At 66.9% G+C, this 922746-nt stretch carries 768 protein-coding genes, 48 pseudogenes and 1 riboswitch (2 of these 817 running past the window's edge); of the genes and pseudogenes, 383 read left to right on the top strand and 433 right to left on the bottom strand.

Features of this window, described 5'->3' with window-relative positions; translation table 11 throughout:
* The 3 genes from ACLIVD_RS21120 to ACLIVD_RS21110 all read right to left on the bottom strand — a co-directional run.
* Positions 1-562, bottom strand: partial view of a quinone oxidoreductase family protein gene (locus tag ACLIVD_RS21120; RefSeq protein ID WP_491930592.1) — the 5' portion only. 443 nt of this gene lie to the left of the window's left edge; 562 of the gene's 1005 nt are visible here — the first part of the coding sequence; it begins with the start codon at positions 560-562; its stop codon lies off the left edge, out of view.
* 84 nt (positions 563-646) lie between these two features.
* Positions 647-1669 carry a zinc-dependent alcohol dehydrogenase family protein gene (locus ACLIVD_RS21115; RefSeq protein ID WP_005242199.1) on the bottom strand — a complete coding sequence of 341 codons (1023 nt, stop codon included), beginning with the start codon at positions 1667-1669 and terminating at the stop codon, positions 647-649.
* Between the two features lie 5 nt (positions 1670-1674).
* Entirely contained in the window at positions 1675-2013 is a 339-nt protein-coding gene (locus ACLIVD_RS21110) for a carboxymuconolactone decarboxylase family protein (protein WP_061697793.1), read from the bottom strand.
* Between the two features lie 351 nt (positions 2014-2364).
* On the opposite strand from ACLIVD_RS21110, the gene ACLIVD_RS21105 reads away from it, so the two are divergent.
* The 6 genes and pseudogenes from ACLIVD_RS21105 to ACLIVD_RS21080 form a co-directional block, all read left to right on the top strand.
* Positions 2365-3273 carry a helix-turn-helix transcriptional regulator gene (locus ACLIVD_RS21105; RefSeq protein ID WP_491930591.1) on the top strand — a complete coding sequence of 303 codons (909 nt, stop codon included), beginning with the start codon at positions 2365-2367 and terminating at the stop codon, positions 3271-3273.
* Positions 3274-3328: 55 nt separating this feature from the next.
* Positions 3329-3526, top strand: a complete 198-nt coding sequence (locus ACLIVD_RS21100; RefSeq protein WP_283351992.1) for a cupin domain-containing protein — start codon at positions 3329-3331, stop codon at positions 3524-3526.
* A 2-nt stretch (positions 3527-3528) separates the two neighbouring features.
* Complete coding sequence (locus ACLIVD_RS21095) at positions 3529-4515, top strand: aldo/keto reductase (protein ID WP_491930590.1); 987 nt, start codon at positions 3529-3531, stop codon at positions 4513-4515.
* A 207-nt stretch (positions 4516-4722) separates the two neighbouring features.
* Positions 4723-5612 (top strand): annotated as a pseudogene (locus ACLIVD_RS21090) (aldo/keto reductase).
* A gap of 149 nt (positions 5613-5761) precedes the next feature.
* Positions 5762-5995, top strand: a pseudogene (locus tag ACLIVD_RS21085) (aldo/keto reductase); the annotation flags it as partial.
* 205 nt (positions 5996-6200) lie between these two features.
* Positions 6201-6817: pseudogene (locus ACLIVD_RS21080) on the top strand (helix-turn-helix transcriptional regulator); the annotation flags it as partial.
* A gap of 59 nt (positions 6818-6876) precedes the next feature.
* Here the strand turns inward: ACLIVD_RS21080 and ACLIVD_RS21075 are convergent.
* Together ACLIVD_RS21075 and ACLIVD_RS21070 are read right to left on the bottom strand one after the other, a co-directional pair.
* On the bottom strand, positions 6877-7083 hold the full coding sequence (locus ACLIVD_RS21075; RefSeq protein WP_477955432.1) for a hypothetical protein: 207 nt from the start codon (positions 7081-7083) through the stop codon (positions 6877-6879).
* The gene (locus ACLIVD_RS21070) at positions 7080-7334 is read right to left on the bottom strand and encodes a hypothetical protein (RefSeq protein WP_242322953.1); all 255 of its coding nucleotides are present in this window, start codon (positions 7332-7334) and stop codon (positions 7080-7082) included. Before ACLIVD_RS21070 ends, ACLIVD_RS21075 begins: the two co-directional genes overlap by 4 nt.
* A gap of 308 nt (positions 7335-7642) precedes the next feature.
* Here ACLIVD_RS21070 and ACLIVD_RS21065 point away from each other — a divergent pair, with 308 nt between their 5' ends.
* Both ACLIVD_RS21065 and ACLIVD_RS21060 read left to right on the top strand, forming a co-directional pair.
* On the top strand, positions 7643-7831 hold the full coding sequence (locus ACLIVD_RS21065; protein ID WP_009473096.1) for a ChaB family protein: 189 nt from the start codon (positions 7643-7645) through the stop codon (positions 7829-7831).
* Positions 7832-7996: 165 nt separating this feature from the next.
* Positions 7997-8425 (top strand): nitroreductase family deazaflavin-dependent oxidoreductase, encoded by a 429-nt coding sequence (locus ACLIVD_RS21060; protein WP_280780293.1) that lies wholly within the window; start codon positions 7997-7999, stop codon positions 8423-8425.
* A gap of 37 nt (positions 8426-8462) precedes the next feature.
* Here ACLIVD_RS21060 and ACLIVD_RS21055 read toward each other — a convergent pair whose 3' ends face one another.
* The 5 genes and pseudogenes from ACLIVD_RS21055 to ACLIVD_RS21035 form a co-directional block, all read right to left on the bottom strand.
* Positions 8463-9245, bottom strand: coding sequence for a TetR/AcrR family transcriptional regulator (locus ACLIVD_RS21055; protein WP_283351995.1), 783 nt, complete (start codon positions 9243-9245; stop codon positions 8463-8465).
* Between the two features lie 38 nt (positions 9246-9283).
* Complete coding sequence (locus ACLIVD_RS21050) at positions 9284-10867, bottom strand: FAD-dependent monooxygenase (protein ID WP_491930588.1); 1584 nt, start codon at positions 10865-10867, stop codon at positions 9284-9286.
* 164 nt (positions 10868-11031) lie between these two features.
* Positions 11032-12729, bottom strand: a complete 1698-nt coding sequence (locus ACLIVD_RS21045; RefSeq protein ID WP_280780296.1) for a (2,3-dihydroxybenzoyl)adenylate synthase — start codon at positions 12727-12729, stop codon at positions 11032-11034.
* Positions 12730-12772: 43 nt separating this feature from the next.
* Positions 12773-15096, bottom strand: a pseudogene (locus ACLIVD_RS21040) (hydantoinase B/oxoprolinase family protein).
* 11 nt (positions 15097-15107) lie between these two features.
* The gene (locus tag ACLIVD_RS21035; RefSeq protein WP_283335388.1) at positions 15108-17210 is read right to left on the bottom strand and encodes a hydantoinase/oxoprolinase family protein; all 2103 of its coding nucleotides are present in this window, start codon (positions 17208-17210) and stop codon (positions 15108-15110) included.
* A 256-nt stretch (positions 17211-17466) separates the two neighbouring features.
* Between ACLIVD_RS21035 and ACLIVD_RS21030 the strand changes: the two genes are divergently transcribed.
* From ACLIVD_RS21030 to ACLIVD_RS21005, 6 genes are all read left to right on the top strand, one after another.
* Positions 17467-18225 carry a maleate cis-trans isomerase family protein gene (locus ACLIVD_RS21030; RefSeq protein WP_283335425.1) on the top strand — a complete coding sequence of 253 codons (759 nt, stop codon included), beginning with the start codon at positions 17467-17469 and terminating at the stop codon, positions 18223-18225.
* Positions 18226-18248: 23 nt separating this feature from the next.
* Positions 18249-18893, top strand: a complete 645-nt coding sequence (locus tag ACLIVD_RS21025; RefSeq protein ID WP_105420145.1) for a VOC family protein — start codon at positions 18249-18251, stop codon at positions 18891-18893.
* Positions 18890-19135: a hypothetical protein gene (locus ACLIVD_RS21020; RefSeq protein WP_283335389.1), complete on the top strand. Its 246-nt coding sequence runs from the start codon at positions 18890-18892 to the stop codon at positions 19133-19135. The genes ACLIVD_RS21025 and ACLIVD_RS21020 overlap by 4 nt, the downstream gene beginning before the upstream one ends.
* Entirely contained in the window at positions 19132-20367 is a 1236-nt protein-coding gene (locus tag ACLIVD_RS21015) for an alpha/beta hydrolase (protein WP_283335390.1), read from the top strand. Before ACLIVD_RS21020 ends, ACLIVD_RS21015 begins: the two co-directional genes overlap by 4 nt.
* A gap of 281 nt (positions 20368-20648) precedes the next feature.
* Positions 20649-21287, top strand: a complete 639-nt coding sequence (locus tag ACLIVD_RS21010; RefSeq protein ID WP_491932908.1) for an MFS transporter — start codon at positions 20649-20651, stop codon at positions 21285-21287.
* A gap of 142 nt (positions 21288-21429) precedes the next feature.
* Positions 21430-23184: an MOSC domain-containing protein gene (locus tag ACLIVD_RS21005; RefSeq protein WP_491930587.1), complete on the top strand. Its 1755-nt coding sequence runs from the start codon at positions 21430-21432 to the stop codon at positions 23182-23184.
* Between the two features lie 16 nt (positions 23185-23200).
* Here ACLIVD_RS21005 and ACLIVD_RS21000 read toward each other — a convergent pair whose 3' ends face one another.
* Complete coding sequence (locus ACLIVD_RS21000; protein WP_280780306.1) at positions 23201-23572, bottom strand: OsmC family protein; 372 nt, start codon at positions 23570-23572, stop codon at positions 23201-23203.
* A gap of 630 nt (positions 23573-24202) precedes the next feature.
* On the opposite strand from ACLIVD_RS21000, the gene ACLIVD_RS20995 reads away from it, so the two are divergent.
* The 3 genes from ACLIVD_RS20995 (at position 24203) to ACLIVD_RS20985 (ending at position 26897) form a co-directional block, all read left to right on the top strand.
* Positions 24203-25396, top strand: a complete 1194-nt coding sequence (locus ACLIVD_RS20995; RefSeq protein ID WP_491930585.1) for an NAD(P)-dependent malic enzyme — start codon at positions 24203-24205, stop codon at positions 25394-25396.
* Between the two features lie 179 nt (positions 25397-25575).
* On the top strand, positions 25576-26517 hold the full coding sequence (locus ACLIVD_RS20990) for an NAD(P)H-binding protein (RefSeq protein ID WP_317568792.1): 942 nt from the start codon (positions 25576-25578) through the stop codon (positions 26515-26517).
* Between the two features lie 83 nt (positions 26518-26600).
* Complete coding sequence (locus ACLIVD_RS20985) at positions 26601-26897, top strand: antibiotic biosynthesis monooxygenase family protein (RefSeq protein WP_280784349.1); 297 nt, start codon at positions 26601-26603, stop codon at positions 26895-26897.
* A gap of 373 nt (positions 26898-27270) precedes the next feature.
* Here ACLIVD_RS20985 and ACLIVD_RS20980 read toward each other — a convergent pair whose 3' ends face one another.
* The 13 genes from ACLIVD_RS20980 to ACLIVD_RS20920 form a co-directional block, all read right to left on the bottom strand.
* Complete coding sequence (locus ACLIVD_RS20980) at positions 27271-27516, bottom strand: hypothetical protein (protein WP_280784348.1); 246 nt, start codon at positions 27514-27516, stop codon at positions 27271-27273.
* 160 nt (positions 27517-27676) lie between these two features.
* Entirely contained in the window at positions 27677-29425 is a 1749-nt protein-coding gene (locus ACLIVD_RS20975; protein ID WP_491930584.1) for a sigma-54-dependent Fis family transcriptional regulator, read from the bottom strand.
* Positions 29426-29527: 102 nt separating this feature from the next.
* On the bottom strand, positions 29528-29848 hold the full coding sequence (locus tag ACLIVD_RS20970; RefSeq protein WP_491930582.1) for a hypothetical protein: 321 nt from the start codon (positions 29846-29848) through the stop codon (positions 29528-29530).
* Entirely contained in the window at positions 29845-31215 is a 1371-nt protein-coding gene (locus ACLIVD_RS20965) for an FAD-binding oxidoreductase (protein WP_280784346.1), read from the bottom strand. The genes ACLIVD_RS20970 and ACLIVD_RS20965 overlap by 4 nt, the downstream gene beginning before the upstream one ends.
* A gap of 50 nt (positions 31216-31265) precedes the next feature.
* The gene (locus ACLIVD_RS20960) at positions 31266-31592 is read right to left on the bottom strand and encodes a putative quinol monooxygenase (RefSeq protein WP_005571675.1); all 327 of its coding nucleotides are present in this window, start codon (positions 31590-31592) and stop codon (positions 31266-31268) included.
* Between the two features lie 98 nt (positions 31593-31690).
* Positions 31691-33340, bottom strand: a complete 1650-nt coding sequence (gene groL, locus ACLIVD_RS20955; protein ID WP_418338713.1) for a chaperonin GroEL — start codon at positions 33338-33340, stop codon at positions 31691-31693.
* Between the two features lie 41 nt (positions 33341-33381).
* Positions 33382-34407, bottom strand: a complete 1026-nt coding sequence (locus ACLIVD_RS20950; RefSeq protein ID WP_280784343.1) for an NAD(P)-dependent alcohol dehydrogenase — start codon at positions 34405-34407, stop codon at positions 33382-33384.
* Positions 34404-35147, bottom strand: a complete 744-nt coding sequence (locus tag ACLIVD_RS20945; RefSeq protein WP_491930581.1) for an iron-sulfur cluster assembly protein — start codon at positions 35145-35147, stop codon at positions 34404-34406. The genes ACLIVD_RS20950 and ACLIVD_RS20945 overlap by 4 nt, the downstream gene beginning before the upstream one ends.
* Positions 35144-36190, bottom strand: a complete 1047-nt coding sequence (locus tag ACLIVD_RS20940) for an amidohydrolase family protein (protein ID WP_280784341.1) — start codon at positions 36188-36190, stop codon at positions 35144-35146. The genes ACLIVD_RS20945 and ACLIVD_RS20940 overlap by 4 nt, the downstream gene beginning before the upstream one ends.
* Positions 36191-36269: 79 nt before the next feature.
* Positions 36270-36611, bottom strand: coding sequence for a propane 2-monooxygenase effector subunit MimD (gene mimD / locus ACLIVD_RS20935; RefSeq protein WP_009472934.1), 342 nt, complete (start codon positions 36609-36611; stop codon positions 36270-36272).
* Positions 36608-37714 (bottom strand): aromatic/alkene monooxygenase hydroxylase subunit beta, encoded by a 1107-nt coding sequence (locus ACLIVD_RS20930; RefSeq protein ID WP_491930580.1) that lies wholly within the window; start codon positions 37712-37714, stop codon positions 36608-36610. Before ACLIVD_RS20930 ends, mimD begins: the two co-directional genes overlap by 4 nt.
* Before the next feature lie 51 nt (positions 37715-37765).
* On the bottom strand, positions 37766-38809 hold the full coding sequence (locus ACLIVD_RS20925; protein WP_009472932.1) for a 2Fe-2S iron-sulfur cluster-binding protein: 1044 nt from the start codon (positions 38807-38809) through the stop codon (positions 37766-37768).
* An 84-nt stretch (positions 38810-38893) separates the two neighbouring features.
* Complete coding sequence (locus tag ACLIVD_RS20920) at positions 38894-40528, bottom strand: ferritin family protein (RefSeq protein ID WP_009472931.1); 1635 nt, start codon at positions 40526-40528, stop codon at positions 38894-38896.
* A 350-nt stretch (positions 40529-40878) separates the two neighbouring features.
* On the opposite strand from ACLIVD_RS20920, the gene ACLIVD_RS20915 reads away from it, so the two are divergent.
* Together ACLIVD_RS20915 and ACLIVD_RS20910 are read left to right on the top strand one after the other, a co-directional pair.
* On the top strand, positions 40879-42534 hold the full coding sequence (locus ACLIVD_RS20915) for a sigma-54-dependent Fis family transcriptional regulator (RefSeq protein WP_491930579.1): 1656 nt from the start codon (positions 40879-40881) through the stop codon (positions 42532-42534).
* Between the two features lie 113 nt (positions 42535-42647).
* Entirely contained in the window at positions 42648-44105 is a 1458-nt protein-coding gene (locus tag ACLIVD_RS20910; RefSeq protein WP_283352015.1) for a catalase, read from the top strand.
* An 89-nt stretch (positions 44106-44194) separates the two neighbouring features.
* Here the strand turns inward: ACLIVD_RS20910 and ACLIVD_RS20905 are convergent, their stop codons facing one another.
* The 3 genes from ACLIVD_RS20905 to ACLIVD_RS20895 form a co-directional block, all read right to left on the bottom strand.
* The gene (locus tag ACLIVD_RS20905; RefSeq protein ID WP_491930578.1) at positions 44195-45355 is read right to left on the bottom strand and encodes a hypothetical protein; all 1161 of its coding nucleotides are present in this window, start codon (positions 45353-45355) and stop codon (positions 44195-44197) included.
* Positions 45355-46305 carry a metal-dependent hydrolase gene (locus ACLIVD_RS20900; RefSeq protein WP_491930577.1) on the bottom strand — a complete coding sequence of 317 codons (951 nt, stop codon included), beginning with the start codon at positions 46303-46305 and terminating at the stop codon, positions 45355-45357. Before ACLIVD_RS20900 ends, ACLIVD_RS20905 begins: the two co-directional genes overlap by 1 nt.
* Positions 46306-46663: 358 nt before the next feature.
* Complete coding sequence (locus ACLIVD_RS20895; RefSeq protein ID WP_283335415.1) at positions 46664-47209, bottom strand: SDR family NAD(P)-dependent oxidoreductase; 546 nt, start codon at positions 47207-47209, stop codon at positions 46664-46666.
* Between the two features lie 365 nt (positions 47210-47574).
* On the opposite strand from ACLIVD_RS20895, the gene ACLIVD_RS20890 reads away from it, so the two are divergent.
* The gene (locus tag ACLIVD_RS20890; RefSeq protein WP_009472923.1) at positions 47575-48180 is read left to right on the top strand and encodes a TetR/AcrR family transcriptional regulator; all 606 of its coding nucleotides are present in this window, start codon (positions 47575-47577) and stop codon (positions 48178-48180) included.
* An 86-nt stretch (positions 48181-48266) separates the two neighbouring features.
* Here the strand turns inward: ACLIVD_RS20890 and ACLIVD_RS20885 are convergent, their stop codons facing one another.
* Together ACLIVD_RS20885 and ACLIVD_RS20880 are read right to left on the bottom strand one after the other, a co-directional pair.
* Positions 48267-48644, bottom strand: coding sequence for an ANTAR domain-containing protein (locus tag ACLIVD_RS20885; RefSeq protein ID WP_009472922.1), 378 nt, complete (start codon positions 48642-48644; stop codon positions 48267-48269).
* Positions 48645-48713: 69 nt separating this feature from the next.
* Positions 48714-49724 (bottom strand): NAD(P)-dependent alcohol dehydrogenase, encoded by a 1011-nt coding sequence (locus ACLIVD_RS20880; RefSeq protein ID WP_491930576.1) that lies wholly within the window; start codon positions 49722-49724, stop codon positions 48714-48716.
* A gap of 252 nt (positions 49725-49976) precedes the next feature.
* On the opposite strand from ACLIVD_RS20880, the gene ACLIVD_RS20875 reads away from it, so the two are divergent.
* On the top strand, positions 49977-57104 hold the full coding sequence (locus ACLIVD_RS20875) for an amino acid adenylation domain-containing protein (protein WP_491930575.1): 7128 nt from the start codon (positions 49977-49979) through the stop codon (positions 57102-57104).
* 4 nt (positions 57105-57108) lie between these two features.
* Here the strand turns inward: ACLIVD_RS20875 and ACLIVD_RS20870 are convergent, their stop codons facing one another.
* From ACLIVD_RS20870 to ACLIVD_RS20860, 3 genes are read right to left on the bottom strand one after another with little or no spacing between them, the layout of a single operon-like run.
* Positions 57109-58350, bottom strand: a complete 1242-nt coding sequence (locus ACLIVD_RS20870; RefSeq protein WP_491930574.1) for an amidohydrolase — start codon at positions 58348-58350, stop codon at positions 57109-57111.
* A gap of 35 nt (positions 58351-58385) precedes the next feature.
* Positions 58386-59822, bottom strand: a complete 1437-nt coding sequence (locus ACLIVD_RS20865) for an amidohydrolase (protein ID WP_491930573.1) — start codon at positions 59820-59822, stop codon at positions 58386-58388.
* Between the two features lie 35 nt (positions 59823-59857).
* Complete coding sequence (locus ACLIVD_RS20860; protein WP_491930572.1) at positions 59858-61321, bottom strand: MFS transporter; 1464 nt, start codon at positions 61319-61321, stop codon at positions 59858-59860.
* Between the two features lie 102 nt (positions 61322-61423).
* On the opposite strand from ACLIVD_RS20860, the gene ACLIVD_RS20855 reads away from it, so the two are divergent.
* Positions 61424-62437: an Lrp/AsnC family transcriptional regulator gene (locus ACLIVD_RS20855; RefSeq protein WP_491930571.1), complete on the top strand. Its 1014-nt coding sequence runs from the start codon at positions 61424-61426 to the stop codon at positions 62435-62437.
* A gap of 202 nt (positions 62438-62639) precedes the next feature.
* Here ACLIVD_RS20855 and ACLIVD_RS20850 read toward each other — a convergent pair whose 3' ends face one another.
* Positions 62640-63242: a TetR/AcrR family transcriptional regulator gene (locus tag ACLIVD_RS20850; protein WP_011593694.1), complete on the bottom strand. Its 603-nt coding sequence runs from the start codon at positions 63240-63242 to the stop codon at positions 62640-62642.
* A gap of 71 nt (positions 63243-63313) precedes the next feature.
* Between ACLIVD_RS20850 and ACLIVD_RS20845 the strand changes: the two genes are divergently transcribed.
* The 10 genes from ACLIVD_RS20845 to ACLIVD_RS20800 all read left to right on the top strand — a co-directional run bounded on the left by ACLIVD_RS20845 (position 63314) and on the right by ACLIVD_RS20800 (position 78680).
* Positions 63314-64495 (top strand): aromatic ring-hydroxylating oxygenase subunit alpha, encoded by a 1182-nt coding sequence (locus ACLIVD_RS20845; protein WP_491930570.1) that lies wholly within the window; start codon positions 63314-63316, stop codon positions 64493-64495.
* Entirely contained in the window at positions 64492-65253 is a 762-nt protein-coding gene (locus tag ACLIVD_RS20840; protein WP_105413771.1) for an enoyl-CoA hydratase/isomerase family protein, read from the top strand. The genes ACLIVD_RS20845 and ACLIVD_RS20840 overlap by 4 nt, the downstream gene beginning before the upstream one ends.
* Positions 65254-65289: 36 nt before the next feature.
* Positions 65290-65967, top strand: a complete 678-nt coding sequence (locus ACLIVD_RS20835) for a PaaI family thioesterase (protein WP_283352062.1) — start codon at positions 65290-65292, stop codon at positions 65965-65967.
* A complete protein-coding gene (locus ACLIVD_RS20830) occupies positions 65964-67214 on the top strand; it encodes a CaiB/BaiF CoA transferase family protein (protein ID WP_283352063.1) in 1251 nt (416 codons plus the stop codon). Before ACLIVD_RS20835 ends, ACLIVD_RS20830 begins: the two co-directional genes overlap by 4 nt.
* A 193-nt stretch (positions 67215-67407) precedes the next feature.
* A complete protein-coding gene (locus ACLIVD_RS20825) occupies positions 67408-68949 on the top strand; it encodes a class I adenylate-forming enzyme family protein (RefSeq protein WP_283352064.1) in 1542 nt (513 codons plus the stop codon).
* Between the two features lie 88 nt (positions 68950-69037).
* Positions 69038-70444, top strand: a complete 1407-nt coding sequence (locus ACLIVD_RS20820; protein WP_283352065.1) for an MFS transporter — start codon at positions 69038-69040, stop codon at positions 70442-70444.
* 4 nt (positions 70445-70448) lie between these two features.
* Positions 70449-72581, top strand: a complete 2133-nt coding sequence (locus tag ACLIVD_RS20815) for a molybdopterin-containing oxidoreductase family protein (protein WP_491930569.1) — start codon at positions 70449-70451, stop codon at positions 72579-72581.
* The gene (locus ACLIVD_RS20810) at positions 72578-74815 is read left to right on the top strand and encodes a molybdopterin-dependent oxidoreductase (RefSeq protein ID WP_491930568.1); all 2238 of its coding nucleotides are present in this window, start codon (positions 72578-72580) and stop codon (positions 74813-74815) included. Before ACLIVD_RS20815 ends, ACLIVD_RS20810 begins: the two co-directional genes overlap by 4 nt.
* Positions 74815-76443, top strand: a complete 1629-nt coding sequence (locus ACLIVD_RS20805) for an FAD-dependent oxidoreductase (protein ID WP_491930567.1) — start codon at positions 74815-74817, stop codon at positions 76441-76443. The genes ACLIVD_RS20810 and ACLIVD_RS20805 overlap by 1 nt, the downstream gene beginning before the upstream one ends.
* The gene (locus ACLIVD_RS20800) at positions 76440-78680 is read left to right on the top strand and encodes a molybdopterin-containing oxidoreductase family protein (protein ID WP_491930566.1); all 2241 of its coding nucleotides are present in this window, start codon (positions 76440-76442) and stop codon (positions 78678-78680) included. The genes ACLIVD_RS20805 and ACLIVD_RS20800 overlap by 4 nt, the downstream gene beginning before the upstream one ends.
* Before the next feature lie 5 nt (positions 78681-78685).
* On the opposite strand, the gene ACLIVD_RS20795 is transcribed toward ACLIVD_RS20800, so the two are convergent.
* The 3 genes and pseudogenes from ACLIVD_RS20795 to ACLIVD_RS20785 all read right to left on the bottom strand — a co-directional run bounded on the left by ACLIVD_RS20795 (position 78686) and on the right by ACLIVD_RS20785 (position 81737).
* Complete coding sequence (locus ACLIVD_RS20795; RefSeq protein ID WP_477956021.1) at positions 78686-79156, bottom strand: esterase/lipase family protein; 471 nt, start codon at positions 79154-79156, stop codon at positions 78686-78688.
* A 206-nt stretch (positions 79157-79362) separates the two neighbouring features.
* Positions 79363-80514 carry an acyl-CoA dehydrogenase family protein gene (locus ACLIVD_RS20790; protein WP_283352071.1) on the bottom strand — a complete coding sequence of 384 codons (1152 nt, stop codon included), beginning with the start codon at positions 80512-80514 and terminating at the stop codon, positions 79363-79365.
* Between the two features lie 54 nt (positions 80515-80568).
* A pseudogene (locus ACLIVD_RS20785) lies at positions 80569-81737 on the bottom strand (aromatic ring-hydroxylating oxygenase subunit alpha).
* Positions 81738-82074: 337 nt separating this feature from the next.
* On the opposite strand from ACLIVD_RS20785, the gene ACLIVD_RS20780 reads away from it, so the two are divergent.
* From ACLIVD_RS20780 to ACLIVD_RS20765, 4 genes are all read left to right on the top strand, one after another.
* A complete protein-coding gene (locus ACLIVD_RS20780; RefSeq protein WP_491930565.1) occupies positions 82075-83310 on the top strand; it encodes a 3-hydroxyacyl-CoA dehydrogenase family protein in 1236 nt (411 codons plus the stop codon).
* Complete coding sequence (locus ACLIVD_RS20775) at positions 83307-84926, top strand: FAD-dependent oxidoreductase (protein WP_491930564.1); 1620 nt, start codon at positions 83307-83309, stop codon at positions 84924-84926. The genes ACLIVD_RS20780 and ACLIVD_RS20775 overlap by 4 nt, the downstream gene beginning before the upstream one ends.
* Before the next feature lie 143 nt (positions 84927-85069).
* On the top strand, positions 85070-86593 hold the full coding sequence (locus ACLIVD_RS20770) for a class I adenylate-forming enzyme family protein (RefSeq protein WP_491930563.1): 1524 nt from the start codon (positions 85070-85072) through the stop codon (positions 86591-86593).
* A gap of 7 nt (positions 86594-86600) precedes the next feature.
* The gene (locus tag ACLIVD_RS20765; RefSeq protein ID WP_491930562.1) at positions 86601-87341 is read left to right on the top strand and encodes an SDR family oxidoreductase; all 741 of its coding nucleotides are present in this window, start codon (positions 86601-86603) and stop codon (positions 87339-87341) included.
* A gap of 138 nt (positions 87342-87479) precedes the next feature.
* On the opposite strand, the gene ACLIVD_RS20760 is transcribed toward ACLIVD_RS20765, so the two are convergent.
* Positions 87480-88841, bottom strand: coding sequence for an MFS transporter (locus ACLIVD_RS20760; protein WP_283352077.1), 1362 nt, complete (start codon positions 88839-88841; stop codon positions 87480-87482).
* A gap of 87 nt (positions 88842-88928) precedes the next feature.
* Positions 88929-89756 (bottom strand): SDR family oxidoreductase, encoded by an 828-nt coding sequence (locus ACLIVD_RS20755; protein ID WP_491930561.1) that lies wholly within the window; start codon positions 89754-89756, stop codon positions 88929-88931.
* Positions 89757-89856: 100 nt separating this feature from the next.
* On the opposite strand from ACLIVD_RS20755, the gene ACLIVD_RS20750 reads away from it, so the two are divergent.
* The 8 genes from ACLIVD_RS20750 (at position 89857) to ACLIVD_RS20715 (ending at position 99257) form a co-directional block, all read left to right on the top strand.
* On the top strand, positions 89857-90672 hold the full coding sequence (locus ACLIVD_RS20750; protein WP_491930560.1) for an enoyl-CoA hydratase/isomerase family protein: 816 nt from the start codon (positions 89857-89859) through the stop codon (positions 90670-90672).
* A 49-nt stretch (positions 90673-90721) separates the two neighbouring features.
* A complete protein-coding gene (locus ACLIVD_RS20745) occupies positions 90722-91759 on the top strand; it encodes an LLM class F420-dependent oxidoreductase (RefSeq protein WP_491930559.1) in 1038 nt (345 codons plus the stop codon).
* A complete protein-coding gene (locus ACLIVD_RS20740) occupies positions 91756-93255 on the top strand; it encodes an acetyl-CoA acetyltransferase (RefSeq protein WP_491930558.1) in 1500 nt (499 codons plus the stop codon). Before ACLIVD_RS20745 ends, ACLIVD_RS20740 begins: the two co-directional genes overlap by 4 nt.
* 85 nt (positions 93256-93340) lie before the next feature.
* Positions 93341-93658 carry a hypothetical protein gene (locus ACLIVD_RS20735; protein ID WP_491930557.1) on the top strand — a complete coding sequence of 106 codons (318 nt, stop codon included), beginning with the start codon at positions 93341-93343 and terminating at the stop codon, positions 93656-93658.
* A complete protein-coding gene (locus ACLIVD_RS20730) occupies positions 93655-94107 on the top strand; it encodes a Zn-ribbon domain-containing OB-fold protein (protein ID WP_491930556.1) in 453 nt (150 codons plus the stop codon). The genes ACLIVD_RS20735 and ACLIVD_RS20730 overlap by 4 nt, the downstream gene beginning before the upstream one ends.
* A complete protein-coding gene (locus tag ACLIVD_RS20725) occupies positions 94104-95297 on the top strand; it encodes a thiolase C-terminal domain-containing protein (RefSeq protein WP_491930555.1) in 1194 nt (397 codons plus the stop codon). Before ACLIVD_RS20730 ends, ACLIVD_RS20725 begins: the two co-directional genes overlap by 4 nt.
* A 23-nt stretch (positions 95298-95320) precedes the next feature.
* Positions 95321-96793, top strand: coding sequence for an aldehyde dehydrogenase (locus tag ACLIVD_RS20720; protein WP_491930554.1), 1473 nt, complete (start codon positions 95321-95323; stop codon positions 96791-96793).
* A 34-nt stretch (positions 96794-96827) separates the two neighbouring features.
* Positions 96828-99257, top strand: coding sequence for a CaiB/BaiF CoA transferase family protein (locus ACLIVD_RS20715; RefSeq protein WP_491930553.1), 2430 nt, complete (start codon positions 96828-96830; stop codon positions 99255-99257).
* 79 nt (positions 99258-99336) lie between these two features.
* On the opposite strand, the gene ACLIVD_RS20710 is transcribed toward ACLIVD_RS20715, so the two are convergent.
* Positions 99337-100575, bottom strand: a complete 1239-nt coding sequence (locus tag ACLIVD_RS20710; RefSeq protein WP_491930552.1) for a cytochrome P450 — start codon at positions 100573-100575, stop codon at positions 99337-99339.
* A gap of 410 nt (positions 100576-100985) precedes the next feature.
* On the opposite strand from ACLIVD_RS20710, the gene ACLIVD_RS20705 reads away from it, so the two are divergent.
* Positions 100986-102332: an MFS transporter gene (locus ACLIVD_RS20705; RefSeq protein ID WP_491930551.1), complete on the top strand. Its 1347-nt coding sequence runs from the start codon at positions 100986-100988 to the stop codon at positions 102330-102332.
* A 72-nt stretch (positions 102333-102404) separates the two neighbouring features.
* Here the strand turns inward: ACLIVD_RS20705 and ACLIVD_RS20700 are convergent, their stop codons facing one another.
* Positions 102405-102695 carry a hypothetical protein gene (locus tag ACLIVD_RS20700; protein ID WP_491930550.1) on the bottom strand — a complete coding sequence of 97 codons (291 nt, stop codon included), beginning with the start codon at positions 102693-102695 and terminating at the stop codon, positions 102405-102407.
* On the opposite strand from ACLIVD_RS20700, the gene ACLIVD_RS20695 reads away from it, so the two are divergent.
* From ACLIVD_RS20695 to ACLIVD_RS20615, 17 genes are all read left to right on the top strand, one after another.
* A complete protein-coding gene (locus ACLIVD_RS20695; RefSeq protein ID WP_491930549.1) occupies positions 102679-102900 on the top strand; it encodes a cupin domain-containing protein in 222 nt (73 codons plus the stop codon). The two genes, ACLIVD_RS20700 and ACLIVD_RS20695, sit on opposite strands and share 17 nt — an antisense overlap.
* A gap of 1 nt (position 102901) precedes the next feature.
* Complete coding sequence (locus ACLIVD_RS20690) at positions 102902-104125, top strand: LLM class flavin-dependent oxidoreductase (RefSeq protein WP_491930548.1); 1224 nt, start codon at positions 102902-102904, stop codon at positions 104123-104125.
* A 49-nt stretch (positions 104126-104174) separates the two neighbouring features.
* A complete protein-coding gene (locus tag ACLIVD_RS20685; RefSeq protein ID WP_491930547.1) occupies positions 104175-104996 on the top strand; it encodes a mycofactocin-coupled SDR family oxidoreductase in 822 nt (273 codons plus the stop codon).
* 74 nt (positions 104997-105070) lie between these two features.
* Positions 105071-105553, top strand: coding sequence for a Zn-ribbon domain-containing OB-fold protein (locus ACLIVD_RS20680; RefSeq protein WP_317569699.1), 483 nt, complete (start codon positions 105071-105073; stop codon positions 105551-105553).
* Positions 105550-106725: a thiolase C-terminal domain-containing protein gene (locus tag ACLIVD_RS20675; protein WP_283352093.1), complete on the top strand. Its 1176-nt coding sequence runs from the start codon at positions 105550-105552 to the stop codon at positions 106723-106725. Before ACLIVD_RS20680 ends, ACLIVD_RS20675 begins: the two co-directional genes overlap by 4 nt.
* A gap of 18 nt (positions 106726-106743) precedes the next feature.
* A complete protein-coding gene (locus ACLIVD_RS20670; protein ID WP_283352094.1) occupies positions 106744-107238 on the top strand; it encodes a lipocalin-like domain-containing protein in 495 nt (164 codons plus the stop codon).
* Between the two features lie 17 nt (positions 107239-107255).
* Positions 107256-107744 carry a hypothetical protein gene (locus tag ACLIVD_RS20665; RefSeq protein ID WP_283352095.1) on the top strand — a complete coding sequence of 163 codons (489 nt, stop codon included), beginning with the start codon at positions 107256-107258 and terminating at the stop codon, positions 107742-107744.
* A gap of 35 nt (positions 107745-107779) precedes the next feature.
* On the top strand, positions 107780-108094 hold the full coding sequence (locus tag ACLIVD_RS20660; protein WP_317569704.1) for a hypothetical protein: 315 nt from the start codon (positions 107780-107782) through the stop codon (positions 108092-108094).
* A gap of 11 nt (positions 108095-108105) precedes the next feature.
* The gene (locus ACLIVD_RS20655) at positions 108106-108642 is read left to right on the top strand and encodes a flavin reductase family protein (RefSeq protein ID WP_491930546.1); all 537 of its coding nucleotides are present in this window, start codon (positions 108106-108108) and stop codon (positions 108640-108642) included.
* A complete protein-coding gene (locus ACLIVD_RS20650) occupies positions 108642-109304 on the top strand; it encodes a TetR/AcrR family transcriptional regulator (RefSeq protein WP_317569706.1) in 663 nt (220 codons plus the stop codon). Before ACLIVD_RS20655 ends, ACLIVD_RS20650 begins: the two co-directional genes overlap by 1 nt.
* 91 nt (positions 109305-109395) lie before the next feature.
* Positions 109396-110811 carry an aldehyde dehydrogenase family protein gene (locus ACLIVD_RS20645; protein WP_283352180.1) on the top strand — a complete coding sequence of 472 codons (1416 nt, stop codon included), beginning with the start codon at positions 109396-109398 and terminating at the stop codon, positions 110809-110811.
* Between the two features lie 45 nt (positions 110812-110856).
* Entirely contained in the window at positions 110857-112047 is a 1191-nt protein-coding gene (locus ACLIVD_RS20640; RefSeq protein WP_283352098.1) for an aromatic ring-hydroxylating oxygenase subunit alpha, read from the top strand.
* 87 nt (positions 112048-112134) lie between these two features.
* Complete coding sequence (locus tag ACLIVD_RS20635; protein ID WP_283352099.1) at positions 112135-113484, top strand: MFS transporter; 1350 nt, start codon at positions 112135-112137, stop codon at positions 113482-113484.
* A 169-nt stretch (positions 113485-113653) separates the two neighbouring features.
* A complete protein-coding gene (locus tag ACLIVD_RS20630) occupies positions 113654-113806 on the top strand; it encodes a DUF1059 domain-containing protein (protein ID WP_374433466.1) in 153 nt (50 codons plus the stop codon).
* 105 nt (positions 113807-113911) lie between these two features.
* Positions 113912-114793, top strand: coding sequence for an SDR family NAD(P)-dependent oxidoreductase (locus ACLIVD_RS20625; protein ID WP_283352100.1), 882 nt, complete (start codon positions 113912-113914; stop codon positions 114791-114793).
* A 5-nt stretch (positions 114794-114798) separates the two neighbouring features.
* Complete coding sequence (locus tag ACLIVD_RS20620; RefSeq protein WP_283352101.1) at positions 114799-115026, top strand: ferredoxin; 228 nt, start codon at positions 114799-114801, stop codon at positions 115024-115026.
* Between the two features lie 175 nt (positions 115027-115201).
* Entirely contained in the window at positions 115202-116401 is a 1200-nt protein-coding gene (locus tag ACLIVD_RS20615) for a cytochrome P450 (protein ID WP_283352182.1), read from the top strand.
* A gap of 96 nt (positions 116402-116497) precedes the next feature.
* On the opposite strand, the gene ACLIVD_RS20610 is transcribed toward ACLIVD_RS20615, so the two are convergent.
* Positions 116498-117667: an aromatic ring-hydroxylating oxygenase subunit alpha gene (locus ACLIVD_RS20610; RefSeq protein WP_491930544.1), complete on the bottom strand. Its 1170-nt coding sequence runs from the start codon at positions 117665-117667 to the stop codon at positions 116498-116500.
* A gap of 170 nt (positions 117668-117837) precedes the next feature.
* Between ACLIVD_RS20610 and ACLIVD_RS20605 the strand changes: the two genes are divergently transcribed.
* The 3 genes from ACLIVD_RS20605 (at position 117838) to ACLIVD_RS20595 (ending at position 121347) form a co-directional block, all read left to right on the top strand.
* Positions 117838-118824 carry a GNAT family N-acetyltransferase gene (locus ACLIVD_RS20605; protein ID WP_491930543.1) on the top strand — a complete coding sequence of 329 codons (987 nt, stop codon included), beginning with the start codon at positions 117838-117840 and terminating at the stop codon, positions 118822-118824.
* A gap of 179 nt (positions 118825-119003) precedes the next feature.
* A complete protein-coding gene (locus ACLIVD_RS20600; protein WP_491930542.1) occupies positions 119004-119828 on the top strand; it encodes a mycofactocin-coupled SDR family oxidoreductase in 825 nt (274 codons plus the stop codon).
* Between the two features lie 19 nt (positions 119829-119847).
* Positions 119848-121347, top strand: a complete 1500-nt coding sequence (locus ACLIVD_RS20595; RefSeq protein ID WP_317569711.1) for an aldehyde dehydrogenase — start codon at positions 119848-119850, stop codon at positions 121345-121347.
* Positions 121348-121432: 85 nt separating this feature from the next.
* On the opposite strand, the gene ACLIVD_RS20590 is transcribed toward ACLIVD_RS20595, so the two are convergent.
* The 3 genes from ACLIVD_RS20590 to ACLIVD_RS20580 all read right to left on the bottom strand — a co-directional run bounded on the left by ACLIVD_RS20590 (position 121433) and on the right by ACLIVD_RS20580 (position 123872).
* Entirely contained in the window at positions 121433-122104 is a 672-nt protein-coding gene (locus ACLIVD_RS20590) for a TetR family transcriptional regulator (protein WP_317569712.1), read from the bottom strand.
* Positions 122105-122189: 85 nt separating this feature from the next.
* The gene (locus tag ACLIVD_RS20585; RefSeq protein ID WP_317569713.1) at positions 122190-123053 is read right to left on the bottom strand and encodes an alpha/beta fold hydrolase; all 864 of its coding nucleotides are present in this window, start codon (positions 123051-123053) and stop codon (positions 122190-122192) included.
* Positions 123054-123080: 27 nt separating this feature from the next.
* The gene (locus ACLIVD_RS20580; protein ID WP_317569714.1) at positions 123081-123872 is read right to left on the bottom strand and encodes an SDR family NAD(P)-dependent oxidoreductase; all 792 of its coding nucleotides are present in this window, start codon (positions 123870-123872) and stop codon (positions 123081-123083) included.
* A gap of 107 nt (positions 123873-123979) precedes the next feature.
* On the opposite strand from ACLIVD_RS20580, the gene ACLIVD_RS20575 reads away from it, so the two are divergent.
* The 8 genes from ACLIVD_RS20575 to ACLIVD_RS20540 all read left to right on the top strand — a co-directional run bounded on the left by ACLIVD_RS20575 (position 123980) and on the right by ACLIVD_RS20540 (position 131692).
* The gene (locus tag ACLIVD_RS20575) at positions 123980-124942 is read left to right on the top strand and encodes a PDR/VanB family oxidoreductase (RefSeq protein ID WP_491930541.1); all 963 of its coding nucleotides are present in this window, start codon (positions 123980-123982) and stop codon (positions 124940-124942) included.
* A gap of 24 nt (positions 124943-124966) precedes the next feature.
* Entirely contained in the window at positions 124967-126400 is a 1434-nt protein-coding gene (locus ACLIVD_RS20570; protein WP_491930540.1) for an MFS transporter, read from the top strand.
* Positions 126401-126592: 192 nt separating this feature from the next.
* Positions 126593-128110, top strand: coding sequence for a class I adenylate-forming enzyme family protein (locus tag ACLIVD_RS20565; RefSeq protein ID WP_491930539.1), 1518 nt, complete (start codon positions 126593-126595; stop codon positions 128108-128110).
* Between the two features lie 35 nt (positions 128111-128145).
* The gene (locus ACLIVD_RS20560; RefSeq protein WP_317569719.1) at positions 128146-128988 is read left to right on the top strand and encodes an enoyl-CoA hydratase-related protein; all 843 of its coding nucleotides are present in this window, start codon (positions 128146-128148) and stop codon (positions 128986-128988) included.
* 481 nt (positions 128989-129469) lie between these two features.
* Complete coding sequence (locus ACLIVD_RS20555) at positions 129470-130369, top strand: alpha/beta fold hydrolase (RefSeq protein WP_317569721.1); 900 nt, start codon at positions 129470-129472, stop codon at positions 130367-130369.
* A gap of 239 nt (positions 130370-130608) precedes the next feature.
* The gene (locus ACLIVD_RS20550) at positions 130609-130767 is read left to right on the top strand and encodes a hypothetical protein (protein WP_283352113.1); all 159 of its coding nucleotides are present in this window, start codon (positions 130609-130611) and stop codon (positions 130765-130767) included.
* 93 nt (positions 130768-130860) lie between these two features.
* The gene (locus tag ACLIVD_RS20545) at positions 130861-131379 is read left to right on the top strand and encodes a hypothetical protein (protein WP_283352114.1); all 519 of its coding nucleotides are present in this window, start codon (positions 130861-130863) and stop codon (positions 131377-131379) included.
* A 64-nt stretch (positions 131380-131443) separates the two neighbouring features.
* Entirely contained in the window at positions 131444-131692 is a 249-nt protein-coding gene (locus ACLIVD_RS20540; RefSeq protein ID WP_491930538.1) for an NIPSNAP family protein, read from the top strand.
* 21 nt (positions 131693-131713) lie between these two features.
* Here ACLIVD_RS20540 and zigA read toward each other — a convergent pair whose 3' ends face one another.
* The 6 genes from zigA to ACLIVD_RS20510 form a co-directional block, all read right to left on the bottom strand.
* Complete coding sequence (gene zigA / locus ACLIVD_RS20535) at positions 131714-132940, bottom strand: zinc metallochaperone GTPase ZigA (RefSeq protein ID WP_491930537.1); 1227 nt, start codon at positions 132938-132940, stop codon at positions 131714-131716.
* A 97-nt stretch (positions 132941-133037) separates the two neighbouring features.
* Positions 133038-133676, bottom strand: a complete 639-nt coding sequence (gene nthB / locus ACLIVD_RS20530; protein ID WP_491930536.1) for a nitrile hydratase subunit beta — start codon at positions 133674-133676, stop codon at positions 133038-133040.
* A 26-nt stretch (positions 133677-133702) separates the two neighbouring features.
* Complete coding sequence (nthA, locus tag ACLIVD_RS20525; protein WP_317569723.1) at positions 133703-134326, bottom strand: nitrile hydratase subunit alpha; 624 nt, start codon at positions 134324-134326, stop codon at positions 133703-133705.
* A gap of 71 nt (positions 134327-134397) precedes the next feature.
* A complete protein-coding gene (locus tag ACLIVD_RS20520; RefSeq protein WP_491930535.1) occupies positions 134398-135957 on the bottom strand; it encodes an amidase in 1560 nt (519 codons plus the stop codon).
* A complete protein-coding gene (gene oxdA, locus ACLIVD_RS20515; protein WP_491930534.1) occupies positions 135957-137030 on the bottom strand; it encodes an aliphatic aldoxime dehydratase in 1074 nt (357 codons plus the stop codon). The genes ACLIVD_RS20520 and oxdA overlap by 1 nt, the downstream gene beginning before the upstream one ends.
* 146 nt (positions 137031-137176) lie before the next feature.
* Positions 137177-137386 carry a hypothetical protein gene (locus ACLIVD_RS20510; RefSeq protein WP_491930533.1) on the bottom strand — a complete coding sequence of 70 codons (210 nt, stop codon included), beginning with the start codon at positions 137384-137386 and terminating at the stop codon, positions 137177-137179.
* A gap of 380 nt (positions 137387-137766) precedes the next feature.
* Between ACLIVD_RS20510 and ACLIVD_RS20505 the strand changes: the two genes are divergently transcribed.
* Complete coding sequence (locus ACLIVD_RS20505) at positions 137767-138813, top strand: helix-turn-helix domain-containing protein (RefSeq protein ID WP_348539673.1); 1047 nt, start codon at positions 137767-137769, stop codon at positions 138811-138813.
* 94 nt (positions 138814-138907) lie between these two features.
* Here the strand turns inward: ACLIVD_RS20505 and ACLIVD_RS20500 are convergent.
* Positions 138908-139384 (bottom strand): annotated as a pseudogene (locus ACLIVD_RS20500) (citrate/2-methylcitrate synthase); the annotation flags it as partial.
* A gap of 10 nt (positions 139385-139394) precedes the next feature.
* Here ACLIVD_RS20500 and ACLIVD_RS20495 point away from each other — a divergent pair.
* Positions 139395-139709 (top strand): annotated as a pseudogene (locus tag ACLIVD_RS20495) (class I adenylate-forming enzyme family protein); the annotation flags it as partial.
* Positions 139710-139851: 142 nt separating this feature from the next.
* Here ACLIVD_RS20495 and ACLIVD_RS20490 read toward each other — a convergent pair.
* From ACLIVD_RS20490 to ACLIVD_RS20480, 3 genes are all read right to left on the bottom strand, one after another.
* Positions 139852-140439 carry a TIGR03086 family metal-binding protein gene (locus ACLIVD_RS20490; RefSeq protein WP_283333964.1) on the bottom strand — a complete coding sequence of 196 codons (588 nt, stop codon included), beginning with the start codon at positions 140437-140439 and terminating at the stop codon, positions 139852-139854.
* 140 nt (positions 140440-140579) lie between these two features.
* Positions 140580-140990, bottom strand: a complete 411-nt coding sequence (locus tag ACLIVD_RS20485; protein WP_280784312.1) for a VOC family protein — start codon at positions 140988-140990, stop codon at positions 140580-140582.
* Positions 140991-141077: 87 nt separating this feature from the next.
* The gene (locus ACLIVD_RS20480; RefSeq protein ID WP_283333967.1) at positions 141078-141347 is read right to left on the bottom strand and encodes a DUF7218 family protein; all 270 of its coding nucleotides are present in this window, start codon (positions 141345-141347) and stop codon (positions 141078-141080) included.
* Positions 141348-141527: 180 nt separating this feature from the next.
* Here ACLIVD_RS20480 and ACLIVD_RS20475 point away from each other — a divergent pair, with 180 nt between their 5' ends.
* Entirely contained in the window at positions 141528-142040 is a 513-nt protein-coding gene (locus ACLIVD_RS20475) for a DUF421 domain-containing protein (protein ID WP_283333969.1), read from the top strand.
* A gap of 52 nt (positions 142041-142092) precedes the next feature.
* Here ACLIVD_RS20475 and ACLIVD_RS20470 read toward each other — a convergent pair whose 3' ends face one another.
* Together ACLIVD_RS20470 and pruA are read right to left on the bottom strand one after the other, a co-directional pair.
* A complete protein-coding gene (locus ACLIVD_RS20470) occupies positions 142093-143058 on the bottom strand; it encodes a proline dehydrogenase family protein (RefSeq protein WP_491930532.1) in 966 nt (321 codons plus the stop codon).
* Positions 143058-144713, bottom strand: coding sequence for an L-glutamate gamma-semialdehyde dehydrogenase (pruA, locus tag ACLIVD_RS20465; protein ID WP_317569734.1), 1656 nt, complete (start codon positions 144711-144713; stop codon positions 143058-143060). The genes ACLIVD_RS20470 and pruA overlap by 1 nt, the downstream gene beginning before the upstream one ends.
* Positions 144714-144869: 156 nt before the next feature.
* Between pruA and ACLIVD_RS20460 the strand changes: the two genes are divergently transcribed.
* On the top strand, positions 144870-146585 hold the full coding sequence (locus tag ACLIVD_RS20460; protein ID WP_491930531.1) for a PucR family transcriptional regulator: 1716 nt from the start codon (positions 144870-144872) through the stop codon (positions 146583-146585).
* Between the two features lie 8 nt (positions 146586-146593).
* Here the strand turns inward: ACLIVD_RS20460 and ACLIVD_RS20455 are convergent, their stop codons facing one another.
* Complete coding sequence (locus ACLIVD_RS20455) at positions 146594-147322, bottom strand: GntR family transcriptional regulator (protein WP_283333976.1); 729 nt, start codon at positions 147320-147322, stop codon at positions 146594-146596.
* Positions 147323-147373: 51 nt separating this feature from the next.
* Here ACLIVD_RS20455 and ACLIVD_RS20450 point away from each other — a divergent pair, with 51 nt between their 5' ends.
* A complete protein-coding gene (locus ACLIVD_RS20450) occupies positions 147374-150223 on the top strand; it encodes an FAD-binding and (Fe-S)-binding domain-containing protein (RefSeq protein ID WP_283333978.1) in 2850 nt (949 codons plus the stop codon).
* 75 nt (positions 150224-150298) lie between these two features.
* Here ACLIVD_RS20450 and ACLIVD_RS20445 read toward each other — a convergent pair whose 3' ends face one another.
* Positions 150299-151723: an amino acid permease gene (locus tag ACLIVD_RS20445; RefSeq protein WP_283333980.1), complete on the bottom strand. Its 1425-nt coding sequence runs from the start codon at positions 151721-151723 to the stop codon at positions 150299-150301.
* Positions 151724-152019: 296 nt separating this feature from the next.
* Here ACLIVD_RS20445 and ACLIVD_RS20440 point away from each other — a divergent pair, with 296 nt between their 5' ends.
* Positions 152020-153150 (top strand): PucR family transcriptional regulator, encoded by a 1131-nt coding sequence (locus ACLIVD_RS20440; RefSeq protein WP_280784303.1) that lies wholly within the window; start codon positions 152020-152022, stop codon positions 153148-153150.
* A gap of 21 nt (positions 153151-153171) precedes the next feature.
* On the opposite strand, the gene ACLIVD_RS20435 is transcribed toward ACLIVD_RS20440, so the two are convergent.
* The gene (locus ACLIVD_RS20435; RefSeq protein WP_280784302.1) at positions 153172-154101 is read right to left on the bottom strand and encodes a LysR family transcriptional regulator; all 930 of its coding nucleotides are present in this window, start codon (positions 154099-154101) and stop codon (positions 153172-153174) included.
* Between the two features lie 170 nt (positions 154102-154271).
* Here ACLIVD_RS20435 and hglS point away from each other — a divergent pair, with 170 nt between their 5' ends.
* The 6 genes from hglS (at position 154272) to uvrA (ending at position 164737) form a co-directional block, all read left to right on the top strand.
* Positions 154272-155720 carry a 2-oxoadipate dioxygenase/decarboxylase gene (hglS, locus tag ACLIVD_RS20430; RefSeq protein ID WP_317569737.1) on the top strand — a complete coding sequence of 483 codons (1449 nt, stop codon included), beginning with the start codon at positions 154272-154274 and terminating at the stop codon, positions 155718-155720.
* Complete coding sequence (gene amaB, locus ACLIVD_RS20425) at positions 155721-157277, top strand: L-piperidine-6-carboxylate dehydrogenase (protein ID WP_491930530.1); 1557 nt, start codon at positions 155721-155723, stop codon at positions 157275-157277.
* 35 nt (positions 157278-157312) lie between these two features.
* Entirely contained in the window at positions 157313-158461 is a 1149-nt protein-coding gene (locus tag ACLIVD_RS20420; protein WP_016881098.1) for a Glu/Leu/Phe/Val family dehydrogenase, read from the top strand.
* Between the two features lie 158 nt (positions 158462-158619).
* On the top strand, positions 158620-159786 hold the full coding sequence (locus ACLIVD_RS20415) for an NAD(P)/FAD-dependent oxidoreductase (protein ID WP_491930529.1): 1167 nt from the start codon (positions 158620-158622) through the stop codon (positions 159784-159786).
* 103 nt (positions 159787-159889) lie between these two features.
* Positions 159890-162070, top strand: coding sequence for a thiamine pyrophosphate-dependent enzyme (locus ACLIVD_RS20410; protein WP_491932907.1), 2181 nt, complete (start codon positions 159890-159892; stop codon positions 162068-162070).
* A 129-nt stretch (positions 162071-162199) separates the two neighbouring features.
* Complete coding sequence (gene uvrA, locus ACLIVD_RS20405; protein ID WP_491930528.1) at positions 162200-164737, top strand: excinuclease ABC subunit UvrA; 2538 nt, start codon at positions 162200-162202, stop codon at positions 164735-164737.
* Between the two features lie 21 nt (positions 164738-164758).
* Here the strand turns inward: uvrA and ACLIVD_RS20400 are convergent, their stop codons facing one another.
* A complete protein-coding gene (locus ACLIVD_RS20400) occupies positions 164759-165217 on the bottom strand; it encodes a hypothetical protein (RefSeq protein ID WP_280784296.1) in 459 nt (152 codons plus the stop codon).
* 79 nt (positions 165218-165296) lie between these two features.
* Here ACLIVD_RS20400 and ACLIVD_RS20395 point away from each other — a divergent pair, with 79 nt between their 5' ends.
* From ACLIVD_RS20395 to ACLIVD_RS20380, 4 genes and pseudogenes are all read left to right on the top strand, one after another.
* Positions 165297-165419: a hypothetical protein gene (locus ACLIVD_RS20395; protein WP_280784295.1), complete on the top strand. Its 123-nt coding sequence runs from the start codon at positions 165297-165299 to the stop codon at positions 165417-165419.
* Positions 165395-165640: pseudogene (locus ACLIVD_RS20390) on the top strand (class I SAM-dependent methyltransferase); the annotation flags it as partial. The gene ACLIVD_RS20395 and the pseudogene ACLIVD_RS20390, both read left to right, overlap by 25 nt.
* Positions 165641-165969: 329 nt before the next feature.
* Positions 165970-166296 carry an ANTAR domain-containing protein gene (locus tag ACLIVD_RS20385; protein WP_005253133.1) on the top strand — a complete coding sequence of 109 codons (327 nt, stop codon included), beginning with the start codon at positions 165970-165972 and terminating at the stop codon, positions 166294-166296.
* Positions 166296-166460 carry a hypothetical protein gene (locus tag ACLIVD_RS20380; protein WP_167344056.1) on the top strand — a complete coding sequence of 55 codons (165 nt, stop codon included), beginning with the start codon at positions 166296-166298 and terminating at the stop codon, positions 166458-166460. The genes ACLIVD_RS20385 and ACLIVD_RS20380 overlap by 1 nt, the downstream gene beginning before the upstream one ends.
* Before the next feature lie 75 nt (positions 166461-166535).
* Here ACLIVD_RS20380 and ACLIVD_RS20375 read toward each other — a convergent pair whose 3' ends face one another.
* Entirely contained in the window at positions 166536-168218 is a 1683-nt protein-coding gene (locus ACLIVD_RS20375; RefSeq protein WP_491930527.1) for a nitrite/sulfite reductase, read from the bottom strand.
* A 106-nt stretch (positions 168219-168324) separates the two neighbouring features.
* On the opposite strand from ACLIVD_RS20375, the gene ACLIVD_RS20370 reads away from it, so the two are divergent.
* From ACLIVD_RS20370 to ACLIVD_RS20355, 4 genes are all read left to right on the top strand, one after another.
* Positions 168325-169152 (top strand): sulfurtransferase, encoded by an 828-nt coding sequence (locus ACLIVD_RS20370; RefSeq protein ID WP_280784293.1) that lies wholly within the window; start codon positions 168325-168327, stop codon positions 169150-169152.
* Positions 169153-169160: 8 nt separating this feature from the next.
* Positions 169161-169853: a hydrogen peroxide-dependent heme synthase gene (gene hemQ / locus ACLIVD_RS20365; protein WP_411194609.1), complete on the top strand. Its 693-nt coding sequence runs from the start codon at positions 169161-169163 to the stop codon at positions 169851-169853.
* A 73-nt stretch (positions 169854-169926) separates the two neighbouring features.
* The gene (locus ACLIVD_RS20360) at positions 169927-170403 is read left to right on the top strand and encodes a MarR family winged helix-turn-helix transcriptional regulator (protein ID WP_009472891.1); all 477 of its coding nucleotides are present in this window, start codon (positions 169927-169929) and stop codon (positions 170401-170403) included.
* A 50-nt stretch (positions 170404-170453) separates the two neighbouring features.
* The gene (locus ACLIVD_RS20355) at positions 170454-170885 is read left to right on the top strand and encodes a DUF5313 family protein (RefSeq protein ID WP_280784292.1); all 432 of its coding nucleotides are present in this window, start codon (positions 170454-170456) and stop codon (positions 170883-170885) included.
* Positions 170886-170915: 30 nt separating this feature from the next.
* Here ACLIVD_RS20355 and ACLIVD_RS20350 read toward each other — a convergent pair whose 3' ends face one another.
* Together ACLIVD_RS20350 and ACLIVD_RS20345 are read right to left on the bottom strand one after the other, a co-directional pair.
* Entirely contained in the window at positions 170916-171929 is a 1014-nt protein-coding gene (locus tag ACLIVD_RS20350) for an alcohol dehydrogenase catalytic domain-containing protein (protein ID WP_283334001.1), read from the bottom strand.
* A 143-nt stretch (positions 171930-172072) separates the two neighbouring features.
* The gene (locus ACLIVD_RS20345; RefSeq protein ID WP_283352138.1) at positions 172073-173359 is read right to left on the bottom strand and encodes an MFS transporter; all 1287 of its coding nucleotides are present in this window, start codon (positions 173357-173359) and stop codon (positions 172073-172075) included.
* A 104-nt stretch (positions 173360-173463) separates the two neighbouring features.
* Between ACLIVD_RS20345 and ACLIVD_RS20340 the strand changes: the two genes are divergently transcribed.
* Positions 173464-173847, top strand: a complete 384-nt coding sequence (locus ACLIVD_RS20340; RefSeq protein WP_283334005.1) for an ArsR/SmtB family transcription factor — start codon at positions 173464-173466, stop codon at positions 173845-173847.
* A gap of 1 nt (position 173848) precedes the next feature.
* Here the strand turns inward: ACLIVD_RS20340 and ACLIVD_RS20335 are convergent, their stop codons facing one another.
* Positions 173849-174877: a 3-isopropylmalate dehydrogenase gene (locus tag ACLIVD_RS20335; RefSeq protein WP_491932906.1), complete on the bottom strand. Its 1029-nt coding sequence runs from the start codon at positions 174875-174877 to the stop codon at positions 173849-173851.
* A gap of 416 nt (positions 174878-175293) precedes the next feature.
* On the opposite strand from ACLIVD_RS20335, the gene ACLIVD_RS20330 reads away from it, so the two are divergent.
* From ACLIVD_RS20330 to ACLIVD_RS20310, 5 genes are all read left to right on the top strand, one after another.
* Entirely contained in the window at positions 175294-175701 is a 408-nt protein-coding gene (locus tag ACLIVD_RS20330; RefSeq protein ID WP_280784288.1) for a hypothetical protein, read from the top strand.
* Positions 175698-176582, top strand: coding sequence for an alpha/beta fold hydrolase (locus ACLIVD_RS20325; RefSeq protein WP_283352139.1), 885 nt, complete (start codon positions 175698-175700; stop codon positions 176580-176582). Before ACLIVD_RS20330 ends, ACLIVD_RS20325 begins: the two co-directional genes overlap by 4 nt.
* Positions 176583-176774: 192 nt before the next feature.
* Positions 176775-177224: a PaaI family thioesterase gene (locus ACLIVD_RS20320; protein WP_317569744.1), complete on the top strand. Its 450-nt coding sequence runs from the start codon at positions 176775-176777 to the stop codon at positions 177222-177224.
* Positions 177225-177332: 108 nt separating this feature from the next.
* Positions 177333-178070, top strand: a complete 738-nt coding sequence (locus ACLIVD_RS20315; protein WP_005253146.1) for an IclR family transcriptional regulator — start codon at positions 177333-177335, stop codon at positions 178068-178070.
* 269 nt (positions 178071-178339) lie between these two features.
* The gene (locus ACLIVD_RS20310) at positions 178340-178702 is read left to right on the top strand and encodes a hypothetical protein (RefSeq protein ID WP_283352141.1); all 363 of its coding nucleotides are present in this window, start codon (positions 178340-178342) and stop codon (positions 178700-178702) included.
* Here the strand turns inward: ACLIVD_RS20310 and ACLIVD_RS20305 are convergent.
* From ACLIVD_RS20305 to ACLIVD_RS20295, 3 genes and pseudogenes are all read right to left on the bottom strand, one after another.
* A complete protein-coding gene (locus tag ACLIVD_RS20305) occupies positions 178610-179599 on the bottom strand; it encodes an LLM class F420-dependent oxidoreductase (protein ID WP_283352142.1) in 990 nt (329 codons plus the stop codon). The genes ACLIVD_RS20310 and ACLIVD_RS20305 overlap by 93 nt on opposite strands.
* A 387-nt stretch (positions 179600-179986) precedes the next feature.
* A complete protein-coding gene (locus ACLIVD_RS20300; RefSeq protein WP_491930526.1) occupies positions 179987-181363 on the bottom strand; it encodes a class-II fumarase/aspartase family protein in 1377 nt (458 codons plus the stop codon).
* Between the two features lie 264 nt (positions 181364-181627).
* Positions 181628-182022: pseudogene (locus ACLIVD_RS20295) on the bottom strand (DDE-type integrase/transposase/recombinase); the annotation flags it as partial.
* Positions 182023-182067: 45 nt separating this feature from the next.
* On the opposite strand from ACLIVD_RS20295, the gene ACLIVD_RS20290 reads away from it, so the two are divergent.
* From ACLIVD_RS20290 to ACLIVD_RS20275, 4 genes and pseudogenes are all read left to right on the top strand, one after another.
* A complete protein-coding gene (locus tag ACLIVD_RS20290) occupies positions 182068-182397 on the top strand; it encodes a carboxymuconolactone decarboxylase family protein (RefSeq protein WP_283352144.1) in 330 nt (109 codons plus the stop codon).
* Positions 182398-182468: 71 nt separating this feature from the next.
* On the top strand, positions 182469-183260 hold the full coding sequence (locus ACLIVD_RS20285) for an enoyl-CoA hydratase (protein WP_317569746.1): 792 nt from the start codon (positions 182469-182471) through the stop codon (positions 183258-183260).
* Positions 183261-183574: 314 nt separating this feature from the next.
* Entirely contained in the window at positions 183575-183838 is a 264-nt protein-coding gene (locus tag ACLIVD_RS20280) for a hypothetical protein (protein WP_317569747.1), read from the top strand.
* A 49-nt stretch (positions 183839-183887) separates the two neighbouring features.
* Positions 183888-184001: pseudogene (locus tag ACLIVD_RS20275) on the top strand (IS5/IS1182 family transposase); the annotation flags it as partial.
* A 529-nt stretch (positions 184002-184530) separates the two neighbouring features.
* Here ACLIVD_RS20275 and ACLIVD_RS20270 read toward each other — a convergent pair.
* From ACLIVD_RS20270 to ACLIVD_RS20250, 5 genes are all read right to left on the bottom strand, one after another.
* Positions 184531-185967 carry an aldehyde dehydrogenase family protein gene (locus ACLIVD_RS20270; RefSeq protein ID WP_491930525.1) on the bottom strand — a complete coding sequence of 479 codons (1437 nt, stop codon included), beginning with the start codon at positions 185965-185967 and terminating at the stop codon, positions 184531-184533.
* A gap of 277 nt (positions 185968-186244) precedes the next feature.
* On the bottom strand, positions 186245-186775 hold the full coding sequence (locus ACLIVD_RS20265; RefSeq protein ID WP_283334012.1) for a MaoC family dehydratase: 531 nt from the start codon (positions 186773-186775) through the stop codon (positions 186245-186247).
* A gap of 3 nt (positions 186776-186778) precedes the next feature.
* Positions 186779-187756, bottom strand: a complete 978-nt coding sequence (locus ACLIVD_RS20260; RefSeq protein ID WP_491930524.1) for an HpcH/HpaI aldolase/citrate lyase family protein — start codon at positions 187754-187756, stop codon at positions 186779-186781.
* 7 nt (positions 187757-187763) lie between these two features.
* Positions 187764-188975, bottom strand: coding sequence for a CaiB/BaiF CoA transferase family protein (locus ACLIVD_RS20255; RefSeq protein WP_491930523.1), 1212 nt, complete (start codon positions 188973-188975; stop codon positions 187764-187766).
* A complete protein-coding gene (locus ACLIVD_RS20250) occupies positions 188972-190162 on the bottom strand; it encodes an acyl-CoA dehydrogenase family protein (RefSeq protein WP_065491288.1) in 1191 nt (396 codons plus the stop codon). The genes ACLIVD_RS20255 and ACLIVD_RS20250 overlap by 4 nt, the downstream gene beginning before the upstream one ends.
* A 370-nt stretch (positions 190163-190532) precedes the next feature.
* Between ACLIVD_RS20250 and ACLIVD_RS20245 the strand changes: the two genes are divergently transcribed.
* Positions 190533-191273 (top strand): GntR family transcriptional regulator, encoded by a 741-nt coding sequence (locus ACLIVD_RS20245; protein WP_491930522.1) that lies wholly within the window; start codon positions 190533-190535, stop codon positions 191271-191273.
* A gap of 71 nt (positions 191274-191344) precedes the next feature.
* On the opposite strand, the gene ACLIVD_RS20240 is transcribed toward ACLIVD_RS20245, so the two are convergent.
* Positions 191345-192652, bottom strand: a complete 1308-nt coding sequence (locus ACLIVD_RS20240; protein ID WP_491930521.1) for an MFS transporter — start codon at positions 192650-192652, stop codon at positions 191345-191347.
* Positions 192653-193108: 456 nt separating this feature from the next.
* Between ACLIVD_RS20240 and ACLIVD_RS20235 the strand changes: the two genes are divergently transcribed.
* Entirely contained in the window at positions 193109-194332 is a 1224-nt protein-coding gene (locus ACLIVD_RS20235; protein ID WP_491930520.1) for an MmgE/PrpD family protein, read from the top strand.
* A 16-nt stretch (positions 194333-194348) separates the two neighbouring features.
* Here ACLIVD_RS20235 and ACLIVD_RS20230 read toward each other — a convergent pair whose 3' ends face one another.
* From ACLIVD_RS20230 to tnpA, 3 genes and pseudogenes are all read right to left on the bottom strand, one after another.
* Positions 194349-194987: an HD domain-containing protein gene (locus ACLIVD_RS20230; protein ID WP_280784278.1), complete on the bottom strand. Its 639-nt coding sequence runs from the start codon at positions 194985-194987 to the stop codon at positions 194349-194351.
* A gap of 133 nt (positions 194988-195120) precedes the next feature.
* A pseudogene (locus tag ACLIVD_RS20225) lies at positions 195121-195871 on the bottom strand (GlxA family transcriptional regulator); the annotation flags it as partial.
* Between the two features lie 41 nt (positions 195872-195912).
* Positions 195913-196359 carry an IS200/IS605 family transposase gene (gene tnpA / locus ACLIVD_RS20220; protein WP_164062524.1) on the bottom strand — a complete coding sequence of 149 codons (447 nt, stop codon included), beginning with the start codon at positions 196357-196359 and terminating at the stop codon, positions 195913-195915.
* 22 nt (positions 196360-196381) lie between these two features.
* On the opposite strand from tnpA, the gene ACLIVD_RS20215 reads away from it, so the two are divergent.
* The gene (locus ACLIVD_RS20215) at positions 196382-197530 is read left to right on the top strand and encodes an RNA-guided endonuclease InsQ/TnpB family protein (protein WP_491932905.1); all 1149 of its coding nucleotides are present in this window, start codon (positions 196382-196384) and stop codon (positions 197528-197530) included.
* 92 nt (positions 197531-197622) lie between these two features.
* Here the strand turns inward: ACLIVD_RS20215 and ACLIVD_RS20210 are convergent.
* From ACLIVD_RS20210 to ACLIVD_RS20175, 8 genes and pseudogenes are all read right to left on the bottom strand, one after another.
* Positions 197623-197829, bottom strand: a pseudogene (locus ACLIVD_RS20210) (AraC family transcriptional regulator); the annotation flags it as partial.
* Positions 197830-197965: 136 nt separating this feature from the next.
* On the bottom strand, positions 197966-198466 hold the full coding sequence (locus tag ACLIVD_RS20205) for a helicase associated domain-containing protein (protein WP_283352185.1): 501 nt from the start codon (positions 198464-198466) through the stop codon (positions 197966-197968).
* 151 nt (positions 198467-198617) lie between these two features.
* Positions 198618-199277 (bottom strand): AMIN-like domain-containing (lipo)protein, encoded by a 660-nt coding sequence (locus ACLIVD_RS20200; protein WP_491932904.1) that lies wholly within the window; start codon positions 199275-199277, stop codon positions 198618-198620.
* A gap of 241 nt (positions 199278-199518) precedes the next feature.
* The gene (locus ACLIVD_RS20195; protein ID WP_491932976.1) at positions 199519-200019 is read right to left on the bottom strand and encodes a VOC family protein; all 501 of its coding nucleotides are present in this window, start codon (positions 200017-200019) and stop codon (positions 199519-199521) included.
* 20 nt (positions 200020-200039) lie between these two features.
* Positions 200040-200090, bottom strand: a pseudogene (locus tag ACLIVD_RS20190) (hypothetical protein); the annotation flags it as partial.
* Between the two features lie 135 nt (positions 200091-200225).
* Positions 200226-200984, bottom strand: a complete 759-nt coding sequence (locus ACLIVD_RS20185) for an SDR family oxidoreductase (RefSeq protein WP_491930519.1) — start codon at positions 200982-200984, stop codon at positions 200226-200228.
* A 234-nt stretch (positions 200985-201218) separates the two neighbouring features.
* Positions 201219-201872 (bottom strand): DUF305 domain-containing protein, encoded by a 654-nt coding sequence (locus ACLIVD_RS20180; protein ID WP_491930518.1) that lies wholly within the window; start codon positions 201870-201872, stop codon positions 201219-201221.
* Positions 201862-203436: an LVIVD repeat-containing protein gene (locus ACLIVD_RS20175; RefSeq protein WP_491930517.1), complete on the bottom strand. Its 1575-nt coding sequence runs from the start codon at positions 203434-203436 to the stop codon at positions 201862-201864. The genes ACLIVD_RS20180 and ACLIVD_RS20175 overlap by 11 nt, the downstream gene beginning before the upstream one ends.
* A gap of 155 nt (positions 203437-203591) precedes the next feature.
* On the opposite strand from ACLIVD_RS20175, the gene ACLIVD_RS20170 reads away from it, so the two are divergent.
* A complete protein-coding gene (locus ACLIVD_RS20170; protein ID WP_283334040.1) occupies positions 203592-204506 on the top strand; it encodes an exodeoxyribonuclease III in 915 nt (304 codons plus the stop codon).
* Between the two features lie 39 nt (positions 204507-204545).
* Here ACLIVD_RS20170 and ACLIVD_RS20165 read toward each other — a convergent pair whose 3' ends face one another.
* Together ACLIVD_RS20165 and ACLIVD_RS20160 are read right to left on the bottom strand one after the other, a co-directional pair.
* Entirely contained in the window at positions 204546-204863 is a 318-nt protein-coding gene (locus ACLIVD_RS20165; protein ID WP_105413872.1) for a hypothetical protein, read from the bottom strand.
* Between the two features lie 66 nt (positions 204864-204929).
* Positions 204930-205844 (bottom strand): hypothetical protein, encoded by a 915-nt coding sequence (locus ACLIVD_RS20160; protein ID WP_491930516.1) that lies wholly within the window; start codon positions 205842-205844, stop codon positions 204930-204932.
* 244 nt (positions 205845-206088) lie between these two features.
* Between ACLIVD_RS20160 and ACLIVD_RS20155 the strand changes: the two genes are divergently transcribed.
* From ACLIVD_RS20155 to ACLIVD_RS20145, 3 genes are all read left to right on the top strand, one after another.
* A complete protein-coding gene (locus tag ACLIVD_RS20155) occupies positions 206089-207279 on the top strand; it encodes a hypothetical protein (protein WP_317569760.1) in 1191 nt (396 codons plus the stop codon).
* Between the two features lie 81 nt (positions 207280-207360).
* The gene (locus ACLIVD_RS20150) at positions 207361-208638 is read left to right on the top strand and encodes a sensor histidine kinase (RefSeq protein WP_418341695.1); all 1278 of its coding nucleotides are present in this window, start codon (positions 207361-207363) and stop codon (positions 208636-208638) included.
* Positions 208639-208821: 183 nt separating this feature from the next.
* Positions 208822-209055 carry a hypothetical protein gene (locus ACLIVD_RS20145; RefSeq protein ID WP_317569762.1) on the top strand — a complete coding sequence of 78 codons (234 nt, stop codon included), beginning with the start codon at positions 208822-208824 and terminating at the stop codon, positions 209053-209055.
* A 362-nt stretch (positions 209056-209417) separates the two neighbouring features.
* On the opposite strand, the gene ACLIVD_RS20140 is transcribed toward ACLIVD_RS20145, so the two are convergent.
* Both ACLIVD_RS20140 and ACLIVD_RS20135 read right to left on the bottom strand, forming a co-directional pair.
* Entirely contained in the window at positions 209418-209678 is a 261-nt protein-coding gene (locus ACLIVD_RS20140; protein WP_283352160.1) for a hypothetical protein, read from the bottom strand.
* 131 nt (positions 209679-209809) lie between these two features.
* Positions 209810-210145 (bottom strand): hypothetical protein, encoded by a 336-nt coding sequence (locus tag ACLIVD_RS20135; RefSeq protein ID WP_283352161.1) that lies wholly within the window; start codon positions 210143-210145, stop codon positions 209810-209812.
* Positions 210146-210542: 397 nt separating this feature from the next.
* Here ACLIVD_RS20135 and ACLIVD_RS20130 point away from each other — a divergent pair, with 397 nt between their 5' ends.
* The 3 genes from ACLIVD_RS20130 to ACLIVD_RS20120 all read left to right on the top strand — a co-directional run bounded on the left by ACLIVD_RS20130 (position 210543) and on the right by ACLIVD_RS20120 (position 212784).
* Positions 210543-211301, top strand: a complete 759-nt coding sequence (locus ACLIVD_RS20130) for a hypothetical protein (protein ID WP_283334052.1) — start codon at positions 210543-210545, stop codon at positions 211299-211301.
* On the top strand, positions 211270-212223 hold the full coding sequence (locus ACLIVD_RS20125) for an IS30 family transposase (RefSeq protein ID WP_283334223.1): 954 nt from the start codon (positions 211270-211272) through the stop codon (positions 212221-212223). The genes ACLIVD_RS20130 and ACLIVD_RS20125 overlap by 32 nt, the downstream gene beginning before the upstream one ends.
* 273 nt (positions 212224-212496) lie before the next feature.
* Entirely contained in the window at positions 212497-212784 is a 288-nt protein-coding gene (locus ACLIVD_RS20120; protein WP_283334053.1) for a hypothetical protein, read from the top strand.
* Positions 212785-214662: 1878 nt separating this feature from the next.
* Here the strand turns inward: ACLIVD_RS20120 and ACLIVD_RS20115 are convergent.
* The 3 genes and pseudogenes from ACLIVD_RS20115 to ACLIVD_RS20105 all read right to left on the bottom strand — a co-directional run.
* Positions 214663-216063 (bottom strand): MFS transporter, encoded by a 1401-nt coding sequence (locus tag ACLIVD_RS20115; RefSeq protein WP_491930515.1) that lies wholly within the window; start codon positions 216061-216063, stop codon positions 214663-214665.
* A gap of 287 nt (positions 216064-216350) precedes the next feature.
* Positions 216351-216572 carry a hypothetical protein gene (locus ACLIVD_RS20110; RefSeq protein WP_491930514.1) on the bottom strand — a complete coding sequence of 74 codons (222 nt, stop codon included), beginning with the start codon at positions 216570-216572 and terminating at the stop codon, positions 216351-216353.
* A gap of 238 nt (positions 216573-216810) precedes the next feature.
* Positions 216811-217118 (bottom strand): annotated as a pseudogene (locus ACLIVD_RS20105) (IS1380 family transposase); the annotation flags it as partial.
* A 7-nt stretch (positions 217119-217125) separates the two neighbouring features.
* On the opposite strand from ACLIVD_RS20105, the pseudogene ACLIVD_RS20100 reads away from it, so the two are divergent.
* Positions 217126-218024, top strand: a pseudogene (locus tag ACLIVD_RS20100) (helix-turn-helix transcriptional regulator); the annotation flags it as partial.
* Positions 218025-218259: 235 nt separating this feature from the next.
* On the opposite strand, the gene ACLIVD_RS20095 reads toward ACLIVD_RS20100, so the two are convergent.
* The gene (locus ACLIVD_RS20095; RefSeq protein WP_283334059.1) at positions 218260-218766 is read right to left on the bottom strand and encodes a hypothetical protein; all 507 of its coding nucleotides are present in this window, start codon (positions 218764-218766) and stop codon (positions 218260-218262) included.
* Between the two features lie 41 nt (positions 218767-218807).
* On the opposite strand from ACLIVD_RS20095, the gene ACLIVD_RS20090 reads away from it, so the two are divergent.
* Together ACLIVD_RS20090 and ACLIVD_RS20085 are read left to right on the top strand one after the other, a co-directional pair.
* Positions 218808-219983, top strand: coding sequence for a DUF4238 domain-containing protein (locus ACLIVD_RS20090; RefSeq protein WP_283353233.1), 1176 nt, complete (start codon positions 218808-218810; stop codon positions 219981-219983).
* 279 nt (positions 219984-220262) lie between these two features.
* Complete coding sequence (locus ACLIVD_RS20085; RefSeq protein ID WP_283334062.1) at positions 220263-221015, top strand: hypothetical protein; 753 nt, start codon at positions 220263-220265, stop codon at positions 221013-221015.
* Between the two features lie 1188 nt (positions 221016-222203).
* Here the strand turns inward: ACLIVD_RS20085 and ACLIVD_RS20080 are convergent.
* Both ACLIVD_RS20080 and ACLIVD_RS20075 read right to left on the bottom strand, forming a co-directional pair.
* Positions 222204-222815: an IclR family transcriptional regulator domain-containing protein gene (locus tag ACLIVD_RS20080; RefSeq protein WP_491932903.1), complete on the bottom strand. Its 612-nt coding sequence runs from the start codon at positions 222813-222815 to the stop codon at positions 222204-222206.
* A gap of 336 nt (positions 222816-223151) precedes the next feature.
* Positions 223152-224462: a serine hydrolase domain-containing protein gene (locus ACLIVD_RS20075; protein ID WP_491930513.1), complete on the bottom strand. Its 1311-nt coding sequence runs from the start codon at positions 224460-224462 to the stop codon at positions 223152-223154.
* 166 nt (positions 224463-224628) lie between these two features.
* On the opposite strand from ACLIVD_RS20075, the gene ACLIVD_RS20070 reads away from it, so the two are divergent.
* A complete protein-coding gene (locus tag ACLIVD_RS20070) occupies positions 224629-225231 on the top strand; it encodes a TetR/AcrR family transcriptional regulator (protein WP_054248762.1) in 603 nt (200 codons plus the stop codon).
* Between the two features lie 136 nt (positions 225232-225367).
* Here the strand turns inward: ACLIVD_RS20070 and ACLIVD_RS20065 are convergent, their stop codons facing one another.
* Together ACLIVD_RS20065 and ACLIVD_RS20060 are read right to left on the bottom strand one after the other, a co-directional pair.
* Positions 225368-226354, bottom strand: a complete 987-nt coding sequence (locus ACLIVD_RS20065; RefSeq protein WP_283353230.1) for an NAD(P)H-dependent flavin oxidoreductase — start codon at positions 226352-226354, stop codon at positions 225368-225370.
* A gap of 40 nt (positions 226355-226394) precedes the next feature.
* Positions 226395-228017: an AMP-binding protein gene (locus ACLIVD_RS20060; protein WP_491930512.1), complete on the bottom strand. Its 1623-nt coding sequence runs from the start codon at positions 228015-228017 to the stop codon at positions 226395-226397.
* 289 nt (positions 228018-228306) lie between these two features.
* On the opposite strand from ACLIVD_RS20060, the gene ACLIVD_RS20055 reads away from it, so the two are divergent.
* Positions 228307-228858 carry an ATP-binding cassette domain-containing protein gene (locus ACLIVD_RS20055; protein WP_349307510.1) on the top strand — a complete coding sequence of 184 codons (552 nt, stop codon included), beginning with the start codon at positions 228307-228309 and terminating at the stop codon, positions 228856-228858.
* A 901-nt stretch (positions 228859-229759) separates the two neighbouring features.
* Here the strand turns inward: ACLIVD_RS20055 and ACLIVD_RS20050 are convergent.
* The 14 genes and pseudogenes from ACLIVD_RS20050 to ACLIVD_RS19985 form a co-directional block, all read right to left on the bottom strand.
* Positions 229760-230133 (bottom strand): annotated as a pseudogene (locus ACLIVD_RS20050) (IS6 family transposase); the annotation flags it as partial.
* A gap of 144 nt (positions 230134-230277) precedes the next feature.
* Positions 230278-230421, bottom strand: coding sequence for a hypothetical protein (locus ACLIVD_RS20045; RefSeq protein ID WP_283353227.1), 144 nt, complete (start codon positions 230419-230421; stop codon positions 230278-230280).
* A 306-nt stretch (positions 230422-230727) separates the two neighbouring features.
* The gene (locus tag ACLIVD_RS20040) at positions 230728-232035 is read right to left on the bottom strand and encodes a lipase family protein (RefSeq protein WP_491930511.1); all 1308 of its coding nucleotides are present in this window, start codon (positions 232033-232035) and stop codon (positions 230728-230730) included.
* A 255-nt stretch (positions 232036-232290) separates the two neighbouring features.
* Positions 232291-232722 (bottom strand): ester cyclase, encoded by a 432-nt coding sequence (locus ACLIVD_RS20035; protein WP_491930510.1) that lies wholly within the window; start codon positions 232720-232722, stop codon positions 232291-232293.
* 212 nt (positions 232723-232934) lie between these two features.
* Positions 232935-234038 (bottom strand): NAD(P)-dependent alcohol dehydrogenase, encoded by a 1104-nt coding sequence (locus ACLIVD_RS20030; protein WP_491930509.1) that lies wholly within the window; start codon positions 234036-234038, stop codon positions 232935-232937.
* Positions 234035-235561, bottom strand: a complete 1527-nt coding sequence (locus tag ACLIVD_RS20025; protein WP_283353223.1) for an aldehyde dehydrogenase family protein — start codon at positions 235559-235561, stop codon at positions 234035-234037. Before ACLIVD_RS20025 ends, ACLIVD_RS20030 begins: the two co-directional genes overlap by 4 nt.
* Positions 235562-235589: 28 nt before the next feature.
* A complete protein-coding gene (locus ACLIVD_RS20020) occupies positions 235590-235994 on the bottom strand; it encodes an SCP2 sterol-binding domain-containing protein (protein WP_141476709.1) in 405 nt (134 codons plus the stop codon).
* A 49-nt stretch (positions 235995-236043) separates the two neighbouring features.
* Positions 236044-237597 (bottom strand): long-chain-fatty-acid--CoA ligase, encoded by a 1554-nt coding sequence (locus ACLIVD_RS20015; protein WP_283353222.1) that lies wholly within the window; start codon positions 237595-237597, stop codon positions 236044-236046.
* A 506-nt stretch (positions 237598-238103) separates the two neighbouring features.
* The gene (locus ACLIVD_RS20010; protein WP_005262669.1) at positions 238104-238805 is read right to left on the bottom strand and encodes a TetR/AcrR family transcriptional regulator; all 702 of its coding nucleotides are present in this window, start codon (positions 238803-238805) and stop codon (positions 238104-238106) included.
* Between the two features lie 94 nt (positions 238806-238899).
* Positions 238900-239283: a Zn-ribbon domain-containing OB-fold protein gene (locus ACLIVD_RS20005; RefSeq protein WP_269592827.1), complete on the bottom strand. Its 384-nt coding sequence runs from the start codon at positions 239281-239283 to the stop codon at positions 238900-238902.
* Between the two features lie 25 nt (positions 239284-239308).
* Positions 239309-240472, bottom strand: a complete 1164-nt coding sequence (locus ACLIVD_RS20000) for a thiolase family protein (RefSeq protein WP_491930508.1) — start codon at positions 240470-240472, stop codon at positions 239309-239311.
* A 38-nt stretch (positions 240473-240510) separates the two neighbouring features.
* Positions 240511-241743, bottom strand: coding sequence for an NAD(P)/FAD-dependent oxidoreductase (locus ACLIVD_RS19995; protein WP_283353221.1), 1233 nt, complete (start codon positions 241741-241743; stop codon positions 240511-240513).
* A 4-nt stretch (positions 241744-241747) separates the two neighbouring features.
* Positions 241748-241942: a ferredoxin gene (locus ACLIVD_RS19990; RefSeq protein WP_491930507.1), complete on the bottom strand. Its 195-nt coding sequence runs from the start codon at positions 241940-241942 to the stop codon at positions 241748-241750.
* Entirely contained in the window at positions 241939-243171 is a 1233-nt protein-coding gene (locus ACLIVD_RS19985) for a cytochrome P450 (protein ID WP_283353219.1), read from the bottom strand. The genes ACLIVD_RS19990 and ACLIVD_RS19985 overlap by 4 nt, the downstream gene beginning before the upstream one ends.
* 180 nt (positions 243172-243351) lie before the next feature.
* On the opposite strand from ACLIVD_RS19985, the gene ACLIVD_RS19980 reads away from it, so the two are divergent.
* From ACLIVD_RS19980 to ACLIVD_RS19960, 5 genes are all read left to right on the top strand, one after another.
* Positions 243352-245007: a fatty acid--CoA ligase gene (locus ACLIVD_RS19980; protein ID WP_491930506.1), complete on the top strand. Its 1656-nt coding sequence runs from the start codon at positions 243352-243354 to the stop codon at positions 245005-245007.
* 71 nt (positions 245008-245078) lie between these two features.
* Positions 245079-246107, top strand: a complete 1029-nt coding sequence (locus ACLIVD_RS19975) for an LLM class F420-dependent oxidoreductase (RefSeq protein WP_164065596.1) — start codon at positions 245079-245081, stop codon at positions 246105-246107.
* Between the two features lie 333 nt (positions 246108-246440).
* Positions 246441-247538, top strand: a complete 1098-nt coding sequence (locus ACLIVD_RS19970; protein ID WP_491930505.1) for an NAD(P)-dependent alcohol dehydrogenase — start codon at positions 246441-246443, stop codon at positions 247536-247538.
* 30 nt (positions 247539-247568) lie between these two features.
* The gene (locus ACLIVD_RS19965; RefSeq protein ID WP_491930504.1) at positions 247569-249011 is read left to right on the top strand and encodes an aldehyde dehydrogenase; all 1443 of its coding nucleotides are present in this window, start codon (positions 247569-247571) and stop codon (positions 249009-249011) included.
* A 143-nt stretch (positions 249012-249154) separates the two neighbouring features.
* The gene (locus ACLIVD_RS19960; protein WP_283334098.1) at positions 249155-250036 is read left to right on the top strand and encodes a helix-turn-helix domain-containing protein; all 882 of its coding nucleotides are present in this window, start codon (positions 249155-249157) and stop codon (positions 250034-250036) included.
* A 696-nt stretch (positions 250037-250732) separates the two neighbouring features.
* On the opposite strand, the gene ACLIVD_RS19955 is transcribed toward ACLIVD_RS19960, so the two are convergent.
* The 7 genes from ACLIVD_RS19955 to ACLIVD_RS19925 all read right to left on the bottom strand — a co-directional run bounded on the left by ACLIVD_RS19955 (position 250733) and on the right by ACLIVD_RS19925 (position 257629).
* Positions 250733-251536 carry an alpha/beta hydrolase gene (locus tag ACLIVD_RS19955; protein WP_283334100.1) on the bottom strand — a complete coding sequence of 268 codons (804 nt, stop codon included), beginning with the start codon at positions 251534-251536 and terminating at the stop codon, positions 250733-250735.
* Between the two features lie 480 nt (positions 251537-252016).
* Positions 252017-252727 (bottom strand): flavin reductase family protein, encoded by a 711-nt coding sequence (locus ACLIVD_RS19950; protein WP_164066070.1) that lies wholly within the window; start codon positions 252725-252727, stop codon positions 252017-252019.
* A 71-nt stretch (positions 252728-252798) separates the two neighbouring features.
* On the bottom strand, positions 252799-253641 hold the full coding sequence (locus ACLIVD_RS19945; protein ID WP_280784191.1) for an MBL fold metallo-hydrolase: 843 nt from the start codon (positions 253639-253641) through the stop codon (positions 252799-252801).
* A 12-nt stretch (positions 253642-253653) separates the two neighbouring features.
* Positions 253654-254442 (bottom strand): enoyl-CoA hydratase/isomerase family protein, encoded by a 789-nt coding sequence (locus ACLIVD_RS19940; RefSeq protein WP_491930503.1) that lies wholly within the window; start codon positions 254440-254442, stop codon positions 253654-253656.
* Positions 254443-254480: 38 nt separating this feature from the next.
* On the bottom strand, positions 254481-255140 hold the full coding sequence (locus ACLIVD_RS19935; protein ID WP_283334107.1) for a CoA transferase subunit B: 660 nt from the start codon (positions 255138-255140) through the stop codon (positions 254481-254483).
* A complete protein-coding gene (locus ACLIVD_RS19930; protein ID WP_491930502.1) occupies positions 255137-255919 on the bottom strand; it encodes a CoA transferase subunit A in 783 nt (260 codons plus the stop codon). The genes ACLIVD_RS19935 and ACLIVD_RS19930 overlap by 4 nt, the downstream gene beginning before the upstream one ends.
* A gap of 6 nt (positions 255920-255925) precedes the next feature.
* The gene (locus ACLIVD_RS19925; protein WP_283353217.1) at positions 255926-257629 is read right to left on the bottom strand and encodes a CocE/NonD family hydrolase; all 1704 of its coding nucleotides are present in this window, start codon (positions 257627-257629) and stop codon (positions 255926-255928) included.
* 296 nt (positions 257630-257925) lie between these two features.
* On the opposite strand from ACLIVD_RS19925, the gene ACLIVD_RS19920 reads away from it, so the two are divergent.
* On the top strand, positions 257926-258534 hold the full coding sequence (locus ACLIVD_RS19920; RefSeq protein WP_280784196.1) for a CGNR zinc finger domain-containing protein: 609 nt from the start codon (positions 257926-257928) through the stop codon (positions 258532-258534).
* 33 nt (positions 258535-258567) lie between these two features.
* On the opposite strand, the gene ACLIVD_RS19915 is transcribed toward ACLIVD_RS19920, so the two are convergent.
* A complete protein-coding gene (locus ACLIVD_RS19915; RefSeq protein ID WP_283334114.1) occupies positions 258568-259767 on the bottom strand; it encodes an alpha/beta fold hydrolase in 1200 nt (399 codons plus the stop codon).
* A 275-nt stretch (positions 259768-260042) separates the two neighbouring features.
* On the opposite strand from ACLIVD_RS19915, the gene ACLIVD_RS19910 reads away from it, so the two are divergent.
* Positions 260043-260909: an MBL fold metallo-hydrolase gene (locus tag ACLIVD_RS19910; protein ID WP_283353215.1), complete on the top strand. Its 867-nt coding sequence runs from the start codon at positions 260043-260045 to the stop codon at positions 260907-260909.
* Positions 260910-260917: 8 nt separating this feature from the next.
* Here the strand turns inward: ACLIVD_RS19910 and ACLIVD_RS19905 are convergent.
* Positions 260918-261358 (bottom strand): annotated as a pseudogene (locus ACLIVD_RS19905) (CoA-transferase); the annotation flags it as partial.
* A gap of 132 nt (positions 261359-261490) precedes the next feature.
* Between ACLIVD_RS19905 and ACLIVD_RS19900 the strand changes: the two are divergent.
* The gene (locus tag ACLIVD_RS19900) at positions 261491-261718 is read left to right on the top strand and encodes a hypothetical protein (RefSeq protein ID WP_280784199.1); all 228 of its coding nucleotides are present in this window, start codon (positions 261491-261493) and stop codon (positions 261716-261718) included.
* 1719 nt (positions 261719-263437) lie between these two features.
* Positions 263438-263671, top strand: a complete 234-nt coding sequence (locus ACLIVD_RS19895) for an IclR family transcriptional regulator domain-containing protein (protein ID WP_283334119.1) — start codon at positions 263438-263440, stop codon at positions 263669-263671.
* Positions 263672-264089: 418 nt separating this feature from the next.
* Here ACLIVD_RS19895 and ACLIVD_RS19890 read toward each other — a convergent pair whose 3' ends face one another.
* From ACLIVD_RS19890 to ACLIVD_RS19880, 3 genes are all read right to left on the bottom strand, one after another.
* Positions 264090-264545, bottom strand: coding sequence for a hypothetical protein (locus ACLIVD_RS19890; RefSeq protein WP_283334121.1), 456 nt, complete (start codon positions 264543-264545; stop codon positions 264090-264092).
* 171 nt (positions 264546-264716) lie between these two features.
* Positions 264717-265040, bottom strand: coding sequence for a Cif family virulence factor (locus tag ACLIVD_RS19885; RefSeq protein ID WP_283334123.1), 324 nt, complete (start codon positions 265038-265040; stop codon positions 264717-264719).
* 28 nt (positions 265041-265068) lie between these two features.
* On the bottom strand, positions 265069-265818 hold the full coding sequence (locus ACLIVD_RS19880) for an SDR family oxidoreductase (RefSeq protein WP_491930501.1): 750 nt from the start codon (positions 265816-265818) through the stop codon (positions 265069-265071).
* Positions 265819-265948: 130 nt separating this feature from the next.
* Between ACLIVD_RS19880 and ACLIVD_RS19875 the strand changes: the two are divergent.
* The 4 genes and pseudogenes from ACLIVD_RS19875 to ACLIVD_RS19860 all read left to right on the top strand — a co-directional run bounded on the left by ACLIVD_RS19875 (position 265949) and on the right by ACLIVD_RS19860 (position 269238).
* A pseudogene (locus tag ACLIVD_RS19875) lies at positions 265949-266907 on the top strand (LysR family transcriptional regulator).
* Between the two features lie 240 nt (positions 266908-267147).
* Positions 267148-267696 carry an HAD family hydrolase gene (locus ACLIVD_RS19870; RefSeq protein WP_491930500.1) on the top strand — a complete coding sequence of 183 codons (549 nt, stop codon included), beginning with the start codon at positions 267148-267150 and terminating at the stop codon, positions 267694-267696.
* A 300-nt stretch (positions 267697-267996) separates the two neighbouring features.
* Positions 267997-268593 carry a hypothetical protein gene (locus ACLIVD_RS19865; protein ID WP_283334129.1) on the top strand — a complete coding sequence of 199 codons (597 nt, stop codon included), beginning with the start codon at positions 267997-267999 and terminating at the stop codon, positions 268591-268593.
* 6 nt (positions 268594-268599) lie between these two features.
* The gene (locus ACLIVD_RS19860; RefSeq protein WP_491930499.1) at positions 268600-269238 is read left to right on the top strand and encodes an RES family NAD+ phosphorylase; all 639 of its coding nucleotides are present in this window, start codon (positions 268600-268602) and stop codon (positions 269236-269238) included.
* Between the two features lie 166 nt (positions 269239-269404).
* On the opposite strand, the gene ACLIVD_RS19855 is transcribed toward ACLIVD_RS19860, so the two are convergent.
* Both ACLIVD_RS19855 and ACLIVD_RS19850 read right to left on the bottom strand, forming a co-directional pair.
* Positions 269405-270430, bottom strand: a complete 1026-nt coding sequence (locus ACLIVD_RS19855) for an isocitrate/isopropylmalate dehydrogenase family protein (RefSeq protein ID WP_283334133.1) — start codon at positions 270428-270430, stop codon at positions 269405-269407.
* Entirely contained in the window at positions 270427-273624 is a 3198-nt protein-coding gene (locus tag ACLIVD_RS19850; protein WP_491930498.1) for an NAD-glutamate dehydrogenase domain-containing protein, read from the bottom strand. The genes ACLIVD_RS19855 and ACLIVD_RS19850 overlap by 4 nt, the downstream gene beginning before the upstream one ends.
* A 166-nt stretch (positions 273625-273790) precedes the next feature.
* Between ACLIVD_RS19850 and gabT the strand changes: the two genes are divergently transcribed.
* The 5 genes from gabT to ACLIVD_RS19825 are packed head-to-tail and all read left to right on the top strand — an operon-like array spanning position 273791 to position 279818.
* Complete coding sequence (gene gabT, locus ACLIVD_RS19845) at positions 273791-275149, top strand: 4-aminobutyrate--2-oxoglutarate transaminase (protein ID WP_280784202.1); 1359 nt, start codon at positions 273791-273793, stop codon at positions 275147-275149.
* A 31-nt stretch (positions 275150-275180) separates the two neighbouring features.
* On the top strand, positions 275181-276374 hold the full coding sequence (locus ACLIVD_RS19840) for an acyl-CoA dehydrogenase family protein (protein WP_283353211.1): 1194 nt from the start codon (positions 275181-275183) through the stop codon (positions 276372-276374).
* Between the two features lie 50 nt (positions 276375-276424).
* On the top strand, positions 276425-277891 hold the full coding sequence (locus ACLIVD_RS19835; protein ID WP_491930497.1) for an aldehyde dehydrogenase family protein: 1467 nt from the start codon (positions 276425-276427) through the stop codon (positions 277889-277891).
* Positions 277888-279012, top strand: a complete 1125-nt coding sequence (locus tag ACLIVD_RS19830) for a CaiB/BaiF CoA transferase family protein (RefSeq protein ID WP_283353209.1) — start codon at positions 277888-277890, stop codon at positions 279010-279012. The genes ACLIVD_RS19835 and ACLIVD_RS19830 overlap by 4 nt, the downstream gene beginning before the upstream one ends.
* A complete protein-coding gene (locus ACLIVD_RS19825) occupies positions 279009-279818 on the top strand; it encodes a gamma-glutamyl-gamma-aminobutyrate hydrolase family protein (RefSeq protein WP_491930496.1) in 810 nt (269 codons plus the stop codon). The genes ACLIVD_RS19830 and ACLIVD_RS19825 overlap by 4 nt, the downstream gene beginning before the upstream one ends.
* Before the next feature lie 201 nt (positions 279819-280019).
* Here ACLIVD_RS19825 and ACLIVD_RS19820 read toward each other — a convergent pair whose 3' ends face one another.
* Positions 280020-280760, bottom strand: coding sequence for a cache domain-containing protein (locus ACLIVD_RS19820; protein WP_491930495.1), 741 nt, complete (start codon positions 280758-280760; stop codon positions 280020-280022).
* Complete coding sequence (locus ACLIVD_RS19815) at positions 280757-281422, bottom strand: FadR/GntR family transcriptional regulator (protein ID WP_283353206.1); 666 nt, start codon at positions 281420-281422, stop codon at positions 280757-280759. The genes ACLIVD_RS19820 and ACLIVD_RS19815 overlap by 4 nt, the downstream gene beginning before the upstream one ends.
* 251 nt (positions 281423-281673) lie before the next feature.
* Between ACLIVD_RS19815 and ACLIVD_RS19810 the strand changes: the two genes are divergently transcribed.
* The 9 genes from ACLIVD_RS19810 to ACLIVD_RS19770 all read left to right on the top strand — a co-directional run bounded on the left by ACLIVD_RS19810 (position 281674) and on the right by ACLIVD_RS19770 (position 290720).
* Positions 281674-283224, top strand: coding sequence for an APC family permease (locus tag ACLIVD_RS19810; protein ID WP_283353205.1), 1551 nt, complete (start codon positions 281674-281676; stop codon positions 283222-283224).
* Positions 283214-284413, top strand: coding sequence for a cytochrome P450 (locus ACLIVD_RS19805; protein ID WP_283353204.1), 1200 nt, complete (start codon positions 283214-283216; stop codon positions 284411-284413). Before ACLIVD_RS19810 ends, ACLIVD_RS19805 begins: the two co-directional genes overlap by 11 nt.
* A 44-nt stretch (positions 284414-284457) precedes the next feature.
* Positions 284458-284649: a ferredoxin gene (locus tag ACLIVD_RS19800; protein WP_164060960.1), complete on the top strand. Its 192-nt coding sequence runs from the start codon at positions 284458-284460 to the stop codon at positions 284647-284649.
* 4 nt (positions 284650-284653) lie between these two features.
* Positions 284654-285922, top strand: a complete 1269-nt coding sequence (locus ACLIVD_RS19795; RefSeq protein WP_491930494.1) for an NAD(P)/FAD-dependent oxidoreductase — start codon at positions 284654-284656, stop codon at positions 285920-285922.
* Positions 285923-285957: 35 nt separating this feature from the next.
* Positions 285958-287325: a glutamine synthetase family protein gene (locus ACLIVD_RS19790; protein WP_491930493.1), complete on the top strand. Its 1368-nt coding sequence runs from the start codon at positions 285958-285960 to the stop codon at positions 287323-287325.
* Positions 287322-288029, top strand: a complete 708-nt coding sequence (locus ACLIVD_RS19785) for an ABC transporter substrate-binding protein (protein WP_491930492.1) — start codon at positions 287322-287324, stop codon at positions 288027-288029. The genes ACLIVD_RS19790 and ACLIVD_RS19785 overlap by 4 nt, the downstream gene beginning before the upstream one ends.
* Complete coding sequence (locus ACLIVD_RS19780; RefSeq protein WP_491930491.1) at positions 288022-288780, top strand: gamma-glutamyl-gamma-aminobutyrate hydrolase family protein; 759 nt, start codon at positions 288022-288024, stop codon at positions 288778-288780. The genes ACLIVD_RS19785 and ACLIVD_RS19780 overlap by 8 nt, the downstream gene beginning before the upstream one ends.
* Before the next feature lie 2 nt (positions 288781-288782).
* Positions 288783-290288: an aldehyde dehydrogenase gene (locus ACLIVD_RS19775; protein ID WP_491930490.1), complete on the top strand. Its 1506-nt coding sequence runs from the start codon at positions 288783-288785 to the stop codon at positions 290286-290288.
* Between the two features lie 222 nt (positions 290289-290510).
* Positions 290511-290720: a winged helix-turn-helix domain-containing protein gene (locus ACLIVD_RS19770; protein WP_491930489.1), complete on the top strand. Its 210-nt coding sequence runs from the start codon at positions 290511-290513 to the stop codon at positions 290718-290720.
* Positions 290721-290737: 17 nt separating this feature from the next.
* On the opposite strand, the gene ACLIVD_RS19765 is transcribed toward ACLIVD_RS19770, so the two are convergent.
* Positions 290738-292300, bottom strand: a complete 1563-nt coding sequence (locus ACLIVD_RS19765) for a PucR family transcriptional regulator (protein WP_280784217.1) — start codon at positions 292298-292300, stop codon at positions 290738-290740.
* Between the two features lie 360 nt (positions 292301-292660).
* Between ACLIVD_RS19765 and ACLIVD_RS19760 the strand changes: the two are divergent.
* Positions 292661-293813, top strand: a pseudogene (locus ACLIVD_RS19760) (acetyl-CoA C-acyltransferase).
* A 485-nt stretch (positions 293814-294298) separates the two neighbouring features.
* Here the strand turns inward: ACLIVD_RS19760 and ACLIVD_RS19755 are convergent.
* From ACLIVD_RS19755 to ACLIVD_RS19740, 4 genes and pseudogenes are all read right to left on the bottom strand, one after another.
* Complete coding sequence (locus tag ACLIVD_RS19755; protein ID WP_491932902.1) at positions 294299-294811, bottom strand: aldehyde dehydrogenase family protein; 513 nt, start codon at positions 294809-294811, stop codon at positions 294299-294301.
* Positions 294807-295482: pseudogene (locus tag ACLIVD_RS19750) on the bottom strand (aldehyde dehydrogenase family protein); the annotation flags it as partial. The pseudogene ACLIVD_RS19750 and the gene ACLIVD_RS19755, both read right to left, overlap by 5 nt.
* Positions 295483-295971: 489 nt before the next feature.
* Entirely contained in the window at positions 295972-297360 is a 1389-nt protein-coding gene (locus ACLIVD_RS19745; protein ID WP_491930487.1) for an amidohydrolase family protein, read from the bottom strand.
* A gap of 379 nt (positions 297361-297739) precedes the next feature.
* On the bottom strand, positions 297740-298861 hold the full coding sequence (locus ACLIVD_RS19740) for an NAD(P)H-dependent amine dehydrogenase family protein (RefSeq protein WP_491930486.1): 1122 nt from the start codon (positions 298859-298861) through the stop codon (positions 297740-297742).
* A gap of 600 nt (positions 298862-299461) precedes the next feature.
* Here ACLIVD_RS19740 and ACLIVD_RS19735 point away from each other — a divergent pair.
* Both ACLIVD_RS19735 and ACLIVD_RS19730 read left to right on the top strand, forming a co-directional pair.
* Positions 299462-300048: pseudogene (locus tag ACLIVD_RS19735) on the top strand (transposase family protein); the annotation flags it as partial.
* Positions 300049-300290: 242 nt separating this feature from the next.
* Positions 300291-300779 (top strand): annotated as a pseudogene (locus ACLIVD_RS19730) (protein kinase domain-containing protein); the annotation flags it as partial.
* 19 nt (positions 300780-300798) lie between these two features.
* Here ACLIVD_RS19730 and ACLIVD_RS19725 read toward each other — a convergent pair.
* Entirely contained in the window at positions 300799-301140 is a 342-nt protein-coding gene (locus ACLIVD_RS19725; RefSeq protein ID WP_491930485.1) for a hypothetical protein, read from the bottom strand.
* 169 nt (positions 301141-301309) lie between these two features.
* Between ACLIVD_RS19725 and ACLIVD_RS19720 the strand changes: the two genes are divergently transcribed.
* Together ACLIVD_RS19720 and ACLIVD_RS19715 are read left to right on the top strand one after the other, a co-directional pair.
* Positions 301310-301399, top strand: coding sequence for a hypothetical protein (locus tag ACLIVD_RS19720; RefSeq protein ID WP_349307418.1), 90 nt, complete (start codon positions 301310-301312; stop codon positions 301397-301399).
* Positions 301399-301632 (top strand): hypothetical protein, encoded by a 234-nt coding sequence (locus ACLIVD_RS19715; protein WP_283334156.1) that lies wholly within the window; start codon positions 301399-301401, stop codon positions 301630-301632. Before ACLIVD_RS19720 ends, ACLIVD_RS19715 begins: the two co-directional genes overlap by 1 nt.
* A 1015-nt stretch (positions 301633-302647) precedes the next feature.
* On the opposite strand, the gene ACLIVD_RS19710 is transcribed toward ACLIVD_RS19715, so the two are convergent.
* Positions 302648-303046 carry a WhiB family transcriptional regulator gene (locus ACLIVD_RS19710; protein ID WP_491930484.1) on the bottom strand — a complete coding sequence of 133 codons (399 nt, stop codon included), beginning with the start codon at positions 303044-303046 and terminating at the stop codon, positions 302648-302650.
* A 639-nt stretch (positions 303047-303685) separates the two neighbouring features.
* On the opposite strand from ACLIVD_RS19710, the gene ACLIVD_RS19705 reads away from it, so the two are divergent.
* Both ACLIVD_RS19705 and ACLIVD_RS19700 read left to right on the top strand, forming a co-directional pair.
* Positions 303686-303979, top strand: coding sequence for a HigA family addiction module antitoxin (locus tag ACLIVD_RS19705; RefSeq protein ID WP_491930483.1), 294 nt, complete (start codon positions 303686-303688; stop codon positions 303977-303979).
* Between the two features lie 251 nt (positions 303980-304230).
* Positions 304231-304650 (top strand): annotated as a pseudogene (locus tag ACLIVD_RS19700) (recombinase family protein); the annotation flags it as partial.
* 64 nt (positions 304651-304714) lie between these two features.
* Here ACLIVD_RS19700 and ACLIVD_RS19695 read toward each other — a convergent pair.
* Positions 304715-305623, bottom strand: coding sequence for a hypothetical protein (locus tag ACLIVD_RS19695; RefSeq protein WP_491930482.1), 909 nt, complete (start codon positions 305621-305623; stop codon positions 304715-304717).
* A gap of 496 nt (positions 305624-306119) precedes the next feature.
* Between ACLIVD_RS19695 and ACLIVD_RS19690 the strand changes: the two genes are divergently transcribed.
* Positions 306120-307094, top strand: a complete 975-nt coding sequence (locus ACLIVD_RS19690; RefSeq protein WP_283334165.1) for an SDR family oxidoreductase — start codon at positions 306120-306122, stop codon at positions 307092-307094.
* A 130-nt stretch (positions 307095-307224) separates the two neighbouring features.
* Here ACLIVD_RS19690 and ACLIVD_RS19685 read toward each other — a convergent pair whose 3' ends face one another.
* Complete coding sequence (locus tag ACLIVD_RS19685; RefSeq protein ID WP_491930481.1) at positions 307225-308529, bottom strand: PucR family transcriptional regulator; 1305 nt, start codon at positions 308527-308529, stop codon at positions 307225-307227.
* Between the two features lie 116 nt (positions 308530-308645).
* On the opposite strand from ACLIVD_RS19685, the gene ACLIVD_RS19680 reads away from it, so the two are divergent.
* The 9 genes and pseudogenes from ACLIVD_RS19680 to ACLIVD_RS19640 all read left to right on the top strand — a co-directional run bounded on the left by ACLIVD_RS19680 (position 308646) and on the right by ACLIVD_RS19640 (position 320467).
* Entirely contained in the window at positions 308646-310274 is a 1629-nt protein-coding gene (locus tag ACLIVD_RS19680) for a long-chain fatty acid--CoA ligase (RefSeq protein WP_491930480.1), read from the top strand.
* A 50-nt stretch (positions 310275-310324) separates the two neighbouring features.
* Positions 310325-310924 carry a hypothetical protein gene (locus ACLIVD_RS19675; protein ID WP_283334170.1) on the top strand — a complete coding sequence of 200 codons (600 nt, stop codon included), beginning with the start codon at positions 310325-310327 and terminating at the stop codon, positions 310922-310924.
* 172 nt (positions 310925-311096) lie between these two features.
* A pseudogene (locus ACLIVD_RS19670) lies at positions 311097-312792 on the top strand (PHA/PHB synthase family protein).
* A 20-nt stretch (positions 312793-312812) separates the two neighbouring features.
* Positions 312813-313265 carry a MaoC family dehydratase gene (locus ACLIVD_RS19665; protein WP_491930479.1) on the top strand — a complete coding sequence of 151 codons (453 nt, stop codon included), beginning with the start codon at positions 312813-312815 and terminating at the stop codon, positions 313263-313265.
* Complete coding sequence (locus ACLIVD_RS19660; protein ID WP_491930478.1) at positions 313262-314077, top strand: alpha/beta fold hydrolase; 816 nt, start codon at positions 313262-313264, stop codon at positions 314075-314077. Before ACLIVD_RS19665 ends, ACLIVD_RS19660 begins: the two co-directional genes overlap by 4 nt.
* A gap of 409 nt (positions 314078-314486) precedes the next feature.
* Positions 314487-315278 carry a diguanylate cyclase domain-containing protein gene (locus ACLIVD_RS19655; RefSeq protein WP_491930477.1) on the top strand — a complete coding sequence of 264 codons (792 nt, stop codon included), beginning with the start codon at positions 314487-314489 and terminating at the stop codon, positions 315276-315278.
* 410 nt (positions 315279-315688) lie between these two features.
* Positions 315689-318727, top strand: coding sequence for a Kelch repeat-containing protein (locus ACLIVD_RS19650; RefSeq protein WP_491930476.1), 3039 nt, complete (start codon positions 315689-315691; stop codon positions 318725-318727).
* Positions 318728-318875: 148 nt separating this feature from the next.
* Complete coding sequence (locus ACLIVD_RS19645) at positions 318876-319268, top strand: hypothetical protein (protein WP_491932901.1); 393 nt, start codon at positions 318876-318878, stop codon at positions 319266-319268.
* Positions 319269-319354: 86 nt separating this feature from the next.
* Positions 319355-320467 (top strand): CapA family protein, encoded by a 1113-nt coding sequence (locus ACLIVD_RS19640; protein WP_491930475.1) that lies wholly within the window; start codon positions 319355-319357, stop codon positions 320465-320467.
* Positions 320468-320533: 66 nt separating this feature from the next.
* On the opposite strand, the gene ACLIVD_RS19635 is transcribed toward ACLIVD_RS19640, so the two are convergent.
* Complete coding sequence (locus ACLIVD_RS19635) at positions 320534-320722, bottom strand: hypothetical protein (protein ID WP_009472838.1); 189 nt, start codon at positions 320720-320722, stop codon at positions 320534-320536.
* 166 nt (positions 320723-320888) lie between these two features.
* On the opposite strand from ACLIVD_RS19635, the gene ACLIVD_RS19630 reads away from it, so the two are divergent.
* Entirely contained in the window at positions 320889-322133 is a 1245-nt protein-coding gene (locus ACLIVD_RS19630; RefSeq protein WP_491930474.1) for a serine/threonine-protein kinase, read from the top strand.
* A 4-nt stretch (positions 322134-322137) separates the two neighbouring features.
* On the opposite strand, the gene ACLIVD_RS19625 is transcribed toward ACLIVD_RS19630, so the two are convergent.
* The gene (locus tag ACLIVD_RS19625) at positions 322138-323022 is read right to left on the bottom strand and encodes a poly-gamma-glutamate hydrolase family protein (protein WP_348539671.1); all 885 of its coding nucleotides are present in this window, start codon (positions 323020-323022) and stop codon (positions 322138-322140) included.
* 166 nt (positions 323023-323188) lie between these two features.
* Between ACLIVD_RS19625 and ACLIVD_RS19620 the strand changes: the two genes are divergently transcribed.
* Positions 323189-323554, top strand: coding sequence for a DsrE family protein (locus tag ACLIVD_RS19620; protein ID WP_011593566.1), 366 nt, complete (start codon positions 323189-323191; stop codon positions 323552-323554).
* A 92-nt stretch (positions 323555-323646) separates the two neighbouring features.
* Positions 323647-324621 carry a nucleoside hydrolase gene (locus ACLIVD_RS19615; protein WP_491930473.1) on the top strand — a complete coding sequence of 325 codons (975 nt, stop codon included), beginning with the start codon at positions 323647-323649 and terminating at the stop codon, positions 324619-324621.
* A gap of 273 nt (positions 324622-324894) precedes the next feature.
* Here ACLIVD_RS19615 and ACLIVD_RS19610 read toward each other — a convergent pair whose 3' ends face one another.
* Both ACLIVD_RS19610 and ACLIVD_RS19605 read right to left on the bottom strand, forming a co-directional pair.
* A complete protein-coding gene (locus tag ACLIVD_RS19610) occupies positions 324895-325608 on the bottom strand; it encodes a thioredoxin-like domain-containing protein (RefSeq protein WP_491930471.1) in 714 nt (237 codons plus the stop codon).
* A gap of 103 nt (positions 325609-325711) precedes the next feature.
* Entirely contained in the window at positions 325712-325882 is a 171-nt protein-coding gene (locus tag ACLIVD_RS19605) for an FCD domain-containing protein (protein WP_491930470.1), read from the bottom strand.
* A 169-nt stretch (positions 325883-326051) separates the two neighbouring features.
* On the opposite strand from ACLIVD_RS19605, the gene ACLIVD_RS19600 reads away from it, so the two are divergent.
* Positions 326052-326189 (top strand): hypothetical protein, encoded by a 138-nt coding sequence (locus ACLIVD_RS19600; protein ID WP_491930469.1) that lies wholly within the window; start codon positions 326052-326054, stop codon positions 326187-326189.
* 38 nt (positions 326190-326227) lie between these two features.
* Here ACLIVD_RS19600 and ACLIVD_RS19595 read toward each other — a convergent pair whose 3' ends face one another.
* The 4 genes from ACLIVD_RS19595 to ACLIVD_RS19580 all read right to left on the bottom strand — a co-directional run bounded on the left by ACLIVD_RS19595 (position 326228) and on the right by ACLIVD_RS19580 (position 327962).
* A complete protein-coding gene (locus ACLIVD_RS19595) occupies positions 326228-326464 on the bottom strand; it encodes a hypothetical protein (protein WP_491930468.1) in 237 nt (78 codons plus the stop codon).
* Between the two features lie 20 nt (positions 326465-326484).
* Positions 326485-326679, bottom strand: coding sequence for a hypothetical protein (locus ACLIVD_RS19590; protein WP_105413888.1), 195 nt, complete (start codon positions 326677-326679; stop codon positions 326485-326487).
* 92 nt (positions 326680-326771) lie between these two features.
* Positions 326772-327098 carry a hypothetical protein gene (locus ACLIVD_RS19585; protein ID WP_280784239.1) on the bottom strand — a complete coding sequence of 109 codons (327 nt, stop codon included), beginning with the start codon at positions 327096-327098 and terminating at the stop codon, positions 326772-326774.
* A 381-nt stretch (positions 327099-327479) separates the two neighbouring features.
* Positions 327480-327962 carry a DUF1707 SHOCT-like domain-containing protein gene (locus ACLIVD_RS19580; protein WP_317571835.1) on the bottom strand — a complete coding sequence of 161 codons (483 nt, stop codon included), beginning with the start codon at positions 327960-327962 and terminating at the stop codon, positions 327480-327482.
* A gap of 105 nt (positions 327963-328067) precedes the next feature.
* On the opposite strand from ACLIVD_RS19580, the gene ACLIVD_RS19575 reads away from it, so the two are divergent.
* Positions 328068-328595 carry a PadR family transcriptional regulator gene (locus tag ACLIVD_RS19575; protein WP_491930467.1) on the top strand — a complete coding sequence of 176 codons (528 nt, stop codon included), beginning with the start codon at positions 328068-328070 and terminating at the stop codon, positions 328593-328595.
* Positions 328596-328631: 36 nt separating this feature from the next.
* Here the strand turns inward: ACLIVD_RS19575 and ACLIVD_RS19570 are convergent, their stop codons facing one another.
* The 3 genes and pseudogenes from ACLIVD_RS19570 to ACLIVD_RS19560 form a co-directional block, all read right to left on the bottom strand.
* A complete protein-coding gene (locus ACLIVD_RS19570; protein WP_491930466.1) occupies positions 328632-329162 on the bottom strand; it encodes a hypothetical protein in 531 nt (176 codons plus the stop codon).
* A 79-nt stretch (positions 329163-329241) separates the two neighbouring features.
* Positions 329242-329967, bottom strand: a pseudogene (locus ACLIVD_RS19565) (calcium:cation antiporter); the annotation flags it as partial.
* A 2-nt stretch (positions 329968-329969) separates the two neighbouring features.
* A complete protein-coding gene (locus ACLIVD_RS19560) occupies positions 329970-330659 on the bottom strand; it encodes a TetR/AcrR family transcriptional regulator (RefSeq protein ID WP_491930465.1) in 690 nt (229 codons plus the stop codon).
* Between the two features lie 215 nt (positions 330660-330874).
* Between ACLIVD_RS19560 and ACLIVD_RS19555 the strand changes: the two genes are divergently transcribed.
* Complete coding sequence (locus ACLIVD_RS19555; protein WP_491930464.1) at positions 330875-331135, top strand: putative antibiotic biosynthesis monooxygenase; 261 nt, start codon at positions 330875-330877, stop codon at positions 331133-331135.
* A 226-nt stretch (positions 331136-331361) separates the two neighbouring features.
* Here the strand turns inward: ACLIVD_RS19555 and ACLIVD_RS19550 are convergent, their stop codons facing one another.
* Positions 331362-332747: a DUF2252 domain-containing protein gene (locus ACLIVD_RS19550; RefSeq protein ID WP_491930463.1), complete on the bottom strand. Its 1386-nt coding sequence runs from the start codon at positions 332745-332747 to the stop codon at positions 331362-331364.
* A gap of 188 nt (positions 332748-332935) precedes the next feature.
* On the opposite strand from ACLIVD_RS19550, the gene ACLIVD_RS19545 reads away from it, so the two are divergent.
* Genes ACLIVD_RS19545 through upp form a run of 3 tightly spaced genes read left to right on the top strand, consistent with a single transcriptional unit; the run spans position 332936 to position 336118 of the window.
* Positions 332936-334207 carry a GTP cyclohydrolase II gene (locus ACLIVD_RS19545; RefSeq protein WP_283353176.1) on the top strand — a complete coding sequence of 424 codons (1272 nt, stop codon included), beginning with the start codon at positions 332936-332938 and terminating at the stop codon, positions 334205-334207.
* The gene (locus tag ACLIVD_RS19540) at positions 334204-335469 is read left to right on the top strand and encodes a URC4/urg3 family protein (protein WP_491930462.1); all 1266 of its coding nucleotides are present in this window, start codon (positions 334204-334206) and stop codon (positions 335467-335469) included. The genes ACLIVD_RS19545 and ACLIVD_RS19540 overlap by 4 nt, the downstream gene beginning before the upstream one ends.
* A 19-nt stretch (positions 335470-335488) precedes the next feature.
* The gene (gene upp / locus ACLIVD_RS19535; RefSeq protein ID WP_491930461.1) at positions 335489-336118 is read left to right on the top strand and encodes a uracil phosphoribosyltransferase; all 630 of its coding nucleotides are present in this window, start codon (positions 335489-335491) and stop codon (positions 336116-336118) included.
* A gap of 12 nt (positions 336119-336130) precedes the next feature.
* Here the strand turns inward: upp and ACLIVD_RS19530 are convergent, their stop codons facing one another.
* From ACLIVD_RS19530 to ACLIVD_RS19510, 5 genes are all read right to left on the bottom strand, one after another.
* On the bottom strand, positions 336131-336472 hold the full coding sequence (locus ACLIVD_RS19530) for an HNH endonuclease (protein ID WP_280784274.1): 342 nt from the start codon (positions 336470-336472) through the stop codon (positions 336131-336133).
* 80 nt (positions 336473-336552) lie between these two features.
* Positions 336553-337899: an FAD-binding oxidoreductase gene (locus ACLIVD_RS19525; protein ID WP_491930460.1), complete on the bottom strand. Its 1347-nt coding sequence runs from the start codon at positions 337897-337899 to the stop codon at positions 336553-336555.
* Between the two features lie 7 nt (positions 337900-337906).
* Positions 337907-339376, bottom strand: coding sequence for an APC family permease (locus tag ACLIVD_RS19520; protein ID WP_491930459.1), 1470 nt, complete (start codon positions 339374-339376; stop codon positions 337907-337909).
* Positions 339377-339647: 271 nt separating this feature from the next.
* Complete coding sequence (locus ACLIVD_RS19515) at positions 339648-340070, bottom strand: hypothetical protein (protein WP_105413897.1); 423 nt, start codon at positions 340068-340070, stop codon at positions 339648-339650.
* Between the two features lie 188 nt (positions 340071-340258).
* The gene (locus ACLIVD_RS19510) at positions 340259-340741 is read right to left on the bottom strand and encodes a DUF1931 family protein (protein WP_283353172.1); all 483 of its coding nucleotides are present in this window, start codon (positions 340739-340741) and stop codon (positions 340259-340261) included.
* Between the two features lie 200 nt (positions 340742-340941).
* Here ACLIVD_RS19510 and ACLIVD_RS19505 point away from each other — a divergent pair, with 200 nt between their 5' ends.
* The 3 genes from ACLIVD_RS19505 (at position 340942) to ACLIVD_RS19495 (ending at position 346789) form a co-directional block, all read left to right on the top strand.
* Positions 340942-342471, top strand: a complete 1530-nt coding sequence (locus ACLIVD_RS19505; RefSeq protein WP_317571827.1) for a hypothetical protein — start codon at positions 340942-340944, stop codon at positions 342469-342471.
* Positions 342472-342681: 210 nt separating this feature from the next.
* A complete protein-coding gene (locus ACLIVD_RS19500; RefSeq protein WP_491930458.1) occupies positions 342682-343914 on the top strand; it encodes a hypothetical protein in 1233 nt (410 codons plus the stop codon).
* 19 nt (positions 343915-343933) lie between these two features.
* Positions 343934-346789 carry an FtsW/RodA/SpoVE family cell cycle protein gene (locus tag ACLIVD_RS19495; protein ID WP_491930457.1) on the top strand — a complete coding sequence of 952 codons (2856 nt, stop codon included), beginning with the start codon at positions 343934-343936 and terminating at the stop codon, positions 346787-346789.
* On the opposite strand, the gene ACLIVD_RS19490 is transcribed toward ACLIVD_RS19495, so the two are convergent.
* The 4 genes from ACLIVD_RS19490 to ACLIVD_RS19475 form a co-directional block, all read right to left on the bottom strand.
* Positions 346790-347779 (bottom strand): rod shape-determining protein, encoded by a 990-nt coding sequence (locus tag ACLIVD_RS19490; protein WP_491930456.1) that lies wholly within the window; start codon positions 347777-347779, stop codon positions 346790-346792.
* A gap of 99 nt (positions 347780-347878) precedes the next feature.
* On the bottom strand, positions 347879-348592 hold the full coding sequence (locus ACLIVD_RS19485; RefSeq protein WP_491930455.1) for a YwaF family protein: 714 nt from the start codon (positions 348590-348592) through the stop codon (positions 347879-347881).
* A 23-nt stretch (positions 348593-348615) separates the two neighbouring features.
* Entirely contained in the window at positions 348616-349962 is a 1347-nt protein-coding gene (locus tag ACLIVD_RS19480; RefSeq protein WP_283334213.1) for a permease prefix domain 1-containing protein, read from the bottom strand.
* Positions 349962-350324, bottom strand: a complete 363-nt coding sequence (locus ACLIVD_RS19475) for a PadR family transcriptional regulator (RefSeq protein ID WP_105413904.1) — start codon at positions 350322-350324, stop codon at positions 349962-349964. Before ACLIVD_RS19475 ends, ACLIVD_RS19480 begins: the two co-directional genes overlap by 1 nt.
* Before the next feature lie 130 nt (positions 350325-350454).
* Between ACLIVD_RS19475 and ACLIVD_RS19470 the strand changes: the two genes are divergently transcribed.
* On the top strand, positions 350455-351198 hold the full coding sequence (locus tag ACLIVD_RS19470; protein WP_491930454.1) for a Clp protease N-terminal domain-containing protein: 744 nt from the start codon (positions 350455-350457) through the stop codon (positions 351196-351198).
* Between the two features lie 31 nt (positions 351199-351229).
* Here the strand turns inward: ACLIVD_RS19470 and ACLIVD_RS19465 are convergent, their stop codons facing one another.
* From ACLIVD_RS19465 to ACLIVD_RS19445, 5 genes and pseudogenes are all read right to left on the bottom strand, one after another.
* The gene (locus tag ACLIVD_RS19465) at positions 351230-352126 is read right to left on the bottom strand and encodes an SDR family oxidoreductase (protein WP_280784264.1); all 897 of its coding nucleotides are present in this window, start codon (positions 352124-352126) and stop codon (positions 351230-351232) included.
* Between the two features lie 144 nt (positions 352127-352270).
* Positions 352271-352429 (bottom strand): annotated as a pseudogene (locus ACLIVD_RS19460) (helix-turn-helix transcriptional regulator); the annotation flags it as partial.
* Positions 352430-352459: 30 nt separating this feature from the next.
* Positions 352460-353170 (bottom strand): hypothetical protein, encoded by a 711-nt coding sequence (locus tag ACLIVD_RS19455; protein WP_491930453.1) that lies wholly within the window; start codon positions 353168-353170, stop codon positions 352460-352462.
* Positions 353171-353485: 315 nt separating this feature from the next.
* Positions 353486-354475, bottom strand: coding sequence for an ATP-dependent DNA ligase (locus tag ACLIVD_RS19450; protein ID WP_491930452.1), 990 nt, complete (start codon positions 354473-354475; stop codon positions 353486-353488).
* 167 nt (positions 354476-354642) lie between these two features.
* Positions 354643-354996: a hypothetical protein gene (locus ACLIVD_RS19445; RefSeq protein ID WP_280784267.1), complete on the bottom strand. Its 354-nt coding sequence runs from the start codon at positions 354994-354996 to the stop codon at positions 354643-354645.
* Between the two features lie 423 nt (positions 354997-355419).
* Here ACLIVD_RS19445 and ACLIVD_RS19440 point away from each other — a divergent pair, with 423 nt between their 5' ends.
* From ACLIVD_RS19440 to ACLIVD_RS19430, 3 genes are all read left to right on the top strand, one after another.
* On the top strand, positions 355420-356130 hold the full coding sequence (locus ACLIVD_RS19440) for a thioesterase II family protein (protein ID WP_280784268.1): 711 nt from the start codon (positions 355420-355422) through the stop codon (positions 356128-356130).
* Positions 356127-356957 carry an SDR family oxidoreductase gene (locus ACLIVD_RS19435; RefSeq protein WP_283334217.1) on the top strand — a complete coding sequence of 277 codons (831 nt, stop codon included), beginning with the start codon at positions 356127-356129 and terminating at the stop codon, positions 356955-356957. The genes ACLIVD_RS19440 and ACLIVD_RS19435 overlap by 4 nt, the downstream gene beginning before the upstream one ends.
* Positions 356958-357051: 94 nt before the next feature.
* Positions 357052-359859 (top strand): non-ribosomal peptide synthetase, encoded by a 2808-nt coding sequence (locus ACLIVD_RS19430; protein WP_491930451.1) that lies wholly within the window; start codon positions 357052-357054, stop codon positions 359857-359859.
* On the opposite strand, the gene ACLIVD_RS19425 is transcribed toward ACLIVD_RS19430, so the two are convergent.
* A complete protein-coding gene (locus ACLIVD_RS19425; RefSeq protein ID WP_491930450.1) occupies positions 359835-386510 on the bottom strand; it encodes a non-ribosomal peptide synthase/polyketide synthase in 26676 nt (8891 codons plus the stop codon). The genes ACLIVD_RS19430 and ACLIVD_RS19425 overlap by 25 nt on opposite strands.
* A gap of 359 nt (positions 386511-386869) precedes the next feature.
* On the opposite strand from ACLIVD_RS19425, the gene ACLIVD_RS19420 reads away from it, so the two are divergent.
* The 3 genes and pseudogenes from ACLIVD_RS19420 to ACLIVD_RS19410 all read left to right on the top strand — a co-directional run bounded on the left by ACLIVD_RS19420 (position 386870) and on the right by ACLIVD_RS19410 (position 388636).
* Positions 386870-387094 carry an RGCVC family protein gene (locus ACLIVD_RS19420; RefSeq protein WP_283332538.1) on the top strand — a complete coding sequence of 75 codons (225 nt, stop codon included), beginning with the start codon at positions 386870-386872 and terminating at the stop codon, positions 387092-387094.
* A 101-nt stretch (positions 387095-387195) separates the two neighbouring features.
* Positions 387196-387959 (top strand): annotated as a pseudogene (locus tag ACLIVD_RS19415) (haloacid dehalogenase type II).
* 272 nt (positions 387960-388231) lie between these two features.
* Positions 388232-388636, top strand: coding sequence for a hypothetical protein (locus ACLIVD_RS19410; RefSeq protein ID WP_280784502.1), 405 nt, complete (start codon positions 388232-388234; stop codon positions 388634-388636).
* 57 nt (positions 388637-388693) lie between these two features.
* Here ACLIVD_RS19410 and ACLIVD_RS19405 read toward each other — a convergent pair.
* A pseudogene (locus ACLIVD_RS19405) lies at positions 388694-389684 on the bottom strand (glutamate ABC transporter substrate-binding protein).
* A complete protein-coding gene (locus ACLIVD_RS19400; protein ID WP_491930449.1) occupies positions 389684-391048 on the bottom strand; it encodes a GlnX family signal transduction membrane protein in 1365 nt (454 codons plus the stop codon). The pseudogene ACLIVD_RS19405 and the gene ACLIVD_RS19400 overlap by 1 nt, the downstream one beginning before the upstream one ends.
* Positions 391049-391198: 150 nt before the next feature.
* Between ACLIVD_RS19400 and ACLIVD_RS19395 the strand changes: the two genes are divergently transcribed.
* Together ACLIVD_RS19395 and ACLIVD_RS19390 are read left to right on the top strand one after the other, a co-directional pair.
* Positions 391199-391687, top strand: coding sequence for a substrate-binding domain-containing protein (locus tag ACLIVD_RS19395; protein ID WP_491930448.1), 489 nt, complete (start codon positions 391199-391201; stop codon positions 391685-391687).
* Between the two features lie 11 nt (positions 391688-391698).
* Positions 391699-392289, top strand: coding sequence for a substrate-binding domain-containing protein (locus ACLIVD_RS19390; RefSeq protein ID WP_491930447.1), 591 nt, complete (start codon positions 391699-391701; stop codon positions 392287-392289).
* A 14-nt stretch (positions 392290-392303) separates the two neighbouring features.
* On the opposite strand, the gene ACLIVD_RS19385 is transcribed toward ACLIVD_RS19390, so the two are convergent.
* Positions 392304-392726 (bottom strand): nuclear transport factor 2 family protein, encoded by a 423-nt coding sequence (locus ACLIVD_RS19385; RefSeq protein ID WP_491930446.1) that lies wholly within the window; start codon positions 392724-392726, stop codon positions 392304-392306.
* 162 nt (positions 392727-392888) lie between these two features.
* Between ACLIVD_RS19385 and ACLIVD_RS19380 the strand changes: the two genes are divergently transcribed.
* Positions 392889-393518 carry a class I SAM-dependent methyltransferase gene (locus ACLIVD_RS19380; protein ID WP_283352757.1) on the top strand — a complete coding sequence of 210 codons (630 nt, stop codon included), beginning with the start codon at positions 392889-392891 and terminating at the stop codon, positions 393516-393518.
* Here the strand turns inward: ACLIVD_RS19380 and ACLIVD_RS19375 are convergent.
* The gene (locus ACLIVD_RS19375; RefSeq protein WP_491930445.1) at positions 393469-394239 is read right to left on the bottom strand and encodes a MerR family transcriptional regulator; all 771 of its coding nucleotides are present in this window, start codon (positions 394237-394239) and stop codon (positions 393469-393471) included. The genes ACLIVD_RS19380 and ACLIVD_RS19375 overlap by 50 nt on opposite strands.
* A 62-nt stretch (positions 394240-394301) precedes the next feature.
* Here ACLIVD_RS19375 and ACLIVD_RS19370 point away from each other — a divergent pair, with 62 nt between their 5' ends.
* On the top strand, positions 394302-394778 hold the full coding sequence (locus ACLIVD_RS19370) for a DUF6194 family protein (RefSeq protein WP_283352759.1): 477 nt from the start codon (positions 394302-394304) through the stop codon (positions 394776-394778).
* Positions 394779-394839: 61 nt separating this feature from the next.
* Here ACLIVD_RS19370 and ACLIVD_RS19365 read toward each other — a convergent pair whose 3' ends face one another.
* Complete coding sequence (locus tag ACLIVD_RS19365) at positions 394840-395181, bottom strand: hypothetical protein (RefSeq protein ID WP_317571205.1); 342 nt, start codon at positions 395179-395181, stop codon at positions 394840-394842.
* A 234-nt stretch (positions 395182-395415) separates the two neighbouring features.
* On the opposite strand from ACLIVD_RS19365, the gene ACLIVD_RS19360 reads away from it, so the two are divergent.
* On the top strand, positions 395416-396057 hold the full coding sequence (locus ACLIVD_RS19360; protein WP_477954236.1) for an alpha/beta fold hydrolase: 642 nt from the start codon (positions 395416-395418) through the stop codon (positions 396055-396057).
* A gap of 56 nt (positions 396058-396113) precedes the next feature.
* On the opposite strand, the gene ACLIVD_RS19355 is transcribed toward ACLIVD_RS19360, so the two are convergent.
* Complete coding sequence (locus ACLIVD_RS19355) at positions 396114-397148, bottom strand: Gfo/Idh/MocA family oxidoreductase (protein WP_491930444.1); 1035 nt, start codon at positions 397146-397148, stop codon at positions 396114-396116.
* Positions 397149-397283: 135 nt separating this feature from the next.
* On the opposite strand from ACLIVD_RS19355, the gene ACLIVD_RS19350 reads away from it, so the two are divergent.
* The 4 genes from ACLIVD_RS19350 to ACLIVD_RS19335 all read left to right on the top strand — a co-directional run bounded on the left by ACLIVD_RS19350 (position 397284) and on the right by ACLIVD_RS19335 (position 400155).
* Positions 397284-397967, top strand: a complete 684-nt coding sequence (locus tag ACLIVD_RS19350) for a class I SAM-dependent methyltransferase (protein ID WP_477956922.1) — start codon at positions 397284-397286, stop codon at positions 397965-397967.
* Between the two features lie 96 nt (positions 397968-398063).
* Positions 398064-398807: an SDR family NAD(P)-dependent oxidoreductase gene (locus ACLIVD_RS19345; protein WP_491930443.1), complete on the top strand. Its 744-nt coding sequence runs from the start codon at positions 398064-398066 to the stop codon at positions 398805-398807.
* Positions 398804-399862, top strand: coding sequence for an S-adenosylmethionine:tRNA ribosyltransferase-isomerase (locus ACLIVD_RS19340; protein WP_280784489.1), 1059 nt, complete (start codon positions 398804-398806; stop codon positions 399860-399862). The genes ACLIVD_RS19345 and ACLIVD_RS19340 overlap by 4 nt, the downstream gene beginning before the upstream one ends.
* 98 nt (positions 399863-399960) lie before the next feature.
* On the top strand, positions 399961-400155 hold the full coding sequence (locus tag ACLIVD_RS19335; protein ID WP_280784488.1) for a CsbD family protein: 195 nt from the start codon (positions 399961-399963) through the stop codon (positions 400153-400155).
* Positions 400156-400176: 21 nt separating this feature from the next.
* On the opposite strand, the gene ACLIVD_RS19330 is transcribed toward ACLIVD_RS19335, so the two are convergent.
* From ACLIVD_RS19330 to ACLIVD_RS19280, 11 genes are all read right to left on the bottom strand, one after another.
* Entirely contained in the window at positions 400177-400509 is a 333-nt protein-coding gene (locus ACLIVD_RS19330; RefSeq protein ID WP_280784487.1) for a gas vesicle protein K, read from the bottom strand.
* Positions 400502-400711, bottom strand: coding sequence for a gas vesicle protein (locus ACLIVD_RS19325; protein ID WP_283332522.1), 210 nt, complete (start codon positions 400709-400711; stop codon positions 400502-400504). The genes ACLIVD_RS19330 and ACLIVD_RS19325 overlap by 8 nt, the downstream gene beginning before the upstream one ends.
* Before the next feature lie 4 nt (positions 400712-400715).
* Complete coding sequence (locus ACLIVD_RS19320; protein ID WP_477956470.1) at positions 400716-401495, bottom strand: GvpL/GvpF family gas vesicle protein; 780 nt, start codon at positions 401493-401495, stop codon at positions 400716-400718.
* Positions 401482-401889 carry a gas vesicle protein gene (locus ACLIVD_RS19315; protein WP_283332520.1) on the bottom strand — a complete coding sequence of 136 codons (408 nt, stop codon included), beginning with the start codon at positions 401887-401889 and terminating at the stop codon, positions 401482-401484. The genes ACLIVD_RS19320 and ACLIVD_RS19315 overlap by 14 nt, the downstream gene beginning before the upstream one ends.
* The gene (locus tag ACLIVD_RS19310; RefSeq protein WP_280784484.1) at positions 401886-402176 is read right to left on the bottom strand and encodes a gas vesicle protein GvpO; all 291 of its coding nucleotides are present in this window, start codon (positions 402174-402176) and stop codon (positions 401886-401888) included. The genes ACLIVD_RS19315 and ACLIVD_RS19310 overlap by 4 nt, the downstream gene beginning before the upstream one ends.
* Before the next feature lie 6 nt (positions 402177-402182).
* The gene (locus tag ACLIVD_RS19305; protein ID WP_280784483.1) at positions 402183-402434 is read right to left on the bottom strand and encodes a gas vesicle protein GvpG; all 252 of its coding nucleotides are present in this window, start codon (positions 402432-402434) and stop codon (positions 402183-402185) included.
* Positions 402435-402437: 3 nt separating this feature from the next.
* On the bottom strand, positions 402438-403226 hold the full coding sequence (locus tag ACLIVD_RS19300; protein ID WP_280784482.1) for a GvpL/GvpF family gas vesicle protein: 789 nt from the start codon (positions 403224-403226) through the stop codon (positions 402438-402440).
* On the bottom strand, positions 403226-403639 hold the full coding sequence (gene gvpJ / locus ACLIVD_RS19295; protein ID WP_005246459.1) for a gas vesicle protein GvpJ: 414 nt from the start codon (positions 403637-403639) through the stop codon (positions 403226-403228). Before gvpJ ends, ACLIVD_RS19300 begins: the two co-directional genes overlap by 1 nt.
* Positions 403636-404832, bottom strand: a complete 1197-nt coding sequence (locus ACLIVD_RS19290; RefSeq protein ID WP_491930442.1) for an SRPBCC family protein — start codon at positions 404830-404832, stop codon at positions 403636-403638. Before ACLIVD_RS19290 ends, gvpJ begins: the two co-directional genes overlap by 4 nt.
* 5 nt (positions 404833-404837) lie before the next feature.
* On the bottom strand, positions 404838-405554 hold the full coding sequence (locus tag ACLIVD_RS19285; RefSeq protein WP_317571213.1) for a hypothetical protein: 717 nt from the start codon (positions 405552-405554) through the stop codon (positions 404838-404840).
* Between the two features lie 280 nt (positions 405555-405834).
* Positions 405835-406164: a hypothetical protein gene (locus tag ACLIVD_RS19280; protein WP_280784479.1), complete on the bottom strand. Its 330-nt coding sequence runs from the start codon at positions 406162-406164 to the stop codon at positions 405835-405837.
* A 1002-nt stretch (positions 406165-407166) separates the two neighbouring features.
* Here ACLIVD_RS19280 and ACLIVD_RS19275 point away from each other — a divergent pair.
* From ACLIVD_RS19275 to ACLIVD_RS19265, 3 genes and pseudogenes are all read left to right on the top strand, one after another.
* Positions 407167-408355 (top strand): annotated as a pseudogene (locus ACLIVD_RS19275) (serine hydrolase domain-containing protein).
* A 116-nt stretch (positions 408356-408471) separates the two neighbouring features.
* Positions 408472-409518, top strand: coding sequence for a sigma-70 family RNA polymerase sigma factor (locus ACLIVD_RS19270; RefSeq protein WP_349307402.1), 1047 nt, complete (start codon positions 408472-408474; stop codon positions 409516-409518).
* Positions 409519-409673: 155 nt separating this feature from the next.
* Positions 409674-410060: a hypothetical protein gene (locus ACLIVD_RS19265; RefSeq protein WP_105421643.1), complete on the top strand. Its 387-nt coding sequence runs from the start codon at positions 409674-409676 to the stop codon at positions 410058-410060.
* An 11-nt stretch (positions 410061-410071) separates the two neighbouring features.
* Here ACLIVD_RS19265 and ACLIVD_RS19260 read toward each other — a convergent pair whose 3' ends face one another.
* A complete protein-coding gene (locus tag ACLIVD_RS19260; protein WP_477955394.1) occupies positions 410072-410998 on the bottom strand; it encodes an LLM class F420-dependent oxidoreductase in 927 nt (308 codons plus the stop codon).
* Between the two features lie 177 nt (positions 410999-411175).
* Here ACLIVD_RS19260 and ACLIVD_RS19255 point away from each other — a divergent pair, with 177 nt between their 5' ends.
* On the top strand, positions 411176-411676 hold the full coding sequence (locus ACLIVD_RS19255; RefSeq protein WP_283332514.1) for a DoxX family protein: 501 nt from the start codon (positions 411176-411178) through the stop codon (positions 411674-411676).
* A gap of 347 nt (positions 411677-412023) precedes the next feature.
* Here the strand turns inward: ACLIVD_RS19255 and ACLIVD_RS19250 are convergent, their stop codons facing one another.
* From ACLIVD_RS19250 to ACLIVD_RS19240, 3 genes are all read right to left on the bottom strand, one after another.
* A complete protein-coding gene (locus tag ACLIVD_RS19250) occupies positions 412024-412341 on the bottom strand; it encodes a chorismate mutase (protein ID WP_009472741.1) in 318 nt (105 codons plus the stop codon).
* A 116-nt stretch (positions 412342-412457) separates the two neighbouring features.
* A complete protein-coding gene (locus ACLIVD_RS19245) occupies positions 412458-413861 on the bottom strand; it encodes a phenylacetate--CoA ligase family protein (protein ID WP_491932900.1) in 1404 nt (467 codons plus the stop codon).
* A gap of 979 nt (positions 413862-414840) precedes the next feature.
* Positions 414841-416445: an AMP-binding protein gene (locus ACLIVD_RS19240; protein ID WP_477955389.1), complete on the bottom strand. Its 1605-nt coding sequence runs from the start codon at positions 416443-416445 to the stop codon at positions 414841-414843.
* A 192-nt stretch (positions 416446-416637) separates the two neighbouring features.
* Between ACLIVD_RS19240 and ACLIVD_RS19235 the strand changes: the two are divergent.
* From ACLIVD_RS19235 to ACLIVD_RS19220, 4 genes and pseudogenes are all read left to right on the top strand, one after another.
* Positions 416638-416760 (top strand): annotated as a pseudogene (locus ACLIVD_RS19235) (LuxR C-terminal-related transcriptional regulator); the annotation flags it as partial.
* 483 nt (positions 416761-417243) lie between these two features.
* Positions 417244-417921, top strand: coding sequence for a transglycosylase family protein (locus ACLIVD_RS19230; RefSeq protein ID WP_491930441.1), 678 nt, complete (start codon positions 417244-417246; stop codon positions 417919-417921).
* A gap of 67 nt (positions 417922-417988) precedes the next feature.
* Complete coding sequence (locus ACLIVD_RS19225; protein ID WP_280784471.1) at positions 417989-418276, top strand: hypothetical protein; 288 nt, start codon at positions 417989-417991, stop codon at positions 418274-418276.
* A gap of 130 nt (positions 418277-418406) precedes the next feature.
* Complete coding sequence (locus ACLIVD_RS19220; protein WP_491930440.1) at positions 418407-419243, top strand: HpcH/HpaI aldolase/citrate lyase family protein; 837 nt, start codon at positions 418407-418409, stop codon at positions 419241-419243.
* On the opposite strand, the gene ACLIVD_RS19215 is transcribed toward ACLIVD_RS19220, so the two are convergent.
* The gene (locus tag ACLIVD_RS19215) at positions 419222-420649 is read right to left on the bottom strand and encodes an MFS transporter (protein ID WP_491930439.1); all 1428 of its coding nucleotides are present in this window, start codon (positions 420647-420649) and stop codon (positions 419222-419224) included. The genes ACLIVD_RS19220 and ACLIVD_RS19215 overlap by 22 nt on opposite strands.
* A 50-nt stretch (positions 420650-420699) precedes the next feature.
* On the opposite strand from ACLIVD_RS19215, the gene soxR reads away from it, so the two are divergent.
* A complete protein-coding gene (gene soxR, locus ACLIVD_RS19210; RefSeq protein ID WP_280784468.1) occupies positions 420700-421140 on the top strand; it encodes a redox-sensitive transcriptional activator SoxR in 441 nt (146 codons plus the stop codon).
* A 171-nt stretch (positions 421141-421311) separates the two neighbouring features.
* The gene (locus tag ACLIVD_RS19205; protein ID WP_105421629.1) at positions 421312-421614 is read left to right on the top strand and encodes a hypothetical protein; all 303 of its coding nucleotides are present in this window, start codon (positions 421312-421314) and stop codon (positions 421612-421614) included.
* Between the two features lie 53 nt (positions 421615-421667).
* Here ACLIVD_RS19205 and ACLIVD_RS19200 read toward each other — a convergent pair whose 3' ends face one another.
* The 4 genes and pseudogenes from ACLIVD_RS19200 to ACLIVD_RS19185 form a co-directional block, all read right to left on the bottom strand.
* Positions 421668-421862, bottom strand: a complete 195-nt coding sequence (locus tag ACLIVD_RS19200; protein WP_005246414.1) for a hypothetical protein — start codon at positions 421860-421862, stop codon at positions 421668-421670.
* Positions 421863-421930: 68 nt separating this feature from the next.
* Positions 421931-422392, bottom strand: a complete 462-nt coding sequence (locus tag ACLIVD_RS19195; RefSeq protein WP_491932899.1) for an RrF2 family transcriptional regulator — start codon at positions 422390-422392, stop codon at positions 421931-421933.
* Between the two features lie 59 nt (positions 422393-422451).
* Complete coding sequence (locus ACLIVD_RS19190) at positions 422452-423201, bottom strand: SDR family oxidoreductase (RefSeq protein ID WP_491930438.1); 750 nt, start codon at positions 423199-423201, stop codon at positions 422452-422454.
* A gap of 148 nt (positions 423202-423349) precedes the next feature.
* A pseudogene (locus ACLIVD_RS19185) lies at positions 423350-423520 on the bottom strand (hydroxyquinol 1,2-dioxygenase); the annotation flags it as partial.
* Here ACLIVD_RS19185 and ACLIVD_RS19180 point away from each other — a divergent pair.
* Positions 423446-423874: an ester cyclase gene (locus ACLIVD_RS19180; protein WP_491930437.1), complete on the top strand. Its 429-nt coding sequence runs from the start codon at positions 423446-423448 to the stop codon at positions 423872-423874. The pseudogene ACLIVD_RS19185 and the gene ACLIVD_RS19180 sit on opposite strands and share 75 nt — an antisense overlap.
* Positions 423875-423889: 15 nt before the next feature.
* Here the strand turns inward: ACLIVD_RS19180 and ACLIVD_RS19175 are convergent, their stop codons facing one another.
* The gene (locus ACLIVD_RS19175) at positions 423890-424012 is read right to left on the bottom strand and encodes a hypothetical protein (protein WP_274542882.1); all 123 of its coding nucleotides are present in this window, start codon (positions 424010-424012) and stop codon (positions 423890-423892) included.
* Positions 424013-424231: 219 nt separating this feature from the next.
* Between ACLIVD_RS19175 and ACLIVD_RS19170 the strand changes: the two genes are divergently transcribed.
* On the top strand, positions 424232-424552 hold the full coding sequence (locus tag ACLIVD_RS19170; RefSeq protein ID WP_283332503.1) for a serine recombinase: 321 nt from the start codon (positions 424232-424234) through the stop codon (positions 424550-424552).
* Positions 424553-424652: 100 nt separating this feature from the next.
* On the opposite strand, the gene ACLIVD_RS19165 is transcribed toward ACLIVD_RS19170, so the two are convergent.
* The 3 genes from ACLIVD_RS19165 to bla all read right to left on the bottom strand — a co-directional run bounded on the left by ACLIVD_RS19165 (position 424653) and on the right by bla (position 428175).
* Positions 424653-426473: a zinc ribbon domain-containing protein gene (locus ACLIVD_RS19165; RefSeq protein WP_283332502.1), complete on the bottom strand. Its 1821-nt coding sequence runs from the start codon at positions 426471-426473 to the stop codon at positions 424653-424655.
* A gap of 172 nt (positions 426474-426645) precedes the next feature.
* Positions 426646-427065, bottom strand: a complete 420-nt coding sequence (locus ACLIVD_RS19160) for a recombinase family protein (protein WP_491930436.1) — start codon at positions 427063-427065, stop codon at positions 426646-426648.
* A gap of 156 nt (positions 427066-427221) precedes the next feature.
* Positions 427222-428175, bottom strand: a complete 954-nt coding sequence (bla, locus tag ACLIVD_RS19155) for a class A beta-lactamase (protein WP_283332499.1) — start codon at positions 428173-428175, stop codon at positions 427222-427224.
* Positions 428176-428322: 147 nt separating this feature from the next.
* Between bla and ACLIVD_RS19150 the strand changes: the two genes are divergently transcribed.
* Both ACLIVD_RS19150 and ACLIVD_RS19145 read left to right on the top strand, forming a co-directional pair.
* Complete coding sequence (locus ACLIVD_RS19150) at positions 428323-429216, top strand: LysR family transcriptional regulator (protein WP_283332498.1); 894 nt, start codon at positions 428323-428325, stop codon at positions 429214-429216.
* Positions 429213-430121 (top strand): serine hydrolase, encoded by a 909-nt coding sequence (locus ACLIVD_RS19145; protein WP_283332497.1) that lies wholly within the window; start codon positions 429213-429215, stop codon positions 430119-430121. Before ACLIVD_RS19150 ends, ACLIVD_RS19145 begins: the two co-directional genes overlap by 4 nt.
* Positions 430122-430126: 5 nt before the next feature.
* On the opposite strand, the gene ACLIVD_RS19140 is transcribed toward ACLIVD_RS19145, so the two are convergent.
* The 3 genes from ACLIVD_RS19140 to cobG are packed head-to-tail and all read right to left on the bottom strand — an operon-like array spanning position 430127 to position 433410.
* Complete coding sequence (locus ACLIVD_RS19140) at positions 430127-431629, bottom strand: precorrin-2 C(20)-methyltransferase (RefSeq protein WP_491930435.1); 1503 nt, start codon at positions 431627-431629, stop codon at positions 430127-430129.
* Positions 431626-432252 carry a precorrin-8X methylmutase gene (locus tag ACLIVD_RS19135; protein WP_283332495.1) on the bottom strand — a complete coding sequence of 209 codons (627 nt, stop codon included), beginning with the start codon at positions 432250-432252 and terminating at the stop codon, positions 431626-431628. Before ACLIVD_RS19135 ends, ACLIVD_RS19140 begins: the two co-directional genes overlap by 4 nt.
* A gap of 24 nt (positions 432253-432276) precedes the next feature.
* Positions 432277-433410 carry a precorrin-3B synthase gene (cobG, locus tag ACLIVD_RS19130; RefSeq protein ID WP_283332494.1) on the bottom strand — a complete coding sequence of 378 codons (1134 nt, stop codon included), beginning with the start codon at positions 433408-433410 and terminating at the stop codon, positions 432277-432279.
* Positions 433411-433416: 6 nt separating this feature from the next.
* A riboswitch (cobalamin riboswitch) is annotated at positions 433417-433559 on the top strand.
* A 56-nt stretch (positions 433560-433615) separates the two neighbouring features.
* On the opposite strand from cobG, the gene cobN reads away from it, so the two are divergent.
* The 3 genes from cobN to ACLIVD_RS19115 all read left to right on the top strand — a co-directional run bounded on the left by cobN (position 433616) and on the right by ACLIVD_RS19115 (position 438436).
* A complete protein-coding gene (gene cobN, locus ACLIVD_RS19125; RefSeq protein WP_283352778.1) occupies positions 433616-437218 on the top strand; it encodes a cobaltochelatase subunit CobN in 3603 nt (1200 codons plus the stop codon).
* Positions 437219-437250: 32 nt separating this feature from the next.
* Entirely contained in the window at positions 437251-437646 is a 396-nt protein-coding gene (locus ACLIVD_RS19120; protein WP_283332492.1) for a PPOX class F420-dependent oxidoreductase, read from the top strand.
* A gap of 136 nt (positions 437647-437782) precedes the next feature.
* Positions 437783-438436 (top strand): dihydrofolate reductase family protein, encoded by a 654-nt coding sequence (locus ACLIVD_RS19115; RefSeq protein WP_283332491.1) that lies wholly within the window; start codon positions 437783-437785, stop codon positions 438434-438436.
* A gap of 57 nt (positions 438437-438493) precedes the next feature.
* On the opposite strand, the gene ACLIVD_RS19110 is transcribed toward ACLIVD_RS19115, so the two are convergent.
* Positions 438494-439078, bottom strand: a complete 585-nt coding sequence (locus ACLIVD_RS19110; RefSeq protein ID WP_283352780.1) for a TetR/AcrR family transcriptional regulator — start codon at positions 439076-439078, stop codon at positions 438494-438496.
* A gap of 79 nt (positions 439079-439157) precedes the next feature.
* Between ACLIVD_RS19110 and ACLIVD_RS19105 the strand changes: the two genes are divergently transcribed.
* On the top strand, positions 439158-440342 hold the full coding sequence (locus tag ACLIVD_RS19105; RefSeq protein WP_491930434.1) for a DUF418 domain-containing protein: 1185 nt from the start codon (positions 439158-439160) through the stop codon (positions 440340-440342).
* On the opposite strand, the gene ACLIVD_RS19100 is transcribed toward ACLIVD_RS19105, so the two are convergent.
* From ACLIVD_RS19100 to ACLIVD_RS19080, 5 genes are all read right to left on the bottom strand, one after another.
* Positions 440311-440658, bottom strand: a complete 348-nt coding sequence (locus ACLIVD_RS19100) for an ANTAR domain-containing protein (protein ID WP_280784451.1) — start codon at positions 440656-440658, stop codon at positions 440311-440313. The two genes, ACLIVD_RS19105 and ACLIVD_RS19100, sit on opposite strands and share 32 nt — an antisense overlap.
* Complete coding sequence (locus tag ACLIVD_RS19095) at positions 440655-440861, bottom strand: hypothetical protein (protein WP_280784450.1); 207 nt, start codon at positions 440859-440861, stop codon at positions 440655-440657. Before ACLIVD_RS19095 ends, ACLIVD_RS19100 begins: the two co-directional genes overlap by 4 nt.
* A gap of 218 nt (positions 440862-441079) precedes the next feature.
* Positions 441080-442441: a metallopeptidase TldD-related protein gene (locus ACLIVD_RS19090; RefSeq protein WP_491930433.1), complete on the bottom strand. Its 1362-nt coding sequence runs from the start codon at positions 442439-442441 to the stop codon at positions 441080-441082.
* Positions 442438-443958 carry a TldD/PmbA family protein gene (locus ACLIVD_RS19085; RefSeq protein ID WP_283352782.1) on the bottom strand — a complete coding sequence of 507 codons (1521 nt, stop codon included), beginning with the start codon at positions 443956-443958 and terminating at the stop codon, positions 442438-442440. The genes ACLIVD_RS19090 and ACLIVD_RS19085 overlap by 4 nt, the downstream gene beginning before the upstream one ends.
* A gap of 22 nt (positions 443959-443980) precedes the next feature.
* Positions 443981-444748 (bottom strand): TSUP family transporter, encoded by a 768-nt coding sequence (locus ACLIVD_RS19080; protein WP_011593477.1) that lies wholly within the window; start codon positions 444746-444748, stop codon positions 443981-443983.
* Between the two features lie 46 nt (positions 444749-444794).
* Here ACLIVD_RS19080 and ACLIVD_RS19075 point away from each other — a divergent pair, with 46 nt between their 5' ends.
* Positions 444795-445958 carry a sensor histidine kinase gene (locus ACLIVD_RS19075; RefSeq protein WP_491930432.1) on the top strand — a complete coding sequence of 388 codons (1164 nt, stop codon included), beginning with the start codon at positions 444795-444797 and terminating at the stop codon, positions 445956-445958.
* 10 nt (positions 445959-445968) lie between these two features.
* Here the strand turns inward: ACLIVD_RS19075 and ACLIVD_RS19070 are convergent, their stop codons facing one another.
* The 3 genes from ACLIVD_RS19070 to ACLIVD_RS19060 all read right to left on the bottom strand — a co-directional run bounded on the left by ACLIVD_RS19070 (position 445969) and on the right by ACLIVD_RS19060 (position 449736).
* Positions 445969-446373 carry an Rv0313 family protein gene (locus ACLIVD_RS19070; protein WP_005246369.1) on the bottom strand — a complete coding sequence of 135 codons (405 nt, stop codon included), beginning with the start codon at positions 446371-446373 and terminating at the stop codon, positions 445969-445971.
* Positions 446374-446490: 117 nt separating this feature from the next.
* A complete protein-coding gene (locus ACLIVD_RS19065; RefSeq protein ID WP_280784446.1) occupies positions 446491-448146 on the bottom strand; it encodes an amidohydrolase in 1656 nt (551 codons plus the stop codon).
* Positions 448147-448206: 60 nt separating this feature from the next.
* Positions 448207-449736 (bottom strand): APC family permease, encoded by a 1530-nt coding sequence (locus ACLIVD_RS19060; RefSeq protein ID WP_491930430.1) that lies wholly within the window; start codon positions 449734-449736, stop codon positions 448207-448209.
* A gap of 169 nt (positions 449737-449905) precedes the next feature.
* On the opposite strand from ACLIVD_RS19060, the gene ACLIVD_RS19055 reads away from it, so the two are divergent.
* Genes ACLIVD_RS19055 through ACLIVD_RS19045 form a run of 3 tightly spaced genes read left to right on the top strand, consistent with a single transcriptional unit; the run spans position 449906 to position 452082 of the window.
* Positions 449906-450634, top strand: a complete 729-nt coding sequence (locus ACLIVD_RS19055) for a TetR/AcrR family transcriptional regulator (protein WP_283332487.1) — start codon at positions 449906-449908, stop codon at positions 450632-450634.
* Positions 450635-450674: 40 nt separating this feature from the next.
* Positions 450675-451436 (top strand): FAD-binding protein, encoded by a 762-nt coding sequence (locus ACLIVD_RS19050; RefSeq protein ID WP_491930429.1) that lies wholly within the window; start codon positions 450675-450677, stop codon positions 451434-451436.
* The gene (locus ACLIVD_RS19045; protein WP_491932898.1) at positions 451354-452082 is read left to right on the top strand and encodes a hypothetical protein; all 729 of its coding nucleotides are present in this window, start codon (positions 451354-451356) and stop codon (positions 452080-452082) included. The genes ACLIVD_RS19050 and ACLIVD_RS19045 overlap by 83 nt, the downstream gene beginning before the upstream one ends.
* On the opposite strand, the gene ACLIVD_RS19040 is transcribed toward ACLIVD_RS19045, so the two are convergent.
* The 4 genes from ACLIVD_RS19040 to ACLIVD_RS19025 all read right to left on the bottom strand — a co-directional run bounded on the left by ACLIVD_RS19040 (position 452054) and on the right by ACLIVD_RS19025 (position 455353).
* On the bottom strand, positions 452054-453613 hold the full coding sequence (locus ACLIVD_RS19040; RefSeq protein ID WP_491930428.1) for a glycosyltransferase family protein: 1560 nt from the start codon (positions 453611-453613) through the stop codon (positions 452054-452056). The genes ACLIVD_RS19045 and ACLIVD_RS19040 overlap by 29 nt on opposite strands.
* 236 nt (positions 453614-453849) lie before the next feature.
* Positions 453850-454506, bottom strand: coding sequence for a PAS and ANTAR domain-containing protein (locus tag ACLIVD_RS19035; protein ID WP_283332484.1), 657 nt, complete (start codon positions 454504-454506; stop codon positions 453850-453852).
* 122 nt (positions 454507-454628) lie between these two features.
* Positions 454629-454913, bottom strand: a complete 285-nt coding sequence (locus ACLIVD_RS19030) for a YciI family protein (protein WP_105417547.1) — start codon at positions 454911-454913, stop codon at positions 454629-454631.
* 11 nt (positions 454914-454924) lie between these two features.
* The gene (locus ACLIVD_RS19025; protein ID WP_009472696.1) at positions 454925-455353 is read right to left on the bottom strand and encodes a CBS domain-containing protein; all 429 of its coding nucleotides are present in this window, start codon (positions 455351-455353) and stop codon (positions 454925-454927) included.
* Between the two features lie 165 nt (positions 455354-455518).
* Between ACLIVD_RS19025 and ACLIVD_RS19020 the strand changes: the two genes are divergently transcribed.
* The gene (locus ACLIVD_RS19020; RefSeq protein ID WP_005260679.1) at positions 455519-456178 is read left to right on the top strand and encodes a response regulator; all 660 of its coding nucleotides are present in this window, start codon (positions 455519-455521) and stop codon (positions 456176-456178) included.
* Positions 456179-456205: 27 nt separating this feature from the next.
* On the opposite strand, the gene ACLIVD_RS19015 is transcribed toward ACLIVD_RS19020, so the two are convergent.
* A complete protein-coding gene (locus ACLIVD_RS19015) occupies positions 456206-456823 on the bottom strand; it encodes a hypothetical protein (protein ID WP_280784440.1) in 618 nt (205 codons plus the stop codon).
* 202 nt (positions 456824-457025) lie between these two features.
* Between ACLIVD_RS19015 and ACLIVD_RS19010 the strand changes: the two genes are divergently transcribed.
* The 5 genes from ACLIVD_RS19010 (at position 457026) to ACLIVD_RS18990 (ending at position 491363) form a co-directional block, all read left to right on the top strand.
* Complete coding sequence (locus tag ACLIVD_RS19010; protein ID WP_283332483.1) at positions 457026-457532, top strand: FxsA family protein; 507 nt, start codon at positions 457026-457028, stop codon at positions 457530-457532.
* Positions 457533-457544: 12 nt separating this feature from the next.
* The gene (locus ACLIVD_RS19005) at positions 457545-459149 is read left to right on the top strand and encodes an amidohydrolase (protein ID WP_491930427.1); all 1605 of its coding nucleotides are present in this window, start codon (positions 457545-457547) and stop codon (positions 459147-459149) included.
* The gene (gene lnt, locus ACLIVD_RS19000; RefSeq protein WP_491930426.1) at positions 459139-460842 is read left to right on the top strand and encodes an apolipoprotein N-acyltransferase; all 1704 of its coding nucleotides are present in this window, start codon (positions 459139-459141) and stop codon (positions 460840-460842) included. The genes ACLIVD_RS19005 and lnt overlap by 11 nt, the downstream gene beginning before the upstream one ends.
* Complete coding sequence (locus tag ACLIVD_RS18995) at positions 460769-461551, top strand: polyprenol monophosphomannose synthase (RefSeq protein ID WP_491930425.1); 783 nt, start codon at positions 460769-460771, stop codon at positions 461549-461551. The genes lnt and ACLIVD_RS18995 overlap by 74 nt, the downstream gene beginning before the upstream one ends.
* A 271-nt stretch (positions 461552-461822) precedes the next feature.
* Complete coding sequence (locus ACLIVD_RS18990; protein WP_491930424.1) at positions 461823-491363, top strand: non-ribosomal peptide synthase/polyketide synthase; 29541 nt, start codon at positions 461823-461825, stop codon at positions 491361-491363.
* A 530-nt stretch (positions 491364-491893) separates the two neighbouring features.
* On the opposite strand, the gene ACLIVD_RS18985 is transcribed toward ACLIVD_RS18990, so the two are convergent.
* Positions 491894-492232 carry an RNA polymerase-binding protein RbpA gene (locus ACLIVD_RS18985; protein WP_005255751.1) on the bottom strand — a complete coding sequence of 113 codons (339 nt, stop codon included), beginning with the start codon at positions 492230-492232 and terminating at the stop codon, positions 491894-491896.
* A gap of 172 nt (positions 492233-492404) precedes the next feature.
* Between ACLIVD_RS18985 and ACLIVD_RS18980 the strand changes: the two genes are divergently transcribed.
* From ACLIVD_RS18980 to ACLIVD_RS18950, 7 genes are all read left to right on the top strand, one after another.
* Positions 492405-492737 (top strand): hypothetical protein, encoded by a 333-nt coding sequence (locus ACLIVD_RS18980; RefSeq protein WP_005246337.1) that lies wholly within the window; start codon positions 492405-492407, stop codon positions 492735-492737.
* Positions 492738-492952: 215 nt separating this feature from the next.
* Positions 492953-519739, top strand: a complete 26787-nt coding sequence (locus tag ACLIVD_RS18975) for a non-ribosomal peptide synthase/polyketide synthase (RefSeq protein WP_491930423.1) — start codon at positions 492953-492955, stop codon at positions 519737-519739.
* A 115-nt stretch (positions 519740-519854) separates the two neighbouring features.
* Complete coding sequence (locus tag ACLIVD_RS18970; RefSeq protein WP_280783141.1) at positions 519855-521075, top strand: lipase family protein; 1221 nt, start codon at positions 519855-519857, stop codon at positions 521073-521075.
* A gap of 118 nt (positions 521076-521193) precedes the next feature.
* A complete protein-coding gene (locus ACLIVD_RS18965; protein ID WP_283352792.1) occupies positions 521194-521880 on the top strand; it encodes an SDR family NAD(P)-dependent oxidoreductase in 687 nt (228 codons plus the stop codon).
* 60 nt (positions 521881-521940) lie between these two features.
* Positions 521941-524298, top strand: coding sequence for an ATP-binding protein (locus ACLIVD_RS18960; RefSeq protein WP_283332476.1), 2358 nt, complete (start codon positions 521941-521943; stop codon positions 524296-524298).
* Positions 524299-524573: 275 nt separating this feature from the next.
* Positions 524574-524963 carry a Zn-ribbon domain-containing OB-fold protein gene (locus ACLIVD_RS18955; protein WP_105417507.1) on the top strand — a complete coding sequence of 130 codons (390 nt, stop codon included), beginning with the start codon at positions 524574-524576 and terminating at the stop codon, positions 524961-524963.
* A 5-nt stretch (positions 524964-524968) separates the two neighbouring features.
* Positions 524969-525289 (top strand): hypothetical protein, encoded by a 321-nt coding sequence (locus tag ACLIVD_RS18950; RefSeq protein WP_105417505.1) that lies wholly within the window; start codon positions 524969-524971, stop codon positions 525287-525289.
* A 10-nt stretch (positions 525290-525299) separates the two neighbouring features.
* Here ACLIVD_RS18950 and ACLIVD_RS18945 read toward each other — a convergent pair whose 3' ends face one another.
* The 3 genes from ACLIVD_RS18945 to ACLIVD_RS18935 are packed head-to-tail and all read right to left on the bottom strand — an operon-like array spanning position 525300 to position 528909.
* Complete coding sequence (locus ACLIVD_RS18945) at positions 525300-527396, bottom strand: xanthine dehydrogenase family protein molybdopterin-binding subunit (protein ID WP_283352794.1); 2097 nt, start codon at positions 527394-527396, stop codon at positions 525300-525302.
* The gene (locus tag ACLIVD_RS18940; RefSeq protein WP_283352795.1) at positions 527393-528385 is read right to left on the bottom strand and encodes an FAD binding domain-containing protein; all 993 of its coding nucleotides are present in this window, start codon (positions 528383-528385) and stop codon (positions 527393-527395) included. Before ACLIVD_RS18940 ends, ACLIVD_RS18945 begins: the two co-directional genes overlap by 4 nt.
* Positions 528382-528909 (bottom strand): 2Fe-2S iron-sulfur cluster-binding protein, encoded by a 528-nt coding sequence (locus tag ACLIVD_RS18935; RefSeq protein ID WP_283332473.1) that lies wholly within the window; start codon positions 528907-528909, stop codon positions 528382-528384. Before ACLIVD_RS18935 ends, ACLIVD_RS18940 begins: the two co-directional genes overlap by 4 nt.
* A gap of 76 nt (positions 528910-528985) precedes the next feature.
* On the opposite strand from ACLIVD_RS18935, the gene ACLIVD_RS18930 reads away from it, so the two are divergent.
* Genes ACLIVD_RS18930 through ACLIVD_RS18910 form a run of 5 tightly spaced genes read left to right on the top strand, consistent with a single transcriptional unit; the run spans position 528986 to position 532974 of the window.
* The gene (locus tag ACLIVD_RS18930) at positions 528986-529903 is read left to right on the top strand and encodes an amidohydrolase family protein (RefSeq protein WP_025432596.1); all 918 of its coding nucleotides are present in this window, start codon (positions 528986-528988) and stop codon (positions 529901-529903) included.
* A gap of 56 nt (positions 529904-529959) precedes the next feature.
* Positions 529960-530625, top strand: coding sequence for a glycosyltransferase family 2 protein (locus tag ACLIVD_RS18925; protein ID WP_283352796.1), 666 nt, complete (start codon positions 529960-529962; stop codon positions 530623-530625).
* The gene (locus ACLIVD_RS18920; protein WP_491930422.1) at positions 530622-531587 is read left to right on the top strand and encodes an acyl-CoA dehydrogenase family protein; all 966 of its coding nucleotides are present in this window, start codon (positions 530622-530624) and stop codon (positions 531585-531587) included. Before ACLIVD_RS18925 ends, ACLIVD_RS18920 begins: the two co-directional genes overlap by 4 nt.
* Before the next feature lie 2 nt (positions 531588-531589).
* The gene (locus tag ACLIVD_RS18915) at positions 531590-532363 is read left to right on the top strand and encodes a PIG-L deacetylase family protein (RefSeq protein ID WP_283332470.1); all 774 of its coding nucleotides are present in this window, start codon (positions 531590-531592) and stop codon (positions 532361-532363) included.
* Positions 532348-532974: a class I SAM-dependent DNA methyltransferase gene (locus ACLIVD_RS18910; protein WP_280783152.1), complete on the top strand. Its 627-nt coding sequence runs from the start codon at positions 532348-532350 to the stop codon at positions 532972-532974. The genes ACLIVD_RS18915 and ACLIVD_RS18910 overlap by 16 nt, the downstream gene beginning before the upstream one ends.
* Before the next feature lie 13 nt (positions 532975-532987).
* Here ACLIVD_RS18910 and phoU read toward each other — a convergent pair whose 3' ends face one another.
* Together phoU and ACLIVD_RS18900 are read right to left on the bottom strand one after the other, a co-directional pair.
* On the bottom strand, positions 532988-533635 hold the full coding sequence (gene phoU / locus ACLIVD_RS18905; RefSeq protein ID WP_105417489.1) for a phosphate signaling complex protein PhoU: 648 nt from the start codon (positions 533633-533635) through the stop codon (positions 532988-532990).
* Between the two features lie 39 nt (positions 533636-533674).
* Positions 533675-533944 carry a DUF4235 domain-containing protein gene (locus tag ACLIVD_RS18900; protein WP_280783154.1) on the bottom strand — a complete coding sequence of 90 codons (270 nt, stop codon included), beginning with the start codon at positions 533942-533944 and terminating at the stop codon, positions 533675-533677.
* 132 nt (positions 533945-534076) lie between these two features.
* Here ACLIVD_RS18900 and ACLIVD_RS18895 point away from each other — a divergent pair, with 132 nt between their 5' ends.
* Complete coding sequence (locus ACLIVD_RS18895) at positions 534077-535399, top strand: NAD(P)/FAD-dependent oxidoreductase (protein WP_491930421.1); 1323 nt, start codon at positions 534077-534079, stop codon at positions 535397-535399.
* Positions 535400-535437: 38 nt separating this feature from the next.
* Complete coding sequence (locus ACLIVD_RS18890; protein ID WP_280783156.1) at positions 535438-535665, top strand: hypothetical protein; 228 nt, start codon at positions 535438-535440, stop codon at positions 535663-535665.
* Here ACLIVD_RS18890 and ACLIVD_RS18885 read toward each other — a convergent pair.
* On the bottom strand, positions 535662-536351 hold the full coding sequence (locus ACLIVD_RS18885; protein ID WP_491930420.1) for an HAD family hydrolase: 690 nt from the start codon (positions 536349-536351) through the stop codon (positions 535662-535664). The genes ACLIVD_RS18890 and ACLIVD_RS18885 overlap by 4 nt on opposite strands.
* 78 nt (positions 536352-536429) lie before the next feature.
* Between ACLIVD_RS18885 and ACLIVD_RS18880 the strand changes: the two genes are divergently transcribed.
* Together ACLIVD_RS18880 and ACLIVD_RS18875 are read left to right on the top strand one after the other, a co-directional pair.
* A complete protein-coding gene (locus ACLIVD_RS18880; RefSeq protein WP_317567508.1) occupies positions 536430-536873 on the top strand; it encodes an SRPBCC family protein in 444 nt (147 codons plus the stop codon).
* Between the two features lie 4 nt (positions 536874-536877).
* Positions 536878-538500: a phytoene desaturase family protein gene (locus ACLIVD_RS18875; protein ID WP_491930419.1), complete on the top strand. Its 1623-nt coding sequence runs from the start codon at positions 536878-536880 to the stop codon at positions 538498-538500.
* 12 nt (positions 538501-538512) lie between these two features.
* On the opposite strand, the gene ACLIVD_RS18870 is transcribed toward ACLIVD_RS18875, so the two are convergent.
* On the bottom strand, positions 538513-538923 hold the full coding sequence (locus ACLIVD_RS18870) for an NYN domain-containing protein (RefSeq protein ID WP_283332464.1): 411 nt from the start codon (positions 538921-538923) through the stop codon (positions 538513-538515).
* Positions 538924-539008: 85 nt separating this feature from the next.
* On the opposite strand from ACLIVD_RS18870, the gene ACLIVD_RS18865 reads away from it, so the two are divergent.
* On the top strand, positions 539009-539992 hold the full coding sequence (locus ACLIVD_RS18865) for a magnesium transporter CorA family protein (protein WP_491930418.1): 984 nt from the start codon (positions 539009-539011) through the stop codon (positions 539990-539992).
* A 602-nt stretch (positions 539993-540594) separates the two neighbouring features.
* Here ACLIVD_RS18865 and ACLIVD_RS18860 read toward each other — a convergent pair.
* Together ACLIVD_RS18860 and ACLIVD_RS18855 are read right to left on the bottom strand one after the other, a co-directional pair.
* Positions 540595-541740 (bottom strand): RNA polymerase sigma factor, encoded by a 1146-nt coding sequence (locus ACLIVD_RS18860; RefSeq protein WP_283332462.1) that lies wholly within the window; start codon positions 541738-541740, stop codon positions 540595-540597.
* A 6-nt stretch (positions 541741-541746) separates the two neighbouring features.
* The gene (locus ACLIVD_RS18855; protein ID WP_283332552.1) at positions 541747-542154 is read right to left on the bottom strand and encodes a YciI family protein; all 408 of its coding nucleotides are present in this window, start codon (positions 542152-542154) and stop codon (positions 541747-541749) included.
* A 269-nt stretch (positions 542155-542423) separates the two neighbouring features.
* Here ACLIVD_RS18855 and ACLIVD_RS18850 point away from each other — a divergent pair, with 269 nt between their 5' ends.
* Both ACLIVD_RS18850 and ACLIVD_RS18845 read left to right on the top strand, forming a co-directional pair.
* Positions 542424-542648, top strand: coding sequence for a hypothetical protein (locus ACLIVD_RS18850; protein ID WP_283332461.1), 225 nt, complete (start codon positions 542424-542426; stop codon positions 542646-542648).
* Positions 542649-542721: 73 nt separating this feature from the next.
* Positions 542722-542871: a hypothetical protein gene (locus ACLIVD_RS18845; protein ID WP_283332460.1), complete on the top strand. Its 150-nt coding sequence runs from the start codon at positions 542722-542724 to the stop codon at positions 542869-542871.
* 12 nt (positions 542872-542883) lie between these two features.
* Here ACLIVD_RS18845 and ACLIVD_RS18840 read toward each other — a convergent pair whose 3' ends face one another.
* The 3 genes from ACLIVD_RS18840 to ACLIVD_RS18830 form a co-directional block, all read right to left on the bottom strand.
* Positions 542884-543564 (bottom strand): HhH-GDP family DNA glycosylase, encoded by a 681-nt coding sequence (locus tag ACLIVD_RS18840; RefSeq protein ID WP_283332459.1) that lies wholly within the window; start codon positions 543562-543564, stop codon positions 542884-542886.
* 11 nt (positions 543565-543575) lie between these two features.
* Positions 543576-544025 (bottom strand): STAS domain-containing protein, encoded by a 450-nt coding sequence (locus ACLIVD_RS18835; protein ID WP_283352800.1) that lies wholly within the window; start codon positions 544023-544025, stop codon positions 543576-543578.
* A 224-nt stretch (positions 544026-544249) separates the two neighbouring features.
* Complete coding sequence (locus tag ACLIVD_RS18830) at positions 544250-544975, bottom strand: GAF and ANTAR domain-containing protein (protein WP_280783168.1); 726 nt, start codon at positions 544973-544975, stop codon at positions 544250-544252.
* A gap of 208 nt (positions 544976-545183) precedes the next feature.
* Here ACLIVD_RS18830 and ACLIVD_RS18825 point away from each other — a divergent pair, with 208 nt between their 5' ends.
* Both ACLIVD_RS18825 and ACLIVD_RS18820 read left to right on the top strand, forming a co-directional pair.
* Positions 545184-546497 carry an HNH endonuclease gene (locus ACLIVD_RS18825; RefSeq protein ID WP_491930416.1) on the top strand — a complete coding sequence of 438 codons (1314 nt, stop codon included), beginning with the start codon at positions 545184-545186 and terminating at the stop codon, positions 546495-546497.
* A 114-nt stretch (positions 546498-546611) separates the two neighbouring features.
* A complete protein-coding gene (locus ACLIVD_RS18820) occupies positions 546612-548348 on the top strand; it encodes a cutinase family protein (protein WP_491930415.1) in 1737 nt (578 codons plus the stop codon).
* 7 nt (positions 548349-548355) lie between these two features.
* On the opposite strand, the gene ACLIVD_RS18815 is transcribed toward ACLIVD_RS18820, so the two are convergent.
* The 9 genes from ACLIVD_RS18815 to ACLIVD_RS18775 all read right to left on the bottom strand — a co-directional run bounded on the left by ACLIVD_RS18815 (position 548356) and on the right by ACLIVD_RS18775 (position 551887).
* A complete protein-coding gene (locus tag ACLIVD_RS18815) occupies positions 548356-548802 on the bottom strand; it encodes a mycothiol transferase (protein WP_283352803.1) in 447 nt (148 codons plus the stop codon).
* On the bottom strand, positions 548799-549122 hold the full coding sequence (locus ACLIVD_RS18810) for a DUF2207 domain-containing protein (protein ID WP_280783171.1): 324 nt from the start codon (positions 549120-549122) through the stop codon (positions 548799-548801). The genes ACLIVD_RS18815 and ACLIVD_RS18810 overlap by 4 nt, the downstream gene beginning before the upstream one ends.
* Positions 549123-549160: 38 nt before the next feature.
* A complete protein-coding gene (locus tag ACLIVD_RS18805; RefSeq protein WP_280783172.1) occupies positions 549161-549310 on the bottom strand; it encodes a hypothetical protein in 150 nt (49 codons plus the stop codon).
* Between the two features lie 14 nt (positions 549311-549324).
* The gene (locus tag ACLIVD_RS18800) at positions 549325-549561 is read right to left on the bottom strand and encodes a DUF3618 domain-containing protein (protein ID WP_283352804.1); all 237 of its coding nucleotides are present in this window, start codon (positions 549559-549561) and stop codon (positions 549325-549327) included.
* The gene (locus ACLIVD_RS18795; protein WP_283352805.1) at positions 549558-550001 is read right to left on the bottom strand and encodes a phage holin family protein; all 444 of its coding nucleotides are present in this window, start codon (positions 549999-550001) and stop codon (positions 549558-549560) included. Before ACLIVD_RS18795 ends, ACLIVD_RS18800 begins: the two co-directional genes overlap by 4 nt.
* A gap of 76 nt (positions 550002-550077) precedes the next feature.
* Positions 550078-550578 carry a DUF6328 family protein gene (locus ACLIVD_RS18790; protein ID WP_283332452.1) on the bottom strand — a complete coding sequence of 167 codons (501 nt, stop codon included), beginning with the start codon at positions 550576-550578 and terminating at the stop codon, positions 550078-550080.
* A gap of 112 nt (positions 550579-550690) precedes the next feature.
* The gene (locus ACLIVD_RS18785) at positions 550691-550969 is read right to left on the bottom strand and encodes a GlsB/YeaQ/YmgE family stress response membrane protein (protein WP_280783176.1); all 279 of its coding nucleotides are present in this window, start codon (positions 550967-550969) and stop codon (positions 550691-550693) included.
* 100 nt (positions 550970-551069) lie between these two features.
* Complete coding sequence (mbp1, locus tag ACLIVD_RS18780) at positions 551070-551306, bottom strand: microaggregate-binding protein 1 (RefSeq protein ID WP_005570747.1); 237 nt, start codon at positions 551304-551306, stop codon at positions 551070-551072.
* Positions 551307-551347: 41 nt separating this feature from the next.
* On the bottom strand, positions 551348-551887 hold the full coding sequence (locus ACLIVD_RS18775; protein ID WP_491930414.1) for a Dps family protein: 540 nt from the start codon (positions 551885-551887) through the stop codon (positions 551348-551350).
* A 479-nt stretch (positions 551888-552366) separates the two neighbouring features.
* Here ACLIVD_RS18775 and ACLIVD_RS18770 point away from each other — a divergent pair, with 479 nt between their 5' ends.
* The 3 genes from ACLIVD_RS18770 to ACLIVD_RS18760 all read left to right on the top strand — a co-directional run bounded on the left by ACLIVD_RS18770 (position 552367) and on the right by ACLIVD_RS18760 (position 553988).
* Positions 552367-552612, top strand: a complete 246-nt coding sequence (locus ACLIVD_RS18770; protein ID WP_009472643.1) for a cold-shock protein — start codon at positions 552367-552369, stop codon at positions 552610-552612.
* Between the two features lie 147 nt (positions 552613-552759).
* Positions 552760-553191: an ATP-binding protein gene (locus tag ACLIVD_RS18765; RefSeq protein ID WP_164061353.1), complete on the top strand. Its 432-nt coding sequence runs from the start codon at positions 552760-552762 to the stop codon at positions 553189-553191.
* Positions 553191-553988, top strand: a complete 798-nt coding sequence (locus ACLIVD_RS18760) for a SigB/SigF/SigG family RNA polymerase sigma factor (protein ID WP_283332451.1) — start codon at positions 553191-553193, stop codon at positions 553986-553988. The genes ACLIVD_RS18765 and ACLIVD_RS18760 overlap by 1 nt, the downstream gene beginning before the upstream one ends.
* 10 nt (positions 553989-553998) lie before the next feature.
* On the opposite strand, the gene ACLIVD_RS18755 is transcribed toward ACLIVD_RS18760, so the two are convergent.
* A complete protein-coding gene (locus ACLIVD_RS18755) occupies positions 553999-554241 on the bottom strand; it encodes a hypothetical protein (protein ID WP_411194542.1) in 243 nt (80 codons plus the stop codon).
* Positions 554242-554397: 156 nt separating this feature from the next.
* Between ACLIVD_RS18755 and ACLIVD_RS18750 the strand changes: the two genes are divergently transcribed.
* Positions 554398-554772 (top strand): hypothetical protein, encoded by a 375-nt coding sequence (locus ACLIVD_RS18750; protein ID WP_491930413.1) that lies wholly within the window; start codon positions 554398-554400, stop codon positions 554770-554772.
* A gap of 85 nt (positions 554773-554857) precedes the next feature.
* The gene (locus tag ACLIVD_RS18745) at positions 554858-555631 is read left to right on the top strand and encodes a GAF and ANTAR domain-containing protein (RefSeq protein ID WP_280783178.1); all 774 of its coding nucleotides are present in this window, start codon (positions 554858-554860) and stop codon (positions 555629-555631) included.
* A 19-nt stretch (positions 555632-555650) separates the two neighbouring features.
* Here ACLIVD_RS18745 and ACLIVD_RS18740 read toward each other — a convergent pair whose 3' ends face one another.
* The 3 genes from ACLIVD_RS18740 to ACLIVD_RS18730 all read right to left on the bottom strand — a co-directional run bounded on the left by ACLIVD_RS18740 (position 555651) and on the right by ACLIVD_RS18730 (position 558127).
* Positions 555651-557090, bottom strand: coding sequence for an alpha,alpha-trehalose-phosphate synthase (UDP-forming) (locus ACLIVD_RS18740; protein WP_317567263.1), 1440 nt, complete (start codon positions 557088-557090; stop codon positions 555651-555653).
* Positions 557087-557542: an STAS domain-containing protein gene (locus ACLIVD_RS18735; RefSeq protein WP_317567264.1), complete on the bottom strand. Its 456-nt coding sequence runs from the start codon at positions 557540-557542 to the stop codon at positions 557087-557089. The genes ACLIVD_RS18740 and ACLIVD_RS18735 overlap by 4 nt, the downstream gene beginning before the upstream one ends.
* Positions 557543-557911: 369 nt before the next feature.
* Entirely contained in the window at positions 557912-558127 is a 216-nt protein-coding gene (locus ACLIVD_RS18730) for a CDGSH iron-sulfur domain-containing protein (protein WP_105417444.1), read from the bottom strand.
* Positions 558128-558151: 24 nt separating this feature from the next.
* Here ACLIVD_RS18730 and ACLIVD_RS18725 point away from each other — a divergent pair, with 24 nt between their 5' ends.
* On the top strand, positions 558152-559198 hold the full coding sequence (locus tag ACLIVD_RS18725; protein ID WP_491932897.1) for an iron-containing redox enzyme family protein: 1047 nt from the start codon (positions 558152-558154) through the stop codon (positions 559196-559198).
* 4 nt (positions 559199-559202) lie between these two features.
* On the opposite strand, the gene ACLIVD_RS18720 is transcribed toward ACLIVD_RS18725, so the two are convergent.
* From ACLIVD_RS18720 to ACLIVD_RS18710, 3 genes are all read right to left on the bottom strand, one after another.
* On the bottom strand, positions 559203-560588 hold the full coding sequence (locus ACLIVD_RS18720; protein WP_280783182.1) for a WS/DGAT/MGAT family O-acyltransferase: 1386 nt from the start codon (positions 560586-560588) through the stop codon (positions 559203-559205).
* Between the two features lie 119 nt (positions 560589-560707).
* Entirely contained in the window at positions 560708-561874 is a 1167-nt protein-coding gene (locus tag ACLIVD_RS18715) for an AI-2E family transporter (RefSeq protein WP_491930412.1), read from the bottom strand.
* The gene (locus tag ACLIVD_RS18710; RefSeq protein WP_283332446.1) at positions 561871-562317 is read right to left on the bottom strand and encodes a DUF6292 family protein; all 447 of its coding nucleotides are present in this window, start codon (positions 562315-562317) and stop codon (positions 561871-561873) included. Before ACLIVD_RS18710 ends, ACLIVD_RS18715 begins: the two co-directional genes overlap by 4 nt.
* A gap of 121 nt (positions 562318-562438) precedes the next feature.
* Between ACLIVD_RS18710 and ACLIVD_RS18705 the strand changes: the two genes are divergently transcribed.
* Together ACLIVD_RS18705 and ACLIVD_RS18700 are read left to right on the top strand one after the other, a co-directional pair.
* Positions 562439-563149 carry an enoyl-CoA hydratase/isomerase family protein gene (locus ACLIVD_RS18705; RefSeq protein ID WP_491930411.1) on the top strand — a complete coding sequence of 237 codons (711 nt, stop codon included), beginning with the start codon at positions 562439-562441 and terminating at the stop codon, positions 563147-563149.
* Between the two features lie 107 nt (positions 563150-563256).
* The gene (locus ACLIVD_RS18700; protein WP_280783186.1) at positions 563257-563682 is read left to right on the top strand and encodes a cupredoxin domain-containing protein; all 426 of its coding nucleotides are present in this window, start codon (positions 563257-563259) and stop codon (positions 563680-563682) included.
* Between the two features lie 5 nt (positions 563683-563687).
* On the opposite strand, the gene ACLIVD_RS18695 is transcribed toward ACLIVD_RS18700, so the two are convergent.
* From ACLIVD_RS18695 to ACLIVD_RS18685, 3 genes are read right to left on the bottom strand one after another with little or no spacing between them, the layout of a single operon-like run.
* Positions 563688-564140, bottom strand: coding sequence for a nitroreductase/quinone reductase family protein (locus ACLIVD_RS18695; protein WP_283352813.1), 453 nt, complete (start codon positions 564138-564140; stop codon positions 563688-563690).
* An 8-nt stretch (positions 564141-564148) separates the two neighbouring features.
* The gene (locus ACLIVD_RS18690) at positions 564149-565051 is read right to left on the bottom strand and encodes a DUF8686 domain-containing protein (protein ID WP_491930410.1); all 903 of its coding nucleotides are present in this window, start codon (positions 565049-565051) and stop codon (positions 564149-564151) included.
* Between the two features lie 13 nt (positions 565052-565064).
* Positions 565065-566225 carry a zinc-binding dehydrogenase gene (locus tag ACLIVD_RS18685; protein WP_491930409.1) on the bottom strand — a complete coding sequence of 387 codons (1161 nt, stop codon included), beginning with the start codon at positions 566223-566225 and terminating at the stop codon, positions 565065-565067.
* A gap of 123 nt (positions 566226-566348) precedes the next feature.
* On the opposite strand from ACLIVD_RS18685, the gene ACLIVD_RS18680 reads away from it, so the two are divergent.
* Positions 566349-566885 carry a carboxymuconolactone decarboxylase family protein gene (locus ACLIVD_RS18680; RefSeq protein ID WP_491930408.1) on the top strand — a complete coding sequence of 179 codons (537 nt, stop codon included), beginning with the start codon at positions 566349-566351 and terminating at the stop codon, positions 566883-566885.
* A gap of 41 nt (positions 566886-566926) precedes the next feature.
* On the opposite strand, the gene ACLIVD_RS18675 is transcribed toward ACLIVD_RS18680, so the two are convergent.
* A complete protein-coding gene (locus tag ACLIVD_RS18675) occupies positions 566927-567352 on the bottom strand; it encodes a hypothetical protein (protein ID WP_418341822.1) in 426 nt (141 codons plus the stop codon).
* A gap of 257 nt (positions 567353-567609) precedes the next feature.
* On the opposite strand from ACLIVD_RS18675, the gene ACLIVD_RS18670 reads away from it, so the two are divergent.
* Complete coding sequence (locus ACLIVD_RS18670) at positions 567610-568287, top strand: response regulator transcription factor (RefSeq protein WP_491930407.1); 678 nt, start codon at positions 567610-567612, stop codon at positions 568285-568287.
* Here the strand turns inward: ACLIVD_RS18670 and ACLIVD_RS18665 are convergent.
* The 3 genes from ACLIVD_RS18665 to ACLIVD_RS18655 all read right to left on the bottom strand — a co-directional run bounded on the left by ACLIVD_RS18665 (position 568260) and on the right by ACLIVD_RS18655 (position 575720).
* Positions 568260-569663, bottom strand: coding sequence for a sensor histidine kinase (locus ACLIVD_RS18665; RefSeq protein ID WP_491932896.1), 1404 nt, complete (start codon positions 569661-569663; stop codon positions 568260-568262). The two genes, ACLIVD_RS18670 and ACLIVD_RS18665, sit on opposite strands and share 28 nt — an antisense overlap.
* 14 nt (positions 569664-569677) lie before the next feature.
* Entirely contained in the window at positions 569678-574099 is a 4422-nt protein-coding gene (locus ACLIVD_RS18660; RefSeq protein WP_491930406.1) for an amino acid adenylation domain-containing protein, read from the bottom strand.
* Between the two features lie 139 nt (positions 574100-574238).
* Positions 574239-575720, bottom strand: coding sequence for an MFS transporter (locus ACLIVD_RS18655; protein ID WP_283332438.1), 1482 nt, complete (start codon positions 575718-575720; stop codon positions 574239-574241).
* A 249-nt stretch (positions 575721-575969) separates the two neighbouring features.
* Between ACLIVD_RS18655 and ACLIVD_RS18650 the strand changes: the two genes are divergently transcribed.
* A complete protein-coding gene (locus ACLIVD_RS18650; protein ID WP_280783194.1) occupies positions 575970-576677 on the top strand; it encodes a hypothetical protein in 708 nt (235 codons plus the stop codon).
* Here the strand turns inward: ACLIVD_RS18650 and ACLIVD_RS18645 are convergent.
* On the bottom strand, positions 576637-577485 hold the full coding sequence (locus ACLIVD_RS18645; RefSeq protein WP_105417417.1) for an alpha/beta fold hydrolase: 849 nt from the start codon (positions 577483-577485) through the stop codon (positions 576637-576639). The genes ACLIVD_RS18650 and ACLIVD_RS18645 overlap by 41 nt on opposite strands.
* A 157-nt stretch (positions 577486-577642) precedes the next feature.
* On the opposite strand from ACLIVD_RS18645, the gene ACLIVD_RS18640 reads away from it, so the two are divergent.
* On the top strand, positions 577643-578389 hold the full coding sequence (locus tag ACLIVD_RS18640; protein ID WP_491930405.1) for a response regulator transcription factor: 747 nt from the start codon (positions 577643-577645) through the stop codon (positions 578387-578389).
* Here the strand turns inward: ACLIVD_RS18640 and ACLIVD_RS18635 are convergent.
* Positions 578365-579330: an alpha/beta fold hydrolase gene (locus tag ACLIVD_RS18635; RefSeq protein ID WP_491930404.1), complete on the bottom strand. Its 966-nt coding sequence runs from the start codon at positions 579328-579330 to the stop codon at positions 578365-578367. The two genes, ACLIVD_RS18640 and ACLIVD_RS18635, sit on opposite strands and share 25 nt — an antisense overlap.
* Before the next feature lie 52 nt (positions 579331-579382).
* On the opposite strand from ACLIVD_RS18635, the gene ACLIVD_RS18630 reads away from it, so the two are divergent.
* Positions 579383-579922: a TetR/AcrR family transcriptional regulator gene (locus ACLIVD_RS18630; RefSeq protein WP_283332435.1), complete on the top strand. Its 540-nt coding sequence runs from the start codon at positions 579383-579385 to the stop codon at positions 579920-579922.
* A 39-nt stretch (positions 579923-579961) separates the two neighbouring features.
* Here the strand turns inward: ACLIVD_RS18630 and ACLIVD_RS18625 are convergent.
* Positions 579962-580683, bottom strand: a pseudogene (locus tag ACLIVD_RS18625) (efflux permease Rv1217c-related protein).
* Between the two features lie 706 nt (positions 580684-581389).
* Positions 581390-582163 (bottom strand): annotated as a pseudogene (locus tag ACLIVD_RS18620) (ABC transporter ATP-binding protein); the annotation flags it as partial.
* Between the two features lie 187 nt (positions 582164-582350).
* Here ACLIVD_RS18620 and ACLIVD_RS18615 point away from each other — a divergent pair.
* The 3 genes from ACLIVD_RS18615 to ACLIVD_RS18605 all read left to right on the top strand — a co-directional run bounded on the left by ACLIVD_RS18615 (position 582351) and on the right by ACLIVD_RS18605 (position 584685).
* Positions 582351-583829, top strand: coding sequence for a DUF4389 domain-containing protein (locus ACLIVD_RS18615; protein WP_491930403.1), 1479 nt, complete (start codon positions 582351-582353; stop codon positions 583827-583829).
* Entirely contained in the window at positions 583826-584368 is a 543-nt protein-coding gene (locus ACLIVD_RS18610) for a flavodoxin domain-containing protein (protein WP_283352821.1), read from the top strand. The genes ACLIVD_RS18615 and ACLIVD_RS18610 overlap by 4 nt, the downstream gene beginning before the upstream one ends.
* Before the next feature lie 74 nt (positions 584369-584442).
* Positions 584443-584685 (top strand): PLDc N-terminal domain-containing protein, encoded by a 243-nt coding sequence (locus tag ACLIVD_RS18605; RefSeq protein WP_317567274.1) that lies wholly within the window; start codon positions 584443-584445, stop codon positions 584683-584685.
* 15 nt (positions 584686-584700) lie between these two features.
* Here ACLIVD_RS18605 and ACLIVD_RS18600 read toward each other — a convergent pair whose 3' ends face one another.
* The 3 genes from ACLIVD_RS18600 to ACLIVD_RS18590 all read right to left on the bottom strand — a co-directional run bounded on the left by ACLIVD_RS18600 (position 584701) and on the right by ACLIVD_RS18590 (position 586905).
* The gene (locus ACLIVD_RS18600; protein ID WP_477955477.1) at positions 584701-585708 is read right to left on the bottom strand and encodes a potassium channel family protein; all 1008 of its coding nucleotides are present in this window, start codon (positions 585706-585708) and stop codon (positions 584701-584703) included.
* A gap of 44 nt (positions 585709-585752) precedes the next feature.
* Positions 585753-586541 (bottom strand): universal stress protein, encoded by a 789-nt coding sequence (locus ACLIVD_RS18595; RefSeq protein ID WP_477955470.1) that lies wholly within the window; start codon positions 586539-586541, stop codon positions 585753-585755.
* 106 nt (positions 586542-586647) lie between these two features.
* Positions 586648-586905 carry a hypothetical protein gene (locus tag ACLIVD_RS18590; RefSeq protein ID WP_317567277.1) on the bottom strand — a complete coding sequence of 86 codons (258 nt, stop codon included), beginning with the start codon at positions 586903-586905 and terminating at the stop codon, positions 586648-586650.
* Positions 586906-587072: 167 nt separating this feature from the next.
* On the opposite strand from ACLIVD_RS18590, the gene ACLIVD_RS18585 reads away from it, so the two are divergent.
* The 4 genes and pseudogenes from ACLIVD_RS18585 to ACLIVD_RS18570 all read left to right on the top strand — a co-directional run.
* The gene (locus ACLIVD_RS18585; RefSeq protein ID WP_283354815.1) at positions 587073-588176 is read left to right on the top strand and encodes a 3-oxoacyl-ACP synthase III family protein; all 1104 of its coding nucleotides are present in this window, start codon (positions 587073-587075) and stop codon (positions 588174-588176) included.
* A complete protein-coding gene (locus ACLIVD_RS18580) occupies positions 588160-589035 on the top strand; it encodes a 3-oxoacyl-ACP synthase III family protein (RefSeq protein WP_283354816.1) in 876 nt (291 codons plus the stop codon). The genes ACLIVD_RS18585 and ACLIVD_RS18580 overlap by 17 nt, the downstream gene beginning before the upstream one ends.
* A 103-nt stretch (positions 589036-589138) precedes the next feature.
* Positions 589139-589366 (top strand): annotated as a pseudogene (locus ACLIVD_RS18575) (putative PEP-binding protein); the annotation flags it as partial.
* Between the two features lie 250 nt (positions 589367-589616).
* A pseudogene (locus tag ACLIVD_RS18570) lies at positions 589617-589796 on the top strand (PfkB family carbohydrate kinase); the annotation flags it as partial.
* 257 nt (positions 589797-590053) lie between these two features.
* On the opposite strand, the gene ACLIVD_RS18565 reads toward ACLIVD_RS18570, so the two are convergent.
* The 5 genes from ACLIVD_RS18565 to ACLIVD_RS18545 all read right to left on the bottom strand — a co-directional run bounded on the left by ACLIVD_RS18565 (position 590054) and on the right by ACLIVD_RS18545 (position 594712).
* Positions 590054-590629, bottom strand: coding sequence for a GNAT family N-acetyltransferase (locus ACLIVD_RS18565; RefSeq protein WP_283332427.1), 576 nt, complete (start codon positions 590627-590629; stop codon positions 590054-590056).
* Between the two features lie 71 nt (positions 590630-590700).
* Positions 590701-591582: a universal stress protein gene (locus ACLIVD_RS18560; RefSeq protein ID WP_283332426.1), complete on the bottom strand. Its 882-nt coding sequence runs from the start codon at positions 591580-591582 to the stop codon at positions 590701-590703.
* Between the two features lie 122 nt (positions 591583-591704).
* A complete protein-coding gene (locus ACLIVD_RS18555; RefSeq protein ID WP_491930402.1) occupies positions 591705-593435 on the bottom strand; it encodes a GAF domain-containing sensor histidine kinase in 1731 nt (576 codons plus the stop codon).
* 60 nt (positions 593436-593495) lie between these two features.
* On the bottom strand, positions 593496-594143 hold the full coding sequence (locus tag ACLIVD_RS18550) for a response regulator transcription factor (RefSeq protein ID WP_477956886.1): 648 nt from the start codon (positions 594141-594143) through the stop codon (positions 593496-593498).
* Positions 594144-594241: 98 nt separating this feature from the next.
* A complete protein-coding gene (locus ACLIVD_RS18545) occupies positions 594242-594712 on the bottom strand; it encodes a hypothetical protein (protein WP_491930401.1) in 471 nt (156 codons plus the stop codon).
* A 142-nt stretch (positions 594713-594854) separates the two neighbouring features.
* Between ACLIVD_RS18545 and ACLIVD_RS18540 the strand changes: the two are divergent.
* A pseudogene (locus ACLIVD_RS18540) lies at positions 594855-595225 on the top strand (hypothetical protein).
* 38 nt (positions 595226-595263) lie between these two features.
* On the opposite strand, the pseudogene otsB reads toward ACLIVD_RS18540, so the two are convergent.
* From otsB to ACLIVD_RS18525, 3 genes and pseudogenes are all read right to left on the bottom strand, one after another.
* Positions 595264-598970, bottom strand: a pseudogene (gene otsB / locus ACLIVD_RS18535) (trehalose-phosphatase).
* A gap of 90 nt (positions 598971-599060) precedes the next feature.
* A complete protein-coding gene (locus tag ACLIVD_RS18530; RefSeq protein ID WP_280783212.1) occupies positions 599061-599594 on the bottom strand; it encodes a flavodoxin family protein in 534 nt (177 codons plus the stop codon).
* Positions 599595-599966: 372 nt separating this feature from the next.
* Positions 599967-600596 (bottom strand): annotated as a pseudogene (locus tag ACLIVD_RS18525) (serine hydrolase domain-containing protein); the annotation flags it as partial.
* Positions 600597-600770: 174 nt separating this feature from the next.
* Here ACLIVD_RS18525 and ACLIVD_RS18520 point away from each other — a divergent pair.
* The 7 genes and pseudogenes from ACLIVD_RS18520 to ACLIVD_RS18490 all read left to right on the top strand — a co-directional run bounded on the left by ACLIVD_RS18520 (position 600771) and on the right by ACLIVD_RS18490 (position 606353).
* A complete protein-coding gene (locus ACLIVD_RS18520; RefSeq protein WP_164063258.1) occupies positions 600771-601025 on the top strand; it encodes an SHOCT domain-containing protein in 255 nt (84 codons plus the stop codon).
* A 202-nt stretch (positions 601026-601227) separates the two neighbouring features.
* Positions 601228-602649, top strand: a complete 1422-nt coding sequence (locus tag ACLIVD_RS18515; RefSeq protein WP_283332422.1) for a wax ester/triacylglycerol synthase domain-containing protein — start codon at positions 601228-601230, stop codon at positions 602647-602649.
* Between the two features lie 121 nt (positions 602650-602770).
* Positions 602771-602941: pseudogene (locus tag ACLIVD_RS18510) on the top strand (dsRBD fold-containing protein); the annotation flags it as partial.
* A 33-nt stretch (positions 602942-602974) separates the two neighbouring features.
* Positions 602975-604124, top strand: a pseudogene (locus ACLIVD_RS18505) (4Fe-4S dicluster domain-containing protein).
* Positions 604125-604332: 208 nt separating this feature from the next.
* Positions 604333-604614 (top strand): annotated as a pseudogene (locus tag ACLIVD_RS18500) (NADH-quinone oxidoreductase subunit B family protein); the annotation flags it as partial.
* Positions 604598-605889: pseudogene (locus tag ACLIVD_RS18495) on the top strand (Ni/Fe hydrogenase subunit alpha). The pseudogenes ACLIVD_RS18500 and ACLIVD_RS18495, both read left to right, overlap by 17 nt.
* Positions 605886-606353 carry a hydrogenase maturation protease gene (locus ACLIVD_RS18490; RefSeq protein ID WP_491930400.1) on the top strand — a complete coding sequence of 156 codons (468 nt, stop codon included), beginning with the start codon at positions 605886-605888 and terminating at the stop codon, positions 606351-606353. Before ACLIVD_RS18495 ends, ACLIVD_RS18490 begins: the two are co-directional and overlap by 4 nt.
* A 25-nt stretch (positions 606354-606378) precedes the next feature.
* Here ACLIVD_RS18490 and ACLIVD_RS18485 read toward each other — a convergent pair whose 3' ends face one another.
* Entirely contained in the window at positions 606379-607368 is a 990-nt protein-coding gene (locus tag ACLIVD_RS18485) for an Acg family FMN-binding oxidoreductase (RefSeq protein WP_491930399.1), read from the bottom strand.
* A gap of 156 nt (positions 607369-607524) precedes the next feature.
* Between ACLIVD_RS18485 and ACLIVD_RS18480 the strand changes: the two are divergent.
* The 7 genes and pseudogenes from ACLIVD_RS18480 to ACLIVD_RS18450 all read left to right on the top strand — a co-directional run.
* A pseudogene (locus ACLIVD_RS18480) lies at positions 607525-607968 on the top strand (universal stress protein); the annotation flags it as partial.
* Positions 607969-607978: 10 nt separating this feature from the next.
* Positions 607979-608419, top strand: coding sequence for a universal stress protein (locus ACLIVD_RS18475; protein WP_418341810.1), 441 nt, complete (start codon positions 607979-607981; stop codon positions 608417-608419).
* A gap of 104 nt (positions 608420-608523) precedes the next feature.
* Positions 608524-609540, top strand: coding sequence for an Acg family FMN-binding oxidoreductase (locus tag ACLIVD_RS18470; RefSeq protein ID WP_491930398.1), 1017 nt, complete (start codon positions 608524-608526; stop codon positions 609538-609540).
* 66 nt (positions 609541-609606) lie between these two features.
* Positions 609607-609831: pseudogene (locus ACLIVD_RS18465) on the top strand (universal stress protein); the annotation flags it as partial.
* Positions 609832-609896: 65 nt separating this feature from the next.
* Entirely contained in the window at positions 609897-610496 is a 600-nt protein-coding gene (locus tag ACLIVD_RS18460) for an Rv1733c family protein (RefSeq protein ID WP_491930397.1), read from the top strand.
* A gap of 61 nt (positions 610497-610557) precedes the next feature.
* On the top strand, positions 610558-611985 hold the full coding sequence (locus tag ACLIVD_RS18455) for a wax ester/triacylglycerol synthase family O-acyltransferase (RefSeq protein ID WP_491930396.1): 1428 nt from the start codon (positions 610558-610560) through the stop codon (positions 611983-611985).
* Complete coding sequence (locus ACLIVD_RS18450; RefSeq protein WP_491930395.1) at positions 611982-613292, top strand: wax ester/triacylglycerol synthase domain-containing protein; 1311 nt, start codon at positions 611982-611984, stop codon at positions 613290-613292. The genes ACLIVD_RS18455 and ACLIVD_RS18450 overlap by 4 nt, the downstream gene beginning before the upstream one ends.
* A gap of 253 nt (positions 613293-613545) precedes the next feature.
* On the opposite strand, the gene ACLIVD_RS18445 is transcribed toward ACLIVD_RS18450, so the two are convergent.
* The 7 genes from ACLIVD_RS18445 to ACLIVD_RS18415 all read right to left on the bottom strand — a co-directional run bounded on the left by ACLIVD_RS18445 (position 613546) and on the right by ACLIVD_RS18415 (position 622680).
* Positions 613546-613773 (bottom strand): hypothetical protein, encoded by a 228-nt coding sequence (locus tag ACLIVD_RS18445; protein WP_283332414.1) that lies wholly within the window; start codon positions 613771-613773, stop codon positions 613546-613548.
* Between the two features lie 232 nt (positions 613774-614005).
* On the bottom strand, positions 614006-614623 hold the full coding sequence (locus ACLIVD_RS18440) for a recombinase family protein (protein ID WP_283332413.1): 618 nt from the start codon (positions 614621-614623) through the stop codon (positions 614006-614008).
* 159 nt (positions 614624-614782) lie between these two features.
* Positions 614783-617101: an ATP-binding protein gene (locus tag ACLIVD_RS18435; RefSeq protein WP_491930394.1), complete on the bottom strand. Its 2319-nt coding sequence runs from the start codon at positions 617099-617101 to the stop codon at positions 614783-614785.
* 762 nt (positions 617102-617863) lie between these two features.
* Positions 617864-619513, bottom strand: a complete 1650-nt coding sequence (locus tag ACLIVD_RS18430) for a glycoside hydrolase family 13 protein (protein WP_283332410.1) — start codon at positions 619511-619513, stop codon at positions 617864-617866.
* Between the two features lie 46 nt (positions 619514-619559).
* The gene (locus ACLIVD_RS18425; protein WP_491930393.1) at positions 619560-620384 is read right to left on the bottom strand and encodes a carbohydrate ABC transporter permease; all 825 of its coding nucleotides are present in this window, start codon (positions 620382-620384) and stop codon (positions 619560-619562) included.
* A 2-nt stretch (positions 620385-620386) separates the two neighbouring features.
* Positions 620387-621334 (bottom strand): carbohydrate ABC transporter permease, encoded by a 948-nt coding sequence (locus tag ACLIVD_RS18420; RefSeq protein WP_283332408.1) that lies wholly within the window; start codon positions 621332-621334, stop codon positions 620387-620389.
* On the bottom strand, positions 621331-622680 hold the full coding sequence (locus ACLIVD_RS18415; protein WP_491930392.1) for an ABC transporter substrate-binding protein: 1350 nt from the start codon (positions 622678-622680) through the stop codon (positions 621331-621333). Before ACLIVD_RS18415 ends, ACLIVD_RS18420 begins: the two co-directional genes overlap by 4 nt.
* A 101-nt stretch (positions 622681-622781) precedes the next feature.
* Here ACLIVD_RS18415 and ACLIVD_RS18410 point away from each other — a divergent pair, with 101 nt between their 5' ends.
* From ACLIVD_RS18410 to nrdH, 5 genes are all read left to right on the top strand, one after another.
* Entirely contained in the window at positions 622782-623906 is a 1125-nt protein-coding gene (locus tag ACLIVD_RS18410) for a LacI family DNA-binding transcriptional regulator (protein ID WP_491930391.1), read from the top strand.
* Entirely contained in the window at positions 623906-624829 is a 924-nt protein-coding gene (locus ACLIVD_RS18405; RefSeq protein ID WP_491930390.1) for a glycoside hydrolase family 68 protein, read from the top strand. Before ACLIVD_RS18410 ends, ACLIVD_RS18405 begins: the two co-directional genes overlap by 1 nt.
* Positions 624830-624922: 93 nt before the next feature.
* On the top strand, positions 624923-625999 hold the full coding sequence (locus ACLIVD_RS18400; protein WP_283332404.1) for an ABC transporter ATP-binding protein: 1077 nt from the start codon (positions 624923-624925) through the stop codon (positions 625997-625999).
* 200 nt (positions 626000-626199) lie between these two features.
* Entirely contained in the window at positions 626200-627090 is an 891-nt protein-coding gene (locus ACLIVD_RS18395) for a PfkB family carbohydrate kinase (RefSeq protein ID WP_283332403.1), read from the top strand.
* Between the two features lie 1223 nt (positions 627091-628313).
* A complete protein-coding gene (gene nrdH / locus ACLIVD_RS18390; RefSeq protein WP_491930389.1) occupies positions 628314-628541 on the top strand; it encodes a glutaredoxin-like protein NrdH in 228 nt (75 codons plus the stop codon).
* A gap of 51 nt (positions 628542-628592) precedes the next feature.
* On the opposite strand, the gene ACLIVD_RS18385 is transcribed toward nrdH, so the two are convergent.
* A complete protein-coding gene (locus ACLIVD_RS18385) occupies positions 628593-629138 on the bottom strand; it encodes an Lrp/AsnC family transcriptional regulator (RefSeq protein ID WP_491930388.1) in 546 nt (181 codons plus the stop codon).
* Between the two features lie 156 nt (positions 629139-629294).
* Between ACLIVD_RS18385 and ACLIVD_RS18380 the strand changes: the two genes are divergently transcribed.
* From ACLIVD_RS18380 to ACLIVD_RS18350, 7 genes are all read left to right on the top strand, one after another.
* Complete coding sequence (locus ACLIVD_RS18380; protein WP_491932835.1) at positions 629295-630686, top strand: NAD(P)/FAD-dependent oxidoreductase; 1392 nt, start codon at positions 629295-629297, stop codon at positions 630684-630686.
* A 112-nt stretch (positions 630687-630798) separates the two neighbouring features.
* Positions 630799-631476, top strand: coding sequence for a hypothetical protein (locus ACLIVD_RS18375; RefSeq protein ID WP_491932834.1), 678 nt, complete (start codon positions 630799-630801; stop codon positions 631474-631476).
* Positions 631477-631612: 136 nt separating this feature from the next.
* Positions 631613-632476 (top strand): metal ABC transporter substrate-binding protein, encoded by an 864-nt coding sequence (locus tag ACLIVD_RS18370; protein WP_491932895.1) that lies wholly within the window; start codon positions 631613-631615, stop codon positions 632474-632476.
* On the top strand, positions 632473-633210 hold the full coding sequence (locus ACLIVD_RS18365; RefSeq protein WP_283353627.1) for a metal ABC transporter ATP-binding protein: 738 nt from the start codon (positions 632473-632475) through the stop codon (positions 633208-633210). The genes ACLIVD_RS18370 and ACLIVD_RS18365 overlap by 4 nt, the downstream gene beginning before the upstream one ends.
* 6 nt (positions 633211-633216) lie before the next feature.
* Complete coding sequence (locus tag ACLIVD_RS18360) at positions 633217-634143, top strand: metal ABC transporter permease (RefSeq protein WP_283353628.1); 927 nt, start codon at positions 633217-633219, stop codon at positions 634141-634143.
* An 85-nt stretch (positions 634144-634228) separates the two neighbouring features.
* Positions 634229-635428 (top strand): Fic family protein, encoded by a 1200-nt coding sequence (locus tag ACLIVD_RS18355; RefSeq protein WP_283353629.1) that lies wholly within the window; start codon positions 634229-634231, stop codon positions 635426-635428.
* Between the two features lie 141 nt (positions 635429-635569).
* Positions 635570-636046 (top strand): hypothetical protein, encoded by a 477-nt coding sequence (locus ACLIVD_RS18350; RefSeq protein ID WP_491932833.1) that lies wholly within the window; start codon positions 635570-635572, stop codon positions 636044-636046.
* A 13-nt stretch (positions 636047-636059) separates the two neighbouring features.
* Here the strand turns inward: ACLIVD_RS18350 and ACLIVD_RS18345 are convergent, their stop codons facing one another.
* The 3 genes from ACLIVD_RS18345 to ACLIVD_RS18335 all read right to left on the bottom strand — a co-directional run bounded on the left by ACLIVD_RS18345 (position 636060) and on the right by ACLIVD_RS18335 (position 638306).
* On the bottom strand, positions 636060-637271 hold the full coding sequence (locus ACLIVD_RS18345) for an RNA polymerase sigma factor (RefSeq protein ID WP_283353665.1): 1212 nt from the start codon (positions 637269-637271) through the stop codon (positions 636060-636062).
* Between the two features lies 1 nt (position 637272).
* Positions 637273-637632 (bottom strand): YciI family protein, encoded by a 360-nt coding sequence (locus ACLIVD_RS18340; protein ID WP_009480529.1) that lies wholly within the window; start codon positions 637630-637632, stop codon positions 637273-637275.
* Positions 637633-637751: 119 nt separating this feature from the next.
* Positions 637752-638306 carry a helix-turn-helix domain-containing protein gene (locus ACLIVD_RS18335; RefSeq protein WP_043793370.1) on the bottom strand — a complete coding sequence of 185 codons (555 nt, stop codon included), beginning with the start codon at positions 638304-638306 and terminating at the stop codon, positions 637752-637754.
* Positions 638307-638392: 86 nt separating this feature from the next.
* Between ACLIVD_RS18335 and ACLIVD_RS18330 the strand changes: the two genes are divergently transcribed.
* The 6 genes from ACLIVD_RS18330 (at position 638393) to ACLIVD_RS18305 (ending at position 642851) form a co-directional block, all read left to right on the top strand.
* Positions 638393-639067 carry an AzlC family ABC transporter permease gene (locus ACLIVD_RS18330; RefSeq protein WP_491932831.1) on the top strand — a complete coding sequence of 225 codons (675 nt, stop codon included), beginning with the start codon at positions 638393-638395 and terminating at the stop codon, positions 639065-639067.
* Positions 639064-639387, top strand: a complete 324-nt coding sequence (locus ACLIVD_RS18325) for an AzlD domain-containing protein (RefSeq protein WP_317567293.1) — start codon at positions 639064-639066, stop codon at positions 639385-639387. Before ACLIVD_RS18330 ends, ACLIVD_RS18325 begins: the two co-directional genes overlap by 4 nt.
* Before the next feature lie 17 nt (positions 639388-639404).
* Positions 639405-640229, top strand: coding sequence for an MBL fold metallo-hydrolase (locus ACLIVD_RS18320; protein WP_283332392.1), 825 nt, complete (start codon positions 639405-639407; stop codon positions 640227-640229).
* A gap of 60 nt (positions 640230-640289) precedes the next feature.
* Complete coding sequence (locus ACLIVD_RS18315) at positions 640290-641090, top strand: helix-turn-helix domain-containing protein (RefSeq protein ID WP_283353634.1); 801 nt, start codon at positions 640290-640292, stop codon at positions 641088-641090.
* 13 nt (positions 641091-641103) lie between these two features.
* Positions 641104-641277 carry an adenylate cyclase gene (locus tag ACLIVD_RS18310; RefSeq protein WP_105418619.1) on the top strand — a complete coding sequence of 58 codons (174 nt, stop codon included), beginning with the start codon at positions 641104-641106 and terminating at the stop codon, positions 641275-641277.
* A gap of 182 nt (positions 641278-641459) precedes the next feature.
* The gene (locus ACLIVD_RS18305; protein WP_491932829.1) at positions 641460-642851 is read left to right on the top strand and encodes an NAD(P)/FAD-dependent oxidoreductase; all 1392 of its coding nucleotides are present in this window, start codon (positions 641460-641462) and stop codon (positions 642849-642851) included.
* 82 nt (positions 642852-642933) lie between these two features.
* On the opposite strand, the gene ACLIVD_RS18300 is transcribed toward ACLIVD_RS18305, so the two are convergent.
* Positions 642934-643395, bottom strand: coding sequence for a PaaI family thioesterase (locus ACLIVD_RS18300; protein ID WP_005255099.1), 462 nt, complete (start codon positions 643393-643395; stop codon positions 642934-642936).
* Between the two features lie 250 nt (positions 643396-643645).
* Complete coding sequence (locus ACLIVD_RS18295) at positions 643646-644425, bottom strand: hypothetical protein (RefSeq protein ID WP_283332388.1); 780 nt, start codon at positions 644423-644425, stop codon at positions 643646-643648.
* A gap of 178 nt (positions 644426-644603) precedes the next feature.
* Here ACLIVD_RS18295 and ACLIVD_RS18290 point away from each other — a divergent pair, with 178 nt between their 5' ends.
* The 3 genes from ACLIVD_RS18290 to ACLIVD_RS18280 are packed head-to-tail and all read left to right on the top strand — an operon-like array spanning position 644604 to position 648006.
* The gene (locus tag ACLIVD_RS18290) at positions 644604-646073 is read left to right on the top strand and encodes a FecCD family ABC transporter permease (protein ID WP_491932828.1); all 1470 of its coding nucleotides are present in this window, start codon (positions 644604-644606) and stop codon (positions 646071-646073) included.
* On the top strand, positions 646070-647176 hold the full coding sequence (locus ACLIVD_RS18285) for a FecCD family ABC transporter permease (RefSeq protein ID WP_283332386.1): 1107 nt from the start codon (positions 646070-646072) through the stop codon (positions 647174-647176). The genes ACLIVD_RS18290 and ACLIVD_RS18285 overlap by 4 nt, the downstream gene beginning before the upstream one ends.
* Positions 647173-648006, top strand: a complete 834-nt coding sequence (locus ACLIVD_RS18280; protein ID WP_280784521.1) for an ABC transporter ATP-binding protein — start codon at positions 647173-647175, stop codon at positions 648004-648006. Before ACLIVD_RS18285 ends, ACLIVD_RS18280 begins: the two co-directional genes overlap by 4 nt.
* 6 nt (positions 648007-648012) lie before the next feature.
* Here ACLIVD_RS18280 and ACLIVD_RS18275 read toward each other — a convergent pair whose 3' ends face one another.
* A complete protein-coding gene (locus tag ACLIVD_RS18275; protein ID WP_283353637.1) occupies positions 648013-650601 on the bottom strand; it encodes a phosphatidylglycerol lysyltransferase domain-containing protein in 2589 nt (862 codons plus the stop codon).
* 175 nt (positions 650602-650776) lie between these two features.
* Here ACLIVD_RS18275 and ACLIVD_RS18270 point away from each other — a divergent pair, with 175 nt between their 5' ends.
* From ACLIVD_RS18270 to ACLIVD_RS18220, 11 genes are all read left to right on the top strand, one after another.
* Positions 650777-651190: a BlaI/MecI/CopY family transcriptional regulator gene (locus tag ACLIVD_RS18270; RefSeq protein WP_005246077.1), complete on the top strand. Its 414-nt coding sequence runs from the start codon at positions 650777-650779 to the stop codon at positions 651188-651190.
* Positions 651191-651216: 26 nt separating this feature from the next.
* Entirely contained in the window at positions 651217-652170 is a 954-nt protein-coding gene (locus ACLIVD_RS18265; protein WP_073366721.1) for a M56 family metallopeptidase, read from the top strand.
* 225 nt (positions 652171-652395) lie between these two features.
* A complete protein-coding gene (locus ACLIVD_RS18260) occupies positions 652396-654225 on the top strand; it encodes a DEAD/DEAH box helicase (protein WP_283353639.1) in 1830 nt (609 codons plus the stop codon).
* A gap of 152 nt (positions 654226-654377) precedes the next feature.
* Positions 654378-655829 (top strand): NADP-dependent phosphogluconate dehydrogenase, encoded by a 1452-nt coding sequence (gene gnd / locus ACLIVD_RS18255; protein WP_283332383.1) that lies wholly within the window; start codon positions 654378-654380, stop codon positions 655827-655829.
* A 98-nt stretch (positions 655830-655927) separates the two neighbouring features.
* Positions 655928-657325, top strand: coding sequence for a DEAD/DEAH box helicase (locus ACLIVD_RS18250; protein ID WP_491932827.1), 1398 nt, complete (start codon positions 655928-655930; stop codon positions 657323-657325).
* Between the two features lie 5 nt (positions 657326-657330).
* Positions 657331-658209, top strand: a complete 879-nt coding sequence (locus tag ACLIVD_RS18245; RefSeq protein WP_283332382.1) for a DMT family transporter — start codon at positions 657331-657333, stop codon at positions 658207-658209.
* A 3-nt stretch (positions 658210-658212) separates the two neighbouring features.
* Entirely contained in the window at positions 658213-659649 is a 1437-nt protein-coding gene (locus tag ACLIVD_RS18240) for a GuaB1 family IMP dehydrogenase-related protein (protein ID WP_009480507.1), read from the top strand.
* Positions 659650-659955: 306 nt separating this feature from the next.
* Complete coding sequence (locus ACLIVD_RS18235) at positions 659956-661326, top strand: hemolysin family protein (protein WP_005566225.1); 1371 nt, start codon at positions 659956-659958, stop codon at positions 661324-661326.
* Positions 661319-662407, top strand: a complete 1089-nt coding sequence (locus tag ACLIVD_RS18230) for a hemolysin family protein (RefSeq protein ID WP_283353641.1) — start codon at positions 661319-661321, stop codon at positions 662405-662407. The genes ACLIVD_RS18235 and ACLIVD_RS18230 overlap by 8 nt, the downstream gene beginning before the upstream one ends.
* 4 nt (positions 662408-662411) lie before the next feature.
* Positions 662412-663272: a 3-methyladenine DNA glycosylase gene (locus ACLIVD_RS18225; RefSeq protein ID WP_283353642.1), complete on the top strand. Its 861-nt coding sequence runs from the start codon at positions 662412-662414 to the stop codon at positions 663270-663272.
* A gap of 100 nt (positions 663273-663372) precedes the next feature.
* Positions 663373-664683, top strand: a complete 1311-nt coding sequence (locus tag ACLIVD_RS18220) for a CoA transferase (protein WP_283353643.1) — start codon at positions 663373-663375, stop codon at positions 664681-664683.
* On the opposite strand, the gene ACLIVD_RS18215 is transcribed toward ACLIVD_RS18220, so the two are convergent.
* The gene (locus tag ACLIVD_RS18215; protein ID WP_283353644.1) at positions 664667-665296 is read right to left on the bottom strand and encodes a maleylpyruvate isomerase family mycothiol-dependent enzyme; all 630 of its coding nucleotides are present in this window, start codon (positions 665294-665296) and stop codon (positions 664667-664669) included. The genes ACLIVD_RS18220 and ACLIVD_RS18215 overlap by 17 nt on opposite strands.
* A gap of 90 nt (positions 665297-665386) precedes the next feature.
* Here ACLIVD_RS18215 and ACLIVD_RS18210 point away from each other — a divergent pair, with 90 nt between their 5' ends.
* Both ACLIVD_RS18210 and ACLIVD_RS18205 read left to right on the top strand, forming a co-directional pair.
* On the top strand, positions 665387-665854 hold the full coding sequence (locus ACLIVD_RS18210; RefSeq protein WP_283353645.1) for an OsmC family protein: 468 nt from the start codon (positions 665387-665389) through the stop codon (positions 665852-665854).
* A complete protein-coding gene (locus ACLIVD_RS18205) occupies positions 665851-666888 on the top strand; it encodes a nucleoside hydrolase (RefSeq protein WP_283353646.1) in 1038 nt (345 codons plus the stop codon). Before ACLIVD_RS18210 ends, ACLIVD_RS18205 begins: the two co-directional genes overlap by 4 nt.
* Here the strand turns inward: ACLIVD_RS18205 and meaB are convergent.
* From meaB to mutA, 3 genes are read right to left on the bottom strand one after another with little or no spacing between them, the layout of a single operon-like run.
* A complete protein-coding gene (meaB, locus tag ACLIVD_RS18200) occupies positions 666877-667881 on the bottom strand; it encodes a methylmalonyl Co-A mutase-associated GTPase MeaB (protein WP_280784534.1) in 1005 nt (334 codons plus the stop codon). The genes ACLIVD_RS18205 and meaB overlap by 12 nt on opposite strands.
* Position 667882: 1 nt before the next feature.
* Entirely contained in the window at positions 667883-670174 is a 2292-nt protein-coding gene (gene scpA / locus ACLIVD_RS18195) for a methylmalonyl-CoA mutase (RefSeq protein WP_105418581.1), read from the bottom strand.
* Positions 670171-672087, bottom strand: coding sequence for a methylmalonyl-CoA mutase small subunit (gene mutA / locus ACLIVD_RS18190; protein WP_317567303.1), 1917 nt, complete (start codon positions 672085-672087; stop codon positions 670171-670173). Before mutA ends, scpA begins: the two co-directional genes overlap by 4 nt.
* A 117-nt stretch (positions 672088-672204) precedes the next feature.
* On the opposite strand from mutA, the gene ACLIVD_RS18185 reads away from it, so the two are divergent.
* The 8 genes from ACLIVD_RS18185 (at position 672205) to ACLIVD_RS18150 (ending at position 682185) form a co-directional block, all read left to right on the top strand.
* Positions 672205-673026, top strand: a complete 822-nt coding sequence (locus tag ACLIVD_RS18185; protein ID WP_283353648.1) for a PaaI family thioesterase — start codon at positions 672205-672207, stop codon at positions 673024-673026.
* 50 nt (positions 673027-673076) lie between these two features.
* Positions 673077-673787: a TVP38/TMEM64 family protein gene (locus ACLIVD_RS18180; RefSeq protein ID WP_491932826.1), complete on the top strand. Its 711-nt coding sequence runs from the start codon at positions 673077-673079 to the stop codon at positions 673785-673787.
* 59 nt (positions 673788-673846) lie between these two features.
* Complete coding sequence (locus ACLIVD_RS18175; protein WP_009480494.1) at positions 673847-674428, top strand: hypothetical protein; 582 nt, start codon at positions 673847-673849, stop codon at positions 674426-674428.
* Positions 674425-674952: a hypothetical protein gene (locus tag ACLIVD_RS18170; RefSeq protein WP_280784540.1), complete on the top strand. Its 528-nt coding sequence runs from the start codon at positions 674425-674427 to the stop codon at positions 674950-674952. Before ACLIVD_RS18175 ends, ACLIVD_RS18170 begins: the two co-directional genes overlap by 4 nt.
* A gap of 132 nt (positions 674953-675084) precedes the next feature.
* Positions 675085-676836 (top strand): fatty acyl-AMP ligase, encoded by a 1752-nt coding sequence (locus tag ACLIVD_RS18165; protein WP_283353650.1) that lies wholly within the window; start codon positions 675085-675087, stop codon positions 676834-676836.
* Between the two features lie 30 nt (positions 676837-676866).
* Entirely contained in the window at positions 676867-677154 is a 288-nt protein-coding gene (locus tag ACLIVD_RS18160) for an acyl carrier protein (RefSeq protein ID WP_283353651.1), read from the top strand.
* Positions 677151-681455: a type I polyketide synthase gene (locus ACLIVD_RS18155; protein WP_491932825.1), complete on the top strand. Its 4305-nt coding sequence runs from the start codon at positions 677151-677153 to the stop codon at positions 681453-681455. The genes ACLIVD_RS18160 and ACLIVD_RS18155 overlap by 4 nt, the downstream gene beginning before the upstream one ends.
* A gap of 4 nt (positions 681456-681459) precedes the next feature.
* The gene (locus ACLIVD_RS18150; RefSeq protein ID WP_491932824.1) at positions 681460-682185 is read left to right on the top strand and encodes a thioesterase II family protein; all 726 of its coding nucleotides are present in this window, start codon (positions 681460-681462) and stop codon (positions 682183-682185) included.
* Here ACLIVD_RS18150 and ACLIVD_RS18145 read toward each other — a convergent pair.
* From ACLIVD_RS18145 to ACLIVD_RS18135, 3 genes are read right to left on the bottom strand one after another with little or no spacing between them, the layout of a single operon-like run.
* A complete protein-coding gene (locus ACLIVD_RS18145; protein ID WP_280784545.1) occupies positions 682166-683368 on the bottom strand; it encodes an SPFH domain-containing protein in 1203 nt (400 codons plus the stop codon). The two genes, ACLIVD_RS18150 and ACLIVD_RS18145, sit on opposite strands and share 20 nt — an antisense overlap.
* Complete coding sequence (locus tag ACLIVD_RS18140; protein WP_005241863.1) at positions 683369-683800, bottom strand: NfeD family protein; 432 nt, start codon at positions 683798-683800, stop codon at positions 683369-683371.
* A gap of 8 nt (positions 683801-683808) precedes the next feature.
* Positions 683809-684648 carry a DUF3097 domain-containing protein gene (locus ACLIVD_RS18135; protein ID WP_280784547.1) on the bottom strand — a complete coding sequence of 280 codons (840 nt, stop codon included), beginning with the start codon at positions 684646-684648 and terminating at the stop codon, positions 683809-683811.
* A gap of 67 nt (positions 684649-684715) precedes the next feature.
* On the opposite strand from ACLIVD_RS18135, the gene ACLIVD_RS18130 reads away from it, so the two are divergent.
* Entirely contained in the window at positions 684716-685525 is an 810-nt protein-coding gene (locus tag ACLIVD_RS18130; RefSeq protein WP_280784548.1) for an Rv1486c family protein, read from the top strand.
* Here ACLIVD_RS18130 and ACLIVD_RS18125 read toward each other — a convergent pair.
* The 8 genes from ACLIVD_RS18125 to ACLIVD_RS18090 all read right to left on the bottom strand — a co-directional run bounded on the left by ACLIVD_RS18125 (position 685491) and on the right by ACLIVD_RS18090 (position 694115).
* Positions 685491-686600, bottom strand: coding sequence for a ferrochelatase (locus tag ACLIVD_RS18125; protein WP_283353666.1), 1110 nt, complete (start codon positions 686598-686600; stop codon positions 685491-685493). The genes ACLIVD_RS18130 and ACLIVD_RS18125 overlap by 35 nt on opposite strands.
* A 41-nt stretch (positions 686601-686641) precedes the next feature.
* Positions 686642-687439 carry an NADH-dependent enoyl-ACP reductase InhA gene (inhA, locus tag ACLIVD_RS18120; protein WP_005241845.1) on the bottom strand — a complete coding sequence of 266 codons (798 nt, stop codon included), beginning with the start codon at positions 687437-687439 and terminating at the stop codon, positions 686642-686644.
* A 48-nt stretch (positions 687440-687487) separates the two neighbouring features.
* Positions 687488-688237, bottom strand: coding sequence for a 3-oxoacyl-ACP reductase FabG1 (gene fabG1 / locus ACLIVD_RS18115; protein ID WP_005241843.1), 750 nt, complete (start codon positions 688235-688237; stop codon positions 687488-687490).
* 63 nt (positions 688238-688300) lie between these two features.
* Positions 688301-689281, bottom strand: coding sequence for a VWA domain-containing protein (locus ACLIVD_RS18110; protein ID WP_009480477.1), 981 nt, complete (start codon positions 689279-689281; stop codon positions 688301-688303).
* A complete protein-coding gene (locus ACLIVD_RS18105; RefSeq protein WP_280784550.1) occupies positions 689278-690252 on the bottom strand; it encodes a DUF58 domain-containing protein in 975 nt (324 codons plus the stop codon). Before ACLIVD_RS18105 ends, ACLIVD_RS18110 begins: the two co-directional genes overlap by 4 nt.
* Positions 690249-691424: an AAA family ATPase gene (locus ACLIVD_RS18100; RefSeq protein WP_280784554.1), complete on the bottom strand. Its 1176-nt coding sequence runs from the start codon at positions 691422-691424 to the stop codon at positions 690249-690251. Before ACLIVD_RS18100 ends, ACLIVD_RS18105 begins: the two co-directional genes overlap by 4 nt.
* A 204-nt stretch (positions 691425-691628) precedes the next feature.
* The gene (locus ACLIVD_RS18095; protein WP_491932823.1) at positions 691629-693128 is read right to left on the bottom strand and encodes an NlpC/P60 family protein; all 1500 of its coding nucleotides are present in this window, start codon (positions 693126-693128) and stop codon (positions 691629-691631) included.
* A gap of 381 nt (positions 693129-693509) precedes the next feature.
* Positions 693510-694115 carry an Rv1476 family membrane protein gene (locus ACLIVD_RS18090; RefSeq protein ID WP_491932822.1) on the bottom strand — a complete coding sequence of 202 codons (606 nt, stop codon included), beginning with the start codon at positions 694113-694115 and terminating at the stop codon, positions 693510-693512.
* Positions 694116-694420: 305 nt separating this feature from the next.
* Here ACLIVD_RS18090 and acnA point away from each other — a divergent pair, with 305 nt between their 5' ends.
* Together acnA and ACLIVD_RS18080 are read left to right on the top strand one after the other, a co-directional pair.
* The gene (gene acnA, locus ACLIVD_RS18085; RefSeq protein ID WP_491932821.1) at positions 694421-697225 is read left to right on the top strand and encodes an aconitate hydratase AcnA; all 2805 of its coding nucleotides are present in this window, start codon (positions 694421-694423) and stop codon (positions 697223-697225) included.
* Between the two features lie 203 nt (positions 697226-697428).
* A complete protein-coding gene (locus tag ACLIVD_RS18080) occupies positions 697429-697995 on the top strand; it encodes a TetR/AcrR family transcriptional regulator (protein WP_009480470.1) in 567 nt (188 codons plus the stop codon).
* A gap of 25 nt (positions 697996-698020) precedes the next feature.
* Here ACLIVD_RS18080 and ACLIVD_RS18075 read toward each other — a convergent pair whose 3' ends face one another.
* Positions 698021-698236, bottom strand: a complete 216-nt coding sequence (locus ACLIVD_RS18075; RefSeq protein WP_005255033.1) for a helix-turn-helix domain-containing protein — start codon at positions 698234-698236, stop codon at positions 698021-698023.
* Positions 698237-698309: 73 nt separating this feature from the next.
* Positions 698310-699941 (bottom strand): ABC-F family ATP-binding cassette domain-containing protein, encoded by a 1632-nt coding sequence (locus ACLIVD_RS18070; protein ID WP_072942064.1) that lies wholly within the window; start codon positions 699939-699941, stop codon positions 698310-698312.
* Between the two features lie 651 nt (positions 699942-700592).
* Here ACLIVD_RS18070 and ACLIVD_RS18065 point away from each other — a divergent pair.
* Positions 700593-701741 (top strand): lycopene cyclase family protein, encoded by a 1149-nt coding sequence (locus ACLIVD_RS18065; protein WP_491932820.1) that lies wholly within the window; start codon positions 700593-700595, stop codon positions 701739-701741.
* 40 nt (positions 701742-701781) lie between these two features.
* Positions 701782-702669 (top strand): non-homologous end joining protein Ku, encoded by an 888-nt coding sequence (ku, locus tag ACLIVD_RS18060; protein ID WP_443706314.1) that lies wholly within the window; start codon positions 701782-701784, stop codon positions 702667-702669.
* A gap of 66 nt (positions 702670-702735) precedes the next feature.
* Here ku and ACLIVD_RS18055 read toward each other — a convergent pair whose 3' ends face one another.
* The 7 genes from ACLIVD_RS18055 to ACLIVD_RS18025 all read right to left on the bottom strand — a co-directional run bounded on the left by ACLIVD_RS18055 (position 702736) and on the right by ACLIVD_RS18025 (position 709319).
* A complete protein-coding gene (locus ACLIVD_RS18055) occupies positions 702736-703155 on the bottom strand; it encodes a metal-sulfur cluster assembly factor (protein ID WP_283332363.1) in 420 nt (139 codons plus the stop codon).
* Positions 703152-703667 (bottom strand): Fe-S cluster assembly sulfur transfer protein SufU, encoded by a 516-nt coding sequence (gene sufU / locus ACLIVD_RS18050; RefSeq protein ID WP_283332362.1) that lies wholly within the window; start codon positions 703665-703667, stop codon positions 703152-703154. Before sufU ends, ACLIVD_RS18055 begins: the two co-directional genes overlap by 4 nt.
* The gene (locus tag ACLIVD_RS18045) at positions 703664-704923 is read right to left on the bottom strand and encodes a cysteine desulfurase (protein ID WP_491932819.1); all 1260 of its coding nucleotides are present in this window, start codon (positions 704921-704923) and stop codon (positions 703664-703666) included. Before ACLIVD_RS18045 ends, sufU begins: the two co-directional genes overlap by 4 nt.
* Before the next feature lie 6 nt (positions 704924-704929).
* Positions 704930-705739 carry a Fe-S cluster assembly ATPase SufC gene (gene sufC, locus ACLIVD_RS18040; protein ID WP_280782150.1) on the bottom strand — a complete coding sequence of 270 codons (810 nt, stop codon included), beginning with the start codon at positions 705737-705739 and terminating at the stop codon, positions 704930-704932.
* A 45-nt stretch (positions 705740-705784) separates the two neighbouring features.
* Positions 705785-707014: a Fe-S cluster assembly protein SufD gene (sufD, locus tag ACLIVD_RS18035; RefSeq protein ID WP_280782151.1), complete on the bottom strand. Its 1230-nt coding sequence runs from the start codon at positions 707012-707014 to the stop codon at positions 705785-705787.
* A complete protein-coding gene (gene sufB / locus ACLIVD_RS18030) occupies positions 707014-708474 on the bottom strand; it encodes a Fe-S cluster assembly protein SufB (RefSeq protein ID WP_009480461.1) in 1461 nt (486 codons plus the stop codon). The genes sufD and sufB overlap by 1 nt, the downstream gene beginning before the upstream one ends.
* Positions 708475-708569: 95 nt before the next feature.
* The gene (locus ACLIVD_RS18025) at positions 708570-709319 is read right to left on the bottom strand and encodes a helix-turn-helix transcriptional regulator (protein WP_280782152.1); all 750 of its coding nucleotides are present in this window, start codon (positions 709317-709319) and stop codon (positions 708570-708572) included.
* A 132-nt stretch (positions 709320-709451) separates the two neighbouring features.
* Between ACLIVD_RS18025 and mptB the strand changes: the two genes are divergently transcribed.
* From mptB to ACLIVD_RS18000, 5 genes are all read left to right on the top strand, one after another.
* Positions 709452-711236: a polyprenol phosphomannose-dependent alpha 1,6 mannosyltransferase MptB gene (mptB, locus tag ACLIVD_RS18020; protein ID WP_411194543.1), complete on the top strand. Its 1785-nt coding sequence runs from the start codon at positions 709452-709454 to the stop codon at positions 711234-711236.
* A gap of 6 nt (positions 711237-711242) precedes the next feature.
* Positions 711243-712187: an ABC transporter ATP-binding protein gene (locus ACLIVD_RS18015; protein ID WP_037203409.1), complete on the top strand. Its 945-nt coding sequence runs from the start codon at positions 711243-711245 to the stop codon at positions 712185-712187.
* Positions 712184-712984, top strand: a complete 801-nt coding sequence (locus ACLIVD_RS18010) for an ABC transporter permease (RefSeq protein WP_105418530.1) — start codon at positions 712184-712186, stop codon at positions 712982-712984. Before ACLIVD_RS18015 ends, ACLIVD_RS18010 begins: the two co-directional genes overlap by 4 nt.
* On the top strand, positions 712981-714426 hold the full coding sequence (locus ACLIVD_RS18005; RefSeq protein WP_491932818.1) for a hypothetical protein: 1446 nt from the start codon (positions 712981-712983) through the stop codon (positions 714424-714426). The genes ACLIVD_RS18010 and ACLIVD_RS18005 overlap by 4 nt, the downstream gene beginning before the upstream one ends.
* A gap of 69 nt (positions 714427-714495) precedes the next feature.
* Positions 714496-715458 (top strand): COX15/CtaA family protein, encoded by a 963-nt coding sequence (locus tag ACLIVD_RS18000; protein ID WP_491932817.1) that lies wholly within the window; start codon positions 714496-714498, stop codon positions 715456-715458.
* Here ACLIVD_RS18000 and ACLIVD_RS17995 read toward each other — a convergent pair.
* Positions 715455-715820 carry a hypothetical protein gene (locus tag ACLIVD_RS17995; protein WP_005565772.1) on the bottom strand — a complete coding sequence of 122 codons (366 nt, stop codon included), beginning with the start codon at positions 715818-715820 and terminating at the stop codon, positions 715455-715457. The two genes, ACLIVD_RS18000 and ACLIVD_RS17995, sit on opposite strands and share 4 nt — an antisense overlap.
* Positions 715821-715900: 80 nt before the next feature.
* Between ACLIVD_RS17995 and ACLIVD_RS17990 the strand changes: the two genes are divergently transcribed.
* Entirely contained in the window at positions 715901-716866 is a 966-nt protein-coding gene (locus tag ACLIVD_RS17990) for a quinone oxidoreductase family protein (protein ID WP_283332357.1), read from the top strand.
* A 59-nt stretch (positions 716867-716925) separates the two neighbouring features.
* Here the strand turns inward: ACLIVD_RS17990 and ACLIVD_RS17985 are convergent, their stop codons facing one another.
* Positions 716926-717909 carry a heme o synthase gene (locus tag ACLIVD_RS17985; RefSeq protein ID WP_280782156.1) on the bottom strand — a complete coding sequence of 328 codons (984 nt, stop codon included), beginning with the start codon at positions 717907-717909 and terminating at the stop codon, positions 716926-716928.
* A gap of 216 nt (positions 717910-718125) precedes the next feature.
* On the opposite strand from ACLIVD_RS17985, the gene tkt reads away from it, so the two are divergent.
* From tkt to pgl, 5 genes are read left to right on the top strand one after another with little or no spacing between them, the layout of a single operon-like run.
* Positions 718126-720234 (top strand): transketolase, encoded by a 2109-nt coding sequence (gene tkt, locus ACLIVD_RS17980; RefSeq protein ID WP_491932816.1) that lies wholly within the window; start codon positions 718126-718128, stop codon positions 720232-720234.
* 6 nt (positions 720235-720240) lie between these two features.
* Positions 720241-721365, top strand: coding sequence for a transaldolase (gene tal, locus ACLIVD_RS17975; RefSeq protein WP_283332355.1), 1125 nt, complete (start codon positions 720241-720243; stop codon positions 721363-721365).
* 3 nt (positions 721366-721368) lie between these two features.
* Positions 721369-722913, top strand: coding sequence for a glucose-6-phosphate dehydrogenase (gene zwf / locus ACLIVD_RS17970; protein WP_054248525.1), 1545 nt, complete (start codon positions 721369-721371; stop codon positions 722911-722913).
* Entirely contained in the window at positions 722914-723825 is a 912-nt protein-coding gene (gene opcA / locus ACLIVD_RS17965) for a glucose-6-phosphate dehydrogenase assembly protein OpcA (RefSeq protein ID WP_009480448.1), read from the top strand.
* On the top strand, positions 723818-724561 hold the full coding sequence (pgl, locus tag ACLIVD_RS17960; RefSeq protein WP_005564790.1) for a 6-phosphogluconolactonase: 744 nt from the start codon (positions 723818-723820) through the stop codon (positions 724559-724561). The genes opcA and pgl overlap by 8 nt, the downstream gene beginning before the upstream one ends.
* 321 nt (positions 724562-724882) lie before the next feature.
* On the opposite strand, the gene ppc is transcribed toward pgl, so the two are convergent.
* From ppc to rpe, 15 genes are all read right to left on the bottom strand, one after another.
* Positions 724883-727639, bottom strand: a complete 2757-nt coding sequence (gene ppc / locus ACLIVD_RS17955; protein WP_477956333.1) for a phosphoenolpyruvate carboxylase — start codon at positions 727637-727639, stop codon at positions 724883-724885.
* Between the two features lie 46 nt (positions 727640-727685).
* Complete coding sequence (gene secG / locus ACLIVD_RS17950; RefSeq protein ID WP_005241788.1) at positions 727686-727919, bottom strand: preprotein translocase subunit SecG; 234 nt, start codon at positions 727917-727919, stop codon at positions 727686-727688.
* A gap of 125 nt (positions 727920-728044) precedes the next feature.
* Entirely contained in the window at positions 728045-728830 is a 786-nt protein-coding gene (tpiA, locus tag ACLIVD_RS17945) for a triose-phosphate isomerase (protein WP_172650665.1), read from the bottom strand.
* A gap of 3 nt (positions 728831-728833) precedes the next feature.
* Positions 728834-730045 (bottom strand): phosphoglycerate kinase, encoded by a 1212-nt coding sequence (locus ACLIVD_RS17940; RefSeq protein WP_280782161.1) that lies wholly within the window; start codon positions 730043-730045, stop codon positions 728834-728836.
* Positions 730046-730062: 17 nt separating this feature from the next.
* The gene (gap, locus tag ACLIVD_RS17935; RefSeq protein WP_005241784.1) at positions 730063-731082 is read right to left on the bottom strand and encodes a type I glyceraldehyde-3-phosphate dehydrogenase; all 1020 of its coding nucleotides are present in this window, start codon (positions 731080-731082) and stop codon (positions 730063-730065) included.
* 262 nt (positions 731083-731344) lie between these two features.
* On the bottom strand, positions 731345-732328 hold the full coding sequence (gene whiA / locus ACLIVD_RS17930) for a DNA-binding protein WhiA (protein ID WP_005262275.1): 984 nt from the start codon (positions 732326-732328) through the stop codon (positions 731345-731347).
* The gene (locus ACLIVD_RS17925) at positions 732319-733344 is read right to left on the bottom strand and encodes a gluconeogenesis factor YvcK family protein (RefSeq protein WP_283332353.1); all 1026 of its coding nucleotides are present in this window, start codon (positions 733342-733344) and stop codon (positions 732319-732321) included. Before ACLIVD_RS17925 ends, whiA begins: the two co-directional genes overlap by 10 nt.
* Positions 733341-734207, bottom strand: coding sequence for an RNase adapter RapZ (rapZ, locus tag ACLIVD_RS17920; protein WP_050787545.1), 867 nt, complete (start codon positions 734205-734207; stop codon positions 733341-733343). The genes ACLIVD_RS17925 and rapZ overlap by 4 nt, the downstream gene beginning before the upstream one ends.
* Positions 734208-734251: 44 nt before the next feature.
* Positions 734252-736435: an excinuclease ABC subunit UvrC gene (gene uvrC, locus ACLIVD_RS17915; protein WP_491932814.1), complete on the bottom strand. Its 2184-nt coding sequence runs from the start codon at positions 736433-736435 to the stop codon at positions 734252-734254.
* 68 nt (positions 736436-736503) lie between these two features.
* A complete protein-coding gene (locus tag ACLIVD_RS17910; RefSeq protein WP_283332351.1) occupies positions 736504-736956 on the bottom strand; it encodes a PH domain-containing protein in 453 nt (150 codons plus the stop codon).
* 13 nt (positions 736957-736969) lie between these two features.
* Positions 736970-737461 carry a 6,7-dimethyl-8-ribityllumazine synthase gene (gene ribH / locus ACLIVD_RS17905; protein WP_005241766.1) on the bottom strand — a complete coding sequence of 164 codons (492 nt, stop codon included), beginning with the start codon at positions 737459-737461 and terminating at the stop codon, positions 736970-736972.
* Positions 737458-738711 carry a bifunctional 3,4-dihydroxy-2-butanone-4-phosphate synthase/GTP cyclohydrolase II gene (locus ACLIVD_RS17900; protein WP_009480441.1) on the bottom strand — a complete coding sequence of 418 codons (1254 nt, stop codon included), beginning with the start codon at positions 738709-738711 and terminating at the stop codon, positions 737458-737460. The genes ribH and ACLIVD_RS17900 overlap by 4 nt, the downstream gene beginning before the upstream one ends.
* A gap of 80 nt (positions 738712-738791) precedes the next feature.
* Positions 738792-739400, bottom strand: a complete 609-nt coding sequence (locus ACLIVD_RS17895) for a riboflavin synthase (RefSeq protein ID WP_105418502.1) — start codon at positions 739398-739400, stop codon at positions 738792-738794.
* Positions 739401-739411: 11 nt separating this feature from the next.
* Entirely contained in the window at positions 739412-740464 is a 1053-nt protein-coding gene (gene ribD / locus ACLIVD_RS17890; RefSeq protein ID WP_283332544.1) for a bifunctional diaminohydroxyphosphoribosylaminopyrimidine deaminase/5-amino-6-(5-phosphoribosylamino)uracil reductase RibD, read from the bottom strand.
* A gap of 29 nt (positions 740465-740493) precedes the next feature.
* Positions 740494-741177 (bottom strand): ribulose-phosphate 3-epimerase, encoded by a 684-nt coding sequence (rpe, locus tag ACLIVD_RS17885; RefSeq protein ID WP_005241758.1) that lies wholly within the window; start codon positions 741175-741177, stop codon positions 740494-740496.
* Positions 741178-741235: 58 nt separating this feature from the next.
* Between rpe and ACLIVD_RS17880 the strand changes: the two genes are divergently transcribed.
* Positions 741236-741574 (top strand): MmcQ/YjbR family DNA-binding protein, encoded by a 339-nt coding sequence (locus ACLIVD_RS17880; RefSeq protein WP_120659108.1) that lies wholly within the window; start codon positions 741236-741238, stop codon positions 741572-741574.
* A 61-nt stretch (positions 741575-741635) separates the two neighbouring features.
* On the opposite strand, the gene ACLIVD_RS17875 is transcribed toward ACLIVD_RS17880, so the two are convergent.
* The 3 genes from ACLIVD_RS17875 to fmt all read right to left on the bottom strand — a co-directional run bounded on the left by ACLIVD_RS17875 (position 741636) and on the right by fmt (position 744970).
* The gene (locus ACLIVD_RS17875) at positions 741636-742493 is read right to left on the bottom strand and encodes a mycofactocin-coupled SDR family oxidoreductase (RefSeq protein WP_016880326.1); all 858 of its coding nucleotides are present in this window, start codon (positions 742491-742493) and stop codon (positions 741636-741638) included.
* A gap of 129 nt (positions 742494-742622) precedes the next feature.
* The gene (locus tag ACLIVD_RS17870; RefSeq protein ID WP_011598870.1) at positions 742623-744050 is read right to left on the bottom strand and encodes an RsmB/NOP family class I SAM-dependent RNA methyltransferase; all 1428 of its coding nucleotides are present in this window, start codon (positions 744048-744050) and stop codon (positions 742623-742625) included.
* On the bottom strand, positions 744047-744970 hold the full coding sequence (gene fmt, locus ACLIVD_RS17865) for a methionyl-tRNA formyltransferase (protein ID WP_280782165.1): 924 nt from the start codon (positions 744968-744970) through the stop codon (positions 744047-744049). The genes ACLIVD_RS17870 and fmt overlap by 4 nt, the downstream gene beginning before the upstream one ends.
* Before the next feature lie 31 nt (positions 744971-745001).
* Here fmt and ACLIVD_RS17860 point away from each other — a divergent pair, with 31 nt between their 5' ends.
* Positions 745002-745241, top strand: coding sequence for a hypothetical protein (locus ACLIVD_RS17860; RefSeq protein ID WP_375154205.1), 240 nt, complete (start codon positions 745002-745004; stop codon positions 745239-745241).
* Positions 745242-745302: 61 nt separating this feature from the next.
* On the opposite strand, the gene ACLIVD_RS17855 is transcribed toward ACLIVD_RS17860, so the two are convergent.
* The 19 genes from ACLIVD_RS17855 to ACLIVD_RS17765 form a co-directional block, all read right to left on the bottom strand.
* On the bottom strand, positions 745303-746280 hold the full coding sequence (locus tag ACLIVD_RS17855) for an esterase/lipase family protein (protein ID WP_491932813.1): 978 nt from the start codon (positions 746278-746280) through the stop codon (positions 745303-745305).
* A gap of 98 nt (positions 746281-746378) precedes the next feature.
* The gene (locus ACLIVD_RS17850; RefSeq protein WP_105421831.1) at positions 746379-747035 is read right to left on the bottom strand and encodes a PadR family transcriptional regulator; all 657 of its coding nucleotides are present in this window, start codon (positions 747033-747035) and stop codon (positions 746379-746381) included.
* 139 nt (positions 747036-747174) lie between these two features.
* Positions 747175-748602 (bottom strand): rifampin monooxygenase, encoded by a 1428-nt coding sequence (gene rox / locus ACLIVD_RS17845; RefSeq protein WP_491932812.1) that lies wholly within the window; start codon positions 748600-748602, stop codon positions 747175-747177.
* Positions 748603-748774: 172 nt separating this feature from the next.
* Complete coding sequence (locus ACLIVD_RS17840) at positions 748775-750793, bottom strand: primosomal protein N' (protein WP_120659111.1); 2019 nt, start codon at positions 750791-750793, stop codon at positions 748775-748777.
* A 46-nt stretch (positions 750794-750839) separates the two neighbouring features.
* Positions 750840-752054, bottom strand: a complete 1215-nt coding sequence (gene metK, locus ACLIVD_RS17835; protein WP_120659112.1) for a methionine adenosyltransferase — start codon at positions 752052-752054, stop codon at positions 750840-750842.
* A 132-nt stretch (positions 752055-752186) separates the two neighbouring features.
* Positions 752187-753491 carry a bifunctional phosphopantothenoylcysteine decarboxylase/phosphopantothenate--cysteine ligase CoaBC gene (coaBC, locus tag ACLIVD_RS17830; protein WP_120659113.1) on the bottom strand — a complete coding sequence of 435 codons (1305 nt, stop codon included), beginning with the start codon at positions 753489-753491 and terminating at the stop codon, positions 752187-752189.
* Between the two features lie 14 nt (positions 753492-753505).
* Entirely contained in the window at positions 753506-753811 is a 306-nt protein-coding gene (gene rpoZ, locus ACLIVD_RS17825; RefSeq protein WP_005241734.1) for a DNA-directed RNA polymerase subunit omega, read from the bottom strand.
* 41 nt (positions 753812-753852) lie between these two features.
* A complete protein-coding gene (gmk, locus tag ACLIVD_RS17820; RefSeq protein ID WP_011598864.1) occupies positions 753853-754476 on the bottom strand; it encodes a guanylate kinase in 624 nt (207 codons plus the stop codon).
* An 8-nt stretch (positions 754477-754484) separates the two neighbouring features.
* A complete protein-coding gene (mihF, locus tag ACLIVD_RS17815) occupies positions 754485-754805 on the bottom strand; it encodes an integration host factor, actinobacterial type (RefSeq protein WP_005262298.1) in 321 nt (106 codons plus the stop codon).
* A gap of 126 nt (positions 754806-754931) precedes the next feature.
* Positions 754932-755771: an orotidine-5'-phosphate decarboxylase gene (gene pyrF / locus ACLIVD_RS17810; RefSeq protein WP_183102180.1), complete on the bottom strand. Its 840-nt coding sequence runs from the start codon at positions 755769-755771 to the stop codon at positions 754932-754934.
* Positions 755768-759136: a carbamoyl-phosphate synthase large subunit gene (carB, locus tag ACLIVD_RS17805; protein WP_283332343.1), complete on the bottom strand. Its 3369-nt coding sequence runs from the start codon at positions 759134-759136 to the stop codon at positions 755768-755770. The genes pyrF and carB overlap by 4 nt, the downstream gene beginning before the upstream one ends.
* The gene (carA, locus tag ACLIVD_RS17800; RefSeq protein ID WP_491932809.1) at positions 759136-760296 is read right to left on the bottom strand and encodes a glutamine-hydrolyzing carbamoyl-phosphate synthase small subunit; all 1161 of its coding nucleotides are present in this window, start codon (positions 760294-760296) and stop codon (positions 759136-759138) included. The genes carB and carA overlap by 1 nt, the downstream gene beginning before the upstream one ends.
* Entirely contained in the window at positions 760293-760859 is a 567-nt protein-coding gene (locus ACLIVD_RS17795; protein WP_120659116.1) for a PH-like domain-containing protein, read from the bottom strand. Before ACLIVD_RS17795 ends, carA begins: the two co-directional genes overlap by 4 nt.
* Positions 760856-762199 carry a dihydroorotase gene (locus ACLIVD_RS17790; RefSeq protein ID WP_491932808.1) on the bottom strand — a complete coding sequence of 448 codons (1344 nt, stop codon included), beginning with the start codon at positions 762197-762199 and terminating at the stop codon, positions 760856-760858. The genes ACLIVD_RS17795 and ACLIVD_RS17790 overlap by 4 nt, the downstream gene beginning before the upstream one ends.
* Before the next feature lie 11 nt (positions 762200-762210).
* Positions 762211-763155, bottom strand: a complete 945-nt coding sequence (locus ACLIVD_RS17785; RefSeq protein WP_280782175.1) for an aspartate carbamoyltransferase catalytic subunit — start codon at positions 763153-763155, stop codon at positions 762211-762213.
* Positions 763156-763785 carry a bifunctional pyr operon transcriptional regulator/uracil phosphoribosyltransferase PyrR gene (gene pyrR / locus ACLIVD_RS17780; protein WP_025432521.1) on the bottom strand — a complete coding sequence of 210 codons (630 nt, stop codon included), beginning with the start codon at positions 763783-763785 and terminating at the stop codon, positions 763156-763158.
* 140 nt (positions 763786-763925) lie between these two features.
* Positions 763926-764435 (bottom strand): transcription antitermination factor NusB, encoded by a 510-nt coding sequence (nusB, locus tag ACLIVD_RS17775; RefSeq protein ID WP_009480418.1) that lies wholly within the window; start codon positions 764433-764435, stop codon positions 763926-763928.
* Positions 764436-764999, bottom strand: coding sequence for an elongation factor P (efp, locus tag ACLIVD_RS17770; RefSeq protein ID WP_105421857.1), 564 nt, complete (start codon positions 764997-764999; stop codon positions 764436-764438).
* A gap of 34 nt (positions 765000-765033) precedes the next feature.
* The gene (locus ACLIVD_RS17765) at positions 765034-766137 is read right to left on the bottom strand and encodes an aminopeptidase P family protein (RefSeq protein WP_009480416.1); all 1104 of its coding nucleotides are present in this window, start codon (positions 766135-766137) and stop codon (positions 765034-765036) included.
* Between the two features lie 135 nt (positions 766138-766272).
* Here ACLIVD_RS17765 and ACLIVD_RS17760 point away from each other — a divergent pair, with 135 nt between their 5' ends.
* The gene (locus ACLIVD_RS17760) at positions 766273-767019 is read left to right on the top strand and encodes a B-4DMT family transporter (protein WP_283332340.1); all 747 of its coding nucleotides are present in this window, start codon (positions 766273-766275) and stop codon (positions 767017-767019) included.
* An 86-nt stretch (positions 767020-767105) separates the two neighbouring features.
* Here ACLIVD_RS17760 and aroB read toward each other — a convergent pair whose 3' ends face one another.
* The 14 genes from aroB to aspS form a co-directional block, all read right to left on the bottom strand.
* A complete protein-coding gene (gene aroB / locus ACLIVD_RS17755) occupies positions 767106-768218 on the bottom strand; it encodes a 3-dehydroquinate synthase (RefSeq protein ID WP_005262316.1) in 1113 nt (370 codons plus the stop codon).
* A 94-nt stretch (positions 768219-768312) separates the two neighbouring features.
* A complete protein-coding gene (locus ACLIVD_RS17750; protein WP_491932807.1) occupies positions 768313-768819 on the bottom strand; it encodes a shikimate kinase in 507 nt (168 codons plus the stop codon).
* 38 nt (positions 768820-768857) lie between these two features.
* Positions 768858-770045 carry a chorismate synthase gene (gene aroC, locus ACLIVD_RS17745; RefSeq protein ID WP_009480413.1) on the bottom strand — a complete coding sequence of 396 codons (1188 nt, stop codon included), beginning with the start codon at positions 770043-770045 and terminating at the stop codon, positions 768858-768860.
* 75 nt (positions 770046-770120) lie between these two features.
* Entirely contained in the window at positions 770121-770780 is a 660-nt protein-coding gene (locus ACLIVD_RS17740) for a prepilin peptidase (RefSeq protein ID WP_491932806.1), read from the bottom strand.
* A 34-nt stretch (positions 770781-770814) separates the two neighbouring features.
* Positions 770815-771642, bottom strand: a complete 828-nt coding sequence (locus ACLIVD_RS17735; protein WP_280782181.1) for a shikimate dehydrogenase — start codon at positions 771640-771642, stop codon at positions 770815-770817.
* Complete coding sequence (locus tag ACLIVD_RS17730) at positions 771632-773341, bottom strand: endolytic transglycosylase MltG (protein WP_491932805.1); 1710 nt, start codon at positions 773339-773341, stop codon at positions 771632-771634. Before ACLIVD_RS17730 ends, ACLIVD_RS17735 begins: the two co-directional genes overlap by 11 nt.
* Entirely contained in the window at positions 773338-773874 is a 537-nt protein-coding gene (gene ruvX / locus ACLIVD_RS17725) for a Holliday junction resolvase RuvX (protein WP_105421869.1), read from the bottom strand. Before ruvX ends, ACLIVD_RS17730 begins: the two co-directional genes overlap by 4 nt.
* Before the next feature lie 2 nt (positions 773875-773876).
* Entirely contained in the window at positions 773877-776549 is a 2673-nt protein-coding gene (alaS, locus tag ACLIVD_RS17720; protein WP_317567319.1) for an alanine--tRNA ligase, read from the bottom strand.
* An 88-nt stretch (positions 776550-776637) separates the two neighbouring features.
* Entirely contained in the window at positions 776638-778074 is a 1437-nt protein-coding gene (locus ACLIVD_RS17715) for a replication-associated recombination protein A (protein WP_016880315.1), read from the bottom strand.
* A 54-nt stretch (positions 778075-778128) separates the two neighbouring features.
* Positions 778129-779304, bottom strand: coding sequence for a phosphotransferase family protein (locus tag ACLIVD_RS17710; protein WP_009480406.1), 1176 nt, complete (start codon positions 779302-779304; stop codon positions 778129-778131).
* Positions 779305-779369: 65 nt separating this feature from the next.
* Entirely contained in the window at positions 779370-780320 is a 951-nt protein-coding gene (locus ACLIVD_RS17705) for a transglutaminase family protein (protein WP_491932804.1), read from the bottom strand.
* The gene (locus tag ACLIVD_RS17700; protein ID WP_491932803.1) at positions 780317-782896 is read right to left on the bottom strand and encodes a circularly permuted type 2 ATP-grasp protein; all 2580 of its coding nucleotides are present in this window, start codon (positions 782894-782896) and stop codon (positions 780317-780319) included. Before ACLIVD_RS17700 ends, ACLIVD_RS17705 begins: the two co-directional genes overlap by 4 nt.
* Complete coding sequence (locus ACLIVD_RS17695) at positions 782896-783867, bottom strand: DUF389 domain-containing protein (protein WP_491932802.1); 972 nt, start codon at positions 783865-783867, stop codon at positions 782896-782898. The genes ACLIVD_RS17700 and ACLIVD_RS17695 overlap by 1 nt, the downstream gene beginning before the upstream one ends.
* A 70-nt stretch (positions 783868-783937) precedes the next feature.
* Complete coding sequence (gene aspS / locus ACLIVD_RS17690; protein ID WP_491932801.1) at positions 783938-785746, bottom strand: aspartate--tRNA ligase; 1809 nt, start codon at positions 785744-785746, stop codon at positions 783938-783940.
* Positions 785747-785889: 143 nt separating this feature from the next.
* Between aspS and ypfJ the strand changes: the two genes are divergently transcribed.
* The 3 genes from ypfJ to ACLIVD_RS17675 all read left to right on the top strand — a co-directional run bounded on the left by ypfJ (position 785890) and on the right by ACLIVD_RS17675 (position 788227).
* Positions 785890-786816, top strand: coding sequence for a KPN_02809 family neutral zinc metallopeptidase (gene ypfJ, locus ACLIVD_RS17685; RefSeq protein WP_283332332.1), 927 nt, complete (start codon positions 785890-785892; stop codon positions 786814-786816).
* A 65-nt stretch (positions 786817-786881) separates the two neighbouring features.
* A complete protein-coding gene (locus ACLIVD_RS17680) occupies positions 786882-787508 on the top strand; it encodes an ArsR/SmtB family transcription factor (protein WP_491932800.1) in 627 nt (208 codons plus the stop codon).
* Positions 787509-787510: 2 nt separating this feature from the next.
* Positions 787511-788227, top strand: coding sequence for an SRPBCC family protein (locus tag ACLIVD_RS17675; protein WP_317567322.1), 717 nt, complete (start codon positions 787511-787513; stop codon positions 788225-788227).
* 17 nt (positions 788228-788244) lie between these two features.
* On the opposite strand, the gene ACLIVD_RS17670 is transcribed toward ACLIVD_RS17675, so the two are convergent.
* Positions 788245-788700 (bottom strand): hypothetical protein, encoded by a 456-nt coding sequence (locus tag ACLIVD_RS17670; RefSeq protein ID WP_283332329.1) that lies wholly within the window; start codon positions 788698-788700, stop codon positions 788245-788247.
* Positions 788701-788830: 130 nt separating this feature from the next.
* Between ACLIVD_RS17670 and ACLIVD_RS17665 the strand changes: the two genes are divergently transcribed.
* Complete coding sequence (locus tag ACLIVD_RS17665; protein WP_280782191.1) at positions 788831-789253, top strand: PPOX class F420-dependent oxidoreductase; 423 nt, start codon at positions 788831-788833, stop codon at positions 789251-789253.
* Here ACLIVD_RS17665 and ACLIVD_RS17660 read toward each other — a convergent pair.
* A complete protein-coding gene (locus ACLIVD_RS17660) occupies positions 789240-790292 on the bottom strand; it encodes an Rv2578c family radical SAM protein (protein WP_280782192.1) in 1053 nt (350 codons plus the stop codon). The two genes, ACLIVD_RS17665 and ACLIVD_RS17660, sit on opposite strands and share 14 nt — an antisense overlap.
* 117 nt (positions 790293-790409) lie before the next feature.
* Here ACLIVD_RS17660 and ACLIVD_RS17655 point away from each other — a divergent pair, with 117 nt between their 5' ends.
* Positions 790410-790799 (top strand): RidA family protein, encoded by a 390-nt coding sequence (locus ACLIVD_RS17655; protein ID WP_411194544.1) that lies wholly within the window; start codon positions 790410-790412, stop codon positions 790797-790799.
* A 478-nt stretch (positions 790800-791277) separates the two neighbouring features.
* Here ACLIVD_RS17655 and ACLIVD_RS17650 read toward each other — a convergent pair whose 3' ends face one another.
* From ACLIVD_RS17650 to ACLIVD_RS17595, 12 genes are all read right to left on the bottom strand, one after another.
* Complete coding sequence (locus ACLIVD_RS17650) at positions 791278-791538, bottom strand: hypothetical protein (RefSeq protein WP_491932798.1); 261 nt, start codon at positions 791536-791538, stop codon at positions 791278-791280.
* Between the two features lie 178 nt (positions 791539-791716).
* Positions 791717-792886, bottom strand: coding sequence for an acyl-CoA dehydrogenase family protein (locus tag ACLIVD_RS17645; protein WP_491932797.1), 1170 nt, complete (start codon positions 792884-792886; stop codon positions 791717-791719).
* 49 nt (positions 792887-792935) lie between these two features.
* On the bottom strand, positions 792936-794777 hold the full coding sequence (gene fadD11, locus ACLIVD_RS17640) for a fatty acid--CoA ligase FadD11 (RefSeq protein WP_491932796.1): 1842 nt from the start codon (positions 794775-794777) through the stop codon (positions 792936-792938).
* Complete coding sequence (locus ACLIVD_RS17635) at positions 794774-795745, bottom strand: SDR family oxidoreductase (protein WP_491932795.1); 972 nt, start codon at positions 795743-795745, stop codon at positions 794774-794776. The genes fadD11 and ACLIVD_RS17635 overlap by 4 nt, the downstream gene beginning before the upstream one ends.
* Positions 795745-797229 carry an aldehyde dehydrogenase family protein gene (locus ACLIVD_RS17630; protein ID WP_491932794.1) on the bottom strand — a complete coding sequence of 495 codons (1485 nt, stop codon included), beginning with the start codon at positions 797227-797229 and terminating at the stop codon, positions 795745-795747. Before ACLIVD_RS17630 ends, ACLIVD_RS17635 begins: the two co-directional genes overlap by 1 nt.
* The gene (locus tag ACLIVD_RS17625) at positions 797226-797753 is read right to left on the bottom strand and encodes an SRPBCC family protein (RefSeq protein ID WP_491932793.1); all 528 of its coding nucleotides are present in this window, start codon (positions 797751-797753) and stop codon (positions 797226-797228) included. Before ACLIVD_RS17625 ends, ACLIVD_RS17630 begins: the two co-directional genes overlap by 4 nt.
* On the bottom strand, positions 797750-798853 hold the full coding sequence (locus tag ACLIVD_RS17620) for a PDR/VanB family oxidoreductase (RefSeq protein ID WP_491932792.1): 1104 nt from the start codon (positions 798851-798853) through the stop codon (positions 797750-797752). Before ACLIVD_RS17620 ends, ACLIVD_RS17625 begins: the two co-directional genes overlap by 4 nt.
* On the bottom strand, positions 798850-799782 hold the full coding sequence (locus tag ACLIVD_RS17615) for a metal-dependent hydrolase (protein ID WP_491932791.1): 933 nt from the start codon (positions 799780-799782) through the stop codon (positions 798850-798852). Before ACLIVD_RS17615 ends, ACLIVD_RS17620 begins: the two co-directional genes overlap by 4 nt.
* A complete protein-coding gene (locus ACLIVD_RS17610) occupies positions 799779-801323 on the bottom strand; it encodes a flavin-containing monooxygenase (protein ID WP_317567516.1) in 1545 nt (514 codons plus the stop codon). Before ACLIVD_RS17610 ends, ACLIVD_RS17615 begins: the two co-directional genes overlap by 4 nt.
* Positions 801324-801419: 96 nt before the next feature.
* Positions 801420-801788, bottom strand: a complete 369-nt coding sequence (locus ACLIVD_RS17605; RefSeq protein WP_491932790.1) for a hypothetical protein — start codon at positions 801786-801788, stop codon at positions 801420-801422.
* A gap of 31 nt (positions 801789-801819) precedes the next feature.
* Entirely contained in the window at positions 801820-802257 is a 438-nt protein-coding gene (locus tag ACLIVD_RS17600) for a carboxymuconolactone decarboxylase family protein (RefSeq protein ID WP_491932788.1), read from the bottom strand.
* A gap of 55 nt (positions 802258-802312) precedes the next feature.
* The gene (locus tag ACLIVD_RS17595) at positions 802313-802951 is read right to left on the bottom strand and encodes an HD domain-containing protein (protein WP_491932787.1); all 639 of its coding nucleotides are present in this window, start codon (positions 802949-802951) and stop codon (positions 802313-802315) included.
* 125 nt (positions 802952-803076) lie between these two features.
* On the opposite strand from ACLIVD_RS17595, the gene ACLIVD_RS17590 reads away from it, so the two are divergent.
* Together ACLIVD_RS17590 and ACLIVD_RS17585 are read left to right on the top strand one after the other, a co-directional pair.
* Positions 803077-804063: a GlxA family transcriptional regulator gene (locus ACLIVD_RS17590; RefSeq protein ID WP_491932786.1), complete on the top strand. Its 987-nt coding sequence runs from the start codon at positions 803077-803079 to the stop codon at positions 804061-804063.
* Between the two features lie 123 nt (positions 804064-804186).
* Complete coding sequence (locus ACLIVD_RS17585; protein WP_283332315.1) at positions 804187-804684, top strand: SRPBCC family protein; 498 nt, start codon at positions 804187-804189, stop codon at positions 804682-804684.
* 2 nt (positions 804685-804686) lie between these two features.
* Here the strand turns inward: ACLIVD_RS17585 and ACLIVD_RS17580 are convergent, their stop codons facing one another.
* Both ACLIVD_RS17580 and ACLIVD_RS17575 read right to left on the bottom strand, forming a co-directional pair.
* Complete coding sequence (locus tag ACLIVD_RS17580; protein WP_283332314.1) at positions 804687-805604, bottom strand: alpha/beta hydrolase; 918 nt, start codon at positions 805602-805604, stop codon at positions 804687-804689.
* Between the two features lie 94 nt (positions 805605-805698).
* Entirely contained in the window at positions 805699-807021 is a 1323-nt protein-coding gene (locus ACLIVD_RS17575; protein ID WP_283332313.1) for an SAM-dependent methyltransferase, read from the bottom strand.
* Between the two features lie 245 nt (positions 807022-807266).
* On the opposite strand from ACLIVD_RS17575, the gene ACLIVD_RS17570 reads away from it, so the two are divergent.
* The 3 genes from ACLIVD_RS17570 (at position 807267) to ACLIVD_RS17560 (ending at position 811186) form a co-directional block, all read left to right on the top strand.
* The gene (locus tag ACLIVD_RS17570; protein ID WP_283332312.1) at positions 807267-807527 is read left to right on the top strand and encodes an acyl-CoA-binding protein; all 261 of its coding nucleotides are present in this window, start codon (positions 807267-807269) and stop codon (positions 807525-807527) included.
* Between the two features lie 80 nt (positions 807528-807607).
* On the top strand, positions 807608-808834 hold the full coding sequence (locus ACLIVD_RS17565) for an NAD(P)/FAD-dependent oxidoreductase (RefSeq protein ID WP_283332311.1): 1227 nt from the start codon (positions 807608-807610) through the stop codon (positions 808832-808834).
* A 951-nt stretch (positions 808835-809785) separates the two neighbouring features.
* Entirely contained in the window at positions 809786-811186 is a 1401-nt protein-coding gene (locus ACLIVD_RS17560; RefSeq protein WP_491932785.1) for a DEAD/DEAH box helicase, read from the top strand.
* 717 nt (positions 811187-811903) lie between these two features.
* Here the strand turns inward: ACLIVD_RS17560 and ACLIVD_RS17555 are convergent.
* From ACLIVD_RS17555 to ACLIVD_RS17535, 5 genes are all read right to left on the bottom strand, one after another.
* Complete coding sequence (locus ACLIVD_RS17555; RefSeq protein ID WP_283331605.1) at positions 811904-813397, bottom strand: MDR family MFS transporter; 1494 nt, start codon at positions 813395-813397, stop codon at positions 811904-811906.
* 510 nt (positions 813398-813907) lie between these two features.
* The gene (locus ACLIVD_RS17550) at positions 813908-814168 is read right to left on the bottom strand and encodes a hypothetical protein (RefSeq protein WP_283331606.1); all 261 of its coding nucleotides are present in this window, start codon (positions 814166-814168) and stop codon (positions 813908-813910) included.
* 793 nt (positions 814169-814961) lie between these two features.
* Entirely contained in the window at positions 814962-816620 is a 1659-nt protein-coding gene (locus ACLIVD_RS17545; protein WP_491932784.1) for a transposase, read from the bottom strand.
* Positions 816621-816643: 23 nt separating this feature from the next.
* Positions 816644-817573, bottom strand: a complete 930-nt coding sequence (locus ACLIVD_RS17540) for a hypothetical protein (protein ID WP_491932783.1) — start codon at positions 817571-817573, stop codon at positions 816644-816646.
* Complete coding sequence (locus ACLIVD_RS17535) at positions 817573-818517, bottom strand: hypothetical protein (protein WP_491932782.1); 945 nt, start codon at positions 818515-818517, stop codon at positions 817573-817575. Before ACLIVD_RS17535 ends, ACLIVD_RS17540 begins: the two co-directional genes overlap by 1 nt.
* Positions 818518-818910: 393 nt before the next feature.
* Between ACLIVD_RS17535 and ACLIVD_RS17530 the strand changes: the two genes are divergently transcribed.
* A complete protein-coding gene (locus ACLIVD_RS17530) occupies positions 818911-819279 on the top strand; it encodes a hypothetical protein (protein WP_491932781.1) in 369 nt (122 codons plus the stop codon).
* Positions 819280-819812: 533 nt separating this feature from the next.
* On the opposite strand, the gene ACLIVD_RS17525 is transcribed toward ACLIVD_RS17530, so the two are convergent.
* From ACLIVD_RS17525 to ACLIVD_RS17470, 12 genes and pseudogenes are all read right to left on the bottom strand, one after another.
* Positions 819813-823061 carry a protein kinase domain-containing protein gene (locus ACLIVD_RS17525; protein ID WP_491932780.1) on the bottom strand — a complete coding sequence of 1083 codons (3249 nt, stop codon included), beginning with the start codon at positions 823059-823061 and terminating at the stop codon, positions 819813-819815.
* A gap of 425 nt (positions 823062-823486) precedes the next feature.
* Complete coding sequence (locus ACLIVD_RS17520; RefSeq protein WP_491932894.1) at positions 823487-825079, bottom strand: AMP-binding protein; 1593 nt, start codon at positions 825077-825079, stop codon at positions 823487-823489.
* 63 nt (positions 825080-825142) lie between these two features.
* Positions 825143-825296, bottom strand: a pseudogene (locus ACLIVD_RS17515) (nitronate monooxygenase); the annotation flags it as partial.
* Between the two features lie 64 nt (positions 825297-825360).
* Positions 825361-826746, bottom strand: a complete 1386-nt coding sequence (locus ACLIVD_RS17510; RefSeq protein WP_283331613.1) for a flavin monoamine oxidase family protein — start codon at positions 826744-826746, stop codon at positions 825361-825363.
* A gap of 43 nt (positions 826747-826789) precedes the next feature.
* Positions 826790-827485 carry a hypothetical protein gene (locus tag ACLIVD_RS17505; RefSeq protein WP_005570176.1) on the bottom strand — a complete coding sequence of 232 codons (696 nt, stop codon included), beginning with the start codon at positions 827483-827485 and terminating at the stop codon, positions 826790-826792.
* 33 nt (positions 827486-827518) lie between these two features.
* On the bottom strand, positions 827519-828817 hold the full coding sequence (locus ACLIVD_RS17500) for an NAD(P)/FAD-dependent oxidoreductase (RefSeq protein WP_005570175.1): 1299 nt from the start codon (positions 828815-828817) through the stop codon (positions 827519-827521).
* 2 nt (positions 828818-828819) lie between these two features.
* The gene (locus ACLIVD_RS17495) at positions 828820-829197 is read right to left on the bottom strand and encodes a hotdog fold domain-containing protein (protein WP_005246555.1); all 378 of its coding nucleotides are present in this window, start codon (positions 829195-829197) and stop codon (positions 828820-828822) included.
* Positions 829194-830858 (bottom strand): flavin-containing monooxygenase, encoded by a 1665-nt coding sequence (locus tag ACLIVD_RS17490; protein WP_491932779.1) that lies wholly within the window; start codon positions 830856-830858, stop codon positions 829194-829196. Before ACLIVD_RS17490 ends, ACLIVD_RS17495 begins: the two co-directional genes overlap by 4 nt.
* Before the next feature lie 111 nt (positions 830859-830969).
* Positions 830970-832427, bottom strand: coding sequence for an aldehyde dehydrogenase family protein (locus ACLIVD_RS17485; protein WP_491932778.1), 1458 nt, complete (start codon positions 832425-832427; stop codon positions 830970-830972).
* A gap of 44 nt (positions 832428-832471) precedes the next feature.
* Positions 832472-833566 (bottom strand): Zn-dependent alcohol dehydrogenase, encoded by a 1095-nt coding sequence (locus tag ACLIVD_RS17480; protein ID WP_491932777.1) that lies wholly within the window; start codon positions 833564-833566, stop codon positions 832472-832474.
* Positions 833567-833580: 14 nt separating this feature from the next.
* The gene (locus ACLIVD_RS17475) at positions 833581-834360 is read right to left on the bottom strand and encodes an enoyl-CoA hydratase/isomerase family protein (protein WP_283331616.1); all 780 of its coding nucleotides are present in this window, start codon (positions 834358-834360) and stop codon (positions 833581-833583) included.
* Positions 834361-834370: 10 nt separating this feature from the next.
* Positions 834371-835993 carry a class I adenylate-forming enzyme family protein gene (locus tag ACLIVD_RS17470; RefSeq protein ID WP_491932776.1) on the bottom strand — a complete coding sequence of 541 codons (1623 nt, stop codon included), beginning with the start codon at positions 835991-835993 and terminating at the stop codon, positions 834371-834373.
* Positions 835994-836291: 298 nt separating this feature from the next.
* Here ACLIVD_RS17470 and ACLIVD_RS17465 point away from each other — a divergent pair, with 298 nt between their 5' ends.
* Positions 836292-836960 carry a TetR/AcrR family transcriptional regulator gene (locus ACLIVD_RS17465; protein WP_491932775.1) on the top strand — a complete coding sequence of 223 codons (669 nt, stop codon included), beginning with the start codon at positions 836292-836294 and terminating at the stop codon, positions 836958-836960.
* Between the two features lie 75 nt (positions 836961-837035).
* On the opposite strand, the gene ACLIVD_RS17460 is transcribed toward ACLIVD_RS17465, so the two are convergent.
* Positions 837036-838505 (bottom strand): MFS transporter, encoded by a 1470-nt coding sequence (locus tag ACLIVD_RS17460; protein WP_283331619.1) that lies wholly within the window; start codon positions 838503-838505, stop codon positions 837036-837038.
* Positions 838506-838846: 341 nt separating this feature from the next.
* On the opposite strand from ACLIVD_RS17460, the gene ACLIVD_RS17455 reads away from it, so the two are divergent.
* Entirely contained in the window at positions 838847-839536 is a 690-nt protein-coding gene (locus ACLIVD_RS17455; RefSeq protein ID WP_491932774.1) for a TetR/AcrR family transcriptional regulator, read from the top strand.
* A 68-nt stretch (positions 839537-839604) separates the two neighbouring features.
* Here the strand turns inward: ACLIVD_RS17455 and ACLIVD_RS17450 are convergent, their stop codons facing one another.
* Genes ACLIVD_RS17450 through ACLIVD_RS17440 form a run of 3 tightly spaced genes read right to left on the bottom strand, consistent with a single transcriptional unit; the run spans position 839605 to position 842394 of the window.
* Positions 839605-840378, bottom strand: coding sequence for a gamma-glutamyl-gamma-aminobutyrate hydrolase family protein (locus tag ACLIVD_RS17450; RefSeq protein WP_005570164.1), 774 nt, complete (start codon positions 840376-840378; stop codon positions 839605-839607).
* Positions 840375-841730, bottom strand: coding sequence for a glutamine synthetase family protein (locus ACLIVD_RS17445; protein ID WP_491932773.1), 1356 nt, complete (start codon positions 841728-841730; stop codon positions 840375-840377). Before ACLIVD_RS17445 ends, ACLIVD_RS17450 begins: the two co-directional genes overlap by 4 nt.
* Positions 841723-842394 (bottom strand): hypothetical protein, encoded by a 672-nt coding sequence (locus ACLIVD_RS17440; RefSeq protein ID WP_005570162.1) that lies wholly within the window; start codon positions 842392-842394, stop codon positions 841723-841725. Before ACLIVD_RS17440 ends, ACLIVD_RS17445 begins: the two co-directional genes overlap by 8 nt.
* A 154-nt stretch (positions 842395-842548) precedes the next feature.
* Here ACLIVD_RS17440 and ACLIVD_RS17435 point away from each other — a divergent pair, with 154 nt between their 5' ends.
* Positions 842549-843517: an alpha/beta hydrolase gene (locus tag ACLIVD_RS17435; RefSeq protein ID WP_283331623.1), complete on the top strand. Its 969-nt coding sequence runs from the start codon at positions 842549-842551 to the stop codon at positions 843515-843517.
* 183 nt (positions 843518-843700) lie between these two features.
* Here ACLIVD_RS17435 and ACLIVD_RS17430 read toward each other — a convergent pair whose 3' ends face one another.
* From ACLIVD_RS17430 to ACLIVD_RS17410, 5 genes are all read right to left on the bottom strand, one after another.
* Complete coding sequence (locus tag ACLIVD_RS17430; RefSeq protein ID WP_095869550.1) at positions 843701-845029, bottom strand: NAD(P)/FAD-dependent oxidoreductase; 1329 nt, start codon at positions 845027-845029, stop codon at positions 843701-843703.
* A gap of 371 nt (positions 845030-845400) precedes the next feature.
* Complete coding sequence (locus ACLIVD_RS17425; protein ID WP_317567831.1) at positions 845401-846384, bottom strand: hypothetical protein; 984 nt, start codon at positions 846382-846384, stop codon at positions 845401-845403.
* 9 nt (positions 846385-846393) lie between these two features.
* Positions 846394-846795, bottom strand: a complete 402-nt coding sequence (locus tag ACLIVD_RS17420; protein ID WP_005570157.1) for a RidA family protein — start codon at positions 846793-846795, stop codon at positions 846394-846396.
* 28 nt (positions 846796-846823) lie between these two features.
* Entirely contained in the window at positions 846824-847360 is a 537-nt protein-coding gene (locus ACLIVD_RS17415; RefSeq protein WP_491932771.1) for a phytanoyl-CoA dioxygenase family protein, read from the bottom strand.
* 925 nt (positions 847361-848285) lie between these two features.
* A complete protein-coding gene (locus ACLIVD_RS17410; RefSeq protein WP_206016764.1) occupies positions 848286-848711 on the bottom strand; it encodes an acyl-CoA thioesterase in 426 nt (141 codons plus the stop codon).
* Between the two features lie 259 nt (positions 848712-848970).
* Here ACLIVD_RS17410 and ACLIVD_RS17405 point away from each other — a divergent pair, with 259 nt between their 5' ends.
* Both ACLIVD_RS17405 and ACLIVD_RS17400 read left to right on the top strand, forming a co-directional pair.
* Complete coding sequence (locus tag ACLIVD_RS17405) at positions 848971-850389, top strand: MFS transporter (protein WP_317567829.1); 1419 nt, start codon at positions 848971-848973, stop codon at positions 850387-850389.
* A gap of 147 nt (positions 850390-850536) precedes the next feature.
* Positions 850537-851181 carry a TetR/AcrR family transcriptional regulator gene (locus tag ACLIVD_RS17400; protein WP_095869555.1) on the top strand — a complete coding sequence of 215 codons (645 nt, stop codon included), beginning with the start codon at positions 850537-850539 and terminating at the stop codon, positions 851179-851181.
* 726 nt (positions 851182-851907) lie between these two features.
* On the opposite strand, the gene ACLIVD_RS17395 is transcribed toward ACLIVD_RS17400, so the two are convergent.
* Positions 851908-852060, bottom strand: a complete 153-nt coding sequence (locus ACLIVD_RS17395) for a hypothetical protein (protein ID WP_005570150.1) — start codon at positions 852058-852060, stop codon at positions 851908-851910.
* A gap of 252 nt (positions 852061-852312) precedes the next feature.
* On the opposite strand from ACLIVD_RS17395, the gene ACLIVD_RS17390 reads away from it, so the two are divergent.
* On the top strand, positions 852313-852957 hold the full coding sequence (locus ACLIVD_RS17390) for a PAS and ANTAR domain-containing protein (protein ID WP_317567828.1): 645 nt from the start codon (positions 852313-852315) through the stop codon (positions 852955-852957).
* Between the two features lie 71 nt (positions 852958-853028).
* Here ACLIVD_RS17390 and ACLIVD_RS17385 read toward each other — a convergent pair whose 3' ends face one another.
* The 6 genes from ACLIVD_RS17385 to ACLIVD_RS17360 form a co-directional block, all read right to left on the bottom strand.
* On the bottom strand, positions 853029-853283 hold the full coding sequence (locus tag ACLIVD_RS17385) for a hypothetical protein (RefSeq protein ID WP_283331630.1): 255 nt from the start codon (positions 853281-853283) through the stop codon (positions 853029-853031).
* A gap of 732 nt (positions 853284-854015) precedes the next feature.
* On the bottom strand, positions 854016-854141 hold the full coding sequence (locus ACLIVD_RS17380) for a hypothetical protein (RefSeq protein ID WP_283331631.1): 126 nt from the start codon (positions 854139-854141) through the stop codon (positions 854016-854018).
* A gap of 737 nt (positions 854142-854878) precedes the next feature.
* A complete protein-coding gene (locus ACLIVD_RS17375; protein ID WP_283353467.1) occupies positions 854879-855256 on the bottom strand; it encodes a serine recombinase in 378 nt (125 codons plus the stop codon).
* Between the two features lie 2769 nt (positions 855257-858025).
* Positions 858026-859396: an MFS transporter gene (locus ACLIVD_RS17370; RefSeq protein ID WP_491932769.1), complete on the bottom strand. Its 1371-nt coding sequence runs from the start codon at positions 859394-859396 to the stop codon at positions 858026-858028.
* Between the two features lie 482 nt (positions 859397-859878).
* Positions 859879-860580, bottom strand: a complete 702-nt coding sequence (locus tag ACLIVD_RS17365) for a DUF998 domain-containing protein (RefSeq protein WP_491932767.1) — start codon at positions 860578-860580, stop codon at positions 859879-859881.
* Positions 860581-861772: 1192 nt separating this feature from the next.
* A complete protein-coding gene (locus ACLIVD_RS17360) occupies positions 861773-862504 on the bottom strand; it encodes a TetR/AcrR family transcriptional regulator (protein ID WP_283331960.1) in 732 nt (243 codons plus the stop codon).
* 197 nt (positions 862505-862701) lie between these two features.
* On the opposite strand from ACLIVD_RS17360, the pseudogene ACLIVD_RS17355 reads away from it, so the two are divergent.
* From ACLIVD_RS17355 to ACLIVD_RS17340, 4 genes and pseudogenes are all read left to right on the top strand, one after another.
* A pseudogene (locus tag ACLIVD_RS17355) lies at positions 862702-863940 on the top strand (fatty acid desaturase family protein).
* On the top strand, positions 863933-864154 hold the full coding sequence (locus ACLIVD_RS17350) for a DUF1206 domain-containing protein (RefSeq protein ID WP_283353470.1): 222 nt from the start codon (positions 863933-863935) through the stop codon (positions 864152-864154). The pseudogene ACLIVD_RS17355 and the gene ACLIVD_RS17350 overlap by 8 nt, the downstream one beginning before the upstream one ends.
* A gap of 61 nt (positions 864155-864215) precedes the next feature.
* Positions 864216-864290, top strand: a pseudogene (locus tag ACLIVD_RS17345) (hypothetical protein); the annotation flags it as partial.
* 570 nt (positions 864291-864860) lie between these two features.
* Positions 864861-865322, top strand: coding sequence for a WhiB family transcriptional regulator (locus ACLIVD_RS17340; protein ID WP_283331637.1), 462 nt, complete (start codon positions 864861-864863; stop codon positions 865320-865322).
* A gap of 274 nt (positions 865323-865596) precedes the next feature.
* Here ACLIVD_RS17340 and ACLIVD_RS17335 read toward each other — a convergent pair whose 3' ends face one another.
* From ACLIVD_RS17335 to ACLIVD_RS17320, 4 genes are all read right to left on the bottom strand, one after another.
* Positions 865597-865851: a hypothetical protein gene (locus tag ACLIVD_RS17335; protein WP_283331638.1), complete on the bottom strand. Its 255-nt coding sequence runs from the start codon at positions 865849-865851 to the stop codon at positions 865597-865599.
* Positions 865852-866860: 1009 nt separating this feature from the next.
* A complete protein-coding gene (locus ACLIVD_RS17330; RefSeq protein WP_283331639.1) occupies positions 866861-867241 on the bottom strand; it encodes a hypothetical protein in 381 nt (126 codons plus the stop codon).
* 664 nt (positions 867242-867905) lie between these two features.
* Positions 867906-868496 (bottom strand): nitroreductase family deazaflavin-dependent oxidoreductase, encoded by a 591-nt coding sequence (locus ACLIVD_RS17325; RefSeq protein WP_283331640.1) that lies wholly within the window; start codon positions 868494-868496, stop codon positions 867906-867908.
* Between the two features lie 241 nt (positions 868497-868737).
* Positions 868738-868950 (bottom strand): hypothetical protein, encoded by a 213-nt coding sequence (locus tag ACLIVD_RS17320; protein ID WP_280782263.1) that lies wholly within the window; start codon positions 868948-868950, stop codon positions 868738-868740.
* A gap of 142 nt (positions 868951-869092) precedes the next feature.
* On the opposite strand from ACLIVD_RS17320, the gene ACLIVD_RS17315 reads away from it, so the two are divergent.
* The 3 genes from ACLIVD_RS17315 to ACLIVD_RS17305 all read left to right on the top strand — a co-directional run bounded on the left by ACLIVD_RS17315 (position 869093) and on the right by ACLIVD_RS17305 (position 871903).
* Positions 869093-869416: a hypothetical protein gene (locus tag ACLIVD_RS17315; RefSeq protein WP_280782264.1), complete on the top strand. Its 324-nt coding sequence runs from the start codon at positions 869093-869095 to the stop codon at positions 869414-869416.
* Between the two features lie 346 nt (positions 869417-869762).
* Entirely contained in the window at positions 869763-871136 is a 1374-nt protein-coding gene (locus tag ACLIVD_RS17310) for a wax ester/triacylglycerol synthase family O-acyltransferase (RefSeq protein ID WP_283331641.1), read from the top strand.
* Positions 871137-871273: 137 nt separating this feature from the next.
* The gene (locus tag ACLIVD_RS17305; RefSeq protein ID WP_280782266.1) at positions 871274-871903 is read left to right on the top strand and encodes an antibiotic biosynthesis monooxygenase; all 630 of its coding nucleotides are present in this window, start codon (positions 871274-871276) and stop codon (positions 871901-871903) included.
* Between the two features lie 455 nt (positions 871904-872358).
* Here ACLIVD_RS17305 and ACLIVD_RS17300 read toward each other — a convergent pair whose 3' ends face one another.
* Positions 872359-873573 carry an Lsr2 family DNA-binding protein gene (locus ACLIVD_RS17300; protein ID WP_491932766.1) on the bottom strand — a complete coding sequence of 405 codons (1215 nt, stop codon included), beginning with the start codon at positions 873571-873573 and terminating at the stop codon, positions 872359-872361.
* A gap of 1025 nt (positions 873574-874598) precedes the next feature.
* On the opposite strand from ACLIVD_RS17300, the gene ACLIVD_RS17295 reads away from it, so the two are divergent.
* Both ACLIVD_RS17295 and ACLIVD_RS17290 read left to right on the top strand, forming a co-directional pair.
* Positions 874599-875144: a dihydrofolate reductase family protein gene (locus tag ACLIVD_RS17295; protein WP_280782268.1), complete on the top strand. Its 546-nt coding sequence runs from the start codon at positions 874599-874601 to the stop codon at positions 875142-875144.
* Positions 875145-875414: 270 nt separating this feature from the next.
* Positions 875415-875633: a nuclear transport factor 2 family protein gene (locus ACLIVD_RS17290; protein ID WP_491932765.1), complete on the top strand. Its 219-nt coding sequence runs from the start codon at positions 875415-875417 to the stop codon at positions 875631-875633.
* Positions 875634-875660: 27 nt separating this feature from the next.
* Here ACLIVD_RS17290 and ACLIVD_RS17285 read toward each other — a convergent pair.
* Positions 875661-875958: pseudogene (locus ACLIVD_RS17285) on the bottom strand (superoxide dismutase family protein); the annotation flags it as partial.
* Between the two features lie 1123 nt (positions 875959-877081).
* Here ACLIVD_RS17285 and ACLIVD_RS17280 point away from each other — a divergent pair.
* Both ACLIVD_RS17280 and ACLIVD_RS17275 read left to right on the top strand, forming a co-directional pair.
* Positions 877082-877210 carry a hypothetical protein gene (locus ACLIVD_RS17280; RefSeq protein WP_491932764.1) on the top strand — a complete coding sequence of 43 codons (129 nt, stop codon included), beginning with the start codon at positions 877082-877084 and terminating at the stop codon, positions 877208-877210.
* 13 nt (positions 877211-877223) lie between these two features.
* Positions 877224-878660: an amino acid permease gene (locus tag ACLIVD_RS17275; protein WP_491932763.1), complete on the top strand. Its 1437-nt coding sequence runs from the start codon at positions 877224-877226 to the stop codon at positions 878658-878660.
* 67 nt (positions 878661-878727) lie between these two features.
* Here ACLIVD_RS17275 and ACLIVD_RS17270 read toward each other — a convergent pair whose 3' ends face one another.
* Complete coding sequence (locus tag ACLIVD_RS17270) at positions 878728-880200, bottom strand: PucR family transcriptional regulator (protein ID WP_491932762.1); 1473 nt, start codon at positions 880198-880200, stop codon at positions 878728-878730.
* 131 nt (positions 880201-880331) lie between these two features.
* Here ACLIVD_RS17270 and ACLIVD_RS17265 point away from each other — a divergent pair, with 131 nt between their 5' ends.
* From ACLIVD_RS17265 to ACLIVD_RS17245, 5 genes are all read left to right on the top strand, one after another.
* Positions 880332-881741 (top strand): NAD(P)/FAD-dependent oxidoreductase, encoded by a 1410-nt coding sequence (locus ACLIVD_RS17265; RefSeq protein ID WP_491932761.1) that lies wholly within the window; start codon positions 880332-880334, stop codon positions 881739-881741.
* A 33-nt stretch (positions 881742-881774) separates the two neighbouring features.
* Positions 881775-882122 (top strand): cupin domain-containing protein, encoded by a 348-nt coding sequence (locus ACLIVD_RS17260; protein ID WP_317567378.1) that lies wholly within the window; start codon positions 881775-881777, stop codon positions 882120-882122.
* Positions 882123-882186: 64 nt separating this feature from the next.
* Positions 882187-883698, top strand: a complete 1512-nt coding sequence (locus ACLIVD_RS17255; protein ID WP_491932760.1) for a CoA-acylating methylmalonate-semialdehyde dehydrogenase — start codon at positions 882187-882189, stop codon at positions 883696-883698.
* Between the two features lie 126 nt (positions 883699-883824).
* The gene (locus tag ACLIVD_RS17250; RefSeq protein ID WP_280782274.1) at positions 883825-884217 is read left to right on the top strand and encodes a tautomerase family protein; all 393 of its coding nucleotides are present in this window, start codon (positions 883825-883827) and stop codon (positions 884215-884217) included.
* A 54-nt stretch (positions 884218-884271) separates the two neighbouring features.
* Entirely contained in the window at positions 884272-884511 is a 240-nt protein-coding gene (locus ACLIVD_RS17245; RefSeq protein ID WP_283353481.1) for a DUF3263 domain-containing protein, read from the top strand.
* Positions 884512-884867: 356 nt separating this feature from the next.
* Here the strand turns inward: ACLIVD_RS17245 and ACLIVD_RS17240 are convergent, their stop codons facing one another.
* The 4 genes from ACLIVD_RS17240 to ACLIVD_RS17225 form a co-directional block, all read right to left on the bottom strand.
* The gene (locus ACLIVD_RS17240; protein ID WP_491932758.1) at positions 884868-886133 is read right to left on the bottom strand and encodes an MDR family MFS transporter; all 1266 of its coding nucleotides are present in this window, start codon (positions 886131-886133) and stop codon (positions 884868-884870) included.
* A 41-nt stretch (positions 886134-886174) separates the two neighbouring features.
* The gene (locus ACLIVD_RS17235) at positions 886175-886960 is read right to left on the bottom strand and encodes an ABC transporter ATP-binding protein (RefSeq protein ID WP_317567381.1); all 786 of its coding nucleotides are present in this window, start codon (positions 886958-886960) and stop codon (positions 886175-886177) included.
* A complete protein-coding gene (locus tag ACLIVD_RS17230) occupies positions 886957-887946 on the bottom strand; it encodes a FecCD family ABC transporter permease (protein ID WP_348539643.1) in 990 nt (329 codons plus the stop codon). Before ACLIVD_RS17230 ends, ACLIVD_RS17235 begins: the two co-directional genes overlap by 4 nt.
* A 77-nt stretch (positions 887947-888023) precedes the next feature.
* Positions 888024-889082: an ABC transporter substrate-binding protein gene (locus tag ACLIVD_RS17225; protein WP_491932757.1), complete on the bottom strand. Its 1059-nt coding sequence runs from the start codon at positions 889080-889082 to the stop codon at positions 888024-888026.
* Between the two features lie 553 nt (positions 889083-889635).
* Between ACLIVD_RS17225 and ACLIVD_RS17220 the strand changes: the two genes are divergently transcribed.
* Positions 889636-890589, top strand: a complete 954-nt coding sequence (locus ACLIVD_RS17220) for a DUF808 domain-containing protein (RefSeq protein ID WP_491932756.1) — start codon at positions 889636-889638, stop codon at positions 890587-890589.
* Positions 890590-890975: 386 nt separating this feature from the next.
* On the opposite strand, the gene ACLIVD_RS17215 is transcribed toward ACLIVD_RS17220, so the two are convergent.
* The 6 genes from ACLIVD_RS17215 to ACLIVD_RS17190 all read right to left on the bottom strand — a co-directional run bounded on the left by ACLIVD_RS17215 (position 890976) and on the right by ACLIVD_RS17190 (position 896794).
* Positions 890976-891737, bottom strand: a complete 762-nt coding sequence (locus tag ACLIVD_RS17215; protein ID WP_283353486.1) for an SDR family NAD(P)-dependent oxidoreductase — start codon at positions 891735-891737, stop codon at positions 890976-890978.
* Positions 891738-891802: 65 nt separating this feature from the next.
* Positions 891803-892657, bottom strand: coding sequence for a sugar phosphate isomerase/epimerase family protein (locus ACLIVD_RS17210; RefSeq protein ID WP_491932755.1), 855 nt, complete (start codon positions 892655-892657; stop codon positions 891803-891805).
* Between the two features lie 50 nt (positions 892658-892707).
* Positions 892708-893964: an MFS transporter gene (locus tag ACLIVD_RS17205; RefSeq protein WP_491932754.1), complete on the bottom strand. Its 1257-nt coding sequence runs from the start codon at positions 893962-893964 to the stop codon at positions 892708-892710.
* 534 nt (positions 893965-894498) lie between these two features.
* On the bottom strand, positions 894499-894930 hold the full coding sequence (locus ACLIVD_RS17200) for a nuclear transport factor 2 family protein (protein ID WP_491932753.1): 432 nt from the start codon (positions 894928-894930) through the stop codon (positions 894499-894501).
* 50 nt (positions 894931-894980) lie between these two features.
* The gene (locus ACLIVD_RS17195; RefSeq protein WP_283331683.1) at positions 894981-895901 is read right to left on the bottom strand and encodes a VOC family protein; all 921 of its coding nucleotides are present in this window, start codon (positions 895899-895901) and stop codon (positions 894981-894983) included.
* Positions 895902-895903: 2 nt separating this feature from the next.
* Positions 895904-896794, bottom strand: coding sequence for a fumarylacetoacetate hydrolase family protein (locus ACLIVD_RS17190; protein WP_491932752.1), 891 nt, complete (start codon positions 896792-896794; stop codon positions 895904-895906).
* Between the two features lie 174 nt (positions 896795-896968).
* Here ACLIVD_RS17190 and ACLIVD_RS17185 point away from each other — a divergent pair, with 174 nt between their 5' ends.
* The 3 genes from ACLIVD_RS17185 (at position 896969) to ACLIVD_RS17175 (ending at position 900200) form a co-directional block, all read left to right on the top strand.
* Positions 896969-897646 carry a GntR family transcriptional regulator gene (locus ACLIVD_RS17185; protein WP_283331687.1) on the top strand — a complete coding sequence of 226 codons (678 nt, stop codon included), beginning with the start codon at positions 896969-896971 and terminating at the stop codon, positions 897644-897646.
* Between the two features lie 408 nt (positions 897647-898054).
* The gene (hisD, locus tag ACLIVD_RS17180) at positions 898055-899356 is read left to right on the top strand and encodes a histidinol dehydrogenase (RefSeq protein ID WP_491932893.1); all 1302 of its coding nucleotides are present in this window, start codon (positions 898055-898057) and stop codon (positions 899354-899356) included.
* A 94-nt stretch (positions 899357-899450) separates the two neighbouring features.
* Entirely contained in the window at positions 899451-900200 is a 750-nt protein-coding gene (locus ACLIVD_RS17175) for an SDR family NAD(P)-dependent oxidoreductase (protein WP_491932751.1), read from the top strand.
* 140 nt (positions 900201-900340) lie between these two features.
* Here the strand turns inward: ACLIVD_RS17175 and ACLIVD_RS17170 are convergent, their stop codons facing one another.
* Positions 900341-901354: a LacI family DNA-binding transcriptional regulator gene (locus ACLIVD_RS17170; RefSeq protein ID WP_283331692.1), complete on the bottom strand. Its 1014-nt coding sequence runs from the start codon at positions 901352-901354 to the stop codon at positions 900341-900343.
* 381 nt (positions 901355-901735) lie between these two features.
* Between ACLIVD_RS17170 and ACLIVD_RS17165 the strand changes: the two genes are divergently transcribed.
* Both ACLIVD_RS17165 and ACLIVD_RS17160 read left to right on the top strand, forming a co-directional pair.
* Positions 901736-902221 (top strand): DUF3263 domain-containing protein, encoded by a 486-nt coding sequence (locus tag ACLIVD_RS17165; RefSeq protein ID WP_491932750.1) that lies wholly within the window; start codon positions 901736-901738, stop codon positions 902219-902221.
* Between the two features lie 365 nt (positions 902222-902586).
* Positions 902587-902682, top strand: a complete 96-nt coding sequence (locus tag ACLIVD_RS17160) for a hypothetical protein (protein ID WP_283331962.1) — start codon at positions 902587-902589, stop codon at positions 902680-902682.
* A gap of 278 nt (positions 902683-902960) precedes the next feature.
* Here the strand turns inward: ACLIVD_RS17160 and ACLIVD_RS17155 are convergent, their stop codons facing one another.
* From ACLIVD_RS17155 to ACLIVD_RS17145, 3 genes are all read right to left on the bottom strand, one after another.
* Positions 902961-903416, bottom strand: a complete 456-nt coding sequence (locus ACLIVD_RS17155) for a DUF8820 family protein (RefSeq protein WP_283331696.1) — start codon at positions 903414-903416, stop codon at positions 902961-902963.
* Positions 903417-903458: 42 nt separating this feature from the next.
* Entirely contained in the window at positions 903459-904691 is a 1233-nt protein-coding gene (locus tag ACLIVD_RS17150; RefSeq protein ID WP_317567388.1) for a DUF6745 domain-containing protein, read from the bottom strand.
* Between the two features lie 187 nt (positions 904692-904878).
* A complete protein-coding gene (locus ACLIVD_RS17145; protein WP_491932749.1) occupies positions 904879-905313 on the bottom strand; it encodes a hypothetical protein in 435 nt (144 codons plus the stop codon).
* A 780-nt stretch (positions 905314-906093) separates the two neighbouring features.
* Here ACLIVD_RS17145 and ACLIVD_RS17140 point away from each other — a divergent pair.
* Both ACLIVD_RS17140 and ACLIVD_RS17135 read left to right on the top strand, forming a co-directional pair.
* Complete coding sequence (locus ACLIVD_RS17140; RefSeq protein WP_491932748.1) at positions 906094-906300, top strand: zinc-ribbon domain-containing protein; 207 nt, start codon at positions 906094-906096, stop codon at positions 906298-906300.
* 91 nt (positions 906301-906391) lie between these two features.
* The gene (locus tag ACLIVD_RS17135; protein ID WP_283331704.1) at positions 906392-906697 is read left to right on the top strand and encodes a hypothetical protein; all 306 of its coding nucleotides are present in this window, start codon (positions 906392-906394) and stop codon (positions 906695-906697) included.
* Positions 906698-906930: 233 nt separating this feature from the next.
* Here ACLIVD_RS17135 and ACLIVD_RS17130 read toward each other — a convergent pair whose 3' ends face one another.
* Entirely contained in the window at positions 906931-907617 is a 687-nt protein-coding gene (locus ACLIVD_RS17130) for an ABC transporter substrate-binding protein (RefSeq protein ID WP_411194552.1), read from the bottom strand.
* Here ACLIVD_RS17130 and ACLIVD_RS17125 point away from each other — a divergent pair.
* Positions 907570-907854, top strand: coding sequence for a hypothetical protein (locus ACLIVD_RS17125; RefSeq protein ID WP_283331707.1), 285 nt, complete (start codon positions 907570-907572; stop codon positions 907852-907854). The two genes, ACLIVD_RS17130 and ACLIVD_RS17125, sit on opposite strands and share 48 nt — an antisense overlap.
* 87 nt (positions 907855-907941) lie before the next feature.
* Here the strand turns inward: ACLIVD_RS17125 and ACLIVD_RS17120 are convergent, their stop codons facing one another.
* The 8 genes from ACLIVD_RS17120 to ACLIVD_RS17085 form a co-directional block, all read right to left on the bottom strand.
* Complete coding sequence (locus ACLIVD_RS17120; protein ID WP_317567390.1) at positions 907942-908253, bottom strand: hypothetical protein; 312 nt, start codon at positions 908251-908253, stop codon at positions 907942-907944.
* Between the two features lie 158 nt (positions 908254-908411).
* Positions 908412-909893, bottom strand: coding sequence for a sensor histidine kinase (locus ACLIVD_RS17115; protein WP_491932747.1), 1482 nt, complete (start codon positions 909891-909893; stop codon positions 908412-908414).
* 338 nt (positions 909894-910231) lie between these two features.
* On the bottom strand, positions 910232-911488 hold the full coding sequence (thrS, locus tag ACLIVD_RS17110) for a threonine--tRNA ligase (RefSeq protein WP_491932746.1): 1257 nt from the start codon (positions 911486-911488) through the stop codon (positions 910232-910234).
* A gap of 689 nt (positions 911489-912177) precedes the next feature.
* A complete protein-coding gene (locus tag ACLIVD_RS17105; protein WP_317567393.1) occupies positions 912178-912567 on the bottom strand; it encodes a VOC family protein in 390 nt (129 codons plus the stop codon).
* 117 nt (positions 912568-912684) lie between these two features.
* Entirely contained in the window at positions 912685-913854 is a 1170-nt protein-coding gene (locus tag ACLIVD_RS17100) for a DnaJ C-terminal domain-containing protein (RefSeq protein ID WP_491932745.1), read from the bottom strand.
* Positions 913855-913937: 83 nt separating this feature from the next.
* Entirely contained in the window at positions 913938-914609 is a 672-nt protein-coding gene (gene grpE / locus ACLIVD_RS17095; RefSeq protein ID WP_283331715.1) for a nucleotide exchange factor GrpE, read from the bottom strand.
* Positions 914606-916453, bottom strand: a complete 1848-nt coding sequence (gene dnaK, locus ACLIVD_RS17090; RefSeq protein WP_491932744.1) for a molecular chaperone DnaK — start codon at positions 916451-916453, stop codon at positions 914606-914608. Before dnaK ends, grpE begins: the two co-directional genes overlap by 4 nt.
* A 485-nt stretch (positions 916454-916938) precedes the next feature.
* Positions 916939-917268, bottom strand: coding sequence for a VOC family protein (locus ACLIVD_RS17085; RefSeq protein WP_280782289.1), 330 nt, complete (start codon positions 917266-917268; stop codon positions 916939-916941).
* 297 nt (positions 917269-917565) lie between these two features.
* On the opposite strand from ACLIVD_RS17085, the gene ACLIVD_RS17080 reads away from it, so the two are divergent.
* From ACLIVD_RS17080 to ACLIVD_RS17065, 4 genes are all read left to right on the top strand, one after another.
* Positions 917566-917856 (top strand): hypothetical protein, encoded by a 291-nt coding sequence (locus tag ACLIVD_RS17080; protein WP_491932892.1) that lies wholly within the window; start codon positions 917566-917568, stop codon positions 917854-917856.
* 164 nt (positions 917857-918020) lie between these two features.
* Positions 918021-920084, top strand: coding sequence for a transglycosylase domain-containing protein (locus ACLIVD_RS17075; RefSeq protein WP_280782291.1), 2064 nt, complete (start codon positions 918021-918023; stop codon positions 920082-920084).
* Between the two features lie 258 nt (positions 920085-920342).
* A complete protein-coding gene (locus tag ACLIVD_RS17070; RefSeq protein WP_283354620.1) occupies positions 920343-920537 on the top strand; it encodes a hypothetical protein in 195 nt (64 codons plus the stop codon).
* Positions 920538-920744: 207 nt separating this feature from the next.
* Entirely contained in the window at positions 920745-920912 is a 168-nt protein-coding gene (locus tag ACLIVD_RS17065; RefSeq protein WP_198602278.1) for a hypothetical protein, read from the top strand.
* A gap of 230 nt (positions 920913-921142) precedes the next feature.
* Here ACLIVD_RS17065 and ACLIVD_RS17060 read toward each other — a convergent pair whose 3' ends face one another.
* The gene (locus tag ACLIVD_RS17060) at positions 921143-921490 is read right to left on the bottom strand and encodes a hypothetical protein (RefSeq protein ID WP_283331721.1); all 348 of its coding nucleotides are present in this window, start codon (positions 921488-921490) and stop codon (positions 921143-921145) included.
* A 344-nt stretch (positions 921491-921834) separates the two neighbouring features.
* Here ACLIVD_RS17060 and ACLIVD_RS17055 point away from each other — a divergent pair, with 344 nt between their 5' ends.
* Together ACLIVD_RS17055 and ACLIVD_RS17050 are read left to right on the top strand one after the other, a co-directional pair.
* A complete protein-coding gene (locus ACLIVD_RS17055; RefSeq protein ID WP_283331722.1) occupies positions 921835-922038 on the top strand; it encodes a hypothetical protein in 204 nt (67 codons plus the stop codon).
* Positions 922039-922105: 67 nt separating this feature from the next.
* Positions 922106-922372 carry a hypothetical protein gene (locus ACLIVD_RS17050; RefSeq protein WP_283331724.1) on the top strand — a complete coding sequence of 89 codons (267 nt, stop codon included), beginning with the start codon at positions 922106-922108 and terminating at the stop codon, positions 922370-922372.
* 281 nt (positions 922373-922653) lie between these two features.
* On the opposite strand, the gene ACLIVD_RS17045 is transcribed toward ACLIVD_RS17050, so the two are convergent.
* Positions 922654-922746: the 3' portion of an FUSC family protein gene (locus tag ACLIVD_RS17045; RefSeq protein ID WP_283331725.1), read on the bottom strand. 1974 nt of this gene lie beyond the right edge of the window; 93 of the gene's 2067 nt are visible here — the last part of the coding sequence; its start codon lies off the right edge, out of view; the stop codon is at positions 922654-922656.

Raw genomic sequence — 922746 nt, 5'->3', positions numbered from 1 at the left:
CCAGGTCGTCGTCCCCAGAGCCTGCGATGGTGATGACCCGGAGGCCTGCGTGGTGGGCGAGCTGGGCGAGGTATCCGCCGACCGAGCCGGCCGCGCCGGTGACCAGTAGCGTCGCCCCTGTAGGAAGGTGGAGGGCCTCGAGCGCGTTGAGCGCAGTCATCGAGTTGTTGATGAAGCTCGCCGCCTCCGGTGCGGACGCCCCCTCTGGGATGCGGGTGACCGACGCGGCGGGCAGGACGACGTAGTCGCTGTAACCGCCGTGTGCGCCGAGATTGTTCACGAATCCGACGACCTTCTGCCCGGCCTCGACCGCCAGAGCCGGGTCGATGTCGTCGCCGACCTCGTCGACGACGCCGGCGACCTCCATGCCTGGCACGAACGGCGGGTGCAGCCCAGCATTCATCTCGGCCAACAGTCCGGTGCGGAGCATCGTGTCGACCGGCGCGACAGCGGCGGCGTGGACCTGGACGCGCACCTGCCCGGGGCCGGGATGCGGGTCCGGGAGATCGACCGGATGGAGGACGTCGGGTCCGCCGTAGGTCTCGAGTGCGATGGCTTTCATTGTGATTCGCTTTCGTTCGAGCAGAGAGCGTCGCTTCCCGCCCGTGCCGAGGACGGGAAGCGACAATTCGGCCGTGGAAGAGACTCAGGGTTGGAGGAGGACCTTGATGGCGCGGCGCTCGTCCATGGCCTTGTACCCTTCGGCGACCTCGCTCAGCGGGAGGGTGAGATCGAAGACCTTGCCCGGGTCGATCTCGCGTCGCCAGATCCGGTCGATCAGGTCTGGCAGGAACCGGCGCACGGGGGCGGGACCGCCGTGCAGGTGGATCTCGGCGTAGAACAGTTCTTCGCCGGGCAGGTTCACGCCGTGTGAGACGCCGACGAAACCGAGATGCCCACCGGGACGGGTCGACCGGATGGCCTGCATCATCGCTTCCTGTGTCCCGACCGCTTCGATCACGGAGTGTGCGCCGAGTCCGCCGGTGAGTGCCTTGATTTTCGCGACACCGTCGTCGCCGCGTTCGGTGACGATGTCGGTGGCTCCGAACTCCAGGGCCAGCCGTTGGCGGGGCTCGTGGCGGGACATGGCGATGATCCGGTCGGCGCCGAGTTGCTTGGCGGCGAGAACGGCGAGCAAGCCCACCGCGCCGTCACCGACAACAGCCACAGTCTTACCGGGGCCGGCCTCGGCGGCGACGGCGCCGTACCAGCCGGTGCCGAGCACGTCGGAGGCGGCCAGCAACGACGGGACCAGGTCCGGATCGGGGATGCCGGGGGTGGCGACGAGGGTTCCGTCGGCGAGGGGGACCCGCAGCAGGTGTGCCTGCGCACCACCGGCGCCGGCGAACTCGACGTGCTCGCAGCGGGATTGGTAACCGGCCTGACAGATCTCGCAGGTGTTGTCGGAGGCGAAGAACGATCCGACGACGAAGTCACCGACCTTGACGTTGTTGACGTCGTTGCCGATCTGTTCGACGACGCCGACGTATTCGTGGCCCATCGGGGTGGGTTGGTCGACGGGGTTGATGCCGCGGTAGTCCCACAGGTCCGACCCGCACACGCAGGATGCGGCCAGGCGGATGATCGCGTCGGTCGGGGCGAGGATCTGCGGGTCCTCGCGCTGTTCATAGCGGACGTCGCCGGGGGCGTGGATGACGGCTCCGTACATGCGGTTCAGTTCTCCTCGGTGGTGAAGGCGTTCTTGGCGACGGTCATCGCGGACATGGCCTTGGGCCAGCCGGTGTAGAACGCAAGGTGGGTGATGGTCTCGATGAGTTCCTGTTCGGTCACGCCGTTGTCGCGGGCGAACGGGAGGTGGAAGTTCAGCTGGTCGATGTTGCCCATCGCGAGCAGGGCCGACACGGTGGCCAGGCTGCGGTCGCGCTTGGACAGATCGGGCCGTTCCCACACCTCGTCGAACAGGATCTTGTCGGTGTAGTGGACGAGTCCGGGGGCGAAGTCACCGAACGCGTTCTGTCCACCGGTCCAGCCAGTACCTGTGTTCTCAGCCATGCTTGTTTCCTCTCGTCCGGCATCTGGGGATGCCTCGTCGGTTGTTCAGTTCGTTTCCTGCTGCGACTCCTCGCATGCACCGCCTTCGAATTCATGCCGTTGTGCTGCGTCGCGATCGGTGAGCAATGCACCGAGGCCGCGCTCGGCGGGGACGCGACAGACGCCATCGACCACAAAAGATGCTCCACGCCATGAAAGGTCGGGCGAAGTGTTCTTTCGGTGCCATCGTCACCGTCGCGGAATCTCGGCAAGTTCTATGACACCTTCAGAACGGGCCCGGAGGGAGTCTCTGATGAGGGGTGTACCAGCAGGGCATCCCCTGCGTGGCTGCATCGGCATAACGTTTGGGGCGTGGACAACAGGAGTGAAGCACGAGAGTTCCTCATGTCCCGGCGCGCGAACCTCACCCCCGAGCAGGCAGGTCTGACCGTCTCCGGGCAGCGGCGTGTGGCGGGACTGAGACGCAGTGAAGTCGCGATGCTCGCCGATGTGAGCATCGAGTACTACGCCAAGATCGAGCGCGGGAACCTTGCCGGGGTCTCCGATGCCGTCCTCGAAGCGGTCGCGCGAGCGCTGCAACTGGACGACGCCGAACGTGAGCACCTCTTCGACTTGGCCCGCGTCGCGGGCGGCGCCGCCCAACCTGTGCGCAGGCGCAATCCGAAAAGGTGGGTAGCCCGGGAGAGCCTCACGCGGGCACTGGATGTGATCACTCACGGGCCCGCGTTCGTACGCAATGGCCGAATGGACATCCTTGCCACCAACGCGCTGGGTCGCGCGTTCTACGATCGCGTCTTCGACGGGCCGGGGCAGGGCAATCTCGCGCGGTTCTGCTTCCTCGACGAGCGCGCCAAGGAGTTCTACCCCGACTGGGAAGCCGCCTCCGACATCACCGTGTCGATCCTACGAACCGAGGCTGGCCGCGACCCCCGCGACAAGCAACTGCACGATCTCATCGGGGAGCTCTCCACACGCAGTGACGCGTTCCGCACCCGGTGGGGAGCACACAACGTACGCCGCCACGGCTCGGGGACCAAAAACTTCCAACATCACGTTGTCGGCGAGTTGACCTTGTCCTACGAGGGCATGGAGCTGACCGCCGAACCCGGACTCTCGTTCCTCATCTACACCGCCGAGCCCGGTTCAGCGAGCCAGGAACGGCTCAGTCTCCTGGCGAGCTGGGCCGCCACCGCACATCATCACGAAGACACCGACCTGCAGAAGACTCAGGCCGCTGCGCCGAAAGAGACGAATCTATGAAACAGCTTTCCCAGAACCCGACAGGTAAGAACCCTCCGGGCAGTTCACTGGCGACATGTGGGTCGACCCGATCGCTGCCCCGCAGGAGCCGGGCCGGCGGATGGTCGTCGCCTGTGTCTGGTTCGCGCCCAGTGCCCGCACCGCCTGGCACTCCCACGAGAACGGCGACGACCCGGCCACGACGACGACCTGGCTCGAACACGTTGCCGACACCGACTACACCCGCGCACACAACATGACAGTGGAGGTCTGACCATGCACACCAGAACCCTCGGCCAAGGCCTCGAAGTCTCCGCGATCGGACTCGGCGCGATGGGCATGTCCCAGAGCTACGGACCCAACCCCGGCAACCGGGACGACATGATCGCTGTCCTGCGCTCCGCGGTCGAGCACGGCGTCACGTTCTTCGACACCGCGGAGGTATACGGACCGTACGTCAACGAGGAGCTCGTCGGCGAAGCCCTCGAACCCATCCGCGACCAGGTCGTGATCGCCACCAAGTTCGGCTGGGACATCCAGAACAATCAAAGCGTGGGCCTGAACAGCAGGCCCGAGCAGATCCGCCGCGTCGCCGATGAATCCCTCACCCGATTGCGCACCGATGCGATCGACCTGTTCTACCAGCACCGCGTCGATCCGGACGTGCCGATCGAGGATGTCGCCGGCACCGTGGGCGAACTGATCGCCGAGGGCAAGGTGCGCCACTTCGGCCTCTCCGAGGCCTCCGCCGCCACCATCCGCCGCGCACATGCCGTCCAGCCCGTCACCGCACTCCAGAGCGAATACTCGCTGTGGACACGCGACCCGGAGGCCGAGGTGCTCCGGACCCTGGCGGAGCTGGGCATCGGCTTTGTTCCGTTCAGCCCGCTCGGCAAGGGATTCCTCACCGGCACGGTCGACACCCGCACGACCTTCGCCGAGGGGGACGTGCGCGCGAGCATTCCGCGTTTCAGTGAAAAGAACCGGGCAGCGAATCAGGCTCTCGTCGATCACGTCGCACAGCTTGCAACGGCAAAGGACGCCACCGCGGGCCAGATCGCTCTGGCCTGGCTCCTGGCGCAGCAGCCCTGGATCGTGCCGATTCCCGGAACGCGCCGGACCACGCGCATCCAGGAGAACGCGGGCGCCACCGGAGTACCGCTGTCGGCCGACGAAATCGCCGATCTCGACACCCTCGCCCGCCGGGTCGGCGTGCACGGCGACCGATACAACGAGTTTCACCTCGGCCTCGTCGGCCGCTGACCCAGGCATCCCGATCGCCTGACTATCCGAGGATGCCGATCTGCGTCCCCGACCTATCTGCAGTCACGTGGCGGTGACAGCCACCGCGAAGGAGCAACCGACATGGAGTATGGACCACTGGGATCGACCGGATTAACGATCAGCCGGATCGTGCTCGGCTGCATGAGCTACGGCGATCCCACGATTCCGGGCGGACAGCCATGATCGTTGAACGAGGACGCCGCCGAACCGCTCCTGCGGCAGGCGCTGGATTTTGGGGATCACGTTCTGGGACCCGCGAACGTTTACGGGCATGGCACCTCGGAGGAGATCGTCGGGCGCGCAATGCGGAAGCTCGCCTCGCGGGAGCAGATCGTGCTTGCCTCGAAGCTGTTCTTCCCGATGCATGACGGCCCCGGCGGGCGAGGACTGTCCCGCAAGGCCATCATGGAGCAGATCGACGGAACCCTCACCCGCCTCGGCACCGATTACGTCGACCTGTGCCAGCTCCACCGGTTCGACCCCGACGCTCCGGTCGAGGAGAGGCCCTGCACGACGTCGTCAGAGCCGGGAATGCCCGCTACCTCGGCGCGTCCTCGATGTGGGCGCGGCAGTTCTCCAAGATGCAGTACACCGCCCGCCTGCACGGCTGGACCGAGTTCGTGTCCATGCAGAACCAGTACAGCCTGCTCCAGCGGGAGGAGGAGCGTGAGATGTTCGGGCTGCTTGCCGATCAGGGCGTCGGATCGATCCCGTGGAGCCCGCTGGCCAAAGGCCGGCTGACCCGCCCGTTCGGGCAGGCGGGCACGACCCGATCCGCAGACGATGCCGCCGCCGAGCGCTTCTTCGCCGGTCACGGCGACCGCGACAAGCCCATCATCGACGCCGTCGAGAAGGTCGCCCACGAACGGGGCGTGCCCATGGCCCAAGTCGCCCTCGCCTGGGTCATGCGCAACCCGCAGGTGGCCGCGCCAATCGTGGGCGCGACCAAGCCACATCACCACGTCGACGCAGCCGCAGCGGTAGACCTGACCTTGACCGACGACGAGATCGAGCAGCTCGAAGCCGGCTACACACCGAGGCAGCCCACCGGCTACGCGACCCCGTCCGGCGGATAACCATCCCGGGCCGGCCGGGGCGCGGACCATACCGCTCCATCCGGTCCGTTGCACCGAACCAACCCGCACAGAGAGGAGAACACCAACTCAGGTGATACGCGCATCTGGGCCGCTCCGGCCTGCTCGTCAGCCGCACCGGCTTGGGCACCATGAACTTCGGCGACGCCACCGACAAGCCGGCCAGCTTCGAGATCATGGCCACCGCGATCGACAACGACATCAACTTCCTCGACTCGGCCGACGTCTGCGGTGGCCCCCGGTACCCGGACACGGAGAAGGGGTGCGGCACCTCTGAGGAGATCATCGGCGAATGGCTGGCCAAGAGCGGCCGCCGTGACGAGATCGTCCTGGCCACGAAGGTGTATCAGCCGATGGGGCTCGGACCGAACGACCGGCGCCTGTCCGCATATCACATCAAGCGGGCGTGCGAGGCCGCTGCCGACCGACAACATCGACCGGGCCAACCCCGTTCGAGGAGACCTGGCAGGCCATGGAGCAACTGGTCCAGGAGGGCAAGATCACGTATGTCAGCTCCAGCAACTACGCCGGCTGGGGCATCGCCACCACGCAGCTCACCGGCGAGTCCCGGCACTTCCTCGGTTGCAGGGCGAATTGCGGCCACTGTTGCGGCATCGGGAGGTCGAAGTCGACTATGTCGACCCGCCGGCCGTCCGCTTCCTGGTGAGGTGGCGCATGCGGCACGCGCGACGGTCCGCGCCATCGTGCTGGCATTCGGCGCACAACCGGTGCTGCCCCGGCTACGGATCGCGTGGGACTGCGACGGTGACAACGTCCTGATCGAGGTCCGCGACCAGGGGCTCGGCGCCATCGACCGCAACGCGCTGACTCGGCAACTGTCCGGACGCCTGCACACGTTGCGCGGCCGGATCGACATCTAATCCATCGCCGGGTGGGGGAGTCGCGTGACGCTGACCATCCCGTTGGATCCGCGCGCCGCCCGCCCCGACGAGCACCTGCTGTCCACCCTGAACCCCCGCGAGCTCGAAGTCCTCGCGCACCTCGCGGTCGGCAAACGCAATCGCGCCATCGCCGAGGAACTCGGGATCAGCCAGAGCACGATCAAGTTTCACGTCGCGAGCGTGCTCAAGAAACTCGAGGGCGCCAACCGTGGAGAGGCCGGAGCAATCGGAATACGAGCCGGTATTGCATCCGGCAAAGCGCATTCCTCGCCCGGCACCGGCTAGAGAGCCGAACCTCGATCCCGGTAGGGGCTTCTGCCACGGACCGGGCCGGCGGACGGTTGTCACATGCTGTCGAAGATGTGTTGTTCGGGAACTCCTGCGTTCTGCGCTGCGGTGACGGCGTCGAGGAGGTCGTCGGTGAGCTGTTCGAAGGTGGCCGATCGGACCCGTTCGGGCGGTCGGTCGCTCGGGTGGGTGGTCAGGAAGCTGTGCAGCATGACGCAGGTGTCGCGTACGTGCTCGAGAGCCCGGCGTTGGTCGTCGTTCATCGACGGTCCGGCGGCCGGCCGGCGTTCGGCGTCTGGGTTTCGTGCGGCGCCCTGGACGGGCAGGCATGGTCGACCGCCCTCAGCAGATCGTGCGTGAGTCGTTTGTAGGTGGTGAGCCAACGGTGGTCGACGGGTTCGTCGCGCAGATACGCCGTCAGGACGGCGGTGTTCTCGCCGGTATCCAACCATCGGCGTAGGTCGGTGGTGCGATCCTGGACGTGCTGTAACAATGTGTGTGGCGAAACAGGCATCGAGTCTCCTCTGGTGCGGACTTCCCTTCGGCGAGAATGAAATTGGCGTCGCTGTGTGTTTTCCGAGGTCATTGTTACCCATACCGGTGATCGGTGCCAGGTGTTTCCCCGGTCTACACCGTTGGCAGGCCACCGTGGAGACCCGCTTCGATGCCTGTGATTCTCGGTGCCGGGTGCGCTGCGCAGACCCTGCCTGCGGGCGCCCCGCGGCCGACATCGGAAAACCGGGTCAACCCGGTTCCGCCGCGGTGGTCCCGGGCGGACAATCGAGGGGTACGTCACGGCCACGACCGAGAAGGAGTGGAGCGGTGAACCGAACCGAGCTCCCACAGACACTGCGGCGATCGTCGAAGGAGGTACAGGCGGCCTTCGCGGCTGCCCACGAGATGGCCGTCCGGCGGTACGGCGAGGGCGAGGAGGCCCAACGAGCGGCGTACGGGGAGCTCAAACAGAGTTACGAGCTCGCAACCGACCACTGGGTGCCCAAACAGGACTGATTTTCCACAAGGGCCTGATGGCGACGACGCCTGCATGTGCGTGGCGTCGGATTGGCGGTGCCGGAATGGTCGCCATCGCGGTCAGCGGAAAGAGTGCGACACGAGACGACGTCATTCGACCGGAAATGCCCCCCGTTCCGGTGCCGGCCTAGGACAATTCCCAGGATGAGCACCCCCGACGACTGGAACGCGAATATCATTGCCGAATTCCGGGCAAACCAGGGCCGAGTGGGTGGCCCGTTCGAGGGCGCCCCGGTGGTGCTGGTTCACCACCGGGGCCGAAAGACTGGGCGCGATCGGGTGAGCCCGATGATGTATCTACCCGATGAGCAAGGTCCGGACACGATTTACGTTTTCGCTTCCAAGGCCGGTGCCCCGACCAATCCCGACTGGTACTACAACCTCGTCAGTGCAGGGGAGGCAGAGGTCGAACGCGGCACCGAGCAGTACCCGGTGACTGTCGTCGAGGTGACCGGTGACGAACGGGATCGGATCTACACCGAGCAGGCGCGCCGGTATCCCGGCTTTGCCGAATATGCGGAGAAGACGGCGGGCATCCGGACGATCCCCGTGCTGGCGCTGCGACGCGCGTGACCTCCGTCAGGACCGGGGCCGTTGCCGTCGAGCGCGGTCAGTCGGGGCGTGGTTCGTCGAGCAGCCGTTCGAGGTAGTTCAGGTCCTGGCGAATCATCGCGATCGCTCGCGCGGGACCTTCCGGGCTCGCCGACTGCGGGTCCTGGTGGACCAACGAGCGTACCGCCATGTCCGCGAGTTGAGTGGCGATGACTCGGTCGTCGTCTGCGTTTCCCGGCTGATGCCACCAGGCGATCCAGTTCAGCATGCCGATGACGGCCAGAGCTGCGGTTCGCGGGTCGACCGGTCGCATCTCACCGGTGCGGATACCGTCTTCGACGACGTGGATGAATTCCTTGAGCACGTGTCGACGGCTCTGCTCGTAGTTGCGTGAGATGTCTTCGGGTAATTCGGCTTCCGAACGGATGATCAACCGGAATCGATCCGGAGCCTGCGCCTGATGCAGTGCGATGGCGGTGGCCATCTCGCGGAGCTTTTCTGTCGGACCCAGATCGGTGCGCTCGTTGATGGTGTGTAGCAGCGCGGCCGGTGTCTCGGTGCTCTCGCTGACCAGGCGGGAGAGGAGCTCGTCCTTGTTGGCCACGTAGTGATAGAGGGCCGGCCGTGTCAGGCCGGTTGCGTCGGCGATGTCCTGCAGCGTGGTGCTCGCGAATCCTCGTTCGGCAAACAGTCGAGTGGCTTGCTCGATGATCTGCTTTTCCACCAGCTCACGGCGAGGGTTGCTGCGGATGCCCGCGGTTTCGGTCGCAGCCTGATCGGTGGAACGGGATTTGCCCCGGCCTCGGGGTCGGCGCTCGTTCGGGGCCTCCTCGCTTGTCATGTCCGAAGGATAACGGGCGCCGGTCGCTGGTCGGGTACTCATGTCGAGACCCGCAACCCGGAAAGCGCCGGATCAGCGTCCGACGTCGCGGGATCACTGAAGAACGCGAGGTGCATCCGTACGCTGGCCAAACCTGCTGCGACATCTGCGCGGCAGGAACCGGGGGCCTCGACGACGACGAGTGCGTCTGTGCGGTGACCGAGGCGTTCGGCGAAGTCGAGCCTGCCGAGCAGCGATGAGCGGGTGGTTGGGCCGGTGAGCCAGAGAGTTCGCGCGGTTGGTGCGGTCTCGATGAGTGCGGTGGCCTCCGGACCCCAGGCGGACTCGAAGTCGATATCGAGCACTGTGGTGGTGGCGGCGTCGCGCAGGTCCGCCGGTGCGATCCGGTGCTCGAATCGGCGGTCGCCGTGGGCGAGTGGTTGCCCGATCGTCCAGTCCGTGATGTCGGTGTCGGGGATCGCGTCGGGAGGCACGTCCGCGTAGTTCGCCAGGCCCTTCCGCACGAGCGTGGGGGCGGTGTCGTGGAATCGGCTGAGACTGACCTTTCCGGCGCGGGTCATGTAGGCGATCAGCAGCTGTTCGACGGGTAGGTTCATCCGCTGCGGGAAGGACTCCCACCAGAGTTCGCTGCGGTGCGCGATGTGCTGGAGGTATTCGACGGCGGGGCGGCGGGTTCGTTCGTAGTGCGCGAGCGCGTCCTCGATGTTCGGGGAGGCGGTGAGTGCCTGGTCGAGGGCGATGGCGTCCTCCATGGCCAGCTTGGTGCCCGAGCCGATGGAGTAGTGCGCGGTGTGGGCCGCGTCGCCGAGGAGTACGACGTTGCCGCTGTGCCAATGCCCACACGAGACGGTCCGGAAGCGCATCCAGCGGGTGCGGTTACCGATCAGCCGGTGGTGCTGCAGAGTGTCGGCGAACGCTGCCTGCAGGTAGTGCAGTGAGGTTTCGTCACTGTCGAGTGGTGCTGTCTGCTCGGTGGATACGTCGAATCCTGCTCGCCGCCAAGTGTCCTCGTCGGTTTCGATGAGGAAGGTGCTGCGATCCGGCGCGTAGGGGTAGGCGTGCGCGACGAACGTGCCGTGCTCGGTGGTGACCGGTGTGAATATGGCGCTCGGGAGAGCGAAATCGGTTCCGCACCAGAGGTACAGCCCGGTGCCGGTGTCGATGTGTGGATCGAAGCGGTCTGCGAGCTCTGTGCGCGTTCCGCTGTTGATGCCGTCGGCCGCGATGATCAGGTCCGCGTCGAGGTCGCCGATGTCCCGGCGTTCGCCGAAGTGCAGGCGGACACCGGCCTGTCGGGCTTGCTGTTGCAGCACTTCGAGCAGGGAGGTACGCGCGATCGCGAGGAGGTCGCCGCTCTGCAGCCGGGCGATGTGCTCGCCGACCTGCATCGACATGTCGTGCGGGTGTGCAGCGGCAACGATGGCCTCCAGCGATGCCGAATCGGCCTCGCGAAGATTGCGCTGTGTGCGGGAGGCGAGGCCGACGCCGAATCCGAATGTCTTGTCCGGGGCGCTCTGTTCGTACACGGTCACCTCGGCGTCCGGATGGCTGAGCTTGAGCAGTCTTGCGGCATAGAGACCGCCGGGTCCACCTCCGAGAACTGCGACTCGCGCGAGATTCATGGCAAAACTCCAGTCTATGTGACGTTTAAGTCAAGTATTCGACGTTTATGTCGAACAGTCAATGTGACGTGTGCGGTCGATGTCATCTGGAAGGTGGTCGTCTTCGGGGGAATGTCCGTGTGGACATGCCCCGAAGGTGTTGATCCAGAACGGAACACGTGGTTCTAGACGACCGCGCCGCGTGCATCGGCTTCGGCGAGCACTTTCGCGGCTATCTCGGCACGCAGCCGCTTCTTGTCGATCTTGTTCACATTGGTGTGCGGCAAGGATGTCACCCATTCGAGCCGTTCGGGCCACTTGAACTTGGCGACGCCGAGCCGGGCCAGATGCTCTTGAACGGCCTTCATCGACAACGGCTCTTCGTCGGTGGCCACCAGATATGCGCAGGTTTTCTCCCCGAGTCGGGGATCGGGCATGGCGACTACCGCCGCATTGGCGACGCGAGGATGCTCGAGCAGCAGTAATTCGAGTTCCTCCGCGTTGATCTTCTCCCCGCCCCTGTTGATGAGGTCCTTGATTCGGCCCTCGATCGACAGGTACCGCTCGCCGTCGATGACGGTGATCGCGGCGAGGTCACCGGTGCGGTAGAAGCCGTCGGAGGTGAAGGCATCCCGGTTGTGCTCCGGGGCATCGAAGTAGCCGGGGATCGTGTATGGGCCGCGGCAGCACAGTTCTCCGACGCCGCCGTCGGGGAGATCTATCTCGGTACCCGGCTCGAGGATACGAATTTCGTCGTCGGACGCGATCGGGGTTCCCACGGTCGTCAGGCGAGCGTGGGTGGGGGAGTCGATCGGGGTCACCGTCAGCAGCCCTTCGGACATGCCGAACAGCTGGCCGGCCCAATGCCCCGCACCGTCGTCGACTCGTTCGAACAGTTCGGGTGGAACCTTGGCACCCGACAGTACGACCCGTCCGAGAGACGCGCGGGCCTTGTCGAAGTCCGGGGTCAGAACTGCCTGGTAGTGGCCGTGCCCGATGAGGACTTCGGTCGCCTCCGACCGTGCCATCAACTCGAACGCCGCGGGAGCGTCAGCGGTGGCCAGTACCAGGCAGGCGCCGACGGAGTGCGCCGCGTGCAGCCCACACGAGATTCCGGCGTTGTGAATGATCGGTATCAGGTGTGCCACGCGACTGTGTTCGTCCCAGCCGAGTCGTTGTGCGTAGAGCAGGGCGTTGTTCCAGTATTCGGCATGGATGCGCGGAATCACCTTGGGCACACCGGTGGTACCGCCGGACAGCTGGAACGCGACGACGTCGAGTGGGTCGATCTGCGCTTCTATCTGTTCGACCACGGCACGGGCTGCGGCGGGATCGGTCTCGCGACCGATGTCTTCCAGTCGGGTCACGCCTGGCTGATCGTTGCCCGCCTCGTCGCCGACGCTGATGATGTGCCGGATACTGGGATGCCCGGCGGCGTGTTCGCGTGCGAACTCGACGAGATCGAATCCCGCGGTGCGGGCCTCGACGATATGCCCCACGGCGCCGACCTTGCGGCTGACGTGCCCGATCTCGTGCATGCGGTGCGCGGCCAAAGTCGCGACGGGAACCAGGCCGGCCTTGAGGCAGCCGTACCAGGCAAGGACGGTCTCCAGGCGATTGGTCAGCTGGAAGATGACCGGATCGAGTCGGTCGAGCCCGAGCCGGATCAGTCCGGCCGCGATCTGGTCGGTCCGACGGTCCAGTTCGGCGAAGCTCATCGAACCCTCCGCACTGATCACCGCCGTTCGATCCGGGAACCGGGTGGCGATCCGGTGCAGTCGCCGCCCGGTGGGATCGGCGCTCCACATCCCGCTTTCGCGGTAGTGCCCGGCCCGGTCGGCGGGGAACGTGACGAGGCGTCCGCCCCAATCCGAGAAGGTCACCGCAGTCCTCCTGCATCCAGTGTCATCACGGGGTTCGCCGACATTATCGCTCCGCTACCGCGGGGAGGAGGCGGGCGATGTCCAGGGCGTGATCGGGGTGATCGGCGGGGACGATGCCGGAGTAGACAGCGGTCCAGCAACCGGGGCAGCACAGCTGCCGGAAGACGACGGGGGCGTCGACGTACTCGCGCGGATCGGAGGTCACCTGTGGTCCGGCGGTCGAGGAGGGACCTTCGAACCGGGCGAGGTCCAGCGCAGCATTGGTCTTGTCGTCTCCGAGGAGGCGTCCGCACTGGGCGCAGGCGATCGCGCGGGTGTCCCCGATCGTGACCTCCGCCAGGTTGTCGTCGAGTCTGCGAGCCCCGGCCAGATCGAGCACGGGGGCATCGGACCGAGTAGTCCCGGAGCGGTCTCGACGCTCCGTGCGCATCTCGTCCCGCCGATCCGAGGTCCGGATCTCATCGGCATCTCCGCCGGAGAGGATGACTCCATAGACGGTTTCGGCACCGTTTTCGGTGACCTTGCCTTCACGGAAGTCGGCTGCCACGGCGGCCGGGTCGCGCAGCAACGGATCACCGTAGCCGCCGCCGCCCTGCCAGTGCATGTACAGCACCTCACCGGGTGCCACGTAGCTCTCGGCGTAGCAGGCTCCGAGTTCGCGGCCGCCGCCGAGATCGTCCAGGGCGTCGGGGATGCGGCCGGCCGCGAACTGTTCGACGATGTCGGTGCCGCGGGCGAGGACCTCCACGCCGGTATTGCCGGGGTATCCGCCTGCGAGACCGTTGTTCTGGGCGACGGCCTTGCCCGCCGACGCCAGTACCAGGCCCATCGGCAGGCTGGTGCCGTAGGGGGTGATGGCGATGGAGGCACTGACACCACCGCGCTGGCGTCCGGGTCCGCCGGAGTCGGGTTCCTCGCGGCGCCACAGGGTGAGCAGCGGGTAGAGGAATTCGGTCATTTCGGTGTCCGGGATGCGGCCCATCGGGATGCAGAAGAGGCCACCGGTGTCCATGCCGTCGGCGGTGGGGCGGGCCCCGTAGCCGCCGGCCATCGGCTCCATCATGATGTTGAGGAACGGCACCGACTGTTCGGGGCGTTCGTCGAGACCGGCGATCACGGCGGTGTCCCAGGTGCCGCAGCACGCGGCCTGCACGCTCGTGCCGAGATCGACCGACCGGTCGAGCATCTGCGACAGGCATTCGGCGATCAGGGTGCCGGTGAGCCACGCGGGTCCGATCGGTCCGCGGCTGACCGCGGCGGGGAAGGTGGCGTTGTTGATCGTGCCCTCTTCGGAGACCAGGTCGAAGCAGCGCATCAGTCCGCCCGCGGACCAGGGATGTCCCCGGCGAGGATCGGAAGCAGGGCGAGCATGACTCCGCCGCGCATGCCCGCGTAAGTGCAGTTGATGACGCCGGTCTGCGGGTCGGTGCCGGTGAAGTCGAAGGTGAGGTGGTCGGCGGTCTTGGTCATGGCCACGGTGATCTTGTGGATCCCGCGGTCGCCGGTGTGTGACTGATCCTGATAGCCGGTGGCCTTCCAGGTTCCGTCGGGCAGCGAGGTGAGCTTGCCGCGCAGACGTCCCTCGGCGTCGGCCATCATCCGCTTCATCACGGCCTTGACGGTGTCGGCGCCATACTGCTCGATCACCGCGAGCAGTCGGTTGCGCCCCACGGTGTTGGCGCCGATCTTCGCGCGGAGATCGAGTCCGACGAGCATGGGCACCCGCGAGCGCCGCACCCAGGCGTCGGAGACGTCGCGTTGCAATTCGTAGTCGCGGACCACCTTGATCGGGGGTGTCGGCAGCGACTCGGAGAACACGTCCTGGGCAGAGGGGTCGAACGAGCCGAGCCCGGACCCGCCGAGATCGGGTTCGTGGCAGATGGCGCTGGTCCAGGCGAAGAGCTTGCCCTCGTGGAAGATTGGTTGATAGACGATCACATCGCTCTGGTGCAGTCCGCCGCCGACCCACGGATCGTTGCACAGGAACATGTCGCCCTCGGTGATGCCCGGGTTGGTCGCGCGGTGCTGGAGGGTCCAGTAGATGGCGAGGTCGACCGCCCCGACGAGCATGGTGTTGTACAGGCCTACCTGCACTTCCTGCCCGATTTCGTCGCTGATCGCGAAGTCGAAGTCGTTGGCGTCGGTGACGATGGGGGAGCCGGACATGCGTTTGAGTGCTTCGCCCATTTCGTCGGTGACCGACCACAGCCGGTGCCGGATGACCTCGTAGGTCAGTGGGTCGAGGTTGTCGATGTGCTCCTGGCTGACGGTGTGGACTGCCAGCGTCGGGGGCAGCGATCGCGCCAGTGCGTCGGGGTCGATCGGTCGGCTCGAGAAGATTTCGGAGCCGGGGATTTGCATGGTCATCTTCGGTGCTCCTACTGGGCGGCGATGGTGAGGTTGCCGAGGCGGTCGACGGTGCCGGTGGTGTCGTGGGGAACGACGACGGTGGTCGTGGGGACTTCGATGATGGCCGGCCCGTGCAGGACGTGTCCGGCGAGCAGCTTGCTGTAGTCGTAGACGTCGGTGTCGACGTACCCGATCCGGCCGTCCAGGCACACTTTTCGGGTTCCGATGTGTGCTGGTGTGGGATCGGCGGAGTCCGCGGACTTGACCTCCGGCAGGGTAGGGGAGAACGGCAGGAGGCCGGTGGCCCGGACACGGTAGGTGATGGCCTGGATTCCGGCCTCACGGAAACCGCTGTCTTTTCCGTACAGTTCGGCGTACCGCTGCTCGAAGAGGTCCGACGCGGCGTGGATACCGGCGGCGTCGAGGCTACCGGCAGGTACCGCTGTCGCTACCTCCGCAAGTTGCATGGTGTAGCGCATGTCGATTTCGCGTTCGATCTCCACCCCGGTGAATGTCAACCCCTGCCGGTTGAGTTGCTCGAGGACCTGGGACTCGAGTTGGGCGAAGTTGCGCTCGGCACGGGCAGGATCGAGCGGCATGGCGGCAGGGTCGGACAGTTCGGCGGCGAGGACGATGTTGGACGAGGCCAATCCGTAGGCGGAGAACGCCGAGGCCACCTGGCCGAGTGGGACGATGACTTCCCTGACACCGACCTCGCGGGCGTAGGCGGCGCAGTGGGCTGGGCCGGCACCGCCGAAGGCGTAGAGCACGAAGTCGCGGGGGTCGTGTCCCGCCTCGACCACCGTCTTACGCAGCAGGTCACCGGTCTGGGCGTTCTGTACGGCGTAGATGGCCGCGGCCGCGTCTTCGATCGACAGCCCGAGGGGTTCGGCGATCTTGGTGCGGATTGCTTCCCGCGCGAGGTCCTTGTCCAGCGGTTTACGGCCGCCGAGGAGCCCGTGTTCGGGCAGGATCCCGAGAACCAGGTTCGCGTCGGCGTTGGTCGGTTCGATGCCGCCCTGGCCGTAGCAGGCCGGGCCGGGGACGGCCTGGGCGCTGTGTGGGCCGATCTGGAGATTGCCGCCGGGGTCGACCCAGGCGATGGCGCCGCCGCCGGAACCGATGGCGTGTACCTCGAGGGTGGGAACGTTGATCGGGTGGTGGTTGATGATCGTGCTCGACGCCCGGACCGGCTCGCCGTCGACGACGAGGCCGACGAGGAAGGTGGTCCCGCCCACATCGGTGGCGATGATGTTGCGGTGGCCGAGTTGTTTGCCGAGGGACACCGCACCGACCACGCCACCGGTCAGCACCGAGCCGACGGTGCTGATCGCGTTCTTCGGTGCCTCGGCGGCTGCGACGGCGCCGCCGTTGCTCTGCATCACCAGCAGGGGTCCGGCGAGTTTGCGTTCCCGCAGCTCGGACTCCAGTGAACCGAGGTAGTCACGTAGCCCCGGTCCGATCTGGGTGCTCATGATGGTCGTCGCGTTGCGGGCGAATTCGCGGATGCGTGGGCTCACCTCACTCGACAGGGACACGAACACCGTCGGGTCGATCTCGTGGACGAGTTCGCGGATGCGCTGCTCGTGCGTCGGGTTGCGGAACGACCACAGCAGGGAGACCGCGATCGCGGTGATGCCGTCGGCGAGAAGCGTGCGGATGGATCGACGGGCGGATTCTTCGTCGAGTGCGACGACGACGTTGCCGTCGCGGTCGAGTCGTTCGGTGACTTCCAGGGCATGCTTCTTCGGTATCAGGCCATGAGACTTGCTCTGCCCCATGACATTTTGCAACTGCTCCGGTGAGCCGCCCAGGTATCGGCCCTCGACGTTCATGATGTAGATGGAGTCGCGATGGCCTTTGGTGGTGAGGAAGCCGACCGGGGGCACGTTGCCCATGACGAGCGCGTTGAGTGACGACGTGGTGCCGTGTGCGATGTGGTGGGTGTTTGCCAGCATTTCCTCGATCGGACAGCCCAATTGCCCGGCGAGTACCTCGAGGACGTCGATCACGCCGCGGGAGTAGTCCGGCGGTGTCGAGGGGGCCTTCGCGGCGAGAACAGTGCCTGCATCGTCGTCCAATACCGCGTCGGTGAACGTGCCACCGACGTCCACTCCGATCACATATGCCATTGCAGCTGCGCTCCTTCGTGCTGGGGGAAATTCAGGGGGCGGTGTGAGGTCATCCTCGAACACTCCTTACGTCTGTGTCGAGTATTCGACGTGAATGATGACATGTCAAGAGGCAACTGTGAGTGCCGTCACGGAGGTGGGGGAAGTTGCGGCGAACCCACGCTTCGGACGCTCGGGGGTTGACGAATCATCATTAGCGTCGAATACTCGTCATGGGCGTAAATCTATGTCCGACTCCCACCAGAAGGGCCACAACATGGGCATTCATCGCATCGGACTCGTCGTACCGAGTTCGAATGTGACCGTCGAGACGGAAATGCCGGCACTGCTCAACCGGCATGCGGACGCGCGGTTCTCGTTTCACTCGAGCCGGACGCGGATGCAGTCCGTGTCCCCGGAACAGCTACGGGCGATGAACGCCCAACGCGAGCGATGCATCCTCGAACTCGGTGATGCCGGGGTCGACGCCATTCTCTACGCGTGCCTGGTCGCGCTGATGTCGGTGGGACCCGGAGAGCATCAGCGGGTGGAGGGGCTGATTGCCGAGCAACTGGCCACCGGCGGTTCGGAAACGGCGATCCGCTCGAGCGCAGGCGCACTCGTCGAAGCACTCCACGCCATCCACGCCGAACGGATCGTCCTGGTCACCCCCTACATGCGTCCCCTCGCCGAGCAGGTCGTCGCGTACATCGAGGCCGAAGGAATTCGGGTATCGGACTGGCGAGCACTCGAGGTCGCCGACAACGCGGAGGTCGGCTGTATCCCCGGCGACCGGGTCATGGACGCTGCCCGATCGCTCGACCGCGCCGGAGCCGACGCGCTGGTGATCTCCGCGTGCGTGCAGATGCCCTCACTCGACCTCGTCCAAGCGGCCGAAGACGAGTTCGGGCTGCCCGTCCTCTCGGCGGCCACCGCCGGTGTCTACAGCCTGCTGCGGGCCCTCGATCTTCCGGTCGACATCCCCGGAGCCGGTGGTCTCCTGCGTGCCGACGCTCAGGCCGCCGCCCTTCAGTAGACCCGAATCCATTGGAGTTCACCATGTCCGAACTGCAACACACGGTCAAAGGCGTCGACCACGTCGCCTACCCGACATTCGACCCCGCCGCGACCGTCACGTTCTACCGCGACGTTCTCGGGTTCCCAGTCGTGCACTCGATCTGCGCGGCCGGCTGGGGCCCGGAGAAACATCCCGACTTCATCCATTTCTTCTTCGATATCGGCAACGACGACCGATTGGCATTCTTCTACTACTTCGGCCTCGAACCGTTCGACGGCGGCCCGCAGGGCGACTCGTACTCCCGATTCGCCGAGGACGTACCCATCTTCTTCATCCGCTCCCGCCACCTGGCAATCCACGTGGATAGCGAAGACGACCTGATGGAATACCGGCGGCGCTTGGACCACAGCTCGTGGCCGGTGGAGATGCAGATCCAGCACGAGACGATCGAGTCGATCTACACCCACGACCCCAACGGCTACATGATCGAAATAACAAGGGCGCTACGCCCGGTCACCCCGCAGGAAGACCTCGACGCCAATCTCACCATCGACGCCCTCGTCGACGTCGTGACCGGACCGGACCCTAGCATGGCCGCGCTGCTCACCCGCAAAGCCGAACTGATCACCGAACGGGCAGCGGCCTGGCAACAGGAGCAGGAATCGAAGGAGATGGCGACCCGATGACTACCCTGTTCATCCTCGACGTCCCGGAGAACACGGCTGTCGCCGAGGTGGCCGGTCGCAACCCGGCGGTCACCGTCGACCACGTCGGGCCCTACTTCCGAATCGTCTCCGACTCGGCCATCGTCATCGACCGCCGCGCCACCGGCTGCCGCCACGCCGTCTGGTACAGCAGCGTCGCCGGACTGGCGGGGTCCCGAATCACGCAGTGGGACAAGGACGTCATGAGGGTTGAGCCGCAATGAGCGAGAGCACCCAACGGCTCGGCGCCGGACGGTACATCGACGCCGCCCAGGCCCCTGACACCGCCGTCACGTCGGTGCACGAACTTGCCACCGCCGACGGAGCGAAGGTCTCCGGTGTCCTACGGGTGGTGCCCGGCGCGCACACCGTCGTCGCGCTGATGCACCCGCGCCAGGATCTGACTCACCACGTGCTCGTGCCCGAACTGCTCGCCCGCGGGTTCGCGGTATGGACGCAGGGCACCCGATCGGTCAACAACGACATCGCTCTAGTGCACGAGCAAGCCTTGCTCGATGCCGCGGCCGGGCAAGTGTTTCTGCGGGAGAGGGGTTTCGACCACGTCGTCACCCTCGGTCATTCCGGCGGCGGAACCCTCTTTGCGTTCTATCACCAGCAAGCCGGTTTGCCGCCGGGGGAGCGGTTGACCCATACTCCCGCGGGCAGACCCATCGACCTGGCTGGGGCCGAGATGCCCCGGCCCGATGCGGCGATATTCATGGCACCGCACCCCGGTCAGGGTGCGCTCCTGCTGCGGCTGATCGACCCGTCGGTCGTCGACGAATCCGACCCTCTTTCGACAGATCCGGACCTGAACCCGTTCGATCCTGCGAATGGATTCGCCGAACCGCCCCACAGTTCTTCCTACTCACCGGAATTCATCACACGCTACCGCCAAGCGCAGCGCGACCGCATCGCCCGCCTCGACACCGTCGCCCGGCAACGCGTCGACGAAGCCGCCGACGCGCGCCGCCGGTACAAGAGCACGTCGGATCCGGGAGATCGTCGCGCCGCCCTCGCGCCCCGCGTCCTCACCGTCTACCGCACCGACGCCGACCTGCGATTCGTCGATCTATCGCTGAACCCGAACGAACGCCCTTACGGGTCGCTGTTCGGCCGGCGACCCGACCTGACCAACTACGGACTCGTCGGCTTCGGTCGCTTTTCCACGCCGGACGCCTGGTTGTCGACCTGGTCCGGGCTCAGCAGCAACGCCGACTTCCTGCGCTGCGCCCCCACGGTGACCGCACCGACACTGTTCGTCGAACTCACCGGAGACCAGGCCTGCTTCCCCGACGACGCCAAGACGGTGTGCGATGCACTCGGGTCGACGGACAAAACCCACGTCCGCGTCGCCGGCACCCACTTCGGCGGACCCATCCACGACGGCGCTCCCACCGGTGCCAGCCTCGCCGCCGCCGACATCGGCGCGTGGCTGGCAACCAGATTCCCGTAGACAGCCACCACATCCCTCTGCCGGACCTCACGCCGCAGTGACCTCACATGTTCCGGAGGTCACCGCGGTCGTTGGTCTGGACTACCTTCCGAGCGGAGAATCCGATGCGTGCCCGTATTCCACCCGCAGCCCCCGTCGTCGGGCTCTGCCTGATGGCCCTGGTCCTCGAGGGCTATGACCTCCTGATGTACGGAACAGTGGTTCCGTCACTGCTCACATACACCCCGTGGGACCTCGACGCCACCGACGTCGGGATGCTGGGCTCGCTGACCGGCATCGGCATGCTCGTCGGCGCCCTCCTCGCCGCGGCAGTTGCCGACCGGTGGGGACGACGCCGCACTCTCCTCGCCGCGGCAGTTGCCGACCGGTGGGGACGACGCCGCACTCTCCTCGCCGCCGTCGTCATGTTCTCCACAGCCATGGGTGCGTGCGCGATCGCCCCCACCCCCGAGGTGTTCGGGGCGGGACGCTTCGCCGTCGGACTCGGCGCCGGTGTCCTCATGCCCACAGCCGCCGCCACACTGATCGAATTCGCCGAACCCCGTGCCCGGGCCCGTTCCGTGGCCATGGGGTTCGTCGGCACCTGCATCGGCGGCATACTCGCCGGAGTCGGCACGACCGGCACCCAGATCCTTCTCAATATGTTCATCGGCAGTCACTACCCCGCGTCGAGTCGTGCCACAGGACTGGGTATGGCCTTGGGTGTGGGCCGGATCGGGGCGATCGTCGGCCCCACCTACGGTGGCGTCCTCGTCGCGATCGAGACCGGAACCAACTGGCAACTGGCGGCTTTCGCCGCACCGGCCGTCGTCGGTGCCATCCTGACCGTGCTCGTTCCGCAGCGCACACCGATCCACCGATTCGCTCAGACCCGACGTCCTTCCGCGGCCGCGGATATCGATCGGAAAGCTGTTTCATGACCATCGGGCCAGGAGTGGCGCAGATCACAGTCGGATATAGGATGTTCTGCGACATGACGAAGCTGCTCATCGCGATGGCTAGGGCGTGAACGATGGGCACCTCCGGCAACCTGTTCCGCGCGAAACAGTAAGGGGTCGCACAATGGCACGCCTGCGGTCACTCAACGTCGGTATGCCGAAAGGCGTTCCCTGGCAAGGACGGACCGTCCACACGGGCATCTTCAAGTACCCCGTCGACGGTCCACGCATGGTCCGCACGCTCGACGTCGACGGCGACGGTCAAGGCGACCTCGACGGTCACGGCGGAGAAATTCGTGCCGTGCTCGTCTATCAATGTCAGTCCTACGACTTCTGGCGGCGTCAACTCGGTCGCGACGATCTCGAATACGGCCAGTTCGGTGAGAACTTCACCGTCGACGGCCTACCCGACGACGAGGTGCACATCGGTGACCGCTATCGCATCGGTGACGCCGAGTTCGAGGTCACTCAGCCACGCGTCACTTGTTATCGGGTCGGAATGCGCCTGGGTGAGCCCGAGATGCCTGCGCTGCTGGTTGCCCACCACCGGCCCGGGTTCTACTTCCGGGTCATCACCGAAGGTCACGTGCAGGCCGGCGACGAGATCATCCGCACCCGGATCGGTCGACACCGCATGAGCGTCGCCGCGATCGACGCACTGCTCTACCTACCCGACCGGGACGTCGGCCAGCTCCGGACCGCAGTGGACATCCCCGCGCTCAGCCCCGGCTGGCAGCGATCGTTTCGCGACCTGCTCGACGCCGCAGAGCACCCGAAGCGCGCCGGCGAGCCGCCCGCCGGCGCCCAACCGGAAGGCTGGGCCGGCTTCCGACCGCTGCGGGTGTCGCGGATCGTTCCCGAAAGCACAACTGTGGCGTCGATCCACCTGGCGCCACACGACGACACCCCGCTGACCCGGCCGAAACCCGGCCAGCACCTCACCCTCCGCGTCGCCGGCGCCGCCGACCCACCGCCGGTGCGCAACTATTCGCTGTCCGCCGCCCCGTCGGACATCGAGTACCGCATCAGCGTCAAACGCGAGACCCACGGCCTCGTCAGCACCTATCTCCACACGCAGTTACGCGTCGGCGACACCGTCGACGTCGCCTCTCCGCGTGGCGATTTCGTCCTTCCCGAAGACCGCGACGACGCCACGCCCGTGCTCCTGCTCTCGGCCGGCGTCGGGGTGACACCCGTTCTGGCGATGCTGCATGCACTCGCCGCAGCCCACAGCAAGCGCGACATCTGGTGGCTGCACACCGCCCATTCAGCCGCCGAACAGGCATTCGCGGCCGAAGCGCACCGATTGCTGACCAGCGTCGACCGCGGTCACGAACACGTCTACTACACCGCCCAGAGTCCGACGGCGAACCTTGATCCACCGGCCGCCGCCGGCCGCATCAACCGCGAAGCCTTGGCCGCCCTGGGGCTGCCCGCCAACGTGACCACCTACCTGTGCGGTCCCACCGCATTCATGGCCGCGATGCGCGAGGCGCTCATGCACCTCGGTGTGGAGCCCGACCGCATCCACACCGAACTGTTCGGCGCACTCTCGGCCATCAACCCTGGACTCACCGACGTCACCCACACCCCGCCACACCTGCCACTGGGACCCGTCGGCACCGGGCCGCGCATCACGTTCACCCGCAGCGGACTCACCGTGCCATGGAGCGGCGAGTACAGCACCGTCCTCGATTTCGCCGAAGCCTGCGACGTTCCGACCCGCTGGTCGTGTCGCACCGGCGTGTGCCACACCTGCCAGACCCCGATCCTCTCCGGGACCGTTCGATACCGACCGGACCCCCTGGAGCCCCCGATGCCAGGCACCACTCTCTTGTGCTGCTCGCAACCCGAATCCGACCTCGTTCTCGATCTCTGACAAGCCGCGGTTCGGGCTACTCGTCCGCAGTCGTCAACGCGCGGATGGACACCGCTTCCGTGGATACGGATGCGGCATCGATCAGAGCTTGCCCAGGTCGACGACTCGCAAGGTGGGGAAGTGCTGCACGCAAGCGCACGGCGTGTTCGGCGTTCGCGACGTGCCAGTCCAGGCGAATCGCGTCGATGACGGCGCCGTCATCGGTTCCCATCACGCGGTCGACGTTCAAGCCGGCTGACACTGTGAGCGTGGCAGACTCGGCTATCGCGACCTCGCCGAGCAGCCGAAGCACCACCAGCGAGGCAGCGGCAAGACCGGCGAGCATGTGCTCGACAGGGTTTGCACCGGCATCGTGCCCGCCGTATCGCGCGGCTTCGTCGATGGTCAACTCGTGCCTGCGCGCGGCGACCGTCGTGCCATGGCTCCCGGGCAGCGCGTGTACGACCAGGTGTTCACGTCGCATCCGCACCAGCGGCGTGGACGTCGCGTGGAGCGGGACCGTACTGGGGGGACAGGTAATCCGCCAACAAGCGCTGCGCATCTGTCCGGCTGCTGTCGTGCAGCAGCGACGCCACCGCATCGAGTGCCACGGGATCTCGGCTCCTGACCTTCGCGATTGCCGCTGTCTGTGCGGCGACGACCTTTCGTACCGACGGGTGGTCGACGCTGGTTCTCGCCACGTCGACGGCGACGCCCGCAGTGGGGAATTTCAGGGCGACGCCGAAGAACAACGAGTCGGTGAGCCCGAGTCGTGACAGTGCGCTGGGGACGAACAGCGGGTGGAGGGTGTGGACCAGCGCAACTTTCCATCGGCGTTGCCCCCGAAGGGCTTCGACAGCGAACCACCGAGCCCCGCAGACAGCGCTGCCTCGGGATGGTCCGAGTCACCCCCCGACACGCCGCCGACCCCGGCGACGCCCTGATCGAGAGATGACCCACGCGCAATGAGCGCCGAATCAATGATCAATTCCGACGACACGCTCCCGCGGATCGTCGATAGCCAAGGAATGAGTAGACAATGACCATTGTGTCCGAACCCACCGCACCGCAGAAGGTCGAGCTGACCGACGAGGAGATCTTCGCCGGCCACATCGGGGGGAAGCTCTCGGTTGAGACCACGACCGCCCTCGATACGCAGCGCGCCCTGTCCATCGCCTACACGCCCGGCGTCGCGCAGGTCTCCCGCGCCATCGCCGCCGACGAAACCCTCGCCGACCGGTACACCTGGACCAGCCGCCTGGTGGTCGTCGTCTCCGACGGCTCCGCGGTACTCGGTCTCGGGGACATCGGCCCGCGGGCCTCGCTTCCCGTGATGGAGGGCAAGTCCGCCCTGTTCAAGAACTTCGCGGGCCTGAACTCGATCCCGCTGGTCCTCGACACCAAGGACCCCGACGAGATCGTCGAAACCCTGATCCGGCTGCGCCCGAGCTTCGGGGTGGTCAACTTGGAGGACATCTCCGCGCCGCGCTGCTTCGAGATCGAACAGCGCGTCATCGAGGCCCTGGACTGCCCGGTCATGCACGACGACCAGCACGGCACCGCCATCGTCGTCCTGGCCGCCCTCAAGGGTGTGGTCAAGGTCCAGGACCGCGACATCCACCAGTTGCGGGTGGTCATCTCCGGTGCCGGCGCCGCCGGTGTGGCCTGCGCGAACATCCTGCTCGCCGCCGGGATCGCCGATGTGACGGTCCTCGATTCGAAGGGCATCGTCTCCGCCGACCGGCAGGATCTGAACGAGGTCAAGGTGGATCTGGCCGCACGCACCAACCCGGCCGGCCGCCGCGGCGGCACCGCCGAAGCCCTCGACGGGGCGGATGTGTTCCTCGGGGTGTCCGCGGGCACGGTGCCGGAGGAGCTGATCGCCACCATGGCGAAGGGTTCCATCGTGTTCGCGTTGTCGAACCCGGACCCGGAGATCCACCCGGACATCGCCCGCAAGCATGCGGCGATCGTGGCCACCGGGCGCAGTGACTTCCCGAACCAGATCAACAATGTGCTGGCCTTTCCCGGGGTGTTCCGGGGTGCGCTCGATGCCGGTGCCCGCCGGATCACCGAAGGTATGAAGCTCGCCGCCGCCGAGGCAATCCTCTCGGTCGTCGGTGCCGAGCTGGCTGTAGACAAGATCGTTCCCAGCCCGCTCGATCCTCGCGTCGCCCCCGCTGTCGCGGAGGCAGTCGCCGCCGCTGCTCGCGCAGAAGGCGTCACCGACTAGCGAGAATCCGTGCGTGGTTGACGAGTCTCTGCACTCGTCAACCACGCACGGGCGGCGGCCCTCCTGTCGTAACGTCGCAGTAGAGCGTAAAACCAGGAGGTCCACGATGGCTCCAGCGCGCATTCCAGTGTCAGGGCAGTCGCGGCGGCTGCACGCGACGCGAACAGCGAGATTCGGTCATGAGTGACCGGGCGCCGTTCCTGGTGACCGGTGTGGGCGGTGGTTACAGCAGTATCAGCCGGATGGTCGCCGAGTTGCTGCTCCGCAGGGGCGAGCCCGTGCGGGCGATGGTTCATCGCGATGACGGCCGCGCCGACGCACTACGGGAGCTGGGAGCAGACATCGTCGTCGGCGATCTGACCCGCCCCGGCGACGTCGATGCGGCGCTGACGGGCGTGACCCGGATGTTCTTCAACATGAGCGTCTCCGCGGACTATCTGGAAGCCGCCGCTGTTGTGTGCGCGATCGCCGACGAGCGGGGCGATCTCGAGGTGTTGGTGAACATGTCGCAGATGACGGTGTCGCAGATGACGTCGACCAGCACCGACGAGTCCCGGCACCAACGGCTGCACTGGCTCGCCGAGCGCATCATGAACTGGTCCGGTCTGCCCGTCGTCCACGTCAGACCCACGGTCTTCCTGGACAATCCGCTGTTCACCGTCGTGGCGAGCCGTTCCGTCGCCGAACGCGGCGTCTTGGCCTTGCCGTTCGGTACCGGCAGGACCTCGCCCGTCGCCGCCACCGACGTCGCCCGCGTCGTCGCCGCCATACTTCAGGATCCAGCAGGACGTATCGGGCAGGTCTTCGAGCTGACCGGCCCCGCCGTCCTGGACATCGACGGCCTCGCCGATCAGTACACCCGAGGCTTGGGACAATCGGTAGCGGGATCCGATTTGCCCCACAACGACTTCGTGGAGTTGTTGAGCGCCGTTCCCGGCATCTCGTCGCACACCGTGCAACACCTCCTCACCGTTGCCACACTGCACCGCGACGATCGTTACAACCGGCTGACCACCGACGTCGAGGACGTGACCGGGCAGCCCGCGCAGTCGGTCGAGCATTACATCGCCGCACACCGCGAGCTGTTCTCGAGCCCGCCGCCGCCGGGTAGTGAGGGCTGAGCATCGCCCCTACTTGCGCCACCCGTTCGAGCGGCGATCACGTGGCTCGCACCCACGACCTTGCGACGTCGCATACTGTGCCGATGATCCTGGAACACGCACTGCTGTCCGTGGCGCCCGAAAGGGTCGAGGAATTCGAATCGGCGTTCGCGCAGGCCGAGTCGATCATCTCGTCGATGCCCGGATTCCTGCGGCTGCGATTGTCACGCGGCCTCGAGCGGCCGAATGTCTATCTCCTGCTGGTCGAGTGGGAAGAACTCGAAGACCACACCGAAGGCTTTCGGCAATCGAGCCGGTACCAGCAGTGGAAGGACCTGCTGCACCACTTCTACGATCCCTTCCCGCTCGTGGAGCACTACGCGCCTGTCCGCGAAGTGTGATTCGACGCCTCGCCGAGGCTGGCGCAACACGCGGACACCAGTCTGGTGGTGGCGGGGCTTCCGCCGTCACCGCAGGACGGGCACACCATCGTGACGGTCCGCGCGATTTCGTCGACGGTGACGGTGAGCGGCACGGCGCACTGGCGGCACCACCGGTGTCGTGTGACGGCGTTGACGTGTGTCGGCGACGCGACGCATTGGTGAATCCACCGTCGGTGCAGCGGGCACGTCGTCCGATCATCGGGGGACAAGGTTCGCGCATCCTCGGCGGCGTCTTCCCTGGCCAGTTGATCACGGAGCATGGTCGCGCAGGACCTTCTCACCCCAGACGAGCGGTGGCGGGCCGGTGCGGGACGGATCGCGTAGGAAGTAGTCATGGGGTCACCTCGACGAGATCGAACTGGGAGTGCAATTGCGCCCAGGTGGCCCGGCGACGGCCGTCGTGGGTGCGGTAACCGCTGCCCGGCTCCGGAACCCAGGTCCGCATCAGATCGTCACGAACCGCGGGACGGTCGGTGGGTTCGCACGTGTGCGCCAGCGCGGCGACCAACCACACCCGGGAGGTGGGGCTGCCGGCGGATACCGAGTGGGTATCCGCGCCGAGCGGGTTCGTAATCATGGGCCGTCCTCACGTCGGTCCCGATCGCGTTCCTGCACTCGAAAGAGGCTGGCCCTCAACGAGTTGCTGATCCGCGTGGGATTCTCTGTCTGACCTCATGATCCGCCGGCTAGGGTGTGATGCGTGTCTCATTTCCTGACACCAAGTGGTGCGGGCGACGTCAGATGTCGATGCCGAATTCCTTGATCTTGCGGTAGATGGTGGCCCGTGAGATGCCGAGAGCTGTTGCGGCGGCCTTCTTGTTGCCGTGGTTCTCCTCGAGGCTGCGCACGATGGCGTCGCGTTCGAGGGCTTCGATCTGTGTGAGTGTGTGTCGGCTCAGGGCTCGGCACATCGGGGGTAGCTGCTCGACCTCGACGACACCGGAGCGCTGACGCTGGACCACGTCGTGCAGAACCTGCCGGAGCTCGGTGACGTTGCCGGGCCAGCTGTACTTGCAGAGTTGGCGCATCGCCGCAGGCGAGAGAGACAAGTCCGCGCCGCGCCCGAGCTGTCGCAGCAAATGTGGTACCAAGCTGTGAAGATCGTCGATGCGATGACGCAGCGCGGGCATGGTGACGGTATGGCTGAAGTGGGGAAGGATCAGCGTGTCGAGGTCGGTGTTGTGATCGGTTCCGTCGATGGTCGCGCCGATCCATCCGGCGTGTTCGCGTCCTTGAACGAGGTCGGCGACAGTTCGCAGCTGCGACTCGCCGAGGAGGTCGATGTCGCGCAGGATGACGCTGAATCGATCTTGTCCGAGTTCCTGTTCGAGTGCCGGCAGGCCGGCGCTGTCGCCCGCGAGTTCGGCCACCGTGAAGATCCGTGTGCGGATGGGAATGTGTTCGATGGCAACAGCTTTGAGAGCCGATGCGCGGCCGCTTCCGGCTTCGCCGGAGACGGTGACCCACTGGTGTTCGCGCGCGCAGCGAGCGATCTGCTGGCAACTGCGGCGCCAGGACGCGCTGGTGCCGGTGATTCCGGGCAAGACGCGGATGCTCTCCAGAGCAGGGGATCCCGATGTGGGGATCTCCAGCAGATGTACGTAGAACAAGGCCATCTGCCGTCGGGCCCCCAGCCCGAAGTCCTCGACCGAGGACAGCCGGGCCGTCTGGCCGCTGGGCAGGGCGACGATGTGTCGTTGGGTGGCCGGAGCGCCGCTCAGGTCCACGGCGTGTTCGAGCAACGCACCCTGATCCTGGGCATCCAGTGCCACGCGTAGTTTTCGGTTGACGAGAACGACGTCGTCGCCGAGCGCCAACACCCCCGTTTGGGGTGACCGTCGACAGACCTTCAGATAGGCGTTGAGTAACGCGGTCTGGTCCGCACTGGCCTGTGCCAGGAGTCGCCCTTCGATCTGAGCCGTGGCGGATTTGGCGAGGGTGGCCAACAGCGGGCCACCGTCCTCTACCCAGCCGGTGAGATCGAGCGCGCCGACGAGGGCGCCGGACATCGGATGGGTGATCGGGACACCGGCGCACGCCAGTTGCCCGAGGCAGTCGGCGTAGTGCTCGGCGCCCGTCACCAGGGTGGGCTGACGGGTTTCGAGAGTGGTGCCGATGCCGTTGGTGCCGGCGAATTCTTCCGAGTAGCTGTAACCGGGTATCAGTTGGACGTCGTCGAGTGTGCGATTGAGTCGTCGGCTGGCGGTGATCCTGGTCAAGATCACTCCGTCAGCCGAGGTCAGGATGACGCTCACCGGTTCGTCGACCAGTCCGTCCGCGAGTTGCCTCAGGACGGGTTCGGCTGCCGCGACGAGAGGGCAGTCCAGATTCGGCTCTCGTACGAACGGGAGGTCGAGTTGGTCGGGGCGCACCTTGAGCGACTTCGATCGCTGCCACGAGTACGAGATCGGCTGGCGAACGGAGCTGTCGAGGCCGTCGTCGGCGAGGAACAGCTCTCGCGCCTTCTGTAGATCCTTGCTGGTCATGCTGTATTTACGCCCCGATTCTCCACCTCTCACGTAGTTGAGGGTACGTCGTCTCGATGTGAGACGGGTCTCAATATGAGACGGGGTGGCGGAGAGCCGGGATCAGGTCGGGGACGGCCGCACCGTCGGCCGGGATGCACTGTCATCGACGTGGCCGTTCGACGCAGAGGAAGGGGGATGAGCGGTTCGCTGTAGCCGCTCGGCGCACACGGCGAGAAGACGGTGCCGGAGGGTGTCGTCGAGGGGCGGGAAACGGCGTCCGGCCAGGACCTTCAGGCGCTCGAAGTACTGCGCCTCGGTCCACCCGAACGTGACGAAGATGTGTTCGGCGCTGCCGCCGCCGAACACTGCCCACCGGTTGCCGAACTCCAGGACGAGGTCGTCGTCCCGCTTCGATCGGACGTGTGGTTTCGTGGGTGTCAAATCGCACGTCCCGGATTGAGAATTCCGGTGGGGTCGAACGCTGCCTTGACTTCCGCCATCAGGGACCTCTCCACCGACCCGATCATGGGTTCGAGGTAGCGGCGTTTGAGGTCGCCGACGCCGTGCTCGCCCGTGATGGATCCGCCCAGCGCCAAGCATCGCGCCACCATCTCGTCGAAGGCCTGGTGGGCCCGTTCGGTGGCGTCCGGATCTGCGGCGTCGAACACGATCGTGGGGTGGAGGTTGCCGTCGGCGGCGTGCCCGAAGGTGCCGATGAGGAGGCGGTAGTGGTCGGCGATGCGGGTAATGGCGTCGAGCATGTGCGGTAGCCGGGGCACCGGCACGGCCAGGTCGTCGAGCAGAGTGCTGCCGCGGCGCTCGAGGGCGGTCAGCGCCACACTGCGGGCCTGCATGAGGGCGTCACCTTCGGCGGGGTCGGTGCTCATGTAGAGCTCGGTGGCCGCGGCGGCACGGCACGCGTCCGCGCTGCGCTGCGCTTCCGCCGGGGCTGCGTCGCCGTCGCACTGGATCAGCAGCAGCGCGCCGGCCGTCTGGTCGAGACCCATGCGGGTCATGTCGTTGACGGCCGAGATGGTGGTGCGGTCCATGAGTTCCACCAGGCTCGGGTCGGCCACCGCCTGAATCGCCATCACCGCGTCGACCGCCTGGACGGGCTCGGCGAAGGCGGCGACGACGGTGGCCGTGCGTGCCGGTGGTCGACGCAGCCGCATGGTCGCCTCGACGATGACGGCCAGGGTGCCCTCGGACCCGACCAGCAGTTGGGTCAGGTTCAATCCGGCGACATTCTTGCGGGTGGCGGCGCCGGTGTGGATGATCCGGCCGTCGGCGAGCACCGCCTTGATCCGGGCGACGTGGTCGCCGGTGACCCCGTATTTCGCGCAGCATGCTCCGCCGGCATTGGTCGCGAGGTTTCCCCCGATCGTGGAGACGGCGCGACTGCCGGGGTCTGGGACGTACCAGAGTCCGCGCTCCGCGGCCGCGGCAGCGAGGTCACCGTTGATCACTCCCGGCTCGACCGTGACGGTGCGGGACTGTTCGTCGATGGTGAGGATGCGGTCGAGTTTCTCGGTGCTGAGCACGATGCAGCCGTCGATCGCGTTGGCCCCGCCGGCGAGTCCGGTGCCCGCCCCTCTCGTGACGACCGGAATGCCGTACCGGTGGGCGGTTTTCAGGGTTGTCACGACGTGGTCGGTGGTCCGGGCGCGGACCACCGCGATCGGATGCCCAGAGGGGGAGAGCATCGACTGGTCGCGGGTGTAGGCGATCATGGTGTCGCTGTCGGTCACCACGGCATCGCCCAGTGCCGCGAGCAGACCCGCGACGGGACCGGTCGTCACCACGGTCATGCTTGTCCTTCCACAGTGTTGTATTCCGTCAGGTTGTGCGCCGCACCTGGTTACCGGTTGATCTCCAGTTCGCCCATGCGGGACCAGTCGGTGCCGGGTAGGTCGGTGTGGAGGATGCGCGGTGTCTCGCTCAGCGCCGGGCGCATCGCGTCCAATCCCTTCCGGAAGTGGTCGGCAGCGACATGGTCGGACCCGGCCTGCCCGTCCCGGAACGCCTCGATCAGCACGAACTCGGCGGGATCGTCTGCGCTGCGATGCCATTCGAACCAGAGATTGCCCGGCTCGGATCGGGTCGCGTCGGTGAACTCCTTGGTGACGAGCAACCAGTCGTTCCGGTACTTGTCGAGGACCTTGAACTTCACCACGATGAAAATCACGATGACTCACTTTCTTTCGGACGAATTCCTCACCGCCGGAACGGGGGAGTGGGTCACCCCCTCGCAGGACCGTCGAGGCGGTGACCCACTGGATTGCTCTAGTAGATGTTCGACGGGCGGACCATGCCTTCGGCGAGATCGCCGAAACCGGGCGCCATGATGGCACCGGGATTGCCCAGCACCTCTTCCACGACAGCGGTCTCCGTGGTGATCAGAAGTGCCGCGATCGAGGCCGCGCTCTCGAGTGCGGCGCGGGTGACCTTGAACGGATCGATCACCCCGTCGTCGAACATGTCCCCGTATTCACCGGTGAGCGCGTTGAACCCGTGCCCGAGCGGTAAACCGGCGACCACCTCGACGACCTCGTCGCCGTCGAACCCGGCGTTGATCGCGATCCAGCGCAGCGGTTCGGCGAGAGCGCGGCGCACGACGTCACACCCGATGGCCTCGTCGCCGGTCAGGTCGAGATCGGCCAACGCCCGATGCGACTGCGCCAGCGCGGTACCACCACCGGAGACGATCCCCGCCTCCACCGCGGCGCGAGTGGCGGCCAGGGCGTCCTCGACGCGCAACATCCGCTCCTTGAGCTCGACGCTGGTCGCGCCGCCGACGCGGATGACGGCCACCCGACCGGTGAGCCGGGCGATGCGCAGTTCGAGGCTCTCCTGGTCCGCCTCGATCTTGGCGCGCTCGTGCTGGGATTCGAGCTGGGCGATGCGGGCGTCGAGCAGGCGCTGGTCCCCGTGCCCGCCGACGATCGTGGTCTCGTTCTCGGTCACGGTGATGCGATCACACGAACCGAGATGCTCGACACTGATTTCGGACAGTTCGATGCCGGTGTCCTTGGCGATCACGTGCCCACCCAGCGCCACCGCGAGGTCTTCGAGCTCGGCGACCCGTCGGTGCCCGAAACCGGGGGCCCGGACGACCACCGACTGCATCGTCTTGTGCATGTTGCCGCCGACGAGAAGTTGCAGGGCCGGCCCGTCGACCTCCTCGGCCAGCACCACCAGGGGCCGGTCGGCGCGCTTGGCCACCTCGATGCTCGGCATGATGTCTTGAACCTGGGTGATCTTCTTGTTGGTCAGCAGGATCAGCGGATTGGTATGCACCGCTTCCATCCGCTCCGGGTCGGTGACCATGTAGCCGGAGATGTAGCCGTGATCGAACTCGATGCCGTCGACGATGTCGACCGACAGCCCGAGGGTGTCGCTCTCCTCGGTGGTGACGACCCCGGACTTGCCGACGTAGTCGACGGCCGTCGAGATGGCGTGCCCGATCACCTCGTCGTCGCTGGCGGCGAGGGTCGCGATCCGGTGCAGATCGCTTTGCCCCCCGATCTGGGATGCCTGTTCGTGCAGGGAGTCGACGACCACGGACACGGCCCGTTCGATGCCGCGGCGCACCCGCATGGGGTTGGCGCCGGCCTCGACGGACCGCAGCCCCTCGCGGACCATCGCCTGGGCGAGCACGGTTGCCGTGGTGGTGCCGTCGCCGACCACACCATTGGTTTTCATCGCCACTTCCTTGACCAGCTGGGCACCCATGTTGGCGAAGGGTTCGCGGAGCTGGATCTCGCGGGCGATGGTCACGCCGTCGTTGGTGATCGTCGGTGGTCCGGTGAGCTTTTCGAGCACCGCGTTGCGCCCCTTGGGGCCGAGGGTCACCTTGACCGCGTCGGCGAGGGCGTTGACGCCGTGCTCGAGCCGCGCCCGGGCGTCCGTGTTGTACCGCAGCTCTTTTGCCATGGCTGATGTCCTTTCGTGCTTCGAGCGGAGGATGCGACGTGCTACGGGACGAGAATCGCGCGGCCGCGCACCCGGCCGGCATCGAGATCGTCGAGTGCTTGCTGGAAGTCCTCGAGCCGGTACCGGGTGGTGTGCAGGGTGACCTTGCCCTGGGCGGCAAGGGTCATGAGCTCCTGGAGGTCGTTGTAGGAGCCGACGAGATTTCCGATGAAGTTGATCTCGGTGGAGATCACATCGATCGTCGGGACGTCGATGTTCTCGCCGTACCCGACGACGTAGTAGTTCCCGGCGCGGCGCAGCATCGCGATCCCTTCTGCGGTCGCGCCACCCTCGCCGACGAAGTCGACGACGGCTTCGGCGCCGTGACCGCCGGTCAGGTCGAGCACCTGCTGGATGTGGGTGCCGTCGGCGACGATGCCGTGGTCGGCGCCGATCTTCACGGCGAGTTCGACGGCCGCGGGGTTGCGGTCGAGCACGACCACGGTGACGCCGGAGATCGCCTTCAGGACCTGGATGCCGATGTGACCGAGTCCGCCGGCTCCGATCACGACGCACACGTCTCCGGGCCGAGTGGTCTTCGCGGCCTTGGCAACGGCGTGGTACGCCGTCAGGCCCGCGTCGGCGAGGGCGGCGACGTCGGCCGGTTCGAGCGAGTCGTCGATCCGGACCACACTGCGGGCGGTGGTGCGCAGATATTCGGCGTACCCGCCGTTGACGTCGATGCCGGGGAACGTGCTGTTCTGGCAGTGGACGTCGTCTCCGAATCGGCACGCCCGGCACAGTCCGCACGTGATGAGCGGGTGCAGAATCACCTTGTCGCCGACCGCGACATTGGTGACGGCGTCGCCCACGGCGTGGACCCAGCCGGCGTTCTCGTGGCCGATCGTGTACGGCAGCGCGACACCGGACTTCGCCTCCCACTGCCCTTCGAGGATGTGCAGATCGGTGCGGCACACACCCGCGCCGCCGATGCGCACGATGACATCGAGCGGGCCGTCGATCGTGGGTTCGGGAATGTCGGTGAGCTGCAGTTTGGTGTGGTATCCCACCACTTGCACGGCCTTCATCGCGGGCTCCTGGTTCTGAGATTGGTGATTCGCGTTGTGGCGCCGACGGATTCGCTGTCGGCGTAACGGGTAGCGAGCAGGCCGCGGCAGAAATGCGCGTTGCCTTCCATCGAAATGCGCACCGACTTGGCGAAGCGCAGCCGCATCGGCACCGATTCCGAGGCGATGCGCTTGCCGTCGTCGTCGACGAACACCCGGCTGGCCGGGCAGATGCTCAACCCGATGCCGATCCTGCGACGCAGCAGCGCGGCCTTGGCCTTCCCGGTAGCGAGGTCGCTGAGGGTGAGCCGGTAGATCTCGTTCACACCCACATCGGTGGTCTTCAGGTGCGCCTCGACACACCGCTCCATCGCCGCGGCGTGCGCCTTGGACCGGAACGTTCGGCGCAACTCGTGCAGACTCTCCTCCGCCTCGGAGCCGAACGTCCCGACGTATCCGGCGTCCGCCGCGAGACCGGCGTTGATCTTGTCGCTGTCGTGATGGTCGTCGAGCAGCACCCGCACCTCGCCGATGTCCTCGACCAGACGCAGGGCGTCGAGGGCGTCGGAGGCCATGAGGTAGGCGAAGTTCGGCGAGCAGAACGCGGTGGGCAGCCGCAGGTGCACGGTGACCCCGTCGTCATCGAGTGTGACCGACCGGACGAAGCCGAGATCGGTGATCGGCTCGTCCAGTTCCGGGTCGGTGACCGTCGACAGGGCCATCAGGACGTCCTGCTCGGTGCAGACGACGGCGGCGGTCATGACGACACGGTTTCCCGCGCCCCGGCAGCGACCTCCACACCTTCCTGCCCGGCCGGCTCGGCCAGTCGCAGGTTCGCGGGAACGTCGATGTCGTACAGCGCTGCCGCGTTGAGGCCGAGGATCTTCTGCTTCTGCTCGACGGTGATCGGGGCGTACTCGCCCTGCATGTCCTCGGGGATCTGGAAGTCGACGAACTTCTCGATCAGCCACTTCGGGGTCCACAGCGCATAGTCGCTGCCGAACAGGATTTTGTCCTCGCCGATCCAGTAGAGCAACTCGCCGATGATCTGGGCGAAGTAGCGGGGCCGGGTGTGGATGAACGGAAGGGCAACCGCCAGGCCGCCGTACACGTTCGACTCCTGGGTGGCGATCCAGCAGAAGTCCTCGAGGCGCGGCAGGCCCACGTGCTCGACGACGAACCGCAGGTCCAGGTAGTCGGTAGCGACCTTGTCGATGTCGGAGACGTCGAAGGCGTCGCGGTCGAGGGGACGGATCGTCGGGCCCTTGTGGACGTGAATGTTCCTGATCCCCAGCTCGATGCACTCTTCGAGGTAGCGCCGCGACCAGGGGTCGTCGAGTTTGTAGCCGCGGGAATCGCCGTGCCATTCGGCGGTGTAGAGCTTGACGCCCTGCAGGTTCATCCGGTCGGCGTCCTTGCGGAGTTGTTCGAGCCCGGCCTCCTCGTGACGGGGATCGTAGGCGTGGTTGTAGGTCAGTTTGCCGGGGTGCTTGGCGACCAGGGCGAGTGCTTCGTCGGTTCGCCCGAATCCGTTGTGGTAGAAGTCGCTGAGTAAGGTGGCCTGGAAGATCGCGTGGTCGACGTATCCCTCCACGAAGATGTCACGCTCGAAGCGTTCGCTGCCGTAGTACGTGTAGGTGTCGTAGTCCCACACGACCTCTTCGGGGCTGAGGTTCTTGTGATAGTCGTAGAAGCAGTCGATGAACTGCTTGCCGTGCACGTTCTTCTGGTTCGACTCGCGGGCGTCCCAGACGTGGACGTGGCCGTCCACGATGAAATATTTCTGACCGTCCTTCTGATACATCGGGTCCTCGCTTGGTCCTGGTTTTCGGGTGGGCTGGGGGTGTCCGGGGCCACCCTGTGTGGCCCCGGACAGCTGCGATCTACTGCGCTGTGAGGTCGAATCCGATGTACTCGGCGGCGTCCTCGGGGCTGGCGAACAGCAGGGTCTTCTCGTCGAGGTGGACCATGCGCCCGTAGTGGGTGGAGCTGATCTCCTCGAAGATGGAGCCGTCGAATTCCTGGCCGAGGGCGTCGGTGAGTTCCTCATAGTCGAAGTCGAGCAGCTTCTGGCCGTCGACGCGGATCATCGACGGGTACTCGGTCAGCTCGACACCGTCCTTGGCGCCCATCACTTCCGCGACGACACGGCCGATGGGGGTGTTCATCAAGGTCACGCCACACATGTTGGAGAACTCGGTGGACGATCCGAATTGCATGCTCACTTGTCCAACTCCTTGGGGATGTCGAGCCCGAGGTCCTCGAGCAGGGAACGGAACTTGTCGGTGGCGGCGTCGAAACTGGTGGCGAAGGTGATCGCCTTGTCGGCCGGCTGTGACCAGATCGGCTGCAGTGCCCGGGCGGCGTCGAGGCACCGTGGCACCCAGATCGAGAGCCAGGTGCCGAACAGCTCCTTGTTCGTCTCCCCGTGCTCGGGGTCTCGGGTGAGCAACCGGAACAGGTTGCGGGTGTAGGCGAGGTCGCGGTCGTAGTCGTGTTCGCCGGTGCCGACGATGGTGGGGGTGATGTAGTCACCGTTACCGGCGGCGATCTGCATGACCAATTCGCTGCGGAACAGAACGCCGACCAGCTGCTCGAAGACGATGTTCGAGGCGAACAGCAGCTCACACCAGTCCGGAACCGCGGTGAGCCGCTCGACGACCTCGCGGGTGGGCTGCCACTCGGGTGCGGACTGCCAGACCTCCTTGTGGGCGAGACCGTCGAAGTCCTCGGTGGCCTCGGACAGGTCGAGATTGAACAGGGCCAAGTCCTGGGCGAAGCGCATCTTGTGGGCGGCGTTCACCGCGACGGCGGTGTTGATCATGTTCGTCGGGCAGGACCGCTGGATCGAGGTGAACACGTGCAGCGCCAACCCGTTCTCGGCGTGCATCCAGGCCCCCAGGTTGCGGGAGATGAACGTCAGCCACGGGGTGTTCCAGGCGTCGTAAACTCGGGCACGCTTGGCGTTGGACAGGCACAACTCGACCTGATGGACCACCTTGGAGTTGTTGCGGAAGATGGTCTGGTCCCACTCCTCGTTCGGGTCGAGGAAGGCGTGCCAATTCGACGACTTCGCGGCCGTCCACTCCTGTGGGTAACCGCCGGGTCCGTCACCGAAGCCGTAGATCCAGCCCTGCGAGAGGTGACGGTCGGGGTCGGGCTGCACGTCGACGGTCACGTCCTCGTACATCGTCGACCGCTTCTTGGCCGGTGTGTAGTAGCTGAACGAGCGGCTGCGGGAGCTGGGGAACTCCAGCGCACCGGCTTCGGAGTCGGTGAACTCGATCTTCGGAAAGCTGCGTTGCTTGGACTCGGAGGTTGCGGTCATCTCGTTTCTCAGTTCTGTCGGTGAAGCAGGAAGGTGGTTTCCGAGGGACGTCTACTCGAAGGCGGGGCTGGTGAACTTGTCGTAGAAGATCTGGTCGTGCGGGGTGCCCTTCGCCTCGAGCAGTTCCAGGGCGGCGTCGACCATCGGCGGCGGCCCGCACAGGTACACCTCGGCCCGCCCGAGCTCGGGTTCGCTGCAGCTGACGACGTCGGTGACATTGCCGTCCTCGACGGTGATCGCACCCACCGGCGGTGGGTCCATCGATTCGGACAGGCAGGCCACGAAACTGAAATCCTTCAGTCCCTGTCCGAGTTCGAGGATCTCGTCGAGGTAGAACAGGTCCTGCGGGGTGCGGGCACCGTAGTAGAAGTGCACCTGCCGGGTGTTGCCCGTCTCGCTCATGTGCCGCAGCAACGACAGCAGCGGAGCCATCCCCGCGCCGCCGCCGATGAAGACCATTGGCAGAACGTGGCCTTCCTTGATGGTGAACGACCCGTACGGACCGGTCAGGGCGATCTCGTCACCTACCGATATCCCGTCCTCGAGCAGGCCGGCGAACTTGCCGCCGGGGTACTTCTTGATGAGGAATTCGACGTGCCCCGGCGTCGATTGGGTTGTCGCCATGGAGAAGGACCGATGCTCGTCGGTTCCCGGGATGTGCAGGTCGGAGTATTGACCAGGTTTGAATTCGTACCCAGCGGGTTCGACGGGCGCCAGTCGCAGCGACACGATGTCCTTGGTCATCGACTCGATCCCGGTCACCTGGGTGCGCACATCTTGGATGGGGACACCGCCCAGAAGTTCGTCCTCGTCGAAATTGAGCAGTTCGATCGTGCAGTCGCTGTATGCGGTTGAGCGGCACAGCAGCACGTGCCCCTCGTCGACCTCGGCGTCGTTGCACGCAAATGTCGAGTAGTTCTCCATCTGGATGTCGCCGTCGAGGACAAAGGATTTGCAGGCCGAGCAGCGTCCCTCACGGCAGCCGTGCATCAGGTGGATGCCTTGTCGGAATGCGGCATCGAGGATGTACTCGTCTTCGCCGACTTCCATCTCGATGTCGACGGGCTCGAAGTTGATTACGTGCTTGTCGGCCACGGGGGTTCTCCTGGGCTCGTGAAGTGAATGGTGAAGCGGTGGGTGGCGCCGGAGTGGCCGCGGCGCCACCCACCGGGCCTTGAATCAGGCCGGAACTGTGCCGCCGGCGCGGTACGCGGCGATGTGCGCGTTGCGTTCGGCTTCGGACATCTGGTTCAGCAGCACGTTCGGACTCTGGAAGGTGTTGCCTCGTACGTCGTCCAGAGTCCACATCTTCTTCGGGTCGTCCAGATGGAGGTGCGGCTGACCGATGAGGGTCTTACCGTCGTCGCGCACGTAACCGAGGTCCTGCACGATGTCAGCGAGATCCTTGCCGTGATGGAGGGTCTCCCACTCCCGGAATCCGGTGAGACGCCCCATGTTCGGGGTATCCCGGCCCTCGTACTCGCTGCGGAACGCGACCGCGTCGGTCCAGTAGCAAGTCTCCGAGCAGTAGGTCCGCCACTGGTCGTCGACCTTCTCCACGACCATGTCCTCGCGGATCAGGGCCGGCACCATGCAGGTCCAGCACCGGTGCGGGTACTGGTACCCGACCTCCTCGAACGCGATCGGCTTGTTACGGCCGGGGTAGGCGAGGCGGTTGTACTCCTCCCACCACTTGCCGTACTTCGAGTACCAGCCGGGGTACTTGTGCTCGAACCATTCGAAGTCCTTGTCGGTCATCGTGTCGATCCGCCAGTAGTTCACCGGCCAGCCGGTGGCGAAGAACCGGGCCACCTCGTGGACGTAGCCCTTCTCGGTGATCCGTTTCCACGACTCCTCGACCAGGTCGTGCGGGATCGTCAGGCCGTACTTCTCGAGCGGGATGAGGTAGCTGCGGTAGTAGTCGTCGTAGATCCACCGCCGCCACATCTCGGCGTAACTTTCGCGGTCCTTGCGGCGGTCCTTCGTGCCGTACTCAATGAAGGTGCCGATCGCGGCGTCGACGACACAGTGGTTGTTCCACCATGCGTACCGCAGATCCCGTTCGAGCAGCGGCCGGTTGCGCTCGTCGGCGAGCGCCATCAGCAGGATCGAATAGCCGTTGGAGATGTGCCGGGACTCGTCGGATTGCACCGAGTGGAACACCGTCGGCAGCAGGTAGTCACCGTTGGCGGCGGCCTCGTCGGGCATCGCGACGAACAGGGTGTTGGTGAACGCGGTCTCGGCGACCACGGTCAGGTAGATGTTCGCGGCAGTGATTGCGTCACCGGTGATGAACCCTTCGCCGAACTGCCGGCCGATGGTGCCCGCGTAGTTGTTCGAGAACGCCTTCTCGGTGATGTCGAACCCGGCGGGATCGATGTAGTTGTTCATGTACAGCTTCTTGAGGTTCATCTGGATCGTCGAGTGACGAACCTCGTCGATCATCTGCACCGCCAGCCCGTTGTGGATTTCCGGGTTGGGGACGGCGTCGATGGCCATCGGCATCGCTCGGGCGGCCGAGATCTCCGGGAACGGAATGATCGACAGGAACAGCTTCTGCCACTCGAGCCACCGCTGCTGCACCTGCCGGAACATGTTGCCGCGGATGGCACCGTCCATGGCGCCGTACACGCGGTTGTCCTTCTCTTCCTCCATCGGGAAGTAGGACCGCATGATCTGCTTGAGAGGATCCTTCTTCGGAGCCTTCTCGAAGGTGTAGTCGGTGCCGAACCGGGTGGCCGGGGTTGCGAATGTCGGATCCCATGACAGTTCGGTGATCTTCGCGTGGGCCTTTGTCAGGCTTTGCCTACTCAATGTGCGCCTCCTGGATCGTGAGCCGGCCGGGTGCCGGCTGTGGGGGGGACGTTGTGGAAATTGATTGAACCCCGTGACCCATCTCTCATCCGTCTCAGTGTGAGACGCAGGTCACCTTCGGGTGGGTGGTGGCTGCCTACACTTGCCCCGCGCCGCGGCAGACCATGCAGCCCTCGATCAGTCGACCCAGGAGACCCGAGCGAGTGACCCCACAGCCCACCAGCACGTCACACCACCGCACGACGCCGAAGTCGAACTCGGACTCGGACTCGGACTCGGACTCCGAGGGGGCTCCGGCCTCGAGTTCGCCTGCGGGATCGGACTACCTTCGTCTGAGTAATTGGCTCCGGGTGTCCTGGTCGCGATCTCGGCAGGCGTTGGGCGACGACGACCGGCCCGCCGCCGCGTACGTCGAGCGCGCGGCCGCCGATACGGTGCTCGAGCGCGCCGCCCGATCCGTGCTGCCCGACTTGACCACCGCCATCGAAAACGAGCCGGTATCACTGATTCTCACCGATGCGAACGGCATCGTCCTCTCCCGCACCGGTGGCGACAGCGCCTTGTTCACCGCACTCGACCGAGTCGACCTCGCCCCGGGCTTTCGCTACGCGGAGACCCAGGTCGGCACCAATGGAATCGGTACCGCGCTCGAGGTCGGCCGACCTCTCCTCGTGGACGGAGACCAGCACTTCAGTGGTCCGCTGCGGTCCTTCTCCTGCGCGGGAGCGCCGGTGACGCACCCCATGACCGGAGCGATTCTCGGTGTCGTGGACCTGACCACCGCCGCGCAGAATTCCAACACCCTGCTGCTGTCCTTCGCCACACTTGCCGCAGCCCGCCTTCGCGAGCGCATGCTCGACGACGCAACCGAACTGGACCGGGCGATCTTCAGTGCGTACCGGTCCGCATGCCGGCGCTCCAGCCGACCCGTCGTCGCTGTCGGTGACGAGGTCGTGATGATGAACTCGCTGACCCGGCAACAATTCGACTCACCAGACCAGATGGCGATCCTCGAACGCACCCGAGACATCGGCGGCGAAACGGCACCGGTCACGATCCTCACCGACCTGCCCAGCGGAACGGTCGCACGCCTGAGTTACGAGCCGGCATTCACCGGTAGCCGGCTGGCCGGAGGTGTTGTTCGGATCACGAAACAGGTTGCTTCGCAGCGTCTTTCCACTCCGAAGGTGAATGTTCCCACCCCGCCCGCGATCGCCGGTGCCAGCCCGCTCTGGCGGCACACGGTCCAGGCGGTCGTCGACGCCTGCCGACGACAGGACTGGCTCGTCCTCGACGGAGAACCCGGCGTCGGCAAGACCGCCCTGATCCGAGCGGCGCACCAACTCGTACCGGACCGCGGACTCGCCGTACTCGACGCCACCGCACTCGGCGACGATCTCCTCACCGAGGCCTCCGACGAACTCGACAGCGGATCCGACCTGGCAATACTGCACGCACACGCCCTGAACGACGCTCACCTCGCCGCGCTCGCGGACCTACTGCAGGGCCCCGAGGCGCAGGAGCCACCTCGCAGACCGTGGGTGGTGCTCACCCGGTATCCCCAGGACTCGACCGACACCACTCCACTGCTGCGCATGTTCCCCAAGTCGGTCACGGTGCCACCCCTACGGCACCACCTGGACGACATTCCGGATCTTGTGCGCAGCCTCCTCGACACCCTGGGGGCCACCGGCCTCACCCTGGCTCCAGCCGCCTCGAATCAGCTCGCGCGTCTGGCGTGGCGCGGAAACGTCACCCAGCTGAAGAAGGTTCTCGAGGACACTTGCCGGCGGCAACGGGCCGGTGTCGTCGAAATCGACACCCTGCCTCCCGCATGCCGTTCCACCACACGCCGAACGTTGACCAGGATGCAGGCGCTCGAGAGGGACGCGATCGTGGACGCGCTCGCGCTTCATGCCGGCGACAAGACGGCCGCCGCCACCGCCATCGGCATGTCCCGAGCGACGATCTACCGCAAGATTCGCGAATTCGGCATCGTGCTCTGACCGACCGTACCGCGGGAATGTCAGATTGAGACATCGCTGCGCTCTCCCTCGAGGGATGCTCTCGCCGAACCACATTCACCCGCCCAGACTCGGGTGTCAGACAGGAGAAATCGATGACCAACCCGAACGGACTCACCACAGTCGCCGGTGCGCCGGTACCCGACAACCAGAACAGCCTCACCGCCGGCGCACGCGGTCCGATGCTCCTGCAAGACGTCTGGCTTCTCGAGAAACTCGCGCACTTCGACCGCGAAGTCATCCCCGAACGCCGCATGCACGCCAAAGGTTCGGCCGCGTTCGGCACCTTCCGCGTCACCCACGACATCACCGCACACACCAACGCCGCCGTATTCTCGGAGATCGGCAAGCAGACCGAGGTATTCCTGCGTTTCTCCACGGTCGCCGGCGAGCGCGGCGCCGCCGACGCCGAACGCGACATCCGCGGATTCGCCGTCCGCTTCTACACCGAGCAAGGCAACTGGGATGTCGTCGGCAACAACACCCCCGTCTTCTTCTTCCGCGACCCCCTCAAGTTCCCCGACCTCAACCACGCGGTCAAGCGCGATCCGAAGACGAACCTGCGCTCGGCGGAGAACAACTGGGACTTCTGGACCAATCTCCCGGAGGCGCTGCACCAGATCACCATCGTGATGTCCGACCGCGGCATCCCCGACGGCTACCGGCACATGCACGGTTTCGGGTCACACACCTTCTCGTTCGTCAACGACGCCGGGGAACGCTCCTGGGTGAAGTTCCACTTCCGCACTCAGCAGGGCATCAAGAACCTCACCGACGAAGAGGCTGCCGTCGTCGTCGCCGGCGATCGCGAGTCGGCGCAGCGCGATCTCTTCAATGCAATCGAGGAGGGCAATTACCCGAAGTGGACCCTTTTCGTGCAGATCATGCCGGAAGCCGACGCCCAGACCTACCGCTATCATCCCTTCGACCTCACCAAGGTGTGGTCCAAGAAGGACTATCCGCTCATCGAGGTCGGGGAACTCGAACTCGACCGCAACCCGGAGAATTACCACGCCGACGTCGAGCAGGCGGCCTTCTCCCCGGCGAACATCGTCCCCGGCATCGGGTTCTCACCGGACCGCATGCTGCAAGGCCGGCTGTTCTCCTACGGCGACGCCGCCCGCTACCGGCTCGGCGTCAACCACCACCAGATCCCGGTCAACAGTCCCAGAGGGGCAACCCACGTCAATTCGTTCCACCGTGACGGCGTCATGCGGGTCGACGGCAACCAGGGCAGCGTCCCGAGCATCGAACCCAACTCACACGGCCGCTTCGCCGACCAGCGGAGCTACGCCGAACCGCCACTCGAAGTCGGCGTGGTCGCCGACCGGTTCGACTACCGAGCAGACGACGACAACTACTTCGAACAGCCCGGCAACCTCTTCCGCAGCATGACTGCCGAACAGCAGACGGTGCTGTTCGAGAACACCGCCCGTGCCATCACCGGAGCGTCGGCTGCCGTCATCGAGCGCCACATCGCCAACTGCACCCAAGCAGACCCCGCCTACGGCGAAGGCGTGCGAAAGGCCTGTGAAGCGCTCGGCGCCTTGTAGTTCGCGCATCCCAGCCCGTGATCTGCGCGCATCGCCGCGGATCACGGGCTGGGGTCGCACCGGCCAAGCAGTCGCTCCCGTCGTCGCGCCTATCGGACCGCGTTCGGCACCGCACCCTCACCGGAGACCGGGCCGCGTCCGTCAGCGGCCCCCCGCGGCACCGTGAAGGTGGCGGCGACGCACAGAATCGCAATCGCGAAGCAGGCGATGGTGTACCAGAGATTTCCGATGGGATCGCCGTTGCTCGTGACGCCGTCGACGGCGCCGAAGTAGCTGGGCAACGCGGTCACCCACAGAATGCCCATCACACCGAGGTACACCACACTGTAGACACGGACGAAATCGTTCGAGTAGGCGGGAACGTCCGACGTCCCCCGTCGAAGCCGTGACCACTGCCGGACCAGGATCGGAATCGCGACGAGCACGATGACGATCAGTTCGGCCGCGTAGAGAATTCCCCGGACCGTGGTGCTCTCCATTCCGAGGACCGTCGCCGGGATCGGGAGGATGAACGTGCCCGCCGACGCCAGGAGACCGATCACGATCGTGCGCCACACCAGTTCGAGTCCGGTGAAGTCCCGGCCCCGGTCGGCGTAGCGGCCCACGAAGAACTGAACGCACAGGGCCAGCGACATGGGCCACAGGGCCGCGAACACCACCACGCTCGGCAGTGGGACCGAGTCGAACATGGGCTGGTTGACCGGGTTGGTGGTCGACCATTCCCACCACCTCAGCTGCGGTCCGAGCTGGTCGAAGATCTCGTAGAACGCGTGGTGCACGAAGCCCACACAGACCGCGCCGACGAGTACCCCGTACTTCCGGAAGACGCCGAGCATCCGGACGAGCTCGAAGGCAAGCGTGGCCATCAGCGGATAAATCGCGATGATGTACAGCGGTAGCCGGCCCCACAGGAAGTCCACGGTGAACACGTTGTGCGCGAACATCGTGTCCACGTGCTCTTCGATCCCGAAGGCCGCCGGAAAGTACAGCGGTGGCTCGATGACGAACAGGTACGCCGTGGCGCCGAACCAGAGCACCAGGTTGGTCGGATCGCCGTTGCGGCGCCAGCGCAGGATCGCGAATACGAGCGCGAGCACCGACCCGACCACGATGGTGAGCTCGAGAACCGGCAGGGTCCAGTTCTCCAGCGCCGACGGGCTACGGACCTCGACGAGTCCGCCGGCCTCGGCGCACGAGAAGCCGAGCGCTGCCGAGAGTTGGTCGAAGGTGGGTGAGCAGAGGTCGGCCATCAGTTGACCACCGCCGGGACGGGATCGGTCCGGCGTTCGCGTGAGTCCGTGGTGTACCACCGGGTGCAGTCGTAGCCTGCGTCGTATCGGGCGAACCACTCGTCGGCGAGCGCGGGCAGCTTTTCGTGGGTGGGGTCGTGTTTCGGCATCTGACTACGGACGATGCCGGCCAGTGCGGTGAGCTGTTCACCGCGCGGGAGGTCGTCGAACGCACGCGGCATGACGCCTTTGCTCAGGTAGGGCGCGAACGACGTGAGCAGTTTCTGCTTCGTGCGGTGCGTGGCGAACATCGACATCGAATCGACCTTCCGCTCCCTGATCGGCACGTGCTGATTGAAGCCGGCGCAGGCGATCCGCATCACCTTCATCACATGTGCGAAGATCGACGGCGCCATCCGCATCCGGTACAGCTCTTCCCCGACAAGGGAATTGAAGATGATCATCGCGGAACTCCGGTGTTCGACCTCTTCGACGAAATGCCAGATGAACAGGGACGCGACGCGGTCGTCTCCCGGTCGGAAGAGGGTCGCGTCGTTGTCGAGCATCAGTTTGAACACCGGCGTGAAGGTTGCCTCCAGATCCGCGGTGTAGGCGAGTCGGTAGTTCAGGGTCGTCGCCTCGGTGAGGAGGTCGTACTCGCCGATCACGGCGTCCAGGGTGTTCTGGAGCCCCGGGTATCGCTTGATCAGGGCTTTGACGTGCTGGCGATGCGCGGTCGAGTGGTGACCCTCCTGACGCATGAACGCCATGGCCTCTTCTGCGACCTCGGGGTCGGTCATCCGTGGTTTTGCCTGCATGATCGCCTTGACGATCATCTTCTCGAAGCCGACGGCCAGGAACGAGATCGCATTCGACATGTTCGACCAGGCCGGGTTGTCGGGGTTCCAGAGGAACGGGACGTCCTGTTCGTCAAACGCGAAATCCATCTTTCTGGGGTGCAGGTCGGTCATGTGGGATACCTCGTCTCGTGCGACATGAGTGGGCTGCAGCCTCTGGGCAGGTAGAGACCCGAGCGTTTAATAACATACACACATCGATGGGTATGTATGATTAAGTTTCCCAAGCAACGGGTTACCGATCTGAACAATTCGGTTTTGCGCATGCCAACGAGCCTCGGTCGCGGCTCCATCAACGATGGGGTGCCGGTCACCGATCGCGATGCGGTCCCGCGCCTGTTCCGGAGACCTAGCGCTGTCGTTACTCACGGTTCGGTTGCCACCGAACCCGGAAGGAGGAGGGCGTTCGTCCCGCCTCCAGGCCCGGGTCAGTCGACGACAGCGCCCCCGGTGAGGTTGATCTCGGCCGCGGTCATCGTCGTGGTCCAGTCGGACGCGGCGAAGACGGCCGCGTTCGCTGTCGGCACAGTCCGGCGAGTGCGGCCCACGCGACGTGGGAGCCACCGAGGTTCGGGATAGCCTCCCGTCCGCCGGCCATGACGAGGATGACGCCGGTGCCGCGTCCCACCATGTGGCGTGCAGCGGCCGTGGCCACGGTGAAGCTCGTCGTGACCGCCTTGGCGACTGGCTGCATGACGTCGCCGACCCGCATGTCGACGAGCGGCGTGCCTTGGATGTCGTCGTTGAAGGTGGCGTTGAAGCAGACGTCGATGCCGCCGCTCTGGTCCGCCACCGCCGCGGCATGCCATTCAACCGCGTCCCGGTCCACCGCATCGAGAACCGCGACGTGCGCAATCCCGCCCTCGTCCCTGATGCGGTGGGCGACATCCTCGAGCGTGGCGCGCGTGCGTCCGGTGAGGTGCACCTCTGCGCCTTCCCGCGCGTACGCCCGCGCGACCGCGGAGCCGATGGCGCCACTGCCTCCGTGGACGATCGTGGTGCGGTTCTGCAGCAGCATCACTCATCCGCCTTCCGTCTCTCGCGTACCAGGGTAGGACCGCGAGAGGAAGGCCCGCGCGAGTTTCCGGACTTCATCGGCACGAGCTCGAGTGGCGTCGAGCTGCAGCTCGGGCGTCGCGCTCGGGTCCCGGACCATCAGCGACAACCGCGGGCCCGTAGTCCACGCCGGTGGAAGCGGTGGTGGTCCGGCTCAACATCGCGCACCCGGAATTCGGCGAATCCCTGGAGAGCGTCCGCGAAACAGGGCTACGGGGTGGAGGGCCAAGCGTTCGCGGTAACCTCTGAGTCCGGTGGGGCGGTGCGCCGACAGCCCTTGCATGCCGTTCGGGCCCAACGGCGCGTTGTGAGAGGTAGGGAAAGACAGTGGCTGGCAGGCGTGGGTGGGGTGGTAGTCCGCCTGGAAGTGACGAGGAAGCGTCCCGGCGAATCGTCACCGCCGCAGTCGAACTCATCAGTCGGAAAGATACGGCGATCAGCATCGCCGACGTTGCGGAATCCCTCGGCGTCATCCGTCAGACGGTGTACCGATACTTTCCCAGCACCGACGCCCTCCTACGAGCCGCAGCCATCGCCGCCGTCGCCGGATTCCTCGACCGCCTCACAGAACACCTCGTGGGCATCGAAGACCCCGCTGAAGCTGTGGTCGAGGCCGTGATCTACACACTCAACGAAGCGCCCCGCATTCCGCAGCTCGGCATCATGCTGTCCGGTTCTCATTCCCACACCGAGGGGATCACGTCCGACGAGGCCCTCACCTTCGGAATGACGATGATCAGACGCTTCGACGTCGACTGGGAGCGGCACGGCTACGACGAGCCCGCCCTGCGTGAGCTCGTCGAATATCAGCTGCGGACGATGCAGTCGTTCTTCATCTCGCCCGGAAACCCGCCGCGGAGCCAGGACGAACTGCGTGCGTACCTGCGACGGTGGGTGGGGTCAACGGTCGCCGTCCCGCGCAATCCAGCCTAGAGACCGGGCGGCGATCTGCCGCAGGAGTATGGGTACGCAGCCGCTGCGACGACCCCGGCGCGCCGACAGCCGACGGACCGCGCAGGTCACGGGCGTATCTGCGTAGCGAGGTGGGGATGGTTTCGCCCGTGCAGGCTGGCCATGCGCTGCGACGGCCGGTGGGGCCCCGAAGGAGGCTGTCCGCGGAGTCCTTCCCACTCGGGGAACGTGCCCGGACGGCGACTGGTGAGGTGCCGGGTGTTGCTGGTGAGGTCGATCAGGCACCGGGCGGCACCCTGCACGGAGAGGTGGTGCCGTCGTGCCACGTCGAGCAGTTCGTCGAACGCCTGCGCATCGCTGTAGCCCCGGCTGGTGATCAGCACCGCCTTCGCGGTGGTCAACAGTTCACGGTCGGAGGGCCCGCGGCGCCGGTCCAGGAAGCTTCGGGTGGGTCGCACGGGGTTCGGGTTCTCGGATTTCAACATCTGGCACCGTCCTTTTGTGTACGAGATTCCCCCAGGTCGCGATCTCGTAAACGCGCGTACCCGAGTGGGTCATGTGGGCATGCGGGTGGTTGGAACCCGATCCCCGGGGCGGCCCGTCTGCGCCACGGTGATGACGACGTTGCCACTCTTGTGTCCGGTATCGACATACCGATGCGCCTCGACGATGCGTTCCAGGGGATAGCTGCGGTCGATGACGATCCGCAGTTTGCCCGCTTCGATGAGCTGCTTGATGTACGCCAATGCGTCGTTCTTGCGGACGGACATACCGGTGACGACTTTCCTTCCGCCTCGGATCGAGGTCCAGAGTTGCAGCAGGTTGTTGTTCAGCCCGGATGTGGGAACGTAGCACCCGTGCTCGGTGAGCGAGCCCTTGCACCGAGCGAACGAATTCCTGCCGACGGCGTCGAAGACGACGTCGTATTCCTCGGCGTTGTCGGTGAAATCCTCTGTGGTGTAATCGATGACCTTGTCGGCGCCCAGGGACTTCACCAACTCCGTGTTGTGCGGACCGCACACTCCGGTGACCTCCGCGCCGAACGACTTGGCGAGTTGCACTGCGTAGGTGCCGACGCTGCCGGAGGCGCCGTTGACGAGAACCTTCTGTCCGGTTCGCACCTTAGCCTTGTCCCGAAGGAAGAACAGCGCGGTGGTGGCACCGTCGACGGCGGCGGCGGCCTCTTCGTAGGTCTTGTCGACCGGCTTGAGTGCGAGCGAGGCGGTTTCCGGCAGGCACTTGTACTCGGCGTAGGCGCCGATGTCGAAACCGGTGAACCCGAATACCTGATCGCCCGGCTGGAACCGGTACACGTCCTTGCCGACGGCCTCGATCTCTCCGGCAAGCTCGAGGCCCAGGGTCCGCAGGTTCCTTCGTGGCCTTCGCAGCCCGAGGATCAACCGGCCCCAGAGCGGCTCGCCGCGGCGCATCTTGCATTCGGCTGTTGTCACCGTTGTCGCGTGGACTTTCACCAGGACTTCGCCGTCCTTGGGTGTCGGCTTCGGAACCTGCGCGAGTTCGAGTACTTCGGGTCCGCCGAACCGAGTGTGGATGATCGCCTTCATCGCGGACCTCCTCGGCGGCGCTCCAGGTCATCGCGCCTCGAACACGCTCACGGCCAAGCATAGTTCTCCGGCATCCTCGTCGTGGGGTTGTGCCGACGGTGCAGGGTGCCCACACCACACACCTAGGGTGTGTTTTCGCGCAAGGCGATCCGCGGGACCGTAGTGGCGTCGGTATATCCGGCTGCCCCTGCCCACAAGGACCGAGCGTCCCGCCGTCGATCCAGCGGCGCAAGCACCCCGGTTGGTGATTTGATGGAACACGCTGCGCGAGCGAACTACCGAGAGCATCGATCCGATCCGTTCCCGCTGTCCGCGGCGCAGCACGGGCTGTGGTTTGCGCAGCAACTCGCCCCGGACGTCCCGATCTGCATCGCGCAGTACGTCGACATCCACGGGCAGCTGGACGTCGATCTGTTCCGTGAGGTAGCGCTCGTTGCCGGCCACGAATACGAGTCGGTGTTCCTGCGCCTGGTCGACGTCGATGGTGAGCCGCATCAGGTGGTCGATCCGCCTGCCGACGCGGCCATGGGAATCGTCGACTTCCGCAGTGCATCCGACCCGATGGCCGCCGCGGAGGCGTGGATGCAGGAGAACTACACGGCACGAGTCGATTTCGAGCACGACTATCTGTGCGAATCGTCACTGTTGCGGGTCGGTGACGAGCGGCACCTGTGGTACAGCAGGATCCACCACGTCGCCCTCGACGGATACGCGGCGATGACGATGGTCAACCGTGTCGCCGCCCTGTACACCGCGGCGGTCCACGGTCTCGAGCTCGAACCGAACCGTGCAGCCGACCTGCACACCCTGCACCGCCTCGAAGGCGACTACCGGGCGTCCCACCGGTTCTCGTCCGACCGTGACTACTGGGCCGAACGTCTCCACACACGCACGAACGGCGCCTCCCTGACCGACATCGAGGCTCCACCCGCCGCCCACAGCCTGACCGTGCGCGCGGCGCTGTCGACCGATACCGTCGCACGGCTCGAGGACACCGACGGCCGGCCGGGCGCGACGGCAGCAGCCGCGTTGATCGCCGCCTTCGCCTGCTACCTCTCGCGGCGGACGGGACGGCAGGACGTGCTCGTGGACATTCCGCTGTCCGCGCGCACCACCGCTGTACTGCGCCGTTCCGGCGGCATGCTCGCCAACGTTGCGCCATTGCGGGTGCAGGTCCGATCCGACGACACCGTCGGCGACCTCGTGACCCGGGTCCAGCACGAACTGATGGGGGCAATGCGGCACCAGCGCGGCAACGTCGAGGACATTCTGCGTGACCTGGGTGTGTCCGCCGAGGCCCGCAGGATCTCGGGACCGATGATCAACGTGATGCTCTTCGATCAGGATCTCACCTTCGGGTCGCTGACCGGTGACTTCCGGATCCTCACCACCGGTCCTGTCCCAGACCTGTCCGTGAACGTGTACCGGAGTGGCACGCCGACGTCGACGATCGTCGAGTTCGAGGCCAACCCGTACCGCTACCGCGACGACGACCTGCGGTCGCATCACGCCGGCGTCGTCGAACTGATCGACGAACTGCTCGCCGCCGACCCCGGCACACCGCTCGCCGTGATCGGTGTGGCGGAGTTGGAGTGCTTGACTCCGGTGGTGGGTGGGGTGTCGGTGTCGGAGGTGTCGTTGCCGGAGTTGTTGGCGGCGTCGGTGGTTGCGGATCCGGGTGCGGTGGCGGTGGTGTGTGGGGATCGTCGGTTGACGTATCGGGAGTTGGATGAGGCGTCGAATCGGTTGGCGCGGGTGTTGTTGGGGGCGGGGGTGGGTGCGGAGTCGGTGGTGGCTGTGGCGGTGGCGCGGTCGGTCGAGTCGGTGTTGTCGGTGTGGGCGGTGGCGAAGACGGGGGCGGCGTTTTTGCCGGTGGATCCGCAGTATCCGGTGGGGCGTGTGGAGCACATGCTGACGGATTCGGGTGTGGTGGTGGGGGTGACGGTCTCGGAGGTGCGGGATCGGTTGCCGGGTTCGGTGCGGTGGGTGGTGCTCGATGATGTGGCGGTTGTGTCGCGGTTGTCGTCGGTGTCGGCGGGGGTGGTGACGGATGTGGATCGGGGTGCGCGGGTGCGGGTGGGGCAGGCGGCGTATGTGATTTATACGTCGGGGTCGACGGGTGTGCCGAAGGGGGTGGTGGTGACGCATCGGGGGTTGGCGAATGTGGTGGCTGCGCAGCGTTCGGGTTTCGGGGTGTGTGCGGGTGCTCGGGTGTTGCATTGTGCGTCACCGAGTTTCGATGCGTCGGTGTTCGAGTTGGTGTGGGCGTTGGGGTTGGGTGCGCGGTTGGTGGTGGTTCCGCCGACGGTTTACGGTGGGGAGGAGTTGGCGCGGATTCTGGTGGGGGAGTTGGTGACGCATGCGGTGTTGACGCCGACGGCGTTGTCGTCGGTTGATCCGGTGGGGTTGGGGGCGTTGGGTGCGCTGGTGGTGGCGGGTGAGGCGTGCCCGCCGGAGTTGGTTGCGCGGTGGGCTGCGGGCCGGCGGATGTTCAATGCGTATGGGCCGACGGAGGCGACGATCATGTCGAATGTCAGTGGTGGGTTGGTGGTGGGGGAGTCGGTGACGGTGGGTGGTCCGGTTCGTGGGTTCGGTGAGTTGGTGTTGGATGGGCGGTTGCGGCCGGTGCCGTTCGGGGCGGCGGGGGAGTTGTATTTGTCGGGTCCGGCGCTGGCGCGGGGGTATCGGAATCGGTCGGGGTTGACGGCGGGGCGGTTCGTTGCGGATCCGTTCGGTGGGCCGGGGGATCGGATGTATCGGACGGGGGATGTGGTGCGGTGGCGGCGTTCGGAGGGTGGGCCGGTGCTCGAGTATGTGGGTCGCTCGGATTTTCAGGTGAAGATTCGTGGTTTCCGGATCGAACTCGGCGAAATCGACGCCGCGCTGACACGGCATCCCTACGTCGGATTCGCCGTGACACTCGGTCGCACCGCCCCGTCCGGGGACACCGTCCTGGTGTCGTACGTCCTGCCGTCCGGTGACGACGAACCCGACGTCGCCGAACTGACCGACCATGTGCGCTGCTTCGTGCCCGCCCACATGGTGCCCGCGACCATCGTCATCCTCGACGAGCTGCCCCTCACCCCGGTGGGCAAGCTGGACCGGCAAGCATTGCCGGCCCCGGATTTCGCGATCGTCCGCACCGTGTTCCGCGCGTCGACCAGTACGGCCGAGCACACCGTGGCAGACGTCTTCGCCGAGGTGCTCGGACTCGACCGGGCCGGGCTCGACGACAACTTCTTCGACCTGGGCGGAAACTCGCTGAGCGCGACCCGCGCCGTCGCCCGCATCAACTCCGCGCTGGGCGTCGCCTTGGGGGTCCGGGAGCTGTTCGAGGCGCCGACGGTGGCGGAACTCGCCGCCCGTGCCGCTACCGCGGATCGCAGCACTGCGGCGCGTCCCGCCCTCACGGCGGCCCCGCGCCCGGACCGGGTGCCGCTGTCCCTCGCGCAGCAGCGGATGTGGATCGTCAACCAGGTCGACACGGCCTCGCCCGCCTACAACGTTCCGATCGCGCTGCGCCTGACCGGCGAACTCGACATCGAAGCTCTGCGCGCCGCGTTCGGCGACGTCGTCGAACGACACGAGCCGCTCCGCACCGTCTACCCCGGCTCTGCAGACGGCCCGCATCAGGTGGTGCTGCCCGCGGACCGGGTGACCCTCGACCTCACCCCGGTCACCGTGTCCGACGAGGCGGCGCTGCGCAGTGAGCTGGTGCCCCTCGCGTCGGCCGAATTCAACGTGAGCCGCGACGTCCCGATGCGCATCGCGGTGCTGCGGATCGGTCCGGACGAACACGTGGTGGCTCTCGTGTTGCACCATATCGCGGCGGACGGATCGTCGATGGCGCCGCTCGCTCGCGACGTGATGGTTGCGTACACCGCGCGTACACACGGACGTCCCCCCGGGTGGGCGCCGATGCCGGTGCAGTACGCGGACTTCGCGCTGTGGCAACGCCGCACCCTGGGCAGCGACACCGACCCGGACTCGCTGATTTCGGCGCAGCTGGACTACTGGCGCCGGACCCTCGACGGGATGCCCGAGCTGCTCGAGCTGCCGACCGACCGGCGGCGCCCGCTGCAGCGGTCCGCACACGGCGCCACCGTGCCGTTCGCGATCGGTGCGGACCTCCACAAGAAGCTGTCCGACCTCGCCCGGGACCACGATTCGACGCTGTTCATGGTCGCGCACGCCGCACTCGCCGTCCTGCTCGGCCGGCTGAGCGGCGAGACGGACCTCGCGGTGGGAACGCCCGTCGCCGGTCGCGGCGACGCGGCACTGGACGAGATGGTCGGCATGTTCGTCAACACCGTGGTGCTGCGGACCCGGGTCGCGCCCGAGAGCTCCTTCACCGACCTGGTGGCGCACGTCCGCGAGACCGACCTCGGGGCATTCGGGCACGCGGAGGTGCCGTTCGACCGGGTGGTGCAGGCGGTCGACCCGGTCCGTTCGACCGCGCACACCCCGCTGTTCCAGGTGCTGCTCGAGTTCCAGAACACCGAGAAGAGCCGCCTCGAACTGCCCGGGCTCATCGTCGAGGTCGTCGACGCCGGTGTCGAGGTCGCCAAATGCGATCTGTGCCTGACCCTGAGTGAGAACGTCGACGAAACCGGCGAACCTGCCGGAATGTCCGCCGCATTCGGTTTCGCCACCGACATCCTGGACGTGAGCACCGTGCGCGGGTTCGCGGACCAGTTCGTCCGCATCCTCGACGCGCTCACGGCGTCGCCCGACCGTCCGATCGGCGACATCGCCGTGATCGGCGCTGCGGAGTTGGAGTGCTTGACTCCGGTGGTGGGTGGGGTGTCGGTGTCGGAGGTGTCGTTGCCGGAGTTGTTGGCGGCGTCGGTGGTTGCGGATCCGGGTGCGGTGGCGGTGGTGTGTGGGGATCGTCGGTTGACGTATCGGGAGTTGGATGAGGCGTCGAATCGGTTGGCGCGGGTGTTGTTGGGGGCGGGGGTGGGTGCGGAGTCGGTGGTGGCTGTGGCGGTGGCGCGGTCGGTCGAGTCGGTGTTGTCGGTGTGGGCGGTGGCGAAGACGGGGGCGGCGTTTTTGCCGGTGGATCCGCAGTATCCGGTGGGGCGTGTGGAGCACATGCTGACGGATTCGGGTGTGGTGGTGGGGGTGACGGTCTCGGAGGTGCGGGATCGGTTGCCGGGTTCGGTGCGGTGGGTGGTGCTCGATGATGTGGCGGTTGTGTCGCGGTTGTCGTCGGTGTCGGCGGGGGTGGTGACGGATGTGGATCGGGGTGCGCGGGTGCGGGTGGGGCAGGCGGCGTATGTGATTTATACGTCGGGGTCGACGGGTGTGCCGAAGGGGGTGGTGGTGACGCATCGGGGGTTGGCGAATGTGGTGGCTGCGCAGCGTTCGGGTTTCGGGGTGTGTGCGGGTGCTCGGGTGTTGCATTGTGCGTCACCGAGTTTCGATGCGTCGGTGTTCGAGTTGGTGTGGGCGTTGGGGTTGGGTGCGCGGTTGGTGGTGGTTCCGCCGACGGTTTACGGTGGGGAGGAGTTGGCGCGGATTCTGGTGGGGGAGTTGGTGACGCATGCGGTGTTGACGCCGACGGCGTTGTCGTCGGTTGATCCGGTGGGGTTGGGGGCGTTGGGTGCGCTGGTGGTGGCGGGTGAGGCGTGCCCGCCGGAGTTGGTTGCGCGGTGGGCTGCGGGCCGGCGGATGTTCAATGCGTATGGGCCGACGGAGGCGACGATCATGTCGAATGTCAGTGGTGGGTTGGTGGTGGGGGAGTCGGTGACGGTGGGTGGTCCGGTTCGTGGGTTCGGTGAGTTGGTGTTGGATGGGCGGTTGCGGCCGGTGCCGTTCGGGGCGGCGGGGGAGTTGTATTTGTCGGGTCCGGCGCTGGCGCGGGAGTATCGGAATCGGTCGGGGTTGACGGCGGGGCGGTTCGTTGCGGATCCGTTCGGTGGGCCGGGGGATCGGATGTATCGGACGGGGGATGTGGTGCGGTGGCGGCGTTCGGAGGGTGGGCCGGTGCTCGAGTATGTGGGTCGCTCGGATTTTCAGGTGAAGATTCGTGGTTTCCGGATCGAACTCGGCGAAATCGAATCGGCCCTCCTCGGATACCCCGGTATCGATCGCGCCGTCGTGAACACCAGCGGCGACCGGTTGGCCGGCTACGTGGTCCCCGCTGCGGGTTCGCTGCTGGACACGTCCGCGGTCCTGGCGCACGCCCGTGCGCGGTTGGCCCCGCACATGGTCCCCGCGACCGTGACGGTCCTCGACGCCGTGCCGGTCACCGCGAACGGGAAACTCGACCGCGCCGCCCTGCCGGAGCCGGACTTCACCGCGGCGCGCGCCGCGTACCGGGCACCGCGCAACGCGACCGAGGAGGTGGTGGCCGCCGCGTTCGCCGAGGGGCTCGGGCTGGACCGGGCCGGGCTCGACGACAACTACTTCACCCTCGGCGGTACGTCGCTCACCGCGACGAGCGTGATCGCCCGGATTGCCGAATCGTCTCCGCGCGCCGTGCCGGTGCAGTGGATCTTCACCCATCCGACGCCGGAAGCCCTGGCGCACATGATCGCCACGGCGCCGGAGGACTCCCGGGCGGAGGATGCCGCCGACCCGTCGCTCGACGTGCTGCTGCCGCTGCGAACCACCGGAACCGGCAACCCGGTGTTCTGCATCCATCCCGCGATCGGGTTGGCCTGGTGCTTCACCGGGCTGGTGCAGCACCTCGGTGACCGCCCGGTGTACGGGCTGCAATCCCCTGCGCTGACCGACCCCGACCTGCAGGTCGACTCCTTGGAGGATCTCGCCGCCCGATACGTCCAGCGGATCCGCTCGGTGCAGCCGCACGGCCCGTATCACCTGGTCGGCTACTCGGTCGGTGGTCAGATCGCCCATGAGATGGCGGTGCAGCTCACGGAGGGCGGCGACGAGGTGGCCACCCTCGCGATGCTCGACACACACCTGACAGGAGGATACGGTCTCACAACGGAAAAGCCCACCGTGGCTGCACTTCTGGCGGAGTTCGGCGCGGTGGTCCCGGGTGACGCGGATGCGGCGGCGACCACGGATCGCGCGGTGGAGGTGCTGCGCCGCACCGGCGGACTGTTCGCAGCCGTGACCGCGGACGACCTCGACGCCGTCCACCGGGTATTCACCCAGACGGTCGCCCTCGCCCTCGCGCACCGCCCGTCGACACCGATCGACCTCGATCTGCTGTTCTTCGGTGCGGCGGACTCTGTGGATGCCCCCACCGGCGTCTCCGCGTGGAGGCCCCACATCGGCGGCGAGATTATCGAACACGCCGTTCCCGTATCGCACCAGCAGATGACGAGTCCGGAAGCGCTCGCCGGCATCGGCCCCGTCCTCGCACAGTGCGTGATGATCGCCGAGCGCCGGCTCGCCTTGTCCTAGGCGATCACGCCCAGGAGGCGCGCCGGGTGAACCCCTCCGGCCGTTCCGCCTGCAGACGCAGCAACGCCCCGCGGACCTTGGTGTCCAGTGCGATGTCGAGGACCGTCCACGCCAGCGCTGTCGCACCGTCGAGGATCGCGGCATCGGCGGCGGGACTGGCTGCGGCGTCGGCGAAGTCGGCGTTGTGCGGGATCGCGGTGCTGCCGAGCACCGCGATCGCGGGATGGATGGACGGCACGACCTGCGACACGTTGCCCATGTCGCTGGAGCCTCCGCCGAGTGAGGCGGACGTGAGTTCGCGACCGGTGGCCTGCAGGTTCTCGTCCCAGATCGCCGCGAGCACCGGGTTCTGGACCATCGGCGCGTAGGGCGGCTCCGTGGCCGCGTACGTCCACTCGCATCCGGTGGCGAGTGCGCCCGCTTCGAAGCAGGCGAGCACACGCTCTTTCACCTCGCGCCACTCACCGATCTCCGGTGCCCGCACCTCGACCTGCACCACCGTCCTGGCCGGAATGATGTTGGTGACGTCTCCTCCGTGCGATACGAACGCGTTGACGCGTGTCTTCGCCCGGAACTGCTGGCGGACCAGCCCGATGGCGTTCAGGGCGATCGTCGCCGCGGCACCGGCATTGATCCCGTGCTCGGGTGCGCCGGCGGCATGTGCGGCGCGGCCAGTGAACGTTACCTCGAATCGATCGACCGCCTGCATCCACAGCGAGGAGCAGGGCATGTCCGTCCCCGATGCACCGTGAACCATCAGCGACAGCGCCGCGTCCTCCCACGCACCGGCTTCGAGCATCGGGATCTTGCCGCCGCCGTGCTCCTCGGCGGGTGTGCCCAGCAGTTTGATCCGGAGACCGGCGTCGTCGGCGACCGCCGCGAGCGCGAGGGCCGCACCCACTCCGGCGGCCGCGATCATGTTGTGGCCGCAGGCGTGCCCGACTTCGGGCAGTGCGTCGTATTCGGCGCAGATCGCGACGGTGAGGTCGCCGGTCCCGTAGACCGCTTCGACGGCCGTGTCGAGCCCGTAGACGCCGACGGTGGTGTCGAAGCCCGCTTTCCGGAGTGCGTCCCCGACGAGGCCGGCGGCGCGGTGCTCCTCGAACGCGATCTCGGGGGTGTCGTGAATGCGGTGGCTGAGTTCGAGCAGCTCCTTCTCGCGATTCCGGACTACCTGCGCCGCAACATCCTTCAATGCTGCTGTGCGCGGCTCGGTGGTGTCGCCGACGGGGGTGGCGAGCGTCATGTGGGTGGTCCTTCCTGGTGGTTGCGAATGGGTGGTCAGACGGCGACGGCGGCGCCGCGCAGGGGCGGGGCGATGACCCCGTCGGGAAGCGGGGAGTCGTAGGGGGTCTCGGAGGTGCGGGAGGTGAACTCCTTGCGCGCCGAGGCCAGCAGTTCGGCTTCCGTCAGCAGGTCCGCCGCGGTCGCGGCCATGATCTTGGCGGCGTGGATCATCCCCTTGTGTGCGGCGGGAAGCTTGCCCTGGGCGACCATCTGCCACGAGTGGGCGGCAGTGCCGACGGCGACGCACGCCGTGGCGCACTGTACGAGGGGTGTCACCCGGCTGACGTCACCGAGGTCGCTGGACCCGGTCAGCGTCGGACGTGGCGTCCGCGCGTCGAACGTGATGATGTCGGTGTGCAGAGCGCTTCCGTCGCCCTCGAACTCACCGCCGAGGGTGCTCGCCGTGCGTCCCGATGTAGTCTCGGTGATGAACGCCGATGCGGACTCGAGGTCGCCGGCGTCGAAGGGAACCGGTCCGAGCTCGCGGAGCCGATCCTGCATCGAATCCTCGAGGACGACATTCGGCAGGATGTCCGAGCATCCGCCGTCGATCTCGATCTCGACCGTGGTCTCGGTCATCAGCGCGGCGCCCTCGGCGATCTTCGTCACACGGGCGAACAGCTCGCGCATGCCGGCCACATCCGGCGACCGCACAAGGTAGTACGCCTCGGCGCTCGCCTGGACCACGTTGGGTGAGCGACCACCGGTGTCCAGGATCGCGTAATGGATCCGGCAGTCCGAGGGCATGTGCTCACGCAGGAAGTTCGTGCCGACGTTCATCAGCTCGAGCGCGTCGAGAGCGCTGCGGCCGCGCTCGGGGGACACGCCTGCGTGGGAGGCGATGCCGGTGAAGCGGACGTAGGCCTGGATGTAGGCGAGTGTGCGGATTCGTTGCACGGTGGTGGTGTCGCCGGGGTGCCACGACACGGCGGCGTCGACGTCGGCGAACGCACCCTCCTTCACCATGAACGTCTTTCCGGCGGCGGCCTCTTCGGCGGGGCATCCGTAGTAGCGGACGGTTCCCGGGAGGCCGTTCGCGTCGAGGTAGCGCTTGACGGCGGTCGCGGCCAGGAGCGAACCACCACCGAGAAGGTGATGTCCGCAGCCCTGCCCGTTGCCGGTTTCGTTGCCGGGCTCCGGTTCCGGCACGGCACTTCCCGACTTCTGACTGAGCCCGGCGAGGGCGTCGTATTCGCCGACGATCGCGATCACCGGCGTACCACTTCCGGCTTCGGCGCTGAACGCGGTCGGGATACCGGCCACCGCCCGGCTGACGGTGAATCCCTCGGCCTCCGCGACGGCGATCTGCGCATCGACGGAAGCGTGTTCTTCCCATCGCAATTCGGGGTTGTTCCAGATGGCGTCGCTCAATGCGGTGTACTGCGGGCCGAGTTCGTCGATGGTGCCGAGGAGGTATGGATCGACAGACACTTCGATATCCTTTCGTTCGGTGTTCAGGAGAGATGTCAGGCGTGCACTTGCTCGTCGTCGGCAAGTGGGGCTGTGTCGTTCTCGGTGACGTCCGCCGGCGAGCGGAGTTTCAGTGCCAGGACAGCGGTGAGGGCGCACAGTGCCGCACACACTGCCCACACCACGTGATAGGCGCCCACCGAGGGGATCTGCTTGGCACCGGCGGTGAGTGCCGGGGTGATCATCGATGACATCACGAGGGCGAACACGGCCCCGGCTACGGCTCCCGCCGCGGTGCGGGATGTGTTGTAGAGGCCGGACGCGATGCCGACCGAATCCGGTGGGGCCTGCTGCACGATGACGGTGGGCAGCACCCCGACCACGACGCCGCCGCCCATTCCCGCGACGACGAGCCACAGAGTGAACAGGGTGACGTTCCCCGGGACGACGATCATCAGGATGTAGGAGGCCGCCGCGAGGACCGCACCCAGTGCGAGCGATCCGGGCACGGTGGCGGAGCGGGCGAGCCGGTCGCTCGTGGCCGCACCGACGAACATCGCGAGAGCGAACAGCGCCAGGATCAGGCCGGTCATCGACGCGGTGACGCCGAGCCCGTAACCGTTGGTCTCCGGCGTGGCGCGGAGGAAGAGGGCGCTGGGGGTCTGGACACCGAACAGTTGGGCGCCGAACAGCATTGCCATCAACATGGGCACCCGCATGCCTCGTCCGACCACGTCGAGGTCCACGAGCGGATGCCGGACCTGTCGTTCCACGAACACCCACACGACGAGAACCGCAGCCCCGACCCCGATGGCCGCCCACGTCAGGGTGCTCGTCCAGCCCCAGGTGTTGGCGTTGGAGACACCACCGAGCACCCCGAGCAGACCGACCGTCAGCAGGACCGCGCCGGTCCAGTCGACGGTGCCCGACTTGCGCACCGTCGTCTCCGGGACGAGGAAGTAGACCACCGCAAGGCAGATCGTCATGAGGATGGCGGGCACGAGCAACACAACACTCACGTCGCCGATCACCGAGTCGAGCAGGAAACCCGAGAGCAGGCCGCCGACGGCGGCACCCAGTGTCAGCGACCCCACCAGTCTGCCGATGCTCCGGCCCGCCGTGGCCGGGTTGCGGTCCCGCACGATCGCGAACTCGAGTGGCAGGAACGCCGCGAGCGGTGCCTGCAACGCCCGGCCGACGAGCAGCAGTTCGAACGACGGCGCGAACGCGACGAGGAACGAACCGAGCGCGACGGACGCGGTCGCGACGACGAGAAGCCGTTTGTGCCCGAAGAGGTCACCGAGTTTGGCGATCAGTGGGACGCAGGCGGCCGTCCCCAGCAGATACATTGCGCTCACCCAGTTCAAGGCGGCGGACGACGCGTCGAAACGTTCGCCGATGGCGGGCAGCAGCGGGGAGAACCACCCCTGCAGCAGGCCGCTGGCGAACTCCATGACCACAAGGAATCCGACCGCTGCCGTGGCAGCGTCGCTTCCCTGGAGGTGGCGCGAAGAACTCATGTGGACTCCAAGAGGATCAGCGGAAAGTGACTGGTGGAAGAGTGACCCGACGTGAATTCCGTCGTGTAAATTTGCAGCTTTCTCGGCACAAAAGGACCAATCATGCAGGATTACGAGCCAGATGATGTCGACTTCGGTCTCATACATGCATTGCAGATCGAGCCGCGGGCATCTTGGAAGGTGCTCGCGCCGATCCTGGCCGTTGACCCCGTGACGTTGTCGCGGCGGTATCAGCGGCTGCGCGACACCGGTCTGATCTGGGTCACCGGCTACGATGCCGGGACGCCGGGTCGTGGTGCTCTGGTTGAAATCGAATGCGCACCAGGACAGTCCGCCGCAACGGCAGAGGCCATGTCGGAAGATCCGGTGGTCGCCGGTATCGACTTCACGGCGGGCGGCCGCGACCTCCTACTCACGCTGATGGCGCAGGATTCGGCGGAGACGTCGCAGTTCCTGCTTCATCGGCTCGGGGAGTATCCGGAGATCCGGCGAGCCCGGACCCACCTCATCACCGAGGTGCTCTTCGAAGCCGGGAACTGGCGGCTGCGCACGCTGTCCGCGGCACAGGCCGCCCGGGTCCCCGGCCCCCGGCCGCCGCGCCCCCGCGCCGCACGGACCGTCTCACCCGACCTGAAACGCGTGATCCATCACGAACTGGGCATCGACGGCCGCGCGGCCACCACGGCGATCGCCGAACGCGCCGGCGTCAGCAATCAGCGCATCACCGACGCGATCGCGACGATGCGGCGAGACGGATCGCTCCTGCTGCGCACCGACATCGCCCGGACCTACTCCGAGTGGCCGATCTACGCCTGGTACTTCATGCAGGTTCCCGCGCCGCTGATCGAACGGCTGAGGACGTCGCTGGGCCGGATCGAGGAGGTGCGGTTGGCGGTACTCGTGGCCAGCGAATACAACCTGATCATGGCCGTCTGGTTGCGCACCCTGAACGACGTCCACCGGTTCGAACTGCTCCTCGAGAAGATCTTGCCTGGATCGCGGGTGGCGGACCGGTCGGTGGTCATTCAGATCGGGAAACACCTGGGACACATCCTGGACGAACAGGGGCGGGCCACAGGACCAGTAGTCCCTGTGACGCCACCGGGTAGGGCTTGAACACCCCGCTCTCTAGTGCCAACCCGTGGCCGGGCCGGCACCAGAGCGCGTTGTCTCAGTGCGAGGCTTGACGCTGATGCTTGCACCGCGGCTGGACAATTCAGATCCGAGCGATCCCTCGCACCGCCAGATGATGAGGCAGTTCGTCCTGCCTGCCTTCCTGCCGTAGTTCCAGCCGCCGTTCGCGGCGTCCCTCGCGGTCTCAGTTGCCGGCGGGCAGCAGGGAAGGGACGAGGAAGGCGCGTAGCTTCTCGCGGAAGCGTTCCAATGAGCCGGTGCCGCCGTTGAGTTGGCTGATGCACATGATCTCGAGTTCGGAGATCCACTCGCAGAGCAGTGCCAGATCGACGTCGGCGCGGATGTCGCCGGCCTCCTGGGCGTCGCGCAGAATCGGCTCCCAGAGTTCGCTCGTGAGTTCGACGGCCTTGCCCGACGTGGTCAGCAGCGAGTTCGCCAGTGTCATCTCCGACGGCGAAACGAGCAGGTGAACCATGGGGTCCCGGAGACCGCTCTCGACGTTGTTGCAGATGCCCTCGACGAGGCGCTCCTCGATGGTGGGCCACTTCGCGATGAAGGCCCGGGCCGGCTTCATGTTCTTGCGCGCGCGCCGCGCGACGGACTCGATGATCAGACTCTCGCGGTCCGAGAAGTATCTGTAGACGGTCGCGCGGGACATATCCGCTGCGCGAGCGACGTCTTCCATGGTCGTCTTCGTGATTCCGAAGCGTTCGAAACACGTCTCCGCTGCGGTGAGGATCGTCGAGCGGACGTCGGTCGCGGGGTCGTTTCCAGTCCTTGCAGCCACCAGTAGACAGTACCGTCATCAATTTGGGTGAGACGCTAGACAAGCAATGTCTCATGTGCCACTCTCGGTGTATGGAGCGCGAAGACAAGATCACCCTCACCGAGCGACTGATCGCACATGTCGACAACAACAGCACCGACTACGCGGATGACCTGCTTCGAGTGCCGTTCTCGGCGTTCAACGACCCCGAACTCGCCGAACGCGAACGTAAGGTGGTCCGGCGACTGCCGCACATCGTCGCGCACGTCGACGAGCTGAAGAAGGCCGGCGACTTCGTCACGACCGAGCTGATCGGCACACCGCTGCTGGTGGTGCGGCAGACGGACGGCAGCGTCAAGGCCTTCTCCAACGTCTGCAGGCACCGGGGTGCAAAGGTGGAGTTCGAGGAATCGGGTTGCAAGCGCATCTTCAGCTGCCCGTATCACAACTGGGCGTACGGCCGCGGCGGCGATCTGCGGGGGATGCCGCACTCGGAAGGCTTCGACGGCATGGACCGCGCGCAGTACGGGCTCGTGGAATTTCCCTGCGAGGTACGGCACGGCCTGGTCTGGGTGGTTCCGACGGTCGGGGCCGATCTCGACATCGCCGCGATCCTCGGCGCCAAGCACGACGCGGAGGTGACGGCGACCGGTATGGCCGAGTCGTTCCAGGTGCGCAAGGAGACCTGGAAACTCGACATGAACTGGAAGATCGCCGTCGACGGCGTGCAGGACTCGTACCACCTGTGCCAGTTGCACACCAAGACAGTGTGCAACTACCTGGAGGGGAACATCACGGCATACGACCTGGTGGACCGCTCATGGCGAATCGTCGTCGCGCGCAAGTCGATCACCGAGGTTCGCGGCGCCGATCCCGACTCGTTCGACGTCCGCAACTACTCCCTCGCGAACTACACGATCTATCCGGGCACCATGCTCGTGACGGAGCCCAATCACTTCGAGATCTGGACGATCGTTCCCGACACCGAAGATCCCAACGTGTCGTACTGCACCATCCGTCTGCTCTCCCCAAAGGAGCCGGAGACCCCGCGCGAGAAGCGGATTCTCGACAAGAACTGGGAACTCCTCATGGAGACCCTGCACGCCGAGGACTGGTTCGTCACGAAGACGATCACCGCCAACGCGGCGCACGGGCAGGTCGACGAGCTGATCTACGGACGGAACGAACTCCCCGGTCAGGTCTTCCACAAGATGATCACCCGGGATGCCGAGGAGGTCGCGCGTGAGGAGGCCGCGGTCGGCGGTGCGAAGTGACGTCGGACGACCTGCGTCGATCGTCCCCGGCTCCCGGGGTGTTGCAACTCGACCTAGCTCGCCCCGACGTGCACAACGCGATCTCGCTCGGTTTGCAACGTGAGCTCGACGCCGCGCTCACAGAGGCGGCACACGACCCGGACGTTCGGGTGGTGGTACTGGCGGGGGAGGGCGCAGCGGCGTTCTCCGCCGGATACGACCTGAAGGAACTCCGCGCGATGACCCCGGACGCCGGAGTCCTGAGCATGCTCGAACGAGAAGAGCTGCTGTGGCGGTACTTCACGTTCCCCAAACCGACGGTCGCCGCAGTCCACGGGATGGCCTACGGCGCGGGAACCCTGCTCGCGGTGTGTTCGGACCTGCGGGTGGGCGGCCCCGGCACCCGCATCACCGTCACCGCGGCGAAGTACGGCGGAGCCAACCTGACCTGGGTCCTCGACCAGCTGATCGGCGCCGGGCCGACCCGCGATCTACTGCTGACCTCACGAGCAGTGTCCGGCGAGGAGGCCTTCCGGATGGGGCTCGTCTCCCGGTACGCGGCTGACGGCGACGTTCTCGGTGCCGCACTCGAGGCGGCCGAACAGATCGCGGCTCAGCCTCCCGAGTCGATGCGCGAGATCAAAGCGCTGCTGCTCGACGGGCCGGGGCAGGGTCTGCGGAGCCGATACGACCGGGAAAACGTCGTGTCGCGCACGACCCTTCGACCCCGCCCGGTCGAGGAGATGTTCCGCTCGTACTTCGGAAGCCGCGCAGAGTGATTCGCAGTTCTTCCCGCCAGCGAAAGTGAGATCCGGATGGACGCCACCACTGTCTCGACTACCGACGACATCTGGAGTCCCAGCTGGGACGACCCGTTCGAACCGACTACCGACCGTGACGACGAGTTCGCGGAACTGACCGACGCCCTGCGCGCGGTGCAGGAGGCCGTCACCCGCAGCCGGCCCACCCCGGACGCGGCGGGCCGGACAGCGCGAACGCTCCGTGACCTCGCGGCCCGACTGGCAGCGTTCGAGGTCGGCGAGGACGAGCAGATCTCCGGGCGCCGCTGGGACCTTGCGGGGCGCGGGCAGACCCTCACACCGGCTCTCCATCTCGACGAGGTGACCGACAACCGGGCGCGCGGGCGCGTTCTCGTCGGCAGATTCCATTCCGGCCGATACGCGATGAACGGTGGCGTGACACCGCTGATCTTCGACGAGATCCTCGCGCGTCTCGCCAACAGCTGCGGCAGACCGTGGGCCCGCACGGCGTACCTGCACGTCAACTATCGGGCGCCCGCGCCACTCGACGTCGAATTGCGGGTGGAGGCGGAGTTCGCCGGCCAGGACGGCCGCAAGCGGTTCATGCGCGGTGCCATGCATCACGGAGACGTCCTCGTGGCCGATGTCGAGGGACTCTGGATCGAACTGAAACCCGAACAAACACAGAATGTCTCGCTGGCCGTGGGTCGGGGAGCGGAGGAGAATTCATGAGTGGGTACTCGCTGTTGGACGGCGTGCGGGTCCTCGAGGTCGCCCAGTTGGCCCCGGCGTCGCTGGGTGGGCACCTCGCGGACCTCGGTGCCGAGGTGATCAAGGTGGAGTCGGGGCCGCTCGGCGACCCGGTCCGCGTCGGTGGCAGCCGGGCGATCGGCGAACCTGACGGACCGGCGTTCATGCACCTGCGATGGAATCGCGGCAAGAAGTCCGTCGCGCTCGACCTGCGCAGCCCCGAAGGCAAGCAGGCCTTCCTCGACCTCGCCCGCTCGTGTGACGCCGTCGTCGAAGGTATGCGCGGCGGCTATCTGGACTGGCTCGGAGTCGGCTACGAGCAACTGCGCCAGGTGAATCCGAAGATCGTGCTGTGCACGGTGTCGGGTATGGGCACCGACGGCCCGTACCGGGCTCTGGGTACCGGCGGTCCGGTGTTCGACGCCTACGCCGGGCTGCGCGAGGTGAACACTCCCGCAAAGCCGCCGGCCGAGGGCATGGCCGGTTCCACCACGCCGCCGATCGCGATGTACGCCCTCGGCGCGTACGGGGCGATGGGGCTGCTCGCCGCACTGCACAAGGCCGGAGCCACCGGTGTCGGCTGCCACGTCGAGGTGTCGGGCATCGACGTCGCCGCCGCGTGGATGCCCGACCTGGTGGATGCGGAGCTGAACAGGGACCGCTCGATGCCGCGTCCGTCCTGGCTGCCGGACGGCCGGCTGCCCGACTGGCCGCGACTCGAGGCCTACCGCACCAGTGACGGTGAGGCGATCCTGTTCGGGTCGCACGTGGAGAAGTTCTGGCACAACTTCCTGGTCGCAATTGGGCGTCAGGACCTGATCGGCGTCGACCTCACCAGCACCGACGCGGGCGCCGCCGCCCGTGCGGACCTCGTGTGGCGTGCGCTGACGGAGATCTTCGCGCAGCGCACCCGCGCCGAGTGGGTGCAGCTGTTCCTCGAACACGGCATCGCGGGAGGTCCGGTCAACAGCGTGGCCGATATGCTCGCGGACCCGCATTTCCAGGCGCGGGAGAACACCTACCGGGTCGACTACCCGGGGGTCGGTGAACTCGAATTCGTGGTCAGCCCGGTGCGGGTCGCCGGGGAGAAGTTCGCGCCCGCGCTGCCACCGGTTGTCGGTGCCGACACCGCGGAGGTGCTGCGGTCGGTGGCCGGGTACGAGGATGCGCGGATCACCGCGGCGATCGACCCGAGAACGCCCCGACACGAGGCGCCACCCGCTGGCTGACCGGGCGTATCCCACAGGAGAACGACACCCACACGAAATATATTGTGTGGGTGTCGTTCTCGTGTGATGGTCCGGTTCTGAGGGGTGCCCGAAATTTCCGGATCGAGCATTGCGCCATTCGCCTATAACTGTTAGGTTTGCCGCACATGAAGTGAGGGTGGTCACACCCGGCTGACGAGCACGAGGAGCACAGATGAATCTCGCGGACCTGACCCGGTTCTGGGGTAAGACGCGTTCGCAGCAGCAGGCGATCGTGTTCGGGGACACATCGCAGACCTGGGCCGAGGTCGACGCGATCACCGACGCACTCGCCCGCGGGCTCGCGGCCCGCGGCGTCCTCAAGGGCGACCGGGTTGCCGTGATGATGCTCAATCGCCCCGAACTCGCGCACGTCATCCTGGCGACCCTCAAGCTCGGCGCGATCAGCGTCCCGCTCAACTTCCGGCTCACCGCCAAAGAGCTGGCACCGATGGTTGTCGACTCCGCGCCGCGCGTGGTGATCGTCGAAGACGGCTTCGCGCCGCTGCTCGAGGTCGCCACCGAACAGGCGGAGTTCGAGACCTACGCGATCGGGGGCAGTGCCTATCCGCCGTACGAGCGGCTGATCGACCCCGGAACCGCGCCCGTCGTCGCCATCGCCGCCGACGACCCCGGCTTCATCTGCTACACCTCGGGTACCACCGGCGTGCAGAAGGGCGCGCTGATCACCCACCGCAACGCGATGACTCCCGGCATCTCGCAGTCGATCACCTTCGGCTTCTCGCAGCAGGACCGGGTGTTGTGCTCAGCTCCGCTGGTGTACACCGGCTCGGTCCTGTCGATCTTCATGCAGCTCGTCGTCGTGCCCGGCGCGACGATGGTGCTGTTGCGCGAGTACGACCCGGAGATCGCCCTCGACACGTTCGAGCGCGAGCAGATCACGGCAACCACGACCGTCCCGGTGATCTGGGAACGGATGACGATGCTGCCCGACTTCGGCACCCGCAAACTCGCGAAGTTCACCTTCGCCGGCACGGGTGGCGCGCCGGTCAGCCTGGACTTGCTCGACTTCTACCGTTCACACGGCATCCCGCTCACCCAGTGCTACGGCCTGACCGAGGCGTCGGGCATGGTCTCGACCCTCGCCTACGAGGACGCCGTGTCGCGGCCCGGCTTTGCCGGGCTGCCGCTGGTCGGCACCCACATCCGGATCGGTGAACCGGGAGTCGACACCCCGGCCGGTGAGGTCGGCGAGATCCTGGTCCGGGGCGAGCACGTGCTGCGGGAGTACTGGAACAAGCCCGAGGCCACCGCGGCGACCGTCGGCGACGGGTGGCTGCGCACCGGCGACCTCGGCATGCAGGACGACGGCGGATTTCTCAAGATCGTCGATCGCAGCAAGGACATGCTGATCTCCGGCGGCCTCAACGTCTACCCCGCCGAGATCGAGAAGGCGCTGCACGGCATCGACGGGCTGGTCGATCTCGCCGTCATCGGCGTCAAGGACGACCGGTGGGGCGAGGTGCCGATGGTGGTGTTCCACAGCGAGCGTCCCGCCGCCGACATCGTCGCCGACATCGCCGAGGTCGCCGGCGAGAACCTGGCGAAGTTCAAGCGCCCCCAGCACGCCGTCGCCCTCGGCGAGCCGCTGCCGCGCACGTTCTCCGGTAAGCTCGCCAAACCGTCTCTGCGTCAACGTTTCCCCGAGGTTCCTGCCGACGCACTCGCGGTCGACGGCACCGTCACACCGGTCTGAAGCATGTCTTCGAGGCACGCCTTCGGCTTGCCCATCCAGCTCGAGGCTTCATCCCCCGCGGTTCCCCCACCCGAGAGGAATACACGTCGTGGCCCCCACTCGTGAAGTCGACATCTCCCAACTCATCGACACCGCACCGGTGTCGGCCCTCCAGAAGCGTGCCATCGCACTGTGCCTGGCGCTCGCGATCCTCGACGGCATGGACGCCCAGCTGATCGGATTCGCGATTCCCGCGTTGTCCGAGGACTGGGGCCTGTCCAAGGCCTCGTTCGGACTGCTGCTGGCGCTCAGCAGCGGCGCGATGGTCGTGGGCAGCCTGCTGTTCGGTCCGATCGCCGACCGGTGGGGCCGGCGCCGGGTGATCCTGCTGTGCACCGTGTTGTTCTCGGTATTCACGCTCGCGTCTGCCTTCGCGCCGTCGGTGGGTGTGCTGATCGTGCTGCGCATCCTCGCCGGCATCGGGCTCGGTGGCGTCACCCCGAACCTGATCGCACTGACCAGCGAGTACAGTCCCGCGCGCAGCCGCTCCACCATGGTCACCATCGTCGTTGCCGGCATGTCCCTCGGGGGATTCCTCGGCGGACTCGCTGCCGCTCAACTGATTCCGGCGTACGGGTGGCAGTCGATCTTCGTGGCCGGCGGCGTTCTCCCACTGTTCGTGGCGGCGCTGGCGTGGGCCGGGCTGCCGGAGTCGGGCAAGTTCCTCGCGGCCCGCGGTGATCACGTCGGCGCCGCGAAGATCCTCTCGGCGATCGCCCCGCAGGCCGGCATCAACGGTGCGGTGACGTTCACCGTGGACGCCGTGGTGGCCAACCGGTCGCCGATTCGGGAACTCTTCGCCGGTGGCCGGGCACTGGACACGATCCTGCTGTGGGTGGTGTTCGTCATCAACTTCCTCGTGATCTACTTCCTGTTCGGGTGGATGCCGTCGCTGTTCAGCCAGGCCGGGCAGAGCGCGTCCAATGCGATCCTCGCCGCGGCGCTGTTCAACCTCGGCGGTATGGCGGGCGCGCTGTCCATCGGGTGGATCACCGACCGGGTCGGCACCGCATGGGCGCGGTCCCGGGGCTCGGACGCCGCCTACGCGGTGGTGATGGCCGGATACACGCTCGGGGCACTGTTCATCGGCGCCGTCGCGATGTTCTTGGCGAACTCCACCCTGCTGCTCATCACGATCTGCATCGTCGGATTCGGGATGTCGGGAAGTTCGGCCGGCATCATCGCGATCGCCGCCTCGATCTACCCGGTTGCGGCACGCTCGACCGGGATCGGCTGGGCCATGGGGGTCGGGCGGATCGGATCCATCGCCGGGCCGACCCTCGGTGCCGCCCTGATTGCGGCCGGAATGGACGCCCGCACCATCTTCCTGCTCATGATCGTGCCCACCGCCGTCGCCGTCCTCACCCTCGGCGGGTTGTTCGTCCGAGAACGTCTGCGCGGACGCACCGGGGCGGGGGTCGCGGAACCGGCGGCCGCACCGGCCGAGGCGCACTGAACCGATGCCACCCGTCACGTCCCGGCGTACCTCGTTCTGCAGGCTGTGTGCCTCCTCGTGCGGAGTCCTGCTCGACGTCGAGGACGGGCGGATCACACGGGTCCTCGGAGACGCACAGCACCCGATCTCCGGTGGTTACACCTGCCCCAAGGGACGCCGCGGCGGCGATCTGGCCCACGGCCCGGACCGGCTGACCACCTCGATGCGCCGCACCGGCACCGGCACGCACGAGCCGGTGCCGGTGGCGCGGGCGACCGCCGACATCGCGGACCGGTTGCGCACCATCGTGGACCGCCACGGACCGGATGCGGTCGCACTGTTCATGGGAACGCAGCAGAACTTCGCCGCACTCACCCCGCCGATGGCCCGGGCCTGGTTCCGGGGGACCGGCTCACACAAGCTGTTCTCCACGATGACCATCGACCAATCCGCGAAATGGGTTGTCGCCGAACGGATGGGAACATATCTGGGCGGCAGGCAGCGGTTCGAGGACGCCGATGTGTGGTTGCTGGCCGGTACCAACCCGGTCGTGTCCGCCAACGGCGGCGACGGGGACGGCGCGGTGGTGCAGAACCCGTCCGTCACCCTGCGGGCCGCCCGGGAACGGGGACTGCGGCTGATCGTCGTCGACCCACGACACACCGAAACCGCGGCCTTGGCCGACGTGCACCTGGCGCCCCGGCCGGGAACGGACGCCGTCCTGTTCGCCGGCCTCCTCCACGTCGTCCTGACCGAACAGCTCCACGACACCGACTTCTGTCGCCGGTACACCGCCGATCTCCCGGGACTCGTCGACGCCGTAGCCGACGTGACTCCCACGGTCGTACACCGGATCTGCGGCGTCCCCGCCGACCGGGTCCGTGCCGCGGCCCAGGTATTCGCGGGCGGGAGCCGGGGGATGGCAACGAGCGGCACCGGGCTGTGCATGGGCCCGCATTCCAACCTCGCGGAGCACCTCGTCGCCGCTCTGAACGTGGTGTGCGGCCGGTACCTGCGCGAGGGGGAGCGGGCCGACGACCGCGCCGTCCTGACCCGGCACGCGCCCGCCCGCGCGGAGGTCGCCCCGCCCGCCCGGGCCTACGAGCACGGTTTCCGCAGCCGCATCGGTGGAGTGCGGGCGATGCGCGGTGAGCTGCCGTCCGGCATCCTCACCGACGAAATCCTCGAACCCGGCCCCGACCGGGTGCGGGCGCTGATCGTATCCGGCGGCAACCCGGCCGCGGCTCTCCCCGACCGAGCGAAAGCATTGCGCGCATTGCGATCGTTGGACCTGCTCGTGTGCATAGACCCGCGCATGTCGGACACCGCACGGCTCGCGCACTACGTTATCGCGCCGACCACGATGTACGAACGCGCCGATCACACCGCGATCATGGAACCGTTCTTCCCCCGCCCCTTCGCGCAGTTCACCCCCGCTGTCCTGCCGGCGCCGCCTGGCGTCGTCGACGACTGGCGGTTCTTCCTCGACCTTGCCGCCGCCTCCGGGCAGCCGGTCAAGTTCGCCGGCCGCATACTCGATCCCGACGCGCCGCCGACGTCCGAGCAGATGCTGGCGATGATGGCCGAACGGGGACGCGTCCCGTTCGCCGACGTGGTCACCGCCCCGCACGGACACCTCGCCGGGGCAAGTGGTGCAGTGGTGGGTCCGGCGACGGAGGACGGTGCCGGGCACCGCCTGATGTTGTTGCCCGCGGACGTGCGCGCAGAACTCGTCGCGGCGCTGACCGACCGAGTTGTCACAGAACAGTTTCCGCTACTCCTCACGGTCCGCCGGATACGCGAGGCCGTGAACTCCACCGGCACCCGCGTTCCGGGGCTCGTTCCGGGCGGCACCAACCCGGCAAGCCTGCACCCGGACGACCTGACCGCACTCGGGATCACAGACGGACAGGTAGTGACCGTGCGCTCGGCGGCAGGACGCCTGCGCGCGACCGCGCGGGCGGACCGCACCCTCGCCCGCGGCACCGTGTCGATGACGCACTGTTTCGGCAGCGTCGACCCGCGGGACGACGCCGGGGTGAACGTGAACGCGCTGACCGGAACCGGTGCCGGAGTGCAGGCGATCAACGCGATGCCGACCATGACCGCCGTGCCCGTCGCGGTCGGGGCGGTCGCACCCGAGGAGGAACTCTCATGACCATCGCCGAACCGAAAGCCGGACATCGCATCTGCCCACTGTGCGAGTCGACCTGCGGGCTACTCGTCGAGCTCGACCGGCGCACCATCGTGCGGGTCGCACCGAACCCCGACGACGTGCTGAGCGGCGGGCACAGCTGCGCGAAAGGCCTCGGCCTCGGCCGCATCGAGAACGACCCCGACCGGATCCGGACACCGCTCCTGCGCACCGCGGGCGGCGGATTCCGCGAGGCCACCTGGGACGAAGCGTTCGGCGAGATCGAGCGGCGACTGCCGGAGTTCGTCACCGGCGATCCGGGCAGCTGCGCGATCTACCACGGCAATCCGGCTGCCCACCACCTGGATTCGACGTTCTACCTCGGTGAGTTGATCGGCGCCGTCGGCACCCGGAACATCTACTCGCCGGCGAGCGTCGACACCTGGCCGAAGAACCTCGCGCACATGCTGCTGTACGGCACCGGGCTGGGGATGAGTCTGCCCGACCTCGACCGCACCGACTACCTGCTGATCCTCGGCTCGAATCCGATGGTGTCCAACGGCAGTACCGTCACCGCACCGGGAATCCACCACCGGCTGCAGGCGCTGCGCGAGCGGGGCGGCACCCTCGTCGTGGTGGACCCGGTACGCACCCGCACCGCCGAGGTCGCGGATCTGCACGTGCCGATCCGCCCCGGCACCGACGCCTTGTTTTTGCTCGGCGTGCTGTCCGTGATCGCGTCCGAGGGACTGTCCAGACCCGGGCGGGTGCCGGACGTGGTGGACGGCCTCGGCGCCGCCCTCGCGATGGCGGCGGAATTCGAGCCCGACGCCGTTGCCGCGGCGTGCGGGATCGACGCCGACGTGATCCGCTCAGTGGCTCGTGGGTTCGCGGGAGCAGCTGTGGCGGTGGCGCATTCGCGGATCGGTACCTGCATGCAGGAGTTCGGCACTCTCGCGAACTGGCTCGTCGAGGTGCTCACGATCGTCACCGGCAACCTGGACCGGCCCGGAGGGGCGATGTTCGCATTGCCGCCCGCGGGCGGGCAGAACACCTGGCCGGTGACCAGGACGCCGAAGTTGATGTTCGACCGGTGGCGGTCCCGGGTACGCGGCCTGCCGGAGGCGATGGGGGAGCTGCCCGCGGTATGTTTCGCCGAGGAGATCCTCACGCCCGGGCCGGGCCGCACCCGGGCGCTGATCACCCTCGCCGGGAACCCCGCCCGGTCCCTGCCCAACAGCGGCGCGATCGAGGACGCGCTCGGTGTGCTCGAGTTCATGGTGTCGGTGGACTGCTATCTCAACGAGACCACCCGCCATGCCGACGTGATTCTGCCCCCGCCCCCGGTAACAACCCGAGGCCACCACGACGTCACGCTCGCGCACTTCCAGATTCGGAACGTCGCCCGCTACACCCCACCCTTGCTGGACCTCGCCGACGGCGAGATGGCGGAGTGGCAAATCCTGCTGCGGCTGGCCGCGATCGCGAAGGGAACGCCGGACCGTCCGGTCGGCGAGATCGACGACGAGGTGGCCGCCGTCGCGGCCCGGCGCGCCGCGAACCTCGTCGGCTGCGAAACGGGACGGGTGATGGACGCCGTGGCCAGCCGCCGCGGCCCGCAGCGACTGCTGGACCTGCGTCTGCGCAGCGGACCCTACGGTGACCGGTTCGGGCTCGACCCGGACGGGTTGACTCTCGCACTGCTGGAGGACAACCCGGACGGCATCGACTACGGGCCGCTGGCGCCGCGTGTCCCGGAGGTGCTGCGCACACCGGATGGGCGGATCGACCTGATGCCGGACATGGTCGTCTCCGATCTGCCGCGGCTGCGAGCGAGCGTCACGAGGGCAGCACCGGATCTGCTGCTGATCAACCGGCGTCAGCGTCGCGGCATGAATTCGTGGCTGCACAACGCGCTGCCGCAGACGGACGGCGGCCAGTGTGCGCTGCTGATCAGCCCACCCGACGCGGCCGAGCAGGGTCTGGTGAACGGCGACCGGGTCGCGGTCACGTCCAAGGTCACCACCGTGACGGCCGAACTGCGGATCGACGACACGCTGCGCCCCGGTGTGGTGAGCATGCCGCACGGGTGGGGCCACGACGGGCCGGGCCTGCGGACCTCCCGGTCGGCCTCGGTCCCCGGCAGCAACTACAACGCCCTGGTGGACGACACCACCGACCTCGAGGCGCTCACGGCGTCCCCGATCTTCAACGGCGTCCCGGTCACGGTGACGCGCACGAGCGAGGAGCATCCCTGATGGCGTACGTGGTCACCCAGAACTGCTGTAACGACGCGACCTGTGTCGCGGTCTGCCCGGTCGACTGCATCCACCCGACCCCCGCGGAGCGGGAGTACCAGCGCACCGAGATGCTGTACATCGACCCGGGCGCCTGCATCGACTGCGGCGCCTGCTCCGACGTGTGCCCCGTGGATGCGATCGTCCCCGGCGACGCACCCGCCCCCGACATCGACCGGTACCGGGACATCAATGCCGAGTACTTCCAGCGCAATCCACGCAGCATTGCGCCAGGCGCGCACGTGCAGCCGCTTCCGCTCGCCCTCGCGACCGCCGGCGTCGCCGACCCCCCGGCGATGCGAGTGGCGATCGTCGGATCCGGACCGTCCGCGTTCTACGCCGCCGAGGAGCTGCTGGCCCGACGCGACATCGCCGCCGAGGTCACCATGTTCGAACGGCTGCCCGTGGCCGGCGGACTCGTGCGGTTCGGCGTCGCGCCCGACCACTGGCACACGAAGACGGTCGACCGGGTGTTCGGCCGCACCGCGCGTCGTGACGGCTTCACGTTCCATCTCGGCGTCGAGGTCGGGAAGGATGTGACGATCGACGAGGTGCTGGCCCACCACCACGCGGTGATCCACGCGTCCGGCGCAGCGGGTGACCGGCGCCTCGGCATTCCCGGCGAGGACCTGCCGGGCAGCTACGCCGCCAGGGAGTTCGTCGCCTGGTACAACGGTCACCCCGATCACGCCGATCGCGTCTTCGACCTCACCGCGTCCCGCGCCGTCGTGGTCGGCAACGGGAACGTCGCGCTCGACGTCGCCCGTATCCTCGTCTCCGACGTGGAGACCCTGCGCCGCACCGATATCGCCGATCACGCCCTGACCGCACTGTCCGACAGCCGGATCGAGGAGGTGGTGGTGCTCGGCCGACGGGGACCCGAGCACGCGGCCTGCACCACCCCGGAACTGCTCGCGCTCGGCTCGCTGCCCGGGATCGAAGTCCTCGTCGACGGCCCGGTTCCGACAGGTCCGGACGCGCCGACCAAGCTGCGGATCCTGGCCGACTACTCCCGGCGGGAGCCGACACCGGGGAACAAGCGCATCGTGCTGCGCTTCGGCACCACTCCGCAGGAGGTGGTAGGGGACGGGCGTACCGCCGCCCTGATCGTGACCGGCACCGACGCAGGCACCGAGGACCGGATCGAGTGTGGTCTGGTACTGCGGGCGGTCGGGTACCGCGGACTGCCGATCGCCGGCCTCCCGTTCGACGAGGCCGCCGGAACCGTCGCGAATGTGTCGGGCCGCGTCACCCTGCCCGACACGGGGCAGGCCGTGGCCGGCCACTACGTGGCTGGCTGGATCAAGCGCGGCGCGACCGGGGTGATCGGCACCAATCGCTACTGCGCGGCGGAGACCGTCGAGGCCCTCCTCGCCGATCACCGTGCCGGACTGCTCCCCGCCCCGACCGGGACCTCCGCAGACCTGGCGGCGCTGGTGCGCGAACGCCGACCCGACGCGCTCGGCGGTGCGGACTGGCGCGCGATCGACCGCTTCGAGCGCGAGCGCGGCCGCGAGGCAGGCAGGCCCCGCATCAAGATCGTCGACGCCGGGCAGGCGGCTGTCGTCGCGGGAGTGGCAGTCCGATGACCCCGAAGGACACGACCCAGGTGCACACGTTCTGCCGCATCTGCGAACCGGGATGCGGCCTGCTCGCCGACGTCCGGGACGGCGAGGTGGTCCGGTTGCAGCCGGACCGGGATCATCCCGTGCACCAAGGGTTCTCCTGCCACAAGGGCGTGCACTACCTGCAGGTCCACTCCGATCCGGACCGGCTCGACCGGCCGCTGAAGAGGACCAATCCGCGGAGCGAAGAACGCGGCGACTTCGAACCCGTCGACTGGGATGTCGCGGCGCGCGAGATCGCCGGCAGGTGCCAGGAAATACGGAAGAAGTACGGCCGCAGCGCCCTCGCCGTCTATCAGGGCAACCCGTCGGCGTTCAACGGAGCCTATTACGCGAACGCCGCCACGCTCGCCCGCGGCTTCGACACCCGGATGCGCTTTAGTGCGGGAACGCAGGACACATCGGCCAAATATGCGGCGAGTGAGGCGATCTACGGCGCGTCGATGGCGCATCCGATTCCCGACCTGCTGCACACGGACTACTTCCTGTGCCTCGGCAGCAACCCGCAGGTCTCGCACATGACGCTGATCCACATCTCGGATCCGATGGCCAAGATCCGCGCTGTGAACAAGCGCGGCGGAACCGTGCTGTTCGTCAATCCGCGCCGCATCGAGTCGTCGTCACCGGAGACCGGTGAGGTGCTGCTGATCAAGCCGGATACCGACTTCTACTTCCTCGCCGGAGTTCTGCACGAGATCGTGTTCCGGATCGGGTACGACCGGGACGTCGTGGAACGTCACGCGCGACGCGTCGACGAACTGCTCGACTTCGTCCGGCAGTATCCCGTCGACCGGATCGCCGCGGTCACCGGTATCGACGCCGACACGATCCGGCAGGTCGCCACCGACTTCTGCGCGGCGCCGAGCGCGAGCATCTACATGGCGACCGGCGTGAACCAGGGCCGGCAGGGCACCCTGGCCTATTGGATGCTCACCATGGTGAGCCTGTTCTCCGGCAACCTCGGTAGACGCGGCGGCAATATCTACTCCCGCGGTGTCGCCGATGTCGTGCAGGGCTCGAAGCGCAAGCGGGAGGACCCCTTTTACGACGGTCCCTTCGGTGAGATGCGCACCGTCAGCGGGGACCTCCCCGCCGCGCTCCTCCCGGAGTTCATCGAGAACCCCGACGACCCGATCCGCGCACTGATCGTGGTGTCGGGCAACCCGCTGCTGTCGGTCGGCGGGGACGGCCGCCTGCGCCGTGCGTTCGAGCAGTTGGACCTGATCGTGACCGTCGATCTGTATCGCACGGTCACCGGCGAGATGGCGGACTATGTACTGCCCGCGACGGACTGGCTGGAACGGGAGGACATCAACTTCCTCAACACGATGGGCGTCGCGATGGAGCCCTATGTGCAGTACACGCCCGCCGTCGTGCCGGCGAAGGGGGAGCGCCGCGACGACTGGTGGATTCTGTCCCGCATCCAACAAGAGATGGGCGTCCCGACCCTGCTGGACGACCCGGACCCGAATCCGTTCGCCGCGGTCGACGCGATGATGCGGGACTCGGGTCTGAGTATCGACCTTCTCGCGACGATGCCCTGCCAGACCGCGGTGCTGCCGGAGGCCGATCCCGCGCACGTGTTCAGCATCGCGGTCCAGCACGACGACGGACTGATCGACTGCTGCCCCGCACTGTTTCAGCGCTCGTACGACACCGCCGAACGAATTCTCGAGGAGCTGGCCGCGGAACCCGCCGACCAACTCAAGCTGATCACCCGGCGCACCCACTACATGGTCAACAGCTGGCTGCACAACCTTCCGGTGTTCAAACAGGTTGTCCATCAGAGCAATCCGTTGTGGATGAACCCGGACGACGCGCGGTGCCGGGGCCTCGTAGAGGGCGACGACGTCACTGTGCGCAACCGTCACGGCGAAATCGAGGCGGTTCTGGTCTGCGACGACACCCTCCGGCCGGGTGTCGTGGCGATGACGCACGGCTGGGGGCAGGGCACGGCCCGAGGGCTGGACGTGGCGAGGCGCAACCCGGGTGTGAACGTCAACCGGCTCGCGCCCACCGGCACGGACGGTTACGACCCCCTCAGCAACCAGTCACAGCTCACCGGCATCAACGTCGAGGTGATCCGGGCCATGGGATCCCCTCGGGGAAGAATTGACGTTCAGGGCAGTGGCGCAACGCATGACAGCTGGGCGCGACGGCCGCCGCCGGCTCCAGGAGATTCCGGACGATACGCAGAGTGATGTCGTCATAGACCATGGTCCCGTGATTGGTCAGGTTCTCGGCGCAGGAATCTTGGACCACGACGTGGGAGACGTTCGGTCCGGGTGGTAGCTGAGACTCGCTCAGTTGCACGACAAGATCGGACCGGGAAGTGACAGTGGCGTATTCGACTTCCGGCCGGGTCATTCCGTCGACGCCGGTTTCTAAGACAAACGCCGAACCTGCGGTGCCGCCGTCGACCGCGGGAATCGCGCGTCCGACGAGATCTTTGGCCTGGGGGTGTCAGGCGAGGAGATTGCACGAGCCTGCCCTGCGAATGCCCGACGATGTCGATCCTGTCCGCGCCGGTGGCGGCGAGAACTTCCTCGACGTAGTTACCGAACTGTTGCGCGGACACGCGCATGTCCCCGGTCTGATTGAACGGTCCGGTGTTTGGTTCACCGTAGTTCAGGCCGAAGATGCAATAGCCGTCCGCTTTCAGCTGTGGTGAGTACATCGCCCAGTTGGCGTACAGCCAGGAGACTGCACACTGCCACCCCGCGCGCGACTACACCCATCTCGTCCCACTCCTCTTCCGCGACTGCGGGCAATCGGCTACTTATCTAAGGAGTCTAGGTTCTCGACGGGCGACAAGGGCGAGAGCGGCGAAACGGGTGCGGCCGAGAATCGTCAGCCGCACCCGTTTCGCCTGCCCGGATTCGATCAGGCCTTCATCAGATCGCGATGGATGATTTCCTTCATGATCTCGTTGGTACCGCCGTAGATCCGTTGGATTCGAGCGTCGATGTACGCCTTCGCGACGGGGTACTCCATCATGTAGCCGTAGCCGCCGTGGAATTGGACGCCGGCATCGATCACCCGGCCTTGCAGTTCGGTAGCCCAGAGCTTGGCCTTCGCGGCGTCGACGGCGGTGAGGGTGCCGGCGTTGTGTTCACGCACGCACCGATCGACGTACGCACGCGACACCTCGACGGCCGTCTGAAGTTCGGCGAGTGAGAAGCCCATGCCCTGGAAATCGCCGATACGCTTGCCGAAGGCGGTGCGTTCCTTGACGTAGTCGAGCGTCCAGCCGAGAACTGCCTCGGCCGAGACCTGTGCGGCGATGCCGATGCCGAGTCGTTCGAGGGGAAGACTCTGCATCAGATACGCGAAGCCGGAGCCCACCTCACCGAGCAGATTCTCCTTCGGGATACGTACGTCCTCGAAGAACAACTCGGCCGTGTCCTGCGCGTGCAGACCGAGCTTGTCCAGTTTGCGGCCTCGGCTGAATCCCGGCGTTCCGTCCTCGACGACGAAGAGGCTGAAGCCGCGGGAGCCGGCAGAGGGATCTGTCTTCGCGAATACGATCACAATGTCGGCGAGGATGCCGCTGGTGATGAAGGTTTTGGACCCGTTGATCACCCAGGTGTCGCCGTCGGCGACGGCAGTGGTCTGGATGGCACGCAGGTCGCTGCCCGCGGCAGGCTCACTCATGGCGATCGCACCGATGGTTTCACCGGTGACGAATCCCGGCAACCACCGTCGGCGCTGGTCTTCGTCGGCGTGACGGAGAAGGTAGTTGAGGACGATGTCGTCGTTCGTGGAGAACCCGGACTGCAGAGCCGATGCGCCGACTCGGGCGATTTCCTGCTGGATCACGAACCGGAAGCGGTAGTCGAGTTCACCGGGCCCGCCGTACGCCTCGGGGACGGGTAGTCCGAGCAGGCCCTGGCGGCCCGCCGCCAGCCAGGTCTCACGATCGATCAGGCGATCCGCATCCCATTTCTCGAGTTGGGGAACCACGTGCTTGTCGATGAATCCACGGACGGATTCGCGGAACAACTCGTGGTCCCGGTCGAAGAGATCGCTCTGCATGTTTTTCCTCCTGATGCGGGACGCCCGTCAGGCGACCTGCACATCGTGTGTTTGTCAGTTCGTTGCCAGCAGTTTCTGGGTCTCACGCCGGAACACCTGGTTGGCAACCTCGTTCTGGCCCAGCACCATCCGTCCGGCGTTCGCGCTCGTCATACCGTGCTGGGAGTCCCGCAGGAGTGGGAAGTCCTCGGCATGAAGAACTGCGAGCAGAATCTCCCAGTTCTTGTTCCACAGGCGAGTCCACTTCTCCTCGGTCATCTCGGTGTCCGCCACTGGTGGCACGATCAGACGCATCTCCATGCGGCAGCGCTGCGGATCGGTGGGGTGGGGCCGGAAGGTGAGGAGCTGGAAGTGATCCGGCTGCCGCAGCAGGGTGCTGTTGGGAAGCAGGAAGTGGGTTTCCGTGATGTCCTTGGCCAGGCTTCGGTCGCCGGGGTCTTCCTCGATCCACCGATCGATCGACTTACGCGGGGCGATGAAGCGGCAGTGCCTGCCGAAGTCCTCGAACGCCATCACGTTGGTGTGGATGTGCTTGGCGGCAGTGTTGGGTGGGCGTACTGGATGTGGTACCCGTCGAGAAAGGCGTCCTGCATGATCTTCCAGTTGACCGGCTCGTCGAATCCCTCGGACTGGACGGCGATCTTGGAATCGAGGTCGTACCCGGACAGAATTGCATCCATCTCTTTCCCGAGCCAGCCGGCCACGTCGATCTCGGCGTTCGCCTCGTCGACGACCCAGATGAAACCGTGGCGCTCCTCGGTCGGCAGTTCGACGAGGCCCATGCTCGTGGTGTCGGTTTCCCCGAAGGTGTTGTCACGGGTGATCGTCCGCAGGGTGCCGTCCGTGTCGTACGACCACCGGTGGTACGGGCAGGAGAACAGGCGGCAGCGGCCCTTCTCCTCCTTCTCGAGGAGGGCGCCCCGATGCCGGCACAGGTTGACGAATGTCTTGACGCCACCGTCGCGCTGGCGGACGACAATGATGTTGTTCCGCGGCATCTGCAGGGTGAAGAAGTCGCCGGAGCGGGGGATCTCGGAACCATGCGCGACGATCGAGGGAACCCGTCCGAAGATGAGGTCACGCTCTCGCTTGGCTATGGCCGGATCGGTGAATTCCTCCGGCTGAAACCAGGTGATGTGGTCGAACTCGTCCGTCGTGTCGTTGCGCAGGTGATCCAGGGCCCGGCGAATGCGTTGCTCGCGGGGTGCTCCGACCTCGGTCATTGCATCTCCTCCAGTCTCGTGGACGCGCCCGGCTACCGTGTGGTCACCGGCTTGCGAACGTGTGTGCTGCGGATCAACGCCTCTAAATCTAACTGACGTAGTTTTACCTGTAAACCCCGGCGCCGAGGTTGCGGCAGGAATCGGGTCTTGCGCCGAGAATCTACTGGGATTAGATTATTCCCCACTGCGGTCGATGTGATCCGATTCACTCGGCGACGTGATGCCGGCGACGTGATGCCGGCGACGATCGGGCTGCCGGTTGCTATCGAACGGGAGGTACCTGCCGATGCACGCTGACACGTCGGTCAGGACCGTACGAGCACGGATCGGGCCTGCGGTGTCGAGTGAGAGGTCCGAGAGCCTGGCGGGCACCACGATCGGCGTCGTCGGCGCCGGGATGATGGGCGCGGCCATCGCCTACACCTGCGCGCGGGCCGGAGCCGACGTCGTGCTGTGGGCGCGAACTCTTGAGAATGCGCGCCGAGGCAAGTCGTACGCCGACCGGCGGGAAGCTCATGCGCGAAATGCGGGGACCTCGAACAGACGGATGTCGCAGGCCTTGCTCGGGCGCATCACGCCCACCGAGTGCGTCACGGATCTGTGGGCGTCCGCGCTGGTGATCGAGGCGGTCGCAGAGAACGTCGCCGTCAAACAACAGGTGCTGCAGATGGTCGAGGCAGTCACCGAGGCTCCTACGGTGCTTGCGTCGACGACGTCGACCCTGCCGATCGCCATTCTCTCCTCGAAGCTACAACGCCCGCAGTGCTTCCTCGGGATGCACTTCTTCTCGCCCGCCGACCGGATGTCGTTGGTGGAGACGATCGTCGGATCGGGTACATCACAGGCCACCGTCGCGGCGTCACTGGCGTTCGCGCGGATGCTCGGGAAGGTACCGATCGTGGTGGGTGATAGTCGGGGGTTCTTCACCAGCCGTGTGATGGAGCGCTATCTCGACGAGGCATTGGTCGCGGTCGGGGAGGGAATCGATCCGGGCCTTGTCGAGCGCGCAGCGACCGCCGCCGGATATCCGGTGCCGCCGCTCCACTTGCTCGACGAGATCACGTTGACGCTCAACCGCGCGGTGCAGTGCGAGAACCGTCTAGCTGTCGAGGCGGACGGCGGGAGGTGGCGGGGGAGCGAAGCAGACAGCGTCCGCGACCGGATGATCGACGAATGCGGTCGCGGGGGCAGGTCGGACGGTCAGGGTTTCTACGAGTACGACTCGGATGGCAAGCGCTTGGGATTGTGGCCCGCTCTTCGTGAGGTGTTCGGGCCTGCACGGGATATTCCACTGAGCGATATGCGCGACCGGTTGTTGTTCGTCGAGGTTTTCGAGGCGCTGCGCTGTCTCGGCGAAGGTGTCGTGGGATCCGAGTCCGACGCCGACACGGGATCTGTTCTCGGCATCGGGTTCCCCGCGCACACGGGTGGGGTTCTGTCGTTCCGGCGTTCCTATCCGGGTGGCGAGGACGGGTTCACCGCTCGTGCCCGCGAGCTTGCAGGCCGTTACGGCGACCGCTTCCTCCCACCGGAGCAAAGTTCGGAACCATACGATCAACCGGAGTGCCCATGACCTACGTAGTTACCCAAGCCTGCTGCAACGACGCGACGTGTGTCGCGGTGTGTCCGGTGAACTGCATTCACCCGACTCCCGACGAAGCGCAGTACCAGCGCACCGAGATGCTCTACATCGATCCGGCCGCCTGCATCGACTGCGGGGCCTGCGCCGACGTGTGTCCGGTCGACGCGATCGTTCCTGACAGCGACCTCACCCCGGAAGCCGAGATCTACAAGGATCTCAATGCCGCGTACTTCCTGGGCAACCCGACCGTGTCCGGCTCGCGCGAAGTGCCGGCCGAACCTGTCGTCACGGCGCCCCGGCCCGGTCCGCTGAAGGTGGCGATTGTCGGGTCCGGTCCCTCCGCCTTCTATGCGGCCGAAGAGTTGCTGACTCGGCGCGACGTCGACGTCGACGTCTCCATGTTCGAGCGGCTCCCGGTGGGCGGTGGGCTCGTCCGGTTCGGGGTGGCTCCGGATCACCAGACCACGAAGGCCGTCGAGCGGGTCTTCTCCCGCACTGCCGGCCGCAACGGTTTCCGTGCCTTCCTCGGCGTGGAGATCGGTCGGGATATCAGTGTCGACGAGCTGCTCGATCATCACCACGCGGTGATCTACGCGAGCGGTGCGTCCGACGATCGCAAGCTCGGCATCCCGGGCGAAGATCTGCCGGGGAGTTTTGCTGCACGCGAATTCGTCGCCTGGTACAACGGACATCCGGACTCCGCGGGTCGCACCTTCGATCTGTCGGGGCGACGTGTCGTGGTGATCGGAAACGGCAATGTGGCGTTGGACGTGGCACGGATACTGGCGTGCGATCCCGACCGGCTCGTCCCAGGTGATATCGCCGAACATGCCCTGGATGCACTTCGGCGCAGCACTATCGAAGAAGTCGTGGTCCTCGGACGCCGAGGGCCGGAGCATGCAGCGTTCACCACACCCGAGCTGATAGCGCTGGGAGCGTTGCAGGAGGTCGAGGTGAGCATTCACGGCGGATACGACGCTTCCGACGATGCCCCGTTCAAGTTGCGGACGCTGGCCGACTACGCACGCCGCTCTCCTCGACCGGGTCGGCGGAAGATCACTCTGAGGTTCCACGGGACGCCCGTCGAGATCCTCGGTGACAGTCACGTCGAAGGTCTACGGATCGCGTCCACCCGGATGGACGGAGGCGAAGAGGATCTCGAGGCCTCGTTCGTACTGCGTTCGGTCGGCTACCGCGGTGCTCCCGTGCCGGGGTTGCCGTTCGACTCGAAACGCGGCACGGTCCCCAACGTTGCAGGCCGCGTGTTCGATCCGGTGGACGAGCGTCCGGTGCCGGGGGTGTATGTCGCCGGGTGGATCAAGCGGGGGCCGACCGGGGTGATCGGTACCAATCGATACTGCGCCGCCGAGACCGTCGACGCGCTCGTAGCCGACCATCAACGTGCGCTTCTTCCGAAACCGAGCCGACCAGGTGACGAGTTGGCGGAGGTCGTGCACTCGCGGTGTCCGGAGTCGTTCGGTTTCGACGGCTGGAAGCGGATCGACCGGTACGAACGTGTCGAAGGGCGACGCCGGGGCCGAGCGCGGCAGAAGCTGGTGGAGGTTGGTGCGATGCTCGCGGTCGCCCGTGGGGCAGAGACCGGCTAGTACTTGCCACAGTAAACAACGACCTTTAGATTTAACACGCGGATGTGACGTACGGCTCTCTCCGGGAGGCCGAAGACGCAGCACGGTCCGCCGTGCTCGCCGCCGAGCACCCCCGCGATCGACGACAACTCTTGGAGGCTTACATGAGCGGCACTGTGGTAGACGCTTTGACCTACTGGTCCCGGTCGAAGCCGGATCTGACCGCGATCGACTTCGACGGCGACGCCGTCACGTACGCAGAGCTGGCCGCATGGGCCGACGGCGTCGCCCACGATCTCGCATCGCGCGGTGTCCTCCCCGGTGATCGGGTGAGCTTCCTCGGTGCCAATAGCCTCGAGTGGGCCGTGGCCTCACTCGGTGCCATGAAGGTCGGCGCCATCGCGGTCGGTTTCAACCAGCGCATGCTCGCCGGCGAGCTCACCACCCTCGTCGAAGACTGTGAACCCACCGTCGTCTACTGCGAGGAGGCGCTGCGACCGCGCCTCGAAGAAGTGCAGCAGACACGCAACACCTTCTCGATCGCAGTGTTCGAGAAGGATGTGCGTCCGCTGCGCGGCAGCGATCATGCGAAATACCGGACCCCCGTCGTCGATCTCGACACTCCCACCGCCATCGTGTTCACCAGCGGCACCACCGGCAAGCCGAAGGGCGTGATCTTCACCCACGCCACCGTCGCCGGCGAAATGCACGAGTGGCACTTGATGGAACCGATTCAGCCGAACAACCTGCGCCCTGTGCTCGTGCTGCCCCTGTTCACCGCTGCCGGCATCATCTGGGGTATCTCGCGCGTCGTCCTTCACGGCGGAACCCTGTTCCTGCAGCCGGGATTCGACCCGGCGAAGGCGCTGCGCATCCTGGCCGAGGACAAGGCCAACACCCTGACGGGGCCGCCAATCCTCTTCGAGCAAATCGCGAAAGCGCCCGGGTTCACCGACGCGGATCTGAGCCACATGGTCACCGCACACGTCGGTGGCGCACGCGTACCCGTCGACCTGCTGCACAAATGGCAAGCCCAGGGTGTGTCACTGCGACAGATCTACGGTCAGACCGAGATCGGCGGATCTGCGACCGCGATGCCGCGCGAAGAGGCAGCCGAGCATCCCGACAAGTGCGGGTGGGGTGGCATCTTCACCAAGATTCGCGTTGTCGATGCCGAGGGAAATGACCTTCCCCCCAACGAAACCGGGCAGATTCTGTTGCGTGGCCCGGGCATGATGCCGGGATACTGGCGCAACGAGGACGCGACCCGGTCGGCTCTGATCGATGGCTGGCTCCAGACCGGTGACCTCGGCAAGCTCGACGAGAACGGCTACCTCACGTTCGTCGATCGCCTCAAGGACATGATCATCTCCGGTGGCCTGAACATTTCACCCGCCGAGATCGAAGCCGTCATCAATCAGATCCCCGGGGTCGAGGAGGTCGCGGTGATCAGCGTTCCCGACGCCAAATTCGGGGAGACCCCGGCCGCTCTGGTCCGAACCACCACCGAGATGAAGGAATCCGAAGTGGTCGGATTCTGCAACGAGCGGCTCGCCGACTACAAGGTGCCCCGGTACATCGTCTTCATGGACGAACCCCTGCCCCGGATGCCCAGCGGGAAGATCGCCAAGCGCCAGCTGCGCGACGCCTTCGCGGATGTGCCCGACAACTACGACAAGGTTCGGTGATCGAGCCGTGGACTCACCCAAGGTCGCTCTGGTCACCGGTGGTGGCCGCGGAATCGGCGCGGCCATCGCGAGCCGACTTGCCGCCGAGGGATTCGCTGTTGCGGTGAATTACTCGCGGAGTGCGCGCGATGCCGAGGAAGTGGTTGCAAAGATAGCCGCGGACGGTGGACGTGCTGTGGCGATCCGAGCCGACATTTCACAGGCCGCCGAGGCTGAGCGGCTCATCGCCGACACCACCGTCCAATTGGGCGCCCCCACCGTGGTGGTCAACAACGCGGGCATGAACAAGGCTGGTGCGGCCCGGAAGCAGAGCCCGGAAGATTTCGACGAAGTGATCGCAGTCAACCTCAATGGTGCGTTCTACTGCACCCACTTCGCGCTACCCGCGATGTACGAAGCCGGTTGGGGCCGAGTCATCTTCGTCAACAGCCCGTCTGGCGGACGGCGTCCGTCCCCAGGAATGAGCGCCTACTCCGCGGCCAAGGCCGGGCTCGTGGGAATGGCCAAGTCGATGGCGCTCGAGGTTGCCCGCCGTGGGGTCACGGTCAACTGTGTGATGCCGGGCTTCGTCGCTACCGACATCGTGGCTTCGGGGGGCGAGGCGGGGGTCGAAGCCCTGACCAAGCACTGGCCCTCCATTCCGCCCGAATCGATCGCCTCCACCATCTCGTTCCTGGCGAGCGACAACGCCGCCGACGTCTCCGGTGAGGAGATCGGTGTGTGGCGAGGTGGCCCCGTCGGGGTGTGACCGTCGAATACAGCTGAGACCGCCCACCGGCAGAGCCAGTCCGGTGGGCGGTTTCTTGCTGTCTGGCCATTTCCTCCCGGAATGCGAAACGGGCTCCGATCCGGTGGATCGGAGCCCGTGCCGCGAGCGGTGCTGTCGCTAGGCAGTGACCGGCGTTCTGTCGTCGTCCCGCTTCACCGCGGACGACGAGCGGGAACGGGACAGGACGGTTGCCCCGAATCCGAGCAGGGAAACCACACAGATCAGGAGGCTGAGCCATACCGTGGTGTCGTCGAATGCCAAGGCTACCGCGATGACCGGAACGAACGCCGCGCCGAGAGCGTTGCCGGCCTCACGGCCGAGACCGAGGCCACTGTAGGCGTGCTGCGTGTGGAACAGCTCGATGACGTAGGCGCCCATCGGACCGAAAATGGCGGCGACCCCGATGCCGTTACCTGCCGCCATGACCACCCAATACAGCAGCGGGGGTGTTCCGACCCCCGACAACAGCGAGATGCCGACCCAGGCGAACACGGCGCTGTACAGGAATCCGAACATGATCACCGGTGCTCGGCCGACCCGGTCCGACAGGGAACCGAACATCGGAATCAGAATGGCATTCGCGAGCTGCGCGGCGATCAGGCCGACGAGCACTTCGGTTCCGCCGAAACCCAGCTGATTCTTGCCGAAGGTGCCCATAAACACGATGTAGAAGTAGCCGATGCCGGTCTGACCGATGGTCATCACGAGCACGGTCAGAAGTGCGCGCGGCTGCTGGCGGATCACATCGAAGAGCGGACTTTTCGAGACCGTGTTGCTCTCCTCGATCGCCCGGAACGCGGGAGTTTCGGGCAGGCTACGGCGCAACCACAGGCCGTAGGCGAGGATGACGGCGCTGCACAGGAATGGAATACGCCAGCCCCAGGCGAGGAAACTTTCCTGGGACATCAGGGATGAGACCGTCAGCAGAGACAGCGTGCCGAGCACGCCGCCGAGCGCCGCCCCCATGCCGGGCAAGGATCCCATCAATCCCTTCTTCTTCGCGGGTGAGAACTCGACGGCGACCAGAGCTGCGCCGCCGTACTCACCGCTGGCGCCGATGCCCTGCAGGATTCTGAGGAACACCAGTAGAGCCGGTGCGAGCCAGCCGATCTGGGCGTAACTCGGCAGCAGGCCGACGAGCAGCGTAGCGACACCCATCAGGACGAGGGTGAAGACGAGTATTCGTTTTCGGCCGATGCGGTCGCCGAGGCTGCCGAGGATCACCCCGCCCACCGGACGGACCAAGAATCCGACCGCGAATGTACCGACCGCCTGCAGCGTCCCCAATAGGGGGCTCGAGCCGGTGAAGAACACGGAGGCGAAGACCACCGACGCGGCCGAGGCGTAGAGGCTGAAGTCGTAATATTCGAGCAGCGTGCCGACGAAGGCGGCGCGGCTTGCGCGTCGCGAGTCCGCGCGGGAGGGTCCGGAGTCTGCATCCACGGAGATTTCCGCAGCTGTGGTCGTACGTTCGGTCATGCGAAACCTCGCGTTTGTGAGTGCTGGGCGAAAAGCCCGAATCATGGAGTGACGCAGACCACATTAAACTATTGACTTTAGAATTGTCTATCGCAGCGTGGACGCAGCCTTCGCCTCGTCCCGGTAGTTGGACGGCCACTTCTTGCCCAGTGTCAACCCTCCGTCGACCCCGAGGGACTGTCCGGTGACGAACGTGGAGTCGTCGGAGGCGAGGTAGGCGGCGGCGTGCGCGAGGTCTTCCGGCTCACCGGCGCGGGGAATGGGCTGGAAGTTCGTCAGGCTGCGCCGCACGGAATCGACGCTGCGATCGAGTGCGTCGTCCTCGAGGCCGGCGCCGTGGCCGACGATGCGGGTGGCGACACCTCCGGGGATCAGTGCGTTGACCCGGATCCGGTATTCGGCAAGCTCCACCGCGGCGGTCCGGGTCAGTTGCAGCACTGCGGCTTTCGCGGCGCTATACGGGTGTGGTCCGAATCCGGTGCGCACGCCTGCCACGCTCGACACATTGACGATGCTGCCCGACCCCTGATTGCGCATCACTCGCGCGGCATGCTTGGTCCCGAGAAACGCACTGCGAGCGAGCATCGCGAACCCGTCCTCCCACTCGTCGAGCGATGTGTCCTCGAGGAAGGTCCACGCGCCCACCCGGCCGGCGTTGTTGACCATGCAGTCGAGCCGGCCGAACCGATCGACGGCCACTGCGACCGCGGCCTCGATGTCGGCCTCGGTGCGTACATCGGTGTGCAGGTAGGCGCCACGGTCGCCGAGACCGGCGGCGACGGCCTGGCCCCGCGGGTCGTCGATGTCGGCCACGACGACGCGGGCTCCGCGTTCGGCGAACGCGCGGGCGGTGGCTGCGCCGATTCCGCTCGCGGCTCCTGTCACCACGGCGACCTTGCCGTCGAGGTTCGTCATCGTGGACTCCTTCGGTTGTGTTCCGGGCTCGGTTCCTTGAGCTTTTAATCTAAAACCATTAGTCTGCGTCTGTCGAGTACCTCGTCCCTGGGAGAGCACTATGTCCGACGCGAAACTGATCTTGACCGAGCGGCCGCGGCCGGGCATTCTGCTGATCCGGCTCAATCGCCCGGACGAACTGAATGCCATGAACGTCGACCTCATCGAGGAGTTGCACGAGGTTCTCGCCGAGGTGCGCGATGATTCGCTCACCCGCGCGATCGTGCTCACCGGTGAAGGTCGTGCCTTCTGTGCAGGTCTCGATCTTCGCGGATACGGCACACCGCCGGGCGCAACCGAGGGTGAGGGCCGGGCCCAACTCGGACTGCGGGTGCAGAAGCACATCGCCGGCCTCGTCGATGCATTCCGCAGCACCCGCGCGCCGATCATCGCGGCCGTCAACGGCGCGGCAGCCGGCGGCGGCATGTCGCTGGCCCTCATGGCGGACATTCGCATCATGTCCGAGACGGCGGTACTGCACGCCGCGTTCATCCGCCGCGGCCTCTCGAACTGCGACATCGGAATGAGCTGGCTCCTGCCCCGCATGATCGGCTTCTCCCGGGCGGCGCAGATCATGCTCACGGGCCGGTCCATCGACGCCGCGGAGGCCGAACGCATCGGTCTCGCCTCGTCCGTCGAACCCGCCGACAAGGTGCTCGAGGTGGCACTGGAGACCGCCGAGGCCATCGCGCAGAACAGTCCGTTCGGGGTGTGGATGACCAAGGAAGTCATGTGGTCGAACCTGGAGGTTCCCAGCATGCGCGCCGCAATCGACCTCGAAAACCGCACCCAGATCCTCAGCTCGCTGACGCGCGATCACAGGGAGGCCGTCGTCTCGTTCCTCGAAAAGCGCCCGCCCGAGTTCCAGAACCACTGACCACAATCCGACCGATTCGACGGCACACAGGGAAGCAGTGAGTAAAAGTATGAGAGTGGGAATCGCCGCAGGGTATTGGGGATCGGGCCCGCCCCGCAATGTCGAACGGATGCTCGCCGAGGCCGAAGTCCTCGGCGTCGACAGCTTCTGGACCGCCGAGACGTACGGCTCCGACGCACTGACACCGCTCGCGTGGTGGGGAGCGCAGACCTCGACGATCAAGCTCGGTACTTCGGTGTGCCAGATGTCGGCGCGCACCCCGACGGCGCTGGCGATGGCCGCGCTGACCCTCGATCATCTCAGCGGTGGTCGCGTGATCATCGGCATCGGTGCGTCCGGACCGCAGGTCGTCGAGGGCTGGTACGGGCAGCCCTACCCGCGGCCCCTCGAACGCACCCGCGAGTACATCGAGATCATGCGGCAGGTGTGGGCGCGCGAGAAGCCGGTGACCTACTCCGGGCGGCATTACCAGCTGCCTGTCCAGGGCGGTTCCGGCTTGGGTAAGCCACTGAAGTCGATCGTCCATCCCCTGCGGGAAGATATCCCTGTCTATATGGGCGCCGAGGGCCCGAAGAACGTGGCGTTGGCCGCCGAAATCGCTGATGGCTGGACGCCGCTGTGGTTCTCGCCCAAGAGCGACGAGTTCTACCGCACGGCACTGGCCGAAGGCTTCGCACGGGACGGAGCACGCCGCACCGCCGAGGACTTCGAGATCGCGAACGTGTGCTGGCTCGTCGAGAACGACGACGTGGAAAAGGCCGCCTCCCGGCTCAAGCCGACGGTCGCGTTGTACGCCGGCGGTATGGGCGCCAAGGTCGCCAATTTCCACAACGACGTGTTTGCGCGCATGGGTTGGGGCGACGTCTGCGCCGAAATCCAGGAGCTGTACCTGAGCGGGCGGCCCGACCTTGCGGCCCAGGCCGTCCCCACTGCGATGGTCGAGGATGTCGCGCTGATCGGTCCCGCGGACAAGATCATCGAAGAGATCGAAACCAAGTGGAAGAACACGTGTCTGACCACACTCATTCTCGGTGGGTGGCCCAAGCCGGAGAACCGTGAGCGCATCCTCGCGGCGGTGCAGTCGTGACCCTGCAGTCGAGAACGACCCTGGACCCGAGAACCCCGGTCCTGGTCGGTACCGGCCAGACCAGCGAACGCCAGGGCGGCGTGGAGCCCGTCGATCTTATGGTGCGCGCCGCGCGGACAGCCGCTACCGACGCGGGATCGACGCGCCTGCTCGAACTTGTCGACTCGGTCCGGGTGGTCGGGCTGCTGTCCTGGCGTTACCCGGATCCGGGCGCGCTCGTGGGTGCGCGGATCGGCGCGACCGTGCGACACACCGGTTACTCCGGTAACGGCGGAAGCGCGCCGCAGGTGCTCGTCAACGGGGCTGCCGAGGACATCGCTGCCGGGCGATCCGATGTCGTGCTCATCGGCGGCGCCGAATCGTGGCGGACCCGCACCAAGTTGCGAGCACAGAAGCTGCGCCCCGACTGGACGGTGCAGGACGAGTCGGTACCCGCCGCTGACATCCTGGTCACGGACGTGCCGATGGCCGCAGAGAGTGAACGCCGCATCGGTCTGGATCGGCCCTCGTATGTCTATCCGCTGTTCGAACAGGCGCTGCGGGTATCGGCGGGACGTTCACTCGAGGAGCATCGGGAGGTCGTCGGCGGGTTGTGGTCGCGGTTCAGCAAGATCGCGGCGACGAATCCGAACGCGTGGGTGCAGCGCGAATACACCGCTGCGGAGATCTCGACGCCGTCGCCCGACAACCGGATGATCTCCACGCCCTATACCAAGCTGCTCAATTCGAACAACATGGTCGATCAGAGCGCGGTGCTGCTGATGTGCTCGGTCGAGACCGCGACACGACTTGGTATCCCGCAGGAAAATTGGGTGTTTCCGCAGTCCGGCACCGAGTCGCACGATACGTACGCGATCGCCGAACGTGAGGCGCTCGACGGCTCCCCGGCAATACGCATCGCCGGGGCGCGGGCCCTCGACCTCGCCGGTATCGGACTGGACGAGGTTGCGTACGTCGACGTGTACTCGTGCTTCCCCTCGGCGGTGCAGGTCGCGGCGAAGGAGTTGGGGCTCGCGCTCGATGATCCCGGCCGGCCTCTGACGGTGACCGGTGGCCTGACGTTCGGCGGTGGGCCGTGGAACAACTATGTCAGCCACTCGATTGCGACGGTGGCGACGCGGTTGCGCGAATCTCCGGGATCGTACGGTTTGGTGACCGCCAACAGTGGTTACCTCACCAAGCACGCCATGGGCGTGTACCGGACCGAACCTCCCGTCGGCGGGTTCAAGCGTCTGGACGTGCAGGCCGAGGTCGATGCGCAGCGCACGACGAGAGCGCTGGTGTCCTACGCGGGCAGGGCGTCGGCGGAATCGTGGACTGTGGTGTACGGCCGCGACGGCTTCCCGGAGCGCGGTTTCCTCGCGGCCGGCACCGCGACGGGGGAGCGGACCCTTGCGGTCACCACGGACGCCGAGGATCTCGTCACCCTCACCGAGGTCGATATTGCCGGTCAGCACGTTTCGATCTCCGAAGAGGGGCACTTCCGCTTCGCGTGATCTTGACGCTCTTTTACCTAATGCCATAAGGTTAATGCACTGACGGACACGGCATGCTCGTGTCACGAAATCGAGGAGTTTCCAGATGTCTGTCGAAGACTTTCGCGCACTGTACGAACAGCATGTCGGCCACGTTGTGGCCGGAAACATGAAGGCCGCTTTCGCCGACATGGTGCGAGAGAACATTCCGCAGGTCTTCGACGGAGTCGACACCCCGCGGGAGGCCGCGCAAGGCTTCGAGATCAAGGATGTGCGCGCCGAGGGCGACCGAATGGTCGGCGAAACCGTCTATCACATGGGTGACCGGTCGATCGGGCTGCGCTCGATCTGGGAACGGCACGACGGACGCTGGCTCGCCGCGGCGCTCGAGAACTTCCCTACCGGCTCGGAGGCACACGCATGACCGCAACAGAGCCCGTCGCGGAACCGTGGGGCCCCACACCCGACGGACTCGATCGACCGTACTGGGACGGCCTGCGCGTCGATGAGCTGCGCCTTCAGCGCTGCAACGAATGCAGCACCTGGATCTGGGGTCCGCAGGCCATCTGTGGTCACTGCCACAGCTTCGACCTCGGATGGGAAACCGTCGAACCGTCCGGCACCGTCTACAGCTGGAACCGCAGCTGGTACTCCTACATGGACGAATACGCCGACCGGCTGCCGTACGTGACGGTGCTGGTGGAACTGCCACACGCCGACGGTCGGCGGGTGCTGGGCATACTCGCCGACGACATCGAAACGAACCCCGAGATCGGCGACCGGGTCGTCGGAGTCTTCGAACACTCCGAGGGTGCCCCCTGGCCGTTGCTGCGCTGGCGTCGCGCCGCGACCGCAGAAGGAGAAAAAGGATGAGCGCCAACATCATGCGCGGCGCGGCGGCAGTCGTCGGCGTCGCCGAACAGCACTACAAGCGCGGTGAAGCCCCGCACAGCGAGAAGCGCATGACCCTCGAGGTCATCCTCCAAGCGTGCGCCGACGCGGGTATCAGCCCCCGCGAGATCGACGGCTTCGTCTCCTACGCGGGAGGCGCCAACGACGGTGCCATCATCGGCGGCGCATTGTTGATCGACGAACTCCGTTGGTCGAACATGATGTGGGGCGGGGGCGGCGGCAGCGTCGCAGCTGCCATCACGAATGCGGCCACTGCGATCGCCACCGGCCAGGCAGACTGTGTCGTGGTGTATCGCGCGATGTCGCAGGCGGATACGGGCCGGCTCGGATACGCGAAGTACCACTACGGCAGTCACTTTCTCGCCCACGGCATCGGCTCGCCCGCACAGATTTGCGCGATGCGCACCCAACGGATGCTCGAGCACGGCGGAGTGCCGCGCACGGCCATGCGTTCTCTCGTCCTCGCGTCGTATCAGCACGCGCAGAACAACCCCACCGCGCAGGGCTACGGACGGCCCCTCGACGAGGAGGCCTACGAAAACTCACGGTTGATCGCCGAGCCCTTCCACCTGTTCGACTGCTCCCGGGAAAGCGATGGCGCGGTCGCGCTGGTGCTCGTCTCGGCCGAGCGAGCCAGAACCCTGCGACCGGACCCGGCGTATCTCCTCGCGGGCGCGCAAGGTGCACCGGGCGGATACTCGGAACTGATCGACAACGACCTCGGCGAGCAGTACATGAGCGCGGGATTCGGCACGGCCAACAACGGCAAGCCCGGTGTCGCCGAAAGGCTCTGGTCCGCAGCCGGTCTCGGGCCGGACGACGTGGACGTGGTCCAGGTGTACGAAAACTTCAGTGGCCCCGCCGTGGCGGCGCTGATCGATCACGGTCTGTGCCCGCCGGGCGAGGCTGCCGGCACATTCATGACCGTCGAGAACCTCACTGCGCCGAACGGCAAGCTGCCCGTCAACACCAGCGGTGGCAACCTCGCCGATTCGTTCATCAACGGCCTGAATCTGGCGGTCGAGGCGGTCAGGCAGATTCGCGGCACCTCGACCAACCCGGTGGACGGCGCGAAGACGTCGCTGTTCATCGGCGGCCCGATGGCACCGCTGGTGAGTTCGGTGCTGTTCGGCCACGAAGAGACCCTGTGACCGCCCTTTCCGAAAGGCATGACATGAACGACCGTGACACGACACGCGGTGACAACGCCACGGACAGGAACGAGCTGTTCATCGGTGGCCGATGGGTGGCACCGAAGTCCGGAGGCACCATCGATGTCATCGAGGCAGCCACCGAGAAGGTACTGGGCACCTCCGCGATGGCGTCCGAAGCCGACATCGATGCGGCCGTCGCGGCCGCGCGCACCGCACTGAGCGGTCAGTGGAGTGCGCTGACCAACGTCGAGCGGGCCGATCTGCTCGACAAGTTCGCTGCCGCCCTCAAGTCACGTGGTCGGGATACGTCCCGGCTGGTGAGCCGGGAGAACGGTATGCCGATCGCTCTTTCGGGCAGTGTCAACGGCTTCGGCCCCGCAGCCATGATTGCGTACTACGCAGCTCTGATTCGCGATGCGGCCAACGAGGATGTGCGGCCGAGCGCCTTCGGTGGCCGCACCGTCGTGCGCCGCGAGCCGGTAGGTGTGGTCGCGGCCATCACGCCGTGGAACTACCCGCAACCGCTTGCGGCGATGAAACTCGCTCCTGCGCTGGCGGCGGGGTGCACGGTGGTGCTCAAGCCCGCCCCCGAGACGGCGCTCGACGCGTTCGTGTTCGCCGAGGCCGCGGTCGAAGCCGGTCTCCCCGACGGCGTGGTCAACGTTGTGCCGGCCGGCCGGGACGCCGGCGCCTATCTGGTTTCCCATCCGGGAGTCGACAAGGTGGCGTTCACCGGATCCACCGCGGCCGGTCGCGCCATCGGTGAAGTGTGTGGCCGGTTGTTGCGTCCGGTCACTCTCGAGCTCGGCGGCAAGTCCGCGGCGATCGTCACCGAGCGCGCCGATCTCGACGTGTTCGTTGAGAATCTGCTCGAAGTGTCGCTGGTGAACAATGGTCAGACCTGCCACGCGAGCACCCGGATCCTCGCCGCTAGCTCCCGATATGACGAGGTCGTCGACACCGTCACCGAGACCGTGCGGGCACTGACGGTCGGCGATCCGCTCGACAAGGCCACCGAGATCGGTCCGCTCGTCTCGGCCGCGCAGCGTGACCGCGTCCTCGGCTACATCGAGGCCGGGCGTGCCGCCGGCTATCGCATCACCACCGGCGGAGGCACGCCCGCCGCGCAGCCGCAGGGGTGGTTCGTCGAGCCGACCGTGTTTGCCGGCGTCGACAATTCCGCGCGCATCGCGCAGGAAGAGATCTTCGGCCCGGTGCTGACCATCACCGGGTACGACGGTGAAGACGAGGCCATTGCCATCGCCAACGACTCCGAATACGGCCTCGGTGGCACCGTCTGGACCGCAGACGAGCAGCACGGTTTCGATCTGGCGGCTCGAATCCACAGCGGCACGGTGGGAGTGAACTACTACGCCCTCGACCTCGACGCGCCGTTCGGTGGCGTCAAGTCGTCCGGGCTGGGCCGCGAGCTCGGCCCAGAGGGTCTGGCACCGTACTTCACCTCGAAGTCGGTGTACTTCGGAACTCGTTGACCATATTCCGCGACGAGCAACCACTTTGGAGCACATGATGGCACTACCTCTGCAGGGTGTCCGGATATTGGAGCTGACGGACGGATTCGGGGACACGGCGGGGCGGTTTCTCGCCGACCTCGGCGCCGAGGTCGTCCGCGTCGAACTTCCGGGAGGATCGGCCTCGCGCACGGCCCAGCCGATACGGGACGGTGTGAGCATCCCGTTCGCGCTGCGCAACGCCAACAAGCGCGGCATCGTGCTCGACCTCGACGCGGACGACGACCGGGAACGGCTGCGCTTGCTGGCCCAGCGCTCGGACATTCTCCTGGAGTCGTTCCCGCCGGGCTTTCTGGCCACCCGTGGGGTGGGCGCTGCAGACCTGTGCCGCGTCCATCCCGCGCTCGTGGCCGTGTCGATCACCGGTTTCGGTCAGAACGGTCCGTATCGCGACTGGGCGGCGGCCGAGCAGGTCCTCTATGCACTGAGCGGTGTGCTCTCGCGCTCCGGTGAGCCGGGGGAGGCCCCGCTGCTGCCGCCGAACGGGCTGATCGACGAATCGGTGGGTGTGCATACGGCGTGGTCCGCATTGCTCGCCTATTACGACCGGTTGCATACCGGCCACGGGCAGCTCGTCGACATCTCCGCGTTCGAGGTCATCGTGCACGGTTTCGATCCCGGTTTCGGTGTGCAGGGCTCCGCCGCCGCGGGTCGATCCGAGGACTTCCCCCGGGGCCGGCCTGATGCGGCCAACTTTTACCCGGTGTATCGGTGCGGCGACGGGCAGGTGCGCATCTGCCTGCTCGCGAAGCGTCAGTGGCAAGCGATGTACGAATGGTTGGGTCGGCCGGAGGAATTCGCGGATCCCAAGTACGACACCATTCCCGCCCGATTCGCCGCATCCGAGCGGCTCAATCCGCTTATCGAGCAGCTGTTCAGCACGTACACCCGCGACGACCTCGTCGCGGAAGGTGCGGCGCGCGGAATTCCGATCGGTGGCCTCAACACCGTGGCCGAGGTATTGACCACCGAGCACTTCGATGCGTCCGGTACGTTCGTCGACGCCGAAATCGCTCCCGGTCTCAGTGCTCGGGTCCCGTCCGGCTACGCGAAGATCAACGGCGAACGCGCCGGCTTGCGCTCCCGTGCACCGCAGCTCGGGGAGCACAACGATCAGGTTCTCCGCTCGGCCGGGGCCGACACCCGCGATCCGATTTCCGCACCGCAGCGCGAGCCGGGTGCACGACCGTTCGAGGGGCTTCGGGTCCTCGATATGGGTGTCGTGGTGTTCGGCGCGGAGCTCGGGCGCCAGTTCGCGGACAACGGTGCCGACGTCATCAAGATCGAGAACTCTCAGTTCCCCGACGGGCTACGCCAATCCAAGCGCGGCGCTGCGCTCGCGGCATCCGTCGCCTGGGGTCACCGCAATCGCCGCAGCCTCGGAATCAACCTCCGCAGTCCCGAAGGTATCCGCATCTTCAAGCTTTTGGTTGAGGAAGCGGACATCGTGCTCGCCAATTTCAAGCCCGGCACCCTTGCTTCGATGGGTCTGTCGTATAACGAGCTTGCCGCGATCAATCCGCGCATCATCGTGTCGGAGAGCAGCGCCTTCGGCAGTGTCGGCCCGTGGAACAAGCGACTGGGCTACGGGCCGTTGGTTCGGGCAGCCTGCGGCGTCTCGGCGCTCTGGCGATACTCCGATGCTTCCGCTGGACTGTGTGACGGCTCGACCGTCTACCCCGACCACATCGCCGGACAGGTCACCGCCACCACTATTCTCGCCACGTTGATCCACCGGCTGCAGTCTGGACGCGGTGCCGCCATCGAAGTCGCTCAAGCCGACACCGCGATCGTCCAGCTCGGCAACCAGCTCGTCGCCGAACACCTCGCGCCGGGCTCGATCAGCGCACCGGGCAGTTCCGATCCGTACTCGGCGCCCTCCGGGGTGTACCCGTGTGCGGGTGACGACGAGTGGTGTGTCGTCACCGTCCGCGACGACGCCGACTGGGTCGCGCTGTGCGGGGTTCTCCGACGCCCCGACCTCGTCGACGACCCGCGTTTCGCCACCGACGAGCTCAGAATTGCGCACCGGGCCGAGGCCGACGAGGTGCTGGCACAGTGGCTGCTGCTGCACACGCCGACCGAAGCGACGGACACGTTGCAGGCCGCCGGGATACCGACCGGCGCGATGATCCGGCTCCCGGACCTGTTGACCAATCCGCACCTGACCGCGCGGGGTGCTTACATCGAGCTCGAACACGAGCTGCTTCCAGCGCCGCTTCCGACGGCGAAGCAGGTGGCGCACTTCGGGGCGTTGCCGGACTGGCCGCTGCAACAGGCACCGCTGGCAGGTGCGCAGACCCGGGAGATCTGCGAGGAAGTGCTCGGTCTGAGCACAGTCGAGATCGACACGCTCGTGCACGACGGTGTGCTGCAACCGCCTGCGGACGATCCAGCGCTGTCACCGGTCTCCTCCACGGTGTGACACAGCAGAGAAGGTCCCCGGATTTCTCCGGGGACCTTCTACTGTTCGGACTGCGTTCCCACTTCCGGGTCGCGGGAAATCAGTGCGTCGACGGCGTGAACGTGATCGGTAGCTTCTCGCATCCGCGGACCTGGGACGAATGGAACACCGCGGGGTTGTCCGGAACCAGCGCGTAGTCGGGAATTCTCCTGTGGATCTCCTCCATCGCGAGTCGCAGCTCGAGCCGCGCGAGATGGGAGCCGAGGCAGCGGTGCGGGCCGGCGCCGAACCCGATGTGCCGGTTGGGATGCCGTTCGATCTGTAGCCCCTCAGGGCTGTCGAACTCGTCGTCGTCGCGGTTGGCCGACGTCATGACGACCAACAGTTGATCGCCGGCCTTGATGGAGACACCACCGATCTCGGCATCCCGGGTCGCGCGACGACCGCTGCTCGTGGCGGTCTCGATCCGCAGGATCTCCTCCACTGCCGACGGAATCAGCGTCGGGTCGTCGATGATCGCCTCCCGCTGCTCGGGATTGTGCGACAGGTGAATCAGCCCCCAAGCGAGAGCACCTTGGACGGTATGCAGTCCCGCGACGAGCAGCAGGAAGAACATCCGGCTCAGCTCCTCGTCGGTGAGTGGCCGAGGTGTTCCGTCGACGTCGAGCGGGGTGTTGATGATGTGCGCGGTAAGGCTCTCGGAACTGCCTTCACCGGACCGAACTCGCGCGACGACCTTCCCGAAGTACTCGTAAATCTCTCCGGCCGCCTTCGCGCGCGCCTCGGCCGATTCCGCCTCGCTCGCCCCGGGGATGCCCTGAAGGGTGATGTCGGTCCACTCGGTGAATTGTGGTGCGTCGCTCAGCGGCCATCCCATGAGCGCAAGGAAAATCCGAGTCGGCAGCTCGTGTGCGAACTCCGAGATGAACTCGCATTCGCCCTTGTCGGCGAATTGGTCGATCAACTCGGTGATGATTCTCCGGATCTCGGGCTCGAGCGCCTTCATCTGCTTGGGACTGAACAGCGGTTGCAACGCCTGCCGGTAGTAGCTGTGTTCGGGCGGATCGAGTTCGAGCGGAAGGAACTTGCCCTGCGCGGCATTGAGCAGATTGTTCGGAAAGCTCGAGAACGTCTCCGGATCCTGGAGTACCTGAAGCGCTTCTTTGTACCGCGTAACCACCCAATGCCCCCCGTGATGCGGGGAGTAGAGGACCGGCCCTTGCTTGCGCAGCGCGGCGACGCGCTCCTGGAACACGTCTGCGGGCACGGCCAGGGACGGATCGTACACATCGAAGTCAGTGACCAGATGTTCCGGAATATCGAGCTGTGTCGTGGTCATCGGGATCCTTCGCGTAGGGGAGCGGCCCGAAAAGCGCCCCGCGGATGGCCATTGGCCCGGAAAGGCCGGGACGAGTGCTGTCGCCGCGGGGTGAGGGCTGGGGTGAGTAGGCGATCGCCTTGCGATGAAGGTAGATCAGCGATTACCTGCGGTCAACCGCGCAGTTCCTGAAAAACCATATTTCGCAAGTCCGGAGAAGTGCACGGTCCTTGACGGGTTAACCGATAGCATTTAGATTAGGTCGCATGTGATCCGCAGCACTGCGGTACATGAGGGAGTCGTGTATCGCGGCTCGGTGTCCATCGGCCCCCGATCATGTCTTGATCAGCCGAAAAGCATTGTGGGAAAACCTGTCATGTCGAAGATCTGGAACGGGTCGATCGACCCCATCTCACAGAAGGATCACTGAATTGACTTCATCTGTCAGGATCACGGAGGTCATCGACCGTGCTCCCGTGTCGCGATTCCAGTGGCGGGTGATCGCCATCTGCTTGGCACTGGCATTCGCTGATGGTTTCAATGTGCTGTCGATCGGCTATGCCATTCCGAGCCTTGCGAATTCATACGGTGTGCCGCCGGCCGATTTCTCGATTGTGGTGATGGCTGCCCTGGTCGGTGAAATTCTCTCGAACTTTCTGATCGCTCCACTGGCGGATCGATACGGGCGTAAGCGAATCATGGGCCTCGGAATCCTCGTCTTCGGCCTCGCCGCCCTTCCCTCGTTCTTCGCTACATCGGTCCTGGCGCTCGCAGTGTGCCGTTTCGTTGCAGGGCTCGGGATCGGTGCAGCCGTGCCGAACGGGTTAGCGTTGGGTAACGAATACTCGCCGTCCCGATTGAAGGCGACCACCGTCACCGTGTTGAGTTCCGGCACCGCGGTCGGCGGGCTCGTCGTCGGATTGATCGCTTCACGGGTGGTGCCTATGCACGGCGGGGAGGCGCTCCTCCTGGTCGCGGGAATCGTTCCTCTCACCATTCTTGTCGGCACGTGGCGTTGGCTGCCCGAGTCCGTCGAGTTCCTGGCCAAGGCGGGCCGCACCACGAAGGTTGCGAGCATTCTGGACAAGATCGACACCCGCACGCCGCACAGTGCCGACACCGAGTATCTCCTGCCCCCTCAGCCGGTCGGCGCGCGTGTTGCCGCGCTCTTCGTGAGGGGCAGGGCGACCCTCACCGTCCTCATCTGGTCGATGATGTTCTTTGCGCTCTTCGGTAGCTATTTCGTCCTCAGCTGGCTGGCCACGATTCTCACCGACAACGGGGTGCAGGATAGTGCTGCACTACTCGCGACATCGTTGGCGACCCTGGGCGGCATCGTCGGCGCACTGGTGTTGGGCGTTGCCATGGACCGAACCCGGATCGGTGTCGCCGCTGCAGTTCTCGGTCCCCTCGCCACCATAGCGTCGGTGTCGCTGCTGGCATGGATCTCGACGGGCGGTGGGTCGGTCGACCGTCGCTGTGGGCGCCCTGTGCTTCACCCTCGGCTTCGGCGCGATCGGGCTGGCGGCGGCTCTGACGTCGGTCGCAGCGCAGGCATATCCCACAGCGGTACGTGCGACGGGGATCGGCTGGGCCTTCGGGGTCAGCCGGATGGGCGGCCTGTTCGCGCCGGCGCTGGGTGGGGCTTTGCTCGCCACGAGTATGGCGAGCTCGACAGTTCTCCTGTTGTCTGCGATCCCAGCGGCCATTGCAGGGGTGCTGGTGGTGTGCTTCGCGGTCACTCTGCGTCGCAGGAAGGGATCGGGGGGACCGGTTGATGTCGAATCCTCCTCCGCGAGCGTCCTGGTATCGGGCTGACTGCAACGAAGGGCCTGTCCGGGCTTGTCGAATCAACCGAAAGGCAATACATGAGCTTTCGCCGCGTTATCGCTGCAGAACAGAACGGTACAGCCGTGCTGGTCGCCGACGAGACGATCGAGAGAATCGACGCTGCAGGCCTCGACCCGATCTGGCGTTCCGACGCCATTCCAGAGGTACCCAACGCGGGCCACGTGCCCGAAACGGCCGGATTTCCCGATCCCGGTGGCGTCTGGGTGATCGGCTGGGTGCTCGAGCCCGGACGGATCGGCGACAGTGACAACGGAATCGTCGAGATGGACGACGATGCGCCCGGATTCCACCGCACGGATTCCGTGGACGTGCACGTGCTTCTCGAGGGGCTCGCTCGTCCTCGAACTCGACAGCGGAGCGGAAATCGAATTGAACGCCGGCGACACGGTGGTCGTCAACGGCAACAAGCATCGGTGGCACAACCGTGGAGACGAGACGGCACGTGCCATCGTCACCATCTGCGGCGCCGCACGCAACGACCGACAGGAGATCTGAAATGGAACCGGAAGCTGGGAATAACGGGTCAGCCGTGAATAATGCGCCGGCCTCGAGGAAGGCACCCCTGCGGTGTGGAGTGTTCCTTCCGCCGTACCACAACCCTCGGCGTAACCCCACGATGGCGATCGAACAGGACCTCCGCCATGTCGAGGACCTCGATCGGCTCGGATTCCATCAGGTGTGGTTCGGGGAGCATCACAGTGGTGGGTACGAGGTCGGGCCCTCGCCCGAGTTGATGATCGCGGCAGCCGCGCAGCGTACGTCGCGTATCGAGCTGTGCAGTGGCGTCATATCGCTTCCTTACCACCATCCCTTGATGGTGGCCGATCGCATCACCTTTCTGGATCACATGACCCGTGGGCGCATACGCATCGGGGTCGGGCCGGGTGCGCTCGTGGCCGATTCGCAGATGATGGGCATGGACTACAACCTGTTGCGGCCGCGGATGGAAGAATCCCTCGACGCCATCCTGGAATTGCTCAATACGCCGGGGCCTGTCGACCGGACGACGGAATGGTTTTCTCTCGAGGACGCGCGGGTTCAACTCGGCCCCTACTCGTACTCGGGGGTGCCGATTACTGTGGCGGACGCGATGTCGCCGTCGGGCCCGAAGCTGGCCGGCAAGTACGGGCTCGGTCTGCTATCCATTGGTGGAACGAGCGCCAAGTCGGTCGAGTTGCTCGCCCAGACCTGGGATATCACCACCCACGAGGCGAATGTGTACGGGCAGAGCGTCGATCGGAACGATTGGGCGATCGTCGGCAACATCCATATCGCCGACACCTTCGAGCAGGCCGTCGAAGACACCCGGTACGGGCTGCGCGACTTCATGGACTACCGCCACGTCGTCACCCCGATGAAAATGATCGAACCGGGTGAAGAAGTCGCGCACGAGGAACTGGTCCGGCGTGTCAACGAGTCCGGATACGGCTGCATCGGCGATGCGAACGACGCCATCGACTACATCCAGAAGATCATCGACCGCACTGGTGGATTCGGCACCTTCCTCGCGACAGCACACGACTGGGCAGACATCGAGGCAACCTCGCGCATGTACCGGATCCTCATGCGCGACGTCATGCCCCGATTCACGGGCACCTGCGAACCGCTGCTGAATTCCTACCACTGGACACAGGCGCGCAAGGAAGGCTTCAGCGAGCGCTTCGCGACCGGCATCAGCCAGGCGACGCAGCACTACGAACGCGCGAAGAGCGCAGGGTAGTACGTTCGGCAATTCCTATATCACTACCCACTTCACATCAGGAGAATCGATGACCTCTCTCTACGGACTCGGCGGAAAAGTTGCAGTCATCACCGGCGGCGCACGAGGACAGGGCCGCTCGCATGCGCTCACTCTTGCCGCTGCTGGGGCCAAGATCGTGGTCTGCGACATCGCGGCGCCGATCGACGAGGTGCAGTATGCACTCGCGACACGGGATGATCTCGAGGAGACGATCCAGCTCGTCAAGGAAGCCGGTGGCGAGATTGCCGGCATGCAGGCGGATGTCCGGAGCAGTGCAGACATGAGGGCTGTCGCGGATCTGGCCGTCTCTCAGTTCGGACGTATCGACATCCTGCTGGCGAACGCCGGCATCCACGATCACGCCGAGTCGACGATCGAGATCGCAGACGACGCGTGGCAGACGATGCTCGACGTCAACCTCACCGGCGCGTGGAAGGCCTGCAAGGCTGTCGTCCCCGTGATGATCGAGGGTGGCCACGGCGGATCGATCGTGATCACCTCGTCGGTCGACGGGCTGGGTGCTTCCCCGTCGTGGGGGCACTACGGCGCCGCGAAGCATGGCCTGCAGGGGCTGAAGGACACCCTCGCATTCGAGCTCGCCGACCACAACATCCGTGTCAACACGGTGAACCCGACGGGGGTCAATTCGCCTATGGCGGCAGGCCTGTCGAAGGTACTGCCGCACGTGGTGCGGAAGTGGAAGCATAACGACCGCACGAATCTGCTGGACGTGATGATGCTCGAACCACAGGACATCTCCAACGCCGTGTTGTGGCTCGTTTCCGACGCCGCGAAGTACGTGACCGGGATCGACCTGCCGATCGATGCGGGCTACCTGACCAAACACTGATGGTCGGGTTCCCCATGACGCCCACCTGCAGCAGAAGGAAGCGATATGCCAGTTCACGAGAGTGGAGCGATCCGATGACACCGGGTGCCGGTACAGCCCGCGAGTTTCCGGCAACGGCTCTGGCCGGTCCGTACGCAGACGGCCTCGACCTGCCCTACTGGGAGGGTCTGCGGGCGGGTGAGCTGAGGCTGCAAAGGTGCGGCGAGTGTGACCTGTGGATCTGGGGACCGCGGTGGATGTGTGGACGGTGTCAGACGTTCGACCCGAAATGGACTGCGGTGGAGCCGGTCGGACGAATCTTCTCGTGGTCGCGGACGTGGCACCCCTTCATCCCGGAGCTGGCAGGCGAGTTGCCGTTCGTCACGGTTCTCGTCGAACTACCGCATGCCGGGGGACGACGAGTGCTCGGTCTGCTCGCCGAGAATGGCGATGGTGACGTTGCCATCGGTGATGCGGTTGCGGGGATCATCCAGCAGCCCGCCGATGCACCCTGGCCGGTGCTTCGCTGGCGCCTGGCGAGCAGTACCACGGAGACGGAACGGGGAACCGAGCGATGACCGATACCTTTCTCCGTGGTGCCGCAGCCGTCGTGGGTGCCAGTGAATTCCATTACAAGCGAGGCGAATCGCCCGCCAGCGAACTCCGGATGACTTTGCGAGCCATCGTCGAGGCTGCTGCTGACGCCGGTGTGTCACCACGCGAGATCGACGGTTTCGTCTCGTACGGGGGCGGCGACAACGACGGGACGGTCGTGGGTGCGTCGCTCATGTCACCCCGGATCCGATGGTCCACCATGATCTGGGGTGGTGGCGGAGGTGGTGCTGCCGCGGCGATTACCAACGCGGCAGTCGCCATCGCTGCAGGGCAAGCGCGGTGCGTGGTTGTGTATCGTGCCATGGCACAAAAGGATTCCGGCCGACTCGGATACGCCAAGCATCACTTCGACGGCCATATGCTCCCGCACGGGGTCGGATCGCCGGCGCAAGCCTGCGCGCTGCGCACCCGACGGATGCTCGAACACGACGGTGTTCCGGAATCTGCGATGAAATCCCTGGTTCTCGCGGACTACTTCCACGCGCAGCGCAATCCGCACGCCGCGGCATTCGGCCGACCGCTCGACGAAGCCGACTACGCAGCATCGCGGATGATCGTCGAGCCCTACCGGCTGTACGACTGCTCACGGGAGAACGACGGAGCTGTGGCGCTCATTCTGGTCGCCGCCGGCCGCGCCGAGAAACTCTCTTCCAGTCCGGCTTACGTGCTCGCGGGCAGTCAGGGCGCGGTCGGCGGATACGCTGTCGACAGCGAGAACGATCTCGACTACACCTCGGCCGGATTCTCCGGAGCCGCCGGAGTTGCCGAAACCTTGTGGGCGGATGCCGACCTCGGTCCCGACCAGGTCGACGTCGTCCAGGTATACGAGAACTTCAGCGGCTCGGGTGTGGCTGCACTGATCGATCACGGTCTGTGCCCGCGCGGTGCCGATGCCGGCAAGGTCATGACCCTCGAGAATCTGACCGCCCCGCACGGGCTGCTCCCGGTGAATACCAGTGGTGGAAACCTCGCGGATTCGTTCGTCAACGGTATGGGTCTGGCAGTCGAGGCCGTGCGCCAGGTGCGTGGAACCTCCACCAACCAGGTTCCCGATGCGCAGGTCTCGCTCTTCATCGGCGGGCCCATGGCCGCATTGTCGAGCTCGGTCCTTCTCTGCACGCGCGACGTGCTGTGAGCTGAAAGGAAGCATGACATGAGCACCCACACAGACACCGACACCGAAGGCGTCTCGATCGCCGAACGAATCGTCGGGGCTTGGGAACTGGTCGAGTACTCGACGACCTCCGACAGCGGAAAAGTCGACTACCCACTCGGTCCCGAGGCCCGCGGATTGATCATCTACTCGGCGGACGGGTTCATGTCGGCACAAATCATGCGCCCCGGCCGAGCCCCGTACCGCTCGCGCAACGTCCACAGTGGCGAGAACAGCGAACGAAGCGAGGCTGCCGGGGGATACCTTGCGTATTCGGGCCCCTACCACGTCGACGAAGACCGCTCCGCCGTATGGCACGAGATGGCGGTATCGCTGTACCCGAACTGGCTCGGTGAGAACCAGAAGCGGCATGTGCGCTTCGACGGCGACCGCATGACCCTGTCCTCGGATCCACTGGTGTTCCGCACCACCACCCTGTCACCGGCACTGGTGTGGCGACGAACCGCACCCCGTGCGGGACGGACCACGTCGTGAACGGGGCTCAGCTCACCGTGGCCGTGGACCTGTCGACGCCGGACGCGCCGGTCGACAGCACCATCGTGGTGCGGAGCCTGGATGACCCCCACACAGTGCGAATTACAGCCCCGAACCTTCGAGAGGCGCAGAAGAAGCGCGCATACATTCGGGCCGCGGGCGACACATCCGGTGGCCGGGTCGACGTACTGCTCGACGTCGTCGTCCATATCGCGCCGGACGCTCGCACCGCGCGCTCCGAAGCCGGCACAGGACAGAGGCGCCCGTCGGAAACTGGCATGACGGACGGCGACACCGTCGTCTACGTCGGAACGCCGAGCGGCCTGGCAAGTCTGATCCTCGACATCCGCGCAGCCGACATTGCCGACGGCGTCACTGTCGTTCCTGCTGTCACGGAGGGGAACGTCAGGGATGCATGTGTGCAATTACTGCTGGATGAAGTGCTGCCCATCCTCGAAGCCCGCCGACCGGTCCAGGAATCGGCGGTGCGACAAGATGTCCACTAGTTCCCACCACACCACCACGAACGGGGGAGAAACCCATGCGAATCGTGGTTGACGAGATTTTCGGTAAGTCACAGTTCCGGCTCGAAGACGCCGACGAGTTCGGCTCCCTCCACATCGAGCCGGCCGACCCGAAGTGCAGAATCTGGGCAGACCGACTCTCGGCCCTCGGCCGACCATCCGGCGCACAGCAGGTCTTCGTCAAACCAGACACGATCCGCGCCCTTGCGGGTGAGCAGGCATTGGACCCGTCGTGGTCGACACGATTCGAAGCAATGATCGAGTTCGCGGATTGTCGCGGATGGCTCAGTCCTGCAGGCGAGATCAGAGTGCACATCGCACTGAGAGTATGAGAGGACCACACGTGTCGACACGATCGGACAACAGCACACAATCGGCTGTGAACACGCGGGCGCTTCGCGACGTTCTGGGACATTTCTGTTCCGGCGTGACGGTGGTGACGGCGATGGTGGGCGACGAACCGGCCGGGTTCACCTGTCAGTCGTTTTCGGCATTGTCGCTGGATCCGCCCCAGGTCTTGCTGTGCCCGAGCCGGCGTTCGACGAGTTGGCCGGCGATCCGTACCGTCGGGACCTTCTGTATCAACGTTCTCTCCTCGGGTCAACGCGATCTCAGCGACCGTTTCGCGAAATCGGGTGGACCCAAATTCGCCGGAGTGCAGTGGCGCCCGGCCGAGCGCGGCGCGCCGATTCTCGAGGGGGTGGCAACCTGGTTCGAGGTGGCGCTCGCTGCGGAGCACGACGGTGGAGATCACCTCATCGCCGTTGCCGGCATGCTCGATTTCGGGTCCGATCCGGTGACGGAGCCGCTGGTTTTCCATCGGAGCCGATACGGCGGGGTTGTGGAGCTGAGTCTCGGATCGATCGAAAGTGGGAGTTGATGGGGAGACCGGCAAAGCCTCTGATCAGCCGGAGTGCGACCATCGCGGCAAGCATCGAGATCATCGACACCGAAGGCATGGATGCGTTCAGTCTGCCGCGCGTGGCCAAACAGCTGAACGTACGGACCTCCTCGCTGTACCACCATTTCGCTGATCGTCGTGAGCTCATGACCGAGGTGGCGAAGGAGCTGATGACCGGGGCGACAGTGCCCGAGCATTCATCGGGCACGGACTGGGTGGAGTGGTTCGTCGAACTCAGCCTCAATTACCGCGACGCGATCCTGCGTCATCCCAATGCCGCTCTCGTGTTGGTGCAGTTCCTTCCTCGGGATGTCCTGACCCGAACGTATGAACGGTGTGCGCGCATCCTCGAGGACGGGGGCGTCCCGGCGCGACTCCACGTGGTGATACTGGACGGTCTGGAGAAGCTTGCTCTCGCAACCACTCTGAGCGATATCATGCGCGATCCGGTCGGTAGCACAGAGGTCTTCCCGAAGGTCGATGAGCGTAGACACCCGACCCTCGCCCGCGCGCTGGAGGCCAACCAGTGGTCGTCGCGTGAACTTTTCGTGGTCACGATCCGCGGATTCCTTGCCGGGGTGATGGGTCTAGCCGCGACGCCGGTAAGTGACGAAAGCCTGCGTGAACTGCTCGAATCATGAACGTGGACTAGCTGCGTCTCAATTCCCCTCGGTGTTCGAGGGATTCGATGCACCGGTAACTACCTCAACTCGACTAACGGAGAGAATTATCGTGAGTTTGGAACTATATGTGGATGGCAAGTGGACTGCCTCCACAAGCACGGAGCAAATCGACGTCGTCAACCCGACCACCGAAGAGCGCATCGGGAGCGTCCCCGCCGGAGCTGCCGAGGACGTCGATATGGCGGTCGCTGCCGCACGACGGGCCTTGGGCCAGTGGTCTCAGACCGCCCCGCACACGCGGGCCGAGTTCGTGTCGCGTCTGGCTGACGAACTGGAGCGGCGACAGGACGACATCACCGACATCGTCGTCGCCGAGGTCGGCACGCCACGCAGGGTCGCTCGGTGGGCCCAGGTCGGACTGGGCATCGTCGATCTGCGGGAGGCAGTGACCGCGGCGAAGGACTTCCCGTGGGAAGAACCGCTCCGCAACTCCCTTATCGTGCGTGAGCCGGTCGGCGTGATCGGATGTATCACGCCCTGGAACTACCCGCTGCACCAGATCACCGCCAAGATCGGCGCCGCGCTCGTGGCCGGGTGCACGGTGGTCGTCAAGGCCAGCGAGGTTGCTCCGTTCACCGCCCACGCTCTGGCAGAGGCGGTCGAAGCGGTCGGGATCCCGGCCGGAGTTTTCAATATGGTGCACGGGTACGGTCCGATTGTGGGTGAGGCCATCGCCGTTCACCCGGATATCGACATGGTCAGCTTCACCGGATCGAACTCGGTCGGTAAGCGGGTGCTGGAACTGGCCGCCGGGACCGTGAAGCGGGTCTCGGTCGAGCTGGGCGGCAAGAGCGCCGCGGTGCTGCTCGACGACCTCGATGTCGAGGAGTTCGCGAAGGCCGTGCCGCACACCGTGCGTGCCTGCTACATGAACGGCGGGCAGTCCTGCAACGCGCAGACTCGCATGCTCGTACCGCGCTCGCGCCTGTCCGAGGCAGAGAAGCTCGCCGCCAAAGCGGTGGCGGCATATGCCCCGGGCGATCCCACGAGCGGCGACACGAAGCTTGGACCCATGGTGACCGCAGCTCAGCGCGAGCGGGTGCTCGGCTACATTCGTGCCGGCGTCAAGGAGGGCGCGAAGCTCGTCGCCGGCTCGGTCGACGCACCTGCCCGTACCGGATTCTTCGTCCAACCCACAGTGTTTTCCGAGGTAGACCCGGACAGCACGATCGCCCAGGAGGAAATCTTCGGTCCGGTGCTGTCGATCATCGCGTACGACACGACCGAGCACGCGATCGACATCGCGAACGGAACGATTTTCGGTATTGCCGGCGCCGTGTGGTCCGCCGACCCCGAGCGCGCGAAGTCGGTGGCGCGCAGACTGCGTGCAACGCAGATCGAGGTCAACGGTGGAAAGTTCAATGGGGCTGCACCGTTCGGCGGATTCAAGCAGTCCGGTCACGGGCGTGAGGGCGGGGCGTTCGGCCTGGAGGAGTTTGTCGAAATCAAGAGTCTGCAGCTTTAACGACGTTCTTGTGGGCCCGCAGCGGTCCCCGAAGGAGTGAGCACGATGGTCTACACCGATCTGCCGTACGACGAGGCGACGAAAGCGGGCTTTGCCCGGGCGATGTTCGATCACCTCGACAACGGCACCACCGATATGGCACCGGAAATCCTCGAGGTCGATCCGCGCGTATACACCGATCCGGAGCTGGCGGCGCGGGAGCGCAGAGAACTGTTCGGGTACGTGCCGATCATCGCGGCACACAGTACCGAACTGCCCGGAAACAACGACTTTGCGACTGTCCAGCTGCCGAACAACGAAGTTGTTCTCGTTCGGCAGGCGGACGGGAGGGTGCGTGGCTTCGTGAACACCTGCCGGCATCGAGGAGCGCAGCTCGTTCCCGAGGAGAAGGGTTCGAAGCGCATCTTTTCGTGCCGCTACCACGGGTGGGCGTATGGCAGCGATGGCAGGCTGCGGTCGATCGCGGACGAGCCGACTTTCGGGACGGTCGATCGTAGTTGCATGAGTTTGCTGGAGGTTCCGGTCGAGGAACGGCACGGTTTCGTCTGGGTCATCGACTCCGCCGCGGGTGATCGCAAGATCGACATCGCGGAGTGGCTCGGCCGCGAGTTCGACGAGTCCCTCGCCGCCATGGACATGGACAAGTACCACTGCCATATCGCCCAGAACTTCGATGTGGACATCAACTGGAAGGTGTTGATGGACGCCTTCCTCGATGGCTACCACATCACCTCGACACACGCCGGAACCGTTGCCCCGTACTTCTACAACAACGCGCAGGCGTGGGAGCCGATGGGCAGGCACGGACGAATGGTCACCGCTCGCAAGAGCATCGACTCGGTGCGCGATGTGGCACCCGAGGATGCCCCCATCGATCGGCATATCACCGTGGCGCACTTTCTGATGCCCAATATGTCGGTGCTCCGTCAACCGGATCATCTGGAGGTGCTCAACTTCGTCCCCGCCCCGGGCACAGCCGTCGGGACTCGGATGCAGATGCGTTTGCTCACTCGGGAGCCGGTGGTAACGGACGAGCAGAAGGCGCGGTGGGACAAGAACTGGAAAATTCTCATGGCCGTGCTACGCGACGAGGACCTCGTGGTCAACGAGGGCGTACAGAAGTCCGTCGCGAATACAGATGTCGGACCCCTCTATTTCGGACGCAACGAGATTGCCAATCAGCACTTCCACCAATGGATGGGGCGCGCGTTCGCAGATCCGCGCAGGTGGGGCTGAGCTCCATCGCACCCATGGTGTGAACACGCGCCATCCGTGCAGTCACAAATACCGAACCCCGATACAACGACCCGAAGGAACCCCAACATGTCGCAGATTTCTGTCCCGGGGAAGGAAAGAGCCGTCTCGGGTGCCCGATCCGTGGTCCTCACCTGCTTGGCCATCACGATCCTCGACGGTGTCGACCTCATCATGTTCGGCGCGGTCCTGCCGACGTTGCTCGAACTGGAACAGTGGGGGATCACCACTGCATCGGCGGGGTTGATCGGCAGCCTGTCCCTGTTCGGAATGATGGCCGGAGCAATGCTTGCCGGCTACATCACAGATCGCATCGGGCGACGACCCGTGGTACTTGCATGCATCGTCAGCTTCAGCGTGTTCACCGGGTTGTGCGCCATTGCGCCGAACCTGGAAATGTTCGGCCTGTTCAGGCTGCTGGCAGGGCTCGGCTTCGGCGGAGCACTCCCCACCTTGATCGCGCTCACCCAGGAATACGTCAAGGTCGACCGGCGACAGTTCTACAACGGTGTGATCCAGACCGGCTTTCCCATCGGCGGGTGCGTCGTCGCGATTGCCGCCATTTTCATGATCCCTGCGTTCGGCTGGAAATCGATGTTCGCAGTGGGCGGCCTTCTGGGTGTCGTGTTGTTTGTCATCGCGTACCGAAACCTGCCCGAATCGATTGCCTTCCTCGCAAGCAAGGGTCGGCACGACGAGGCCCGGGAACTGGCACAGCACTATTCCATCGATGCCGGCGCCGAATCCGGTATGGCACTGGATAAGTCGACGAGTGGGAGTACCGGCTCGTCGTCGGGACTGAGGCTCCTGTTCGCCCCCGGCTACAGGATTGCGACGGTCATGTTCCCGCTCATCACCTTCTTCGGTCTTCTCGTCTCGTACGGCATGAACACCTGGATTCCTCAGATGCTGAGGTCCTCCGGCTATGATCTCGGGTCTGCATTGACATTCCTGCTCGCCTTCAACATCGGCAGCGGATTCGGCATGGTGGTCATCACCGGTCTTGCGGATCGGCTGGGATCACGTCCCGTCATTTCCGTGAGCTTCGTCTTCGGGGCGCTCGCAGTGTCCGCCCTGACTCTGCAGCCGGCACAGGCGCTCGTGTTCGGACTGGTTCTCCTGATCGGCTTCTGTGCCTCGTCGACGACGGGCGTCTACGGATTCGTCGGAGTCTTCTACCCGGCGGCCGCGCGTGGCACGGCACTCGGGCTGGCAGTGGGTCTCGGCCGGCTCGGCGGTGTCTGCGGTCCCGTACTCACCGGAATGATCATGAGCTCTGCACTCGGAGCCGACTGGGCCTTCTACGCCTTTGCGTTCGCCGGAGTGGCTGCCGCAGTGCTGGTGTCGTTGGTTCCGCGGAAGAACAAGACCGTGTCCGAGACTGACGTGTCTGTAGAGAAGGCCGCGGAGCCTGCCTGATCACCATGTGTCCGATGCGATCGAGCCGACGCGGGGGTTGAAAAACCTATGTGCATTAGTTAATGTGATGTGACGTCGACCACGTTCGTCGACGCGCTACCGAACTTCCCGTTCGCCGACGTGCGGAACGTATCGCGACCGCGCGGGAAGCGCAGAAAGGCTGACCGGCATGAGAATGAAGACAAGGCTGAGCTGTCCGTGTGGCGCCGCGATCACCGGCAGTGACGAAGACGACCTGGTCGTGAAAACCCAGGAGCATTTGAGCGAGTCGCATCCGGGCATGGAGTACTCGCGCGACGAGATTCTGTTCATCGCGTATTAGCACCGCTGTACGTGCGACACAGAGCTGTTCGGTGCCACCTCTGTCATCCCGCTGTCCTATGACAGCTTCCATTCATCCGACACATTCCCGAACACAGGAGACTTCATGAAACTCGAAGGTAAGGTCGCGCTCATCACCGGTGCCGGTTCCGGGCTGGGACGCGAGGCATCGCAGTTGTTCGCCGCGGAGGGCGCGAAGGTCGCCGTGGTCGATATCGATCCGGAGCGCGCCAAGGGCACGGTCGAGCTGGTCGAAAAGCAGGGTGGTTCGGCGATCGCGGTCACCGCGGATGTGCGAGTCGAGCAGCAGGTGATCGAGGCCGTGGCGGCCACCATGGCCGCGTTCGGCAAGCTCGACATTGCATGGGCCAATGCAGGCGTCATCTCGCGTGGTGGTGTGCCGTCCGTCGCCGGTGGCGAGCAGGTCGAGTTCCAGGATCTGACGGACGCGGATTGGCAGGACGTCATCGGGGTCAACCTCTCTGGCGTGTTCTACACCGCGAAGGCTGCAGTGCCGGCGCTGCGGGCCAACGGTGGTGGTGTCATCCTTGCGACGTCGTCGGCGGCGTCGTTCGCGGCGTATCACAGCATCGCGGCGTACTCTGCGACGAAAGCCGGTGTGAACGGTATGGTTCGGGCCCTGAGTCTGGATCTCGGCAAGTATGGAATCCGCGTCAATGCGATCGCCCCAACACACGGAATGTCGCCGAACTTTCTCGCCCCTGCGGGTACGCCGGTCGTCGGTCAGTCCTATGAGGAAGTGGCGGGTCCGTGGGAGCCGAGCGTGTCGCCGATTCCGCTCAAGCTCAATCGTCCGCCGTCACTGAAGGACAATGCTCGGGCAGCGCTGTTCCTGGTCTCGGATGAGTCCGCATACATCTCGGGTGTCACGCTGCCGACGACCGATGGCGGCACGTTGTCTCGTGTGGCCATGATGTTCCCAGAAGACGGGAACAACCCTCCGCCGATGGTCACCGGCGAAGAGTAACGATCATGACTGCCCACGACACGAGAACGGAATACGGTACGCGCCGCCTGGTCGTGGATCGGTCGGTGTGCGCGGGACACGGCCTGTGTTACAGCCGATCCCCCGAGGTCGTCGACTGTGACGATTCCGGGTATCCGGTGATCCTTCAGGACGCACTCGCGCTCGACGAGCACATCGCGGCGGCCGAGGAGGCCGTCGCGGTGTGCCCGGAACGAGCGTTGACTCTCGGATAATCCTGTCGGAACGCATCTGCTACCAAGGCTGACGGCATGACCGACAGATCCTCGATATCTTCCGTGCCATCCGAACGGCGCGTCGATAGCTCACGAACAACGTGGACGCTCGACGCGCCGAGCGGCTTTCGAAGGGTGTTCTGCCTTGACAATTCACGACATCGCAACGGATCTGATGGTCGATTTCGACGTCTACGACCCGGCTCTTGCCGCGCCGGTCGACGTCTTCCAGGCGAAGGCCGCCGAACTCCGCGCCCGCGGTCCGATCCTCTATTCGCCGCACTACGGTGGGCACTGGATTGTCACGCGTTACGACGACATCTTCCGCATTCTGCGTGATGCCGAGACTTTCTCCAGCTATCCGAACAATCTTGTCGACGCCGGCCAGGGCAAGTTCATTCCCGTCGAGATCGATCCGCCTGAGCACACGCAGTACCGGCAGGCACTCCAGCCCTTGTTCGGTCCGGCGCGGATGAAGGAGCTCGAGCCGAAGATCCGCGAGATCATCAACGAACTGATCGACGGCTTCGCGTGCTCGGGCCGATGTGAATTCGTCGCCGAGTTCGCGCACGCGCTGCCGACCCGTGTCTTCCTCACCTTGATGGGCTGGCCACTCGACGACGCCGAACGCTTCACTGAATGGACGGACATTGCGCTCCAGGGAATTCCGGGCGCCGACGAGGAGGGGTCCGCTCGCGCTCGGGCGGAGGCGGCTACGAACGTGTTCGAGTATTTCGGTGCGTTCGTGGATAGGGTGCGTTCGGGTCAGGAAGATGGCGACAGCGTCACCGCGCAGATCATCAACACACCGATCCGGATGGATGGAGTCGAGCGGTACCTGACGGACGAGGAACTGCGTCGCATGTTCTTCCTGCTACTCATCGCGGGACTGCACACCGTGCAGGGTTCACTCGGCTGGGCCATGGTCCATCTGGCGAACAATCCGGCGCAACGCAACGCCCTGATCGAGGACACGAGTCTGGTGCCGGATGCAGTGGAAGAGATCCTTCGTATCGAGGCCGCGGTCAGCATGGGTCGTCGGGCTACGCGCGATGTCGAGATCGCCGGTGTGAAGGTCGAGGCCGGTGACCAGCTGCTGTTACTGCTCTGTTCGGCGAACCGCGACAATACCGAGTTCGACGATCCGGATGCTTTCGTGATCGACCGAGGTTCGAACAGGCACCTGTCGTTCGGAGCGGGCCCACATCGGTGCCTGGGGTCGCACTTGGCGCGACTCGAACTGACACTGGCGATGGAGGAGATTCACCGCAGGCTCCCCGATTATGCGTTGGTCGAGAGTGATCCACCGTTGATGCACGGCACGTCGGTGCGTGGCTGTGTGCGTCTGCCGCTCACGTTCACTTCGGAACTCTGAGTTGAGATGAGGAAGGGGACCCGATCGTGATCGGGTCCCCTTCGTGATGTGAGCGGAAACCGGTGTCCGTAGTTCCGCGAGTGTGAAGCCCAGGTATCAGCTCTCGTTGACGAGTTCCTGAATTGCGCGGCGGAAGACCTGGTTGGCGACTTCGTTGCGACCGAGGAGCATGTTGCCGGCGCTGGCGCTGTCCATGGCAACCTGTGAATCTCGCAAGATCGGGAAGTCCTCGTTGTGGAGCACGGCTACCAGGATCTCGACGTTCTTGTCCCAGATCCGGTTCCAGCGTTCCTCCGTCAAGCCGCTCTCTTCGAGCGTGGGCGCGACCAGACGAATCTCCATGTGGCAGCGCTGTGGATCACTGCGGTGAGGGCGGAAGGTGAGCAGCTGGAAATGGTCCGGTTGTTTGAGCAACGTACTGTTGGGCCCCACCAGGTGGCTTTCCGTGATGTGCTCGGCGAGACTGCGATCGCCGGGGTCCTCCTCGATCCATCGGTCGATGGTCTTGCGGAGATTGAGGAACCGGCAGTGGTTTCCGAAGTCCTCGAAGGCCATGACATTGGTGTGGATGTGCTTCGCGGCGGTGTTGGGGTGCGCGTACTGGATATGGTACCCGTCGAGGAACGCGTCCTGCATCAACTTCCAGTTGATCGGCTCGTCGAAGCGTTGAACCCGAGTGGTCACCATCTTGTCCATGCCGTAGGACCCCATGATCGAGTCCATCTCGGGCCCGAGCCAGTCGGCGACATCGATGGTTGCGTCGGCGTCGTCGACCACCCAGACGAACCCGTGCCGCTCTTCGGTGGGTAGTTGGACGAGGTTGCGTTCGGAGCGGTCGGCATCACCGAACGTGTTGTCGCGGGTGATGGTGCGCAGGCTGCCGTCGGTATCGTAGGACCAGCGGTGGTACGGGCAGGAGAACAGGCGGCAGCGACCCTTCTCTTCCTTCTCGACCATGGCCCCGCGATGACGGCACTGGTTCACGAGGGTTTTGACGCTGCCATCGCGCTGGCGGACGATGATGACGTTGTTTCGCGGCAACTGCAGGGTGACGAAATCTCCTGCGCGAGGGATCTCGGAGCCGTGGATGATGATCGACGGAACTCGGCCGAATACACGCTCTCGTTCGATCTTGGCGATGTCCGGATCTGTGAACTCGACGGGTTCGAACCACGTGACGTGCTCGAACTCGTCGGTGGTGTCGTTGCGCAGATGGTCGAGCGCGCGACGGATGCGTTCCTCGCGTGGGATTCCGACCTCTGTCATGGCTGCCCTCCAGGCTGTGGTGCGATGGCGAATCGATGACCCTAAATCTAACTTATGTAGATTTAGCTGTAAACCCCGGGTTGCGTTCTCGGGTAGTTTTCGACCATTGCGATCCTATACCGATTGGCATTAGATTTATGGGAACGAACCGGCAGATGAGGAGCGAACGAATGATCTCGTATCAGTGGTGTTCGGAACTGGATTCCGGCGATCGGGACGAGGTACTGGCACTTGTCGCGGCGGCCGCCGAATACGACGACGAGGCGGGCTTCTCCTCGATCAATCCCGGTGATGTGACCTCGGCGAGCCGTAACGGTGTGCGGGTCTACCACCTTCCGATCGCAGCGCGCGGAGATCTGAGTGCTCGCGACGATGCTCCACTCGTGGTGGTGGCGTACCTGCATCTACAGGTCGACGACGGGGGGCTGGGTACCGCGCAGTTCGTGGTTCACCCCGACTATCGGTCGCGAGGTATCGCAACGATGCTCGTCGAGGAGATCGGTCTGGACACGACCGTGGACGGTGGCTGGGAAGGCACTGGCGCTGCGGCCCTGCGCTGCTGGGCGTACGGCACTCACCCCGCGTCCGAGCGTCTCACGCGCCGGTTCGGCGTCGCGCCGGTGAGCAGGTTGTGGACGCTGTTCCGTCACTTGTCTGGGCCGTTCGCGAGCCCGCTCGACGACGTCTCGGTTCCCGAGGGCATCACACTCGCCGAAGCGCGCCCACTCGAAGATTCGATGGCGTCGAAGTCGATCGAGGAAGTGCTGGATGCGGCCGCGCTGGTGCCGGCGCAGCGGGAACGCCTCGCCGACGAGATTCGTCTCGGGGCCGGCACCGTAGTCGTCGCAACAGGTTCTTCGGGAGCATCTCTCGGATTCGTCTGGTTCGACTCGGCGCTGTCCACGCACCTCGAACTCGACGCCGCGTCGGTCCGGGCGCTGGTGCTCACCGAGGCCGCGAGGCGGGAAGGCTTGGGCACCACGCTGCTCGTGGTGGCGCTCGGGGCGCTGCGTGACGCGGGAGCGCAGATCGCCCTCATTCGTATCGACCCGGACGATGCAGGCGCGGTGCGTATGTGCCGGCTGCTGTCGTTCGAGCAGGAGGAAGAGCACTCGTGCTACCAGGTCGGGGAGTGGGCCGAAGTACCCAGCTTTTGAATGGTTGCCGGTGATACGAAAAAACGATGTTTGTTCGGTGTTGACCTAAAGGTTGTAGGCAACTACGGTCTGTGTTGTGGCTCACAGTTGGTGTGCCGATTTCGATTCGATCATTCGATCATCCCGCACGTTGCCTCTGTGCACCACTAGGCGGAACCTACACTTGGAGAGGACTATCCATGGGACGGCTCGATGGCAAGGTCGCATTCATCACCGGCGCGGCGCGCGGTCAGGGCAGGTCGCATGCCGTCCGGCTCGCGGAGGAAGGTGCGTCCATCATCGCGATGGACATCTGCGACCAGATTCCGACCGTGTTCTACCCGATGCCGACCTCCGACGATCTCGCGGAAACCGAACGCCTGGTCAAGGAGGCCGGAGGCGCCATCGTTGCGTTGGTTGGCGACGTCCGCAACCTCGAAGACATTCAAGCTGCGTACGACGCGGGTATCGCACAGTTCGGCAAGGTGGACATCGTACTGCCGAACGCCGGCATCATGCCCGTCATCGGACCGGGCGAGCAGCGGCAGGCCTGGCACGACGCGATCGACACCATGCTCACCGGTGTGTGGCACGTGCTCGACGTGACCGTGCCGAATCTCGTCGAACGGGGTGAGGGTGGCTCGATCATTATCACCAGCTCGGCCGCCGGCCTGACGAGCATCGGTCTCAACACCTTGCCTGGCCAAGCCGGGTACAGCGCGGCCAAGCACGGTGTCGTCGGCCTCATGCGGCTGTATGCGAAACAACTCGCGCCCCACAGCATCCGGGTCAACACCGTGCATCCGACAGGCGTGAACACTCCGATGGTCGCGAACGCCGAGTACGGCGAGTTCGTCAACGCCCACCCAGAGGTCGCCGCCGACGAGTCGTACAAGAACCCGATGCCCGTCGAGCTGATCGAGGCAGTCGACATCAGCAACGCGATCGTGTACCTCGCTTCCGACGAGGCCCGCTACGTCACCGGAGTCACATTCCCCGTCGATGCCGGCTACAACATCCGTTGAAAGTGAAGGAGCTTCACTGATGACCACCACCGAAACCGCAACCGGTACGACGACCCCGTCGATCGCCGATCGCGAACAAATCTTCATCGGCGGCCGTTGGGTCGACTCGACCGGTGACGAATGGGTCGATGTCGTCGACTCGTTCACCGAAGAGAAGATCGCACGCGTCCGCACCGCCACCGTCGAAGACGTCACCAAGGCGGTTGCCGCTGCGCGTGAGTCGTTCGACACGGGTGAATGGGCGTCGCGCACCATAGCCGAGCGCGCCGACGTTCTCGATGCCATCGCGGACCGTCTCGAGCAGCGCGTGGACGAACTGACGCCGATCGGCGTCATCGAGGTCGGTGTGCCGGTCAGCGTCAGCCGCCCGACCCAGCAGATGACCGGCGGCCTGTTCCGGGCTGTTGCCGCGGTAGCGCGCGAGTTCGAGGTCAGCGAAGAGCGATCCCGGGCCGACGGCGGCATCTCACGCATCGTCAAGGAACCGACGGGTGTGGTCGCCGCGATCATCCCCTGGAACGGGCCGATCGGCACGATCGCGTTCAAGCTCGCGCCGGCGCTCGCCGCGGGTTGCTCGGTCGTTCTCAAGACCGCACCCGAGGCGCCGATCTCGCCGTCGGCTTTTGCGGACATCATTGCCGAGCTGGTCGCGGAAGGTCGCATTCCCCAGGGTGTAGTGAGTGTGCTGTGTGCCGACCGCGAGGTGTCGGAGTCCCTCGTGACCAACCCGGACGTCGACCACGTCACGTTCACCGGCAGCACCGCCGCAGGCCGGCGCATCATGTCCCTGGCAGGCGAGCGCATCGCACGCGTGTCGCTCGAACTCGGTGGCAAGTCCGCAGCGATCATCCTCGACGACGCAGATATCAATCACGTGCTGCAGACCCTGCCCATGGGTGGCTGCATGCAGTCGGGTCAAGCCTGCATCGCGCTGACCCGCGTGCTCGTCTCGCGCAAACGTCACGACGAGGTGGTCGAGGCACTGAAGGCCGCGTTCGGATCTCTGCCGATGGGCGACCCGTGGGAGCCGACCAACTTCCTCGGCCCGCTCGCCTCCAAGCGTCAGCAGGACCGCGTGCTCGGCTACATCGACATCGCGAAGGAAGACGGCGCGAAGGTTGTGCTCGGTGGTGGCCGCCCCGAAGGCCTCGATACGGGCTTCTTCGTCGCAGCCACCCTGATCGACGACGTGCAGCCGGATTCACGGATCGCGCAGGAAGAGGTCTTCGGGCCGGTCATCTCGGTGATCACCTACGAGGACGAGGAAGACGCAATCGCGATCGCCAACAACTCGGTGTACGGCCTGTCGGGCGCCGTCTATACCGAGGATCTCGACCATGGTTTCGAGGTCGCGCGGCGCATCCGTACCGGCACCATCAGCGTCAACACCGCGACGATGGACTTCACCCTGCCATTCGGTGGTTACAAGCAGTCGGGCGTCGGACGGGAGGGCGGCATCGAAGGTCTCGAAGAGTTCTTCGAGACCAAGACCGTCCACCTGCCTGCTCCTTCCCAGTAGGTCTGCAGAACGCGGTGCCCCACGGATTCGATCCGTGGGGCACCGGTGCGTCGTGGGCGGTTCGCGCGGGGAACGGCGGACTCGCTCAGTTGGCCGAAACCCTGGTGTTGTCGGAGGGCGCGGCTTCCGTGATCGCGATACTTTCGTGGCGCACCACGCCGTGAAGGAAACTGCGAATCATTTCCTCGAACAACTGCCGGGAAGTCATCTCGTTTGCGGCGAGAGCCTTGGACAGCAGGGGCTGCGACTCCGGGTCGACGTTCGGGAAGATCGTGGACTTGGTGCTCGGCTTGCGCATCGCCTCGGTGAGCACCGCGCCGAGCGTCAGGCGCTCCATACCGTCGAGAATCTGGACGTGCAGGTGCGCGGGCACTCCGGACTCCTCGAGAAACCGGGCGGTGTCCTCGTAGGTGCCGATCAGCAGGTCACGGGGCAGATATTGCAGCAGGATCGGCGCGGCGTTGCGGTGTTTGAGGATCGACCGGCGAAGGTTCATGCTCAGCGTCACGAAGAATTCGGGCCAGTCCGGGCCGGGCTTGCGTCGCGGTAGGTTTCCGGCGCCGGCGATCTGTCGAGCGACCGCTTCGAGAATCTCCGATTTGTCGGAGAAATGATGGTAGAGCGAGGGTGCACGCACTCCGATGTGTTTAGCCAGGCGTGGCAGGCTGAACGCATCGAGTCCCTCGGAGTCGATGATCTCGATGGACGCTGCCACGGCGGCTGCGCGACTGATCAGAGGTTTCGACGGTCGGGCCATATCTCGCTTTCGGTTCGAGCAGTACGCCGGGCCTGGTCGGCACGGCAGATGGTCAGAATGGTATATGTTTCCGTCGGTAAGGTGGTCATACGGTGAGAACCGCCTCGTCGAGGAACTCCACCAAGCCTCGACTCAAGACGTCGTTGTCGTCGCCGCCCACCATGTGCCCCGCGCCGCCCACATCGATATAGCGCGACCCCGGAATCAGCTCCAGGAGTTCGCGCGCTCCTTCCGGACTGACCACATCGGACTGTGCGCCACGGATGAGTAACGTCGGGACTCTGATCGCCCGCGCCGCGGCGCGGGCACGAATTTCGCGCGCGGCCGTCGCGTCCGCCGAATTCGTCCTATCCGACAGCATTCGCGGATCCCAATGCCAGTACCAACGACCGTCGTGCTCACGCAGGTTCTTGCGCAAACCCTCCACCCGCGGCGCGCGACTCCGGTGCGGGTTGTATTCGATCACTGCTCCGAGCGCGTCCTCGAGGCTGTCGAAGCCGGACAAACCGGCTTGCATGAATTCGGTGATCTTGGCGAGTCCCTCCGGTTCGGCCTTCGGGGTGATGTCCACCAGGACCAGCGCCCGGGCAATACCTGGTTCGTCGCCTGATGCGACAAGTGAGGCCATGCCGCCCATGGACGCTCCGACGAGCACCGGGGGTTCACCGAGGTCGGCGACGACTGCGCGAATGTCGCGGGCGTGCGCGTCGGGGCTGTAGTCGCCGTCGGTCGACCACTGGCTGTCGCCGTGGCCGCGTGCGTCGATGCAATACGCGCGCCAACTCTGCTGGGCCAGCCGTATTCCGGTGCGCTGCCACGAGTGCCTGGTTTGGCCGCCGCCGTGGAGCAGCAGGACCGTGCCTTTCGGTTCCCGCCGGGGTTCCCACAGGTCGGCAACCAGTGAAACGCCGTCGCCGCGGAGGGTGGTCACCTTGGTGGAGTACGTCATGGTTGCATGGTCCTTCCTCGTCGGGAATCAGTGTCCGGAAGTGCCGCCGTCGACGGCGAGCGTCGAGCCGGTGATGTAGCCGGAGGCGCGACTGGCGAGGAACACCACAGCTCCGTCGATCTCGCGCTGTGTAGCGGTGCGGCCGAGAGAACTGCCGCGCAGGAACTCGTCGAGCGTATCCGACGACATCTCGGAGATCAGGTCGGTCTCCACAAATCCTGGCGCGATCGCATTGACGCGGATGCCCTTTCGCTTAGACCACTGATGCGACAGGTCGCGGGTCAGGCCGATCATGCCCGCTTTACTGGCAGCGTATGCAGCTTGGGGAAGTGCCGATTTGATGAGGCCGAGCATGCTCGCGACATTGACGATGGTCGAGCCCGGGCCCATCACGCGTCCACACGCTTGCGCTGCCCAATAGCTGCCCATGAGGTTCACGTCGAGGACTGCGCGGAAGTCTTCGGGGCGCTCGCGCGTCGCCGGCGCGGAGCTGGTCACTCCGGCGTTGTTGATCAGGATGTCGAGGCGGCCGAACTCGGCGACAGCGGCCTGGGCGAGCGCATCACACTGCTCGGGCACAGTGACGTCGGTAGGTGCGACCAGGCAGCGGCGACCGGTGGCCTCTACTGTCACCGCGACGGCTTCGAGGTTTTCGCGCCGGCGTGCGGCGATCACCACGTCGGCACCTGCCTCGGCGAGCGCGCGGGCGAATCCGGCGCCCAGGCCGCTGCCGGCGCCGGTCACGACAGCGACGGATCCGTCGAGTCTGAACAGGTCGAGGACCGTGTCACTCTGGTCCGGCGATGAGTGTGGGGTCATGGCGATCTCCTGTGCGCGTCGTGGATATCGGTGGCCAGGCTTGCGTCCCGTAAACCTAACTGCTTAAGATTATAGGGCACGTGAAGTCTATGGGAACGAGAGTGCCGATGACCGGAAGCGCCAACACCGAACAACGCAAAATGCGAGTGATCGGCAAAGACGTGCTTGCTCACGGTGTCATGGCAGTTCGACTCGCGGATCCCGATGGCGGCGCTGTCCCATCATGGGAGCCCGGAGCGCATATCGACGTGATCATCGACAGGTCAACGGTGCGGCAATACTCCCTGTGTGGCGACGCATCCGACACCACCTCCTTGGCGATCGCGGTGCTCCGCGAAGAGGACGGCCGCGGTGGATCGCGCTGGGTGCACGACTCGCTGCAAGTCGGAGACCTGGTCGCGATCGCAGGCCCGCGCAACAATTTCACCCTCGAGCCCGCGCAGTCCTACCTTTTCGTTGCGGGCGGTATCGGCATTACGCCCCTGTTGCCGATGCTCCGTTCGGCCGAAGCTGCCGGCGCCGACTGGCGCCTGCTGTACGGCGGCCGAACACGCACCAGCATGGCTTTTGCCGACGAGCTGGTAGCTCGGTACCCCGGCCGAATCGAGCTGCGACCCCAGGACGAATACGGGATCCTCGACCTTCCTGCTGCCCTCGACGCCGTCCCCGACGGCACCGCGGTGTACTGCTGCGGACCGGAGCCGCTCCTGCGGGCGATCGAAAACGAATGCCTCGCGCATCCGAACGTGAGACTGTACGTCGAGCGGTTCGCTGCCAAGGAGCGGCCGGCCGATGCGGTCGACGGATCGTTCGCGGTCGAACTCCGGCGCGCGGGCAGGACCATCACCGTCGATGCGAAGGAAAGCGTGCTCGACGCCGTACTCCGGTCCGGTGTCGACGCCCCCTTCTCGTGCCGTGAGGGTACGTGCGGGACGTGCGAAACCCGAGTCCTGGAGGGCGTTCCCGAGCATCGGGACTCAATCCTCAACGAAGACGAACCGTCCGAGAACGACTGCATGATGATCTGTGTATCGCGAAGCTGCACAGCAAAACTCGTGCTCGATCTCTGACCGGAATCGCAACGAGGAGATGCCGTGACCCAGGCACCCGATAGGGCCCACCTCGCCGCCCCCGAGTCGGCATGTAGATCGGCGCTGCTGGTCCCGGCGCTCTGCTTCATCGTGATGATCACGTCGATGATGCAGACCGCCGTCGTACCGCTCCTGCCGGCAATCGCGGTGCAGCTCGACGTGGGCACGGATGCTGTCGGTTGGACAGTGACAGCGAATCTCCTTGCAGCCGCAGTGTGTACACCACTGTTGGGTCACCTCGCCGATCGACATGGTCCACGGAGGGTGATGCTCGCCGTGCTGGGCGCGGTACTGATCGGCTCGGTGCTGTGTGTCGCGTGGAACGGGTTGCCGTCACTCATCGCCGGTCGAGTTCTGCAGGGAGTGTCGTACGCGTTGTTCCCCGTCGGTGTGGCGGTAGTGCGAGGCGCACTGGGGGCGCACCGTGTTCCGATGGCGCTCGGCGTCATGTCTGGGGCATTGAGTGTCGGCGGCGGTGTGGGAATGATCGCGGCCGGACTCCTGTACACCGAAGGGGCCGACTATCGACGCGTCTTCTGGATGCTGTTGGTACTCACAGTGTTAGCAATGGTCGTCGGGTGGCGCGTTATTCCGCATACCCCGGGGTCGGGACCGCGCGACGGGTTCGACTTCTGGGGTATGGTCGGGCTCGCGTTCGGCCTGCCGGGGCTGCTGTTGGCGTTGGCGCAAGGTGGGACGTGGGGATGGCTGTCGCTGCGGACACTCGGTTGCGCTGTCACCGGTGCGCTGGTGCTTGCCGCCTGGCACCGGCACGAACGGAGGACCACTGCACCGCTAATTGCTCCGGCGCTTCTGACGGCGCGGTTGGTGGCTCCGGCACATGTCGCGGCTTTCCTGGTGGGTGTCGCGATGTTCGTGCAGTTCCTGGCCGTCGCGACGTTCGTGCAGATCTCCCGAGAAGAAGCGGGATACGGCTTCGATGCGTCGGTACTCGAGACCAGTCTGGTGTACCTGCTGCCCGGACAGCTTGCCGGTATGGCTGCGGCGGCCGTCAGTGGACTCGTAGTCCGACGGTTCCCCGCCCACAAGGTGCTGACCGCAGCATGCGCCGTCGGTGTGTGCGGATTCGTGATGCTGATACTTGCTCATGACTACACGTGGCAGGTGATTACGGCGGTTGCGGTGATCAATGTCTTCGTCATAGTCGCCTACGGTGCGTTGCCGTCGATGCTCATCGGCAGCAGTCCTCCGGGAAGCACAGGGGCGGTGAACGGCATCAACGCGATCGCCCGGACATTCGGAAGTTCACTGGCCAGTGCCTTGGTTGCGGTGTTGCTCGCGACCATCACGATCCCGGGCACCTCGACGCCCACAGAACAGGCGTACATCGTGGTGTTCGCAGTCGGGGGAGCGGCCGCGTTCGCGGCGGGGCTCGTTGCTGTCACAGCGCGCCGTTTTGCAAAATGCAAGACTTGATTGACGTCTCAAATTGGACCATATAGCGTGGGTCGCACGGCGTACGAGCCAGGCTTCCCTGGTCCGATCCGCGCTGAAAACATCTGTCGGTAAATGCGATTCGGCCCGCGCTCTGTGTCATGCACCCCACATGCCCGGTAGAACCCGGTAGAACGACATCGCACATGCGCGACTCACGAAAGGTAAGGACGAATGGCTGCCACCGTCGGTTCGGCATTGCATTGGTGGGCGAAGACCAAGGGAGAGCAGGACGCGCTCATCGTGGCGGGTGAAACCCTCACATACCGCGAACTCCAGGACTGGTCCAGTCGTATCGCCCGGAAAATCGTGGACCTCGAAATCCAACCGGGTCAACGAGTCGGCGTGCTAGGCCCGAATTCGCTGACGTGGCCGGTGATCGCACTGGGCGTCCTCAAGGCCGGCGGTGTACTGATCCCGCTCAACCCACGGTTCAAGCCGGCGGAGCTCCGCAAGGTTGTCGACGACGCCGGTGCCGTCCTGGTCGTCATGCCGAACGAGTTCGCACAGACGGTCGACGCGGCGCGTGAATTGGGTCCCACCTTCGACACGCTCTCGTTCGACGAGCTCGCGCCGCTACGCGCGGGAGGACAGGACGACTTCCGCATCGATCTCGAACCCGACGAACCGACCGCCCTCCTCTTCACGAGTGGCTCCACCGGGATGTCCAAGGGTGTGATTTGCACGAACCGGACGCTGCTCAATATCGCCTTCGAGGCGTCACTCACCGAGGAAGGCTTCCGGCCCGGGTCCACATCACTGCTGGTGTTGCCATTGGTATTCACCCCCGGCCTGGTATGGGGGCTGGTCATGACAACGGTGCTCGGCGGAAAGCTGATCATCGAGAAGGAGCTCGATCCGGGCCGCGCGGCCAAACTTCTCGGTGAACACGATGTCCAGGCCATCTTCGGTGTGCCGTTGATCTTCGAGGCGATCTCGCGTTCACCCGAGTTCGCGGACGCCGACCCGTCGTCGCTGCGCACCGCGATCGTCGGCGGCGCCGCGGTCGCTCCGGCACTGTTGCAGCGCTGGGCGGACAAGGGCGTCGCACTGCGACAGATCTATGGCATGACCGAGGCCGGCGGTGTCGCCACCGCCACCCTCGTCGCCGAAGCCTTCGACCACCCCGACACGTGTGGATCCGGCTCGATCTTCACCGAAGTGAAGGTGGTGCGTCCAGACGGTACCGATGCCGCTCCCGGTGAAGAGGGCGAAATCCTCCTGCGCGGTCCGGGCGTCACCCCCGGGTACTGGAACGACGCCGAGTCGACCGCGGCCGCCTTGCAGAACAACTGGCTGCACAGCGGCGACCTCGGCACCCTCGACGACGAAGGACGCGTCAAGTTTGTCGACCGGCTCAAAGACCTCATCATCACCGGCGGAATCAATATCTCGCCGGTCGAGATCGAGCGGGTCATCTCGGAGATTCCCGGTGTCGAGGAAGTCGCTGTCATCGCAGCCGCTGACGAGCGCTTCGGCGAAACCCCGGCGGCGATCGTCACGGTGAAGGATGGCGTCGATGCAGCGGCAATCATCGAACACTGCGACCGGCTCGTGGCCGACTACAAGGTTCCGCGCTACGTGGTGATCCGGGACGAGCCGCTGCCGCGGCTGCCCAGTGGCAAGCTCTCGAAGACGGCGATCCGGGCCGAATACCGGGACGTGGCAGAACGATTCGACAAGGTCCGCTGAGCCGAAACCGGCGGGGAACTCAGGAAGGAGTCATCGTGCCGGAGACCGGTACCGACGATGCAGTAATACTCGAGCGGCACGGGGAGATCGCGGTTGTGCGATTGAACCGTCCCAATCAGCTCAATGCGTTCACCGACGCGATGTGCTATCGGCTCATCGAAATCTTCGACGAGACTGACGCAGACGACGAGGTCCGTGCGGTGGTCATCACCGGAACGGGACGGGCCTTCTGTGCGGGAGCCGATCTCGCAGCCGGCGGCGACACCTTCGTGCTGGATGACGACCCGGAGACCGGAGGCGCACCGGCCGACACGGGCGGGCAGGTCTCGCTGAGAATCTACCGTTCCCTCAAGCCGGTAATCGCCGCGATCAACGGACCGGCCGCGGGTGTCGGCGTCACCATGACCCTGCCGGCCGACATTCGCATCGCGTCGGAAATCGCGAAGTTCGGGTTCGTGTTCACGCGTCGCGGACTGGTCCCCGAGGCCTGCTCAACCTGGTTCCTTCCGCGGGCCGTCGGTATCTCGACGGCCGTCGAGTGGACAGTGGGCGGCAAGATGGTCTCGGCAGTCGAAGCGCTCGAACGAGGACTCGTCCGTGAACTCGTACCCGCCGATCAAGTGCTCGAGCGGGCACTCGACATTGCGCGGGAACTCGTCTCCGGCACCTCACCGGTGTCGGCAGCTCTGACCCGACAGCTGATGTGGCGGATGCTTGGTGCGTCCGACCCTGAGGTAGCACATCGGGCCGAGTCGATCGGCATCTACGTCCGCGGCACCGCGGACGACGTGCGTGAAGGTGTCGACGCATTTCTCGAGAAGCGCGAGCCGAAGTTCCCGAACCGGGTTACGGATGGATTGCCAAACCTGTTCGAGTAGTGCATCGGTAATCATCAGCCCTCCGGGATTCGACACTGTCCCTCGGCGTATCGCACGATCCGTTCAGTGATCTCGTCGGGCTGCCGGCGAAGACCATGCCCCCGTGTGGTGGCGGCTCCACAGGCGCAGCCGCCGCCACCGGATGGGTGGGGGCACCGGTGCCACTTCGTTCCGACGCATGGTCACCTCCACACGATCGTCTGTGTACAGAATCGAAAAGTGGGGACGTCCCCTCTGCCTCATCGGGACATCACGGCAGGAGGGTGAATTCGCGGTGAGCACCGCATCGGGGAGCGCGAGATTGATCTGGCGAGTCGACCCATCGACCGGGGTCGGCCAAACTCAGAGACACCGACGCAGTCGGCTGAACCAGGTTCAACCTGTCTTGATACAACATGCAACGAGTGCGCGGTGAATCATGTTCGCCCCGTAGTGCAACATGATAAGGAATGCTCAGCTCGACAATGTTGGTGAGGAACCCATGGATCCCGTAGTCACACAGTCCGAACTCCGCGGTGCCGGTGTCACGCTCGCTGCCGACCGGTGGGATCCGCCGTCCCAGGAGGCAGGCGGATCGGGTGTCGACAGGAAAGGCATGGTGCTGTTGCTGCACGGCGGCGGGCAGACGCGGCATTCCTGGCGAAACACCGGCCGCAGCCTCGCGGCGGACGGCTGGTCCGCCATCGCCGTGGACGCACGCGGGCATGGGGACAGTCAGAGGGCGCCGGACGGGGACTACGGCATCGATGCACTGGTTGCCGACCTGACGTCGGTCGTTTCGGAGTTGGGTGAGAAGCCGGTACTCGTCGGTGCCTCGATGGGCGGGATGACGTCGCTGATCGGGCAGGGGGAGAACCCGGATCTCGCTCGCGGTCTGGTCTTGGTCGATATCGCACCGAAGGTCGAGACCAGCGGCACCGCGGAGATCATGGCGTTCATGCGCAGTGGCCTCGAGGGTTTTGCGAGCCTCGACGAGGCTGCGGCGGCGATCGCGGCGTATACCCCGAACCGGGTGCGTAAGCCCAACCCGGACGGGTTGCGTAAGAACCTGCGTCTGCGTGATGGCCGCTGGTTCTGGCATTGGGATCCGGCGTTCCTGCGCCAGGGCGACGAACCGACTCGTCAGGCGGATTCGATCGTGCGCTACGAACGCGCACGGAAGGCCGCGGCCGCGGTCACGGTTCCCACGATGCTGGTGCGTGGCAAGGAGTCGAAAGTGGTCAGCGAGGAAGGCGCCAAGGAGCTGCTCGAGCTGATTCCGTCCGCGAAGCTGATCGACGTGACCGGGGCCGGGCATATGGTCGCCGGCGACGACAACGATGTCTTCAGTGGCGGATTGACGGGATTTCTCGACGAAGACGTTATCGCAGCGCGTTACTGATGCGGTTGAGGCTCGGTTGCAGCGGCGACCGGATTCGGCGCCGAAACCGGTCGCCGTCCGACCGATCCGTCCGTAGGCGATCAGATTGGGTCGTGATCGTCAATGCTGCACTGTCGGAACAGTTTTCGAATCCGACGAGCGACGCGATCGCCGCCGCTCAGGGTGCGAGGGGCGTGGGCGGCTGAACTGCAACCCAGGGCTTCCCGCACGGTCTCGGCGGCGCCGACGACGTCATTGCGATGCCGCTGCAGTGCTCCACCCAATGGGACGGTCTCGGGCACATCTTCGACCACGGCCGAGCCTGGAACGGGCGCCGGGCAGGGCAGGTCGTCACCTCGCAGGGCGATCAGGTCACCGGCGCCGTCGGCGCCCCGGTCAACCCGATTGCGATCAAGTGAGCACGACCATGCAACAGGGCAGGTTGGCCGGGAAGGTCGCGGTGCTCACCGGCACCGCCTGCGCAAGGCCGGGAGGCGGCGTTGCGTTTCGTCATGGCCCACGAAGTCGACCTCGTGTTCCTCCCGATCAAACATGCCTGGAAGTACCTGGCGCAGTCGGCGAATGCGTCTGTGATCCTGGTCGGATCCACGGCCGGGGTGACCGGTTCGGTCACCAACACCCGGCTCGCGCACACCGCCTCCAAGGGTGCGGTGGTCGCGATGACGAAACAGCTCGCGGCGGAGGGCTGCCCCGGCAGCGGCGAAGCACTGCGCCTGCAGGGACTCACAGCGCATATCGCCACCGAGGAATGGGCCGCCGCTTGTGTGGACTATCTCGAGACGATCGACACCCTCGATGCCGACCGAATCGGTCTCGTCGGCTGGTCTCTCGGCGGCTACTACGCACCGCGGGCGGCCGCGTTCGCGAAGGCGTGGGGTGCCAACCACGACTGGGGCAAGGTACAGCGTCGTCGCGTCGACCGTGAGGGCGAACACCCGGTGCCGCACTACTGGGAACATGTGATGTGGGTATGGGGCCATGACGACCTGGCCACCGTCGCCGGTAGCTGAGACACAATCTGGTCGGGGGCCATTTGGGTTGACGGCCTAATGGCCCGCCGTGAAAGGACGCAGCATGTTCGAACTGAAGACCTACACCCTGCGCACCGCCGAAACACTCGACCAGTACGCGAACGTTCACTGGCCCCGGCATATCAGCAGCCTCGGCAAGCATGGGATCACCACCCATGGAATCTGGACAGAACACAGCGACGATTCGCACCGGCTGATCGCGCTCGTCTCCTACCGGCCCGACGCCGACATCGAGCAGGTCACCCGCGACTTCATTACCAGTCCTATGGGGATTCGCGAGGTGGTTGCGTAGGAACTCGAGGTGGTGTCGGGGTCAGGCGGTGTGTGTTTGGGCAACGGTGCTGATGACCTGGTCGGTATGGCCGTCGCCGAGTGGGTCGGGCCAAGTTGTCCAGGTGTCGGGGCCGAGTTCGATCTCGGCGGTGGTCAGCAGACACGCGTCGAGTTGGTGGCGCAGTGCGGCGGGGTCGATTCCCTGGCCGATGAAGACCAGCTCTTGCCGGCAGTCACCAACTGGTTCTTCCCACTTGTCGAGAATCCCCGCACGGCGGTAGTCGTCCTCCGGCCAGTAGGATTCGGGCAGGAACTTCCACCAGCGTCCGACGTAGCCGTGTCGGATCAGGTGGCCGGCCTGGGAGATGCTGCCGATCTCGGTGAATCGGCTTGCGTTCCAGTAATAGCCTTTGGCGCGGAGGAGACGACCGTTGGTCCATTCGCTGGTGAGGAACTGGTGCAGCCGCCCGGGGTGGAAGGGGGCGCGTTCACGGTAGACGACGGAACTGATTCCGTATTCCTCCGTCTCGGGGGTGTGTTCGCCCTGTAATTCTTGGAGCCAGCCGGGTGCCTGGGCGGCCATCTCCAAGGAGAACAGCCCGGTGTCCAAGATGGTGTCGAGGGGGATTTGGCCGTGGGACATCGACTGTATGCGCGCAGTGGGGTTGAGTGAGCGCAGGACTGCGGTCAGTTCGGTCAGATGCTCCGACGTGACGAGGTCGGCTTTGCTGACCAAAATGACATCCGCGAACTCGATCTGATCGACCAGCAGGTCGGAGATGTCGCGTTCGTCGTCGGGTGCGTCGGTCTGGACGCGGCCGCCGGTCTGGTAGTCGTGAAGGAAGCTGTGGGCGTCGACGACGGTCACCATGGTGTCCAGGCGGGCGATATCTGCCAGAGCGTGTCCGTCGGTGTCGATGAAGGTGAACGTCTCGGCGACCGGTAGCGGCTCGGAGATGCCGGACGATTCGATCAGGAGGTAGTCGAATCGTCCATCGGCGGCCAGCGCACTGATTTCCGCGAGAAGGTCCTCGCGCAGGGTGCAGCAGATGCAGCCGTTGGTCATCTCGACGAGCTTCTCTTGTGAACGGCTCAGTGAGATCTCCCGTTCGACTTCGGCGCTGTCGATGTTGATCTCGCTCATGTCGTTGACGATGACGGCGACCCGCCGTCCCTCCCGGTTTCGCAGGACCTGGTTGAGGAGGGTGGTTTTACCTGCACCCAGAAATCCTGACAGCACGGTCACAGGAAGTCGTGTGTCGGCCATTGTTCGGAGTCCTTCCGACGGTCGGGGAGATCGGCTATGGAGGGCGTGGGCGGGAACGCGAACCCGCCCACGCCGTTGGTGACAGTGCGGCAGCGGGTCAGGCTGCCGGTTCGAGGTACCCCTCGAACAGGTCGACTACGACGCTGCCGGCGTCGGTGTCGTCTCCGAACAGGTCCTCGGCCGCGAACGTGACGTGGTAGGTCGGTTCCTCCCCGGCGTCAGCGCGGCCGTGGCCGATGGCGTCGGGGAACGGCCATTTCTCGCCGGTGCGGTGGGTGACGGTCCCGACCCTGCCGCGGCAGTAGGCGGGCATCCGGATATGACCGGGAACGTACTCGTCGCGGACCCGGACACGCTGCCCGACCTCGAAGGTGGTGGTGTCGGCGCGGGCAGGACGTCCCTCCGACTCGGCGGGCCGGGACAGGGGGAACGGGCCCCCGGCGAGGACTTCGAGCTCGTCGGGGGTGAGGATTCCCTTCTCGACCATGAGGGTGGCAACGCCGATGACGTACCTCTCGTAATAGGGCGTCATCATGTAGTGGCGCGGTTCCATCCGTTCGACGACGTGGCGGACCTCGTCGACACTGAATGCCCCCAGATCCGCCGCTCCGAGGAAGAGCAGGCTGTAGGGCAGGTGTTCCCACTCGGCGTGGAAGGTGGGGCCGATGTCGGCGTCGACGGTGTGGGGCACCTTGCCGAATCCTTGAACACCGGCGAGATCGTGTACTCCATCCATGGGTCTATCTCCTTCGGTTCGGTGGTTCAGTTGGCCGGGACGTGCGGGACAGCGACCCCGATGAGGCAGTCCTTGGTCACGATCTGTTGCAGTTGCTCTCGGCTCCAGCCTTCGGTGCCGGCCGGCCGCTGGGGGAGCACGATGTAGCGGGTCTCGGCTGTGGTGTCGTACACGCGGATCTCGACATTCTCCGGGATGTCGGTGCCCATCTCCGACAGCACTTTTCGAGGTTCACGGACGACGCGGGCGCGGTACTCGAAGCTCTTGTACCAGGTCGGCGGCAGCCCGAGGATGGGCCACGCGGTGCACGAGCACAGGGAGCATACGATGACGTTCTTGAGGGTGGGGGTGTCTTCGAGCGCCACGATGTATTCGCCCTGCGGTCCCAGATAGCCGTACTGGTCCACGGCCGCGGTGCCGTCGGTGAGGAGCAGGTCGCGGAATTCCGGGTCGGTCCAGGCTCGCGCAACGAGTTCGGCGCCGCGTTTCGGGCTGAAGTCCTCCTCGAAGGTCTTCTTCCACCCTTCGGTGTAACCCTCCGGGACGAGACCCTTTCCGTCGAGCGCACGGAACAGGGCCCACGCGCGATCCGACGCCGGCGCTTGAGCTGGTGCCGCGTTGTCTGGTGTGTGTTCGATCGTTGCCGACATTGTTTCCACTTTCTGTAGGGGCTGATACTTGTGAAGTGGTGGTGTGAGTGGGCGGGTAGACGCGCCTTGTCTCAGGCGAGACTCAGACGTGCAGCGGTAGCCGGTTGGCCGGTCGCCGTGGGGAAGGCGCCGCGGATCTGTTCGAATGCGTGGCCGGCGCGTAAGACCGTGGCGTCGTCGAATCGTTTCCCGATGATCATCATTCCGACGGGAAGGCCGTTCACCAGACCTGCCGGCACTGACAGGGCGGGGTGGCCGGTGACATCGAATGGGGCGGTGTTCGCGATCATTCCGAGGGCTTTGGTGACGTAGGTGACCCGGTCGACATCCTGCGCCGGTAGTTCGGAGGCGACGTAGGGCAGGGTCGGCATGACCAGGACGTCGTAGGTTTCCAGCGCCGCATCGTAGGCGGCGCGAGCGCGCGGTACCAGGTTGCGGGCCTTGCCGTAGCTCGATCCGCCCAACGCGGTGACACCGTGATGGCCGCACAAGGCGACGAGTTTGACGGTTTCGGACAGGGCATCAGCGTGCTGGATGCGGTGCTGCGCAAAGTACGCCATCAGTTCGGGATCGTAGAGGCCGTCTGCGTTGAGGCCGTAGCCGTTGCCGTCGAGCATCTGATAGGCGCCGCCGTCGGTGGCGATCACGTTCCACACGTGGAACGCGTGCAGATGCCACGGAACGCTCACCTCGTCGACCACGCCACCAGCCTCGGTGAAGCGGTGTGCAGCCGCACGGACCGCATCATCGACCTCCGGCTGTGAGATCGCGTGCCCGAATCCCTGGCTCACGACGCCGACCCGCAGGCCGTCGATCCCGGAGTTGAGGGTCGACAAGTAATCATCCACCACGAGGTTGTCCGGCTGGCGGGGATCGTGGCCGTCACGGCCGGCGATCACCGACAGAAGCAGGGCCGCGTCTTCGACCGTTCGGGTGATGGGCCCGAGATGATCGATCGTGCGCTCGATGGGGAAGGCACCGGTGTACGGGACCAGCCCGAACGTGGGCTTGTGACCGACTACGCCACAGAATGCGGCCGGAATGCGGATCGACCCACCCTGGTCGCCGCCGATCGCGAGATCGACATCGCCGGCCGCGACGAGGGCGGCGCTGCCACCGGAGGATCCACCGGCCTCGCGGTCACGGTCCCACGGGTTGCGCACCGGACCGGTGGCCGGGGTGAAGCTCGAACCGGAAAAGCACAGATCCTCACACACCGCCTTGCCCGCCACCGTGGCGCCGGCATCGAGCAGTCGGGTGACCACGGTTGCATCACGGGTGGGAACGAACCCCTCCAACGATCGCGATCCGTTCATCATGGGCACGCCGGCCACGGTCACGTTGTCCTTGATCGCCACCCGCCGGCCGGTCAGCGGCCCACCCGCCGCGGTCGAGATGCTCGTGGTTACATACCATGCGCCCAAGGGATTGTCGCTCGCATCAGGTGTCGCATGATCGCGGGAGGGTGCCGAGAAACTCTCGTCCGCATACAGGTCGTCGACTACGTCGTACGAACCGAGCGCGCCATCGACCAAGCCTGCGAACTCCAGCCGAGTCGCAGCATCAAAATGTAGGCCGTAATGATCTGCGGCAGAACCGATTGCGTCGTCGTTCGGTCGGATGACTGTCATCAGGTGGCGCTCCTCACGTGCTTGACCGGTTGGGCGTCGCGCATCATGCCGGTCTGGGGGTGGCAGTTGATGTACTCGTACAGCTGGTTGCACGCGTCGAACACCGAGACCTCGTGATAGAGCCGAAGTTTTGACAGGCCGGCGGCGACGCGGAAGAAGGTGGTGAAGATTCGCAGATGGGTCGGATGGGATTCTGCCCAGCGCTCGAGTTTGTCGAGCGAACCCCAATGGCCGATGTTGTAGCTCAGATCGAGATAGTTCCCTTCCAGATCGATGTTGCGCACGAACCTGTTGCTGTAGCAGCCCACCGACTCGCCGTTGTCGCGAAGGAAATCCATGCCCTGCTGCAAGGTCGGGAGAATTTCCTCGAGATACAGGGCGCGCTCTTCGGATTCGGCATCCTTCCAATCCTGGCCGGACCGAATCAGCGCGATATTGTCGTGGCCCTGTACCACCACACGGCCACCCGCTGCAGGATCGCCGCTGATCACCCGCAGATCGCCCGAGGGCTGCATCCAGTCATTCTGGGAGATCGGGAAACGTTCGCGCATCGAACCCCAGTACCCGTGTTCGTTGATCTCGCCGCTGATCCCGTCCATGACAGCGCCGATACCGGGGAGGTGGTCCTGAAAGGCGTAGAGCGTTTCGAATTGCTCGGCCCGCGGGGCAACGATCTCGCGGAAGTAGCCAAGTCCCTCGGACAGTCGTTCATTCGATGCCCACCAGTCGGCCGCGGCTGAGCCTTGTATCCAACGAGTTTGGGCAGCAACGTCTTTCCAGTATCCGACGACAATCAGATTCTCGTAGCCCTGATTGTCCGCATGATGGGTCAGGTCGTGGTGCAACGGGCCGTCGTCGAGATCGAAGCCGGCAACGATGTCGCGCATGGCCGCAAGCGCGGCTGGGCGTTGCTCGTCGCCGCGGAACTGCACGCCGAGATACGCCATGACCACCTGCTGCAGGCGCTCGTCAGCGCGTCCCACCCACATCGGGAAAGGGGGTTGGTAGTCGTCGGGCACACGCCGAGTCAAGCTCCGCGGACATGTGAGATGGTCGCCGATTGCAGATTCCATGAAGACTCCTCATTCATGAGTTGGGGCTTGCCGAGAACGTTCGGCAACTCGGTTGGTGGTCGAAACTACCGCGCTGTCCCGGTGTGGATTTGACTGCGAGCGACAGGTAGTTCGACGATCAGTGACACTCGGCGCCGATCCTGTGGTCACTGCCGGAGAGCTGTGGCGCCGAAGTCGTCGGCGTACACGCTGTCGTCGTGTGCACCCGCCAAGTGTGCGTGCAGCGCCACTGACCGTCGATGGGCTCGTGTCGTCGCGATTCTGTTGACACCCTCCCTCAGGTCGGCCGGCCAACGGTAGGGGCGGATCAGCGTTCGGAGAAGTGCCATGACAGCGTCGAGCAGCAGGAGTGGCATGCTATCTCGCTCCGCGAGGAGCGATTACTCCGTGGGGGTCCACAGCGTGACGAACGGCGATGACTTCCATAGTTTGTCCTTCTGTCGACATCGACGATCCGCTAGCGGCCGGGACGAGGAATCGTCAATCGGTCCAGGATGTCCTGTGAGCCATCCGGGTCTTTCCGGCGTACTCGAACGGTAGGGGCTTCCGGGGCGTGATGTTTGACGCTCAGCGACCACCCCCTTTGCACTCCGCGACATCGTCATCGCGGGGAGGAACCACTGGCGCCGGAATTCGCAGGGTTCGAGTGTTTCTTCCGCGTAAATAGGCGAGCGCGCGTTGACATGCGGTTTCCCCGCTCATAGCGTTGGGTTCACGCGAGGAGAGGAAGCTGTTCATGACGTCGTTGCCACCGCCTGATGGCGACCTCGTGCATGGGGACTGCTCGGATTGCCGGCCCGCGAACACACCAGTGCTGCAACCGTCACTGTCGCGCGCCGGGTCGACACCTCATCAGCGTCGCGAGGTGGTTCGGACCACCACGCTCGGCACCTGGATCGACACGATCCGCGACACCTTCGTTGCGCTGGATATCGATCCCGCCGAGCCCACGCACTTCACCGGCGCGGTCCATACCCGGCATTTCGCGCACCTGATGGCTGCCGACGTCACCGCGACATCGCAATCCTTCCGCCGAACGGCGAGGCTTGCCAACCGCCACCCACTCGATTTGATGCAGATCGGCATGGTTGTCGCGGGTGAGGGCCAGCTCATCCAGGACGGACGTACCTGCATTCTCGGCCCGGGTGATTTCGCCCTCTACGAGACCTCGCGACCCTTTACCTGGAACCTGCATCCGGACTGGCACCTGCGAGTGTTCACCTGGCCGCGCGCCTCGGTGTCGCTCACCGAGAGCCAGTCACAGCAGTTGACAGCGCGGACCGTCAGCTCCACTTCCCCTGTGGGACAGTTACTGTCACCAATGTTGTCCAGGCTCCTCGTCGCCGACGGGGAGGTCTCCTCCGGAGGCGCGATCGGGCTCGCCGGCGGTTTGGCCGACCTGGCCATCACCGCGGCGCAGGAGGAATGTCAGCCCGACGATCCAGATGCCGCCATGCGGGAGTTGCACGCGAACATGGTGCAGTACATCGGACAGCACCTCGACGACCCGGACCTGTCCCCGTCCGGGATCGCTCAGGCTTTCTTCGTCTCCACCAGAACCGTCCACAGGGTGTTCGCTCGCTTCGACGCAACCGCTGCTGCCACGATTCGCGAACACCGACTCGAGGCCTGCCGCCAAGCGATGGTGGCCCCACGCAACATCCCCCGATCCCTGACCGACATCGCGGCCCAGTTCGGGTTCATCGATCTGTCCGTATTCAGCAGAGCATTCACGGCGACCTACGGCATCAGTCCGAGCCGCTACCGCGAACAGCACCGATGATCGAGGCCCGAGGGCCCATCCGCCGCCAGTAGGCGCCCGCCCGCGGACGGCGTCTTGCGCGGCCCTGCGTCGCGTTTCTCGGCGGTGTCGATCTCTACGTCGAGGCGATCTGGTCCCAGCCGCCGACGGATTCGGGGGTGCGGGGTGCGGGTCCGGTGTAGATGGCGCCGGGGCGGACGAGCTTGCCGAGGCATTTCTGCTCGAGGATGTGGGCGCACCAGCCGGCGGTGCGGCCGCAGGTGAACATCGCGGGCATCATGTGCGCGGGGACCTCGGCGAAGTCGAGGATGACCGCGGCCCAGAATTCGACGTTGGTTTCGATGGCCCGGTCGGGGCGGCGTTCGCGCAGTTCGGCGAGGGCGGCCTGTTCGAGGGCGGCGGCGGCCTCGTAGCGGGGGGCGTTCAGGGGTTGGGCGGTGGCGCGGAGCACCCGGGCGCGGGGGTCTTCGGCGCGGTAGACGCGGTGCCCGAAGCCCAATAGCTTTTCCTTGCGGTCGAGGATGCCCTTGGCCAGGGCGCGGGCGTCGCCGGACTTCTCGGTGTCCTCGATCATCGGCAGGACGCGGGCGGGGCCGGGGTAGACCCTCGCGATAATGGACGAGTCCGGCGCCGTGCTTCCCCCGGGAGAGGTCGGCGAGGTCGTCGTTCGCGGCGCCAACGTGATGCACGGCTATCTGGGGCGTCCGGAGGAGACAGACCGGACCATCGTCGACGGCTGGCTCCACACGGGCGACGTCAGCCGACTCGACGAGGACGGGTACCTCACCCTCGTCGACCGCATCAAGGACATGATCATCCGCGGCGGCGAGAACATCTACCCCAAGGAGATCGAGAACGCACTCGCCACCCACGACGGAGTCCTCGAAGCGGCCGTCGTCGGAGCGCCCCACGAGTTGAAATAGCCGATGTCGGAATCTGTTTCGTTCCCCTTCGATTTGCCGTGTGATCCGTGACATTATTCGCGGGGAGGGTGGTCCGAAATATTCCGCCGGGCTCGAGTTCGCCTCGAGCTTTGTCCGCGGCGGACAGTGCGGACGGCTACGTGGCGGCGGGAACCCACTGTGGATCGCGGCCGGTGAGGCCGAGCAGTTGCTCGAGCAGTGGCGCGGAGTCAGGAACGGTCACCGGTCGCCCGAACAGTCCGGGCGTGCCGTGCGGGTTCTGGTCGGCCGATGACTTCGCGAACTCGTATGCGGCGCTGAGTAGTTCCGGTGCGCTGTGGAAGTTCTGATCGGTGGCGACGGCGAGGTCCCAACCGTGCACGACGATCTCGTCCACCGCGACCGCGCCCGCGACGTCGGCCGGTAGGTCGAGTCCACCTGCCTGGGTCATCCCGTGCCACGCCGCCTCCTCGCGCCAGGCGCCGGCGAGCGCGGCCAGACGCTGCGGGATCCGGGTGCGCCAGTCGGTGCCGAGGCGAGCGGCGTCGGCGGAGGGTGGTTGGCTTCCCCCGGCGGGCGGTGCCTTCGTCGCGGCGGCGGTGAACGCAAGCGACAGCCCGTCGATGTGGTCGAGGAGGTCACCGACGGTGAGCTCCGGGCACGGTGTCGGTGCTGTGAGTTGATCGTCGCGCACGGACTCGACGAGAGAGGCCATTACGTCGGTGGCGGGTTCGAGATCGAACATTCTCAGCACTCCTCGCGTCGGTCACTGTGCGGATCGGTGGTGGTTCCACGGTACGACGTGGTGCATCGATCGAGGTCGAAATCCAGGTCATCGGCCATGATGGGATCGAGCGAGCTCCCGGTGTCTGTCGCCAGGGCGTCCTACCGGGGTTTGGCTATCAGCACTTCCCCTTCGAGTCCGTCGGGGTCGCGGAAGAAGATGCTCTGGACGGCGCCGAAGTCGTTGACGGCTCCGTCGCTGGCCGCCTCATCGATCAGACGTTGCCGAATCGTGGCGAATGCTTCGTGTGAGGCGGCCTGCAGGCCGACATGATCGATGCGTCCCCGTCCCCACATGGGTGTTTGGCGCTCAGGTTCGGTGTTGCCTTCGATCACGAAGATGTTCAGTTCGGTGTGCGGGCCGATGCGGATGACGGTCATCGTTTCTCTGCCGTCGTCGCCGTGGGTGCGTGTGGGTCCGACGTCGGCGTCGAACACATCGGCGTAGAACCGGCCCAAGCGGGCGGCGTCCTTCGAGATCCAGGCGATGTGGTTGATACCGTCGAGCAGCACGCTGTTCTCCTGACGTTCGGGTTGCAACGGCTCGTGAGGCCTCGATCCTGCAGGATCGAAAGGCCTCACACATGGGCAGCCGCCCGGCTAATGAGTGCGAAGCTCGTCGATGAGCTCCTTCTTGTTCAGTTTCGAATAGCCCTGCAAACCCAGCTCTTTGGCACGTTTCTGGAGCTCGTCGACCGTCCAGTCCTCGTATGACTGCGACTTCCCGCCCGACTTTCCGACGTTCTCGCGCCCACGACTGGCCGCGGCATTGGAGATTCGTGCGGCCTTCTCCTTGGAATCGCCCTTCTCGCGGAGTTCCTCGTACATTTCCTGGTCTTTGAGTTGGGGTTGTGAATCCTTGCGTGCCATCTCGTGTTCCTCCCATCCGAAACATCGACGCTGCTGCATCTTCCGCCTACCCGTGCCACAAGCGAATCAAACAACACCTCGTGTGCAGTGCAGTCGCGCGCAGTTAATTTCGACTTGTTCGAGACCCTGGGATGAACACCCGAGCCGTCCGCAGAGACCAGCGACGCTTCGCGGACCTACATGACGATCGATCCACCGCCCGGAGACACACTCACCCTGGGCTTCGACGCCTACATTCAGCCTTCGAGTCAGCTCGGCCACTCGGGATCGGTCTCGGTGTCCTGGTGCCCTGATGGAGATCGTGATCCGTGCGGCGGTCCTGTCGTCATGGGCGACCTCGTTCAGCAGGGCGTGACGCAACAGGACTACTCCGTGACGTCCGCAGTCCTCGCGGTCGGAGTGTTCGCCCTGCTCACACTGGCCCTGGCATGGGCCAATGCGCGATTCCCCCGCGTGCGTGGGGTCACGCACGGTGTTCCCGTCATCATCGTTCGTGACGGGATACCCGACCTGCAGCGGCTACGCACCGAGCGAATGTCGCTGGACGACCTGATGGCGGATGCCCGGCATAAGGGCATCCGCCGGTTCGACGAAATCGAGCTTGCCGTGCTCGAGACCAACGGCCGCGTTTCGTTCTTCACCCGGGCGGGTGGCGCGGGCGAAGGTGCGCCGGAGCAACCGGTTATCGCGTGAGATGCGGTCGGAGTCGCTCCGGCCTGGCGTACCGCGACGGCGTCCCGAGCCCTTACTTCGTCGAGGTCAGTGACCTGAGAAAGAAGGCCAGGTTGGCGGGGCGTTCGGCGAGACGGCGCATGAAGTAGCCGTACCACTGCTCGCCGTAGGGCAGATAGACCCGCACGTGTTGCTGCTGCTCGACCAGACGCAACTGCTCGGTGTCCCGGATGCCGTGGAGCATCTGGACCTCGAACTCGTCGGTGGTGCGACCCGTGGCCTTCGCCTGCGCCAGTGCGGCCTCGACCATGGCCGGATCGTGGGAGGCGACCATCGGGTAGCCCTCACCGTTCATCAGGACCCGCAGACACTGCAGGTAAGCCTCGTCGACCGCGGGCTTACCTTGGTAGGCAACAGATGCGGGTTCCTTGTACGCGCCCTTGCACAACCGGATCCGCGATCCGGGCCCGGAGAGGTCCCGGCAATCCGCTTCGGTGCGCTTCAGGTAGGCCTGCAGCACGGTGCCGAGAGTGGGAAAGTCCTCGCGGAGCTCTCCCACGATCGACAGGGTCGAGTCGGTGGTGGTGTGGTCCTCGGCGTCGACCGTGACCCAGACGCCGGCTTCCTCGGCCGCGGTACAGATCATGTGGGCGTTCTCGAGTGCCACGTTGTGACCGTCCCGGGGAAGGCACTGTCCGAGCGCGGACAGCTTCAGGGAGACCTCGATGCTGCGCGGCCGACCGCCGGAGTCAGTGGCCGGGGCACGGTGCGCCAGCGACGACAACAGCGTCAGGTAATGCGACACGGTGCCGGAGGCCTGCCCGAGATCGGTGGTGTCCTCGCCGAGGTAGTCGATGCTGACGTAGCGGCCGGAGCCGAGGACATCGGTGGTCGCGGCCACCGCCTGATCCTCGGTCTCGCCGGCGACGAACCGGTCGACGAGGCCCTTGGTCACCGGAATGCGACTGACCGTGCGTTCCATCCGCGGCGAGCGGGCTGCGGCGAGCAGGGCGGGCCGGAGCAGATCGGCGGCCGCCATCAGATGTCCTCGGTGGAGTCGGCGCCCTGGTGGGGGTAGTGGTGGTCGGTGGCCGGGACGAACGTTTCCTTGATGGTGCGGGCGGAGGCCCAGCGCAGGAGGTTCTGCGGGGAGCCGGCCTTGTCGTTGGTGCCCGACGCCCGGGCGCCTCCGAAGGGCTGTTGTCCGACGACGGCGCCGGTGGGCTTGTCGTTGATGTAGAAGTTGCCGGCGGCGAATCGTAAGTCGTCGGTGGCCTTGGCGATCGCGGTGCGGTCGTCGGCGATGATCGAGCCGGTCAGCGCGTAGGCGGACCCCTTGTCGACCAGGTCGAGGATGTTCTCGAACGATCCGGCGGCGGAGTCGTCGTAGACGTGGACGGACAGGATCGGTCCGAAGTACTCGGTGCGGAAGGCCTCGTCGGTGGGGTCGTCACCGAGCAGGACGGTGGGGTCGACGAAGTAGCCGATGCTGTCGTCGACGTGGCCGCCGGCGGCGATGGTCAGGCTGGGGGTGGCCTTGGCGCGGGCGATGGCGTCGGCGTTGCGGTCGAAGGCTCGCTGGTCGATGACGGCGCCACCAAAGTTCGAGAAGTCGGTGACATCCCCGTATTTCAGGGTCGACGCCTTCTCGATGAAGTCGTTGCCCATCTTCGCCCACACCGACTTCGGGACGAACGCGCGGGAGGCCGCGGAGCATTTCTGTCCCTGGTAGTCGAACGCGCCGCGCAGCAGGGCGGTGGTGAGGGTGTCGGGGTTGGCGGAGCTGTGGGCGAGGACGAAGTCCTTGCCGCCGGTTTCGCCGACCAGGCGTGGGTAGCTGTTGTAGTTCGAGATGTTGTCGCCGACCTGGCGCCACAGGTGCTGGAAGGTGGCGGTGGACCCGGTGAAGTGGATCCCGGCCAGGCGGGGGTCGGCGAGAACGATGTCGGAGACCTCGGCGCCGGGGCCGTTGACGAGGTTGATCACCCCGGGCGGCAGACCGGCGGCCTCGAGCAGTTTCATCGTCCAGTACGCGGCCACGGCCTGGGTCTGCGAGGGCTTCCACACCACGGTGTTGCCCATCAGGGCGGGTGCGGTGGGCAGGTTGCCGGCGATGGCGGTGAAGTTGAACGGGGTGATGGCGTAGACGAAGCCCTCGAGGGAGCGGTATTCGAGCTTGTTCCACACGCCGGGGGAGGAGATCGGCTGGTCGGCGAGGATCTGCCGGGCGAACTGGACGTTGAAGCGCCAGAAGTCGATCAGTTCGCACGGGGTGTCGATCTCGGCCTGGTACGCGGTCTTGGACTGGCCGAGCATGGTTGCGGCGGCGAGGGTTTCACGCCACGGTCCGGACAGCAGGTCGGCCGCACGGAGGAACACTGCGGCGCGGTCCTCGAAGGACAGTGCCCGCCAGGCCGGGGCAGCGGCGGTCGCGGCTGCAACGGCGTCCTGGATGTCCTGGGCGCCGGCATTGGTGAAGGTGCCCAGGACCGCGGCATGCCGGTGCGGCTGGACGACGTCGATCGCGGGGCCGTTGCCGCGCCGGTGCGCACCGCCGATGACGTTGTGGATCTCGGTGGGGTTGGACCCCAGCTCGGCCAGTTTCGCCTGCAGTCGGGCACGCTCGGGGCTACCCGGGGCGAAGGAGCCCACCGGCTCGTTGATCGGCTGGGGCGTGGTGGTGACGGCGTCCATGGAACCTCCTACGGGGGTGTGGCGGCGAAGGAACCGCCGCTCGAACTAGGTGTAGTCAACACCAGAACAGAGCCGAGATATTGAGCCAACAGGACAAGAAATGCTGATGAAGGTTGTACTGTTGGCTAAACCTGTTCTCACCCTCCGAGCGGAGCGATGTCGGTGCCTTCCGGAAATCGAAGTCCTGCCACGGCAGCCGCGGCGCCCGATCCTTCTGCCGAAACCATCACGCTGCGTGAGCTTCTCCGTGCTCTCGACACCGCGGTCGTCGAGCTGATCGACGCTCCCGCGGGTGACGACGTCGCCGTTGCATCGGTGGCGCTCGTCGACAGCTCCGATCTGACGGTCGAAACCGAATCGCAATCTCCGATGCAGGACTTGTATCTCCATGTGGGGGTTGCGGACGCCGACGCCGTGCGCTGGTTCGACGACGTCTCCGGGCGGGCGCGACGGCACCGGCCGCATGCGGTGATGTCGAAGACGGCGCACGAATCGAGCGCAGTGCAGGCGGCGGCGCACCGTGCCGGCGTCGCCCTCGTGGCGGTGCACCCGAAGGCGCGATGGGATCACGTGTTGCCGCTGGTCCAGCGCATGCTCGACCGGTCTCGCCGCGGGCGTGGCACACCTGCGGACCCGGATCTGCTCGCCACGGACACTGACCTGTTCGGCCTCGCGCAGATCGTCGCCCAGAACGCCGGGGGGATGGTCTCGATCGAGGACGCCCAGTCGAAGGTGCTCGCATACTCTGCCTCCGACGAAGCGGCGGACGAACTGCGCGCCTTGTCGATCCTCGGCCGTGAGGGCCCACGCGATTACCTGCGGACACTGCAGAAGTGGGGAGTGTTCGACCGGCTCCGGGAAAGCGACGAGGTCATCGACGTGCCCGCGCACGAAGAACTCGCCACCAAGCGGCGCCTGGTGGTCAGCATCCGCCAGTCCACCGAGGACGCACCGCGGCTTCTCGGTTCGATCTGGGTGCAACAGGGCGACGCACCGTTCAATCCGGATGCGGTGGACGTGTTGCGCGGCGCTTCGGCGATCGCAGCCCGGATCATCTCCCGAAGTCTCAACGCCCCCTCCACCGAGGGGTTGCTGGTCCAACGGTTGTTCGGTGCGCGTGGTGGGGGCGTCGATGTTCCCTCCGTGGCCAGCGCCCTGAACTTGCCGATGAGCGGCGCGGCCGCTGTCGTGGGCTTCGCGCCGACCGGATCGGAGAGCTCGACGGCCACCGGCGAGTTCGCCGGAATGGGCAGCATGCTCCGCCTGCACGCGAGCTCGTTCAGCCGCCATTCGGTCGCCACCGTGATCGGTGATCGCGCCTACGTGCTCCTTCCTCGCTACAAGTCCGCTGCGGGGGTCACCGCGTGGACGCGGCAGCTCGTCGACCAGTTCGAGGCCAAGCGGTCGATCGTGCTGCGGGCCGCGATCGCCGTTCCGGTTCCCGACCTCGCGCAGGTGGCCGCGGCGCGGGTCGAGGTCGACCGGGTTCTCGACGGCACTGCCGCCACGTTCCCGGAGGGACGGGTGACCACGCTCGCCGAATCCCGCACCGCGGTGCTGCTCGGGGAGATCCTCGACCTCGTCGGCGAGCACCCGGAACTGCACGATCCGCGCGTCGATGCGCTGTACGAGTACGACCGCAAGCATGGTTCCAACCTGTGCGAGAGCGCCGAGACCTACCTCGCCGAGCACGGGGACGTTCGTAATGCCGCCGCCGCACTGAGCGTGCATCCCAACACGCTGCGGTACCGGATCCGCCGAGTGGAAGAGATCATCGGGATCGGTCTGCAGGACGCCGCCGACCGGCTGCTGTTCGAACTGCAACTTGCCGTGCACCGGCGCGCGACACCGGAGAAGCCGCCGCAGGGTTGACGCGTTGGTCAGGAGATGACGGCAGACCAGATCTCGTCGACGGAGAGGCCGGAGTCGTCGCTGAGAACAGCTTGGGCGACAAGGAGTTTCCCGGTGTTGACCAGATGAACGCGCATGGCGGCTTCCGCTCCGTCGGGGTCCCCGGCGATGATGGCATCGATGATGGGCGCATGCTCGTCGTCGATGTCGGTGAGTGTTCTGGTCTTGTCGGCGGTATTGGCCCCGAGCAGCCGGGTGGTCTCGCGAAGGGTCTTGACGATCGCGCGGGCTCGGGCGTTGTCGGCGGCGTCGAGAATCAGGTCGTGAAGCCCGAGATCATGATGGGCGAACTCGTGTTCGTCGCCGCCGGCGGCGGCGTCCTGCATCAGGCGTCGTTGCCGCTGCAGTGCATCCGAGAGCATGGGGTCGGCCGCGGCTGCGGCCTTGCGGACCGCGGGTAGTTCGAGGGCCAACCGGACTGCGAAGATCTCCGCGATCTCCTTCGGCTGGGGGAGGAGAATGCGGAAGCCCTGGCGTGCTTCGAACTTGATGACTCCCACTTCCTCCAGGCGCAGTAAAGCGTCCCGCACCGGGGTTCGGGAGATGCCCAGACCCTCGGCGAGTTGGTAGACCGAGTACTTCACTCCCGGTTTCATGCGGCCGTCGTCGATGGCCGCCCGCACCGCCGCGATCGCCTGCTCCATCCGTCGTCCCGCGAACGGGGTGAGCGGTTCGAGTTCGAGCGCTTCGTCTGCCACCCGATCACTGTAACAACACGGGGCTGTTCGTAGCATGCTAGAGGTTGTAGCATGCTACGAATGATCTCCGCTGAATCACTGGCCGCTGAGCTGCGCAGTTCGGGAGTGAGCGACGTTCTCTCCGACGGCACCACCCGCGCTGCCTATTCGTCCGATGCGTCCCTGTACCGGGTGCGACCGCTGGTCGTCGCGCGGCCGCGCCATGCCGACGAGGTCGCTGCCGCCCTCGCGGTGTGCCGCCGAGAGGGCGTGCCGCTGACCTCTCGCGGTGGCGGCACCTCCGTTGCAGGTAACGCTGTCGGGACCGGACTGATTCTCGACTTCAGCCGGCACATGAACCGGGTGCTGTCGATCGACAGGGACGCACAGACCGCCACCGTCGAGCCGGGCACGATTCAGACGGTGCTGCAGCAGGCCGTCGCACCGCAGGGCCTACGATTCGGGCCCGACCCATCGACGTTCACTCGATGCACCATCGGCGGCATGATCGGAAACAATGCCTGCGGTTCGCGCACGCTCGGATACGGCCGGACCTCGGACAACGTGAAGGGCTTGCACGTTCTGACCGGGACCGGGGAGTCGTTGCAACTGGGTTCGGCCGGTGAGGTGACGGCCTCCCCGGCGCTGAGTGCACTACAGCAGGTCACCCGCGCCGGTTTGGCGACCATCCGCACCGAGCTCGGGCAATTCGGCCGTCAGGTGTCCGGATACGCCCTGGAACACCTGTTGCCGGAAAATCGGTTCGACGTGACCCGCATGCTGGTCGGCACGGAGGGCACCCTCGCGGTGGCAACCCGCGCGACGGTCCGCTTGGTGTCCGAGCCCGCCCACCGCGTCCTGGTCGTGCTGGGGTACGCCGACATCGCGTCGGCGGGTGACGCGACCCCGCTGGTGCTGAAGTTCGATCCGACCGCCTGCGAGGGTATCGATTCCCGGATCGTCGACGTGGTGCGCGAGCGCCGCGGTCCGGATGCGGTTCCGCCGTTGCCTGCGGGGGCGGCCTGGTTGTTCGTCGAGGTCGTCGGCGACGACCTCGACGAGACGATCGCCAGGGCCCAGCAGGTCGGACGGGACTGCGGAGCCGTGGACAGCCTCGTCGTCACCGACGAGGGCCGCACGGCCCAGCTGTGGCGGATTCGCGCCGATGGCGCCGGACTCGCCGGCCGCAGTCCTGCCGGCCTTCCCGCACACGCAGGATGGGAGGACGCGGCCGTGCCACCGGCCATGCTGGGCAACTATCTACGCGACTTCGACGCCCTGATGGACGAATTCGACGTTACCGGCCTGCCGTACGGGCACTTCGGTGACGGATGCATGCACGTGCGCATCGATTGGCCGCTCGACAAGCCCGGCGGGGACCGCATCTTCCGGGACTTCCTGGTCGCGGCGAGCACACTCGTCGCCGGCTACGGCGGATCCCTGTCCGGTGAGCACGGGGACGGCCGCGCCCGCAGCGAACTATTGCCGCTGATGTACTCACCCGACGCGATGAAACTCTTTGCTGCCGTCAAGCACGTCTTCGACCCGGACAACATCCTCAATCCCGGAGTCGTGGTCGACCCCCGCCCGGTCGACGCGGACCTGCGCATTCCCGCAGCCCCACTCCTGCGCCGCAACCTGGCCCTGGCCTATCACCACGACGACGGAGATTTCACCCAGGCGGTGCACCGCTGCACCGGCGTCGGAAAATGCCGGGCCGACAACACCGCCACCGGGGGAGTGATGTGCCCGTCGTATCAGGCGACCCGGGAGGAGAAGGACTCCACCCGCGGCCGCGCGCGCGTGTTGCAGGAGATGATCAACGGCACCGACATCGACGGTGGCTGGCGATCGCCCGAGGTTCACGACGCCCTCGACCTGTGTCTGTCCTGTAAGGGGTGCTCCTCTGACTGCCCGACCGGTGTCGACATGGCCGCGTTCAAATCCGAAGTGCTGCACCAGAGCTACAAGGGTCGCATCCGCCCCGCCTCGCACTACTCGCTGGGATGGCTTCCGCGTTGGGCGAAGATCGCCAGCCACGCGCCCGGTCTGGTCAACGCCACGATGCGCGTTCCCGGCATCGGACCGCTGGCGTTGTCGTCGGCCGGAGTGGACAAGCGCCGCACCATTCCACCGTTCGCGAAGCAGACGTTCCGGTCCTGGTTCAAGGCCACCGAAAACGACCGTGCCACGACCGGTGACCCGGTGCTGCTGTTCGTGGACTCGTTCACCAACTACTTCACCCCCGAGGTCGGGCACGCCACGGTGCAGGTGCTCGAAGCCGCCGGCTACCGGCCGCAATTGACCGACAAGCAGCAGTGCTGCGGACTCACCTGGATCTCCACCGGGCAGCTCACCGCGGCGAAGAAGATCCTCGGCCGCACCGTGGACGCACTGTCCGGTAGCGCCGCGGCCGGAATTCCGATCGTCGGAATGGAGCCGTCCTGCACGGGTGTGCTGCGCTCGGACGCCGCGGAACTGCTCGGTAGGTCGGCGGCCGAACCGGTCGCCGACGCAACCCGTACCCTCGCGGAACTGTTGACGGACCGCGGGTGGGAACCGCCGTCTCTCGAAGGCAAGTCCGTTGTCGCGCAGCCGCACTGCCACCATCATTCGGTGATGGGGTGGAGTCCGGACGCGCAGCTTCTCGAGAAGGCCGGTGCACAGGTTCAGCGGCTGGGCGGATGCTGCGGGTTGGCCGGCAACTTCGGGGTGGAGAAGGGGCATTACGAGGTGTCGGTGGCGGTCGCCGAGCAGCAACTCCTACCCGCCGTGGCCGGGGCGGACGCGGACACCACGATCCTGGCTGACGGCTACTCCTGCCGGACGCAGTTGGCGGATCTGACCGATCGTCGCGGTGACCACTTGGCGCAATTGCTCGCCGCGCAGCTCGACGCCGGTGCTGCGCGCCGACGGGACTGACCCTCGGGGGTGCACACACAAGGGTGGCGGCGGGTGAGACCGTGTATCTGGTCTCACCCGCCGCCACCCGGGGTGTTACTTCGAGGCGGGCCTGGTGACCGGCCCGGGAGCGGGAGCGGAAATGTTGTTCGCGAGCGGGCTCTGCGGGTTGATGCGCCGGCGAAGCCGGTAGGCGATCAACGTCGCGATGAGGGCTCCGACGCTCAGGGAGATCTGCGAGCGGGACGATTCGACGTAGAACATCGACACCAGCACGGCGAGGATGCCGCCGGCAGCGAGGATCGACAGGTAGGGGAACAGCCACATCTTCAGGCGGAGTTGGGCGACCTCTTCTCGGGTCATCAGGCCACGCAGTTTGATCTGCGACATCGCGATCATGAGGTAGACCATCAGGATGGTGGCGCCGGAGGCGTTGAGGAGGAAGGCGAAGACGGTGTCGGGGGAGAGGTAGTCGAGGCCGATGCAGGCGAAGCCGACGAGGGTTGCAAGGAGCAGCGAGTTGCGGGGGACGCCGTGCTTGTCCAGCTTTGCGATGCTCTGTGGCGCATCGCCTTTGTGCGCGAGGGTGAAGAGCATCCGCGAGGAGGTGTAGAGGCCGGAGTTCAGGCAGGAGAGTACGGCGACGAGCACCACAGCGTTCATGATGTCAGGTCCGCCGGGGATGCCCATGTGGGTGAGGGCGTCGACGAACGGCGACTGGCCGACCTTGACGTCGGTCCAGGGCACGATGATGGCGAGCAGCAGCACGGAGCCGATGTAGAAGAACCCGATGCGGGCGATCACGGAATTGGTGGCCTTGGCGACGGCCTTCTCCGGTTCGGCGGATTCGGCGGCGGCGATGGTGGCGATTTCGGGGCCGACCATGGAGAAGACGGCGACGACGACGCCCGAGAGGATGACGGTCCAGCCGTTGGGGGTGAAGCCGCCGTGATCGGTGAGGTTGGAGAAATCGGCGGAATGGCTGGGCCACAGCCCGAAGACGTAGGCGGCACCGAGGGCGAGGAACAGCAGGATCGCGGCGACCTTGATGCCTGCGAACCAGTATTCGAACTCGCCGAAGTTGCGGACCGAGCGGAGGTTCGTGGCGACCATGGCCAACAGCAGGACGACCGCCATCACCCAGGAGGGCAGGTCGATCCAGCGTTGCAGCAGTTTGCCGCCGATGACGGCTTCGGCGCCGACCGCGACGACCCAGAAGAACCAGTACAGCCAGCCGGTGGTGAAGCCGGCCCACCCCCCGAAGGCCTTGCGGGCATAGCCGGCGAACGATCCGGTCGACGGGTTGGTGGTGGCCATTTCGCCGAGCATGCGCATCACGAGGACGATGACGACACCGGTGATGGCGTAGGACACGAATGCTGCGGGGCCGGAGGTGTGCAGCAGGGCGCTCGAACCTACGAAGAGCCCGGCGCCGATGACACCTCCGATCGCGATCATGGTGAGGTGTCGTTGTTTCAGAGACTTCTGCAACGTCTCGGGCGGTTGTTCGAGAGTGGACATCAAACGCTCCAAAGGTCGAGTCGGACACGAGATCGAAAGCGCGAGCTGTGCCCCTGTGGTCGCAGGCGTGATCGGACGCCGCGATACCGTGACGGGTCGGGGACGGAAATGCCGTCCTGGGCCCGGCGAGATGGCGAACTTCCGTTCGTGTGTGATCAACCTAACGGCCCACCACGTAGCATGCTAGGGACATGTGCCAGAACTTTCCGCCCCGTCAGTCAGACACATGTATGGCCGACTCCGAATGATCGCCATAGTTATCGCTCACGAAATACGCTGTTCACGGAGATGGTGAAGTGAATCTCGATGAAGTGGTCACCGAGGTGGCCGAACGTCTGTCGGCATCAGTCGTCCTGGTCGACCGGGCCTTTTCGCTGATCGCTTACAGCACCCAGTTGCCTGGCGTCGACAAAGATCGGGTGCAGTCGATCCTTACCCGCAGTTGCCCGCCGGAGGCGCGCGCGTGGTACGAAAGCTTCGGGATTGCCGATACCACGCGCCCGGTGATCACGCCGGAGAATCCGGATATCGAAGCGTCGTCGCGGATCTGTCTTCCGGCTCGCTACGCAGGCGCGGCATACGGATATCTGTTCGTCCTGGCGGATGAGAACAGCGCCGTGTCCGACGGCGATCTCACCGCCGCAATGTCCCTGGCCGGCCAGGCAGGCGCGCAACTCGCACACACCGCCCGGGGTCGTGACGATATGGCGGTCGCCGTCGCAGACCTCCTCGAAGGCGACCGAAAGGCGTTCGCCCGTGCGATTACTCGCATCGAAGACTCGGGGCTCTTCCCGGACGGCGGCGCGTTGACCGTGCTGGCCGTCGACGGTCTCCTGCCCGCCCCTGGCGCACGCGCTCTGCTGGCACCGATCGGATCGTTGACCGCGGTGATGATCCCTGCCGGCGACGGCGCCGTCGACCCCGTTCGGTCCGTTGCCGAAAGCGGTGCGGGTGCCGGAGCTCTGGTCGGGGTGGGGGGTTCGTACCAGGGGTTGCGGTCTGCCCGCCGAAGCTGGCAGCAAGCCAAACTCGGTGTCCGGGTCGCCCGGCACGACGAATCGATGGGACCGATCGCGTACTGGGAAGAACTCGGCATCTACCGGCTGTCCTCGTGCGGGCCCACCAGCGTCGTCGCCGATGCAGTCCTCACCCCGTCCGTCCGGGCCCTGCTCGACCACCGCAACGTCGACCTGCTCGTCACCGCACAGACTTACCTGGACCAGGCCGGTGACACCGGCGCAACGGCCGGTGTCCTCGGCATTCACCGTCAGACGCTGTACTACCGCCTCGCGAAGATCGAGGAAATCACCGGCCTCGATCTCTCGGTGGGTGCGCAGCGCCTCGAGTTGCATGTCGGCCTCACCCTCGGGCGCTTCATCTTCGAGCACCTCGGAACCGAAGAGGGTCGCAACGGCGAGCAGACCTGACCGCTGCGTCCGATCGGGCGATCAGATCTTCTCGGCAGCCGTCGACGCCGGGTCGACCGCGGCGCGAACGATGTCGGTGATGGCCCGCACCGTAGGCCTGGTCTCCGAGCCGGCGAGGCGTATGAGGACGATTCGCCGACCGATCTCCTGCTCGAGGTCGACGCGGATGATCGGCACCGAACTGTTGAGCCTGATCATCATGTCGGTGACCGGCGCTGCCCCCAGCCCCTTTCCGGCCAGCGCCAGAGACACCGCGGTATCGACGATTTCGTGCCGCACGATCGGCTCGAAACCCTCCTGACGGCAGGCGATGCGGACAGCGCGACCGAACTGGGTCTCCGCGGGAGGCAGAATCCAGTTCCACTCCGCGGCCTCGCGCAGATCGATGGTCCCCTCGGTGCGGATGCCGTAGGCGCCGGAGGAGACGGCGAGCCCGAATCGCTCGCTGCGCAGGGTGATCATCTCGATATCCGGTGTGCGGGGCATCGGTGAATTGGGGTAGTCCAGCCCGAATGCGACGTCGACCTGACCGCGTTGGACGGCGGTGGCGGCGTCGTCGACGTCGAGTTCGCGGCTGCTCAGGGCGAGATGCGGGTACTTGCGCTGCGCTGCGGCCACCACCGGTGGCAACAACGCTGCAGCGGTACTACCGAAGGTGCCGAGAAGAAGAGGCGCAGCGACGTCGTCGTGCACCGCGCGCAGCGCGTCGAGGGCCCTCTGTTCCGCGCTCAAGATTTTCACCGCATGCTCGGCCAGAACGGTGCCGGAATCGGTGAGCACGACATTGCGACCCACCTTGGTGACGAGCCGGGAGCCGACGGCTTTCTCCAAGGCTGCGATCTGCTGCGATACTGCGCCCGCGGTGTACCCGAGTTCCTCGGCGACCGCGACCATCGTTCCACGCCGGGCCAGCTCTCGGAGTGCGACGAGGTGCGCCAAGCTCATATTCATATAGAGATTCTAAACGGTAGTGGCTAGCTTTCTTCGCTGGTGCTATTCATTTCCGCGGACCACGATGAACGTGCGGAACGAGACGTCGGACACGTCGGAGCTCTTCTGAGCCGGCCGGCGACCACGATCTCGATCTCACCCGATCCTCATCGACCCTGGAGTTGCACGCCATGCCGATCACCCAGCAGTGGGAACTGCGCGCCGAGTTCGCTCGCCGTCTCTCGCACATGTACGGGAAGGAAGTTCCCGCATACACCACGTTGCTCGAGGTATCGCAGGCCGTCAACGACACCGTGCTGTCGAATCTCGGTGCGAGCGCAGAACGTCTGGGTTCCATTGCCCGGGTCACCGCCGAACGTCACGGAGCCATCCGAGTGGGCACCCCGCAGGAGATGGCCCAGGTCGCCCGCGTGTTCGCGGCCATGGGCATGTACCCGGTCGGGTTCTACGACCTGCGCGAGGCCGCTGCCAGTTCCGTCCCGGTCGTCTCGACGGCTTTCCGTCCGACGGACCCGGACGAACTGGCGCGCAACCCCTTCCGGGTGTTCACCTCCATGCTGGTGCCCTCGGATCGCCGCTTCTTCAGCGCCGATCTGCAGCAACGCCTGGAAAGTTTCCTCGCCAAGCGCAAGCTGTTCACCACCGAACTGCTGGTCCTCGCCGACCGGGCGACCGAGTACCGGGGGCTGAATTCCGGTGACGCGGAGATGTTCCTGACGTTGGCCACAGCGGCATTCAAGCTGTCCACCGAGGCCGTCGACCGCGCCTGGTACCGCGAACTCGAGGAGGTCTCCTCGGTGGCCGCCGATATCGGTGGCGTCACCAGCACACACATCAACCACCTGACCCCTCGCGTGCTCGACATCGACGATCTCTACGCCCGCATGGAGCGTCGCCGGATCGACATGATCGACACGATCCAGGGTCCGCCGCGGTGGGCCGGTCCGGATCTGCTGCTGCGGCAGACCTCGTTCCGGGCTCTCGCCGAACCGCGGGTGTTCCGAGAGGCCGACGGCGCCGTCGAGAAGGGTTCACTGCGAGTGCGTTTCGGTGAGGTCGAGGCCCGCGGTATCGCAGCCACGGTCCGCGGCCGCGAGGTCTACGATCGGTTGACCGTCGAGATCGAGCAGGCGGTCAGGGAGGCGGCCGCGACCGCGCCGGTGTCGGCCGAGGTACGCAACGAGATCGCTGCGGAGCTGTGGAACCAGCAGGTGCCCGCCACCGAACAGGGGCTCGCGCTCCACGATCTGGCGTACTTCACCTACCGGGTCGACACCGACAAGCAACGCAACGGCACGATGCCCGGACGATCGCTACAGGATCTGATCGATCAGGGCTGGGTCCGCCCGGAGCCGATCGTCTACGAGGACTTCCTGCCGAAATCCGCGGCCGGGATCTTCCAGTCCAACCTGACCTCGGACGGACACAAGGACACCACACAGTCGACGACCGATATCGACGCCGCCTGGATGGAAGGAGTTCTGGGCCGCACACTGCACAACCCGTACACGCTCTACGACGGGATCCGCCGCGCTTCCCTCGATCACGTTGCCACCCAATTGGGAATCCGCGGACCCATCGAAGAACCGGCACCCATCGCTACCCAAGGAGTCAAGTAAATGAGCACCGCTGTCGCCGAGACCATCGCCCTTCCCACCACCGACGAACTGCGCACGCTCGCACGCACCAGCCTGCAGCGATGTGGGGTCGACCCGGCCGTACTCGATACCGCAGGGATCGAGAACACCATCACCACCCGCTCCCCCGTCACGGGGGAGAGCCTCTTCGACTATCCCGCCGCAGACGCCACCGACGTCGAGGCCGCGATCGATGCCGCCCACGAGGCCTTCCTGCAGTGGCGCACCGTTCCCGGCCCGGTCCGCGGATTCCTGATCAAACGCCTCGGCGAACTGCTCACCGAGCACAAGGAAGACGTCGCCAACCTGATCAGCATCGAGGTCGGCAAGATCCGCTCGGAGGCCCTCGGCGAGGTCCAGGAAATGATCGACATCTGCGACTTCGCGGTCGGTCTGTCCCGGCAGCTCGACGGCCGCACCATGCCCTCGGAGCGTCCCGGACACCGACTGATGGAGACCTGGCACCCGCTCGGTGTCGTCGGTGTCGTCTCGGCGTTCAACTTCCCCGCCGCGGTGTGGTCCTGGAACCTGGCTCTTGCCATCGTCTGCGGTGACTCGGTGATCTGGAAGCCCGCGCAGCTGACCACCCTCACCGCCGCCGCCTGCTCGGCGCTGTTCGACCGTGCCGCAAAAGAATCCGGCGCCCCGGCCAACCTGAATGTTCTCGTCTCGGCGAGTGCCGCCGACACCCAGGCCCTGATCGACAGCCCGAAGGTGCCGTTGATCAGCGCGACCGGTTCCGAGCGGATGGGCGAGCAGATCGCTCCCCGCGTCGCCGCCCGGTTCGGCCGCGCCATCCTCGAGCTCGGCGGAAACAATGCTGCAATCGTCACCCCGTCGGCGGACCTCGACATCGCCACCCGCGGAATCGTCTTCGCCGCAGCCGGCACCGCCGGCCAGCGCTGCACCTCGATGCGCCGCATCATCGTCCACCAGGACATCGCCGACGAGCTGATCGACCGGATCTCCCAGGTCTACGGCCGCCTCCCGATTGGCGACCCGTTCGCCGACGGCACCCTCGTGGGCCCGCTGATCGACGGCAAGTCCCACGCCAACATGACCGCAGCCCTCGACAAGGCTGTCGCGCAGGGCGGCGAGATCCTCGTCGGCGGCAAGCGCCGCCCGAGCAGCGAAAGCTCGTACTACGTCGAGCCGGCGATCGTGCGGATGCCGGCCCAGAGCGAGATCGTCAAGGACGAAACCTTCGCCCCGATCCTCTACGTGCTGACCTACGACACGTTCGAGGAAGCGATCGCCCTGCACAACGACGTCCCGCAGGGTCTGTCGTCGTCGATCTTCACCACCGACCAGCGTGAGGCGGAGCGGTTCATCGCCGCCGACGGTTCGGACTGCGGCATCGTCAACGTCAACATCGGCACGTCCGGCGCCGAGATCGGCGGCGCGTTCGGCGGCGAGAAGACCACCGGCGGCGGCCGCGAATCCGGCTCGGACGCCTGGCGCGCCTACATGCGCCGCGCGACCAACACCATCAACTACTCCCGCGAGCTGCCCCTGGCTCAGGGCGTCAACTTCGGCTGACATCCCCCTATCGAATCGCACGAGGAGCAACGACGATGTTCGAATTGATCGACGAATGGGGTCCGGAGAAGGTCGTGTGTGTCTCCGATGCACGCACCGGCATGCGCGGCGTTCTCGTCATCGACAACACCGCCCGCGGAATGGGCAAGGGCGGCACCCGCATGTCCACCACGGTCAGTGTCGGCGAGGTCGCCAGGCTGGCCCGCAACATGACCTGGAAGTGGGCGGGGGTCGACCTGTTCTACGGCGGGGCCAAGGCCGGCATCTGGGCCGACCCGACTGCCTCCTCCAAGGAGGCGGTCCTGCGTGCCTTCGTCCGGGCACTCCGCAACGAGGTCCCCGAGGAGTACGTCTTCGGGCTCGACGTGGGATTGACCGAGAAGGACGCCGCGATCATGCTCGACGAGGTCGGCGGACGCGGCGGCGCGGTGGGCACCCCCCACGCGCTCGGCGGGCTCCCGTACGACCAGCTCGGGGTCACCGGCCACGGTGTCGCGGAGTCGGCCGACGCCGCCGCGCAGGCCCTCGGCCTGTCCACCGGTTCGCTGAGCGTGTCCATCCAGGGCTTCGGAGCGGTCGGAGCCGCGAGCGCGAAGCGCCTCGCGGAACTCGGGGCCACCATCGTCGCTGTGTCCACCTCGCAGGGCGGCATCCACAACCCGGACGGGCTCGACGTCGCCACCTTGCTCGATCTGCGCGATCAGTACGGTGACGGACTCGTCGACCAGTACTCCGACGCCAAACCTCTCGCTGCCGGGGAAGAACTCTCGGTGACCGCGGACATCCTGATCCCGGCGGCGTTGCAGGACGTCATCGACGCCGATCTCGCCCGCACGTTGCCGGCCAAGATCGTCGTCGAAGGCGCAAACCTGCCGAGCAGCCCCGAAGCACAGTCGGTGCTGTTCGACCGCGGCGTGACCGTGGTTCCGGATTTCATCGCCAACGCCGGCGGTGTGGTCGCCGCAGCCGTGGCGATGGATGCCCGCTACTCCGGAATCCGCCCCGAACCGGCAGCCGTGTTCGACAACATCTCGAACAAGCTGCGCGCCAGCACCATCGACACCCTCGATGCGTCGAAGGCTCAGGGTCGAACCACCCACGAGGTGGCCCGCACCACCGCCCAGGAGCGCGTGCGCGAAGCCATGGTGCTCCGCGGGCGTTCCCCGCAGAACGCCGCGTTCTAAAAGGTTCGGAACCCCCCACGCGCAACTGTGTGACCCCACTCCGGTCAGCGGGCGCGCGCCATTCCTCCAGGCAAAGTCATCGACCCGGTCGTTCGTCAGGTGTCCCGGAAACCGGTCGGGCATCACATCACTACTCTCGAAGGAAAGAAGAGGACGACATGAGCAAGGAACTTCCCGAACAGGCATCCGTCGTCGTGATCGGCGGCGGCGTCATCGGCGCCAGCATTGCGTTCCACCTCGCCGAATCCGGGGTCTCCGATGTCGTCCTCCTGGAAAAGGACGAGTTGGCCTGCGGCTCGACCTGCAAGGCCGCCGGCGGTGTTCGCGCCTCCTTCAGCAACGAGGCCAACATCGCGATCGGTTTGCGCGGACTCGACGTGTATTCGCGGTTCGCGCAGGAGTACCACCAGGAGATCGACTTCAGCCGCGACGGCTACCTCTACCTCCTCTCGGACCAGACGAACGTCGACATCTTCACCGAGAGCGTCGCGCTGCAGAACCGCCACGGCGTTCCGAGCCGCATGGTCACCCCCGAAGAAGCACAGAAGATTTCGCCGCTCATCAGCACAGACGGACTCCTCGCCGCCTCCTGGTCGCCCCAGGACGGCAAGGCCACGCCCGAATCGGTCGTGATGGGATACGCCGCCGCTGCCCGTCGACACGGCGCCCGCGTCGTCCGCCACTGCGCGGTCACCGACATCGAGAGCACCGGCGGCACCATTACCGCAGTCGTGACCGAACACGGACGCATCAAGACCGACACCGTGGTCTGCGCCGCCGGAGCCTGGTCGGCCGGCGTCGGCAACATGCTCGGGGTGAACATCCCCGTCGTTCCCGTCCGCCGACAGATCGCCTTCACCGAGCCGCTGTCCGAGTTGCCCGAATCCTCGCCGTCGCTGACCATCGACTTCCCGTCGAACTTCTACTTCCACCCGGAAGGCAAAGGCCTGCTTCTAGGCTGGTCCGACCCGAACGAGCGCGAGGGATTCAACCTCAAGTTCGAACTCGAGGACTGGCTGATGGGACTGGGCGCCATCGCCGAGACCCGGGTGCCGGCCGTACTGGACTACGGCATCAGCACCGGTTGGGCCGGCCTCTACGAGGTCACCCCCGACCGCAACCAGATCATCGACCGCTCCACCGAGGTCGAGGGCCTGCTCATCGCCACCGGATACTCCGGCCACGGCTTCCTGATGGGCCCGGCGACCGGCGAGATCGTGCGCGACCTCTACCACGGCAAAGAGCCCGGATACGACATCAGCTCGTTCGCCCTGGACCGTTTCGCGCAGGCCGGTATCGGCGCAGGCGAAACAAACATCGTCTGACCCCACCCGTTGCACCGCCCAGCAGAAGACGATCACCTGCCCCTCAGGAGCCGGATTCATGGCCGAACAGATCGATGATCACTTCACCACCACCGTCGCCGCGATGGCCGATACGACACGTCCGGGAGCGAGCGATCACGACCGGCCCGTCGAGACAGCGTCGAGCCTGTCCGTGCAGCAAACCCTGGACCTGTTCGATTCTCAATTAGGCAGTCGGCACCTGGATCTGGTTGCCCGACGGCTTCGCGCGAAGGGCAAGGGCTTCTACACGATCGGCTCGTCCGGGCACGAAGGCAACGCGGTCGTCGCGGGAGCCCTCCGGCCGACCGATCCGGCACTGCTGCACTACCGTTCCGGTGGTTTCTTCCTCGAACGCGCCCGGCAGGTCCGGGGCAGCGACCCCCTGCGCGATGTGCTCCTCGGTGTCGTCGCCGCCACCGAGGAACCGATGTCCGGCGGTCGGCACAAGGTGTTCGGCCGCCACGACCTCAATATCATTCCCCAGACCTCGACGATCGCCTCTCACCTGCCCCGGGCGGTCGGCGTCGCCTTCTCCATCGTCCGCGCCGCCAAACTGAACGTGCTCTCCGCGTGGCCCGAGGACGCGGTCGCGGTCTGCAGTTTCGGCGACGCCTCGGCGAATCACTCGACCGCGGTCGGCGCGATCAACACCGCCATCCACTCGGCCTTCCAGGGCCTTCCGCTTCCGCTGTTGGTCGTCTGCGAAGACAACGGCATCGGCATCAGCACCAAGACGCCGAAGGGGTGGATCGCCGCGAACTTCGGCAACCGTGAAGGTCTCGAGTACTTCACGGTCGACGGATCCGACCTCCCGATGGCCTACGCCACCGCGAAGCATGCCGCCGACTGGGTTCGCAGGCACCGCAAGCCGGCGTTCCTGCACCTGCGCACCGTCCGGTTGATGGGTCACGCCGGCTCCGACTTCGAAGCCGCCTATCGCACCACCAGCGAGATCACCGCCGACTTCGACCGGGATCCGGTGCTGTGCACGGCGAAACTCCTCATCGAGCGCGGACACCTGAGCCCCACCGACATCCTCGACCGCTACGAGAACAAGCGCGCCGAAGTCGACGCGCTCGCACAGGAAGTCGGCGAGCTGCCGCAACTCGACAGTCCCGCCGCAGTGATGCGGCCACTGACCGAGGGCCTCGACGAGGCGATCGACGCCGAACCGCGACGGACCTACCCGGCCCGCCGAGCCCAGATCGTCGGATCCCCGCTTCCCGAGGAGGAAGGTCCGCTCACCGTCGCTCTCGCGATCCACCGTGCCCTGCTCGATGTGCTCATCGAGTATCCCGAGGCGCTGGTGTTCGGTGAGGACGTCGCCCGCAAGGGCGGGGTGTACGGGGTGACCCGGGGTCTGATGAAGAAGGCGGGGTCGGCGCGGGTGTTCGACACGCTCCTCGACGAGCAGGCGATCCTGGGTCTCGCGCTGGGCGCGGGGGTGTCCGGACTACTGCCGTTCCCGGAGATCCAGTACCTGGCGTATCTGCACAATGCGGCCGATCAGATCCGGGGGGAGGGTGCGACGTTGCAGTTCTTCTCCGACCGTCAGTACCGCAATCCGATGGTGGTGCGGGTCGCGGGCTACGGGTATCAGAAGGGGTTCGGTGGGCATTTCCACAACGACAACGCCGTCGCCGCGCTACGCGACATCCCCGGCATCGTCGTGGCGTCGCCGGCGCGCCCCGACGACGCCGCGGCCATGATGCACACGTGCGCGGCGGCCGCGCGGACCGCGGGGGCGCTGTGTGTGTATCTGGAACCCATTGCGCTGTATCACACCCGGGATCTGTACGAGGACGGTGACGAGCAGTGGCTGGCACCGTATCCGGATCCGGCAAAGCGGACCGAGAACCATGTGCCGATCGGCTCCGCCCGCACGTACGGTGACGGCACCGACCTGACGATCGTCACGTTCGGCAACGGGGTCCGTATGAGTCTGCGGGTCGCGCGCCGTCTCGAACGGGCGAACATCGCCGCGCGTGTGGTGGACATGCGGTGGCTCGCACCGCTGCCCGTCCACGACATTCTCCGGGAGGCGAACGCCACCGGACGGGTGCTCGTCGTCGACGAAACCCGATCCTCCGGGGGTGTCGCGGAGGGCGTCGTCACCGCCCTGATCGACGAAGGTTTCACCGGCCGTCTCGCGCGGGTAGCCAGTGAGGACAGTTTCATCCCGCTCGGCGACGCCGCCCTCGAGGTCCTGCTCTCCGAAGACACCATCGAGGCCGCGGCGATCAAGTTGGTACAGGTGAGCTGATGGCATTGGTCGGGCCGGAATACTGGGGCGGACTCTCCCCGAAAGAGCGTCGCCAGTACACATGGTTCCACCCCTCGAGTAAGACTGGGACGTAACCTGTCCGAGCACGAACCGACACCTGGAGCAGTTGTGCCCACCTTCGATCCCGGACCGCACGCTGAACCGTTACGTGCCCAGGAATTCAACGGAATCGCAGTGTTCGACGCCAGCGAACACAACCTCGCCCACGTCGATGTGTTCATTCCCCGGGACTGCATCGTCGCGTTCACCGGGGTCTCGGGATCGGGGAAGTCGTCGTTGGCCTTCGGCACCGTTTACGCTGAAGCACAACGGCGGTTCCTCGAGTCCGTCACCCCGTACGCACGCCGGCTGATGGATCAGATCGGAGCGCCCAGGGTTGGGGACATCACCGGGCTTCCACCGGCGGTCGCCTTGCAGCAGGCCCGCGGTCACACCTCCGCCCGATCGTCGGTCGGCACCCTCACCCACATCTCGAACGTGCTGCGGATGCTGTTCTCCCGAGTCGGCACCTACCCGCCGGACGCCCCCGTTCTCGACTCGAACGCGTTCTCGCCCAACACACCCGAAGGCGGATGCCCAGCCTGCCACGGCCTCGGCCGTACCCACGACGTCGATATCGATGCCCTGGTGCCGGACCCGAGCCGAAGTATCCGCGGCGGTGCCGTCGCCGCCTGGCCCGGCGCCTGGCTGGGCAAGAACTACCGCGACATCCTCGACACACTCGGTATCGACGTCGACCGCCCCTGGTCCGAGCTTCCGGAAGACGAGCGCGAGTGGATCCTCACCACCGAGGAACAACCCACGGTCACGGTGTCACCCGTGCGCGACCCGGGCAAGATGGTGCGCGACTACCAGGGGACGTTCTCGAGCGCCCGCACCTACGTTCTTCACACCTTCGCGACGACGAAGAGCGCAACCCAGCGGGCGAAGGTCGCCCGATATCTGGTGTCCCGGCCCTGCAGTGCGTGTAACGGCAAACGGCTGCGCCCCGAGGCGCTGGCCGTACGGTTTGCCGGCCTCGACATCGCCGACGCCACGGAACTGTCACTGGCCGATCTGGCCTCGGTCCTCGACGCCGTCGTCGCATCCCGCGGTTCCGACGCAAGCGACGCAACCGAACGCGCGTCCGCGGCGCTGGTAGACAACCTTCGCGGACGCCTCGCGGGTCTGATCGAACTCGGGCTGGGCTACCTGAGCCTTGCCCGCTCGACCACCACGCTCTCGCCGGGAGAACTTCAGCGCCTGCGGCTGGCCACCCAGCTGCAATCGGGCCTGTTCGGAGTGCTGTACGTCCTCGACGAACCGTCCGCAGGCCTGCATCCCGCCGACACCGAGGCGCTGGTCACCGCCGTGCGCCGGCTACGAGCGGCAGGTAACTCCGTCTTCGTCATCGAACACAACCTCGACGTCGTCCGCGCGGCGGATTGGATCGTCGACGTCGGTCCCGGAGCCGGGGAGCACGGCGGGCGGGTGCTGTACAGCGGCAAGGTGGACGGTCTCGCTCACGTTCCCGAATCCATAACTCGCCGATACCTTTTCGGAACACCTGAGAGTTACCCCGAGCCCGGTCTGCCGAGCAGGTGGATCGAACTCGCCGGCATCACGATGCACAACCTGCGGGATCTGACGGTGCGAATCCCGCTCGGGGTGCTCACCGCGGTCACAGGCGTGTCCGGATCGGGCAAATCCACACTCGTGAGCCGGGTTCTCACCGACGTCGTCGCCCAACACCTAGGCGTCGACAGCGAACCCGTCACCGACACCGGGGGAGACGACGCAGACGACTCCACAGTCGTACTGGCCGAAGAGCGTGAGAACGACACCGAGCCGACGATCGTGGCCGCCCACGGGCTGGGACACATCAACCGGCTGGTGCGTGTGGACCAGACCCCCATCGGGCGGACTCCACGTTCAAATCTTGCCACCTACACCGGACTCTTCGATGTGATCCGGAAACTCTTCGCCGCACACCCCGTTGCCCGTGAACGCGGATACAGCCCGGGCCGATTCTCATTCAATGTCAGTGGCGGCCGTTGCGAGGAATGCGAGGGCGCCGGTTCGATCACCATCGGCATGCTGTTTCTACCCGAGGCCTCCGCGCCGTGCCCGGCGTGCGCGGGCGCACGGTACAACGCGGAGACCCTCGAGGTCCTCGTCGACGGCCGGACGATCGCCGACGTTCTCGCGATGACGGTCGACGACGCGCGCGCGTTCCTGAGTCACGTTCCGGCAGCAGCGAAAAGCCTTGACATGCTGGTCGAAGTCGGTCTCGGATACCTGCGACTCGGCCAATCGGCCACCACCCTGTCCGGTGGGGAGGCGCAACGGGTCAAGCTCGCCAGCGAACTGCAACGCATCCGATCCGGGCACACGCTCTACGTACTGGACGAACCGACCACCGGATTGCACCCCGCCGACGTCGACCGCCTCATGACGGTGTTGCGACGTCTCGTCGCGGCGGGAAACACCGTCGTACTCGTCGAACACGACATGCCGGTCATTGCCTCGGCGGACTGGATGATCGACCTCGGGCCCGGCGGCGGAGACAACGGCGGCCGGATCATCGCCTCGGGGCCACCGATGGTCGTTGCCGAGACGGCCGACTCCGCCACCGCCGCCTACCTCTCCCGGCACCTCGCCGTGTGACGTTGCGTGTGCGGTACCGGTTCAGTGCGCGTGAATTCCGTAGACGGTGACGACGAAGCTGTGGCCCTTGGCGGTGCAGGTGACGTCGCCCATGAACCCTGCGAGACAGGTGGTTCCCCCGTGGGTGATCGTCTTCTGATACATGCTCTGGCTGGTGGCGACCTCGGAGATGTCGGGGTTGCCGCCGGGCAGGGTGAACGGGGTGCCGGGAGGGTAAGTGGGGTGCGCCGGAAGCCAGGGAAGGTCGATGACGACGTGCTGGACGGGTCCCAGCCACGGCAGTCCGAACTCGCCGAGGATCGGGAAGTCCATCGGCAATGGTTGCGGCAGATCGCATCCCACCGTGTCGTCGGGTGCGATCGAGCAGTTGAAGTTCCCCACCCGGAAGTAGACGGGGGTGGGGGAGTCCGCCTCCGCGGGTGTGGCGAACGCGAGGAACGCGGCTGCTGTGGCCGTGAACAGGCCGATGGCTCGCGTCACTGAAGGTTTCATACGAGGTATATAGGCTGGGAGCGGCGGGCGTTAGCTGGGTGTGGCATCGGACGGCGAAGAACTGACCGTGAGCACTGCCGTGCGAGTTGCCCTGTGGCGGGCGATGCACGTACAGGTCGACGCTGCACCGCACGTTCTCGTCGACGAGAACGGCCAACCGGCCGCGAAGCCTGGAAGCGGAACCGGCTGATCGAGCTGGGCTTCGGTGTTCCCGACTGGCTGCGGCTGGTGCCAGTGGACTTCGAGGCGAGCGAGTCCTGGTCGGAGCAGCTGGTTGCGGCGGGCTTCGATTCTCGCCTGCCTGCGGTCGTCGTCTCCACCGGCGTGACGATGTACCTCACGAAAGACGCCACCGCGGCCACCCTGCGCCAGCTCGCCGGTCTCGCTGCGGGCTCGACGCTGGCGATGGACGTTCCTTCTATCGACCGAACTTCTCGACGACGCCGATCGCTCCGGGCGTCCGAGAGCGGTGCACGAGCGGCCGGAACACCGTTCATCAGTTTCTACACCCCGCCGGAAATGCTGACCCTGGCCCGCCAGGCAGACTTCGGTGGCCACTACCTGAGCGCTGTGTCATGTGGCGGCACAGCTGGACATTTGTCTAGATGACAGGCGCGGCGCCGTCGGCTAGAACTGGTGAGGCATCGACAGTGACGTGACTCACATTTTGCGTCCGGACGGGATCGTCGGCACACCGGCGGGTCGGCAGCCGATGCACGAGAGCGAAGGAGCATCGCGGAATGATCGAGGACAGCACCGAACTACTGACTCCGACTCCCGGCCCGACACGCCTGATCCCTCGTAGGCGTCCCGACGGACGTGAACTGCTCGGCACGGCGAAGGGAATCCTGATCGCCGGTCGCGGCTGCAGTGACGCCCAGGCGTTCGACGAACTCCTCGACGTTGCCCGGCGTCATCATCTGACCGTCCTCGGCGCTGCCCGGAGCCTGGTCGACCTCGCTGCCGGCCCCTCGCCCCGACGGCGCTCGCCCGAAGCCGCCCGATTCGAAGAGTGGGAGCAGCTGGTCAATCAGCTTCCGCCCCGCCGACACGCACAGGCGAGCTGATGCGACAGGAGTCGAGCCACCCGCGTGAAAGTACAGGGCCGCTCCCGGCCGACGCGATCGTGTGGCCGGAACCGAGCCCGCTCGATTCGTGGTGGAAGCACGTGGTCAACGACCATGCGGCCGCAGTTCCCGAGCGCGAGCCCGTCACCGACGCCGGCAAGTAGCAGACCACGACAGGCGGGTTCTCCAGGAAGTCTCGCTTCAGCCTCGACTGCGCGGTGCCCGGCAGTGCGAGCCGATCATGCGAGATCGGCTTCGGTGGCGCGTTGGACCCAGGTCGCGAACTTCTCGGAGCCTTCGCGGCCGGCCACGTACCGGCGGACGATCCGCTCGACGTAGTCGGGCACCTCGGTGGCGGGGAGCTTGTGGCCGCGCAATTTGCGCCCGAAGCTCGTGTCCAGCCCGAGGCTGCCGCCGAGATGGACCTGGAAGCCCTCGACCTGGTTGGAATCGGCATCGGTCACGATCATGCCCTTGAGGCCGATGTCGGCGACCTGAATGCGGGCGCACGAGTTGGGGCACCCATTGAGGTGAACTGTGATCGGGTGCTCGAGCTGATCCTGGACGTCGGCAAGTCGCTTCTCGACGTCTGTGATGAGTGCGGCGGCTCGCGCCTTGGTCTCGACGATCCCGAACTTGCAGAATTCGATGCCGGTGCAGGCCATGGTGCTCCGTCGCCAGGGCGACGGACGAGCGGGGAAACCCAGTTTTTCGAGATCGGCTTGGAGGGAGTCGATACTGTCGTCCTCGACGTCGAGGATCACCAGTTTCTGCATCGGGGTGATGCGTACTCGTCGGGATCCGGATGCTTCCGCTGCTCGTGCCAAGTCGGTCAGCACGGTGCCGCCGACCCTGCCGACGACGGGTGCGATCCCGAGGGCGTTGAGCCCGTTCTTCTGGCGCTGGATGCCGACGTGATCGCGTGGTTCGTCGAGCGGTTCGGGTGCTGGTCCATCGAGCATCGCGCGTCCGAGGTATTCCGTTTCGAGCACGTCGCGGAACTTTTCGACACCCCAGTCCGAGACGAGGAACTTCAGGCGTGCCTTCGCCCGCAGTCGCCGATACCCGTAGTCGCGGAAGAGGGAGACGATTCCGATCCACACGTCGGGCACGTCTTCCAGTGGTACCCACGCTCCGAGGCGCTCGCCGATCCGCGGATTCGTCGACAGGCCGCCGCCGACCCAGACATCGAGTCCCGGGCCATGGTCCGGGTGGTCGACACCGATGAACGCCACATCGTTGATCTCGTGGACCACGTCTTGGAGACCGGAGATGGCGGTTTTGAATTTGCGCGGCAGGTTGGAGTAGTCGGGGTTTGCGATCAATCGGCGGGTGATCTCGTGCAGAGCGGGTGTGGCGTCGAGAACCTCGTCGACGGCGATGCCGGCCATCGGTGAGCCGAGGACCACGCGCGGGGTGTCGCCTGCGGATTCGGCGGTCGTGAGGCCTACCCCCTCGAGCCTCCGCCAGATTTCGGGTAGGTCCTCGACCCTGATCCAGTGCAGCTGAATGTTCTGGCGGTCGGTGAGATCCGCGGTGTCGCGGGCGAACAGTTGGGAGACTTCACCGACGACGCGCAGCTGTTCGGTGGTCAGTGCCCCTCCGTCGATGCGGATGCGCAGCATGAAGTGCTCGTCCTCGAGCTCTTCCGGCGGCAACGTGGCGGTTCGGCCGCCCTCGATGCCGGGTGCGCGCTGGGTGTAGAGCCCCCACCAGCGGAAGCGGCTTCGCCGATCGGTCGGGTCGATGCCGGCGACACCGGTACGGCAGTACACCTCCTCGATTCTCTTGCGCACGTTGAGGCCGTCGTCATCCTGTTTGACCTGCTCGTTCACGTTGAGTGGCTCACGGTCTCCCGGAGCCCATTGCCCCTCCGTGCGCGGGGCCTTTGCCTGCGCAGGGCGGGTCTTCGGTGTTGTCATCGGTGCTCCTGTCGAAACTGCGTGCGCAAAACTGTAGCGTAGACGAATAGATCGTGCATTAATTATATGTGCACACCCCGGTTGCCGACGAAGTGAAGGATGAACCATGAGTAGAAGCAATTTTCTGGTCGACGCCGAATGGGTCGCCGAACACGGACGCGACCCCGACGTCGTCCTCGTCGAGGTGGACGAGGACACCACGCAGTACGAGACGAACCACATCGACGGTGCCGTCCGCATCGACTGGAAGCGCGATCTTCAAGATCCGGTGCGCCGCGACGTCATCGACCGGCGATCGTTCGAGAAACTCCTGTCCGAGCGAGGAATCGCCAACGGCGACACGGTGATCCTGTACGGCGGGAACAACAACTGGTTCGCCGCCTACGCGTACTGGTACTTCAAGCTCTATGGCCACCGCGACGTCCGGCTGCTCGACGGCGGACGCAAGAAGTGGGAGCTCGACGGCCGGCCCTTGTCGAGCGAGACGGTCACCCGGCCGGCCACCGACTACGTGGCGTCCGAGCCCGTGTCGGGAATCCGCGCGCACCGCGACGAGGTGATCGAGCAGATCGGGAGAAAGAACATTGTCGACGTCCGGTCTCCCGACGAATTCTCCGGGAGGATCCTCGCCCCGGCGCACTTCCCGCAGGAACAACCCCAGGTTCCGGGGCACGTCCCGACTGCTGTCAACGTGCCGTGGTCCAAGGCTGCCGCTGACGACGGCACCTTCCTCGGTGAGGACGCGCTCCGCGCCCTGTACGGCGACGCCGGCCTCGACGAGACGAAGGACATCATCGTCTATTGCCGGATCGGCGAAAGATCGGCGCACAGTTGGTTCGTTCTCCACGAATTGCTCGGCTACCCCGACGTCCGGAACTACGACGGCTCCTGGGTGGAGTACGGCTCGTTGGTCGGCGTCCCGGTCGAGAGGTAGCCCGCGCCTTGACCAGGTCTCGCTTCACCGAACTCAATCAGCGCGTGCGGTTCATGATGTTCACCGTGTTCCAGGTGGTCCCCGGCGCGCTGCCGGATGTCCGCGACGAGGTCGTGGACGATGCGCGCACATACCTCGAGCGAGTCGCCGAGTCCGGTGTCGCAATCCGCGGAATGTACGACGTCGCAGGACTACGTGGAGACGCCGACTTCATGATGTGGACGCATGCCGACACCGTCGAGGAATTGCAGGCCGCCTACTCCGGTTTCCGGCGCTGCAGACTCGGTCGAGCGTGCACGACGGTGTGGAGTGCGGTCGCGCTCCACCGGCCGGCCGAATTCAACCGCAGCCACATCGCGGCATATGTGGCCGACGAGAAGCCGGGACAGTTCGTGTGCGTGTACCCGTTCAACCGATCGCTCGAGTGGTATCTGCTGCCGGACGCCGAACGGCGACGGCAGCTCGCCGAACACGGCCGAGCGGCTCGCGCCTACCCGGACGTGCGGGCCAACACCGTGAGTTCCTTCGGGTTGAGCGACTACGAGTGGATCCTCGCCTTCGAGGCTCCGGACCCGAGCCGGATAGTTGACATGATGCGAGACCTTCGCGCTACTGACGCGCGCAGGCACGTTCGGCTGGAGACGCCGTTCTTCTCCGGCCCGCGAACCGGCCTCGATGCCCTCGTTGCGCGATTCCCGTGACGATCGCCGGCAACCTCCAGAATGATTCGTGCAATATTAGTTATTGCACGAATCATTCTGGTAGCCTAGTGGCATGACCGCAGACATCCAGCAGGGGAAGGCCGGCGACGATCTACTCGCTCTCGACCGGCAGGTGTGTTTCGCGCTCGCGATCGCGAACCGGGCGGTACTCGCCGTCTACCGCCCCTTGCTCGAACCGATGGGGCTGACGCATCCGCAGTACCTGGTCATGCTCGCCCTCTGGGGAAAGGCCCCGATGGCGGTCAAGGAGATCGGGACCGCACTGCAACTCGATTCACCCACCCTCTCGCCGCTCCTCAAGCGTCTCGAAGCGTCCGGACTGATCACGCGCACCCGCAGCCGGGCCGACGAGAGGCAACTGGATGTCGAACTGACCGAAGCCGGTGCTGCGCTACGTGCGGAGGCCGAGAAAATTCCGCCCGCCGTTATCGAAAAGCTCGGTGTCAGCCTGGCCGAACTCGAAGAACTTCACGACGTTCTCACCCGCGTCAATCAGGCTGCGCTCAGAGCGGGCGCGCTCGATCACTGAGGACAATCATGTCGAATTCGACTTCAGCACAACATGAACAGGTAATTGTCATGTCCCGAAACACGCAACGAACCCGGCCCGGCCCCCTACAGTGGCTGGGCTACGCGGTAGGCCGTAAACTACCCGACTCCATGCAGGACTGGGTCCGCAACGACCTGGTCGGTGACTGGGCGGTTCCCCGGCACCTCGTTCGCAGCATGGTCCCGTTCGTTCCGGTCTTCGCCGCGTTCTTCCTGTTCCCGGGGCCGCTCGGACTGCGAGCCTCCATGGTCTTGCTCGGAGTGCTGCTCGCCGTGTTCTATGCGGTGTCGTACATGGCACAGAACCGATCTCGACGCCTGGAGAGGCACGGACTGCCGCCCGACCTGGAGAACCCGAGGAAGGCGTCCCGTCACGACGCCGAAAAGGCCGCGTACGAGAAGCTCCACGGACCTCCCGGCACCTGGGGCATCGAACGGCGCAGCGGCAACGAACTCCGCTGAAGACAGTCGATCAACCGTTGCCGAGAACGGTCACATCGTGAGGACCATCCGATAGCGTGCGCGTCCTTCCTCCATCGCGGCGTAGGCCTCCGCCGCTTGGGCCAGGGGCCGTTCCTCGATTCGGGCGCGCACGCCTGACAGGACCGCGAAGTGCATCGTCTCTTCGACGTCGCGGGCGGTGCCGGACGGGTGGCCGGTGACATCGACGCCGGGAGTGATCAGCTGTAGGGGGCTGATCGGCAGTGGGTCGGGCGTGACACCGACGACCGTGAGTTCACCGAACGGAAGCAGCCCACCGACCACATCACCCATCGCTTTCGAATTCGCCGCGGTCCCCAGAACCACGGATACGCCACCGAGAGCCTGCAACGCTTCGCTGACGTCACCGGCGGTGGAATCGATGTAGTGGTGGGCGCCGAGCTGGCGGGCGTCGTCGCCTTTGTCTGCGCCGCGGGCGATGGCGACCGTCTCGAAACCCATCGCCCGGGCGAACTGCACACCGAGGTGGCCGAGTCCGCCGATGCCGAGGATGGCGACGCGGTCGCCCGGGACGGCCCTGGTTTTGCGCAGCGCGTCGTACGTGGTGACTCCGGCGCAACTCATGGGTGCTGCTTCGGCGAAGGACAATTCGTTCGGAATCCGGGCCAGTGCGTTTGCTGGAACGGTCACCGACTCGGCGTATCCGCCAGGGTACTGCCAGCTCGGCACCTGCAACTTCTCGCAATGAATGAAGGAGCCCTGACGACAGGGGATGCACCGGTTGCAGTGCCCACCGAACCAACCCACAGCGACGCGGTCGCCGACGGTGTAGTGGTCGACGCCGTCGCCGAGTTCGGCGATGGTTCCGGCAATCTCGTGTCCAGGTGTCAGGGGCCAAGACATGTCCGGGAACGCGCCGTTGACGAAGGCGTGGTCGGTGCCGCACACTCCGCACGCCGACACCGCGATGCGTACGTGGTCGCGCGGGGGCGACCCTGTTTCGACGTCGACGAGTGTCAGCGGTTCGCCGGGGGCCTGGACGTGAACTGCCTGATGGGTGGGCATCTGTATTCTCCCTGTCTGTCGTCCTGGGCGATCGAGAACCAAGTTTCAGTGAAGCCCCTCGGCGGAGCTCCTGACAAGGGTTGACGGGGTCCAACCCATCGACGTGGAGACAAATGGTGCCCGGCGACACGACCCTCCGTGTGTCATGGCCGCGCCGCTTCCAGCAGTGCTTCCTCGGCGGTGGCATCCGTCTCCCCGCGGATCACGTGCTCGTCCGGGGCGCCGGGGCTCAGGTGTTCGGCTGTGCTGATTCGCACGGTGATCAGGGCTGCGAGGGAGAATGCCATGACGGCTGCCGCGAACGTGATGATGGCTGCGCTGAAGGGGAGGAATTGGATCAGGTAGCCCGTTCCCACGGGTAGTAGAGCCGCAGGAATGTAGCCGGCAATGTTCAAGGTCGCGTTTGCTTCGGCGCGATGGTTCGAGGCGATGCGGGTGCCGATCAGCGTCAATGCCGCAAGCTGGCCGAGGCCCTGTGCGGCGCCGGCAAGAAGTGCCGCGATGACGAACAACGCCGGTGTAGGGGAGATGGTGACGCTCGCTGTCAGCGTCGCCATCGAGACGAACGCGGCAGCGGAACTCAGGGCGAGATGGGTTCTGGTACGGAGATGTGTCAGGGCGAACTGAATTCCGGTTGCTACCAGAAACATGCCGCATGCCGCCGCGCCCGCGAGTAGCGGGCTGGGGGCGTCGATGCCGGTGACAAGGACTGTCGGCCCGAGGGAGAGGAAGAACGAGGTCGAGGTGATGCCCGGAGCGAATGCTGCTGCTCCCCAAGCGAGTTCACGGCGATTCGGGCGAGGAACGGAAGGCCATGACCAGAGAGGTCCGACAGGACCGTCCTCTGCGAATTCGCGGTGGAGTGGCAACCGTATCGCGACGACCAGCGTCAGCGTCGTTATCGCGAGCACGATTCCGAATATCCAGGACTGTGGTGTGTCGATGAGCTGGGAGAGCGCCCCGGACAGGAGGGGGCCGAGTCCGGCACCGAATACCATTGCAGCGGAGGCGATCATAGATCCGGTCCGGCGCCGGTGATCGGGGGCGAGATCGATCGTCGCCGACATGCCCGCGGTGACGGCCGCGCCGACCGCGGCGCCGGCCAGCACCCTGGCCGCCAGCAACCACAGTACGTCCGTGGCCGACAGGAAGAGCCCCGCCGCGGTGACCGCGGCGATCAGGCCTGGGACGAGCACGATCTTCCGCCCGTATCGATCGGCGAGTTTCCCGGCGACGAGCAGGGTCCCGATCAGCCCGACCATGTACGCCCCGAACACGATCGTCAAGGTTCCGGAACTGAATCCCCATTCCGCTTGCCAGCGCGTGTACAGCGGTGTGGGTGCGTTGGACAGCACGAATACGGCTGTCACCGTGCTTGCGGCGGCCAGGGACCACCTCAGTTCCTTCGGGCCGGCCGAACTCTTTGCCATCGCTGTCTCCTCTTCCGCACCCGGTTCGATACCGGTCGTACTAGTACGAGAAATGTCGTACAGAGATGGTACGACAAAATTCGTACTAGCGCTATGCTGGATCTATGACCGACCTTGCGCAGACCTATCGCACGAGCGACAGCGAAGAGCCTTCTCTGCCGACGCCGCTACCCGAACCGGCGGCATCGGAGATCCGTCTGGAGCGGGTCATGGGCGTCCTCGCCGACCCGCTGAGACTCACGATCGTCAATCGGCTGTTGACCAGCTCCGAGGAATACGACCACACGTGCGGATGGTTCGGATTCGACCGGCCGAAGTCGAGCCTCACCCACCACTTCAAAGCGCTCAGGGAGGCAGGTGTCATCCGACAGCGGCAGCACGGGCTCGAGCGACGAAGCCGAGTCCGCATCGAAGACCTCGATGAGCGTTTTCCCGGCCTCGTGGAACTCATTGCGGACTGGCAGCCGGCCGATGGCGAAGCAGTGTGAGTCATTCGGAGCGCACTCGGCTCCTGATCTGCTCACCGATTTCCTCGGTGGAGCAGGATTCCTGTCCGCGGGATGCGACGTGGTCCTGAACTGCCTGGTCGATGGCGTTCGCTTCACGTGACAGCCCGAGGTGATGCTGATGCAACATCAACGCGACCGAGAGGATCGCGGCTGTGGGATCGGCGACTCCTCGACCTGCGATATCCGGGGCGCTCCCGTGTACCGGTTCGAACATGCCGGGGTTCCTCCGTGAGCCGTCGATGTTTGCGCTTGCCGCCAGCCCGACACCCCCGCCCAGTGCGGACGTGAGATCGGTGATGAGGTCGCCGAAGAGGTTGTCGGTGGCGATGACGTCGAATCGGGCAGGGTTAGTGACGAGATGCAGCATGGCCGCATCGACGAGCATGTGATCGACCTCGACGTCCGGATACAGCGCTGCCAGGTCGTCGGCAGCGCGGGTCCACAAGGAGCCTGCGAAGGCGAGAACGTTCGGTTTGTGCACGATCGTCAACCTCTGCCGCCTGACCGTGGCGCGCTCGAACGCCTCCCGGAGAAGTCGATCGACGCCGAAGCGTGTGTTGACACTGACTTCCGTAGCGACTTCATGGGGCGTTCCGACGCGGAGTGCGCCCCCGTTGCCGGTGTACGGGCCTTCGGTTCCCTCCCGGACTACCAACAGGTCGACATTCACATCTCCGGCAAGCACTCGAGGCGCGCCGGGCATCGTCTTCGTCGGGCGTAGGTTGATGTGATGATCTAGCGCGAAGCGCATTTCGAGAAGGATGCCACGTTCCAGTGTGCCGGCGGCGACGGTGGGGTCGCCGATCGCACCGAGCAGGATCGCATCGTGATGCCGGATCTCGTCGAGTGTTTCCGGGGCGAGCAGGCGACCTGTTGCCCGGTAGTTTCGGGCGCCCAGGTCGAAGTAGCTGGTGTCGATGGTGGGGGCAACCTCGTGCAAGGTCCTGACCGCCTGGGCGATGACTTCGGGCCCGATTCCGTCCCCGGGAATGACTGCAATTTTCATCAGATCTCCGAACTGTGAACGTGGGACTGGGTCCGCGCGTGACGAGTCGCCCAGCCCGAGTGCAGGGGTGCATCGGGCGGAAGGGGCGTCGGTCCACAGAAGCTATCGCGCTCAGCCAAATGCTGGAATAGCGGTGCCACATAGTGAGATTCACGTCAACCGACGAAGCCTGTGGAGCATGCGCGTCTCCGAGCGATGCAGTTCGGCGCTGGGCGGGGTGTGTCGGGCTCGGACATCGGAGGTCCACGTCAGCGTATTGACAAATTGTGAGCCAGTACACATACTCGAAAGTGACACGGCGTACCGCTGAACGGCACAGTCCTGCTAGGGGGCGGCCCGCGGTTGTCATGTCTCGCGAACCCCACGCCGCCCGCGTGTGATCGCAGGTCGAATAGCGACTTACTGGAAAGGGAAAGGCCATGCCATTTGTGGACACGGAGAGGTTCACAGAGGCGCTCAACTTGGATCCCGAATTCAAGATTGCGGCGCGCTTCTGGAACGCCATCGTCCGGTTGGAGATCGGCGATGAAACCTACGTGCTGGTGATTCGTGACGGTCGACTCGACTCCATGGCACCGCCCGAGGGCAACAACCTCATGACGGTTGCGCGGAACTACGACATCGAGATCTCGGCGTCGATCGAGGAATGGAGCAAGTTCTTCCAGCGGGTGCCTCGCCCGTTCTATCAGGACCTCTTCTCGGCGGTCACCCGGCACAACTTCCGCTATGGGGGAGACATGAAGATGTTCTTCGCCTACTACGCCGCGCTCCGGCGACTGTTCGATTTCATGCGTTCGTACACCAACGTTGCCGAGGAGGCGAAATGACCACGACGAAGTTCGACAAGGCGGTCGGGCGGTACGTCCATCTCACGATCGACGACGTCGAGTACCGGGTCTACTACGAGGAGAGCGGGTCCGGGATCCCGCTGCTTCTCCAGCACACCGCCGGCTGTGACGGCCGCCAGTATCGTCATCTCCTCGAGGACGAGGAGATCACCTCGCACTTCCGTGTGATCACGTGGGATCTGCCGTATCACGGGCGGTCGCTTCCACCGCTCTCGGTGCGATGGTGGGAGCAGGAGTACAACCTGACCCAGGACTTCTTCATGAAGTTCGTCGTTGCCCTGGCCGAGGCCCTCGGCTGCGAGGACGCGGTGTACATGGGTAGTTCGATGGGCGGCAACCTCGCCCCCGATCTGGCCCTGCACTACCCCGGCGTGTTCCGTGCCGTGATCGCGCTCGAGGCGGCGCTGCATTCGCCCGGCTTCTACCTCGACTACTGGTTCCACCCCGAGATCAGCAACGACTCCAAGCCGGCGGCGATGTACGCGCTCACCTCGCCGACGGCGCCCGAGGTCGGCCGCAGGGAAACGACCTGGGTCTACAGCCAGGGGTCCCCGCCGGTCTTCAAGGGTGATCTCCACTACTACAGCGTCGAGCACGATCTTCGGGAAACGGCACAGAACATCGATACGTCGAAGACCGCCGTGTACATCCTCAACGGCGAATACGACTTCGCGACGGGACCGGAGGAGGCCGAGGAACTCGGCGCGCGGATCGAGGGTGCGAAGGTCGTTCCGATGGCGGGACTCGGACACTTCCCGATGAGCGAGGACGCAGCCCAGTTCTTCCGGTGCATCAAGCCGGTGCTGTGGGAAATCCGTGACTCGGCCGTGCCGTCGAAGGTGCTCTCGGCTACCCAGTGACCCACTGACCGGTTGCGCGGCCGGCAGTGCTCGTGGTGGTCACGAGGCACGAGGCCGGCGCAACCTCGCGGGCCGCCGACGAGCGAGTCTCCAACCTCGCCGTCGGCGGCTCCGCGCCACCCATCATGTCGCGACCCGACTCGATGGGTACGAAAGATCGAAGCCAGGATGGAAGTAGAAGTTGAGGTGGGCGTGAGCGAAGTCGAATGGGACGAGGTGCACGACGGTGGGTTCATCGGGCTGATCGGTCCACTGCTGCTGCGGCGTCGCGGAGAAGGCGGTGCACGGGAATACGGACTGCGGTGTGAGCCCAAACATCGAAATCTTCGGGGAGTCGTGCAAGGGGGCCTGATCATGGCCTTCGCCGACCGAGCTCTCGGTTCGACCGCCCTGGCGGAAACCGGCACGCAGAACATGGCGACCGTGCAGCTGAATGTCAGTTTCCTCGGTATCGTCCGGGTCGGTGACCTCTTGACGAGCTCACCCCGTATCGTGCGGCGCACGGCATCGATCGTCTTCGCGGACTCCGACCTGCGGGTGAACGACTCGGTGGTGGCAACGGCGACGGGCGTCTTCAAGATCCTCGCGGACAGTTCGACGCCTGTCGGCGTCGGCGCGGCCGCCGAGAGTCGCCTTCGGTGAGTCCGTAGCGGATATCAAGACTGGACATTTCGAGATACTGTGCCGATAATCGGCACAGTACGAAATGTTGCACCGCGCGGAGCGGCGGTCGAGGGAGAGGAACAGTAGGTGCAGGGCATCGAACGAGGTTTGCGCGTACTCGAAGCTGTGGCGGAGAGCCAGCCGGTCGGAGTAGGCGAACTGTCACGCACCCTTCAGTTGCCGAAATCGACCGTGCAGCGGACTCTTCAGGCACTCGCATCCGCCGGCTGGATCCGCAGCGATGAGAGCGAGTACACGCGATGGAAGCTCACGTCACGGGCACTCGCCGTGGGCCGGCGCGGCTGGGACAAGGGAGACTTGCGAACGGTCGCGCTCGAACCGATGCGTGAGCTGCGGGATCTGACGAACGAGACCATCACACTCCAGGTCCGTGACGGTGCGGAACGGGTGGTTCAGATCGAACGCATGGATTCCCATCAGGCGGTTCGCACCTTCATCAAGGTCGGCAGCACATGGCAGCTACCTCACACGTCGGGGGGAATGGCGATCATGGCGCGCCTGCCGGACGACGAGGTCGACAGAATTCTTTCCAATCCCATCCAGCAACTCACTCCGCAGACCGACACCGATCCCGAATCGATCCGGAAGAAGATCGAGGAGATTCGCCGCGTCGGGTATGCGGTGAACGTCAATCAGAACCGGATGGGAGTATGTGCCGTCGGGGCAGCTGTGCTGGGGGAGGGGGGATGCCCGGTAGGTGGCATCGGTATCTCGATGCCGGAGACCCGTTTCGACGAGCATCGTGTGCCCTGGTGGGGAAAGCAGGTCTCCGACACTGCAGCGAACGTGAGTTCACTGCTCTGATCCGTCGAGCACTCTGTCACCGGATTCCACAGCTTGCTTGCGTTTGTGGCTCTGCACGGCGACCACAACGACTGACTGATGCCCGGTCGCCGATCGAGCCAGCCGCGAAAGCTACCCGTCGAAGCCGGTCGGTAGTGAAATCGGAGCGGGGGTTCGTCGTCCCCAGGACGTCTTCCGGATCGGACAGCTGCATCGTTACTACACTCGGTGGAAGCGACGCCTGGGCACGGGGCGCGGGGGCGCGGTGACAATCGATAAGGAACAGTCCCGTGGCTGCAACAAGCACGCGCCTTGTCGTCTGTCCCGGCGCGATCGCCGGATTCTCCGCTCTCGCCCTGATCGCGAACCCGGCAATCGGTTCGGCCACTGTTACGTGCTCGTCGACGGTGACCAACAGCGCAACCACCATCAGGGTTGCGCTCCATGATATCGCGGTCACCGAGGCGCTCAATCACGGTGAGGCGCAGACCTTCCCCTTCGATGCGCCGGTGTACGACAAGACCACCTCGATCGACGAGATCGAGTACGCCGATATCTCCCTATCGTGGGTCCGAAGAACCCGATATCTTATCGGCTACCGTATGTTTCAGCGTTTTGTTGACACGGTGGAAGATCTCGAGTGCCGTGTCTAGCATTCTTCTGCTATCGGTGAACCAAGGATCTTGAAGGTTCAGATCGATGATCAGCTCGTCGACGCCCACTTCCGACGCGGCGACGACGTCCTCGCCAATCTGGTCGATCGTGCCGACGAAAGGTGTGCGTTCAGCCCCCGCAAGCTCGGAGGTGAGAGTTATATTTGCACAGACGATGTGCTCGAGGTGCTCGGCGGAGCGACCTAGTTCGACGGCTCGCTCGCGGATCTTGTTCCAGGTGGATTCGATCTCCTGGAATCCTTTTGAGCCGAAGGGAATGGACAGCCATCCATCGGCTCGAGAAGCGATTCGTTCGATGGTCCGGGGGTTACCTCCGCCGCCGATGAGAACAGGCACTCGTGACGCCGGCTTCGGGCCGACGATAGCGTTGTTGACGATCGTGCGTCGTCCTTGGTAGCTCACTGGATCCGGTCCCCATGCTGCCGCGAGGACGTCGAGCGTCTCGTCGAGGTAGCGTCCTCGAAGATTAGGATCCGCTCCTGCGGCGCGCATTTCGTCTTTCGACCATCCGGCGCCGAAGCCCGCGACGAATCGGCCTTCACTGATCTGATCGATTGTTGCTATTGTTTTCGCCAGTTGGAAAGGAATATGTTGCGCGGCGATGAGCACGCTCGTCCCAAGACGCACGTGACTGGTTACCATCGCGGCAGCGGCAAGTACGCTGAGTGGATCTGCGGTTTGCCGATAATAGGATGGCCAATCGCCGCCGGGCGGATCAGAGTATGGATAGGGTTCCTCGGGCGTTAGTGGATAGAGGCTTCGCTCATAGACCCAGAGGCTGTCAAATCCGTTATTTTCCGCAGTCTGAGCCACCTCGGTGACGTCTAGACGAAGGTTCACCTTGTCGCGTTGTGGTATCCGAAGTCCAAGTTTCAATTCTTGTTCCTTACGATTCGTCAGCCCAGCGCTTGCGTTCGGCCTTGTTTCGACGGCATCTTGTGTGGTGTGCGCGACAAGGTAGTCACGACCGCCGGTGGGTTCTCTGCGCTCGTGCCCGCGTGAACCGAATAGGGCACGAGTGTGCGTTCGAAATCAACTTCTCTGGAACGCCGTACAAGTTGAGTGGATCGTTCCCGTCGCTGGCCTTGCTCGCCGTACGATTGAACAGGTGTCGGATCCGTACGGTGATCGTTTCTCGGGCGTAGCGTTTCAGTGTTTCGAACTCCTCAACCTCCCCTCCACCTGCTGCCTGTCAGGGCACGCTTCGCCAGAACTTGATGTTGTCGCAGGCGGCAGAGCTGAGCCAACGAACTAGATGCCGGGCTATGGGCTGATCGAGGGTCGGTCCTCCGCATCAGCGGTGAGCGCGCGACTGATGCGGTCTGCCACCTCGGGCGCGAAACCTAGGTATTGTGTTGGATCAAGAGCTTTCATTATCCGATCTTGCGACAGGTGGGAGGCTACTCGTTCATCCGCCGTCGCAACCTCGGAGAAGTTCAGGTTTCGAACGTCGGCGGATCGAGTCAACTCAACGAGAAGGTGATGGGCATGATCACGTCCAATGGATGAGTCAAGAATCATCATCAGAGATTCGGCGTTGACCTGGCCCCCGGTGATTCCGACATTTCTTCGCATACGCTCGACATTTACTTGCAAACCTTCCAGCAGATGGTTCAGATCGGCTGCCATCGCGCCAGATCCAACCATCAACTCAGGGACAGTCAGCCACTCGACAGCCCATGCCCCCATGTCGCGTTCGTGCTGGTGAGCGCCATTTCGGAGTAGCCCAGCGGATAGGCTTTGCGCAATTCGTGCTTTGGCTACGATGCCTTCGGAAAGGTGCGGATTTCGCTTTTGCGGCATCGTCGATGATCCGATGTGACCAGGCTGGAGAGGCTCGACCAGTTCCCCAAATTCTGTGGATTGCAGGCGAATCACCTCTGCCGCGATCCTCTCGGATACACCAGCGAGGAGGGCCATCAAGGAACCTAGCTCGGCTATGCGGTCTCGAGTCGCGTGCCAGGGCGCCACCGGTTCCGTAAGGCCGAGCCGCGATGCCACACCCGCTTTTACTTCGAAGGCACGGTCACCGTACCCTGCCATGCTTCCGGCGGCACCGAAGATCTGAACTGTGAGAATTCGATCGCGCGATTCTGCTATGCGTGTTTGTAACCGCTGCAGCTCATCTACCCAGGTAGCGGCCTTCAGACCGAATGAGATCGGAACGGCGTGTTGTCCATGCGTTCGACCAACTTGAGTAGTGTTGCGATGCTTCAGAGCGAGCGACGCGGCTGCCTTCGTGGCTGCAGCTACATCGCGCTCAATACCCTGCAGTGATTGACGCAGTTGAAGGGCTTGACCGGAATCCATAATGTCTTGAGAAGTCGCACCATAGTGCACGAACTGTCCAAACTCTGTGCCAACCAACTTCTCCAGCGCATTAACCATCGGAACGATTGGATGCTGTGTTGCGCTGACGTGTTGGCGCAGCTTATCGATATCGAAAAGATCGCTCTGGCAGTGCGCTGAAATACGCTGCGCAGCTTCGGCCGGGATGATTCCGAGTTCAGCCTGAGTTTGTGCTAGAGCGCGCTCTACATCCAGCCACCCCTGCAGTCGTTGCGGTCCGTCGAAGATCGCACGTTGTTCGGCGTTGCCGAAAAAGTCACGTAGCAGGTCATCGTCAAGTCCCACGCCCATGGTTCCGCCTTCTTTGTCGGTTTGTGCGCAGGCGATCCGCGCCGCAGCTCAGTTTGTTGGCATGCCGTTCCGCTAGGCGGCACGCCGCGTGTTGATAGTCCAACACCGAGTCTGCGTTGTCAATTCCCGTTTTCAGTAAGTCGGAGATAGCGTCGCTGGTCGGGCCATGATGGCCGATCTGATGTTGTCCACGGTTGACCATTCTGGCTGCTGCTCCCACGGTGCCCCAGGTCTATGCCGAGCATTGAACCAGCGAACTCACTCGGCCGTCTCCCGCTCCGTCTCGGCCCGTCCGGTCCATACCCATTCCCAGCGGAGGGGCTCGGTCGTGTAGAGCCCTATGGCCGATTCCATAATGGCACTATCGAGGGTGTCGGCGACGCCGCTGATCGAGCCCGTGATCCCGGATTCGGCCAACGCCTCGGTGAGCGCGAGCGACGTGTACTGACTGCCCGTGTCCGCGTGATGCGCCAAACCTGTTAAAGTGAAACGGAAATCAGTCCTCCGTCGCGTGAACAGCGCTTGTTCGAGGACGCCGCTGAGCAACGGCGTGGCCTCATAGTCATCACCCGCCAACCTAGAATTCGGCGGGAGAAGACATCGACGCAGAACGCGGAATAGGCGAAGCCGGCCATCGACACGTAGGTGTCGTTGGCGACCGTTGTCTCGAAACGCTATTCGAGCCATTATCCGAAGGAAACTTGATGACTGTGATGACGCACAACCATCGCACGGCGCCGCTCGGTGACCGAGCCAGCTCGATGGGTCAGGCGCTGGCCGCCTTCAACGCCTCGGTCTTCACCGGACCCGGTGAGATCCCCCGAAAGTACCGAGAACTCATGGCCGTGGCGGTTGCACTGACCACGCAGTGCGAAGGATGCATCAAGGTGCACACCAATGATGCCGTCGCCTGCGGTGCAAGCGATGAAGAGTTGGCGGAGGTGACCTATATCGCTGCCAGCCTCAGAGCCGGAGGTGCTGTCGTGTACGGCCTCAAGTCCCTCGCGTCCGCCGAGCGTATCCGCAACAGCTAACTACCCCTAGGCCGAGTGCCATCAGCGCCCAGCGGCTGCATCGTCCTGCTGCTGGTTTAGAAAGGGAGACGATGACCGACTCGAGAATTGGCTCGGCGTCAATCGGCATCAGCGCCGACGGGCCCATTGGGTGGATCACTCTGATGGATCCTGATCGACGTAATCCACTGTCGGTGAACATGATGCGAGGGATTCGGGACGCTCTCGGCGCGTTGGGAGGCGATAGCTCGATCCGAGTGATCGTGCTCCAGGCGAGTGGGGCGGCATTTTCTGCCGGCCACGACCTCAATGAACTCGTTGGGTGCTCTCTCGATGACGGACGCGCGGTCTTCGCTGCTTGCATCGAGATGATGCAGGCGATACATCGTGTTCCTCTACCGGTCATCGCCTCGGTGCAGGGTGTGGCACTCGCCGCGGGTTGTCAACTCGTCGCTGCCTGTGACCTGGCGGTGGCCTCGTCTACGGCTCGATTCGGCACTCCGGGGGTGAAGATCGGCTTGTTCTGCTCGACACCGATGGTCGCCCTTTCCCGTGCGATCGGCAGAAAGCGGGTCCTACGGATGCTCCTCACCGGTGAGATGATCGATGCGGTCACGGCGGAGACCTGGGGGCTGATCAACCTTGTCGCCGAACCCCAAACCCTGACCGAGGTAACGCGATCGTTGGCGGAAACGGTTGCGGGGGCGAGCGCACTGACCCTGGCTACCGGGAAAGAAGCCTTCTACCGGCAAATCGAATTGTCCGAGGACGAAGCGTACCGACAGATGCAAGAGACGATGGCAGTGAATGCCACCACTTACGACGCGCAGGAGGGGATTGCCGCCTTTCTCGCCAAACGTCCCCCTGTCTGGCAACACCGCTGACTGCCCCGTCTCGGCACGACCCTTCACCAGCCGGGCGAAGTGTGGTTCGCCTGCGGGTAGGTTCGTCATTCGGAAGATGCTGGCATCCGTCCGTCCGATTTGGTGGCGACAAGCGGGCGGCAATACGGAGTGGATCGAGTGGGCAACCCAGGACAACACCCGGTCCTGCCATACCTGCGGAAATCACGGTCGGCTCGCGGGGTGTGCCCTACGATTCCGGACGGGACGGCCGTGGCGAGGTTCCCGAGTGCGCTCCTATTGCGCACAGCGCCGACGACCCGGCGACCGACTTGCTGCAGCGGTGAGGATTCTTCATGATTCGTGATGCGGTCGACATGATCGGGGATCGTTTCGGCGTCACCCGGTTTACGATCGACAACCACTCAACGAGTTGTCCGACAAGTCGCCGAGCTGACAGCCAGCTCCACGGCAGTTGGTTACTGTTTCGACCTCGTGAGAATGTCCTCATTGGTGGCGATGTTCAGCCGAACATGCCCGGCGCCGATGATTTCGAAGGCTTGGCCGGCGGAGAGGGTGTGCGGCCCTGTCCAAGAGTATGTCTCGTCTGGATGAAGTGACTTGTGATGCATGATGTGACGCGTGGTGGATGAGCTGTCACTGCGGTTAATGTCGGATGCGGTGTGGGAGATTGCCGAACCGTCGATTCCCGGTTCGTCGCACTGCCGCAGGGGAGGTGGCAACGCACCGGTCGACGATCGGGCGGTGTTCACTGCGATCGTGACGTAGTCACCGGGCTTCGAGGTAAGTCAGTCGTGATCGGGAGGATGGACAGGGCTACGGGTTCCCAGGTCGCGGTCCGTTGCTTCTACGAGCCAGCGGATCGCTACTACCTTTGGGAAATGCCTTCCACAATGCTCTAGCGATGGAGAACGCCCCCCGTGCGGGCGAGGTCGAGCGCCTGTCGCCCGAATAGGGCAGCGAATGCACGGTTTTCGACCTATTCCACGACTATCGTGTGCGAGTAGGACATCACGACGTCCTCGGGCTGGGCCCGATATTGCCTTGGATCCTGAGCGGTTCAGTAAGGTGTCGCAGATCGAAAGACCCCAGAATGCCGACCGGCTCTCCTCGAACCCAGAGTTCGAAGCGATGCCGATCGGCATTGTGGACGACTCGGGCCTCCTCGGGTTTGGTGCATTGCGCACTCCCGTCGACGCCCCAGCTACTGCACCGCTTATGGGCGCTGCGATCTATCCCGTTGATTGTCTCGTCGGCGTACGTAGTCATCGAGAGACGTGATCTGCGGACCTCATAGCCGTGCGGTAATCGTCTTGAGCTGGCAGTAGTGCTTGAGCGCCTCGAAGCCCTTCTCCCGGCCGAAACCGCTCAACTTGTAGCCACCGAACGGTGTTTCGACACCACCGGCGAAATACTGGTTGATGAAGACCTGCCCCGCCTCGATGGCGCCGGCCACGCGATGAGCCCGGCCGTGGTCTCGGGTCCAGACCCCCGCGACGAGTCCGTAGTCGCTGTCGTTGGCGATCTCGACCGCCTCCTCATCGGAATCGAATCGGAGCACCGTCAGCACCGGGCCGAAGATCTCCTCGCGCGCCACGCGCATCGTGTTGTCGACGTCGACGAAGATGGTCGGCTCGATGAAGAACCCGCGGCCCAGCCGCCCTGTGTCGGCGACGTGTCCACCGGTCGCGACACGTGCGCCCTCGCTGGGGCCGAGTTCGAGATACGAGCGGACCTTGTCGAACTGCCCTCGCGTGGCAAGGGATCCGATGTCCGGGTCCTCGATGCCCGGCGCGATGACCGTGGTCTTCGCGTGCTGGACGAGGCGATCGACCAACTCGTCGTGCACCGAAGAATGCACCAGCAACCGGCTGCCGGCAGAACATACCTGCCCCGCCTTGGTGGTGAACGCGGTCCAGGCGCCTGCCGCGGCCGCGTCGAGATCGGCGTCGTCGAAGACGATGTTGGGGGACTTGCCGCCCAACTCGAGAGTCAGCGGAATCAGTCGCTGGGCGGCTGCCCGCATGATCGCCCGGCCGGTCTCCACCGAGCCGGTGAAGACGATCTTGCGGACCTTGTCGTGGCCGGTCAGCGCAGCTCCTGCATCAGCACCGAATCCGGGGACGACGTTGAGAACCCCTGCGGGCAGTCCCGCTTCGACGGCGAGACGGCTCATCTCCAGTGCCGACAGGGGTGTGTCCTCGGCGGGTTTGAGGACCACCACGTTGCCCATCGCCAATGCGGGTGCGATGGCCCGCGCGGCCTGGTTGATCGGCGCATTCCAGGGTGTGACGACACCGATGACGCCGAACGGTTCGTTGCGGGTGTACGAGAGGTAGTCGGGTCCCAGCGGAATCGTCTCGCCGTGTACCTTGTCTGCCGCCCCGCCGTAGTACTCGAAGTATCGTGCGGCAGTCTCGATGTCCACGTTCGACTGCGACAACGTCTGACCGGTATCGAGTGTTTCGATTCGGGCCAGTTCGTTTGCGTGTTCACGCAGTGTGCGGGCGACCTCGAGGAGAATGCGACCGCGAGTGGCGGCCGGGGTGTCACGCCACGAGCGGAAGGCGCTCTGCGCTACGGCAACTGCTGCCTCGATATCCTCCGCTCCGCCGAGCGCGACTTCGGCGATGACGTCGCCTGTGGCGGGATCACGAGTGGAAAAGTACTGCCCACTCTTACTGCGCTCGTCATGTCCGCCGACGAACGTTTCGTAACGCTCTCGCATTGTGCTTCCTATTCCGAGTGGTGCACCCGGGTGACCGGCCGCACCGAGTTTGTGCCGATATATGGCACAGTGTTTCTGTTGATAGCTTGGTTCGTTCCCGCGATCTCTGTCAAGGGCCGGGTGTCCTCCCACCATCGGGGGAACACCCGGCCTGGATCGAAGATCGGAGGGACGAAATCCTCGATCCGCGGATCACGCAGCCGACCCGCAGATCCCATCCGGCTTCGGTGAACGGCTGTGGGTGTTGCAGACGGGAACGCTCCCCAACCGGAGTCGACTATGCGTGCGGCAACGGTCGAGCGGGTTGTTCGCCGCCGCGCGCGTCGCCGTAGCTTCGCTTGGGTACGAGAACTTTGCGTCGGAAGATGCAGACGATCTGCCCGTCCTGCTTGTAGCCGCGGGTTTCGACGTACACGACGCCTCGGTCGTCCTTGGACTTCGAGGGCGTGACTTCCAGGACCTCGGTTTCGCCATAGATCGTGTCACCGTGGAACGTCGGCTTGACGTGCCGCAACGATTCGATTTCGAGGTTGGCGATCGCCTTGCCGGACACATCCTGTACGGACATACCGAGCAGAAGCGAGTAGACGTAGTTGCCCACGACCACGTTGCGCCCGAATTCTGTAGTCGCCTCCGCGAAGTGAGAGTTGATGTGCAACGGGTGGTGGTTCATCGTCAGCAGGCAGAACAGGTGATCGTCGTATTCGGTGACGGTCTTGCCTGGCCAATGCCTGTAGATTGCTCCGACTTCGAAATCCTCGAAGTACCGACCGAACTGCATGTTCTGCACTTTCTCCGTGGTCGTCACTGTTCACACACCGCTCTCTACGGTCTCGGTCTCCGGCTTCCACACATCGAGTCGTTCCATGCCGGCCGCGCGGCCCTGGCCGGCGATGACCAACGCCATCTTGCGGGACGCCTCGTCGATCATTTCGTCGCCGAGCATCACAGCGCCCTTGCGGCCGCCCTGGTCGGAGGTGAACCACTCGTACGCGGCGAGAATGTTTTCGGCGTGGTCGTAGTCGGCCTGGGCGGGACTGAAGGTGTCGTTGGCGGCGTCGATCTGGGCCGGATGCAGCACCCATTTCCCGTCGTAGCCGAGTGCAGCGGCCTGTCCGGCAACCCGGCGGAAGCCGTCGACGTTTCGGACCTGAACATAGGGTCCGTCGATCGCTTGCAGCCCGTTGGCTCGGGCGGCCATCAGGATTCGCATCAGCGGATAGTGGAATGCGTCGCCGACCCCATAGCCCGGTGGCTGCTCACCGATCACGAGCGACTTCATGTTGATGCTCGCCATGAAGTCGCCGGGGCCGAAGATGATCGTTTCGATGCGCGGCGACGCGGCTGCGATCTCGTCGACGGTTATCAATCCGGCGGCGTCCTCGATCTGCGCCTCGATTCCGATTCGGCCTACCTCGAAACCCATGGTCTTCTCGATCTGGGTCAGAGTGAAGTCGAGCCAGGCGATCTGGGCAGCCGACTGCACCTTCGGAAGCATGATGCAGTCGAGATTCTGACCGGCACCTTCGACGACCTCGACCACGTCACGATAGGTCCAGTGGGTCGTGAGGTCGTTGACCCGCACCACGCGAATCTTCGACCCCCACCCGCCTTCGTTGAGTGCCGAGACGATGGTCTTGCGCGCACCAGGTTTCGCGAGTGGAGCACACGCGTCCTCGAGGTCCAGGAAGACCTGGTCGGAATCGAGACCCTTCGCCTTCTCGATCATCTTCGGGTTCGAACCGGGAACCGCGAGGCAGGAACGCCGCGGTCGTTGTGTTCTGGACATGATCTCCCTATCTTGTTTCTTCGAGCTGAAAGGCAGCTGTGGTGTTGTCGAACTGGGCCAGCACTTCATCGGTATGCTCACCGAGTAGCGGTGCTCGCCGGACATGGGTCGGGGGCGCATCCGCGAACTTGATCGGAGAGTTGGCGATCGTCAGCGGGTGGGACACGCCGGGATGATCGACCTCGACCAACATGTTGCGGGCACGCACGTGGGGATCCGCATAGATGTCCTCGACGGTATTGACCGGTGCCACCGGGACCTTGCCGCCGAGTGTTTCCACGATCTGGTCCTTGGTCCGGGTGGTTGTCCACGCGGTCACCGCAGACATGGTGAAGTCACGATTGGCCAGTCGGCTGACGTTGTCCCTTGTGCGTTCGTCCGTAGCCAACTCGGGGCGGCCGATTGCCGCGCAGAGTTGCTGCCAATGTTTGTTGCCCGGCGCGGCGATACTGACCCACCCGTCTGCCGCGGGCACGACATCGAAGGGACAGAGCAGGGGATGGCTGTTTCCCTGCCGGGTCGGTACTTCGCCGGTGTAGGAGTGCTGGTAGACGGCGCGTTCGCACATCGCCAGCATGGCGTCGTACATCGACACGTCGACGAAGCCGCCGACTCCGTCGCGGCGAGCACGGTGCACGGCCGACAGCAGGCCGATCACCGCGAAGAGCGCAGGCACGGTGTCACCGAGACCGGGACCGGTCTTGATCGGGGGGCGGTCGGGCTCGCCGGTGATTTCCATCAAGCCGCTGACGGCCTGGACGGTGATGTCGTACGCCGGCCAGTCCCGCATCGGGCTGCTGCCGGTGCGTTCGTCACCGAATCCGCGGATCGCCGCATATACCAGGTGGGGATTCTTCTCCTGGAGTCGCTCGTAGGACAGCCCCAGCCGGTCCATGACCCCGTGGCGGAAGTTCTCCACGACGACATCGGCGTGCGCGACCAGGTCGAGCAGCGAGGCGCGCCCCTCCTCGGTGGTGAGGTCGAGAACGACACTGCGCTTGTTGCGATTGACGCTCTGGAAATACCCACCGTATGCGCGTAGTTCGTCATCCGGTGCGAACGGTCCCTGCTCTCGGATGAAGTCACCATGAGGGGGTTCGACCTTGATCACGTCGGCGCCCAGATCTCCGAGGACCATGGTGGCGAAGGGACCCGCGAGCATGGTCGTCAGGTCGATCACCACGACATCGTTCAGTGGCCCGGCGGCCGGCGATCTCATCGTGTCTGCCTTCCGAGGATCGAATCCGAGATGATCTTCAGCTGGATTTCCGACGTGCCCTCGAAGATTTTGGTGAGCTTGGCATCCCGCCAGTACCGTTCGACGGCGAAATCGGTGGTGTATCCGGCACCGCCGTGAATCTGCAGGGCCTCACTGGTTACTCGTTCGGCCATCTCGGTGGCGAGGTACTTGACCATCGATGCTTCCACGGTATTGCGCCGGCCGGCGTCGACTTCGGTGCACACCCGGTACATCAGCGATCGGGCCGCCTCCACCTCGGTGGCCATGTGCGCGATCTTGAATCGGATCGCCTGGTTCTCGCCGATCGATCGGCCGAACTGGACGCGTTGCCGCGCATAGGCAACGGAGTCCTCGAGCGCTCCGCGTGCCACGCCGATGGCGCGGGCGGCGGTATGAATCCGGGCGGTCTCGAGATCGCCCATTGCGACCTTGAAGCCCTCGCCTTCGGGGCCGACCATGGAGTCACCAGCGGCGTAGGCGTTGTCGAAGGACAGCTCCCACGTCTTCCATCCGTGATATCCGATCTTGCGTACGGGCGTGCCCGTCACTCCCGGGGGAAGCTCACCCCGAGGCTTCGGCATGATGAAACAGCTGATACCGCGCGATCGGTGGTCGCGGTCAATGGGTGACGTACGGGCGAATACCTGAAGATAGTCGGCTCCGTCGGCGAACGTGCACCACATCTTCTGGCCGCTGATCCGCCACCCGTCCGCTTCTCTGCGGGCCCGAGTCGACAGCGCTGCCACATCGGATCCTGCATCGGGCTCGGACAAGGCAAAGGCACTGAGGAAATCGCCCGTAGCCATCCGCGGCAGGTACTCGCGGCGCTGTTCCTCGGTGAAACCAGCGGTGAATTGTTGTCCGCGAGCGATCAGGCTCGACACGCTCATCCACGCGCGGGCAAGTTCCTCGACGATCAGGGCGTATTCGAAGACCCCGAGGCCCAGCCCGCCGTATTCCTCGGGAATCAGAACACCGAAAAATCCTAGCTCGGCCATCTTCTGGCGCAGTTCCATCGGAATCTCGCCCTTGACCGGATCGAGTTCGTTCGCCACGGGCAGTACTTCCTTGGCGGCGAACTCTCGCGCCATCGCCTGGATCGCGAGGCGCTCGTCGGTGAGATACCCGGCTCCTGACGAACCGACGTCGTCAACTACAGCAGTCATGAGACTTCAACCCTTCATCCGTGCCTATATGCGGCACAGTGTTCCGATATGAATCAGAATGCCCCACCGGAGCCGTATTGGTCAACCCTCCCTCTGACGAGTGGTGGAAACAACGTTGTCTATGCAGGTCAAAGGCGCATTACAACCGACGTCGTGTCCGGTCCTCGTTCTCCGATGTCGGCCAGGACTCGCGCCGTGGGCAGGGTTGCCGGGTGCGTAGAGACGGGAAGTGGTGTGCCGTTATCTGGAATAGCGTGCCGATATCGACTACCATGGTTCGCGTCCGATCCAGATGGGTCGGCCTGCGAAGACAGCACCACGCGGCGATGGTTGATGCCGAAGGGCGACAGGAACGGATCGGTGTGGGCTCATGGGTGTCCGTGGCAACGAACAAGCGCCGGCGCATCGGCGGTTGTCCCAGGCGCTGCGCGAGCAAATCGCCGCAGGCCACTTCCACGGTGGTCGCCAGCTTCCCACGGAACTCGAACTTGCCGAACAGTATGGATTGAGTCGGCAGACGGTGCGGCGAGCATTCTACGATCTCGTGGCGGATGGCCTGGTCTATCGCGTTCCGGGGAGGGGCACGTTCGTCTCCGAACTGGGGAGTAGGCGTCTCCGGCGGCTCGGAGCGATAGAAGAACTGACCAATCTCCCCGCTGGTACCACCACGGAAATTGTCGCGCCTCTGCGACGTAGGGCCGATATCGAAGCCGCAAGCCGTTTACGCCTCGACAATGACTTCGTCTCCACGATCGCGTATGTACGCCGGTACGCGGGGATCGTGTTCGCGATGACGACCGTCCATCTGCCGGATCTGCACGCGCAGCATCTGTGTGGAGGCGCGGGGACGGAGCCGGGCGCGATCGGAGCACACACGATCATCGGTCTTCTGGAACCTCACCTGGCGTCTCCCGTTGTCGAACTCGTGCAGTCGATCACCGTGGCGCCGGCGTCCGAGGAGACCGCCCATCACCTCGACTGCCCCGCCGGACATCCGCTGTTGCGCGCCGATCGTGTGTATCTCGATTCGGACAGTCGGGCAGTCGAGTTGGCGGTCAGCTACTACCTACCCGAGCACTACACCTACCGAAACACCATTGGCAGAAGTTGACGGGTCCTTCTCGGGCCGCCAGAGGCAGCCCGAGAAGGAGCGAATCCCGCGAACAGGGGGAGAAATGTCGATCAGGAATCTTCGCCCGAAATGTCGCTGTGGAACGTTTCCGGCACCGCTATGGCCCCCACGAGCGTGATAATCGCGGTGGCCACGATGTACCACGGAAAATACTGGGAGTAACCGGCATTGGCCAGGCTAGTGGCAACAAGCGGGACCGTTCCGCCGAAGATTGCCACCGAGAGCGAGTAGGGAAAACCTAGGCCGCTCACTCGTACGTGCGGTGGGAAGTTTTCGACCATCACAGCTGACGTGATCGATGTGCAGAGGCTCAACAACAGTAGCCCGATGAGCTGAATGCATATCAGAACCGAAAAGTTCGAACTTGTTATCGAGAGCAGGAAAGGCGTCACGATGACGGTGCCGACGCCGAATGCGTACATGCACGGCTTACGTCCATATCTGTCGGAGATCAGCCCGGCCACCGGCTGTGCGAGTGTGTAGAGGATCAGCGTGATGATGCCGACCGTCATTGCGGTGGTGGCAGAGGCGCCGTTCTGGATCTGGAAGTACGTAGTCAGGTACGTCGCCCAAAAGTATTGTCCAACGCCCATTCCGGTGGCGATCGCAAACACGATCAGGGACTGCCTGGGGTAACGCTGCAGAGCATTGAGCGGGTTGCGGCTGACCGGTGCCGCGCCGCCCTCGTCGGAGACGGTAGTCCCGAGGGTTTCCTGCGTCCCGCGGCGAATGTACCAGGCCACGATCGCGGCCAGGGCGCCGACAGCGAAGGGGATTCGCCAACCGTAGTCCCGCATCGCATCTTCACCGATGAGTGCGACGAACACGGTGATGAAGGCGAGACATGTCAACTTCCCTATGCCCGACGCGACGAACATGAAGCTCGAGTAGAAACCACGTCGGCCGGCGGGTGCGGATTCGACGATGAAGGCACCAGCCGTCGTGTATTCCCCTCCAGCGGACAATCCCTGCAGGATGCGGGCAACGGTGAGGATTATGGGCGCGGCGACACCGATCTGGCTGTACGTGGGGCAGACGGCGACAAGCAGGCTGCCGCCTGCCATGAGGCTGATGGTGAGGCTCAAGGCTCGCCGCCTGCCGTACCGATCTGCGAATAGTCCGATGAAGAGTCCCGCCAGCGGACGTGCGAGGAACCCGACGGCAAAGACGCCGAATGCGCTCAGGAGCGGCACCAGCCCCGAGGATTCCGAAGAGGGGAAGAAGGACGATGCGAAGTAGACCGCGAGGTACGAGTACGCGAGGAAATCGAAGAACTCGACCGAGTGTCCGATGGTGCCGGCGATCAGCTGTCGTCTCGGATTCAAGACAGCCGTTTGATCGGATGTTTCTATCTTCATTGAGAATTGTCTTTCTGTGAAGGCGTTGCTCGTAATTCTGGAAGGCACTCGGCTGCCTGTGGCTCGATGAGGTTCCATTCGTGAGAGAGTTTTGGGGGACTGACCACCCCGGACCCGTGACTTCGAATATCGCACGGGAAATCTGCAATCGGTGCGAGCCCGTCACAGGGGCGTCGATAGTGACGCCGACATCGATCGTGCTGCATAGCGGCACAGTGTGTCGGAAAGTGAGTATCGTGCCTCGGATCACAGTCTGTCAAGGATGCCTCATCGGGTTCGCCCACCAGTCAAGCGTTGTGCGCTGCCGGGCAGGCAGGTCGGCGGAGTAGTGAACGTGCAGGCGGCATCACGGAGAGCATGGGATGCATCTTGGATGCTGTGCCGACTAGCGGTATGGTGTGCCATAGATTGTTCAACTGGGCGCAATGGGCGCACCGGTGGGGGAAGGAGTGGGCTATGACGATTGCGCCGCACGAATCAACCGATGCCATCGCGCACGATCTCGCAGTGTGGGCCGCAGGTATCGAGCCAGGGGCCGCGGATCTCGATCTCGCTCGACGTGCTCTGGTCGACACCGTTGCAGTGACCCTTGCCGCACTGGATGATCCGGCAGCTGCGTGGACGGATGGGCTGCCGGCTGCGCTTCGCTGGGCAGCGGTCGGGCACGTGCTCGATTTCGACGATTTGCACATACCCTCCACCACCCACGTCAGTGTGGTGTGCGTTCCCGCCACGTTGGCGGTGGGCGGCGGTGGGCGGGAGTACCTGGCGGCGGCGGGTGTGATGGCACGTCTGGGTACCGCGCTCGGTTGGAACCACTACACACAGGGGTGGCACACCACCGCGACAGTCGGTGCCATCTCGGCTGCTGTCGCTGCGGGGCTGTCGCTCGGGCTCGATTCTGACGGTATCGCCACTGCGATGGCACACGCCGTTCCCGCCGCAGGTGGCGTCCGCCAGGCCTTCGGCACCGCAGGCAAGTCGATTCAGGTCGGATTCGCCGCCCAGGCTGGTGTGCGTGCGGCCGGACTCGCCGCTGCCGGCGCGACTGCCGACCCTCGTGCTGTCAGTGAATGGTTCCGGCTCGTCGGCGGGCGGATGTCCCCGCAAGTCGAAGGTCCCATCATTCCGGATGGTCTCGGGCTGAAGCTTCACCCGTGTTGCTACGCGCTCCAGCGACCAATCGCGGCGGTTCGGTCGCTCGGTTCGTTATCGATCGGCGACATCGCCCGCATACGGGTGCACACTCCGCGCAGCGCGGTTTTGCCGTTGATACACAACTTTCCGAGTTCGGGTCTGGAAGGTAAGTTCTCGCTGAACTACGGCATCGCGGCAGCCCTGCTGGACGGGTTCCCCGATATCGAGAGCTTCACCGACGCTGCTGTGCAGCGGCCGGAAGTGCGGAGCATTCTCGACCGCGTCAGTCTGGTCGCCGAGCCTGTGGGCGAGGGGGTGCTCGATGGAGACTGCACGGTAGTCGTCGAACTCCGCGACGGATCACTACTCGAGGCCGGGGTCGACCTGCCTGTGGGGCACCCGCGCCGGCCTGCATCCGTCGCAGACTTCGAAGCCAAAGTTCGAGGGTGTGTCGGTGACGAACGGGCGGCCGAGATTATGAATTTGGACTGGGTTTCGGCAGCGGCATTGCTGCAACGTCATCTGCCGGGCGGTGTCAACTGAAGAACCGGCACGGACATCATTCCGACCAAGCGGAGTTCAGGATCACATCGACGAAGTCACCCCGGACGAATCCGGGAACGAAGTGTGCCAGCACATCGGCCTTCACGTTGCCGAACGTAGTATCCGGGCGGTCTTCGAGTCCATCCGTGAAGGCAGCGAGGATCTCGTTCTTGAAGTCCGGCCGCGGGTGGGAGGCAACGACGGCGGCGCGTTCCTCGTCGGTGATCGCGTCGTATCCGATACCGAGTACGTCGAGTTCGACGCCGCGGGTAAGCAGCGCGATCTCCGGTGCCATATGCAGTGGAATCTCGGGGGTGGTGTGGAGTGCGATGCTCGTCCACACCGTGTCTGCCTCGTCTTCGCCGATTCCGTGGGAGCGGAGGAAATTGCGGGCCTCGTCGGCGGCGTCGATCTCGAATCGCTGATCCGCGCGTCGGTATTTCGTCGTGAGTCCGAGGTCGTGGAACATGGCCCCGACGTACAACAGTTCGGCATCGAACGCGAGTTTCTGGTGTCGGGCTCGGAGTGAGCCGAACAGGAACACGCGCCGGGAGTGGTGGTAGATCAACGGGTTCGCGGCCTCCCGCACCAATTCCGTGGCTTCGGTGACCAGGACGTTGTCGGGAATGTCGATGCCTGCGACGGTGTCGGTCATGCGTTTCTCGCTTCCGGAGGCTCTGGTCCGCGGGTCGCGGCTGATCTACTTCACAGTGACATTGTCAACCGCGGCGGAAACCGCCATTCCGGCCCACTTCCGCACAGATCGGGACATGTCCGGTCGGCTGCTCTCAGCGATGGGTGGAGTGGAATCGCTGCCGATACGCCCGCGGCGACACCCCGAGATGCTGGATGAAACTGCGCCGCAAGCTCTCCGGGCTGCCGAATCCGCTGTGCTGCGCCGCGGAAGTCACGGTGTGTCCTGCATCGAGCATGGCTTTGGCGGTGTCGAATCGGATCAGCTCAACGTACTTGGCCGGGGTGGTCCCCAGCTCGTCCTGGAACAGCCTGGTCAGATGCCGGGGACTGACGTAGGCGCGCGCGGCGAGCCGGGTGATGGAGTGGTCACCGGTGGGGCCGCGGCTACGGCATCGACCACCTCGCGGAGCTGTCCGGTGCGTGGCCGCGGCCCGCGCAGGCTGGGGGAGAACTGGGACTGACCGCCCGGTCGCTGCAGGAACACCACGAGTGACTGGGCGACCGCTCGTGCCAGTTCGGTGCCGTGATCGCGTTCGACGAAAGCCAGGGCCAAGTCGATCCCGGCAGTGACACCTGCCGAGGAGAAGATGGTGCCGTCCTCGACGAAAATTGCGTCGGGTTCCACGGTGATCCGGGGTATCCGCGCGCGAGGGTATCGGTGTGCTGCCAGTGGGTGGTCGCGCGCCGACCGTCGAGGAGCCCGGCCGCCGCCAGGATGAACGCACCAGTGCAGATCGAGGCCATCCGGTCGGCGTTGCCGGCCAGCGTGGTGGCCGCACCGGCGAGTTCCGGGCTCACCGGCGTCGACGGAAAAATGTCGCCACCCATCACCAGCGCGGTTGACCGCGGAGCGTAGCGCGCAAGCCCGGTCCTTCAGGGCCGGGTTAGCGCATCGACTTCGGCCTACCGGGAGCGCGGGGCGGTTGCCGCTGCTGCTCGATGTACTGCCGGATGATCGAGATAGGTGCCCCGCCACACGATGCGGCGAAGTAGCTCGGGGACCAGAGGTGTCCGTTCATCGAGTGTCGGTTCACCCATCCGCGGTACTGGTCGCGCAGGCGGCGTGCGGAGACGCCTTTGAGGCTGTTCACCAGCTTCGAGATTTGGATGGTCGGAGGGTATTCGATCAGCAGGTGCACGTGGTCGCCCTCCCCGTTGAACTCGACCAGCCGAGAACCGTAGTCGTCGCACACGCTGCGCATCACCTGTTCGCAGGTGGTCAGCAGCTCGTCGGTGAGGACTCCGCGCCGATACTTGGTAACAAAGACCAAGTGGACGTGCAGGGCGGAAACAACGGAGCGGCCACGTCTGTATTCAGGTTCAGAAACCATAGACCAATGTTATTCTTTGGGTGTGCAGTTGCGATACCAGTACCGCGTCCGTCCGACGCCCGGTCAGCAGGACATGCTGGCCCGCTCGTTCGGGTGCGCGCGGGTGGTGTTCAACGACTGCCTGCGCATCCACCAGGACGCGTATGCGTCCGGGGTGAGACTGTCGGATACCGCCGTGCAGAAGCAGGCAGTCACCGCAGCGAAGAAGACTCCGGAGCGGGCCTGGTTGGACGAGGTCGCATCGGTGGTGCTGGTGCAGGCGTGTCAGGACGCGCGGCGGGCGTACCGAAACTGGTTCGACTCGCTCTCCGGGAAACGGAAGGGCCGCAAGGTCGGCGCGCCACGGTTCCGGTCCCGCCGGGACAATCGGCAGGCGATCCGGCTGACCCGCAACGGGTTCTCGATTCGCCCGAACGGGAAGCTGTACGTGGCGAAGGTCGGCGAGTTGGAGGTCGCCTGGTCCCGCGATCTGCCCTCGGAACCGTCCTCGGTGACGATCATCAAGGATGCAGCGGGCCGGTACTTCGCGTCGTTCGTGGTCGAGACCACCGACGAACCTCTGCCGCCGGTCGATGCGGAGGTCGGTATCGACCTCGGGTTGGCAACGTTCGCGGTCCTGTCGAACGGCAAGACGATCAGCTCGCCGAAGTTCCTGCACCGTGCAGAACGCAAGCTCGGCAAGGCGCAGCGACTTCTGTCGCGCAAGGAGAAAGGCAGCAACAACCGGGTCAAGGCACGTATTCGCGTCGCGAAGGCCCACGCCAGAGTGTCCGACGCTCGCAAGGACTGGGCGCACAAGCACTCCACGGCGATCATCCGCGAGAACCAAGCGGTGTTCGTCGAGGATCTGTGCGTCCGGGGGCTGGCGCGGACACGGTTGGCGAAATCGGTCCACGACGCCGGGTGGGGAATGTTCACCCGCATGGTGGAGGAGAAAGCCGCCCGCTACGGGCGCACCTTCGTCAAGGTGGACCGGTTCTATCCGTCGTCGCAGATCTGCTCCCAATGCGGGGTCCTCGATGGCCCGAAACCGCTCTCGATCCGGGAGTGGGCATGCAAGGCGTGCGGCGCCGTTCACGACCGCGACGTCAACGCCGCGAAGAACATCCACGCCGCAGGACGTGCGGAGTGGCTAAACGCCTGCGGAGGGGCCGTCAGCCTTCCCTCCTAGAGGGAAGCGAGCCCCAATGAAACAGGAACCCACCCAAGCGGCGCGCAGCGCCGCAGAAGGAATCCCGGTCGTTCACAGCCGGGAGGACGTCAAAGACGATCTGTGTCCGCGGCGTCGACATCGACGGAAATTTGCATCCCGGTGGACGCGGTCACGTCGACCGCCCCGACCGAGCACAGCACCAACTCGTACGTGGCGCCGAGTCGATTGGCCTCCGTGAAGACCTCGGATGGACCGGCGACGTCGAGCATCTTCACGCCGTCGAACACGAGCACACCGACACGGTGGGGCACATCCATGAGCTCATCTTCCTCGCATCATGTTCTCAATGGACCGCCGGCGCGGACCCGCCACCGACACGTGGGGGCTATCAGTGTTACCGGTGATACTCGAACATCTGTACAGCAACACAATTCGGCCTGCGAGCTGTATGCCTTACCTCACCTGTCCGACAAGGTGTGCTGATGTTCGGGGGCCTCGTGGTCGTGGACCGGGGGAGACCCCGAGGACGGAGAGTGTGCGACGCTCCTTGTCCGGCAAGGCGTCGGCCCTCCACTTCTTCACCGCCCGGTAGAGCCACTGGCCCACCTGTTCACCGTCTGCGGTGACATAGTTCGCGGGAACAAGTGCGTTACCGTGCTCTTCGCGGTAGGCGGCGATGGCGGTGAGCATCCGTCGTCGCTTGGCGTCGGTACGTGACACTGCCGGGAGTGGGACGTCGTCATCGCTCCACAGAAATCCGATTTCGTCGAGTTGCTCGATGCGCTGGGGCGGCAGTGTGCCGAGCATGCGGGCAATCCGCTGGCGGTCCTGCCAACGTCCCAGTCGGAAGCCGCATTCGGTGACGTAATCGGCCGGGACCGGAGTTCGGGGGTGCTGGTGCTGAAAGGCGCGGTAGAGCTGCAGTGCCGAGGTTGCGGGCCTGTTATCTCGCATCGAGATCGCATCCTTGTGAAAGCCGTCGAGCATTATCCGGATAGTCATCACTTCAAGTATGTCAACGAGTTTGACGATCTGTTACGAAAGTCGGCTCGTGTCGCCCCGGGAATGCAATCTCTGCCGGGGCAACGAGTGCCCGAATGTGGCGCTAGTCGTGGATGTCGACGGCGATTCTCGTCGGTTCTGTGAAAGTCGTGACCTGGAACTGCGGGTAGTCGGTACGGAGGCCGACGAACGACTGGGTGCCTCTCTCGTAGTTCGGTGTGAGGTGTACCTCGACCACGCTGTACGCCGCGGGGTCCGACAACGGGTTCGGTCCGTTATACGCGGCGATCCCACTCTCGGCCGAGGAGTCCGTGTCGAAGAAGTAGATCTGCAGGATCGATCGACCGTTGAGTCGTGTCGCGGTCTCTTGACCGCGTTGCGTTGCCTCGGCGACGTATTCGGCGCGCCAGCCAGGCGCGTATGTGCCGCCGAAGTCGTAGACGATGCGATCGAATCCGTCGTGCCGCTCGATGTGCATGCCGCTGGCCGTAACTCCGGGGAGGGGTGGAATCACCAGCGCTGTGGGCGGTAATAGTGGGATGTCGGTTGTCCTCGGGCCCGGTGTTGTCGGTGTGGGAGCGTCGGGGATACCGGGCCGCGCGTTCGGGTCCGTCGGTGGGGGAGGATCAGGTCGTTGGGGCGGGGCGCCGCCGCCCGCCTGTGCGTCGGGGACCCTGCTCCACGGGATCGTTGTTCCTTCGACGGATCCCGTGTGCTCGGTGGTCGACTGGCAGCCCGCTGCCAGGGCGATGCATGCCATCATTGCCACGAATGGGATCCGCGTGCGCGTTTCGCCCCTCATGGTCTGGGTATCGCCTGGCGCGGACGAGATGTGACTCGGGCGAAGCTACGAGCAAGTAGCTGGTTCGTGACGCACGCGGAAGCGGAATCCAATCCGCTCCGGCCGCCGCGCCGCAGACGAGATCCTCGCCGAACCCGTCCTGCTCCGAGATGGCCCTGCCTTACGCGGGACACAGTGCCGATGGCCGTGGCCTCACAACTCCTCAGGTGGGCAGCTCCGCCCCGGACTGTTCGGCGGCCATGTACTCGGCGTACCAGTCGGGCCAGTTCGGGTCTTCTTCGCCGGTGCGCTCTTCGTGCCCGCCGTGGGCGGCCGCCGCGCGCCGGAGCGCCGTCGCGAGGTCGCGTGCAGAGCCGAACGAGGTGCCGGCGGTGTCGATGCGCCCAGGAAGCCTGGTCGTGACCTCTTGCAGCACCCAGGCATTGCCGTCGGGGTCGCTGACCGACGCCAGCGAGAAGTAGCTGCGACGGTCCGGGTCCAGCCCGTCGCCCGGGCCGTCCGTGCCGAGGTGGAACAGGGTCACCTCGATGCCGGCGGCGACCAGCTGGTCACGGGCAGCCTCGATGTCGGAGACGATGAGGTATCCCTTGGCGGAACCGGGTGCGGCTGTTGTGAGGTCGGCGCCGAAGTGGATCGAGGCGGCGGCGCCGGGCGGGGTGAACTGGACGACGCCGGAACCCGCGGTGTGACGTCTTGTCTCCAACCGAGCCTGGTGTAGAACTCGGTGGCCCGGTCGACATCCGTGACGGGAATGACGACGACCTCCAGCTTCATGTCGACCGACGCGACCTGCGTGTTGGTCGAATCGTTGGTCTGAACTTCGTTTGTGCTCACGGGTTGCCTCTCTGGTTCTCGGGAATTGATCGGGAGTGGCGTCCCTCCAGCCACCCACGTTTCGTCGTGTGGTCATCAGAAAACGAACTGCTGCCCACCGTCGATGTCGTATGTCGCGCCGGTGAGCGCGGTGTTGCTCATGATGTGGACGGCCAGTGCGGCGACGTCGGCGGGTCCGACGACCCGGCCGATCGGAAGCGTTGTCCGCAATTCCTTCCGGCGCTCGTCCAGTCGATCTCCGAGCAGCGATGCCGACAACGGGGTGTCGACGAAGCCGGCGGCGATGAGGTTGACGCGAACCGGCGCGAGCTCGAGCGCGAGGGCCGCCGTGAACGGGGGCAGTGCCGCGGTGGCGGCGGAGGCGATCCCCAGTCCGTGACCGATGCGCCGGCCGCCGGTTCCGCCCATCAGTAGCAGCGTGCCCCCGGGCCTCATCTTGCTCGCCGCGTTGCGCGCGACCTCGAGCCCCAGCACCACGTGACCGCTGAGTTGTTCGCGCACCTCATCGGAGTCCATCTCGAGCAGGGGTGCGTAGCGCGGGCCCCCGGCCGTGACCAACACATGGTCGATCGGGGTCGGCAGGGCGTGGAAGAACCTCGCCAAGGCGGCCGTGTCGTTGGCGTCGAAGCCTGCGGTGCGCTGCGTGCCGACATCTGTCGCTGCTTGCAAGAGCCGGTCAGGATTGCGGCCAGTGAGGATGACCTCGGCGCCCTCGGCCCGGGCGCGGCGAGCTGTCTCGAGGCCGATGCCTGCGCTGCCGCCGAGCACGACGACGGTTTGTCCGGCCAGTTCCGGTTCGCGCTGAATGGAGACTGGTGTGGGTTCGGTGGTCATGGTTTCTCCGATCGGTAGCGTCGGCTGCCGATGGCCGGGAAGCTTGCGAACACGCTTCCTCCTCGGACCTGCCGCAGCCGTCGGCAGGACCGATCGCGGCCCCGGAGGACGCCGTCGCGATATTCAGTCGCCGATCGGCCCCGCCCACGGAAATGCTTCTACAGTCGTCGCGGCCGGGCAAGGGCGGACGCACAGTGGGCTTCCGGGTGTGCAGCGGTGGCGAGCCTCAACGCCTCAAGGGTGGGCGAGCGGTGTCGCGTCGCGGGTATCGAGTATGGCTGTCATCACTGCGATTTCATTGGTCTGGTCACGGATCATCCCGCGTGCGATGCGGCGGATCGGTTCGGATGCAACCGCGTGGGTGGCTGCCTCGGCCATGTCGACGCCCCCTTGGTGGTGCCGAATCATGAGCTGCAGAAACAGTGTCTCGGCATCTGCTCCGCGCAGGCCGGCGAGCCGGATGATCTCGCTGGTACTCGCTGCTCCCGGCATGGGCGCGCCGCCCTGGTCACCCATGGCGTGATCAGATCCGTGCATCCACTGCATCGGATGCGGGGTGGTGAACGGTTCGTCGAAGAGGTTGAGCCAACCGCGCATCGTCGCGATCTCGGAGGTCTGTGCGACGACAATCTGATCGGCGATGACCCGGATCTGAGGATCGACGTCCCGCGATAGCGTCTGGGCGATCAGCACGGCCTGCTCGTGGTGCACCGACATGTCCTGTGCGAAACCGATGTCCGCTGATGACAATTGGACCCCGTCGGGGTTCGTGTCGCGTTCCGATTGCAACCACATTCCGGCGGCGATCCCGGCGGCGCCGAGCAGGATGGCGCTCAGCAATAGGACGAGGGGACCGCTGAACGACGAAGGCGTGGTGTCACTGCCCATAAGTCGACGCCTGATTCGCCGGTGGTTGATAAACGGTGTCGTCGAGCTGCAACGCCATGAAACCGTTGTCGCTGCACGAGGTCCAGATCTGGTTGCCGTGGAACTCCGGAGGCGAGAAGCACCAGTCCGCGGACAGGTCGCCGAACGCCACCATTCCGGCGCGCGGACCGAATGCGACCCGCGGATCCGTCTTGCCCTCGAAGACGGCGCGGGCGAGCGGAACGAAATTGAAGAGTGAGACACCGATCAGCGAGGACAGTGCGTGCGGTGAGTTGGTGAGCTGAACGTTCTTACCGGTCTGTGCCGGCGGGTTGTAGTAGGCGATCTCGCTGATGCGGCTCAGATCGCGAATATCGAACACGCGGATCCCGGACGATTCCCAGGAGCACGCGAGCGCGGTCGGGTCGGCTGGGCGGTCGACCACGCAGTAGTGCGGATCGTAGGAGAACACCGAGCCGCCTTGCGACGACCGAAGGTTCGCGGCGGTATTGGCCGGAAGCTGGATCTCGAGCTTGATCTTCTGCACGATCTCGGCGTGCGCCGGGTCGGCGACATCGAAGACCTTGATTCCGCCGCCGCCGGTTTCGTCGACGGTGAAGATGTAGGGCTTGTCCCCATATGTGACCGGGATGCTGTGCTGATTGAAGAAGCCGTCGGTCCACAGATAGGTGGCGATCTGCGGGACGGTGGGATATGGGTCGCCGCGTTGCACCGCGCTGATGTCGAGGACGGTGATCCCACCGAGATTCGACAGGTACATCCGGTTCCCGTCCGGGGTGATGCCGAATCCGTGCCCGCCGAGTCCGTGCAATCCCTGCCAGATGATCCGCGGCTCGGCCGGGTTTCTGATGTCGATGGCGGTGAGGAATCCCGGTGCGGGCCCGGACACCCAGTAGGTGTTGCCATCCGGGGAGAAGCCGCCTTCGTGGGAGATGAACGGCAGCGGCGTCGTGACGTCGGTACCGGCACCCCGGTTGAGCAACCGGGGGTGGGTGCAGTCGGAAATGTCGTAGACGGAGAAGTAGCCGGTGCCGGCAGCGATCGGCACTGCTGTGGCCGCGAGCAACTTGCGTGCCTTGTTGACCTTCAGACTTTCCCAGGTTCCGCCCAACATCGCCGGTTCGTTCAGGGTCGTGGATAACACCGGCTGTGCAGGGTTCGACACGTCGAGCACCTGTACGCCCGGCGTTGTGGGGTTGAGCAGGTTCCCGGGGAAGAACGTGCTGGTGTAGGAGCAGTGGTCGTAGGTCACCGACAGCAGGCCACCACCGCGATCCTGCAAGCCTCCGACCAGCGACATGTTGCATCGATAACCCTGGGTGCTGCGGCCGTTGTTCCGGTCCTCGGCCGGAACGTCGCCCTGCATACCCGTTTCCGGCAGCGAACCGGGACCGCAATTCGCCCGCGGAACGGCCGTCGAACCGACATCGTCGAAGAAGAACGTGTCGGCTGACGCGATGGCAGGCATCGGGCTTGTCGCGACCCCGAGGACGGCCGAGACGGCCAGTGCCGCGGTAGCCACACCTCGCCGGGCACTTCCTGGCCGCTTCCGCGCGATCCGCATCGAGATCTCCCCTGCAGTGTGGTCTCAATCACGGGAACGCTAGCAACCCGTACTCGAGTTCACATACAAATTGGCCAACTTCGCAGAACTGGCCGACGGCGAGTGAAAGGTATGGCGAGATTCGATGCGTCGGTCGGATCCCTACACTGTCACTCGTGCGAATCGCGACCTTCAACGTCAACGGGATCCGCGCGGCGCAGCGGCGCGGATTCGAGGACTGGCTGGGCGACCGCGGCCCCGATGTGGTCGCGCTTCAGGAGGTGCGCGCTCGTGCCGAGGCCATCCCGCCGGGGGTGTTCGGCGACTACCACCTCACGTACGACGAGGGCGACGTCGCGGGCCGCAACGGTGTCGCGGTTCTGACCCGGCGTGCGCCCATCGCAGTTCGGACGTGGAGTGGTACAGCGCTGATGCGCGCACCGGGTGAAATGCACACCGACAGCGTCGAACTGGATCCGGAGCCGTTGGCTCGGGGTCTGGCAGAGTTCGCGAAGCAGGGCCGGTACGTCGAGGTCGACCTGGCCGATGCGCCGATCACCGTGGCATCGATGTACCTGCCGAAGGGCGGTCTTCCGGCCCACCTCCAGAAGCCCGGACGCATGCGGGAGGCGCCCGACGGCGGAGCACGCTACGACCGCAAGATGCGTTTCCTCTCCGCGTTCGCGCGACAGCTGACCCGCTCGCGGCGCACGGCACGCGCACGGGGCAGGGAGCTTCTGCTGATGGGTGACCTCAACATTGCGCACACCCGTTCCGACGTACGGAACTGGCGGCGCAGCAATCAGGCCGAGGGGTTTCTGCCGGAGGAGCGCGAGTGGTTCGACTCGATCCTGTCGCCGCGCACCCTCGTCGATGTCGTCCGGCGACAGCATCCAGGCGTCGACGGTCCGTACTCGTGGTGGTCGTGGCTGGGGCAGTCGTTCGTGAACGACATCGGCTGGCGCATCGACTACCACCTCGCGACGCCGGACCTGGCTCGAGCGGCGGTCACGGCCGGCACCGACCGGGATCCGGCGGCCGACCGCCGGATGAGCGATCACGCTCCGGTCGTCGTGGATTACGACTTCTGAGCGGTCCGGGCTCCCCGCGCGGCGAGGACAACCGGAGACTCAGGTGGTCAGTTTCATGGACAGGAAGGCCAAGGTCGCCCCGAACTCTCGGATCTCGCTGGGCTGGTCCGGCTGACATGCCCATTCGATCAGGTCTCGATCGGCCACCAGGTCGGCGGCGCGACGGCGGGACTCGTCGGGGTCGGGCGGTGTTGCCCGGAGCGCATCACCCAACCGGCTCAGGGGTTCGACGAGAGGGATGAGCTCGGAGGGAGGGCGGTTCTCAGGCGTGAAGACCCGCTGAGCGCTCTTGATCACCGTCATCGCCGCGAGCCACGAACCTTCCCAGGTACCTGCCTGGTCATTCGGTGGGTGCATAGCGTCAGCGTAGACATCGTGCGTCGAGTCTCGCGGCGACTGACCTGAAATCGTGGATTGATCGATCTACGGCTGTGCGACCACGGTGTTCCCGTTGTCGTCGGAGCAGTTGATCGTGTAACCGGTCTCCGCGGATTCCGGGTCTCCCGAGAGGCGGCATTCCCACCCGTCGAAGCTGTACACCGGTTCGCTCTTGTCAGGTGCCGCGAAGTACTTCGTCAGCATCGTGTGCGCCTCGTCGCAGCGGAGTGTGCCCTTCACGATGACCACCGTCGCAGGTTTTCCCGTCTCCGGATAGACAACGGGGCCACACTGATTCGATCCGCGGGCCTGCTGGGGGAGCGGGGCCGGGGTGGGCGCGATCTGCGGTGGGCTCGCGCTGGGGAGGCTCACGGGTAATGGGGTGAACTCGAACGTGTAGCCGCTGGTGGAGATGGTGAATCCCTTGTCCGTCGCATCGTCCCTGCAGGAGACGCCGGAGAACTGCACATTGCAACTGAATCCGTCGATCGCCAGCGTGGTGTCATAGGGAAGGACGTTGGCGTTGCCGGGAAAGACAGCCTGGTTCCAGTTCTGGAAGCTCGGCTCCTTCCCCGCCTCGACCGCGATGAGGTTCGCTTCCGCGGGCGGGCCGCCGTCCGGCGAGGCGATCTGTGGAGTCCCGGGCACACCCAATGGCCCCGCGGTGGGATGAGAGGCGCATCCGGCCAGATTCTTCGTGGGAATGATCGCGCACAGCCATTTCCCTGACGGTGTGACGAAGCCGTAGGAATCGGCTTCCGGGTCGCTGGAGGCGTACTCCTTCGCATCGACACCGTTGACCGGTGCCTCCGTTGGCGGTGCCTCGCTGGAGGCACTCGGTGCGGCCGATTCGGTGCCCTCGGTCGACGATGCGTCCTGGGTGCAGGCCGCGAGAAACAAGGACGAGACACCGGCGATCGATGCCAGCGCCACCGCGGGCCGAAGTCGAATCCTGGTCATGCACCACACCCCTTTCTCCTCAGTCTGCCGGATCGATCGGATGAGATGTTCCCACGAATACCGGTGTGCCGCGTGGCATCGATCGATCTGCGTCGAACACTGCAGGCGACAACGAACCCGAGGTGTCGAGAAGGTCCACCCAGGTGTCGCATCACCCCACCCTGTGGTGATGGTGCCGAATCCGGATCCCCGCGAGGATCGATCCCGTGTTCCTCGAACTGTCCGGACTCGCGGGCGGCACCCGGTGAGTCTTCGCGCGCAGAGCGCGACCGCCCTGGTGACCGCCGCACTGGCTGTCGCGGTGGTCGCATCCGTCGACTGGCAGTTGTGCCGGGGCGTGTTCAGTCCGACGGAATTGGCGTTGTTCGTGATGGTCGGAGTGGTGTTCGTGGCGGCCGGCCTGGTCGCCAAGTGCCACCGACCGCAGGACAACTTGGGGTGGCTGCTGGTTGCCGCCGGGCTGCTGTGGCTGGTGAAGGGCTTTCGGCTGTCGACGGTCCCGGTGCTGTTCACGGCGGGCGCGGCGCTGACCGACATGTACATTCCGGTACTGATCCAACTCGTGTTCAGTTTTCCCTGGGGCCGATTGCGTCACCGGTGGGAGCGATGGTTCGTCGGCGGAAGTTATGCGTACTACGCGGTCGCCGTCGTGTCCGAGCTTGCGTTCCTCGACACCCACCGCATCAGCCCGGCCCATCCGCCGTCGTTGAATCTGCTCTTGGTGAGTGACGACCCGAGGGTCTTCGCGGCGCTGCAAGTGATGTTCGGCGTGGTGGGGATCGCCCTCGGTGTGGTCCTGATCGGCGTGGTGATCGCCCGATGGAGGTCGGGTTCACCGGCCTATCGGGCCGCCGTGGCGCCGCTGTGGATCGCCGCTCTGCTCGGGACCGCCGCAACCGCCTGGACACCGCTGGTCTCCGTGTGGGTGCACAGCCCGCAGCATGCGTGGACGCTGCTTCTGCGATATCCGTCGACTGCGCTCATTCCGCTTGCGGTGCTGGTCGGGATGTGGCGCTACCGAGTCGCCCGAGCCGCGGTGCGCAACCTGATGATCGAGATCGGTACCGCCCCACGCGGTGACGGCGTCATCGACGCGCTGCGGGCGGCATTGCGCGACCCGGATCTGGCGTTGTGGTCGTTCTCCCGCGCCCGCGACGGGTATGTGGACGCGCAGGGACGTCCCCAGGTTCTGCCACCGAGGAATGATCCCCGTGAGGCCACTGCCCTCATCCGCGACGGCGTCCTGGTGGGGGCGTTGGTGTACGACCGGGCGGTCGCCGACCAGCCGAGGCTTCTGGCGGCTGTGCGGGCCGCGACCACCCTGGCGCTGGACAATCAGCGACTGCACGGCGAACTCGAGGCGCAGATGGCGGAGGTCCGCAGGGCCCGTGAGCAGACCGCCAAGTACCAGGGGTCACCCACTCGCCGGTGCTAGAATCTTGGGCATTGTCGCAGGTCCAGCAGTTGATGTCCTCGCATCTTCCTGTCGGAGTCCCCCGGCCGAGGAGGCCGTCCCATGGCTGAGTCATCGGTACTACCCGCGGATCTCGGCGGCAGCCCAGATCTCGAACGCATCATCCTCGAGCACGCCTATCGCGGCGCGTATCTCCAGCTCGCACTTCGTGGTGTTCTGGTGCTCTTCATCGCGTTGACGCTGGCGTTCGTCCCGCCCATGAACGACGCGGGCGTGTGTGTCGCGGTCCTGGTTTGCTACGCACTCTGGTCCGGCGGCCTCGCGCTGTGGACTCGTCGAGGAGGTCCGGGGCCGGTGAATGCGATGTGGCTCGCCCTGTTCGTCGACCTCGCGGTCCTCGGTTGCCTCACCCTGTTGACTGGTATTGCGGCACAACAGAGTTGGACCGCAGACATCCTGAGCAACGGTTTGTTCGTGATCCCGCTACTGGCCTCCACGCAGCTCCGCCCGGGGGTCTGTGCGTCCGTGGTCGTGCCGACGGTCTTGGTATTCCTGGCCGCGAGCTGGGCGACGATGGCGTCGAATGAAGAGCCCTGGTCCTCCATCCTGCTCAGCACGATGGCCCTCGCCGTCCTCGGTGCGGGCGCCGTCATGCTCAGCAGAATTCAACGGTCCAGGGTGCTGACGATCGGTCACCTGGTGCGCGACCGCACCGCTCTGCTCGCGGAGTTGATGGGTCTCGAACAACGCGAACGACGTGCGTTGTCCGAGCAACTCCACGACGGGGCGCTCCAATTCGTCCTGGCCGCGAAGATGGACCTCGACGACCTCACCGGCAGTGCCGACCCGCAGGCGGTCGCACGCATCACCCACGCACTCACCGAATCCGCAACCTTGCTCAGGGCGACCGTCTCTGAGCTGCACCCCACTGTGCTCGATCGTGTCGGTCTCGCTCGCGCCCTCGGCGATCTCACCCGCTCGGCCCAGGCGCGTGGCGGTTTCGAGGTTCAGCTCCTGACCTCGGAATGGGTCGACGACCTTCGCACGTCCGCTGATGATGTGCTGTTCAGCGCGGCACGCGAATTGCTCAGCAACGTGGTCAAACACGCGCAAGCCAGCAATGTCCGGGTCGAGCTGGCGCGGTGGGGTGAGCATGCCGTCCTCGATGTCACCGACGACGGGCGCGGCATCTCCCGAGAGGCGATCGACCGCAGCCTCAGCAGAGGCCACATCGGATTGACATCGCACGAACTCCGTGTCGTCGCGGCGGGAGGCAGCTTCTCAGTCCACCCCGGGCCTCGATCCGGGACGGTTGCGCACATCGAAATGCCGTTCGAGATCGTGACAGCACCCGATTCCCTCACGACGTCGGCGCACTAGCAGTTCGCGGGTCGCTGAGCTGCCGAGGTTCGGGCTACTCGACGCCGAGCTTGACTTCACCGTGGCCAGCACACTGGCGAGGGTGACTTCGGTGTTTTCTTTTCCGTCGGAGCAGGGCTGCGAGGGCGGCGTTGGCGGCGATGCGGTGCAGCCAGGTGTTGAAGTGGGACTCGCCAGGCCGGAGTGCTGCCAGGCACCCTCGAACTGAGCGATCGGCACCTCCGGCTGGTTACCGGTCGGGCTTCCCGTGTCGGACGAGATGACCACCCCGCGGGCATCGTCGATGCCGGCGACCACCAGGAAGTGGTCCGGCTGATCGTCCTCGACGCTCTCGGCCCCGGGGGCCAGATCTCCCCGGCGTCAACCATCGCGATCACGCCGTACCCGTCCTCCGGGGCAGCAGCAGGTTCGGGGTAGGGGACCAGCTCCGGTTCGGGCTCCGCCGGCGGCAGGTCCGACAAGTCCGGTTCCGGCGGGGGCGAGTGGCAGATCCGGGGCGGGTGCCGTTGGAGTAGGCGCGATGTCTTCCGACGGGAGGCTGGGGGCGTCGATGGTCTCGTCCTCGGGGAACACCGGGGAGGGTTCGTCGACGAATCCCGGGTCCAGTACGGGTTCGTTCAGTTCGGGGCCTGGGCCCCAGGGGACGCGTTGTGGTCCTCGAGGTCGGAAATGGTGTCGTCCATCGAATCGATCTCGCTGTGAGTCCAAGCAGAAGCAGCAGTGACCGCTGCCGCACGCCCGAAGTCTTTCGGTGCGTACGGCAGCGGGAAGTGGATAGGTCAGAAGAGGTCGTCGCCGGGGAGCGGTTCAGCGGGGCCGTCGAAGGTGCCGTCATACTCGGCGACGAGGCCCTGCGAACCGGTGGTGACCTCGTCGAGGATTCCGTCGTTGGTGGTGTCCTCCATCTTCAGGTCGAAGATCCCGTCACTGTCGGTGTCGACGAGCACGGTGTTGGGGACGTCATCGCCGTCGCTGTCGAGAATGAGGGTGTCGAACTGTCCGACGCCGGTGCTGTCGACGAGCGTGGTGTCGAGGTGCACGTCACCGTTGGTGTCGCGGTAGTACTCACGGACGACGCCGTCGGCGATTGCATCGGCCTGGACAACGTTGCCCTGCGCGTCGAGGATACCCTTGGCGTCGACGTGCCGTCGTCGTCGAGATCGGTTGCGGCTCAGACCGTTCCGTCGGCCTGGGGATGAATGGCGGACACGTAGGTGCCGTTGCTGTCGGTGTCGAGGTGCTCGATCTGGTTGACGCCGTCGGTGGTCGTGTGGACGGTGTCGACGTTGCCGTCGCCGTTGAGGTCGCGGGGGGAGCGGTACGACTCACCGCTCGCGCCGGGGACATTTTCGGGTGCCGGGGCCGACTCGGTTCGAGGGTGGGCTCCGGTGCGAGTTCTGGCTCCGGCGCGACGGCGGAGGTGAAGGGACGCGTCCTCCGGGGACCCGGTCAGATTTGCGGTCGGTGCGGTCGGCGCGGCGGTGTCATTGCTGGAGGGGTTCGTCATCTTCTCGTCCTTGTCGGTCCGGTAAGCAGGGAACCGATCTCCCTGCCTATGTAAGTGAGATGCCGACGATGACGGAAAAGTTCCCGTGAGTTCCCAACTATTTTCCCGACCGCGTGATTACCGGGCTGACCTGAGCATTTCGAGACTGAGGGCGCTCAGAAGCGGCCCTCTGGGTGCATGCAGTCGCGATGCTTTCGCTAGCGTGGGCCCTCTGCCCCGTTTGCCGCCCCCAGGGTTCTATCGCTCATTGCAACACCTTCGACGAGGTGGTTTTGGAATGGCGAAGAATGCGGATTCTGCTGCTCAGGCTCGATTTCTGGGGTTGGTTCGCGACGGACGAGGTCTCAAATACTCCGCCCGGACCGCCGGAGTCCATCTCGACGCCGGTTATCAGTGGTTGCGCGCGGAGTTCTTCCTTCTCCGTGAAGGAGGTCTCGACTGCGAGCAGGCCCGAGGCACCTTGGGGGGTGTGACCTCGAAGGTTGCGGTGTGGGAGGCGTCATTCATCTCGGGTAACTACAACCGGCACCACTTGCGGGTCGAGCCAAGCCGAGAGAAGGCTTTCTGGTCTGCGTTTGCGGTGCGCCGGACGGTGCGGCAGTCGGCCGTGATCGCTGGCGTGTGGAGCTCGACAGCGTATCGGTGGATCGAACAGCGGTATTACCAGCTCCGCGCGGACGGTGTGAGTGAAACCCAGTCTCGGCGCCGGCTGCGGCTGAGCAAGACCAGGGCAGGGGCGTGGGAGTCCCGGCGTGCGCTGAGGATCAGGAAGGCCGAACGCGGCCGGGATGAGTCGATCCAGGTGGCGGTGCGTGAGTGCGCTGCGCGTATCGCCGCAGAGCTGGCGCCGAAGGTAGCGCAGGAAGCGTCGAAACTGTCGCGGACTGCGGTCCGCGGCACGCGGTATTGGGAATTGATCGCCCGAGGGGAAACGAACATCGCAGCCAGCACACTCGTCGGTGTGACTCGCCAAACCGGGATCAATATTCAACGAAGGGCGCGACAGCGCAAGAATCTGACCGGCGCAGACGTGCCGTCGGAGCGGTACTTGTCTTTGGTGGAACGGTTGCAGATCGCCGACCTGGACCATCTGAAACTGTCGATCCGCGCCATCGCCCAGGGAGATCGACCGGGCGCCGTCGACGGTCAAACGTGAACTCGACCGTCACCGTGATAGCCAGGGCCGCTACCTACCCCAAGTCGCCGATGAGACGGCACGTCGCAACCGCAGCCGGTCACGCGAACACAAGCTGCTCGCCAACGACGTGTTGCGCAGTGTCGTACAACGCAAGCTCGATCGGTTCTGGTCGCCGGAGGAGATCAGCGGCTGGCTGAAGCTGAAGTATCCCGAGGACAGCTCGATGTGGTTGTGCATGGAGACGATGTACCGGGCGTTGCTGGTGGCGGGAGGGAAGAGGCTGGACAAAAAGTACGCCGCCAAACTGCGCAGTGGTCGGAGCGTGCGTAAACCTCGATGGTTGGGGTCGGCGAGATCACTCGGTGCCGTGCGGAACATGACGATGATCGGCGACCGCCCGGAGGAGGTCGACGCAAAGGTCGAGGTGGGTCATTGGGAAGGGGACCTCATCCTGGGGTTGCGCTGTCGATCGGCGATGATGACCCTGCGGGAACGGACGACGCAATACGGAATCATCGTCAATCTCCCCGCCGATCACACCGCGGAATCGGTGAAAAATGCTGTCATCAAAGCATTTTCTGGCCTGCCGAAACGAATGCGCAGAACGTTGACGTGGGATCAGGGAACGGAGATGTGTTTGCACCGAGAGATCTCCGCGGCCCTCGATCTGAAGATCTACTTCGCCGAACGTTCCAGTCCGTCGCAGCGGGGTGCAAACGAGAATTTCAACGGGCTCACTCGACAGTATTTCCCGAAGGGCACCGACTTGTCGGTGCACAGTCACGCCCATGTGCGGTCGGTAACGCGTCAGCTCAACACTCGCCCACGGAAGAACCTGGAGTACGCAACTCCCGCCACGGTGTTCAATGCCGAGCGACGGGCCACTGCTCACCGGCGCCGCACTGCGCTGGAACTCGCGATGCCGACTGCGGTAACGTAACCCGTGAGCTGGGAAGACCCAGATTTCAATAGGCCTGTGTTGCAACGACAGTGAGAATCCGCCGCCCCGTTTCGGAATTCTTCACCGGACCACCTCTACGGGACTTCGCAGGTCAGCGAGTTCCAGTCATGGGACGACAATCGGAACGTGCCGGTGAGGGTTCCGCTTCCGGTGAGGTGGACGGGATCGGCCACCGAGACGGACGGTCACGGCGCAGTGCCAGGTCTACTTGGCCATGCCGGCAGTAGTGTCGATTGGACGAGGAGGTCTCTGATGCGAAAGACAGTGCTCTTTGCAGTTTTCGTGACTGCGGTGGTGTCGGTAGCAAGTGTGTTCGCCGCCGCCGTCGGACCCGGCCATGGCGATGGACCCGATCCCGAAAATGAGGTTGTCGACTCTCAGGAACCGGTCATCGGTGAAGGACGGCCCGCGACCACCGAAGATTTCTGGCGGGATGCGACGGAGGGCCAAGATCTGAGTCGACCACCGGCGGTCGCGCCGGGTGGTTCCGCCATTACGAACGCTACTGCTCACGGAACATTTACTCAGGATGACGAGTAATCCCTTTGTAGAAGCACGACCAGGGGACGAGTTCGCCATTCGGTCAACGATCGTCATTCGGCTCCGATGGGCGTCCGCTGACAGCGAGCGCTGCGACACTGTGGCCATGACGTCTGATCTTGCGGTCAATCTCCTGGACACGTTGACCGGCCGCATGTTGATCGATTGGTGGGGAGAGTGGCGCGCACTGCACCCAGAGTTCTCCTCCGCTGGGCAGTACGCCGACTCGATCGACGCCGAGGACTACTCGGGCCGCGTGGCGATGGTCCTTCACATGTATCTGTACGGCGGCGACTTCAAGGACGTCATCGACCTCGACACCACCGACCCCGACATCGTGGAGATGAGCGAGGCCGTCGCGGCCGCACTGTGCTCACCCAGCCGCGAAATTCTGCTCTCCCCACAAAGTCATCACGGCAACCTCACCGAGTTCCGCACACTAAGCGTCGCTAACCGCCACCGACCCAGCGCTTTACCGTACGGCGCCTTGTGGACGGCGACGAAGTTTTGCTTGCGGAAACGATGCCTGGCTGCTCCATGGCGAACACGACGCAGAGCGCAGTCCCCTGCGCTACGACGTTCATTTCGACCCCGCGAATGCGCGGATCGCGCGAGTCGATTCAGCTCTCGCCTGGGAGGCGCTGCTGAAGGCGCGTCCCCGCGAGCACGGCGGGACCGTGTTTCCCGATTGGCCGTCGATCGCCCAGCAGTGGGACGCGGTCCACGTATCGCTCAGTGGACTGCTCTGAGCCGCTGATATCGCAGGTTCCCTACGCCGGAGGTGACACCACCGGATACACACACTGCCACTCCGGCCCGTACATCGGTGTCGCCGAGTGGGCTGTTCCGAGCACCGCCTGGCTTCGTCCCTCAACCCACATGAGGGTCGAGCCCACTCCTCCCGCTGCTGGAACGTAAGGGTTCGCCAACCGGACGACGATCCGCTTGCGGGATCGCGCCTCAGTGTCAGCAACCCGGGTTCGGTAAACATGCCCGGTCAGCAACCCGGGTTCGGTAAACATGCCCGCTCGAGGTTCGGCTTTCGGTCGGCGATGTGTGTCGGCCCACACCCCTGAACACTGACCCCATTAATCCGTCATCCCTGGATGGAGTTACGAATCTGCTCCAGGTCGCCTTGCGTAATGGGCGTCGCGGTCATAAGGCGCCATTGCCAGTGGTCGTCTGACCACTCGACGCTGTGGCGGTACCGGCTGGCTACCGCAGGAGCGATCAGGGTGGGCTGAGCTTGCCGGGGCCACCGAGCCAGCGTCGGGTGACCTTCGACGGTGAGTGAGGCGACGACTTCACCGGTGTGTGAATCACCGACAACGGGTTGGACGTCGACCCCCGTGGGCCACTACCTGGGTGCGATCTCCTGTGCCAGAAGATGCACTTTTCGGAGGTGATCAGGGTGCCGGTGTCGTTCGTTCTCAGACTGTGGAGCGATCTCACCGTCCCAGTCGAACGTGGTGTCCGGCAAGTGCTCATAGTGCCCGGCGGCGCGCCGGGCGCCGCCGGGCAGGGAGCCGGAGTCCTGCTGTCTTTATCCACTCGTGTTGCCGCTCGGGCAGTGCAATTGTCAGCGCTCCGCATCGCCCCCTGTCAACGGACACGAGAAAGTCCGGGATCCCGGGTGGCGACGTGTTTCGATTGCCAACCGCGTCGCGCTCTTTCAGCTCCTCTGGATATTTCGCCAACTCTCATGAATCTCATGGCTGTGTCAGATCCGGGGCGCAACATCGCCCCGATCCAGTGACGTTGCGCTGGGCGCAGGTTCGGGCATGCTCATCTGCTGCATCCCGCGCACGATCTGAACCGGATGACCCGCACCCAACGATATCGACCTGAAACCTTCCGTCCGACTTGCTCGCCCGAGACTCACCGGATCTGGTGTGCCCGATGCTCATCATTTTCGTCAGCGCCCTGCTCAGAGCCGAGGCGGTCAGCGTGTGCGGTGCCGACTACAGCATCGAGCTCCACGGCATTTTTCCCGGCCGTCTCCGTCATCAAGAGCGTGACCAGCAGCGAGATGACAGCGGCACCGATCACGTAGTAGGCCGGCATAAGTATCACCCCGGTCGCGTCAGTCAGATAGGTCAGGATCAGGGGGGAGAGCCCTCCGAAGACGCAGACGGGCAGTTGGTACCCGATGCCAAGGCTGGCCGCACGGACGTTCGCCGGGAACCGTTCCGTCACTGCGGCAGTGAACGGCCCCACATAGCCCGCATACAGGGTCCCAAGTATCAGGTACGCGAACAGGATCGCGACGAAGCTGCGATTCTGCAACAACAGGAAGGCCGGATAGATACCGATTATGTGCCCGACTGCCGCACCAGCGAGTACTGGCTTCCGGCCGACGCGATCGGAAAGCGCCCCGAACACCGGCGCTAGGACGAAGAAGGTCAACATGCCTGCGATGCCGGCTGGCAACGACCGTGACAGCGGAACATCCAGGAAGGTCTTCAAGTAGGTGGTGACGTAGGTAAAGCTGACGTAGAGCGAGACCGTGAGGAGAAGGACCATGCCGGCGATTGTGAGAATGGCGCGCCAGTGCAGGCGGACGGCCTCCACCAATGGCAGCTTCGGAATTGTTCCGGCCTTTTTCGCAGCTTCAAAAGCCGGAGTGTCGTCCAGCCTCAGCCGGAGGTACAGGCCGACCAGGCCGAGCGGGAGAGCGAGCAGGAAAGGCAACCGCCATGCCCAGGACTCGAGCGCGTCCTGTGACACCACCGCGCTGAGGACCAAGGCGGTCAGCGCGCCCAAGGTCAAGCCGATGCCGGTACTGCCGTGCAACCACGACGTGAAGAAGCCACGGCGGCCGGGCGGCGCATGCTCTGCGACGAAGCTTGCGGAACCGCCATATTCACCACCTGCGGATAGACCTTGCAGCGAACGACACACGATCAGCAAGATCGGGGCGACAAGTCCACCCTGGTTATAGGTCGGCAGCAGACCCATCGCCGTCGTGGCGCCAGCCATCAATAGAATGACGGCCAACAATGTATTTCTGCGGCCGATCCTATCCCCGAGGTGCCCGAAGAGCAGGCCGCCGAGGGGGCGCACAAAATATGCCACGCCGAACACGCCCAATGTTGCGAGGAGCGAGTTCAGCTCGTTGTCCGATGGGAAGAAGACCTGGGCCAGAACGGGCGCTAACAGCGCATATACGGCAAAGTCGTAATACTCGACCACATGGCCGAGCACCGCAGCAAGAGTTGCTCTGATCGGGGTCGGTGCCGTGCGGAGTTCACCGGTCGTGGATGGTCGGGACCGTGTCATAGTGCTTCCTTATCTGCGAAATTGCACCTGTGCAGTTGACCGCGGTGCCTGCGGTCAGCACCGTGTAGCCAATTCCGGATTGCTCTTGTGCTCTAGTTCAGAGGTACTACGACGACCTCCGAGCGGGGAACGAGGGCAGTCGCAGCAACTGCAGATCTCAGGTTGGGTTGGTACATCGCTACCTTTCTGTGGCTTAACGAGGCGCTGGCAGAAATGTCTAATAGTTACATCCTTTGTCGATGTATCCACTGACTGTTATATGTAAGACTTAAGTGAGGGTGATCACATCAGACGAACACTTGCCTGTCAAGGCTCCACACGAAGCAATCGAATCGACCGGTGCGATCCGGTCTGCAGCGAACATCGCGCGCACCGCCACCCCACATCGCCGCACTGCGCAGCAAGATCGCCCTGCTCCGCGAAGAAATCGTCGAGCCGGCCACCCCGGTGCCGCTAGGGAACGCCTCGGTCAACGAGCCGCCCACCTGAACAAACTCGTCGAGCAGCATCAGCAGACCCGCATCACGAACCGCGAGGAGACGGACATTGACCGATGACGACGACCGGCGTGCCATCACCGCGGCCATGCAACGACTGTTCGGAGGAACACCGCTGCGCTCGTCGGACAAGCTCGACATCGTCAGCCTCGCACAAGAAGCCGGGGCGAAACGAAACAACCTGACCCACAAGCACACCGACCTCAAAGATCTCTTCTACGCGCAGCGACGAACCCGAGACGGCGTCCCCGACAGCTCGTTTGACGGTTTTCGTCAGTCGCAGAGTGACCGACACGTCGGCGCCGGAGCGGATCGCGGCGCCGATGATGGGGTGCCCGTAGAACGCCGAAGCGCCACGGACCAGGGCTTTCGGCCCCGATCGCGGTGTGGTGCCCGCGACCGATTCGGCGGAGGCTGCGCGGAGGCGGTCGACGGCGGCCAGGGCGTCGGCGATCATCCGTGCGCCCCTCGTGGCGATCCGCACACACCGCGCCGCAGTCGTTGTCCGACGATCACCGGTGCTGAGGCGTCGGTGGTGCTCGTGGCGATTAGTGCGTTTCAGCCCTCCATCCAGCACCAGGTGGCACAGGCCAGCCCCGACTATCTCGCCGAGTCACGAGCCGCGTCCACTGAACGCGCCCGCACCATCGCCGAACTGACGGAGGTGCACGAGGCAACGCTGTCGTCGATCCTCGGAACCCTCCGCTCGAACGACCTCGACGATCGTCGGTCGCGCATCACCGCGAGCGAGACCGCATCGGCCGCACTGATCGCCCTGCGATCGGCGGGTGCCGCCGACCGCGCCCACTCCGAGGAGGCGGTCACCACCGCATTCGCACGCTTGCAGGGCGAACTCGGCCCCTGCTACGTCACCGCGACGTCGACGTCGACGTCGACGTCGACTACGTCGACCCACCCGCCGACGGCCGTCCGCTCCCTGGTGAGGTGGCGCACGCGGCGCGGGCGATGGTCCGCGCCATCGTGCTGGCCTTCACCGCCCAACCGGTGCTGACCCGAATGCGGATCGCGTGGGACTGCGACGGCGACAACGTCCTCATCGAGGTGCGCGACCAGGGGCCCGGTGAGATCGACCGAACAGCCCTCACACGCCAGCTGGCTGGCCGGCTGCACACCCTTCGTGGCCGGATCGACATCGAATCCATCGCCGGATGGGGAAGCCGGGTCACCCTGACCATCCCCCTGGATCCACCGGCCGTCCGACCGGACGAGCACCTGCTGTCCACCCTGAACCCCCGCGAACTCGAAGTCCTCGCCCACCTGGCAATGGGAAAACGCAACCGCGCCATCGCCGAGGAACTCGGAATCAGCCAGAGCACCATCAAATTCCACGTCGCGAGCGTGCTCAAGAAACTCGACGTCGCCAACCGGGGCGAAGCCAGCGCGATCGGGATCCGGGCGGGGATTGTCTCCGGCGAGGCACAACCAGCGCTCGGCCGAAGCTAGAGACCACAAACCATCTAGGCGGCGTACGCCCAGGTCAACCGTGCTGCGGTTGCGTCGACGCAACATTGACCGACATAATGTGAGTGCCCGAGGCAGTAGCCGAGGGAAGTGGTTCGTGTAGGAGGTCTCCGGGGCGTAAGTACCCCTGTAGGCAGCCCCACCAAGCGGTTTCCAGCCTTGCGCGCCCACCTCACACGAGGGGCCTCTCCGATCCGGAGGGGCCTTCTTCGTCTCTTCAGAGCCTCACCACGGTGACGCGGTGCGCGATCTTCGCTCGCATGCTGCCACTTCGCCCCCAGGCCCACGCATGCACGTCGGGGATCCACAGCAGCGGGTTGGTGGGCCGGTCGTGGGTGTACACGAACGGGGGATTGCCACCGAGTTCGTCGCGGATGATGCGGTTGTCTTCGCGGTCCTGATCGCAGGACTCGATGACCACGTTGGTCACCGACATTTGTGCCAGGTCGCGGACGGCAGCGGCCAGGGTGACGTCGCGGGCCTGCCGCTCATTCACCTTCTTCGAGGTCATCAGGTAGATCCGGCTGGTCGCTTCGAGCCGGGCCACTTCGGAGACGATCTTCGGGGCCAGTTTCTTTCCGACACCGGTCATGTGGATCCGCGAATGCCCGGGCGGCCGGAGCGCGTTCATCTGCTTGCGGATGCTCGTGAGGTCGCCGGGGGCGACGGTCACGGCGCACAGGGTGTACTCGCCCCGTTTGGATTCGTCGATGAACGCATGCACGCGAAGCAGTCTCTCACCCGCTGTCGACAACCTTCGCAGGCTTGTCGGCCTCGAGCCCCGGCCAGCCTTCCGGCGTATGCGGCGAAGGAAGAATGGAATTGTCAGAATACCCGCATAGGCTCGGCCGCATGTACCCCGGGTTGATGGACGCCATCATGACCATGCGTTTCGAGCACGAATGGCTGTCCGACGAGTTCGTGGCCGAATCGAAGCGTCAGGCCGAAAACGAGACGGCGAAAAAACACCACTACGTACCGCAGATGTACTTGCGCCGATGGGCCGTCAACAAGTTGGTACAACCCGTCCAGGTCGACACCGGCGACGTGCATCCTCCCCAGCCACCGAAAGATGTGGCACACGAGAAGAACTTCTACAGCCTCCCGGCAACCGACAGCACCATGGACACCCCGCTCAAGTGGATCGAGAAGCATCTGTCCCGCATTGAGGACACCTGCGCGCACCGGCTGGATTCGCTTGAGAAGTGGGGCGCTGGAGTGGTTTCGGACGATGCCCTGAAGAAGGACCTCGCCGTATTCCTCGGCATGCAGATCACGCGGACGGTCAGTAACCGTGAGCGCACCCTGGTCCTCGTCAACGGCCCGGATGCGGCCAAGCGGGAGTTCCTGAAGCAATCAGGTCTCGGCCCGGAAGCGATCGAGGAATCGATGTCCAAGCGGCAGGACGACCCGAAGCACGAGGCCCTCGACCTGATGATCAAGGACGTCCAGAACGTCACGGCGCTCGGACTTCATCTCCGAGAATGGGCCGTGTACCGCACGGACGCGCCTCTCGTCACTTGCGATGACCCGGTCATTTTCCTCGCGGGGCCTCCGAATACCAGGGACCGCGCGGGTGTGGCTGGGAACAGTGCGGTCGCCCTCTACCCGCTGAATCCATATCAGGTGTTGGTGATGTTGAAGCCCGGACTGCACCATCGTGGCCCGTACCGGCTCGACCACACCGAAACGGACAGCATCAATACCGAGGTCGTCGCAGCCGCCACCAAGACGACGTTCGAGCGGCCCGGAGACGAGATCGCGGTCAAGATCGAGGTTCCCCCATGGCCCGAGCGGCAGGAACTCGATGACGAGACAGTCGCACGCCTCAGTCCGCAATCAGCCTTGAAAGAACTCCTTACCGATGCGGCTCCTCGTACGCGGTGGGTCGACCTGCACACGGCACCGCCTTGGCCCGTGCCGCGATGGTACGGAAACTAGGATGGCCGAAGTCACTGAGGTCGAGGTCTCCGGTCTTCCGAGTCCTGACCGATGTGGGTCGAACTGGGCCAGTAGGTTTCGGTAGTCTGAGTTGCGTTCGGTCGAGAGGCCGGCAACACGCGTGGGAGCGAGTTACTGGTTTGGTCACCGGAATGCTTCTCTCTCGGTAGACCCGACTTGCAGGTTGGGTCCGAGCGTGGCAGGCCGTCAATTGGGACACTAATGCCTGCCACGCTTCGTCATATCTGGGGTGTGTTCGACGCAGCGGGAGGAGATCTGGTGGCGTACAACGTGAGCCCGGACGCGCCTCCGACCCGCCTGGACCCGGAGGCCGGCACCAGCACCACGCCCGCATCGAAGCCCGCCGGCCATCGTTCCGCCGACACCTACAAAGACCGCGCACAGGAGCGTGACTCGGCGCGGGAGCTCGACCGGATGGTCGAGGACGCCGAATTCACCCGTGCTCGGAAGGACCTGGAGCGGGCCTTCCCGCGAGCGGCCGTGCCCGAGGTCTCCGAACGTAAACGCCGCGAGCTGCCGATCCCGGATTCGATTCGCCAGCCTCCGAGTTCACGTCAGCGCAAGGTGCGCTCGGTGAACAAGCTCAAGGCGCAGTCGCGGTTGCCGGCCGTCGGTTACACCGCGGTGAAGACCCTGATCGATGACCCGGACCGGTGGAACACGGTCGGCGAGGCGTTGTCGAATGCACGCGGTGACGCGCAGCAGCTGGAGGAGAAGATGCGGTCCCAGGTCCAGCGTGTGGACCGGGCGATTCAGACCGCGGAACGGTTCAACGACCGAGGCCACATCCTCTACTGCACGGTCACCCTCCCGCACACGGTGCCGCAGGAAGCGGTCAACCTGCCCTCGACCCTGCAGCCGGGGCGGTCGGTAACGCGTGAGCTCAACACTCGCCCACGGAAGAACCTGGAGTACGCAACTCCCGCCACGGTGTTCAATGCCGAGCGACGGGCCACTGCTCACCGGCGCCGTACTGCGCTGGAACTCGCGATGCCGACTGCGGTAACGTAACCCGTGAGCTGGGAAGACCCAGATTTCAATAGGCCTGTGTTGCAACGACAGTGAGAATCCGCTGCACCCAACCGGCGATCTTCACCGGACGGGTCAAACGGCGATCCGCCAGCTCAGACCGATGCCGGTGAACACCCCTTTCCAGAACGCGCCGGTGAGGGTTCGGCCTAAGGGAAGACAGCTCGCCAGCCTATTCTGCTCTCAAGCTCAATGTTTCGAGTCGCCGATCGGAGAGAACGGCGTCGACTATCGCCCCGTCGTTCGTCGCAAGCAGGGTGCTGTCCGAGTCGATTCCGGTCGCGACGCACCATGTCGGTCTTCTGGCCACCAGAAGTTGGGGCATAGGTACGGATTGGGGAAGTCAGGGAGGTCGTGATCCGCTCGCGCGGTGCGATAGGTGAAGTCGGGTCCTTTCTCGTTCGCGGCACGCTTCCACTCGACGCTGACTTCGGCGATTCCTTCCCAGATCAGTCCAAACTGAGCGGCGTCCGCGAGTAGTTCTTCGAGTGGTCGGAGGACCTCGTGCGGAGGGCCGCCCAGGCTCGGATACCGGTCGTAGACATTGTCGAACACATTGGCAGGCTGGTCGCCGACGAGCTGGTCGAATCTGGACGTGGGTGTGAGCACGGTGCCGTAGAAGGTCGCCACGTCATGCCATCGAACTAGGTTCTGTCCGTAGTGAGCGGGATGCAGTATTCGAACAGTAGTATCGAATACGGACGACATCCATGCGTGTCCCTCCTGGTCATAGACGTGGGGATACGCGAAAGGAGCGAGCCACTGAGCTGGCTCGGTGGATGAATACTCGGACCATGCGATCAGTCTCTCCGTGCTCATCGTGACGCGATCGTCGGACACTCCATTGTGTGCTCGTGACGCCCGGAAGTTGGCGGATCGGATCTTGCGCCGTCCGTGCGATGGGTTCCACCATGTGACGATCGTTAACCGGTCAGCGATCCCGCTCCGGCACGAGGGTTGCAGGCGGCCGTACATGCGCTCGGCGGCGATCTCGTCCCGCTGGTGGTTTGGCAAACGGTAGCCAACCCCCGCCCCGTCGGGTGTAGCCGACAAGTGCCGACCGGGCCGGCGAAGTCGACACCTTTGTTCAGGGCCGTGTGGTTACTGGTCACGAAAGCAGTAGCGACAGGTGAGCTGCTTGGTTTCGCAGTGCGTCGATGTGGTGAAACATCAGGTGGAAATGGTTGATGTGTCCGGATATAACCAGGCCGGCGACGAGGGTGCCGGCAGCGGATCGGATTGGCACTGAGACGAGGCAGAGTCATTGCGCAGTTCGCCGACCTGAGTGGCATAGCCCTTATCGCGGACGAGGTCGAGGTGCCTGCGGAGTTCGCTGCGCACGTGGACGGTCCGGACCGTGAGCGGTTGGGGGCCTCCGCGCTGGAAGGTCGAGTCGAGCCTGTCCTTCTCGGCAAGGATCAGCTTGCCGACGGCGCTGGCGTGGAGGTGCTGGTTGAGGTAGTTCTCGTCGGACCGGCACGGGTACTCCGGATCCGGGGCGATCAGGCGTACCACTGTGTCGGTGTACGAGTAGAGGCGGACACCGAAGCGGATCTCGTTACGTAGCTCGGTGAGGAGATCGCGGGCGGCTGTGCACACCGTTGGTCTGATGGCGGTGTTGGCTAGCGCGGCGACCTTGTGGCCCAGTGCGAAGCAGCCTGGACGATCGGGCCGACGAAGGACGAATCCGTCGTCGACCAGAAGCGTCAGCACCCTGTATACGGTCGCGGGAGGTATGGCCAGTGTGTCTGTGATGTCTCTGGCTGTTACTCCTTCGCCCACGCGAGCCACTTCCGCGAGGATTCTTAACGCGTTCTGGATCGCCCGTGGTTGACGTCCCGAGATAGCAGGGGCGGAGGCCGCAGTCTGAGCATTCACGCTTCATCCAGATACGAGTTGTTGCTGTGACATTCTGCGCCGCAGCGGTTGTGGGCCCGGCCCCGTGGTTTGTCGACTGATTGGCGTCGACGTCGGGCCGGGGTCGGGCAGGCAACGCGTTGAGGCCATTGTCGGTTGTTTCCCTCGCCGTTCACCGCAACAACGCTGGCCTCGCGGCGAGGGACGGTTGCCATGACCTCCTCAGTCGCCGGATCGACGACGTCAAAGCGGGCCTGATCGTCAGTCCCGTAGGCGACTTGTGATGGATTGGAGGAAGGCGACTGTCTCACTCTCGCGATTGGTGGATTCGCTGTCGGTAGTTCCGTAGGCACGGTTGGCGGACAACTTGACGATGACGGCATTCGTCGACGGGTCGACATACACGAACTGGTTGTACACGCCGATGGCGCTGAACTCGCCACGGTTGCCGGCGGGAATCCACCACTGGTAGCCGTAGCCGAGGTCAAATCGGTGGGTCCCGACGATCGGCTGTCCGGGCTGCAGATGCGTGCCGCTCAGGACCACGGAATTGCGTACCCACTCCTCCGGGACAATCTGCTTGCCATGCCACGTGCCGCCGTTGCGGTACAGCTCGCCGAGCTTTGCGAAGTCCCGGGCAGTCATGTTCAGGCCCGCGAAAGCGACCTCCATGCCGGCCGAGTCGACCAACCAGTGCCCAGGTGAGGTCATGCCGAGCGGTTCGTACAGCTTTGCCTGCATGTAATCGGTGATCGAGCGGTTCGTCGCCCGCACCAGCAAGGAACCCAGTACCTGAGTGTCGCCGGAGTTGTAGCGGCAGATCGTGCCTGGCTCGTTCTCGCGGACGACGCCGGCGACGAACTCGTCGAGGGTGCCTATGCCGCCCATGGCAGCGTTGAGGCGAAACACATCCGACTCAGGGTCGTGGTAATCCTCGTTCCAACGCGCACCGGACGACATCTGTAGGACCGCTTTGATCGGGACGCCGTCGTACGCAGAGCCCGGGTCAACGGGTACGTAGGCGCTGATGGGGTCGTCGATGTTCTTGATGTGGCCCTCGGCGACGGCAATACCGACCAGTGTCGAGATGAAACTCTTCGCGACTGACATGGAGATCCACGGAACATCAGGTCCACCGGTGAGTGCGTAGCGCTCGTGACGGACGACTCCCTCGACAAGTACCAGCAGCGCCGCAGTGTCGGTCTCGACGAAAAAGTCCTCGAACGACTTAGACATGCCCCCGAACTCGTACGTTTCCGGCAGTGCAATCGTGTCACCGGCCGGCCATTCGTACGGTGTCGACGATGGTGTCAATTCGCTCGCGGGGAGGACACTCGCCAGCCGACAGAAGTTGTCGTGCTGGGGTGCCCCGGTGAACAAACCCAGCCCAGCGAGCTTGGCGATTAGTTGGTCGGTCATGGTCGTCCTTAGGTAGGGGTTGCCGGGACGGCAGGGGGCCGCTTGCCCGGATCTGTTCCCGCGGAAGCGGGACCACACAGTCGGCACCGTTGGCGGAAAGTAGTCCCATATAGGCGGTTCGGGGTGGGTGCTGGCACCGTCGAGAGCAGCCACCTGTCATGGGAGCGCAGATGCCGGGCGCCGCGGAGGTGTTTCCGGCCGAACGGGGCGTCGGGCAAATTCGTTCATCTGCTGTACACTGAAATCTAGCAGTACCAAGTGGTTAGCACAACCATTTGGTACCCATAATTTGATTCTCCGGTGAGGTTAGGATTCGGTGATGAACGCAGAGCGTGTGGACGGTCGTACCCTTCGCTACCAGCACCGACGCCCGGAGTTGCTGGCGGCGGCAACGGAGTACGTTCTCGATCACGGCTTCGGGGATGTGTCCTTGCGTCCGATCGCGCATGCGCTCGGTGTGACGCACGCGACTTTGCTGCGGCACTTCTCGTCGAAGGATGAGTTGCTGCTGCAGGTGCTGGAGAAGATTCATGCCGATTTCCAGGAACGACTGAGAACCGATGCCGAACTGCGCGCCGCGGATTCGACAGCGGCTTTCGTTCGCATCGTGTGGCGCCGGTTGTGCGAGCCGCGCGAGCAACGCCAGTTCGTATTGCTGTTCGAGCTTGTCGGGCGCACAGCGCGGGACCCCGACCGTGGGGGGCGGCTCGTGCAGTCGATCATCAACGACTGGCTCCTGCCCGTCGAAGAGCGGTTGGGACAAGAAGGGTGGCCGCCCGACGAAGCCTCGACAATGTCGACGCTCGTCTTGGCGCAAGTGCGTGGTCTGCAGCTGGATCTCATCATGACCAGGGACCGCGACCGGGTCGATCGGGCCTTCGAATCTACTGTCGATCTGGTGGCCCGTCCAAGAGTCCGGTGACCGACACGCACGTCGTTTCCCCTGTTTCGGCAAAGGGTAACGACCTGCGCCGTATCGGTTCGGTCTCCGATTCCGATGGGCGAGATCGACTCTGGCCCGGCATGGCCGAGCTGGAGTCGATCTCGACTGGAGGACCCTAGGCCTGCTGTAGTAGTTGATCTTTCGCGGCCGCGTACTCGCGGGTGAGGCGTTCGACGATCTCCGCGGCCGGGACGACGGCGTCGACGGCGCCGATGCCCTGTCCGGCGCCCCAGATGTCGCGCCAGGGCTTGGCTTCCGTCTTCGCGGCGGTGTCCGCGTCCTCGCCGACACCGAAGTTCATGGCGGACGGGTCCGACACGGCGAGGTTGTTCGGGTCGAGTCCGGCGGCCTCGATGCTGCCGCGCAGGTAGTTGCCGTGCACCCCGGTGAACAGGTTGGAGTAGACGATGTCGGATGCGGTGGAGTCGACGATCATCTGCTTGTAGCCCTGGTCTGCGTTGGCCTCTTCGGTGGCGATGAACGCGGAGCCGACGTAGGCGAGGTCGGCGCCGGCGGCCTGCGCGGCGAGGACCGAGCGGCCGTGGGCGATGGAGCCCGACAGCAGGACCGGCCCGTCGAACCATTCGCGGATCTCCTGGATCAACGCGAACGGCGACAGGGTGCCCGCATGTCCGCCGGCGCCGGCCGCGACGGCGATGAGGCCGTCGGCGCCCTTCTCCACGGCCTTCTTCGCGAACTTGTTGTTGATGACGTCGTGGAGGACGATGCCGCCGTAGCTGTGGATGGCGTCGTTGACGTCGGCGCGGGCGCCGAGGGACGTGATGACGATCGGGACCTCGAACTCGACGATGGTCGCGAGGTCCTCGTCGAGGCGGTCGTTGCTCTTGTGGACGATCAGGTTGACCGCGTACGGCGCGGACGGTGTCTCCGGGTTGTTGGCGTCGTGTTTGGCAAGGGCTTCGGTGATGCGGGTGAGCCATTCACGCAGGACGGGCTGCGGGCGGGCGTTCAGCGAGGGGAACGATCCGACGATGCCCGACGTCGACTGGGCGATCACCAGGTCGGGACCCGAGACGATGAACATCGGCGAGGCGACGACGGGCAGGCGAAGCCGGTCTTGCAGGATGAGGGGCAGGCTCATGGGTACTCCTTGTCGGGAAGTCAGTTCGGGAAAGTGATTGTCACCGCACGGAAAGGGATTGTCCCGGCACAAGTGAGCCGGCTTCCGAAGCCCGGAGGTCTTTGCGAAGAATCTTGCCCGCCGCGGACTTGGGCACGATGTCGATGAACTGCACCTTGCGGACCTTCTTGTGTGGGGACACCCGCTCGGCGACGAACGCGATGACTGCGGCCTCGTCCAGTTCGGCGCCCTGCTGCTTGACGACGAACGCCTTCGGCACCTCTTCACCCCCGCCGTTCGACACTCCGATGACGGCGGCGTCGGAGATCTGCGGGTGGGTGAGCAGCAGCGCCTCGAGTTCGGCGGGTGGCACCTGATAACCCTTGTACTTGATCAGTTCCTTCATTCGGTCCACGATCGTCACCACGCCCTCCGAATCGACGGTCGCGATGTCGCCGGTGTGTAGGTAGCCGTCCGCATCGAGGGTCTCGGCGGTTGCTTCGTCGTTGCCGAGATATCCGGCCATGACGTTCGGGCCCTTGCACCACAGCTCACCAGGCTTCGACACCCCCTCGGCCGGATACGCGATCTCCTCGCCGGTGGCCGGATCGATCAGCTTGCATTCCATGTTGGGAATGGTCAACCCGACTGAGCTGCGGGGGATGTCGTCTCTGTCGAGAGGAATGAGGTGGCTAGCAGGACTCATTTCGCTCATTCCGAATCCCTGCAGGACCTTGCATCCCAGCCGCTTCTCGATCACTCGAGCCAGGTTGTCGTCGAGTGGGGCTGCGCCCGACAGCATCACTCGGACGCTCGATAGATCGTAGTCGTCGACGATGGGGTTCTTGGCCATGGCCACCGCGACGGGCGGCGCGATGTAGATGTAGCTGCATTCTTCTTCCGAAACGGTACGGAGGAACTCGACCAGATCGAATTTAGGCATCGTGACGAGCGTGGCTCGCTGATGCAGTGTTGCGTTCAGCACCCCGGTCAATCCGTAGATGTGGAAGAACGGAAGGACGGCCAGGACACGTTCCTGCGGAGTGATTCCGAGCCATGGCTGAACTTGGCAGAGGTTGGCGACCAGGTTGCGGTGGGTGAGCCGGACGCCCTTCGGACGGCCCGTGGTCCCGGACGAGTATGGCAGCACTGCGAGATGTGTTGCCGGGTCGAAATCGACCTTGGGTGCCGGAATCTGTTGTGCCAGCATTTGTTGTAGTGACGGGTGTTCGTCGCCTGTTCCATCGAGAACCAGGACTCGGTGTGCGCCGATTCCGGCAGCGCGAGCCGCGGACCACGCCTGAGGAAGGAGCGCCGACGTGGTGAAGAGGAACGACGCCGAGGAGTCGGTCAGCTGTTTGGTGATGTCCTCTGCGGTGTACAGCGCATTGATGGGGGTCGCAGTCCCTCCTGCGCGCAGGATGCCGTGAAACGCGACCGCGAACTCCGGTGAGTTCGGGGCGTGCAGCCCGACCACATCGCCGACAGTCAGGCCTTGGGCGGTGAGTGCGCCGGCTACCGCATCGATGCGTGCCACCAGGTCGCGATACTCGACGGTTGTACCTGAGCTCCGGTCGCGGAACGCGGTCCGTTGCAATTCTTCGTCGGACAAGGTGCCGAAAAGAAGGTCGTACAGACTCGATTCGGGGATGACGACGTCAGGGTGTGGGCTGGTGAAACTCACGGATGTACCTTCCATTTCGGCGAGGTGAGGGACGGTTGTGATCAGGCGACCAAAGTGGACGCCGAAAGCGGTCGACGCCGTGCCGGGTGCCGCGGTCCGGTCCCCCTGCAATTTGCCGAGGGCAGTGACCGCCGAGGGGAAGACGGTTGCCTTGATCGTCCCCAGGGTGTCGGAATCCTTCCCCAACAGAGGGTGGCAACCTCGAGCGCGGTATCGAAGAGAGGACACCGTCGGCCGGGGCGGTGCGGTCGACCAAACCGTGCGCCCGAGCCTCGGTGCCGTCGTAGCGATGTGCGCTATCCGTGCACGTGGGGGCCGGGCGGGTCGATCGGTCCTTATAGCCGCGTCCGCCAGGCCGGGTGTGCCGACATTCGAATATCCGGTAATGCCACATCGCGACTACCTCGATCCTGAGAGGCGCCGTCATCGGGACGGCGCGAACACCGAATCTAGCAGTACCAAACGGTTAGGTAAACCAGTCGGTACTACTAAATTCCGGGGCACAGTCCCGAGCGGTAGTACAAGGCTGCCGGCGGCCGAGGCCGACGGCCTGAATTCGCAGATCGGGGAGAACAGGATTTGGCTGTCCGGCGGCGAACGGCAACGGCCCGCGATCGCCCGCTCCCTGCTCACTCAGCCACCGGTGCTGCTGCTCGATGAGCCCGACCTCGAGCGCCGGTTCGAGGTGACTGTCACCCGTGGCCCCGCCGCCGTCGAAGTCACGGACAGTCGAGTTGGTGGAGTTGGTCGCACATCGCGCTCCCTGCGTGCGGGTGTGACGCGTGCGATGAGGACGCGGAGGACGTCTTGCGGGAGTTGGTTGAGTACTCCGAGGCTCTGACTGCCCGGCAGCTGTGAAAACGGATCACCGGCAGGTTCTCACGATCCTCGAGCACTCCTGGGCCGGCAAAGGCTGGTTCGCAGCGGCAAGACGAGACCACCTGTCCGCGGCACGGGCCGCCGAGCTGCGTGCCGAACCAGTGCAGTCGCCGGCAAATGGGCACTGGTGAAACCCGGTCCCTCCGATGCCAAGCACGCCGTGGCGGTTCCCGATCGGCTTACGGGATAGCGACCGGGCTGAGGATTCCGACAAGTTCGTGAGAATTGCGCACTCACACGATGCTGAGAACCTGCAGGTCGGATGCGCAGAGGGCTGACGCCGAGGAGTGGATCCTGCAATAGGTTCCACGGTTCCGTGTCGGTAGGAGGCCCTAACAAGACACGTTTCCGCTGCCCAGGCGCCGAGGAATCCGACGAAACTTCCGGCAAAAGGCTGGAAAGCCCAGGTCGCCGAGATCAACGACTGACAACGGACGTTGGAACCTACACCGTCGTTGTTGTAGGTTCCAACTGCCTTGCTGTTGATGGGGTTCGCCGGGGCGTTCCGGCGCAGCGACCTCGTCGGCCTCACCTGTGGCGACGTCACCCTGCACATGTTGGACGGAGTCCATGTGCGGCTGCGGTGGTCGAGGACCGACCAGGAAGGACTTAGTGTGGTACGGGCGTTGCCGTGCACCACCAACCATGTCAGTTGCCAACCGTGTGCCTATGTTCGGTGGGCGCAGGTCGTCGCCACATTCGACGTGGCCGGCCGGCCCGGGGTGATTCGGTTGCGGCGTATCGCGCCGGCATTCGAGACCCACGTTGTGCCGGGGTGCCCTACCGCGGATGCGGGCACGCATGCCGTTGTTGCGGTCGATCCCCAAAACGGCAACCTGTCCGACACCGCGCTGTCGGGGGCAGCGGAGCAGCTTACGGAAGAACTGCTTGGCAGCCTTGGCGTTTCGACGCGACTGGACGAGGATGTCGAGCACCACACCGTCCTGGTCGACCGCACGCCACAAGTACATCCGCTCGCCGTTGATCGGGATGAACACTTCATCGAGGTGCCACTTGTCGACAGGCGGGCCTGCGGCGGCGCAGCTGGTTGGCATAGGACTGGCCGAACTTCGCGCACCACTGCCGGATCGTCTCGTGCGAGACCGCGACGCCGCGTTCGAACATCAGTTCCTGCACGTCACGCAGGCTCAACGCGAAGCGGTGATACAGCCACACGGCGTGGCTGATGATTCTTCGGGTAGCGGAAGCCCTTGTACGACGAATCTGCGCTGGTCACGGTCGCCCATCCTCCCAGCGGTCACCCGCACAGCCAAGTTGACGATGCGCGCCGGGGTATGTGAGCGGGTGCGAACGTACAACGGCGCACCCGCTCACACCGACACCATTGCGGCCGGCACCGAGTGTTCCTCGAACACCCTGCTCAGGTTTGGTCGATTTTCGAGAACTGCTGTTCGATATCCCCGAGCTGGTCAGTCACCTCGTCGAGCAGGGTCTTGAGCAGTTTGCCGAAGGTGGCGGATCCGGTCGTCTTCAGCTCGGTGGCAACATCTTTGACGGCCTCCATGTGGAGCGGTTCGGGAAGAAATGCTCTGATGGCAGCGTCGATGCCGGTGCCGAGTGGTTTGTCTCGAAGAACCTTCTGCGTGATCGGAAGGTCCTCGCCGATCGTGTCACGCGCCTCTGGCCACTGACCTCACCGCAGCCGAGGACACGGCCCGCGCCGCGGTCGAACGTGGCCGCCAGCTCGAAGTGTCCTCAACGCATGTCGATCGTCTGGCCCCCGCCCACACCGCCGTCGCGGCGAGCACCGCGTCACCCGCGACCACCGGCCCTACGGGACCGCGGCTTCGGTTGCCGATCGGCCAGGGTGTCAATGGTTGAACCGGTCGATGAGCCATTGCACAGCGGTCGGGTTGTCGAGGAGAAGCCCGGCCGCATGCCCCGCGGCCCCGAGTTGCGGTAGCAGTGGGGGCGTGTCGAGGTGTGCGACGGTCACGTCGGCGCCGGCACCACGCCAGGCGTTCTCCAAGGCGTAGGTGTCCGCGGCGGGGGTGACGTCGTCGTTGACGTTCTGAGCGAGGAGAACGGGATCAGCGGGGGCTAGTTTGCCCAGGTTGAAGCTGTCGAGAACAGCCCGGATCGCGGAATTGGCTTGCAGTTCGTCGGTGATGGGTCGGCCACTGACCGTCAACGAGCTGGTGGGCTGATAGGCATGGAGCAGGGCGTTCACGTCGCATTCGGTTGCGGTGCGGTGCAGGAAGTCGATCCCGTCGGAGTTGAGCATCGTGGTGACCGCATCCGTGAATTCCGGGTGGCTGGCCAGCAGGCCGTTGAGGAAGAACCCGATCGCGTCGCTGAGCGCTTTGCCGTCGAGGTTCGACAGGGTAGAGGCGACGTTCGCCGGCGGTGCGCCGACAACGGTGCCCGCGAGGTTGAGATCCGGAGCGTAGGTGCGGGCGAGTTGGGCGGCGCCACCGGCCGCCGAGCCGCCTTGTGAGTATCCCCAAATTCCTACCGGCGCATGCGGTGTCGCCGCACCGAAGCGAATGGCGGCGCGTGTTGCGTCGAGCACGGCGTGCGCTTCGGGTACCGGTTGCAGGTAAGTGTGTGCGCCCGGGGTGCCCAGCCCCTCATAGTCGGTGACTACGACCGTGATGCCGCGTGCCAGCAGCGACACGACGTCGAGAATGTATAGGTTGGGCATCGGGGTTCCGGCACCATCGATGGTGATGCCGTCGGCGATCAGTTTCGAGGGGGCGCAATTGTCGCCGGCGCCGATGGTGCCGAAGGTATAGCTGACGAGGGGGCGTGGCCCGGACCCCGACCACGTCGCGGTCGGCTCCAAAATGGTACCGGTGACGGCGACCGGCGCGCCGACGGTGTCGGAGGAGAGATACATGATTCGGGTGGCGGACGCGGCCGGTACCAGGGCCGCCAATGGCGAACCACCCAGCGGGCGGAAGGGTTCGCTGCGGATCAGATCCCCGCTGTTACCGGCGGGCAGCGGATTCGGCGGAAGGTAGAAATCTGCCGCGGTTGCGGTTACCGGTTCCGCCACCACTTGTCCAGCCGACCCGAACATGGCCACCGCAGCGAGCGTGACTGCCGCGGCGGTCACGGCGCGGAAACGACGACGATTCATCCGAACTCTCCTAGGGATATTAGTGATGTGGATCATGACTCTGGCAATCCTCGCTGTAGCACCACCACCTCCCGAACGGGGATTGCGCGGATGAACATCTGCTGAGCAAGCGATGGCGCCGCGGCTCCAGGTATGCCGCGATGAGGTCAGCATTTTCCGGTAGCTTTCGGGGATGAGATGGCAACGGATGCTGAGCATTCCGCGGCGTTCCCACCTGCAGCGCAGGAACAATCGGCGGAGCTGTTTGGTGTCGATCCGGGGATTTCCCCGATGTGATTCCTGGCCAGAGGTTCAATCCAGTGCAGACAGTTGGGTGAGGAAGTCGTGGTGGTCGTAGTGGACGGTGTAGTTCTTCACCCGACCTTCGGCGAGTGTCCAGAATTCTCCCAGGGTGATGTCGAGGGATCGCCCCGTCGGTGGGATGCTCGAGCCGTCCGGCAGCGGGAGGTCTTCCGTGTGCGTCCCGGTCACGCGCAATTCGAAGGCGATCTCGTCGCCATCGACCACAACGCGGCGTGGATGATGGCGGAGGTCGGGAAACGTCGCGAAGAACCCCGCCATCCACAGGCACACATAGGGGGCACCGACCTGAGTGAATCCAGGAGCGACAATCTCGCACTCGGGATCAAGCATCGATTCGACCCGGTCGAAATCGTGCGCATCGACGTAGGCAAAGAAATTCTCTATGAAATCAGAAGTGACAGCAGGGGTGTCGATAGACATCGAGTCAGATCCTTCATGATTGAACACGGTGATGTGTTAATGGATGGGGTTTGTGTACCAATGGTTGGGGCGTGGTCCTGAGCCCGGAAAGGCACTGCGCCGGTCGGTGCGAGGTGGCGTGGGCGGTCCCGTTGCGGACCGCCCACGCGGCGTCACAGACAGGAGGGACACTCTCGCCACGATGATCGAACGTGTTTCCCGGTATCCAGTGTTCAGTCGAACACGATCACCGGTTTGATGACGGAACCCGCGGCGGCTGCCGCGATGGCCTCGTTGATTTCCGGCAGTGTGTAGGTCTCGATCAGTTTGTCGAAGGGGAACTGTCCGTTTTTCCACAGATCGACCAACTGGGGGATGAACTGGTGGGGGTCGACGTCGCCTTCGATGACCCCGGTGAGTGTGCGACCGAGTAGTAGGTGGCCTTGGTCGATCACGATGTCGTTTTCGAGGCCTTGTAGTCCGAGGGTGGCGCAGATGCCTGGGGAGCGCAGCACTGCCAGCGCCTGTTGCACGACGGACTCGAGCCCTACGGCGTCGACGCTGAAATCGACACCGTTGGCGCTGATGTCGGTGACGGCCCACGCGATGTCGTCGATCGCATTGGGGTCGAGGGTGTGGGTGGCGCCGAGTTCGGTGGCCAGGTTCAGACGTTCCGGATTCGGATCGATTGCGATGATCGGTGTGCAGCCGAGCGCTTTGGCCGCCATGAGAGCGCTGAGCCCGACCGCTCCTAGACCGAACACGGCAATGCTCTGCCCGGGTTTTGCCCGTAGGACACTCATTACGGTGCCGGCCCCGGTTTGCAGGCTGCAGCCGAGGGGCCCCAGCAGGTGTAGGGGCAAGGATTCGTCGACCTTGACGGCGTTGCGTACGCTCGCGACGGCGTGGGTTCCGAATGAGGATTGGCCGAACCAGTTGCCGTGGACCGGTTCGCCGTCCCGGCTCATGGTGGTCGAGCCGTCCAGGCGTGTGCCGAAGTAGTTCAGCGCCGCGAACAGCTCGCAGTAGGCCGGCCGACCCGAGGTGCATTGAGTGCACGTTCGGCAGGAGTCGAAGCTGACCACGACGTGGTCACCGGGTACGAGGGTCGTCACCTCGGCCCCGACCTCTTCGACGATCCCGGATGCTTCGTGGCCGACCACCGCCGGCAAGGGCAGGGGAACACCGCCACGCAGAGCGGTGAGGTCCGTGTGGCAGATCCCGACGCCGGCGACGCGGATCCGGATCTCGTCCTCGGCGAGCGGACCGACCTGCACATCGACAACCGTGAGCTTCTCGTCCGGCGCCTCGAACAGCGCGACACGTGCGTGGGTCATCGGTCCACCGCCGACTGGGCCGCGGGCAGGACGAGGTCGTACACCTTGCGATCGAGGGAGCGTGAGAGGTCGACGTGGACGAACTTCTCCTCGGTGTACTCGTCGAGCGCGTGGGGTCCGAGTTCGCGGCCGTTCCCGCTCTGCTTGTAACCGCCGAAGGGGTAGAGAGCGTTGACCATGTGCCAGTCGTTGATCCAGACGGTGCCCGACTCGATTCGCGCCGCGACGTCGAGTGCAGCCTCGAGGTCTTCGCTCCACACCCCGGCCGACAATCCGTACTCGGAGTCGTTGGCGATCGCGACGGCGTCGTCGACGGTGCGGTACTTCAGAACCGACAGGACGGGACCGAAGATCTCCTCACGGGCGATGCGCATGTCGGGCGTGACATCGGTGAAGATCGTCGGGCGCACCCAGTTCCCCTGCTCGAACTGCGCTCCGGTGGGCGGTTCACCGCCGAACGCGAGGGTTGCGCCCTCCTTCTGGCCGATTTCGATGTAGTCCAGAATCCGGGCATGTTGCTCCGCGGAGATGACCGGGCCGATGTCGGTGTCGAACTCAGACGGGTCGCCGACCTTGATGGTCGCCGCCCGCTGAACCAGGCGGTCGACGAATTCGTCGTGCAGGCTCTCGGGCAGCAGCAACCGGGTTCCCGACTCGCACGCCTGACCGGCGTAGAGGAAGCAGGCGAAGAGTGCCCCGTCGACCGCGGAGGCGATGTCGGCGTCGGCGAGCACGATGTTCGGTCCCTTGCCGCCGAGCTCGAGGGTGACCTTCTTGATGTTCTCCGCGGCGAGCTTGCTGATCTCCCGGCCGACCGCCGTCGACCCGGTGAAGGCGATCTTGCGTACGTCCGGGTGGGCGGCGAGACGGGCTCCGACTTCTTCACCGGCACCGGTGACGATGTTGAGGACACCTTTCGGCAGCCCGGCTCGTTCTGCGGACTTGGCCAGTTCGAGCAGGGTGAGGGGCGTCTTTTCGTCGGGCTTGAGCACGATGGTGTTGCCGGCCGCCAGGGCGGGACCGAGTTTCCACACAGCAAGCAGCAGCGGGAAGTTCCACGGCACGATGCCGCCGACCACACCGATCGGTTCCCGGCGCACGATCCCGGATGCCAGTGTGGGGTAGGACAATTGCGGACCGGATCGTTCGAATTCGTAGGTGCGGGCCAGGTCGGCGAAGTACTGCAGGTGCGAGATCGAATACCCGACGTGGAAGGCCATTGCCTGGCGGATGGTGACGCCGTTCTCCTTGACGTGCAGAGCGACCAGTTCGTCCATGCGCTCGGACAGGTCGGCGACCATCGCCGACAGGATGTCGGCGCGTTCGTCCGGCGTCTTCGAGCGCCACTCGCCCCGGGCGTGGGCGGCTTGGGCTGCGGCGACCGCCTGGTCGAGGTTCTCGACGGAGCCGCGGGCGGCGGTGGCGACCAGTTCGCCGTTCGCGGGGTCGATGATGTCGAACGTGCGGTCGGTATCGACCCAATGACCGTCGATGAACTGGGTGTAGTGCGGTGTGGCTGTCATGCGATGTCCTTGCTCGGGTGCCGGGGGATCAGCTGTGCTGGGCGTCTTTCTCGGCGACCAGGTTCTTGTAGATCGGGAACAGCGGCTTGGAGATCGGAATCAGCTTGAGGATCTTCGACACCGGGCCCTTGGCCTTGACCTGGCCCTTGGCCAACCCCACCGCCACGTTGTACTCACCGCGCCAGAACTTGTTGCCGTTGTCGGCGGACATCGCCAACCGGACGTCCGGGATGAGGTCGTTTTCGCCTTCGATCACCTCGATGCCTTCTGGCTTCAGTGCGACGGTGATCGACGAATCGGGGTTGGTGTAGTCGAGTCGGAGGATGATGTCGGCTTCCTTGAGCGCCGGGCCGGCGGTCGGTTCGTCGTTGGCTGCGCGGAAGACTCCACCCAGGTAGCGGTAGACCTCGGCGGCGTCGGTGAAGTAGCTCATGGTGGTGTCCCTTTCGGATGGGTAGTGGTGTGTGCTGACCGGATTGGAGTCAGACCGATCGGCTGCGGCCCGCCCAATGGGGTGCGCGTAGATCGCGTTTGAGGATCTTTCCTGTCGCGTTGCGCGGCAGGCTCGGAACGATGTCGATGGTGCGGGGCCGCTTGTACCCGGCCAGATGAGCGGCACAGAAGTCGAGCAGTTTGTCTTCGTCGATGTCGGTGCCGCTGTCCGCGACCACGACCGCGCGGACCGCTTCGCCCCATTTGTCGTCGGGGACGCCGATGACGGCGACTTCCGCGACGCCGGGGAACTCACTGACCACGCGCTCCACCTCGGCGGGATAGATGTTCTCGCCGCCGGAGATGATGACGTCCTTGACGCGGTCTTCGACGTAGTAGAACCCATCGGGGTCCCGTCGGCCGGCGTCGCCGGTCTTGAACCACTCACCATCGAAACTGGCGGCGGTGTCCGACTCGCGCTGCCAGTATCCCGTCATCACCTGCGGTCCGCGGATCTGGAATTCGCCGACCTCACCGACGGGCACTTCGTCCCCGAAGGCCGGATCCACCACCCGGACCTCGACACCCTCGATCGGTTGGCCTGCTGCGCGGAGGCGTTCGGGCCGGGCGGAATCGCGGTGGTGCTGCGGCCCGAGTACACAGAACACTCCGGACGCCTCGGTCATGCCGTAGACCTGGTAGAAGTCGACGTCGAAGGTGCTCATCGCCTCTCGGAGCAGGGCTTCGGGCATGGGTGATCCGCCGTATCCGAGGCAGCGCAGCGACCGGAAGTCCAGTGCGGACACACCCGGAACCTGCAGGAAGAACCGGATGACAGCGGGGACGAAGAACGCATGGGTGACCGACTGGCGGATGATCTGATCCAGAACCATCGCGGGAACGACCTCACGCACGAGGACCGTCTCCGCGCCCTGCGACATCGCGGCCAGCGCCCAACTGGTGCCGCCCACATGAAACAGCGGCATGGCCACCATGTTCACGCTGTCCCGGGCGAAGCCGAAGGCAGCGCTGGCCGCAATGCTGTGCGCGCCCACGGAACGGTGCGTCAGCATGGCCCCTTTCGGGTGCCCGGTGGTGCCGGAGGTGTAGAGCTGCAGGAAGCAATCCTCCGGATGGGTTGGATGAGCAGTCTCGCGCGGCGGGGCCTTGCCGAGCCATGCCTCGTACTCGTCCGCCTCACCACCGAGCACGATGATGGTGCGCACGTGGTCGAGGTTCGGCTTGATCGTGTCGATGACATCGACGAATTCGGCGCCGAGGATCAGCAGTTCGGCACGGCTGTCGTTGATGACGTAGGCCAATTCGGACGGTGCGAGGCGGTAGTTCAGTACCGCGTTCACCGTTCCGGCCACGGCGCACGCCAGCGTGGTCTCGAGGCTGGCGGGGTGATTCTTGTCCAGGAACGCGACCCGGTCACCGGGCGCCAGCCCGAGTGCGGACTGTGCTGCGGCGTTACGCCGCACCCGGTCCGACAACTGTTGCCACGTCCACGACTCTTCCTCGAATCGCAGCGCGACTCGGGTGGGATCCTGCGATACCCAGTATGTGATCGGGTCGAAGACATGGTGGATGGGTGAAGCCATCAGGCACCTCTCGAGGGGGATTGTTCAGTCCATTTCGCCCGGCTCAACTAGTGACCGTACGCACGGTCAGTAAAGCAGAATCGTGACGTGCAGCACAAGGGGTCACCGAAGAATTTGGCCGGAAGAACCGAATATGGAGAGCTCTCGCCTCCGGGGCTATCCAGTCGGGGCGCTGTGCCGAGTGCCCAGTGGGGACACTTATCGGAAGGAATGTGATTTCTGTTCGTAAATCCTTGCCACGCAAAGAGGTCCGGATCGTATGCGCGTTGATCCCAGGGTCGGTGCGCATGCATATGCGCGGCCGCCTGACTACTCATGGCCCTGGTATTCAGCGACCCGACCCGGTGCAGGAGTTCCGCGTGGCGGGAGAGAGTCTCGACACGGATGGGCCCAGCACCGAGTGGTGACCGATGCCCCTTTTCCCCGCTAGGTGCCGCTGAACTGGCGGGCGTGGTCCACCGTCGTCGTGGCGCGAGCGTTGGTCTCGCCGCGACGCGGTGTAGTGGTCAGGATGCAGGGAGCCCGCTGCCGGATTCGGCGGACGCTTCGAGCAGGCACTGCCGCGCAGTCTGGGCGGCCAGGCCCTTCGGATCCGCCAACGCCGGAAGCGCTGCGCGACGGACCAGGAGGCTGCCCAGCACGAGATCGACCAGTGCTGCCCCGACCTCTTCGGCGGATTCGTCACCGCTCGGGTCGAACCAGGTGTAGGCCCATTGCGCGGATCCGAACATCAGCAGTGACTGAATCCGCAGATCCGTTTTTCGAAGCCGTCCCGCGGCGATTCCGGCTTCGATCACGTCACGCACCAACTGGATGTATTCGGCGCGTAGTTCGAGTCCCTCGGTGTCGATATCGAGCGCTGCCAGGCGCATGACCTCGCGCTGGAACGCGATCGTGGCGTCGCGGTCGTGCTCTTGGTAGAGGATGAACGCGAACAGCAGTCCCGCGAGTTGCTGCTCGGGATGATCGAGTTTGCCGATCAGTAGCTTCGCTTCGGTGAGGCGGCGGCGCATGTAGGACGTGTGCAGGGCGGCGAGCAGGCGATCCTTGGTGCCGTAATGATGGACGATCGTGCCCTTGGAGATCGACAACTCGTTGGCAATGTCGCTCAGGTTCGTCCCGTCGTAGCCGAACTGCGCGACGTTGTGCGTGAAGACCTCGAGGATCTCGTTGGCTTTTCCGGCCAGCCGGGTACCGGCCTTTGCCATCGCGCTACCTCCACCTCGTTCACGGTCCTGATTGTGCAGTCAGTCTAAGCGCTGTGTGATCAGTCGTGGATTCGGCGCACCGTCGATGTGATGGTCAGGTGGCGAGAACGAACATGGGAATCGCTTCACCGTCGACAAATTCGGTGATGCGCAACCGCACCGGTGTGCATACCGGGACGTCGGACGCGGTGGCGACGTCGAGGATGCGGCTGGCAAGCCACGGTCCTTCTCGGAGCTCGACCAGCGCAAGGACGGTGGGCTCGGGCGCACTCGCGTGGTCGACGACTGCGGACACCACCACCCCGTCACCAGTGGAGCCGACCCACGTGAGCTCGTCGCTGTGGCATGAGCTGCAGCTGAGGGTGTCGGGCCGGCCGATATGCCCACAACGGGTGCATGACCGCAAGATCAACCTGCCCTCCCGGAGGGCATCGAAGTACGGTGCCGAGGTCTCGTCCCGGACGGCGGAAAATTTCATCGTGTTCCTTCTCCGTTGCTGGTGTTCACGCCGAGTTGGTGGCGAGAACCAGGGTGCCGTGGTGGTCGAGAATGCCGCCGTTGCCGCTGACGATGGCGGTGGCGTGCTCACGGATCTGCCGTCGGCCGCCTTCTCCTCGCAGTTGCGTGAGGGCTTCTATCAACGGGGTCATGCCCCACAGATAGAAAGAGGACAGTTGCCCGCCGCCCGTGTTGGTGGGCAGGGTGCCGCCGGGGGCGAGTGCCCCGCTGGCGGCTAGTTCCCCGGCTTCGCCCTTACCGCAGAATCCGTAGTCCTCGAGCGTCACCAGGAGGGTGTAGGTGTAGCAATCGTAGATTTCCCGCAGGTCAATGTCGTCGACGGTCATTCCGGCCATCCTCAACGCCGCCGGCCCGGATATGGCGGCGCCGGTCACGAGGCCGAAATCGCTGTCACGTTCGAGGACGTATCCCGGGTGGGCTTGGCCCCACCCGGGGACGTACACCGGGGTATTCGGTAGATCCCGGGCTCGCTCCGGGGTGGTCACCACGACTGCGGCACCACCGTTGGAGACGAGGCAGCAGTCGAGCAGATGTAGCGGTTCGACCACCCATCGCGACTGGTGGTACTCGTCCAGGGTCAACGGTGACCGCATCTGGGCCACCGGATTGTCGAGTGCCCACGCCCGCTGAGACACCGCCACGGCGCCGAGGTGGGAGGAGGTGAGCCCGTAGTGGTCCATGTAGCGGCGAGCGGCCAGTGCGTAGCGGTGATTGACGCTGGTGAACCCGGCTGCGGTCTCCGCGCTGCGGAACCCCGTCGCCGTCAGGGAGCTTGCCCGGTACGCGTGCGCTCCGCCGGTGTTCTGCTTCTTGGGGTCGTCGGCGAACACACACACCACCGTCTCGGCTTCGCCGGACAGCACCGCCTTCGAGGCCTGGGCGATCATGATGGCGGCCGAGGCGCCGAAAGCATTGATCTCGCTCAATAGTCGCAAGTTCTCGAGCCCCAGAGTGCGGGCGAGGGTCAAATTCAGATCGGTGCCCGCGCGGGCGTTGACCAGCAGTCCGTCGACGTCGCCGAGGGACAGTCCGGCGTCGGCGACAGCCAACCGGACCGCCTCCGCGGCGAAACCACGCGCGGTCTTCCCGAACACCTTGCCCACTTCGGTGAGGCCGTATCCGACGATGGTGGCGTTGCGCTCTGGCATCGACCCTCTTTTCTGCAGTGTGTCCGGGTGCCCTTGTGTCAGCGGCCCGCGTCGAGCGCCGCGTCCTTGTGCTGGCGAGTGCGCGCGTAGTCGAGCGCTTGCTCCCAGCTCGCACTCTTGGCGATCAGGGCACGATATTTCATGATGTGGGTCTGGTGGTCGAGGGCCAGCGCGCCCACGACCCGGTCGCCGCGCCGGTAGAGCGCCACGAACTGGCCGTCGTCGAGATGTCCGGTAACAACGCGTATTTCGTCGGCCTCGGGCACTCCCACGAACTGAATTCGGGTGTCGTACCAGTCGGACCAAAAATACGGCACGGTGCTGTACGGCTTCGCGGCTCGTGGGTCGAGTGCGTTGCGGACGGCGAGGGCTCCCTGCTCGGCGGCACTGGTCCAGTGCTCGAGCCGCATGGATGCCTCGAAGAGCGGATTGTGCCAGCGGGCGACGTCGCCGGCGGCGTAGACCCCCGGCAGCGAGGTCGCCATGGTTTCGTCGCAGACGACACCGCGGTCGAGAGTGATACCCGAGGTCTCGAGCCACTCGGTGGCGGGGTCCGCACCGACGCCGACCACGACCAGATCTGCCTCGAGAGTTGATCCATCCGACAATTGCACCGCCTCGACATGTCCGTTGCCGAGCACCTTCTCGACCCCGACGCCGCAGCGCAGATCCGTTCCGTTGCGCCGGTGAAGGTCCGCGCACGCACGGCCCATGTCCGTACCGATCGCGCGCACCAGGGGAACCGGCAGCGACTCCACCACGGTGACATCCAGGCCTCGTTTTCGTGCCCCCGAGGCAACCTCGGAGCCGATGAATCCGGCACCGACGACCACTGTGCGAGCCCGGTTGTCGAGGGCGGCGCGGACGGTGACCGCGTCGTCGAGTGTGCGTAGCGTGACGACGCCGGCCATCGCGGCCGTGCCCGGCAGCATCCGCGCCGACGATCCGGTCGCGATGACGGCGATGTCGTAGGGCAGTGAGCCGTGCGAGGTGTGAATCACTTTCTCGCTCGGGTCGAGCCGGGTGGCGACGGTGCCGAGACGCAGGTCGATTCCCGCGTCGTCGAGGGCGCTGCGGGCACGGAAGGTGGTGTCCGGAGGGGTTGGTCCAGGGTCGAGGTACGCCTTCGACAACGGGGGGCGGTCGTAGGGCAGGTGTTCCTCGGCGCCGACGAGGGTCACCGATCCGGTGAATCCCGCCTTGCGGGCTGCCTCGGCGGCACGCAGACCCGCCAACGACGCCCCGACCACCACGAGATTCTGCTCGGGCATGGTCTCAGTCCTCGACAAGGGCGAGTGCCTCGGTCGGGCACCCTTCGATGGCGGCACGGACATCATCGATGTCGCGGTCATCGGTGTGCTCGCGCAGCACCAGCAATTGGCCGGGATCGTCGATTTCGAAGTAGTCCGGGGCGAGGGATTCGCAGATTCCGAGGCCGGTGCACTTGGTGCGGTCGACGCAAAGCTTCATGACGTGGCCTTTCCGAGGTGAACGGGAAGCTTCTTGATCCCATTGATGAAGTTCGACCGGAAACGGTCCGGCGGCCCGGTGACCTGCCAGTGCGGGAACCGCGCGAACAGAGTTTCGAGCAGCACCTTCGCCTCGAGGCGCGCGAGGCTGTTACCCAGGCAGAAATGGGTGCCGGCGCCGAAGGCAAGGTGATTGGCAGCGCCGCGGTCGATGCGGAACGTGTCCGGGTCGTCGAATTGTGCTTCGTCCCGGTTGGCCGAGACGTAGAACATGACCACCTTCTGTCCCTCGTGCAGCTGTTTGCCGCCGAGTTCGGTCTCCCGGGTCACCGTGCGCCGGAATTGCATGACGGGGGAGTGGAACCGCAGCACTTCTTCGATGGCCTTCGGCAGCAACGCCGGGTCGGTGGCCAGCTTGCTGCGCTCGTCCGGGTGCTCACTCAGCGTGAGGACAAAACCGGTCAGCAGGTTGCGCGTCGTTTCGTTTCCAGCGATGACCAGCAATTGGAAGAAGCGGTTGAGCTCTTCGGTCGACAGGCGGGCACCATCGACTTCGGCATTGACGATCAGTGACCACACATCGGAGCCGGGTTCGGCGCGCTTGGCCTTGGTGTGTGCGTTGGAATACTTGAACATTTCGATGAACGCAGAGAGGAAAGCCTCGCGCCCTCCATAGGAGGGGTCGTCGAGCCCGACCATCCGATTGGTCCAGTCGTAAAGCAGGTGCCGATCTTCCGACGGCACACCGAGGACGTCGGCGAGGACCCGCAGCGGCATCTCCGCCGAGACATGCTCGACGAGGTCGATCTCACCGTCGTCGGGCAACGCATCAACGATGGCGCGGGCGTGATCAGCGATGCTGTCGAGCATCCCGCGCACCATCTTCGGAGTGAACACCTTGCTGACGATCGACCGCATCTGCGAGTGGTCCGGGGGATCGAGGTTGAGCATCATCTGCTGCAGGGCCGCAAGATCCTGGGGCCGCTGATCACGCAGGAACGACGCGCCCTTGTGCGAGGAGAAGATGTCCGGATTCTTCGAGACCGTCATCACGTCGTCGTAGCGGGTGACTGCCCAGAAACCGGGGCCGCCGGCGAAACCCTCACCGGCAGGCTCCTCGATCCACGCCACCGGCTCGTGGCGACGGAGGTCGGCGAAGACCTCATGGGGAACTCCGTGAATGTACGCGTCGGGACTTCCGAGATCGGTGTGCAGGGCCGATAACGTCATGGCGTTTCCTTCGGGGCAGGGAGGAAGGGATGGACGAGCAGGAATCAGTACTTGACTGACCGTACGTACGGTCTATGGTAGGGAGTAGCTGTCCGTGGGTCAAGACCGGCTCGGTTCCGCAGTTCGGCCGACGGCGCAGCGGAACGACACTGATTCCCTCACCGCCAGGACGGACCTGCCATGCACAGCACCATGCAAGATGTCGACCTTCTCGTGTCGGATTTGTTCCTGCACGGGCTTCGCACGCATCCGGAGAGTTCGGTTCTGCACTATCAGGGCGGCGAGGTGCTGCGTCTGTCTTTTCGCGAATTCGGTTCCAAGGTAACTTCTCTCGCGGCAGGTCTGCGCCGCCTCGGCGTGTCCGGGGACGATGTGGTTGCTACGTTGTGCTGGAACAGCCCGGCGCATCTGGCTGCCTATTTCGCGGTTCCGGGAATGGGGGCGGTGTTGCACACACTGAATCTGCGACTGCACGATGATCAGATCGTCTTCATCGCCAATCACGCGGCGGACAAGGTGATCCTCGTCGATGCCGATCTGGTACCCCAGTTGCAGCGGATCATCGACCGCCTCCCCACCGTGGAGCACGTGATCATCGCGGGCGAGGCGGACCTGACCGTTCCCGCCGGTGTGCAACTGCACTGCCTCGACGACGTGCTGGATACCGAGACCGACTTCCGGTGGCCGCGCCTGCCTGAACGCAGCGCCGCCGCGCTCTGCTACACCACCGGCACCACCGGCGACCCGAAAGGCGTTGCCTACAGCCACCGGTCGATTTACCTACACAGCCTGCAGATCTCCACCGGCAGCGCCTTCGGATTCTCCGACGCCGACCGGGTCCTGCCGATCGTGCCGATGTTCCACGCCAACGCCTGGGGCTGGCCGCACGCCGCCTGGACAAGCGGGGCCGACATCATCCTCAACGACCGGTACCTCCAGATCAACCACCTGGCCCGCATCATCACCGACCTCGCGCCCACGGCTGCCGCGGCCGTGCCGACACTGTGGACCGGCCTCGACGAATACGCCCGCACGAACGCAGCCGACCTCACCAGCCTGCGGCTCGCCGTGTCCGGTGGCTCACCTCTCTCGGCCGCACTGGTACGGAGCATGGCGACCCACCACGGCGTCGCGTTGACGCAAGGGTGGGGCATGACCGAGACCAGCCCACTGCTCACCTTCTCCCGCCCACCCCGCAACACACCCGACACCGACCTCGCACAGTGGGCGAGCCTGACGGGGCGCATCGTCCCCGGAGTGCAGGCACGCATCGTCAGCGAAACGGGCGACGAGTTGCCATGGGACGGCCGGTCCGTCGGCGAAGTCCAGTTGCGCGGCGCGACGATCGCGGGCACCTATTTTCGCGCCGCAGCACCGGACAAGTTCGACGACGGCTGGTTGCGCACCGGCGACCTCGGGGTCTTGCACGATGGTGGGTGGATCCAGCTCAAGGACCGACTCAAGGACGGCATCAAGAGCGGCGGAGAATGGATCTCCACGGTCGAACTCGAAGATGCCCTGCTCGAGCACGACGCCATCATCGAGGTTGCTGTGATCGGCGTACCTGACCCGAAATGGGAGGAACGCCCCTTCGTCTGTGTCACCCTGGCCCCCGGCGCGACCGCCACCGCACCCGAACTTCTCGCCTTCCTCGACGGCAAGGTCGCACGCTGGTGGCTCCCCGAACGGTGGGCCTTCGTCGACGCCCTCCCCAAGACCAGCGTCGGCAAGCTCGACAAGAAGGACCTGCGCCGCCGCTACGACGCCGACGAGCTGGCGGTCAACGACCTCCGGACCACCCGGACGGGTGACAGCGTGCTTCCCCCGTCTCGGTAGACGCGACGACCGGATTCACATACCTCGACAACGAACCACACCCATGACGACGAAGTAAGGACAAGCAAACGATGAAATTGGGATTTCACCTGGGCTATTGGTCTACCGCGCCCTCAGACGACGAACGAGCGGCATTCTCCCTTGCGGAGAGTCTCGGCTACGACTCGGTCTGGACTGCCGAGACCTACGGATCCGACTGCTTAACCCCCTTGGCGTGGTACGGCGCCTCAACCAGTACCGTGAAGTTGGGCACCAACATCCTGCAAATGTCGGCGCGGACCCCAGCGGCGACCGCCATGGCGGCGATGACACTGGACCACCTGTCTCGAGGCCGCTTCATCCTGGGTCTGGGCGTCTCGGGGCCACAGGTCGTCGAGGGATGGTACGGGCAGCCGTATCCTCGACCACTCGCTCGCACAAGAGAATACGTCGAACTCGTCCGTAAGTTCGTGCGACGAGACGAACCCGTGAGTCACGATGGTTTGTTCTACCAACTCCCGCTGCAAGGTGGCTCCGGCCTTGGAAAGCCACTTCGGTCCATGATCCACCCCATTCGTCCCGAGATCCCGATCTATCTCGGGGCCGAGGGGCCCAAGAACATCGCACTCGCCGCCGAGATCGCCGATGGGTGGCTGCCGATCTTCTACTCGCCCCGAATGGACGACTTCTATCGAGCAGCGCTCGAGGAAGGATTCTCGAAACCCGGGGCCCGCCGATCTCTGAACGATTTCGACATTGCCGCGACGGTCCCCATCGTCATCGACGACGACATCGAGAAGGCAGCCGACGTTGTCCGGCCCAACATCGCTCTCTATGTCGGTGGAATGGGTGCCAAGGAAGCCAACTTTCACAATCAAGTGTTTGTGCGCATGGGTTACGAAGCGGAATGCGCGCACATTCAGCGTCTTTACCTGGAGGGGCGCAAATCTGAAGCAATAGCATCGGTGCCCCTGGCCATGGTCGAGGATGTCGCCCTTGTCGGATCACGAGACAAGATCAAAGAAGACCTCGTTCGATGGGAGAAGACGGCGGTCAAAACGCTGCTGCTTCAAGGCCTCGGTTACTCCTCGATCGAGGCGGTTGCAGAACTACTCGCGTAATGAGACGTGCAGCACGCGATGGAGCAGGGTAGCGCCCCGGTGGTCGAAAAGTGATGACCACATGTCCGACGAACTCCGAATCATAGTGTTGCTCAACTGCTTTACGTGACGGCCGCAGTGGGTGTCGTGACGACGATGGGGGATGGGCTCGCGCCGAGATCTCCTGGGCGTCCCTCATCGCGAATTCGTTGAGGAGGTGCTCGACGCGTCCTCGTAGTTCCGCACGATATCGAAACGCATGGACCTGGTCTAGCGAGCTCGCCAATTGCTATTGACCGTACAGGCGGTCAGCTGTACGTTCTGGTTACCGCACCGAACAGAGGGAGCTTTCCGATGCGCATCGAAGCCGCAGTGCTGCGCCACCACGACGCACCGTTCGAGATCGAGACGGTGGAGTTGGCCGACCCGACCGGTGGCCAACTACGGGTTCGCATCACCGGTGTCGGGTTCTGTCACACCGACGTTCTACCCAGGGACCCGTCGTTCCTGGCTCAGCCGCCGATCGTGGTCGGCCACGAGGGGGCCGGAGTCGTCGAGGAAGTCGGCGCTGGTGTCACCGGCATCGAGGTCGGCGATCATGTTCTGTTGTCTTTCGATTCCTGTGGGCTGTGCGAGAACTGTGTGGATGGGCACCCGGCGTATTGCTTCGCGTTCTTCGCGCGCAATCTGTCAGGCCGTGGCCCCGATGGCCCCGGCCCTCTCACCGACCTGAGCGGCAACGCCATTGCGTCACGGTGGTTCGGTCAGTCCTCCCTGGCCACCCACGCGGTCGTCAGTGCTCGGAACGTCGTAGTTGTCGACAAGGATCTGCCCCTGCACCTGATGGGGCCGCTCGGCTGCGGGATCCAGACCGGCGCCGGGTCCGCGCTGATCGCCCTGAAAGTCGGTACGGGGCACACGTTCGCCGTCTTCGGGGCCGGAGCGGTGGGTCTGTCCGCAGTCATGGCCGCCCGGGTCGCCGGCGCCTCCCGGATCGTCGCGGTCGACCTGCACACGAACCGACTCGACCTCGCCCTCGAACTCGGCGCGACGGACGTGATCGAGGGGGAAACGGACGACGTGGCCCGCCAGATCCGGAAGTTGACCGGTGGCGGCGTGCACGCCGCCCTCGACACCACCGGGGCCCCGCAGGTCATCGCGTCGGCGATCGACAGTCTCCGGCCCACCGGAACCGTCGGTCTCGTCGGCGCCGCAACCCGCGAACTGGTCCTCGCCCCGGCCGCGCTGGCAGCCGGGAAGAACATCATGGGAATCCTCGAAGGCGACGCCGTCCCGCAGCTGCTGCTGCCCCGCCTGATCGAACTCTGGCGCCAGGACCGGTTCCCGTTCGACCGGCTGATCCGCACCTACCCGTTCTCCGAGATCACCGCCGCCGAGGCGGACGCCGCCAGCGGCGCGACCATCAAACCGGTCCTCCTCCCGCATCCCTGACCGCGCACCACGACGACCGAGGTACCCCACATGAAGTACACCCGCTCGCAGCTGTTCATCGACGGCCGATGGCACACGCCGTCCACCTCCGACCGCATCACGGTCATCTCGCCGACGACCGAGGAACCCGTCGGGTCGGCGCCGGACAGTACCCCCACGGACGTCGACGCCGCGGTCCACGCAGCCCGCCGCGCCGTGCGTGCACCCCAGTGGTCCGCGCTGGATCCGGCCGAACGTGCCGACGTCCTAAGGCGATTTGCCGATGCGCTCGACCGCCGGGGGAAGGACACAGCCGCCATCGTGACCGACGAGAACGGCATGCCGGCAGCGATAGCTCTGGCGGCGGAGGGTAGCGGCCCGGCAGCAACGCTCCGGTACTATGCCGATCTCACCGAGAAGACACCCGTCGAGACCCCGCGGATCGCCGCAAACGGTAGGTCCACCACGATCGTGCGTCGCGAGCCGATCGGCGTTGTTGCCGCGATCATTCCGTGGAACTTCCCCCAGTCGCTGACCATGTTCAAGCTTGCCCCGGCACTCGCTTCCGGATGCACCGTGGTCCTCAAACCCGCACCCGAAACCGTGCTCGACGCCTTCCAACTCGCCGACGCGGCCGAAGAAGCCGGGCTGCCCGGCGGTGTGCTGAACATCGTGACCGGCGGCCGAGAGATCGGTGCCTACCTGGTTAGCCACCCCGAAGTGAACAAAGTCGCTTTCACCGGGTCGACCGCCGCGGGCAGGGTGATCGGCGGGACCTGCGGTCGACTGCTGCGACCGGTGACCCTGGAACTGGGAGGCAAGAGCGCCGCCATCATCCTCGACGACGCGGACCTGGTGAGTGTCGCCAGGGGACTGTCGTGGGCGAGCCTGCTCAACAACGGCCAGACCTGCCATCTGTCCTCTCGAATCCTCGCCCCCCGATCCCGTTACCGCGAAACAGTCGACGCGGTCGCACACCTCGCGTCGGAGCTCGTGGTCGGGGATCCATCCGACCCCGCCACCCGGGTGGGACCCTTGGTGTCCGAGCGCCAACGGCGCAGCGTCGAGGCCTACATCGACACGGGTAAACGAGAAGGAGCCACCGTCGCCGCCGGAGGCGGCCGGCCGAAACACCTCGACCGGGGATGGTTCGTCGAACCGACCGTGTTCGCCGACCTCGACAACTCGGCAACCGTCGCGCGGGAAGAGATTTTCGGACCGGTCCTGACCGTCCTGCCCTATGACGACCTCGACGACGCCGTCGCAATCGCCAACGACTCCGAGTATGGGCTGGGCGGAACGGTCTGGACCTCCGACCCCGACAAAGGCCTCGACCTGGCCCGTCGGATCGAGACCGGCAGCGTGGGTGTGAACTTCTTCGATCTCGACATCGGCGCCCCGTTCGGCGGAGTCAAAGCCAGTGGGCTCGGCCGTGAACTCGGACCGGAAGGTTTGGACGCCTACGTCTCGCCGAAATCGATCTACACCCGCTGAACAGCACACCGGGTGCAGCGCATCAATTGCACTGTTCCGCAGTACGCGCTGCACCTGCAGCCCGTCCTTACAGGTTGAATGATGATGGACGACTAGGCTTCTCGTGTCACGTATCACGGGGCGCACGCCAGGAGGAGGTAGAGGTGGCAGTGTCAGACGCAGAAGGTTCAGCGCGGTTGCTCCGACCGCGCGATGACGATGCCCTTCGCGCCGAGCTACGCGTCATCGCAGCGGGCTTCGCGACACCCCCGGTGGTATTCGGCGGCCCCGTCTCCGCGGGAACCCTGAAGATCTCCGAGACACTCGGCACCAGAACTGTCGGGCTGCGCGGCCTGCTGATTTCACCGATGTTGGGACTTGGCGGGCGCGCGATCACCTTGCTTCGGCCCCAGTGGGTCGAGGACTACGCGACGGCACAGACCATTACCCACGACTACGACCGACCCGTCATCAACGAAGGACTGCGATCCATCATCGCGGTACCGGTGGTTGTCGGCGGCGCAGCGCGCGCCATCATGTACGCCGCACTTCGTCAGGCCACCCCGAGCGGGGGTCGAATTCTCGACATACTGACCCGAGCCGGTGACCGACTCGCCACCGAAATCAAAATTCGAGACGAAGTCGACCGACGGGTCGAGTTGATCGACACACTTGTCGATGGTGGGCAGGCACCCACAGCAACGGCGCTGACCGAAGGTATCCGCGAGATCCACTCCGACCTGCGGGCACTGATGCGCACCGCCCCGGACTCAGCACTCGCGACAACTCTGCACGGTCTCGCAGACAAACTCGCCGTTCTATCCCGTGGCGGCGACCTTCCCGCCACCGATATCACATTGTCCGGTCGTGAGGTCGACGTCCTCACCTATGTTGCTCTCGGCTGTACCAATGCCGCAGCCGCGCAACGACTGTCGATCAAACCCGAGACAGTGAAGCACTATCTGCGTGAAGCGATGGGCAAGCTGGATGCCCGCTCCCGGGTCGAGGCGGTGTCTCGCGCCCGCCGACTCGGGCTCCTTCCGTAACCCCCGCGCGGCGCAGCTCCCGAAACCCATCCGCGGGTAATCACACTCTCGCCGCCTATTCTTTCGATCAACGTGACAGTGCCCCACTAGTGCGAAACGGTTGAGCGTCATCTCTTCTGGGATGCGTCCCCTGAGGCGATTTGGGTGCGTGATGTGAAGTCGAGTTGGTGAGGATGCGTTCGACGCGGCCGTCGATGGTGCGTGGAGACAGCACCACGGATTCGACAATGGCACGGTTGCTCGATCCTTCTGCCACTAGGTTCGCGATCTCATTTTCTCGCTTCGTACAGGAGTGATCTTGCGGGTGCGCTGGGGCTTTTCGGACCGACCTTCCCCGCCGAGTGCTAGTGCGACGGCCGCATCGAGTGTCATCGTTGCGTTCCGCCGGGCTACGGCCGCGACTTCCTTTTCTCCGAGGGCCTCTGCCGCGGTCTGCGCTGAGTAGATCGAATCCTCCTGAAGGTGCGGGCCGAACGCCTCGACGCCGGTCCCCAGCCACGCCCAGACTGCGGCCGCGGCACTCGAGAGGGCGGGGCGGTATGAAAATCCGCCGCCGAGGTGGCGATCCAGGACAGTAGTTCGATCGTCAGCGCGGTGCAGATGCTGTCCTTGAAATCTCCTCCGGGCCGGAGCGCCTGCAGAGCGGCGTGTTTCGCCGCTGCTGGTTCACCGGTGCCAGTGACGCAGACCTCTTATCTAAGTAGGGGCCACTGCCTGCGAGTGCAGCCATTGATCGACGACGTCCCACGCTGTCTGCCAGCCGGCGTCGAGCATCATGTCGTGGCCGATCCCTTCCAGCTCGCGGATGGTGGCACCGTACCGGCGGGCGGTCGCCCGCGTGGCGCGGATCGGGACGACACGGTCATCGGTGGTCGCAACCGACAGCACCGGGATGGACGGCGACGGCAGCGGCGCCGGGGTGCGTGCCAGGAGCTGGTACTGCACCAGCGCCGATTCCGGGGTCATCCGCACCATTGCTGCTGCTGCTGACGCCGCGTCCAGTCCGGTGAAGAGCATGTCGGGGCCCAGATGGAGGGGAAGGCCTGCGACGAGGCGCAGTCCCTGGATCGGATCGTGTCGTACCACGGATATGGCCGTTCCAATGGCGGGGTGGGCTGAGATGCTCGCGAGCAGGACCGCGGCCGCGGGCTTGATCACGGGCAGGGCGTGCTGGACGATGAGACCGCCGAGCGAATGTCCGATGAGGACGCCCTTCCCGTCCGCGATCGACGTCGCGGCGCGGACCGTGTCAGCGACATAATCGCGCAGCCGCGCCCCGGCGACGCTGCCTTCGCTACCACCGTGGCCTCGGAAGGAGAGCGCGTAGGCCTGGTGACCGGCGGCGGCTGCTGCTTCCAGCCAGTTGTGCCAGCACCATGCGCCGTGTCCGAGGCCATGCACGAAGAGCAGCGGTGAACGGTCGGCGACACCGGTCGCGGGGGCGTGCACGATTTCGAGCGCGGGTTCCATGCCGGTCGCGGGAAGCATCATCGTCTTCATGGGCTGGTCTCTATTCGATCCGGCACTGCGGTGGTGTGTCACACCGCGGGCGTGTGGGAGGCCGGGCGGGACGTGCGTCGGCCTCGATGTTGTCTGGCTCAGCCGCCGTCGAGTGCGGTCCGGGTGAGCGGGGAGCCGAACTGGCTGAGCTCAGTGTCCGGACATGCCACCGTGCACGGAGCGTGGTGCCGGTGCTGTAGGAGGAGGAGGCGGGGCTGGCAAGGAACACCACGGCGGCGTCGAGTTCATGTTGCATGCGCGAGGCGTCCCGATGGGCTGTGCCGGCTGATGAACGGCAGCAGTACTTTTCGCGGCGTGCTGCAGCTGCGCTCGTACGGCCTCCGAGTTCGCTACACCGCGGTGCTCGTCCTCGACGGCGAGCACTATGGCGCGGATGAATTCTGCGGTCCGGTTGGCGAGTTGAGCCGCGACCGGATCGGGGCTGAGTTCAATGGGCATTGGTTTCTTCCGTTGTGCGGGTCAGTCTCGAATGGAACCCGACGCGGACCACGAGCTGGTGTCGATCGGCGAGAAGTCGGTGTCCTTGTCATCGAGTCGCCTCATGCGCGCTTCTCGGCGGGCTTCAAGGATGTGGTCCTCGAGTGGCGTAGTGAACACGTTCTCGACCAGGGTGTACTCCGCCGCCAACCGTCCGACGGGGTTGAGGGCCGCCGTATCGATGCGCCCGCGGTCGAGGTACAGATCGTCACGGATGTGGAATCGTTCGACGACACCGAAGACGATGTGATCGTCGAGGTCGCCGATGGGAATGATCCGTTCGAGGGTGCACTCGAAGGAGATCGGGGCGCCCGCGACCCGGGGAGGCTTCACCAGTTGGGATGGCGCCTTCTCCAGTCCGACCGCGTCGAATTCATCTACGTTGCTGGGGAATTCCGCCGCGGTGCGATGCATCTGGTGTGCATGCGGCAAGGACACCAGGTTCGTGCAGAACTCGCCGGTGTCGCGAATGTTCACGAAGGTGTCCTTGAGATGGCCATCGGAGCGGGCCTGCATGGACAGCGATACCATCGGTGGCTTGCGGCCGACGGCGGTGAAGAACGAGATGGGTGCCAGATTCGCGACGCCATCGGTGGAAACCGTGCTCACCCAGCCGATCGCGCGGGGCAGGATGCTGCCGATCAAGAGCTTGTAGGCGGCTGTGGGGTCCAAAGTGGACCCGTCGATGATCATCAATAATTCCTATCGTCGGATTCGCTGTACCTAGGGCTGTGACCTGTCCAGGGGTCCGGGCATTTCCCGGCTCACCCTTTTGCTGAGCGTGCCGATCCCCACGCGGCTCCGGGGTTCACCCGGTCCGGATACTTCTCGAGCAAGAGTTGGTAGAGCTCCGGCGTGGTCGAGGCGATTGCGGCCAGTTCCTCGAAATCCCGGATGTATCGTTTCGTCTGCTCGATGATCTCCGGGCCGTCGCCGCGAGCGGGATTCTTGTGGCCGGCCACGACGGAGACGGGTTCCAAGGCGGCTAGGGCGTCCAGCGCGGCAATCCACGCTTTTCGCCCTTCGGCCGGCGACTCGGCGAGGTAGAGATGCACGTCGTTGTATGCGGCGTCGCCGGCCACCACCAATCCGATCGACGGCACGTACAACGCGGTCGTGTCGTCGGTGTCGGTGTGGCCGAGTTCGATGATTTGGATCTCCTCGCCCTCGAGCTCGAAGGTGGTCCCGGCTACGGGCTCGGGCAAGACGAATCGATCCGGGATCTGCCCCGGGAACCGGGACCTCCAGAACGACTCGACGAACTCCGGCGCGCACTGTTGCCGAGCGTGCGCCACGACGGCGGGGGTGGCGATCGCGCGAGCTCGGGGGAAGCGCTCGAGGAGGGTGGACAGTCCGAACCAGTGGTCACCGTGGCCGTGGGTGACGTAGATCGTCGTGAGGTTCTTGCCGCTGGCCGCCACCCAGTCCGCCAGGTGGCGTGCCTGCTCGACGGTCATCAAGGGGTCGACGAGAACGGCGTCGGATTCGCCGCTGATGAGTGTCGAGGTGATCGGTGACCACCACCGGCGGTCGAGGCCGGGGGGAAGATCGGGGATCGCGGTCGGGATGGACGGGGCGACGTGGACGTCGTAGGACAGTGTCGGCATGGTGGAGTCCTCTCAGCGGCCCTGGAACGGCATCGCGGGGCGTGGCGCGCCGGATCGCAACGCGTTGATCGCGGCGGGAATCGCCACGCGGGTGTCGTCGGTTCGGAACAGGGGCAGTGCGATGTCGAACATGGTTTCGTCGGCCGCTGCGACGCCGCCGATCGCCCAGGTGCGCAGCAGCGCCTTGTGCGCCGCGTGTGCCTTCGTCGGTCCCTGCGCGAGCTTGCGTGCGAAAGATGTTGCGGCGTGGTCGAGTTCGTCGTCCGGCACGATTTTGTTGACCACCCCGAAGCGCTCCATCTCCGCGGCCGGAACCTGTTCAGAGGTCATCGCCCACTCGATGGCACGGGATCGCCCTGCGCGCTCCGCGACCCGGTAGACGCCGCCCAGTAGGGTGACGATGGCGATGGATTGTTCCGAATGGCCGAACCGGGCACTCTCGCCCGCGAAGATGACGTCGCTGCGGAGGGCCAACTCGAAGCCGCCGCCGAAGCACAGGCCCTGTACCGCGGTCACGGTCGGCACCGGCAATCGCTCGAACTGGTTGAACGTCCACATGAAGGTCTCGAACCGGGTGCGCATTTCGCGCTCTGTCCACTCGGGCCACGGCTCGATGTCACCTCCGTAGCTGAAGTCGGGACCGTTCGCTCGGAGTAGGACTGCACGGGCGTCGCTGATTTCGATCGTGTGCAGCGCCTGCCGCATTTCGTCGATCATCTCGACACCGATGCGGTTCTGGGATGGGTTGTGCAGGCACATGATCGCGAGGTCGCCGTCGATCGTGCAGCTGAGGTGGGCCACTTCTGTATCCCTTTCTCGAGGGGTGGATGGTGGTTCGGTCACCACTGTCGGTCACCGGCAAGGTCTGTCGCGATGGCGAGAGGTGGCTCGGTCGCGGCGCGGACGTCATCGGCTGTCACCCCGGGGGCCAGTTCGACCAGGCGCAGGCCCTCTTCTTCGACGTCGATCACGGCGAGATCGGTGATGATCCGGTGCACGACGCGGCGACCGGTCAGGGGGAGCGTGCAGCGCCGAACGATCTTGCGTGAGCCATCCTTGGCGACGTGATCCATCAGCACGATGACCTGCCGCGCGCCATGCACCAGATCCATGGCCCCGCCCATTCCCTCGACCATCTTCCCGGGAACGATCCAGTTGGCGAGGTCACCCGACTCGGAGACCTGCATGCCGCCGAGGATGGCGGCGTCGATCTTCCCGCTGCGGATCATCCCGAAGCTCGTGGCGGAATCGCAGAAGGAGGCGCCAGGTCGCAGGGTGACGGTCTCCTTACTGGCATTGACCAAGTCGGGGTCAGCCTCCCCAGGCTCGGGGTAGTCACCGGTGCCGAGTACTCCGTTTTCCGATTGGAGTGCCACCTCGATATCCGCCGGGATATGCGCGGGAACACGGGCCGGTGCCCCGATGCCCAGATTGACGTAGTCGCCGTCCGAGAGTTCCCGTGCTGCCCGGGCCGCCATCTGATCTCGCGTCCAGCTCATTCGGGGGCCTTCCGTGTGACAAGTTTCTCGATGCGCTTGTCCGCTGCTTCCTCGGCGGACAAAGGCACGACGCGCTGGACGAAGGCGCCGGGCAGATGGACGTCGTCCGGGTCGATTTCGCCCGGCTCGCACAATTGCTCCACTTCGGCGATCGTGACCTGGCCCGCCATGGCGCACAGCGGGTTGAAGTTGCGGGCCGATGCCCGAAAGACCAGATTGCCGTGCCGATCTCCGCGCCAGGCGCGGACGAGCCCGAAGTCGCTGCGTATGCCGGTTTCGAGGACGAATTCGCCCTCGAAACCGTGCTCATCCGAGCCGAAATTCCTCGTTTCCTTGGCGGGGGAGGCAATCGCTACGCCGCCCGCCGAGTCATATCGCCACGCGAGCCCACCCTCGGCGACCGAGGTGCCGACACCGGTTCGGGTGTAGAACGCGGCGATGCCGGAACCCCCGGCACGCAACCGCTCGGCGAGAGTGCCCTGCGGCGTCAGCTCGACTTCGAGCTCGCCGGCGAGGTACTGGCGCGCGAACTCCTTGTTCTCCCCGACGTAGGACGAGGTCATCCGGCGGATGCGGTGTTCGCGCAGGAGAAGGCCGAGACCCCAGTCGTCCACGCCGCAGTTGTTGGAGACCACCTCGAGGTCGGTCACCCCTCGCCGCAACAGCGCCGCGATCAACACGCTCGGAATGCCGCACAGTCCGAAGCTGCCTACCGCGAGGGACGCTCCATCGCCGACATCGCGAACGGCCTCCTCGGCCGATTCGACAACTTTGTCCACAGCAGTTCAATCTTTCTTGTTTGGGCGGGGCACGACGGGAAGCACGATTCGGGAGGGGTGCCGGCTGTCGTGCAGGACGGTTTGCTCGGCGATGCGCAAGGTGGTGTCGGTGCCGATCGGGGCGCCGGTACCGGCATTGCGGTCCCACCGGGGGAAGTCGCTGGAGGTGATGTGGAGCCGGATGCGATGGCCGGCATGGAATACGTGGCTGATGTTCCAGAGCTGGATCGTGAACTCGTAGGGTGTGCCGGGCTCCAATGGCGTTGGATTGATGAAGGATTCGCGGAATTGGCCGCGCGCGATGCCTTCGGCGAGATTCTGGGCATAGCCGTCGGGACGGACATCGGAGAGCACCGCGACGAAGTCTGCGTCCTGGGCGGTCGTCATCGCGTGCAGGCAGACGGTGATGGGACCCGTGATTTCGAGCTCCTCGGTCAGTTCCGCTCCGGTGTAGACCAGCACGTCGGCGCGGGACTGGTTCTTCCGCTGGTCGGCCACTCCGCCACCGACGAACCGGCCGCCCGCCGTCGGAACGGGGTCGTCTGGGTCGTACCGGTAGCGATCCGCGGGCTCGTCCGCGGGTAGGTCGGTGGACACGATCCCATCGCCGTTCAGCGTGTTCGCCGAGCCGTCGCTGTGGAGGTAGTACGGCGTGTACGCGGTGCGCGCGAGCGGCCACTCCTGTTCGTCGCGCCATCGGTTCTCGCCCATGACGAAGATCCGGACGGGCGGGCTCGGCAGTTCGGTGGTGTCGTCCTTGAGGTAGCGGTCGAACCAACGGCGCTCGATGTCGACGAGGGAGATGGCGGCTTCGGGCCCGAAGTCGATGTCACCGGTGCCCCCGGAGGTCGGCTGGTTGAACGGCAGCTGGTGCGCCCACGGGCCCATGATCAGTGCATGACCGTTCCGCGCGTCCAGCGCGGACTCACGTAGGCCGGTGAAGAATTTCGGCGTGTCCCGGTTGGCGATGTCGTACCAGGAACCGACGTGCAGCATCGGCACGTCGATGTTGAACAACTGCCGGCTGAGGTCCGTCGCCCACCAGTACGGGCCGTCGGCCGGGTGCGCGAGGATATCGTTCAGGAACGGCGCACCCCGGCCGAGGCGGTCCGCCCAATCGCTCAGCGGCAGGTGTCGCAGCGTGTCCTCGGTCAGCGCGGAGAACCGCACTGCCGGATCGACCTTCAGCTTCGTCAGCTCGTCGATCGCCTCGTCGTCACCCCCAGCGGCGAGCACGGCCTCCGCCATGTTCACGAAATAGCTGAGCATCCAGCCGAGTTCGAGCGCGCCGCCGTTGTACCAGTAGTTCTCGAACGCGAGTTGATACGCCGAGACCGGGATGCAGGTCCGTAGGTGTGGTGGTCGCTGGGTAGCCGCGAGGTATTGGCTGATCGCGCCGTAGGACTGGCCGAAGGTCCCGGCAGCCCCCGTCGTACCGGGCAGGGCTGCGGCCCATTCGATCGTGTCGTAGCCGTCCTGTGCCTCGTAGATGAACGGGTACCAGGCACCTTCGGAGGCGAAGCGCCCACGGGTGTCCTGGACAACCACCACATAACCGTGTGATGCGAAGTAGTGGGCCTCGCTGAAGTCTGCGGCGAGGTCGTTCACGCGTTTCCCGTAGGGCGTGCGGCGCACCAGCACTGGATATCGGCCCGGCTTCTCGGGACGGTACACGTCGGCCCGAAGCACGACTCCGTCCCTGGTGGTCATCGCCAGGTCGTCCTCGCGTTCGACCCCGAACGGGCCTCGCTGTTGTTCCAATGAGGAGCCGTACACCACGATGTACCGTCCAATCGTTCGGTTGACCTCCGCCGCGGCATCAACGCTCGCGGAGGGGGCTGTGACATAAGCATCAGGAAGATGCACCTGACACCCATGACATAACCATAATCCGTACACCCTTGTCTAGTAGGTGGGCATCGATTCGTTTCCGGGTATCCGTAGACAGAACCGTAGTGACAACGGTTACAGCGAAGGAGGGCGTGAATCCGGGTAGGGTAGCGACTATGACATGGCCAGCAACAGAGCGTTACGAGCTGATGGGCGCTCCCGGCGGTCTCGGTTTCGTCCAAGACCTGCTCAACACGAGGCCGATCGGCCGCCCACGGCAGGCCGACCTGCTGGGTGATCTCGACAGCGCTCAGAGGTGGCTGGACGCAGCCCTGGAGTCATGGTCCGCGATGAACGACGCCGCGCAAGATCGGATCGTCATCCGGGAACGCGATCTCGAACCCCTGCGTGACCTGCGAGCCGACCTTCATGCCCTCCTCGCCACGCGCGCCGATCCGAGCCTCGCCGCGGCGCGGATGCACTCGGCCACGATGGGCGCCCGGGTGGATCCGGACGGCACGGTGAAATTGGAGCCGCGTGCAGAAGGGTGGCGGCGGGTTGCCGCGATCGTCCTGATCGAGGCGTTCGTTGCCCAGCAACAGGACATCTGGCGCAGGTTCAAAATCTGCCGCAACGAGCGGTGCGGTGGGGCGTTCTACGACCGTTCGCGCAACACCAGTGCCGTGTGGCATGACGCGCGCTTGTGCGGCAACGCGGTCAATTTGCGTGCCTCCCGCGCGCGCAGGCGCAAGCCCGAGTCGGTGCCGGCGCGCGGCGAGGACTGAACCGAGCTCGTCGCGCGCCGGTGGTAGAGCCGGTCAGTCGCCGTGGAAGTAGCTCGAATCGACCGTGCCGTCGAGTCGCTGACGTAGCTCACCGGAGAACTTCTGCAGGGCGCCGAGCGGCCGATGGTGAATCGCCGCGCGCGCGATCTTGCCGTCCTCGTTCTTGCTCAGAACCGTGATTCCGAACAGCTTCAGCCCGCCGAACGCAGTCGCTTCCCATTCGAGGTAGGTGCGCGAGCCGTGGCTGGCTTCGTGGGTGAACGTCAATGACTCGTAGATCCCGCTGGCTGTTGCCAGAATGACCTTCACCAGGTCGCGGCCCTCCGCCGGCCGTTGCAATGCGCTAGCCTCGAGCACGACGTCTTCGGTGAACTTCTCGGCGAAGCTGGACTCGGTCTTGTCCGCGAAGGCTTGCGTCCATCCCTGCTCCCGGGCTTCGGCCAGGAACTCGGCGGCGGTTCGTTCGAGGAATTCACTGGTCTGAGCGGCGACCGCGGAGGCTTGTTCCATGTGCGGCCAGTGCCCGGCGCCCTCGACCACGGCCGTGGTGGCCTGCGGCAACCGCGACGTCACGCCCGCCGATACGACGTCGGCGGTGACGAACGGGTCCGCGGCACCCGTCAGAACGAGCCCCGCGCCCGCGTAGCGAGACGGGCTGACACCGTCCGGGTGCCCACCGTTCCAGCAATCTGCCAACGCCGCAACGACATCGGGCCGTAGTTGCGCGCCGGCGGTGACAATCCGTTCGAGTTCCGGGCCAGGCATCCCGGCGGAGAGCTGCTTGCGCAAGGCGCATTGCCCCTCCTTGTCCCCGCCGAGCCCGCGGAACGACTCGATGGCCTCGGCGGGCATGCCGACTCCCGCCAGCGGCACCGGAGCCAGCAGGAGGAGACCCATGGCGCGGTTCGGGCGGGCGGCGGCGACCAGCTCTGCGATGGCCGATCCCATGCTGTGCCCGATCATGACGAAGGGCTTGCCGATGTGGTCCACGACCGCTCCGACGTCGGCCGCGAAGTGGTCGTAGTCGAACGGCCCCTCGGCATCGGCCCGTGCGCCGCTGCCGGCGAGATCGATTTGGACGAACTCGAATTGCGGTGCGTCCAGTTGCGAGACGACGTTATCCCAGACGTGCCGGTCGTCGAGGAAGCCGTGGACGAAGACCGCCATGAACTGACCGTCACCGCGCCTGGTAACCGCAGTGTCGATGACTTGCACAACCGCCGCGTCGGCCATGAAAACTCCCTATGGATATGTCTTGATGCGGCGGGTGGGACCGTTTCCGAGCACACGCCATCGTGCATCTGGATCGATTGACAACATAACCGTAATAGGTTTGGCTATGTACCACAAGGGGTGCTGGCCGTGCCGCTCCCTGCCGAGGAGACGGTGAAGGCGCCGATCAAGCAACATATATGTAAGATTAATGCATATGTCGATGCGAAGTGGCGAGTCGAGCTCGCGTACCTCATGACAGTCAAACAGACCGCCGTCCGAAGAGGAGAACAACGATGAGCCACCAGCCGCCCAGCGATGCCGAGGGCCTGAACTACGCCGTCCTCGTCAACCGCCGCCCCTCCCTGACTCGTGACCTCCCATACGGGCCGGCCGACCTCCAGTGGGTGACGAACACGTCAACCCTCGTCTATGGGCCCCGCGACGCGATCTTGATCGACACCTTCACGACGGCGGCGCAGAACGAGGAACTGGTCGAGTGGGTCGCCTCCTTCGATCGCAATCTGACTCAGATCTATTCCACCCACGGACATGGGGACCACTTCTTCGGCATCGGACAACTGCTCAACCGGTTCGAGGGCGCCACTGCCGTCGCAACCGCCGGCACCGTCGCACAAGCCGAGAAGCATGCCTCGCCTGAGATGGTGGACGCGTTCTGGAACAGGCTGTTCCCCGGTGAGATCCCGTCACCACTGCACGTGCCCGACGTCATCGAGTCGGCGGCGCTGGAGCTCGACGGTCATGAGCTCCAGATCCTCCCAACGGGCTTCACGGACACCGAGGGCACGACGGTCGTGTGGGTGCCTGACCTGAGCTTGATCGTCGGCGGCGACGTCGTCTACAACCACACGCATCCCTACCTCGCCGAGACCACTCCGCAATCGCGGGACAACTGGCGATCCGCCCTCGAGCGACTGTCACAGCTCGATGCCCGAGTTGCGGTGGCAGGACATAAGCACAGCGACTATCCCGACGACCCGTCTGACATTGTCGAGACGTTGTCCTACCTTGAAGACTTCGACGCGCTGCGCGAGGCGACGACAACTCCCGAGGAGCTCTACGCCGCGCTCCTCGACAAGCACCCGAACCGCGCCAATCCCGGATCCGCCTGGGCCGCAGCGAAGGCGGCTCACTGCGCTTGATGCCGGAGTCATGCCTGCACCAGGTCTGGCTCCGTCTTCGCCCGCACCTCGTCGGAAGGACGCCGGGTGCGAGATCGACCAGCGTGAGGTCCGTCGCAGTGATGTCGATGACGGCGAGGTTCGTGATGATCCGCTCGACCACCCGCCGGCCGGTTAGCGGCAAAGAGCACTCGTTGACGATCTTCAACGCCCCGTCCTTCGCGACGTGCTCCATGAGCACGATGACGCGCTTGGCCCCGTGGACAAGGTCCATGGCACCACCCATTCCCTTGACCATCTTGCCGGGGATCATTCAGTTGGCGATGTCCCCGACCAGGGACACCTGCATCGCGCCAAGGATGGCAGCGTCGATCTTGCCGCCGCGGAACCATCCCGAAGGATGTGGCGGAGTCGAAGAAGGACGCACCACGACGCACGGTCACGGATAGGGTCCGACGCCCAGGATCCACCCGACGGAGTGCCCACCTCGATCCGGTGGCCGTCGCCGGCGATGCCGCCGCCACCGGGTATCCGAGTTCGCGACAGACGTGGGCCCGGGCCCGTTGTGCGGCGACCGGTGCACAGCACCGCCAGGGGCGGTGGTGATCGCGGACACGACCGAGTTGAGCCGGATGGTGGCCTTCGCATTGCGGTGGTGCGCCCACGGCGGCGGCCCGGCCGAGGCCATCAGGGCCGATTTCGGGATGGACACCGCGGCGTTCTTCCGGACACCGGGTACCTCCGACGTTGCTGCGCCGGCACCGCTGCGGCCGGTGCTGATCGAGCGGGTGACCACGGTCGCTCGTCGACGGCTCTGGCTGGGCACCTGATCACCCAACAGCTGCAAGGTGGTTCATGTTGGTGGCCAATCGAGTTCAGTACGATGGGCATGTACGCCTTGCGGAATCCTCACCTGCGATGAGGGGTACCGACGCGCCGCGCCGGTAGTAGGTGTGGTTGAGGTTGTTGCCCCGCCCGTGGCCCCCTACGACTTTGTGGTGAGACCAAAGCCGGAGGACTGACGGAAGATCTCCGGCGTGCAGGATTCGAAGACTCGGTGTTCACCTCCTTTGTCCATGCGGCCGGGAATTTCCGAGACCGGTCACCCTCGTGCACGGTGAGATGAATATGCAGACACGGGACTCTCGGATTTCCGATGTTGGCAAAACTTGTGTAGACATGAGACCCACATTCTCGAACCACGCTTCGCGCAAGGCTATTCCGTGTTCGACCGGCCCGATTTCGGGGAGGTAATGTCGACTCGACTGCGCGGTCGCCCGCCGACCGAGCACCTCCGTAGACCGAGCCTCACCTCACGGCCGAGGATGGCGGTCGGGGCAGGGGGACCTGGCCGGTGATCGTGCTGATCAGGGCGGTGGCCCGGCTGCCCCCAGGTGAGCCGGGCCACCGCGGCCTGATAACTCGGTCCGATGCCACCGTCGAAGGCGGCGCTCAGCCACTACCTCGAACGCGACGGGTGAATCGATTCCTACAAACCCATCAGAATCCACGCCTTTCCTGGTGTTGAATCCACGGGATCGTCGATCCTTGCGTGCGATGCCTATCGCGCTCGGGGACGAGGAGCGTTTCGCGAAAGCGAATTTCTCGCACTATGAAATTGCCAACCGCCCATGATGTTGCTGGGCAATCGATTTAGGAAATGGGGGTGACGTCAAAGTCGGCGCATGTGCTTCTCGTGTGTATTTGCGTGATCCACGACGTGAGAGGGTCGGGGTCGCGCGCGGCCGAGGTCGGGGTGGGCGAGCACTCGACCTCGGTCCGCTCGCGGCGGGGCGCCCCGCCGGCCGAAGGGGTTCGGCGGCCGGAGCGGGGCTGGCTGCCCGGTCCGTCTTCGCGGCGCGGGCAGCGTGTTCACTGGGTACCCACAGACAACTGCGTTACGTGGGTATTCCGAGGGCTGGCAGACCCCGCGGTCATTCGGTGCGGTCCTGTCTGATCGTGACGCATGACGAAACGAACTGCTCGCCGACTATGACGGCGAGTTCGCCTGCGCGAAGCCCTCCCGGAACTCGAGGGCTTCGCGCAGATTGAGCGTCGCCGACGCGGGGTAGTCGGCGGGAACGAAGGCACTTCGCTGCGGCCGTCCGGGGACGACGCCGCCGCGGCTAGGAGGAGTCGGAGGACGAGACCGCCGAGGACGAGGACGAACCCGAGCCGGAGGACGAGGACGAACCCGAGTGCGGGTGAGATCGGGAGTCACCTCGTGGAACGTCACGGTGTCGCGCTCGGCGCAGTTCCTCGGACATTCGTGCGCGGCGGCGCTGGCGGCGGTAGGCGCTCAGCTGGTCGGTGATGGAATCTGCGGACATAGACGTGTGGTTTCGGGTGGGTGTGCTGCGTTCGGGATTTTCCGAACGGCTGTTCAATTCCGGTTGTTTGGACATTATCGTTTCTTTTATCCTCACAGGACGGGCTGCTTCGTGATGATGATCGTGAGGCGCAGATTTGAGCTGAGCGTCCTAGTCGATCGTCTGCCAACGCTTGTTTCCGGCGGTGTGTCGCATTGGGGTTGTCGGCAGCGAGAATTGATGCTCGCTCTGCTTAATCGGGGATTGCTGGCCCTGAACGTCCCCGATACCGAACCGGGGGTCCGCGCGGTCGGGATCGCCCTCCACAACGAGCGGGGCGAGGCGGTCGGGGCGCTCTCGATCGCGGCACCGGTCACCCGGATGCCCGGCTCCGCGGTCGAAAGTCTGGGAGCGGACTTGATCGCCACCGCCCGGCGCGCAGCGCCCGACCTTGCCGGCTACCGGGAACGCTAGGCTCGGGCGGCGCACCCCGGTTTGATGCGATGTGCACCGGGCAGTGAGAACCAGAACAGTGCGCCACAGTTCTCACGGCACGGTGGGTACCGACGCGACGATCCGCCCCGTTCCCACCGTGCCTACCGTCGTCGCGATAGCTTCCGCGTCGCCACCGAGTCCGGGTGACCGACATGCGTGGGGCCGCGGCACCCGCACTCGCATGGCATGGGCGCCACCCCGACATGCTGATCAGATGTTCGAGCGATCCGGGATAGGACCTCGACATCGCTAATTCACCCCGCCGGTTCCGCGTCAGTCCGTGAGCCGACGACGACGACTGTCGCGCCGGATCGAACACCGACAGCGTCGTCGATGACGCGCAACCACGCAGTGGTCACCCGCCGGGATCTCGTCGACGAATCGACCGGTGCGCCCATCACAACACCGTGGCCCCCACGTCGATCAGGTGCTCGAACCACCACTCATGAGGATCTCCGCACCGATGAGTAAGAAGACCGTTCTCCGGCAAAGAATCCCGCCACCTCAGCGCCGTCGCAAGCCTGCCCATCGGTACGGTGTCGAGCAGACGCTTCTGGTAGGAATCGTCGTCAGCGCTGTCGGCGAGGACTACCGCGCCAACGATCGGTCCAGGGACCGGGGAATCGACGGTGACCTTACGATGGCCGATCTCCTGGGCGAGTACCCGAACGAGGTACTTCGTGCGGACTTGCCGGTCCCCCTCCAGCCCCGGCCCGGGCCGGGGCTGGAGGCCGCACTCGACGAGGGTATCGAGGATCCGCTCCCATCGGATTTGCGGCAGCCTGCCGCACAAAGTAGGGCTCTCTTGGAGAGCCTCAGCGAAGAGGGAGTCGATCTCCTGCGCGACGGACACTGCGGCTCGAACCCGTCGCTCGAGCCGCCGTGCCGACGCCACCTGCGGCGGCGGTGTCTCTGGAGTAATTGACGACAACGTTCCCGCCGTGGGGCGCGAAGCGAAGCACAATGGCCCGTCCTACTCTTGTGGGCGCCAACTCGCTGCCTACCTTCTGTTCGGCGCACCCGCTCATTCCCGGATCGTCATCCGCTGAATCTTGTTTCCACTGAGGAGGAACGAGAATGTGCTGGGCCCGTTGAATCCGTTGCCACCGACCTGCGCCACGACAATGGCTCCGGTCGGTGTGTTCTGAACCGACGTAACCTCGAGTGTGACCTGCTTGCCGAGGTATTCGTTGTCGCTCCAGTGCCGTATTTCTGGACGCCCGAGGAAGGTGCGTCCCCAGTCGTCGACTACTCCGTCGCTGGTGAACGTGTCCAGGAATGTCTCCAGGTCAGGGGAATTGGTGGCAGCGATCAGTTGCGCGACCGGTTCTGGGACTGTGTCGGTCATCGTGTTCTCCGATGTTCGATCGGTCGGGTCAACGAGTGGTGTAACCGCCGTTGGCGAAGATGGTCTGGCCGGTGATCCACCAACCGTCCCCGGCAAGGAAGGACACGATCGGCGCGATGTCTTCGATCTTGGTGAGCTGGTTCTTCATGGCCTGCGACTTGTGGAACGCCACCCGCTCGTCGGTTTCCTGCCCATAAAAGAACGGCGTGTCCATCGGCCCGGGAGCGATGTTGTTCACCGAAATGCCCCGCGGTGCAAGTTCCTTCGCCGCCGCACGGGCGAAGTGCTCGACCGGGCTCTTGCCACCGGCGTAGGTGGAGTAGCCGTCGGTGAACGCAGCCAACAGCGACGTGACGATGGAGATGAGCTTGCCGTCGTCGTTGAGTCGCTTGCCCGCTTCCTTGATGAAGAAATACGCAGCCTTAGAATTGATGTCGAACATCGAGTCGTACTCGTCTTCGGAGGTCTCGATGATCGGCTTCCGCAAGACCTTGCCCACCGTATTGACGGCGATGTCAACACCGCCGAACGCATCGATCGCGGTGTCGAACAGGCGCTCGATGTTCTGCGGCTTCGTCAGATCGCCCTGGAACTTCACCGCCTTGACACCGGCGGCCTCCACCGCTGCCACCGTCTTGTCGGCATCCGACTCGGTGCCGTCGCTGTTGTAATGGACGGCGATGTTCACCTGTTCGGCGAGCGTGGTGCTGATCAGTCCGCCGAGATTCTTCGCGCCGGCGGCGACGACTGCAGACTTGCCCTGTAGCGATACGGTCATTGGTTGCTCCCTGAGTTTGGGGAATTGCTCTGTGCGCATTCGACGCTAGACCCGCCTTCTACAATTGGAAAACGCACATTGGTGGTGAATCTACAAGCGAACGTTGTACATGGAGGTGATGGCGATGGCGATGGCGAAGTCGGAACCGGGTGGGGCATCGTCCGCGAGCGAACAGAGCGTGTCACCCCTCGACCTGCGGCGGCTGACACAGTTCATGGCGGTGGCCGAGCATCAGAACCTCACCCAAGCAGCGGCGCAGATGTTCTTGACCCAGCAAGCTCTCAGCAGCGCCATGCGCCAACTCGAACGAGATCTGGGAGTCGTGCTCTTCGACCGGCGTGGTCGCCATCTGGCGTTGGCCCCGGCCGGGAAGGCACTGAAGGACGGCGCCGGTCCCCTTCTCGCCGCAGCCCGGGCGTTGACTGCCGAAACACGTCGCGTCGCCGCGGGCGCGGCGGAGGAATTCGTAGTCGCGCATACCCCGGCGGTCACGTCCGAGGAGGTCTTCACCCTCGTCGGACCCGTGCGTGCGGCCCTGCCGCAGATGTCGATTACCGCCCGGCAGATGTATCCCGATGCCCTGCATCAAGCATTGATCGACGGAACAATCGATGTGGGACTTCGCCGCGGGGCCACCACCCCGGACGATCTGGCGGCGGCCACGATTTCCTACGATCCGTTACGGATCGCGGTTCGAACCGGCCATCCGCTCGCTGAACGCGTCCAGATCGACCTCGGCGACATCGCCGACCAAACGCTCGTGGTGTGGGCGCCCCCAGGAGTCTCGTTCTACACGGACTTTCTCGTGTCCGCTTGCCGCCGAGCAGGTTTCGAACCCACCCTGGCCGTCAACAAGACACAGGGGACACCCCCGGTGACCGCGGTGGTCGATAACGACTACGTCGCCTTCGTTACCGCCCCCCGGGGAACTGCGCTGGCGGGACAAGTGCAGGTGCTCGACCTCAAGGACCCCCGCTGGTACCGGTACAGGCTCTTTGGCTGCCCCACACCATTTCTGCGCCTCGCACCGTCATGCTCAGCGGGACAAGTGGAAACACCCCACCCGCGGTATCGGGGGCAGATCCCTAGCGGGGTCTGCACGCCTACCGCTGCGTCGAACTGGACGATATGTCGATTCAGGAGTTCGCCCGCCTGTAGCGCGCGGAAGGGCAGTTGTTGTGTTTTCTACGGCTCTCTGGTGAGCACGGTGCGGTGACGTCCCAGTGAGTGTCAGGGTGGGCGTGGCTCCGGCATGTCTGCCGACCCGGTGGCTTGGGTCGGGGAGGTGAGCGGTACCGAGCGCGTGGTGATTTCGACGTCGATGGTGGTTTGGCGGACCTGTCGGCATTCGCTCACCACTTGACCGTCGGTGACTCGGGTGGGAACCGCCGGCAGGCGTGGCAGCGATTCTTCGAGCATCTCGGGCAGGTGGCGGTCATCGAGCCGGGACGGGATGTGGTTGAGGCGGTGGCCGGTCTGGGGTTCGTTGTGGTGTATTTGGCGACCCGGCCGGTCTCGTGCGCGGGGCAGAGCCGGTTGGGGCTGGGGGAGAACGAGTTTCCGCCGGGGCGGGCGTTGCTGTGCCGTGCTCATGGCGATCATCGTGCGGCTGCCGAGGACAAGGCCGGGCATTGTCGGGCGGTCGGGCGGTGGTTGTCGGCGCTCGTCGACGACGAATCCGGGACATTGCAGGGTCTGCGGTCCGGCGGGGTGCGGGCGCACCTGTTCGACGAGATGTCCGGTCTCCGGGTGCGGGAGCTGCGAGCCATACTGACCGCGGAAACAGGCGCCACGCTGACCGATCGTGGGGTGCGCCGGCCACGGGGCCACGGTCGCCGTGGTGCGCCGCATTGCGGACGGGGCGTGGTGGCAGACTGAGGTGGTCCCAGCCGCAGGCAATTTCCTACAATTCTGCCGCTCCTGACATCCGCCGCGTAGCGCATCTCCCGCCGGACTCACTCGGCCTGTGGGTAATCGTCGAGGCCCAGTGCGTGCTGGTGCAACAGTCGGAGAGTGCGACGACATCTGGCGGCACCGCGCCATAGGGCGCTCGTTCCCCGTCGGCCGACAGGCCGTCGAAGAATGAGCGAGAGGCACCCGTGTCGAGTCGTTCCACACCCCTCTACCCTGACACGTATGGTACGCGGTACACTATCGGCACAAGCGGAGGTGATGGACATGCTCGTCGACCGAGATCGGGCACGCGACTCGATCCATGCCCTGTCGGACCCGGACCTCGTCGAGCTGCTGGTCGAGGAGTTCTCCCGCCGACCGGCCCTGCGTCCCGTCCGTGACGACGTGACGGCGCTGCTGTCGATGAGCCCCGCGCTGGCACGTCAACAGGAGCGTGCGGTCGCCAACCCGGCCGCCGCGGCGGTGGCCCGCACGCGGATCGTCGCGTCCGTGCTGAACTCGATCGTCGACCAGCACGAGATGCTCGACTCCACCGCCGTCAGCCGTGTCCTGGGGAGGGCGGCTACCAGCCGCAACACCGCCAGCCGGCTGTCGACGGCCGGCACGGTGATCGCACTGCCGGTATCGGGGCACAAGCTCTACCCCGCCTTCCAGTTCGACGCCGACCGCCGGCAGGTCCGCCCGATCGTCGCCGAGATCAACCGGGCCCTCGGCGCGAAGGACGACCCGTGGGGTGTGGCGTCCTGGTGGCTCAGCCCGACCGACTTCGCCGACGACCCACGATCCCCGGCGGCCCTGGCCGTCGACGGTGGGCACGAGCAGGATCTGCGGGACATGGCCGACGACCTGACGCAGGACTGAACCCGCGTGACCTACCCGGATCCACCCACACCGTTGCCCGCTGCCCTGATCACCACGATCCCCGCCGATACCTCGCTGTGGCGCATTCACAGCGCCACCCGCGGCGCCGCGGAGTTGAACCCCACCGCCCGGCCCCGCGTCAGGGTTGGGGGCCGGTTCGACAGTCTCGACGGCTCCTACGGATACCTGTACCTCGGTGACAGTCCGGCCGCGGCGGTCGCCGAGACGCTCTGCCGCAACCTTCCTGTCGACCAGTCCCCGCGGCTGATCCCGCGGGCGAATATCGCCGGCCGGGTCCTGAGTGAAGTGCGGACCACCCGCACGGTAAAGGTCGTGGATCTGACCGGGACCGGGGCGTCCCGGATCAACGCCGGCGCCTGGTTGTCCAAGTGCGACCCCTCCGGGTATCTGCACACCCGCCGATGGGTCGCCGCGATCCTCGCCGCGAACCCCGATGTCGATGGCGTGCAATACCGGCCGCGGCACGACGAGAACACTCTCGCCTGGATGCTGGCCGATGACCCGGCCGCGCACGCTCACCCCGCCGTCACCGCCGTCGGAGGCGTGATCGCGCTCGACTCCGCCGACGGGCACTACCTGTTGGGTGCGATCCTCACCCCGCACAACGCGGCGCTCGGACCCTGAGCCAGCCGCGTTAGCCGCGGCGGGCGCATGTCCTCGGGGTGCTGTTCGGCGGGCGTGCTGCGAGTCTGAGCGCAAGGGTTTCGGTTCGTCGCCGTCGCGGACTCACTTCTGCTGGTTTGCAGTGTCATTCACGTAGAGGACACCGGTCGGCTCGGGAGAATCGACCCTACGACGCCGTGCGGTTCACGGTGACACGATGTTTGCCGGGTGATGCAGCATCCTCGATCGTCGACGCAATCTCGGCGCAGACGGAACGGTCATGCTTGATGCTCAGCCAGCGCAGCAGCATCATTGAGGAGAGGATCGTCGCGATCGGGTTCGCAATACCGAGCCCGGCGGTATCGGGTGCGGCGCCATGCGCGGCTTGGGCCATGGCCCGCGTTTCCGAGGAGTTCAGTGAGGGAGCGATCCCGATCGAGCCGGCCAGTTCCCCGGTCAGGTCGGACAGGAGGTCGCCAAACATGTTCTCGGCAACGATCACATCGAAACTGTCTCCGCGCCGGACGAGGTGGGCGGCGAGCGCGTCGATGTGCTGATGGTCGACGGAAACCTCGGGGTACTGTTCTGCGACCTCGAGGCAGACGTCGCGGAACAGTCCCGTGGTCATGGTCAGCACGTTGGCCTTGTGCGCGATCGTCACCGAACGCCGGCGGCTGCGGGCGATGCGGAACGCCTCGTGGGCGATCCGCTCGCACGCACGGCGAGTGACGACACCGACCGCCATCGCGACATCTGGGGTGGGCATGAACTCACCGGACCCGACGTGCATGTTCCGGTCGGCGTAAAGACCCTCGGTGTTCTCGCGCACCACGACCAGGTCCATCGTCGGTGACACCGCGGTGGTTCCGGTCAGGGCCCGAGCCGGGCGGATGTTGGCGAACATGTCGAACCGTTTGCGGATGGTGCCACCGGGGGTGAGCTGGCTGCGCCACGGCTGCGGGTAGGAGGCGCTGTCGTGTGGACCGAGGATCCATGCATCGAGGTCGTCGAGGGCGGCCAGTGTCGTCGGGGGTATCGGTTCCCCATATGTGGCGATGGCCTCGTGGCCGATCGGCAACCGCTGCCAGGTAATCGCCACCTCGGGGTGCACCGCCACCGCCGCATCGATGACGCTCGCAGCCGCGGGCACGACCTCGGGCCCGATCCCATCGCCGAGCAGAACACCGATGCTCAGCAAAACGGGCTCGCTCATGCAGCGGTGTCCTCGGCCCCGCCGACACCGGTGCTCCGGACCAGCAGCTTCAGCTCGGCGCTGGCGGTGCAGGCGCGGGAGACGTCCACCACGCCGTCGCGTCGGAGTTCGGCGGTCATTCGGGAGAAGCGGCTGATGGCGTCGGCCGCCCGGGCCTGCCACACGCGGATCTGGTCCTCGCCGCCCGTGTCGAGGTCGAGGATTGCCCCGACCAGCTCGTGGTGCCGCTCGGCCAGGTCGTCGCGCACGGTGGCGGCGGCCATCGCATCCCACCAGTTTGTGGTGACGTGATCGTCGAGCCGGCCGGTCAACCAGGTCAGTCCGAGTTCGGAATCCGACCGGGTGTGAATGGCCGCAGCCGTCTCGACGGGGCAGCCGCGATGCTGGGCAGTCTCGATCAGGTCGAAGACCTCGCCGAGGAACCGCAGCCGCTCGGTGGTCTCGGCGATCGTGGTCGGGCGGGGACGACTGGCTAACAACTCGCGAACGCTGGGACGGTACCGGGCGATCTCCGACTCGACATCCAACGGTGCGGGCCGGCGGCGCAGAATCCACGAGGCGGTGTGCTCGATGAAGTGCTGCAGGGTGTGCAGAAGATTCCAACGCTCGACGGCGGTGACGTCGGTGCGCTGTTCGGCATCCGTCCAGAGCTCGTCGACGTCGAACACGGCCCGGACCACAGCGTAGGCCCGTGCGACGGCCGGGGTTTTGACGCCCAGGCGTTCGTCGAGCTGGTAGATCAGGCCGGGGCCGACGTGGTTGATCAGGTCGTCGGCAATCTTCGTCGCCACGATCTCCCGGGCCAACCGATGGTCACGGATTTCCTGGGAGAGCTGCTCCCGGATCTGGGGTGGGAAATACGCCGACAAGGCGGATGCGAAGACCGGTTCGTCGGGAACCGAGGAATTGAGCAGGTCCTGTTGCACGACGTTCTTCGACTGGGCGAGCAGGACCGCGATCTCGGGGCGGGTGAGCCCGAGCCCGGCCTGCGTCCGCGATACCAACTCTTTCTTCGTCGGTAGTACCTCGGTGGCACGGTTGATGCCGTTGTTGTGTTCGAGATTGTCGATGAGCCGCTCGTGACGGTTCAACAGTTGCGGTGCCTGCGAGGCGGCGAGACTGATGGCCAACGTCTGGCTTTCGCTGTTGCAGAGCACCGCATCGGCGACATCCGGGCGGGAGGCGGACAGGAGGGCGTTGCGTTCGGAGTGCTTGATTCGCCCGCTGTGTACGGCGACATCGAGTGCGATCTTGAGGTTGACCTCGAGGTCTGAAGTGGCGACACCGGCAGCGTTATCGATGAAGTCGGCATTGATGCGGCCGCCTCCGAGCGCGTACTCGATGCGTGCCCGCTGGGTGAGACCGAGGTTGCCGCCCTCCCCGATTACCGAGGCGTGCAGCTGCGCGGCATCCACTCGCACCGAGTCGTTGACCGGATCGGCGGCGTCGGAGTGGGTTTCGGTGGACCCTTTGACGTATGTGCCGATTCCGCCGTTCCACAACAGGTCGACACGGACGGTCAGGATTGCCTTGATCAGGTCGTTCGGTGAGATCATATTCTGCTGCACACCGAGTAATTCCTGGGCTTGGGGCGAGAGCGAGATCCGTTTGGCGGTGCGCGGCCAGATGCCGGCGCCGGGAGACAGGGCGCCGCGGTCGTAGTGATCCCACGTGGTTCCGGGGAGGGCGAACAGGCGTTGGCGCTCGGCGAACGAGCGTGCCGGATCCGGGTCAGGGTCGATGAAAATGTGCCGATGGTCGAACGCGGCGACCAGCTTGAGAGAGCCCGACAACAACATCCCGTTGCCGAACACATCACCGGACATGTCGCCGATCCCGACGACAGAGATGGGATCGGCGTCCACATCCACGCCGATATCGTCGAAGTGCCGGCGCACCGAGACCCAGGCTCCGCGCGCGGTGATGCCCATCGCCTTGTGGTCGTACCCACTCGAGCCGCCGGAGGCGAACGCGTCACCGAGCCAGTACCCGGCGTCGAGGGCAATGTTGTTGGCTAGGTCCGAAAACGACGCGGTTCCCTTATCGGCGGCCACCACGAGGTAGGTGTCGGGGCCGTCGTAGGTGACAGTGCGCTGCGGTGCGACGGTGCGACCATCGACGATGTTGTCGGTGACATCCAACAGGCCGCGGATGAACGTCGTATACGCCTCTGCGGGGCTGATATCCGGGTTCTTGCGAACGAAGGCACCCTTGGCCCCGACCGGGACGATCGGGGAGTTCTTCACCGTCTGGGTCTTCATCAATCCCAGCACTTCGGTGCGGTAGTCCTCGGGGCGGTCGGAGAACCGCAGCCCACCGCGCGCGACGGCCCCGCTGCGCAGATGGATGCCCTCGACATCGTTGGCGTAGACGTAGATCTCCCGGTAGGGAACGACCGGTCCGGTCAGCGCGAGTTTGCTCGAGTCCAGCTTGAACGAGGAGTACGGCTTCGGGGTGCCGGCACCGTCGAGTTGGTACCAGTTGGTGCGCAGGCATGCGGTGACAAACGACTCCAGCGACCGCATGATCCGGTCTTCGTCCAAGGTCGTTGCCGCATCGAGGTGTTCGTGCACGCCGGCAGCGGCATCGGCGATCACCGCATCCCGGTCGTCCAGCTCGGGATCGAACCGTGCCCCGAAGTAGCGCACGAGGGACTCGGCGAACTCGGTGTGCCGCAGCAGGGTGTCGGTGACATAGTGCTCGGACAACCCCAGTCCGGCCTGGCGGACGAACCGGCTGGCCGCGCGGACGAGCACGATGTCGCGCCAGGACAACCCGGCCGTGAGGATCAGCTTCGCGTAGTCGTCGATCTCGAACCCGTGCAGCGCATGCGCTTCGAATGCCTCCGACACCAGGCTCAGTGACCGGCTCTGCCACACCTGCGGCGCCCGAAAAGTGAACTTGTGCAACGCCGCACTGCCGGACAGATCCGCAAGAAGCGGCAATGTCTCCCGGTCGGCGACACGGAGCCCGAAGTGCTCGAACATCGTGGCGACGTCGGCCAGCAGCGGCGTCGTCCCGGGCCAGAGGATCACCGCTTCGACGGTGCCATCGCGAGCGAGGTCGCACAGGAAGACCATTCGCGGTGTGTCGGAGCGGTCGCTGCTGGTGAGCAACAGCCGTCCGATCGCTTCGTTGACGTCCACAGCCAGTGGTGAGGTCAGTTGATCTGCCGTTGAGGCGCCATTGCCCATTGCAGCTTCCTTCCAACTCGGTCGATGCTGCAAGTGTGCGGCGAGCGGCGCCAAAACCGAGTTAGCCCACTGGGACAATCGCTCGCTCCGATTTGTACAACTCGGCCATGTTCGTCGGTGTGGTGTCGCTCATACAGTCCTCGGTAACCCGACTGAAGGACACGACATGACTGCTGTGCACACACCCGTCGGCGGACCGCAGCTCGAGCAGGTACGCCGCATCGTCACCGAGGTACCCGGACCCCGCTCCGAGGAACTCGCTGCCCGCCGATCCGCCGCCCTTCCGGCGGGGTTGACCAGCGGCGCGGGCATCTACACCGAGGCCGCCGGCGGGGGAGTGCTCGTCGACGTCGACGGCAACTCGTTCATCGACTTCGGCAGCGGTATCGCCGTGACCACCGTCGGCAACGCCGCCCCGCGGGTGGTCGAGCGGGCTTCCCGGCAGCTGGCGAAGTACACGCACACCTGTTTCCTCGCCATCCCGTACGAGCCGTACATCGCGGTGGCCGAGGCGCTCAACCGGCTCACCCCCGGTGATCACGAGAAGCGCACCGCGTTGTTCAACACCGGCAGCGAGGCGGTGGAGAACGCCGTCAAGTACGCGCGGGCGGCCACCGGCCGGCCCGCGGTGGTCACCTTCGATCACGCGTTCCACGGCCGCACCCTGATGACGATGACGATGACGGCGAAGAACCAGCCGTACAAGAGCACCTTCGGCCCGTTCGCGCCCGAGGTGTACCGCGCACCGATGGCCTACCCGTACCGGTGGCCGAGCGGCGCCGAGAACGCGGCCGACGAGGCGTTCACCCAGTTCGAGATGCTCGTCGATTCGCAGATCGGCGCCGACGCGGTGGCCTGCGTCGTGGTCGAACCGATCCAGGGCGAGGGCGGATTCATCGTCCCCGCCGAGGGCTTCCTGCGGCGGATCGCGGACTTCTGCCGGGACCGCGGGATCCTGTTCGTCGCGGACGAGGTGCAGGCCGGCATCGCCCGCACCGGTACCTGGTTCGCCTCCGAGCACGAGGGCGTCGTGCCCGACCTGGTCGTGACCGCGAAGGGCCTGGCCGGCGGGATGCCGCTCGCCGCGGTCACCGGTCGCGCCGACATCATGGACACCGCGCACGCCGGCGGGATCGGCGGCACCTACAGCGGCAACCCCGCCGCCTGCGAAGCCGCGCTCGGCGTCTTCGAGACCATCGAGGAAGACCACCTGCTCGAGCGGGCGCAGACCATCGGCGACCTCATGTTCCGCGAACTGCGCGACATCGCCGCCACCACCGACATCATCGGAGACATCCGCGGCCGCGGCGCCATGGTGGCGATCGAGCTCGTCCAGCCCGGCACCAAGACCCCCAACCGTGAGGCCGTCGCCGCGATCAACCGGTACTGCCTCGCCCACGGCCTGCTCACCCTGACCGCGGGCACCTTCGGCAACGTCCTGCGCTTCCTTCCCCCGCTGTCGATCTCGGACGAACTCCTCCTCGAAGGCTTCTCGGTTCTCCGCGACGCGTTCGCCGCTTTGTAGTACCCCGCACCCGAAGAAGGAACACCATCCCATGACCACCTTGACCGCGCCCCGGAAGACCGGCCCGCTGCGCCCCCTCGAGCTGTTCGGCACCGACCACCTCCTCGACAAGGACGAACGCGACATCGCCGCCACAGTGCGCAAGTTCGTCGACACCCGTCTGAAGCCGAATGTCGAAGACTGGTTCGAATCCGCCACGCTTCCGAAGGAACTGGCCAAGGAGTTCGGGCAGCTCGGTGTGCTGGGTATGCACCTGGACGGATACGGCTGCGCCGGAACCAATGCCGTCAGCTACGGCCTCGCCTGCCTCGAGCTCGAAGCCGGGGACAGCGGCTTCCGCAGCTTCGTCTCGGTACAGGGCTCGCTATCGATGTTCTCGATCTACCGCTACGGCTCGGAAGAGCAGAAGCAGGAGTGGCTGCCGCGACTGGCCGCCGGCGAGGCGATCGGCTGCTTCGGTCTGACCGAGCCCGACTTCGGCTCCAACCCCGCCGGCATGCGCACCCGGGCCCGCCGCGACGGCAGCGACTGGGTGCTCAACGGCACCAAGATGTGGATCACCAACGGCGGCCTCGCGGACGTCGCCACGATCTGGGCGCAGACCGATGAGGGTGTCCGCGGATTCCTGGTGCCGACCGACACGAAGGGATTCACCGCCAACAATATCCACAAGAAGCTGTCGCTGCGCGCCTCGGTGACCTCCGAACTCGTGCTCGACAACGTGCGGCTCCCCGAGTCCGCACAGCTGCCCGAGGCCCGCGGCCTGAGCGCACCGCTGTCGTGCCTGAACGAGGCCCGCTTCGGCATCGTGTTCGGGGCCCTCGGTGCGGCTCGGGACAGCCTCGAAGCCGCGATCGACTACGCCGGCTCCCGCGAGGTGTTCGACAAGCCGCTCTCGAGCTTCCAGCTCACCCAGGAGAAGTTCGCCAACATGACCCTCGAGCTCGGTAAGGGCCTGCTGCTGGCACTGCACCTGGGCCGGATGAAGGACAACGGCGGAGTACTGCCGGAGCAGATCAGCCTCGGCAAGCTCAACAACGTCCGCGAGTCCATCGCCATCGCCCGCGAGTGCCGCACGGTGCTCGGCGGCAGCGGCATCACCCTCGAATACCCGCCGCTGCGGCACGCCAACAACCTCGAGTCTGTCCTTACCTACGAGGGCACCAGCGAGATGCACATGCTCTCGATCGGCAAGGCCCTCACCGGGCAAGCAGCCTTCCGCTGACCGGCCCGCCCACTCTCGCAAAACAATCCCGCACCAGAGGTGAAATCGACATGACCACACCCGCGCAACTGCGCCATCTCGTCGACGGACAATGGCTCGACGGCGCCGGCGACACCATCGCCAGCACCAGTCCGGCCGAGCCGAACGTCGTCGTCGCCCAGGGTCGACTGGCCGAGACAGCTGAGCTCGACGGCGCCGTCGCGGCAGCCCAACGGGTCAAGCGAGAGTGGGCGCGCACCCCCGCGCACGAGCGGGGCGCGATCCTCGTGCGTGCCGCGGCCATCGTGGAGAGCGCCGCCCCGGACTGGGGCACCGAACTCGCCCGCGAAGAAGGCAAAACCAAGCCCGAAGGCATCGGCGAGGTACTGCGCGCGGCCCAGATCCTGCGCTACTACGGCAACGACGCCGACCGCGACGCAGGCGAGGTCTTCTCCTCGCCGCGACGCGGTGAACGCATCCTGGTCACCCGCAAACCCATCGGCGTCGTCGGTGTGATCACCCCCTTCAACTTCCCGATCGCCATCCCGACCTGGAAGATCGCCCCGGCCCTGACCTACGGCAACACCGTGGTCTGGAAACCGGCCAGCACCGTGCCGCTCCTGGCGATGCGCCTGGCCCAAGCCCTCACCGACGCGGGCCTGCCCGACGGTGTGCTGAACCTGGTGATCGGCAACGGCGCTGTCGGAAACGGCATCGTCGAACACCCCGGCATCGACGCGATCACCTTCACCGGCTCCACCGGGGTCGGCCGCAAGATCGCCGCCGCCGCCGCCGCCCGCGGGGCCCCGGTGCAGGCGGAGATGGGCGGCAAGAACGCCGCCGTCGTCCTCGGCGACGCCGATCTCGAACTGGCCGCCGAACAGGTGATGTTCGGGGCCTTCCGCTCGACCGGACAGAAATGCACCGCCACCTCCCGGCTGATCGTCACCGACGACATCGCCGAGGACTTCCTCGCCGAACTCGGCAAACGCGCCGACGCGATGAACGTCGGCAACCCCGTTCAGGACGGCACCGAGATGGGACCGGTGGTGAACGCCGCCGCCCGCACCTCGATCCAAGCGGGCATCGATCGCGCCTTCGAACAGGGCGCGCGGCGCATCGCCGGCGGCCACGCATACGCCGAGGGCACCTTGGCAACAGGGTTTTTCGTTCCCCCGACCATCCTCGAGCTGCCTTCGCAGTCGCCCGACGTCTGGCGGGAGGAACTGTTCGGCCCCGTACTGGCGGTCCGGCGAGTACGCACCGTCGACGAGGCCTTCGCCCTGGCGAACGACAGCGAATTCGGTCTCTCCGCCGCCATCTTCACCCAGGACCTCACCCGCACACTGGACGCCATCGACGACATCGATGTCGGCATCTTGCACATCAACTCCGAATCCGCCGGCGCCGACCCCCACGTCCCGTTCGGCGGGGCGAAGAAGAGCGGATACGGTCCGAAGGAACAGGGCCGCTCGGCCCGGGAATTCTTCACCCACACCACCACGGTGTACCTGCGCGGCGGGCAGGCCCGGATATGAGCCCCGGCGCACTCGACGGCATCGTCGTCGCCGACTTCAGCCGGGTCCTCGCCGGCCCCTACGCCACGATGCTCCTCGGCGACCTCGGCGCCGAGATCATCAAGATCGAACGCCCGGGCACCGGCGACGACACCCGCGCGTGGGGCCCGCCCTTCGACCACGAAGGCAACGCCACCTACTTCAACTCGGTCAACCGCAACAAGACCTCGGTGGTGCTGGACCTGGGCAACGATGACGACCGCGCCCGCGCCCGCGATCTGGTCCGCCGCGCCGATGTCGTGGTCGAAAACTTCCGGGCCGGGACCATGGAGCGGCTCGGCCTCGGCTATGACGACCTGCGAGAGGTCAAGCCGGACCTGATCTATTGCTCGATCACCGGGTTCGGCAATCAGGGCGGCGCCGCGCTGTCCGGCTACGACCTGCTCGTCCAGGCGGTCGGCGGCCTGATGAGCATGACCGGCCCCGAACCGGGCGCCCCGACCAAGGTCGGTGTCGCTCTGGTCGACGTGCTCACCGGGCTGCATGCCTCAACCGGCATTCTCGCTGCCCTGCATCACCGCACCGCGACCGGTGAAGGCCAGCGCGTCGACACCAACCTGCTCTCAGTACTGCTGTCGTCGCTGGTCAACCAGGCGTCCGGCTACCTCGGTGCCGACAAGATCCCCACGATTCTGGGCAATCGGCATCCCAGCATCGCCCCGTACGAGGTCTTCCCGACCGCCGACCGCCCGATCGCGCTCGCCGTCGGCAACGACAAACAATTCACCCAGCTCTGCGCCGCCCTCGGTGTCCCGGAACTGGCGACCGACGAGAGATTCGAGACCAACACCGCACGGGTGGCCCACCGAGCGCAACTGTTCGACGTCGTCAGCGCCCGCTTCGCGGCCCATGGCGCCGACCATTGGTTCCACACCCTGAGCGCCCGGGGAGTGCCCGCCGGGCCGATCAACGACATCGCCGAAGCATTCGACTTCGCCAAGCACCTCGGCCTCGACACCGTCGTCGACGTCCCCGGCAGCAGCACCCCCCAGGTTGCCAACCCGATCTCCCTGTCCCGCACACCGGTGCAATACCGCAGTGCGCCACCACGTCTCGGAAGCGGTCAGGAGATTCGCGCATGAACATCGATCCGGTCACGCTCACCGATGTGCTCCCCGACGGGGCCCAGCAGGGGATGGGCCCACTGATCACCGTTGTGGTGCCTCTGAACTTTCCCGGCCTGACGACCGAGACCCGCGACCTGATCGTGCGTTTCACCAGCTCTGCGCTGACCACGCTGGTGGAGCTGGGAGCTCGGGTCACCGTCATCGACATCTCCCGCGACGCACCCTTCTCCATCGACGAGGAGACCGACGGGGTGATGCTGCTCGGTGGGGGAGATGTCGATCCCACCCTCTACGGGCACACCGAGTACGTCGGCAACCTCTACGGCGTCGACCGCGGAACCGATGAACGCACCCTCTCTGCGATCGACCTCGGGTTCAAGCTCGAGGCACCGATGCTCGGCATCTGCCGCGGCTCCCAGATGATCAACCTCGCCTGCGGTGGAACACTGATCCCGGATCTGGGGGAGGACAATCCGCACCGGGGCGGGGACGGGGAGCCGATGTTCCTCGACGACACGGTGATCGTCGCCGAAGGCTCTCGGCTCGAACAGATCCTGTCCCGATCCCAGGTGATCGTCCGCAACGGACACCACCAAGCGGTCGGCGAGGTCGGGGAGGGACTGCGAGTGACCGCCCGGGGCCTCGACGGTGTCGTCGAGGCAGTCGAACACGAGAGCAAATGGATCGTGGGTGTGCAATGGCACCCCGAGGACACCGACGGATCGGCCGAGGACCGCACAGCCCTGTTCCGCGCATTCGTCCAGCGTTCAACGGCGCACGCTGAGACCCAAAGGCGAAACCGAGCCGGTTCCGCGGTGTAAGGAACTCCAGCACAACTGGATCCCTGGTTGAGGCCGGGCGACGCTCGATCAGCGCGCCCGGCCTCACGTCGTCTACACCCGGTCCGAATACGCGGGCCAATGGTGTCGCCACCATGATCCGACAGGCAGGGTCACGGCGATATCGAAGTATCCGCTCGACGCGTCCTGTGTCCGTGGCGAGCCGACCACCACGTGTCGGGTCTAGTCCGCCGTGTGGAGCGGTACCAGCGACCAAGGAGTGGCCCGCACCGGCACCGCTTCGCCGGAACGGGCCACGGACGCGACCTTCGAACCGGTGATGTATTCCGGATCGTTGCCGACGATGACCCGGCCGTCAGCATTGACCAGGACCAGGCCGGATCCCGCGAGGCGAAGCTGCGGCCACAACCTCGATTCGATACTCGACACGGGGACATCGGCGCCGGCAATACCGAGGAAGGTCCCGTCGGCGAGCCGGATGGGCACGGCGAAGGTGCACACGTACAGGTCGACGCCGGTGTAGTCGAGATACGGTCCGTAGACCCATTTCTCGTTCCGATCGCGGGGAATAGTGAACCATTCCATGTCGGAGTAGTCGTAGTAGTACTCACTGCGCGGATTGAGGTCGAGAACGAGCCGCTGTGAAACGGGGCGGTCGCCCCCGTCTGCGCGCCACCATTCGAGGTAGTGCTGTCGATCGGCGAGGCTGCCGTCGGCCATGACCACTCCCGCGCCGTTGAACAGCGGGCCCCGGGCGTCGAGTTCGCCGACCACGGCGCTCTTGAGTGACTCGAGATCCGACGACCGCGGTGACGTTCCGTCGGCCTGCAACCTGGTCCACAGCTCGATCAACGCGTCGCCGATCGAGACGAGCGAACCGTAGATCAGCTCGACGAGGTCCGTCGTCGCTTCCCCGACCGAGTCGACCGCCGCCGGCAGCCGAGAGTCATCGACAGGACTCATTCGTTCCTCAGCTCCATACGTAATTTGATCAGCCGGCGAATATGGGCAGCGCTGTGTGATTCTGCCAGTTCCCGTGCCAGATCCGGATTCTCGACTTCGATCGCATCCACCAGAGCGTGGTGGGTGTTGGCTTCCGCGGCCGGATCGACCGCTACCTGCGGAAGCCAGATCATTGCCGACAACTCAGCTTGCAATCCGACCTCGGTTCGGGTCAACCGCGAGGACTGCGAGCTCACGGCGACCTCGATGTGGAAGCGGCTGTCGGCGCGTCGGCACTCGAAGGGGTCTGCCGTCTCCCGCATCCTGGTCACCAGCGCCCGCAACCGGGTCACATCGGCGGTCAGGCTGCGGCGGGCCGCCAGGGCGGCGGCTGCGCCGGAGACCGCGAAGTGTTCGTCGCCGATGTCTCGCAGTTCTTCCACGCTCAGCTGCTGCAGCCTGGTCAGCGAGTTGCTCTGGACTACGTCGGCCGATGCCTTGACGAAACTGCCACCGCCGCGCCCACGCTTGGTGTACACGAGCCCCTCGTTGCGGAGCACCGCCAGCGCCTCACGCAGGGTCACCGTGGACACCCCGAGCTGACCGGCGAGGTCCAATTCGGGGGGCAACTGCTCACCGTCGACCATCACACCGAGCCCGATAGCTGCGGAAATGCGCTGCACAACGGCATCCGTGCGAGGGCCACCGCCGTCGAGTGGGGCAAGAACAGCACCGAGGGCAGTCAAGCCTCCAAGCTGGTCGATCGCCACCGCTTACCCCCTGAGGTCGTAGAGCTAAACACGATCGTAACCCTGACGCCTTGAACTATGAACTATCACTCTATATTTTTAAGGGGTGGATGTGACCGGCCCCACAAAACCGGACATTCAACCCTCACGGCCCGCGGTACCCCCCGACCGAAAGAACGAGTCCCGTGTCCCAGAAACTTCCCCAGCGTCCTGACGACGCTATTTCCGACGACGACGCCCAACTCGCCGCCCTCGGCTTCGAGTCCGAGTTCAAACGAGACATGAGCCTGTGGGCCAACTTCTCCCTCGGCTTCACCTATCTGTCCCCGGTCGTCGGCATCTACACCGTCTTCGCGATCGCGCTGGTCGCTGCCGGACCGCCGATGATCTGGAGCCTGCTGATCGCCGGTGTCGGCCAGTTCCTGGTGGCCCTGGTCTTCAGCGAGGTCGTCGCACAGTTCCCCGTCGCCGGCGGTGTGTACCCCTGGGCCCGCCGTTTGTGGGGCCGGAAGTGGGCATGGATGACCGGCTGGGTGTACCTATTCGCCCTGCTCGCCACGATCGCCGGCGTCGCCTACGGTGCAGGTCCGTTCGTCGCCACCGTGGTCGGGTTCACCCCCTCGGTGACCACCACCATCGTCTGCGCCCTCGCGGTGCTGATCCTTGCCACGGTCATCAACTTCGGTGGCACCAAGATCCTGGGTTACGCCGCGATCTTCGGCTTTGCCGCCGAACTGGTGGGCGCCCTCATCGTCGGCATCTGGCTGCTGGTCGCCGAACGCCACCACGGCCTGGGAGTTCTCTTCGACAGCTTCGGGGCGCAAGGCTCACACAGCTTCCTGTACGCGTTCCTCGCCGCCAGCCTGATCGGCGTCTTCCAGTACTACGGTTTCGAGGCCTGCGGCGACGTCGCCGAGGAAGTCAAGAATCCTGGCATTCAGATCCCGAAGTCCATGCGCCGCACCATCTACATCGGTGGCGCCGCGGCAACCTTCGTGTGCCTGAGCCTGATCCTGTCCGTGGTCGACTTCGGCGCCGTCATCAGCGGCGACGACCCGGATCCGGTCGCGACCATCCTCAGCGACGCGTTCGGACCGATCGGCTCGAAGATCGTCGTCGTCGTCGTGCTGATCTCGTTCGTCTCCTGCGCACTGAGCCTGCAGGCGGCGGCAAGCCGGTTGATCTACTCCTACGCCCGCGACGGAATGATCGTCGGCAGCCGGCTCTGGTCGAAGTTCGACCACCACCGCGCCGTCCCGCCCTACGCGCTGCTGTTCGCCGCCGTCGTCCCCGGCATCTTGATCGTCGGGTCGGCAGTGTCCACCGACGCCCTGACCAAGCTGATCAGCTTCGGCGCCATCGGCATCTACATCGCCTTCCAAATGGTGGTCTTCGCCGCACTGCGGGCCCGCATCAAGGGCTGGATCCCGAACGGGAAATACCAGCTCGGCAAGTGGGCCATGCCGGTCAACATCGGCGCCCTCGTCTACGGCGTCGCCGCCATCATCAACATCAGCTGGCCGCGCACTCCCGACGCCGCCTGGTACGACAACTACATCGTCGCCCTGTTGTGTGCCGCGGTCATCGGATCCGGCCTGCTCTACATGGTCCTCGCCCGTTCCCACAACAACGGAACCGCGCCCTTCGGCGACGCGATCCGCAAGCGCCCCAGTCCCACTCACGCGACTTCTCCCGAACCGCAGCCCGAACCCGCAGGAGCCACCGATGTCCACTGATCAACTGACCGACGCGCCGTTTCTGAACCTGGCCGACCCCACCTTCTCGGTGCAGTCCGATGCCGTCCGTCAGGCGCGCGAGGCCAGCTGGTTCGCCCACACCAGCTACGGACTCGCCGTCCTGCGGTACGACGAGGTCAGCAAGCTGATGAAGGACCGGCGCCTGCGGCAGGGAAGCTGGGCGTGGCCGGCGCACAACGGAGTCAACGAAGGCCCGTTCGCGCACTGGTGGTCGAGTGCCCTGCTCAACCTCGAAGGCGACGACCACCATCGCCTGCGTCGGCTGATGAACCCCGCCTTCTCCCCGAAACTCATCGGCGGCCTGGTTCCTAGGTTCCAGGCGCTTGCGAACGAGCTGATCGACGGATTCCACGAGCGCGGCCGCTGCGACTTCGCCTCCGAGTTCGCCGAGCCCTACGCGGCCCGCGTCATCGCGATCATGCTCGGTATCCCCGAGGGTGAATGGAAGAAGATCGCCGCCTGGTCCAACGACATCGGGCTGGCCCTGGGCGTCACACTCAAGCAGGACCTCGCCAAGGTCGAGGCCGCACTCGAAGGGCTCTACGAGTACGCCGACGAACTGATCGCCGACCGGCGCAAGAACCCGGGCGACGACTTCGTCAGCCGACTCGTCCTCGCCGAACGCGACGGTGAACACCTCAGCCACGACGAGCTGCGCGTGTCGCTGGTCCTGCTGATCTTCGGCGGGATGGACACCACCCGCAACCAGCTGGGCTTGGCGTTGCAGACGTTCATGAAGTACCCGGACCAGTGGAAGCTGCTCGCCGAACGCCCCGAACTCGGCAAGGCGGCGGTGGAAGAGGTCATGCGCGTCAACCCGACCGTCACCTGGGTGACCCGTGAGGCGCTCGAAGACTTCGAGTACCAGGGCCTCGAGATCAAGGCCGGCACCACCATCCACCTGCTGTCCGAATCCGCCGGTACCGACCCGCGAGTGATCGAGGGCGAGCCCTTCGACCTGACCGCGGAGCGGGTGCCGCACTTCGGTTTCGGTGGCGGCGCGCATCACTGCCTCGGCCACTTCGTCGCCCGCTCCGACATGAGCGAGGCACTGCCCCTGCTGGCCCAGCGGCTGAAGAACCCGACCATCGACGGTATCGCCACCTGGCTGCCGCTCAGCGGCAACACCGGCCCGATCTTCCTGCCGATCGCGTTCGAGCGCGGTTGACACGCACCACCATCACTTCGTTTTCGGTAAGAGAGGTAAAAGAAATGGACGTTCGCGTCGACTACGGAATGTGCCAGGACCACGGGCAGTGCGCCATCGCCGCGCCCAAGGTCTTCCAGATGGATGACGACGGGAAGCTTGTGTACGACAAGCACCCCGACGACTCCCAGCGCGACGAGGTGGAAGAGGCCGCCGACGTCTGCCCCGTGCAAGCGATCTTCCTCGACGAGAGCTGAACCGATGCCTTCGCACGTTGTCATCGTCGGTGGATCGATGGGCGGTCTCCGCGCAGCCGAACAGCTGATCGCGAACAAGTTCGACGGAATCGTCACCATCGTCGGCGACGAAAAGCACATGCCGTACAACCGCCCGCCCCTGTCGAAGGACGTGCTCGCCGCCGAACGAGACGAACAGAACTCCACCCTCGACCACTGGCATTCCTCGGTTGCCTTCCGACAGCGCAAGAGCATCGCCGACGTTCGCTGGCGACTCGGATCCCCCGCCGTCTCCAGCGACCTGACGGCCAAGACCGTCACCCTCGCCGACGGTGAGGTACTGCACTACGACGGATTGGTCGTCGCCACGGGCCTGCGCCCCCGGCGTCTGGACCTGCCCGGCCCACAGTCTGGGCGACACGTCATCCGCACCCTCGACGACGCCATCGGACTGCGCGCCGAGCTGCAACCGGGAACCCGGGTGATCGTCGTCGGCGGCGGATTCATCGGCTGCGAGACCGCAGCAACCGCCCGCAAGCTCGGGTGCGAGGTGCACATCGTCGAGCCGATGGCCGTCCCGATGATCCGCCCCCTCGGGGAGGAGTTCGGCAACGCACTGCGACGAGTCCACGAAGCCTCCGGCGTGCACGTTCACACCGGGGTATCCGTCGAAGCAGTGGAGGCCGGCGCCGATGACGCCAGCCGCCTGTCCGCGGTGATTCTGACCGACGGCACCCGGCTCGGCGCCGACGTGCTGATCGAATCGGTCGGCTCGCACCCGAACGTCGAATGGCTCGACGGCAACGGTCTCGACCTCGGCAACGGTGTCATGTGCGACAACCACATGCGCGTCGAATCCCGCCCCGACGTCGTCGCCGTCGGCGACATCGCCCGGTTCCCCGACCCCGCCACCGGGAACATCCCGCGGCGTATCGAACACTGGTGCATCCCCACCGACACCGCCAAACGCGCCGCCGCCACGCTCATCGCACATCTGAGCGATGAGCCGGGCCCGGACGTCCCCTTCTCCCCGCTGCCTTCGTTCTGGAGCGACCAGTTCGGGCTCCGGCTGCAGGGCTACGGCTCACCCGGCGACGCCGACCACATCTCGGTGCTCGAGGGGGACCTGGCGGCGCCGGTCGATCAGGATCCGTCCGCCCTGGACGGCACTGTGGTCGGCTACTACCAGGGCAGCCGGCTGGTCGGCGTGGTCATGCTCTCGCCCTCGCCGGTCACCGCCCGCAAGTACCGCGAGGCCGTCGAAACCTCCCGCGCCGCCGTCCTCACAGCTTGACCCCGCGACCAACCCACACCACAAGGAGACATCCGATGACGTCATTGGATCAGCACCGAGAACTCAATTCGTCGGATGCCCGCATCGCAGACATCGAAAAGCAGATGACCTCTGCCGGTGTCGAATACATCTACTACCAGGTCGTGACCCTCACCGGCCGCACCGTCGCCAAGGTGGTCCCCGCCCGGCACCTGCACCGCAACCTGGTCAAGGGCGTGCAGTTCCACCGCACCGCCATGGTCGACCTGCACACCGACCGCACCGGACAGCTGCTCGGTGGCGGTGTCGACGCGGCCGAGTTCACGGCGATCCCAGATCTGGACACTTTCGCGGTACTGCCCTGGGACACCACCGTCGCCCGGTTCTTCTGCACCACCTACGAACCCGACCACATCCCCGAGGTCGGTGGCGACTACCTCGCCACCGACACCCGCAGCACCCTCATCCGGGCACACAACCAGTTCATCGCCGACACCGGTCTGGTCCTCAAGAGCGGCTGCGAACCGGAAATGACCTGGCTCGGGGAAAGTGTCGAGGTCAAGGTCCGCCCGGGCGGCAGCGCCGCCTACCAGACCGCGAACCTCGAACTGATGCGCCCGATCTACCAGAGCATCATGACCTACGCCCACGCCCTCGGGTTCGACATGATCGAGGGAGACTACGAAGATCCCGGGCAGCTCGAGCTGAACTGGCAATTCGACCGGTGCACCGACACCGCCGATCGCCTGATCACCTACCGGCAGATCTGCCACCAGGTGGCCAAAGAACACGGGGTGATCGCCAGCTTCATGCCCAAGCCCGCGACCGGCTCCATGGGCAACGGCTGCCACCACAACGTCAGCCTGTGGAACGGCGACGAGAACGTCCTCGAAGAGCCGGGTCGCCGCGAACTGCACCTGAGCAAGATCGGCCAGCACGCCCTCGGAGGCATGCTCGCCCACGCCTCCGGATCGATCGCGATCATGGCCTCGACGGTCAACTCCTACAAGCGATTCTGGGACGGCGGACAATTCGCCCCGACCGCCGTGAACTGGGGCATGGACAACAAGACCTGCACCGTCCGACTCTCCGCCGTCGGCCGGCTCGAGTACAAGATCCCCGACGCCAGCGTCAATCCCTACCTCTCCCACACCGTGCTGCTCGCCGCCATCAAGGACGGCATCGACAACGCCACTGACCCGGGCGACCCCCAGGTCGGTAGCAGCTACGGCGACAACACCTACGAAACGTTGCCACTCACCCTCGGAGACGCGGTGAAGGCCTTCAACGACAACGACGTCATCCGAGGCAGCCTCGCCCCCGAACTGGCCGACCAGTACTCGGCCGTGAAATTCGACGAATGGGCCCGCGCCTGCGGCGCCGTGACCGACTTCGACCGCGACATGTACCTGGAGTTCCTGTGACCAACGAACTGAGACTGATCTGCGTCGACCTGCCCGCACCCCCGCTGTTCGACAAGGCGGCCTCCGACGGCACCCGCACCGGTTACGAACCCTCAGCCGCCGAACTGGTCGCCGGCGTGCTCGGTAAGACGGTGCGCTGGGTCGTCACCTCCTGGAGCGACATGGTTCCCGCCCTGCAGGAAGGCCGGGGCGACGGCATCTGGTGCGGCCAGGGCATCACCGCCAGTCGGGCGGAGTTGGTCGACTTCACCCGCCCCTACGCCATCTTTGACGAATCGGTACTCGTTCTCGCGGACAGCGGCATCGGCTCCGAACGCGACCTGGCCGGAAAGCGAGTCGGGGCGATCGCGGGCAGCACGAACCTCGCCCTCGCCGAAACCTTCCCCGACGTCACCACCGTGCCCTTCGACGGCGCCACCGACGATGTGCTCGGGGACATGGTCCAGGCCCTGCGCAACGGCGAGGTCGACGCCGTCGTCGACGACGATGTCGCCCTCGTACCGCTCGGGGAGCAGGCCGATCTGTCGGTCGCGTTTACCGTCGCCACCCGCAATCGGTGGGGTGTCTCGGTCGCCAAGGGCAACGACGCGCTCCGGACCGACCTCGACGCCGCCCTGAACAAGGTCATCGCCGACGGCTCGCTCGCGGCGCAGTGGGCACGGTGGATGCCCACGCTGCCCTTCCCGCTCACCGCCGATGAGTGAGACCAACGGCCACGCCCGGCCGCTGATCGCCGTCCCTGGCATTCGCTCCGCCTCCATTGCCGGTCTGCGACGCTCCGGAACCGTGGCCGCCGACAAGATCCTCGAAGCCATCTTCCGCGCCGGGGGAGAACCCGTCATCGTGCCTCCCGGCCCAGGCGATATCGCCCACCGGCTGACGGCCTTCGACGGCATCGTTCTGCCCGGCGGCGCCGACCTCGACCCTGCCACCTACGGCGCCGAACGTGACCCCCGCACGGAGGCATCGGATCCGGTGCAGGACGAATTCGATCTGACCACGGCGCGGGCAGTGATCGAGCTTGAACTGCCCTTCCTCGCGATCTGCCGCGGCATGCAAGTGGTCAACGTGGCGCTCGGCGGCACCCTGGTCCAGCACCTACCCGACAGCCACATCTGGCATCGCGAATGCATGCACCAGGTCTGGATGGAATCGGGCTCGGCGGTCGCACAAGCGATGGGCGGGAACGTCGTCGAGGTCTCTTCCTATCACCACCAGGCTGTCGACAGGCTCGGAGCCGGGCTGCAGGTCGTGGGACGCGCCGAGGACGGCTGCATCGAGGTACTCGAGCACGAAAGTGCCCCGATGCTCGGCGTGCAGTGGCACCCCGAAGACAACGCCGACACCGCACCACACCAGCAAGCACTGTTCGACGCCACGGTCGAGCGCGCGCGACTCGCCCAGGCACGACGCGACGAACTCGGCCACGCCCTCGTCCGAACGAAGGAGAACTGACCATGACCGCCACCGTGCCCACCGAGGTGGACCGCCTGCTCGAGACGGCCCGGAGCCTGACTCTGCGAACCGATGCCTTCATCGACGGCACATTCGTGCCCGCCCTCGCCGGCAGACGCTTCGACTGCATCTCACCCCGCGACGGCCGGGTCCTGACCACCATCGCCGAAGGCGACCGCGAGGACATCGACCGTGCCGTCCGGTCCGCGCGTCGCGCCTTCGAAGACGGCCGCTGGGCCAAGCAACATCCCCGCGACCGCCGCCGAGTGCTGCAGGCCCTCGCGCGGCTGATCGAGCAGCACGCCGACGAACTCGCCCTGCTCGAGTCGCTGGACATGGGCAAGCCGGTCGCCGACGCCCGCGCCGTCGACATCCGGGTCACGGTGCAGTGCTTCGACTTCTACGCCGAAGCGATCGACAAGCGTTACGACGAGGTCGCCCCGACCGACAGCACCACCTTCGCGACCATCACCCGCGAGCCCTACGGTGTGGTCGCCGCGATCGTGCCGTGGAACTTCCCGCTCATGCTCGCGGCCTGGAAACTCGCCCCCGCCCTCGCGGTCGGCAACAGCGTTGTCCTCAAACCGGCCGAAGCGTCGTCGCTGACCGCGATCAGGCTCGCCGAGCTCGCCGCCGAGGCCGGCCTGCCCGACGGCATCCTCAACGTAGTCCCCGGTTTCGGTGCCACCGCCGGGGCCGCGCTCGGTCTTCATCCCGACATCGATGCGATCACCTTCACCGGCTCCGGTCCGGTCGGGCGGACCCTGCTGCGCGCGTCCGCCGATTCGAACCTGAAAGAGGTCTCCCTCGAACTCGGCGGGAAGAGCGCCCAATTGGTTCTCGAGGACGCCACCGAACTCGACAACATCGCAGCATCCGTTGCGAGTGGGATCTTCTTCAACCAAGGGGAAGTCTGCTCGGCCGGGTCCCGGCTCGTCGTTCATCGCTCCCGCAAGGACGAACTCATCGAGCACCTGCTCCGGGCCTCCGCCAAGATGACAGTCGGTGATCCCCTGGACCCGCGGACGTCCGTCGGCGCACTGGTGGAGGAAAAGCACCTGCACCGCGTCCTCGGATACATTGCAACAGCCACCGACGAGGGCGCGACCACCCTCACCGGTGGATCCCAGGCGCGGATCGATTCCGGCGGGTACTACGTCGAACCGACGATCTTCGACAACGTCACCCCGGAGATGACGATTGCAAACGAGGAAGTGTTCGGCCCGGTGCTCTCCGTCCTGACCTTCGACGACATCGACGAGGGTGTGCGGATCGCGAACAGTACGCAATACGGCCTCGCCGCGGCGGTCTGGACCACCAGCCTGTCGAACGCGCACCTCGTCTCTCGCGCGCTGTGCGCGGGAACGGTGTGGGTCAACAACTACGACGGCAGCGACATCACCGTCCCGTTCGGGGGATACAAGCAGTCGGGGTTCGGTGCCCACGACAAATCGCTCCACGCGCTCGACAAGTACACCACGCTCAAGAGCACCTGGATGAAGTTGTAGAACCGAGTTCCGGCCGGGGATGCACGCCGCCACCGTCGTCGGCGTGCATCCCCTACCAAACCTTCCCCACCGACACCGCCCCCAGCACCATGCCGCCCACACCAAGCCAGTTTATGAAATGGTACCGGTAGACCCCGTCATCGACGCCGCCTCGTTCTCGGTCGACATCGGCGCACAGACCGTGACCAGAGACGGACAGCGCGTTGCACTGACCGCCACGGAATGGAAACTCCTCGAAGTTCTGCTCAGGCACCGGGGGCGACCGTGAGCTCCCGCACCCTGCTCTGCGCCGTATGGGGGCCTGCGTATACCCACGAAGCGCACTACGTGCGCATATATTTGCACCGCCTCCGGCAGAAGCTCGAGCGCGACCCGAACCACCCGCGGCACCTCGTGACCCAGGCCCGCAAGGGTTACCGGTTCGTCCCCTGACACACGACCGAGCGACGTCAGCGTCCTTCCTCCCCCATGGTTCGGAGGAGTTCGCGCGCCTGGACGGCAACCCACAGTTCGGCTCGGACGTACGCTGAGTCGAGCTCCCGCCCAGTCAGTTCGGCGATCTTGACGAGCCGATTACGCAAGGTGTGGCGATGAACGCCGAGCGCCGCCGCGGCCGTCTCGGTGTGGCCGTTGTGCTCGAGGAACGCGGTGAGGGTGGACACCAAACTGCTCGACGCCGGGTGTGCGGCATCGTAGGTGTCCACAGCGGCGAGCATGGACTGTTCCAACGCGCGCAGTTCGGCGGGGCTCTGGCTGCCGAGGAGCAAGGAGAAGGTGCCGAGTTCGGCGAAGTCGGTGATCCGATCGGTCTGCAGACGCCCGGCACGGGCCGCGGCGGTCGCCTGCCGCACGCTCAACGCGGCGGTGAAGATCGGCGTGGGCAGACCCCGCCCACCGCCCAGTGGGCGTTCCAGCTGCGCACCTACCTGCTGCTGTAGGTGCAGCCCCACCTCGTGGGAGCGTTCTTCCGGGACGATCACGATCAGATCGTTCTCGGTCGGCACCATCAGGTACGGCGTGGACTGCCCGGTCAGCGCAGCGGCTATTTGCCGTTCGGCAGCGAGCAGCGGGCCGACGTTGGTCAGTATGAGCGCGACCACCTGTGAGTCTGTGTCGAACCCGAAGTATCGGAGCAAGCTGACATCGAGGTCGCCGCCGAGATCGAGCAGAGCTCGGGTCACAGCCGCCCGGAGTCGCTGTTCGGCATCGACGACCTTGGCGGGCTTGCCCAATTCGATCGATACCAAGGACACCGCATGGGCGACGAGCAGTCGGTCGGACGCAGACAGGAGGTCATCGGAGCTGACAGCGAGGTAGCCGTGGAGATCCTGTGCGGCCGAGACGGTCTGCACCGTGCAGTATCCGTGATCGTCGGCGACGACCTTGCTCGTCGGACGCCTCCGGCCCGGCGCCGACCGCGCCGTACTGGCCACCTCCCGGGCGTGACGGATTACCCGCACCGAATCCGCACCGTGCACGGCCAGAACCTGACTGTCGGAGTCGATGACGGCAACGGTCGAGGAGAGGACCCGACCGAGCATCGAGATGACCGCGGGTATGCCACCGCGCAGCGTCGCGCGGGCGAGCTTCTCCTGGTGGTCGACCACCCGTTGAACGCCGCGAAGTTGATCGGCGGTCAACTCGTCAATCACCGCCCGGGTGATGGCGATGAACGGTGTCGAGGCCGGTACCGCGAGGATCGGCAGGCCGAAGGCGTCGCCGGCGGTCAGGACGCCATCGGGTACCCGCTCGAAGGTCGTGCCGGTGTCGAATGCCAGGGCGACGGTACCGGCTTGCACCAGTCGGGCCACGTAGTTAAATTGCTCCTCTGCTGTGGGGCCGATCTTCAGGCCGGTCGTCATGACCAGCTCCCCACCGGAGATCCACGGCGTCGGATCGGCGAGTTCGATGGGATGTGCCCAATCGATCACACGATCGGCACCCTCTCGGCCTGCCACGAGTGACAACCCCAGGTCGCTGTGTTGGGTCAGTCGACGCACTGTGAGCGTCACGGTGTCACTCGTTCCTCCGGTACCCGTCGAGCACGGTCAGGCAACTACTCGCCCCGGCGATTCTAGGGCTGGCTGATCTGCTACCGAACGCCCTCCGGGCGATGGCGACCCGGCGCCGTCAACCGGACGGGTAGATACCGCTCCATACATTAAAACATTGATAGCATAGTTTAACGATATGACACTGTCCTCAGACGACGGAGCGTGATCCACGCGGACAGCCGGTTCGTCCCCGCTGGTCCCCACAGGCAACCTATGCGATGAAGCCACCCTGATAATGTCGAACAGAGGGAGAACCATGCCAGCCAACCGAATCAGTCGGTCATTGTCGGCGGAGCACGGACGCCGGTCGGCCGGTTCATGAGCTCGCTCCAAAATTTCAGCGGCGCCGACCTCCGAGCTCTGGCCATCAAGGCGGTGCTCGAGCGCACCGGAGTAGCCGCTGCGGACATTGATTACGTCGTCATGCGGCAAGTTCTCACCGCCGGGACCGGGTCAGATACCAGCTCGCCGGGCCGCGACCGCAGCCGGCCTTCCGATGTCGGTGTCCGCCGTCAACGTCAACAAGGTGTGTCTGTCCAGAATCGACTCGATCGTGATGGCAGACATGCTCATTCGCGCGGGCATCTTCCACGTCGTCGTGGCCGGGGGACAGGAATCGATGACCAACGCGCCGCATCTGCTCCCGAAGAGCCGGACCGGTCACAAGTACGGCGCCGCAAAGCTGCTCGACCATCTCGAGTGGGATGACCTCTGGGACAGCCTCACCGACCAGCCCATGGGAGCCCTGACCGAAGCGCACAATCAAGCACTCGACAAGATCTCCAGGCAAGAGCAGGACAGCTTCGCCGTCGATTCGCACACCAAAGCCGCCCGCGCGACCAAGGACGGTGTTTTCTCGATGACGAAATTGTGCCGGTCACCCTCACCCGGAAAGGCCAGACGTACGAAGTGACGCAGGACGAAGGTGTGCGGGCCGAGGCCAGTGTCGACTCGCTTGGCGCGCTCCGGCCGGCCTTCCATCACTCCGGCACGGTCACCGCCGGAAGCGCCTCGCAACTGTCCGACGGTGCCTGTGCAGTAGTGGTGATGAACAAGGCCGTCGCCGAACGCCGGGGGCTGCGCTGGCTCGCCGAAATCACCGGCCACGGTTTCGTCGCGAGACCCGACTCGACCTTGCAGTCCCACCCGGCGGAAGCCATCAAGGCCGCCCGCTCGGCCGCGGGTCTCACGCCGGCCGAACTGGACCTGGTCGAAATCAACGAGGCGTTCGCCGCCGTCGGTATCGCCGCCACCCGGGAATTGGGGCTCGCTCCCGCGGTGGTCAACGTCAACAGTGGCGCGATCGCCATCGGCCACCCGCTGGGGATGTCCGACGCCCGCGTCGTCTTGCATCTCGCGCTCGAGCTCTCGCGCCGCGGCGTGGCGTGGCGTGGCAGCACTGTGTCGTGGCGGCGGCCAAGGGCAGGCAATCGTGCTGCGCTCTCCCCAAGGGTTGCGAAGGAGCAATTGAGATGGAGGTCGACACCAGAGTCGACGACGCCGCGATGATCGATTTCGTCCGGTCGTGGCATCTGTACGGAGGCGGTAGTGATGAGGAGATCTTCACGCGTTCGACCTCAAGGCCCATGCTTTCTTCCAGCGTGTCCTCATGCTCCTGACGGTCGGGGAAACGGGGGAGCTGTCTCCTGCCACGGTCGACGCCATGCGGAAAGTGTGCCGTGCCCGGCTGTGACTCGACCGCGAAGGTGCACGCCAAGTCTGATCTAGTTCATCGACACGGTTCGGAAGAAACACAATCCGAGTGTGGCAGCTCCGTTGACAGTGCGCGCCGCAGGATGTCGAGCATCCAGTCCGGCTCGCTCTAGTCGTGTTCCGCCCCGGCCGCGGCAGTCCTGGGGGAGCCGCCGCCTACAGGGGAGCCGGTGGGCGCGCGTGCAGTATTCGCTTCATGCCAGCGGCGGCCACAGGACATCGCTCTGTTTGAGGATTGCAGGATCAGGGCGGTTTCGACGGACGTCGCCTTCGCGAGGATCGCCGACGTGGAGAACCATTCGTACAGGGCGGCCTTGTTTGCCACCCGTAGCTCGATGAAGATCTGGTTCTCACCGACGACGGCGGCCGCCGGCCGCAATTCGGTTCGGTTTCAGCGCCCGATCGACGTGACATCTGAGGCCTCATAGCAGTTGACCCCACCGTGCCCGTCCGAATGCCCTTTGCAGTCAAGTGCGCAGTGGACGGGTCCTCGGTCCACATCGACGCCGCCGACCCGAACGGAATTCCATTGGTAATGGTGACGGCCTCTTCCACGGTGTCGAACGGAAGGAACACCAGGACAGGACCGAAGATCTCCGGCTGCGCCGCACCGCGTCCGGGGACACCCCCGTCGAGAACGGGGGGGGTCCCATGGAGTCGCCGCCAATCTCGACCAATGCGCGCGAGCAGCAGCGACCGCAACCGCGCCCTGGGCGACCGCGGCGTCAACGTATCCGAGTACCCGCTGCAGGGCATTCTCCTCAACCATCGCCCCCAATGTCGTTGCAGAATCGAGCGGATCGGCGTGCGTGAGGGCTTTCGCTCGGCGCACAACCGCTTCCAAGTTCGTCTCGGCGGGAGCGGTGCACTATCAGGCGTGAGCGGCCGGAGCAGATCTGTCCCTGGTTGAAGAAAAGCCCGGATGCGATCGCATCCACATCTGCTCAACATCGAGCGCATCGCTCATCACGATCTGGGGACTCTCACCCCGAGCCCAAGTGAGACCCGATTGATGTTGCTGTCGGCGGCATAACGCAGAAGTGCCGTCCCGCCGGTCCCGAGCCCGTGTGAAGGACACGGCGTCGATATCCCCATGTAGACCGAGTGCGGCACCGGCTGCCGCCGAATCCGGCCACGATGTTCAGCACTCCATTGGGAAGACCGGCCTCACTGGCGAGCTCGGTGAACTGGAGTGCAGTCAGAGAGGACTGCTCGACAGGTTTGACGACGAACTGTCTTCAACCGCCAGTGCCGAATTGAGCTTCCATGCGGTTCAGTGGGAAGTTTCACGGCACGACGGCACCGACCACACCGAGTGGGTCCCGGGTAGTCGTTGCCAGCGTGCGGTGGTCGCTCGGAGCGACTTCGTCATAGCGCTTATCGATTGCCTCAACATAGAAACCGAAAGCCTGGACGACCACGCGCATATTCACGTCGATCGCGTCAGTCACGGGTTTGCCCAAGTCCCTCGAGCCCCAGCGACCTCCTCTCGGTCTTCCTTCACGAGCCGAGCCAGACACCGCAGATTGCGTACCGAATGCCACGAGGAGGTAGTCGAGTCGACGATAAGCTGCACGCGACCGCCTACGGTCTCGACGGCGTCGTTGAGGCGATCAAACACGGAAAGGTCGACCGACGTGCTGATTACCCGGGCGGATGTCACGTCCCGTGCCGAGGCCACTGGAGTGAGCCGGGCACACGAAGCTGTGTGACCGGCTCCGCTGTATCACCCGCAAGCGCAAGTCGTCGCCTCCACCGCACCACGACATGAACACGCCCAGCGTCCGAGAAGACCTTGGATACTATCCGAAACCGAACCAGGGCTCTTCAGACGCCGCACTCGGCGACAGGGTGATCGCCTACTCCGCCGATAGTGGTGGTCCATCGCCTACCACCGAGCAGCCCAATCGCATTGGTCAGTTCGGAACAGGTGCTCCCGTCGGTGCGGTCACGACACGCGGATTCGGCAGCGCGGACCGGTCTACAGCGAGACCTTCTTTGTAGATCGCCGCGATATCGCTTAGATTCTCGCTGTCGACAAGTGGATCCGCATTCAGAAGCACGAGGTCGGCGACCTTGCCCACCTCGACTGTACCGATCGTGTCGAGCTTGTTGTAGGCGTCGGCGACGTTGTGGGTGAGAGCCTGAATGGCTCCCATGGCGCTCAGCCCCCTTGTACGCAAGGCTTTGACCCAGGTGAAGTGGTCGGCCCCCAGCGTCCAAGGCCTGTCCTCGTGTAGCTCTTCACCCAGATCCTGCATCACGTCGTGAGATGTACAGCCGGCGTCGGTAGCAACCATTACGTTGGCTCCTGCGTCGATGAAGTTTCGCTCGTTCTTCTGATGTTCGGGACTGTTCATCGCTCCAAAGAAGTTGCCGTGAGCTAGAAGCCGGCCGGAGTAGTCATCGGTGAGGGGCTGGATTCCCACACCGATCCTCTTTTCCGCGATTCGCCGCACCAATTCGTCCGGTATCACCTGGTTGTACGTCCAGGTTGGATGGATCATGACGTCGACATCGACATCGGTCGCCAACTCAAGGGCGGGGACAGCTAGGGTATGCGAAAGGAAGGGCAGACCGGCAGCACGGGTGTCCTCCGCCATCATCCGGACCCACTTCTCGGGGAAGGTGTGGTAGGTTCTCAACGCCACGGGGTTGAGGTGCGCGGTGAGGTGGTCGCTGATGGCGACCTTGACCATGTCGACACCGGATTGAACGTAGTCCCGGAACCGTGCGCGGAACTCGCGTTCTTGCAGCAGTGTCAGGTCGGCACCGACACCGGCGGCGAAGAGCTCGTCAATTCGATTTGCGAATGTCGGCGAGATTGACTGCCGTGCAGCGAAATTGAAATCAGGACTGAAGGGCCCACCCATGCCTACGATGTTCCCGGCCGCGAAGATCCGGGAACCGATCGTTGCACCTGCGTTGATCCGATCCCGGGCTTCGAGCACCGGATTACGAGCGTCCCAGGTGTCGAACACAGTCGTCACACCGTTGCGGAGGGTCAGTTGAGCCCCCTCCTCGATGACCTTCACGAACGACCCCTCATATCGGGAAAGGTACTCCACACCGCCTATGCCCATCATCATGATGCCGTCGAGGAGGTGGATGTTTCCGTTAATGTAGCCAGGGAGCAACCATTTGCCGGCGGCATCAATGACTTGCGGTCCCGCGCTGGTGTCGTACTGCGACGATGGGACGATGCGGGTAATCGAGCCGTCCTCGACGACAACGGTCGTGTTCTCGGCCGGAGTACCTCCACGTCCATCGATCAGCGTGACTCCGGACAGTGCAAAGTTGGGCATACTGTGACTTCCTCTCTCATCTGTGCGACAGAGATCCTGGCGCACAACTCAATGTGGCGACGCCGGTGTGAACACCTCAATCTGCCCCGGTGCCGATGCGTTCCCTACCGACTGCTTCGATATGCGGTTCTGTAAATCCTCCCCGGTGACTGAAGTCAGGCACCCAACTCGACCGGTTCAACAACGTTGGTACATAACAGGCATCCAGCCATCGTCCGCCTCGACTCCGTTCGCTGTGCTCGGGCGATCGCGAATCGATGGATCAGCTCCAAACACGCTTGCACGGCAGGCACCCGGCGAAGACTGTCCCCCAACGTCACGATGTCCTCGTCGGCCGCACTGCGTCCGCACCCACGTTGTACCTCAGATCTGAGAGTCGCTATCGCAATCCATTTGTTCGACCGCGGAAAGCTTCGGCGGATGGAACCGATGTTGTATCGGTCGAAACTCGCCGGGGATGTCGATACCGCAGTTGTGGAAGTGCCTCCAGAGTCACGTAACCCGGAGGCGCGGAAAGTACATCGGGAATACGATTGACGAGCGTGGCGCATGTAGTCCAACTCGTCGGCACTTTCTCGTTGCGCAGGTTCAGCTCGGGTTCACCGAAAATCGTCCAGTCGTTATAATCCGCATTATCAGGGCCATAAACCATCCCAGTCATCTCGATCGTGAGCACGACACCCTCGTCGGTGGTCAGGGTGTCAATATCGGTGAAGCCAAGAACCGAGCCCTTGCGAACTACAGTATTCAAAGCCCTGCACTCGGTGTCGGCATCTGCGATGACAGGTTTCGTTTCGCCGCTGGCGTCGCGCGGATTTAGTCCAGCCACAACCGCAAGTTGCTCAAGGGCATTGCGCCCGAATGTTGGTGGACGGGAGGCGCCGGCCAACCACTGCTCGAACTCTGTCATGCTGGACCCAACCTGTTGGTCTCGGGCGAGCTCAGCTCCGAAATCGTCTACGTTCCAACTTGCTTTACCGACGACGCGCTGGATCCGGTGCGCGGTTCCCATGAGTACCGACACCAGATTGACCCAGTACCCGTCCTGGTGGCCAGTGCCGGTGATCGTCACGCCGGCTTCACGTGCTGCCTTATCCAATAGTTCGGTTTCATCAGGCGACGTCCGTCGCGAGAACATCAGCTCCTCAGAGAGCGTGATCACATTCGCTCCAGCAACAAGACATGCCATCGCCGGCTCGAACATGTCTTCCATGTACGAGGCAATTGTCATGACCACGAGATCCGGTCGCGTATCCGCGAGTACTAATTCGATGTCCTTTGCGACTGTGACGCCGAGCTGCTTTCCAAGGCATGCGACATCGCCGATGTCTCGGCCGATCTTTTGCGGACTACGAGCAACTGCTCCAACCAGTTCTGCCCCGTGTTCGTCGAGCATCCGCGCAACGAGCGATCCCATCGAACCCAAGCCGTACATGACGACCCGAGTCTGGGTTTGGGCCAGAATGGGTGCGGTGGATTCCGAAGAAGCCTGACCAATCATCGATTTCTACTTTCCGTTTACGGGCTTATGTCAAGTGAACCGGCTGTGTGACCGGGAAATGCGCAACGGCCTCACTGGCGACCAGCGCGATCAGAAACTGCCCCACGTCGGCGATCAGCGGACTCCAGATCATCCGCGAACCAGTAGTTGCCAGCGCGTAGGTGAACAGCGCACATCTTCCGACCGGCGGGAACTAGGTGAGTCCGGGGACAAGTTTGCCGACAAGCTCATCTCACGTTTGAATTCGGTCTCCAACCTGAGCGCAGCAACCTGAGCATTGTCGTTCAAGGAGTTGCTTTCGCTCGACTGGCTGTCACCGGACGGCGAGGTAGGTAGTGAGGTCACTGACGTCTTCCTTTGGAAGTGGAGATACGGGTCAACGGACCCCTGGCCTCGTAACGTGGGGCTCGTCACACCCGTCAAACGTATAGGTTAATAGTTCATAGTTCAATGGCTGCGGGTTACGATTGTGTTATTGGCGCCGGTGGCCAAGAGGAGACAGTGCAGTCGCGCGACCGGGAGTGAACTCTGAGTCGCGCCGGGGACATTGGGATGACCTCACAGATTGACCTGTGTTCTCGCTGCCGAACGCCGAAATCTCCACGGCGGATCGCCTACCACCTGCACATGTCCCGATCCGCCATCGAAAGGTCCTGCGCCGCGATCGGATGCCGAGTTTGGCCCACCTCGACCAGTCCACAGGCCTTCCCGTTCGCCGACCACCAACCCGCCGCTGCATGACACACCGGGTGAGCAGGTCCAAGTGGATATCAGAAATTCGGCCGCATCCCCGACGGTGGCGGACAACGCAGGTTTGGGCGGATCATCGGCAACCGTCACAACAAGAGGAAGGGCCGCGGTTACGCCTTCCTGCACCATGCGGTCGACGACCGTTCCGGCTCGCCTATTCCGAGTCGCACTCCGACGAACGCAAGGAGGTAGCCGCCCCGATCTGGGGAGGGGCTCGCAGCTTCTTCGCCGAACACGGTATCGAGGTGCGGACCGACAACGGTTCCTGCTATCGCTCACACTGCTTCGGGGCGGCGCTCGGTCCGAACGTCAAGCACCGCTACACCCGCCCATATCGTCCGCAGACCAATGGAAAGGTAGAGCGATTGAACCGGACGTTGGCCGCCGAAGAGGGCATACGCCCAGATGTATCTGTCGAGGCCCGCTCGACGAAATACCGTGAGGCTGCCCCTCGGAGTGGACACCCCTGACGCTGGTTCCAGTGGAGAGCCAGTAGGCATGTCGACGTGGGACGTCAGCCGCTGTATCCGGAGGATTTCCGGAAAGACGCTGTCGCGCTGTACCGCGCGGCCGATGGCAAACGCACGTACGCAGTTTCCCGTACGTCGTTGAGGTGTATCAATACGACGAGACTCGCAACGAGTACCGAGTGGAGTTCTGAGACGAGACCCTCCGACAGTACATCCGGAAGCGGAACAACCAGTTACCGTTCCCCACACGGAAGCGGATCGCGCTGCAGTTCCTCTACGGCATCAACTACCTTCACAGCGAAAGGTTGCTCCACCGGGACATCAGTCTCCAGAACGTACTGGTGGAAGTCTTCGACCGCGGGGCGGTACTGGTGAAGCTCTCCGATTTCGGTCTGGTCAAGGACACGTCCTCCGAATTCACCCGGACGAAGACGGAGATGCGAGGAACCATCCGTGACCCAATACTCCACAACTTCAAGGACTACAACGTTCTGAACGAGGTGTACTCGATTGGCTGGGTACTCTCCTACATTTTCACCGGCAAAGAGTCACTGAAAACGGGTACCGACGAGGTGAGCCGGATCATTCAAAAGTGTGCCACGCTCGAGACCGCGCAGCGTTACCAGACAGCGCTCGACCTCATCGCGGATGTCGAGCGCCTCGAAGCGAGTCCCACGTCCGCTGACGCTCCTGCTTGATGGTCACCGGTCGAAGTGCCTAGCAGTTCCGGGCCCGGCGCGGCACGTTCCACATGCCCATCCCCGGCCAGAATGTGGTGCTGTAGGGGATGCCCAGGGTGATGGTGGCGACGAGGACACCGGACCCGGTCGCGGCGGCGGCGGGTGGCGGTGATGGCGGGGAGTTGGATGCTCGCACCTCGGCATCCCCGGTCGCGCCGGTGGTGAGGTTGCGCCAATGCGCGGTCCCGGTGCATCCGGTCTCCATGCGGAAGTACGTGAGACCCGGTGTCGCGGTATGGGTTCGCGCGATGGCGCGGTCCTGGCAGATGCCCATCCACGTCGCATACTGAAACGACAGCGTGTTGCCTGCCACCGGCACTGGCAGAACCGTATCGACCGGTGCCGCGGACGCGGAAGGTGCACCGACGATCGCAGCCGTCAGCGTCGCCAGGGTTGTGATTCCGGCCGCGCGAAGGCGCGGCAGACGGGGCGCGATGAATCCTTCATGACCGGTCCTCTCGGGCGATGTAAGGCCATCACGGGACACCCTGGTCGTCACCTCGTTGGATCGACTGGCCCGCTCGGTCGCCGATCTCAGCGCGATACCACCGATCTCCAGGCCCGCGATGTGCTGTTGATGTTCGACGGCACCTTCCACGACCCGCGGGATCCGATCGGGCGAACGGTGTTCGCGATGTTGTCGACCACCTTCGCCGAGTTCGAGTCCGGCCTTATTCGTCTGCGCACGATGGAGGGCAATGCCCGCCGCAAGGCTGCAGGCGGTTTCGCCGGCCGCAAACCACTCCTCAACCCTGCACAACAGTCGAACCCTACGACCTGCAGACCGCGGGGCACTCCGTCGCAGAGCTGACAAAGCGCTTCAATCTCAGCCAGCCAGGCCTGTACAAGTACCTCACCCGCGAGAAGGCCCGACGGAACGACGCACCCACCTCCGCCGCGGACCACTGAGCGCGACGCCACCAGCTGGCATAGGGGGCAAGTCAGCGCGGAGCGGTGTCGCGGCAGCACACGTACTTTTTCCATGAACGCGTGCATGCATTAATGCACTCACGCATTCAGTGGGCGCCGAGGCCGATACGGAGCACTCAACAGTGATGACGAGGGAAGCAACGTGTGCAACACGGGCCCGTGCGACTGCAACAGGCGAAATCTCTGCCCTTCGGTGTGCAACGGTCAGTGCAACGATTGTGTGCGCCTAAGTTCTGCACCCCTTTCCGGGGGCCGGTGACTCTGCACGCCACAACACAGGCTGAGCAACGACCTCGTTCGAGCACGCACTGCCGTCGCAGCGGAACGTCTCCACCGTTAACGCATGCATGAATGCATGAATTAACTCACTCATGCGTTCTGACTCGCCCCCCGGCGAGTCGTATCCCGGACTGCCAAATCTCGACCCGACGGGATACGGCCCGCATCTCCACGCTAAACCACCCCCGGACTGACCTCAATGGCCAGTTCAGGGCCGATTTTTCGTCGTGCCGGACCATCGCCGCGCCCGGCTACGGCCATGTCGTGGGACCTCGTTGCAGTGGGCCTCGTGTTCGTTGCGCTGGGCTGCACGGAAGGATCAGCGCGCCTAAGCGGGTGGGCCCGCCGGGGAACAACGGCGTGCAACACCGCCCACTGCGACTGCAACATGCAGCGTCCGCATGTGCATCCTCGTCGTATATCCCGCTGACCAGGTTCCCGCCATCTGGGATCGTCCGTCCTTGCATATGACCAGATCGCGCCTCCTTGCTCTGGTGGTAGGCGGGCACCTGGTTTCGGATCGGCTCGAAATCGACCCGCGAGCGCCCCTAGTTGTTGATCACAACCCTGTGCATTCCAGACAGGATGTGGAAGTTCTCAGGGCGGCGCATCGTCTGTCAGCGCACCGGTTCCTCGACAGGAAGGTCGGCGGCCCGCCCCTCTCGTTGTCGGCGCCGGATGTGCCGTCTGCGGTCGTTCTCGGACATCCCGCCCCACGTTCCGTACGGTTCGGCAACGGCCAGGGCGTACTCGCGGCATTCGGTGAGCACCGGGCAGTCCTGGCAGACGCGCTTGGCGTGCGCTTCGCGCCGCGCCCGGTCCCGACCACGCTCCCCCTCTGGAGAGAAGAACAACGACGACTCGACGTTCCGGCACGACCCCAGGAGGCGCCAATCTCCACGATCACGATCACCGTCGACGGGCAGTCGGGTCCGTGGCGTACCTTCACGGCGGGAAGCCGGCACAGTGCTCGGCGCACGAGCGGATATACAAGTCATCGGATCGGTCTCACTCATCTCACTCACGGGTATTTGCGGACCTGTCACCGCGGTAACCCTTTCGCAAACAACATCTTTCACAATCAGTCCGGACGGTCTCTTCAAGTTCAGGTGCCCAGCCAGAACCTTCGACGAGCGACGGTGATCATTCGCTCGACCAAGCGGCCGCAGCGGTGCCGGCGCGGCGACGTCGAGATGCGCGACCAGTGCCCGACAGAACGCTGCGGGTCCATCCCGAAATCGGTTCTGATCACCTCGGGAGGGCCGCCGCCGTGGGCGCACCAACGTGGGGCCTCGCACCACCGGGAGGGGCGACCCCTCGACGCCCCACCGGTAAATTCCAGCCGTCTGTTGATCACTCCGAATCAAACTAGAACCGCAGGGCGTCGGCATGTCCGATTGTGAAACACACGCCTGTGACACCGGGGCCCGTGTGCGTTCGATCGACGGCTTGATGCCAGCATCAGTTAACGCATGCATGCATGAACTAACTCATGCATGCCGGTGTGGTCCGATGAGACTGTCGAGGTAGGCGACCTGGGCTTCGAGAGCTGAACGGATGTCGTCGATGTCGTCGCGTAGCGCGGAGACTATCACTAACCACCAGAGGGGAGCCGACGCTCCATCCGACCACAGAATGACAAAGGAACACCGATAATGACTACAGACCTGAGCCTAATTCACCCCGGCGAGATCCTCCGCGAGGACTTCCTCGAGCCGTTCGGCATCACGCAGAACCGCCTAGCCACGATCATCGGTGTTCCGCCCCGACGGATCAACGAGATCGTGCTCGGCAAGCGGTCGATCACCGCAGACACCGCGTTGCGGCTGGCCAAGGCGTTCGGCAACAGTGCGCAGTTCTGGCTCAATATCCAGGACCGCTACGAGCTCGATCTTGCGGCCGACAAGATAGGCGACGCCCTCGCCAAGATCACGCGTCTCTCGGCGTAGAGAGGCAGAAGGGGACCGTCGGTGTGATTGCCCGCCGCACCGGACGGAACGATCACCGGGATGAATCGTTCGAAGGCTGAGCCACGCCGGGCCTGGAAGGCCGGCCAATGCACCAACGGCATCAGCTCCGGGCAGCGGTCCTGGCCTGGCCTTGCCGATGATGTTTGACCGTGGAGTCGCAAGCACTGCGCCGCCGGCGTTGTGCGTTCGAGAGATGGGAATCAGCGATGTACATCGGGTATGCACGAGTGAACACCGACACCCTCGTGGTGACCAAGTTGGATCGCCTGGCCCGTTCGTTGCCCGATGCCCGGGACATCGTCGACGAGCTGACGGCTCGGCATGCGTGCGTGCAGATCGGTGCCTCGTTGCATGATCCGACTGACCCGGTCGGTCGCCTGCTATTCAACGTCCTGGCGATGGTCGCCGAGTTCGAGGGCGACCTGATTCGGGCACGAACGCGGGAGGGGATGCGGATCGCGAAGGCGAAGGGACACCTGAAGGGCAAGAAGCCGAAGCTCAATCCACGCCAGGAACGGCACCTGGTCGAGCTTCACGCGTCAGGCGAATACTCGACTGCCGAACTGGCTGAGGTTGGCCGGTCGACGGTGTACCGGGCGATCGAACGCAGCGCCCACCGTGACGGCGCTCTCTCAGATTCCAGCACCTAGCGACCAGCAAAAACGCCAGCCGCACCGGCGGACGTTCAGCTAACGGGACTGCTAAGTCCAAGGCCTAAATGGATTCCTGGACGCGTCGTACGTCGTCTTCGTCCAACGCTGAAATTGTCATCAATCGCCACGTCCACCGATCGTCCGACCATTCGGTTGAGTGTGGGTATCGCTGCGTGAGTTGACGATCGAGCAGTGTGGGTTGCGCGCCGAGGGGCCACCGAGCCAGTGAGGCGTGTCCGTTCACGTGGAGGCTCATCACAAGTTCACCGGTGTCAGGGTCTCCGCTGATCGGAGTGAAGGACACTCCGGTCGGCCAGTACCGTGGGGTTGCACCTTCAGCCATTTCGTGGACTTGTCGGAGGTGCTCGGGGTCCCGGCTTCTTTCCTTCACTCTCGGCGGTGCGATAGCACCTTCCCAATCGAATACCTCATCGGGCAGGTTTTCGTAGGTGTTGACGTCGGTCAACTCGGCGTAGAGCTTGTCGCTGGAAGATCCCGTGCGGAGGATGAGTCCTGTCTCGTCGTCGATGACGAACTCGATGTTCTCCTCGTGCGACGTCGAGTTCATGATCATTGACCACGCGCGCCGGCCATTCACATAGGTTTCGATGGGGGACCTGGCGGGTGTTGTGTTCTTACTGAGGGTGGAGGGCGAGAGGAATGACTCGGGTCCTACAAACAAGAGAGGACTGATTGGTTTCAGGAGGTGAAGTTGGATGTGACCTGTGTTTCGATGCATCTCACCGTCACGCCAACTGAACGCGAGTTCGCCGTTTCGGATCAAGATCGGCTGACCCGATCTTTCGATACGCCATTGGTTACCGGGTCCGTGCCAGAATTCCCATGTGCCCTCGTCGACGTCGCCCGTGCGAGCGACGTATCGGTAGCTCAAGGCCGCCGAGGTATAGAGCATGTCGCTGGCCGCATGACGGCCCATCAACTCGACCCACGATGGAGTGCTTACGGTCATACTCTGCAACGATACGGTCGAGAACCTATGTCTGGTCGCAGGAGCGATCGTAGACCGGTCATCGATCCGCTTTCGGGACGAGCGCCTGACCCTTCCGGTGCGCGCTGGGCGTCGATCTCGTCCCGGTGCAGGTTCCGCTAACGGCGAGTGCTGCGACACTGTGGCCAAAGGGTGGGGATATTCGACAATGTCGTCCTCGGGGATTGGCGCAGGTATACAAGCGCTCCGCACGTCGGGTCATCGACGATTGTCCGGTGTTCAACTTCCCGAGCTTCGACGCCTGCGTCACAGCCCGCGGAGAGAGACGCACCGCTGAATCAGGACGCCCGGGGTGTCATCCGAGACCCGCATCAATTCCAAGCGCGCCGAGTTCGTGACGGCAATCCATTGCACTGCGGTCGGAATGTTCGGCGACCGGGCTCCTCGACCAGTTCGCGTCGGCCCTGAGCACGACCATCCGATCTTCATACAACGACCCGAGACCGAAGGAACCAGAATGAGCCGCTCCGACACCACCGAGACCATCATCGAGTTCGAGCGACTGAGCGAGACACTCGAGGGCCGCCGTCACCGCACCTTCCTGCGGGCCAGGAGCCGGCGCCGCGTCGACGGCAAGGTTGTGCTGATCACCGGTGGGGCCCGAGGCATCGGTTCGGAGACAGCGAAGGCACTCACGGCCAAGGGCGCGCGGGTGGTCGTCACCGATGTCGACGCTGCCGCTTTGTCGGAGGTCGTCGCCGAGATCGGCGCGGACAAGGCCGTCGGTGTCGTCGCCGACGTCTGCGACCTCGCGGCGATGGAGGCGGCGGTGGCCCGGGGCGTCGAGAAGTTCGGTGGTATCGACCTGGTGCTCGCCAACGCCGGGATCGCCAGCTACGGCTCGGTACTCGGGGTGGATCCGGCCACGTTCAAGCGTGTCCTCGACGTCAATCTTCTGGGCGTGTTCCACACGGTGCGGGCGGCGTTGCCGTCCGTCATCGAGCGCAACGGCTACATCCTGGTCGTCTCGTCTCTGGCGGCGTTCGCACCGGCACCGGGCCTGGCGGCCTACAACGCGAGCAAGGCCGGCGCCGAGCACTTCGCCAACGCCCTCCGCCTCGAGGTCGCCCACCAGGGTGTCGATGTGGGGAGTGCGCATATGTCGTGGATCGACACCCCCCTTGTGCGGGAGGCCAAGGCGGACTTCTCCGCCTTCCGGCAGATGCTGAACTCGATGCCCGGCCCGCTGAGCAAGACCACCTCGGTCGACGCGTGCGTGAAGGCGTTCATCCAGGGCCTGGAACGACGTCAGCGCCACGTGTTCGTCCCCGGCTGGGTCGGCATCATCGCTCAGCTCCGCACCCTCGTGAACTCGAGGATCGGCACCCACGACACCCTCGCGCAGGCGTCCCAGCTCGTTCCCCGGATGGACGCGGAAATCGCCCGGCTGGGCCGCTCGACGAGTGCCCGCAACGTCGGCGCCGCGAGCTGACCCGACAAAAACCACCTGGCAAGGCTGACACCCATCGGAATTATCCGATGGGTGTCGGCGCATTCCCAGGCTATGCCGCACCCAGCTACTGACGAATGTGCTTCCCCCAGTAGATGTGTCGGATATTTTCCTAGTCGATGCCGGGTGCGGAGCGGTCGGTATCCGATGCCTCACCGACGAGCTCGGCGAGGGCGAGTGCGACGCGCAGCTCGAGGGTGCGCTTGTCCACGGACCGTCCCAGTATTTCTTCGGCTTGCCGGAGCCGGTAGCTGACGGTGTTCTCGTGAACGCTGAGTCGTTTCGCCGTTCGGCCGCGGCTGCCGTTTTCGGAGAGGTAGACGCGTACCGTCGCGGCGAGCCGGCGGGTGGTGTCGTCCCCCAATGCCAATGAACCGAGCTCGCGTTCAACGAAGGCGCGGGCATGGTCGAGGTCTGCTGTGGCGAGCGAGCGCAGTGAGATGTCGTCGTATCGGGTGATGCTGCCCGCGGGGCGCCCGGCCAGCTGGGCGACTCGCTGCGCTTGCAGGGCCTCGGCATGGCTGGCGCGAAACCCTGCGATGCCGCGGGCGGGCTCGCCGATCGAGACGCGGACGCCGGGCGCTGTCGCGGTCCGCAGCCGCAGCTCGTCCAGGACCCGGGACGGCACGACGGATGTGGAGCTGATCCACGCTGCAACGGAAAGTATTCCGAGGGGATGGATGAGGGTCTTGCGGCTGCCGAGTGCGGTGGCGATGTCGCGGATGGCGGCCTCGAGCACGGTGAGGGTGTCGCGTCCCTCCTCCTGGCTGTCGAGCCAGGCGATGGCGCCGAGGTGCACCCGGCCCAGTTCGTGGCGCAGCCGCCGGCCCGCCACGTCGATGTCGATGGGCTGTCCGGACAGGATCGTTCTGATCGTCTCGGCCTGGGTGGCGGCGGTGCTGCGCAGCCAACGATCGCGTTCGGCGGCGTAGACCTCCTCGACCAGGCAGAGCGCGGCGTCGACATACGCGAACAGCCACGCCGACAACAGTTCGTTCGCGCGGTTCAGCTCGTCCGCGTCGGCCGCGTGGTTCGCGAGGATCGCGTTGAGGTGCGCAGACGTTGCGGCGTGGCCGAGCCGGTAGCTGCGTAGCAAGGTGGTCAGTGGTATGCCGTGCCTTGCACCGTCCTGCGCGTAGGCGAGGGTCGCCGAGCCGAGGCTGGCGGCGTCCGCGGGGTCTTCGCCGGACTGCAGCACCTCGGCGAAGAGGCGGATACTCACTTCGGTGCTCGCCCGGTTCACCTCCAACGCCTCCGCGTTGGCGAGGAGTTCGGGCAGCCGCTCGCTCGTGTAGGCGGCGACCGCGTCGGCGAGCTCGGGGGCACGGGCGGCGAGTTCGACGGCCGCGGGTTGCAGGACCGTCGACCACAGCCGTCGCTCGCGCTCACCGCGGGCGCCCACCCAGCCGGGTTCCATGCATCTCACGCTATCGCTGCGCGTGTGGCGGTGGTGTGGATATTCGACAACAGCGGACCGGTTTGTTGGCGCGCACGGACAAGCACTCGATGGCCCTGGCCAGCGACTATTGATGCATGCCAAACAACGGAACCGAGCAGCTCCTCACCGGGGCCAGTATGGACGACTACCCGCTGACCCTGACGAGCATCGTCGAGCGCGCCGAGCGGTTTCACACCGACCGAGAGGTGGTGTCGCTTCGGCCCTCGGGCACGATCACCCGCACCACCCTCGGCGCCTGCGCCGGGCGCGCTCGGCGCCTGGCCGGCGCGCTGACCGGGATCGGTGTCCGCGAAGGGGACCGGGTGGCGACCCTGCTGTGGAACCAGAGCGAACACCTCGAGCTGTACTTCGCGGTCCCGGCCATGGGCGCGGTCATCCACACGTTGAACCCCCGGCTGTTCTCCGACGAGCTCGCCTTCATCGTCGACGACGCGCAGGACACGGTGATCGTCGTCGACGAATCACTGCTGGAGGTGTTCGACACCTTCCGCGCCGGGCACGATTTCGCCCACATCATCGTCGTCACGCACACCGGCCAGGCCCCCGCGGGAATGCTCGACTACGAAACGCTGGTCGCGGACGGTGAGCCGGTGCAGTGGCCGGAGCTCGACGAACGCCATTCGGCGGCAATGTGTTACACGTCGGGCACCACCGGCCGACCGAAGGGCGTCACCTACACGCACCGGGCCCTGGTGCTCCATTCCCTGGTCGCGGCGCTGCCCGACCAGCTGGCGGTCTCGGCACGGGACACGATCCTGCCGGTCGTCCCGATGTTCCACGCGAACGCCTGGGGCCTGCCGTATGCAGCGGCTCTGGCCGGAGCGCGGCTGGTCCTGCCCGGGCCGCGTCTGGACCCGCACAGTGTGCTCGGCCTGCTCGCCGACGAGCACGTGACGATGACCGCCGGGGTCCCCACCGTGTGGATGGGCATGCTCGCCGCGATCGACGCCGAACCCGACCGATGGGACCTGTCGGCCCTGGACCGCTTGGTCGTCGGCGGCGCAGCGGTGCCCCAGTCGATGTTCGAGGGATACGACCGGCACGGGCTGACCGTCATCCAGGCCTGGGGAATGACCGAAACCGCACCGCTGGGCACGGTGTGCCGACTGCCGGGCAGCCTCGACGAAAGCGAGGCGGACGACCAGTACCGGTACCGCACCCGACAGGGCATCGCCAGCCCCTTCTTCGACATCCGCGCCCGCGACGACGACGGCCGGCTCATCGCGTGGGACGACGCCGCCATGGGCGAGCTCGAGGTCCGCGGCCCCTGGGTCGCGGCGAGCTACCACCGCGGCAAGGGCGCCGACAGCTTCACCGCCGACGGCTGGTTCAAGACCGGAGACGTGGTCCGCATCGACAGCCGTGGGTGCGTCCGGATCTGCGACCGGTCCAAGGACCTCGTCAAGTCCGGGGGCGAGTGGATCTCCTCCGTCGACCTGGAAAACCAGCTCATGAATCATCCCGCGGTCGCCCAGGCAGCAGTCATCGCCATACCCGACGACCGGTGGGGCGAGCGCCCCCTCGCAGTCGTCGCACTGCGCGCCGGGGCCGAAACCTGCGCGGACGAGCTACGTGAACACCTTGCCCAGGAGTTCGCCAAGTGGCAGTTGCCGGACCGCATCGAGTTCGTGGACGCGGTCCCCTGCACCGCCACCGGAAAGTTCAAGAAGACCGCACTACGCGACCAATTCACCTCAGCCTGAACAACCACCCCACCCCAGGGTCGACCGACCCGCAACAGAAGGAACCCACCATGAGCCGCTTCGACATCACCCAGACCAACCGCGCCGTCGAACGATTGATCGAAACGACCGACAACAAGCGCCACCTCTACCTCCTGCACGCCTACAACCGTCACCGCTACCTGGAAATGGCCGGACGCTTCGAGGAAATCTTCGCCCCCGACATGACTGTCGCCAACCCCGTCTACCACTTCAACCTGCTCGGCACCACCACCACATTGGAGGGCGCCGACGCCGTCAAGGAGGTCTACCGCGAGTGGACCGGCACGGCCCAGTGCGTGTTCTACGTGGACGACGAGAAGCTTGCGGTCAGCGACCACATGATCGTCTCGACCTCGACGATGTACCAGCAGACCCCCGGCAGTGTCCTCGCGGCCGGCGGGGCACCCGTCGACCCCGACGCCACCTACCTGATGAAGTCCGCCGAGCACATGATCTGGCCCTACGACGACCAGGGCCGCCTGATCGGCGAGGACGTGTGGGAGTACGACGAATCGGTCCGCGAGATCATCGCACTCGATCCGAGCGAGGTCCTCACCGTCGAGCAGTCCGCCGCGCTGCTCGCACCGCTCATCAAGCCCCTTCCAGCGTTGAACCCGTTCACCGCCTGACACAAGCGCACGAACATCGCGGTTCCCCTTCGACGACCAAGTCGTTCATCGACGGGGGACCGTGAGCGAGGTTGCGATGCGCAGGCTCATCCCCCGCCGGCCACGGACGTTCGCCAATGAACGCGTGTCCGAACTACACGACATCGCAGTCCCCGCAATCGAAAGCGCACCAGTGACGTTGACAACCCCGATCACCAGTCCCGACGAGCACGCAGCACCGCTCGACCTCCTGCTCACCAACTCCACCCGCGGTATCGCCGGCCGAATGCTCCCGCGCGGCCCGCTGACCCGGCTCGGCGTCAGCCTCGCCAAGCAGCCCCGCACCCTCGCCGGACGAGGCTCCCTCCTCGCCCGCGAACTGGGGGCCATTGCGACCGGCAAGTCCGCACGGGTTCCCGCGAAGAGCGACAAACGTTTCGCCGACCCGGCGTGGCACGGCTCCCTTGCTGAAGCGGACCATGCAGGCCTACCTGGCGGCGGCCGACACCGCCGACGCCGTGTTCACGGACGCGGACCTGGACTGGCGGGACTCGGAGAAGGTGCGGTTCGCCCTCGACAACCTCGTCGAGGGTCTGGCACCGACCAACAATCCGTTGCTCAGCCCCCTCGGGTGGAAGGCGCTGATCGATACCGGCGGTCTGAGCGCGATCCGCGGACTGAAAGCCTTCGCCAGGGACATGGCCTCCCACCCCCGGGTCCCCGCGATGGTCGACCCGGACGCCTTCGCGGTCGGGGAAACCGTGGCCACCACCAAGGGGGCGGTGGTGCTGCAGACCCGGGCGTTCGAGCTGATCCACTACGCACCGCAGACCCCGGCGGTGCACGCGGTCCCGCTGCTGGTGGTGCCGCCGGTGATCAACAAGTACTACATCGTCGACATCGCCCCCGGCCGCAGCATGATCGAACATTTCCTGCAGCAGGGCCAGCAAGTCTTCACGATCTCCTGGCGCAACCCGCAGGCCCGGCACCGCGATTGGGGCTTCGACACCTACGGCGCCGCGATCATCGAGGCACTCGATGCGGTGCAGACGATCGCCGGGACCGACAGTGCGCACCTGCTCGCCACCTGCTCGGGCGGCATCCTCGCGGCCATGGTCGCCGCGCACCTCACCGACATCGGGGAGGGCGAGCGGATCGCGAGCCTCGCGCTGGCGGTGACCGTGCTGGATCAGACCAACGCCGGTTTCGCTGCCGCCGCGATGAGCGACCGCGCGGCCCAGGCCGCCATCCGCACCTCCGCCGCCAAGGGCTACCTCGACGGCCGCACGATGGCCGAACTCTTCGCGTGGCTGCGGCCGACCGACCTCGTGTGGCGGTACTGGGTCAACAACTACGTCCAGGGCCGCTCACCCGCCGCGTTCGACGTGCTGTTCTGGAACTCCGACACCACCAGAATGGCGGCCGCCCTGCACAAGGACATGGTGCTGCTGGGGACCGGGAACAAGCTGGCCACTCCCGGAGCGGTCACCATGCTGGGGACGCCGGTCGACCTGTCCACCGTGACCGCAGACTCCTACATCGTCAGCGGGATCGCCGATCACATCTCCCCGTGGCAAGCCTGCTACCGCAGCGCACAAATGCTCGGCGGCAAGGACAACCGATTCGTTCTCTCGACCAACGGGCACATCGCGGCCCTGGTCAATCCGCCGGGCAACCCGAAGGCCTCGTTCCGGGTCGGCCGGGTCGACGAGTCGACACCCGAGGAGTGGTTCGAGTCGTCGGAGAAGACCAGCGACTCCTGGTGGTCCGACTACACCGGCTGGCTCGCCGACCGCAGCGGCCCGCAGATCGAGGCGCCGCACACCCTCGGCGGCCGCGACCTCCCCCCGCTCGCGCCTGCTCCCGGCACCTACGTACACCACAACTGACCTCCGACCGAAAGACCACGATGACCACCCATCTCGACACCCCCACCGCCCTCTTGGATCTGTCCGGACACACACTCGGCACGACCAACTGGCTCGACATCACCCAAGATCAGGTGAACCGCTTCGCCGACGCCACCGACGATCACCAATGGATTCACACCGATCCCGCCCGTGCGGCCGAGGGCCCGTTCGGCGGCACCATCGCCCACGGCTACCTCACGTTGTCACTCGCACCGATGGTCCTGGCGGAAGTCCTCGAGATCGACGACACCACGGCCGCTCTCAACTACGGCCTCAACAAGGTCCGCTTCCCCGCCCCGGTACCGGTCGGAGCGCGGCTGCGCGCCACGGTCACCGTCACCTCCGCCCAGCAGAAACCCGCCGGCATCGAGACGGTGTTCGGACTCACGTACGAGGTCGAAGGCGGCGGGCGCCCGGCCTGCATAGCCGACGTCGTCGTGCTCTACCGGTGACGGCCGCCCACCCCGGGCCCGTCGAAGAGAGCCATATCGCGGCGGGCGGCCAGCGCATCAGGGTCAGCGTCCGCCGCGGCACCGGGGTGCCGGTCGTCTTGTGCAACGGCATCGGCGCCAGCTACGAGGTGCTCGACCCCCTTGTCGCGCAGCTCGACCCCGATACCACCGTCATCCGATTCGACGTCCCCGGCACCGGCGGATCACCGGTGTCCCTGGTGCCGTACGGCTTTCCGTACCTCGCCTGGATGCTGGGCCGGATCCTGACCCGGCTGGGCGTCGGCGTGGTCGACGTCCTCGGTCTGTCCTGGGGTGGGGCGCTGGCACAGCAGTTCGCGTTCCAGAATCCGCGGCGCTGCAGGCGCCTGGTCATGGTTGCCTCCGGGACCGGCATGCTCATGATCCCCGGCCACCCCCAGATCCTGGTCAAGATGCTCACACCCCGCAGATTCCGCGACCCCGACTATGCGGCGTCCATCGCCGGCGACCTCTACGGCGGCACCGCCCGCACGCAAAAAGACGACGTCGCCCAACTCTTCCTGAAGCAACTCCACCCCGGATCGAAAATCGGCTACACGCACCAACTCCTCGCGGGATCGGTCTGGACAAGCCTGCCGACACTACCGGCAATACGACAACGGACGCTGATCATCGCCGGAGCCGACGACCCCATCATTCCCGTCGTCAACGCGCACATCATGAAAACGCTTCTCCCACACGCCACCCTGCACCTCCACGACGGCGGACACATCGACCTGATCACCAACGCCACCGAACTCGCCCCAGTGATCGACACATTCCGTCATACCTAAGAAACCAGCGGTAGCAGCAATACGGAGGGGACGACCGCGCCGGACAGGATGCCGAAGCCGATCTGTTGGCACACCAGGAGGACGACGGTCCCGCGCCGATCGCACCGACTCGGGCGAACGGAGCCATTCTTCATCCCCTCAACCGCTATTGGAGGTCGGCGTAAGGTGTGAAACACCTCATTTGCTCGATCGTGCGAAGCGGTGTGGGCGGTGTCGAATCATCGCATTGCCGGTCCTGAAGACGACGAGCTCTACCAACCAGCCGCGGCCTGTGGTGATCGGTTTCTGATCAACGGCCGGGACTGGGGCGGCGGGTTCTCGTTGGTCGAGCACCGTTTGCCGCCGAGGGTGCTTGCGGCTCCGTTGCACAGGCGCATTGATGGGTGTGCAGTGCTCGTCGATCGCGCGGATGTCAGAAGGCGGCGAACTCGCCGTGCTGGCCTATCGGGGACCCGAGCCCTCGCCGACGACGTTCGCCCCGGGAAGGGGTTCGCAACCCGGGTATGCCGCTGCCAGCGGGTCGGTCATCGTGTGCGCCGATCGGGTCCACGAGACCCGATTCTCCACGGCCGGGATGATCGGGCGCGGGCTGCACAGCGGGGTGTGCGTTCCGATCGGCTCCGAAGCGGTGTGGGGTGTGTTGACCGCGCACAGTCGTCGTCCTCGCGAATACACCGACCGTGACCTGACCTTTCTGCGCTCGGTGACGGCGGTGCTGTCCGCGGCGATCCGCCGCATCGAGGCCGAAGCCGCGTTGGTGCACCAGAGCTTGCACGATCCGCTGACCGGGTTACCGAACCGCGCGCCGGCCCGCCGTCGGCTCGACGAGGCCCTGGTCGCCGCGCCGCGCGGCGGCACGCGCGTTGCGCTGTTGTTGGTCGATCTAGACGACTTCCAGGTCGTCAACGACAGCCTCGGCCATGCCGGCGGCGACGACGCGCTGATCGTTCTGGCCAGGCATCTGCGGTCGGCGGTGCGCCCGGGCGATACCGTTGCCCGCCTCGGCGGTGACGAATTCGTGGTGGTGTGTGAGGACGTCGCAGGTGCAACGGAGGGGGTGGCAATTGCCGCCCGGATCACCGGAAGCCTCGCCGACCTGACCCGGGCCGAATCTCCCGACTGGCCGATCAGTGCCAGTATCGGTGTCGCACTGTCCGATCCGGAGTGCACCCGCGAAGAACTCGTCCGCCGGGCGGACTAGGATGTATCGGACGAAAGCTGCGGGGCCGGGCGGTTACGCGCTCTACGACGGCACCTTCTAGGGCGGCAGCAGAGCCCGGCCGGTGCACTGCGGCCGACGTGGCAGGAAGTCGCGGCCGCCGATAGGCACCCTAGGGAGGGGAAATTGTCATCTTGACGCGGCTCCCGACCCGTCGAATACTTTCTGGACAGGGCGGATCCCGTCGACCTACGACGAAAAGACTCCGCGCTTCGCCCTTGTGACAGAAAGATATTCGCGTCGTCGACTGCTCGTGAACGCATCGGCGTGTCAGGTCGACCTGCATCAGAGGTGAAAGCGATGAACACGAGTGTGCACGTCGGCACGAAGCCTGCCCAGCTCGGCGTGCGTCCCCGCGACGTCGTGGACGTCGGACGGAATTGAGGCGCCCGATGGCCGATTTCGACTCAGATGCGACCCAGGTGGCGTCGGTCCGTGCGGTCGGCCGCGGGATCGTGGCCGAATTGGACGCTGCCGGGTTCGCAGGTGCCGAGGAGGTCGGCCGGGGCGGGTTCGGTGTCGTGTACCGCTGCCTGCAGCGTTCGCTGGGGCGAATCGTGGCGATCAAGGTGCTGACATCGGACCTGGACCCCGAGAACCGCGAACGCTTCCTGCGGGAGGGGTACGCGATGGGTGGGCTCTCCGGTCACCCGAACATCGTCAACATACTGCAGGTCGGCGTGACCGACGCCGGTCGACCGTACATCGTCATGCACTATCACCCCCGTGATTCACTGGCGGTCCAGATACGCCGGGAAGGTCAGCTGCCCTGGCCGGAGGCGATCAGCATCGGGGTGAAGCTGGCGGGAGCCTTGGAGACGGCGCACCGGACCGGCACGCTGCATCGCGACATCAAACCCGCGAACATCCTTCTCACCGCCTACGGCGAGCCGCAGCTCACCGATTTCGGCATCGCGCACATCGCCGGCGGGTACGAAACGGCCACCGGCGGGTTTACCGGGTCACTGGCATTCACCGCACCAGAGGTGCTGAACGGGGAATCGCCGACCGCGAGGTCCGACGTCTACGGACTGGGCGCGACGATATTTTCACTGATCGCGGGGAGGGCGGCGTTCGAGCGGAAGACCGGTGAGGAACTCGTTGCGCAATTCGTGAGGATCAGCAGCCAACCGGTGCCGGACCTGCGCGCCCAGGGCATCCCGGACGGCGTGTGCACCGTGATCGAGAGGGCGATGGCGACGAATCCCGCTGCTCGGCCGGGGTCCGCCGAGGAGTTCGGACACGAACTCCAAGCCGCTCAGCGACGCATCGGACTGCGTTCGGACGCGATGGCGCTTGCACCCCGGGAGGCCGCGCAGGCGACCGAGGAGCACCCGTCGGATTCCGGTGCCGATGGATACCGTCGAATCCGCTACGAAGGTTCGGACAGCGGTCAGCGTCCGTGGGGCGAACCGACCCAGCAGCTCCAGCCGGATTCTCATCCGTCGGGACCGCCGTTCTGGCCGCCGAATGGCCCGCCGCCCTGGCCGCCGACCGGAGAATCGGGCAGCATCGGAGAGTCCCGCACAGGTCGGCGCGCGGTCCTGACCGTCCTGGCACTGGTCGTCGCGCTGGTGCTGGCTGGCGGCGGGTACCTCGTGCTTCGAGAAACCACCGGCCCAGGCACCGCACGACCTACCGTCCAGGACGCCGGCGCTTCTCCTGCCGTCGACCCGACCGCGGCGTGGCGACCGGTCGAGGATGCCCGTGTTGCCCGCCAGCAGACGGCAACGACAGTCGCGGACGGGACGATCTGGGTCTTCGGAGGGTTGGACGACAACGGCGTCTCCGCCCAGCAGGAGGGCTATGACCCGGCCATCGACACCTGGAAGGCCGGCCCCGACCTTCCGGTCCCGCTCAACCATGCGATGGCTGTCACCTACAACGACGAACCCGTACTGATCGGCGGTTGGAAAGCGGAAGGTCAGAACCTGACCGCGGTCGACTCCGATCGGGTGATGGCCATGCGAGACGGCGGGTGGGTGGACCTGCCGCCGCTGAACGCACCGCGGGCGGCTGGGGCCGCGGCCGTGGTCGGCGACAAGATCGTGGTCACCGGGGGACAGGCGAACGGTCAACTGGTGGCGACGACCGAGGTGTTCGACGGTACGAAGTGGACGACGGTCGCGCCTGTCCCCACGCCACGGGAGCATCTGGCCGGGGTGTCGGACGGGACGTACTTCTATGCGATCGGTGGGCGGGATCTGGCGTCGGATCAGAACACCGCCTCGGTGGAACGGTTCGATCCCGCCGCGGGAACGTGGACGACGTTGCCGGCCATGCCCACTCCTCGCGGCGGGCTCGGTGCGGTGTTCATCGACGGCCGCATCGTCACGGTTGGTGGTGAAGAACCGACTCGCGTGCTGTCGACGGTCGAGGCCTACGACGTGGTGGCCGGAACGTGGTCGCAATTGCCGGCCCTGCGCACACCGCGGCACGGGATGGCGGTCGGCGCGGTCGGAAACACGGTGTATGCCGTCGGCGGCGGTATCAAACCGACACACGCCGAATCGACTGCTGTGTCCGAGGCCCTCCAGCTCGCGCCACGCAAGACCCAGTGGGCGCCGGCGTGGCGTCCGCTGAAGGATGCACCGATCGCCCGTCAGCAGACGGCGACGGCCGTCGCGGACGGCACGATCTGGGTGCTCGGCGGACTCGACAATGCGGGGTCGACCCCGAAGGTCGAGGGGAACGACCCCGCCATCGACACCTGGAAGGCGGGCCCCGACCTTCCGGTTCCCCTCAATCACGCGATGGCCGTCGAGTACGGGGGCGAGTTGGTGGTCCTCGGAGGCTGGGTGCCGGAAGGCCCGAACCTCACCGGGATCACGTCGGACCGGGTGCTCGCGCTGCGGAACGGCAAGTGGGTGGATTTGGCGCCGATGAACGAGCCGCGGTCGGCTGGGGCCGCGGCCGTGGTCGGCGACAAGATCGTGGTCGCCGGGGGACAGGCGGACGGCGCGTTGGTGCCGACGACCGAGGTGTTCGACGGCACGAAGTGGACGACCGTCTCGGATATCCCGACCGATCGGGAGCATCTGGCCGGGGTGTCGGACGGGACGTACTTCTATGCGATCGGTGGACGGGATCTGGCGTCGGACCAGAACACCGCAGCCGTCGAACGGTTCGATCCCGCCGCGGGAACGTGGACGACGTTGACCGCCATGCCCACTCCTCGCGGTGGGCTCGGTGCTGCGTTCATCGACGGCCGCATCGTCGCGGTCGGTGGTGAACAGCCGACCAAGGTGCTGTCGACCGTCGAGGCCTACGACGTCGACTCCGGCACCTGGTCACCGTTACCACCCATGCCCACGGGAGCTCACGGGATGTCCGTTGCGACGGTCGGTCACACCGTCTACGCCATCGGAGGTGCGTTGCGGCCCACCCATGCGGAGTCCACCGCGACTGCACAGGCACTGGATTTCTGGTGAGAGTGCCTGCGCGGACGGGTCGATCTTCCACCGGTCACGCACGCTGAATGTCTTCTGTCCCTGTAGTTGTGCTCAGTAGAGGGGGACTAGACTTGTCGTGGGAGGGGCGAGTTTCGCAGGATGCGGGCCGGGTAGGAAGTGGTTCGTGATGAAGGTGACGGCGAAGGCCACCCGTTGTGGCGGCTGGTGGGTGGTGGAGGTCCCGGGAGTCGAGGCCTATCTCGCCCGGGCGCGGCGGCTCGATCAGGTTTCTGCCATGGTGGCGGATGCTGTGCATCTGGTCGAGGATGTGCCGGCCGAGGACATCGAGGTTGTCCTCGACTACGAGATCGGGGATTCGGCGGCGCTCATGGAGGCCCGAGCGGCCCACTTGCAGGTCGAGTCCGCCGCCCACGCGCAGGAATGTGCAGCGCGGGCCTCGCGGGCCGCGGTGGTGCATCTGCGCCGATCGGGGCTTTCGGTGCGTGATATCGGCGTCATCCTCGAGCTGAGCCCGCAACGGGTCTCCCAGCTCGACCGCGCCGGCGCTCGTACCCGATGACAGTGCGAGCGACGGGTGCATACTCTGGGCCGTGAAGTCGGTCTCCGAGTGTGGTCCCGGTACTCGTGCTGTCGCTGAGGATTTCGATGTCCGACACCCTCACGATGTTCCTCGCCGGCGACGTGATGACCGGTAGGGGCGTCGATCAGATCCTCCCCTTTCCCGGCGACCCGGAGTTGAAGGAGCGTTGCGTCCGCGATGCCCGCGAGTACGTCGCGTTGGCGGAGAAGCGAAATGGTCGGATCCCCGGCCCCGTCGGGTTCGGGTGGCCGTGGGGTGAGGCGTTGCCGATCCTCGACGCGGCGGCACCCGACGCCCGCGTCGTCAACCTCGAAACGACCGTCACCACGTGTGCTCGATTCGCGTCCAAGGGAATCAACTACAGAATGCATCCGTCGAACCTGGGGGTGCTCACCGCTGCGCGGATCGACGTCTGCGTACTGGCGAACAATCACCTACTCGACTTCGGCGCCGATGGTCTCGTGGAGACCCTCGACGTGCTGACCCACAACGGCGTGCGGACCGTCGGAGCGGGGCGCACCGTGGCGCAGGCGTGGTGTCCCGTGGTCGTGGGGGGCGGAACGGGTCGTCGGCTGTTGATCTGGGCGGCAGGTATGTCGTCGAGCGGGGTCTCGCCGCACGGGGCGGCCCGCCGGGACCGGCCGGGTGTCGCGTACCTTTCCGAACCCACCGCCGCCGAGGCAGACCATGTCCTCGACCGGACGCGGCTGATACGGAAGAACACGGACGTGGTGGTGGTCTCTCTGCACTGGGGTTCGAACTGGGGATACGACGTGCCGGATGCGCATGTCGAATTCGCGCATCGGCTCGTCGACGGTGGTGTCGACGTGGTCTTCGGGCACTCGTCTCACCACCCGCGGCCGGTCGAGATCTACCGCGGCCACCCGATCCTGTACGGCTGCGGCGACCTGATCAACGACTACGAGGGCATCGGGGGACACGAAGGCTACCGCGACGATCTGCGGCTGCTCTACCTGGTGACGCTGGACGCGCGCACGCACGAACTGCTCGAGCTACGAATGGTGCCGATGAGATCTCGGCAGATGCAACTGCAACGCGCGTCGACACGTGACACCGAATGGCTGCGGCGGGTCCTCGACGGGATCAGCCGCGGCTTCGGCACCCGCATCGATGCAGGCGACGACGTCCTCGTCGCCCGCGCGAGGCACGCGAAGTAGAGACCGTCGGGGTACCTTCCGCGGTGCCCGAGTCGAAATCGGACGCCGCCGAAGAGTGGAATCAGGTTACCGATCAGCGTCGACGCCGCCGCGAATCCAGTGCTGGATCCGCCAGATCACGTTGTACAGATTCCACGGTGCGACGTCGTAGGTGTCCCACGGCTGACCGACGTGTGCGGTCCATTCGGGAATCCGCCCACAACAGATCCGGTGATCGAACACGGAATAGAGTGCATTGCAGAATGCAGTACGCATCAGGCTTCTCCTGAGTCGGGGCGGTCCCGGACCGGGACTAGCCTAGGTGCGTTCTGCGCATACGAGCACACTACCGGGCTCCAACGAGAACCTATGGCCCCCACCGCCTAGAATTTCGGGTGCACGGACCCGCAGACGCGGCAATTTCGATCGGCGGAGAGTGGCAATGCAAGTTGGAGCGCTATTCGGGAGATACCGGCTGGACCGTTCGCTGACGGTGGATGTGAGCGGCGAGGTCTGGGCGGCGTTCGACACCGTCACGTCCCGGCAGGTCGTGGTGCGGGTGCTGCCGCCGGATGCTACCGAGGACGACGAATTCTGCGAACGATTCGAACGGGATGTCGGGATCGCGGCGCAGATCCGGAACCCGCACATAGTGCCGATCCACGATTTCGGGCAGATCGGAAACCGACTCTTTCTCGCAACGCCGACGACGCAGGGAACGAACCTGCGGACGATCCTCCAGACCACCGGGCCGATGGAGGTATCACGGGCGGTCGGCGTTGTCGAGCAACTGGCGTCGGCGCTGGAAGCCGTGGGCGCGGCCGGGTTGGTCGAGCAGGAAGTGTCGTCGGCGAATGTGATCGTGCAGGACGGCGGACTGATCCAGCTCACCGACGTAGGGCTCCCCACGATTCTCGGGGCCGCATCGGGCGTCTACGGCCTGACCTGTGTGTTGTACGAGTGCCTCACCGGCGAGGCGTTCCCGACCTCGGCGGTCCCGACGCCGCCCGTCGGCATGGCCGCCGTGATCGCACGCGGGACGGCGGTCGACCCCGCGCGCCGCTATCGGTCGGCGGGCGAACTCGCCGCCGCCGCCCGCGTCGCGGCGCCACCGCAACAGCCTGCCGTCGAGCCCGCTCCCGCGACCCCTCCGATCGACCGGAACCGCCGCCTGATCGTCGCCGGACTTGCGCTCGCCGCGATCATCGCTGTCGCTATTGTCGGTGGCCTGATCATCGGGTCGGGAACATCATCGCCCCACGTTGCCGTGCCTACGCCGTCGTCGAGCGCGGCCGGGCCGGTATCGCCGTCGTCGTCACCGACCGCCATGGCGAACCCGACCGCTGCCGAGCAGGTGCCGCCGGTGCAAGCACCAGCACCGACTCAGGCGCCGGTGGCGGAGGCTCCCATTCAGGAGGAGGCCATACCGACACCGGCGCCGCAATCGCCACCGGTGGTGCCGGCACCCGCACCGCCTCCGGGAGCGTTCGCTCCGCAGGTGCTGCCGTGCTACCCGGGTTACGAGCACACTCCGCCCCCGGACGGTCCGTGTCTCCCGCCCGGCTCGCCACCGGCGAATGCCCCTGCACCCGCGCCGGCCCCTGCCCCGCAGGTGCTGCCGTGCTACCCGGGATACGAGCACACCCCGCCCCCGGATGGGCCGTGCTGGGCTCCCGCGGGCCCGTGAAGTCTCACCGACGATTGTCGGTGGCGATCCAGGTGTCGTAGACCTCGCTGACTGCTGCGGCGATCGCCGGACCGTGCAGTGTCCGCGCGGCTCGTGATTGTTCGATTTGGATTCCGCCGGCAGCGTCGATGGTCAGGCGGTTGACGAGGTTGGATGGGGATTCACCGCTATGTCGTTCTCCGGGTTCGGCGACCCGAACACAGATTCCGCTTCCGTCGAGTGCCTTCGCGATCGCGTTCCGGACGTCCGCCTTGAGCCGCGCGGGAGCGAGGCCGCCGATGAGGACGTCGTTTCCTCGGTAGCCGTGAAACGACAGCGCCCACCGGAATCGTCTCGCCGACAGGGAGCGTAGAAGCGGAAAGCTGTGCACGCTGAGATCAGTCGAGGAAATGTGCCATGCCCGGTAGGCATTGCCTACCGGTCGCCACCCTTTACACACCCACAGCGTCGAATCGCGTGATCCCAGCGAAGCGACGACCTGTTCGGCCTGCTGATCCGTTCGGGTTTCGATCGCGCCACCGTGCGGTGCCAGGACCACGAGACGGTGATGTCGCCCGTCGTCTTCGAGCCGCTCGATGAACTCACCCCCGATTTCGGCCTCTTCCTCGGTCATCGCGGAGGCGGTGCACCGACGGTCGAGAATCACCGTCTGTCCCGGCGCCGCGCCGAGCCGACGACAGCCACCCTCCGTTATCCCGATGGTGTCGATCTCTTCCACATCGGTATCCGGGATCAAAGTGAACAGTGCGGTCGTTTCCCCGTGGCTCACGCGAGCCTGTTGACGCGGCTCCGCTCCCATCCGAGTCAACATCCGCGGGTGAATCCCGATACGTTCGCCGGCGGATGCCCTGGTGGAGTGATCGTGACGGACTGCGAGGCGCAAAGGCATCGAAACCTGCTGAAACGAACGATGTTCGAACACCCTTTCAGGTTAGGCTCGAATCTGTTGTGGGTGCGGTCGAAACAACTAAACCGCCATCGATCTCGACGGGCGAATCCGGTGACTCGATGAAGCCCCCTTGTCGGCAGTCCTCGCGCGGCGAAGACTCGAATCCATGAGTAATAAAGCAGTGGTCAGTCTCACCACCGGTCTCGAGGACGCCGAGAAGGTGACGGTTGCGTTTCTGGTCGCGGTCGGCGCGGCAGAACAACAGCGCGAGACGCTGATGTTTCTCACGAAAGAAGCGGTACGGCTCGCGCTCGACGGCACGATTCAGGGCGTGGCCTGCGAAGGTTGTCCGCCGCTTCCCGATCTGGCGGCACGATTCGCGACCGCGGGCGGCATCTACATGGTGTGTCCGATCTGCTTCGAGGCCAAGCACCTCGACAAAGACGCGCTGGTATCCAATGCCGAACTCGCCGGGACGGTACCGATGTGGAAGTGGATCGGCGACGAAGGGGCGGTGACCTTCAGCTATTGACCGACGGAACGGGCGGGAGCCGGGTCCAGTTACACTGCGCGCGAGGGTGATCGAGTCGATTCGATCAGGGATCACGGGGGACAGGACCGGCAGTGACCGACCGTTACGTACTCGTCGACACCGACGCCGGCGTCGACGACGCGCTTGCATTGCTCACCATTGCACAGCACGCCGGAACCGAAATCGTCGGTGTCGGAACCGTGTTCGGGAACTGCACCGAAATGCAGGCCGCGCGGAACGCCCTCACCGTTCTGTCCGTCGCCGGCATGCGTGGCGTTCCGGTGTGCGTCGGACAACCACGCCCAGGGCCACCACCTGCCACCAGCTCCCCACACGGACTCGACGGACTCGGGGACCGCGGATATCGGCCACCACCGGGCGTGGGCCCGGCGTCCGAGTCCGCCGTCGATCAACTGCTCCGCGTCGCGCAGGACCGGCCCGGTGCAGTGGACCTGCTGTGCCTGGGTCCGCTGGCCAACATCGCCGCCGCTGTCACATGCGACCCACGGATCCTGACCCGCTTCCGTTCGGTCACCATCATGGGCGGCATGGGACCCGTCTCCCGTAGAGACGTCGTGGCCGCAGAACAACCACAATTCCTCGAGAAAGGTGACACCAATACCAACCACGATCCAGTCGCGGCCACGGTGGTTGCTGCAGCGCCTGGGCAGATTACTTGGGTGGGAATGAATGTCACCGGCCGACTCCGATTGGCCTGGGCCGATCTCGTCGCTCGTTCCGCGGTGGGAAAGACGGCGACGTTCGTCCGCGACATCACCGAGGACTATCACCGGTACTGCACGGGCACATATCGCTCCGAGGACCCGATCTACACCGCGCACGATTCCGGCGCGGCCGCCGTGATGCTCGAGCCCACGGTGGTGCTGTCCGCCGTCGGCGCCCAACCCCAGGTGCTCCACGAGGACGGCCGGGCCGCGGTGTGGGGCATCGCTCCAGCGCAGGGCCCGGCACACCGATTCGTGACCGACCTCGATTTCCGTTCGATCGGTGAGCGGATCACCGCCGCGCTCGACGCAGATCTTCCCCAGCCGGGCACGACCGGCTAGCAGTGCCCGTGTTCGACGGCGTCGACGCCCTCATGCGGAGGCGTCGAGCAGATGCAGTTCCTCCGCCACGATCAGATCGACCTCCTCGCTGGTCAGTCCGGACAACAGATGTGCCGCCAACATCGCTCTCACCTCCTCATGTGCTCCTACTTATTCGTCGAATCGGCGATCGCGATATCGACAAGTCGGGCACATTTTCGGTAGGTGAATTTCGGCGTCGAACGCGGGAACCCGATCTCGACCGAAGTGGTGTGGGAACGTCTGCGGACGCGGCTACTCGCCGGCGACCGGAACGGCGTCCGCACCCGGTGCGGAGGGATCGAACGGTGGCGGATCGGCCGGGTCGAATCCACCCCGCACCGTCGAGCAGGTTGCCCCCGGTTCCGGGTAGGTGTTCGGGTTCTGTCGCAACGCGGTGAGGAAGTCGGAGATCCGCGGATCGGTTACGTCGTCGAGTTTCAGTTGGTGACCCCACGACTGCAGGGACACCGCCAAGTCGAGACCGGGGTACGGCGACATCAGGGTGTACGGTTCGCCGTCGACGTTCGCTGCCAGAGCCGCGATGTCGTCGTCGTCCAGCCGGTCCGGATCATAGGTCACCCACACGGCGCCGTGCTCGAGGGAGTGCACGGCGTTCTCGCTGCGGATCGCTTCGGGATAGACAATGCCGGTGCAGGTTGCCCAGTACTGGTCGTGTGCACCGCCGAACGGGGGACTCTGGTCGTAGGCCACCCGCTGCGGTGCCTGCACATGGGCGGCGGGCGGATAGTCGACGGTGACGACCCCTTCGATTCCCAGTGACGGATCAGGATTGTCCGCGCTCGGCGAGAAGTCGCGGGCTTCGTCGTCGGCTCCGGAAGTCAGCACGTAGGCGACGACGGCGACCGCTGCCACGACGACCACCACGACCGCCAGTAGCAACCAGGGCAGGCGCCGCCGCCCTGCGGACGGTCGAGATTTCGGGTCCACACTGCGGTCGTTCGTCATTGCCGATCCTTCGTCTCACCGGGCGCCCTGACCGCGCATCCCCATCTGCGAAGCATGGTAGTAGACGGTGAGGCAACGCCCGGTTCCGCGATGACCTGGCGATCTACCGGCGGGCCATTGCTGCGATACGCAGATCGCGGGTCCGCGCCTGGTGGGCGATCATCAGGATCCGCGCCTTCTCGGCGTCGCCGCTCTGCACGGCGGTCAGGATCTCGCGGTGTTCCGTTTCGATCTGCTGCAGATTGGAGGAGGCCTGGGCTTCCTCCGCGTCCACAACCGGGCAACGTCTCCGGTAGCGGTGTACGGGACCGTCCGAGTCCGCGCCGATGGTCTCCGGTGTAGACGTCGCGGAAGTGTCTCGAACACAACGTATTCGGTGCGCCGGGACGATTCATCCGCGATGCCCGCGAGAACCACCTCGTTTCGGATTCGAGGACATCCGCGTGAAGCACATCGAGATTCACGGGGTGGAACAGCCGACGGCCGACTCATTGGCTGCGAAATTCGAGGCGTCCTGCCCGATCTACAACACCATCAGGCGGGAAAGTGGAATCGAGTTGACCGTCACTGCCCACTCCTAGCTGGAGTCCTTCGTTCGGACGTGGGTGCCGCAGGAGGTTCAGAGTGACGGGCGCGGGCGGGAGATCGCGGTGTCGATCACGGCGAAGATGTCGCGCTGTTGAACCGTGCCGCCTGCGCCGGCCGTCTGGGCCGCCTCGATCAGATCATCGATGAGGCTGTCGAACAGTAGCGCCGTACGAGGGTCGGTTCGGTGGCCGGGATCGTCGAAGGCATGCAGCGCATCGACCGCGTCGCGGTACCGGCCCAGCCCGTCGGGCGCCGCGCTCACCTGCATCGTTTGCACGTTCATCGTGCTCAGCTCCGAACCATGCTGTTGGACAGCCGGGCTTCGTTCACTGCTCGACTGGCGGGATCGCAGCGGTACTGACCGGTCGTGGTGTGCCGGTAGCCCGGGCCATCCTTGACGACGGCGTGCCCGCAGTAGCGGCATTCGTGACCGGACTGCCCGATGCGGATGGTTTCGATGGTTGGGTACGTGTTGGTGCTCATTGTTCTCGTTCGTCGGTGTGGTGGGTGGTCTGTGACAGTGGGGTTGAACGACTCGGGTGGACTTCGCGGGGCCACTGCCGTAGGCGGCCGCGTCATGCGTATTCGGCGAGGGGTGCGGCCGAACCGACGTGGGCGCGCTCCAATGCCTCCCAGACGAGGTCGTAGCGCTTGAGGGTCATCTCGTCCGCGTTCGCCAGAAGGGCGTCGAGGAGGGAGTGTGGGTCGTCCTGCCAGGAGTTCAGCGCGGCCGCGACGGTTCTGTTGGTGAACAGACCCGACTGAGCAAGGGCGTGACTCCACTCGTCGAACAGACCGCTGTAGATGCGTTCGACGGCGTCGTGGTCGAATCCCTCGGCGACGAAATCACGCGCGAAGGTTGCCGTGACGTAATCACCGCAGGTAATCGGTTCTGCATTCATCGGTGCGAGCACCCTCCGTCAGTGGCGGCGTCGGACCAGCGGGCGACCCCGGTTTCGTGAGTATGAGACAGGTCACATCGTCGCGCACTGCGGGGAGATGGCGCATCGGCCGTTTCACCGGGGGGTATACCTATCTTCTGGTCCTCGCGGCCCTCGTCGGGCGGGGATACGGACCATTCTGCCTGGTCACGGCCTCTCGGCGCCGTGCACCAGATCTCACCCCCGAGGCCATCGAGGGTGTTCCAGCCCGCTGGGGCACTCACCCGGGCGGCATGTATGCGCGGCTGCGGGCGCACGGTGCCACCCACGATCCGACCCTGGACCGCGCTTTTCGCCGGGTGACCGACGGGCCGGGGCGCTACGCCGTTCGTCCGCGGAGATTCAGCGACTCGCGGCGACTCTGGTCCGGTCGTCGTGCAACGCATCGGTGATCCTGCTGCACCCGCCCTCGCGCCTGAGCACCGTCCTGCCCAGCAGCACCAAACCCCACGGGCCTATCACCCATATCGGCCAGGGGTAGATCATCACGCCGGTAGCGAGCGAGACGATGCCCCAGATCGCGATGTTGATTCCTCCGGCGGCGAGCCAGGCGAGCCACTCGATCCGCTGGTGACCCGGGATGCGACGACGCGAGGGGTGGGCCGCCGGTGCCACGGGCCGCGCGAGGGCAACTGGCGGGGGTGCCGACGGAAGATCACGCAACACCTGATGCGCCTGCTGCTGGGTCGTCGACTGGTACACCTGTGCCACCCGCTGGTCGAACTCGCCGATGGTCAGTCGCCCCTCGGTGAGATGCCGCCCGAGCTCACCGACGACCTGCTCACGTTCGGAATCGGATATCCGGATGTTGTCCGCGTACTGCATCGGACCCTCCTCAGCGATGACATTCCACTGTGGAATGTCGCTTCTCACTATGATCGATATGCCACAGTGGAATGTCAACCCCCCGACTGCGCGAAGGACCGTGCCATGGCAGAACGTCCCCTCAACGCCACTGCGGCATCGCTCCTCGGGTTCCTGCACGAGGGATCGAAAACCGGGTGGGACCTGGTCGTCACCGCGCAGGAACGCATCGGCAAGTTCTGGTCGATCACGACCAGCCAGGTGTATCGGGAGCTCGTCGCGATGGAGCGTGCCGGGTTGGTCGAGGCGGGGGAACGGGGCGCCCGAGAGCGCAAGCCCTACACGCTCACCGAGGACGGTCGCCGGGCGTTTTCGGAGTGGATCGAGCGCGACCCCGGCCCGGAGAACATCCGTTATCCGATGCTGCTCACCGTCGCGTTCGGCGCGCACCTTCCGCCCGAACGGTTGGCCGCGATGCTGGACTCGCACCGGGCAGCGCACGAGCGTCAGCTCGCCGAGTACGAGCGTGACGCCGTGGTCCACGGTTCCAACCGATTCGCCATGGCCACGCTCGACTTCGGCATCGTGTACGAACGTGCAGTACTCGAATGGTTCGATCGCGTCGGGAACCGGCTGGGCCAGGGAAGTCGCTGATAGCCGCGCTGCTCGCCAGTTGCGGGTCTCGGCAGTTCAGCCGATCACGCCGTCCTCGGTAACGACAGCAGTCGGCAGGTCCACCCGTTGCGGAGCGCCGGCTTCGTCGCAGATCACGGTGACGAATGCCGGAAACACTATTCGCCACGAGCCGCCGACGGGCGACAACGCGCTCGCGGCGAATTCGGCCCACTCCTTCGGCAGCAACGTCACTTGTTCGTCCTGCAGCCATTTCGGCGTGGGAATCCGGCGGTTCTGTTCCTCGACGGGATCGACGACGAACCGCACGTCGGTGGCGGTACCCGTTCCGACGTTGCGGAGCCGGAACCGGTCGACGGGGCCCCGAATGCGGTGGACTTCGAACTCGACGTGCTGCGGTTGTGGGAATGCTCGCTGCGCGGCTTCGGCGATCCGGGTCAACGCGGTGACCTGTTCGAGCGCCACGTCCAGTGCAGCCTCGGCCTCGCGCCTGGCCTGATCGGCGAGGGTTGCCTTCCGCCACGCTGCGGCAGCGGTGGCACCGAACAGCACCGCAGCCGCCGCGCCGACCCACGATGCGGTTTCCATGCGCGGAAACTTACCCGAACGCATTTCGGGGAGACTCGCTGGTGATGTCTCCACGAACGGTGAGGCGCAGGCCGACGGACCTTGCCAATCCCACGACTGCGCACAGCGCCAGCACCAGCACCAGCACCAGCAGCGCGAGGCTCACACCCGCCACCCTGCCCGTCGGCGGTGCCGCGTTCCGGTCCTCGACGCTCACAGGTTCGTCGGGGATGACGGGCAGGAAGAAGTGTCGATGCGGCCCGGTTTGGGTGAGGACGAACATCCCGTACAGAACCAGCGAGGCCACGGCCGCGAATATCGACTGAGCCGAGGAGAATTCGGGGCCCGGCCGGCTCGTCGTGAAGGTCGGCAGCACCAGGCTCAGGGTAGCCAGTGACGCCACGGTCGCCAGTGCCGCGCCCGTACCCTCCGCACTGAACAGCGCGACCCCGTATCTTCGCGCGCCGACGAACAGAGACAACCCCATGATGCCGTTGACGGTGAGCATCACCGCCGCGAATACCGTGTCGCGGGCCAACGAGGCCGTCGCCGGACCACCCGACATCATCAGTGTCACGATCAATCCGACCTCGATGACAGTGACGGCGACAGCGAGAATCAGCGATCCGAACGGCTCGCCGACCTTGTGTGCAACCACCTCGGCGTGATGAACAGCGGCGAGCACTGCGCCGACCAGCACCACCGCCACGACGAGCACCAGCACCGTGCCGAGGTCCCGGCCCCAGGTCACGCCCAACACCGCAACGGACACCGGTGGAATTACCAGCGGCCACTCTGCAGTGACCGAACGCCACCCGAACGCCATGATCAGACCTTGCCAGCTCCATCCGCTCGGGTGGACCGCAATGCGGAACCCGCATCACCCATCCGCGGCGAGCCGGCGGTGAGTTGGGTCCGGGCCGACTGGGTTCGGGTGAGTGCGGCTCGCGTGGCGGCCTCAACCGTCATCACGATGAAATCGCGTCGGCGCGAGTCCCGGTCGCGGCGACGCGGAAGAGGTGTCGAGAACAATCGGTCTGCGGTCTGGAGAGCTACCCAGCCGTCGACGAGGGTGATCACGGTGATGAGCAGTTCCTGGGCGTCGCTCTCGGAAAGTTCGGGGACAGCTTCCCGTGCGCTGGCGACTATCGCCTGAGCGTGCTGCTGTCGCGATGCTTCCGCGACAGGTGCCTCGAGTTCGAGTCCTTCCCAGAACAGCAGACGGGTGAAAGTGGGGTGTTCGCGTTGGTAGTCGAATCGGCGACCGGCGTAGTCGGCGATGGCGACGACCCCGTGGCCGGACAGTTCGACAGCGGCCAGTGTGGTTGCGAGTTCATGTTCGAGGACCGCGCTGAAGAACGCTTCCTTCTTGCCGAAGTACTGGTAGATGCGCTCTTTGTTCACGCCTGCTTTCTCGGCGATCCGATCGACACGAGCACCGGCCAGACCGAACGAACTGAACTCTGCAACTCCGGCCTCGATGAGAAGTCTCTTGGTTCGTTCGGTATCCCATGCCACGGCTGCATCCTACGACAACTCCAACTGTCTGGTTGCAATCTGTAGGTCCAGCCCCTACGGTCGAAAGGCAACTGAATAGTTGGAGTTACGAGAAGGGCTACCTCAGGATGGAATCTCTTGCTCTCGCATCTACGGTGGTCGAACATTTCGCTCCGACGACCACGAAGCGCCGGCCTCCACGAACGGAACGTGCCGACGGGCATGCTCGGGATCTCGTGCCGGCGAGGGCCCCGTCCATCCACTTGCGGGTGGTCGTCACCTGGGTGTCCATCTTCCCGCTCGTCACGGTGGGCATGACCGTCATGACCCTGTCGGGTCCGATCACGGCCACCTGGCCGACCTGGTTGCGGGCTTTGTCGCTCACCGGTGTCGTCGTTCCCACGGCGGTGTATTTCGTCGTGCCACGTGTGCTTGCCCTGTCCGTCCGGTGGACGATCTGGCGGCGCCGGAACGGTACTTCGCGGTGCAGCTCCTGAGCGGCGCGAGCGCGCGCCGCAGATTCATGTCGGAGGTGCGAGGTATGTTCTCGTTGCGACGAAAGAGGTCGCCACTCACACTCACGTATCCGAGGCAGTCCGGCTCGGGTGGACACGAGGTGCAACCGCGCCTCGTATCCCGAGGGAGTGGCGACCTTTCTCGGCTCGCCACCGTCTAGCTACGCGTGTTTCCCCGTGTCGGTATAGGCCGTTCCGCCGTGCCGGGTCAGGCCGGCTCGGCGGCGATCCGCCCCGCTTTCACCGCGGCGACCAGTGTTGCGTGGTCGGCTTCGGTCTGATCGGCGTAGCTGACGGCATACCGCCCGATCACCTCGTCCAGTTCCGTGTCGCTGGCGAAGTAGCCGGCGAGAACCCGCGGATCGAGCGAACGGGTATGTGCACGCGCGAGCAGGGCGCCGGCGAGCCGGCCGTAGTCGTCGAGATGGTCTTGCTCGAGACCGGTTGGATCGATGTCCCCTTTGAGGTTTCGGAACTGCCGCACGATGTAAGGGAGGCCGTCGATGGTCGTCCAGCCCAGCAGAATGTCCGATTCCGCCTGCACCAGCCGGGCGCCGTGCACTATCCGCTTGCCCTCGTGTTTCGGCTCGTCGACCGGTAGGTACGCCGACAGTGCGGACGGCCGGGCCTGTTTCAGTTGAAGTACGAGCACCTCATCCCGATTACCGTGCAGCAGGGCGATATAGCTGCGCAGACCGACGCTGCCCGTTCCGACGATCCGGAACGCGACGTCGGACACGGCGAATCGGGTGATCAGATTCCTGCGGGACTCGCGCAGTGAGTCGACATAAAGTTCCAGACCGTCGGTCACGGCATCGGCGGTTGCGCGATCGACGTGGGTGAGTACCGGCGGATCGTCGATGAACCGTCGTCGGCGGATCCCGGTCTCGTGATCTTCGATGTGAGCGGTCCACTTCGCCGCCACCTTCTCGCTGGTATTGAGCCGCGCCTTCTGTGCGGCCTTGTCGAAGTCGTCGAGCAGAGCCTCGGCCTTGGCCCGCTCGAGCACCGACTTGTCCGGGAGCGCATTCCAGGACTGAAGGAATGGCAGTTCGGCGAGATCGCGAATGGTGCGCCGATACGATTTGACGGCGTCCTCGGCGGCCTCGATGCAGCCGTTCTCGGACACACCGCCTTCACGTCCGGCGAGGACCAGGCTCGCGGCGAGGCGTTTGAGATCCCACTCCCACGGACCAGGGAGGGTTTCGTCGAAATCGTTGATGTCCATGACGATTTGACCGTCCGGTGTCCCGTACAGGCCGAAGTTGGCCGCATGCGCGTCACCGCACAACTGCGCTGTCAATCCGGTAACCCGAGAGTCGGCGAGGTCGGCCGCCATCAGGCCCGCGGCGCCGCGGAAGAAAGCGAACGGGGAGGCGATCATCCGACCGATTCGCAGCGGGATCAGATTCGCCAGCCTTCCTCGATTGCTGGCCTCGACGAAATCGAGCACATCCGGCCGTCCCGCGCCGACCGCGGCGCTCCCGTGCGCACTCGACGGCACAGCGGCACGCAACGCGTCGCCCCGCGCGAAGACGAAGTCCGCCTCGATCTGGGTTCGCAGGTCGACGGCTCGCGCTCGATTCTTCGTCACCTCGGCGACACTATCCCAGGCCCAGTCACCGTGTACCTCGTCAGCATTCGTCGCCGCCGTCTTCGCCACACGACATTGTGGTGAAAGAGTGGTTATGCTTCGGTTTCCGGTGGTCGGCAGCATCCGGCGCCGGAGACACGTTCCGGCGGCATGCCGTGCCGTCGGGCCTTCCTTAACGGAGGAACGTCATGTCCGCTGAATCCGTCGCCGCCACCCCCGAGCCCGCCGGTGGGCACATCCGATTGACCTCACACAGCGGCGGTGTCGGCGCCCTGCCGATCCACTGGGGAGCACCCACGCCGTCCGAGCGCGGACCGGTGGTCGGTACCACCACCAACCGCGCCCACCGCAACGTGATCGGAACGCACAGCGGCTCGTACAGCATCTACCGGGCACTGGCGGTGGCGTCGGGCGCGCTGTCGCGCCATCACAAGGCCGACCTCACCGATACCGCGCCCACGAACATCATCGGCCCGTACCCGCAGTGGAGCGAGCCCGGCAAGATCGTGAGCCTGGACCCGTGGGGTGCCACGGTGGCCGAGGTCTTCGCCGCCGAGTTGGCGGCGGGTCACGACATCCGCCCGAGCATCGCTGTCACCAAGGCGCATGTGATCCTGCCGGAGGTCATGGAGGCCATCCAGAAAGGTCGCCTGCACCCGGACGGCCGCTTCCTGCTGCCCAGTGGTGCTGCGCTGGTAACCAAGGCGGCGATCGAGCCCGTCTGGCACCTGCCGGGTGTGGCGGAGCGCTTTCACTGCAGCGAGACGGACCTGCGCCGCGTGCTGTTCGAGGAGACCGGCGGCATGTACCCCGAGCTCGTGACGCGCTCGGACCTCGAGGTGTTCCTGCCCCCGATCGGGGGTCAGACCGTGTACATCTTCGGCGATGCTCGTGACCTGGCCGATCCCGGGGTGGAGCTGACCGCACGCGTACACGACGAGTGCAACGGCTCGGACGTATTCGGTTCCGACATCTGTACCTGCCGCCCGTACCTCACGCATGCGATCGAGGAGTGCATCCAGGGTGCGCAGCGCGGTGGCGTGGGCCTGGTGGCGTACTCCCGCAAGGAGGGCCGGGCGCTCGGCGAGGTGACCAAGTTCCTGGTCTACAACGCGCGCAAGCGCCAGGTGGGCGGCGACACGGCCGACCAGTACTTCGCCCGCACCGAATGCGTGGCCGGCGTGCAGGACATGCGCTTCCAGGAGATGATGCCCGACGTGCTGCACTGGCTGGGCGTCAGAAAGATCCACCGCCTGGTCTCCATGAGCAACATGAAATACGACGCCATCACCGGCTCGGGTATCGAGGTCGCGGAGCGGGTGGACCTTCCCGCGGACCTGATCCCGGCCGACGCACGCGTGGAGATCGACGCCAAGATGGCGGCCGGCTACTTCACGCCCGGCGCTGTGCCGGACGCTGACGAATTGGCGAAGGTCAAGGGCCGGGAGTTGGACGGATGAGCGTGACCGGCGTCGGTCCCGTCCTGGACACCGGGCGGGCCGAGGATGCGGCCGCCGCTCTACGTACCACGTCGGCCGTGCGGGAGCGAGCGCGACAGCTGCTGTCCCGTGCGCGCGACGGCGATTCACTCTGGTTCGGCATCGACGACGACGCATTGGAGGCGGCCGCGGCGGAGGTCGCAGCCGTCACGCGTGCCCGCTATCCAGACCTGACAATTCCGTACCACAGCCGCTGGCGCCATTTCGAAGCCGGCGGCGTGGACCGCAAGGCCGAGCTGGATGCACGACTGACCGCGCTGGACGCGCCGGGCCGCGCCCGCGCCATGATCGACCTGGCGGTGGTCAGCGTCCTGCTCGACGCAGGAGCCGGTCCCGACTGGCACTACCACGAGGTGGACGGCGGGCAGCGCTTCGCCCGTTCCGAGGGACTGGGCGTCGCGAGCTGGCACGCATTCCTCGGTGGCCTGTTCTCGAGCGACGCGGCGCACCCGCTGCAGGTCGATGCGGCCGGACTACGCGGGCTGGATACCGACCGGCTGGCCGAGGTGTTCCAGGCCGGCCCGTCCAATCCGTTGGTGGGTCTCGAAGGTCGCGTGCTGCTGCTGCGACGGCTGGGCGAGGCGCTCGCCGCGCAGCCCGAAGTGTTCGGCCCGCACGGCCGGCCGGGTGGCCTGTTCGATGTGCTGGTCGCCCCACAGGGTGCCGCCGCGGCGACGGTCGCCGCCCACGACATCCTGTCGCAGCTTCTGACGTCGCTCTCGGGCATCTGGCCTACGGGCAACGCCATCGGCGCCGAACCGTTGGGCGACGTCTGGCGCCACGACGCGGTGGCCGGTCCGGGCTTGACCCGGGGCTGGATGCCGTTTCACAAACTGTCGCAATGGCTGAGCTATTCGTTGCTGGAGCCCTTCCAATGGGCGGGCGTCCGGGTGGTCGGGTTGGACGAGCTGACCGGCCTGCCCGAATACCGCAACGGCGGTCTGCTTCTCGACACCGGTGTGCTCCGCCTGCACGATCCGGTCTGGGCTGCACAAAACTGGACGGCCGGAGACGAATTGGTGGTCGAGTGGCGCGCGTTGACGGTAGCCCTCCTGGACGAACTGGCCCCGCTGGTGCGCGCACGTCTGGGCGTGGATTCCCGAGAGATGCCGCTGGCCTGCGTCCTGGAGGGCGGCACCTGGGCGGCGGGCCGCGCGCTGGCACAGCGCTCGCGGGGTGGGCTGCCGCCGCTGAACATCGCCAGCGACGGCACGGTCTTCTAGAAGAAACGAGGACGACTACATGGGCACGGTACACGTGATCGAGCACCCGCTGGTGCAGCACAAGCTCACGATGATGCGCCGTAAGGATGCCTCCACCAACAGCTTTCGTCGACTGGCGAACGAGATCTCCGCGCTGATGACGTACGAGGTCCTCCGCGACATCCCGATGCAGGAAATCGACGTCGAGACACCGCTGGAATCCACCACCGGAATGGTCATCGACGGTAAGAAGCTGGTCTTCGTCTCCATTCTGCGCGCGGGCACCGGCATCCTGGACGGCATGCTGACAATTGTGCCGGGCGCGCGCGTCGGCCATATCGGTCTCTACCGCGATCCCAAGACCCTCGGAGCTGTGGAGTACTACTTCAAGATGCCCGGCGATCTGCAGGAGCGCGACGTGGTGGTGATCGACCCGATGCTTGCCACCGGCAACTCGGCCGTGGCGGCGGTGGAGCGGCTGAAGGAATGCGGCCCCAAGTCCATCAAGTTCGTCTGCCTGCTGACCTGCCCCGAAGGCGTTGCCGCCCTGCACAAGGCGCATCCCGACGTCCCGATATACACCGCCGCCGTCGACCGCCAACTCGACGAGCACGGCTACATCCTGCCCGGCATCGGGGATGCAGGCGACCGTCTCTTCGGCACCAAGTAGCGGGCCCGGTCTTCACGGGGCAGTGGTTTCCGGCGCTTCGAGTTCGGTGTCCGGGGGTGTGGGGAATCGCAGCGCGAGCGCTGTCTTGATTTCGATGTGACGCAACAGGAAGGCGCGCTCGTCGAGCCGCTTGCGCCGCAGCCAGCCGGTGACTTCGTCGTTGCACTTACTGGCGTTGCACGAGCCGCAGGCCGGGGCGATGTTGTCGAGGGTGTAACGCCCGCCGCGGGACAGCGCCTGCACGCAGTCGCGTTGCAACGGCTTGTCGGTCGCGCCGCAGTATGCGCAGCCACCCCACGCCTCGGTGAGCGCACTCCACTGCTCGGCGGTGAGGTCGTGCTCGACACTCTCCATCCGACGCTTGCGTTTACGGGCGCCCCTGGCCCTGCGACTCCGGTTGACCGCCATCGCCCCAGCGTAGGACTCGGGACGGGTCAACCGGCGACAGGGGGCACGCTCTGTTCGAAGCTGAACACGTTCTCCGGGTCGTAGGTGGCCTTGACCTCGCGCAGCCGCTCGCGGTGCGATCCGTAGTACTCGCGTTCCCAGTCCGACGCGGCGGCGTTGGGCACGTTGACGTAGGCACCGTCGCCGTAGGGGCGCAGCGCCCGCCAGAAGTCGGCCGCCCAGCCCAGTGCCGTGGAGTTCAGAGCGGGGTCGTTCCAGGCGGCGCCCGGCTCGCAGTAGAACAGCGCGTCGCGGTGCGGGAACGCGGACCCACCGGGCGGAGCGTGCCGGACGGCACCGCCGAAGCTCGAGCAGAAGAAATTGCTCGGCGGGCTGGGCGTGTTGGCCATGTAGTGGACGATCAGATCGATCGCCTCATCGGGGAAAGGTTGGGTGACGAACTGCGAGTAGAACTTCCAGAGGAAGACGTCGTTCGGCCCCCTGTCGACGTCGCCGTACACGGACGGCCAGGGGCCCTCCGTCACGGTCACGTCGGGATTGCCGATCGCCAGCAGCGACCGAAGTTGGTCCTCGAGGTCCCGCCGCGCACCGCCGTACATCAGTGCAGACAGCTCGACCGCGGTGGAATCGACCTCCAGCGCGCTGGTCAGCCGGTCGTCGGCGACCGGCGCGTCGCGCTGCCACCCGCGAAGCAGGACGCCCAGGTGGTCGTGACCGGTCCACCTCGCGACGAGGAATGTAACGTTCGAGAGCTCATGCAGCCTCAACGTGTAGGACGTCGCAATCCCGAAGTTGCCGCCGCCCCCGCCACGGCACGCCCACAGCAGGTCGGAGTTGTTGTGCTCGGTGGCCTCCACGACCTTCGCCGAGCGCGCGCCGTCGGCCACCACCACCTCCGCGGCAAGCAGGTTGTCGCACGCCATACCCATACTGCGGGTCAGTAGTCCGAAGCCACCCCCGAGAATCACGCCACCGAGACCGACGCCGCCCTCGGAGCCGGTCGGAACGACGAAGCCGTGTTGCCCGAGGGCCGCGACCGTCTCCTGCTGCGTCAGCCCCGTCCCGACCGTCGCCGTGCGCGCCGCTTCGTCGATCACGATGCTCTTCATCCGACTGACGTCGACGACCAGCCCGCCGTCGATCGACGACCAGCCCTCGAGGCTGTGGCGACCGCTGCGGGCACGCAGGGCGATGCCTTCCTCGCGAGCCCAGCGGACCGCGTTGACCACGTCCTGCGTGTCACAGCAGAACACAATCGCCTCGGGATAGCGGGAATGCAGGCGGTTCCAGCCCACCCGCGCCGCCTCGTAGCCGGAATCGCCGGCACGCACGACATCACCGGTGAGCATGGTGGTGGTAGTCAGGGGGTTCATCTCTCGGTCAGTGCGAGAAGACATCGGCGTCTCCCGGCTCGGTGTCCAGTACCTCGCGTTTGAAAATCAACAGGTACGCGAAGTACAACCCGCCCGCGAGGAGCAAGCCGACCGCAATCAGGATCGAGGTCAAAGCACTCGAGGGCGAGACGATCACGAACAGCACGACAGCCGACCACACCAGCGCGCTGATCGCGACCGGCAACTCGAAGCGCCCGAGATCGAACGCACCCGCCTTCCGATCCAGTCGCCTCCGCACCGCAAGGTAGAGGACGATTATCGCGCCGTAGAGAACTGCCGAGATGACCGTCCCCACCGTGAGCAACTCCAGCAGGGCGCCACCCGGCAGCACGGCCATGAGGACGACCCCCACGACGACGATCAGGATGGTCGCCGGAATGGGTGTCTGCGTGCGCGGGTTGACCCGACGCATCAGTCGGTAAGCAGGAAAACGTGCGTCGCGCGACATCGCGAACACCATCCGCGAGCAGGTGGCCAGGGTCACCATCCCGGCGCCGAAGAATGCGAACGCGATCGCGACCAGCAGCGACCTCTCCATGACCGGACCCAGCTGATCGCGCAGGATCGCCGCCACCGGCGTGTCACTATCGCTCACCCGGGGGATATCTTTGATCGCGATCGTGAGCGCGATCAGGAACACCAGTCCCAGCACAGCCGCCGCCACGACCGATCCCACGATCGCGCGCGGGACGCTGCGAAACGGATCCTTGGCCTCCTCAGCCATATTCGCCGCGGAGTCGAAGCCGACGAGCGTGGCGAGCCCCATGATCATCGCAGCCATCAACCCACCGCCGACAGCGAAATAGTTGGGGGCGCCCTCGGTGATACCGCGCGAGGTGAGATTGCCGACCGAGCCCTCGCCCGAGATTGCGACAGCGACGAAGAGCCCGATCGCCAGCACCACCACGATCACCAGTTCGAGCCCCACCGCGCCCGACGTGATCAAGCCGACGAGGCGCGTAGAGAACACGACGAGCACCGCCTGAACAAGCACCACGACGAGCGTGATCATGCGTGCCGTGCCCTCGTCCGGCTGCATGCCGAACAGTGGCATGAGGGCGCTGCTCGCCATCGCATTGTCGACCGTCACCACGCCCAGCGCCAGGTAACAGAAGGTCAGCCAACCGAACAACCAGCCGACTTTCGGGTTGGCCAGCCGCGAGGCCCATTGGTAGGAGGAGCCGCTGAGTGGGATGCGGGCCGCGAACTGGGCGATCACGAGCGCCACCAGGGTCTGCCCCAGCGCCACGATGATCCAGAGCCAGATCCCCACCGGCCCCGCGTCTCGAAGCACGTCGTCGTAGGTGCCGAAGATCCCGACCGCCACCGAGATGAATGCGAACGAGACAGCGAACACCTGAAAGGAGCCCAGAGTTCGCTTCAGCTCCGGTTTGTAGCCGCAGTCTTCACATTCTTGATCGGCGCTCTGTGCGCCCATCACGTTTTCTGCCGTCATCTCGGCCGCCTCACGTTCAGTCGGGAACTGCGGAGAAGTCGATTCGCTTGAAGCGACCCGTCACAACGAGACCCGTTCCACGATCAGAGCGAGACCGGTCTGTTTCATCCTCCACCTCATGGATTCGGATGTCATCGATGGTTCGTCTTTCTAAATACTCCGAGATGCGCGCGGGGCGCGTCAGCCCACACGTCTCGGCCGCCGAGGCCAATGGCCCCGGCGGCCGCGAGAGAGTGCTATCGATCCAGAGTGAGTCGGTGTCGACCGGATGTCACATCCAGGGCATATCGGGATCGAGCGAGTGGGAGATCACCCCGTCGTCGGGCTCGAGGGGGTAGTAGACCTGGTGGATGGTGGCACCCTGCTGGGAGTTCACGGTCGCGGCGGCGGGGCCGTAAAGGGTTGTGCCGCCAGGCTCGACCAGAGTGGTGCCGGGCTCGACGAGGGTCACCTGCGGGGGCACGTCTTCGTCGGGGGCGTCGCAGGCGACCATGGGCCACGCGTTTGCGCAGCCGATTCGGTCCCTGACCTCGACCTTGTACGGCGAGAGTCCGGATTCGGGGGAGACGACTTGCGGGAACGTCGACTGGGCGGGTGCGGCGGCGGCAGTGGCGCTCTGGGCCATGAACATTCCCAATCCGAGGGCGGCGCCCGTTGCGGCTGCTGCGGCGATGCGTGTCTTCGTCGAGTTCATTGCGTTGCTCCTGAGTGTGGTGTGTGAATTTCCGTGTCCCTTGTGGACGAACACCAGTCTTCGCCGGAAGGGGGGTCCGACAACGCCCCCTGAAGGGGTGGTCGGACATCCATCCAGGGGTGGATGTTTCCACCCCTGGGGGTGTTTCGCATTCACGAAAGAACAGTGCTCTGCCGCGGTCGGCGACGTCAGAGGTAGAGGTCGACGAGGGTACTGATCACCGACCAGTGCGTCGTCCGTGCCCGCACGGTCCTCAACTCGGGGTAGACGATGCGGAAGGTGCGCGCGAGGGCGACGCTGAGTCCGCCGGTGATGTCTGGAAGCCCCGATCGGGTTTCGGTTGCGAGGACGCCGTCGAGGGGCGGGTAGTCGGACAGTCGTTCGACGATCGGATCTACCCGGAGGCCGGGTCCGAGCTCGCGGAACAATCCGATGTTCTCCTGCAGGCCTCGGGTGATCGGCAGGTCGGTGGGTTCGACGATGTGCCGGTGCTGGGCGGCCGCGCTCTCCTGCGCGACGAGGAGCAGGTCGTAGAGTTTCGCGGTGACGACGTCGTCGAATCGGTGAAAGTCGTCTCGGACGACGCCGAGACTGGCGACGTCCCGGAAGATGTCCGCGAACTGGTCGAACGTCATGAGCGTCCCATGGCTTCCGGCCTCCGCACGTTCCATGAGGTGATCATCCTCCGTGATGCGGTCACGCATCCGACGAACCGCGCGCAAATGATGCCCGGTCCGGAATCCCGTTGTCCGCCACGGCGTCCAGCGTCCGCTGCGAGTGCTTCCCTGGCCGGGCCCCGTGGAGAGAACCTGCCCTACCTGGTCGGCCCATGGGTTGTGCAGGACCACGACCAGCGAGTACAGCGAAAGGTATGACGTCGACGAAATGGACGCGGTGGTTGCCGTTGGCCGCCGTCGCGGTGCTCGTCGTCGTGCTCGCGGCGAGCGGGATGGTTCCCGTCTGGCCGGGACTGCTGCACCTGGTCGCGCTGCCACCGCTGGATCAGTTCGCGGACCTGCGACTTCTGCTGGTGCGTACCGACTCGTGGCCGCAGTTCCTGGTGCTGCTGGGCCTGGTGTCGGCCGTGCGGGTCCTGCTGATGGCCTGGCTTCTCGGTGGACTCGATGCCCGACGCCTCCGTTTCGCCGCGATGTTCTACGCGGCGGCGTTCGGCCCCGTCCTACTTTCGGCGCTCGGCGACGCGACCGCCTACGCGACGCTGTACTCGCGGGCGTTCTGGCCGGCGGTGGCGTTGGTCGGATTGCTGGTCGTGATCCTCGGCCCGGTCCCGTGGCAGGGCGGGGTCACCCTGCGCGAGGCGATGGCGCGGGCGTGGCGCCGCGGCCTGCGGATCGAGGTGATGGTGCCGTACTGCGCCGCGGTCCTCGGGCTCGGCGCTCTGGCCGACCGGGCCCCGGCCCTCACCGTGCTGCTCGTGCCGGTCTCGGCTGTGGCGACGGGACTGACGGTGTGGGCGATGGACCGTGCGCCGGTCACCCGCCCCGTCGCGGCGCTTGCTGCCGTGCTCGTCGTGGTGACGGCGGCGTCGGTGATCTTTGTTCGGACACGAGGATATGACGATCCGGAACCCGGATCCCGACAGGCCGGTTCGCTGTTCCTCATGTCCGGAATCAATTCGCGATCGGGGCAGGGGAGCATCCCCCGGGCCGACGTGCACCGGCTGGGTTACGAATGCGATCAGGTCTACTACTTCTCCTACGCCGGCCCCGGCGACGGGCAGCCGCAGCGCGACTCGACGTGTCCGATCAGGTCGGGGGCCCCGTACGAATCTGCCGACACGCAGCGCCCCGTCGAGGAGCAGGTCGCGTTGTTTGCCGAACAGACCGCGAACCTGCAGCGGCCGTTGACCGTTGCCGCACATTCCCACGCCGCGTGGATTGCGTGGGACGCGGTTGCCACCGGGCGCGCGCAGGTCGATGTGCTGGTGCTGGTGGGCGTCTTTCCGCAGACCCCGCTCGGCTTTCCACCCCCGGATGGCGATCGACGGGGCAGGGTGTTCGGCGATCTGTTGCGGAGGGCGGCGCCGGTGACCGACGTCGTCTTCTTCCACTTCGACCCCGACACGCCCGCGGCGCGGCAACTGCTCGGCACCGCGGGCAGTGCGCAGGCCATTCTCAGCGAGCCGCTGCCCGGGGAGGTGCGTGTTCTGAGTATCACCTCGGCTGCCGATCTTCCCCTGATGCCGCACGGCTGGCGGCTGGACGTCGAACGCGATGGCTGCCCGGTCCGCGCCGCACACTCGTCGCTGCCCACCTCTCCTGCCTTCGACGACGAGGTGATCCGGTTCCTGGACCACCGGGATTCTCCACCGTGCCCGATGTGGCGGGACTGGGGTGCGGTCGTGATGCACGCGTTCGGGGTGCCGCCGAGTGGGAGCTGACAGACAGCAGTGCGAGTCCGCCGTCCCGACGACACCGAATTGTGTCGAAGCGGACGAGGCGATTTCTCGGACGCCGGAGCGCGCCGCGGAGTTAAATGGAATGACGCAGGCGTAATGGATTTCGGCAGCGAGTAAGCCCAACTCAAGGTCCGCCGCCGCCCGCTCCGGTCGCGTCTCAACCGTGCGGGAGGCATAGCGTCGGGGTGCGCGATGATCGAAGCAGTGACAGGTCTCCTTGCGAGGAGAACCGAACCCGCCGATGCCCGGCCCGATCCGCCCGAACACATCGATCACGATGACGGTGTCCGCGGTCTCGCACTCGGAAGACTCCTGGCGGTCGCGATGTTGACACGAGCGCAGGCTGCACTACTCGTCGCGGATGCGCTCCATCAGCTCGAACTGGCGCGCGGCGAGGGGCCCTACCCATTCCGCCTCCGGAACGTGACGGTGTCCGACGCCGGTCATCTCACGATCGAGTGCGCGGGCAGTGCGTCCCGGCGAGACATGAACGACGCGGTGGTCGAACTTCTCCGCAGCTTTGCGACGAACTGTCGCGGTACGGCCCTGGCCGACCGGTTGCACGAATCGCTCTCCGAAACAACAGATCTGGATGCGTTGGTGCACCGGGTTCGTCAGGCGATCGCACCCGACGTCGACCCCGCCGAGGAGAGAAGGAAACGCTGCCAACTTGCCGAGCTCGTCGCGGCCACCACAGGACGGCCGCGTCCGGACACCGGGGTGGTGGAGGACCGGACGGACGTCCGGGACTGGCCATATGTGGCGGCGGGTGCCACGCTCGCACCGTCAGGCTGGTTCTCACCGGTCCGGAATCCGTGGCATCGCAAAAGGAGACGGCCGTCGCGGCGACAGGGAGCACTCGGCCTGATCGCGATCCTGATACTCGTCGCTGCAGCGTGGATGGCTCCACGGGTGTGGTCGGAGCTGCGCCGGGGATGGGACGCCGTCCTGAATCCCGTGAATCCCTCGGAGCAGAATCAGATTCGGCCCGTGTCGCCGCCTCCACCGGAACCCCGGGCTGATCAGCCACCGCCGGCGACGAACGATGTCGGCCGGCCACCGCCGCCCGTCGACATCGGTGCCCCCGGGAGTGCGGGGCCGATCACCCTCGTCACGGTCACGCGCGCCAACGGGGAGTGCCTGCCCGGGCAGGCGTGCGCGATCCGAGTCGACATTCGCCTCGATCCGGCAGCAGCTGTCGGCGCCGTGACCTGGCGGGTGAACGTGTACGACCGCTGTACCGGCGAGGTGCGGCCCACCAGTGACGTGACGCTGCCCGTTCAGCCCGGGTCACAACAGGTCTACGGCATCGTCCGGACCGATCTGCCGCCGGGCGCTGCACTCGCCCTCGCGGCCGTCACCAGCGCCCCGGCGACGGCCGCGTCCGAGCCGCTGCTGGTGCCCGCCGAAAACGCTCGCTGCTGAGCGCCGGGGGAGGGGTGGGATGCACGACGACAAGCACGACGACAAGCAAGACGACAAGCACGAATCCGACCCGTGGATCGTCGGTGCGGCGATCGTTCTCGTCGTGCTCGGCCTTCTGAATTTGCTCTCGACAGGGAAGACGGCAGACGCTGTTCGCCACACGCTCTTCGCCGTTGCCGGTCTCGGCATCATGTATGTGGTGTCTCGCCTGCGGATGAGTGATCTCCGCGCCTTCGGCTGGGCAGTGTTCACCGTGGCGACCGTGTTGCTGGCGGTCGTGCCGCTCGCGGGGGTCGCGACCAAGGGTGCTCAACGCTGGCTGGACTTCGGCGTATTCACCGTCCAGCCGTCCGAACTGGCCAAGCTCGCCCTGGTTCTCGTGCCCGCGAGCATGCTCGCCGGTGGGTTCACGCTGGCACGATTCATCGCGACCTTGGCGATCGGGGGCGTACCCATTGCACTCGTCGCACTCCAACCCGACCTGTCGACTGCCGTCGTTCTCGTTGCGACGGCAGGATTCATGCTCATCCTCGCCCGCGTCCCGCTGCTGCCCCTGGTTCCGTTGTTCGTGCTGGGTCTCGCGTCGCTTCCGCTGGCCGTGCTCTTCCTCCGCCCCTACCAGCTCGAACGGGTCCACGTGTTCCTGTCGAGCAACGCCGACCCCGCCGGCGCGGGATGGGCCGAGTTGCAAGCGAACATCGCGATCGGCAGCGGTGGCTTGTGGGGGCTGGCGCGCGACCCGATGTACGCGGTGCGGGCCGAGTATCTTCCCGAATCGGAGCACGATCTCGCGTTCGCCAGCCTGGTGTACGGGTGGGGTTTGATCGCCGGGTTGGCTGTCGTGGTGGCAACGTCGGTCATCGTGTGGCGGGCTGCACTCTCCGCGCGCACGGCGCGCACGCGCGAGGCCGCACTCGTCGCGGCCGGAATCGGCGCGTTGTTCGGCATCCACGCGCTGGTGTCGATCGGTCAGAGTCTGTCGCTTCTGCCCCATACCGGCATGCCGATTCCCCTCTTCAGTTACGGGGGCACCGCCGCCATCGTCGGTTTCGTCGCCATCGGACTGGTGCTCGCGGTGCGCCGAGACGGCGTCGCGCGACCGCTGTGGACCCCGGATCCCCGACGGCGACGCCGCCCGCGTGGAATGTCGGCGGGCACCCTGACGATGACCGCGGCACTCGTCGCGATGTCGGTGTTCGCCTGGCAGTTGCAACACGACCGGGGTGCGGAATTCCGGGCGATGAGCGACCAGCAGATGATGCGGTGCATCCGCCTGCCCGCAGAGCGCGGACTGATCCTCGACCGCAACGGTATTCCGCTCGCAGTCAATGTCGCCGAGTACGCCGTGGCGGTGGTCGCTCGGATGTTCGAGGAGAACGACGACGACACCCGCAACCGGTTGGCCGCTCTGCTCGCCACGTCTCCCGACGAGTTGGCGGGCCTCATCGAGGCCGGTGGCGAGGGGGAGTCTCAGGTGGCCGTGGGCAGGGTCGCGCCCGACCAGGCGCGGCGCATCGTGGACGCGCGACTGCCCGGTGTGCTCGTGGTGCCGTCCGGTCGCAGGCAGTACCCGTACGGTGCCGTGCTCGCCTCTGTCCTCGGACACGTCGGCGTCGCCGACGCCGACGACATGGAACGCTGGCCGCATCTCGCACTCGGGTCACGCGTCGGCAAGGCGGGACTCGAGAAGCAGTACGACGCTCTGCTCCGCGGCAGCGACGGCAAGCAGTGCATGTATGTCGATCCGTCCGGGCATCCGGTGGCCGCCGGCGAACGCGTGGACCCGGTACGGGGCCACGATCTGCGCCTGCACCTCGACATCGGGGTCCAGAACCTGGCCACCGACGCGCTCGTGGAGGCGATGCGCACCAGTAAGGGCGACCTCGGTGCCGCCGTCGTGATGGACGCGCGGAACGGAGCCGTGCTGGCCCTCGCCAGTGTCCCGGGGGCCGACAACAACGTCTACGGACCTCCGGCCGACCTCGTCGCCCTCGCGGCGCAGAGTCAGACTCCGGGGCCGAGCCCGTTGCTCAACAACGCCACCCAGACCGCGGTCCCGCCCGGCTCCACCTTCAAGATCGTCGTCGCGGCGGCGAATACCCAGTACCCGGTGCTGTCGCCGGACACGGTGATCGACACCGGCGCCGCCTACACCTACGGCGGCCACACGTTCCGGAACTGGCAACCGATGGGCCCGCACAATCTGCTCCAGGCGATTCAGTGGTCCGACAACGTCTACTTCTACAAGCTCGGTGAACTCTTGGGCCCGGAGAAGATGGCGGACGTCGCGGGGCAACTCGGCGTCGGCCGGCGGTCCGGGATCGACCTGCCCGGCGAGGCCGAGGGGTTCCTCGGCACCCCGGAGAACGTCGGAAGTATCGGGGCCACCTGGTATCCCGGGTCGACCCTGTTGATGGGTATCGGACAGGGCACCGTCAGCGCGACCCCGATACAGGTGGCGCGCTGGACGTCGGGGATCGCCACCGGCGCGATGGTGACGCCCCAGCTCGCCGCGGCGTACGGGTCGGACTCGGTGCCCATACCGACAGCGGCGCCGCAGCGTCTACCCTTCGCCGACCTGCTCGGTCCCGTCCGGGCAGGCATGCGGGCGTCCGCGTCGGCGGGGACCGCCGGGCAACTCGCGGACCTCCCGGTCCCGGCAGGCGCGAAGACCGGCACGGCGGAGGACCCGTCGGCGCCCGGAGAAGGACTGAACGCCTGGTTCTCCGCGGTCGCGCCTTTCGACGCACCCCAGATCCAGGTGTCGGTGCTGATCCGCGGTGGTGGCTTCGGGTCGGCGACGGCGGGCCCCGTGGTCAAGAAACTCCTCGACCACTACTTTCCGCGACCACCCGCGCCGGCGCCGATTCGGTGATCAGGCGCTGTAGGCGGCAACCACCTCAGGGTGCACCAGACAGGCAGTAGCGCCCTCGGCGACGCAGGTGAGCGGGCGCTCGGCGGTCTTCACCGGGAATCCGAAGGACTCTTCGAGCAGCTGGGACAGCCCGCGGAGCAACGCGCCGCCACCGATGACGAGCAGCCCCTCCGACATCACGTCACCGATGGCCTGCGCGGGGAGGTCGTCCAGGCATTCCGTCAATGTCTGCACGATTCCGGTTGTCGTGGGCCGCAACGCCTCCACGATCTCTTCGGTCTCGAGTGTCACCAGGCGTGCGCGGCCGGTCACGGCGTCGCGGCCCTCGACGACGAGCGACTGCCCCTCGGCGCTGTCGGGTTCACCCAACTTGGCACGCTCGGCGGTGAGTTCGCCGACGACGATCTTGTGCTCTGCCTTCAGGTACTGGTATAGCGCGTTCGTCAATTCGTCGCCCGCGACGCGGCAACTACGGTGAGAGAGAATGCCACCGAAACAGATGGCGGTGACTTCCGAAGTGCCGCCGCCGATATCGACGACGAGGTGTGCGCGTGGTTCCATGGGGTTGATTCCGCAACCGAGCGCACCCGCCACCGGCTCCGGTACCAACCCCACTTTCCGCAAACCGGCCTCGTGGCCGACCTCGAGCAGGGCCCGACGCTCGAGCGGGGTGGCACCCGCGGGGACCGAGATGACTCCCTTGGGCCGCAGCCCGTATCGCCGTGCAGAGGAGACCCGCTTGATGACGGCCGTGACGAATGCCCGCGCCGACTCCAGGTCCACGATCACCCCGTCGCGCATCGGTCGAACCGGCGTGATTCCGATAGGAGTGCGGCCGACGAGAGTTCGCGCCTCCGTGCCGATTGCGAGAGCACGGTGCGGATCCTTCGTTCGAACGAGCATGAAGGACGGCTCGTTCAGTACGATGCCGTCGTCGGGAGTTCCGACGACAGTGTTGGCAGTTCCGAGATCGATACCAAGTCCACCCACGTCGGCCTCCAGAGGGATTCCAGCGAGATGATGTTGATGTTACGCAGCCGCAGCGTCGTTCGGAAGGTATTGCGTGACACCGAAGACTCCCGGCAGCGATCAGGAGGGCCGCGGGATGTCCTCGGTGCGTCGTCGTGCCCGCTCCCACGGCCACGTCATCAGGGCCCACACCGCGAGAATCAGTGTCGTCGCGCTCAGTAGGTACAGCGGCCAGGGACCCAGAACGTCCAGAAGGGTCGCGGTGGCGGGCTTTCTGTTGAGGAAGCCGTAGTTGGTTCCGGCGACGCGGTTGAACGTGAAGGTCACTGCCGCCCAGACGACGGTGACCAGGACCGTGAACCGGTAGCTGCGCCACCGGGGCCGCATCCTTCGACCCCACGTCAGATAGATGGCCGCCCAGACCACGAGCAGGTGAATCGCCCAGAACGCGAGGAACTGGTAGTGGGGGAAGTCCGGGCCGGTCAGAACAGGTGAGATCAACGCCTGGGTGCTCAGCACGAGTCCCCAGTAATACGTGAGCGCGTAGGCCCACTGCGCCCGGGACCACAGGGCACAGGCCGCCGCCACGGTCGCGAGATCGGTCAGGCGCAGCGGTACCGAGCCGCCGATCGTGGGCGGAATCGAGAAATGAACCAGCGTCGCGCCGTATATGGCGGCCGTCAGCACCGCAAGGACTCGGCCCAGACGCCGGGCTTGCGATTCGGTCTGCCTTCGTCCGAGCCAGACCAGAACCGCGGCCCCCACGACGAACAGCGCGATCATCGCCCAGTACGACGGGCCGTACGCCGTGAATTCCCTGTCCGATGAGAACACTCTCGATCAGCTCCGCACCGTCGTCACACGAAGTCGAAAACCGGTGGGAGAACGCCGACCATCAACGCCGCCCACACGCCGAAGACGGGAAGGTAACGGGTCTGCCAGCGTTCGGTGGAGCTGAATCCGCGGCGGCCGCGCAGGAACCCGAGGATGAGATGAGCCGACCACGTCAGGTTGACGAGGAGGACCAGGTTCATTCCGAGTGCCGCCACCTTGTTCGGGGTGAAGCCGAATTCCGCGATGCGAGTCAGCATGGCGAACAGCATCAGCAGGTCGACCGCGAGGGCACTGACGACGAGGACGAGTTGGAGGCGGTCGAACAGGTCGGGCGGCAGGTAGGGGTCACGGGCCGAAATTGCGTACAACAGCAATCCCAGGACGACGACGAGGATGAGATCCATCAGGATCAACAGGTTTCGGTCGACGTCGACGACGCTGCCGGTCGTCGCGAATGCCGTCAGCAGCACCAGCAGCATGAGTGTCGTCAGCGGGGTGAACACGCGGGTGAGGACAGGGGCGATGTTCTCGACCACATTTTGCTTCGCCTCCACGAGCCATGCGGCGACGATGACCGCGCCGGCCGCTCCGAACGGCAGCACCCAGTCCTCGATGAACCACTCGACGCTCAGGCCGAGCGCGTCGAACGCACCGATCGTCAGGCCGATGAGGACGCCGCCGCCGAGGGCGAGGAGGGTCAGGTAGACGACCCATTCGCCGGTGAAGCGGATGAAGTCCATTCGCCGCCGGTCCGATCGCCACTGACCGCCGACATATGCGAGGCCGACGGCGAACCACAGCGCAATCGGTGCGTGGATCGCCGCGATCACCTCGGTGGAGCCGTTCGATGCGAACGGGAAGACGTTCAGCAGTACCGCCGCCAGCGCGAACGGCACCAGCAGTACCGCGGCGAGGCGGGGTGTCATCTGTCGCTTCCAGGCGAAATATCCGGCGAGGAACGGAAGAACGAACAGGCTGAGATTGCGCGCGAGGTCCTGCTCGTCGAGTGTCGCCACGCCTGCCTTGACCGACAGTGCCGCGCCGACGGCGAGCCCGAGAACGACGAACAGCTCACGTGTGGGGCGAGTGCCGTCGCCATCCGACGCGGCGGGCATGAGGACGAGTTGCTTCCACAGCCGATCGGAGTGCTCGCGAGCGAACTCGCGGGAGATGTCGTCGACGTTGCCCATGCGTTTGACCGCGACCAGGAATGCCTCGTCGGTCCTCAGCCCGGCGGCGGACAGGTCCGAAATCTGATCACGGAGATGGTCTTCCATCTCGTCGGTGTCGGCGGCGGATATCGCGTGACGGCGCTCGACGTAACCCCGCCACTGACCGATCTGCGATTCCAGCTCCTTGTCGGTATCCATCACGACCATCCTTCGACGGTGGCTGGGGGTAGTTGGACGGAGCGCCACACCTGGCTCAGCGCGTCCGCGACGACGTCCCACTGGGCGCGTCGTTCCGCGAGCATCTCCCGGCCCGCAGCGGTGATCGTGTAGTGCTTGCGCCTTCGCCCGCTGTCGGAGGCCCCCCACGACGCCGACACGTACCCCAATCTTTCCAGGCGATGCAGGAGGGGGTACAGCATTCCGTCGGTCCACTGAATCCGCCCGCCGGACAGGTCGTTGACTCGTTTCAAGATGGCGTACCCGTAGGACTCGCCTTCCGCGAGAATTCCGAGCACGAGGGGAGTGGCCGAAGCCGCCACCAGATCCTTCTCGATATGCATAGAACCCCTATCCCTAGATCTGCTAGTCATCAAACTAGCAGACCGGATCGCGGGTCGGTGCGCAGCTCGCGGAAGCCGAAAGCGACAACCTGGGGTTGACGCTCACGGTTCGTCAACCTAGAGTTGACGCATGGAGAATTCGGATCGCACACCCCCACCCATCCGACTCGACGAGCTCATCGACGCGATCAAGAAGGTGCACGCCGAGGCCCCGCTCGATCAACTCACCGACGCGGTCCTCGCCGCCGAACACCTCGGTGAACTGGCCGACCATCTCATCGGCCACTTCGTCGACCAGGCCCGCCGCTCGGGGGCATCGTGGACCGAAATCGGAAAGAGCATGGGCGTCACGAAGCAGGCCGCGCAGAAGCGGTTCGTCCCCAAGGATCCCGGGCAGGCCTCCGACCTCGACCCGAATCAGGGATTCAGCCGGTTCACTCCGCGCGCACGACAGGTGGTGGTGATCGCGCAGAACGAGGCCAGGGCGGCACGCAACGCCGAGATCCTGCCTCAGCATCTCGTCCTCGGACTCCTGGCCGATCCCGAAGGACTCGGCGCCCGGGCGATCGCCGCGCAGGGCGTGGAACTGGATTCGGTCCGGCACGCCGCGACCGCGACGCTGCCCCCCGCCGTCGAGGAGGTGCCCGCACTCGTTCCCTTCGATGCTCAGTCACGCAAGGCGCTCGAACTGACGTTCCGTGAGGCACTACGTTTGGGGCACAACTACATCGGCACCGAGCACATCCTGCTGGCCCTGCTCGAGGTCGAGGACGGGGTCGGTGTGCTCACCGGACTGGGTGTCGACAAGGCTGCCGCCGAGGAGAACATCGCCGCCAACCTCGACGCCATCGTCGCCGCCCGCGAAAAGGAGTGACCTCGCAGGGGCTCCCTCACCGCCGGGGTGCTCAGGTGAAGGGCGTCCCGCCGGTGACGCCGAGCACTTCTCCGGTGACGTAGCTGGATTCGTTCGATGCCAGGAATACGTACGCCGGTGCCAGTTCGGCCGGCTGGCCGGGTCTGCCCAGAGGCACGTCGTCCCCGAACTGCCGATAACCGTCGGCGGGCATCGTCGCGGGGATCAACGGCGTCCAGATGGGCCCCGGTGCAACGGCATTGACCCGGATTCCCCGCTTCGCCACGTCGGCCGCCAATCCCTTGGTGAAATCGATGATCCCTGCCTTCGTGGTGGCGTAGTCGAGAAGCCCGGGTGACGGATTCATCCCCTGGATCGACGAGGTGTTCACGATCGTCGATCCGGGATCCATGACCGCGACGGATTTCTTGCACAACCAGAACAGCGCGTAGAGGTTCGTGCGCAGGACACGGTCGAACTGCTCGGTGGTGATATCGGCGATACCACCCGTCTGCACCATCTGAAAGGCCGCGTTGTTCACGAGAATGTCGAGACCGCCGAGTTCGCGGACCGTCAGGTCCACGAGAGTCTGACAGTGGTCCTCCGACGTGATGTCGCCAGTCGCGACGACGCCTCGTCGTCCGGCCTCTTCCACCAGTCGCACGGTCTCCCGTGCATCCGACTCCTCGTCGTCCAGACAACTGACCACGACATCCGCACCCTCGCGAGCAAACGCGATCGCCACCGCTCGCCCGATGCCCGAATCCGCGCCGGTGATCAGGGCGCGGCGACCGTCGAGGCGACCGCTTCCCCGATAGGACTTCTCGCCGTGATCCGGGGCGGTCACCATGTCGGAGGTCAGTCCCGGGTGCGGCAGCTCCGGTTGGTGTTCGCGATCGGGGGCGGGGTACTGCGTAGTGGGATCCTGCCGGGCGTACTGGTCGGTCATTCTCGTACCCTTCTTCGTCTTCTGTCGAATCGGCAAGCAGGACTGATAAGTTCGCCGAATCAGAGGCGCTTCCCGCCACGCTTACCCCTTCCTGAGCACCCGGAAACCGGCTGCATCCGCGACCGGAAGCCGTGCGTCGACAGATCAGGGCAGGGCGCCGGTTTCCGACAGTGCGGTGTTTCCGCGTAGGCCGTGAGCGTCTTTGCCGGGGGAGGCGCCGAACAGACGGCGGTATTCGCGATTGAACTGTGAGGGGCTGTCGTAGCCGACGTGATGCCCGACGCCGGCGACGTCACCGGGGTGACCGGGGGAGTATCAACGGGATGTCACCCCTCAATTCGCCGGCAATATCCGCCGAACCGCGCGAATCGTGGCCGCCGGGATCGCCGGATGCCACACCTCGCGATCAGAGTAGGACCAGGCGTACGTCGGACTGCCGTCGCAAATGCAGTCGAGTAGTCCCGGCTCGCCGAGTTCATCGGCCGACCATTCGTACAATTGCTGCAGCCGCGGCCCGATCAGGCCGTAGTCCAGCATCTCACCGATGTTGTGCTCAGCGGCGACATACGCCGCGACGTCGTCTCCGAGGGGATATCGGTCGGGAAGGACCCGAGAAAGGGACAGGAAGATCCCGGTCATCGAGAGGCGAGGATCTCCCAGAATGGGGCCGGCCGGCGCGAGCCGCCCCAGCGCCAGACGCGGCGCCGCGACCAGGGCATGGGCGTAGAGAACACGGAGCAGTACCACGTTGAGAAAGAAGCGCTCCGGACGGCTCTCGGTACAGGCAAGGTCGCGATGGTCCAGGTAGGCGGAGGCAATGCTCGCATTGTGGGCCCGGTACCACGTACGTGCGGTCGGATCGGCAACGAACAGCATCCACAGATCGACCGTGTGCGAGGACGGCGTCCCTCCCATTCCGCCGCTCCGGGCGACGGCCTCGCAGCCGTCGCGCATCAGCCGTTCGTTGACCACTCGCCACCACGGACTGCCGGGCGGCATCGCACCGAGCGGCGCCAGCACGCCGCGACCGATCTGCCAGCGCATGAACGACAGTGCCGCCCGGCGGAACGGCAAGTGCCGGGGTGCGTTGCCGATCGGACCGTGATAAGTACGGGCGATCAGCGCGAGTCGAGCTGCAGGATCGTCACGCACAGCGTGGACCTGATCGACTGCCCACTCTGCGGCGGAACGTCGCGAACTCACGCTCCCTATTGTCGGACCCGCCGGTCCGAGGAGGAAGGGTGCGATTTCTACTCGGCCGCCTCGCCGGTCGGCCGCTGATCGGTTGCCGACACGGAGAGAGGTAACCGGCCAGGCCTGCCGAGGCGCCGAAGCCATCGTGCCGAGACACGCGCGGGACTACGGTAGCTCCTCGACGGTCACCCATCTCGGGTCTATCCCGGCCCGAAATCCCTTCCACGACGGATGGCGGAGCCGCCGGTCCAGGGTGAACTCGCGGTACTCGACGGTGCCGACGAGAATCGGTTCCACCCAGCGCGCGTGAGTGGCAAGCTCATCGGGAACATGATTGTCGAAGGGGCTGGTAGGGCGCTCGAGTGGCCGGAGCAGCATGAGCGTTCGGCGCCGGTGGGATTCGGTGAAGCCGGAGCCGACGTGCCCGACGAATATCAAGCCGACCTGGTCCGCGTGGGCACCGACGATCAGCGACCGCAGACCGCCGCGGCTGGTCGCTTCCCACCCGCCGACGACCACTTCGGCGCTGTTGCGTAGCGGAGTTTTGATCCAGTCCGGTGAGCGGCGTCCGGGGCGATAGGGCGAGGTCATTCTCTTTGCGACAATTCCTTCATGGCCGTGCGCGTCGGCCAACCGGAGCATGTCCTCGCCGTCGACGTCGACCCAGTGTGGCGGGACCAGCAGAGCCTCACCCTCCAGACCGAGATTCAGGTCGGCCAGGAGTTGTCGGCGCTCGAGGTACGGCCACCGCAGGATCGGCGCCCCGCGGTGCACCAGCAGATCGAAGATGTTAAAGGCGACCGGTACGGCGCGCTGCAGTGCGGCCGGTGGATTCTGGATGGGGGTCCGCTGTCGGAGCAGGTCGAAGCGCGGTCGGCCGCTGCCGGCAGCGGGCGCGACGATCTCACCATCGACTGTTACGCCTCGGCCTGGGTTGATCTCGGAGAGTCCGGCGGCGATCTCCGGGTATGCGGCGGTGATGTCGGCGCCGTCGCGGCTGAACAGGTGCACCGCGGCCGGGGTGACGGTGGCGACGGCGCGTACACCGTCGAATTTCATCTCCACCGCCCAGTCGTCTCCACCCGGCGGTGAGCCGAGCGTCGCGAGCATCGGTTTCACCGGGCGGAGAGGTAGTGCGGGCTGATGGGCGGGCACAATGCTGATTCTCCCCCCTCGTTCTGCCCCGGCGCGGCATCGCCCGGATCGACGTCAGGTGGATGCCGATCACCCTCGCCACACTCCACATCCCGCCAGAACTGCCGACCCCAGCTATCTCAGCGATACGGTCGTCGGAGCACGCGACAAAAAGCCGCCCACCGACGCTAATCAGTGTTTCTGGCGTGCTGGCGGTGCCGCTCGCGGAAACGAGCGCGGTGCCGCTCGAGGACGACGACGTCGGTATCGCGGAGAGCCTGCCGTTGTCCGCGGGCGATGGCGTATCGCACGGCGGCACTGCGCCGCCGCAACATCTGTGCGTGGGTGGCTGCGAAGTCGTCGTCGAACAGAATCGCTGCGGCCTCGTCGCATTCGATCAGCACCCACTCGTACGCCAGCCGGGCCGGGGCAGCGTCGTCGAAGAACAACGGCATCACCGTGTCGTCGACGAGGTGGAAGGGAATGCGCGCGATTCGGTACTGGAGGCGGCCGAGCGCTCGTGCCGCGGCTGCGACTCCCATGCATTCGATGGTAAGTGGTACGACGTGCACGCGGTATCAATTCCGCTGCCTCACAGTCGGACCGGGTTCCTTGTGAGCGGCCCGCCGCTCAGCCCGCCGACAATTCCGCTGCTGAGGATCGACACGCAACCAGGTGTGCCGACAATCGACCGGATGGTGTAGCAGACAGTGGACACACTATGCGACCACGTCGAGTTCCCTCGGTCCTGACACCCAGCACGTGTCGCTGTCCGTGTGCGTGCCGTGCCCCGTCACCTGCATGTCATCAGGCTGCTCGACGACGGCACGTCGAGCACACTGGGCAGCTCGCATGCTCCGCGGAAGTGCTGGCGGCTCTGCGCGGGCGAATTCCCACACCGGAGGGGAGCGCGGCCTAGGGTCGGAAGCATCCGGTCTTCGTCGGCGTCGTAGAAGGAGGTGACAATGTCACCTGCGACTCTGGTGTGTCTGCCGTACGCGGGGGTGGGCGCGTCCTTCTTCCGCGATTGGCAGAGTTGTGCGCCGCGTGGACTCGACATCCTCCCCGTGCAGCTACCCGGCCGCGAGGAACGCTTTGGTGAGGACCTGCTCACCTCGGTCGACGCCGCCGTCCACGACATTGCGCCGCGCGTGCTGCCGGTCCTCCGGGAGTCTTCCGAGGTGGCCGTGTTCGGGCACAGCCTCGGTGCGGTCCTGGCCTATGAGCTGGCGCATCGCCTGACCGCCGACGGAGGCGTCGCGCTGACCCGCCTGTTCGTGAGTGGATCGCCAGGTCCGGCGACCGTGCGGGAGATCCGGGCGTCGTCGTTGGCGGATGAGGAATTCCTCGACCAGGTGGGTGAGCTGGCCGGGTACTCCCACCCTGCGCTGGCGAACGCGGAACTGCGCGAGCTGCTGTTGCCCGTCGTCCGGGCCGACGTCGAGATGCACGAAAACTATCGGCCACCACCACATCCACCGCTGGACGTCCCGATCACCGCCCTCCGAGGGCGGGGTGATCACCTCGTCGGTGCCGCTCAGTTGGCGGAGTGGGCGGCGACGACGACCGCGGGGACGTCGGTGATCGAGGTCGACGGCGGACACATGTACCTGACCGAGCACCCGCACGCGCTGGTACGGCTGCTTGCCGCGCAGCTCGCCGAGGACGCTCGGTGAGCGCCGACCTCGCCGGAAAGACGGCCTTCGTGACCGGCGCAGCGCGGGGTATCGGCCGTGCCTGTGCCGTCGAGTTCGCGGCGGCTGGGGCCGATCTCATGCTCGTCGACATCACCCGGAATCTGGCCGGGGTGCCGTACCCACTCGGTTCGCAGAGTCAGCTCGACTACACCGCGGAGTTATGCCGCGAGCACGGTGCGACGGTTCTGACCCAGGCGGTGGATGTCCGCGAGCTCGCAGAGATCACGGCAGCAGTGCAGGTCGCACACGAACGATTCGGTCGCCTCGACGTGCTGCTCAACAATGCGGGAATCGCCGCACCGTCCGGAAAGGTCGCACACGACATCACCGAATCCGAGTGGCGTCTGATGATCGACGTCGACCTCTCCGGGGCGTGGCGGACCATCGCGACGGCCGGACGGATCATGGTCACCCAGCGCAGCGGAAGCATCATCAATGTCGCCTCGACGGCAGGGCTCGTCGGGTACCGCCACTTCGCCGGGTACGTTGCGGCGAAGCACGGCCTGGTCGGCCTCACCAAGGCCGTCGCCCTCGACTATGCGCCGAGCGGGGTCCGGGTGAATGCGCTGTGCCCGGGATCGGTGCGGGACAGCAGCGAGTACGAAGGGCGGATGCTGGCGGAGATCGCGCGCTCCCTGGGTGTCGGCGTCGATGAGCACGAGTCGGTTTTCGTGCAGGCCCAGCCGACCAACAAGCTCGTCGAACCCGGCGAGGTCGCGGCAGCGGCGCGGTGGCTCGCGTCCGACGATGCGCGTGGAGTCACGGGTGCCGTGGTGACGGTGGATGGCGGCTTCACGGCCCGGTGAGAACGATGAGTCCGTGTCCGCAGGCCCCAGTCGCCGCGCGTCTGTCGACTACGATTGCTTCATGCACCAATCTCCTTGGGGGAGGTCTGGACCGGTGCGCACGGCGTTCGGCCATGCGATGACGGTGCGGGTGCCCCGCGGAGTGAGCTCGGACATGCTTGCGGTGCGGTGGGGTACGGCGTCCCGTCGCTGGTGGGAGCGCGCGACCAGGCCGACGCGGCTATGGGTGGTGGATGTCCCGGCCGGTTCGGCGTCGGAGGAGGCACGACGCCGGCTTGCCGCCGAGTGCCGGCGGCCCGTCGCTGTCGATGGTCCGGCGGTGCGCGCCGTCGTGATGCAGTACCTCGACCAGGTGGCCGATCTGGTCGTGGTTGCCGACCGCCGTGATCTCGACACTGCCTCGCTCACGCTCGTGTGTGACGTGCTCGTCGGCGCGCGCGACGCCGACACGGTGACCGCGAATCCCGTGGGTCGACATCGGCACGGTCGGGCACTGGGTGGATGGAGCGCGGAGGTACTGCGTTCCTCCCACCCGCTGGTCGCGGCCCGTGAGGATATGACGGCGACGGTGGCCGCTGCCGCCGCGGTGGTGACCGGTAGGCGTGACGACCTCTCCGCGGTGACGGTTCCGGTGTGGCGGGTCGACCGGACGCGGCCGCCACGAACGCTCGGCGGATTCGAGAGCTGGGTCGACCTGGCCTTCCACACTTCCCTGGACCGCGCTCTGGCCGAGCTGGTCGAGGAAGTGAAAAGCTCACGGCAACATGAGGTCTCGTGGGACTTCGCGAAGATTGGAGAAATGGGCAGTACGGCAACCGGGGTGCTGGGGACGGTTACGCGTGACTCCGGACGTGAGTACCTCCCCTGCCAGACGGCACCGTTTCCACTGACACTCGTACCGGTGGTCGACACCGGCGGGCGCGTCACACTGGAGGTCTACGCCGACCCGGTGACTGTGGACGCCGACACGGCGGCGCGGTTTGGGCAATGGGTCGCCCGGGTGGTGGACGGACTTCGCGACCCGTCACCGGGACGACGTCGTGTGTTCGGCGCGGCGGTGGCACCGGTGGGTGCCGGTGTGCGAGCGCCTGTCTCCGGCGGGAGGATCGAGGATCTCGTCGTCCGGCACGCTCACGAGCGTCCCGACGCGGTCGCGGTGACCCATGGCCGGCGCACATTGACTTACCGTGCACTCGAGGAGCAGTCGGCCTGGATGGCGCGAGGTCTTCACGATCGGGGAGTCGGCCCAGGGGACCGGGTCGGAATCTGTGTGGATCGGTCGGTCGACCTCGTCGTGACGATGCTTGCGGTGTTGCGCAGCGGTGCGGCGTTTGTTCCGATGGACGTGCGGCATCCTCCGGATCGGCTCGCATACACGGCGCGTGATGCCGGTGTCCGATTGGTCGTGACCGAGTTGGAGGGCGAAGTCCGGTGGGCCGGAGTACCGGCGGTGACGCCGGCGGAGTTGCCGGGATCGGTATCGGGCCCGGGTGACGTGGATTGGGCTGTGGGAGGCGACGGCGCCCCCGCCTACGTGGTCTACACGTCGGGGTCGACGGGTCGGCCGAAAGGCGTGGTGATTCCGCATCGTGCCGTGCCGGCGCTGATGTCGTCCACCGCAACCGAATTCGCGCCGACTCCCGGGGACACCTGGTCGATGTTCCATTCGCCCGCCTTCGATTTCTCGGTGTGGGAGATCTGGGGCTCGTTGTCGACCGGTGGCCGACTCGTGATCGTGCCGTACTGGATCTCGCGGTCCCCAGTGGAGTTCCACACGTTGCTCGCCGACGAACGCGTCTCCGTCCTCAGTCAGACGCCCTCCGCATTCGTCCTCCTGGTCGCGGCTGACCGGGATCTCGAGCCGCTGTCCGCGCTCCGCCTCGTCGTGTTCGGCGGTGAGACTCTCGACCCCCGGGTGGTACTGCCGTGGCTCGACCGGTATCCGGAATCACGATGCCGGTTGGTGAACATGTTCGGGACGACGGAAACCACCGTGCACGTCACCGCGCACACCGTGACGCGGCGCGACGCCCTGACCGGGTCGCGCACGGTGGGGAAACCACTACCCGGCTGGGAGACGGCGGTCGCGGACGAGTTCGGCGATCCTCTGCCGAACGGCCTGACCGGCGAGATCTACGTCGGCGGGGCCGGTGTCGCGCTCGGGTACCTCGACCGCGCCGGACTGACGGCCTGCCGCTTTGTCGCTGCACCCGGCGGGTCCCGCTGGTATCGCACGGGCGATCGCGGAAGAATCTGTGGCGACGGCAATCTCGAGCATCTCGGTCGCGTCGACGCCCAGGTCCAGATTCGCGGGTTCCGTGTGGAACTCGACGAGGTGCGTTCCGTGCTCCTCGACGATCCCGTCGTCACGGCAGCGGCCGTGGTGCCCTCGGGAAGGTCGGAAGACCCGGCCGGAATCGCGCTCGACGCCTACGTCGTTCCGGGCGGGTCCGCTGCGGCCGGGGAGACGGAGACGGTCGCAGCGATACGCGAACGCGCGGCCCGATTCCTACCGGAGCACATGGTGCCCCGTTCGATCACCCTGGTCGACGCTTTGCCGCTCACCATCAACGGAAAGCTCGACGTGGCAAGGCTTCCCGATCCGGTCCTGCGGTCTCTGCCGCTCGATGTCGTCGAACCGCAGGACGGTGCCCCCCTCACTGATGGTGGAACAGCGCACATGCTCACCGACATCTGGGAGTCGGTGCTGGGAGTCCCGGTGTCGCTGGACGACAACCTCTTCGAGCTCGGAGGGAACTCACTGTGCGCGATCAAGGCCGACGGCATGATGCGGCGGCTCGGCCTTCCGGCCCTCCCGATGCGGGAGCTGTACCGGCACCCGAGCATCCGCGGAATCTGCGGCACTCTGGCGCGGCTCTACCCGCCCCGCCCGGATACGTAGTTTTCGACGAGCATGCCGATCGCACGTGCTGGTTTCGGTTGCATCATGTCGTTGTGTCCGCACTCGACGTGTTCTTCCTGCACGGTGCCGGTGATCGAGTCGCCCCATCCGTCGTCGACGGACGGCGCGCTGCCGGCGCGGGGACCGACGACCGCGGTGATCAGAAGCGCGTCCCCGCGAAAGACTCTCGGGGCGAATCGCGTCGACAGCCGGGTCGACCGGTCATATCCCTCGGCGATGCGCCGCAGCTGGTCTGCCGTCACGGCGGCTGCGGGACCGTAGGCCTCGCCGAGGCGGTCGTGGGCGTCGGAGTACGTGAGCGGTCGGGCGTCGTCGCCGGGTCCGACGTCGACCCCCAGCCCACGCAGAAGGTCGCCGACGTCCAACGGGTCGGGTTCCGCAGTCGGTTCGCCCACGTAGCTGTCCAGGAGCACGAGGGACGCGACCTCCTCACCCCGGTCCTGCAGCTCGGTGGCCATGGCATGCGCGATCAGACCGCCGAGCGACCAGCCGAGCAGATGATACGGTCCCGCCGGCTGGACGGCACGGACCTCGTCGAGGTATCGGTGCGCCAGGTCCTCGATCGAGTCGTAGTCGGGGCCGCCGCCGAGGGAGGGCAACTGCAGTCCCCACACGGGCCGGTCCGGTGAGAGGTGGCGGACCATGCCGGTGTACGCCCACGCCAGGCCCATCCCGGCGTGGACGCAGAATAGAGGTGCGAGCCGGTCACCACGGCGCAGCGGCACGAGAACCCGGAGAGCTTCGTCGGTGGTGCCGGGCACTTCTGTGGCGAGGCGGGCCGCGAGCCCCGCGGGAGTGGGGTCCAGGAAGAGGGCCGGAAGCGGCACCGGCCGGCCCAAGCGGCGCTGCAGGCCCGCGGCGACGCGGACTGCGGACAGTGACGTGCCGCCGAGCGCGAAGAAGTCGTCCTCCACTCCGATCGGGCGGTCCTCGCCGGTGTCGACGACTTCCGCGAAAGCTTCGACGACGGCCCGCTCCACGGCCGTGGACGGGGCACGGAATCGTTCGGGCCGGGGACCGAACTCGGGTTCGGGGAGGGCCGAGCGGTCGAGCTTGCCGGCCGGGGTGAGCGGCACCTCGTCGAGTACGACGACCGCGGCGGGAACCAGATACGGCGGAAGCTGCGCGGACAACGCCGTGCGCACCGCACTCGCGTCGACGTCCGCGCCGTTCGCACCGCGGACGTAGGTGACGAGTATCGGTTGCCCGTCCGGACCGGTTCGCCCGACGGTGGCCGCGAAACCGATGTCCGCGCGCGCCGTGAGGATCGAATCGACCTCGCCTGGTTCGACCCGGAATCCGCGCACCTTGATCTGGAAGTCGGTGCGGCCGAGGTGTTCGAGCGTGAGGTCGGGCCGGGTGCGTACCAGGTCACCGGTGCGGTACATCCGCGACCCGGGGGCAGCGAACGGGCAGGCGACGAAATGGGTCGCCGTCGTGGCGGGGCGAGCGTGGTAGCCGCGGGCCAGGCCGGGCCCTGCCAGGTACAGCTCACCCGGGGTTCCCGGGGGAACGGGATGCAGCCGGGCGTCGAGGACGGCGGCGGTGAACCCGCGGGCGGGGCGCCCGATGGTGACGGGTTCCGCCGGTGCCAGTGGTTCACTGACATGCGACCAGATCGTCGTCTCGGTCGGACCGTACAGGTCGAGCATGCGTCGGCGGGGCGCCCATCGCCGGACCAGGTCGGTCGGGCACGGTTCACCAGCGACGGCGAGGACCCGCAGCGAGTCGAGTCCCGTCGGTTCGAGCGTGGCGAGCGCGGTCGGGGTAATGAACGCGTGGGTGATCCGCTCAACGGCGAGGATGTCCGCCAAGGCCGCCCCGCCGTAGGTCAGCGGGGGTACGAGCACGACCTGGGCACCCGCACAGAACGCCATCGTCAACTCGAACAGCGACGCGTCGAAACTGGGGGACGCGAGGTGCGAGACCCGCGCATCGGGCGTGACGTGGAGGTGGTGACGTTCTTGCTCGAACAGGTTTGCCAGACCCCGGTGCGACACAACCACGCCCTTCGGGGCGCCGGTGGACCCGGACGTGTAGATGAGATAGGCGGGGTTGTCCGTGCGCAGCGGAGCTGTGCGGTCGAGGTCGGTCACCGGCGTGGCAGGAAGGTGCCGCATCTGCGTCTCGAAGTCGGGATCATCGAGCACCAGCCACTCGACCGTGTCGGGCAACTGTGCGCGATACTCAGCGACGGTGAGGCCGAGCACAGCGCCGGCGTCGGCGAGCATATGGGCGATCCGGGTGGGCGGATACGTCGGGTCGACGGGTACCGACGCCGCACCCGAGCCGGCGACCGCCCACACGGCACGGACCCACGCGATCGACCGCGGCAATGCCAGGGCGACGAACCTTTCCGGTGCGGCACCCCGAGCGATGAGCAGCCGGGCGAATTGCGCGGAGTCGGCGCCGAGTTGGCGATAGGTGAGCGTGCGACCGGCATCGGACACGGCCACCCGGTCGGAGTGCCGCTCCGCCAACCCGGCCAGCAGGTCGGGCCACACCCGCGCCGGGAGGCCGGGCGGTCCGGAGACAGGTGTGTCCTCGTCCTCGTCGCCGAGCGTGAGGTCGCCGACCGGGTCGTCCGGGTCGGCGACGACCGCCGCGACGAGACGGGTCAGACGATCGGCGAAGCCCTGCACGGTCGCGACGTCGAAGATGTCGGTGGCATAGGTGAATCCGGCGGCGATCCCGTCCGGTGCACCGGACTCGTCGAACGTCTCGGCGACCACCAGTTCGAGATCGACCTTGACGACGGGCGGCGTGTACTCCGCGACCGTGACGGTCAGGTCCGGGAGCGTGATCTCTGGTCGCTGGACGCCCTCGAACTCGAGGGACACCTGGAACAGCGGCGAGCGGGAGGTCGACCGCGCCGGATCCACGGCCTCGACGACGCGCTCGAAGGGCAGGTCGGCGTGCAGGAAGGCGCCGAGATCGACGTCCCTGGTGCGGTCGAGTACCTCGGTGAACGACCGGGAGCCGTCGACAGGCGTGCGCAGGGCGAGTGTGTTGACGAACATGCCGACCAATGGGTCCAGCCGGGGATCGGGGCGGCCGGCGACGGGGGTGCCGATCACGATGTCGGAACTGCCGCTGAGGCGGGCGAGGAGGACGGCGAATACCGCGTGAATCGCCATGAAGAGCGTCGAGTTGTTCTGCCGCGCGAGCGCCACTAGTGACCGGTGCAGGTCCTGTCCGATGTGGAACACGACCCGATCCCCGTGGTGGGTGCGGTGGGTGGGTCGGGGTCGGTCGGTGGGGAGGGGGAGGGTGTCGGGGAGGTTGGTGAGAGTGGTGGTCCAGTAGGTGGTGTGGGTTTGGGTGGTGGGGGTGGGGTGCTGGGGTGTGCCGAGGAGTTGGTGTTGCCAGTGGGTGTAGTCGGTGTAGGTGAGGGGTAGCGGTGTGGGGTGGGGTGGTTGGTGGTGGGTGTGGGCGGTGTAGGCGGTGGTGAGGTCGTGGGTGAGTGGGGTGAGGGAGTGGCCGTCGGCGGCGATGTGGTGGAGGACGAGGGTGAGGGTGTGGTGGGTGGTGTCGAGTTGGTAGAGGTGGGTGTGGAGGGGGGTGTCGGTGGTGAGGTCGAAGGGTTGGGTGGTGTCGGTGTTGATGTGGTGGGGGAGTTGGGTTTCGGTGGTGGGGGTGGGTGTGAGTGGTGGGGTTGTGGGGTGGGGGTGGATGTGTTGGGTGGGGTGTCCGTGGTGGAGGGGGTAGGTGGTGTGGAGGGGTTGGTGGCGGTGGATGAGGTCGGTGAGGGCGTGGTGGAGGGCGGTGGTGTCGAGGTGGCCGGTGAGGTGGAGGGTGAGGGGGATGTTGTAGGTGGGGGTGGTGGTGTCGTATTGGTTGAGGAACCAGATGCGTTGCTGGGCTGGCGATAACGGCACGAACTCGGGTTGGGGCCCCGGAGTGGGCACCGGCAGCGGGGCGTCGTTCGAGTCGTGGTCGAGGTGGGTGGACAGGACCCGCGGTGTCCGGTCCTCGAACAAGGTCCGGACGTCGATGTGGGTGTGCAGCGTCGAATTGACCCGCGCCACCACCCGGGTCGCCGTCAGCGAGTTCCCGCCCGCCTCGAAGAAGTTGTCGTCGACACCGATGTGCTCGAGCCCCAGAACGGCCGCGAATGCGTTCGCGACGGTCTCCTCGACCGGCGACGTCGATCGGTGCGCGGGATCGGCCGGGGAGTCGAACCGGGGATCGGGCAGCGCGGCGCGATCGAGTTTGCCGACCGGGGTCAGCGGGATCCGGTCGATCGGCACGATCGCGCCGGGCACCATGTGCGCCGGAAGTCGTTCGGTGAGATAGGCAGAGAGTCGTGCGGGGTCGAGCTCCGCGGAACCGACGACATAGGAGACGAGGATCGGGTCCCCGGCGGGCCCGGTGCGGGTGAGTGTCGCGGCGTATTCCACGTCCGGGTGGGCGCCGAGGACGGCGTCGATCTCGCCGGGTTCGATGCGGAACCCGCGCAACTTCACCTGGAAGTCGGCCCGGCCGAGGTACTCGACCACCCGACCGCCGGACGTGTCGGCGATCCAGCGGACGATGTCGCCGGTCCGGTACATCCGCTCGCCCGCCGGCCCGTATGGAGCGGCGACGAAGCGTCCGGCGGTCAGCCCCGGCCTCCGGTGGTATCCGCGGGCCAGACCCGGCCCGGCGATGTACAACTCACCCGGAACACCGTCCGGGACCGGCTGCATCCGCGCATCCAGCACCACTTCCTCCGCACCGGCGATCGGGCCGCCGATCGTCACGTCGGACCCGGGTGCGAGCGGCGCGCTGATGTTGGACATCACGGTGGTTTCGGTGGGGCCGTAGCCGTTCCGCAGAGCACGGCCACGGGACCACCGGGTCACCAGACCGGGCGGACACGCTTCTCCGGCCACGAGAATTTCGCCGAACCCGTCGTATCCGTCGAGGTCGTCGGGATCGGCCGAGGCTAGCGCGGCAGTCGGGACGAAGGCATGCGTCACCCGTTCGGCGGCGACGAAGCGGGACAGTTCCGTGCCGCCGACGATGGTCGGCGGGCTGATCACCAGAGTCGCGCCACAGCCGAACGCCAGTAGATAGTCGAACACCGATCCGTCGAACGAGGGTGACGAGAAGTGGAGCACGCGCGAGTGCCGCCCCGGACCGAGGCCGGCCGCCTGCGCCGCGGCCAGCGTGGCCAGCCCGCGGTGCGGAACCACCACGCCTTTCGGGACACCGGTCGATCCGGACGTGTAGATCAGGTACGCGGGATGGTCGGGTCGCAATGGCCGGCGGCGATCGGCGTCACCGAGGGCGCCGCTCGACTGTTGTTCGACCGTCGTGATCGTCCCGGGTTCGTCCAGGACGAGCCACGGCACCGTGTCCGGGAGCCGCTCACGTTGCGGTGTCAGTGTGACGCCGAGCGCGACACCCGAATCGGCGATCATCTCGGCGATGCGTGCGGCGGGATAGCCTGGGTCGATCGGGACGAAAGCGGCCCCGGTCTTGGTGATCGCCCAGACCGCGAGGACTGACTCGAGGGACCGCGGTATCGCCATGGCAACGTAGCGTTCCGGGCCGGCGCCGTGCGTGATCAGCAGGCGTGCGAGCCGGTTCGACGCCTCGTCGAGGTCGCGGTAACTCACCGCGCGACTGGAATCCTCGAGCGCGACGGCGTCCGGATCGAGGGCTGCGGCGTCGGTGACGATCGCGGCGAGCGTGCGGGTGGCGGGTGCGGGACCGCCGCGCACGGGCGCGAGCGCACGGAACTCGTCGTCGCCGAGAAGCCGCACCGACGCGACGGTCGTGTCCGGTGCCGTCGCGATGACGTCCAGAGCCCGGCACATGCGTGCCGCGATCGCCTCGGTGTCGTTGCGGCTGAGGAACTCCGGCAGAAACTCGAACTTGAGGTGGAGTGTGGTGTCGGTGTCGGTGGTGGTGGCGAGTGCGAGGGGGTAGTGGGTGGCGTCGGTGGCGGAGGTGGTGGTGATGGTGAGGTCGGTGGGTGGGGTGGTGGTGTGGTGGGGGTAGTTCTCGTGGACGGTGATGGTGTCGAAGGTGGTGGCGTGGGGGTTGGGGATGTGGGTGAGGGGGAGGTGGTGGTGGTCGAGGAGTTGTGTGTGGGTGGTGTGGGTGCGTGTGAGGAGGGTGGTGAGGGTGTCGGTGGGGTGGAGGGTGATGCGGACGGGGATGGTGTTGATGAAGAGTCCGATCATGGTTTCGATGCCGGGGATGTGGGGTGGGCGTCCGGAGACGGTGGTGCCGAAGGTGATGTCGGTGGTGCCGGTGTGGGTGGCGAGGACGAGGGCCCAGGCGGTGTCGATGATGGTGTGGAGGGTGAGGTCGTGGGTGCGGGCCACGGTCCGCAACGCATCGGTGTGCTCCCTTGACAGCGAGACCCGATACTCCTCGGGGAAAGTGGATGGGATGCGGCCGCGCGCGGACGGCACCAGGATCGTCGGTTCTTCCAGTCCGTCGAGGACGTCGGCCCACGCGGCCCGGCTCTCCTCGAGTGACTGCTGGGTGAGCCACTCCAGGTAGCGGCGATACGGGAGGGGTCGAGGCACAGCGCGGGGGTCGGCGTGGTGCTCGTACAACTGGAGGAGTTCGTGCAGGAGAAGGGGCGTCGACCAGCCGTCGAGCAGGATGTGGTGATGAGTGAGGGCGACCTGGTGGTGGGTCGGTCCGTGCGTGATGAGCGTGAGCCGGAGCAGGGGTGGCGCGGTCAGGTCGAACGCGGTGGTGCGGTCGGCGGTGACGATGTCGTGAGCGACCGTCGCGTCACGCTCGGCGCGGAGATCGTGGTGATTCCAGGGAAGTATTGCAGGAGTGACGATTTGAATCGGGGTGCCGTCGTGAGTGTGTCCGAAAGCGGCGCGGAGGTTCGGGTGACGGCCGAGAAGGGTGTCCGCGGCGTCGCGGAGACGGTCGGGATCGAGGGGTCCGTCGATGTCGAGGACGAGTTGGACGACGTAGGTGTCGAGGGCCTGGCTGGTCAGTTCGTGGTGGAACAGGAGACCGGCCTGCAAGGGGGTGAGGGGCCAGACGTCGGTGAGGGTGGGGTAGTGGTGGTGGAGTGCGTCGAGGGCGGGTTGGTCGAGGTGGACGAGGTCGAGGTCGCTGGGGGTGAGCCGGCCGGCGCCGGGTCGGCTGATGTGGTCGGCGAGGGCGGTGAGCGCTTCGGTCCACAGCTCGGTGAGCTCGGTGACGTCGGCCGCCGGCAGCACACCGGGCGGATACACCCAGGTGGCGCGCAGGATCGGGGCGCCCCCTGACTCGTAGACGTAGGCATTGACGTCGAGAATCGCTGCGACGGGCACGTTTCCGAGGATCGTGGTGTCGAACTCGATGCTGGTTATCGGTTCCCAGCCGGCACCGTTCGAGAGCCGGTGCGGCGGGTGGTCGAACCGGCCGAGGTAGTTGAGGGTGATTTGGGGTTGGGGGAGGTTGCGGAGTTGGGTTGCGGTGTGGGGGTTGAGGTATCGGAGGGGGCCGTATCCGGTGCCGTGGTCGGGGGTGGTGTGGAGTTGTTCTTTGATGGTGGTGAGGGCGTGTCCGGTGGTGGGTCCGCCGGTGAGTGCGTCGTGGAGGTCGACGTCGGTGAGGTCGAGGAGGGCGGGGTGGATGGTGGTGAACCAGCCGATTGTTCGGGTGAGGTCGGCGCCGGGGATGTGGGGGTCGGTGCGGCCGTGGCCTTCGATGTTGACGAGCAGGGTGTGGGTGGGGGTGTGGTGTCGGTGGCGCCAGGTGGTGACGGCGAGGGCGAGGGCGGTGAGGAGGGCGTCGTCGATGCCGCAGTGGTAGGTGGTGGGGAGGGTGGTGAGGAGGGTGTGGGTGGTGTGGGGTGGGAGTTCGGTGGTGGTGTGGGTGGTGGTGTGTTCGGTGTCGTGGGTGGGGTCGAGGGGTCGGGTGCCGAGTGGGGGGTCGGGGGTGGTGAGGATGTGGCGCCAGTGGGGGAGTTCGTGGGTGTGGTGGGTGGTGGTGTCGGTGAGGGCGTGGGCGTAGCGGCGGGCGCTGGTGGTGACGGGTGGGAGTGTGGGGGTGGTGCCGGTGGTGTGGGCGTGGTGGGCGGTGGCGAGGTCGGGGATGAGGATGCGCCAGGAGACGCCGTCGGTGGCGAGGTGGTGGATGGTGAGGAGGAGGTGTCCGGGTTGGGTGCGGGGGTCGAGCCAGACGAGTTGGAGCATGATCCCGTTTTCGGGGTCGAGTCGGTGTGTTGCGGCGTCGAGTTGCGTGCGTGCCATCGCGGCGAGGTCGTTGTCCGGGTGCGTCTCGACCGCGACGTGGGTGATGAGGGGTGCGGCCGCGATTGTTCCGGCCGGTGGGATTTCGAGGACGGTGTCTTCGTCTGTTGTTCCGCGCCGGAGTCGGGCTCGGAGCATGTCGTGGTGGTCGAGGACTGTCTGCACGGTGGCGGTGAGGGTGTCGGTGTCCAGGTCAGGTGGTGCGGTGAGCAGGACCGATTGGCAGTACGTGTCGAGGTTGCCGCCGCGCTCGAGCAACCACCGCGCGATCGGCATGAGCGGTGCGGTCCCCACTCCACCGCCGGGAAGCTCGGCCAGCACGTCCGGGTTCCGGGTGGCCGCCACCTCGGCGAGGGCGGCCACGGTCTGGTGCTCGAAAACGTCGCGGGGAGTGAGGAAGACACCGTCCTCGTGGGCGCGGGCCACCAACTGGATGGCCATGATGCTGTCGCCACCGACTGCGAAGAAGGACTCGTCGGCGCTCACGGACGGCACGCCGAGGACCTCCGCGAAAACCTCGGCGAGGGCAATCTCCGTCGCGGTCGCCGGAGCGCGACCCGTGGAGACGCGTTCGGCAAAGTCGGGTGCGGGCAACTGCCGGCGATCGAGCTTGCCGTTCGGGGTCAGCGGCAGGCGGTCCAGGACCACCAGCGTTGCCGGCACCATCTGCGGTGCGAGAGTCGTCCGGGCGAAGCCGAGGACCCGCTCGATGTCGACAGCCCTCGTCTGTTCACCGTCCCGGGCGGGTACGACGTACCCGAACAGGCGCTCGGTGCCTCGGTCGTCGGAACGGACCGACACCGCGGCCTGTGCGACATCCGGGTGGCGGACGAGCGTGGCCTCGACCTCTCCTGGCTCGATCCGGTAGCCGTGCAGCTGAACTTGGGCGTCACTACGTCCGAGGAACTCGAGTTGACCCTGCGCGTTCCAGCGTGCGAGGTCGCCGGTGCGATACATGCGTCCTCCGCGCCCGGCCGGGTCCGCCACGTACCGGGTCACCGTCAGCCCGGATCGGTGCAGGTACCCACGGGTGACCTGGTTCCCGGCAACGTACATCTCGCCGGTCACTCCGGTGGGTACGGGGTGGAGCCGCCGGTCGAGGACGTACACGCGCAGTCCCGGAATCGCCCGGCCGATGACCGACCGCGCAGCGGGACGGGTATCGCCGAGGGGATGCCTGCTCACGTGCACGGTGGTCTCGGTGATGCCGTACATGTTCACGAGCTGGGGTCGGGTGGATTCGTGCCGGTCGAGCCAGTCGACGAGGTGACCGTGCGCGAGGGCTTCGCCGCCGAAGACGACGTACCGCAACGCCAGGTCGGTCGGCTGGTTCCGTTCCGCCGTGGCCAACTGGGCGAACGCGGTGGGAGTCTGACACAGGACCGTCACCCGCTCCCGGCGGAGCAGGCCCAGGAACTCGTCGGGTGACCGTGCGGTGACGGTGTCGACGACGACGAGGCGGCCACCGTGCAGGAGGGCGCCCCACAACTCCCATACCGAGAAGTCGAAGGCGGCCGAGTGGAAGAGCGTCCACACGTCGGTCTCGGCGAAGTCGAACGCAGGCCGGGTGTTGTCGAACAGCGTCGTGACATTGCGGTGTGTCACCACGACACCTTTCGGGCGTCCGGTCGACCCCGAGGTGTATACGACGTACGCGACCGCGTCGGGGGTGAGCCCGGCCCGTCGCTCCGGATCGGTGATCGGTTCCGGCGACAGACCCATCAGGTGCGTGCGTGTGTCCGCGTCGTCGACGAGCACCGTGGGAAGGTCCCGCCGCAAGCGGGCCGCGTGATCGGTCGAGGAGACGAGACACACCGGGGCGGCGTCGGACATCGCGGCGTCGAGCCGGTCGGCCGGGTGACCGACGTCGAGAGCGAGGTAACCGGCGCCCGCTTGCTGTGCGGCCAGCAGGGCGACGACCAGCTCGATCGAGGGTGGCAGTGCTACGGCGACGACCGTGTCGGGGGCGGCGCCCAGTTCGACGAGATGCCGGGCGAGTCGGTAGACGCGGGCACCGAGTGCCGCGTAGGTGAGCGTTTCGTCGGCATCGGTCAGCGCCGGTTCGCCGGCGAAGCGGTGGACGGACCGAGTGAACCGGTCGGCGAGTGTGGCCTCGGCTGGTTCCGCCACGGGCGAAGGGGGATTATCGGCATGGCGCAGGGCATTGCACCCGGTCGTCAGCGTGGCCCGTTCGGTGTCGTCGAGGAGGTCGACGTCCCCGACTGGCCGGCCGGGGTCCGCGGTCACCGAGTCGAGGAGCCGGAGGAAGCGTACCGCGACACTCTCGACGGTGGTGCCGTCGAAGATGTCGGTGGCATAGGTCAACGCGGCCGACAGGCCGGGGTGTGCGGGGTCCGCATGTTCGCGGAGGGTGAGCTGAAGGTCGAACTTCGCGAGGGGCGGAGCGTCCTCGGCGACCGTCACCGTCAGGTCCGGCAGCTCGAGGCGGAGTGGTACCTCGGTCCCATAGTCGATCAGGACCTGGAACAACGGTGTGTGCGTCGTGGACCGCTCCGGCGCCAGCACGTCGACGAGCATCTCGAAGGGCAGGTCGGCGTGCATGAATGCACCGAGGTCCGCGTCGCGGGTTCTGGTCAGCACTTCGCGGAACGAATCGGCCGAGCCGACCGGGGTCCGGAGGACGAGCGTCCCGACGAACATGCCGACGAGTTGGTCCAGCCGGGGATCGGGGCGGCCGGCGACGGGGGTGCCGATCACGACGTCATCCGTGTCGCACAGGCGGGCGAGGAGGACCGCGAAGGCCGCATGCAGAGTCATGAATGTGGTCGCCCCGGTGCTCCGCGCGAGCGCACGCAGGCGGTGGTGTACGTCGGCGGGGATCTCGAAGCGGATCGACTCGCCGTGGTGGGTGCGGTGGGTGGGTCGGGGTCGGTCGGTGGGGAGGGGGAGGGTGTCGGGGAGGTTGGTGAGGGTGGTGGTCCAGTAGGTGGTGTGGGTTTGGGTGGTGGGGGTGGGGTGCTGGGGTGTGCCGAGGAGTTGGTGTTGCCAGTGGGTGTAGTCGGTGTAGGTGAGGGGTAGGGGTGTGGGGTGGGGTGGTTGGTGGTGGGTGTGGGCGGTGTAGGCGGTGGTGAGGTCGTGGGTGAGTGGGGTGAGGGAGTGGCCGTCGGCGGCGATGTGGTGGAGGACGAGGGTGAGGGTGTGGTGGGTGGTGTCGAGTTGGTAGAGGTGGGTGTGGAGGGGGGTGTCGGTGGTGAGGTCGAAGGGTTGGGTGGTGTCGGTGTTGATGTGGTGGGGGAGTTGGGTTTCGGTGGTGGGGGTGGGTGTGAGTGGTGGGGTTGTGGGGTGGGGGTGGATGTGTTGGGTGGGGTGTCCGTGGTGGAGGGGGTAGGTGGTGTGGAGGGGTTGGTGGCGGTGGATGAGGTCGGTGAGGGCGTGGTGGAGGGCGGTGGTGTCGAGGTGGCCGGTGAGGTGGAGGGTGAGGGGGATGTTGTAGGTGGGGGTGGTGGTGTCGTATTGGTTGAGGAACCAGATGCGTTGCTGGGCTGGCGATAACGGTGCGTACTCCGGTTCTTCCGCGGCGGCGGTCAACGGGGGGCGGGGTTCAGATCCGGTGTCGTCGAGGAGCAGTCGCGCCAGTGCGCGCGGTGTGGAGGCCTCGAACAGGCTCCGGACGGCGAGGTCGGTGTGCAGGCTCGCGTTCACACGGGCGACGGCCCGGGTCGCCGTCAGAGAGTCTCCACCCGCCGCGAAGAAGTCGTCGTCCACTCCCAGACTCGACAGATCGAGTGCCGCGGCGAGGGTTTCCGCGACGGTCTGTTCGAGTGGGGTGGCCGCCGACACCTGCGCGGGGAGCGGGGTGGATCGGAGGGCGCGGAGTGCGTCGCGGTCGAGCTTGCCCGACGGCGTCCGCGGAATCACGTTGATTTCGACGACCGCGGACGGAACGAGCTGTGCGGGAAGCCGACCGGCCAGGTAGTCGCGGAGTTCGCGGGGTCCGGCCGCGCCGGTGGTCGTCACGTAGGAGACCAGTGTCGCGTCCTGGCCGCCTGTGTCCGGGCCGCCCGTCGAGGGGAGTGTCGCGCTGAACGTGACCGCCGGATGGCCCGACAGCACCGCGTCGATCTCGCCGGGTTCGATCCGGTACCCACGAACCTTCACCTGCGAGTCGCTGCGACCCAGGTATTCGAGGACGGCAGACCCTTCGCGTGCGGTGTTCCAGCGGACGACATCACCGCTGCGATACATGCGACCGCCCGGCGGGCCGAACGGATCGGCGACGAAACGGGTGGCGGTGAGTGCGGGCTTGCCGTGGTATCCGCGGGCGATCGCGTCGCCCGCGATGTACAACTCACCCCGGGCCCGGATCGGGACCGGTTGCATCCGAGCGTCGAGTACGACCTCCGTGACGCCGCGGATCGGGCCACCGATCACATTCGCACCGTCGGCGGCCGGATCGTCCGAGACATCCGCCGCCACAGTGCTTTCCGTCGGTCCGTACGCGTTGATGAGTCGACAGTGCGGAGACCACCGGCGGATCACCTCGGGGGTGCACTTCTCCCCACCGGTCACGACGCACTCGAGGTCGTCGAGGCCCCCCGGGTCCAGGGTGGCCAGCGTCGTGGGGGTCAGGAAAGCATGGGTCACCCGGTTGTCGGCGAGATGCCGACGCAGTTCATCCCCGCCGTAGATCGTGGTGGGCACGATCACCGCCGTGGCTCCCGCGGACCACGTGAGCAGATACTCGAGTACCGACGCGTCGAAGCTGGGAGACGCGAAATGCGCCACCCGGGACGCCGCGGTCACCCCGGCACGCTCGCGCAACGTGGTTGCGAGAGAGTTCAATCCACGATGACCGACCACCACCCCTTTCGGAACCCCGGTGGACCCGGACGTGTAGATCAGGTACGCCGCATTGTCGGGGCGGATCGTGGGCGCCGGACGAGCTTCCGAATCACGGGTGTGTGGTAGCCGGCCGGCACCCGTGCCCTCGATGTCGATCCATGTGACGGTGTCCGGCAGCGCGTCGCGACGGCTGCTCGTGGTGAGCCCGACGAGGACTCCGGAATCGGTGACCATGTGCTGGATGCGGATCTGCGGATACGTCGGGTCGACGGGCACGAACGCGGCGCCGGTTCCGGCGACGGCCCAGACGGCGAGGACTGACTCGAGGGACCGCGGTATCGCGATGGCGACCACACTTTCCGGACCCACGCCCGACTCGACGAGACGGTCGGCAAGGAGCAATGCGCGGGCCTCGAGTTCGGCGTACGTCAGCCGGCGGGCCCCGTCGTCTACGGCGACGGCGTCGGGCGAGCGCTCGGCGGCGTCCGCGAGGATCGCGCCCAGGGTCCGCGGCTCCTCGGCCGCCCCACCCCGGGCGGGCACCACGGCTCGCTGCTCCGCAGCATCCAGCAGGTTCAGGCGGGCGATCGGCAGGGACGCGTCGGATCCCATGGCGACGAGCACACGCGCCAGTTGTCCGAGGATCGCGTCGACGCTGTCGGCATCGAATGCCGACAGCTGGAAGATGCCCCGCAGGTGGAGTGTGGTGTCGGTGGTGGTGGCGAGTGCGAGGGGGTAGTGGGTGGCGTCGGTGGCGGAGGTGGTGGTGATGGTGAGGTCGGTGGGTGGGGTGGTGGTGTGGTGGGGGTAGTTCTCGTGGACGGTGATGGTGTCGAAGGTGGTGGCGTGGGGGTTGGGGATGTGGGTGAGGGGGAGGTGGTGGTGGTCGAGGAGTTGTGTGTGGGTGGTGTGGGTGCGTGTGAGGAGGGTGGTGAGGGTGTCGGTGGGGTGGAGGGTGATGCGGACGGGGATGGTGTTGATGAAGAGTCCGATCATGGTTTCGATGCCGGGGATGTGGGGTGGGCGTCCGGAGACGGTGGTGCCGAAGGTGATGTCGGTGGTGCCGGTGTGGGTGGCGAGGACGAGGGCCCAGGCGGTGTCGATGATGGTGTGGAGGGTAAGGTCGTGGGTGCGGGCCACGGTCCGCAACGCATCCGTCTCCGCGGCCGTCAGTGCCACCACGCGCTCCGCGCAGGGACCCGCAACCCGGTGAGGATCGAGACCCGGTGCGAGCCGCGTAGCGTCCTCGACACCCTCGAGCGCACGACCCCACGCGGCGACGGACGCCGAGACGTCGCGTGTGCCCAGCCATTCGAGGAAATCACGGTACGGCGGCACCGGCGCAAGCGCATCGGGATCGGCGTGGTGCTCATAGAGCTCGAGGAGTTCGTGCAGCAGTAGTGGGGTGGACCAGCCGTCGAGTACCAGATGATGGTTGGTGAGCACCAGGTGGTGGTCGTCGGGGCCGGTCGTCACGAGGGTGAATCGCAGGAGTGGCGGCTCGGCCGGGTCGAACGGCGCGGCGCGGTCCGCGCTGACGATGTCGCCGAGTTCTTCGGCGGGACGGTGTGCGGTGGTGACGTCGTGGTGCGCCCAGGCGAGAGCAGTGGTCGTGACGACCTGTACCGGTGTGCCGTCCGCCGTGTGAGTGAAGGCCGTGCCCAGGTTCGGATGACGACCGAGCAAGGCTGCCACGGCGTCGCGGAGACGGTCGGCGTCGAGGGGTCCGTCGATGTCGAGGACGAGTTGGACGACGTACGCGTCGGCAGCGGGGCCGCCGAGTTCGGCGTGGAAGAGAAGACCGGCCTGCAAGGGGGTGAGGGGCCAGACGTCGGTGAGGGTGGGGTAGTGCTGGTGGAGTGCGTCGAGGGCGGGTTGGTCGAGGTGGACGAGGTCGAGGTCACTGGGGGTGAGCCGGCCGGCGCCGGGTCGGCTGATGTGGTCGGCGAGGGCGGTGAGCGCTTCGGTCCACAGCTCGGCGATGTCGTCGACATCGGTCGCGGCAAGGACACCGGCGGCGTAGGACCACGTCGCCGTCAGCCGTGCAGCGCCCTCAGTGACGACCGTCGCGGCATCGATTGTCAGGACGGCGGCAGCGGCAAGGTCCGAGTCGGGTCGTCGGCCGAGATCCACATCCGTCACAGGCATCCAGCCCGCCTCCGGACCTGACGGCGGGTGGTCGAACCGGCCGAGGTAGTTGAGGGTGATTTGGGGTTGGGGGAGGTTGCGGAGTTGGGTTGCGGTGTGGGGGTTGAGGTATCGGAGGGGGCCGTATCCGGTGCCGTGGTCGGGGGTGGTGTGGAGTTGTTCTTTGATGGTGGTGAGGGCGTGTCCGGTGGTGGGTCCGCCGGTGAGTGCGTCGTGGAGGTCGACGTCGGTGAGGTCGAGGAGGGCGGGGTGGATGGTGGTGAACCAGCCGATTGTTCGGGTGAGGTCGGCGCCGGGGATGTGGGGGTCGGTGCGGCCGTGGCCTTCGATGTTGACGAGCAGGGTGTGGGTGGGGGTGTGGTGTCGGTGGCGCCAGGTGGTGACGGCGAGGGCGAGGGCGGTGAGGAGGGCGTCGTCGATGCCGCAGTGGTAGGTGGTGGGGAGGGTGGTGAGGAGGGTGTGGGTGGTGTGGGGTGGGAGTTCGGTGGTGGTGTGGGTGGTGGTGTGTTCGGTGTCGTGGGTGGGGTCGAGGGGTCGGGTGCCGAGTGGGGGGTCGGGGGTGGTGAGGATGTGGCGCCAGTGGGGGAGTTCGTGGGTGTGGTGGGTGGTGGTGTCGGTGAGGGCGTGGGCGTAGCGGCGGGCGCTGGTGGTGACGGGTGGGAGTGTGGGGGTGGTGCCGGTGGTGTGGGCGTGGTGGGCGGTGGCGAGGTCGGGGATGAGGATGCGCCAGGAGACGCCGTCGGTGGCGAGGTGGTGGATGGTGAGGAGGAGGTGTCCGGGTTGGGTGCGGGGGTCGAGCCAGACGAGTTGGAGCATGATCCCGTTTTCGGGATCCAAACGTGCGGCGGCAGCACGGGACTCGACCTCGGCCCGGCCCTTCAGGTCGGCCGGATCATCGAGTGCGACCCGGCGGATCAGCGACGCGACCCGTGGAGCCTGGTCGGCGGCCAGGACCTCCAACACCGTGTCTTCGTCCGTTGTTCCGCGCCGGAGTCGGGCTCGGAGCATGTCGTGGTGGTCGAGGACTGTCTGCACGGTGGCGGTGAGGGTGTCGGTGTCCAGGTCGGGTGGTGCGGTGAGCAGGACCGATTGGCAGTACGTGTCGAGGTTGCCACCGCGCTCGAGCAACCACCGCGCTGCCGGTGGCAGCGGGAACGACCCGATCCCTCCGCCCGGAAGCTCGGAGAGGACCGCGCTCGGCTCCGGCCGTGTGGAGATCGCGCGCGCGAGCCGGGCGATCGTCCTGTACTCGAACACATCCCGCGGAGTGAGTGCCAGCCCGGCGGTCTTCGCGCGTGCCACCAACTGGATGGCCATGATGCTGTCGCCACCGAGCGCGAAGAACGAGTCGTCGACACCTACGGACTCGAGGCCGAGCACGTCGCCGACGAGGGCGACCAACGACTCTTCGACAGCTGTTCCAGCCGAGCGGAATTCCGCGGCGCGGGTCGTGAAGTCGAGGGCCGGGAGCGCGTTCCGGTCTACCTTCCCGTGGGGCGTCAACGGCAGCGTGGACAGTGAGATCACCGCGGACGGAACCATGTGCGAGGGAAGAAGTGACCTCGTGTGGTCGAGCAGTTCCTCCTCTGCAACGTCGATGCCGGGGACGGGGACGACGTATCCGACGAGATGGTGTGCGCCGTTGCGATCGGCTCGCGGCACTACCACGGCCTGCGAGATCCCGGGGTGACGCAGGAGGGCGGATTCGACCTCGCCGGGCTCGACGCGGTAGCCGTGCAGCTGAACCTGGAAGTCGGTGCGGCCGTGGTAGTCCAGCTGTCCATCGGGGTTCCAGCGGGCAAGGTCTCCGGTTCGGTACATGCGGGAGCCGGGGACGCCGAACGGATTCGCGACGAACCGACCGGCCGTGATCCCGGGCCTGCCGAGATACCCCCGCGCCAACTGAGCTCCGCCGAGATACATTTCGCCGGTCACCCCGGGGACGACGGGGTGCAGCCGGCCGTCGACGACGTACACCTGTGTATTCCACACCGGCGACCCGATGGGCACAGCGGGGGCAGGTTGGTCGGCTGCGACGTCGTGGTACGTCGCTGTCACGGCCGCCTCCGCGGGACCATACATGTTGCCGAGGCGGACACCCTGCGCAAGCACGCTGCTCGCCGTCCGTGCACTGATCGCCTCACCCCCGGTCAGGACCCGGCGCAGGGACCCGGGGAAGGAGTGCCGATGATCGTTGACGAACACGTCGAGTAGGGAGGGCACGAACTCCACCACTGTGATCTGCGTGTCGTCGAGGAGGCCGGACAGATAGTCGAGGTCGAGCTGCCGATCCGGGCGCAGGAGGACCAGGATGCTTCCTGAACAGAGAGCCGCGAAACACTCCCAGATGGCGACGTCGAAGGCGATCGGCGCCTTCTGCACGGTGCGGTCACGCTCGTGTAGCGGCAGATGAGCCTGCGACCAGGCCAGCTGGTTCGCGATTGCCGCGTGGGATACCGCCACCGCTTTGGGTGTGCCGGTCGAGCCGGATGTGTAGACCACGTAGGCCAGGTTGTCGGGGTGTAGTGGTGCGCCCCGGTCCGCGTCGGTCACCGGTGCGGCGTCTCGGGCCTCGCGGTCGATGTCGTCGAACCGCGCCACCAGAACCCCGGCCGGAGCGGGTAGGTCGGCGTCGGCGGTGGTGACGACGAGAGCCGCCGACGCGGTGTCGATCAGTGATTCGAGGCGGTCGGTGGGGTGGCCGGGATCGAGGGCGAGCACCGCAGCACCGGACTTGACCACCGCGTACATCGCGGCGAGCATCTCGAAGGATCGCGGGAGCATTAGGGCCACAATGGATTCGGCGCCGATCCCGCGGACGAGGAAGGAGCGCGCCAGGCGGGTCGACCAGGTGTCGAGTTCGGCGTAAGTGAGGATTCGATCCTCACAGCGAACGGCCGGTGCATCGGGTGCCGCCGCGACCCGTGCCTCGAACAGGTCCACTATCGTCGCGGCCGGAAGGTCGTGGGCCGTGGCGTTCCACCGGTCGAGGACGAGCCCGCGCTCGGCGTCGTCGAGGATGTCGATGTCACCTACCACCGCCTCGGGATCTGTCACTGCTGCGGTGATCACCCGAAGGAGCCGGCCGGAGAATGCACTGATCGTGCCGGCGTCGAACAGGTCGGTGGCATAGACGATCTGCCCGCTGATACCTGTCACCGAACCTTCCTCGGCCGGTTGTTCACGCAACACCACATTCAGGTCGAACGGCGACACTCGGGGGTCGAGGTCCGCGACATGCACTTCGAGGCCGGGCAGCGCGAGGCGTGGCGGCTCGATGTTCTGGAACGACAGCATTACCTGGAACAACGGATGACTCGCCGCCGAACGTGGTGGGTGAAGTTCGTCCACGAGGGTTTCGAACGGAATGTCGGCGTGCGCGAAAGCCGCCAGATCGGCATCGCGCACCGCCGCCACGACGGCACCGAACGGTGACGCCGGATCGACGGTCGTGCGCAGAACGAGAGTGCCGACGAACATACCGACCAGGGGATCGATCGCCTGTTCGCCGCGGCCGGCGGTCGGCGACCCGACGACGACGTCCGTGGTGGCGGCGAGCCGGGACAGCAACACGGCCAGGGCCGCGTGGATCACGACGAACGTCGTCGTGTGGTGGGAACCGGCGAAGTCGACGAGCCGGCGATACGTCGTCTCGGGCATCACGAACGGCACCGCTGCGGCCCGGTACGACGCGGTGGCGGGACGCGGCCGATCCAGCGGCAACTCCAACCGTTCGGGAAGATCCGCGAGCGCCGTGCGCCAGAAGTCGAGTTGCCGTGCCACCGGCGACGCCGGGTTGGGCACGGACCCGAGGACCTCCCGCTGCCACACCGAGAAGTCCGAGAACTGCACGGGCAACGGCTCCCACACGGGAGCGCGGCCGGCGCGGCGCGCGGTGTAGGCGGTGGAGAGGTCGCGCGCCAGGGGGACCAGCGATGCCCCGTCGGCGACGATGTGGTGCACGACGACAGCCAGGACGTGGTCGCGGTCGTCGAGTTGCCACAGTCGGACGCGAACCGGCGGACCGACCGTGACGTCGAACCCCTCGGCGACAACTCCGTCGATGGGGCCGGATACCTGCGCTGCATCGGCCACGGGAATCGGCGCCAGATCGACCGACACGCTCTCGGCGGGGACGACGACCTGCACCGGTCCGGTGTCGGTCAAGGGATAGAGGGTCCGCAACGGTTCGTGCCGAACGAGGACGTCGAGGAGGGCAGCGCGCAGCGCGGCGACGTCGAGGCGACCCGTCAGCCGGACCACCATCGGAACGTTGTAGACGGCCGACGTCACGTCGAACTGGTTGACGAACCACATCCGCCGCTGCGCGAACGACACCGGTGCAGGTTCGGTATGGACCCGGGGGCCCAGAGCGGGTCGATCCGGGTGCACCTCGCTCGCGTCGAGCACGGCGGCGAGTCCGCGCACCGTGGGCGCCTCGAACAGGGAACGGATCCCGAGTCGGGTCCCGCACGCCGAATCGATTCGGGCGACGACTTTTGCCGCGTCGAGGGACGTGCCACCCAGTTCGAAGAAGTTGTCGTCGACACCGACGCCACCGATGCCGAGAACCTGGGCGATCACCTTCGACACCGTCCTCTCGGTCGGGGTGGCCGGGGCGTGGTACACGGGGGAGTGCCGCAGTTCCTCGGGAACGGGAAGGGCGTCGAGGTCGACGTCCCCGGTCTCGGTGACGGGCAGTCGGTCGAGGACGACGACCGTGCCCGGCACCCAGGGCGGGGGCAGGATCATCGCGGCGTGGGCGCGGATATCGGAGATGGCCGGCGCGGATCCGGGTGCCGGCACGACATACGTCACAAGGGCGGGTTGTCCGGCGCGCGGGGTGTGGTCGACGGTGACCGCGTTCGCGACCTGCGGATGCGCGGTGAGGACGATGTCGATGTCACCGAGCGGGATTCGGTATCCGCGCAGTTCCGTCTGGAAATCGCGGCGCCACAGAATGTTCAGGCTTCCGTTCGGCGTGATGCGAGCGGCATCGCCGGTGCGGAACATGCGTTCGCCGGTCGGGCCGAAGGGGCTCGCCACGAAGTGGGTGCTCGTCGCACTGGCCCGGCAGTGGTAGCCCCGAGCCAGTGCGGGTCCACCGATGTACAACGCGCCGACGACGCCGGGCGGGACAGGCTGAAGGCGGTCGTCGAGAACCGCGAATCTCCGGCCCGGCCCGGGCCGGTACCCCACCCGGTCGGCACCGGATTCCGGTGCGAGATCCGTGGCTGCGGCGAACCACACGGTCTCGACGGACGCGTAGACGGCGACGACTTCGGGGGCAGCCACGACCGCGGCGCCGACGGGGTCACCGGTGAGCAGGACCGAGCGAAGCTCGTCTGCCCCGGGTGCGGATTCCCTTGCTCGGGACAGGTGCTCGTACGCGGCCGGGGTCTGGGCGAGCATGGTGACGCCGCGGCGGTGCAACAGGTCGGCCAGCGCGGACGGTGAGGAGGCAGTAGCGTCGTCGACCACCTCCAGCCGACCTCCGTGGAGGAATGCGCTCCACGGGGTCAGGACGGTGACGCCCGGTGCGAAGGTCGGGACCATTGCCCAGACCTCGCCGGCCGTGACGGCGGGACGTGCCAGTGCCGACAGTACTGCACGGTGAGTCACTGATACCGGTTTCGGTAGCGCGGTCGACCCGCGTGTGAGCAGGACGTAGGCGGCTGAGTCCGGGCTGGGACCGGCGCCGACGTCGACGGCGGCGAGGGGGTGCCCCGACCTGCGCGCGAGGTCGGCGACGGTGCCGGGCGCGTCGAGGACGAGGGTGGGAACGTGACCGTGGGGAAAATGTTCTTCCACAGCGGATGTCGTCACAAGTATCGCGGCGTCGACGTCGGGGATCGTCCGGGAGAGTTGCGTGGGCGACGCCCATCCGGGATCGAGTGGTAGACACACGCCCCCTGCCGCGAGCACGCCCAGTGTGACGGCGACGTAGTCCATCGAATGGGGAATCGCGAAGGCGACGAGGCGTTCCGGTTCCGCTCCGTGGTCGTGGAGCAGCCGGGCGATTCGGTTCACCCGGTCGGCGAGTTCGCCGTACGACAGTGTGTCACCCGCGAACGACAGCGCGACGGCGTCTGGTTGCCGTGCCGCCGTCCGGGCAAATTCTTCGGGCAGAGTCGTCGCGGGGCCCGATTCGTCCGGTGCGGTCCACGAACGGAGGGCGACGTCACGTTCCCGGTCGGTGAGCAGGTCGATGTTCCCGACCACGGTGTCCGGCTCTGTGGTCACGATCTTCAGGACGCGGACGAGTCGGTCGGCGAGCCCACGCACCGTCTCTTCGTCGAACAGGTCGGTGGCGTATACGATTCCGCCGTCGATTCCCTGCGGCGCCCCGCCGTCATCGCGGCGTTCACTGAGCCACACCTGCAGGTCGAACTTACAGATCTTCGGGTCGTAGCCGACGGCCGCGACGCGCAGACCGGGCAGGTCGAGCTCCCGCGCCTCGTGTCCGGCCGGCAGGACGTTCTGGAACTCGAGGAGAACCTGGAACAACGGTGAACGACTGTCCGTGCGTTCGGGTTCGAGGGCGTCCACCAATTTCTCGAACGGATAGTCGGCGTGTGCGAACGCCCCCAGGTCCACATCCCGCACGGTGCGTATGGTGTCCGCGAAGCCCGCCTCGGGATCAATGTGGGTGCGCAGCACGAGCGTGTTGACGAACATGCCCACCACGTCGTCGAGTGCGGGCTCCCCACGTCCCGCGACCGGGGTGCCGATGCTCACATCGTAGGTGCCGGCGAGCCGGGCGAGCACGACTGCCAGCGCTGCGTGACACGTCATGAAGAGTGTGGACGTGCAGGTTCGGGACAGTGCCCGCATGCCGGCATGCAGCTCCGGAGGCAGGTGGAAGTCCACTCGGCCGCCGTGCAGGGACCGCCGCTGTGGGCGGGGATGGTCGGTCGGCAGCGCGAGAAGGGGCGGCGATCCCCGGAGCGACTCACTCCAATAGTCGAGTTGCCGCGACGCGAGGCTGTCGGGATCGGTGGGCCGACCCAACACTGCGTGTTGCCACAAGGCGTAGTCCACGTACTGGACTGCCGGCGGTTCCCAGGCGGGGGCGCGTCCGTCGACCCGGGCACGATAGGCGGCGGAGAGGTCACGAGCGAGCGGACCAGCCGACGCACCGTCGGCCGCGATGTGATGGATCACCAGGGCCAGCACGTGGTCGGTGCCACCGATCGTGAACAGAGACGCTCGGAGCGGCGCATCGACGGTGACGTCGAACGGCGCGGCCGCGGCCCGGGCGACGTGTGCGTCGAGGTCGGTCGGATTGTCGACCCGCACGGTCTCGACCCGGGGCAGCGCCCGTTCGGCGGGCAGGATCACCTGATGTGGTCCGTCGTCCGAGGCCGGGTACACCGTGCGGAGCGACTCGTGCCGTTCCACGATATCTGCGATCGCTGCGACGAGGGCACCGACGTCGAGGTGCCCGGTGAGCCGGACGACCAGCGGAATGTCGTAGGCCGGGGAGTGCGGGTCGTACTGGTTGACGAACCACATCCGTTCCTGGGCCGGGGAGAGCGGAATCCTGGCGGGACGGGGGAACCGGCGGAGGGGAGGCCGCTCGGAGCCATCGCCGCGCCGGCTCTCGACGACATCGGCGAGTGCGGCGACCGTCGGGTGTTCGAAGAGGTCGCGGACATCCAGCGACGTTTCCAGCGCAGAACTCAGCCGTGCTACCACCCGGGTCGCCGCCAGGGAACCTCCGCCGAGATCGACGTAGTCGTCGTCTGCACCGACATCCGCGACACCGAGCACGGTCTCGAACACCGACGCGATCGTGGCTTCCGTCGGCGTGCGTGGCCGGCGGTGGCCGGCGCCGCTCCGCGGGGCGAACGTCGGCACCGGGAGTGCGGCACGGTCCAGCTTGCCGCTCGGGGTGCGCGGAATGACGTCGAGGGGGACGACCGCGGCAGGGAGCATGTGCGCGGGCAGTGTGCGCGCGAGCCGACGGTGCACCTCCCCGACATCGACGCGCCGCCCTTCGGTCGGGTGAACGTAGGCGATCACCGCGGCATCTCGCGTGCGCGGGTCGGTCGCGGCAGTTGCGACAGCGAACCCCACGCTCGGGTCGGCCCGCAGGACTGCCTCGATCTCACCGAGTTCGATGCGAAATCCGCGGACCTTCACCTGGAAGTCGCTGCGCCCGACGTAGGTGAGGTCGGCGGCGGTGGATGGATCCTCCTCGTCCCGGACGCGCCATCGCACGAGATCGCCGGTCCGGTACATCCGCGTCCCCGGCGACCCGAAGGGCGCGGCCACGAAACGGGCGGCATCGAGTCCGGCACGGTTTCGGTAGCCGCGCGCGAGGCCGGGGCCCGCGAGGTACAGCTCGCCGACGGTTCCCGGCGGCACCGGGCGCAACCGGTCGTCGAGCACGACGACCTCGAACCCGCGCACCGGCGGTCCGAGGGTGACCGGCTCATCCGGCACCAAAGGTGCGCTGATGGTCGCCATGATCGTCGCCTCGGTGGGCCCGTAGGCGTTGACGACGCGGCGACCCGCCGTCCATGTCGACGCGACTTCAGGCGGGCAGGCTTCGCCGGCGACGGTGAGATGCGACAGGGTTGGCACGCCAAGGGGATCGAGCGTGGCGAGGGTGGTCGGCGTGAGTACGGCGTGGGTGACCCGATGCTCGGTGAGTATGCGCTCCAGTTCCGCGCCCCCGACCACTTCGGGCGGGACGATCACCACGCGCGCACCGGATCCGACAGCCGCGAGCAGCTCGAACAGTGAGGCGTCGAAGCTCGGCGACGCGAACTGGGCCACCCGCCCGGTCGGCGGCACGTCGAGCCCTTCAATCTGTGCGGCAATCAGATTCGCGATCCCGCGGTGGGTCACGACCACCCCTTTGGGGACGCCGGTCGATCCCGACGTGTATATGAGATAGGCCGGATGGTCCGACCGCAGCGGTCGGGGGCGGTCGGCGTCGCCGACCGGTGTGTCGGTGCGCTCGGAGAGGGTGTCCTCGACGTGACGGTCGTGTAGTTCGATCCACTCGATGACACCGGGTAGGTCGTCCCGGTGACGACCGACCGTGACCCCGAGCGTCGCACCGGAATCGGTGAGCATGTGCGTGATGCGGGCTTCGGGGTATCCGGGATCGACGGGCAGGAAGGCGGCCCCCGACTTCGCGACCGCCCACACGGCGCGGACGAGATCAGCGGATCTCGGGAGCGCGAGGGCGACTACTGTTTCAGGGCCGGCACCCCGGGCGAGGAGAAGGCGAGCGAGCCGGGTGGAGTCGTCGTCCAGCTGGCGGTACGTGACGCCGATGCCGCCACCTGCAGCGTCGACGACGGCGATCGCGTCGGGGTCGCGGTGCGCCGCATCTACCAGGAGGTCGGGCAGCGTGCGCGGCGGAACTCCCGGATCGCCGCGCGCGGGCACGAGCCGGCGCCGTTCGGCGGAACTCAACAGGTCGAGATCCCTGACCGGGATGTCGGGGTGTGCCGTGACCTGGTCGAGCACGCGGACCAGACGGTCGGCGAATCCGCGGATCGTCGACGGCTCGAAGAACTCCCGCGCGAAGGTCAGTCGGAGGTCGAGCCCGGCCCGGCCGGGGCGTTCGACGATGTGGATCCAGAGGTCGGCGGCTTCGTCGGACCGGCTATCGGGTTCGTGCGAGTGATCGCCGGCCTGCACGTCGAACGCGACCTGGAACGGCTGCCGGCCCGTGGAGGGTGCTGGAAACGTGAGCGCGGCGGCGACCTCGTCGAAGGTGACGTCGGCGTGCGTGAACGCACCGAGTTCGGTGGTGCGTGTGCGCTCGAGGAGTTCGATGAACGATTCCGTGCCGTCGACCCTCGTGCGCAGAAGGAGGGGCCATCCGCGTGCGCCCGCCGGTGTCCCGAGGACGACGTCGCGGACTCCGCCGAGACGAGCGAGCAGTGTCGTGAGGGCCGCATGCGAAACGGTGTAGGCAGCGAACGGGCAGTCCCGTCCGAGGTTCTCGATCCGGTGATGCAGGTCCGCGGTCACGTGCGCCTCGACGTGCTCGCGGAGCCTGTCGACGGTACCTGCGCGGCGCGTGTAGTCGCGGGGAAGAGGCGTGTCGTGGGGCAGGTCGGCGAGCATCGTCCGCCAGTAGTCCAGATCTGCTGTGCGCCTGCGACTCCGCACACCTTCGTGTGCGGTCTCCGCGTGCACCCCTGCCACGGGATCGCCGGGATCTGCCGCGAGGAACTCCTCGAGGAGGCCCACGAACGACCGAAGGTGACGAGCCAATTCGTCCCGGGAGTAGCGGTGGGGGTTCCCGCGGAACTCGACGACCATCCGCCCGGCAGCGGCGGTGCGGTACACGTTGACCAGCAGATCCGCCACCGGTCCCGAGGTGACCACGTGAAAGTCTCCGGTGAGCGGACCGAACCGGATCCGGGGGCGGAAGAGCATGACGTTGACCATCGGCCCGGACAGCGAGTCCGTCGCGTCCGTCTCGCGCCGGATGTCCTCCAGCGTGAAGCGCTGATGACGAAGAGCACCCAGAATTTCGTGGTGTACCCGGCGGGTGAGAGTGGCCACCGTGTCGTCGGGTGCGGTGGAGACCTGCAATGGAGCGAGTCCGACGAGCATCCCGCCCGATCGCTGCAGCAGCACGGTCGTGCGGCCCGACACCGGGAGGTCGACGAGCACGTCGTCCCGTCCGGTCATCCGGGCCAGATACGTGCCGAAGGTGGCGATCACGACGGTCGCCGGCGGCACACCGAGCCGTTCGCCGGAACTGTCCAGTCGCTCCGTCGCGGACGCAGACAAGGTGGCCGTCTCGAGGCTGCTTTCCGCGACGGCGGGTGCCACCGTCGGGGACAGGCTCGAGTTGGTACGGCGGCCGGCGAGGTGCTCCCGCCAGTAGGCGCGATCGGACTCGTAGCGCGTCGACGACCGGTACGCCTCGTCGAGGCGGTGAAGGGTGCGCAGATCTGCGGCACCGGCAGGTTCCGGCGTCCGGTCCTCCACGCGGGCGGTGTACAGCGCGGCGATCCGGTTCATGAGCGTCATCGCTCCGTACCCGTCCAGCGCGATATGGTGAATTCTGCTGTACCACAAGTAGTGATCGTTACCGACTCGTAACACCGTCGACGTCGCCAGCCGGTCCCGGGTGGGATCGAGCGGCGCGGTGTAATCCCGCGTCATCCACGCGTGAGCGGCTGCGATGGGATCGTCCGCACCACCGAGGTCGACAAATCCGGTCGACAGGTCAAGGGTCGGGTCGACGGTCTGGAACGGCTCCCCGTCGATCTCGAACACCCGGAGGAACGCCGACTGGAACTCGCGGCCCGCGGTCACCGAGGCTTCGTCGAGGACGGCGAGGTCCAGGGCGCCGCGCACCTCGACGTACTGTGCGATGCACCTCGGGACGTCAGGGGCAAGGCGCTGGGCCAGCCAGATTCCGCGCTGCGCGGGAGTCAGCGGGAAGGCATGGGGACGACTGCGGGCGGTCGCGTCGCTCCTGTTCCTGGTATCCACTTACTAGAACCTCCCGACGGCAACCAACGGCGATTGCCTCTGGGTCGGACGTTTTCGGCTTAGCTGATCTATATCGCGGGCACGACCAGGTCCGTTACTACCAGTATGTCCTGTACCTGCGGAAATGCCCCCGCCCGCCGTGGTTCGTGCCGCCCTCAGTACCTGCCGAGGGTGCCCGCCCGATCAGTCGGTCGACGCGTGCGTCTGGCGAGGTCACGAAATGGTGACGGGGCGGGGTTGGGCCGTGAGGGGGTAGCGTGGTGGTTGTCGAGGGTTATTCGAATATGCGCGGTCATGCCATGTCGTCCTCGGCGCCCACACCGGCCTGCAGTCGAAAGGCCGAGAACTGGAGCGCCGCCATGGCGTCGAACCCGACTGATGTGTCCAATTTCCTCGTGTCCGAGTCTCCGAACTCCGCGCTGGTGGTGGAATCGGAGGCGTCGTGCACGGCATGCCCACACAGCGCGGATTCCCACGACGAGCTCGGGATTCGGTTCTGTGCCGTGACCTCGGCGCGAAGCCTCGAACGTAAGTGCATCTGCGCCGGTGACCAGGTGAGTGGACAGCACTACTCCCGGTACTGAAGCAGACGCCCACCCACGGGCGCTCCGCTCGATTCGCCGACGACCTTGCATGACGGCACTATCCTGATGCCACGTCGTACGTTCGAGTCGAGAGGACGCCCATGGCTGGTGTGCCGTTCCGGTCCCCGTCGACGGGACGCAATGTTCGCGCCGTGTTGTTCGATACCTTTGGCACCGTTGTCGATTGGCGCACCGGTATCGCCACCGCTGTCGCGGACTACGCGGCGCGCCATCAGCTCGGGGTGGACGCAGTTGCATTCGCCGACCGGTGGCGCGCCCGCTACCAGCCGTCGATGGACGCGATCCTTTCCGGCACCCGCGAGTTCGTGACTCTCGATATCTTGCACCGCGAGAACCTCGACTTCGTGCTCCGCGAATCGGGCATCGACCCCACGAATCACGATGCCGGAGAGCTCGACGAGCTCGCGCGCGCCTGGCATGTGCTCACCCCCTGGCCCGACAGCGTGCCAGGTCTCACGGCACTCAAGGCGGAGTACATCATCGGCCCGCTCTCGAACGGCAACACCTCACTTCTGCTCGACATGGCCAAGAACGCCGGAATCCCGTGGGACGTGATCATCGGCTCCGACATCAACCGGAATACAAGCCCGATCCCCAGGCTTACTTGCAGACAGCACAGTTCCTCGGTCTTGACCCGGGTGAAGTCATGCTCGCCGCCGCCCACAACGACGACCTCGAAGCCGCTCACGCCACAGGACTGGCTACAGCGTTCATTCTCCGGCCCGTCGAACACGGACCGCACCAGACCGATGACCTCGCGCCAACAGGCAGCTGGGACATTTCAGCCACCGACATCACTCATCTCGCAGCGCTGCTCCGTGCGGGATCGACAGGGTTCAGGTGAGGCGGCGAACCTTCTCGACGGCCCGAGTGAACACTGTGTCGAACTCGGCCTCGAATTGCTTGCCCTGTGCGGGTCGTGTCGCCCACTCCCCGGCCGCTGCTCGGCGCGTCGGGTTTGATGCTGAGGACCATCTGTTCTTCGTCGTCGAGTCGATCGATCCGAGCACCCGGTGGCACGTCGGCTTGCTCCGCGTGCGCCACCCCGTGTCAGGTAATTCTTGACGCCACGTCCACTGCCTGTCAGGCTATACCTGACAGAAATGGGAGGTAGTCATGGAACTTGTCGAACGCGCCGTCAGTGCGGATATCGATGCCGCTGCTCGCGCGGTGATAACGGCTGCGGCCGCCGAAGCAAGCCGTCACGCCGACGAAATCATCGGCACCGGGCCGCTTCCCGGCACGGCGGATTGGGACGCCGAGCAAGGCACGGACATTCCCCACCAGCGAACCCTGGCCTGGCACCTACTGAGTCTTCGTATACAGCTCGCTGCCGGCCTGGACGGCATCGAAACCGTTCTCGGTCTGCGCTTTCAGGGGGCGACGTGGGCGACCATCGGCAAGGCCGCCGGGATGACCCGTCAATCCGCGCACGAGCGATGGGGTTCGCGCACCACCGCCCTGCTCGACCCGATGGGGACCGGCCTGCCCAAGACCGTTGCCGACGACGATCCGAGCTGAACCGGACGTGGTGGAACTCGGGGCGATAGAAGTGGCGACCGCCGTCTGAGGGGTCGGTCAGTCCCGGTACTCCGGCGCCGGCGGTCCGGGTGCCGGGCCCAGCGACGACAGCCACCGGTCGTAGAGGGCCGTCCAGGTTCCGTCTGTGCGCAGTCGTTCCAGTGTGCCGTTGACGAACCGGACGAGGTCGTCGTTTCCGGGAGCGAGGCCGATGGAGTATCGGGCGGAATCTGTTTCGGGACCAACGATTTCGAGATTCGGATCCTGGGCGACGAGGCCGGCGAGGAAGGCGGCGCCTGCGACCGCGTCGACCTGCCGCTGCTGGATGGCCATGAGGCAGTCGTCCCAGTCGGGGACCGCAAGGATCGTCGCTTTGGGGGCGATGCGCGTCAGCGCCGACACCGACGCCGGGTCGTGGTGCGTGCAGACCCGTCGCCGGGCAAGGTCGGCCGGACCGGCGATACCCGACCCATCCCGCACCACGAGCCGGCGGGAGGCCTCGAGATACACCGTGGAGAACGTCAAGTCCTGGGGACCTTCACAGGAGAGGGCCACCGGACGCACGACCATGTCCGCGTCACGGTGGGCGAGCATCTCGGCACCGTCATCGGTTCCGAGCGGACGGAACTCGACCTTGGTGGGATCGCCGAGCAGATCACGTGCGACCTCCCGAGCGAGGTCGACGCCGAATCCGGTGAGGGTGCCGGTGGTCGGGTCGCGGAAGCTGAACAGGTTGGTGTTCTGATCGACCGCGACGACCACGGTGCCGCGGGCACGAATATCGCCGAGCGCGCCGCCGAGGCTCGGAGTCCCCGGGCGGAGACTGGCCGGGGCCGCGCATGCCGACGGCTCTGTGTCCGGCGGCGGCGTGTCGGACGGTGCGATGAGCTGGGCGCCGGCCGACAGGGGAAAACTCCGTGAAGTCTCCGGAAAACCTCGGGGTGGGTGCATCGGGGGCGCCGCAGCCGGCAATCAGGACAGCTCCGAGCCCGAGGCTCCCGAGCAGCCGGGTGAAGCGCGGTCGCCGTTCCGGGTGTGGTCGCACCATCAGTGGTACTCACTCACTCGGGGCTCGATCCCCGCGACGACGGCGAGCGCTGCGGAAACAGCGAGCACGATGCCGCCCACGGTGAGCGCGGCCATCGTGCGGTACGACTCCCGCATCGCGTCGAGTTCCTCGGTGCGCAGAGCGGTGATGGCGCCTTCGAGCGATTCGTCGAGGGCCCGGAACCGGGCGGTCGATGCCGTCGATCCCGGACCGACCGCGACGTCCGCCGCGCCCTGGTAGTCGCCGTCTGCGAGCTTCTGCTGCAGATCCCGGTGCGCGCTCCGCCATCCGTCGAACGCGGCGGACGCATCGGCGATCGTCGGTGCGACAACGGTGTTCCGCGACGCGTCCGAGTTCAGAATCGCGGAGAGCGCGTCCGTGTGCCGGGCGTAATCGCTCCCCGCCGGATCGAAACCCGGCCGGAGAAGTCCGAGGGTTTCGTCGGCGCGGGCCTGCTGGGCGAGGATCCTCGCCTTCGTGACCGCCGCGAGGGGTTCGGCGCCGTCGATCCGGGCGCGTTCGCTCGCCGACGTCGACAACAGCCCGGCGACCACGATCCACACGACGAGTGCAGCCAGCAGGACCGTCGCGCACGCCAGTCCGGGATTGATTCGGCGACGGCTTCGATGCGCCACGTACGCGTGCGCGACGGCGAGGACGACGACCCCGGCCGACGCGACCACGATGGCGGTGGCGGGCAGCCGGGCGGTGTGGGATTGCGTGTCGGCGACAGCTCGGGCCTGGTCGTTGTAGAGGCGTTCGGCCAAGGGCAGGATGGTGTCCTGCATGAGAGCCGAAGCGGTTCCGAGATACGCCACCCCGACCGGGTTTCCCGCGGCGTCGTTGGAGCGGGCGGTCGCCACCAGGTCCGTGTACACGGCGACGTGCCGCGACATCTCGGTGAGCAGTCTCAGCGATTCGACGTCGCCGGAGGTGACGCCGTACGACGCGGTGACGAGCGCGTTCGACGCGTCCCCGATCGCCTGGTTGTACCGATCGCGCACCGCCAGCGGCTCGATGGCACCCGCGATGAACGACGACGTCGCTGCCGCGTCGGCAATCGACAACGAGCTGAACAAGTTCTGCGCGGCGTCCGCCAGCGGTTCGGTGTGGGCGCGAAGGGTTTCCATGCGCTGCTGCCGTGCGGCGACCACGGCGGACGTCACCAGACCGGCCGTCAGCGCCACCGCGACGAGGACGACGGCGAGGAGGGACAGGCGTCCGGGAGTCGACGCGAGGAATTCGCGCCAGGGGCGCCGGCGGACCTCGGGTTCGACGAGAAGGGATTCGTTCAGGAGATGCTCGTCGGCAGGCGAAGTGTCACGATCTCCCCTGGATACGGTGCCGCTGTCCTGGTGGAACACCTTCTCCTCCTCATCCCTGCACTCAGTGTGCGCCGATCACGGTCGGAAAACACCGAAAGCATCGACGCGCGCGAGTAGCCTGCCTCGCCCGCGGGTACCTCCAGACTGGGCACGATCACGCTGGAGGTCACGGCTCGTGAAGACAAGCTCATGAAGCGAAGGGTGCGCGCGTTCTCCGTCGCGGCCGCGGTCGCAGCGGTGGCGCTCGGGGCCTGCGCGGCCCCTGCGCCGCAGGGCGACGAGGCACCGGAGAAGGTTTTCTTTCTCTTGCCGAACACGACGACCACCCGATTCGTGGAGCGAGACGAACCCCTGTTCACCGACTTCCTGGAGTTGTTCGCGCCGGAGGCGGCGGTCACGGTTCGCAACGCCGAGGGCGATCCCGCCCGTCAGCAGAGCCAGGTCGAGTCGGCGATCGCGGAGGGCGCTTCCGTGCTCGTGCTGATCTCCACGGACGCGAGGTTCTCGGGTGGAGCCTTGACCGCCGCCGGCGAGGCGAACGTTCCGGTGGTGCTCTACGACCATGACGCGGTCGGTGGACCGGCAGACGTTCAGGTGATCTTCGATCCACTCGAGGTCGGCCGACGGCAGGGGAGCCGCGCCGCGGATCTGATCGCCGCGATGCCCGGCGACGGGTGAAGATCGCCCGGGTGGAGGGAAACTTCGGTGAATACGGAACCCGTCAATTTCGGCTCGGTCAGGACGAGTATCTGCAGCCGCTCGCCGACAGCGGCAAGATCCGCGTGGTCTGCGAGACCGCGATCGACGACTGGGACCCGGCCGGAGGTCAGGCATTCGCCGAGGAATGCCTGGCCCGTGAGAACAACGACATCGCGCTGTTCGTCACCATGAACGACGACCTGGCAGGCGGAATCGTCGCGGCACTGGCAGGCCGCGGGCTCGCCGGGCGGATCCCGGTCACCGGCGGACAGGACGCCAATCTCGCTGCGCTGCAACTGATCGCACAGGGAACCCTCGACAACACGATCTTCAAGAACCTGTCCGATCAGGCGAAGGTCGCGGCGCAGCTGACCATGTCGATCCTGCACGGTGACGGCATTTCGGAGGAGATGGTCAACGGCACGATCGACAACCAGTACATGGCCGTGCCAACGGTGTTCCTGCCCGTGCAGAACATCACGAAGGACAACCTCGACGTCGTGGTCAACTCCGGCTTCTACACCTGGCAGCAGATCTGCGCACCGGACCCGGCATCCGCGGTGTGCGGGGACCACAGCTGAGCCGTCGACGGGGTTCAGCTCAGGGGCGCGATGACACCGCGGTCGCCGATCTCGGCGCGGACGTCGATCACCCGCCCGGCCAGCAACCAGCCCGACGGTCCGCGTCGCCATTCGTCGCGGTACTCGCCGAGGCATTCGTACGTCGCGTCGGCGCGTTCGCCGCGGCCGACGTGAAACGCCCGGAAATAGGATCGAGTGCGCGCCGCGTCACCGTCGACGTCGACGCGGATGTTGCCGAGCAGGTGCTGGGTGGCGCCGCAGACGTCGAGGTGGGAGCGGACGCGCGCGACCACGTCCACCGGCCCCGCCCGCCCATAGGCCACGACATCGTCGGTGAGAGTCGCCGCGAGCCCCGGCCAGTCCTTCGTGTCGAGCAGGTCGGCCACGACGTGCAGGCGGTCGGTGATCTGGACGCGGTCGGGAACGGACTCGGGCATGGCTCGATCTTCCTCGGAGGACCGGCCGCGTCGGCCAGGGCATCCCGCTGATCGAGACTGTCGCGTCGGCGCAACACCCTTGGGCTGCGGGTGGGTGCCGAGGTGGTGTCGCATACGGTGGCAGTGGCTCGCCGAGCGGGCCGGATCGAGGAGGAATCGGTAATGAGTGCACGCACCCCCGAGGAGCGCATCCCCAGCCAGTGGGAGGAGATCACAGCAGCCGACCCGGGGCATTCGATGTGGTACGTCGAGCGGTTCCGTGCCATGGAGGCGCAGGGCAAGGACATCGTGGGGGAGGCGCGGCTGGTCGATGCGATGCTCGGCCGCGGCGGTCGGGTACTCGACGCGGGTTGCGGACTGGGCCGTCTCGGCGGCTACTTGCACGATGCCGGTCATGTCGTGGTGGGTGTCGATGTGGATCCGGTGCTCATCTCCGTGGCAGAGGAGGATCACCCCGGTCCGACGTGGCTGGTCGGTGATCTCGCGGAGTTGGATCTGCCGGCCCGTGGGGTGACCGCCGATTTCGAGGTCATCGTCTGTGCGGGCAACGTGATGACCTTCCTGGCGCCGTCGACCCGGGAGGCGGTGCTGACGGGATTCGCCGCTCATCTCGCCCCGACCGGCCGAGTGGTTGTGGGGTTCGGCGCCGACCGGGGCTACGAGTTCTCCCAATTCCTCGCGGATTCGCAGGCGAGCGGTCTCACGGCGGATCTGCTGTTCTCGACGTGGGATCTGCGCCCGTTCAGCGAGGATTCCGACTTTCTGGTGGCGGTGTTGTCGCGCGCGCACTGACCACCCCATCTCGGAGTGCGAGGAGCACGGTGAGGGCAGCGGTTGCGTCGAGCAAGGCTCGGGAGCGGGCCGTGGTGGCCTGGTCGCGGGCAGCGAGCGCGGCGCCGATGTCACCCGATCCGGGTGTGTGCCCGAGTTGTGACATGACCGCGTGGAGAGGTGTGATGCGGTAACCGGCCTTGCGTTGCTGATGCACGACGCGAGCGTCGCGGACCTGCGAAGGGGAGTATCGGCGCGCTCCTGTGGGTGTGTCCCGGTCCGGGACGACGAGTCCCTCTGCGTCCCAGTGCCGCAACGTGGAGGGGCGGAGACCGAGGGCGACGGCGAGTTCACTCACGCTCATCCAGTCGGATGCCTGCACGTCGTCGACAGGCTCGGTCGAGATCAGCTCGGCGGCCTGCTTCGCCAGCGCGAGTTCGGTTCGTTCCGTGTGGAGTCGGGCGTGTGCGGCATCGAGGAGGGCGACCGTTGTCGCGGCCGGGCACGTGTGCACGCTGCGCACGATCCGTTTGGCTTCCACCGGGCCGGCGCCGATGGCGAGTTCCCGATAGGCGAGCGCGGACTGCACATGCACGTCGGTGTAGATCCGGTATCCGGTGGCTGTGCGGGTTGCGGGAGGCAGCACCCCGTCGCGTTCGAGGTTGCGCACGTGCTGCACGGAGCACCCGGCGCGCCGGGCGACATCCACGGTCCGCAGATGACGCGATTGGAGACTTGGCACCGTATTCTCCTACGTTTGCTGGTCGAGGTCTCCACAAGCACTTTAATGAAACGCTGGAAGCTATGACCATGGACGACATCATCGACTTCGTCGAAGGCCTCGGCGATGTTCTGACGCTCAGGCCCGCCCCCGGCGACGGTTCGCCGGAGATCAGCTGGGGTGACGCCTTCTTCTACTACTCACCGGATCGGATCGTTCCCGACAGGACCCAGCCCTTCGCCACCATCGTCACCAAGAACTACCCCGGCGACGAAAGTTCGGGTCTGGACCGCGCGGGTGCATTCCGGGTGAACATCCGTGCCGGGAAGGAGGCGTTCATCGAGGCAACCGGCCACACGCCGCGAGAGCAGGGCGTCGCCGACGTCGACGCCGGTGCGCCCGACACCGTCATCGCGCATCCCGTCTATGGCTCACTGGCCTGGCTGGCAGTCATCGACCCCGGCTCGCGCACAGGCGAAGTCACGCGGGCGTTGCTGTGCCGTGCGCACGCCCTGGCTCGCTCGCGCTACGAGCGACGATCGGAATCCACTCCACGCTGATGGAGGAAGGCATGCGGAACCGAGGACGACGAATCCTGGTGCCGTCCTCGGTCAAGCGTCATCACATCTGGTAGATCTGGCTGCTGTTCCATCCGACGAGGAGTTCGTCGAGCGTCATGCTCTGGTCTCGGCGTTCTTGCCGTTGGTCGCGTTGTCGGTCGTGGCGGGGGCCGTCACCGTGGTCACCACGATCGCCGGGGATGGTGGGTGCGGCGACTGTCGTCACGGGGTGTTCGGCCGCTGTCGCGATGGTGGTGGCGGCTCCGAGGGGGATGACGGCGATCGCGGCGGCGACGGCGGCCGCGGCGAACCGGTTTCGCAGGGGGATTCGAGGGAGACGGTTCACTGCGCCCGACGGATTCGCCGCGTGCGAAGTCTCGGAGTGGGGAAGTGAGATGTGCATTTCGTAGTGTCCTGTTCGAATGCGTGGGCCCAACGTCCACAGCTACTCGAATGGTGTCTGCGAGGGCCCGGAACGTTACACCCGACAGTCCAGGAATTTTGGTTCCACAGTGAAACCGTCCCGGAGTGGAGATGTTCTCCATGGATGGATTCCCGAGTCCGTACTACCGTCGCAGTGACCGCAGGCGGACACCACGGCGCGTCAGCCGGGAACAGTTGGGGGATAGGAGAAGCAGTGCCTTCCATCGAATCTGGCGGGGCTCGGATCGACTACACCGTGCACGGTGACGGCAGCTCCTCGTCGAGCGTGATGTTGCTGGCGGGTTTCAGAGCCCCCGCCACGTCGTGGCGGTATCAGATCCCGTCGCTGATCGAGGCCGGCCACCGCGTCATCGCTGTGGATCTGCCGGGTCACGGGACGGCTCCGGCCACGCCGCACGGAACGACGATGCAGACACGCGCCGGATTCGTGCACGCGCTCATCGAGGAACTCGACCTGCAGGGTGTGGCAATAGTCGGAGGCTCGATGGGCGCAAACACGATCTCGTCGTACGTCGACTCGTACGGCACGGGGCGGCTTCGCGCCGCGGTTGTGGTCGATCAGACCCCGCGAATGCTCAATACGCCGGAGTGGGCGTACGGGTTCTACGGCTACGACCAGGAGGAGGTCGACACGTTCTTTGCGGACGGGATTCCGGTGCTCTTCGTCGCCGGTTCCGACAGCGAGTACTGGCCGTCAGCACACGCCGTAGCGGCTGCGGCACTCGCACCGAACGGAGCGTCGATCGTCGTTCCGCGCGCGGGCCACGCGACGAACATGGAACGACCACATCCGTTCAGCAAGGCTGTCGCCGAATTTTTCGATTCCGCGTCCTGAGCCCCTAACCGACGCGAGCCCTGAACCGACGCGAGTGCTGCCGAAGTCGCCTCCGGTCAGTCGACGGACCGCACGACGACCGTGTTGCCGCTCTCCGCGGCCTCCCGCGCCGCCGCCAACACCGCGATGGTGCCGAGCGCGGTGCGGGCAGGCACCGGTTGTGTGCCGCTGCCGGCAACGGCGGCCGCGAATTCCGTGTAGTAGTCCTGATACGCACCCCGCTGCGACGGAACCGTTTCCGCGCCATCCGCTGTGTGGAGGACGCCCCACCGTTCCCGTCGTTCGTAACCCCATCCGGTGGGATCGTCAACGGGCCGCGACCCCGCGAAGAGAGCCTGTGCCTGCACGTCCGTACCGTCCGCCACATAGGCGCCCACGCTGCCGAATGCGCGCAGCCGCCGCCCCTCGAGATGGTTGACCTTGCTCGACGAGACGCTCGAATAGACCCCGCTGCAGTGAGCGATGTTGACGACGAAGCCGGCGTCGGTGCGCCCCTCCGGCCGATCGACGTAATCGAGGTGGGCGTCGACCCGCTCCGCCGGCCCGAACAACCACAGCATCTGGTCGACGACGTGTGCGCCGATGTCGCGCAGCAACCCACCGGTCGGGCCTGCTTCGAGTGTGCCGGCACCGTCCAGGTCGAAATGGGACTCGACACGCCAGATGTCGCCGAGTCGCGGCAACACCGACTTCAGGGTACGGATGTCGGCGTCGTATCGACGGTTGTGATAGACGCTGAGCAGCACGCCGGCGTCCTCTGCGGCTGCTACCAGCTCGCGGGCCGTCTCGACATCCGGCGCGAACGGCTTGTCCGCGATCACGTGCACACCACGCCCGATTGCCTCGAGTACGAGTTCGCGCCGCGTCTGCGGTGGCGTGGTGATCGTGACGGCATCGACGCCGGAGTCGATGAGTTCGCCGAGGCTCGAGAACACCGGCACTCCGGGGAAGTCGGCGGCAGCCTGGGTGACCCGTGCGGCGGAGCGGGTCACGATGCCGCCCAGTGCGATTCTCTCTGCCGCTTCGACGAACGGCGCATGGAAGTAGCGGCCGCCCAGCCCGTACCCGACGATTCCGATAGTTGTGCTCATATCTGGATTGTATGTTAAGACATTCGAACAATCTAACCGTGTCGGTGAGGCAAGCAGTCGCGGTGTCGAGGGTCGAGAACCGCGCAGTGCCGTGCCAAGATGAGGTGGCACGATCCGTTTCAGGGAGGCGTCGAAGTGTCGGAGCGATCAGGTCCCCTCGCCGACGATCCGTTCATCGGTCGGCAGCCAACCAGCCACGAACGCATGACAGGACGGCCCTGGGATGCGTCGTACCACGAGGGCCCTGCGCCGTGGGATGTCGGCCGGCCGCAGCCGGCGGTCGTGCGGGTGGCATCCGAAGGCGGATTCGCCGGAGCGGTGCTCGATGCGGGATGCGGCACCGGCGAGAACGCTCTTCACGTCGCCTCCCTGGGATTCCAGGTTCTGGGCGTCGACGTGGCCGAGACGGCACTGGCGATCGCCAGGGAGAAGGCCCACGACCGTCGGATCGAGGTCGAGTTCGCGCTGGCCGACGCGGTCCAGTTGGACAGAATGGGGCGCCGGTTCGACACCGTGCTGGACTGCGGACTGTTCCACACGTTCGACGCCGCCGAGCGACCACGCTACGTGGCGAGTGTGGCGTCGGTGACCGAACCCGGCGGAACCGTGTATGTGTTGTGCTTCAGCGACGCTGGTCCCGATACCGGCCCGCACCCCGTCAGCCGGGAGGAGCTGAGAGCGGCGTTCGACCCCGGCGATGGATGGAAGGTCGCCGCCATCGAACCGGATCGGATCGAGACGAGATTCCACGACAACGGCGCACCGGCCTGGTTCGCGACCATCGAGCGGATCCAGCCGACGGGCGGGTCGGCCCGGTGAGACGTCGGCAGCACGTCCGAGGGCCCGACGCCCGGCGTTTCCTCCCGGGAAGTAGGCGCCACCGCCCTTGACATGAAGTGGACTTTAGGTTTCACGATGGTCGCAGATGTCACTGGAGGCAAGGAGTCTGCGATGAACACCAGGACGGCGCTGATCACAGGAGGATCGGCAGGGCTGGGACGGGCGAGCGCGCTCGCGCTCGCGGAGCGCGGCTGGGAGGTGATCGTCACCGGGAGGCGGGTCGAACCGCTCGATCGGGTTGCCGCGCGGGCACACACCGTCACCGCGCTCCCCGGTGACGTGACCGATCCGGGGCACCGCGAGCGCATCGCCGTCGAGATCGCGGCGCGGGGGCGACTGGACCTGTTGCTCAACAACGCCAGCGCGCTCGGGCCCAGCCCGATGCCCTCCCTCGCCGAGTACCCGGAGGACGCATTGGCGCAGGTCTTCGCGACCGATGTGCTCGCCCCGCTCGCATTGATCGCCGCGCTGATCGAACATGTGCGGGACGCGGGCGGGACCGTGATCAACATTTCGTCGGATGCCGCGGTCGAGGCGTATGCGGGCTGGGGCGGTTACGGGGCGGCGAAGGCGGCGCTCGACCACGCGTCCGCGGTGCTGGCGGTGGAGGAACCCGGCCTGGCGGTCTATGCATTCGATCCCGGCGACATGCGCACGGAGATGCATCAGGCGGCGTTCCCCGGCGAGGACATCTCGGATCGGCCCGATCCGGAGACCGTGGTTCCTGCGCTGCTGAGTTTGCTCGACACGAGCCCACCCAGCGGCCGGTACCGTGCGGCGGACCTCGCGGTCGCAGCGAACCCGGGGGTGTCGTCGTGACGCGTGCACGGGTCACCTCCGCGGCCGAGTTCCGGTTCGTGCTGCCACAGCGATTGGAGGCGAGTGGTCCACCGGAGAGCCGGGGGTTGCTGCGCGACTCGGTGCGACTGCTGGTCTCCGACCGGGGCAGGTTGGAACACAGCAGATTCCACGACCTGCCACGCTTCCTCCGCCCGGGTGACGTGGTGGTGGTGAACGCGTCGTCGACATTGGCCGCGGCGGTGGACGGGACCGTCGACGCGGTCGGACCTGTGGTCGTGCACTTCTCTACCGCTCTCGAGGACGGGGACTGGGCGGTCGAGGTGCGAGCGCCGGGACCGGTCTCCGGCGCCCTCGACACGGTCGCGGCGGGAGCGCGGATCGTTCTGCCGCGCGGCGTCGTTGCGACGCTCGTGGAACCCTGGCCCCTCGGGTCGACCAGGTTGTGGCGGGCCTCGATCGACGGCATCGCGGACGTAGCCGCGGAACTGCTCGCCACCTCGGGTCGTCCGATTACCTACGCGTACGTCCACGAACGCTGGCCCCTGTCCTCGTACCAGACGATCTTCGGCCACACCGGTGGAAGCGCCGAGATGGCCAGCGCCGCCCGGCCGTTCACCCATCCGATGGTTACCGACCTGGTGACCTCGGGGGTGGTGGTGGCACCGATCCTGCTGCACACGGGGGTCTCCTCGCCGGAGCGAGGGGAACCGCCGATCCCGGAGCGGTTCGAGGTGCCGGAGCAGACGGCGCGGCTGGTCAACGACCGGCGTGCCGCCGGAGGCCGCGTCATCGCGGTCGGAACCACCGTGACCAGGGCGCTCGAGACCGAGGCCACTTCGGGCGGCATGGCGGTGGCGGGCGCCGGCTGGACGGGCCTGGTTCTGAGTGCGGAGAGGCCGACCCGGGTCGTGGACGGCCTGATCACGGGCTGGCACGCACCGGGGGCGTCGCATCTCATGCTGCTCGAATCGGTGGTGGGAGAGAAGGCCGTCCGTCGCGCCTACGACGAGGCGCTCGCACGTGGCTACCTGTGGCACGAGTTCGGAGACAGTGCGTTGTTGCTGCGACGGTGACGATGCAATCGCGGTTCTCGACAGCGGCGCTGTGTGCGAGTTGACTGAAGTTGGTGATCTCGGAGAACAGAAGCGATCGCGGAGGACAGGACGTCGTCATGAACATGGGAAAGAAGATCCGGCACAAGGTCGAAACCGCCGAAGGCGCCGCCAAGAAGGCTGTCGGCAGGGCTACGGGGAATGCCCACCTCGAGGCGGAGGGGAGCAAGGAACAGGCCAAGGGCAACACCAAGCAGATGGGAGACAAGTTCAAGGACGCGGGCAAGAAGATCAAGAACGCTTTCAAACATTGATCGAACCTCGGTGAGTCCGGACTATTCGTTCGACAGCAGCGGCCCCAGCGGTCCGAGATCGATGTTCAGATCCTCGGGCATGAGATCGAAATGCTCACGCAACTCTGCCATTCGCTCCTCGAGCAGCATGAGTGTCGTGCCGATGCGTTCGATCTGCTCGTCGCTGAGATCGCCGTGCTCGACTCGGCGTATCGCCTGCCGTTCCATCAATTGGCGCAGTAGTTCGACGATCGTCAGGACCAGGGTGACCAGGCCCTTCTCGACGGATTCGGGGTCGGCGTCGATTCGCTGCGGCAGAACCCGGCGACCGATGTCGGTCGGTGCATCCGAATCGACGGGGTCGGGTTCAGTCATCGGCGGGCTCCGGCCCGACCGGGTCGGGGACGAGTGCGCTGACCGATGCGATGAGTGTGCGCAGCGAGATCCGGACCATGTCGACGTCGGCGAGCGACAGGGTGATCTCACCGGTGATGACGACACCACCGCCGAGCACCCGATCGAGCAGATCGACGAGCGCGATGCGGCGAGTGTCGTCCCCGGGGACCATCTCGCTCATGTGCTCACCCGTCGATCCCGGCGAAGGAGTACGGCGGCCACGGTCCGGTCAGATCCAGTGTGATGCCCGGGCGTTCGGTGTCGAGTGCCGACACGAGCGCAGCGAAGTCGTCGACCCGTGAGTTGTCCACGAGGTAGGTGCCGTTGAAGATCATCCAGGCCCGTTTCCCGGTCAGCACCGGATCGGTGACTTGCCGTCGAACCCCGTCGACGGCATGGCCCCGGAGCGCGGAGTGAATCTCGTCCGCGTGGCCGGCCGCCCGGCGTTCCACGTCTTGCTGTGCGCTCAACTCCGCACGACGACGCAGGAGATACGCGGTCCCCTTGCCCGCCGCACCCGTCGCGGAAGGCTCCTCCTTCACGTTCTGCGCCAAAGCCTTCGCGTCTCCGTACGCTTTGACACCCCACTCGCTTCGTCCGGTCACCCGACGCAGCGTTGCGCCGAACTCCTCCTGTCGTTCGTCGAGGAGGAGGCGAACGCGATCGTCGTCGAGGTAGAGGGTCGCCAACCGCAATGGAACGGTGGGACCGTGGCGTAGCACGGCAGCCACCACGGCGTCGTGTGCTCTCGCGGTTGCCGCGAGCCAGTCGAGGTCCTCGAGGTTGCGCTGCAGCGGGTCCTGCCCGAATTCGCTCAGGCTCACTGTCCCCACCACCGCGACGAGACCCGCCGATGCCACCGCGCGGACCGGCTCGCCGGCCACGCCGGTGACCCCGGCGAGTTGTGCGTCGCCGATGCTGTCGGTGGTGATGCTGTACAGCCAGACACCGTCATCCGCGGTCATCGTCTTGCTCCTGACGTTTCGCCTCCACCTCGACCGTTTCGGCGGCCTCGACGGCAGGGCGAACAGACCTGCCGGACTCGAGTTCGGCGATCCGCTCCCGCAGCTTCCGGTTCTCGAGTTCGACGTCGCTGTTCCTGCCGGTCAGCCAGGGGTCGTGCTCCCACCAATCGATGCCCACCTCCTTCGCGGTTTCCAGCGAGGCGATCACCAGTCGCACCTTGATGGTCAGCAGTTCGATGTCGAGCAGGTTGACCTGGATGTCTCCAGCGATCACGAGCCCCTTGTCGAGTACGCGCTCGAGGATCTCGCCGAGGTTCGTCGACTGGTGCCCACCGCCCATTCCGCCGCCCGAACTCTGCGGAAGGTTGCTCGCGCCGCCGCCGGCGATCGTCATGACTGCGCGCTCCCGCTGTCACCGACACCGCGGATGTAGCGGCGGGTTCTGCGGTAGGACAACAGCTCTCCGTCCAGATCCAACACCACCTCGTACATCGCGAGCATGTCCGTCGACGACGGTATTCGCCGGTCCTCGACTACCTCCACCTCCACCGTCCAGCCGTCGTCGGTCGGCATGACCGATGTCGCACCCAGTGGTTTCTTGCCGGTCAACTGCGCAATGTCACGCGTCGCGATCTCGGCGATCTCGGGTGCCGGCAACGGTGGTGGCTCCTCTTCTGCCATCGCCCGTCACTCCTTTTCCGGACCGGTGGGATGTGCTGTTCCGGTCATTCGATCGAGGATGGCCTGCTGTGCCTGCTCTTCCTCCTCGGCGGAGATCTCGCCTGCCGCACGGGCGTCCTCCAGCTCCTCGAGAGCGCGGCGCGCACTCGCGGGATTGTGGACTTCCTCCTCGACCTGTCGCTGTATCAACTCGGCCAGCGAGATCACCCCGCGAACGGGGGCGAGTGGCAGGGTGGCGATGAACGACAGCAGACCCATCGGTCAGCCCTCCGGTTTCTGCGTCACCACGAAGTCGTAGGCGGCGAGCGGTCCGAGCAGGCGCATGTCGACTCGGCCGTCCCACTGCTCGGCCAGTTCTCCCACTGCCTTCTCGAGTTCTTCCTGCCGCGCAACTTCGACGAGGACGGCTACTTGCGCAGCCTCCTCCTCATGAGTCGGTTCCCGGACGTTGACCGAGTCGGACAGCGAGTCGAGTGCCTCGACCACCTTCCGGGTGTCTTCGTCGCGTTTGGCCTCGATGGCGTTGCCCACGATCTCGCCGAGGGCCATCCGGGCGTCGCGGGTGGTCTCCTCGGGCTGATCTCGGATCGTGCCGAGCAGCTTGCTCGCCTGTTCGTTCTCTTCGATTATTTCCCGGAGGATCGCCTCCTCGACGTATCGTCCCTTCACGACGTATTGTGCCCGGCCTTCGAGTTCCTCCAGCGCGGCGGCGAACTCCTCGGCGTGTGCCGCGAGTAACTCCTCCGCGACGGCGTCCTCATCGGTCATGACCGCCCCGAAACGAAGCGGGAGCACCGGTGCCACCCGAGACGTGCCGTCCAGCACGTGCGCATGGGTTCGGAGGTCCTCGGGCTTGCCGAGCGGTCTGTCCACTGAAATTTCGCTCACGAGCGCCGCGATGTCGCCGTGCTTGACGGTGCTGACCGGTCCGTCACACACGCCGACCGCGTCTTCTTCGGCTTCCACATCGGCAGGCACGATTCCGTACACGTAGACACCGCTGGTGCGCGGCTCGTCGGGTGCGTCGGTGCTCTGGTTTGACGTAGACATCACTTGTCCCCTCGAGTGGACTTGCGCGAAACCCGTTCGCGCTCAGGTTCTTCCTGCCCGCCGCCGAGGATGTCGCCGAGTTTCTCACCCGCGGACTCGAGTGCGCCCTTGGTCTTCGACTTGGCACCACCCTCGGTGACGTCCCCGACGAGATCCGTCAGGCCCTTCGGCTCGCCACTGCCGATTTCGAGCCGGTTCACGGCCTCCGCGAACCGCAGGTAGGTGTCGACACTGGCGACCACGACGCGTGCGTCGATCGTCAGCAGTTCGATGCCGACCAGCGAGACACGCACGTAGGCGTCGATGACGAGACCCTTGTCGAGGATGGTGTCGATGACGTCGGCGAGGCTACTCGAGCTGGGACCGCCGCTGACTCCGCCGCCACCTCCCCCCGCCGGTTGTATCGCCGTCATCGCCGTGCTCCTTGTCGCGAGCCCGCCGTCTTCGCGGCAGTCTTGCGTGGGCGACCTCGCCGTTTCGGGGCCTGATCCTCAGCGGCAGCCGCGGTCTTGCGCGGGCGACCTCGGCGTTTCGGCGGCGGGGGTGCTTCTGCTTCTTCCTCCTCGTCTGCTTCCTCGCCGGCGTCCTCATCCGTTTCCTCGATCTCGCCTTCGTCGGTCTCGCCTTCGTCGGTCTCCTCGGCCTCTTCGTCCTCGGCTTCTTCGTCCTCAGGCTCCTCGCCCTCGGCCTCGTCGCTTTCCTCGAGCTCTTCCGACTCCTCCGGCTGCGCCTCGTCCTCTTCGGGTTCGACTACCTCGCCGTCCCGGATCTCTCCACGCCAGCCCTCGACTTCGTCAGGATGGAGAATGGACTGTGTCATGACATGGCGTGCAAAGTGTTTCAATTCCAGTCGTGCTCGTCGTCCCTGTGCACGCCACAGGTTTCCCGTCTTCTCGAACAATCCCTTCGGGTGATACTCGAGGATCAGAACGATGCGCGTGAGATCGGGAGTCACCTCGTGGAACGTCACCGCCCCGTCGATGAAACCCTTGGCACCCTTCGAACGCCACACGATCCGCTCATCCGGGACCTGCTCGATGATCGACGCTTCCCAGGTCCGGTGCGACAAGAAGATCTGAGCCTTCCACTCGAGCTTCTCGTCCGCCTCCTGCTCCACCCGCTCGACCTTCTTCATGAAGGAGGGAAAGTCGGCGAATTGGGTCCACTGGTTATACGCCAGTTGGACCGGGACACCGACATCGATCGTTTCGACGATATTGGTCAACTTGAGCTTCTTGCCCTTACCGCTACCGCCACCGCCACCACCAGTGACCGCGTCCTTCACATCCGACGCCGTCTCCTTCACCTTGTCGGTCAACCCGGAGAACAGTGACTTGCCATCGCCCTTCTCGTCCCCGTCACCGTCACCGTCACCGTTGCCGTTGCCGTTGCCGTTGCCGGTGACCGCGGACAGCAGGCTTCCGCCGCCACCCTCGGCGTAGTCGGTGAGCCGTCCGGACGCACCCTGCACCTTGTCGGAGACCGACGAGAGCGCTTTTTCGGCCACCGTGCCGACCAGCTTCTGCATTGCTTCCTGGAGCACGCTGGACGATCCGTTGCCGTCACCCGGCGCAGTTTCTCGCAGTTTCTTCGCGGCGTTCGTCATCGTGCTCACCGTCCGCCGCGCCGGACGGGCGCAGAATTAGTCGTGGCTTTCGCCCGTGTCTTGCGGCCCCTGGTAGGGGCCTCTTCGTCATCCTCGTCGGACTTCGCGCTCCGCGATCTGCTGGTCGGCCGGGAGCTACCGTTGCTGGAAGTCCGTCGACGCGCGGCGGGCCGCTTGCGTGGGGCGGGTTCCTCGTCGGCGGTATCTTCGTCGGCAGCGTCTTCCTCGTCGGGCTCTTCGTACTCGTCTTCCTCATCGGCGTACTGTTCGTCCGGCTCTTCCTCGACTTCGGACTCGTCGTACTCCTCGTCCTCGGACCGGCCGCGTCGCTTGCGACCGAGTTTTCCGAGCCTGCTGAGCTTGCCTACGGAATTGCCGACACCACTCGCGGTGTCGTCCACGGTGTCGCCCACGTCGCCGACGACTTCTCCGCCGCTTGACAGGAGGCGGTTGTTGAGCGAATTGATGCGTTGGCTTGCGGCGGTGACCGCTGCGGCCTTCGCCGCGCTGACCAGCTCTTCGCGCACCGAGTCGCTGATCTTGGCGAACTCGGGGGAGCTCGCGAGCATCTTCGTACCGCGTTCCAGTAAATCGCGTGGCCCGCCGGGGAAGCGTCCGGTCGCACCCGCGGCCGCGAGCATCAGTGCCATCTTCATTCGGTGTGTACGGCCCAGCATGTATCCTGCGCCGACGGCCAATGCCACCTGACCTTTGGTTTTCATCGTCGAACCCCTTTACCGAGTAGTCGCCGGCGCACCGCTCGCCCACTTCGGCAATGTGTGGCAGAACCGTCCTCGGCAATGTCTCGCAAAACCCTGCGCGGTATGGGGCGCCGCTTGTCGACTACCCCAGCTGCGGGACACTCAACCACCACCAGAAAATCCGGTTCGGGCAGCTTTCCGCGGCCACGCATCCACGTCGACTGTCTCGAGATTGCGGATTGGCACCGAAAATCGAATGTGCCTCAGCAGCAACCCTGTTCACGGAGAAGGTTAGGGGAATTCACTCGGCGGCGGCGCGCACCGCCGCCACCAGCGCCGCGACAACGAGCACCAGCAGGAGGACCACGAGCAGTACCGGCGCGAGCAGGGCCCCGAGGACCAGGACGAGAACCAGGGCGACCTTGGCCTTGCCGCTCAACCCGGACACGAGCGCTTTGATCGCGGCCCACACAGGATTCTTGCCGGTCAGGGCGGCCCGAATGCCTGCAATTACGGCGTTGATCCCCGCGTCGCTCTGTGCGATCGTATCGACGAGCGTGTCCATCCATTCCCTGAACTTCTGCCGAATATTCTGCGTCACCGTGTCGCCGCGTTCTCGAATCGCGTCCATGAGCCGGTGAACGTGGTCTTTAAGCCATGCGATGACCGCCTCGACCGACCGCGACAACAGTCCGCGTTCGGTCTCCTGCGAGATCGGGTCAGGCCTGCGCTGACGAGTCGGCGTGGTGGACCGAGGGCGCGCCGTTACGTGGGACCCGGTGTCTCGGGGACGCTTCCGGGCCGTCGGCTTCGTGGCGTCGGGGCGGTCCGTTCGGGGTGCCGGTTTCCTTCTCCCGGGGGCGCTGTGGCGTGACGTGGAGGGTGATTTTTCGGCTGCCGGTCGCCTAGGGGGCAACGGTCGTCTTCGTGGCAGCCGCCCCGAGGCTGCGCCGGCGGGCGGCGTCGACTTCTTCGAAGTCTGATGTGATCGACTTGTCGCCGCCGTGGCGGTGGCCATCGGCTTGTCGTTGTCCGTGGTCTTGCTGTGAGAGGAAGTGCCTCCACGGTCAGGCCTGGCCGGTGTGCTCCGGCCGCTTGTCCTCACTCGTGCGCCCATACACCGCAATTACCCTCGCGACCATTCTTGAAACGGGAGCGGATTTAGTGGGCGCTGCAGGTGCGGCGGATCTCCGGCGCCGCGTTCGTCTGTGCGGGTTGTTGCGGGTGATGATGAGCGGTGTCGGAGGAGGTGAACCGGTGATCGGCTGTCAGTGCGGTGCCCGCATTCTGTCCCCTCGGGGCCCATCGTGAAGGTGGAGAAGTATGTTTCTTCCGCGGGAGATTGTTCCGGTGAAGTCGAAGGAGCGGGCGGGCATCGGGGTTAGGATGCACAAGGAGATCTGCCCAGCTGGTACCGCTCATCGGCGCGGTATCGGACTCTGCCGCAGAGGCGGTGATGCCGACGATGAGGAATTTTCCGGTGGGGAACGTGGCGAGCCGGACGGTCGGAGGGCGCCGGTGCCGCACACTGAATACCACCCGCGCCGCTGCGCTCGCGGTGGGCGTTGCCGTCGCGATCGCGGGCTGCTCGACCACTTCCGATCCGACGACCTCGCAGACGTCGAACGGTGGAGTGCCCGCCTCGACGACCGCCGCCGCACCAACGGGGTCGGCGCTGAAACCCATCGACCCGGCCGCATTCCAGGACGTTGTGAACGCGGCGGCCGAGGAGCTGCTCGTACCCGGCGCGGTGGTGAAGCTCCGCACCCCCCAGGGGAACGTCGACGCCGTGGTCGGTACGACCGAACTGGGCGCGCAGACGCCGCCCGACGAACACACCCATTTCCGGATCGCGTCGAACACCAAGACCATGACTGCGGCGCTGACCGTGCTCCTCGCCCAGGACGGGAAGCTCGAGTTCAGCGACCCGGTGTCCACCTACGTTTCAGATGTGCCCAACGGCGAGAACATCACCGTCGCAGAGCTGTTGACGATGCGCAGTGGGCTGTACAACTACACGAACTCGCCCGAGTTCGCGGCCACTCTGGATACCGACCCGGCGAAGGCCTGGACGCCGCAAGAGGTCTTGGATATCGCGTTCCGGCACCCGCCGGAATTCCCGCCGGGCACTTCCTACGAGTACAGCAATACGAATTACGCGTTGCTGGGTCTGATCGCCGAGAAGGCCGGCGCGCGCCCCTTGGCCGCGCAATTCCGGGATCGATTGTTCGGTCCCCTCGGGTTGCAGCAAACCTCGCTTCCCGCCGCCGACCATCCCGGATCGCTATTCGCACGGCTACATGTACGGCGAATCGTCCTACGCGATGGTCGACGAAGAGTATCCCGCCGACATGCAGGCCGCCGCACGCGCGGGAACGCTCCAACCCCTCGATTACACCAACCAGAATTCCTCCTACGCCACCGCTGCCGGTGGCGCCATCTCCACGGCAGACGACCTGGCCACGTGGATCCGGGCCCTGGTGTCGGGCAATGTCCTGAATCCCGAGTACCAGCAGCAGTGGCTCCACAGCCTGCAACCCGAGGATCCGAGCGCACCCGACGGGCAGCAATACGGGTACGGCATCAGCTATCAGCGTTTCGGGCCGAACGCGTCGATGTATTACCACGGCGGTGAGCTGCCGGGTTTCAACTCGTTCATCGGTTACGACCCGGACAACGACGTCACGCTGGTGATCTGGACGAATCTGACCCTGTCACCCGAGGGCAAGACCACGGCGAACGCTATGCTCCCCACCGTTCTCGACGAGGTCTACGCCGGGATGTCGCTGGCGCCCACACCGGCTCCGACCACCACCAGGTGATGCGGTGCGCTGTGCCACGGTCCGATGCTCGAGATCGACCGCGGGGGCCCGTCTACCGCGGGCAGGTCTCGTCGGTCGCCGGTGCGGCCGCCGGCGGTCGGGCAGAATCGTCCCTTGTGACCGACATGTCCGCACGAACACCCGGCGCGGCAGACGCCGAGGATGCCGACCTGGCCAGGGCGCGCGACGGAGACGATGCCGCGTTCACCCGCCTCGTCGGACCGTTGCGCCGCGAACTGCACGCGCATTGTTACCGCATGCTCGGATCGAGTCACGACGCCGACGACGCTCTGCAGGATGCCCTGCTGCGGGCGTGGCGGGGTTTTGCGCGGTTCGAAGGTCGGAGCACGCTGCGCTCCTGGCTGTATACCGTCGCGACGCGCACGTGCCTGGACGCTGTCGAATCGCGCGGTAGGCGGGCGCTACCCGTCGACCTGGGTCCGTCCAGTGATCGTGCTGTCATCGGGGACGTCCCGCTCACGGACGTGGCGTGGCTGGGGCCCTACGCCGACGCGGGTCTGACCGCCGGTTCGGCGGGGCCGGCCGCACGCTACGAGCAACGCGAGGCTGTCGAATTGGCATTCGTTGCGGCACTGCAACATCTGCCGGGCAATCAGCGGGCGGCCCTGCTGCTCTTCGAAGTCTTGGGCTTTTCCGCCGCCGAGATCGCCGACACCATGGACACGTCGAGGGCGTCGGTCAACAGCGCGCTGCAGCGGGCACGGGCGATCGTCGCCGAGAAGATTCCGCCGGTGACGCAGGCGCAAACTTTGCGAGAGATCGACGACACGCGTCTGCGTGCCATCGTCGCCGGGTACTCCACCGCATTGGAACGCGGTGACGCCGACGCCCTCGTTGCCCTGCTGACGGAGGATGTCACCTGGTCGATGCCGCCGATGGCGCACTGGTACCGCGGTCTCGACGCGGTCACCGATTTCGCGGTCCGGGTCCCGCTCACGGGGTGCGGTTCGTGGCGTCACCTCCCGGTCTGTGCGAACGCTCAGCCCGCCGTCGCCTTCTACCTGTGGGACGAAGACGCCGGCACCCACCTGCGCTGGTCGATCACCGTGCTGACCCTGCGCGGCACCAAGATCGCGGACCTGACCTCGTTTCTCGGGCCGGAGCATTTCGACCCCTTCGGTTTGCCCGAATCGCTGCCCTGATTGGGGGCCGGATGCCATCGTGCGCCGTTCGTCGGCACCCCTGCGGGCGGGCGATCGCCGAGGTAGTCTTCCGATGCCGCGGTTTCGCCACCGATGATGCAGCCGCAGGTTACAGTCGGAACCGGTTTTTCCTTCTTCAGCAGGGTGGGATCGCGATGAACTTGATCAAGAAATCGGCAGCGTCGGTCCTCGTCGCAGCGACGGTGACACTCGGGGCGGGTACGGCCCACGCCGACCCAGTCCTACCGAACACGGGAACGCCTGCACTGGCGATCCCCGGCAGGCACGAGGTCGACAAGCAGAAGGCGCTCGAGAACATGCTCAACGAGCTCGGCGTCGGCTGGGCCAACGGGGGAGCGGCCGGGACGGCGATCGGCGCGCTCATGGGTCTCGGCGTCGGATGTATCTCGATGTTCCCCGGCAGTCTCGCCGGTTGCATCATCGGTACACCGATCGGGGCGATCACCGGCGCGATCGTCGGTATCGGACAGGGCAACCCCCGGGCGCAGCAGGCCATCCAGGAATACATCAACACACCGTGAGTCGTTGTCCGTCAACTCTGTTCGCGGAGTTGACGGATCACGGGCGCGAACAGCTCCAGATACGGTTCGTGGACGGTGATGTACGAGAAACCGTAGCGCTCCCGATGGCGTCGGAGTTGCTCGGCCATCTCCTCCACGGTTCCCACGAGGACATACGGGGTGTCGAGGACGTCGTCGACCGTCATCGTCCCACCGAGCTGGTCCGCGATCTCATTGGCCGCGGCCCGGCGGTCGTCCGTCTCGACGACCATCTGGACCAGTAGATGCCACTCGATGTCTTCGGCTCTCGCTCCGGCGTGTGTCCGTACGAAGCGAATTCGTTCGGCGGTCTCGTCCGCGGTGGCGAGGCGGAAGGTGCCCGGCGGTCGGCCCGGGATCTGAAATGCCCCCGCGACGCCGACGATGTCTGCGTGGGCCGCTGCGATCCGCAGCACCCGGTCGCCGGTGCCGCCGATGATCAGCGGCGGGCCCGAGCCGCCGAATCCGCGCCGCTGCAACGGTCGTGGCAGGGCGCGGCCCTCGGGTAGTTCGTCGAGATCCCCGGTGAAGAAGGTGCGTAGGTCATCGACCATCTCGGACAACTGTGCGACCCGTCCGCCGAGGGCTTTCCATTCGATACCCGCAGCGTCGAACTCCCACTTCATGTGTCCGGCACCGAGTCCGATGTCGAGCCTTCCGTCGGTGAGGACGTCCGTCGTCGCGATCTCGCGGGCGAGTAGGGCGGCATTCCAGAACGGTGCGTTGAGCACCAGCGTTCCGACACGTAAGCAGGTGGCGTCGGCGACGGCCACCATCAGCGGAAAGGGGGCCGGGGCGCCGAGATGGTCCGCGGCGAACACCGTGTCGTAGCCGGCGCTCTCGCCGAGTCGACATCGGTCGAGAAGGGCGTCGCGGGATTCGAAGCCGAAGATGTTGAACGAGAATCGGAAATCACGCATGGACTTCACGATGCACCCGAACTGGCTCGGCCGGTGACCGAATGCGGTGAGTGAATCCCGGGACCGCACGACGATGAATGTGATGCTCGCCACAATTAGGTCAGTTTTCCCACGTGACTGTGTCTCATACACGCGGTAGCGCAGAGATTAGGGCAGGCATGCCTTATCTTCTGCGATGTGACAACTAAGAGCATTTCACGCCTTCACGGCCCCAGCGTCGATTACGCCATCGCGGCTTTTCGTGTGGTTATCGGCTTCCTGTTCTTCTGCCACGGCACGTCGACCTTGTTCGCGTGGCCGACTGCACCTCATGGAGGGCACACCGCAGCGGTAGGCGCCTGGCCGAGTTGGTGGGGCGCAGTCATCCAACTCGTCTGTGGCGCCGCGTTGTTCCTCGGCCTGGGGACGCGCTTCGCCGCGTTCATTGCCTCGGGTTCGATGGCGTACGCCTACTTCTGGAGTCATCAGCCGGACGGCGTCCTCCCCATCCAGAACAACGGTGAGCTCTCCGCCATCTTCTGCTGGGCCCTGTTCCTGATGATCTTCCTCGGCGCCGGCGCTCTCTCGCTCGATCGCCTCATTGCTCGCGGTGGGCGCACGGCGCAGTCGGACAACGGCGACGACGGCACCGCCGGCGAACAAGGACCGACCACCGAATTGCGTGAGGTGAACGCCTGAACTGCTTCTCGTGGGCCGGGGCGGTGACCGTCATCCCCGGAGGTGAGGTAGGCATCGACCGCGTGCTGGAGGCGGTCGAGGGGGGCACCGAACGCACTGAAGTCGCCCCGTCGCTGGGCGTCGCGGAGCTGTTCGAGTGCCGCCTTCAGCTCGACAGCCGCGGTCGCATCCGCCGTCGGCGGGTCCGGTGTGGTGATGCCGCCGACATCGGGTGGGGGCGCTTGCGGTGACGCGGCCGGATCCGGCGCACCCGGATTGCGCTGGACAGGCGAACAGTGCCCAGCGTCACGACGACTGCTGGGCACTGCTCTCGTGCTCGGTATCGACCGAGGTGAGAATGGGTGGGGCTACCGAGTTCGGTACGTCGACGAGAAGGGTGGCCTCGCCAGCCGGAGCAATTCCAGGGCCAGCAGCGAGCCGCGGGGGCCCAGCTCGTCCTGATAGCGGCGGATCACGTCCGTTTCGCCGCCGAGCGCGACCATCGGCGCTCCGGACTCGACCCGGGTTCGAGCCGCGAGCTGCGCGAGAGCGAGACGGCGATTGACCGCGTCCAGGATCTCCGCGTCGAGGCGAGCGATCTCGGCGTGAACGCGATTCAGATCTGTGGCGGCAGGTAATGCGCCCGCAGCGTTTTCGGTGACCGCCCCGAAATCCGTGTCCGTCATCGTTGCTCCTCGACTGGGTGATCGTGTACCACCATCGTCGGACCCGAGTGGCCGTGACGACAGACACCCTGGGGTGCAGATCGTCGACCCCTTGCCTTCCTCGAGGCATTTGCGGACTATCGCAGTGCGATGAACCGCTGCAGTTTCCCGCTCGCGAGATGACGCTGCAGATGGTCGACCACTTCGATCCGGACCTGCGGATCGGCCACACCTTGCCGGCGCAATGCCGCCGTGACAGCCGACGTCAGGGCGGCGACGTCGGGTTCGCCGACCGCGAAGATCTCCGCTCCGTCGACGGTCTGTCGGACCTGGTACTCGGAAATACGCGGGTCTGCACCGAGGACGTAGCGAAAAGTGCTTGCGGGCACGATCGTGGTTCCGTACCGGAAATCGTCGTCGCGCCGCCCACCGATGTCGGCGACGCGCGCGAACGCGCTTCCGCACGCGCACCTACCGGGCAGCAATGTGACCTGGTCTCCGAGGTCGTACCGGATGAAGGGAAACGTGCGGTTGGCCAGACCCGTCGCGAGGGTTCGCGCCGCAGGCGCATCGGCTGCGACCGGAGCACCACTGTCATCGACACGCTCGAGCACAACCTCGTCCTCGCACACGTGCAGGCCCTCGCCGTATCCGCAACCCACGGCCTGAACGCCGATCTCGGTCGACCCCCAGAGGTTGTGAATCGGCACCGACCAGGCGTCGCGGATGGCTTGCCGGTCCTCCTCCAGCAGGGGTTCGGAGTTTGTGCTCACGCGCACAGGACTGATCTCCAGATCACCCGCCACCGCGGCTCGGGCAAGTCGCCCGATGACCGTCGCGTAGCCCACCAGATGCGTGGGCCGGGCAGCGGCCACCGCGGCGACGATCTCGTCGAACGGTGCGCCCGCCGGGATCACGACGGTCTCCATTCCCGGTGCGGTGGGCACATCGAACAGTGGTGTGCTCGCATGCGGGGGGACACCGGCCGCCAGCACCGCCAGCCGCGCGGGAGACCGCACCGACGACGCCCGCCGTTCCTCGCGCGCCTGTACCCGCCAGGCGAGGCACGCCGCCGAAACGTAGAACTGCCAATCCCAGACGTAGACGCCCCGGACACCACTGGACCCGCCCGAGCTGAAGATCTGCTCGTCGCCCGACGTGTACGAAAACCATTGCTGCTCGGCCAGAATCCGTTCGGCACGTTCGCGATCGAGGTCGCGCACCGTGACGATCGCATCCCACTCGTCCTGAGCGTCCCGCTTCGTCATCATCGGCAGCGTTGCCAGGTCGGTGAGCGAGGCCGAGGACGGATCGAGACCACGAAGTCTCCGGGCGTGAAATGGTGACCGCTCGCGTGCGTGCGCGAGGAGGGCCCGCAGCCGGTCGGTTCGGTAGCGCTCGATCTGATCTCTCGACCAATCCAGGCGTCCCATGTGATCCTCGAGGGCGGCCTGAACCGCACTCACCTGGCCGGCGCGCACACGCGCGTACGCCGCGTGCTCCGCGTCGTCCGAAGCACCTCCGGGAACCGATCGGGACATGACGCCCTCCGCATCACAATGGTCCGGCGCAGCACGTTCGTACGTACCCCTCCGAGTTTTGCACAGCGCCGCACCGGCCGTCATGCACGTGCGCGAACCCAGCTCGGTCGCGTCCATCGGCGCCCGCGGCCCGGGGCAGGTCTCGTCGTATCGAGCGAGCGTCCTTCGGAGTTCAGCGGACGGTGCGCGTTCGGCGGTGCGAACCTTTCGCAGGAGCCGCTTCAGTGTTCGGGAGTCCCTCCACCCGAACGATGTGCGGTCTGTGGCGCGGCGGTGGATCATGTCGAAGATTCGTGCGGGGACGACCACCTGGTGTCTCGCCGCACTTGCCACGACCTCGATGACCGCGCGGTGGGGCCGGTCGTCCTCGAGCGCGAAGCCCGCATCGTCCAGCGCCTCGGGAGGCAGTGCCGGCCGCAATGCCGAGATCACCTCGTATGCAAAGGCGTTGAAATCTTCCCTGCCGAAGGCGTTCGTGAGGGTGACCGTGGCGACGGAACCGAGCAGTTCGCTCTCGCGGGCCAACCGGGGGAGTTGCCGTTCCCAGCCGGGCGTCGAGGTGATGCCCGCTCCGGCGACCACGCCGACCGCGCCGAGGGCTCGAACGTGGTCGATCCACCCGTGCGGGGGCTCGACCACGCCCTCGAAGAGGACGTCTGTGTCGTCCTCGATCAACAGGGTGCGCCCGTCGACCGAACGCAACGACAGCACCGGCGAGGTCACGCCGTCGACGCCGTCGAAGACGGGGCTGGGATCCCGCCATCCGCGCCCCGCCAACCTTCGCAGCAGGGGTTGTCGCATGCCGGGTCCGACGCTGTAGTCGAGCGCCACCATCGGTGTGACCCGGTGGCCCGCTGCGTGGTAGATGGCGATCGCGTCGACTCCTGGTTCCCCCATGGATCGTTACGATGCCACATAAAAAATCCGACTGGAAGGTTTTGTTCTCCGTTTTCGCGCCCACGCGCTTCCTGCGAGACAGTCAATTCGAGTTTCGAAGTTCGAATTTGAGGACCTTCCCGGTCGGGGTGCGGGGGAGTTCGAGGGGAAAGACGATCTCATCGGGCACCTTGAACTTCGCGATACGCCCACGGGTGTGCTCGACGAGTTCCTCAGCCGTGACCGTGGCCCCCTTCCTCACAACGACGAATGCCTTGGGCCGCTCGCCCCACTTGGGATGTGGGACACCGATGACCGCGACGTCGAGTACGGCGGGATGCGTTATCAATGCCTGCTCCACCTCGATGGTCGAGATGTTCTCGCCGCCGGAGATGACGATGTCCTTCGCGCGGTCCTTGAGCTGGATGTAGCCGTCCGGGTGCAAGACGCCGAGATCGCCCGTGTGGAACCAGCCGCCCGCGAAGGCTTCCGCCGTGGCCTCCGGGTTGCGGTAGTAGCCGAGCATGACGTTGTTGCCGCGCAGCACAATCTCGCCCATGGTCTCGCCGTCGGCGGGGACGTCGTTCATCTGCGCGTCGACGACGCGGGCGTTCTCTGCCTGCACCATGCCCACGCCCTGCCGGGACAGCAGGGACGCGCGTTCCTCGGCGGTGCGCTCGCTCCACGACTCCTGGTACTCGCAAATCGTGTACGGCCCGTAGACCTCGGTCAGCCCGTACACATGGACGACCGTGACGCCGATCGCCTCCAACTGGGCGATCACCGTCGGTGACGGCGGCGCCGCGGCGGTGGTGATCCGCAGGGCGTCAACCGGATGTGCCTGGGGCGCTTCGGCAATTGTGGAGCACACGGCGGGAGCGCCGCACAGGTGAGTGACCCCGAGGGTGTCGATGGCGTCCCAGATCGCGTCGGCACGCACCGCGCGCAGGCAGATGTGCGTGCCGGCGGCCTGCGTGACCGCCCACGGGGTGCACCAGCCGTTGCAGTGGAACATCGGCAGCGTCCACAGGTATTTGGTGGATCCGGTGAAGCCGTTGTGGAACGTTTCGCCGAGGGAATTGAGATAGGCGCCGCGGTGCGTGTACATCACGCCCTTCGGTTTCCCGGTGGTTCCGGACGTGTAATTGATCGCGATCACCTGCTGTTCGTCATCGACACCCCAGTGCAGCGGGATGTCGTCCACGGCGTGTGCGTCCGCGAGGAAGTCGGCGTACATCCCGGTCGCGATCCCCTCCGGGACTACCGGCCGCGCGATCGTTGAGTCGGGAATCTCGATTACCTCGCGCAGGCTCGGGACGGTGTCGCGGGCGGTCGCGACGGATCCCACGAGTTCGGAGTCAACGAACAGCAGGCTCGTCCCGGAGTGCTCGAGGATGTACTCCAGTTCACGGCCCGCCAGCCGCCAGTTCAGCGCGATGAAGATGCCACCTGCGAGGGGCACCGCGAAGTGGGCGAACAGCATCTCGGGGGTGTTCGGGCACAGGAACGCAACGCGGTCGCCGGGCTCGATCCGGCTCCGCAGGGCCCGGGCGAGTCTCTCGACCTCGTCGCCGAACTCGCGATAGCTGTAGCGGCGGTCGCCGTGAATGACGGCGACCCGATCCGGGAACACCGTCGCCGAGCGCTCCAGGAAGCGCAGCGGACTGAGCGGTGTGTGGTTCGCGGGCGAGAGGGTCGGTCCGGACACTGGAAACCTCCGAGATGTGGTGAAGGTGCTCTGACGGGCGATACCCGCCCAAGACGACGTTATGGAACATCACTCCGGCACCGCTACCCTCCGAGGTGGGATGCCGAAGCGGTGCTGCGCCCGATCGGGGTTTCAGGACTACTCGAACTCGCGGCCGATCACGCACGGGGTGAGAACGACACCCTGGCGCACGAGCGGCTGTCGCTGAGCGTCGAGACCGTCAGGTCGTACATGCGCAATCTGATGGGCAAGTTGGAGGTGCGCAGCAGGCAGGAAGCTGTCGTGGACGTCCTGCGACAGGGTGTGCTTCCCTGATCTGTCGCCGTCTCGGTTGGTGATTCCGAGATGCCTTGCATGCGAGGGCTGTTCATCTCGTCGGAATGGGCCGTCCGGACAGGGTGCTGCCACGACTACGGGCCGCGGCGGGTGCGCCGCGCGGACGCCGTGTCGAAATCGAGACCACGCCGCAGAGCGGGAACGGGTGAGCCGCTGGGGCATTCGGCTACCCGTCAGACGTATTACGAACTTGTCACGACATGACGTCGAAACGGTAACAAAACCTCAGAACAGCACAATTTTCACTCGCGTTTCTCAATAGTCGAACATCCGTACCTTGTTCATGCCGTGTGAATTTCGGGAGGAGGCCACGTTCGGGGGCCCGCCGCTGCAGATCTGCCGACGCGGGTTCGTAATCCCGACACCTTCGAGGCGCGGGACGAGGCACCGAAAGGGACGGTCGACAACCAGGCGTTGTCGCCGGCACGCCGCGTCCGCACGCGCGGAGAGGATTGAGCCAGCATGACCACTCGCAACATGGAGAAACACACCCTCGGCTGGATCGCCCTGATCGGCGCGGTCGTCACTGTTCTGCTCGGGCTGGGCGCCGGAACCGCCGGAGGCGCCCCGCACGACTGGGAAGAAGTCGCCGAGTGCGAAAGCGGCGGTGACTGGACCACCGACACCGGAAACGGGTTCTACGGCGGACTGCAGTTCACACCGGAAACCTGGAAAGCCAACGGTGGAACGGGAGTGGCCTCGGAAGCCAGCCAGGCCGAGCAGATCCGGGTCGCCGAGAACGTCCTGAAGACCCAGGGCCCCGGCGCATGGCCCGTGTGCGGACAGTATCTGAAAAAGGGCGGCACAGCGCCCGTCGAGGTACCCCACACCACGCCTGCACCTGCACCTGCACCTGCACCTGCCATTGAAATTCCTGAGCCTGTCGAAACTCCTGACCTCGCCGAGACGCCGGATGTTGTCGAGACGCCGGATGTTGTCGAGACGCCGGATGTTGTCGAGACGCCGGATGTTGTCGGGACCCCGGATGTTGTCGAAGCGCCTGCGACCGTCGACGATTCCGCCGCGGTGAAGGCGGCGGTGAAGGCGGCGGCCCAGGAAGCGCTGAACAGCGCGCGTGAACTTGCCGAGCAGAGCGGGTCGGGTCAGGTGTTCGAGGAGCGGGCGTCGGCTCCCCGGTAACGTCCGACGGTTCTTGTGCGAACTAATCACACAGAACTGTCGTGTCGTCGCCTACGAAGGAGATCTCGTGCAGAAGAAGTCCGCTCGGCGTTCCGCAGCATTGGTCGGGATACTGTCCGCACCCCTCGTCCTCGGAGCCACCGTCGGTGCCGGAACCGCGAGTGCGGAACCCTGGCACGTCGGCCCCGTCTACCGGGCCGAGACGTCCGGTGAAGGCGCGGAGTACTTCTGCGGGAAGGCCGCGGCTCTCGAACAGACGTCGGGAGTCGTGATCGTGCCGTGCACGTTCGATGAACCGACCAACGTCTGGTACCGCGTCGTCTTCAACCCGGCCTCCTGGGGCTTCGACTTCTGAGGCGGACTGCCGGGATGTGAGGCGCACCTGACGAAGCGGTGACCGGACACCGTCTGCGCACTCCGCTTCGTCGAGTGCGTCGCCTACCGGCCGCGCGCAGACTTCTCGGTATGGCCGAGGGAAGAACAGAATGAGTGTCGAGACAGCCCAGCGCAGTGAGGTCGGCGTCGCAATGGCGCGGAGTTGGCTTCTGGTTCCTGCAGTCGGGAGCGAGGTCCTCGCGGCGGCGGCTGCGTCCGGCGCCGACTCGCTGATCATCGACCTCGAGGACGGTTTGCCATTCGCTGCGAAAGACGAGGGGCGGGCCTGCACCGCCGAGTGGCTCGCACGGAATGCAGGTTGGGTGCGGATCAACGACGCGACCACCCCGCACTGGCAGCGCGACCTCGACGCGATCCGCGATCTGCCCGGACTGCGCGGGCTGATGCTGTCGAAAACCGAATCGCCCGAACAGGTACGGGACACCGCTGAAGAGATTCCCGGTGTTCCGGTGGTCGCCCTCGTCGAGTCCGCGGCCGCGATCGTGGCAGCCGAGGACATCGCTCGCACCGCTCCCGTCTCTCGGCTCGCGTTCGGGATCGGCGACTACTGCCGCGACACCGGTGCCGGGCGAACCCCGATGGCGTTGGCGTACGCCCGATCCCGGCTCGTCAATGCGAGCAGGGCGGCCCGGATCGGAGCCCCGATCGACGGACCGACACTGTCGCTCGACGCCGAGGCCGTACGGGACGACACGCGTCTGGGCCGTGAGATGGGGATGACCGGAAAACTGACCCTCGCTACTGAGCAGGTGCCGGTGATCAACACCGCGTTGGCACCCGACTCGAACGATATCTCCTGGGCCGAAGCGACGATCGCGCGTCTGGGTGCGGACGGCAGTCGTGTTACCCACGGCGGGCATCCGCCGCAACTCGCCCGCGCCCACGACATTCTGCGTCGCGCAGCTCACTTCGCGTCGCGGACGTAGGGCCGTCCGGCGTCCTCGCGCTCGGCTTGCCGGGTCGCGCGGTACGCGGTGAACACGCCGGCCGCCGCGATGACGCCGAGGCCGAGGAAGAGCAGTCGTGCGGAGGCCAGGGCCGAGGGCGCACCGAGATTGACCAGCACACCGGCGACCGCTGACCCCACGGCCATAGCGATCAACTCGACCGTGTTGAGCCCGGCCGCGGCCTTCGCTCCCTCCTGCTCGTCGTCGGTACTCCGCATGGCGGCGACCATCAGGTGCGGGAAGGCGAGGCCGATTCCGGCACCTGCGGCGGCCAGGGCGCCCGCCCACAGAATCACCGTGACCAGTCCGGCGTCGTCACGCCAGAGGGCCGCCGTGAGGAGCAGGCCGGCGGCGAGGACCGCGGGTCCGGCGATCTTCGCCGCCGTCTGCGCCCGCGGGCGGGAGATGTCGGAGCTGAAGATCATGGTCGCCGACCATCCCACCGACATCATGGCGCCGAGGAATCCCGCGGCGAACGGCACCAGTCCGGCGAGCCGTTGACCGAACAGCGGTGTGAAGGCCTCCGACACGGTGCCGGACGCGAGCACCGCGATGGTGAGGTAGATCCACTTCAGGGACGACGCCCGGGTGTACGTCGACTGCGGCAACACCCGGCGCGGTGACCGCAGCTCCCAGGCCAGGAAGAGAACGATGAATGCGGCCCCGACCGCGATCAGGGCCAGCATGTGGGTCCGGTTGCCGACGATGCTCGCCACGCTGATTGCGATCGTCGCGAGGGTGAGCAGGACGAGTGACGTGGCAGGCACGGGTTCTCCGCCACGCACACGCTCGGTGCGCGGCAACGCCCGGGGCGCGATCACGGCGATGGCGGCGGCGACCACTGCCAGGGCGACGAACGCGAGACGCCACTGGCCGAGTTGCGCGAACAGCCCACCGATCGCCGGTCCAGCCAGAGTTCCGACGCCCCACATCGCCGAGACCAGCGCGGTTGCACGGGCCCACAGATGCTCCGGTAGCGCCTCGCGCAGTACCGCGTAACTCAGCCCCGCGAGCAGGCCCCCACCGAGCCCCTGGACCGCTCGTCCGACGAGGAGCACCTCCATCGAAGGGCTCACGGCGCAGATCATCGTGCCGACGAAGAACGGAGCCAGCGCGAACAGGTACGCACCGAGCGCCCCGCGATGTGCGAGCAGCCGGCTGACGGTCATCGACGAGATCACGGACGCCACCATGAAGACGGTCGCGCTCCACGCGTACAGCGATTCGCGCCCGAGTTCGCCGATGGCGGTGGGCAGCAGGCTCGTCGTCAGAAAGATGTTGACGGCGTGCAGTCCGACGCCGCCGGCGAGGACGGCGGAGGTGGAGCGGTAACGGGGTCCGAGCAGCTCGGACCAGCTGGCCGGTGACGGGGCGGTCGATGTCATGCACACCACGCTAAAATCTCGAGTGGACTCGAGGTCAAGGGGCTGATGTGATGTCATTGGATCCGAAGGATCTGCTGTCGGTGGGGGAGGTGTCGCGTCGGACCGGTGTGGCCGTCTCGGCGCTCCATTACTACGAGCAGCTCGGACTGATCGCGTCGACGCGGACATCCGGGAATCAACGCCGGTACGAACGGCACATGCTCCGACGGATCTCGCTGATCGTGGTGGCCAAACGGCTCGGGATTCCACTGGCCGACGTGGGAGCGGTGTTCGAGACGCTCCCGGCCGACCGGATGCCGTCGATCCGCGACTGGCAGCGCGTGTCGAAGCTGTGGCGGGTGCAGCTCGAGGATCAGCGCAAGCGTATCGAGCGTCTCGAACGCGAGCTCACCGGATGCATCGGGTGTGGTTGCCTGTCGATGAAGGCGTGCTATCTGCTCAATCCCGAAGACCAACTCGCCGTGGAAGGTTCGGGTCCGAACCGGCTCTGAAGAACGGATTCCGGCAGTCGGTAGGTCGCGATCGATCTCCGTGAGGGTGGGGTGATTCCACTCCCAGGGGTGCCGCGAAGCCCCCCGAGGGTTGGTTCAGTTCGGGCGCTGGAGTGGGCAGAGTTGTACCTGTCAACGAAGCACGATCCGACCATCCCTTGGAGATACTGAATGATCAACGCCCGCCGCACCATTGCCGCCATCGCTTTCGCTGCTCTTCCCGTCCTGAGTGCCTTCGGGGCGGCGTCCGTTGCGCATGCCGAGCCGATCGGCCCGAACGGGCCCACCGGTGGCCCCTGCCCGATCGTGAACACGGACTCGCAGGGCAACGAGACAGTGACGTACGGCAAGCCCGGAGACCGCAACGGCGCCCTGGTGTGCGGTGCGGACGGTGAATGGACGGTGGGTAAGGCCGGCGGTTTCAAGGGCGGCCCCGGACAGATTCAGACTCAGCCCGGACTCTCACGCGGGTGAGCAGGGCATGAACTCGCTCGGTTGAACGTTCCCGGCGAGCATTGACGGACGGGTCAGAGGTATTCGTGGCGGTGTCCGCATTCGAGACCGTCGGGCGCTGATCGTGGGCATCGATTCATGCAGTGGAAGACGCGATACCGCTTCCCCGGGGGCAGTGACGCGAAGCCCGCATGAGCGTCCTTGATCTCGTATCCGATCGGACCGCGGCAGAACGAACAGGTCTTGGTCTCGTCGGTTCCGGTCTCCATCCATCGATCGTAGGGCGGTTCACGGTGGGGAAGTCAGGAATCTCGCGTTCGGTCTGCCGCGGGCGACCTCAGGTCGTGGACGTCGCCAAGATGTGTTTGAGGCCGGCGAGGTCTGTCGTCGCGCCGAGGTCGGCGATCGTCACACCCGATAGTGATGCGCGCCAAGCCTGTTCGGCACCGGCCATGACTTTCGCGATGCCGCATGCAGAGCGGCACTGCTCTGGAGGGGCGGCGAGCACTCCTTGTCGTCGGATTTCGGTGCACCGAAAGGCGGGCTCGGTTCCGTCGACGGCCTGGACGACGTCGAGGACGGTGATGGCCTCGGGTGCGCGGGTCAGGACGTATCCGCCGTCGCGGCCCTCGGTGGGGTGGACGAGGCCGGCACGTGCGAGCGACTGCAGGTGCTTGGCGAGGTATGTCTTCGACACACCGTGCAGTTCGGCCAGCCGGGCAGTGGGTATCGGGCTTTCGGCCTGGCTGAGAACGACGCAGCAGTGAAGTGCCCACTCCACACCACCGGAAAGCTTCATGGCCACGACTCTATCCACGCCCCTGTGTCGGTGTTGCGGGGTGGTACTGCGTCATTGTGTCAGGCGTGTTCGCGCAACCACTGGTCCAGAGTGGTCGGTGCGATCCAGGCATTGGCGCCAGGTGTCGGAGTGATCGCAGCGTCATCGAGTTTGGCGCCGAAATAACCGGCATCGGGGTCGGTGGTCACGGTCCGCTGGTCGCCGGTCGAGGCGAACAGCCGTCGAACGAGTGCATCGATGCCGAGCGGCTCAGGTCCCGCAATTTCGACTGTGCCGCCCAGCGGGGCGCCGACAGCGACCTCTGCTACCCGGGTGACGACGTCGTTCGAGGCGATCGGCTGAAGATGTGCCGGGGTCGCATGCACCGTCTCGCCGACTGTGCCTGCCGCGGCGATGCCGGCGATGAACTCGAAGAACTGCGTCGATCGCACGATCGAGTAGGGGATGGGGCCGGACTTGACCAGATCCTCCTGGGCGACTTTGGCACGCATGTATCCGGAGTCGGGGAGTCGATCGGCGCCGACGATGGACAGGACGACATGGTGCCGGACGCCTGCCGCCTCTTCGGCGGCGAGCATGTGCTTCGTCGATTCGCGAAAAAAGGCCAGGACGTCGTCGTCTTCCCACGACGGCGAGTTGGTGAGGTCCACGACGACGTCGGCGCCCTCCACAGCCTCCGCGACTCCCTTGCCGGTGGTGGTATCGATACCGTCGCCGCGACCGAGAGCCGCGACGTCGTGACCGGTCTCGGTCAGCTTCGATGCGACCTGACTCCCGATGAGTCCGGTTCCGAAAATGACGATCTTCATACCCGTCTCCTAACGTGGATTTATATTGTCCTAGTTTACTCGGATGGTAGGTGTCCGAGTCAAGGGTTGTGTACGTTCCGTGCGCCGGGCCGGGGGGTGGGCTTCCTCGTCCTTCGTGGCAGAGCTATGCATGCAGCGACGGCGAGAATCAAATCTGTTCTGGTGCAAGGACTATGTCGAACCGGCATCGAGACCAATGCCGGTCGCCGATGAGTCGCCCATCGGGGGTGGGTGTCTCTGGGGGTTGCTCCACGAAGTCCTTGATCAGCGAGTCCTTCACACCGAACGCGCTGTCCCCGCGTTCGAGTTGCGGGTCACCCAACCGCCCGCAGACGTCGCAAAGCTCTACGCCCCGCTGTGTCGGCACCGCGATATCGCAGCCGGCGCGGGCCATCGCACACCGGAGAAGATCGCCGCCGGTCTCGCAGGGCTCGTCGCAGCATTCCCGACGCGCAATAGAACCTCGATGACACGCTCATCGATGGGCAACCGTGCGGCGGTGACCTACGCACTGCCCGGTCACTTGAATGGCCGCCTGGGCCCGTACGAGCCGAAAGGGCAGAGTGTGCACCTGGCCGGAGTGCAGATGCTGGAAGTGAAAGGCAACCACATCGTTACCAGCACCGACTATGGGGACGGTGGTGCCCTTCATCGCCAGCTGAGCACGCCGTGAATCTTCAATGCGACTTCAGCCCTTCCTTTTTCGGATGATCTCCGTCGACTCCTGGGCCTTCGCCCGCTTCTCCGCCCGGCGCTCCTTCAGTGCGCGTGCGGACTGTTTCGAACTCTTGACGGCGGATTTGTCAGCCATTGTCGCTCCATCTTCGAGAGTGGCAACCACGAACTGATCCCGACCATACCCAGGGAAGTAGATAAGTCCACTTCGGTATCCGACTCGAACGTGGTGCCGAGCTGGAAACATCCTTCCGTGAGATCCCAAGAACCGCAGGAACGCTCACGAACTTGCTTATTCGTGGGCGGTGGCTATGGTGCATGCAGGCATCAACGGCATCTACCGGAGGACTGAAATGTGAATGCAGCTACCGATCGTCAATGGGCGGTTCGTGACGCTGTTCTGCGTTGGCTTCTCGCGAAGACCACGGAAGGGTACCGAAGTCCGATTCTGGACGCGGATGCCATCGGTGAGACCGTTGGCTGGGCACCCGCGCCCCTGACTCGGGACGAAGTGGCCGATGCGTCGAATTACCTCTACCGGGAAGGGTATGCGACAGGGGTGCCGGTGACGGGTATCGGCATTCCGCGCCCGATGTTGACGGTGGCCGGGCGGCGCGTCGCCAAGACGGAAAGGCCGTTGCGCCGGGCGATGCGCGGTCACGACGTCGTGAGCTAGCGGCATCTCGCTCCGTCCGTCGACGCACCAGCTGTTGCGTCACCTGTGCAGACGAGAGCGAGGCGGTATGGGTGCACGAGACTGCCGTCGCCCGTAGCGTCTACATAGATCTCATACTTCCTACCACTGGCGTGGCTGGTGTTAGAGATGTATGTACTTCACGGCTACCCGTAACACGCTGCGGTGTTGCGGGTTTTACCGTGTCCCACACCGACGCTTGTGGCGCAGGAACAATCCTGGTCTGGTTCACCCCCACCCGGGGTGTCGCGGCGGGAGCACTACGACGGACACGGCGATGCCGCGGCCTGCTCGGAGTGGGACTCTTCTTGTCGCGGCATTGGCGCACCGGCGCATGCTCGATCACCCGGATCCGCGGATTCTCCCCGCGCTTGCGAACGGATTGTCCGCGTCCCAGCAATGCCCGCTTGGCCAGGTTCACGCCCGCGACATGGTCACGATGTCCGCCGACTTTGCACCGCGCACACCAGGCCCGATGGTAACCACCCGGCCGGATGAGAGGTTCGTTGCAGCCCGGACACAACGCCGAGGATCCTCGTGCTGGTACGGACACCACCGTCACACCGACACCGGCGGCGGTGTGGGTGAGAGCGTCGACGGCTTTGCGGCGGGCTGATTGCGCGGCCCGGTTATTGTTGACCCGCCCATGCCCGCGGGTTTCGAGAGTGGTGAGGTCTTCCACCGCGATCACGCTCGCGCCCGCTGCGGCAGCGAAGTCGGTAAGCTGGCGGCCGAAGTGAAACGCCAATTCCCGGTTGATCATCCCCCGCTTGGCACCCACTGCCTCGCGGTATCCATCGAGGACGGCGATCTTCGCCTCCAGCTGGGCGCGGACCTCGGGGGGTGCGGTCGCGGCGAGCCGGCGCAGGCGAGCCGCTTTGCGGTGCAGCAGCTGCCCTTCGGCCTGCAGTCGGGCCAGCTTGATCCCGAGGCCTCGGTCGTCGTACGTGAAACCCCGATAGTCCGAGACCAGACCATCCGGGGTTTCGGTGGCAACGGCGGCCACCCCGAGTGTGGACGGAGACCAGTCCACGCCCACCACGGTAGTTCCCGATGTCACATCAGCGGCTGGGACCGCTTCGGTGGCAGCGCACCGCAACAGCAGACCACGGTGGTCGACATCGAGGGTCGGTAAATGCCACTCGCGGATCGGCCGCCCGTGCAGGTGCCGTGGGATCGCGGCGGCCAGCCGGACTCGTCGCCACTGCGCGCGTCCTGTCGGGGCGACGGTGGTGGGTAGTGTGACCGTCAGCGTCATGGCGGCGTCGGTGACGGTGATGTGTGCGAGTTGTCGATCCGCTGCCGAAAGCCGAGCCATCGCCGAGGTTCGGGGTGGCGTCTGCACGTCGGTGATCCGCACCCGCGCGGACTGCGCTGCACCCGAGTCCGCGCCGTCGATCTGGCGGGTGCGGGCGAGCAATTGCCGACGGACTCCCCGCGCGAAACCCGACGGCACATACTCCGCAGCACCACTCGGTGCGCTCAGACGGCCGGTTTCCGAATCGAATCGGGCCGACAGCGACGCGATGGCGGTATCCCGGTAGGTCAGGGTCCGCAGCGTCGCCACAGCTTGCGCGGTGACCACGCGCGTGACTCGTGAGGGCGCGTAGACACCGTCCGGGTAGCGCGGGGTCCAGCCCAGACGCGCGGCCGCGACATGCCCGTGCTTCGGCAGTGCCCGGCCGTGGCTGTCACGACCGGTAGCGAGGACATCGAAGGTGGCCGGTTGCCACAGCCGTGAAATCAGCTCGGTTTCGGCACCGGAGATCAGGTCGAGCATCCACCCGACACGAATGTCGAGGTCGTCGAGTCCGATCGGCGCACCGGTCGCGTCATCGACAGCCAGGTAGGGGCGGGTGGTGAACGAGAACTGTCGCAGCGCAGTCAATCCGGTATCGGCCATCAGTTAGTCCATCTCCAACCGTGCTGCCGCGTCGCCCGGAAGAAGTCGACGTTGATTCTGCTTCGACCGCAATGGGTAGAAGCGGCCGGAAAACGAAGCGAGCACTGCCATGAAGTCATCCATCAGCTCCTCTACCAGCGACGTGTCCCCATGGTCACGCAGGACCTCGACCTTAACCCCGACCGCCGACAGTTACCGCTCGATCCACGCCACCGGAGAACCGCGCCAACCGATCCCGCCACACCACTCGCACCACCGTGAAGTGGCCCTTGGCTGCGTCCTCGAGCATCCGATTCAGTCCCGCTCGGGTCTCCCGCAGACCTGAACCACGATCCCTGTAGACCCTGTACACGGTGCCGGCGGCACTCTCACGCAGCATCCTTTCCTGATAGGCGAGCGAAGATTCCTGACCGGTCGAGCCGGACACCCGGCAGTACAACGCTTCCGCCCTGTCGGCTGGAACACTCTCCGGTGTAGGTCGACCCAGGTAGACGTCGAGATCCTCCCGATCGAAGACTCGCTGACCGGAACCTGTACGCCGAGAGGGTAACCGGCCCTCCGGCGCGGCCTTCCGGACCCCCACCACCGACATGTTCAGGTATGCCGCAGCTCGCCGATGCGCATGATCCGACTAGCAACAGGAAGGATTAGGAAGTATTAGGAAGTACGTCAACAGTTGAGAGCCTTCGGCGGCGGGGGAGTCGGGCCGTCACAGGTCGGCCGGCTCCCCGCGCCTCGCTCAGATGGCTCACGGCGCAGTCAACCCTTCGATGACGGCCGCGGTGGTGTCGGCGATCGCCTGGTTGTTTCCCTGCGCGTCCTGCTGATTGGTGAGGCTGTCGGTGAGGATGGCGAGGACGACGGGTGCGCCGTCCGGACTCCACGCGACACCGGCATCGTTGGCGGTGCCGAACCCGCCGCCACCGGTCTTGTCGGCGGCAGTCCACCCGGTCGGCAGACCGGCGCGCATTCGCTTGTCCGACGTCTTGCTCGCCCGCATCCACTCGAGAAGCTGATCGCGGCTCGCCGCGTCGAGGGCGTCTCCGAGGAGCAGCGCCCGGAAACCCTGCGCGAGGCCGTTGGGTGTCGTCGTGTCCCGGGGATCGTCGCGGAATGCGGTGTTGAGTTCGGTCTCCCACCGGTCCAGTCGTGTGCTCCCGTCGCCGACGTCCCGGGCGAGTGCGGTGATCGCCTGCGGCCCGCCGATCTCCCGGAGTAGGTAGTTCCCGGCGGTGTTGTCGCTCTGCGTCAGCGCTGCTTCGGCGATCTGCCCCAACGTCATCGGGGTTCCGACCGCTGCGGCGGTGACCGGCGAGTTCTCGACGAGGTCGCCGGGTTCGATCACGACCGTCTTGTCGAGTGACGTCGATCCGTCCTCGGTCTTGCGCAGAACCGCCGCGGATGCGTAGGCCTTGAAGGTCGAGCACATCGCGAACCGTTCGTCGCCCCGGTGGCTGTAGACCTCGCCGGTCGCGGGATTGACGGCCGTCACTCCGATCCGGGTGGAGTACTGCGCCTCCAGGGCGTCGATCGTCGCGTCGAGGGGCCGCCGATCCGGCGCCGCAGCCACCGACGTGGTGGGCTGGGCCTGTTCCGCGGTGGCCGTGCACGCCCCGAGCAGCAGGGGCAGCGCCAGCGCGAGAGCGACGGCACCTCGGCGACCGGTGCGCCTGGGCTTCGGATGATTTCGGTGTGTGGGCATGGATCCAATGTCGGATGCGGACACTCATAGCGCAAAGACGAAAGCGGCGTCGTCGCGAGTCGGGTGCGCTATCACCCCAGTTCAGGACGACGTTTTATGCCAGGGAAACGGTGGCGTCGCCCGACGTGGGCGGTCGGAACTGGTTCAATGGTCGCCATGGACCTGCTCCGCCACCTCAGTTTCTTTGTCGCCGTTGCGGAGGAGGGACATTTCGGCAACGCCGCATCCCGGCTCGGGATGACGCAGCCGCCGCTGTCACAGGGAGTGCGGCGGCTCGAACAGCGACTCGGCGCGGAGCTGGTCCAGCGCAGTGCCCGCGGAGTCGGACTCACCGACGCCGGACGCCAATTGCTCCCGCGTGCGCGACTTCTCGTCGCCGACGCCGCCCGATTCGAGGACGAAGCGCACCGCATCGCCGGCGGTCGCGACGCGGTGGTGCGATGGGGTGTCCCGCACTCGGTGGCCGACGGTGTGGTGGTGCGGTGTGTCCGTGCCCTTCGCGACGCGGACGAGACCCGGCCCACCCGGGTGGTGACGACCACGGCGCCCACCACCGAACTCGTGGACGCCGTCCGTACGGGCAGTCTCGACGTCGCCGTGGTCGAGCATCCCGCGCTGCTCACCGGTCTCGACAGCGGGCCGGTGCTGAAGCTTCGGCGGTGGGTGGTGGTGCCGGACGACCACCCGGCCGCGGTCGCGAAGAAGGCACAGGTCCGGATGCTGCGCGGGCTGGCGTTGGCCATCGGTCCACGCTCGGACAATCCACCTGCCCACGACCTGTTCGTCGACTTGTGGCGGGTCCGGGGGCTGGACCCGGACATCGTGATCGCACCGGGTCCGCGAGAGATTCTCACGCACGTGGCCGCGGGCGGTCATTTCGGGGTGACGGCGACGGCACCGACGGTGATGCCGGGTGTGGCCTGGGTCGATCTGCTGCGCGAAGACCTCGCGCTGCGTCTGCGCATCGTCTGGCGATCGGGGACCGACGTCGCACCGTCCGCTGCCGCCCTCGACCGGGTGCTGCTGAGGGCAGATCGATGACCCCGCCGGCGGCGAAGCGGATCCGTGACGTCTTCGCCGACGCCGGGTGCACCGGATGGCTGCACGCCCGCCGCGTCGGGACCCCGACCGGCGACGCGGGTGACATCGCGGTCGGCGCGGACGACCTCGTGGTTCTGGCGTCGGTCTACAAACTTCCGCTACTCGTAGCCCTGTGCCGTGCTTTCGAATCCGGGGAGTTGTCGCCGACCGCGACCGTCCGGGTCAATCCGGCCGACTGCACTCCGGGGCCGACGGGGGTGTCGACGTTCCGTGATCCCGTCGTGCTGAGCTGGCGGGATCTGGCGATGTCGATGATGACCGTGTCCGACAACGCCGCCGCCGACCTCGTCCTCGGGCAGGTGGGACTGGCGAGCGTCGAGCGCACACTGTCCGAGCTGGGCATGACGAGCACGCGCATCCTCGGCGGCACAGCGGATGCGCACCGCAGCCTGGTGATCGACGCCCATGCGCACACCACCGCGGAAGCATTCGCGGCGCTGGCCGACAACGACGAGGCGTGGACCGTGTCCGCCTACGACCCGTCGTATGCGAGCGCGACGACTCCGCGGGAGATGACCTCGCTTCTCGACGCGATCTGGACCGGAAGGGCGGTGCCCGAGCCGCAGGGCGAGTTCGTCCGGCACGTGATGTCCGCGCAGATCTGGCAGCACCGCATCCGGTCCGGGTTCCCGTATTCCGAGGTGGACGTTGCCGGGAAGACCGGGACCATCGGCGCCATCCGCAACGAGGTGGCCGTCGTGACGTTTCCCGGTGAGATTCCCGTCGCGGTCGCCGTCTTCACCCGTGCCGCCCGAACCGACCCTGTACTACCGGTGGTCGACGCCGCGATCGGGCACGCCGCCCGGATCGCGGTGACCGAACTCCGCTCCGGCCGCGTCGACTGAGGTACTCAGCCCGGATAACGCCGGGGCGTGAACACCCTGGTCCCGTGTTCGTTCTCGACGACGGTCGTCATGGAGGAGCCCACGATGAGCAGGCACCGCATGTCGATCTCGGCTGGGTCGAGGTCCGCGAGCCGCACGACCCGCACCGACTCCTGCGCGCCGGCCACGTCGCGGCCGATGATCACCGGGGTGTCGGGGGAGCGGTGCTCGAGAACCAGGTCGCGCATCGCGGCGACCTGCCAGGTGCGCGACTTCGACGCCGGGTTGTAGACGGCGAAGGCCATGTCGGCGCTCGCAACCGCGGAGATGCGCTGCGCCACCACGTCCCACGGCTTGAGCCGGTCCGACAGCGACAGGACGGCGTAGTCGTGCCCGAGGGGCGCGCCGACCCGGCTCGCGACGGCGTTCGCGGCGGTCATGCCGGGTAGGACGCGCACGGGGACGCCGCGCCACTGCTCCTCGGCCGCGACTTCCAGCACCGCGGCGGCCATCGCGAACACACCCGGGTCGCCGGACGACACGACGGCGACGCGGGCGCCGTTCTTCGCCAGGTCGAGTGCCATCGCGGCGCGTTCGGCCTCGACGCGGTTGTCGCTGGAGTGGCGGCGCTGGCCGGGACGTTCGGGGACCCGGTCGATATAGGGGCCGTAGCCGACGAGGTCGGTGGCGAGCGACAGTTCGTGCTGCACTTCCGGTGTCGTCCATGCCTGATCACCGGGACCGAGCCCGACGACGACGAGTTCGCCCTGCGGTGCCGCGTCGTCGCGGCGGGCGTTCGACGGGCTGGGCACGATGGCGATCGAGAAGTAGGGGACGTCGCTGTCCGAGACGTCGTCGGCGGCGTCGATCTTCTGCCTGGTCGTGCTGGCCCGTTCGACGTACCACGTCTCGTCGATGCGGCCGGAGTCCTTCAACGCCTGCCGGACGGCCGGGTAGGTGCGTCCGAGCTTCAGGATTGCGGCGGCGTCGGTCTCCCGCAGGCGCCGCGTCAGCTCGCCGGGCGGCAGCGTTCCGGGCAGGACGGTCAGGATTTCCTCGCCCTCGACCAGCGGCATCGCCAGTGCGGCGGATGCGGCGCTGATCGACGTGACCCCGGGAATGACTTCCGCCTCGAAGCGCTGCGCCAACCTCTTGTGCATGTGCATGTAGGAGCTGTAGAACAGCGGGTCGCCCGCCGCGAGGAGCGCGACCGAACGGCCGGCGTCGAGGTGGGAGGCGAGTCGCTGCGACGCCTCCTCGTAGAACTCGTCCATCGCCCCCTGGTAGCCGCCGGGATGGTCGACGGTCTCGGTGGTGACGGGGTAGACGAGGTGCTCCTCGATCTGTCCCTCACACAGGTACGGCGCCGCGACCGCGCGGGAGATGCTCTTGCCGTGCTGGGCGCTGTGGAACGCCACCACATCGGCCTCGGCGATGACCCGCGCGGCCTTGACCGTCACCAGTTCCGGGTCACCCGGTCCGATGCCGACGCCCCACAGTTTGCCGGTCACGCGCTCTTCGGAGCTCATTCGACCTCGCTCGCAATCGCATTCAGTGCCGCAGCCGTGATGGCACTGCCACCCCGGCGGCCGCGGACCACCAGATAGTCGAGTCCGCCCGGGTGCTCGATCAACGCTTCCTTCGACTCCGCGGCACCGATGAAACCGACCGGACCGCCCACGATCGCGGCGGGCCGGGGTGCACCGGATTCGATCATGTCCAGCAGGTAGAACAAGGCGGTCGGGGCGTTGCCGATCGCGACGACGGCACCCTCGAGTTTGCTGCCCCACAATTCCAGCGCGGCCGCAGAGCGGGTGTTCCCGATCTGCTCCGCCAGCACCGGGACCCGGGGGTCGCGCAGGGTGCAGAGCACCTCGTTGTCTGCGGGGAGACGCTTCCGGGTGACGCCTGCCGCCACCATCTGCGCGTCGCACAGGATCGGGGCGCCGCCCGCCAGCGCCGCGCGGGCGGCCTTCACGACGCCGGGGGTGAACGCGACGTCGTCCACGAGGTCGACCTGACCGCTCGCGTGGATCATGCGGACCACGGCCTGTGAGACGTCCTCGGGAAAGGCACTGAGATCCGCCTCGGCGCGGATCGTGGCGAAGGACTGGCGGTAGATCTCCGCGCCGTCTCGGATGTACTCGATCATTCGCTCACGATAGAGGCACCGCGGTCACGGCTCCTCCACCCGGTAACCCGTCTCCGTGGCGACGACGTCGGCGACCTCCCCCTTGGGTCGCCCGCAGCACCGCTCGCAGCCCGACCAGTGCTGCCTGCCCTCCACCGGGAGTTCACCGCGCGCGACGGCATCCCGCGCGTCGGACCGCACGTCGGCGAGCGCCTTCTCGCATCCGGGCTGCCCGGTGCAGGCACTGACGTTCAGCCAGGGGGAGTTCTCGTCGAAGATCAGGCCCATCGGGGCGAGGACCCGGACGACCTGCTCGGCGGACCACTCGTCGAGATCGCACAGCAGCACCGATTTCCACGGCGTGACGACCACCGGCTTCTCGACGGCGGCGAGGAACTCCGCCAGCCGGGCGTCGAGGATCCCGAACGCGAGACCGCCGCCGAGGGTCACGTTGCCGTCCGGTTGGTCCAGCCATCCGATCGGTGCCCGATGCTCGTCGAACCCGCTCACCGGGTCGGCGGTCGGTGCGAGCGTCAATGCCGACAGGGTCCGTTCGACCCCGTCGGCGATCTCGGACAGCCGCCAGTGCTGATCACGCAATTCCAGGAAGACGCGGGCGGCGTCGAGGAGCACCGCCACCGATTCCGTCGTCGTGATCCGGGCGCCGCTGTCGCGACCGGCGAGAACCAGGGCGACCTCCGTCTCGCTGACCGCATGGACGCCGAAATCGCCGCCGAGCGCCGACACGTCGCCGCGCCCATCGTCGAGAGTGAACAGGGTGCGGCCGGGGAGGTCCGCCAACGCGGAGTCCGCGCACAACGTCCGGTCGAGTTCGTCGACCAGATCCCGCAGATCCGCGAGACCACCGATCCGGCCGGTCAGCGGCGAGACGAGGATGTTGCGGACCCGCTCGTGCGTCTCCGACGGCAGGAGACCTGCGTCGGCGAGGCGCCGGGCGAACTCCCGCGGGTCGCGGACCGCCCGCAGTTGCGCGTTGCCGCGGGAGGTCAGTTCGATCTCGCCGTTCCCGAGGTCGCGGGCCGATTCCGCGAGGGTCTGCAGCTGGGTGGAGGTCAGCACACCTCCGGGAAGGCGCACGCGCGCGAGCGCGCCGTCCGCGGCCTGGTGGACCTGCAGCGCGCCGGGGCATGCATCGGGGCGGGAACGGGAGTCGACCATGGTCCCAGGTTACGTCCGGCCCCGGGTAGCATCTCCAGCACTTGCGACAGCAGGAGAGGAAGCCGGTGAAAATCCGGCGCGGTCGCGCCACTGTGAGCTCGCCGAAACCGGTGGGCGAGCCAGACCCTCACCTGCCGTCCTCCGACCTACGGTTCCGCACAGAACCACTGCCACGGGGCGCGACACCCCCAGGAAGGCTCCACACGTGATCCTGCTGCTCTCCACCTCCGACACCGACCTGCTCAGCGCACGCGCCAGCGGGGCGGACTACCGCTGGGCCAACCCGGCACGGCTGCTGGTCGAGGAGGATCTGCCGGGACTGCTCGACGGCGCCGACCTGGTCGTGGTGCGCATCCTCGGCGGCCGCCGGGCGTGGGAAGAGGGCCTCGACGCGGTCCTGGCCAGCGGACTGCCCGTGGTGGTCCTCGGCGGCGAGCACGCCCCGGACGCCGAGCTGATGGAGTGCTCGACGGTCACCGCCGGTGTGTCGGCGGAGGCGCACAACTATCTCGCCGAGGGCGGCGCCGACAACCTCGCCCAACTGCACCACTTCCTGTCGGACACCGTGCTGCTGACCGGTCACGGTTTCGAGGCGCCTATCCACCTGCCGAGCTGGGGCGTCGCGCCGTTCGCTCCCGCTGCGAACCCGGACAGCCCCACGATCGCCGTTCTCTACTACCGCGCCCAGCACCTGGCCGGGAACACCCGCTACATCGAGGCGCTGTGCGACGCCGTCGACGCGGCGGGCGGCACCCCGCTGCCGATCTTCTGCGCGTCGCTGCGCACCGCCGAACCGGAGTTGCTGAACACTTTGCGCCGGGCGGACGCGATGGTGGTCACCGTGCTCGCCGCCGGCGGCACCAAGCCGGCCGGGGTCTCGGCAGGTGGCGACGACGAGGCGTGGGACGTCGCCGCGCTGGCCGCGCTGGACGTGCCGATCCTGCAGGGTCTGTGCCTGACCAGCAGCCGTGAGTCGTGGGAGTCCAACGACGACGGATTGTCGCCGCTCGACGTCGCCACCCAGGTCGCGGTCCCCGAGTTCGACGGTCGGCTGATCACGGTGCCGTTCTCGTTCAAGGAGATCGACGCCGACGGTCTCTCCACCTACGTTCCGGACGCCGAGCGCGCCTCCCGGGTGGCGGGCATCGCCGTCCGGCACGCCCGACTCCGGCACATCCCCGCATCCGACCGCCGGATCGCTCTGATGCTGTCGGCGTACCCGACGAAGCACGCCCGCATCGGCAACGCCGTCGGTCTCGACACCCCGGCCAGTGCGATCCGGTTGCTCACCGAGATGCGGACCGCCGGATACGACCTCGGCCCGGCGGACGGGCCGGATTCCGTGCCGGGTCTCGCCGCCCAGGACGGCGACGCGCTGATCCATGCCCTCATCGCCGCCGGCGGACAGGACCCGGACTGGCTGACCGCGGAGCAGCTCGAGGGCAACCCGATCCGGATCTCCGCCGCCCGCTACCGCGAGTGGTTCTCGGCGCTGCCCGCGGAACTGCGCGAGGGCGTCGAGGAGCACTGGGGACCGGCGCCGGGCGAACTGTACGTCGACCGCTCGCAGGATCCTGCCGGTGAAATCGTGATCGCCGCAATGCAGTTCGGGAATCTCGTGCTGATGGTGCAGCCGCCGCGCGGGTTCGGGGAGAAGCCGGTCGCGATCTACCACGATCCGGACCTGCCACCGAGCCACCACTACCTCGCCGCCTACCGGTGGATCGCCGCGGACGCCGCCGCCGGCGGTTTCGGCGCCGACGCAGTCGTCCACCTCGGCAAGCACGGAAACCTCGAATGGCTGCCCGGCAAGACGCTCGGCATGTCCGCGTCGTGCGGCACCGACGCCGCGCTGGGCGACCTGCCGCTGATCTACCCGTTCCTGGTCAACGATCCGGGCGAGGGCACGCAGGCCAAGCGCCGCGCCCATGCGACGCTCGTCGATCACCTGATCCCGCCGATGGCCCGCGCCGAGAGCTACGGCGACATCTCACGACTCGAGCAGCTCCTCGACGAGCACTCGAACATCTCCGCGCTCGACCCGTCCAAGCTGCCTGCCATTCGCCAGCAGATCTGGACGCTGATGCGTGCCGCCAAGATGGATCACGACCTCGGACTCGAGGAGCGGCCCGACGAGGACGTGTTCGACGACATGCTGCTGCACGTCGACGGCTGGCTGTGCGAGATCAAGGACGTCCAGATCCGTGACGGCCTCCACATCCTCGGTGCGGCCCCCCGCGACGACGCCGAGGTCGAACTGGTGCTCGCGATGCTGCGCGCCCGGCAGATGTGGGGCGGCGAGCAGAACGTTCCCGGACTCCGGGAGGCGCTCGGCCTCAGCGAGGACGGCGACGAATCCCGCACCCGCGTAGACGACATCGAGCAGCAGGCGCACGCACTGGTGCAGGGGATGCACGACGCCGATTGGGAACCTGAGGCCGCCGACACCCTCACCGACGATGTCACCGTCGCGAAGATCCTGCGTTTCGCCGCCACCGAGGTGGTGCCCCGGCTTCGCGAGACCGACAACGAGATCGCCCAGGTGCTGCACGCGCTCGACGGCGGATTCATCGCCGCCGGGCCGAGCGGTTCGCCGCTGCGCGGGCTGATCAACGTGCTCCCGACAGGCCGCAACTTCTACTCCGTCGACCCGAAGGCCGTGCCGTCCCGGCTCGCCTGGGAAACCGGCCAGGCGATGGCCGAATCGTTGCTGGACCGCTACAAGTCCGATCACGGTGAGTGGCCGCGCTCGGTGGGCCTGTCCGTGTGGGGCACGTCCGCGATGCGCACCTCCGGCGACGACATCGCGGAGGTCTTCGCGCTCCTCGGTGTGCGCCCGGTGTGGGACGAGGCGAGCCGCCGCGTGGTGAACCTCGAGGTGATCGACCTCGAGGAACTCGGCCGGCCGCGCATCGACGTCACGGTCCGGATCAGTGGCTTCTTCCGGGACGCGTTCCCGCACGTCCTGGCGTTGCTGGACGACGCCGTCCGGCTCGTCGCCGCGTTGGACGAACCGGCGGAGAGCAACTTCGTCCGCGCCCACGCGCAAGCGGATCTCGCCGAGCACGGCGACGAACGGCGCGCGACCACCCGCATCTTCGGGTCGAAGCCGGGCACCTACGGGGCCGGGCTGCTGCAGCTGATCGACTCCAAGAGCTGGCGCGGCGACGCCGACCTCGCCGACGTGTACACCACGTGGGGTGGTTTCGCATACGGCCGCGGACTCGACGGTGCGCCCGCCGCCGACGACATGCGGACCGCGTACCGTCGAATCACCGTGGCGGCCAAGAACACCGACACCCGCGAACACGACATCGCCGATGCCGACGACTACTTCCAGTACCACGGCGGAATGGTCGCGACCGTGCGGGCGCTCACCGGAAAGTCACCCGAGGCGTACATCGGCGACAGCACCCGTCCGGAGTCTGTGCGCACCCGAACCCTGTCGGAGGAGACGTCCCGAGTGTTCCGCGCCCGCGTCGTGAACCCGCGGTGGCTCGAGGCGATGCGCCGCCACGGCTACAAGGGTGCGTTCGAGATGGCGGCCACCGTCGACTACCTGTTCGGATACGACGCCACCACCAACGTCGTCGCCGACTGGATGTACGAGAAACTCGCCGAGTCGTACGTGCTCGACGACCAGAACCGCAAGTTCATGGAACAGTCCAACCCGTGGGCCCTGCACGGCATCGCCGAACGCCTGCTCGAGGCGGCCGAGCGGGACATGTGGGAGCACCCCGACCAGCAGACCCTCGACGGCCTGCGGCAGGTGTATCTCGAGACCGAAGGCGAACTCGAAGGGGACTGACCCACCGTCCGGGCTTCGCGGTTCGGTCTAGCATGGGGCCGGTGACCACAGAATTCGACCGGGTGTCGTCCGCGAAGTATGTCCTGCTCACCACGTTTCGGAAAGACGGCACTCCGGTGGCGACGCCGCTCTGGGCCGCCGCCGACGGTGAGCGTCTGCTGATGTGGACGGTCACCGACTCCTACAAGGTCAAACGGATCCGCCGCAACCCGGAGGTGACGGTGGCTGCGTGCGATGCTCGCGGCAAGCCGAAGGGGCCCGAGGTTCCCGCCCGCGCCGTCATCCTCGACGCCACCGACACCGATCACACGCGGGACGTGATCGCCCGCAAGTACGGCATCCTCGGCTGGCTCACGATGAAAGGCAGCCTCCTGCGCCGAGGAAAGACCGGCACCATCGGGCTCGCCGTCACGGCCGACGACCGGTAGGCAGGGGCCGCCATCGAACCGAGAACGTGATCCGAACGCGGCGTCGTCGAACAGTCGGTTGCCGAAACCGTCCAGGCGGCGGGCAACAATAGGTCTCGTGATCGGCTGAACGAGCCAACGAGTTACGGTCACGAGTATGCCGAGAGAGACGCGCGACTCGGAGGAGCGTCCCTATGTCGTCGCTCATGTTGCGGTCGCCCTGGACGGGGCCACGACGGGCTTCGAGCCGGATGTGGGCCGGTTCTACGAACTCGCGGCGACCTGGAGAGAAGACGTGACCCTGGTGGGGGCGGACACGATGCTGGCGCAGGAGCAGGCGTTGGCTGCCGCTCCCCGCCCCGGCCCGCTCGAGGGCGGGCCGCTGCTGGCCGTTGTCGACAGCCGGGGACGCGTCGACGACTGGGTGTGGGAGGCGCTGCGGGACGTCGGACACTGGTCGGAGGTGCTCGCTTTGCACGCCGAGGCCACCCCGCCTCGCGGAGGTGGCCGACCGGTGCAGGAGTTGGTGACAGGTACCGAGCGTGTGGATCTGGCTGCTGCTCTGGAGATCCTCGGCGGGCGCGCCGGCGGCGAGGTCGTGCGGGTGGACAGCGGGGGTGCGCTGATCGGCGTCCTGCTCGGCGCTGGGTTGCTGGATGAGGTGAGCCTGCTCGTCCACCCCCGGCTGCCTGGTGTGCGGACACATCGTCTGTGGCACGGATCGGCACCGGCAGCGATCCGGTTCGACCTCATCGCGAGCCGTGCCTTCGAAGACGGCCTCGTCTGGCTCCGCTACCGGCCCGCGCGATGAGGGGGCGGGTCGCCTCTTCGCGGAACGGGTATGTGGCACCGCATCTTCGGTGACCGGTCAGGCGAGTGTGCGGAGATGGTCGGCGATCATGCGCTGAGCGGTGTCCGGGGTGTCGGTGTCGCCGAGCAGAACGTGCATCGCGGCGCCGTCGACAAGTGCGTGCAGGCGCATCGCCTCGGTGTCGACGTCGATGTCCGGCGCGATCAGGCCCCGTTGAGCGAGGCCGGTCAGGATCGCGGCGCAGGCACCGCGGAGCTGCCGTTGGGCGTCGAGGGCGATCTCCTTCAGCAGGGGATGGGCGGGGCTTTCCGCGACCAGGGCCAGGTTCACTTCCATTTCGCAGCGTCGGCGGTCGTCGAGGGGGAGGACTTCGTCCAGCACCGCGAGAGCGCGCTGCCACGGGTCGGTGATCGAGGCGTGGGTCTGTGCTCGTTCGCGGACACGCGTTGCGACGAGCCGCATCGAATAGGCGAGGAGTTCGGCCTTGCTGGCGAACACGTGTCGGAGCGATCCGCTCGAGATTCCGGCCTCCGCGGCAACATCCCGGACGGACACGGCGCCGATGCCCTCGCGTTGGATCACCCGCCACACGGCCTCGGCGATCTCCTGCTGCCGTCGGTCGTGGTCGATGAGCTTCGGCACTCTGCCATGTTAACACGACCGTGTTAGCATGAGCGCTTGCTAGCACGATCGTACTAACAAGTACTGGAGGGCTGAAGGCATGACGTCGCTGTCGAGTTCCCACCGCTATGCCGCGCTCGACGTCATGCGCGGTGCGGCCATCCTGGGCACTCTCGCCACCAACATCTGGATCTTCACCAACGTCGGGGGTCTGGTGGGGTATATCAACGGCACCGGACGAGCCACCGGCGGATGGGCCCCGGTGCAGGCGGTACTGCAGCAGTTCGCGCAGGGCAAGTTCCTCGGCCTGCTCACCATCATGTTCGGCATCGGACTGGTCGTTCAGCAGCGCTCCGCGCAGCGACGGGGCCGGCGGTGGCCGGGCGGCTACCCGTGGCGTGCGGGGCTGCTGATGCTCGACGGAGCACTGCATTTTCTGCTGTTCACCGAGTTCGACGTCCTGATCGGATACGCCCCCACCGGATTGATCGTCGCCTTCATCCTGACCACAGGCATTCGCGCGCAACGCGTCTGGGTGGCGTGTGCCGTGACCGTCCACGCGGCGATGCTCGGCCTCGTCGTCGCGGCATTGTCCTCGGCGCCCGCGCGGGAGCCCCAGCCGCTGTCACCGAACCCCTATGCGGACGGCAGCTTCTGGGATCTCGTCGTCTTCCGCGCCGACCACGTGTTGCTGTTCCGACTCGAGGTGCTCTTCATCTTGCCGCTGTCGATCGCCCTGTTCCTCGTCGGCGCACACCTCTACGGTGCGCGCGTCCTCGACCCGGACCGCGGCGACTTGCGTCGGCGCCTGATGGTCGCGGGCCTGGCAATCGCACTTCCGCTGGACTTCGCGCTCGGATTGTTCGGCGGAGACGTAGGCCTGATCCTCGGCAGGTACGGGACCGCTCCGGTGGTGGCGTTGGGGCTACTCGCCGCGATCGCGCACCGCTACGCCGACGGACGCGAACCCGGCCCGGCCGGTCGGGCGCTCTCGGGAGTCGGCCGCACTGCGCTCAGTTGCTATGTGCTGCAGAACATCCTGTGCTCGATCGTCTGCTACGGCTGGGGATTCGGCCTCGCGGCCCGGTTGAACGGCGCCACCGTCGTTCCGGCGACCATCGTGTTGTTCGGTGCCGTCTCGGCGACGCTGATCGTCGTGTCACGCCTGTGGTTGCGGCGGTTCGATCGGGGGCCACTCGAATGGCTCACACACCGGGGCTACCAGCGTCTCACCCGGGCGGACAGGAACGGTGTCACCGCGCCAGTAGCGTCGTCCATTCCTTGAACTCGAGGGCGTACGACGGTGCGGGCGTCGTCACGGAGGGGCACGGCTGTCGCCGAGTCGCCAACTCCACCAACGACTTCGCTGCCCGCATCACGCTGACGTGGTGATGCCGGGAGACGTCGAGCAATTCCTCGAATGCCTCGGCGTCGCCGTAACCGCGGGTGGCGATGAGGATGCCTTTCGCGGTGGCGAGAACCTCGCGTCCGTCGGGGTGACGGTGCGGAATCGGATGTGCGGGCGGTGCGGCCTCGAGTACGTCGTTCGACACGGTGATCTCCTGGGTTGTGGTGCTTCGCTGATGTCTGGGCGCGGTCATACCGCTGCCACCATCAGTGCCGTGGCGAGGGCGACGATCAGTCCTCCTGTCGCGGCGGCGAGAACTGAACCGGTGATGATGCCGATTCCGGTGGCGCAGACGAGGCAGACGAACGTCGTCAGTGCCACGTCGGCGAGAGCGAACCGTCTCGTGACCTTGGTGTGGTCGTGGAGCAGTTCGCGGGTGGTGGTATCGGAGTGCATGAAACCTCCTGGTCAGACGGGCAAGGGACGTACTCGGCGCATGCGCCGGCCACGCGGCGCTACGGTGAGTTTCGGCCCCGTTCTCTGGAGACCTGAATATGACATGCGCGGCGAAACTGCTCTGGAGTGAGCAATCTCATATGCGCGATGTCTGCAGCATTTATAACGGAAACAGTACGGGCTGTCACCTAGACGAGCGTCCGCATAGGATCCGCGACTCAGAGCGCCTTGCTGACCGACGACATGTGGAAGTCCGGGACACGCAACGGCGGCATCGCGGTTCGGGTGAACCAGTCCTTCCATTCCCGGGGCAGCGTCCGCTCGGTGGCTCCGCCCTGGGTGACCCTCCGCAGCAGGTCGAGGGGGCTCTCGTTGAACCGGAAGTTGTTCACGGCGCCCGTGACCTTCCCGTTCTCGACGAGGTAGACACCGTCCCGCGTCAGTCCCGTGAGCAGCAGGGTGGCGGGGTCGACCTCCCGGATGTACCAGAGGGTGGTCAGCAGCAGCCCGCGTTCGGTCTCGGCCACCATCTGATCGAGTGACACCGAGCCGCCGGCGTCGAGGATCAGGTTGTCGCCGGGCACGGTCACGTCGGCGCCGAATTCCTTCGCCGCCGCCCGCGGGTACGCGAGCGCATTGACGGTGCCGTCACGGATCCAGTCGACCCGGCCCGCGTCCATCCCGTTGTCGAAGATGGACACCGATTCGGACGACGACCCGGTGACGACGAACGGTGTGTATTCCACGCCGAGCGCGGCCGGATCGGAGTAGAGGGTGAGGGGCAGCGCACTCAGCTTCTCCCCGATGCGGGTGCCCCCGGGCGCCGACAGGGCGGAGTGCCCTTCTTCCGCGGCCCGGCCCTCCATGGTCCACATGAGGTAGATCATGAGGTCCGCGACCGCGGACGGCGGCAGGATCGTCTCGTAACGGCCGGCGGGCAACTCCACCCGGTTGCGGGCCCAGTCGAGGCGCGTCGACAGGTCCTGGAGCAACTTCACGCTGGCCACATCCGTGAAGTCCTTGGTGCTGGTGCCCACCCAGGCGCTGGCGTCGCCGCGTTTGCCGTTGATCTCGACCGACCCGGTCGGCTGGGCGAACCGGCGCCGGATCCCGGTCGACGTGCCCAGCCAGGTGGTGTGCAGCTGGTGGTGGGCGAAACCGTAGAGCTGGTCGCTGCCGTCGAAGCCCATGCTCAGATCCTGGGCGAGCTGTTCGAACGCGCCGATCTCGGTGCGCTCCGCCGAGTCGTCCCACCGCTCGTCGGTGTCGGTGCCGGTGAGCAGCGGCATCGCGTCCGATGCGGGTGTGGCTGCGCGGGCGGCGATTTCGGCCGAGCGGACCACGCCGTCGATGTCGGCGGCGTCGACGGAGGCGGACGTGACGATGCCGACCCTCGCGTCCTCGCCGGCCCGGACGATCGAGATGACGGTCCAGCTGCGCGACGTGGACACCCCGTTGGTGGTCATCGAGTTGCCTGCCCACCGCAGGGACGCCTCGCTGGCATCGGTGACGATCACGATGGTCTCGTCCACGGTGGCCCGGGCGAGGACCTGCTCCACGAGTTGCTGCGGTGCGATCATCGGCCGCCTTCCGTCCGAGTGTTCAGTACGTTGACGCCGCGGAAGAGTGCCGACGGGCAGCCGTGGCTGACGGCCGCGACCTGGCCGGGTTGCGCCTTGCCGCAGTTGAAGGCGCCGCCGAGCTGCCAGGTGGAGCGGCCGCCGACGGCCTCCATCGAACCCCAGAAGTCCGTGGTCGTCGCCTGGTACGCGACGTCGCGGAGTTGCCCGTCGAGCTTCCCGCCGCGGATGCGGTAGAACCGCTGACCGGTGAACTGGAAGTTGTAGCGCTGCATGTCGATCGACCAGGACTTGTCGCCGACGACGTAGATTCCGTCCTCCACACCGGAGATCAGGTCGTCGGTGCTGCGGTCGGTGTCGGGATCGGGCTGCAACGACACGTTGGCCATCCGCTGAATGGGGACGTGATGCGGCGAGTCGGCGTACGAGCAGCCGTTGGAACGCGCCAGCCCGAGCCGGGGCGCGAACGCCCGGTCCAGCTGGTAGCCGACGAGAATCCCGTCGGCCACCAGGTCCCAGGACTGGGTTTCGACGCCTTCGTCGTCGTAGCCGATCGTGGCGAGACCGTGCCGCTCGGTGCGGTCCGCGGTCACGTGCATGATCGGCGTCCCGTAGCGCAGCGTGCCGAGCTTGTCGGGGGTGGCGAACGACGTGCCGGCGTACGCGGCCTCGTAGCCGATGGCGCGGTCGTACTCGGTGGCGTGCCCGACGGATTCGTGGATCGTCAGCCACAGGTTCGTCGGGTCGATCACCAGGTCGGTGGGGCCGGGTACCACGGTGGGGGCCTTCACCTTCTCGGCCAGCAGGTCCGGGATCCGGGTGAGTTCGTCGGTCCAGTTCCACACCCCGTCGCCGGCGACGTACTCCCATCCGCGGCCGACAGGGGGAGCGAGGGTGCGCATCGTCTCGAAGACGCCGGCCGACTGGTCGACGGTGGTGGCTTCGAGTTGCGGATGCAGCCGCACCCGCTGCTGCACGATGGACGATCCGGCGAGATCGGCGTAGAACGTCTGCTCCTTCACCTGCAGGCATCCGGCGGTGACGTGGTCGACGCCGTCGGATCCGAGTAGCCTGCGGGAGTATTCACCGAGCAGCGAGATCTTGTCCGAGGCGGGAACTTCGAACGGATCGACGTCGTAATCGGACACCCAGTGGACATCCGTGTGCACCGGTTCGGCGGCGAGTTCGACGTGCTCCCGGTTCAGTCCACGCAACGCCCGGGCGACCGCGACGGCCTGTTCCGCGGTCGCGGCGGCGGTCGCCGGCGTCAGCTCGGCATGCGAGGCGAAACCCCAGGTGCCGTCGACGACGACACGCACCGCGAAGCCGAGTTCGCTGGTGTCCACCGCCGACTGCACCTCACCGTCGCGCAGCCGCAGCGACTGGCTGGTCAGCCGATGCACGCGCAGGTCGGCGTGCGACGCACCCGCCGCGCGGGCAGCGGCGAGTGCCGCGTCCGCCAGCGAACGCAGGGGGAGGGCAAGGAATTCCGGATCAACCTGTCGTGGAGCCGTCACCTGGACCACCGTAGTCGGTCGCTCAGCCGAATTGCTGCCAACCCAACCGGATCACCATCGCGATCACCACGATCAGCAGGGTGATCCGGACGAATCCGGCGCCCTTGCTCAAGGCCATTCGCGAACCGATGACCGCGCCGATCACGTTGCAGACAGCCATACCCAGACCGAGTGCCCACAGCACGTGGCCGGTGGCGGCGAAGAACACCAGCGCACCGAGATTCGATCCCAGATTGATCACCTTCGCCATCGCCGCGCTGCGCACGAACTCCGTGCCGAGGAACGTGGCGAAGCTGATGATGAGGAATGTTCCGGTGCCCGGCCCGAACAGGCCGTCGTAGAAACCGAGGAGCCCGGCAGACAGCAGGACGACTGCGACGACCTTCCGCCGTGTCGGCGGATCCTTCGCCAGCGTGGTCCCGAGCTGCGGACGGATCGTCACGAAGACGGCGACGCCGACGAGTACCGCCATGATGAGCGGGATGAAGACGTCCTTGTCGATGCGCGACACCGTTGCCGCGCCGAGCGCGGACGCCACCGCCGCGAGTAGGCCGGCGGGAACCAGCAGCCGCCAGTTCATGGGGATCCGGCGCGCGAACGTGACGACGGCGGCGGAGGTGCCGGTGAACGCGGTGAGCTTGTTGGTGGCCAGCGCCGCCTGCGGCGTCAGCTGCGGTGCGACGAGAAACAGTGCGGGAATGAGGATCAGTCCGCCGCCGCCGACGACGGCGTCCACCCACCCGGCGGCCGTCGCGGCGGTGAGAAGAAGCGCCCAGTCACCCACATTCATGGTGCAGACTCAACCACACCCACCCTGAGGTACTTACGCTGTGCACATGCGGAGGTTCAGTCTGTGGCTGCGAGGAAAGCCGACGGTTGCGGACTCGATGTTGGCGGCGATCCTGTTCACCCTCGAGGTGTTCGTGTTCACCGCGTCGGGAGACCGCTCGCCGTGGGTGCAGCTGGTCATGGGTTTCCTGCTGTGCCTGCCGATCGCGTGGCGTCGCAAGTACCCGCGGGCGGCGGCCGGTGCCGTTCTGGTGACGTCGATCACGATCACCTTCATCAGTTATTCGATCGGTGACCTCGACGCCGAACATCCCGGTCTGCTGGCCCTTGCCGTTGCCCTCTATACGCTCGTCGCCTACGTCGACCGCCGCACGGCCGCGGTGTACGCGGTGGGCCTCGCCGTCGATTCGGCCCTGTCGATCTGGTTGCTGGAACAGGAACTGGTGGCGGCCGGACTGTTTTTCGTCCTCGTCTTCGCGCTCTCCTGGATCACAGCGGAGTTCCTCGGCGCCCGCCGGGCCTACGACGAGGAGGTCGCCGCACGCCTCGTCGTCGCCGACTACGACCGGGATCGCCGCGCCGAGGACGCGGTGGCCGCCGAGCGGACCCGGATCGCCCGGGAACTGCACGACGTGGTCGCGCACGCCGTGAGCGTGATGATCGTGCAGGCCGACGGCGCGTCCTACGCCCTGAAGACCAACCCCGACATCGCGAAGCAGGCGCTCACCAACATCGCGAGCACCGGGCGGGAGGCCCTGGCGGAACTGCGGCGCACCGTCTCGCTGTTGCGCACCGAACCGGCGACCGACGACATGCCCCAGCACGGCACGGCCGGCCTCGCCCGAGTGGTCGACATGATGCGCAGCGCCGGCCTGCCCGTGGAACTCGAACTGACGGGGGAGCTGGACGACATCAGCCCCGCGGTCAGCCTCGGCGTCCACCGGCTGGTCCAGGAATCGCTGACGAATGTGCTGCGGCACGCCGGGGAACGTCCGCGCGCGAAAGTGCGGGTGCGGCGCCGCGAGACGGACGTGCTCGTCGAGATCACCGACAACGGCAACTCGTCCGGACAGTTCTCGCTCGGGTCGGGCAACGGGCTGCTCGGCATGCGAGAGCGGGTCGCCGTCCTGCACGGCACCCTCGAGGCGGGACGGCAGACCGACGGCAGTTGGCGGGTCACCGCGGAGTTGCCGCTCGAGCTGGAGGACTGAGCGGCCCCGGTCACTCCGTCTCCGGTGGCGCTGCTTCCTCCGGCTGGTCGAGGACGCTGACGGTGACGCCGTAGGGGAGGAACCGCACCGACCGGTGGGGATCCGTGTTGTGCTTGTGCGCGCGGAGCGCATCGAGTTCGGTGGCATACACCTGCTCGACACGTGCGACGCCCTCGTCGTCGAGCGTGTAGATCGCCCACACACCGTCACCGGTCTCGCCGGCGGTTTCCGGCTTCGACGCGCCGCGCGGCGAGCGGGCGAAGTCCGCGAACACGCCCGTCCACGGAATCTGAGAATCCGCCTGGTCCAGGAACCTGACGATCCGGTCCTTGACGCCCTGCAATTCCTCGCCGGCCTCACGGATCACGCGGTCGAGATCGTCGGGGTCGAACCCGAACGGCCTGTTGTCGCCCATCACTGTCTCCTGACTTCGGCGGGACATCTCCAGTGTGGCCGCGGATGCCGATCGGCGCCACGACGGTCCGCCGATCGGCATCCGCGGCCACCGAACAGGGCCTCCTCCCGCGGGACCTCAGGCGTCCGGTGCGGTGTAGACGCGATCACCGCCCACATAGGTCAGGACCGCCCGGCTCCCGCCGATCTCGTCGGCAGTTCCCGTGAACGGGTCCCGGTCGAGGACTACCAGGTCGGCGAGCTTGCCCACCTCGATGCTCCCCGTGTCGTCGAGGTGGTTCACGTACGCGGACCCGGCGGTGTAAGCGGTCAGTGCGGCCGTGAGGTCGATTCGTTGCTCCGGGAGGAACACCGGGCGGCCTTGCCCGTCCCGGCCCGGCAGCACGCGATTGACCGCGACGTGGATGCCGTGGATCGGGTCGGCGCTGCTGACCGGCCAGTCGCTGCCGGCCGCCAGCGTTGCGCCCGAGCGCAGCAGGGAACCGAAGGGGTACTGCCGGCGGGAGCGTTCGTCCCCGAGGAAGGGGATGGTGAGTTCGTCCATCTGCGGTTCGTGGGCTGCCCACAGCGGTTGCATGTTGGCCGTGACGCCGAGCGCGCGGAAGCGCGGGATGTCGTCCGGGTCCACGACCTGAAGGTGGGCGAGGTGCGGCCGGGTGTCGCGGAATCCGTTCGCCGTCCGAGCGGCGTCGACCGCGTCGAGCGCGTCGCGCACGGCCCGGTCGCCGAGCGCGTGGAAGTGCACCTGAAAGCCGAGGGCGTCGAGCTCGGTGACGTACCCGCGCAGCGCGTCCGGGTCGACGAAGCTGGTGCCGGAATGGGCTGTCGCGCAGCCGCATCCATCCAGATACGGGGAGATCATGGCCGCGGTGCGGGATTCGGCGACACCGTCGAGCATGATCTTCACGGTGTCGGCCCGCATCCTCCCGACGCGGAGACGGGAACGTCGCCGGAGCAGGTCGGGGATCTGCTCGGCGCCCCGATCGCGATCCCACCACAAGGCGCCCGCCACCCGCGCAGTGAGGGACCCGTCGCCGGCCGCGGTCAGGTAGGCGTCCGAGACGTCCGAGATCCCGGAGGTGTCGCCGAGTAGCGCGTCCTGCCAGGCGGTGATGCCGAGCGCATGCAGGTGCTGCTGGGCATGGAGCAGGGCCTTCAGTCGGTCGTCGGGCGTGTGCTGCGGGGTGTGGCAGCCGACCAACTCCATCGCAGACTCCTGGAGCATGCCGGTCGGCACGCCGTCGGCGTCGCGTTCGATACGTCCGCCGACGGGGTCGGGGGTGTCTCGGGTGATGCCCGCAATGTCCAGGGCTCTCGTGTTGGCCCAAGCCCCGTGGTGGTCGCGGTTGGGCAGAAACACCGGCCGATCCCGCACGACGGTGTCGAGGAGTTGCGCGGTGGGTGTCCCCCCGTCGAACGCCTCCATCGACCACCCGCCGCCGACGATCCACGGCAACTCCGGGTGTGCGTCGGCGTAGCTGCGGATGACGGCGAGGGTGGCGGCGGCATCGCTGACGCCGGTGAGGTTGCACCGGGCGTACTCGAGTCCGGCCACCACGGGATGGATGTGCGCGTCCTGGAAGCCGGGGAGCAGCAGCCTGCCGGTGAGGTCGACGACCTCGGTGCGGGTGCCGATCAACTCCCGGACCTCGTCGTGGCCGACAGCCGATATCCGGCCACGGGTGACCGCGACCGTCGTGGCGCGGCTGCGGGCCGGGTCCAGGGTGGCAATCGATCCGCCGGTGAAGACCAGATCTGCGGGTTCTGCTGACATCGAAAATCTCCTGTCGGGAAGTGATTTCGTCGGTGGTCGGATCAGGTCGCGTCGCGCTGATCAGGAACGGGTGGTCACGAGAACCTCGCTGGGTGCACCGAGCAGGTCGGCGGCGTCGGCATCTGTTCCGCGTCCGGTGACGAAGTAGGGCGACCGCCGGACCCACTTCGCGTGCGCGGCCACCACCAGCCCCGAGATCAGGATGAGGACCGGGAACAGCAGCTGAAACCAACCGTTGGTCGCGCTGAACTCGAGATGATCTGCCGAGGTGTAGAAGATCCAGCCCAGGTAACCGCCCAACGCCAGCAACACCAGGGCGCTGACGGCGGGAAACACGACCGCGCGCAGTCCCTCCCACGGACGTTCGCGCAGGAGTCCGCGGAACCGGACGGCGGCGGCGAGCGCCGTCAGGCCGTACCACAGGGCGACCACCAGACCGATCGAACTGATGCCCGCACCGAGAAGGTCGCTGAGCTTGGGGATGACCGTGGCCAGCAGTGCGACCACGGCGGAGATGCCGCCGAGCAGCACGGTTCCGGCCGCCGGGGTTCCATAGCGGGAATGGATGCGGTTCCACACCGGGCCGAGCGTGCGGTCCCGGCCCATCGCGAACAGTCCACGCGCGCTGGGTATCACGGTGGCCTGGAGCGAGGCGACGACGGAGAACATCAGCGCCACCACGGGGAGCGCGGCCAGCGGCTGACGGGCGAGTGCCTCGCCGAGGAACGCGAGCCCGACGGTCCCGTTGTCCGCCAGTTCCGTGGGGGTGAGGACGCGCTGGAAGGCCACCGCACCGAGCAGGAACAAGCCGAGGACCAGGAAGACGGTGATCACGCCGGCGCGGGACGCATCGCGCGGATCGCGCACCTCCTCGCTCACACTGAACGCCGCTTCGAAACCCCAGTAGAAGAAGACCGCGATCACCATGCCCTCGGCGAGCACGGCGAACGACGGAATCGCGAAGGGATTGAACCAGGACAGGGAGAACGGCTGGCTCCCGGCAAACAGTCCATACGTGCAGAAGCCGATCAACACGACGTACTCGAAGACGAGGAGATACTTCTGCAGCCGTGCCGCGACCGCGACGCCGCGGACGGCGGTGAAGGTCACCGCACCGAGGATCGTCAGCCCCAAGATCGTCGACTGCAGCGTGGAGTCGGGATCGAGAGCGAGCCCGCCGATGCCGTGCAGGCCGGCCATGCCGGCGAGTTGCAGGATCGCCGACCCGGCGATCGCGGTGGTGTAGGCCATGAACACGACCACGGCGACGATGGCCATCCACCCGGTGAGGAAACCCAGCCACGGACTGAGACTGCGGCCCACCCAGACGTAGCTGTTGCCGCAATTGGGTTCGACCCGGTTGAGCCGGGCGTATCCGCTGGCAATTCCCAGAATCGGGACGAACGCCAGTAACAGCACCACCGGCATCTGGAGACCGACCACGGCGGCGATGACCCCCAAACCGACACCGATGCTGGTCGTCGCCGCGGTACTCGAGGCGGCGATCGCAACTCCGTCCATGACGCCGAGGGATTTGCGGAGGGACGTCGCCCTCGGCGCGTCCGCCGCGCCGTTGTTCACTGCTGCCATGTGTGCGTCGCTTTCGCTGGAGGTGGAGAGGGACGAGAGGCCACGCGCCGGTCCGGTGTCTCGTGCCCGCGGCCTGGGGCTTCGCTCCCTGCCTGTGACATGCAACACCGTCGCCGTTTACACCGTCAACGGTGTTGGCATAAGCTTCGGCCGACGGAAGGATCCCGGAATGGCGAAGCAGGTGGTCTCGGACTCGGCCCGGAAGAGGCGCAGGCCGACGAAGCAGGGTGGAGTTCTCTCGGAGCAGCTGATCATGGAGACGGCACTGCGGTTGCTGCGGCACCACGGCAGCGCGGGCCTGTCCGTCCGCCGCCTCGGTGCTGCGCTCGGGGCAGACCCCAGCACCCTGTACCGGTACTTCCGCGGCATCGACGACCTCACGTTGGCGATCGCCGACGAGCTGATCGGCCGGTCGTTCCGCGGGTGGGAACCCACCGGAGACTGGTGGCGCGACTTGCACTCCCTCGGAATACGTTCGCATGCAGCGTATCTGGACCACCCCCAGGCGGCAGTCCTGTCGGCCAGCCGTGTCAGCGGTCGCACCTCGGAGAAAGCGGCCGTCGACACGATCCTCGGGATACTGCGCGAGGCGGGGTTCCCCGACGGCGCAGCGGTGCGCCTCTACCGTGCGTTCGTCGATCAGATGCTGGCGTTCGCCGCCCTCGACGGAGCCGAACTCGCACTGCCCGAGGACGTCCGTGAGTCCGACCGGCAACTGTGGCGATCGTCCTACGCGCAACTGCCGGCCGAGACGCACCCGCACATCGCCGCGACCGCGGGCCTGCTCGTCGACCTCTCCGACCGCAGCGCCTATCCCGACGCACTCGAACTGCTCCTCGACGGCGCGCGCGCACTGCTTCACCGACTCGACGCGAAGCGAGGATCGGCAACCTCGTGACCTGGCAGGCGGGTCGTAGAATCCATGGAAGGAGAACCCGATGGACCCGCACCTTCGCAACGCACGGACCACCGATCTGCCGCCGCCGGCGCTGGACGGCGAGCTGCGGTTCGATCAAGCGACGCGAGAACGGGCCGCCGACGATTTCGGGCACCTCGTGCACACGGAACCGGAGTCCGTCCTGCTACCGGGATCCACCGACGACGTCGCTGCGACGATCCGCTGGGCCGCGAAGCGGGGCCGCACGTTCGCCGCGCAGGGGCAGCGCCACTCGGTGTGGGGACGATCCGGAGCCCGGAACGGCATCGTGGCCGCCATGTCGACGCGGCACTCCGTCGGCCGGGCGGCGAGCGACCGGATCGTCGTCGGCGCGGGCGCGACGTGGCGCGAGGTGCTCGCCGCGACGCTGCCGCGGGGACAGACCCCGCCCGTGCTCACCGACTACCTCGACCTGTCGGTCGGCGGGACACTCGTCGTCGGGGGCGTGGGCGTCACGACCTCGCGGTACGGCGTCCAGAGCGACAACGTCATCTCGATGGACGTGGTGACCGGCACGGGGCAGACGATCACCTGTTCGGCACAGAGCCACTCGGACCTGTTCGACGCGGTGCGGGCAGGGCTCGGCCAGGTGGGCGGTGATCACCGAGGCGACGCTCGAACTCGTCGCGGCACCCGAGCAGGTGCGCAGGTTCGTGCTGGTCTACCCGAACCTGGCGGGGATGCTGAAGGACGCGCGCCTCCTGTCCGCGGGCGCCGGCTTCGACGCGGTGCAGGGCGCGATCCTGGCAGCACCGACCGGTGAGCTCTCGTTCCAGCTGGACGTGGCGAAGTTCTTCACCGGGAGCCCGCCGGACGACGACCTCCTGCTCGCCGGACTGTCCGACGACCCCGCCGGACGGATGCCCGGCACGATTGCGTACGTCGACTACCTCGAGCGGCTGGCCGGGCTGGAAGCGGCGTTGCGGGACAACGGCCAGTGGTTCCACCCGCACCCCTGGATCACCACCTTCATCGGAGACTCGCACGTCGAGTCGGTGGTCGACGACGAGCTGGGCAGGCTTGACCCTGCGACCGACCTCGGCAAGTTCGGTCAGATCGTGCTGTCGCCGATCCGCACCGGAGCGATCACCAGTCCACTGCTGCGGACACCCTCGGAGGGCCTGTGTTTCGCGTTCAACTTCGTCCGGGTGCCGACGACCGCCGACCTCGGCGACGCCAACAGGCTCGTGGACTCCAACAGGGCCGCGTACGACCGCGTCCGCAACGCCGGCGGCGCGCTCTACCCGGTGAGCGCGGTCCCCATGTCCCCCGAAGACTGGCGCCGGCATTTCGGGTCCGCGTTCCACCGCCTCGACGAGGCCAAACGGAGGTTCGACCCGGATCACGTCCTCACCCCCGGCTACGACGTGTTCGAGGGCGTCAGCCGCCGGCGAGCGGCACCAGGATGAAGTGACCGGCTCCGCGGGCAGCGGAGAAGACGTCCCAGGACATCGGACCGCCGGGACCACGGCCGTCCTCGTACCGGAGATCGAACGCGGGATTCACGGGTGCGAGCCGGTAGTCGAAGAAGGCGTAGTTGGCGCGCAGCAACGTTCGCGCCGGTTCCGTGGCCTCCGCGAGACGGGGCACCAACCGGTCCTCGACCACCAATCCGCGGTCGGAGAACTCGTCGACGATCACACACTCACAGAAGTAGGCGAGGGTCCCGATCTCACCGGGGGATCGCACCGGCGCCTCCCCGACGAGTGTCCCGACCGCCCGGCCGACCCGTTCGTAGTCCTGCGCGCTCGCCCAGTTACCGAAGATGGGGGGTGCCTCCCACGGGAGACCGCTCTCGACGTCGTAGTACACGGCGCCGACTCCCAGCACGGCGAGGAGGCCGGCCAAAGTGCCTGCGGCGGCGCGGTACGGGGTGCCGCGCGCGGCGCTCCAGTGGATGCCGGCGGCGAGGACGGCGAACATCGCCAGCGTGGTCGCCGGCGCCACGTAGTACCAGTGGTACGGCACGGTGTCGAGCACGACGTAGGCGACGTAGTAGAGGGCGCCGGACAAGCCGAGCGCGAGCAGCGGCACGGGGACGGGCACCGGTCGCTTCCAGGGTCTGGCGTACGAGGCGAGCGCGACGAGAATCAGCACGAGCGCGAGGACCGCGGGACCGAATGCCGCCACGGTCCGCCACGGGTTGGACTCGAAGTACATGATCGGGCCGGTGAGGTAGTTGTAGCCGCCCACGTCGGAGGCCTGGCCCTGCTTGATCAGGAAGGTGTCGGGCAGCGCCGAACCGAGGACGACCCAGCTGAACAGGTACCACGGCCCTGCGATCGCGGCGAAGCCGGCGAGGGCGCGCCGCAGTTGCGTGCGAATCGCCGGTGACAGGGCAGCGATGACCACGACGAAAACGAGCAGGTCCAGACGTACCAGCGCCGCCATCCCCGCGGCCGCACCGAACCAGGCGGCCCTGCCCTCGAGCGCGAACCACACCATCACCGCGACGGCCGCCGGGATCAGCAGCACCTCGAGCCCGACCGCGGACAACACGAACGGGTTGAACACCACCAGCGCGCCGGCGAGTACCGCCCACCCGGTCCCGATGCCGAGCCGCCGGCACATCCGCGCCAGTACCCAGCCCAACAGGGCGGTGACCGCGACGTTGAGCATTCCGAGTGCCAACAGGGGGTCGCCCGGGCCCCACAACCGGGTCAGGAACGTCAGTGCCCCGAGCGCGAGCACGTTGAGCGGGGACGTCGACGTGTTCGCGGTCAGGCCGTGGACGATCGCCCACTCCCCGTGGACGGCGAGGTTCCTGGCGGCCGACAAACTGATGTAGGCATCGTCCGTCAGGCTGCCGGAGACGATCCAGAACAACACGGCGGCCAACACCGCGCCGGACGCGGCGAGGATCATCGGCGCCCGGAACGGTCTCGGTACCGGTGGCGGGGCAGACCGCTCGAGCGGTTCGTTCAGCAATCCTGTGGACACCGCGACATCCTAGAGAGGGGAGCCGCGACTGCTGCTGGCAGCCGCCGAATTCGACGGCCGCACGGTCCCGGTCGCCGGAAAGGTCGTACCGCGCGCACGCGCTGGTGCCCGCCGACTGTTTAGTCATTCGACAAGGCGGGAAATCGACGCCCCAGGGTCGGAAGCGTCACCGGTGGCACCACCGGCCCAGGTTCCGCGGGTTGAGCCCCCAGGTCGCGGGACCGCCCCGGGCTTTTTTATCGGCTGCGCCGCTCGTGAGCGGTGAGCAGCAGAGCGTCGAAACGGTCGCGAAACGAAGTGGGCGCGCGGATGTCGTCGCCGAACGCGAGAACGAGTTGCTCGGCGATCACGCGGATCTTCGTGTTCGTCTCCTGTGACCGCCACGTCAGGAGGTCGAAGGCGGCGTCGGCGGAGAGGGAGTAGACGAGCATCAGCGCACCCTTGGCCTGTTCGATGATCGCCCGCGAACGGACGACGTCGGCCTCGTCGAGCAAGCGCGGGTTGTTCCAGACGTCGTCGGTCCTGTCCTGCCACACGAGCACGACGAAGCGGGTGTCCGCGGACGTGAACGTGGAGGCGAACCCGTGCGCCCACAGCCAGTTCCCGTTCCTGTGCCGGATGCGGGCATACCCGGCGTGGGCGGTGCCGGTGTCGAGGACACCTCGGACCAGGCCGAACCACCGCGGCGCATCCGACGGGTGCATCAATCCCGCGAGGTCCACACGATCGAATTCGTCCAATCGGTATCCGACGAAGTCGGCGAGGGCGGGGTTCGTCAACACCAGTTGCCGTCGGTCGTCATAGACGCTGACCGGGCGTGGAAGAGAGACCACCAGCGAGGTGAACGCGTCCTGGCCGAGGCTGTCGGCCGGTGCGAGGGGGAACCCGGGCATGCGTACTTCCTTCGATGTTTCGCCCCGACGACGACTGGTACAGCGATCATCGCGGCGTGCGCAGAACGATCCGCTAGAGGTATTCGGAGCCGAGCCCCGTTCGGCTGGGTGTGACGTGCGTCCTACTCGCTGAATTCGCCCATCGCGGGCGTCCATCCGCGGATCTGCACGTTCTGCACCAGATTCTCCTGGGCGAACGGATCCTGCGTGAAGAGGCGTGCGACGGCGTCCTCGTCCTCGGCGTCGACGATGAACAGCGCACCGTGGCCGTCGGCGAGGGGGCCGGTCGAGCGCATGACCTTGCGTCGGACCAGTTCGGTGAGCCACCCACGATGCTGTGTCCGGTGGTCGTCGCGGAGGGACGACGTCTCGGGGCTGTACGTGTATTCCACGACGAACAGGGCCATGAGGTTCTCGTTCAACCGTGGTCGATGTAGGACTCGAGCTGGTCGCGTTCGGTCTGCAACTCGCCGATCCGGCTCTTCACCACGTCGCCGATGCTGACGATGCCGACCAGCTGCCCGTCCACGATCACCGGCAGGTGCCGGATCCGGCGTTCGGTCATGGTTTCGGCGAGACTGTCCACGGTGTCGGTCGGGAGGCAGGCGAACACCGACGTCGTCATGATGTCCACGACCCGGGCATTCAGGATGTCTGGGCCGCGTTCGTGGATGCGGCGCACCACGTCGCGTTCGGTGACGATCCCGACGACGGCGTCGTTCTCCGTCACCACCAGGGCACCGACATTGTGCCTGGCGAGTTCGCCGATCAGCGTGCTGACCGGCATCTCCGGATCGACCGTCACCACGGCCGGACCCTTGTTCCGCAACACATCCGCGATTCGCATCTGGACACCCCGATCTGTGGGCACTCCGACTGGCCGCCGATTCGATCATAGGCAGACTTCGAGCGTATGCCAGCGCTTCTGCCGGTCTTGGTTTGGTTATCCAGTCGTGACCGCCGCGTACCGCGGGCCGGGCGCCCGCCCGGACCGCGGTGTTAGGTTGGCGCTGTGCCGATCACCGTGCTACTCGTCGACGACCAGGAACTGATGCGGATGGGCCTCAACATGGTGCTCGACGCTCAGGACGACATCACTGTCGTCGGGGAGGCGAGCGACGGCGCGGCCGCCGTCGCCGCGGTCCGCAAACTCGAACCCGATGTGGTGCTGATGGATGTCCGCATGCCGGTGGTGGACGGGGTCAGCGCGACCGCCCAGATCCTGGAGTCGGGGGTCGCGAGCCGCGTGCTGGTGATGACCACCTTCGACCTCGACGAGCACGCCATGGGTGCGTTGCGGGCCGGGGCCAGCGGCTTCCTGCTCAAGGACACCCCGTCGGAAGACCTGGTGTCGGCCATCCGCAGTGTGGCCGCGGGGGACGCAGTGGTGTCGCCGAAGGTGACCCGCCGGCTGCTGGCGAGGTTCCTCGACGACGGTCCGGGTCCGCTTCGTGACCCGGAGGTCCTCGACGTGCTGACCGAGCGTGAACGGGAAGTGCTGCAGCTGGTCGCCACCGGGTTGTCGAACACGGAGATCGCCGGTCAGCTGTTCCTCTCGGAGTCGACCATCAAATCGCACGTGGGCCGGATTCTGACCAAGTTGAACGTCCGCGACCGGGTCCAGGCAGTGGTGCTGGCCTACGAGACGGGCCTGGTGCGACCCGGCTCGTAGGCCGGCGGGTGGGGAAGCGTACTGCCGCTAGACGGTGAAGGTGCCGACGGTCGGGACCACGGTGCACGTGACGGAGTCGGCGTAGCCGACCGTGCCGAACATCGTCGCGAGGACGGTTCCCTTGCCGGTGTCGACGATCTTCGACAGCAGCGGGGTATTGATGATCGGCAGCTTGTCGTCGAGCGTGACGATCCCGCCCTGGAACGTCGTGAGGTTGATCCAGGCGACGCTGAGGTCGGACGTCTGCGGGATCGCGACGTAGGCGGGGATGGCCTGGAATCGGAGTTGGTTGGCGGTGATCTGGGGGAACAGGTTCGGTCCGCCCTGAGCGCTCGCCAGCGTGACCGTCGCGGGCTTGTCGGCGACGCCGCACCCGAGCGTGGGGGACGGGTACATGAAGTCCTGCGGTGTGGTGAGTCCGACCTCGAGCACGTCCTTCGGGATGAACACGCTGGCGCCGAGAAGGGCGTCCACGGCCGCGGTCGCGGCGGGGGAGACCTCGGTGGCCAGCGCCTGCAGTTCGGCGGCACCCTTCGCGAAGTCGGCGACCGGTGCTGCCGATGCCGGTCCCGAAGACAGCATGCCGAAGGCGGCTGCGGACGCGAGAACGATTGCGGCTCGGCGGAAGACGGTGGAACGAGTCATATCGGCTCCTCGTTGTGCGCGGGGTCGGAAGACCCCCATCGCAGTGAACTGCATCATGCCCAGACTCTCAATGTCAACTTGAGGTTTAGCATTGTGAGCGCTTCGATATCTGCGGCCGGGAGAAAATCGGCGCCGTCGAACGTTGAACGATCAGACGGTTGACCCAGACCCTCGATGACCCGGCCGTCCGAAAGGGGGCGTCATGTACGCCGCACTGTTCCTGTTGTACGTAGTGGTGGAGATCGCCGCGCTCGTCCTGGTCGGTCACGCGATCGGCGTGCTGTGGACCGTGCTCCTCCTGCTCGGTGGAACGCTGATCGGACTGCTGCTGATGCGGTCGCAGTGGCGTCGTGTGATGGACGGCCTGCGCCGGGCGGCGAGCGGCGACGGCTCTCCTGGTTCGGCGGTCGCGGACGGCGCACTCGTCGCACTGGGCTCCGCGCTGATGTTCGTCCCTGGCCTGGTCACCTCGGTGCTCGGGCTGCTCTTCCTCGTTCCCCCCACCCGATGGGCACTTCGGCCCGTCGTGGTCCTGCTGGCAGGCAGGCGTGCGGCCACCGTCGCGGCCGGGGCGGAAGCGTTCGCACGGGCACCCCGGCGGGGTGGCGGCGAAGTGATCGAAGGGGAGGTGGTCGACGAGGTCTTCGAGGGCGTAGTGATCGACGAGGAGCCCCGAACCCCGACCCGTGATCCCCGCGTTCTGCCCTAACAGGCAGACTGGTTGCCTGTGACTACACAACTGCTGGTCGGCGGCCGAATCTACAGTTCCTTTGCTCCAGACGCCACGTCGATGGCAGTGACCGACGGTGTCGTGTCGTGGGTCGGCGACGACCGCGCGGCCCGTGCGCTGCACCCCGGTGCCGGCGTGGTCGACCTCGGCGGCGCATTCGTCACCCCGGCTTTCGGCGACACCCACGTGCACGTCACGGCGCTCGGCCTGAACATCGTCGGGCTCGACCTGGTCGGTGTCGGGTCGCTTCGCGAATGCCTCGACCGGCTCGCCTCCTTCGCCCGCACCCACGGCGACGCGGTCATCTGGGGACACGGCTGGGACGAATCGGCGTGGCCGGAAGGCGCCGGTCCCACCACGGCGCAGCTCGACGAGGCCGCGCCCGGACGCACGGTGTATCTGTCCCGGATCGACGTCCATTCGGCGGTCTGCTCGACGGCCCTGCGCCGGTCGGTCCCGGATCTGAGCGACACCGCCGGCTTCTCGCCGGAGGGGCCGCTGACATTCGAGGCGCACCACGCCGCCCGCACCGTCGCGCGCTCGCTGCTGACAGCCGAGCAGCGGTCCGCCGCCCGCATCGCGGCCCTCGACGCCATCGCCTCCCGCGGCATCGTCGCGGTGCACGAGTGCGGGGGCCCCGACATCGCCGGACTCGACGATTTCCGTGAACTCCTCGCCACCGCGCACGGTGTCGAGGTCCGCGGCTACTGGGGTGAGGCGGTCGCCGACGCCGACGAGGCCAGGAAGCTGCTGAACGCCACCGGCGCCCACGCGCTGGGCGGCGACCTGTTCATCGACGGATCCCTCGGCTCCCACACGGCGTGGCTCAGCGAACCCTATGCCGATCTGGCCGGCGGCACCGGCAAGAGCTACCTGGGAGTCGACGAGATCGCCGCCCACGTGCGCGCCTGCACGATCGCCGGAATCCAGGCCGGATTCCACGTCATCGGCGACGCCGCCGTCCGGGCCGCGGTCGACGCGTTCGCCGTCGTCGCCGCCGAACTGGGCGGGCCCGCGGTCGCGAAGGCCGGGCACCGACTCGAACACGCCGAGATGATGACCGGGGACGACGCCGCGCGGCTCGCGCAGTGGGGTGTGATCGCCAGCGTCCAGCCCGCGTTCGACGCCCTGTGGGGTGGCACCGACGGCCTGTACGCGCAGCGCCTGGGAACCGAGCGTGCCCTCACCCTCAACCCGTTCTCCGCCGCCGCCTCCGCCGGGGTGTCGCTGGCGTTGAGCTCCGACGCGCCCGTCACCCCGGTCGACCCCTGGGCGATGCTGCGCGCGGCCGTCCATCACCGCACCCCCGGCAGCGGGATCTCCCCGCGCGCGGCGTTCTCCGCTGCCACCCGGGGTGCATGGCGGGCAGGCGGGGTCCGAGACGGTCTCGCCGGGACGCTCGACCCGGGAGCGCCGGCGTCGTACGCCGTGTGGGACGCCGGGGAACTCGTGGTCAGCGCGCCCACGGACTCCGTGCAGCGGTGGTCGACCGATCCCCGGTCCCGGGTCCCGGCCCTGCCGCGGCTCGAGGACGACGCGCCCACACCGGCGCTGCTGCGTTCGGTGCACCGGGGGAGCGTCGTCCATGAGCGGTAGCACGACGTCTCGCTGGATCACCGGAAAGCGCGGCGTGGCGGTGCGTTCCGTCCTGTCGGTGGCAGCGGGATTCCTCGTGTTCGCCGGGTTTCCGCCCCGGCCCCTGTGGTTCCTCGCGCCCATCGGCATCGCCCTGCTGACGCTGATCCTCACCGGAGCGGGGGGTTCGGCACCGAGACTGCGCGCGGGCTTCGGCTACGGCTACCTCGCGGGACTCGGTTTCCTCGTGCCGCTGCTCCCGTGGATCGGGGTGTTCGTCGGAGCCCTCCCGTGGCTAGCGCTCGCCGCGGTCGAGTCGCTGTACATCGGACTGTTCGGGGTGCTCGCCGTGCTCGTCTCCCGGCTGCGCTGGGCCCCGCTGTGGATCGCGGCGTGCTGGTCGCTCACGGAATGGCTGCGCGCGAGCGTGCCGTTCGGCGGCTTCCCCTGGGGGCGGTTGGCGTTCGGCCAGTCGGAGGGCTGGTTCCTGCCGCTCGCGAGCATCGGCGGTGCCCCGCTGCTCAGCTTCGCCGTCGCACTGACCGGTGCCGGGCTGGCATCCGTCGCCGTGACGGTGCGGGCCCGGGCGGGCGGCGCCACGAACTGGACGCGGTCGCTCGCAGGCGGTCTGGTCGCCGCCCTCGCCGCGACCGTCGTGTCGCTCGCCCTGTGGCCGACCCTGCCGGGCATGGACTCGGGAGACCGGACGATCACCGTCGCCGCGATCCAGGGCAGCGTCCCCAAACTCGGACTCGACTTCAACGACCAACGCAAGCGGGTCCTCGACAATCACGTGAACCGCACCCTCGAACTCGCCGACGACGTCGCGTCGGGCGCGGCGCCGCAACCCGACCTCGTCGTCTGGCCGGAGAACGCGTCCGACATCGATCCCCTGCGCAACGCCGACGCCGCCGCCGACATCTCCCGGGCGTCCGAGGCGATCGGTGCGCCCATTCTGGTGGGCGCGGTGCTCGTGAATTCCGACCGCACCACCACCAACTCGGTGATCGTGTGGGACGGCGATGCGGGACCGCAGGAGCAGCACGACAAGAAGATCATCCAGCCGTTCGGCGAGTACCTGCCGTACCGCGGGTTCTTCCGGCACTTCTCCGCGTATGCCGACCGGGCGGGCAACTTCGTTCCCGGCGACGGGGACGGCGTCGTCCACGCGGACGGAATCGCCGTCGGGGTCGCGACCTGCTACGAGGTGGCGTTCGACCGGGCGTTCGAGCAGTCGGTGCGCAGCGGCGCCGAACTGCTCGCCGTCCCCACCAACAACGCCACGTTCGGCGACACCGAGATGACCTACCAGCAGCTCGCCATGTCGCAGGTGCGGGCGGTGGAGCACGGCCGCGCCGTCGTCGTCGCCGCAACCAGCGGTGTGAGCGCGATCATCGGCCCCGACGGGTCCACGGCGGCGGAAACCTCACTTTTCGTACCCGCGGCCCTGGTGTCGCAGGTGCCGCTGCGCACCGGTACTACGCTGGCAAGTCGGCTCGGCCCGATTCCGGAGGTTCTTCTCTGTGTCGGCGCCGTCGCTGCCGTCGCGTTCGCCGTGGTGCAACGACGACGCACAGTTCGCACACTGATTCAACGCAGTACCGAGAAGGCGCCGGCAGTTGCCGGCAGGGAGGATCCTCATGGCATCGGAGACCGATTCCGGGCAGAGCGGGGCACCGAGCGCACGGACTCTGGTGATCATTCCGACGTATAACGAGCGGGAGAATCTCGGCCTGCTCGTGGGTCGCCTGCATGCGGCGCTGCCGCGGACGCATGTTCTCGTCGTCGACGACGGCAGCCCGGACGGCACGGGCGACGTCGCGGACGCCCTCGCGTCGAACGACGACGCCGGCCGCATCCACGTGATGCACCGCACCGAGAAGAACGGTCTCGGCGCCGCGTACATCGCCGGTTTCCACTGGGGACTGGACCGCGACTACACCGTCCTCGTCGAAATGGACGCGGACGGCAGCCACGCGCCCGAGCAGTTGCATCGCCTCCTCGACCAGGTGGACGCCGGCGCCGACCTCGTGCTCGGTTCGCGGTACGTGCCGGGCGGCACGGTCGTCAACTGGCCGAAACACCGCGAGTGGCTCTCGCGCGGCGGAAACATCTACTCGCGGCTCGCGCTGGGCGTGAAGATCAAGGACATCACCGGCGGATACCGGGCGTACCGCCGTGAGGTACTGGAGAAGCTCGACCTCGCCGCGGTGGAGTCGCACGGCTACTGCTTCCAGGTCGATCTGGCATGGCGGGCCATTCAGGAGGGCTTCGACGTCCGCGAAGTTCCCATCACGTTCACGGAACGAGAGATCGGCGAGTCGAAGATGAGCGGCGGGATCGTTCGCGAGGCGCTCCTCAAGGTCACGCAGTGGGGGCTCCGGAACCGGATCGCCAAGATCAAGGGTGCGGCAGCCGGCTAGTTACCCGGCACCGACCGCTGCCCCATTCCTTCCGCGGAAGGAATGGGGCAGTGCCGTATCGACCGCACCGAAACGTGACGTACGTGGGCAAACCGACGCCATGTCCACATCGTGAGACACCCTGAAACGGTCTGAACCGTACGTCCGATAGGAACCTGAAGCGTACTCCCGGGTAAGGTTCGGTAAATTCCCAGGTTCGCAGGTCACTATGAGTTTCTTCGGTGGCCGGTGGGTTCGTCCCACCGCCGGAGCGGGAAAGAGGACGAACAAGGTGGTCGAAGCTGTGCCGAGTGGTGACGTGACCACCGAGGGTCGCATTCCGGACGGTGCATTCCCGCTCTCCGCCGCTCAGCAGGGCATGTGGTTCGCCCAGCAACTCGGTCCCGACGTGCCCGTCACCATCGCGCAGTGCGTCGAACTGGTGGGTGCACTCGACGTACCGCTGCTGTCGGAGTCGATGATCACCGCGGGCCGCGAACTCGGCTCCGCATTCCTCCGCCTCGTCGAAGTCGACGGAGTTCCCTATCAGCTGGTCGATCCCACCCTGGAAGCATCGGTCCGGTTCGTCGACCTGCAGCACGAGCCCGATCCGCGGGCCGCGGCCACGGAGTGGATGCGGCAGGAGTACACCGCCCCGCTCGACGTGTGCCGCGATCGGCTCACGACCTCGGCGCTGCTGTGCATCGGGCCGGACCGCCACTACTGGTACAGCCGGGTCCACCACGTCGCGCTCGACGGCATGGGATCGGTGACACTCGTCGACCGGACCGCGGAGCTGTACACCGCGGCCGTCGAGGGGCGCACCGCCGGGCCGTCCAAGGCCGCCGCACTCACCGACGTCGCCCGGGTCGACGACGACTACCGGACGTCGTCGCGCTACCGCGCCGACCGGGAGTACTGGTCCGAGCGGGTATCCACCATCGGCGAACCGCACAGCCTCGTCGACCGGACCGCCCCCGCACGGGCCAGGAGCCGCACGACGGGCGGCCAGATCCCCGACGTCCTCGTCGATCACCTCGAGGCCGCGACGGACCGCCACGACTCGTCGACCGCATTCGAAATCATCGCCGCCTTCGCCGCGTACCTCTCCCGGATGACCGGACGCGAGGAGGTCGCGGTCAGCCTGCCCGTCACCGCCCGCACCACCGCGCTGCTCCGCCGCTCCGGCGGCATGGTGTCCAACGTCGTCCCGCTGCGCTTGCACGTGCGCCCGGACATGACGAACACGGATCTGGTGTCGGCGGTCCGGCTGGAAGTCACCGCGGCGCTCCGGCACCAGCGGTACCCGCACATTGATATCCGACGCGACGCCGCCACCGATGATCAGGGCTTCTACGGCCCACTGATCAACGTCATGCTGTTCCACAACGAGATCACCCTCGGCAGCATCGTCGGCCGACTCGAACTGCTGTCGACCGGCCCCATCACCGACCTCGCCGTGAACGTCTATCACGGGGTCGCCGGCACCAGCCTCAACCTGGACCTCGAGGCCAACCCCGACCTGTACTCCGAAGACACCCTCGCCGCCCATCACGCTCGCTTCAGCCGGTTCCTCGGCGCGTTCCTCACCTCCGACACCGACGGACCGCGACGGATCGGCGACCTCGAGATCCTCGACGACGGCGAACGCCGCAGTCTGGTGCCCGCCACCGGGCGCGCCGGATTCGCACCCGTCACGCTGCCGGACTTGCTGGCCGGCGCCGTCCGCAGCAACCCGGACGGGGATGCCCTCGTCGCACCCGGGTACGGGACGTGCGCCGTCGCCCTGAGCTACCGCGCACTGGACGAGATGTCGAACCGGCTCGCGCGTCTCCTGATCGACCTCCAGGTCGGCCCGGAGGTTTCCGTGGCGTTGGCGCTGCCGCGGTCGGTCGAGTCCGTGTCCAGTGTGTGGGCGGTGGCGAAGGCGGGGGCGGCGTTCGTTCCGGTGGATCCGAGTTATCCGGCTGACCGGATCGCGTTCATGCTGGAGGATTGTGGTGCGCCGATCGGTGTGACGACGGCGGCGTTGCGGGATGGTCTGCCGGAGGGTACGCACTGGATCGTATTGGACGACGACGAGTTTCGGGCGACCGCGGCGGCGTATCCGGCGGATGCGGTTACGGACGTCGATCGGACGCGGGCGTTGTCGGTGGATCATCCGGCGTATGTGATTTATACGTCGGGGTCGACGGGTCGGCCGAAGGGTGTGGCGGTCACGCATCGGGGTGTGGTGAATCTGGCGGCGGATGAGCGGGATCGCCTTGGCGTGTCCGTGGGGTCGCGGGTGTTGCATTTCGCGTCGCCGAGTTTCGATGCGTCGGTGTTCGAGTTGGTGATGGCGGTGTGTGCGGGGGCGACGCTGGTGGTGGCGCCGACCACGATTTTCGGTGGCTCGGAGTTGGCGGAGCTGATGGCCGAACACGGGGTGTCGCATGCGTTTTGTACGCCGGCGGCGTTGGCGTCGCTCGATCACCGTGGTCTGGACCGTCTGAAGACGGTGGTGGTGGCCGGTGATGTGTGTCCGCCGGAGTTGGTGTCGCGGTGGGCGCCGGGCCGGATCATGGTCAATGCGTACGGTCCGAGTGAGACGACGATCATGTCGTCGGCGACCGGTCCGTTGGTGCCTGGGCGGCCGGTGAGTATCGGGTCGCCGACGGTGGGTGTGGATCTGGTGGTGCTGGATCAGCGGTTGCGTCCGGTCCCGGCCGGGGTGCGGGGCGAACTCTACGTCCTCGGTTCCAGTTTGGCGCGCGGGTATGTGCATCGGGCCGGGTTGACGGCGGGGCGGTTCGTGGCGTGTCCGTTCGGTGCGGGTGGGCGGATGTATCGCACGGGTGATGTGGTCCGGTGGGTGGCCGCCCCGGACGGGCCTCCGGTTTTGGAGTTTTTGGGGCGTAGTGATTTTCAGGTGAAGATCCGGGGGTTCCGGATCGAGTTGGGTGAGATCGATGCGGTGTTGGCGGCGCATCCGGTGGTGGAGTTCGCCCACACGGTCGGCCATGACGACGGGGGTGGCAGCAGTCGGCTGGTGTCGTATGTGCTTTCGGCGCCGGGTGTGGAGGTCGAAACCCGGGCTCTCGCGGAGTTCGTGGGGGAGCGGTTGCCGGGGTATATGGTGCCGTCGGCGATCATGGTGTTGGAGTCGTTGCCGCTGACCCCGGCGGGGAAACTGGACCGCAACGCACTGCCCACACCGGTATTCGCCGCACACTCGGCCGAGATTGTGCAACCCAGAACGGTCACGGAGGAGATCCTCCTCGGGATCTTCCGCGACGTCCTCGGCCTACCCGATTTGAGCGTCGACACCAGCTTCTTCGAACTCGGCGGCAACTCACTGATGGCCACCCAGGTCGTGTCCCGAGTGAACACCGCCCTCGGTGCGCGGATCGGGGTCCGGGACCTCTTCCAATCGCCGTCGGTGTCGCAGCTGGCGGTCGCGGCGGCGAACACCGGCGCGCAGGCCGACTCGCGTCCGGTACTGGAGGCTCGGCAACGGCCCGACCGGGTGCCCCTCTCCGTTGCGCAGCAACGCATGTGGTTCCTCAACCAGTTCGACACGGCATCGCCCGCCTACAACCTGCCGATCGCGCTGAGACTCACCGGCGCACTCGACCGCGACGCCCTGCTCGGGGCGATCGACGACGTCCAGGAGCGTCACGAGGCGCTGCGCACCGTCTTCCCCGACAGCCCCGACGGACCCCACCAGCTGGTCGCGTCCGTCGTGAGCGTGCTGGCCGGCGACGATCCCATCGACGTCGACGCAAATTCGCTCACCGCCGCGATGACGACCCTCGGCAGCACCGGATTCGACCTCACCACCGACAGACCGCTGCGCGCCGGCCTGTTCCGGGAGGCACCCGACCGGCACATCCTCGTCCTCGTCGTCCACCACATCGCCGCCGACGGCTGGTCGATGACGCCGCTGGCTGCCGACGTGATGGTCGCGTACGCGGCGCGCGCCGCCGGTCACGCACCCACCTGGGCGCCGCTTCCGGTGCAGTACGCCGACTACAGCCTCTGGCAGCGGGATCTACTGGGTTCGGAAGACGACCCGAACAGCCTGTCCGCCAGGCAGATCGCCCACTGGCAGGCAGCGCTCGCCGGCGTGCCGCAGCTGATCGAGCTGCCCACCGACCGGATGCGGCCCGCCGAGATGTCCCACCGGGGCGGGCGTGTGCAGTTCACGATCCCGGCCGACGTGCACGGGCGTCTCGTCGATCTCGCCCAGAGCACCGGCACCACGCCGTTCATGGTGACGCACGCCGCCCTGGCGGTTCTGCTCCGCCGTCTCGGCGCCGGATCGGACATCGTGATCGGCACCCCCGTCGCGGGACGCGGCGAGGAGGCGCTCGACCACCTGGTCGGCATGTTCGTCAACACACTCGTCCTCCGCACGACCGTCGACCCCGGCGACACGTTCGGTGACGTACTCGCCCGGACCCGCGACGCCGACCTCGCCGCGTTCCAGCACAGCGACGTCCCGTTCGAGCGCCTCGTGGAGGTGCTCAGCCCCGCCCGGTCGTCGGCACACCACCCGCTGTTCCAGGTGATGCTCACCTTCCAGAACACCGCGAACACCCGGGTGGAACTCGACGGACTCGAGGTCGAGGCAACCGAGATCGACGTCCACGTGGCGAAGTTCGACCTGCAGCTCACCGTCGTCGAGCAGTTCGACTCCACCGGCGCACCAGCCGGTCTGGCCGTGCAATTGTCCTACGCGACAGACCTGTTCGACGAGGACACAGCCGTGTCGATCGGCGAACGATTCGGCCGGCTCTTCGACGTGGTCGTCGACAACCCGCCGGTCGCCGTCGGCGACATCGACCTGCTCGACGCGGACGAACGGTCCGCCCTCGCGGCGGCCAACGCAACGAACCACCCCGTGCCCGCGGACACTCTGGTGTCGTTGTTCGCGGACCAGGCCACCGCCACACCCGACGCCGTGGCGCTGGTCTTCGAGGAACGATGGCTGACCTACGCCGAATTCGACGAGCACACCGACCGCCTCGCCCGTTATCTGATCGGAAGCGGAGTGGGACCGGAGTCCGTCGTCGCGGTCGGGATGCGCCGTTCGATCGATCTGCTCGTCGCGATCTACGCCGTCGTGAAGGCCGGCGGCGCCTACCTGCCGATCGATCCCGATCACCCCGCCGAGCGCACCGCATACGTGCTCGACACCGCGCAGCCGGTGTGCGTGCTGACACGCGCCGCCGACGACACCACGTTCGCCACCGCGGCACCGGTGCTGCACATCGACACGCTCGACCTCCCCGACGAGGACCCGGCACCGATCTCCACCACGCTCACCGCCGACAACACGGCGTACGTGATCTTCACGTCCGGGTCGACGGGCCGGCCCAAGGGTGTTGCGGTCACCCACGGCGCGATCGTGAACCGCCTGCTGTGGATGCAGCACGAATACCCGCTGACTTCCGACGACGCGGTGATGCAGAAGACTCCGGTGACGTTCGACGTGTCGGTGTGGGAGCTGTTCTGGCCTCTGCAGGTCGGTGCCACGCTGGTGATCGCCGCACCGAACGGGCACCGCGACCCCGACTACCTCGCCACCCTCATTCGTCGGCACCGCATCACCACGATGCACTTCGTGCCGTCGATGTTGTCGGTGTTCACCGCGGAATCTGCTGTGGTGGTGTGTGATTCGTTGCGGTTGGTGTTCTGTTCGGGGGAGGCGTTGACGCCGGAGCAGGTGTCGCGGTTCCGGGCGGTCTGTGGTGCCGATCTGCACAATTTGTACGGTCCGACGGAGGCGGCGGTCGATGTCACGTACTGGGAGACCGGTGCGGCGGACACGGTGACGGTGCCGATCGGGCGTCCGGTGTGGAACACGCAGGTGCATGTGCTCGATGCCCGGTTGCATCCGGTGCCGAACGGGGTGGCGGGGGAGTTGTATCTGGCGGGGGTTCAGCTGGCGCGGGGGTATCTGAACCGGGCGGATCTGTCGGCGGATCGGTTCGTGGCGAATCCGTATGTGGCGGGTGGGCGGATGTACCGCACGGGGGATCTGGTGCGTCGCCGCGCGGATGGGGTGTTGGAGTATGTGGGGCGTACTGATTTTCAGGTGAAGTTGCGGGGGCAGCGGATCGAGTTGGGGGAGATCGAGACGGCGCTGGAGGCGCATTCGGATGTGTCGCAGGCGGTGGTGGTGGTGCACCGCGACGACCTCGGCGAAGAGGCCCTCGTCGCCTACACGGTCGGTGCCGTGAACGTCGCGGCGACCGATCTCCGCGACCACCTCGCCACGATTCTGCCGTCGTACATGATCCCGGCGCACGTCGTGCACCTGGACACCCTGCCGCTGTCGGTGAACGGCAAACTCGACCGCAAAGCGCTGCCGGCACCCGACCTCGACGCGGCAACCACCGACTACCTGGCGCCGCGGACGCCCACCGAGGAGATCGTCGCCGGTGTGTTCGCCGACATCCTGGGGGTCGAGCGGGCCGGTGTCCACGACCACTTCTTCGACCTCGGCGGCAACTCCCTCGTCGCCACCCGACTGGTGTCGCGACTGCGCACGGCGCTCGGCGTCCCGGTGGCGCTGCGCGACGTCTTCGATGCGCCGACCGTCGGCGGGCTCGCGCAACGATTCGACGAAGTCGACCGCGACGCCCACACCTCGACTCCCGCACTGGTTCCGCAGGTGCGGCCTACGCGGGTGCCGTTGTCGCCCACCCAGCAGCGGGTGTGGTTCCTCAACCAGTTCGATACCTCGAGCCCCGTCTACAACCTGCCTCTTGCCGTGCGGTTCTCGGGTGACCTCGACGTCACGGCACTCGGTCGCGCACTCCGCGACCTGCTGGACCGGCACGAATCGCTGCGCACCGTATTCCCCGGCTCCGACACCGGACCCTGGCAGCGCATCCTCGACGCCCCCGACATCGACCTCGGCCTCACCGTCGTCGAGGCCCGGGAGGCCGACCTCGACAACTCGATCCGGACGTTCGCCCTCACCGGCTTCGACGTCACAACCGAGATTCCCGTGCGCGCACAACTGGTGCGCGTCCGGGACGACGAACACGTGCTGACGCTGGTGGTGCACCACATCGCCGCCGACGGATGGTCTTTCGCACCACTGTCCCGCGACCTGATGGTGGCGTACGCCGCGCACAGCGGCGGCCACGACCTCCAATGGACGCCGCTGCCGGTGCAGTACGCCGACTACACACTCTGGCAACGAGAACTCCTCGGCGAGGAGGACGACCCGAACTCCCGGGCCGCCCGCCAACTCTCCTACTGGGGAACCGCGCTGGCCGGGCTGCCGGACAGCATCGACCTGCCCACCGACCGACCCCGACCCGCTGTCGCGTCGAAACACGGCGCGACGCTGTCCTGGGAGATCTCGGCGGAACTGCACCAACGCCTGCTGACCCTGGCCCGCACCCAGAACGTCACCCTGTTCATGGTCGCGCACTCCGCCCTGTCGGTGCTGATCAGCAGGCTCAGCGCGACCACCGACATCGCGATCGGCACGCCCGTCGCCGGCCGCGGCGACCGCGACCTCGACGACCTGGTCGGAATGTTCGTCAACACCCTCGTGCTCCGCGCACAGGTGGACCCGGCATCGTCGTTCACCGCACTGCTGCAGCAGGTCCGCGACGTGGACCTCACCGCGTTCACCCACACGGATGTGCCGTTCGAACGTCTCGTGGAGCACCTGAACCCCACCCGCACGGCGGCCCACCACCCGCTGTTCCAGGTCGCGCTGTTCTTCCAGAACCATGCACCCGCGCACCTCGAACTCCCCGGGCTGTCGGTGTCGAGCGAGCCGATCCTCCCCGACGTCGCCGCGTTCGACCTGCAACTCGTCCTCACCGACACTCACGGTGCCGATGGCAGGCCCGGCCCCATCGCCGCCGAGTTCAACTACGCCACCGAATTGTTCGACGAGAGCACGATTCGCTCGTTCGGCGCACAGTTCGTCCGGATCCTCGAAGCTGTGACTGCTGCACCGCAGACGCCGGTCGGCGACATCGCGGTCGCGGACCCCGCCGCGCGCCTCCGGGAACTGGCCGGGTGGAACGCCACGGACCACGACGTTCCCGTCGCCACCCTGCCGGACCTGTTCGACGCACAGGTGGCGCGCGCTCCCGGCGCGACAGCCCTGGTCTTCGACAGCGCCTCCCTGACGTACGCCGAGCTCGACGAGCGGGCGAATCGACTCTCCCGGTATCTCGTGTCCTGCGGTGTGGGGCCCGAATCGCGGGTGGTGCTGGCGATGCGGCGCTCGCTGGACCTCGTGGTGGGAATGTACGCCGTCGTCAAGGCGGGTGGCGCCTACGTGCCCGTCGACCCCGATCACCCCGCCGACCGCATCGGGTACGTGCTGCAGTCCGCCGCGCCGGTCCGCGTCCTGACCACGACCGCGGATCAGCCCGCACTTCCGTCCGGCGTCGACGTGGTCACCATCGACGCGCTGGACCTGACCGACTTCTCCGGCGCGCGCGTCACCGACGCCGATCGGGCGCATCCCCTGCGCGCGGACAACACCGCCTACGTGATCTACACGTCGGGGTCGACGGGTAAGCCGAAGGGTGTGGCGGTGCCGCACGCGGGCATCGTGAACCAGTTGGTGTGGATGCAGTCGGAGTACGGGCTGACCGAGCGGGATGTGTTGTTGCAGAAGACGGCGACGACGTTCGACGTGTCGGTGTGGGGGTACTTCTGGCCGTTGCAGGTCGGCGCCACCATGGTGCTGGCCACTCCGGACGGGCACCGGGATCCGGTGTATCTGGCGGAGGTGATCGACGAGTACGGGGTGACGGTGACCGATTTCGTGCCGTCGATGCTGGATGTGTTCGTTGCGTCGGTACCCGCCGGGTCGTGTTCGAGTCTGCGGCACGTGTTCGTGATCGGTGAGGCGTTTCCGCCGGAAACCGCGACTCGGTTCCGTACCCTGTCGTCTGCGGGGTTGCACAATTTGTACGGGCCGACGGAGGCCGCGGTGTCGGTGACGTACTGGGAGACGTCTGATGCCGACGAGGTGACGGTGCCGATCGGTGTGCCGGAGTGGAACACCCAGGCGTACGTGCTGGATTCCCGGTTGCATCCGGTTCCGGTGGGGGTGCCGGGGGAGCTCTATCTCGGTGGCATCCAGTTGGCGCGGGGGTATTTGGGCCGGGTGGATTTGACGTCGGACCGGTTTGTGGCGAATCCGTTCGGCGATGTCGGGGCGCGGATGTACCGGACGGGTGATCTGGTGCGGCGCCAGAGGGGCGGGGTGCTCGAGTACATCGGGCGTACCGATTTCCAGGTGAAGTTCCGTGGTCAGCGGATCGAGTTGGGTGAGATCGAGGCGGTGTTGCGGTCGCATCCGGATGTGACGGGTGCTGCTGTTGTCGTCTACTCGGATGCCTCGACGGGTGATCATCTGGTGGCGTATGTGATTCCCGCGTCCGGTCGCACTGTCGACGCCGCGGACCTGCGCCGGCACGCAGCGGGTGCGCTTCCGGCGTACATGCTGCCGTCGGCGACGGTGTTGCTCGACGAGTTCCCGCTGAACACGAGCGGGAAACTGGACCGCAAGGCACTCCCCGCACCCGAGTTCTCCTCGGCTGCAGGTGAATACATCGCACCGTCCACCAGCGTCGAGCACTCCGTCGCCGCGGTGTTCGGCACGGTACTCGGACTCGACCGGGTGAGCGTCCACGACAGTTTCTTCGACCTCGGCGGCAACTCGCTGATCGCCACCCAGCTGGTGTCCCGGATCCGCAGCGAACTCGACGTGCCGCTCGCGGTGCGGGACCTGTTCGAGTCGCCGACCGTCGCGGAACTCGCGGCCCGACTGTCGCAGTCGCACGGTGCGGACACCCGACCGGCACTGACCCGGCGGGAACGGCCGGCGCAGATTCCGTTGTCGCCGGCCCAGCAGCGGATGTGGTTCCTCAACCAGTTCGACCCGTCGTCCCCGGCCTACAACCTGCCGTTCGCGGTGCGGTTCACCGGGGCACTCGACCGGGCGGCACTCGAGGCGGCCATCGCAGACCTGATCGAACGCCACGAAACGCTGCGCACGGTGTTCCCGGACTCGGCGACCGGTCCGCACCAGGTCGTGCGCGACACCGCCGACGCACGCCCGACCCTGTCCGTCGCGGCCGTTGGTGAGGACGAACTGGAGACCGTCCTCGGACGATTCTTCACCACCGGTTTCGACGTCACGACCGACCTGCCCGTCCGCGTCACGCTGATCCGGCTGGGCGCCGACGACCACGTGCTGGCACTGGTGGTGCACCACATCTCCGGCGACGGCTGGTCGATGGCACCGATGGTGCGCGACGTGATGATCGCGTACGCGGCCCGCACACGGGGAGAGCGCCCCACCTGGACGGCGCTTCCCGTGCAGTACGCCGATTACGCCCTGTGGCAACGCGACCTGCTCGGCGAGGAATCCGACCCCGACTCTCTCGCGGCCCGGCAACTCGACTTCTGGACGAACATCCTTGCGGGTGTTCCCGAGGAGCTGGATCTCCCGACGGACCGGCCGCGACCCGCGGAACAGTCCTACCGCGGTCGGCACGTCAACTTCGCCGTCGACGCGTCGACGCACCGCGCGCTGGCCGCGCTCGCACAGTCCCGGCGGGCCACGCTGTTCATGGCCGTGCACACCGCGCTCGCCGTCCTGCTCGGGCGTCTCAGCGCCTCCCCGGACGTCACCATCGGCACTCCCGTCGCGGGCCGCGGCGAACGCGAACTCGACGATTTGATCGGTATGTTCGTCAATACGGTGGCCCTGCGGACCCCCGTCGATCCGGGTTCGGCATTCACCGACCTGCTCGACCATGTCCGGGACGCGGATCTCGCGGCGTTCTCCCACGCCGACGTGCCGTTCGAACGGCTGGTGGAGGTGCTCAGCCCCACCCGGCACGCTGCCCGGCACCCGTTGTTCCAGGTGATGCTCACGTTCCAGAACCTCGCGCAGACCACACTCGAACTCGACGGACTCACACTGCGCGGACTCGACACCGACATCGACGTCGCGAAATTCGATCTCCACTTCACCCTCGTCGAGCGGTTCGACGCCGACGGCGATCCCGACGGGATCACCGCGCTACTGACCTACGCCTCGGACCTGTTCGACGAGGACACGGCTGCCTTCATCGCCGCCCGATTCAGCGCGATCCTCGATGCCGTCACCACGGATGCGGGCACGCGTGTCGGCGACATCGAACTGCTCGACGCCGACGAGAACGCCGCACTGACGCTCTGGAACTCGACCGACCACGACGTTCCCGTCGCCACCCTGCCGGATCTGTTCGAGACACAGGCGACGCGGACGCCGGGTGCGACGGCGGTGGTGTTCGAGGGCGCTGCGCTGACGTATGCGGAGTTCGATGCTCGGGTGAACCGGTTGGCGCGGTATCTCGTGTCGTGCGGTGTGGGGCCGGAGTCGCGGGTGGTGCTGGCGATGCGGCGCTCGCTGGACCTCGTGGTGGGAATGTACGCCGTCGTCAAGGCGGGTGGTGCCTACGTGCCCGTCGACCCCGATCACCCCGCCGACCGCATCGGGTACGTGCTGCAGTCCGCCGCGCCGGTCCGCGTCCTGACCACGACCGCGGACCAGCCCGCACTTCCGTCCGGCGTCGACGTGGTCACCATCGACGCGCTGGACCTGTCGGAATTCGGGTCGCATCCGATCACCGACGCCGATCGGACGCATCCCCTGCGCGCGGACAACACCGCCTACGTGATCTACACGTCGGGGTCGACGGGTAAGCCGAAGGGTGTGGCGGTGCCGCACGCGGGCATCGTGAACCAGTTGGTGTGGATGCAGTCGGAGTACCCGCTGACCGAGCGGGATGTGTTGTTGCAGAAGACGGCGACGACGTTCGACGTGTCGGTGTGGGGGTACTTCTGGCCGTTGCAGGTCGGCGCCACCATGGTGCTGGCCACTCCGGACGGCCATCGCGATCCGGCGTATCTTGCGCGCGCGATCGACGAGTACGGGGTGACGGTGACCGATTTCGTGCCGTCGATGCTGGATGTGTTCGTTGCGTCGGTACCCGCCGGCTCGTGTTCGAGTCTGCGGCACGTGTTCGTGATCGGCGAGGCGCTTCCCCCGGAAACCGCGACTCGGTTCCGTACCCTGTCGTCTGCGGGGTTGCACAATTTGTACGGGCCGACGGAGGCCGCGGTGTCGGTGACGTACTGGGAGACGTCGGACGCCGACGAGGTGACGGTGCCGATCGGTGTGCCGGAGTGGAACACCCAGGCGTACGTGCTGGATTCCCGGTTGCATCCGGTTCCGGTGGGGGTGCCGGGGGAGCTCTATCTCGGTGGCATCCAGTTGGCGCGGGGGTATTTGGGCCGGGTGGATTTGACGTCGGACCGGTTTGTGGCGAATCCGTTCGGCGATGTCGGGGCGCGGATGTACCGGACGGGTGATCTGGTGCGGCGCCAGAGGGGCGGGGTGCTCGAGTACATCGGGCGTACCGATTTCCAGGTGAAGTTCCGTGGTCAGCGGATCGAGTTGGGTGAGATCGAGGCGGTGTTGCGGTCGCATCCGGATGTGACGGGTGCTGCTGTTGTCGTCTACTCGGATGCCTCGACGGGTGATCATCTGGTGGCGTATGTGATTCCCGCGTCCGGTCGCACTGTCGACGCCGCGGACCTGCGCCGGCACGCAGCGGGTGCGCTTCCGGCGTACATGCTGCCGTCGGCGACGGTGTTGCTCGACGAGTTCCCGCTGAACACGAGCGGGAAACTGGACCGCAAGGCCCTCCCCGCACCTGAATTCGTCTCGAACACAACCGAATACGTGGCACCCCGCAACGAGGTGGAGCAGAAGCTCGCGGACGTGTTCTCCGACGTGCTCGACGCCGGCCGGATCGGTGTGCACGACAGTTTCTTCGACCTCGGCGGCAACTCGCTGTCCGTCACCCGGGTGACCGCGCGCATCACCGAGGCGACCGGAACCCGGTTGTCGGTTCGCGACGTGTTCGATGCGCCCACCGTGGCCGCACTGGCGTTGCGTATCCACTCCATCACCACTGAGGTGCGCCCGGCCCTGACCGCAGTGACCCGGCCCGCACGCATCCCGCTGTCGCTCGCGCAGCAGCGCATGTGGTTCCTCAACCAGTTCGACCCGTCGTCCCCGGCCTACAACCTGCCGTTCGCGGTGCGGCTGTCCGGCGCGATCGACACCGCAGCGTTGGCGGCGGCGTTCGACGACGTCGTCGAACGTCACGAGTCGCTGCGCACGGTGTTCCCGGACGGTGAGGGTGGCCCCGAACAGATCGTGCTGCCCGCCTCCGACGTCTCCGTGACACTGCAGCCGGTCGACGTCACCGAAACCGACCTCCCCGGCCGAATGGTGGCGTTCGCGTCCCGCGGATTCGACGTCACCGCGGAGACACCGGTACGAGCCACGCTGTTCCGCACGGCGCCCACCGAGCACGTCCTGGCGATCTCGTTGCACCACATCGCGGCCGACGGCTGGTCGTTCGGACCCCTCGGCCGCGACGTCATGGTTGCCTACGCGGCCCGTGCGCAGGGGCACGCCCCCCAGTGGGCGCCGCTCGAGGTCCAGTACGCCGATTTCAGCGTGTGGCAGCGGGAGGTGCTCGGCAGCGAGGACGACGCCGAATCCGTCATGACCACCCAACTCGGATACTGGACGCGAACACTCGACGGCGCGCCCGACGAACTGCGCCTGCCCTTCGACCGGCCGCGTCCGGCTCAGCCGACGTTCGCCGGGCGATCGGTGGGCTTCAGCATCGATCCCGAAACCCACCGCGGCATTCAGCGTCTGGCCCGGGAACACGGGGCCACCACATTCATGGTGGCCCACGCCGCGTTCGCGCTGCTCCTGGGCCGTCTGTCGGCCACCGACGATGTCGCGATCGGCACCCCGATCGCCGGACGCGGCGAACGCACTCTCGACGACCTGGTCGGCATGTTCGTCAACACCCTCGTCCTGCGCACAGCGGTGCGCAGCGGAAACAGCTTCGCCGAGTTGCTGCACACGGTGCGCGACACCGACCTCGCAGCGTTCGCCCACGCCGACGTTCCGTTCGAGCGGCTGGTCGACGTGCTCGCCCCGGCGCGCACCCCGGCGCATCACCCGATCTACCAGGTTGCGCTGTCGATGAACCCGGGACAGGCGGACGCGTACGAACTGCCGGGATTGCGGATCGGCGTCGAGGACGTGGACCCGGGGGTCGCCAAGATCGATCTGCAGTTGACGTTGGGGGAGAATCTCGACGACACCGGTGGGCCGTCCGGGATCCGTGCCGAATTCACCTACGCCACCGACCTGTTCGACGAGTCCACCGTCCGCGACTTCGCGTGGCGGCTGCAGGGGATTCTCGAGGCCGTGATCTCCGACCCGGGCACCGCCGTCGGTGATCTCGACCTGCTCGACGACACCGAACGGGCAGCTCTCGTCCCGGCAGCGGGCAGGCCCGGATTCGCGCCCGTCACCGTGCCGGATCTGCTGGCCGGCGCGGTGCGCAGCAACCCGGACGGTGACGCGCTCGTCGCCCCGACAGTGCTCGGTGCGTCCGCGGGCACCACCAGCACGCTCACGTACCGGGAGTTGGACGCAGAATCGAACCGCCTGGCGCGACTGCTCGCCGACATGCAGGTCGGTCCCGAGGTTTTCGTCGCGCTGGCCTTGCCGCGGTCGGTCGAGTCCGTGTCCAGTGTGTGGGCGGTGGCGAAGTCGGGGGCGGCGTTCGTTCCGGTGGATCCGAGTTATCCGGCTGACCGGATCGCGTTCATGCTGGAGGATTGTGGTGCGCCGATCGGTGTGACGACGGCGGCGTTGCGGGATGGTCTGCCGGTGGGTACGCACTGGATCGTCCTCGACGACGACGCAGTGGTCGAGGGTCTGGCCTCGTACTCCTCGGAGCCCCTGGATGATTCGGACCGCACGGGTGTGTTGTCGGTGGATCATCCGGCGTATGTGATTTATACGTCGGGGTCGACGGGTCGGCCGAAGGGTGTGGCGGTCACGCATCGGGGTGTGGTGAATCTGGCGGCGGATGAGCGGGATCGGCTCGGCGTGTCCGTGGGGTCGCGGGTGTTGCATTTTGCGTCGCCGAGTTTCGATGCGTCGGTGTTCGAGTTGGTGATGGCGGTGTGTGCGGGGGCGACGCTGGTGGTGGCGCCGACCAGTATTTTCGGTGGTTCGGAGTTGGCGGAGTTCCTTGCCGAACATGGGGTGTCGCATGCGTTCTGTACGCCGGCGGCGTTGGCGTCGCTCGATCACCGTGGTCTGGACCATCTGAAAACGGTGGTGGTGGCCGGTGATGTGTGTCCACCGGAGTTGGTGTCGCGGTGGGCGCCGGGCCGGATCATTGTCAATGCGTACGGTCCGAGTGAGACGACGATCATGTCGTCGGCTACCGGCCCGTTGGTGCCTGGGCGGCCGGTGAGTATCGGGTCGCCGACGGTGGGTGTGGATCTGGTGGTGCTGGATCGGTGGTTGCGTCCGGTTCCGGTCGGGGTGCGCGGCGAACTCTACGTCCTCGGGTCTAGTTTGGCGCGCGGGTATGTGCATCGGGCGGGGTTGACGGCGGGGCGGTTCGTGGCGTGTCCGTTCGGTGCGGGTGGGCGGATGTATCGCACGGGTGATGTGGTCCGGTGGGTGGCCGCTCCGGACGGGCCTCCGGTTCTGGAGTTTTTGGGGCGTAGTGATTTTCAGGTGAAGATCCGGGGGTTCCGGATCGAGTTGGGTGAGATCGACGCGGTGTTGGCGGCGCATCCGGTGGTGGAGTTCGCCCACACGGTCGGCCATGACGACGGGAGTGGCAGCAGTCGGCTGGTGTCGTATGTGCTTTCGGCGCCGGGTGTGGAGGTCGAAACCCGTGCTCTCGCGGAGTTCGTGGGGGAGCGGTTGCCGGGGTATATGGTGCCGTCGGCGATCATGGTGTTGGATTCGTTGCCGCTGACCCCGGCGGGGAAACTGGACCGCAACGCCCTCCCCACACCCGTATTCGCGCGCCGCAATGAGTTCACGGCGCCGCAGACCCCGGCCGAGCAGGCGATCGCCGCCGTCTTCGCCGACGTGGTGGGCGAGGCGTCGATCGGGCTGGACGACAACTTCTTTGACCTCGGCGGCAACTCGCTGTCCGCCACCCAGGTCGTCTCCCGGGTCGGTGCGGCGCTGGGAACACGCATCTCCGTCCGCACCCTGTTCGACAACCCCACCGTCCGCGAACTCGCGATCGCCGCGCTGTCCGAGACGACGATCGAGCGGCCGGCCCTCGTCGCCGGTGAGCGGCCCGCGACGATCCCGCTGTCGCCGGCACAGCAACGCATGTGGTTCCTCAACCAGTTCGACACCTCCTCGGCCGCGTACAACATCCCGCTCGCGCTGCGCATGTCCGGCAGGATCGATGTCGCGACCCTGCGTGCGGCGCTCGGCGACGTCCTCGAGCGGCACGAGGCGCTGCGCACCGTCTACCCGGCGACCGAGACCGGGGCGCATCAGGTGATCGTCCCGGTGGAGTCGATCTCCCTCGATCTGACGCCGTCACGCCTGTCCGGTGAAGACCTCAGCGGTGCGATCCTGCGGCACGCGTCCGCCGGGTTCGACGTCACCACCGACATCCCGCTGCGGGTTCACCTGTTCCGCGAGAGCCGCTCGGAGCACATCCTGCTGTTCGTCGTCCACCACATCTCGGCGGACGGCTGGTCGTTCATCCCCCTCGCCTCCGATGTCATGACGTCCTACGCGGCCCGGACCGCCGGTGACGCCCCGGCCTGGAACGCCTTGCCGGTGCAGTACGCGGACTACGCCGTGTGGCAGCGTCAACTGCTGGGCGACGAGCACGATCCGCAGTCGCTGGCCGCCGGCCAGATCGCCTACTGGAAGCGAACACTCGCGGGTCTGCCGGATCAGGTGGAACTACCCACCGACCGCCCCCGACCGCCCGCTCCGTCGAACCTCGGCGGCACGGTACGACTGGCCCTGGGCGGCGACAGCCACCTGCGACTGCTGGACGTGGCGCGCACCCACCACGCCAGCCTGTTCATGGTCGTCCACACCGCGCTCGCGGCGCTCCTGTCGCGGATCGGGGCCGGCCCGGACGTCGCCATCGGAACATCCGTCGCGGGTCGCGGGGAGCAGTCCCTCGACGGACTCGTCGGCATGTTCGTCAACACCCTGGTGCTGCGCACCGACGTGCAACCGGAATCGACGGGCGCCGAACTGCTCGAGCAGGTCCGGCGCGTCGACCTCGAGGCGTTCTCCCACGTCGACGTGCCGTTCGAGCAGCTGGTCGACGCGATCAACCCGACCCGTTCCACCGCGTTCCACCCGCTGTTCCAGGTGGCGCTCGCACTGCAGAACCTGCAGACCCCGACACTCGAACTGCCGGGACTGGAGGTGTCCGCACTCGAGATCGAATCGCCGATCGCCAAGTTCGATCTCAACTTCGTGCTCGGCGAACGCCACGACGAGGAAGGGAACCCGACCGGTCTCGATCTCGAACTCGGCTACGCCAAGGACCTCTTCGACGAGGACACCGCACTGCGGATCGGCGAGTCCTTCCTCCGGGTCCTCACCGGACTGACCCGCGATCCCCGAACCACGGTCGGCGACCTCGACCTGCTCGGCGACGAAGCCCGGCTGGGTCTGCTCGCCCTGTCACACGGCGCGACCCGGGACACGGCGCAGCGCACCCTCGTCGGTCTCCTCGACGACCAGGCACGGACCACACCGGACGCCCCCGCGGTGCTCTGGCGCGACACGGCACTGACCTACGCCGAGTTCGATGCTCGGGCGAACCGCCTCGCGCGCAGGCTCATCGGCGACGGCGTGGGACCCGACGTCGTCGTGGCGGTGGATATCCCGCGGTCGCTCGACCTGCTCGTCGCCGTCCACGCCGTGGTGAGGGCAGGCGGCACCTACACCCCACTCGAGCCCGGTCAACCGGCGCAGCGCAACAGCGACATCGTCGAACAGTCCGGCGCGTCCGCGGTGCTCACGAGCAGCGCGTTGCTCACACAAACCGGGACGACACGGTACGGGGTGCGGGCGATCGTCCCCGCAGACCCGGACCCGGCAGAGTTCGGTGGGGAGCCGATCCGCGACGACGAACGCGTCGCACCGCTGCGCCCGGACAACACGGCGTACGTCCTCTTCACGTCCGGTTCCACGGGACGACCCAAGGGGGTCGCCGTCTCCCATGCGGCGATCGCGGCGCAACTCGAGTGGCTGCGTGCGCAGTACGCGCTGAGCACCGCCGACACCATGCTGTTCAAGACCCCGGTGACGTTCGACGTGTCGGTGTGGGAGTGCTTCGCGCCGCTCGTCTCCGGCGCGCGGCTCGTCGTCGCCGAACCCGACGGGCACCGCGACCCCGAATACCTCTCGGGCGTCCTCCGCGCACACGGCGTCACCGTCGTGCACTTCGTGCCGGCGATGCTGGCGGCCGTGACGTCCGGCCCCGGGCTCGACGACCTGCCGGCGCTGCGGCACGTGCTGGTCGGTGGCGAAGCAGTGTCGCCGGAGACGATCGACGACTTCCGGGCGTCCCATCCCGCGGAAATCGACAACACGTACGGACCCACCGAGGCGGCGGTGACCACCACCTTCTTCGCGGCGCGGTCCGACAACTCCGACACCGTCCCGATCGGTCTGCCCGTCTGGAACACCAGCACCCTCGTCCTCGACGGCCGCCTGCGTCCGGTTCCGGTCGGTGTCGCGGGAGAGCTGTACCTCGGTGGAGTCCAGCTCGCCCGCGGATACCTGGGCCGCCCCGACCTCACCGCCGAACGGTTCGTCGCCGACCCCTTCTCCACGTCGGGCGCGCGCCTGTACCGCACCGGCGACCTCGTCCGCTGGAACGCGGACGGCCGGCTCGAGTACCTCGGGCGCACCGACTTCCAGGTGAAGGTCCGCGGATTCCGTATCGAACTCGGCGAAATCGTGTCGGCACTGCTTCGGCACGAAGACGTGGACCAGGCGATCGTCGTCCCGCATTCGGACCCGCACACCGGCGATCACCTCGTCGGGTACGTGGTGCCGCGGCGCGGAAGCACACTGGACCGGGACGCCGTCCTCGCCGAGGCGGCGGGCAGCCTGCCCTCCTACATGATTCCGTCGCTGCTGATCACGCTGGCGGAACTACCGCTGACACCGAACGGGAAGGTCGACCAGAACGCGTTGCCCGCGCCGGTGTTCACCGTGAAGGCGGAGTACACGGCGCCACGCACCGAGTCGGAACGCATCGTCGCCGGAATCTTCGCCGAACTCCTCGGCGTCCCCCGGGTCGGTGTCGACGACAACTTCTTCGAACTCGGCGGCAACTCCCTGTCCGCCACCAAGCTCAGCACCCGCATCGGGGTCGCGACGGAGACACGCGTCGCCATCCGCGACGTGTTCGACGCCCCCACCGTCGCGGCCCTGGCCCGGCGACTCGACGGGCACGGTCCGACCACGCCGATCGCACCCCTGACGGCGGCGGTCCGCCCCGACCGGATCCCCCTCTCACTCGCGCAGCAGCGGATGTGGTTTCTCAACCAGTTCGAAACGTCCTCGCCCGCATACAACCTCCCCGCCGCGGTCCGGCTCACCGGACCGCTGGACACGGCGGCGCTGGCCGCGGCGATCGACGATCTGATCACCCGGCACGAATCGCTGCGGACCGTCTTCCCCGATTCCCGGGGCGGACCGCACCAGGTGATCCTCGAACCCGGAGAGTTCACCCCCGACGCCGCACCGGTCCGCGTGGACGAGGCCGGGCTACGCGCGGATCTCGAGCAGTTCCTGCTGACCGGCTTCGACGTCTCCCAAGCCGTGCCACTGCGGGTGAAGGTGTACTCGCTCGGCGACACCGAGCACGTGCTCGCTCTCGTCGTCCATCACATCTCCGCCGACGGCGTGTCCATGGAACCGCTGATCCGGGACGTGATGATCGCCTACTCGAGCCGCGCGGCAGGCCGTGCGCCCACCTGGGCACCGCTGCCGGTGCAGTACGCCGACTACGCGCTGTGGCAGCGGGAGGTGCTCGGCGCCGAATCCGACCCGGGCAGCCTCGCCGCCGCCCAGCTCGAGTATTGGACCCGGACACTCGCCGGTGTCCCGGACCAGCTGTACCTGCCGGGCGACCGGGGCAGGCCGGCCGTTCCGTCGCATCGGGGTGCGGCAACGCGTTTCACCCTGGACGCCGACACACACCGGGCCCTGGCCGAGCTGGCACGCGCGAACGGCGCCAGCATCTTCATGGTCGCCCACGCCGCGCTCAGCGTCCTGCTGGGCCGGCTCAGCACCAGCTCCGACATCACCGTCGGCACGGCGATCGCCGGTCGCGGCCGGGTGGAACTCGACGACATCATCGGCATGTTCGTCAACACCCTCGTGTTGCGCACGACGCTGGACCCGGGGGCGTCGTTCGTGTCGCTGCTCGAACAGGCCCGGGATGTCGACCTCGAGGCGTTCGCCCACGCGGACCTGCCGTTCGAGCGGCTGGTGGAGGTACTCAGCCCGGTCCGCTCCACCTCGCACCACCCGCTGTTCCAGGTGGCGCTCGGCGTGCAGGCGGTCTCCGCCGACCGACTCGAACTGGACGGGCTGTCGGTGGAGCCGCTCACCCTCGACGCGAGCATCGCGAAGTTCGACCTGCACTTCACGCTCACCGAGCGCCTCGGCGACGCGTCCGAGGCCGCCGGCATCGACGCCGAACTGGTCTACGCGACAGACATTTTCGACGAGAGCACCGCCGCCGAGTACGCGACCCGGCTGCGGCGGATCTTCGAGGCGGTCGTCGCCGACCCGCAGCGGCCGATCGGTGACATTCCGGTCCTCGGCGACGAGGAATACGCGGCGCTCACCCCGGTGCGCGGCGCCGACCCGCGACCGGTGCAGATGCTGCCCGAGATCCTCGCCGACGCCGTCGCCGCGGCACCGGACGGACCCGCCGTCGTCTTCGACGAAGAGAGCCTCACGTACCGGGACCTCGACGAACGGTCGAATCAGCTTGCCCGGTTGCTCGTGGACAGGGGAGTGGGACCCGAAACCCGGGTCGCGCTGGCGCTGCCGCGGTCCGTCGAATCCGTGGTGGCCGTGTGGGCGGTGGCCAAGACCGGTGCCGCGTTCGTGCCCGTCGACCCCGGCTATCCCGCGGACCGCATTCTGCACATGGTGCAGGACTCCGGGGCGATGGTCGGGATCACCGTGTCCGCGAAACAGGATCTGCTCCCGGACTCGATCCGGTGGATGCTCCTCGACGACCCGGCGGTCGAGGTGCGCTGCACCCACGAATCCCGGTTGCCGCTCACCAACCGCGACCGCATGCGCCCGATCCTGTCCGACCAGGTGGCGTACGTCATCTACACGTCGGGGTCCACCGGCCGGCCCAAGGGAGTCGCGGTCACGCATCGCGGTTTGATGAATCTGGTGACCGACGAGCGTGAGCTCCTCGGGGTCACCTCCCGTTCGCGGACACTGCATTTCGCGTCCCCGAGTTTCGACGCCTCGGTGTTCGAGATGCTGATGGCACTCGGCGCGGGAGCCACGATGGTCATCGCCCCGCCCACGATCTACGGCGGATCGGAACTCGCGGAACTGCTCGCCGCGGAACACGTCACCCATGCGTTCTCCACTCCGGCGGCGCTGGCGTCGGTGGACCATCACGGGCTCGACGACCTCGCCGTGGTCGTGGTCGCCGGTGACGTGTGCCCACCGGAACTGGTCGCCCGCTGGGCGCCCGGGCGTCGCATGGTCAACGCGTACGGCCCCAGCGAGGCGACGATCATGTCGTCCATCACCGAACCCCTCCGCGCCGGCGAACCGGTCACCATCGGCGGCCCGAGCCGCGGAGTGCGGGCACTCGTGCTGGACGGCCGGCTGCGCCCCGTGCCGGTGGGTGTGCCGGGCGAACTGTACGTCGGAGGCCCGAGCCTCGCCCGCGGCTACCTCGGACGGCCGGGACTGACCGCCGAACGCTTCGTCGCCGACCCGTACGGCGAGCCCGGCGACCTGATGTACCGCACCGGCGACCTCGTCCGGTGGCGGGAGAACCGCGTCCTCGATTTCGTCGGCCGCACCGACCACCAGGTGAAGATCCGCGGATTCCGGATCGAACTCGGCGAGATCGATGCCGCGCTCACCGCACACCCGCAGATCGAGTACGCCACCACGATCGGGTACGAGCACCCGAACGGGGAGACCTCCCTCGTCGCGTACGTGCTGCCGTTCACCGGTGAAGACGTGGACCGGGTCGAGGTCGCGAACTTCGTCGGACGCACCCTGCCCGCCTACATGGTTCCCGCCTCCGTCACCCTCCTCGACGCCCTGCCGCTCACCCCGGCGGGCAAGCTCGACCGGGCCGCGCTGCCCGAGCCGATCTTCGCCGCCGCGGCCACGACATTCGAGGCACCGCGGAACCCGATGGAGGTGATCGTCGCCGGTATCTTCGCGGACATCCTCGCATTGCCGGAGATCGGCATCCACGACAGCTTCTTCGACCTCGGCGGCAACTCGCTGCTCGCCACCCAGGTGGTGTCGCGGATCAACGCGGCACTCGACGTCCACGTCGGGGTCCGTGAAGTGTTCGAGTCGCCGACCGTGGCCGCGCTCGCGGCACGTATCACCGAGACCACCGCCCACAGTGTGCGGCGCCCCGCGCTGACGGCGAAGCCCCGGCCCGAACACATTCCGCTGTCGCTCGCCCAGCAGCGGATGTGGTTCATCAACCAGTTCGACACCGCATCGCCCGCCTACAACCTGCCGGTCGCGCTCCGGCTGTCGGGCGAGGTGGACCTGCGTGCCATGCAGATCGCGATCGCCGATCTCGTCGGGCGGCACGAGGCGCTGCGCACCGTCTATCCCGACTCCGCCGACGGTCCGCACCAGGTGATCGTGCCCGCCGGGGACGCGGTGCCCGACCTGACACCGGTGACGGCGCACCCCGACGACGTCCTCGAGCGGGTGCTCGCACTCGTCACGACGGGCTTCGACGTGACCGCGGACGTGCCCCTGCGGGCCCGGATGTACCGCGTCGGCGCCGACGACTACGTGCTCGTGATGGTCGCCCACCACATCTCGGGTGACGGCTGGTCGCTCGCCCCGCTGGCCCGCGACGTCATGCTCGCCTACACCGCCCGCGCCGAGGGACACGTTCCCCGCTGGACGCCGCTGCCGGTGCAGTACGCCGACTACAGCCTGTGGCAGCGGGAACTCCTCGGCGACGAGGCCGATCCCGAATCTGTCGCCGCCGCTCAGATCGCCTACTGGACCCGCACACTGGAGGGTCTGCCGGACCGGCTGTCCCTGCCGACCGACCGTCCCCGTCCCGCGGTCGCGTCGCACCGGGGCGCGCACGTGCCGTTCACCATCGGCGCCGGCACCCACCGCGCCCTGCTGGCGCTCGCCCGCGGCCGGAACACGTCCCTGTTCATGGTGATGCACACCGCGCTCGCGGTGCTTCTCGCGCGACTGAGCAACGAGTCCGACATCGCCGTCGGCGCACCCATCGCCGGCCGCGGTGAGGAATCCCTCGACGAACTCGTCGGGATGTTCGTGAACACCCTGGTGCTGCGCACCCCCGTGGACCTCGCGAGTTCGTTCGCCGACAGCCTCGCCGACGCGCGGTCTGTCGATCTGAATGCGTTCGCGCACTCCGACATTCCGTTCGAGCGCCTCGTCGACGTGCTGAACCCGGCCCGGTCCCGCGCGCACCACCCGCTGTTCCAGGTCGCGTTCTCGTTCCAGAACCTCGCCACCACCACGCTCGAGCTTCCCGGACTGCACGTCGAGGGACTCGACGTACCGAACACGATCTCCAACTTCGATCTGCACCTGACACTGTCGGAGAAGCACGACGCCGACGGATCCCCGGACGTGATCGAGGCCCAGTTCACCTACGCCACCGACCTCTTCGACGAATCCACCGTGCGGGCGTTCGCGGAACGCTTCACCCGCGTCCTCGAGTCGGTCGTACAGGATCCGGACGTGGCCGTCGGGGCCATCGACCTCCTCGACGGCCCCGAACGGCAGTCGGTCCTCGCCGACTTCAACGACAGCGGCGTCGATCTGCCGCCGACGACGCTCGCCGAACTGTTCTCCGCCCAGGTGTCGCGCACCCCCGACAAGGCCGCGGTGTTCTTCGAGGGCACCGAACTGACGTACGCAGAGTTCGACCGCCGTGTCGACGCCCTCGCCCACCGGCTGATCGCTCGCGGGGTGGGACCGGAATCCGTGGTGGGACTGGCGATGAACCGGTCGATCGAACTGCTGGTCGGGATGTACGCGGTGCTGCGAGCCGGCGGCGCGTACCTGCCGATCGATCTCACCCATCCGGCCGACCGACTCGCCTACGTGCTCGCGACCGCACGCCCGGCGTGCATCCTCACCACGTCCTCGGACGGGTTCGCCTCCGTGAACGTCCCGGTCATCGAGATCGACAGCATCGACCTCGCCGGCTCGCCCCGCGAACCGGTGACCGATGCGCATCGCCTCGCCCCGCTGCGGCCGGAGAACACGGCGTACCTGATCTTCACGTCCGGGTCCACCGGCCGCCCCAAGGGGGTCGCCGTGACTCACGCCGCCATCGCGAACCAACTCCGCTGGAAGCAGCATGAATACCCGCTCGACACCACCGACGCCGTCGTGCAGAAGACACCCGTCACGTTCGACCTGTCGGTGTGGGAACTGTTCTGGCCGCTGACCACGGGCGCCCGACTGGTCATCGCCCGCCCGGACGGTCACCGCGACCCGGCCTACTTGGCGGACCTGATGCGTCAGCAGTGCGTCACGACAGCACATTTCGTGCCGTCCCTGTTGGAGGCCTTCCTGGCGGATGCCGGGGAGCAGCCGGCCCTGCGGCGGGTGCTGTGCATCGGCGAGGCGCTGCCCGTCGACACCGCCGCCCGCTTCCGCCGCCGGTTCGGGACCGTCGCGCTGCACAACCTGTACGGGCCCACCGAGGCCGCCGTGTCCGTGACCGCCTGGACACACACCGCCGGCGACATCGACACCGTTCCCATCGGCGGACCCGAGTGGAACACGCAGGTGTTCGTGCTGGATGCCCGGCTGAACCCGGTCCCCGTCGGGGTGGCGGGTGAGCTGTACCTGGCCGGTGAGCAACTGGCCCGCGGCTACGTCGCTCGCGCGGATCTGACGGCCGAACGCTTCGTGGCCAACCCCTTCGGCGCATCCGGTTCGCGGCTCTACCGCACCGGCGACGTGGTCCGCTGGCGCGTCCGGGACAGCAGGGGTGTCCTCGAGTACCTCGAGCGCTCCGACTTCCAGGTGAAGGTTCGCGGGTTCCGCATCGAACTCGGCGAGATCGAGTCCGCCCTGGTGTCGAGCGCGGCGGTGGGGCAGGCCGTCGTCGTCGCCCACCAGCACCCGCACACCGGGACCGCCCTGATCGCGTACGTCGTCCCCGAGGACGGCGCCGCCGTCGACTCCGCCGCGGTTCTCGCCGCTGTCGGCGCGGCGGTGCCGAGCTACATGGTGCCCGCCGCCCTCGTCGTGCTCGCGCAACTACCCCTGACCTCGAACGGCAAACTCGACCGCAAGGCCCTTCCTGCGCCCGACTTCGCCTCGGCGACAGACGAGTATCGCGCTCCCGCGACGCCCACGGAGGAAGCGGTTGCCGCCGTGTTCGCCGACGTGCTCGGCGTCGACCAGGTCGGTGCCGCCGCGAACTTCTTCGACCTCGGTGGCAACTCCCTCGTCGCCACCCGGGTGGTCGCCCGGCTGTCCGAGCGGCTCGGGCGCCGCGTGGAGATTCGAACCCTGTTCGAGGCGCCCACCGTCGCCGCCCTGGCGGCACTACTGGATTCGATCGAGGCGACCGCACCCGCCCGCCCGGCGCTGACACCGGCGGTGCGCCCCGAACGGATTCCGCTGTCGTCGGCGCAACGCCGGATGTGGTTCCTCAACAGGTTCGACCCGAACTCCGCGGTGCACAACATTCCCGCGGCGGTTCGCCTGTCGGGCGCGCTGGACGTCGACGCACTGCAGCATGCGGTCGCCGACGTCGTCCGCAGGCACGAGTCGCTGCGGACGGTGTACCCGGACTCCGCGGACGGCCCGCACCAGGTGATCCTGCCCGTCGACCGGGTAGGGGGCGAGCTGTCCGTCGTCGCGACGGACGAGGCTGCGCTGCCCGCTCAGATCGCCGGCCTGGTGACCACCGGATTCGACGTCACCACGGAGGTTCCGGTGCGGGTGCGGATCTTCCGCATCTCTCCGACGGAACACGTTCTCGCCCTGGTGGTCCATCACATCTCCGGCGACGGCTGGTCGATGGCACCGATGGTGCGGGACGTGATGACGGCGTACGCGGCGCGGTCGGCGGACACCACGCCCGACTGGGCGCCGTTGCCGGTGCAGTACGCCGACTACGCGCTGTGGCAGCGGGCGCTTCTCGGCGACGAGGCCGATCCCGAATCGGTGTCGGCACGGCAACTCGCGTTCTGGACGCAGACCCTCGCGGGCGCACCGGATCAGCTGGACCTGCCCACCGACCGCCCGCGTCCCGCGGTCGCGTCGTACCGGGGCGGCACCGTCGACTTCGCCGTGCCGGCCGACCTGCACGGCACGCTCCTGGGTACGGCGCGGGACGCGAACGCGTCCCTGTTCATGCTCGTGCACTCGGCGCTCGCGGTGCTGCTGAGCCGACTCTCCGGCACCGGGGACATCGCCATCGGCACCCCCGTCGCGGGCCGAGGCGAACGCGAACTCGACGACCTGATCGGGATGTTCGTCAACACGCTGGTCCTGCGCCAGCAGGTCGACGGAGGCCGGACCTTCGCCGAACTGGTCGCCGACGTGCGCGAGACCGATCTCGCCGCCTTCTCCCACGCGGACGTCCCGTTCGAGCGCCTCGTGGAGGTCGTCAATCCGTCGCGGTCCACCGGGCGGCATCCCCTGTTCCAGGTGATGCTCACGTTCCAGAACCTCGACCAGGCGACACTTCAACTGGGTGACCTGTCGATGAGCGGCGTCGACTTCGACGTCGACATCGCCAAGTTCGACCTGCAGCTCACCCTGATGGAGCAGTTCGACTCGGCGGGAAGTCCGGACGGGATCGCGGCCCGCCTCACGTACGCCTCCGACCTGTTCGACGAGCCGTCCATGCACGTGTTCGGACAGCGGTTCCTGCAGATTCTGCGGGCGGCCGCCGACAGTCCGGACACCGCGGTCGGCGACATCGATGTCCTCGGCAGCGGCGAACGGAAGCAGATCGCCGGCACCAACGCGACATCGCACGAGGTGCCCGCCGGGACCCTGGCGTCGCTGTTCGACACGAGGGTCGCGGCGGACCCCGACCGGATCGCGGTGATCTTCGACCGGGACGAGTTGACGTACGCCGACTTCGACGCCCGCGTGAACAGGCTGGCGCGCGGACTGATCGAGCAGGGCGTCGGCCCCGAGTCGGTGGTGGCGGTCGCGATGCGCCGGTCGATCGATCTGCTCGTCGCGATCTACGCCGTCGTGAAGGCCGGTGGCGCCTACCTGCCGGTGGATCCGGACCATCCGGCCGAGCGCACCGCGTATGTACTCGACACCGCACGGCCGGCATGTGTCCTGGTCAGCGGTGCCGGACTCCCCGGCGGCGGATCGGTCCCCGTCATCGACGTCGCGTCCGAGGATTTCTCCGGCTTCGACGACTCGCCCGTCACCGATGCGGACCGGCTGTGGCCGCTGTCCCCGGCGAACACGGCGTACGTGATCTTCACGTCCGGGTCGACGGGCCGGCCGAAGGGCGTCGCGGTCACCCACGGTGCGATCGTGAACCGCCTGCTGTGGATGCAGCACGAATACACCCTGACCAGTGCGGACGTCGTTCTGCAGAAGACTCCGGTGACGTTCGACGTATCGGTGTGGGAGCTGTTCTGGCCGCTGCAGGTGGGAGCCTCCCTGGTGATCGCCGCGCCGGACGGACACCGCGATCCGCGGTATCTGACAGGGCTGATGCAGGAACGTCACGTGACGACCACCCATTTCGTGCCGTCGATGTTGTCGGTGTTCACTGCTGAATCTGCTGTGGCGGTGTGTGATTCGTTGCGGTTGGTGTTCTGTTCGGGGGAGGCGTTGACGCCGGAGCAGGTGTCGCGGTTCCGGGCGGTCAGTGGTGCCGATCTGCACAACTTGTACGGGCCGACGGAGGCCGCAGTCGACGTCACGTACTGGGAGACCGGTGCGGCGGACACGGTGACGGTGCCGATCGGGCGTCCGGTGTGGAACACGCAGGTGCATGTGCTCGATGCCCGGTTGCATCCGGTGCCGAACGGGGTGGCGGGGGAGTTGTATCTGGCGGGGGATCAGCTGGCGCGGGGATATCTGAACCGGGCGGATCTGTCGGCGGATCGGTTCGTGGCGAATCCGCATGCGGCGGGTGGGCGGATGTACCGCACGGGTGATCTGGTGCGTCGCCGCACCGACGGTGCGCTGGAGTATCTGGGTCGGACGGATTTCCAGGTGAAGTTGCGCGGTCAGCGGATCGAGTTGGGGGAGATCGAAACCGCGCTCGAGACCCATCCGGACGTGTCGCAGGCGGTCGTGGTGGTGCACCGCGACGACCGCGGCGAGGAAGCGCTGGTGGCGTACTTGGTGGGCCGGCGCGCGGCCGATTGGTCCGACGTGCGTGCATACCTGTCGGCCCGCGTCCCGTCGTACATGATCCCGGCGCGCGTCGTGCACCTCGACACCTTGCCGCTGTCGGTGAACGGCAAACTCGACCGCCCGGCCCTGCCCGCACCGGCCGCCCGGTCGGCGGCCGACGAGTACCAGGCGCCGCGGACGGCGGCCGAGCGCGCCGTCGCGACGGTGTTCGCCGACGTGCTCGGCATCGACCGCGTGGGAGTGACGGACAGCTTCTTCGACCTCGGGGGCAACTCGCTGATCGCCACCCGGGTCGCATCCGCGCTCGGGTCCGAGCTGGGAATCGACTTCCCGCTGCAATGGATGTTCAGCGACCCCACCCCGCAGTCGCTGGGACAACGCATCCAGAAGTGGGCGAACGACGGGGTGGACGGTGCCGGTGCGTCACTCGACGTGCTGCTCCCGATCCGCACGAGAGGGACGGCGGAGCCGCTGTTCTGTGTGCATCCGTTCATCGGGGTCGCCTGGAGCTACGCGGGGCTCGGCCGCGAGCTGACCCAGGACCGGCCGATCTACGGGCTGCAGTCGCCCGCGCTGACCGAGGACGAGCCGCACCTGGAGACGATCACCGACTTCGCGGCCCGCTACGTCCGGGAGATCCGTTCGGTCCAGCCGCACGGCCCGTACCACCTGGTGGGGTGGTCGCTGGGCGGGGTCATCGCTCACGAGATGGCCGTGCAGTTGCAGGACGCCGGTGAAGAGGTGCGTCTGCTGGGGCTCCTCGACAGCTATGTCGGGATCGACCGCAGCGTGGAGAATTCCGCGACCACCGCGGATCTTCTCGGCGGTGTCGGCCTGGACCTCCCGGACGACAGCGTGCTCGACGAACTCGCGCCGGACGGACAGTTCGACGCCGAGCGGGCGGCGGCACTGCTGCGGGTCGTCGGAGGGCCGCTGGCGGCGCTGACCGCTTCGGAACTCGAACGGATCTACGGCAATGCGCTGCGAGCCCCCGCACTGATCGACGCACACCGGCCGAGGGTGTTCGACGGCGATCTGGTGTTCTTCACCGCCGCCCTGGACGACGGTTTCCACGTGGACCCGGTGACCTGCTGGGGCCAGTTCGTGCGCGGGAGCATCGACGAGCATCCGGTGGACGCGACGCACTGGACGATGACGACGCCGGCTGCTCTCGCCGCGATCGCACCGCACCTCGAGCGTTCGCATCGTCGGCCGCGGCACGCCGCGCCCGACACCGGCAGGGACAGCGATCCCGACGACAGCGCGAACCGGCCGCACTCGGTGCGCTGACCGCATCACCGCCCGACAGACCGGAAGGTTTGGTTTGGGCGGTGATGGGGGAATACCACGAAATGTGAGTGGTTGTACGGAAAACGAGCGGTTGACCACCCCGAATGTCGTGGACGCCCGACCGGTCGTCGTTTCGGGTGCCGATTTCATACCCCAGGTGTGAGATTTACCCGAAGAGAAGACCAAACCCTTGACTCCGCGGTACCGAATAGTAGATTGAGAGCGGTCATGTGACCTACCTCTCAAATGGTACGGAAGCCCGAGAGGTCGGTCATACGTGGTTTCTTCGACTGCGTGTTCGGGGCGTGACGCTCGGTGCTTTGTGTGCTCGGAATGTAACGCGCCCGCGTTCAGCAGATCGGAGTACTTGGATGAGTCCTGTCGAGACGGTGACCAGCCCAGTGACGAACAGAAGCTTGTCCGTGTCGAACACCCCGTCCGCGCCGAAGCCGGGGTCGCAGTCTCCCCGGACGCGGCGAACGCCGCCCCGGCAGAGCCGAGACGGCGTTCGTACGGTTCGGTTGCCTGTGTCAGGCTCCGCGGCGCTTCGCCTTCAGCAGGTCGAGGCGCTCCTTCAGCAGCTCCTCCAGTTCCTCCTTGGAACGGCGTTCGAGCAGCATGTCCCAGTGGGTACGCGGCGGCTTGACCTTCTTGGCCTCGGGCGCAGTGCCCTCGACCAGGGTTCCCTCGAGGCCGTTACGGCACAGCCACGTGCCGGGAATCTCGGCATCGTCGGCGAAGGGAATGTCGAAGACCTCACCGTTGTCGCACCGGTACTTGGCCATCCGACGGGGCGCGAGGTCGTGGTCACGGTCGGTCTCGTAGCTCACCGCTCCGAGTCGACTTCCTCGAAGTACGCGATCTGCCATGGTTGTGTCCTCTCCTCGATCGTCTCCGCGCGAGTACGCCTGGACCAGAACCAAGCGTTCACACTCATCTACAACGCCACGGCCTCCCGATTGGTTCCCGCACGCCGCGCAGATGCAACCTCGACATCTTACCGGGCGGGCCTCGAGGCGCCGCGCAGTAAGGTGGTTGACCATGACCGGCGCCTCCCGCAGACCCGATTCCTGTGTGTGGTGCGGCCGGGAAGTGGCCGAGACAGGGATGGGGCGGCGCCGCCGGTACTGCCGCCAATCCTGCCGGCAGCGCGCATACGAGCAGCGCAACCAGGTCAAGGGCACGAGCATCCCCGCCGATGCGGTGGTGCTCACCTCGGAGGAAGCCTCCGCCATGGTCGACCGGGTTTTCCAGGTTCGATGTGCCGCCGAGGACGTGGCGACAGCCGTTGCCGAAGGTGCGGCGGCCCATGAGGTGGAGTCTCTGTGCGCCGACCTCGTGCAACTCGCACGTGAGGCCGAACGCTTCCGCTGAGCCTCGGACAGAGGCGGGGGAGCGTAGGACGCACTCTGCTCGACCGGTCCGACCGTCGCCCGTCGATGGCGATTCCGAAACGAACATCACGAATCGACGCACGCCGAGCCCACGCGTACAGCACGATCAGTACAGCGTGGGAGACCGGCGTCGGTTGGTCCGTCTCACGCGCAGGACTTGCGCATCCAAGGTCTTCTACCCGCTGGGGGAACGAGATGACGAGTGTGAATTCGCCGCAGCCGAATAACGGCGCCGAAGATGTGAACGTTCCCGAAGGGGCCTTCCCGCTCTCCTCGGTGCAACGCAGCATGTGGTTCGCCCAACAACTGAGCCCCACCGTTCCGAAGTTCATCGCCCAGTACATCGAGTTGCGGGGCGAGATCGACCTGGACCTGTTGAGCGATGCGGCGGTCCGGGCGGGTCAGGAGTTCCAGTCGCCGTTCCTGCGACTGCTGGACGTCGACGGGGAGCCCTACCAGGCGGTCGATTTCAGCATCGACCCGTCGATCGGATTCCTCGACTTCCGGGGCGAGTCCGACCCGATGGCTGCCGCGCAGGTGTGGATCGACGAGGATTACGCGACGCCGCTCCGGCTCACCCGGGACCGGCTCGTCGAGATGAACGTTCTCCAGGTCGGTGAGCAGCACTACCTGTGGTACACCAGGATTCACCACGTCGCGCTCGACGGATACAGCGGTATGACCATGGTGAACCGGATCGCGGCGCTGTACACGGCGGCGGTCGAGGGCACCGAACCGGAACCGAACCGTGCGCTGGATCTGCGCGACCTCTACGAGCTGGACCAGAAGTACCGGGCGTCGAGCCGCTTCGAGAACGACCGGTTGTACTGGGCCGAACGCATTGTCGGCATCGAGCACGGGTCGACGCTCGCCACCCACGACGCGCCCGCGGCGGCGAAGAGCCGGCTCGAGAGCGCGAAGATCTCCGACACCGCACTGGGTTTCCTCGGAGAGTCGGATCAGCGGGTCGGCGCCACGTCGGCGGCGGTACTGCTCGCCGGGTTCGCCTGCTATCTGTCCCGGATGACGGGCAAGCGGGACGTGCTCATCAACCTGCCGGTGTCGGCGCGCACCACGGCGCCGTTGCAGCGGTCCGGTGGCATGCTCGTCAACGTCGCCCCGCTGCGGATCACCGTCCGCCCGGAGGACACGGTGGCCGAGCTCGTGCAGCGAACGCAGCTCGAACTGATGGGTGCGCTGCGCCATCAGCGGTGCAGCCTCGAGGACATCCGCCGCGATGCCGGGCTCGCCGGGACCGCGGAGGGCCTCGCCGGCCCGATGGTGAACGTCATGCTGTTCCACCAGGCGTTCACTCTCGGCACGGTCACGGGCGAGTACCACATCGTGACATCGGGCCCGGTGGACGACCTGCTGGTCAACATCTATCAGAGCGGTGACGGGCAGACGCTCCTCGATTTCCGCGGCAACCCCAACCGGTACGGCTCGGAGGAGTTGCGCGCCCACCACCGCAGGTTCGTGGAACTGGTCGAGGAGTTCGTCACGGCCGAGCCGCAGACACGGACCGCCGACATTCACGCCGAGAGTGCGCGCCTCGGCGCGCGGTTCCTCGAGCGGGAGGCCCAGCTCGCGTTCTGGAAGCGGGAGTTGGCCGGCCTGCCGGAGGTGACGGCACTGCCACTGGATCGGCCGCGTCCGGTTGAGCGGGCCGGGGCCGGCGAGGTCGTCGGGTTCGCCGTCGACGCGGACGTGCAGCGCCGCGCGGCACTGCTTGCCGAGGAGGCGGGCACCGGGATCTTCACCACGCTGCACGCCGCGCTGGCCGTACTCCTGGGCCGGCTGGGCGACACCGACGACGTCGTGATCGGAACGCCGGTCGTCGGGCGCGAGGCTTCCGACTCCGACGACCCGGAAGCCGGAGCATTCTTCAACAAGACCGTCCTGCGGTCGCAGGTGGACACCGCAACGTCGTTCGTCGACCACCTGAGCCGGGTCCGGGACGCCGACCGGGCCGCGTTCGCGCATGCGGCGCTGCCCTTCGACGATCTCGTCGCCGCCCTCGGGGCCGAATCCGATCCCTCGCACGCCCCGCTGTTCCAGGTGATGCTCGAATTCACCGACGGTGGCCATCCGCACTACTCGTCCGGGGACGTGACGGTCAGCCCGATCCAGCGCGAACACCGCGCGCTGGGGCTGGATCTCGTGTTCTCCCTCACCGAATCGGAGACGGGCGGCATCATCGGCCGGTTGCGGTTCGCGACGGACGTGTGGGACCGCGCCGGCGCGGAGGCCCTGGCCGCGCGCTTCGTTCGCATCCTGCAGACGGTGACGGCGGACCCCGCCGCACCGATCGGGGACGTCGACCTCCTCGAGCAGGTCGAATACGCGGAACTCGCGCCGGTCCGCGACGAACCGTCGGTCGAGCCCCGCACGCTGCCCGCGTTGCTCGCGCGCGCCGTCGAGGCGGGCGGCGACGGGGACGCCCTCGTCTACCAGGGACGCACCCTGACCTACCCCGAACTCGACGCGCAGTCGGACCGTCTCGCCCGCATGCTGATCGGACACGGTGTGGGACCGGGTTCGGTTGTGGCGCTGGCGATCGCGCGGTCGATCGAATCGGTGCTGGCCACCTGGGCGGTCGCGAAGTCCGGGGCCGCGTTCGTCCCGGTCGACCCAAACTATCCGCCCGATCGCATCGAGCACATGCTCACCGATTCCGGTGCGGTCGTCGGTCTCACCGTGGCGGCGCACCGGTCGTCGCTGCCGGAGATCACGCCGTGGTTCGTGATGGACGACGCGTCGTTCGGCCGGGACCTGGCGCAGCACGCGGCCGGCACGGTCGCCGACCCCGACCGCCTGCGGCCGCTGCGGACCGCGGATCCGGCCTACCTGATCTACACGTCCGGTTCCACCGGCACACCCAAGGGTGTCGTCGTCACTCACATCGGCCTGGCCAATTTCGCCGAGGACGAGCGGCAGCGGTTCGCCGTGACCGCGGAGTCCCGCACCCTGCACTTCTCCTCACCGAGTTTCGACGCGTCCATCCTGGAACTGCTTCTCGCGGTGGGTGCCGGCGCCACGATGGTGGTGGCGCCGTCGACGGTGTACGGCGGTACCGAACTCGCGGACCTGTTGCGTCGGGAACGGGTGACGCACGCGTTCGTGACCCCCGCCGCGCTGGCATCCGTCGATCCGACCGGCCTCGACCACATCCGGTGCGTCGTCACCGGTGGTGAGAGCTGTCCTCCTGCGCTGGTGGCGCAGTGGGCGCCGGGGCGGGTCATGTTCAACGCATACGGCCCGACCGAGGCCACCGTCGTCGCGAGCGTGGCCGGACCGTTGACGGTCGGTGAACCGGTGACGATCGGCCGCCCGTCCCGCGGTTGCGCTCTGCTGGTGCTCGATTCGCGGTTGCACCCCGTCCCGAAAGGGGTCCCCGGCGAGCTGTACATCACCGGTGACGGTGTGGCACGCGGGTACCACAATCGGTCGATCCCGACGGCCGAACGGTTCGTCGCCGACCCCCACGGGGCGCCCGGCGAGCGGATGTACCGCACCGGCGACCTGGCACGGTGGAACGCTGCCGGACAGCTGGAATACCTGGGCCGCACCGACTTCCAGGTGAAGATCCGCGGGTTCCGCATCGAACTCGGCGAGATCGACGCCGTCGTCCGCTCGCATCCGAGTGTGGCGTTCGCGACCACGGTCGGACGGACCGCACCGTCCGGCGACACCGTGCTGGTGACGTACGTGCTCCCCGAGGGCGGGACGGACATCGTCGTCGGCGACATCCTCGAGCACGCCGCGGCCGCGCTGCCCGCGCACATGGTGCCCGCCCGGGTGATGGTGCTCCGCGAGGTCCCGCTGACCCCGGCGGGCAAACTCGACCGGAAGGCGTTGCCGGAACCGCAGTTCGAGGCCACCTCCACCGTCTACCGGGCGCCGGTGACCCCGACCGAGATGCAGATCGCGGAGGTGTTCGCGGCGCTTCTGGGAGTCGAGCGCATCGGCGTCGACGACAGCTTCTTCGACCTGGGCGGCGACTCCCTCGTCGCGACTCGCGTGGTGTCCCGGGTCAACGCGGCCCTGAGCACGGAGATCGGGGTGCTCGATCTGTTCGAGGCGCCCAGCGTCGCGTTGCTCAGTGCCCGCGTCGACGCTCTCGGGCCCCGCACCTCCGCCCGCCCCGTGCTCGCTCCGCGGGCCGGGTCCGGCCCGGTGCAGGTGTCGCTGGCGCAGCAGCGGATGTGGTTCATCAACCAGCTCGACACGGCCTCGCCCGCATACAACATTCCCGTCGGCATCCGGCTGCGCGGCACGCTCGAGGTGGACGCGCTGCGGACCGCGGTGAGTGACGTCCTTGCCCGGCACGAGTCGCTGCGGACGGTGTTCCCGAACACCCCCAACGGTCCCATTCAGGTGGTTCTGCCGGTCGCCGAGGTGAGCCCGCACCTCGACGCGGTCGAGGTGGCCGAGAACGAGCTCGAATCCCGCCTGATCGCCGACGCCGCAACCGGTTTCGACGTCACCGTCGAACCGCCGATCCGGGCGGAGCTCTACCGCACCGCGACCGACGATCACGTGCTGGTGTTCGTGGTGCACCACATCGCCGCCGACGGCCTGTCGATGACACCGCTGACCCGGGACGTGATGGTGGCCTACCACGCCCGCGCCGCAGGCGACACGCCGCAGTGGGCACCGCTCGAGGTGCAGTACGCCGATTTCGCGGTGTGGCAGCGCGAGCTGCTCGGTTCCCCCGACGATCCGACGAGCCTCCTCGCCCGCCAACTGGCGTTCTGGGCCCGCACGCTCGACGGCGCCCCCGAGGTCATGGACCTGCCGACCGACCGGCCGCGCCCGGCCCGGCAGTCGATGATCGGCGCCACCGCCGACTTCTCGATCCCGGCGCGCATCCACGCCGCGCTGCTCGAGATCGCGGGCGCCAACGACGCCAGCCTGTTCATGGTGGTGCACGCCGCCCTCGCGGTCCTGCTGTCCCGGTCGAGCGGCTCGTCCGACGTGTCGATCGGATCCCCGGTCTCCGGTCGTGGCGAACGCCAACTCGACGACGTCGTCGGCATGTTCGTCAACACCGTCGTCCTGCGCACCACCATCGACCCCGATCGGAGCTTCCCCGAGATCCTCTCCCACACCCGCTCCGTGGATCTGGAGGCGTTCAGCAACACCGATCTGCCGTATGAGCGGCTCGTCGACGAACTGAAGCCGACCCGCTCCGAGGCACATTCACCGCTGTTCCAGGTGATGCTGGTGCTGCAGGGATTCGCGAACACGCGGCTCGAGCTGCCCGGGCTCGACGTGGAGGTCGAGGCCCTCGAGACCGGCGCCGCCAAGTTCGACCTGCAGGTCATCCTCACCGAGCACACCGAGGAATCCGGCGCCCCGGGTGCGATCGACGTCCAATTCTCGTACGCGTCGGAACTGTTCGACCCGCCGACGATGACGGCGCTGGCCGAACGCTTCGTCACCTTGCTCGAGACCGTCACCGCCGGTTCGGACGCGAAGGTCGGCGATATCGACCTGATCGGTGCGGACGAGACCCACCGGATGCTCGAGCAGTGGATCGACACGGACGTCGCCGTGCCGGACTCGGCGACCCTGGTCAGCCTGTTCGAGGCGCAGGTGGCCCGGACCCCGGACGCCGTGGCCGTCGTGTTCGCCGAAGAGGAACTGCTGTACGCGGAATTCGATGCCCGCGCCAACCGGCTGGCACGCGAACTCCTTGCCCGCGGCGTCGGACCCGAATCCCGGGTCGCCGTCGCCCTGCGCCGTTCACTCGAGCTGATGATCGCGATCTACGCGGTCGAGAAGACCGGGGCAGCGTACGTTCCGCTCGACCCCGATCACCCCGCCTCGCGAATCGCCTACGTGATCGAGAGCGCCGAGCCCGCATGCGTTCTCACCTCCTCCCGCGACCGGTGCGAGGGCGTCGACGGCGCGGCCGGTGCGTCCGTGATCGAGATCGACACCCTGAACCTGTCCCGGCGGCCGAGTACCCCGATCACCGACGCCGAGCGGGGCGGTCCGATCCACCCCGATTCGACCGCCTACGTGATCTACACGTCCGGATCGACCGGCCGTCCCAAGGGGGTCGCCGTCAGCCACCGCGCGATCGTGAACCGCTTGCTGTGGATGCAGGACACGTACCGGATGGACCACACGGACGTGGTGCTGCAGAAGACACCCGTCACGTTCGACGTGTCCGTGTGGGAACTGTTCTGGCCCCTCGAGGTCGGTGCGCGACTCGTCCTCGCCGCGCCGGACGGTCACCGCGACCCGACTTACCTGTCCCACATCATCGCCGACCACCAGGTCACCACCATGCACTTCGTGCCGTCGATGCTCGCGGTGTTCACGGCAGGCGCCGAACCGGAACTCTGCGGTTCGCTGCGCCAGGTGTTCTGCAGTGGTGAGGCGCTGCCGCCCGCCACCGCCGACGCGTTCCGGGAATTCGGGTCCGCGGCGCTGCACAACCTGTACGGCCCGACGGAGGCCGCGGTCGACGTCACCTACTGGGAGTGCACGGAAGGCGACCGGGCCTCGGTCCCGATCGGGGCGCCCGTGTGGAACACGCAGGTGTACGTCCTCGACTCCCGGCTGCACCCCGTGCCGGTCGGCGTGCACGGCGAGCTGTACCTGGCCGGCATCCAGCTGGCCCGCGGCTATGTCGGCCGCAGCGATCTGACGTCCGACCGGTTCGTGGCGAACCCGTTCGGCGCGCCGGGACAGCGGATGTACCGCACCGGCGACGTCGTCCGCTGGCGTGCCGACGGCAACATCGAGTACATCGGACGCCGCGACTTCCAGGTCAAGCTCCGCGGTCAGCGCATCGAACTCGGCGAGGTCGAGGCGGCCGTGCTGGCGCACCCGTCGGTGGCGCAGGCGGTCGTGACCGTGCACCGCAGCGAGGCCACCGGCGAAAGCCTTGTCGGCTACGTGATTCCCGTGGCCGGCGCCGACATCGACACCGCCGTCGTGCGCGACGCGGCGGCGGAGGCGCTGCCCGCCTACATGGTGCCGACCCGGATCATCGTGCTCGACCGGTTCCCGCTCGGGGCCACCGGCAAGCTGGACCGGGGAGCCCTGCCCGAGCCGGAGTTCCTCAGCCCGTCCGCAGAGTTCGTCACGCCGCGGAACCCGATCGAGGAGATCCTCGCGTCGATCTTCGCGGATCTGCTCGACGCGCCCCGGATCGGTGTGTACGACAGCTTCTTCGACCTCGGCGGCAACTCACTGGTGGCCACCCGGCTGGTGGCGCGGGTGAACGCCGCGCTGGGCAGCCGGATCGGGGTCCGGGAGATCTTCGACGCCCCGACCGTCGCGACCCTGGCCACCCGGATCGAATCCGAGGCCGTGCAGGGCGCCGAACGCCCGCCGCTGATGGCCGGGGTGCGCCCCGACCGACTGCCGGTCTCGCTGGCGCAGAAGCGCATGTGGTTCATCAACCAGTTCGACCTCGACTCCCCGGCCTACAACATCGCGCTCGCGGTGCGGTTGACGGGCGACCTCGACGAGGACGCGATGCAGGACGCCGTCGCCGACGTGATGGACCGGCACGAGTCGTTGCGCACCCGGTTCCCGATGGTGGAGGGCGAACCCGTCCAGGTGATCCTGCCGACCGAGGACGTGGTGCCCGATCTGTCGCCGATCGCGACGACGGAAGCAGAACTGCCCGAGCACATCTCGCGACTCGCGGGCGCCGGGTTCGACGTCACCGTGTCGGTGCCGGTGCGCGCCGCCCTGTTCCGTACCGATCCCGGCGAGCACGTTCTCGTCATCGTCGTCCACCACATCAGCGCCGACGGCTTCTCCATGGCCCCGCTCGCCCGGGACGTGATGACCGCCTACGCGGCCCGCACCGGGGGACAGGCACCGGACTGGACGCCGCTGCCGGTGCAGTACGCCGACTTCGCGCTCTGGCAGCACCGGGTGCTGGGCAACGCCGACGACCCCGACAGCCTGCTGGCCGCCCAGCTCGACTACTGGACGCACACGCTCGCCGGGCTTCCGGAACTCCTCGCGCTGCCGACGGACCACCCCCGGCCGGTGCAGCAGTCGATGCGCGGCGGCATCCACTCGTTCAGCATCGACCCGCAGGTGCACGGCCGGTTGATCACGACTGCCCGCGAACACAATTCGAGTGTGTTCATGGCCGTGCACGCGGCGCTCGCCGTGCTCCTGGCCAGGCTGGGCGACACGGACGACGTGTCGGTGGGCACCCCCATCGCAGGTCGTGGCGACGCCGCCCTGGACGACATGGTCGGCATGTTCGTCAACACCCTGGTGCTGCGCACCCCGGTCGAACCGGCCGGCACGTTCACCGATCTGCTGTCCACGGTCCGCGACACCGACCTGAGCGCGTTCCACCACGCGGATCTGCCGTTCGAGCGGCTGGTCGACGCGATCTCACCCGAACGCGCGACGTCGCATTCGCCGCTGTTCCAGGTGGTGCTCGAGTTCCGCAACAACGAGCGCCCGCGGCTGGAGCTGCCCGGGTTGACCGTCACCGGCCTCGACCTGGCCACCGACATCTCCAACTTCGACCTGCAACTCACCCTCACCGAGGAATTCGGGGTGTCGGGGGAGCCCGCCGGGATCTCCGCGGCCTTCACGTACGCGTCGAGCCTGTTCGACGCGTCCACGATCGCCGGCTTCGCCGACTACCTGCAGCGGATCTTCGACGCGGTGACGTCCGAACCGGGCATGGCCGTCGGTGACATCGACCTGATGGTGGCGTCCGAACGTGCGGCCCTCACCCCGGTGATGGACGGGCCCGACGCCGAACCGCGGACCCTGCCCGAACTGCTCGCGGCCGCGGCCTCCGTGGATCCCAAGGCGGCCGCGCTGTCCTACGAGGGCCGTGAGGTGACATACCGCGATCTCGACGAGCGGTCGAACCGTCTCGCCCGCTTGCTGATCGGGCGCGGCATCGGCCCGGAATCGGTGGTGGCGCTGGCGCTGGCGCGGTCACCGGAGTCGGTGCTGTCACTGTGGGCCGTCGCCAAGACCGGTGCCGCGTTCGTCCCGGTCGACCCGAACTACCCGACCGACCGGATCGTCCACATGCTCAGCGACTCCGGTGCGGCGCTCGCGCTCACCGTCGCCGAGTTCCGTCCCACGCTGCCGGACTGCACGTCCTACGTCGTGGTCGACGCACCCGGATTCGACGACGAGGTGAGCGCGCGCTCCGCCGCGGTCGTCACCGACGCCGACCGGACACACCCGCTCGCCCTGGAGAACCCGGCCTACCTGATCTACACGTCCGGGTCCACCGGCACCCCGAAGGGCGTCGTCGTCACCCACCGCGGCCTGGCGAACTTCGCCACCGACGAACGCGTCCGCTTCGGGGTCACGCCGCGGTCGCGCACGCTGCACTTCTCGTCGCCGAGCTTCGACGCGTCGATCCTGGAATTGCTGCTCGCGGTCGGCTCCGGCGCCACCATGGTGATCGCTCCGGCGTCCGTCATCGGCGGCACCGAACTCGCCGACGTGCTCCGGGAAGGCCGGGTCACGCACGCGTTCATCACCCCGGCGGCCATGGCGTCCGTGGACCCCGCGGGCCTCGACCAGCTCGAGTGTGTCGCCACCGGCGGCGACGTGTGCCCGCCGGAGCTGGTGGCGCAGTGGGTGACCGGGGGCAGGCGGATGTTCAACGCCTACGGCCCCACCGAGGCGACGGTCGTGTCCAGCGTGACGGGACCGATGATTCCCGGTGAGGGCGTCACCATCGGCCGTCCGCCGATGGGAACCGGGGAGATGGTGCTCGATTCACGCCTGCACCCGGTGCCCAACGGGGTGACCGGCGAACTGTACGTCACCGGTTCCGGTCTGGCCCGCGGCTACAAGGACCGGGCGGGCACGACGGCGGAGCGTTTCGTCGCCAACCCGTACGGCGGCCTCGGGGCCCGCATGTACCGGACCGGCGACCTGGCGCGCTGGAACGGTGCCGGCCAGCTCGAGTACCTGGGCCGCAGCGACTTCCAGGTGAAGATCCGCGGTTTCCGCATCGAACTCGGCGAGATCGAGACCGCCCTCACGCGCTACCCGGGGGTCGCCCGTTCGGTGGTGTCCGCGCACCAGGGCAGCACCGGAGCCAACCGGCTCGTCGGGTACCTCGTCCCCACGGCGGGCGCGGAACTCGACCCGGAAGCCGTCCTCGATTTCGTCGGCGGATTCCTCGCCCCGTACATGGTGCCGTCCGCGCTGATCGTCCTCGACGAGTTGCCGCTCACCCCCGCAGGCAAGCTGGATCGCCGCGCGCTGCCCGAACCCGACTTCGGCGCCCGGGTGTCGACCGGCCGCGCGCCGGTGTCGGAGATGGAGGAGGTGCTCGCCGGACTGTTCGCCGAGGTCCTCGGTCTGGAATCGGCCGGTGTCGAGGACTCGTTCTTCGCCCTCGGCGGCGACAGCATCATGTCGATCCAGTTGGTGGCCCGCGCGAAGGCGGCGGGTGTGGTGCTGACCCCGCGGGACGTGTTCGAGGCCAAGACCGTTGCCGGTCTCGCCGCGGTGGCGTCGTGGGTGGGGGCCGCCGACATCGTCGTCCTCGACGAACTGCCCGGTGGCGGAGTCGGCGACATGCCGACCACCCCGATCACGAAGTGGCTGCTCGAACGGGGCGGCGAGTTCAACCGCATGTCGCAGTCGGCGCTCCTGACCGCACCGCCGAACCTGCGCGAACTCGAACCCCTGAGCGCCACGTTCCAAGCCGTCCTCGACCGGCACGACATGCTGCGCGCGCAGCTGATCGTCTCCGCCGAGGACTCGCACCTCGCCGTCCGCCCGGTCGGCGCGGTCGACGCACAGGACCTGATCCGCCGGGTCCCCGTGTCCACCGCCCCGGGAACCCCGGCGTTCGCGGCGACGGTGATCGCGGAACTCGACGCCGCGCTGGACCGACTCGATCCCGCGGCCGGCGTCATGGTGCAGGTGGTGTGGTTCGACGCCGGGGAATCCGGCGGCCGCCTGCTCGTCGTCGCGCATCACCTCGTCGTCGACGGTGTGTCGTGGCGCATCCTCGTCCCCGACCTCGCGACCGCCTGGGCGCAGATCTCGGCAGGCCAGGAACCGGTCCTCGAACAGGTCGGCACGTCCATGCGCCGGTGGGCGCACGGACTGGTCGACGAGGCGGCGAACCGGGCAGCCGAACTGGACCTGTGGCAGCGCATCCTCGACTGCGAGGACCCACTCGTCGGCAGCCGCCCGCTCGACCCCGACATCGACGTCAACGCGACCGTCGGCCGCGTCACCGTGCAGCTGCCCGCCGAGGTCAGCGAAGCCGTCCTCACGGCCCTGCCGGAGGCCATCCACGGCAGCGTGAACGACGGACTCCTCACCGCGCTGGCGATGGCGGTCACCCAGTGGCGGCGCACCCGCGGCCACACCCTGCACGGCCGGTCCGTCGACGGGACCCTGGTGAGCCTCGAGGGTCACGGCCGTGAAGACCAGGTCGTGCCGGGCGCCGATCTGGGCCGCACCGTCGGCTGGTTCACAGCGATGTTCCCGGTGCGTCTCGACCTGTCCGGCATCGACCTCGACGACGCGTTCGACGGCGGAAAGGCCGCCGGCTCCGCGATCAAGGCGATCAAGGAACAACTGCTCGCGATCCCGGATCACGGCATGGGTTACGGCATGCTGCGGTACCTCAACGCCGACACCGCCCCGCTGCTCGCGGCCCGCTCGCTGCCGCAGATCAGCTTCAACTACCTGGGACGCTTCGCCGCCGACCTGTCCGAGGCGGCCACCCGCGCCGGCTGGACGCCGACCGGTGAAGTCGACATGGACCGTGCGCAGGACCTCGACACCCCGGTCACCTCGGCCATCGACGTCAACGCGGTCACCACCGAGGTGGAGGACCGGCCTCAACTGCGCGCCACCTGGGCGTACGCGGCCGGTGTCCTGACCGTCGCCGAGGTCCGGGAACTCGCCGAACTGTGGGTCCGGGCGCTCACCGCGCTCACCACGTACGCGGCCCGCCCCGACGCCGGCGGCGTGACCCCGTCCGACCTCGAACTGGTCAGCCTCGACCAGGACGCCATCGACCGCATCGAATCGCGCTTCCCGGCGCTGTCCGACATCTGGTCGCTGTCGCCGCTGCAGTCCGGACTGCTCTTCCACGCACTGCTGGCCGATCAGACGATCGACTCGTACACGGTGCAGGTGACTCTCGAACTGCGCGGTGCCGTGCCGTCCCGCATGCGGGTGGCCGGGCAGGCCCTGCTCGACCGGCACGCGAACCTGCGGGCGTCGTTCGTCTACGACGAGGGCGGCACCCCGGTTCAGGCGATCCACGGGTACGCCGAGCTGCCCTGGACGGAGATCGACCTGTCCGGGCTGGACGCGGAGAGCCGCGAGGCCGAGATCGTGCGACTCCTCGACGCCGACCGGCGCCGCGGGTTCGACATGGCCACCCCGCCGCTGTTGCGGTTCATGCTGATCCAGATCGGTGGGGACGAGCAGCGCCTGATCATCACCAACCACCACATCCTGCTCGACGGCTGGTCGATGCCGCTGCTGATCCGCGACCTCCTGACCCTGTACGCCACGGAGGGTGACGCCACGGCGCTGCCGCGGGTGCACCCGTACCGCGACTACCTCGCGTGGATGTCGCACCGCAGCACCGAGGACTCCCTCGGTGTGTGGCGGCGTGCCCTCGCCGGGGTGGAGGAGCCGACGCTGCTCGCGCCCGCCGACGCGTCGGTGCAGAGCGACACGCAGTCCAATGAACTGCTCGTCGAACTCGACGTCGACCGGACCGATCAGCTGAGTGTGCTCGCACGCGAGCACGGTCTGACCCTCAGCACCCTGATCCGCACCGCGTGGGGAATCGTGCTGGGCGGCTTGGTCGGTCGCTCCGATGTGGTCTTCGGTGGGACGGTGTCCGGTCGGCCTCCGCAGATCGCGGGGATCGAGTCGATGGTGGGCCTGTTCATCAACACCCTGCCGGTGCGCGTGGTTCTCGACCCGCGGGAAACGCTGGGGGAGTTGCTCGAACGCATCCAGGGCGAGCAAGCCGCGCTGCTCGACCACCATTACGTCGGACTGACGGACATTCAGTCGGTGGCCGGTCCCGGTGCCGGTTTCGACACGCTGACCGTGTTCGAGTCGTATCCCGTCGATCGGGAAGGGCTGACCGAGCAGACCGACATCGCCGGCATGCACGTCCTCGACGTGCACGACAGCGCGAACGCCGCCCACTACCCGCTCGCGCTGATCGCCTCGGCGCACGAGAACCTGCAGCTGAAGCTCGAGTACGTCGAGGAGCTGTTCGACCGGGCCGACGTGGAGCGGATCGGCGACCGGATCGTCCGGGCGCTGATCGCGCTCGCCGAGCATCCCGGGATGAAACTGGCGCAGCTGCGTCTGCTCACCGACGTCGAGGAGGCCGAACTGGTTCCGGCCCGCGGCCCGTCCGGCCGCTCCGTGCGAACACTGCCGCAGATGTTCACCGACACGGCCGCCGCCGCGGGGGACGCGACCGCACTCGTGTTCGGGGACCGCCGGATGTCCTACCGGGAACTGGACGAACGGTCCAACCAGCTCGCGCGTCTGCTCATCGACCGCGGCGTCGGCCCGGAAGACATCGTGGCCCTGGGTATCTCACGGTCCATCGAATCGGTCCTGGCGGTCTGGTCGATCACCAAGACCGGCGCGGCGTTCGTTCCGGTCGATCCGACCTACCCGCGTGAGCGGGTCGAGCACATGGTCACGGATTCCGGGTGCACGTTCGGTCTCCGCCTGGACGCCGACCACGGCCGGCTCCCCGACGCGGTCAGCTGGCTGACCCTCGACGACGCCGAGACCGCGACGGCCGTTCGGGCGATGTCCACCGACACCGTCACCGACGACGACCGCGTCGCGCCCCTGCGCTTCGCACACCCGGCGTACGTCATCTACACGTCCGGCTCCACCGGCAAGCCGAAGGGCGTGGTGGTCAGCCACCGCGGTCTCGACAATTTCGCCGAGGAGCAGCGGACCCGCTACGCGACCGATTCCACGTCGCGGGCGTTGCACTTCTCCTCACCGAGCTTCGACGCCTCGGTCCTCGAATACCTGCTGTCGTTCGCCGTCGGCGCGACCATGGTGATCGTGCCGCCGTCCGTGTACGGCGGCGAGGAACTCGCGGAGTTGATCCGCAGCGAGAGCGTCACCCACGGGTTCGTCACCCCCGCGGCGCTGGCCTCCGTCGACCCCGAGGGGCTCGACGTGTTCCAGAACGTGGTCGCCGGCGGCGAGGCCGTCCCGCCGGAACTGGTGACCCGCTGGGCGCCGGGCCGCACCATGTACAACGGCTACGGTCCCACCGAGACCACCATCATGAGCAACCTCAGCGACCACCTGCAGGCGGGGGAGACGGTCACCATCGGTGCCCCCGTCCGCGGCGTCTCCGAGGTGATTCTCGACTCGCGGCTGCAACCGGTCTCCGTCGGCGTCGCCGGCGAGCTCTACATCTCCGGTGAGGGCCTGGCCCGCGGCTATCATGCACGCGCCGGGCTGACCAGCGAGCGGTTCGTCGCCAACCCCTACGGCGGGCCGGGCGACCGGATGTACCGCACCGGCGACCTCGCGCGGTGGCGGTCCGATCACACGGTCGAATACCTGGGCCGCACCGACTTCCAGGTGAAGATCCGCGGGTTCCGCATCGAGCTCGGCGACATCGACAGCGCGCTCGCCGCGCATTCGTCCGTGGCGTTTGCCGTCACCCTCGGGCGTCCCGGCCCCGCCGGCGACACCGTACTCGTCTCCTACGTGCTGCCGGAGACCGAGTCGGCACTCGAACCGCCGGAACTGAAGGAGTGGACGGCGAACCTGCTGCCCGCACACATGGTGCCGTCCAGCATCATGATCCTGGACGAGATCCCGCTCACCCCCGTCGGCAAGCTCGATCGGGCAGCGCTGCCCGAACCGCAGTTCCTGCCCACGTCGGACGACTTCCGGCCGCCGTCGACGGTCCTCGAACACACGATCGCCGACGTCATCACCACCGTCCTGGGCATCGAACGGGTCGGCATCGACGACAACTTCTTCGACATCGGCGGAAACTCGCTGATCGCGACCCGTGTCGCCGCGCGCCTGACCGCGGAACTGGACACCGACATCGGTGTCCGCACCCTGTTCGAGGCGCCGACGATCCATCAGCTGGCCCGCCTCATCGAGTCGACGGCATTCGCACCCGCGCAGGACGGCGCCCACGTCCGGATCCCGCTCGGCCCGATGCCGCGGCCCGCGCACGTGCCGGTGTCCCTGGCGCAGAAGAGGATGTGGTTCCTCAACCAGTTCGACACGTCGTCGGCGGCCTACAACATTCCCCTGGCCGTGCGGCTGACCGGTCACCTGGACGTGGAGTCGCTGCGCGCGGCGGTGACGGACGTCTTCGTCCGCCACGAATCGTTGCGGACCGTGTTCCCGTCCCACGACGGCGAACCGACCCAGGTGGTCCTCTCGCCGGGTCAGTGGACGCCGAACCTCGAGATCGTCGAGGTGTCCGAGGACGAACTGAGGGAGCACATCGCCGGTCTCGCGACCGCCGGCTTCGACGTGACGGCCGACGTGCCGATGCGGTCGGCGCTGTTCGCACTCGCCCCCGACGACCACGTGCTCGTCATCGTGGTGCACCACATCTGCGCCGACGGGTTCTCGCTCACCCCGCTCGCCCGGGACGTCATGACCGCCTACGCCGCCCGCATCGCGGGGAGCGCACCGCAGTGGAACCCTCTGTCGGTGCAGTACGCCGACTACACCCTGTGGCAGCTGCAACTGCTGGGCGACGAGAGCGACGCCGAATCGCTGATCTCCCAGCAACTCCGGTACTGGACGGATCAGCTGGCCGACCTGCCCGAACTCCTGCAGCTGCCCACCGACCGGGCGCGGCCGGTCCAGCAGTCGTTCCGCGGTGCGCAGGTCGACTTCACGATTCCGGCGGACGTGCACCGGGCGCTGGCGGCGTTGGCGCGCAAGCACAACTCCACCATGTTCATGGCCGTCCACGCGGCCCTGTCGGTGCTGCTGTCGGCGCTCTCGTCGACCGAGGACATCGCGGTCGGCACACCCATCGCCGGCCGCGGTGACGCGGCACTCGACGACATGGTCGGCATGTTCGTCAACACCCTGGTGCTGCGGAGCGCTGTCGACCCGGCGGCGGGTTTCGGCGCCCTGATGGATCAGGTGCGGGCCACCGACCTGGCCGCGTTCCACCATTCGGACCTGCCGTTCGAGCGGCTCGTCGACGTTCTCGCGCCGGAGCGCTCCACCGCGCACTCGCCGCTGTTCCAGGCGCTGCTCGAGTTCCGGAACAACGAGACGCCGCGGCTCGAGCTCCCGGAACTGACCGCGGCCGCCGTCGATTTCGATCTCGAGGTCGCCAAGTTCGACCTGCAGCTCAGCGTCGAGGAAGGATTCGACGCGGACGGGGTGGCGTCGGGTATCGCCGCGTCGTTCATCTTCGCCACCGATCTGTTCGACGCCGGCACCGTCCGGACGTTCGCCGACCGGTTCCTGCGCATCCTCGGTGCCGTCACCTCCGACCCGCTGGCCCCGGTCGGGGACATCGTGATCACCGACGCCGCCGAGCGGTCGGCGATGGCGACCGAATGGAACACCGCCGGACTCGACGCGGGCACCGACACCCTCGCGGACCGGTTCGCCCAGAGCGTGGCCCGGTTCCCCGACGCCACGGCCGTGACGTCGGAGGACGTGGCACTGACGTACGCGGAGCTCGACGCCCGGTCGAACCGGCTGGCCCGCCTGCTCATCTCCCAGGGAGTGGGGCCGGAAACGCTGGTGGCCGTGGCGCTTCCACGCACCTGCGATCTGATCATCGCCCTGCTGGCGGTGATCAAGACCGGCGGCGGCTACCTGCCCGTCGACATCACCTACCCGGCGGACCGGCTGGCGTTCGTGTTCGAGGACGCCGCACCGAACTGTGTCATCACCACCACGGGGGACGTCTCCGCCCTGCCGGATTCGGAGACCCCGGCGATCCTGCTCGACGACCCCGAGACCACCGCCGACCTCGCGCAGCAGTCGCCGGCGACGATCACCGACGCCGACCGGCTGGCGCCGCTCGACTCCGCGTCGGTGGCGTACGTCATCTACACCTCCGGGTCGACGGGCCGCCCCAAGGGCGTGGTCGTCTCGCACCGCAACGTGCTGACGCTGTTCGCGAACACGCAGCCGCTGTACGGGTTCGACGAGAACGACGTGTGGACGATGTTCCACTCGTACGCGTTCGACTTCTCCGTGTGGGAGCTGTGGGGTCCGCTGCTCTATGGCGGCCGACTCGTCGTCGTCGACTACTACACGGCGCGGTCGCCGGAAATGTTCCACGAACTCCTGCGGAACGAGCAGGTCACCGTACTCAACCAGACCCCGACCGCGTTCTACCAGCTCGCCGAGACCGACCGCATCGTCTCGGAGATCGACGTGAACGCGGCGGCACTGGCCCTGCGGTACGTGATCTTCGGTGGTGAGGCGCTCGACCTCGGACAGCTCGGGCGCTGGTACTCGCGGCACGACGACTCCGCCCCGACGCTGGTGAACATGTACGGCATCACCGAGACGACGGTCCACGTCAGCTACCTCGCGCTCGACCGCGAATTCGCCGAGTCCGCGTCGGCCAGCGTGATCGGCCGCGGAATCGCCGGGCTGCACGTCCACGTCCTCGACCGGCGCCTGCACCCGGTTCCCCCGGGCACCATCGGGGAGATGTACGTGTCGGGTGACCAGGTGACCCGCGGCTACCTCGGCCGGGCCGGGCTCAGTTCGACCCGGTTCGTGGCCGACCCGCTCCGGCCCGGGGCCCGGATGTACCGCACGGGTGACCTGGCGCGCTGGAACACCGACGGCCAGCTCGAGTACCTGGGCCGCAGCGACTTCCAGGTCAAGATCCGTGGTTTCCGCATCGAACTCGGCGAGATCGAATCCGCGCTGCTCCGGTACCGCGGCATCGCCCAGGCCGTCGTCCTCACCCGCGACGACGGGCACGGCGGTCACCGGCTGATCGGCTACGTGGTTCCGGAATCCGGCGCCACCGTCGAGGTGTCGTCCGCGCTCGAGTTCGTCGGCACCCAGCTCACCTCGTACATGGTGCCCGCCACCCTGGTGGTGCTCGACGCACTGCCGTTGACGAGCAACGGCAAACTCGACCGCCGCGCGTTGCCGGAACCCGACTTCGGGGCCCGGGTGTCGGCGGGCCGCGCCCCGGCCACGGAGATGGAAACCGTCCTCGCCGGTCTGTTCGCCGAGGTCCTCGGTCTGGAATCGGTGGGTGTGGACGACTCGTTCTTCGCACTCGGCGGCGACAGCATCATGTCGATCCAGTTGGTGGCCCGGGCGAAGGCCGCCGGCGTGGTGCTCACCCCGCGGGACGTGTTCGAGGCCAAGACCGTTGCCGCGCTCGCCGAGGCCGCCTCCTGGGCGGGCGCCGCCGACGTGGTGGTCCTCGACGAACTGCCGGGCGGCGGGATCGGCGAGATGCCGGTCACCCCGATCACCGCGTGGCTGCTCGAACGCGGCGGCGACTTCCGCCGCTACACCCAGACCGCGCTGCTGTCCCTTCCCCCCTCGGCCGACGAGACACTGCTGAAGCGCACGATCGCGGCCGTCGTGGATCACCACGACATGCTGCGGGCGCGTCTCCTCGGTGCCGAGCCGCAGTGGCGGATCGAGGTGCAGGCCGTGGGCGCGGTCGACGTCGACGACGTGCTGCACCGCGTCGAGGTCGCGTCGGTGGTCGGTTCCGGGTTCGCGGAGGTCGCGACCCGTGAACTCGATGCCGCGGCAGGACGACTGGACCCCGAGGCCGGGGTCATGCTGCAGATGGTGTGGTTCGACGCCGGCGACGAGGGCGGGCGGCTGCTGGTCGTGGCCCACCACCTGGTGGTCGACGGTGTGTCGTGGCGGATCCTCGTCCCCGACCTGGCGACCGCGTGGGCGCAGGTCTCCGCCGGTCAGGAACCGGCCCTCGAACCGGTCGGCACGTCGATGCGGCGCTGGTCGCACGGCCTCGTCGAGGCGACACGCGAACGCGCCGGCGAGATCGAACTGTGGCGCCGGGTGCTCGAGGCCGACGACCCGCTCATCGGATCGCGTCCGCTCGACGCCGCGGTCGACGTGGCCGGGACCGTCGAGAAGGTGACCGTGGAGGTGCCCGCCGACGTGACGGACGCACTGCTCACCCGTGTTCCCGAGGCGTTCCACGGCGGCGTCAACGACGGACTGCTCACCGCGCTGGCGCTGGCACTGGCCCAGTGGCGGCGCACCCAGGGCGACTTCACGCGCGAATCGCTGGTCAGCCTCGAAGGCCACGGCCGCGAGGACCAGGTGCTGCCGGGCGCCGACCTGGGCCGCACCGTCGGCTGGTTCACGGCGATGTTCCCGGTGCGCCTGGACCTGTCGGGCATCGACCTCGACGACGCGTTCGCCGGTGGCAAGGCCGCCGGGTCCGCGGTCAAGGCGATCAAGGAACAGTTGCTGGCCATCCCGGATCACGGCATCGGCTACGGCATGCTCCGCTACCTGGACCCGGAGAGCGCGGATCAACTGCGGGCGCTGGCGAAGCCGCAGGTCACGTTCAACTACCTGGGCCGGCTGGGCGGCGCGACGTCCACCGACATCCACGGTCACGCCTGGGTTCCGGTGACGGACACGAAGCTCGACGACATCCCCGCCTCCGACATCCCGGTGGCATCGGCGCTCGACATCAACGCCGTCACCGGCACCGGGGCCGACGGCAACCGGCTGCGGGCCACGTGGGCGTTCCCGACCGGGGTCCTCACCCCGTCCGAGGTCCGCGCACTCGCCGACCTGTGGGTGCAGGCGCTGACCGCGCTGACCACCCACGTCGCGCGGCCCGACGCCGGCGGTGTGACCCCGTCCGATCTGGACCTGGTCACCCTCGACCAGGACGCGATCGACCGGCTCGAGGCCCGGTTCCCGGCACTGTCGGACATCTGGTCGCTGTCACCGCTGCAGTCCGGGCTGCTGTTCCACGCCCAGTTCTCGGACGCCTCGGTCGACCCGTACCTGGTGCAGCTGGCGCTGAAACTGCGCGGAAACATCGACCCGGACCGGATCCGCCGGGCCGGACAGGCCCTGCTGGACCGGCACCCCAACCTGCGGGCCGCGTTCGTCCACGACAGCGCGGGCGCCTCCGCGCAGATCATCCAGCAGCACGTGGAACTGCCGTGGTCGGAGTTCGACCTCTCGGCACTCGACCCCGACGAGACCACCCGCGAATACGACCGGATCGTGGCACGGGACCGGTCGGTGAAGTTCGACATGGCGAACGCGCCGCTGCTGCGGCTGGCCCTCGTCCGGCTCACCGAGGAGGACTACCGGCTGATCCTGACCAACCACCACATCCTGCTCGACGGCTGGTCGACTCCGCTGGTCATCCGCGACCTGCTGACGCTGTACGCGTTGGACGCCGACGGCAGCCTGCTGCCCCGGGTCCACTCCTACCGCGACTACCTGTCGTGGATGAAGCGCCACGACACCACAGACTCCCTCGACGCCTGGCGCACCGCGCTCGACGGGGTCGAGGAGCCGACCCTCCTTGCCCCGCTGGAGCGGGGTGAGGCGCACTCCGTCGTCGCGGAGGAGACCGCCTTCACACTGTCGGTGGAGCAGACCACCCGGTTGCGGGACCTGAGCCGGGAACGCGGGCTCACCCTCAACACCGTCGTCCAGACGGCGTGGGGAATCGTGCTGGGCGGCTTGATCGGCCGCTCCGACGTGGTGTTCGGCGGGACGGTCTCGGGCCGGCCGCCGCAGATCGCGGGCATCGAATCGATGGTGGGTCTGTTCATCAACACCCTGCCGGTGCGGGTGACCCTCGACCCGTGGGAGTCGCTGGGCGAGCTGCTCGAACGTGTGCAGAGCGAACAGGCCGCACTGCTCGATCACCACTACCTGGGTCTGACCGACATCCAGTCGGCGGTCGGCGGCGGCGGTGCCTTCGACACGCTGACCGTGTTCGAGTCGTACCCGGTCGACGAGGCGGGGCTGACGGAACAGACCGACATCGCCGGGATGTTCGTCACCGGCATCGACGGCAAAGACTCCGCGCACTACCCGCTCGCCGTCGTCGCCTCCGGGGACGCGCGGCTGAACTTCAAGTTCGAGTACCTCCCCGAGGTCTTCGAGGAAAGCGCGGTCGACGAGATCGCGGACCGGCTGCAGCGGGTGCTCGACGCCCTCGCCGACCGACCCGAGATTCCGCTCGCCCACATGCAACTGCTCACCGAGGCCGAACTCGCCGAGTTCGCGCCGGTGCGCGGCCGTCCCGGGTTCTCCGTCCGGACGCTGCCGCAGATCTTCGAGGACGCGGCCGCCCTGGATCCGAACCGCACGGCGCTGACGTTCGAGGGCCGCAACGTGTCCTACCGGGAGCTCAACGAACGCTCCAACCAGCTCGCGCGGGTGCTCATCTCCCGCGGCGCCGGCCCGGAGACGTTCGTGGCGCTCGGCATTCCCCGATCGATCGAGTCGGTCCTCGCCGTGTGGGCGGTGGCCAAGACGGGTGCCGCATTCGTCCCCGTCGACCCGAACTACCCGATGGACCGCATCGAGCACATGCTCACCGATTCGGGTGCCACCATCGGATTGACCATGGCCGCGTACGAGAAGGCGCTGCCCGACTCGGTGCCGTGGCTGCAGCTCGACTCGCCCAAATTCGAAAAGGCCTGCCAGTCGAAACCTGCTCTGCCGGTGGCCGATTCGGATCGGCGGTCGCCGATAAGCCTCGACAACGCCGCCTACATCGTCTACACCTCCGGTTCGACGGGGAAGCCGAAGGGCGTCGTGGTCACCCACGAGGGCCTCGACAACTTCGCCGAGGACCAGCGGCAGCGTTTCGCCGCCGCGCAGACGTCCCGCACCCTGCACTTCTCGACGCCCAGCTTCGACGGGTCGGTGTTCGAGTACCTGCAGGCCTTCGGGGTCGGCGCCACGATGGTGATCGCCCCGCCGACGGTGTACGGCGGAGCGGAACTGGCCGAACTGATCAGGTCCGAACACGTCACCCACGCGTTCGTCACCACCGCGGCGCTGTCCACGGTCGACCCGACGGGGCTCGACGAATTCCAGCACGTCGTGTTCGGCGGCGAGGCGTGCCCGCCGGAACTGGTGACCCGCTGGGCGCCCGGCCGGCAACTGTCCAACGCGTACGGGCCCACCGAGACCACGGTGATGGCGAACATCAGCGACCCGATGACGGTGGGCGACCCCATCACCCTCGGCGGCCCGATCCGCGGAGTCGGTGAGCTCGTGCTGGATTCACGTCTCCAGCCGGTGCCCGTCGGGGTGCCCGGCGAGCTGTACATCACCGGTGCCGGTCTCGCCCGCGGCTACCACCGGCGCCCGGAACTGAGCAGCCAGCGGTTCGTCGCCAACCCGTTCGGGGAGGCGGGGGAGCGGATGTACCGCACCGGCGACATCGTCCGGTGGCGCGCCGACCACACCGTCGAGTACGTGGGCCGCAGCGACTTCCAGGTGAAGATCCGCGGTTTCCGCATCGAACTCGGCGAGATCGACAACGAGATCGCCACGTTCCCCGGGGTCAGCTTCGCCGCGACCCTCGGTGTTCCCGGCCCGTCCGGTGACACGGTGCTGGTGACCTACCTGCTGCCCAACACGGCCGGCGGCGTCGATCCGGCCGAACTCACCGCGCACCTGTCGACCCGGCTCCCCGCGCACATGGTGCCGACGAGCGTCATGTTCCTGGACGAGATCCCGTTGACCCCGGTGGGCAAACTGGACCGGTCGGCGCTGCCCGCCCCCGAGTTCCACGTCACCACCACCGAGTTCCAGCCGCCGACCAACGACCTCGAACGCAAGATCGTGGACATCTTCGCCGATGTCCTCGGTGTCGAACGGATCGGTATCGACGACAACTTCTTCGATCTCGGCGGAAACTCGCTGGTCGCCACCCGTGTCACGGCGCGGTTGCGGGATGCCCTCGACACCGACATCGGTGTGCGTGCCCTGTTCGAGGCCCCCGACGTCCGGTCGCTGGCCGCACGCGTCGCCGACAGTGTGAGCGGCGGCGCCCGCCCGGCCCTCGCGCCGGTCGAACGGCCCGACCGGATTCCGCTGTCGCTGGCACAGAAGCGGATGTGGTTCCTCAACCAATTCGACACGTCCTCACCGGCCTACAACATTCCGTTGGCCGTCCGGCTGACCGGAACCCTGGACGAGGACGCCCTGCGGCTGGCGATGGCCGACGTCCTCGAACGGCACGAGACGCTGCGCACCGTCTTCCCGACGGTCGACAACGAACCGACCCAGCGGATCCTGCCCGCCGCCGATGCGCAACCGGGCGTCGACACCGTCGCGGTGGCGGCGGAGGATTTGCCGCGGCACATCATGGATCTGGTGTCCCGTGGGTTCGACGTCAGCACCGACGTGCCGGTCCGCGCGGCCCTGTTCCGGATTGCGCCCGACCATCACGTGCTGACGATCGTGGTGCACCACATCAGCGCGGACGGATTCTCCCTGGCGCCGCTCGCCCGCGACGTCATGGTGGCGTACACGTCACGGCTCGGCGGCGACGGCCCGCAGTGGGATCCGCTGCACGTCCAGTACGCCGACTACACGCTGTGGCAGCATGCCGGACTCGGCTCGGAGAACGATCCCGAATCGATGATCAACCAGCAGTTGCGGTTCTGGTCGGAGACGCTGGCCGGGGTGCCGGACGTCATCCAGTTGCCGACCGACCGGCCGCGCCCGATCCAGCAGACGTTCGAGGGTGATCGGGTCGAGTTCGCGATCGACGCCGACCTCCATCAGCGGCTCACGGCACTGGCCCGGGCCAACAACGCCACCATGTTCATGGCCGTCCACGCCGCGCTGGCGGTTCTGCTGTCGAGGCTCGGCAGCACCGACGACGTCGTCATCGGCACCCCCGTCGCCGGGCGCGGTGAAGCCGCACTCGACGACATGGTCGGCATGTTCGTCAACACCCTGGTCCTGCGGAACCGGATCGACCCGGCGTCGACGTTCACCGAACTGGTGCAGCGGATCCGGGAAACGGACCTGGCCGCGTTCCAGCACTCGGATCTGCCGTTCGAGCGCCTCGTCGAGGAGCTCAACCCGACCCGGTCCACGTCGTACTCGCCCCTGTTCCAGGTGGCCCTCGAGTTCCAGAACAACGAGAACCCGACGCTGGAACTGCCGGATCTGCGGGTCGAGAACGTGGACCTCGAAACCAAGGTGGTGAAGGAAGACCTCGAGGTGATCCTCGCCGAGCAGTTCGATCAGGACGGCGCGCCGGCGGGTGTCGCCGGCGGACTCGACTTCGCCGTCTCCCTGTTCGACCGCGGGACCGCACGCTCGATCGCGGACCGGTTCGTCCGGATCCTCGCGGCCGTCACCGCCGACCCGGACCGGCCGATCGGCACCCTCCCGCTGCTCGACGAGGCGGAGATCGAGGAGATGGTCCCGGCGCGCGGCAAGCCCGACGTGCGCCCCGAGGTGTGGCCCGACCTGCTCACGGCCGCCGCGGCACTCGACCCCGATTCGGTGGCGTTGTCCTTCGAGGACCGGCAGGTCACCTACCGCGAACTCGACGAATGGTCCAACCGGCTGGCGCGGGTGCTGTGCGCCCAGGGAGTCGGGCCGGAGACGTTCGTGGCCATCGGAATGCCGCGATCGATCGAGGAAGTCGTGTCGATCTGGTCGGTCGCGAAGTCGGGTGCGGCGTTCGTGCCCGTCGACCCGACCTACCCGCGGGACCGCATCGACTACATGCTGACCGACTGCCGGGCGTCCGTCGGCCTGACCGTCGCCGGCCGTCGCGACAACCTGCCGGACACCGTGTCGTGGCTGGTGCTCGACGACGAGTCCTTCGCCGAGCAGGTCGCGGCCGTCTCCTCGGCGCCGGTCACCGACGCCGACCGCACACGCCCGCTCCATCTGGCCCACCCGGCGTACCTGATCTACACGTCGGGATCGACCGGTAAGCCGAAGGGTGTCATCGTCACTCACCGCGGCATGGCCAACCTCACCGCGGAGGAGCACGAACGGTTCCAGGTCACGCACGAGTCCCGGGTCTCGCATCTGGCGTCCCCGAGCTTCGACGCGTCGATCTTCGAGCTGATGATGGCGTTCGGCGCGTCGGCCCGGGTCGTGATCGTGCCGCCCACCGTCTTCGGTGGCACGGAGCTGGCGGACCTGTTCCGGCGCAACGCGGTGACGCACGCGTTCATCACGCCTACCGCGCTGTCGTCCATCGAGGACGTGGGACTCGAATCGCTCCGTGTCCTCGCGGTGGCCGGTGAGGCCTGCCCGCCGGAGCTGGTGGAGATCTGGGGTAAGCACCGCAACATGCACAACGGCTACGGGCCCACGGAGACGACCATCCAGGCGAGCGTCAGCGCCCCGATGCGTCCGGGTGGCGTCGTGAACATCGGCGCCCCCGCGCTGGGATTCGGTTCGCTGGTCCTCGACGAGCGCCTGCAGCCGGTCCCGGTCGGTGTGCCCGGCGAGCTCTACATCACCGGCCCCGGACTGGCACGCGGGTACCACAACCGGTCGGCGCTGACGTCGGAGCGGTTCGTCGCCTGCCCGTTCGGCGAGCCCGGTCGCCGGATGTACCGCACCGGCGACGTGGTGCGCTGGCGCGGCGACCACACCATCGAGTACATCGGCCGCACCGACTTCCAGGTGAAGGTCCGCGGCTTCCGCATCGAACTCGGTGAGATCGACGCCGTCCTCGCCCGCCACCCCGCGGTCGCGTTCGCGGCCACCATCGGTCACACCGGACCGTCCGGCGACACGCTCCTCGCGTCGTACGTGCGGGCGGCCGAGGGACACGATCTCGAGCCGGCGGAGTTGCGTACCCACGCAGCCGACCGCCTGCCCGCGCACATGGTCCCGTCCGCGGTGGTCGTCCTCGATCAGATCCCGATGACCCCGGTCGGCAAACTCGACCGCAAGGCGCTGCCCGCACCCGAGTTCGGCACCACCGGCGCGGCCTTCCGGGCCCCGACGACGGCGACCGAGCACATCATCGTCGAGGCGTTCGCCGAGGTGCTGGGCGTGGACCGGGTCGGCACCGCCGACAGCTTCTTCGACCTCGGCGGCAACTCGATCGTCGCCACCCGGGTGATCACGGTGCTGCAGGAACGCCTCGGACGGCAGATCCCGTTGCAATCCATGTTCCTGGACCCGACCCCCGCCGGTCTCGCACTGCGCGTCGACACCGAGAACGCGGCCGGGTCGCCGGTCGACGAGGCGCTCGGCGTGGTCATCCCGCTGCGGCCGACAGGGGACAAGCCGCCCCTGTTCTGCATCCATCCCGGGATCGGGCTGTCGTGGGGTTACGCGGGTCTCCTGCAGCACCTCTCGCAGGACCGGCCGGCGTTCGGCCTGCAGTTGCCGATCATCAGCGGTGGCCCGAGCTTCGAGTCGATCGAGCAGCTGGCGCACCAGTACGTGCTGGAGATGCGCAAGGTCCAGGCGCACGGGCCCTACCACCTGCTGGGCTGGTCGCTCGGCGGCGTCATCGCCCACGCGATGGCCGTCGAACTGCGGCGGGAAGGGGAGGCGGTCGACACGCTGGCCGTCATGGACAGCTACGTGACCGACGGGACCGACCAGGGCCCGGAGAGCCTCACCGTGTCCGAGTTGCTCCACGGCCTCGGGCTGGACCTCGAGTCCGTCTCCGAGGAGGAACTCACCTACGAGCGGGCAGTCGAGTTGCTGGACGACGCGTTCGGGCAGAAGACGGGACTGACCCCGAAGCACCTGGAGCGGATCAGCGCCGGATTCACGAACTCCTCGCGGATCATGAACAACTTCCGCCCGCAGGTGTTCGACGGGGATCTGCTGTTCTTCACGGCCGCCGGATCGGCGTCGACGGAACAGCATTCGCCGGACGAGTGGCGGAGTTCCGTCACCGGAGGCATCCGGGAAGTGAAGATCGAGTGCGAGCACAATCAGATGATCGAACCCGAGGTCCTGGCCGTGGTGGGGCCGGTCCTCGAGGATTATCTGAGCGCGCATTGACCCGATTTCGTTGCGTCGGGCCCGCCCTCCATTGCAGTGGCGTAACGGGCGGGCCCGAATACCGATATCTCCTGCGAACTCGGTAACAATCGATCTACGCAAACTAGGAGGCGGCATGAAGCGCTCACGTATCTCGAGCCTCACCGCGGGTGCACTGTGTGCCGCATTCGTCGCCTGCGCCACCGTCGCGAACGTCGGAGTCGCGGCTGCTGTGCCGATCTATCCCGCATCCGACCCCGATCCCTTCTACCTGCAGCCGCAGGGTCTGGCGGATACGGCGGTCGGCGAGCCGCTCGTGGTCCGGCCGATGCCGCCGTTGCTCGCCTTCCCCGACACCGACGTCTGGCAGGTGAAGTACCGCACCACCAACTCGGAGGACCACCCGATCTCGTCGGTCACCACCGTGCTGGTTCCCCGCACCCGGGCGGTGAACGGGCCGCTGCTGTCGTATCAGCACATCATCAACGCGCTCGGACCGCGGTGCGCGCCGTCGCGGACCCTGTATTCGAACGATCCCGACCTCCAGATCAAGGAGGCGCCGGCACTGAACCTCGCACTGCAACGCGGCTGGACGGTCGCGCTTCCCGACCACCTCGGCCCGAACAGTGCGTACGGTGCCGCACGACTCGGCGGAACCATTACCCTGGACGGCATCCGCGCGGTTCAGCGGGTGCCCGAACTCGCCGTGGCGGAGAGCCCGGTCGCGCTGGCCGGGTACTCCGGTGGCGGCATGGCGTCGGCGTGGGCTGCGGCGCTCGCCCCCACGTACGCGCCGGAACTGAACATCGTCGGTGTCGCCGAGGGCGGTGTGCCCATGAACATCGGCAAGATGGCCAACGGCCTCGGCATGCAACCGCACCCGGCGTTCGGCCTCGCGATGGCGGCGGCACTCGGACTCGAGCGTGAGTACCCGGACCGCCTTCCGATCAGCGAGCAACTCAACGATCGCGGCCTGGCGATGCGCGACGAGATGGTCAACGCGTGCACCAACGGCATCCTCGCGGCAGGCGCAGGGCGCAGCGCGACGGAGGTCGCCAGGACCACCGACCTCATGAGCAGCCCGCAGGCCTGGGAGGTGCTGAACGAGAACAGTGTCGAGCTGTATCCGGGGGTTCCGACCGCGCCGATCTTCGAATGGCACAGCCCGACAGACGTACTCATTCCGGTCGACTCGATCGAGGCGACCGTCGCGCGATACTGCGCCGCCGGCGTCACGGTGCAGTCCGATCTGTTCCCGAGTCCCGACCACCTGACCACCGCCGTGCTGGGCCTTCCGACCGCCCTGGACTACCTCGATGCCCGGTTCCGCGGCGATCCGGCGCCGTCCAACTGCTGACGGTGGGCGTCGATCCGCGACGGGTCGCGTGTGCGGCTCGTCGTCGGATTATGTTCTGCCCGTACGCAGTCCGAAAGTTGAGCGTTTGAGCAGATCTGCCAGGGGGTATTCCGAATCCATGCACCCCAGCACACGCACCGCAGTCGTGACGGGATCGGACTCGCCGATGGGCCGAGCGGTCGCACTGGCGCTCGCGGACGACGGGTTCCACATCGGCCTCGCCTACGCCGCGGACCGGGACAGCGCCGAAGCCACCGCCGCCGACGTCCGGTCCAGATCGGTGAATGCGGCCGTGCAGCGCATGGACCTGGCCGACCTGCCCGACTCCGCGGCCGCCGTCGACGAGTTCGCCCGTGAGCTGGGCGGAATCGGCGTTCTCGTCAGCTGCCCCGGCAGTACGGCCGTCGAGTGCATGCAGCGCGCCGTCCGTTACATGATCGCAAGTGGCGGGGGCGGCCGGATCGTCAACATCGTCCCGTCGTCGTCCGGTCTCGGCGGACTCACCGGTCTGCTCGCCGCCGAATTGGCGCGATACTCGATCACGGTCAATTCGGTCGTGGTGCCCGCGGTCGAACCGGACTTCGCGTCGCCCGGCCCCGACGACCGGGAAGTCGCCGCCGTCGCGTCGTACCTGACCGCGCCGGGCGCAATGTTCGTCACCGGGGCCGCCTACGTGGTCGACGGCACCCGGATCGCCATGATCCCGCACAGCCTGACCGAGGCCGGCACGCGGCGGCCTGCCCGCCGCGCCAACCGCATCCGGTCCTACACCGGCCGCTGGGCGCCCACCCGCTGGACGCGGTGACCCGAAACTCGCGGACCCGCAGCCGAAAGCGTCGTTGCCGCCGCGCACCGGGAGTACCGTGTGCGCAGGGGGCTGCGAGTCGAGAGTGACGGTGTGATGCCGGCGGCAGTGAAGGGCACAGTGGGAAATCTGCCCCACGAACTGACGAGTTTCGTCGGCCGTCGCCGTGAGGTGACCGAGGCGCGACGTCTGCTGTCCGTGTCACGACTGGTGACGCTCGCCGGGATCGGCGGGGTCGGGAAAACCCGGCTGGCGTTGCGGGTGGCTGCCGATGCGAGTCGCGCATTCGAGGACGGCGTGTGGCTGGTCGAACTGGGAGAGCTGGACGACGACACGACACTCGTCGACGCCGTGTCGACGGCACTGCGACTGCGCGAGCAGCGCTCCGGGAACCCGGAGGTGCTGCTGACCGAGTACCTCGCCACCCGGCAACTGCTGCTGGTGCTCGACAACTGCGAGCACGTGGTCGCCGCGGCCGCCGCGTTGTCGGAGACGTTGTTGCGGAGCTGCCCGGAGTTGCGGATCCTCGCGACGAGCCGCGAACCGCTGGCCATCGGCGGCGAGGCGGTACTGCGGGTGCCGCCGTTGACGGTGCCCGAACCCGAACGCTCGTCACTGCAGGGCCTGCCGCAGTACGAGGCGGTGACGTTGTTCGTCGAGCGGGCGGCCACGGCGGTGCCGGAGTTCGAACTCACCGAGGACAACCATGTGGCGGTGGCCCGGATCTGCCGCCAGCTGGACGGGTTGCCGTTGGCGATCGAGCTGGCGGCGGTGCGGCTGCGGGTGATGTCGGCGGAACAGATCCTGCAGCGACTGACCGACCGCTACCGGTTGCTGACGGTCGGATCGCGGGGCGCGCCGAGCCGGCAGCAGACCCTGCGGCTGTGCGTCGACTGGAGCCACGAGCTGTGCACCGAGGAGGAACGCGAGCTGTGGGCGAGACTGTCGGTGTTCGCCGGCGGCTTCGAACTGGACGCCGTGGAGGGAATCTGCGCCGGGGACCTGCCGGTGGAGAACGTCCTCGACGTGGTGGCGTCGTTGATAGACAAGTCGATCCTGATCCGCGAGGAGTCGGGGCCGGCGGTGCGATACCACCTGCTCGAGACGGTGCGCGACTACGGCCGCGAGAAATTGCAGGAGACCGGGGAGTACGTGTCGCTGCGGCGGCGGCACCGCGACTGGTACGAGCAGTTGGTGGTGCAGTGCGAGGCCGAGTGGATCGGTCCCCGGCAGGTGATGTGGATCGGCCGGCTCGACGCGGAGACGCTGAACGTGCGGGCGGCTCTCCATTTCTGCCTGACCGAGCCGGGGGAGGCCGAGACGGGGCTGCGGATCGCCGCCGCACTGTACCCGTACTGGCGCGCCCGCGGACTGCTCCGTGAGGGTCGCCGCTGGCTCGGACAGCTGCTGGGACGGCACCCGGGTGGCGCGAGCCGGGAACGGATCGAGGCGCTGTACGTCGACAGTGTGCTCGCGGGCATGCACGGCGACCGCGAGGCCGCGAAAGCGCTGGTCGACGAGGGGGTCGTCCTCGCCGAGCGGAACGGTGACATGCTGATGCGTGCCCTGGTGGTCCACGCCGCCGGGTGCTGCGCCATGTTCGCCGGGGACCTCCCCCGCGCACGGGCCTGCTTCGAGGAGGCACTCGCCGAGTTCCGCGACAAGGGCAACCTGCTCCAACTGACGTGGGGACTGCTCGGGGTGGCACTGGTCAGCGGCATGCAGGGTGACGGGGCGGTGGCGAAGATGTGCGGGTCCGAGATCTTCGCGCTCACCGAGGCGCACGGCGAGTCCGTGTACCGGGGCTGGTCGCTGTGGGCGGCGGGAATGGCGGCGTGGCAGCGCGGACACCTCGCCCTCGCCGACGACTACGTGAAGCAGGGGCTGCGGCTGTCCCACCTGGTCGACGACCGGATCAGCGCGTGCGGGGCACTCGAGGTGCTCGCCTGGGTCGCCGTCGGCTCCGGCCGGGCCCAGCAGGCCGCCGAGCTGATGGGCGCCGCGGAGGCCGTCGCGCAGACCGTGGGCAACCCGAGCACCGTCTACCCGAACCTGCTCGTCCACCACGCCGAATGCGAGCAGCAGGCACGCGCCGTGATCGGGGACCGCGCATTCGACGCCGCCTTCGACCACGGCATGCACACGTCGTTCGACGATGCGGTCGCCTATGCGCTCGACGAGCAGCGACCGGAGGCGGTGTCGGCGTCGAACGGGGCGACGCACCTGACCCGACGAGAATGGCAGGTCGCGGAACTGGTCGCCGACGGGCTCACCAACAAGGCGATCGCCGCCCGGTTGGTGATCTCGCAGCGCACGGCGCAGGGGCATGTCGAGCACATTCTCGCGAAACTGGGTTTTAACTCGCGCACCCAGATCGCGGCGTGGATTGTCGAACACGCACAGGACCCGCACCCCTGACCGGGCACCCGCACGGGACGAAATAGGTATGTCCCCGGGTCGTTCAGCCGCTGTACTTCGCCGCCGCGGACGGGATGCTCGTACGCGTCCCCCCAATCCGGCTCGAGACCGAGGCCCCCGATGTCCACTGATCCCCGAACGCACCGAAAGCCCGACCCCCAACTTCCACGGCCCCCGATCCTCCGTCGGGCGCACACCGACCGGTGTCTTGTGTGGATCGGGGGAAGCCGAATGGCAGACGAGGTGGTGGGGCAGGAATTCACGGGGGTGACGGCGTGACCACGGACGGCATGACCCGCTGGCAGGGTCTTGCCCAGAAATGCGAACTGATGATCCAGCGCTGCCTCAACTGCACGACCCTGCTCGCGCCGTTGATGGCCACCTGCTCCGCGTGTCAGGGTTCGAACCTCGAGCGGGTCCCGTCGTGCGGCGTCGGATCGATCGTGTCCTCGAAGGTGGTCCACCGCGAGGTGAACGAGACCAACCGTGGCCTCGTCCCGTGCACGATCGCGATCGTCGAACTCGACGAGGGACCATGGGTGTACACCTGGATCGACGGCGACGTCCCGGCACCGTCCGACTGTCCGGTTCGCGTCGAGTTCCGTCCCGCGTCGACGGCGGAACAGTTGCCGGTGTTCGCGGTCCGCTCCGCCGGTCAGCGGTGAGCGGCATGACGACACAGATCACAGAGGAACCGGAGGAAGCGTTCGGCACCGATTGGCTGCGCCTGGCGCTTCGCCGATGCGATCTGCTCGCGCAGATGCACTCGGTGAGCTCGGATGCCCGGTGGATGATCAGCTTCGCGATCCAGTGGGCACCGTTCGGTGGTGCCAGCGCGGCGGAACTGCTGGAGCGATTCGGTGTCAGCCGCCGACGCTTCATGGAACTCGTGCTCGAGGGACTCGCACCGAAGTCCACCGATGTCCAGAAGATCCGCGCGATGAAACGTCACCTGCGCACCTCCCTCGCGCAGGCGTGGGGCGTGCAGTAGCACCGGTCGATCACCCGGGCAGCAGGTCGTCCAGGTGGATCGGCACCTTCCGAACCCGCACCCCGGTGGCGTGACGAACAGCGTTCGCCACCGCGGCCGCTGCCCCGACGATGCCGATCTCACCGGCGCCCTTCGATCCCATCGGATTGGCGTGCTCGTCGACGTCGTCGAGGCACACCGCGTCGAGGTACCTGATGTCGGCGTGCGTGCTGACGTGATAGGAGGCAAGGTCCTGGGTCACGACGTGACCGAACCGGGGGTCGTTCACACTGCTCTCGTGCAGCGCCATCGAGATCCCCATCGTCATCCCGCCGAGGAGTTGCGACCGAACCGTGCGGGTGTTGATCACCCGGCCGATCGCGAACACCCCGAGCATGCGTTCGACGCGGATCTCGCAGGTGTCCCGGTGGACGTGCGCCTCCACGAAGTGGGCACCGAACGAGTGGAGCGCGAACTTGTCGGCGTCGGGGTTGTCGGGCGTCCCCGCACTCGTCGCCGCGCCCGGGGCGGGGGACGTGCCGTGCTGGTCCCGGAACGCCCGGGCCGCCGCGACGATCGCACTGCCCCAGGAACTGGTACCCGTGGAGCCGCCTGCGACGGTCGCCGACGGAAGATTCGTGTCGCCGATCTGCAGGACGATCGCGTCGAGGGGACAGCCCAGCGCGTCGGCGGCGATCTGCGTGAGCGCGGTCCATGCGCCGGTGCCGATGTCGACCGACCCGATCTGCACGGTGTACGTGCCGTCGGATTCGTACACGATCCGGGCAACCGATCCCGGTGACGTGTTGGCGGGATACGTTGCGGACGCGACGCCCATCCCCACCTGCCACTCGGAGTCCGACCGGGCCCGCGCCGTCGCGTCGCGGTCCGCCCACCCGAAACGCCGGGCGCCCTCCCGCAGGCAGTCGGTGAGGCGCCGACCCGACCAGGGGTGGCCCGTACTCGGGTCGACGTCGGGTTCGTTGCGGATCCGCAGTTCGATCGGGTCGAGTCCGCAGGCCTCGGCCAGTTCGTCCATCGCCACCTCGGCCGCGAACATGCCCGGGGTCTCGCCGGGCGCACGCATCCAGGAGGGGGCGGGCACGTCGAGGGACGCGAGACGGTGGGTGGTGTACCGGGTGCCCGCGGAGTACATCAGCCGCGACGGGACTGCCGCCTGTTCGGCGAATTCCTTGATCTTCGCGGACTGCACGATCGCCTCGTGGGAGAGCGCGGTCAGCCGTCCGTCCGCATCCGCCCCGAGCCGGATGTGCTGCACCGTCGGGGTGCGATACGCGGAGAGGGCGAACATCTGCTGCCGGGTGAGCGCGAACTTCACCGGCCGGCCGTCCACCCGCTGCGCCGCCAGCACCACGAGTACGTCGTGCGCGTGCGGCAGTCCCTTGGAGCCGAAGCCGCCGCCGACGTACGGGGCGATCACCCGCATCTGCTCGACTTCGAGTCCGAACAGCGGTGCCAGCGTCTGCCGCACGGAGTGGACGCCCTGCGTCGAATCGTGCAGCGTCAGAACCGGTCCGCTGCCGCCCGGGGTCCATCGGGCGATGGCGGCGTGCGGTTCCATCGGATTGTTGTGTTCCATCGCGGTGGAGTACACCTGATCGACCGTGACCGCGGCGGCGGCGAGTGCCGCGTCGACGTCGCCGTCCTCGGTGTCGGTTGGGAACCCCGCGTTCACGTCTTCGGGGGCGTACAGGTCGTCCCGGCCGGAATGGAAGTCGGTGTCGTGGGATTCCACGTCGTAGTCGACACGCACGAGGCTCGCGCCGTGCCGGGCGACCTCGGGTGTCTCCGCGACCACCGCACCCACGAATTGGCCGCGGAAGTGGACCTCGGGGTCCTGCAGGATCGCGAGTTCCCCGTCCGAGGTGTCTGCGAGGCGGGGCGCATCGAACACCGTCAGGACCGCGAGCACCCCGTCCAGGGCTTCCGCGTCGGCCGTGTGCATCGCCGTGATCCGGCCGCGTCCGATCGTCGACAGGATCGGATGCAGATACGTCGGCTCCTCCACCGGGTACTCGAACGCGTACAACGCCGTGCCGGTCACCTTGTCGTGGGCGTCCAGCCGTTCGGCGGAGGTCCCGATCACCTTCGGATCGACGAGGGTCATCGGCGCGCCTCCTCGGCGAGTGAACGAAGTACCGACGCGAGCACCCGGCGGGTCAGCGCGACCTTGAATTCGTTTCCCGGAAGCGGTTGTGCCGCGGCGAGTTCCGCTGCGGCGGCCTCGGCGAACGTGGCCTCCGTGGGCGGCGACCCGACGAGGACCTCCTCGGCGAGCGTGGCACGCCAGGGTCGGTGCGCGACCCCGCCGAGCGCGACCCGCGCCGACGTGATCGACGTGTCCCCGATCGTCAGCTCGGCGGCCACCGACACCACCGCGAACGCGAACGAGGCACGGTCACGCACCTTCCGGTACGCGGACCGGTTCCCGGCAGGCGGCGGGGGCAGCTCCACGGCCGTCACGAGATCACCGTGCGCGAGGACGGTGTCGCGGTCGGGCCGGTCCCCGGGAAGCCGGTAGAACTCGCTCAGCGGGATTCGCCGGTCACCGTCGGCACTGCGCACCACCACGACACCGTCGAGCGCCGTCATCGCGACGGCCATGTCGGACGGGTGCACCGCGACGCAGTGCTCCGACGCGCCGAGAATGGCGTGGTAGCGGACGTAACCGCCGATCGCGGAACACCCGGTGCCGGGCTCCCGCTTGTTACACGGCGTCGAGACGTCCTGGAAGTACACGCAGCGAGTCCGCTGAAGCAGATTTCCCGCCGTGGTCGCGACGTTGCGCAGCTGGCCCGACGCACCGGAGAGGAGTGCGCGCGACAGCATCGGGTACCGGGCGCGGACGACGTCGTGCGCGGCGAGATCGCTGTTGCGGACGGCCGCCCCGATACGGAGCCCGCCGTCCGGGAGTTCGGCGACGTCGTCGAGGGGAAGACGGCTCACATCGACGAGGAGATGCGGGTGCGCCACCCCGAGCTTCATGTGGTCGACGAGGTTGGTGCCGCCGGCGAGGAACGACGCCCGCGGGTCACCCGTGACCGTGGCGACGGCACTGTCGACGTCGGTGGCCCGTTCGTAATCGAAGGGAATCACGCCTCCGCCGCCTGCCTGATCGCCGCGAGGATGTTCGGGTACGCGCCGCACCGGCAGAGGTTTCCGTTCATCCGCTCCCGTATCTCGTCGTCGGTGAGTTCGGGCGGAGCGGTCAGGTTCTCGGTGACGGCGCTCGGGTGCAGGGCCAGGAACTCGTCGAACATCCCGATCGCCGAACAGATCTGACCGGGCGTGCAATAACCACACTGCAGTCCGTCCTGCTCGACGAACGCCTGCTGAACGGAATGCAGCACCTCTCCGTCGGCCAGCCCGTGCGCGGTGACGACGCGGTCCCCGTCGTGGGCGATCGCGAACGTGAGGCAGGGCGTGACCCGTCTGCCGTCGAGGAGGACGGTGCACGAGCCGCACTGGCCGTGGTCGCAGCCCTTCTTGGGCGCGGTCACCCCGAGGTGATCGCGAAGCGCGTCGAGCAGCGTCGTGCGGGTGTCGACTTCGAGTGTCCGTTCCTCACCGTCCACGGTGAGGGTGATCTTCCGGTAGCGGGGGCTGTCCGCGACATTCATGGCGGGAGGTTACCCGCGGTGGCAGATCCCGAATCAGAGTCGGCTCCCGCGGGGAATTGCTGGTATATCGGACCACATGGCCTCTGCTCAGTGGATCGACACGCACGTGCATCTGGTGGACTTCCTGCAACATCCCGCCGCCGTGCACGAATTACGCGACACCCTGGTCGACGCCGGTGCGCAGCGCGCCGTGGTGTTCGGTCTCCCGCTGAAGAAGAAGTGGTCGACGGCCGAGCCGGTGCGGCCGGACTACTACCTCGACGACAATGCGCCGTGTCATTACCACTCGCTGACCGACGCCATCGTCCTCGACCTGCTACCCGAACTCGAATCCGACGGCCGGTTGACGGTGGCGCCGCTCGTCTGTGGTTTCGATCCCACCGACCGCCTCGCGGTCGAGCATGTCGAATTCGTGTGGAATCGCACCGATCGCTGGGCCGGTGTCGGTGAGGTCATGTTCCGTCACGACGACCTCACGAATCTCACGCTCGGCGAGGTGCCCTCTCCCGACCACGTGGCGATGGACGAGGTTCTCGCGTTCTGCGCCGAGAAGGAGGTGCCGATCTCGCTCCATCACGACTCCGCCTCGACCGGAATGCCGGGCAGGCACGAATACATCGGCGCACTCGAGCGAGCCCTCGAACGGCATCGGTCGACCTCCGTCGTCTGGTGCCACGCGGGCGTGTCGCGCCGCGTCGACCCCAGCGGTCAGTTGGGCCTGGTCCGCGAACTACTGGGTCGGCACCCGAACTTGACCGTCGAACTGTCGTGGGTGCTGCTGGATCGAATCGTCGACGGCTCCGACGTCGCCGCCGACTGGGTGGAGGTGATCACCCGGCATCGCGACCGATTCGTCGTCGGCACGGACACCGTGGGCAGGGCGGAGACGGTGAAGACCCGGGGACGTCAAATCCGTACGTTGCTGGGTGCGCTACCCGTCCCGGTCGCGCACCAGGTTGCCGTCGTCAACGCCGAACGGTTGTGGTTCCCCTGACGACGGACTGGGTACTTGCTGAACCCGGAAACAGTGAGTGATCAGGAAGGGACGTCATGCGCGTCGAGCACATCACGGTGGTCGTGCCCGCCCACGACGAGGAAGCGTTGCTGCCCGGCTGCCTGGAGGGCCTGCATACCGCCGCGCAGGCGGTGTCCGTGCCGGTCACGACAGTGGTGGTGCTCGACGGGTGCACCGACGGCAGTGAAGCCGTCGTCCGCAGGGCGGGTGTCGACGTCGTGGTCCTGGGTGCGCGGAACGTCGGAGCGGCCCGGCGTGCGGGTTTCGAGTCGGTCGCCCCGCGCCCGCACGAGTGGTTCGCCACGACGGACGCCGACTCGCGCGTCCCCGCGCACTGGCTGTCGTCCCACCTGCAACACGCGAGTCGTGGGGCGCAGTTGGTGGCGGGCACGGTGGCGGTCACCGACTGGTCGGGGTGGCCCGACCACGTCCGGTCGCGGTACGGCAGCGCCTACCGGTCCGGCGCCGCCCACGGGCACGTGCACGGCGCATCCCTCGGATTCTCCGCGGACCTGTATCGGGCGGCGGGAGGGTTTGCCGCACTGCCCGCGCACGAGGACGTGGATCTGGTGCAGCGGATGGTCGAGCGGGGAGCGAACGTGGTGTGGAGTATCGATGCCCCGGTGGAGACATCTGCGCGAGTCGACGCCCGCGCGCCGCAGGGTTTCGCCACGTACCTCGAAGGACTGCAGGACCGATGAGCGCCGACGTCACCCACGACAGCAGCCCCACCGACGCCGCAGTGCGGGCGATCATCGGTGCGGGGGACGCGGAACTGCCGCTGCCCGGCGGAGGCTCGACCGCAGCCCGGTGGGCACGGCTGACGCAATGGTGCCGCCACGACCTCTCGGTCGGCCGGCTCCTCGAGGCACACGCCGACGCGGACGCGATCCTCGCCGAAGTCGACGGCACCCGCGCCGGCCGGAACGAATTCTGGGGCGTGTGGGCCAGCGAGCCACCACACCCCGTCCTACACGCGTCCCGCGACGTCACCGGGTGGCGCCTGCGGGGGACCAAGGCATGGTGCTCCGGGGCGTCGATGTGCACGCATGCCCTGATCACGGCACGAGTCGACGGGCAACCCCGCCTGTTCGCCGTCGATCTGCGGGAACCGGGGGTCACGGCGGGACGCGGAGGCTGGCGGAATCCGGGCATGGCGGCGACCGACACCGAGTCGGTGACGTTCGACGGTGTTCCCGCGCGACCGGTGGGCGCGCCCGACGAGTACCTGGATCGTCCCGGGTTCTGGCACGGCGGCATCGGGGTGGCGGCGTGCTGGTTCGGGGGCGCACTCGCCGTCGCGGAACCGCTGCGGGTGCGGGCCCGGAGTGGCCGCGCGGACAGTCACCAGCTCGCGCACCTCGGCGCGATCGACGTCGCCGTCAGCGCGGCACGATGGGCACTCGAATCGGCGGCCGGGGAGGTGGACGCGAGCCCCCTCGACCGGAAATCCGCCCAGGTGCGCGCGTTCCGGGTGCGGGCGCTGATCGAACGGACCGCGAGCGAGGTGATCGACCGCGTCGGCCGAGCGCTGGGCGCCGCGCCGCTCGCGACCGACGCCGACCATGCCCGCAACGTCGCGGACCTCCTCGTCTACATCCGGCAATCCCACGCCGAACGCGATCTCGCGACACTCGGCGCACTCGTCGCGGGGGAGGACTGACAGTGGACAACGGCACCAGGTTCCGGGAGATCCCCGTGGCCGCGCGCGGCACACCGGAGGACGAATGGCAGCCGTGGCTGGAGTCCACCCGCTTCCTGCCGGTACCACTCGCGGAATGCGACCGGTTGGTCGTCGTCGCACCACATCCCGACGACGAGGTACTCGGCGTGGGCGCGCTGATGGCCGCCGCCGCGGCCGCCGGCATACCCGTCGTGGTGGTGGCGGTGACGGACGGTGCGGCGTCCCACCCGGACTCGCCGACGCTGTCGCCCAACGCCCTGGCCGCCGCCCGGATCGCCGAATCGAACCAGGCGACAGCACTGTTGGGTGTCGGGGAACCACTGCGACTCGGAATACCGGACGGCGGGGTGAGCGCACACGAGCACGCACTCACCACCGGCCTCGTGGACGTGCTCACCGCGACCTCCGGGGAAGGGGAGAGGGTGTGGGTGCTCGCGACCTGGCGAGGGGACGGCCACCCCGATCACGAAGCCACTGGGCGAGCTGCGGCAGCAGCTTGCTCGATCACCGGGCACCGACTGATCGAGTATCCGGTCTGGATGTGGCACTGGGCCCGGCCTGCCGATCCGGCGGTGCCCTGGAACCGGATACGCGTCCTGACCCCGGCCGCCGAGATCCTGGCACGCAAACGCCGTGCCGTCGACGAATTCCGGACCCAGATCCTCCCGCTGTCCGAGGACCCGCGGGACGCCGCGATCCTCCCGCCGTGGGTGCTCGCGAGACTGATGCGGACAACGGAATGGGTGCTGTGGTGAGCGCGATGGATCCCGGCTACTTCGAGACGATGTACGCGGACTCGGCGGACCCGTGGGGCTTCGACGAACGGTGGTACGAGCGCCGCAAGTACGCGCTCACTCTCGCGGCCCTGCCCCGTCCGCACTATCGACGGGCGTTCGAACCGGGGTGCTCTATCGGCGTGCTCACGGCGCACCTGGCGCGGCGCTGCGACCGGGTCGTCGCAACGGACGTGGTTCCGCGCGCCCTGGAGAGCGCACGGGACCGTCTGCGGCGCGAAGGAGTGGCCGACCGGGTGGAACTCGGCCTCGCATCGCTGCTCGACCCGTGGCCGCCCGGCGCCTTCGACCTCGTCGTGCTCAGTGAGGTGCTGTACTACCTGACGCCCGCCGACCTCGCCACCACGCTGGGACGTGCCGTCGACGCCCTGGAAGTCGGTGGCACTCTCGTGGCGGTCCACTGGCAGCATCCGGTACCCGAGTACCCGCAGACCGGCCGCGCGGTGCACGAGACGGTCGCCGCGACGGACGGCCTCCACCGTGCCGGGGCGTACCAGGACGCGGACTTCCACCTCGACGTCTACACCCGAGGTCCGGTGCCCTCGGTGGCCGCGGCGGAAGGGTTGAGCTGACCGGGCGCCGCGCTCACTGTTCGGGCAGGCTGCCCGTCTCGAGGAAGATGACGCGCCTGCCGATCTCGACCGTGTGGTCGCAGAACCGCTCGTAGAAGCGGCCGAGCAGGGTGATGTCGACGGCCGACTGGACACCGTGCGGCCAGTCCTCGGCCTGGGTGATCGTGAACAGGCTCCGATGGAGTTCGTCCATCGCCTCGTCCGCCGTCAGCAATCCGCGTGCGCGTTCGGGATCGCGGTGTTGCAGAACCTGCTCCGTCTCCTTCGCCTGCGCGACGGCGACGGCGCCCATCTCGGTGAACACGTCCAGGACCTCGTCAGGAACGACGTGGTCGGGATGCCGTCGGCGGGCGATCTTCGCGATGTGCACCGCGAGTCCGCCCATGCGGTGCAGATCCGCGGAGATGTGGAGGCCGCCGACCATGAACCGGAGGTCGTGCGCGACCGGCGCCTGCAGCGCCAGCAGTGCGAAGGCCCGCTTCTCCCAGTGCGCCGCGGCATCGTCGAGTTCGCCGCTCACATCGATGACGTGCTCGGCGAGCTCGAGGTCTGCCTGCAGCAGTGCGTCGCTCGCCTCCGACATCGCGGTAACGGACAGCCGGCACATGGAGGCGAGATCGCCGGACAGGCTGTCGAGGTTTTCCGCGAAACGAGTACGCATCGGCTCAGCCTAGGGGTGTTCCGTGACAACTGCCTCGATCTACCGTGGGTCGGCGTGGGCGAGCTTCCGGTATCCCTGCGCGCCTGCACGGTCTACCGCCGCCTTGACCAGGCCGAATACGGTGCCCTGCACGGCCGCCGCGATCAGCACCTCGCGGGTGCTGCGTGTGAGATCCTTGGGGTCGGGAGCCTCGGATTCGCCGGCGACGCGCTTCCACACCTGACCGAAGGCCGCACTGGCCGCGATTCCGCCGGCGACACTCGCGGCCAGCGCCAACGGTTTGTACATTGCCTTCGACACAGCACTCATGTTCCCGCCCTTCACATTCGATCACGTCGATCACTCTCGTACGGCGAGTACCCGGAATCGCCGTCCTCACACCGCGATGCCGCGCCGCCGGAGATTGTTTGGTTCGACGCCAGGTTGGGGACAGTGTTCTGTATGACCCACGAATCAGCTGGAGAGCCAACTCGCATCGTCGTGGTGGGAAGCGGCTTCGCCGGATTCGAATGCGCACGCGCTCTCACGCGGCGCCTCCGGGGGACCGATAGCCGCATCACCATGATCTCGGCGCACGACTACATGCTCTACACACCGCTCCTGCCCGAGGTGGCGGGCGGAATCCTGGACGCACGGTTCGTCACCGTTCCGCTGTCCGAGGCGCTGCCGAACGTCGAACTGGTGAAGGGCAACGTCGATTCCGTCGACTTCGAGGCCCGCACCGTGCACGTGACCGACTGCGAGCAGGGCGTCGAGGACGTGGCCTGGGACCGGGTGGTGCTCACCCCCGGGTCGGTGACGCGCCTGTTCGACATTCCCGGTCTCGCCGAGCACGCCAGGGGACTCAAGACGCCGGCCGAGGCGCTGTACTTCCGCGACCAGCTCCTCACCCAGATCGAACTCGCCGAGCGGGACACCGATCCTTCGGTCGCCGACGCCCGCCGGACGGTCGTCGTAGTGGGTGCCTCCTACGCGGGCACGGAACTCACCGCCCAACTGCGCGCCCTCGCCGACGAAGCGGCCGCGCGGCGAAACCTCGACCCCGCGAAGATCCGGTTCCTGCTGCTCGACGCCGCCGGCAAGGTGATGCCGGAGGTGGGGGAGAAGCTGGGCGGCAAGGTACTGGATGTGCTGCGCTCCCGCGGCATCGACGTGCGACTGGAAACCACCCTCACGGAACTCGGACCCGAACACGTCACGCTCGACGACGGCACCGTGATCCCCACCCGCACCGTCGCCTGGGTGACGGGAGTGACCGCCAGCCCCCTCATCGACACGCTCGGATTACCCACCGAGAAGGGAAGGTTGACGGTGCGCCCCGACCTCTCGGTGGACGGGCATCCCGACGTGTTCGCGGGCGGCGACGCCGCAGCTGTTCCCGATCCGAAGAACAGCGGGTCGATCACCCCACCCACCGCCCAGCACGCCGTCCGGCAAGGGCAGGCCCTGGCCAGCAACGTCGCGGCCAGCCTGGGCGTCGGCGACCCGAAACCGTACAGCCACCGCGACATGGGTCTCGTCGTGGATCTCGGCCCGGGGTTCGCCGTCGCGAATCCTCTCGGCATCCAGCTGTCGGGGTTCCTCGCGAAGGTGGTCACGCGCGCCTACCACCTGTACGCCATGCCGAACGCGGCCAATCGCTGGGCGGTCGCTCTCGCCTACCTCACCGATCTGCTCTTCCCCCGCCCACTCGTGTCGATCGGACTGGTCACCGATTCGGAATCGCGGTTCGCGGCCGGGGAGGGCGTAGGAGCGCAGCACTGAAAGCACGCCGCCTGCGAACGCAACGAAAGGAACAGATGATGGCTGAGAGCAAGAAGCAATTCGTCGCACTGCGCCTCGACGAGGTGATCCACGAATGGGAGGCGGACGCGCCTGCCGGTGGTTCCGAATCCGGGGGATCGGAGGGTCCGTTGGTCACAGCGCAGCGCCACCGAGCCGAGATAGACACCGCGACCGACGAGCGTGTCGACGAGATCGCCGACGCGTATCCCGAGATCGCGCAGGCGTGGTCGTCGCGCGGAGCCTAGGACACCAGCAGCTTCGCCAGCGGACTGGACTCGAGGTTGTCCAGTAGGTCCTGTGCGTCCTCGAACACCGCCGCCGCGCCGGCCTCCGTCAACTCGGCGCGGGAAATACCCCCGCTGAGGAGACCGACGAACGTGACACCGGCCCGGGACGCCGCCTTGCCGTCCCACACAGCGTCGCCCACCATCACCGCAGTGTCGGGCGACGAGGACGCTCGGTCCATCGCCGCACGGACCACCCCAGGATCCGGCTTGGCATGATCGACGTCCTCGGACGACGTGGTGTGAGCGGTGTACGAGTCGACCGACAAGATCGCCCGCAGCGCATCCAGCTCCTCCTCCGGGGCGGAGGTGGCAAGGACGACCTGCACACCGCGCCCGTGCAATTCCCGGATCAGTTCCCGTGCCCCGGACAGCGGCCGCATGCTGTCCCGCGCGCCGAGGTAATACGTCGTGTGGAGATCCTTCGCGCGGTCCCCGAGCTCGTCCGCATCGTCACCGAGAAGCGATTGCAGGAGAAGCGAAGAATCCAGTCCGATCGCACGATGCACCCGCCACGCGTCCACATCGTGCCCGACCTCCCGGAACGCCCGCTGCCACGCTCGGACGTGCAGGTAATTGGAGTCGACCAGGGTGCCGTCGACGTCGAACAGCGCTGCTCGAGTGGTGGACGCAGATTCCGCAGACATAGGCTCGAGCAAACCACAGTTTTCGATGCGATGAACGCGGGTAAGCGCGGAGAGTCCGTCAAGTACTCATTCGAGGGAGTGGTCGTCATCGAGGCACAACACGACACGTCGGCGTCGGCTTCGGACGTGTGGTCCGTTCTCGCCAACGGGTGGCTGTACCCGTCCTGGGTGGTCGGAGCGTCACGCATGCGTGCCGTCTCCGCCGAATGGCCCGCCGTCGGGAGCCGTCTGCACCATTCCGTCGGCGCCTGGCCCGCGTTGATCGACGACTCCACCGAGGTCCTCTTCGCCGAAGAGGACCGTGAACTTCGGCTGCTCGCCCAGGTGACGCCTACGAAAGCTGTCGTGCGACTGCGACTCGAGCCGCGTGGATCCGGCTGCCACCTCCGGATGTCCGAGGCCGCAGCCTCCGTTCCGTTGAAGTGGGTTCCGCAGACGGCGCAAGACCTCGCGGTCCTCCCGCGAAATCTGGAGTGTCTACGCCGGCTCTCGTTCCTCGCCGAGCGAAACACGAAACCCTGACGCCGTGACAGTGCGGACTATCGACGCTGTCGTCATCGGGGCCGGACCCAACGGTCTCGCCGCAACGGCCACCCTGGCGGAGGCCGGCTGGGACGTCGTCCTCCTCGAACAACAACCCGAGCCGGGTGGCGCCGTCAGGTCGGCCGAACTCTTCCCGGGTTTCCGCACCGACCTGTTCAGTGCGTTCTATCCCCTGGCAGCGGTCTCACCGGCGATCCGGCACCTCGACCTCGAAGGTGTCGGTCTGCGATGGAGCCAGGCGCCCGCCGCGGTCGGGCACCCCAGGCACCCGCACGACGACGACGCCCCGCTGATCCACCGGGATCCGGCAGACACCGCGGCCGACCTCGAGCGCAGGCAACCGGGGGACGGACAGGCGTGGCTCCGCCTCTTCGAGCAGTGGAAGGACGTGAAGGAACCGTTCCTCGACACCCTGTTCAGCCCGTTTCCGCCTGTACGGGGACCACGGCGACTGTTGTCGCAGCTCGGCACCGCGGAAGCTCTCCGGCTCCTGCGTTTCCTCATGCTGCCCGCACGCCGGATGACGCACGAGCTGTTCGACGGAGAATCGGCCCGGGTGTTGTTGCTGGGCAACGCAATGCACGCCGACACCCCGGTCGACGCACCGGGGAGCGGAGTCATGGGATATCTCCTGACCATGCTCGCGCAGGACGACGGGTACGTCGTCCCGGTCGGTGGGGCCGGCGCCCTCTCCGCCGCGATGGCGGAACGAGCGAAACGGAACGGCGCGGAAATTCGGTGCGGCGAGGAGGTGACGTCGATCGAGGCAACCGGGGGAGTGGCGACAGAGGTTCGGACCGCGGGCGGCGACCGCTATCTGGTCAGGCGCGCGGTGCTCGCCGATGTCTCCGCGCCCGCACTCTACGGACGGCTGCTGGATTCCTCCGCTGTCCCTGCGGGCGTCCGTGCAGACCTCGAGAAGTTCGAATGGGATACCCCCGTCGTCAAGGTGAACTACGCTCTGGACCGCAAGATTCCGTGGCGGTCGCGGAGCCTCGAGTCCGCCGGAACCGTGCATCTGGGCGCCGACGACAACGGACTGGTCCGGTGGATGGCCGACCTGACCACAGGGGTGATCCCGACCCACCCGTTCCTACTGTTCGGTCAGATGACGACGTCCGATCCCAGCCGTTCGCCCGAGGGAACCGAAAGCGCCTGGGCCTACACGCATCTGCCGCGGGGAATCACGGACGACGAATCGGCCGAGTTGCTGGGGCACCGAGTGGACGCGATGCTCGAATCGCACGCGCCGGGATTCGCCGAGCGGGTGGTGGGTCGCAATGTGCAGCGTCCGGGCGACCTCGAGGCGAGCAATGCGAACCTGCACGGCGGCGCCGTCAACGGCGGCACCGCCCAGCTGTACCAGCAGCTCGTCTTCCGCCCGACCCCGGGTTCGTCCGGGCCCTACACGTCCATCGACCGGCTGTATCTGGCCAGCTCGGCCACCCATCCGGGCGGCGGTGTCCACGGTATGTGTGGATACAACGCGGCTCGTGCCGCCCTGGCCGATCACGGGCGGTGGGGGTTGGTGCGGAGGAAGGTCCGTGGCCGCATCCTCGACCTCGTGGTCACCCCCGACGGAAAGCGGTCGCCGCACCGCCGCTGAGTGGTAAGACCGTCAGGAGTCGATGTGGTCCAGGAGCCAGCGCGGACCGATTGTTCTGGCCCCGAGTGCCTCGACTCGGTCGCGGAGTTCTCGGTCTGCGGTGACGACGGTGATCGGCCGGTCGCCGTCCTCCTCGGCGGCTGCGGCCACCACGTCGACGATCGCGTCGTCGCCCGAACCGACCGCCGATACCACGTGCAGGCCCTCGAATTCCGGGTTGGTCTCACCGGTGACCGCGGCCTTCGCCGCGCCCTCGAGGACGACCACCACCTCGACGGGCTGGTCCAGGCGCTGTTCGAGGGTGCCGAGCTTGGCGAGCAATCGTCGAGCCGCACCGGCACGATCACGCCACCAACCGTCAGGTCGCGAGCCGACGACGTTCGCAGCATCCACCACAACCAGCGCAATTTTGTCGTCAGCCACGCCCTCAGTCTCCTCTCTCCTCGCATCCGCCGTGCGGGTGCTATGACAGAGGAGATGGTCTGTCCGTCGTGGCGAGGAGGCCGATATGGACGTCCGCTTCATCTCCCGTGACGGTGTGCGTTCGTGTGCGGTGACGGAACTGAGGGCGTTGCTCGACCGCCCCGACGGATTGGTCTGGGTGGATGTCCCGGCCTGGGACGACCAGGCGAACGACGCTTTGACCACGATTTTCGGCTTCCATCCTCTCGCCGTGCGGGATTCGATGAACCGCAATCAGGTCCCGAAGGTGCACAGGTACGAGGACCACTTCTTCGTGGTTCTGCACGCGCCGCAGTCGGGAGCGCACGGACACGTGCACTACGTCGAACTGGACCAGTTCATCGGCGGCCGGTACCTGGTCACCGTGCACGGTCCGGTGAATCCGGCGATCGATCCCTCGACCGCAATGGTCGAGGCGAATGCGGTGCTGGGCCGGCTGGAGTCGGGGAAGTTGCAGCCGGGCACCGCGTTCGAGTTGTCGTTCGCGTTGCTCGCCGCGTTGACGGCTCGGATGCGGGCGTACACCGCCGAGCTGACCAAGGACGTGTGGAAGCTCGAGCAACAGGTCACTGGCGGGCACCTCGGCAATCCGGAAACCTTTCTCGACGAAATGTTCCGGGTCCGACACGGTCTGCTCACGGTCGGCACCATGGCCGCGTTGAGCCGAGAGGTCTACGGCCGCATGGTCACCATCGAGGCGTTCGGCGCCGGCAACGGGCAGGATCTCCTGCTCGACGCGGTCGACCAGTTCCAGCATCTGACCGCGATGGCCAAGGGCCAGAAGGACTACCTCCAGGGCACGATCGAGTTCTACCAGGCACGCACGAACACCAAAATGACCATCGCTGCCGAGCGACTCGCCGTCATCGCGGCCGTCACGCTGCCGATTACTGCTCTGTCCTCGATCATCGGCATGAATGTGATCGTGAACGAACGGACGCAATGGCTCTCGGTTGCCGCGATCCTGCTCGTGATGCTCGCGATGTCCGGGGCACTGCTCGTCTGGGCGAAGCGTAAAGGCTGGTTCTGACGCGTGTAATTTTGCGTTCAGCGGGGGAGTGGCGAACTCGGCGGCAGGGCCGTGCCTGGGGTGGGGGAGGACGCGTGACCAGTTCGTGGCATTCCCACCATCTGCGACTCCTGCAGGCTCGTCGGAAATCGCCGCATCAAGTCCCCAAAAAATTCGACGGTATGACTCTGACTCGGACGGAACGCGTCGATTACCCGAATTTTGGTGGTCACCCCGCGGCGTCGGGGTAGTGGGACCCCTGTCTGCACCTCTCGACTAGTTCACAACTTGTTCGAAAGGCTTGGACGCAACGGGCCTCAGGCCGACGCCGGAGTAGGGGAGAGGACGCTGCCGGGGCCGGTGGAGCGGCCAGGGGTAGTGGAGCGACTCGCCCGGCATTCAGCCGAGTAGCGGTCGGCAGCGAGCAGGAATCGCGCACCCACCGTCAGCGCCCTTCATCTTCCGTCGTCGATATTTGACTCGGACCGTGACGGAACACCCAATTTTAACGAACTCGCGGGGTCGCCAACGCTCGCAGCAACCGTCGTCACCACAACCAGCACGGTTCCTTTCCATAGCCGATCACCACATAACCAGCGCATAGGAGACGGTGTGGTCGCTGCTCAACTACGCAGGTGTGCGTTGAGCCGAGCGGCCTGTCGCGTGAGGTGGTCCCGTTCGGGGAGGTTGGGCGCCGACCGGGCTGCTTCGGCGTAGAGCCGTGCTGCGGTGGCCGGGTCCCCGTCACGCTCGTGTAGGTACGCCGCGGCCGCGGAGTGCCGGGGCAGAGCGGGGTCGAGCCCCGACAGGGCGGCCAGGCCCGCCCTCGGGCCATCTGCCTCGCCGACGGCGACGGCCCGGTTGAGGCGGGCCACCGGGCTGTCGGTGAGGCGCACCAGTTCGTCGTACCACTCGACGATCTGCACCCAGTCGGTCTCCGTGGACGTCCGGGCGTCGGCGTGGAGCGCAGCAATGGCGGCCTGGGCCTGGAACTCGCCCAGTCGGTCGCGGGCGAGGGCCGACTGGAGTACGACGACGCCCTCGGCGATCAGGCGGGTGTCCCACAGACTGCGGTCCTGCTCGGCAAGAGGCACGAGGCTGCCGTCGGTGCGGGTCCGCGCCGGGCGCCGTGCGTGGTGGAGCAGCATGAGCGCGAGCAGGCCCGCGACCTCCTCGTGGTTGGTCTTGGCCGCCAGCTGGCGAGTAAGCCGGATCGCCTCGGCGGCGAGATCGATACTGCCGCCATAGCCCTCGTTGTAGACCAGGTAGAGCACGCGCAACACCGTCGCGACGTCACCGGGCTGGTTGAACCGCACGTCCGAGACGGTCCGCTTGGCCCTGCTGATCCGCTGGGCCATCGTCGACTCGGGCACGAGGTAGGCCTGCGCGATCTGACGCGTGGTCAGGCCGCTGACCGCGCGCAGCGTCAGCGCGACGGCCGAAGCGGGTGTCAGCGACGGGTGCGCGCACAGGAAGTACAGCTGGAGTGTGTCGTCCACCGCCTCGCCCGGGCCGGGGGAGGGCTCGGCGTCGACACGTTCCTCGCGGTGCCGCCGCGAGGAATCCGCGCGGGTGGCGTCGAGAAACTTGCGCCAGGCCACGGTGACCAGCCAGCCCTTGGGGTCGCGCGGCGGGTCGTCCGGCCATGCACGCACGGCCTCGATCAGAGCGTCCTGCACGGCGTCCTCGGCCGCCGCGAAGTCTGCTCCGCGACGAACGAGGACGCCGATCACGGTGGGGGTGAGGGTCCGCAGAAGGGCGTCGTCCACCGTGCGTCACTCCGTGACTGTCGGGTGCGCGGCCAGGAACGGACGCACCTCGAGCCATTCGTGGATCGGTTTCCCATCCGCACCCGGGGCCGCGGACAGCTCGCCGGCCAGTTCGAGTGCCCGCTCGTGGGTCTCGACGTCGATCACCATCCAGCCGGCGATCAGGTCCTTGGTCTCCGCGAACGGGCCGTCGGTCACCGGTGGTCGCCCCTCGCCGTCGTAGCGGACGAACGTGCCCTCCGGGGAGAGTGCCTGACTGTCGACGAACTCGCCGGTGCTCTCGAGCCGAGCGGCGAAGTCGTTCATGTACTGCACGTGGGCGGAGATTTCCTCCGGTGTCCACTGGTCCATGGGCACGTCGTTGACCGATGCCGGCGCGCCACGGTAGTGCTTGAGCAGCAGGTACTTGGCCATCATGTTCTCCTTGGTGCGGTGCGGCCCATTCTGGCCGTATTCACTCCGGGGACGAAGCGACGCGCGGGTTCTCGACATCCCTGCACGGAATTTTTCGATCGTCGCTTTCCGTGACGGACGGCCAACTGCTCCACCGTTCGACGATGATCCCCTCCGGCCCGCACATGGTGCAGATGGCACCGACTGGCGCGAGGGGCGTGTTGTGATGTACAACATACTCGTAAGTTTGTGACTCACGTCACTCCTGCTACCACGGGGTACGCCAACACATGACCCGCACCACGGTGCACCAGGACGATCAGCGCACGATGTCGCCGCCCCCTGCCGAGGAGCCGCCACACCGCCACACGCTGCGTCCGACCGTATACATCGCCTCTGTCTCGGCGGCAACCGCAACCGCGCCCGCCGTCGTCGTGACGGGATCCGTCCTCGTCGCAGTCGCCACCTCCGTGTCAGTGCTGGCCGCCGTAGTACTTGCCGCGCTCCTGATCTAACCGTCCGACTCGCGGACGCACCCTTCGACCACTACGCGGCACTCGCCGGCGCAGAAGACAGAAAGCACGTCACATGAACACCTTCACCACGCCCACCTCCGCTCGCAATCGCGGCTTCGCCCCCTCCCGTGGCTCGATGAGCACGGTCGAGATCAAGAACCGCATCGAAGCAATGTTCCGCGAGGACGACGAGCGCGAGTCGAAGGCAGTCCGAGCGGAGTAGTAGTGCCGGCTCTCAGCGCGTATTGCCGCGCACTTCCTCACGAAGTCGCGGATTGAGAGAGACCCGCACCAGGGCGGCCGCCAATTCCGCGACTCGGTCCTCCGAGGCAAGGGCGGACAGTGCGGCGGGATCGTCCGGTAGCCCCAATTCACGCGCAGACTCGGTAGCTCGCGTGTCGAAGTAGGGGCGCACCCACGTCCATACGTCCTGAACTTCCCGGAGGAAGATATCGGCGCCCACCGGGCCGATTCCGTCGAACTCCGTCAGTAACCGAATCGCGGCGGAGGTCTCCTGATCGCTGGCGCGGGCCAGCCGGCGCAGGTCACCGCCGTACTCGTCGTGGACTCGAACCGCGGCGGCGTGTAGACGGGTAGCCGTGCTCTCGTCATAGCGCACGTAACCTGCCCTGCCGAGTGCGGAGATGATCATGCGACGGTCCGCCGCGCGCATCGCGCGTGGGCTGCGCAAACCCGCTCGGAACAGTTCCCTGGCCGCCGCGACGGCGATCTCCGAGGAGATCCGCGCGCTCAGCAGCAAAGACAGCGTCAGCAGTTGGAAAAGAGGCGTCGGGGTGTCCTTCAAAGTCACGTGCGACTCGGACGCATACGTCGGACCGGCCGTGTCGAGAAGCACACGCACGGTCTCCGCCCCGCGTGCCTTCGGATGCCCACGAGTGGACTGCTTCCCGGGCATGTCGACTCCGATCAGCTGTGTGCGATTTTCTCCACTCTGTCGAAGGCGTCGCGAACCGTGCGGCACGTGGGGATCATCGCGTCGAGACCGATAGCCTCGATGGGCCGGAGCACCGCTCTATTGCCCGCCAGCGCCCAGGTAATGTGCTGCCGCTTGGCCGATTCCGCAAACTCGGACAGTATCGACAATCCCGAGGTTCCGACGAAGTCGACTGCAGTCATGTCGACGATGATGCGTGAGGAGGAGCCCCCGTCGGCCAGGTGCGCGAGGGCAAGCGCGAAGGAAGGGGCGGCGAGCACGTCGATGTCGCCGGAGATTCGTCCCACCGTGGCGTCGGCGTCCGGCGCGAATTCGACGGCGATCCCCAGTCCACGGTCGCTGGTGAGCATCTCCCGGGTGCGGTGGCCGGTGGCCCGCGCGGTGGGGGGAGTGACTCGGAACGACGTGTGTAATAGCTTCATGACCCTCCGATCGCGTGCACTCTATGGGAGTCCGTGCGCCGTGGGCCGAACGGAGCGCAGCGGCATCGAGACCGCAGTGGGAGTGCACACAATATCTGTCCACCGCGCACTGCTGCGGCCTCCGGACAATCTGCGGCTGTGTTCTCAACCACGCGCGATCTACATTACGTCTACACCAGATCGGCATCAACCGATTGCCAACGTGGTCGAACGGTGAGGGCGCGTCAGTCGAACTTCGAATTGTGATGCGTGATGACTTCCCGTGCGACGCCGGTGAGCTTGATGTTCATGTCCTGCGACGTCTTGCGCAGCAGGTCGAACGCCCTACCTTCGGAGATGTCGTGGAAGGCCATCAACAGTCCGATCGCTTTTCCGATCTCGCGGTTGCTGGCCAGGCCCTCACGCAGAGTCTGCGCTTCCTGGTGTTCGTGGAGCGCTGTCAGCGTCACCGCCGCGAACGCCGTGATCAGGATCGCCTGATCGATCGATTTGTCGGTGAATTCTCCGGGGTTGTCCGAGAACAGATTGAGTGCGCCGACCTTGCGTCCGCGGATCATGAGCCGGAAGCCGGCAGCGCCCCGGACCGGGGTTTCGGCAATGGCCCGACGGGCAAGGCGCGGCCACTGCGTCGAACGGGCGAGCTCGCTCTCGACCTGCGGTGCGTCGTTCTCGATCGCATCGAGGCAGGGCCCTTCCTGCTCGGCTCGTTCGAGCGCGTCGACCTGGGCTGCGATGTCATCGCTAGCGGCCACGGTGACGTGACGATCGTTCTCCTTCAGCATGAGGCTGGCGTGGGCACACCCGGGAACCAAAGTGGCAGCCGCATCGCAGATGGCCTGGTAGACCTGAGCGAAGTCGTCGCCGTTGTAGACCATCTCGGCCAGCTTCGCGAAGACGGCACTGGGTCCGTCGCCTCCGGTACGCGTCATCTCCGAAGGATCATTCGGCATTATTCGCCTCCCGAAGTGCACTAACGCGGCGTGAACCGGCGTCGCAATTCTCGCGACGTCCGATCAATTCTGCCAGAACGGCAACGACCACTAGGGGGCCGAGGGGGCCGGCATCGCACGTGGGGGAGTCGTTGCCCGGGTATTGCCATGCGTGCGGCAGCTAGCTAGGCTCGAACATGTATTCGAACGACCTTGGGGGAGGTTGGTTGTGGGGGCATTACTTCTCGAGGAATTGCGCGCATTCACGGCGCGGTTGCAATGTGCCGAGGCGGGTGGCGATGCGGGGTTGGGCATCGATCTGCTCGACGCGATCGAGGCGTTGAAGTCGGTCGGGTGTGCGGTGCAGGCGGTGATCACCGACAACGTCGCCACCCGTACTCGCGCGGACCGCAAGGCTGCCGGGTTGCCGCGGGCGGACTGGGACCGCGGCATTGCCTCGCAGATTGCGTTGGCGCGCAGGGAATCCCCGAACCGTGGCGGTCGGCATCTCGGGTTCGCTCAGGCGTTGGTGCACGCGATGCCGCACACCCTGGCCCTGTTGCGGTTGGGCCGGCTGAACGAATGGCGAGCCACGCTGCTTGTGCGGGAGACGGCGTGCCTGTCGGCGACGGATCGGGGCATCGTGGACCGCCGGTTGTGCTCGGACCCGGCCACTCTCGGCGGAGTCGGCGACCGCGGGCTGATCGCCCGCGCGAAGGCGTTGGCGGTCGAACTCGACGCCGCGGCGGTTGTAGCCCGGCATCGCACGGCGGTGTCCGAGCGTCGGGTCACGACACGGCCGGCCCCAGATTCGATGGCATATCTGAGTGTGCTGATGCCGGTCGAGCAGGCGGTGTGTCTGCAGGCCACGCTGGGTGGGGATGCCGACAGCCTGATCGCGACCGGGAACAGCGGCGGTCGCACCCGCAATCAGCTGATGGTGGACCTGTTGTTCGACCGCGGAACCGGCCGGGCCGCTGCGAGTGGTGTTCCCGTCGCGGTGAATCTGGTGCTCTCGGACGAGACCTTGCTGGCCGGCGGGCAGGAGGCGGCGCAGTTGCAGGGGTTCGGGCCGGTGCCGGCGGGGATTGCCCGGCAACTGGTGGCAGATGCGGTGGGGTCGGGTATCGAGGCCACCTTACGAAGGATTTACACCTGCCCTCAGTCGGGGGCGTTGACGGCGATGGAATCCCGGTCGCGGACGTTCCCGAAGAGCCTCGCGGCACTGATCGACCTCCGGGACCGCACCTGCCGCACCCCGTGGTGCGATGCGCCGATCCGGCACCACGACCACATCCGCTCACACCGAGAATCCGGTGCCACGACGGCAGACAACGGGTCCGGCCTCTGCGAGGCCTGCAACTACGCGAAAGAGGCGCCCGGCTGGGCTGCCCGTCCGATACACCGGCCCGGGCGCACCCACTTCATCGACCTGGGCACTCCGACAGGCCACCACTACCGATCGGCGGCCCCGCCGCTCCCGGCCGCGGCGCGAGAGTCGGAGGTCGAGACCCTTCTGATCACACACCTCCGCGCCTCGTGAACGACGCCTCCGAGACGGACGTGTAACGCCGTTGCTGCAATGTGCGACTTGTCTGTTAACGCGTTGACACCTACTCGGGTGTTCGACACGGGCTACGAACGGATGGGGTAGACCATGGAACGTCGCGTTTCAGCACGCAAGGTCGCGCATCGACGAAGGATCGCAGGCAGTCTGGTCGCGCCCGGCGCGTTGGGGCTGGCGGCGCTGCTCGCGACACCGTGGTCGAACCCGGGTTCACCGGCCACGACGTCGACAGCCTTGACCGCGGCGGCCTCGGACGCGTGCTACGACATGGTCAGCATCGCCGTCGCCGGCCGCGGCGACACCCCGCGCGACGGGACCCGGATGCTCGTGGCGCCCGACGGCACGCGGCTTCCCGCGTCGTACTCCAGCGACTACAGCAGTCCATGGATCGACGAGGTGGTGAATGCGCCGCAGCAATCCGTCGGCGGAGGGTCCTATGCCGCGGTCTACATCGAGTATCCGGCCAACATGAACTCGTACGAAGACGCCGTGAACGCCGGCGTCGACAACACCGAAACCGTGATGCGGTCGATTCACGCGTCGTGCCCGGACACGAAGTTCTCGATCGTCGGCTACAGCGAGGGCGCCGATGTGGCACGGCGGGTTGCGATGGAGGTCGGCAACCAGGACGGCCAGGACGGCTCGTACGACATTCTCGATCCTGCGTCCGTGGTCGGCGTCGTCATCCTGGCGGATGCCGGCCGCAACCTCGGGGGAGGGCCATTTCCCGGTTCGGAGAACGAATTCCGCAATCCCGACGGCTTCGACCTCGCCTACCAGTCGGGGCAGACGGGCACATCCGGGCGGGGAGCATTGCCCGGCACGTCGGGAAGCTTCGGTGCCCTGGACGGGAAGGTGGCATCGTTCTGCTCGGAAGGCGACCTGACCTGCTCCGCGCCCGAGAACATTGCGCTACTGCAGCTCGCGATCAACGTGGGACGGCAGCTGAACGTCGACTCGTTGCAGAAGGATGGGCTGACCCCCGCGACGGGACAGGATCTCGCGGTGGTGCTCGGGCAGATCGCCCTCGCCGCGTTCGCGGACATCCAGTCGCAGGACGATTGGATGCAGTCCGACGAGACGTTCCTCGACGTTTTGATCAAGGTGTCGGATCCGGCGTACAAGCCCGATAGCGGTGCGGCGCAATCGGACACGTCAGCTGGTCCGATCTCGTCGAATCAGGCGGTCGACCTGGTCTACCTGCCGGCGAAGGTGCGGAACGAGATCATCGGGTTCATTGCGGACAACCAGAACACGATCCAGGTGGCGATGAGCGACCCGTATCAGCAGACGCTGGGGGAGGGAACCGGCCATCACTTCGACTACTGGCGTGATGCGAACGCCGGCAGCGGGAAACCGCTGACTTCTGCCCAGTACGCCGCAGCCTGGTTGACACACCTGGCGCAGGAGGCGGAGAAGGGTGAGTCGCGCGCGGCCGCGGCGGAAGCGTCGACCGCGAAACTTGCCGCTGCCTCCACGAAGGAGACGGAAGCGGAAGCGGCTCAGGTCGTTCCCACCACCACGGACAGCGCGAAAAAGGCTCAGTTGGCGGGCAACCCGGTCAGTGCGACGACCACGACGACCAGCAGTTCGCCGACACCCACGACGACGGTCGCGACGACGACGTCACCGGAACCCACGACAGCGGTGGAAGTAGCCGCAGAAATCACGACGTCGGCATCGGCGCCTCAGGCCGTCGCCGGAACATCGGACGCATCCGTGGTGACTACCACCGCGGCGGAACCCACCGCGACCACTGAATCGGAGTCACCGACGACCACCACGCCGGTCGTCACCACGACGACGCTTCAGCCGGCGGCCGGGTGACGCCCGATCAGCCCCGGTCGGCTTCGCGTGCGGCGCGTTCGAGGCGGGTCCGGTAGGTCTCCCACCACATCCGGTCTTCTGCGGGCAGGTTGGTGTTGTCCGCGCGCAGGCCGACCGTGCCGTCGACGAGTTCGCGGACGATGTCGGCGTGCGCCCACGCTGTCCGGTACTGCCCGACGATGTATTCGCGTGACTCGCCGGGGGTCGCCCACATGTCCACGTTGTCTTCGGCGTGGTCGGTCACCCACGGTGGGTATTCGACGGATCGGCCGAAAGTCTTGCCGAAGTAGCCGATCTCGACGCCCGTCAGGTGTTTGACCAACCCCAGCAGATTCGTGCCGGTCGGGGTCATCGGCCGGCGGATGTCGTATTCGGACAGCCCGTCAAGCTTCCACAGCAGGGCGTCGCGGGCGGCTTGGAGGTAGTGGTGCAGGTCGGCCTTCGGATCTGTCAATGCCCTTCCTGATCGGTCAGTTCCCTGCCTTCGAGGGCCTTGACGCGGCGCCGTTCGAGGAGCACGAGACCCGTGCCGATGACGAGGCAGAGGACGCAGGCGATTCCACCGATCAGCGCCCAGCCCTCGAATCCGTAGCCGGCCGCGACCAGCGTCAACCCGAGTACGGCGATTCCGGCGGCGATCAGGATGTATCCCGGCCAGTTGCGGCCGTCGGTGATCGCCTCACCGGCATGGTTGCGCATGGTGTGCGCATCGTCCTGCGGGTGATGCTCGGAGTTCAATTCCCGGCTGGGCCCGTTGTCCGGCTGATACGTCACTACAGTCCTCCTGTGCGCGAGCGGTGATCTGAGTTTCATCAGTCGGTCTCGGTTTCGGCGTCGGCGGAGTCCTCCGCTAACTCGGGTGCGTTCTCGCGCGTCGCCATGCCGCCGTCCTTGCCGTGATCGGCGGGACCGGGACGGCCACCCTTGGGCTCGTCCGTCTCTCCGTGAGTGTCTTTGGTCATGTTCATGCTCTCCTTCAGTGGCTGTGCCGACGGCGTTGTCGCACGGCGACGTAGGCGACGACGAATGCGCTCACGAGTCCGGCGGCCGCGACACCACGGGGTTGCTGCCGGACCCGGTCGAGTTCGTGGCGCGCGCCGGCTTTCACGCGGGCGGGCACGTCCACTTTGCGGTGCAGCGCATCCACCGTCGATGCGAGAGCGGCCCGTTGTTCGGCGACCGAAGGTTCCGGTTGGGGCTGTGGGTCGCTCATCGAAGACCTTCCTTGACGGTGTCGACGTCGGTGCGAACGCTGTTCGCCGTCCGCTCGGGTACGGGCGGCAACGCGTTCTTGGCGCGGCGGGCTCCGACCGCCGCCACGACACTGCCCACCACGATCAGCACGGCGGCCACGATCAATGCGGCCAGCCACGGGTCGAGTGCCGTCGCCAGTCCCAGTATTGCGGTGGCGACGAGGGCCCCGAATCCGTACAGCAGGACCAGCACGCCCGCTCCGGAGACTCCTGCTCCGATCCCGAAGCGCGTTCCCTTGTCTTTCACTTCGGTGAGGGCATGGGTCATCTCGGTCCGTACGAGTCCCGTGACCTGATCGGTGAGTCGTTCGACGAGTTGGACCGTCGACAGCTCGTCGAGATCGTGTGCAGCGCCGGGTGGCTGGACCCGCGGGGCATCGCCGCGATGGATTTCGGTCATGTCCGTGCTCCTTTCTCGTCTCCGCTCCGCCTACCCGGAAGCCTTACCGGCAAAACACAATGCCTCGCCGGCCGGCTCACCGATGCCGCGACTGCAGGATTGTGCCGAAGCCCCAGAGTCCACAGAACATCGCGAGGGCCGCTGCGGCGGCGACGGCTCCGGCGACGGGTGAGATCACGAAGCTGAAGATCAACGCGACCACGCCGATCAGCGCCAGCCCGAGGGTGGCGATGCCGCAGATCGCGAGGCGATGCGACGCAGAGACGAGATCGGGGAGAGCGTGCCGGCGGAAGAGTAGGCGGTGCAGGCCGGCAGGGGCCACCAGGAGCATGGTGGACGTCACCGACAGAGCGACCGTTGCCAGATAGATGGCAACCTCGCTGTCCGAGAGGTCCTCGAAACGTTCCTGGAACGGCAACGTCAACAGGAACCCGGTGAGGAGTTGCACACCGGTCTGCACGACGCGAAGTTCCTGGAGAAGGCCGCTCCAGTTCCGGTCGAGTCGTTGAGTCTCGGTCTCGTGCCTGGCGCGGAAGTTCCAGTTCGCATCGTCCCGATCCGGTCCTCGACTGTCCATCCCCCACGAGTACCCATTGACGGCCTCGAGGGCACGATTTCGTGTGGAATACGTGACGAAAACCGGGCCTGCCCATCGTGAGATGGACAGGCCCGGTTCCGGAGTACGGGGACTAGCGTCGCCCGGCCGCGCTTCGCCCGGTGACGAGCTTGACCAGGAACAGGAGTATCACCGCGCCGAGGAGGCAGGTGAAGAAGCTGAACCAGAGACCGCCGCCTTCGACGTCGGTGCCGAAGAGGCTCAGGATGAAGCCGCCCAGGAGGCCGCCGACGATTCCGACGACGATGTTGAGGATGATGCCCATCTGAGCGTCGGTCTTCATGATCTTGCTGCCGATCCACCCGGCGAGGCCGCCGATGATGATCCAGCCCAGAATTCCCAGTCCTAGCACGTATCAGTCCTTTCGGGGGAGAGTGGTGACCGGCGATTGCCGATTCCACTCGGAGAAGAGACGCTCGGTGCGGGCCGGTCGTGAACCGGCCCGCACCGTCTCACTGTTCGGCGCGTTGGCGTGCTTCCTGCGCTTCGGCCTTGCCTCGGGCCTTCTCGGCTTCGGCTTCCTTTGCGGCCGCCTCGCGCTGGGCCGCCGCCTTGTCCTGCTGCGCCTTGCCCTCGCGGGTGAGGTCGTCCTGACCGGACACCGCACCCGCGGCTTCCTTCGCTTTTCCCTTGACGTCTTCGACGACGCCCTTGACGGCCTCTGCGGGACCGCTGTTGTTCTCAGCCATGTTCGTCACCTTTCGGTTGTGGGCGGAAGAATTGTGGGTACTCACCGCGCTTGCGCGGCTGCCTGCTTCTCGGAGTGCGCGCCGTCGTTGGACAGGCTGCCGCCGGAATTCTCGAGGTGGGCGCGTACGAACCACTGGAACTTCTCGAGTTCACCGGTCTGCCCGATGAGCAGATCCTCGGTGATCGGGTCGAGGTCGCCGGTCTCGGAGATCGCCTTGCGGTTGCCTTCGACGACACCGCTGTAGACGAGGTCGAGTGCACCGAGGTGCGCCTGCGCTGTGTCCCGCTTCACCGAGTAGTCGTCCCACGTGCGGTCGCGGGCGATTGCGGCAGGGGTTCCGTCGGGCGATTTCCCCAGCGCGGCGATGCGTTCGGCGACGGCGTCCGCGTAGCCCCGTACCAGCTCGACCTGCGGGTCGATCATCTCGTGCACGCCGATGAAATTCGGACCCACGACATTCCAGTGAATGTGCTTGAGCGTCAGATGCAGATCGTTGTATGCGCTGAGCCGCTTCTGAAGTATGTCGGCGACTCGCGCGCCCTGATCGTCGGAAAGACCTGGCACGGTGAACTTCGACATTCTCGGTCCTCTCTTTCGCTACTACCTGCCGGCGGAACTTCGAGGCATTGGGTGCCCCGCTCGGTTGTCGGGGGGCGAGGCGCCGGATGACTCACCGCGTACCCGTGGAGAGAAGTCTCGAATCGCCGGGACCCCGCCTCGCCGCAACCTGCGATCGTGCCGAACAACGTTCCTGACTCGATCGCTGAAGTTCCGACAACCCGACCGTACTACAAAATCTATGTCGAGCAAATCAGATCTTCTGCGGTGTCGATCGCGGATGCGCTGTGGTCGGCAGATCTCGATTGTGCAAACGCTCCGCCCGAATCGCCCCGTACCCACAAGAGAGGCACTATTTTCGGTCTGATTCGACCAAAGGGTCGACCGTGCGCACGCCGAGGAGGAGCAATGCTCAACGTGACTCTGCTTGTGGTTCTGCTCGTTGCGAGTCTGGGGGGCGGCGCTGCGCTCCACGGCCTGGCCGATCGAAGGGCGGCACGATGAGTGCCGGGCACACGCTGCCTGCGCGGCAGTCGACGGCATTGCGCACGGGCACGGTGCGATGGTTCAACGCCGAACAGGGTTTCGGTTTCCTCGCCCCGGCCGACGGATCCGACGACATCTTCGTGCACGTCTCCGAAATCGCCGGCGACGGCCACCGCATTCTCGAGGAAGGGCAGCGCGTCAGCTTCGCCGTCTGCCGCACCGAGACCGGCGACCAGGCGCGCGACGTCCGGATCGCCTGAGCCCACCGAATCGAGTTCGTCGAACCCGCAAGTCGGGACGCATTCGGCACGCGCTCGCACTTTCGTTCGCCGGCGGGTTGAGGGTCGCGGCAGCTGGGTACGCTGCCGAGGAGTCGCAGAAACCGACGACACAGACGTGGAGTGCAGATGGCCGAGGTCGACGAGGTTAGACGAATGAAAACGAGATCCGGTGTGCCCGTGGAGCTTCGTGTGGCGGCGGAGTTCGAACAGTTGCCTGTGGTGCGCGCCGTCGCGGAGACTCTCGCCGTTCTGGGAGACTTCACGCTCGACGACGTGGCCGATATCAAACTTGCCGTGGACGAGGTGTGTTCGGAGCTGATCGCGGCTGCGCCGGGAAGTGCCGAACTGACGTGTTCGTTCGCCGTCACCGAGACTGGGTTGCACGTGACGATCAGTGCACCCCTCACCCGCGGTGGAGTGCCCAACCGGGAAAGCTTCGGCTGGCACGTGCTCGAGACGTTGATGAATGCGGTTTCGGTATCGGAGGGACCCGTCGGCAACGGGTCCGTAGAACGGACCGTGGCGGTGGAACTGGTCAAATACCGGGGCACCATCTAGTGTCACCGGTTTCGGAACGCAGCGAGCGGCACCGTCCCGGCAGAGACGACTACAAGGACGTGGCGCCCGCGGTGGCGCGCCTGCGAGCCCTGGACGCGTCGTCCGGGGAGGCGTCCGCGCTGCGCGACGAAGTCATCACACGCTGCCTTCCGCTCGCCGATCACATCGCCCGAAGATTCGGCGGGCGCGGCGAGGCGCACGAGGATCTGCTGCAGGTCGCCCGGCTCGGGCTGGTCAAGGCCGTCGACCGCTTCGATCCGGACCGCGGCTTCGACTTCGTGTCCTACGCAGTGCCCACGATCATGGGCGAGGTTCGCCGGTATTTCCGCGACACCGGCTGGTCGATGCGGGTGCCCCGGCGCATGCAGGAACTCCACGCGTTGATCACCAAGGCCGTCGACGAGCTGTCGCAGGAACTGGGACGGTCACCTTCGGCCAGTGAGATCGCCGCCGAACTCGAACTCGACGTCCGCGAAGTATCCGAGGGCCTGCTCGCAAAAAATGCCTACCAAACACTGTCGATGGATGCGGCCATGGGTGATGATCCCGACGACCTTCCCCTCGCCGAGACGCTCGGCGAGGAGGATCCGGAGCTCGCGAACGTGGAAAGTCACGCCGCCGTGCGGCCGGCGCTGCAGAAACTTCCGCCGCTCGAACGCCGCGTGCTGATGTTGCGGTTCTTCGGATCGATGACCCAGACGGAAATTGCCCAGCGCGTGGGCGTCTCACAGATGCAGGTCTCGAGGATTCTGGCGCGCACCCTCTCCGGACTGCGGGAGCAACTGGGCGGCGGCTGAACACCCCGGGTCAGCCACCCAAACCCGCGACCGTCGATTCGAGCGACGCGGCGTGGAACTCCAGATCGCTCTGCGAGCAGTCGCGGTCTTGCGGGAGTTGCTCGCGCAGTTCGGCCCGGGTCACGATGACCAGGGACTGATGCTCGTCGCCCAGCTCACCCGAATCGACGATGGTGGGGGCGCCGCTCTGCAGGATCAGGGCGGGATCCGGCAGTGGCGAATCGAGAAGTGTCTGCAGGTGCGTCGCGGTCACGTGGGTGTTCATAGTGCCCGGCATACCCGGAGGCGCCGCGTTCGAACCGTGTCGGTTGGTGCTGCCGCGACTCGGGCGCACGGCACCTGGCGATCGCGCTCGGCGCCGGCACCGGGGGGCGGTGAACGCGCTGGTCTCGACGACGCTCTGGACGCCGTGGCCTGGACGGGGAAGAGCGCGCGCGCCACCTCGCTGGCGCTGGCACCGCAACCCCCGTTCGGTCCTCTCGACCCGGAGATCCGGGAGAGCGCGGCCGCGTTCGTGGACGCACTGGCAGACGTGATCCGAGCCGAATTCGCCTTCGCCGACAGCCGCGACGCTCATGTCGCCGCCTGTCGGGCCGCGGAGGAACGGCTCCGCAACTTCGAGGATGCGGTGTCCTCCCACCGCGGTCTCACCCGGGGTTCGTCGATGAGCGCCGGAAGCATCCTCCGGCCGTCGGCGGCGGCGCTGAGTTTGCTGACCGGGGAATCTCCCCCCTCACCGTCCGGGACGGGATCGGTGGACGAAGGCGGTCCCCGGGTCGAGTAAAGTCTTCTCGACGGTAGAGACAACTGCTGCGTTCGTTCAGTGGGTGTCCTGTCGGTTACACCCGGAATTTGAGGTGTATCCGAGAATGACCGAGACTGCGGGTGAGCGCCCTGAGTCGTCGATGTCCCCTGATCTCGACAGCGCGACGATCGCTGCCCAGTTGGGCTCCTTGGCAACCGCGTTGGACGAGTTCAATCGCAATTCCGGTTCGCAGGTGGAGATGAGCCTGTTGCTTCAGCGGGTCTGCGATCAGGTGGTGGACGCGATCGCCGACGCCGACATGGCCGGGATATCGCTGCTGCGCGACGGACGGGTGGTGACCGTCGCGTACACGGACGAGGCGGTCCGTGAGATCGACATTCAGAACTTCCAGGCCATCGACGGCGACTACTTCGGTGTCGCCGGAACGCGGAAGGTCGTCAAGGCCCGGCTGGGGGAGGCTGCGGCCCGATGGCCGTCGGTCGCGGACAATCTCGACCAGGCCGGCATGCGCAGCTTCCTGTCCGCGCCGCTCGCCGTCGACGAGGCCCTCGCCGGCACACTCAACATCTACGGGCAGGGGGATCACGGGTTCAGCGAACTCGACGCGGTGGTGCTGCTCGTCTACACGACGGCGATCGAGGGCCTGCTGAGGAGCGCCCGCAGCGTGGAGTTGGCCAGGAACGAGGTTTCGGGCCTGACGAGGGCGATGAAGTCCCGAGCGGTCATCGAGCAGGCCAAGGGAATCGTGATGGCGCTGCGGGGCGTGCCCGCAGACCAGGCATTCGAGATCCTCGTCGCGCAGTCGCAGCAGGAGCACGTCAAGTTGGCGGAGGTGGCCCGCCGCATCGTCGACTCGGTGACGACGACTCCCGAATGAACCGAGGCGGACAGTGCGATCAGTCCACGACCGGGGACAGCGAACCGAGGAAGGACTGCGCCCAGCGGTGCACGTCGTGGTCGAGCACCTGACGGTGCAGTCGCGACATGCGGCGCCGTCCCTGCTCCCGCTCCGGGTCGAGCGCGGCCATGATGGTGTTCTTCACTCCGTCGAGGTCGTGTGGGTTGACCAGGTAGGCGCCCCGGAGTTCGGCGGCGGCACCGGCGAACTCGCTGAGCACCAGCGCACCACCCAGATCCGCGCGACAGGCGACGTACTCCTTCGCGACGAGGTTCATCCCGTCCCGCATGGGGGTGACCAGCATGACGTCGGCGGCCAGGAACAGCGCGATCAGCTCGCTGCGATCGACCGGCTGGTAGAGGTAGTGCACGAATGGCCGGCCGATCTGACCGTGATCACCGTTGATGTGGCTGACCTGCTCCTCGATGGAACTGCGCATCTTCATGTAGTGCTCGACGCGTTCACGGCTGGGGGTGGCGAGCTGCACCATCGCGGTGTCGGACGGATCCAGGCGGCCCTCGTCGAGGAGTTCGCCGAGCGCCGAGAGGCGCAGGTCGATGCCCTTCGTGTAGTCGAGTCGGTCGACTCCGAGGAGGATCTTGCGGGGGTTCCCGAGCTCGCGGCGGATCTCGGCGGCCCGTTCGACGATGGCAGGATCGGTGGCCTGTTCGACCAGTTGCCGCGAGTCGACGGAAATGGGGAACGCGCCGACCTGCACGACCCGGTCGTCGAGTGTCACCTTGCCGAGTGCGCTGCGCACGCCGACGCCTGCGGTGGTGGTGTCGAGTCCCAGAAGCCTGCGCGCCAGGAACAGGAAATTGTTGGCGCCGCCGGGGAGGTGGAAGCCGATGAGGTCGGCCCCGAGCAGCCCCTCCACGATCTCCTTGCGCCACGGCAACTGCATGAACAGTTCGACGGGCGGGAACGGGATGTGGAGGAAGAACCCGATGGTCAGGTCGGGGCGCAGCTCCCGCAGCAGGCGGGGAACCAGCTGCAACTGGTAGTCCTGCACCCACACGGTTGCGCCCTCGGCCGCGGTGCGCGCGGTCTCCTCGGCGAAGTGGCGGTTCACCTCCAGGTACGAGTGCCACCAGTCCCGGTCGAAGACCGGTGCCACCAGCACGTCGTGGTACAGCGGCCACAGCGTCGCGTTCGAGAATCCTTCGTAGTACAGCGCGACCTCGTCCGAGCTCAGCTCCACCGGGTACAGGTCGATCCCGCCGGAGACGATCGGTTCGACCTTCGTGTCGGGCACACCGGGCCAGCCCACCCAGGAACCGCGTTCCCGGTCGTGAAGGATCGGCTCCAGTGCTGTGACGAGGCCTCCGGGGCTCCGCTTCCAGCGAGTCGTCCCGTCGTCGAGTGTTTCCATGTCCACGGGCAGCCTGTTGGCGACCACCACGAAGTCGGACGTGCCGTGCGGAGCAGTGTTCTTCACGCCGAGCGCCCACCCTGGTGAATTCCCTGGGCGACCAGCAGGAAGGCGTCCTCGAGGTCGGCGCAGAACGGGATCTGTGCAGCCATCTTCATCGCCGTCAACGGCCTGCGGAGAGCGTTGTTGCCCGTCACCGCCCACGGCACGGTGAGCCTGCGGGCGCGGGCGGCCATGGTGCCGAGTACCGGCAGAGCAGACGCGCAGAAGAACTGCACGTCCGTCAGGTCGAGCACGAACGGAAGTCGTTCGCTGATCGCCTCGTCGAGATGATTCCCGAAGGTGTGCAGCGTGGTGACGTCGATGTCACCGGATATCCGGACCACGAGGGTCCCGCCGGCACCGGGCGCACTGACGACGGAGAGCCGCCCGTGCTCGGGCTCGACGGCCCAGCTGAACAGCGTCGAATCGTCGGCAGGGTCGTAGTGTGTCGGCAGCGCACTGAGAACAGATTTCATGTCGTTTCCTCACGGTCGAGCGACGTTAGGAGACAGGCACGACATAAGGCGCGTGAACCGTGCCCGTCCATTGCGGCTGGGGGCTCAACCGTGCAGGACTCCGACGTTACCCCATTGTGTCAACGGCGGGGGCGCGCTTTTCTGCGCAGGATCGTCACCGATGCCACGGCGGCCGCGCTTCCGCTTGTCCCACTGCACTTCTCGGTGTCCAATCGGGGTATCGAACCGGAGCGCGGCGTAGCTTGTTCGCGGAGTGGGTAATCGGGACGGATGGAAATCATCGCCATCGTGATCCTTGTCGGCGTCGTGACGTTCGTGATTGCCCGCCGCCGTGCGCACAATCGGAAACGGAACTGATGCGGGTCGGCCCTACGGGCGGCGCCGCTTCTTGTGCGAACTGTCGCAGAAGGGAGCGATGCTCGTCCGCCCGCACCGGCACAGCGCCACGGTGGCCCGATCGGTGCCGAGCGGGTTACCTTCGGGGTCGAGGATCCGCGCGGCACCGCGCACCAGCAGTGGACCATCGGGGCAGACCGTGATCGTGACGTCGGATTCGTCGGCCCCGGCACTGGGAATGGAGTTCATATGACTACCTTGCACTCTCCGTCGATGTCGGACACGGTCGCGCAATCGGGAACGTCCATGCCCTTTCCGAAGCCGCGCGGGCCCGTCAGCGACCTCCTGTTCTCCATTCTGCGCGCAGACGTCGCCGATGCCGAGCCGTTCGTGGCGGCGGCACGCTCCCTCGCCTCGTCCGCGCGCGACAGCCCGCGGGCGTTCCTCGTCGACGAGGACGCGCAGATCTGCCTGACCGCGCTCTACGAACTGCACCTGCAGGGGATCACCGGTGTCGGCGACGAATGGGAGTGGAACAGCGACCTGATCGCCGCCCGGTCGGCGCTCGAGGTTCCGTTCGACGCCGCGATCCGTGACGTCGCCGACGCGCCGACCGGCGCCGACGACGTGGTGGCGGCACTGTGGGCGATGACCGCCCCCAGCACGGCGCCCGGGCTGTCCGGTCACATGGCCCACGAGGCGGATCTCAACCAGTTCCGGGAACTGCTGATCCACCGTTCCCTGAACCAGTTGCGTGAGGCCGACGTGCACACACTCGGCATTCCGCGACTCGCGGGCGCGCCGAAGGCGGCGCTGGTGGAGGTGCAGTCCGACGAATACGGCGGCGGCAGACCCGAGCGGATGCATTCGGCGCTGTTCGCCACCACCATGCGTGAATTCGGGTTGTCCGACGACTACGCGCACTACATCGACGCGGTGCCCGCCGTGACGCTGGCGTCGCTGAACGCGCTGTCCCTGTTCGGCCTGCACCGCAGCCGACTCGGGGCCCTGGTGGGACACCTGTGCGCGGTGGAGACCACGTCCGCGTTGCCGAGCAAGAAATACGCCGCCGGACTGCGCCGCCTCGGATTCGGGAAGGCGGCCACCCTGTTCTTCGACGAGCATGTGGAGGCCGACTCCGTGCACGAACAGATCGTCTGCCGCGACCTCGCCGGCGGACTGGTCGCGGCCCGGCCCGACGTGGCCGACGACATCCTGCTGGGGGCCGCGGCCTGCCTCGCCTTCGACGACCTCGTCGGCGACCACGTCGCACGGTGCTGGGAGGAGAACCGCACGTCGCTGCGGCAGCCGCCCGGTTGAAGGGTCAGGTGCCGGACGCGGCGACCGCGTGCTCGAGATCGCTGAGCGACGTCTCCAGGTGCGTGATGATCCGCTGCAGGTGCGGGACGGCGTTTCTATCGCCCACCACGCCGACGTCGAGCTGACCGGACCGGCTGGTGAGGGTGATGCTGAGCGCCTGACCCCCGAGGACCGTCGGCGCCGGATACACCGCGTCGAGGCGGGCCCCGTTCCAGTATCGCGGCCTCGACGGGCCCGGCATGTACGAGATCATCACGTTGAACGGTGGGGGAGTCTCGTCGACGAACCGGCGGACCGGCTCGAGCAGGATCGGGCTGATCGCCAGCGCACTCATCAGCTGGAACTGGGTGTGGCTCAGCGCACCGAAGACCCGGTTGGTGTGCTCGACCGACTCGCTGATGCGGGCGAGGCGTGCCGCCGGATCAGCTTCGTCGGTGGCCAGGCCGACGACCATCGCGCCGACGCCGTGATCGCGGCCGCGCGGTCCGATCATCGTGCCGCCGAGGTCGAGGGGCACCGGCAGCATCGCCGTCAACGGTGCGTCCGGCAGCGCGTACTGCTCGAGGAGATACCGGCGCAAAGCCCCCGAACACATCGCGAGCACCACCGCGTTGATCGTGGTGCGGGCCGCGGTGGCCACCGACACCAGGCGCCGGATCGGCCACGATCGTGCCGCCAGTTTCCGGGCCCGGCCGACCGGAACGTTGAGCATCGTGGGCGGTGACTGCAGGGGAAGGGTCAGATGCTGCTCGCGGACGCCGTCGTAGGCGACCTTCGCGAGCGCGGGCAGCACCCCGACGATGCTGGTGGCGGCCCGCACCCCGGCCCGGACCACGGCCACCGGCAACACGGATTCGCGCCGCGGCACACCGGCGACCCCGGGAGTCCACGGTGCGGGGCAGTCGCGGGCGTCGGGGTCGGTCGACAGCGCGTGATGGAGAAGTCGCAGCCCGGCCGGTCCGTCCATCAACGACAGGTGAATCTTCGAGAACACGGCCGTCCGTCCGTCGGCGAGCCCCTCGATGACGTGCATCTCCCACATCGGGTGCTGCGGATCGAGCGGCATGCCGTGCATCTGGGACACCAGCGACAGCAGGTCCTCCATCCGGCCCCGGCCCGGGACCGCCGTGTGCCGCACGTGGTAGCCGAGATCGATACGCTCGTCGAACGACCACCAGGGGTAACTGGCCCCGCGGAGCGGGCGTACGGCGCGCCGGCGGAACGTGTCCGACGCGCCCTCGTGCGAAATCAGCGCCTCGAACATGGCCCGGGCATGATCGGGCCCCGACTCGCGCGGCGGTTCGAACAGTTCGAGCGCACCCACGTGCATGGGATGCGACGGCGTCTCGAACAGCACGAACATCGCCTCGGTGGGACTCATCACCGACATCCAGCGCCTCTTTCTCATGCTCGGGACACGGCCCGAGCATGCCCCGGCCCATCCCACGTCTCCAGGGTAAGCAGAACACGGAAACTTCTTCCGCAAGGCCGTTTTCGTGCCCCGCCTGCTCAGCCGCGGTCGAGCTGCGGAAACACCGTCTCGCGGGCGAGGAGCAGAACGGCGGCGGCGACGGGTATCGCGAGCAGCGCCCCGACGATCCCTAGCAGTGCGCCACCGATGAGGACGGCGACGACGGTGACCATCGGGGGCACCTTGACGGTGCGGCCGATGATGCGGGGAACGAGAAGATAGTCCTCGAATAGGCGGAGGGCGATGAAGAAGACGATGGTGGCCAATGACACCGGCAGGGAGACGGTGAGGGCGACCAGTGCCACCACCACGCCGGCGAGGGTGGAGCCGACCACCGGAATCAGATCCAGCACGGCGACCAGAACGGCCAGCAGCAACGGGTAGGGGACGTCGAAGGCGACCAGCCACACGAACGTGAGGACGGCGGTGATCAACGAGATCAGGAGATTCCCGAGCACGTATCCGCCGACCTTCACGAAGATTTCGTCGCCGATCAGGATCGTGCGGGGTCGCCGTGAGTTCGGGGCCAGGCGGTAGATCGACGATCGGATGTGTGCGAAGTCGGCCAGGAAGTAGGCGGTGAGCACGACCACGATCACGGTGCCGCTGATGGCACTGAACACGAACTTGCCCGCACCCACGAGCCCGCCGACCACCGTCGGCGCGTTGCTCGCATCGAGTGCCCGGCGCAGTTCGTCCTGCAGGTGGAACCGGGTGCTGAGTTCCTCCAATACCGGGTAGCGCTGCTCGAGGTGTCCCAGGTAGTCCGGGGCGTTGTGCACGAGTGCGCCACCCTGCGTCACCATGGGCGGGATCGCGGCGGCCAGGAACCCGGCCAGCACGGCGAAGGCCAGGACGAAAACCGTTGCGACCGCAGCCCATCGGGGAAAACCGTGCCGCACCAACCAGGACACCGCGGGTTCGAGGCCGATCGCGAGGAATGCGGCGACGGCGATGAGGACCAGCACCCCGCGGGCCGCGAGAACGACCTCGATCAGGGCGTATGTGACGGCGACACCGGCGGCCCCGGCCATTCCGATGAAGAACGGGGAGCGGCGATCGAACCGCGGTCCGGGCTTCCCGAGCGGATGCGTCGCCGTGCTGATACGCGCCGCGCCCTCCTCCGCGGCGACGATCGGCTGCTCCTGCGCGGGGGAATGCGGTTGGGCCACGCTGTCGTCGTGACCCCCGGCGCCTTTGGTCACGGCCGTCTGACGACTCTGTCCCGCCGTCCACTGCCAGCGGTGTCCCGGCCGATGCGGGGACACCGATCCGCGGCGGTCGTGCCAGGTCTCGTGGTCGGCACCCCCGCCGATGCGGGTGCCGAGCGGCAGTAGTCGTCGATCAACTCCACCGCACGATCCGCGCAGACGGCGGGCGACGGCATCCGCCCGATGCCGAGGCCGTCGATCACGATGACACTGCGGCGACCCAGTCCTTCGACGCCGAGTGACCAGCCGAACGTGCGGTTCCACGCGAGCACCGCGTTGCGTCCGGGCAGATAGTGCAACCGGAGCGGCAGAACGAGGACGGCTTCGATGCCGTCGCTGTCCCACCAGTCGATGGAGTCGGCGTGAACGGTTCTGGCCACCGTGTGGATGTAGTCCCGAACGGTGCGGGTGTCGGCAATGCCTGTTCCGCTCTTCATCGTCCACCGCCTCAGCTGCTAGACGATCGACATACCCGGCCCCGCGACAGTTGAAACTTCACCCACCGAGGTGTGTGTGCTCGAGCGGCGCGACCCGCCCGACTCCGGGTAGCCTCGCCGCATGCCTTACGTGGAGCGCTCGGGAGATGTGTTCGTCCTGTACTTCGGCGAGGAGGGGGAACCGGACAGCGAGAACGCCTTCCACCCGGATTGGATCGACAGCATCGACGGCCTCCTCGACCAGATCGAGCAGCACGACGGCCCCGCCGCCCTGGTGACGACAGGACTCGGAAAGTTCTACTCCACCGGTCTCGACACCGCCTGGGTCGTCGCCAACACCGACAAGCTGAACTCCTACATCGACCGGGTGCAGACCCTGTTTGCCCGGATCCTCACCTTCCCCCTGCCGACCGTGGCCGCGCTGACCGGGCACACCTTCGGCGGCGGCGCCATCCTCGCCGCCGCCCACGATCACCGGGTGATGCGTGAGGACCGCGGCTACTTCTGTCTGCCGGGCATCACCATCGGGGCGAGTTACGCGCCGGGCAGCATCGCGCTGCTCGCGGCCCGCCTGCCCGCGCGGGCCGTGCACACCGCCCTGGTGACCGGCCGTCGGTACGGCGGCGTCGCGGCGAGCGAACTCGGGTTCGTCGACGAGGTCGCCCCCGAGCAGCAGGTGCTCACCAGGGCCGTCGAACACGCGCAGGGGCTCGTCGCGACCCGCGGACGCACACTCGGTGAGATCAAGTCCTCCCTCTACGCGGACGCCGTCGCCTCGCTCCGCACCCCGGTGGCGAACCTCGAATCGCAGGAGGCGCTGAACGGCGGCTGACGGGTCGCCGGGCGCGCCGAGGGGTGCCTGCCGCGAAAACGGGTACTACTCCCGCGAGGAGCGGGGCGTCGGGCATCCGTTCTCACCGTCATCCGGAGGCGACCACCATGAAACGCGTTCTGACACTTTTCCTGTCGATTCTGCTGGCCGTCTTCGTGCTCGCCGCGTGCGGAAGCGACGGTGACGACTCGTCCGGTTCGGCGGAAACGGCGCACGGCGGGGACCATCCCATGTCCGGCATGCCGTCGATGTCCATGTCGATGCCTGCGGGGGCGGGTCAAGCGGGCGGGCAGGAGATCCTGATCTCCGATTTCAAATACACCCTGCCCGGCACGTTCGCGCCGGGAGAAGAGGTCACCGTCCGCAACGACGACACCGCCGAACACACCGTGACGGCGGACACCGGCGACCTGTTCGACGTGGAGGTCGAACCGGGTGCGACCGCGACGTTCACCGTCCCCGGTCAGCCGGGCACCTTCGCGTTCCACTGCACGTATCACCCGAACATGGTGGGCACGCTCGAGGTTCGGTGACCCCGTCAGTCGAGCGGCTCGATGCGGAACACCTCGCACCGGTCCGCGGCGGCCGCGAACGCCTCCGGGGAGGAGTTCGCGACCGTCCCGGCCTTGAGGAACATGGTGACCCCGTGCGGCACCCGGATCGGAAACTCGCGGAGGATCCGGGCCCGCTCCGACACCGGCAGGGCGACCAGCCGGACGCGCTCGCGGCGACGCCCCCGGGTCAGCTCACCACGCCCGGCGGCCCGCGCGTTCTTCGCCCAGTCCGATTCGGCGTATCCCGCGACGACGTAGCGCCGGCCGTCCACCTCGTACGGTGACACGGGCGTCGACCGGAGCACGCCCGTCTTCCGGCCGGGGACGGTCAGCGCCGGCATCGGCATCGGAACGCCCAAGCGATGCAGGCCCACGATCACCTTGTTCACGTGGGCGAGATACCAGGGCGGCAGCACTCTTCCGGTCCGGCGCACCATGTCCTCGACTATTCCGAACCCGGTGCTGTCGTGGCAACCACCTCGTGCTGTGCCGGCGCCTCGCTGTCTCGCCACCAGCAGAACACGAACAGCGCCAGCGACGCGACGAGTGTGGAGACCACCCACACCGTGAGGGCGATGTCGACCCACGACCCGATCGGCGGGCTTCCCGGCAGGATTCCGCGCAGTGGCACGACTGCGAACAGCATCGCGGCCATCCAGCCCAGCATGTCCGTGTTGACGGCGCGCTTGCGGCGGAACGTCTGCAGCGCGACGAAGGCGGCGAGGCCCGCGAGGATCGTCATCATCAGCAGTAGGATTCCGGCGTAGATCAGGTTCCCGCCCGTGCGCGCGGACATCAGCGCGGCACCGGTGCCGTTCCGGGACAGGTCCGTGTCGACCGCAACCTCCTCGGCGCGTGCTTTCCACCCGTCGACCCGGCCTTCCAGCAGCAGGGCCGTGGGCACCAGTTCACGGTCGGCGCCGAGGCCCTGGTACGCCTCCACCACCATCGGATTCACCTCGAACCGGTCGAACGGCCAGTAGGCCGCGTTGCCGGTGGCGATGAACTCGGTGTCGAAGGTCGTGGCCGAGGCGCCCGCCCGGAAGACGATTTCCTCGTGGCTGGTGCTCGGGATGAGCAGCAGCGTGATGTCCCGGTTCAGTGTGTCGCCGTTGGCGTGGAGGAAATTCTCACCGACGGTGATCGTCACCTCGGCCTGCACCCGGTCGGTCGTCGGCTGCAGCGACTTCGCCGTCACGAGGACCACGACCTCGTCGCTACCGATCTCGAACGGTCCGTCGTCGTCGCCGGTGCGGCTGCTCAACCCGTACACGGTGAGCGACGCGGCGTAGATCAGCGCGAGGAGAAGCGCCGGGACGGCCCACTGGAGCCGGGGGTGGGATGTCATGGGCGTCGGCGAATCACAGCGCGGCGGTGGTGTTCTCGGGGTCGATCAGGATCTTCGCGTGCACCTCGGGGCTGCCGAGCGCGGTGAACGCGGATTCGACACCGGCCAACCCGATGGTGCCGGTGATCAGCGGCGTCGGGTCGACCTTTCCGTCGGCGAGCATGTGGAGTGTGTCGCGGAATTCGCGGGGGTCGTAGGCGATGGCGAAGCGCAGGTCGATTTCCTTGTTGATCGCCAGAGCGGACCGGAAGGTGTCGGTCTCCATGCAGACCCCGACCACGACGACACGTGACCGCAGCGGCGCGCCGGCCAGTATGCCGTCGATGACTCCGGGCATGCCGACGCACTCGAAGACGACCGGCCCGGACGGTGTCGCGCCCACCGCGTCGGCGAGGGCGAAGGCATGCCACCACGGCAGCTTCGGGATTCGACGCAGCTTCTCCATGGTGTCCAGTCCGAGGGCGAGTACCTCCGTGATGGACGTCGTCTCCCTGCGTCGCGGATAGGACGTCCAGGGTGACGCCGCGGCAGGGTCGACGACGACGTCGGCACCGCATTGCCGGGCGAGCTCCCGCCGACGGGTAGAGAAGTCGGCGGCCACCACGGTGCGGACACCGGACGCCTTCAGCATGCTGATCACGGCGAGACCGATCGGGCCGCATCCGATGACGATCGCGGTCCGGCGCTTGCCGACATCACCCTTCCGCACCGCGTGCCACGCCACCGCCATCGGCTCGGTCAGCGCGGCCGTCTCCGTCGACAGCCCGTTGGGCACCGGCAGGGTCATCGACTCCTGCACCACCACCTGTTCTGCGTAGCCGCCCGGCGCCGAGACCGACAGCCCGGTCAGGTGAATGTCCGACCCGGTGCGCACGATGGGCAACGCGACCACCGCGGTACCCACCGGCCACCTCTTCCGGCAGCCGGGCCCGTAGCCGGCGACGGTGCCGCTGAACTCGTGCCCGAGCACGACTCGCTGGTGGGAGCGCATGAAGTCGCGGTAGCCGGTCTCGGCCGCCAGTTCCGCCATCTCGTCGGCGTGCACGCGGGCGTGCAGGTCCGAGCCGCAGATCCCGCACCGGGACACATCGATCAGCACCTGACCCCTCACGGGGATCGGAGGCGGGATGTCATCCACCTCCAGGCGAGCCTCGGTGCAGATGACAGCCTTCATGCCGACTCCTCGGGGTGCGGTGGGCCTCCGTTCCGAACGTAGAACACTCCCGTCGCCGAGACACCACGATTGCCGAATGGCTTCAGGGTTGTCCCGCCCCGGCGATGGGTGTAGACCGACAGCATGAGCGTCCTCGGTCAGATGGACTCGTTACGTCGTGTCTTTCCCACCGCCCGCCGCAACCGGGCAGACCTGTTGCGCTGGTTGCGGCGCCGACCGCAGCTACTCGCCGCCGTCGGGGTTTACGAGTTCGCGCTCGCGACGAGCGCCAGGCTCGACCCCCGCCTCAAGGCGCTCGGCGAGATCAAGGCGGCCGCACTGACCAACTGCGAGTACTGCCTCGACATCGGATCGGCGTTCAGCCGCGCGCTCGGAGTGAGTGACGCGCAGTTGCGCGCCCTCCCGAAGTTTCGTGAGAGCAGCGAATTCGACGACACCGAGAAGCTGGTGCTGGAATTCGCCGAGGCCATCACCCGCACACCCGCCCACGTCGGCGAGGACCTGCGGCGCTCACTGCTCGCCGAGTTCTCCGAGGCGCAGCTGACCGAACTCGCCGCGGCCATCGCCTGGGAGAACCACCGGGGACGGCTCAATCAGGCGCTCGGTGTGCGGCCCTCGGGGTTCTCCGACAGCGACTTCTGCGTCGTGCCCGAGCAGTAGCCGACGGAGTCTCCGAACTCGGTCCGATCGACGTCAGACAGTCAGCGGCAGCGGGAACGGGACAACCCGCCGAGCACGAAACCCAACCCGATGCCGAGCATCCACACGTCCTTGGCGACGGCGATGCCGTTCTCGTTCGGCCAGATGCTGCCGGGGTTACGCAGCGCGGGCGTCCTCGCGTACATGGCCACGAGGCCGCCGGAGAACCCGGTGAGCGCCGCCCCGGCCACGGCGGAGGGCACGAACGGTGTGAGCAGTGCTGCGCCAGTGCCTATCTCGGCGACCGACAGCAACTTGATGAATCGTTCCGGCGGGATCCCGTTCAGGAACGGGAACGCCCCCGCCGCCATCCCGTGAATACTCTGGGCGGTCTGCTCGTCCGCCGACCATTTCTGCATCCCTGTATGGAGGATGAAACCCCCGGTCGCGATGCGCGCGGGAAGGTCGCCGAGTGTGGTCAGTCGCATAGTGGTCTCCTGTCGTCCGGGTCGAACCAGAGAAACTGTTCCCTCCTCAGCCTCCCACTCGGCCGACGACCGGGAGCGGTTTCGACGGAGCAACGGCGCCGAGCGGACGGTGGACACACGAAGCCCGGCGGTGGCGGCGGAGGTGTGGGGCATTCGGCCAGTGTCGTCACGGCCCGCTGTGGGAACGCTGAGAGCGCGTGGCCCACCCCGCGGCGGTCTGTTGTACTGAAAGTCGCGGGGCACAGGGAGGAGAGGCGGTGCGAGTTCTTCTGGTCGAGGACGAACGGCGTCTCGCTGAGACGGTGCGCCGTGGACTGACGGCCGAGGGGTTCGTCGTCGAGGTCGAGCACGACGGCCTGTCGGGTTTCGAGGCGGCGCTCAGCGGCGACTTCGACGTGGTCGTCCTCGACATCATGCTGCCCCGGAAACACGGGTACGACATCGTGCGGGACCTGCGGCGTCGTGAAGTGTGGACTCCGGTGCTGATGTTGTCGGCCAAGGACGGCGAATACGACCTGGCGGACGCGTTCGACCTCGGCGCCGACGACTATCTGATCAAACCGTTCTCGTTCGTGGTGCTGGTGGCCCGGCTGCGGGCGCTGATCCGCCGCGGCGCACCGCGGCGTCCCCCCGTCCTGACGGTGAACGGACTGGAACTGGATCCCGCCCGGCATCGGGTCACTCGGGACGGCATCGCGCTCGCGCTGACGCCTCGCGAATACAGCGTCCTGGAGTTCTTGATGCGGAATGCCGGGTCCGCGGTCACCAAGCAGGAGATTCTGCAGTCGGTGTGGGACACCCACTACGAGGGCGACGACAACATCGTCGAGGTGTACATCGGTTATCTGCGACGCAAGGTGGATACCCCGTTCGGCAGAAACAGCATCGATACCGTTCGCGGGGTCGGCTACCGGCTGAAGTCCGGTGACGACTGACAGGTACCGTCCACGGGGAGGGTGATCACGAATCGCGCCCCGCCCGTGTCGCTGTCGGTGACGTCGATCGTGCCACCGTGTGTCGCGACGATCTCGGCGACGATCGCCAGGCCCAGCCCCGCACCCCCCGAGTCGCGGGTGCGGGGGGTGTCGAGGCGGACGAACCGTTCGAATATCCGCTGCCGGTCCAGCAAAGCAATCCCCGGCCCGTCGTCGGCGACCTCGAGGACCGCTCCGTCGGACGAGGTCCGGCAGATCAGGCGGATCTCACGCCGGGCGTGACGCCGCGCGTTGTCGACGAGATTGCGGACGACCCGCGCCAGTTGCTGCGGGTCGCCGACCACGCGGACCGGCGCGATCGCCGCCCGCACCACCAACTCCGGCGACATGTCCCGCACGCGGGCACTCTCGGCGTACATCAGGTCGTCGATATCCACATCCACCGACGTGTGGGTGAGCCCGTTCTCGTCGGCCCGGGCGAGGAGCAGCAGGTCCGCGAGGAGATGGTTCATGCGGCGCGCCTCGGGCAGCAACGACTCGTCGACCAGCGACGTGTCGACCAGTTCGGGGCGGGTGTGCGCCAACTCCAGGGCGGCGGTGATGGTGGCCAGCGGGCTGCGCAGTTCGTGCGATGCGTCGGAGACGAATCGTTGCTGTGCGCGGTGACCGGACTCGAGCCGGCCGAGCATGCTGTTCATCGTTTCGGCGAGCCGGGCGATCTCGTCCTGGGTGTCCGGGACCGGGACGCGTTCGTCGAGCCGGTCCGTGGAGATGGCGGCCACCCGCGCCCGGATCCGTTCGACGGGCAGGAGGGCCGCGCCGACGAGTCGATAGCTCGCCACCGCCACCAACGCGACGACGACGGGGCCACCGATCGCCATGAGCAGGGCCACCGTGCCGAGAATGCCCTCGATGGGTTCGCGGTCCGCCCCGACCACGACGGTCGCGGGACCCGACGGCGACTGCGCGCCCTGTTCGACGATCCAGTAGTCGGGTTCGCCGCCGAGGTCGATGTTGCCGAGGTACCGCGAATCGCCGGGCGGCACTGGCTCGAACGTGACAGGGAGGCGGTCGGCGCCGGGTGAGGCCGCCACGACGATGCCGGCCGAGTCGATGACCTGGATGGTGCCGATCTGGCCGTCGGTCGCGAACAAGGAGCTGTCGAGGCCCCCGGGTGCCGCGGTCCGGAGTTCCTCGACGATTTGCCGTGCGCGGGTGTCCGCGGCGTCGCGCGCCGAATGCTCCAGCGTCCGATACAGCACCACGAGCAACGCTCCGCCCGCGAGGACGAGGCAGATCGTGACCACCAGGGCGGCCGCCGCCGCGGACCGGGCGCGCACATTCCACGACCTCGGGTCGAGCAGATTCCGATCCATGGTGTCAGTGTTGCTCATCCACCGTGATCGTCTCCGACGACGGCCAGTAGAGCGTCGACGAAGGACGTCGCGGTGGCCCCGTCGAAGAGGTCGGTGGCGTACACCAGTTCGGCGTCGATCCCGGCCGGCCTGCCGGTGGAGTCGTGGCACTCGGTGAAATGAAAGTGGAGATCGCATTTCGCCACGTCGAGGGGCCGCGGGGTGATGTCGAAACGGAGGCCGGCGACGTCCAGGGTCGCCGGGGTGAAGTTGTTCAGCGACATCGCGACCTGGAAGAACGGGTGCAGCGACGGCGACCGGGGCGGGTCGATCAGGTCGACGAGTCGCTCGAACTGCAGGTCCGCGTGCGCGAAGGCACGCAGTTCGACGTCATGGGTATCTCGGATCACCGCCGCGAGCGTGTCCCCGGGATCGACCCGGGTCCGCAGGACGACGGTGTTGACGAACATCCCGACGACGTCGTCCAATTCCGGGACGTTCCGACCGGCGACCGGGGTGCCGACGGCGATGTCGGTGTCTCCGCTCAACCGGGCGAGCAGGATCGCGACCGCAGATCGCAGCGCGGTGAACACCGTGGCGTGATGTCGGTGCGCAAGCGACGCGAGCGTGACATGTGCCGTCTCGTCGATCCGGAACGTGACGCGTCCCGCGCCGTACGTCCAGTTCTGCGGCCGCTGTCGGTCGAGGGGCAGCCCCACCTCGCCGGGGAGTCCCGAGAGTTCCTGGGTCCAGAACGCGAGTTGCCGCGACGCGACGCTTCCCGGATCATCCTCGGTGCCCAGCATGTCGCGACGCCACACACTGTACTGCGGGTAGGTCACCCGGGGCGGCTCCCAGCCCGGGGGCGCGCCCGCGGTCCGGCTCGCATACGCGGAGACGAGATCGCGTGCGACCAGCGCCAGCGACCATCCGTCCGCGGCGATGTGGTGGAGGACGCACGCGAGGAGGTGATCGCGTGCGTCCAATGCGAAGAGCCGTGCGCGCAAGGGGGGTTCGGTCCGCACGTCGAACGGCGCCCCCAGCACCCGATCCACCCGGTTGCCGACGTCGTCGGGTCCGGCGGGGATCGGCGCCAGATCCGGTAGGGCATCGTCGACGGACAGCAGACGCTGATACGGCCCCGACGCCGAGTCAGGGAAGACGGTGCGTAACGCACCGTGGCGCGCCACGACGTCCGCCACAGCGCAGCGCAGCGCGTCGACGTCCACCGCCCCCGCCACCCGCACCGTGAACGGAATGCTGTACAGCGGCGGGGTGGTGGCCGTGCGGTCGATGAACTGCTGCGACGGCGACAGCGGCACCCGGTCGGGCACGGCGGTGGCGGCGATACCCGGAGCGCGCACCGTGCCGGATCCGGAAGCGTCCCTGTCGTCGATCCGCTCCGCGAGCGCCGACACGGTCGGGGTCTCGAACAGCTCACGCACACCGAGCGTCGCGTCGAGTTCTGCGTTCAATGTCGCGACCACCCTCGTGGCGGACAAGGAGTCTCCGCCGAGGTCGAAGAACGAATCGCCCGCCGCGACGGCGGGGACACCGAGCAGTCGGCCGAACACGTCGGCGACCGTGCGCTCGGTCACCGTGTCCGGTTCGCGTCGAGGGGTGGTGGTCGTGCGGAAGGCGGGGGCGGGGAGTGCGCCGCGGTCCAGCTTCTTCGTCGGTGTCAGGGGAACCGCGTCCAGCACGGTGATCGATGCGGGAACCATGTAGTCCGGCAGGAACCGTGCGAGGTCGCGTCTCGCCGACTCGGGCGTGGTCTGCGACTCGCGCCGCACCACGATGTAGGAGACCAGGACCGGGTCTCCGGCCGGGTTGCGGTACACGACCGTGGTGGCGAAGTCGATGTCCGGGTTCCTGCGCAGCGCGGCGTCGATTTCGCCGAGCTCGATGCGGAATCCGCGGACCTTCACCTGATCGTCGGCGCGTTCGAGGAATTCGAGGGTGGTCGCGTTCGTCCACCGGACCCGGTCACCGGTGCGGAACATGCGGGATCCCGGCTTGCCGGCCGGGTCCGCGACGAATCGTGTGGCGGTCAGTGCCGGTTGCCGGTGGTATCCGCGGGCGAGTGCCGGCGTCCCGAGGTACAGCTCGCCGACGGCCCCCGGCGGGAGGGGGCGCAGCAGCGGATCGCAGACCGTCGCCCGCACGCCCCGCATCAGGGACCCGATCGTCACCCGGCTGCCCGGGTCGAGGGGGTCGGTGAGGGTGACGCTGCACGTGGTTTCGGTGGGCCCGTAGGCATTCCGCATCGTCCGGCCGACCGCCCACCGATCAGCGAGGTCCTGCGGGCACACCTCGCCTCCGACGAGGACCAGCTCCAGGGAGTCGAGCCCGTCGGGTGCCACGGTCGCCAGCGCGGACGGCGTCGACAGCAGATGGGTGATGCGTTCGGCGCGCAGCAGTTCTCGCAGTTCCGCCCCGCCGTACACGTCGGTCGGTGCGATCACCAGGGTGGCGCCGCCGATGCACGCCGCGAGCACCTCGACCAGTGCGGTGTCGAAGCTGGGCGATGCGAAATGCAGGACCCGCGAATGTGCTGTGACCGCGTACTTGTCCCGAATCTCCTGCACGAGGTTGGCGAGACCGTCGTGCGTGACGACGACCCCTTTCGGGACCCCGGTGGAGCCGGAGGTGTAGATCACGTAGGCGGGGTGCTCGATGCGCACAGGGCTACCGCGTTCCGCGGTCAGCGGATTCTCGTCGCCGTCGTCGAGGCTCAGCCAGCGGATGGTGCCGGGCAGGCTATCGCGCGCCGAGCGGACGGTGAGACCCAGCGCCGCGCCGGAGTCGCCGAGGGTGTAGGCGATCCGGTCGGTGGGGTGGGTCGGATCGACGGGCACGTACGCCGCGCCGCTCCTGACTACTGCCCACAACGCCAGCACCGATTCGTACGACCGCGGAATCGACACCGCCACCAGGTCCTCGGGTTCGACGCCGTGCCCGGTCAGCACCCGCGCCCACCGGTCGGCGGCCTCGTCGAGTTCGCGGTAGGTCACCACCCGCGCTCGGTCCCGGACCGCGACGGCGTCGGGGCGGGTAACGACGGTCGCCGCGAGAATCCGATCCAGCGTCACAGGTTCCGAATCCGGCAGTCCGGAGGCCGGAGTGAACGCCTCCCGTTCGGCGTCGTGGAACACGTCGAGGTCGGCGACCAGGCGGTCCGTGCCGGTGGCGGCATGGAAGCGCGCGAGGAACACGGTGAATCGTCGATGGTGCCCGGTGACCTCGTCCTCGTCGTACAGCGCCGGATTCGCCTCGATGTCGATGCGCGGAACCGAGCCGGGTGGTCCCGGATAGATGTTGACGGCCAGGTCGGCCGTGGGACCGGTCGTCAGCACCTGCACGCGTCCGCTGACCGGACCGAGAGTGATCTCCTGCTTGAACAGCATCACGTTGAGGACCGGACCGAAGTGGGTGAGACCCGTTCCGGCAGAGGCGGTGTCCTTGCCGATGTCCTCGCGGCGGTACCGCTGATGGCGGAGCGCCCCCGTCAAGGCCGTTCGGGCCGCCCGCACCGCCTCCCGCACCGTGCCGGTGCCGACACCGCGCAGGGGGAGGGGAAGGACGTTCGACACGGAACCACCGGCGCCGCGCAGCCGCGCAGATGTCCTGGCGGACACCGGAAGTGACAGGACCACGTCGTCGGCGCCGGTCATGCGGGCGAGATACGCGGCGAACGCCGCCACCACCACCACGGTCGGGCTGTGCGCGTTCCCGTCGTCGGTGGGACGCAAGAGGTCGCTGCTGCGGTCCGCGCTGCCCCGTGCCACCAGCACCGAGGCGCCGGGATTCGGGGTACGTCGTCCGCTGAGGCCGACCATCGGGGGCAGGTCGCGGACCTGCGCCCGCCAGTAGGCGCGGTCGCGTTCGAAGCGGGGCGAAGACCGGTAGTCCGCGTCGTCCGCCGCGATCCGCCCAGGATCGACCGTCCGGAACTCCGGAGGCCGGTCGCCGTCGATTCCCGCCACGTACAGTTCGGCGGTGCGGCGCATCAACATCATCGCCGCATAACCGTCCATCGCGACGTGGTGGGCACGCGAGTACCAGTAGGTGCGCTCGGCGCCCACCTGCAGAATCGTCGATAGGACGAGTGATTCGCCGTACATGTCGACGGGGGAGGTGCAGTCCTTCCGCATCCACCGTTCGGCCGCGTCGACCGGATCGGGTTCGTCCCGCAGGTCGACCACCGGCACCGGCTCCGACGTTCCGGTGCCGAAAACCTGGTGGGGCCGGCCGTCCACCTCCCGCACGGTGAACGATCCCAGTTCGTGGACGGCTCGTGCGGACGCGTCCGTCAGTAGGTCCAGGCGTACCGGACCACGCAGGTCCACGTACTGGGCGATCACGTAGGGAATCTCGGGGGTGAGCTGCTGTGCGAACCAAATGGCGTGCTGCGCCTCGGTCAGCGGGACGACCCGCCCGGGTAATCGCACCCGCATCAATGCCTCCTCACAACGACCGAGCCCAGGGACGGGACGACCGCTGATGGTGACACACGCGCGCTGTGAAATCGCTGAGGGCCGTCGTCGCCGCGACCCCACGGGGGAGTCGCGGCGACGACGGTGTGAGACCGGCGGCTCAGTGGGCGAGGACGACGGCCCCGTCCGTGTCGGCCGCGGCCGCCGACCCCGAACCGGGCGCGCTCAGTTGCGAAATCCGGCGGGGCAACGCGAAGGCCACGACCGCGCCCAGCAGCGCCGAGATCGCACCGATCACGAACGCGATCGTGATGCCGGTGTCGGTGTAGAAGACCGCACCCTGCATGACGGTCGCGATGTGCGAGTTCAACACCGAGAAGACGATCACCGGGAGGATTGCGGGCAGGATGCTCTGGAACACCGCCACCATGCTCGCCGTCGTCGCCTGCAACTGCGGCGGCACCGCGGCGATGAGCAGGTTCGGGACGGAGGCGTACCCCATGCCCATTCCCACGCCGAGGAGTGCGGCGAAGCCGATCAGGAGTGCCTTGTCATCGTGGACCATCGCCGTGAGCAGGCAGGCGGCGGCCATCACGAGCATGCCCACGACCATCAGGGTCCGCGGGCGGACGTTCCGGGGGACCAGGGTTCCGACGATCAGCCCGCCGATCACCACGGCGCCACCCAGCGGCGCCTGGAAGATCGCGAATCCCTCTGCGCTGATGCCGAATCCGTAGCCGAGCCCCAGGATCGCCGGGGTCATGCACATCATCGGGAGCATGATCGTGAACACCGCGGACGTGCCGTAGCAGAATCCCGCGCCGAGCGCCGTCAGGAACACCGGCCGCTTACCGAAGAACCGGATGTCGATCAGCGGGTCCGCGAGCAGTCGTGCGGACACCGTCCACGCCACCAGCAGGGCGACACCGCCGGCGAGGAACCCGATCGTCGACCCCGACGCCCAGCCCCACGAGGGCCCGAAGCTCACCCCGACGAGGATGCCGGCGAGTCCGGCTCCCAGGAGCGCCGCGCCGATCAGGTCGATGCGGGCGCGCAGGCGCACCGGCGATTCCGCGGTCGTCGCCCGGATCAGGACGGCGAGAATCACCAGACCGGCCACGAAGAACCAGAAGATGCTCCGGAAGCCGAAATTGTCGATCAGCCAGCCGGTGAAGAACGGTGCGGGGATCGCGATGAGTCCCATGCCGCTCGTGGCGATGCTGACCGCCAACGCCACCGTCCGGGCGGGGAAGACGTCGCGGATGAGCGAATAGCTCAGGAACAGGCAGGGCACGAGCAGACCGGTGAGGGCGCGGCCGGCGATCAGCACCGCGTACGTCGGTGCGATCGCCGAGATCAGCGACCCGAGCGCCGACAGGCCCACGGCCGTCAGCAGGAGTCTCCGTTTGCCGTGTGTATCGGCGAGCTTGCCGATCAGCGGGCAGGTGATCGCTCCCACCAGCAGGAACGCCGTGAGCAGCCATGCGCCCTGCGTCGTCTGGTAGTGGGTGACGATCTGCGGCAACGCGATCGAGATCATCATGTAGCTGACCGCGAGCATCTCCAGCAGCAACACGATCGAGGCGAGCGAGAAGATCAGGCGGGGTGTCCATCGCTCGGTGGTCGCATGGGTGACCATCATCGGGTCCTTTCGAATACCTGCACGGGACTCGTGACGGCGCCGCGGCACTGCGGCGCGGCCCGAGCCGGGCGGTAGGGGTGGGTGGTCACATTCGGTGGTCGAAGTCTCGTGAATGTGTAATTGACATCACAGTTCTCGGGGATGCGGCACGCCATGCGGCGTTCCGCCCAGCGGGAAACCGACCGGCGGGTGTTCCCCGGTTGACGCGAATCGGTGAATCCCGAACGCTCCTCGAGCGAGGATCGACTCATGGCCGAAACGCAGCGCGCGCAGGACCTCCGCCGGCTGAGAACGCCACGCTCGGCGGCCGTCGCGGGGATCGTCTTCGCCGTGCTGTTCGCCACCAGCCTCGTCCTCCTGCGGACCGCGCTGCCGGCGGACCCGTTCGACGAAACCCCCTGGGTGGGCAGCGGCGAGATGCGGATCAAGGCGGCCCTGCTGCTTGCTCCGTTCGCGGGGATCGCGTTCCTCTGGTTCATCGGCGTCATCCGCGACCGGCTCGGCGACCTCGAGGACCGATTCTTCGCGACGGTGTTCCTCGGCAGCGGATTGCTGTTTCTCGCGATGGGTTTCGTCTCGATGGGGGTGGCGGGAGGCGTCCTCGCCATTGCCCGTCACTCGGGCAGCTCCGCGAACGAGATCGTCTATTTCGGCCGCGAGATCATGCTGCAGATCAACCACGTCTACGCGCTGCGTATGGCCGCGGTGTTCATGATCTCGCTGGGGACGATCTGGCTGCGGACCGGCTTGATGCCGCGATGGCTCGTCGTGACCACGTATTTGCTGGCCCTGGGGCTGCTGGTGATCGTCGACTTCAGCCTCTGGTCGACGTTGGCGTTCCCGGCGTGGGTGCTGCTGGTCAGCGTCTACATTCTGGTCACCGGACGCCGCGCGAGCGCCGCCGGGAACGGATCGTTCAGGTCCGCGCCGGCGTCGTGGAGACGAAGTCGTCGATGATCTCGACCACCGCGGCGGGATCCTCGAGGTGGGGATAGTGCCCGACACCGTCGAGGACGGCGAGCCGGCTCCCGGGAATCGCCTCGTGCGCCGCGTATCCGTGCGCGACCGGGATGATGCCGTCGGAATCGCCCCAGATCAGTTGCGTCGGGAGACCTTCGTTGAGGTACAGACGGCTCAGCGCGCTCACCGCCTGCCCCCGATGGTCGACGACCGCGCGGAGCGTCCGCAGAAACGCCTGCCGGGTGGCCGAATCGGACAGCGACGAGTAGGCGTTCCACATCTCGTCGCCGCGGACCGAGTGGAACCCGGCCGCCGCCAGCCAGCCACGGACCTTGTTTCCGGCGTCACGAACCACGGTGGGCGCCACCAAGGGCAGGACGAACTCGGACCCCGGCGCCGCCAGCAACCGCAGGGTCCAGTTCACGTCCGGTCCCAGTCCGCCGCTGCCGATGAGGACCAGCCGGTCACACAGTTCGGGATGCTGATAGCTGAACTGCATCGCCACCCCACCGCCGAGGGATTGACCGATGACGGTCACCCGTTCGATGCCCAGTTCGTTCAGGAGGTCGCGCAGCCACGCGGCGAACGCGCCCAGCGAGTAGTCGCCGCGCGGCTTGGCGGAATCGCCGTGGCCGGGCAGGTCCGGCGCCAGGACCCGGTACCGCTGCGCCAACTGCGGGAAAACGGCACGCCACGTCGCGGAACTTCCCGCCATCCCGTGTACGAGCAGCAGCGTCTCGCCCTCACCCTCCATCCGGTATGCGACGGCGTCCCCGTGCAGTGTGAGGTGCTGGAGCTGGGACATACAACGACCTCCCGATCGTCTGATGCAGCGGTCTCTCGGTAACGATAGGGGAGATTCGCCCGATATCGTCATCAACTGCGGCGTGGGAACTTGATCTCAGTCCCGGGTTGATCTAGCAGGAACCCCGACGCGAGGCTCGAAAACAGGAGGAACCCGCATGAACGCTGTGTCGAGTTCGGCCATCGCCCGTCCGCGCGTCCTGCTGATCGACGCGGATGTCGAGAGATCCCTCGTCGAGCGCCTCCGGGACGCGGGGTTCTTCGTCACGAGGACATATGCGGAGCCGGTGCGGTCGCGGATCGAACCCCCCGATGTGGTGATAGTCGACGCACGATCACCACATCTCGACGCCGACACCACTGTGCGTGCGTTGAAGGCGATGCGATTCGCGCTCGCCGTTGTGGTGATCGGCACGTTCCGTTCCGGCAACCGGCGCAGCGACCTCCTCGAGGCCGGCGCCGACGACGTGATGGAGATGCCTGTCGGGGCGGACGAGCTCGTCGCACGGCTCCGCGCGATCCTCCGCCGGGTGAAGCCTGAGGTGCCCGCGCAGGCGCCCGACGGCGCGCAGGACGTCTGCCTGTGCGAGGAACCTCACGAACCCGACCACGACGGGCTCCGCACCACGCTGACCAGGACGGAATTCGTCCTCTTCACCGTGCTCGCGCAGAATGTCGACCGGGTCGTCACCCGCCGCGACCTCATGCTCATGGTGTGGGGTGTGACGGTCGAATCGAAGACGAACGTCCTCAATGCCTACGTCTGCTCCCTGCGACGGAAACTGGTGGCCGTGGGATCGCCGTACGTCGTCCACACCGTGCGCGGCGTGGGATTCGCCCTCGGCGAGGTCGAGCGTCCCGGGAGCATCGATCCGGTCCGTCAGGTGCCCGTCGCCGCCTCGTGACCCCGACCCGGCGGCGCGAAGAATGCGAGAGCGCGTTCGAGCACTACCTCCGGCCTCTCGTCGACGAGGAAGTGTGAGGCGCCCTCGACGACCTCGACACCGAAGTCATCGGTGTGCTTCTCGAATCCGCCGAGGAACTCCGGGCGCACAATGGGGTCTTCGGCGCCGATGAGCACCCGGGTGGGGGTGCCGAGCCGACTGTTCCGGTACGCGCCGGTCATGATCCGCGCGGCCTCACGCATGATGAAGCACCGGTAGAGAGCGGACGCTGCGTCGGCGCGGGCAGGTTCGCGCAGCTGGGCGGCGAACATCTCGATGTCGTTCTCCGAACAGGTGTTCCGGTTCGTGGTGAAACCCCGCAGCAGGTGGTAGGTCAGTCGTTGACGCCCCCGTCCGAGCAGGCGTGGACCGAGGAACGGTGCGGCGATCACGGGTTCGAACCAGCCGTGCCGTGCGATCGTCAGCAGCAGCCGTGGATCGAACCGAACGAACGGGTGGGGGACACCGAGACTCACGTATTTCCGCACACGGTGCGGCGCGCGCAGGCACAGCTCGTATCCGAGCAGAGCGCCCCAGTCGTGCGCGATCAGGCAGACCCGGTCGAGTTCGAGCGCGTCCAGTAGCGCGACGACGTCGGCGAGCAACTGCTCGCGGGTGTATCCGGTGGGCGGGGCGTCGGTCCAGCCGGCGCCGCGCAGATCCGGGCAGATCACCCGGTAATGCGCGGCCAGCCCGGGGAGGACCCCGCGCCACTCCCACCAGTTCTGGGGGAAGCCGTGGAGTAGCACCACGGGTTCGCCGTGACCGGCCTCGGCCACGTGCATGCGCAGGCCGGGGAGTCGGAGGTAGCGGTGCCGGACACCGTCCAGTGCGGGAAAGGTGTTGTCCGGCTCGCCGTTCGGTCCGGAAACTCTGTCGTGTCCGCTGGCCTCGTGTCTCATGACATCACGCTACTACGATCATAGTGCCAAGTCACTATGTTTATAGTAGCGTGTGACGCCAACGAGAACGACAGCGCTCGACGCAGCGATCGACCTGGTCGGAACCGAGGGACTGCGATCACTCACCCACGCCCGGGTCGACGAACGCGCCGGCCTCCCGAAGGGGACGACGTCCAATTACTTCCGCACCCGGGCGGCGCTGCTCTCCGGCACCGTCGACGCGATCGTGGAACGCGAGATGGCCGAAGTCGGTGTACTGGCACCGACATCCGCAGACGACCTCGTCGACGCGCTCTGCGGTCTGATCGACTACACGACCGTCGCCAACCGAACCGTCACCGCCGCACGGCTGGTCCTGTTCCTCGAAGCCAGCCACGACCCCACTCTCCGGGAGGCGCTGGCACGGGGGCGCGCGGCCATGGAGGCGTCGGCCGTCTCGGCATTCCACCGGCTGGGAGCACGGGATCCACAGACCGCCGCCACCGCAGTCATGGCCTGCGCAGAAGGCCTGATCCTGCATCGCATCGCCCGACACGACACGACGGATCCGCGGCCGACGTTCGAACTGGTGGTCCGGGCCGCGCTGAGCTGACGGCCCGTGTTCGCCGGCGAGATTCGATACCCGGATCGGTCACCTCCGGTCGCGCCGGCGGAAACCGATCAATCCCACTGTGATCATTGCGACCGCGAAAACCAACTCCCACACGATCGGTGCCGGGTCGAATGCTTCTCCAGGCAGTTTCGGAAGATGACTGAATGGTTCCAGGTCGAGGACCCAGGCCGGGAGGCCGGCGAGAGCGCCGACCATGAAGATCAGGATGAACGTCACATAGACGGCCCATGCGGCAGGCGCGATGCGGGGCAGCAGTCCGAACAGTGCCACGGTTACTCCGGCCGATATCCAGATCGCGGGAAGCTGAACCAGCGCGCCGGCCACCGTCGCGGGGAACTTGCCCGCGATGTCGCCGACGGACGCGCCGTACGTCACCCCGACGGAAACACCGGCGACGGTGATCGCGACGGCTGGGCCGAGCACCGCGAACAGCAGGTGGCTCAGTGCCCACCGGACGCGGCCGACCGCTCCCGCGATCACCGGCTCGCCGCGTTGCGCGGCTTCCTCGTAGTGGAGCCGGAGTGCGGCGGAGATCGCGTAGGCCGACGCGGCGATGCCCAGCATGGTGAGCGCGAAGGCGACGAAGACGTCTGCCACGGTTGCATTTCCGCCGAGGCGGGCGAGGACGTCGTTGATCGTCCGGCTCCGAGTTGGATGCCGAGCCCGTGAGCGGCGCTGCCGAACAACAGTCCGTACAGGAGCAGGGCGACGGTCCACGCGAGCAGTGTCCCGCGGTGCATCCGCCACGCCAGACCGACGGGCCCCGCGAGAGCAGGCCCGGCGGTCTCGTCGCCGGGGCGTTCGGCGATGAGACCGCCACCGATATCGCGGCGGCGGAGCAGCACGTAGGCGGCGACGGTCGACGCCGCGGTCGCTGCCACATGCAGCAGGAGAACCCACCACCGCTCCTCGGCGAACGGGCGCAGCTGCAACGACCAGCCCTGCGGCGACCACCACGACAATGCCCCGGAACCGGCATCACCGACGGCGCGGAGTGCAAAGAACACTCCGAGTGCGCCCAGCGCGAACCCGCGGGCCGTGCGGGCGGAGGTGGTCAACTGCGCGGCGACGGCGGCTACGCCGGTGAACACGAGACCGCTTGCGGCCAGGGCGGCTCCGTAGCCGATCGAGCCGGCCAGCGGCAGGTCGAACATGCGCAACACGACGCCGAATGCGGTTCCCGTCACGATCGACGCACCCGCGGCCACGACGATCGCGGCGGTCAGTCCGGCGTACCGGCCGACCGCGGTCGAATCGATCAGCTCGGCGCGACCGGATTCCTCCTCGGCCCGGGTGTGCCGGATCACGGTCAAGATCACCGCGACGGCGATCACGGTGTACAGCGCACCGGTTTTCCAGATCGCCACCGCCCCGGGACTGGGGTTGAATATGGGTCCGTACATGGCGATCTGGGCGGGACTGGCGGCGGTCGCCGCCGCAAACTCCGCTGTCGACCTGACAGTGCAGCATGCTGCCGTTGATCACGATATCCGCGACGCCGGGGATGTGGTGCAGGTCGACCGGGTCGCCGAGTAGTTCGGCGGTGATCGACGTGCGGCTGAGGTGACGCATCGAGTCGACGGCGCCGCTGTCGACTGTCTTGCCTTCACGGATGATCGTCACCCGATGGCAGAGCGCCTCGACCTCGGAAAGGATGTGGCTCGACAACAGGATGGTGGCGCCGCGGTCGACCGCTTCGCGGGCGCACTCGCGGAATACTTGCTCCATCAATGGGTCCAGACCGGAGGTGGGTTCGTCGAGGAGCAGAACCCTGGCGTGTGACGAGAGGGCCGACACCAGGGCTACCTTCTGCCGGTTACCTTTGGAGCAGCTCCGCGCCTTCTTGCGCGGATCCAGATCGAACCGATCGATGAGTTCTCCGCGGCGTTGTTCGTCGAGTCCGCCGCGCAGTCGTGCCAGCAGGTCGATCGTTTCGCCACCGGACAAGGATGGCCACAGTGTGACATCGCCGGGCACGTAGGCCACTTCACGGTGCAGCGCGACTGCATCGGACCACGGATCGCGACCGAGCATCCGGGCCTGACCCGACGTGGCGCGCAGGATCCCGAGCAGTACACGGATGGTGGTGGATTTTCCGGAACCGTTCGGCCCGAGGAAGCCGTGGATCTCGCCGGTGTCGACGGTGAGATCCAACCCGTCCAGTGCGTGAACGTGACCGAAGTGTTTGTGAAGACTGTGCACTTCTATGACGTGGTGCATGTCAGCTCCTGTCCTGCTCAACTGTCGCTGATCCACCGGCCGGTGTACTAGGGCCTTTCGTCCGCGTTCTTTCGTTGCCGCAAACACGCGCGACCATCGGGCGAGGTGGTGACCAATGACCCTGACGCGCCGATGGAGCCAGGACCCACACTGAGACTTCGGGGACACGGACCGGGAGGAATTTCCTGTGCGAACCGGCAGAGTGGCTGTTCTCGTCTTGGGCTGTCTGAGCGCCCTGACCGGGTTCGCGCTGCTCACTGCCGCGGTGTTTCTGGGGTGGGCCTACTTCATGCAACGCGACGGTGGGCACTTCACCTCGCCGCGTGAGCACTTCGAGACGAGTGAAAGTGCCCTGGTATCGGAGAAGGTCGATCTGTTCGAGGGCGCCGACTTGCCGGAAGGGTTCAGCACCGAGGACCTCGGCCGGGTACTGCTGCGAGCCACCGCGACCGATCCCAGCCAGGAGATCTTCATCGGGATCGGCCTTCGTGACGAGGTCGACAAGTACTTCACCGACGTTGCTCGCACCGAGGTGACAGACGTGCACTTCGATCCGTTCCGACCGACCTATCGGCAGATTCCTGGAACCCGGCCCGCGGAAGCACCAGGGGCGCAGTCGTTCTGGTCGACCTTTTCATCGGGTCCCGGCACACAAGAAGTGCGCTGGGAGCTGCAGCAGGGTGCCTGGACGGCTGTCGTGATGAATGCCGACGCCGCCCCCGGGGTGTCGGCCGACATTCAGGCCGGGGCACGCCTCGCTTTCCTCGGACCGCTCGCTCTGAGTGTCCTGATCGGCGCAGTCGTCTTTCTGATCATCGGAATCCCGTTGATCGTGGCAGGAGCAATCGGTCTGGGTCGGCACGGTCCGCCGCAACCGCATCCCGTCGGACGGGACGCAGCCGACGACACCCACCCCCAGGTTCCATGGACCGTCTATCCCACTCGTCTCGTGGGCGAACTCGACGAACCACTGTCGCGATGGCTGTGGCTGGTGAAATGGCTCCTGGCGATCCCGCACTACTTCGTACTCTTCTTCCTCGGGGTCGCGTTCGTCGTCACCACCCTGGTTTCCGGATTCGCGATCCTGTTCACCGCGCGGTACCCGCGGGCCCTCTTCGACTTCGGCGTCGGAGTTCTCCGGTGGTGGTGGCGCGTGCAGTTCTATACCTACTCGGCCCTGGCGACGGACCGCTACCCACCCTTCACCCTCAAACGCACCGACTATCCCGCGGACTTCGACGTCGACTACCCCGTGCGGCTGTCCCGCGGACTGGTGCTCGTGAAGTGGTGGCTGTTGGCGATCCCGCACTACCTGATCCTGGCGCTACTCGCGGGAGGGTGGTTCGGGAGCTGGCGTGCCGGAGCGTTCGCCACCGACGGTACGCACTACGGGCAGCCGTGGCTCCTCGGTTCTCTGCTCGGTCTCGTGGTGACCTTTTCGGCAATTGCGCTTCTCTTCACCGGACGGTACCCACACGGTCTTTTCGACTTCGTGATGGGCATCAACCGCTGGGCGTTTCGCGTCGCGGCGTACGCCACCCTGATGCGGGATGAGTACCCACCGTTCCGCCTCGACCAGGGACCATTCGAGCCAGATGAGCCCGGGCCACACTCGCGCGGAGACGATTCCGGTGCCGACACCTCTCCGGAAAGGCCCCGCCCATGAAAGTACTGGTGGCGTACGCGACAGCGAAGGGCTCGACCCGCGGGATAGCCGAGAGACTCGGGTCGTGTATCGAAGGTTTCGGGCAGGAAGTCGATGTGCGGGCGGCCGCGGACGTGTCACACGTGCACTCCTACGACGTGATCGTTCTCGGAAGCGCGATCCATGACGGGCAGTGGCTCGCCGAGGCCTCCGACGCGGTCGAGCGCCTGCGGTCGCAATTCGAAGGGAAGCGAGTGTGGGCGTTCTCGGTGTCGTCGGTGGGCGTCACCAGCACGACCCTGTCCAAGCGGCTGGCGCGTTTTCTGCGTCGCGTGACACCGGAGCCGCGAGCGGTGCAATTGCTGCGGGATGCGGCCGATGTGCGCGACCACCGATTCTTCGCCGGGGCGATCGCCTCGGGTGATTGGCCGGGATTCGGGCGAGTCGTCTTCACGCTCATGGGTGGGCACTACGGCGACGCCCGGGACTGGGCGGACGTGTGCGCGTGGGCAGGCACCATTGCCGCCGAATCGACCCGGGACACGGAAAGACGGACCTAGATCCAGTGGTCGGCGCCGCCGAGGCATTGCTCTCGCGGTGCCGTGCCGGTGGAGGTGAGATCGGAGGAGCATCGATGAGTCCATGGAAGAGGCGTGTGACGTGGTCGAGTCTGACAACGCCGCAGCGCGCCGCGCTGGTCGTGGCGGCGGCGGTGCAAGTGGGGCTGGCCGTGGCGGCCTGGGCAGATCTGGCGAAGCGTGATCCCCGCGAGATCAGGGGGAGCCGAACTATTTGGGCTGCCGTGATCGCGGTGAATTTCGTCGGGCCGATCGCGTATTTCCGGTGGGCTCGCCGTACCCCGGACGAGGCACGGTGAGGGCGCGAGAATCGTTCAGGACGACTCGATTCCCTCCCTCTGCTTGACCTCGCGCCGAAGCGCGTCGAGCTGCGGCGCAGTTCCGAGTGCAATGAGAATCGTGCCCGGGTCCAGACGTCGCTCCGGCGGGGGATTGGCGACGAACTGTCCCGTCGGCGACCGCAACGCCATCAACAGCGAGCCGGTGGCCGCCGCGAGGGCCGCTTCCGCCAGCGTCCGCCCGGCCAGCGGCGAACCAGCCGAGACCTCGACCTCCTCGATCCGGTAGTCCAGTGTCTCGTCGTGCATCACGACGTCCAAGAACTCGGCGACATGTGGCTGGAGTGCGAAGGCACCCATCCGGCGCCCCCCGATGAGTTGAGGGTTGACGACGCGGTTTGCTCCCGCCCGAATCAACTTGGACGTCGAACCATCGTTGCGGGCGCGGGCAATGATGATCAGATCCGGCCGCAACGCACGGCTCGAGAGTGTGACGTAGACATTGTCCGCGTCGGTGTCGAGCGCCGTGATCAGGGCGTGGGCACGGCCGATTCCCGCCGCTTCGAGAACCTGGTCGTCGGTGACATCCCCGACTATTGTCGGGACGTCGAGGTCGGCGAGGCGCTCCGGATCTCGGTCGACGACGACGACCGGCATCCCGAGCGTGGCCAGGTACTGCACTCCGGCCCGTCCGACCCGGCCGAAACCACAGATGATCGTGTGCCCGGTCGTCCTGCTGATGTGTCTGTCCATTCGCCGACGCTCCATGTGCTGACGTAGATGTCCTTCGATGAGTGCTTCGAGGATTACCCCGAAGGTGTATAGCGCCGTACCGACACCTGCCAGTATGAGCAGGATCGTGAAGATCTGGCCCACCGCACCGAGTGGGTGGACCTCACGAAACCCGACCGTGCTGATCGTCGTCACGGTTTGGTACAGCGCATCCAGAATACCGAAGCCCAGGACGACATACCCGAGCGTGCCTGCAACGACGACGAACCCGAACGCCCCCAGTGCGCGGCCGATCCTCAGGAGGGGACTCATCACGGTCCGCCCGGCCGGGACGGCGGTGGAGGCGTCTCGTCTCGTCACCGGCGCACGATCAGCAGCGGGCAGGTGAGCGCGTGGAGGAGCGCCCGACTCGTCGAACCGAGCAGCAACGAGGTGAAACCACCCCGCCCATGGCTGCCGGTCACCACCAACTGCGCTCCCTGAGATTGCTGAAGCAAGTGGTGAACCGGTCGATCTCGGACGACAACTTTGCGGACGGACACGTCCGGATACTTGTCCTTCCATCCGGCGAGGCTCTCCGACAGGACCGCCCGTTCGGCGGTTTCGATTGCCGACCAAGGAAGTTCGTTGTCGCTGAGATCGGCTGGTGCAATGGCGACACCGACCACCACCGGGCCGTCCAATGGCGGCGCGTCCATTTCTGGCATTCCGCGGATCACCGCCACCGGGCACGCTGCATGACTGGCTGCTGCGGAGCTGACCGATCCGACCAGTCCGCCGGTGAACTCTCCGAGGCCACGCGAACCGACGACCAGCATGCGAGCCGACTCGGCGGCGTCGAGTAGGGCCCGCACGGCCGAGCCGTGACGCAGCGACGTCCGGAGGGTGAGGTGGTTGCCGGGCACGCTCCGCCGGGCGAGTTCGGCGGCCGTGGCGAGACGCTGAGTGCCCGCATATTCCACGCCGCTGAACACACCTGCGGAGAGGTTGACGGCGTCGCCGAACGTACCGGGCGCCGTCAGGAGGGAGGACACCAGAAGTAGCGGGACTCGATGGTGGACGGCCGCATCGGCGGCCCAGCGCACGGCGTCGAGCGATTGCGCCGATCCGTCCACACCCACGACTATCGGTGAATCAGTCTGCATGTCGATTCCTCGTCTCTGTTCGGTCGTGCCGGCCACGTAGAGAATGTGCCACCGCCGCGTGACCGTCTCGACAGGGCACACAGTCTCCAAATCGCGGAGCGGCCGCTCACAGCGAGTTCACACCGTGGAGAAGCAGGGCGGGCAAACCCGGGACCATCAGTCCGACACCGACCGACACGATCGCGGCGCCGACGACCCGATGATGCGGATTACGGAAGACGCCGAGTCCGATGAAGACGACCGCTGCTGCGCCCCCGAGGACGGTGAGGGGAGACGTCACCGACAACGCCGCGAAGCCCACGAAGGCGGCGGCCGCGACCCATGGCCATCGCAGATCTCCGGCGTCGAGATATTGTGCCTGCATGACGGCTCCTCTCCTCGTCCACCAGCGTCGGCGTGCCACCATCACGGGACAAGGGTCCTAGGGCCTCACCTCGTCGCATTCCTCGAACGATCCCCCGGAAGGGTCCAAATGCCCTGGTGACGAGATCGCCGGTGCGCGATCGTGGAGTGAGCACGGAGGTGAAGAGAATGGTCAAGCGTTGGCTGGTCATGGAGACCGAGAACGACGACCTGCGAATGCCGTTCGCTACTCGTCTCGCCGGGGCCGGACGGCATCTACCCACGACACATCTCACGACCACGGACCTGATGTCGACCACCCGGCACTCGACTCACATCGACCTCGAGCGGCTCACCGGGATCCGCGAGCGCCGGGTGTCGGTGGGGGACGAGGACTCCTACACACTGGCGATCTCGGCGGCACTGGATTGCCTGGAACGGTCGAACCGGGACGCCGGGTCGATCGATGTGGTGGTCAGTTGCAGCATCACCAAGTTTCACGGCGGTCTCACCCAATGGCTGGAACCGACGATGAGTAGTGCGGTCGCCCAGGCGATCGGCGCGCCGGGGGCGATGACCTTCGATCTCTCGAACGCGTGCGCCGGCATGTTGACCGGTGTGACGGTGATGAACAACTGGATCCGTCAGGGAATCGTCGAACGGGCACTTGTCGTCAGTGGTGAGTACATTTCGCAGCTCGGACAGAATGCTGCCCAGCACATCCGGAACATCATGAGCAAGGAGCTTGCGTGCCTCACGCTCGGGGACGCCGGGGCCGCGCTGCTCCTCGAACGTGCCCCTGCCGGATCGGCCGGGATCGGTTTGGCCGGATTCACCACCGTCGCCGACTACAGTCGGCTCTGTCTCGCGTACCCGAAGGGCGGCGACCCCGGCGCCCGGATGTTTACCAACTCGCGGGGGATCCAGCGGGCAGCGATCGCGGACACCCCGCTGTTGTTGCACGAGGTGCTCGACGCCGCCGGGATCTCCCTCCACGACATCGATCACGTGATCACACACCAAACCTCGGCGCGGGCGATCCGCAAAGGGATGGCCGAGGTGACCGCCACGCTGGGCGATTCTCCACGGCACGACGCGGTCATCACCGTCGACCGCTACGGAAATACGGCCTCGACGACCCACACCGTCGCGCTCGTCGAGGAACTCGAAGCAGGCCGCATCCAAGCGGGTGAGACCGTGGCGTTGATCGCCCTCGCATCGGGTTTGGAGATCGGCGTCGTTCTGTTGACCCTGGACGAGGAATTGGTGGCACGCTATGGGCACAGTCATTGATCGGCTCGACGTCACACGAGGCGGCTGGCGTACCCGCCACAGTGCATTGCATCTCGCGGTGTCGGCCGCCCAGACCTGCCTCGAACGGGCCGGTCGGAATGCCGATGACCTGGACCTGCTCGTCAACGTCGGGTTGTACCGCGACCGGAATCTGGGAGAGCCCGCCCTCGCGGCGCTCATCCAGGAAGATATCGGTGCCCACCCGGAGGACCCCCACGACGACACGCACGGGACCTTTTCCTTCGATGTCGCAAACGGATCCTGTGGGGCTCTCAACGGTCTGCAGATCGTCGACGGATTCCTGCGGTCGCACACGATCGACTGGGCGCTGGTGGTTGCCAGTGATGCCGATCCCGGACGTGGGATGAGCGAGCACTTTCCGTTTGCGCCGACGGGTGGAGCCATCCTCTGCCGCTGGACCGACGACGAATTCGGCCTGGGGCCCGTCCATTGGGTGAATTGCTCCGATGCCGGTGAAAGCTTCTGTGCCACCGTCGGACTCGAGGATTCCCGGAACGTACTGCGGTTCCGGGAGTCGGATTCGATGGACGAGCGATTCGCGACCGCCGGAGCGCAGGCGGCGCGGGAATGCCTGGAGGCATCCTCCCTCGACCTCGCCGATGTCGATTTGATCGTGGCCGCTCCCGCCCGGCGGAAGTTCCGCGCGACGCTCGCCGAGCACCTGGGCGTCCCCGTGCCGCGGATCGTGGTCGCGGATGACGAACGGATGCATACCGCGTCCCTCGTGGCAGCCCTGGACCGCCGGACGGGTGGCATCCCGGCCGGGAATCGAGTCCTGATCATCGCCGTGGGTGCGGGGGTCACCGCCGGCGCCGCGCTGTACAGGGAACACCCCTGACACCGGAAGCGGTCAGGTCCTTCCCACCGCACTGGAACCGAAGGGCTCCCGGGGCCGGGACACCACTTCGACACGGCGGGGTACCGCTTCAGCGTGGTCGTGCAGCTTCGGTACTGGCGGCCTCACTCAGCTCGTTCTCGGAGTCGATCGGGATTCCGAGATCTGCCGGGATCTGTTCGACACCATGGACCCCGCCGTGCTCGACGCCATCGACGTCATCATCGAGCGTGCCACCCGCGCGGGCCTCACCACCTCCCTGTGCGGGCAGGCGGTGTCGACCAATCCCGCTCTCGCGGAACATCTCGTACGTAACGGCATCACGTCGGTGTCCGGGTCTGCAGTACCGATTCGTCCTGCCGGGACCGACAGTGACCGCGAGGGAACAGATGGCCTGTCTCGACCTCGTCACCGAGGTCGCGTCAGGGGCCGACTACGTGGCCAGCAGGTGGCGGACGTCGTAGGCGAGCTCGGTGCGCGAGTGATCGTGGATACTTCCGGTCCGGCCCTGAGACAGCTTCGGGGGCGGGGTCTTTCTCGTCAAACCCAGCATTCGCGAACTTCGGGACTGGACGGGGCGGGAGTTGTTTGTGATCGACGACCAGGTGGCTGCGGCTCGGGAGGTCATCGACCGGGGGGTCTGTGAGGTCGTGGTCCTCTCCCTCGGTGCCGAAGGCGCCCTGCTGGTCACGCGGGACCGCGACGAGTATTTCCCGTCGGTCGAAGTCCCCGTGGTCAGCGGTGTCGGAGCGGGCGACAGCATGGTCGCCGGTGTGGTGGGTGGCCTGGCGTGCGGTCGGTCGTTGAGCGACTCGGTACGGCGTCGCGGCGGGGGCGGCGATGCTGCAGGCACCCGGCACCGCCCTGTGCTGGCGAGCCGACGTCGAGCGGTTCTACGCCCTGCTCACCGACGGATCCGCTGCCGGCACCACCGTCGGATAGTCACGCGTGTGCCACACGACCATCGGCAGTCACAGTGTCGGTGCCACCGGGACCGGGACGGTGCACGGTGACGGTTCGCTCATCGGGTTCCTCCTCGGCGGTCCCCATCCGCCGACGTTCGCAAATCTGATCTCGCTGCGTCGAGCAGGATCCTGCGTTCCGCGGCCGCGATGTTGTGGCGGGTCGTGGCGGCGACGTCCGGTGCCCACCCCCGGTCTCGGATCACCTCGAGCATCAAGGTGTTCTGCGCCAGCACCTCCGCCGTCATCCTGTCGATGCCGTGCGCCCGCGCTGCGTCGACGAGCCGCGTCAACAGCATCGTTCCGATTCCGTGCGATTGGTACTCGTGATCGACCACCAGCGCGAATTCGACCAACGGAGAGTCGTTTTCCGACTGGTCGGCCGGGCTCACGTAGTTCGCGACTCCGACCAGGATGCCGCCGATGAAGGCACCCAGTGCGCAACGCCCGGGGTCTTGCCGGCACAGTGACTCGGCCAGATCCTCGAGATGCTTCGGACGGGCTCCGAAGAACCTCAGGTAGGCGTCGTGCTGGTCCATCCGCTCGTGCAGATCCTGCACGTCGGTTCTGTCGGTGGGGCGAAGGGAGCGCACGACGACGCCCGTGGTGACCGCGTGTGGCCTCCGAGCCTTCATTCACCGTCACCTCCGTCGTCGGCCGTCGGAATTCATTCAAGCCTCCATGACCCCCTTCGGACAGTGACTCCCTACCGAACGATGAGGAGCGGGCAGCGCACCGAGTGCATCAGGGCGCGGCTCGTGGATCCCAACAGCATGCTGGTGAATCCGCCGCGTCCGCGACTACCGACGACGAGAAGTCGTGCGTTGTCGGCTTGTTCGCGAAGATTGCGTACCGGTCGGTCCATGACGACCATCGTCCGAACCTTGACGTCGGGGAAATCCTCGGCCCGGCCGGCGAGACTCTCCGACAGGAGGGCCGTTTCCTGGGTGACGATCTTCTTCCACCCGGAAACGCTACCGCCCGCGTAGTGCACGGGGAGGTCGACGTCGGACCAGGCGTGAACGGCCGTGAGTTCGCACTGCCGCAGATCGGCCTCCTCGAAGGCCACCGAGATGGCGGGCTCGCTGTGTGCCGACCCGTCCACGCCCACGACGACGGGGCCCTCGAGTCGGGTGACGTCGGAATCGGGTAGGCCGCGGATGACCGCGACCGGGCACGGTGCGTGGGTGGCGACCGCGGCGCTGACCGATCCCACGAAGCCGCGCTCGACGATTCCCTGCCGGTTCGAGCCGACGACGACCATCGCTGCGGATTTCGACCTTTCGAGGAGTTCCCCGGCCGGCGTTCCGGTGCAGAGCGTGGTGTGAATGTCGAGGGAATGCCTGGGAACCGTTCGGGCGGCGATCTCCGCTGCGGCAGCCAGCCGGTTCTTCCCGTTGCGTTCCTCGTCGTCGAAGAAGCTCTCCGGCATGCCGATCGGGACACCGTAGGCGCCGGGGACGAACGTGGTCGCGATCAGCGACAGCGGGGAGTTCCGCAACGCCGCCTCCTGTGCGGCCCACGCAACCGCCTGGAGCGATGACGGTGACCCATCGGTTCCGACAACGATCGGGCGGCGCGCGGTCATGGTCTTCTCCTCGAGGAAGCGCGCGGCAGAAGTTGCCGCTACCTCTCATCGTGACGGTGCGCCCGTCGGCCGCGTAGGGGAGAAGGTCCCCACCTTCGTGGGCGGGGCGAGCCGATCCCGGCTCACGGCAGCGGAGCCGACCACCGGAGAGTGGTTCCGCCACCGAGGGTTGTGTCGATGGTGAAGTGCCCGTTCACTTCCCGCGCCCGGGCAGCCAGGTTTTCCAACCCACTGGTGACGACGTTCTCCACGAAACCTTTGCCGTCGTCCGCGACCTCGATGGCGAGATCGTCGTAGACGGAGATGCTGACCGTGACCGTGTCGGCTCCTGCATGCCGTACCGCGTTGCTCAACGCCTCACGCAGGACAGCCTCGGCGTGTTCGGCGAGCCCGGCGTCGATGACGGACAGTGGCCCGGACATGTGCACCGTCGTGCGTAACCCGGAATCCGCGGTGGTCTCGGCGACGATTTCGTGCAGCCGCCGTCGGAACTGGGTCATACCACCCGAACCGCCGTGAAGGTCGAAAATGGCGGTACGGATATCACGCACGATGTCGTGAAGGTCGTCGATCGACTGTTCGAGTCGCTCCTTGACGATCGGAGCCTTCGCCCTCTGCAAGGTGCTCTGCATTGACAGGCCGACCGCGAAGAGTCGCTGGATGACGTGGTCGTGGAGGTCCCGCGCGATCCGATCGCGATCGGACAGGACATCGAGCTCACGCATTCGGCGTTGACTGTTGGCGAGCTGCAGCGCGACCGCCGCCTGATCTGCGAACCCCGACATCAACGCCAATTGGTCGTCCGTGAACGGCGACGCGTCGACGTGACGGAGCGTCACCAGAACCCCTGCCACCGATTGCGCGGCGCGCAGGGGCAGCGCCAGCGCCGGGCCGAACCGGGTTCCGGTCTCGAACCCAGGATCGAAGGCCAGCGCGGTGACCCGAAGCGGTGTCCGCTCGCGGAATGCCTCACCGGAAGTGGATTTCTCGATCGGGATCGTCCGGCCGATGATGCGATCCGACACCGTGCCGGCCGACGCCGTGACCACGAGTTCGGTGACCTCGTCCGACGGGATGTCGGGATCGTCCGGCACCGCGAGGAAAGCACTGTCGGCGCCGGTGAGGTCAAGCGCGTCGTCGGCGATCACCCGCAGCACTTCCGCCGTCTCGCTGCCCGCGAGTAGTTCGGTCGCTATCTCACGTGTCGCCTCGAGCCAGGCTTGCCTCGTCCGGGACTCCTCGTACAGGCGGGCGTTCTCGATCGCGATCCCGGCGGCGGCCGCGAGCGCGCGGAGAAGCACCTCGTCGTCCTCGGTGAACTGTGCACCGTTCGCCTTCTCCGTCAGATAGAGATTCCCGAACACCTCGTCCCGGATCTGAATGGGAACTCCCAGAAACGTTTTCATCGGCGGGTGCTCGGCCGGGAATCCCACCGATGCAGAGTGATGAGACAGGTCCTCCAGCCGGACCGGCTTCGGATTGGTGATGAGAAAACCGAGGACCCCGCGACCACGGGGCAGGTCGCCGATACGCTCGCGTGTCTCCTCGTCGATGCCCTCGAAGACGAACTCACTCAAGCCCCCACCCGGGCCGAGCACCCCCAGCGCGCCGTAGCGGGCATCCACCAGATTGATCGCGGCATGGACGATGGTGCGAAGCGTGTCGTCGAGGTCGAGTCCTGACGTGACCGCGAGCATCGCCTCGAGCAGCCCGTCGACGTGATCTCGGGCATCGACGATCTGCGCGATGCGTTCCTGCACCTCGGTCAGGAGCTCACGGAGCCGCAGCTCGGACAGGCTACCGAGTAGCGGACCCCGGTCGCGCTCATCCGGTTGACGGGTCACGAGACGCATTCTCCCACGTAGTGGCGTTGCCGCATGACGGAACCGCTACTGGGCTCAGGGCTTCGCCCGTCAGGTGTCGGACGGTCTCGACGGCATCTTCGTGGCAAGTACCGCTGCCTGAGTCCTGCGCTCCACCCCCAGTTTGGTCAGCAGCCTGGACACGTAATTCTTGACGGTTTTCTCGGCAAGGAACATCCGCGCAGCAATCTGACGGTTCGTCAGCCCCTCACCGAGCAGGGCGAGGAGTGTCCGTTCCTGATTGGTCAGATGGCCGAAGATTCCTTCCTTCTCACTGGCGTTCGCGCGGACCTTCACCATCAGAGCAGCGGCGGCGCGACTGTCGAGGAGCGACTTGCCGGCCCCGACGTCGTGGACCGCCTGGGTCAGTTCCATACCCCGGATGTCCTTTACGACGTATCCACTGGCCCCGGCGAGAATCGCGTCGAGCATCGCCTGGTCGTCCGTGAACGAAGTGAGGATGAGGCAATGCAATTCCGGCATCAGTGAGTGCAGTTCGCGGCACAGTTCGATTCCATTGCCGTCGGGGAGTCTTACGTCGAGGACTGCAACGTCCGGTTTCAGTGCGGGCACTCGTGCCATCGCCTGAGAGTAGGAGGCGGCTTCACCGACGACGGTCAGGTCGGGGTCGGCGGTGAGGAGGTCCGCGATTCCGCGCCGGACGACCTCGTGATCGTCCACGAGAAAGACGTTGATCATGCGGCAACCTCCAGTCTTGCTGTGTGATCGCTCCGGAGAATCAGACTACGCCGAGATCAGCAGGCATCCGAAGCGTCCCACTCGAGGGCCTCCGGCGGTTATCGAGCAGCTGGACGAACCTGGCTCGCCCCATGCCGGCGTGGCCGGTGGGGCATCAACATCGCCGCCGCCAGACCGACGGTGGCGATGAGTGTCGCGGCAGCGCCGACTCCGACGAGGGGGGTTGCGAGCCAGGCGCCGAGCAGGATGACCAGGCCTGCGGCCGCTGCCCCTGACACCACTGAGAGCGCGAAGCCGGCGGGATGCACGTACAGAAACTCCTCAGGTTCGTCGTCTCGGCGGTGACGATCGTCGCGCGGCGATGCGGTGGCGTGGCCTTCGAACATGATGTTCCTCGTTCCCTCGCCGACGGGTGGTTCCGATGTCGTGCGCCGGCTCTTCCACAACGGTGCGATAACGGCGCGCTCGATTTCAGGGCCGAAAGTCACTCTTCTCGGGATTTCGCGGGAGAACGGCGCGGCAATTGTGGTTCTCGGCCACTCTTCCGAGGCCGGTCCGGCCCCGGTCATCCCTGCCAATGACCTTGGGCCCTAGCCGCTCACCTCGTGCGCGCAAGGCTCGAAAACAGCAGGACGGTCCGAGGAGGCTGTGAGGATCCTTGATCAGGCACTGCCCTGGTGGCGCCTGGCGCCCTGGAGCCGAAATCCCCTCATGCGTGCCACGGACCGATGCGACTCCGTCGTCGCGGCCGTCCTGATCACATTCATCCTGATCGTGGTTCCGTTCGGTGGACGGCACCGGACGGCACCCTGCGCTCGACCGCCGTGGAAACCAGACCCGGCACGCACAGCGTCGACACGGTCACCGTAGGGGTGGACACGCAACGTCGTCGCCGAGCCCCGTTCTCGAGTGCAGAACGCGGCGATCGCCGTGAGCGCGGCACTGTCGGTCTGGGCGGCCGCGGCGGTCGGCTCCCTCCTGCTGTACCGGGGGTGCGCTGGACGAACGGCCGACGCCGGATGCGCCAGTGGGATCGAGAGTGGAACGATCGCGGCCGCACACCCGGATGGCCGGTCAGCTGACCGTGGGAGGCGCCGGTCGTGGAGAGCGCCGACGGTGGCTACCCCAGACTGACCGTGCACCCCGGTTCCAGTCGGACCACCTGGTCACGACACGAGATCTCTCGATCGCGCGTCGATTTCCGGCGCCCGCACTGACCTGAACGCGGCGACCGCTGATGGTCAGCCACAACTGATGTCCGCGATAGACGATCGGGAATTCGAGCGCACCGAGCGTTTTCGGCCATTCTGGGCTGAAAACGAGGCGATCACCACGAGTTTCAAGTCCCGTGAAGCAGCGCTGAAGCAGGTCGATACTCCCCGCCATGGCTGCCAAATGGATTCCCTCGGAGGTCGTAACTCCCTGGATGTCAGTGATGTCGGATGCAAGCACCCTGTCGAAGAACTCCACGGCCTTGTCGCGATTGGCGCGGGCCAGCACCCAGGAATGCACCACCGCGCTGAGTGTGGAACCGTGCGAGGTCCGGGCGATGTAGTAGTCGATGGTGCGCGGTATCGCCTCCGGTTCGAGCTGATATCCGAGTCGTTCGAACAGATCACGCAGTTCGTCGGCCGACAGCAGATAGAACAGCATCAACACGTCGGCCTGCTTCGATGCCCGGTACCGGTTGACGTCGTCCCCCTCCGCCTCGAGGATGCGGTCGAGCCGTTGAATGTCGGTGTACCGCTCCCGGTAGCCGGCCCAGTCCAGTTCCGCCAGCGCCTCGTAGCCCTCGAACTGACTGATGACCCGATCGTGGAAGGGAACGAACATGCGGCGGCTCACGTCCGCCCACCGGGCCATCTCGCCCACGTCCAAGCTCAGGGAGTCGACGAGATCGGACCGGTCCGGGGCCGGAATCACATCGAGCGCCTCTCTCGCCCGGAGGATCACCCACACGGCCATGACGTTGGTATACGCGTTGTTGTCGACTCCCTCGTGCGGAGCCTCGGGGTAGCCGGAATGAAACTCGTCCGGTCCCATGACCTCGCGGATCGTGTAGCGCCCCCGGGGCGCCTCGTAGGAGGCGAGGCCTGCGAAGAATCGGGCGATCTCCACCAGCATCTCGGCGCCGAAATCACTGAGAAACTCGAGGTCCCCGGTGACCTGGTAGTAGTGCCACACGTTGTAGGCGATCGCGATGCCGATGTGGTGTTGGCGCCAACTCGGGTCTGGGAGCCAACGACCGGACCGCGGGTTGAGATGCAGTTGCTGGCTTTCCTCCCGGCCGTCGCTGCCCGACTGCCACGGGAACATCGCGCCGCGATATCCGGCCGCCCGCGCGGCCCGGCGGGCCTCCGGCAAACGACGGTACCGGTAGCGCAGCAACGACCGGGTCAAGGTGGGCACCCGCAGATTCAGGCACCGGACTCTCGGTGTGTGCGGATGTGGTAGTCGCCACCTCCGTGTCAGTGCTGGCCGCCGGACCGGGAAGACGAACAACTCGTCCCAGAAGACGTGGCCCCGATACGCCTCACCGTGCAACCCCCGGGCGGGCACACCGACGTCGAGGTCGGCGGTGTTCGGCGACACCGTCTGCAGGAGTTGCATCTGATGGAGCCGGGCGATGCGCAGACCGTCCCGGTAGTCGCCGAGGGTGATCCCGATACGGTCCCACAGGTGCTCCCAGGCCAGCACGTGACCGTCCAGCACTTCCTCGAACCCGCCGATCGACGGCACCCAGCGGGCCGCTTCGTCGGCCGGCTCGGACAATGCGTGATCGCGCCCCGTGAACACCGTCACCATCTTCTCGAACGTCACGGATTCACCCTCGGTGAGGTCGACCGTGATGTCGTGGCCGATGCGGCCGTCGCGATTGTGCAGACGGTAGGTGCACTCACGGTGTCGGTCGCGGGGCAACAGCGTGGTTCGTGCCGCCATGGCCACCGGTATGCGCGATTGAGTGGTCTGCATCGCCAGCAGGACGGAGTCCGCCGACAGCGGGCCCGAATGGAGTAGTACGAGATGATCGGCGGCGAGATCCCGGTACCGCTCGACGAGGGTGTTGCGAACCGCACCATTTAACGCCGAACGCAATTCGACCGAGCCGGACCAGTTCTCGGCGATGATCGTCGTCTGCAGCGCGCACACGTGGGGGAGGTGCATGGCGACGAATCGCCGCTGGATGACCGACGTCGTTCGCCCGGTCTCGTCGCGGTACCGGAACTGGCGGGTGAGTACGGCGCGACGCAGATTGAGGTACTGGCGGTACTCGAGCAGGTCGACGGCGTCGACGTCGAACCACGGCCCGCCCTCGATACGAAAGGTCGTCGTCAGCCAGTTCGGCGCGTTCACCATGCTTTCGTTCACGATCTCCATCCCGGCCCGCTCGTCGCGCAAGCGGTTGTACACACCCGCGAGATACGTGCCCGGGTAGTGGACCGGGCCGGCGGTTGCTTCGGGTGCGCACCCGCGAGTGGCGAAGTAGCCGTTCCCCAGAGTGCAGACGGCCTCCCGTAGCTTCTCGGTCGGGGGTTCATAGCCGTCGAAGAACAGCATCCATGCATCGGCCGCAGACGCGGTCTCGGGGTCGCGGCCGAGACGATCCGCCAGCCGCTGCAGCAGTACGCGGACCTGAACTGGATCGGTCACGGCGAAGCGTGCCGCAGACCGTCGATCCCCGACCTCACTGCTGCGGACGACGATCCCCACCCCGTTCGCCGTCACGGCGTCGAATGCGTCCTCGTCGGTGAAGTCGTCGCCGACGTAGATCGGCAGTAGGGATCTCGCGTCGTGGATGTGCTCGAGGACCCAGTTCAGTGCGCGTCCCTTGTCCCAATCGACGTCGGGACGGAGTTCGACGACCTTGCGACCCCCGGTGACTCTGAGCCGGACCTCCCCGGACGTGGCGACATCGTGGACCGTGGCAACGACCTCGTCTATCCGATCGGCGGCAACGTTGCGATAGTGCACGGCGACGGTGTACTTCTTGGGCTCGATCAACACGCCCGGCACGCCACGGAGGCGGTCGGTGAGGGCGCGGGTGGCGTGATGCAGCACCGGTACCGCGGCGAGAGCGTCGGGATTCTGGTAGTACTGCCCCTGCGGTCCGGCCAATTCGAACCCGTGGCTGCCCGCATACCAGATCTCCGCCATACCGACCCGTGTCTGCACGTCCGCGGGGTCGCGTCCGCTGATCACGGCCACCGGACACTTGCGTGTCAATCGGGCCAACTCGGCGGCCACACCGTCGACCAGGACGGCCTTCGCAGGATCGGACACGATATTCGCGAGGGTGCCGTCGAAGTCGAGAAACACTGCGGGCCTGCGGACACGGAGGACGGCGGGGAGTTCGTGCCGAGAGGTCAGAGCGTCCGGAATTTCGGATAGCCGGAGATCGCCTGCACGGAACGGGATCTCGGAGGGGTCGACGACGACGATATCTGCTCCGCATCTTCTCAAGTCGTCGGCGCGGTGGTCGTGACCGACCCCGATGACGAGTGCGAAGCCGCCACGCGTGGCCGCGGCAGCCGTTTCTCCGGAGGCCGTGACGACCACCGCACCGCCCGGGCGCGCCCCCAGCCGGTCGGCGGCGTCGACCGGTGAGGCGCCGTCGACCCGTACGGGAAACACGTCGGCGATTCTCGCGGCGTCGAGCACCGGTCGAACGTCGCGATCGGTCGAGAAGACCGCCGTCGCCACCCCGAGACTCTGCAACTGACGGACGAGTGCTCTCGTGGTGTCGGCCCGCGCGGACTCGGCCATCACGACGTCGAGGTCGAAGAGCACCGCATCGTGCCGTCGCAGATCGATCGCAGCGTGTGACATGGGCTCAGCCCCCGGGTGGTGGACGCATGTCAACTGCTTTCCGAACTGCCGCGACGTCGGTATGCCCAGATTACGTCGGAAGCACGATGATCAGGCGCGACCGGAAGTGACCTGCTGGGCGAGTGTCCGACCCCACTGCTCGGCGCGTGTCTCCTCACCTTCCTCGAGCCGCGATTCCTTGTCGACGAGGAAACTCTCGGATTCGGCGACGAGATCGAACCCGTGCCGGCGTAGCTTTCGGCCGATACCCTTCGATGCTCGTCCGGTCAGGAGGGCAGGGCCGTCGGCGCGAGTGTCGAACGCCACCGCCTTCCCGTGGGTCGGGGGGAGCCCGTCGAGCCATTCGCGGAGGCCCTCGCTTTCCGCGTCAGGTTCCAGTGCCACAGTGCTGTCGGGTTTGTGCGCTGTCACGGCGGCTCCGTGGCGGGTCGACTCGCGACTCATCCCGTGGACATGCGTCGGGCCGCCGACCATCACGAGATCGTAGCCGGACAAGTCTTCGTCACCGGCTCGGGCGACCGGGACTGCTGTGACGGTTCCCGTGGACTCGAGACCTCGGGCGATCGCCTCTGCGACGTGCCGGGTATTTCCGAACATCGATTCGTAGACCACGAGTGCTCGCATGTCGACTCCTTCTGCGGTTGGTGGGCTCGATCCCGGCGCTCGGTGCCCGAGCATGTTCTAGCCGACGGTTCTCGTCGATGGGTGTGCACCGGACATCACACGCGCCCACCAGTCCGCCAGTGGGCTCGGGTCGGGCCAGTCGATTCGGTCGTCTGGTGTCCGGCGCTGGTGAGCGCGTGTGTCTCGGTGTCGACTGATCTTCCGGTCGACGATGGTGCCGTGGGGATTCATGACGAACTCCGGGGTGTCGTGTCACTTCGGATTCAACCAACGATGTCGTCCACCGAGTAGGGTCAACCGTCACTTTCCGGACTGTGCCAGGCGGCCAAGCGTCGAGCCTGCCGCATTGCAGCCAGATGACCTACGCCCCTGGCCCCTCCGGCATGCCGCGTGTGCGATGTTTCGCAGCACGGGCAGGCACGATAGGGCGAAGGACACGGTCTCCCAGGGGCACCCCGAAGGGAGTGATGCGCGGGAAGGACTTCGCGATGCGGTGACGTTCCTCCGCGGGAACCTGAAACCAGAACTCCCGGATTCCGAGGGGTTCGGCGATCTCGGCGCGGACGAGGTCGGTGAACGACGAGCCGGTCGCCCGAGTGGTGAGTTCCGCGACCAGTGATCCGAACGTGACGGCGTGATAGCCCGGCATGACGGCTCAGCGACGATCCGGCGCCGCGGATGCGAGTGCGCCGACGACGCTGTCGTGATCGAACAGCGCCGAGGGTCCCGGTGCCAGTCCGCGCACGCGGCGCAGACCGGCCTGGTGCGTCAACAGCTCCCGCACCGTCACCAACTCCTTGCCGGCACTCGCGAACTCGGGCCAATACGTGGCGACGGGCGTCGTAGTCGATCAGTCCGCGGTCCACCAGCCCGGTGGAGCACCGTGCTCGCAACTCCCTTGCCCGTGGAGAAGGACACCGACACGGTGTCGGATTGCCAGCGGGTGTCGCGCGCGGCCCATCCCGACCAGATGTCGACCACGGGCTCACCGTGCAGGTACGCCACCGCCATCGCTTGTATACAACGCCGGATACGGCGCGCTGATTCCGCCGGAGCGAAACCACCGGAAACGGCCGAAAGACCCTGTGAACCACCCCTCGCACGGTTGGACACTGGTAGTACGGCGGGCCGACCCGGACACACACCGCCGAACAGACCGTAGGAGGCCGCCCCGTGATGTACGACGATGATTTCGGCGGTTGGGGGTATGCACTGATGTTCACCGGTATGGCGCTTTTCTGGGGGCTGCTGATCGTGGGGATCATCCTGCTGATCCGTTATGTGAGTCACCCGTTCCCGGCACCGCCCGGTGGGTCGCCGCCGCTTCGCAGTGCTGAGGCGGTCCTTGCCGAGCGGTTCGCGCGCGGCGAGATCGACGAGCAGGAATACCGGAGTCGCCTGACCATTCTGCGCGCCGGGACGACACCCTGACACGAGCGCACGGCGAAGGAGGTGACCGTGATGGATGCGATGCAGATGTTCCACATGTTCATGATGTGGCTGCACAGCACGGGTGTTCTGCCACCCATGCCCATGATGCCGATGTGACCCGTGGCCGCCGGGAACCCCAAGGGACCGGGCCCCGGCGGGACACACCGAAGACGACCGACCGCAGACCCAATCGACGAGCGAGTTGACCGACGTGAGCACGACGAATCAGCGCTACATGACCCAGACGGACTTCATGTCGTGGCGGATGGAGCAGGACCCGATCCTCCGGTCGACCATCGTGGCGGTCGCGCTGCTCGACCGCAGTCCGGATCAGAGCCGATTCGTCGACATGATGCGCAGGGCGGTCGACCTGGTTCCCCTCTTCCGGCGGACGGCGATCGAGGCTCCGATGGGCTTTGCGCCGCCGAGGTGGGCGGACGATCACGATTTCGATCTCAGCTGGCACCTGCGCCGCTACACCCTCCCCGAACCACGAACATGGGACGGGGTTCTCGACTTCGCCCGGACCGCCGAGATGACCGCCTTCGACAAGCGCCGTCCGCTGTGGGAGTTCACCGTTCTCGACGGACTCCACGACGGCAGGTCCGCCCTCGTGATGAAGGTGCATCACTCTCTCACCGACGGTGTCAGTGGAATGCAGATTGCCCGGGAGATCGTGGATTTCACCCGCGACGGCGGGCCGCGGCCGGACCGGACCGACCATCGGACGGCCGCGCCGAACGGTGAATCGCCCACTCCGCCGGGCCGCCTCTCCTGGTACCGGAACACGGCCGCCGACGTGGCCCGCCGGGCATCGAACGCGCTGGGCCGCAACAGTGTTCGACTGGTCCGGACTCCGAGGGCCACCTGGCGCGATGCAGCCGCACTAGCCGGCTCCACACTGCGCCTCACGCGTCCCGTGGTGTCCACGCTGTCCCCGGTGATGTCGAAACGCAGCACGCGGCGTCACTGTGCGGTGCTCGACGTGCCGGTGGAGGCGCTCGCTCAGGCGGCCGCGGCGGGTGCCGGTTCGATCAACGACGCGTTTCTGGCTGCTGTCCTGCTGGGAATGGCGAAGTACCACCGACTGCACGGCGCCGAGATCAGCGAACTGCGGATGACGCTGCCGATCAGCCTGCGTGCCGAGACGGACCAGGTGGGAGGCAACCGCATCACCCTGGCACGTTTTGCACTACCCACCGACATCGACGACCCCGCCGAGTTGATGCGCCGGGTGCACGCCACGGTGGATGCCTGGCGCCACGAGTCCGCGATTCCGCTGTCACCGACGATCGCCGGCGCCTTGAACCTGCTTCCGGCCTCGACACTCGGAAACATGCTCAAACACGTCGACTTCGTCGCCTCGAACGTCGTCGGATCGCCGGTGCCACTGTTCGTCGCCGGGTCGGAGATTCTGCACTACTACGCGTTCAGCCCCACACTCGGATCGGCGTTCAACGTCACCTTGATGTCCTACACCTCACGATGCTGTGTCGGGATCAACGCCGACGCCGATGCCGTCCCGGATCTCGCCGCCTTGACCGATTCGATAGCCGACGGGTTTCGCGCCGTCCTCGGGCTGTGCGCGAAGACAACCGATACGAGGGTGGTCGTGGCCTCGTGATCGCGGCACACCCCATACCCGAGAACCACATCGAGGGCGCGACACCGCGTCCACACCGAACGGAGGCCGATGAACATGAACGAGAAGAAGTGGTCCGTGGAGATCCCGCGATACCCACACCCTCGTCGGGGTCGGGCTCGCCCGCCGGAATCCCGCGGACACCGAGATCCCCGAGATCGGGGACGAACTGGCCACGGCACGTGCGTTGGCCGACCTGGCCCACCAATTGATCGAGCTCACCGCGTCCGACGTAGAAGCGGCCACGCACAGCCGCGTTCACCTCACCGAGTGACCGGACCCGCCGGTAAGGCAAAGGAGTGAGCGCATGGATGGGCAATCGACCGTGCACACCGATGCGAGTGTTCTGAATCGCCGCGGCCTCGACCAACTGATCGAGGCCCTCCGCGCCCGCGGCTATTGCGTTGTCGGTCCCACCGTCGAGGACTCGGCCATCGTTCTCGCCGAACTCGAATCCGGCGCGCAGCTACCGTCCGGCTGGGGTCGGGCCCGGGACGTATCGGCTGCGTCGGCGGGACGACGCCGCGGTCTTCGGCCACTCGGCCGGCCCGCAGTCGTGGAAACGCTTCCTCCATCCGCCACGACAGCAGCAGTGGTCCGTCGACCGGGACGGTGCCTTCATCGCACCGGCACCCGACGAGCGGCCCTACGCATTCGTGGGGGTTCGAGGCTGTGATCTCGCGGCGATCGCGGTCCTGCGCCGGGTGCTGTGCCCGGACCCTGATTCCGACAGCACCACCGCCCGCAGGTTCCGGCACCTGTTCATCGTGGCCGCCCACTGCACCGAACCCGGAGGTGTGTGTTTCTGTGCCTCGATGGGGACCGGAACGGCGGCCGGCCCGGGATACGACCTGGCACTGACCGAGCGCATCGACGACAACGGTCACCGCTTCGTCGTCGAGGCCGGCACCGAATCCGGTGCCGCCGTCCTCGCCGAGGTCGACCACCACACCGCCGCGACCGCAGAGGTCGACGAGGCCCGGAACGCCGTGAGCACCGCAGCCGGCCGGATGGGACGGGCAATGCCCGAGGTGGATCTTCGTGCACTGCTCCGCGACGCGCGCGGAGCCGACGTCTGGGAGGACGTTGCCAGCCGGTGCCTGACCTGCGGAAACTGTGCGATGGTATGCCCTACTTGTTTCTGCACCACCAGTGAGGACGTCACCGATCTGACCGGCGAGCACGCCGAGCGCTGGCAGCATTGGTCGTCGTGTTTCGAACCCGATTTCAGCCACGTCCACGGCGGGAACATCCGGACGTCAGGGGAGAGCCGGTACCGGCAGTGGATGTCCCACAAACTCGGCACGTGGTTCGACCAGTTCGGCAGCTCCGGGTGCGTGGGATGCGGACGGTGCATCGACTGGTGCCCAGTCGGTATCGACATCACCGAAGAGGCCGCACGGCTCGTCCAGCTCATGCCGGCGTATCGGCCGGAGGACGACCGGGAGCAACGGTGAACGCCGACGAAGCGCCGCTGCCCCCCTGCCCCCTGCCCTCGGCCACAGGCACCGGCTGCGGCTCGCAGAACTCAGCACCCCGGTTCGATTCGCCGCGGGGGAATTCGTCTTCCGCGAGAACGAACCGGCGACCCGGTGCTGGCTGCTCGGCACCGGAAGTGTCGTCCTGACCACGCTGGTACCCGGCCGCGGCACCGTCGCACTCGAAACCTGCACCGAGTGCAAGCGGCGCGGACTGACGTGTGTGATGGTCGCCGACGGAACACCGTGCCTCGGCCCGGTGACCCACTCCGGGTGCGGCGCGCTGTGTCCGTCGGTCGCCCGCGGGTGCTACGGCTGCTTCGGTCCCACCACCGACCCGAATCTCGCCGCGATGAGCGGGTGGCTGCGCACGTGCGGGATGAACGAGGACGCCATAGGCCGCATCTTCGCCACGTTCAACGTGGCGGCGTACGGATCGGAAGGGCACGACCGTGGCGCCCCGGAATAGGGAACTGACCGTGCGCGCCCTCGCCCGGGTCGAGGGTGAGGGCCGGGTCGACGTGACCGTGCGCGAGGGGAGAGCCGAACGCGTCGAACTCAACATCTACGAGCCGCCCCGTTTCTTCGAGTCCTTTCTCCGTGGCCGACACTTCCTCGAACCCCCGGACATCACCTCGCGTATCTGCGGTATCTGCCCGGTCGCCTACCAGGTGAGCGCATGCAATGCCATCGAGCAGGCATGCGAACTCGAACTCGACGACGCGGTGAGGGATCTGCGGCGACTCTGTACTGCGGCGAGTGGATTGCCAGTCACGTGCTGCACATCTACTTCCTGCACGCACCCGACTTTCTGGGGCTCCCGGATTCGATTGCCCTCGCCCGGCGCGATCGGGAGGCCGTCGAGCGGGGCGTGTCGTTGAAGAAGGCCGGAAACGCGATCCTCGATGTGATCGGTGGCAGACCGATCCACCCGGTCAACGTCCGAATCGGCGGGTTCCACCGGATGCCGACCACAGCCGAACTGATTCCCCTGTCCGACGAACTGTGCACGGCACTCGATCACGCCGTGGCAACCGTCCGATGGGTGTCGTCCTTCGACTTCCCCGACGTCGAACTCGACCACGACCTCCTCGCACTTCACGACGACTCCAGCTACGCGATCGACGACGGCGAGATCTGGTCGTCGACCGGATTACGTTGCACCGCTGACGGATTCCCGAAGCACGTGGTCGAGCGTCAGGTCCCGCACTCGACCGCGCTCCACGCCGAGCTCGACGGCCGCCGGTACCTCACCGGACCACTGGCTCGATACTCACTCAAGTCGTCGCAGCTTGCCGGAGTGTCGGCGCAGACCGCCGCCGATGCCGGGCTGGGCGCGCAGTGCCGGAACCCGTACCGCAGCATCGTCGTCCGCGCCGTCGAGGTCGTCTACGCCGTCGAGGAAGCGTTGCGGATCATCGACCGATACGAGCGGCCTGCGGAGCCCTTCACCGCCGGGCCACCGATACGCACGGTCGGGCACGGGGTCAGCGAGGCACCCCGTGGACTGCTGTATCACCGATACGAGTTCGATCCCACCGGATCGATCCGCGCCGCCATCATCATTCCTCCGACCTCGCAGAATCAGGCTGCCATCGAACACGATCTACGGCGCGCGGTGGACGGAAATCTCATACTGGCCGATGACGATCTGACAACGCTGTGCGAACGAACCATCCGCAACTACGATCCGTGCATCTCCTGCGCCACCCACTTTCTGACCCTCACGCTCGACCGCAGATGACCGTCGTGGTGATCGGGCTGGGGAACGATCTCCGCCGCGACGACGGGATCGGCCCGATCGTTGCGCGGCAGGTCGCGGACCACGTCGCCCCGGACGTGTGCGTGTCGGTATCCGATGGGGACCCGGGCACTCTGCTCGAAGCGTGGACCGGTGCGCAGCTGGCCGTCATCGTGGACGCCGTCGTATGCGACCCGCCGCGACCCGGCGCCGTGTATCGGCTCACTCCGGACGAGCTCGGCGACGTTCGGGCGGGGACGTTCAGCACGCACGGAATCCCGCTCGACCACACCATTCAGCTCGGCGCCGTACTCAATCGGCTGCCCCGCAGAATGATCGTCCTGGCTGTGGAGGTCGCTGATCTGGGCGGTGGCCGCGGGCTTTCACCCGCGGTGGGCCGAGCTGTCGACACGGCGGTGTCGGCGGTGCTGTCGGAGATCAGTGAGCCCTCCGACCGAATGTCCTGACCGTGCGCAGGTGTCGCCGGAATCGTCAACGAGCGGAGTGGCGGCGGCCGATCGAGAACACCGACTCGACGGGGCGTCGCGGAGTCTGCCGTGGCGGAGACTTCTTCTCAGTCGTGCCTACCCGAATCAGGGCCTGCGGGAAGCCGCGGTCGGGGAGTAGTTCGCGGATCATCTCCCGGCTCTGCCGTAGTTCGGTCGTGTGCGTCAGCGGGCAGGTCGCGAGACCGCCGACGGTAGCCTCCAACAGCACCGCGGACAGGGCCTCACCAGCCCTGAGCCACGCATCGCGGCTGTCGGTGTCGGTGCTCAGCACGAGAACCGTCGAGCGGTCGATCTCCGCGGCCGCGTTGTTGTCGCGGCCTGCGGGAAAGCGGCGCCCGATGTCGACGCGGTCACGGTTCTCCGCGGTCGCGAGCGAATCTGCGGGTATTCCACCCTGAGGAATCGAATGACCGGCCCACCAGTGGAGCTCGGCCTGGTACGCGGAATCGTATTTCCGTGCCGCCGCAGTCAACTCCGTCGCCTTCGCAAGGGTCGGACGAGCATCCTGTCCCAGCCGTGTCAGGTGGACGTCCATGCCCCGCGCCATGTCGGTCAATGCCGTGGGCAACGGGGTCTTCACGCTGATCGGGCCGAATGGCCTGCGGTCGGAATACCGGTGCCGGATCGCCGCGAGCAGATCGAAGTCGTGCGACTGAGGCCGGGCGTCGTGGCGGAACCGAATCGTCGCCAGGTGCCCCGAGTGCGGACCCTCCGGGACGCGCCGAATGTCGACGGACCATTTGAGCCCTGTCAATGCCGTCTGGAGATGATTCAGCGCCGCACCACAACTGACGACCAACTGTCGGCCCGACGGGTCCGTCGAGGCCAGAAGCCGCCCACGTTCGGTGTAGAGGTCGAGCTGGCCGTCGGCGTACGTCCACTGCCACGGTTGACTGTTGTGTACCGACGGTGCCCGGCAGGCGAGGTCCACGGCAATGCGAACGACGTTCTCGTCGGGAATGGTGCTGTCCACGATCGCCTCCTGGTGAATCGCACTCCGCCCTGACGTGGGTCGGACAGTCGGTGCGTCCACCTCAGTGTTCGCCTATCCGTGGCCCGAGGTTAGGGCCGATGGTCACTGGCGGAGACCTGTCGACGATTCGGGCCGGAAGACCCTACTGACAGGGATGTGCCCGCTGCAAACCTGGGAAGACGTCCGGCGCTATCGCCATCCGCATGGTGTGCACGCGGTGAGTCGACCGTGACCGACGCGGGGACACCTTCTCTCGCCCCGGTTGTCGTCGGAGTCGACGACTCGGCGGCAGCGAGAGCCTCTGCACACTGGGCCGCCGCGGTTGCGGAGAGGCAGGGAACAACGCTGCACCTGGTTCACGTGCTTCCCCCACACCCGGTCTTCTACACAGAACCGCGGCCCCTGCCGTCGGAAGACGAGGACCACATCGCAGGGGAAACGTTCCTGGCCGATGCGGTGCGCAGCATCAGAGCCGACCGGAGTGCCCTCGCCGTGGAGTGTTTCCTACCGGCCGGATCGACGGCGCCCTGCGCCCTGTTGCCGTTGGCGGACTCGGCGTCCATGGTGGTGATCGGGTCGACGGCACGAGGCCCGGTGGAAGGATATTTGAATGCGACGGCGTTGCGACTCGCCCATCACTCCCGGTGCCGGGTCGTGGTGCGGCCCGAAACCGAGAACGCACCGGATGAGGTCGCGGCCCGTCAACGGGAGCGTTGCGGTTCTGGCGGAAAGTCTCGCGGGACTGGCCGAACGATACCCCGACGTCGCCGTGCGAGAGATTGTCGAGTCCGGTGGAGTTGGCGAAGTATTGCTCCGCTGGTGTGTGGACGCGCAGCTTCTCGTCGCCGGAAGCCACGGGCACGGCGCGCTCGGCCGTGCGGTCCTCGGGTCGACGAGTCGGGACATGCTGCACCGGGCTCGGTGTCCGGTCATGATCAGCAAGGTTCACTGTGACACCGACACGGTCCCTGATCAGGTCGTGGAGTTCGGCGACCGCTACACCGCAAATGTGCCGGTCAGATGGTGCAACCTTCCTCGGCGGCGTCGATGACCAACGGCCCTAGAGTCACCGAGCTGCGAGCACAACACTCGAAGCCAGTACAACTCAGGAGACACGATGATCGGCGGAGCACCCACCACATTCACGGACGCACTGTGAACACGCGAGAACTGCCCGTGGTACCCGACCGACGTACGGTCGAGTCAGCTGTGGCGCTGGCGTGTCGCGCGCCGTCACTGCACAACAGCCAACCGTGGCGTTGGGTGATGGGCACTGCCCTGCGGTTGTACAGCGATCCCGACCGGCTGCTACCCGCCACCGATGGCTTCGGTCGTCAGATGGTGATCTCCTGCGGTGCGGCCTTGAATCACCTCGAGTACGCCTTCGCGGCGAATCGCTGGCGTCCTGTGATCGAACGGCTGCCGCGTTCCTCCGACCGGCAACTTCTGTCGACGATCGGCTTCGTCCCGGCTCCGACACCGACAGATTTCGTCGCCCGAATGGCGGCGGCGATCGAACGAAGGCGAACCGAACGACTGCCACTGGACGCACCGCCCGCGTGGACGGAGACACTCGAACAGCTGGTGCGAATCATTGCAGGAACAGGCGTCGAACTCGAAGACCTCGGCGAGCGAAGCCGTCCCGCACTCGAGGACGCATCACGCCGGATGACCGGTTTACGGCACGACGACCCCACCTACCAAGCCGAACTGCGGTGGTGGTCGGGGCGCGGACTGTTCCCCGACGGTGTGCCGGAACAGGCGCGCCCGTCCGACTCGCAGCAGCACTCGGTGCACCTCTCACGAGAGTTTCCGCCCGGCCGCGCGAGCACACCCGACGGCAGCTCGTCGGAAGACCGCGCCGCGATCCTCCTGCTCTCCACATCCACGGATTCGAGACTTGATTGGCTACGGAGCGGCGAAGCACTCTCCGCCGTTCTGCTCGCCTGCACGGACCGCGGACTCGCCACCTGCCCCGTCACCCATCTGACCGAACGCGCCGCGACACGGACAATGCTGCGGGAGCTGTCTTCCGGGGACGGGATGCCGCAGGTTCTGATCAGGGTGGGAGCGGGCACCGGGGTGGGGGAACCGTCGCCCACACCCAGACGCCCCTTATCGGAAGTCCTGGTTCGAGAACGGCCGGCGCCGGGAAACCTGTCCGGTGAGTAGGGGAGGGCTGCCACCCCTGGCAACACGACGAGTGTCAACCCAACGATGCGACGCAGATCGATGACCCGATGGTGTGAACGGTTCCCCGACGTCCCGGTGCGACAGACCCTCGTTCGAGACCGACCCGTTCGCCACCTCCTCGAAATGGCCGACGAAGCCCAGATGATCGTCATCGGCAGCCGCGGGCGGGGCGGCTTCCCCGGTATGACGCTCGGCTCGACCAGCGCAGCATTGGTGCACATCACGCCGTGTCCACTCCTGATCGCCGCACCGATCCGACCAGGGCGATGACCTTGGGCCCTACATCCGTACCTGTTCCAGAGTGACACTCGAAGGAGCAATCGCAGGAGGTCGTCATGATCGGGGAACCGACACTGGTAGCGCGGATGTGGCGATTGGGGCCGTGGAGCGGGAACCGATTGATGCGGGGAAGCTGTCGCCTCGAATCCTCGGTCTTTCTCCTCGTCGTCTCCCTGGTGCTGATCTTGGTTCCCCTCGCCGCAGCCTTCGGAACCGCGACTCACACACGCCTCGACGACCAATCCCGCGCCGACCGCGAAAACCGGCATCAGATCGCGGCAGTGCTCCTCGAGGACGCAACTGTGAACCTCGCGGATACCACCCCGGCAACGGGTGCCACCGGGCAGGCACCCGCCCGGTGGGCAGTGGATGGGACCACACACACCGGTCAGGTACAGACCGCGCCGGAAGCGAAAGCGGGACACACGATCAGCATCTGGATCGACCCGGCCGGCAAGATCGTGGCCGCACCGAAGACAGGCACCGAGAACGCGTTCGAGGTCGTGGGCGCCGCACTCGCATTGTGGACCATGGGTGCGACGATCTGTCTCACGATGATGATCGGAATTCGCTGGGCAGGAACGAGATACCGGATGTCGCAGTGGGACCGCGAGTGGAGGAACCTCGGAAAGGCGCCAGGGTGGCCGGTCAGCTGACGCCCGTTCGTGTCGAACGCAGGAAGACGATGACGATTTCCGAAGGGTGAGGCCAGAGCCAGTGGACGACAACTTGAGCTTCCTGGACGCGGGTTTCCTCGAGACGGAGGACTCCGACCCGCACGCGAGCCTGACGATCGGGGCCCTCGCCATCATGGAGGGTCCGGTTCCCGGGCAAAACGAATTTCGGGACACGGTCGCCGCACGTTTCGCGACGCTCCCGCACGCCCGAGACAGGGTTCACACGGTCCCACTCGACTTCAGCGCACCCTCCTGGTCACCGGATCCGCATTTCGACCTCGGCCATCATCTGCGGAGGGTCGCCGTCCCGGAACCAGGGGAGGAGGAGTTCCTGTTCGGTTTCGTCGCCCGGGTCATGGCGCACCGACTCGACCGTGACCGCCCCCTGTGGGAATGCTGGGTCGTCGAAGGCCTCACCGACGACCGCTGGGCCATACTGACCAAGATTCATCACTGCATGGCGGACGGGATCACCGGAACCAAACTGTTCGAGGCCATGTGCGACGAAGTCGTTGCCGAAACGTCGAGGACCGCAGAGCCCGACACCGACGCCGAGCCGGTGCCGACCGTCGGTACACGCCTCGGGAGCGTCGAGAGCATGGTCCGCTCGACGATCGAGTTCCTGTCCCCGGTGCGGCAACTCCGGCTCGTCTCGGCGGCACTGGCGATTCCACGTCGGCTGACGGCCGCCGGTATCGGCGTCGCAACCGGCCTCACCCACCTGCTGTCCGAGATACTGACCTCATCCACGGATACTTCGCTGATCGGACCGATCGGGCGCCAGCGCCGCTACTGCGCCGCGCGAGTCAGGATGCATGACGTTCGCGAAATCTGCGCCACGTACCAGGTCACCGTGAACGACGTCGCACTCGCGGCGATCACCACCGGACTACGGCAGCTGCTCCTGAAACGGGGCGAGCGTCCCGAACCCCACACGGTCCGCACGCTCGTTCCCGTGTCCGTCCGCTCCGCAACCGAGGAACATGCGATCCACAATCAGGTCTCGCTCATGCTGCCCTTTCTGCCAGTCGACATCGAAGACCCGGTCGAGCAGTTGGTCGCCGTCCACGAACGGCTCACGACGCACAAGGCGAGCAAGGAAGCGGAAGGGGGCAAGGCGTTCACCGCGGTGGCCCAGTACGGGCCGTTCATGCCCATGGCCTGGGCCGTTCGACTCGCCACCCGGTTTCCTCAGCACAGTGTCGTCGCCGTCGCAACCAACGTCCCCGGACCCAAGGCCACACGACACGTGATGGGCCGCACGATCCTGGAGATCTTTCCGTACGTGCCGATCGCGCTGCGGCTGCGGATCGGGATCGCGATCCTCAGCTACAGCGACCATCTCGCCTTCGGTCTCACCGGGGACTACGACACCACACCGGACCTCACCGACCTCTCCGACTCCATAGAACGTGGTGTCCTGACTCTCCTCGCCTCGTCGCGCGCGGCTGACGCAGCCTTCGAATGACCTCCGGCGACCGTCGCGAGCAACTCGGCTCGGGCGACCTGATCACGCTCGTCTCGGACGTCGGACCGGTACCCATGAACGTCGGCGCGATACTTGTCGTTGCCGGTGAAAGTGACGTGGATGCGGCGACCGTCGAGGCCACGTTCACACGACGGCTCACCAGCATTCGGCGCCTGCAACAGCGCCTGGCCACGCCACGGCGGGGCCTGGGACGGCCGTACTGGGTCGACGACTCCGATTTCGACGTCCGCGCCCATCTGGCCCGAGTCCGGTGCCCGAGTCCGGGGGACCGTGACGCTGCGCTGGCAATCGCGGTGGACGCGGTGACCCGGCCGCTGCCCCGGTCACGACCATTGTGGCGGGCGGTCGTCGTCACCGGTCTCATCGACGATCACACCGGTCTGGTACTGGTGCTGCATCACGTCGTGGCCGACGGGATCGGTGGTCTCGCCGTGCTCACGCGCCTGGTCGACGGCGCGGACCCGGCTGAGCCGGCCGACGATACCGCGGCACCGCCTCGGGGCCGGTTCGTCGACGGCGTTTGCGAACGGTGCCGCACGCTGCGCCGAGTTCCGCGCAGGATTGCTCGTATACGAGGCGGCTGGGCCGAACTCGGTCGTGGTCGCGGCGGGTGGGCTCCGCGGTGTTCCCTGAACACTGCCACCGGTCCCCGTCGCAGGGTAGTGACCGTCGACGTCGGTCTCGACGGTGTCCGGGCAGCGGGGCGGAGGTCGGGTGCCACCGTCAACGATGTTCTGTTGGTCGCCGTCACTGGGGCATTGGCCGAACTCCTACGTGAGCGGAAGGAGTTTCCCCAGGAGTTGGTGGTTTCGGTCCCCGTCTCGGCCCGGAGTGCGACAACCAGTGGGCACCTGGGGAACCAGGTCGGCGTGATGCCCGTCCGCGTACCGCTGGAAGGAAGCTTCGAGGAACGGCTCGCCGCTGTTTCGCGCGTCACCCGCGCCCGGAAGATGCGGACCCGAGGCACATCCTCGACGCTGATCGGACCACTTTTCCGGATTCTGGCCGCCGTGCGGTTGTTTCGGTGGTTCGTCGATCGTCAGCGACTCGTCAACTCGTTCCTGACGAACCTCCCGGGTCCCCCTGGGCAACTCGTCATCGCCGGTGCACCGATCACGGGCATCACCCCGATTACCGTCACCGCGGGGAATGTCGGCGTCGCGTTCGCGGCATTGTCCTATGCGGGCACGCTGACAGTAACGATCATCGTCGACCCCGACGTCGTACCCGAGGTCCGCGAGCTCGCCGCGGCTCTGCACGAGCAATTCCGGGCCGCCATCGAGTGACGAGCTGGGTCGCGACTCAGAGAGACTCTGCCTCGTCACGAATCAGGCGCAGTACCGGCCCGCCCATCGCCTTGCCGAACGGGCCCACCACCGTCCAATACCCGCGGAAGCTCCGCCGTGCCTTGTCGTCCGTGCCGTGTACGCGCACCTCGGTGACCAGGACAGACGTGTGGGCGTCGTACGTGAGAACTGTGAAACCCCAAGCGCCGATGCCATATCCGGGAAGGGCGAACCGGCCGAAGTCTGCTGGCGACTACTCGACGCGGCCGTAGCCTTTCTCCCACCAGCGACCGATGAACCCGAGCACCATCGCGTGACCGGGCTCCGCCGCCAGGAGGTGGACCCGCCGTTCTTTGGCCGCCCACGAAACCGCCTGCAACGATGATGGTGAGCCGTCGATCCCTGCAACGATCGAACAGTGGCCGGACATGGCGCACTCCTCCGGGTTTGCTGGTGCCGAATTTTCTGCCTCGACCTTCATCGTTGCGGCCCCCGGATGACACGGGGTCGCCGTAGTATCCGCCGAAAATCGGGCGTATTTGGCGTAGCCGCTGGTCGGGGGTGACTTAGCTGGTGGGCGCATCACCGCAACGGCATCTACCTGTGCGACGCGCCGACCAGGCAGCGCGCGGCCCGGGCCATTCTGCTGGCACACCTCGAATTCGACAGCGCCGCGTTGCCGTGACCGCGGCGCGATGGGCCTCGAGGTGGAATTACGCCCGCGGTGTGGTGCCGCTGACGATACGGTGGATGGTGGAGCGACCGACGCTGTACTCGTCGGCCAGGTCCGCCAAGCTCGCGTCGTCGTCGGGGTCGTGGTACCGGCGGTGGATCGTCTTGCGTGCGGCGAGAGGCAGTTTCGGTTGCTTACCCTTGAGGCGCCCTTTCGCGCGGGCCTTCGCCATGCCCTCCCGGGTCCGCAGGTGGTTCAGGTTCGCTTCGAATTCGGCGACCATGGCCAGCGTCTGCAGGAACAGCTTGCCGAACGGGTCGTTCCAGTCGTACACCGAACTACCGAGCCCGAACAGCACTTCGCGCTCGCGTAGACCGGTCAGGATCTCGCCGGCCTCGGCCATGTTGCGCGCGAACCGGTCGAATTTCGTTGTCGTCAGCACCACCTGCCGGCCGGTGACGGCCGCGGCGGCGGAGGTGACCGCGGCGAGCGCGTTGTCCAGCCCGGCCCGGTTCTTGCGGGTCGTGCCGGAGAACCCCTTGTCGATGAAGATCCGCTCGCGCGGCACTGCGAGCGCGAGCAGCTGTTCGGTCTGGATCCCGACATCCTGTTCGTCGGTGGAGCATCGGGCATATCCGACGCGGAACGGCTCACCCATCCATCCAGCGTTCCATAGGGCGGGGGTTCACCGGAACAATACGCGGAACACTCAAACGGAACAGTGGTGAGCAGTGGTGCGATCCGCAGCGCGCGGTGTTCCGCTGGCCGTTCGTCTTACGGAACAGCGGACAGTCGAAGGTGGGGGCAAGTTCGTCCGCTATCGTTCACCTGCGTTCGGCGCCACCCACGCCGCGATCTGTGCCCGCGAGACAAATCCGAGTTTGGCGAGGATGTGCTCGACGTGCCCTTGCGCGGTTCGCTGGGATATCACGAGTTTGTCCGCAATCACTCTATTGGTCAGCCCCTGTGCCACTAGGTCTGCGACTTGCCGTTCGCGCGGTGTCAGGTCTTTGTTCGGACCGGATCGTGGTGGGTCACCGGCTGCTGTGCTTTCACCGAGCGCATAGGCCACCGCTTGCCTGAGGCTAAGACCTCGACCTTGTTGGACGGCCTTGCTGAAGGCTCGCTCGCCGAGTACGAGACGTAAGCGGGCCAGGCTCGATTCCTGACCTGCGTTGATGTTGTACCGATTCAGCCGTTTGGCTCCGGTGGGTTCCCCTAACTTCTCAATTGCTCCCATCAGCACCGCGGCGTGCTCGGTTCGGTGCTCGGTGGCGGCGATCCACGCGCACGTGTAGAGGCAGCTGGTTGCGGTCGAAGGGCTGTTGAGGCTTCGGCTCAGTTGTAAGCCTCGTGTCAGCAGCTGAGTCGCTTGAACGGGGTCGGTGCACGAGACAGTTGACCCGAGCGCTGCCAGGGCTTGCGCTTGGTGGACAGTTTCACCCAAAGGCTCGGTGATGGCGAGGATTTCTTCAAAGCAGGTCATCGCTCGTGCTCGGTCCCCGCACCGTCCGCACGCAACTCCCAGTCCGAGGAGCACCTCGAGGTGCGTATCGAGGTCTTCGGATGCTCGGCACGCGTCGAGGACCTTCTCGAAATGAGTGACAGCCAGTGCCGCATCGCCGCTCGAGAGTGCTAGTTGACCCTCGGTGCGGGTAACCAACTGCTCCAGGATCGGGTCCGCCATGCCCGCGGCGTATTTACGCGCTTTCGCCACGAGAGCGAAGGGATCGGTGCCCTCGCCCTGCAACGCGGCGAGCATGCCCTCGGTGCAGAGCGCTGTGACCTGCGATCTGGTTGGTTGCTCGACCTGGGAGGTCAAGGCCCGACGGAGCCATTGCCTACCTTCACTCAGGAGGCCACGGGAGATCCAAAAGCGGCGAAGAGCGTTGGCTATTTGCAAGCCGACAGGAGCGTGGATCGGATCAGCAAGGCAATACGTCATCGCGTCGCGGAGATTTGGTAGCTCGCGCTCCAATCGGGTGGTCCACTCTGCCTGCCTGGGGCTGAGCCATTCGGTGTGTGCCCGCACGGTCAGTTGTTCGAACCAGTCCCGGTGCCGTCGTTGCAACGTCGAGTACTCGCCGCTCTCCCGAAGCCTGTCCCGCCCGTAGTCGCGAACCGTTTCAAGCAACCGGTACCGGATGACACCGTGTGTCTGCTCTGGGATCAGGATCGACTTGTTGACCAGCGCGGCCAACACCTCTAGCAGCTCGTTCGGGCCGAACTCCCCAGCGCAGAGCGCCTCCGCCCCGTCCAGCTCGAATCCTCCTGTGAAGACCGAAACCTTTCTCCACACTTCGCGTTCGCGTGCCGTGCAGAGCTCGTGGCTCCAATCAATACACAGTCGCAGGCTCTGTTGACGAGCAGGTGTACCCCGGTTCGCAATGCTCAGAGGTCGGTATCGATCGCTCAGGCGAAGCAAGATCTGCTGCGCCGACAACACCCGCAACCCCGCAGCCGCGAGCTCGATCGGCAGCGGCAGCCCATCGAGCCGCTGACAGATTCGTGCAACGACAGCCTTGTTGTCCTCGGTCACGCCGAACCCTGGGACGGCGGCGCATGCACGCTCGATGAACAGCCGCACTGCCTCATAGCTGGACAGCCCTTGCGCTGAGCAAGATCGGTCCGGATCTGGAAAAGTCAGTGGCCGCAAGGGAAGCGCGGCCTCCCCTGCAATTGCCAAAGTCTCCCGGCTGGTGGCGAGAATGCGAAGTCTTGGGCACTTCCGGAGCAATGCCGCCGTCGGGGCCGCGACTCCATCAACCACGTGCTCGCAATTGTCGAGCACGAGGAGGAGCTGTCGGGGGGCGAGGTACTCAGTTAAGGCTTCGAGCGTCCTCGTGGCCGATGGCGTCTCGATACCGAGGGCGCCGGCTACTGTTTCGGTGAACCGCGTGTCGTCCTGCTGCTCACCGAGTTCGATCAGCCATACCCCGTCGGTGAACGCCCGGCTCACGTCCGCTGCCACTCGCAGCGCAAGTCGTGTTTTACCCACCCCGCCGAACCCGGTGAGGGTGACGAGCCGGAATGCGCTGAGAAGGCGTTTGACCTCGGCGACTTCGCTTCGGCGACCGACGAAGCTGGACAGCTCGAAGGGTAGGTTTCCTACCCTCGAGCCCGTAGGGAGTGACATGGACCGCTTCTTTCATCCTGTTACGGTTCGCGCAGGGTGTGACGTCGGCGGGTAAACGTGCGCGAGGTTGTGGGCGTTTCGGGCGAGGAACTGTTCCCGTAGGCGTAGCACCATGAATAGAGTTGCGCCGTAGCGGCGAGGGCATTGTGGTGTTGGATCGTCGCCGACGACCGGTTGTACTGCAGTGCAAGGTTGTTCAGGTTGCAGAGTCGGTAGAGGCGGAGTATCCGAGAATTGACTGTTGCGGTGATGAACTCAGTCCGAACCATCTTGTGGATCTGGGTTCGGCACCCGGAGTGGTCTTTCGTAATCGGATGTGGTGTTGGTCGGCTCGTGCTGGCTCACTGTGCGGAACGTTGGGCGGGGATAGGCAATGGCGAGTTGGCTTTCGAGATGCTGGCCGCATCCGCTGTCTCGGACGCTTTCCCAAAGCTTGTCGAAGAAACGTGGTCGTGACATCCCGAATCGTTGGAATGTCTCGTCATCGGGTGCTCCGCCATAGGGCGCCCAGATTCGTGCGAATCGGAGGATCTCCTCCGCCTCCCTGTCGTGAGGTGCCGGCACTTGACGATAGGCCTGTCGACGATGCCCCGTCCGGGATCTGCAGATGCGGTCGTCGGCCTGCGCGCGGTGGGGTTGATCAGCAGCAATGGGGGATGCGTCGGGGTGGTGTGTGGTCATGGTGGTTCCCTGTGGGTCGACTTCGGGCACGCGTGGTCTGCGGTCCGCCGATGTAGGCACCGGGGTGGTCGTATCGCTCTCCTATCGTGTGGTCTGGAGCCAGACCGTGGTGTCCGGTGGAACTGTGAGAGCGTCCGTCGGGGGGCCGGAGGAGAGGAGGACGGTTGCGCCGGCGTCGATCGGGGCGGGCCCGCTGGAGAGGTTCACGACGCACCGAAAGGATGGTCCCCGGTCGAAGGCGAGGACATCGGGGGCGCAGGGCTGCCAGGCGAAGTCGTCCCCGCGCAGGGCGGGCAGGGTGCGGCGGAGTCGGAGTGCGGTGCGGTAGAGGGTGAGCATCGAGTCGGGGTCCCCGGATTCGGCGGCGACGGTCTTCGACTTCCAGGAGCTGGGTTGGGGCAGCCACGGCTGGATGTCGTCGGCGGCGAACCCGAAGGGCGGGTGATCACCGTTCCAGGGCAGCGGGACCCGGCATCCGTCGCGGCCGCGGATGGTGTGCCCGGATCGTTCCCAGGTCGGATCCTGCAGCAGGTTTTCGGGGAGGTCGGTGACTTCTTCGAGTCCGAGTTCTTCGCCCTGGTAGAGGTAGGCCCCGCCGGGCAGGGCGAGCATAAGAAGGGCGGCGGCGCGGGCGCGTCGAGTGCCGAGGGCGAGATCGGAGTCGGTGCCGGCGGTCAGGGTCATGGGCAATGTGCTGGTGTCGGCGCGCCCGAATCGGGTGAGGTGGCGGGTCTCGTCGTGGCTCGACAGCACCCACGTGGCCGGCGCTCCGACCTCGCAGAGCGCGTCGCGGCTGCGGTCGATCGCGGCGCGCAACACTGCCGGGTTCCAGCCGGCTCGGGGGAAGTCGAAGTTGAAGGCGGTGTGCAGTTCGTCCGGTCGCACGTAGCGGGCCAGGCGCTCGGGGCTGCGGACGATCGCCTCCGCGACGAACATGCGGTCTGGCCCGTATGTGTCGGCGATGGTGCGGAACTCGCGCAGGATGTCGTGGAGGGCGTCGACATCCCAGTGCGGGTTGTCGACCCAGGTGCTGGATTCGAAACGGGCTCCGGGTGCGTGGCCCGCGTCGGGCAGGCCGGGGACCTTGGCCATGGCCGACACGGCGTCGATGCGCATGCCGTCGACGCCGCGGTCGAACCAGAACCGTAGGACGTCGGCGAAGTCGGCGCGCACTTCCGGGTTGGTCCAGTCGAGGTCGGGTTGTTCGGGGGCGAACAGGTGCAGGTACCACTGGCCGGGTTGTCCGTCGGGGTCGGTGGTGCGGGTCCAGGCCGGTCCGCCGAAGGCGCTGATCCAGTCGTTCGGAGGGCGCTCACCGGTGTCGCCGCGTCCGTCGCGGAAGAAGTACCGGGCGCGCTCGGGCGAACCGGGAGCGCTGGCCAGGGCGTCCTGGAACCAGCTGTGGGTGTGCGAGGTGTGGTTGGCGGGCAGGTCGATGATGATGCGGAGCCCGGCGGCGTGGGCGGCGGCCAGTAGGGTGTCCGCGTCGTCGAGGGTGCCGAAGAGCGGGTCGATGTCGCGGAAGTCGGCGATGTCGTAGCCGCCGTCGGCCATCGGTGACCGGTACCAGGGGGTGATCCACACGGCGTCGACGCCGAGGTCGACGAGGTACGGCAAGCGGTCCCGGAGGCCTGTGATGTCGCCGATGCCGTCGCCGTCGGAGTCGGCGAAGCTGCGCAGATACACCTGATAGATGACGGCGTCGTGCCACCACTGGGGTGATGTGGTCATGGTGTCCTCGGGGTTGGTGGGTCGGGAGTTCATGCTCGGTGCGGAGTCAGCCCTTGACGGCGCCGGAGATCATCGCCTTGACGAAGTGGCGTTGGAACAGCAGGAACACCACGATGGTCGGTGCCATGATCAGCAGTGATCCGGCGTTGAGGAGGACGACGTCGGTGGAGTACTGGCCGACGAAGTTCTGCAGTGCGCCCGCCATGGTGCGTTTGCTGGGGTCGTCGATCAGGACGATGGCCTGCAGGAAGGTGTTCCAGGTCCACAGGAACAGCAGCAGGCACAGCGAGGCCAGCGCCGGGACGGCGAGCGGGATCTGGATGCGGCGGAAGGCCTGCCAGGGGCCGGCACCGTCGAGGGCCGCGGCTTCGGTGAGCTCTTTCGGCATGGACAGGAAATGCGCGCGCATCCAGAACACGGCGAACGGCATGAACGTGCCGATCAGGACCAGGATCAGCCCGAGGCGGGTGTTGAGCAGATTCATCTCGCGCAGCTGGTAGTAGAGCGGCACGATCGTCGCTTCCCGCGGGAGGGTCAACCCCAGCAGCATTAGCAGGAACACGACGGTGCCGCCGGGGACCTTCAGCTGCCCGAGCCCGTAGCCGGCCATCGCGGCGAACAACGCGGCGACCGGGACGACGCCGGCGACGAGGATGATGCTCGAGACCAGCAGGGGAGTCACCTCGGCGACGCGCCAGGCGTCGAGGAAGTTGTGCCACTGCGGGTTCGACGGCCACGACAGTCCCAAGGGGACGGTGCCCTGCGGTTGCAGTGCCGCCGACAGCATGCTCAGCAACGGCAGGATCGAGAAGATCATGGTGCCCAGCAGCAGGGCGAGTCCGGGGATGCGTTGGCGGACGGAGGTTTTCATGGCTATTTCTCTCTGAAGAAGCGCTGGATCGGCAGGATGACCAGCAGGATCAGGCCGGTCAGGACGACGGCGAGTGCGCTGGCGAGGCCAACGCGGGCTTCGGTGAAACCGAGTTGGTAGATCTGGACGCCGGGCACGGTGGTCGCGTAGCCGGGACCGCCCTGGGTGGACATGAACACGATGTCGAAGCTGGCGAGGGCGGCGATGATGGTGACGGTGACGCAGACCCCGATTTCGGCCCGCAGGGCGGGGACGGTGACGTACCGGAAGGTGCTGAAGAAGCCGGCACCGTCGATGCGGGCGGCCTCGTAGATCGCGATGTCGATCTTGCCGATGCCCGCCATGAGCAGGATGGTGCAGAATCCGAGCCCGAGCCAGGTGCCGATGATGCCGACCGCGGGCAGTGCCCAGTCGAAGTCGCCGAGCCACGAGCGGGTGAGGCCGCCGAGGCCGACGGCCGAGAGGAGTTGGTTCACGGTGCCGTTGCTCGAGAACATCCACACCCAGGCGACCGCCGCCGCGGCGCCCGGGATGATCTGCGGCAGGAACAGCAGAGTGCGGGTGAGGGTTCCGAGGCCGCGGATGCGGATCTCCTGGAGCAGTGCGGCGACGAGAAGTCCGCCGATGACCGGGAAGACGGTGAAGAACGCGATGAGGAAGAACGCGTGGCCGATCGAGGACAGCAACTGCGGGTCGGTGAGGACGCGGCCGTAGTTGCCGAGTCCGACCCAGCTGCCGACGGAGATGCCGTCCCAGTTGTAGAGGGAGTACCAGATGGTGGTCACAAGCGGCCGCAGGACGAAGACGGTGTACACCAGCGCCGCGGGGAGGACGAACAGCCATCCGGTCAGGGCTCGTTTGGCGCGGTGCCCCCGGTCGTGCCGGGTTGCGGCGCGGTGACCGAACGCCCGGACGGGGGAGGCCTGGGGGGTGTGCGCGGTGGAGGTCATCGGAGAAGGTCCTGCTGGTAGGCGGATTGGACGGCGGCCATCATCTGCCCGGATGTGGTTCGGCCGGCGGCGAGCATCTGGACCTGCGGTAACCAGGTGCCGGACATGCCGTTGGTGGCGTTCTGGACGAACTGGACCTGGCCGCCCGAGGCGACCAGCCTGCCGAAGGCGGCCTGGATCTGAGCACCCAGCGATCCGGGCGCGGTGGCCGGGACCTTGCCGGTGCCGGCCGGGGCGAAACCGGCATCGACCGCGACCTGCCGTCCGGCATCTGAACGGAGGAAGTCCAAGAAGGCTGCGGCGGCGTTCTTGTCGTCCGAGCCCGAGGGGATCGCGAAGTTGGACACCGGATCCGACATGGCCAGCACGGGCGCCCCCGCCGGTGCCGGCGGGAGAACGAAGCCGACGTCCTCGCCCATCTTGGTCTGCAGGGTCGCGGCATCCCAGTTCCCGGAGGCGTAGAACAGTGCCTCGCCGGCGGCGAACCGTCCGGCGGCGGCGGTGGCGTCGGTGCCGTTGGTGTCCTGGGGGAAGTACCCCTTTGCGGCCCAGTCGGCCACGACCGCAGCCGCATCGACGCCGGCGGGGGTGTCGAGGGTGGCGCCGGGAGTGTTGAAGACCCAGTCGTTGACCGCGTCCTGGCCGAGGGCGGTGTTCAGCATCATCTGGACCAGGAAGGTGACCTGCGCGCTCTTGTTGCCGGCCATGATCGGGACCAGTCCGGTAGTCTTCGCCGCCGCGAGTGCCTGCTCGAATTCTTCGACGGTGGTGGGCGGTGAGGTCATTCCGATCCGGGTCGCGAGCTCCTCGTTGTAGTAGAGACCGGTCAGGGTGAATCCGCTGGCCATCGTGTACTGCGGGCCGGTGCCCCGGACCCCGGCGTCATCGACCCGGTACATGGCCATCTGCCCTTCCGGTAGCTCGTTCCAGCCGTAGGCCTCGGCCCACGGATCGAGTGCGGTGAGCTGGCGGTTGGCCACCGCCGCCGGCAGCGCGATGATCCGTGCGATGTCCGGCGGGTTGTCCGAGGCGAGCACCCGGGGCGCGTTGACCGCCTGAACCTCGTCCGGGTCATAGCGCGCGGTGATGGTCACGTTCGGGTGGCGCTCGGTGAACGCCGCGATCAACGCCTCGTCGATCTTCTTCAGCCCCGCCCCGTCGTACAGGGTCAACTCGATCGGGTCGGTACCGAGATCCGTGCTCACCGCTACCGGCTCCGTCGGGGCTGTCGTGGTGTAGCCGCTGCCCGGCGGCGCGCAGGCCACCGCCGTCGGCAGGATCGCGGCTCCGGCGACCGCGGCGAACCTGCGCGCCCACCGGCCCCGGTTCGAGTGGTGTGAGTCCATAGCTCCTCCGCATTGAGACGCGCATCACAATTCGGAAGCGCTTCCGAAGCGTATGTCGGAAGCGCTTCCGAAATCAAGGTCGGTCGGGCTACCATCGCCTCGTGCCCGATCAACCTGGTTCTTTGAGTCTCAGCGACGTCGCCCGGGAAGCCGGCGTCTCGCTGACGACCGCCTCCCGCGCTCTCAACGACTCGTACGGGGTTTCCGCGGCCACGAGAGAGAAGGTCCTCGCCATCGCCCGTCGCCTCGACTACGTGGTCTCCCCGGACGCGGTCCGCCTGGCCGGCGGGCGGACCCGACGGGTGGCGTTGGTCGTTCCCCATATCGAGCGCTGGTTTTTCGGCGAGATGGTCAATGGAATCGAGACGGTGCTCGCATCAGCGAACTTCGACCTGTTGCTGTACCAGGTCGGTGGCCCCGAGGATCGCCAGGACTTCTTCACCCGGTTACCCGCCCGCCGGAAGGTCGACGCCGTGGTGGTGGTCGCGTTCCCGGTGGATCAACGCGAGCGCGAACGGCTCGCACTGATGGGCGTCGGTATCGTCGCCGCCGGCGGCCAGAGCGCCGACTACCCCTATGTCTGCATCGACGACTACCACGCCGGGCGGCTCGCCGTCGACCACCTCCTGGAATCAGGACACCGGCGGATCGCCATGATCGCCGCCCACGACCCCGATCAGCCCGGGTGGCCGGCACGCTCCGGTCGATCGGAGGCGTATGTCGACGCACTGACCGGAGCGGGCATCGCTGTGGACCACTGCCTCGTCCGCGACGTCGACTGGGGCGGCCTCAACGCCGCAGAGGCGATGGCCGACATCCTCGACGCCACCCCGGAATCGGCTCCGACCGCCGTCTTCGCGCACAGCGACGAACTCGCCCTCGGAGCGATCCGAACACTGCGCCGCCGAGGCCTGCGCATTCCTGAGGACGTCTCCGTCGTCGGAATCGACGACCATCCGCTCGCCGCACTCACCGACCTGACCACCGTGCACCAATCCGTGCGCGAGCAGGGCGAGATCGCCGCCCGACTCGTCCTCGACGCACTTGCCCCCATCCCAGACGGGGATGCCCCCACCGCCGTCACCGCACCGACCACACTCGTCGTCCGCGGCAGCACCGGACCCGCACCGGATCACGCTCGGTCACTCGCGGCTTCTTCCGACGACCCACACCCCGAACTTGCCGGTAGCCGCCCCGCGGTTCCCGCGCACCCCCAGGAGAGATGATGCGACTCGCCCTTCCCGACCACTGGGTCTGGGACAGTTGGATGACCGACGACGGCACCGATTACCACCTGTTCTTCCTCCGCGCCTCGCGCGCCCTGCAGGACCGCGAACGCCGCCACTACCGCGCGACCATCGGTCACGCGACGTCTCCGGACGGTGAGGAATGGACCCTCACCGCCGACGCGCTGGCGCCCTCCGATGGCCCGGCCTTCGATGACCTCGCCACCTGGACCGGCTCCGTCGTCCGCGACACCGGCGGACTCTGGAGCATGTTCTACACCGGAGTGAGCCGGGCCGAGAACGGCCTCAAACAACGCATCGGCCGCGCAACCTCCCCGGACCTGCTGACCTGGACCAAGGACCCCGACCTCGTCCTCGAGGCCGACGGCCGCTGGTACGAACGCCTCGGCGAAGGAACCTGGCCCGACGAAGCCTGGCGCGACCCTTATGTCTTCGAACATGCCGGTCAGTGGCACATGCTGATCACCGCCCGAGCCAACACCGGCGACCCCGAGGGCCGCGCCGTCGTCGGCCACGCCACCAGCGACGACCTGAACCACTGGCACATCCAACCCCCACTGTCGGCGCCCGCCGGCTTCGGCGAAATGGAGGTGCTCCAAGTCCACGACGTCCAGGGAAAGCCAGTCCTGGTGTTTTCCTGCGCGCCCAAGAACGCCCGCGTGACTGCCGAGCACAGTGCGGGGACGTGGATCGCCGAGGGACAGTCCCTGCTCGGGCCGTGGAAGGTCACCGACGCGAAGAATGTCGACACCGCGGACCTGTACGCGGTGCAGATGCGGCAGGCACGAGACGGCAACTGGATGACGTGGGGCTTCAACAGCGACGGACCGCAATTCGGCACCATCTCGTCCTCGAGCTACCTCCCGCCCACCGCCACAGAAAGTTCGACACCGACGACCTGACACCACCGATACACCCGCGCCACAGACGCACCACCCCACCTCACTCACTCGGATCGTCCGGCACGTTCCTGCCGGTGGAGGGATTCAATTCTCATGGCAACAATCACCTATGACCGCGCGACCAGGCTCTTTCCCGGCTCGGACGTCCCCGCGGTCGATCAACTCGACCTGCACATCGAGGACGGCGAGTTCCTCGTCCTCGTCGGCCCGTCCGGCTGCGGCAAATCCACCTCGCTGCGGATGCTCGCCGGACTCGAGGACTTCGACGGCGGGCAGATCCTGATCGGCGGCCACGACGTCACGCACGCCGAACCCAAGGACCGCGACATCGCGATGGTCTTCCAGAACTACGCCCTGTACCCGCACATGACCGTCGCGGAGAACATGGGCTTCGCCCTCAAACTCGCGGGTACCGACAAAGGCGAGATCCGCAGGCGCGTCGGGGAGGCCGCCGACATGCTCGACCTCCGTGACTACCTGGACCGCAAACCCAAGGCCCTCTCCGGCGGCCAGCGACAGCGGGTGGCGATGGGCCGCGCCATCGTCCGGCAACCCCAGGTGTTCCTGATGGACGAGCCGCTGTCGAACCTCGACGCGAAACTGCGCGTGCAGACCCGCACCCAGATCGCCCAGCTCCAGCGCCGACTCGGCACCACCACCGTCTACGTCACCCACGACCAGGTCGAGGCCATGACGATGGGCGACCGGGTCGCCGTCCTCAAGGGCGGCGTGCTGCAGCAGTGCGCGTCCCCCCGCGAGCTCTACCGCCGGCCCGCGAACGTCTTCGTCGCCGGATTCATGGGTTCACCGTCGATGAACCTGTTCACGCTGCCGGTAACGGACGGCGGAATCCGCTTCGGCGAGCAGGTGATTCCGGTGCCGCGGGACACCCTGTCGTCCGCCGGCTCCGAGGTGGTGTTCGGGATCCGGCCCGAGCACGTCGAACTCGCCAACGCCGGCCTCGAACTCGAGATCGACGTCGTCGAGGAACTCGGCTCCGAAGCGTTCATCTTCGGACGCACCCAGGTGGGCGGACGGCACGAACCAATCGTGGCCAGGGTCGACTGGCGAAACCCACCGGAGAAAGGCCAGACCGTGCACGTCCGCATCGACCCGACGCACGCCCACCTCTTCGCCAACACTCCCGGCGGCGCACGGCTACCGCAATAGCAGCCACGGCTGCTGAGTGCTTCGTGCCTCGCGGCATGGACTGCCAGCATCAGATTCGCACCGACGTGCTCGGACAACCGGGCGATCTCGCCGTCGGGCCGCCACCGCCGCCCGCCCCTCATCAGGCCCGAGACGGAACCGAACCGGGAACACCCGTCACCGGCCCACCCCCTCCCGAACCAGCAGAGAAGCCTCCCGACATGACCACCACCACCACCTCCACCGCCCGATGCGACATCGCCGTCGTCGGGGAATCCCTCATCGACATCACGATCGGTGGCGACTGCACCCGCGAACGGGTCGGCGGTAGTCCTGCTCTCCTCGCGCGGAGCCTTCGCCGGCTCGGTATCGCCACCACCCTGTTGACGACGTTCGGCGCCGACCGCCACGGCCGCGCCCTCCACGGCGAGCTCACCCGCTGCGGCGTCCGAGTGGTTCAGGCAGGTCATCCCGCCGCCCGCACCTCCACAGTCACCGCCCACCCCGACCGACCCGACACCGAAACCGTGGTTCTCAGCTGGGATCTCGTCCACACCGACGTCCCGTCGTGTGATCACCTGCACGTCGGCTCCATCGCCGTCGTCCGAGCACCCGGCGCCGATGACGTGGCACGACTCGTCTCCCGCCGGCACCCGGACACGACCATCAGCTACGACGTCAATGTCAGGCCCTCAGCGATGGGCCCCCGGCACATCTCGATCGTACGAATCGACGAGATGATCTCCCGCAGCGATATCGTCAAGCTGAGCGACGCGGACCTGGAATGGGTGCGGCCGGGCGAGCGCCACGGTGACGCGATGCGGTGGTTGATGTCTCGGGGCCCGGCGATCGTGGTCGTCACCCACGGCGCGGCCGGAGCCACGGGCTACACCAGGAGCGGGTCGGTGCGTGTGCGTGGCCATCGCGTCGACATCGGCGACCCGGCCGGGGTGGGTGACGCATTCATGGCCGGACTTCTGCACGCCATGACCGGGCGTGGTCTGCTTGGCCGCAACACTAGTCGGCCACTGCGGGCGATCGACCTCGACGACCTCCGAGGCATCCTGCACCACGCGAACCTCTGCGCCGCACAGGCCATCGACGTCGCGTAGCGACGCACAACCGGGGGTACCGAACATACGTTCGATCGGTGCGACACCCACGAGCCTGCCGGCGACCAGTACGGCGACGACCGAAGCGCAGTCGTATCGCTTAGTGGTCATATCGCTCAGTACGGCCGTCACCGAGTCGCCCGGGGCGGCCGTGGGAACCCTCGTGCATGCATGCCAGAGCGCAGTCCGAGGTTCGGGCTCATCGTCGAAGGCCAGCAATTCGGACACCGGCACACCCTTTCCGAACGTGTTGTGGAGTGCCCTTCGATCCTGGCACGGGTGATACCGAAGCCGGCCACGTTCCGAGTGGAACCGGATGCACCCTCATTACGTCACAGTGACGTAATAAGGGTGCATGGGCGGAGGGAGGGGAGACCCGAAACCGAACATTCATTCGGAAAAGCGGGCCACTCGACGACACCGCCGAATTGGCCTTAGCGGTCCGGGGCCGCACATCCGGCGGCGTGAATATTATTCAGCGCGCCGACGGACGCATCAGCCGCGACGCTACGAGGCCGACGCATCGAGTCGGATACGCGGCGAACAAGTGCCGGACGGGCCCGAGGACCAGATCGACGCAGAACTGGCTGCGGGTAAACAGGCAGGCCAAATCCGGACCTCTGACCTGCGGCGATAAAATGCCACCTTTTGCCGATAATCGACATTATGTCAACTAGTGGATCGCAGGGCCTGCCCCGCGCCACCGGCGACCTCCACACCCGGACGACGGGTCGGCAGCGTCGGCGCGTCGAGCGCTGTGGGTGACAGCCGCGCACCCTTTCCGTAGACGCACCCGTTCTCGGCCTCGAGAACGGGTGCGGGAACCGAGAACGAGTGCGTCCGTCCCTGAACGCTGAGGAATCCGGTACGAAGTCATGGATGCGCCCTAGCCACAGCGGCCCGGAACGGCACAGCGCCCGACTCGCCGGGATGGACGTTAGGGCCGCGTCCTGACGCTTCTCCCCCGTGTCGATACTCCGGAATCTATCCGACAAGCATTGCACGACAACGGCTCTCGTGTTTTCCGCTGCGTTGACGGCGCCAGTGACGGAGTCTTCCCTACACCGTCACCGGCGCCGAAAGGTCACCATAACAGATAATCGAATGTATGTTCGATGCGTTCGCGGGACTCGGCACCTCCGCGCTGTCAGCGCGCGAACCCGGGCCGGAGAACATATGCTTCCGGTCCCCCGCCGGCACACATCACGGAGCGTGAGTGCACCATGACCATCACGATCTACAGCAAGCCGGCCTGCGTGCAATGCACCGCCACCTACCGCGCCCTGGACAACGAGGGGCTCGACTACACGATCGTCGACATCACCCGAGACCCCGACGCCCATGACTACGTAAAAGGTCTCGGCTACCTGCAGGCCCCTGTCGTCGTGGTGGGTGACGACCATTGGGCGGGTTTCCGGCCCGACCGCATCAAGGCGCTCACGGCAGCCTGACGGGTACCGGTCTCGGCCCCCGGACGACGGCAGCGTCGACGGTGGAGGTCCTCATCGGCCCGACGATTGCTCGGCCCGGGGCGCTCGGTGCCGCGGGCGCACGTGCTCGAAGATCAGGATGGTTTCCGTCGAGGCGACCGCGGGATGTGCGCTGAGGTGGTCGAGGACGAAGCGTCTCAGCTCTTCACTGCTCGCGGTGGCGACGTGGATGAGGTAGTCGTCGGCGCCGGCGATGAAGTACACGTTCAGCACCTCGTCGACGGTGGCGAGTTGCTCGGCGAGCTGCCCGAGATGCTGTCTTGCGTTGGCCTGTACTCGAACTGCGATCATTGCCTGCAGGTCCCTGCCGAGGGTGGCGGGATCGATGTCGGCATGGAAGCCGCGGATCACTCCGCGATCGATCAGGGAACGCACGCGGCCCAGGCAGGTCGAGGGGGCGATGCCCGCGAGGGCGGCGAGGGCGTTGTTCGGGGTACGCGCGTCGCGCGAGAGTTGATCGAGGAGGATTCGGTCGACGTCATCGATCGGCGCCCCCGTTCGAACATCATTCGATCCCGAGCCTTCGGCATACGGCGCGCCTGAAACATTCTTCTTCATCGGCTCAGTCTAGAGAATTTTGTTCTCTCACCTTGGCTTACCTGCGCCGCTTGTTCACTATTGATGCCTGCCAGTCGAATTGCTGGTCTGAACCCTGACATCCATCTCCCCCGACACCGAGATCGTCGCCCCTGGGCGTGATCGGAAAGGCTCACCATGAGCAACCCCCAGTCCCCGCCCGCGCGCCACCGCGTCGTCGTCATCGGATCTGGCTTCGGTGGGCTGTTCGCAACGAAGGCCCTCCGCCGCGCGGACGTGGACGTCACGGTGATCGACCGCACCACCCACCACCTGTTCCAACCCCTCCTATACCAGGTGGCCACCGGCATCCTCTCCGAAGGCGAGATCGCCCCCTCGACGCGGATGATCCTCAAGGACCAAGCCAACGCCGCCGTCCGACTCGGCGACGTCACCACCATCGACCTGACCGAACGTACGGTGACGTCCGAACACCTCGGGCAGATCACCGTCACCGGATACGACAGCCTCATCGTCTCCGCCGGGGCGCAGCAGTCCTATTTCGGCAACGACCACTTCGCCGAACACGCACCCGGCATGAAGACGATCGACGACGCCCTCGAACTCCGCGGCCGGATCCTCGGCGCGTTCGAGCAGGCAGAGGTCACCACCGACCCGCGGGAGCGGGCACGCCTACTCACCTTCGTCGTCGTCGGTGCCGGACCCACCGGCGTCGAGATGGCCGGCCAGATCGCCGAACTCGCACACCGCACACTCGTCGGGGCGTACTCCAACTTCGATCCCCGGGATGCGCGGATCGTCCTGCTCGACGCCGCCTCGGCGGTACTGCCGCCGTTCGGGGACAACCTCGGCTCCGAGGCGGCGGAAACCCTCGAAAAGCTGGGCGTCGAGGTGCGGCTGGGTGCGTCGGTGACCGACGTCGACGCCCACGGACTAACCGTTCGCGACACCGACGGCACCGAGCACCGCATCGAATCCGCCTGCAAGGTCTGGTCCGCGGGAGTGGCCGCGAGTCCCCTCGGTCGCCAGCTCGCCGAACAGTCCGGCGCCGACATCGACCGCGCAGGCCGCGTCGCCGTCGACGAAGACCTCACCGTGCCGGGCAATCCGAATGTGTTCGTTGTCGGCGACATGATGTCGCGCGATCGTCTGCCCGGCGTCGCCCAGGTCGCGATCCAAGGGGGCCGCTACGCCGCGAAACAGATCGCCGCCGAGGTCACCGCCGCAGCCAAGGGACGCCCGGTACCGGAACGGAACCCCTTCCGGTACCGCGACAAGGGCTCGATGGCAACCATTTGCCGATTCAACGCGGTCGCCAAGATCGGCGGCCTCGAGCTGACCGGTTTCCTCGCGTGGATCATGTGGCTGGCCGTGCACGTCGTCTATGTCGTCGGCTTCCGCAGCCGCCTCGCGACCCTGCTGTCGTGGGCCTGGACCTTCCTCGGCACCTGGCGCGGTCAACTGACCAACACCCACCAGCAGATCACCGCCCGCAACGCGATCGCGCAACTGCACTACCTCGAACGCCGCATCGAGGACACGGAAGCCGACGTCGCGCGGGCGAGCTGACACGACACCGACTTCGGTGTCCGCACGGGGGCCACCGTGTGACTGCCTGCCCATCTTCCCGCCGGCGCTACCGCGATTGCGGCCGGCGGACCTCTTTGGAAACCTCGAAGACATGATGCTGGCGAATGCCTGCGAGCTGTATCGCGACGCAGGTTTCAGCGGGCAGCCGGCGGCCGCCGTCACCAGCCTCGCCTTCGTGATTGCCGGTCTCGCGGTCGTCGCGCGTCGTCCGCACGGCGCGCCGACCGTGACGTACGGCCTCCTTGTCATCGCGGTCGGCGCCGGGTCGCTCGTTGCACACGGACCCAACCCACCCTGGCAGGCCTACGCACACGACATCCCGATCGCGACACTGCTGGCCTACCTCGCCGTCGACGCCGCCTCCAACCGGTTCGGCCGGCGGCTGTCGCCGGTGTGGTGGCTTGCCGTCCCGGTCATGATGATCCCCGCGGTGGCGGCCGGCCCGACGGCCTCCACGATTGTGCAGGCAATACTCGCCGCGGTCGCCGTGGGACTCGGTCTGGAACGCGCCCGCGTCCATCCGCAGCTGCGGCGCACGACCGTCGTCGCGGCACTGCTTCTCGTGTCCGGCGCGCTGCTCGGCACCATCGGCGACCGGACGTCGATCTGCCGGCCCAGCAGTGTCCTGCAGGGCCACGCGCTGTGGCACATTCTCGCCGCCGCTGGGTTGTGGCGGCTCGCGCCCACGATCGGGTCCAGCGCCGACACGGTCGCGGCACGGCGGTCCCAGGCGGGCTCCAACGGCGACTTCCGTCGACCGACGACGTGACTGCGTTTCCGCCCTCTTGTGGTTTCGGTCAGCCGAACATTATGATTCGACCGTGAAAACAACGGGCTTCAAGGTGGCTGCGCGACGACAGCCGGCAGCCGGTGCCGCCGTGCTGACAGCGCTTGCCACGGCGCTGATGCTGTCGGGATGCGGCACGGGCGACGGGCCGGAAAACGACAAACCGGTGGTGTTGACCACGTTCACCGTTCTCGCCGATATCGCCGCGAACGTCGGAGGCGAGCACGTGACCGTCGAGTCGATCACCAAGGCCGGCGCGGAAATCCACGGATACGAACCCACCCCGGGCGATATCAAGAAGGCAGCCGAGGCCGACCTGATCCTCGACAACGGGATGAACCTGGAGGCGTGGTTCGCCCAGTTCGTCGACGGCTTGGACGTCGAACACGTGGTCGTCAGCGACGGCGTCGAGCCGATCGCCATCGGCGAGGACGCCTACGCGGGCAAACCGAATCCGCACGCCTGGATGTCACCACTGAACGTGCAGATCTACGTCGACAACATGGTCGCCGCGTTCAGCGAGCTCGATTCCGCGCATGCGGCCGACTATCGCATCAACGGCGACGCGTACAAGGCGCAGTTGCAGAAGGTGCAGGACGAGTTGGTCGCCGAGCTGGGAGCATTGCCGGTTAACGAACGGGCGCTGGTCACGTGCGAGGGAGCGTTCTCGTATCTGGCCCGGGACGCGGGGCTGACCGAGAAGTACATCTGGCCGGTCAACGCCGAACAGCAGGCCACGCCCCAGCAGATCGCTTCGACGATCGAGTTCGTCAAGGACAATCGGGTTCCGGCGGTGTTCTGCGAATCCACGGTGTCGGATGCGCCGATGCAACGCGTCGTCGAAGCCACGGGCGCCGCGTTCGGTGGCACCCTCTACGTCGACTCGCTGTCCGAGGCGGACGGGCCCGTGCCGACGTACCTGGATCTGATCCGGCACGACGCCGACACCCTCACCGCCGCACTGAACGGGCAGCAATCATGACCACCCGGCCGGCCGTCGAGGTGCAGGACGTCACCGTCCACTACGGCGATGTCCTTGCGCTCGACCAGGTCTCGCTTGCCCTGCACCCCGGACGCGTCTGCGGTCTCGTCGGCATGAACGGTTCCGGAAAGTCCACCCTGTTCAAGACGATCATGGGCACCGTCAAACCCGACTCCGGCACGGTCCGCATCAACGGCACGGCGCCCGCCGCGGCACGCAAGACCGGTGTGCTGGGTTACGTTCCGCAGAGCGAGGACGTGGACTGGACGTTCCCCCTCTCGGTGCGGGACGTGGTGATGACCGGCCGCTACGGGCACATGGGGCTGACCCGGCGGCCCGGCAGAGCTGACCGCGAGGCCGTCGACCACGCCCTCGAACGCGTCGAACTGACCGAACTGGCGGACCGGCAGATCGGGCAACTGTCCGGCGGCCAGAAGAAGCGCACCTTCGTCGCCCGCGGAATCGCACAGGGCGCCACCATCCTTCTCCTCGACGAACCGTTCGCCGGGGTCGACAAACGCTCCGAAGCCACCATCACCGCACTGCTGCGTGAACTCGCGGCCGCGGGTGCGGCGATCCTGGTCTCCACCCACGACCTGCACGCACTGCCCACCCTGGCCGACGAGGCGATCCTGCTGATGCGCACCGTCCTCATGCACGGTGACCCGACGGTCGTGCTGCAACCGGAGAACCTGGCGGCCGCCTTCGGCCTCGACGTCATGACAAGGACCTGAGAATCAATGGATGTCATCGACTTCTTCGTCGACCCGCTGCGCTACGACTTCATGGTCCGCGCGCTGATCACCACCCTGATCGCCGCCGTGGTGTGCGCGGTGCTGTCGTGCTGGCTGGTTCTGATCGGCTGGTCACTGATGGGTGACGCGGTCTCGCACGCCGTCCTGCCCGGCGTCGTCCTGGCCTACATCGTCGGCGCCCCGTTCGCGATCGGCGCGGTGATCTTCGGGTTCCTTGCCGTGGCACTGATCGGGGTGGTCCGCGACACCAGCCGCGTCAAGGAGGACGCCGCGATCGGCATCGTGTTCTCCACCCTGTTCGCGCTCGGGCTGGTGCTGGTCTCGGTCACCCCGAGCCAAACCGACCTCAACCACATCATCTTCGGCAACCTGCTGGGTGTGAGCCGCTCCGACCTCGTCCAGATCGCCCTACTCGGGGCCTTCGTCTTCGTCGCACTGATCGTCAAGCGCCGCGACTTCACGCTGTACGCCTTCGACCCCACCCACGCCCACGCGATCGGCCTGAACCCGCGCCTGCTCGGGGCCGCGCTCCTGGGGCTGCTGGCCCTGACGGCGGTGGTGGCCCTGCAGGCCGTCGGCGTCATCCTGGTCGTCGCGATGCTGATCATTCCCGGAGCCACCGCGTACCTGCTGACCGACAGCTTCCACCGGATGCTGGTCATCGCCCCGGCGATCTCGGCAGCCTGCGCCGTCATCGGCCTGTACCTGAGCTATCACCTCGACACGGCCAGCGGCGGCATGGTGGTGCTGTCCCAGGGTGCGGCATTCGCGCTGGTCTACCTGTTCGCACCCCAGCACGGAATCATCGGTCGCCGAATCACCGCCTCCCGGCGACGCCGGTCACAGCGTGATGAACACGGGAACACCGAGAATCACGCGGAACACGCTTGGGCGCCGGAACCGAAGTCGTAGAACCGGCGCTCGATCGCGTTGCACACCGCCACTACCCAGGGTCCATACCATTGGATAACTTATTAACCAATGGTATGTTCGCTGGGTGGCATCGGTTAACGGCGGACTCTTGTGGCCTCCTGTCGCCTACGAGCAGCATCCGTGGGTCAGCACCGCCGGCGACTACGGCTCTCGGCGCGAGCGGCGCCTCACTGCCGGCCCCTACCGTGCGGCAGTACCGGCGTTCATCGCGGAGCAAACCATCTCACTGAGCGGCGAGCTGCAATCGCTGACGGAGGACGCGGCGACCGAGCTCACCCGTTTCGACGTCGAGGTCGGCCACATCACCGCCCCGTTCGCCTCCATTCTGCTCCGCACCGAGAGTGCGTCGAGCTCGGAGATCGAGAACCTCAGCAGCGGGGCGCGGCAGATCGCGCTGGCCGAACTCGGCGAGCACGCCTCCCGCAACGCCCGCCTGATCGTCGGAAACGTCCGCGCCATGCACGCCGCGTTGGAGTTGTCCGACTCCATCGACGCCGAGGCGATCCTGCAGATGCATCGCGCGCTGCTCGAACACGGCGATCCGAACATCGCCGGTCGATGGCGGCAGCAGCAGGTCTGGATCGGCGGCGGAAGCCTCGGACCCCACACCGCGCAATTCGTCCCCCCGCACCATGACCGGGTTCCCGCACTGATCGACGACTTGATCGTCTTCGCCAACCGCGTCGATGTGCCCGTGATCGCGCAGATAGCGGTCGCGCACGCGCAGTTCGAAACCATCCACCCGTTCCCGGACGGCAACGGGCGTGTCGGACGCGCCCTGATCCAGGCGATGCTGCGCGGCGGACAGCTCACCCGCAGTGTTGCCGTTCCGGTGTCCGCGGGCCTACTACACGACACCGCAGAGTATTTCGACGCACTCGGCGAGTACCGGTCCGGGAACGTCGAGCCGATCGTCCGGTCGATCGCGGAGGCATCGTTCGGTGCGGTCGCCAACGGTCGCACCCTCGTTCAGGACCTGGAAGCGGTTCGAGCCGACTGGCGCACCCGTGTGACGGCGCGGCGCGGCGCGGCGGTACACCGGCTGGTGGACTTGCTCCTTCGCCAACCGGTCGTCGACAACAAGCTCGTCACATCCACGCTCGGGGTGACCGGCGCCAACGCGCAGATCGCCATCGACCGCCTGGTCGACGCCGGGATCCTCACCCAGATCACCGACGGGCGACGGAACCGGATCTGGCAGGCCAAGGACGTGGTCCGGGTGCTGGACGAGTTCGCCGCCCGCGCCAAACGCCGCCGACGCTGAATGCTCCGATCCCCGGCGGGTGCCGTCGAATGATCCACCGGGGGAACTTGACGTGTCGCCCGCCGCCGTTTATCCGCCCGCACCGCGGGTATCAACACCGTGAAGTCCGGAGTGAGACCGCCGAGAACGAAGGTTCCGCTGATGACACTCGTGCCCCGGGCCGCGGTCACGCTGATCGCCGCAGGCCCCCTCCCCCTGTTCCTGGCCGCTCCCGTCGCCGCGGACCCACCCGACGTGACCCTGGCCGCCGCGGTGGCCGGGAGCACCGTCACGACGACGATCGCGAACGACACCGGTGCGGACATCGTGTGCGGACTCGGCGGGCTGCATGCGGCGGATGACATCGTGAACCCCGAGTCCGTGGCGGTGTTCCACGCATCGAATGTGGTGATCGGGCCGGGACCGCGGGACTTCGTGTTCGACGCGGTGCCCGACGGCGACTACCTGGTCCACTGGATCTGCAGTGAGAACGCGGGCCCCGGTGACGAGGTGTGGGGTTCGGCGCCGCTCCCGGAGACCGCATACGCGAAGCCGGCGACGGCGGAGCCTCTCCCCGTCACCGTGAGCACGGAAACGTGTTTCGGGTCGGTGTGCCTGCCGCCGGGCCTGGGTCTCTGACCGGCAGTCCGGGTCATCGGAGCGAATCGCGCTGTTCCCGAAGGAATTCCCGCTCGGCAGCGTTCTCGGTGCGGTCGCGCGCCGTCTCGTATGCGCGCGCCGCCTCGTCGGGACGTCCGAGTCTGCGGAGCAGATCGGCCCGCACCGCGTGGTACAGGTGGTATTTGCCGAGGTCGAGCTGGTCGACGAGGGCCAACCCCTGCTCCGGTCCCCTGACCTCGGCGACGGCGACCGCCCGGTTCAGGGCCACCACCGGACTCGGCGCCACCGACATCAACTGGTCGTACAACTGCAGGATCTGCCACCAGTCGGTGTCGGCGGCCGTCTCCGCATCGCTGTGGACGGCGTTGATCGCGGCCTGAATCTGATACTGCCCGGGCGTGTTCCGTCGCAGGCACTCCCGCACCAGCGACTGCCCCTCGGCGACGAGGTCACGATCCCACCGACTGCGGTCCTGATCGGGCAGGAGCACGAGCCGGCCGTCGCCGTCGGTGCGGGCGTCTCGCCGCGACTCGATCAGCACCATCAACGCGAGCAGCCCGGTGACCTCCGGTTCGTCGGGCATCAGCGCGGCCAGGACCCGGCCGAGGCGGATGGCCTCGGCGCACAGGTCCGCCCGCGTCAGCCGGTCCCCGGAACTGGCCGTGTAGCCCTCGTTGAAGATCAGATAGACGACGGCCAGGACGGCGCGGAGGCGGTCCGGCAGATCGGTCTCGCTCGGCACCCGGTAGGGGATCCGGGCGTCCCGGATCTTCCCCTTGGCCCGGACGAGGCGCTGCGCCATGGTCGGCTCGGGGACCAGGAATGCGCGCGCGATCTCCGCGGTGCCGAGCCCGCCCAGGAGGCGGAGGGTCAGCGCGACCTGGGCGGCGGGGGCGAGCGCCGGGTGGCAGCACGTGAAGATCAGGCGTAGCCGGTCATCGTGCACGACGCCCTCCTCCACCGGTTCGTCGCGGGCGAGCAACAGGGCGGCCTGCGCGTGGCGGTCGTGCCGGGTGGCCTCGCGCCGGAGCCGATCGATCGTGCGGCGCCGGGCGGTGGTGATGATCCATCCGGCCGGGCTCGGCGGCAGCCCGGACGAGGGCCAGCGCCGCACCGCCTCGGTGAACGCGTCCTGGACGGCGTCCTCGGCGATGTCGAGGTCGCCGAACACGCCGACCAGGACGGACACCGCGCGGCCGTGTTCCTCGCGGAACACCCGTTCGATGTCGGCGGACCCGACCACGTCAGTCGCCGGCTCCACCGTGGTGTACGAACGGCCGGACCTCGATCGGAAGGGTCGTCGCCCGGGTGAGTTTGCGACCCCATTCGAGGGCGGCGTCCAGGTCGGGCGCCTCGACGATGGTGAATCCGCCGAGATGTTCCTTGCCTTCGGTGTAGGGGCCGTCGGTGAGGAGCACGTCCCCGCCCTGGGCCCGCAGCACGGTCGCCGTGGTGGGGGCGCACAGTCCCCCGCTGAACACCCACGCGCCCGCGGACACCATCTCCTGGTTGAGGGCGTCGAGGTCGTCGCCGATCTTCGCGAGGACGTCGGGTTCGGGAGCGGGTCCGTCGGGCTGGTACACGCTCAACAGGTACTGGGTCATCTCGGGTTCCTCCTCGGATCGGACAGCCGGCGACTGCGGATGTGGCCGGCTCTCACCTCCTATACGAATGTCACCCTTCCGAATCGACACCCTGGGCGGAGAAATTTCGCCGAATGTCCTCAGTTGTGTTCGGACACCAGGACGGCGCGGGTGCCCGGCTCCAGCGCTTCGAACACATGTGCGACATCGCCGGGGTAGGCGATGTAGTCGCCGGGTCCGAGTTCGACCGGATCACCCGCGACGCCGACGAGGGCGCGCCCGGCACTGAGGATGACGTGCTCGACCACCCCGGGCATGTGCGGTTCGGACTCCCGGGCGGGGCCGGGTTCGACGGCGAGGCGGTATAGATCCCGGCGCGCGGACGGCGGGCAGGACGCGACGAGGGTGGCGCGGTAGTCGGACCGGTCGGATGTCAGTTCCGGTCCTTCGTCGGCCCGGATGACCTGCACGCGCGGCCGCGGCGGGTCCAACAGTTGCGACATCTGCACATCGAGTGCGACGCAGAGGGCCCACAGGGTTTCGACGCTCGGGTTGCCGCCCCCCGATTCCAGTTGGGACAGTGTGGATTTCGCAACCCCGGCGCGGCGGGCGACCTCGGTCAGGGACATACCCGAGCGTTCGCGTTCGCGACGCAGCGAGGGTCCGATGTAGCCCAGTGGGGATTGCCCTGCCATGGTTTCCCTTCCCGACAACCCGTTCATTATTTTGGTCGCGATGTTCGTCTTGACGAACGATGCACCATGTGTTCAGTATAGAAGTCATGCGTTCGATGAAGCGAACACTCGATTCGCGGGTCCTCCGAAACATCGCGCTGGTGTGCCTCGCCGACGGACTGGTCGGCATGTCGTACGGCGCCATCGCGGTGGGTTCGGGCCTGGACGCCTGGTTGCCCGTCGCGCTGTCGGTGCTGGTCCTCGCCGGATCTGCGGAGTTCTTGTTCGTCGGCATCGTCGCGGCAGGCGGAAGCCCGGTCGCGGCGACGATCGCCGGGCTGCTGGTGAACGCGCGGCACCTGCCGTTCGGTCTGGCGGTCGGTGACGTGCTGGGGCGCGGGCTGCGCCGCGTCGTCGGCAGTCACCTGATGAACGACGAGTCGGTGGTGTTCGCCCTCGGTGAGACGGACGCCGACCGCAGGCGCGCCGCGTACTGGGCGTGCGGTGTGGGGATCGCGGTGTGCTGGCCGCTCGGGGCCGTGCTCGGCGCGGTGGCGGGCTCGGCGATCGGCGACCCCGCGGTGCTGGGACTGGACGCCATGTTCCCGGCGGTGCTGCTGGCGCTGGTGCTGCCGGCGTTGCGCGATCGGGACGTGCGGGTGCCGGCACTGGCCGGCGGTGTGATCGCCCTGGCCACCACGCCCTTCCTGCCCGCTGGGCTTCCGGTGCTGGCGGCGCTGGTGGGGCTGCGTGCCGGTGTGCGGCGGAAGGTGCTGCCGTGACCGGGAACCTCGTGCTGATCGGGTCGGTCGGGGTCCTTGCGGCGGGCACGTTCGCCTTCCGGTTCGCGGGACCGGTGCTGCGGCCACGGATCGCCACCCGGCCGTGGGTGGAGCGGACCATGGCGACGGCCGCCGTGGTTCTGCTCACCGCACTGGTGGGCACGACCGCGCTCACCGAAGGCCACGACCTCGCCGGAGTGGCGCGTCCCACCGGCGTCGTCGTCGCGGGCATACTCGCCTGGCGGAAGGCACCTTTCGTCGTGATCGTCCTGTCCGCGGCCGCAGCGACTGCCGGATTGCGGCTCCTCGGGGTGCCGTGAGGATGCATGATCGAGGGGTGTTATTTCATCTCTGCGCCACGTGCGGCGTCGAACAGGACCCGAACACCCCGCTCCCCGACGAGTGCGCGATCTGCGCGGACGAACGCCAGTACATTCCGCTGGGCGGTCAGGAGTGGACCACCGTGGAGAAGCTCGCCGGTGCGGGGTACCGCGCGGTCGAGCACGAGGTCGAGCCGGGGCTGCACGGCCTGTACGTGGACCCGAAGACCGCGATCGGCCAGCAGTCCCTCGTGATCCGCACCCCCGCCGGGTCGCTGCTGTGGGATCCGATCGGGTTCGTCGACGACGCCGCCGTCGACGCCGTCGCCGCGCACGGCCCGGTCATCGCCGTCGCCGGCAGCCACCCGCACATGTTCGGGGTCCAGACGCAGTGGTCGAAGGCGCTCGGCGGCGTGCCGATCCTGGTGGCCGACGCGGACCGCGCGTGGCTGGCGCGGTCCGACGGCCCGATCGTGTTCTGGTCCGGCACCCACGAGGTGACGCCGGGTCTGACCCTGCACCAGATCGGCGGGCACTTTCCGGGCAGCGCCGTCGCGCACTGGCGGGACGGCGCCGACGGCCGGGGGGTCCTCCTCACCGGGGACGGCGTGTTCCCCAACCCGGACCGCCGCACGGTGTCGTTCCTCCGGTCCTACCCGAACCGGCTGCCGCTGTCCGCGGCGGTGGTGCGGCGCATCGCGGACCAGCTCTCGCATCTCGAGTTCGACCGCATCATCGGCAACTTCGACAACGTGATCGACAGCGACGGCCGGGAGGCGCTCGAATACTCGGCCACGCGGCACTGCGCGTGGGTGACCGGGGAGTTCGATCACCTCACGTGACCGCTGACCATGACGTCCGAGGTAATGGTCGCGGCGATCCGCCCGACCTAGGCTGGCGGAATGACCACCCTCGACGATCGGCGCACGTCGCATGTCGGCACCCACCTGCGGGCGTGGCGGGAACGCCGCCGGCTCAGTCAGCTGGAACTGGCGAACCGCGCGGAGATCTCGGCACGGCACATCAGTTTCCTGGAGACCGGGCGGTCGAATCCCACGCGGGCGATGCTGCTGCGCCTCAGCGACCATCTCGACATTCCGCTGCGTGAACGCAACGCACTGCTCCTCGCCGGCGGTTTCGCGCCCGCCTTCCCGGAGCACCGACTGTCGGAGGTGCCGATGGCGTCGATCGCCGACGCCATCGGGAAGATCCTCACCGCGCATTCCCCGTATCCGGCGGTGGTCGTCGATCGGCACTGGAACATGGTGGACGCCAACGAGGCGGTCGCGGTGCTGACCGAGGGATGTGCCGCGGAGCTGCTCGAGCCGCCGGTGAATGTCCTGCGGTTGAGCCTGCACCCGGACGGCATGGCGCCGCGGATCCTCGACCTGGCGCAGTGGCGGGGGCATCTTCTGCACCGGCTGCGTCATCAGATCGCGGTGACCGGCGACGACGGACTGCGTGACCTGCTGGGCGAGTTGGAGGGCTACCCCGGCGGCACCGTCGACGGCGCCGGACTGCCGGGGTCGCTCGTCGTGCCGCTGCGTATCCGACACCACGACACGGTGCTGGCGTTCCTCAGCACGACCACGATGTTCGGCACTCCCCTCGACGTGACGGTCGCGGAGCTGGCCATCGAATCGTTCTTCCCCGCCGACGCGGTGACAGCGGCTACCCTCCGCAGTAGCGTGAGCAGCGACTGAGGAGGTAGGTCTGATGGACTTGACAGCAATTGGTGTCGGTTTCGGCTACGTGGTCGTAGTCCTCACCATTCTTGTCGTCGTGGTCGGGGTGTCGGCACTGTTCGTGTTCTCGATCAAATCGGATTTCGTTCCGCCGGAATCGCCGGGGACTCCCACGGGGCGGAAGCGGATCGGCCGGGCGGAATAGCCGCGTACGCACCGGAAGGCGGGCAGTTCCTCACGGAGGGGCTGCCCGCCTTCACGTATGGACGGGCCGCCGGGTTCTGGATCGATTCCGCTGTGCAGGCGGGGGGAAGCGCGGCTTACTGAGACGCTCGGGGACAAGGCGACTACCGTGACAGGAGTCGTCTATTTTTCGAGGAGCACGGAATGAGTATCAAGTCGGTTGAGTCACGCCGCCATCGCGTCGTGGTCATTGGATCCGGCTTCGGTGGGTTGTTCGGCACACAGGCGCTGAAGAATGCCGATGTCGACATCACCATGATCGCGCGCACCACTCACCATCTGTTTCAGCCGTTGCTGTATCAGGTGGCGACCGGCATTCTCTCCGTCGGCGACATCGCTCCCGCCACCCGGTTGGTGCTGCGCAAGCAGAAGAACACCAAGGTTCTGCTCGGCGATGTCGACGAGATCGATCTCGAGGCGAAGACGATCACCTCCCGGTTCCTGGACCGGACCACCGTCACCCCGTACGACAGCCTGATCGTCGCGGCGGGCGCGGGCCAGTCCTACTTCGGCAACGATCATTTCTCCGAGTTCGCGCCGGGCATGAAGACCATCGACGACGCCCTCGAACTGCGCGGCCGCATCCTGGGCGCGTTCGAGCAGGCCGAATTGTCGAACGATCCCGCCGAACGCGCCCGGCTCCTGACGTTCGTCGTCGTCGGCGCCGGTCCGACCGGTGTCGAACTCGCCGGCCAGATCGCGGAACTGTCGCGGCGCACCCTGTCGGGGGCGTTCCGCAACATCGATCCCCGTGAGGCCCGCGTGATCCTGCTGGACGGCGCGGACGACGTGCTGCCCGTCTACGGCGGCAAGCTGAGCCGTAAGGCCCGCCAGCAGCTGGAGAAGCTCGGCATCGAGATCCAGCTGGGGGCGATGGTCGTCGACGTCGACGTCGACGGCCTCGTCGTCAAGGACAAGGACGGCACGCAACGCCGGATCGAGTCGCAGTGCAAGGTGTGGTCGGCCGGTGTGCAGGCGAGCCCGCTGGGCAAGCAGATCGCGGAGCAGTCGGACGCCGAGATCGACCGGGCCGGTCGCGTCCTGGTCAAACCCGACCTGTCGGTGCCCGGCCACCCCGAGGTGTTCGTGATCGGCGACATGATGGCGCTCGACAAGTTGCCGGGTCTGGCGCAGGTCGCGATGCAGGGCGGCAAGTACGCAGCTAATCAGATCAAGGCCGGCCTGAGCGGTCGCAAGCCGGAAGACAGGCCGCCGTTCAAGTACTTCGACAAGGGCAGCATGGCCACCATCTCGCGATTCAGTGCGGTGGCGAAGGTCGGGAAGCTCGAGATCAGCGGTTTTATCGGCTGGGTGGCCTGGCTGGCGATCCACCTGATGTACCTGGTCGGGTTCCGCAGCCGGCTGTCCACTCTGCTGTCGTGGACGGTGACGTTCCTCGGCCGCGGGCGCGCGCAGATGGCATCCACCGAGCAGTGGGTGTTCGCCCGCAACGCGATGGAGCAGCTGGAGCGGCACGAGCGGGAGAAAGAGGCCGCCGAGAAGTCGGGCGGCGCGCAGCGCAAAGCCGCGGGGTGACGCAGGCGCGCCCATGACGTGAACAGAGCGGAGGGGACGGACCTGTCGGGTCCGTCCCCTCCGCCGTGCGCGTGGGTGGTCGTCAGTTGCCGAGGCGTCCGGTGTCGGTGATGTTCGCGAGCCGGACCTGTCCCTTGGAGACGAGTCGGTCCTGTTCGTCGGTGATCCGGACCTCCCACAGCTGCTGGGTGCGTCCGCGGTGGACGGGGCTGGCTTCGGCGGTCAGCGTGCCCTCCCGGGTCGCGCGGAGGAAGTCGGTGTTGTTGTTGACACCGACGACGTGTCCGCGGCCGCCGAGCCACACCGTGCCCGCTGCGCTGGCCACCGATTCGATGACGGAGCAGTAGACGCCGCCGTGCTGGATTCCGGCCGGCTGCTGCAGGTCCGGGGTGACCGTCCATTGCGCTCGCACGCGGTCGGGTGAGAGTTCGGTGTATTCGAGCCCGATGAGGGCGTCGAAGCCCTTGCCCAGTTGATCGGCCAACGCGGCAGTGTCGATCCGCCCGTCACCGTTCGATGCCTGCTGTTCCCCGGAATCCACCATCACACTCTCCATCGGATCGCTGTGCGCTCTCGCGGCGCACCCGATCTCCTGCCTACACGACGGGAAGGGAGGCGGGAGAAGCAGGTGGGGCAAACGGATCGGCGGGCCTCACACTGTGTCAGCGTGAGGCCCGCCGTGGGATGGACCTGGGAGTCACTGCAGCCCTCAGGACTCCGGCGCGGTCCGGTAGTTCGGTTCTCGGCGCCGGCATTTCTGCTCGGCGCCTGGAACGAGTATAGGCAAGGCTGCCCTAATTAAGCAAGCGCTTCCTGGCTTGCCCGAGTCGGCCGCAGTGCGGGCGCGTGATCCGGCTCTTCGAGCGGACCGGCACCCCGGCGGCCACGAAGGCGTCCAGGATCCCCTGCCCGCGGCGCTGCGCGGCCGCCTCGCCGCCACCGGCGAGGATCGGCACGTACGTCGCGGCTCCGAGCACGGCCTCCCCCACGAGTCCCCAGAAGCGGGACGCGTCGATCGGCGTCAGCCGGGCGATGGCGTCGAACACCGCGTGCAGCGACGTGAGACTGCGGTGCACCGTCCAGAGCAGCAGCGCCCGCTCGCAGGGCACGGTGACCGTCCGGGGTGCGCCGGCGTAGGGGTCGTCCGGCAGCACGCGCATGGTGTCGTCGGCGACACCCGCCCAGTCGATGCCCTCGTCGCTGTCCATGTGGATCCACAGGTTCTCGAGCCCCGGGTCCCACGCGCGGCCCTCCAGGACGACGAGCGCGGTGACGCGCCCGACCACGGCGTGAATGAGCGCGGTGGCCACCTGCATCGCGGCGACGTCCGGGTCGGGAACATCCTCGAGCGAACGGGCCCACATCCGGGGCACCCGGTCGCCGTCGATGTCGTCCGCCAGCGACCACCACCGGCGTTTACCCTCGTCTGCCATCGTCGCGACCGCGTACATGCGCGGATATTCGGCGTTCAGCGCGCGAAGTCGCGTGCAGGACACGTCCAGTGCGGTCGCGGGGGCGGACAGGGTCGAAGTCACCGTGCACTCCAATCGGTCGGGATGGAACACACCAAACATAGGTGAGCCTAACCAAATATCAAGACTTGACATCATGTGATGTGAGGCACCCCCGTCGACCGCAACGCTCGGGACGTCCCGCCGGATGTGGCATCAGAGATAGGGTTCCGTAACCTAAGTAGTTGAATTCGGTGCAGATCCGGTGCACAGGCACACACGTCAGGAGCTTCCCCCGCCAGTGACGACGACGAGACAGTTCGGCAGCGACATCCCGCACCTGCCGACCGACGAGGCCTACGGGAAGCGCGACGTCCCGCGCGGTCCCGCCCCGCTGTACCTCCGGGCACTCGCGGGACTGCTCGACATCGGGATAGTGGCCATCCCCCTCGTCCTCGGCTGGTACATCGTGGAGTCCCTCCGCGACGACAACGGCGGCGGGCAGGCGGACCGGGTCGTGTTCGGCGGCGCCGCCGTCGCGATCGCCCTCGGACTGGCCCTGTGGAACCGCGGTTTCCGCGAAGGCAACACCGGCCAGAGTTCGGGCAAGGGCTGGGTCGGCCTGGTCACCCGCGACACCCACACCCAGGACGCGATCGGCCCGAAACGGTCGCTGCAGCGGGTGTTCCGGCGTTCCGGAACCGAGGTCGTGCGGGAGAGCACCGCGTCCGACGAGGGCTTCACCGTCCGCGAGAAGGACGTGTCGGTCGCGGCGATCCGGCGACGTCGGCTCGTCGGGCTGGGCGTCCTCGTGGTCCTGCTCGGGTTGGTGCTCCTCGCCAGCGTCGCCGTCGGGGCGCGGCCGCTGTCGTTCGCGGAGATCTTCCATGCACTGTTCGACGCGGACGGTTCGCAGACCGACATCATCGTGCGCACACTCCGCGGCCCGCGCACCGCACTGGGACTCGTCGTCGGAATGGCGCTCGGTGTCGCGGGCGCCCTCATCCAGGGGCACACCCGCAACCCGCTCGCCGACGCGGGCCTCCTCGGGCTCAACGCGGGCGCCGCATTCCTCGTGGTGCTGTCGATGTACCTGTTCGGGTTCAGCGCGCCCAGCGAATACCTGTGGTTCGCGTTCGCCGGGTCGTTCGCGGCGAGCGTGATCGTGTTCGGGCTGTCATCGATCGGGAACGGGGCGGCGAGCCCGCTGAGCCTGGCCCTGGCCGGCGCCGCCGTCGCGTTCTTCCTGCAGGCGATGACCAACGCAATCATCATCGTCGACCAGTCCAGCCTCGACTCCTACCGCTTCTGGGTGGTCGGGTCGGTGGCCGGCCGCGGCTTCGACGTGCTGTGGCAGGTGCTGCCGTTCCTCGTCATCGGACTGATCCTCGCCCTCGTCAGCACACCGGGCCTGAACGTCCTCAGCCTCGGCGAGGACGTGGCACGGTCGCTGGGCACGAACATCGCGGCCAGCCGCGCACTCGGCATCGTCGCGATCACCCTCCTCACCGGTGCGGCCACCGCGGCGTGCGGTCCGATCGCATTCATCGGTCTCGTCGTCCCCCACGTCGCGCGGGCGATCACCGGCCCCGACTACCGGTGGCTGGTCCCCTACGCCGGGCTCCTCGGCGGCGTCATGCTCGTGACCGCCGACGTCATCGGACGCGTCGTGGTCCGGCCGGGTGAGCTGCAGGTGGGGATCGTGCTGGCCGTGTTCGGTGCACCGTTCTTCATCGCGTTGGTTCGGCGCAGAAAGTTGGCAAGCCTGTGAGCACTCGCGACGAAGTGCGCCCCGACCTCGGGGCCGCCCCGGCGTCCCGCGTCCCGGCCCGCCCCGCGTTCCGGCTCGGACCGATCTCCCTGGTCCTGCGCCCCCTCGGCATCGCCGTGAACGTGGCCCTGCTGGTGGCGCTGTTCCTGGTGCTGTGCCTCAACATCGGTCGCGGCGACTACCCGCTGTCGATCCCCGAGGTCACCCGGGTGCTGTTCGGCGGCGGCACGAAGGCCCAGAACTTCATCGTCATGGACCTCCGGCTGCCGCGGTCGCTGACCGGGGTGTTCATCGGCATGGCCCTCGGCCTGGCCGGCGCCATCACCCAGTCCATCGCCCGCAACGCCCTCGCCAGCCCGGACATTCTCGGCATCACGTCCGGTGCCAGCGCCGCCGCGGTCGCGCTGATCGTCCTCGGCGGCGGCGGCAGCTTCGTCGGCCTCCTCGCCACCCTGGGCATCCCGCTGGCCGCCCTGTTCGGCGGACTGCTCACCGCGCTGGTCATCTATATGCTCGCGTGGCGCGGCGGGGTGGAGGGTTACCGGCTGATCCTGATCGGCATCGGCATCAACGCCATGCTGATCGCCGTCACCGGCTGGCTGCTGATCTCCGCGGACATCAACGACGCGTCGCGGGCCCAGGTGTGGCTCAACGGGTCCCTCAACGGCGCCGCCTGGAGTCAGGTGTGGCCCGTCACCATCGCCGTCGTCCTCGTCGGCGGCTACGCGGTGATCTCGTCGTTCACGATGGGCGCCCTCCGCCTCGGCGACGACAACGCGGTGTCGCTGGGTGTGCGGCTGCAGTGGTCGCAGGCCCGGCTCCTGCTCATGGCCGTCGCCCTGGCCGGCATCGCGACCGCGGCAGCGGGTCCGGTCGGCTTCGTCGCGCTCGCCGCACCGCAGGTGGCGCTGCGGCTGGTGCGGTCCGCCGGCCCGCCGCTCATCGCGTCCGCCCTGACCGGCGCCGTGCTCGTGGTGGGCAGCGACGTCGTCGCCCGCACGATCCTGCCCGTCGAGCTGCCGGTGGGTATCGTCACCTCCGCACTCGGCGGTCCATTCCTGCTGTATCTGCTGGTGCGCAACAATCGGAAGGTCTCGGCATGACCGTGCAGACTGACTCTCGACTGATCGCCGAGAACCTGAGCCTCGGGTACGGCGACCGGGTCATCGTCGACAACCTCGACCTCGAGGTGAGGACCGGGGTGATCACCACCGTGATCGGGCCGAACGGCTGCGGCAAGTCCACGCTGCTGCGCGCGCTGGGGCGGCTGCTGAAGCCGCGCAACGGTTCGGTGCTGCTCGACGGCAAGGCCATCGGCTCGATGCGCACCAAGGACGTCGCCCGCACACTGGGCATGCTTCCCCAGGCGCCGCTGGCCCCCGAGGGGCTCACGGTGGCCGACCTGGTGGCCCGCGGCAGGCACCCACACCAGTCGTGGCTGCGGCAGTGGTCGTCCGACGACGAGGGCGAGGTCGCCGAGGCGCTCGCGTTGACCGGGGTGTCCGACCTCGCGGACCGCCCCGTCGACCAACTGTCGGGTGGTCAGCGTCAGCGGGCCTGGATCTCGATGGCCCTCGCGCAGGGAACCGACATCCTCCTGCTCGACGAGCCCACCACCTACCTGGACCTGGCGCACTCGATCGAGGTGCTCGACCTGGTGGACCGGATGCACGAGGAGCTGGGCCGCACCGTGGTGATGGTGCTCCACGACCTGAACCTCGCGATCCGCTACAGCGATCAGCTGATCGTCATGCGGGACGGCACCATCGTCGCGGCCGGCGCGCCGAAGGACATCATCTCCGCCGAACTCCTGCTCGAGGTGTTCGGTCTCGAGGCCGCGGTCATCGCCGACCCGGTGTCCGATCGCCCGCTGGTGGTGCCGATCGGCACCCGCCACGTGTACGGCGCGGTCGGCGGACCGGAGTCGAAGTAGCGGCCGTCAGCGTCGGCCGCCGATCATCGTCCGCACCAGCCGGTAACTCTGTCCCAGCGACACCGTCGGCAGGTACGCCCTGCCGACGGCGTTGCCGATGCTCGGCAGGGCGGCCGGGTCGGCGAACGTCATGTGCATGGCCACGTACCGGGGCTGGAACTTCGACTTGAACGCCAGCAGCGAACGGAACCCGTACACCGGTTCCAGGGTCCGGCCGAGCAGATCGAGAACGCTGTCCATCACCGCCGACAGGCTCGACGACTCCGACCGTTCCTGCTCGTCGGCGTCGCCGTCCGGTTGTTCGACCTTGGCGAGCGGGGCGCCGGACAGGCTCAGGAACTGCGCCCCCTCCTCCTCCAGTTTCAGCGCCGCGGACGCGATGAGGAACTCCATCGCCGGCCGGAACCCTTCCGAGCGCCGCCGCATGAAGTCGAGGGTCCAGCCGACCACCCGCGCGTCCTGGTACACCGGCAACCAGGACGTGACGCCGTGGACGGTGCGGTCCTCGTCGACGGCGACCAGGCAGCGCACCTCCGGGTCGTCGACCTCGTCGAGTCCGCCGAGCGTGAACCCCATCTCGGGCATCCCCTTGTCGGCCACCCATTCCTCGGAGATCGCCGTGATCTGGTCGGTGATCGACCGGGGGGCGCTGGGGAAGCTGACCCATTCCGCGGTGATCCCCGACTTCTTCGCCTTGTTCAGGGCGGTCCGGACGTCCTGGAATCGCTTTCCGGTGAACGCGATCTGCCCCAGATCCAGCACCGTCTCCTCGGCGACCTGGATGCCGCTCCAGCCGAGGGCGTCCGTGACGGCGCGGACCTCCCCGGTCACCGAGTAGAAGCACGGGATCCACCCGTTGGCGGCGGCGAATTCGGCGAAGTGTTCGACGTTGTCCCGCAACCGGTCCGGCGGGCCGACCGGGTCGCCGGTGGTGAGCGCGACACCGGCGAGGACACGGTACGCGACGTAGCCGGTGCCGTCGGCGGAGAACCAGTAGTTGTTGCCGCGCCACGTCGTCATCCAGGACAGCGGGCTTCCGCTCCCCGACTTCAGCAGGGCGCGGGCCCGTTCGGCGGACTCCGAGTCCGATCCGATGGCGGGACTGAGGAACGTCGCGGCGACGAGCGCGCACGCCGCCACCCAGAACACCACCCCGGTCCACTCGTACAGCAGGGTCGCGGGAATGCTCACCGGCAGCAGCCGGGGGTCGAGCCACTGCAGGTACACGGGCGGGATGAGCCGCTCCGGGAAGTCGGCGAGCAGCGTCGCCATGCCGGGCCGGGGGTCGAAACCGTTCCGCGCCCACAGCCCGCCCAGGACGTAGAGGACGGCGAGCCCGCCCAGGACGGACACCAGGACGACGGCCAGCCGCCGGTAGGTGCCGGCCGGGGCGGAGACGTCGAAGAACCGCCGGGTGGCGAGCAGCACGATCAGGATCGCCAGCGGCGTCAGGAACGGCACCAGCGTCCGGTACAGGTTCGGGTCGGCGAGACCGTAGAACAGGGAGTCCTCGTCGAGGGAGTCGACGAACCGGACCGCGAAGTTCAGCAGCGACAGCACCAGCAGGATCACCTGGGCGATCACGGACGCGACCCACGCGAAGCGACGGCCCCGTCGGAGGCCGTCGCTGAGGGTGAGGAGGAACAGGGACGGCATCAGACTCAGCAGGGTCGGCCCGACCCCGGACAGGCGCAGTTCGAGCAGCCCGCGCCGGCATTCGGGGTCCGACGCCGACACCTCGCACAGGTCGCGCACCTCGCCGGCCGTGTAGGGGATGCCGCGGAACAGGTCGCGGAGCACGGCGAGCGGTCCGACCGCCTCCGCGGACAGCGCCGCGATCATCGGGCCGATCGCACTGGCCGCCACGATGATCGCGACCAGCACCCGGCCCTCACGCTGGGTGCCCGCGATCCGTTCGCCGCGGGCGGAGCGGCCGACGATCCAGCGGCCGATCACCAGCCCGACCACGGCCGCGGCGAGCCGGACCACGTCCTGCAGCGACCCACTGAACAGTGCCAGGGTGATGGTGAACACGAGGACGCCGACGCGGATCCGCCGACGCCACAGGGTGCCCATGTTCGAACTGGCGACCATCGCGGCACCGACGATCCACGTGCTCGGGCCGACGGCCATGCCCACGTGCAGCCGGAAACCCCAGTTCGCGTCGACGACCTTCGCGACGGCGGCCACCGACAGTGCGAGCAGCCCGCCGAGCACCTGGGTGGCGACCGCGGCCAGCGCGAACCGCGCCGACCCCATGCGACGTTCCAGCGGTGCGGCCGCCACGAGGACGAGGACGGTCGTCGACAGGTACGCCAGGACGTCGTCGCCCCACAGCCCGGCCGTGAACAGGGTCCACACCCACCCGTTCTGGAACGCCCGGATCCCGATCGCGACGTGCTGGGACAGGTCGTGGGAGGGGCCGCTGATCACACTGGACGTGGCGATCGCGAGGATCCAGATCACCACCAGCAGCGCAATGCTGACCGGTGCACCCCGCACCCCGCCCCAGACCCGTTCCGCTGCCCGCCCGGTCTGACCCTTGACCCTGGCCGCCGCATCGTGCCCGGTCGCCGCGCTGTCGTCGGTCTTCATCCGCCAGGTCCCCACTCTCCGCGATGTCGAGAACGAACGCTTGCCCGGCGGGTCGGCCGCTGCCAACCCGACCGTAATCCACCCCTTCGAAGTATGGCCAATACCACACGCCGTGACGCAGTTTTACTACTACCAGTAGTACGTATCTGCGTCGTCGTATCCGTAGAATCGGTTTATGGCTGGACTCGGCGAACTCGAACGCGCAGTGATGGATCACCTGTGGTCCACTTCGGAACCGCAGACGGTACGGCAGGTACACGAGGCACTGGCGGCACGCCGTGAACTCGCGTACACGACTGTCATGACAGTGCTCCAGCGACTGGCGAAGAAGCACCTCGTCATTCAGCAGCGCGACGACCGCGCCCACCGGTACCTGCCGGTGCACCAGCGTGAGGAGCTCGTCGCGAGCCTCATGGTGGACGCACTGCAGCAGGCCGACAAGTCCGGCAGCCGTGCCGCCGCACTCGTGCACTTCGTCGGCCAGGTCGGCGCCGACGAGGCCGACGCGCTCCGCGAGGCCCTCGCCGCGCTCGAGGCCAAGGAGCGGTCCACCGGAGACAATCAGTCGGGAACCGTTCGCGCCGGCTGACGTTCGTCATGCATGATGAGTAGGACATGGACGCCACCACCGCGCTGGTATTCGGAGTACTCGCACTTCTACTCGCAGGGCCTGTCCCTGCGCTGTTGAGTCGTGCCCGATGGCCGCATCGCGCCCCCCGAGCAGCACTCGTGCTGTGGCAGGCAATCGCCCTCGCCGCAGTTCTGTCCGCATTCAGTTCGGGCCTCGCGATCGCCAGCCAGCTCCTGGTCCCCGGACCGGACGGACGCCCGACCACGGCGCCGGTCGCCGAGATCGACGCCCTGGGCCTGCCCCTGTGGCTGCTGTACGTGGTGGTCTTTGCGCTCACCCTCCTCGTCGGCGCCAAACTGATCTTCGCGATCGTGCAGGTCGGGGTCCGCACCCGTCGCCGACGCGCCCGGCACCGCATGCTGGTCGACCTCCTCGACCGCTGCGATTCCTCGTCGCCGCTCGCCCGCACCCCGGACCTGCGGGTCCTCGACGTCACCGAGCCCATCGCCTACTGCCTGCCCGGTCTGCGCCAGCGGGTGGTGCTGAGCCAGGGCACGTTCACCAATCTCGACGACGCGGAGATCACCGCGATCCTCACCCACGAGCGGTCCCATCTGCGGGCCCGGCACGACCTCGTCCTCGAGGCGTTCACCGCCGTCAACGCCGCCTTCCCCACCGTCGTGCGCAGCAAGTCCGCGCTCGGGTCGGTGCAGTTGCTGGTCGAGATGCTGGCCGACGACTCCGCCGTCCGCGCCACCGGACCGACCGCGCTGGCCCGCGCGCTCGTCGCCTGTTCGGGGTCGATCGCCCCCAAGGGCGCCATGGCCGCGGGTGGTCCCAGCACCCTGCTGCGGGTGCAGCGCCTGGCCTCCTCGGAGGCGGGAACCCCGGTGGCTCTCGCCGCCTACGCCGCGTCGGTGGCCATCCTCGTGGTGCCGACCATCGCCGTCGCCGTCCCCTGGCTCACCGAACTGAGCCGGTTGTTCAGCGCCGTGTAGTCACCCAGCTCACATCCCGCCGGGTTCGATAACCGGGTGCCCCGTCGCGTACACTGGTCGACGGTCGCCACTGCGGCCCATCAACACTGAAACGGCACACAGCCCAATTCCCCGCACTTCCGCGAATGGATTGACCAGGTGACATGTGCCCTGGCTCGTCCCTTTGTGCGTGCTGCATGACAGCCCCCGCTCCGCGACGCGCCCTATGCCCGGAGAGGTATTTGCGTGACCAACGCTGTCCAGACGACGTCTGCCCCACTAGAGCAGACCGAGACCGAAACCCCTGACCAGAACGCCACCGTGACGTTCGCCGAGATCGGCCTGCCCGCACCCCTGGTGCAGGCCCTCGCCCGCAACTCCATCACCGTCCCGTCGCCGATCCAGGCGCTGGCCGTCCCCGATGCGCTGGCCGGCACCAACGTCCTCGGCCGCGCACAGACCGGATCGGGCAAGACCCTCGCATTCGGCCTGCCCATGCTCACCCGCCTGTCCCGGCACGAGGACCGGCCCGCACCCAAGCGTCCCCGCGCGCTGGTGCTCGTTCCCACCCGTGAACTCGCGTTCCAGGTGGTCGACTCCCTCAACTCGTACGCCGGGGCCATGGGACTGACCGTCCGCCCCGCCGTCGGCGGCACCCCGTTCAGCAAGCAGGTCGACCAGCTGCGCCGCGGCGTCGACATCCTCGTCGCCACCCCCGGCCGGTTGAACGACCACCTGCGTCAGGGCACCTGCATCCTCGACTCCATCGAGATCACCGCGCTCGACGAGGCCGATCAGATGGCCGACATGGGCTTCCTGCCGGAGGTCCGGGCCATCCTCGGGGAAACCCGGGCCGACGGCCAGCGTCTCCTGTTCTCGGCCACCCTGGACCGTGAGGTGCAGTCGCTGGTCCGCCAGTTCCTGCCCGACCACGTGCAGCATTCCACCGAGGACGGTCGCGCCAGCGTCGACACGATGGAGCACTACGTGCTGCTCGTCGACCGCGGCCAGAAGGACAACGTCCTCGCCGAGATCGGCGCCCGCGACGGCCGCACGATCATGTTCGCCCGCACCAAGCTCGGCTGCGAGGGCATCACCGACCGCCTCCGCGCGGTGGGAATCGCCGCGGAGGCGCTGCACGGCGGCAAGGCGCAGAATCAGCGCACCCGTGTCCTCGAACGGTTCAAGAACGGCCGCACCCCGGTGCTCGTCGCGACGGACGTCGCCGCCCGCGGCATCCACGTCGACGGCATCGACCTGGTCGTGCACGTCGATCCGCCCGCCGACCACAAGGACTACCTGCACCGTGCAGGCCGGACCGCCCGTGCAGGTGAGAAGGGCACCGTCGTCGCGATCGTGCTCCCCAACCAGAAGCGCACGTTCCGCCGCCTGACCGGGATGGCCGGTGTCGACGCCACCGCCGTACCCGTCACCCCCGGCTCGGAGAAGCTGGCCACCATCACCGGCGCCAAGGCGCCCAGCGGAGAACCGGTGCGCGACACCTACTCCCGCGGTGAGCGTGGCGGCGACCGCAAGTTCGGTGACCGCGGACCCCGCCGTGAGGGCGGATACGACGGCGGCGGCTACCGCGGCAATCGCAACGACCGCGGCGACCGTGGTGAGCGCAGCTTCGGCGACCGTCCGTCGGGTGGTCGCAGCTTCGAGGGTCGCGGCCCGCGCCGCGACCAGACCGACAACCGGTCCGGCGGCTACCGCGGCGACCGTCCCCAGCGCGACGGTGACAACCGTGGCGGCGGCTACCGCGGCGACCGGGACAACCGGACGTTCACGGATCGGGCCCCGCGCCGCGACTTCGGCGACCGCGGCGACAGCCACCGCGGAACCGGCGAGCGCAGCTTCGACCGCAGCGCACCCCGCCGCGAGTTCGGCGACAACCGCGGTGCGGCAGGCGGGTTCCGTCGCGACGATCGCCGGGATGACCGCCGTGACGATCGCCGCCCCGCGGCCACGTCGGAGCGTCGCCCCGCGGCGACGACCGGTGGCGGGTTCCGCAGCCGCACGGAGCGTCGCTCGTACGACGGTTTCGACGGCCCGCGGCGTGAGCGCCGCAGCTGATCGATCGCTGATCCGACAACCGAATATCGAAGTGTGAGAGAAGGCCGGCCGTCGCATGTGCGACGGCCGGCCTTCGTATGTTTGGCTTAGGCGGTCGAGCTTTTCGTAGCCGCCGATTTCACTACCGCCGAGCGAGAGGGAATGCTGTATCCATGACTATCGACAACACTGAGGGTGCCCGCGCCCAGATCGGCGTCACGGGACTGGCCGTCATGGGCTCGAACATCGCCCGCAACTTCGCCCGGCACGGTCACACGGTCGCGCTGCACAACCGCAGCATCGCCAAGACCGACGCCCTCATCGAGGAGCACGGCAGCGAGGGCGACTTCGTCCGCACCGAGACGATCGAGGAGTTCGTGGGCGCGCTGCAGAAGCCGCGCCGCGTGCTGATCATGGTCAAGGCCGGCGACCCCACCGACGCCGTCATCGAGGAACTCGCCGCGGCGATGGAGCCCGGTGACATCATCATCGACGGCGGCAACGCCCTGTACACGGACACGATCCGCCGCGAGGCCTCACTGAGGGAGCGGGGCCTGCACTTCGTCGGCGCCGGCATCTCCGGCGGCGAGGAGGGCGCGCTCAACGGTCCGTCGATCATGCCGGGCGGCCCGAAGGAGTCCTACGCGGCCCTCGGCCCGCTGCTCGAGTCGATCGCCGCGCAGGTCGACGGCACCCCCTGCTGCACGCACATCGGCCCCGACGGGTCCGGCCACTTCGTGAAGATGGTGCACAACGGCATCGAGTACGCCGACATGCAGCTCATCGGCGAGGCGTACAACCTGCTCGGGTCCGCCCTCGGCTACGACGCCGGGAAGATCGCCGACGTGTTCACCGACTGGAACGGCGGCGACCTCGAAAGCTACCTCGTCGAGATCACCGCGGAGGTGCTGCGGCAGAAGGACGCGAAGACCGGCAAGCCGCTCGTCGACGTGATCGTCGACGCCGCCGAGCAGAAGGGCACCGGCCGCTGGACCGTCAAGTCCGCGCTCGACCTCGGTGTCCCCGTCACCGGGATCGCCGAGGCCGTGTTCGCCCGCGCGCTGTCCGGGTCCCGCGAGCAGCGCAAGGCCGCGGTCGGGCTGGCGTCCGGCGTCCTCGCCGACAAGCCCACCGATGCCGCCCAGTTCACCGAGGACATCCGGCAGGCCCTGTACGCGTCGAAGGTCGTGGCCTACGCGCAGGGATTCGACCAGATCGCGGCCGGCAGCGCCGAATACGACTGGGACCTGCACCCCGCCGACCTCGCGACCATCTGGCGTGGCGGCTGCATCATCCGCGCCCGGTTCCTCAACCGCATCAAGGAGGCGTACGACGAGAACCCGAAGCTGCCGAGCCTCATCCTGGCCCCGTACTTCCGGGACGCCATCGAGACGGCCATCGACAGCTGGCGCCGGGTGGTCTCCACCGCCACGCTGCTGGGGATCCCGGTGCCGGCGTTCGCGTCGTCGCTGTCCTACTACGACGCCCTGCGCGCGGAGCGGCTGCCCGCGGCCCTGACGCAGGGGCAGCGCGACTTCTTCGGCGCCCACACCTACGAGCGGGTCGACGCGGAGGGCAAGTTCCACACCCTCTGGAGCGGTGACCGCAGCGAAGTGCAGGCCTGAGCCTCGCCGCCTGCCCGTTTCCCCGGCCGTGACGTACCGCGTGTACGTCACGGCCGAGGCGTCGGAGGCCCCACCTCGGAGGCGGTAGCCTTCTCGATATGCCCGACGACGAGTTCTCCTCCCCCGCACCGGTGGGTGAGACGTTCCTCGCGCTCGGTCTCCCCGCGGTGATGACCCACGCCCTCGACCGCAGCGGCATCGGGGCGCCGTTCCCGATCCAGGCGGCCACCATTCCCGACGTCCTCGCGGGCCGCGACGTACTCGGCCGCGCGCCGACCGGGTCCGGGAAGACCCTCGCCTTCGGACTGCCGATGCTCGTGCGACTCAAGGGCGCCGCGAGCAGGCGGGGCTTCCCGCGCGGCATCGTGCTGGTGCCCACCCGTGAACTGGCGATGCAGATCGAGCGGGCGCTGGACGAGCCGGCCCTGTCCGTGGGATTGCGGGTGGCGAACGTCGTCGGCGGGATTCCCATCAAACGTCAGGTCGAGATCCTGTCGCGCGGCGTCGACCTGCTGATCGCGACGCCGGGACGCCTCGCCGATCACGTGGCGCAGGGGTCGGTGTCCCTGGACGACGTGACCGTACTGACGCTCGACGAGGCCGACCACATGGCCGACCTGGGGTTCATGCCGCAGGTCACGACGATCCTCGACAAGACCCCGGCGCATGGTCAGCGGCTGCTGTTCTCGGCGACCCTCGACGGGGAGGTCGACACCCTCGTCCGCCGGTACCTGCGGGACCCGGTCACCCACTCGACGGCGCCGGTCACCGCGTCGGTGAGCACCATGCGCCACCACCTGCTGTTCGTCGACCGGGCCGACAAGAGATCCGTTGTGGCACATATCGGTTCACGTGCGGGGCGGACCCTCATGTTCGTGCGCACCAAGTACGGAGTGGACCGGCTCGCGCAGCAACTCCACGAGGCGGGCATCTCCGCGGGCGCCCTGCACGGCGGCAAGGCGCAGAACAACCGCACCCGCACCCTCGAATCGTTCGCCGACGGCACCACCCCGGTCCTGGTCGCCACCGACGTGGCGGCCCGCGGCATCCACGTCGACGACATCTCGCTCGTCGTCCACGTCGACCCCCCGGCCGACCCCAAGGACTACCTGCACCGCGCGGGCCGCACCGCCCGCGCCGGCGAGTCCGGCGTGGTGGTCACCCTCGTCACCGAGGACGAGCGCGCCGAGGTGGAAAAGCTGACCCGCAAGGCCGGGATCGAGGTGGACGGCGTGCGGGTGCGGCCCGGCGACACGGTGCTGGCCGAGATCACCGGCGCCCGCCGCCCCACCGGGAAGGCGGTCCCCGCGCCCGACACCCGGGCACCGGCGCAGGACACCCCGAAGAAGGGCAGGCAGGCGCACGACACCGGGGGTCGCCCGGCCCGCCGCGGCCGCCCCGGGGACGGCGGAGCACCACGGGCGGGTGCCCGACGCGGCCGGAAACCCGGACCTGCGTCAACTCCGCACGGACACCGCAACCGCGGGGCACACTGAGAGGCATGTCCCTGCCGTTCGCGTCGATCGTGTGCGCGCTGATCGCGGCGTTGCTGTTCGCGTGCGCGTCGGTCGCCCAGCAGAGCGCGGCGTCCGCGGTCCCCGAGGACGCCGCATTGATGACCACCCTGCTGCGCAGTCCCCGCTGGTGGGCCGGCTTCGTCGGGGACGGCGGCGGGTACGCGATGCAGGCGGTGGCGTTGGCGCTCGGATCGGTGCTCGTGGTGCAGCCGCTGCTGGTGACGGCGCTGCTGTTCGCGTTGCCGTTGTCGGCGAAGTTCTCCGGGTACCGGCTCAGCCGCACCACCTGGGCCCTCGCCGTCGCACTGGCCGTCGCGCTCGCAGTCTTCCTGGTGATCGGCGACCCCACCGAGGGCAACATCGACGCCCCGTTCCGCGAATGGGTGGTACCGCTCGGCATCCTCCTCGCCGTGGTGGCGGTCGCGGCCGCCGCGGGGATGTCGAAGATCGACCCCGGATGGCGGGCGCTGCTGCTCGGCGGGGCCGGCGGCATCCTGTACGGGGTGGCGGTCGCGTTCACCAAATACGTCGTCGAACTCGTGCCCCACGGGCTGTGGGCGGTGCTGAGCAGCTGGCAGGCGTGGGCGCTCGTCGCTGCCGGCCTGGTCGGGGTGTACCTGCAGCAGCGCGGCTTCCAGGTGGGACCGCTGTCCGCGTCGCTGCCCGCGCTGACCATCGCCGAACCACTCGCCGCCGTGTTCCTCGGCATGACCGTCCTCGACGAGCGGCTCCGGGTGGCGGGCCCCGGACTGGTGGTGGTCGGCTGCGCGGTCGCGGTGATGCTGGTGGCCACGATCGGACTGTCCAGGTCGCAGGCCCAGCGGACATCCGACACCGCCGCAACTTCCCCGGTATCGTCCTGACATGTGCAGTTCCTCGACGGGCATCGCCCTCCCTATGACCTGACGTACGACGACGTGTTCCTGGTGCCGAACCGCACCGAGGTCACCTCGCGATTCGACGTCGACCTGGCCACCTCGGACGGGTCGGGCACCACCATTCCGATCGTCGTCGCCAACATGACGGCGGTCTCGGGACGGCGCATGGCGGAAACGGTCGCCCGCCGCGGCGGTCTGGTGGTACTCCCCCAGGACCTTCCGGCACCCGCCGTCGCGGAGACCGTGTCGTTCGTCAAGAGCAGGCACCTGGTCGCCGACACCCCGGTCACGCTCGGCCCCGACGCCGCCGTCTCCGACGCCCTGGCGCTGCTGCCGAAGCGGGCGCACGGCGCCGTGGTCGTCGTCGAGAACGACCGCCCCGTCGGCGTCGTCACCGAGGGCTCCTGCACGGACGTCGACCGGTTCGCGCGACTGCGCTCGGTGGCGCTCACCGACTTCGTCACCGCCCCCGACTCCGCGTCGCCGCGGGAGGTGTTCGAACTCCTCGAGGGCAAACACGACTCCCTCGCCGTGATCGTCCACCCCGACGGCACCCTCGCCGGGGTCCTCACCCGCACCGGCGCCATCCGGGACGGCATCTACCAGCCCGCCGTCGACGGCAACGGGAAGCTGCGGGTCGCCGCGGCCGTCGGCGTCAACGGCGACGTCGCCGCGAAGGCCCGCGCCCTCGTGGACGCGGGGGCCGACCTGCTGGTCGTCGACACCGCGCACGGCCACCAGCAGAAGATGATCGACGTCCTCGGCGCACTGAAGAAGGCCGACCTCGGTGTCCCGCTGGTCGCCGGCAACGTCGTGTCCGCCGCCGGCACCCGGGACCTGATCGACGCGGGCGCCGACATCGTGAAGGTCGGGGTCGGACCGGGCGCGATGTGCACCACCCGGATGATGACCGGGGTGGGCAGGCCGCAGTTCTCCGCCGTCGAGGAATGCGCCACGCAGGCCCGCGCGATGGGCGCGCACGTGTGGGCCGACGGAGGCGTCCGTCACCCCCGCGACGTCGCCCTCGCCCTCGCCGCCGGCGCGTCGAACGTGATGATCGGGTCGTGGTTCGCGGGCACCTACGAGTCCCCCGGCGACCTGCGGGTGGACCAGTCCGGCAACGCGTACAAGGAAAGCTTCGGCATGGCCTCCAAGCGTGCGGTCGCGGCGCGCACCGCCACGGACACCGCGTTCGACCGGGCCAGGAAAGGCCTGTTCGAGGAGGGTATCTCGAGTTCCCGGATGCGCCTGGACCCGGAACGCCCCGGCGTCGAGGACCTGATCGACCACATCTGTTCGGGTGTGCGCAGCACCTGCACGTACGCGGGCGCGCGGACGCTCGCCGAACTGCACGAGCGTGCCGTTCTCGGTGTGCAGTCCGCCGCCGGGTTCGCCGAGGGCCGCCCGCTGCCGGCCGGCTGGTGACGACCGCATCCTGATGCGCCGGTGGGTGTCCTGTTCCACGGAACCGGACATCCACCGGTATCATGGGTCGCTCAACCACACCAGTTCTCGGCGCCGGACCCGTCCGGGCCGTCGAGGCCGAACGAGAGGACTCCGGTGCCCGCGGCACCCACACACGAAGCAAGCGCCCCACCCGCCGTCTCCGGGAGTGCCGTCGCCTCCTGCTCCGTGGAATCGGACTCCGATTCCGCCGGTTCGGAGGGCTCCTCTAGCGAGCCGGGTGACAAACCCGGCGACCCCCGTTCCTCAGCTCGGCGGCGATGACACATGGACATCGCGCTCAGCATTCTCGCCCTGCTCGGCTTTCTCGCCCTGACCGCGGGTACCGCGTTGTTCGTGGCAGCCGAGTTCTCCCTCACCGCCCTCGAACGCAGCACCGTCGACTCGCACGCCCGCGACGGTGACCGCCGGGCCCGGCAGGTGCAGCACGCCCACCGCACCCTGTCTTTCCAGCTGTCCGGGGCGCAGCTCGGCATCACCATCACCACGCTGATCACCGGATACCTGTCCGAGCCGGTCCTCGCACGATTCATCACCCCGGTGCTGTCCGCGATCGGGTTCAGTGAATCCGCTGCCGCGGCAACGTCGTTGGTGATCGCCCTCGTCCTCGCGACCTCCTTCTCGATGGTGTTCGGCGAGCTCGTGCCGAAGAACCTCGCCATCGCCCACCCCCTGCCCACGGCACGCGCGACGGCCGGCATGCAGGCGGCGTTCTCGCTCATCTTCAAGTGGGCCATCAACGGGCTCAACGGATCCGCGAACTGGCTGGTGCGACGCCTCGGCATCGAACCGGCCGAGGAACTGCGGTCGGCGCGGTCCCCGCAGGAGCTCGGATCGCTCGTGCGGACGTCCGCGCAGCGCGGCGCCATCGACAAGGGCACGGCGCTGCTGGTGAACCGCTCGTTGCGGTTCGGGGAACGCACCGCGGAGGAACTGATGACCCCGCGCGTGAAGATCGAGACCCTGTCCACCACGGACACCGTCGCCGACCTGATCGACACCGCCTCCCGCACCGGGTTCTCCCGCTTCCCCGTCGTCGACGGGGACCTGGACGACGCCGTCGGCGTCGTCCACATCAAGCATGCGTTCGCGGTGCCCGCCCACCGTCGGCGCACCGCCCGCCTCAACTCGCTCGCCCAGAAGGTCCCGGTGGTGCCCTCCAGCCTGGACGGTGACGCCCTGATGGAGCGGATCCGGTCCGACGGCATGCAGGTCGCGTTCGTCGTCGACGAATACGGCGGCACCGCCGGGATGGTCACCATGGAGGACCTGATCGAGGAGATCGTCGGCGACGTCCGCGACGAGCACGACGAATCCGAGATCGACGTCCAGCGGGTCGGTGACGGCTGGTCCTGCTCCGGGCTCCTCCGGGTGGACGAGGTCTCCGACACCACCGGCTACACCGCACCCGAGGGTGAGTACGAAACCCTCGGCGGACTCGTCCTCACCGAACTCGGGCGGATACCCGACGAGGGCGACGAGGTGGAACTGCCACTGCCCGAGGGCGCGCACGACCCCGGCGGCCGGTGGGTCGCCACCGTCACCCACATGGACGGCCGGCGCATCGACCGGGTGCTGCTCACCCCCAAGCCCGACGAGACCGGCGACACCGACAGCGAGGAGGACGACGATGAGTGACCTCTTCGGTGTGCTGCTCACCTTCGTGCTGCTGGGAGGCAACGCCTTCTTCGTCGGCGCCGAGTTCGCGCTGATCTCGGCCCGCCGCGACCGGCTCGAGGCCCTCGAGTCGCAGGGCAAGAAACGCGCCCGCACCGTGATCACGGCGGGCGAGAACCTGTCGCTGATGCTCGCGGCCGCGCAGCTCGGCATCACCATCTGCTCGATCCTGCTCGGCAAGGTCGCCGAACCGGCGATCGCGCATCTCCTCGAGGTCCCGCTCCACGCGGTCGGCCTGCCCGCCGGGCTGCTGCACCCGGTGGCGTTCACGATCTCGCTGGCGCTGGTCGTGGTGCTGCACATCCTGCTGGGTGAAATGGTGCCGAAGAACATCGCGCTCGCGGGCCCGGAGCGGACGGCCATGCTGCTGGTCCCGTTGCACCTGCTGTTCATCAAGCTGGCCCGCCCGCTGATCTCCTTCTACAACCTGTGCGCCAACCTGACGCTGCGGTTGCTGCGGGTGGAGCCGAAGGACGAACTCGACGTCACCGTGTCGGCGGTGGAACTGTCCGAGATGATCGGCGAGTCCCGGTCCGAGGGACTGATCGACGCGGAAGAACACCGTCGGCTCACCCAGGCGCTGGAGACCACCGACCGCACGGTCAGCGAGGTGATGATCCCGCTCGACGAGGCCCGGACCATCCCGCTGTCGGACGGCGGCACCCGGCTCGGCGCCATCGAGGAGGCCGTCGTCGAGACCGGGTACTCCCGGTACCCGGTGCGCGCCGACGACGGCTCACTGGTCGGGTACCTGCACCTCAAGGACGTGCTCGACGACATCCTCGACGAGGAGGCCGGACCCGACACCGTCATCCCGCGGTCGGACATCCGTCCGCTGCCGTGCATGTCGACGACCACCCCGCTCGCGGAGGCCCTGGCGAGTCTGCGGCGCGCCAGCTCGCACCTGGGGGCGGCGGCGGACGCGTCCGGGCAGATCGTCGGCATCGTCGCCCTCGAGGACCTCGTCGAGGAATACGTGGGCACCGTCCGCGACGGCACCCACCGCGTCAACGGCGTCAATCCGGGACAGCGAACGAGCTGATCGGATGGACGTTCTGGATGCGTCGGAGTGGATCCCTCGCCGCGACCGGCACCGGGCGAGGGTGTCCGCGCTGATCGGACCGCACCTGGAGCGCCGGGAACGCGGCGAGACCCACCCGGTGATCGACTTCCTCTTCACCTATTACAGCTATCGGCCGAATCAGCTGCTGCGCTGGCACCCCGGGTGGGGAACGGTCCTCGCCGGCGGGCAGGAGTACGCCGAACTCCGCGGGTATCACCGCACCGACGCCGGCGTCACCGTCGACCCGGAATTCCTGCAGCGCCGCTCGGACACGGTCGCCTTCACCGCACGACTGATGGAGGCGACCGCCGGGCGTCCCACCCACCTGGCCTGCTTCGGGCTGCACGAGTGGGCGATGGTCTACCGATCGGACGAGGTTCGGCACGGCAGCGTCCCGCTGCGGCTCGGGCCGGGCGGCACCGACTCCGTCGTGGAGTCGCTGAACCTGCGGTGCACCCATTACGACGCGTTTCGGTTCTTCACCCCCGCCGCCGAACCGCGGAACAGTGAGCCGTTGACCCGCGACGACCAGCTCGGGCGGGAACAGCCCGGGTGCCTGCACGCGTCCATGGATTTGTACAAGTTCTGCTACAAGCTGGCGCCGATGATCGACTCGGACCTGACCGTCGACTGCTTCGAGCTGGCGCTCGCCGCACGGGAACTCGACATGCGGGCCAGCCCGTACGACCTCACCGCCTACGGGTACACCCCGATCCCGATCGAGACCCCGCACGGCCGCGCCGAGTACGTCCGGGAGCAGTCGGCGCTGGCCGACCGCGCCGCACCGCTTCGTGCCGCGTTGCGCGACCGGTGCAACCGGTTGCTCGCTACCGTGAGCCCATGACTCTCACGGGTTACGACCGCGACTGTGCCGAGATCGTCACGCAGACCGAACTGCCGGCCGCCACCATCGACGGCGCGGACATGACGGTGCCGGTGCCCGGATGATCCCCACCGTGATCGACTACGGCGACCCCGGCGACTACCTGGCGGCCCGCCTCCCCGTGCTCTCGTTGGCGGCGGGTTCGGTGGCGGCGCTCACCGGCGCCGTCGACCGGTTCGACAGCGCGCACGGCCGTGACCCCCGGTCGCGGCGGCTCGATCCCGAGCGGATCGCCGCCTCGTTCGCGAGCGACCGGCTGCTGCGGGTCTCGGGGGCCCCGGTGTCCGGTTTCGCGGAGCTGTCGGGGTTTTTTGCGGCGTCGGACGGCTGGGTGCGGACCCACGCCAACTACCCGCATCACCGCACGAGACTGCTGGCGGCACTCGACCTCTCGGACGACGCCGGCCGCGACGCGGTGGCCGCCCGGATCGGGCGCCTGACCGCCGCCGACGTCGAGGACCGTGCCGCCGTGGCGCAGGCCGTCGCCGTGCGCGTGCGGACCGCGGCGGAGTGGGCGGCGAGCGCGCAGGGTGCGGCCGCGGCGTCCGGCGACCTCGTGTCCACCGTCGTGCACGCCGAGAGCTGCCGTCCGCGAACACAGCACCGCTCTCACCGGGAACCCGACCGGGGGCCGTTGGCGGGGGTGAAGGTCCTCGACCTGACCCGGGTGATCGCCGGCCCCGTCGCCACCCGCACGCTGGCGCTGCTCGGCGCCGACGTGCTGCGGATCGATCCGCCGTCGATTCCCGAGATCGTCGTGCAGCACCTCGACACCGGGCAGGGCAAGCGGACCGCGCTGCTCGATGTGCGGTCCGCGGACGGCAAGCTTGTGTGGCACAGCCTGCTCGCCGAGGCCGATGTCGTCGTCACCGGGTACCGTCCGGGCGCGCTGGACGGGCTGCTCGACGACGCCCCCGACCATCTGGTGCGGGGACGGGTGTGCGCGTGGGGCGGCTCCGGACCGTGGGCGGACCGCCGCGGCTTCGACAGCATCGTCCAGGCGGCGTCGGGGATCGCGACGATCGAGGGCGGCGATAACACCCCGGGCGCGCTGCCCGCGCAGGCACTCGATCACGCCACCGGTTATCTGCTCGCCGCCGGCGTCGTCGACGCCCTCGCCGCGACGCACGTCGATGGACGCGGCCGCTCGGTCGACGTGTCCCTCGCCCGTACCGGCGCGTGGCTGCTGACCGCGGACGGCCGATCCGAGGACCCGCTGCCGCCCGCGGTGCCCGGGCCCCGGTGCCTCACCGCGCACGGCGACCTGGTGACCGCCCGTCCCGCCCTGGCCGAATTCGACGACTACCCGTTCCCGGCCCGGCCCTGGGGCGGCGACGCCCCCTCCTGGTCCGGGGTCAGCCCATCGCCGTGAACCGTGCGCTCGGTTCCCCGCTCAGATGTCCCGGCGGCAACCGGCGACCGCACAGCACGAGGAGCAGGTCCTGGGCGGAACCGCGCAGCGGCGCACCCGCACCGAAGGTCCAGGGGTGATCGTCCGCGGTCAGCTGCACTCCCGTCAGGTCGGTGCCGAAGTACTTGACGTGCTTCGGGCCGACGCCGCCGAGGACCCGGTCGAGGCGGTCGTCCGGGACCCGCCTGCCCAGGCCGAGCGCCACCGACACGTCGAGACCGTGGATGACGTCGTGGGACAGTGCCCCCTCGAAGCCGCCGCCCGGCGGCTTCCACGGGTGCGCGACGTTCTCCTCCAGCGTGTGCAGCAGCGCGTCGGCGGTCAGGGTCCGTGCGTCCTCGCGGGCCTGCGTGTCCGACATCCGGTTGAAGTTGCCGCGCGCCTTCACCATCTTCAGCAGGATCCGCGGCGTCGACAGGCGGTACGGCATGGTGATGTGCGCGATCACCTCCCGGCTGCGCCACCCCGTGCACAGCGACGGCGCGTCCCATTGCTCCGGCGTCAGTCCCGCCAGCATCGACGCCAGGTCGCGCCGCTCCCCTGCGACCCAGTCCGGTGCCGTGTTCCGTGTCATGTCCGTCTCCTCCGGTCGCCGTGTCGTGCCCTACGTAGGCAGACCGTGCCCGCCGGCGAAACTCATCGCGCAGCCGTGAAGAATGGTCGGGTGAGCACACACGACTACACGCTGACGGTCACCTGGACCGGGAACCGCGGAGACGGCACCACCCGACCGGACGGCTACGACCGGGACCACGTGGTGTCGGCGCCCGGCAAACCCGACATGCAGGGCAGCTCCGACCCGTCGTTCCTCGGCGACCCGACGCGGTGGAACCCCGAGGAGTTGCTGGTCGCGTCGCTGTCGCAGTGCCACATGCTCTGGTATCTGGGCCTGTCCGCCGCGGCCGGCGTGGTCGTCGTCGACTACCGCGACGAGCCGACCGGGACCATGTCCGAACACCCCGGCGGTGCAGGCGAATTCACCGAGGTCGTGCTGGCGCCCGTCGTGACCGTCGCCGACGGGTCGATGGCCGCGCGCGCCGAACAGCTGCACACCCGCGCACACGAGAAGTGTTTCATCGCCCGGTCGGTCAACTTCCCGGTCCGGCACCGTCCCGCGGTGCGCGTCGCATGAGCGCCCCGGCCCACCGGCTGATCGTGGACGTCGACACCGGCATCGACGACTCCCTCGCCCTGCTGTACCTGCTGGCCAGCCCGGAGGCCGAGATCGCCGGCATCGCCAGCACCGCCGGCAACGTGCCCGTCGAGCAGGTCGCGGCGAACAACCTGAACTGGCTCGCCCTGTGCGGCGCACCCGACATCGAGGTGGCGCTCGGCGCCCGGGTGCCGCTGGACTGCCCGCTGCGCACCACCGAGGACACGCACGGGCCCCAGGGCATCGGGTACGCCGTCCTCCCCCCGTCCGGGCGGTCGCTGTCGGAGCGGGACGCCACCGCCCTGTGGGTCGACCTGGTCCGCGCCCACCCCGGCGAGCTGACCGGGCTGGTGACGGGGCCGCTGACGAACCTGGCCCTCGCGATCCGCGAGGAACCCGCGCTGCCCCGGTTGCTGCGGCGCCTGGTCGTGATGGGCGGGGCGTTCAACCACCCCGGCAACACCACCCCCACCAGCGAATGGAACGTGTCGGTGGATCCGGAGGCCGCCAAGGAGGTGTTCGACGCGTTCTCCGGGCTGCCGGCGGGCAGGCGCCCGATCCTGTGCGGGCTGGACGTCACCGAAACGATCGAGATGACACCGGACCACGTCCGGCGGCTGGCGGAGGCGGCGGGCAGCACACCCGCCGAGATCATCTCCCCCGACGACGGGCCGCAGGTGCGCTCGACCGCGTCCAACCCGGTGATCCGGCACCTGTCCGACGCCATCCGCTTCTACATGGACTTTCACCGCACCCACGACCAGGGTTTCCTGGCGCACATGCACGACCCGTTCGCGGCGGCGGTGGCGTTGAACCCGGCGATCACAAGGACCCGTCCGGCCACCGTCGACGTCGAACTGCACGGCCGGCTCACCCGGGGCACCACGGTCGCCGACTGGGTGGGGCACTGGAACCGGGAACCCAACGTCGACATCGCGGTGCGCACCGACCCGGCCGCGTTCTTCGACGATCTCGTCGACCGGGTCGGGCGCTTCGCGAAATCAGTCGGCTGACGCGTCCGGGCCGTCGAACGCGTCGAGGATCTCGGCGGCGGCCAGCGCCGCCGTCAGGGAACCGTCCCGCACCCGCTGTTCGACCTCGCCGCGGATCGCCTTGACCCGGGTGTTGGACGCGAGCCGTCGCAGCAGCTGATCGTGGACCATCGTCCACGTCCAGTCCACCTGCTGGCGGCGCCGGTTCTCCTCGAACTGCCCGGCCGCGGTCAGCACCTCACGATGCCGGCAGACGGTGTCCCAGAAGTCCTCGAGACCGACGCCCTCGAGGCCGCTCATCGTGATCACCGGCGGCGTCCAGACGGCGTCGTGCGGGTAGATCAGCCGCAGCGCACCCGCGAGTTCCCGGGCGGCGCCCTTCGCCTCCCGCTCGTGCTTGCCGTCCGCCTTGTTCACGGCGACGAGGTCGGCGAGTTCGAGGACACCCTTCTTGATGCCCTGCAACTGGTCGCCGGTGCGGGCCAGGGTGAGGAAGCAGAAGCAGTCCACCATGTTCGCGACCGTCACCTCGGACTGCCCGACACCCACCGTCTCGACGAGGATCACGTCGAATCCGGCGGCCTCGAGCAGCACGATCGTCTCGCGGGTCGCCTTCGCGACCCCGCCGAGGGTGCCCGACGTCGGCGACGGCCGGATGTAGGCGTCCTTCTCGACGGTCAGTCGCGCCATCCGCGTCTTGTCACCGAGGATCGACCCGCCCGTGCGCGTCGACGACGGGTCGACGGCCAGGACCGCCACCCGGTGCCCCTTGCCGATCAGGTGCATCCCGAGCGCGTCGATGAACGTGGACTTCCCGACGCCGGGCACACCGGTGATACCCACCCGGTGTGCCTTCCCCGACTCCGGCAGCAACTCGAGCAGCAGCCGCTGCGCCGCCTCACGGTGATCGGTCCGGGTGGACTCGACCAGGGTGATGGCCTTCGCCAGGCCGGCGCGCTGATTGGCGCGCACGGCCTGGGCGAGGGCATCGATGTCGACTGGAGGGCGCCCCATGCTATTCCGGGGTGCCCGTCAGGTCGTGGCCGAGCTGCGCGGCCAGCTTCTCGAGCAGACCGCTGGCTGCGTCCGCGATGACCGTCCCGGGCGGGAAGATCGCGGCGGCACCCGCCTCGTACAGTTCGGCGAAGTCGCCGGGCGGGATGACGCCGCCGACCACGATCATGATGTCGGGACGTCCCACCGCCGCGAGGGCTTCCCGGAGCGCAGGCACCAGCGTGAGGTGGCCTGCAGCCAACGACGACACACCGACGACGTGGACGTCGTTGTCGGCCGCCTGGTTGGCGACCTCTTCCGGGGTCTGGAACAGCGGTCCCACGTCCACGTCGAATCCGATGTCCGCGAAGGCCGTGGCGATCACCTTCTGCCCGCGGTCGTGGCCGTCCTGCCCCATCTTGGCGATGAGGACACGGGGACGCCGACCCTCCTCCTCCGCGAACTTCTCGACGAGTTCCGTTGCCTTGCTGATGTTGTCGACCTTTCCGGCCTCGTCCCGGTACACCCCGCTGATGGTCCGGATCTCGGCCTGGTGACGCCCGTACACCTTCTCGAGCGCCTCGGAGATCTCCCCGACCGTCGCCTTCGCGCGGGCCGCGTCGATCGCCAGGGCCAGCAGGTTGTTCTCCATCGAGACATGACCTGTCGCTTCGCTCGCCCCGGCCTCGGTGGTGGCCGCGGCGCGGCTCAACTCGGCGAGCGCCGCCTCGACGGCGTCCGAGTCGCGGTCGGCGCGCAGCCGGTCCAGCTTCTCGAGCTGCTCCTTGCGGACCCGCGAGTTCTCGACCTTGAGGACCTCGATCTCGTCGGCCTCGTCCGGCACGTACTTGTTGACGCCGACCAGCGGCTGCCTGCCGGAGTCGATGCGGGCCTGCGTGCGGGCCGCGGCCTCCTCGATGCGCAGCTTCGGGATGCCCTCGCTGATCGCCTGCGCCATGCCGCCGGCCTCTTCGACCTCGGCGATGTGCGCGCGGGCCCGGTTGGCCAGCTGGTGGGTGAGCCACTCGACGTAGTGCGATCCGCCCCAGGGGTCGATGGGACGGACGGTCCCCGACTCCTGCTGCAGCAGCAGCTGGGTGTTGCGGGCGATGCGGGCGGAGAAGTCCGTCGGCAGGGCGAGGGCCTCGTCGAGCGCGTTGGTGTGCAGCGACTGGGTGTGCCCCTGCGTCGCCGCCATCGCCTCGACGCACGTGCGGGCCACGTTGTTGTAGACGTCCTGCGCGGTCAGCGACCAGCCCGACGTCTGCGAGTGGGTGCGCAGCGACAACGATTTCGCGGACTTCGGCTCGAACTTCGCGACCAGTTCACTCCACAGCAGGCGACCCGCCCGCAGCTTCGCGACCTCCATGAAGAAGTTCATGCCGATCGCCCAGAAGAACGACAACCGGGGCGCGAACTTGTCGATCTCCATGCCGGCGTCGAGGCCGGCGCGGATGTACTCCACACCGTCCGCGAGGGTGTACGCCAGCTCCAGGTCGGCGGTGGCCCCGGCCTCCTGGATGTGGTACCCGGAGATGGAGATCGAGTTGAACTTCGGCATCTTCGCGCTGGTATACGCGAAGATGTCGGAGATGATCCGCATCGACGGCTTCGGCGGATAGATGTAGGTGTTGCGGACCATGAACTCCTTCAGAATGTCGTTCTGAATGGTTCCGGCCAGCTGCTCCGGGGCGACACCCTGCTCCTCGGCGGCCACAACGTACAGCGCCAGGATCGGCAGCACCGCACCGTTCATGGTCATCGACACGCTGACGCTGTCGAGCGGGATGTGGTCGAACAGCTGACGCATGTCCAGGATCGAGTCGATCGCCACCCCGGCCATGCCCACGTCACCCTGCACCCGCGGATGGTCGGAGTCGTAGCCGCGGTGCGTCGCCAGGTCGAACGCCACCGACAGACCCTTCTGCCCGGCCGCGAGGTTGCGGCGGTAGAAGGCGTTGGATTCGGCGGCGGTGGAGAAGCCCGCGTACTGCCGGATCGTCCACGGCTGGTTCACGTACATGGTGGGGTACGGGCCGCGCAGGAACGGTGCGGCGCCCGGGAAACTGCCCACCGGGTAGCCCTCGGCCTCGGCGGCGTCGCGGTCGGCCTTGGTGAACACCGGTTTGACGTCGATGCCCTCGGGGGTGGACCACACCACCTGTTCCGGGCTGTAGTGGTTCGCGGCCGCGGCGGCCGCGATCAGCTCCTCCGTCTGCTCCGGCGTGGGGGCGGACGGCTGCGGAAACTGCGGATCTTCCAGTGGCACTTCGGCGAAGCTGCCGATCGCGTGCTTGACCTCGCGAGTAGTCACTTCTTGCTCCCTGTGTCGCCCGAGGAGTCGCTCGAGCTCTCGATGGTGTCGAGCAGGCCGGACAGGACCGAGACTGCGTCGATACGGGCGGTGACGAATCCGTCGGGCCGGGCGGAGCTGTCCGCGTCGGCGACGACCTTCTCCGGGCCGGCGAGCAGCACGGTGCCGACACCGGCCGCGCGCAGTTCCTCCACCGCGGCGGTGGCTTCGGCGGCGTACCGCTTATCGGTACCGCAGATCACCGCGATACCGGCGCCGGAGTCCTTCGCGGCGGCGGCGATGCTGCCGTCACCGACCGCGAGCGGACCGGGGTTGCGGGCCTCGATGCCGCCCGACGCCAGCAGGTTCGCGGCGAACGTGGTCCGCACGTTGTGCTCGGCGACGGGGCCGAGCGGGGCCAGGAACACGGCGGGTCGCGCACCGTGCGCCGCCAGGTAGGCGTCGGAGCGGTCCCGTAACGCCTCGAACGCGGCGGCGTACCGGGCGACGCTGCCGGTCTCGGCGGCGCCCGCGGGCAGCGGTGCTTCCGCGAGGTTCGGGAACTCGTTGACCCCGGTGACGGTGGTCTTGCGGTGCGCGATGTCCGACTCACGCTGGGCGCGGGTGGCCGCGATGCGTTCGGAGATCAGGCCGGCGTCGAGCGCGGCGAGGTAGCCACCTGCCGCCTCGATCTGCTGGAAGAACTCCCACGCCTTGGCCGCCACCTGCTGGGTGAGGTCCTCGACGTACCACGACCCGGACGCCGGGTCGAGCACCCGGCCGAGGTGCGATTCCTCGAGCAGCAGCAGTTGGGTGTTGCGGGCGATGCGGGCGGCGAAGGTCTTCGACACACCCAGCGCCCCGGCGGGCAGTGCGGCGTCGAACGGCAGCACCGTGACGGCGTCCGCGCCGCCGACGCCGGCACCGAACGCGGCGAGCGTCGTGCGGAGCATGTTCACCCACGGATCGCGTTGCGCCATCATCGCGGCCGAGGTGACCGCGTGCTGGGGGGCGCCGCCGAAGTCGGACGCGCCGCAGACCTGGGCGATCCGCGCCCACACCAGCCGCGCCGCCCGGAACTTGGCGATGGTCTGGAACTGGTCGTCGGTGGCCGAGAACCGGAAGCCGAGCTGCCCGAGCGCCTGCCCGATGGTCAGGCCGCTCTCGGTGAGCGCCCGCAGGTATTCGAGGCCCGCCGCGATCGCCGCGCCGAGTTCCTCGGCGTCGGACGCGCCGGCGTTGTGAAATGCGGTGCCGTCCACGGCGATTGCCCGCACACTCTCCGAGCGCGCCGCGGCCTCGGCCGCGAGGGCCACCGCGTCGCCGAGTGCCACGTCGGCGGCACCGGAGAACGCGCTCGTGAGCGGGGCGGTCCCGAGGTCGACGCGGACCGCGGTGCGGTCGGTGACCCCGTCCCCAGCGGCGGCACGCGCGTCGAGCAGCGCGAACAGTGCCTGCGCCGCGAGCGGTGCGTCCGTTCCGGCGTCGAGGGTGAGCGGTGCCAGGTCGAGGAGCACCCCGTCGAGCGCCGTCTCCAGCGACCGGACCGGAAGGTCGGCGCCGCCGACGGCGAGCCACAGCGCGCTGACACCGTTCTCCAGGGAGTCGAGGACGGCGCGGTTGACGTCCGACGCGTCCGCGCCCTCGCCGAAGCGGGCGCTGACCAGCCAGCCCGCGTTCACGTCCCGGGTGGCGTCCGCGCCGCGCACGTAGGGGAAGGTGCCGGGCAGGGGCTGCTCCGGACGCTCGTCGCGCGGGCTGTACAGCGGCGCGACGGTGACACCGTCGTAGGTGACGGTCTCGAGGAGCTTCTGGGGTTCCGGACCGAGTTCCGCGGCGTCGATCCGACGCGACTTCGCGAGGACTCCGGCCACGGAGTGCTGCCAGTCGGCGTACGCCCGCGCAGCTTCCTCGGCTTCTGAAGCTAATGACACGGTGTCGGCTTCCTCTCCCTGATGAGCGATCGATCAATACATTGTGTGACTGTGATGCTAGCCGCAGTTCGGCGACCCCTATCGTGAGGATCACCACACGATGCATAACCTCAGGTCATGAGCATTGCGCAGGAACCGGTGGTCACCGATCGCACCGCCACGCAGCGGTTGTTCGGTCTCGGCGCGCCGACCCGGGACGTCGACGACCGCGGCGAACCACTCAATCGTATGAGCATGGACATCGGTGCGCTCGCCTCGAACACCGCCCGCACCCCCTACGGCGGCGTCCTCGCCGTGCTGCTCGACGATCTCCTCGGATTCACCGTGTGGGACCGGCGCGGAGCACGCGACGGCCTGGTCACGGCCGAATTGTCGGTGGACGTCCTCACACCCCGGCGGTGGCAGGGGCCGACGCTGCGGGCGGAGAGCCGGCTCCTCGCGCTCACCGCCGACGGCGGCACCTCGACCGCCCGCGTCCACGACTCGGCGGGCACCCTCATCGCCACCGGCACCCTGTGGGGCAACTTCGTGGACCTGCCGGCACCGGCGGCGGCCGGGTCGGCCCTGCCCGACTTCCCGGAACCGGGGGTCGCGCCGCTCGACTGGATCGGCGGGCGGATCGAGGACGGACCCGACGTGCGGGTCGTGGTGCCGGCCAACCCGCTGATCGCGAACAAACTCGGGTTCATGCACGGCGGCGTCCAGGCATGCGCGATGGACCTCGCGGCGAACGCGGCCCTGAGCCGGGCCGGCGCGGACACGGACACGGCGTCCGCGCGGATCAACTACTTCCGCCCGATTCCTCTCGACCGCGACACGACGTTCACCGCGGACGTGGTCAGGGCGGGCCGCTCGGTGGCGGTGGCCCGGGTGGCCGGGACGTCGGGCGGGCGGATCTGCGTCGAGGCGACCGTGACGGGTCGCCGCCGCCCGTCCTGACCCGCCGCTCGCGGCGCCCCGCACCGGTCACCCGGGTAGCCTGGTGCCCTGTGAAGAGACGCCTCGGGGACCGCAGGGTGATCGGCGTCGCAGTACTGGCAGTCGCGCTGGTCGTCGTGGCGCTGCTGGCCCCGCACCCGTCCGTGCTGCAGGTGCGGGAATGGGCGCGATCCGTCGGGCCGGCTTTTCCGCTCGTCTTCTTCGCCGTGCACGCGGTGGTGACGGTGTTCCCGTTCCCCCGCACGGTGTTCACGCTGAGTGCCGGCCTGCTGTTCGGTGCGTGGCTGGGCATCGCGATCGCGATGCTGGCGTCGACGGTCAGTGCCGTACTCGCCCTCTACCTGGTGCGCGCCGTCGGCCGGGACGTGGTGTGGCAGCGGATCTCCAATCCGACGATCCGCCGGGTGGACGAGCGGATCGCCCGGCGCGGTTGGCTCGCCGTCGGGTCGCTGCGCCTGATCGCGTTCGTCCCGTTCTCGGTGGTGAACTACTGCGCCGGGGTGTCCTCGATCCGGTTGGTCCCGTACGTGCTGGCCACCGTGGTCGGTGTGCTGCCGGGGACCGTCGGCATCGTCGTTCTCGGCGACGCCCTCACCGGGGAGACGAAGCCGGGCCTTCTCATGCTGTCCGCGGTGTGCATCGTCGTCGGAATCGCCGGGCTGGTGGTCGATTCCCGGCGGCCGCTGGACGGTTCAGGCGACGCGATGCCGGACGGGGCCGTGGACCGCCCCGCCGAGGACGAGTCAATCGCGCAGCCTTGAACCAGGAAAGTCAAGCTTTGAGTCTTGACATCGTGGTATCCAGTTTCTAACCTTGACCCATGTTCGTGTTGACGGTCGACCAGCGCGGAAGCCGCCGCGACGTCGACCGCGTCGCGCAACTCCTCACCGAATTCGCGCACCGCGACCTCGTCCGCCCGTTCCAGCGGACCGCCGGCGACGAGGTCCAGGCCGTGGTCGCGGACCCGGCCACCGTCGTCGACCTCGCACTCGACCTCGTCGGACGCGAACACTGGAGCATCGGCATCGGCGCCGGCCCCGTCGAAGAACCCCTCCCCGCCGAGACCCGGGCCGGGCGCGGCCCCGCGTTCGAATCCGCACGGGTCGCCGTCGACCGCGCCAAGAACGCCCCCGGCCGGGTGGCCGTCGAAGGCTCCGACCCCGACGGCGCCGCCGACGCCGACACCGCCCTCACCCTCGTCGCGATCCTCGTCGCGCGCCGCACCGAGGAGGGCCGCGAGGCCGTCGAACAGATGCGGCACGGCTCCACCCAGACCGAGGCGGCCCGCGCGCTGGGCATCAGCAAGCAGGCGGTCTCCCAACGACTCTCCACCGCCGGCTGGCACGTCGAGACCGCCGGACGACGACTGGCCGAACGACTCCTACGCAAGGCGGACACGTGACGACCCTCGCACTCATCGCCCTCGGCGTCGCCGCCGTCGCACCGCTTGCCCTCGCGGCGCCCCGCAGCCCCCGCTGGATGTCGCAGTGGGCGGCACCGATCGTGGTCGCGCTCGCCCTGGCCGTCGCCGCGCTCGCCGCCTCCGCCACCACCCCGGTCACGGGCTTCGCGCTCGCCGCGACCCTCGTCCTGTGCGTCGCGGCCGCCGCCACCGGCGGGGCGCCCCTCGTGCTCGCCGCGTTCCGGATCGCGCGCCGCCAGCCCGACGCCGGTTCCGACCCGCGGCCGGACGCCGGGCCGCTGCGCGGAGGACGGATCATCGGACTCCTCGAGCGTGCCGCCGTCGCGGTGGCGATCCTCGCGGCCTGGCCGGAGGGCATCGCCGTCGTCCTGGCGGTCAAGGGACTGGCCCGCTACCCCGAACTGCGCGAACCGCACGCGTCGGAACAATTCATCATCGGCACGTTCACCAGCGTGCTCTGGGCGATCGCGGTGTGCGGGACGGGACGCGCCCTCATCACGTAAGCCGTTCCCGGCGGCATCCACCGGTGCAGGACCGTCACCCCAGGGGTGCGCAGAACCAGCCCTCGGGGTGGTGGGATCCCTCCTCGACGCGGACGAGAGTCGTACTCGTCCGCATCGAGGGAGAAAAGTTTCGTGCCTACCGATTTCGTGTCCCACGTCCGCGCCCAGGTCGCCGTCTACGGCGACGACCGGTCTTACACCTACCACCGTGAGGTCGGCCGGGAACTCGTCGCCGAGGAAGTGACCTACCGCGACCTGGATCGCGACGCCCGCGCACTGGCGGTGTGGCTGTCGACCCGGCCCGAGGCCGAACATCCGGTGATGCTGCTGTACGTCGACGGAATCGACTTCCTCCGCGCGTTTCTCGGGTGCCTCTACGCCGGGGTGGTCGCCGTCCCCGCGCCCGTCCCGCACGACGCGCGCAGCATGCAGCGCGTCGCCACGATGTTCGATGACGCCGACGTGCGCCTCGTCCTCACCACCGCCGCGGTCGCCGAGCCGCTCGACACCTGGATCCGCGACTCCGGGCTCGCCGCCACGGTCTCCGTCGCCGCCACCGACACCACCGAACCGGGTGATCCCGACGACTGGCGGCTCCCGGACCTGCACGGCGACACCCTGGCGTTCCTCCAGTACACCTCCGGTTCCACCAGTGAGCCGAAGGGCGTGATGGTGACCCACGGGAACCTGCTGCACAACGCCGCGGCCATGACCCTCGCCAACGGTGCGGACGACACTTTGACCGGCGCCGGCTGGCTCCCGCACTTCCACGACATGGGGCTGATCGGGATGCTGCTGCTGCCGCTCTACGTCGGCGGCAATCTCGTGTTCATGTCGCCGATGGCCTTCCTCAAGCGCCCGGTGCGATGGCTGCAGCTGATCGACCGGTACCGCGCCGACATGACCCTCGGCCCGAACTTCGCGTACGACCTCGTCGCCCGCCGGATCTCCGACGACCAACTGGCCGGGCTGGATCTCTCCTCGGTGCGGGTCGCGCTGAACGGGGCCGAACCCATCCGGCCACGCACCCTCGACGCCGTCACCGACCGGCTCGCACCCTTCGGCTTCCCGGCGGGCGCGTTCCTGACCGCGTACGGGATGGCCGAGGTGACCCTGCTCGCCACCGCGAGCGAGGTGGGCTGCGCCCCAAGGTATCTCGACGTCGACGCCGCCGCGCTGGAGCGCCACGAGCTCACCCCGCGGGTCGGCGGTGTCCGGCTGGTCGGCAGCGGCCGGCCGTTCGGGTGCGACATCCGCATCGTCGACCCGCACACCGGCCGGGAGCTGCCGCACGGCCGGGTCGGGGAGATCTGGATCTCCGGTGGCAGCGTCGCCGCCGGTTACTGGAACCGGCCGGACGAGACCGAGCAGAAGTTCCGCGCCACCCTCGCCGGCGACGGACCGTACCTGCGCACCGGTGACCTCGGGGTGACCGACGACGACGGTCACCTCTACGTCACCGGCCGCCTGAAGGACCTGCTGATCGTCAACGGCCGCAACCTGTACCCGCAGGACATCGAGGAGGCCGTCCGGGACCTGCACCCGGCGCTCACCGGTGCCACCGGGGTGGTGCTGTCGATGGATACCGGGCAGCACGAGCGGCTGCTGGTGATCCACGAGGTCAAGACCGCGCTGATCGACGACCTGACGCTGCCCGGCCTCGCACGCCGGATCCGGCTCGCCGTCTCCCGCGACTTCGACGTCCACGCCCCGAGTGTGGTGCTCGTCGACCGGCACGGGGTGCACCGCACCACGAGCGGGAAGGTCCAGCGCAGATCGATGCGCGCGTCGTTCCTGCAGTCCCGCGTCGACGCGGTGCTGCACGAGGAGATCGACCCGGCGGTGCAACGCCTCCGGACCACCGCCGTCGCAGCACCCGCCTGACCCCCGATCACCGACCAGGAGAGAACACCCATGCGTATCCCCGAACAGAGCACCCCGCGCGACCACGCACCCGTCATCGACTGGCTCGCCGGCAGGGTGGCCTTCCACACCGAACAACCGGTGCGCGAGGTCGACCCCCACCTGCCCCTCGCCGAACTGGGAATCGAATCGGTGTCCGCGGTGAGCCTGTGCGGCGAGATCGAGGACCGCTGGGACCTCGAACTCGATCCCACCGTGGTGTTCGAGTATCCGACCATCGCCGAAATGGCCGTCTTCGTCGTCGGCGAGGCCGCAGCCCGGTACCGGACGGCCTCATGACCGACGTCGCCGTCGTCGGCCTCGACTGCCGCTTCCCGCAGGCACCCGACGCCGACGCGCTGTGGGCGCTGCTGATGGGCGGCGGCGACGGAATCACCGATGTCCCCGCCTCGAGATGGAACGCGGACGACGTCTTCGACGCCGCCGGTGGTCCCGGCGCGGTCAACAACCGCAACGGCGGATTCCTCACCGACGCCGACGCGTTCGACCACGAATTCTTCGGCATCGCGCCCCGCGAGGCCGCGGCGATGGACCCACAACAGCGGCTGCTGCTGCAGGCGGCGTGGCGTGCGCTCGAGGACGCCGCCCTGGACCCGCGGGCGCAGGCCGGGTCGAACACCGGCGTGTACGTGGGCGTCATGGCCAACGAGTGGAATCTCCAGATGCGTGACATCTCGCGTATCACCCCCCAACTCGGCAGCGGCAACGGCTATTTCATGACCGCCAACCGGGTGTCCTATCACCTGAACCTGCAGGGCCCGAGCATGGCGATCGACACGGCCTGCTCGTCGTCCCTCGTCGCCGTCCATCTCGCCTGCGCGGCGCTGCGGTCCGGGGAATGCGATCAGGCCCTCGCCGGGGGCGTCAACCTCACCCTGACCCCCACGGTGAACGTCTTCTACACCCAGGCCGGGCTGTCCGCACCGGACGGCCGGTGCAAACCGTTCAGCGGGACGGCGGACGGCATCGGTCGCGCCGAGGGTGTCGCGGTGCTCGTGCTGCGCCGGCTCGAGGACGCGCAGGCCGAGGGCCTGCCGATCTACGCGGTGATCAAGGGCAGCGCCGTCAACAACGACGGCCGCAGCAACGGGATCACCGCACCCAACCGCTGGGCCCAGCAGCAGGTCGTCGAGACGGCCTACCGGCGTGCCGGTGTCACGCCCGCCCAGGTCGCGTTCGTCGAGGCCCACGGCACCGGGACGGTGCTCGGCGACATGATCGAGGTCAAGGCCCTCGGCCACGTCCACGGGGTGACCCGGCCGCAGCCGTGCGCGATCGGATCGATCAAAGGCAATCTCGGCCACACGGAGGGGGCGGCCGGCGTGGCCGGCCTGATCAAGGTGGCCCTGTCCCTGCACCACCGCGTGGTACCCCCCAGCCGCTACGCGGAGGACGCGAACCCGCGACTCCGCCTGGCGGACAACGGCCTCCGACTCCTGTCCGAGCCGATGACGCTGCCCGACGACGACGCGCACGGCGCCGTCAGCAGTTTCGGCCTCGGCGGCACCAACGCCCACATGCTGCTGGCCTCCGCGCCCGCCACCACCCCGGCCGCGCCGAGCACCGGCGGCGGCGTGCTCACCCTGTCGTCGAACAACCCGGACGGCCTCGCCCGCACCGCCGCCGTCCTGGCCGACGATCTCGCACGACCCGGCGCGGATCTGGGCCGGGTGTGCTGGACCACCAACACGGTCAAGGCATCCGGGCGCCACCGCCTCGCGCTCACCGCACACCACCGGGACGAGGCCGTCGCGGCGCTGCGCGCGGTCGCGGCCGACGACGACCTGCGCGCGTCGCTGTCCGGCGCGGCCCGCCCCGTCAGCATCGGCTGGTTCTTCACCGGTCAGGGCGCGCAGCACCCGGGAATGTCCCGCGCGCTGCACGAGCACCACGGCGGCTACCGGCGTGCACTGTCCGACGTGGACGAGCGGATGACACCGCATCTGGGCCGCTCGGTGCGGGAGATGCTGTTCGATGCCGGTGACGACATCCACCGGACCGAGTTCGCGCAGCCCGCCCTGTTCGCGGTCGAATACGCGCTCGCCCGGACGCTCGGCGAGCTGGGTGTCGAACCGGCGTGGCTGGTCGGTCACAGCGTCGGCGAGTACGCCGCCGCGGCGCACGCCGGCGTGTTCGACCTGGACGACGCGTGCCGGCTGATCGTCGCGCGGGGACGGCTCATGCAGCAACTGCCCGCCGGCGGGACGATGCTCGCGGTCCGGGCCACCCCGGACGAGGTCGCCGACCTGCTCGCCGGCGAACCCGCGGCCGCGCTGGCAGCGGTGAACGGGCCGCGGGACGTGGTGCTGTCGGGGGCGGCCGACGCACTCGAACGCCTCGGCGCCGCACTGACCGCGGCCGGACTCCGCGTCCGCCGGCTCACCGTGTCGCATGCCTTCCACTCCCCCGCCATGGCGCCGATACAGGACGCGTTCGCGGAGGTCGCCGCCGGCTGCACGTACCGACAGCCCGAGATCCCGATCTTCTCCACCACACGCGGCCGGTTGCTCGACGTCGACGAGCCGATGGACGCGGCCTACTGGACCGACCACATCACGGCGACCGTGCGGTTCGCGGACGCCACCGCGGCCGCCCTGACCTGCGATCCGACCCACCTGATCGAGGTGGGCCCCGCACGAATCCTGTTGCCGCTCGTCGCTCGCGCCCATCACGATTCGCCCGCGCGGCACCTGGCACCGTGCCCCGGTCCCGCCGCGACCGGAGCCGAACTCCCCGACACCGTCGCCGCCCTGTACCGGGACGGACTGAACCCCGTGTGGGATGCGCTGTACGAACCGGACTCACGGGTCCGGCGGCGGCTCAGCGGATACCAGTTCGCCACCACCGCCCGCTTCTGGACACCCGGGGACGCACCCGCCGCCGCGGTCCAGGCCACCGTCACCGCATCGCCCACCGTCACACGAGAACCCGAGGACACCACCATGGACCAGCTGATCGCGCTCTTCCGGGAACAGGCCGCCGTTCTCGCCGCTGCCGCCAACGGCGCTCCCACGGTTGCCCTCCCCGCGCCCGCGCCGGCGGCGACGCCGGACGCCGGGCCGGGTCCCGCGACAGCGGTCGGCGACGTCGCGACCAGGGTGCGCACGGAAGTCGCCCGGGTCAGCGGATTCCCCGCGGCCGCACTGAAGACGACGCAGACGATCGTCGGCGACCTCGGATTCGACTCGATCATGATCACCGACCTGTTCGGCGGGGTGAGCCGCGCATTCCCCGGTCTCGTCGTCGAACCGCACTGGTTCTCACCGAGCCGCACTCTCGGCGATGTGATCGAGCACGTGACCGCGCACCACGCACCCGGGTCGCGTCGCACGGTGACGGCTGTCCCGGAACCGGAACGGACGGTGGCACCCGAGTTCCGCATCGCGGAGTTCCCGGAGGTTCAGGCGCTCGCCGCACGGCTGACCTCCGCCGAGGGGCTCGGGGTCACCAACCCGTACTTCCTCGTCAACGACGGCGTCACCCGGGACACGTCGACGATCGGGGGCGCGGAGGTCGTCAACTTCTCCAGCTACAACTACCTCGGCATGTCCGGGCACCCCGCCGTCGTCTCGGCCGTGCAGGACGCGGTCGCCCGCTACGGCAGTTCCTGCTCGGCCAGTCGGCTGCTGTCCGGGGAGAAACCGGTACACCAGGAACTCGAGGCCGAACTGGCCGGCCTGCTCGGCACCGAGGACGCGATCGCCCTCGTCAGCGGACACGCCACCAACGTCACGGTCATCGGTCATCTCCTCGGGGAGGGCGACCTGGTCATCCACGACAGCCTCGCGCACGACAGCATCCTGCAGGGCTGCGCCCTGTCCGGCGCCACCCGGCGTCCCTTCCCGCACAACGACCACGCCGCGCTGGACGCCCTCCTCACCGCGATCCGATCGCAGTACCGGCGGGTCCTCATCGTCATCGAGGGCGTCTACAGCCAGGACGGCGACATCCCCGACCTGCCCGCGATGATCGCGGTGAAGAAGAAGCATCGGGCGCTGATGATGATCGACGAGGCGCACAGCATCGGGGTGCTCGGCGCCACCGGCGGGGGCATCGGCGAGCACTTCGACGTCGACCGCGACGACGTGGAGCTGTGGTCCGGCACGATGTCGAAGGCCCTGGCCGGTTGCGGCGGCTACGTCGCGGGCAGCGCCGAGCTCATCCGCTTCCTGAAGTACACGACGCCCGGCTTCGTCTACAGCGTCGGGATCACGCCGATGAATGCCGCGGCGTCCCTGGCCGCGATCCGGCAGATGCGCGCCGAACCCGAGGCACTGGACCGGTTGCGGCGCAACTCCCGGCTCTTCCTGCAGCTCGCCACGGACGCCGGAATCGACACCGGGGACTCGAAGGACACCCCGGTCATCCCGTGCATCGTCGGGGATTCACTCCGCACCCTCGCGCTGTCCAACGCACTGCTCCGGCGCGGCATCAACGTGAACCCCATCCTCTACCCGGCCGTGCCGGAAGACCTCGCGCGGCTGCGCTTCTTCGTCACCTCGTGCCACACCGAGGACCAGATCCGGTCCACGGTGGCAGCTCTCGCCGACGAACTCGCCACGCTCGTCGCGGCCGCGTAGCGCCGTGCCCGGCCCCCTCCTGCTGTTCTGCTTCCCCCACGCCGGCGGCGGACCCTCGACGTACCGGCACTGGCACCGCGCCCTGAGCCCGCACGTGTCGGTGTGGCCCGTGCACGTGCCCGGCCGGGAGAGCCGTGCCGGCGAGGCCGGATTCACCGACGTCGAGTCCCTCGTCACCGCACTCGAGTCCGAACTCGCCGAACCGCTCACGCAGCCGCACGTCTTCTTCGGGCACAGCATGGGTGCGCTGGTGGCGTACCGGCTCGCGTGTCGCCGGCGCGCGGCCGGGCGCCCGCTCCCGCGGGCGCTGCTGCTGTCCGCGTACTCGGCGCCGCACCTGCCCTCGCCGCTGCCGCCGGTCGACGACCTGGACGACCCGGCCCTGATCGAGTTGCTGCGCGCCACGGGCGGTCTGCCCGCCGACCTCCCGGCCCGGCCGGCATGGCGGGACCACTGCCTCCCCGCACTGCGCGACGATCTGCGCCTCTGCACCGGGTACCGCGATCCCGCAGACCCGCCGCTTCCCTGTTCGACGCACGTGCTCGGCGCGGACGCCGATCCGCTGGTCGGCGAGCGGGATCTCCGCGCCTGGGATCGGCACACCACCGAGCTGCGCGAGGTGCGCATCATGACGGGCGATCACTTCTACCTCGAGCACACACCCGAACAACTCTTCCGTGTGCTCCGGCCGGTGCTGCGCCGGTACGCCGCTACTGTCCCGGCGGGGTGACGGGCGGCGGCAGCTGCCCGGGCGCTCCCCCCGGATCCAGCGGCGGATGCTCGTCGGCGCCACCGGGGTTCGCGAGCGGTCCCGGACCGTCAACTGGACGACGTGCCTCGACCTCGGCGGCGCGGACGGCCTGCGCGATGGCCGGGTCGGACTTGGTCTCGAACCAGTCGGCGACCTCTTCCGAATCGTCCTCGGGCTTGGGCAGATCCTCCTCCGTGGTGGACGGTTCGTACCGGAACACCCCGTCCTGCCCCTGCGCGCCGAGGGTCTTCGCGAACCCCTTGAGGGCGTCACCGAAGTCGCTGGGCACCAGCCACACCTTGTTCGCGTCGCCCTGCGCCATCTGCGGCAGCGTCTGCAGATACTGGTAGGCGAGGAGTTCGGGGGTGGGCTTGCCGGATTTGATTGCGGCGAACACCTTTTCGATCGCCTTCGCCTGCCCCTGCGCCTGCAGGTACTTCGCCGCCCGGTCACCCTGCGCCCGCAGGATGCGGGACTGCCGCTCACCCTCCGCGGTGAGGATCGACGCCTGCTTCGCGCCCTCCGCGGCGAGGATGCGGGACTGCTTGTCGCCCTCCGCCGTCTTGATGGCCGACTCCCGGTGCCCCTCGGCGGTGAGGATGGTGGCCCGCTTCTCGCGGTCCGCCTTCATCTGCTTCTCCATCGACTCCTGGATCGACGGCGGCGGATCGATGCTCTTGAGTTCGACCCGGGCCACGCGCAGACCCCACCGGCCGGTGGCCTCGTCCAGCACGCCACGCAGCTGCCCGTTGATGGAGTCACGGGAGGTGAGCGTCTCCTCCAGCGTCATCCCGCCGACGACGTTGCGCAGCGTGGTGGTGGTCAACTGCTCGACACCGACGATGTAGTTGCTGATCTCGTACACCGCGGCCTGCGGGTTGGTGACCTGGAAGTACACGACGGTGTCGATGTTCAGTGTCAGGTTGTCCTGGGTGATCACCGGCTGCGGCGGGAACGACACCACCCGTTCCCGCAGGTCCACCTTGGCCCGGATGCGGTCCGCGAAGGGGATCAGGAACGTCAGCTGGCCCGACACGGTCCGCGCGTACCGGCCCAGTCGCTCGATCACCGCGGCCTCGGCCTGCGGCACCAGCGCCACCGATTTGGCCACCACCAGGGCGACGAACAACACGAGCACGATCAACACGATGAGCGCTGCCATCTACGGTCCCCTCCATACGACGGCGGTCGCGCCGTCAATTTGCATTACCGTCACGGTCGTTCCCGGTGGATACACTTCCGTGCTGTCGAGCGGGCGGGCCGTCCAGACGTCGCCGCCGAGCTTGATCTGCCCCGCGTGTTCGGCGACCTCCTCGAGCACCAGGGCCTGCTTGCCGGTCAGGGCCTCGATCCCGGTCGGGGTCGGCGGCGGGGTCTCGAACTTACGCAACAACACCGGCCGCACCCCGAGGATCAGGGCGAGGGACAGCACCCCGAAGATCACCGCGTCGACCCAGACCGGGAAGTCGGTGATCGCGGTGACCCCGGCCGTGGCCAGCGCACCGCCCGCCAGCATGAGGAGGAAGAAATCCCCCGTCAACGCTTCCGCGGCGGCGAGCAGCACCCCCGCTACCAGCCAAATCAATGCAGCCACAACACCATCTAACCAGAATCTCCGGAACCGACGGTGACGAAGTCGACCAGCTGTTCGACCGCCCCGATCAGCGGTGCCTCCAGGTCCCGGAACGTGTTGACGGCCGAATAGACCCGGCGCCAGCCGTCGCGCGGTGTCCCCCACCCCAATTCGCGGCACACCCCGGTCTTCCAGTCCTCACCGCGCGGGATCTTCGGCCACGCCTCGATGCCCACCGCCGACGGGCGGACCGCCTCCCACACGTCGATGAACGGGTGCCCGGTCACGAGCACATTCGGACCGAGTCCCTGGGTCAGCTGCGTCTCCTTCGATCCGGTGACGAGGTGATCGACGAGGACACCGACGCGCCGTCCGGGGCCAGGCCGGAATTCGGCGAGCCGCTCCCCGAGATTGTCGAGACCCTCGAGGTGCTCGACGACGACACCTTCGACGCGCAGGTCGTGCCCCCACACCCGTTCCACGAGGGCGGCGTCGTGCACGCCCTCCACCCAGATCCGGCTCGCCAGCGCCGTCCGGGCCCGCAGCCCCTCCACCTTGGTGGATCCCGACGCCGATCGGGTGGTGGCCGGTCCGGCGGGCTTGGCCGCCGGGCGGACCAGGGTGACCGGTTTCCCGTCGATCAGGAACGCCGCCTCGCGCATCGCGAACAACCGGGTGCGCCGCGCCCCGTCCTCGAGGCGGACGAAATCGCCGTCGTAGGTGCGCTCGAACCCGACCACCGCCCCGCAGAAACCGGTGCCGGCGTCCTCGACCACCAGGTCCCGCTCGGCCGGGACCGTCGGCGTCACGGGCTTCCGCGCGCGTGGGTGTCCGGAAAAGATGTCGCCGTATCTGTCGCCTCCGCTCACGGGCGCTGACGCTATGCCAGCGGCGCCGTTACGCACACGCCGCCACGCCGACATATGCTCGTTTATCGTGACTTCACCCAGCGCCACTCTCACCGTGTGGGCCAGTTCCTGGCTCGCCGGGAACAGTGCACCCGACGACGTCATCGACGCCCTCCACGCGTGGGCGCCGATGCATCTCGCCTGCGCCGAGGACGAGGGGACGGCAGGCCGCACCGGGCTGCCGTGGCCCCATCCGCAGGACGCCGGGGTGACGGCGCTGCTGCAGACGATGCGCCGCTCCGTGTCGCAGCCCGAGACCGAGATCCGGCTGGTGCTGCCCGGGCCGGGCGACGTGCGCGGGCTTCCCGCGGGCACCGAGTTCGCGTCCGCCGCGATCAGTGCGGGCGAGGGTGTGCTCGTCGGACCGCCCGGCCGGTCCGGAACGGGGCTGGTCCCGCACGTCGAGGGTCCGGACGTGCTGCGCTGGACGGTGTCGACGATCGAGCGGCTTCCCCTCGACGCCCACCACACCGGGCTGGGTGAGGCCGAGTTCACGATGCGGCAGGCGGTGCGGGACGCCGCGGCCGCGCTCGAGGCGCTGCACATGCTCGATTCCGGTTTCGGCGCCGACCCGCGCGCGCTGATCGCCGACGCGCTGGCGCAGTCCGCGCGGCACCGGTATCCGACGACGATCGCCCCGCGGGCGCTGCGGATCCTGGACTCGGCCGATCAGGTGGCCGCGATTCTCACGGTCGCCGAGCAGATGGCCCCCGCGCGCACCGTGTCCGCGTCGGGTGCGGCCACGCTCGAGGACCTACTGCGGCCGCTGCGGTCGGCGGTGCGCTCGGCGCGCACCGCCGCCGTCAATGCGTGTGCGCGGGACGGCCTGACGGCCTGACCACGGCCTTGCAGCAGTCGATCGCGCAGGACCGACCGTCGAGGGTCGAACCGAGCAGCGGCTCGGAACCGAGCCGCGCGGCGGGTGCGCCGGCCAGTTGCTCGGCCACGAGTGCGACGACGAGTTCCGCGAACCGCCGATCCGTTCCGGGGGTGGCCGCGCGTACGAAGTCGATGCCGAGTTCGGCCGCCCTGTCCCGGGCCTCGGTGTCGAGATCCCACACCACCTCGAGGTGATCGGACACGAATCCCACCGGGCACACGATCACCGCGCCCACCCCGCGGCCGGCGAGGGCGTCCAGGTGGTCGCAGATGTCCGGTTCGAGCCACGGCACCTGGGGTGGCCCGGACCGGGACTGCCACACCAGGTCGAAGTCGTCGAAGCCGGCGGCGCGGGCGGTGAGGCGGGCCGCCTCGGCCACCTGCCGGCTGTAGAGATGACCGCCCTCCGTGGGCGGTCCCGCGTTGACGTCCGCGGACACCGGCACGGAATGCGCGGTGAACACCAGGCGGGCGTCGGCCCGGCGCCCGGCGGGGAGCTGCGCCGCGGCCTCGCGGACGGCGTCGGCGAACGCCCCGATCAGCAGCGGGTGGTCGTAGTACTGCCGCAGCTTCAGCAGGTGCGGTGCCCCGTCCCCGGCCGCGGTCCGCGCCCGGGCGACGTCCTCGTGGTACTGCCTGCAGCCCGAGTACCCGCCCCACGCCGAGGTCGGGAACACGAGGGCGGACCGCACCCCGTCCGCGCCCATCCGGGCGACGGTGTCCTCGACCATCGGATGCCAGTTCCGGTTACCGAAATAGACGGGCAGATCCATTCCGGCGCTTGCCAATTCGGATTCGACGCGGGAGATGATGTCGCGATTGAGGGCGTTGATCGGCGACACACCCCCGAAATGCAGGTAGTGCTCGGCAACCGCGTCCAGACGTTCGGGCGGCACCCCCCGGCCCCGGGTGACGTTCTCCAGGAACGGGCGCACGTCGGCGGGCTGCTCCGGACCCCCGAACGACAACACGAGAAGGGCATCGAACCGGGAACCGGAACCGTCCGTCGAATTCGCAGCGATCATGATCCCCATCTTCCGCGGTGCCGTTCGGGGCACACTCCCCGGGTAGTGCCCTAGCCGGCCATCGCGTGGGCGCCACCGTCGACGTAGATGATCGACGCGGTGGTGCCGGGAAGCCAGTCGGACAGCACGGTGCACACGGTCTTCGCGACCGGCTCCGGGTCGTCGACGTTCCAGCCGATGGGCGCGCGCTCGTCCCACGCCGTGTTCAGTTCGTTCATCTGCTTGGCGTCGTCGGTGGCGGTACCGGCGATGGCCTTGGCGGCGAGGGTCTTGATCGGGCCGGCCGCGACGAGGTTCGAGCGGATACCGCGTTCGCCGACCTCCTTGGCGACATACCGGTTCACCGACTCGAGCGTCGCCTTGGCGACGCCCATCCAGTTGTAGAACGGCACCGCGCGCGCGGGATCGAAGTCCATGCCGACGATCGACGCGTTGTCGTTCAGCACCGGCAGCAGCGCCTTCGACAGCGACGCGTACGAGTAGGCGGAGACCTCGAACGCCACTCCCACATCCGACCACGGTGCGTCGAAGAACGGGCTGCCCAGGCAGGACCGCGGCGCGAACGCGATGGAGTGCACGACGCCGTCGACACCCTCGGGCGCGATCTCCCGGATGCGGTCGGCGAGGCTCGCGAGGTGCTCCGGGTTCTGCACGTCCAGTTCCAGCGCCGGCGGCACCGGCTGCGGCAGGCGCTGCGCGATGCGGTCGATCAGCCGGAGACGGTCGAAGCCGGTGATGATCACCTTGGCGCCCTGTTCCTGGGCGACCTTGGCGACGTGGAACGCGATGGACGCGTCCGTGATGATGCCGGTGACGAGAATGGTCTTACCTTCGAGCAATCCGCCCATGAGGTGTCCTCCTGTGAAGAAAAAGTCCGGGAAGTGGGGTGGGGAGAGCTAGTGGCCCATGCCGAGGCCGCCGTCGACGGGGATCACCGCGCCGGAGACGTAGGCGGAATCGTCGGAGGCCAGGAAGCTCACCACCGCGGCGACCTCCTCGGGCTTGCCCTGCCGCTGCAGCGGAACCGCGCCGGTGATCATGTCCTTGTACTTGTCGTCGAGGACCGCGGTCATGTCGGTGTCGATGAATCCCGGGGCCACCACGTTCGCGGTGATCGACCGGGAACCGAGCTCACGGGTCAGCGACCGCGCGATGCCGACCACACCGGCCTTCGACGCCGCGTAGTTCACCTGGCCGGGACCACCGGCCAGACCGACGACCGACCCGAGGAACACGAACCGGCCGAACCGCGCCCGCAGCATCGACCGCGTGGCCCGCTTCGCGACGCGGAACGCGCCGGTCAGGTTGGCGTCGACGACGGAGGTGAACTGCTCCTCGGTCATCCGCATGATCAGTGTGTCGTCGGTGATGCCGGCGTTCGCGACGAGAACCTCGACGGGACCCTGGTGCGCTTCCACCTCTTTGAAGGCGCGGTCGACCGACTCGGTGTCGGTGACGTCGCACTGGACGCCGAACAGCCCGTCGGGCGCACCCGAGCCGCGGTGCGTGACCGCGACCTTGTGGCCGTCCGCCGCGAGGCGCTGCGCGACAGCGAGGCCGATCCCGCGGTTGCCGCCGGTGACGAGCACCGACCGGGGAGTGGACACCGTCCTAACTGACGCGTCAGTAGTTTGTGGGGTAGACATGGGGATCAACCTATCTGTTCAGATGTGCGGGAGTGGAAGCGCGGGGCCGCGGTGGAACGCAGATCACGGCAGCCGTTGACGCAGGACCAGCGCGAGGATCAGCCCCGCCGTGGCGGACAGGACACCGAGCACGAGCCAAGGGCGGCTGGCGTCGCCGCGGGTGGTCTCGAAACCGATCTGCTCCTCGAGGGTGTCGTAGACGTCGCGCAGTTCCTCCAGGCTCGACGCCGTGAAGAAGCTGCCCCCGGAGAGATTCGCGATCTCCCGCAGCGACGGATCGTCGACGGGCACGGGGATGCGTTCGTCCTCGATCTCGACCTTGCCGTAGCTGGTGCCGAACGAGATCGTCGAGATGGGGACGTCCTTGTCCTTCGCCTGCCGGGCGGCGGTGAATCCGCCGCGCGGATCGTCCGGGTTCTCGGGGACCGTCTGCTTGCCGTCCGAGAGCAGCACGATGCGGGCGGGCGGCGCCTGATCACTGCCGCCGAGCACCGCGGCCAGGGTGTCGATCGACTGCAGCGAGGTGAAGATCGCCTCACCGGTGGCGGTCCGCTCGCTCAACTGCAGATTGTCGATCGCCACCTTCGACGCCTCCCGGTTGGTGGTCGGCGACACCAGCACCGAGGCCGTGCCTGCGAACGCGACGAGACCGAGGTTGATGCCGGGGGTGAGCCCGTCGGCGAACGACTTCGCGGCGTCCTGCGCCGCGGCCAGCCGGGTCGGTTCCACGTCGGTCGCCTTCATCGACAACGACACGTCGATGACGAGGATCACGGTGGCCCGGTTCCGCGGAACCCGCTTGTCCTCCGTCGGTCCGGCCAGCGCCACGCTGAAGAACACCAGCGCCAGCACCATGAGCAGCGCCGGAATGTGCCGGGCCCGGCCCGGCCGCGACGGCGCCACCTTCTCGAGGAGCGCGAAGTTGGTGAACCGGAGGGTGTGCTTCTGCCGCTGACGCTGCACCCACACGTATCCCGCGACCAATGCCACGACGACCAGGAGGAACAGCAGCCACCACGGTGAGGTGAACTGGGAAAGGCTCACCGGCGGGACCTCTGGTTCGTCGCGGTCCCGTAACTGTGCTTCCGGGCGGACACGAACCGCACGACATCCGAGATCCAGTCCCGGTCGGTCCGCAGACTGAGCAGCGGGGCGCCGCAGCGCCGCAACGACTGCTCCACCTGCAGGCGGTGCTCGTCGGCGGCCCGCGCGAAGTCGGCGCGCAGTTGCGGTGTGGTCGTGAACTCGCGGGTCCGTCCGGACTCCGGATCGTGCAGCACTACATCCCCCATGTCGGGTAATTCCAGATCTCGCGGGTCGAGCACCTCGACCCCGAGTACGTCGTGGCGGCCGGAGATCGCCCGCAGCGACCGCTCCCAGTCGATCGGCCCCAGGAAGTCACTGATGACGACGGCCAGACCGCGGCGACGCTGGGGTCGGCGCAACGACTCCACCGCACCCTGCAGGTCGCCCCGCACCCCGTCCGGGGCGTGCGGGGTGGTCGCGATCTGACGCAGCATCGCCTGCGCGTGGATGCGGCCGCCGCGGGCCGGGATCCGGGTGGTCTGGGCGCCGGTCGAGACGATCGCCCCGATCCGGTTCCCGCCGCCGCTGGTCAGGTGCGTGACGGCGGCGGCAGCCGCCACCACGAGGTCCCGCTTCTCGCAGCCGGCGGTACCGAAGTCGAGGCTCGACGACAGGTCGACGACGAGCCACGTCTCGAGTTCCCGGTCGGCCACCGACTGCCGGACGTGCGGGTGCGTCGTCCGGGCGGTCACCGACCAGTCCATCTGACGCACGTCGTCACCCGGCTGGTACTCGCGGGCATCACCGGGTTCGGAGCCCGGGCCCGGGATCAGGCCAAGATGGTCGCCGTGCAGCACCCCGTCGAGGCGGCGGCGGACGGTCAGTTCCAGCGTCCGCAGCGCGGCGGACAGTTTGGGATCACGGAGTTCGCCGGAGCGAAACGACGGCGGCGGGCCGGAACTCTGCGCACCGGCGGTACGCGCACTCACCGTGGCTGGCTCATCGCCGTCGGTCCGGGCACCGACGTGGACGGGACGGGCGGTCCGTGGTGACCGGCGGGAGCGGCCGGGACCGTCGTCGGCTGTGCGGCGATCTGCGGCAGACCCACGGTCTGCAGCACGCGGGAGATGACGTCGTCCGGGCTGACCTCGTCGGCGAGAGCGTCGTAGGACAGCACGAGACGGTGACGCAGCACGTCCGGGATCACCTCGAGCACGTCCTGCGGCACCACATAGTCACGCCCGCGCAGCAACGCCAGCGCCCGGGCCGAGGAGATGATGCCCAGCGTCGCGCGCGGCGACGCGCCGTACGCGATCCAGCCGTCGACCTCGGGGAGACCGAACTCGGCCGGCGTGCGCGTGGCCGCGATGACCCGCACCACGTAGTCGACCAGCGCGTGGTGCACGAAGACACCGCTCGCGACCTTCTGCAGGCGGACGAGCTCCTCGGGATCGAGGACCTGGTGGGGTTCCGGCGCATCGACACCCATCCGGTAGACGATCTCGCGCTCCTCCTCCACCGTCGGGTAGTCGACGAGGATCTTGAACAGGAAGCGGTCGCGCTGCGCCTCCGGCAGCGGGTACACCCCCTCGTTCTCGATCGGGTTCTGCGTCGCCATCACCAGGAACGGGTCGGGCATGTGGTACCGCTTGCCGCCGATCGAGACGTGCCGCTCGGCCATCACCTCGAGCAACGCCGACTGCACCTTCGCCGGCGCGCGGTTGATCTCGTCGGCGAGCACGAAGTTCGCGACGACGGGTCCGAGTTCGGTGTCGAACTCCTCACGCCCCTGCCGGTAGATGCGCGTACCGATCAGGTCGGTGGGCACCAGGTCGGGGGTGAACTGGACACGCGAGAAGGATCCGCCGACCACCTTCGCGAACGTCTCGACGGCCAGGGTCTTCGCGACACCGGGCACACCCTCGAGCAGCACGTGCCCTTTCGCGAGCAGACCGACCAGGATCCGCTCCACGAGCCGGTCCTGCCCGACGATCACGCGCTTGACCTCGTAGATCGCGCGTTCCAGCGTCTGGACGTCGGCGGCGAGATTGGGCGCGACCGTCTTCGTCGTCGCGCTCTGCGTGCCCGTGTTCTGTGAGGGTGCATTCGGCGCGGTGACGTTCTGGGGACCCGATCCGTTGGCCGCACCCCCGTTCTTCACACCTTCGGGAGCGGCCTTCGCGGGCGACTCCTTCCGGGCTGCACCCTCCGATACCGCATCATCACGTGAGGTCACCAAGAATCCACCGCTTTCACCTAGATCGTTCCGCCCGTTCACGTACTTGCTCAACTATTCCAGGTGCAAGCAACCCCCGCCGCAACCAAGCACGATCCGCACTGCGGACTACTTCATCGACATCATGGATCACGACACCATACGGACAGCGTAAGGGGTCATGCCATCCCATCGCACCGGGGAGATCTGGACGGTCGATCCGGACTGCGGGGCCTCCAGCATTTCGTCGTTTCCGAGATACAGGGCGACGTGCTGGCTGGCGTTCGGGCCCCAGAAGATCATGTCGCCGCGCTGCATCTCCTCCGAGGGAACCTGCTCGCCCGCGGTGTACTGATACCCGGTGTAGTGGGGCAGGGAGATGCCGATCCCGGCGAACGCATAGATCATCAGGCCGGAGCAGTCGAAACCGACCTTGTTGAAGTCGCCGTAACTGTCGGCGACACCGCCGTCGCGGATGCCGAGGGTCGGGCCGTTCTCGTCGCCGCCGCCCCACGCGTACTCCACACCGATCTGGGACAGACCCCGGTCGATGACGGTCTCGATGGCCTCGCTGCCGGTCAGGTCCTCACCGCTGGTCGACGGTTTCGACTTGGGGGTGGACTTCGGTGTGGTCGTCCCACCGTCCGCGGAGTAGTCGGAGTCCTCGTCCTCCGAGTCCTCCTCGATCGTGGTGTGCGCGCGCTGCCCCGCGGCGAGTTCCGCGGCGCGCTGTCGAGCCGCCTCGTTGGCGGCGACCCGCGCGGCGGCCTGTGTCGCGGCTTCCCGGGCCGCGGCGGCGATGGCCGCCTTCTGCGCGTCCTCGGCGCGTTTCTGCTCCTCCCACGTCGCGTACGCCTCACGCTGCCCCTGCAGCCCCGCGACGTTCCCGCGGGCGGCGTCGAGCTGGGCCTGGGCGGCGGCGCGGTTGCTCTCGATCTGCGCCTTCTTGGCAGCCTGATCCTGCAGCGCCGAACGGGCGATCGCGATCGCCTGCTCCGCGAGCGACTTCTTCGCCGCGGCCTGGTCGGCGGCCACGTCCGCCTGCTGCTTGGCCTCGCGTGCCGCGGAATCCTTGTTGGCCTGCGCGGTCCGTGCCCGCTGCAGACCCTCGAGCACCGCGTTCTGGCTGGTGGCCAGGAGTTTCAGAACCTGCGCGCGATCCAGGACGTCGCCGGGCCCCTGGGCGCCCAGGTACGTCGAGATCGAGGAGACGTTGGTGCCCTGCGTGTAGCTCGACCGGGCGTACTTGTCGAAATCTCTCTGCGCGAGTTCGATCTGCGCCCCGGCGTCGCGCAGCGCCTGCTGCGAGGCCCCGACCACACTGGCCGCCAGATCGGCGGCGCTGCGGGCGTTCTGCAGATCGACCAGAGCCCGGTTCACGTCCTCGCGCTTGATGGCGACCTCGTTGTCGAGCTGAGCGAGCTGCTGATCCGCGGAGGCGACCTGGTTGATCAGTTCGCTGACCTGCCCGAGGCCCGCCGACACCTGGGTCTGGGCCTGCGCGATGTCGTTGTCGGACGGATTCGGTGGCGGGGGCGGTACGGCTGCGGCCAGGCCGGGTGTGCTGCCGACCAGGGCTCCGACGATGCCCAATCCGATCAGGAGGCGCGCCGTGCGAGTGTGCCCGCGGGAGAAGCTACGGTGCCCCACTCCAGCTCGTGCTTGTCGCTTCACAACTCTCTCCCTCGGTTCTGCACCGATCACGCACACCGCGCCGTGCTCGTCGTGGGGAGAAATTTGCGGCAGCCACACCTTCCCATGCGTCGGCGACACCGACATACGCCGGATCGTCGTCACTTTGGACGTCAATCACCAGCCTGCGACACTTCTTCCCCAAGAGCGCCAAATGCACCGTACGACACTTCCGGACTCTATGGAAACTTTAGTCACAAATAACACATGAGTAATTTGACCAGCGGAAATGTCGAACTGTGAATCGTCGGCGCTATTTACGCGCATCGACGCAGGCAGCGGCCACAGTCGGGCGAATCGTGAAATTGCCGCCGAGTTATCCCGGAAATTCGGCAGGCGTCAGGGCTTCTGTCGCTCGTACGACGTGCCGGCCCCCGCGGCGTTGTCGCCCTTTTCCGCAGTGTCGTCACGCGATCCGGACGCCCGGCGCGATTTCGCGAAGAACGTGGCGGCCGACGCGATCACGACGATCGCGATGATGACGGCCGTGATCAGGGCCCACGGGGGTCCCGGCTCGATCACCTCGTCGACGAAGTGATTGGCGGAGACCACCGCATCGCCGGTGTAGGTGCGGTCCTGACCCGATTCGAGCAGGACCCGGCTGATCGAATCGCTGTACGTGCCGACCCAGCTGGGACTCAGCACCAGAACGGTGCCGCCCTCTTCCGCCCCGACCTCGGTCGCGAGGTCGCGCAGCTGCGAATCGCGGCCGGGATCCTCGTCCAGCACCACGATGCTCAGCTTGATCCCGTGGTCGGCGGCGCGGTCGACCACGGCGGCGAGTTCACTCGCCTCGTCGGACGGCGCCGACACGCCGTCGTCGGACACGTCCGCGACCACGTCGGAGACGTCGATGTCTTCCGGAAGGTCCGTCGACAACGGGAGGGCCGACTGGACGGGGAGCATGACACTGGCAGGAAGTGCGGTGGCGATAGGGGCAGGCATCTCTCATCCGGGTTTGCTGTAGGAACGTAAGCCTCGCGTGAACACTACGTGAGGAGTCCCCGAAGTTCCGTTCCGTCCGCGCGCGTCCCGCGTCGGGGACGAGGAGAATCGCCGGGGGGTACATGCTCGATCCCCCCGGAATTCTCACAGGACAAGCGTACTGTTAGACTATCGGAGGTACCGCGGTATGGGCCGATTCCGTCATCGCTAGCACGACAGCGCACACGGATCAGCCGTGCCCGCAGTGCCTGCAGCCGTCGACACAGCCCCGTCGGCGGCGACCCTCATAGACGAGTGGAGCTGACGTGAGCACGAGTATTGATTCGTTCGGCGCCAAAGGCACCCTCGAGGTCGGTGAGAACTCCTACGAGATCTTCCGCCTCTCGGCCGTGCCCGGCACCGAAAAATTGCCCTATGCACTGAAGGTTCTCGCCGAGAACCTGCTTCGCACCGAGGACGGCGCGAACATCACCGCCGACCACATTCGCGCCATCGCGAGCTGGGATCCCTCGGCCGACCCGAACGTCGAGATCCAGTTCACGCCTGCCCGCGTGATCATGCAGGACTTCACCGGCGTCCCCTGCATCGTGGACCTCGCCACCATGCGTGAAGCGGTCACCGCACTCGGCGGCGACCCGAACAAGGTGAACCCCCTCGCACCCGCCGAGATGGTCATCGACCACTCGGTCATCATCGACGTCGCCGGCCGCGCCGACGCATTCGAGCGCAACGTCGAGATCGAGTACTCCCGCAACGGTGAGCGGTACCAGTTCCTCCGCTGGGGCCAGGGCGCGTTCGACGACTTCAAGGTCGTCCCCCCGGGCACCGGCATCGTCCACCAGGTCAACATCGAGCACCTGGCCCGGACGATCATGGTCCGTAACGGCCAGGCGTACCCCGACACCTGCGTCGGCACCGACTCGCACACCACCATGGTCAACGGCCTGGGCGTGCTGGGCTGGGGCGTCGGCGGCATCGAGGCCGAGGCCGCCATGCTCGGCCAGCCCGTCTCCATGCTGATCCCGCGCGTCGTCGGTTTCAAGCTGACCGGTGAGATCAAGCCCGGCGTCACCGCCACCGACGTGGTCCTCACCGTCACCGACATGCTGCGCAAGCACGGCGTCGTCGGCAAGTTCGTCGAGTTCTACGGCAAGGGCGTGGCCGAGGTTCCGCTGGCCAACCGCGCGACGCTCGGCAACATGAGCCCCGAGTTCGGTTCCACCGCCGCGATCTTCCCGATCGACGCCGAGACCGTCAGCTACCTCCGCCTCACCGGCCGCTCCGAGGAGCAGCTCGCACTCGTCGAGGCGTACGCGAAGGAACAGGGCCTCTGGCACGACGCCGACCACGAGCCCGAGTACTCCGAGTACCTCGAACTCGACCTCGGTGACGTGGTTCCGTCCATTGCAGGCCCGAAGCGCCCGCAGGACCGAATCCTGTTGTCGGACTCGAAGAACGCGTTCCGCAAGGACATCCACAACTACGTGGAGGAGCACCACCCCACGGGTCACTCGCAGCTCGACGAGGCCGTCGAGGAGTCGTTCCCCGCGAGCGATCCCGCCGCCCTGTCGTTCGCCGACGACGGCGCCGTCGACGTGCAGTCGGCCGCCAACGGATCCGAGGGCCGCCCGACCAAGCCGGTCAAGGTTCTGTCCGAGGACAAGGGCGAGTTCATCCTCGACCACGGTGCCGTCGTGATCGCGTCGATCACCTCCTGCACCAACACGTCCAACCCGTCGGTCATGCTCGGCGCGGCCCTGCTCGCCCGCAACGCCGTCGAGAAGGGCCTGTCCGCCAAGCCGTGGGTCAAGACCTCCATGGCTCCCGGTTCGCAGGTCGTCACCGACTACTACAACAAGTCCGGCCTCTGGCCGTACCTGGAGAAGCTCGGCTTCTACCTCGTCGGTTACGGCTGCGCCACCTGCATCGGCAACTCCGGCCCGCTGGACGAGCAGATCTCGCAGGCGATCCAGGACAACGACCTCACCGCCACCGCGGTGCTGTCGGGTAACCGCAACTTCGAGGGACGCATCTCCCCCGACGTGAAGATGAACTACCTGGCTTCCCCGCCGCTGGTCATCGCGTACGCCCTCGCAGGCACCATGGACTTCGACTTCGAGCACGACGCCCTCGGCCAGGACGCCGACGGCAACGACGTGTTCCTGAAGGACATCTGGCCCACTCCCCAGGAGATCCAGGAGACCATCAACTCCTCGATCAGCCAGGAGATGTACGTCAAGGGTTACGCGGACGTCTTCAAGGGCGACGAGCGCTGGCGTGGACTGCCCACCCCGGAGGGCAAGACCTTCGAGTGGGACGCCAACTCCACCTACGTGCGGAAGCCACCGTACTTCGACGGCATGCCGAAGGAGCCGACCCCGGTCAGCGACATCAAGGGCGCCCGCGTCCTCGCGCTGCTCGGCGACTCGGTCACCACGGACCACATCTCCCCGGCAGGCAACATCAAGGCCGGAACGCCTGCGTCGCAGTACCTGGACGCGAACGGCATCGACCGCAAGGACTACAACTCCTACGGCTCGCGTCGCGGCAACCACGAGGTGATGATCCGCGGCACGTTCGCGAACATCCGTCTGCGCAACCAGCTCCTCGACGACGTCTCCGGTGGCTACACCCGCGACTTCACCCAGGACGGCGGCCCGCAGGCGTTCATCTACGACGCGTCGCAGAACTACCAGAAGGCCGGCATCCCGCTGGTCGTGCTGGGCGGCAAGGAGTACGGCTCCGGATCGTCCCGTGACTGGGCCGCCAAGGGCACCAGCCTCCTCGGCGTCAAGGCCGTCATCACCGAGTCGTTCGAGCGCATCCACCGCTCCAACCTCATCGGCATGGGCGTCGTGCCGCTGCAGTTCCCGGCCGGCGAGTCCGCTGCGTCGCTGAAGCTGGACGGCACCGAGGTCTTCGACATCGAAGGCGTCGAGAAGCTGAACGAGGGTGTCACGCCGAAGACCGTCAAGGTCACGGCAACCCGCGAGAACGGTGAGAAGGTCGTCTTCGACGCGGTTGTGCGCATCGACACGCCCGGCGAGGCCGACTACTACCGCAACGGCGGCATCCTGCAGTACGTGCTCCGCAACATGATCAAGGGCTAGGCGCTACCGCGCCTGTGCGAGCTTTCGGCCCACAGGCGCTACGCACCTGTGAGTGTTTTCGGCCATGGCAGGCACGAAGCGCGCACGACCAGTTTCAGGGGAGCTCCGCTGTTCCCGATCGAGGTGGTCGTGCGCGCTTCGTGCATTCGGTGACCCTCAGATGTCGAGGGCCGAAACACTCACAGGCCGACGAAGGAGGCACTTTGCCCAAGGTCAGTGAAGACCATCTCGCGGCACGGCGCAGTCAGATCCTCGACGGCGCCCGCCGCTGCTTTGCCGAATACGGCTACGACGGTGCCACCGTCCGCCGGCTCGAAGAAGTGACCGGACTGTCACGCGGGGCGATCTTCCATCACTTCAAGGACAAGGACGGCTTGTTCCTGGCGCTCGCCCACGAGGACGCGACCAGGATGGCCGACGTCGTCGCCCACGAGGGCCTCGTCCAGGTGATGCGGGACATGCTCGCCCAGCCCGAACAGTTCGACTGGCTGGGAACCCGGCTCGAGATCGCCCGACGGCTGCGGAACGATCCCGACTTCCGCAGAAGCTGGTCACAACGGTCGGCGGAACTCACCGAGGCGACCATGGCGCGTCTCGCGCGGCAGAAATCCGCGGGCCGCCTCCGCGACGACGTCCCGACCGACGTCCTGATCGGCTACCTGGACCTGGTTCTCGACGGCCTCGTCGCGCGCATCGCCTCCGGGCACGCCGGCGACAACCTGTCGGCCGTGCTCGACCTCGTCGAGGAATCCGTCCGACGCCGCGACTGACACCGCACTCCCCCACCGACACCGGTCAGGTCTTGCGACGGTGAGCTCCGCCTCGTCCGCGGAGCTCCACCTCGGACTCCGCGAGAATGTTGCGGACGAATCCGTACGATCTCCCCATTTCCCGGGCAAGGGAACGAATACTCGCTCCGGCCTGGTAGCGCTCCTTCAGCTCCGCCTGCAGATCGGCGCGCGACGGTCCCGTGATCCGAGCGCTCTTGGCGAAGACCCCGATGTCAGCCATGAACTCCTCCAGTCGGCGAGCGACGGTGGTTTCCACGGTAGAGCCCCGCGACGGCGATATCTACGCGCAGTGATCAGGCGAGCTGGATCAGTTCCAGGTAGTCCTGCGACCAGTGGTCCTCCGTGCCGTCGGGCAGCAGAATGACCCGTTCCGGGTCGAGCGCCTCGGCCGCACCCGGGTCGTGTGTCACCAGCACGACGGCACCGGTGTAGCTGCGGAGCGCGTCCAGCACCTGCTCGCGGGAGACGGGGTCGAGGTTGTTCGTCGGCTCGTCGAGCAGCAGGACGTTCGCCGCCGACGACACGAGACCCGCGAGCGCGAGGCGCGTCTTCTCACCACCGGACAGGGTGCCTGCGGGCTGCTCGAGCTGCGGGCCGGTGAACATGAACGCACCGAGCAGCGAACGCAGCTCCTGCTCCCCCGTGTCGGGGGCCGCGTGGCGAATGTTCTCCCACACCGACGCGTTGTCGTCGAGGGTGTCGTGCTCCTGCGCGAAATAGCCGATCTTCAGCCCGTGACCGGGGACGAGCCCGCCCGCGTCCGGCGTCTCGACGCCGCCGAGAATGCGCAGCAGCGTCGTCTTACCGGCACCGTTGAGACCGAGCACCACGACCCGTGACCCACGGTCGATCGCGAGATCCACTCCGGTGAAGATCTCGAGCGAACCGTAGACCTTGGTCAGGTTCTCCGCCATCAGCGGAGTCTTGCCGCACGCGGCCGGCTCGGGGAACCGGATCCGGGCCACCTTGTCGGACACGCGTTCCGCGTCGAGGTCGGACATCAGCTTGTCGGCGCGCTTCGCCATGTTCTGCGCCGCCACCGCCTTGGTGGCCTTCGCGCCGAGCTTCGCGGCCTGCGCGCGCAGCGCACCGGCCTTCTTCTCCGCATTGGCGCGCTCGCGGCGACGACGCTGTTCGTCGGTCGCGCGGGCGTCGAGGTACTTCTTCCAGCTCATGTTGTACACGTCGGCCTCGCCGCGCACGGCGTCGAGGAACCACACCCGGTTCACGACGTCGTTGAGCAGATCGACGTCGTGGCTGATCACGATCAGACCACCCTCGTGGTTCTGCAGGAATCCCCGCAGCCAGGTGATCGAGTCGGCGTCGAGGTGGTTGGTCGGCTCGTCGAGCAGAAGAGTCGTGTCCGACCGTCCGCCGCTACCGTCCGACGCCGCGAACAAGATGCGCGCCAGTTCCACACGTCGGCGCTGACCACCCGACAGGGTGTGCAGCTGCTGACCGAGGATGCGGTCGGCCAGGCCGAGACTGTTGCAGATGCGCGCAGCTTCGCTCTCGGCCTCGTAACCCCCGAGGGCCGAGAAGCGGTCCTCGAGGTTTCCGTACTTGCGCACGGCCTTGTCGCGCTCGGCGTCGTCGACGACCTCCGACATCAGGATCTGCTGCTTCTCCATGTCCCGCAGCAGCGAGTCGAGGCCGCGCGCGGACAACACGCGGTCCTTCGCGAGGACATCGAGGTCGCCTTCCTTCGGGTCCTGCGGGAGGTATCCGAGATCGCCGGTGCGCACCACGGCACCCGCATACGGCTCCCCCTCCCCCGCAAGAATGCGGAGGGTGGTCGTCTTGCCGGCACCGTTGCGGCCGACCAGCCCGATGCGGTCGCCGGGCTGCACCCGCAAAGCCGGCCCGGGCGCGGACAGCAACGTCCGTACTCCAGCTCGAACTTCCAGGTCGGTAGCGGTGATCAACAAGACTCCTAGGAAAATGACGCACGCGTTGAATGAGAAAAACTGAGCAAAGAACACACGAACCAGCAATTTTACCCGACCGCCGGCGACTCGGAACACGCCCGCCAGTGATTCCGCTAACGTTCGCGGCCGTATCCGACTCGCAGAAAGCCCCTGGCCCTCTCGTCGTTGGCGTGTTGATCGGGGGTGATGCGTTCGGGAGTTTGTACACGGTGGTGACGTCTGTGGGTGGGAGGAGCGATGGCCACCGTGAAAATTCGGGAAACTAGTGCGTTCCGTCTGGGCCCGACTCTATACGCCGGCTGCCGACGTGCTGGATCGGGAAGCCCGACCGACGTCTTCCGGGATTTCGCAGGCGCATTCAGGTTCCCCCACCCCGCGCGACTCCATCTCGCTCAACTCTTCGCGCTCCCCCACGGTCGGCGAGGCAGGACCGCGGCGCCCACTCCCCCAGCACCCGCCGTGGCCGGTCCGGGCTGTCCAGGGTGAGTTGACGAGGTCGTGACGTGCGCCGGCGAAACCCCCACTACCCCGAGCTATCCGGAGCGCACGGGATGAGTTCGGGAAATAGTGGTGTTCCGTCCGTGTCCGATTCTGGAACGCGGATCTGTTCTCCGGCAGGGAACCCGGCTCTCGTGTCAGGCTGGCTGCGTGACAGCTTCTCCCCGTCCAGCGATCTGGGACGTTGCGATCGTGGGCCTCGGGCCCGCCGGCCGCGCCCTCGCCCACCGGGCCACAGCTCTCGGTGCGACGGTCGTTTCGGTCGACCCGCTCCCCCGGAGGTCGTGGACCGCGACGTACGCGGCGTGGGAAGACGAGCTCCCCGACTGGCTCCCTCGGGACGCGATCGAAACGAGAACTTCTCGCCCGGCGGCCTGGACGACACGTCGCCACATCATCGATCACACATATTGTGTTTTGAATACATCGTCACTGCAATCAATACTCAGCAGGGAATGCGGAACCGTCCTCGCAGGTAGAGCCGTGGACCTCTCCCCCACGTCCGTTCTGCTGGACGACGGGTCCACGCTGGAGGCGCACGTCGTGGTCGACGCTCGCGGCACCGGCGACAGCCCCGACCTCGCCCAGCAGACGGCCTACGGCGTCGTGGTGGACCCCGGCACGGCCGCCCATGCGCTCGCCGGCGACGCCGCGGTGTTCATGGACTGGCGCCGCGACAACGGCACATCGCCCTCGGACGTGCCGTCGTTCCTCTACGGGGTCCCCCTCGCGCACGACCGGTTCCTGCTCGAAGAGACCTGCCTGGTCGGTCGCCCGCCACTCCCGATCTCGGAACTCGCCACCCGACTCCACGACCGACTCCGACAGCGGGGCGTCACCGTACCGTCCCATTCGGACGTCGAGAGAGTCAGATTCGCCGTCGAACCACCCCCCGAGGCGGGTCGTGCCCACAGCTCGGATCAGGTGCGCTTCGGGGCCCGCGCCGGGTTGATGCACCCCGGAACGGGTTACAGCGTCGCAGCGTCGCTCCTGTGCGCAGATGTTCTGGCCCACGATCTTCGTGACGGTTCGAACGCGCGACTGTGGCCATGGAAGGCCCGCACCGTCGCGTCCCTGCGGTCGGTCGGTCTTCGCGTCCTCCTGAATCTGGATGCAGAACACGTCCCCGAATTCTTCGAGCATTTCTTCGATCTACCGCCACAACTCCAGGCGGCATATCTGTCCGAACGGTCGAATCCGCGCGGAACCCTGTCCGCAATGGGGCGGATGTTTCGGGCATCCTCCGGCGATATCCGCAGTGTGATTCTCCGTTCGACGCTTCGCCGGGAAGTTCGATGAACTGTCGCGCGAACGCGAAAAGGAGACCATCATGGAACGCATGCGGTCGATATGGAAGGGCTCGATAGCGTTCGGACTCGTGAATGTGCCGGTCAAGGTCTATTCGGCAACCGAGGATCACGACATCAGGTTTCACCAGGTCCATGCCAAGGACGGCGGCCGGATCAAATACAACCGCGTCTGCTCCGAATGCGGCAACGTCGTCCAATACGCCGATATCGACAAGGCCTACGACTCCGACGACGGCGTGCGCGTGGTGTTGACGGACGATGATTTCGGGAAACTGCCCGCCGCCGAGAAACACGAGATTCCCGTTCTGCAGTTCGTGCCGACCGAACAGATCGACCCCATTCTGTTCGAGAAGAGTTACTTCCTCGAACCCGATTCCAGCTCTCCGAAGGCGTATGTCCTCCTCGCGACAGCCCTCGAGAACAGCGACCGCACAGCCCTCGTCCACTTCACCCTCCGGCAGCGCACCCGACTGGCCGCGATGCGGTCACGCGACGGGGTACTGGTGATCCAGACGCTGCTGTGGCCGGACGAGGTACGCGCCGCCGAGTTCTCCTCGCTCGACGGCGTCGACAAGCCGAAGGCGAAGGAACTCGCCATGGCCGAGACGCTCGTCGACAGCATGGCCGACGACTTCGACCCCACCGAATTCACCGACGACTACCAGGTGCAGTTGCGTGAACTGCTCGACGAGATGATCGAGTCGGGCGGCAAGAAGGTCATCCCCGTCGCCGAAGTCGAGAAGAGCGGCGAGGACGCCGAAGTGGTGGACCTGGTGGCGGCACTGCAGCGCAGCGTCGACGCCGCCGGGAAGAAGGCCGCACCCGCCAAGAAGAAGCCGGCCAAGAAGGCTCCGGCCAAGACCGCCGCGAAGAAGGCCACCTCCAAGTCGTCCACTTCGGAACGCAAACGCGCCTGAACCGACGCGGAGGGGCTCGGCGAGATGCATCTCGCCGAGCCCCTCCGCGTTACCCGTAGTGGCTGGTCAGACCGTGAAGCCGAGCGCGCGCAACTGCTCGCGGCCGTCCTCGGTGATCTTGTCGGGGCCCCACGGCGGGAGCCACACCCAGTTGATCTTCAGTTCGTTGCACAGACCGCTGCGCACGAGCGCGCCCCGCGACTGGTCCTCGATGACATCGGTCAGCGGGCACGCCGCCGACGTGAGCGTCATGTCGAGGGTCACGACGTCCTCTTCCTCGGTAATTCCGTACACGAGACCGAGGTCGACGACGTTGATGCCGAGTTCGGGGTCCACGACGTCACGCATCGCCTCCTCGAGCTCCTCGAGGCGTTTCGGGTCGGTAATCGCACCCGACGCGGCAGTGGCGGTCTCGCCGCCGTGGTCGGCCGTCGCCTGGTCCGGTACGGCCGTGGCGTCCGCCTCCGGCGTCTGCGTCTCGCTCATGATGCCTGTCCTCCGATTCGAGCTGGTTCGCCGTCTTCTGTCGGAACGGCCGAATCCCGTTCGTCCACGACCCGGTCGTCCACTATCTGAACAACCGCGTCCTTGAATGCCATCCATCCCAGCAGCGCACACTTCACGCGAGCCGGGTACTTCGAGACGCCGACGAAGGCGATGCCGTCCCCGAGGACGTCCTCGTCCCCCTCGACGGTACCGCGGCTGCTGACCATCTCGTTGAATGCGGCAACGGTCTGCAGGGCCTGCTCGACGGGCATCCCGACCACCTGATCGGTGAGCACCGACGTCGACGCCTGGCTGATGGAGCAACCCTGGCCGTCGTACGACACATCCACGACGGTGCCGTCGTCGGCGAGCTGCACGCGCAGCGTCACTTCGTCACCGCACGTGGGATTGACGTGGTGGACTTCGGCGCCGAACGGTTCGCGCAGACCGCGGCCGTGAGGATGCTTGTAGTGATCCAGGATCACTTCCTGGTACATCTGTTCCATTCTCATGCAGGAACCTCCCCGAAGAACTCCTGTGCGCGCCGCACCGCCGCCGCAAGTGCGTCGATCTCGTCGACCGTGTTGTACAGCGCGAACGACGCCCTCGCCGTGGCCGCGACACCGAAATGACGGTGCAGGGGCCAGGCGCAGTGGTGGCCGACGCGGATGGCGACCCCCTCGTCGTCGAGAATCTGACCGAGATCGTGTGCGTGTATTCCGTCGACCACGAACGACACTGCCCCGCCGCGGTCCTCGGCGGTCGTGGGTCCGATGATGCGCACACCGTCGATGGCACCGAGCGCCGCCAGTGCCGCCTCGACCAGGGTGTGCTCATGCGCCGCGACCGCGTCCATCCCGATCTCCTCGAGATACCGGACCGCTGCGCCGAGTCCGACCACCTGCGACGTCATCGGAACGCCCGCCTCGAACCGCTGCGGCGGCGGCGCATAGGTGGTGCGTTCCATCGTGACGGTCTCGATCATCGAACCACCGGTGATGAACGGCGGCATCGCGTTCAGCAGATCGCGGCGCCCGTACAGGACACCCACGCCGGACGGGCCGAGCATCTTGTGCCCCGAGAAGGCCGCGTAGTCCACGCCGAGCGCGTGGAAGTCCACCGCCATGTGCGGGACGGACTGGCACGCGTCGAGTACCACCAGCGCGCCGACCGCGCGGGCGCGACGCACCAATTCCTCGACGGGTGCCACCGCCCCGGTCACGTTGGACTGGTGGGTGAACGCCACGACCTTGACGGCGTCGGTCAGCTCGAGCGAATCGAGATCGATCCGGCCGTCGTCGGTGACGCCGTACCAGCGCAACGTCGCGCCGGTGCTGCGCGCGAGCTCCTGCCACGGCACGAGATTGGCGTGATGCTCGAGTTCGGTGATGACGATCTCGTCGCCGGGGCCGAGGTGCCGCTCGAAGCGGTCGTCGCCGAGGACGTGAGTGACGAGATTCAGCGATTCCGTCGCGTTCTTGGTGAACACGAGTTCGTCGCTGTCGGCACCGACGAACGCGGCGATCGCCGCACGCGCATTCTCGTACGCGTCGGTGGCCTCTTCGGCGAGCTGGTGAGCGCCCCGGTGCACGGCCGCGTTACAAGTGGTGAGGAACTCCCTCTCGGCGTCGAGCACCTGGTTCGGGCGCTGTGACGTCGCGCCCGAATCGAGGTACACCAGCGGTTTTCCGTCGCGGACCGTACGCGCCAGGATCGGGAAGTCCTCCCGGATCCGGGTGACGTCGAATACGCGCACCGAGGTGGTCATCTGCGTTTATGCTCCTTGCGTTGCTGCAGCCTGGGTGAAGCGCTCGTAGCCCTTCGCCTCGAGCTCGTCGGCCAGTTCCGGTCCGCCCGACTCGACCACACGACCGCCGACGAACACGTGGACGTATTCCGGCTTGATGTACCGGAGGATGCGCGTGTAGTGCGTGATCAGCAGGATTCCGCCGTGCTCGCGTTCCTTGTACTTGTTCACGCCCTCGGAGACGACGCGCAGGGCGTCGACGTCGAGACCGGAGTCGGTCTCGTCGAGGATCGCGATCTTCGGCTTCAGGAGACCGAGCTGCAGGATCTCGTGGCGCTTCTTCTCACCGCCGGAGAATCCTTCGTTGACACTGCGCTCGCCGAACGAGGGGTCGATGTCCAGCTCGGTCAGCGCTTCCTTGACTTCCTTCACCCAGTGACGGAGCTTCGGGGCCTCGCCACGGACTGCGGTGGCCGCGGTGCGCAGGAAGTTGGACATCGAGACGCCGGGGACCTCGACCGGGTACTGCATCGCGAGGAACAGTCCGGCGCGGGCACGCTCGTCGACGCTCATCTCGAGGACGTTCTCACCGTTGAGGGTGATGGAGCCCGAGGTGATCTGGTACTTGGGGTGACCCGCGATGGCGTACGACAGCGTCGACTTGCCGGACCCGTTGGGTCCCATGATCGCGTGGGTCTCGCCGGAACGAACCGTCAGATTCACACCCTTGAGGATGTTGATCGGGTCGGCGTTCTCGTCGGTGTTCGCGACGTCGACGTGCAGGTCCTTGATTTCCAGGACCGAGGTTTCGGGGGTGGAAGCGTCAGGGGTAGACATTGTGATCCTTCGAAGAAATGGGAAGTAGTGGTCCGGCGGCGCGGGTCACACGCCGACTGCGGCGAGTTCGGCCTCGACAGCAGCCTCGAGGCGCTCGCGAATCTCGGCGACGGCGATCTTGTTGATGATCTCGTGGAAGAACCCGCGCACGACGAGTCGCCGTGCCGCGTCCTCGGGGATTCCGCGGGCGCGCAGGTAGAACAACTGCTCGTCGTCGAATCGTCCCGTGGCGCTGGCGTGGCCGGCACCCACGATCTCACCGGTCTCGATCTCGAGGTTCGGAACCGAGTCGGCGCGTGCACCGTCCGTCAGGACGAGGTTGCGGTTCAGCTCGAACGTGTCGGTGCCTTCGGCCGCGGCGCGGATCAGCACGTCGCCGATCCACACGGTGTGGGCGTCGGGCTTTCCCGAATTCGGATCACCCTGCAGGGCGCCCTTGTAGACCACGTTGGACTTGCAGTGCGGCTGCGAGTGATCCACCAGCAGTCGCTGCTCGAAGTGCTGTCCGGCGTCGGCGAAGTACAGGCCGAGCAGTTCGGCGTCGCCGCCGGGGCCGTCGTACTTGACGGTCGCGGACAGGCGGACGAGGTCGCCGCCGAGACTGATCGCGTTGTGGCGGAGCACCGCGTCACGGCCCAGCCGCGCGTGATGCGACGCGACGTGCACGGCGTCGTCGGCCCAGTCCTGGACGGCGACCACGGTGAGGCGGGCGCTGTCGCCGAGAACGAATTCGACGTTCTCGGCGAACGTGCCGCTGCCGCGCTGGTCGATGACGACGGTCGCCTTCGCGAAGGCGTCGAGCCGAATCTGCAGGTGCCCGAAGGCGACCTTGTCCTCGCCCGGGCCGGTGACCGTGATGTTGATCGTCTCGGCGACCTCGACCTCACGGCCGACCGTCACGACGGTGGCCGTCTCGAAACCCGAGTAGGCCTGTGCGGCCACCCGGTCGGCGGGCACGCCGGCCTTGCCCAGCCGGTCGTCGTCACGCCCGACGGTCTCGACCTGGACGGAGTCCGGACCGGCGACGTCGACGGTGACCGTGCCGTTCGCGACGGCCGTTCCGTCGTGCAGTCCGCGGAGTCGGCGCAGCGGGGTGAACCGCCAGACCTCGTCGCGACCACCCGGGATCTCGAAGGCGTTGACGTCGAACGAGGTGAAGACCTCACCCTTGTTCTTGATCGGCGAGCCGGTGGCGGTCCGCGCTATCCGCGGATTCTCGCCTGCGACGGCTCCCGCGACTCCGAGATTCTGGACACCAGTTTCTGGCGTGGTCACTAACCCACCGCCCCTTCCATCTGCAGTTCGATCAGGCGGTTCAGTTCCAGGGCGTACTCCATCGGGAGTTCCTTGGCGATCGGCTCGACGAAGCCGCGCACGACCGTGGCCATGGCCTCGTCTTCGGTGAGCCCGCGGCTCATCAGGTAGAACAGCTGGTCGTCGCTCACCTTCGAAACGGTGGCCTCGTGGCCCATGGTCACGTCGTCCTCGCGGATGTCGACGTACGGGTAGGTGTCCGAGCGGCTGATCTGATCGACCAGCAGCGCGTCACACTTGACCGTCGACTTGGAACCGTGAGCACCCTTGTTGACCTGGACGAGTCCGCGGTAGGACGCGCGTCCGCCGCCACGTGCCACCGACTTGCTGATGATCGTCGACGACGTGTACGGCGCGAGGTGCAGCATCTTGGCACCGGTGTCCTGGTGCTGTCCCTCACCGGCGAATGCCACGGAGAGAACCTCGCCGCGGGCGTGCTCGCCCATCATCCAGACGGCCGGGTACTTCATGGTGACCTTCGACCCGATGTTGCCGTCGATCCACTCCATGGATCCGCCGGCCTCGACCTTGGTGCGCTTGGTGACCAGGTTGTAGACGTTGTTCGACCAGTTCTGGATGGTCGTGTAGCGGCAGTGGCCGCCCTTCTTCACGATGATCTCGACGACCGCGGAGTGCAGGGAGTCCGACTTGTAGATCGGCGCCGTGCAGCCCTCGACGTAGTGCACCGAGGCGCCCTCGTCGACGATGATCAGGGTCCGCTCGAACTGGCCCATGTTCTCCGTGTTGATGCGGAAGTAGGCCTGCAGCGGGATGTCGACGTGCACACCCGGCGGGACGTAGATGAAGGAGCCACCCGACCACACCGCGGTGTTCAGCGCGGAGAACTTGTTGTCGCCGGCCGGGATGACCGTGCCGAAGTACTCCCGGAACAGCTCGGGGTGCTGCTTCAGGCCCGTGTCGGTGTCGAGGAAGATCACGCCCTGCGCCTCGAGGTCCTCACGGATCGAGTGGTACACCACCTCGGACTCGTACTGAGCCGCGACACCGGCGACGAGGCGCTGCTTCTCGGCCTCGGGGATGCCCAGCTTGTCGTACGTGTTCTTGATGTCCTCGGGCAGGTCTTCCCAGCTCTCGGCCTGCTTCTCGCTCGAGCGCACGAAGTACTTGATGTTGTCGAAGTCGATGCCCTCGAGGTTCGAACCCCAGTTCGGCATCGGCTTCTTGTCGAAGGTCTTCAGCGCGCGCAGGCGGATGTCGAGCATCCAGTCCGGCTCGCTCTTCTTCGCCGAGATGTCGCGCACGACGTCTTCGGACAGACCGCGCTGCGCACTGGCACCGGCCTCGTCGGAATCGGACCAGCCGTACCCGTAATGCCCGAGTGACGCGATGGTCTCTTCCTGCGTGAGCGGCTCGGCGTTGGCCGACGCAGTGGATGTCACCTGGTCTGATGTGACGGTCATGCGAGCTCCTTCCGGAGTCTTGTTACGAGACCGGCGAGGGCTGGTCGCCGGTGGAGAACAGGTTGCTGACTAGGGGATCTATCGGGAAATCGTTGTTATTTGGGACCGGACGGGGGGACGAGTGGAACGTGGGTGGTGCATGCGCAGTCGCCGTTCGCGATGGTCGCGAGCCGCTGGACGTGGGTGCCGAGCAGTTGGGCGAACGCTTCCTGCTCGGCTTCGCACAGTTCCGGGAACTCCTCGGCCACGTGTGAGACCGGGCAGTGGTGCTGGCAGATCTGCACGCCGTTGCCCACCGGGCGCGTCGACGCCGCGAATCCCGCAGTGGTGAACGCGTCGGCGATGGCGTCGGCGGTGGTCTCGAGGCCCTCGGCGCTCTGATCGTCTGCCGGGGTCACGTTTCCGACGATCGCCTGGACTCGGCGACGAGCGAAATCGGTGATCGCGGCGTCTCCCCCGACCTCCCGCAATTGACGCATGGCCGCACCGGCGAGGTCGTCGTACGCGTGTCCGAGCCTGCCGCGGCCCTTGGCGGTGATCTGGAAGTATTTGGCGGGTCGTCCCCGTCCGCGGTGACGCACGGCGACGGAGGACGCCTCGCGCGCCTCACCGGAGTCCAGGAGTGCGTCGAGGTGCCTGCGGACACCGGCGGCACTGAGGCCGAGGCGGGTTCCGATTTCCGATGCGGTGATCGGCCCCTCCTCGAGGAGGAGCTTCACGACGGCAGCGCGGGTGTGGCCTTCGTGGCCGACGGCGACGGGTGACGCGGTTCCGACAGGCGCCGCCGAGGAAGGCGCGTGAACTGCGCTTTCCTTCGTTGCACGTGGTGTCGTTTCCGTTTTCACAACACCAGTGTGACGGAATTCGGATCGCAGGTCTACTAAGGGTGCCCTGCCTTACACCTGTGATTATGTGCCGCCCGGGCCCGGGAATACTGGCCGAACCGGTTGTGTTCGGCGCACCGCTACGCTGCCTGTGTGCCGCAGACCCCCGAGAACCCGGAGCCGACCCGCGCGGAGCCGACCTTCACGGCTCGCGCCGCTCTCCGACATCCGGCCGAGCTCGCCCGCCGGGCGCTGGGCATCGACGGCCGCTCCCCGCGCCCCTCGGTGGCGGCCGCGTTGCACGGCGACGAGCCGGAAACCGCGGGGCTGAACGAACAGGAAACCGCGCAGCTCCGCGGGATCCGCCGGTTCGGTGCGACCGGAACCGTCCTGATGGCGGTGGGTGCGCTGGGCGCAGGCGCCCAGCCGGTACTGCAGAACCCGGTCCAGGGGCTTCGCGTCATCGGGCTTCCCGCCCGGATCCCCAGCGTCGCGTTGACGCTCACCATGACCGGCACCGTGATGATCGTGCTCGCGTGGCTACTCCTCGGGCGCTTCGCGATCGGCAGCCTGCAGTCCGGGGCCGTGCGTCGCCTCAACCGGTCTCAGCTCGACCGCACCCTGCTGCTGTGGATCATCCCGCTGTCCGTCGCGCCGCCGATGTTCAGCAAGGACGTGTACTCGTACCTCGCGCAGAGCGAGATCGCGGCACGCGGGCTCGATCCCTACGCGATCGGTCCCGCCGGTGCGCTCGGGGTCGATCACGTCCTGACCCGGACCGTGCCGACGATCTGGCGCGACACCCCGGCGCCGTACGGGCCGCTGTTCCTCTGGATGGGGCGTGGAATCAGCTGGCTGACCGGCGAGAACATCGTCGCGGGGATCTTCCTGCACCGGCTGCTGGCCCTCGCCGGTGTGGCGATGATCGTGTGGGCACTCCCCCGGCTGGCGCGGCGCTGCGGTGTCGCCGAGGTCAGCGCCCTCTGGCTGGGCGCCGCCAACCCCCTGCTGCTGTTCCACCTGGTCGCCGGAATTCACAACGAGGCTCTGATGCTCGGCCTCATGCTGGCCGGGATCGAGCTGGCGCTGCGGGCCGTCGAACGATCGGAGCCGATCCGCGGGCAATCTCTCCTCCTCCTGCTGTCGGGGGCGGCACTCATCGCCCTGTCGTCGACGATCAAGATCCCCTCCCTCCTCGCGCTGGGATTCGTCGGGATGGCGCTCGCCCGGAGATGGGGCGGAACCCCGAAAGCGGTGCTCACCGCGGCCGCCCTGCTCGGCGGGGTGGCCCTGGTGGTCACCCTCGCCATCAGCACGTCCAGCGGACTCGGCATCGGCTGGGTACACACCCTCGGCACTGCGAACGCGGTCCGCAGTTGGATGTCCATCCCCACGCTCCTCGGGCTGGGCACCGGACTGGCCGGGGTCCTGCTGGGCCTCGGCGACCACACGACGGCGGTGCTGAGCCTGACCCGGCCGATCGCGGCCGTCGCTGCGGCGTTCATCACACTGCGGATGCTCGTCGCCACGCTCGTCGGCCGCATCCACGCGGTCGGCGCGCTTGGGCTGTCCCTCGGCGCGGTCGTCCTCCTCTTTCCCGTGGTGCAGCCCTGGTATCTGCTGTGGGCGGTCCTGCCGCTCGCCGCCTGGGCCACGGCACCCGCGTTCCGCGTCCCCGCCATCGTCTTCTCGTCCATCGTCAGCGTCATCCTGATGCCGAACGGCGGCGAGTACCAGCCGTTCGTCATCGTGCAGGCCGCCATCGCCACCATCTTCACAGCCGGAACGCTGATCGTGATCACCCGCAACCGGCTGCCGTGGCGGGTCGGTTCGGAGCAGCAGCCGACCGTGCCGGACACCCAATATCCGCCCCGGGACGACGCCGACGCGGAAAGCCGGGGCACCGGCCGGGTCACACCAGGCCAGGGCTTACGCTGATTCCCCGTGACCTCGCGAACGCCCGGATCGGCGCAACCTGCTGTACGCCTGGAAGGCGTGGTGAAGACCTTCGACGGTGTGAGGGCCGTCGACGGACTCGATCTCACCGTCGAACCTGCACAGGTGGTCGCGTTGCTCGGTCCCAACGGCGCGGGTAAGACGACCACAGTCGAAATGTGTGAGGGCTTCGTCCGCCCGGACAGCGGCACCGTCCGCGTCCTCGGACTCGACCCCGTCGCGGATGCCGGCGCCGTCCGGGCCCGGATCGGTGTGATGCTCCAGGGCGGCGGCGCCTACCCCGGTTCCCGCGCCGGAGAAATGCTCGACCTCGTCGCCGCCTACTCGGCCGACCCCCTCGACCCCGACTGGTTGCTGCGCAGCCTCGGACTCGAGGATTCCCGTCGCACCCCCTACCGCAGGCTGTCGGGCGGGCAACAGCAGCGCCTGTCCCTGGCCTGCGCGCTGGTCGGCAGGCCGGAACTGGTCTTCCTCGACGAACCCACCGCCGGACTCGACGCCCAGGCCCGCCTGCTCGTGTGGGAACTGATCGACGCCCTGCGCCGCGACGGCGTCAGTGTGCTGCTGACGACGCACCTGATGGACGAGGCCGAGGAGCTCGCGGACCGGCTCGTCATCATCGACCACGGGTCGATCGTCGCGGCGGGCACGCCCGCCGAGGTCACCAGCCGCGGCGCCGAGGGCCAGTTGCGGCTCAGCGCGCCCGCCGGTCTGGACACCGAGCCCCTCGCGAGAGCCCTCCCCGACGGTTTCCGGGTGGCCGAGTCCGGACCGGGCACCTACCTCGTCGAAGGGCCGATCGATCCGAAGGTGGTGGCGTCGGTCGCGTCGTGGTGCGCCGATCTGGATGCCCTGATCAGCGATATCCGCGTCGACCAGCGCAGCCTCGAGGACGTCTTCCTCGAACTCACCGGCCGGGAACTGAGGGGATGACGATGAGCACCAGCGACCGTCTGACGGAGAATCGTTTCGCCCCGGGCACGTTCGCGCCCGACCCCCGCCCGAGTGGCGCGGCGGTCATGTTGCGGGCCCAGACCGCGCTCGAACTCAAACTGCTCCTGCGCAACGGCGAACAGCTGCTGCTGACCATGTTCATCCCGATCACACTGCTGATCGGCCTGTGTCTGCTGCCCATCGGCGACCTCGGAACGTCGCGGGTCGACAAGGTGGTCCCCGCCGTCATGATGGTGGCGGTGATGTCCACCGCGTTCACCGGCCAGGCCATCGCGGTCGGCTTCGACCGCCGGTACGGGGCGCTCAAGCGGCTCGGCGCCACCCCCCTGCCGACGTGGGGAATCATCGCCGGGAAGAGCGCCGCCGTGGTCATCGTCGTCGCCCTGCAGTCGGTGCTCCTCGGTTCGATCGGGCTGGCGCTCGGCTGGCGTCCGAGTGCGTGGGGACTGGTTCTCGGCGCCGTGATCATCGCCCTGGGCACCGTGACGTTCGCGGCGATGGGACTGCTGCTCGGCGGCACCCTCCGTGCCGACATCGTCCTCGCGCTGGCCAACATCCTGTGGTTCGTCATGGTCGGCGTCGGCAGCGTGGTGTTCGCCACCGGCGAGCTGCCCTGGCTCCTCCACACCGGGGCCCGGCTGATCCCGTCCGGTGCGCTCGCGCACGCGCTCGACGCCGCACTGTCGGGGTCGGTGGATCTGCTCAGCGTCGTGGTCCTCGTCGTCTGGGGTGCGGCCGCGGGAGCCCTGGCGGCCCGGACGTTCCGATTCACGTGATCCGCCGACCCGCAGCCCGGCGCGCCCGCAGCGTCGGCACCGTTCTGGCAGTCCTGCTCGCCGTCCTCGGCTGCGGCACGCTGCCCGCGGGCGCCGCACCGCAGTGGGGTCCGCCCGCCGCGCCGAATCCGTTCCTCGGACCCGCCGGCACGTCCACGATGCACGGCGACGCGGGGTCCACCGACGTCACTCCGCTGCCCGGTCCCGGCACCGGCCCGCTCACACTGTCCGCGTACCCGCTGGTGTCGGCGTGCCCGACCCTCCTGCAGGGTTCCGACCGGCTCGTCGTCGCCTTGTGCACGTCCGTGGCCGGCCAGGTCCCGACCGTTCACCTCATCGATCCCGCCGCCCCCGCGGCCCCGTTCGGCAGCTCGCTCGCCACGTTCGCGCTGGCGAAGGGCAGCCTCCTGGGCGGCGTGTACGCGTTCCTCGACAACGACAACCGGCTGGTCGTGGTGGACGGCAACCGTCAGCTACTGCGCCTCGGACATTCGCAGGATCCCGAAGGCCGCTGGCGGATCAGCGTCGACTCGCGCGTCGACCTGTCCGGCAGTGTTCCGCCGGGTGACAACGTGACCGGACTGACGCCGGACTGGCAGGGCAACGTCTGGTTCGCCACGGGTGGCGGTGTCGTCGGAGCCGTGGATCGCGCCGGCGTCGCGCATGCTCTGCCGTTGGCCGCGGGCGAACAGGTCCAGAACAGCATCTCCACCTCGCCCGCCGGCACCGCGGTCGCGACGACGCATGCCCTGTACCAGTTCACGCTCCGCGACGGGGCGGTGCGGGTGGATTGGCGGCGCGACTACGACCGCGGCCCGGACCGTAAGCCGGGGCAACTCAGCCACGGCACCGGGTCCACCCCCACCTACTTCGGGCCGTCGACCGGCAGCGATTTCGTCGCGATCGTCGACAACGCCGACCCGCAGGTGAGTCTTCGGGTCTTCCGCGCCGATTCCGGTGACGAGATCTGCTCCCTTCCGGTGCTCGGCAGCCCGGGCGGCAGCGAGAACTCGCCGATCGGTATAGCCAATTCGGTGTATGTCGCGGGGACGTACGGCTACCCGTATCCCGCGGTTCCGGACGGCGCGGGCCCGGCGGTGCCGACGAACGCCCCGTTCACCGGCGGCATGACCCGTGTCGACATCGACCCGATCGGCTGCCACCAGGTGTGGAGCAACGACGTCCGCAGCGCGGCGGTACCCCATCTCTCGACCGGTGACGGGTTGCTGTACACCGTGATCCGTCACGGGTTCGACGTCACCACGCCCCTGGACGGCTTCTCGTTCGCGGTGATCGATCCGGCGGACGGTACGGTCGAGCACACCAGCCCACTCCCCGGCACCGCGGTCAACGACACACTGCAGATGTCCGGACTCGTCACCGACACCGGCGACTTCTGGCAGGGCACGGTCACCGGCATCCTGCGGATTCGCGGCGAGTAGCACGGAGTCGAGCGCGCCGCCACCGGCCCAACGACACGCTGTAGTTGACGGCCCTCTACCATCGACGTCGTGCTGTATCGCGGGTTTCTGAGCCTGGTAGACCGTCTCCCCCTTCCGTCGCTGACCGTGCAGCGTGTCATCGCGTTCGCGGTGATCCTCACGCAGGGCGGTATCGCCGTCACCGGGGCCGTCGTGCGGGTGACCGCATCCGGCCTCGGGTGCCCCACCTGGCCGCAGTGCTTCCCCGGCAGTTTCGTGCCGGTCGGGCACGGCGAGGTCGCCGTCGTCCATCAGGCGGTCGAGTTCGGCAACCGGTTGCTCACGTTCGTCGTCGTCGTGGCCGCGGCTCTGATCGTTCTCGCGGTCACCCGCGCCCGCCGTCGTCGAGAGGTCCTCGTCTACGCGTGGATGATGCCTCTCGGCACCGTCGTGCAGGCCGTCATCGGCGGTGTCACGGTGCTCACCGGACTGCTGTGGTGGACGGTGGCGGTACACCTGCTCGCGTCGATGGCGATGGTGTGGCTAGCGACCGTGATGTACGCGAAGATCTGCGAACCCGACGACGCGCCGGCGATCGACGTGATCCCCGCCCCGCTGCGGTGGCTCACCGCGCTGTCGGGTGTCGCGCTGTCCGGGGTGCTCGCCGCCGGAACGCTGGTCACGGGCGCCGGACCGCACGCGGGAGACAAGAGTCTCGACCGCGTGGTTCCGCGCCTCGAGGTGGAGATCGTCACGCTCGTGCACCTGCATGCCCAGCTGCTGGTGGGCTACCTGGCGTTGCTGGTCGGCCTGTGCTTCGGCCTGTACGCCGTGGGCGCCACCCGCGCGGTGACGATCCGCGTGCAGGTTCTGCTCGCACTGGTGGTGGCGCAGGCGCTGGTCGGACTCGTCCAGTTCTTCACGGACGTTCCCGCGGCCCTGGTGGCAGTCCATGTCGCGGGTGCCGGGCTGTGCACCGCGGCCACCGCGGCGGTATGGGCTGCGGGACGCACCCGCGAGTACGTCACGCAGCCGGACACCGCGAGCGTCTAGCGCTCGTTGCGCGCCTTCGGGAACCGCGTCTGCCGCGCGACCCAGCCGGCCATCTTCTGGAAGTGACCCTTGCGGGGCGTGACGATGCTGGTAATCGCGCGATCCCACTCCGAGACGGTGACGTCGTCGAAGGATGCGACGACGGCGTTCGCGGTGGCGAGATCCTTGACCACCTGGTCACCGAGGATGCCGTCGGCTCCGACGAGCGTGATGCGGACGCCGGCGAGTCCGATCGGCTGGATGACGGCACTGGCGGAACCGCCGTGCTCGGCCACGAACTTCTTGATCGCGTCGACCGTGTGGGACGGCAGCGAGGGCGCCGGGCTCGCGGGCGCCTGATCCGCGTGGGTGTCGGTACTCATGACCCCGAGAATACTGGGCGGTAGCGGCGTCGTGTCCGCCAGGCTCCGATCGGCGACACTCGCCGTGTAGAACTGAATCCATGCGCGCTATACAGGTTTCCCGTCTCGGTGGTCCCGACGTCCTCGAACCGGCGGAGGTTCCCGAACCCCGGATCGGAGCGACGGATCTTCTGGTTCGCACCGAGGCGATCGGCATCAACTTCATCGACACCTACTTCCGGACGGGGCTGTACCCGCGGCCGTTGCCCTACATTCCCGGAGACGAGGGCTCCGGAGTCGTGGAGGCCGTCGGCGGCGACGTGACCGGTATCGCTCCCGGTGACCGGGTGGCGTGGTGCTCCGCCCCCGGCAGTTACGCCGAGAAGGTGGTCGTCCCCGCGGCGGCCGCGATCACCGTCCCCGACTCCGTGCCCGCCCCGCAGGCCGCTTCCGCTCTGCTGCAGGGAATGACCGCCCACTACCTGGCCCACTCGACCTACCCGATCCAGTCCGGCGACACCGTCCTCGTCCACGCCGGAGCGGGCGGAGTCGGTCTGCTGCTGACCCAGATGGCGACCACGCTGGGCGCGCGGGTGATCACCACCGTGTCCTCCGACGCCAAGGAACAATTGTCCCGTGACGCCGGCGCACACGAGGTGCTGCGATACGACGACGACGTCGCCGCCCGGGTGCGTGAACTGACCGACGGCGAAGGCGTCGCAGCCGCCTACGACGGTGTCGGCGCGTCCACGTTCGAGGCCAGTCTCGCGTCGGTGCGGATCCGTGGGACGGTCGCGTTGTTCGGTGCGGCCAGTGGCCCGGTGCCGCCGTTCGATCCGCAACGGCTGAACCCGGCCGGTTCGGTGTTCCTCACCCGGCCGACACTCGCGCACCACATCCGCAACCGTGAGGAACTGACGTGGCGGGCGGGAGACGTGTTCTCCGCCCTGGCCGACGGTTCGCTGACGGTCCGGGTGGGCGCGGAGTACCCGCTCGAGCGGGCCGAGGACGCGCACCGCGACCTCGAGGCGCGTGCGACGACGGGATCGATCGTGCTGGTTCCCTGACGCGGAGCGTCAACTCAGGCCCTGACGCGGAGCGTCAACTGAGGACCTGACGCGGAAGGTCAGCTCAGCAGGCTGCCGACGGTCTGCAGTCCGAGCACGGAGTCGACGGCGAGACCGACGAAGACGATGGCCAGATAGTTGTTGGACTGCAGGAACAGGCGGAGCGGTTTCACGGCCGCTCCGCCGCGGACGCTGCGGTACAGCTGGTGGGCCATCAGCAGGAACCAGGCGCCCGCGACGAGGGTCACGGCGGCATAGACGACGCCCGCGGCGGGGACGAGCGCGAGGGACGTGATCACCATCGCCCAGCTGTACAGCAGGATCTGCTTGGTGACGTGCTCCTCGGTGGCGATCACCGGCAGCATCGGGACACCGGCCGCCTTGTAGTCCTCCTTGTACCGCATGGCGAGGGCCCACGTGTGCGGCGGCGTCCAGAAGAAGATGACCAGGAACAGCACGATGGGCTGCCAGCTCAGCGACCCGGTGACCGCCGACCAGCCGACCATGACGGGCATGCAGCCCGCGGCGCCGCCCCAGACCACGTTCTGCCAGGTCCGGCGTTTGAGCACCATCGTGTACACGAGCACGTAGAACGCGATGGTCAGGACGACCAGGCAGCCGGCGAGCAGGTTGGCCCGCCACCACAGCCACAGGAACGACGCGACACCGAGAGTCATGCCGAACACGAACGCGTGGGACGTCGGCACCGCGTCGCGGGCCAGCGGCCGGCGGGCGGTGCGTTTCATGACCTTGTCGATGTCGGCGTCGACGACGCAGTTGAGCGAGTTCGCGCTCGCCGCGCCCATCCATCCGCCGAACAGCGTGCTGAGGATCAGCGCGATGTCGACGTTGCCGCGGTCCGCCAGCAGCATCGCGGGGATGGTGGCGACCAGCAGCAGCTCGATCACCCGCGGCTTGGTCAATGCGATGTAGGCCAGGACCTTGCCCGTGACGCGACCCAGCACCGTACCGGTGTCGGTCGCGCGGGGGGCGGGGCTGGGGCTGCCGAAGCCGTGTCCGCTCGGCTGATGCCCTGTCCGCACGTTCTCTCCTCGCACCACGCGTAATTCCACATCCGAATGCCGGCGACTGCTCCCGAAGTCCTTCGCGACGGCCGGCCGTCTACTACAAACGATGGTAGACCGCCGCAATGCGCGAACCGAATCGACCCGGATACGACCGCACACTAGGCTGGAGTCGCACAAGAGGCCCACGCATCCTCAGGCTCCACGTTCACCCATGTCAGGAGACTTCTGCCCGTGTCGATCACAGACGACATCCACGTCCTCACGCAACCGGTTCACCCCGCCGACTGGACCGACCTGGACACCAAGGCCGTCGACACCATCCGGGTGCTCGCCGCGGACGCGGTGCAGAAGGTCGGGAACGGCCACCCCGGCACGGCCATGAGCCTGGCCCCCCTCGCCTACACCCTCTTCCAGCGCGTCATGCGCCACGATCCCACCGACGCCGACTGGATCGGCCGCGACCGGTTCGTGCTGTCCTGCGGGCACTCCAGCCTCACCCTTTACATCCAGCTGTACCTCGCCGGCTACGGTCTCGAACTCGACGACCTGGAGGCGCTGCGCACCTGGGGCTCGAAGACCCCCGGCCACCCCGAACACGGCCACACCCGCGGTGTCGAGATCACCACCGGACCGCTCGGTCAGGGCCTCGCCTCCGCGGTGGGCATGGCGATGGCCGCCCGCCGTGAGCGCGGCCTCTTCGACCCCGAGCCCGCCCTCGGCGACAGCCCGTTCGACCACCACATCTACGTCATCGCCTCCGACGGCGACATCGAGGAAGGCGTCACCTCCGAGGCCTCCTCCATCGCCGGAGTGCAGCAGCTCGGCAACCTCACGCTGATCTACGACGACAACAAGATCTCCATCGAGGACGACACCGCCATCGCGCTGTCGGAGGACACCGCCGCCCGCTACGAGGCGTACGGCTGGCACGTGCAGATCGTCGAGGGTGGCGAGAACGTCGTCGCCATCGAAGAGGCCCTGAACAAGGCCCGCGAGGTCACCGACAAGCCGTCGCTGATCCTGCTCCGCACGATCATCGGCTTCCCCGCCCCGACCAAGATGAACACGGGAGCGGCGCACGGCGCCGCCCTCGGTGCCGACGAGGTCGCGGCCGTGAAGAAGGCTCTCGGCTTCGATCCGGACAAGACGTTCGAGGTCGCCGAGGAGGTCATCGCCCACACCCGCAAGGTCGTCGAGCGCGGCGCGCAGGCACACAAGGAGTGGCAGGCCCAGTACGACGAGTGGACGCAGCGCGCCCCCGAGGGCAAGAAGCTCCTCGACCGTCTGATCGGCCGCGATCTTCCCGCCGGCTGGGCCGACGTGCTCCCCACCTGGGAGCCGGATCCCAAGGGCGTCGCGACCCGCAAGGCGTCCGCCGCCGTTCTGAACGCCGTCGGACCGGTGCTCCCCGAACTGTGGGGCGGCTCCGCCGACCTCGCCGAGAGCAACAACACCACCATCAAGGGTGCCGACTCCTTCGGTCCCGAGGCCATCTCCACCCGGATGTGGACGGCCCAGCCCTACGGCCGCACCCTGCACTTCGGGGTCCGCGAACACGCCATGGGCTCGATCCTCAACGGCATCGCGCTGCACGGACCGACCCGCCCCTACGGCGGCACCTTCCTCGTCTTCAGCGACTACATGCGTCCCGCCGTGCGGCTCGCCGCGATCATGAAGACCCCGGTCACCTACGTGTGGACGCACGACTCCATCGGACTCGGTGAGGACGGGCCCACCCACCAGCCGATCGAGCACCTCGCCGCGCTGCGCGCGATCCCCGGCCTGTACGTCGTGCGGCCCGGCGACGCCAACGAGACCTCCCACGCCTGGCGCGCCGTCCTCGAGAAGGGCGCCGACGAAGCCACCCGCGCTCCCGCCGGCCTCGCCCTGACCCGCCAGGACCTGCCCGTCCTCGAGGGCACCAGCTACGAGGGTGTCTCCCGCGGCGGCTACGTCCTCGCCGACGCCTCCACCGGGGCACCGGAGGTCGTGCTCATCGGCACCGGGTCCGAGCTACAGCTCGCCGTCGCCGCCCGCGAGACCCTCGAGGCCGACGGCATCCCCACCCGGGTGGTGTCCATGCCCTGCGTCGAATGGTTCGACGCCCAGGACCAGGCCTACCGCGACGGTGTCCTCCCCCCGACGGTCAAGGCTCGGGTCTCCGTCGAAGCCGGCATCTCCATGCCCTGGTACCGCTTCGTCGGCGACGCAGGCGAAATCGTCTCCATCGAGCACTTCGGCGCGTCCGCCGACTACAAGACCCTGTTCCGCGAGTTCGGTTTCACCGCCGAAGCCGTCACCGCCGCCGCACAGCGCTCACTCGCACGCGTGAAGGGATAGACCGCCATGACTCAGAACCCCAACCTCCAGAAGCTCTCCGAAGCAGGCGTGTCGGTGTGGCTCGACGACCTCTCCCGTGACCGCATCGAGTCCGGCAACCTCGCCGAGCTCGTCGCGACCAAGTCCGTCGTCGGTGTCACCACCAACCCGTCGATCTTCCAGGCCGCACTGAGCAAGGGCCACGTCTACGACGCCCAGGTCCGCGAGCTCGCCGAGCGCGGTGCCGACGTCGAGGCCACCATCCGCACGGTGACCACCGACGACGTCCGCGCCGCCTGCGACGTCCTCGCCCCGCAGTTCGAGGCAAGCCACGGCGTCGACGGCCGGGTGTCCATCGAGGTCGACCCGCGCCTCGCGCACGACGCCGACAAGACGGTCGCGCAGGCCGTCGAACTGTGGAAGATCGTCGACCGCCCCAACCTGTTCATCAAGATCCCGGCCACCGAGGCCGGTATCCCAGCCATCGCCAAGGTGCTCGGCGAGGGCATCAGCGTCAACGTCACGCTGATCTTCTCCGTGGAACGCTACGAACTCGTCATGGGCGCCTACCTGGACGGCCTCGAGGCCGCGAAGGCAGCCGGTCACGACCTGTCCCGCATCCACTCGGTGGCCTCGTTCTTCGTCTCCCGCGTCGACACCGAGATCGACAAGCGGCTCGACAAGATCGGCACCCCCGACGCTCTCGCGCTGCGCGGCAAGGCGGCGCTCGCCAACGCCCGCCTCGCGTACGCCGCGTACCAGCAGATCTTCGAGGTGCAGCCGCGGTTCCAGGGTCTGCTGCCTGACGGTGCCCGCCCGCAGCGCCCGCTGTGGGCGTCGACCGGAGTCAAGAACCCCGATTACCCCGACACCCTGTACGTCTCCGAACTGGTGGCTCCGAACACCGTGAACACGATGCCCGAGAAGACTCTCGACGCGTTCGCCGATCACGGTGAGGTCGCCGGCGACACCGTCTCCGGCACCGCGGTCGAGTCGCAAGAGGTGTTCGACAAGCTCAGCGCCGTCGGCATCGATCTCACCGACGTGTTCAAGGTCCTCGAGGACGAGGGCGTCGACAAGTTCGAGGTGTCCTGGACCGAGCTCCTGGAGGCCACCGCGGAGCAGTTGCGCGCAGCAGGGCAGAAGAGCTGATACGTGAGCGAGCCCGCAGCGTCAGACGATTGGGTCAATCCACTCCGCGACGGTAGGGACAAGCGCCTACCACGCATCGCCGGGCCGTGTGCGCTGGTGATCTTCGGTGTCACCGGCGACCTGGCCCGGCGCAAGTTGATGCCCGCCATCTACGACCTGGCCAATCGTGGTCTGCTGCCGCCCGGGTTCGCTCTCGTCGGGTTCGCCCGCAGGGATTGGTCGGACGAGGACTTCGGCAAGATCGTCCACGATGCCGTCCGCGACCATTCCCGCACCCCGTTCCGGGAGGACGTCTGGGAGCGACTGTCGGAGGGCCTGCGTTTCGTCAAGGGCACCTTCGACGACCCGGCAGCCTTCCAGGAACTGGCCAACACTCTCGGGACGCTGGAACGCGAACGCGGGACCGGCGGCAATCACGGGTTCTATCTCGCGATTCCGCCGGACGCGTTCCCGGTCGTCCTGAAGCAGCTGTCCGAGGCCGGTCTCGCGCAGTCGAACGACGACCAGTGGCGTCGGGTGGTCATCGAGAAGCCGTTCGGTCACGACCTCGAGAGCGCACGTGAGCTCAACGCGGTCGTGAACGAGGTCTTCCCGGAGGACACGGTCTTCCGGATCGACCACTACCTCGGCAAGGAAACCGTCCAGAACATCCTGGCGTTGCGCTTCGCGAACCAGTTGTTCGATCCGATCTGGAACGCCCACTACGTGGATCACGTCCAGATCACCATGGCCGAGGACATCGGTCTCGGTGGACGCGCCGGGTACTACGACGGCATCGGGGCGGCACGCGACGTCATCCAGAATCACCTGCTGCAACTCCTCGCGTTCACCGCGATGGAGGAGCCGATCAGCTTCGAACCGTCCGAGTTGCAGGCGGAGAAGATCAAGGTGCTCTCCGCCACCAGGCTCGCCCAGCCGCTCGACGAGACCACCGCGCGCGGCCAGTACGCGGGCGGCTGGCAGGGCGGTACCCGGGTGGTCGGACTGCTGGAGGAGGAAGGGTTCTCGAAGGACTCGACCACGGAGACGTTCGCGGCCATCACCCTCGAGGTCGACACCCGCCGCTGGGCGGGGGTGCCGTTCTACCTCCGCACCGGGAAGCGGCTCGGACGTCGGGTCACCGAGATCGCCGTGATCTTCAAGCGCGCACCGCATCTGCCGTTCGATCAGACCATGACCGAGGAACTGGGGCAGAACGCCCTCGTCATCCGGGTGCAGCCGGACGAGGGTGTGACCATGAGGTTCGGGTCCAAGGTGCCGGGGTCGAGCATGGAAGTCCGCGACGTCAACATGGACTTCAGCTACGGTCAGGCGTTCACGGAGTCGTCGCCCGAGGCGTATGAGCGCCTCATCCTCGACGTGCTCCTCGGTGAGCCCTCGCTGTTCCCCGTGAACGCCGAGGTGGAACTGTCCTGGGAAATCCTCGACCCCGTGCTCGAGCACTGGGCCGCGGACGGCAGGCCGGAACCGTACGAGGCCGGCACGTGGGGCCCGCCGTCGGCAGACGAAATGATGCACCGCACCGGTCGCGAATGGAGAAGGCCGTAGATGATCACCGACATTCCCGCGACCACCACCGGACAGGTCAACAAGAAACTGGTGGAGCTGCGCAAGACGGGCGGCGCGGTGACCCTGGGACGAGTACTCACGCTGGTGGTGTGCACCCGCGACAGTGAGTACTCGGAGGACATCATCGACGCCGCCAACGAGGCGAGCCGGGAGCATCCGTGCCGCGTCATCGTCGTCGCCTGGGGGTCCCGTGACGCGGAACCCCGCCTGGATGCGCAGATCCGCGTCGGCGGCGACGCCGGCGCGTCGGAGGTCGTCGTGCTCCGCCTCTTCGGCGAACTCGCCGACCACGAGAGCAGCGTGGTGGTGCCGTTCCTCCTCCCCGACACTCCCGTGGTCGTGTGGTGGCCGGAGACCGCCCCGGAGGTTCCCGCCGAGGATCCGGTGGGCAAGCTCGCGATCCGGCGGATCACCGACGCGACCGATCGCGCGGATCCAGCCGCGGAGATCAAGAGCCGCCTGGCGTCGTACTCGTCCGGTGACTCGGACCTGGCCTGGAGTCGCATCACCTACTGGCGTGCGCTCCTGACCTCGGCCGTCGACCAGCCGCCGCACTCGCCGATCACGTCGGCGGTGGTGTCCGGACTGGTGGACGAACCCGCCGTCGACATGATCGCGGGGTGGTTGGCGAGCCGCGTCGACGTCCCGGTCACCCGGCGGGTCGGCCCGTTGTTCGTGGAGATCAACTTCGCCGACGGTGGTGCGTTGACCATCAGCCGCCCCCAGACGGGTACCACGGCGACGCTGTCACGCACCGGCAAGCCCGATGCGCGGGTCGCGCTCCGCAGGCGGGAAACGAGCGAGTGCCTGGCCGAAGAACTACGCAGACTCGACCCCGACGAGGTCTACGAGACCGCACTCGCCGGGCTGACGAAGGTGACGTATGAGTGACATCCACGTAGAGGTCCACCCCGACACCGACACGCTGGTGACGAAGGCCGCGGAGCGGTTCGTCGACACCGTCGTCGCCGCACAGAAGGACCGCGGCACGGCGTCGGTGGTCCTCACCGGCGGCGGCACCGGGATCGGCCTGCTCGAGAAGGTCCGGGAGAATCCGGGCGACATCGACTGGCGTGCGATCGACATCTTCTGGGGCGACGAACGCTTCCTGCCTGCCGGCGACCCGGAACGCAACGACGTGCAGGCGCGGGCCGCGCTGCTCGACCACGTCGACGTCGATCCCGACCGGGTGCACACCATGCCCGTCGCGGACGGCATCTACGAGAACGATCCGGAGGCGGCCGCCGTCGCGTACGCGCAGGTACTCGGGGCGCATGCCGGCGGCAAGCAGGTCCCGGTCTTCGACGTCCACCTGCTCGGCATGGGCGGTGAGGGACACGTCAATTCGCTGTTCCCCGACACCGACGCGGTCCGCGAGGAGCACCGGTTCGTCGTCGCGGTGACGGACTCCCCCAAGCCGCCGCCGGTGCGGGTCACGCTGACCCTGCCCGCCGTCCGGCACGCCGACGAGGTGTGGCTGGTCGTGTCGGGTGACGCGAAGGCCGAGGCCGTCGCCGCCGCCATCGCGGGCGCTCCCCCCGTCGAGATCCCGGCGTCCGGGGCCCGCGGGCTGTCCGCGACCCGGTGGCTGCTCGACACGTCGGCCGCGTCCCGGCTGCCGAACTGACGCTCTCATCCGACGGGGTCCTCGTCGTCGTCCGCCGGTAACCCGGCGGGCGACCGAGGGTCCCGCTCGACCGGTGACCGGGTGACCCGGCATTCGGTGACGATCCGACCGGCACGACGGGGGCTTGCCGTGCTCGCCCCCCGCCGTCCGATTCCCCCGCGCCAATGGTCAGGGTTGCCCGCGCAGCGCCTCATCCGTCGCCCCAATTCGTCTCGGAAACGTTCGTGCTCTTTCCCGTTTTGACGCAGCGACGGACGGTTCGGTTCCCCCGCCCCGCAAGAAAGTTCACGCAGTTCTCGCGGGGCGAAGGAACCCGTCCGGCTACCCGCTGTTGCGCAGCGCGGTCGCCAGCCCGTTCATCGTGAGCTGGATGCCGCGGCGCGTCTGATCACTGTCGTCCCCGGCCCGGTAGCGGCGCAGCAGTTCCACCTGCAGGTGGTTGAGGGGCTCGAGGTACGGGAACCGGTTGTGCACCGACCTCTCCAGACCGGGGTTGTCGGCGAACAGGGTGTCGTTCCCGGTGATCGCCTTGTACATCCGGATGGTCCGCTCGTGTTCCTCGGCGATCTTGCCGAACACCCGTCGGCGGAGTTCCTCGTCGGGAACAAGTTCCGCGTAGCGGGCGGCGAGACCCATGTCGGACTTCGACATCACCATCGCCAGGTTCGACAGCACGGTCCGGAAGAACGGCCACTTCTCGTACAGGCGGGACAGCGTGGCCACCCGCTCGGGGTCGCCCTGCGTCCATTCCTCGAACGCCGCACCCGTGCCGTACCACCCGGGCAGCATGACCCGGGACTGACTCCACGACAGCACCCACGGGATCGCCCGGAGGTCGGAGATGGACGTGGTCTGCTTCCGTGAGGCCGGGCGGCTGCCGATGTTGAGGGCCCCGATCTCCGCGACCGGAGTCGACATCTCGAAGTACTCCACGAATCCGGGTGTCTCGTGCACCAATTCGCCGTAGGCGCGGCGGGCCAGCGCAGCGAGCTCGTCGAGGATGCGGTACGCCGGTTCGGCGTCGTCGCCGAGGCCCTCGACGTCGAGCAGGGTGGCCTCGAGGGTCGCGGCGAGCAGCGTTTCCAGGTTGCGTTGCGCGAGGCGAGGTTCCGCGTACTTGGCGGCGATCACCTCGCCCTGTTCGGTGATCCGCAGCGACCCGGCCACCGCGCCGGGCGGTTGCGCGAGGATCGCCTCGTAGCTGGGTCCGCCGCCGCGACCCACGGTGCCGCCGCGACCGTGGAAGAGCCGCAACCGGATTCCCGTCTTGCGGGCAGCGTCCACCAGATCCAGCTCCGCGCGGTACAGCGCCCAGTTGGCCGCCAGGTAGCCGCCGTCCTTGTTGGAATCGGAGTACCCGAGCATCACTTCCTGCGAGTCGCCGCGCGACGTCACCAGGGCCCGGTAGATCGGCACCTCCAGGGTGGCCTCGAGGGTGGCGGCACCCTGCTGCAGGTCCTCGATCGTCTCGAACAGCGGCACGATGCCCACCGGACAGGACGGCGCCTCCCCCGATCCGGGATCGAGCAGACCCACCTCCTTCAGCAGCACCGCGGCCTCGAGCATGTCGCTGACGGAGGTGCACATGCTGATGATGTAGTTGGGCACGGCGCCCGCACCGAGTGTCCGGACCGCGTCGGCGCCTGCCTGGAGGATGGCAAGCTCCTTCGCGGTCAGCTCACTGAACTCCGCGTTCGCGGTGGTCAGTGGGCGCCGGGTGGACAGCTCCGCCGACAGCAACTCCACCCGCTCGTCCTCGGACAGCGACGGGTAGTCGGCGTGCACGCCCGCCCATGCCAGCAGCTCGGCGACGACGGTCTCGTGGACGTCCGAGTTCTGCCGCATGTCCAGTCCGGAGAGGTGGAAACCGAACACCTCCACCGAGTCCCGCAGGTTCGCCAGCCCGTCGTCGGCGATGGTGCCGTCGCCGCCGCGCCGCAGGGAGTCGTCGACGACGTCGAGTTCGTCGAGCATCTGCCGCGGGGTGTCGTAGGGTGCGAGCCCGAGGTCGAGCCCGTGGTCGGGTGCCTCACCCAGAATGCGGTGCGCGGTGGCCGTGAGACGCCCCCGGATACCCCGAATCGCACGCCGGTAGGGCTCGTCGGCGCGGAACGGGGAATCGTCCTGCGACGCCGCGGCCAGGAGGTCGAGCGCGGGGGTGACGGTGACGAGGCGAGCCGACATGGACAGTTCGCGCTCGAGCGTCTCGAGTTCCCCGAGGTGGTGTTCGAGGGCGGTGGCCGCGGCACGGGTGGTGGCCTGCCGGACCACCTCGTCGGTGACGTACGGGTTGCCGTCGCGGTCTCCGCCGATCCACGAGCCGGGGCGCAGTATCGGTTCCCGGCCCAGATCCGCGTCCGGCCACCGCGATCGCAGGGCGCCGCGCAGTTCGGCGTTGATCTTCGGGACGACCTCGAACAGTGCCGCGTCGTAGTACCGCAGGCCGACCTCGATCTCGTCCTGGATCCGCAACCGCGACAACCGGATCAGTGCGGTCTGCCACAGGGTGAGGATCTGCCGCCGCAGCCGGACGTCGACGTCGGCCGTCTCGGTCTCGGTCAGGGCGGTGCGCTCGCGGTAGCGCATCAGTTCCGTGATCCGGGACTGGGTTTCGAACACCGTCCGGCGGCGGGTCTCGGTGGGATGGGCGGTGATGACCGGCGACACGAGCGCCCCGCGCAATGCGTCCGCGACGACGGTGCTGTCGAGGTGCGCAGCGTCGAGTTTGGCGAACGTGGCGGTCAGGGTGCTGTCGGGGGCGGGTTCACCGGCGGCGACGTGGACGGCACGCCGGCGTTCGCGGTGGATGTCCTCGGCGAGATTGGCCAGCAGGGCGAAGTGGCTGAAGGCCCGGATGACGGGAATGGTGTCGCTCGTGGACACCTGGGTGAACATGTCCGCCAGATCTGCGCGGTCGATCTCGGAACGACGAACCCGGAACGATTCGACCCTGGCCTTCTCGACGAGGTCGAAGACGCTGTCCCCGGCCTGTTCCCGCACTATCTGACCGAGGATGCCGCCCAGGAGCCGAATGTCTTCGCGGAGTGGTTCAGTGGCCTCACGTGGGGTTTCGATCATTCATCCAGTATCGACCGGTGACGGCCCGTCTGCATGATGAAGCCGATCAGCCGAACTTGATCTCCAGGCCGATGCCGATGATCGCGATCAGCCAGATCAGGCCGGTGAAGACGGTGAGGCGGTCGAGGTTCTTCTCGACCACGGTGGAACCGGACAGGCTCGACTGGACGCCGCCGCCGAACAGGCTGGACAGACCGCCGCCCTTACCGCGGTGCAGCAGCACCAGCAGAATCAGCAGCAAGCTGGTGACCACCAGCAGGATATCCAGGAACAGTTCCATGTCTGTCTACGTCCACCCATCCAGTAGGAACAACAACGACCTCGTACACCCTACAGGCGCTCCGCGCCCGTGCGCCTTTCCGGTAGCTGTAGGTACCGGAAAGGCGCACGGGCACCGACGGCGCCTTACGGCAGAGGTCCGCCCGCGGCGATCGCCGACAGCGTCGCGAACTCGTCGGCCTTCAGTGAGGCGCCGCCCACGAGGGCGCCGTCCACATCCGTCTGACCGACGATCTCGCCGACGTTCTTCGCGTTGACGCTGCCGCCGTAGAGAACGCGGACACCGGACGCGACGTCCGGCGAGGCCAGCTCACCGAGCGTGGCGCGGATCGCGGCGCAGACTTCCTGCGCGTCCGCGGCACTGGCCACGCGGCCGGTTCCGATGGCCCACACCGGCTCGTACGCGATGACGACCTTCGCGATGTCCTCGGCGGACAGTCCGGCGAGCGAGCCCCGCAACTGCTCGACGTTGTAGGACACGTGCTCGCCGGCCTCGCGGACGTCGAGGCCCTCACCGATGCAGACGATCGGGGTGATCCCGTTCTTCAGCGCGGCCTTGGTCTTGGCCAGCACGGTGTCGTTGTCCTCGCAGTGCAGGGTCCGGCGCTCCGAGTGCCCGACGACGACGAACGTGCAGCCCAGCTTGGCCAGCATGGAGCCGCTGATCTCGCCGGTGTACGCACCCGAATCGTGGGCCGACACGTCCTGCGCACCGTAGGTGAGCAGGAGCTTGTCGCCCTCGACGAGGGTCTGCACGCTGCGGATGTCGGTGAACGGCGGGATCACCGTCACGTCGACCTTGTCGAAGTACTTCGCCGGGAGCGAGAAGGCGATCTTCTGAACCAGCGCGATGGCCTCGAGATGGTTCAGATTCATCTTCCAGTTGCCGGCGATCAGCGGCTTCCGTGCCATGCCTCAGCCCTCCAGAACTGCGATGCCGGGGAGTTCCTTGCCCTCGAGGTACTCGAGGGAGGCGCCGCCGCCGGTGGAGATGTGCGAGAACCCGTCCTCGGGCAGACCGAGCTGGCGGACCGCCGCGGCGGAGTCACCGCCACCGACGACGCTGTACGCGCCCTTCCCGGTGGCCTCGATGATCGCCTCGGCGACACCCTTGGTGCCCGCGGCGAACTTCTCGAACTCGAACACGCCCATCGGGCCGTTCCAGAAGACGGTTTTCGCGCTGGTCAGGATCGCCGCGAACCGGCGAACCGACTGCGGTCCGATGTCGAGGCCCATCCAGCCGTCCGGGATCTCGAGCACCGAAACGATCTTCGACTCGGCGTCCGCCGAGAACGAATCGGCGATGACCACGTCCTGCGGGATGTGGATCACGTCGGCGTACTGCTCGAGCAGCGCCTTGCATGTGTCGATCATCGACTCCTCGCACAGCGAGTTGCCGACCGACACGCCCTGCGCCGCCAGGAACGTGTAGTACATGCCGCCACCGATGACGAGGGTGTCGACCTTGGGGGCCAGCGCCTCGATCACCGCGAGCTTGTCCGACACCTTGGACCCACCCAGCACGACCGCGTACGGCCGCTCGGGCTCCTCGGTGAGCTTGCCGAGCACCTTGATCTCGGATTCGACGAGCCTGCCCGCGTAATGCGGGAGCAGCTTGGCCACCTCGTACACCGACGCCTGCGCGCGGTGGACGACACCGAATCCGTCGGACACGAACGCGCCGTCGTCGCCGACGAGTTCGACCAGGGCCTTGGCGAGCTTCGTCCGCTCGGCCTCGTCCTTGCTGGTCTCCCGCGGATCGAAACGGATGTTCTCCAGCAGGAGAACATCGCCGTCCGTGAGCCCCTCGGCACGTGCCAGAGCGTCCTGCCCGACGACGTCGCCGGCGAGCTGGACGTTGCGTCCCAGCACCTCGGCGAGCTTCACCGCCACCGGTGCGAGGGAGTACTGCGGGTCGGGCTCGCCCTTGGGGCGACCCAGATGGGCGGTGACGATGACCTTGGCGCCCGCCTCCGCCAACGCTTTCAGCGTCGGCGCGGAAGCGATGATGCGTCCGGGATCGGTGATCCGGTCACCGTCGAGCGGAACGTTGAGGTCGGAGCGCACCAGCACGGCGCGCCCCTCGACCCCAGCGCTCAGCAGGTCGTCGAGAGTCTGAACTGCCACTGTTACCGAACCTTCGCTCAGAGAGACTTGGCGACGAGACCGATGAGGTCGGCCAGACGGTTGGAGTAACCCCACTCGTTGTCGTACCAGGACACGATCTTGGCCTGATCGTCGATGACCTTGGTGAGGCCGGAGTCGAAAATCGAGCTGTGCGGGTCGGTGACGATGTCCGACGACACGATCGGGGCGTCCGTGTACTTCAGGATGCCCTTGAGCGGTCCCTCGGCGGCAGCCTTCATCGCGGCGTTGATGTCCTCGACGCTGGCCGACTTCTTCAGGTTCGCGGTGAGGTCGGTGACCGAGCCCGTGGGGATCGGGACACGCAGCGCGTAGCCGTCCAGCTTGCCGAGAAGCTGCGGGAGGACCAGGCCGATGGCCTTGGCGGCACCGGTGCCGGTGGGGACCACGTTCAGCGCGGCGGCGCGGGCGCGACGCAGGTCGCTGTGCGGGCCGTCCTGCAGGTTCTGGTCCTGGGTGTAGGCGTGGACCGTGGTCATGAGGCCCTTGACGATGCCGAACTCGTCGTCGAGCACCTTGGCGATGGGGCCGAGGCAGTTGGTGGTGCACGAGGCGTTGGAGATGATGTTCTGGCTGCCGTCGTACTTGTCGTCGTTGACGCCCATCACGATGGTGATGTCCTCGCCCTTGGCCGGGGCGGAGATGATGACCTTCTTGGCGCCGGCCTCGAGGTGGCCCTTCGCCTTGGCTGCGTCGGTGAAGATGCCGGTGGACTCGACGACGACGTCGACGCCCAGGTCACCCCAGGGAAGCGCCGCGGGGCCTTCCTTGATGGCGAGTGCCTTGATCTTCTGGTTTCCGACGACGATGGTGTCTTCACCCTCGAGCGAGACGTCGTGCGGGAGACGACCCAGGATGGAGTCGTACTTCAGGAGATGCGCCAGCGTAGCGTTGTCCGTGAGGTCGTTGACCGCCACAATCTCGATGTCGGTGGTTCCGAGCGCCTTCTGCGCATCCACCGCCCTGAAGAAGTTACGTCCGATACGGCCGAAACCGTTTACGCCTACCCGGACAGTCACAATCTGCTCCTTTGCGCATGATTCTGGTTGTGCAGCTCTGCTCCCGCGCCGCTACGACACCACCGACGGGTGGTCGGCGCGAGGTTTCATCGGTCGATGTGGCTCTAACCCTAGTGCGCGCGGCACGCGCGCGCGCAGTCACCTCCGGGCACCCTTTCCGGGCCGCCCCGACCCGAACGAACGGGACGCTCGTCCGATCTGACGCAACGAGCGTCCCGTTCGTCCGGGAGTGGGGGTGGTGGGAGGCGACCGCCGACGACGGTCAGGCGTCGTCGAGAAGATCTGCGGTGACGGCCGACTCGGTGTCGGGGATGCCGGTTTCCTTGGCCTTGCGATCCGCCATCGACAGCAACCGCCGAATGCGCCCGGCCACGGCGTCCTTCGTCATCGGCGGGTCGGCGAGCTGGCCGAGTTCCTCGAGGGACGCCTGCCGGTGCTCCACCCGGAGGTGACCGGCCGCCGCCAGATGGTCGGGCACCTCGTCACCCAGGATGTCGAGGGCCCGTTCGACGCGGGCCGCGGCCGCGACGGCCGCCCGCGCGGACCGGCGCAGGTTGGCGTCATCGAAGTTGGCGAGCCGGTTGGCGGTCGCCCGGACCTCCCGGCGCATGCGGCGTTCCTCCCACACGAGGCGGGTGTCCTGGGCGCCCATCCGGGTGAGCAGCGCGCCGATGGCCTCGCCGTCGCGGATCACCACCCGGTCGGTGCCGCGGACCTCACGCGCCTTCGCGGAGATGCCCAGCCTGCGCGCCGCCCCGACGAGCGCGAGCGCCGCCTCCGGGCCGGGGCAGCTGACTTCGAGCGCCGACGACCGGCCCGGCTCGGTCAGCGAACCGTGCGCCAGGAACGCGCCGCGCCACGCGGCTTCCGCGTCGGCGACGCTGCCACCGACCACCTGTGCTGGAAGCCCGCGCACGGGGCGTCCCCGCAGGTCCAGGAGACCGGTCTGGCGGGCGAGGGCCTCGCCCTCCTTCGCGACCCGCACGATGTACCGGGACGACTTGCGCAGCCCGCCGGCACTGAGGACGTGGACGTCGGCGCTGTAGGTGAACAGGTCGAAGATCTCGCGGCGCAACCGGCGGGCCGTGGACCCCAGATCCACTTCCGCCTCGACCACGACCCGGCCGCCGACGATGTGCAATCCCCCGGCGAACCGCAGCAGCGACGAGACCTCGGCCTTCCGGCAACTCACATGAGTGACGACGAGACGACTGAGTTCGTCTTTGACCTCTGCTGTCATTGCCACGAAGCGCTCTCCCTTTCCTCTGGTGTCTCGGCCACTTCGCTCCCCCGAGACCCCGCATCGGGGTCGCTCCAGAGCTGTTCGAGAACGGACGCAAGTTTTCCTGCATGGTGCGTGTGGGTGCCGTGCTCCGACACGTCGGCGTACACGACGCGTGCCTGGAACTGTCCGGCGGCGCGGGCGAGGTGCTCGCGCTCGCGCCCCGGTGGAACCGAACCCGAATCGACCACGACGAAGTCGACGGTGAGTTCGGGCGCGTGTTGGGACAGTACGTGCAGATGACGCTCGGTGGAGAATCCTGCGGTCTCGCCCGGCTCCGGAGCCAGGTTGAGCACCAGCACCTTCCGCGCGGCGGTGGCGATCAGCGTGTCGAGCAGTTCCGGCACGAGGACGTGTGGGATGACGCTGGAGAACCACGACCCCGGGCCGAGGACGACCATGTCGGCGACGTCGATCGCCCGGACCGCGTCCGGGCAGGCGGGCGGATTCGCCGGCAGCAGTCGCACACGCCGCACCTTGCCGGGGGTGGTCGCGACCGCGACCTGACCGCGGATGCAGCGGCTGACCCGAGGGTCCGCTTCGAGGCCCTGCACGTCGGCCTCGATGTCCAGGGCGATCGGCGACATCGGCAGCACGCGCCCGTTGATCCGCAGCAACCGGGCGAGTTCGTCCAGCGCCGCGACGGGGTCGCCGAGCACTTCGGTGAGGCCGGCCAGGATGAGATTGCCCACCGAGTGGCCGGCGAGGGCGCCGATTCCACCGAAGCGGTGCTGGATGGTGTCCGTCCAGCCCTGCACCTCGGGGTCGTCCGCGGCGAGTGCGGCGAGCGCCATCCGCAGGTCCCCCGGCGGGATGACACCCAGTTCGGCGCGCAGCCGTCCCGAGGATCCGCCGTCGTCCGCGACGGTGACGACGGCCGTGACGTCACGGCTGAGCCGGCGCGCGGCGCTGAGGGTGGCGAACAGCCCGTGGCCCCCGCCGAGCGCGACGATCGCAGGCGGCTGATGGACCGGCCTCATTCGCGCCCCAGATCACGATGGACGACACGCACGTTCAGCCCGGAGTCCTTTCCGAGTCGGCTCGCCAAGGCCTCCGACATCGCGACACTCCGATGTTTCCCTCCGGTGCACCCCACCGCGATGGTCATGTAGCGCTTCCCCTCCCGACGATATCCCGCGATCGTCAGATCCAGCAGGTGGTGATATGTGGCCAGATAGTCCTCGGCACCGTCCTGCGACAACACGTAGTCCCGCACGTCCTCGCTCTGCCCGGTGTGCGGACGCAACTCCGGAATCCAGTGCGGGTTGGGCAGGAAACGGACGTCGCAGACGAGATCGGCGTCCATCGGAAGACCGTACTTGAAACCGAACGACTGGACTGTTACCTGCATGGTCCGGTTCTCGGCGTCGCCGAACGCGTCCTCGATCTTCTGCCGCAACTGGTGCGCCGCCAGGGACGACGTGTCGATCACCAGATCCGCGGCGGCCTTCACCTTCGCGAGCTGATCGCGCTCGGCGGCGATGCCCTCCGACAAGGTGCCCTCGGCGCCTCCCCCCGACAGCGGGTGACTTCGGCGCACCTGTTCGAAACGGCGCACCAGGACCTCGTCCGACGCGTCGAGGTACAGCACCCGCGTGTGCACGGGTTTGCTCTCCAGTTCGGTGAGGACCCAGCCGAGGTCGCCGGTGAACAACCGGCTGCGCACGTCGATGACGACGGCGAGCCGCTCGAGCCGCGAATCGGATTCCAGGCTCAGATCCACCATCCGGGAAATCAGTTCCGGGGGAAGATTGTCCGCGACGTACCACCCGAGGTCCTCGAGGACCTTCGCCGCCGTCTGCAGACCCGCCCCGGAGAGCCCGGTGACGAGTAGGAAGTCCATCGGCCGGACCGTGGATGGACGGTCACTCTGCGCGTGCTGCTCGTTCACTCGACACCTGTCCGTTGCGAAGCGCTCTGTGCTGCCGGGCCGTGCTGTTCTACCGGTTCGCGGGGAATGTCCGCGCCGTTCCGTTCTGCCGTGCCCGGCCCGTTCCGATCTGGTTCATCATCCCCCACTCCCGCGACGTCCGCAGACGGTTCCTCCGCCCCGAGAGCGGTGAGTACCGCTTTCGCCGTGGCCGTTCCGATGCCCGGCACCGCCGTGATCTCCTCGACGGAGGCCTGCTTGAGGCGGGCGACGGAACCGAAGTGCGTCACCAGGGCCTTGCGCCGGGTCTCGCCGAGCCCGCGGACCGAGTCGAGTGCGGACGCCGTCATCCGGCGGGACCGCTTGCTGCGGTGGAACGTGATCGCGAAGCGGTGCGCCTCGTCGCGTACCCGCTGCAGCAGGTACAGCGACTCGCTCGTGCGGGGGAGAATGACCGGGTCCTCCTCCCCCGGCACCCACACCTCCTCGAGCCGTTTGGCCAGCCCGATCACGGCGACGTCGGTGATGCCCAGTTCGTCGAGGACCGCCGAGGCCGCGGCCACCTGCGGGGCTCCGCCGTCCACGACGAACAGGTTCGGTGGGTACGCGAACCGCCGCGGCCTGCCGGTCTGCGGATCGATCGCCGCCTCCGGGGCCAGGTCGCCGCCGTCCCCGCCCGACACCTGGTCGGCGTCCGCCCCGGCCGCTTCGGCACGCAGCACCCCGACGTCGCGGTTGTGCCGGAGGAACCGCCGGCGGGTGACCTCGGCGATGCTGGCGACGTCGTCGGAGCGGCCGTCGCCCGCCGCCTCCTTGATCGCGTAGTGGCGGTAGTCGGACTTGCGGGGCAGGCCGTCCTCGAAGACGACGAGGGAGGCCACCACGTCGGTGCCCTGCACGTGGCTGATGTCGACGCATTCGATCCGCAGGGGCGCCGAATCCAGGTCGAGGGCCTCCTGGATGCCCTGCAGGGCCGCCGACCGGGACGTGAAGTCGCCGGCGCGGCGCAGCTTGTGCTGTTGCAGCGCCTCCATCGCGTTGCGCTGCACGGTCTCGGCGAGAGCCTTCTTGTCGCCGCGCTGCGGCACGCGGAGGCGGACCGCGGATCCGCGGAGACCGCTGAGCCACTCCTGCACCTGTTCGGCGTCGGGCGGCAGCACGGGCACCAGGACCTCCCGCGGCACGCCGCTGGTGCCGGCCTCCTGGTCGGTCGCGCCCGACAGCGCCGCCTGCTCACCGTAGAACTGGGTGAGGAACTGCTCGACGAGCAGCGGCAGGTCCGATCCCGCCTCGGAATCGACGCTGGCCCAGTCGATGACGTCACCCGCCTTCTCGACCACCCAACCGCGCTGACCGCGCACGCGGCCACCCCGGACGTGGAACACCTGCACCGCGGCCTCGAGCTCGTCGGTCGCGAACGCGGCGACGTCGGCGTCGGTGCCGTCACCGAGCACGACGGCCTGCTTCTCGAGCGCGCGCCGCAACGCGCCCACGTCGTCGCGCAACCGCGCCGCCGTTTCGAAGTCGAGTTCTTCCGACGCCTCCTGCATCCTGGCCTCGAGCTGCCGGACCAGCTTGTCGGTGCGTCCCGACAGGAAGTCGCAGAAGTCTTCGACGATCTTGCGGTGTTCGGCCGCGGACACGCGTCCGACGCACGGCGCGGAGCACTTGTCGATGTAGCCGAGCAGGCAGGGACGGCCGATCTGGTTGTGACGCTTGAACACCCCGGCCGAGCAGGTGCGAGCGGGAAACACCCGCAGCAGCAGGTCGAGGGTTTCGCGGATGGCCCACGCGTGCGAGTAGGGACCGAAGTAGCGGACACCCTTGCGTCTGGGCCCGCGGTAGACGAACAGCCGGGGGTACTCCTCGTTCAGGGTGACCGCGAGAACCGGGTACGTCTTGTCGTCGCGGTAACGGACGTTGAACCGGGGATCGAATTCCTTGATCCAGTTGTACTCGAGCTGGAGAGCCTCGACCTCGGTGCTCACCACGGTCCACTCGACGCTGCCGGCCGTGGTCACCATCTGGCGGGTGCGCGGGTGCAGCGTCGAGACGTCGGCGAAATAGGAATTCAGCCGTGATCGAAGACTCTTCGCCTTCCCGACATAGATGACCCGGCCGTGCGGATCGCGGAACTTGTACACCCCCGGGTCGACCGGAATCGTTCCGGTCGCGGGGCGATATGTCGAAGGATCGGGCACCCCTCCACGTTAGTCGGCGCCACCGACCAACCCCGCATCCGCGACGTCACGGAGGGCCGACCCCCGGTTCAGGACGGTGCGTACTCCGACGCGAGTGCGCGGAAGCGGTCGACGGCGTCCACGGCGTACTCGCGATCGTTCGACTGGATGGCCATCACGGCCAGGTATTCGTCGTCGGGCAGCTCGATCCGGGCCCACGCCGCGCCGTCCGGGAAAGACAGCCCCTCGTACAGGTCCCAGTCGACGATGCGCTCCCCGAGCACGTTGCGCACGGCGATGCCGTTGGGCCCGACCCGCAACCGGGGCCGGGTCAGCAGCAGGACGGCTGCCGCAAGGAGGCAGCCGATGCCCGCGAACGCCAGCTGGTCGGCGAGCCGGAAGTACACGCCCGTCGAATCTCCGCGCAGCAGGATTGCGAACGTCACATGCACGACGACGAGAAGGACCGCCACACCGATCGCGTATCGACGCGACTTGCGTGGCGTCGCGACGAGTGTCCACTCGGATTCGGGAGTGGTCATGGATGGATCCGGATCATACGAACGACTCCTCGGCGCGGCGCAGTCGCGCCAACGTGACAGCGGTGTCCAGCGCGGCCGCACACGCCTGACCGCCCTTGTCCTCGACGGAGCCGGGCAGGCCACTGCGGTCGACGGCCTGCTGCTCGGTGTCCGTGGTGAGCACACCGTTCCCGACCGGGGTGCTCTCGTCCAGCGAGACCCGGGTCAGACCGGCCGTCACGGCGTCGCAGACGTATTCGAAGTGCGGCGTCCCGCCGCGGATCACGACACCGAGCGCGACGACGGCGTCGTGGGTGCGGGCCAGGGCCTGCGCCACCACCGGAAGCTCAATGGCACCGGCGACCCGGACCAGGGTGACGTTCTTCACGTTCGCCTCGGCCGCCACCCGTTGCGCGCCGGCGATCAGCGCCTCGGAGATCTCGGCGTGCCAGCTGCCGGCGACGATGGCGAGCCGGAGGTCGCCCGCCTCACCGAGTTGCAGCTCCGGCAATCCCTCACCGCTCACAGCATTTCTCCCGCTTCGAAGTCGTCGAGCCCGATCAGGTCGTGGCCCATGCGGTCGCGCTTCGTGCGCAGGTACGTCAGGTTCTCGGCGTTCGCCCGCAGCGGCATCGACACCCGCTCGGTGATCTGCAGCCCGTAGCCGTCGAGGCCGACCCGCTTGGCCGGGTTGTTGGTGAGCAGCCGCATCGAGGAGATGCCCAGATCCACGAGGATCTGCGCGCCGATGCCGTAGTCGCGGGCGTCGGCGGGCAGGCCGAGCTCGAGGTTGGCGTCGACGGTGTCCGAACCCGCGTCCTGCAGCTGGTAGGCCTGCAGCTTGTGCATGAGCCCGATGCCCCGGCCCTCGTGCCCGCGCATGTACAGGACCACACCGCGCCCCTCTTGCGCGACCATGTCGAGGGCGGCGTCGAGCTGGGGACCGCAGTCGCAGCGCAGCGAACCGAACACGTCGCCGGTGAGGCATTCGGAGTGCACGCGCACGAGCACGTCGCTGCCGTCGCCGTCCGGGCCGGGCAGGTCGCCGCGGACCAGCGCCACGTGCTCGACGTCGTCGTAGATGCTCCGGTAGCCGACAGCCGTGAACTCGCCGTGCCGGGTGGGGATGCGCGCGGACGCGACCCGCTCCACGTGCTTCTCGTGCTTGCGGCGCCACGCGATGAGGTCGGCGATCGAGATCAGGGCGAGGTTGTGGTCGTCGGCGAAGACCCTAAGCTCGTCGGTCTGGGCCATGTGGCCCTCGTCCTTCTGGCTGACGATCTCGCAGATCACACCCGCAGGCCGCAGGTCCGCCATCCGGGCGAGGTCGACGGCGGCCTCGGTGTGGCCGGGACGGCGCAGCACGCCGCCCTCCTTGGCGCGCAGCGGCACCACGTGGCCGGGCCGGGTGAAGTCCTGGGCGCCGCTGGACGGGTCGGCCAGCAACCGCATGGTGGCGGCGCGGTCGGACGCGGAGATGCCGGTGCCGATGCCCTCCCGGGCGTCGACGGTCACGGTGTACGCGGTGCCGTGCTTGTCCTGGTTGGTGGCGTACATCGGGGGCAGGCCGAGGCGGTCGCAATCGGCGCCGTCGAGCGGCACACAGAGATACCCGGACGTGTATCGAACCATGAAGGCAACCAACTCGGGGGTGGCCTTCTCCGCGGCGAAGATGAGGTCTCCCTCGTTCTCGCGGTCCTCGTCGTCGACGACGACGACTGCCTTGCCTGCGGCGATGTCCGCAACGGCGCGCTCGATACTGTCGAACCTGGTCACGTGCTCGGTCTCCAAAGTCTTGACTTAGGCATCTTCGAATACAACGGATGCATCCGTGGGATGCTCCTCAACAGTACGACTCAGCGGCCGGCCGCTTGCAGCCGCTCCACGTACTTCGCGATCACGTCGACCTCGAGGTTGACGGGCGTCCCGACGGACGCCGCCCCGAGCGTGGTCAGTTGCAGCGTGGTCGGGATGAGCGAGATCTCGAAGTACTCGTCGCCGCGTTCCCCGCCGAGAGCCGAGACCGTAAGCGACACACCGTCGACCGTGATCGAGCCCTTCTCCACGACGTACCGGGAGATGGCGTCGGGCAGCGCAATGCGCACGACCTCCCAGTTCTCGGAAGGGCTGCGGCTGATGATGTGCCCGGTGCCGTCCACGTGGCCCTGGACGAGGTGGCCGCCGAGGCGGCTGTTCAGGGCGGCGGCCCGCTCGAGGTTGACGCGGCTGCCCACGTCGATCTTCTGCAGGCTCGACCGGTTCAGCGTCTCCTGCATGACGTCGGCCGTGAAGGAGCCGTCGGCCAACACCTCGACGACGGTCAGGCACACACCGTTCACCGCGATCGAATCCCCGTGTGACGCGTCGGAAGTCACGACCGGACCACGGACGGTGAACCGTGCGGCGTCGGCCAGTTCCTCCTTGGCGACGACCTCACCCAACTCTTCGACGATCCCGGTGAACACTGTGGCTTCTCCTACGTTTGGGGGCTGTCAGGGTTTTCGGACACTGCTGGAACCAGACTCAACAACAGATCGGGGCCGATTGTTTCGACCGACTCGTGACGGAACCGCAGCGCGCCGTCGATCGTGTGCACTCCCGCCTCCGCGACCGCGGACGGGCCGGCGCCGAGGACCAGCGGGGCGAGGTACGCCTGGATGCGGTCGACGCGGCCCGCGGCGAGGAATGCGCCCGCCAGCCGGGGCCCGCCCTCGAGCAGCACATCGGTGTACTCGGCGAGTGCGGCGAGGACCTCGTCCACGTCGTGCGTGCGCAGCAGCAGGGTGGGCGCGGAGTCGTCGAGGACCCGGGCGTCGGCCGGGATGTCGCCGAGTCCGACGACGACGCGCACCGGCTGGTGCGCCGCGAGCGATCCGTCGGGCATCCGGGCGGTCAGCCGCGGGTCGTCGGCGAGCACCGTCCCGGTGCCGACCACGATCGCGTCCAGTTTCGCCCGGTCGGCATGGACGCGTTCCCTCGCCTCGGGACCAGTAATCCACTGGCTGGTGCCGTCGGCGGCGGCGCTGCGCCCGTCCAGTGTGGCCGCGTACTTCCAGGTCACGTGCGGCCGTCCGGTGCGCTGCCGGTGCAGCCAGGCGCGGAGCGGGCCGCGTTCGACGTCCTGGGCCCGCAGCCCGGACGTCACGTCGACACCCGCCGAGACGAGGGTTTCCGCACCGCCCGCGGCCTCGGGGTTCGGATCACCCACCGCGTAGTGCACCGCGACCACACCGGCATCGAGGAGCGCCTGCGAACACGGCCCGGTCCGGCCGTGGTGGTTGCACGGTTCCAGCGTGACGACGGCGGTGCCGCCGCGGGCGGCGTCCCCCGCCTCCCGCAGTGCGACGACCTCTGCGTGGGGACCGCCGGGAGGCTGCGTCATCCCGACACCGGCGATGCGTCCCGCGGCGTCGAGGACCACCGCGCCGACCGCCGGATTGGGGCTGGTGAATCCGCGCGCCGACTCGGCGGCGCCGATGGCGATCTGCATCGCGGCGTCGAGGTCCGCCGCCGAATTCTCGTGCCGCACGTGGGAGTTCACGTTGTGCCGGAGCGCCGTTACCGCGACAGGCTCAGGTGCGGTGACGCCTTGGCGGCGCTGGCGCGCAGGGCGCGCACGGCCTCCGCGGGATCGCTCGTGCCGTAGACGGCGGACCCGGCGACGAAGCAGTCGACGCCCGCCTCGGCAGCGGCCTCGACGGTGTCGGCGTTGATGCCGCCGTCGATCTCCACGACCAGTCTCAGTTCACCCGAGTCGACGAGCCGGCGGACGGCCTTCGCCTTCGACAGCACCTCGGGGATGAACGACTGACCACCGAAGCCGGGCTCGACGCTCATGACGAGGAGCGTGTCGAAGTCCTTCAGGATCTCGAGGTACGGCTCGATCGGCGTGCCGGGCTTGACGCTGAGACCGGCCTTGGCGCCGGCGGCGCGGATGTCCCGGGCCACGGACCGGGGGTCGTCGGTCGCCTCCGCGTGGAAGGTGACGTTGTGCGCACCCGCCTCCGCGTAGGGCGGCGCCCAGCGGCCGGGGTCGTCGATCATGAGATGGCAGTCGAGCGGGATGTCCGTCGCCGCGAGCAGGCTCTGCACGACGGGAAGGCCGAGCGTCAGGTTGGGCACGAAATGTGCGTCCATCACGTCGACGTGCAGCCAGTCGGCACCGGCGACGGCGTCCGCCTCCTCGGCGAGACGCGCGAAATCGGCAGACAGAATGGACGGTGCGATCATCGGGGTTGCCACGGGCCGCAGTTTAGTCGTACGCGTGCCGTGCCCGGGTCCCGCGGTCCATACTGGGCTCATGCCGACCTGGACGGACGTCGTGGCGATCGGTGCGTCACTACCGGAGGTGCAGGAGAGCACGTCGTATCGCACCCCGGCCCTGAAGGTGGCGGGCAAGCTGCTCGCCCGGTTGCGGGCCGAGTCGGACGGGGGCCTGGTGGTGATGTGCGACCTCGACGAGAAGGCGGCCCTGCTGGCCCAGGGCGCGCCGTTCTATACCACTCCGCACTACGACGGTCACGGTTCGATCGTCGTCGACCTCGAGAACGTCGACGTTCCGCAGCTGACCGAACTGCTGCAGGATGCCTGGCGGATCAAGGCACCGGCGAAGCTGCGTAAGCAGTTCGACCAGACCTGACGCGAAAGGCGAGGGCCCGGGCGGCGCCCGCACACCGGCCCGGACCCTCATCGGATCGGCGTCAGACGCCGAGCTTGAGACCCGCCCCCGCGTCGACCCGGAGCTGCTGACCGGTGACGAACCGGGACTCGTCGGAGGACAGGAACACCACCGCGTGCGAGATGTCCTCGGGCTCGACCCACGGGGTGGGCATCGCCTGCATGAACGGGAACGTGACCTTCGCGTCCTCGGCGGTCGGGTTCTCCAGGTCGGGGCGGAACGTGCGGAACATCGGCGGACTCTGCAGCATGTCCGTGTTGCAGTTCGTGGGATGGATCGCGTTGACGCGGATGGACTTCGGGCCCAGGGTGAGCGCGAGCGAGTTGGTGTACGTCCACAGCATCTTCTTGGCGAGACCGTAGCCGTCGCCGCCCGGCCCCTGCAGGGCCTGCTGGCCGTTCAGACCGGTCTGCGGGACCAGCCCGGCCACCGATCCCGTCGCGATGATCGAGGCGCCGGCGTCGAGGTGCGGAAGGGCCGAGTGGATGGTGTTGATCACTCCGACGAAGTCGACGTCGAACGCATCGACGAACCCCTCGACGGGCACGTCGTTCCCGAGAGGCGCGATCCCGGCGTTGGCGACCACGACGTCCAGCCGGCCCAGCGTCGCGACGGCGGCGTCGAGTTCGCGTTGCAGGGCCGCGCGGTCACGCACGTCCACCTTGGCGGTGACGACCCGGCGCCCCGCCTTCTCGACCAGCCGTCCCGTCTCCGCGAGGTCGGCCTCGGTCGCCAGCGGGTATTCGTTGGATGCGATGTCCTCGCAGAGGTCGAAGGCGATGATGTCGGCGCCCTCGTCGGCGAGATGCACTGCATGACTACGCCCCTGACCCCGCGCCGCTCCCGTGATCAGAACGACCTTCCCCGCTACCCGATTCATCTGAAGTCCTCCACTCGCTTCGTGACGTACGTCTCTGTCGCGAGAAGAATTAGAACACGTTTCACGGAAAAGTGGAACAGGTTCTACCGAGAGTCGGGCAGATGTCCAGGTAGTGGGGACGCCCCCGCCCTACGGCTTGCGCAACGCGGCCATGAACATCGCGTCGGTGCCGTGCCGGTGCGGCCAGAGCTGGACGCCCGGACCGTCTCCCAGACCCGGCACACCGGGAACGAGTTCACGCGTGTCGAGTGCCGTGAGCCCGTAGCGGCGCACCGCGTCCGCGACCACGGCCACCGTCTCGGACAGGTGCGGCGAACACGTCGCGTAGAGGATCACGCCGCCGGGACGAACCAACTCGACGGCCGATGCCAGGAGTTCGCGCTGCAGTTTCGCGAGACCCGCCACGTCCGACGGCTGCCGGCGCCACCGCGCCTCCGGACGTCGGCGCAACGCACCCAGTCCGGTGCACGGCGCGTCGACCAGGATGCGGTCGTACCCGCCCGCCAGCCCGGGATCCCGCCCGTCGGCGACGTGCACGTCGACCGGGAGTTCCTTCGTCGTCTTGCGGATCAGGTCCGCGCGGTGTTCCACCGGCTCCACGGCGTCGAGGCGTCCGCCCTCGATTCCGGCGAGGGCGCCGAGCAGGGCCGCCTTGCCACCCGGGCCCGCGCACAGGTCGAGCCAGCGGCCCGCGTCCGGACCGTCCAAGGGTGCCAGCGACAGCGCCCGGGCGACGAGCTGACTGCCCTCGTCCTGCACTCCTGCGAGCCCCTCACGGACGGCGTCGAGCAGCCCCGGGTCGCCGCCGTCCAGATAGACCGCGTACGGCGAGTAGCGCCCCACCTCGCCGCCGGTGGCGAGCGCGAGTTCCTCCGACGAGATCTCCCCCGGGCGGGCGACGAGATGCACCACCGGCCGGGCGTCGTCGGCGATGAGGACGTCCTCGAGTTCGCCGGCGTCGGCACCGAGCGCGTCGGCGAACACCTGCGCGATCCACGTGGGATGCGCGTGCTCGAACGCCAGCCGCCCCACCGGGTCGGCCGGGGCGAGGCGCTCCACCCATTCCGCTTCGGACCGCTCCGACACCCGGCGCAGCACGGCGTTGACGAAGCCCGCCTTCCCCGGACCGGCCTCCGCGCGCACGAGGTCGACGGAGGTGGCGACGGCGGCGTGCGGGGCGACGCGGGTGCGCAGCAGCTGGTAGGCGCCCAGCTGGAGGACGTCGAGGAGCGGTCCGTCGATCTCGGCGATCGGCCTGCCGGCGCAGTCGGCGATCACGGCGTCGAGGAGCCCACGGGCGCGGGCGGCGCCGTAGGCCAATTCCGTGGCGAGGGCCGCGTCGCGTCCGTCCAGGCGCCGCTCACGCAGCAGCCCGGGCAGCACGAGATTGGCGTAGGCGTCGCGTTCCCGGACGGCGCGCAGCACGTCCCTCGCGGCGAGCCGCGGCTGGTCGAGACCGGACTGCGACGCGTCGGGCCGGCGGGCCTGTCGGGGACGGTTGTTGCGGGCCCCCGAGCCGGACTGGCCGCGACGTGCAGGCCTTCTGGATTCGCTCACTGTGCCCGTACCTCCGCGTCGAGTCGTGCGCCTCGCGCCCAGTCCAGGGCGGCCATCTGTTTCTTGCCCTGCGGCTGGATGCGGTCGAGCCGCACCGCCACCGTGGACGTGCCGATCAGGAATCCGGCCTTGGTCACCGAAATCTCCCCCGGCTCCAGTCGCTCCTCCGTCGGAGTGACCGGACCGACCTTGACGCGCAGATCGCCGATCATGGTCCAGGCGCCGGGCGCGGGGGTCACCGAGCGGACGTGCCGGTCAACCACGGCAGCTGTTCTGTCCCAACGGATCCGGGCCGCCTCGACGCTCACCTTGGGCGCATGCGACACCCCGTCGGCCGACTGCGGGACCGCGGTGATCGCGCCGTCCTCGATCCCGTCGAGAACCGACTCCAGGAGGACCGCACCGCTGTCGGCCAGGCGCCCCAGCAGATCCCCGGCGGTATCGGTATCACGGATCCTCTCGGTGACCACCCCGTAGACCGGCCCGGTGTCCATCCCCGCCTCGAGCCGGAACGCACTCGCGCCGGTCATGTCGTCGCCCGCACCGATCGCGGCCTGCACGGGGGCTGCCCCGCGCCACGCCGGCAACAGCGAGAAGTGCAGGTTCACCCAGCCGTGGGCCGGGATGTCGAGGACCTTCTGCGGCAGCAGCGCCCCATAGGCGACGACGGGCGCGCAGTCGGGTGCGAGGTCGGCGAGACGCGCCAGGAAGTCCGGCTCCGAGGGCCGCTCGGGAGTCAGCACCTCGATGCCGTGGGAGTCGGCGAGTTCACCGATCGGTGAACGGACCACCTTGCGTCCGCGGCCTGCGACCGCGTCCGGGCGGGTGATCACCGCCACGACGTCGTGGCGCGGCGAACGGATCAGGCGTTCGAGCGAGGGAACAGCGGGCTCGGGGGTTCCGGCGAAGACTATGCGCACGTCGGCGACCCACACGACGGACGGTGGACCGCTGCGCGGGCCGAAACGATACTCACGAAGAAAGCTCCCCTTTGATCGACGATGCGCCGACCAGTCTAGGGAGTCGACCCCGGGCCATAACACTCGGCGAACTGTCGTCGCCGCCCTGCAGGGCGTGAGCGATTCCGACGCCGAACACCTCGCGGCCGCATTCGACATCAAGTCTGTGAAGGACCTCGGCACCAACAAGTACTTCCTGTGGGCGCAGGCGGTCACGAAACTGGCGGAGTAGCGCACACACGAATGAGGCGGGGGCCGTGCAGCGCACGGCTCCCCGCCTCATTCGTGTGGGTCTATCTGTTGCTGTCGAGAATCACCTGCGGAATACCCGCACCGACCGGGACGAACTCGCAACGAGCCAGCGGAGTCGCGTCCGGGTCGAGCGCCGCCCGGACGAGGTCGAGCGCGAACGGATCGTAGGGCGCCTGAAAATGTCCGGTGCCGTCCTGGGGGCATCGATCCTGGATCAGGATGTTGTCGGCCCCGGCGCCGTGGAGCGCCATGTTCGTGTACGGCTGGATCATCTCGTCGTACCGAGACCCGATCGTCGTGTACGCGACACCGGGCACGGTGTCACCGCCCGCGTTGAGGGCGTTCATGAACGGCGAGCCCTGCATCTGCTGGCTGACGGCCACCGATGTCACCGTGCGGGCGAAGTCCGGTCCGCCGGGAAGCGCCTGGACGATCGGAACGAGGCCGTACATCACTCCCCCGTAGCTGGGCGACGCCAGCCCGACCCAGTGGTCGACGAACGGGGCGCCGCCGAGCTTGTTGACGTAGTACCGCGTGACGTTCGCACCCTGCGAGTACCCGACCGTGTCGACCTTGTCGGCGCCGGTCGCGTTGCGGACCCGGTCGACGAATCGCCCGAACTCCTCCGCGCTCGCGACGATGTCCTCGGTGCCGTACGTATCGGCGCCCGGCGCTCCGCCGTAGTTGAGCGCGAACACGCAGTAGCCGTCGGCGGCGAGCATCGGCGACAGGGCGGCCCAGTCCGCGTAGGCGCTGGCGTCGGTGCCGTGTGCGAGCACCACCGGCTCGGGGTGGTCCGGGGAAGGTGTGCAGGAGAAGTCGTTCGATCCCGCGGGTGCGCTGCCCGGGTGCTCGTGCGCATACGCGGCGGCGGCACTACGGCCGGTCTGGGGAAGCCCGGCCGTGGCGGGCACGACGGGTTGGGGCGGTGAGGAGTCGTCCGCATGGGCGGTGGACACTGCGCCGGACATCAGCAGGACGACACCCGCGACGACCGCACCGGCACCCCGAAATCTCATGATCTCTCCCGACTTCGCCGTGACATTTCTGTGAACCTTCCCAGAATGTGCACGCGCTGTCGCGTCGAGGCGGCGGGCCCGCGGTGAACCGCGACGCCCTACGAGTCGGTGTCAGCCTTGCCGGCTTCGCTCTGATCGTCTTCCGCGAGAAGGCGATACATCGCGCGACGCGCCTCGGTGAGAATTTCGCCGGCACGCCGAACCTGTTCGTCGTCACCGACGGCGGCGACCTGCCCCGCGGCACCCATCAGCAGCCCGATCAGGCCCCGCAGGTCCTCGGCGGGCCTGCCGACACTCTCCCGCACGTCGTCCCACGGGGTGCCGAGTTCGGTCTTGTTCGCTTCGACGAAGGCCTTGCCCTCGTCCGTCAGGCGTGCGGTCTTGCGGCCCGCCACCTTTTCGATCAGTACCAGACCCTCGTCCTCGAGTTGTGACAGCGCGGGGTAGATCGAACCCGGACTGGGCTTCCACACCCCGTCGCTGCGTTCGACGATTTGCTGAATCAACTCGTAGCCGTGCATCGGCTCCTCGGTGAGCAGCAGCAGGATCGCGGAGCGGACATCGCCGCGTCGTCCCCTGCCACCGCGTCCGCGTCCGCGGCCGAAGTGCATTCCCGGGCCGAACCCGGGATCACCCTCGGGCCCGAAGCGGCCTCGCCGGTGTCCGTGACGGTGGGGCCCCTCGGGCCGTCCCGTCCGCTCGCGCGCGAATCGGTCCCGTCGGGGACCTCTGTGTTCGAAATGGAAGTTTTCCATCATCAGCCTCCTTCTGTATCGCTGATGCATCAACGATATATCGGCAATAGACACTCGGCAAGGTCCTTTTCTGTGACGGTGGTCAAGTCGCCCCCGGACTCGCGGGCGCTGCGCCGGCCGAGTCCGGAGGCGTTCGCGCTCAGTCGGCGGCGGCGCCGAACCACTCGTGCAGCCGGCCGACCAGATCCTGCTGGTCGTCACCGACCCACGCCACATGCCCGTCCGGTCGCAGCAGCGCCGCGGGCACGTCGAGTTCCTCGCTGACGTCGACGACGTGGTCGACCCGGTCCGCCCAGCCCGTCACCGACAGCCGGCCGGTCTGGTCGAGCAGTAAGCCGCGGCCGTCGTGCATCAGCTCGTAGAGTCGTCCCCGCTTCAGCCCCACGTCCCGTAGGCGCCGGCCGAGCAGTTCATGCCCCTCGCCGAAGTCGTAGCGGACCCCGATCGCGATGATCTTCTCGGTCAGGTACCGGTTCACGTTCTCGAAATCCATCAGTTCCGACACCAGCCGGCGCACCGCCTGGGGCCCCGGATCGAGGGACATCAGCTCCATCTGGGCGCGGGTATTGGTCAGCACGTCGGCGGCGACCGGGTGCCGTTCGGTGTGGTAGCTGTCCAACAGCCCCTCCGGCGCCCAGCCACCGACCTCGGCTGCCAGTTTCCAACCGAGGTTGAACGCATCCTGGATACCGAGGTTGAGCCCCTGACCGCCGACCGGCGGGTGGATGTGCGCCGCGTCGCCGGCCAGCAGCACCCGGCCGACCCGGTACCGCTCGGCCTGCCGGGTGGCGTCGCCGAAGCGGGACAGCCACCGCGGCGAGTGCACGCCGAAGTCGGTGCCCGCGGTTGCCCGCAACTGCTGCTTCAACTCGTCCAGGGTCGGCGCGACCGTGCGGTCCTCGGCCACCCCTGCGGCGGGCACGCCGATGCGGTACACCCCGTCCTCGAGCGGCATGGCGCCGAACCGGAGCTGGGTCTTGCGGACCTCGGCCACCACGGCGTCCAGCGTCTCCTGCGGCGCGGTCAGCTCCACCTCGCCCAGCAGTGTGTCGACTCTGCTGGGCTCGCCGGGGAAATCGACGCCGAGCAGCTTCCGCACCGTGCTGCGGCCGCCGTCGCAGCCGACGAGATAGCGCGAGCGCAGCTGGGTGCCGTCGGCCAGCAGGGCGGTCACCCCGTGTTCGTCCTGATTCAGGCCGACCAGTTCGCAGCCGCGCCGTATCTCGACGCCGACTTCGGTGGCGTGCTCGGTCAACAGTCGCTCGGTGGTGGTCTGCGGGATGCCGAGAACGTACGGATGTGCGGTGTCCAGCCGCTCGGGTGCCGGCTTTCTGATGCCGGCGAAGAAGCCACCGAGCGGGTACTGCGTACCGAGCGCGAGGAACCGCTCCAGCAGACCGCGCTGGTCCATCATCTCGATGCTGCGCGCGTGCAGGCCCAGCGAACGGACAACCCTCGTCGGCTCCGCCTCCTTCTCCACCACGAGCACCTGCACGCCGTGCAACCGCAACTCGCAGGCCAGCATCAGCCCGGTCGGTCCGCTGCCTGCAACGATCACGTCGATCATGAAACCCCCACACGTATGCCGCGAATACTGATTTCCGCTGGTCCTGACTTCGGTGGGAGATTCTGCGGCACGACCCGGGTCTTGCCGCAAGGCCCCCGGTGCGTTATATGTTGAGAGTGGCAGGGAGTGCATAACCTCCTTGCCATTCCTTTTTGTCACCCCCGGGGTGGAGCTAGCCGATCCGAATGGGGTCGATCTGGACCCGGGCAGGCTGCGAGTCCTTGCGCGCACTACGCACCGACTGCGCCTCTCCGAGCGCTTTGGCCAGTGGTTTCCCCTCGCCCCGCGGCACCCGGATCAGCATGCGCTCCACGTCCGCCGGCTCGGGCGCGTCGCCGGAGAACGGCAGCCGCTCCCCCGCAGGCAACTCGACCGGGCCGAGCAATTCCGCATTCGCCGGCAGATCGGCGAGGTCCAGGAGGTCGGCGATCGCCTTCGCACTGCCGTCGATCGCCGCAAGGTGGATGGCGGGCGGAAATCCGACTTCCGCTCGCTCCTCGTACTGCGCACGGGCGTGACCGACCGGATCCCAGCGAACCAGCGCCTGCACGGTCGGAATCCCCGAATCGGCGACCACGACCACCTGACCGCCCTCGGCGAACGGCCGCACGAGTGACGATGCCGTCATCCATCGCCGCAGCGTCTCCTCCGCGGCGCGCAGGTCGGGACGGCCCAGCAGCGCCCAGCCGTCGAGCAGCAACGCCGCGCCGTAGCCGCCCGGCATCACCGGTTCGGCCCCGACCGTCGACACCACGAGGGTGGGACCCTGCTTCACCTCGTCCACGACGTCCGTGCCCCCCGACATCCGGACGGCAACCCCGGGAAACGCGCGACCCAGTTCCTCGGCGGTCCGTCCGGCACCGACCACGACGGCCCGCAGCGCCTTCGCTCCACACGCGTGGCAGCGGTGTGCGGCGTCGGCGACGCCACACCATCGGCACGCGGGGGTCCCCGCCCCGTCCGGGCCGGCCGCGGACGGCAGCGCGAGAGGTCCGTTGCATCGCCGGCATCGCGCGGGCGCCCGGCACTTGCCGCACGCGAGGCTAGGCACGTAGCCGCGCCGGGGCACCTGGACGAGCACTCCCCGGCCGGCGCCGAGCGCCTCCCGGGCAGCCGCGAACGCGATCGCGGGCAACCGGGCGGCGCGTGCACCGGGATCGCGGGCCAGGGCGTGGTCACTGTCCGCGAGTGCGGTGATCTTCGGGGCGGCCGCCCGCACCGAGTCCCGGGAGGCCACGAGGTCGTGCGCCCACCCCGAATCGACCAGGGCCTGCGCCTCCGCGGTTCGCGCGTGTCCGGCCAGCACCACCGCGCAGCCACTGGCGTACGCGCGGAGCAGCGCCACCTCGCGGGCGTGCGGATAGGGTGCGCGCGGCTCGGAATGGTTGTCGTCCCCGTCGTCCCAGACCACGATCAGCCCGGTGCGCGGAGTCGGCGCGAACACCGAACTCCGGGTCCCGACGACGACCTTGGCCGTCCCGCGCAGCGCAGCCAGCCAACGCCGGTACCGCAGCGCCGGGCCGAGACCGGCGGCGAGTCCGACGACCGCGTCCTTGCCCAGGAGCTTTTCCACCGCCGCGACCACACGGTCGAGATCACGCTGATCGGGCACGACGACGACGGTGCTCGCCCCGGTGGCGGCAACGAGCCCCGACAGTTCCGCGAGACGCGCAGGCCAGTCCTCGCCGGGGAGCGCCTGCCAGACCGCGCGCGGGGCACGCTCCCCCGACAGTGCGGTCAGGAATGCGCCGCCGTGCACGTACCGGTCCCACGCCTCGGTCTCGATTGCGGTGTCCGGCACCTCGGGGGGTTCGGACGCGGCCTCGGACTCCGCCCGCGCGTGCCTCGGCGGGATCGCGAGCCGCAGGACGTCCGCGCGGGTTCCGGCGTATCGGCCGGCGACGAGGTCGACCACCCGGGTGATCTCCTCGGTCAGAACCCGCTCGGGCGAGATCACCCGTTCGAGCCAGCCGAAACGGCCCTGATGGTCGCTCGTCGCGTTCCGGGAGACGACGAACCCGTCGACGAGACGCCCGGCGAACCGGATGCGCACCCGGACCCCGGGCCGCGCCTGCTCGTCGAGGTCCTGCGGAACGAGGTAGTCGAATTCGCGGTCGAGGTGGGCAAGCGGAAGCAGCGGCAGCACCCGGGCAACCGGATCTACTTCTGCCGCAACCTTTTCCGCGCTCACGCGACGGCCCCTACCGGAGCGGCGCCCGTCGCGCCGTGACTACCGATCAGAGGCCTGCGGCTGCCCGCAGCTTCTCCGCCCGGTCGATGCTCTCCCACGGGAGGTCGATGTCGGTGCGACCGAAGTGGCCGTAGGCCGCGGTCTGCGCGTAGATCGGACGCAGCAGGTCGAGGTCGCGGATGATGGCGCCGGGCCGCAGGTCGAACGTTTCGGTGATGGCCTGCTGGATCCGCGCCGGATCCGTCTTCTCGGTACCGAACGTCTCGACGAACAGACCCACCGGCGCCGCCTTGCCGATCGCGTACGCCACCTGAACCTCGATCCGGTCCGCGAGGCCCGCCGCGACCGCGTTCTTGGCCACCCAGCGCATGGCGTAGGCCGCCGACCGGTCGACCTTCGAGGGGTCCTTGCCGGAGAACGCGCCGCCGCCGTGGCGGGCCATGCCGCCGTAGGTGTCGACGATGATCTTGCGACCCGTCAGGCCGGCGTCACCCATCGGGCCGCCGAGCACGAACTTGCCGGTGGGGTTGACGAGCAGACGGATGTTCGAGACGTCGAGTTCGGGCATGTCGATCTCGGCGAGAACCGATCCGAGAACCTTCTCCCGCAGATCCGGGGTGAGCAGGTTGTCGAGGTCGATATCGGCGGCGTGCTGCGTCGAGATGACCACGGTGTCGAGGCGAACCGCCTTGTCACCGTCGTATTCGATGGTGACCTGGGTCTTGCCGTCCGGGCGCAGGTACGGCAGGACACCGGACTTGCGGACCTCGGTGAGACGCCGCGACAGGCGGTGCGCCAGCGCGATCGGCAGCGGCATCAGTTCCGGGGTGTCGGTGGTCGCGAACCCGAACATCAGTCCCTGGTCGCCGGCGCCCTGACGGTCGATCTCGTCGTCGCTCAGTTCGCCGGTGCGGACCTCGTGCGAGTGGTCGACGCCCTGGGCGATCTCCGGGGACTGTGCACCGATCGCGACGTTGACGCCGCAGGAGTTGCCGTCGAATCCCTTGGCCGAGGAGTCGTACCCGATCTCGAGCACGGTGTCGCGCACGATCTTGGGGATGTCGGCGTAGGCGGTGGTCGTGACCTCACCGGCGACGTGGACCTGTCCGGTGGTCACCAGGGTCTCGACGGCGACGCGGGCGCGCGGGTCGTCGGTGAGGAGCGCGTCGAGGATGGAGTCGCTGATCGCATCACAAATCTTGTCCGGGTGCCCCTCGGTCACAGACTCACTGGTGAATAGCCGACTACCGGACTGGCTCACAGAATTCCCTCTCGACAGTTGTCCTGAACAGCACGTGAAAACAGCTTAGCTGCGTAATACCGCGAACGACCCTAGCGCCACCCCGGCGGGAGTGACACCTTTCGAATCACCGAAACTCTGCCGGATGTGCCGTCAGAGTGTTCGGAACAGCTGGTCGACGGCGTCGAGTACCCGGCTGGCCATCAACGCCTTCGATCCGTGCTCGAGCGCAGACTCGGAACCGTCGGCTCCGAGCAGCCACCCGTCGTTGTGGTCGACCTCGAACGCCTTGCCCTCGCCGACCGCGTTGACGACGAGGAGGTCGCAGCCCTTACGCGCGAGCTTGGCCCTCGCGTAGGTGAGGACGTCGCCGTCGGCGTCGCCCGTCTCGGCCGCGAATCCGACGATCACGGTCTTGGACGGGATCTCGCCGTCCCGCCGGGACTGCACCAGCCCGGCGAGGATGTCCTCGTTCTTGGTGAGTGCGATCGAGTCGGGCTCGCCCGCACCCTTCTTGATCTTGCTCGCCACCATCGTCGACGGCCGGAAGTCGGCCACCGCCGCGGCCATGATCACGGCGTCGAATCCGGGCGCGTGCTTGCCGACCGCGACCCGCATGTCTTCCGCCGTGCGGACGTGCACCATGTCGACGGCGGCCGGGTCGGCGAGGCCGGCGGTGTAGCCGGAGACGAGGGTGACCTCGGCCCCGCGCTGCACGGCGAGCCGGGCGATGGCGTATCCCTGCTTGCCCGAACTGCGGTTACCGAGGAACCGCACCGGATCGAGCGGTTCGCGGGTGCCGCCCGCGGACACGAGGATCCGCCGGCCCTCGAGATCACGGGGCAGGGCGTCGGGACGCTCCACCAGCAACGACGCCAACCCGACGATCTCGTCGGGTTCCGGCAGCCGGCCGGCGCCGGTGTCCTTGCCGGTGAGGCGGCCGGATGCGGGTTCGATGACGGTCACGCCCCGTGCGCGCAGCGTGGCGACGTTGGCGACGGTGGCCGGGTGTTCCCACATCTCCGTGTGCATCGCGGGAGCGAACACCACGGGACATCGTGCGGTGAGCAGCGTCGCGGTGAGGAGGTCGTCCGCGCGTCCCGCCACGGCCCGCGCCATGAGGTCGGCGGTGGCGGGCGCGATGACGACGAGGTCCGCTTCCTGCCCGAGACGGACGTGCGGAACCTGCGGAACGTCGGTGAACACACCCGTGTGCACGGGGTTGCCCGACAGCGCCTCGAACGTCGCCTTGCCGACGAACTCGAGCGCGGACTCCGTCGGGATGACCCGCACGTGGTGACCGGCCTCCGTGAAGGCCCGGATGACGGCACAACTCTTGTACGCGGCGATGCCGCCGCCGACACCGACGACGATCCGCTTGCGGGCTGCCCCCGCCAGAACCGGTTCCGGTGAATCCGTCACGTGCCCGGTGCCCGGGCCCGCTGCCTGTTCAGGCACGGCAGATCCTCCGCTCACTCGCCTTCGGTGTGCTCGAGAAGATCGGAGTGGATCTCACGCAGCGCGATCGACAGCGGCTTCTCCTGCAGGCCCGGCTCGACGAGGGGGCCGACGTACTCGAGGATGCCGTCACCGAGCTGGTTGTAGTAATCGTTGATCTGACGCGCACGCTTGGCCGCGTAGATCACCAGCGCGTACTTCGACGACGTGCGGGCGAGAAGCTCGTCGATCGGAGGATTGGTGATGCCGAGCGGGGTGTCGTAAGCCGGCAGGGCGCCGTGGCTGGGAGTTGCGGACGCTACTGCGGGGGTGCTGCTCACTCGGTATCTCCTGAAATAGTTCTGGCTAGTTGATGTGAGATCTAGTGGGTCGACTCGGACTGTTCCGGTCGTCCAACCAACAAGGATACCAACTCGTCGCACGATCGGCTGACATCCTCGTTCACGATGACCTCGTCGAACTCGTCCTGCGCCTCCAGCTCGACTCTCGCGGTCGCGAGACGCCGCTCCACCACCTCGGCGGATTCGGTGCCCCGGCCGGTCAATCTCTCGACCAGCACGTCCCAGCTCGGGGGCGCCATGAAGACGAGCAGAGCCTCCGGCATCGCGGCGCGGACGGCCCGCGCACCGGCGAGATCGACCTCGACCAGCACCGGTTTGCCCTGCTCGATGGCCCGGCGTACGGGTGCGGCCGGGGTTCCCGACAGCTGGAGTCCGCCGTGGATCTCGGCCCATTCGAGCAGCTCACCGGATTCGATCATCCGCTGGAACTCGTCGCGAGAGGTGAACCGGTAGTCCTTGCCGTCCACCTCGCCCGGGCGTGGGTCGCGCGTCGTCGCGGACACGCTGAAGACGAGCTCCGGCATCCGTTCACGCAGGAGTCGCACCACGCTGGACTTACCGACGGCCGAGGGGCCGGCCAGAACTACCAGCCGACCCCTCCGCACTGCGGTCTTGCTCTCTGACACTTGTGCGTCAGCTACCACTGTCGTGCTCAGGCCTCGAAGTCGAACCTGGCGAGCAGGGCCTTCCGCTGCCGATCGCCGAGGCCACGGAGGCGACGGGTCGGAGCGATCTCCAGCTCGGTCATGATCTCCTGCGCCTTGACCTTGCCCACCTTGGGCAGCGCCTCGAGCAGTGCCGACACCTTCATCTTGCCCAGGATCTCGTCGTCCTCGGCGTCCTTGAGAACCTGCTTGAGGTCGGTGCCACCACGCTTCAGGCGCTCCTTGAGCTCAGCCCTGGCCTTGCGGGCAGCAGCTGCCTTCTCCAAAGCAGCAGCGCGCTGCTCATCAGTCAACTGGGGAAGGGCCACGGTTCCTCCGTCTCGTCGTTGGCAAATAGTCCAAACCACTGGATAACCAGCAGCGATAGCGACCGTACTCACGCCCGGCGCCGATTGCGAACCCACCCCCCGAGGTCAGAGCCGGATTCGGGTGGGCTATGAGAGTGCGGACTCGATCTCGTCGCGGACCTTCACGGCCGCCTCACGCAGTGCCGTCACCGACGGTCCGGCACGGAGAACACCACGAGAACTGTTCGGCAACAACAGTTTTCGAGAATCGGGAAAAATGTCGGCGAGGTCACCGGGAGTCGCGCCCTGGGCGCCGAGACCGGGCGCGAGAATCGGTCCGGAAAAATTCGACAAATCCAGGCCGTGTCCGCGTGTCGCGCCCACCACCAGACCCACCAGACCGGGTTGCGCGTCGTTGTGCCGGACCGCCGCGTCCACCACGGACTGGGCCACGGACGCTCCCCCGGCGGTCTGCGCCGCCTGCAGGTCGCCGCCCTCGGGATTGGACGTCCGGGCCAGCACGAAGAGCCCGCGGCCCTGCTCCGCCGCCAGCGACAGCGCCGGGTCGAGCGCACCGAATCCCAGATACGGCGACACCGTCACCGCATCGGAGGACAGGGCCGACTCCGCACCCAGCCAGGACTGCGCGTACGCCGCCATCGTCGACCCGATGTCCCCGCGCTTGGCATCGGCGACGACGAGCGTCCCTGCCTCTCTGAGGACCGAAATGGTGCGTTCGAGCACCGCGTACCCGGCGGAGCCGTACGCTTCGAAGAACGCCACCTGAGGCTTCACGACGGCCACCTCACCGACGAAGGCCTCCACGCAGATCTCCGCGAACGTCTCCAGCCCCTCGGCGGAGACGGGCAGCCCCCACGCCTCGAGCAGTCCCGGATGCGGATCGATCCCGACGCACAACCGCCCCCGGTGCTCGACCGCCGATGTCAGCCGATGCACCCAGGAGTGGTGGTGATGGTGTCCGCTCACGACGACGCGGAACCGCTCGCGGGAGCCACGACGACGGCGGGCGACCGCAGCCGCTCGTGCAGCGCCTGGAGCGACTGGACACCGATGTCGCCGCGAATCGCGGCCTCGATGCCCTGCACCGCGGCGGACGCACCCTGCACGGTGGTGACGCACGGGATGTTCATGGCGACGGCCGCGCTGCGGATCTCGTAACCGTCGACGCGCGGTCCGGAGTTGCCGTACGGCGTGTTGATCACCATGTCGACCTCGCCGTCGCGGATCATCTCGACGATGGTGCGCTCACCCTCCTCCAGCTTCTCGCCGGAGTGCTTGTGCACCTCCTGGCAGGTGATCCCGTTCCGGCGGAGAACCGCCGCGGTGCCCTCGGTGGCCAGGATCCGGAAACCCAGGTCGGCGAGCCGCTTGACCGGGAAGATCAGCGATCGCTTGTCCTTGTTGGCGACGGAGACGAACACTGACCCCGACGTGGGCAGCGAGCCGTACGCGGCCGTCTGGCTCTTCGCGAACGCGGTGCCGAAGTCGGCGTCGATGCCCATGACCTCGCCGGTCGACTTCATCTCCGGGCTCAGCAGGGTGTCGATGCCGGTGCCGTCGGCGCGCCGGAACCGGTTGAACGGCAGCACGGCCTCCTTGACGGCGACGGGTGCGTCCGCCGGGGTCGAGCCGCCGTCGCCGGTGGCCGGGAGCACACCGCTCGCACGCAGATCGGCGATGGACTCGCCCAGCATGACGCGGGCGCACGCCTTGGCGAGCTGCACCGCCGTCGCCTTCGACACGAACGGCACGGTGCGGCTGGCGCGGGGGTTGGCCTCGAGGACGTAGAGGATGTCGTCCTTCAGGGCGTACTGGACGTTGAGCAGGCCCTTGACGCCGATGCCCTTGGCGAGCGCCTCCGTGGAGCGGCGGACGTTCTCGAGGTCGGCGCGGCCGAGGGTGATCGGCGGCAACGCACAGGCCGAGTCGCCCGAGTGGATGCCGGCCTCCTCGATGTGCTCCATCACACCGCCGAGGTACACCTCGGAGCCGTCGCAGAGCGCGTCGACGTCGATCTCGATGGCGTCTTCCAGGAACCGGTCGACCAGGACGGGCCGATCGTCGGAGATCTCGGTGGCGCGGGAGATGTAGCTCTCCAGCGATGCCTCGTCGTAGACGATTTCCATGCCGCGGCCACCGAGGACGTACGACGGGCGCACCAGCACCGGGTACCCGATGCCGGCCGCGATCTCGCGGGCCCCGGCGAACGTGGTGGCGGTGCCGAACTTGGGAGCGGGCAGACCGGCCTCGACCAGCACCTTGCCGAACTCGCCGCGATCCTCCGCGAGGTCGATCGCCTCAGGGCTGGTGCCGACGATCGGCACGCCCGCGGCCTTCAGCCGCTTCGCCAGACCCAGCGGGGTCTGTCCGCCGAGCTGCACGATCACGCCGGCGACGGTGCCCGACAGCGTCTCGGCCCGGTACACCTCGAGCACGTCCTCGAACGTGAGCGGCTCGAAGTACAGGCGGTCGGCGGTGTCGTAGTCGGTGGAGACGGTCTCCGGGTTGCAGTTGACCATCACCGTCTCGTAGCCGGCCTCCGACAGCGTCAGTGCGGCGTGGACGCAGGAGTAGTCGAACTCGATGCCCTGACCGATGCGGTTCGGTCCGGAACCGAGGATCAGGACCTTCGGACGCTCGGTCTGCGGGGCCACCTCGGACTCGGCCGCCGGGTCGAGTTCGTACGTGGAGTAGTGGTACGGCGTCTTTGCCTCGAACTCGGCGGCGCAGGTGTCGACCGTCTTGTACACGGGGTGGACGTTCCACTGCTCACGCAGCGCCCGGACGGCGTCCTCGCCGCCGATCTCGGGGCGCAGGGCCGCGATCTGCCGATCCGACAGGCCGTGGTGCTTGGCGCGGCGCAGTACCCGCTCGGTCACCTCGGGCGCCTCGCGCAGCGTGTCGCCGAGCTCGTGGATCTGCAGGATCTGGTCGAGGAACCACGGGTCGATCTTCGTGGCGTCGAACAGCTGCTCGACGGTGGCGCCGAGAGCGAACGCCTTCTCGAGGCCGTACACGCGGCCGTCGCGGGGGATGCTCAGTTCCGCCAGGAGGCTGTCCAGGTCGGTGGCCTCCACGTCGGGTCCGGTCCAGTACCCGGCCCGCTTGGTCTCCAGCGAGCGCAGCACCTTGCCGAACGCCTCGGTGAAGTTGCGGCCGATCGACATGGCCTCACCGACCGACTTCATCGTCGTGGTGAGGGTGTCGTCGGCGCCGGGGAACTTCTCGAACGCGAACCGCGGCGCCTTGACGACGACGTAGTCGAGGGTCGGCTCGAAGCACGCCGGGGTTTCCTTGGTGATGTCGTTGACGATCTCGTCCAGCGTGTAGCCGATCGCGAGCTTCGCGGCGATCTTCGCGATCGGGAAGCCGGTCGCCTTGGAGGCGAGTGCACTGGACCGCGACACGCGCGGGTTCATCTCGATGACGACGAGGCGTCCGTCGGTGGGATCCATGGCGAACTGAATGTTGCAGCCGCCGGTGTCGACGCCGACCTCGCGGAGAATGTCGATCGAGAGGTCGCGCATCGCCTGGTACTCACGGTCCGTGAGCGTCATAGCGGGGGCGACGGTGATCGAGTCGCCGGTGTGCACGCCGACGGGGTCGACGTTCTCGATCGAGCACACGATCACGACGTTGTCGCGGCCGTCGCGCATCAGCTCGAGCTCGTATTCCTTCCACCCGAGGATCGACTCCTCGATCAGCACGTTGGCCGTGGGTGACGCGGCGAGACCGCCGCCGGCGATCCGCGTCAGGTCCTCGTCGTCGTAGGCCATGCCGGAGCCGAGGCCGCCCATCGTGAACGACGGCCGCACCACGACGGGGAAGCCCAGTTCAGCGACGGTGTCGCGGACCTCGTCCATCGTGTAGCAGACACGGGAGCGCGCGGACTCGCCGCCGACCTTGGCGACGATGTCCTTGAACTTCTGCCGGTCCTCGCCGCGCTGGATGGCGTCGAAGTCGGCACCGATCAGCTCGACGTCGTACTTCTCGAGGATGCCCTGCTCGTGCAGCGCCACCGCGGTGTTGAGGGCCGTCTGGCCGCCGAGCGTCGCGAGGACGGCGTCGATCGGGTGGCCCTTCTCCGCCTCGAGGGCGATGACCTTCTCGACGAATTCGGCGGTGATCGGCTCCACGTACGTGGCGTCCGCGAACTCGGGGTCGGTCATGATCGTGGCCGGGTTGGAGTTGACGAGGCTGACCCGCAGGCCCTCCTCGCGCAGCACCCGGCAGGCCTGGGTTCCGGAGTAGTCGAACTCACAGGCCTGGCCGATGACGATCGGCCCGGAGCCGATCACCAGGATGTGGGAGAGATCTGTACGGCGTGGCATTAGTTCTTGACTCCCTCGAGCAGGCTGGTGAAGCGGTCGAACAGGTACGCGGCGTCGTGCGGGCCCGCCGCGGCCTCGGGGTGGTACTGCACCGAGAACGCGGATCCGTCGAGCAGGCGGACCCCCTCGACGGCACCGTCGTTGGCGCAGGTGTGGCTGATCACGGCCTTGCCGAACGGGGTGTCGAACTCCTGCCCGGCCTCGCCCTCGAGCGCGAACCCGTGGTTCTGCGCGGTGATCGCGATGCGTCCCGTCTCGTGTTCGACGACCGGGATGTTGATGCCTCGGTGACCGAACTTCATCTTGTAGGTGCCGAGACCGAGAGCCCGCCCGAGGATCTGGTTGCCGAAGCAGATGCCGAACAGGGGCAGGCCCTGCCCGATGACTTCCTTGGTGAGGTGCACGGCGCCGTCGGCGGTCGCCGGGTCGCCGGGACCGTTGGAGAGGAAGACGCCGTCGGCCTTCAGGTCGAGGATCTGCTCGAGCGTCGCGTTGGACGGGAGCACGTGCACCCGGATGCCGCGCTCGGCGAACATGCGCGGGGTGTTGGTCTTGATGCCGAGGTCGATCGCCGCGACGGTGAAGCGCGCGTCTCCCCCGGTCGGCTCGACGACGTACCCGCTGGTGGTGCTGACCTCGCCGGCGAGATCCGCGCCGAGCATCGACGGCTGGCTCTTCACCCGGTCGAGCAGCACGTCGGTCTCGGCCAGTGCGTCGCCGGAGAACACCCCGGCGCGCATCGAGCCGCGGGTGCGCAGGTGGCGGACCAGTGCGCGGGTGTCGATGCCGGCGATCCCGACGACCCCCTGCTTCACGAGCTCGTCCTGCAGGGACCCGGTGGCGCGCCAGCTGGAGGTGCGGCGGGCGGGGTCGCGGACGACGTACCCGGCGACCCAGATCTTCGCCTCGGCGCTGCTGCCGGTGGGGCCGACGGACTCGTCGTCCTCGTCGTTCCATCCCGTGTTGCCGATCTGCGGCGCGGTGGCCACGACGATCTGGCGGTAGTAACTGGGGTCGGTGAGGGTCTCCTGGTAGCCGGTCATGCCGGTGCTGAAGACGGCCTCACCGAGGGTCTGGCCGACGGCACCGAACGTGGTGCCGCGGAATGCCCGTCCGTCCTCGAGGACCAGTACTGCAGAGTCGGTGTCGTAGCCGCTCATGCGTTCTCTCCGTTCTGCTCGACCTCACCAGAGCTCGCCGCATTCGCTGAATCTTCACTGTCTGTCTTGCCGTCCGGCTCCCCTGCGCCGACCCAGGCGGGGTACACGGACTTGTCGTCGCTCCGGAAACCGGTGTCGATCTCGGTGCCCGTCGGCAGTTCCCACCGGATCACGAGGACGCCGTCCTTGCTCATGACCTTGCCCGCGAGACCGCGCTCGGTGCGCACGGCGCGGACCGCGTCCTGCGGAATCCAGATCGCCGACGCCCCGTCACGTTCGAGCAGGATCCCGGCCGCGTAGCGGGAGATCTCCCCCGTCGCCCGGAAACCGAGGTCGCCGACCGCGATCCGGTCCTGCCAGCTCGGGGCCAGGGTGCTGCCCACATACAGTCCGGTGGCCGGGGCGATCGTCTGCTCGCCGAGGTGCGCGGGCACGGCGGGAAGCTGCCCGACCCGGTCGGCCTGACGGCGGGCACGACCGCGCCACCCGATGTACATGAGGAAGATGGCCAGCGCCCAGAACGCGACGAGGCCGACTATCCACAGAATTCTCTCCACCGTCATCCCCTACCGTTCCGCACCGGGACGCGGGCCTGGCCGTCGCTCGCGGTGACCCGGCCACGGAGGATCGTCGTAGTCACCCGCGCCGGCAGCGTCATCGACTCGTACGGCGTGTTGTGGGCGACGCTGGCGAGATCGGGGCCGTGGACCGTCCATTCGGCGTCCGGATCGATCAGCACCAGGTTGGCGGGCTCGCCGACCTCGATCGGGCGACCCTGGTCGTCGAGTCCGACGATCTCGGCGGGCCGCTCACTCATCACCCGCGCGACGCCGCGCCAGTCGAGCAGGCCCGTGCGGACCATCGTCTGCGCGACGATCGACAGTGCCGTCTCCAGTCCCAGCATTCCGGGTCGGGCGGCCGCGAACTCGCAGCACTTGTCCTGCTCGGCGTGCGGTGCGTGATCGGTCGCGACGCAGTCGATGATCCCCTCGGCCAGTCCGGCCCGGAGCGCGGCGACGTCGCTCGCCTCCCGCAGGGGCGGATTCACCTTGTTGACGGCGTCGTACGTCTCGAGCCGGGAGTCGTCGAGCAGCAGATGGTGCGGGGTGACCTCGGCGGTGATCGAAATGCCTTGGCCGCGTGCCCACTTCATCAGTTCGACGGTCCCCGCGGTGGAGGCGTGGCAGATGTGCACGCGCGCCCCGGCGTCGCGGGCGAGCAGCGCGTCGCGGGCGACGATCGACTCCTCGGCGGCGCGCGGCCAGCCCGCGAGCCCGAGCCGGGCGGCGGTGGGGCCCTCGTGTGCGACGGCGCCGACGGTGAGCCGCGGCTCCTCCGCATGCTGCGCGATGAGCACCCCGAGCGAGCTCGAGTACTCGAGCGCCCGGCGCATGATCAGCGGGTCGTAGACGCAGTGGCCGTCGTCCGAGAACATCCGCACCCGGCCGACCCCCGACGCCATCGTGGCCATCTCAGCGAGCTGCTTGCCCCCGAGCCCGACGGTGACGGCGCCGACGGGATGCACGTCGACGAGTCCGACTTCCTGGCCGCGGCGCCACACGTGGTCGGTGACGACCACCGAATCGGCGACCGGGCTGGTGTTGGCCATCGCGAACACCGCGGTGTACCCGCCGAGCGCGGCGGCGGCCGAACCGGAATCGATGGTCTCGGTGTCCTCGCGGCCGGGTTCCCGCAGGTGGGTGTGCAGGTCGACGAAACCGGGGAGCAGGATCTGCCCCGCCGCGTCGATCACGTCGACGTCCGGCCCGCTGTCCTTCCCTGCGTCCGCACCGATCGCGGCGATGACGCCGTCCCCGAGCAGCACGTCGGTGGGTTCGCCCTCGCCGTACAGCAACACGTTCTTGATGAGCACTGTCTCTCCTGTCACTGCACTGTCACTCATCCCGCTACCACTCATCCCGCAACTTCCTCCGCTCCGACCAGCAGCCGGAACAGCACCGCCATCCGCATGTGCACACCGTTGGTCACCTGCTGCAGCACGGCGGTCCTCGTCGAGTCGGCAACCGCCGACGCGATCTCCATGCCGCGCAGCATCGGGCCGGGGTGCAGCACCACCGCGTGGTCGGGAAGCAGCGCGAGCCGCTTCTCCGACAGGCCGTAATTGATCGAGTACTCCCGCTGGGACGGGAAGAATCCGCCGTTCATCCGTTCCGCCTGCACCCGCAGCATGAGGACGGCGTCGAGGCCGGGAAGCTCCGCGTCCAGCGAATGCGCCACCGACACCGGCCAGGTGGACACCCCCACGGGCAGCAACGTGGGCGGCGCGACGAGAACCACCTCGGCGCCGAGCATCGACAGCAGCAGTGCATTCGACCGCGCCACCCGGCTGTGCAGGATGTCGCCGACGATGGCGATGCGCTTGCCCTCGATGTCGCCGAGACGCTGACGCAGCGTGAGCGCGTCGAGCAGCGCCTGGGTGGGATGTTCGTGGGTACCGTCGCCGGCGTTGATGACCGCCGGGCCGCCGTCGTCCTGATGCCCGGTCCACTTCGCGATCTGGTGGGCCGCACCCGAGGCGGGGTGGCGCACGATCAGGGCGTCGGCGCCGGCCGCGCGCAGTGTCATCGCCGTGTCCCGGAGGGATTCACCCTTGGACACCGACGAACTCGAGGCGCTGACGTTGATGACGTCCGCGCTCATCCACTTCCCGGCGACCTCGAACGACACCCGGGTCCGGGTCGAGTTCTCGAAGAACACGGTCATGACCGTCCGGCCCCGCAGCGTCGGGAGCTTCCGCACCTCACGTCCGAGGAGTGCTTGTTCGAAGCGTTCGGCCTCGTCGAGGAGTTCGACAGCCGATTCCCGTGTCAGGTCCGCGATCGACAACAGGTGCTTCACTTAGCTCTTCCCCCCGGAGATCATGACCGCGTCGCGGCCGTCGTGTTCGCTCAGGAGCACCTTGACGTCCTCGGTGCGGGCGGTGGGCACGTTCTTGCCCACGTAGTCGGCGCGCAGCGGCAGTTCGCGGTGGCCCCGGTCGACGAGGACGGCCAGCTGAACGGCGCGCGGCCGCCCGAGGTCGCGGAGGGCGTCGAGTGCCGAGCGGACGGTGCGGCCGGAGAACAGCACGTCGTCGACGAGCACCACCAGGGTGTTGTCGACGCCGCCCTCGGGCACCGACGTGCGTTCGAGGGGACGGTGCGGTTTGGTGCGCAGGTCGTCGCGGTACAGGGTGATGTCGAGGGAGCCGACCGATGGGCGCACCCCGGAGAATTCTTCGACCTTCCCGGCGAGGCGGGCGGCGAGCGTCGTGCCCCGGGTGGGGATGCCGATCAGGACGACCCGCGGCGCGTCACCGTCGGCGGCGTCCAGCGCGGTCTTCTCGATGATCTGGTGCGCGATTCGCGCAATGGTCCGTCCCACATCGGCTGCGGACAGCAGCTCGCGTGCGGGTTCGACGGACGGAGACGACTCTGGTGTTGAATCCGCCGGTTCCCCGGCGGGGCGAGACCCTTCGGGCACGCGCATACAACGACCTCCTTCTCCGCCTCACTGGACGGATCGTTAAAGGATGCCTGACGCGGACAGCTTATCAGCGCGTCGACTGCGCCAGGCCCGGACCCCTGACCTGCGGGCCCGCAGTCGCGGGCCCGCAGCGGGACACGAACTTACGAACCGGCGTCGTTCGACTCGCCGCCGGCGGTCTCGGTGCGCCGCGACGTCGCGGCCGCAGCCGACCGCACCTGCGGCGCCACCAGCACGACCTGACCGAGGATGCCGTTCACGAACCCCGGCGACTCGTCGGTGGACAGCTGTTTGGCCAGCTCCACCGCCTCGTCCACGGCCACGACCGGAGGCACGTCGGTAGCGTGGAACAGCTCCCACACGGCGATGCGCAGGATGGCGCGGTCGACGGCGGGCAGCCTCTCCAGCGTCCAGTCCTGCAGGTGGGATCTGATCACCTCGTCGAGGCGGTCCAGGTTCTCCGCCACCCCGGTCACCACGGTGACGGTGTACGGAGCAACCGGCGCCACGGAGTCGTCCTTGCCGGACAGCTCCGCGCGCTCGGTGGCGAGATCGACCGGATCGAGATCTCGCGCCTCGGCCTCGAAGAGGAAATCGACGGCGCGCTTGCGGGCCTTGTGCCGTGCGCCGAGTTTCTTATGCGTACCGGACACTCAGGAATTCACACGCCCGAGGTAGTTGCCGTCGCGGGAATCGACCTTCAGCTTGTCACCGGTGTTGATGAACAGCGGCACGTTGATCTCGGCACCGGTCTCGAGGGTGGCGGGCTTGGTGCCACCGGTGGAGCGGTCGCCCTGCAGACCGGGATCGGTGTGTTTGACCACCAGTTCGACGGTGACGGGCAATTCCACGAACAGCGGGACGTCCTCGTGCGTCGCAACCTGCACGGCCATGTTCTCGAGCATGAAGCGTGCACCGTCGCCGACGGTGGCCTCGCTGATCGAGATCTGGTCGTAGGTGTCGCCGTCCATGAAGATGTAGTCGGTGCCGTCGTGGTACAGGTACGTCATGTCGCGGCGGTCGACCGTGGCCGTCTCCACCTTGACGCCGGCGTTGAACGTCTTGTCGACGACCTTGCCCGAGAGCACGTTCTTCAACTTGGTGCGCACGAACGCGGGACCCTTGCCGGGCTTCACGTGCTGGAACTCGATGATCGTCCACAGCTGGCCCTCGATCTGCAGGACCAGGCCGTTCTTGAAATCACTAGTGGAAGCCACTTGCTTCGCGTCTCCTCGATAAGGTCGAAACCGTCTACACGACAGTCAGGTCTTTGGTGGTGAGTGTGAGCAGCTCCGGTCCCTGCTCACGAACCACGAGCGTGTCCTCGATCCGCACGCCTCCGCGCCCGGAGAAGTACACGCCCGGCTCGACGGTCACCGCCGCACCGTCCAGAAGTGTACCGGTGCCGAGCTTGCCGATTCCCGGAGCTTCGTGGATCTCCAGGCCGACGCCGTGTCCGAGCCCGTGCAGGAACAGTTCCCCGTAGCCCGCGTCTTCGATGACCCGGCGGGCGGCACCGTCCACGGCGGACACCTCGGCGCCCGGGCGCAACGCGTCCCGCCCGGCCTCCTGCGACCGCGCGACCAGCGCATACACGTCCCGTTGCCAGTCGGCGGCCTGCCCCAGGACATACGTTCTGGTCATGTCCGAGTGGTATCCGCCGACCTCGGCGCCGAAGTCCAGCTTCACGAAGTCGCCGCCGGCGAGGACCGCCTCGGTGGGGCGGTGGTGCGGGATCGCCGAGTTGGCGCCGGCCGCGACGATGGTCTCGAACGAGATGCCGTCGGCGCCGTGCGCGAGCATCAGCGCCTCCAGTTCCCGGCCCACCTCCTTCTCGGTGCGTCCCGGGCGGAGGCCACCCCGTTCGATCAGGTCGGCGAGCGCGGAGTCGGCGGCCGTGCACGCCGCCCGCAGCAATCCGACCTCGAAATCGTCCTTCACCATCCGCAGTTCCTCGACGAGACCCGGAACGGGATCGAGGCGCGCGTCCGGCGCGAGCACCGACCAGGCCGCGAACTCGTCCACCGTCACCACGTGGCTCTCGAACGCCAGCGAGGACGGGCTCCGCCGACCCACCGATTCGATGAGGTGCGCGGCGCTGGCGCGGGCGATCTCGGCCCGCAGATCGGGAACCTGTTCCCCGACTTGCGTGAGGTAGCGGCCGTCGGTGCAGATGACGGTGCGCTCCTCGGCCCCCTCGGCGTCGGCGGCGTGCACGAGCAGGGCGGCGTTCGATCCGGTGAACCCAGTGAGATAGCGGATGTTCACCAGATTCGTCACCAGAAGTGCGTCGAGATCCCGGGCGGCGAGGGCCGCGCGCAGCGCCGCGCGCCGCGAACCATGATCAGCAGGCATGTCGTCAAACGTACCGGCAAATCGCCGCCCGGAGGGCGCGGATCGACGGCACCCGTCCGGTGGCGAGAACAGGTTTCAGAGCGCGCCGTGTGGGTTAGACCACACGGGTGAAAACCCGCTCGTTACGCTGTGCCCATGAATGCGTGGGTGGTACGCGGCCTCGGCATGGCCCTGATACATGTTTTCGTTCGTGTGATCCTCGGTGTGTCGATCACACAGTGGCCCCTTCAGGGATCCGCTCTGAGATGGCTCGCACTGCTGATCGTCGTGTTCGTGGCGCTGATCTGGGCCGGCATCGACGGCATCCGGGACCGTCGCCGGAACCCCGAGCCGGAGGACGGCGCCGACCTGACGATGCTGTGGCTGAAGGCGGCCCTGCTCGGCGGCATCGTGGCGGGTGTGGGGAGCTGGCTGGCCAACCTGATTCCGTCCCTCAACGTCACCCAGAACTCGTTCTTCTTCGAGATCACGTCCGGGGCCGCGTTCACGGTCCTGCTGATCTTCGTGCCTGCCATGCTCGCCGTGTTCCTCGGCCGGTTCTTCGTCAGCCGCGAGTCCAGGAAGACGGAGAAGGACCGCGGCGAGCGTCACCCGACGGCGCGCGGCGCCGGAACGGCCGCAGGGGCCGCAGCGGGGGGAACCGCAGCAGCAGCCGTCGCCGACGACGAGGGCTACGGACAGAACTATCCCGGCCAGGCCTACGAGCAGACCGCGGACACCGGTTACGCCGGGTCCGACGCCGACACGGCCGTGTTCGAACCGGTGCACAACTACCGCGAGGACACGTCCGACCTCGATCAGCCGCAGGGTGGGGACACCGCGTGGCAGGACCCCGTCGACCTCGGGAAGCGCACCACCGACGACCAGCGCCGCGGCGAGTAACAGCCTCGGCTTCACCACACCGACAGACGACGCGGCGGTGTGAGCGCACTCGCTCACACCGCCGCGTCTCACTTCGTGCCGCTACGTCACAGCAGGACGGCACCGCCGGTGCCCGGCTTCTCCTCCCGCGCCACCGCGGAGTACGCGGCCACGAGCAGAGACGGGTCCGGGCCCTCGAGCCGTCCCGGCTTCGCGAGCCCGTCGAGCACGACGAACCGCAGGACGCCCGCCCGGTTCTTCTTGTCGGTCTGCATCCCCTCGACCAACTGGCCGAACGCGTCCGCGTCGTACGTGGTGGGCAGACCCACCAGTTCCAGGATGGTGCGGTGCCGGTCCGCCGTCGCATCGTCCAGGCGTCCCGCCAGACGCCCCAGCTCCGCCGCGAACACGAGCCCGACGGCGACCGCCGCACCGTGGCGCCAGCGGTAGCGCTCACGCCGCTCGATCGCATGCCCGAGGGTGTGCCCGTAGTTCAGGATCTCCCGCAGATCGGATTCGCGCAGATCGGCGGCCACGACCTTGGCCTTGACCTCAACGGACCGCCGGATCAGTTCGGGCAGAACGGTTCCCGTCGGGTCCAGGGCGGCTTCGGGATCCTTCTCGATGAGGTCCAGGATCACCGGGTCGGCGATGAAGCCGGTCTTCACGACCTCCGCCATTCCGGCGACGATCTCGTTGCGGGGCACCGTCTCCAGCGTGGCCAGGTCGATCAGCACCGCCGACGGCTCGTGGAACGACCCGACCAGGTTCTTGCCGGCCTCGGTGTTGATGCCGGTCTTGCCGCCGACCGCCGCATCCACCATCGCGAGCAATGTCGTGGGCACGTGGATCACGCGCACACCGCGCATCCACGTCGCCGCGACGAACCCGGCGAGGTCGGTGGCCGCGCCGCCGCCCAGGGAGACCACGGCGTCGCTGCGGGTCAGCCCGATGCGGCCGAGGACCTCCCAGCAGAATCCGGCCACGGCCAGATCCTTGCCGTCCTCCGCGTCCGGAATCTCGATGCGGTGCGCATCGATTCCCTTCTCGGCGAGTGCCGCGCGCACCGCCTCCGCCGTCTCGGCCAGCGGCGGCTGATGGAAGATCGCCACCGTCCTCGTGCCGGTGAGTTCGTCCACCAGCTCGCCGAGCAATCCGCGCCCGATGATGACCGGGTAGGGGTTCGCCGTCTGCACCTGTACGCGTACCGGTTCGGTCACTGTCTGCTGCTCCGCTCCGTCTTGTCCGAGATTCTCGGATGTCTCTGTTCCGCCGGGGTCGCCCGTCACTCGGCGACTCCGCCGGGGTCGCCGATCACTCGGCGAGTTTCGCCACCAGCTGCTGCACCACGCGGGCGGGGCTCCGCCCGTCCGTGCGTATCCGGATGGACGCCACCTGCCGGTACAGCGGTCGGCGCTTGCGCATCAACTCGGTGTACTTCTGGCGGGGGTCGCCACCGGCGAGAAGGGGGCGCGCGGTGTTGGTCCCCGTGCGCTTGAGCCCCTCGGCCACGCTGATCTCGAGATAGATCACGGTGTGGCCCTTCAACAATGCCCGGGTCCGCTCGGAGAGGATGGATCCACCGCCGAGCGACACGATCCCCTCGTGGCTCTCGATGGCCTTCCGGACGATCTCTTCCTCGAGGGCCCGGAAGGCGGGTTCGCCCTCCTGGACGAAGATCTCGGCGATCGTGCGTCCCGCCTCTTCCTCGACCGCCACGTCGGTGTCGAACAGCGGAAGGTCCAGGGCCTGCGCGAGGCGCCGCCCGATCGTGGACTTACCCGCTCCCGGGGGGCCGACGAGCACGGCTTTCGGTGCCATCATCCGTCACCGCCCCGATGCGACGGCAGACCGGGTGGTCATCGCGCGAGCCGGGCTGCGACGCCCGACGCGTAGCGCTCGTAGTTGGCGGTCGTCTCGGCAACCGAGTCGCCCCCGAACTTCTCGAGTGCCGCCTGGGCGACGACCAACGCCACCATCGCCTCGGCCACGACACCGGCGGCGGGCACCGCGCACACGTCGGACCGCTGGTGGATGGCCACGGCTTCCTCACCGGTCGACATGTCTACGGTGGCCAGCGCGCGCGGGACCGTCGAGATCGGCTTCATCGCCGCGCGCACGCGGAGCGCCTCCCCGTTGGTCATGCCGCCTTCGAGGCCGCCCGCGCGGTTGGTCGAACGCAGGATTCCGTCCGGGCCCGGACGCATCTCGTCGTGCGCCTGGCTGCCGCGACGGCGCGCGGTCTCGAAGCCGTCACCGACCTCCACACCCTTGATGGCCTGGATGCCCATCAGGGCGGACGCGAGACGGGCGTCGAGACGGTCCGCGCCGCTGATGAACGATCCGAGACCCACGGGGAGACCGTGGATGACGACCTCGACGACCCCGCCGAGGGTGTCGCCGTCACGCTTGGCCGCCTCGATCTCGGCGATCATCGATTCCTCGGCGGCCTTGTCGAAGGCGCGTACCGGGCTGGCGTCGATCGCCGCCAGATCCGACGCGGTGGGTTCGGGGCCGACGTACGGATCGGACGCGCCGATGGAGATCACGTGGGACAGCACCTCCACACCGAACACCTGGCGGAGGAAACTCCGGGCAAACGTCGCGGCCGCGACCCGGGCCGCGGTCTCGCGTGCGCTCGCGCGTTCGAGAACCGGGCGGGCGTCGTCGAATCCGTACTTGAGCATGCCCGAGTAGTCGGCGTGACCGGGGCGCGGGCGGGTCAGCGGCGCATTCCGCGCCTGGTCGGCGAGCAGTTCGGCGTCCACCGGGTCCGCGGACATGATGGTTTCCCACTTGGGCCACTCCGTGTTGCCCACCTCGACGGCGATCGGTCCGCCGAGTGTCCGCCCGTGGCGTACACCACCGACGATGGTGACCTTGTCGGCCTCGAACTTCATCCGCGCGCCGCGGCCGTAGCCGAGTCGGCGTCGCGCGAGTTGGGTCGAGATGTCCTCGGACGTCACTTCGACGCCCGCGACCATCCCCTCGAGCATCGCGACGAGGGCGGGACCATGGGATTCTCCGGCAGTTATCCAGCGCAGCACGCCCAATATCCTTCCATGTCGCCGCGCCCGGCAGTGACGGTGGTCCTCCCAACCGTGTGCCGGGCGTGGACTCGTTCACGCGATGTGCACGGCGAACAGCGCAACCAGTGTCGCGGCACACATGGCCGGGCCGTGCGGGAGCAGTGGCGGCGAACGCCGGGCGGCGAGGACGATGCAGCCCGCCAGCGCTGTCAGCGCCGGCGCGAGCCCGGCCGCGAGCACCCAGGCTTCTCCCCCGGCAAGCCCGGCGGCGGCGCCCACCCCGAGCGCGAGTTTCACGTCACCCGCACCGACAGCCCCGGGTGCGCCGAGGTACAGGGCGAGATACGCCGACGCCAACAGGAACCCGCCGATCACGGCTGTGGCCGCGGATCCGGTCGCGGCGCCGACGCCGACGATCGCGAGGAATCCGGGCAGGGTCAGCGGGTTCGGCAGCTTCCGTGCACACAGGTCGGTGGCGGCGAGACTGACACACCACCACCAGAACACGAGCGCACACGGCAGCACCCACAGTGCGGATGCGGTGGTACCGGCCCAGACCGTGGCGGGGACGCCGACCGCGCACACCGCCTCGCACCAGCCCGCCCGCACCGTGCCCACGAACAGACGGGCCGTCCGGCGGGCTGCCCAGCCCGCACCCGCACCTGCCACCACACTCGCCGCGATCAGCCACCACATGCCGAGCAGCATGCGTGACCGGATCACCGTGTGGATCGCGATGACCTGGCACGACAATCGACCTGTGGATAGCGGTCCGGCCTGTGGACAACTAGCCCAGAGCGGCCGCCATCGCCTCGCGCGGCGCCGGTCGACCGGTAAACTGCTCCACCTGCCCGAACGCCTGGTGCAGAAGCATCGAGAGACCGCCGACGACGGTGCCGCCCGCCGCCTCGACGGCCGCTGCCAGCGGGGTCGGCCACGGGTCGTAGATCGCGTCGAGCACGAACGGCGCCCGCCCGAGAATGTCCGCGTACTCGGTGATCGCGGCGGACGGAACGGTGCTGACGAGCGCGGCGGCCGCCGCGCACCGGGCACCGAGTTCAGGGCTGTCGAAGCCGAGCAACCGGACGTCGAGCCCCACCGATTCCGCGCACCCCAGTGCGCCTGCCGCGCGACCCGCGTCGCGTGCCACCACGGTCACCGATTTCACGCCCATGTCGGCGAGCGCCACGAGCGCGGGTCTGGCCGTTCCCCCGGCGCCGACGACGACCGCCTCGGCGCCCGCGATGGTTCCGACACCACCCGCGGTGAGCGCACCGCTGACCCCGTCGACATCGGTGCAGTCGGCACGCCAGCCACCCTCGATACGGACGAGGGTGTTCGCGGAGCCGATCACCACGGCCCGTTCGGTGCGCTCGGACGCGAATTCGAGTGCGGCGATCTTGCCCGGCATCGTGACGGACAGTCCGACCCATTCCGGGCCGAGCCCGGACACCAGGCCGGGCAGTCGCGCCCCGTCGCACTCGATCCGGTCGTACGTCCACCCGGTGAGACCGAGCGCCCGATACGCCGCGAGGTGCAGGTGCGGCGAGCGCGAATGCGCGATCGGGCTGCCCAGCACCGCAGCTTTGCGTGCGGTCACCACTTCATCGTCCACTGTTGAGAATCCCGTTATTCAGAGCCTGGTCGATGTTGGCCAGGTGTTCGTCGTAGCTCTTCGTGAACAGTGTGGTGCCCTTCGAATCGACCGTCACGAAGTAGATCCAGTCGCCGGGCGCCGGTTGTTCGACCGCCTGCAACGCCCCGATGCTCGGCGAGGAGATCGGCGTCGCGGGCAGACCGGGGCTGGCGTACGTGTTCCAGGGTGTCACCTGTGCGCGGTCGGCGTCGGTGGTGGCCAGTTCGGTCGTGTCGAGCGCGTAGTTGACCGTCGAGTCGAACTGCAACGCCTGGTTGACGGCGAGCCGGTTGAGGATGACGCGAGCGACCTTCGAGAAGTCGTCCGGCATCGCTTCCCGTTCCACCAGGGACGCGGCGATCAGCATCTTGTACGGCGTGAGTCCGACCTGGTTGCCCGCGGTGAGGATGCCGGTCTTCTCGTAGCTCGCGGAACTCTCGGTGACCAGCCTCTGGAGTATGGCGGCGGGACCGGCGGTCGGGTCGAAATCCCAGCTGCCCGCGGCGATGAGCCCCTCGAGCTGGCGGTCCCGGTCCGGAACGCCGGCGACCGCGTCCTTCGCCCAGTCGGGTACCCCGAGCGCGGACAGGTCGCCCGCGCCGGCGGCGTTGAGATCGTCGTAACTGATGCACTGCTCCTGGCCGGCCTCACCGACGCAACTGGCCTCGGAGATCAGGGTGTAGATCCCCTTCTTCTTGGCCCCGGTCTGCACATCGGTGGTGTCGTGGAGTTGCCTGCCCTCGGAGATGATCATCTGCCCGACGCGGGAGCTGGGGTCGACCAGTTCCTGCACGGCGTCATCTGCCGGGATCTGGGTCGAGAGGCTGTAGAAGCCGGGTTGCACCGAGTTCATCGCGTTGCTCTGGACCGCGGCGTTGAAGAAGGCCGACCCGCTCGCGACGACGTCCCGCTCGGCCAGAGTGGAGGCGATCTCCTCGGCGGTGTCGCCTGGATGAACCTGCACGACCACCTCGGGACCACCGGGGCCCGCGTAGTCCGCGGGCGCGGCGGGACCGCCGAAGAACATCTTGCCGCCGACGAACACGATGCCGACCAGCACTATCAGGACCGTCGCGGCGGCGAGGGCGCCGAACAGCTTGCCCCTGCGTGCGCGTCCCGTGGCCTGTTTGCGCCGGCGCGCCTGCGTGCGGGCGTGGGCGCGCGTCGGCGGGATCTCCTCGGGGATCGCGGAGATTATCTGTGTCTCGGCCTCCGCGAACGCGACATCGGGCTCGTCGGGCGGTGTGTCGTAGCGGTCGTCGGCATAGGTGTGGGCCTCGTACTGCTCGTCGACGTGCACCGGCTCGTCGGCGTAGGCAGGCTCGTCGTACGCGTGCTCGTCGGCTGCCGGTGCCCGGTAGGCGCGGGCGTCGCCGTACGAACGGGGACCGTATCCGTCTTCGTAGACGGGCTCGGGGTCGAACGGCTGCTCGTACACCGGGTTCTCGTACGCGGGCTGCTCGTACACCGGCTCTATGTAGTCGGCGTGGGGTTCGTCGATTTCACGGTCGTCGTACACCACCGCGTGGCGCCCCGTGGTGACGACGTCGTCGTCCTCGGGGGGCGGCGCGTAGTCGACGTGGTCGTCGTCCTCGTCGAGGTAGCGGTGCCGTCGGGGTTCGCGGGGGACGTACTCGAATTCGGGTCGCTCACCTGCGGGTCGCCGATGATTGCTCACTGGCCCCCCTCCGGTAGCTGCACGTCCCCACCTGAATCCCCTGCATTCACCGACCTGCTCCGCTCGTCCAACCATCCCTGCAAGATCGCCACCGCCGCAGCCTGGTCGATCACAGGACGCTGGCCCCTCGCACTGACACCGCTCTCGCGAAGCGCCCGTGCGGCAGTGACGGTCGTCAGACGTTCGTCCGCCATCCGCACCGGTATCGGGTCGACCTTCCTTCGCAATCGCTTCGCGAACACAGTAGCGATCGAGGCGGCCTTCCCCCGTTCACCCCGCAAGGTCTGCGGCAGACCGACGATAACCTCCACGGCCTCGTATTCCTCGACAATGTCGGCAATGCGCCGGATATCCGGCGCGTCGGGTCCCCGATCCTTGGACCGGGGCACCGTCTCCACGGGGGTGGCGAGGATCCCGTCGGGGTCGCTCGACGCGACCCCGATCCGGACGCTGCCCACATCGATGCCGATGCGCCGACCACGCCCAGGGTCGTCGGCTCCCGGTCGATCCGGACCCTGTTCCGCGTGATCCACCGCTACTGGCTCCCCACCTTGTCCGCCACTTGTCCCCGGACAGCGTCGAGGGCGGCCGCAATTCCGCTGGTGTCCGAACCGGAACCCTGTGCCATGTCGGCCTTTCCGCCTCCGCGGCCGCCGATCTTCGGACCGAATCCCTTCACGAGGTCGCCGGCCGCCAGTCCGAGTTCCTGTGCCGCCTTGTTCACGGCCACCACGAACGGAACCTTGCCGTCGACGTCGCCGAGCAGCGCGACCACGGCGGGCTGGGTGCCGAACCGGCCGCGGATGTCGGTGACGAGACCACGCAGGTCGTTGCCGCCGACACCGGCCGGGGCGGCATCCGCGACCAGCAGCACCGGCCCGACCCGCTGCGCCTTGTCGACGAACGTGCCCGCCGCGGCGAGAACCGCCTGCGCGCGGGTCTGCTCGAGTTCCTTCTCCGCCGCGCGGAGTCGCTCCACCAGCGCTTCGACGCGGGCAGGCACTTCTTCCGAGGGCACCTTCAGCGACGACGACAGACCGGCGAGGAGCGCGCGTTCCTTGGCCAGGTAGCGGTACGAATCGAGCCCGACGTACGCCTCGACGCGGCGCACACCGGAACCGACGGACTGCTCACCGAGCAGCGTGACGTTGCCGATCTGCGAGGAGCTGCCCACGTGAGTTCCACCACACAGCTCCATCGAGAAGGGTCCGCCGATTTCGACGACCCGCACCTCGTCGCCGTAGTTCTCGCCGAACAGCGCCATCGCGCCCATCGACTTCGCCTTGTCGAGATCGGTGACGAACGTGTTCACCGAGTAGTCGGCGGCCACCGCCTCGTTCGCGACGACCTCGATGTCCTGCTTCTGCGCTTCCGTCAGCGCGCCCTGCCAGGAGAAGTCGAAACGCAGGTAGCCCGGCTTGTTCAGCGAGCCGGCCTGAACCGCGTTGGGGCCGAGCACCTGTCGCAGTGCGGCGTGCACCATGTGGGTGCCGGAGTGACCCTGCGTGGCACCCTTGCGCCACGCGGCGTCGACCTGCGCGAGCACGACGTCGCCCTCGGTGAGCTGACCCTCCTGCACGGTCACCTTGTGGACCCACAGCTTCTTGGCGATCTTCTGGACGTCGTTGACCTTCACCCGCAGGCCCGGGCCGGTGAGGGTACCGAGGTCGGCGATCTGGCCACCCGCCTCCGCGTACAGGGGACTGCGGTCGAGGATGACCTCGACGTCCTGGCCCGCCGTCGCGACGGGGACCCGCTGCCCCTGCGAGATCAGCGCGAGAACATGTGCCTCGGAGACCAATTCGTGGAATCCGGTGAACTCGGTGGGTCCGCGGTCGAGGAGTTCCTTGTAGACGGTCAGGTCGGCGTGCGCGTGCTTACGGGCCTGGGCGTCGTCCTTCGCGCGCTGCCGCTGCTCCGCCATCAGCGTGCGGAACCCCTCCTCGTCGACGGTCAGGCCGGCCTCGGACGCCATCTCCAGGGTCAGGTCGATCGGGAAGCCGTACGTGTCGTGGAGCGCGAACGCCTGGTCGCCGCCGATCGTCGACTTGCCGGACGCCTTCACCGACTCGGCGGCGCCTTCGAACAGCTTCGAGCCGGACGTGAGGGTCTTGAGGAACGCGGTCTCCTCCCCCACCGCGACCGTCTCGATGCGGCCGAAGTCGGTGTCGAGGACCGGGTAGGACGGCGCCATCGTGTCGCGGACGACGGTGATGAACTCCCGCATGCTGGGCTTGTCGGCACCGAGTAGCTTCGCGGACCGGACGATGCGCCGCAGCAGGCGGCGCAGGACGTAGCCGCGCCCGTCGTTGCCGGGGTTCACGCCGTCGGCGATGAGCATCGCCGCGGTGCGCGCGTGGTCGGCGATGACCCGGAAACGCACGTCGTCGTCGTGGACGGCGCCGTACTTGCGGCCCGACAGTTCCTCGGCCTTCGCGATGACCGGACGCACGAGGTCGGTCTCGTACACGTTGTCGACGCCCTGGAGCAGGAACGCGACGCGCTCGACACCCATGCCGGTGTCGATGTTCTGCTTCGGCAGCGGGCCGAGGATCTCGAAGTTGTCCTTGCTGATGCCCAGGCCACGCTCGTTCTGCATGAACACGAGATTCCAGATCTCGATGTAGCGGTCCTCGTCGGCCTCGGGGCCGCCTTCCTTGCCGTACTCGGGGCCGCGGTCGTAGTAGATCTCCGAGCACGGGCCGCAGGGGCCGGGAATGCCCATGGACCAGTAGTTGTCGGCCATGCCGCGGCGCTGGATCCGCGATTCGGGAACGCCGACCTCGTCGCGCCAAATGTCGCGGGCCTCGTCGTCGTCGAGGTAGACCGTCACCCAGATGCGCTCGGGATCGAAGCCGTAACCCCCGTCGTCGACGCTCGAGGTCAGCAGCGCCCACGCATGCTTGATCGCGTCGCGCTTGAAGTAGTCGCCGAACGAGAAGTTGCCGGCCATCTGGAAGAACGTGTTGTGCCGTGTGGTGATGCCCACATTCTCGATGTCGAGGGTGCGCACACACTTCTGGACACTGGTCGCCCTCGGGTACGGCGGCGTCTGCTGGCCGAGGAAGAACGGCACGAACTGCACCATCCCGGCGTTGACGAACAGCAGGTTCGGATCGTCGAGAATCAGCGAGGCGCTGGGTACCTCGGTGTGGCCTGCCTTGACGAAATGGTCGAGGAAGCGCCGGCGAATCTCGTGGGTCTGCACGTCAGTGATCCTTATTGTCTGTCTCGAGGGCAACGATGGGTCGAACAAGCGGAGCGAACCACGCGTCCACCGCGCAGTTCGTCAACATTCAGCTTAACCGGCCACCCTGACGGTTCGTGCCGCGGACGATCGCGCGCAATTTGTCCACGCGCCCCGCGATGTCCCGCTCACCGCCGTGAGTGGTGGGCTGGTAGTAGTCGACACCGACCAGCTCGTCCGGCGGATACTGCTGCGCCAGTACCCCGTCGGGGTGATCGTGGGGATAGCGGTATCCGACGGCGTTGCCGAGTTTCGCCGCCCCCGCGTAGTGGCCGTCGCGCAGATGCGGCGGGACGAGCCCGGCGTTTCCGGCCGCGACATCCGCCATCGCGGCACCGAGCGCGGCGATGACGGCCCCCGACTTGGGCGCGGTCGCGAGGTGGATCGTGGCCTGGGCGAGGGCCAGGCGGGCCTCGGGCATACCGATCAGCTGTACTGCCTGCGCGGCGGCGGTCGCGGTCTGCAGCGCGGTGGGGTCGGCCATGCCGATGTCCTCGCTGGCATGGACCACCAGCCGCCGCGCGATGAAGCGGGGGTCCTCGCCCGCCGTGAGCATCCGGGCCAGGTAGTGCAGGGCGGCGTCGACGTCGGAACCACGGATCGACTTGATGAAGGCGCTGATCACGTCGTAGTGCTGATCGCCGTCGCGGTCGTAGCGGACGGCCGCCTTGTCGACGCTCGCCTCCACGGTCGCGAGGTCCAGCAGCACCGGACGGTCCGCGTCACCGGCCTGGTCGAGCGCAGCGCCCGCCGCCGCCTCGAGCGCGGTGAGCGCCCGGCGGGCGTCGCCGGCCGCGAGGCGCACCAGATGGTCCATCGCGTCACCCGCGATCTCGATCTCCCCGCCGAGACCCCGCTCGTCGGTGCGCGCCCGCTCCAGAAGGTTCTCGATGTCGTCCGCCGTCAGCGACTGCAGTTGCAGCACGAGTGAGCGGGACAGCAGCGGGGACACCACGGAGAACGAGGGATTCTCGGTGGTGGCGGCCACGAGGAGCACGATCCGGTTCTCCACCGCCGCTAGCAGGGCGTCCTGCTGGGTCTTGGAGAAGCGGTGCACCTCGTCGATGAACAGCACCGTCTGCTCGCCCGCGAGCAGGCGGCGGCGGGCCAGTTCGATGACGCCGCGCACTTCCTTCACCCCGGCGGACAACGCGGACAGTGCCTCGAAGCGGCGGCCGGTGGCCCCCGAGATCAGCGACGCCAGCGTGGTCTTGCCGGTGCCGGGCGGACCGTACAGGAGGACGGACGCGGCCCCCGACCCCTCCACGAGGCGCCGCAGCGGCGCGCCGGGGCCCAGGAGATGCTGCTGCCCGACCACCTCGCCGAGCGTGCGGGGACGCATCCGCACGGCCAGCGGTGCGTGGTGGTCGACCGACACGGGACCGGGAACCGATCGCGGGGCCGATGCCGCCTCGTCGGGCTGCGCCGTCTCGAACAGGCCTGCCGACTCGTCCTCGCCGACATCCGAACCGAAAAGATCGCTCACAAGTTCGACGCTACTGGAACCGCACCGTCCGACCCAGTCCGGCCGGACCGTGGGTCAGCCGACGGACAGTCCCCGGATCTTGTCGGCGATGACGCGGGCGTGGTGGGCGACCACCGTGTTCCCGGCGTGATCGGCCGAGCGGGCCAGCTTGTCCCAGCGCTGGGTCAGCGCCTCGGACCGCGGCACGGACAGGTGGTGTTCGCGGACGGCGGCGATGCGGGTGTGGTTCTCCGGTAGGAACAGGTAGGTGCTGAGCCACACCCAGATCAGCTGCGCCTCGACCATGCGGGCGGCGAGCACGTTGTCGTCGGCGAGCGCAGGCCACATCCCCACGACTTCCGCACGCCAGGCCTCGATCATCGCCTGCGTCCGGTCCTCGGACAGTTCGATGCTGCACAGGCAGCCGGGGAACGAGACCAGCGCGTACGCGATGTCGAGCATGGCGTCGCGGAAACCGCCCCACTCGTAGTCGAGGAACCGCACGCCCTCGTCGTTGACGATGATGTTGTCCGGGCACAGGTCGGAGGGGCTGAACGCCCGGAACCGGCCGCTCTCGAACAGCTTCGCGGCACGCGCCACCTGATCGGTCAGGTCCGGGGAGACATCGACGCGGAGGATCTCGGACAGCAGGCCGGGCACGGCGGGCACCGCGCGCTCCACCTGTTCGGCCACGGTGTCGTCGCAGTGCGCCACCTCGGCGCGGCGCAGCAGCGCGGTGAAGTCCTCCTCGCGGCCCACGGTGGCCGCGTGCATGCGGCCGAGCGCCTGGGCCATCGCCATCAGGGTGTTGGTGACGGTGTCGGAGTCGGAGTGCTCGAGCAGGGCGCTGATCGGGGTGGCGTCCCCGAGGTCGCTGAGCACGAGGAGCCGGGCGTCGAGGTCGGATGCGAGCAGTTCGGCTCCGGGGCGGCTGTCCGTCGCCAGCGCCGTGGCGAACTGGTACGAGACGGCCTCCCGGAGGAAGGCGCTGCGGCTGTCGCCGGTGAGATCGTCGGGATCGACGGCCCGCGCGCCGGACACCCCGGACTCCTCGCGGACCTGCTTGATCACCAACGTCCGTGGAAGGGAGAACGGATTCTCCGCCACGCGCACGCGGAGCACGATGGTGCGGCCACTACCGCCGAGATCCACGGGATCCACCAGTGTCACGGGTGCCCCTGTGCGACGGGTGAGCAGCTTCTCGGCTGCGGCAACTACCTCTGAAACGGGGTCTGCCAGTATTGCAGTCATCGCGGACCAACTTACCTGCTAGTGACACGGATCATCGAGTCCTCCACCGGAAGCCCGGATGAATTTCAGCATTTCGGCTGATCCGGCGCGAGCACTTCGATCGGCGCCACGTCAACCGACACCGCAATGGTGCTGTTTCGTGCCTCTGTGTATATGACACCGCGCAGCGGCGGCACGTCCGCGTAGTCCCGGCCCCACGCGACCACGGTATACCGCTCGTCGACCAGCTGGTCGTTGGTGGGGTCGAAGGCGAGCCACCGGTCCCCCGGCATCCACACGGCCGCCCAGGCGTGGGTCGCGTCGACGCCGATCATCCGTTCCTTGCCGGGCGGCGGTTGCGTCGCCAGATAGCCGGACACGTACCGGGCCGCCAGTCCGCGCGAGCGCAGGCAGGCGATGGCGAGCCGGGCGAAGTCCTGGCACACCCCCGACCGCTTCTCGAGCACCTCCGCGACGCGCGTGGAGATCGACGTCGACCCCGACTTGTACTGGAAGTCGCGGTGGATGCGCGTGGTGAGATCGACCACCGCGTCGGCGAGGGGCCGTTCCGGCGGGAAACTCGGCGCCGCGTACTCGCGGACCGCGTCGCTGATCTCGGGGGGTTCGAGGTCGAACACGAACTCCTGCGCCATCGCTCCCTCGGTTCCCACGGGGCGGGACAACTCCCACGGCGCGTTCGCGGGTGCGGCGGCGAGTCGGGTCTTGTCGGGTCCGTAGACCTCGATCTCGGATTCGGCCGCCACGACCAGTTCCTCGTGCGGCGTGCTCACCTGGAAGTACAGGTCCCGGTTGCCGTACACGTCGGACCCGGTGGAACGGTCTGCGGGCGCCGGCGATATGTCGACGACGGAACTCACGCATCGCTGTTCCTCGGTGTCGCGGGGCAGGAGATAACCCCGGCCGTACGACGAGGACACCGGCCCCGAGTACGTGTACGTGGTGCGGTGGGTGATCTTGTATCGGCGCAGCACCGGCCGTTCCGCTGCCTCGTCCGCGCGGGGCGACACATCGGTCATGCGGGAACCCCGCCCTGCGCGGCGCTCCACGTGGTCCCGCTACCCCACAGCGGCTGGGTGCCGCCCGGCAGCGACAGCTGACCTTTCAGCATCACGTCGGACAGTTCGCTCAGCAGTGCGCGCATCGTGGTCGTCAGCTCACCCAGCTCCTTCCTGGACCCGTTCGCGTCGACCGATTCGAGTCGAGCAGGATCGACGCGTCGCACGGTGTTGACCATGTCCTCGACGAGCCGCTCCGCACGCGACGCACCCGAGGCGTCCGGCAGTGCAGCCAGATTCGCACGGAGCGCCTCGAGCTGGAACGCCAGCGACCGCGGGTTCTTCACGTCGAACAGCAGCAACTCGGCCACGGCGGCCGGGCGGATGCTCCGATTGCGGCGGCGGTAGACGACGGAACTCTCCGTGGCGACGAGGAGCGATTCGATCACCGCCCGCTCGGTCGCCGGGTCCGTCCTCCGTCGCAGCGTGGACTCCACCAGCGCGATCAGGGTGGATGCCCGCTCGATCCGTTTGCCGATGTCCATGACGTGCCAGCCGGTGTCCCGCACCAGCGATTCCGCGGCGACTCCGGACAGTGCGAGCATCCCGCCGAGTACGGCGGACTGCGCCTCGAACAGCAGGGAACCGTCGTCGGCCGTGTCGGCGGCGACCTGCCCGAGTGCGCGTTCGACGGAACTGAGGACGGCCCAGATGTCGTTCGACAGTTGCCCGCGCACGGCCCGCGCGGCCTGCTCGACGCCGCGGACCGCATGCGCGAGCGACCCGTCCCGGTCGGGGTCGACCGTCAGCGAACGGAACTCCGAGCGCACCCGCGGCTGGTCGGCGACCGGATCCGAGCCTGCCTCGGCACCGCGATCGGGCCCTTGCGGGCGGTTCCCGGCGTCGGCGACCCGCAGGACCGTGTCGAGCAGGATCGGGAGGCTTCCGCCGCCCGCGAGCCACGGTCGCAGACGGTAGTCGCGGTACTTCTCGCCGACGGCGATCATCAGGCGGGCCGCACCCTCGGCGCGCTCGGCGAACCGGCCCATCCAGAACAGTTCGGTCAGTGCGCGCGGCGACGTCATCAGGTCGGACGTCGTCGCCGCATACGTGGGCAGGGCTTCCCCGTCGCGGTCGGCGGCGTCCCCCGGATCGGTGGACGCGGTGCGCTGGGCCAGCCGGATCCAGACGTCCTTCGCGCCGGCGTGACGCCGGTCGCCGCGCTCGGCCCCGGGAACGAGGGACGTGCCGAGACCTCCGGCCATGGGGGTGAATCCGACCTGCTGCGCGACGTTGAACAGCCGCACCCCGACCGGTGCGAGGAAGACGTCCCCGGATCCGTCGGCCGCCGGCGCATACGAGGGGTCCGGGACGATCTGCCCGACCCACCGCTCGGGTTCGGCCCGCACCCGGTCCAGCAGGGTGTCCCGGTCGGCGGCACCGAGCTCGGCGGGCACGATCGGCGACCCCCCGTGCACCGCGCGCAGCACCATCGACGAGACGTTCGCGAGGATGTGCGACAGCTCCGACCGGTCGCCACCCCAGAAACTCGGCACCGACGGCAGGAGTAGGTCCTCGTCGAGGAGACGACGGCACAGGTCCGGGAGCAGCCGGGTGAGGGCCGGGTTCTCGAGGATTCCGCTGCCGAGAGGGTTGACGACGGTCACCGCTCCCCGTCGCAGCACCTCGACGAGCCCGACCACGCCCGACCGGGAGTCGGGGCGCAGGTCGAGGGGGTCGGCGAGGTCGGCGTCCACCCGCCGGACGATCACGTCGACGCGTTCCAGGTTGCCGAGCGAGCGCATCCACACGTGGCCGTCGCGGACCACCAGGTCGGCGCTCTCCACGAGCGGGAAGCCGAGGACGGTCGCGAGATACGCCTGATCGAATGCCGCCTCGGACCGGGTACGGGGGCTGAGGACCACGACCAGGGGGTCCTCGGTGCCCGCGGGGGCGGCGTCGATCGCCGCCAGCCGCATCGACTGGGCGAAGGAGGACAGCGGACGCGGGCCCACGCTCTCGTAGATGCCGGGCATCGCCCGGGCGACGACGCGGCGATCCGCCATCGCGTAGCCGGCGCCTGCCGGCGACTGCGTGTGGTCGCGCAGCGCGTGGAACGTGCCGTCGGCCCCGCGGCCGACGTCGAGTCCGTGCAGGAACAGTTGATGGCGGCCCGGCACCGTGATGCCGTGCGCCGCACGGACGTACCCCGGGTGTCCGAACACCGTGCGGGCCGGCACGGCGCCGCTCCGGACGAGCGCCATCGGTCCGTACAGATCGGCGAGTACCGCGTCGAGGAGGCGGGAGCGCTGCACGAAGCCCGCCGCGAGCTGCTCCCATTCCTCGGCCGCCACGATCAGCGGGACCGCGTCGATCTCCCACCGCGGCGGCACGGTCGGGGCGTCCGATCCGTCGAGGGGGTTGTAGGTGATCCCGTGGTTGTCGACGAGAAGCCGGATGCGGGACTGCAGGCGGCGGACGGAGTCCGGCCCGCCTCCGGTGAAGTCCTGGGCCAGCTCCGCCCACGGGTCCCGGACGCCGCCGCCGTCGTCGAAGAGTTCGTCGTAGCCCGCGCCGTCGTGGGGCGACACGATCATCAGGCCCTCCGCCTCTGTGCCACGGACCGCTCTTTCCGCGCCTGCTCGAGGAGCCGGCGGGGATCGCCGCCGCTGCGCAATCGCAGTGCCAGAACCAGGACGCCTGCGATCACGATGCCCACCATGTTGACACCGAGTTGCAGCGCCGCCAGCGCCGCGACGCGCCATTCGCCCACGGTGACCGCGACGACGGCGAATCCCGCCGCGGGAACGGTGGTGACCGAAATGAAGACGCCGACGAGTGCCGCAGACTTCGCGGACACGAGCGCGAGCATGCCTGCCGCGCCGGCGAGGAGCGCGACGATCAGTGAGAGCGGTCCGACCCGGTAGATGAAATCGACCTGGTCGAGGGACTCGATGCTCTCGAACTCCATCCAGCCGACCCGCTCCATCAGCAGCGTCGCGACCAGCGTCGCCGCCATCGCGAACGGGAAACCGAAGAGCAGGGCGATCAGCGACCGCCGGGCCAGACCGAGCTTGCGCCGCATCAGCGCGACGGCGAGCGCGGCGAGCGGACCGAACTCCGGTCCCACCACCATGGCCCCGACGACGGTGATCGGCGAGTCGGTCACCACACCCACCGCGGCCAGCAGGCAGGCGATGGTGAGGAACGCGAGGAAGGTGCCGTTGAGTGTCGACTCCTCGCGCGTCCGGCTGACCAGTTCCTCCCACACGACGCTGTCCGCGGGATCACCCGGGGCCGCCTTCTCCGCGTCGTGTGCGGATTTCGACAGCACCGTTTCGACGGGCTCCACCGTGATCGCACCGGTGCGGTCGATTCCCAGGGCCTCGAGCGCGTCGATCACGTCGTTCGCGGCCTCGCGGGCCACGTCGGTCTGGATCGCGTCACCGGCGGGGTCGATCGCGGCGGCGCGCAGCACCACCACGTGGGTGGCGCCGGGTTCCGCCGCGAGCACACCGAGGACGTCCTCGGTGCGCTCGGCCGGACAGATCACTCGCAGGTGCAACATCGTGTCCCCCGGCTGTTCCGCGTCGTCCGGTCAATCGAGTCCTGCCGGCAGATCGCGCCGGCGGGCCCGCCTACATGGCTGCGGGTGCGTCGGGCTCGGCCGCCGCGGCATCGCCCTTCGGCTCCGGCTTGGCGTCCACCCCGGACTCCTTGCGCTGCTGCGCGGTGATCGGAGCCGGAGCATTGGTCAGGGGATCGACGCCGCCGCCCGACTTCGGGAACGCGATGACCTCGCGGATCGAATCGACACCGGCCAGCAGGGCGGTGATGCGGTCCCAGCCGAACGCGATGCCGCCGTGCGGCGGGGCGCCGAACGCGAACGCGTCGAGCAGGAAGCCGAACTTCTCCTCGGCCTCCTCGTGGGAGATGCCCATCACCTTGAACACTCGCTCCTGAATGTCCTTGCGGTGGATACGGATACTGCCGCCACCGATCTCGTTGCCGTTGCAGACGATGTCGTAGGCGTAGGCGAGCGCGGACCCCGGGTCGGTGTCGAACGTGTCGATCGACTCCGGCTTGGGCGAGGTGAACGCGTGGTGCACCGCCGTCCAGGCGCTGTAGCCGAGCGCGACGTCGCCGCTCGCGGTGGCGTCCGCCGTCGGCTCGAACAGCGGTGCGTCGACGACCCACACGAAAGCCCACGCGTCCGGGTCGATGAGGTTCTGCTTGCGGGCGATCTCGCCACGCGCGGCACCGAGCAGCGCACGCGACGACTTGGTGGTGCCGGCGGCGAAGAAGATGCAGTCGCCCGGCTTCGCGCCGACGTGCGCGGCGAGGCCCTCGCGTTCGGTGTCGGTGAGGTTCTTGGCCACCGGTCCGCCGAGCGTGCCGTCCTCGCCGACGAGCACGTACGCCAGGCCCTTGGCCCCGCGCTGCTTCGCCCATTCCTGCCAGGCGTCGAGCTGCTTACGCGGCTGGCTCGCGCCGCCGGGCATGACGACCGCGCCGACGTACTCCTGCTGGAATACCCGGAACGTGGTGTCCTTGAAGAACTCGGCGCACTCGACCAGTTCGACGCCGAAGCGCAGGTCCGGCTTGTCGGAGCCGTAGCGACGCATCGCCTCCGCGTACGTCATGCGCGCGATCGGCGTCTTGATCTCGTGCCCGACCAGCTTCCACAGCGACGACAGCACCTCCTCGGCGAGGAGGATGACGTCGTCCTGGTTGACGAAGCTCATCTCGATGTCGAGCTGGGTGAACTCGGGCTGGCGGTCCGCGCGGAAGTCCTCGTCGCGGTAGCAGCGCGCGATCTGGTAGTAGCGTTCGATGCCCCCGACCATGAGCAGCTGCTTGAACAGCTGCGGGCTCTGCGGCAACGCGTAGAAGCTGCCCGGCTGCAGTCGCGCGGGAACCAGGAAGTCGCGGGCGCCCTCCGGCGTCGACCGCGTCAACGTGGGCGTCTCGACCTCGACGAACTCGTGGTGCGCGAGCACGGCGCGGGCCGCGGCGTTGACCTTGGACCGCAACCGGATGGCGTGACCGGGGCCCTCACGGCGCAGGTCCAGGTAGCGGTACTTCAGGCGCGCTTCCTCACCGGCCTGGTCGTCCAGCTGGAACGGCAGCGGCGCGCTCTCGTTGAGGACCTCGAGGTCGGTGACGTTGACCTCGATGGCCCCGGTGGGGATCTCGAAGTTCTGGTTGCCCTCGGGACGCACCTCGACCACACCGGTCACCTTGACGCAGTACTCCGCGCGCAGACGGTGAGCCTGCTCGGCGGCGGCGCCCTCCCGGAACACCACCTGGGAGACACCCGACGCGTCACGTAGATCGATGAAGATCACCCCGCCGTGATCACGACGCCTGGCAACCCAACCGGTGAGGGTTACGGTCTGCTGGGCCTGCTCGGCTCGCAATGAACCGGCGAGATGTGTGCGCAGCACGGGATTCCTTTCGAAACATGGGGCAAGCTACTTCGTTGGCTGAGATCCTACGGAGACACCGGGCGTGAGCGGAAACGCATACCCGCTTCACGTGCGAGGCTCGATCGGCACGCACCGGAAAACTGCAGAGAAAGCGACGACACATGACCTTCAACGAGGGCGCCCGAATGGACTCCGGCCGGGTGTCGGTCGGCGGCGGGGGCGGCGGTGGCCTCGGCGGCAAGTTCGCGATGGGCGGCGGCGCCGGCGGTCTGATCGTGCTGGTCCTCGCACTGCTCCTCGGCGGCGATCCCGGCTCGCTACTCGGCGGCCTCAGCGGCACCACCGATTCCTCCGCCCAGAATTCCGGCGCGGGCCTCGCCGGATGCGAGACCGGCGCGGACGCCAACCGCGACGTGAACTGCCGGGTGGTGTTCACCGCAGGCAGTCTCGACTCCGTGTGGGAGCAGGAGCTCGCGAAACAGACCGGCACCGCGTACGTGCCGCCGGAGGTCGTGCTGTTCTCCGGTTCGGTCAACACCGGCTGCGGCAACGCCACCAGCGAGGTCGGACCGTTCTACTGTCCGGCGGACTCGACGGCGTACTTCGACACCAGCTTCTTCCAGCTTCTCGTCGACCGCTTCGGGTCCAGCGGCGGACCGCTCGCGCAGGAGTACGTCGTGGCGCACGAGTTCGGCCATCACATCCAGAATCAGCTCGGCGACATCGGGCGGGCACAGGCCGACCCGCGGGGCGCCGACTCGGCCGCGGTCCGAACCGAGTTGCAGGCCGACTGCTACGCGGGCGTGTGGGCCCACTACGCCGACAGCCTCCCCGGCCCCGACGGCGGGCCGCCGTTCCTGAACACCCTGACCGGCACCGACATCGACGACGCCCTCTCCGCCGCCTCGTCGGTCGGTGACGACCGGATCCAGCAGTCCGCGGGCGCCCGGGTGAATCCGGAGGGCTGGACGCACGGCTCCTCGGAGCAGCGCCAGAAGTGGTTCGCCACCGGGTACCGGACGGGTCAGGTCCAGGCCTGCGACACCTATTCGGCGCGCGATCTGAACAACCCACCTGCGCTGCGCTGACCACCCGACTCACCGACAGTTATTTTTGTCTTGACAGAATTTACTGTCAGTGTGAGAGTTGACGCATGTTGGACGTAGCAGTGATCGATCAGGCGGCCGCCGCGGAGATCTCCCTGGACCCGGTCCGGGCGCGGTTGCTCGCGGCGCTGGCCGAACCCGGTTCGGCGAGTTCCATCGCCGCGACGGTCGGATTGACGCGGCAGAAGGCCAACTACCACCTGCGGGCACTCGAGGAGCACGGCCTCGTCGAACTCGTCGAGGAACGCAAGAAGGGCAACGTCACCGAACGGGTCTTCCAGGCCACCGCGGCGTCGTACGTCATCTCCCCCGCCGCGTTCGCCGCCCTCGCCCCCGATCCCGACCGGTCGCCGGACCAACTGTCGGCCCGCTGGCTGGTCGCACTGGCCGCGCGCCTGGTGCGTGAGGTCGGCGAGCTGATCGCCGGCGCCACCGCGGCGCGTCAGCCGCTGGCCACCTACGCGATCGACAGCGAGATCCGGTTCGCGTCCGCGGCCGACCGGTCCGCCTTCGCCGACGAACTCGGCGAGTCCGTGAAGCACCTGGTGGCCCGATACCACGACGAGAACGCCCCGAACGGCCGCAGACACCGACTCGTCGTCGCACTGCACCCCAGCCTGAAAACACCGTCCGAGCAAGCGAAGTCACCCGACAACTGTCACGAGGAGAGCTAGCCATGTCCCAGAACTTCGAGATTCGCCGCGAGGTCGTCCTGAACGCCACCCCGGAAGAGGTGTTCGCCGCCGTCACCAGCGGCACCGGCGGGTGGATGTTCCCCTCCGATCTCGATCCCGGCGTCGGCAGCGAGGGACCGGACGACCCGACCGTCGTCGCGTGGGAGCCGCCGCAGAAGTTCGCCGTGCGCCAGGAAGGTCCCGACGGCTGGTTCAACGCCCTCGAATACCTCATCGAGGCCCGCGAGGGCGGCACCGCGGCGCTGCGCTACGTCCACAGCGGCATCTTCACCGACGACTGGGACGCGCAGTACGACGGCGCCGACAAGCACACCACGTTCTACCTCCACAGCCTCGGCCAGTACGTCCAGTACTTCGCAGGCCGCGCGGCCACCTACATCACGACCGCCGGCCCGGATACGTCCACCGGTCCGGGCGCGATGGCCACACTCCGCGGCGCGCTGGGGCTGACCGACACTTCCGCCGCAGGCGACGCCGTGTCCGTCGACGTGCCCGGTTTCGGCACCGTCGACGGTGTCGTCGACTACCTGACGCCGCACTTCATCGGCATCCGGACCGCCGATGCGCTGTACCGGTTCTACGGCCGCAACGCGTTCGGCGGAACGGTCGACGCGGCGCACCACCTGTTCACTGCGGGTGCCGACCAAAAGAAGTCGCAGGACGCGTGGAAGTCCTGGCTGGACAACGCCTTCGCCTGAACCCGGCACACCTCCGCTCAGGACGCCGTGAACTCGCCCCTCCCCGGAATGTTCGGGGTGCTCGTGGCGATCTCGATGCTGACCCGGCCCGCCCCCGGATCGAAGTACACGGCTGTCGGCGCGCCCGGACCGTCCCATCCGCTCAACGCCCACTGCTTCGTTCCGGAGGCGCCGGTGTCGAGGTTGCGCCAATGCAGGGTGCCGTCGACCATGCAGACCCGGGAGGGGCCCACGAAGTACGTCGTCAACAGCACGTAGTTCGGACCGTACGACTCCGGGTAATCGGACGACGCGTGGGCGTCGATCCGCCCTCCGCACACGCTGAGGTCGCCGGGGTTCAGACCGTGCCCGATCGTGTAGGTGGGGGTCAGCGTCGCAGCATCCGCCCCGGCGGCGGCCGGTGCACCGAGTAGTGCGGCCGCGGCGAGCGAACCCACCACCGCCGACCGGACAACCAGATTTCCCACAGGCATGGCGCTCCTCGGTCGTTGTGCGTCGGGCGAACCTCTCTTCCCCTTGTCTCCGGGAATGCGGGGAGCGTTACTCGTGCGCTTGGCTAGTGTCGACGCAGAAACATCGGTCGACATCGACGAGGAGATTTCCATGTCGTTCACTGACGAAGAGATCGCCTACCTGCGGTCACAGCCGATCGCCCGCGTCGCCACCGTGGGCGCGGACGGGCAACCCGACGTCGTTCCACTCGCCTTCGAGTTCGACGGAACGGACTTCTGGGTGGGAGGTTCCGGACCGTCCGTCGCCGGTACCCGCAAGTTCCGGAACATCCGGGCCGGGAACGACAAGGTGTCACTGGTCGTCGACGACCTGGTGTCGTTCGAGCCGTTCGTCGCGCGGTCCATCCGGGTCTACGGCACGGCCGATCAGCCGGTGGAACGGGACGGAATGGTCGGCCCCGGTCTCTATGTGCGCATCGCACCAACCATCTCGTGGAGCTGGAACATGGCGGGAGAACCTGCCGGCGCCGAATGGTACGAGCCGAGGCGGACCGTTCACGTCAGAAGAGAGTGAGCGCCGGTCCGGGACGACCGACCCCGACCAGTTCACCGCGATCGGGCTCGACGGCCTCGGCCTGTCCGGCCTGTCCGGCCTCCCGATGGTTCGCCGCGCCGCCCAGACCGTACCGGTCGACGAGAGGGTCGACGCGCTGCTTCAGCCACGATGTGTACTCGGGCGGAACGTAGGCCGCCCGCCCGTACAACTGCCGGTACTGACGGACGAGCGCCGGATGCTCCGTCGACAGCCAGTTCATGAACCAGCCCTTGGTACTGCCGCGCAGGTGCATCGGGAAGACGGTCACACCCGAGGCCCCGGCATCGGCGATGGATTCGAGTAGTCCGTCCAGATGCCGTACCGAATCGGTCAGGAAGGGAATGACGGGGGCCACCATCACATTGCAGGGGAGGCCGGCGTCGGTGATCGCCCGGATCAGATCGAGGCGCGCCTTCGGGGTGGGTGTGCCCGGCTCGATCGACTTCTGGAGGTCGGGATCGTGGATCGCCAGCGACACGCCGATGCTGACCGGCACCTGCTGGGCCGCGAGCGTCAGCAGCGGGAGGTCGCGCCGCAGCAACGTCCCCTTGGTCAGTATCGAGAACGGGGTGGCGGATTCGGCCAGCGCTCGAATGATGCCGGGCATCAGACGGTACCGGCCCTCCGCTCGTTGATAGGGATCGGTGTTGGTGCCGAGCGCCACGTGCTCCCGCTTCCACGACCGGCGCCCCAGTTCCTTGCGCAGCACCGCCGCGACGTTGGTCTTCACGACGATCTGACTGTCGAAATCGCGGCCCGCGTCGAGGTCGAGGTATTCGTGGGTGGGCCGCGCGAAGCAGTAGCGACAGGAATGTGAGCATCCGCGAAAAGCGTTGACGGTGAAGCGGAAAGGCAGTTGCGACTCCTCGGGCATCTTGTTCAGCGCGCTCTTGCACAGCACCTCGTGGAAGGTGATGCCGTCGAACTCGGGTGTCTGCACGCTGCGCACGAGCCCGGCGCGCTCCAGCCCCGGCAATGCACCGTCGTCGGCGTCGACCGCTTGCCCATCCCACCTCATGAGTACATGCGAACATTTGTTCTAACCGGTGTCAAGACTTCGACCCGCGCGGAGACCGGATCGTGGGGAAAGACCGCGCTGGTGAGCGCCGGATCGGGGCTTGCGACAATGTTGCCCATGTCGAACAGAAACAACGTCTCGTCCGGTTCCGAATGGGAAGCCAAGATCGGCTATTCCCGCGCCGTGCGCATCGGCCAGCTCGTGTCCGTGTCGGGCACCACGGCGTCGGGTCCCGACGGCCCCGTCGGCGGAAACGATCTCGGCGAACAAACGCGGGAGGCACTGCGCCGGATCGAGGCAGCACTCACGGAGGCCGGCGCGAGCACGACCGATGTGATCCGCACCCGCATGTACCTCACCGACATGAGCCGGTGGGAAGAGGCCGGCATCGCGCACGGCGAGGTCTTCGGCGAAATCCGACCCGCCACCACGATCCTCGAGGTCAGCGCGCTGATTGCCCCCGGCCTGCTCATCGAGATCGAGGCCGACGCCGTCATCGGCGACTGACCGACGCGGGGAGGCGGCACCTCACCCACCCGTTCACGACGCACGCAATTGCGTGCTGAGCACCGCCTCGACTTCCGACCGGGTCGCCACCGTAGTGGGCGCCCGGTCGGAATCCGAGATGGGTGGGTCCGCACCCGGTGTGGGCACGCCTGAGCGACACTCACTGCCCGACCGGCGATCTGCCTGCGGTCATGATCTGCGGGATTCCGCCGATCGGTAGATGCGTCGCGTTTCTACGTTTTCAAAGATCAACCTGGGATACCCGGGCCGACGCTCTTGTCGAGCATCCAGCGGCCGTGTTGCTCGAACTCTGCGTCACCAATGTTGTGAGCCCACACCACAGTCGCTATCGCCTGATGCATCCACTCGAGGTCCAAGGTTTCGACGTCCGAGGCGGTGAGATCACGCCCGAGACCGGCAAGGAAGGCCTCCTCCAAATCGGCGGCCCATGAACTGCTGAGGCTGCAACCTCACCAGATCACTTGTCCAATGCCTCCAGCTGGTCAGCCGGCACCAGATCGTCCGCCCGGTCGATGTACCCATGCGTGCGCTCGATCAGATTTGCGTAGTACACGGTAGACACCTCGCCCGGCAACAGCAGGCCAGCGAGTGCCTGCGCCGCCTGCAGGTAGGTGGCCGGGTCCCATTCCGCTGGCGACCCCTCGACCGTGATGCCTTCACGATGAAGTCGTTGCAAGCTGTCCGCACTCTCAGTACGGTCGTGTCCTGCAATGGCCACGAATGATCCGCGAGAACCTGCCACTGCCCGAACCAACGGTCCAGTAGAGCCGATTGCTCTTCTGTCAGATCTGTTTTCCGCCCCGGCACGTCCCCAGACCAGGCCGAGCCGATCGTGTGCATATTGGTAGGCACTTGCGGAATCACCCACCATGCGACGACGCTGAGCTGCCTGCTTGCTATAGCGCTCTCGAGATCAGTTCTTTCAAGACCTCGTTGGATCCGGCGTAGATGCGCTGGATGCGGGCGTCGGCGTACATCTGGGCGATGGGGTATTCGAGGATGTAACCGTATCCTCCGAACAGTTGGAGACAGCGGTCGATCACGGCGCACTGCTGGTCGGTCAACCAGTATTTCGCCATTGCGGCGGTAGTGACATCGAGTTCGCCGCGAAGGTGCTTGTCGATGCAGTCGTCGATGAAGGTGCGCGATACCCTCGCGAGGGAGGCGCATTCGGCAAGTTCGAAGCGCGTGTTCTGGAGGTCGAACAGGGTCTTTCCGAACATTGTCCGCGATTTGGTGTACTCGATCGTGAGTGCTACTGCGCGTTCGATCGCGGCGACGGCAGCGACGCCGCAGATCAGCCTTTCCTGTGGTAGTTGCTGCATCAGCTGGACGAAGCCGGCACCCTCGCGTTCTCCGAGGAGGTTGTCCACCGGGACGCGAAGTCCGTCGAAGAACAGTTCGGTGGTGTCCTGCCCCTTCTGGCCCAGCTTGTCGAAGATCGGTCCGCGCGAGAATCCGGGAGTGTCGTCGTTCACCTCGGCGACAACGAGAGACACACCCTTCGCCCCGAGCGTGGCATCGGTCTTGGCCGCGATGATCACGAGGTCACAGTTGCGACCGTTGGAGATGAAGGTCTTGCCGCCGGTGATGACATAGTCACCCCCGTCACGCACGGCCTTGGTAGTGATATTTTGCAGATCCGAGCCGGCGCCCGGTTCGGTCATGGCGATGGCACCGACCCATTCACCGCTGGTGAGCTTGGGAAGCCATCGCGATTTCTGCTCGCGGCTTCCGTACGCGTTCAGGTAGTGCGGAACGATTCCCGAGTGCACACCGAGCTGCAACGAGTGGTCACCCGCCATCACCTGTTCGTGGAACAGCACGGCATCGTGAGCGAAAGTTCCTCCCCCTCCGCCGAACTCCGTAGGAATCGACATACCCGACAAGCCCAGCTTGCCCAGGGTGCCGTAGACCCCCTTGTCCGGAAAGCCCTGTGCGGCGAACCGGCGTTGGTGGGGGGTGACCTCCTTGGCGAAGAAGTTGCGGGCGAGTTCGGCAACCGCGCCGAGTTCGTCGTCCATCCATGGGGATGCGATGTCGGTGATGGCAGGGTGAGCAGTCAAGGGTTCGTCTCCACAGTTGTTGCGAACGAGTCATGAGGGATCAGGTGTCTCAGCTCCCCACCGGGACTCCCGACGTCCGGGCGGCGGGCTCATACACACCTTGGGCGAGTGGTTCGCGGTAGAGCAGCTCGATCTCGGATGCATACTTCTCGGCGATCGGTTTGCGGCGCAGCTTCATCGTCAAGGTGAGTTCGTCACCGCCCGGCTCCCAGAAGGTGGGGAGGATCAGGAAGCGCTTGATCTGCTCCACGCGAGAGAGGCACGTGTTGGCCATCGCGACGGCGGTCGCGATCATCGCGATCATGTCGCGGTCTCGTGCCAGGGAAGCGGCGTCGACCAGGATGTCCTTCGTCGCAGCGAAATTGGCTGCGGCCTCGGGATCGAGTGAGATCAGGGCCGTGTTGTACGGCCGCGCATCTCCGATGGTGGCCACGCCGCCGATGAGCGAGGAGGTGGCCTTGAGTGCGTTCTCGATGGTGGCGGGGGACATATTCTTCCCCGACGAGTTGATGATCAGTTCCTTCTTCCGATCGATCACGGCGAGGTATCCGTCCGGGTCGATGGACACCACGTCACCGGTGGCCAGCCATCCGTCGGCGTCGACGGCGTCGGCAGTCTTGGCGGGCTCCCCCCGGTAACCCTTCATGACGAGGGGGCCACGAACGAAAAGCTCACCGTCGTTCGCGACCCGCATGTCCATGCCGGGCACGATCTTGCCGACCGTTCCCAGTTTGGCGGGATCGGCCGGGGCCGCGCTGGCGATGCAGGTCAGTTCCGACATCCCCCAGATCTCGGAGATCTGCAGCCCGAGCCCGGAGAAGAACGCCAACGTGTCGGCGGGTATCGGTGCCGCCCCCGACACGGCCCATCTGAGCTTGTCGAATCCGAGTTCGGCGCGCATCGGCGCCAACACCATCGATTCTGCCTTGACGAACTCGTGTTCCAGTTCCTCCGGTACCGGCAGCCCTGCCCGGAGCATCTCGATCCGGCGTGCGCCGACATCGAGCCCCCACTGCAACGCGTGCCGCCGTGCGTCGTCCGGCTCGTTCGCCACCGCCCGTTCGACCGCGATCTTCAGCTTCTCCCAGACACGCGGCACCGCGCCCCAGATGGTCGGCCGGCAGTCGGGAAGTGCGGCAGCGATCTCCCGCACGTCCGCGACGACGGTGACTTGCGTTCCGAACACCATCTGGAAGTACAGCGCCGTCATCCGATCGGCGATGTGTGCCGACGGCATGAAGGAGGTGATGCGGTCTCCGAACTCGATCGGGAGGATCCAGCACACCGCGCCGGCCTCGAACAGCAATGCGGCATGAGTCGACTCCACGCCTTTCGGGTTGCCGGTGGTGCCCGAGGTGTAGATCAGGGTTGCAACATCGTCGGGCCGCACCGATTGCCACGCGGCGTCGAAGTCGAAGTCCGGTGAGCCGAGCGCCTTCATCTGGTTCAAGGTGAGTGTCCCGGCCGGGGCAATTCCTCCCTCGGCGTCGATGACGACGATCTGGTCCAGCTGTGCGCCGGATTCCCTGATCCGCTCCACGTACTGGGCCTCGCACACCACGACCTTGGCTTCGGCGTTGCCGAGAACGTATGCGATGGCAGAGGGGGGAAGCGTGTTGTAGATCGAGAACGACGTCGCCCCGACATGTTGGGCTCCGACATCGATGGGGTAGAACTCCACACGATTGGCCATCATCACGGCGACGGTGTCGCCGCGGCGGACTCCGAGTGCGGCGAATCCGGCTGCCACGTCGCGGACCTGGCTCGAGTACTGCCGCCAGGTCAAGGTCTGTGCATCACCGACCGTTCGCAGCGCGATGGCGTCCGGGTCGATGGCGGCGGTGCGTTGAAAAGCTGCGCACAGGGTGTGGGGCGCTTCCTCGATGGTCATGGTGTTCTCCTCGCGTCGGGACCGGCTGTCGTGGATCCACTCGCATGTGTGGTGATGGGGCGTTCTTCGAGCTCACGGATCAGTTGGTGGCATTCGGCGTCGGCCGCGAGGTAGCCGTCGGCGAGCACGTTCACCAGTCCTCGTCCCAGGGCCCACGGTTGCCATGCCGCTGGAGCGAGGGTGCGTCCCGCGCGGCGGGCGATAGCGTCTGCGATCACCGTCGCCGCATCCTCCGGGCTGATGCGGCGGCGCAGCGGACGCGGAAGGCGCGCATCGAGCCTTCTGCCGATCTCGTCGTCGTCGAGTGTTGCCCGAGCCAGTTGGGTGTCGACCATCCCGAAGTACGCCACACCCGCGGAGGCGCCGTAGCCGGCGAGTTCGAGACGGAGTGCCCGGCCGAGTTGTTCGACGGCGGCCTTGCTGATCATGTAGGACGCGCCACCGAGACCGGGTGCGAAGGCCGCCGCAGACGACACCACCACGATGTGGCCGCGTCGCGCGATCACTTCGTCGATCGCAGGATGGACGGTGTTGAAGACACCGGTGAGATTGATGTCGATGACGCGGTCGAAGCCCGCCGGATCGATCTGGCGGAGGGTGGACGGGGGCGGGGTCACTCCGGCGTTCGCGATCACCACATCGATCCGCCCATACCGCTCGATCACTGCGTGCACGGCTGCATCCATGCCGGGACGGTCGCGGACATCGGCGACCAGGGTGAGGACCCGCCGTCGGCCGAGCGCGAATTCGGCTGCCGTCAGCGACGATTGATTGACGTCGAGCAGCGCGACCGTTGCGCCGCGGGCATGCAGCGCTCGCGCCGATGCCAGTCCGATACCGTCGCCTCCGCCGGTAATCAGGACCACCTTGCCGGCAACGTTGTACTCGGCGCCTCGACCGGGAAGTGGGAGGCCCAGGTCTCTCAGGGTGCGCGCAATTGTCGACCGGGTTCTGAACGTGGCCATCATCAATGCCTTCCGTGGAGCAGTCGGACGAGAACGCGGACCAGAGCGTCGGTCCGTGGTGTGCGCCGGAACGTGGTGAGCGGCAGAATCGACGGGAATCGCTGCCTCGTCATCGCACGGGGAAACGTGAATTCCCGCAACCCGTCAGCACCGTGGACCCGGCCGAATCCGGAATCACCGACACCACCCAGCGGCAGGCTCGGGACGGCGGCGTACATGACGTACGAATTGACCGACACCGCGCCGGTGCGGATTCTCGTCGCGATCTCGTCGCCGCGTCGGCGGGAGAAGATGCTCAGCCCCAATCCGTATCGGCTCGCGTTGGCCCGTTCGACCGCCTCGTCCATATCCCGCACCCTGGTGACGGTCAGTGTCGGCCCGAATGTCTCCTCGGTGACCGCGGCACTGTCCTCCGGCACGTCCACCAGAATGGTCGGCTGCACGAGGTTGCCCTCGATGGCGTCCGGCCCTCCGAGTACGGCGCGGCCGCCCCTTCCGATCGCGTCGTCGATGTGGCGACGGATGACGTCGATCTGCGTGGGCATCGTGATGGGACCGATCTGGGCGTTCCCGCCGGTACCGGCCCGGATCGTGCCTGCGAGGGTGACCACCCGATCGACGAACGCGTCGAATACCTCTTCGTGCACGTACACCCGCTCCACCCCGAGGCAGGTCTGACCGGCGTTGGAGAATCCACCCCACACCGCCGCATCGGCCGCGGCGTCGAGGTCGCCGTCAGCGTCCACGATCAAGGCGTCCTTTCCGCCGCACTCCATCAGGACCGGGGTGAGCGTCGCCGCGCACGCGGTCATCACCTGCTTTCCGGTGGCGGTGGAACCGGTGAACCCGATCTTGTCCACACCCGATCGGCACAGCGCTGCTCCCGTCGAGCCGTCACCCGTGACCACCTGCAGAACCGGGTGTTCCGGCACGACCTCGGACAATGTCTGGGCCAACCACACACCGACTCCCGGGGTGTACTCGCTGGGCTTGTAGACCACGGTGTTCCCGGCTGCGAGCGCGAAGGACAGAGAACCGAGCGGGGTGAAAATGGGGTAGTTCCACGGTCCGATCACCCCCACGACTCCGAGGGGGAGATACTCGATGCCGGCCGCCTGGTTGACGGTGAGGAGGCTGGGGCGGACCGTGCGACGACCCAGTACCCGGGCGGCGTTCTTCGCTGCCCACGCGAGGTGTTCCAAGGCCATCGCAATTTCGAACATCGCGTCCGCTTGCGGCTTGCCCATCTCGAGGTGGGTGAGTTCCGCGAGTTCCGGTGCCCGGCGGGCGATGATGCCCCGCCACGCATCGAGTCGCCGGGCGCGTGCCTCGAATCCCAGTTCCGCCCACCATCCGGCGACCTCACGCGCGCGGCGCACCGCGTCGTCGACGTCGTCGGCCGACCCGCGTGGGTGAGTACCGACCACTTGCCCGTTCGCCGGACTGATCACATCGAACGTGTCGGCCGCAGCCGAGGTGCTGATCATCGGGTGGTGCCCCTCGGTCCGTCGAGCGCCGTGTCGTCGAGCGCCGTGTCGGCGAGCGCGTTCGCCCATCCCCGTGTCACCCGACGAAGGAGTGGCAGGGACAGCGCGAGAATGGGGGCGAAACCGGGCGCGGAGTCCACCGCAAAGGTCCAGGTGAGGCGGGTTCCGTCCGGCGTCGGCTCCAGGGTGATGTCCTCGGCGAACCGGCGGAATCCCGGTCTGCTGGCTGCCTCGGCGGTGAAGGTCATCCGTCTGCCCTCGTCCCAGCGGTAGAAGCGTTCCCTCAGCGCTGCGGCCCCGTGCCCGAGCGTCACGGTCCTGGTGGTGCCGACGCCGAACGGCCGCGACGATGTCCACTCGCTTGCCGTGATCAGCCGCGCCCACGACACCAGTGCGTCGTGTGCGGTCAACACACTCCACACGTGGCCGGTGTCCGTCGAGAGATTCACGACGTGCACGATCCGGAATCGGGCGGTCTGCAGGAACTCGTCGTCGGTCGCGGCGAGTGGGTACCAGCGCGTCACAGGTCGACCACCAGTGACCCACCGGCCGAGCGGGACAGACAGATCAGCATCGAATCCTCCTTCTCGTTGTGCGTCAGGATCCTGTCGCGGTGATCGACCTCGCCGGCCAGAACACGTACGCGACAGGTGCCGCAAAAGCCCTGCTGACATGAGTAGGCGACGCCGGGGACCTCCCGGCGGATCGCGGCCAGCGCGGTCTCGTCCGGCCCGACGGACACGGTCGTCCCTCGGCGGGCGAGGTGTATCTCGAACTCGCGGCCATCGGCCACCGGAAGTGGTGAGAAGCGTTCGGTGTGAAGCGATCCGGTCGGGTCGGTCTCGCGCATCACCCGACGTGCGGTCGTCATCAACGGTGTCGGGCCGCACATGTAGACGGCGGCACCCGGTGAAGCCGTGGCGACGATTCCGGTGATGTCGGGAGGGCCGAGTTCGTCGTCCGGCCGGATCTCGACCTGGCCACGGGAGTACCTGGCGAGTTCGTCGAGGAACGGCATGGTCGCTCGGGAGCGGCCGAGATACACCAGCCGCCATGGCAGTTCACGGTCGTGGCATCTCTTCAGCATCGGCAGGATCGGAGTGATTCCGATTCCGCCCGCGACGAACAGATACGAGTCCGCGGCCACCAGCGGGAAGGCGTTGCGCGGCCCCCGCACGGTGATCGGCGTCCCTGCCCGCAGGGAGTCGTGTACCTCGATCGAGCCACCCAGACCGGTGTCGATCCGGCGGACCGCGATGCGGTAGGACGACAGGTCGTCGGGGTCGCCGCACAGAGAGTACTGCCGTTGCTTTCCCGACGGGAGGATCAGGTCGAGGTGAGCGCCCGGGATCCAGGACGGAAGATCGCGTCCGTCCGGCGACACCACTTTCAGGCTGACCACATCAGCAGCCTCGGTCCGCACCTCCGCAACAATCAGATCCCTATCGAACCCCCAGTTGCGCACAGGCTTCGGCCTCGACAGCCATGGAGCTGCCCGGCTGGCGGCGAACACGTGCCGGTACGCGACCGTCGCCCGCGCGGCCAGCCGGAGAACCCTGGAGGGTTCGAAATGGGGCGTATCGGAGTCCGAACCTGCGGACCTGTCCGACGTCGTCATCGTCATGAGTGACTTTCTCGGTGGGAACGGTTGGCGGCAGGCGACTGTGCGAGGTATCGCATCGCCACATCCATGTCACCGATCTGCGAGGGATGGAAGCCGGGACGGAGGTACGGCGGAATCTCCGTGATCAGGAATTTGATGTTGGGCACGAGCCCCCGCCTGGTTGCCCGGATCAGCTGCAGCGGCCAGAAGCGACCCTTGTCCGTCGACGGGTCGGCGCGGAAGAGGTAGTTCATCGATGTCAGGAACAGCAAGCTGAGCGTGAGGCTGGCGATCAGCGCCGTTCGTACGCGGCGGGCATAGCTGCCGTCGACGTACATGTAGGCGTCGAAGGCGACGTTCCGGTGTTCGACCTCCTCGGCGCCGTGCCACCGGACCATGTCGAGCATCACCGGATGCATGCCCGCCTTCTCCAGCGCGGGGTCCGTCAGGAGCCACTCCCCCACCACGGCGGTGTAGTGCTCCATGGCGGCGAACAAGCCCAGCCGTTCGCACAGCCACGCCCGTTTCGCGCGGCCGGACAGCCCTCGATCTCCCAGAATCCGGTCTACGAGCCAGTCCATCTTCTTCGCCATCGGTTCGATGTCCATGCCCAGTTCCGCGAGGTGTTCACGGGCACCCTTGTGCGAAGCGGCATGAGTCGCCTCCTGGCCGACGAACCCGACCACTTCCTCATGGAGCCGCTCGTCCTCGATCAGCGGCAGTGCCTCCGCCAACGTCGCGGACATCGCGCGCTCACCTTCGGGAAGAACCAGATGCATGAAGTTGATGACGTGCGTGGCCATCGGCTCGTCGGGAACATAGTGCAATGGCACTCCATCCCAGGAGAACTCGACGTCACGAGCGGCGATCGCGTGTGCCTCGTCCGTGTACCGCCGCGCACCGACAGGATCGACCACAGGGTTTCGGCCGATTCGGGGAAACGACATCATCCTGCTGTCCTCACTGTCGACTTTGCCGAGGCTCCGGCCCCGCTGACGATGTAGTGGTCGAGGTCCACCCGGCGGGTCCGCGCGCGGAAGCGGCGGTTGAACCCCGGGTAGAAGGTGAAGTTGCGGCCCTCGCCGCTGAGGTAGTAGCTGTTGCACCCGCCGGTGTTCCATACCGAGGTCTGTAACCTCTCGTCGACCTCGTCGACGAATGCCTGCTGAACATCGGGGCGGACGTCGATACTCGCCGCCCCCTGCGCGTTCATTTCCTGCAGACAACTGAGGATGTACGCAATCTGCGCTTCGATGGTCACAACCTGCGAGGTGTAGACGACCGAATTGGGACCGAGCAACATGAAGAAGTTGGGGAAACCACTGATAGTGGTGCCGAGATAGGCGCGGGCATTGCCGTTCCACGCCTCGGCGAGGGTACGACCGTCTCGACCTCGCACCACATCGAACGCGGGATTGTCGGTCAACCGGAAGCCCGTTCCCAGCACGATCGTGTCGACCTCGTGCAGAACGCCGTCCTCGGTGACGATCCCATTCGATCGCACTTCCCGAATTCCGTCGGTGACCACGTCCACGTTCGGTTGCGCGAGCGCCGGATAGAAGGAGTTGGAAAACGTTGGTCGTTTGCAACCGAACGCATAGGTGGGCGTAAGTTTTGTCCGCAGTTCGGGGTTGTGGATCTGGCGGCGCAGGTGGGCGCGGCCGAGTGCCGCCAGCCCTTTCAGTAGCGCCGGCTTGTACACGAATCCGGGAACCATCGCCTCTTGGACCAGATCGAGACCGGTCCGTGCCAGCCGCTGGGCAACAGGTACCCGCGCGAACAGTTTCCGGGGCCATCCGGTCATCGGTTGGTCGGGGTGCGGAAGTATCCACGTCGGGGTCCGCTGGAACACTGTCATCGAACCGACGATCGGCTGGATTCGGGGGATGATCTGGACCGCAGAGGCACCGGTTCCGATCACCGCGACCCTTTCCCCCGCGAGATCGTGCTCGTGATCCCAGGCCGCCGAGTGAAAGACAGCGCCTCGAAAGCTCGCAAGTCCCGGGAGGTTCGGTACCGCCGGTTCACTGAACGGGCCCATCGCCCCGACCAGGATCCGCGCCTCCCAGGTTCCACGACTGGTGGTCACGTGCCACACCTGCGAGTCGTCGTCCCAGGTCGCGTCCCGCACGTCGTGACCCATCCGCAGATGCGGGACGATGCCGAAGTTCTCAGTGCAGGCGCGGAGATAGTCGTGGATCTCCTGCTGCAGCGGGTAAAGCCTGGTCCAGTTCGGGTTGGGCGCAAAAGAGAATGAATAGAGGATCGAGGGGATGTCGCACTGCGCTCCCGGGTAGGTGTTGACCCGCCACGTCCCGCCGATGTCCTCCGCGCGGTCGAGCACGACGAAGTCGTCGATGCCGGCTTGTTTCAGTCTGATCGCAGTTCCCAGCCCACCGAATCCCGCTCCGACGACGAGTACGTCGACCACTTCGGGTGGGTCATCGACGCTGTCGACCGGAAGTTCCACCGGTGTTGCAGACCTGACCATTCGGGCGCCCTCCTCGTTGATGCCGCGCATGCCGGCAACACTAGAACTGACATCACACGCTGTCAACAGCGATCGATGTCAACATTAGGGAGAGGATCACACCGGCATCCGACCTGCACGCCGCAGTGAGAGGATGAGGACATGACCGAGACCGGCCGCGGCGCACCCCGCCGATGGCGTGGACAGGAGCCGGAAGACCGACGGGCCACGCGCCGGGAACAACTGATCGAAGCAGGCCTGGAAATCATGGGCACGGACGGCAACGATGTTCGGCGCTCTCGCGTTCCTGTACCAGCATTGGCTCACCGGCAACTCGAAAATTTCCAAAAGCCGGGTCATAGACCATGTTTCGCTGGCAATCGAAGCCCAGGCCAACGTCAACAGCACGCCGGATCCAACCAGGTGACACTCGCCATGGACAACCACCGCGATTCCCGCACTTGCGCCGGCCCGATTCGCCGTCACCGCCTGCCTCGTGCCGCGAGGACCGAGAACTCTACGGCGCAACCGGATAGTGGCTGGTGATCGCGACCCGGTTCCAGGCGTTCATCACGGTCGCCAGCCAGCTGATCGCGGACACCTGCACGGCGGTGAGTGAGCCGTCGTCCCAGGTCCGCCGTTCCGGGACAGCGAGCGCGGTGACCTGTTCGGCGAGCCCGAGCGCCGCCCGCTCCTGGTCGCTGAAGTACTGCGACTCCCACCACGCCGCCACGACCGCAAGTCGATCCGCGCTCTCCCCCTTGGCCAGCGCGTCGCGGGTATGCAAGCGAAGACAGAACGCGCAGCCGTTGAGTTGCGAGACCCGAATCTTCACCAACTCCACCAGCAGCGGGCCCACCCCCGCCGCCTCCAGAGCTGCCTTCACCTCCGCGTCCAACTTCGTCAGGCTCTGGTAAACGGACGGGTGCTGCTTACCGAGATTCACGCTGGTCATCATGTTTCCTTCGAATAGTGTGCCGGACTGACGAATGGTCGTGCGTGCGTTCCGGTCACGCGGACCACGCCGACCCCGTGATCCGATCGACCATGCTCACGCTGCGGAAGCCCGGAACGAAGTGCTCGAGCACGTCGGCGTTGACGGTGCCGTAGGTCGTGTCCGGCCGATAGCTGAGCCCGTCGACGAAAGCACGCAGAAACTCGTTCTTGAAGTCACCCCGCGGATGGGCAGCGGTAATCTCCCCCACCTGATCCGGGTCCAGACCGTCCAAACCCAACCCGACCACATCGGTGAGAACACCGAAGTTCGTGGCAGCGACCTCATCCCCCATCCGGCCGGGAATCCCCGGCGTCGTGTGCAACGCGATCGCCGTCCACACCACCTCAGCGGCGGCATCGGAGAAACCGCGATCGAGCAGAAACTTGCGAGCACGATCGGCGCCATCGAGCTCGAACCGCTGCTCCACATCCGAGAAGGGCGTGAGCAGACCCGTGTCGTGGAAGAGGGCAGAGAGGTAGAGCAGCTCAGGGTCCGGCCGCAGGCCGAGCTCGCGAGCCCGCAGCGTGCTGAAGAGGAACACCCGCCGCGAGTGATGGAAAATCAGCGGGTTCGTCGTCTCCCTGATCAGAACCGTGGCCTCAGCCGCCGCCTGCGTCTCGGGAATCTCCACTCCTGCGATGATCTCGGTCATGAGCCCTGCACTTTCAGGTTTCGATGTTGTAGAACAGACGATGTGTCCGTCCCCCAACGGTGCCGCACACCTGGCCTCCGGCGCCGCCTCGGTCCGGCCATGAACCACTCGAATCCGGACAGGCGATGAGCATGCACACCAGCCCCCACCCCCACCGGGTCGCGATCCTGGTCTACGACGGGGTGAAACTGCTCGACGTCGCCGGCCCCGCCGAGGTGTTCGCCGAGGCGAACCTATGCGGCGCCGACTACCAGATCGTGCTGCTGTCACCGACCGGGGCCAATGTGGCATCGTCCATCGGCATCACGATCTCCGTCGACGGCGACGCAGCATCGGAACCGTCCCCCGACACTTTCCTCGTCGCCGGCGGCGACATCTACCCCCGAACCGCCATCGCCCGCGACCTCCTCGACGCCACACACACCCTCGCCACCCGAGCCGCCCGGGTCGGCTCCATCTGCACCGGGGCATTCATCCTCGGGGCGGCAGGCCTCCTGGACGGCAAACGCGCGACCACGCACTGGAAAGTCGCCCACGAACTCGCCGCCCGCCACCCGACGACCCACGTCGAACCCGACTCGATCTACGTTCGCGACGGCACCACCTACACCTCCGCAGGCGTCAGCGCCGGCATCGATCTGGCGCTGGCCCTCGTCGAAGACGACCACGGCCCCGAACTGACACGCGACGTCGCCCGACGCCTCGTGGTCTACCTGCAGCGCGCGGGCGGACAATCGCAATTCTCCGCGCCACTCCAAGGCCCACCGCCGCGCACACCAGCCCTCCGCCGAATCGTGGATCTGGTGACGGCGGACCCCGCCGGGAAGCATTCGCTCGCCGAACTCGCCACACACCTCCACATGAGCGCCCGCCACCTCACCCGACTCTTCCGCACCGAGCTGTCCACCACGCCTGCCCGGTATGTCGAGCTGGTCCGATTCGACCTGGCAAAGGCGCTGCTCGACCAGGGACACAACGCAACCCAGGCAGCATCACTCGCCGGATTTCCCAGCTACGAAAGCCTGCGACGAGTCTTCGTGCGAGAGCTGTCGATGTCACCGACGGCCTACCAACGCCGCTTCGGCACCGCACACCGCGCCGACGCAGGATAACCGTGGCCACCGTGTGGCGTCGGCGACCGATGAATTCCGCCTCGCCACGCAGTCTGTATTGATGAGTGTCCGCTTCCGCACCTGCGGGAGGTGTGAGATGAGGCAACAAGGAGCGTGCATACAGTGGATCAAGACAACGTGAACGCCACTGTGACGGTCACCGTGCCCGCCCCGAGGGTGTTCGCGGTATTGGCCGACCCGACGACCCATTCTGCGATCGACGGCACCGGCTGGGTTCAGCAAGCCGCCGACCGGGCGCCGCTGACCGAGGTGGGGCAGATTTTCCGGATGGACATGTATCACCCCAACCATCCGAACGGTGAGTATCAGGTGGCCAACGAGGTCCACGTGATCGACCCGCCGCGCGCCATCGGCTGGAGGACGGGGCAGGAGAAGGACGGCGGTCGCCTGGAGTTCGGCGGTTGGATCTGGCGCTACGACCTGGTGCCGCGCGGCCCGGCCGAGACCGAGGTCACGCTCACCTACGACTGGTCTGCGGTGCCCCAGTTCATCCGCGAGTACATCCAGTTCCCGCCGTTCGGTCCTGAGCATCTCACCAACTCGCTGCACCACCTGGCCGAGCTTGCCGCCTCGACCTCCCAGGCTTGGACGGCCGAGTAGTCCTACGGTTGGGCGAGCCGCTCGAGGAGCCATGATTCGACGCCGCTGAGCGCAGTCCTGGCCATTGCCGTGGGGTGGCCCGTGAACCCGTGGGGCGCGTCGGGATAGATCCGGAGCTCGACGTCATTGCCGGCGGCGGAGAGCCGGCCTGCCATCGCGAGGTTGTCTTCCAACAACACGTCCTTGCTTCCGACGACCAGCAGCGCCGGGGGAAGGCCGTGGAGGTCGCCGTAGAGAGGAGAGATGTCTGGAGCAGTGCGATCTTCCACATGGCCGGCGTAGGCCTGGATGAAGTATTCGTCGGCGATCCGACGTCCGGCCGGAGTCTGCGCGCTCGAGTCGAAGGTGCCGAATTGGAGTGCGGCGCCGGTGAACCCGTCGACGGCCCCCCGGTCCCGCAGCCGGAGCAGGGTTGCCATCGCGAGTGTCGCTCCCGCCGATCGCCCGCCGATCGCCAGTCGGGATGATCCGAAGCGGGCATCGGCGTGTTCGACGAGCCAGAGCGCCGCCGCTTCACAGTCATCGGGTGCGGCCGGCCACGGGTGCTCGGGTGCCAGCCGGTAGTCGACGCTGACGACGGCGATGCGGAGAGCGTCAGCGAGCTCACGGTTACGCACGTCGTCGCGCGCCGCGGAGTCCATGTAGAAGCCGCCGCCGTGTATGTCGAGGTAGACGCCCCGCGCTCGACCGCCGGTGGGGGTAGAGATCCTCACCGGGACATGCGCTCCCGCGGCTTCGACCATCTCTTCGATCGCCGGTGGATCGGCGGGAGAAGGAGCGGACCGCCTCGCCCGTACTTCCCTCAACTCCTCGGGGGTGCGGGGGCCACGGCCTGCTGCCCGCGAGGTGTAGAAACCCCGAGCTTCCTCGACCTGCTCCGCGGGCACGTCAGCCAGCAAATAGTCCAGCGCGAACCGCACGCGCCCTCCTCACCGTCGGGGTCTCATCACCACACTGTTTACCGCGCAGCGCTCGGCACACACCGAACGCGAATTCAGTGCTTCTGAACGGTTTTCAGCGTTCGCGAGCCGACGGAGATTGTATCGGTACAGATTGTTGCAAGAGTTCGGCACGGGTGCCGGGCATGCCGCTGTCACCCCGATCGGAGGATTTGACTGCCAGAACTTGGTTGATCCCGAGCCGATTCGCCGCAAACGCCAACGCCGCGCCGGCCATGTACATCCGCCACACCCGGGCCCGCCCGGCGCTGCTGTAGGCCACCGCCTCGTCCCAGTTCGCCTCCAGGTTCCCCACCCAGGCCCGCAGGGTCAGCGCGTAGTGCTCGCGCAGCGACTCGACGTCGCGCACCTCGAAACCGGCCCCTTCGAGCGCCTCGATCATCGTCGCGAGCGGTTCGATTTCTCCGTCGGGGAACACGTAGCGATCGATGAAGGACGTTTTGGAGAACGTGGCGGCGGGTTTGCGGGGTCGCCGCGAGATCGCGTGGTTGAGCAGCCGCCCCTGCGGGCGTAGCAACGCGAACAGGTCCGCGGCGTAGGTCGCCAGCATCGCGGCGCCGACGTGCTCGGCCATGCCGATGCTCGAGATCGCGTCGTAGGGGCCGTCTGTGACGTCGCGATAGTCCTGAACTCGGATCTGCACCAACTCCCCCACGCCCGCGGCGACCATCCGTTTGGCGGCGTAGTCCGCCTGCTCCTGGGACAGGGTGACACCGACGACGTGCACTCCGTAGTGACGTGCCGCGTGCAGCGCGAAGGTTCCCCACCCGCAGCCGACGTCGAGGATCCGCATCCCCGCGGTCAGGCCGAGCTTACGGGCCACCAGATCGCATTTGGCATATTGGGCTGCGTCCAGATCGTCGCTCGGCTCCGCCCAGTACGCGCACGAGTAGGTCATCGACTCGCCGAGCACGAGTCGATAGAAGTCGTTGCCGACGTCGTAGTGGTGGCTGATCGCGGCGGCGTCACGCTCCTTGTCGTGCCGGTGCCCGCGCGCCGGTTTCATCTCCTCGGCCGGTGGTTTCGGTGGGAGGCCGATGATCCCCAGACGCAGCGCCGCTGTCGCCAGCGCCTTCTTCGTCTGCCTGTCTATCCGTACGCCGGGGCCCCTCGTCGGGTCCGACACCTGCTCCAACACGTCGAGCCCGGCGAGCAGGTCACCCTCGATGTCGATGTCGCCGGATACGTAGGCCCGCGCGAAACCGAGGTCGTTGGGCGCCCACAGCAACCGCCGCAGACCACGCCGATTGACGATGTGCACCTGCCACGGCGCGTCCGAGGGACCACTGCGACTACCGTCCCAACACCGGATTCCTACCGGGACCTGTTCCCCCACCACCGCGCGAACCAGCGGCGCCACCGTGTCAGCGACCGTCATACACACCTCCGTCGAAGTTTGGGGTCCCACCACCACTGCGGCTGCTCAGTTCACCTCACTCGCCCGTCGACCATATCGATGGAACCCCCGTCGCCGCACACCTTCACACCAACTCCCGCTCGGGACATCCTGTTTCTCGAACCCCGACTCGCCGTCATCGAATGGGCGGCCCGAACGGATCAGACGCCATCGGCTCCGGGCGTTACGATTGCGTCGAAGAGTTCGTCCGAGAGCCAGGGGTGCCCATGTCGGATCTGGATCAGGCGTTCGCCGATGCGCAGGAGAACGTCACGAAGCTCACCTCGCGGCCGGCCAACGATGAGCTGCTGCGGCTGTACGCGCTGTTCAAGCAGGGGTCGAAGGGCGATGTCGAAGGCAAGCGGCCCGGTCGGTTCGACATGGTCAACCGCGCCAAGTACGACGCCTGGGCCAAGGTGGCGGGTACGAGCAGCGCCGATGCCAAGCAGAGCTACATCGACCTGGTGGCCCGTCTCACGCAGGGCTGAGTTCGGGCGTTCCGGTCCGGTGCTGCCCGATCGCGCGTGATCCAGCGGTCGCCCCGGCGCAGACCTGGCACGATGGCGGTGTGACGGATTCCAAGCGCGTCCTCGTCCTCGGCTCGGGATTCGCCGGCTTGTGGGCCGCGCTGGGGGCTGCGCGGCGGCTCGACGAACTCGATGCGGCGGGCACCGTCGATGTCACGGTGATCAGTGCGCAGCCGTTCCACGACATCCGGGTCCGCAACTACGAGGCAGACCTGAGCGCTTGCCGCATTCCACTGAGCGACGTGCTCGACCCGGTCGCCGTCGGGCACATCGCCGCCGAGGTGACGGCGATCGACACCGCGGCGCACAGCGTCACCGTTTCGGGTAACGGGGCACAACCCACGCAGAGGTACGACCGCTTGGTCATGGCGCTGGGCAGTCGGGTGGCGAAGCCCGATATCCCCGGTTTGCGGGAATTCGGCTTCGACGTGGACACCTACGACGGCGCAATGAAGCTACAGCGCCACCTGGCCACGCTGTCCGGCGGCCGAGCGGACGCGGGCGCGGCGACCGCGGTGGTGGTCGGCGCCGGCCTTACGGGCATCGAAACGGCGTCCGAGTTGCCCGGAATGCTGGCGAAGGTATTCGCAGGACGCAACGTCGAACCACGGGTGGTGCTGATCGACCACAACCCCTACGTCGGTTCCGACATGGGGGCATCGGCGCGACCGGTGATCGAAGCGGCTTTGTCCGACAACGGCGTCGAGACGAGGACGGGTGTCGGTGTCGCCGCTGTCGACGAGCACGGCGTGACGCTTTCCTCCGGAGAGGTGCTGGCCGCGGGCACCGTCGTCTGGTGCGCGGGCATGCGGGCGAACCCGCTGACCGCACAACTCGGTGCCGAGCACGACCGGCTCGGTCGCCTGCCGGTCGACGACTATCTGCGGGTGATCGGCTCGCCCGAGGTATTCGCCGCCGGCGACGTCGCCGCGGCAAGGGTGGACGAGGACCACCTGTCGGTGATGTCGTGCCAGCACGGGCGACCGATGGGCCGCTACGCGGGATACAACGTCATCAGCGATCTACTCGGGGAGGCGATGCTCCCGCTCCGGATCCCCTGGTACGCAACGATTCTCGACCTGGGACCGGCGGGAGCGGTGTACACCGAGGGGTGGGATCGACAGGTGGTGTCGCGCGGCGCGCGAGCCAAAGCCACCAAGGTCACCATCAACACCCAACGCATCTATCCCCCGTTGAACCGAGACCGTGACGCGCTGCTGGCCGCCGCCGCGCCGGCGCTGCAGGCGCGACCTGATCCCGGACAATGACTTTCAGATCGGCGGTCGAGGTCGTCGACCACATCGGTGACGATGACACGACCGCCCTGCCGGTCGCCCGCCAGGCCAGGACCTCTCACCAACTCACTACACCCGCCGATCGCTCCTTCGGCCGAGTCCATCTCAACATGTAGCGTACACTATCTATTCGTGCACAACTGATATGTGCCGCCTGCAGCGCCAGCCGCAGCGGACGGCCACCGAAACAGGTCAATAGGCACAGACAGGACCCCTACCACAAGCGAGGGCAAGGCCAATGAGACAGTCCGACAGCCCCTTCTACGACGAGATACGGGCAGGTACATTCGCCGCCTTGCTGAGTAGGCGCACGAACCGCCTGGGCGGGCGTTGTCCCGGGCCCGCCGAACGCGACGCCTGGTCGGGCTGCACGACGAAGGCGATTGCCTCAACATCCCCGACGCCACCGCGCGCACCGCCGAGTCGAGAGCAGTGGAACCGTCCGCAGAACCTGAGGTTGTGGAGACTATCGATATACATAATCGCCCTGCACCGGGCCCCGCGCCCGCCGCGACAGCCCGCGATTCCTCGGTGCCAGCCGCCGCGGCGGTCGCAACCGCATGCGCCGCAGATGACGTCGTCGACCCCGGCGATCCGCCTTGGGAATAGCCTGCACTCATGGCCGCACGCAAGACCACCCAGCGACGCTCCAGTCCCAGACGAGCCGGCGCCAAGCCCCTGATACCCACCCCGGGGCACGGGGAGCAGATCTGGATCCTCGACGTCCCGTATCGGGCATCCGCGCCCGGTGCCAAGTACTACAAAGCGCTCAAAGCATATGCCTACATCGGCGCTCAATTGCCTGACGAACTCACCGTCTACGCGTCGAAACCGTACTCGTACGCTCGCTGGGTCGAAGAGGACTTCAACGGCGTGCGGCAACCGGGCGCTACTGGTTTCCACAAGATACCGCGGCCCGAACAGGTGGACGCCGCGAAGGCGATCGCGACGGCCTTTCACCACGGCAAGCGCGGATTCCTGTTGGCCGACGAGCCCGGTGTAGGCAAGACCGGCAGCGCAATCCTCGGCGCGAAAGCTGCGCTGAAATTAGGGGGCGGCGACACCGTACTCATCACCGTGGACCGGCCGGCCCAGATCACCATCGCCGCGTGGCGCGACGCCCTCGCTGCGTTCGGCGACGGAGGCTATCGGTGGCTGATCATCTCCCCGGACCAGCTCAAGAAGTTACTCGGACGCAACGGCCAACCGAAGTACTCCTTCTCCCTCATCATCAATGACGAGGCACAGCAATTCAGGCACCTCACGGCCCAGCGCACCCAGTACCAGCGGCGCATCAACCGTCTCTCCGCGACGCCTGAGAAGGCGCCGTTCGTCATCACCGTGACGGCGACGCCGGGTCATCACCCAGGCGAATACACCTACTTGTCTTCGCTTTTCGCGCAACTGCACGATGACCCGCCGGGCGAGTGGGCCGACCTCGGTAAGAAACTGGTCGAGCATGGCCTACCCCTGGCTCCCGGGTGGGACAAGGGCAAATGGGACTGGAACGACCAAGCAAAAGGTTCTCAGCGGCTGCAGCATCAGGCCGTCACCCGCGTCCGGAAATGGATGACCGACTGCGACCCGCCCGTCATGATGCATCGCGACGCGCCCTGGGGGCCGCCACCTATCGACGGCCTGCCACTCGACTTCACCGCCACACAATGGGCTGCGTACCACCAGGACTGGAGTGAGTTCCGCAGCGCGATGAGGATCGCCCGCCAGGGGAACGACACCGCCCGCGGCCGTGCCGCTCTGATGCGGTTCCGGCAGAAGGCAGGCATGCTGAGAGCCCCGCAGACCGCCGAGCTGGTAGCCGCACACGTCGAACGCGGCTACCAGGTACTCGTCGCCGTCGAATTGGTCACCACGGCCGCCGACCCGGTAGCCAACCTCTTGGAGGAGCACGGCATTGGCGTCTCCCGCATCTTCGGCGGGGGCGATCTCGAGACGGAGCGCATTCGATTTCAGCGAGGCCACAACCCGGTCGTGGTGTTCAACACCGCATCTGCGATCAATCTGCAGGCGTCCGAGTTGATGGTCGACGGTTCCCGCGCCTCATCGGCACGTCGCATCGGGTTCTTCCACCAGCCTCGCTACTCCGGAATTGCCGCACGCCAAACGATGGGTCGTGCGCATCGCGACGGGCAGGTTTGCTCGTGGTCACTCCTGTTCGCCGCCGGAACGGTGGAGGAGCAGGCGGCTCGGATCATGATCAATCGGCTCATGGTGACATCAGCCAGTGTCGATGGCGATCTCGGGGGGTTCGGAAACCTCGCCCGGCTGTTCGACGCAGACTGGCTTCCCGAAAGCATCTTCGAGTAGGAATGATGCCTGGACCAGGGACTTCTGCAATCGAGAGTGAGCGGATGTACATTCCCCCACTCAGCCAGGTGTGTCCGCGTGGACACACGACAGCACTGGGAGCCACACCCATCGGCGGACCGCCGGATCGGATTCAAAGGCCCAGCTCAACCGGGGGAACAGGCGAGGACGTCTCATGCAGCGCTGGCGCGATCACTGCCGATGTATCCGGCAGCAGCTACGCCCACCCTGCGATCCCCCCTCGTCGCCACCGAAACAGACGATGGATGCACCACTACCGGGCAGGCACCGTTCGTGACCGACACCCGGGCACAGAAACCTGTCACCTTCCTCGTGGATGCCACCGACGGTCGAGGCGTCCACGCGAACCGAATCTCACACACCCTCGACCGCCACACCCGAGAATGCGGATGGACCCTTGCCCACAGCAGACCAGATCATTGCACCGGTCGCCCTCCTCCGCTCACAACTCACCCACACCAACTGGACAGGGCCCTCCCCAAGCCAACTTCGCACAACAGCCGACGCAACACGACGCCGCGATCCGGCACCGCAACGCCACTCCAGCGTCCGCGGAGCAGGGGCGAGCCGCGCTCGCACAGATTCGGATCCGGTCCGTAAACCATCGTCATGGACGCAACCCTCAGTCGGCAAGCGCACCCGATCCAGGCGGCTCGAACACTGGCTCGGGGGCCCACCTTCAGCACGCGCCACCGTTCAGGTCCCCTGCGCGGCCGCATCCACCGATGCAGGGTGTGCGTGATTTACCGGGTTCGCCGGTTTGCGCACGAAGGCGCATGCGGCGATCAGCACGAATGAGAGGATCCCGGCGACAAGAAAGACCATTCGCACCCCCTCGGCGATGGCGTCCGGTGAATCGTGAGGGTGACCGGATCGTGAGGCAACGACCGTCATTACAGTGACGAACAGTGCCGTACCGGCGGCGCCGGCCACCTGCTGGAACGTGCCCACCACTGCGGAGCCGTGCGCGTACAGGTGAGCGGCCACCGATCCCAATCCCGACGTCATCAGCGGTGTGAAGGTCGCCGCCAGGCCGAGGCACAGTGCCATGTTCGACAACAGCAGCCACCACAATGAGGTGGACGTGTTCAACGTCGTCAGCATCCACACTCCGATGCTGACGAGGATCGAGCCGGGGATGACCAGCACGAGAGGACCGCGCCGGTCGTAGACGCGGCCCACGATCGGACCCGCCAGACCCATCAGAAGGCCGCCGGGCAGTGTGATGAGACCGGTTTCGAACGGATCGAGGTGAATCACCGACTGCGCGAAGTAGGGAACGATGATGAAGGTGCCCATCATCGTTGCCATGCCGACCAGCATCGCGACGACCGAGATGCTGAACTGGCGGTATCCGAACACACGCAGGTCCAGCAGGGCCCGGTCCTCGCGTTGCAGCCGGAACTGTCGGGCGAGGAACCCGGACATCGCGGCCGCACCGATGAGGAACGGCACCCACACGGGGATCGTCGGGGATTCCTGGGCCGATTCGCCGATGCTCACCAGGCCGTACACCAGGCCACCGAATCCGAGTACCGCCAGGGGGATCGACAGAATGTCGATGCGGGCCTTCGTCGTCTCGGACACCGAAACAACGAATCGGGCGCCGAGGACCAATGTGACCAACGCGATGGGGGCAACGAATCCGAAGATCCAACGCCACCCGAAGTGGTCGAGGATGAAACCGGACAGGGTGGGGCCGAGAGCAGGCGCAACCGCGATGACAATGGAGATGTTGCCCATCATCGCACCACGACGGGCGGGCGGCACCAGCGTCATGATCGTCGTCATCAGCAGCGGCAGCATGAGGGCTGTCCCGGATGCTTGCACGATGCGGGCGAACAGCAGCACACCGAAGCCGGGTGCGGCGAACGCAATCAGCGTTCCCGCCGTGAACAGCGACATGGCGAGCACGAACAAGGTGCGCGTAGGGATGCGCTGGATGAGATAGCCGGTGAGCGGGATGATCACCGCCATCGTGAGCATGAATGCGGTCGTCAGCCACTGCCCGACGCTGGGATGTACGCCCAATTCGACCTGAAGGACCGGGATGGCGATGCTCATCACCGTCTCGTTGAGGATCACCACGAAGCTGGCTACCAACAGGACACCGATCACCTGGAGGTGTCGGCGTTCGATTCGGTCGTCGGCTCTTGCCTCGTCGTTCACGAGGCCAGTAGGTTCGGTCACGGTGGACCTTTCGGGTGGTGGGAACTGGGGACATCCCGGCGAACGACGGAACAGAAGCAGGGCAGCCACCGAATCTACCGACCCCCAGTTCCGCCGCCAAATGTTTTTTCCGTGCTCACTTCGGGCGACGCGGCGCGCCGGCCGCACAGCTCGGCGGACGGTGAGATTGGTGGGCCCGCTCGCTGGTCTTCGCTGCATAATTGAACGGCGCCAGCATCTCCTTTCCATGCGCACCAAGATCATTCGCGCTTCCTCGCCTCGGAGCTCCTACTACTCACGGCCTCGGGGCGGCGTCTGAATAGCCACGGGCCACACTCAGCGCGACGACAACGGCGCTCGCGACGTCCGACCCTCCCTACACCTGTGGGTGCGGCACCGGTCGATCCCGCCCGACGACTGCTCCGGGATGGGGCCACCGCACCGGCGTCCGTTGCCGAACTCTCAGGTCTCCACGGCGGACACGTCGACGTCGGCACCACCGGAGGCCAGTACGAGTCGCCGCTCCCCAAACTAATCGGTGACCTGAGGCGGGCCTACGGCGAGGTGACCGTCCGGATCAGGGAGTACCGGTCCGAGACCGACGTAGCCACGGCAGTGCGCGACGGAACCGTCGAGCTGGGGTTCGGCTTCCTCGAACCGGCCGACTCCGGAGAGCCCGCCGACCGCCGCGACCTCGACACCCACAACCTGGGCACCGATGAACTGTGCGTTGCCCTTCCCCGTGAGATCGCCGAGGGTCTCCCCGACCCCCTGCCATTCGACCAGATTCACGACCTACCGGTGATCGCGGTGACCGGCGGCGCGCTAGGGCGGGTCGCGGTGGAGTCCGCGTTACGCCGCGCATCACGGCGGACAACGCTCGGTGTCGTCACAGCGCATCGCCAAGCGAGCGTACCGCTGGTCGCCGCCGGTGCCGGAATGGCGTGGGTGCCCAGGGCAGTCGTCGACAATGCCGGCGAGTCGGGTGTCGTTGCCCGCGCCATGGACCCGCCGTTGATCCTCCCTGTAGGGGTCATGTATCGGCCAGGGGTGCTCTCCCCCGCTGCCCGCGCGCTCCTCGCGGCGGCACTATGGCGGCGTAACCAGCAGGATCGGGCCCGGCAACACCGCTGCGGGAGAGTCCAGCGTCCCCCGGCGCGGGCGTTGATCCGCTGGATCCTCTTCGTGATCCCTGCCGGTCAGTGGGCGACTAATGTTTCCGCCGCAGGGTGTTGGGCCTGCTTACGCGCGCCCAATATCGTGCGCCGATGTAGTTCAATGGCAGAACATCAGCTTCCCAAGCTGAATACGCGGGTTCGATTCCCGTCCTCGCCTCTCTGGGGTGTTCACCCATTAGGGCCTGTTGGGTTCACCTATTAGGCCCGGGATCGGATTCGGACCCTTATTTCTGCGCATTCGACGCTGTGACGCCCGTTTCGGGCGGTTCTCCGGCCGGTCTGCGACCCGTTCGACGCTGTGGGAGCCCGCAAACCTGGCGAACCCGTACTCGACAATCGGTCATTTTTCGTCGGGTGGTCGAGGTCGGCTACCGGGATCCGTGGATTCCGGTGGCGGGGCGGGGTAGTTATCTGCCCGGTCCTGTGGCGGCCAGAGATGTTGCGTGGCGCGTGGCGGAGTGGGTGCGGCGACGCCGTCGGGGTCGGCGTTCGGGTTCCGATTCGCCGAGGAACCGACCCCAGGAATCGAGAACCTCGCGCCGGGTCGCCCAGTCGTGGAGATTGAGGATGTTCAGGGCGGCGAGGGTGAAGCCGGCGAGCAGGGTGTAGCGGCGGATCCCGAAGCCCCGGAAGTAGCCGCGGTGCACACCAAGGCGGTTGCGTTTGAGGTCGGCGAACAGGCTCTCGATCCCGACCCTGCGGTGATAGGACGCCTCCCAGGCCAGGGTGCCGTGCTGGAACGGCATCCGCAGGTCCGGGTAATCGGCGTCGGGCAGGGTGATCGTGCGCCCGCACCCGCACGGTGTTCCCGATGTGCAGGAGGTGGTCGGGACGCTGTGCGGTGCGCGCATCGAGACGGGATTGTTCGGGCAGCGAACCCGGGCCGGAGGAACGGCCGGCCCGCGGTAACGCCGGGATCCGTCGGGTTGGCGGGCGCCGTGTGGGACGAAGGCGTAGGCCTGGCGGGCCTGGTGCCGGCGGTCGAGCCGCCCGCGCACGCCGGCGTCCATCTTGGTGTCGATCGGCTCGATGTCGTGCAGGCCCGCAGGAAGACTCGTCGGGTAGAGGGTGCCGTCGATCCAGAGGGTGTCGCTACCGTCGGGTCCGGGGTGTGTGCCGCGCTGTTTGGGGTGCAGGTCGTAGATGGTGGTGTAGCCGAGCTGCCAGACCGGCAACGCGAACGTGTCGTTGGTGACGTAGTTGTAGGCGCGGTCGGCGAGGAGCTGGCGCGGCTTGCCGATGGTGTCACCGAGCGCGTGAACGGCGGGCAGGCCACCGATGCCCTTGTGCGACCCGGCCGGTGAGAGGTTCATCGCCCGGGCCACGTGTACCACCGGGCCACGGCCGGGCACGGATGGCACATCGGTGATCACGTGCAGGTCATAACCGCAGAAGAAGATCGTTTCCTCGAACTCACTGCTGCGCCAGCCCATCCGCGCGTCCATGTCGGCCGTGTAGATGTAGCGGCCATCCGGCCCGGTCGGGGCGTCCGGGAGGTGGTGCCCGCTCCTGCGGGCATGCGGATGGTTCGGATCCGGCGGCGCGAGCGGATGATCCGGCGGCGGCGGCGAGTCGGGGTCGGCGTCGACGAGCGGTTTGCGGTGGCGCACCCGCCCCCACGTCGAGAGGTCGGTCGAATCCAGAGCCACGGCCCCGGTCGACGGGTGACCCCACAGGGAGGCATCGAGCAGGGCCTGCACGAAGCGATGCTCGTCCCACTCGGGATACCGAGATGATCGGCACGCGTTCATCAGTCGCCGTAACGCATCGTTGATGGCCTTATAACTGATGGGCACACCGTCCGGCAGCTCGAGTGCCGCGCGTTGCCGATCGGTCCATCCCCGCACCACCGTCGCGACTTTTGTCTGGTGCATCGGTAGGCCGAGCATCGGTGTGAGCAGGTAGGCGGCGAGGAATGCATCGGCGGTGAAATTGCGTTGAACGCCGCGATGGTGGTCGAACACCTCGTGGACGAACTCGCGTGCCTCACAATGTTCGATCACCGCGACCACCCGCTTGAACTGCCACCCCTCGGTGCGATGCACGTCGGTGCTGACCTCGTGCAATCGACGAACCCTGCCCTTCGCGTTCACCAGGGCACCCCCTCGGCGATCGCATCCAACTCGGCGATGCTCCACCGCGCACGCGTGCCCAGGGAGTCGAGAGCGAGAAGGTTGTTCAGCTTGCAGGTCCCGGTCAGCCCGGACAGCCTCATGAAGATCGGTAGCGAAACGGCCTGCACCATCGCGACCTCCCACGTCAACCGCAGCCGGGACGACGTCACCGGCTTCACTCCACGCGGGGCCTCGCACTGCGCGAGCAGATCGCTCACGAACTCGACCCGCGGCACCGGATCCCGGAACAAGTGCCCACGGCTCGCTCGCTCCGCGGACGCCAGCACCGCCTCGCGGTACGCCGGGCGCACCGGTACGTCCCGCCGCTTCGCGCCACGAACCTCGATGATGACGTGCTCGCCGCGGACCTGCACATCCGGGACGCCGACGTTGAGCATCTCGGTGCCGCGCAACCCGGCCCCGACACCGAGAGCCACCGCAGCAGCGAGCCCCCGCCTGCGGACCGCACTCGCTTGCCGCGGCGCCCACCACAGCAACTGCGCCACTTGAGCCGCCGTATACGGCGCGACCGTCCGCGGATACCGCAACGCTTCCCGCTGCGGTTCCCAGGGCGCCCGCCTGGTGATCCGCCGCGACAACGTCGTCAGCGTGGCACGTCGTGTGGACCGTGAGGCGGCCGCCAATCCTGGTGCCGTCATCGCGTACCGGTTCACCGTCGCGGGATGGAAGACCTGCTCGACGTCGAGCGGCAGTCCCTGTTCTCGCGCCCACGCCACGATCGACGCCACCTCCGAGATCCGGGTCGCGGTGACCTTCGCGATCTGGCTCGGTGTGAACCCGCACCGGACGACGTCACGCACGAACGGTGCGATCGCCTCCCATTCCTGCGCCGGCATCCGTGGGGTGTACAGCTCGATGATCTGCTCCGATGTCCGCGGCGCCATCACTGCTGCCCTCCCGCCAACCGCCGCCACCCGGGCGAACCGACCTCCGGGACAGGAAGATACGGAACAAGATCCGAGAACGCCTTCCCGCTCACGATCCCGGCGGCCGCGAAGATCTCCGCCACCCCGCAATCGGACAACACACCGGTCAGCCAGGTCGACCGCAACCGCGCGACCGTCAACCGGGGCAACCCGGCCGGGTACTCGAAGGAGGCGAGCAGCGCCGCCGCCTGATCGCGGCCGGCCCGGTGCGAGGCCACCAACGGCCCCGTCCCAGCTCCCGCGGCGACCTTCTCCAGCCGATCCACCCACCCGGCCCGCACCGGAACCACCCGCCGAGCCGAAACCGGCCCGAGTGCCACCGCGACCACGCCGCCGACCTCGACCACATCGGCCCGGGTGACCGCGAACAACTCGCCCGAGCGGGCCCCTGCGCCCACCGTCAACGCCAGGACCGCGGTCATCGCCTGCACCCGGAACGGCCCGTTCTGCGCCATCGCGGCCGCCCAATACGCCTCGACCTGCTCGTGCGTGTACGGCGCGGACAAGCCCTGCCGGGCTCCTTGTTCGCCGGGTGCCGGCCACGGCGCCCGGCGCGTCACCGCCCGCGCCACCCTGCGCAGCCGCGAGATCTCCGTCAACCGCGAGGTCGGCGCCAGCTCCCGCATCCCGGTCACCCGATACCGTTCGAGCACCTCCGGGGTCAGCACCGTCTCCCGGTCGAGGTCGTACCCCACATCGATTGCCCACACCGCGAACCGCGACAGCGCCTTCAACGCGTTCGCCGCCTGACTGTGCAACCTGGGCCCGGACAATTCGACGGTCTCGCGCACCCACGGCGCCACCACCGACCACGCGGCGGGATCGACCGATCGTGGTTCAAAACACCGGATACGCGCCGCGATGCCATCGGCGTCATCAGTTCGCCGCTTGTAGGCCGTCATCAGTGATCACCGTTCCCCATCCAACAGGTGACTTCCAATAAGCCCGTCGCCGATCAAAGCGCAAGGGAGTATCGTCATGAGTGTCTACTCCTCATGAATCACATGGGGTCAGCTGCACCACAGCTGACGAATTCGAAAGACACCGAGCGTCATTCGGTGTCTTTCGGTGCGTTCAAAGGTAGTTGAGCGGATCACCTCCAGTCGGAGCACGCAGATATGAAGTTTTTACTCCCCTATCCAGCGTGTGAGGCAGATCCGATACCTTCACGCTAACCCAGCGGCGGCACCCAGAAAAGCCCTGACCAGCGGCGACATGCGCACCTCGAAGTAACATCCCCACCCGGAACCCGAGTAGCGTGAACAGCACACGGGGGCTGACCGAGGAGAGGCGAAATGGTCGACACAGGCACCGGACCCGACACGGCAGCGCGCACCCTCATCACCGAATTGCGGTCACGCCTGGGCGCGAAACTCGTTGCATACCTGGCCGAAGCGCCCGACACCGCCACCGTCCACGGATGGGTGGACGGCACCACCCCACCGCCCGACCACGCCATCCTCAACCGACTCCACGTCGCCCTCGACGCCGCACGACGAATCGGCGCGCGCGACACCCCCGCCGTCATCCAAACCTGGTTCCAAGGACGAAACCCCGCACTCGACAACCAACCACCCGCACAGCTACTCCGCGAAGCGAACCTCGACACCGTGCGCGACACCATGCTCGCTGCCGCAACCGAATTCGCCACGCACGGCTCCTGACCGCACATCATGCAACCAGAATGGAGCGGCCGCAATCCAGCAACCAGCTCTCTCGGTAGTTGCTCTTTGAGACGCATCGGCAGATCGTAGCTATCTTGAAAGTCGAGATAGGTGGTCAGCAGCACATAAGCGGTGCGCGAAGACTACTCACCATGAGTATTGTCCTTCGTGTCATTTCAGGAAGCAGTGGTTGCCGCCCTGAACCCCACATGGGTCGGAGACAATCGTGTTCGGCCGCTTGATCCCATAGTGCGCTGAAGGCCCGAACGTCGCACGACCACTGTCGATTCCGTCAGGAGGTGCGCTGTTCCGATCGAGGGTTCATAAACGACCGTTTTAGGAACACGCTTTCAATATCAAACGGCGACTGCACCGCTAGCTGGCACGTGCGACCGTGTGCAGTCGGCTTTTGGTGATGGCGTTCAGGAGTGGACTACACGGCCAGCACAAGTACCCACGAAACCTTCCATGGCTCGATGGAGGCGGGTCCGATGTCCGGCTGACCCGTGCCTCCCCGTCACGCCGAGCGTAAATTAGGACGATTGTCTCTCTTCGACAACCCAGGCAGCGACCTGTGCTCTTGAGGTGAATCCGAGTTTGGTGAGGATGTGTTCGACATGTCCCTGAGCGGTGCGCTGCGAGATGACGAGGCGGGCGGCGATCGCCTTGTTGGTCAGACCCTCGGCGATCAGTTCGGCGACCTGTTTTTCGCGTTTCGTCAGGGTGGTGGAATCTGGAGGACTCGTCTTCGGGGTCTGCTCGCGGAGTGCGTAGGAGACAGCGGACGTGAGATCCATTGCCCTGCCGTGTTGCCAGGGTTGCTCGAAGGCGCGTTCGGTGAGCATCCGGCGGGCGGACCGCTCGCATTCTTCGTGATAAACGAACAGGTCGGGAACGATTACGGACGGGCTCCCGGCAGCGCGGCCGAGCGTCTCCGCGGCCCCCATCAGTGTGCTGGCGCGTTCAGGGTCACTGGTTCCGGCGATCCAGGCGAGTACTTCGACGCAGTTCGCGCAACTGACCGGGTCGTCGACGAGTCGAGCGAGCCGCACTCCTTCTTCGAGTAGGTCGGTTGCGCGGCGCTGATCACCCAGTCGCCATTGTGCGACGGCCATGGCCCACAGTGCGTAGGCCCGATAGACGGATTCACCTTGAGCTTCCGTGATCGCGAGAACTTTCTCGTAGCATTCGACTGCCCGGTGGGGTTGGGTGTCGGCCAGTTGATACGTCAATCCCAGCAGCGTCAGGGACTCGATCCGCAGTGCGAGTTCGTTCTCGGCATGTCGCAACACAGGCTGTGCCCGCTCCAGACGTGACGCCGCGCGTGTGAGATCGCCGGTGAACAATCCGACGATGCCGTCCGCGTGGTCGACGATCGCGTGCGCTATCGGGTCGGTCATCTGATCGGCGAGGATCCGCGCCCGCTCGACAAGGGCAGCACCTCGCTGGTGGTCCTGCTGCTGTTCGGACATCAGGCAGTCGGCGTACAGCGCCCGGATGTAGGTGATGGTCGGGCGTTCTTTCTGGAGTGACAGGAATTGGTCAAGCCAGCGCCTCGCCTCGCTGAGCTGGCCTCGCGACCCCCAGAGCTGCAACAAGGGTGTGGCCATCTGCAAACCGGCGTCGGCATCGCTTTCGGCGAGGCAGAAATCCATCGCGTCCCGCAGATTGGGCTGCTCACTGCTGAGTCGCTCCATCCACTCGAGCTGCCTGGGACCGATGAACTCGTCCTCGGCGGTGCGAGCCAGCTGGCGGTACCAATCCCGGTGCCGCCGGCGCAAGTCGTGGTAGTCGTCGATTTCCTGGGCCTTTTCTCGTCCGTAGGCGCGGAGGGTCTCGAGCAGCCTGAAGCGGACCGCGGTGCCGTGCTCTTCGCGGATGAGGATCGACTTGTCGACGAGGGATGCCACCGAGTCCAGCAGGTCCCCGGTATTGTCCCCGCACACGTGTTCTGCGGCATCGAGTTCGAAGCTGCCGGTGAATACCGACAGCCGTTGCCACGTGGATTGTTCGAGCGGGGTGCACAGGTCGTAGCTCCAGTCGACGCACAACCGAAGCGTCTGCTGGCGCGACGGCGCGCCTCGGCTCCCGCGAGTCAACAACGCATAGCGGTCGGAAAGCCGTTGCAGAATCTGTTCGGGCGACATCGCACGCAACCGCGCTGCCGCCAGTTCGATCGGCAGGGGCAACCCGTCCAGCCGGTGACAAATCCGCGCTACAGCGGACTTGTTGGCATCGGTCAACGCGAAGGTCGAGACCGCGGTGGTGGCGCGTTCGGTGAACAGCGACACCGCGTCGTAGCGGGGCAGACCCTGCAGGGACGGCTCGCGGTCGGGGTCGGGGACGGTGAGTGGGGGAACGCGCAGTGCTGCCTCGCCGGCAATTGCAAGGGGTTCGCGGCTTGTCGCGAGGATGCGCAGATTCGGGTTCTGCTGAAGCAGAACCGTCGCGAGGTCGGCAACCGCGTCGATCACTTGCTCGCAGTTGTCCAAGATCAGCAACAGTTCTCGCGAAGACAGGAAGTCCAGCAGAATCTCGCGTAGCGACCGGTCAGTTTGGTCCCGCACACCGAGGGTTGCGGCCACCACGTGGATCAAGCGGGACGGGGTATCGACCTCGTCGAGCTCGACGAACCATGTGCCGTCGGCGAACTCGCGGCGGATGCTCGATGCAAGTCGAAGTGCGAGGCGTGTTTTCCCGACTCCGCCGATTCCGGCCAATGTCAGCAGGCGCGACGACGTCAGTAGATTCTTCGCTTCGGCGAGTTCGTGCCTGCGACCGACGAAGCTGGACAACTCCAGGGGGAGATTCCCCCTCTCGTGGCGGGAAGGGTTCAGGTGAATCCTCTCCTGCGGTGCTGGTTCTGTATCCGGGGCGGGTCGCACGTGGAGCGCCATGTCGTCTGCAGATATCCCGCGGCGACGTCGGATCTCGCGCAGATTCTCGCCCAACGCTAGGGCTGAGGGTTGCCGGTCCTCGGGGCGACGGGCCATTGCCTGCTCGATCACGGTAGCGACATCGTCGGCGAGGCCGTGATCCCGAAGATCCGGTGCCGGTTCCTTTGTGATGCGGATGAATTGGGCGACCAACTGTTCGCCGCTGCGGCGCTCGAATGCGGCGTGGCCGGTGACTGCGCAGAACAGGGTGGCTCCGAGTCCGTATATGTCCGAGGCGGGGCTTGGGGCGCCGCCGCCGAGGACCTCGGGCGCAGTGAACGCGGGTGAACCGGTGACGATGCCGGTAGCGGTCTCGAACCCGCCGGATATATGCGCGATCCCGAAGTCCGTGAGCGCCGGCTCGCCATAGTCGGTGAGGAGAATGTTCGCCGGCTTGATGTCGCGGTGGACGATGCCCTCGCCGTGGGCAACCTCTAACGCACCTGCCAGTTTCACCCCTAACTGCAGTACGTCGTCCACACCTAACGGGCCGTGCCGTCGGATACGTTCGTCCAGGGAGCCCTGCGGGTGGTACGGCATCACGATGAATGGTTGTCCGCTGTCGGTGACCCCGACCTGGAGGACGTTGACGATGTTGGGGTGGCCGGTCAGGCGGCCCATCGCCCTCTGTTCGCGAAAGAAGCGCTCCCGGTTCTCCTCCGCGAGATCGTTGGTGAGCACCTTGACGGCGACGGTCCGGTCGAGTGCGGGTTGCGTGCACCGGTACACGACACCGAAGCCTCCACGCCCGATCTCCCGGGCGTCGTCGAATCCGTCGGCTGCCAGTTCCGACGCGACTGACGGGGTCACATCGCGATGGGTCTCGAACGGATCGATATCGGGCATCGTCCGGATCGATTCATCCGGTCCGCGATATGTTCGATGAAATCTGCACGTTCAGCCTCTCGACGACGTGTTTCCAGGATATCGCTGACGGTAGCCTGAACGATGCGGGCTACGGTAGCCTCGAACCGCGTCACGACACCGACAGACTCGATGCTGCACGAACACGTGTGGCAGCGCAGATGCTGCGTTCACGCTGGCGGCGGCGCCCTTATACCGTCGAGCGTGGCGCTCTGGGGCGCTCGGTGTGGATCTCGTCGTCGGCGACAAATTGGTCGAGCAAGCCGAGGCGCACGGCCTCGGTGGCCTCGTCGATCTGGGTGAAATCCATCGACGTGCCTGCGGCCGGCGTGGAGATGGGCAGCTGCAGGACACCGTCGATGAGGGTGGCGGTAGTGGTCGGTTCGATGTGTGCCTTGTCGGAGGGCCTACCTCCCGGCAGTTTCGGCGGCGCGTAGGTCCTTGCGGAGGATCTTGCCCGCGGCGGACTTCGGCACCAGGTCGATGAACTCGACCTTGCGGACCTTCTTGTGCGGCGACACCCGCTCGGCGACGAACGCGATGACCGCGGCCTCGTCCAGGTCGGCACCGGGCTGGCGGACGACGAACGCCTTCGGCACCTCCTCCCCCTCGTCGTCGAGAACCCCGATGACGGCGGCGTCGGCGATCTGCGGGTGCGTCAACAGCAACGCCTCCAGCTCGGCGGGCGGCACCTGGTAGCCCTTGTACTTGATCAGCTCCTTCATCCGGTCCACGATCGTCACGACGCCCTCGGAGTCGACGGTCGCGATGTCGCCGGTGTGCAGGTACCCGTCCCCGTCCAGGGTCTCCGCGGTGGCCTCGTCGTTGCCGAGGTACCCGGCCATGATGTTCGGGCCCTTGCACCACAACTCACCCGGTGCGCTGACCCCGTCGGTCGGGTAGGCGACCTCCTCGCCGGTGCCCGGGTCGACCAGCTTGCATTCCATGTTCGCGATCGACGGACCCACCGAGTCCAGGGCGATGTCGTCACGGTCGAACGGAATCGCATGCGAGACCGGGCTCATCTCCGACATCCCGTAGCCCTGCCGCACCCGGCAGCCGAGCCGGTTCGCGACGGCCTTGCCCAGCTCCTGATCCAGCGGGGCGGCACCGGAGAAGATCGAATGCACGCTCGACAGGTCGTAATCGTCGACCAGCGGGTGCTTGGCCAACGCCACCGCGACCGGCGGGGCGATGAACACATACGTGCACTTCTGGCCGGAGACGATCTTCAGGAATTCGACCAGGTCGAACTTCGGCATCGTCACCAAGCTCGCCCGGTTGTACAGGGCCGCGTTCAGCAGCACCGTCATCCCGTAGATGTGGAAGAACGGCAGCACCGCGAGGAGTTTGTCGTCGGCGCCGATGCCCATCCGCGGGTTGATCTGACACACATTCGCCACCAGGTTGCGGTGCGTGAGCATCACCCCCTTGGGCCGGCCGGTGGTCCCGGACGAGTACGGCAGCACCGCCAGCTGGGTCGCCGGATCGAACGACACGTCCGGGGCGGGGGCGCCCTCGGCCAGCAGATCTTTCAGCGACGGGTGCCCGTCGGCGCCGTCGAGGACGATCACGTTCGCTACCGGGATCCCGACCTTCGCGGCCGCGGCCTTGGCCTGCGGCAGCAGCGGGGAGACGGTGAACAGGAACTTCGCCTTCGAGTCGGTGAGCTGCTTGGCGATGTCCTCGGCGGTGTAGAGGGCGTTGATGGTGGTCGCGACGCCACCGGCCCGCAGGATCCCGTGGAACACCGACGCGAACGCGGGAACGTTCGGCGAATGCAGACCCACCACCTCACCGACGGCGAGACCGCGCGCGGCCAACGCCCCGGCCACCCCGTTGATCTGGGCGACCAGCGACTGGTACGTGGTGACCGCGCCGGAGGCACCGTCGATCAGCGCGGGCCGGTCCCCATCGGCCGTGTCGACCTGGCCGAAGAGGAAATCGTAGACACTGAGGTTCGGAATCTCGACGTCCGGAAACGGGCTCTTGAAGCTCACTGGGGCCTCTCCCTCGAAGTGTTGCAGCAGTGGTGAATTGGTCTCGTAGCCCGGTGGTCGGGCGCCGGTGGCGAGTCCGCCGCTCGCGCGATGATCGGGACGGACTGCGCCCGGGCCGCGGCGGGGATCAGCACGAGCCCGGGACGTCGTCCTCGCCGGGGTGTCCGGCGCACTCGAAGCCGTCGATGCCGATCGCGTCGACCCCGAGTTGTTCGGCTGAGGGCGTGCCCGGACCACGCGGCAACTACCCCGCGCCTCCGGCAAGCTGGCGAAGCGACTGCTCAAACTCTGATTGCCGAGTCCTTCTCTCTCGCGGCCTGGCTCAGGCTCGCCAGTACGGCCTTCGCCGCTCGCTCGCCCGACGTCGCTGCGTCGGCGAGCGACGGCAGATCGAGCTGGTAGTCGCCGGCGAGGTAGGTGGTGCCGAGCGGATCACGCAACGTCGGAAGCGAGTTCCTCCGCCCGGGCGCCCAGAAGGGCACGACCCGACGATGCCGTCGCACGATGCCCTCGCCCAGCTTCCCTTCCAGCTCGGGGAACACTGCGAGCAGGTCCTGCTGGTACCGCGACACGATCTCCTCGTCGGGGAGGTCGAACAACGCGTCGGCGTGAGCGCCGCCGGCGAAACAGGCCAGCGCTCCACCCGGCTTACGGCCGTCGCCGTTCCGCATCGCCGCGGCGTGGTTGAACATCGCCTGGAACGACAGTTGCGGCGTCGAGACAGCGAAGTAGTCGTCCCAGCGCTGCGGCCCGACTTCGTCGGTGAAGAATCCGACGATCACGTACCGGCCGTAGGTGATGTCGTTGAAAGCATTCCGGTGCTGTTGCGGGAGGTCCGGGATGATTCGCTCGGCGACATCGGCGGGTGCGGTCACGATCGCGCGCTTTGCCCGCAGCCGCACCGGTCGGTCGCCGTCGTGATAGTCGACGACCACGCCGTCCCCGTCCTGCCGCACCGAGCGCACCACCGAGTTCAGCCGGATCCGGCCACCGAGATCTTCGGTCAGCACGTCGGTCAACGTCTGATTGCCACCCACCGGCAGCGAGAAGTTCGGGATCTTCTCCGGGTCGGCCAGCGCGAGGCCCACCGACGTGACGAACTGGGTGGCGGCCGTCTCCTCCACCTCGCATCCCATCCACTGCGCCGACCACGACCGCACGACGGCGGCGGCCAACTCCGACCGGACACCCTTCAGCAGGTATGACGCCAGCTTGGTGTCGAGCTTGGCGCGAACCCGTTGCGCGATACGGCTCTGCGACTCCAGGAACGGCATGACCGAGAGGATGCGTGCACCGACGATGGCCATGCCGATACGGTCCATCATGGTCATCCGCGTGCGGAACATGAGCGCGACGGGGTTCGAGGTGTCGACCACCTCGCCGTTCAAGTACAGCGCGACGCTCTTGCCTGCGAGCGAGCCCATCTCGATGCCGTGCCGGTCGAGGGCATCGATCAGCGTGCCGGTGCCCTCGGTGAACTGGGTGCCGACGTTGATCCAGTAGTCGCCCCGCCGGACGGTCTCGACTCGTCCGCCCGTGCGATCGGTGGATTCGAGCACCACCACGTCGGTCTCCGGCGCCACCGTGGTGGCCGCCATCAGCCCCGACATTCCGGCGCCGACAACGACTACCTCGGTGGTCTCTTCATGCACGTCGTGCGTTGTCATTTTTCGGTTCCTGATTCTCGATCACAAGGAAAGGTCCGGCGGCTCAGGCCGTAGCGGGAGCGCTGCCGCTGACCGCCTGCGCATCGACGCGCTTGTTGTAGGCGTCGAACGCTCGGTAGGCGCGGTAGTACGTGAACATTTGCAGGCCCCACGTGGACAGCGCGAAGATGTAGAAGATCGTGTGCTCCGCGTCGTCGCCCGGGATGTGGACGAAGTCGTAGGTCGCGGCGATGACGAAGCCGCAGGCGGTGGCGACGGCGGCCGAGATGGCGTGCCCGCGCTCGCCGATGCCCCAGAGGCGCTTGACGAAGTAGATCAGGAAGATCGTGGTGAGCACGTTGACGACGATGTAGAAGATCTTGCCGGGCAGACCGATCTCCACGGCGAATTGGCTGAGGAGGAAGCCCACCACGCCAGCGAGGGCGAACGCGCCGATGTCCACCGCCGCGGACGGCTTGTACCGGTGGGTGACCTTCATCAGCCCCAGGACCAGGATCAGCGTGATGCCGACGGACCGGGAGAAGGCGTCCAGGAAGTAGGCGAAGGCGTACATCGGGCTGTCGTGACCTGCCTTGACGAGGCCGTAGATCAGGAAGTTCGAGCCCGATGTCGCGACGATGATCCACTCGATGCCGAGCAGGTAGTTCTTGTAGTTCCGGATGAATTTGATGCCGTAGGTGAATCCGACGGCGATCATCCAGATGTCCGCGACCGCGAAGAGCAGTTCTTTGATGGACATGATTTCTCCTTGGAGGGTGGCTTGCGCCGATGGTTAGTTCGTGAGGGCTGCCAGGCGGTCGGAGGCGCGGTCGGCGAGCCAGGCCGCGTGCAGCGCGGGTCCGCTGACGAAGCTGGGCCAGAAATGCTTGCGGCCGTGCCAGATCGCGGCCAGGTCGTCGTGCAGCGGCGCGCCGCCGACCCGGTCCGCGAGGAGATGGCCCACGTACTGTGCCTGGGCGAACCCGTGGCCGTTGCAGGCGAGCGAGTAGAGCACGTTGTCGGAGGCCTCGCCGGCGACGGGGAGCCACGTGGAGCTCATGCCGATCCAGCCGCCCCATGACTGTTGCAGCTTGACGTCGCGCAGGCCCGGGAAGCGGTCGTGGAATCCGCGGACGAGGTCGTCGGTGACGTTCCGTGCGGGGGTGCGGTTCGGCAGTGGGTTCCGCCCGGTCTGTACGCGGCGGGTGCCGAACACGATGGTGCCCCGCGGGGTCACGCGGTAGCTCTCGATGATCATGTGCAGCGTGACCATCGGGGCGCGGCTGGTCCAGCCGATGGCGTCGAGTCGCTCGGGTGCGACGGGTTCGGTCTCGACCAGGGAGGTCCACACCGGGCTGGCGAGATTCTTCGGCGCGATGGACAAGCCGTTGCTGTTGGCGTTGGTGGTCAGCAGCGCCTTGCGAGCCCGAACCCTTCCGTCCGGTGTGTCGACGGTGACACCGTCGCCGGAGTCCGTGACGTCGCGGGCGGGGGTGCGTTCGTAGACACGCACGCCGGACGCGATCGTCGCGGCCCGCAGACCGAGGACGAACTCACCCGGGTTGAGCGTGCCACCGACCCCCTCGCGCACTCCGCCGAGGAAGCCGTCCGGAAGGCCTGCTGCGCGGCCCTCGACGAATTCGGCCGCCGATCCGGCCTCGGCCATGACCTTCGCATTGCGGCGCGCGTGCCGCAGCTGCCCCTTGGACACGGCGGCCATCACGATGCCCTCCTGCTGGTAGCCGCAGTCGATCCCGTAGTGAGTGATGGCGTCCTCGGCGAAGTGCACCGCGTTTTCGGCGTACCGGTAGAGGTCGCGCAGCCGCTCGCGCTTCAGCAGAAAACCCAACAGCTCCGGATCGGCGGCGACCGAGTTCGTGATGTATCCGGCGTTGCGGGAGCTGGCGCCCCAGCCGAGGGTCTGCGCCTCGAGGAGCACCACGTCGACGCCCTTCTCGGCGAGGCGGATGGCGGCCGACATGCCGCCCCCGCCGCCGCCGATCACGACGACATCGCAGTCGATGTCACCGGTCAGGGGTTGTTCGACGGTGGCGGGCGGTGCGGCCCAACCGGTGTCGTGAATCAGCTCCATGGCTACTTCTCCGTCTCGTCTGCAGGGATGACCGCGGTGCCGCGAGCGCGCACCGCGACCAGTGGCGATTCGAGGACCTGTGCGCGGCCGGTGTCGTCGGAGCCGCGGCAGATCACTCGGAGCTCGAAATCGACCGTGCGGCTGCGGTTGCCCTTTTTCACCAGCCGGGCCTCGGCCTCGACGACGTCACCGCCGCGGACCGGGGCGAGGAACTCGACCGACGAGTAGCCGGCGAACAGCCCCTCGTGGCCGTCGATCTCGATCGACAGGTTCGTCCCGGCGTCGCCGAACAATTTCAGGGCGAACGCACCGTCGACCAGGTTTCCGGCGTAGTGCGCGTCGGAGAAGGCGACGTAGCGCCGGTGCACCGTCCTGCTCATGAGATCTCCTGATGGATCGGGCCGAGGTTGCGGGACTGTGTCTCCCCGTCGATCTCGACGCCGGGGTAACCGCGCTTGGCGATCTCGGTGCACATCCGGCGGTACTTGCCCACACCGCCCACATAGCCCATGAAGGTGTTGGGTTTGCCCTCGATGTTGGAGCCGCGGTACCAGGAGTCGGTGGTGGCGTACAGCGTCTGGGCGACGGTCCCCTCGGTGATGTCCACCCAGTCGTTCTGGGCCTCGGGGGTGGCCTCGATCAGCGTGGCGCCGGAGTCGCGGGCGTGCTCGATGAGATCGGCGATCCAGTCGACGGCCTGCTCGATGGTCACCACCACGTTGCTCGCCAACGCGGGGCTCAGGGGACCGGCCACCATGAAGAAGTTGGGGAAGTCCGTGGTCATGAATCCGAGGTAGGTGCGGATGCCGTCGTGCCAGGTCTCCTGCAGCGTTTTGCCGGACGCGCCGGTGAGACCCAGCCCGTACAGCGGGCCGGTGAAGGCGTCGAACCCGATCGCGAGCACCACCGCATCCACCTCGTAGGTGCCCTTCGAGGTGACGATCGCGTTCGCGGTCATGGTCTCGATCGGCTCGTCACGCAGCGACACCAACGACACGTTCGGCCGGTTGTAGGTCTCGTAGTAGTCCGTACCGAAAACGCTGCGCTTGGCGCCGAGAGGGTGATACCTGGGCACCAGCAGCTCGGCGGTGGCCGGATCCTCGACAATCTCACGGATCTTGTCGTGGATGAATTCCGACGCGGTCCGGTTCGCCTCGGCGTCGGTGAGGAGGTCGGCGAACTCGGCGCCGACGCCCTGGAAGCCGCTGCGCTCGTAAGCCTCCTCGTAGCGCCCCCGACGCTCCTCGTCCGAGACGTCGAAGGCGTTGTCGGTGACGGGGCGGTCGGGGATGCCGCCGGGCGAGTGCCGGCATTCCTCACGGATCGCCGGGTAGCCGTCCTTGACGGCGGCGACCTGCTCCGGGGGGAGGTCGGCGTTGCGCGCGGGCATCACATAGTTCGGGGTGCGCTGGAACACCGTGACGTGCTCGGCGACCTCCGCGATCAGCGGGATGGCTTGCACGCCGGACGATCCGGTGCCGATCACAGCGACACGCTTGCCCGCCAGGTCGTCGAGCGCGATGTTCCAGCGGCTGGTGGACACCTGGAGTCCGGTAAAGTTCTCGAGGCCCGGCACGTCGAAGTCCTTGGGGGTGGACAGACCGCCGGCGCCCGAGATCAGGTAGCGGCCGCGGCGCGTCTCGCCGTTGTCCAGCTGCACCTCCCACAGCCGGTCGGCCGCGTTCCACGTCGCGCCGACCACTCGGGTATCGAACGTGAAGTGCTTGCGCAGGTCGAAGCGGTCGGCGACGTGGTTGATGTAGCTGAGGATCTCGGCCTGCGGCGCGAATCGCTGACTCCACGTCCACTCCTGCTGGAGCGCCTCGTCGAACGAGTACGAGTAGTAGATGCTCTCGACGTCGCAGCGCGCGCCCGGATAGGTGTTCCAGAACCAGGTGCCGCCGACGCTGGGTCCGGCCTCGAAGCCCGCGAAGGTCCACCCGGCGGTGGTGAGCCGGTGCGAGAGGTAGAGGCCGGAGAAGCCGGCGCCGACGCCGATGACATCGACGATCCCGGTATCCGAGGTGGAGGGGAAGTTCATGGAATTTGCCGCTTTCGTTAAATTGGTCATTTGACTGGATCAATTGACTTAGTTCAGTAGACCAGTGGTCCCGGTCACAGTCAAGGGGTGACGCGAAAGAAGTGCCGATCGCTACAGCGGGAGGTCGGGTGAATCGACGCCGACCACGCGGTCGCCGCAGAACACCCGGACGGACTCGCCGGGGGCGTGACCGCCGATTCCGGCAGTGCCCCAAAAGCTCTGTGCCGAACCGTCTGCGAGATCGGCGATCTTGGCACCGTTCACGCGCACCTCGCCGGACAGCACACGGGATCCGACCTCGACGGCGCGATCCAGGTCGCCGCCGAACACGTAGGCGTCCAGACCCGAAGGGTTGGCGTTGGCAACGCGCAGCGCGTCCTCGTCGGACTCCACGGCATGCAGACTGACGAGTGGTCCGAACAGCTCGGCCGTCGCCACCGACGCGTCGACTCCCGACGCGACGGTGGGCGAAAGGAAGTACCCGTCGAGCGCGGGCAGCTGCGCAGGTTGATGGATCGTCGCGCCGTGGGCCCGCAGCCCGTCGATGCGGCTCTGCAGGGTGGCGAAATGCGGGGCGTTCGAGATCGGGCCGAGCTGGGAGTTCTCGTCGAGCGAGTGCCCGATCTCGATGCGGGAGATGCGATCGAGCAGCGCGTCCAGGAGCGGCTCGACGAGACTCTTGTGCGCCAACACCTTTCCCGGTCCCTCACACCACTGACCGTTGAGCTTGGTCATCCCGTCCAGGATCCCGTCGGCGGCCACGTCGATGTCGGCGTCGTCCAGCACGAGGGCCGGATTGTTGCCGCCGAGCTCGAGCTGGAGCACCTTGAAGTCCTCCGCGGCGGCACGGGCGATCGCACGACCCGCGTTCGGGCCGCCGGTGAACGAGACGATCTTCACGCGGGGGTCGCCGGTGATCGCCGCGCCCACGTCTCCCCCGCCGTGGACGAGCTGCAGCGCACCGTCGGGCAGCCCGGCCTTGACGAAGCACTCGACGATGATCTGGGCGCTGCTCGGCGCGTGCTCCGACGGTTTGAGGATGACGGGGCAGCCGGCGGCGAGGGCGCTCACCATCTTCGCGGCGGGAATGAAACTGGGGCCGTTCCACGGGGTGAGGATGGCTGCGGGGCCCCACGGGACCTTGTACAGCCGCACGTCGCGGCCGCCGGCCGCCAGCGCGGTGCGCCGCGGGGTGGCCCGCAGATCCGCAGCGGACGAGCGGATCCGGTGCGGGAGGAACTGGGCGACCAGCCGGGCCTTCGCGATCGGGACGCCGCTGGTGAGGGCGTCGGTCCGGGCGATGTCCTCGATCCGGGTCTCGACGATGTCGGCTGCACGCTCGATGACCGCGGCGCGTTCCTCGCTCGCCGCGTCATCCCAGCGTTCGAAGCCGTAGGACCGCTCGGCATGGCGCAGCGCGCGCTCCACGTCGTCCGGTCCGGTGGTGACGGCCCGGTGGATGGGTTGCCCCGTGTTGGGGTCGAGATTCCACGCGTCCGGAAGTGCCCGGCACTCGGACCACCCGTCCGCGATGTAGTTGATCGGCTGAGGCAGTTGCGTATTCGACATCTGCGGACTCCTTCTGTGCGCAATTGTGGATGGGGTCGGGGTGATCACGCGGTGAGGTCGGCGACGATGCGGGTTACCTCGCCCGACTTCATCGCCTCGAAGCCCTTGTTGATCTCGTGGAACGGGATCACGCCGCTGACCATCTCGTCGAGCAACAGGTGTCCCTGCAGGTAGAGGCGCGCGAACTGGGTGATGTCCTCGTGCGCTTGGCCCGAGCCCATGTAGGAACCGATGAGGCGCTTCTCACCGAAGAAGAAATCCGACGCCGGAACAGTGAGGTCGGTGCCGTCGGGCGCGATGCCCACCAGGCATGCCGTGCCCGTGCCGCGGAGGACCGCCAGCGCGGTAGCCGCGGTCCGGGCGGAACCGACGGCCTCGAACGAGTAATCCACGCCGTCGCCGAGCACCTTCCGGATCTCGGCCGGGACATCGGCCGCACCGTTCACGACGTGCGTGGCACCGTAGGTCCGCGCCGCCGCGAGCCGGGCATCGTCGAGATCGACGGCGATGATCGCCGAGGCCCCCGCGAGCCGTGCGCCCTGGATGATTGCCGATCCGACACCGCCGCAGCCGATCACGGCCACGGTGGCGCCGGGGCGTACCTGCGCGCCGCGGAACACGGCGCCGACGCCGGTGACGATGCAGCACGACAGCAGGCACCCGACGTGCAGTCCCACCTCGTCGGGAACCTTGACCAGCGAGTTCTCCCGCATCACGGTGTGGCGGGAGAACGCGCCGATGTCGCCGAGCCGTTCGACGACCTGGCCTCCCGGCAGCTGGAAAGCGGGGCGGGGGCGCTGTCGGATCTGCGAGACACGCTGGCATTGCGTCGAGTGCCCGACCTGGCAGTTGCGGCACAACCCGCACGAGGGTGTGAGGGCGCCGACGACGCGGTCGCCCGGGCGCAACGAGGTCACCGCGGAGCCGACCGACTCGACGATGCCCGCCACCTCGTGCCCGACAACCACGGGTAGGTCGGCGCCCACGGTGCCGGTCATGTAATGCAGGTCGCTGTGGCACAGGCCCACGTTCGAGACTGCGACGCGGACCTCGTTCGGATCCGGGTCGTCGACCTGGATCTCGGTGAATTCGAGCGGTTCGTTCAGCGCGGTGAGAAGCGCTGCCTCGGTGGTGATCATCATCGTCTCCGATCTCAATTGCTCTGCGCGGGCGCCGTCGGCGCCGCGTTCTTCGATGCCCAGAAGCCCTCGATGCCTTCGGTGAAGGCGCCGGACTCCCACGACTGGCGGGCGGCGTCGTCTTCGCGGGTGAACGCGGCCTCGATGTCTTCGGGGCGCGGCCGCAGCAGACCCAGGTGCAGCGCGGTGGTCCGGGGATCGGAGTTCCATTGCCTGATCACCTCGACCGCGCGGTGCACCAGTGCCTCCGGGGCCACGATCTCGTCGAGCAGCCCGATCCGCAGGGCCTCGCCTGCGCCTATCCGGTTCGAGCCCAGAATTATTCGCATCGCGTGGTTGCGTACCAGGCGGCCCATGAGGAAGCTCGAAGCGTTCGAGATGATGATTCCGCGGTGGTTCTCCGGCTGGTAGTACTCGGCAGCGGGAGTGCCGATCCGGGAGTCGCAACACAACGTGATCTCCGAGGCGCCGCCGACCGCGATCCCGTTCACGGCCGCGATCACGGGGACCTTCGTCTCGAGAATCGCGCGGGTGATGTCGTGAAAGGTCGCGAAGGCCTCGCGGATCTCGTCGTAGGTGGTCGGCACCGCCTGCAGGTCCTCACCGGCGGAGAACGCCCGCCCGGTGCCTGTGAGCACGATCCCGCGGACGAGATCACCCGTTCCGAACCGGCGGATGGTCTGCGCGAGCCGCACCCTCGTTGCCACGTCCATCACGTTCAGCTTCGCCGGGCGGTTCAGCGTGAGCACCGCGACGTCGTCGTCGATGTGCACGTCCAGATAACTGTCGGTCATGTCCGGCTCCTCAGTTGCCGTTGCCGGCGGTGCGCGGCGGCTGCAGGTCGTAGGTGATGCCGGGATGCGCGGCGGAGCGCGCCTGCAGGGCCGGCTTCGACACGCGCTCGGACGGGGTGCGCGGGAACTCGGCGACGAACTCGACGTATCGAGGAATCTTGAAGCGCGCCAGCTGAGTTCGTGCGCCGTCGACGATTTGCTCTGCCGTCGCGCGGCTCTCCTCGACGCCGGGGGCCAGCTGAACGAAGGCCTTGACCTCCTCACCGAACAGCTCGTCCGGGACGCCGACCACCGCTGTCGCGACGACGGTGTCGTCGTGTTCGAGGACGCGTTCGACCTCGGCGCTCGCGATGTTCTCCCCGCCGCGGCGGACCATGTCCTTGATCCGGCCCACCAGGCGGTAGCCGTCCGGCTCGCGGACCGCGACATCGCCGGTGTGCAGCCAGCCGTCGCGGAGGACCTCCGCGGTGTCTTCGGGTCGGTTCCAATAGCCGAGCATCATCGGCCTGCCCGACGTGATCAGCTCGCCGGACTCTCCCGCGGCAACTTCCCGGCCCTCCGGATCGACCACCCGGACCTGCTTCGTGGGAACGGGCTGCCCCAGTCGTCCGCTGCCGACGTCGACCGTGCTCTCGGGGAGGCTGACCAGGTCGGCCCCGCTTTCGGTCATCCCGAAGATCTCCCGCCACGGCGTGCCCCAACGCTGTTCGAGCTGCGCGTGCAGCGCGACGGGGATGGCCGAGCACAGCACGAGGCGCAGCTCGTTGTCCCGGTCCTCCGGACTCGGCGGCTGCTTGAACAGAAGCGTGGGCATCGAGCCGAGCACGTAGCAGAACGTGGCCCGGTGTCGACGGACATCCGCCATGAAACCCGAGGCGGAGAACCGGGGCAGCACCACCAGCGGCGCGCCGACCGTAAGGCACAAAGAGGTGTTCCACTGCGGGTCCATGTACGAGAACGGCTGCGAGGTGAGAACCACGTCGCCGGACCCGAGGCCCGCCGCGCCCGCACAGATCCACCCCAGCCGGACCCAATAGTCGTGGGTCAACATGCACGCCTTCGGGAATCCGGTGGTCCCCGAGGTGTACTGGAGGTTGGCCAGCGTGTCCGGGGTGATCGCGACATCGGGCCTGTCCGCCGGGTACTGCGCGAGCTCGCCGCGCGACGCGGCTTCGACGATACGGACATCGGCCAGATCGCCGTTCGCGGCGCGCACCTCGTCGACGAGCGGGCTGTGACCGTCGTCGGTGAACATCACCCGGGCGCCGGAGTCTCGGAGCACGAATTCGAGGTCTGCGCGCTGATATGACGAGTTCACCGGCACCGCGACGCCGCCGGCTTTGAGGATCGAGAGCCAGGCGATCGGCCACTGCACCACGTTGGGCAGCATGATCGCGACCCGGTCGCCGGCGCCAATCCCGTCCTCGGAGACCAGACGCTGCGCCAGGCGTGACGTCCAGTCGTCGATCTCGCCGAAGGTCCAGGATCCTTCCGCGAACCGAAGAAACTCGCGGTCGGGAAAGCGGGCGGCCTGGATCGCCAGCAGGCCGACGACGGTGTCGATCGGCGGGTCCACAGCCATGCGATCGAGTGCGATCGCGCGTTCCCGGGGAACTGATTCGACTCCGGTCATGGTCATCCTCTTCACGCTTGTCGGGTGCGATGCGGATGCAGCTCGCGATCTCTGGTCGTGACGGCGCATCCGCGGTGAGCTCGAGGCCCGTGACCTTCCGATCACCGATGGCGCCGGACTGTGGTCTCGGTCATAGCCTAGAAGAACATAGTCAAATGATCAAGGCATATGATCATGAAGCGGTAGGATCACTCACCGAAAGGTGGTCATCTCGCCGACATGACGGCCTGATTGTCCATTCCGACTGGTAGCCGAAGCTGACCTGATCATCCGTTCAGAACTGTTGACAGGAGAGGGCATGGCTCGCATTCCCGCCGCCGAACGTCGCGCCGAACTGGTGGCGGCGGCCGTGCGCGTGATCGCTGCCGATGGGGTCGACGGCGCCACCACCCGCCGTATCGCGCAGGAGGCGAACGCTCCGCTGGCCACCCTGCACTACTGCTTCGCCACGAAGGAGGTGCTGTTCGCGGCGGTCTTCGAGCACGTCGCCGGACAGTATCGAGAAGTGCTGACGCGCAACGATGTCCATGGCGACGTGGCGATCACCGCGCGCGCCCTGTTACGCGGCGTGATGGAGTGGTACCTGGCGAATCCGGACTTCGGCGCGGCGATCGTCGAGCTGATCAGCTGGGGCCAGCGTCAGGAAGGCCAGCAGGCCGAGATGGTGTACAACGAGGCATCCGCGACCATACGGACGAAACTCGCGAGCGCCGCGACCGCTTCCGGCCGGCCGGTCGACCCGGACACCATCGACGCACTGACCTACATCGTGTCCACATTGTCCGACGGATTCGCGCTCAACTGGCTGGTGTTCACCGACCCCCCAGCGGCGGAACGACAGATCGAACTCATCCTCGGCGTGCTCGACGCCTGGATGGCCGCCCACCTCGGCAACACCTCCGGACCGGCGGCCCGTCCCTCGCAGGCCTCCCCCGCCGAGCTCGTGTCCTGGGTGAGCGTGGAGTGATAGTGAGCGCCACGGCAGCGCCCGCCCGCACGAATCAACGCGCCAGGTCGGGGACGGCAATCGACCCAGCCACGTTCAGGACGCCGCCGCGCCGACGCGCCGACCGGACCGGGCGCGTGAGACCAGCACGCTCACCACGACCAGCAGGGCGAGGAGTCCCGATAACCAGTAGCCGATGCCGTAGAGGCCCTTGGCAGCGACCTCGAGACCGGTTCCGACCACCGGAACCAGGGAGGCGCTGAGGTCGGCGCTGACCAGTGCCGTGCCGAAGGCGAACCCCACGGCCATGGACGTGCCGGCGATACCGGCCGCCATCCCGGCTTTCTCCTCGGGCACTGCCATCTGCACCATGGTGAACCCCGCTGCGTAGCCGATTCTGATCCCGAGACCCATGACGGCAGCGCCCACCAGGTAGTGCCACTGCTGGTCGTGCGCGACGGCGAGCCAGGCCAGCCCCGATGCACTGATGAGCGCTCCGATGACGAAGACGGTCGCACCACGGCCGTTGAACAAGGCGCGGTCGAGTACGGTTCCGCGGATCAAGAACGCCGCCGCGAAAGGTGCCATGAGCCAGCCGGTCTGCAGGGCGCTGAGCCCGAGTCCGTAGGCGTCCGCGGGACGAAGATCCTCGGGAGTGATCTGAGCGTACGTGCTGAGCAGCAGCAGGAAGGCCGAGTTCACCGCGGCGAACAATGCGATACACAAGCACGACGCGGTGACCAAAGGCGCCTTCATCAGTGCGACGTCGAACACCGCCGAGGTCGAGCGGCGCTCGACGCGCACCCAGGCGATGCCCCCGACGATGCCGGCCATCAACGGAATGAGCGCCGCGATGCCCCACACGAGGCCTTGCGTCAGAGTCAGCAGGATCGCGGCGACCCAAGCGATCATCCACACCGTGCCGAGTACCGCGATGCGGCCGGAACGCTCAGCAGGCGGGGTGTGGGGGATCACGGCATAGCACGCAATGGCCGTCACTGCGCACACTATGGTGAGGATGATGAAAAAGCCTCGCAGCGACAGACTCTCGACGATGAAGCCACCGCCGATCATGCCCACGACGATGCCGACACCGGTGGCGATGACCAGAACCGCGACACCCACCGTGATACCGTCCTCGCCGAGATTGCGGCGCAGGAAACCGAGCGGAAGCAGCTGCGCCGCGCCCCCGAATCCCATGAGAATGCAGCCGACCAGAAGGGTCGAGTACGAGTCGCCGGCAGCCGGAACGAGCGCGCCGACCGCAAGGAATGCGGACGCCGCCACCGCGGCGTTACGGTCGCCGTGCAGATCGGCGAGGCGCGGCAGCAAGATGAAGCCCGCTCCCCCGCCGAGGGTCAGCGCCGTGTAGAGCCACGTCGTCTCGGCCACTGTGGCGAGGCCGTACTGCGCCTGGATGATCGGCAACAGCGGCGGCAGGATGAAGATGACGGCGTTGGTCAGGACGATCAGCAGCGTGCCGACACCGATGAGCACTGCCTTGTTCGGCCCGGGGCGAGCAGTCCCCGCATGGCCGGGTCCGGATTGTTGGTGGATCTCTGTCATGAATTGCTTCCTTCGATGATCACGCCGCCGTCTCGCATGATCATGTCGACCATGGCTTCTGTGGTGGCGTCGGGGGTGAGACACGTGAGTTCGTCGGTCATGACGGGTCTGTTTCTTCGAAACCGGTGTGGTCGCATCGGAGTGCGCCGACCCGCCAATGTGATCCGGCTCATACCGTAAGCCAAGTGAGTCGTTTGATCAAGGCATATGACTATTTGCTTCGCGTTGTTGCCCGCACCTGACGGCGGTTCTCCGGGGAAATATGGCAACACGCTTACCTTTCCGACTGGTAGCGTGGAACCGACTTGATCATCCGTTCAGATCTGTTGACAGGAGAGGGCATGGCTCGCATTCCCGCCGCCGAACGTCGCGCCGAACTGGTGGCGGCGGCCGTGCGCGTGATCGCTGCCGATGGGGTCGACGGCGCCACCACCCGCCGTATCGCGCAGGAGGCGAACGCTCCGCTGGCCACCCTGCACTACTGCTTCGCCACGAAGGAGGTGCTGTTCGCGGCGGTCTTCGAGCACGTCGCCGGACAGTATCGAGAGGTGCTGACGCGCAACGATGTCCATGGCGACGTGGCGATCACCGCGCGCGCCCTGTTACGCGGCGTGACGGAGTGGTACCTGGCGAATCCGGACTTCGGCGCGGCGATCGTCGAGCTGATCAGCTGGGGCCAGCGTCAGGAAGGCCAGCAGGCCGAGATGGTGTACAACGAGGCATCCGCGACCCTGCGAGCGATCCTCGAGTCCGCCGCGACCGCTTCCGGCCGGCCGGTCGACCCGGACACCATCGACGCACTGACCTACATCGTGTCCACATTGTCGGACGGATTCGCGCTCAACTGGCTGGTGTTCACCGACCCCCCAGCGGCGGAACGACAGATCGAACTCATCCTCGGCGTGCTCGACGCCTGGATGGCCGCCCACCTCGGCGATGCCCCCGCGCCTGCGGCCCCGGCCCCGGCCCCGAAGACGGCCTCGCCCGAAGAAGCCATGCGCTCGCTCGTGTCCTGGGTGAGCGTCGAGTGAAAACCGCTCTGACCTGAAAGTAATTGTCGGCCGCCACCCTTCGGTGGCGGCCGACAGTCTTCCCCGAGTCAGATCCGCCGGTTGCCCTCGGCGACGATCCAGCTCAGCGCCGGATCGTCACGTTCCATCCACTCGGGATGCCACTGGACACCGAGCACCGCGGCCCCCGGCAGCTCGACCGCTTCGACGACGCCGTCGGCCGTGCGCCCCGTGACCACCAGGCCGGTCCCGCAGCGGTCGACCGCCTGGTGGTGCCACGAGTTGGTCACCGCGCCGGCACCGAACAGACCTTCCGCGATCGAGCCGGGCTCGAACGTCACCTTGTGGTCGTCGGCACCGTCGGTGAGCGGGGGCGAACTCGACTGATGCCCGACGGAGCCGGGCGGCAGGTCCGCGATCAGCGTGCCGCCCAGAGCGACGTTCAGGACCTGCAGGCCCCGGCACACCCCGAGCACCGGGATATGTCTGGCGAGTGCGGCACGCACGAGCGCGATCTCGTACTCGTCCCGCTCGGGGTCGTGGACCATCGGATTATCCCGTGGATCCACGTCACGGACCACCGACAGATCCCCACCCCAGTACGCGGGATGAACATCCTGACCTCCGGTGATGACCACGCCCGCCAGCCAATGGCAGAGTGCCTCCGGGTCGGCATCGTAGGGCAGGTTCACCGGAATCCCTCCGGCCCTGGCGATCCGGTCCGAGAAGTCGGACATGAAGGTGTCAGTGAGCAGGTGACCGTAGCGCTTGTCCAGCCCGTCGACCAGCCCCAGCCGGACCCGTCGGCCGGTGATGCCGATCATCGGCCGGATCGCGCCCGGCGTCGCGTTCCCCCCGCTCACGGGAACTCGAAGTATCGCGCCGACTCCCATTCGGAGAGCTCGGCGAACGGATCACCGCCTGCAGTGTGGAACTGCATCCACTCCCAGCGCCGGGTACCGACCCAGTAGTCGACGAACTCGTCGCCGAGCTGCTCGCGCAGGATCAGGTCGGTCTCCAGCGCGGCGGCCGCCTTGGTGATGGTGTTCGGCAGCCGCTCGAGGTCGGGCACACACCACGCCAGGTCGCTGACCGGCTCGGGTGGCTCGATCTCGCCGTCGAGGCCGGCGATCACACCGGCGAGAATGGCCGCGACCGCGAGGTACAGGTTCGCGTCGGCGCCGGGAACGCGGTATTCGAGGCGGGAGTACGCCGGGTGACCGCACACTGCGCGCACCGCGGTGCTCTTGTTGGCGATGCCCCAGGTAATCGTCGTCGGCGGGCCGCTCAAGTCGACCAGGCGGCGGTACGAGGTGATCTGCGGGAGCATGACCGATGCCGCCCCGCGCATGGTCGCGAGCAGTCCGCCGACCGCGTGCCGCATCGTGGGCGACGGCCCGTCCTCGGCGTAGAAGGCGTTGACCCCGTCGCGCTGCAGAGACAGGTTGACGTGCGAGGCCTGGCCGTAGCCCGCGGTCGGCTTGGCCATGAAGGTGACGGTGTGACCGCGCTCGAAGGCCACCTCGCGCATCACTTGCCGGGCGCGAGCCCAGTTGTCGCAGACCGAGATCGGGTCGCCGGGAACCAGGTTGAGTTCGACCTGACCCGCCGCGTCCTCGTCGCTCCACGCTTCCCACTCGATGCCGATCTCGTCGAGGCGACGGGCGACCGCCGACATGTAGTCGATCCAGTCCTTCGACTTCGCGAGGTGGTACGCGGTTCCGGCTGAACCGCCGAGTGGGGTCAGGTCGCGATATCCCTTTTCCCGGGCCTCGTGGATGGACTCCTGGAACAGAGTCGCCTCGATCTCGACCGCAACGGTTGCCGTGAAACCGCGCGTGGCGAGTCGGTCGACCAACTTTCGGGCGAGGTTGCGCGGACAGGTTCCGATGGGGCTGCCGCCGGCCTGCCAGTAATCACCGATCACGGACTGCAGACCCGGCTCCCACTGCACCAGCGTCGACATGTCAGGCCGGAACTGCACGTCGGACACGTGCCCACGCCACTCGGGGAAGGCGAAGCCGAAGGTCGGGGCGTTGCCCAGGTCGAGGCCGAACAGGAGGTCGGCCATCGCGAAGCCCGAGCCCGCGCTCGCGGCGAACTTCTTGGGTGCCAGATTCTTGCCGAGGAAGCTGCCGTCGTGGTTGGTGGACTCGAGCCGGACCGTGTGCACGGGGGTCTCGAGCTCTGTTGCGGTGTAGGTGGTTTCAGACATCGTAACGAACCTTCCAGGATGCGGCGACCAGCACCGACAGCTGAGAGAACGTGCCGCGCACGCCGATCAGACCGGTGGACAGGGCGGCGATCAGGTCGTCGGCGCCCGAGAAGATGCCGGCCAGCAGCTCCGGTGGCCCGGCGATCACATAGTGGGTCTCGCCCTCGCCGACGACGTGCTGATCCAGCCCCTCGGGGCCCTCCGTGATCGCGACGAGCATGTCGGGGATCCCCGGCACCGACCGGGCCGCGGCCCAGAACGAATCCGCGGCGACCTTCCAGTCCGGCAGCGGCGGCGCCAGCAGTGCCAGCGCCGCGGCAGCGAGATCGTCGTCGCCTGCGACAACAGGCTCACCGACCAGGGCGAACCGGCCGTTCAAGTCGACGGTCAACGTGAGGTCGGGCTCGACGAACACACCGCTCGATACCGCGACGACACCGTCAGAGATGCTGATCGTCGCAGCCTGCGGGGTGTCGTGCGAGCGGACGGCCACAGTGCCTGCCACCGTCGCCACGACGGAGTCCGCACCGTTTGCGCGGACGGAATCGGCGATGGTCCGACCGATCAGCCGGACGATCGGACTCGCATCGTCCTCGATCCGAATGTCGAGCCCACCGACCGCGTCAGCCCCGCGTGTCGCGTGGCCGATCGTCGTTTCGGTCATCCTTCTGTCCTTTCGATTCGACGAGATCGTGTGCGCGGTACACCCGTCAGCAGCGGATCCCAATGGAAAACGTGTCACTGTCAAACGACTGGATCACGTGACTATGATGGTGAGGCACAGATCACTACTTGTCAACGACTTGCGAGGTTTCCCATTGAACGACGACGCTCCCACCTGGTGGAATCTGCTCGACGACCAGGCTCAGACCGTGGCCCAGATGATCACCCGCGTGCTGCAGAAACCCATTCGTGAGCTGGGACCGGAACAGGCCCGAGCGCTCTTGAACACGGCATCGCCCGCCGAGCCGATCACGCCGCTGGACCATGTCGAACAACTGACCGTGCCGACCCGTGCGGGTTCGATCCGGGCTCGCCTGTACCGCGCGGACAGTGCCGGTGCGAAGGGCAACAGTCCTGCTCTGGTCTACCTGCATGGCGGAGGTTTCGTCCTGGGGACCCTAGACGGAGCCGACGAGCTGTGCCGCGCGATCGCCGCCGGATCCGGATGGACGGTCGTGTCACTGGACTACCGCCTGGCTCCCGAAAACCCCTACCCGGCCGCGTTGGAAGACTGCGTCGACGCGTACGCGTGGCTGAGCCGGACAGCATCGGAGTTCGGTATCGATCCGGGCTACATCGCCGTCGGGGGCGACTCCGCGGGCGGCAATCTCGCAGCCGCCCTGTGCCTGTACCGACGCGACGAGCACAGCACCCTCCCTGTGACGCAAGTACTCGCCTACCCCGCCGTCGACGAGACATTCACCGCGTCGTCGTGGTCGGAATTCGCCGACGCACCGATGCTGAGCGCCGCGGACGCCCGCTGGTTCTGGGAGCAATACGTCGGCGAGCACCACTCGGGCGGCGACCATCTCGCCGCACCGATGCGCGCCGAGTCGCTGCGCGGTCTGCCGCCTGCCCTGATCCTGACCGCGGAGGTCGACCCGATCAGGGACGACGCCGAGGCCTACGCGGCACAGTTGGGGCGCGACGGCGTACCCGTCTCGCTGACCAGGTATGCCGGCGTCTTCCACGGCTTTGTCACCGAGATCGGCGCGTTCGCTCAGGCCAAGCAAGCGATCGACGAGGTGTGCCTGCACCTGCGCGAGGTCCGAGACGGGGGTTAGTCGTCGACGACTGGGGCCGCGGTCACCCGACCGACAGCCAGCGGCACAACGCCAAGCGCCGCCGACGGCTGATATTCAAGTCTCGCAGCGCGCCGAACACCACGCATGGACCCAGTCGCGACCTCTGGACCAGCCGGTTCGGTTTGTCGCGAGCTCGGGGGCCCGCCCCGCAACGACCATCCACTAACGGCCCGCGCGGCGGTCGCCGATCCGGTCCGCCAGCCACGCCGCCCGCAGCACCGGGTTGTGCAGGTACAGCGAACGGGGGAAGTGGTTCTCCGACTCCCACCACGGCATTATGTCCGGGTGGATTTCGTCGGTGGTGAGGCGATCGGCGAGGAGGCTACCGAGGTAGGGTGCCTGGCCGAGCCCGTGACCGTTGCAACCGATCGCGTAGTAGACGTTCTTCGACGCCTTACCGGCCACGGGCGCCCGCGAGGACGTCATGGCGATCCAGCCACCCCAGGTCTTGGTCACGGGCACATCACGCAGCGACGGGAACCGCGCACGGAAGGCATCGGTGAGGTCGGCCACCACTACGGGATCGGAGATGCGGTCGGAAATCGGGTTCTTCCCGATCTGCAGCCGACGTACCCCGACGGCGATCGTGTTGGTCGGGGTGACGTGATAGCTCTCCATTACGTTGTGCTTGGTCGCCAAGCCCGAACGGCTCGTCCAGCCCGTCGCCTCGATACGCTCGCGCTCGACCGGTGCGGTCTCGATCATGTTGACCCACACCGGCCGCGACAGCCGCTGCGGCGTGATCGCGAGTTCGGGCGCCCACGCATTGTTGGCCAGCACCACCTTCTTCGCGCGCACCCGGCCGAGCGGGGTAGTCACCGTTGCGCCGGAACCGATGTCGTCCACCGACTGTGCGGGCGATTGCTCGAATACCCGCACCCCCGATTCCAGCAGGGCCGCCCGGAGACCGAGGGTGAACATGCCGGGGTTCATCGTGCCGCCGGCGGGGGTCAGCAGGCCGCCGAGGAAGGTGTCGGGCAGGCCGAGTTCGTGCTGGTCCCCGAATTGCAGTGTCGCACCGGCGTCGGACAGCGCTTGCGCGTCGCGTAGCGCCTTGCGCATCTGCCCCTTGGTGACTGCCGCCCCGACATTGCCGACCGCTTCGTAGTCGCACTCGATACCGAGCTGTTTGATCAGGTCCTCCGCGAACTGCACCGACGACCCGGCGAATCGGACCAGGTCACGCAGCAGCTGCGGGTTTACCTTCGCCAGGATCTGGGGCTCACCGGTCGGTTTGGCCGAGATCTGTCCGGCATTGCGCGAACTCGCCCCATAGCCGCAAAAATCCGATTCGAGCAGGACGACATCGACGCCGCGCTCGGCCAGTCGCAGCGCGGTCGCCATGCCGCCGAGACCGCCGCCGATTACGGCGACGTCACAGCTGATCGTGGCGTCCAGTGGTGCGGTGAGGTCGGTGGGCCGGTCGACCCAGCCGGTGAAAGTGGTGTATCTGGTGTCGGCGTCTTCGGCCGGTAGCGAACTCCCGTTCATGATGCACTCCTTGTGTTTCGGATGGAACCTAGAGACCCATGCCTTTGGCGATGATCGAGCGCATGACTTCGCTGGTGCCGCCGCGATTGTCGGCGTAGAGCGGGCAATCGTGGTTTGTGCCGTCGGCCGGGCGTGTTCGGTGATGTACGGCAGGCACAGATGTGCACTGGCGATCCACCGAACGTGACTCCGGCCCTGGCCATCTCCTTGGCTACTCTGCGATAGAAGTCCCTCGGCACGATGCCTGCGACGAGCCACTCGCCGAAGACCGGCACGACCTCGGCGTCGATGAAGGCGCGGGCGGTCTTTCGAAGGCTTCGTGGTCGTCGTAGTTCGCGCGGCGCACAGCGCCCACGCCTTACCTTGTTGGTTCAGATACCGAGTTGCATGGGGGTGTGCTGGCCGCCCGGCAGCGCCCCGAGCGCGCCGACGGCGTGCACGATGCGTGCGGCGGTACCCGGGTAGGGATCGAGTGCCGGGGTGATGCTCAGGGTGCACTCGGAGCCGTCGCCGCCGATCGCGGTGACCGTCAACGAGCGCTCGTAGCCCTCGAAAGACCCCTTGGGCAGTCCCTTCCATGCGATGCGGACGCGTTCGCGACCGTCGTGGACCACCATCGCGGCCTCGTCGAAACCCACCCTGTCGCCCGGGCTGATCTGGATGCCCGCCACCTCGGTGGCGGCGTCGGCTGTGACGTATCCGCCGTACACCTTCGACTCGTACCCGGTGAGGCCGAGGACATCGGCGATCATCTCCGCGGATTCGTGCAGCACCCCGCCCACAGGACCGGGTTGACCGTCTGCGAGTGTGCCGAGGCCCATTTCGTCGGCAAGGACGCCTCGGCCCCACGCGGCGATGTCGGAGCAGGACTCGCCGATGATCGAGACCGGCGCGGGCAGCGCGCTGCTCAGCAGCGCAGGCAGCACGTCGAGCCAGAATCCAGGCAGCATGCCGGTGCCGACGATGCGCGCGCCGGTTCCCTCGGCGCGCGTCTGCAACCGCGAGTACATCTCGGGATCGAGCTTGACCCGGGGATGGACGAAGCAGGCGTGTACGAGGTCGACACCGGCATCGGCGCACAGTTCCATCGCCCGGTGCAGGACTTTGCCTTTCAGGCCGGCGTAGGCCAGGACGTCGAAGTCGCCGGAGCGGATCGCGCCCTCGAGGTCGGTGGTCGCCGTGATCCCGGCGGCTCGACCCCCGGTGAGTGTGCCGATGTCCTGGCCGGCCTGCTCGTCGAAGAAGACGATGGCGGTGGTCAGCGTGTGCGGGCTCGCCTCGATGGCGCCGACGAGCTGGGCGGCGGCGCGTCCGGTTCCGTAGAGTCCGACCCGGCGTGACTGCGTCGAATTCATTACCGCTCCTCAGTCGTTGGCATAGGCGACGACGCGGACTTCACACAGCAGCTCCGGGCGGGCGAGGTGTGTGACTCCGATGCCGGTCCAGCAGGGATACGGTTCCTTGATGTATTCGTCCTTGACCCGGCCGAAAGTTTCACCGTCACGGGCCATATCGGTGTGATAGGTGAGCAGTTCGAGAATGTTGTCCATCGAGGACCCGGCCGCTTCGAGGGCCTGCTTGACGCCGTCGAACGCGAACCGGGCCTGGGCCTCGATGCCGTCGGCGGGCGCCGAGGTGGCCGGGTCGATCCCGACCTGACCGGACACCCAGATCAGGTCACCGACGCGGGTGGCCGTCGAGAAATGCAGGTCATTGTGGTAACGCTCTGCACGCGGTCCGGGATTGAAGTTCTGACGCTTCGACATCGGGAAAGGTCTCCTGTTCTGGGATGGATTAGACGAGCTGCTGGAACACCGGCGAGCGGAACGCGTCGCCGGCGTTCAGCTTCGCCATCTCGTCGGTGAACAGCACGCCGTTGCGCGCGTAGCGCGGGTTCGACTTCGGCAGTTCGCGGAACGTCGCGTCGTCACCGAAGAATCGCAGCACCAGGGTGTGGCGATCGGGGCACTCGGCGTCGACGGCGGCGCCGCCGTGCAGCGAGCGGGGGTGCAGGAACACCACGTCGCCGGGGTTGACTTCGAACGAGACGAGATCCCAGGAGTTCGGGTCCTTTTCCAGGTCCTTGTCGATCCACGGCAGCCGCGGCAGCGATCCGTCGCCGTACAGCGGTTCGGTGGGATCGTCGGCGTTGGTGAAGCTGGCACCGTCGTACTCGATGCCCTTCCAGCTGCCACGCACGATTTCCAGCGAGTTCTTCTTGGGGACATGCTGGAACGAGATCCAGGCGTTGCCCCAGTCCGGGCCCGCCCACGGCAGGTTCGAGGTGTCCTGGTGAAATGGGCCGCGACCGCTCGCGCCGTTCTCCTTCACGAACACCTCTTCGGCGTAGTACCAGACGTGCTCGGAGTCCCACAGGCTCGGCGAAGAATTCGCCGAACGGAAGCCTGGTCATCAGTTCGTCGAGCCGTTCCTTGGCGGCCGGGTTGGCGTTGTCGATGTGGGTTTGCAGGCTCGTGCCGTCGAGACGACGGAAGACGAACGGGCCCGGGTTGGCCACATTCCACTTGAAGACCTCGTACAGCTCCGCGAGCTGTTCCGGGTTGAGGAAGTTGCGGACAACGGTAGCGCCGTCTTCCCAGAAGGCCTTCTTGACGGATTCGTCGATCATGGGGGTCTCCTAATTTCCTAGTGGGTGACGCAGACCACGCTAACCGCTAGGCAATATTTGCACAACAGTCGTTTTGTAAATGGCCTACGGGGTGAAAATCGCCCCGGCCCGCCCACTGTCGAAGGCGCTGACACCTCGAGCGGATACAGCGCGTGCTCCACGCAGACGACCTCCGTGGGCGGGCGCGATCACCTCAACCAGATCGGCGCGGGGCCCGCCAGGACATCTCGGCGTCGTCGGCCACCAGACACCTTGCAGCCCAGGGCGCCACGGCCGACATCGCGCACAATCTACGCAGCCGATGGGTGATCGGCCGGGACCGAAGCGACGGCTCACAGCTGGCATCGGCTCCGGTACCCGCGAGTTCGACCTCGCCCGAACCCGACACCCACACATTTACGGTGTTACGGCGCTGAACTGAGAGAAGGGCTGAGGTCGCCAATTCCTCGGTGAGTCGCACGATCACCGCCGTGCCGTCGGACAAGATTTCGGTGAACTCCCCCAGACAGCAGAAAGAACGGGTCGGCGATGGCAGTCATTGTTCGGCCCCACATCGTGGCGACCGAATCAGAATCCCTGGTGCGCAGATCACTGCGGTAAACCAGGACGGTTTGCACAACTATGTCGTCAGAAATTTCGGGGCCCGTGAGCTGGCGCTATTTCGCGAGTGAGCGCCGCCTTCTCCTCACCGGTCAGTGGGCGGCCGACCGCCTGGTCCTGATCCCAGGCGACGATCACGCTGACAGCTTCGACCACCACCGTGCCCGAATTGGTCGTCAGTCGCTCGTGCAGCCGGATGCTCGACGAGCCGACATGCTCCACCGCGAACGAGCCGCAGAGCACCCGTTCGCCAAGTGAGGCGGGGGCCCGGAAGTCCAGCTCGAGCCGGGCGACGACATACCCCCAGTCTGGAACCAGGGAGCCGACGACGCTGTCGAGCCAGCGGCCGCGGCCATCGTCGAGGATTGCCACCAGGGCCATGTGCGAGACGTGCCGATAGGCATCGACGTCGTTCCAACGCAACGGAATTCCGATGACCTGCGATGTGTCCATCCACCTCACCTGCTCACTTTCTCAGGGTCCGCCCGCCGACCAGCTCATGACGGGCCGGCCTCCGCGGCCGGCAACTCGGAGTTTACATAACCACTGTTGCGTTAATCATGGTGAGTCGATAATGTGGCGTGCGTCACCCTAAGAGCAGAGGGCCGGAGCCCCGGCGAGGGAGACCGTTCCGCTCGCAGGCGTCCCCCACGTGTCGACGCCTCCATCCCCATCACACCGCGACGGTGTGATCGACATCAGTGAGCACACCTTGACACAGCAGCCCACCACTTCCGACCGTGTCAGCCCACCCCTGTACGGGCCCGAAATCGTCGCCCGACTGGACCGGCTCCCGGTATTGAAACCACACATCCTGTGGATTGCCCTCATCGCGATCAATTTGATGATCGAGTATTACGACAACGGGCTTTTCATCTACATCGCACCGGCACTGCAATCCGACGCGGATCTCACCACCGGCCAGATCGGCACCATCGGCAGCGCCTTCTTCGTCGGCATGCTCGTCGGCGCGCTCATCGGCGGGCGACTGGCCGACCGGTTCGGACGCCGCACGGTGCTGGTGTGGGCGACAGTGGTCTACTCCCTCGCCTCACTGATGTCGGCGGCAATGCCCGAATACTCCTGGCTCCTGGTCTCCCGGATCATCACCGGCATAGGTGTGCAGGCGGCGACCTCGGTCTTGCTCGTGTACATCGCCGAGATGTTCCCGTCGAAATCGCGGGGACGCTTCGTCGCCATCGCCACGATCGCCTTCACTCTCACTGCCCCCATCCTCGGCGCCCTGTCGCTGTACATGCTGCCCAACAGCGCGCCGGGAACCTGGCGCTACCTGTTCCTATTCGGCACAATCGGCTTGCTCATCGCCCCCGCCGTCCGTCTGTTGCTCCCGGAATCGGTGCGCTGGCAGGTCGGACAAGGAGATCTCGACGCCGCCGACAAGCAGGTCGCCGACCTCGAAGGCAGGGCCCGGCACGCCGGTAAACCGCTGCCGGAGCCCGTCGTACGCATCGAAACCGGCACCCAATACACCCTGCGCGAACTGGTGCGAAACAAGAAAATGCTCCGGCTGGTCGCCGTCGTCGGCTTCGGTTGGTTCGGCGCCACGCTCGGGCTCTACATGTATCAGAATTGGTCGGTCTATGTGCTAATCGATTCGCTGCAATACTCCGAGACCGACGCCTACACACTCCAATTCGTCTGGTCGCTCGTGTATGCGCTCACTCCACTAGTCACCGTATTGCTGATCGACCGGATGGAGCGTAAAACGCTCATTCTCTGGTCGTCGGCGGCTTCGGCGCTCCCGATCCTGGCGCTCGGCCTCGCTACCAGCAATGTCGTGGTCGCCATCGCGGGCGGCGCCGCGGGCATTCTCACCGGTGTCGTGTTTTCCGTCTATTACGCCTACATTCCCGAAACAATGCCCACCGAGGCCCGAGGTCTGGGCACCGGCGTCATTTTCAGTCTCGGCCGACTGGGTGGCGTTCTCTCGGGCGTGCTCGGCGCCGCCATCTACAGCGCAGACGAATGGGGTCTCGACCGGTCGGGCCTGATGATCAGCGCAGCCGCGGTGTACATCGTGTCCGCGATCACGGTGTTCGGGTTCGGCCCGAAGACGGCCAACAAGTCGTTGGAAGAAGTCTCGGCGTGCGAGTTGCGACCTGCCGACTGACCACAGTCGCGTACGAGCGGGCCGCCCGGTCTGGAAAGGCCCGGCGGCCCGTTGTCGCCAGGAACTGAAACCACGTTGGAAGGCTGCTCGGCACCGTGCAGATGCCTGCGGGTCGATCCAGGGCGGCGTCGATGTGATGATGGGACCATGCTGACGCAGACGAACGACCCGGATGGTGCCGAACACACGGCACGCCCGATGCGAGGACCCGGGCGCCCGGTAGGCGATCACGAGGAGAAGAGGGCGGAGCTGCTCAGAGCGGCAACCAGCGTCATCGCCGAGCAGGGGTTCGCCAGAGCGTCGCTTCGAAAAGTCGCCGAACGCGCTGGATATACGACGGGGGCGGTGACCTACTATTTCGCCAACAAGAGCGACCTCGTCCACGCGCTCGCGGAAAGCCGCTTCGACCGGTACGACACACTGCTCGACGCCGTCGCACCGGAGGCAGACATTCGTGGACTGCTGCAGCAATGGCTGGAAATGTCGGTCGGGGAACCGGAATTCTCCCATGTGATGTCGCAACTGCTGGCCAATACGCAATTCGACGCGAAATTGCGGGAGACCATCGCTCGGCGATACGCGAGTTATCGTGCGCGCTTCGCCGACGTTGTCCGGGAAGGCCAGCGGCGCGGCACGATCCGCGATGACGTATCCGCGGTGATCCTCGTCGATCAAATCGGGGCGATGGGTGACGGGTTGGCGATCATCGCCCCCCTCGAGCCCCACAACTTCGGCGCAGACAAGATCGAGCAGATACTCGATGGGGTGATCCGGCTCATCTCTCCGCCGTAGCGGCGATGAGCCGGATCGAATTCAGCCGCGGCGCAGTTCGTGCTCGAGGACCTTGCCGGTGGCGCCCCTCGGGAGCTCGGCAACCAGTGGAACGTACAGGGAGACTTGTAGCGGCCGGTACTGATTGGCGTACTCGGTCAGCGCCTGCCCGTCGGACGGCGCTGCCGGACTTCAGCATCACGAAGGGCTCGACCCTCCTCGCCGAGTATCCTGCGCCAACGAATCGTTGAAAGCCGACGCTTGGACCTGGGGTGAGAATTTCAAGTGGCGCCCTGGTCTTGGTCAACTCTGCTCTGCCGGAATCGGAATGGCCCGAACCGCGGATTCTCACGGTCGGGTTATCAGAGGATCCCGCGATCTCGTCAATATTCTCGACCTCCAGGTCGACCGTGGCGTTTGTCGACAACCAGAGAAACGCTCGGACCTGAGCCAACTTGCAGGATTAGACATCCTTGCTGACACCAATTTGAGAAACTGCCACGCTGCTGACACGAAATCGAGACGACTGACATCGAACTCGAGAACCTACACCACCTCCAACAAACCTTCGTCCTGGTCTCGAGTGCTCCGTGTCACTCATGGTGTGCGCACTAGGCACGATAATTTCACGCCGTTCAGTGCCGAGAGCGGGACTGCTCGTCGGTCTGCATCGCCAGCACTACAGCGAACGCGGTGATCAGCAAACCCAGCAGAAGCAGCACATTCATTTTTGTCGCCCTTAATGTGTCAGCGTGGACCCGTCTGGTGGACCGGTCGTCGGTCGTCGGCATACATGGCCTCGATCCTCGCTTTGATCTCCGCGGTGCTCATGCCGCCGCTGCGCCGCACCGGCGGCGGCGAGGTGATCGAAGACGCCGGAATCATCGAGGCTGTGGTCATGCGCGCCCTGCCTTTCATCGTGTCTGCGGACTCGGCACACCCTGTTGGTGTGCACCTCTGTCACAGTGATGTGACTCGCTTCACATTTTCTGCTGTCAAGGTTGTACCTCACCGACCCTGTCGGCGCCAACCCTTCCCTGCCGCAGCACAGTTGACGCCTTCTGCGCCGCCGAGTCGCGATGCGGCCGGAGGCCGTCTCGGCCACGGGACCACGGCAACTCTCCGGCTACCGCGATGCGCTAGAAATAGGACGTGAACTCAGAGCAGGTATTCGGTGGGGAACCGCAGCGGGTGGGCAGTTTTCGATTCTTCCTGGACGGGCAGCGGTGGGAATGGTCCGATGCCGTCGCCCGGATGCACGGGTACCAGCCAGGTGAGATCGTCCCGACCACCGAACTGCTGCTCTCCCACAAACACCCCGAGGACCACTCGAATGTCGCGCGGCTACTGGACCGGATGATCAGCGCCGCCGAACCCTTCAGCAGCACACACCGCATCCTCGACACCACCGGCAACGTCCACCAGGTCGTCGTCGTCGGCGACCGGTTGCGCGACGACACCGGTGCCGTGGTCGGCACAACCGGGTTCTACATCGACCTCACCGACTCCTACCGCGACGAAGTGAAGGAGTCGGTCGACGAAGCTGTCGCCGAACTCGAACAGTCACGGGCGGTAATCGAGCAGGCCAAGGGAGCGCTGATGCTGGTCTACGGTATCTCCGCCGACCGGGCGTTCGACATCCTCATCTGGCGCTCCCAGCAGACCAACACCCGGCTACGCATCCTCGCCGAACAGATCGTCGCCGGATTCGGCCAGTGCGAATCCGGCGCGAGTCTGCGCACCCAGTTCGACCACCTTCTGCTCACCGCCCACGAAGGAGCCCCGCGCCCGGTGTAAGTGACGGCCCCGGGTCGGGGTCGTCACCCCGCAGAACCGGGACCGGAATGTCCGGATCAAGCACACGGACGTCAGGCGCAGTGTCGTATCAGCCGCCAGCCGCGGTGGGCGGCTGCGTAACCGGCGGCCGCGCCGAGGCACGCACTGATAATCAGGCCGGCCACCAGGAACGGGATGGGGTCCACCGATTCCATGCGCCCGGCGCCAGACCCGACGTACCCCGTGGTGAAGCGCACCGGGTACGACAACCACCAGGCGAACAAGCTGGTACACACCAGGCCCGCGCCGAGTCCGAGGGCCGTTCCGATCAATATCAATGTCCGCACAAGATCAACTTCGCGATCACCAGCTGTGCTGTTACCGCGGCGCCGGCCCGAGTGCCGTGGTAACACCCTCGGCACGGCATATTCCGTCCCACCTGCCCGGAATCGCCGGTCGAGGTGCTCCGAAAGCGATCTGCAGAGCAAAAATTGTCCTCAGCTGGCGTTTTGCCGAGACGCTGCGAACACTGACGGTGAGGCACTCACTCCACTCCCCCGCCGGCACTGCGCCCACCAGAACGATCTGCAGCAACCACCCGTTCGCATGGAGTGCGCGTGCCCGCAGCAGCGGAATCAGGTGTGATTAGTAGCCCCTCTTACGCGTGATTACCGCCCAGTCAGTTCGTGGAGGTACCCAGGCTCGCACCGTTGCTCGCCATAGGTGAACACCCCTCTCTCTCCATCCATCCATCCACTCCATCCAAGCTATGCGGACCTACCCTCCAGAACGACCCCGGTCGAGTGGAGACGTCGTTCAGGCCACCTCCGGGATGGAGGTAGCGATGGGGCACTGTCCACGGCGGCGCGTCTCGTAGTCGATCGGCGACAAGTGGTCGATCGATGAGAGCAATCGGTCCGCGTTGAACCAGCGGACCCACTCCCGGTCATACTGCTGGAGGGCGCGATGACTTCTCCGTACAGGACGCCCGATCGGCACCCACGATCGAGTGGTACAACTTCTAGGGCCACCACCTCTACCCTTCTCGACCCTGGCGAGCTTGAAGCCGAGAAAGTTGATCAGCCGTCGACATGGAACACGCGCCGACCGTGGTCGGCTGAACGGCGCAACGCGGCCTGGATGGCGGCGGTGCCACCGATTCCGCCGGCGAGGACGAGGAACAGTAGGGCGACATTGAGGTTCACGGGACAGGCCCTCCTCGGGGTGGACCAATATGGGTCCGGGTGCGGATCATTATGTGGTATAGCACAATTCGCGCATCCGGCATAGCTCGGCAACGAGGGCGAAGAGGTGACGCTGTCGTCAGCGAAGATCGCGGCGGGTAGGAACTTTGATCTCCGCGATACTGATCGACCCGGCACCGGCGAGGGTCGACGCTGCCCTGTGGTCGGATGTCGTACTCATGGTGGACGATTCCCGCCTTCGTCTAGAATCAGTTGGTTGGCTCCGAGTGCAATCGGTCAGATCACGGACGAACATGCAGTCATCCCACGAGAAGACCGCGGGTCATCGCCGCCGTTACACCCTCACCAGAACAACGTGCCCACCCACGAACGCAGGAACGGCGACGGACCGGCGAAACTGTGAGCCGCTCTGCCCGCCATCGACCGATCCGTCCAGCACCCACACTACGACCTCCGGAGCACCTACTCCCCCAATAGCATTCCAGTGAATCCTGCTATTGCTCTAGATTTCGTGCCAATGAATCTCTGCCGCACGTCGCCGACATACGGGCCACGCCGTACCGAAACTCAAACTATGAAGAATCGACCGATGCGGTCTGCCCTTCGCGCCGCAGGGTGCGCGTACGCGGACACCTACCGCAGGGGACCACCGGACTGGTGACCTCGTCGGTGTCGGCGCAACGTGCCCCGACGACGGTGCAGAGCCCAACGGTTGACCGGCCGAGTCGTTCTCTCATTTATTTCACTACCGCCGTCGTCACGGATGCCTGCCCAAGCGGGGCCGCCAGACGCTGGCGCAACTTCACTTCGTGGGCGTCGTCCTTGGACCTCAGAGGTTTGCCGGTCTTGGCCACCCGACGGCCGGCAACAGTCAGCATCGGTCGTGGAATCCCGATCCCCATTACCGGCACGCCTGTCAGGAAGTTCTCCTTGAAGAGAAACATCGAGGCGTCGGACACTTCGTCGTGGGTGAGCGCCGAGGCCACCCACCCGACTTCTGCTCCGATGGCATCCGCGTCTAGAATCGGGCTGCGATAGCCCCCCGCTGTCTTCGCTAGAAGCCAACGCAGAACAGCGTCACGAACCGCCCACTGACGATCGGTAGCTGCACTCACATTTCAGTCCTCCAGATAGATGCCACTAACGCTGCCCTGCACCATAGCCATCGGCAGGAAATACGCAAGCTTCGTGAAATTTACTGCGCGCCTTGCACCTCGGAAGCTCTGACTGCCACTGCAGGAAAATCGGGGTGCACGCTACTGAGACGTAGAGCATCTCCAATAGGAGGTACAACCCGGTGACGATGCTCCAACCGACCCCGCCGTCACGACCCGCCTGTACTTGAGCCGCCCCATATCGGCCGCTGAACTGGACTTATTTCTTTTGTTGGGTATGGTCGAAGCCAGTTCGCGGTTGCCGATTCGGAAAGGACCGACAATGGCTGACAAATCCGCCGTCAAGAGTTCGAAACAGTCTGCACGTACCCTCAAGGAGCGCCGAGCGGAGAAGCGAGAGAGGGCCCTCGAGTCGACCCAATTCGACCGAAAGCGTAAGAGCTGAAGGATAACTGACATCAACACACCACGCCACCCTCTTCACTGCCTGAGGATTGACGATATTGCCCGGGAATACAGCCAAAAAGCCTGACCCGCGCCCACAGCAGAAGGAGCAGCCCGGAAGAGACCGGCTCGGCGTGACGATATCACCGCTGCACTCTTCCGATTTCCTATAGGAGCGAACAAGACTCACACGACCCTGACAAGTTCAATGGAGACACGCCATAAGTTCTCGGTTCGCCCTGCGTGTGACCACCTGATCGGGGGGCCAACTTCCGGCCTCTGGCATGTCGTCCCGGCCGGGAGCGGCCGGGACGACATGTTTCCCAAGAAGTCAGGCTGAGCGAGACAAGAGCAACTCACACAACATCCGGCGAGATCACTGTCTCCTGTGCCGACCCTCAGGGTCGGCACAGCAGTGCCGGACCGTCGAGAAACTATGAAACAGAAATGAATCGTCCGGGACTCGTCACCCGACGGCCTGACCCGACCTCACTGTCGTCGAGGAAACGCCAGGCAACGTTGCGGGTCATCCTGCTGCCGTTGGATATCGCCGAAAGCGCCGACCCGGTCCCGGTTCCCGCGGTCGACTATGTCGAACCGTTCCTGCCTGCCCGCATCAGCGCCCCCACCACCACCGGAGACGATGGACCCCACGCACAGTTGCTGGCGTTCCGACACATCGTCGACCGCAGCAGTCCACCGATAACCTTCGGCATCGCACTCGATAACCAGCGCGCGCCTGACAGCCCGCAACGCCCGTACGTCGGCCCACCGGCAACGTGCCTGTCACTGTGGGAGGTTCCTGGCAACGGACTCGTATTGGCCTGCGAGGAACTTGCCCCCGACCGCACCGGCGGTCTGATCGACCGACATCATGACCCGCTCCGCGGCGACGGTAGCCCCGAATTCTGGACCGCCATCGAAGCATTTCTTCGACCCTTCGGACTGACGCCCGAGGCGAGCCCGATCGACGTATTCCCGCGACTGGACACCCGACTGCCCAGATCCGAGGTCTACCGACGGCTGCGCAGCCTGACAATGCACAGCCCTCCCCGGACCGATCGCGACACCGTCGAGGGCCTGGTCATCGAGGTCCACACCGACGGGGTCGATACGGTACGGCGACTGGTTCGACGAACCGAGCACCACACCCTGCACGGAAGCCGCGTCCCCCTCCTACCGTGGACTATTACGCTGGCACCGGGCCCCGCTCACCGACAGGCCGTGGCGTCCGGGGTCAGGGATCGCGATTCGCGAGGACGCCCGCGTCCTCGCCGTCGACCTCGGCGCCACCGCTACCAGTCCCGACTACCTCGATCGGGGCACCCGTAACATGCTCTACGGCCTCATCGGCTGGGTCGCCCTCCGCGCCCAGCACTCGGCGGACCACCGCCGCGTACTATCGCTCCTGCGCAACCGCCGCCACCTGTGCGAACGCGGCGGGCTCGCGGGCCTCGGCGACATCGCGGCGGCCCGCACACGGATGATCGAGACACGGCTTCTGCAAACACATCTCACCAGTGCACATCGATGCCCGCCACGGATCGCATCGACACACCTTCGATCAACGCTGGTCCACCGCACCGCCGACGAGATCGCTCTCCTACATACCGATCTCGGTAAGCTGTGTGACAGTGCTGAAAGCAGTCTCCTGCACCACGCTGCCGCCTCCGCCCGAGACCGGCGGTCCACGCTCGTTGCGGTCGCGGCCGCCGGTGCGCTGTTCGCGACGTCGCTTCACGCGGCCGGCGCGGCATCGCTGGAGGATTTACAGCGCTGGGGGCTCACCGTGGCGGTTGTCACCGCGATCGGCGCTGTCGCCCTACTCGAGGGTGTCGCACGTCGTCGCCCCTCCGGGACACTGACGATACCGAGACCGGTCTCGCCGCCGCTGGCCTCGCCCGCCGTGAAGCCTGTCAAGGATCTCGAACGTCGACGGCGCGAATCTTCCCATTCGAGACGGACCTGTGGCGCACAGCTCCGCCTCGCCGCGAAATGACGCCTACTCTGCGAGAGTGCCTAGAGGCCAACAACCTTTCCGACTTCGGACCGTCCATCTCACCGCCGGTGATGGCGAGTCGGTCGTCCCGTCCAGAATCAGAATAGACCCGACCTTCAGGACACCTGCACGGGGCACGATGGCGACCGAGAGGTTCCGGCGCGACACTCGCGGCTGTTTCTTTCCGCCACGAGCAGGGACTGCCATTCGCAAACTGCTGCCATTTTCAACCGAGCGGCTCGGTGCGCCGGCCGGGCACTTATTCGGCCAGCACGGGCCAGCACTGCCGTCACCGATCTCCCGGAACCCGGACCGCGGGAATCAGCTCAGCGGGGACCTGAAGACACGGGCACGGCCCAAGCGCTCCCCTGCTCGCGATCGAGCACCGTGACCGCCTTGTTCTTCAGCCCGAAGATGTAGACCAGCAAGCTGACCCCGATCACTACCGTCACATAGAAGATGAACCAACCGACGTGACCGGCCGACTTTGACGCCTGGAAAAGCACCGGCGCCGTACCGCCGAAGATGGAGTTCGCGAGCGCATATCCCAGGCCCACACCCAAGGCACGGATGTCGGCGGGGAACAGCTCCGCCTTCACGATCGCGTTGATCGAGGTATACCCGGTGAGGATGACGTAGCCGACCGCGACCAGCGCGAACGCCATCAGCGGCGAGGTGGTCTGCGGAAGGAAGGTGAGCAGCACATAGGTGTAGAGGACACCACCCACACCGAAGAAGATCAGCAGCGGCTTGCGCCCGACGCGGTCGCTGACGAGGCCGCCGATCGGCTGCAGCAGCAACAGAAAGATCAACCCCAGCAGGTTGATCCACGTTGCCGTCAGCGCATTGTCGGCCCCGAAGGTGGATTTCACAATCGCCGGCGCGTTGACACTGTAGGTGTAGAACGCGACCGTGCCACCCGCGGTAATGAGGAACACCAGCAGCAGCGGACGCCAGTGTTTGGTGAACAACGCCGTCAAGGAACCCGCCGTCCGGTCCTCACCCGCACGGATGGCCTTCAGATGCGACTCGCTGAGCGACTCGTCCATCGAACGCCGAATCCACAGCACGACCAGTGCGGCTATGCCGCCGATGAAGAAGCCGATCCGCCATCCCCAATCCTCCAACGCCTCGACATCGAGGACGCTGAGCGCGATCAGGAGCGTGAACTGCGCGAGCACGTGGCCGCCCACGAGGGTCACGTACTGGAAAGACGACAAGAAGCCGCGCCGGTTCGCGGTCGCCGCTTCGGACATGTACGTCGCCGAGGTGCCGTACTCCCCACCCGTGGCGAATCCCTGCACAAGCCGAGCGAGGACCAAAACCACCGCCGCCCAATACCCGATGATTTCGCGCGTCGGCATGACCGCCACCACGAAGGAGCACGATGACATGATGGTGATGCTGAGCATCAGGGCGGACTTGCGGCCACGACGGTCGGCGAACCGGCCGAAGAACCAGGACCCCACCGGTCGCATGACGAAGGTGACCGCGAAGATCGCGTAGATGTAGAGCGTGGAGTTGGCGTCGTTCTCGTCGAAGAACTGCGCCTCGAAGTACGTGGCGAAGACCGTGTAGATGTACACGTCGTACCACTCGACGAGGTTTCCTGCCGAGCCCTTCATCGTGTTGAGCACCGCCCGCCGGGTGCTCGTCGGAGCGCGGGTTGGACTGGACGGAGTCGCGTCATCGCTCATCCGTAGACGATAACGGATCGACCTCCCACGCCTGGGCGAGTCGCCCTAGGGGCGGTCTCAATTCGGTCCCGGTTCGTCACCACGCAGTCAGGGCACCGAAGGATCAGCGAACAACACCCGGCGCAAGCCCTGGCAGGCGGCGATCACGGTCGTCGGCATAGACAGGAAGACTGTCCCACCTGAATCGGCAATTCTTCCCTGCGAAGCAGACGACGAATCTCAGCCCAATCTTCCACATCCTTCGTCTCTCCCGACTCGACTCGCGTCAAGATCAGTGCGCAGGGGGTCAAAACTGAGAGTACGGCGCATTCAAGCGGTGGTCGCAACACTGTCGGTTCACGGTGCCAGAATCTCGGGCAGAACCTGTGCCGGTGTTCGCCAGTCGAGGTTCTCGCGTGTCGGTTGTTCAGACACTCACAGCGTGTTCGTTCGTGCCGACCACGGACCCGCCCTGCACGTGTCGAGCGTGGCGCGGCAGGCGTTCATCGCCGTACCGTGCGGTTGTTCGACAGTGCTGCCCTCTTCCAAGGGACAGAGACCGGATGTCGGCCCAGGGACCGCCACATGGAATTTGTCGCGGTAGCTGGCCGCGAAGTGGCGGTGCGCGGGTGGAGAGCACGCAGCGAGAACTCGACATTGCGGAACACCGTGCGGCGTGCCAGCGCCATCAGGACCGCCATGCCGGTCACGGCCATCCACATCGGCAGCGGGTAGAGAGCGAGACGCTCCCCCAGGCCGAAATGGAGCGCCTGTCCCAGCATGAGGCCGGCGCCGACTAGGCCCACGAGTGCGCACAGGGCCGACCACAGAGCGACCAGCCGCTTCTCATTCCACATATGCCAGGCGATGAGCACGAGCACCACGTGGCGCGCCACGAAGCCCGGCAACACGGCCGACCAGTGGATGATCGTTCCATCGTTCGCCGGAAACAGTCCGGTGGCAGCGGTGCTGACCGCGATGATCACGGCAAGCGAGAGTATCCACTTCTTCTCCCGGCCACTTCTTATGTGCTGATGAAGAAACAGTGCACCGAGGAGGGTGAGCACCCCGAGCGCGACGAACGTCGAATTCATGACGTCGTGCATCGGTGAGCAGGATCCGACTTCGCAGGTCGTCACGCCCAGGGAGCTGATCGAGTCCTGCGCGTAGCTGTAAGGCGTGCTCCACGCCGCCGCGGTGAACACCTCCGCCAACAAGTAGGCGAACGAAAGTACCCAGGCCGTGCCAGCTGCTGCGTGGCGAAGATTGTGGGTTCTCGGTGATGTTCCGGCGCGGTGTGGATTGCTGATGGTGCATTCTCTCCGTCGAACGAGATGTGTCGAGCGAGGCCGGAACGGACCGGCCCGGATGATATCCGTAACTCTACTGCCCGACCCTGAGGATGCTGTCCGAAATGTCTGTATGTGGTCACAGGATGGCCTTGAATTCGAGATCCGGTCAGCCTCCGCTGTGAATCCAGTGGCAGTTGCCGGGGATCCGCTCTCGGCTCGGCTCGGACATTCCCTTGCAGTCACCAACCCTCGGACACGGGCATTGCGCAGTTCGAGGCATCGCGGCGAGTTCCACCCCGCAACTGACACCGGGTGAGAAGGCAAAGGGAAGCCGCCGGCACCTTCCCCGGCGTCAGCGGCTCCTCGTCCCTTCCGGGAACGCTACGCAATGTGGGTCTTACCCGGTCAGGGGCGACAGTGACGCCATATCGCCTCTCGGCAAGTGGTCGCTCGCAGCGACTTTTCTGGTGTGGTACCCGGGGTATGGGCGCCACCGTCATAGCCTTCAACAGCGGCCTTACCGGTGGTATTCCGACGCGGGCGTGTCCGCCGAGACGACGGGCCTGCGGGGCGCCACCGTGGTCAGTGGGTGTCCTCCGCTGCGATCGCTTCAGCAGGTCTGCGCCGTTGTTGCTGACGTCGTTGACGGCCTTGGACACCGGGTACATGTCCGAGGCTGTCCGTCGGGTCCAGCCAGTCCGCCCAGTTCTCCGGGGCCACGCTCATCGGCATACGGTCCCACGCCGTCGGCGGCATGGGTGGTGATGACGGGAGAAGGTGACCAGCCAGGCACCCCGGGGGCCGATCCGAGCTCGAACCGAACGAACGAGGTCCACGCATGACCAGGGGGCGACTCTTCCCCATATCGATCACCAGTACTGGCGCGCAATACCCTCAACCATTTGGTTGACCACATTCTTTGTCAGCCCCACCACCACCAGCGCGCCCCACGACAGCGAATGATCTCGCGAAGCTGCAGCCGGGGCGACGGTGTGAGGGCACCGTCTCTATCCGCGTTCACCTCTTCTGCGGCAGCGCCGGGCACGTCCTCGCCACTACTGCTGCGCGTTGGAGGGTGCAACAAAGGTTCGTCCATGGTCTGGGTTCAGCTCACAGTAGGGGCGGGGCTGCCGGGGTGGGGCAGCGTTGCGGTGAGTCCCGTGATCAAGATGTCGAGGCCGCGTTCGAGTTCCGCGGCGCCGTCGTACGACGCCAAGACGGGTGCGAGGCCGCGCAGGAGGGGGAAGTCTCCGATCGGCAGCCGGTGCAGGCCCAAGCGCAGCAGGTCGTCGTGCTCGTCGGGTTTTTCGACGATTTCCTGGAGCTCGTTGAGGACGTGACCGTGGAGGAAGCCGAACAAGGCCCGGTACACGTGCAAGGCATCAGTCGCGGTGAAACCTGCCCGGGTAAGCAGGGTGAGGATGTTCTCGAGCGGGCGCAGTGTTCCCAGGGGGCGCAGCCCAAGCGGGGTCGACAGGGGTCGTGTGACCAGGAGCGGGACCACGTGGGGATGGTCGAGCGCCAACCGGCGGAAGCCCCGGGCGACCTCCCGGAGTTGGGTTGCCCAGTCGCCGTCGTCGGTGTCGACCTCGAGTTGTTCGAGGACGCGCTCGACGACGGCGTCGACGAGCGCGGCCTTGTTCGGGGCGTGACGGTAGAGGGTCATCGGGTCGCGGCCCAGGGCTTTGCCGAGGCGACGCATGGACAGTGCGTCGATTCCGTCGCGGTCGATGATCTCGAGTGCAGCCGTCAGGATTCGCTGTCGGGTGATCGGGCCGCTGTCCGGAACCTGACCGTTGCCGGAGCGGGTCGTGCGATCAGCGGGGGCCTTGGCCATCAGAAACACTTCCTTCTTCGCTTTCAACTGTAGGCCTTTGCCGTAGGGCTTGGTAGTAGACCTACAGTGTTGACACATCGGATATTGGTGCCGGTGATCAGCGGCGTCGGGTCGACCTACTGACCCGGCCGTGAGGCCGCACCGGACGGGGCACCACCAGGTTCCGGACGGGGGCTCGTCGGGAACCTGAGCACACCATGGCCATCTCCGATATCAAGGACGACGCGGACGTCGAGGCACTCAGCGACGAACTCATTAGCATTCGCCGGGACGTCACCGAGTCGCTCGGCGAGGCCGACGCCGCCTACATCCGCCGCACCATCGGCCTCCAGCGGGTACTCGATGCCGCGGCCCGGTTGGTGATCCACGGCAGCAGGACCACCACCGGGTGGGTTCTCGGGACGACGGCTCTCGCGGTGGCCAAGAGCGTCGAGAACATGGAGATCGGCCACAACGTCTCCCACGGCCAATAGGACTGGATGAACGATCCCGAAATCCACTCCACCACCTGGGAATGGGACATGGCCGGCCTGTCATCACAGTGGCGCTACTCCCACAACTACCGCCACCACGTGTTCAGCAACGTCGTCGGAATGGACGAGGACCTCGGCTACGGGGTCATCCGCATCACCCGCGACCAACCCTGGAAACCGGAACATCTGCTGCAACCGCTGCGGAACCTGCTGCTGGCGGCCATGTTCGAATGGGGCATCGCCCTCCACGACCTGTATTCCGAGCAGACCCGGGCCGGCACCGCCGCCGAGAAATCCGCCCAGACCCGCGCGCTGCTCGGGAAGATTGCCCGCCAGACCGGCAAGGACTACCTGCTCTTCCCCGCCCTCAGCGGACGACGTTGGCGACGGACGCTGACGGCGAACCTGACCGCGAACCTGCTGCGGAGCGTATGGGCGTACGTGGTGATCTTCTGCGGGCACTTCCCCGACGGCGCCGAGAAGTTCACCCTCGCCGAAATCGAGAACGAAACGCGGGCGGAATGGTATCTGCGGCAGATGCTCGGCGCGGCCAACTTCCGGGCCGGCCCGGTGCTGGCGTTCCTCAGCGGCAACCACTGCTACCAGATCGAGCATCACCTGTTCCCCGACCTCCCCAGCAACCGCTACGCGGAAATCTCCACCAAGGTGCAAGCACTGTGCGAGAAATACGACCTGCCATACACCACCGGCTCCCTGGCCGGGAAGTACCTGCAGACACTGCACACCATCCTCAAACTCGCACTGCCCGAACGGTTTCTGCGCGCGACCGTCGACGACGCCCCCGAGACGGCCTCCGAACTGAAATTCCGCACCGTGCGTGAGCCGATCGAATCGACCCCGGCTTCCCGCATCGGGCTCCGGACAGCCCTACGAGCCCTGCCCACTCACCGTCGCACCCGCCGACGGTCGACACCACCAACATCGGACGATCGCCATGCCTGACACCACACCTTCCCCGGCACACGCCGCCACCTCCTCGCCGGCGTCGCACGACAACTCGTCCTCTACCGCAGGACGGGTGGCCCAGAACAGCTTCTTCGAACGATTCGCCCGCGCAGGGTTCGTCGTGAGCGGCATCGTGCACCTGATCATCGGCTACATCGCGATCCGGCTCGCCCTCGGCGACGCAGCCGGCACCGCCGACCGAGCCCGATAAGGCCTCGGGACTCGACGGCGCCTTCAAAACCGTCAGCGCCCAACCCTACGGAGCGGCCCTCCTCATCGCGGCCGGCCTCGGCATCATCACCTACGGCCTCTACAGCTTCGCCATGGCCCGCTACGCCAAGATGTAGTCGGACACAGCCGCAGCAAGCCGGCGCGCGAGGCGCCTGCCGCGCTCGACAACCAGCCCGCCGCGAAGACCTTCGACGTGCCTTGTCACAGTCGCCGCTCCAAATTTGTGGAGTCTCGTCTCGGGTCGTCCCGACAGGTACGACGCGGCCTAGGTATGACTAGGTGAATGTCGGTGTTCTCTGAGCGTCTCGCCGACGACTCTGAAGAGTGAACCCGCCGCGCCGGCGGTGATGCGTGGCCGCCCGGGCCGCCTGGACCGCCTATGCAGCGAAAGGACTCTCCGTGCCAACTGACACCTCTGCGGTAGCCGGACGGGACCCTTCGGACAACGCGGACGCACTGTTACTGTCCGCCGCGGCAACACTCCTGGCCAAACAGTATGGTTGCAGCCAGGACGCCGCCTTTGATGCTCTCCTCGACATTGCCCGCCGCAACCACGCCAGCGTAGCCAACGCAGCCGAGCACGTCCTGTCCCGGCAATCGACCGTTGACGGCCGGAGAGAGCAGCAGGAACCCCGCCTTGCGGCCCGTCCGCGCCGTGCGGGTCCCACGACGCCGGCGGTGTTCAAATGAACAAGATGCCGCATTCGCCGCCCCTCGACGATCCCGCCACGCGCAGGGACAACGTCCCCCGCGATTCCGGTGACTGGCAGGCGCGTGCCGCGTGCCTTGGAAACGATTGGGCAGTGTTCTTCTCACCCGACGCCGAACGCGGCCACGCCCGCGACCGGCGCGAAGCGCAGGCCCGGCAGATCTGCCTGCCCTGCCCCGTGCTCGAGCAGTGCCGCGATCACGCGCTCGCTGTGGGTGAACCCTATGGTGTGTGGGGTGGTATGACGGAAGCGGACCGACGAAGGCACACCAAGCGACTCCGCCGCGGTGAGCGCCGACCACTCGGTTCCCAGCACCCGCGGCCCGTGAGCGCCGGTCCCGCCAATGCGACGGTCGACATTGACTCTTCAGCGACCGACCGTTCGCAGACCGGTGGGGCGTTGAGGGGTCGCCCCACCGGCACGATCACGGTGTTCTAGCTCAGACAGCCGGGATCTCCGCCTGCGTTGAAGTGTCGCACTTCCCCTTTCAGCCGGAATCGGTTCCGAAGCGGGATTGAGCCATACCGTGGTCACAGACGGTGACGTCGCCGAACTCTGATCGAAGGCACAGCGGCGGGCTGAAGGTTTGAGACACGGTTCGACGAGACCGATCCAGCGACGGGTTCAAGCTAAGCAAGCGAAACCGGTCACGAACCTTCGAGAGCCGACAATCAACCCGGAGGATGCCGGTGAAGTCCCGTCCGGCACCCAGCTAGAAGTCGACCCCGTGGCCATCGAGCCACCGCGCGGGGGTGAACCACGGTGTATCGAGGTGATACTCCTTGTCGAGTGCGTCCAATATCGAATGCGCGTCCGCCCCCCGGTAACTTTCATACATCCGAACATTGAGTCCTGAACGCTTTTTCACAGCATCGAACATGATGCCGTGGCGGAATAACACCGTCGCGGAAGGACAAACTACGATATTGCCACCGCGGTCGGCCGCCTCTCCGTCCACAACGTCCACGCACAACACCATGCGGGGATCTGTCGAGAGCACAACGAGCAGCAGATCCAGATCATGGGGGTTCGTTACCCCGTGCCATGGCCTTCTCCCCTCCCCACCGCCGGCCACTACACAGTCGAGGGCCCGCCGCCACGGCCGCCCTTCGACGATATGCAAGCGGCCACCGGACCTCAGAGGCGGAAGCGGACAGTCCCCCGCCGACCCGGATTCGGAGTGGTGCGTCGTTCCGTGTTCGGTCGTCATACTCCCGGCGTGCCCGTGGGCATCCGTTCCGAAACATCGGAATTCCCCCGCTGGCCGGCTCCGCGAAGGCCTCCACTGAGCCCCGTCCCCACCCTCGCCGTGAACTTCTTCGCGTCGCCGCGCCCGTACGATTCCGTTCGCGGCGAGTCGGAAGCTATCGAATGCGAGTCACCATCTCTGGGGACCCAAGTCACGCTGCCCGCGGCTGATCTGGGGGGCGGCGGATATCGCGCTCCCAGGCCCCGACTACTCCCAACACCCGCCATGGATGCGAGGGGGATCCGTAGGGATACGACGTACTTTCCGCCAAAAATTCCGCCCGATTTGTCATTCTTTGTGCATACAGTGGAGTAGAGTATTTCGACCGAGGCGGGCATTGCCTACTGGACGTGGAGTGGGCGCATAAGAGGGACAAAGGCATTGAAATGGCGCGCCAAACCACTGCAAAACCAATCGCCGTCGGATTGGCCACAGCGTTGTGCAAGATTCGCGACGTGGCTTGAAACCGATCTTGACGCTCAGATCCGCATCGGCAAGCTGGCCTCCAGCGTCGACAGCGTCCGACGGCCGGCCGGTGGTCGACTCAGATCTTGGTCCTCCATCGCATCCCGCCAGCGATCCTCGGCGGTCGCTGGCAGTCCTTCGTCGATGGCCGGTTCCTGAGAGTCGACATCTCCCCTTCCGGGACCCAATCCATCGCCATACCGACAACCGCGCTCGGCGATGTCGATACCGGGATGTGGATCGGTTGCGTCGCTAGTACCTGCTATTGGCGATAGATCTCCACATGGGCGTTGGTGATCACGCCGACATTCAACGAGGGGGCACCCCAATTCGTGCCGCAAGCCCCGGTGGCCTGACCTGTCGGCACAAATGAGCGAGTGGACTGGCTGAAGGGCCCTACCGCATAGAACGGAAAGGCGTTGGGAATGCCGTGAAGGCCCCAACAGTCGACGATCAGCGCGTACTCCCTACCAGCGGGCGCACCGGTGTCGTGGCAGGTTGCCGTCGCACTGAAGGCATCCCGCTGGATGACGCAAGCTTGGGGGTCCGCATGGGCGGTGCCGGACCCGATGATCGCTGCGACGGCAAGCCCCGATACGAGGGCGGCCGTGACGCGTGCTGCAGCGACGATTGCTCTCTTCATGGAGATCCTTTCAGTAGCAATATGTCTGGTTCCGGGCAGTCCCGGTGGCCCGTCCGATGACCGACAGCCCGCTCATCGTGCAAGGTGATACAACGTTGCTGTTCTTGTACGAATCCACTGGGCCCGGACGAGGGTCGATGCGAAGAGTGACTACGGATATGCCACGGATGTTGTCCGGCGTCGAGTGGCCGGATTCGGAAGGTCTAGGGCCGAGGAGCGAGCAGGCGTCGTTGACCATCGACCTCGCTGCCGACTGCACCCGGCCCCGTTCAGAAAACTTTCAGCATCCCAGGCGACCAAATCGGTGACGATTCCAGACGAACCCATCGTTCTCGCTCCTTGTGGTCGTTATCTAGTCTTGGCACCTTGATCGTCCGGACCGACTGGTCTGTTACGTTTTCGAATTCCTCAGCCGAGCACGGGCGCGGAATGCACACGTCGGCGAGCAAGCCGTAGGACCGGTGTGATTGTGACGACCTGGACCACGGTGTTCAGTCCCGGTTGCCGATCCATGACCGGACGAATTCGGGAGCGGGTCATGGCAGAGGGCGCTGGCCGCTCCCGATTCGTTGCTTCCGCACAACTGAACTCATTCTCCGAAATCCCTGCCAACCCCGGCACCGTGTAGATGCACTATTGCGGTGCGGGCGGATGCCTACTGCCCTCAGTAGTCTGCGAGTTCGATGACGAGTGGAATGCCGGTGTCGAACCAATAGCGGTGCAGATCCTTGATCTTGGCCCGGGAGGGTCGCCCGCGAAGATGCAGCCGGCACTCGCCGAAGTCAATGAGGTGAACCGTCTCGCAGATCGCGTCTCTTGCCTGCTGCAGTTCGGTCGGGTCGCTGATCTCTCGCGCGACGCCAGCAAATGTTCGGCGTCGCAGTCGCAGGTGAACCTTCGGGTTGCCGCGGATGTTCCACACCCAGGATGAAACGGCCAGAGGTCGCTCGATAGCCAGGGTGGGTGGGCGAAGCATCACCACGTACACCTTGTCTTGGCGCCGGATGGCGCGAACGTAGTTGCGGCGCTGCTTGCCGCTCTTGCGCCCCGTGGTGGTGAGGACTCCGTGCCCGGGTGGTGTCGAGACAGCGAAGACCCACAGCATGATCTTGCTCAGGATGCGTCCGCCCCTGGCCGATTGCAGCAGCTGCCTGTGCTTCGGTGCTTGGCTTGTGGCCGCGTCCCGGATGGCGGCGGCACAGACGGTCACCGCCTTGTCACCCGATGCGGAACCGTTACTTGGGGCTTCTGCCATCTTGAGCCTTCTCGTGTCTCCGCGCAGTCGGTGCTGACCAGCATCGCAGATCGTCCTTGCCGCTCGCAGCTAATACGTGCGCGAGCCGGACGACCCACGGACTGGTACGTCTGAGGACGTTCGTGCTCATCGCGAACCGGTCAACGATGCAGTTACCGTTCCGGTTGGCAAAGCGATGTGGTGGACTCGATGCACTTCGAGGCGGCTGACAACTACGGTGAGGCGCGGCCGCAGATGTGATTCAGCCCGCCTGTTTCAGGTCGCCGTAATAAGTGTGCGCCTTGGCAGCGAGCAACCACAGCGGGTCTTCGGTGCCCTCGCGGGCATAGCCCTTGTCCCGGCCGTCTTCGAGGTACTGGGTCCGCACCCAATCCTCCATCGCCTCCGGCGACTGGTCCGGTAGTCGATAGATGACTGCGAGTGCGCCTTTGAGCTGGTCGTCATCGATGGTCATCGCTTGACGCTGTTTACGGAGCCACAACGCCTTCTTGCTCTCACCAGCGCGATGCAGTGAGGTTAGCGATTCTCACTTCCACTTCGAGCAGGAGTGGGCAAACGTTCGATCCGACAAGCTCGGCGCATGTGAAGATTCGTTCATGCGTACCGAGGATCACGACGAGCCCGCAGGTCACAGTCGACCGACGGCTGACGATGGGCCGTTCACGTTGACGGTCGATGGCGAGGTTTTCACTGTGAGACTACGTCCAGAGGAACCAGGCGCCTGCGACTACGACTGGGAATCCGGACCGAACAAAGGGTACGGATTCTCCAGCTTTCAACGCGTGGCCTATTCCGGTATTCAAGACCGAGCGAACACTCCGTCGGCCGCGCTCCAGCCGAACACGATTGACGAGCATCGCGAATCGATCCGCGACTTCCTCGGCCAGATCAATCCCGAGACCGGTTACATCGGCGACTAAGACTCCGCGCACCGTGGCACGCATCCCGCCCCCGCCCGCCGATCCGCCACCGCTCCGACAAGCGACGCGTCCGGACCGCTCACCGACCGTGGCCGCTGGTCGGTGCGGGGCTGTGCGGCGATCCGATCATCTGGCCCGACCCCAGCCCCGGCTCGCCGACTGGTGGGACCGAGTACTCGGCCGGCCCGCGACCAGGACCCGCGGACCTGCTCGCATGTGTGGAATCCGTGCGGTCCTATGTCGGCTCGGCGGAAAGTACGGTCATCGCGGGCGCAGTGTGTTCTGCTGAGACCACACAGAAGCCGGGAGGTGCGGTGTGCGAGCTGGGTTCGGTGGTCTGGCGCCGATGAGCCCAACCGAGGCGATGTTCGTGCTCTTCGAGTCGCCGTCGCACCCGATGCACGTGGCCACCCTGACCCTGTTCGATCCCCCGGACGGCACAGCACCCGATGCCCACGCCTCCGACATGGTCGAGCGCCTGCGCGCCCACACCGAGGCCGGCGAATTGTTCCGCAAACGCCCTGTCCGCCGACTGCACGGGTATCCGTGGTGGCGGCTCGAGAAGCACGTCGATCTCGGATATCACGTGCGGCATACCGCCGTTCCCGGCGACGGCACCATGGCCGAATTGCTGTCGCTGGTCTCGCAGATGCACTCGATGCCGCTCGATCCGCAGCACCCGATGTGGGAGATGCACGTCATCGAGGGACTGACCGATGGGCGCACCGCTGTATACACGAAATTCCATCTGTCGCTGACCGACGGCGCCTCGGGGATGAGGCTGCTGCACCGCACGCTCTCGGTCGACCCGGACCTCCGGAACTCCCCCGCGCCGTGGAGCCCGTCGGTCGCGGCCCCCACTCGGTATTCCTCCCTCGACCCACGCGGGGTGCTGCGGTCTGGCCTGGGCATCCCGCGGGAGATGGCGGCCGCCTTTCCCACCCTGGTCCGTGCCGGCTACCACGGACTGACCGAAGAGCGCCTGACGTTGCCGCTGCAGTCCCCGCCGACGATCTTCAACGCCCCGACCGGCCGTGCCCGCAAGGTCGCCGCCCGGTCCTGGCCCCTGAAACAACTGCGCCGGCTCTCCGCCTGTACCGGTGCCCCGTTGGATGTGATCGTGTTGACCCTGTGCGCGGGCGCGCTCCGCGCATATCTGCTCGAGCAGTACGCACTCCCCGAAGCTTCGTTGACCGCGATGCTCCCCGTCCCGCTCGACCTCGGCGAGGACCCCACCATCGGGCCGGGCGGCAACCGAGGGGTCGGGGCAATGGTGGTGTCCCTGGCCACCGACGAAGACGACCCCCTTGCCCGCCTGGCACGGATCGCCGACTCCGTAGCCCATACCAGCGGGATTGTCGCGGCCCTGAGCCGTACCCAATTTCAACTGGTCAGTGCCATGACGTTGAGTCCGATCATGCTCGACCCGATCCGCCAGGTCCTCGACGACATCCCGCCACCGTTCAACGTGATGATCTCCTACACCCCGGGGCCGACCCGCCCGCGGTACTGGAACGGCGCCCACCTCGACGCCGTCTACCCAATCCCGACCCTCGCGCGTGGCCAGGCGTTGAGCATCACCCTCACCAGCCGATCCGGGCAGCTGCACGTCGCGGTCGTCGGTGACCGGACGGCGGTCCCTCATCTGCATCGGATCATCGGCCACCTCGATACCGCCTTGACCGACCTCGCCACCGCGGCCCGCACAACCCCGCGGTGACACTGGGGACGGCTCGCCGGCACGCATTCGTTTGGGGCATCCGGCCACCGCCCATTGCCTCCGAGGGGTAGGGGGAGCAGTGTGAAACACAGACAAATGACCGGCGACGCCGCGTCGGCGCCGCCCTGAGAAGAAGGGTGCCGATCGTGTTCGCACGCTCAACCACAATTCAAGCGCATCCGTCGTACATCGACGCCGGGATCAAGCACGTACGCGACACCGTGATGCCCGCGCTGGCGGATGTAGAGGGCTGCCTCGGAATGTCTCTGCTCATCGATCGCGGCACGGGCCGGTGCATTGCGACCAGTTCGTGGCGGGACGAGGAATCGCTACGCGCCAGCGAGGGGCAGGTACTGAAGCTACGTGACGTCGCAGCCGAGGTCTTCCACGGCACCACCGAGGTGTCGCGGTGGGACATCGCTGTCATGCATCGCGACCACCATTCGGACCGCGGGGCCTATTGCCGCGTCACGTGGGTCAAGACCGAGTCGGCCCATATGGACCGCGCCGTCGACGTGTGGAAGATGGCAGCACTGCCCAAGATGGAGGAACTCGACGGCTTCTGCAGCGCCAGTCTGATGCTCGACCACGCCGCGGGTCGCGGGGTGTCGTCGCTGACATTCGACAGCTCCGAGGCAATGGAACGGAACAGGGAACGCATCGACCGCATCCGGGACGAATGGGTTCGCGAGGCGAACGCCGAGGTACTCGATACATGCGAGTTCGAGCTCGCCATCGCGCACCTGCACGTCCCCGAGATGGCGTGAACTGTCGAACTGCCGGAGGGAATCCTGCACTGCAACCATTAGCACTCACCCGCAGCTCGTCAGTGCCACAACCGAACTAATGTTCAGGGGACCACTGCCGAGCAGCGGGTGAAGCTGTCGAGATCACGGCAACTCGGCACCTCACCCAGCCGTCGGCACCCTCGCCGCGGTGACCCGCATTCGCGTCACCCCGGCGGTGGCATCACAGTGTCCCGCCGCGCCCAAGGCGCCACGCACACCCCGGCCCAGGCTTACCCTGGGCCGGAACTGCTGCACCCAATCCCCTCCCCCGCGAGAATCGTCAAGTCAGGTGCCGCCGGGACACCTCGGACCCATAGCGGGCACCGCTGAGGCCGGACAATCGCCCACCACATGATCCCGAAGGCCATGATCCCCACAGGCTCATGGCCTTCGCCGCAGGTTGGCCACGGAATCCATCAGCGCAATGTTGCAACTCACGCCACCGGCATCTGCGCCTGAGCATCATGGAAGGCCCGCTCGAGCTCAGCCGAGATCCGGCCGCGCAGGGACACCTCGTGACCCGCCCCGATCGCCCATTCACGAATCTCCCTGGACGACTTCTTCGCCGGAGCCTTACTCACGGCCGTCCTCTTGACCGGAACCTTCACCGCGACCATCTTCTTCACGGCCTTTTTCTCCGCAGCCGCCTTTGTCGCGATTGTCTTCTTCCCGGCGGTCTTCGTCCCGGCGGTCTTCGTCGCCGGAGCCGTGCGCGCCGCCGCCCTCGTCACAGGAGCCGTCGCCGCGGCGGTGTTTCTCACAGTTGTCTTCTTCGCGGCCGTCTTCTTTACCGGCGCCGTTTTTGCCTGAACCTTCTTCGCCTGAGCGTCATGGAAGGCTCGCTCGAGCTCGGCCGGAATCCGGCCGCGCAAGGACACCTCGTGACCCGCCCCGATCGCCCACTCACGAATCTCCCTGGACGACTTCTTCGCCGGAGCCTTACTCACGGCCGTCCTCTTGACCGGAACCTTCACCGCGACCACCTTCTTCACGGCCTTTTTCTCCGCAACCGCCTTTGTCGCGACTATCTTCTTCGCTGTGTTCTTCGCAGCCGTCTTCGTCGCGGCTGTCTTCTTGCCGGCCGTTTTCGTCGCAGCTGTCTTCTTCACGGCCGTCTTCGTTGCAGCTGTCTTCTTCACGGCCGTCTTCGTTGCGGCTGTCTTCGTTGCGGCCGTCTTCGTTGCGGCCGTCTTCTTTACCGGCGCCGTTTTTGTCGAAACCTTCTTCGCCTGAACGTCGTGGAAGGCCTGCTCCACCTCGGCCGGAATCCGGCCACGCAAGGACACCTCGCGGCCCTCCCCGATCGCCCACTCACGAATCTCCCTGGACGAGTTCTTCGCCGGAGCCTTACTCACGGCCGTCCTCTTGACCGCCGCCTTCGGCGCGGCCGTCTTCGTTGCGGCCGTCTTCGTTGCGGCTGTCTTCTTCGCGGCCGTCTTCTTCGCGGCCGTCTTCTTCGCGGCCGTCTTCTTTACCGGCGCCGTTTTTGTCGAAACCTTCTTCGTCTGAGCGTCATGGAAGGCCTGCTCCACCTCGGCCGAGATCCGGCCACGCAAAGACACCTCGCGGCCCTCCCCGATCGCCCACTCACGAATCTCCTTGGTTGTCACTTTCGCCGAACCTTTCGAACCCTTCGGTGATACCGTCATGTGTCTCCTTCTTCGCCCGGGCAACCGTCGAACGCACACAGTAACGGCAGGCGGCTTCTCACGGTAATCAGGAAGCACACCCGAACTGACATTTCAACGTCCCAACCCATCCCCGATCTGGGCGGGTCGACACGATCCTCGTGAAGTTCCACACTCACGACGCACCAAGATTCAGGCAGAACGAGTGCGACTCACTCTGTCAATCAAAAACGTTGGTGAGCCGCAGCGACGATAGGCAAGGTTGGGATTGCGCAACGCGGCCTTGGACCACGGCGATCTCGAACGAGGCTTCAGGGCCGGCAGTTGTCCATTGGACCGCGTCGCTCTGATCCGGGGCAGCGGGTCGAACCGTATCTATCAGGGAGGCAGGCGTATCTGGTTTCCGGAACGAGGCGTGAACCACACAGCCATCCAATTGCGAGCCAGGTAATCCGGTTTCCGTTTCAGCCGTTCGGGAAGTCGGCCTGCTCCTGATCTCTCTCAAAGACCGCTTCCTGGTAGCCGTTGGTGAACAAGATCTGCGACATCTGCCCGAAGCGCAAACCCGCCCGGAGCCGAGGCCGAGTGTCGCCGGCAGTGCTCTCGGCGGGATATGTGCACCCCTGGCGATCGTCGCCGTGCCGAAGAGCATGTCGATCGCCAGTTTTGGAGATCGGTTCTCTGCATCATGTGGTGGACGCTGCCACTGGCCGGGCCGGCGGTCGGGGTTGTCGCCGGTTGGTCCTCACCTGGACAAGGTTCAGGCTCAGGCGAGCCTGAATCAGTAACCATCTACCGCGCCGGAGCCTTGCGCGCGGACAGATACTGCCTGGGCAAGGGTGGAAGAACCTTCCAAGGCCGCGTTCACCCGATCCAGATGACGACCCGATGGGTGGTAGATCACGGAATGCTGGTCGACCTGAGGTCAGACAAGCCCCCGGCGCAGCCCTGCAGTCGGGGACAGTCAGTGCATGGATCGCAGCGGTACGGCTGGGGCTGCGCCTGTTGGCGATGATTTTTCGGCCGCCGCAGGGTCAGTACTTGATATGAGGACACTCGCAATCACCCAGAACATCACCCTCGACGGCTCCATCGAGATGCTCGGCGACTGGTTCGACCCCGCGGACCAGGATCCGCAGCTGCTCGAGGCCACCCGCCGGCAGTCCGAGCACGTGGACGCGATGCTGCTGGGTCGGCAGACGTTCGAGGATTTCCGCGGCTACTGGCCCCAACAGACCGACGACCAGACGGGAATCACCGACGAGCTGAACCAGATCCACAAGTACGTCGTCTCCTCGACCATGACAGACCCCCAGTGGCGGAACTCGACCGTGCTCACCGGCGACTGGATCGCCCGAGTCCGGGAACTCAAAGGGCAGCAGGGCCGCGACATCGTGGTCACAGGCAGCATCACGCTCACCCACGCCCTGATCGTCGCCGGCCTGGTCGACGAGTACCGGTTGTTCGTGTACCCCACCGTCCAGGGTCGGGGGCGCCGGCTGTTCCCCGACGGCTACGAGATGCCGAGGCTGCAGCTGGCGCAGGCCCGCGGCTTCGAAAACGGCGTCTCTCTGCTGCGCTACACCGTCTGAGAACACCACCCCGGGCCACCAACGGACGAACGGTCCCCACCCTCGACCCCCGACGGCAGAACGGGACGCGACGAGCCTCCCTTCCGCCCTTTCGTCTCGAATCATGTACGAGACACCCTCGCCGGCGAAACTAGGCCATCCGGTTCCGCCGTCGTCCGCAAATTGCTCGGATCTTCTGCAGGAGAGCGAGCGCGGCATCGACATCAATAGTGAAAATGTCCTCGCCGTACTGAAGATCGCCTTCGCACCGCCCTTCACGTGAGCGATGCTATGTCCGGCGAGCTGACCCATTCGGCCATGGACCGCGCCGGGGAGGCCCGAGTCAGGGTCTACGGCGATACTGCGGTCTTCACTGCTCGGGTGACGAATACCGCGCACTACGCGGGAAGGCAGTTCGACGCCGACGAATGGACAACGGACGTGTTCGTGAAACGAGATGGTCGTTGGGTGTGCGTGTTGAGCCACATCACCACAGCTGTCCAGCCGTGATCGAACACAGCCGACGGCTTTTCCGCCGGCGGTGGGATCGACGTCGTTCTGATAGTGCGGCCCTGGATCCGCCGGCTGCGGCCCGCAGGGCTGCGTGTGCACATGTACACCGAAGTCACGGTCGCGTGCCAGGCCGGTCGCACTGAACGTAACGGTCGGGCCGTTCTCTTCTTCGGATTCGATGTTTGCCGAAGAACCCACCGGGACAGCGACTTCGTCGTAGGTGAAGGCATTGTCGCCGTCGTCCTCCCCAGGCGACCGGAATGCTCCTCCCTCCACACCGGGCAGCGGTACGGGCGGTGGTCGTCGTCTCGGCAGAGGTGGGGAAACGCAACCCACCCACGATCGGGACTCGACCCTGCGGTTGCCTCGTTCGTCGCTAGAGGGAAGCTACCCACGGCCACCGACACCACCAGGTGGCGCGCAGTTCTCATTGGCGAGTCAAAAGTGCAGAACCGAACCTGCCCGCACGATTGCTCAGGCAAGCTTTGAGCCCAAGAACTTTGAAATCATACGTTTTCGAAGTACTGATAACGGAGGTAAGTAAACTCGACTACCCCGGAATACAGTAGATGCCCGAGCGCTCGCCCATCCCGCAGGTCGACAAGTTCATGCTTCATCCGGCGTGTCGCCCGCCGCTGTCGATTACCGGGGCGATGCCCGGTCCAGCGCCGTAATCTTGTGTGCAGCCACTGTTTCGAAGACCACGACCAGCTATCGATCGTGTTCTCCCGCGGGGTGGCGTCCGTTACGAGGTATAACAGGCGGGTCATCGAGTTGGACGTGAGCTGCTGCTGCGCGCGCTATCACCGAAATCGCGACGCGTAGGAGATCACCGGGCTACACCACCCCTGACAGCCGAATACACGTCGTGTTTCCCACATCGGGTATGGCGGCGAGGGCGAAAGCGAGAGCCTGCCGGGGAAACCGACCGGGTCAGCTTCGGACCGCACTGACTGCAGCGGAGAGCAAGGCCGTTCGTTCGGCTGAAGTGAGGGCCCGTTTGGATCCGTTTATACCCCACCACACCAGAACAGCTGTGGCGTAGCCGATCCCCTGGTCACCGCACCCAGATCCAGACCAACAACATCACCGGCCAATGGCTGGCTACCGCAGCCGGGCTCGGTGTCGCGGCACTCCCCCTCCATATCGGCGACCCCGACCTGACACTGGAGTGGATTCTGGCCGAAGAGGTCACGGTTGCGGAAGTACTGACTGATCGTTCCACGAGAGCTTCAACGCCTTGCGCGTGTTCGGACCACGATCGCCCTACTCCGGTCCATCGCTACCACCCACAGTGGGCTGATCACCAGGACCGGATAGCCCCAGCTCGGCGCCCGCGGAAGCAGTAGGAAACACAACGTTCACGACCTGGCGGGCTAGCCCTCGGAGCGGCGCTCGCGCCAGACGACCAGGTCAGGGCCGAAACCCGACAGCGGTTCATCAAAATGTATGAAGGCCCCGCCTCTGCGTTGTTCCGTTGGCGCATGGCGGGGACGGCCGCGGGCAAGCAGGGTGACTCCCATCACAAGCTCGATCCCGCCCGCCCCGCGAAGTCGACGGGCGCGGGCACCTGATGAAGGGAATGCCATGGGTACGACTCCGAACGGGGCCCATCAGCTCAAACCCGGCCTTAAACAGCGGCACCTGACAATGCTCTCGCTCGGCGGGGTCATCGGTGCCGGCCTGTTCGTGGGGTCGAGTGCGATCATCAACCAGGCTGGCCCGCTCGCCTTTGTCACCTACGGCATCACGGGGCTGATCGTGCTGCTGGTGATGCGGATGCTCGGCGAAATGGCGGCAGCCAAACCATGTTCCGGTTCCTTTACCGACTACGCCCGGATGGCGTGGGGTGAGTGGGCGGGGTTTTCAACCGGGTGGCTGTATTGGTACTTCTGGGTCATCGTCGTCGGATTCGAGGCCGTCGTCGGCGGTCAGATGATCAACAAATGGATTCCGTCGCTGCCGGTGTGGGCTATCGCAGCTGCCCTCATGGTCATCATGACCGCGGTCAACCTGCTCTCGGTGGGCGCGTTCGGTGAGGCCGAGTACTGGTTCGCGAGCATCAAGGTGGTCGCTATCGTCGCTTTCATTGCGGTCGCCGCACTGTTCGTCTTCGGGCTCTGGCCCGGCGCGAGCATCGACTTCTCCAACCTGACCGACCATGGCGGGCTCCTCCCGAACGGGCTGGCCACCCTGTTCATCGGCGTGGTCGTGGTGATCTTCTCCATGACCGGTGTCGAGGTCGTCACCATCGCCGCCGCCGAGTCGGCGGAACCGGCCAAGGCGATCCGCAAGGCCGTCAACTCCGTCGTCTTCCGTATCCTCGCGTTCTTCGTCATCTCCACGTTCCTGATCGCGGTGATCGTGCCGTGGGATTCGGTAGTACCGGGCGAGTCTCCGTTCGTCGCCGCCCTGGACCGGATCGGAATCCCCGGCACAGCGGACCTGCTCAACCTTGTCATCCTGGTGGCGGTGCTGTCGGTCCTCAACTCCGGGCTCTACACCTCCTCCCGGCTGCTGTTCGTCATGGGCGGCCGCGGTGACGCACCGGCGTGGATGACCTCGACCAACAAGCGTGGCGTGCCGGTCAAGGGCATCCTGTCGTGCACCGTCATCGGCTACGGATGCGTGGTCCTTGCGGCAATCTTCCCGGACACGGTGTTCCTGTTCCTGATCAACGCCTCCGGTGCGGTGTTCCTGTTCGTGTACTTCATGATCTGCATCTCCGAGCTGCGCCTGCGTCGACGGTGGGAGAAGGAGAACCCCGGCTCCCTCGAGTTCCGGATGTGGCTCTACCCGGGCCTTCCGATCCTGGTGACGGTGGCCATCGTCGCGGTACTGGTCAGCATGGGTTTCCGGGAAGCCAATCGGGTCGAACTGATGCAGGGAATCGCGGTGTGGGTGGTGCTGACGATCGTCTACTTCGTCAAGAAGAAGACCCGCGCCTCCACACAGGTGGCGCCGGCCGCCCACGACAGCGGACCTGACGCATCCGGGGTGGCCACGGAGAGCATCAGCTCCTGACCTTCGAGGTAGCACCTGAACACCAGATGGGCTGGTCCGTGACGGACCAGCCCATCTGGTGTTCCATTCAGTCGATCAACTCGTCGAGATCGAGTTTCGCTCGCTCGGCACCGGACAGGGCGAGCCAGAACATCGCCGAGCCTTCGGTGGAGGTCGGCTTCAAGCCGGTGAGTTGCTCGACGCGGCGCAGCCGGTAGACGAGGGTCTGCCGGTGGATCTTCAACTCGTCGGCGCTCTTCTGCCACGCGCCATCGTTCCGGAGGAACACGCGCACCGAGGTCACCAGCTCACCCTCGTTGCTCTTGTCGTGAACGATGAGCGGGCCGAGGGTGGTGCGGACCAACCTCCGGGTGTCTTCCATGCTGCGGGGCAGAAACCCGACGTCGTCGATGTCTTCGCCGTAGACATTGACCGTCTGGTCTTGCTCATGAGCGCGGGCCACGGCGAGCTGGGCTTGGCGGGCCGCCTCGGCGACACTCGAATTGGCGGTCAGAGTGCTGCTGACCCCGACCGCACAGTCCGGCGCGAGCTTGGCGCTGATCGTCGCCAGCAGGTCGAGATCGCGGGGCACCACCGCGATGAGTATCGCCGAGCGCGGCAGCAGCAGCGGTGCGTACTGCTGCAGACAGACCTGCCGGTGGATGGTCTCGTGATGAAGTGGGTCGGCGTTCGGGGTACTCCAGCAGGCGACGACCACCCCATTGGTCATGCCGCGGTGGCGCAGTTCGGGCCACACGGCGGCGAAGGTGATGGTTTCGTCGAGAAGGCCGACGAGCAAGTCCGCCCCGGACGCACGGAGACGGTCGCGTTGAGCGGCATCATGTTCGAGTTCGAGGGCAATCAGGCCCCCGAGGTGCTGCAGGAGCGGGCGGTCGTTGACGGGGACCCGGCCGGGGCTGGCCGACAGCACCACTTCTCCTGCCCCCGGGATCGGAATTTCGACGTGGTCGGCCGCAGGATCCGCGTGGCCGCTCCGCTCGTGGAGAGCCAGGCGTCCGCTGACAATGACCTCGCCGCCGGCACCGTGATCGCGGACCTCGAGAGCCCATCCGGTGGTCCCTTCGAGCGCGGAGATCCGGTCCCCGAAGGTGCCGCGTGCGTGCAGGGCCTGCCAGTACACGTCGTACAGGCGGGTGATGGTGGACAGGCGCTGTCGTTCGGATTCGACGGCACTTTCGATGACGGTGCGCGCGAGCGCGACGAATTGCAGGTCGAAACTTGCCGAGAGCACGGGGAATCCGCGACTTTCGGCGACTTCGAGCAGTGCCGGCGTGACATCCGGGGTGCCGGGGCCGCGGGCGATCACCAGGGCGCTGACCTGGCTGTCGATCAGGTGCGCCATCCACTCGGACTGCTCCGTGTCGCCGTGAGGCAGCCCGCCGCCGGTGGTCATGACGAGATCACCGTGTTCGAACCACAACCACGGATCGGGCAGGTCACAGGCATGCGCCCAGGTCACCAGCCTCGCGCCGCCGCTCTCACCGGCGAGATATCGCAGGCCGAGCGATGGGATCGCGGCCAGCTGATCGACGGAGATCATCGGCCTTCACCTCCTCATACAAAAGTACAGCTGCCAGTTATATGTCTGTAAATCCGGAGTATGTCGGGGCTCACACGCTGAGACGACACTGGACTTCGACGCACGAACGAACGAACGGCTGGAGGCTGTAAATGGTGGTCAGTAACGCCCGCGCGGAGCGCGATGTGTCAGGTGCCGCAGACGGTACACCCCTGTGGCGCAAAGACCGAGAGCACACATCCCGGCGGCCCACGCTGCCCGGCAACATCACCGCCGACGTGGCGATCGTCGGTGCCGGGTTCACCGGACTGTGGGCGGCCTACTATCTGCTGCAGGCCGACCCGACGCTGAAAGTAGTTCTGCTCGAACGGGAATACGCCGGTTTCGGCGCCTCGGGACGCAACGGTGGGTGGGCGTCCTCGATCTTCCCGGTGTCGCTCGGCCGCGTCGAACAGCTGTACTCGCATCGCGCCGCCCTGGATCTGCAGGCGGCGATGAACGAAACGGTCAGCGAGATCGGCGACGTCGTCGCGGCCGAGAAGATCGACTGCGAATACTCCCGCGACGGATTCGTCTCCCTCGCCCGCAGCCAGGCGCAATGGGCGCGGGCGAAGGCGACTGTCGATGGCGCCGAGAGGTTCGGCACCCACGGGCAGTGGCAGTTGCTCGATGCCGACGCCGCGCGCGAGAAGGTCAACGCAGCCGGTGCGCTCGGCGGTATCTACACCGAGCACTGCGCCCTGCTGCACCCGGACAAGCTGGTGCGCGGTCTCGCCGGCTGGGTCGAGGAGCGCGGCGGGGTCATCTATGAGGACACCGCGGTCGACGAGATCGGCAAGGGCATCGTCTGGACGCAGCACGGGTCGGTCACCGCATCCGTCGTCATCCGCGCCACCGAAGCGTTCACCCCCGAATTCCCCGAATACCGGCGCAATGTGGCGCCGCTGTACTCGCTCGTCGTCGCGACCGCCCCGCTGCCGGACGAGGTCCGTCTGGAACTCGGCCTCGACGGCCGAACCGCGTTCAACGACATGCGGAACCTGCGGATCTACGCCCACCCGACCAACGACGGCCGCCTCGTCTTCGGCGGGCGCGGGGCGCCGTACCACTTCCGGTCCAAGGTCCACCCGTCGTTCGACGTCGACGAGAAGATTCACGAGAAGATCATCGACACGATGCACGAGTTCTTCCCGACACTGAAGGACGTACCGATCACCCACCGGTGGGGCGGCCCACTCGGTGTTCCGCGCGACTGGTTCCCCTCGGTTGGTTACGACCAGAACAACAAAATGGCCTGGGCCGGACCGTATGTCGGCGACGGGGTCGCCACCAGCAACCTCGCCGGCCGCATCCTGCGCAACCTCATCCTCGACAAACGCGACGACCTGAACTCACTCCCGGTGGTCAACCACCACTCCCCCAAATGGGAGGTCGAACCCTTCCGATGGTTCGGGGTCAACGCCGGACTGCGAGCCGCCGCGACCGCGGACCTCGAAGAGCGCGTCACCAACAAACCGTCCAAGGTGTCCGCGCTGCTGGAAAAGCTCACCGGCGCCCACTGACATCCCCTCGACCGATTCCTGGAGACATCGAACATGGCTTCACTGATCCACCTGCCCTCCACCGTCGTGAACGGTGAGCTGACCCCCGCCGGCCAGCGACCCGGCGCCGACAGCGGCGACCCGCAGCTGCGCACCCTGCCCGTCGACGGCGGCACCGACGCCCAGATCGGAATCTGGGAATGCCAGCCCGGCGGCTGGCCTGTCGTCGACCGACCCAACACCGAAACCTGCTTCATCATCGAAGGCAAGGCCACACTCACCGACGACGAGACCGGCATCAAGGTCGAGATCTCGGCCGGCGATTTCGTGGTCCTGCCTCCGGGATGGTCCGGACGCTGGGACGTCACCGAAACCGTCCGCAAGGCATACACCATCTTCTGATGCCGATCGTGCCGCTTTCCCGACGAGACCACCAGCTTCTTCTCATTCGACAGGACCCCACTTCATGACACACAGCGACAGCACCCTTCGGGCGATCCCACACTGGTTCGACAACAAAACGTTCACGGGCACGAGCGGCAACACCGCTCCGGTGACGAACCCGGCGACCGGTGCCGTCACCGGTCAGGTCGCCCTCGCCAGCGTCGAGGACGCCCGCGCCGTCATCGACGCCGCCGCCGCCGCGTTCCCCGCCTGGCGCGACACCTCCCTCGCCAAGCGCACCCAGGTGATCTTCACATTCCGGGAACTGCTCAACGCCCGCAAGGGCGAACTCGCCGAAATCATCACCGCCGAGCACGGCAAGGTCGTCTCCGACGCCCTCGGCGAAGTCAGCCGCGGCCAGGAAGTCGTCGAATTCGCCTGCGGCATCGCCCACCTGCTCAAAGGCGGCATGACCGAAAACGCCTCCACCAACATCGACGTCTCCTCCCTCCGCCAACCCGTCGGCCCGGTCGGCATCATCTCCCCGTTCAACTTCCCCGCCATGGTCCCGATGTGGTTCTTCCCCATCGCCATCGCCGCCGGCAACACCGTCGTCCTCAAACCGTCCGAGAAGGACCCCACCGCCGCGATCTGGATGGCCGAACTCTGGGCCGAAGCCGGACTCCCGGCCGGGGTCTTCAACGTCCTGCAGGGCGACAAGACCGCCGTCGACGAACTCCTCACCCACCCCGCCATCAAGGCCATCAGCTTCGTCGGCTCCACCCCCATCGCCCAGTACGTCTACGCCACCGGCACCGCCCACGGCAAACGCGTCCAAGCATTGGGTGGGGCGAAGAACCACGCCATCGTCCTGCCGGACGCCGACCTCGACCTCGCCGCCGACGCCATGGTCAACGCCGGCTTCGGGTCCGCCGGGGAACGCTGCATGGCCATCAGTGCCCTGGTCGCGGTCGGCGACATCGCCGACGAACTTGTCGCCAAGATCAAGGACCGCACCGACACGTTGAAGATCGGCGACGGCACCCAGGATTCCGACATGGGACCGCTGGTGACCAAGGTGCACCGCGACAAGGTCGCCTCCTACATCGACGCCGGCGAAAACGACGGCGCCACCATCGTCGTCGACGGGCGCACCGTGCAGGCAAACGGCGGCAAGGACGGATTCTGGCTCGGACCCACCCTCATCGACCACGTCACCACCGACATGAGCGTCTACACCGACGAAATCTTCGGACCCGTCCTCTCCGTCATCCGCGTCGACTCCTACGACGAGGCCCTGGAACTGGTGAACTCGAGCCAGTTCGGCAACGGCACCGCCATCTTCACCAACGACGGCGGCGCCGCCCGACGGTTCCAGAACGAGGTCGAGGTCGGCATGGTCGGCATCAACGTCCCCATCCCCGTCCCCATGGCGTACTACTCCTTCGGCGGCTGGAAGAACTCCCTGTTCGGCGACACCCACGCCCACGGCACCGAAGGCGTCCACTTCTTCACCCGCGGCAAGGTCGTCACCACCCGCTGGCTCGACCCCAGCCACGGCGGACTCAACCTCGGCTTCCCCCAGAACAACTAGCCCCTTTCCATGAGGCTTTCGTAGACGGAGAGCCCACCAATCACCTGTGCGGGGTGCGGATCTCGGACCGCACCCCGCACAGGCCCCACCCGCACGATCACCCCTCACACCATCAAGGAGCACGTCATGCCTCTCGTTCACATCCACGTCATCGAGAACAGGCGTACTCCTGAGCAGCTTCGTCACCTCGCGGATGTAGTGCAGGGCGTGATGCTCGAGCACTTCGCCGCACCGGACCGAGACCGCTACCAGATCATCTCCGAGCACAAGCCGGGGCAGATCATCGCCGAGGACACGGGGTTGGGGTTCGAGCGAACCGACGACATCGTGGTCGTGCAGGTGGCTCAACAGGGCCGCAGCCAGGAGCAGAAGAAGGCCATGTATCGGGCCCTCGCCGATCACCTGCACGCCGAGACTGGTTTGGTGCCAACCGATCTGATCGTATCGGTACTCGAAAACACACGCGACGACTGGTCCTTCGGCAACGGCATCGCACAATTCGTGGAAGGACACCTCTGAGCGCCGGCCACAGCAAGTGCTGGGCGGGGCAGCCCCACCAGAACGGACATCGACATGATCGGCTACCAGACAGAGATCCTCACATTCGCCGTGACATGGGCGCCCTACGACGGTGGCGACGAGCACGTACTACCGACCTTCGGCATCAGTCTCGACGAGTACTACCGCCGGGTTCTGCACTTGCTGGACACCCCCGCGGCCCGGTCGGTCGACCCGTCCACGATCCTGCGAATTCGGCACCGGTGCATGCAGCGACTGGCGACCACGACTAGAAAGGTGCCCCAGAGCCGGTAACGGACAGGAGACGCTGCGTAAACGTCTTTTTGCAGCAGTCACCCCACAAACCGGCAGCGGCCTAACGGCTCCTCGCCGGCGTAGGTGGGTAGATCCTCCCCTGAAGTGCGCGACCGCAGCAAAATCGGAATCAGGTGTGATTGGAGTTCCCACTTACGCGTGATTACCGGCCCGGCAGTTCGTGGAGGTCCCAAGGCCCGCATCATTGCTCGCCATAGGTGAACACCCCCTGGACGGTGGCAGACACGTCCTGCGACGAATCGTCGCTGCCGCATCCGGCGGCGACGAGAAGGGTCAGCATGTCGCGGGGCGCAGCCGAGGGACTAATCCGTCGAAGCAACACGACGGAATCGAGCTCACTGCAATCTGGCCAGCACGGTCCGCAGACACAATCCGCTGGCAATGGGGAACGCAGCCGCCGCCAGCCAGGGAATGCCTGCACCCCAACCGGTCTCGGGGGCAGCGTCGATCAACGCCCCGAGCGCAGCCGAGCCGATGAGTACACCGATGCCGCCGAGTGACGCCATGAATCCGAAGTAGGCACCCAGTCTCCGCTCGGCGGCCAGACGGGGCACCAAATCGCGCGCCTGCGGCATCGCGATCATCTGCCCGAGCGCGAGCAGCAGCACGAACACCGCCACGGGGATCAGACCGATGACACCGCTCAGTCGAAGCGGAGCTGTTGCCGGGAGGACGAGGAACGACCCCGCCATCACTGCGAACCCGATCGGCAGGACGACGCGAGGGGAACGGTTCTGAACCCTGCGGGTGATCGGCAACTGCGCCGTCACGACGAAGATCGCCGAAAGTGCGAAGAACCAGCCCAGCACCGTTTGCGATCCCCACATCCGTTCGACTTCGAGAGGGAGCAGCAGGTACAGCTGGTTGTAGGCGACCAGTTGGGTGCTCATGGCGATCGCGAACAGCACGAACAGTTTGTTGTGCACTACGTCTGTCCATCCCCCGTGCCATGGTTCGTTGTGGTGCTCACCCGGTTCGTTCGGAAGCCATTTCAGGTGCGCGGCGATGATGACGACGAAGATGACCGCAGCGACGAGACAGGCGATGCGGAAATCGGCCAGAAGCAACACCGATCCGACCAGTGGTCCGGTGAAAGAGCCGATTTGATTGCATACCGAGAGAAGGGCGAATGTCTCCACCCGGCGCGGACCACCGTGACGCTCGCTCGTGCCGGCCTCGATGGCGACCGCGGACTCGACTGCGGGAGAGAACAATGCGGCCGCAAATCCGACCAGAACCGTCGCCAGCAGCACTCCGGTCAGGGAATCACAGACCGCCAAGCCGAGAAATCCCAGGACGCGCAGTCCGCAGCCGACGAGGACGACGGGCTTGATACCGAACCTGTCGGCGAGGGTGCCGCCGACGAAGAACAGTCCCTGCTGTGAGAATGTGCGAACGCCGAGTACGACGCCGACCAGTGCCGCACCGAGACTCAGGTCGCTGGTCAGGTGCACCGACAAGTAGGGCAAGACCATGAAGAAGCCGACGTTGAACGTCAACTGGGTGAGGACGAGCAGCCTGACGGTGGGCGTCGCTCGATGGAGGTCGTCGAAGAACGACCACCGCCAGCGCGTCCGCCGTCCATCAGCACCCGCGGTCACGTCACCGCGATGGTCGACCCGCAGCACAACACCCCAGGGCCTCAGTGCGTGGGAACGGGAATCGGCCCCGGCTCGAACAGGATGGACAGTCGCCCTTTCGCCTGGTCGATGAGAACCTCAGCCCGGACGTTGTACACCTGGGCGATCAACTCGGCGGTCAACACCTCGGCGGGCGTTCCCCCGGCGACGACCCGCCCCTCCTTCAACACGATCACCGTGTCACAGAACATGGCGGCGAGGTTGAGGTCGTGCAGGGCGATCACACTGGTGACCGGCAGCCGGGTGACGAGTGCCAGCAACTCCAGTTGATGGTGAATGTCGAGGTGATTGGTCGGCTCGTCCAGCAGCAGTTCCCGTGGTTCCTGCGCCAGCGCACGGGCGATCTGCACCCGCTGCTTCTCCCCGCCCGACAGCCTGTGCCACAGCCGGTCCGCCTTCGACGTGAGGCCGGTGTGTGCGAGCGCGGCCGCCACCGCGGCATCGTCGGCGGTCGGGTTGCCGCCGAAGGTTCCGCGGTGCGGGATACGTCCGAGTCGCACGACGTCGCGGACCGTGATGTCGACGTCGGTGTCGGCGTGCTGGCTCACCACCGCCACGGCGCGCGCAATCTCCTTGCGCCGCACGGCGGCGAGGTCGTCCCCGTCGAGGGTCACGACACCGGCGGTGGGGCGGACGACACCGTTCAGCAGGCGCAGGAGTGAGGACTTCCCGGAGCCGTTCGGCCCGAGCAGTCCCACGGTCTCACCCTGTTCGGGTGTCACCGTGACACCGTCGACGACCAGTGCGCCGCCACGGTTCCAGGTGACGCTGTCTGCACGCAGGGTCACTGTGTTCTCCTTCGACGGGACAGGATGACGATGAACGCGGGAACACCGACCAGGGCGGTGCCGACACCCACCGGCAACGGGGTGGGCGCGAACGCGACGCGGGAGACGGCGTCCACCCACACCATGAAGACGGCGCCCATCAGCGCCGTCGCGGGGATCAGCCTGCTGTGCCGGGGCCCCACCAGGAACCGCGCCGCATGCGGGAGTACCAGCCCCACGAACCCGATCGCGCCGGCGACGCTGACCAGGGTCGCAGTGATGATCGCCGTGACCACCAGCAGTAGGAGACGGACCTTCGCGACGGAGATGCCGAGGGAGGCCGCCACATCGTCACCGAAGGAGAAGGCGTCGAGGACGTACGCAAAGTGCAGACACACCGCCGTCCCGCAGAACACGACTACCGCGCACAGCGTGACGTCGTCCCAGCGGACGCCCTCGAGTGATCCGAGCAGCCAGAACATCACGCCTCGGGTTTCGTCGGAGTCGGCGAACGCGAAGATGACGAAGGACGTGAGCGCGGAGAACAGTTGGGTACTCGCGACTCCTGCAAGGATGATGCGGTCGTTGTTGCCACCGGACAGGCGGGCAAGGAGCAGCACCAGGCCGAACGCGACCAGGGACCCGATGAATGCGCCGCCGGACAATCCGAGCGCCGCCCCACCAACCCCGAGCACACCCACGATCACGGCACCGGTCGACGCACCCGACGAGATTCCCAGCACGAACGGGTCCGCGAGCGGGTTCCGCAGCAGCGACTGCATGATCACACCGCACAGACCGAGACCGGCGCCACAGGCGGCGGCCACCAATGCGCGGGGTAGACGTTCCTCCCACACGATCGCGTTCTTCGACAGCCGCACCGGGATGTCCGCGAGACCGAGGTGGTTGAGCAGGACGTCGCGGACGTTGACCAGTGAAACGTCCGCCGGGCCCAAGGTGACGGCGACGAGGATCGACAGTGCGAGCGCGAGGATCCCGCCGCCCACGATCAGTGACCCGACGACCCACTGTCGCTGCCGAACCGGTTCGGCAGCAGCGGTATCGGCGCGGCCGAGAGTGGTGGTCAGGACGGGACCTTCAGGTCGCGAAGGCCCGCGGCGACCTTCTCGAGGCCGTCCACGGCACGAATGGACGGGTTCATCTCCGCGCCGTGCAGTGCGATGTACCGCCGGTTGCGCACCGCGTCGAGATTCCGGGTCACGGGATCGGATTCGAGGAAGGCAATCTTGTCCGCCAGTAGGTCTCCGGGGAAGCGGTTCCGCAGGAGGTCACCGAGGACGAGGACCTCCGGGTTGCGTTCCACGACCGTTTCCCAACCGACGGCAGGCCAATCGTCGGTCAGATCCGAGAACACGTTGGTGGCCCCGACCGTGGTGGCGAGCAGGCTCGCCGAGCCCAGACCACCCGCGACGTAGGGGCTCTTGGTGTCGGCGAACCAGAACGCCATCGACACGTTCGACTTCTCGAGGCCGGCGAGCGCAGCGGCCTCGCGGCCCTGCAGTTCGTCGACCAGTTTCGTGCCCCGCTCATTCACGTCGAACACGGCCGCGATCTCACGGATTTCCTGATAGAGCGCGTCCATCGTCAGAGGTGTGGTGCGCTTGCCGCCGCCGTTGATGCTCACCCCGTTCTCGCAGTCGGTGGGCGAGAGGTACGACGCGACTCCGGTCTCCTCGAACCGGGCGCGCTCCGCTACACCACCCTGCTTGAAGTGCCGGCCGAACGACGCGGTCACGAAGTCCGGATCGGCGTCGAGGACGACCTCGTACGTCGGTGCGTTGTCCGCCAGCCTGGGGACCGATGCGTTGGCTCCGGCGAGATTCTCGCGAACCGGATCCGTCCACGACGCGGTGCCCACCATTCGGTCGGCGAGGCCGAGCGACAGCATGATCTCGGTCGAGCCCTGGTCCAGCGACACCACTCGCTGCGGCGGTGCGTCGACGGTGACCGTCTCGCCGCAGTTGTCGAGGACGAGCGGATAACTCGTACTGCCTTCCCCGGTCGCAGCGGCGCCGGTGTCGTCGACCGCCTCGGATTGTCCACACGCGGCCAGCGCACTCGCCAGTACTGCGGTGACGGCCACGAGACCGGTTCGGCCCACGGAAATCTTCACGCTCGTCATAACTTTCTGCTCGTCCAGGATCAATACTCCACGCGAGCGTCGATCGCGGGTGTCGATCGAAACGACAGCGATCAGCAGGTGCGCACGAGGAAGAACGTGAAAGATATCATGTAACCCTAACCTAAGTACCATCAAGGTTCGCCTGGAGGGGAAGCGATAGCGTCCGCGATCGAGCTGTCACTGACAGCCACTGTTGACCTGCAGCTTCTCGATGGCGTGGCTGCGCGGATGCTCGAGTCGCAAGCTCCGCTTGCGCCGGGACGGCGGTGATCCCCTGCCCCGCAGCCATATTCGCCAACCCCCTCCGAGTCGCCTCGAGCGCCGCACGAGAACGACGCACCGACTCCGACGGCGACAGTCACTCGAAGGCGCCCCCGCCGTATCAGCGACTGCAGTGGTGGGCACGCAGTCGACCACCACCGGCACGGCCCACTCAGCCCTGCATCGTTGATCTCATTGTTGTGAATGACCACGGATTCGGTACCGTTCGGTGTCGACCCGCGACCGCGTGTCATTCGGTCGGCTCTGCACATCCGAACTGAGGGAGGTTCCCGTGGCTGGTGGTCTCGTGGCCCTATTGGACGACGTCGCGGCACTCGCGAAAGCGGCTGCGGCATCCATCGACGACATCGGAGCCGCGGCAGGCAAGGCCAGCGTCAAGGCAGCGGGCGTGGTCGTCGACGACACAGCCGTCACCCCCCGCTACGTACACGGGTTCTCCCCTAATCGCGAACTGCCCATCATCCGCAAGATCGCGATCGGGTCGATCCGCAACAAACTCCTGATCATCTTGCCGGTGGCGATGATCCTGAGCGAGTTCCTGCCCCAGGCACTGCCGTACCTGCTGATCGCCGGTGGTCTGTTCCTGTGCTTCGAGGGAGCCGAGAAGGTCTACGAGGCACTCACCGGCGGTCACCACGAGGGCGAGGGCGCGACCGAAGGGCCGAGCGGACCCGAACTCGAGAAGACAATGGTCAGCGGCGCGATCCGCACCGACCTGATCCTGTCCGCCGAGATCATGGTGATCTCGCTGTCGTCGGTCGAGGACGAACCGTTCCTCACTCGGCTGTTGGTGCTCCTCGTCGTCGCCATCCTCATCACCGTCCTGGTGTACGGCGTGGTCGCGCTGATCGTGAAGATGGACGACGTGGGCCTGGTGCTTGCCCAACGCGAGTCCTCGTTCAGTCAGTGGATTGGTCGAGGGCTCGTCGCAGCGATGCCGAAGGTGATGGCGGTGCTCACCGTGGTCGGGATCGCCGCGATGCTGTGGGTCGGCGGCCACATCCTTCTGGTCAACGTCGGCGAGGCAGGATTCCACTGGCCGGCCGATCGCCTCCACGATCTCGAACACTGGTTCGGCGATCTCGTGCACGGCGGCTTCGCCGGTGCTCTGTCCTGGACTGCCGGGACCGTGGTGTCCGCACTCGTCGGGCTCGTCATCGGCGCGATCGTCGTCCTGATCGCGCACCTGATCCCGAAGCGGAAGAAAGGCGACTCCGCGCACTGACGCGGTGACCATCGCGCACGCCCACCGGCTATCGAGGCTGCAGGTTGTCCGCAATCCAACCCAGGAGCCTGGAGGCCGCCGTATCCGGCTTGAAGCCGATGTTTCCATGGCTTACGCGAAAGTGGACATGGGTTTTCACCAGTTGTCGGTCTCAACAGCGAAGACGTTCGACCCATCGCCTCGAACGGCATAAATCCCATGTGCCAGAGCCTGATCCACCTGAGCCCTGGTGCCCCCGTCAAATGTGCGCAACCCGGCGGGACGTGCGCACGCCCCGCCAGGATCCTGGAACCTCCCCACCAAGGGCAGGGGCGGCGGAAAGGCCTGGAACGGCACCATGGACCGCGAGGCACACCTTGCTTGCTGTTGCCTGTTCTGCTGCGAGATCAGATTGCGGTGTATCCCCCGTCGACGGGAATTGCGGCGGCGGTGATGTAGCTGGCGTCGGGGCCGGCGAGGAAGGCGACGACCTTCGCGACCTCGTCGGGTTCGGCTTGCCGCTTGAGCGGGTGCAGGTCGATCAAGTTTTGGAGGTAGGCGGAGCCTTCTGGGCTGATCGACATGGCAGCCTCGGACATAGCGGTACGGGTGGTTCCGAGAACTATTGCGTTGGCGCGAATTCCCTCTGCCGCGTAGGTGACCCCATCGGTCTTGGCCATCATGAGGACAGCTGCTTTCGTCGCATGGTACAGGGGAATGTCCGCGTTAGCGGCTACTCCGTACGTCGAGGAGATATTGACGATGGACCCGCCGGACTTGTGTTGAAGCATGCTTTGGATGGCGTACTTGGAGCAGAAGAAGGTGCCTTTGACGTTGACTGCGAAGACATCGTCGAAATCGTCCTCGGTTGCTTCATGGGTGGGCCTGGACGTACCGGTGATACCGGCTGCGTTCACCAAGATGTCGACTGGCCCCAGGAGGCTTTCGATCTCACCGAAGGCGGATGCGACCTCGGAGTTGTTGGTGATGTCGACGCCGAGCTGGATGGTTTTCGTCCCCTCTGCGGACACTTGCGATGCGACGTCGTCCACCGAGTCGCGGTCGAGGATTGCTACCGCCGCACCTTGGCGGGCCAACTCTCGGGAGATTTCAGTCCCAAGTCCGCCGGCTCCACCGGTGACCACCGCAACTTTGTTGTTCAGTTTCATCGTTAACCTCTTCTCGTGTCGTGACACCGAGGCGAAGATTCGCTCGGGCTTGTGTGAAGGTCCGCTCAGCGGTCGTGGGCGCCGATACCTAGCACCCGGCGGGTCGACGTTCCCAATGCGCGGCCGGCCTCTGGTGCGGCCATTGTGTCCAACTCGTCGGAGAAGACCTCGGGGCCCGCTGTCCCGACCGATCCGCGACCGTGGACCGCGTTGAGCACGCTCTCCAGATCGAGGGTTCCCTCTCCTGGCAGTTGTCGCTCGTGCAAGGTCAGTTCAATCAGGTCTGCTTCCGGCGACGCCGGGAATCCGTCCGCTAGTTGCAGGTTGACTGTGACGTCCTGCGGGATTTGAGCGAGCAGGTCCAGGTCGCATCCGCTGTGCGCGAAGTGCCAGGTATCGAGCATCAGACCGCTGTTGGGCTTTTGTGCGCGGTCGAGGATGTGCCAAGCTGCGGCCAGGTCGGGTACTCCCCAGAACGGCATGAACTCGAGATTGACGGGAATTTCTCGGACCAGCGCGGCGTCACACAGCTCACCAAATCCGCGTACGAGGGTGTCCTGCGGTATGGCGTCGTGGTCGAATACCCCCACGGCCAGGATGGATCTGAGGTCGAGCGAGTCGACGAGTTCGAGACATTCGTCGACGGAGAAGTCGAATCGTGCGATGAGATTGTCGTCTGCGCCACTGGGTATGCGGATCGGCGCCCATCCGGTGACCGTGTCGAGGTGCAGATTGATTCCGACCTCAGTTGCCAGGTGTCTGACACCCGTCGCACCGAGGCCGTCGATGGCTGCGCGAAAGGCTGCGGGTGTCAGTGCTAGCGAGTCGAATCCCGCCTCGGCTGTTGCTTCGAGTTGTTCACGATAGGTGAAGGTGCGCACACTTCCCTCCCACATGATCAACTCCGCGGGTGCAGTCATAGTCTTCTCCTCGGTCTCTGCGGGTGTTGTTGGTGTTGGGCCGGTGGGGGTTACTCCTGCGACGGCGATTCCATTCGGTCCACGCGTCGACCTGGAACGATCGCGTTTCGTCGGGCGAGGAGTGCGATTCCGAAGACAACTGCGATGATGACCAGGGCCACCCATGGGAATAGCTGCGGGCCTGCCGTGTCGAGTAGGACTCCGCCGGTGGTGCCCGCACCGAAAATCGCGAGGTTGGCGGCAACAGTCAGCATCGAATTTGCAACATCGGCATCGGGCCCGGTGGCATCCGCCAGTGCTGTTTGCAGCAATGTCGAGGCGCCGGCAAATGTTCCGCCCCAGAGGACTACGGCGGCCATGAGGACGAGTGAGTTGCCGCCTGCTATTCCGAGGGCGAGTGTTCCGGTGGCAAATGCAGTCAGGCTGGCCAACACCATCTTGCGGAGAGCCCGATCGATCACGGTTCCGGTGAGCACGATTCCCGCGAGCGAGGAGACACCGAAGATGAGGAGGACCACGTCGACGCGCAGGCCGGCGTCGACGGAGGCGAGGAACGGTGCAATGTAGGTGTACAGCATGTTGTGGGCGAAGAACCAGCCGAAGACGACGAGGAGTATCGCCGCCACTCCCGGGACCGTGAACACCCGATGCAGGGGTGTGCGGGTTTGCGGCGGCTGTCCTGGTGCGTCGGGAACGGCAACGACAATCCATGCGATCAGAACAGCGGCGAACGTTGCCAAGGTCACGAATGCCCATCGCCAGCCGAGCATTGATCCGAGGTAGGTCCCCAGCGGCGTACCGATGGAGAAGGCAATGGTGGTACCCGCCATCGCAATCGCCAGCGCTTTGCCGGTCTTGGCCGGTGGGGCGATCTTTCGGGTATAGCCGGCGAGCATGCCCCACAGCACTCCGGAGAACGCACCGGCGACGAACCGCGCGACGAGTGTGATGGCGAAGATATCGACGAAGGCAGTGATGAGGTTGGCGAGGAACATCCCCGCCACGACGGACAGGAGGATTGGCTTTCTCCGCATACCTCGCGTGAGGGTGATAGCAGGGATGGCCGCGATGACGGCGCCGAGTGCGTACGCGCTCACCATCTGCCCCGCTGCGGAATCACTGATCGAGAGGCCGGACGAGATTTGCAGGAGCAATCCCGCCGGGAGTGTCTCCGTGACGATGGCAAGCAGTGCAGTCGCGGCGAGCGGGAGAAGGGCAGCGATGGGCAGGGTATCCGCGTTTGTGGTGCTGCGCGGACTGTCCTGCCCGGCGGTTTTTGCCGGGGCGGATTGACGGGGAATGGTCATTGTTGTCCTTGGGCGGTGATGGGCGCGGTGCAATGATGTCGATTCCGGCAGTCGCCGACCCGGGGCCGTCGTGGTGAGGTCCTGCCGACTGGCACCGCGCCGAACGGCACGGGCAGTTCAATTCCGGTGACCGCGGGTGCGGTGTCGGTTGATTGTTGCCATACATGGGTGGACCGGCGCATGGGATGCGGGATCACGGGATTCGCGTCGTTTGAGGAGCGAGTGATGCTGCTGCCCGCACTGCGTGCCGAGTTCGGCGCTCAATCTGCGCGGTCGGGTTGACGATTCCGGGTTTGCCGCGCTTATCGGGCAATCACCCGTCATGTGGCAGCTGGAACGAGGGAGAAGTCGACGCTGAGGGTGTGGTCGACTGCGGGTTCCCGGAGGGCGGCGTGCGGGTCGTTCTGCAGTTCCCGGGATGGCCGCCGACCTCCGGGGACACGCGGGTGCCGAGGTGGTGCGGTGCCATGTCCGTGTATGACCGCTCGATTCACGAGCGACACAGCACTTCGCCATTACCAGGGTCGTGGTCGATCAGCTCGTGGGGTAGGCCGCCGCTGTAGCGATCGGCACTGTGTCCCAGTGGAAGGGCTGGATCTCCAGGATGCGCCCGTCACGAATCGTGATCATCTGCAAGAGTGGCCAGGTGATGTCCGTTCCGGTGCGTTTGGCGCGTGCGACCACTGTCGATCGAACGAAGATGTGGTTCCCTCCGGACGGGTAGAAGGCGGGATTCTCGACGGCGAGGGACGCCCAGGTATCCCCGAACGCCTCCATCCACCGTTCGAAGCCATCGTGTCCGTGCCATTCGCCGGCGTAGGGCAATGATTGCGGCTGGTGCATAACGCATTCAGGATCCAGTGTGCTGGCGATTTCGCTGAAGTCCTCACCGCCGGTGGCGAGATACTTCTCTTCCGCGGCATAGAATTTCAGCAACACCTGCGTAGGATCGCTGCTGTTGTCCATTGGTGTTTCTCCTTCCGTGAGAGCGGTCTGCGAGCTGTGAAGATCGGCTCTCAGCCACTGTGGCCGTGGATCATCAGGTCTGCGAGGTCGTCGGGCTTGATGAACGAGGGTGGTGGTGGCGGTCCCCATCGATAGAGTCCGCGAGCTCCTTCGAGTTCTTCGGGTGTCCAGAGCGCGTCTTCCGGGATGAAGTCCATGTCGCTGTGGTATTCGGCGAAGTTGCCGGCGGGATCCTTGAAGTACCAGAAGAAGTTGGACCCGGCGTAGTGCCTACCGAGACCCCAGACGTGGCGCTCGGGATGCCCGTCGAGCATGTCCATAGCTCCCCGCCCGATCGCGTCGACGTCGTCGACCTGCCAGCTGCTGTGGTGCATGAACGCAATCGGGGCGCGTTGGATCAAGATGTTGTGGTGATCGGTCGAGCACCGTAGGAACACACCTTCGCCCTTGACGATGTCGCTGATCTTGAAGCCCAGTGCGTCGACGAAGAACTGGTGCGAGGCATCGAAGTTCGGGGTACCGAGGACGATGTGTCCGAGCCGGCGGGGCTTGGTCCGGGTTTCGAGGACGGCCCCGTCGGCGCGGGCGTTGACTCGATCGATCCGGCCGGGGGCGTTGACCGCGGGGGCGGTAAACCGCTCTTGCTCGAGGCGGGGGGAAATCAACAGGTCGATTCCGGTTCCGGTCGCGGGTTCGACGGTGCTCACCCGGCCGCCGGTGCGCGCGGAGGCCAACCCCAGCGAGGTGAGGTTCCGTTGGGCGCGGGAGAGATCGTCGGCATCGTCGACGGCGAACGTCGCGGTGACCAGCCGGCGGGTCGGTGCCGCGACCAGCGAGAGCTGGATGGACCCGTCTTGCGTGGCGAACAGGTGCCCGCCGACGTGGGCGAGACCGAAGTCCTCGTAGAAGGCCGTGGCCGAGTCGAGGTCCGGCACGCCCAGGACGATGGAGTCGAGTCGGTGAAGCGCCATGATCAGCCTCGCTGGGTGACCAGTTCGGCACTGCTGAGCGCGGTTGCGGACTCGGCGGGAGCGACGAACCTCTGGTTCAGCTCGCCGATACCGGTGATGAAGCTGCGCAGCACGTCACCGGCGCCGAGGTAGCGGGGTGGGGTACGACCTGCACCGACACCGGCCGGGGTGCCGGTGAAGATGACGTCGCCCGGGTAGAGCTCGACGGTGCGCGAGAGGCTCTCGATCAGCACCGGGACCGGGAAGATCAGCTGCGAGGTCCGTCCTGTCTGCACCGTCTCGCCGTTGATGTCGGCGCCGAGCTCGAGGTCGTCGCGATCGTCGAGTTCGTCGACCGTCACCAGCGTGGGGCCGACCGGGGAGAAGCCGGCATGCGACTTGGCCAGACTGAACTGCGGGGCAGGGCCGGAATGCTGCCGCACCCTCTCGGACAGGTCCTGGCCGACCGTGACGCCGGCGACGTGATCCCATGCCTGGGCCACGGGAATGTTGCGGCCACCGCGGCCGAGCACCACTACCAGCTCGACTTCCCAGTCGACCGCTCCTTCGGGCAATTCGACCGTGGTGACCGGGCCGGTGATCGACGAGACGAACTTGGTGAAGATCACCGGGTTCTCCGGGCGTTCGAAGCCCGATTCGTCGGCGTGCTCGTCGTAGTTCAGACCGACCGCGAAGACCTGCCGCGGCCGCGGGACCGGTGCACCGACCACTCCCTGCTGATCCTTCAGCGGAGCGTCAGTGGGCAGGGAGGAACTCCATCCCACGAACTCATCCCACCGGTCGTAGACCGCCTGCGGGTCCGCGTCGAAGCGCCCACCACTGGCATCAGACACGTCCATCACCTTGTCCCCCAACGCAATCTGCAATCGACCTGCAAGGTTCATCAAGCGCACGAGCTACTCCTCATCACTATTGGAATTCGAGACGGCAGCGGCACCGCCTGTAACGACAATCACACCGGTGGAGTGAAAAGTCAAATAGTTTTCGAAAACTCTGCGATCTTTCGCGATCGTGTAGGATCTTGCAGGTACCCAACCCCGAGGTGACAAGGAACCGGTGAGAGCGCGATGACCACTCAGCTGCCCATCGAGGCCCCGAGTCGGACGGCCCGCGTGTACGAAGCGGTCCGCGCGGACATCCTTGCGGGGCGTCTCGCCCCCGGTTCACGGCTAGGGTTTGCCGGACTGGTGGAGACGTACAAGTGCAGCATCGGCGTCATCCGAGAGGCGCTGCAACGGCTCGCCGAGCAGGGACTGGTCACCTCAGCGCCCAAACTGGGCTTTCGCGTAGTGGAGATCTCCGAGAAAGACCTGGTCGACTTAACCGATGCACGCTGCGAAATCGAGGTCCTCGCACTCAAGTACGCCATCGCAGGGGGCGATCTGGGATGGGAGGGCCGGGTCGTCGCCGCACACCACCGCCTCGAGCGCACCCCCCAGTACGACCCCGCCGACCCCGCTCGGTTCTCCGACGACTGGGTTCTCGCACACGGCGAGTACCACCAGGCGTTGCTCGACGGCTGCACCAACAACCGGATCCTGGCAACCGCAACTATGCTCCGCGATTCGGCCGAACTCTACCGGCGCTGGTCCGCGCCATTGCACGATCGGGATCGAGACATCGCCGGCGAGCATCGCGCCATCCTCGACGCCGCCGTGGGTCGCGACTCCGGTCGAGCGTGTGAGCTGCTGTGCACCCACATCCGGCGCACCACCGATGCCCTCCTGACCCCTCCGAGCAGCTAGACACCCAACCGAACCGGGTGCCGCCGCCGGCACAAAGCGCAGCAGCGCACTGGTGCGTTCGGAATTCGTCGACCCTCGGTAGACCGATTCATTCGAATGAACCGCCCCTGGCCGAACACTGCGCCCTGAGCCCGAAATCGTGTCTTCATCACCCGCCGTCGCGCTGCCCTGTCACGGCGAAGCAGGACGCACTCGAGATCCAATTCTGCTTATTGACACAAACTTTCACATGCCAGGCTGACGCGGTATTTTCATTCACCCTTGCCATCTTCGCGCCGGGGAAGGTATCGTGCAACACGAAGTACATACGTATACATACCCTTGCGCATCGGTCGTTCGAGACCGCGCACCATCAATCCGAATCGTTTCACCCCTCTGAAGGAGCTCCGCGTGTCCGAGCCGCTCTACATCAAATCCGCCCTCTCCGTGGCTACCCCCACTGGTGATCCCGCCGTCGCCGAGACGGTCACCGCGGTAATCGCCGATATCCGCGAGCGCGGAGACGCCGCGGTGCGCGAGTACTCCGAAAAGTTCGACAAGTGGACGCCGGAGAGCTTCAAGCTGAGCGACACTCAGATCGAAGAGATCGTCGCTCGTGTCCCCGCCGAGGTCATCAACGACATCAAGACGGTGCAGCAGAACGTGCGGGTGTTCGCACAGCACCAACGGGATTCGCTGACCGACTTCGAGGTCGAGACCACGCCCGGCGTGCACCTGGGTCAGCGCAACCTGCCGGTCACTGCGGCCGGCGCCTACGCACCGGGTGGCCGCTACCCTCTGGTGGCGTCCGCACACATGACTACTGTTACCGCGAAAGTGGCTGGGGTACCGCACATCACCGCCTGCACCCCACCGATCCGCGGGGAGATTCCCGCCGCCACCGTTGCGGCGTTCCACCTGGCGGGAGCCGACGACATCTACCTCCTCGGCGGAGTCCAGGCTGTTGCCGCCATGGCGTTGGGCACGGAGACGATCCGCAAGGTCGACATGCTCGCCGGCCCCGGTAACGCCTTCGTCGCCGAAGCCAAGCGGCAACTGTTCGGTCAGGTCGGCATCGACCTGTTCGCCGGGCCGACCGAGGTCCTGGTCGTCGCAGACTCGAACGCCGACCCGTTCATCGTGGCCGTGGACCTGCTGAGCCAGGCCGAGCACGGGCCGGACTCCCCCGCCGTGCTCATCACCGACTCCGAAGCCCTGGCCCGGGCCACCCTCGCTCACATCGACGCGATCCTCCCCGACATGCCGACCCGCGACTTCGCGGGACCGGCGTGGCGGGACCACGGCCAGATCATCGTCGTCGAGGACATCGAGGCCGCGTACGCGCTGGCGGACACCTTCGCCTCCGAACACGTGCAGATTCTCACCGACACCCCACGCCGGGCCCTCGACGTGATGAACAACTACGGTGCCCTCTTCCTCGGCGAGAAGACCTGCGTGTCGTACGGCGACAAGGTAATCGGAACCAACCACACTCTGCCGACCCGGGGTGCCGCGCGCTACACCGGCGGACTGTGGGTGGGCAAGTACCTCAAGACAGTCACATACCAGGAAGTCACGTCCGATGCGGCGAGCGCCGAACTCGGTGAGCTGTGCGGGCGCGCAGCACGCGTCGAGTTCTTCGAAGGACACGCCCGCTCCGGCGACGTGCGCGCCGCGAAGTACGCCGGCGCACCACTGACCTGGGCGCCTCAGGATTCCGCGGCGCTCTGATGAGACCGGCGACGACGCACCCGGGTGGGTGCCTCCCCGGGTGCGTCGTCGCCTTCCAACCCGCAGGCATCACACACACCTCGAAGGATCCACCATGGTCACGTTCACACTGGACGGCAAACGCGCGCTGGTCACCGGCGCAAACAAAGGTCTCGGGCAATCGATCGCCCGCACCCTCACCGAACTCGGCGCCACCGTATACGGAACCTCCCGGACCGAGACGGGGGCCACGCAAATCGAGTCCGATCTCGGCACCCCGGCGTTGATACTCGACATCCAGAACACGGCGTCGATCGCGCCGTTCATCGACTCGCTGCCCGAACACATCGGGGGCGGGATCGACATTCTGATCAACAACGCCGGTGTCAACCATCCAGCCCCCGCCCTCGACGTGACCGAAGAACAGTGGGACGCGGTCACGGGCACCAATCTGAAGGGCACCTTCTTCCTCACCCAGGCTCTGGCACGGACCTGGGTGGCGGCGGGAACGGGCGCAGTGGTGGTGAACATCGGGTCCCAGGCCGGCACGGTCGGCATCGAAGAACGCGCCGCGTACTGCGCCAGCAAGGGCGGACTCGATCAGCTCACCAAGGTACTCGCCATCGAGTGGGCACCCCACGGCATCCGCGTCAACACCGTCGCCCCGACGTTCGTTCGCACCGAGTTGACCGCGTCCACCCTCGACCGACCTGGATGGGGACAGACCCTGCTCTCCCGCATTCCTGCCGGACGCTTCGGGGAACCGGAAGACATCGTCGGCGCCGTCGCCTTCTTGGCCGGCGACGCTGCGAAGCTGATCACCGGTCACACGCTGCTGGTCGACGGCGGCTACACCGCCTGGTGAGCAGCGACCTGCGATGCACGCCCGACTGAACCTGCCGGCATCACCGGTAGGTCTCGAACAAGACGCTCCCCTCGCTGCGGCCACCGCGCTTTCCTGCATCAGTCCCCCCGGACTGGTGTTGCCGACCGAAGGAACTGCTCTCACGAGGGCTGCCGTGGCGACGGGGGTGCTGTGGTGGACCGCTCGACGACGTGTGGCCTGGACATGATGCGACGCGGTGGTTCTGTGCTGCTGCCTTTGATTCGTTCGACGAGCAGTTCGGCCGCGGACCGCGCCATCAGATTCAGATCGTGGCCGATGGTGGTGAGCTGGAACACTTCCCACGACGCCATCGGGATATCGTCGAAACCGATCAGGCTCAGCACGTCAGGCACACGGACACCCGCAGCCGAAGCCGCATTGAGCGCTCCGATCGCAACGACGTCATTGCCGCAGAAGACGGCCGTCGGAGGCGAGGGCAACGCGAGCAACTCCCGCATTGCCCGATGCCCGGTGTCGAATTCGAATGACCCTCGGTGGGTCAACTCCGGGGAGAGTCCGATTCCTGCATCGGCGAGGGCCAGGCGGAAGCCCATCTCGCGATCGCGGCCAGTACTGGTCGTCTGCGGGCCGAAGATGCCCGCGATCCGCCGATGCCCCAGCCCGGTGAAATGTTTCGCGGCAAGGCGGCCCCCGAGGTCGTTGTCCACCACCGCGGCATCCCCGACCCCGGGTCCACTCTCGCGATTGAGGAAGACGAACGGCACACGGCGCCGAGACAGCTCCGCGGGTAAGGCAGAGCCCACATCACTGGTCAAGAGCACCACACCGTCCACCGAGCCATCAACGAGTTGTCCGACCGAGACCTGGCTGTCGGACGGCTCGGTGAAGACCATCATTCGATAACCATGATCTTCGAGCGCATCATGCAGGGGTCCGATCAAATGAGGGTAGAACGGGTTGGTCAGATCGCTCACCACTATGCCGATGCGCTTGGCGGTCCGAGTGACGAGGTTACGTCCCGCCTCACTGGGAACATAGCCGAGGGCGGCGACGGCGCTCTCCACCCGAGCACGCGTCTCCGCAGCAACACGCGGGTCTCCACGCAACGCGCGGGAGACCGTCGGCTGCGAGACCCCCGCAAGCCGGGCCACGTCGCGACTAGTGATCGCCATTTCGCTCCTGTCGCCGGCGAATGTACCGCCCTGTTGATCCAGCACTCCACCAGCAGTCTCAACAATCCACGGGGCAGGGTGTAATCGTCTGTGCCAGAATGCTCTTGGGCACAGATATATCGCCAGTCTAACATGCATACGCATACCTCCAGGCCGCCCACCGATCAGCGGCTCACGCCAATGCGACCGGCGCCCCACGCCACGACTGTTTCCGAATTGACCGCGCTCCCCACCGCCCGCGCGCGCCATCGCAGTCGATTCAGAAGCCGCCGAACAGCCGCTGGATCCGCGGTCGGCAGCACGCGCCCATAACCCCGTATACGGAGTTCTTGTCCGCAAGCACCCAACCGACCCCACAACCCGACCCAGAAGGCCACCCTCATGACAGATCGCACGCCGCGCCCACACCACCCGGCGATACTCGGCGCCGGTCATGTGAGTGCAGCCGGAACCGCGACCCCCCACGTCAAGCAGGCACGTACTCGAACCGTCACACAATCCGCTCAGCGAGACCCAGAGTTCCATGTCCCCAACGACTTACACCGAGCGCAGCGGTCACGACACCGCCCACTTCAGACACCTGCGGCACATCCGAGTGAGCACTCACCAAGCGACGCCCAAGAGGCACTGGCCTTTGCAATGAAGTGGCGCCACTGGGGCGGTGGAGACGACGAAGACATTTTCGTTCAATTCGGGCTCAACACCTGCCAGTACTTTCTGCGGGTGAGAAAACTGTTGAGTACGCCTGCCGCCGCGGCACTGTCCCCTGACGAGAAAGCGCACCTTCGGCAGATCTGCTTCACTCGCCTCCACGACGGCGGACTACCGACAGTCGAGAGTAACCCAGTAGCTCCACACAACTCCTAGCTGCGAGACCAGGCCACTACTACTTGCAACGGTCCGCCCGCCGTAGCGCATATCTCCCTCTCCGCCGCACAAACCCTCGGGGGCATGGTGCGTGCGTCGATCACCGGGCAAGTTGACCACGCAGATATCGAGCGCCTGGACGACCTCGGCCTAGCGACGGAGCCTCCCGATTTCAAGAACCCGGCCCGGTGGGCTCGTTGCGGAACCGCAGGTCGATGGCGCCAAGAGTAGACTCGCGGCGGGTCCGAGAAGGCGAGGGTATGCAAAATGAGCCAGCTCCCATCCGAGAGCGCCGCTGATTCAACCTTGCGGTTCCTGCGCCCGACGGAGCTGGCGGCAGTCATGTCCCCTCAACTTGCTCCGATATCGCCGAACACCGAGGCGTCAGCGTCCAAACGGTGAAGACACGGACCCACCGGGCCCGGGCTCAGCTTGTCAACCTACTTGCGCCCCTTTCGTGACCGGCGGCACACCACGAGGGCATCTCGCTGACGTGATCACCGCGTCCTCGAGTTCAAGTCCTGTACGAGCCGGGGCATGCGCCACTGCCCCACTATGGTCAACCATCTGCCCACGGGATAGGACAGGCGGAGGGCTATCCATAGTGCCCTCGGCGAACCACCTGCCATCACGGGGGCCTGCCATCATCCCCGGTCAATGCGGGCGGAATCAGGTATCGAAAGTTTCGGCATTTCTGACACGGGTACCGATCCGATCACTTCGGACGAGGACCCGAACGTCAGTCGGCGACCAGTTGCGCCCGCTCGGAGGACCGTCCGATGCCTTGTTCTCGCTGCCGTCCGATGACATACCGGCCAGGGGCGATGCCGGTGGCTCCGTGCTCAGGGTGGATGAGGTACGCAGTCACCCGGGTGTCGAGGATACCGAGCGCAAGACCCCTGGGGTCGTTCACCGGCGTCGACCACGTGCAGCCACCTTGCTCGGCGACCAGGCTGTGCGGGTTCCCACCCGCAGCGCTGCGCAGCAACTCCACGCCTGAGAGCGGTACGTTCTCCGTCCGCGTCCACGCGGTGGACGTGACGATGCCGGCGACAAGCGAATACGGGATCACGATGAGATCACCTTGGGCCTGCAGGCCGTCGACGACAGGTATGGACACTTCCTGGTCGAGATAGTCGAACACATCGAGGCCGGTGAGGGCAGTGAGAGTGGACAAGGTCATGGTTGCATTCATGCGCGTCACCTTCGAGTTCAGGGATTCAGGTTTCGGTCTTGTTCAGGTGCGACGAACGAGACGGGCGTAGTCGGCGCCGCCGAGGCCGTAGGTCCAGCCTGCGGCGTCCAGTGCTGATGAGATCCATCTGGGCACGTGAAGCCCGTATTGCCGCCGATGCCCGTCGCGTTCGGAAGAACCGTTGACCGCGAGCAGGATACGGCCACTGCGACCCCACCCGTCCGGTGTCGCGTAGAGCCGCAGGGTGCGACCGGCATTGCCTGGATCGTCGGCTTGGTCGACCAGCGCGAGTCCGGCCGCCTCGATGTAGTTGTCCCACCCGATGCGCTCAATCGCGCATCGGCGGATCTCGACGTTGCGTTCACGTGCGATACGTTCTGCAGTCGGGTCGCGGACGACCCAGTCCGGGACTATTGTCCCGTGCTGAACGAATACTGCTCGGCCGTCTTGGAATTCGAGTGCTGGATCATCCGAGTGGTGCAGCCGGTGTTCGTTGTGCACACGGCCCGGTATGGGCTCGGCATGAAGAGTGGTGGGTCGTTCTGCCATGACACATATGTCGCCGAAGGCCCACCACCATCCGGTTGCGCCGGTCAGCGCAATGCTGGCGTCGAGCAGCGTGTTGTCGTTGGGGTGGAACTCAGCGAGGCCGAGCCGGCGGTACGTGTCGTAGTAGGCGACCCGGTGGGCTTCTTGTTGCCCGTACCAAGTGACACCGAGGACAGCAGGGGTCAGAAGTGTCCGTATCGCAGCGGCGACCCCGTCGAAGAGTGTGGTGTGCAGCGAATCCCAGACGGTCGCTCGGATGATCCGATCGGGGCTGATGCCGACGCGGGCAGCCTCCTCAGGAGGCTTCACCCGTGCGGTCTCGACTGTCCGGCGCTCGTTCGGCCAGTCGGATCTCCTCCGCTCGATTCGTGCGTCCATGCGACTGCGTGATTCCGAAAGCATGGTTGCGATCCGGGCGGAAGCGCAGTGGATTCCGTTGCCATCGAACGACATCGGTAGTGACAAACCTTCGGCGACGATCAGGTCCGATCCGGCGACGGGAGACGGAACCCACACGAACTCCGGCCTCCGTAATCCGGACTTCCGATACACTTGCGCGACAGCCGATTCTGCAGTGGTGCGATCGGAGGGGTGTGCGCACAGCCCGTGTCTCAGCCATGCATCACGCACGGCCTCAACGGCCAGAATGTAGTCGGAGGAGACATCAGTGTTCTCGGTGAATTGCGCTCGGGGTCTAGCCACCGAGCGAAACGGTGCGGCGCTCACGCGACGGTGGCGGTGTCCGCCTTTCCAGTAGTCATAGTTCTAGAGCGTGGCACGAGGACGCGGCGAGCGCAAGGCCCGCAACCGGCGGACACCGCCCGCCTGCATCCGCCGGCACGAGACCGACTATCCCGCCGTCGGGTGATTCCTGATCACCGGGCCGCGATGGTCGGTCTGCGTGAACCCCTCCTCAGGGAACATTCCAGGTACCCGCGCCGGGCAGTGCGGTGAGGACACCCACACGGTCGGACAGGCCGTTGACGGTCAGGACGGTGACCACCGTTCCCGACCCCGTGAGCACGGGGCCCGTGAACCGCGACGGGCTCACCGCACCGGCTGCCCCGGTCGTCAGATTGCGCCAATGCACGGTGCAGACGCAGTATTCGGCAAATTCGGTGATACCCGGTGCCTCCGGGTCCGTACGCACCGTCACCTGTGAGTAGACGGGGCTGAGAAAACCGGTGGGCAAGTTGGTGATCCCGATGACCGGGACCGGTAGGACGGTGTCCGTGGGTGCCGCGGTCGCGACCGGTGCGACACCCAGGAACAGGACACCCAGTCCGACCAGAACAACAGCGATCGAACTTCTGCGTCTAAGTATGACGTTCGAGGTACGGCGTTGCATCGTAGCTACCTCCTGTGGGGACCCAATCGGTTCGCTCGGACACGACTGGCGACGTGCCGCGGGGTCAACGATGCCGTCGTCGGGCCGTCGTCATTCGTTACGGAGGTGTGGAAAGGGCGGGAGCAGAGGGGCCTTTGCCCAACTGCAAAGACAAATTGAACCAGTAGGCACGCAGCCGTAACGCAGAACACCCACTGAGCGATACGCGGTACATGGTCGGGAGGACCAGGAGTTCCAAATGAGGATGGCACGTGCCACAACTGTGGTCGGCGTTACAACTCTGTTGATGTCCTAATCGCTGGTACAGCAAGCGCATCACCGCCGAGTCCCGACCCTGTGTGGTACTCATGGTTCCCGACCAGGGAAATGGGCGAAATGTTCAGTCATGTGGTGTGGATTCTCACCGGCTGGACGACCGGCTACGGGTATTTCTAAGATGGGCAACTTGCCTGACCTGCCGCTAGGCATCGACGTGACGTTCCCAATCATCAGTGGTGCCTATTCTATTTAGTTGATGCAAAACAACTTCGAGGTGTTGCACGACAACCACTCCATGCGAGTGTCGTTCGCATGGCACTCTGGCTAAAGCGACAACCGCATCCCTCAGGGTCGACAACTCTTTTCTCTCACGACCGGACGCCGAAATGGGAACCGAACCTGGCTACTGGCGGCCCTGCATGTTCTCTTGACTGCGCATTCCTGGCGCGGTGGCCGTGCCGCACGAACGCGATCGGGTATTGCCGACCGATGACCGTCTATTAGGGATCGCTCTATGCTGGCATGGTGTTCTTTATATTCGGTTACGGCACCAAGCGGCAACACCGTGGCCCGGGGCAGAGCCGAACGTGCCCACGCTGCCACAACACCACACAGTGGGCACAGATGCGGGAATTCAAGCAGTTCACGTTGTTCTTCGTTCCGGTCGCACGCTGGAAGCGGCGGCAGTTAGAGGAATGTGGCATCTGCGGCACCGCTGTCGCAGTCTGAGCAGGTTCAGTCCGGCGACGCGGCCACTGACTGAGCGTGCGTTGGTGTCTTTGCCCGGCTCGCCGACGACCTCCTCACCGAATTCTCCAGCATGCGACTACTGCCCCAACGCAGCCTCGTCTACATGCGCACCCTCGCCAGCGAACACCCCGACCCAATTGCGCAGCACCCTGCTGCGCTCGACCCGCCTACAGCGAACGCGACCCTCGACGATGCCCTCATCGGTCGGCTCGCCCACTTCCTCAGCGATTTCGGCGCTCCCTTTTCCTCTGTCGGACGCCAGCACGAGTTCTCCGTCGGCAACTCCGACTTCTACCTCGAGGTCGGTCGCGGTCGGTCTCTCGTGTCCTTCGCCGGCAGGTCGGCCGCGGTATATAGCGCCATCAGGATCCGTTGATCACCAGGTCCAAGAGCCAGACCAGCCAGGGTATGCCACCCTCAATTGGCAACTCCCACATCGTTCCCTCCCCAGTGTGTCGGTGCGGTACGACCGCCATTGTGCCCGAAACGGTGTCGGTGCACCGGCAAACCTGACCACCGACACTCCCATGACCACCGAGCTCCGAGGCGTGACGCCCGTCGACTGCAACTACCGGTCCCGGTCCATCACGATCAGTGATCGTGCCGTCGTCAGTTGACTGCGATGTCGTACGCCGAGGCGCTGACGACGTTGCGGGGAGGATCGAAGAGCGTGGTGACGTTGTGGACGCTGGATGTCGCGGCCACGCTGTTGCGGTCCGTGAACAGTGGCAACGCGACGGCGTTGTCGAGGATGAAGCGTGTCACCTGGTCGAACAGACCCCGTCGTGTGGCCTCGTCGGTCGCTTTGGTGGCCTGGACCAGCCACTGGTCGACCTGCGGGTCGGCGAGCTTGGACCCGGCGACTATCGATCCGATGGTGATGCCGTCGATCTGGCCGTACTTCAGGTCCGGTGTGGTGGAGCCGAAGGCACGGTTGAGTTGCAGGGACAGATCGAGTCCGCCGATCTGCCGAGGGAACGCCTCGTAGTCGTTACTGGCGAGCAGGTTGTACACCAGTGCGTTCTCGACGTATTCGAGTTCCACCTCGGCTCCGAGGTTCTGGCGGATCTCCGCCTGCCACGCCTCGAGAACGTCGTCGAGCGGGTAGGTGGGAATCGTGGCCAGGAGCTTGATCTTCAGGCGGGACCCGCCGGCATCGGCGCGGTATCCGTCACCGTCGCGGCCGGTCCAGCCGGCAGCGTCCAGCAGGGAGCCGGCCTCGTCGATGTCGGCGGGGTAGGTGTCGTCGTGTCGGGAATCGAAGTATTTGCTGTCCGGGGAGAGCAGGCTCCACACTCTGCCTTGCGTTGCCTTGGTGACATCCTCGATCAGGGCGGCTTTCTCGACAAGGACAAGACGTCTAACCGCTACCGGCTCGGCAGCGCTGGCTGCCTACGGTCAGATCTCGTACCGCCAGCACCGCATCTATCTATCCTGCGCGGGCCCACCGAACTCATGATCGACGCGCGCATTCCATTCTTCGTGGAACTCGCCCGCGTCACCGCCGACGAGATCGCCGCAGTTCTGCTCTGAGGCGACGTCGCTCAGAGCTGTTCGGACAAGAGTGCACCATTGCGTCCCGAAATCGCTGTGGTCGGAACGCGTCTGCGGCGGCGCCGATTACTCTCCCCGGTGTCTGCCGGGCGTGCGAACTGCCGGAGCCGGGCCCGAATCCGGGACGGAGCGGGGGGAGCTCGGATCGATGGTCAGGTCCTCGGTGTCGGCGAAGATCAGTCGCCCGTCGTCGAGCGCGATCGCCCAACGATGCGCCGGCGCCCACTCGTGCCCACGGCCGCCGGGGTCGGTCAATGCCGCGAAGTCCTCGACAATCTCACCGATGACGTCGGCCTCGGTGTTCCTGCGGATCAGCACCCGGACGCCGATGATCAACTCCTGCACACCCACCGGCCGGTGGTCGTTGTTTCGGGCCATGTTGCTGCACCTCTTCGCTCGCCGAACCCTGAGGTTGAGCATATGCACCACCCGGTCCGTACGCGACCCGGCCTGCACGAAGACCATTCGCGCACGGCACGTTGCTGCAGCGACTGCCGTGTCGGAACTGTCGTGGCCACGCCGATGCGGCAGCGGAGTCACAGGTCACCGGTCCCGCGGTCGATAAGCCCTTGTGGAGACGCCTCCGTTGCGGGTACCTCCCACTCGATCTCCGTCCCCGGCCCCAGGTCGCGAAAGGCCGTGTGACCGCCGAGCCGCTCGGCGCGACTCCGAATGTTCGTCAGTCCGTGTCCGTGCGCAGCACCCGCCGCGATTCCGGTGCCGTTGTCGCTCACGGTCAAGACGAGGCCGTCCTCGTCGGCGGTGACCCGGACGCTGCAGACGCTCGCCTGTGCGTGGCGGGCCACGTTGCTCAGGACCTCGCGCAGGGCCGCCTGCAGTTCCGGCCCGGCCTCCCCACCGGAATACCGGTCGACCGGTCCCTCCACACAGAAGTCGGGGGTGAAACCGAGCGCTGCGGCGCTATTTTCGACGATCTCACTCACCGCGGCACTCAGGCTGCCCGCGTCCCCGGACCGCACGGCCGCGGTGGACTGGGTGAGATCGAATATGACGGCACGTAACCCACGCACGATGCTGTCGGTCTCGTCGATCAGTGGGTCGAGTTCGGCAGACAAGCGTGGTTGCCGGAATCCCAGGGAGGTCAGTGCGAGGCCCAGACCGAACACGCGTTGGAGGATCACATCGTGGAGATCCGCCGCCATCCGGCTCTGTTCGTCATCACGTGCGCTGGCCCGCTCCGCCGCCATGAGTTGTTCATTCTTGGTCAACAGGCTGGTCCGCATCGTGTCGACCGTGCCCGCGATGATCGCCACCTCCCGGGGCCCGTCGGTGTCGATCTCCCGCCCGTAGTCACCGCTGGCCACCGCGCTGATGTCGGCGAGGAGATGATCGATCGGCCGTGTCAGCAGCCGCCGCGTCAAATACACCGCGGTCACGACCATGACCACGGCGAGAACGCACGCGACGACGGTCGTGATGTTCGCCAGGGCCTGCGCCGAGTGGACTCGTTCGACCTGCTCGGTGACCAGGATGTCGGTGCGGGCACTCAATGCCGCGATCCGTGCGCGCAGGTCGTCGAACAACTCCTTGCCCGTCCCGGTCGTCGCCTGGATCCGATCCGGTTCGCTCGCGGAGTCGCGGCGAGCGGAGATCTCCGGCTCCGCTGCCCGTATCCGCCACGTCTCGGCCGCCTCGACCGTCGTCTGCAGCGCTTCCTGCGCGGCCGCATCCTCGGCGAGCAGCGTGTCCAGGCGGGTGTGCAGTGCAGTCGCGTCACGCCGGCCCGCGTCGTAGGGTTCGAGGAATTGCGGTTCACCGGTAAGGGCGTAGCCGCGTTGTCCCGTTTCCTGGTTCACATACGACGTGGTCAGCTCGGCCACCGCCCGCTGCGCGGGCAGCAGCTGCTCGGACAGGTCGTCTACGGCGGCTCGGACCGCCAATCTCCCGTACACCGCGAAGGCTGCAGACACCGCAAACAGCGTCACCAGGATGCCGATAGCCAGCCACAGCAGCGTCCGCAACGAGACCCTCGCGGTATTCGCGCTCGAATCCGTCATCGCGTGCCTCTCGGACTCGCAGAACCAGCTGAGCGGCGCCGGTTCGCGCCGACACTCATCGATTCCACACCCGAGTCCACCCTAGGCCCACACCTCGTCGGCAGGCTGGAAACCGGGTCCATCAGCGCTCAGTCACCCGAAACAGCCCGAATCCGACCTAGCCACGAGCGCTCCCGGCAGACAGTCGGTCGTTCCTCTCGACCCCGCGGCACGCGATCCGCGGGGTGACGCCCTGTTCACGCAGCCACGCCCGCGGTAGCCACCTGGTCTCCCACAACGCATCCGGCACCACCCAGAGGCACCTCATCTCCCACGCGTCACACAATGCACCAAGCCATTCATCCACATGAGACTCGCTCGCAGAGGGCCCAATCGAGGGTTGCCCTGCGGTGGCGGTACGCGTCGTCCATCAACCCGAGAAGTTGCTCCTGACTGATTCGGGTTCGAACACCACTGGCGACGTCCGTGATCTGCACACTCTTCTGCGCGATTTCCGTCTGCCCGATGACTGCGATCAGATGGTCTCTGGTTTTCCGGGCTTTCCGAACACGCGCTCCCAGTGACCCGTCATGGTCGACTCGGCTGCGCAGCCCCCGCTGCCGTACTACATCCGCGAACGCGCGCGCCACAGCATCCTGCTCGGCAGTGACCGGCAGAACTGTGACCTGGACTGGAGCCAACCAGAACGGAAGGCGTCCCGAGTAGCGTTCGAGGAGCGCTGCGGTCACTCGCTCCATCGACCCGACAGTCCCTCGATGGATCATCACCGGTCGATGGTCTCCACCGTCGGCGCCGACATAGGTCAGGTCGAATCGCTCCGGCTGGTTGAAGTCGAGCTGCACGGTGGCGATGGTTTCCTCGTGGCCACGTCCGTCGTGAACTTGCAGATCGAGCTTGGGACCGTAGAAAGCGGCCTCACATGGGGCTTCGACCAGGTTCAGCCTATGCTCGTCGAGGACGGACAATCCGGCAGCACGAAGTTGCTCCTGAGCGTGCTCCCATTGCGCTTCGATTCCGAGCCACGCGGCCGAATTGTCACGCATCGAAAGCCGGACGTAATCGATGGGTAGCCCCAAGATCTCCTGTGCGCGCAGCGCAGCTCGCAACCCCAGCTCGGCTTCATGCAGCACCTGGTCCGGGCGGCAGAAGACGTGCGTGTCGTCGAGGTTGATCTGTCGGACGCGATTCAAGCCGGACAGAACTCCGGAACGCTCGGCTCGGAACATGGAGGCGAGTTCGTTGAATCGAAGCGGCAGCTCACGATATGAGCGTCTGTCGGAGGCGTAGATCAAGGCGTGGTGAGGACAGTTCGCGGGCCGCAGCATGACCTCGTCATCCCCAATGCGCATGGCGGGGAACATGTCTTGGCTGAACTTGCTCAAATGCCCGGACCGCTCGTACAGCGCTCGTTTCCCGAGCACCGGCGAGAACACGCCGAGGCATCCATCGCCCGACGCCAACTCCTTTGCCAGCTTCTGCAGTTCTTCTCGGACAACGGCACCGGTGGGAAGCCACATCGGAAGACCGGATCCGGCAAGCGGATCCGTGGCAAATATGGCCATGTCGTGGTTGAGATCTCGGTGGTCAGTGACCATAAGTCTGCTCCTGTTGTTCGTGCCGGAGCAGCCAGGAAAGCAAGAAGCCCCGGATCTGCTCCGGGGCTTGAAATGCCTGAGGGTTCTCAGTCCATCACGAAGGCGCCGGCAGCGTCCGGCGTCGTCGTGAAATGGAGGTGTCCTCGCATGGTCCAAAAGTGTACAAGGCTGTGAGCACAGTGGCAAAGCGCCGATGCCTGGCCACACCAGGCTCGTTCGCCGCTGCCAAGCACTTCCACTCTTCGATGCCGTGGAGGCCGGCCGCCGAAACAAGGCCGATCAATCGTCACTCCGAGACGACCGATGGGTCGTGGCCGGATCCCGCGCCACTGCCGCCACGCTGGTGATGGGTCGACCGGCGACCGGGGTGACAGTCGTGGCTGCGAGTCGAGATCCATTCGAGCCGAATATCGTTCACGTGATCTGCAGCTACTCGAGGAATCGGCTGCCCGAGCGTGCATGGTCCGGTGTGATCACGCATCTGAAGTGAATCCTTGTCGCCTGCCAGTGGCTGGCACACTCAGTCTCACCGGGTGCGGTGGAAACAGGTCCACACATAATGTCGCCGAGGACCTACCCGTGGAACGTCGGGTTCCGGAATCGCACGGGTTCGGTCCGGCAGGGCACCTGTCGCCGGTGCTCACGGGAGCACTGGCAGCAGTAGCCGCGATGACGAGCGCACTCCGAGGTCACCTGGCCGGTGCGGAGGACTGGAACAGCTCGATCAGATTGCCGGCGGGGTCCGCGAGCAGAATCTGGCGACCACCCGGGCCGCTGACCACATCGCTGCGAAAGGCGATACCGGCGTCGCGTAGTCGGGTGATCTCGGCGTCGAGGTCGCTGACGATGAGGTGGATACGGTTGCCGCCCGGGCCGGTGATGTCGGACGGGGTGGCGCGAGCACCCGAACTGGCCGGGCCGGACAGCAACAATCGCAAGGGGCCACGGATCACGTCGGCGAACGCAGGGGCGGGATTGGCGTGCAAGGTGAAGCCGAGGTGGCTGGTGTAGAAGTCGATGGCTGCGGACACGTCATCGACGAGGTAGCGGACGCCGGCGCATTCGTCGGGTGGGGTCATCGGACACTCCTTTTCACGATTCGGTGGTGAGGGTGGGAAGCGGGTATCGGATGCGGGTGTCGATCTCGACGGCGGGAATGACGAGGTGATTCCGCGGTGCTGACATCGTTCCCGACGTCATCGGCTGTCCGCCCAACCGGGGCGGGGGTCGAATCCGCCTATTTCCTCTGCCCGAGCGTACGCCCGCAACGCCTCAGCGGCTTCTTGGCCGAGATCGGACGGGACCGCGACCTCTACGGTGACCAGCAGATCACCGACCGCGTCGCCGCGGCGAGGCACCCCGCGTCCGCGCAGCCGGAACGTTCTCCCCGACTGGGTTCCCGGCGGGATCTTCAGACTGACCCGACCATCGAAGTTTGGTACGGACAGCACGGTACCCAAGGCCAATTCGGCGAACGACACGGGAACGGTGACGGTGAGGTCATCGCCGCTGCGGGCGAATACCGGGTCCGGTTCGACGCGCACAGTGACATACAGGTCCCCCGACGGCGCCCCACCGAGACCAGGTTCGCCCTGCGCCGGTAACCGGATGCGTTGCCCGTCGCTCACCCCGGGCGGAACACGGACGGAGATAGTGCGGGTGCGGTCCCCGATCCCGTTGCCCTGGCAATCCGGGCAGGGGGTGTCGACGATCGATCCCGTGCCCCGGCAATCCTCGCAGGGTTCGCTGAACCCGAAGCCGCCCAGATTCCGGTTGCGCGCCCCGACCCCGCCGCAGTGTGGGCACGTTCGTTGCCGGGTTCCCGGCCGTATGCCGGAGCCGTGACAGCTGGTGCACACCATCGGCCCGGTCATCCATAGCGGCAACACCATCCCGGCGACCGCCTCCTGGAACGACAGTCTGGTCTCGGTCTCGACGTCGCTGCCCCGCCTCGGCCGGGCCGATGCAGTTCGGGTTCCTGCGCGCCGGAACAGGTCTCCGAGCACATCGCCGACCCCGCCCAGAGGATCGGCCATGGTGAAGGGTGGACCGCTCCCGAACAGGTCCCCGAATTCGAAGCCGCCCGACCCGGCGCGTGGAGGAAAACCCGTCCCGGTGGACGCTCCGGATCGGAGCAGCCGGCGCACGCGGTCGTAATCCTTGCGTGTGGCGGGGTCCGAGAGCACCGCGTACGCCTCACTGACCGCCTTGAACCGATCCCCCACCTCGGTGTTGTGCGGGTTTGCGTCCGGATGCAGCTCCCGAGCCAATGTGCGGTACGCCTTCTTGATCTCCCCGGCCGACGCCGTCGAAGGGACACCCAGAGCGGCGTAGAAGTCGCGGTCGAGCCATTCCTGCTGCGACACTTGGCATCCTCCTTTCCTCTCCTGGCTGCGACGAGAGCGCCGTGCGCTCCGAGATCGGCGTTGTCAGGCTGGTGTGCGGTGTCTCAGGCACCGTCGACCGGGGCGGTGCCCGTGCCGTTCCCCGGCGAAGCGGGCCCCTCGACCACGGCGACCGTCGCGGTCCGCAGCACCTTGCGGTCACCGAAGGTGTAGCCGCGTCGCAGCACCCTGCCCACGACGGGATCGCCCCCGGCACCTTCGTGCTGGACCGCTTCGTGCAAGGTGGGATCGAAGCGGTCGCCCTCTTCACCGAATGCGGCCACTCCCAGGCCGGTCAGGATCGCATCGAGCTTGGCCGCGATCGCACGCAGGGGTTCGGTTTCGAGGTCGCCGTGCTCGCGGGCTCGATCGAGGTCGTCGAGGATCCCGAGAAACTTCGCCGCCACCGACGCCGTCGCGGCCTCGACTGCCGCGTGTCGGTCGCGTTCGATCCGGCGCCGGTAGTTGGTGTACTCGGCCTGCACCCGCTGCAGATCGGCGGTCAACTCCGCCACTCGATCAGGGTGTTCGCGCGCCGCCCGATCGGCCCGGTCACCGGGGTGCATCTCCGCGTCGGACGTGGTCGGCGGGGGTTCCCGTTGTGGGGTCGGGGTGACGGGCTGGCTCGGAGTGTGCTCGCGCACCCGGCCGGTGTCCGGATCGACGCGGCGTTTGTCGGTGATCGAGATCGGTTCCCGCGGCGGCTTGTTGCCGTTGCGGCGCTCGCTGCTGCTCATCGGTTGTCCTCCCGTCCGGGTTCGTCCACCACCTCCGCGTCGAAGACCTCCTCGTCCCCACCCGGGGAACCGTTCCCACCGCCGGTGGCGGCCGAGTCCTTCGCCTGCGCGTCGTAGATCGCCTGGCCCAAGGCTTGCGAGTCGGTGGACAGTTTCTCGATGGCCTCTTTGATCGCCGCGACGTCGCTGCCCTTCAACTTCTCCTGGGCATTCGTGATCGACGACTCGACCTTCTCCTTGACGTCGGCGGGCACCTTGTCCTCGTTGTCCTTGATGAACTTCTCGGTCTGGTACACCAGCGACTCGGCCTGGTTGCGGACCTCCGCTTCCTCCCTGCGTTGGGCGTCCTCGGCAGCGTGAGCCTCGGCGTCCTTGATCATCCGGTCGATCTCTTCCTTGGACAGTCCGGAACCCTCCTGGATCTTGATCGTGTTCTCCTTGCCCGTGCCCTTGTCCTTGGCGGTCACGTGCACGATGCCGTTGGCGTCGATGTCGAAGGTGACCTCGATCTGCGGCACCCCCCGCGGTGCCGGCGGAATCCCCGCCAGCTCGAACGAGCCGAGCAGCTTGTTGTGCGAGGCGATTTCGCGCTCACCCTGGAACACCTGGATCTGCACCGACGGCTGATTGTCGTCAGCCGTGGTGAAGGTCTCGGAACGCTTGGTCGGGATGGTGGTGTTGCGCTCGATGAGCTTGATCATCACGCCACCCTTGGTCTCGATGCCGAGGGACAGCGGGGTGACGTCGAGGAGCAGCACGTCCTTGACCTCGCCCTTGAGAACACCGGCCTGCAGGGCGGCGCCGACGGCGACGACCTCGTCCGGATTGACACCCTTGTTCGGTTCCTTCCCGCCGGTCAGCTCGCGAACCAGATTCGTCACGGCCGGCATACGGGTGGAACCACCGACGAGCACGACTTGGTCGATGTCTTTGACGGAAATCTTCGCGTCCTTGATCACCGATTGGAACGGGGCGCGGGTGCGGTCGAGGAGATCGGACGTGATCTTCTCGAACTCGCTGCGGGACAACTGCTCGTCGAGGAACAGCGGGTTCTTGTCCGCGTCGACGGTGATGTAGGGCAGGTTGATCGACGTGCTCTGCGAGGAGGACAGTTCGATCTTGGCCTTCTCCGCGGCCTCGCGGAGACGCTGCAGGGCCATCTTGTCCTTGGTCAGATCGATGCCGTTCTGAGCCTTGAACTTCTCGGCCAGCCACTTCACGATCCGGTCGTCCCAGTCGTCACCACCGAGGTGGTTGTCGCCGGACGTGGCCCGGACCTCGACGACGCCGTCGCCGATTTCGAGCAGCGAGACGTCGAAGGTGCCGCCACCGAGGTCGAAGACCAGGATGGTCTGTTCCTTGTCGCCCTTGTCCAGGCCGTAGGCCAGTGCGGCCGCGGTGGGCTCGTTGACGATGCGCAGGACGTTGAGACCGGCGATCTGGCCGGCTTCCTTCGTGGCCTGACGCTGGGCGTCCTCGAAGTACGCGGGGACGGTGATCACGGCGTCTGTGATGTCCTCACCCAGGTACGCCTCGGCGTCGCGCTTCAGCTTCATGAGCGTGCGGGCACTGATCTCCTGAGCGTTGTACTTCTTGCCGTCGATCTCCACATGCCAGTCGGTGCCGATGTGGCGCTTGACGGAGCGGATGGTGCGATCGACGTTGGTGACGGCCTGGTTCTTCGCGGGCTGGCCGACCAGCACCTCACCGTTCTTCGCGAACGCCACCACCGACGGTGTCGTGCGCGACCCCTCCGAGTTGGCGACCACCACCGGGTCGCCACCCTCCAGCACGCACACCACCGAGTTCGTGGTCCCCAAATCGATTCCCACCGCGCGAGCCATGACCGCCTCCAGCAGCACACCGGGTGGCCGTGATCCTTCGGTCGATCTGCTCGTCGTCACACCCACCGAAATTGAGTGTTATCGACTCAATTTTCCCCCCGGTCCAAACCGAGGTCAAGGCGAAGAATTGAGCGTGGAACGCTCAACCTTTGCTGTGTTCGCCTGGTGGATTTCGTCATGATCGGTAGTGATGTGTCGGTGCGACGTCTGCACGGGTCATCGAATCGGTTTCCGGGCCACAGTCACCGCAGGCGGTTTCCGGGGTCACAGTCACGCGCAGGCGATGGCCAGGATCCGCCCAACTGCTCCGCCGCGTCGCCGAGGTGCGTAGGAGATAGTCCGCTCGCCGTCTAATGGCAAGGAACACAAGCAGTCCGAGTGTCCGGCTACCGGGCCGAGGTTACGCGTAGCCGTCCTGGACGAGTGCGCTGATTCGCCCCACCCTCCCGCGCGATTCACGTGGGAGGGCCCGGCCACGCCGACGTCTATCGGCCGCGCAGCCCGATCGGGTTGCCGTCAGCGTCGGCAAGCACGCAAATCCGTGTCTCGGGTGCAACCTGACGTGGAGCGTCGCGCTCGGTTGCGCCGGCGGCAAGCAGCGTGTCGCGGGTCGCGTCGAGATCCTCGACGTCGGCGAACGCAACCGGTCCGGCGGCCCCGTCACCTGGATTCAGCGCGACCTCGAAGCCGTCCACGTTGTATCCGACGTAGTAGGCCTCGTCGGTGTGAGGTGCGCCGAGCAGCGCGGAATAGACCGCCTTGGCGGCGTCCAGGTCGGATACGGGGATCACCAGGCTGCGGATTGTGGGGCTCATGTTCGTCTCCTTCGTTATGCGGCGGCCGCTCGTTCGGCGATGACGACCACGTTATGCGCGGCTCGGGGCCGGCGCTTCTCGATTTCTGACCGATCTGGAAGTGATGATTCGTCATCTTGTATCGACGCAACGGGGTTCCAGATCCGGACTCCGCGCGGTCCGTCATCTTCTGCCAGGGGTCTCCCCCTCGCTTTGGCTGTGGCCGACGGGCGGCGGATCGCCCACCGGTTCAGCGCCTTTGATGGTCTCTCCCCGGAACAGGGCAGGAAACACGCTATCGGTGTTACCTTGAGCCCTGTGTGTGGCGGTCGGCAATCCTCGCGGCGGCGCACGGCGCTGCTCACCGTGCTCGGGGTGATCGCCGTCGAGCGCATGGCCCTGCAGTTCGGCCACACCAACGCGGTGGACGATGCGCAGGAGACGTTCCCAGCTGACGTCGGAGCCGACGCGCTCGCGCCGCGCCGCGCCCCGGAGCGCGGCGCCGTCAACTGGCCGGTATCGCTGCCGGTCCGCGCCCGGGCACCGTCACCGACCTCGGCCGTGTCACCCATGCCCGCGCGGAACAGCACCTGTGTGCTCCGGGTGTGACAGGCAGGCACCGGCTGCCGTCCCAGCAGATCTGACGCCACTCCCCTCTCGTGACCGCCACGGGCTTGGGCGCCACATCCCTCACCGGGCGTGCCGCGTGACCCGATAGTCGTTTCAGCATCGGTAGATTCGTTGCCGGTGCACCGTCGGAATGAGGTGCCGAAGTGCATTCCAAGATTGTTCTCAAACTCACCGGCGCCACCGTGGCCGCGGGGATAATGCTGGCCGGGGTGATGTTCCCGATCGCCGCCGGGCTCGGGTACGCGTCCAACCGTGCCGCCGACAGCGTCGGTAATTCCTCGGCCGAACTGGCCGACGGGGTGGTGCCGGCGGTGACGACCATGACCGACATCACCGGGAACCCGATCGCCTGGCTGTACGACCAGCGCCGATTCGAGGTCCCCAGCGACCAGATCTCCAACGAGATGAAACTGGCGATTCTCTCCATCGAGGACAGACGGTTCGGCGAACATCAAGGGGTGGACTGGCAGGGCACCATGCGGGCGTTCTTCACCAACACCACCAGCGGTCAGATCGAGCAGGGTGCCTCGACCATCAATCAGCAGTACGTGAAGAACTACCTACTGCACGTGGTCGCCAAGACCGACGCCGAGCGCCGTGCCGCGATCGAGACCACGCCGGTCCGCAAGATCCGGGAGATCCGGATGGCGATGACCCTCGACCAGGAACTCTCCAAAGAGGAAATTCTCACCCGGTACCTGAACCTGGTGCCGTTCGGCAACGGTTCCTTCGGGGTGCAAGACGCCGCCCGCACGTACTTCGGCATCGACGCCAAGGACCTGAACCTGGCGCAGTCGGCGATGCTCGCGGGCATGGTGCAGTCCAGCTCCGCACTCAACCCCTACACCAACCCGGAGGGGGTGTTCGAGCGCCGCAATGTCGTCCTGGACACCCTGGTCGTGAATGTTCCGGACCGGGCAGCCGAGATCCGCGCCCTGAAGGAAACGCCGCTCGGGGTGCTCCCGAAACCGAACAATCTGCCCCGAGGATGCATCGCCGCCGGCGACCGCGGGTTCTTCTGCGACTACGCGTTGCAGTACCTCCAGACCGCCGGGTTGTCCCGGGAGCAGCTCGAGAAGGGCGGCTACCTGATCCGCACCACCCTCGATCCGGCCGTGCAGGGATCAGTGAGGTCGGCGGTGTCCACCTACGCCGACCCGAAGCTCCCCGACATCGCGAGCGTGATGAACGTCGTGCAGCCCGGCCAGGACCAACATCGGGTCCTGGCGATGGCGGGCAGCCGCAACTACGGCCTGGACGCTGCCGCCGCCGAGACGGTGCAGGAGTTGCCCTATTCATTGTCCGGGCACGGCGCCGGATCGGTGTTCAAGATCTTCACCACCGCCGCGGCCATGGAAAAGGGGCTCCGGCTCAACGCGATCCTCGACGTGCCCGGCCGGTTCGACGCCCGCGGGATGGGCGACGGCGGCGCCCCCGGATGCCCGGCGGCGACCTACTGCGTGCAGAACGCCGCCCCCTATCCGCGGGCATTGGCGGTCACCGACGCCCTCGCCCAGTCCCCGAACACCGCGTTCGTGAAACTTCTCCAGGCCACCGGGGTGGATGCGACGGTCGACATGGCGGTGCGCCTCGGCATGCGGTCCTACACCGAACCGGGCACCTCCGGGTTCGGAGACCAGAGCCTGGCCGACATGCAGAAGGACCAGAATCTGGGGTCGTTCACCCTTGGCCCGGTGTGGATCAATCCGCTCGAACTGTCGAATGTCGCCGCGACCCTGGCCTCGCACGGCAAATGGTGCCCACCGACTCCGATCGACTCCATCGTCGACCGCGAGGGCCGGCCGGTACCCCTCACCCAGCAAGCCTGCGAGCAGGTCATCGATCCCGGCCTGGCCGACACCCTGTCCAACGCGCTCAGCAAAGACGACCTGCCCGGTGGCACGGCGTCGGCCGCGGCCGCGGCCGCCGGGTGGAAGCTCCCGATGTCCGGCAAGACCGGGACCACCGAATCGCACATGTCGTCGGCGTTCGTCGGGTACACCAACAACCTGGCCGGCAGCGTCTATGTGTTCGGGGACTCGCCGACCCCCGGCCAGATCTGCACCAGTCCACTGCGCTCGTGCGGGGACGGCAACCTCTTCGGTGGCACCGAGCCGGCCCGCACCTGGTTCACGGCGATGATGCCGATCGCGAACAACTTCGGCCCCACCACCCTGCCTCCGATCGACCAGCGCTACGCCCGCTGACCGGACGACGAGCGGGGTGAACGCCTTCAACTGGACAGTAGCTCTCGGGTTGCTGCGATTGTTCTGCTGACGGTTGGTCACGCCGGGGTCGGCAGGCAGGACGGCCTCCGCGAGGCATGGGAAAGTGAACGATGAGCAGCTGGCCCTATTGGTTCGAAATTGCGGTGATATGCGGGATCACCGCCGTAGGCACCATCGTGTGGGGGCATTGGGAGGAACACACCCCGAAATGCGGCGGATCGGAAAGATCGTCGTGTTGTGCGGCTGTCGGTCCTGGTTTCCGCCACTGCGGGGCGATTCTGGTTCTTCGTGCTGCTCGCCGTCCTGGCCGCGATCGTGCTGCTGATCCACGCCTGGTGGCTTCCGCGGAAAGGCATCAACGGTTGGACCGGCGAGCCCCGCGAGAGGTACTACGCCCTCCGCGGCTGGAAATGGCCGCCGGAGAGGCAATGAACTCAGTGGTGATAACCGGCGATTCCCGCGCTCTGGACGTTCGGAGGAGAATCAAGGCATGAGCACACAGGACGATGCCGCGATCGCGGAGGCACGCAAGACCGGCGTCGTCGTCGGGCTCGAGATCCGGCGCTGACGCCAGATCAGATCGAGAATCAGCGTCGGCCCGAGTCGCGCAAACGCACAGTGCAGAGGTGGTGATCGGGTGTGATCCATCAGGAGATCCGGGAGTGGGTCGCCGAGTTGATGCAACTCGACATTGCGACGGCTAGCCCCGGAGAGTTGGCCAGGCTCGACGCCATGACGGCGCTGGCCGAAGGGCAGTATGTGCAGCAGCTGTTGAACCTCCACGAATTCAGGCCGCTGGTGGGCTGAACCGGGTTTGAGACGTGGTGCGCACTACGCCAGCGAACTACGGGCCCGCCCGCCGCAAAGCAGTCAGCCCTCCCCCATCCCGGCAGCTACCACCACACGTGGCGTGAAAGGCCAGAGCGGCCGGCGCGCCCTGATGATGCGCGAAACTTCCCTACGCCCCACCTGGGCCCGTCGGCTCACCGGTCGATTGTGCTGACCGCGCACCACCGTAACGACGAACAAGGCTCACGTCATGTCGGCAGACCCGCGTCCTGCTGACGGCGTCGATGAAACCGCTCGCGCTGCTCATCGAGCAAGATCACACCACGACGCTGCACGCGGTGATGTTCACGGGCAATCAGCAGTCGCACCGACGCGGTCCGCCGCTCCAACTCAGCCGCACGCCGGGCCGCGTTCCCATCGTTGAGCAGGTATGCCGCGGCACGGTCGCAGTCGATCAGAATCTGCTCGTAGGCGAGCCGTACCGGCTCCCGTTCGTCGAGCCGAGACACCGCCACGTCTTCGAACAGTTGCAGCGGAAGCCGCGCCAGTCGGTAGTTCACACGTAGAAGGGCCAAGGACAGGGAGCCGAGTGTCACACGCGGCATCGTAAGCTCGGCGAAAGCATTTGCGGATAGGGTCTTAAGTCCCGTTGTCTCGCAACGTCGGCGATTCACGTCGGTGTTCGATCCGCCGAGCGGATTACAGCACCCGGCGGGTTACCGCGAATCGCACCGGACGCTGCCGGGGATTCCCGAACATGGACGGTTGCCTAGTGGCGCTCCCGACAGGAATGCGGTACAAACGAGCCCTGCAACTCAATTGTGATCCAAATCACTCTTAATCGTTACCGGAGGAGACAGACAAACCACCCAGGCGGCCCTGCCGATCGGACTCGATATCACCACCGCCTGCGTCTATCCCTTTGCGAAAGGAGCTTGGAATGCATCCCTCGCTACCCATGAAGCAGCACATTCCCGGCGGTGCAGAACGCCTCTCACAGCCAATCATCGGTGCCGGTGCCGCACTATCCGTCGCCATGCCCGCCTGGATGGTCACCAGCTCACTGTGCGCCACCGCGGCGATCGTCGCCGCGACCTTCGCCGGCCTCATCGCGGCAGCTGTGATGCTCCGGCCTTCGCCATGACGCACGCCCACACCAACGTCGACGCATGCCGTCGGCATCCCAGGAATCGTAAAGGCACGGTGCACATATGCCCTGGACTGTTGTGGTCATCGCCGTCACGTTGATCGTGGTGGTCGCCTCTCTCGGCGCAGCGCTCGCTGCGGATGCGATGTCGCACCGTCACGTACGTGAACCCGAACCGTCACGTGTCGGTGGCGGAGGCGCTGCCCCCGCGCCGACCACCCGGCTCCGCGATCCCCGCTGGCGCCGGACCGCTGTGCAGGCCTGGACAATCTGTGGCGCCGCCTCGGCGATCGCGATTGCAATCATCGGAGTGCTGACGTCCGCTGGGTGAACGAATGCCCTCATCGATACCGGCTGCCGGAGAACCCGAACTCGACCAGCACCGCGGGATTGGTGACCGCGACACGCAACGCCCGGTCGATCGACTGCGGGTCGGTGATGTCAACCTCGTCCACACATGTGCGCCTGAGGATTTGGCCGAGTTATGGGTAATCGAGCTCCCCGCCTCCTCGCGAAGACCGCCCACCGTTGCGGGTCAGCGCCGGGGACTTCGGCAGGCTTCCCGGTTCGACTGGCTTGCTTTGTGCTTCGCTCGGGAGTACATACGAGCCATCAGACATGCGTCAATGCCTCCCCCATCGTGCGGTTGAGGGTGCTGAGCGAGCGGACGGCACTGCGAACCGGCCCCGGCGTGGTGGTCGACTG

Source organism: Rhodococcus sp. G6(2025), assembly GCF_058628105.1.
Note: the sequence above shows the minus strand (reverse complement) of the source record. Positions and strands in the feature narration are given on the sequence as shown.

Excerpts from the sequence above, each read along its gene's own strand:
- ACLIVD_RS18805 (WP_280783172.1), bottom strand. The coding sequence starts at position 549,310 with ATGACCAAAGACACTCACGGAGAGACGGACGAGCCCAAGGGTGGCCGT.
- ku (WP_443706314.1), top strand. The coding sequence starts at position 701,782 with ATGCGGTCGATATGGAAGGGCTCGATAGCGTTCGGACTCGTGAATGTG.
- ACLIVD_RS17325 (WP_283331640.1), bottom strand. The coding sequence starts at position 868,496 with ATGGCAGAAGCCCCAAGTAACGGTTCCGCATCGGGTGACAAGGCGGTG.
- ACLIVD_RS17505 (WP_005570176.1), bottom strand. The coding sequence starts at position 827,485 with ATGTCCATCAAAGAACTGCTCTTCGCGGTCGCGGACATCTGGATGATC.
- ACLIVD_RS18275 (WP_283353637.1), bottom strand. The coding sequence starts at position 650,601 with ATGAAGACCGACGACAGCGCGGCGACCGGGCACGATGCGGCGGCCAGG.
- ACLIVD_RS19805 (WP_283353204.1), top strand. The coding sequence starts at position 283,214 with ATGTCCACTGATCAACTGACCGACGCGCCGTTTCTGAACCTGGCCGAC.
- ACLIVD_RS19680 (WP_491930480.1), top strand. The coding sequence starts at position 308,646 with ATGCCAAACAACGGAACCGAGCAGCTCCTCACCGGGGCCAGTATGGAC.
- ACLIVD_RS20055 (WP_349307510.1), top strand. The coding sequence starts at position 228,307 with ATGTGCGCTATCCGTGCACGTGGGGGCCGGGCGGGTCGATCGGTCCTT.
- ACLIVD_RS18235 (WP_005566225.1), top strand. The coding sequence starts at position 659,956 with ATGGACATCGCGCTCAGCATTCTCGCCCTGCTCGGCTTTCTCGCCCTG.
- ACLIVD_RS19335 (WP_280784488.1), top strand. The coding sequence starts at position 399,961 with ATGAACATGGGAAAGAAGATCCGGCACAAGGTCGAAACCGCCGAAGGC.
- ACLIVD_RS18675 (WP_418341822.1), bottom strand. The coding sequence starts at position 567,352 with ATGCGACTGACCACACTCGGCGACCTTCCCGCGCGCATCGCGACCGGG.
- ACLIVD_RS17995 (WP_005565772.1), bottom strand. The coding sequence starts at position 715,820 with ATGAGTACCGACACCCACGCGGATCAGGCGCCCGCGAGCCCGGCGCCC.
- ACLIVD_RS17330 (WP_283331639.1), bottom strand. The coding sequence starts at position 867,241 with ATGAAGAGAGCAATCGTCGCTGCAGCACGCGTCACGGCCGCCCTCGTA.
- ACLIVD_RS18125 (WP_283353666.1), bottom strand. The coding sequence starts at position 686,600 with ATGGGGATCATGATCGCTGCGAATTCGACGGACGGTTCCGGTTCCCGG.
- fabG1 (WP_005241843.1), bottom strand. The coding sequence starts at position 688,237 with ATGTCTACCCCACAAACTACTGACGCGTCAGTTAGGACGGTGTCCACT.
- sufU (WP_283332362.1), bottom strand. The coding sequence starts at position 703,667 with ATGAGAATGGAACAGATGTACCAGGAAGTGATCCTGGATCACTACAAG.
- ACLIVD_RS20480 (WP_283333967.1), bottom strand. The coding sequence starts at position 141,347 with ATGGCACGCAAGGATTCACAACCCCAACTCAAAGACCAGGAAATGTAC.
- ACLIVD_RS17925 (WP_283332353.1), bottom strand. The coding sequence starts at position 733,344 with ATGAGGCCGGTCCATCAGCCGCCTGCGATCGTCGCGCTCGGCGGGGGC.
- ACLIVD_RS17670 (WP_283332329.1), bottom strand. The coding sequence starts at position 788,700 with ATGCCTGTGGGAAATCTGGTTGTCCGGTCGGCGGTGGTGGGTTCGCTC.
- hglS (WP_317569737.1), top strand. The coding sequence starts at position 154,272 with ATGCCGATCACCCAGCAGTGGGAACTGCGCGCCGAGTTCGCTCGCCGT.
- nthB (WP_491930536.1), bottom strand. The coding sequence starts at position 133,676 with ATGGATGGAGTACACGATCTCGCCGGTGTTCAAGGATTCGGCAAGGTG.
- ACLIVD_RS18775 (WP_491930414.1), bottom strand. The coding sequence starts at position 551,887 with ATGTCGAAGTTCACCGTGCCAGGTCTTTCCGACGATCAGGGCGCGCGA.
- ACLIVD_RS19060 (WP_491930430.1), bottom strand. The coding sequence starts at position 449,736 with ATGGCAGCAGTGAACAACGGCGCGGCGGACGCGCCGAGGGCGACGTCC.
- ACLIVD_RS20635 (WP_283352099.1), top strand. The coding sequence starts at position 112,135 with ATGTCGCAGATTTCTGTCCCGGGGAAGGAAAGAGCCGTCTCGGGTGCC.
- ACLIVD_RS19525 (WP_491930460.1), bottom strand. The coding sequence starts at position 337,899 with ATGAACCCCCTGACTACCACCACCATGCTCACCGGTGATGTCGTGCGT.
- ACLIVD_RS17485 (WP_491932778.1), bottom strand. The coding sequence starts at position 832,427 with ATGTCGAATACGCAACTGCCTCAGCCGATCAACTACATCGCGGACGGG.
- ACLIVD_RS20950 (WP_280784343.1), bottom strand. The coding sequence starts at position 34,407 with ATGAAGGCCGTGCAAGTGGTGGGATACCACACCAAACTGCAGCTCACC.
- ACLIVD_RS19830 (WP_283353209.1), top strand. The coding sequence starts at position 277,888 with ATGAGCCCCGGCGCACTCGACGGCATCGTCGTCGCCGACTTCAGCCGG.
- ACLIVD_RS20375 (WP_491930527.1), bottom strand. The coding sequence starts at position 168,218 with ATGACAACACCGAAGACCCGCCCTGCGCAGGCAAAGGCCCCGCGCACG.
- ACLIVD_RS19635 (WP_009472838.1), bottom strand. The coding sequence starts at position 320,722 with ATGCGTACTGCATTCTGCAATGCACTCTATTCCGTGTTCGATCACCGG.
- ACLIVD_RS17880 (WP_120659108.1), top strand. The coding sequence starts at position 741,236 with ATGCCGACCTGGACGGACGTCGTGGCGATCGGTGCGTCACTACCGGAG.
- ACLIVD_RS18365 (WP_283353627.1), top strand. The coding sequence starts at position 632,473 with ATGACCACCCGGCCGGCCGTCGAGGTGCAGGACGTCACCGTCCACTAC.
- ACLIVD_RS18340 (WP_009480529.1), bottom strand. The coding sequence starts at position 637,632 with ATGACCCAGTACCTGTTGAGCGTGTACCAGCCCGACGGACCCGCTCCC.
- ACLIVD_RS19920 (WP_280784196.1), top strand. The coding sequence starts at position 257,926 with ATGACATGGCCAGCAACAGAGCGTTACGAGCTGATGGGCGCTCCCGGC.
- ACLIVD_RS17765 (WP_009480416.1), bottom strand. The coding sequence starts at position 766,137 with ATGCCTGCTGATCATGGTTCGCGGCGCGCGGCGCTGCGCGCGGCCCTC.
- ACLIVD_RS17620 (WP_491932792.1), bottom strand. The coding sequence starts at position 798,853 with ATGACGATGACGACGTCGGACAGGTCCGCAGGTTCGGACTCCGATACG.
- ACLIVD_RS20035 (WP_491930510.1), bottom strand. The coding sequence starts at position 232,722 with ATGTCTATCGACACCCCTGCTGTCACTTCTGATTTCATAGAGAATTTC.
- amaB (WP_491930530.1), top strand. The coding sequence starts at position 155,721 with ATGAGCACCGCTGTCGCCGAGACCATCGCCCTTCCCACCACCGACGAA.
- ACLIVD_RS19865 (WP_283334129.1), top strand. The coding sequence starts at position 267,997 with ATGCTCGTCGACCGAGATCGGGCACGCGACTCGATCCATGCCCTGTCG.
- ACLIVD_RS19595 (WP_491930468.1), bottom strand. The coding sequence starts at position 326,464 with ATGCAGGTGAGCGCGGCGCCCGACGGGCTGGGCCGGTACCGCGACGCG.
- ACLIVD_RS17540 (WP_491932783.1), bottom strand. The coding sequence starts at position 817,573 with ATGGCGCCGCGGACATCGGAGCAGATCATCGAGCTGTACACCCCACGG.
- ACLIVD_RS20875 (WP_491930575.1), top strand. The coding sequence starts at position 49,977 with ATGGAACACGCTGCGCGAGCGAACTACCGAGAGCATCGATCCGATCCG.
- ACLIVD_RS19955 (WP_283334100.1), bottom strand. The coding sequence starts at position 251,536 with ATGAAGACGATGATGCTTCCCGCGACCGGCATGGAACCCGCGCTCGAA.
- ACLIVD_RS17525 (WP_491932780.1), bottom strand. The coding sequence starts at position 823,061 with ATGCCCGATATCGATCCGTTCGAGACCCATCGCGATGTGACCCCGTCA.
- ACLIVD_RS20790 (WP_283352071.1), bottom strand. The coding sequence starts at position 80,514 with ATGCAGAGCGATCTCTTCGACCGGGACCACGAGTTGTTCCGCGAATCC.
- ACLIVD_RS18090 (WP_491932822.1), bottom strand. The coding sequence starts at position 694,115 with ATGCCTGCCCCTATCGCCACCGCACTTCCTGCCAGTGTCATGCTCCCC.
- ACLIVD_RS18245 (WP_283332382.1), top strand. The coding sequence starts at position 657,331 with ATGTCCCTGCCGTTCGCGTCGATCGTGTGCGCGCTGATCGCGGCGTTG.
- ACLIVD_RS17050 (WP_283331724.1), top strand. The coding sequence starts at position 922,106 with ATGCCCTGGACTGTTGTGGTCATCGCCGTCACGTTGATCGTGGTGGTC.
- ACLIVD_RS18490 (WP_491930400.1), top strand. The coding sequence starts at position 605,886 with ATGACCGTCGTGGTGATCGGGCTGGGGAACGATCTCCGCCGCGACGAC.
- ACLIVD_RS19665 (WP_491930479.1), top strand. The coding sequence starts at position 312,813 with ATGACCACCCATCTCGACACCCCCACCGCCCTCTTGGATCTGTCCGGA.
- ACLIVD_RS17170 (WP_283331692.1), bottom strand. The coding sequence starts at position 901,354 with ATGGCGATCACTAGTCGCGACGTGGCCCGGCTTGCGGGGGTCTCGCAG.
- ACLIVD_RS17665 (WP_280782191.1), top strand. The coding sequence starts at position 788,831 with ATGTCGTTCACTGACGAAGAGATCGCCTACCTGCGGTCACAGCCGATC.
- ACLIVD_RS20755 (WP_491930561.1), bottom strand. The coding sequence starts at position 89,756 with ATGACGAACCTCGACGGCAAGGTCGCCGTGGTGACAGGAGCCGCGAGC.
- ACLIVD_RS18555 (WP_491930402.1), bottom strand. The coding sequence starts at position 593,435 with ATGCGTCTCGTGACCCGTCAACCGGATGAGCGCGACCGGGGTCCGCTA.
- ACLIVD_RS20385 (WP_005253133.1), top strand. The coding sequence starts at position 165,970 with ATGATCGAGGACAGCACCGAACTACTGACTCCGACTCCCGGCCCGACA.
- ACLIVD_RS17660 (WP_280782192.1), bottom strand. The coding sequence starts at position 790,292 with ATGAGGTGGGATGGGCAAGCGGTCGACGCCGACGACGGTGCATTGCCG.
- cobG (WP_283332494.1), bottom strand. The coding sequence starts at position 433,410 with ATGGTCGACTCCCGTTCCCGCCCCGATGCATGCCCCGGCGCGCTGCAG.
- ACLIVD_RS20410 (WP_491932907.1), top strand. The coding sequence starts at position 159,890 with ATGGCCGATACGACACGTCCGGGAGCGAGCGATCACGACCGGCCCGTC.
- ACLIVD_RS19540 (WP_491930462.1), top strand. The coding sequence starts at position 334,204 with ATGAGCGTGACCGGCGTCGGTCCCGTCCTGGACACCGGGCGGGCCGAG.
- ACLIVD_RS18045 (WP_491932819.1), bottom strand. The coding sequence starts at position 704,923 with ATGACCACCTCGGTGCGCGTATTCGACGTCACCCGGATCCGGGAGGAC.
- ACLIVD_RS20330 (WP_280784288.1), top strand. The coding sequence starts at position 175,294 with ATGCCATTTGTGGACACGGAGAGGTTCACAGAGGCGCTCAACTTGGAT.
- ACLIVD_RS19100 (WP_280784451.1), bottom strand. The coding sequence starts at position 440,658 with ATGACCGCGCCCAGACATCAGCGAAGCACCACAACCCAGGAGATCACC.
- ppc (WP_477956333.1), bottom strand. The coding sequence starts at position 727,639 with ATGATCGAAACCCCACGTGAGGCCACTGAACCACTCCGCGAAGACATT.
- ACLIVD_RS17425 (WP_317567831.1), bottom strand. The coding sequence starts at position 846,384 with ATGAATTCGACGCAGTCACGCCGGGTCGGACTCTACGGAACCGGACGC.
- ACLIVD_RS20930 (WP_491930580.1), bottom strand. The coding sequence starts at position 37,714 with ATGACCGCAACCTCCGAGTCCAAGCAACGCAGCTTTCCGAAGATCGAG.
- ACLIVD_RS20795 (WP_477956021.1), bottom strand. The coding sequence starts at position 79,156 with ATGTACTCACCACAGCTGAAAGCGGACGGCTATTGCATCTTCGGCCTG.
- ACLIVD_RS20675 (WP_283352093.1), top strand. The coding sequence starts at position 105,550 with ATGACCGATACCTTTCTCCGTGGTGCCGCAGCCGTCGTGGGTGCCAGT.
- ACLIVD_RS20595 (WP_317569711.1), top strand. The coding sequence starts at position 119,848 with ATGACCACCACCGAAACCGCAACCGGTACGACGACCCCGTCGATCGCC.
- ACLIVD_RS20135 (WP_283352161.1), bottom strand. The coding sequence starts at position 210,145 with ATGACGAACCCCTCCAGCAATGACACCGCCGCGCCGACCGCACCGACC.
- ACLIVD_RS20185 (WP_491930519.1), bottom strand. The coding sequence starts at position 200,984 with ATGACCACCGAACCCACACCAGTCTCCATTCAGCGCGAACCGGAACTG.
- ACLIVD_RS20165 (WP_105413872.1), bottom strand. The coding sequence starts at position 204,863 with ATGCACCCACCGAATGACCAGGCAGGTACCTGGGAAGGTTCGTGGCTC.
- oxdA (WP_491930534.1), bottom strand. The coding sequence starts at position 137,030 with ATGGAATCTGCAATCGGCGACCATCTCACATGTCCGCGGAGCTTGACT.
- ACLIVD_RS18950 (WP_105417505.1), top strand. The coding sequence starts at position 524,969 with ATGACGACACAGATCACAGAGGAACCGGAGGAAGCGTTCGGCACCGAT.
- ACLIVD_RS19120 (WP_283332492.1), top strand. The coding sequence starts at position 437,251 with ATGGGGCCGGTGACCACAGAATTCGACCGGGTGTCGTCCGCGAAGTAT.
- ACLIVD_RS17200 (WP_491932753.1), bottom strand. The coding sequence starts at position 894,930 with ATGGACAACAGCAGCGATCCTACGCAGGTGTTGCTGAAATTCTATGCC.
- ACLIVD_RS19850 (WP_491930498.1), bottom strand. The coding sequence starts at position 273,624 with ATGGGCAATGGCGCCTCAACGGCAGATCAACTGACCTCACCACTGGCT.
- ACLIVD_RS17400 (WP_095869555.1), top strand. The coding sequence starts at position 850,537 with ATGCTGACGCAGACGAACGACCCGGATGGTGCCGAACACACGGCACGC.
- ACLIVD_RS19310 (WP_280784484.1), bottom strand. The coding sequence starts at position 402,176 with ATGGCAGAAGAGGAGCCACCACCGTTGCCGGCACCCGAGATCGCCGAG.
- ACLIVD_RS18705 (WP_491930411.1), top strand. The coding sequence starts at position 562,439 with ATGCCTTACGTGGAGCGCTCGGGAGATGTGTTCGTCCTGTACTTCGGC.
- grpE (WP_283331715.1), bottom strand. The coding sequence starts at position 914,609 with ATGAGCAGCAGCGAGCGCCGCAACGGCAACAAGCCGCCGCGGGAACCG.
- ACLIVD_RS18895 (WP_491930421.1), top strand. The coding sequence starts at position 534,077 with ATGACCCACGAATCAGCTGGAGAGCCAACTCGCATCGTCGTGGTGGGA.
- rapZ (WP_050787545.1), bottom strand. The coding sequence starts at position 734,207 with ATGGACTTCCTACTCGTCACCGGGCTCTCCGGGGCGGGTCTGCAGACG.
- ACLIVD_RS19690 (WP_283334165.1), top strand. The coding sequence starts at position 306,120 with ATGAGCCGCTCCGACACCACCGAGACCATCATCGAGTTCGAGCGACTG.
- ACLIVD_RS20290 (WP_283352144.1), top strand. The coding sequence starts at position 182,068 with ATGACTGTGATGACGCACAACCATCGCACGGCGCCGCTCGGTGACCGA.
- tal (WP_283332355.1), top strand. The coding sequence starts at position 720,241 with ATGACTCAGAACCCCAACCTCCAGAAGCTCTCCGAAGCAGGCGTGTCG.
- ACLIVD_RS17155 (WP_283331696.1), bottom strand. The coding sequence starts at position 903,416 with ATGAATGCAACCATGACCTTGTCCACTCTCACTGCCCTCACCGGCCTC.
- ACLIVD_RS19385 (WP_491930446.1), bottom strand. The coding sequence starts at position 392,726 with ATGCCCGAGTCCGTTCCCGACCGCGTCCAGATCACCGACCGCCTGCAC.
- ACLIVD_RS18725 (WP_491932897.1), top strand. The coding sequence starts at position 558,152 with ATGTCGGACACGGTCGCGCAATCGGGAACGTCCATGCCCTTTCCGAAG.
- ACLIVD_RS17295 (WP_280782268.1), top strand. The coding sequence starts at position 874,599 with ATGAGGACACTCGCAATCACCCAGAACATCACCCTCGACGGCTCCATC.
- ACLIVD_RS20420 (WP_016881098.1), top strand. The coding sequence starts at position 157,313 with ATGTTCGAATTGATCGACGAATGGGGTCCGGAGAAGGTCGTGTGTGTC.
- zigA (WP_491930537.1), bottom strand. The coding sequence starts at position 132,940 with ATGGCCGACACACGACTTCCTGTGACCGTGCTGTCAGGATTTCTGGGT.
- ACLIVD_RS18645 (WP_105417417.1), bottom strand. The coding sequence starts at position 577,485 with ATGTCCCAGCTCCAGCACCTCACACTGCACGGGGACGCCGTCGCATAC.
- ACLIVD_RS19195 (WP_491932899.1), bottom strand. The coding sequence starts at position 422,392 with ATGAAGCTTTCCGGTGGTGTGGAGTGGGCACTTCACTGCTGCGTCGTT.
- ACLIVD_RS18160 (WP_283353651.1), top strand. The coding sequence starts at position 676,867 with ATGCGTATCCCCGAACAGAGCACCCCGCGCGACCACGCACCCGTCATC.
- ACLIVD_RS20350 (WP_283334001.1), bottom strand. The coding sequence starts at position 171,929 with ATGCCCACCCATCAGGCAGTTCACGTCCAGGCCCCCGGCGAACCGCTG.
- ACLIVD_RS18980 (WP_005246337.1), top strand. The coding sequence starts at position 492,405 with ATGACCGGCGCCTCCCGCAGACCCGATTCCTGTGTGTGGTGCGGCCGG.
- sufB (WP_009480461.1), bottom strand. The coding sequence starts at position 708,474 with ATGACCGTCACATCAGACCAGGTGACATCCACTGCGTCGGCCAACGCC.
- ACLIVD_RS18450 (WP_491930395.1), top strand. The coding sequence starts at position 611,982 with ATGACCTCCGGCGACCGTCGCGAGCAACTCGGCTCGGGCGACCTGATC.
- ACLIVD_RS19150 (WP_283332498.1), top strand. The coding sequence starts at position 428,323 with ATGGTCGCCATGGACCTGCTCCGCCACCTCAGTTTCTTTGTCGCCGTT.
- ACLIVD_RS17120 (WP_317567390.1), bottom strand. The coding sequence starts at position 908,253 with ATGGCCCGAAACAACGACCACCGGCCGGTGGGTGTGCAGGAGTTGATC.
- ACLIVD_RS20520 (WP_491930535.1), bottom strand. The coding sequence starts at position 135,957 with ATGACAGTCATCCGACCGAACGACGACGCAATCGGTTCTGCCGCAGAT.
- meaB (WP_280784534.1), bottom strand. The coding sequence starts at position 667,881 with ATGGGGCGCCCTCCAGTCGACATCGATGCCCTCGCCCAGGCCGTGCGC.
- ACLIVD_RS19855 (WP_283334133.1), bottom strand. The coding sequence starts at position 270,430 with ATGAGCGAGCCCGTTTTGCTGAGCATCGGTGTTCTGCTCGGCGATGGG.
- ACLIVD_RS18580 (WP_283354816.1), top strand. The coding sequence starts at position 588,160 with ATGGGCACAGTCATTGATCGGCTCGACGTCACACGAGGCGGCTGGCGT.
- ACLIVD_RS18635 (WP_491930404.1), bottom strand. The coding sequence starts at position 579,330 with ATGAGACACGAGGCCAGCGGACACGACAGAGTTTCCGGACCGAACGGC.
- ACLIVD_RS19970 (WP_491930505.1), top strand. The coding sequence starts at position 246,441 with ATGCGCATCGAAGCCGCAGTGCTGCGCCACCACGACGCACCGTTCGAG.
- ACLIVD_RS18690 (WP_491930410.1), bottom strand. The coding sequence starts at position 565,051 with ATGACATCCCACCCCCGGCTCCAGTGGGCCGTCCCGGCGCTTCTCCTC.
- ACLIVD_RS17910 (WP_283332351.1), bottom strand. The coding sequence starts at position 736,956 with ATGACCACTCCCGAATCCGAGTGGACACTCGTCGCGACGCCACGCAAG.
- ACLIVD_RS20810 (WP_491930568.1), top strand. The coding sequence starts at position 72,578 with ATGACCATCGCCGAACCGAAAGCCGGACATCGCATCTGCCCACTGTGC.
- ACLIVD_RS19285 (WP_317571213.1), bottom strand. The coding sequence starts at position 405,554 with ATGAAAACCAAAGGTCAGGTGGCATTGGCCGTCGGCGCAGGATACATG.
- ACLIVD_RS19755 (WP_491932902.1), bottom strand. The coding sequence starts at position 294,811 with ATGCCCTGCAGCGGGTACTCGGATACGTTGACGCCGCGGTCGCCCAGG.
- ACLIVD_RS20545 (WP_283352114.1), top strand. The coding sequence starts at position 130,861 with ATGGCCCACGAAGTCGACCTCGTGTTCCTCCCGATCAAACATGCCTGG.
- ACLIVD_RS18745 (WP_280783178.1), top strand. The coding sequence starts at position 554,858 with ATGACCGAGACTGCGGGTGAGCGCCCTGAGTCGTCGATGTCCCCTGAT.
- ACLIVD_RS19880 (WP_491930501.1), bottom strand. The coding sequence starts at position 265,818 with ATGACCGTATCGCTACAGGGCAAGTCTGCAGTCGTCGCCGCCGGCGCG.
- ACLIVD_RS17630 (WP_491932794.1), bottom strand. The coding sequence starts at position 797,229 with ATGATCAGCACCTCGGCTGCGGCCGACACGTTCGATGTGATCAGTCCG.
- tpiA (WP_172650665.1), bottom strand. The coding sequence starts at position 728,830 with ATGGCACGGAAGCCGCTGATCGCCGGCAACTGGAAGATGAATCTGAAC.
- ACLIVD_RS18600 (WP_477955477.1), bottom strand. The coding sequence starts at position 585,708 with ATGAGTCCCCTCCTGAGGATCGGCCGCGCACTGGGGGCGTTCGGGTTC.
- ACLIVD_RS20660 (WP_317569704.1), top strand. The coding sequence starts at position 107,780 with ATGCGAATCGTGGTTGACGAGATTTTCGGTAAGTCACAGTTCCGGCTC.
- ACLIVD_RS19965 (WP_491930504.1), top strand. The coding sequence starts at position 247,569 with ATGAAGTACACCCGCTCGCAGCTGTTCATCGACGGCCGATGGCACACG.
- ACLIVD_RS20000 (WP_491930508.1), bottom strand. The coding sequence starts at position 240,472 with ATGCCAGAGCGCAACGCCACCATCGTCGGATACGGCCTCACCGAAGTG.
- ACLIVD_RS19780 (WP_491930491.1), top strand. The coding sequence starts at position 288,022 with ATGAGTGAGACCAACGGCCACGCCCGGCCGCTGATCGCCGTCCCTGGC.
- ACLIVD_RS20825 (WP_283352064.1), top strand. The coding sequence starts at position 67,408 with ATGAATCTCGCGGACCTGACCCGGTTCTGGGGTAAGACGCGTTCGCAG.
- ACLIVD_RS20845 (WP_491930570.1), top strand. The coding sequence starts at position 63,314 with ATGGAGCGCGAAGACAAGATCACCCTCACCGAGCGACTGATCGCACAT.
- ACLIVD_RS19440 (WP_280784268.1), top strand. The coding sequence starts at position 355,420 with ATGTCACCTGCGACTCTGGTGTGTCTGCCGTACGCGGGGGTGGGCGCG.
- ACLIVD_RS19030 (WP_105417547.1), bottom strand. The coding sequence starts at position 454,913 with ATGGCCCTGTTCGTCGTGGAATACACGTACAGCCCCGAGACGTCGTCC.
- ACLIVD_RS20340 (WP_283334005.1), top strand. The coding sequence starts at position 173,464 with ATGACCGACCTTGCGCAGACCTATCGCACGAGCGACAGCGAAGAGCCT.
- ACLIVD_RS19345 (WP_491930443.1), top strand. The coding sequence starts at position 398,064 with ATGGTCGCAGATGTCACTGGAGGCAAGGAGTCTGCGATGAACACCAGG.
- ACLIVD_RS19010 (WP_283332483.1), top strand. The coding sequence starts at position 457,026 with ATGTACGCCGCACTGTTCCTGTTGTACGTAGTGGTGGAGATCGCCGCG.
- ACLIVD_RS17085 (WP_280782289.1), bottom strand. The coding sequence starts at position 917,268 with ATGAGCCCCACAATCCGCAGCCTGGTGATCCCCGTATCCGACCTGGAC.
- ACLIVD_RS18075 (WP_005255033.1), bottom strand. The coding sequence starts at position 698,236 with ATGGCTGACATCGGGGTCTTCGCCAAGAGCGCTCGGATCACGGGACCG.
- inhA (WP_005241845.1), bottom strand. The coding sequence starts at position 687,439 with ATGGGCGGATTGCTCGAAGGTAAGACCATTCTCGTCACCGGCATCATC.
- ACLIVD_RS18010 (WP_105418530.1), top strand. The coding sequence starts at position 712,184 with ATGACGATGAGCACCAGCGACCGTCTGACGGAGAATCGTTTCGCCCCG.
- ACLIVD_RS20230 (WP_280784278.1), bottom strand. The coding sequence starts at position 194,987 with ATGACCGACACCGTCGCAGGCATCGACATTCCCGACAACGTCCTGGTC.
- ACLIVD_RS20800 (WP_491930566.1), top strand. The coding sequence starts at position 76,440 with ATGACCCCGAAGGACACGACCCAGGTGCACACGTTCTGCCGCATCTGC.
- ACLIVD_RS20110 (WP_491930514.1), bottom strand. The coding sequence starts at position 216,572 with ATGCTGCTCGACGAGTTTGTTCAGGTGGGCGGCTCGTTGACCGAGGCG.
- ACLIVD_RS20360 (WP_009472891.1), top strand. The coding sequence starts at position 169,927 with ATGACCGCAGACATCCAGCAGGGGAAGGCCGGCGACGATCTACTCGCT.
- ACLIVD_RS19570 (WP_491930466.1), bottom strand. The coding sequence starts at position 329,162 with ATGGAAACCGCATCGTGGGTCGGCGCGGCGGCTGCGGTGCTGTTCGGT.
- ACLIVD_RS17105 (WP_317567393.1), bottom strand. The coding sequence starts at position 912,567 with ATGACCCCACCCGACGAATGCGCCGGCGTCCGCTACCTCGTCGATGAC.
- ACLIVD_RS18385 (WP_491930388.1), bottom strand. The coding sequence starts at position 629,138 with ATGAAGAAGAATGTTTCAGGCGCGCCGTATGCCGAAGGCTCGGGATCG.
- ACLIVD_RS18360 (WP_283353628.1), top strand. The coding sequence starts at position 633,217 with ATGGATGTCATCGACTTCTTCGTCGACCCGCTGCGCTACGACTTCATG.
- ACLIVD_RS21060 (WP_280780293.1), top strand. The coding sequence starts at position 7,997 with ATGAGCACCCCCGACGACTGGAACGCGAATATCATTGCCGAATTCCGG.
- ACLIVD_RS18930 (WP_025432596.1), top strand. The coding sequence starts at position 528,986 with ATGGCCTCTGCTCAGTGGATCGACACGCACGTGCATCTGGTGGACTTC.
- ACLIVD_RS20025 (WP_283353223.1), bottom strand. The coding sequence starts at position 235,561 with ATGACAGCCACACCGCACTACACCCAGTTCATCGACGGTCATTGGGTC.
- ACLIVD_RS19395 (WP_491930448.1), top strand. The coding sequence starts at position 391,199 with ATGAAGCGAAGGGTGCGCGCGTTCTCCGTCGCGGCCGCGGTCGCAGCG.
- ACLIVD_RS18610 (WP_283352821.1), top strand. The coding sequence starts at position 583,826 with ATGAAAGTACTGGTGGCGTACGCGACAGCGAAGGGCTCGACCCGCGGG.
- ACLIVD_RS19080 (WP_011593477.1), bottom strand. The coding sequence starts at position 444,748 with ATGAATGTGGGTGACTGGGCGCTTCTTCTCACCGCCGCGACGGCCGCC.
- ACLIVD_RS21015 (WP_283335390.1), top strand. The coding sequence starts at position 19,132 with ATGAGCGAGAGCACCCAACGGCTCGGCGCCGGACGGTACATCGACGCC.
- ACLIVD_RS18590 (WP_317567277.1), bottom strand. The coding sequence starts at position 586,905 with ATGCAGGCACAATATCTCGACGCCGGAGATCTGCGATGGCCATGGGTC.
- ACLIVD_RS17700 (WP_491932803.1), bottom strand. The coding sequence starts at position 782,896 with ATGATCGTGTCGCCCCACGACGGCGCGGGCTACGACGAACTCTTCGAC.
- ACLIVD_RS20355 (WP_280784292.1), top strand. The coding sequence starts at position 170,454 with ATGTCCCGAAACACGCAACGAACCCGGCCCGGCCCCCTACAGTGGCTG.
- ACLIVD_RS20435 (WP_280784302.1), bottom strand. The coding sequence starts at position 154,101 with ATGAATATGAGCTTGGCGCACCTCGTCGCACTCCGAGAGCTGGCCCGG.
- groL (WP_418338713.1), bottom strand. The coding sequence starts at position 33,340 with ATGGCAAAAGAGCTGCGGTACAACACGGACGCCCGGGCGCGGCTCGAG.
- ACLIVD_RS17535 (WP_491932782.1), bottom strand. The coding sequence starts at position 818,517 with ATGACGGCCTACAAGCGGCGAACTGATGACGCCGATGGCATCGCGGCG.
- ACLIVD_RS21095 (WP_491930590.1), top strand. The coding sequence starts at position 3,529 with ATGCACACCAGAACCCTCGGCCAAGGCCTCGAAGTCTCCGCGATCGGA.
- ACLIVD_RS20760 (WP_283352077.1), bottom strand. The coding sequence starts at position 88,841 with ATGACCGAACGTACGACCACAGCTGCGGAAATCTCCGTGGATGCAGAC.
- ACLIVD_RS19105 (WP_491930434.1), top strand. The coding sequence starts at position 439,158 with ATGACGTCGCTGTCGAGTTCCCACCGCTATGCCGCGCTCGACGTCATG.
- lnt (WP_491930426.1), top strand. The coding sequence starts at position 459,139 with ATGAGCGGTAGCACGACGTCTCGCTGGATCACCGGAAAGCGCGGCGTG.
- ACLIVD_RS17145 (WP_491932749.1), bottom strand. The coding sequence starts at position 905,313 with ATGCAACGCCGTACCTCGAACGTCATACTTAGACGCAGAAGTTCGATC.
- ACLIVD_RS18315 (WP_283353634.1), top strand. The coding sequence starts at position 640,290 with ATGACCACCCTCGACGATCGGCGCACGTCGCATGTCGGCACCCACCTG.
- ACLIVD_RS20905 (WP_491930578.1), bottom strand. The coding sequence starts at position 45,355 with ATGGCCGACCTCTGCTCACCCACCTTCGACCAACTCTCGGCAGCGCTC.
- ACLIVD_RS19710 (WP_491930484.1), bottom strand. The coding sequence starts at position 303,046 with ATGAGTGAGACCGATCCGATGACTTGTATATCCGCTCGTGCGCCGAGC.
- ACLIVD_RS20160 (WP_491930516.1), bottom strand. The coding sequence starts at position 205,844 with ATGACCAGGATTCGACTTCGGCCCGCGGTGGCGCTGGCATCGATCGCC.
- secG (WP_005241788.1), bottom strand. The coding sequence starts at position 727,919 with ATGGAACTGTTCCTGGATATCCTGCTGGTGGTCACCAGCTTGCTGCTG.
- ACLIVD_RS20345 (WP_283352138.1), bottom strand. The coding sequence starts at position 173,359 with ATGGCAAAGAGTTCGGCCGGCCCGAAGGAACTGAGGTGGTCCCTGGCC.
- ACLIVD_RS18400 (WP_283332404.1), top strand. The coding sequence starts at position 624,923 with ATGGCAACAATCACCTATGACCGCGCGACCAGGCTCTTTCCCGGCTCG.
- ACLIVD_RS19790 (WP_491930493.1), top strand. The coding sequence starts at position 285,958 with ATGACGTCATTGGATCAGCACCGAGAACTCAATTCGTCGGATGCCCGC.
- ACLIVD_RS19775 (WP_491930490.1), top strand. The coding sequence starts at position 288,783 with ATGACCGCCACCGTGCCCACCGAGGTGGACCGCCTGCTCGAGACGGCC.
- ACLIVD_RS20730 (WP_491930556.1), top strand. The coding sequence starts at position 93,655 with ATGACCGCAACAGAGCCCGTCGCGGAACCGTGGGGCCCCACACCCGAC.
- ACLIVD_RS18890 (WP_280783156.1), top strand. The coding sequence starts at position 535,438 with ATGGCTGAGAGCAAGAAGCAATTCGTCGCACTGCGCCTCGACGAGGTG.
- ACLIVD_RS20585 (WP_317569713.1), bottom strand. The coding sequence starts at position 123,053 with ATGACGTACTCCACCAAGGTGACCACCCTCCGCGGCGACGGCGTTTCA.
- ACLIVD_RS19925 (WP_283353217.1), bottom strand. The coding sequence starts at position 257,629 with ATGACCACCAGGGACGGAGTCGTGCTTCGGGCCGACGTGTACCGTCCC.
- ACLIVD_RS18900 (WP_280783154.1), bottom strand. The coding sequence starts at position 533,944 with ATGAGTGCTGTGTCGAAGGCAATGTACAAACCGTTGGCGCTGGCCGCG.
- ACLIVD_RS21030 (WP_283335425.1), top strand. The coding sequence starts at position 17,467 with ATGGGCATTCATCGCATCGGACTCGTCGTACCGAGTTCGAATGTGACC.
- ACLIVD_RS19095 (WP_280784450.1), bottom strand. The coding sequence starts at position 440,861 with ATGCACTCCGATACCACCACCCGCGAACTGCTCCACGACCACACCAAG.
- ACLIVD_RS19455 (WP_491930453.1), bottom strand. The coding sequence starts at position 353,170 with ATGCGCTGGCAGATCGGTCGCGGCGTGCTGGCGCCGCTCGGTGCGATG.
- ACLIVD_RS17655 (WP_411194544.1), top strand. The coding sequence starts at position 790,410 with ATGTCGAACAGAAACAACGTCTCGTCCGGTTCCGAATGGGAAGCCAAG.
- ACLIVD_RS18975 (WP_491930423.1), top strand. The coding sequence starts at position 492,953 with ATGACGAGTGTGAATTCGCCGCAGCCGAATAACGGCGCCGAAGATGTG.
- ACLIVD_RS19630 (WP_491930474.1), top strand. The coding sequence starts at position 320,889 with ATGCAAGTTGGAGCGCTATTCGGGAGATACCGGCTGGACCGTTCGCTG.
- ACLIVD_RS20150 (WP_418341695.1), top strand. The coding sequence starts at position 207,361 with ATGGCTGAGTCATCGGTACTACCCGCGGATCTCGGCGGCAGCCCAGAT.
- ACLIVD_RS18310 (WP_105418619.1), top strand. The coding sequence starts at position 641,104 with ATGGACTTGACAGCAATTGGTGTCGGTTTCGGCTACGTGGTCGTAGTC.
- ACLIVD_RS17595 (WP_491932787.1), bottom strand. The coding sequence starts at position 802,951 with ATGACCGAGATCATCGCAGGAGTGGAGATTCCCGAGACGCAGGCGGCG.
- ACLIVD_RS19975 (WP_164065596.1), top strand. The coding sequence starts at position 245,079 with ATGAAATTGGGATTTCACCTGGGCTATTGGTCTACCGCGCCCTCAGAC.
- ACLIVD_RS18375 (WP_491932834.1), top strand. The coding sequence starts at position 630,799 with ATGATGCTGGCGAATGCCTGCGAGCTGTATCGCGACGCAGGTTTCAGC.
- ACLIVD_RS17760 (WP_283332340.1), top strand. The coding sequence starts at position 766,273 with ATGAATGCGTGGGTGGTACGCGGCCTCGGCATGGCCCTGATACATGTT.
- ACLIVD_RS17460 (WP_283331619.1), bottom strand. The coding sequence starts at position 838,505 with ATGACAGAGATCCACCAACAATCCGGACCCGGCCATGCGGGGACTGCT.
- ACLIVD_RS17695 (WP_491932802.1), bottom strand. The coding sequence starts at position 783,867 with ATGTTGCACCTGCGAGTGATCTGTCCGGCCGAGCGCACCGAGGACGTC.
- ACLIVD_RS19365 (WP_317571205.1), bottom strand. The coding sequence starts at position 395,181 with ATGCACATCTCACTTCCCCACTCCGAGACTTCGCACGCGGCGAATCCG.
- ACLIVD_RS20030 (WP_491930509.1), bottom strand. The coding sequence starts at position 234,038 with ATGACCCACGCACGTGTCGCGCTGTTCGAGGCGCCGGACGAGAAGCTC.
- ACLIVD_RS20505 (WP_348539673.1), top strand. The coding sequence starts at position 137,767 with ATGACGTCGTTGCCACCGCCTGATGGCGACCTCGTGCATGGGGACTGC.
- ACLIVD_RS18205 (WP_283353646.1), top strand. The coding sequence starts at position 665,851 with ATGAGCGCCCCGGCCCACCGGCTGATCGTGGACGTCGACACCGGCATC.
- ACLIVD_RS19985 (WP_283353219.1), bottom strand. The coding sequence starts at position 243,171 with ATGACGTTATCGGCCCTGCACACCGATCTCGGAAGTCCCGACGCGTAC.
- fadD11 (WP_491932796.1), bottom strand. The coding sequence starts at position 794,777 with ATGACCATCGAGGAAGCGCCCCACACCCTGTGCGCAGCTTTTCAACGC.
- rox (WP_491932812.1), bottom strand. The coding sequence starts at position 748,602 with ATGATCGACGTGATCGTTGCAGGCAGCGGACCGACCGGGCTGATGCTG.
- ACLIVD_RS19260 (WP_477955394.1), bottom strand. The coding sequence starts at position 410,998 with ATGCGTGATTTCCGATTCTCGTTCAACATCTTCGGCTTCGAATCCCGC.
- ACLIVD_RS19610 (WP_491930471.1), bottom strand. The coding sequence starts at position 325,608 with ATGACGAACGACCGCAGTGTGGACCCGAAATCTCGACCGTCCGCAGGG.
- ACLIVD_RS18055 (WP_283332363.1), bottom strand. The coding sequence starts at position 703,155 with ATGAGCGAGACGCAGACGCCGGAGGCGGACGCCACGGCCGTACCGGAC.
- ACLIVD_RS18175 (WP_009480494.1), top strand. The coding sequence starts at position 673,847 with ATGTTCGTGTTGACGGTCGACCAGCGCGGAAGCCGCCGCGACGTCGAC.
- ACLIVD_RS17795 (WP_120659116.1), bottom strand. The coding sequence starts at position 760,859 with ATGACGGTGGAGAGAATTCTGTGGATAGTCGGCCTCGTCGCGTTCTGG.
- ACLIVD_RS20830 (WP_283352063.1), top strand. The coding sequence starts at position 65,964 with ATGAGTGGGTACTCGCTGTTGGACGGCGTGCGGGTCCTCGAGGTCGCC.
- ACLIVD_RS20940 (WP_280784341.1), bottom strand. The coding sequence starts at position 36,190 with ATGTATCAGAAGGACGGTCAGAAATATTTCATCGTGGACGGCCACGTC.
- ACLIVD_RS20580 (WP_317569714.1), bottom strand. The coding sequence starts at position 123,872 with ATGACCCCACACTCATCGCCGGACCAGAGTGACACGGTCCTCGACCTG.
- ACLIVD_RS17510 (WP_283331613.1), bottom strand. The coding sequence starts at position 826,746 with ATGACAACGCACGACGTGCATGAAGAGACCACCGAGGTAGTCGTTGTC.
- ACLIVD_RS18145 (WP_280784545.1), bottom strand. The coding sequence starts at position 683,368 with ATGGCAGCGCTCATCGTGTTGATCGTGCTCGTGTTGTTCGTCGCCCTG.
- ACLIVD_RS17615 (WP_491932791.1), bottom strand. The coding sequence starts at position 799,782 with ATGATGTCGTTTCCCCGAATCGGCCGAAACCCTGTGGTCGATCCTGTC.
- ACLIVD_RS17245 (WP_283353481.1), top strand. The coding sequence starts at position 884,272 with ATGATCGGCTACCAGACAGAGATCCTCACATTCGCCGTGACATGGGCG.
- ACLIVD_RS19050 (WP_491930429.1), top strand. The coding sequence starts at position 450,675 with ATGGACCCGCACCTTCGCAACGCACGGACCACCGATCTGCCGCCGCCG.
- ACLIVD_RS19165 (WP_283332502.1), bottom strand. The coding sequence starts at position 426,473 with ATGGCCGATACCGGATTGACTGCGCTGCGACAGTTCTCGTTCACCACC.
- ACLIVD_RS20685 (WP_491930547.1), top strand. The coding sequence starts at position 104,175 with ATGACCTCTCTCTACGGACTCGGCGGAAAAGTTGCAGTCATCACCGGC.
- ACLIVD_RS19220 (WP_491930440.1), top strand. The coding sequence starts at position 418,407 with ATGAGTGTCGAGACAGCCCAGCGCAGTGAGGTCGGCGTCGCAATGGCG.
- ACLIVD_RS19835 (WP_491930497.1), top strand. The coding sequence starts at position 276,425 with ATGACCACACCCGCGCAACTGCGCCATCTCGTCGACGGACAATGGCTC.
- ACLIVD_RS18830 (WP_280783168.1), bottom strand. The coding sequence starts at position 544,975 with ATGCCGAATGATCCTTCGGAGATGACGCGTACCGGAGGCGACGGACCC.
- ACLIVD_RS17480 (WP_491932777.1), bottom strand. The coding sequence starts at position 833,566 with ATGATCACCACCGAGGCAGCGCTTCTCACCGCGCTGAACGAACCGCTC.
- ACLIVD_RS18820 (WP_491930415.1), top strand. The coding sequence starts at position 546,612 with ATGGAACGTCGCGTTTCAGCACGCAAGGTCGCGCATCGACGAAGGATC.
- ACLIVD_RS20260 (WP_491930524.1), bottom strand. The coding sequence starts at position 187,756 with ATGTCCAGAACACAACGACCGCGGCGTTCCTGCCTCGCGGTTCCCGGT.
- ACLIVD_RS20555 (WP_317569721.1), top strand. The coding sequence starts at position 129,470 with ATGGATCCCGTAGTCACACAGTCCGAACTCCGCGGTGCCGGTGTCACG.
- ACLIVD_RS19950 (WP_164066070.1), bottom strand. The coding sequence starts at position 252,727 with ATGATCATCGACGGGTCCACTTTGGACCCCACAGCCGCCTACAAGCTC.
- ACLIVD_RS19520 (WP_491930459.1), bottom strand. The coding sequence starts at position 339,376 with ATGACGGCAGAAAACGTGATGGGCGCACAGAGCGCCGATCAAGAATGT.
- ACLIVD_RS21035 (WP_283335388.1), bottom strand. The coding sequence starts at position 17,210 with ATGGCATATGTGATCGGAGTGGACGTCGGTGGCACGTTCACCGACGCG.
- thrS (WP_491932746.1), bottom strand. The coding sequence starts at position 911,488 with ATGGTCACTGACCACCGAGATCTCAACCACGACATGGCCATATTTGCC.
- pgl (WP_005564790.1), top strand. The coding sequence starts at position 723,818 with ATGAGTGACATCCACGTAGAGGTCCACCCCGACACCGACACGCTGGTG.
- ACLIVD_RS20995 (WP_491930585.1), top strand. The coding sequence starts at position 24,203 with ATGACCATTGTGTCCGAACCCACCGCACCGCAGAAGGTCGAGCTGACC.
- ACLIVD_RS19380 (WP_283352757.1), top strand. The coding sequence starts at position 392,889 with ATGAGTGCACGCACCCCCGAGGAGCGCATCCCCAGCCAGTGGGAGGAG.
- ACLIVD_RS20985 (WP_280784349.1), top strand. The coding sequence starts at position 26,601 with ATGATCCTGGAACACGCACTGCTGTCCGTGGCGCCCGAAAGGGTCGAG.
- ACLIVD_RS19510 (WP_283353172.1), bottom strand. The coding sequence starts at position 340,741 with ATGGAACGTGCGGAGGCCGGAAGCCATGGGACGCTCATGACGTTCGAC.
- ACLIVD_RS18720 (WP_280783182.1), bottom strand. The coding sequence starts at position 560,588 with ATGTCGGTGATGAGTCCCACCGAGGCGATGTTCGTGCTGTTCGAGACG.
- ACLIVD_RS19090 (WP_491930433.1), bottom strand. The coding sequence starts at position 442,441 with ATGATCGCACCGCAGCAACTCGTGGAGCAGGTCCTCGCCCGGGCCACC.
- ACLIVD_RS19175 (WP_274542882.1), bottom strand. The coding sequence starts at position 424,012 with ATGGCTGACAAATCCGCCGTCAAGAGTTCGAAACAGTCCGCACGCGCA.
- ACLIVD_RS20270 (WP_491930525.1), bottom strand. The coding sequence starts at position 185,967 with ATGCGAGAGCGTTACGAAACGTTCGTCGGCGGACATGACGAGCGCAGT.
- soxR (WP_280784468.1), top strand. The coding sequence starts at position 420,700 with ATGTCATTGGATCCGAAGGATCTGCTGTCGGTGGGGGAGGTGTCGCGT.
- ACLIVD_RS19620 (WP_011593566.1), top strand. The coding sequence starts at position 323,189 with ATGAGTAATAAAGCAGTGGTCAGTCTCACCACCGGTCTCGAGGACGCC.
- ACLIVD_RS19945 (WP_280784191.1), bottom strand. The coding sequence starts at position 253,641 with ATGCCGACACTGTCCTACGACGTCCACGTCGCCCCGTCCATCCCGACC.
- ACLIVD_RS19025 (WP_009472696.1), bottom strand. The coding sequence starts at position 455,353 with ATGCGAATCGCGGATGTGTTGCGGAACAAGGGTCCGGCCGTGGTGACG.
- ACLIVD_RS17575 (WP_283332313.1), bottom strand. The coding sequence starts at position 807,021 with ATGACGGTCGCTGACACGGTGGCGCCGCTGGTTCGCGCGGTGGTGGGG.
- ACLIVD_RS20205 (WP_283352185.1), bottom strand. The coding sequence starts at position 198,466 with ATGCGAGATAACAGGCCCGCAACCTCGGCACTGCAGCTCTACCGCGCC.
- ACLIVD_RS20895 (WP_283335415.1), bottom strand. The coding sequence starts at position 47,209 with ATGCTGCTGCAGAACCGCACCACGATCGTCCACGGAGGCAGTGGCGCC.
- ACLIVD_RS18970 (WP_280783141.1), top strand. The coding sequence starts at position 519,855 with ATGAAGCGCTCACGTATCTCGAGCCTCACCGCGGGTGCACTGTGTGCC.
- ACLIVD_RS18270 (WP_005246077.1), top strand. The coding sequence starts at position 650,777 with ATGGCTGGACTCGGCGAACTCGAACGCGCAGTGATGGATCACCTGTGG.
- ACLIVD_RS20240 (WP_491930521.1), bottom strand. The coding sequence starts at position 192,652 with ATGAAGATAGAAACATCCGATCAAACGGCTGTCTTGAATCCGAGACGA.
- ACLIVD_RS19585 (WP_280784239.1), bottom strand. The coding sequence starts at position 327,098 with ATGAATGCAGAACCGATTACCTGCGGTGATTACGTCACGGCAACCTTC.
- ACLIVD_RS19290 (WP_491930442.1), bottom strand. The coding sequence starts at position 404,832 with ATGACGAACGCCGCGAAGAAACTGCGAGAAACTGCGCCGGGTGACGGC.
- ACLIVD_RS19640 (WP_491930475.1), top strand. The coding sequence starts at position 319,355 with ATGTCCGACACCCTCACGATGTTCCTCGCCGGCGACGTGATGACCGGT.
- ACLIVD_RS20805 (WP_491930567.1), top strand. The coding sequence starts at position 74,815 with ATGGCGTACGTGGTCACCCAGAACTGCTGTAACGACGCGACCTGTGTC.
- ACLIVD_RS18530 (WP_280783212.1), bottom strand. The coding sequence starts at position 599,594 with ATGCGAGCACTCGTGGTCTACGAATCGATGTTCGGAAATACCCGGCAC.
- ACLIVD_RS18925 (WP_283352796.1), top strand. The coding sequence starts at position 529,960 with ATGCGCGTCGAGCACATCACGGTGGTCGTGCCCGCCCACGACGAGGAA.
- ACLIVD_RS19990 (WP_491930507.1), bottom strand. The coding sequence starts at position 241,942 with ATGAAGCTTTGCGTCGACCGCACCAAGTGCACCGGCCTCGGAATCTGC.
- ACLIVD_RS18185 (WP_283353648.1), top strand. The coding sequence starts at position 672,205 with ATGAGCATTGCGCAGGAACCGGTGGTCACCGATCGCACCGCCACGCAG.
- ACLIVD_RS18640 (WP_491930405.1), top strand. The coding sequence starts at position 577,643 with ATGAACGCTGTGTCGAGTTCGGCCATCGCCCGTCCGCGCGTCCTGCTG.
- ACLIVD_RS18910 (WP_280783152.1), top strand. The coding sequence starts at position 532,348 with ATGGGTGCTGTGGTGAGCGCGATGGATCCCGGCTACTTCGAGACGATG.
- ACLIVD_RS19015 (WP_280784440.1), bottom strand. The coding sequence starts at position 456,823 with ATGACTCGTTCCACCGTCTTCCGCCGAGCCGCAATCGTTCTCGCGTCC.
- ACLIVD_RS18840 (WP_283332459.1), bottom strand. The coding sequence starts at position 543,564 with ATGCCCGGGAAGCAGTCCACTCGTGGGCATCCGAAGGCACGCGGGGCG.
- ACLIVD_RS21020 (WP_283335389.1), top strand. The coding sequence starts at position 18,890 with ATGACTACCCTGTTCATCCTCGACGTCCCGGAGAACACGGCTGTCGCC.
- ACLIVD_RS18845 (WP_283332460.1), top strand. The coding sequence starts at position 542,722 with ATGAACACCTTCACCACGCCCACCTCCGCTCGCAATCGCGGCTTCGCC.
- ACLIVD_RS19230 (WP_491930441.1), top strand. The coding sequence starts at position 417,244 with ATGACCACTCGCAACATGGAGAAACACACCCTCGGCTGGATCGCCCTG.
- ACLIVD_RS18230 (WP_283353641.1), top strand. The coding sequence starts at position 661,319 with ATGAGTGACCTCTTCGGTGTGCTGCTCACCTTCGTGCTGCTGGGAGGC.
- ACLIVD_RS17210 (WP_491932755.1), bottom strand. The coding sequence starts at position 892,657 with ATGACTGCACCCGCGGAGTTGATCATGTGGGAGGGAAGTGTGCGCACC.
- ACLIVD_RS19475 (WP_105413904.1), bottom strand. The coding sequence starts at position 350,324 with ATGCATATCGAGAAGGATCTGGTGGCGGCTTCGGCCACTCCCCTCGTG.
- ACLIVD_RS20115 (WP_491930515.1), bottom strand. The coding sequence starts at position 216,063 with ATGACACGGTCCCGACCATCCACGACCGGTGAACTCCGCACGGCACCG.
- ACLIVD_RS18800 (WP_283352804.1), bottom strand. The coding sequence starts at position 549,561 with ATGAGCGACCCACAGCCCCAACCGGAACCTTCGGTCGCCGAACAACGG.
- ACLIVD_RS20370 (WP_280784293.1), top strand. The coding sequence starts at position 168,325 with ATGAGTAGAAGCAATTTTCTGGTCGACGCCGAATGGGTCGCCGAACAC.
- ACLIVD_RS19330 (WP_280784487.1), bottom strand. The coding sequence starts at position 400,509 with ATGACTGAACCCGACCCCGTCGATTCGGATGCACCGACCGACATCGGT.
- ACLIVD_RS17315 (WP_280782264.1), top strand. The coding sequence starts at position 869,093 with ATGCGTACCGAGGATCACGACGAGCCCGCAGGTCACAGTCGACCGACG.
- ACLIVD_RS19035 (WP_283332484.1), bottom strand. The coding sequence starts at position 454,506 with ATGCCCGGGTTCCCCCTCGCACCGGCCGACAGCCTCGGCCAGGACGCG.
- ACLIVD_RS20285 (WP_317569746.1), top strand. The coding sequence starts at position 182,469 with ATGACCGACTCGAGAATTGGCTCGGCGTCAATCGGCATCAGCGCCGAC.
- ACLIVD_RS20880 (WP_491930576.1), bottom strand. The coding sequence starts at position 49,724 with ATGAAGGCGATCATCCACACTCGGTTCGGCGGACCCGAAGTACTCGAA.
- ACLIVD_RS17310 (WP_283331641.1), top strand. The coding sequence starts at position 869,763 with ATGAGCCCAACCGAGGCGATGTTCGTGCTCTTCGAGTCGCCGTCGCAC.
- ACLIVD_RS19055 (WP_283332487.1), top strand. The coding sequence starts at position 449,906 with ATGGCGAAGCAGGTGGTCTCGGACTCGGCCCGGAAGAGGCGCAGGCCG.
- ACLIVD_RS17635 (WP_491932795.1), bottom strand. The coding sequence starts at position 795,745 with ATGATGGCCACGTTCAGAACCCGGTCGACAATTGCGCGCACCCTGAGA.
- ACLIVD_RS18865 (WP_491930418.1), top strand. The coding sequence starts at position 539,009 with ATGGACGTCCGCTTCATCTCCCGTGACGGTGTGCGTTCGTGTGCGGTG.
- ACLIVD_RS21055 (WP_283351995.1), bottom strand. The coding sequence starts at position 9,245 with ATGACAAGCGAGGAGGCCCCGAACGAGCGCCGACCCCGAGGCCGGGGC.
- ACLIVD_RS19355 (WP_491930444.1), bottom strand. The coding sequence starts at position 397,148 with ATGAGCACAACTATCGGAATCGTCGGGTACGGGCTGGGCGGCCGCTAC.
- ACLIVD_RS19770 (WP_491930489.1), top strand. The coding sequence starts at position 290,511 with ATGGAAACTCCTCGAAGTTCTGCTCAGGCACCGGGGGCGACCGTGAGC.
- ACLIVD_RS20690 (WP_491930548.1), top strand. The coding sequence starts at position 102,902 with ATGGAACCGGAAGCTGGGAATAACGGGTCAGCCGTGAATAATGCGCCG.
- ACLIVD_RS20680 (WP_317569699.1), top strand. The coding sequence starts at position 105,071 with ATGACACCGGGTGCCGGTACAGCCCGCGAGTTTCCGGCAACGGCTCTG.
- ACLIVD_RS18560 (WP_283332426.1), bottom strand. The coding sequence starts at position 591,582 with ATGACCGCGCGCCGCCCGATCGTTGTCGGAACCGATGGGTCACCGTCA.
- ypfJ (WP_283332332.1), top strand. The coding sequence starts at position 785,890 with ATGACCTTCAACGAGGGCGCCCGAATGGACTCCGGCCGGGTGTCGGTC.
- ACLIVD_RS17140 (WP_491932748.1), top strand. The coding sequence starts at position 906,094 with ATGGTGTTCTTTATATTCGGTTACGGCACCAAGCGGCAACACCGTGGC.
- ACLIVD_RS18770 (WP_009472643.1), top strand. The coding sequence starts at position 552,367 with ATGAGTGCCGGGCACACGCTGCCTGCGCGGCAGTCGACGGCATTGCGC.
- ACLIVD_RS19545 (WP_283353176.1), top strand. The coding sequence starts at position 332,936 with ATGTCCGCTGAATCCGTCGCCGCCACCCCCGAGCCCGCCGGTGGGCAC.
- ACLIVD_RS18155 (WP_491932825.1), top strand. The coding sequence starts at position 677,151 with ATGACCGACGTCGCCGTCGTCGGCCTCGACTGCCGCTTCCCGCAGGCA.
- ACLIVD_RS19075 (WP_491930432.1), top strand. The coding sequence starts at position 444,795 with ATGCGGAGGTTCAGTCTGTGGCTGCGAGGAAAGCCGACGGTTGCGGAC.
- ACLIVD_RS19675 (WP_283334170.1), top strand. The coding sequence starts at position 310,325 with ATGAGCCGCTTCGACATCACCCAGACCAACCGCGCCGTCGAACGATTG.
- ACLIVD_RS17440 (WP_005570162.1), bottom strand. The coding sequence starts at position 842,394 with ATGACCGAAACGACGATCGGCCACGCGACACGCGGGGCTGACGCGGTC.
- ACLIVD_RS20975 (WP_491930584.1), bottom strand. The coding sequence starts at position 29,425 with ATGACCAGCAAGGATCTACAGAAGGCGCGAGAGCTGTTCCTCGCCGAC.
- ACLIVD_RS19325 (WP_283332522.1), bottom strand. The coding sequence starts at position 400,711 with ATGAGCGAGATGGTCCCCGGGGACGACACTCGCCGCATCGCGCTCGTC.
- ACLIVD_RS18965 (WP_283352792.1), top strand. The coding sequence starts at position 521,194 with ATGCACCCCAGCACACGCACCGCAGTCGTGACGGGATCGGACTCGCCG.
- ACLIVD_RS17990 (WP_283332357.1), top strand. The coding sequence starts at position 715,901 with ATGCGCGCTATACAGGTTTCCCGTCTCGGTGGTCCCGACGTCCTCGAA.
- ACLIVD_RS18520 (WP_164063258.1), top strand. The coding sequence starts at position 600,771 with ATGTACGACGATGATTTCGGCGGTTGGGGGTATGCACTGATGTTCACC.
- ACLIVD_RS20735 (WP_491930557.1), top strand. The coding sequence starts at position 93,341 with ATGTCTGTCGAAGACTTTCGCGCACTGTACGAACAGCATGTCGGCCAC.
- ACLIVD_RS20180 (WP_491930518.1), bottom strand. The coding sequence starts at position 201,872 with ATGGGCAGTGACACCACGCCTTCGTCGTTCAGCGGTCCCCTCGTCCTA.
- ACLIVD_RS19820 (WP_491930495.1), bottom strand. The coding sequence starts at position 280,760 with ATGAGTCCTGTCGATGACTCTCGGCTGCCGGCGGCGGTCGACTCGGTC.
- upp (WP_491930461.1), top strand. The coding sequence starts at position 335,489 with ATGGGCACGGTACACGTGATCGAGCACCCGCTGGTGCAGCACAAGCTC.
- ACLIVD_RS19645 (WP_491932901.1), top strand. The coding sequence starts at position 318,876 with ATGAAGGTGACGGCGAAGGCCACCCGTTGTGGCGGCTGGTGGGTGGTG.
- ACLIVD_RS20670 (WP_283352094.1), top strand. The coding sequence starts at position 106,744 with ATGAGCACCCACACAGACACCGACACCGAAGGCGTCTCGATCGCCGAA.
- ACLIVD_RS17395 (WP_005570150.1), bottom strand. The coding sequence starts at position 852,060 with ATGACCACAGCCTCGATGATTCCGGCGTCTTCGATCACCTCGCCGCCG.
- ACLIVD_RS17470 (WP_491932776.1), bottom strand. The coding sequence starts at position 835,993 with ATGACCGGAGTCGAATCAGTTCCCCGGGAACGCGCGATCGCACTCGAT.
- ACLIVD_RS18545 (WP_491930401.1), bottom strand. The coding sequence starts at position 594,712 with ATGACCGGGGCCGGACCGGCCTCGGAAGAGTGGCCGAGAACCACAATT.
- ACLIVD_RS19315 (WP_283332520.1), bottom strand. The coding sequence starts at position 401,889 with ATGACGATCGCCGGCGGCGGCGCGAGCAACCTTCCGCAGAGTTCGGGC.
- ACLIVD_RS19745 (WP_491930487.1), bottom strand. The coding sequence starts at position 297,360 with ATGCCCAACTTTGCACTGTCCGGAGTCACGCTGATCGATGGACGTGGA.
- ACLIVD_RS19465 (WP_280784264.1), bottom strand. The coding sequence starts at position 352,126 with ATGACCGACCAGTACGCCCGGCAGGATCCCACTACGCAGTACCCCGCC.
- ACLIVD_RS18685 (WP_491930409.1), bottom strand. The coding sequence starts at position 566,225 with ATGAAGGCTGTCATCTGCACCGAGGCTCGCCTGGAGGTGGATGACATC.
- ACLIVD_RS17205 (WP_491932754.1), bottom strand. The coding sequence starts at position 893,964 with ATGACCATTCCCCGTCAATCCGCCCCGGCAAAAACCGCCGGGCAGGAC.
- ACLIVD_RS17255 (WP_491932760.1), top strand. The coding sequence starts at position 882,187 with ATGACACACAGCGACAGCACCCTTCGGGCGATCCCACACTGGTTCGAC.
- ACLIVD_RS19140 (WP_491930435.1), bottom strand. The coding sequence starts at position 431,629 with ATGAGCTCCGAAGAGCGCGTGACCGGCAAACTGTGGGGCGTCGGCATC.
- ACLIVD_RS20300 (WP_491930526.1), bottom strand. The coding sequence starts at position 181,363 with ATGGGCGTGGGACTTGACGATGACCTGCTACGTGACTTTTTCGGCAAC.
- ACLIVD_RS17055 (WP_283331722.1), top strand. The coding sequence starts at position 921,835 with ATGCATCCCTCGCTACCCATGAAGCAGCACATTCCCGGCGGTGCAGAA.
- ACLIVD_RS19800 (WP_164060960.1), top strand. The coding sequence starts at position 284,458 with ATGGACGTTCGCGTCGACTACGGAATGTGCCAGGACCACGGGCAGTGC.
- ACLIVD_RS17300 (WP_491932766.1), bottom strand. The coding sequence starts at position 873,573 with ATGACGGTATCACCGAAGGGTTCGAAAGGTTCGGCGAAAGTGACAACC.
- ACLIVD_RS20860 (WP_491930572.1), bottom strand. The coding sequence starts at position 61,321 with ATGAGTTCTTCGCGCCACCTCCAGGGAAGCGACGCTGCCACGGCAGCG.
- ACLIVD_RS20040 (WP_491930511.1), bottom strand. The coding sequence starts at position 232,035 with ATGATCCACATCACTAATATCCCTAGGAGAGTTCGGATGAATCGTCGT.
- ACLIVD_RS20605 (WP_491930543.1), top strand. The coding sequence starts at position 117,838 with ATGATCTCGTATCAGTGGTGTTCGGAACTGGATTCCGGCGATCGGGAC.
- ACLIVD_RS21115 (WP_005242199.1), bottom strand. The coding sequence starts at position 1,669 with ATGTACGGAGCCGTCATCCACGCCCCCGGCGACGTCCGCTATGAACAG.
- ACLIVD_RS17710 (WP_009480406.1), bottom strand. The coding sequence starts at position 779,304 with ATGACTGCAATACTGGCAGACCCCGTTTCAGAGGTAGTTGCCGCAGCC.
- ACLIVD_RS17790 (WP_491932808.1), bottom strand. The coding sequence starts at position 762,199 with ATGAGTGACAGTGCAGTGACAGGAGAGACAGTGCTCATCAAGAACGTG.
- ACLIVD_RS20045 (WP_283353227.1), bottom strand. The coding sequence starts at position 230,421 with ATGGAGGCCGTCAAAGATGTTGCCACCGAGCTGAAGACGACCGGATCC.
- ACLIVD_RS19045 (WP_491932898.1), top strand. The coding sequence starts at position 451,354 with ATGCTGAAGGACGCGCGCCTCCTGTCCGCGGGCGCCGGCTTCGACGCG.
- ACLIVD_RS18885 (WP_491930420.1), bottom strand. The coding sequence starts at position 536,351 with ATGTCTGCGGAATCTGCGTCCACCACTCGAGCAGCGCTGTTCGACGTC.
- ACLIVD_RS17675 (WP_317567322.1), top strand. The coding sequence starts at position 787,511 with ATGTCCCAGAACTTCGAGATTCGCCGCGAGGTCGTCCTGAACGCCACC.
- ACLIVD_RS18435 (WP_491930394.1), bottom strand. The coding sequence starts at position 617,101 with ATGTCACTCCCTACGGGCTCGAGGGTAGGAAACCTACCCTTCGAGCTG.
- ACLIVD_RS21100 (WP_283351992.1), top strand. The coding sequence starts at position 3,329 with ATGTGGGTCGACCCGATCGCTGCCCCGCAGGAGCCGGGCCGGCGGATG.
- ACLIVD_RS17465 (WP_491932775.1), top strand. The coding sequence starts at position 836,292 with ATGGCTCGCATTCCCGCCGCCGAACGTCGCGCCGAACTGGTGGCGGCG.
- ACLIVD_RS19895 (WP_283334119.1), top strand. The coding sequence starts at position 263,438 with ATGCTCGCTCTGCTTAATCGGGGATTGCTGGCCCTGAACGTCCCCGAT.
- pruA (WP_317569734.1), bottom strand. The coding sequence starts at position 144,713 with ATGGACGCCGTCACCACCACGCCCCAGCCGATCAACGAGCCGGTGGGC.
- ACLIVD_RS20590 (WP_317569712.1), bottom strand. The coding sequence starts at position 122,104 with ATGGCCCGACCGTCGAAACCTCTGATCAGTCGCGCAGCCGCCGTGGCA.
- ACLIVD_RS19420 (WP_283332538.1), top strand. The coding sequence starts at position 386,870 with ATGGCGTCGAACCCGACTGATGTGTCCAATTTCCTCGTGTCCGAGTCT.
- ACLIVD_RS19530 (WP_280784274.1), bottom strand. The coding sequence starts at position 336,472 with ATGGAGAGTGTCGAGCACGACCTCACCGCCGAGCAGTGGAGTGCGCTC.
- ACLIVD_RS20475 (WP_283333969.1), top strand. The coding sequence starts at position 141,528 with ATGACGATCGATCCACCGCCCGGAGACACACTCACCCTGGGCTTCGAC.
- ACLIVD_RS19305 (WP_280784483.1), bottom strand. The coding sequence starts at position 402,434 with ATGGGTCTGCTGTCGTTCATCGCCACCCTGCCACTCGCCCCCGTTCGC.
- gabT (WP_280784202.1), top strand. The coding sequence starts at position 273,791 with ATGACTGCTGTGCACACACCCGTCGGCGGACCGCAGCTCGAGCAGGTA.
- ACLIVD_RS18765 (WP_164061353.1), top strand. The coding sequence starts at position 552,760 with ATGGCCGAGGTCGACGAGGTTAGACGAATGAAAACGAGATCCGGTGTG.
- ACLIVD_RS19245 (WP_491932900.1), bottom strand. The coding sequence starts at position 413,861 with ATGTCCCGATCGGTTCCCGGAGGTGCTTCGGACGACGCGGAGCACGCG.
- ACLIVD_RS17265 (WP_491932761.1), top strand. The coding sequence starts at position 880,332 with ATGGTGGTCAGTAACGCCCGCGCGGAGCGCGATGTGTCAGGTGCCGCA.
- ACLIVD_RS20255 (WP_491930523.1), bottom strand. The coding sequence starts at position 188,975 with ATGAGATCGCCGGCCGCCGGGCCACTGAACGATGTCGTGGTGATCGAC.
- ACLIVD_RS18985 (WP_005255751.1), bottom strand. The coding sequence starts at position 492,232 with ATGGCAGATCGCGTACTTCGAGGAAGTCGACTCGGAGCGGTGAGCTAC.
- ACLIVD_RS20010 (WP_005262669.1), bottom strand. The coding sequence starts at position 238,805 with ATGGCAAAGGCCGGTACCCGGCTGGCCGGAAAAGCCAACGAGATCCTC.
- ACLIVD_RS21075 (WP_477955432.1), bottom strand. The coding sequence starts at position 7,083 with ATGAACGACGACCAACGCCGGGCTCTCGAGCACGTACGCGACACCTGC.
- ACLIVD_RS20565 (WP_491930539.1), top strand. The coding sequence starts at position 126,593 with ATGGCTGCCACCGTCGGTTCGGCATTGCATTGGTGGGCGAAGACCAAG.
- ACLIVD_RS17260 (WP_317567378.1), top strand. The coding sequence starts at position 881,775 with ATGGCTTCACTGATCCACCTGCCCTCCACCGTCGTGAACGGTGAGCTG.
- ACLIVD_RS20775 (WP_491930564.1), top strand. The coding sequence starts at position 83,307 with ATGACCTACGTAGTTACCCAAGCCTGCTGCAACGACGCGACGTGTGTC.
- ACLIVD_RS20630 (WP_374433466.1), top strand. The coding sequence starts at position 113,654 with ATGAGAATGAAGACAAGGCTGAGCTGTCCGTGTGGCGCCGCGATCACC.
- ACLIVD_RS17495 (WP_005246555.1), bottom strand. The coding sequence starts at position 829,197 with ATGAGCAGGACGGTGCACCGGCGCTACGTCGCCTTCTCCGACGCGCAC.
- ACLIVD_RS19650 (WP_491930476.1), top strand. The coding sequence starts at position 315,689 with ATGGCCGATTTCGACTCAGATGCGACCCAGGTGGCGTCGGTCCGTGCG.
- ACLIVD_RS19370 (WP_283352759.1), top strand. The coding sequence starts at position 394,302 with ATGACCATGGACGACATCATCGACTTCGTCGAAGGCCTCGGCGATGTT.
- ACLIVD_RS20245 (WP_491930522.1), top strand. The coding sequence starts at position 190,533 with ATGGGTGTCCGTGGCAACGAACAAGCGCCGGCGCATCGGCGGTTGTCC.
- ACLIVD_RS17135 (WP_283331704.1), top strand. The coding sequence starts at position 906,392 with ATGCGACTACTGCCCCAACGCAGCCTCGTCTACATGCGCACCCTCGCC.
- ACLIVD_RS18730 (WP_105417444.1), bottom strand. The coding sequence starts at position 558,127 with ATGAACTCCATTCCCAGTGCCGGGGCCGACGAATCCGACGTCACGATC.
- ACLIVD_RS17165 (WP_491932750.1), top strand. The coding sequence starts at position 901,736 with ATGACAGATCGCACGCCGCGCCCACACCACCCGGCGATACTCGGCGCC.
- ACLIVD_RS17530 (WP_491932781.1), top strand. The coding sequence starts at position 818,911 with ATGGTCGACACAGGCACCGGACCCGACACGGCAGCGCGCACCCTCATC.
- ACLIVD_RS18710 (WP_283332446.1), bottom strand. The coding sequence starts at position 562,317 with ATGAAGAGCGGAACAGGCATTGCCGACACCCGCACCGTTCGGGACTAC.
- ACLIVD_RS20770 (WP_491930563.1), top strand. The coding sequence starts at position 85,070 with ATGAGCGGCACTGTGGTAGACGCTTTGACCTACTGGTCCCGGTCGAAG.
- ACLIVD_RS18790 (WP_283332452.1), bottom strand. The coding sequence starts at position 550,578 with ATGGACAGTCGAGGACCGGATCGGGACGATGCGAACTGGAACTTCCGC.
- nrdH (WP_491930389.1), top strand. The coding sequence starts at position 628,314 with ATGACCATCACGATCTACAGCAAGCCGGCCTGCGTGCAATGCACCGCC.
- ACLIVD_RS19445 (WP_280784267.1), bottom strand. The coding sequence starts at position 354,996 with ATGGGAGTCGCAGCCGCGGCACGAGCGCTCGGCCGCCTCCAGTACCGA.
- ACLIVD_RS19160 (WP_491930436.1), bottom strand. The coding sequence starts at position 427,065 with ATGTCGGTGGTGGGGGTCCGGAAGGCCGCGCCGGAGGGCCGGTTACCC.
- ACLIVD_RS17445 (WP_491932773.1), bottom strand. The coding sequence starts at position 841,730 with ATGTCTGAAACCACCTACACCGCAACAGAGCTCGAGACCCCCGTGCAC.
- ACLIVD_RS20835 (WP_283352062.1), top strand. The coding sequence starts at position 65,290 with ATGGACGCCACCACTGTCTCGACTACCGACGACATCTGGAGTCCCAGC.
- ACLIVD_RS20615 (WP_283352182.1), top strand. The coding sequence starts at position 115,202 with ATGGTCGATTTCGACGTCTACGACCCGGCTCTTGCCGCGCCGGTCGAC.
- ACLIVD_RS19495 (WP_491930457.1), top strand. The coding sequence starts at position 343,934 with ATGCACGACGACAAGCACGACGACAAGCAAGACGACAAGCACGAATCC.
- ACLIVD_RS18220 (WP_283353643.1), top strand. The coding sequence starts at position 663,373 with ATGATCCCCACCGTGATCGACTACGGCGACCCCGGCGACTACCTGGCG.
- ACLIVD_RS18595 (WP_477955470.1), bottom strand. The coding sequence starts at position 586,541 with ATGCAGACTGATTCACCGATAGTCGTGGGTGTGGACGGATCGGCGCAA.
- gvpJ (WP_005246459.1), bottom strand. The coding sequence starts at position 403,639 with ATGACGGCGATACAACCGGCGGGGGGAGGTGGCGGCGGAGTCAGCGGC.
- ACLIVD_RS20720 (WP_491930554.1), top strand. The coding sequence starts at position 95,321 with ATGAACGACCGTGACACGACACGCGGTGACAACGCCACGGACAGGAAC.
- ACLIVD_RS20725 (WP_491930555.1), top strand. The coding sequence starts at position 94,104 with ATGAGCGCCAACATCATGCGCGGCGCGGCGGCAGTCGTCGGCGTCGCC.
- ACLIVD_RS20070 (WP_054248762.1), top strand. The coding sequence starts at position 224,629 with ATGAACGCAGAGCGTGTGGACGGTCGTACCCTTCGCTACCAGCACCGA.
- gnd (WP_283332383.1), top strand. The coding sequence starts at position 654,378 with ATGACTATCGACAACACTGAGGGTGCCCGCGCCCAGATCGGCGTCACG.
- ACLIVD_RS17115 (WP_491932747.1), bottom strand. The coding sequence starts at position 909,893 with ATGACGGATTCGAGCGCGAATACCGCGAGGGTCTCGTTGCGGACGCTG.
- ACLIVD_RS20745 (WP_491930559.1), top strand. The coding sequence starts at position 90,722 with ATGAGAGTGGGAATCGCCGCAGGGTATTGGGGATCGGGCCCGCCCCGC.
- ACLIVD_RS19705 (WP_491930483.1), top strand. The coding sequence starts at position 303,686 with ATGACTACAGACCTGAGCCTAATTCACCCCGGCGAGATCCTCCGCGAG.
- ACLIVD_RS19205 (WP_105421629.1), top strand. The coding sequence starts at position 421,312 with ATGATCAACGCCCGCCGCACCATTGCCGCCATCGCTTTCGCTGCTCTT.
- ACLIVD_RS17500 (WP_005570175.1), bottom strand. The coding sequence starts at position 828,817 with ATGGAGCTGATTCACGACACCGGTTGGGCCGCACCGCCCGCCACCGTC.
- ACLIVD_RS17225 (WP_491932757.1), bottom strand. The coding sequence starts at position 889,082 with ATGACGAGCGTGAAGATTTCCGTGGGCCGAACCGGTCTCGTGGCCGTC.
- ACLIVD_RS18700 (WP_280783186.1), top strand. The coding sequence starts at position 563,257 with ATGAAACGCGTTCTGACACTTTTCCTGTCGATTCTGCTGGCCGTCTTC.
- ACLIVD_RS20750 (WP_491930560.1), top strand. The coding sequence starts at position 89,857 with ATGTCCGACGCGAAACTGATCTTGACCGAGCGGCCGCGGCCGGGCATT.
- ACLIVD_RS20715 (WP_491930553.1), top strand. The coding sequence starts at position 96,828 with ATGATGGCACTACCTCTGCAGGGTGTCCGGATATTGGAGCTGACGGAC.
- ACLIVD_RS19515 (WP_105413897.1), bottom strand. The coding sequence starts at position 340,070 with ATGAACTCGACGAAGACACGCATCGCCGCAGCAGCCGCAACGGGCGCC.
- ACLIVD_RS19320 (WP_477956470.1), bottom strand. The coding sequence starts at position 401,495 with ATGACCGCGGATGACGGTGTCTGGCTGTACAGCATCACCACCGACAGC.
- ACLIVD_RS19300 (WP_280784482.1), bottom strand. The coding sequence starts at position 403,226 with ATGTCTACGTCAAACCAGAGCACCGACGCACCCGACGAGCCGCGCACC.
- ACLIVD_RS18225 (WP_283353642.1), top strand. The coding sequence starts at position 662,412 with ATGGACGTTCTGGATGCGTCGGAGTGGATCCCTCGCCGCGACCGGCAC.
- ACLIVD_RS18920 (WP_491930422.1), top strand. The coding sequence starts at position 530,622 with ATGAGCGCCGACGTCACCCACGACAGCAGCCCCACCGACGCCGCAGTG.
- ACLIVD_RS17610 (WP_317567516.1), bottom strand. The coding sequence starts at position 801,323 with ATGGTCAGGTCTGCAACACCGGTGGAACTTCCGGTCGACAGCGTCGAT.
- ACLIVD_RS18250 (WP_491932827.1), top strand. The coding sequence starts at position 655,928 with ATGCCCGACGACGAGTTCTCCTCCCCCGCACCGGTGGGTGAGACGTTC.
- ACLIVD_RS18460 (WP_491930397.1), top strand. The coding sequence starts at position 609,897 with ATGATCGGGGAACCGACACTGGTAGCGCGGATGTGGCGATTGGGGCCG.
- ACLIVD_RS17490 (WP_491932779.1), bottom strand. The coding sequence starts at position 830,858 with ATGAACTTCCCCTCCACCTCGGATACCGGGATCGTCGATGTCATCGGC.
- ACLIVD_RS17705 (WP_491932804.1), bottom strand. The coding sequence starts at position 780,320 with ATGACCGATGTGTCGCCCCGCGCGGACGAGGCAGCGGAACGGCCGGTG.
- ACLIVD_RS21070 (WP_242322953.1), bottom strand. The coding sequence starts at position 7,334 with ATGCCTGTTTCGCCACACACATTGTTACAGCACGTCCAGGATCGCACC.
- ACLIVD_RS18380 (WP_491932835.1), top strand. The coding sequence starts at position 629,295 with ATGAGCAACCCCCAGTCCCCGCCCGCGCGCCACCGCGTCGTCGTCATC.
- ACLIVD_RS20445 (WP_283333980.1), bottom strand. The coding sequence starts at position 151,723 with ATGTCCACTCTCGAACAACCGCCCGAGACGTTGCAGAAGTCTCTGAAA.
- ACLIVD_RS19695 (WP_491930482.1), bottom strand. The coding sequence starts at position 305,623 with ATGACCGTAAGCACTCCATCGTGGGTCGAGTTGATGGGCCGTCATGCG.
- ACLIVD_RS18330 (WP_491932831.1), top strand. The coding sequence starts at position 638,393 with ATGCGTTCGATGAAGCGAACACTCGATTCGCGGGTCCTCCGAAACATC.
- ACLIVD_RS20910 (WP_283352015.1), top strand. The coding sequence starts at position 42,648 with ATGACCAACCCGAACGGACTCACCACAGTCGCCGGTGCGCCGGTACCC.
- ACLIVD_RS18995 (WP_491930425.1), top strand. The coding sequence starts at position 460,769 with ATGGCATCGGAGACCGATTCCGGGCAGAGCGGGGCACCGAGCGCACGG.
- ACLIVD_RS20450 (WP_283333978.1), top strand. The coding sequence starts at position 147,374 with ATGCTACGAATGATCTCCGCTGAATCACTGGCCGCTGAGCTGCGCAGT.
- ACLIVD_RS19065 (WP_280784446.1), bottom strand. The coding sequence starts at position 448,146 with ATGTCAGCAGAACCCGCAGATCTGGTCTTCACCGGCGGATCGATTGCC.
- pyrR (WP_025432521.1), bottom strand. The coding sequence starts at position 763,785 with ATGCGCGTGCCCGAAGGGTCTCGCCCCGCCGGGGAACCGGCGGATTCA.
- ACLIVD_RS19115 (WP_283332491.1), top strand. The coding sequence starts at position 437,783 with ATGCCGAGAGAGACGCGCGACTCGGAGGAGCGTCCCTATGTCGTCGCT.
- ACLIVD_RS20175 (WP_491930517.1), bottom strand. The coding sequence starts at position 203,436 with ATGCGGATCGCGCGGAAGCGGCCAGGAAGTGCCCGGCGAGGTGTGGCT.
- ACLIVD_RS20610 (WP_491930544.1), bottom strand. The coding sequence starts at position 117,667 with ATGACAGAGGTCGGAATCCCACGCGAGGAACGCATCCGTCGCGCGCTC.
- ACLIVD_RS17600 (WP_491932788.1), bottom strand. The coding sequence starts at position 802,257 with ATGACCAGCGTGAATCTCGGTAAGCAGCACCCGTCCGTTTACCAGAGC.
- ACLIVD_RS18305 (WP_491932829.1), top strand. The coding sequence starts at position 641,460 with ATGAGTATCAAGTCGGTTGAGTCACGCCGCCATCGCGTCGTGGTCATT.
- ACLIVD_RS20885 (WP_009472922.1), bottom strand. The coding sequence starts at position 48,644 with ATGTTGAAATCCGAGAACCCGAACCCCGTGCGACCCACCCGAAGCTTC.
- ACLIVD_RS19935 (WP_283334107.1), bottom strand. The coding sequence starts at position 255,140 with ATGAGCTGGACGCGAGATCAGATGGCGGCCCGGGCAGCACGGGAACTC.
- ACLIVD_RS19980 (WP_491930506.1), top strand. The coding sequence starts at position 243,352 with ATGCACAGCACCATGCAAGATGTCGACCTTCTCGTGTCGGATTTGTTC.
- ACLIVD_RS19740 (WP_491930486.1), bottom strand. The coding sequence starts at position 298,861 with ATGATTGGTCAGGCTTCTTCGGAATCCACCGCACCCATTCTGGCCCAA.
- ACLIVD_RS19135 (WP_283332495.1), bottom strand. The coding sequence starts at position 432,252 with ATGATCGAGTACATCCGAGACGGCGCGGAGATCTACCGCCAGTCCTTC.
- ACLIVD_RS19915 (WP_283334114.1), bottom strand. The coding sequence starts at position 259,767 with ATGGCCGACGCGGCGGTTGTGCAAGTCATCGACACTGCGGTTACCAGG.
- ACLIVD_RS20120 (WP_283334053.1), top strand. The coding sequence starts at position 212,497 with ATGCGAAAGACAGTGCTCTTTGCAGTTTTCGTGACTGCGGTGGTGTCG.
- ACLIVD_RS19715 (WP_283334156.1), top strand. The coding sequence starts at position 301,399 with ATGTTCGACGGCACCTTCCACGACCCGCGGGATCCGATCGGGCGAACG.
- ACLIVD_RS21010 (WP_491932908.1), top strand. The coding sequence starts at position 20,649 with ATGCTCGTCGGCGCCCTCCTCGCCGCGGCAGTTGCCGACCGGTGGGGA.
- ACLIVD_RS17850 (WP_105421831.1), bottom strand. The coding sequence starts at position 747,035 with ATGGAAAACTTCCATTTCGAACACAGAGGTCCCCGACGGGACCGATTC.
- ACLIVD_RS20415 (WP_491930529.1), top strand. The coding sequence starts at position 158,620 with ATGAGCAAGGAACTTCCCGAACAGGCATCCGTCGTCGTGATCGGCGGC.
- ACLIVD_RS19590 (WP_105413888.1), bottom strand. The coding sequence starts at position 326,679 with ATGAGCACCAACACGTACCCAACCATCGAAACCATCCGCATCGGGCAG.
- ACLIVD_RS19840 (WP_283353211.1), top strand. The coding sequence starts at position 275,181 with ATGACCACCTTGACCGCGCCCCGGAAGACCGGCCCGCTGCGCCCCCTC.
- ACLIVD_RS18855 (WP_283332552.1), bottom strand. The coding sequence starts at position 542,154 with ATGGCCAAGTACCTGCTGCTCAAGCACTACCGTGGCGCGCCGGCATCG.
- ACLIVD_RS19145 (WP_283332497.1), top strand. The coding sequence starts at position 429,213 with ATGACCCCGCCGGCGGCGAAGCGGATCCGTGACGTCTTCGCCGACGCC.
- ACLIVD_RS17590 (WP_491932786.1), top strand. The coding sequence starts at position 803,077 with ATGAGCATGCACACCAGCCCCCACCCCCACCGGGTCGCGATCCTGGTC.
- ACLIVD_RS17370 (WP_491932769.1), bottom strand. The coding sequence starts at position 859,396 with ATGAGCGATGACGCGACTCCGTCCAGTCCAACCCGCGCTCCGACGAGC.
- ACLIVD_RS18680 (WP_491930408.1), top strand. The coding sequence starts at position 566,349 with ATGAGCGTCCTCGGTCAGATGGACTCGTTACGTCGTGTCTTTCCCACC.
- ACLIVD_RS19500 (WP_491930458.1), top strand. The coding sequence starts at position 342,682 with ATGATCGAAGCAGTGACAGGTCTCCTTGCGAGGAGAACCGAACCCGCC.
- ACLIVD_RS19190 (WP_491930438.1), bottom strand. The coding sequence starts at position 423,201 with ATGAAGATCGTCATTTTCGGAACCGGACTCATCGGGAGTCAGGTCGCA.
- ACLIVD_RS18370 (WP_491932895.1), top strand. The coding sequence starts at position 631,613 with ATGCTGTCGGGATGCGGCACGGGCGACGGGCCGGAAAACGACAAACCG.
- ACLIVD_RS17340 (WP_283331637.1), top strand. The coding sequence starts at position 864,861 with ATGAACAAGATGCCGCATTCGCCGCCCCTCGACGATCCCGCCACGCGC.
- ACLIVD_RS20650 (WP_317569706.1), top strand. The coding sequence starts at position 108,642 with ATGGGGAGACCGGCAAAGCCTCTGATCAGCCGGAGTGCGACCATCGCG.
- ACLIVD_RS18650 (WP_280783194.1), top strand. The coding sequence starts at position 575,970 with ATGGCCGAAACGCAGCGCGCGCAGGACCTCCGCCGGCTGAGAACGCCA.
- ACLIVD_RS19070 (WP_005246369.1), bottom strand. The coding sequence starts at position 446,373 with ATGGGCGACAACAGGCCGTTCGGGTTCGACCCCGACGATCTCGACCGC.
- ACLIVD_RS20200 (WP_491932904.1), bottom strand. The coding sequence starts at position 199,277 with ATGATGGCATGCATCGCCCTGGCAGCGGGCTGCCAGTCGACCACCGAG.
- ACLIVD_RS20550 (WP_283352113.1), top strand. The coding sequence starts at position 130,609 with ATGCCGCTGCAGTGCTCCACCCAATGGGACGGTCTCGGGCACATCTTC.
- carA (WP_491932809.1), bottom strand. The coding sequence starts at position 760,296 with ATGAGCGGCTACGACACCGACTCTGCAGTACTGGTCCTCGAGGACGGA.
- ACLIVD_RS18350 (WP_491932833.1), top strand. The coding sequence starts at position 635,570 with ATGACACTCGTGCCCCGGGCCGCGGTCACGCTGATCGCCGCAGGCCCC.
- ACLIVD_RS17680 (WP_491932800.1), top strand. The coding sequence starts at position 786,882 with ATGTTGGACGTAGCAGTGATCGATCAGGCGGCCGCCGCGGAGATCTCC.
- ACLIVD_RS20710 (WP_491930552.1), bottom strand. The coding sequence starts at position 100,575 with ATGACCACGACACAGCTCGATATTCCGGAACATCTGGTCACTGACTTC.
- ACLIVD_RS18430 (WP_283332410.1), bottom strand. The coding sequence starts at position 619,513 with ATGACCACATCACCCCAGTGGTGGCACGACGCCGTCATCTATCAGGTG.
- ACLIVD_RS17430 (WP_095869550.1), bottom strand. The coding sequence starts at position 845,029 with ATGAACGGGAGTTCGCTACCGGCCGAAGACGCCGACACCAGATACACC.
- ACLIVD_RS19200 (WP_005246414.1), bottom strand. The coding sequence starts at position 421,862 with ATGGAGACCGGAACCGACGAGACCAAGACCTGTTCGTTCTGCCGCGGT.
- ACLIVD_RS19470 (WP_491930454.1), top strand. The coding sequence starts at position 350,455 with ATGGAGAATTCGGATCGCACACCCCCACCCATCCGACTCGACGAGCTC.
- carB (WP_283332343.1), bottom strand. The coding sequence starts at position 759,136 with ATGCCACGCCGTACAGATCTCTCCCACATCCTGGTGATCGGCTCCGGG.
- ACLIVD_RS18795 (WP_283352805.1), bottom strand. The coding sequence starts at position 550,001 with ATGACCGAAATCCATCGCGGCGATGCCCCGCGGGTCCAGCCACCCGGC.
- ACLIVD_RS18735 (WP_317567264.1), bottom strand. The coding sequence starts at position 557,542 with ATGAAATCTGTTCTCAGTGCGCTGCCGACACACTACGACCCTGCCGAC.
- ACLIVD_RS20490 (WP_283333964.1), bottom strand. The coding sequence starts at position 140,439 with ATGTTCGATCTCGAACCCGCCACCGACGTAATGGCCTCTCTCGTCGAG.
- opcA (WP_009480448.1), top strand. The coding sequence starts at position 722,914 with ATGATCACCGACATTCCCGCGACCACCACCGGACAGGTCAACAAGAAA.
- ACLIVD_RS17875 (WP_016880326.1), bottom strand. The coding sequence starts at position 742,493 with ATGAATCGGGTAGCGGGGAAGGTCGTTCTGATCACGGGAGCGGCGCGG.
- ACLIVD_RS18835 (WP_283352800.1), bottom strand. The coding sequence starts at position 544,025 with ATGAAGCTATTACACACGTCGTTCCGAGTCACTCCCCCCACCGCGCGG.
- ACLIVD_RS18695 (WP_283352813.1), bottom strand. The coding sequence starts at position 564,140 with ATGGTGCGCCGGACCGGAAGAGTGCTGCCGCCCTGGTATCTCGCCCAC.
- ACLIVD_RS17320 (WP_280782263.1), bottom strand. The coding sequence starts at position 868,950 with ATGACCATCGATGACGACCAGCTCAAAGGCGCACTCGCAGTCATCTAT.
- ACLIVD_RS18300 (WP_005255099.1), bottom strand. The coding sequence starts at position 643,395 with ATGGTGGATTCCGGGGAACAGCAGGCATCGAACGGTGACGGGCGGATC.
- ACLIVD_RS20470 (WP_491930532.1), bottom strand. The coding sequence starts at position 143,058 with ATGGCGGCCGCCGATCTGCTCCGGCCCGCCCTGCTCGCCGCAGCCCGC.
- ACLIVD_RS20695 (WP_491930549.1), top strand. The coding sequence starts at position 102,679 with ATGCGCCCGGATTCCACCGCACGGATTCCGTGGACGTGCACGTGCTTC.
- ACLIVD_RS18445 (WP_283332414.1), bottom strand. The coding sequence starts at position 613,773 with ATGAAGGTCGAGGCAGAAAATTCGGCACCAGCAAACCCGGAGGAGTGC.
- ACLIVD_RS18335 (WP_043793370.1), bottom strand. The coding sequence starts at position 638,306 with ATGGCAGGGCAATCCCCACTGGGCTACATCGGACCCTCGCTGCGTCGC.
- ACLIVD_RS17855 (WP_491932813.1), bottom strand. The coding sequence starts at position 746,280 with ATGAGATTTCGGGGTGCCGGTGCGGTCGTCGCGGGTGTCGTCCTGCTG.
- ACLIVD_RS20990 (WP_317568792.1), top strand. The coding sequence starts at position 25,576 with ATGAGTGACCGGGCGCCGTTCCTGGTGACCGGTGTGGGCGGTGGTTAC.
- ACLIVD_RS17570 (WP_283332312.1), top strand. The coding sequence starts at position 807,267 with ATGTCGGATCTGGATCAGGCGTTCGCCGATGCGCAGGAGAACGTCACG.
- ACLIVD_RS20020 (WP_141476709.1), bottom strand. The coding sequence starts at position 235,994 with ATGAGCTACTTCACCGACGCCGCCGAGGTCTACCGCTACCTGGGTGGA.
- phoU (WP_105417489.1), bottom strand. The coding sequence starts at position 533,635 with ATGCGTACTCGTTTCGCGGAAAACCTCGACAGCCTGTCCGGCGATCTC.
- ACLIVD_RS20945 (WP_491930581.1), bottom strand. The coding sequence starts at position 35,147 with ATGACCGCCGCCGTCGTCTGCACCGAGCAGGACGTCCTGATGGCCCTG.
- ACLIVD_RS18585 (WP_283354815.1), top strand. The coding sequence starts at position 587,073 with ATGGTCAAGCGTTGGCTGGTCATGGAGACCGAGAACGACGACCTGCGA.
- ACLIVD_RS19575 (WP_491930467.1), top strand. The coding sequence starts at position 328,068 with ATGGCAGAACGTCCCCTCAACGCCACTGCGGCATCGCTCCTCGGGTTC.
- tnpA (WP_164062524.1), bottom strand. The coding sequence starts at position 196,359 with ATGGTTTCTGAACCTGAATACAGACGTGGCCGCTCCGTTGTTTCCGCC.
- ACLIVD_RS18395 (WP_283332403.1), top strand. The coding sequence starts at position 626,200 with ATGACCACCACCACCACCTCCACCGCCCGATGCGACATCGCCGTCGTC.
- ACLIVD_RS20600 (WP_491930542.1), top strand. The coding sequence starts at position 119,004 with ATGGGACGGCTCGATGGCAAGGTCGCATTCATCACCGGCGCGGCGCGC.
- ACLIVD_RS20815 (WP_491930569.1), top strand. The coding sequence starts at position 70,449 with ATGCCACCCGTCACGTCCCGGCGTACCTCGTTCTGCAGGCTGTGTGCC.
- ACLIVD_RS19655 (WP_491930477.1), top strand. The coding sequence starts at position 314,487 with ATGTCAGAAGGCGGCGAACTCGCCGTGCTGGCCTATCGGGGACCCGAG.
- ACLIVD_RS20015 (WP_283353222.1), bottom strand. The coding sequence starts at position 237,597 with ATGGCTTCACCCATCCACCATGTCTTCGACCCGATCACATACTGGGTA.
- ACLIVD_RS18850 (WP_283332461.1), top strand. The coding sequence starts at position 542,424 with ATGACCCGCACCACGGTGCACCAGGACGATCAGCGCACGATGTCGCCG.
- ACLIVD_RS18405 (WP_491930390.1), top strand. The coding sequence starts at position 623,906 with ATGCGACTCGCCCTTCCCGACCACTGGGTCTGGGACAGTTGGATGACC.
- ACLIVD_RS18215 (WP_283353644.1), bottom strand. The coding sequence starts at position 665,296 with ATGACACGGAACACGGCACCGGACTGGGTCGCAGGGGAGCGGCGCGAC.
- ACLIVD_RS17290 (WP_491932765.1), top strand. The coding sequence starts at position 875,415 with ATGTCCGGCGAGCTGACCCATTCGGCCATGGACCGCGCCGGGGAGGCC.
- ACLIVD_RS18945 (WP_283352794.1), bottom strand. The coding sequence starts at position 527,396 with ATGACCCTCGTCGATCCGAAGGTGATCGGGACCTCCGCCGAACGGCTG.
- ACLIVD_RS20325 (WP_283352139.1), top strand. The coding sequence starts at position 175,698 with ATGACCACGACGAAGTTCGACAAGGCGGTCGGGCGGTACGTCCATCTC.
- ACLIVD_RS20640 (WP_283352098.1), top strand. The coding sequence starts at position 110,857 with ATGGTCTACACCGATCTGCCGTACGACGAGGCGACGAAAGCGGGCTTT.
- ACLIVD_RS20575 (WP_491930541.1), top strand. The coding sequence starts at position 123,980 with ATGACCGGAAGCGCCAACACCGAACAACGCAAAATGCGAGTGATCGGC.
- ACLIVD_RS17215 (WP_283353486.1), bottom strand. The coding sequence starts at position 891,737 with ATGAAACTGAACAACAAAGTTGCGGTGGTCACCGGTGGAGCCGGCGGA.
- ACLIVD_RS18665 (WP_491932896.1), bottom strand. The coding sequence starts at position 569,663 with ATGGATCGGAATCTGCTCGACCCGAGGTCGTGGAATGTGCGCGCCCGG.
- ACLIVD_RS20980 (WP_280784348.1), bottom strand. The coding sequence starts at position 27,516 with ATGATTACGAACCCGCTCGGCGCGGATACCCACTCGGTATCCGCCGGC.
- ACLIVD_RS17270 (WP_491932762.1), bottom strand. The coding sequence starts at position 880,200 with ATGATCTCCGTCGATCAGCTGGCCGCGATCCCATCGCTCGGCCTGCGA.
- ACLIVD_RS21025 (WP_105420145.1), top strand. The coding sequence starts at position 18,249 with ATGTCCGAACTGCAACACACGGTCAAAGGCGTCGACCACGTCGCCTAC.
- ACLIVD_RS17250 (WP_280782274.1), top strand. The coding sequence starts at position 883,825 with ATGCCTCTCGTTCACATCCACGTCATCGAGAACAGGCGTACTCCTGAG.
- ACLIVD_RS18655 (WP_283332438.1), bottom strand. The coding sequence starts at position 575,720 with ATGATGGTCACCCATGCGACCACCGAGCGATGGACACCCCGCCTGATC.
- ACLIVD_RS20870 (WP_491930574.1), bottom strand. The coding sequence starts at position 58,350 with ATGACGCTCGCCACCCCCGTCGGCGACACCACCGAGCCGCGCACAGCA.
- ACLIVD_RS20460 (WP_491930531.1), top strand. The coding sequence starts at position 144,870 with ATGTCGGTGCCTTCCGGAAATCGAAGTCCTGCCACGGCAGCCGCGGCG.
- ACLIVD_RS18425 (WP_491930393.1), bottom strand. The coding sequence starts at position 620,384 with ATGAAAACCTCCGTCCGCCAACGCATCCCCGGACTCGCCCTGCTGCTG.
- ACLIVD_RS19265 (WP_105421643.1), top strand. The coding sequence starts at position 409,674 with ATGAACTTGATCAAGAAATCGGCAGCGTCGGTCCTCGTCGCAGCGACG.
- ACLIVD_RS21050 (WP_491930588.1), bottom strand. The coding sequence starts at position 10,867 with ATGAATCTCGCGCGAGTCGCAGTTCTCGGAGGTGGACCCGGCGGTCTC.
- ACLIVD_RS21110 (WP_061697793.1), bottom strand. The coding sequence starts at position 2,013 with ATGGCTGAGAACACAGGTACTGGCTGGACCGGTGGACAGAACGCGTTC.
- ACLIVD_RS17185 (WP_283331687.1), top strand. The coding sequence starts at position 896,969 with ATGACCACTCAGCTGCCCATCGAGGCCCCGAGTCGGACGGCCCGCGTG.
- ACLIVD_RS20065 (WP_283353230.1), bottom strand. The coding sequence starts at position 226,354 with ATGAGCCTGCCCCTCATCCTGCAAGACCGGCTTCGCCTGCCCGTCGTC.
- mbp1 (WP_005570747.1), bottom strand. The coding sequence starts at position 551,306 with ATGGCTGAGAACAACAGCGGTCCCGCAGAGGCCGTCAAGGGCGTCGTC.
- ACLIVD_RS17275 (WP_491932763.1), top strand. The coding sequence starts at position 877,224 with ATGGGTACGACTCCGAACGGGGCCCATCAGCTCAAACCCGGCCTTAAA.
- ACLIVD_RS18935 (WP_283332473.1), bottom strand. The coding sequence starts at position 528,909 with ATGAATGTCGCGGACAGCCCCCGCTACCGGAAGATCACCCTCACCGTG.
- ACLIVD_RS19795 (WP_491930494.1), top strand. The coding sequence starts at position 284,654 with ATGCCTTCGCACGTTGTCATCGTCGGTGGATCGATGGGCGGTCTCCGC.
- ACLIVD_RS20625 (WP_283352100.1), top strand. The coding sequence starts at position 113,912 with ATGAAACTCGAAGGTAAGGTCGCGCTCATCACCGGTGCCGGTTCCGGG.
- ACLIVD_RS17750 (WP_491932807.1), bottom strand. The coding sequence starts at position 768,819 with ATGGCACCGAAAGCCGTGCTCGTCGGCCCCCCGGGAGCGGGTAAGTCC.
- ACLIVD_RS19505 (WP_317571827.1), top strand. The coding sequence starts at position 340,942 with ATGACGTCGACGAAATGGACGCGGTGGTTGCCGTTGGCCGCCGTCGCG.
- ACLIVD_RS20965 (WP_280784346.1), bottom strand. The coding sequence starts at position 31,215 with ATGACCGTGGTGACGACCGGTCCCGTCGCGGGTCTGCTCGCGGCACTG.
- ACLIVD_RS18280 (WP_280784521.1), top strand. The coding sequence starts at position 647,173 with ATGACCGTGCAGACTGACTCTCGACTGATCGCCGAGAACCTGAGCCTC.
- ACLIVD_RS19625 (WP_348539671.1), bottom strand. The coding sequence starts at position 323,022 with ATGCCTTTGCGCCTCGCAGTCCGTCACGATCACTCCACCAGGGCATCC.
- dnaK (WP_491932744.1), bottom strand. The coding sequence starts at position 916,453 with ATGGCTCGCGCGGTGGGAATCGATTTGGGGACCACGAACTCGGTGGTG.
- ACLIVD_RS19910 (WP_283353215.1), top strand. The coding sequence starts at position 260,043 with ATGAGCCACCAGCCGCCCAGCGATGCCGAGGGCCTGAACTACGCCGTC.
- ACLIVD_RS20510 (WP_491930533.1), bottom strand. The coding sequence starts at position 137,386 with ATGCCACTCCTGCTGCTCGACGCTGTCATGGCACTTCTCCGAACGCTG.
- ACLIVD_RS19410 (WP_280784502.1), top strand. The coding sequence starts at position 388,232 with ATGGAACTTGTCGAACGCGCCGTCAGTGCGGATATCGATGCCGCTGCT.
- ACLIVD_RS17475 (WP_283331616.1), bottom strand. The coding sequence starts at position 834,360 with ATGACCGACAGTTATCTGGACGTGCACATCGACGACGACGTCGCGGTG.
- ACLIVD_RS19580 (WP_317571835.1), bottom strand. The coding sequence starts at position 327,962 with ATGCAGTACGCGGACAACATCCGGATATCCGATTCCGAACGTGAGCAG.
- bla (WP_283332499.1), bottom strand. The coding sequence starts at position 428,175 with ATGCCCACACACCGAAATCATCCGAAGCCCAGGCGCACCGGTCGCCGA.
- ACLIVD_RS18440 (WP_283332413.1), bottom strand. The coding sequence starts at position 614,623 with ATGGGTGAGCCGTTCCGCGTCGGATATGCCCGATGCTCCACCGACGAA.
- ACLIVD_RS18475 (WP_418341810.1), top strand. The coding sequence starts at position 607,979 with ATGCGACGGCGTTGCGACTCGCCCATCACTCCCGGTGCCGGGTCGTGG.
- ACLIVD_RS20280 (WP_317569747.1), top strand. The coding sequence starts at position 183,575 with ATGATTCGTGATGCGGTCGACATGATCGGGGATCGTTTCGGCGTCACC.
- ACLIVD_RS17195 (WP_283331683.1), bottom strand. The coding sequence starts at position 895,901 with ATGGCGCTTCACCGACTCGACTCCATCGTCCTGGGCGTGCCGGACCTC.
- ACLIVD_RS17280 (WP_491932764.1), top strand. The coding sequence starts at position 877,082 with ATGTATGAAGGCCCCGCCTCTGCGTTGTTCCGTTGGCGCATGGCGGGG.
- ACLIVD_RS20900 (WP_491930577.1), bottom strand. The coding sequence starts at position 46,305 with ATGACCGACCTGCACCCCAGAAAGATGGATTTCGCGTTTGACGAACAG.
- ACLIVD_RS18420 (WP_283332408.1), bottom strand. The coding sequence starts at position 621,334 with ATGACCTCCACCGCGCACACCCCCCAGGCCTCCCCCGTCCGGGCGTTC.
- ACLIVD_RS18565 (WP_283332427.1), bottom strand. The coding sequence starts at position 590,629 with ATGAAGGCTCGGAGGCCACACGCGGTCACCACGGGCGTCGTCGTGCGC.
- ACLIVD_RS18605 (WP_317567274.1), top strand. The coding sequence starts at position 584,443 with ATGAGTCCATGGAAGAGGCGTGTGACGTGGTCGAGTCTGACAACGCCG.
- ACLIVD_RS20005 (WP_269592827.1), bottom strand. The coding sequence starts at position 239,283 with ATGAAATTTTCCGCCGTCCGGGACGAGACCTCGGCACCGTACTTCGAT.
- ACLIVD_RS21005 (WP_491930587.1), top strand. The coding sequence starts at position 21,430 with ATGGCACGCCTGCGGTCACTCAACGTCGGTATGCCGAAAGGCGTTCCC.
- ACLIVD_RS19480 (WP_283334213.1), bottom strand. The coding sequence starts at position 349,962 with ATGGATACCGACAAGGAGCTGGAATCGCAGATCGGTCAGTGGCGGGGT.
- ACLIVD_RS19685 (WP_491930481.1), bottom strand. The coding sequence starts at position 308,529 with ATGGAACCCGGCTGGGTGGGCGCCCGCGGTGAGCGCGAGCGACGGCTG.
- ACLIVD_RS20235 (WP_491930520.1), top strand. The coding sequence starts at position 193,109 with ATGACGATTGCGCCGCACGAATCAACCGATGCCATCGCGCACGATCTC.
- ACLIVD_RS17410 (WP_206016764.1), bottom strand. The coding sequence starts at position 848,711 with ATGGACACATCGCAGGTCATCGGAATTCCGTTGCGTTGGAACGACGTC.
- ACLIVD_RS17420 (WP_005570157.1), bottom strand. The coding sequence starts at position 846,795 with ATGTCGAAGCGTCAGAACTTCAATCCCGGACCGCGTGCAGAGCGTTAC.
- ACLIVD_RS19885 (WP_283334123.1), bottom strand. The coding sequence starts at position 265,040 with ATGACCGACACAGTCCCAGAACCGGTCGCGCAACTGATCGCTGCCACC.
- ACLIVD_RS17350 (WP_283353470.1), top strand. The coding sequence starts at position 863,933 with ATGCCTGACACCACACCTTCCCCGGCACACGCCGCCACCTCCTCGCCG.
- ACLIVD_RS17455 (WP_491932774.1), top strand. The coding sequence starts at position 838,847 with ATGGCTCGCATTCCCGCCGCCGAACGTCGCGCCGAACTGGTGGCGGCG.
- ACLIVD_RS18265 (WP_073366721.1), top strand. The coding sequence starts at position 651,217 with ATGGACGCCACCACCGCGCTGGTATTCGGAGTACTCGCACTTCTACTC.
- sufC (WP_280782150.1), bottom strand. The coding sequence starts at position 705,739 with ATGTCTACCCCTGACGCTTCCACCCCCGAAACCTCGGTCCTGGAAATC.
- ACLIVD_RS18295 (WP_283332388.1), bottom strand. The coding sequence starts at position 644,425 with ATGTTTGGTGTGTTCCATCCCGACCGATTGGAGTGCACGGTGACTTCG.
- nthA (WP_317569723.1), bottom strand. The coding sequence starts at position 134,326 with ATGTCGGCAACGATCGAACACACACCAGACAACGCGGCACCAGCTCAA.
- ACLIVD_RS18415 (WP_491930392.1), bottom strand. The coding sequence starts at position 622,680 with ATGGACTCACACCACTCGAACCGGGGCCGGTGGGCGCGCAGGTTCGCC.
- ACLIVD_RS19825 (WP_491930496.1), top strand. The coding sequence starts at position 279,009 with ATGAACATCGATCCGGTCACGCTCACCGATGTGCTCCCCGACGGGGCC.
- ACLIVD_RS17175 (WP_491932751.1), top strand. The coding sequence starts at position 899,451 with ATGGTCACGTTCACACTGGACGGCAAACGCGCGCTGGTCACCGGCGCA.
- ACLIVD_RS20855 (WP_491930571.1), top strand. The coding sequence starts at position 61,424 with ATGCAGGATTACGAGCCAGATGATGTCGACTTCGGTCTCATACATGCA.
- ACLIVD_RS19215 (WP_491930439.1), bottom strand. The coding sequence starts at position 420,649 with ATGACATCGACCGCCCCGTCACCGGCCAGCTGGTCCGAGCTGCTCGGA.
- ACLIVD_RS19995 (WP_283353221.1), bottom strand. The coding sequence starts at position 241,743 with ATGCCCGAGCAGAATCTCGTGGTGGTCGGGGCGTCGTTGGCGGGTCTG.
- ACLIVD_RS20380 (WP_167344056.1), top strand. The coding sequence starts at position 166,296 with ATGCGACAGGAGTCGAGCCACCCGCGTGAAAGTACAGGGCCGCTCCCG.
- ACLIVD_RS18660 (WP_491930406.1), bottom strand. The coding sequence starts at position 574,099 with ATGCGGGTGCGATTACCCGGGCGGGTCGTCCCGCTGACCGAGGCGCAG.
- ACLIVD_RS20620 (WP_283352101.1), top strand. The coding sequence starts at position 114,799 with ATGACTGCCCACGACACGAGAACGGAATACGGTACGCGCCGCCTGGTC.
- ACLIVD_RS20250 (WP_065491288.1), bottom strand. The coding sequence starts at position 190,162 with ATGACTGCTGTAGTTGACGACGTCGGTTCGTCAGGAGCCGGGTATCTC.
- ACLIVD_RS17360 (WP_283331960.1), bottom strand. The coding sequence starts at position 862,504 with ATGGCCAAGGCCCCCGCTGATCGCACGACCCGCTCCGGCAACGGTCAG.
- ACLIVD_RS18550 (WP_477956886.1), bottom strand. The coding sequence starts at position 594,143 with ATGATCAACGTCTTTCTCGTGGACGATCACGAGGTCGTCCGGCGCGGA.
- ACLIVD_RS20540 (WP_491930538.1), top strand. The coding sequence starts at position 131,444 with ATGTTCGAACTGAAGACCTACACCCTGCGCACCGCCGAAACACTCGAC.
- ACLIVD_RS19250 (WP_009472741.1), bottom strand. The coding sequence starts at position 412,341 with ATGACGGACACGGATTTCGGGGCGGTCACCGAAAACGCTGCGGGCGCA.
- ACLIVD_RS19280 (WP_280784479.1), bottom strand. The coding sequence starts at position 406,164 with ATGGACGCGATTCGAGAACGCGGCGACACGGTGACGCAGAATATTCGG.